Here is a 922746-nt window from a genome sequence, read left to right as displayed (position 1 = left end):
GTGACAGGCGCGGGAGAGTGCACCGGCATGTACGACCACACCAGACGGGCAAGCGAGGGACCCTCTCGCTCGCTCATCCGAATCGTCGCCTGCGCGTTCGTGATGGTCGCGCGGATCTTGAGGCGGTTGCGGATGATGCGCTGGTCGGAGAGGAGGCGAGCCACGTCACTTTCAGTGAAGCGGGCCACCCGTTCAGGGTCAAAACCTGCGAAGGCCTCACGAAACGCCTCGCGTTTACGCAGCACAGTGAGCCAGGACAGCCCCGTTTGAAACGCTTCGAGGGAGAGCCGTTCGTAGACGCCGCGATCATCGGTCACGGGCTCGCCCCACTCCGTGTCGTAGTACTCCAGGAGGAGCGGGTCTTGCGTAGCCCACGACGCTCGCTGCGGCGTTGCAGCATGAACTGACATATACCGGCCTTTCTGCTCGGGCGCTCGTCCCCCAGCGACCGCGTTTCACAGCCCAGCGTAATCAGCTCATACAACCGCTCCGACCCCACAGGCACATCTGTGGATAACTCTGACCGTCGACGCCCCGCCGTGGCTGCGACTCGGGAACGAGGTGCGCTTCACGAGCGGACGGCACGCGCGTTCTACGACTCGAGTCCGAGTGCGTCGGGCCCCTCGCTCACCAGCACCGCAAACTGAGCGGCATCAAGCACCGGAATTCCGAGTTCTTCAGCCTTCGCGAGTTTCGATCCCGCGCCGGGGCCCGCTGCGACAAAGTCTGTTTTCTTCGACACACTCGCCGCGGCCTTGCCCCCAGCCTGAATGATCGCTTCCTTCGCGCCGTCTCGCGTGAAGCCGTCAAGCGCCCCTGTGGCGACGATCGTCAGTCCGGCGAGCACGCCGCCCTCAGCAACTGCGGCGCCCGGGCCGGGGTGGCCCGGCGTCGACCACTGCACCCCAGCAGCAGTCCAGCGCTCAACGATCTCGCGATGCCAATCGACCGCAAACCAATCCGTGAGCGACTCGGCGATCGTGCTTCCCACACCGTCCACCTGGGCGAGCTCGTCTGCGGTCGCGGCCCGGATTGCGTCGAGCGAGCCGAACCAGTCGGCGAGGGCACGTGCCGCCACGGGGCCGACATGGCGGATGTTCAGTGACACCAGCAGACGCCAGAGTGGCTTCGTCTTGGCACGGTCGAGTTCTTGTAAGAAGGTTTCCGCATCTTTCGACGGAGTCACTACTCGATGGTTCTTGGTGAAGCCACGCCGCCGTCGCTCCGCCGCGTCCAATGCAGCAGCCTCGGGCGGGTACTCAATCGTGACCCGCTGGAACGGCGCGCGCCGCACGGGTGCCCCGGTGTCGGGATCGATCTTCTGCGCTCCGGTCTCCGCGTCGCGCACGATGACTTCGATCGGCACGATTTGCTCAAGCGTCAACTCAAACAGTCCGGCCTCGGTTTCCAGCGGCGGCGTCGCTGGCACCTCGGGCTGTGTCAGTGCCGCGGCGGTAATCTCACCGAGCACCTCGACATCGAGGGCACCGCGCGATCCGATGTGTTCCACCCGCCCACGCACCTGTGCTGGGCAGTCCCGAGCGTTCGGGCAGCGCAGGTCGATGTCGCCCTCTTTCATCGCACGCAACGCGGTGCCGCACTCGGGGCACTCGGCTGGCATACGCCATTCGACCTCGGAGCCATCGCGCAACTCGAGCACCGCACCGAGCACCTCTGGAATAACGTCTCCGGCTTTTCGCAGCACGACGGTGTCGCCGATCAGCACGCCCTTCGCTGCAACCACCTGCTGGTTGTGCAGCGTCGCCTGCCGCACGGTCGATCCGGCGACCTTCACCGGCTCCATCACGGCGTACGGCGTTGCCCTGCCGGTTCGGCCCACGCCCACGCGAATATCCAGCAACCGCGTGTGCACTTCCTCAGGCGGATACTTGTACGCGATCGCCCAACGCGGAGCACGGCTCGTCTCGCCCAATTCTGCGTGCAACGCGAGCTCATCCACCTTGACGACAATGCCGTCAATCTCGTGTTCCACGTCGTGCCGGTGTGCACCACGATCTTCGATGAATGCGGTCACCTCGTCGATCGTGTCGAACACGCGCGAGTGCGGTGACACTGGCAGCCCCCAATCGGCCAGGAGACGATACGCATCAGACTGATTCTCGAAGTCGGGATGCGCCCATGCGCCAATCCCGTGCACATACAGCGAAAGCCGGCCGAGCCGCTCGCGCATCAGCTCTCGCTCTGCCGGCGTCTTCTTGTCAGAACGCTGCCTGAGACTTCCGGCCGCTGTGTTGCGGGCATTCGCAAACTCCGGATATCGCACGGGAATCTCGTCTACTGCGCGGCCGCGCGCCCGCTGTTCCGCGACATACTCGGCCTGCAGGGCATGCTGCCGTTCATTCAGCCACTCGAAATCTTCGCCACGCAAAAAGACTTCACCACGCGCCTCGAAAAACTCAGGAATTCCCTCCCCTGAGAGCGTCCGCGGGATCACCGGGATCAGGTCAACGTTCTCTGTGATGTCTTCTCCGACTCGGCCATCGCCACGCGTGGTGGCGGTCTCAAGCACCCCGTTGCGATAGGCGAGGCTAATTGCGAGGCCGTCAATCTTCAGCTCGGAGAGCCAGCGCACCGCACGCCCGGACGCGGCGCGCGTTTTCTCTGCCCACTCACGAAACTCTTCGAGCGAGAACACGTTATCGAGGCTGAGGAGACGCTCTGCGTGCTCATGCTCCGGAAAGCCCGCTGATACAACCGCGGCGCCCACCTCGCGTGTCGGGCTGTCCTGCCCTGCGAGTTCAGGGAACGCACGCTCAAGAGCCTCCAAACGGTGGAACTGCTCATCGTATTCCGCGTCCGAGACCAGGCTCGCGCCTTCGGAATAATACGACAGCCGCAGCCGCTCGATCTCGGAGGTGAGGCGCGCGACTTCTTCACGTGCGGCCTCGAAATCTGTCGGCAGCTCGGCGGGTGACTCAGCGGAAAAGGTGTTCACACGTCAATTCTAGGATCGACCACCGACACTGCGCAGAGGAATCGCGGTGCGCTGGGCGAGACACGACTCGAAGGCGATACTCCTGCGGAGGCCCCCGTGCAGGATTACGGCTGCGATACCTGCGCCTGCGGATCCGCCGAGGCTGTCGACGCTGCCGACCCCGCAGTCGCCGACTCGTCCGGCACCGCGCGGTCGATCGTGAATTGTCCGAGCACACGCGTACCGATGTACAGCACGGCAGTCTGGCCCGGTGCCACACCGAGGAGCGGCTCAGCGAGCTTCAAGTTGATATCGACCACGATCTCGTGCGTTGCATCATCGCGATGCTGCTCGGTACGCTCAGCTTCCAGGATCGGTTCGAGCCGGGCAAACGCCGGCACGGGCTCGGCGTGCGCGCGGATTTGCACTTCGCACGCGAAGCGCTCGCTCGCATCAAATCCAGGCTCACCTGCCCAGCTGAATCGCCCTCCAGCGATTCGCGAAATCGCGAGCCGTTCTTTGGGCCCGACGACCACCTGGTTCGACACCGGGCGAATCGAGAGGACATAACGTGGCTTCCCGTCATCAGCGGGTTTCCCGAGCTGCAAGCCACGGCGCTGCCCAACGGTGTACCCGTGCGCGCCATCGTGGCTGCCGATCACGGCGCCGTCCTCGTCAAGAATCTCGCCGGGGGTGCGCGTCACGTGATCCGAAAGCCAGCCACGTGTATCACCGTCGGGAATGAAGCAAATGTCATGGCTGTCGGGCTTCTGCGCTACTTGCAGCCCCCGCTCGGCGGCTTCAGCACGCACGAGATCCTTCGATGGCGTATCGCCCAACGGGAAATAGCAGTGTGCAAGCTGCCGCTCGGTCAGAACGCCGAGTACATACGACTGATCCTTCGACCACGCACTGGCGCGGTGCAATTGCCGTCCACCAGGCCCATCAGTGAGCGTGGCGTAATGGCCGGTTGCGACCGTATCGAAACCGAGCGCGATCGCCTTGTCGAGGAGCGCGGCAAACTTGATCTTCTCGTTGCATCGCATACACGGGTTCGGCGTGCGCCCCGCGGCGTACTCGGCGATGAAATCATCGACGACATCCTCACGGAATCGTTCACTCAGGTCCCACACGTAAAAAGGGATCCCGAGGAGATTCGCCGCGCGCCGCGCATCCATGGCGTCCTCGATCGTGCAGCAGCCGCGTGCTCCTGTGCGCACCGTTCCCGGCATCCGACTCAGTGCGAGGTGCACGCCAACTACATCATGCCCGGCCTCGACCGCGCGCGCTGCTGCTACCGCGGAGTCGACACCCCCGCTCATTGCCGCCAGAACTTTCACCGGAATAGTCTAGACGAGTCCGGCTGTGCGCGCTCGCGCAAGAGCATTTGGGAGCGCCTCGAGGAGCCGCTCGATTTCGGCGAGCTCCGTGTCCACGCCAAGCGTAAAGCGCAAGGCACCAGCAGCTTCGGCCTCAGGCACGCCCATGGCAAGCAAGACGTGCGAAGTTTCGGCGACGCCGGCCTGGCACGCCGAGCCAACGGAGGCGGACACGCCAGCAGCGTCGAGCAAAAACACCAGCGAATCGCCCTGGCAGCCGGGGAAGGTGAAATGGGCGTTGCCTGGGAGCCGAGCCGGACCGGGCGTGGCACCGCGCAGTATGGCGCTGGGGTCAGCTGCATGGACTCCCGCGATCAGTGCATCGCGCAGCTCGGTGAGGCGGGCGACCGCGCGCGGATCCGGTTCCCCTCCTGGCCCGACGGCACGTCGCAACGCGGCAGCGAAGGCTACAGCGCCAGCAACGTTCTGAGTGCCCGATCGAGATCGTTGCTGCGTCCCGCCGTGGAGCAGCGCATCCGCGGTCGCCCGCCGGCCAAGGACGAGAGCCCCGACGCCGACCGGTCCCCCGATCTTGTGGGCCGACACGCTCACCGCGGCGGCTCCTGAATTGGCGAAATGAATGGGAAGCTGCCCCAGGGCAGAGACCGCATCCACGTGGCTTGGGATGCCAGCCTCCGTGGCAATCTGACAGAGCTCAGTAACGGGCTGCACCGTACCCACCTCGTTGTTCGCCCAGAGAAAAGATACGAGCGCGACGTTGTCAGGGCCTGTCTCGGCGATAACGGCGCTCAACGTCTCCGGTGCGAGCCGCCCATCAGGATCGACGGGCATCCAAATGAGTGAGGCGCCCTGGCTGTCTCGAAGCCACTCCGCCGCCTCGATCGTCGCATGGTGTTCACCCTCAGCAACGAGAATCGTGTTCCCGCTGCCCGCCCGACGTCTGGCCCAGTACAGGCCTTTGAGCGCAAGATTAATTGATTCGGTGCCACCGCTCGTGAAGATCAGCTCGGCATGATCACAGCCCAGGAGTCGGGCGATCTCGTCTCGCGCGTGTTCAAGCGATTCGCTAGCGAGCTGGCCGTGTGCGTGCGTCGAGGCGGGATTGCCCACGAGCCGCAACGCGCGCAGGTACTCCGCTGCGACCTCGTCAGGCATCGGCGAGGTCGCAGCATGGTCCAGATACGCGCGCGTGTCAGACACCTCGAAGCCGCTCAGTAGAGCAGGTTCGCGAGCCGCCCGCGAGCAGCGATCACGCGCGGATCTGCGACACCGACCACTTCAAACAGTTCAAGCAGGCGCTCGCGCACCACAGCGCGCTCATCTTCGCCGCTCACCGCGAAGAGATCGAGCAGACGCAAAAAGGCATCTTCGATGTGTCCACCGGAGAGGTCGAGATCAGCGACGGCGAGCTGCTCGGCTACCCCCTGAGGTGCGGCAGCAGCGGCCGAGCGGATTGCCTCAGCGTTTGCCCCGGAGAGCCGCTGGAGAAGCTTCATCTGCACGAGCGCGGCACGCGCAACCGCGTCAGCAGGCGCTTTCAACAGAACTGCTTCCCACTCGGCGACCGCGGTCTCGAAATCGCCGCGCTCCGCAGCCTCAACTGCCGCGACGTGGGCCGCAGGAATTTCGGGCTCCGCGGGGACCTGAGGCTCGTCCGAGCCGTCACTGTCCGGCGCTGCGACGCGTCCGACCACGCCGTGCTGCTCCGCCAGCTGCATCAATTGCCCGAAGATCTCGCGCACCTGCTCTTCGGGCTGCGCGCCCTGGAACAGTGGCACGGGACGGCCGCCGATGAGGGCAACGACAGTCGGAATCGACTGGGCCTGGAATGCCTGCACCAGGCCAGGATTTGCGTCGGCATTCACCCGCGCGAGCAGAGCACGGCCTGCGAGCTCACGGGTGACTTTCGCGAGCACCGGGCTCAGCGACGTACCCGGCTCGCTCCATTCGGCCCACAGCTCGACGATGACCGGCACCACTGTCGAGAGCTGCGCGGCCTGCTCAAAACTTGCGTCAGTGACATCCATGACCAGCGATGGCACGTCGACCACCTGCGCCCCTGCGGGTGCACCTGCACCCGCAGCCGCTGGGGCTCCGCTCTGCTGGCCACTGGCCTGGCCGCGCGCCGCGAGGTGGCTCAGATCAATTCCGCCACCGGGCAGTCGTTCGGGAATCTGCTGGGTCATTCTTAGTTCCTCACTCCCACCAGCTCGCTCGTAACTCCGAGCAGCTGAATCTTTGCGTCTTCGGCCTTGCTCGGGACGAAGAACAGCATCTGGTGCGCGACTTCCTGCACCAGGCGATCCTGCTCTCCGGTCAGCCCCGAGAGGGCCGTTACTTCGCCCTTGGCCTGGGGCTTGTAGCGTCCACCGTCAGCGTCCACGATCTGTTCCTCGATCACTGTGGTCGCCACGAGCGCCCCGCCCGCTCCGGTGGACAGGGCCACCGGAGTTTCGTCCCCCTGGCGCGCAGCGACAGAGAACTTCATCGTCTGCCCCTTTTCGTCAGACTGAGACTGCGCTTGTTCGGTACGAACCTTGCCGTACGTACTGAGCAGCGTGTCCGTCTCAAGATCGAAGAACTTCGCCTGCTCAGCCTCTGCACCGTTCTGCAAGAGCGCGGCATACGCGGTTCCGACCTCCCCAGGAGGCAGCACGAGCGTTTCGATGTTGTTCGAGAGCACGGCGGTGCCGTCCTCTGCTGGCGCGGCCTGCGGCATCGAGATTCCCCCGCGGAGCGCAATCACGCGTGAGACGTGGTAGTTCTCGTGCGGATTCTGCTGTGACATTACGAGGGCCAGCGAGGGCGACGAGGCTGCCTCCGACGTCGCAGCTTCTTCGCCTTCAGCAGGAGCGGCTTCGCTTCCTGGTGTCGAAGCGACCGTCACAAACAGGGTCCTCGGCCATGTCTCGGTGCTCTGCATGAGCTCGTAGTCGAGTTCCTGATCCGTGATCCGTGGCGGCACCACGGCATAATCTGGCTTCTCCGCACGGATCGTGTAGTTGGCTGTCCGCTGGGCGAGTGCATCGCCCGAGAAGCGCTCGCTCAGCACTGCGGCGTTGAGTGATTCGTCACCCTGCGCGGCGTCATCGGCGATTTGCGTAATGATCCGGTGTAGCTGGCCCTCAGTCACTGGAACAGGAGCCACTGCAGACGGTGATGTCGTGGGGGCCGCTTCTGTGGACGCGGCAGGCTCAAACTGGGGCCAGTAGCTCGCGGAGCATCCGGTCAGGCCAAGCGCGGCGGTGAGACCCAGCGCCGGGAGCAGTCCACGGCGCAGCACACGTCGCTTGCCAGGAGTGACGGCGCGGCGTTCGGATTTGGTCTCCGGCTGTTCCGGCTGTTCCGGCGTCGAGGGCGCGGGTTTCTGGTCCGGAGCCTGCGTGGGCTCCGGTGCAGGATCCACAGCCTGCGTGGCCTCGGGCGTGGGAGCCGCGGCTCGCGTCCCCGCCGCCTGATCCGGATCTGCCACGGGCTGCGCCGGAGCAGTCGGAGCAGGCACCGACTTCACCGAGCGGCGGCGCCCGCCACCGGTCGGACGGTTGCGGAGGCCCTGCAACGGCCCCCTGCGTCCGCGGCGCGGTCCGAGCGCGCGTCGGTTGTGATCCACTGCGAGCAGGTAGAGCAGGCCACCGATAAGCGCGAGCAGTCCTCCACCGACGAGGAACGGACCTGCTAGCGGCGTGCTGCGATCCTGCGCCCACACGAGTGACACATCTTTCGGAACCGGCTGCGTACCGTCGGAGGCGATCAATACCGACTGATCGGCCGTGAGCGATACCGGCACACGCAGCGTCTCCGTCTCGACGCCGCTGCCCGAATCGTCGATCGATCGCTCTTCGAGCCACAGATCACTGCCTCGTGGATCGAGACCCGTCTCAGCGGTCACGTTCTCCGGCGCGGCATCGGGAGCCGGCGCGATCAGCGCGCTCAACAGGCGCTCACCCTGGGTATTCACGGAGAGCTCTGCGTGTGAGAACGGCTCAAGCCACCCGCGCACATCCCGGGTTGCCCCCGTGGCGACGAACGCTTGCTCGCCCTTCACCACGACGTTCGCCTGTCCCGGCATCTTCGAGAACTCGGCGCCGTCAACGACCGCGAAGCCCGTCTCCGACTTGGTATCGACAGGGAAGCTAATCTCGGCTGGTCCGGCAAGAAAGGTTCGCTGGCCGATTCCAAGAATTAGCAGCACGCCGGAAAGCACAAGCGTCGCAATCGCAAGCACGTATCGCACGTGGGCTCCTCACATTGGTTGTCCGTTCCGGTCACCGCAACCCACTCTCGGTGCACGCAATCGGATCCTCAGCGTTCAACGCTACCGGAGCTTTCCGCATAAGACATGCGCAGAAGCTCGGGATTCCCTCTGTCGGCCACGCAAACTCCACACGACGCCAAGGGATGTGAACTATCATGAACCCATACAGGCCCGCGCCGCCACCCCCGGCACGACCGCGGGATCCCTCGTTCCAGATTCCGGAGAGCACGTGTCCGAAGCAGTCCAGCCTTTCACCCCTGCGTTCCGTGGGTACAACCGCGAAGAAGTCGATGAGCGAGTCCAAGCTCTCACCGGCCATATCGGCGCTCTGCAATCGCATATCGATGCGCTGCAAGCAGCGCATCAGCAAGCCACCAGCGTCGGGCAGGAACAACGCCAGCTCATTGCAGAGTTGCAGGAACAGGTCGCCGAGCTCGGCGCCAGCGGCTACTCGGGCCTCGGGCTGCGCGTGGAAAAAAGCCTTCAGGTTGCTGAAGATCATGCACAGCGGCTCATGGCGCAGGCAGATCTTGACGCCGAGAAGCTGCGGCGTTCGACGGAGGAAGAGAGCAACCGAGTACTCAGTGCGGCGCAAGCTCGCGCTGACGAGCTCCTGAACTCCGCTTCTGAACAAGCTGAGGTCCTCATTACCGGCGCACGGACCGATGCGGCCCAGCAGGACGCCGCGGCAAACGCCGAGCGTGAACGCCTCCTCGACGAAGCTCAGCGCACGGCCGAGCTCACGCGAAGCTCTGCCGAGCGTGAAGCGGGCGCTGAGCGCGAGGGTGCGCACCGCGAAGCACAGGCCGCACTCGCGACTGCTCAAGCAGAAGCTGAGCGCGTCACCTCCGAGGCTCGCGCCGCCGCTGAGGAACTCCGCACCCAAACTGAGCAGCACGCTGTCTCGCTTGCACGCCAGCAAGAGGAGAGCGAGCGGGAAGCCGAGCAAGAACGCGCGCGCCTCATCCGCGAGGGCGAACGCGCCCGCGCTGAGTTCGAAGCCAAACGCCAGCGTGAAGAGGCTGAGCTCGAAGAGCGCTTCACGGAGCGCTCCCGAGAACTCGAATCGGGCATGGACGCGCAGCGGCGCGCACTCACCACCGAGATTGAGACGTTGCGCGGCCGCATCGCTCAGGAGCGTCAGGAGCACGACGAGGCACTGCGAGCGGAACGGGAGCAGCACGATCGTCGCATCGCGTTTGAGCAGCAGACGCACCTCGATCGCAGTGCGCAGGAGCGTTCGGAGCACGATGCTGCGATCACTCGCGAGCTTGAAGCGCATCGCGCAGAGCTTGCGACGCTGACCGACCAGACCGCACGCGAGCAGGAGCGGCTCTCCGCGCGGGCGGCTGAGGAGCGCGCGGACGAGCGGGCACGTCACGAAGCGGAACTCGCCGCAGCCGGCGCCCAGCAAGAGGCACAGCTCACCGCTGAGCTGACGGCGCACCGCGATCGGATCACGAACGAGCGCGAGGCACATGAGGCCGAGCTTGCGGAGGAACGCGACGCTCAAGACGACGCGCTCCGCGCCGCAATTGTCGCGCATGAAGCCCGGCTCCGCGATGAGCAGGACGCGCACGAGTCCCGACTCACCGGCGAACTCGACGCTCATGAACTGCGGCTCAGCACAGAACTCGCAGAGCACCAGGAACGAATCGCCTCTGAACTCGCTGCGCACCAGAGCGCGATCTCCGCTGAGCGAGAAGCGCACGAGACCGCCATCGCCGAGGAGCTCGCGCAGCACACAGCCACTATCACGCAGGAACGCGAGGCACACGAGGCCTCGATCGCGCAGGAACGCGACACCCACGAAGCCACCATCGCCAGCGAGCGCGCGAGCCACGAGCACCGCATCGCAAGTGAGCGTTCAGCGCACGACGTGAGCATCGCGAACGAGCGGGCAGCACACGACGCGACTCTCGCAGACGAACTCACGGCCCACTCCGACCGAATCGCGGCTGAACGCAGCGCGCACGAGAGCCGGATTGGCAGCGAACTGGCGAGCCATCAGGATCGACTCATCGCCGAGTGGGACACGCACCGCGCCAAGATCGACGCCGAGCGCGGGGTGCATGAGCAGGAACTCAGCGATGAGCGGGAGCGCGCAGCGGCCGAGCAGGCGCGCGGCTTCGCAGATCACGAGGCCAGGATCGCCGACGCAGCGACGGTGCAGGAGGAACGTCTCGCCGCACAGCTCACAGCGCACCAGCAGCAGATCGCCGACGAGCAAGCCGCGGAAACCGAGCGAATGCGAATCGAGCGCGAAGAGGCCGCTGAGGCGCTTGGACTTGAGCGTGAGGCGCTCGAACTGCAGATCGAGCGCGAGCGCGCGAAGCTCACCGCGGACCTCGCACGGGAGCGGGAGGAACACGATCGCGAGATCGCCGCGGCGCTCGCCCAGCACACCGAGGACCTGCGGACACAGCGCGAAGCACAGGAAGCTGCAATCGCTCGCGAGGTGGAAGCGCTGCGCGCAGCGGTCACCGAGGAGACCGACCTGCTCCGCGCCGACACCGTCGCCGAGCTCGCGGAATACCGTGGCACCGAGGAAGCACAGCTCGCGGCGCTGCGGAGCGCTGCCGAGGATGCGGCACGAGAGCTGACCGAGAAGATCGACTCCGACACCCGCAGCTTCGCGCTTCTCGCCACTGAGCAGCGTGAGACGCTTGAACAGGATCTCGCCGCGAGGCAGCGTGAGGCGGCGGAGGCATCGCAGCGCGAAATCGCGGCGGCCACCGCAGAACTCAGCGAACTGCGGATCCAGCTCGATGCCGCCCGCACCGAGTACGAACAGATCACCCGGGAAGCAGCGCAGGATGCGCGGAATGCGCGGGCGATCGCCGAGCGGCAGGCCGCCGAGATCGTGCTTGAGGCGGAACAGCGTGCGCAGACCACGTTCGCGTCGGCTGAAGACCGCGCGGCGAAGGTGCTTGCGGCGGCCGAGGACCGTATGACTCAGCTGAAGGTCGAGCGAGGAGCCGTTGCGCGCTACTTCGAAAGCCTGGGTGAAGTCATCACGAATGCTCAGAAGATGAGCACGGTCGCCGGGCGACTGGTCGACGCACCGGTCGCTGGTTCGGTCTCTGCCGCGCAGGAAGTTTCGGCGGATTCCGAGCTTCCCGTCGAGCCCGATGCGGCCGCCATGCAGCCCGTTTCTGAATTGGACACGCCCCCAGCGCAGCAGCACAGCTGATCATCCGAGCCGCGCTGCGTTCTGCGGGGCGCTCAGCCGGGCGAGAGACGCGGCCTGGCGGGCGCTGGACCTCCACGGCCGCGCGCTGCCACGCTCGGCCGTCTCGTGGAACGCCAGCGCCGCCCGGCTCTGGCAGGATAGAACTATGACAATCACCGCTGCAGCAGACGGATCAGCACTCGGCAACCCCGGCCCGGCCGGGTGGGCCTGGGTCATTGATGCGCAGCAGTGGCGCGCTGGCGGCTGGCCACGCGCAACAAATAACCAGGGCGAGCTTATGGCTGTGCTCGACCTTCTGCTCGCCACGGCCGATCGACCCACAGAGCCACTCCATATTCTGTGCGATAGCCAGTACGTCATCAATTCCGTGACGCAGTGGATGCCGGGCTGGAAGCGTAAAGGCTGGCGGAAAGCTGACGGCAAACCGGTGCTGAACCGAGAGCTACTCGAACGCATCGATGCAGCTCTGCAGGGGCGCACCGTGAAGTTCGAGTGGGTCAAGGGGCACGCGGGACACCCGCTGAATGAGGCAGCGGACGATCGGGCACGCGCGGCAGCGACCGCGTTCCAGGCAGGACGCGCACCGGACCAGGGGCCGGGCCTCGCAGGCGGTGCTGCGCCGAGCGGTGTCACGGTCAACGTCGATGCGGCAGGGCCGGGGACGCCAACGCTCTTCTAGGCGGCCATCGTCTGGCCTACTAAACAAAGGTGGGCGGACCGGAGGAGATCCTCACGGACTCGCGGAAGCGCGACTCGGCTGACCGCCCCTACGCGAGACGCCAGCAGTGTGCATGATAGTGGCGACGATCCCGCACTGCGGCGTCATCGCCAAACATGTGCTCAGCAGACCAGGCAACGAGATGCGCTTGGCCTGCGGGAATCTCCTGTCCGCAGTCAGGACAGCGATACGCCTTTTCAGCGCGCGAAGCTGAGATCTCGCGCACAAACCACTCTCGGCCTCTGCGGGATTCTCTGCGTGCACCGCCGTTGGCGAGACGGGTGACGTCTGGCAATTCGGACGGGCGAGTGCGGCGGTGTTTCCGGGGCATAGTCTCCCCCGATCACCACCAGTGGTTGGCGGTCCAGAACGCGTATGCGGCAGCCCAGCTTCCGTAGCGATCCGTGGCGTAGCCGGTAGCCCAGCGCAGGTTGTCTACAGGGTCGTAGCCATTCCCCGGTACTTTGCTGCAGGGGTAAGCCTGGATCAGCCCACAGGCCCCGGAGCTCGCGTTCGTGGCGTTCGGGTTCCACGTGCTCTCACGGGAGGCAATGTAGTCAACATAGCCCCAATCAGCTTCCGCGATGCCAGCGGCTGCCATCCACTCGGCGGGCGAGCCGCCACCCGAGTACTTCGGAGGTGCGCCAGCGGCGGCGCTATCGCCGCCCCCGGACTGCGCAGCAGTCTCCGCGGCGGCCTTTGAGGCAGCTTCGGCGGCCTTTGCGGCGGCTTCAGCTTCTTGCTTCTTCCGCACCTCTTCGGGGTCCGGAAGCTGCACCACAGGGATATCAACGTACACGAGATCTGCCGTGTCGGATTCGTTCGGTGTGAACTCCTGGTGGATTCGATCCTGGAAAGCGAGCGCGTCAACGTCCGCTTCTGCACCGGGCAGCGAGAACGGCGCGATAATGGCGGCCCCGAGGAAACCCGCAACGGCAAGCGTTGCGACGGGGGCGCGCAGACGCGACCAGCGGGAGACGGATTTTGCATTCACAGGAGCCACAATGTAACGATCTTATATCAGCAATCGGTTCGAGACAACGGCAGCGCGAAATCTGGCGCGCCGGGACTCACGGAACGCGCCTAGCGCGTGGAGAGGATGAGTTCGACCACGCCATCAAGCAACGCGTCGACTTGATCCTCGTCATAGCCTCGCCATTGCGAGTGGAAGACCACATCGCGCACCTCAGCGGGCTTGAGTCCCAGTTCGCGGCGCTCGAACATCTCAGCAACACGATCCAAGAACGCATCGACCTGGGATCTCCGGTAGCCCGTGGCAAACACGCCACGCCTGCGGAATCGACTGCCACGTGGACGCTGGATCCGACCACGCACGTCAGAGAGCAACGCGCGAGTTTCATCCCACCACGCCTCTTCACCGGCCGCACGAACTTTCGCTCGGCGCTCGCGCTCAAAGAAGACTTCTTCAAGCCGATCCAGCGCGGCATCCACATAGCGCGTGGCGTACCCACCGCGCTTCACAGGAAATGCCGTCTGACGGACTTCCTCTGCGGTCATGCCAGAGCCAGCAGTGTCCGCACCCTCATATGAGGCACGGGCTCGACCAAGAAACTCATCGACCTGCTCGGGCGCATAGCCTGGCTGGGTTCCTGTGGCGAGTGGGAACGAATTGTGCACCGCACCATTCTGCCCGGTGCGACGACGGACTTGCTGAGAGTGTGCGGCCATCACACCACCCCGAGAAATAGGGCGACACCGTACACACCAACCGCCGAGGGAAGCAGAGAATCCAGGCGATCAAGGAATCCACCATGACCGGGGATCCAGCTACTCATATCCTTCACTCCGAGGTTGCGCTTAATCAATGACTCAGTCAGGTCGCCGCCCGTCGCAGTGAACAGCACGACGACTCCAAGGATGATTCCCACCCACCAGGGCTGTTGCAGCGCGAATATCGCGACGAGCACGCCGACGGTCGCGGCGAGCACAGCAGCGCCGAAGAACCCTTCCCAGGTCTTGTTCGGGCTGATCCGCGGAGTCATTTTGTGTTTGCCAAGTGTCACACCAGCCGCATATGCGCCGACATCAACGGACACGACGATCACCACGAGCGAGAACACCCACCATTCACCACGCTCAGCTTCTACCAGCAGCACCGTGAACGATGCGAGGAATGCGACGTAGACCAGCGTGAACAGGCCCGAGAATACGTCTCGCACCAGGGTTCGTGGCGGCGTCTCCCACGCGGGGAACAGCCCTTCGATGAGCCGCCACACGGTCAGCAGCGCCGATCCCGTGAAGAGCCCGAGGAGCATCCCCTCAGCGCCCCAGAAGTAGGCACCACCCACGACGATCAGGCCACCGAGCACGACCCCGGCACGGGGCACTCGCCTCCCAGAGACCCGGAACGCAGACGCCAGCTCTACGAGCGCAACAGCAACGATCACGGCGACGAGCACCACGAATAGTTGCTTCACGAGCAACAGGCTCGCCAGGAACACTCCCCCAAAAACCAATCCCGAAAGGATCGCAAAGAAAAGGTTGCGCCCCGCACGCGCCTCGATTCGAGCGTTCGTCGCCTCAAGCTGGGCGCGCGTCGATTCGAGCGCGTTGCGCAACTCGTCGCGCTTGTCCGAGCCGGGCATGCAGCCTAAACCTCCAGCAGCTCAGCCTCTTTGCGCTTCAGCGCATCATCGATCTGCTCGATGAACTGCTTCGTGACTGCCTCAAGCTCCTTCTCAGCTCGAGCAACATCATCCTCGCCGACCTCGCTCTTGAGCGACTCAAGATCATCCTTGCCCTGGCGGCGAACATTGCGAATCGCAACGCGGGCGTCCTCTGCGCGGCCCTTGACGATCTTCACGAACTCCTTGCGGCGCTCTTCAGTGAGATCGGGGAGGGTGACGCGGATGACGGTGCCATCGTTCGAGGGATTTGCGCCGAGGTTGGGCATATCCCGGATCGCCTGCTCGATGTCCTTCATCGCGCCCTTGTCGTAGGGCGTAATGAGAAGGCTGCGCGCATCCTGATTCTGCACGGATGCGAGCTGCGGGAGCGGCGTTGGGGTGCCGTAGTAGTCGACCTGCAGGTTCTGCAGAAGGGCCGGAGTCGCGCGACCGGTACGGACCGAAGCGAAGCCTTCCTTCGCGGATTCGACCGCGCCGTTCATGCGGTCCTTGATGTCGACGAAGACCTCTTCGATCACGGTGCTCTCCTTATGAGTTGCTGAACTGATTCAAGCTTAGCGGTGTACGAGGGTTCCGAGCTTCTCACCCCGGATCGCCGCGGTGACATTTCCGGCCGGCTCCATGCCAAACACCCGCATCGGCATACCGTTGTCCATGCACAGGCTGAACGCCGTGGAGTCAACGACCTTCAGGCCCTGCACGAGTGCCTCACCATAGCTGATGTCGTGAATCAGCGTGGCGCTCGGATCCTTCGCGGGATCCGCAGTGTAGACACCATCGACGCCGTTCTTCGCGACGAGCACTTCGTCAGCGTGAATCTCGAGGGCGCGCTGCGCGGAGACGGTGTCCGTCGAGAAATAGGGCAAACCAGCGCCAGCACCGAAGATGACGACGCGGCCCTTTTCGAGGTGGCGGATCGCGCGGAGCGGGATGTAGGTTTCTGCAACCTGCGTCATCGTGATCGCGGACTGGACGCGGCTGGAGATGCCAGCCTGTTCCAGGAAATCTTGGAGGGCGAGGGCATTCATCACTGTGCCCAGCATGCCCATATAGTCTGCCCGTGCGCGATCCATACCGCGCTGTGAGAGCTCTGCGCCACGGAAGAAGTTTCCGCCACCAACGACGACGGCGACTTCGGCGTCCTCCATGGCAGCGGCGATCTCGCGCGCAATCTGGCTCACAACATCGGGATTCACGCCGAGGGTGCCCCCGCCAAAGGCCTCTCCGGAGAGCTTCAGCAGAACTCGACGCTTACGATCGGCGGTCTCGGTCATGTTGTTGTTCTCCTTCATGAGGCACGGGTGAGGTACGACGGGGTGTGCCTCAGCTGAGGCAATAGTAGTGCGGACATAGCACGGGACCCGGACCAAATGGCCCGGGTCCCGTAACTATCAGTTAGGCTCCGACCTTGCTGCGAGCGAAGCTGGTGACCGTGATTCCAGCTGCTTCAGCAACCTTCTTCACTTCACGCTTCTCGTCATCCAGCGCGTGGACCTGCTCGCCGAGCACGACCTGCTTGAAGAACGCGTTGAGGCGACCTTCAACGATCTTCGGCAGCGCTGCCTCGGGCTTGCCCTCGTTCTTCGAGATCTCGGTAACGATCTCGCGCTCCTTCTCCACGTCAGCAGCGGGAACTTCTTCACGCGCAACGTAGAGGGGATCAGCGAACGAGATGTGACGCGCGATGCTGAGTGCAGCAGCTGCGTCATCGCCCTCGTAGCCCACAACCACGCCGATCTGCGGCGGCAGATCCTTCGAGGTCTGGTGCAGGTAGACGGAGGTCGCAGGCGCCTCGATGCGGGTCACCTTGCGAAGCACAATGCGCTCGCCGATGATCGCAGACTCGTCAGCGATCACGTCAGCAACGGTCTTGCCGTCAGCGGGAGCCGCGAGGGCCTCCTCGGCGGACTTCGCGTTTGCTGCAACGATTGCGTCAAGAACACGCTCTGCCAGTGCAATGAACTTCTCGTTCTTCGCGACGAAGTCGGTCTCGCAGACGAGCTCGATCATCGTGGCAGCGCCCTCGCTCTGGCGGACCGCGACGAGACCTTCGCTCGCCTCACGGTCGCCACGCTTCGCAACACCCTTCAGGCCCTTGAGACGCAGGATCTCAATCGCCTTCTCGATGTCGCCCTCAGCCTCGACGAGTGCGTTCTTGCTGTCGAGCATGCCGGCGCCAAGACGCTCGCGCAGCTCCTTCACAGCGGCCATGCTTACTGCAGCCATGTGTGACTCCTTATGAGTGGTTCAGTGTCTAACGGGGAACCGAAATTACTCGGCAGCAGGTGCGGCTTCGGCAGCCTCAGCTGCGGGCGCCTCAGCGACCTCAGCTGCGGGGGCCTCAGCGGCCGGAGCCTCAGCGGCGGGCGTCTCAGCGGCCTCAGCTGCGGGCGCGTCTGCGTTGAGCAGTTCAACTTCCCACTCAGCGAGCGGCTCAGCAGCAGCTTCGCCTGCCTCGGGCTTCTGGTGGCGCTCCATGAGGCCCTCAGCCACCGCGTCAGCAATCACGCGGGTGAGCAGTGCCACCGAGCGGATCGCGTCGTCGTTACCCGGGATCGGGTAGGTGACCTCGTCGGGATCGCAGTTCGTGTCGAGGATGGCGATAACGGGGATGCCCAGCTTCTTCGCCTCATCGATCGCGAGGTGCTCCTTCTTGGTGTCAACCACCCAGAGAGCCGAGGGGGTCTTGCCCATGTTGCGGATGCCGCCGAGCGACTTCTGCAGCTTATCGAGCTCGCGCTTCTTGAGCAGAAGCTCCTTCTTGGTGAAGCCACTCGTGGTGCCTTCGAAGTCGAGCTGCTCAAGTTCCTTCATGCGCTCCAGGCGGCCGGTGACCGTCTGGAAGTTGGTGAGCAGGCCACCGAGCCAGCGCTGGTTGACGTAGGGCTGGTTCACGCGGGTCGCCTGCTCGGCGACTGCTTCCTGAGCCTGCTTCTTGGTGCCGACGAACAGCACGTTGCCGCCCCGGGCAACGGTCTGCTTCACGAACTCGTATGCCGAGTCGATGTAGCCGAGCGACTGCTGGAGGTCGATGATGTAGATGCCCGAGCGCTCGGTGAAGATAAAGCGCTTCATCTTCGGGTTCCAGCGACGCGTCTGGTGTCCGAAGTGGACGCCGCTGTCGAGCAGCTGGCGCATGGTTACAACGGCCATTGCCGTCTCCTGTTCTGCGCACCCCAATAGGCGCGCTCTTTCGGTTTCTTCGGTCGCGGTTGCGACCAGATCCTGGTGCCTTCGTGCTCCGCCGCTTCGTTCCGAGGAACTGAAGACCGGTGGCGGCGCTCCGGTGAGTAGGCACGCGAAGTCACCTCTTTCGAGGTGCATCGACAAGTGTAGCATCCGCTTCGGCTCCGTCTACGCATGACACCGGCGCAATGTTGTTCGGATTTCCCTCTTCGCGCACACCCACGTAATTCGGCCCCCTCTCGACCAGTTCTCCACGTTTCCTGGTTCCCTGATGCCCTCCCGCACGACTTCACACAAGCTGGTCACCATGACGCCTCTACTTGGTTCTGCATCTGGAGCGCGCGCTGCTGCTCGCTCAGTTTCGCGAGCAGCAGCGCGCGCGATTACTCGCTCCGGTACCACAGCCGTTCCGGCTACCGCACTGCTCCTCGCAGTCGCTGCCGCAGGCGCCGTGACCGTCACGCTAGGCATCGTGCACGCTGCGGGCCCAGCTGCCGGTGCCGTGGGCCCCGACCGCTGGCTCTCACCGCTGGCTGGGCAGCTCGTAGTCTCCGGCCCGTATCTCGCACCACCAACGCCCTACAGCTCGGGACACCGCGGCATTGATCTTCCGGCTGCGCCTGGGGCTGCGGTGCGCGCGCCAGAGGGCGGCACCGTGTCCTTTGTTGGGAGCGTGGTGGATCGCGACACGATCACCATTCGCGTGAACGCAACAACGGTCTATTCGATCGAGCCACTGACGAGCCCACTGAGCGTGGGATCGACTGTGCCGCGCGGCGGGTCAGTGGGAACAATCGCAAGCGGAGGGCACTGCGAGAGCGAATGCGTGCACCTCGGCGTACGCGTGAACGAGGAGTACGTGTCTCCGCTCCGATTCCTGCTCGGGGCACCGGTCCTGCTGCCCTGGTGAGCGGGCACTCAACGTGCCGACCGAGGCCGGGGCGAGAGCGGCCCTAGGCGCGCGGGTGGGCCTGACGGTAGCGTTCGGCGAGGCGCTCGGTCGACACGTGCGTGTAGACCTGGGTACTCGCGAGACTGGAGTGGCCCAGCATCTCCTGCACCACACGCAGATCTGCGCCACCGTTGAGGAGATGAGTTGCGGCAGTGTGTCTGAGCGTGTGCGGGCCGCTCGGTCCGCTTCCCGGTTCCTGCGCGAGCTCGCGGGACACCAGCCGATAGACCGCGCTCGGCGTTAGCGGCGCGCCCTGGTTCCCCAGGAACAGTGGTGCTGCTGGACCGGAGCTGGTGTGGCGGGCGAGCCTTGGAGCCACCTCGGGCCCCGCTGCAGTGCCACCCCGCGCTCGGGCCGTGTCGGGTGCGTCGTGCGCGTCAGCCGCGTCAGCCGTGTCAGCCACGTCAGCCGCGTCGGCGCGCCCGACGGCCACTTGCACTGCTTCGGCCCGCGCGATGAGCGCAGGGCGGGCTCGCACAAGGTAGCTCTCGAGCGAACGAGCTGCTGGGGCCCCGAACGGGACCACTCGTTCTTTCCCACCCTTTCCGAGCACCCGCACGGTCCGCTCGCGCCGATCCAACCCGCTCGGGCTGAGTCCGCACAGCTCGGAGACACGCAAAGCGGTGGCGTAGAGCAGTTCAAGCACGGCGTGATCACGCAGTGCTTCCGGGTCGCCGCCCGCAGCACGCGTAGCGACTCGGTCAAGGATCCTGCTGATCTGTTCGTCGCCCAGCACCCGCGGAAGCGCACGCGGGGCCTTCGGTGTGCGCAGCCGGGAGGCGGGGTTGCCTGGCACGAGGCGGCTGCGCTCGAGCCAGGTGCCGAATGACTTCAGGGTGGCAACGTTCCGGGCGAGCGTGCTCGCCGCCAGCCCACGCTGCTGTCGGTCCCAGAGCCAAGCCCGCATCAGCTCGAGCTCACAGTCCGCCAGTTGCGTTGCGCCCATCCGGTCCGCGAACTCTGTGAAGTCCTGCAGGTCTCGGCGATAGGCACGCACAGTGTGCTCCGAATAGCCGTACTCCGCACGGACAGCCGCGAGGAACGCCGTGGTCGCCGCTTCGAGGTGCATGTTCTCATTCTCGTCGCTGCAGCCCCCACTCGTCTCCGCCACGGCTCGGCGTTTCGCGACGAGCCACATATCCCAGGAGTTCCAGCTCGGCGAGCACTCCACGAGCTTCGGCTCTGCCGATACCCGCGCGGCGCGCAACGTCCTCCGCGCTCCGACTCCCCCGCAACGGCAACGCATCGATCACCCGCTGCTGCACCGCGGGCTGCCGCACGGCACCCGACTCGGCGCCGCCACTCACCTCGAACTCTGCAGGGGTGCCCCGTACCCCTGCCAGCGAACGGTTCGTGGGTTCTGAGCCGGCCCCCAGCCCGAGCCCCGTTCCTTCTCCAGCCGAAATTCCCGCTGCGGTCTCCGCGCCTGATCCAGCTTCAGTTCCCAATTCGGCTTCTGCTTTTGCTCCGGCCGGTGCGCCCAGGTCTGCGAGCGCGGTCCGTGGCACGTCGAGCAGCTCGCGCAGTTCCTCCTCATTCGATACGAGTTGCGCGCCGTATTCACGAATCAGGCGGTGACAGCCCGCAGATGCGGCACTCGTCACCGGCCCGGGCACTGCACCGAGCGTTCGCCCCAGGCTCGCCGCGTGCCCAGCTGTATTCAGGGAGCCTGATCTCAGGCCCGCCTCGGTGACGAGCGTTGCCCCTGAAAGCGCAGCGATCAATCGGTTGCGTTGCAGAAATCTCCACCGGGTCGGCGCGGCGCCTGGCACCAGTTCTGAACACACGAGGCCGTCAACTCCGATGCGATGAAGCAGCGACCTGTGCGAGCTGGGATAGATCCGGTCCGCACCACCAGCCAACACGGCGATCGTAGGATGCCCTGCGGCGAGCGCCGTGCGATGCGCCACTGCGTCGATGCCGTAGGCAGCTCCGGAGACGATAGTCAGGCCTGCGTCGCCTGCGACGTGTGTGAGTTCCGCGGTGATATTCGCACCATAGCCGGTGCAGGCCCGAGCACCGACGACGGCCAGGCTGGGCGCAGTGAGGTGCGCCGTATTCCCCCGCACCCAGAGCACGAGTGGCGCGTGCGCTCCAAGATCGTCGAGGGGCTCCGGCCATGCGCTGGTCCCCGGAGTCAGCAGCCGCATATCCGCAGCGATTGCTCGGTCAAGGTCTCCGACACACTCTTTCCTGCTGAGACGAGGGAGCCACCGGTGCACTCCGGCGGTGATGGCGCGATCCGATAGCTCGGTAACCCCGGCCTCGCGTGCGCGTGCACTGATCATCCGTGGTGCCCTGCCTGCTGCCAACAGGGCAAGTAGCTCTTCGGCCCCCAGTGCGGCAATGAGTGTGCCGGCGATTGCGTCGCCCGGTTCAACAAGCCTCGACCACACGACTCTTGCGAGCAGCGCGTCCGCACGCTCGGGAGCGAGTTCCGGAGTGTGAGGAGATTCCGTGGTGCGTCCGGCCATTCGCCCGCTCCACTCGCGCGGCATCAGTCGCGCGAGGCGTGCACGGAGCTCGGCATCGGCACCGATGTATGGCGTTGTCCCGGTCACGATTCTGCCCCGTTCCGGAGCAGGAGTGCCTGCGCAATATCGTCGCGCCTGGGCCGCTCATGACCCGCGAGGTCTGCGATGCTCCACGCGACACGCAGGACCCGGTCGTAGCCGCGCAGTGTGAGGCCTCCCGCGCCAGAGCGCGGTCGAGTATCGCCGTGTCGCTACGCGGCAACCGCTGCTCTGAGTTTCGAAGCCAGCGTCCCGGCACCTCCGCGTTGACGCGCCAGGGCGTTCCGCGCAGTCGCTCACCTGCCCGCTCCCGCGCGCACACGACTCGGGCGCGCAGTTCGGCGCTCGTGGGGGCAGCGTGTTCTGGATCTGAGCGCGCCACGCGCGACACTCGGTGCAGTGTGAGGTGCAGGTCGATGCGATCAGCCAGCGGCCCTGAGATACGTTGCTGGTATCTCACGCGCACACTCGGCGGGCAGTGGCACTCCAGCGCGGTGTCGGGTGAGCCGGCGTTCCCGCACGGGCACGGGTTCGCTGCGAGCACGAGTTGCACGCGCGCTGGGAGCGCCGTGCGGAGCTGCGCGCGGTGGATCTCGATTGTGCCGGATTCGAGCGGTTGCCGCAGCGCGTCAAGCACCGCTCGCGGAAACTCTGGCGCCTCGTCCATGAGCAGGACCCCATGATGCGCGCGCGTCACTGCTCCGGGCCGCACGACGTTACCCATTCCTCCGCCGATGATCGCCACAGGCGAGGCAGTGTGGTGTGGGCTCTCAAAAGGCGGCCGCCGCACCAGCTCGGTGAGTGCAGTCCCGCCGAGCGAGGCGATGCTGCTCGCTTCGAGAGCCTCGGAATCGGTGAGCTCTGGGAGCACAGTGGGCAGGCGCATCGCGAGCATGGTCTTGCCCGCCCCGGGCGGCCCGAGGAGCGACAGGTGGTGGCGTCCCGCAGCTGCGATTACGAGTGCCTCAACGGCGTCGGGTTGCCCCACGATCTCGGACACATCATCGGGTTGCTGCTTGGGGGTGCCCTCCACCGCGGCACTGACCGGACGGTTGCTCGTGTGAACAGCCGGCGACGGCGTTCGAGTGACCTGGCAGCCCTGGCGATACCATTCGACCGCCTCGGTGAGTGTGGCGACCGCAACCACCTCGATCCCTGGGACGAGCGCAGCCTCGTCGCCACACTCTGCGGGGACCATGATGCGGCGGAACCCCAGACGACGTGCGGCGACGGTGGCCGAGAGCAGGCCGGCTGGTCGACGAAGCTCCCCGCCAAGACCAAGCTCTCCGAGGTGGACGGTGTCAGCAAGGTGGGCTGCCGGCATGCGCCGCGAAGCTGCAAGGGCCGCAAGCGCGATCGCGAGGTCGAATCCGGCCCCGTGCTTCGGAAGCGCCGCTGGGCTAAGGTTCACCGTCACGAAACGGTTCGAGAGCTGGATCCCCGCCTGTGTTGTTGCGGTGCGCACGCGAAGTTTCGCCTCAGCGAGCGCAGTATCCGGCAGTCCGATAATGGTCATGCCGGGAAGCTGCTGCGACACGGCAGCTTCAACCGTGACCGCCGTGCCGTCGAGCCCGGTGAGCGCAACCGCCGCAGCTCTACAGACGATGTCATCGGTCACGAGATGCCTCGCAGATGATCTACCTGCGGCTGCTGCCCCGGGAGGATCGTAATGCCGATGGCGTCGATCCTGAGTTCTTTGCTTCGCTCCTGGTGTGTTCGCACCCACTCAAAGAGCAGCCGTCTGAGGCGCCCGACTTTGCGCGCAGTGATCGCGGTCAGGGGACCCCCGAATTTCTCGCCGCCCCGGGTTTTGACCTCGACGGCGACCAGCGCATCACCGTCCCGCACCACCAGGTCGAGTTCGCCGTACCGGCTGTGCCAGTTGCGGTCGAGGATGCGATAGCCGAGCGTGGCGAGAAAGTCGGCTGCGACCGCCTCACCGCGAGCGCCGAGTGTGAGCTGTTTTGAGGCCTCAAGCGCAGGAGCAGCGAAGAGCGCTCCCGCGTGGTGAGAGCGTTGGGGGTGTTGGGGGGATGATGCAGGGTTCATTGGGGTGACCTCCTGCCAATATTGTCGGCAGGAACTTCCCCTCACAGAGCCCGGTTGTGGGCGTTGTGGATAGACATGCTCAGTCAGCCCGAATCGGGCTGCTGTGAGCGAAGATCAGGACCCTCCCAGGGCCCCATTCAGCACTTACTCGTCGAGCGCGAGTTCCTGCGGGATCGAGAACTCACGCGTGGAGAGCTCCTCGATATTCACGTCTTTGAACGTGAGCACACGCACCACTTTCACGAAGCGGTCAGCGCGGTACACGTCCCACACCCACACGTCGTTCATCAGCAGTTCGAAGTAAAAGTCGCTGCCGGCATCCTGTCGCTGCAGACTGACGTCATTCGCAAGATAGAAGCGGCGCTCGGTTTCGACGACATAGCGGAACTGGCTTGCGATATCGCGGTACTCGCGAAACAGCGACAGTTCAGCTTCGCGCTCATAATCGTCCAGCTCGTCCTCGTTCATCTCCCCCATCCTACGCCGTCTCACCCCAACACAAATGAGCCATCCGCACGATCCCTTCACGAGACTCCCGCGTGGCCGCGATATGCGTGCATCCGATGACTGGTCCTTCCACCAACACACGGGACACAATCGAGATTGACTTATTCGAACATATGTTCGAATATTGCTGCATGAACGCCTCCGCGACCGTCCGTTCGCTGCAGCAGCGCATCACTCAGATGCAGCCGCTGCGGCTCGACGATCGCGCCCTGCCGACCCCCACAGCGCTCCGCCCGCTCCTCCCGGGCGGCGCACTCCGCAAGGGTTCGAGCTACACGGTGCACGGCTCACAGCAGCTTGCGCTCGCACTCCTGGCAGCGGCATCAGCTGCCGGATCCTGGTGCGGAGTAGTCGGTATACCCACGTTCGGAGCCGAAGCGGCAGCAGAGCTTGGGATAGCACTCGATCGCTGCGTTCTGATCCCAGACCCTGGAACCGATGCGCTCGGCCTCGCTGGCGCGCTGAGCGAGGTCCTCACCGTCGTGCTGCTGCGCACTCCGGCCCAACCGGGGCCAGGCGACGCTGAACGGATTTCCGCACGGCTCCGCGAACACGGTTCCGCTCTCGTTGTCGCGGGCGAGTGGCCACACCCCGAAAGCACCCTCAGCGTCGTGGGGTCGCGATGGTCCGGGCTCGGGCGCGGTGAAGGGGCGCTCATGGACCGCGAGCTCACGGTTGAGTCGCAGGATCGTCGCGGGGTGCACCGGCATCTCGTGCACTTCAGGAACGGGGTCCTCGCCACTCCGGCCGCCCCAGCCCGCACAGCGGAATCCGCCCGGCACGCCTCTCCTCTCACGGCTGTCAGCGCTATCCCGGCAGCTGCTGCAGATTCCACGACGCCTGCAGATTCCATGACGCCTGCAATTTCCACGACGCCTGCAGTTTCCCGCATCGCACGCTCCTCACCCCCTCCAATGGCGCTCGTCACCGAGCTGCACTCCGGGAGCATGGCATGAGCGCGGCAGAACGGGTACTCGTATTCTGGGTTCCAGACTGGCCGATCCACGCATACCTCCGTGACCACGCAGAAGAGGTCGCAGGAGACAGTGCAGCAGACATCGCCGATGAGCTGCCCGCCGCAATCGCTGTCATCGCGAACCGGAGCGTAGTCGCGTGCTCAGCCGCGGCGCGCGAGGAGGGCGTGCGTGTTGGATTACGCGAACGCGAAGCACAGATGCGCTGCCCGGAACTGGCGCTCCGTCCGCATGATCCAGAGGTCGACGAGCGGCGCTTTGCACCCGTCCTCGCCGCTATCGAAGAGATCATCCCCGGCGTTGAACCCCGGCGACCGGGCTTGTGCGCAATGAGAGCGCGCGGCCCCGTTCGGTATTACGGCGGAGAAGAGCCAGCCGCTGCCGCACTACTGCAGCTCGCCGAGACGCTCGAATTGGAGGGCGTACGGATCGGGATTGCCGACGGCCTCTTCACCGCAGAACAGGCTGCACGCGCCGCGACCACCACCCCCGGCATTACTGCGCCGCGCGCTGAGGTGCGTATCGTGGCGCCCGGCGGATCCGCGGCATTTCTCAGCCCGCTCCCGGTCGACCGTGCGGCCCCGGGCGAGTTCGCCGAAGTTCTCACGGGGCTGGGCATCCGCACCCTTGGAGCGTTGGCCGCGCTCCCGGAGGATGCCGTGCGGCAGCGTTTCGGGGCAGCCGGAATCGCTGCGCACCGTCGTGCCACCGCCATCGGCCCCGCCCACGGCGTGGAAGTGCGACCACGCACTCCCGTCAAGGAGTTTGCGGTCGAGCTGAGTTTTGAGCCGCCCGTAGACACCGCAGAGCAGCTCGCGTTTACCTGCGTCACGCTCGCAGAACGATTCATCGCTGGCCTTGCAGAGGAACATCTCGTATGCACGGCGCTACGCGTCGAACTCACCGACGACATTGGGGTGCGCCACGAACGGGAGTGGGCGCATCCACGCCGCTTCACCGCGAGCGACACAGTCGGCCGTCTCCGCTGGCAGGCGGCTTCCTCTCACAGGATTCCGACCGTGGCGGCGCGGGGGTCACACGCGTGCGCATCACGCCCACGCACACCGACCGGGCGGCCGCCCACGAACCTGGCCTCTGGAACACCGAGCCCGATGAGCGCGTGCACCACCATCTCAGCCGCGCACAGAATCGCCTCGGACACGCGGCGGTTGGCACGATGCAGCTGACTGGTGGGCGGCTCCTCGCGAACCGGCAACGGTTGCTTCCGTGGGGCACGACACGCACCCGGCCACGAGATGCGCGCGCGTCGGCCGCCGGTCCGTGGCCGGGCTCACTCACCGGCCCGGTGCCGAGCCGGGTGTTCGCAGAACCGCTCCCAGCAGCGCTCCTTGACACCACAGGCACCGAAGTCGGAATCGATGCCGAGGATCTCCTGACTGCTGCGCCTGCCCGACTGCGCGTGTCCCGCACTGATTTCCCGGATCCGGTCCAGCACTGGTCACACCCCTGGCCGCTGCGAGAGCGCTGGTGGCAGGGTGCGCCGGATCGGGTTCGGCTCCAACTCGAGCTCGCCGACGGCGACGCCTGGCTGCTCTTTTACGAGGAGGGGAAGTGGTTCGCTGAAGGGCGCTACGACTGAACCGCTCCGGCGACGCGGAACCGTGTTGCAGTGCCCTTCGAACTCCCGCGGGACGGCGGTGCAAGTGATCCGTGAATGGCCGGGCACGGAGCGCGCAGATCGGCCACTATCCAATTGACACGCCTGGACCCTCATCACACAGAAAGGAAGGAGTACCCGTGGGCTGGAACAACCCGCCGCTGACGTGGACCGAGTTTGAGCGCAAAATTTCGGGGCGCCCAACGACACCGCGCGTCACGACTTCGGGAGAGCCGCGCCCGCCCGCGATCCTGCCGACGAGCACAGCACCGGGCGCTCCACCGCCGCACGAACCACGTGAGTCCGAGTCGGAGCACGTCCCCTACGCAGAGCTGCACGCCCACTCGCACTTCAGCTTCCTCGACGGCGCAGCCGCGCCTGACGAGCTCATCGCCGAGGCGACGCGTCTCGGGCTCACCGGGCTTGCGATCACCGATCACGACGGCTTCTATGGCGCAGCCGTCTTCGCGGCGGCCGCCGAGTCCGCCGCGCGTAAAGCGGCTTCAGCGCACGCAGCCGCCCAGACCGCAGCCCCAAGCACCTCGCGTCTCCCCCAAACTGAAGCGTCCTCAGTTCCTCCTCCGCTCCTCACCGTGTACGGCTCGGAACTCTCGCTCGGCCTCGACGCCCCACAACTCGGCGCCACCGACCCGATGGGTACACATCTGCTCGTGCTCGCCCGGGGAGCGCAGGGCTACCATCAGCTCGCCTCCGCAATCACCGAGGGACAACTTGCGGGTGGCGAAAAGGGGCGCCCGGTGTACGACCTCGAGCAACTCGCCGCGCTGGGCAGGGACAACTGGGCAATCCTCACTGGCTGTCGCAAAGGCGCGGTGCGGCAAGCGCTCGAATCAGCCAGCACGCGTGGGGCGGGCGAGGAGCAGGCGCGCGCCGAACTCACCCGCCTCACCGACCTCTTCGGACGAGACAACGTCTACGTCGAACTCACGAGCCACGGACATCCCGGCGATGACCACCGCAACGCCCAGCTCGCCGCCCTTGCCGCAGAACAGCACCTGCCGCTCATCGTCACCGGCAACGTGCACTATGCCACTCGCGCACAGGCACCACTCGCCGAGGCGATGTCGGCTGTGCGCGCCCGCCGCAGCCTTGACGAGCTCGACCCACACCTCCCAGCCTCAGGCGCAGCGCGTCTGCGCTCGGGAGCCGCGCAGCTCCGCCGCTTCGCACGCTATTCCGATGCGATCGCCCGCACCGTCCCGCTCGCACGCGAACTCGCGTTCCCACTCCGCTCCGCCAAGCCGCGCCTCCCCCAGCTCCCCGTCCCCGCAGGGCACACCCCGATGTCCTGGCTTCGCCAGCTCGTGTGGGAGGGGGCTGAGCGACGCTATGGCGCACTCACCGACAGCGTGCGTACCCGTCTCACGCGCGAACTGGAGGTGATCGAGGAAAAAGATTTCCCCGGCTATTTCCTCATCGTGCACGATCTCGTGCAGGAAGCTCGCCGCCGCGGAATCCTCTGTCAGGGCCGCGGATCGGCGGCCAACTCCGCAGTCTGCTTCGTGCTCCACATCACCGCGGTCGACTCGATCCGCTACGACCTCCCCTTCGAGCGGTTCCTCTCAAGCATGCGCGACGAGGAGCCCGACATCGATGTCGATTTTGACTCAGAACGCCGCGAAGAGGTCATCCAGTACGTCTACGAAACGTACGGTCGGCGGAACGCCGCACAGGTCGCCAACATCATCAGCTACCGCCCCAAAGCGGCGATTCGCGACGCGGCCAAGGCACTCGGCTACGGCGCCGGACAGCAACGAGCATGGACCAAAGCGATGGAGCGCTGGCGCGCCATCGAGGAAGACCCGGATAGCCCGATCCCGCTCCCTGTCCAACGGCTGGCGCAACAGTTCCTCAAGGCCCCGCGCCATCTCGGCATACACTCGGGCGGAATGGTGCTCACCGAACGCCCTGTCGGCGAAGTCTGCCCCATCGAGCACGCACGCATGGATCGCCGCACCGTGTTGCAGTGGGACAAAGAATCCTGCGAAACAATGGGGCTCGTCAAGTTCGACATGCTCGGCCTCGGCATGCTCAGCGCGCTCCAAAAGACGATGGACATCATTGCGGGCGCGACAGGCGAGCACTGGACCCTCGAAACCGTGCCGAAAGAAGAGCCCGGCGTCTACGACATGCTCTGCCGCGCCGACGCGATCGGTGTGTTCCAGCTCGAGAGCCGCGCGCAACTCAATACGCTCCCGCGACTCCTCCCCCGCAGCTTCTACGATCTCGTCATCGAGATCGCGCTCATCCGGCCTGGCCCGATCCAGGGTGGTGCAGTGCACCCCTATCTCCGGCGCCGCAATGGCACCGAAGACATTACCTATTCACACCCGAAGCTGCAGCCCGTTCTCGAGCGCACGCTCGGAGTGCCGCTGTTCCAAGAGCAGCTCATGCAGATGGCAATGGCGGTGGGTGACTGCACCGCGGAGGATGCCGACCTGCTGCGCCGCGCCATGGGGTCGAAGCGTGGCCAGGAACACATCGATTCGCTGCGTGACACACTCTTTGCCGGGATGGCCCGCAACGGCATCACGGGAGACGCCGCCACCCATCTCTACGAACAAATCGAGGCGTTCGCGAACTTCGGCTTCGCCGAGAGCCACTCCATCAGCTTCGCGCTGCTCGTCTACATAAGCTCCTGGTTCAAGCTGCACTACCCTGGCGCTTTTCTCGCGGGACTACTGCGCTCCCAACCCATGGGCTTCTACGCACCACGCACCCTCGTGGCAGATGCCCGCAGGCACGGCGTCAAGATCCTCCCCGTCGATGTGCAGCGCTCAGGCACGTTTGCAGATCTCGAAGCACTCGACGCCACGGGCCCCAGGAGCACCAGAGGCACGGCCAGCACAGCCGGCGCCCCAGGCACGGCACACGGGGCAGGCAAGGCGGAGGCCGAGGCAGGCACGGCCGGCAAGGCACGCGGGGCAGGCATGGCGGACGAAGCCAACCGGGCAGACACGGCAAGCCAGGCGGTCAGGGGCGGACCCGAGTCAGGACCCGGACCCGGGTATGAGTCCGGACCCGAGGCCGGGGCCGGAACCGAGTCCGGGTCCGAGTCCGAGCCCGGGCCCGAGGCCGGGACCGGGACCGGGTCCGGGTCCGGGTCCAGCTCCACCCCGCACCGACTCACCGCACACGCAGTCAACACCGAATGCACGGCCGATGAGCCGATCCGGGCCATCGCCCCGCACGAGGCCACCGCCCCAGTCCCTCCGTTCGACCGGACCGCGCGCGACACGAGCGGCGCCCATCGCCGCGACGACGCGTTCGCGGTACGGCTCGGACTCTCCGAGATCCGGGGCATCGAAACGTCAACAGCCGAGCGCATTGTCGCAGCACGCGCTGAGGGCGGCCCGTTCCTGGACCTCGCTGACCTCGCGCGCCGCGCCGATCTCGATCGTCCCCGGCTCGAAGCGCTCGCTGCCGCGGGCGCGTGTGACAGCCTCGGCATCGGGCGGCGCGAGGCGCTCTGGTCTGCTGCCCCAGCAGCCGACAACCGAGAACGGTTCCTCCCCGGCATCGCCGTGCACGTACAGCCACCGCTTCTGCCGGTGCTGACCGGCTCCGAGCAGACCGCGCTCGACCTCTGGAGCACCGGCATCGTCACCGGCGAGCACCCACTCGCGCTGCTCCGAGACGCACTCGACGCGCGCCGGGTGGTGCGCTCAGACAGCACCCGAAGCGCAGCACCAGGCAGCACCATTACCGTTGCCGGGCTCGTCACCCACCGGCAGCGCCCCAGCACCGCCGGCGGCATCACGTTCCTCACCCTGGAAGACGAAGCGGGCACAGTGAACATCGTGACGTTTGCACAGGTGTGGCAGCGCAACAGGCTCGTGGCTCGCTCCGCACCGGCGCTGCTCGTCACAGGCGTTCTGGAGCGCTCGCCAGAGGGCGTCGTCAACGTCATCGCGAACAGTTTCGAGCCGCTGGCTGCCCCCGCAGGCATCGGGTCTCGCGATTTCCACTAACCCGGGCACCCTCTGGCGCAGTCGCTGACCCCAGTCGGTTCTCCGAACGCCAACAGCGCGCCGAAACAACGCACGTCGAAACAACGCACGTCGAGACTTCAGTGCCTCCGAAGTCTCGACGTGCCCTATTTCGATCCGCAGCGTCTACGCGTGCCGACGGCGCAGACGAATGTGGCGCTGCTGCATCATGCCCTGCAGCCCCTCAGGGCCGAGCTCGCGCCCAAACCCAGACATCTTCCATCCGCCAAACGGCGCCTGCAACTCAGACACGTCATTGATATTCACCCCGACACCGCCGGCGTGGATCCGCTCAGCGACACCCCACGCGCGATCGAGATCGTTTCCGTAGACGTACGCCGCGAGGCCGTAGTCCCCCCGATTCGCAAGCTCGGCAACATCGGTGCCGGCAGCGAAGCGGTGCACCGCGACAAGCGGACCAAAGGTCTCCTCATGCATCACAAGCGCGTCAGCAGACACCCGATCGAGCACGGTCGGCTCGAAGAACATCGTCGCGTCAAGCCCATCACGCACTTCAGCATTCTTGCCACCGGTGCCGAGCACGGCCCCGCTCGCGAGTGCCTCAGCAATGTGCCTGCGCGATTTCTCGATCACGGCAGCCGTGGTCACCGGCCCCCCGGTGATCCCCGCTTCGACTCCGTGCCCCAGCGTGATGGCGCGCGCCTCAGCGATCACCGCCTCCGCAAACTCATCGGCAATCGACTCAGCGACGAGAATTCGGTTCACCGCGATGCAAATCTGGCCCGCGTTCGAGAACGAACGCCGCGCAGCGGCGGTGGCTGCCTCAGCAATGTCCGCATCGTCGAGCACGATGAACGGCGAGTGGCCGCCCAGCTCAAGCGTCACACGCTTCATCGTGCTCGCCGCTGAACGCATGATCGCTTGCCCAGTCGCCGTCGACGCAGTCGCAGTGATCGCGGCAACGTCAGGATGCTCGGAGAGCCGCGACCCAGCAGCAAACGCACCAGGCAGATCTGAGAGTACGCCCTCTGGAATCCCGGCATCGAGGAAGCACTGCACGAACTCGGCAATCGCGAGCGGCGCCTCGGTGGGCGGCTTCACCACAACTGAGTTGCCAGCGGCAAGTGCCGGCCCGATCTTCCAGGCGTACAGGTCAACCGGGTAGTTCCACGGCACGATCGCGGCGACCACACCGAGCGGCTCCCACGTGACCAGCGAGCGGATATCGGCCCGCGACGTGGGACGCATCGAGCCCCAGACCCGGCGTCCTTGCTCCGCGTAGTACCGAATTACCTGAGCCCCGAAGGCGATTTCCTTCACGCTGTCGGGAATCGGCTTGCCCTGTTCACGCGTCAGCAGTTCCGCCATCGCGGGGGTGCGCTCGTCAATGATCGCCGCAGCGCGAAGCAGAATATCGCAGCGCTCGTCTGCGGTCAGCAGGTTCCAGCGCCGGAACCCTTCCTGTGCTGCGACCACGGCGCGATCGACATCAGCAGCGCCCGCAACGGAACTCGTCCCGATCACCTCGCCAGTGGCGGGATCACGCACTTCGATGGTCTCACCGCTCAGTGCCGGAACCCACTCACCTCCGACACACAGCGTGCGATCATACGACGCCATGGCTATCGCACCTCCGGCGCGGAGAACTCGCGCGAGCGCAGCCGGCGCCACAGTTCCGCGTAGTTGCGGTCGTTCTGCTGGTGCGCGAACTTCGTGCGGTTCGAGTTCGTGTTCACCATGATCATCGGCGTCTCACCGCGTACCACGAGGGCCGCTGAGGTGGAGGCGTTGATAGCGTGGCCGACGGCGACAGCGATCGACGTCGAGGTCGGGCCGACCGGGAACTCTAGGCCATCGATGAACTGGGAGGCATCCTCGAGCGGAATGCCCGTGTCGATCACGACATCAGCGATCTCGTACAGTCGGTGTCCGCTTGAGTGACGGCTCTCGACCTGCGAGGAGTGCGGCACCGAGGTCACCGCAATGACTTTGAGGCCCCGCTCTTTGAATTCAACGGCCATGTCGAGGATCACGGCGTTGATGCCCGAGTGCGAGAACAGGATCAGCGCGTCGCCCTCCTTGATCTGGTGCGAACGCAGGATCGCATTGCCGTACCCCTCGCGGGTGTGCAGAAAGCGGTACTGGGCGGTGCCCTGGTCGCCAAGCACGTGGTGCATCAGCGCGATCGAGCTCTCGACGATGGGGCGGAACCCTGTCACCCCGCCGGTGCGGGGGAACATCTCGAGGGCGGCGAAGCCGCCGTGTCCGGTGCCGAAGGTGAACACCAGGCCGTCATTGGCGATGGTGTCGGCGCAGATCTCCGCGGCCTGTGCGATGGCTTCGTCCTGGGTGTCGCGAACGCGCGCGAGCTTCGCGATGACGTCGTCGAAGTATCCGGTAGCAATGCTCATGGTGTTTCTCCTAGGTAGTTGGTCTGTGTGGTGTGGTGGCGAACTGGCCCAACTGGCCAGCTGCCGAACTGGCGCAGCCGATCACTGTGCCCGAAAGAATCGGGCACTACGCCGCGAGTGCTTCAAGGCCGGCGCGGAGCAGTTGCAGCTCTGCTTCACGCCTCGGCTCAGCGTCGAGCTTCGAGAAGTCGCGTCCGTCGACGCTCGCCAGGCAGAGCGATGCCGCCGCGATGCCGCGCGCGCGGGCCACCACGAACACGGCACTCGTCTCCATATCGGTGCCGACAACGTGCTGTGCAGCGCGCTCGGCGTACAGCTCAGCCTGCCCCGCAGGATCGCCGCGACGCATGAGATCGGTGTAGAACCCGTCCGCGGTCGCGTAGATTCCGGTGCGCACCGGAAGACCGGTGGCGCGGGCAGCAGCCTCGGCATGCGCAGTGAGTTCGAAGTCAGGGACCGCAGGGTATTCGAGCGGCAGGTAGCCGAGCGAGGTCCCCTCCCCCCGGATCGCGCCATGCGCGACCACAAGGTCGCCCAGTTCGCTCACCCCAGCAGTCATGACGGTGCCGAGCCGGAGCACGCGCCGCACGCCGATGGAGGCAAGCTCTTCGACCACGACTGCTGCGATTGGTGCGCCCATGCCGAAGGCGGAGACCGTAATCTTCCGGCCCTTGTACGTTCCCGTTGCAGTGGTGAGTCCGCGGTCCTCGTTGAGCAGCTGTGCGTCATCGAGCAGTTCCGTCGCGAGCAGCACGCGGCCGCGGTCGCCGACGATAATGGCGTCTTCCCCGACCTGCTCGGGAGTGCAGTGCAGGTACCAGGCTTCGTTCGCCGTAATCATTCGTTCCTCTTTCTATTCATCACTTGGTCTGTGTGGCGGCCGGCTATGCGCGGGCCGCGAGCATCTGGGCGGTCGCTGCCGCTGCGTCCCTGATGTGGTCGAGCATGGTCTCGGGACCCGGTGCTGGATCGCGCACGAGCCGCGCAGCGAGCGTCCCGGAGAAGGTGTCGCCAGCCCCTGTCGTGTCGACGCCAACCACCGGGTGAGCTGGAACGCTCCCGCAGGAGACGATCTCGCCTGCTGCGGCAACGCGCAGCAGTTCTGCCCCCGCCGCACCGCGCGTGAGCACGATCAGCGTGCCGGGCTGCGCCAGGCGGGAGATCGTGTCGACGTAGGCGCGCTCACCCTCGCTCAGGGTGACAATCTGTGCCCGGGACGCGAGCGCTTCTGCCAGTGACGGCGGCAGCGACGCAGGGTCCTGCTTCACGATCCAGAACACACCGCACTCGGCGGGTACGAGCTCGAGGAGCTCAGCGGTCGCAGCAGCTGGCCCGATCGTCACCACCGCGAGATCCGCGGTGGTGAGGAGCTCCCGCTGCGCATCGGTGAGCCCGATCTCGTGGCAGTCTCCTGGATCAAACAGGCAGATCGTGCCCTGGCCCTCCGGGTACAGCAGGTGCGACGACGGACTGCGCGTGCCCGCCACGGCAACACCCGCGGTATCCGCTCCGCCCGCGGTGATCGCGTGCAGCCACCCTGTCGCCTCGGTGTCAGTGCCGACCCACGACAGGGCAGAAACACGCACGGAGGGATCAGCGGCAGCAGCAGCGCGAGTGACGTGTGCGACGCCGCCGAAGCGTGGCCATTCTTCCGCACGCGAACGCACGATCGTCGTGGCGTCCAGCCCTTCAAAGGGGGCGAGTTGCAGCGCGTAGTCGATACTCGCGTAGCCACTCACCACGAGCGTGGGAGTCCGGCCCGTCACAGCAGCGCCTCGGCCTCGTGCAGCGTCACGACACTGCCGAAGTAGCGCTCGATATCTTCAAGGCTCGCCTCGGCGAGGTGCGGCCGGTTCGAGTTCGTCGCTTCACGCGGCACGACCACTTCGAAGCCCCCAGCGAAGGCATCCTGCACTGTGGCACGAATACAGACATTCGTCTTCACTCCAGCCACGATCACGCGGGTGATGCCCTGTTCGCGGAGCACGAGGTCCAAGTCCGTCGCGTAGAACGCTGAGTAGCGCCGCTTCGGCACGACGATCTCGCGCACGCGCGCCGCGGGCTCGAAGCCGGGGAAGAAATCCGCATCGTGTGCGCCAGCTTCGTGGTGCCGCGGCAGCTTGTCGAACTCGAAGTCAGCAAGTCCCCGGTAGTGTCGCTCAACCGCGTGCACCACAAGTGCATCACGCGCGCGTGCAGTGTCGCGCAGGGAAGCGAGCGCCGGCAACGTTGCGGCGACCTCAGGGTAATAATTCGGCTGGCCAGGTTCGTAGAACGAGTTGATCACGTCGACGAGCAACAGCGCCGTGGTCGGTGTGGGGGTCATGGTGTCCTTCATGCTGGCTAGGCCGTCATCCGGGTACGGCGGCGCAGGCCGGTATACCCGGCCCAGGCGAGCACCGCAACAACAGCGATGTACGGCAGGGTTTGAATAAGGTCGGAGGGGAAGCCCCCGCTGGTCTGAAGGCGAATCTGCAGTGCGTCAAAGAAAGAGAACAGCAGACAGGCGAGTGCCGTTGGCAGTGGCCGTGAGCGTCCGAAGTAGAACGCTGCAAGCGCGACGAACCCGCGTCCGGCGATCATGTTCTCGTTGAACAGTCCGCTCACTCCGAGCGCGAGAGCCACCCCGCCGAGCCCCGCGAGCATGCCGGCAATCGTGCCAGCGGCGTCTCGAAGGCCGAGCGTGCGAACGCCGAGTGATGCCGTAGCGCTCTCGCTCACTCCGGTTGCGCGCGTCCGGATCCCCCACCGAGTATTCGCAAACGCCCATGCGAGAAACGGCACCAGCAGCACCGCAAACCAGAACAGCACGTCTTTCCCGCTGAAGATGGCACCGAGGATCGGCACCTCGTCCAGACCAGGAATCGTGATCCGCGGGAGCCGCGGCTGATTGGGGAACCGCAGCGTGCCTGAGACGCCGTAGACGGCGCGCAGGGTGAAGCCTACGATTCCGAGGGCCACGATGTTGAATCCGAGACCGACGATGATCTCGTTGGCCGAAAGCCGCGTGATCACGAGGCTCATGACGAGACCGGCGAGGGCACCGCCGACCCCTCCGACAAGGATCCCGACAAGCCAGCTGCCTGTCGCAGTGCTCGCGATGATCCCGGAGAAGGCGCCGACAAGCATCTGCCCTTCGAGGCCGATGTTGACGACTCCGGCGCGGCGGTGGATCGCACCGCCGAGCGCAGCCAGGACCAGCGGGACTGCGAGCAGCAGCGTTGAGTTAATGATGCTGTCGATCACGCGAGATCCCCCGATCCGGCAGCGTCACGCTTTCGCCTCCGCAGGCGCGGGATCGCAAACTGCGCGACGGCGAGCATCATGACGGTGCCCTGCAAAATGTCGATGAGCTGGATCGGGATGTTCACGAACAGCTGCACGGTTGCGCCCGCGGCTGCCAAAGCGCCGAAGGCGACGGCGCCGATCACGATCCCAATCGGATTGAATCGCGCAAGGAGCGCAATCGCGATGCCGGTGAAACCAAAACTCGCCGAGAATCCCACCGAGAATCGGTGCACGACGCCGAGGGCGTGCACGGCACCGCCGAGGCCGCCGATTGCGCCAGATGCCAGCATGGCGGTCATGAGCACCGTGCGCACACGCAGTCCCTGCGCCATTGAGAATCGCGGGGTCTTGCCCACGGCGTCGAACTCGAATCCGAGTCGGCTGCGCCTGGCCCACACCGCGTATCCCAACACGAGCAAAATCGCGATGACAAAGCCGAGGCTGAGTTGTCCGGGAGGTGCGAGCGGGGGGAGTTCTGCGGACGCCGCAACGTATGCCGTCGCGGAGTTTGCCTGTCCCGGAGCGAGAAAGAACGACTGCACGAGCCAGGCGGTCACACCGGTCACGATGAAGTTGAACATCAGCGTCGATACGACCTCATCGACCCCGAGCCACGTGCGCAGCAGGGCAGGAACCAAGGAGACGAGCATGCCGGCAAGCGCGCCTGCAACGAGGCACGCGAGCACGGCAAGCATCGGGGGCAGTCCCCCCACGCTCGCACCCACCACGGCCGCAGCGAGCCCCGCGAAGGCGAAGCTGCCCTCGACGCCAACGTTGAACACGCCAGCTCGGAACGCCACGGCTGCAGCGAGGCCGGTGAATAGGAGCGGCGTCGCCGCAGTAAGCGTTGCGTTGATCCGCGCTCCGTCGCCAAACGCCTCGCGTACGAGCATCCCGTAGATTTCGAGCGGATTCTTGCCGCCGACCAGAAGCGCGAGCGCGCCAACGATGAGCGCAATCACCACTGGCACGGCGATCCGCCAGACTGAGGCTCCGAGGCGCGCCCACGGGATCCCGCGGCGGCGCACCGGCACTGGGACGTACGCGGTGCGGGATCCTGTTTCCGGCACCTGTTGGAAGGTCATCGGACCTCTCCCGTCGATTCGGAGGCCGAAGCCTCAGATGAAGATTGTGGGTGCGCTGCCGCGTCCGCAGTGCCGAGCATGAGCTTGCCGAGGGCGACGCGATCAGCATTGCGACCGAGTTCACCGGCAACTCGGCCCTGGTGCAGCACGAGCACACGGTCGGCGAGGGCTTGGATTTCGTCGAGTTCCTCGCTGAAGAGTACGACCGCGCTCCCAGCGTCACGGGCTGCGCGCAGCTGTTCGTGAATGAAGCCGATGCCGCGAATATCAACTCCGCGGGTGGGCTGGCTGGCAATCAGCACGCTCGGCCGCTCACGCAACTCGCGCGCGATCACGACTCGCTGCTGATTGCCGCCAGAAAGGCTCGCGATCGCATCCTTTTCGGAGCCGTAGCGCACGGCTCCGGCCGTGAGTACATCGGAGACCGCCTGGCGCACCCGAGCGGGGACGAGCCAGCCGAACTTCGCGAGCCGGGAGAGCCCGGGTGTCGCCACGGAGTTCTCGGCAATCGAGAGCTCCAGCGCAAGCCCCTCATGCTTGCGATCCGCGCTGACATAGCCGAAGCCAGCCTCGCGCCTGGCACGCACAGATGGCTTCGTGAGCTCGGTGCCCCGCAGCACGATTGAGCCGTGTTCGATCCGACGCAGTCCGATCAATGCCTCCGCAAGCTCGTCCTGGCCGTTGCCAGACACGGCGGCGATCCCGAGGATCTCACCCGCGCGCACCGTCAGGTCAACGTCTTCGAGGCGCGCGACACCGCGGTCATCACGGGCGGAAAGCCCCCGGCACTCGAGCACTACGTCGCCCGGCACTCCAGCACGAGATTGCTCCTGTGGCAATTGTTCGTCGCCGCCCATGATGAGGCTCGCAAGCAGCTCAACGGACGCGTCCGCGCGCTGGATCGGGGGCTCAGTGACTCCAGATCGCAGCACGGTGATGGCGTCTGCCGCCCGCATCACCTCGCCCAGCTTGTGGCTGATGAAGATCACGGTCTTCCCGTCGTCGGCGAGCCGCCTGAGCAGGTCGAGCAGCTGAATCGCCTGAGCAGGGGCAAGCACGGCGGTCGGCTCGTCAAGAATCAGAAGGTCAGCGCCGCGCCCGATGAGGCGCAGGATTTCAACCTGCTGCTGGATCGCGATTGGCGTGTGCGCCGCGAGCAGATCCCAGTCGATCTCAGCGCCTACCGCGTCCGCAAGCACCGCTGCCTCGCGGCGCGCGGCAGCCCAATCAATGCTGCCCGCGCGCAGCGGCTCGTGCCCGAGCACGAGGTTTTCGAGCAGCGTGAGCTCTGGCACGATGGCCAGTTCCTGTTGCACGAGTCCGATTCCGTGCCTGATTGCGTCACGCGGACTTCCGAAACTCACGGGAACCCCGTCGACAAGGATTTCCCCTGAGTCTGGCCGGTCGAGCCCGCAGAGCATCTTCATCAGCGTGCTCTTCCCGGCACCGTTCTCACCGATGACGGCGAGCACGGTACCGCGGTGTGCCGTGAGCGACACGTCCCGGTTCGCGCGCACCGGCCCAAACGACCTGGCGATCCTGCGCGCCTCGATCCGTGGCGGCGAGGGGAACTCCCCCGCCGCCGCAGCAAGCTGGTTCATCGTGCGGTTCTTCCTGCTCTGCGTATCCGGCTAGTTGCCCTGGTAGAAGTCCGGGTAGCCGTCGGAGACGACGTTCCAGACCTTGATGTCGCCATCGATGATCTGCTGCTTCAGCTGGTCGAGCTTCGTCAGCGTCTCCGGTGCGATCGCGTCCTTCGTGAATTCAAAGTCGGTGAGGCCAACGGCGTCTTCTTTCAGGCCGAAGGTGACGGTCTCGCCACCGGGGAAATTCCCGGCTGCGTAATCGGTGACGACAGACTCCACAGCGAGGTCGGTGCGCTTCAGCACGCTCGTGAGCACGGTTCCCGGGGCGGATCCGTCCTGGTTGTCGTCAACGCCGATCGCGTAGTGGTTCGCCTCTTCAGCGGCCTGGATCACGCCGGCCCCGGTTCCACCGGCGACCGAGTAGACGATATCCGCGCCGCGCTCGAACATCGACTGTGCGAGCTGCTGCCCCTTCGCCGGGTCAGCGAAGTCGTTGGAGTAGGCGGTGAGGACCTCGATGTCGGAATCGATGTCCTGCGCGCCCTGCATGAACCCGACAAGGAACTTATCGATTCCGACTCCTGCGGTGCCACCGATCACGCCGATCACCTTGTCGGCGTTGATCTTCGGGTCAGCAGTGTTCGTGGTCTGCATCGCCGCAAGTGCACCGGCGAGGTATGAGCCTTCCTGCTCCTGGAACAGCACCGAGGCAACGTTGTCCCCCTCCGCCTCGGCGTTGAAGATCACCCAGCTGTTGTCAGGGAAGTCCTGCGCAACTTTGCCGATGATCTCGTTGTGCGAGAACTCGAGGTCAACGATGAGGTTGACGCCCGATTGCCCGGCGCGACGAAGCAGTTGCTCGCCCTGGCCGACGACGTCGTCGGACTCAATCGTGTTGCCCTCCATGCCGGTCTCAGCGAGCGCGGATTCGAAGCCGCGGTTCGCGAGGTCGTTGTAGGACTGATCTCCCAGGCCGCCCTGTGCGATGACGAGCGCTGCACGCTCGCCGGTTCCTGCTCCGTCGCCGGAGCTAGGCGTCGCTGCTGAACACGCCGTGAGCGCGAGGAGTGTAGCCGCCGCCGGAACGATGAGTAGTGCGCGGGTCCGATTCATGTGATCCTCCGTTGGATTGATTGGTGAGCGTTACGCGGTAGAGGTAGTGAGTGCCCAGGTAGCGGGCGCGGACATGCTCGATGAGCTGCCCTGAAGGGTCATGCGAGAGCCGGTCGACCTCGATCAACGCAGCTCCGGGATCCACGCCGAGGTGTTCAGACTCCTCGGGTGTGGCGTTGATCGCGCGCAGTGCTTCTTCGCCCTCGGCAAGGCTGAGCCCGGCGTCTCGGAGGGCACCGTAGAACGAGAACCCGGGCTGTGCTGCCGCGCGCTCGTCGAGGCCGACACGGTGCGCGACGTAGTCGGGAACGATCAGGCGCTGCAGGCCAACCGGCGTGCCTCCGACGCTGCGCAGACGCTCAAGTACCACAATGCCGACATCGTCGGGGAACGGGGACCCTGGCCGCCCAGCAGCGCCAGGCGCGAACTCTGCGTAGTCCAACAGAATGCTGCCGGGCCGAAGGCCAAGACTATCCACGTGCTCGCTGAAGCTCGTGAGCTCGGGCAGCTTACGCTCCATCGGGCGTGAACGGACAAAGGTGCCTTTGCCGCGGCGCCTGGAGATCAGGCCGCGGTCGATCAGCAGCTCGAAGGCTTTGAGAATGGTGGACCGCGAAAGGTTGTTCTCAGCCGCAAGCGTTGGCTCGCTCGGGAGCTGTGTCCCCGGCTCAAGTTGCTCGTCGGTGATGTACGCGTCGAGTGCGTTTGCCAGCTGCATGTACAGCGGTTGCACGCCACGCGAGGTGTCGAGGTCGAATCGCATCTTTGCTCCCGTCCCGAAAGTTATCCGGTTGTCCGGACAAGTATATAACTCCGCGCTCTTCGCGCAAGTCCGCGCTTCGCTCACCGCTCACCTCATGTGGGAGCAGCCATCAGCATGAGGAATGTGGACCGAACGCACAGCCTGATCACGCACTAAGCTGGCGACGTGAACACCTCAACAGCTCTGCTCACCGACCACTACGAACTCACGATGGTGGATGCCGCGCTGCATGCGGGCACCGCACACCGCCAGAGCGTGTTCGAGCTGTTCGCACGCCGGCTCTCCGGCGCACGCCGGTACGGCGTGGTCGCCGGCACCGGCCGCCTCCTCGAAGCAATTGAGCGATTCCGCTTCGAGGACGCCGAGCTCGAATTTCTGCGCGCGAATCGCGTGGTCACCGACACCACGCTCGACTGGCTCGCCAACTACCGCTTCGCCGGGAACATCTGGGGCTACCCCGAGGGCGAAGTCTTCTTTCCCGGGTCACCACTCATCACTGTTGAGGCGACCTTCGCCGAGGGGGTACTCCTTGAGACACTTGCACTCAGCATCCTGAACGCAGATTCCGCCGTCGCCACGGCGGCCTCACGCATGACCCATGCCGCAAACGGCAAGCCGCTCGCGGAGATGGGCTCGCGCCGCACCGGCGAATACAGCGCAGTTGCCGCGGCACGAGCCGCCTACATCGCGGGGTTCAGCGCCACTTCCAACCTTGAGGCTGGCCGCAGCCACGGGATCCCCACCATGGGCACCGCGGCTCACAGCTTCACCCTGCTCCACGACAGCGAGCGTGAGGCGTTCGAGGCTCAGGTCGCCGCCCTCGGCGCCGACACCACGCTCCTTGTCGACACATTCGACATCGAGCAGGGCGTCCGCACCGCCGTAGAGGTCGCGGGCACTGAGCTCGGTGCGGTCCGCATCGACTCCGGTGATCTCCCGGTCGTCGTTGCACGAGTGCGCGAACTGCTCGATGAGCTCGGCGCTACACGCACACGCATTACCGTCACCAATGACCTCGACGAGTACACCGTCGCGGCGCTGGCGTCCTCGCCTGTCGACAGCTTCGGTGTTGGCACGTCTGTCGTCGTTGGATCAGGCACCCCCACCATGGGCATGGTGTACAAGCTCGTCGCGCACGAGGACGACGCGGGCAACTGGGTGGCTGTCGCGAAGAAGTCGGCTGACAAGGCATCTGTAGGTGGCCGCAAGAGCGTGCGCCGCCGCCACAACGCCCGAGGCATCGCCAACGCGGAACTCATTTTCCTCGGCGACGGTCCTGGCGGGACGACCGAGGGGGAAGAAGCCCTGGGCCGCGAAGTGCTGGTGCCACTGATCCTGGATGGCAGTGTGCAGCCTGGCCACACGGGTACGGCAGGGATTGCGGCCGCACGTGAACGCCATCAGCTCCGCGTACGCGAACTCCCGCCCGTGGCGATGAGCCTGACCCGTGGCGACCCGGCGATTCCCACCGAGTACCGTTCCGCGGAGTAACTCCGCACCAACAGTTCAGCCTGGCGGGCAACCGCCAGGCTGAAGTGAGAACAGTGCGTGCTACTTCTTCATGCGCTCGTAGACGCTCTTGCAGTCGGGGCAGACCGGGAACTTCTCCGGGTCACGCGATGGAGTCCACTTCTTGCCGCAGAGCGCACGCACAGGCTTCCCGCTCAGCGCGGACTCCATGATCTTGTCCTTGGGCACATAGTGCGAGAACCGCTCGTGGTCGCCGTCCTCGATCTGCGCGTCCTCAAGCAGCTTCTCAAGCTCGCGGTCCAGCACATCGGTGCCCCCAGCGGGGCTACCCGAACCATCCGAATCACTACGCGTAAAGAATCCCATACCCCGATTCTAAACCCGATCCGGCGATCCGGCCAGACGCACTCTAGTCGTAGACCTGAGTGACACCAATGAGCTCGGGACCCGAGCGGTCGAAGATCCGGCCGCCGATGAGCACGCCGAGCAACAACGCGAGTGCACCGTATCCGAGACCGAACAGCAGCGCCCAGAGGTTTCCGGAGAACTCGACGTCAACGATCGCGGCGATGGAGAACCATACCGGTGGCACTGCGAGCACCAGCGTCGTGATCATCGAAAGGGTCTGCGCGAGGCCAGATCCGGATCCCGACCATTGCGGTTGCACAAACGGGCTATCTCCGGGACGCGTCGCCGGGTACGGCATCAGCACGGAGAACACGCTCGCCACCGCGCTCGCAACGTACAGCACGCCGAGATTCATGCCGATAACGGCGGGCAGGACGCGCCAATCGCCAAACACGGTCACGGTCACGGTCGAGCCGATCAACGCCAGTGGTACGCCAAGAAGCAGAACTGGAGCGAGTCGTCCGGCACGATCAGCCGCGCCGCGAGTTCCGCTCGCAACATGCTCCCAGATCGCGGTGGAGTCCATCGCCACGTCGTTGTGCTGCGACCAACCAAGCAACAGCAGAATGACCGGTAGCGGCACGAGTGCGAGCGGGCCGAGCGGGGCGCCCGCGACCCAGAATGCGATGAGCATCACGATTGGAGCGATCGGAATGGCGAACAGGGCAACCCGGTAGCGCGGATCTCGCGACCAATAGGTCAACAAGCGAGCAGCAATTGCGGGGGCCGGGTGCGCCGGGAAGCGTTCGAACCACCCGAGGCCGCTCCGCGCGACACCTGGATCAGCCGGCCGCTCAACGCGGCGCAGCGAGACACCGACGATCGCGAACCACAGCAGGAGGAGCACAAGAATGCTGCCAGCGAGCACGCCCAAGCGCAGCATTGCAACAGCGGGATCCGAAGCGGTCAGCGCCGCAAACGGAGCCCCAAACGGCGTCCACGAGATCACATCCACGAAGTCCTGCGCCGCGGTCACCCCGCCGCTGCCGGCGATCGCGGAGACCGCGAACACCACGAGCGGCAGGGCCGCCACGAGCAACACCGCACCGATCGTACGCATGAGCCCCTCATATCGCTCCCCCACGAGCACCCGGGACAGCGCAGACGTGACTCGCGCGCTACAGACCGCAAAGACCGCAGTCAGGATCAGCGTGACGGGCATGAGCCAGGAGGGATCTCTCCACTCAGGCCGGAGCACGCCAAGTGCACCGAGCCAAATGAGGAGCAGCAAGAACGGCCAGCTCACGATGGTCGTCACGAGTAACGACACAGCAATTGAGCCGGGCCGGGCCGGGAAGAGTGCAAACTGGCGCGGTTCCAGGTGGCCACGGTTCGCAAACAGCGGCACGAAGAAGACCGCCCCGAGAATGATTGCCCCGAGAATACTGTCGACAATCGCGCGCTCAGCGGGAGCGGTGACGAGCCACGCGGGAAGCGCGGCGGCGAACACTGCGGCGGCGGCGAGCAGGACGAACAGGAGCGCCGTGCGCAGGCCCCTGCCGAACGACCCCCGGAACGCGCCGCCCAGCAGTGCTAGACGGAGTCGGAGGAGCCGTGCAACCATTCCAGGCCCTTCTGTGTGTCGCTCATGCCCGTGAGCTTCGTGAAGCGCTCCTCCAGGCTCAGGCCGTCGCGCACCGCGTCAACGGTGCCCTGGGCGATGACGCTGCCGTCAACGATGATCGAGACGTGGTCGCAGACGCGCTGAATCAGGTCGAGGCTGTGGCTCGACATCACCACACTCCCCCCACCGGAGACATACTTTTCGAGAATCTCAGTCACATTGGACGCCGACACCGGGTCGATGGTCTCAAACGGCTCATCGAGCACCAGCACTTCAGGTGCATGGATCATGGCGCACGCGAGTGCGATCTTCTTTTGCATCCCGGCAGAGTAGTCAGATACGAGGCGCCCGAGGGCCGACTCCAGCCCGAAGGCGACGGCGAGCTCCGAAGAACGCTGGGCCACCGCTGCCTGCTCCACGCCGTGGAGCACACCGGAGTAGTACAGCAGCTGGGCACCGGTGAGCCGATCAAACAATCGCAGCCGGTCTGGCAGAGAGCCGATCAAACGCTTCGCCGCTGGCCCATCCGTCCACACGTCAACACCGCTGACCGTCACTCTGCCGGAGGTGGGGCGCAGGAGACCACTGATCATCGAAAGCGTCGTTGTCTTACCTGCCCCGTTCGGGCCGACAATGCCGGTGAAAGATCCCGCGTGCACGTCGATCGAGACCTCGTTGGCCGCAATCAGCGAGCCGTAGGTCTTCGTGAGCATCTCGGTTCGCAGCACCACAGGGTTCTGCTCCGCAATTCGGCCACGCTCACGAGCACGGACGACCGACGGCACCGGCACCTGAATCCGACCAGTGCGAGGTGCGGACTCCGCTTGACTCGGAGCAGCCGCGGCGGGAGCGGAAGCGGGAACTTCGGCCGGCGCTGGAGCCGCAGCTGGAACAGCAGCCGCAGGCTCCGGCGCAGCAGGCCGGGTCGCCGCAGCCGCAGGCGCAGCGGGCTCCGGAACAGCAGCCGCTGGCTCCGGCGCTGCAGGCACAGCAGCGGGCTGGGCGTCTGCAGGCACGGCGGCGGGAGGCTCGGCCGCTCGCTGCTCTGCAGGGACGGGCTGCGCAGCTGGCGCTGCCTGAGGAACTCGCGGCGGCACTGGAGCACCGGCCGCGCGACTCGGGCGAACGCGGGGGCACCGCCTGGTGCGGCGGGATCCCCCTCGAAAACCGGGACGCTCGACGTCGAGCTCTCTTCTGGCTCGGAAGCGGGCACGGCTGAGGGGGTTACGGACGGCACGTCCACCAATTTATCAAATACTTTGAGCTTGGGCGTGTGCGCGCCGAGAAACCCAGAAACCGGCAGAATAGCTGTGTGACATTTGTTCCCAGATCAACGCGCTCAAACGCATGGTCCTCGCTGTGGCTTCTCACCCGCAGAGACCTGAAGGTGCGGTATTCCACCTCACTGTTGGGCTACCTGTGGTCGATCCTCGATCCACTCCTCATGAGCCTGATTTACTGGTTCATTTTCACGCAGGTGTTCACGCGCTCCGTCGGCGAGTCCCCCTATATTGTCTTCCTGCTGACCGCCTTGCTGCCCTGGGTGTGGTTCAACGGCGCGGTGTCGGACTCTACGCGCGCCTTCCTGCGCGACGTCAAGCTCGTTCGTTCAGTAGCGCTCCCGCACTGGATCTGGGTCGGCCGGATCGTCTTCTCAAAAGGCATTGAATTCGTCCTGAGCCTGCCTGTGCTCGTGCTCTTCGCAATCGCGTCGGGCGCGCGAGTCGGCTGGGAACTCGTCTACTTCCCGCTGGCCGTTGTGCTGCTTGCGGCACTGACCCTGGGAATCGGCCTGATTGTTGCACCGCTCGTCGTGTTCTTCCGCGATCTTGAGCGCGCAGTCAAGTTGATCCTTCGTGTGGCGTTCTACGCATCCCCCATCATTTACGGCGCGGCAGACCTGCCGGCCTTTGCGCAGCCGCTCGCCTGGCTCAACCCGCTCTCGGGGATTTTCGCATTGTTCCGAGCCGGGTTCTTCCCAGATCAGCTCGACTGGATGCTCGTTGGCGCTTCGACAGCGATGACCGTGCTATTCCTCGGTGTGGGCGCGGTCGTATTCCGACGCACCATCGGCGGCGTTCTGAAGGAGTTGTGACGTGACGAATTCACCTGTCAGCAAGTCGGCCCCCGTTTCGCCGCTCATCACCGCGGACGGACTCGGTGTGCGGTTCCGCCGCAACCGCGGCTCGCGCCGCAGTTTCAAGGACCTGTTCGCAGGCAAATCACGCCGGAACCGCCGCGGTGAGTTCTGGGCGCTGCGGGACGTCTCGTTCACAGTGGCTGCGGGCGAGGCGATCGGTGTAGTGGGCCGCAACGGGCAGGGGAAGTCAACACTGCTGAAGCTCGTCGCCCGAGTACTCTTCCCCGATGAGGGCAACGTCACGGTGCACGGCGGTGTCGCCCCGCTGATCGAGATCACCGGGGGCTTCGTGGGCGATCTCACCGTGCGCGACAACGTCCATCTCACCGCCGGCCTCCACGGCCTCAGTAAGCGGGAGATCACAGCGCGCTTCGACTCAATCATCGATTTCGCTGGCGCAGGCGATGTCATCGATACGCCATTCAAACACTTGTCGAGCGGCATGAAGGTGCGCGTCGCCTTCTCCGTGATCTCGCAGCTCGACGAGCCGGTCCTGCTCGTCGACGAGGTGCTGGCAGTTGGTGACAAGTCATTCCGCGCAAAGTGCTACCGCCGGATTGAGGAACTCCTCGCCGAGGGGAAGACGCTGTTCCTGGTGTCACACAACGAGCGCGATCTGCGCCGTTTCTGTACGCGCGGTCTCTACCTCAATGGCGGGCGCCTGGTCCTCGATGGTCCCATCGAAGACGTGGTGGACCGCTATAACGAGGACCACCCCGTCTAAACTGCGGCAGCGGTGACAGCGCCGCCGGCGTCACACACTCGCGTGCTCGGAGATGAACGCTTCGACCTCAGCTCGGCTGGCATACGAGGACTGCGCGCCCACCCGTTGGACGGAGACGGCAGACACGGCTGTGGCGAATCGCACTGCGTCGAGGAGCGAACATCCGCGAGCGAGTTCGGCTGCGGCAGCACCGACAAATGCGTCCCCCGCGCCCGTCGTATCGACCGCTTCAACCCGATATGCGGGAACCCTTACGAGTTCAGGGGCGGCCGCTGGCCCCTCTGCAACAATGGCGCCGTCTGCGCCAAGTGTCACCACGACTGAGCGCGCGCCCGCGAGCAGCAGACGTCTGGCAAGCCGTGCATAGTCGCTCGCATCGGGATCGTTCTCAGCTGCTCCGAGTACTTCACGCGCCTCGTGTTCGTTCACCACGAGAGGATCGCAGCACTGCAGCACTTCGCGCCGGACCGCGATCGCTGGCGCGGCATTGAGCAGTACCCGTGATCCCGAGGCCGCTGCGGAGGCCGCAACGTGAAAGGCAGTCTCGTGCGGAATCTCAAGACTCAGCACCACGACTGCCGCCGAACGCCAGACCGGCGCGAGCCGCTCAGCTGCTGCTCTGTCGAACGCGGAGTTGGCTCCAGGCGAAACCACAATCGAGTTCTCCCCGTCAGGCGTGAGCAGAATGATGGCGGTCCCCGTTGCCGCGTCAACCTCCTCGAGTGAGGTGACGTCCACCCCCGCAGCCAAGAGCTGCCCGCGTAGAAACGCGCCATTGCCATCTTTGCCAACACAGCCAACGAAGGACGTGTCGGCCCCGGCCCGTGCCGCGGCGGCGGCCTGGTTCGCGCCTTTTCCACCGGGCAGAGTCCGCAGCTCGGAGCCGATCAGCGTCTCACCACCACCCGGCCGGCGCGGAACTTCAACCACGAGGTCAGCGTTGGCACTGCCGACCACCACGACGCGTTTCACGATCACCACTACTTCGCCGCTGCGAGCAGGGCAACGACCTCGTCGGCGATCACGTCGTCAACGTCGAGCAACACGGTGCAGTGTGCGCCCTCTTGCGGAGGGTACCCCCGATACATGTCGCGCAGATCGGCGATGGTTTGGCCGTGGCCGGGACCACCGGTCGAGTCCACCTCAACATTCACGACCGGGGCAAGCCGCACGTCGAGCGTCCCGGCAGCAGCCGCCACCGCAATCGTGTCGTGCATCGCGCAACTCCAGGTGCCAAACGCGTTGTCGCGGTAGAACTCGCCGTAGTGCTGCAAGATCCGTGCCATGTACCGACCGGCGTCGCCGCCAGCGGCGAGTTGCTCACGGTGCTCTGGCGTGATCACGATGCGCATCGTCACATCGAGACCGGCCATGATGATCGGCCACGGCGCCCGGAACACCGCGGCAGCCGCCTCGGCATCGTGCCAGATGTTGGCTTCCGCGACGGCGGACACGTTGCCCGGTGCCATCGTTGCGCCACCCATGAGTGACACCCCTGCAACCAGGCTCGGCAGCTCGGGATCGACCGCGAGCGCCGCGGCGATGTTCGTGAGCGGGCCGACCGGCACCAACCAGACCTCGCCGGGGTGGGCGCGCACGGTATCAATGATGTGCTGCACCGCAGTCTTCGACTCGGCAGCGCGCACCAGGACGTCGTCACCGGCATTCCCTTGCCCGTCCCTGCCGTGCACGGCGTAGGCGAAATCCGCGTGTCCGCCAGTCAACGGCCCGGCCGCCCCCTGAGCGACGGGCACATCGTTGCGTCCCACCAGGTCAAGCACTCGCAGCGTGTTTCTGGTCGCGAGCGGCACGTCAACATTGCCCCATACCGTGGTCATGCCGAGGAGGTCGATGTCAGGGTGCAGCGCGGCGTACATGATCGCCATCGTGTCATCGACGCCGGTGTCACAGTCGAGCAGCATCTTTGTGGTCACGAGCGAGCCTCTTTCAGTCGGGAATCGAGCGCGGTAAGACGGGTATTTAGGAGCGCGCGGAAGCGCGGCACGTCGACATCGAAGGCTACGTCGCAGTTTGGCGTGCCCCATCGTCCAAGGTAGTCAACCACGGTCATGCCGGTGGTGAGGCGCCCCGTGTTCTCGACGTCAACGCGGTAGTGCTCGGTGCCGATCACCGCAGGATCCAGCACTGCGGCGAGCGCAAGCGAGTCGTGCTGTGCCATCCCAGTATCCCCTGAGTCAGCGTTCGCGTCGTCACTGTAGCTGCCCAGCAGGTGCGCGACCATCTGCGCGGCGGGGCCACCCGAGGCCATCAGATCGGGCAAGTGCTGGGCTCCGACGAGCGCCTGATGGGTGGCGTTGAGCCCGACCATCGTGATGGGCACCCCGAAGCCGAACACCCGCACCGCGGCCTCAGGGTCGAATGCGATGTTGAACTCCGCCGTCGGCGTCGCGTTCCCGGTGTCGCGCAACGTGCCACCACCCATGATCACGAAGCGCTCGACTTTCTGTGCGGTCTCGGGGTACTCCGCCATGAGCAGGGCAATATTCGTGAGCGGCCCGATTGCCACGACCGTGACCGGATCTGCGCTCGACTCGATCAGGCGCGCCAGGAGCGGCACTCCAGGCTCCAGCGCCCGCTCCGAGGCCGGCAGCGAATAGCCCCCAAAGCCGTTCTCGCCGTGCACCTGTGGCGCATACTCCGGGGTGCGCCACAGCGGGCTGGAGGATCCGCGTCCGACGGGGCAGTCGAGCCCTAACAGATCGGCGAGCGCCGCAGCGTTCGGTGCCGTGTACTCGATCCCGACATTGCCCGCGACGGCGACGATGCCGAGCAGCTCCACTTCGGGGCTTGCCGCAGCGAGCATGATCGCGAGCGCGTCGTCAATGCCCGGGTCGGTGTCGATGATGATGGGGCGTGGCATGGTTCTCTCCTGTTCGTCGTGGGGTGTGCGCGTTGGGCAGCGCTGGCCGCGCTCACTGCATGTCAGTCGTGCTCAGGCGCCGTGCGCGTGGACAGTTGGGCGATGGCATCGACCACGAGGTCGGCGAAACGGGGCCAGTTGAGCTCGGTGGCGACCTGGCCGCGGTGATCCTGCAGTTGCGCCGCGACTCCGGTGGAGTGGTGCATCCCCGCGCGCTCACGGAAGTTCACGACCGTCATACCTTTGGTCCACTGACCGTGAAGTTCCACGGCGATATGCGCGGGTTCTACCCGCATCACCGAGGGGTCAATCAGGTACGCGACACAGCACGCGTCGTGCACGGGAGGTGCAGGGAACTCGAATACGTCTTCGTAGGTTTTGCCGATGAAGCCCCAGATATCGAGTACGAATCGGGCAACGTCACTGTCGAGCAGGCGTACACGATCCTGGAGCTCCTGCGTCGCGAGCGCTTGGTGCGTGAGGTCGAGTCCCACCATGGTGACGGGCCATGCGCCGCGGAACACGGCCTCCGCAGCTTCAGGGTCCACGTAGATGTTGTACTCGGCACTCGGTGTGACGTTTCCACGCGTGTATGAGCCGCCCATCGCCACGACGCGTTTCACTCGTTCAACAATTCGGGGTTCTTTGCGCATCGCAAGCGCAATGTTGGTGAACGGCCCGACAGGCACGATTGTGACCGACTGCGCAGGTTCCGCCATCACGGTATCGATGATGAAATCGACCGCGTGCCGCGGATCAAGCTGGGTGGTGATCTCGGGCAGCACCGGTCCGTCCATCCCAGTGCCGCCATGAATATCGTGTGAGACGATCTGCGGCGTCACGAGCGGTTCGCTCGCACCGCGGGCGATCGGCACTTCGATGCCGGCGACCTGGCACACGGCCTGGGCATTGGTCGTCACGTTGTCAATCGTGTTGTTGCCCGCGACGGTCGTGATCCCAAGCAGTTCGATCGCGTCGCTTCCGGCCGCGAGCAGGATCGCGATCGCGTCGTCGTGCCCCGGGTCGCAATCGAGAATGATGCGTTCCATGGTGTTCCCTCTCCCCTACGCTGCTGCCGGAGTGGCGGGGCCCGCAGTTGCAGCATCGGCGGCCTGCAACGCCTTTTTCGTCCTGGCCTTCAGCGCGGCGCGCACTCGCACCGATGCGAACACGAGGGCCACGATCGTGATGATGTACGGCATCGTGAGCGAGAGCGACGAGTTCACCCCGAGCAGGCCGAGCTGGTCCGCGAGCGCCTCCGCGATGCCGAAGATCAAACATGCGATCATCGTGCGGTACGGTCGCGCGAGACCGAAGGTGAGCGCCGCGACTGCGATGAAGCCACGAGACGCGGTCATCCCCGAGGTGAAGGTGCCGACAGTTGCCATCGCGAGCTGCGCACCGGCGACACCGGCGAACGCCCCGGAGAGCAGGATGGAGATGAACTTCACCCGGAACACGTTGATGCCTGCAGCGAGCGCAGCAGGCTCGTCCTCCCCGACCGCACGCAGGTGCACCCCGTATCTGGTGCGATACAGCACGAACGCGTACGCCGGCACAGCAAGCAGTGCGACCCAGACCAGGATGGTCTGGTTGTTGAGCAGGGTGCCGAGAATCGGAATGTCTCCAATGAAGCCGAGATCGATGCGCGGCAGGTTGGCTTGCACTCCGGGTGGTGTCGCTCCTGCGTTGCCGTAGAGCACCGTGAGCAGCAGCACCGCGAGCCCAGCAGCGAGCAGATTGATACCGATTCCGACCACGATCACGTCAGCTTTGAACGTGAGCGCGGCGACCGCAAAAATCACCGCCATAACCACCCCGGCGATAAGCGCGGCGAAGATGCCGACAAATGCGTTCGTGAGCGCTCCGACTGAGACGGCGGCGAACGCCCCCATGAGCATCATGCCCTCGAGACCAATGTTGAGCACGTTGCCTGTTTGGGTGAACGAGCCGCCGATCGCCGCGAGCAGGATCGGCGTGACTTTGAGGAGGATGACGGCAAGGATTGCCATGCTAAACGCGAATGGATCCATCAGGCTGCGCCCCTTTCAGTCACTACGCTCGCGGGGACGGCGACGCGCTTCTTCTTGCGGTTCCACACGAAGGTGGCGGTGATCGCGATGATGATGATGCCCTGCAGCACATTCACAACGGGGAACGGCACGTCGATCTCCTGGAGCCCGGTGCTCCCGGCCATCATCGTGGCGTAGAACAGCGCCGCGACGAGCGACGCCCACGGGTTCAGCCGGGCCAGCAGTGCGACGGTGATCGCGAGGAAGCCGTAGCCGGGCGAGAACGCCTGAATGAATCGATCACCGTTCGGGCCGAGCACGAGGAGTGCTCCCGTGAACCCTGCCACTGCACCCGAGAGCATCATGACCTGAATCGACATCGCCTTCACCGAGACGCCGGTGTACTGTGCGAAGCGGCTCATCTCTCCGAGCTGCTTCACTTTGAGCCCCCAGCGCGTCCTGCCGAGCAGCAGCGCGATGCCGACAGCTGCCAGCAGCGCGAGGATCAGGTCGGGCCCAATCCCGTACTCGGGACTGAACATGGTGAATTGCACTCCCTCCGGCAGCTTCTCGGAAGCTTCGTAGCCAGCGGTCGGGTCCTTGAACGGCCCCGTCACCAGGTAGCGCGTCACCAGCTTGGCCACCTCGGAGAGCAGCAGAGTTGTGACGATGATGTTGACCCGCCAGTATGCGAATAGCCAGCCTGGCAACAGGCCCCATGCGGCCCCAGCGAGTGACCCCACCACCATGACGATGAGCATCACCGTGAACGGCGGCAGACCGTTACTCGCGACACCGGCAATCGCGCCAAAGAACGCGCCGAAGTACAGTTGGCCCTCCGCACCAATGTTAAAGAAGCCAGCCCGGAACGAGACGATCGTCGCCGCTGAGATTACCGCGAGCGGGATGAATGTGGCGACGATGTTCGAGATTCCAAACGACTCTCGCCAGCCGGACGTAAAGAGGGCGACATACGCCTCGAAGGGATTCTTCCCGATGGCGAGGATCACGAACACGCCGATCACGAGCGCCACAAGCACGGCGATCACCGGCTGTTTTGCGCTTTCGAATGCGCGGCTGGCAAAGCTCGCGAAGAACTGCCCGCGCGGCTCCCTGCTGTCTCGAATCGAGATCGCTGAAGTGTCGAATTCCGGAGCGGCGACACGCACGCTCTCGGTCACCGTCGCACTCTCTGCAGACGCATCCACCAGCGAAACCGCGGAGGTGTCGAGTCCGAGCTCATCGGCGACGCGCGCGTGCTCCGCGACGGCCTCCGCGAGTGCCTCCGGCGTCGGACGAGTGCCGGCCATCGCGAGCCCGACCGCGGTTTCGCTCATGTTGTCCTGCGTGAACTCTGCGATGAATTCGCCGCGGAACATGACGAGCAAGCGATCCGAAAGGCTCATCACCTCGCCGAGGTCGGCTGAAACGAGCAATACTCCAGCGCCACGGTCACGCGCCGCGACGATGGAGTTGTGCACGAACTCCATCGCGCCGACGTCGACCCCTCGCGTCGGCTGTGAGATCACGAGGAGTTCGGGATCTGAGGTGAACTCGCGCGCGATGATCACCTTCTGCATGTTGCCGCCGGAGAGCTCGCCAATCTTCGTCGTCGGAGTCGCACCACGCACGTCAAACATGGCGATGAGTTTCTGGGAGAGCTCCCGCATCTTCGCGAGCGAGAGCCAGCCAAATCGCACCAGCGGGGCACGCAGCTTCGTGGCCGCAATGTTCTCTGCGATGGAGAGGCCGGGGCCTGCGCCCTCTTCGTGCCGATCCTCTGGCACATAGGCGAGGCCAATTTCGCGACGCTTGGCCACAGTTGCGCGAGTCACATCCGTGCCCGAGATCCGGATCGTGCCGCGCGGCACATCGATCATTCCTGCGATGGCTGAGGTGAGTTCAGATTGACCGTTGCCCTCTACTCCGGCGATGCCAACAACTTCGCCTCGCCGAATGCTGAGCGAGACTCCCTTGAGGGCGATGATGCCGCGAGCGTCAACGGCGCTGAGATCCTCGACGCTGAGCACTTCATCGCGCGGATCAGCGGGGGTGTGCTTGATGCGCAGCAGTACGTCACGCCCGACCATCATGGTCGCGATGTCGGTCTGGGTCAGCCCTGCGGCCGGCTGTGTACCGACCACCCGGCCGTCTCGAATCACCGAGATGTCGTCGGCAATCGCAAGCACCTCACCGAGTTTGTGGGAAATGAAGACGATGGCGCAGCCGCGTTCCGCGAGCTGGCGCACCACGATGAAGAGTTCGCCTGCCTCCGCCGGAGTCAGCACAGCGGTCGGCTCGTCGAGGATCAGGAGACGGGTATCGTGGGACAGCGCTTTCAGGATCTCAACGCGCTGTCGCTCCCCGACCGAGAGGTCTTCGACTCTGTCGTCCGGATCGATCGCGAGGCCGAAGCGCTCGGCGAGCTCGCGCACCTTGGACTGCATGCCCTTCTGATCCAAGCGGCCCATGCCCGTCGTGAGCTCTTTGCCCAAGAAGATGTTGGCCGCGACGGTGAGCGATGGAACCAGCTTGAAGTGCTGATGCACCATGCCAATCCCCAGCTCGTCCGCACGGTTCGGATTCTCAACGGTGGCTTCGGCACCTTCGAAGAAGATGGTGCCGAGGTCGGGCTGCAGATTGCCCGAAATCATGTTCACGAGCGTGGTCTTGCCCGCACCGTTCTCGCCAACGATGGCGTGGACGCGACCGGGCAGGAACGAGAGGGAGATGTCCTCATTCGCGACTTTGTCGCCAAAGGTCTTGGTGATTCCGCGCAACTCGAGAATCGGTGTCGGCTCTGACACAGCGGCTTCCTTCCAGTTGAAAGCTCAGGGGTGGGGTGCGACCGGCGAACGGCCGCACCCCACGCACGACGGATTACTCGGTGGGGACCGTGATCTCGCCCGAGATGATCTTCGCCTTGTAGTCCTCAACGGACTTCATGACGTCCTCTGGCACCAGGTCATCATTGTTCTCAAAATCAAGGCCAACGCCATCGTTTTCGAGGTTGTAGGTTGCCGTCTCGCCGTACTTCAGCTCGCCATTCTGGTCGGCGTCGACCGCGGTCACGATCGAGTTGCCGATGAACTTACGCATCGAGGCCAGAATGTGGCCCGGCTGGATCTGGTTCTGGTTGCTATCGACGCCGATCGCGAACTTATTCGACTCCTTCGCTGCCTTCAACGCACCAAGCCCAGCCTGGCCAGCAACGGTGTACACCACGCCAGCGCCCTTCTGGTACATCGCCGTGGCCTGATCGTACGCCTTCGTCGAGTTCACATAATCCCCGACGAACGCCTTCTGGACTTCCATCTCCGGATCAACCGCTTTGACACCAGCCTCGAAGCCAGCGACGAACTCGGTGATCGGTACAGCGTCCTGGCCGCCCACCACACCGACGTTCTTGGCGCCTGCAGCGAGGCCGGTCTGGTTCTTCACCGTGGTAGCAGCGAGCACGCCTGCGAGGAATGACCCCTCGTTCTGTGCGTACAGAATTGACGCAATATTGTCGCCCTCGACCATGGAGTCGTAGATCACATAGTGCTGCTTCGGGTACTTCTTTGCCGCGTCGGCGAGAATATCGTTCATCTGCCAGGTGCCCACGACAACGACGTCGTACTTACCGGTGGAGACGGATTCCACGTTGGCCTTCCACTGCGACTGGTTGTTCGCATCGGCCTGCAGTGTCTTCGTGGTGACGCCCTGCTCCTTCAGAGTGGTCATGCCTGTCTCGGAGTCGTCAAAGAAGCCCTGGTCCCCCAGGTTGCCGTTGACGACGTTGGCGACCGCGTACGATTCCTTGTCACCGCCACCCCCGGCGTCGCTTCCCCCGGACGCGCTGCAGCCGCTCAGCGCGAGCGCTGCGACCGCGGCAAGCGCCACGGCTCCATAGATGTGCTTGTTCATAGAAACTCCTTCGGTTCCATTTCCTTCACTGCGTGTGTGTTTCGGTGATGCGTGAGCGCTACGCAGGCGGCGCGTGCTGCGGCGCGCTGGCCGCTGGGCCGCAGCCGCAGGTATCGCGCGGGATCAGCGTGGTGTGCAGCACACGGTGCAGTGCGCTGCGCTCCTGATGCGGATCCTCGATGAGATTCAGCAACATGCGCACCACTTCGGTGGCGATTTCCGCATACGGCTGCGCCATCGTAGTGAGACGCGGAGTGGTGTAGTCGCTGAGCGGCGTGCCGTCGAAACTCACGATTGCGACGTCTTGGCCAGCACGAAGCCCCAGGTCGGCAAGTGCCCGGAGCACCCCCACTGCCTGCGTATCGGAGCCTGCAAATATCGCGTCGATCTCCGGATCACGCGCTAGCAGCGCGAGCGTGGCCGAGTGCCCGGCTTCAACACTGAAGTCAGCACGCGCGAGCCGATGCTCTGCGGCAGGCAGGCCCGCCGCCACAAGTGTCTCGCGCCAGCCGAGCATACGCTCTTGCGCCGACGACACCTCGGCGATGCCGGTAATACACGCGATGCGTGTGCGTCCGTGGTCGATGAGGTGTGCGGTCGCCGCACTCGCGCCGCCGGTGTTATCGACCACGACTGAGGGGAGGTTGATTCCCTGCTGCAGGCGGTCAAGCGACACCGCGGGGACCCGCGCTGATTCGAGCTCGCGCCACCCTTCCAAAAACTCCCCACCGGGTACCGCGATGATGCCATCAACACGCCGATCGAGGAACGCTCGAATATAGCCCAGTTCGCGGGCTGCGTTGTCGCTCCCGTTGCCGAGCAGCACGGCGAAACCTGCATCAAATGCCGCATCCTCAATCGCGGAGGACAACCTCGCAAAATAGGGGTTCGCCGACTCCGGGAGCAGCAGGCCAAGCGTGTGTGTGCGAGCCGTCGCTAGGCTCCGGGCCAGCGCGTTGGGTCGGTACCCGAGCTCGTCGATCGCCGCAACGACGCGTTCACGGGTTCCGGCTGCCACCGGGTGCGAACCGTTGAGCACATAGGACACCACGGCTGGGCTCACACCGGCGAGGCGAGCGACGTCAACGCGACCAGCCATAGCGCACCCACCTCACCACTTCATCGTGACGCCGAGCGTGTTACCCGGGTTTCGTCGTTGGGGAGAGTGAATACCCATGAGCGCCCCACGTCAATCTCCGTTACCGAACCGAGACATTTATTGCGCGAAAAATCGTGCTTGCTTCCAGACCAGTGCGCTCCCTAGAGTGAGGTCTCTTGAACAACTGCGCGATGGAGGGCAATCAAGATGACACAAGCCGTACAAGTTTCCACTGAGGTCCGCGATGCGGTGCGCGATGGGCGCCCGGTGCTGGCACTCGAGTCCACGATCCTCACACACGGACTCCCTCGACCGGCGAACGAGGAACTCGCGCTGGAGACCGAGGAGCGCGTCCGAGCAGCCGGCGTCATCCCCGCCACAATCGGTCTCGTCGACGGCGTCCCGACCGTCGGGCTCTCGACCGACGAGCTGGTCGCGCTGTCTCGCGACGACCGCGCAGTGAAGGCGAGTCTGCGCGACGTGCCGATCGCAATGGCAAAGGGATTGAGCGCCGGCACCACCGTTGCGGCAACCGCCTATCTCGCGGTGCAGGCCGGAGTGCGCGTGTTCTCCACCGGCGGCCTGGGCGGAGTGCACCGAGGTGCAGCACACACCTTCGACGAGTCGGCTGATCTCGGCGCGCTCGCCGAACTCCCACTCGTCGTCGTGAGTGCCGGCGTGAAATCGATTCTCGACATCGGGCTCACCCTCGAACGGCTGGAGACACTGGGACTTTCGGTGGTCGGGTATGGCACCACCGATTACCCCGGATTCTACGTTGCGGATTCTGGCTTCGACATCGAGTACGCTGTCGGCAGCCCAGACGAGGTGGCACGGATCGCCACCGCCCGCGATGCACTCGGCGTGCGCTCGACGCTACTCGTGGCGAATCCCGTGTCTGCGGAACTGCAGTTGTCGCCTGAGTTGCACGACCGAGTGCTCGCCGAAGCCCTCGCGGCTGCCGACTCGCAGGGTGTGCACGGCCACGATTCAACACCGTTCTTGCTCGACTACTTCACGAAATCGACCGGTGGCGAAAGCATGGCGGCAAACCTCGTCGCGTACCGCGGGAATGTGGATCTCGGAGCCCAAGTGGCGCTCGCACTCCAGGCCCTGAGCGGGCCAAATGCGACAGAAGCTTCAAGCACAGCCGGCGCGTCAGCGCGATGAGCGCCGCGCCGATGATCGCCGTCGCAGGAGATCTCGTCGAGGACATCGTTGTGTGGGCGAATGACGACATCGCTCACGGAACAGACACGCGTTCAAAGATCTTCCGAGTGCGCGGCGGCAGCGCGGCCAATGTCGCGACCGCCATTGCGTCACACGGCGGACAGCCGCGGCTCCTCACCCGCGTCGGCGACGACGGGGTCGGCGAGCGATTGGTCTCGGATCTGGGCCGCGCCGGTGTGGAAACTCTCGCTCAGCGGGGTGGCTCGACCGGCACGATCGTGATCCTGATTGACCGAGAAGGCGAGCGCACGATGCTGCCCGATCGGGCCACAGCGAAGGAGATCGAGCCCTTCGATCCAGCCTGGCTCGATGAGGTCGCCTGGCTCCATCTGCCGCTCTACGGCTTCGAGACCCCCCGAGAAGCCGCCGTATTCCGCGCGCTCTGCGCCGAAGCCGCAGTGCGCGGGGTTCCCGTAAGCGTCGACGTCTCATCTGCCGGGCTCATCACCTGGCTCGGCGCAGATCGAGTGCACACAATCCTCGACGAAATCGGGCCGCAGCTCGTGTTCGCAAATGACGATGAAGCCGCACTGCTTGCGCTCGAGGGGGCGCATCCTCCGCCTGGGCGCACCGTTGTTGTAAAGCACGGCAACGCACCGGTTGTCATCAGCTCAGCGGGTGGTCAGGTCGAAGTGCCGGTGCCCGCTATTTCCGAGGTGACCGACACCACGGGGGCGGGGGATCACTTCGCTGCCGGGTTTCTCGTGGCGTACGTCAGCGGCGCAGCGTTCGAGGCAGCCGCACGTGCTGGTATCGCTGCGGCGTCTGAGGTGCTGCGCCACCCAGGCGCTCATCTCGCAGGGTAGCGCTTCCGGGGTTGACGCTCCCCGGATGGCGCTCCCCGGATGGCGCTCCCGGCGCGGGGTGTCCGAGCCGGGCCGCGAATCTGATCCAGACAGGGTTCCGGATCGGGAGGGGCTTTTGATCCGGAGGGGTTTCTGAACCGGAGGGGTTTGCCGACCCGGAGGGGTCCCCTGAGCTGGGCAGGTTCTTGATCCGGTCTGGTTTCCCGATCCGGTCTGGCCCCTGATCCGGTCTGGTTTCCTCGTCCGGGCAGGGCTCCTGATCCAGAGGGGCTTCTGCCCCGGCAAGGCTCCTGATCCGGAGGGGCTTCCTGATCCGAGCAGAACTCCCGGCTCAGAGAAGTCTCCTGCGCCAGAGGAGTTTCCTGATCCACGCACTGCCCTGACAGCGGCTCCCCTGTGCGGGAGCGACCCGGCTACTGCGCTGCGTCGATCTGGCGCCACGTATCGGCGCGAGCAATCAGTTCGTCGATCGCTTCGTGGAACCTGCGGGTCGGTGCGCCAGGCGAAGTGTCTCCGAAGTATCGACCCGACCAGACGCCGAGCCGCTCTCGCGCGGCCTCGTCTTTGATCACGCGATCGGTGACAGCCACGACATTGCTCAGATCATCGGTCGTGAGCCACTCACACACGCTCAAATATCCGCCCTCGTCAACTGCCGCTTCCGGAGCGACCGGCTGCGTCACTATCAAGGGTTTTCCCGTAGCAAGTCGGTCATACACCATCGCCGAAATATCACAGATGGCGAGGTCGGGCAGGCTCAACTGCCAGCCGAGCACCGGAGATTCATCGTAGACGTGCTGCGCACTCGGATCGGCGCGATTCGCCTCAGCGATAGCCGCAATGATTCGTGCGTTTGCCGCGCCGAACTCGGCGTCCACCACTCCGCTGCGCGGGTGCGGACGGTAGACGACACGGTGCCGCCCCGTGGCAAGCAGCGCCCCGATAAGCCGTTCCCCATGGGAGGCGACGGACCCGTAACTGGCAGCCGGGCGGTCTCCCTCCCAAGTGGGCGCGTAGAACACCACCGTGCGTTCGTCAGGGGAAAACGGAGGCGTTCCGCTCAGATGGTCTGCCTGCGGGCGGCCGATCGCGATCGTGCGTGTATCGACGTCGTAATCCCAGAGGGCAGCCTTCAGCCTCGCCTTCGCCGCATCACCGGCCACCAGCGCGTAGTCATACGCTTTGTGCTGATTGCTGGTCATGTACATCTTGTCGCTCTCACCGTGATTCACGAAGACATGCCAGCGATGGCCATAGCGCATCATCTGGAAATTGCGCGTGTTCTGGTTCACGTAGAGGATGACGTCGAGCTGCTGCTCCTCGATCACTCGCTCCAGGTCGGTGACCTTCGGAACGAAGGCGACGTCGAGGCCACTCTCTCCCATGAGCTGGAGCGCACCCGCGGCATTGCGCGCAAGCACGAGCACGGGACGCGTCTTCGAAAGCTCCTGCAACGGGGCATACCACTGCCGCATCTGATAGATGTTCACGTCACTATCGGCAAAATAGATACCCACTCGATAGTGCTGTTGGGGCAGCGGCCCACGATCCGCAAGCTGCGCCCGCAGCTCGAAGAACGCACGGCGTCCCTTGAGCACGCGTTTCGCCAGGCGCACCGCGCGCTTCGTATCCTTCGCCAGTTGCATCCCCCCAGGATACCGTCGCTCACTCCGGAACTCCCGGTGAGGGTGTGGGAAGATCGGTTCGTGCAGCTCCCCCCTCTCTCCGCACGGCCAGCCGTGAGCTACGTTATGCCTGTCCTCAACGAGGCTGAGTTCCTCGAATCGGCCGTGCACACGATCCTCGCTCAGGAGTACCCTGGCGCAAAGGAGATCATCCTTGCGCTCGCCGAGTCCAGTGACGGCACCACCGAGATCGCTGAGCGACTGGCGGCTACGGACCAACGGGTGCGACTCGTGGACAACCCAGAGCGGGATATCCCGGCTGGCTTGAACCACGCCATCGCGGCGAGCACGCACCCCGTGATCGTCCGCGTCGACGCGCACTCGGAACTGACCCCGGACTACACCACGCTCGCTGTTGCGGCCCTCCAGCGCAGCGACCTACCCGGCATTGCAAACGTTGGCGGGATCATGCGCGCCGCCGGTCGCGGTGACGTGCAACGCGCCATCGCGCGCTCATACAACAGCCCGTTCGGGCTGGGCGGCGGCACCTACCACGGCGATGGCACCCCGGGGCCTGCCGAGTCAGCGTATCTCGGCGTGTTCCGCCGCGAAGCTGTTGCGGCGGTGGGCGGCTACGATCGCGCTATTCTGCGTGGCGAAGACTGGGAACTCAACCTCCGGCTCAGGCGTGCGGGATTCACCGTGTGGTTCGATCCAGCGCTCCAGGTGACGTACTGGCCGCGAGCAAGCTTTGCCGATCTGGCCCGGCAGTTCTTCGCGACCGGCACCTGGCGCGCTGTGCTCGTGCGCAAGTATGGCCGCGCAAACCCCTGGCGATTCTTCGCGCCTGGCGCGCTCGTCTTGGGACTCGCCGTGAGCCTGGCCTCCCTCGTGCTGCTCTGCGCTGGAGTGCTGCCGTGGGCCTCTGCGTGGCCCGTGCTGCTCGTGCCTGCCGCACTCTACGTCGCGGGGATCCTGCTGGCCGTCATTCGAATCCCTGAGCAGCGGGGGCTCCGTGACCGGCTCCTCACCGCGGTGACCCTCGTGACGATGCATCTGAGTTGGGGCACTGGATTCCTGCGCGGGATCGCGTTCGGCGGCGGTCGCGTCGTCGACCGCTCGCGCGTGGAGTAGCCGCCGGCTCTCGCACCGCCGAGCGGGACGGGCACTGCTGGACTTGGCTGGGCGCTGCTGGGCCGGGCTGGGCGCTGCTGGGCCGGGCTGGGCTTGGCCGGGCTTGGCCGGGCTTGGCCGGGCTTGGCTTGGCTAGACCGTGCTTGCGTGGCCAACTGGGTCCAGACTGACTGAGCCGTACTGAGCTGGGCATTGCGAGCCCCCTCAAGGCCCCACCGAGCCGGGCTCAGTTGCGGCACGCTGCCAAGTCGCCGAGCCACCAAGCCCCTGAGCTGCCGAACCTGGTCACACTGATCCTGATCCTGATCCTGATCCTGCTTGCCCACTTCACCTCGTGTGCCGCACCCAGCACTCGAACTCGCGCAGGAGATCCGAGCCCATACAGGATCGTTTCGGCGCTCCGCCCCGTGTGAGCTCGAATCTCCTGCGCGAGCTCGGCAGGCCCCACGAACTACTCTTCGGCGAGCAGTCCGGTGACTCGATACGGAATCACCTCGCGCAGGAACAGGCTCGTTGAGGTGCGATTAATGCCGGGGCAGAGCCGGATCTCCTCGCTGACCCGGTAGAGATCGTCCGGGCTTTGTGCCACCACTCTGAGCAGCAGGTCAGTGCTGCCCGCTGGAGCGAAGCACTCGAGCACCTCCGGGATGTTCGCGAGCGCAGTGATCGCTTCGGCGATCAGGTGCTGATCAAGCTCCACCTGCACGCTGGCACCGACCGGCCTGCCAAGCGCCGCCGGAGACACCCTCGCGCTGTGCAGTCGGAGCGCTCCGGAGGCGGAGAGCTTCTCGAGGCGGGCCTGAACCGTGCCACGGGCAAGCCCGAGCCGGTGCGCGATCATCGCGGTCGGCATCCGGGCGTCCGCGTCAAGTTCACGCAGGATCCGACGATCCGTTGCATCAAGAGCACTCATTTTGCCCGCTTTCTGCTGGTTAGTATCGAGTCAAATTGATCATATTGCACAACTCGGATGAATGCGCTTGCACGATTCGCGCAACCCTCAATACATTGTGATGCAGGACGCGGTCAGTGCGTTTCGTATACTCGTTAGATCACCGCAACCGCCACACCCGGCGAGCGCGGCAGGACACGCCCCACAAGGGCACGCCCATACCAAGGAGAACGCCATGAGCGTCGCTCGTACCCACGCGCGCCCCGTTGTTGCCCCGGTTGACCCCACCCAGGTTCGCCCCCGGATACGCATCGCACTGACCGCCCTGACACTGTTCACTCTGCTCGTCAGCGCGAACCTCGCCACTCCCCTGTTTCCGCTCCTCGAACAGCGGCTCGGGATCACGGCACTCGGCACGACGCTCGCTTTTTCGAGCTATGTACTCAGCCTCATTGTTGGGCTCCTCATCTTCCGGCGCTTCGCCGACACCGTAAATCGCCGCACCGTGCTCGTGACCGCGCTCGCTGTGACCGCGCTCGGCACCGCCGGCCTCGCGTTCGCCCCCGATCTCGGCTGGTTCTGCGTCGCACGTGCCGCCCAGGGCGCTGCCATTGCCTGCGCTACCGGCACCGCGTCCGGCGCATTGCGCGCGCTGCTCCCTGGTCGCCCGGCACTCGTGGGCCGTCTCACTCTCTTGGCCAGTTCGGGCGGGGTTGCTGCGGGACCGGTGATCGGCGGACTACTCTCTCAGGGCAGCGCCCCGCTGGTGACCCCGTTCGTGTCGCTCGCCACCGCCCTGCTCGCCCTGATCCCCGCCATCCTGCTGCTCGCGCCGCACGAACTGTGCCGCCCGGTACGGTTGCCGTCCTCGATCGCGCTCGCTGATGCGCCTCCGCGACTTGACCGTTCGGATCGCCGCAGTGGCCGGCAGTCACCCGCTGCGCTCCGCGCATTCCGGATTGCGGCTGCTACCGGCTTCCTCAGCTTTACGGTGTTTGGCTTCTGCCTCTCGCTCGCGCCCTCGCACTTCGCGAGCATCGTGCACACTGATTCGAGGCCACTGATTGGCCTGCTCGCTGCACTTACGCTGGGCGCCTCTGCGCTCACACAGCTTCTCCCCTCACCGGCGCCTGGCGGCTCCCCGTCGGCCTCGGCACGCTCGCTCTCGCCTTGCTCGGGCTCGCAGCCGCGGGTCCACTCGGCAGCCCCGCGCTCTTGATCGCCGCGAGCCTCCTCGCTGGTATCGGCCAGGGGATCGCGTTCCAGGCGGCGTTCACCGCGGCGACCGCGGCGGTTGATCCGGCACACCACGCCTCAACAGTGAGCGCGATCTACACCGTGACCTATCTCGGCAGCGCCATCCCCGTGCTCACCCTCGGATTCCTCACCGAGCGGATCGGACTCGCGCCAGCCGTGTTCGCGTTTGCACTCGCCGCGGCCGCGGCCTGTGGCGTGCTCGCCGTCGTCGCGGCTCGCCGCCCCCGCGCCGCCTAGCAGACCCCCGCGCGACGAGGGAATGGGGTTGTCACGACGGCATGCCTCAATCACGGGAAGAACCCCGCTCCCTCGTGGGAGCCCCGTTCCCTCGTGGCCGAACACGGCGCGAACATCCCGCGCGCAAGCGGCCGAGCTATGATGAGCAGAAGGATTCGCCAGCAGGGCAGATCACATCAGCAGATCACCGACCGCCCACTTCACCTCATTCACGGGACAAGCTGCGCAGCCGACTCCCGCACCACGCGGGATCTCGCCTTGCCGCGAACCGCCACACGCGCATTCACACGGGCTCTCGGAACAACCCGCAGCACTTTCTCTCTCAGTACGGCGGCCCCGCTGCCAGGATCGGAACGACCACTTGAGCACCACTGCCCCCACACGTCGCAGTTTCACTTCGTACAGCGATATGTTTCGCGAGCGGCGCATTCCGGTCGAGAACCGGGACTTCATCGTTGCTGCACTCGATCAGGTTGAGCGTCTCGACATCACCGAGCTCGTCTCCTACGTGAAGATCACACGCGCAAACAAGCAGCCGGACATTCGCCTGTACCGCGGGTACATCGGCGGCTACACCTCCGAGGCCGAAGCACTCCGCATGACCGACGCCAAGGTGGCGTACGAGAGCGAGACCCGTCCTGGCACCTGGTGGGTGTGGTTGCCTGAACATGGGCAGCCGACACCCGGCAGCGCCGGCACGCCGCGCCGAGCTCGTGGCGGCCGCCTCGCCGAGTCCTCGTGGCTCCGCAAGCCCTGCCCTGTGTGCCGCTACCTCATGAACGAAGCAGGCAAGTGCACCAACTGTCGCTCCTAGCGCCGCAGCCCCGATACTCCCCGCAGGAGCCGAGGATCACCGGAGGAACTGCGGTCACCTCGTAGGAGCCGATGGCTCCCCAAGTGAGCTGCGGCCACCCCGCAGGGGTAGTGCTCACCACACAGAGGCCGGCAGCTACTCCGCGAGCAATTCGAGCGCCGCACGATCCGCGGCTTCGAGCAGAGGGCCAAATCGCTCGGCGACAGCGCCGCGCGCTATTCTTCCCGCGGTCTGCGCATCCCGCGCACTGATCGCGTCAAAGAGCCCCCGGTCGATCTGCGCCGAGGCGAGCTTCACGCGGTTGTCGTGGTGCTCGCCTTCAGCGTCGCGCTGCATCATGCCGCGCAGTACCCCGGAGACGGCCTGCCCGCTCATTTCCAGGATCTGGTTTCCGCTGGCAGCCCACACGGCCTCGTGGAACTCGAGGTCGGCGGACGCGAAGTCAGCGTCGTTCGTCTCGGCTTCCGCCTGCATTCGCTGAACGGCCGCGCGCATACGCTCCAGTTGCGCCGCCGTGTGCCGCTGCGCGGCCAGCTTCGACGCTGAACCTTCAAGGATCACGCGATACTGCACCAGTTCGGCCACACTCAGCGCGTCTGTGCCGATCATGGTGCGGAAGGAACGCCCGAGCGTCTTCGACGACGGTGCGAGCACGAGTGGGCCGCCGCGCGTGCCCGGCTTCGACTCGATGAGCCCCATCGATTGCAGCACCCGGAGCGCTTCTCGCACCGTCGGTCTGCTCACACTGAACTGCACCATGAGGTCGCGCTCACTGGCGAGCTGTGAGCCGATGGGGATGTCTCCTGAGAGGATCGCCTGTTCGATTTGCTCGACGATGCGCTGGTACGTGTGCACAGGCACCGCAGGCGAAAAGCTATGGGTGTTCGTCAACTGAGGGTCTTTCCTACTGTTGGTGGACGCGAGCGCCCCGTCCCATCCCGGGCCGGAATTGACCACAGTCTAGTGCCCCATTAAGTGGCCTTACCATGTATCCTGGTTCGAACCCCGTGATTCGGAACGAAATATCAAGGATGATTACAGGAAGGTGTCACAGCACCCCCCGGTCACGGAGACGAGCACACCCCGCCCGTCCCCACAGAATGAACGAGCCGAGGCACTAGCGCCAACGCCCTACCCCGAACAGGAAGCAACGATGCGACGCAGGAATTCCCTGACCCTCACCGCGGCCCTCATCGCCGCCGGTACCCTCGCCCTTGCGGGCTGCTCCGCGGGCTCCGCCGGCAGCGGCGATGCAGGGTCCGGATCGACGCCGACCACCGCGACGATCGCGCTCACCGGCGCCCCCGTGAACCTCGACTTCACCACGACCGCAGGATCCGCAATCCCGCAGGCCATGATGTCGAACGTCTACGAAGGCCTCGTGCAGCTCGACCAGTCGGGTGAGATCCAGCCACTGCTGGCCAAGAGCTGGAAGGTCAGCGACGATCGCAAGACCTACACCTTCACCCTCGAAGAGGGAGTCACCTTCTCGAACGGCGACGAGTTCACCGCCGACGACGTCAAGTTCAGCTTCGACCGAGTCAAGACCGACTGGGTCTCCAGCCTCAAGTCGAAGATGGACGTCGTCGCGAGCGTCGACGTGATCTCAGACACCGAGGTTGCCGTGACGCTCACGCAGCCGTCGAACGCCTGGCTGTTCAGCCTCGCGACGCCGGTTGGCGCTATCTTCTCCCCCGATGGCATCGCGGACCTCGCGAACGCGCCCGTCGGCACGGGCCCGTATGCCGTCGAGACGTTCACCGCGAACGACAAGATCGTGCTCGATACCCGCGACGACTACTGGGGTGAGGCACCGGGCGTCGAGTCCGTCACGCTGAAGTACTTCGCTGACGCGACCGCGACCACCAACGCGCTGCGAACCGGGGACATCGACGCGATCGTCAACCTGCAGGCGCCTGAGCTGCTCGACACCTTCGAGTCAGACGACAAGTACACCGTCACCACTGGCACCTCCAGCGGCGAAGTGTCTCTCTCGCTCAACAACAAGGCCGCACCGTTTGATGATGTCCGCGTGCGCCAGGCCGTGCTCTACGCGCTCGATAAGCAGGCAATCCTCGACACCGCGTGGAACGGCTACGGTTCACTCGTCGCGACCTACGCAACCCCCACGGATCCGTACTACGAGGATCTCAATGACAAGTACCCGTACGACCCGGAGAAGGCCAAGGAGCTCCTCAAGGAGGCAGGCCAGGAGAACCTGAGCATCGAGTACACCGTACCGACTCGCCCCTACGCACAGGCCGTCTCCGAGATCGTCGTCTCGCAGCTCAAGGACGTCGGGATCACTGCCACGATCAAGAGCTCCGAGTTCCCCGCAGTCTGGCTCGACGAGGTCTTCACCAACCACAACTACCAGATGACCACGGTGCTCGCGACCGAGGCCCGCGACCTGCTCACGGTGTTCAACGACCCGAACTACTACATCGGGTACGACAACACGAAGATCGCACCGATCGCCGCTGAGGCTGACGCCGCTGATGAGGCGGGCTACGTCTCAGGCATGAAGCAGGTTGCCCAGCAGATCGTCGACGACGCCGCCACCGGCGTGCTGTTCCTGTTCCCGAACATCACGGTCTCCAAGGCCGAGCTGCAGGGTCTGCCGGAAAACGCGATCATTGAAGCGCTCAACCTCACCCAGCTGAGCTGGAAGTAACGGGGCCACACCCCTCCTGCATCACGCAGGCGCGGGCCTGACTGGCCCGCGCCCGCACTGCCCGTCTCACACCCCGAGGACCACGCATGGCCATACGGATTTTGATTAACCTCGCCCGCTTCGCGGTGACCTATCTGGTCGCGACCGTCGTCGTGTTCCTCTTTATGCGCCTGATCCCTGGGGATCCGGCGCAGATCGCGCTCGGCGTCAATGCCACTCCTGAGCTGCTTGAGCAGACCCGAAAGGAGTTCGGCACGGATCGCCCGCTGATCGTGCAGTACTTCGACTGGGCAGGCGGCTTGCTGCGCGGTGACTTCGGCGTTTCCTACGTCACACGCACCGACATCAGCCCGCTCGTCGCAGATCGCTTGCAGGTCAGTCTGATCCTCGTGATCGCCGCGATGATCGTCGCTCTCGCGATCGCGATCCCGCTCGGCACCTGGGCCGCGGTAAAACACCGCAATCTGTCCGGTGTACTCATCGGCGCCGGCTCCCAACTTGGCGTCGCGATCCCCGGCTTCCTGGCTGCGATCCTGCTCGTACTGATCTTTGCCGTGGGGCTCGGATGGCTCCCCGCGAGCGGCTGGACACCACCTGGCGAAGACTTCGGTGACTTCCTGCGCCGCCTCATCCTTCCCGTGCTCGCGCTCGCCTCCGTGCAGGGTGCGATCCTCACGCGCTACGTGCGCTCGGCAGTGCTCGAAATCATGAGCGAGGACTACCTCCGCACGGCCCGCGCGAAGGGGCTCAGCAAAATGGGCGCTCTCGTGAAGCACGGCCTCCGCAACGCGGCGATCCCGGTCATCACCGTGACCGGCGTCCAGATTGCTGCCCTGATCATCGGCGCCGTCGTCATCGAGCGCGTGTTCGTGATCCCCGGTCTCGGCTCGATGCTGCTCGACGCAGTCGGCAACCGAGATCTCCTCACCGTCCAGTCCGTCGTGATGGTGCTCGTCGCCATCACCCTGGTCTTGAACCTCGTGGTCGACGTGCTGTACACAATCGTTGACCCCCGGATGCGAAAGAGCGCGTAATCATGACCACGCAGAACGTTCCAACGCCCCCGGTGCAGGCACCGCGCACCACCGCCATCTCCGCCCCGCGCGCTCCGCGCAAGCGGAGCCGGCTCTCTCCGACGCTGATCATCGGCCTCGTGCTGGTTGGTCTCGTCACCGCTGCCGCACTCATCTCGTTCGTGTGGACGCCGTACGATCCTGTGCAGGCGATCGCGGCGGACCGATTGCAGGGCCCGAGCGGCGACCACTGGATGGGCACCGACCGCTACGGACGCGATGTGTTCTCCGCGATGCTGTTCGGCGCGCGGATCACCCTCTTCGTCGGCATCGTCTCCGTTGGCATCGCTATCCTGATCGGCACGCCACTCGGGATCCTCGCCGGGATCCGCGGCGGCTGGATCGAAGAAGTCATCATGCGAACCTCGGATATCGCGCTCGCGTTTCCCGCTCTGCTGCTCGCGATCATGTTCAGCGCGGTGTTTGGTGCGTCGACGCTCACAGCGATGGTCGCGATCGGGATCGCCACGATCCCTGGTTTCGCACGCGTTGCGCGCTCAGGCACGCTGCAGGTCATGAGCACTGAATACGTGCTCGCGGCACGTGCGGCGAGCCAGTCCCGGTTCCGGATCGCTCTCAGGCACGTGTTCCCGAACATTCTGGGCATCGTCGTGGTGCAGTGCTCGGTGTCGTTCGCACTCGCCGTGCTGGCTGAAGCTGGGCTGAGCTTCCTCGGCCTGGGCACGCCGCCACCGACGCCATCGTGGGGCCGCATGCTCCAGGAGTCTCAGCAGTTCCTCGGCACGCACCCGCTGCTCGCCATCTTCCCCGGTCTCGCGATTGCGATCGCCGTGATGGGCTTCAACCTGCTCGGCGATGGCCTCCGTGACCGATTCGACCCGAAGCTGAATGGAAACCGCGGCTGATGACGACCTCACCTCTCACTCCCCAGACCGGCGACCGCCCGCTGCTCGCAGTTGATGGTCTGACGGTGCGCACTCCGCATCGCGCCCTGGTACACAACTTCTCGCTTCACATGGCTCACGGAGAGCGGATCGGCCTGATCGGCGAATCCGGATCCGGCAAGTCCATGACCACCACCGCCCTGCTGGGCCTGCTCCCAGCTGGGGTCTCCGCAACGGGCTCCGTCGAGCTCAACACAGGCCGCCCCGGTGCTCCCACCGGGAACCTGCTGACGGCAGCAGAATCCGATCTGATGCGGATCCGCGGCCGCGACATGGCGATGGTGTTCCAGGAGCCCCTGACCGCGCTCAACCCGCTCATGCGGGTCGGTGCGCAGGTAGCGGAGATCATGTTGCAGCACAAGCTTGCACCGAATCGTGCAGAGGCAAACCGCCGTGCCGTCGAAATGCTCGACGCGGTGCACCTGCCTGATCCGGGTCAGGCCGCGCGAGCCTATCCGCATCAGCTGTCGGGCGGTCAGCGGCAGCGCGTCATGCTCGCGATGGCGCTTGCAAACGACCCCGGCCTGTTGCTGTGCGATGAGCCGACCACTGCGCTCGACGTCACGGTGCAACGCCAGGTGCTCGATCTCATTCTCGAGCTTGTGAAGCAGCGCAACACCGGACTGTTGTTCATCACCCACGATCTCGCGGTGGTGGCGAACATGTGCACGCGCGTTCTCGTCATGAACGACGGCATCGTGGTCGAGGAAGGCACCACTGAGGAGGTGTTCACGCGGCCGCAACACCCGTATACTCGCGGGCTGCTTGCCGCCAGCGATCTCGACGCGACGGATGCCGATGGCCGATTGTTCACCGTGGCCAGCGCCAAGGAGTATGTGCCGCCGACCCGCGAGCAGCTCGCCGCTGAGGCTGCGGCAGCTGAGCGTGCGGCGGCGGAGGCTGCTGCTCAGACAGCCGCTGAGGCGTCGGCTCGGGCAGCTGCTGGAGAGCCGGAGGCGGGCGCGGCGGTGCGCGATGCTGAGCCAAGTGCTGCTGCGGGGTTGCCGAACCCGTCATGCAGGTCACTGACCTGGTGCGCACCTACACCCGCAGCAAGACGAGCCTCTTCAAGCCAGCCCCCGAGGTGTATGCCCTCAGAGGCATCTCTTTCGAGGTGCCACGCGGTGGCAGGCTGGGCGTGGTCGGCGAGTCGGGATCCGGCAAGTCGACCCTCCTACGCATCCTGGCCGGACTCGACCAGCCGACCTCCGGCAGTGCCATCGTCGCGGGCAATGAGGTGGCCGGGGCGAAGGAGAGTCAGTTGCGCCAGCTGCGCCAGCAGCTACAGATCGTGTTCCAGGACCCGATGGGATCGCTCGACCCGCGAATGACGGTGGAACAGATCATCGCAGAGCCGCTGCTCGTACGCGGCAGAAACGAGACCGCAGCGGATCGCTCACGGCTCGTCGCGGAGATGCTTGAGGCGGTCGGGCTTCCGGCCTCGGCCGCAGAGCGCTTCCCGCATCAGTTCTCCGGCGGTCAGCGACAGCGAATCTCGATCGCGCGCGCCCTGATCTGCCGCCCGCAGGTGGTGGTCGCAGACGAGCCGGTCAGCGCGCTCGACGTCTCGGTGCGAGCCCAGGTGCTGAATCTGCTCGCCGATCTTGTTGATGAGTATGGCCTCACACTCGTCTTCGTCTCGCATGATCTCAACGTCGTGCGACACCTGTGTGATTCCGTGATCGTGATGCAATCCGGCGAAATTGTGGAGGCCGGAGACACGGAATCGGTCTATCGCGACCCGCAGCACCCCTACACGCAGCGCCTCATTGCCTCGTCGCTGACGCTGCGCCAGGAGTTGCAGCACGCCTTCTGATCGAGCGCTGCCGCGCGCGGCCTCGCTCACCCGCTCTCCCCTTCACTGTTCGAAAGGATCCCGCCGTGACTGATCACGCCGCCACCCCCACAGCATCCGCGACCGAACCGCGCCTCGCCGATCTCGACGCGGGCGCGCTGGCGGCAGGCTACGCGGCCGGCGCGTTCACGCCCCGCGCCGTGGCTGAGGACGTCATTGCGCGGATCGAGGCACGTGAGCCCGAACTCAACGCACTGTATCTCTTCGATGCGGCGCAGGTGCGCGCGGATGCGGACGCTGCCACGGAGCGCTGGGCGACCGGGAGCGCGCGCGGACCGCTCGACGGTGTTCCGGTCACGGTCAAGGAGAACATTGCTCGCGCAGGCCAGCCCAAGCCCGCGGGCACCGCGATCCCGAACCCGCCAATGGCTGCGCAGAACGCGCCGACCACCGACAGGCTGCTCGAAGCTGGGGCCGTCATCATTGGCTCGACGACGATGCCCGACTGGGGCATGCTCTCCTCGGGAGTTTCCAGCCTCCACGGAATCACCCGCGGCGGGCTCAACCCCGCACACACCTCCGGCGGCTCCAGTGCGGGTGCCGGAGCTGCCGCGGCGGCTGGCTATGGTCCGCTGCACGTCGGCACTGACATCGGCGGCTCGATCCGGCTCCCGGGATCATGGCAGGGACTCACTGCGCTGAAACCGAGCGAGGGACTGATCCCACTCGATGTGCCGTACACAGGTCGCGCCGCAGGCCCGCTCACGCGCACCGCAGCCGACTCCGTGCGACTGATGGCGGTCATCGCGCAACCGGATCCGCGCGACTATCTGACTCGCGCCTATGCCGGCATGGAGTGGTCGACCGAGGCGCTCGCTCCCACAGGGATGCGCGTTGCGCTGCAGCTCGATGCAGGATCCGGCCTCCCCGTTGAGCCTGAGACTCGCGCCGCGATCGAGCACGCTGCCGAGCTGTTCGCAGAGGCGGGAGCCATTGTCGAGCCGCTCGCCCCGTTCATCGGACCGGAGGTGCTGGACGGCATTGTGGGTTTCTGGCGGAGCCGATCCTTCGCCGACTACTCGGCGCTGACCCCGGCTGAACAGGCAGTGGTGCTGCCGTTCATCGTTGAGTGGTGCAGGGCCGGCGCCGACTTCTCGGCGGCAGAGACCGTGCGCAACCGAGGGATGATGGACGAGATGGCCCGCCTGACGCGCGCAGCGACCGCCCCATATGACCTCGTGCTTTCCCCGGTCACGCCGGTTGCAGCGTTCCCGGCAGAGGATCCGATGCCAATCCTGGATCCACTGCAGACCATGGGACACATCTCGTTCACCGCGCCGTACAACATGTCCGGCCAGCCTGCGCTCTCCATTGGCGCCGGAATCCAAGAGGACGGTCGCACGATCGGCCTGCAGGTTGCCGCCCCGATCGGGAGCGATGACCGGTTGCTGCGTATTGCGACGTGGTTTGAGACCGTACGCGGCGCGGAAGCTGCCGTCGATTGGTCCCGGCTGCCGTAGCCATCGCGATCGCCATGGCCTTCGCCTTCGCCTTCTCCGTTTCCGTCTCCGTCGCCGTCGCCGCCTCCGAGGGTGCTGCGGGAGAGACGGGTACCGAGTGGGCTCCGGTGAGCTCCGCGTGAGCTCCGGTGAGCTCCGGTGAGCTCCGGTCAGCTTCTTCCCACCCGGTTTTCCTCGCGGGCCCCGCTGCACGCGGTTAGGCTGATCGCACGCAACCGAGCGATGTAGCGGCGGGATCACCGCTGCGGCGGGGATGGAGACCACCATGGGGCTGTTCGATCGGGACAACAACGTGCGCGGAGGGAGCGGAACTGCCCGTGCGGCGGCCGCTGAGTTCGCCATCCAAGCGCAAGCCGAGCAAGCGCAGAACGACCAGGCGCAGGCCGAGCAAGTTCAGTCCGCACAAGCGCAGGCCGAGCAAGCGCCCGCTGCGCAGCAGCCCACGGGTACTGGGGATCCGGACGGATCCCGGGCGACGATCGCCAACACCGACCAGCTGAGCGAACAGACGCACGCGGACCGCGAACTCTTGGCCGCGTATGGTCAGGAGCTCCGCCGCATCATCGCCGTGGGGCGCCCGGGGACGAGCGTGATCCTTGCCGCAGTGGATACCGGAGAGCAGATCTCGGGGAACCCCTGGTTCCAGCTCGACGTTGAGGTAACGCTCCCGGGGCAGACACCATACCTCGTGAGTAGACACGAGATGGTCGCCGCTCAGGTCCTGGCAAGGTACGCCACCGGAACCACCCATGGGGTGGCGGTCGACCCGGCAGATCCACAGAACATCGCGTTCACCAGCTGAGCCCTACGTGGGACTGTTCCGAGACTTCGCGCTCCTTACCTGCGCTCGAGCAGCACACCCTGCAAAGTCCGGCTACAAGGCCACGTGACGCTGTCAGCGTGTCTGGCGGAGCAGTTGGCCGACGCAGATCCCGCTCGGCCAGTTGGCGCCCCGGGGCGTCTACACCCACCCCATTCGCTCGCATGCTCGCATACACGGCGGTGATTCCGGTTTCCGCACGATCGGGTCGCTCGCGCCGATCGCGCGTGCGATCGCCGGAACCTCCGCGTATGTGGTGCACCTCGACAACGCGATCGACGGGCGGGAATCTTGCCGCGCGAGCTATCAGACGGTGATCGCAGCCGGCGCGATACAAAACTGGCAACCGTGCAGCGTCCTGGCGTTTTGGGATTCGGGATCCGCGATCCGGGATCCGCGATCCGCGATCCGTCGGAGAATCCGCGGTCACTTCTGCTGAGATGAGCCGGCTGCTCGGTCTCCCTGATCAGCTTGGGAGCTTCGCCCCCGGCGCGAGACGCCCTGATCAGGCCTTACCGCACCTATGGTGGGGTTCGCAAGCCCCTCCCGCTGGCTTGGAATCACTACTAGTCTCGGTGTCACGCTGGGCGAGGTTCGCCCGGCCGAAAGGAGCGGGACTCATGAGTTTCATCGCTTTTCTGATACTCGGATTGATCGCTGGTGCGATTGCGAAGGCAATCCTTCCCGGAGAGCACGGTGGTGGCTGGTTTATGACGCTTCTGCTCGGTGTCGTCGGGGCAATGCTCGGCGGCTGGCTCGGCGGCTTGATCTTCGGTGCCGACCTCGGAGCGTTTTGGTCGCTCTCCACCTGGCTGCTCGCAATTGGCGGCTCGATTATCGTGCTGTTGATCTTCGGCCTGCTCACAGGCGGAAAGCGCCGCGCGCAGTAACTTTGCGCGCGTGGTCTGACACGTGTGACGCGCCCGCATTGCCCGGTTCCGGCCGAGCAGTGCGGGCGTTGTCGTGTGCGGGCATCGACGTGTGCGGGCGTCGACGTCGGCTGGCGCAGTCGTCGACGGCGCAGTCAGCGACGGGCTCCGTGGGCTCGCTTCCCGCCCGCGGACCTAGCTAGAGGAGATCCGGGTTGTTCCGCGCGAAGCTCTCGGCTTCGTCCTCTGTGATCACGACGAGGCCGCGGGACGCGTGCGAGCGAGCCGACAGCACTTTGAGCCAGAGCATGTTGATCTCAGGCGGCTTGCTCCCGCCGAACCGGAAGGCGAGGGTCGAAGCAGGCGATAGCCAGAGCGAGATCCGGCCACTGCCCTCGTCCGGGGTCTTCGACCAGCTCAGGAAGAACCCCTCGTGTCGCATGAGTTTCTGTCCGATCACGACCTTGAGGTGCGCGAGCACCCGATCATCAAACTCATACTCGTGTTCGCCGTGCACCAAGAACCCCATGGCTCAGATCATGACACATCCGCGCTCCCGCCGCTCACCTCGGCGCGCCGCTGAGTGGGGGCGTCCAGGCAGGCCACGTGCTGCGCACCCCCTCGCGAATGGGTCACCGTGAGGTCAAAGACCGAATCGCGACATTAAGTAGACGCGTGCTGCGCGCCAGCGCCTGCGTCTGCAGGTCTTGCCGCCTGAGTGCACCTCCGAACCGGCGAATCACGCGTGTGAGGGAAGCAGAGCTACCGGGATCTGTGCCCAGCGCCAGACAATTGCGCATGCGTACATGAGTCCATGAGTCCATGAGTCCATGCCTCGGTGCCTCGGAGATCGGGAGAGATCGCAGCCCATATGCCTGCCGCACCCCTGCAGTCACTCAATCACTTCGGCCCCGCTTTTACCGTGCATCCGAGCGCTCGACACGCGTCACGATCGCGGACTCCCGCGCCATTGTGTGTGCCCCACAGATCGTCTCGGCTTCGGTCCAGCTAGCGCACCCGCACCCCGCCGGCCTGAGTGCTGATCACGATCCGAGAGGTGAGACCGAGGTCGTCGCCATCGACTTCGAACACACGTGGCTCATCAAGCTCGATCGTCAGAGAAGTGATGCGATCGTGACTGGTGCTGCCGCTGCTCTCCGCCGTATCGCTCCGGGTCAGGAAGCGTTTCAGACCGTTGTCCCACACCATGTTCCTCAGGGTGTCAGCCCAGCCGGCAACGCCGTCGGCCCGCAACACGAGGAGATCGAGTTCGCCGTCCGTCGGATCGGCGTCGGGCAGCAGCGTGATCCCACCCTGCAGCATGCCGCAATTGCCGATGATGAGCGTGTGCGCCTGCTCGTGCTCCTGTGTTGGGTCCGTAGCACCAGATCCAGCAGCGGATCCAGCACCAGCGCCCGCAACAGATTCGGCAGCGTCGGGCCCCGGCTCCCGCGTGAGCGTGACCCCAATCACCGCACTCGCGGAGACTGCGCGACCGAGCGACTCAATGTACGCGAGCCAGCCAGCACGATCTTTGAGGTCATCGTTGGTTTCCGTGATCATGTGTGCGTCGATCCCGAAGCCCGCCATGACGGCGAACGCGTACCGTTCGACTCCGGACTCAAGGGTGAGCTCGGCCCAACCGATATCGAGGGGGCTCGCCTCGCCGTCGAGCGCACGTGCAAACGCAGCGGGCAGGTCATTGAGCGGGATGCCCAGGTTGCGGGCCAGGAGGTTGCCGGTTCCGAGCGGAATCACGCCGAGCTCGGCATCTGCTCCGGTGTCGGCGAGGTGCTCGGCTACCGCCCGAACGGTTCCGTCCCCACCGGCTGCCAGCACGACGGTGGCCCCAGCATCGAGCGCCTCCTGTGTCGCCGCGCGTCCCGGATCCTCCACAGATGTTTCATGCCAGGACACCGTCTCGGGTGCCGGGTCCGGGAGTGCAGCCGCAAGCTTCGCGCGTTCTGTCTTTGAGGGGTTCCACACGATCCCCACGTGTACTGCAACCATTCCGGTGGTCCTTCCCGTCCTGCGAAGCCGTCGCGGAGAGTCGTGCTGCGACGGGTGCCCGCACCCTTGCGGCAATCCTATGCGCCGCACCGCAGTCGATTCTGTGATCGAATGTGGGAACTGGAAAATGACGCGGAGTGTGCTGCTCCGCGCCACGCTCTCGACCGCTCACAGAAGGTGCGATACCGCGATCACATACGAGCTCACTCCCCCGGTGCTCGCGTACCAGCGAAGCTGCAGGAAATCTGCGCCTGTACCTGACCGGCCAGCAGTTCGCGCTATCTCTCGTCCCGGGCTACACCGGCGCGTGGTGCTCCACCACGGTCTTCATAACAAGGGTCGAGTTCAGTCGGCGCACACCAGGCAACTGCGAGAGCCGCTCGTCGTACAGTTCCTGGTAGTGCTGTTTCGACCGCGCGGCAACGAAGAGTTGATAGTCCGGCTCCCCGAAGAGGCGATGCGCTTGGACGACATTCGGGATTCGTGCCACCGCTTCTTCGAACGCGGAAACGATCCCCGCATCGCCTGCGCGCATCGTCACGAACACGAGCGCCTCGAATGGGAGCCCCAACAGGTCGAGATCGAGCTCGACACTGAAGCCGCGGATCACGCCGGCCGCCTCAAGATCTCGAAAGCGACGGTGGCACGCAGACAGGCTCAGACCCACCTTCGAGGCCACGTCAGTCATCGTTGCCCGACCATCTTCTTGCAAAGCAGAAAGAATCTCCCGGTCGAGTGCATCCATGGGAAATATTCTCCCCCATAATGCGCACTAGCGCAAACAATGATGCAGCACCTTGCGCTTCTTTTCCCATATTCTCCTTGCAGATCCCGGAATGCAAGATGGAAGCGGCTCATGAACTTTGGATTGACCATCGCCTTTTGGGGCGTCTCGATGGTGTTTGTCATCATTCCCGGCGCCGACTGGGCGTACGCCATCGCCTCTGGACTCACGAGTCGTTCCGGAGTATTCCCCGCGGTCGCTGGCATGCTCGCAGGGCACCTCATCGCCGCCTGCGTCGTCGCGACGGGGCTCGCCGTCACGCTTGCGAGTTCTGAACTCGCGATGACGCTGCTGAGCGCAGCCGGAGGCAGCTATCTCATCTGGCTCGGCATTTCGGCGCTCCGCTCCTCCGCCTCACCAAACACCACGACCCTGAACGCGTCGCGCGTCAGCGCCCCACACGGTGAGGCTCCCGGCGCCAGCTCGCGGCGTTTCACCAAGGGGATCGGGATCAGCCTACTCAACCCTAAGGTGCTGCTCCTGTTCCTCGCTTTGCTCCCCCAGTTCACGAGCACCACCGCTACTTGGCCGGTCGGAGCACAAATGCTCACACTCGGGGCCGTGCACGTCGCGAACTGCGCCGGTGTCTATTTCGCCGTCGCGCACGGTGCAGCCGCGCTGCTCACCGGTCGTCCCCGCGCTGCGCGTGTCGTGAGTATCGTCGGCGGCGTCGTGATGGTGGGCCTCGGGAGTGCAATCGTCGTCGAGCGGGGTATCGCCGCCGTGAGCTAACGATCGCTAACCGCGCCCCACAAACTGATCCATTGAGGAGTACACGCGGAACACCCGCCCGCCTATTGCGTCCCACGCACGCGTCGGCAGCACACCGCGGAAGGCCATCGCGAGCTTCACCGACCACGGCCGCAGCACCATGGGTGTGCCGCGCAGCATCCCTCGCCACGCTGCGCGAACGGCTGTCTGCGGTGTCATGATCGGGGTGAGCAGCGGCCCGCGTGCCCCCGCGAACATTCCAGTCGAAATGTAGCTCGGGCAGAACGTGGTCACGGCGATGTGGCCGTGTCCTTCTCCCCGTAGTTCGAGTCGCAAGGACTCACTCCAGCCGATCATTGCCCACTTTGATGAGGCGTAAACACTCATCCGGGGGTTCGCGAGCGTGCCAGCGGCCGAGGCGATGTTCAGGATCCGCTTGGGCCGCGATCTGTCGGCGATCATCGCGGGCAGCACTTCACGCGCAATCCACATGGGTGCGAGCGCATTGATCCGCATGGTGAGTTCGATATCTGATTCTGGATCGTGCTCCCAGAACAGTGCCCCGCGCACAATTCCAGCGTTGTTGATGAGCACGTCGGGTTCGCCCAGCTCAGCTCTGGTGCGCTGCACCGCCGCACGCACCGCCTCGCGATCCGACACATCCACCACGATCGCCCGCACGTTCGGCGCAGCGCGGCCGCGGACGGCGGCTGGCCCTGATCTGAGTTCTGCGGCGAGCGCCTCAGCGCGCGCCTCGTCGATGTCCCACAGTGCGATCGCGGCGGCCCCTTCTTTGGCGGCCCGCCTGGCATACAGTTCCCCCATGCCGCGTGCGGCACCAGTGATCAGCACGGTGGCGCCGCGCATCACGGGCTGTTCAGTTCGATTCCTTGGCATGCGGGCACACTATCCTTTCGTCGGCGAGCCGGTCAGTTTGCCCGGGTTCATGATCCCGGTCGGGTCGACTTCGGCCCGCATCGCGGTAATCAGGCGCACCCCGAGTGGCCCAACTTCGTCGGGCAGCAGTTCCGCGTGCTCGGTGCCGACGGCGTGGTGGTGCGTAATGGTGGCCCCCTGGGCGAGGATCGCGGCGTTCGCGGCCCGCTTCACCCGCTCGTATTGCGCGATGGGGTCGGCTTCGGCCGCCGCGATGAACGTGAAGTAGAGCGAAGCCCCGTCACGGTACACATGGGATACATGGCCTTGCACCGCACACGGCAGATCCTTCCCGCACGCAAGCGCCTCGCGGATCGCGGTCGCCACTGCCCGGTGGGTGTCGTCAAGCCGGGACCACCTCGCCGCGGTCTCGAGCGTGTCAACACACACGCCAACCGCTAAGAGTTCATCCCGCAACCGTGGAGCGCTGAATCTTCCGGTGTCCCAGGCTGCTGCGGGGATCCCGGTTGTCGGCACACCGCCGTGGCTGCGCAGGATCTTGGCCGCGCGACTGCGACGGCGTCGCACTCGCCCGTCGCTCCCCTCCCACACACCGAGCAGCAGCGCCGGAGCATGGATCCCACGCACCCCAAGCCAGCGCCGGAGCGCGTGTGTGGCGGCGCCGCTCGATTGGGCAAGCGTAAGCTCGGTCTCTTCTTCGTCGCTCAGGCGACAGACTTCGGGGAGATCTCCTCGCTCACCATCTTGGGTGAGGGCTCGCACTGCCTCAGCCCCGGCCGCGAACGACGGGAAGGCCCAGGAACCGTACGCCCGACGGCTGGGACGGGGTCGGATCGCCACGGTCACCTCCGTGATGACTCCGAGTGTGCCCTCACTGCCGATCACGAGCTGGCGCAGATCTGGGCCGGCCGCTGAGGCGGGCCCGCGCCCCCGAGAACAAGCGGTCCACTGGGCGTTTCGATCCGCAGCGCAGTGACCAAATCGGCAATCGCGCCGTATCCCGTTGAGGCTTGCCCAGCAGAGCGGGTGGCCACGTACCCTCCGAGCGTCGCTTGTTGGTGGGACTGCGGCAGGTGCCCGAGCGTGAAACCGCGGGCGGCGAGGGCGCGCTCGAGGGCGGGCCCTCGGATCCCCGCTTCGAACGTCGCCGTGCGGTCGGTCTCGCGCAGCTCGAGGAGGGCGTCGAGCGAGGTCAGGTCGAGCGCGATGACTGCGGCATGTGCACCCCTGAGCGGTGCAACACCGCCGACGACGCTTGTGCCTCCGCCGAACGGCACAACGGCGATGTCATGGGCGACACACGCCGCAAGTATCTGAGGGATCGCGGCCGCGCTTGCCGGGCGCACCACCGCATCTGGCGCCGCGAGTGGCCGGCCCGCGCGTTGCCGGATCAGGTCTGGAGTGTGTTTGCCAGCCGCATGGCGCAGTCGGTCTGTGTGGCGTTGAGACACTGCGTCGTGCCCAGCCGCTCGGGAGAGTGCGTGCAGCGCTGCCTCGCTTAACAGCGGCGTTGGCAGGATCGCCGTTGCCTCGGGCACAGGGAACGACCCGGCGGTAGACGCCGTGGTGGAGTGCGCCGGGCTGGCACTGGCACTGGCATTGGCACTGGCTCCGGCACGGGGAATCGCGTCGGAAAGACGGGGGCTTTCGCAGTGGCAGATCCTGCGTCGGTAGTGTGCTCGGAGCCCGCACCGACGTCGATCCCGAGCCGTTCGTGGAGGACGCGGCGCACGCCTTCAGGCAAGCCGTGTGGGCTCTGCGGCGCCCAGCCCCACCACGGAGACTCGGGCACACTCTCGGTAACGTCGGCGACCATGCGTTACAGTGTGACACATGAGCGCACAACGTAACAGTGTTGCCGTGAGCACCAGCAGCCCCCGTGATGAGGCGATTCTCGCCGCAGTATCGGCAGGCCTGCGCCGCTACGGGCCTCGGAAGCTCACCGCGCAAGACGTCGCAGACCTCGCCGGAGTGTCCCGGATGACGGTGTACCGCGCCATGGGCAGCATGGACAATGCGATCCTGATTGCACTGACCCGAGAGTTCACCGCGGCCGTGGCCACGATCCGCGCGGGGCTGCCTGAGGGAACTGGCGCCGAGCGCCTCGCCGTGTTCCTGGGTGACGGGGCGCGCGCGTTCGTCGCCTCCGAGCTCGTTGCATCCGTACTCGCTCACCAGCCAGAACTGCTTGAGCCATACCTCAGCGGCCGCCTCGGGCGCAGCCAAGAGGTCGTGCTCGCGGCCATCGAAGACCTGCTCGCTGCCGGGCGCTTCGACGGATCTATCACTGATCACGCTCCCAGCGCGCTGACGCTACTCTTGTTGATTCGCGGAGTCGCGCTCGGAGCGCCGCTGTTGCGAGAGAGCGACGACTTCGAGCGTGCGTGCACCGAGCTCAGCGCGCTCGTTGCGGCCTCACTCGGTGTGGGTGCGAACACGGCCGGAGTTGACACCGGAACCGGAACCGGAACGCCATGATTCCCGCGGGCCCTGGTGATCTGAACGCGGCAAGCCGCGCCTCCTCACTTGCCTATCTCGCCGATCACCGCGTTGACGTCCTCGTGATCGGAGGCGGAATCACCGGCACCGGGGTGGCGCTCGACGCGGCAACCCGAGGGCTGAGCGTTGCGCTCTGTGAGGTGGAAGACCTTGCGAGCGGCACGAGCGGCTTCAGTTCCAAACTCGTGCACGGTGGGCTGCGGTACCTGGCCACGGGAGATCTCTCCATGGCTTGGGAATCCGCCGTCGAACGTGCGGCGCTGATGCGCTGGATCGCGCCGCACCTCGTGCGCCCGCGGGCCTTCCTGGTGCCGCGCTTCGCCGCGGCCCCCGGTGACACGGGCCGCGCAGCCGCCTTGAAGTCACGCGCCGAGGGTGCCCTCAGCGAGATGGGGATCCGGATCGCAGATGCACTCCGGGTACTGAGCGGCTTATCGGCCCGCGTGCTCCCCCGACCGCGCAGCGTCGACGCGCACGTCCAGGCTGCTCGCCCCCGCACTCCGCGAGCGTGGCCTCCGCGGCGGCCTCGTCTATTGGGACGGCACCGTGGAAGACGATACTCGGCTTGTGGTCGGACTCGCCCGCACCGCAGCCAGACACGGCGCGCACATTCTGACCGGCTGCCGAGTGCTGCGCGCCACAGCACACGAAGCCATCGTGGATCCGGGCGTGGGAGGTGCGGGAGTCTTCGAGCCCGGGGCCAGCGCCGCCATCGGAGGCAACGTCCAGGACAGATCCAGCGCTGGGCCCGGTTCTGGCACAGAGCTGAGGATCAGAGCGAGCGTCGTCATCAATGCCACAGGCGTGTGGTCAGGCGCATTCGCTCCAGAGCTGCCACTGACTCCGAGCCGCGGCACACACCTCGTGTTCCCTGCCGCGCTCTTCGGGCACCCGCGGGCCGTGCTCACCGCGCCGGTCCCCGGCCATTTCGGACGCTACGTGTTCGTGCTCCCCCAGCCGAACGGGCTCTGCTACCTCGGGCTCACTGATGAGTTAGCCCCCGGCGCTGACGGCTATGGCCCCGAGGTCCCGGAGTCCGACATCGAGTTTCTCCTGAGCACCGCCAACGCTGCGCTCGGCACTCCGCTACGACGCGAAGATGTTCTGAGTGTCTTTGCTGGCCTCCGACCGCTGCTGGGCGCCGGAGCGAACTCGGCTGGCGCCTCCCGCCGACATCTGCTGCAGGATCGGCCAGGCGAACCGATCACGATCACCGGAGGCAAGCTCACGGTCTATCGCCGCATGGCAGAGGACGCCGTTGACGCCGCAGTGCGCCGCCTCGGCGCCGAACCACGGCGAGGGTCGCTGGGCGCGGTGTCCGCGCGCGTCCCGCTCCTTGGAGCGCCTGGCTCAGGCAACTTCGGAACGTTCCAGTGGCCAGAACCCGATCCAGACGGACGCATTGCTGCTCGACTCACCGAGCGCTATGGAACCGAGTGCGCGCGCGTTGGGGCGCTCGCCATGGCAGATCCGGGTCTCGCCGCTGAAATCGTGCCTGGAGCTGGGGTCACCGGTGCTGAAGTGGTCTTCGCGGCACTCGCCGAGGAGCGCGCACCGCGGCTGACGTGCTGGGACGCCGCACGAGGCTGGCGCTCCAGCCCGAGCTCGCAACAGCCGCAGAGCCCATCGTGACATCCCTGCTCGCACGGGCCACCGACCTCTTACAGCACGGCAGCGGCCCAGCGGCGCCTCAGGCTGCGCCCGCAGCCTCCTGTTCACTCCCACCTCATGTCATCCCGGGCGCACCTGAATTCCAGGGAGTGCACCCTCGCCCAGTTCCGCCCTTCAAGAAAGCAACGAAGCTCTCATGACTGACACCCCACAGCCGCACGGCCCCGCGCATGACACTCAGATTTCGGCGCCACAACTGCCGTGGTCTCCGAGTTCGACGATCCGACCGCTGCTCATCGTCAGCCCGGTCTCCGGAGGCGGGCGCGGGCAACGCGCGCTCGCGGGAGTGCGCGCGGCATTCATCAGGAACGGGGTCGAGCCGATCGTGCACCACAGCGCGAGCCTCGCCGACGCAGCCGACCGGGTTCGCCGTGCGGATCGGAGGGCGTTGATCGTCGCGCTCGGCGGCGACGGTCTGCTGGGTGCGGTGGCTGGCGCGGCATCCGAAACTGGTGCGGTACTGTTGCCACTCGCTGGAGGTCGCGGCAATGACACCGTGCGCCGACTTGGTTTAGGGCTCGATCCCGTCGCGACCGTGCAGCATCTCCATGACCTCACCGAGCACCGGATCGACCTGGGCTGGGTCAGGACCCAGGATGACAGTGCCGCGCTCGGGAGGGCTTTCCTCGGCGTGAGCGCAACCGGCTTTGATGGCGTCGCGAACGAACTCGGAAACGGAATCAGGCTCCGGCTGGGGCCGCTGACGTATCTCGCCGGAGGAGCGCTTGCCCTCTTTCGCTTCCACGGCGCGCAGTACACGATCACCGTCGACGGGCGAGTGACGCGCACGCGCGGCTGGTTCGTGACGGTCGCAAATCACGGTCAGTATGGCGGCGGGGTGCAGATCAGCCCGGATTCGCGCGTCACCGACGGAACTCTCGAAGCCGTACAACTCCGCGGTGGCAGTGTAGTGCGCGCCGCACTGGTGCTGCTCGCGGCATATCGCGGGGCGCATCTGGGCATGCGCGGGGTGACTGTGGAAGCCGGTCGGGAGGTCCGGATCGACGCCGATCAGCCGCTGGGCGTCTTCGCCGACGGCGAGCGCGTCGGGAGTGTGCCCGCCACGGTTACGGTGCGACGGGGCGCACTGCGGGTGCTCGCCGGCCCGCGTGCGGCCGCACTGGGGCTCCGATGAACTAAGAAGACTGGCAGCTCCGAGGCTGGTGAAAGGCGTTGAGCTCCCGAGGTATTCCTGTTCTCACGCCCGTGACGGGACAGTGCGTGCGTCCCCCACTAATTGTTGGCGGCTGGAAGATCAGCGAGGAAGGCCTTCGTGGTCGCAACGACCTCGTCACTCTTGGTGTGGTGCAGGTAGTGATCCGCGTCAATTTCGTGCGTCACGGCGAAGTCGACCGAGGCTGCCTGCGCCTCGTGTAGGGCATTCCATGTGGGGAAGTCTGGGTTGGCAGCCTGGTACATGAGCAGCAGCGGCAAATCCTTCGGGAAGGTCGTGCCCTGCGCGGCGGCAAAGTTCTTTCCGAGGTGATTGACTTCGTCAATGTAGGTGGGCGCCATCGTATTGCGCATCGCAAGCACATTCAACCGGTCGATGTCGACCTCGGAGTACGCTGGGTTGCCCTCAAGCGGGTTGCCAGTGAGCCCCGTCACGACGCGCAGAATTCCGAGTCCGCGCAGCGCCGGAGCTGCCTGGATGATCGCCGGGACCTCGTCCATCCCGGGCTGCTCGGGAACGGACGTGTCGATGCCGACGAACGCGGTCACCTCGTCTGGGTAGGTATTCGCGTAGGCGAGACCGTAGATTCCGGTGATTGAGTGACCCATGAGAATGTACTCATCGACGCCGAGGCCTGCGACTGCCTCGTGCACCTCGCTCACGATGTTCTCAGTCGTGCGCGGAGTGTCGGCCTGATCGCTCAGCCCATAGCCGAACGGCTCGACAGCGATCACTCGGTAATCGTCCGCAAGCCCCTCGATCACCGGCGCGAAATCGGCAACGGGTGATGCAGTGCCAGCACCGGGAGTGAGCACGATCGTCTGCGCTCCGTCACCAAACACGGCCACATTCATCTGTTTGCCGTCGACATCCACGAGCTCTCCGTACGGCGTGAGGCCGGCCACCTCCTGGCTCGTCAAGACTGCGTTCGCGATCGAGGTCGTGGCCAGCGTCGCGACGATGAGCGCGGCGACCGTCCCAGCGCTGATAAGCGTGATCTTGAGGGGCTTCTTCACGGTGCGGGGCAACCTATCTGTCGAACGTACACGCCTGATCCTCAATCGTTTCACACGCCCACAATCGCAGCCTGAGAAGGCGTCTGCATGGCCCGCACACAGGCGGCGCCGGGCTGCCGAGTAGCGCTGCGGCGGTGCGGCACCGCAGCGCCGCACCGTGAATCGCTCCCCGCACGGGTCGCGGCTGCGGGTGTGCTGCACACGCGACGCACTGGATCGGCTCGCAACTTCTCAGACCTCGGGCTGATCCAGGAGCGCGCTTCGAAACCTAGACTGGCTCCATGACTTCTCGTCGCCCCAGGTGGCGCTCGCGCGTGTGGCTCATCGCGCTCGCGATCCTCGCCGCAACGTGCCTCGTTCCGCTCACGTTCGGCGTCGAAAGACCGGGCGCGGTGTGGCTGGCGATCTCGCTGTCGCTGTTCTTCGTCGGAGCAGTGATTGCCTGGGCGCTGGTTCAGAGCCGCGCTCAGCGAAGAGTGTTCGAAGACGAGCTCGCTGGCTGGGCCGCTGAACAAGCAACGCAGGCAGAGCGGATCAGAATTGCCCGAGATCTGCACGATCTCGTGTCCCACGGCCTCGGACTCATCACCGTGCGCGCCGCGGTGGCACGCACGATGACCGGACCATCTGGCCCGGCGGAACAGGAAGCCGCTCTCGCTGACATCGAGCACGCAAGCCGCCAGACGACCACGGAGCTTCGACGAATGCTCCACGTGCTGCGCTCGACCGAGGCGGCGCAGTTGCGACCCGCGGATTCGCTTGAAGATCTGCCGGAAATCGTTGCGGCCGCCCAGCGTGCCGGGCTCACCGTTTCCCTCGAGATAGCAGAAATTGGAGAGGTGACCGCGGGTGCCCAGCTCACGGCCTGCGCAGTGATCCGTGAGGCGTTGAACAACACGCTCCGCCACGCCGGTCCGACACGAGCCAGTGTCGAGATTCGCCGCAGCGCTGACATGCTCGTCGTCGCGGTACAGGACCAGGGGCGCGTGCCCGGATGGGAGCCGCAGCCCGGCGCCAGACACGGCCTCGAGGGCGTGCGCGAGCGAGTCGCGGCGCTCGACGGAACAGTGATGAGTGGTGCGACGAGCGAAGGCTGGCTCCTGACCGCCCGAGTTCCGGATCGGATGCCGGCGTGATCGCGAACCACCTCCGACCCGCACGAGCGGAGTCGTCGGCGATCCGTGTCCTGATCGCCGATGACCAACCACTCCTGCGCCACAGTCTCGCACTGCTCGTGCGCGGTGCCACAGATCTCACCGCCGTCGGCGAGGCCGGGAGCGGAAGTGAGGCCATCGCGCTGGCTCGCTCCACGCTGCCAGACGTGATCCTGATGGATATCCGAATGCCCGACGGCGATGGAATCGAGGCCACGGCGGCGATCGCGAGCGAACCAGCGCTTGCCGGCTGCCGGGTGCTCGTGCTGAGCATGTTTGAGCTGGACGAATATGTGTACGGGGCGCTGCGCGCTGGGGCGAGCGGGTTCCTCCTGAAAGACACGCGACCTGAGCAGTTGCTCGACGCGATCCGGCGCACTCACGCAGGAGAATCCATCTTCGCCCCGGCGATCCTGACCCGGCTCGTGGAGCACTACGTGGTGCGGCCCGCCACGACGTCACCTCACGGGCTCGACGTGCTTACAAGTCGCGAGACCGAAGTGCTCACGCTTGTGGCGCGAGGCCTCTCAAATGATGAGATCGCGGCGGCACTCACGATATCCGTCAAGACGGTGAAGACCCACATCGGAAACGTACTCGCCAAGCTGCAGGCCCGAGATCGGGCACAACTCGTGATCGCAGCCTACGAGCAGGGGCTCGTCTCCCCAGCGTAGGTGGGTTCGGAGGTCAGCCCGCGTCATGCCGTCCCACTGCCTCTTGAGGGCCGGAATCGCAGGCGACCGGATTGCTCCTCCTGCCGCGAAGCTGCGTATCCTCGCTGCTCGCGCAACGAGGGGGGGGCTCATCGGCACCTCGCGCAACGAGGGGGCCTCATCGGCTCCTCGCGCTCCCCCACACATGCAAAAACCCCGACCGAAGCCGGGGTTTTCTGTGGCTGGGATACCAGGACTCGAACCTAGAATGACGGTACCAGAAACCGTAGTGTTGCCAATTACACCATATCCCACCGTGTGGATTCGGGCCCTTTCGAGCCCCGCACCAAGAGATTACTTTACCTGTTTGAGTGCCGGAACTCAAAACGGGGTCACAGCGGACGGATCCCGGGCGAGCCGCTCCCCTTAGATGTAGTCGTCCGGGGCGATGAGCCGCAGGCCCGTGTCGTGCAGCACGAACAGTGACCGCACCCGCGGCACTCCAGCGGTTTCTCCGGCGCCGTGCGCGATGCTTCGCGCCCAGCGCAGATCTGTCGCGGTGAAGCGCTCAGGCCCGGGCCGTTCCCACACCCCCACCATGGACGCTGCCTTCGCGACGTCCGAGACCCAGGCGATGCGCTGCAGGAGCACCGCAGCAAACGGCACGCGGCCCATATCGCTCGTCTCGTGGACTTCGTGGGGATTGGCGGGTAGGCCTTCGAATGGGATGATCGGGTCGCGGAGCCGGTGCTCCGCGTCGAACAGGAAGAGCCAGAATTGTTGCCGAACAGCAGGCTGTAAGAGGCCGTTCAGCAGCCATGCCAGTTCCTGGTGGGAGGTGAAGCGCTGCTGTGGGTCATGTGGAGGAAGTGAGTGCGTCATCTCCTCAGACTGACGGCCCCGCGCCCGGAATGGGGCGCGGGGCCGAAGTCTGTGGACAACTGGCGCCTGTGAGCGAAGCGCGACGAGCAACGAGCAACGAGCAACGAGCAACGAGTGAATACCAGAACACCCACCAACGCTCAGCCACCGAACGGGCAGCAGCCCGCGCTGCTAGGTTCCGGAGCGCTGCACCGCCTGCTCTGCGTACTCCTCTGTCGCACGGCGCGGCACCATGACCACCGGCACGGGCGAGTGCCGCAGGATCTTCGCAGCGTGCGAACCCAGCGAAATGCGCGCGAGCGCACCAATGCTGCTGGAACCGACGAGCAGCACGTCAGACTCGCTCCACGGCACCGCACGCAGCGCAGCCGACCAGTCGGCACCTGCACCGAGCGCCACATCGGCAGCGACTGGAGGCGCGGCGAACTGGGAAATCTCGCCGAGGATCGCGTCAGCGCGCGCTCGAATCATCTTCTCCCACGCCGTCACCACCTCCGCCTCAGCGTTGAACCCGATTGCGGCTCCCAGCAGACCGCGCGGCCGCGTGTGGAATGAGGCGATCCGAATCGCAGCGTGGGCCTCAGCCGCAACGGCCGCGGCACCGAGCACGAGCTCAGCCGAGGTCTCGGAGCCGCTGAACGCCGCGGTCACGCGGTCAAGCCGCGCCCCAGGCGCCGCAGTGAAGCCGTGAGGCGCGAGCGCGACAGGAAGCTCGGCACTCTGCAGCAGCCCAACTCCCACGGAGCCGAGGTCGATTCCCTGTTCGCTATGCACGCCGTGCACTGCCGCAGACGGAGCGCTCTCGCTGTCGCCCGCGGACCCGATCACGAGCCGCATGGCGCCCTCTGACTCACAGACCTCGAGCAGCCCGCGGCGGGCACTCGAAGCGGTGCGCACCAGTGTCCGCACGGTGAGGTCAGCCGGCACCACAGCACCCGCCGCCGCAAGTGCGTCCTCGGCACTTGCCGCGAGGAAGCGGCGATACTCACCGTCCACCCCGCCTGGCCCACCTGGCCAGCCGGCCGAGATGACGGCGGCGAGCACAAGGTCCTGCCCGTATGAGCGCGCGAGGAGCGCTCCGAGGTGAACGGCCGCCTCGGAGCAGTGCCCCGGCGCGACGCCGACGACGATACTCATCGGCGCGACTCTTCGTCGGAGATCGCGCCACCGTCAAGTTCGTTCGGGTAGCTGTAGCGGCCCGGGCCCGTGAGCACGATCATGCCGGTATCGATCTGCTTGCCGAGCACTGAGTTCTTGCGTCCGGTGAAGTAGTACCACACCAGCACGAGCGCGGTCCAAATTGCGAACACGATGATCGTGATCGGTCGCAGATCCTTGATGATCCAGAGGCAGCCGATGATTGAGAGGATCGGCACCACCGGGTAGAACGGCACCCGGAACTTCCGCTCCAGATCCGGCTCGCGACGGCGCAGCACCATGACCGCGATCGACACCACGAGGAACGCGGCGAGCGTGCCAATCGAGGTCATCTCGGCGAGGAAGTTGATCGGCAGCACGCCGGCAAGGATCGCAACGATCACCGACACGATGATCGTGTTCGCCACGGGGGTCATGGTGCGCGGGTTGACCTTCTGGAAGATCTTCGGAGCCATGCCATCACGCGACATTGCAAAGAGGATACGGGTCTGACCGTAGAGCACCACGAGGGTGACGCTGAAGATCGAGATCACTGCACCGGCAGCCACGACAGTTCCGGGCCAGGTAGCTCCGACGATGTTTTCGAGGATCGCGGAGAGACCGGCGCTCTGGCCTTCGAACTCGCCGGCTTCCTGTGCGCCGAGCGCGGTGACAGCCACCAGCACGTACACCGCGGTCACAATGATCAGCGCTGAGATAAGCGCAATCGGCAGGTTGCGGCGTGGGTTCTTCGCCTCATCACCCGCGGTTGCGACGGCGTCAAGTCCGACGAAAGAGAAGAAGATAATTCCGGCACCGGTCATGATCCCGGTAAAGCCAAATGGCGCGAAGTTCGCGAAGTGATCCGCATTCCAGCCGGTGATGCCCACTGCGACGAAGAACAGCAGCACAGCGATCTTAATCAGCACCATGATCGTGTTCGCGACAACTGACTCGGAGGTGCCACGGATCAACAGCAGGCAGCAGAGCGCGATCAAGAGCACAGCAGGCAAATTGATGATCCCGCCCTCCTCAGGAGCGTAGAGCAGCGCGTGCGGCAGCTCCCACCCGAAGAGGTTGGTGACAAGCTGGTTCACATACTGGGACCACCCGACCGCCACTGCCGCAGTCGACACCCCGTATTCGAGCAGCAGACAGGCCGCAACTCCCATTGCGGGCAGCTCCCCCAGCGTGCTGTAGGCGTAGGAATAGGAGGATCCGGACACCGGGACGCTGCTCGCGAGCTCGGCATAGCAGAGCACCGAAAGGCCGGCGACGAGGCCGGCGATCACGAAGGACCACAGCACGGCTGGGCCAGCGATCGGCACTGCCTCCGAGAGGATGAAGAAGATACCGGTGCCGATAGTGCCACCGACGCCGATCATCGTCAGCGGGAACAGGCCGATGCTCCGTTTGAGCTGACTTCCCGATTCACCACCGTCTCGCGGAACTGGTTTCACTCGGAAGAGCTGCTGTCGCAGAGAGCTCGTCATGTCAGTCTTTCTCCAGACTTCGTTGTCTCGTGGGCCACACGGCCGCACTCGTCAATCACACCAACCGCGACTCGGTCAGTGGTGATCCGGCAGCTGCCGGATCGTGCGGGATCTAGCATCTCATTGCTTGATCACCGCCGCGCACAGATCCGGAAAATTCCCGTGCCCGCACGCGAAACTCACGTGTCTACGCCTCGGGGCCCTGCGGGTCCCGGATCACCCGGAATTGCGTGACTCCGGCATCAAGCGCCCCGCGGACGTACCCCGTGGGTGATGCTGCAACGGCCTGCAAGAATCCGACTGCCTCGGGCGTAATTTCCTCTCCGGGCATGACGTTCGGGATCCCTGGCGGGTACGCGGCGAGTGTGTCGGCGGAGACTCGTCCGATCGCTGCCTCCGCCGACACCAGCTCAGTGTCGCCGAAGAAGCCATCACGCGGGGTGAGGCGACGCGCACCGGGAACGGGCATCGGAGGAAAAGCCTCGGTCGCAGCGTTCGACGCACGCTCGGCAGCCGCGGCATCCGATTCCACGACAGCATCGAGTGCAGCGTATACCGCGTCAACGTCCGGGGTCTTCCCGGCGCCGATGACGGCAACGAGCGTGGTGGCGGTCGCCATTTCGAAGAACAGCGCGTGATCCTCGATCAGGCGGTTGCGCAGCCAGTGCGCGCTCACTCCCACCGCCGAGACATCGATCGGGACCCGGAGCAGGTCCGTTTCGACGATATCGGGGAAACGATCGAAGTGATCGCTCACCACGTCGAAGCGGGGATCCGCACGCAGGATCTCGCGGAAACGCTGCGCAACTTCAACGGAATGTCCGATCGCTTCCTCGCCTGTCGCGAGAGCCGAACGTGCAATGTCGAGCGAGGCACGCATGATGGAGCTCGTGGACGTTGAGGAGGTCATTGACAGCGCCCGCTCGACGAAGGGTTCGAGCTGTGCGGCGAGTGGCCCGTGGCCCAAGTGCAGCATTGCTGACTGCGTCAATGATCCGGCGAGCTTGTGCGTGCTGGAAATGACGAGATCCGCACCGAGTCGCGCGGGTGACTCGGGCAGTTCCGGGTGGAACCCGAAGTGGGGGCCCCATGCGCCGTCGACGATCAGCGGTGCACCATGCGCGTGGGCGACATCCGCAAGCCCGCGTACGTCTGAGACCGAGCCGAAGTAACTCGGTGAAATAACGTAGACCGCTGCCGCGGCACGTCCCTCGGCTGCCGCGAGCGTGAGCGCCTCATCGAGCGCTGCAGGCGAGACACCGTGTGCCATGCCGTGCGCGGCATCCACCGTCGGAAACACGTAGGAGGGGGTGATCCCCGCGAGCAACACGCCGTCGCTGAAACTCGAGTGCGCACTCCGCTGCGCCAGGAGGTGCTCTCCGAGCCCGCGCGCTGCGAGCGCGGCGGTGCGGTTCGCCTGGGAGGCCCCGTTGGTCAGAAACCACGTGCGTTTTGCGCCCCACGCATCAGCGGCAAGTGCGAGCGCGGCGTCAAGCGGGGATTCGGATTCGAGATCGATCCCTTCGAGCAGCATGGGAACGTCGAGTTGGAGTGTGCGCTCACCGAGGAAGCCTGCAAGCTTCGTGCTCAGTCCGAGGTCGCTCCCCCCGTGGCCCGGCACCATCAGGTGGACGGGATTGCGCTGGATGTAGCGCTCCAGCGCGTCGGCGTACGGCGTCACCTGATGACGACGCAGTCGCTCAGCCCGCGAGGCGGCGGGAACGGTGGCGCCAGCAGCAGGTGCGATGGAATCGGTGGCGGTGTGCGCAACTACAGTGGGCGCGGCATCGGCGTAGAGCATCCCTCCATGCTGCGTGTTCGAGGCGCTGATCAGAATCCCGAACTTCCTCTTGCGTCACATACTATCTATATGACGCCGTCCACTTTGGGCGCTGCTGCCACGATATGGAATAGGTGACTCCGTGATCGATTTGCGCCAACTGCAGGCACTCCGCGCCGTGCACCGGACGGGGTCGGTCACCCAAGCGGCGCGCAGCCTCGGGTGGAGTCAGCCGACCGTCGATTACCACCTCAGAAACCTCGACGCGCTGGTCGGCGGCCCACTGCTCGAGCGCAGCACACGCGGGAGCACACTCACTCCCGTCGGCCACCTCCTGCTCGATCGCGCGCAAGAGATCTTGACCCTCAGTGAACGGGCGCTCCGAGACGCACATGAATTCACCCACATGGGACACGCACGACTGCGCTTCGGCACATTCCCCACCGCGGCAGCCAGGCTCTTGCCCGCGATCGCCGAGCAACTTGCCGATCTGAGCATTGAGCTCGACGCGGTCTTGGAGGAGGTAGCGCCGCTTGTTACCGACGTCAATCGGCGCGAGCTCGACGCGGCGCTTGTGTACACCGTGCCCGGCCGCGAACTCCCCTTCCGGTCAGATGTCATTACCACCGAAGTGCTGCGCGATCCTCTGCTCCTCGCGCTCCCCGAGGGGCACCCGCTCGCGACCCGCGCTTCGATCAGCCTCGATACACTCCTCACGCTGCACTCAGAGCGCTGGTTGCTTGGTGCCACGCAGAACGACCCCATGGACGCCGTGGTGGTCGACGCCTTCGCGGACGCCGGGCACACGCTCGAGGTTGCGATCCGAACCGATGATTTTCAGGTGATGCTCGGCATGATCGCAGCGCGCATGGTCATTGGCCTTGTCGCGAAATTGGCCGCGGGCCCGAGTCATCCCGGTGTCGTACTGCTCCCGATCGAAGATCCTGCGTTCGCCCGTTCGGTGCTTCTCGCCGCCCCTGCGGACGGCGTAAGCGGGCAGCCCTCCACGGCGGTGCGCCAACTCGCGGTCGCGATCCGGCACGCCGTCGCGGGGCTGGACTAGACCAATACGCTGATGCACATCCCCACGCTGCCCCGCCGGCGCTTGATGCGGCACGTCTCCGTGTGTGGTTCGGGGACGAACCACACGAGATCACGCAGTATGGGAGCGCACCGGTTCACGCCGGACCGGCTGGCACCGGATAGCACCGGCTAGCACCGGATGGCACCGGCCTATGCGGTACGCGGGGATCCGAACTCAGCGGGTGCCGGAGCTTCGTTGGGTGCCGGAGCTTCGTTGGGTGCCGGAGCTTCGCTCGGCGCCGCAGCTTCGTCGGCTTCTTCAACGGGCTCAGCCCCGCGCCCGTCAAGCGCATCAATGTAGCGGAGCACGATGCCTTCGCGCAGCGCCCACGGCGAGATCGTGAGAGTCGAAACTTCGAACACTTTCATGGCGGTGCGCAGCACGATCGCACCCGCCATGATCTGATAGCCGCGCTCCGGAGTGATGCCAGGCAAATACTCACGCACGTTCGAGGGCATGTCTCGCAGGGTGGGCTCCCACTCCCGCAGACCCGCGTAGTGGAGCGGAGCGAGATCACCGGTTTCTGGATCCGAGGGGCCCCCGATGAGCCGGGCAAGCGAACGGATCGTCTTCGAGGTACCCACCACACGCTTCGGGCGTGGCCGGTCGAGGAACAGCTCCTCGCGCACCCGGGTGAATTCGTTGCGCGCGTGCATTCGCAGCGCGGAGACGGCCTCCCGCGGCGGCGGATCCTCGGCGAGATAGTTGATCGTGGTGCGCCCTGCCCCGAGCGGGAGCGACACCTGTACGTCCGGATACTCGTCCGCGCCCTGCGCGATTTCGAACGAGCCGCCCCCGATATCGAAGAGGAGGATCTCGCCAGCGGACCAACCGAGCCAGCGACGCACCGCGAGCATCGTGATCCGCGCCTCGTCTTCGCCGGAGAGCACGTGCAGCGAGACACCCGTTTCCTTGGCAATGCGCGCGAGCACGGCTTCACCATTGGCGGCCTCGCGGATGGCACTGGTCGCCGTGCAGATCAGATCATCGACGCCGATCTCGTGGGCGATGCGCACTGACTCAGCGATCGCCGCGACGATCAGGCGCACTCCCTCTTCGACGATGGCACCGTCCGAGTCGAGGTAGCGCATGAGTCTCAGCACTGAGCGCTGCGAGTGGTACGGGTCAGGGCTCGCACCGGGGTGAGCATCAACCACCAGCAGGTGGACGGTGTTGGACCCAACGTCGATTACTCCGAGGCGCATGTGCTCAGTCTAGAGCCGTGGCGGGCGAGAGCTGGCTCCTGGCACAGATTGACACTTTGCACGGTCCGACATCAGTAGCCCGATCCCGATCCCGAGCCCGATCCCGAGCCGGTGTTCGAGGCCGCACGCGCAGTGTCGTCCCACTCCGCGAGGATCGCGGCCGTGCCGGAAACGCCGAACCGCGTGGCGCCGGCAGCCCAGAGTTCTCGGACCGCAGCGGCGGTGCGAATCCCCCGGAGGCTTTAATCCCGAGACGCCCGCCGACGGTATCCGCCATCAGCCGCACGGCGTGCACACTTGCCCCGCCCGCCGGATCGAATCCGGTTGACGTCTTCACGAAGTCGGCGCCAGCCGCTTCGGCTGCACGGCACGCGCCGATGATCTCTGCATCACTCAGCGCAGCAGTTTCAAGGATTACCTTGAGAACGCGGTCCGTCGCTGCCTCCCGGACGGCGCTGATCTCGGCCTCGACGCCCGACCAGTCCCCCGCGCGCACGAGCCCGCGGTTCACGACCATATCGATTTCGGCTGCACCGTCGCTTACGGCCTGCGCCGCCTCGGCAGCTTTCACCTCGGCCGCGTGCACACCGCTCGGGAAGCCAACGACGGTGACGACCTGCACTGGGCTGCTGCGCAGCGGACCAGCAGCTTCCTCGATCAGCGTCGGGCTGATGCAGACTCGGGCAACGCCGAGTTCGCGCGCGGCGAGGAGGAAGGTCTCCAGCTCAGCCGGGGTGGTGCTGGGGGCGAGGAGCGTGTGATCAGCGTTCGCGAGGAACAGTTCGGTGGTCAGCGCAGTGGGGCTCATGTGTTTCTCCATTCAAGCGAACTCGTCAAGTGCGGGGTGGGCAGCGGTCTTACTCGCCCGTCAAGGGTCCTACGCGCTGCACGCGCACCGCGGGTTCGCCCTCGGCCTCCGTGGCCTCCAGGTCAATGACCCCTTCGATTGCCCAGTCGCGGTCGCCCGCAGGGTCGAGCAGCACCTGCCGAAACTTCCACACTCCGGCTGCTTGCGCATCAGCACCGCGGTCGATCTCGAGCAGGGCCGCAGCGCGCGCGTCAGTGTCGGTGCGAATCTCGTCGTACTCCGTGTAATACCCGGCGAGCGCGTCGCGCCAGCGCTGCTCTCCGAACCCGTGCGGACCGTCAAGTTCTGCAAGCTCGGCATAGCGCTCGAATGCCGCCGCCTGCACGCGACGGAACAACGCGTTGCGCAGCATGACCCCGAACGCACGCTCGTTGGTGAGTACGGAGCGGGCTGGCGGCGCGAGATCGATGCCACCAGCAGTCGTGGCGCGGTGCGCCTCGGGATCCGGGTTCGCGAGCTCGTTCCACTCGTCGATCAGGCTGGAATCCACCTGGCGCACCAGCTCGCCGAGCCAATCGATGAGCTCTTCGAGCGCTGGGTTCTTGGCTTGCTCCGGCACTGTCCGCTCGATGGCACGGTACGCGTCGCTCAGGTAGCGCAGCACACCGCCCTCAGCACGCCCGAGCTGATAGAACGACACCAGGTCCCGGAATCCGAAGGCTCGCTCAACCATGTCGCGCACGATCGATTTCGGTCGCAGCTCGTAGTCGCGCGCCCACGGTACCTCTTTCACGTATTCGTGGAAGGCCTCGTCAAGCAGTTCTTTCAGCGGCTGGGGGTAGGTGATCGCTTCGAGCAGCTCCATACGCTCCTCGTATTCGATCCCCTCGGCCTTCATCGCAGCAACGGCCTCGCCTCGGGCGCGATACTCCTGCGCGCGCACGATCGCGCGCGGATTCTCGAGCGTCGCCTCGATGATCGAGATCACGTCGAGCGGATAGGACTCAGACTCGGGATCGAGCAGCTCAATCGCGGCGAGCGCAAACGGTGAGAGCGGCTGGTTCAGTGCGAAGTTCGCCTGCAGTTCCACCGTGAGCCGGAGTAGGCGCTGGCCGCGCTCATCCTCGTGAATTTCAACAATGCCGCCGTTGCGGAGCGTGCGGAAGATCGACAGTGCGGTGCGCGCGTGCGCGAACTGGGCCGCGCGCGGCTCGTGGCTATCGAAGATCAGCATCTGCATCGTGTTGAGGGCCTCGCCCTCCCACTCCTCACCGCGGCCGATCACACCGAGCACCATGGCGTGCGTTACCCGCATACGGCTCACGAGCGGCTCGGGCTCTGAGCTGATGAGCTTTTCGAAGGTCTGCTCGCTCCACGCGACGAAGCCCTGCGGAGCCGATTTCTTCTTGACCGGCTTGGCCTTCTTCCCGCCTGTGCCGGCTGACGCTTTGGCTGCGGCCTTCGCCACGGCTTTCGCATTCTCAATCTCATGTTCGGGCGCGAGAGCGATCACGTCACCCTCAGTGTCGTAGCCCGCTCGCCCAGCGCGGCCCGAGATCTGATGAAACTCGCGCGCGGAGAGTCTGCGCATCTTCTCGCCGTCGAACTTGGTGAGCGCCGTGATCACGACGGTGCGGATCGGCACATTGATGCCGACACCGAGCGTGTCAGTGCCGCAGATGACGCGTAACAGGCCGCGCTGGGCGAGCTGTTCGACGAGGCGGCGATAGCGCGGCAACATCCCTGCGTGGTGCACGCCGATCCCGGAGCGGACGAGCCGAGACAGTGTGTTGCCAAAGCCGGTGGAGAAACGGAACTCGCCAATCGCCGCTGCGATCTCGTCGCGTCCGGCGCGATCGACAATCTTGATCGATGCGAGCGCCTGTGCCTGCTCGACCGCGTGTGACTGGTTGAAGTGCACGAGATACGCCGGAGTCTCACGATCAGCGATGAGCTGCTCGACCACCTCGTGCGCTGGGGCCACTTCGTAGCTGAAGCTGAGGGGCACCGGCCGTTCAACTCCGGTGACAAGCGCAGTGTCGCGCCCCGTTGCGTCGCTGAGATCCGAGGCGAGCTCGGTGACGTCGCCAAGTGTTGCGGACATGAGCAGGAACTGCGCGTCGTGCATCAGCAGCAGCGGGACCTGCCACGCCCAGCCGCGGTCTGGGTCGGCGTAGTAGTGGAACTCGTCCATGATCACCTGAGTGATCCCGCCCGTCTCCGGATTGTCGACGTTCTTGTCTCGAATCGCGAGGTTTGCGAGAATCTCTGCGGTGCAGCACAGGATCGGGGCATCAGAGTTGATCGACGAGTCACCGGTGATCATTCCGACGCGCTCGGCACCGAATACCTCAACAAGGTCGAAGAACTTCTCGCTCACGAGCGCCTTAATCGGCGCGGTGTAGACCGTGCGCCGCCCCTCGACCAGGGCAATAAAGTGCGCACCGATTGCCACGAGCGATTTGCCGGTGCCTGTTGGCGTGGCGAGAATCACATTGCTGCCGAGGGTGATGCCGAGCACAGCTTCCTCCTGCGCTGGGTACAGTTGCAGCCCCCGTTCCTCCAGCGCCCACTCTTCGAACGCAGCGAACGCCTCGTCGGCACCGCCTGTGCCGTTGGCTCGCGCACGCTCGAGCGCCTGTTGCAGGCTCATGTGTCGGGGTTCTCCTTCGTAGGTGCTGCCGTGTTCGTTGGTTCCAGCTCCGCGAATCTCGCCTGCATCGTCGCGTTGCCGCGCGTGAGCTTCTTCACGGTGACCCCCTGCGCTTTGTCGTTGGCGAGCCGCAGGTTGTTCTCTGATTTCAGCAGTTGCTCTCGCACCTTTTCCATCTCACGGATCGAGGTGTCGATGCGTTTGATCGCTTCCTGGAACTGGGCTGAGGCAAGTTCGTAGTTGCGCCCGAACGCGCTCTTGAACGAGTCGAGTTCTTCCTCGAAATTCGTGATGTCGATGTTCTGCGACCGCACGAGTTCGAGCTCCGTCTTGTACTTCAGAGAGTTCAGCGCCGCGTTGCGCAACAGCGTGATCAACGGAATGAAGAACTGGGGGCGCACCACATACATTTTCGGGTAGCGGTGCGACACATCAACAATACCGCCGTTGTAGAGTTCGCTCTCCGGTTCGAGCAGTGAGACGAGCACCGCGTATTCGCAGCCCTTCTCCCTCCGGTCCTTGTCGAGCTCTTTCAGGAAGTCTTCGTTCTTGTGTTTCGTGGCCGTGCCATCGGCCTCGTTCTTCATCTCGAACATGATCGACACGATCTCGACCCCCGCAAGGTCCTCGTCGCGGAAGATGAAGTCGCCCTTGCTGCCGCTGCTCGCGTCATTGTCCTTCTCGAAGTAGGCGTTCGGGAACGCGGTGGCGCGAATTTGATTGAACGTGGTCTCGCAGTGCTGCTCAAGACTCTCGCCAATCATCTTCGTCGACAGCCTGGCCTTCATATCGCGCAATCGCTCGATCGCGTCGTCGCGATCTTTCAGCTGCATTTCGTAGCGCTCTTTGAGTGCCTGCTCAGCGAGCTGCTTCTCCAGTTGCGCGCGATCGAGCCCGTTCTTGAGCTCATCTCGTTCCTTCGCCACGGCACCGACTGCCTCCGTGACCTCGATCTGGCGTTCGAGTTTGTCGGACGCAAGCTGCGCACGGAGATCTCGCACTGCGGTTTCCTGCTCCGCGAGCTGCTTCTGCAGATGCGCGGCGATCTTCGCCTCGGCGAGCTCGACCGCGGCTTCCTGCTCTCGCTGCACCTGCGCCACCTGTGCCGCGAGCGCGTCCCGCTCCTTCTCCACGGTGCTCAGTGCTTCTGCCACCGCGAGCTTCTGCGCGGTTTCTCCTGCATCGAGCCGGGCGACAAGCCGCTGTATCTCCGCGTCCTTGGCCGCGGCAGTTTCCTGCAGCGCGCCAGCCGCTGTCGCCTCGGCGAGTTTGAGGGCGTTCTGTTTTTCTTGCTCTGCGAGCTGCAATCGCTCGTGCAGTTGGGCTTCAAACTCGCTATCGCGCACCTGCTTCAGGATGTCCGCGTACCCGGCTTCATCAACGGTGAATGCTTTGCCGCAGTGTGGACACTGGATCTCGTGCATGGTGGCCTCCTTCACCGGTACGTAGGCTGTGACACTGACTAACCCTGGCACAGGCCCCTGACATTCACAGTTCGGCAGGCCGATCCCGCAGGCCGATCCGGCACCTTGATCCAGCTTCCAGCTCCCGCACACCGACCCCCCGGCAACTCTGCAGGGCCGCGCCAGTACACTTCCGCCATGGCAGATCCGTATCTCTTCCGCCCGTTCACGTTGCGAGGTATGGAGGTGCGCAACCGGCTCTGGGTTGCGCCCATGTGCCAGTACTCGGTGACCGAGCTCGATGGGATTCCGCGCGACTGGCACCTCGTGCACGTTGGAGCGCTCGCCCGCGGAGGCGCTGGCCTGGTAACACTTGAAGCGACCGCGGTCACCGCGGAGGGACGAATCTCCCCGCGTGATTTAGGCCTGTGGTCCGACGAGCACACGCCTGCCTTCGCGCGGCTCGCGGAGATCGCGCACGCACACGGAGCACGGATCAGCGTGCAACTCGCTCACGCAGGCCGCAAGGCAAGCACCTACCCCGCACTTCCCGGCTTCCCCGCTGGCACGCAGCCGTCCTCCGAGGGCGGCTGGGAGACTGTTGCCCCCTCGGCAGTTCCGTTCGGAGATTTCACCACACCGCGCGCACTGGAGGTTCCCGAGCTCCACTCCATCACAGCGGCATTCGTCGCAGCGGCCGGACGCGCGGTCGCAGCGGGCTTCGACGCGATCGAGGTGCACGCTGCCCACGGTTACCTCCTCCACGAGTTCCTCTCCCCCCTCTCGAACCTGAGAGACGACGGCTACGGCGGCGACCTCGCGGGACGCGCCAGGCTGCTGCGCGAGACAGTGCGTGCGATCCGCGGAGCGCACCCTGAGCTTCCCGTTGTCGTGCGGCTCTCAGCCACCGAGTGGGTGGATGGTGGCTTTGACCTAGCCGAAAGCGGTGTCGTGGTGGCCTGGCTCGCCGAGGACGGCGCCGATCTCATCGACGTGTCCTCCGCAGCGAACCTGCCGAGCGCCCCGATCCCCGTCGGCCCCTCCTACCAGGTGCCGCTCGCCGCTTCGCTGCGACAGGGCCCGCTGCCCGTCGGCGCGGTCGGACTCATTACTTCCGCCGAGCAGGCCGAGGCGATCCTGAGCACCGGGCAGGCCGATGTCGTCTACCTGGGCCGGCCCCTGCTCGCGAACCCGCACCTGCCGATCTCCTGGGCCCATGAACTGCGGGCGCCCGTGGCCGCAGAGCTCGTGCCCGCGCCGTACCACCGCGCACGGTTCTGACTGCTCGCGGCCCAGGAACGCTCAGGTTTACACTGAGCGAATGACCTCGATCCTGAGCCCAGACGACCTCCTGCGGCTGCGCGTGCACGCGCTCGGCTTAGGTGTGCAGCCAGGAGCGCAGGCACGTGGAGTGGGCTCCGGAACCGCGGCGGCGCGCACAACTGAATCGGGACCAGCCAGGATCGCCGAGACAGCCCAGCGCATGCTCGCTGTGCAGGGGCAGGACTGGCGATCAGCGCGCTGGGCGCTGGGAGTGCGCACGCCCGGCACCACCGTCGCTGACGTGCACGCGGCGTTCAGCGAGGCCCGAATCGTGCGTTCGTGGCCCATGCGCGGCACGATCCACGTCGTTGCCGCGGAAGACATTGGCTGGATGCAGACGGCGTTGAACCATCGCGTGCTCGCGGGAGCGCCCAAGCGGCGGGAGACGATCGGGCTCGGTGATGCAACGCTCGACAGGATCGTGGACGTGTCGCTCGCGGCGCTGCGCGGTGGCAACGCGCTCGACCGCGACGGCTTGTCTGCCGTGTGGACGGACGCGGGGATCGAGTGGCAGTCAGGGTGGCGGTACCACGTGATCTGGTGGCTGTGTCAGAACGGTCTCACAACGTTTGGCCCCGTGCATGACTCTGGGGAACCATTGCTCGTGCGAGCAGATGAGTGGATCACCGCCCCACGCACACTGACTGGCGATGACGCGCTCGGAGAACTCGCGTGCCGGTACACGGCGGCTCGCGGTCCGGTCACCGAGAAAGATTTCGCGTGGTGGACCGGACTCACGGTACGTGAAGCGCGTCGCGCCCTGGCACTCACGGCAGAGGCTGGTGGCGTCGTACCGGTGCGCCTCAATGACGCGTCAGGCCCACAGTATTGGGTGACACCGGAGACGCTCGGTACGATCCTGCCCGCCAGCAGGCCAACCCCGCAGCTCTCCGAGTGGCTGCTACTCCCCGCCTTCGACGAGCACCTCCTGGGCTACACCGACCGCGCAGCGCAATTGGATCCCGCGCACTTCGACCGGATCGTCCCCGGCCGCAACGGCATGTTCCTCGCGACCGTGGTATCTGATGGACGGGTGCGTGGCACCTGGCGCCGCGGACAGCGTATCGGGAGCGGCATCGAGCTCACCGCACTGCCTGGCGAGCGCGTCGATCCCAGTGCGCTCATGCCAGAGCTCGCACGCTGGTGCGAATTCCACGGGTTCGCGCCGCTCACATTCGATCTCCAGGAGACTCCGAAACCCCAGATAAGTGGCACGTGAGAGGCTAGAAATATGGAAGTCGCCCTGATCGCAGTCATCGCCGTCGTCGTGCTTGTGGGGGCGTCCATCTTGGGGAGCAAGATCGGCGTCGCGGCACCGCTCGTGCTCGTGGTGGTGGGGATCGGGGTGGGGTACCTTCCGTTCGTGCCGCTCGTCGAGATCGACCCGGAAGTCATCTTGCTCGGCGTGCTGCCTCCGTTGCTCTATGCCGCAGCGGTCAACGTGCCGCTGATCGATTTTCGTCGCAATCTCCGCCCAGTCGTGGGCCTCTCGGTGCTACTGGTCATCAGTACTGCGGTCATCATCGGATTCGTGCTGCACCTCGTCGTGCCAGCGATCCCGTTCCCCGTGGCTATCGCTCTCGGTGCCGTGATCAGCCCCACTGACGCGGTCGCCGCGACCTCGATAGGTAAACGGCTCGGGATGCCGGATCGGGTCGTAGCAATTCTCGAGGGTGAGAGCCTGGTGAATGATGCGACCTCGCTCGTGCTTCTCAAGACCGCCATCGCCGCAGTCTCCGGCACCTTTGTGTTTTGGGACGCTGCCGGGTCGTTTGCATTCTCCGTCACTGCGGCGATCATCGTCGGCGGCCTGATCGGCATGGTCACGGTGTGGATGCGTGCGAAGTTGCGCAATCCCGTCTATGACACGATGATTTCGTTTGCGGTTCCCTTCGTTTCCTTCATCCCCGCCGAGGCGATCGGTGCCTCCGGGGTGCTCGCCGTCGTGGTCACAGGCTTGTACACCGGACATCACGCCTCTCGTCGATTCAGCGCGACCGCCCGAATGAACGAGCGTCTGAACTGGCGCACAGTGCAGTTCGCCATGGAAAACGGAGTGTTCCTCGTGATGGGGCTGCAACTCCACGCACTCGGAGAACACGTCGGCGACAGTGCGCTGCGCCTCGAACACGTCGCGCTGATCTCACTCGTGCTGGTGGCTGTGCTCATCGTGTGCCGCGCGGCGTTCATGGTGCCGCTCATTGCCTCAATGCGTGGCTCACTCGACCGTTACACGCAGCGCAGCAACGGACTTTCACGCATGGCTCGCAGCGCGAAAGCGACGAACAATCCCGCGTCGCCGAGAGTGCAGCGCGTCAAGCTCCTGGCCGAACGCACCCGCGCTGATCTCGAGCACGAGCGCCACCAGCGACTCGGGTGGCGTGATGGCGCCGTCCTCTCCTGGAGCGGAATGCGCGGTGTGGTGACGCTCGCCGCAGCGCAGTCGATCCCGGTGGGGATACCCTACCGTCCGCAAATCATCCTTATCGCGTTCGCGGTGGCTGTCATGACGCTCCTCTTGCACGGCCTCACACTGCCGCTCGTCATTCGAAAGCTCTGGCCCAACGGCTCGGGGGCCGGCGCAAGCGCAACTGAGCTTGCAGCACTCAAAAGCGATCTGATCGAGGCCTCAGACGAGGCAATCGATGACGCACTTGCGAGCGCAGACAGCGAACAGCCCGCCCCGTCCGACGAGATCGTTGCGCGCGCACGGGCGAACGCCCGCAACAGTCTCACCCCCATCATGATGAACCTGGCGGCTACCGGATCGCTCACCGTACCGAGCGAAGAGACACCCGGCCAGGCCCTGGTGCGGCTCAGCAGGGTGGCACTCGACGCGCAGCGCACCGCACTGCTCGATGAACGAGCGATCGGTCGCTACAGCTCACAGGCGCTGCGCGCAGCTGAGATTGCGCTTGACGCCCACGAAACGCGTCTCATCCCGCCTGGCGTGCATGGCTAGCTGGGGCGCCGGCTCAGCAGATTTCGACGCCCGCGGTGGCAAGCTCCCGCAGCGCGGCGGCCGAGCTCTCGGGGGCCACTCCAGCAACAAGATCGGAGAGCAGCCTCACGCGGAGGCCAGCCTGCACTGCGTCGAGCGCTGAGGCGCGCACGCAATAGTCTGTGGCGATCCCGACGACGTCAAGAGCCTCGATCCCGCGCTCCGCAAGCACGGCCGCGAGATCGCGACCGTCGTGAGTGCTGCCGTCAAACGCGGAGTACGCCGGCTCGCCGGTCCCCTTGCGCACGTGCACGTCGATCCGGTCAAGCGGGAGCGCTACGTGATACTCGGCTCCCGAGGTGCCCTGGACACAGTGCGCGGGCCATGTCGTGACGAAGTCGGGCGCTGTGCCTGGAGCGGCGAAGTGGCCGCCGTTGTCCGAGTCGCCTTCGTGCCAATCGCGCGAGGCGGCAACGAGCGCGTAGTCGTGGCTTCCAGCGCTCTGCCGGGACCCGCCAGCCTCGCCGCTCAGCAATTCGGCAATACCAGCGGCGACAGCGTTCCCTCCGGCGACGCCGAGCGCACCGCCCTCGGTGAAGTCGTTCTGCACGTCAACGATGAGCAGCGCTCGAGTCATCACATCTCCCGGTCCGAAGGATCACGGACCCGACCGCGGGCCCACGTGTCATCAGCCTACGCCGAGCGCACCGGATTCTGATGGTGACTAAACACGATGCTCGTCCGCGTCGACGAGACTGCGGGGTGCGCTGAAAGATGCTCCATCACGAAGTCGCGGACGTGGTCTGAGTCACGTGCCGCGAGATGGATGATGAAGTCTTCGACCCCGCCAAGGAAGAACAGCTGCATGACTTCAGGCAGCGCGCGGAGTGAATCGCTCATCTCCGAGATCCGCTGTCTCGCGCCCGATCTCACCGTCACGCTGATGAGCACCTGCAGGCCGAGACCCATCGCGCGGGGATCGACGCTGGCGGTGAACCCGGTGATGATCCGTCTCGTCACCAGGCTGCGCACGCGAGCGATGCAGGTCGATGCCGCCACGCCGACACGCTCAGCGAGCTCGGCATTGGTGATTCGGCCGTTCGACTGCAACTCGTCGACGATCTTGCGGTCCACCTCATCAAGATCCATGTCCGGGCGCAGATTCTTCGATCCATCGGGCATTGGCCACCGCTCTCAATCGCAGGATTCCCACTCGAACAACTAATTCCGAAGAGAATTCACCTTTTCACTACTGATTACGAATATACTGCACAATTAGTTGGTTCCGCCGCATCGTACGACGTATGTTCGTCTCGAAGCTGAGGCAACTTTCTTTCCACACACCCTTTCCGTAGATTTCTTTGGAGCATGTCATGCGCGTCGGTATTCCCACCGAGATCAAGAACAACGAGAACCGCGTCGCCATTACCCAGGCTGGCGTCTTCGAGCTGACCCGCCGCGGGCACGAAGTTTTCGTGCAGGCTGGCGCCGGCCTCGGCTCGGCCATCACCGACGCGGAGTACACCGCAGCCGGTGCCAAGATCGTCGAGAGCGCAGACCAGGTCTGGGCTGACTCCGACATGATCCTCAAGGTCAAGGAGCCGATTGCCTCCGAGTACGCCAAGATGCGCAAGGGGCAGGTGCTCTTCACCTACCTGCACCTCGCAGCAGACCGCACGCTCACCGACGCGGTCCTCGCATCGGGCACCACGGCAATTGCCTACGAGACCGTGCAGCTCGCAAACCGTGGCCTGCCGCTGCTCGCCCCGATGTCCGAGGTCGCTGGCCGACTCTCGGTCCAGGTTGGCGCATACTCACTGATGAAGGCCAACGGCGGACGCGGCGTCCTCCTCGGCGGCGTCACCGCGACCCGTCGCGGCAAGGTCGTCGTCATCGGCGGCGGCGCTGCCGGTGAGCAGGCAGCTCGCATCGCCTTCGGTATGGGCGCAGAAGTCACCGTCATCGACATCGCGATCCCCCGCCTCAAGCAGCTTGAGGATGAGTTCGCTGGTCGCATCCAGACCCGCACTTCGAACGCACACAACATCACCGAGGCACTCAAGGATGCCGATCTCGTCATCGGCTCCGTGCTGATCCCCGGCGAGAAGGCACCCAAGCTCGTCACCGACGAGATGGTCGCGCAGATGAAGCCGGGCTCCGTGCTCGTTGACATCGCAATCGACCAGGGCGGCTGCTTCGAGAACTCGCGCCCGACCACACACGACGACCCCACCTTCGCCGTGCACAACTCGATCTACTACTGCGTGGCGAACATGCCCGGCGCGGTCCCGGAGACCTCCACCGCAGCGCTCACCAACGCCACCCTCCCCTACGTCGTCGCACTCGCCGACAAGGGCTGGGTCAAGGCGCTGAACGCTGACGAGGCGCTCGCAAAGGGCCTCAACGCGCACGACGGCGTGGTCACCTTCAAGGGTGTCGCTGACGCCTTCGACGGCCTGCCGTTCTCCACCGTTGAGGACGTGCTCGCAGCGAACGCGTAAGCACAGGGCGTACTCTGGATCCTATGGATCTGAAGTTCACTTTCGGAGGGGCAGCACCGGATCAGCATGATCACGGCGCTGCCCCTTCGGGCATTTCTCTGCCAATTACCGCCAAGCCTGTCTCGCTCGGCCCCGCAAGTAGCGTGCTCGAGATCTCGGTGCGACGCGCCGAGACTGCGCTGATCGCCGAGGCAATCTCCGGCGACGGCGTCACCTACGCCCGCGCTGAAGTTGCGCTCGCGGCTGGCACCGCTCCCTCCGGGGAACCCACACCCGATACCCTCGCGAAAGCCGTACGCTCGGCCGTGTCGCGCGTGGTCGCTGGACTTGATGGCCCACTGGCAGAGAGCGTCACGGGCCTCGTGCTGGATCTCGGTGCTGACGCCGCCGACGTACTTGCGGCGCTCGGCATGGATCCTGCTGCCCCCACCGTCGACGCAGCTCTGCAGCGCCGTGCGGGTATCGCGATGGGCACCCCGGTCCGAATCGGCGGGTAACGTACGCTGGAGCGGTGTCACTCAGCCTCCGCAAGCTCCTCCAGAACCCGTCGCTCCGCCTCCGCCTCGTGGTGGGAGGCGAGGATGCTGCGTCGATTGAGCAGTCCCTCGACCAAGAGTTTGAGTGGCTGCACGCCACAGACATGATCGACCCGACCCCATTTCTCGGTCCAGCAGAAGTCATCCTCACCCTCGGGTGGCAGTTCCCCGTGGTTCGATCTGCTGACCCTTCGGTGCCCGAGGTGCGATTGTCGCAGGAGCGACTCGAGCGAATGTACCTCGACTACGCGGCGTTGATCGCAGCGCACGGCGTCATCGGTGTCGGCTTCGGGAGCGACGTGCTGCACCAGGGGATCCCACCGCAGCTGGCCATGGCGTGTCGGCAGCATGGACTGATTCTGTTCGATGTCCCATACGAGATCTCGTTCATGGATTTGCTACAGGAGGCGGCGCGCGTACTGCAGCGAGACCAGACTGAACGCTATACGCGCTCACTCCGCGCCCAGAAGGCCATTGCCAACGCGGCGACGCGACGTGACGGATTGAGTGCAACACTGCGTGAGACCGCGCGACAGCTCGGCTGTGGTGTGGCGCTCTACGATCCGCTGGGGCGCCCAGTGACCCTCGTCGAGGCGCCGGATGGCCCGCGCGTCACAGCCGCAGAGCTCTCGCCGATTGTGCAGCGTGCACTCGAAAGCGATCAGCGCTTCCTCTCCACACAGGTCACGCCAGAGGTTGAAGCGGTGCTGCAAATGCTGGGCGAACCCGGCGAGCCCAGCGGCATGCTCGTACTCACCCTCAGCCGCGGCTTCGATGACGTCTCACGCAATGTACTGTCGAGCGTGCTCGCCCTCGTGAGTGTCTCGCTCCAGCAGAACCAGGCACTCGGCGCGCTCCACACCACACTCAGAGAGGCACTGCTGCAGCTCGTGTTGTCGGGCAATGTGGCGGTGACCAGGCACCTCGTGGAGAGTGTGTGGGGGCCGCTCCCTACTCCCCCGCTCGTCACACTGGTGGGGATCCCGCAGCACTTCCAGGCAGAACGCCTCATGCCGGCGCTCGAGTCGCTGCAGGCCACCGCAGAGTTCCCGGTGTTCTTCGCGCAGTATCGCGGAGACGCCGCGCTGCTTGTGCGCGAGCCGGACGCGGAGCTGGTGCTCGCGCAACTCGCCCCCTTCGGCCTGGTCATCGGGCGGTCCCGCGCCGATCGGTGGGAGGGGCTGGAGCTTGCGCTCACTGAGGCAAAGAAGGCTGCCGACTTCGGGCTGCGCCGCGGGACCGGTGCGGACGGCTCGGTGACATCATTCACCGAGCTCTGGCGCGAGGGGATTTCCGATCTGATCGACGCCTCCGATGCCGCGCACATTGCGCGCCGCCTCCTCGGCGCCGTCAACGCGTATGACGCGGAGTCTGATGCGGACCTCCTTCGCACGCTCCGCGTTTGGCTTCGGCACCATGGCCGCCCCTTGCCCACCTCCCGTGAGCTCGATGTGCATCGCCACACCCTGGCGCACCGGCTCGCTCAAATCGCCGATCTCACCGGCTCCGACCTTGACGATTTCGAGGTCCGCGCCGAGCTCGCGATCGCACTGCGCTATCTCCAGGAATAGCAAACCGTCGAGTCAGGCGCGAAATGCTGGCCGGTTTGTCACCGTGATCCCGCAGTGATCCGCGACAAAGTGGTGGCCGCAGCGAGCGATGTGAGCTAAACGTCCAATGCGGCTCGCCCGAGCCCAGTGCGAAGCTGAGGAGGTCCACATCCCACTCGCGTGGCGCAAAGGAGCTCCTGCATGACGACCAAACTCAAACGAAGCCTCGGGTTCGGTGCGGCCTATGCCGCATCGACCGGCCTCGTTGTCTCCGGCACCGCGATGGTGTCGCTCGGCAACGGTTTCGGCACAGGTGGCCTCGCCTTCGCAATTCCCGCTTTCATCGGGCTCATCATCATCACCATGGTCGCCATTTCCTACGGCGAACTCGCCTCGATGCTGCCAGGAGGTGGCATGGTGGGCGAGTACACGCTGCCGGCGCTCGGCCGCCTCATGGCGATCATCGCGGTGCTCGGCGGGTACCTCGTGCTCGTCTCCGCAGACGGCGGCACTCAGCTGCTCGTCGCCGGAGAGTCATTTGAGTCGCTCACTGGCTTCCCCGCCGCCGCGTTCTCCTTCTTGCTGCTCGCGATTCTGCTCACGCTCAACATTTCCGGCGTCGACATCTTTGCGCGCGTTCAGATCCCCGTCGTGTTCGGCATGATGGGAATCCTCGCGGTCATGGGAGTCTCGGGTGTACTCGGTTTCACGGCCAGCACACCCGTCAACAACCCCGTATTGAACACGGACTGGAGCACGCTGGCTTCGATGGGTGCCGTGGCAATCTGGCTGTACATCGGCATGGAGTTTGTGGCTCCGCTCGCAGAAGAAGTTAAAAAGCCGTGGAAGACGATTCCCATGGCCATGATCATTGGTGTCTGCACCATCTTCATTGTCGACGTGCTGTTCGGGTGGGGCGCAACGCGCTATGCCGATCTCGCTGAGATGGCAAGCTCCTCAATCCCGCACGTGGTTGGCGCCACCGCAATCTTCGGGGCCGCTGGCGGGCTGATCATGACGATCGTCACGATCCTTGCCTCGTTCTCGACCGGCAATTCGTATCTGGCCGCGATCCCGCGCATGCTGTACGGCCTCGCCAATGAGGGCCTGCTGCCGAAGTGGCTTGCCCAGGTCAGCCGCCGCACGCGTGTGCCGTGGGCTGGCATGCTCGTGACCGCGGGATGCATGGCATCAGTGCTGCTCTACTCGACGTTCGCGGACGGCGGCATCGATCTGATCCTGAACCTCATTAGTATCGCCTGCACCACCTGGCTGTTGAGCTACATCATTGCCCAGATCGATGTGATCGTGCTGCGCCGCCGATACCCCGCAGCTCGCCGCCCGTTCAAGACGCCGTTCTACCCGGTGCCGCAGGTGCTCGGAATCGCCTCGTGTGTCTACCTGATCGCGTTCATCGTGCCGGATATGGAGCAGCGCCTCGTAGTGTGGGGCAGCGCAGCAGTGATCATCGCCGCGATTGCCCTGTTCGCCGTGATCTGGCTGAAGCGCAATCGCCTGCCGCTCTTCACTCCCACCGATCTCGTGCACACGCAGAGCAACATCATCGTGCGCTCGGAAGGCCTCGGGGATGGCTATGAGGAAATCGTTGACGCGCGGGACGCTTCGGCGGCTGCGAACACGGCAACGTCCGCCGATCCGGCCGATGTCGAGGGAACACGATGACCGGCTTCGGTGCCGCCGTAGCCCCCACCGTGAAGCCGCGCACACCGCGCAAGCACCCCCTCGCGGGCAACGGCCCCATCGTGGACCGAGCACGGCAGGCGCTGCGCTTCACCGCGGAGCAGTTCGGGGAGGTGACGGGAGCCGACCAGACGACCGTGTCAGTGCGCACCGCAGACGGACTCGACCTCGCACTCAGCTACGAACCCGGAAACTATGTCTTCTCGAGGGTGTATGCCCTCACCGTGAGCACGCAGCTTCCCGCATCGACAGCGATCCCCCGCGGAGTGAAGCTGGTGCACCGCGGCCCACAGCGCGGCGGCACCTTTGTGGCGGATCGCGGTTCATTGCCAGACTCACGTGCAGTGGCGCGCCTCAACGCGATCACGGCTGAACATCTCGGCACCATCGACATGGTGCGTGCGAGCATCGCACAGACCGGCCAACGCACGCTCACACTCAGCCCGATGGGTGGAGCATACGTCTGGGTCATGATCCCTCCCGTGTTCAAAGCGACAGCATTCCCGCCTGGCGAGCCGGAGCGGATCCTCGCCCTCATTCGCGCGGTGCGCGAGCTTGATCCGGCACCCTCACCCTCCCCCAGCGCCTGAGCTGGAACGAAAGGAACCTCTCATGTCAACGATCCCCGTGAAGGCAGCCGTCTTCGTCGCCCCCAACGCTCCGCTTGAGATTCGCGAATTGCAGATCTCTGATCAGCCTGGCCCCCATGAGGTCCTGGTCAAAATCGCAGCTTCTGGCGTCTGCCACAGCGATCTGCATGCGCTCGACGGTGACTGGGACACGCCCGCCCCGCTCGTGCTCGGCCACGAAGGTGCCGGCGTGGTGCTCGCCGTCGGCTCAGAAGTGACCGAGCTCTCCGTCGACGACCACGTGATCCTGTCGTGGACACCGTCGTGCCAGAAGTGCGAGTTCTGTGTCTCAGGCACTCCTGTGCTGTGCCAGCTCGCGAACGAGACTGCATACCAGCACGTGTTCTTCGACGGCAAGCCACGCCTGAGCGACGGCGCGGAAGCAGTGAAGAGCTTCCTTGCCGTCGGGTCTTTCGGCGAATACGCAATGGTGCCTGCTTCAGCGGCGATCCGCATCCGCAAAGATGCCCCACTGGCCCAAGCCGCGCTCGTCGGCTGCGCGGTGACCACCGGGATCGGCGCAGTGACAAACACCGCCGGGGTCGAGCCCGGCAGCACCGTGCTCGTCGTGGGCTGCGGTGGCGTCGGTCTGAATGTGGTGCAGGGCGCGCGGCTTGCAGGCGCGAAGCAGATCATTGTCGCGGATGTGAGCGACGAGAAACTTGAGCTGGGTCGCACCTTCGGCGCCACGCACGTGATCAACAGCCGGGAAGTGGACCTGCTCGAGACAGTGCGTGAGCTCACCGGCGGCCGCGGAGTGGACTACGCCTTCGAGGCGATCGGCCTGCCGTTCACCATTGAAGCCTGCTACGAGGCCGTCCGCCGCGGCGGCACGGCGGTCGTTGTCGGCCAGGTCGCCGACGGGGTGAAGATCTCAATCGACCCGTTCGTGATGAGCGACCAGGAAAAGAAGCTAATCGGCTCGAACTACGGGTCAAGCAGGCAGTCGATCGACTTTCCGAAAATCATCGACCTGTACATGGAGGGCCTGGTGGACCTCGATTCGATGGTGACCGACCGCATTACGCTCGACGGCGTCAACGATGCCTTCGCCGAAATGCGCAAGGGCCGCGGCATCCGCTCCGTCATCGAATACTGATTGCACGCACCCGACCGTCTTTCGTGAGCGCCATATGGGCTGTGCTCAGGTGCGGCGAGCTTCAGTGAAGTCTCGAGTGCATCTGAGCGCAGTCTGCGACGGCACAGCTCCGTGCGGCCGTCGCCAGAGCTTTGCTCGGAGTTGGGGGCCGTCGTTGGAGCGGGGGCATAGCCGTGGCCAGGGCCAGGGCCAGACAGCTTAGCCGCGTTGGAAGCGGATGATGCGGTCCAGGGCCTCCGCGACGGCCGCCTCGCCAGCGGCGTACGACAGCCGGACGGCGCGGTGGCCAGCGACAGTGTCGAAGTCGGTGCCCGGCACGACGGCAACGTCGGCCCCCTCTAGCAGTGCGCGTGCGTACGCAGACGAGTCCGCGTAGCGCTCCAGCTGCGGCCCGAGCTCCGAATAGTAGTAGAACGCGCCGTCCGACGGCGCAGCGGTGCCCCACCCGAGCTCAGATTCGGCATCGAGGATGAGTGCGCGCGCGCGAGCAAAGCCGCCGACGATTTCGTCGCGCTCCGCATAGTTCTCCTCGGTGAACGCGCGCATCGCAAGTTCCTGCGCCGGTGCGGGAGGCGACAGCGCAAAGTTCGACGCGAGTGCTTCGACCGGCCCAATCAGAGCCGGCGGCAGAATCGCCCACCCCAGCCTCCACCCCGTCATGCCCCAGTACTTCGAGAACGAGTTGATCACCACGGCTTCCGGATCAAGCTCACGCAGCGTCACACCGCGCGGATCCATTGCTCCCGGTTCCGGGAACGTGATGCCGTGGTAGATCTCATCACTGATGATCCGCACCTTGTTCGCCACACACCACGTGACGAGCGCTGAAATCGACGCTCGGTCGAGCATCGTGCCGGTCGGGTTCGCAGGCGACGCCAGGATGAGTCCGGCGAGCGGGCCGTGCTCGGCGACAGCTGCCGAGAGAAGCTCGGGCGTCGGCTGGTAGCGCGTCTCCGGTCCTGTGGGAATCTCGATGACCTGCACGCCGAGCGCGGTGAGGATGTTGCGGTATGCCGGGTACCCGGGGCTCGCGAGTGCCACGCGAGCACCCGGATCAAAGGCAGCGAGGAACACGAGCTGGAAGGCGCCAGATGAACCGGTCGTCACTGCCACGGATCCCGGGTCGAGCTCAACGTTGTACCAGTTGCGGTAGTGCTGGGCGATCGCCTCCCGCAGCGGAGTCGTGCCGAGTGGGCCGGTGTAGCCGGCTGGTGTGAGCGTGCCGGGTGCGGGGCGGGCGCTCGGCTCTCCCGCGCAGAGCGATACGACATCGTGGCCGTCGGCGCGGCGGCGCGCCACCTCGTCGGTGATCTGCATCACCTCAAAGGCAGGGATCCGCGAGCGCAGTGATGCCGCAAGCGGCGCGATGCTGGGCGCCTCCCCGAGTCTGCGGGAGGGCGGAGTCTTGAAGGGGCCGCCGAGTGTGCTCATGCTTCCACGTTAGCGGGCGAGGGCACCGCAGCGTCGAGATGCCGCAGGAAGATGATCAGCCAGGCGAAAATGATACCGGCCGCGACGAGCTCAAACGCCGCCAAGTTGTAGTACTGGACCGGCCAGAACAGGATGGCGGACACGACAATCCCGATCAGGGTGACGTCTGAGAACAGGAGAAATGCGCGCGTAAATCCGTCGAGCAGCCACCGCAGCCCGATCAGAATCCCTCCGAAGATCACGGCCATGCCGGTCGCGAATGTGTTGTGCACAATCAGATCCACGTTGACCGGCACTACCCCAACGCCTGCAAGGCACACACCGATGCCGACGAAGCCCCATTCCACGAGTGTGACGTTGCGGGTGCGGCTGGCGGGTGCGGCGCTGGCCCACGCATCGAGGGCAGGAGCCATCAGCGAGCCCAGCGATGCGAGGAGGAGGCCGCCGACGATCAGCGTTGAGTTGAAGATGATGCCGCTGACCCCGGAGCCAACTCCGAGCTCGCTGAAGTGCAGTTTCCACCACTCGGCATCACTCGTGGTGAGCATTGCGACCACGACGCCACCCGTCATGAATACGGCGAAAAGCGTCGACAGCCGTGACGTCGTGAGATCGCCGCCGGAGAGCGTCGCAGCGTACGCCGCCGCTGCCCCGAGCAGCACGACGATCATCGTGCTCGTAAATACATCGACCCGGAGACCCGCAAAGCCGCGCACCACGATCGAGATTGTGACGCCGACGAACAGCAGTGCAATGCCTCCGTGCACGAGTGCGATTGCGAGGATATTGATGATCCGCTGCGTTCGCACAGCCGCGCGCGGCCAGCCGGGAATTGCCGGCAGCGGAGAACGGACATGCTCGGCGGCCGCCGCAGCGGCAGCTGCGAGCCCGGCGAGCCCGAGGCCAATACTGCCGGGAGAGACCGCGCCCCAGAGCGGAATGGCCCCGTGAAATACAGTGAGCCCAACCACGGCACCCACGAGCGCCACGATCACGGCAGCTGTCAGGGCGCGTACTTCGCGCCGCGCCTCAGGCGAATCGCGCACGCTCTCCTCGCCCGGATACAGCAGCGTGAAGAACGCGTCGATGGCACGGCGCGTGCGCTCGGATACGTGGCTCATGCGCTCAGTGTACGACCAGACACGGCGGTGAACTCAGGACCTGGCTCGGCCGCGCGCTCAATGAGCCTCAGATACCCGGAGAGCGCCGCCAACCCCTCAGCCGAACTCGGGAGCCCGTCCCCCAGTCGATCCGATGACACGAGATGCGCGGCCCACTGTGCGCGGCTGATGCCGACGTTGAGCCGATTGCGCATCAACAGGAACTCAAGGCCGCGTGGCACATCCTCCGGGCTTGACGCGGCGAGCGTCACAATCGCGATCACGGCCTCCAGCCCCTGGAATCGGTCCACGGTGCCCACCCGCACGCCACTGAGCCCTGCAGCGCTGAGCGCCTCGGAGACGCACTCCACTTGCGCGTTGTAGGGGCGACGACGATGATGTCGGCTGGTGTGAGTGGCCTGGTCCGCGTGGCGGTGCCGCTGCCTCTGTCAACGTCGCTGCCGCTCCCACTGCCCGCAGGTGACTCACGCAGTGTTCCGGCCAGAGCCGCCCGCACCACGGAGATCACCGTTCCTGTTTCCTCCGGCGAGTGGTTCGAGTTCCCGTGGTGCGCCACCGGGTGCCACACCAGGCCGGCTGGACCGCAGCCCAGGGCTTCGCGTTCCCCGGCTGAGGCGTGCGCACTCAGCCGCCCATCGTATGACAGTTCGGAAACCACCTCGGTGAGTTCAGGCCGCATGCGCCTCGTTTCGGCGAGGAAGTAGCCCAGACGGGCGGGGAGCGTGTCCTGGTCGCCAAGAATCCAGGCGAGCGCGGAGGTATCGACCGGCTCGGGATGACTGCCCTGCGACACCTGCGGGAGCTGTTGCGGATCGCCCAACAACAACAGCCGATCCGCCGCCACGGAGGCCGCGATCGTTGGAGCGAGCGAGAACTGCCCGGCTTCGTCGATCACGAGGAGATCGAGCCCGCGCCGCGGGAAGCGATCATCGTTGCTGAAGTCCCACGCGGTGCCGCCCACCACACAGCCGCGGCCAGCATCGCGATGCTCCCGCACGAAGCCGAGCTGTCCGCCGGTACCGAGCACCGTGTAACCGGGGTCTGGTGCGTCAGGGGCAAGTCTGCCGCCCTGGGGCGCCTTCCCCACGAGCCGCGGATCGAGCCCGGCTGCAATCACCCCCCGTCGAGCACGTTCTCGACGACGCGGTGCGACTGCGCGACAACGCCGATCCGCCAGCCGTCGTCTTCAACTAGCTTCCGGATCACGCGCGCAGCAAGGTAGGTTTTGCCTGTGCCAGGCGGGCCCTGCACCGCAAGCGCCGAGCGATCGAGTGCGCGCAGACTCGCAACAACCGCACCAATCGTGCGTGCCTCCGCATCGCCACCGGCCGCAGCGAGCGCAGCGCGTGAGGCAGGATCAACGAGGGGCCCTCCGCCGATGAGTCGAGGCGTATCCCGCCGCAGCAGATCAACGACTGGATCGGTGAGGACCGCTCCCGACGCGAGCGCGTCAGCAACCGTCGCACCCCACTCCTCGATAGCTGAGCGTTGCCGCCCCTCAGGCGGAGGCGGGCCGGGCGCGAGGGCCACCGGCACAGTGGAGTAGGGAGTCGCATCACGCGGGAGCAACTCTTCGACTGTCACGCCCGCATCGTCGCGCGCGATCACACGCACTTTGTGCGCGGTGCGCTGGCCGGGAGCCGTGCGCGGCGCCAAGAACGGCGCCGGAGCGTCGTAGAGCACGTATGCGTCGCCTCCAGCTCGGGCAGAACTCCCGGGAGCGAGCTCGCCACTCAGTCTGAGGTGCCGCCGCTCGACGCGCGCCCGTGGCGGCAGATGCCAGTCTTCGAGCACACGGCTGCGCTCAGCATCAACGATCAAGACGTCGCGGGTGTCGGCCCACTCTTCGATGGGATCAGTGAGCCGCGCGTAGTGAGCCCACCAGAACGATTTACGCTCTCGCGCATGGTAGTCGATGGCGCTTCCTGCGAGAGCTGCAGCGGTGCGATCACGCGTGTCAGTCGCGCTCTCGGCGAGCGCCGCAAGCTGTGCCCCGAGCCGGCTCACCTCAAAGACTTGGTCCGTGTCTGGAGTGAACGGCGGCGCGGGAGAGACCCCGTGCTCGGCCGCAATGCCGAGCAACCAATCACGCAACCGTAGTGTCGAGACGCAGTCATAGCGGTTGTAGTCCGCGATCGCATCTAGCCGACGCTGGCCAGCGAGCTGGAGCTCCGCGCTGGGATCTGCCAGCTGCTCGGTCGCGTCTGCGTACTCCGTGACGGATTGAGCCGCGGTTGTGACGCCATCTTCCGCGCGCAACTCACTGCCCATGTACAGCGGCTCAAGCTTCTTAATGGAATACGAGCGCGATCCCACCAGGAGGGCACGCCGCACGATCGGGTACAGGTCGACGAGCACCTGATCGCGGAGAAGCGCATCGACCGCTGCTTCACCCACACCGTGCCGCGCGGCAATGCTGAGCAGATGCGTACGCTCGTACGCGGCATAGTGGTAGATCTTCATCCCCGGAAACTGCTGACGTCGCTCTGCAACAAACGCGAGGAACTTCATGAGGGCGGCTTTTTCTGCGTCCAGATCGTGTGCCCACAGTGCGGTAAAACGTTCCTCGCGATCCACGAAGCCGAACAGGTAGTCGATCCCCCACCGCGCACTCGTGTCGGCACCAGCTTCGCGGTAGAGCGGATCCCCTTCAAAGTCGAAAAAGAGGTCGCCGGGGTTCGGTTTGGGCAGTGACGCCAACGCTGCGGCGTCAACGACACGCACCGGGGGCGGCGAACCGGCAGACGCCCCGAGCTGAGCGGCAGCCTGAGCCGTGATCCGGGTCAGCACCGCGGTAGTGATGCCAGGCACTTCCCGCGTGCCCGCGACGGCCTCCGGCATCACCTGCGCAATCTCGTCAATCGTGGTGAGGCCCGCGGCCAGCAGCGCGTCGCGCTGCGTTCTGCGCAAGCCCGCGATGAGCAGCGGATCCCTCGTGCGCTCAATCTCTGGGGCACACACCTCGCACCAACCGCACGCTGTGATCTCGCCATTGCCCCACGCCACTGGGGCCGCGGTTTCTCGCCTGCCATCGGCTCCGGTCGCCCCAACTCGCGCACGTAGTATCTGGTGCAGCCTGCGGCGACGCGAACGGAACACCGGAGCGATGTCGGCGATCCGGTGTGTGGAGCGCGCGCCGTCCCCCAAGATCAGCGTGGCCGAATCAGCGACGGGGATCCCCACCCGCTCCAGCTGTTCCGTGTAGGCCGCTAGCTGCATCAGGGCGGTGACACGAGCACGTCGGGCAAGCTTGGTGTCCTCGACCTCGTACTCCCCCACGGCATTGAGTCGCAGGAAATCAGCGAAGCCGACGAAGCCGATCTCGGGCTCGGAAGCCGTGGCTGGCCGCTGCGACGGATCGAAAAATGTTGCCTGAAAGACGACGCCTGCCCTGCCGCGCAGCGCTGTGACTGTCTGTGCCGCAACGGCGGCAAGGTCCGCCTCACCCATCGAAGCGGGGCGCGGAATCTCCACCACGCCACCCGGTTCGCCCGCCGTACCGGGGCCGAGCTCGTCGAGATACGTGGCGAGCGTGCGCTCCTCGTGAGCGTCCCCGAGCCGCGCGGCACGGGCGAGCATCGGATCATCATCGAGCGGCACAGCAAGGTCACGGCCCAGTTTCGCGTCAACGCGGCGGAGGAACGCGAACTCGCACGCGCTCGCGGCGGTGAGGTCGCTGGCGCTCGTGACGATCCGCTGTTCACCGCCCGCTCGGGTCTGAATGAACACGTGCGCTCCTCTCCCGCTGCGACCCGATCGCATCGGTTCTGACGCGACTGGGATGTGTTTCGACGTTAGCGTGAGCCGCTGACATTCAGGGCCTCGCCACGGCATACAGCAAGACCTCGGCCGTGAGGCGCTAGAGTGGAGCACACAGGGCGTGATCCATTCCGCCCAGCGTCGCTGACTTTCAGTCGCCAGCCCTCGAAGGCCGGCCACCAGAACTTTCGCGGCGAACGAATGCGCGGTCCCGCGCACTCGCCGAAACCGCAGCTTCGCACTCACTCTGGCCCAATGCGGCCAAATGCGCGCTGCACATATGCAGAAAGGTCCCCGTGACCGAGACCACCCCCACTTTCCTGTCACTCGGCGTCCCGGCGCCGATCGCCGAGGCGCTCGCGCGCAATGGCAAGACAGAGCCCTTCCCGATCCAGCGCGACACCCTCCCCGACACCCTCGCAGGCCGCGATGTGCTCGGCCGCGGTCGCACCGGCTCAGGCAAGACCATCGCGTTCGGCATCCCCCTCGTGGCACGCCTGGCAACCGACGTTGTTGCGAAGCGCCGGCCGAGCCGGCCCCGCGCGATCGTCCTTGCACCGACCCGCGAGCTCGTGACCCAGATCGCCGAAACGATCAAGATGCTTGCCGATCCCGTCGGCGTGAAGGTCACCACGATCTTCGGCGGTATCCCCCAGCGCCGCCAAGAGCTCGCCCTCGAGGGTGGCATCGATGTCGTCGTCGCAGCTCCCGGCCGTCTCGATGACTTGCTCAAGCAGGGCGTCGTCTCCCTCGACGGCGTTGAGGTCACCGTGCTTGACGAGGCTGACCATATGGCTGACATGGGCTTCCTCCCGGTCGTCACGCGGATCCTGAACAAGACCCCGAAGGTCGGCCAGCGGCTGCTGTTCAGCGCGACCCTCGATAACGGCGTCGACAACATCGTGAAGAAGTACCTCCACGATCCGATCCGCCACTCTGTCGATTCCGCAGAGTCGCCCGTTCCGCAGCTCACACACCACGTGTTCGAAGTCGCTGGCAAGGATCAGAAAGACGCACTCATCGAGGCGCTCGCTTCCGGCACTGGTCGCCGCATCTTCTTTACCCGGATGAAGCACCAGGCCAAGCGCCTGGCGAAGCAGCTGTCTGCGAGCGGGATCCCCGCCGTTGAGTTGCAGGGCAATCTGTCGCAGAACGCACGCGATCGCAACCTCGCCGAGTTCGTCAGCGGCGACGCGAAGGTCCTCGTCGCAACGGACGTCGCAGCACGCGGCGTACACGTTGACGGCGTCGAGCTGGTCGTACACATCGACCCGCCAGTCGAGCACAAGGCATACCTGCACCGTTCCGGCCGTACCGCACGTGCTGGGAACGAGGGCGACGTGGTCACGGTCGTGCTCCCCGAGCAGCGCGGCGAAATGCGCCAGATCATGCGCGCGGCGAAGATCAACGTCACGCCGCGTCAGGTCAACCCGAACGCAGCGACCGTTGATCCTGAGGTGCTCAGCCTGATCGGTGAGGTCGCGCCGCGCGTCGATCCTCGTGAGATCGAGCGCCGCCGCGCGGAAGCGCAGAACGCACAGCAGCGTGCGGCAGGGCACTCCCCCGCTGGCCAGGGCAATTCGACCGGTGCCAACGCGAAGCGCAAGCGCTCACGCGGTGGCCAGGGCCGCGGTGGCCAGGGTCAGAGCGGCCAGAACGGTCAGGGTCAGGGCCGCGGTGGCCAGGGCGGCCAGGGCGGCCAGGGCCGTCCCGCACAGGCAGGCGCAGCCGGTGGCGGACGCGGGCGCGGCGGTCAGAGCCAGGGCGGCCAGGGCCAGCCCCGGCAGCGCTCGCAGGGCGGCGAATCAGGCGGCGGCCAGCGTCGTTCGGGGCGTCGCGCGCAGGGCGGCGGCTCGGTGTACTCAACGAGCTCGTCTGGTTCCTAACCCGCGACCGTGATCCGCAGGGGCCCGTGTGGTCGTCAGCCTGGCTGATGACCACACGGGCCCCTGCGGTCGTGGCGGAGTGCACCGGCCACGATTGAACTATCGCGCCAGCACAAGACCGGCAGAGCTCGCTCGTGAGACACAGATCATCATCACGTTTCCGGCTGCTCGCTCCGCCTCGGTCAGGATCGAGTCATGGTGCTCGATCTCGCCCGCGATCACCCGCGTCTCGCACGTGCCACAGATCCCCATCTCGCAGGAAGACGCGACAGCAACTCCCGCGGCACGGATGGCTTCCAGCACGGACGTTCCAGGGGTGACATCCACGGTGAGACCGCTTTCCGAGAGTTCCACACGGAAACTCTCCGTGCCCTCACGGAGCTGCACTGGGTCGGCAGAGAATCGCTCGAGCCGCAGTTCTGTGTGGCGGCCCTGCGCGCGCATTTCTGAGCCGAGCGCGTCCATCAGGGGGCCCGGCCCGCAGCAATAGACACTCTGTCCAGCTGAGTCGCGCACGATCTGCGACAGGTCCATGTGCCCAGCCGTATCCTGCGGCACATACGTGATCATGCCCCAGCTTGTCGCTGCAAGCGAGTCTAGTTCGGCGCGAAAGGCCAGGTGTGCCTCAGAACGTGCCCCATACACCAGCTTCCACGGTCGCCCTGCTGCGGCGACTTCCCGAATCATCGCGAGGATCGGTGTGATCCCAATACCGCCAGCGACGAACACATAGGCCGGAGCGGGCACGACTGGGAAATCGTTCCGGGGGATCCCCAGGCGAAGCTCCCCTCCCGCCGCCACTGCTCGGTGCATTTCGGCCGATCCGCCGCGGCCTTCACACACCTCGAGCACCGCGATTCGATACACCGATCGGTGCTCAGGATCGCCGCACAGGGAGTACTGCCGGATCTTCCCCGATGGCAGATGGACATCGACGTGCGCCCCGGGAGTCCACTCGGGAAGTTCGCTGCCATCGGCGGCACTGAATTCGAACGATCGGATCCCTGGCGCGATCTCCTGCACCGCAGTCACACGCAGCAACTGGGTCGGAACTGTGAGCGTACTACTCAGCAGTGTCGCGGGCACGGAGCGTCTCCTCGGTTCGTCGGGCGAGGTCGAGGAATGCCCGACGATAGTTCAACGTAAACACGTCTGCGGGGGCGGAGAACTCTTCGATCTCAGCGTCCCACGGCACCTCACGAGGGTGAATGTTCTCCACGATCGGAATATCTTCGAGATACACCATCTCCTCAAGGCGAAGGTTCTCCTCAATCGGGGCTCCCGTGAACTCCGTTGCATTCGCGACGCCCCAGAAGATCTTGACGTGTTCGAAAGAAATCGGGCTGGGGAACCCGGCGACCACTCGGCGCCCGAGTTTCGCATAGTCGTAGGTGATCGATGAGAGTCCTGGGGCGACACAGTGGTACTGCATTTCGCAGTCCCCGTCCCCTGCCCACTCGCCAGTTCCAGCATTGAGCGGGCGGAACATCCAGACGTGGCTCCCCTCGCGGCTGACCTGCAACGGTTCGACCACTTCAGGAGTTGGCCCCATCGACACTTGGTGCACGAACGGAAAGTGGGCGACGTCTCGGAAATTCTCAACGGTGACTGCGACACCTACCGGAGAGTCCAACGGGTCTGCCTGCAACCAGGTGAATTCTTCGCGTTCCCACTCTGGCAGCCGGTACAGGGGCTCGATGGGCTCCTCCAGTGCAGTCCAGATCAGACCGTACCGCTCCTCGACGGGAAACACCTGCAGCTTCGCCTTGGGCGGGATCTTCGACTGATCCTCAATCGAGGGGACGCGTACGCACAATCCATCGCCGCTTGCGTACTGCCAGCCGTGGTACGGGCAGCCGATCGATGCGTCGTGGACTTTGCCGAGAGACAAGTCTGCGCCACGGTGCGGGCAGCGCCGAGAGGCCACGGAGGCCCGCCCCTGTCCATCTCGATAGACCACGAGCTGGCTCCCCAAAAGCGTGGCAGGTTGCGGTGTTCCGCCTGGGGTCAGATCCGCGGATCGTGCGACAGGGAACCAGCTGTGACGCATGGCCTGTTCGATCAGTTCACGATTGCTCTTTTGCGTGGCCGAGGTGGCGGCCTCCGTCGTCGGCACCGACGCAGGAATAGTGAGAGACATGAGGGACCTTTCTGTCCAGAATCGATTGAGAATATGGCGAGTTAGATTCCGACGCGCAGGGCGCCGCCGTTCACCGAAAGCGTTTGACCGGTGAGGAACCCCGCGCCGTCCGACGCGAGAAATGCGACAGTCTCAGCGATCTCCTCAGGCCGACCCAAGCGGCCCAGCGGCACCGACGCCACTTCAACGTCGTAGTATTCGTCAGGAATCATGCGGGTGTGGATCGAACCCGGTGCGACCGCGTTCACGAGGATCCCGTCAGGCAGCAACGCCGCGGCGAGTGCTTTCATCAGGCCGAGCTGGGCCGATTTTGACACCATGTAGCCAAACGAGTGCCCGTCAGGTACCTGGCCCCACGTTGACGAGATGATGATCACGCGGCCGTTCCTGCTCGCGCGAAGCGGGTCAAGGAGTCCGCGAGTGATCGCGTACGGAGCCTTCACGTTGACCGCGTAGTACCGATCGAGGGCATCCGGCGGGGTGTCTTCGAGCGTCTGCCAGTCGTGCATAATTCCGGCGTTGTGCACCAGAATGTCGAGCACGGGAGCGCCACGCCTGCTACCACCCAGCGCATCTTTGAGTGCACCGGCGGCGTCCTCAGCCGTCACATCGAGCACGAGGCCTGACACTTCAGCGCCGTCGACGCTGAGCGCCTGCGCAGTAGCGAGAACTTCTTCGTCGCGATCTGCGATGAGCACACGGGCGCCACGGGCGGCGAGTGCGGCGGCGTGCGCAGCTCCCATGCCCCGCGCGCCTCCTGTGACGATCGCGTTGCGTCCGCTGAGGTCGCTCATCGGGTGTCGTCCAGTCATGGTCTCTCCTTCAACTTCGTTGTTCTCAGGCTCCACCTGGAGGCACTGTGCGCCCGCGGCTAGTGGAGTGGCAGATCTCACCGTACATATGCGCAAAGCACAAATCAAGTGGGAAATTAGCTGCGCATTGCGCAGTTTCAATTCGGTAATAGTTCAGTTTTGCGCATTATTTGGGGATTCTCGATGCGCAGAACAGTCTCGCGAATGTAGGGTTATTGGCATGACTCAGCACTCGATTGACGACCTCGACCGCGCAATCATCCGCGAACTCGAGGCAGACGGGCGTCGCGCACTGCGCGAGGTAGCGCGCACCGTCGGCACTTCGGAGGCGACCGTCCGGGCCCGCGTCAAACGTTTGCGCGAACTGAACCTCCTTCGCATCATTGCCTTCGCAGACCCGCGGGAAATTGGAGGCTTAGATCTTGCGCTTGTTGCCATCAAAGTTGAGCCCGCACGACACGCAGACGTGGTGGCTGCACTCGTCGCCATGGAAGACACCAGCTACGTCTCAACACTCCTCGGTGAGACCGACATCTCCTGCGAGATCCAGTCCCGAGACAATCAACACCTCTGGGAAATCTTGCACCAGCAGATCGCGACGATTGCCGGCGTCGTTTCGCTGACGTCACAACCGATCCTTGCCGTGCACAAACTGGGATACCAGCATCCCGTCACGCCCGCGCCGGGCACAGCTGCAGGCACAGACATCTGATTCGAGCACTGTGGGGCCGCGATCATTCACATGATTGCGGCCCCACGACTCTGCTGTGCCCCGCTACTCAGCGCGCGGAGGCGCCGAGGACACTTCCGACGGGAACAGGCTTCCAACGGCCTCCGGGTCTCGTTCGCCGCGGTCTTCCGCGGTCAAGGGCTCTGGATCACGCCACACAAACTTCTTGCGATCCTGCACCACGCGTCTGATGTAAAACAGGACGAGCGAGAGTGCGAGCACAAAGACCGCAATTATGATCTCCCGCGGCCCTCCGTAGCCGGTGATCTCGCCACTCGCGAGACCGATCACGAAGAGCACGACATCGATCCCCAACAAGACCGAGGCGATGACAACCCAGATCCTCGACAGCTTCACTGGCCGATGCCGTTTGGGGCGATCCTTCCGCAGCAGCAGAAACCCGGAGAGAGCGAGGATGTGACACAGGATGTACCCGGTGATTCCTGCAGTGACAATCGCGAGTGCGCCGCAGACAAAAAAGATGAGAAAGATGTTGAAGATGAGGTCGAGCGTCGAGGCACGAGCCGGCATGCCAAACCGGTTGGTGACACCCAGCTGCTTGATCGTCAACCCGCTGCGGGCGCTCCCCTCAAGTACGCGCCCGGTGTCCGCATACGTCATAAGCATCATCAGCAGGAGCCCAGCGATCAGGCACACAGTCACGATGAGGCTGCCCCCTGGCATGAGCTTGTCGAAGAGACCCAGATAGAACGCCACAGGATCCGCAATGACGTCCTCCCGCTTGGCAAGTCCGCCAACTCCAAGTGGCACCAGGATGAACACAAAAAGCACGAAGATACCCGAGACCCGAAGTGCGCGCCGCGTATCGGAGACAGGTTTCTTGTATTCGGGGGTGAAGGAGGACACTGCTTCCACCCCGAACACCGTCCATGCAAGCACGAACGCCCACGCGATGAATGTCTGCCAACCGGGGAATCCGCTGTCGCCGAGCGCCCACTGCAAGTTGTTGATATCCCACTCCCCGCTGAAGAACGGGGCAAGGGCGAATACGAGTACCGGCACCAGGAGAATGGCGCCAGTGACATACATCACCCACATCGCAAGCCGCAGTCCGACCACATTGAGCGCCCAGCCAACGATCATCACGCCCAAGCCCACGATATGCGGGAACCCGACATCGGCGAGCCCCGTTGAGAAGCTCCAGGTTTGGTCCGGGAACCACTGCGCTTGAGCAAGATAGCCGATCTGCAATCCATATACTCCGAGTGAGCTTGACCAGGCGAACCAGTAGCCGAAGGCAGCGAGCGGGCCGACGATCGTGGAACGCCGACGCCACGCTTCATTCGCGTACGCGGCGATGCCACCGACCATGCGCGGGAACATCGTGGCGACTTCCGAGTAAATGAAGTTTTGCAGGCAGGCAATCGTGGCAACTGTGGCGAGGATCACGAGCGCGGTCCATCCACCAATCGCCCCGATTGCAGCGCCCATCCCGATAAACAGCGCGGCCGGGATGGCAAGACTGATGGTGAAGCCGTCCCACCATCGTAGGTTGGGCTCTCGTTCCTCGCCCGCAATGGGAGGCGCGGCCTCCTGTTCAAGATGTTTGGTCACGTCGTCGTCTCCTCGCAGATCTTTCGGGCCCGCGCCATTCGCAAGCCAGCGCCGCAACACCGAAGAACACATCATCGTGTCCTGAAAGATCGACGGTGCAAAACGCGGAGTCATTCGGTGTGGGCGCGTTGATGATCCAAACACGGTTTGAGCTTGATATCGATCCGCAGAATTGCGTATACGCCGAGATGCATTCGGAGCGCTGGAGCCGTGTTGGCGCGGGCCACACCGCAGAATCGTGCCACCCAAGGGAAAGATACGTCAAACGACGCATGCGGCGCACGCTCCGATATCCAGACACTGGTGGAAAGGCGAGAGCGCCCGGTTTCCACCGCAACGAGCAGGAGCACACGATGACCACGTGGCCCGAGGGGCGCCGTCACGCGGCGACTTTCTCTTTCGATTTTGACGCCGAAGAACTTTGGATCGGCGAGAACCCCGCGAATGCACACGCGCCGGGTGTCCTCTCGCAAGCACGATACGGGCCCGAAGTGGGGATTCCCTTGATCCTGCAGTTGCTGCGCAAGCACAGCGTCACCGCCACGTTCTACGTGCCAGGGAAAGATGCCCTGCGGCATCCCAACGCGGTGCGTGCCATCGTTGCAGACGGGCACGAGGTGGCACACCACGGGCACTCACACACGAATCCGACGCAGCTCACTCACGCAGAGGAACGAGCTGAGCTGCTTGCCGGGCTCGACGCGCTGAGGTCTTTCAACATCGAGGTGTCCGGATACCGTTCACCTTCGTGGGAGTTCACACCATACACGCTCGACCTCCTCTCGGAAGCAGGGCTCAGCTACAGTTCAAACCTGCTCGATCACATCCTCCCGTACCAGCATTCGGCTCACGACCTCATCGAGGTTCCTGTGTCCTGGATCCTCGATGATGCACCTCATTTCTGGTTCGCCAACGACACGTGGGAGAAGACCATTCGCTCACCCCGTGAAGTGCTTGACGTGTGGCTTCCTGAGATTGATGGCATCGCTGCTCTCGGCGGACACGCAATGCTCACGTTCCATCCTTTTCTGGTGGGACGACCATCCCGACTCAAGTTCCTCGACACCGTGCTCGCACACGTCGTGCGCTCAGGAGCGTGGATTGCACCGACCAGGGACGTTGCAGCGCATACTCGGGCACACGGACCGTTCGCACTCGTCACCGAGGGATTCCCCCGGTGAGCCCGGTTGCACCCCCGCCTCGCTACCCGAGGTACCGGGTCAGCGGCGACGCCGCCACGCGTTCGCACCAGTACGGAGCACTCGCTCGCACAGAAATCCAACGCACTCGCGCGGGATATGAACGTGCATTTGCTGCGAAGGGAGTGCGGTGGGAAGACGCCGTCGAGTATGCAATGGGTTTTGTACCTGCGATCGAACAGTACTTCCCAGAACTTCTTACCGAGCTCCGTGGGATCGCTGACGGATCAGGGGTCTCGTTCGCTGACGTTGTCACCATGAATTGCCGGACGGAGGTGCTCTGGCGCGCAGGGGTCACGAGGGCCGCGAACGTCGCGGCGGCGGCTGGGGTATCCCTCGGTCTGCGCGGCGAGTGTAGCGGCTTCGCCCTCGAGCCTGATCGGACCGAGATCGGCCGCGTCCTCGTTGGCCAGAACTGGGATTGGTTGGAGACTCTCGCCGACGGCGTGATCGTCCTCGAAGTCGAGCGGCCGGAGGCGCCCAACTTTGTCACGATCGTGGAGGCCGGTCTCCTCGCAAAGATGACGATGAACCAGGCCGGTATGGCCGTTTCCCTAAACACCATGGTGAGCTCGCTCGACGGCGGGGTGCACGGTGTCCCCTTCCACGTGCTCGTGCGCGCTCTCGCCGATGCGGAAACGGTGTCCGACGTCGTGGACATCGTCGCATCAGTTCCGCGTGCCGCCTCAGGCAACTTCATTGTTGGAGGAGAACAGGGCGCGATCCTCACCGTTGAAACCGCTCCTGGCGATACCCGCACGGTGCGCCCCATTTCCGCGACCCGGGGGGTGGCGCTCCACACGAACCATTTCGTGCATCAACCACTCAGCGGATTCGACCTCGCGGTCGCCCACATGTCAGACAGCTTCGTTCGATACGGCAGACTCGAGCGCCGGATCAGTCATGCAGCGGACCCCCTCACCATCTCCGCCCTCCAGTTGGCGCTTGCCGACCACGCTGATGCCCCGAACGCCGTGTGCTGCCACCCAGATCGGCGCGCAGACCCGGCGGCCCGCTGGGCAACTTTGGCTGCCGTGATCATGGATCCAGCAGCCCGCACCCTTCATTTTGCAGAGGGAACGCCCTGCGCTACGGCATGGTCCGAGCACGATTACTCGGAATTGCTCGGGCGCGCAGCGCAGCGGAGATGACGATGACGTCACCCCCGCTGCTGCCGGTTCGGAGTTCCCGCGAAGAATTACAACCCGGCGATCATCGTCCCGCCGTTCGGTGAGATCACCTGTCCGACGATGAACTTCGCGTCGTCACTCGCGAGGAACGCCACCAGCTTGCTGATTTCCTCTGGCGCGGCCATGTACCCGATCGGAATGGGGTACTCCTGCATCTCCCACTCGGGATCCGGAATCATGCGCGTCGCGATCGACCCAGGCGTAATTGCGTTGACCACAATTCCCTGCGGCGCCAGTTCGAGCGCAAGGTTTCGTGCCATCGCCATGTTGGCGGCCTTTGCTGCGACGTAACCGTAGGAGTGTCCGACTGCGAGCTGCGCCCAAAAGGAGGAGATCACAATGATGCGTGCCGCTGGACTCTGCTGCAGCCACGGCAGTGCAGCGCGAGCGGTGTGCAGTAGCCCATAGGCGTTGATCGCGAGCTGACGCTGGAATTCGGCGTCGTCCGTGTCGGCGATCCCCGTGAAGTCATTGACGATGCCCGCATTGCTGACGAGGATATCGAGCCTCCCCCATTCCGCCCCGGTGCGCGCGACTGCGGCCTCCACGGCGGCCCGGTCAGTAACGTCGACGCCGTATGCCGAGGCATGTCCTCCAGCGTTCCGGATCTCGGCCGCAACACTTTCTGCTTCGGCGAGATCAAGATCCAGCACGGCCACCCGTGCTCCGCGCTGCGCAAGTTCGATGGCGTGTGCGCGGCCCATGCCCCGGCCGGCGCCAGTAATGAGAGCGACTCTTCCGTCGAGTCTGCCCCCGGTTGCTGCAGTGTCGTTCATCGTAGCTTCCCTTCGTGTGGCCAAGTTCAGACAGCGTGGTGGGTGCTGGCTGCCGCGAGCGAATTCCATGTGCGGGGAGCGCGGTGAACGCCGACCCAAATATTGACGTTACGGAGCTTCACCGCCTTCGACTATCGGCACTTTGACGTAACTTCCGCGTACCGTCACGGTGCAGCAACTCCCGGCGTGCACCGCAGGCTAAGGTGAGGTACACATATTCTCTTCCGCACTCTTCGGAACGAGTTTGCACGGGTGGATGTTTGAGCGTGAGAGGTCCGCATGGCAGCTGAACCAGCACGCGCATTTCGCGTACTTCTTCCCGCCGATAGCAGCGTGCCGTTTCGGGACCGTGTCGGCCCACTCCTCGCAGAGGCCATCGCGACCACGGACCTCCTGAACTACGCGCGACGACTGTGGCAGACACCGCACAACCGGATTCGTTTCCTCCTGGAGCTTCCACGTTCACGGCGCTGGCTCGAAGTCGCGATTACGGCAGAGTACGCCGCGGGTACACCGGTGACGCTCATCGAAGGAGAAATCGCGGAACTCCCGCATCGCCTCACGACACGCGAGATTGAAGTGCTGACGCTTGTCGCTGCCGGGCACTCGAATCCGGCAATTGCTGATGCGTTATTCACCAGCCCGCGCACCGTCTCTACTCAGGTCGAGACGGTGCGCGGAAAGCTCGGAGCAATCAGCCGGACTGCTGCAGGGGTACTCGCTGTGCAGCAGGGGTGGCTACGCCTCCCCATGCCAGTCTCCTCGAACTCACTTGGCACGCTCGACATCGCCGGCCTCATGCGCGAAGAAGATCCGCACACAGCGACAGGAACCCCGCAGGGGCGGCCCGCAGCGGCGCCCAAGCGCCCGCATGCGATTCGGCTGGGGCTCGTCCATCCGCAGCATGGTCCCGCGCAAGACGACGGGAATCAGTCCCGTCGCGGGGCGCTTCTCGCAATCAGCGAAGTCAATCGAGACGGTGGGATCCGCGGTCGCCCGCTGGAACCCGTCGTCGTCGATGCAGACATCTATTCGACCGCAGGAATCGACGCAACATTTACGGAATTGCGAGCGCGCGAGGTGCACGCTGCGCTCATGAGCTATGTGTTCGACGAGGCGACGGCCTTTCAGAACGCCGCACGACTCGGGGTTCCGGTGCTCCACACCATGACGTCAAGCCGACATCTTCACGCTGTCCGCTCTGACCCTGAACGGTACCGAGCACTGTTCCAGTGTGTTCCTCCGGAGAGCAACTACGGCCCCGGCCTGCTGCGGTTTCTTGGTGAACTGGAACCGCATGTGCTGGACACACGATCAGGTTCACCGAAGTTGTCGATCCGATTTATCGAAACCACCGCGGACAGCGGCCAGATTGCAGACGACAACACGCTTGATCAGTTGCGCAACCGGGAGTGGACGGTGCAGAGCGTGGATTCGCTCCTCCTCGAAGCTGACATCGTGGAAGACCTCGCCGCCGACATTCTCGTGGACCCGCCCACTGTGCTCGTGGTGTCCGAGTTCCTCCCCTCGGTACTCGCGACGCTGCTCCTGAAGTTGCACGAGGCGAAGTGTCCCTCGGTCATCTATACAATCTACGCACCCTCTGTCCCTGAGTTTGTGACGGAAATGGGAGAGGCGGCTGAGGGCGTCGTATGGGCAACCGTGTCGGGGACGTATAGCGATCCGTTCGGTGCCGAGTTTCGTGCGTCATATCTCGAGGCCTATGGAGATGCGCCGGGGCTCTCGCAGGCCGGGCTCGCCTACGACATGGTGCACATCATTGCCGCAGCGTGGCAGCGTTCGACGGATCCCAGCGACATCGCCGGCACCCTTGATGCACTGCGCAGTACTCGATATCGCGGGGTCAACGGAAGCTACAATTTCGCTTCCGGGCTGCAGTCCACTATCGCATACCCCGAAGAGACGAATGACCCCTCGCTCGGCAATGCGCAACTCATTTTTCAGGTGCAGGACGGGGCCCACCGTTGCCTCGGCCCAGATCCCTACACCGAGACGGAATTTCGTTGGCCGGTGCAGATACAGTCCGCCACACACACTGGCGAGGCCGCCCAGTAGTGGTCGGCCCCGCCAGCGGTGCTGCGCGTCCTGTTAGGCGTCGCGTAGCGCCTGCGCAGTGTGCGGTTCAGTGACATAGATCATGTTGCCGTCTGGGTCGTAGAAGGGCCGGTACCGGTACCACACGCCGGAAGGATGGTGCCATGGGGTGACGTCATCGTGCACCCAGTCAACCTTGCCGTCGAGCGCGGCGATCGCCTCATCGAGGTCCGCCACCTCGAATGCGAACGAATCAAGCCCCACCGGATCTTCGAGGTTCACCGACGACCGGCGGAACACTGATCCGGCTGCGGTCGTGTGGAAGATATACAGCACGACATTGCCAAAGTCGATTCCCGCCCACTGCTCTTCAGGCAGGTCCGACGCCTCATAGGGGAGGAAGAACGGCAGTCCGAGTGTGCCGTGGTAGAAGTCAACAAGTCGCGGCACGTCATTCGTGAGAATGTCCATATTGTCCATGCGCTTGAGCTGCAACGCCATTGTGTATTCCTATCTGCTCGTGAGCTACCGACATCCCGGTCTTCCCGGTGATAGCAACGCTAGCGAGCCGGCGCGCAGCCCTGCATCAGTACTTTGACGTAGCAGTACCGTGCTACACCGCCTCGTCAGCCTCTCGCGTATCCGGATCCCCATCGACTTCCTCAGCCGTCTCCGTGCGGCGGGCAGTGTCCGGTGATTCTTCCTGCCACAGCTCTTCGAGGTCAGCCGACAGTTCGGCGTCCTGGTCTGCAACGTCCGCGGCCGTCGGAGTCGCTTCAGGCTCCTCCGCCGCAGAGCCGGGGGTTTCAGAAATTGCTGGGTTCACGACGTCGCTCATGCTCTCACGCTAGCCCCCGAGCAACGACCACTTCAACCGCTCGTGCAACTGCAGATGGCCAGCACCACGAATTCCGCGGCACAGCGCACTTCTGCCCCGCGATTCCGCGGCAGAACGCTCGCGTGCCGAGCGATTTCGGTCATATACTCGTCTGATGGGCATTTATCGGGAGCTGGGGAAAAACCCTGGTGTATTTCGGGTTTTGGTATCGCAGCTCATGGCCCGATTCCCGTTCGGGATGCTCTCGATTATTCTGCTGCTGCATATCCAGCAGGCCTATGGCGACTACACCTCCGCTGGGCTGGTACTCGCTACCCAGAGCGTGGGTCAGGCGGTCTCTGGGCCGATGAGCAGTCGGCTCATGGGCCGACTCGGCATGCGGCCGGTTCTGGCGGTGACCTCGATCGTCTGTGCAGCGCTGCTCGTCACGATCGCCGTCGTGCACCTCCCGCTCTACATTGTTGCCGGCCTCGCCCTCCTGATCGGCCTCACCACTCCTCCAGTCACGCCAGCCGTGCGCACCCTGTACCCGAAGCTCGTTCCGAGCAAGCAGCTCTCAGCGCTGTTCTCACTTGACGCTGCAGCGCAGGAACTGATCTGGGTGCTTGGCCCTGTGGTCGCGGTCTTTGTGACGACACAGTTCGGCACGACCGTTGGCCTCACCGTCGCCGCGGGGTTCATGCTCCTTGGCGGCGCATGGTTCATCCTGAGCCCCGCGGTCGGGCAGGTGAAGCTGCCCCCGTCACGTCGCGGCTTTGGAGCAGTGCTGCGGCATCCCACAGTCGTCATTTCCACGGTCGTCGGCTTCTTCTTTGTGGCTTCGTTCGCGGCGATTGAGGCGGGGATCGTTGCCGCCTTCGCCGGGAATGCCGGGGGCAACGGCCACGGCAGCATGGAATCCGGGATCGTCCTGGCGCTTTTCGCTGGCGGGTCCCTCGTTGGCGGTCTGCTCATCGGCCACCGCGAAATGCGCCCATCATCACTGCTGATTCGAGTGCTTGTGGTGCTCGCCGGCACCGCGGCCTGTCTCGTGAGCCTGAACATCTGGTGGCTGGGTACCGTGCTCTTCCTCGGTGGCCTCGGCACCGCTCCCGCGTTCGCCGCGGTTTCCAGCATTGTCAGCGCGACCGTGAAGTTTTCCGAAACTGCCGAGGCATTTGGCTGGGTGGGCACTGGCCAGCTCGTTGGAGTCGCCACCGGATCAGCCCTTGCCGGCGTGGCAATCGACATCGCTGGCGCCCATGGCGCAATTGTCGTGTCCACGGCGCTGCTGCTGATCTGCGCTGTGGTCGCAGCAGGAACGATTCGCTGGATCCCTGACCTCCGCGGCCGCTCTATTGAGCCACCGCCCGAGACCGGCACCGTCACGATCCCGCTGAACTGAGCGCTCGGCGGACGCCGAACGACGAACGCCGAGGCATGCCACGGTGCGGAGTCGCTCGGTAACAATCCACTCACCCACAGCCAAGGTGGAGGATCTCCTCGGTGATTCTGCCGCCCTCGCACACTATGGTGTGAGCATGAATCGTCGTCGCACACTCGCCCTCGCCGCCACTGGAGTGCTGTTGCTCGCTCCGCTCTCGGCCTGCGCCGCTCAACAGAGCAGTTCCGGGTCGCTGCCGGAAGCCGGCGGCGTGGTATCCGACGTCCCCGGTGTCACTCCCCTCACCGATCAGGCCGTTGACGGCGCCGCAGAGGCACACACTGGAGCGCCCATCGACCGCTCAATCGTGCGCTCTGGCGAACTCTCCGTCACTGTCGATGACATCGCCGCCGCAAGCGATCGCGTGGCCACCATTGCAATTGATCTCAACGGTTCGGTCGAATCGCAGTTCTCCCAGGAAGCATCGTCACAGAGCCCGGCCAACGCATCTCTGACCGTGCGTGTGCCGTCGGATCAGCTCGAGGAGGCATTCACCCGGTTGAGCGAGGTGGGTGACGTCGTATCGCAGAGCCGTTCCGCCGCCGATGTCACAACGGAGCACGTCGACCTCCAAGCGCGCGTCGCCGCGCTGGAGACCTCAATCACACGACTCCAAACACTCATGGAGAGTGCAACCTCGACGAGCGATCTCCTGGAGGCTGAGTCAGCGCTTTCAGCGCGGCAACAGGAGCTCGATGGCCTGCAAGCGCAGCTCACCGCGCTTGAGGGGCAGGTCGACGAGGCGACGATCTGGGTGTCACTCACCACACCGAGCGTGCTGCCCGGCGGTGGGCCGACGTCGTTCTGGGACGGATTGGTCGCCGGTGTCACCTCCATGGGCGTCGCGCTCTCAGGCGGGATTGTGCTGCTCGGCATTCTGCTCCCGTGGCTGGTATTGGGCGCGCTCATTGCCGCTGCAGTGATCTGGATCGTGCGCAGCACGAAGCGGCGGCGGGTGCGGCGCGCAACTGCTGCGGCGACGGCGTCTGCGTCGGCCGCCGTAGCCGAGGTGCACGGCCCGGATCAAGATCCAGCACAGGGTGCCGCCGAACTCCACTCTCCCGGCCAGGCGGGGCAAGATCTCGATCCGCCCGTGCACAGTCCGGGGCAGTCTGAGCACAGTCCGGCGCTGCCCGCAAAGCCGTCAGACCAGTCCGCACAGGTCTCGGATCAGTCCGGACAGCCGTCAGATCAGTCCGCACAGAATCGAACTCAGCCGGGGTGGCCGAGGGACGCGAATCCTCAGTCTTAAGCCGAGGCAGGGAGCGGGTCGCTCAGACTCGCGATCGGCACCGCGTGATTCAGGATCCGTTCGGCCGCACGGTGCCCGGAGCAAAGCGCAGCCGTGATCGTCGCTGGATCATCCTGCCAGGTCGCCTCGCCGGCGAGGTGCAGCACGTCGCCGATCGGAGTCGCGAGCAGTTCATGGTCTGCGGGCACCGATCCAACGGTCATATACGCGTATGATCCGCGGGACCAGGGATCATCTTGCCAGTGCGTAAGATGTGCGGCGATCGGATCGGGAACCGCATCACCGTAGATCTCACGCAGCGCGGTGAGCACCGAGTCCACCACGCGCGCGTCGTCCCACTCGCGGATCTCCCGCGCGCAGGGGCCTGCAGCGAAGGTCAGCAGGGTGGGTTCACCGTGTAGCGCGGTGAGGTCATACCAGGAGTGCCACCAGGCACCAGCATCGCCCTGCCGGCGAACCGCAGAGACAGCGCCTTCCCAGAACCGTGTGGGAAAGCGCAGAAACACTTTCTCAAAGGCGTTCATCTCGAGCCGCTCGAGGGCCCCGGCCACGGGTTCCGGAAGTGGCGGAGTGATGACAAACTCGCTGGATTTCAAGACGCCGACCGGCACGGTAACCACCGCGCGAGCACCCGCGAAGGTGCGCTGCCCCGCGGTCACTGTGGCTCCACCTGAGCCCCATTCCACCCGCGACACCGGAGTGGCGAGCCGGATATCGAGGCCCGCAGCAAGACCGAACGCGAGTCGGTCGTATCCGTCGGGGAAGACGACCTCTTCCCCATCGGTCTCATCGTCGTCAAGTCCGTGCGCATCAAGCTCTGAGATCCACACCCCGTACTGTTCCTCAGTACGGTGCCGCAAATACTCACGTACTCGATCGGCGCGACCCGCAGCCCAGGCCAGCCTGGTCAGCGTCACCTCGACGGCGTCCTCGTAGGAGGAGTTGGGAGCGATCTGCGCGACGGTCTGGGCCAGGTGGGTGTCGAACTCAGCGATGTCGGCGATGAATGCAGCGGCGGCCTCGTCGCTCAGGCGCTGAGCGTCTGGCCCGTAATACGCGACCGGCCGCCCGCCCGCCTGGAAACTTCCCATCGTGAACTCGACGTCGCGCATGCCGAATGCCTGTGTCACCTGGTGCACTGGGCTGTCGGTGATGCCATGGATCCAGGACGCCCCGAGATCAGTGACCCGCCCCTGCTCCCGCTCGCTGTGGAGCCGGCCGCCAATCCGATCCCGCGCTTCCAACACCACAACACGCTGGCCAGCTGCAGTCAGTGCTCTTGCCGCCGCGAGGCCCGAGACCCCCGCCCCCACGACAATCGTGTCGAACCACTCACGGGAGGCGTCTGCGCTACTCATATCTTCAGGATACGCGGCTCGCTGACCCGTCTGCGTCCGCCGCGCCAGTGCGCTGCTGCCCCGCCTGAGGCGGCGCTGCGAGTTGGTCCAACGCTTCGCGCAGACAGCGCTCGTGCTGCACACGGTCGGGGTGCCTCGTCAGCCATGGCCGTAGCAGTCTGGTGACAAGAGGCATCATTACGCAGGTCATGACCGGCGCTATCACGCTCACCAGGATGAGCGATCGCGCAGGCAATGCGACCGCACCCCACCACGGAAGCGCGGCGATTGCCCACGAGACCAGGATGTTGACCGGCAGCATGCCCGCCCACACTGCACACACCTGCTTCCACCGTGGAGTTGCCGTTCCGCTTCGCATGTTCACAGTTCAGCATCCGAGCGTGACGCCTCCATTTCCAGGGCTGACCCCCGCCGTAACGAGCGAATGACAGTTCGGTTTCCTGCATCTCGTGGCGGGATCCGTGCGCGTCGCCTACTCGTCGGGGACGAGCACTTCGGTATCGCGGTTGAGGCTCTCACCGCGGAAGAACGGTCGCGAATTGGGCCGGAGCCACCACAGCCCCATGAACACAAAGCCGATCAGGATTGCGCCAACGCCGATCACGAATGCTCCTCCGATTCCGAGCAGCACTGTTTCGCCGTAGTCGCGCGCCCACATGTCGATTGCAGACTGCACGAACGCGTAACCGAGCATGAGGCCACCGAGGACCGGGAATATGCCGCGGAACCACAGGTTGCGCGCGCTGTCTCGCAACGTGCCACGGAAGTACCACACGCACGCGAACGAGGTGATTGCATAGTACAGCGCGACCGCGAGACCCATTGATGTGAGCGAATCCGCGAGCATATCTTCGGACAAGAGCGACATGCCTACGTAGTAGACGATTGCTGCGATCCCCATTACGGTCGTGGAAAACCAGGGGGTCTTGAACTTGGGGTGCAGCTCAGCGAACTTCGCTGGAAGCGCGCGATACACGGCCATCGACAGTGTTCCGCGCGCGGTGGGCAGGATCGTCGTCTGCGTTGAGGACGCCGCCGAGAGCAGCACGCCGAGGATCAAGAACCACCCCCACGGCCCGAACAGGGCGCCGCCGAGCACGGTGAAGACGTCGTCGAGGTTCTCCGCGTTCGTGAGCCCGAAGCCGGAGTCGCCAAAGCCTGCGAACATCATCACAGCGACGGAGACGCCGACATACAGCACGATGAGGATGACGATGCTGGAGAGCGCGGCCCGGCCAGGAGTCGTGCGAGGGTTCTTCGTTTCTTCGTTCAGGGCAAGACAGGTGTCCCAGCCCCAGTAGATAAACAGCGCGAGCAGCACCGCCTGCATGAATCCGCCCCATGAGGTGAGCTCGGCCGGATTAAACCAGTTCCAGTCAAAGGCAACAGATCCCGCATGTGCAGCACCATCGGCATTCATCAACGCGAGCACCCCGAACAGGACCATCGCCACGATCTGGATCCCCACGAGGACCATTTGCAGCCGCTCTCCAAGCTGCACGCCGATCGTGCTGATGAACGTCATGATCGCCATGAAGATGACCGAGGTCCCGATGACGATCGCGCGGTTGCTCGCAAACTCCTCATTTCCGAGCAATAGCCAGAAGTACTGGCCGGTGATCTCACCGACGTTCGCGAGCACCATGATCGAGGCCACGGCAACGGCCCAGCCGCCGACCCACCCGGTAATGGGCCCGAACGCCTTGGTGCCCCAGACAAACGTCGTGCCGCAGTCGGGAATCTCGCGGTTGAGCTCCTGATACGCAAACGCTGCGAACACCATTGGGATGCAGGCCACGATAAACACGAGCGGCGCTTGCGCACCGACCGCGAGGATCACGTAGCCGAGCGTCGCGGCGAGTGAGTACAGCGGCGCAGTCGAGGCAAGCCCGATCATTGTGGAGCCAACGACGCCGAGGGCGCCCTCGTTCAGTCCTTTGCCAACGTGAATGTGACCGGTCTCGGTCGCGTTCGGCAGCGTGTGCTTCGTCATGTCGGTACTTCTCTCGATTCCGGCGTCTTCGCCGAGCGCATCATTACGTCTTCAATCGCATGGCTCAATGTCATTGTCATGCACGATGACATTCTGCCTCATTTTCCTCGCAACGCACACTCTTCCCGCGGCGCGCACGCCTGGAATAACTTCACAGACACTCAGGAAATACTCTGCTCAATCTGTCGAAATCAAGGAAATCAACTGATTTCGCAACAAAATGCGCCATACAGGGGCGGAATCAGTGGCATAGATGCCCTGGATCCCAACGAATTCGGTGCGCGCCGAGGTAGTGTCCTGAACCGCGGTGTGGGACACTGGGAGACGTCACTATCCCCGACGAAGTCACTAAGGAGTGAGTCATTTATGGGCACGTTTGCCGTAATTAACCCGGCTACGGGCGAGACCGTCGCCGAGTACCCCGATGCGACCACGGAGGAGATCGAGGCCTCACTGGCCGCGGCCCAGCAGGCATACACGGATTGGGCTCGTACGACCACGGTCGCCGAGCGCGCTGCTCTTGCCCAGCGGGCAGCCGAGCTCTTCGAAGAGCGCAAGGACGAACTCGCCGCAATCATTGTGCGCGAGATGGGCAAGCCCCTCGACCAGTCGATCGGCGAGGTCGAATTCTCCGGCGCCATCACGGCCGCCTTCGCCAAGAACGCTGAGAAGTGGCTGGCCGACGAGGAGCTTGAGGTCGAAGACGGCCTGAAGTCGTTCTTCCGCTTCCAGGGCACGGGCGTCATCCTCGGCATCATGCCGTGGAACTTCCCGTACTACCAGGTCGCACGCTTCGCCGTCCCGAACCTGATCCTCGGCAACACCATCGTGCTGAAGCACGCTGCGCAGTGCCCCGAGTCGGCTCTCGCGCTCGAGCAGCTGTTTCTTGATGCAGGCTTCCCCAAGGGCGCCTACGTCAACGTCTTCGCGACGCACGACCAGATCTCGGACATCATCGCCGACGATCGTGTCCAGGGAGTTTCCCTGACGGGCTCAGAGCGCGCAGGCGCCATCGTCGCTGAGCAGGCCGGCCGCGCACTCAAGAAGTGCGTGCTCGAGCTGGGCGGCTCCGACGTATTCCTGGTGCTCGACACGGACGATCTTGATCACGCCGTTGAGCACGCGGTCGCTGGCCGCATGGACAACACCGGTCAGGCCTGCAACGGCTCCAAGCGTATTGTCGTCATGGACAAGTACTTCGACGAGTTCGCTGAGAAGTTCAAGGCAGCCATCGCGGGCCAGTCATACGAGGGTGGGGACTTCGGTCCGCTCTCCTCCGCAGCGGCCACGAAGACACTCACCGCACAGGTGCAGGATGCCATTTCCCAGGGCGCTGAGGTACTCGTTGGCGACAGCACACCGAAGGGCAATGTCTTCACCCCGACGGTGCTGACCAACATCACCCCGGCAATGGATGTGTACAGCCAGGAGCTCTTCGGCCCGGTTGCGCAGCTCTACAAGGTCTCGAGCGACGAAGAGGCGATCTCCCTCGCCAACTCCTCGCCCTACGGCCTCGGCTCCGTCGTGATCTGCGACGATCTGGACCGCGCTGAGCGCGTCGGCAACCAGCTCGACGTCGGCATGGTCTTCATCGGCGGCGCAGGCCTTGAAGGCGCCGACGTGCCCTTCGGTGGCGTCAAGAAGTCGGGCTACGGTCGTGAGCTCGGCAAGGGCGGCATGCTGGAGTTCGCGAACAAGAAGCTGTTCCGTTTCGCAGCGAAGTAAGCTCTCCGCGCGGTAGTCGCCGCGCACGAACAGTTCGGGCCCGGATCCGCTTGGATTCGGGCCCGAGCTGCGTGTTAGCTCTGCTCCCAGCGGGGCATGTCGCCACCCAGCTCGCGGGCGGGGCGGGGCGGGCGCAGCGCCACACCTTCGACCCCAACGGGCGGCAGCAAGCGCCTCGCCGGCCCCCAACTCGTGTGTTCAACAGCTGGCGCAAGATCACCGTCGTCCTCTGGCCGCAACAGCGTCGACGGGAGCGCGGCCCCGCCAGCTGTCAACAGCCGAGCTGTGCGTGCGAGCGAGAGCGCGGCCCGGCTCCCCTGCCGGAGCGCAGCCTCGTTTCGAGCGCGCGGACAGCAGCGTGCGCCATCAGATAGCCCGTGGCATGATCAAGCGCCTGCACCGGAAGCGGAGTGGGCCGCTCCCGGCCGAGCACGCGCATCCCTGCGTCTGCGATACCGGCACTCATCTGCACGATGCTGTCGAACCCTCTGCGGCCGGCAAGCGGCCCAGTCCAGCCGTAGGCGTCGAGGCAGATCTCAATCAGCCCGGGGCGGATCCCCTCACGGGTTGCACGGTCCAGGCCGAGCCCTGCGAGTGCGCCAGGACGGTACCCGTGTACGAGCACGTCTGCCTCGGCGAGTAACGCACGCAGGCGCTCACGATCGCCGATTTCTCGCAGATCAAGCCGCACAGATCGCTTCCCCAGCATCACCTCGGGCACGATGCCAGGCTCGTCCCACCACGGCGGATCGACGCGGAGCACATCAGCGCCGAGACTGGCGAGAAAGCGCGTCGCGATCGGTCCGGCGAGCACACGGGTGAGATCCAGGACCCGGAGCCCGGCAAGCGGCTGCTCCGGGTTGAGCCGCAGCTCCCCTGCCGCGGTGCCACCCGTATCTTCCCACCTGATGAGCTGCTCAGCTGCAACACTGCGCCCCTGCTCGCTCGCCTCCCACTCCGCCAACGATTGCATCGCGGCGGCACAGCCGCCAGCCTGCACGACAGCGGTCTCCAGCTCTGCAGCACTCCAGCCGAGCACCGCAGCGGCAATTTGCTCTCGCTCCGGAGGCGCTCCGAGCACACTGAGCGCGGCAGCCCGATGATCTGGGGCGTTCGTGTGCAACCGGATCCAGCCGTCGGCTGCCTGGTAGTCCCCCGCTACGGCGTCCCACGGAGGCGGCGGCTGCCAGCCATCTGGCCGCAGCGAGCTGCCACACCACATGGAAGCCAGTCGGCGGTCCACTGTCACCGGGCGGAGCTCTGATCCGGCAGTGGCGAGCAGCTCACTCACCGCCACACCAGCGGCAGCCAACACCGCGGTCACGAGCTCCGTCACCGGGAATACTGCGGGCACACTCCCCGATCCAGCAATTCTGACTTCGGGCACCGGCTCGTCCCCGAGAATCTCCGCCAGCATGTGCGCGATCGTCTCAGAGCTTTGATTCACAGCCACCGTCATGGCCCACCGCCTTCACTGTGTCACTCAGCACGTCTGTCGTGGCTCTCGACTCTACGGGCGATGCGCGATCTGCGAAACTGCAATCTCACAGCGCCGCGGGCGGTGCTGGAATTGGATCCAGCACCGCCCGCGGAATCACGCCTGAGCGCGGCCTTGCGCGCTAGCGTGCGAGAAAGATCGGCTCAAAAAAGCTTGCGAGCGCAGCAGGGTCGCTCAGCGGCAGCACGGCTGCGACGTAGTGGTCTGGACGCACCACGACTACTGCGCCGTCGCGGCTGATCCCGCGCTCCTCAAAAATGTCGGTCTCCGGTTTCGCGGCGTAGATCTTTTCGTAGTCGACCAACTGGAACGGCCCGGTCAGCGGGAGGAACAGCTTCGACACATCCATAATGTCGACGGCATGGTGCTCTTGCTGGAACACAGCCTTGACATCAAAGATCGAGTCGAGGTCGCCGCCCAGCGGCGTGAAGCGCTGGAGCGGAGACTCCGTGTTTGCGAGCAACCACTCGGCCCATTCAGCGAGCTGTGTCCCTGCGGCGTCTGCGAAGGCGTAGATCCGGAAGCGGCCGTCGGCGCGGTGGTGATGACCCAGGTGCACATCGACAGCATCCGCCACACGCGTGGTCTCCACTGACTTGAAGCGCTTCCCCAGTGGGAAGCCCGTGGCGAGCTCCTGGTGCGCCGCATTGCCCGTCAGCATCGACTCGGTGTACTCGGTCATGAAGCCGGCTGGGAACTCCGCCGTGCGCACGTAGAAATCCGCGAGCTCGCCCGGAGAGTCAAACTCTTCCGGCTTCTTCGCCATGAGCGTCGACCACTCGCGATCAAAGTCAATCAGGTTCTTCGCGGTGACGCGGCGCTCATCGGAATACGTCTGCAACAGCGATTCCGGGCTGCGCCCCTCGAGCACGTAGCCAAGCTTCCAGCCGAGGTTCCAGCCGTCTTGCATGGAGACGTTCATGCCCTGGCCCGCTTTGGCGCTGTGCGTGTGGCAGGCGTCGCCCATCAAGAACACCCGAGACTTGCCGTCGGGCGACGTCTCGGCGTCGTCGAAGCGATCGGTAAGCCGGTGCGCCACCTCGTAGACGCTGTGCCAGGCGACATTCCGCACATCAAGCGTGTACGGGTGCATAATCGCGTTCGCCTGCGCGATGACATCTTCGAGCGGCGTATTGCGGACTTTGCCGCGGTCATGCTCGTCGGTCTCACCGAGGTCGACATAGATCCGCGCCAGGTGGTTGCCCTCGCGCGGGATATGCAGGATGCTCCCCGCCTCCGAGTGGATGATGCACTTCTTGCGGATATCCGGAAAATCAGTGACCGACAGCACGTCCATGACCCCCCAGGCGTGCATCGACGTGGATCCGGAGAGGGACCCCCCGATCGAGCGGCGCACCCGGGAGCTCGCACCGTCCGCGCCGATCACATACTTCGCGTGCACCACGACGGTGTCACCCGAGATCGCATCGGCGGCGGTGGCGGCGTTGAGACCGGCTCCGGTCTGCCCGGTGACCTTGCGCAGCGTCACCGCGACGGGGTACTCCCCTTCGCCAACGGCGAGGTCGACGAACTCGTAGCCGTAGTCAATATTGCCGCGTGCGGGTGCGCGCCGTGCGTACTCAGCGAAGTAGTCGATCACGCGCGCCTGGTTCACGATCAGGTGCGGAAACTCGCTGATCCCCTGCGGATCATCCGGGGTGACTCCGCTGCGCACGATGTTCTTCGGGTTCGCGGGATCCGGAGACCAGAAGCTCGTCTCCGTGATCTGGTACGCCTCATCAATGATGGATCGTGCGAAGCCAAATGCCTGAAATGTCTCGACACTGCGCGCCTGAATGCCGTCGGCCTGCCCCAGCACGAGCCTCCCGTCGCGGCGCTCGACGACGCGAGTGACGACGTTCGGGAACTGCGCGAGCTGCGCGGCAGCGACGATGCCCGCCGGGCCCGATCCGACAATCAGCACGTCGATTTCGGCGGGAAGCTCTTCGGGTCGATCCAGTCCAACTCCCGCGGCCGGCTGGACGCGTGGATCGGTGGAAACATATCCGTAGTGGTGGAACTGCACTGTTTCTCCTCACTCTGCCGAGCCCTTTTGCTCAGCCGCGTTCACTATATGAACACGAAGTTTGAATATCGCACATTCAGGATAAACCGCGGCGCGCGTTCGCACAACATCTTCTGCCCCCAGCATCCGCCAGAATGGACACCATGACCCCGACTAGAGAGAGCACCGGCCCAACGGCCGGTTCACAGACGCTGTCGCGCGGGCTCCGCGCGCTCGAAATTCTCGCCGAGGCCGAGACACCCATGACCATCACCGAACTCGCGGACGGGCTCGGCGTGCACCGTTCAAATGCATATCGAATCCTGCGCACTCTGGAGCAGCACCGCTTCGTCGCCCGCGATCCAGCCGGCAGGATACGTCTCGGGCCCAAGCTCACCGTGCTCGCGCGCGGCGTCGCGCCGATCCTGCACACCGCAGCCATGCACCCCGTCTCCGAACTCGCTTATGAGCTCGGCATGACCGCGTTCATCACGGTGCTCGACGCCGATGAAGTAGTGACCCTGGTATCCGTTGAACCCTCAAATGTCTCAGCGACGATCGCGCGCAACCCCGGCGTGCGCCATCCCGTGGATCGCGGCGCACCAGGGCACGCAATCGAGTCGTCACTCACTCCGGCCGAACGAATCGCTGCCTTCGGCGAGGCCACACTCAGCGAGGCCGCACGCACAGCGCAGCGCGACGGCTACGCGGTGAGCCGCAACGAAGTCATCGACGGGGTGACCGCGATCGCGGTGCCGCTCCGCCTCGAAGGCGAACCTCCAGCAGCCGTCGCGGTCGTGCATTTCAACCTGCCCGAGTCCATCGATGCAGTGGTCGCCGCGCTCCAGCAGACCGCCGAACGGATCGCGGAAAACTATCGCTGACCCGGTTCGCCTCCAGGGTGTTGAGTTCCACTAAGATAAAACCGTCCAGCCCGGTTGAGACGTACTCCGACCCGGCCGGCTAAGGCGCGCGAAAAAGGGGCGCTGCTGCTGCGGCATAGTTGCCCAGCGAGACATACACGGTTCCAATCCACTCGTTTTTCCAAAGGATCTGTGATGTCAACTCCCGCTACGCTCACGCGTACGCTTGCCGAAGCCCTCGCCCGCCATGCTGAACGCAGCTTTGGTCTGATGGGCAATGGCAACGCTCACCTCATCGATAATCTCTCCCAGGTCGGAGTCACCTACACTGCTGTCCGGCACGAGGCTGCGACAGTTGCGGCGGCTGACGCGTACTCACGTGTGAGCGGCAAACTCGCAATCGCCACCACCACCTATGGGGCCGGCTTTACGAACATGCTGACCGCGCTCGCCGAGGCCGCGCAGGCGCGCACGCCAATGCTCGTGGTCGTCGGCGATGCGCCGAGCGCCGGCCCACGACCGTGGGACGTCGACCAGGAAATGCTCGCAGCCGCGCTCGGAGTGCGCACCCACATGCTGTCGGTGACGAACATCGAGCGCACTGTCGAACGCGCGGTGTCCTACGCTGAGCGATTCCGCCGCCCCGTCGTGCTCGGGATCCCGTACGACCTCGTGTCCGCCCCGTCCGTCGCTCCTGCAGCACCAGCCCAGGCCTCCACCGGTATTGATCTGAATGATCCCGCCGTGCTGGCCGCGCTGAGCGCGTCCGTTGCAAACACCTCGATCCCTGAGCCAGCACGCCCAGAGACCGACTCCATTGCGGGGATCGCAGCGCACCAAGTGCAGGCCGCGGTGCGAGCACTGCTCGAAGCCGAGCGCCCCCACATCATCGCTGGCCGTGGCGCGCACCTCTCCGGGGCCTCACTCGAGCTCGGTCGCGTGGCCGAGGCGCTCGGCGCGCTGACCTCCACGACGGCACTCGGGCGCGGAATCTTCCCCGCCGAACAGTACGACCTGGGCATCACCGGCGGTTTCGGCCAGATTCCCGCTATGGAAACCATCGCGCAGGCAGATGTCGTGCTCGTCGTTGGTGCAGCCCTGAACCAGTTCACCATGCGATTCGGTGATCTGTTCGGCGCTGGGACCACGGTGATCCGGATCGACACCGAGCAAGTCGCGCCACCGAAATCGAATCTGCCCATCACGCACATCCTGCTCCAAGGGGACGCCCGCGCGACACTGACCGCGATGCTGGGTGCACTCGAAACGGCGATCCCGAGCAGCGCCGGCTGGCGCACACAGGTTGCCGGGCTGGAGCCGGGCGGAGCACTCCGAGTGCGCGCGACAGGCCTTGCGGAGCACCCCGACGGCATCTGCGCCGATGGTCGCCTCGATCCGCGCGCCGTTGCCGTGCGCATCGACGAGCAGCTGCCAGCGAATCGGCACGTGACCACGGACGGCGGTCACTTCATTGGCTGGGCGAACATGTACTGGCCGGTCGCATCGCCTGAGCGCATGATCATGGTCGGCACCGCATACCAGACGATCGGCCTGGGCTTCCCGACCGTTGCGGGAGTTGCAGCAGCAGTGCCCGACACCACCATCGTGCTCAGCACAGGCGATGGCGGTGGACTGATGGCACTCGCCGATCTCGAGACAGCGATCCGCACCTCAGCCAGCACCGTCATCGTCGTGTGGAACGACGGTGCGTACGGCGCAGAAGTGCACCTGTACGGCGTCATGGGACTCGACGAGGGCCCCATGCTGATCCCCGACGTCAACTTCGCGGGGCTCGCCACTGCCCTCGGTGCACAGGGAGTGCTCGTCGAGTCCCTCGCCGATCTCGACGCGCTCGGCGAGTGGACCGCAGCGGGTGCCACGGGCACGATCCTGCTCGATTGCCGCGTTTCCCGCAGCGTCGTCGCCGAGTACCAGCGCGAGATTCAGCGCGTGAACGGCCTCGACGTCCCTGAGGAGTAGCGAACGCGCGCTTCGCTGCGCCACGGGCGCTGCCTGTAGCCCTGTCAGCGGTGGCGCGGCGGCAGCAGTGTCAGCGGTGGCAGCAGCAGCCGCGAGTTGAGTCAACTGCACTACTGCAGTCCACGACGGTCGGGGTACACGGCCGTCGTGGCTGCGTCTGTCGGCTCACGTGTTTGGCGACTCCTGGGTGAGTTGAACCAGCTCGTCGACACATGCACCCAACGAGACGCGCTCCAACTGCGGCTCCCGGCCCAGAACCCCTCCCCCTAACCCTTGGGAATCGTCAAAGATCCTGCTGCCGCAGCTCGGGCGCAGGAGTGGCGAAGACGCAGACGCAGACGCAGACGCAGACGCAGACGCAGACGCAGACGCAGTCGCAGTCGCAGTCGCAGTCGCAGTCGCAGTCGCAATACCTTGCCACGGTGGAGAAGCTCTGGTTCGCTGTCCCGCTGCATCCCCGGTCCCGCCCCCGGAGGGTGCTGCGGTCTCAGGGACGACCCCAGCTGCAGTGCTCTAGGCGCGGAATCCTAGGGGCCGAGTTGCCTCAGAAACCGCGCAATGCCCGGCCCAAGCACGAGGCTCGGACGACCTGGCACTCTCACCCGCTGCGCCCGCAGGTGCCGTGCGAATGAGGCAGCTGTCGAGACTTCTGGGGCGCCCCAGCGCACACCGCGCCACCCTTGGCTGCCCTCGATCCAGTCGTGCCGCCGCTTCTCGGAGTACACCACCTCATCCGCGCTTCTCCCGTTCCGGAGAGCTGGGTCCGTGTATTTGGCTTTCCCGTCGCACTCACCGAACACCCCCAGTTCTCGGAACAGCAGGTCAAGATAGTAGCTCCCGCCGCGCTCGTTCGGCACTGCCACCTGCAGTTCTGATGTGAGCCCGAGTTGCAGCGCGCGCAGGCGGCTGACACTCTCAAGCGGAGAGTCGGATCGCGGATCTGCGAGCACGGCAAGCGCGCGCACGGCGGCCATGCCCCGTCCACGCGGCATCGCGTCCGCACGTGACACCAGCTGCTCCAGCCACGCGTTCCAGGAGGCTCGGTCCACCAGCCGACCGACGCGGACAGTGCCGCGCAAATAGGCGTCGGCGCAGGCAAGTGCCACCGGAAATGGCTCACTCCGCGCGAGATCGAACACCGTGCGCTCTCCCGAGGTCAGCCGCAGCCCCGCGATCTGGGTCGTGTCGGCTGAGGGCAGCGCTGCACGATGCCGGGCTGTCGCGGATGAACCTGCGTTGTACTCCGACGGACCCACGGTGAGGTCGACTGATCGTTCGTCTGCCAGGCTCGCGCGCCCCTGCGGGAGAGCAGCCGTTCGGGTCATCCAACGCGACCATACCGGGAGCCCGTGCAGTGTTGCGGCGCTCCGATGCGAAAGGATCGGCCGTCGCAGCGTGCTCTGCTGCGCGGCGAGAATCGCGAGCAGGTGTTTCTGCTCGCTCCGCCCGCTCTGCCACTGACTCGCCTCGACGTACCACCCTGGTCGGACGCGAACCAGACGCGATGCTGACACGGCAGAGTCAATCTCACGCCGCGTGATGCCGCGCTGTGCCAAGCCGTCAACGTGCAGCAGCAGCTGAGTTGCCCGCCGAACCTCCTGGGGTGTATCCATCGACCTATCGTTGCGGAGCCCGGGCGGGGTTGGCCGACCAACGGGAGAGTTCAGCACAACTTCGCTCTGGCCGACCCCGATAGCGAGCTGTGGAGGAACACCCACTCTGCCGGCCCGCTATGCGACGAGGGAAGGGGGATCTCACGAGGGAAGGGGTGTTTCACCGCAATCTACCCATGCCCTCGTGAACACCCCATTCCCTCGTCGATTCGCAGACGGCTGACTCGCGAGCAGACCCCGCCCTAGGCCCACGCGGGGCGGGGCACGGATGCGATCAGCGCTCGTGTGTACTCGTGCTGCGGGTGGCTCAGCAGTGCCTCGGTCGCACCAGACTCCACGATCTCGCCACGACGCATCACGAGCGTCTCGTCGCACACCCGCCGCACGACCCCGAGGTCGTGGCTGATGAACAAGACGGTGAGCCCCTGCTCCTCGCGCACGCGGGCAAGCAAGTCGAGCACCTGCGCCTGCACTGACACGTCGAGCGCGCTCGTTGCCTCGTCCATCACGAGCAAGTCAGGCTCAATCGCGATCGCACGCGCAATCGCCACGCGCTGCCGCTGCCCACCCGAGAGTGTGCGGGGCAGGGCATCGGCATGCTCCCTACTCAGCCCGACATCGTCAAGCAACGCGAGCGCACGCGAGGTCGCGTCGGGGCCGTTCAGCTTCGTGTGCAGGCGCAGTGCGTCTTCGATGGCCTGGCCAACGGCAATACGCGGATCGAGCGACAGGTACGGATCTTGAAACACCATCTGCGCACTTCTGGCACGAGCAAGCCGCGCGGCCCGCCCTTTCGGCACCGCCGTGCGCAGCGCACCCGCGATGGTGAGCGCGCCAGCGTCCGGCTGCTCGAGGCCGATGATCATCCGTGCCAGCGTCGACTTGCCCGAGCCAGACTCCCCCACCACGCCGAGCGCTCCTCCGCGCGGGATCGCCAGGGACGCGTCCTGCACCGCCTGAACCGCCTCTCGGCCACGCGGGTGATAGGTCTTCGAGAGGCCGGTCACGAGTAGCAAGGGCGCAGCAGAGGCCGGAGGCATCACGGATCGCACAGCTCCCGCAGGATCCGCAGCTTCCCCCGAACTTCTAGCCGCCGTTGGAGCCCCCATCGCAGCATCAGCATCAGCATCAGCATCAGGAAAACCCCCAACCCCAGGGTGGGCACCCCCACTCACAGCGCCATTGGCCGCCACATTCGGCGTCGCGGCAATCAGCCGCTGCGTATATGCATCGCTGGGCGCGGTGAAGATCTGGCGCGCCGTGCCCTGCTCCACCACACGGCCGCCGCTCATCACGGAGACGCGATCGCAGATCGAGGCCGCGAGGTTGAGGTCGTGAGTGATGAACAGCATTCCCATCCCGCGCGCGGCTCGCTGTTCCTGGAGCACTTCGATGATCTCGGCCTGCGTTGTGACGTCGAGCGCAGTGGTCGGCTCGTCGCAGATCAGCAGTGCCGGCGAGCTGGTCAGCGCTCCGGCGATCATGACGCGCTGCAGCATTCCGCCAGAGAACTCATGCGGGTATTGGCCGAAGTGGTCCTCTGGCCGGGGCAGTCGCACGGCGGCAAGCAGTTCGATCGCTTGGTCACGCGCTGCTCCGGCAGAAACCCCCTGGCACAGTCGCAGCGACTCGGTCATGTGATCGCCAATGGTGCGCATCGGATTGATCCCTGCGCGCGGGTCCTGGAAGATCATCGCGGCACTGCTTCGACGCACTTCGAGGAGTTCTCGCCGCGAGGCAGCCAGCACTTCGTGCCCGTCGCATGTCACTGAGCCGCCCATCACGGCGCCGCGGGGCAGTAGACCGAGCACTGAGCGGGCGGTGAGTGACTTGCCTGATCCGGATTCACCCACGAGGCCGACAGTTTCGCCTGGTGCGACGTCGATGGTGATCCCATCGAGCAGGCGCTTGCCACTCGGGAGGTCGAGGGTCAGGTTTGAGATGTTGAGTAGTGTCATGCGGACACACCCCCTCCGATTCGTTCCGAGAGTTCCTCGCCAATGAGGTTCACCGCGACAACGACGATGACGACTGCGATCGCGGGGATCACGGCGGGCAGGAAGTGGCCTCCGGCGATACCGGGCTGCGCCTCGTTGATCATGGCGCCCCAGTCGGCAGCCGGCGCTTGCACCCCGAGGCCGAGGAATGACAGCCCGGCGAGTTCGGCGAGTACGTACCCGAAGTTCAGCGTGGATTGTGCACCGACGATTGGGAACACGTTGGGTAGCACTCGACGCAGCGCGATCCAGGCACCCCCGAACCCCTGGACTCGATACGCGGACACGTATGGCCGATTTCGCTCTGCCGCGATCAGCGAGCGGGTAAGGCGAGCGACGTACGGCGCGTAGGCCAGGCTCATCGCAATCACCGGGGCAACAAGCCCCTTGCCAAAGAGGGCGACCGCCATGATGGCGATCAGCAGGGCGGGAAACGCGAACACCACGTCGAACACTCGTCCGAGCACGGCATCGATCCATCCGCCGCGCCACCCGGCCAGGAGCCCGAGGAGGATTCCAACGATCGTCGAGAACACCACGACGAGGAGTGGTCCGAGCAGTGCGGTTCGCGCGCCCCAGATCATGCGGCTCAGGATGTCGCGGCCGAGCCCGTCAGTTCCGAGCCAGTGCGCGGCACTCGGCCCACCGTTGAAGGTGAGGAAGTCAACGGCGTCCGGATCGTAGGGCGCGACAAACGGGGCGAAAGCTGCCGCGAGCGTCACGACGGCCAGCGCTATCGCGCTCACGAGGAACAGCCAGCTCGAGCGGCGAGCACGCGGGGCACGCATGACGCGCACCGCGGTGGTGGGGTTGGGAATAGTCATCGCGCATCAGCTCCTGCGGCGGCACGTGGATCGATCAGGGGTTCAAGCAGGTCAACGATGGCGTTGATCACGACGAACGCGGCGACCACGAACAGCACGATCATTTGCACAACCGGAAAATCGAGGCGGTCGACAGACTGCACGAGCAGCGATCCGAGCCCGGAGATTCCGAACGCGGACTCCACGATCGTGCTGGCCACAAGCAGCCCGGCAACGAGCAGGCCGCTCACGGTGACGATGGGCCCGACTGCGTTCCGGAAGACATGTCGCCGGATCACGGTGCCGCGTGTGAGCCCTCGACTAGTGGCGACCTCAACGTGTTCGCGCCCGATTTGCTCCACCATTGAGGAGCGAGTCACTTTGCCGATGAGCACGACGAATGCGATTGCGAGCGCCAACGCTGGCAGGAACAGGTGATAGATCGTGTCCCAGAAACCGGTTCCGGATCCGAAGGTCGGGAACCACCCGAGTGTGACAGCGAAGACGGCGATCAGCACGATCGAGCCGACGAAGGACGGGATCGCGCCGAGCACCGTGAGGAAAATCAGCATCGCACGATCTGCGAGTTTGCCTCGGTTGAGCGCCGCGATGACGCCGCCCGAGATCCCCACGATGGCGATCATGAGTGCGGCGAGCACCACGAGTCCGAGGGTGACGGGAAGCCGGTCCCCGATCACTGTGGCGACGTCTTGCCGGTATTGCAGCGATCGACCGAAGTCGCCGCGGAAGATCCCGAACACCCAGTTCACGTACTGCTCCCACGCCGGGAGGTCGAGGCCGAATTGCTCGGTCACCGCTGCGACGGCCTCGGGACTGGGCTTGCGTCCGCGCAGCAGGAAGCTCACGGGATCGCCCGGTACGAGAAAGCGTGAGAAGAACACGAGCAGGGAGGCGAGGAACAGCGTGAGGAGAAGTGCGCCCAGTTTGGCAGCGATGCGCCGCGCATAAGTCATCGTCGGGTCTCCAGTCCGTAGCGCCGAGAGGCGGGGTCGCCGCCTCCCGGCAGAGTGAGTAAGTTACCGGGCACCGAGCGTCGCAGCCCAGGGGTAATACAGGTAGCTGATCGAGGGCGAGAGGCCAGTGACCCTGTCGCCCATGAACATCGCCGTGGGCGTCTCGGCGAGCGGAAGCCACGGCAGCTCACGGTTCGTGATCTGCTGCGCTTGTGCGGCGAGCGCGCTGCGCTTGATCGGGTCCATAGTGGAGACGGCCTCTGTGACGAGTGCGTCGTAGTCGGGGTCTGACCAGTTGCCGTAGTTGCTGAATTCATCGGTGCGGAATACGCCGTACATCTCCATGGGATCCGGGCTTGAGAGGTACCAGATCGTGTAGAACAGGTCGACGCCTTCGCGCGCGCTCGGGTCTGAGAACAGCGCAGTGTATGCGGACGGGGTCACCGTATCGATCGTGACATCGAGGCCGATCGATTTCGCGGCGGCAGCAGTTGCTTGTGAGACGATCGCGAAGTCTTGGCTGATTGGCGCCGTAACGAGCTTCAGTTTCGCCCCGGTAGCTCCCGCCTCCTCGACTAGCTTCTGAGCAGCTGCGACGTCGAAGGGGTACGTTTCGATGTCGGTGAAGGCCGCCTCGGTGGCTGCTGGGTCGGCGTCATTCCACACAGAGCGCGTGGAGTGCACGTCGGTCACCTCGCCGACACCGCTGTTCATGGCCTGCAGGATTCCCTCGCGGTCGATCGCCATGAGGAGCGCTTTTCGCACGCGGACATCGCCGAGCGGCCCCGCAAGGTTTGACACCACGAGGTTGGAGACTGCGGTGTTCATTCCGAACAGCACATCACCCGTGCCCGCTTTCTTGATGCTTTGCGCGGCATCCATGGGGAGCAGCCACGTCCCGTCCACTTCGCCAGATTTCAAGGCGTTCGTGCGCGCTGTGGGATCCGCCATGAACACGAAATCAAATTTCTCGGACTGCGCGGCGAGCTCCGGATCCCAGTAATCGGCAAACCGCGAAAGCTCGATCTTCTCGCCAGACTTCCAGGAGTCGAACTGCATCGGGCCAGTGCAGTTCACGCCACCGGTGGAGTTGCCGTAGTCTGCGCCCAACTTCGCCAGCGTTGCGGCCGACTCGATCACGCCTGCCGCACCACCCATGCCGAGATTGAATTGCGAGTCGGGGATCGTGGTGGTCACGGTCACCTCGCGCTCCCCTGTTTGCTCGATGCTCGCAACGTTCTGGTACACGCTGTACCAGGAGGATCCCACTTCCGGGTCGAGGTGGCGCGACATCGAGGCGACGGCGTCGGCTGCGGTGAGCGCCGTGCCGTCGTGGAATTTCACGCCTTCGCGAATCTGGTACACCCACGTGGTGGGCGTTGGGTTCGCGAACGACTCTGCGAGTGACGGCGTGAGCGAGTAGTCAGGGTTGAGCCGCAGGAGCGACTCGCACACATTCGCGAGCACCTGATTGTCTGCGTAGTCGAAGGCGTATGCGTAGTCGAGTGAGTATGGCTCCGAGTAGCTCGCCCAAGTGATCTGGTCGATGTCACCCGAGGGTGCCGCGGTCTGATCCGTGAGCGTCCAGTCCATCGGCGTGCCGGCAGAGTCACTCCCGCCCTGGGCGGAGCAGCCGGTGAGGGCGACGCCCGCGACAGCGAGCCCCGCAACGATGGCGCTGCCGCGGCGGCGCAGTGGTGAGGATGTGAACATCAGTGTTCTCCCTGGGTGGTAACTCGTGGTGTGCGGAGGTGAGTCAACGCGGAATGCGCAGTGACTCGGAGCGGGCGTATGCGCGGGATCCATCGATCCACGTCTCGCGGACGCGGGCCTGGTGCAGATCCTCCGGGGCGAGCTCGAACGGGTTCGGCTCGATCACCACCAGATTGGCGAGGTAGCCCGCTCTGATGAATCCGGTGTCGTGGTCACGGTGATTCACGTATGCCGTGCCGGAGGTGTAGGCGGTGAGCGCCGTGACGAGGTCGAGACGCTGGTGTTCTCCCGCGAGCGGCGGAGTGCCGTTCCCCGGACCGACGCGGGTCACGCCGATGTGGATCGCAGCAAGCGGATCGGCGGTGGATACGGGCCAGTCACTGCCCGCCGCGAGGCGCGCCCCGTCGCGCTGCAGATCCCCGAATGGGTACTGGCGCTGGACAGCACCTTCCTGCAGGAACGGGATCGTGAGCGTGTCGAGTTGCTCCTCGTGCGTGGCCCACAGCATCTGCAGGTTTGCGACGGCGTCCGCCAGTGCGAAGCGTGGGGTATCGGCTTCGGCCACCACTTGGAGGTGAGCGAGGTGGTGTCGACCATCGCTCGGCCCGTTTGTCGCGCGCGCCTCTGTCACGGCGTCGAGCGCGTCGCGCACCGCACGATCCCCGAGGGCATGGAAGTGGACTTGCATGCCTGCCGCGTCGAGTGTGGTGACGGCCTCGCGCAGCACCGCAGGCTCCACGAACGAGATGCCGTGATTACAGGTGTCGTGCCCCTGAGCGTCGCGGTACGGCGCGATCATGGAGGCGGTGTGATTCTCCGCAACTCCGTCGACCATCATCTTGACAGTGCCGAGTTCGAAGCGATCGGCCGTGCCGCTCGCCAGGCGCGCGTCACGGCGGGCAAGCTTCTCTGGGATCTGTTCGACCCCTCGGTCGCGCTCCCACCACTGCGCGCCAACCACGTGCACGAGGAGTTGGCCTTCGGCGATCGCGCGCTCGTAGGCTTCGATCGTGCCGGTCCCCGGCCCGTCGGCGCCGACCCAGGCGTCCTGCCACCCGGTAATCCCTTGGGCGATCAGGTCCTCTTGTGCGCGGAGCAGCCCGCGGTAAATGAGGTCCGCGGAGTTCTGTGGCTTCACGGCGTCGAAGAGATCACCAGCGCCTTCATGGAACGTGCCTGCCGGGAAGCCGTCTGCCTCGCGCTCGATCCGGCCATCGGCGGGATCGACCGTTTCGGCGCTGAGCCCGGCGGCGCGGATCGCGGCGGTGTTCGCCCACGCACTGTGGTGGTCTCGGCTCATCAGCAGCACTGGCCGATCCGGCACCACCGCATCGATGAGTGCACGCGTTGGCGCACCCCCGGCGAAATGATCCATTGACCACCCGGCGCCGAGGATCCATGGCTCGGCGGGCGCGGCTGCAGCGTAGGCGGCGATTCGACGCACTGCGTCCGCCGCATCGGTGGAGGCAGTGAGATCGCACTGCAACGATTCGACGCCGCCGCTGATCGGGTGGATGTGGGCGTCTTGGAACCCGGGCGAGAGTAGCGCACCAGCCAGATCGATCCGTCGGGTACCCGAGCTTGCCAGCGCTTGCGCTTCGGCTTCGGGCATCACGCCGATGATCCGGTTGCCAGTGACGGCGACCGCATAGCCGTGGAGTGGTTCGCCAGCACCGGCGAAGATCGCGCCCCCGGTGAATAGCACGTCAATGTGCATCTTGCTCCTTGTATTCGACAGTGAATCAGCCAATGGTGAATTGGAATGATCAGGAGCGTATTCGAGCCGAACTCATTTGTCAAAGGCTTTGACAATGCTTTTGTCAATGTGGTCAACTGGGGGTCCACGGCGGTCGATCGGGCTTCACATGCCCTACGCTGGACGCTGGGAGGAACAGCATGACGATGTCGACAGCCACAGACACACCTGGGCGCCGTAGTGGCGCCAGGAAAGTCAGGCTGGACACGGAAATGATTCTCGCCGCCGGCCTCGCGGTGGCCTCAGAAACCCGCTCGAATGAGTTTTCGGCGAAGGCACTGGGCATCCGCCTCGGCGTCGATCCATCCGCCATATATCGTCATTTCCGCAGCAAGAGCCACCTCATGGAGGCGCTGCTTGACGAGCTCCAGCAGCGAGCACTCAGCAAGGTCACCGCGGATCCGGCTGACTGGCGCGATCGGATCATGCAGCTCGCCGTCGGCACCCTCACCGCCTACTGTGAGCACCCGTCGATCGCGGCGGAGGCCATGGTGCTCACCACCCACGGACCTGGCGAACTCGGGGCAATCGAGTTGCTGCTGGATGCACTGGACCGAGCTGGACTTCCCGCAGAGGCGGTCGTGCAGCACTACGGCATCCTGTCGTCCTACATGCTCTCAACAGCGTCGGGAATTGCGCGGGCGCGGATCGAGAGCGGCGAGTTGAATCCCGAGAACATCGATTCGCCCTGGTTCGACGGACCGGTGCTCGCAGACCCGCGCACCCACCCACAGATCGCGCGCTTCACAGCCCAAATCTCGGAGCTTCGGGATCGCGAAACCTACCTCCTCGGAGTCAATACCCTGCTCGATGCCGCCGAGCAGGCAGCCGCGCGCGCAACCGAGCAGGCAGCCGCGCGCACTCGCTGACCTGCCGCCCGTGAGCCCGCTTCTCCACCGGACGCCCACACGGAGGCCTCAGTCACTCCGCCGTGTGCACCGGCCTCGCGTGCTCTGGTGGCGTTCCCACCTCAGCGACCGTGTGGCCGCTGCACGGTCGCGTCGTGACACTCGCACGCTCGATGCGCGAGACACGAAACCAGCGCATCGCATCGCGGAGGCGACACCACCCGATGAGGTACCACCGGCCACCCGTGGAAGCGAACAACACTGGCTCGACGTCGCGAGCGGTGGTCTCTCCACCCTCTGCGGTGTAGCGGATCCGCACCACGCGCTGCTCGGCCATCGCCGACTCCAGCGCCGACCGGATCGCGCGCGATGGCGCGGTCGGCGCGTCGACCCACACTCGGCCAGCCAGCTCGGTGGCCCGGGAGCGGGTAGTGGGGTCAAGCACGTCAAAGATCTTTCGCACTCCCGCGGCGGCGAGGTCTGCGTAGGGAGCATCTGACGCCGCCGAGACGGCAGCCATGAGCGCGACGGCCTGCGCAGGCGACAGACTCACCGGCGGAAGGGACACCCCTGCCGCGAGTCCGTAGCCACCTCCCGGCCCCGTCCGAGACCAGACCGGTGCACCGCTCCGGTCCAGTGCGTCGAGATCTCGCTTGATCGTCCGCACCGAAACTTCGAACTCTCGCGCCAGTCGCGCAGCGGAGACGCCGCGCGCACCACTTCTGCGCAGAGTCTCGGAGAGCGCGTGGAGCCGCTCGGCGCGCTTCATAGTCTCGTCCACTCAAAATTCATGACATAAATAGTGACACACAGTTGTCCGCGGGCCCTGGGAGAGTAGAGCCATGACGACCACCACACACACTCCGATCACCTTGCTCATTGCCGGCCATTGGCTGGGTGCGTGGGCGTGGGACGAGGTCCTCGCACAGCTCCCAGCAGAAGGGGTCGAAGCTACCGCCCTCACGCTGCCCGGTCTCGACGCTGCAGACCCGGATCGCACACTGCGCACCCTCGACGATCAGTCCGCTGCGATCGTCGACACGATCATGCTGCACGGCGGCTCCGCAGATCGGCCGGCAACCATTGTCGCCCACAGCGGAGCCAATGCCCCGGTGTGCCTCGTGCTTGATCGACACCCTGAGCTCATCCACCGGGTGGTCTGGGTTGACTCTGGCCCCGTCACCCCCGGCAGCGTATTCGCACCGGATCTCCCAGCTGAACTCACAGAACTGCCGCTCCCTCCCTTCGACGCGCTCGCGGAGCAGGCGAGCCTCGCCGGGCTCACTGAGCTCGCCCTGGATCGCTTCCGCGCACGGTCGGTTCCTGAGCCGGCCCCCGTGCTGCGCCAGCCGGTCGAGCTCGGAAACCCCGCCAGGCACGACGTGCCGACTACGCTCGTGTGCTGTTCGATTCCCAGCGCCCAGCTCCTGGAACTGGCCCGATCCGGCCACCCCATGTTTGGCGAAGTCACACGGCTGACGCAGCTCGACGTGGTTGATCTCCCCACCGGACACTGGCCAATGTGGAGTCGACCCGCCGATCTCGCCCGCATCATTCACCGAGCAACAGCGTAGGTGCGGCACTGCATGACCTGCCCCTGTAGGCACTCAGCGATCTCCCCAGACTCACGCCCGCGCAGCAACCGCGTCACTCCCGCGTGGCTTCTGCACACGCAACGAGACTCGCCCGCACGAAGAGACTCGCCACTGGGCCGCTGTGCTCCCGAATCAGGGACTACCGTGGCTGCTCAGCCGAGGCAGCGAGCCCGGCGGCCAACCGCACGAAGGCAGCGTAGGCTCGCTCCGCGGATTCCGATCCAGCGGCAACTCGGATCGCCGCCTCACGCAGTGCTCCGACAAGCAGGATCGCTGTCACTTCGGCGTCGATATCAGCTGACACCTCTCCGAGGGACTGAGCATGGGCAAGGTTCTCTTGCAGCATCACGGCGCTGGCACCGGATCCAATCCCCCGTGCTTCACCATCGACGATCAGCGTGGGGCCGGACACATTGAAAAAATGCCCGATTCTGGCATCGGCCGCGAGGTCAAACATTTCTCGCGCATGAGCTGCCAGGCGCGCACGCCACCCCTCCGCCGCCGAGACTGCAGCACGGGTGCGCTCGACGAGCTGCACCCCGAGCCGCGCATAGGCGGCACGCAGCAGTTCGTCGCGGCCGCCGGGAAAGTGCGCGTACACCGTGCCCCGCGAGATTCCTGACTGCGCAGAGACCCGGTCGATCGTCGCAGCGTCAACGCCGCCCTCGGCAATGACCACGAGCACGGCGTCGACCAGTTCCTGGCGCGTACGGAACTGTCGCCGCTCACGCAGGCTCGGTGGAGAGGAGGCCGCTTCCGCTGTCATATCTCACATTCTACGCAGCAGGGTGCACACTTGTGAACTCGGAGTACATTTTCTATACTCAGCGTACAGGAAGTGTCACGCGCTCCAATGGTGGACGGCATGGACACATGAAAGGACCACATGAGCACCGATGATCTCGCTGCCGCGATCGAGCTCGCCCGAGAGGCGCTCCCCCAGTACGGCCTCCCGGCCCAGTCAGAACTCACACTGTTGAAACACCGCGAGAACGTCGTGTTTTCGCTCACAGACGCGAACACAGATTACGTGCTGCGCGTTCACCGACGCGGCTACCACAGCGACGCGGAGCTGGCGTGCGAACTCGAGTTCGTGCGGGCACTCCGCGGAGAGGGGGTCGCGGTCCCCCGCTTCATCCCCACACTTGACGGCCGCGGATTCTGCGTGGTCGGAGCTCACCTTCCGGGAGGAGCCCACCAGGTCGATCTCCAGCACAAGCTCGTCAACAGCGGTGATTTTGGCGATGAGCGCACGGCAGTCGCCGGCACCGCCGATCTCCCGTCAGCTGATTTCGCTCAGCTGGGCACGCTTGCTGCCGAAGTGCACACCGCGAGCGAGCGATCCGGGTACGCACTCGCTGTTCCGCGCGATGACTGGGATCTCGACGGGCTCGTCGGCCCCGCACCCGCCTGGGGCGATCCCCTCCGCCTGGCAGAGTTCAGTGATGCCGCGAAAAAAGACGTGACCGCCGCAATCGCCCAGATCCGAGAGACGCTCACAGCGTACGGTACTCCGGCTCATCGCTTCGGTCCGATCCACGCCGATCTCACACCAGAAAATGTGCTCCGCACTCCAGATGGACTCGTGCTCATCGACTTCGACGATTTCGCAACGGGGTGGCATCTGTTCGACCTCGCCACCGCGATCTTCTTCTTCACACCCCACCCTCGAGCGGCAGAGTACCGCGCAGCGCTATTTACCGGGTATGAGGCAGTCCGCCCGCTCGACGCCGCCGATCACGCCGCCTTCCCGGCGATCCTCCTGGCCCGCGGACTGACCTACCTCGGGTGGGCAGCAGATCGCCGGGGCGAGCCCACGGCAGACTGGCTCGCCGCAACCGTGCTCCCGCACGTCGTGCAGATGGCGCGCGAGCTCATCGCCACCTCGTGATCCGATCCCGCCCGCACGGCACTCACCGCACCTCTCAGCCTCAGGAGCTCCGCATGACCTCGAACGCCGCACTGATCGCACGTCGCAACCGCACGATCGGCCCATACTCGCCACTCTTCTACACCGAGCCGCTGCAGTTTGTCTCCGCCTCCGGCGTGTGGCTCACCGAAGCGTCTGGTTTGCGCTATCTCGATGGCTATAACAATGTGCCACACGTGGGCCACACCAACGAGCGGGTCGTGCGCGCGATGCATGAGCAGGCCGCCACGCTCAACATCCACACGCGCTACCTCAATGAGCGCATCGTGGACTACTCGGAGCAACTGCTCGCGACGTTCGCCCCGAAACTCGACCGAGTGCTCTACGGCAACTCCGGCTCAGAGGCCAACGAACTCGCGATCCGGATCGCGCGACAGCTGACCGGCGCCACAGGGATCATCGTGTCTGACTACAGCTACCACGGCACCACCATCACGCTGGCGCAACTCACCACGGGGTTGAAGACCCGCGAGCCGCTCGGGGCGCACGTGCGAACACTCCGAATCCCGGATCTCGACAGCGATCCGCGCCCCGAGTCCGAGGTGCTCGCCGCCACTCTCGCTGAGTTGGACGCCGCCATCGCTTCGCTGCAGGAAGCGGGCTTCGGGCTCTCTGCAAGCCTCTTCGACCCGCTGTTCTCGACGGAGGGCATGCCCCGCATCCCGTCCGGCCTGGTCGCAGGGATCGTGCAGCGCGTGCGGGCGGCGGGCGGTCTCGTGATCGCTGACGAAGTACAGAGCGGATTCGGCCGCACCGGCAGCCACATGTGGGGCCACGCTGCCACTGGGATGGATCCAGATCTGGTCACCCTCGGGAAACCCATGGGCAACGGTCACCCCATGTCCGCAGTGGTGACCAGCGAGGCCGTGCTCGATGAGTTCGGCTCCCACAACGAGTTCTTCAACACGTTTGCAGCCAACCCGGTGTCTGCGGCGGTCGGCGAGGCCGTGCTCCAGGAAATGGCGGCTGAGCAGCTGCAGGCGCGCGCAGCATCTCTCGGCGCTGCGGCACGGACGCGGTTGGAGGCGTGTGCAGCTCGATACGACTTCGTGCGTGCGGCGAAGGGCACGGGCATGTTCCTCGGCCTTGACTTCGCGGTTGACGGGGCGCCAGCTCCCGAGCTTGCCAAACAGGTCGTTGAAGCGATGAAGGCACGGCACGTGTTGATCTCGCGGATCGGGCGCAATGAGAGCGTCCTGAAGGTACGACCGCCGCTCGCCTTCGGCGCGGCCGAGCTCCCCCTGCTGCTCGATGCCCTCGACGACGCACTCTCGGAAATTTAGGGTGTATCCTCTCGGGAAGAGCGGCGCAGGGGCCCCATGTACTGCCAGCCCCGGCCGCAGGACTCAAGCAGTGAGGTGATGAGGCATGCGAATCGCTGAACCACAGCACCCGTCACGCCAGGGCAACCGCCCCGCGCAGGCCGACGGGCTCGCTGAGTTTCGAAGCCTGGTGAGTTCCTCGTTCGTGCCGCTCAAGATCACGACCGAGCGAGACGAACCATTCGTGGGTCGCACCGCCTCAGCGCACGCAGACGACGTCGTATTCACGGAGGTTGCCGCCCGCCCCCACCTCGTTGAGCGAACTCCAGAGAACATTGCGGACGGCGGCAGCGGATACTACAAGGTGAGCCTATTGCTCGCCGGGTCCAGCATCCTGGTGCAAGACGGGCGCGAGCTCGTGATGCGTGCAGGTGATCTCTCGGTGTACGACACGTCGCGCCCGTATTCGCTGCTCTTCGGCGAGGAATTCCGCAACCTCATCATGATGTTCCCAAAGGATCGGATTGATCTGCCAATCCCCTTCACCGAGCAACTCACCGCCGTCTCGCTCGGAAATGAGAACCGCGGCCTCGCACCGGTCGTCTCCGCGTTCCTGTCACAGTTCCCCGCTCAGCTTGCGCCACTCGATTCGCGGGTGCGTGCCAAGCTCGCGCACACGAGCCTCGACCTCATGGGCACGCTGTTCTCCAGCATCCTCGACGCCGATCCCGCGCAGCGCGATCCACACCAGGTGCTGCTGCAAAAGATCACCGCGTACATCGATCTCCATCTCGCCTCGGCGGAACTCTCACCCGGGTCAATCGCTGCGGCCCACTACATCTCAACGCGGCACTTGCACGCACTGTTCCGCCAGGCGGAGACGACGGTGTCGACGTGGATCCGTGAGCGACGCTTGGAGCGCTGCCGCACGGATTTGCTCGATCCCGTCCTCGCGGACCGCACCGTGTCCGCGATCGCGAGCCGATGGGGTTTCCCTGACGCCGCGCACTTTAGCCGGGTCTTCAAAGCGGCGTATGGGGCCTCGCCGAGCGAACTCCGCCTAGGCTAGCTCCGGTCGCTCCTCAGTTGACGTCTGCGTCACGCGCACGCAGAGTGGTTTCCGCTGCACCCGCGGTCTCGCGCGATCACCGGCGCCGTAATCCGCCGTGCCCGCAACCGTTCCGTGACACTCGTTGTCTTGCAGAGCACGGCCGTTGATTCTGGCGGCAAGCCCTGCGAAAACCCGCTGCGCTCAATCTGTACGCTGCGTACAGTTCTGATCAGGACGGGCACTGACGCCCGCAGATCTCTCAGCTGGAGTCACCCGTCCCTGCCATGCAGCGCGACACACAGGAGTGACACCCATGACGATGCCCAGCCCGGACACCACCGCAGCGGACCCAGCGAAGTGGCGCAGCTACGACGAGTTCGCCGCGGGGATCGACACGTTCCGCCTTCCTGATGTTTCGCTGGCTGGCGTGGAGCTCGCCCTGACACTCGACGACGGAACCGTCATCGCGCTGGCGTTCAGCGAGGAAACCGTGCGGTGGAGCGCCACTGCTGCGGCGAGCGCTCTCGGAAATGCCAGTGATGCCGGAAATGCCGGAGATGCCGGAGAAAGCAGCGCCTCTGACGCGATCTCCACTGACGGAGAGCTTGTTGACCCCTACGACGCGGTGCGGGTCCGCGAGGATGTCGTCTTCGTACACCTGCCACTCGAGTCGCGCGAGCGTGAAGCGCTCTCAATCGTTTACTCGGACACCACTCATCGCGCACTCGTCACTCGGTCCCTGATCGGCCCGGAGGGATCGGGTGCGGAGCCCCGCGTCGGCCAGCGGTTCTGGTCAGCCGTGACCGGCGCCGGATCTCCCACTGGCGAGGTTCCAGCTCCGTCACGCGATCTCATTGGCAAGCGCAATCTGTACCGCTACAGCCCGTTCCATCTCTACGAGCACGTCTACATGTCCAGTGAACGGTACGCCTGGCAGTGCGTGCAGGGGGTGCAGCGGGGGCACGGCGACACGGATCTTTCTACGGTCTGGAAGTTCGCTGATGGGCTCTACTTGTTTTGTTTCCGCGAATTCAGGATCGCCGTGGCCAGCGTTTGGCTCCACGATCTCGGCTACCAGCTGCGCACCACGGGCGCGTTCCTCGGGATTGCCGGCGACGGCGCCGCGGAGCACTCGCGTGCTGGCGGACACATCTACCCCATCGGATCCGTCGAGTACCCGGACGTCCAGCCCGTGTAGCCCGGTGCCGTCGGCACGCTCGCGGCGTGCACATTTCGTTTCATCTCATCCTGCTCTATTTCCCTTTCGAGAGGACCCCTCATGAACATTCGCTTTGCAAGCGCCGCGGCGTTGACCGCCGCGGCGGCACTCGTATTGTCCGGCTGCGCAGGCGGCACCGGTGATGGGGGCGAAGGCGCCCCCATCAAGCTCGGTTCGGTCAACACGATCAGTGGTCCAGCCACGTTCCCCGAAGCCTCGGAGGCCGCAGCCGCGGTGTTCGACAAGGTCAACGCTGATGGCGGCATCAACGGTCACAAGATTGAATACAAGGCCATGGATGACAAGGCCGATCCTGCAACCGCGACGGCCTCGGCGCGCGAGCTCATTGGCAGCGACGAGGTGGTCGGCCTCGTCGGAGGAGCCTCGCTCCTCGACTGCGAGATCAACGCGAAGTACTACGAGCAGGAAAACGTGCGCTCGATCCAGGGCATTGGTGTCGATCCGGGCTGTTTCAGCTCACCGAACATTGCACCGGCCAACATCGGCCCGTTCAACGACACCACACTCACGATGCTCTACGGTTCAGAGGAACTCGGACTCGAGAGCCTCTGCGTGTTCACGAGCGTGATCGGATCGACCGGCCCGGCGTACGCCGCTGCCGTAGACCGCTGGAGCGAAATTACCGGGAAGAAGCCGACGCTCATCGACGACACGGTGCCGTACGGCGGGGCGGACTACACGCCGTACATCGTGAAGGCCAAGGAGGCCGGCTGTGACGCAATCGTCAGCAACGCGGTCGAGCCGGATGCGATCGGCCAGATCAAGGCTGCGAATCAGCAGGGCTGGGACGACGTGTCATTCCTGTTCCTGACCTCGGTCTACAGCGAGAGCTTCGCTGCCGCCGTGGAGAACAGTGGTGCAGGCGTGTACGTGCCCGCCGAGTTCTTCCCGTTCACCGAGGATAACGACATCAACGCGGACTGGAAGGCGCTAATGGAGGAGAACGACATCACGCTCACCTCCTTCAGCCAGGGCGGCTACCTCGCAGCGACGTTCATGGTGGAAGCGCTCAAGAGCATTGAAGGTGACATCACTCGCGACAGTGTGAACCAGGCGCTCTCGGACATGAAGCCGATCGACAACGACATGATCGCGTACTCGTACCAGTTCGACAAGATCGCGGCTCAGGAATTCGAGCCGGGCGGTTGGCCCGTCGTGCTGAAATCCGGCACCAAGGCGTGGGAGAAAGCAGCCGACGACTGGCTGACCATCCCAGCGGCGTAAACCACGCGTCGCACCCGCCGCCACCGTGTGTCCCCGGTGGCGGCGGGTGCGACAGTTCCGTCACGTTTGCTTGACCAGAAGGACCCCATGCATACTCAACGCACCTCCCCAGCACACCGGGATACTCACTCGTGAACGGCGGCGCACTCCTGCAGGGCGCGCTCTCCGGACTCGCCGCCGGTGGTGTGTACGCCGTGTTCGCGGTGACCCTCACACTGATGTCGCGGCTTGTACGCGTCGTCAACTTCGCGCAGGCTGCCACCGGCATGTTCGCCGCATTCATCGCTGTCTGGTTTGCGAGCAAGCTCGGCATTCCCGTATGGCTCGCCACGGTCGCCGGTGTGATCGTCGGCGCACTCCTCAGCGCCGTGATCGGCTGGATCGCCGCCACGTGGCTGTCCGAAGCGGATCTATCGAAGCGTTCGGCCATGACCGTCGCCCCGTTCCTGCTCCTCATGTCACTGTCGTACATTCTGTTTGGCAACAAGCCCAAACCGTTCGAACCGATCCTGAACGGACCAGCATTCTCGATCGCCGGCGTCGTGGTGAGTTGGGTGACGGTCGTCACCGTCAGTCTCGCGATCATCGTCGCGGCGGGCGCAGCGCTCCTCCTCCGGAAGACGACCGTCGGCACGAAGCTTCGTGCCCTGTCAGATCGGCCGACGACGGCAGAACTGATCGGAATTGCGTCAAAGCCACTCTCCATCGGCGTGTGGGCGGTGACCGGCGCGATCGGCGCGATCACCGTGCTCATCATCGCGCCGACACAGTCGAATGACGCAGTGAGCCTCTCCATGCTCATCATTCCCGCAGCAGCGGCCGCTCTCCTCGGCGGTTTCAACCGACTCGACCTCGCGGTCGTCGGCGGTCTCCTACTCGGACTCATCAACGGTATCGTCGCGCAGATCAGCGAACTCACGCTGGTGCGCAACTTCATTCCGTTCCTGTTCATCGTTATCCTGCTGCTCTGGTCGCAGCGGAAGGAGGTGTGGGATGCTGCTCGCTAACCGTCGCGTGCGCACACTCGCGCCCATCGCCATCGCCGTGCTCGCCCTCGTACTGGGGTGGGCGCTCAGCGTCGGGCTCTCGGGGTACGTCGTGTACCTCGCCATCAGCATGGTCACTGCCAGTATTGCGGTGCTTGGGCTCGGGGTGGTCACCGGCTCCGCAGGCATCATCGCGCTCTGCCAGCTCACCTTCGGGGCTATCGGCGCGTGGGTCGTCGCCTGGCTCAACGTCCAGGAGGCTCCAGGCGGATTCATCGTGTGGCTGATTGCTGGCGGCCTCGTCGCAGGACTCGCGGGGATTCTGATCGGCTTGCCAGCGCTGCGCTTGCGCGGCGTGAACCTCGCGGTCGTCACCCTCGGCTTTGCTGCGGCATTCGACGTCATGCTTGTGCAGACGCAGTTCCCTGGCCAAACCGACGGCGTCTCAGTGGAGAGGCCGGCGCTCTTCTCAAGCGATCGTGAGTACTTCTTCTTCTGCGCGATCGTGCTCGTCGTCTGCGCGCTTGGGGTATTCCTGCTGCAGCGCAGCCGAATCGGCAGCAGCTGGAAAGCCGTCGCGTTCTCCGAGCGCGGCACGGCGGCTGTGGGCCAGAGCGTCCGCCTCGCGAAGCTCTCCGCATTCGCAGTGAGCGCGGCGCTCGGAGGTGTTTCCGGTGGACTGCTCGCAGGCCAGGTGGGAATCCCCTACGCCTCGAGCTTCACACCGATTCAGTCGCTCGCGCTCTACATCCTCGCGGTGATGAGCGGTGCGTACCTGATCGACATGGCAATCTTCGGCGGCATCCTCTGGGTGCTTGTCCCCGAGCTCCTCAAGCGCTGGGGAGTGCCGCAGGACTGGGGCTTCGTTGTCTTTGGTCTCCTGGGGATCCAGGCGCTCACGAGCGGCTCGAACCTCGGCGAGGCCATACGGGGTGCATTCCGCACCAGAGTGAAGCGACGGCAGGCTGCGATTGTTGCGGCCGCAGCCGCTGCGACCGAGGACGCCACCACGACCGCGCTTGACGCGTTCGCAGTGCCTGAGGCGGCGCTCCCCGTGCCGGCAGATGCTGGACCCGTGCTTGAGGTTCGTGGGCTCGGCGTCGAGTTCGGCGCGCTCAAAGCGCTCAGCGAGGTGTCCCTCGCGGTGCAACCGCGCACGATCATGGGGCTCATCGGCCCGAACGGTGCTGGCAAATCAACGTTTGTCGACGCGGTGAGCGGGTTCCTCCCACAGCACACGGGTACCGTGCTGCTCGACGGCGAGGACATCACCCAGCTGGTCCCCGCCGCACGCGCCAGGCGGGGGCTGCGACGCACGTTCCAGCAGGATCGCGTTCCGCCGCAGCTGACCGTCGAGGCGTATGTGCGCTTCGTTGCGCGGCGCAGGCTCGACCACGATGAGCTCGCGGAGGCGCTCGCGTTCCTCGGCTGCCCCCCTCCGGAGGAACACCTCTCGAACGTAGATGTTGGCACGCGCCGCCTGATTGAAGTGGCTGCTGCCGTGCTCTCAGGACCGAAGGTGCTCATCCTGGATGAGCCCGCGGCCGGGCTCTCACACGAGGAGCACCTGCAGTTCGGGCAGCGCCTCACGCGGATCCCATCGCGCTTCGACACGGCGATCGTGATCATTGAGCACGACCTAGATCTGGTGCGCACCGTGTGCACTGAGATCACCGTGCTCGACTTTGGCCGCGTGCTCGCACAGGGGCAGCAGCGGGAAGTGCTCGAAAACCCCGCCGTCATCGCGGCGTACATGGGAGATGCGGAGTTGGGATCATGAGCGAATTGCAGCTCGCGGGAGTCACCGTCAGTCGCGGCGCTGGGCCGGTCATTTCCGATGTGAGCCTCACCATCCGAGCGGGTCAGATCCTCGCGCTCGTCGGTCCGAACGGGGCAGGCAAGACGAGCCTCCTCGAGTCTGTCTCCGGCGTGATCACGCATTCTGCCGGGGAGATCACCGTCGATACCGAGTCGATCGGCAAGCGCACTCGCGTGCAGCGGTCGCGGCTCGGCATTTCCCACATCGAGCAGGGGCGCGCGATCTTCCCGTCGCTCACTGTGCGAGAGAACATCATGCTGACTGCAAAGTCCGAGGGAACGATGCGTGAAGTCCTTGCGTCATTCCCCGAGCTCGAAAAACGAATCGACGCACAGGCGGTGTTGCTCTCCGGCGGTGAGCAGCAGATGGTGGTACTCGCGCGAGCGTTCGCTTCGAAGCCGCGGTTCCTGCTCATCGATGAGATGTCGCTCGGACTCGCGCCCGTGGTATTCATGCGTCTGTTGCCCATCATCCAGGGCATCGCAGCGTCAGGGGTCGGAGTGCTGCTCGTGGAGCAGTTCACCAACCTCGCGCTCGGTATCGCTGACGAGGCGATGGTGGTCGCGAGCGGCCGCGTCAGCCACAGTCAGGGCCCTGCCGCGGCGCTCGCAGAGGATCCGGAACTGCTGCGCACCGCCTATCTCGGGAGCTAGCCCCGGGAGCAACTCGAGTTCGCGAAGGAAATCCGAGTTCGTGCAGGAAGGAATCCTTGATTTCTTCCTGCACGAACTCGGATTTCCTGTTTGAGCGCGACGGCCCGGCGCGGCGGAGGCACGGCGGAGGCCCCGCGCGGCAGGAGCCCCGACTCAGGGCACCGTCGAGAACTCCATGCGCACTACATGCCTGCGTGCTCGAACGCGAGCGTGGGCAGATCCACAATGTGTGCCCCGCCGTCGGCCACGAGCACGGCGCCCGTCATGTACGACGACTCACTCGATCCGAGGAACCGCACGATCGACGCGATCTCTGACGGCTCGGCAGCCCGACCGAGCGGCACATCACGCGTCACGGCGGCGTAGCCTGCGTCCCGATCCACAATGTGTGGCGCGTGCTCAGCAAACTCGTCCATCTCCTGATCCGCCATCGGGGTGCGCACCCACCCGGGACACACTGCATTCACCCGCACACCACGGCGACTGTAATCGCGCGCGAGGCTGCGAGTCAGCCCGATCAGCGCGTGCTTCCCAACGGTGTAGCCCGCGACCGACGGGCCAGCAAACAGCCCTGCGAGCGAGGACACCACGACGATCTGGCTCCCGCCGTCAGCTGCGGCCCCGGTCAGCAGGGCCGGCAGAGCTTCGCGCGCCAGAACAAAAGCTGTCGAGAGGTTCGCGGTGATCGCCGCGGTCCAGTCAGCATCGCTTGTTTCCCCGACCGCTGCGAAGCCGTGACCGCCGGCGTTGAGCACAAGCACATCGATCCGGCCGAACTTCGCCACGATCTCGGCAACGGCCGCGGCAGCAGATGCACCGTCAGCCGCGTCGGCGACCACAGCGGTGGCACCCGTGCGCGCAGCTACTTCCGCGAGCGGCTCGGCACGTCGCCCCACCACGACCACGGTATTGCCCTCTGCCGCATACCGCTCGGCGATCGCGGCACCGATCCCGGTGCCACCTCCGGTAATGACGACGACTCGCCCCTGAACTGCGCTGTCCTGAGTATTCATGCTGTGGTGTCCCTTCGCAAACAACGAATGCCCGCACGCCATCGCCTCGGGTTCTGGCCCATCTTGCCCGGAAATCTGAGGCGATGAGAGGATCCCTCCCCCACAGTCAATATCGCAGCACGCATGGTCAACGAGCGTCGACACTCGCTTGGGATACTGAGTGTGGCGTGCTCCGGATCAGGATTCCGCGGCACCCCCAATAGTTGAACGGAGTCACCGATGACCCATCCCGCACCCGATCTCATCCTCACTGGCGGCCAGATCTACACCGTCGATCCGGATCAGCCCCACGCTGAGGCATTTGCCGTTGCAGGCGGCCGAATCGTCGCGATCGGCTCGGCAGCAGAGGTTGCCGCACTCGCCTCACCGGCCACGGAGATCCGCGAACTCGACGGCGCATTCGTGATGCCCGGCCTCGTCGACGTACACAACCACCATGCGGTCGCCGGACAAGAGGAACTGTTCGAGCTGCGCGTGCCGCTCGGCGCACACCTCGAGGGCATTGTCTCTGCGGTGCGCGCGCACGCCGCCGCGCTCCCCGACGATGCATGGATCGTTGGCGGACCGTGGGCCAGCGACCGGCTCGGCGAGATCAACACGGCAGCCGCGCTCGCACAGCTTGATGAGGCGGCAGGCGGTCGTCCAGTGATGCTCTCAGATGATTCACACCACAACCGCTGGGTGAACACTCGCGCCATGGAGATCGCGGGGGTGACCCCTGGACAGGATGGAGTGGTGCTCGACGCTGAGGGCCGCGCCACCGGTGTGCTGCTCGAGGCAGCCGGGATCCCCGTGGCGCAGGCGCAGCGCGAAGTTGGTGGCCTCAGCCCGGAACAGGATCGCGCGGCATCGAGGCACGGGGTGTCAATTCTGAGCTCCTTCGGCGTCACCGCGTTCCAGGATGCCGGGGTTTCGACACCGACGCTGGAAGCACTGCGCGCGCTCGACAGCGCTGGCGAACTCGACGCCTGGGTCGTGACATCGATGCTGGTCAACGATGAAATCTTCGGGAACACCGTGATCGGCAACGACCTGGTGTTTGACGGCGAACGCTTCCGCACGGAGCACCACCGTCCCGACTTCGTGAAGATCTTCCTGGACGGGGTGCCGCCGACCCGCACCGGCGCATTCATTGAACCCTACTTGCCCGATGACGTGCACGGCGATCACTTCCACGGCAGCACATTGCTCGATCCGGCTGAGCTCACCGACTGGCTGCGTCGCGTCGCTGACAAGGGGCTCTCGGCCAAGATTCACTGCACCGGTGACGCCTCGGTGCACGCCGTGCTGAACGCCGTGGAGACGATCCGTAGTGAGGGCTATACAGACACTCGGTACCAGGTTGCCCATGGCCAGTTCGTGCACCCCGACGACGTGCCGCGCTTCGGTGCGCTGGGCGTGGCCGCAGACATCTCACCGTTTATCTGGGTGCCAGGCCCGATCGTCGAGGCCATCCGCGAAGTACTTCCGCGCGAGCGAGCCGATCAGATGCAACCCAACCGCTCGCTCCTCGACGCGGGCGCGGTGGTTGCTGGCGGATCCGACTGGCCCGTGTCGCCATCACCGAATGCGTGGGAAGGCATCCACGGGCTCGTCACTCGCGCAGATCCAAGCGGAAGCTACCCGGGAACGCTGTGGCCAGAGCAGGCGATCTCGCTCGCAGAAGCAATCGCGGCGTTCACGATCGGAGGCGCCGAAGCAATGGGACTCGCTGCCGAGACAGGATCGCTCACCGTCGGAAAATCGGCTGACTTTGTGCTTCTCAGCCGGGATCCGTTCGCATATCCGGAGACCGAGCTCGTCGAGACCACCGTCACTGAGACCTGGTTTGCTGGCCGCCGCGTCTATACGGCAGAGACGGAGTAGCCGGCATGCACACTCTTCTGGTCCTGTATCCAGAGCCGACGGACCGTGCAGCATTTGCCGCGTACTACGAACAGACCCACCTGCCCCTGTGCGCGAAGCTGCCGGGTGTGCAGGAGATGAGCTACGCCCTGGGGATCGCAGAGCCAGGCGCAGGCCCCTACTACGGCTGCTTTCGAGCGACGTTCGCAAACGCGGCCGCGCTAGACGCAGCGATGTCGTCACCGGAGGGACGGGCCGTCGAGTCCGATGTTCCGAACTACGCCACCGGCGGAGCCACAGTGCTGAGCTTCCCGACCACCGAGCTATCACTGGGGTAACACGGTCGCGCACCACCTGGATGCTCCGCGCAGCTCAGCGTTCAGCGGCGCATCCGCTTGAGCTCGCCGCGTCCCCGTGGCGCGTGGCCGCAACCACAGCGATCGCTGTCGACTGAGTCGTGGCGCTCGGCTCTCGCTGAGTGAGGATCACCGGGTCGCCAGAGGCTTCCGCTCGAACCGCAGACTCTTCCAGCGGACCGGCACCGCTCAGTCCGCGAGAGCAGCGACCGTCTCCGTGATCTCACGCAGCACGACAGGATCGTGTGGTGATCGCGCTCCGGGCACGTACCGCACTCGCTCAATCGTTCCGCCCGTGAAACGATACGAACGGTGCTGTGCATGGAGGTCCCAGTCCACGGGCCCGCCGTAGTCGTACCCCACACTGATCCCGGTAAAGGGAGCCATTCCCAGGAGCATCGGCACCTCGGGGAGCTCCGCGAGCACGGCGTCTCCCGAGGAGAGCACGACTCGCCACCGCATCCCGTCGATTTCAGTGAAACGCAATTCACACTGATGATGTCCGTGCGTGAGCGCGATGCCGCGTACACGATGCATGTCTCCGTACGCGTTGTAAGAGAGCAGCGGCGCTCCAGCATCAATCGCGAGCAGGTATCCGCCGCCCTGGTCCCCGTGGGCAACAACGACTCCGGCGGTTGTCTGAGTCAGGACCACATCGATCTCGATAGAGAATGAGCGCAATACCGTGAGCTGCGCGGCTCGAAACCGCTCGAGCGGAGGGCGAAATGGTGGCAGTGTCACGGGGGCACCAAGTACCCGCTCGGATTCTGGGCGCGTCTTGTGCAGCGTGCCATCGTCGTCAATCGGGAACACGGTGTTGAGCCAGGCCTCGGCCACCCAGCGTCCAGCGAGTCGGGCCACCAGCTCCGGGTTCGCTGCGGCCAGGTCCTGAGTTTCCGTTGGATCATTGGTGAGGTCGTACAGTTCCCAGTTGCCACCGGCTGCCCCGGTGGCCGGTGTCGGCGGAACTGGCGAGAGCGCCTTCCATCCTCTGTCGAGCATGGATCGCCGACCCATACACTCGAAGTGCTGCGCTGCGCGGCCTGGCGCGTGCCGGTCGCGCAGCAGCGCGCCAACGCTTCGCCCATCCACTTCCTGAGCAGCCCGCCCGGCGCGCTCGGCAAGCGGGCTTACTCCCGCAAGGTCAAGCAGGGTCGGCGCGAGATCGGAGACATACACGAACTGGTCTCGCAGACCCGGCACGCCCCCCGGAGCCGCTGGCCACGACACTATCAAGGGCGCGTGGACTCCACCCTCGTAGGTGGTGGATTTGAAGGAGCGGAACGGAGTATTCGAGACACGTGCCCAGCCCGTCGGGTACTGGCTGAACAACCGCGGGCCCCCTATCTCCGCCGGATCGCGCGGCACGTCGCGCACCCAATCGTCTGGGAGCGCTGCCGAGATGCCGAATTGTGCGAAGTAGCTTCTCGTGCCATTCTGCCCACCCTCAGCTGAGCCACCATTGTCGCTCGCGAGCACGATGATCGTGTTGTCAAGCTCTCCGAGCTGATCGAGCCGCGCCACGAGCCGGCCGACGCTCTCGTCAATTTCAGTAACGGCGGCCGCGTAGACCTCCATGTGGTTGGCGAACAGTGCCCGCTCTGCCGCGCTGAGCGTGTCCCAAGCTGGAATCAGGTTCCCATCAGAGATCGAATCGTCAGGCAATCGAGCATGCTCCGGCACGATGCCCAGTTCGCGCTGCCGAGCGAACCTCGCCTCGCGCAGCGCATTCCACCCGGCCTCGTATCGTCCACGGTGCGTGGCGATATCGGCAGGCTTTGCCTGAATCGGGCCGTGCACAGAAGTGTGGGCGTAGTAGAGAAAGAACGGCGTATCGGTGTCATTTACCCGCAACTCGTCAATCATCATGAGCGCTTCTTCCGTGAGCTCATCAGTCAGAAAGTAGCCGTTTGGAAATTCAGGGATGTGGACCACCGAGTTATCCCGCACCAGCCGGTGCGGGTGGTGCAGCGAGGTGAAGCCATCCATGCTCCCGAAGTAGTGGTCGAAGCCACGCTGGAGCGGCCAGGACGAGCGATCCGCCGCGTCGTGCAGTCGTGATTCGACCGTGAGATGCCACTTCCCCACCATGAACGTGGCATAGCCGCCCGCTCGCAGTGACTCTGCCAGCGTCGGTGCATCCTCAGGGAGTTCACACGCGAACCCCGGGTAGCCAGGGTCAGTGTGCGCCACGAAGCCAAATCCTGCGCGGTGCGGGTTGAGCCCCGTCATGAGTGCGGCGCGCGCGGGCGAGCACATCGGTGCCGTGCGATAGTTCGTGAACACCCAGCCGCCACCTGCAAGGTCGTCGATGTGGGGCGTGGGTATCTCACTCCCAAACGGGCCGAGATCGCTGAATCCCAGGTCGTCAACGAGCATCACAATGACATTCGGGGCGCCCGCACGGGCCCGCGTCTGCGATCGCCACGCTGGCGTCGACGTCGAGGCGAACTCGGTGGGTATCCCGGCGAAGCGTTCATATCCGCGGCGCGGCAGTTCGGCCATGCTAGCCAGCCTTCCGGATCAATTCGAAAATGGTGGTGCGCAGTTCGGCAAACTCTGGTCGCGCCCTCGTCGTGAGTTGGTCGCGGGCGCCGCCAAAATTCACGTCGATGATCTCAGTCACGCGCGCAGGACGCTCCCCCAGCACCACGACTCGATCAGAGAGATACACGGCCTCGTCGATATCGTGTGTGACAATCACGATCGTCATCCCGAACTGCGCGCGCACTCGCAGGCACAGGTCTTCGAGCTCGAATCTGGTCTGCGCATCGACCGAGGCGAACGGCTCATCCATCACGAGCACCTCGGGACGGTAGGCAATCGCGCGCGCGATCGCAACGCGTTGTTGCATGCCGCCGGAGAGCTGCCACGGATATTTCGTCTCTGCCCCGATCAGGCCCACGGCGACGAGCGCGGACGATATGCGCTCTTCCCGTTCTGCGGCAGGGAGATGGAGGTGTTTGAGCGGCAATCGTACGTTTTTTTCGACGGTGAGCCATGGCATCAGGGAGCGCGTGTATTCCTGAAACACGAGTGCCATCTCTTCCGGTGGCCCGTCAATCGCCTTCCCATCGATACTGGCGATTCCGGAGGTCGTGCTTTGTAAACCGGTGAGACATTTCAGCAGTGTCGTCTTGCCTATCCCGGATGGACCAACGATGCAGACAATCTCGCCAGCGGCGACGTCAAAGGTGAGATCAGCGATTACCGGCACAGCGCCACGCTTGGTGTTGTAGGTTTTCGCGAGGCCCGCGACGCGGAGTCGCGGTGCAGTTTCGTGATCAATCATGAGCGTTTCTCCTGTTGTTGTGAAGCGATGTACCAGCGCAGCACCCGGCGCCGGAACAGCACGAACATCGCGGTAGCGGCGTATCCGAGCACCCCGAGGGTCAGGATTCCCGCCCACATATCCGCAATGGCAAAGGACTGCTGCGCCAGCAGTGTTGCCGCGCCGAGGCCCGTCGAGGATCCGAGCATCTCGCTCGCGATCATCACCACGAAAGCGGTCATCAGGCTGACCTGCATGCCTGAAAGGATCCGAGGACTCGCCGCAGGGAGAGTCACCGAGAACAGACGATCGATTGGACCGAATCGGTAGACCCTGCTGACCATTTCGAGCGTCGGTTCCGCCCCTTTGATGCCGTCTATTGTGGATATCAGCACCGGAAACAGCGCAGCGAGTGTGATCGACAGGATTCTTGTCTCGTTTCCGAATCCGATCAGCGACACGAAAATCGGCACGAGTGCAACCGGAGGAATCGCTCGAAAGAAGTGCAGGGTGGGCCCGACGAACCACGCGAGTGGTTGGATCAATCCGAGGGCCGCCCCCAGGAGCACTCCGAGCACGCTCGCCAACGCGAACGACAGCGCGAGATTGCCGAGTGAGGATGTGACGTCAGTCCAGAACGCGGGCACTTGAGCAAGCTCAATCAGCCTGGTGAGGATCGTCTGCAACGGCGGGAAGAAGGTGTTCGTGGAATTCGCAGAGGTGACCCACCACACCACCAGGAGGAGAATCGGCACGAGAACCTCGGCTGCGATCAGGGTCGATCCAGGCACGCCACTGCGTCGCTGCCGTCGAGCGACGGAGGTCCGAGTGGGAATGGTCGAGGTGAGCGTCATTACACTGCCTCCGTACGGTACTGCGGATGCCAGTGCAGGAGGCGGCGCTCGCCCCACTGGCTCACGCCCTGGACTGCGAGTCCCAGGAGGCCGAGAAGCAGGACGTAGGCGAAGAGCTCATTCTGATTGCCCGAAATCTGCGCGAGCAGCAGACTCTGGCCGAGCCCAGGGCCTCCCCCGAGCAGGCCTGCCACAACGGCAACGATGAGCGCGGTGGGAGCGGCGACGCGGATCGCTGTCCCGATGTACGGCAGTGCGCTCGGGAGAACGATTCTGCCGAGGATCTCACAGCGGTTCATGCTGTACGAGCGACCCGTGTCGCGCGTCACCGGATCTGTATCGAACACCCCAGCTGATGTCTGCACCGCGATCGCAACGAAGCAGCCGAAGAAGACGAGGAAGACCCCCATTCCGGCCGTCGGACCGAGGACGAGCGCCACGATCGGGAGGATCACGATGGGCGGGATGGGCTTCAAGAACTCAAGCGGCACCCGAGTCGCGTGCAGCGCGAGCGGCGAGACCCCGATGCCAACACCGAGCAGAATGCCGGCAACGGCGGCGAGGAGGAGTCCGAGGAGCGCCATATAGAGGGTGTCCCCGGTTGCACGCCACATCTCCGGCTCAGAGCCAAGTCTGAACAGGGCACTGATCGACTCGATTGCGGTGGGAAGTGGTGACGCAGTGAGCGGGCCAACGGCAGCCCACTGCCAGAGGCCGAGGGCAGTGACTGCACCCAGCGAGCCGACGCCGATAGGCACAAGTGTGGTCCGAGACATCGGGATTACTCGCCCAAAATTACGCCGTCGAGGTCTACCGGCGTTTTCAGGAAGCCGAGCTCAACCATCTGAGTATTCGGGCGCCCCAGGTCCTCCGGCAGCACCTCTATGGGCCACACCGGGCGCTTCACTTCATCGATGGTGAGAGTCGACTTGGTGTAGTCCAAGCCCGCTTGGATCGCCTCATCCTCGTGCGCAGTCGCGTACTCGTTCGACTTCACGATGGCCCGCTGGAAGCCTGCGATCGCTTCGGGCTTTGCCGTGATCGTGGCCGTCCCTGCAGTCCAGAGCCCAGTCGCCCCGCTCTCGAAGAAGCCGATTGACGGTGCCGACAGCTGGGTAGCACCGATGTCAACCGCTTCCGCAGTAAAGGGACTCACGAGCCCCGCGGCGTCGACGGTGCCGTTCTTCAGCGCTGCAACGGCCGAAGTAAAGTCAAGCACCACCCAGTTCACCCCGGTTGCCGGATCGACTCCGGCTTTCTCGAGCTCACCGGCGATCACGACTTCGAGCTGCGCTTTCCGCGCGGGGATCGCGATGGTCTTTCCTGCGAGGTCGGCGACCTTTGTGACTCCGCTCCCAGCACTCGCAAAGAGACCAGTGTCGTCGAAGCTGGCAGGATCGCTGATTTCGGTCCCCGCGGGTGGGAACCCATCTGCCGCACCGATGACCTGGATCGGGACGCGCTGACTGAGCGCGTTGAGCAGCGGAATACTTGGCGAGTACGCGATGTCAACCTGCCCGCCCTGCACAGCAGCCAAGCCTGCAGGCGGATTCGCAACGATCGATGTGCTGATCTCAAGCCCCTCTTCCTCGAAGAAGCCCTGCTCGATCCCGGTGAGCAAGCTGCCGTCGGAGGTCAGGCCGATGGTGGCGACGTTGAGTGTGGTCAGCTCCCCCGTGGACGAGGGGCCCTGGTCAGGGCTGTCCGCGCTCGGTGCGGCAGAGCAGGCGGAGAGAGCGAGTGCGACCACCGGCATCACGGCCAATACGGCCAGTGTGCGACGGGCTTTCAACATGAACGACTCCTTCGTCGAGAGCGGCCACTATGGCCAGAAAGTAATCTTTAATCGCCGTTTGGTGATTAAAGATTACCTGGAGCGCTTCAGCTTTCGGTAACGGCGAGATAACGATTAATCACCGCTTGGTGACGAATAGAATGAGGTTCGCGACCACAGCCGCTCAGACCCCTAGGATCAAAGCCGTGGAAAGGAATGCAGATGCCTAAGATCGTGGATCACGACGAACGCCGCGCACACATTGTCGAAGCGGTCACCCAGATCATCATCCGCGATGGCTTCGACCGCGTGACGATGCGTGAAATCGCCGCGGAGGCCGGATATGCGCACGGTGCGATTGCACGCTATTTCCCGGACAAACAGGCGCTACTGACCGCAGCATTCCTCCAAGTCTTCAACAGCTCCCACGATCGCACGCTGCAGGAAATCGAAGGAGTGCGCGGCCTCGATGCACTGCGCCGCATGTCTCGCGTACTCCTGCCCTACAGCGATGTGGGCATCAACAAATCGCGCATCGTGCTCTCGTTTTGGGATCGCGCAGCTCAGGATCAGGGCCTCTGGGAAATCCACCACGAGAACATCATGCGTCGCCGGCAGTTCATCCGCCGGTTCCTTACTGAGGCGATGGAAGACGGTGAGCTCGCCGCCCACGTCAACATTGAAGTTGCTGTCGAGGAGGTCTCGGCTCGAAACGCTGGATGGCAAATGCTCGCAGTGCTGGTGCCAGAGGCAGCAACGAACGCAAAGCTCGACGCGAGTCTCGACGCGCTCATCCGGAGCTTTCGAGCCCCGATTCCGGAGTCACTGTGAGTCAGGATCGGCACGCACTCAACGCCGAAACTTCTCCGTGCTGCGCTCCAGCACGCACGGTGGCTCCGGGAGACGCCAACGAACCAACTCGACTCGAGCTGCACCGGGCGGGAACCTCAGCTGTGAGCGGGGCGACTCAGCACGCATTCACGACCACCGCACTCGGTCGCCACACGATGGAACAGTGCGCGATTCCCGCCGGGAGCTTCACGATGGGAGACGCGACGGGCGACGGGCTTGCAGCCGACGGTGAACTGCCAGTACACGAAGTGTCGCTCGACGCCTTCACCATCGACGCGACCCCTGTAACGGTGGCGCAGTTCGAGCGCTTCGTCACGGCAACAGGATTTGTGACCGATGCGGAGCGACTCGGAGTATCCGCAGTTTTCCACTTACTCGTCGACGCACCAACCGCGGACGTCACCGGGCCGATCCAGGGCACGCCATGGTGGATCGGCGTCCGGAGGGCCAGCTGGCGCGCGCCAGGTGGCATGGGACGGGGCACCGCGTCCGCCGGGAACGGCGATCACCCTGTGGTTCATGTCAGCTGGGACGACGCACAGGCCTACTGCGAATGGGCAGGCAGACGGCTGCCCACAGAGGCCGAGTGGGAGCGAGCTTCCCGTGGCGGGATCTCCGAGGCATGCTACCCGTGGGGCAACGAGCCGATCGATGGCAGCGATGGCGTGTGGCGCGCCAACGTGTGGCAAGGCAGCTTTCCAGCTCACAACACCGCGGGCGACGGGTGGCTCGGCACTGCGCCCGTGCGCAGCTACGCGCCAAATGGTTTCGGTCTCTGGCAGACTGTCGGCAACGTCTGGGAATGGTGCGCGGACGGATATGACGCCTGCGCCTACGAACAGCACGCGGCGCACAACCCCCGAGGCCCCGCGCTCACGCACGAGCGGGTACTCCGTGGCGGCAGCTATCTGTGCCATCCGTCGTACTGCAATCGATATCGCAATTCCGCCCGCTCCCGGAATTCCCGTGACTCGACGATGGGCAACGCTGGGTTCCGCACCGTGGCGCAACACGGGGACCAGAGCTTGAGCTCGCCGCACCTCACCGAATAGATTGTTCCCCTGCCGCTACACGCGCGAGCACAAGGGGGAACGACATGGCCGAGCACGACGCACCGTCCGGATGGCACCGATTCTGGAACCGCGGCGGGTGGTGGCGCGCACTCGCGCTCGTGGTGGGCTACTACGTGCTATACCAAGCGGGTGGACTGCTCGTCGGCCCCATCGTGCCAGGGATTACTGACCCGGCACTGAAAGTGCTTGTCGTGACAGGGCTGCCGATCCTGATCGGCTGCGCGCTGCTCATCGCCTTCGCCCTATCACTGGGCTGGTTGCGCGAACTCTTCGCTCGGCAGCCCATTCACGGCTCATGGTGGATGTGGGTCGCCGTCGCCGTGGTCGTCGTATTCAACGTGCTCCGCTTCGCCACCATTGATTACCACACGGCCGGCTCCAGCATGGTCCTCGCTTGGCTCGCGACCGGCCTGCTTATCGGCTTCGCAGAGGAGGTCCTCACGCGCGGCTTCGTTGTGAACCTCATGCGCAGGGCCGGCTACCGCGAGATCTCCGTGGCGCTCGTCTCAGCAGCACTGTTCGCCGTGATGCACGCGGGCAACGTGCTCGACGGGCAGGGCATCAATACCACGCTGTTCCAGGTGGGGTACACCTTCGCCTTCGGGCTCTGCATGTACCTGGCACTCCGCGTAACCGGCAACCTGATCTGGCCGATCCTGCTGCACGCAACCACCGATCCGTCGATCTTCCTGCAGAGCGAGTACCCGGCAGCCGGTTCTCTCTCGGAGATCGCAGCGCTCGGCAACATTGTGGTCATCGCCGCGGGCCTCATCCTGCTGATTTTCATCCGCGGTCGCGTCGACTCGGCCGTTGACTTCACCGGCCGAGTCGACGCGCGAGCTTAGCGCTCCCCCGCAAGCACGAATCGTGCGCCGAGCTCGCCGATGAGCACGGAGGGCGCGTTCGTGTTTCCAGTGGTCACACGCGGCATGATCGAGGCATCGATCACCCGCAAGCCGTCAACGCCGTGAACTGCGAGCCGCGGTGAGACCACCGCGAGCTCATCCACCCCCATCTTGCAGGTACCAACCTGGTGGTGGTAGGTCGCGACCGTGGATCGGACATAGTCGACCGGATCGTCGCCGTCGCCCACTTCTGGGCCGGGGTACACCTCAGTCGCACCCCAGCCGCCGTCAGCCGGGCTCGCAGCGAGCGCGGCCTGCCGCCCAATGCTGCGGCACTGCCGCACCGAAGCCACAAGTGACGCGACATCGTCATCGTGCCCGAGCGCGTCAAGATCGATCTGGATCGGATCGTCGACCCCCGGGCCCGATAGCGTGATCTCGCCGCGCGCCCGTGGCGTTACGAGGCCTGCGAGGAACGAGAAGCCATCGTCGCCGCGCGGCTCAAGCGTGTCCCCATACATCGGCACCGAGAAGTTGATGGGCTGCGTATCCGGGCGGTCCAGCTCAGGGCGACTCTTCCAGAACAGGTGTGTCTGCGTCACCGAAACACCGGACTGTGGCGGACCGACCGGCTTCTCTGTCGCAAAGATCACCGGGGCGAGCAGGTGGTCGTGGAGGTTCTTCCCGACGCCGGGGAGATGAACCCGAGATTCGATCCCCACCGCCCGCAGCTCTTCGGCCGGTCCGATCCCGGAGCGCAGCAGCACCCTCGGTGAGTCGATCGCCCCTGCGGCGAGCACTATCTCGTCGGCGAACAGCTCGCGGGTCGCACCGTCCTGCGTGACTCGCACGCCGATCACGCGGGGCGTGCCAGCTGCGGCACCGGTGTCAGACGCGGCACCATCGGCACCGCCTGCATCAGCGGGATCACCGGCACTGTCTGCATCAGCGAGATCACCGGGATCCGCATTCGCGAAGATCAGCTCCTCCACCCGGCAGCCGGTCTCGACGGTGACCCGATCCCGTACCGGTTTGAGATACGCGCGGTAGGTGCTCAGCCGCTCCCCATCACGCACTGTAATCTGCTGCTGCGAGATCCCGTCGAGCACCTCGCCGTTGTAATCGGCGTTGTGCTCGAGCCCCTCCTGCACGCCGGCGTCAAGAATCGACTGCTGGATCGGCGAAAGCGCATAGTCGTCGCTGACATCGAGCAGTCCGTCGCCGCCGCGCAGCGCAGAAGCGCCTCCGGAGTAGCGCTCCAATTCGCGGTATACGGGGAGCACGTCCTCCCAGGCCCAGCCATCGTTACCCAGGCTGGCCCAATGGTCGAAGTCTTTCGGGGAGCAACGCACCCAGATCATCGCGTTCAGCGCGTGCGATCCGCCGAGCACTTTGCCCCGCGGCAGGTGCAAACGGCGGCCAGCGGCTCCCGGCTGCGGCGTGGTGAAGTAGTCCCAGTCATCTGCGCTGTGCCACAGCTCGCCCATACGGCTGAGGTCATGGATCGCGGGGTTCGTGTCTTCACCACCCGCTTCGAGGATGGTGACCGTCACGCCCGCGTCTGCGAGGCGGCGTGCTACGACTGATCCCGCGGATCCTGCCCCGATCACAATCACGCTCTCGGGTCGCGGCTGAGTGCTCGACTGATCCGACATTGGACTCCTCTCCGACGCGGCGCCGTCGCACGCGTTTCCACTCTGAGGTTGCCATGTCGCCCCGCGCCTGGCCACCGCTCGCAAGAGTTCTGCTCGGAGAGTCAAATGCACTGCGGCGGCGGTCAAGGGCGCGCTTCACACGCACCATTGGACCGGGCCAGAGTTTTTCGTCTACAATGGAGGATAATAGATTTCCGGCCCCAAGGACGTGCGATGCCCAAAGTCATAGATCATGATCAGCGACGCAAAGAAGTCGTCGATGTCACCTGGCAGCTGATCGTTGAGGGAGGCATCGAGGCCGCAACGATGCGCGAAATCGCTGCTCGCGCTGGCTTCGCCAACGGCGCGCTCAAGCACTACTTCTCCGGCAAGGACCAGATCATCAAGGGTGCGTACGAGCGCTCACTCAACAGCCTGGGCGAGCGCCTGGCCAACCACACCGCTGGCAAGCGTGGGATCGAAGCGCTGGAAATGTTCATGCGCTTCACCCTGCCGATCGAGCAGGAAGACGCTACTGCGGCGCGCGTGCTGCTTTCGTTCTGGGAGCGTTGCGCGTTCAGCACAGAGCTCCACGGCGGCTACGACGAGCACCTCGACACTTGGAAGGCCGGCTACCGGCAGTATCTCGCAGAGGGCAGGGCCGACGGCGATATCCTCACGAGTACCCCTGACGACCAGCTCGTCGACGAGATCATCATGCTCAATATCGGCGCAACTGTGGTGCGAGTAGTAAGCCCCGATCACTTGAACGCCGATGTGCTCGATGCGCAGGTCACCGACTTTATCGCCCGACTGCGCAGCGCACACTAACTTCCACTGCCCACACGGCGCCCCACCGCCCACCCAACACACCACTGTCGGATCACACGGATCATCTGGAGTGCTCTGCGCGTTAGCGTCGGCCCGGAGCTCTAAACGCGAGGATCCGCGCCGGGGTGTGGATCATGATCTGATCCAGCTCCGCTGCGCTGACTCCAAACTCAGCGAGCGTCGGCAGGAAGTGATCGACAATATAGCCGTAGCCGTGCCCGCCCCAGCGCCGCAGCTGCACACGCTGGCACACATCTCCCCCGAGGACGAGCTGCTCACCCCAGCCGTCCGCAACCAGCTCAGCGAAACCACGCGCCACCTCGCGGTCGGTGAACGGGAACAGTGTGCCCCACGGGCTTCCGGTTGTGCCTAAGAAATCGGCTTCAACAGAGACCCCGCGCGCCAGCAACCGCCTGGCCAATGACATATCATCCGCGATCGTGCCAGCATGACCGAACACCACACCTGCAGGATCAGCCCCCTCTGCTTCGAGCGCATCGAGCACGCGCAGCTTCTCCTCCCCGAAGCCGCCCATGTGCAGCGTGATCGGAGCTCCGGTGAGCGCCGCAGCACGTCCGGCGGCACGCACACTGCGCATCTCCTCCGGGTGGACCGGATCCCCCTCAGCCCCAACCTCTCCGATAATTCCGGCCCGAATCCCGGTGCCGTCGACCCCCACAACAAGATCGGTGACGATCTGTGCGGTGAGTTCTTCGATCGAGCGCTCAGCGAAACCCAGCGGGTGCAGGTCTTTCTGGTACCACCCACTCCCCATCACGATGCGCAGCCCGGAAGCACGACTGAGTCTCGCGAGCGCGGCGGCGTCGCGCCCCACGCCGCTCGGCGTGACTTCGACGATCGTGCCGCCGCCCTGCCGCACAAAGTCCCCCACCTCGTCCAGCAGCACGGCCTCGTCACCAAGAATGTCGTTCTCCGCGCTGGGCCTCCCCGCCGCACTGCCGCGAGCGTTGTGAGGCTGAGCGGTTCCTGCGCAGGAGGGTCCCACTCGCCCCGGCGCGGGTTCGGTGAGTGGGCCGGCCTGCGAATGTCGAGGAACACGTGCTCGTGCATGAGAGTCGTGCCGAGATCTTCAGGCCGCACCGTGCCACAGACCGTCTGCACGGCGCCGGTGCGATCCGGAATATCGATCTCATCGAGCGGGATCGCCACCGCACGCCCGCCCTGCTCCACACGCTCATCCCGTACCGTCATACTGCCTTCCCTTCACTGCGCTGCAGAAAGCGCAGCGCCGTCTCCCCACCGATTGCGGCGCGCAGCGCGGCGTCGGCGCCGAGCATGCCAAGGTACGGCAGGAACTGCTGAGTGATGAACTCGAGTCCATTACCCCCAAAGGCAGTGAGCTGGTGTTTTGCGCGGATGCCGCAGCTGAGCGTGACATGCTCGCCGAGGCCACGCGCAGCACAGCGGAGGATCGCGACGGCAATATCGTGGTCGGAGACCACCGTGCGCACCGTCGGTATCCGGCCGAGCTCGTCAAAGCAGAGCGTGATCCCCGAGCTCTGTGCCAGGGCGATCAGCCCCTCAAGTCGATCCGGATCCACGCCTGCGCCGTCTCCCGTGCCGAAGCCCGCGTTGGGTGCCCCCTCGCGGCGCCTGCCGATGAGTCGCTGGGCCCCCGTCAGCGTGATGCGTTTTCCGGGAAGGCCCTCGGCCTCCAATCGCGCCACGGCTGCTGCGGCCTCCGCGAGCTCCGCTCCAGGCGAGAGCATGAGGCCCTCGCCTGCGAGTCTTGCCGCCCGGGCTGCGGCCCTGAAGTCGGCTGGGGTGGCACTTACTCGGATCGCAGTCCGGCGCACAATCGCGACGCCGGAGGCAGCGCTCAGGCGCCGCAGTGCTGCAGAGGTGCGAGTGGGATCTTGCGCCTCCACGGTCGCGGCATCGAGCACCACGACCACCGGTTGCGCGCGCTGCGCGGCACTCTCAGCGTGCGGACCAGATTCAGATGACGCGTGCACCGCGGCGGCGTAGACCCCCAAGGCGTGAGCAGCGTCCGCCTCGGCGAGCGTGCGATCATCACGGTTGGGCGCTCCGAGCAGGAGACGGCCCAGGTTGCCAATCGCGACCGGCTCGCGCGCGAACGCGACCTCGCTCGCTGGCCGCCCAGTGTTCCCGGCGAGCGGAGGTGCCGCCTGCAGCAGCACCTCCGCCGCAAGTACCGGCCCCGCCGCGGTGACTGGGAGGGGTCCGGTCACCGTCTCGATCACCGACGCGCGCTCACTCACTCGCTCCACCCCTCCTCGACCGCTCGACTCGCGTGTCGCAGTTACACTGCGGTGGCAACGAGCACACGCGGGCTGCCGGGCAGCTCGACGAGGCGATCAACCGCCCAGCCAGTCTCCGCAAGCCAGCCCTCGACCTCTTCAATCGGGTACACCACAGTGCCGTCGATATTGAAGTATTCACCGGCGTGCAGCGCGTCAATTGCGCGCTGCGTGCCGTCCTGATCGAGGAAGAAATCAAGCAGCATCAGGGTGGCGCCGGGAGCAGCGGCTCCCCGCGAGGCGGAAAGAATGGCGCGATTCTGCTCCGCATCGAAGCGGTGCAGCACGTGAGTCAGCAAGACAAGGTCGTGCTCCCCGCCCGGCGCGGTGGATTCAGTGTCTCCCTCTTCGACGCTCACGCGGTCCGCGAGCCCGGCGGCCGAGGCTGCCTCCGCGATCGAGTCTGCGAAGCCTGGCGCGTAGACGAAGCGCGTGGTGAGCTCGTCATTCTGCTGCATCGCAGCGAGCGAGAAGCCAGCGGCAAGACCCCCGAAATCGAGGGCGTTGCGGAATCCTGAGAAGTCGAATGCGGCCCCGAACTGCTCTGCGTGCAGTGCATTGTAGGTCATGACACCGGCCATGAAATCCGCCCAGCCGGCCTCGTCGAGTTCGAGTGTGCCGGCCGCGTCGGAGTCGACGGTGTGGTCGTAGCCGAGCCACTGGCGGTAGCTAATATCGCCGAGGAAGGAAAGGAACGGGGTCAGGTCGATGTCGCCGGTGCCGGCGAGGTACTTCGCGGAGTCCGCGGCGAGCGAGTAGCGGCCTGCTTCGCGCTCCAGCAAGCCAAGCGCGTTCATTGCGTCGGCAAGGGTGCGCACCTGGCGCTCTGCGTGTGCGGTCTTGGCCGCGAGCTCGGCGGCCGTCTGCGGTCCGCCCGCAAGCGCGGCGAACAGGCCGATCCGGCTTGCTGCTGCGAGCTGCTTGGCCCCCATGAATCCGATAGCGATATCGACGATGCGGTCGGGAGTTGCGGTCATGAACTGATCCTTTGCGTGTGGGCCGTCCGCGAGGCTCGGGACGGCGGTGTCCGGGTGTGGCCTGTCGAAACTCTACAGACGTAGACAAATAATGTCCAGCCGTGCCACGCTTATTTTCTACTAGCATAGAAAATAAATTCGGGATCGATCCAGCCCCGAGAACACACCATTTCACTGCCGAAAGGTCCTCCTCATGCCACTCGCCACACACCACTTCCCCACCGACACGACAGCTCCTCCGGTCATCCTCCTGCACGGCTTCGCCTCCTCCGCGGCGGAAGACTTCATCGCCACCGGCTGGATCGAATCACTGCACCGGGCCGGGCGCGAAGTCATCGCACTCGATCTGCCGGGCCACGGCGAGAGCCCGGCACTCACCAGCGCAGCCGAGGCCACCACGAGCGCGGTGCTCGATGCAATTGCGTCTGCGATTGACACCATCACCCCCGCGGGACCCATCGACGTCGTGGGATACTCGCTCGGCGCCAGACTGGCATGGGACCTCCCGCGGCACAGCGACCGCGTGCATCGACTCGTACTGGGCGGTGCGAGCCCGTTCGAGCCGTTTGCCGCCGTAGATGCCACCGAGCTCGCCGAGGCACTGCGCGGCGGCACCCCCGCACACCCGCTCGCCGGCATGATGGCAGGCATGATCTCCGCACCAGGCAGGGACACCGCGTCGCTCGCGCGACTGATCCCCGGCCTCGCATCCGAGCCGTTTGCGCCAGAGCAACAGGCACCTCGTGTGCCGACACTGCTCGTTGCCGGCAGCTCAGACCCAATGACGCAGGGCATCGAGGCGCTGCTCGCCGCGCTCCCGCACGGCTCACTGACCCACGTGCCAGGAGATCACCGCGGCGCCCTTGACAGCGCCGAATTCCGATCCTGCGCAATCGACTATCTCGCCGCGTAGCGCACAGCCGCCGAGTTCACGCAGGAAATCCGAGCTCGTGCAGGATGGAATCGTGGATTTCATCCTGCACGAGCTCGGATTTCCTGCGTGAGCCCAAGCGCACGCCGGAGCGCGCACCCGAGCGAGCGCCTACTCCGGAGCCCACACTCCGTCGGCCCGCACTTCGCGGTCCAGCCAGAGCCCGGCGGTCGCCGTGCGGATCGCGTCGGCGCCGATTCGCTCCAGGAGTGCAATCGCCCCGAGATTATCTTCGAGTTGAGTGACGCTCGAGGCCCCGAAGAGGACGTTTGCGGTTGCCGGGTGTGCGAGACAGAACGCGATCCCGAGCTGAGCGGGGGTCGCCCCGAATTCCTCGGCAATGCGCAGCACCTCCGGATACGCCGCGACGATCCGCTCGCGAATCCCCCCGACATCCGCGCCGATCTTGCGCTGGGGGGCGAGCTTGCCCACAAGAATCCCGCCCTCGAATGCGTCCGATGCCTGGAGTGCGAGCGTGCCATCGGCGAACCACTTGCCGTAGAACTCCCCCTCGGCCATACTTCGCCGCACGAGGCCGTACTTGAGCTGCGCAAAGCTGGGCGGAGTGAGCCCCTCCTCCGCAGCAGTGTCGAGGGCGAGCCGCAGCGCAGCGGCTGGCCAGTTATTGACCCCCCAGCTTGCGAAACTGCCGCGAGTGATTTCGGCTTGCACATCTCGCACGACCTGCGCGATATCCACTTCTCCCATGAAATCCCCGACCACAACGGTCTCGAAGGACTCTGGACCGCCGCGGCCAGCTCCAATGCGGTCGAGCGAGACGCGCATCTGATCCGCGAAGCCTGTCGCCGGGTACTCCCACAACCAGAGCTTGCCGCAGAGTTGATAGTCGCTGCGCGCAAGCCCCAGCTCTCGGAGCGTCTCCCCGAACAGCAGATCTGTGCGCGAGGCCTCCGCGTGCGGCCCCATGTTGTAGTAGGCCACGTCGAAGAATGCAGATCCAGTCTCGACCGCCCGCTCCATGAGCGCGCGCCGATCGCGCGCCTCCATCCGGTCCCAGATGTTCCAGGACCCGAGCGCGAACACCGGCACTTCGGGACCGCCCGGACCGAGTTGTCGCTGGGGGATGTGGCCGGTGAACGTCATGTCTGCCTCCTTGCAGGCGCCGCACGCATTGCGCCGCGACACACGCGTGCTCGTTTATTTTCTACAATCGTATAATATACGAAGAGTTCACTCCAGTGTCGGCGCCTCGCGTCGACTTCACCCTCGACAAAGGAGTCACCGTGACCACTCCACGCACCGTACTGATCACCGGCGGGGCCGGCGGTATCGGCCAGGGCATCGCCCGCGAATTCATCGCCGCTGGCGAGCACGTTATTCTCGCGGATCGTGACGCAACCGCAGTCAACGCCGCTGCCACCGCCCTCGGCGCAGAGGCACGAGCGCTCGACATCACCGACCCGGCGGCCGTGGCCGCGGCGTTCGACCACTTCTCGGGAGCCGGTGGCGTCGATGTGCTCGTCAACAACGCCGGGATCCTCTCCGTACACGGCGCAGTGACTGAACTCGACCCCGCCGACTACCGGTCAATCCTCGAGGTCAACGTGCTCGGCACCTTCGTGATGATTCAGGCGTTTGCGCGGCACCGAATCGCGGCAGGCGGCGGCGGCGCGATCGTCAATATTTCATCAATCGGGGGGCGCCAGCCGACGCCCGGCATGGGCGCATACGAGTCCAGCAAAGCCGCGGTTGACTCAGTGACCCGCTGGGCAGCGATCGAGCTCGCACCGCACGGAATCCGCGTGAACGCCGTCGCGCCAGGGCCGGTGCTCACCCCAATGCTTGAGCAGGGCATGCCAGAGGGTTCCCCCGCGCGCGCAGCGTGGGCAAGCCGGATCCCACTCGGCAGCCTCGCACGGGTCGATGACATCGCCCCCGCGGTCGCCTATCTCGCGGGTGCGGGAGCCGCACACATCACGGGCGTGAGCCTCCCCGTCGACGGAGGCCAGCTTCTCACGTAGCCCGCCGCCAATCCCCGCAGTGGGCCGGCGCCGCGCGCTGGCCCACTGCACTCACCCTCACGAGCACGTGCTAGCGCTCGAACACCACGTGTCCGTCGAGCACGGTCAGGTCGACAGCAACATCAGGTAGGCCAGCAGCACCGACCTCAAAGGGGTCTCGCGCAAGTACGACGAGATCGGCCACCTTCCCAGCAGTGACGGTCCCCTTCCAGTCGGCCGCCCGATCCTGGGCAGCCGGAAGTGAGGTGTACGCTCGGAGCAACTGCTCGAGCCTGGCGCGCATGTCTTCGGGAGCAACTGAACCACCTGTCGCCACGATTCTCGCCTCAGCAGCTGCGATCCCGCGCCGCCAGTCGAAGTCGAGCACCGGCGCATCCGACGACAGCACGAGCACTCCGGCGGCGAGCGCAGCGCCGAGTGGCCACGCGCTGGTCGCCACCTCCGGCCCGAGCATGCCGGTGAGCCACTCGCCAGCGTACGCCGCAATGCCGGACTGTGTATTCAGCCAGATCCCCATCTCGGCCATGCGCGCTACCTGGGCGGGCGTTGCCAGGTCACCGTGAATAATGACGTGCCCCAGCTCGCGAACGCTGGGGGCGCCAGGCAGTGCAGCGGCGGCGGCAAATGCCTCGAGGGCGAGTTCGACCGTTCGATCTCCGGTCGCGTGAATTCCCACTTGCAGCCCCGCGAGGTGCGCGGCGCGGAGCATCTGTGCGAGGCCCTCGGCTTTCTCCGCAATGGTTGCCCCTTCAACGAGCAGGTCTCCGTGTGTGCCGTCGTCGTAGCTGTGATCGGTCCACGCCTGCCGCGAGAGCGGAATCAGGTCCCCAAATATCTTGACTCCGGGGATCGCGAGCCACGCGGGATCGCTTTCACCGGCGAGAGCGGCATGGTTCTGGATCCCGGCGACCACCGTTGCGACGTCGCTCGGCCCATCGAGGATGCCGTGGAGTGCGAGCACGGTGATCCGCTGCGACAACTCGCCCGCGGCAGCGAGCTCGCGATAGATCTCGATCACTTCGCTGTGGAAACTGCCGGTCTCACCGCTGTCCTCGCCCGGCCCGAGGCCGGGCTCGGTGTAACTTGTGATTCCGAGTTCAGTCAGGAGCTTCCCTGCGCGCTGGATCGCGGCGCGGCGCTCGGCCGTGCTCGACACGAGCGTGCCACTGACTTGTGCGGCAGCCTCGGGATCTGCCGCCCCGAAGAAGGTGTGCGGCCACCGCGCGCCGAGCCAGGACCCGTGCAGATGCGAGTCGTTGATGCCGGGGAGCACTGCTCGCCCCGAAAGCTCGATCACCCGCGTGGTCGGCCCGCACCACAGTTCCAGCTCGGCGCTGTCGCCGACTGCGACAATACGACCGGCGGTGATCGCGACACCCTCGGCCCGACGTGCATCGTCATCCATTGTCAGCACGGTACCTCCGCGCAGGATGAGATCGGCATGGCCGCGCGCCTCGTGCACCTTAGGATCCGTCATCTTCCCCTCCGTTGGGACCTCTGACCGGCGGCTCCCGGACTGGAGCTTCACGCTTATGGTCAACGTATGTAGAATAAAACTACACGATCGGCGCCCCGGGCAACGAGGCCGCGCCGATTCCCCTCGGAACGGAGTACTCAATGACGATTCCCACTTCAACTCTCGCGGCCGTGCTGACCGAACACGGCGCAGCGCTCGAACTTCAAGAACTGCCACTCCCTGAGCAGATTGAGCCGGGTGCCGCGCTCGTACAGATCACGTGCACGACCCTCTGCGGCACCGACATCGAGATCTGGGCGGGCAAAATGACGTTCCCCGGAATGCTCCCCATGGTGCTCGGCCACGAAATGGTCGGTGAAGTCGTCGCCCTGGGCGATGGTGCGGTCGACGCGCTCGGCTCCCCACTCAATATCGGCGACCGGATCGGCTGGTCTGAGTCCGTCTGCGGAAAGTGCTTCGGCTGCACCGTGCTGCGCCAGCCCGTCGCCTGCGCGCAGCGCGGCTACGGCTTCCTGCAGCGCTCCGATGTCGCCCCGTTCGCAACAGCCGGGCTCTCCGAGTACGCCTATGTCACGCCCGGCGCGCAAAAGCTGCGCCTACCGGACGAGGTCACAGACACGTGGGCGTCAGCAGCAGGCTGCGCGGCAAAAACCGTCCTACGCGCATTCGACCGCGCTGGCGGCGTACGGCCTGGATCCCGAGTCGTGATTCAGGGATCGGGCGCGCTGGGGCTCTTTGCTACTGCAGTTGCGAGTATCTCTGGTGCCGGCACTGTCATCACCGCTGGCGCGCCTGCAGTCCGGCTGGATCTCGCGCGGCGCTTCGGCGCGACGCACACCGTCGACATCACCGAAGGATCAGAGGCCACCATCGCCAGCGTTCTGGAACTCACTGACGGCCACGGCGCGGATCTCGTGCTCGACGTCGCTGGCACCCCAAGCATCGGACCCGAGGCAGTCGCGATGGCTGCGCAACGCGGCACAATCGCCATCGTTGGCTCGACCGGACCGGCCGGCGATCCGTTCCCGCTCTCAGCGATCATGGGCAAAGAGCTCACCGTTGTCGGATCACTCAATGGCGATGTCTCCGACTACTACCGCTCCATCGAGTTCTTCCGCACCTTCGCGGAGCGATTCCCGTGGGACGAGTTGTTCTCGGCCCCCTGCGGTCTGGACGACGCCTCGGACCGGATCATGAACATGCACGAGCTCAACGAGGTCAAAGCCGTGATCGATCCGCGCCTCACCCGGCGCTAATCCGGCAGCGGCCGCGCTCGCTCTCACCACCAGTTGTCCCGTGTTACCCCGAAAGGACACCCTATGACGCACCCACCAGTCCCCCGCCGCCGCATCGGCACCAGTGAGTTGGAGACTTCCGTCTTCGCGCTCGGGTCCTGGCACATCTACGACCGCATGCACTTCGAAGACGCCGTGCAGCTCGTGCGCACCGCGATCGATCGCGGCATCACCCTGTTCGACGTTGGCGTCTATGCGATGCCAGGCTCGCCGCCCGCCTTCACTGACGTCCTGTTCTCCGCCATCGTCCGGGCCGCTGGCGTTGCACGCGATGAGTATCTCCTCTCCGAGAAACTCTGGCTCGAGGGCTGGGATGAGCACACCGGGTTCCGCTCCCAGCTCAACGGCGCACTGTTCCGCGTCGGCGCCGAACACGCCGACCTCGTGGTGCTCGGAGACTTGCGCCGCGACGATGTCGCGCTCCGGGACATCGTGCTCAATCTCGCCGAGCTCAGCGCTGACGGCCTGATCCGAGCCTGGGGAGTCAACAACTGGTCGGCGTCGAGCGTGCAGGAGTTGCTCGATATCGCCGCGTCAGAGGGAGTCCCCGGGCCCGAGATCGCACAGCTCAAGTACAGCGTGTCGCGGCGCTCGATCCCCGACGGGCTCCCGTTCGCGAGGCTCTGGGAGCGCGGCATGTCGATGCAGGCTTCTGACGTTATGGAGGGCGGCTATCTCGCCGGAAAGATCTCTACCGAACGCGAAGTCGGACGAGATCCAGGGGGGATCCGCCAACGCATCATCGATGATGTCCCAGGGTTCGTCAGTCTCGCCGAGCAGCTCGGCGGCACACCTGCGCAGCTCGCGATTGCCTTTACGCTCACCCACCCGGCAACCGCCACCACACTGTTTGGCGCGTCGAGTGTGGCGCAGCTGGAGACGAATCTCGGCAGCCTCGAACTCCTCAATCGCGTGGGCGCTGCCGAGATTCGGGCGCGTGTCGAGCCCTTCTGGGCAGACCGTGACGTCGTTGACCCGGAAGGACCCTAACCACAATGCCCACCCAACTCCCTACGCCTCCCGTCGCGCTCGGCAGGCCAGCACTCCCCCCGTCGCCCTTCGACCCTGACGTGGTGCCAGCACTCGAGGCACTGGCCGCAAGTGCGCAGCCTCCGCTCAGCGAGGACACGCTTGCGCTCATGCGGAGCGGCGGGCCGGTCTTCCCTGACTCCGACACGATCGCACGGCAGCACGCACTCACCGCAGAGGAACTGCGCATTCCCGGTCCGGCCGGCGCACCCGAGCTCGAGCTCACCGTCTTCCGGCCCGCGCAATCAAGCCCCGTCGCCCTGCCGATCCTCGTGAACTTCCACGGCGGCGGGATGATCGTCGGCCACCGCAGCTGGGAGCATGACCGCGTTGCAGATCTCGTTGCGCGCCACGGAGTGATCGGCGTCAATGTCGAGTATCGCCTCGCGCCAGAGGATCCATTTCCAGCCGGTGTTGAAGACAACTATGCAGCCACCTGCTGGGTGGCCGAGCACGCTGCCGAAATCGGCGGTGACCCCACACGCCTCGTCGTGATGGGCGGCAGTGCCGGCGGCGGATTTGCTGCCGCAGTGTCCCTCATGGCGCGGGATCGGGGCGGCCCCACGCTCGCTGGTCAACTGCTGCTCTGCCCCATGCTCGACAACACGAATTCGACGGTGTCGAGCCTGCAATACGACGGTATTGGCACCTGGCAGCGTGACGCGAACCTCCTGGCGTGGCGCTGCGTGCTTGGTGCAGATCTTGCGTATTCCGAGCAGGCACCTGAGTACGCCGCACCCAGCAGGGCGAACGACCTCTCGGGACTCCCACCCGCCTTCATCGAGGTGGGGGCCGCCGAAATGTTCCGAGACGAGGACACGGACTACGCGAGCCGCATCTGGGCCGCTGGAGGACAGGCGGAGCTCCACGTTTGGGCTGGCGGGTGCCACGGCTTCGACATGTACGCTCCAACTGCCGAGATCACTACGGCGGCCCTGGCAGCTCGCGATTCCTGGCTGCGCCGGATCATCGGAGGCGGGAGCCATGACTGAGCGTTCGCACGCGCTGCCCTTCCGCGCCGCCGCCCCTGAGCTGCGCCCGGTGCCCGTGCCCTACGACCCTGAGCTGGAGCAGGGGCTCGCACACTTCATGGATCTCGTGGAGTCCATCCCCCTCCGCGCACACACGATCTTGGCAAACCGGGACCACTTCCGCACGGTGATTCCCGCGATGGCGAGCCAGGCAGAGGGCCGAGCCGTCACCTGGGAGGATCGCCTGATCCCCGGCCCGCAGGGCGCACCGGACATCGAGGTGACGATCGTGCGCCCACTGGATCCGGCTCCCACGTGTCCTGGCAGGGAAGGATCCGGGGCCCCAGCCGGGGCTCTCCGCCCCGCCGTGCTTGGAATCCACGGCGGCGGCTATGTCCTCGGAACCCGGTTCTTCGGCACTGGCGAGCTCATTGACCTGGCTGAGACCCACGGCACGATCGGTGTCGCCGTCGAGTACCGGCTCGCCCCAGAGCATCCAGCGCCCGCGGGCGCTGAAGATTGCTATGCGGCGCTCGTGTGGCTCGCGGCGCACGCCGCAGAACTGGGTGCCGATCCGGATCGCATCGTTGTTTCCGGTGCGTCCGCTGGCGGCGGACTCACCGCCGCCATTGCACTCATGGCGCGAGATCGCAGCGGACCGGCACTTGCCGGGCAGCTGGTCAACACGCCCATGATTGACGATCGCAACGACACCGTCTCGTCCTGGCAATATGACGGACTCGGAGCGTGGGATCGCAACAACAACGACACTGGGTGGGACGCAATGCTGGGGGCCGATCGTGGGACCGAGCGGGTACACCCGTATCAGGCACCGGCGCGGGCCGCTGACCTCGCACAGCTTCCCCCGGCGTTCCTCGAAGTCGGATCCGCTGAGATCTTCCGCGACGAAACCATCGCGTACGCGCGCCGGATCTGGGCAGCGGGCGGGGAGGCCGAGCTTCACGTGTGGTCGGGCGCTTACCACGGCTTCAGCGGATTCTCGCCGGACGCGATCGTCTCGCAAGCTGCCAACGCTGCGCGTGACAGCTGGTGGCGCCGGATCCTCAGCCGATGACGGGGACACCTGCTCGCCCCATGGGACTCCTGCGCATCACCCTGGTGCTCGGAGCGTTAGAAGCGTTCGGCCCGCTCTCGATGGATCTGTATCTCCCGCAGCTCCCCCAGCTCGCCCGCACACTCGACACCTCTGACGCACTCGCGCAGGCCACCATGTCCGTGTGCATGATCGGCCTGGGGCTGGGGCAGCTCATTGCAGGTCCCCTCTCGGATCGCTTCGGGCGGAAACGCCCGCTTGTGATCGGGGTAATCCTGTTCGCTCTCCTCTCAGCTGTCTGCGCCGTCTCGCCCACCATCGAAGTGCTGCTCGGTGCGCGATTCCTGCAGGGGCTTGCAGGCTCTGCCGGCGTGGTGATCAGTATGGCGGTCGCGCGCGACCTGTTCTCAGGCATCCAGCTCTCCCGCATGCTCTCGTTGCTCGCACTCGTGACCTCGCTCACGCCGATCATTGCGCCAGTGATCGGCGGTCAGCTCGCGCGCGTGATGGACTGGCGAGGCATCTTCCTCGTGCTCGCGGGAATCGGCACCGTGCTCGTGTTCGTCGCGCAATTCGGGCTGCGCGAAACTCTGACCGATGGCAGACACGCAGGGAGCGTGCTCGGCACCACGGCATCCCACATCAGCGTTATCCTCCGCGATCCGCTGTTTGTCGCGCTCATGATTGCGGCGTGCCTGGGTGGGGCTGCCTTCTTCTCGTACCTGTCAATGTCGAGTTTCGTGTTGCAGGACCAGTTCGGGCTGTCCCCACAATTGTTCAGCGTGGTGTTCGCCACGAATGCACTCGCGCAGCTCGGGGGCGCACAACTGAGCAGGCTGTTTGTCGCTCGCATGGGCACGACACGAATGTACCTGGTCGGGCAGCTCGCCGGAGCAACCGCCGCAGTCGTGCTGCTCGGCGCGACGCTTGCTGGCGCACCGGCCATCGTCGTGATTGTGCTGCTCGCCCTGTTCCTGGGAGCGAACGGGCTCGGCGGCCCGAATGGAACGACGCTGGCGCTCGGCGGACACGGCACGCGTGCCGGGACCGCGTCCGCGCTGCTCGGCATGGCGATGTTCACGGCAGGGGCCGTTGCGGCACCAGTGGTCTCGGCGCTCGCCGGCACCTCTGCAATCACGATGGTGTCGACCATCGCCGTTGGGTCCGGCGCAGCGGCAACGGTCGCAGTTCTCGTGATCCGCCGCCTCGCGCCCCGCAATGATGCTTGAGGCGTCGCATGATCAGGACTTCTGGTCGCGCAAACACAACCGGGCTACCGCAGCAGACAAGCCAAGAGCTGTGGTGACCACTTACGCTGAAACTACTGACCGGACTCGAAGTGGAGGATCCATGGAAACCTACGAAAGCCTGCTTGCGGCGATCACACCGAAGAGTGGCAACACGCAAGACGTGTTCGACCCGGCAACGGGCGAGCTCATCGGCACCGCCCCGGTGCAGGACGTCGCCGCCCTCAACGCGGCGATCGACAAGGCCGCAGCTGCGCAGGTGGCGTGGGCAGCGCTGCCTGATGCCGAGCGGAGCGCATACCTCCACAAGGCGGCCGACGCGATCGAAGCCTCAGCTGAGGCGCTCGCCGAGCTGCTCTCGCGCGAGCAGGGCAAGCCGCTCAACGGGCCGAACGCCCGCTTCGAAGTCGGGGGCTGCGTCGCGTGGACCCGCACCCCAGCCGACACTCCGATGCCGGTCGAAGTGCTCGTGGACGACGACTCGGGCTACGCCGAGATGCACTACCGCCCCATCGGTGTCGTCGGAGCAATCTCGCCGTGGAACTGGCCGATGATGATCTCGATCTGGCAGATCGTTCCTGCCCTGCGCATGGGCAACACAGTCGTCATGAAACCAGCAGAGACCACCACGCTCTCCGTGCTCGCGCTCATCACCGTGATGAACCAGGTGCTCCCGGAGGGCGTGCTCAACATCGTCCCTGGCCCCGGTAGCACCATTGGTGACGCGCTGACGCGCAGCCCGAAGATCGGCAAGATCATGTTCACCGGTTCGACGCCGGTCGGCAAGCGCATCATCGAGGCATCCGCACCCAACATTACGCGGCTCACGCTCGAGCTCGGCGGCAACGACGCCGGGATCGTGCTTCCTGACGCAGATCCGGCAGCGATTGCCGAGGATCTGTTCTGGGGCGCGTTCATCAACACCGGGCAAACCTGCGCCGCGCTCAAGCGGCTCTATGTGCACGATTCGATTTACGACGCGGTCGTGGACGAGCTCGCGAAAGTTGCAGCAGGGGTCCCCATGGGCGTCGGGCTCGACGAGCAGAACGTGCTCGGGCCGCTGCAGAACCGCGCCCAATTCGATGTGGTTGACAAGCTCGTCGAGTCCGCGAAGGCGTCCGGCGCACGCGTCGTGTTCGGCGGCAATCCCGACCGAGAGGCCGTCGGGAATTTCTATCCGACGACGTTGATTGCGGACATCGATCCGCACCAGGAGCTCGTGCTGGAAGAGCAGTTCGGACCAGCGCTGCCGATCATTCGCTACACCGACCTTGACGAGGCCGTGCGCCTCGCGAATGAGCTCGAGGTCGGCCTCGGCTCGTCGGTGTGGTCGAGTGACCGTTCCCAGGCGCTCGCCGTTGCCGCTCGGTTGCAGGCCGGCACCACGTGGATCAACTCGCACGGTGGGCTTCACCCGATGATCCCGTTCGGCGGTGCCAAGCATTCCGGGTACGGGCGTGAATTCGGCGTCGAAGGGCTCAAGGCCGTCGCCGAGCCGCACGTCATCAGCGGCTAGCGCGGGGCGCGTCCAGGCTGCGCGCCAGGCCGCACCCCAGGCCGCGCCAGAACTGACCCTCGAGTGAACAGCTGACCCTCAATATAAGCGAATTCCGCTTCATTCGGGGGTCAGCTGTTCACTCGAGGGTCACTGTTGCGTTCGGGCGCCGCATCCAGCGGATGGCACGCTCGCGAGAGTTATCCCCAGATTCCGCGAAGGCCCCTATTCCAGCAGGATCTGCGTGAATCTGGGATCATGGCCGCGCACGATACCGACGCTCAAGCACGCGCACTCTGTATTCCCACGCGTGAGCTGAGACGCGCAGGGCACACAGCATTCAGCCTCAGGCAACGTGTCGCATCCGGCTCCCTGCTGCGACTGCGCCAGGGCTGGTACATCGATCCGAAGGCGCTGGAACACGCTTCCGACAGCGTCAAACAGCACGCTGTGATGCTGGTCACCCATCAGGACGCGCGCAGGACACCCCTGTTGAGTCACCGATCTGCAGCTACCGTGCATGGCTTCCCCGTGTGGTCGAACTGGCTCCGCACCGTCGGCGGTGCGGCGAGTCAGCGGGTCGACCCGCTCACCACGCACCAGACCGTTCCGCCTGGCCACCGGAGCTCTCGAACCGCAGGCGTGCGCTACGCTCACGGGACGGTCCCGCACGCGGACATCGTGGAGCTCGGTGGGCTCCGCGTCACCTCGGCCGAGCGTACGCTGATCGACCTCGCACGAAGCGAACCGTTTGAGCTCGCCCTCAGCTGCGCGGATCAGTACCTGCACGAAACCGTGCGCGTTGGCACACAGGTGGATTTCGAGAGCTGGAGCGAGTGGCGGGCGCAGATGCTCACGCGAATCACTCCGCTGGCGGGAAGCCGCGGGGTCGGCCGCGCACGGGCGCTCGTGGCACTCGCAGACCCGCGAGCAGACTCCCCGCTCGAAACGGTGAGCAGGCTCCGCTTCCTCCAGAACGGCATCGATGTCGAGCCCCAGCATCCGGTCCGCTCGGAGCGCGGCAGCTCGTACTTCCTTGACTTCTGGTTGCTGAACCAGCCGTTCTTCGGTGAGTGCGACGGCAAAGTCAAGTACACCGACTCCCGGTTGCGCGGTGGCCAGAGCGCGGAGCAGGTGGTGTATCGAGAGAAGCTCCGACAGGACTGGGTCACTGCGACGACTGGGCGACGCGGGGTGCGCTGGGGCGCCGCACATGTTGGCACCGGAGCGCTCTTCGCTCGCAGGCTGCGAGCGTTCGGGGTGAGGATCCCGGCGCAGACGCGGCCGACGCGACGGTTCGGCGCAGACGCTGCGCGCGTGCTTGGCGCGCTCCCCGAGTGACACAAAACTGCACCCTCCGCCCGAGGGCGAAGGGTGCAGTCAGATCATGCGGGCTGTTACCAGCGGGGCTTGCGCTTGCCGTCCGAACGGTTCGGGCCCTCATCACGGCTATTGCCGCCCGAGAATCCGCCACCGTTGCTACGGCCGCCGGAGAACCCTCCGCCATTGCCACGGTCGTTGCCGTAGGAGCTGCCGCCGCGATCGTTGCCGTAGCCGCCACGGCCACCACGATCGCCACCGCGGTCTCCGCCATAGCCACCGCGATCGTTGCCGCCGCGGTCGTTGCTGTAGCCACCACGGCCACCACGATCGCCGCCGCGGTCATAGCCGCCACGGCCACCACGATCGCCACCGCGGTCATAACCGCCACGGCCTCCGCGGTCGCCGCCACGATCGCCGCCGCGGTCATAGCTGGAGCCACCGCGTGAGCCGGAGCCACCACGATCCTCAGTGAGCTCGATCAGCTTGCCGCCGATCCGCGTCTGCGAGAGCTTGTCGAGGGCCCCGCCAGGAAGCTGCGCCGGGAGCTCAACCAGCGAGAAGTCGTCGCGCACCTGGATGCGACCGAAATCGTCGCGAGTCAGCCCACCCTCATTGGCGATGGCGCCAATGATCTGGCCGGGGTTGATCTTCTGGCGGTGGCCAACCTCGATGCGGTACATCTTGAGATCGCTGCGACGCTCGCGCGGTCCGCGATCCTCACGTGCCGGACGATCACGGCCGCCGCGCGGATCCTCTTCGAGGAAGGCACGAGCCTGCTTGCGATCGCGCTCGAACTTGCGGTCGTCGTCTTCGGTGAGCAGCAGTGGGGTGTCCCCCTGCGCGACTACGGCAAGTGCCGCAGCAACGTCCGTCTCGGGCACATCGTGGTTGCGCACGTAGTGAGCAATGATGTCGCGGAAACGATCGACGCGGGCGGTCTCCCCCAGCGCGGTGGTAATCGCATCATCGAAGCGGGACAGACGAGTCGCGTTGACCTCGTCGACCCCGGGAAGCGGCATCTGCGTGAGCGGCTGCTTTGTTGCCTTCTCGATCGCCGTAAGCAGACGACGTTCGCGCGGCGTCACGAAGCTAATCGCGTCGCCCTTACGACCCGCGCGGCCCGTGCGGCCGATGCGGTGCACGTACGACTCGGTGTCGATCGGCAAGTCATAGTTGATGACGTGGCTGATGCGCTCAACATCGAGGCCACGGGCCGCAACGTCAGTGGCGACCAGGATGTCCAGCGTGCCGTCTTTCAATGCCTGAACGGTGCGCTCGCGCATGTTCTGCGCGATGTCGCCGTTAATGGCAGCTGCCGAGTATCCGCGAGCGCGGAGCTTCTCAGCGACCTGCTCGGAATCGCCTCGGGTACGCGTGAAGACGATCAGGCCATCAAACGGCTCGACCTCGAGGATACGGGTGAGCGCATCGAGCTTCTGCGTGTAGGAGACCACGTTGTAACGCTGCGTGATCGTCGAACTCGTCTGCGTCTTGCCAGCAATCTTGATTTCCTGCGGATCGCGCAGGTGCTTCTGCGAGATTCGCCGGATCTGTGCCGGCATCGTTGCGGAAAAGAGGGCGACCTGCTTGTCGGTCGGGGTGTCGGCGAGGATCGTCTCTACGTCCTCGGCGAAGCCCATCTTGAGCATCTCATCAGCTTCATCAAGCACAAGGTACTTGATCTGCGTCAGGTCAAGCGAGCCGCGCTTGAGGTGGTCCATGATGCGGCCTGGGGTGCCCACCACGATGTCAACGCCACGGCGCAGCGCGGAAAGCTGCTGGCCGTAGGCCTGACCACCGTAGATGGGGAGGAGGTGCACTCCGGGGAGGTGCGCTGCGTAGCTCTCGAATGCTTCGCAGACCTGGAGCGCGAGCTCACGAGTCGGTGCGAGCACGAGGGCCTGCGGGACGCCCTTGCCGGGCTCGATACGGGAAAGGATAGGAAGCGCGAAGGCTGCGGTTTTGCCGGTTCCGGTCTGTGCGAGGCCGACGACGTCGCGGCCTTCGAGCAGAACAGGGATCGTCGCGGCCTGAATGGCCGACGGCGTTTCGTAGCCAACTTCGGTCACAGCGCGGAGCACGTCAGGCGCGAGGCCCAGCTCGGCGAAGGTGATGCGCTCGCCCTCGGGTTCTACGGGGGTTGCGTTCTCGCCGGCGTTAGACGCGGCGGTCTCAGAAGAGGTCATCATAGTATTCTACCCCGCCGCAGCGCACATGGTGACCGCAATGTTACCCCGAGTGCTCCTCTCGCAGCGCAAGCCAAGCTTCGCGTCGCCCCGCCTGGAGCGCTGGATCCGCCACAGGAGACGCTGCGAGGAGCCGCTGACTGTAGGGATGCTGGGGGTCTCGGGTCACGCGTTCACCGTCGCCAACCTCGACCAGATTGCCTCGATACAGCACCGCAACACGGTGACAAATGCGCCGCACAACCCCGAGATCATGCGATACGAAGAGGTAGGACACCCCGGTATCGCGCTGCAGGTCGATGAGGAGATCGAGCACCGTGGACTGTGTGGTGAGGTCGAGCGCGCTCACCGGCTCATCACAAATGATGAGCCGTGGCCGCCGCACGAGCGCACGCGCAATCGCAATCCGTTGCCGCTGCCCACCTGAGAATTCACTCGGGAAACGATCGATCACGTTCGCTGGGAGGTTTACTCGTTCCAGCATCTCCGAAACCGTGCGGCGCGCCGCGGCCCGGTCAACACCGGCGGTCGAGAGGGGCTCAGCGAGGATGCCCCCGATCGTGAGCATCGGGTTGAGTGAGCCGTAGGGATCCTGGAACACGACTTGAATATCTGAGGCGAGCGCACGTCGCTCAGTGCGCGACAGGTGCGTAATGTCGCGGCCGTCGAACGTGATGCGGCCAGACGCAACGGGCACAAGGCCGAGGATTGCCTTCCCCAGCGTCGACTTCCCCGATCCGGACTCACCCACCAGGCCGACGCACTCCCCCGCTCCGACGTCGAGCGAGACCTCGTGCAGCACGCGGTTGGGGTGGCGCCTCGTGCCGTAGTCGACGACCACGTTCTCTGCGGTCAGCAACGGCGGGAAACCAGTCATCGGGGTGCCTCCTGGGTGGTCGCGGTGTGGGCGTCGAGTTCCGCGCGACTCGCGGCTCCGTCGAGAGAGGCCGCGATGAGCTGACGCGTGTACGGGTGTTCTGCGTGGGCGAAGATCGGGCCCACATCATCGATTTCGACAATGGAGCCGGACCGCATCACGACGACACGATCACAGATGTCCGCGACGACACCGAAGTTGTGGGTCACGATCACGAGCGCCATCTGGTACTCCTGTTGCAGTTCTCGCAGCAGTTCAAGCACTTCCGCCTGCACCGTAACGTCGAGGGCGGTGGTCGGCTCGTCTGCCACCAGCACGGACGGCTTGCCCGCGATTGCGCCTGCGATGAGCACCCGCTGCGCCATTCCTCCGGAGAGCTCGTGCGGGTAGCTGCGGAGCACTCGCTCAGGATCGACGATACCGACACGGGCAAGCACGGCGAGGGCACGTTCTCGCGCCTCCGGCCGAGTCATGCCGTGTACGGCACGGAGCGGTTCAGTGAGCTGATACCCGATTGTGTAGGACGGATCGAGATTCGTCATCGGCTCTTGCGGAATGTACCCGATCTCGTGTCCGAGCAGTTGCGCCCGGTCACGCTTGGAAAGCATGGTGACGTCTTCGCCACTGATCCAGATCGCGTCGGCAGTGTAGTAGCCCGATTTGGGGAGCAGGTCGAGCACCGAGAAGACGGTCTGCGATTTTCCCGAACCGGATTCACCCACGATGCCGAGCACCTCACCTGGCGCAACGTCGAGTGTGATTCCGTGCACGACTTCTACGGGGCCTTCGGGGGTCTCGTAGTTTACGCGCAGATTCTCGAGCCGGATCGCTGAGTCCACAGCGGCGACGGAAATCGAGCCGGTCGTCGTCGTTGTGGCGCCTGCTGGACGCTTCTCAGCGTTCTGCGCCGCGATTTTCTTTCGTGCGCGAGGCGAGAGCGTCGGAGTCTTCACACTGATGACATCGGCGAGAGTCGAGCCAAGTATCGCGAGCGCAGCGATCGTGATGCCCAGCGCGAGCGACGGCCACAGCAGAAGCATGGGATCGGTGCGCATCACCCGAAAGCCCTCATTCATTGAGGCGCCCCACCCCGGAGTGGTGCCGCCGCCAATGCCGAGGAACTGCAGTCCGGCCTGCATGCCCATTGCCATTCCGGCGGTGAGCGCAGACTGGATCACGATGGGCGCGGTGACCTGCGTAATGATGTGCCGTCCCATGATTCGGACATCAGAGAGGCCTGCGACCCGCGCCGCGTCGACATACGCCTCGCCGCGCACCGACAGCACTGTCGAGCGGGTCAGACGGAAGTAGCCGGGGGCCATAAAGATACCCACGGTCACCATCAGGATGTTGAAGTTGTTGCCCGTGTTTGCACCGACGATCAGCAAAATCACCATGCCGGGAATGGACTGCAGGCCGTCACTGATCCAGGTTGCGATGCGATCGGTGGCGCCGCCATAGTATCCAGCCGCCAGGCCTGCTGGGACGCCGATCACGAGCGCGGTGAGGATCGCGACGAGCGCCCCCCACAGTGTGATCTGAGTGCCCCAGATGAGCCGACTCGCGACGTCGCGGCCGGTGGTGTCTCCCCCGAGCCAGTGCTCGGCGCTCGGGAGCGCGCGCGTGATGGAAAGGTCAACGAGATTCGGATCGTATGGCGAGAGCCACGGAGCGAACACACCGACCAGCACGATGAGGGCGAGCACGCCGAGCGCGATCGCACCTGCTGGTCGGCGCACGAGACGTGCGAGCAGCGATCCGCGTCGGCCCCCGCGAGTGTCAATGGTGTCAGTGAGCGGAGTGGTCATTTCACACGCGCCTTCGGGTTGATCCAGCCGAGCAGAATGTCGAGCAGGAAGTTGACGATAACGACGAACACCACGGTGATGACCGTGATCCCGAGCAGCATCGGGATATCGCCGTTTTGCGAGGAGGACTGTGTCAGCGGGCCGATGCCTGGCAGTGCGAAGATCTGTTCCACGATGATCGCACCGGATAGCAGGCCGACGAACATCAGGGCGAGGATCGTGAGCGAGGCCGGGGCCGCATTGCGCAGCAGGTGCATGACGACGCGACTGGCCGGGAGACCGCGGCTGCGCAGCGTCCGCACGTAGTCCTGGGTGTCCGCCTGAATGATTGCGTTGCGCAGTTGCTCGGCAATCATCACCACGGCCCCCAGCGCAAGCGCGATGGCGGGAAGCGTGATGGACTGGATCCAGCCACCGACGGACTCACCGGGAGCTACGTAGCCGACGGCGGGGAACCATCGCAAATTGACCGCGAACGTCATCACCAGGACGAGGGCGACCCAGAACCCGGGGAGCGCAAACAGGATCACTGACGCTGCCTTCACGACCTTGTCGATCCAGGTGTTGGGGCGCAAGCCGGCCGCGACGCCCAGCAGGGCGCCCAGAATCGCCGAAAGCAGAATCGATACCGTCACCACCGAAAGCGTGACCGGAAGCTTGATCGCGAGCTGCGCGCCAACGGACTGGAAGTTCTTCCAGGAGACACCGAAGTCGCCGCGGAGCAGGCCCCCGATCCACTCACCAAATTGCACAAGGATCGGGCGATCCGTCCCAATTTTCTCCGCGAGCACTGCCTGGGCTTCAGGAGTTGCAGCACTGCCGAGCAGACCGAGAGTGGGATCTGGAATCGCCGCGTGCGCGAGGAAGAACGTACCGGTCGCAACTGCGATCAGCAAGATCACACCAGAAAGCAGGCGCTTAAGCGTGAAGGTGAGCATGGGAGGTCTCCGAATACGGGATCGGGGTGAAACTGAAGGAGGAAGACCTGGGTGGGGTCGCGCTGACGCGATCCCACCCAGGCGCGATTATCCTGTGACCGCGATCTGCCGCAGCGTGGGGAACATCATGCCGGTGACCGGGGTCACCTCGAAGTCCGCAACGGAGATGTAGGTGTTGGTGGACTGGGCCCACACGGAGAAGAATGCGTTCTCGGTGACGAGCGTATTGAGCTTCTCGACCTCCGCGATCTGAGTGTCACCAGGCTCAGCGGTGAACACCTTCTCGACCTGCGCTTTGACCTCGGGGAATGCGTCGAGACCAGGGTTCGGGTTGTACCACTGCGGCTTGGAAATCTGACGCTCGACCGTGGCAATCGGATTCGAGTCCATTGCGATCACGCCAACGAACATCGGGTACTCCGGGGCAACCGACATGTACTGCATGAAGTCGGTCTCCTTCCAGGTCAGCGTGATCCCGAGCTCGGTGAAGGTCTGCTCAACGATCGCCTGGTAGGGCTGGAACGGCGGTGCCATTGGCATGGTGACGTCAAATCCATCGGCATAGCCGGCTTCGGCGAGCAGTTTCTTCGCGGTCTCGATGCTCGGCTTCTCGGTGCCAACCAGCGCAGATACGTAGCCGGGAGTATCCACGGGGAAGACCTGATTCGTTGCTTCACCAACGCCCTGCGCAATCGTCTCAACCATCTCAGGACCGTTAAATGCGACGTTGAGCGCCTCGCGCACCTTGAGGTCTCCGAGCGGCTTCCCCATCTCAGTCTCGCCAGCGCGATCGCTGAACTGCAGGCCCACCCACATTGACAGGCCGGTAGCCACGTTCCAGTTGTTGTCGGCGGCCATATCCATGGCGGTCTTATCGCCGTAGATCAGGTTGAACTGGCCGCTCTCCATTCCGTTGAGCATGGCGGTGGCGTCAGAAAGCGGGCTCACGCTGAGTGGATCGAACGGGAAGTCTGCCGCGGCCCAGTGATCCGCCACCTTCTCGAAGCGGTACTCAGCGCCGGGCACCGAGTCGGCGCCCAGTGTGTAGGGGCCGGATCCGACCGGCGTTTCCGCGAGTGATCCAGCGTCGATCGCGTCGGGCGCCATCATGTAACTCCGGCCGAGGCCCATGAAATACAGGATCGTGTCGTCACGCTGAGTGAGATGGATCGCGATCGTATCCTCGTCAACGGCCTCGAAGCTCTCGACTTTCTGGTACGCCTCCTGCGAGCGTGCACCGGCTTTCAGGTATTCGAGGCTCTTCACTGCGGCGTCAGCATCGAACGCCTCACCATCGGAGAACTTCGCGTCGGTGCGGAGATTCATCGTGATGGTCTTGAAGTCTTCGGACACTTCCCAGTCCGTTGCGAGCGCCGGCTGCGGCTCGCCCGTGCCGTCGATCGCGAGCAGCGGGTCGTACAGTGCGGACAGGTAGGGACCATCGAAGCCAACGTCAGCGAGCGAGGGATCCCATGAGGTGACGTCTAGAAAGTTGCCGATACTGAGCGGCTTCACCGTTGCGCCGGCGCCGTCGCCGTCATCGGTGGCACCGCTGGCGCCAGAGCAGGCGGTCAGGGCGAGCGTCGCTGCCGCGAGGACTGCGACTGCCGTGAGTGATCTCTTCATCATGTCTACTTCTCTCGGTTTTCGGACATGTGTGTAGGGGTGAGGCTCCGTTGCTTTTCCACCGCATGACCGCCTGGAACGAGTGTCCCCCGGGATGTGATGGACGTCACTTCGGTGTGCCGTCGGGTTTTATTCTACGAAGGTTGACTAAAAAAGCAAACTTTCGTCTACGGTCCGAGAATAACGATTCCGACACCCTTCCGGGTGGCACTCGCCCGGCGGGATCGTATACGATCTGAGCACGACCAAAGGAGGCCACGTGCTCGACCAGACACAGATTGATGCCATCGCCGAGGAACTGGTGCAAGCGGACCGCGACCGCACCATTCTGCCGAAGCTCACCAGCCGCTATCCCGACATGGTGATCGAGGATTCGTACGCCATCCAGAAAGTGTGGTCCGACCGCCGCATCGCAGCTGGCGCTCGCCTCGTCGGCCACAAGATTGGGCTCACCTCCAAGGTCATGCAGCTCGCGACCGGGATCTCCGAGCCCGACTATGGAGTGATCCACGACGACATGGTCATTGAATCCGGCTCCGTGCTCGAATTCGACCGATTCTCCAATGTCCGGATCGAGGTTGAACTCGCCTTCGTACTCGACAAGCCGCTCTCCGGGCCCGGCGTCACCATCTTTGACGTACTCGACGCCACCGCCTACGTGGTCCCTGCACTCGAGGTCTTGAACTCCCACCTCGAACTCGAGGGGCGCACCATCGTAGACACGATCAGCGACAACGCTGCGATGGGGGCTATGGTCCTCGGCGGCCGTCCGGTGAAAGTCGACGAGGTAGATCTCAGCTGGGTGCCCGCACTGCTGTACCGCAACGAGACGATCGAAGACTCCGGTGTGGCTGGCGCCGTGCTCGGCCACCCCGCCATGGGCGTCGCCTGGCTCGCGAACAAGCTCGCGCAGCACGGCCAGACGCTCGAAGCCGGCGAGATCATCCTCGCGGGCTCGTTCACGAAGCCCATGTGGGTGGAGCGCGGCGATACGATCCACGCAGATTACAACGAGCTGGGGTCCGTCACGTGCCGATTCGTGTAGATCTCCCCACCACCCTGCGCCATCGCCTAGATACGAGCGAGCGCCCACTCATCGGCCTCTGGGCGTGCGCGGGCAGCCCCATCACGGCCGAGATCGTTGCCGGGAGCGGATGCGACTGGGTGCTCCTCGATGCGGAGCACTCCCCCAATGGTCTCGAGTCAGTGCTCGCCCAGCTGTACGCGATGTCTGCCTACCCGGTCGCACCACTCGTGCGCCCCCCATCTGGCGACACGGTCACGATCAAGCAGTACCTCGATCTTGGCGCGCAGAATCTCCTCATCCCGATGGTGGACTCCGCTGGTCAAGCAGAGCAGATCGTGCGCGCGGTGCGCTACCCGGATGGGACCCCCGGCGGCGGCGTACGAGGCGTGGGCTCCGCGCTCGCGCGCTCGGCGCGCTGGAACCGCGTCGAGGGCTACCTCGGCCGCGCGAACGAGACGATCAGCCTCACCGTGCAGATCGAGTCCGCGGCGGCCGTCTCCGACGTGGAGCACATCGTTGCAGTTGACGGCGTGGACGCTATCTTCATTGGGCCGTCCGATCTTGCGGCGTCGATGGGGCTCCTGGGCAGCAAAGCCACCCGGACGTGGTGGCTGGTGTGCTGCGCGCGATCGCCGCTGGCGTTGCGGCGGGCAAGCCCGTGGGCGTGAACGCCTTCGTTCCCGCTGATGCTGAACGCTATATCGCCGCTGGCGCCTCGTTCGTAGCGGTAGGCGCCGACGTCGCGATCCTCGCCAGGCAGACCGAAGCGCTCGTCGAACGCTTCATCCCACAGGCAGACACCGGCGGTACTGAAATCACCGAAGGCACAACCGCGCCGCGCGCTAGCTACTAGGGCGGGGAGTGCGACGAGAGAATGCGGTGCTCACGAGGGAATGTGGAAATTACCGCGCATCGCCCCTGCTCTCGTGAGGCACCCCTGCTCTCGTGGGAGGCCAGTGCTTTCGGGGGATGCCAGCGCTCTCGCAGGCCACCACTCCCTTGCGGCACGCACGCCTCTCAGGGACGGGCGAGAGGCAGCAGCAAGACCGCACGCCACACCCTGATCCAGGGACCACTTTCCAAATCCACCCAGATCGTATACGATAAGAAATACAAACGAGATGAGCGAGGTCGCCATGACGTACGGAATCGATTCCCCCGGCAAGATCATTGCCGTGCACCTCAACTACCCGTCGAGGATCGCGCAGCGGGGCCGCACCCCCGCGTTCCCGTCCTACTTCTTCAAGCCAGCCTCGTCGCTCGCCGGCACCGGCGGCACTATCGAGCGGCCCGCTGGCACTGAACTGCTTGCCTTCGAGGGCGAGATCGCGCTCGTGATCGGCAAGGAGGCTCGCTGGGTCTCCCCCGAAGACGGCTGGAAGCACGTCGAGGCGGTCACCGCTGCCAACGACTTCGGTCTCTACGACCTCCGCGCGGCAGACAAGGGCTCGAACGTCCGCAACAAGGGCGGCGACGGCTTCACCCCGGTCGGCCCGGCCGCGATCCCCACCGACGGCATCGATCAGGACGCCTGGCGCGTGCGCACCTGGGTCAACGGCGAGCTGGTGCAGGACGACACGAGCGACACCCTCAAGTTCCCGTTCGGCCAGCTCGTCGCAGATCTTTCCCAGCACATGACGCTGGAACCGGGCGACGTGATCCTCACCGGCACGCCAGCTGGCTCATCTGTCGTGCTGCCGGGCGACGTCGTCGAGGTCGAGGTCGACGCTCCGAACGCCCCAGGCGCCCCGAGCACCGGCCGTCTCGTCACCACGGTCACACAGGGCACTCACGAGTTCGGCGCGTTCGGCAACACTCCACAGGCCGATGATCTGCAGCGCGTCGAGGCGTGGGGCAGCGAGGCTGAGCACGCGGCAGCCGTCGCGGCCGGCCGCGCAACGCCACTGGAGGGCGAAGTCACCACAGGCCCGCTCACCGACGAGATCCGCGCACTGCTCGACGGCGTCGCGGTCGCAACCGTCTCCGCCGCATTGCGTAAGCGCGGCTATGTCGACATCTTTATCGACGGTGTGCACCCAAACCACGAGGGCGATCGAATCCTCGGCACCGCGAAGACTCTGCGCTTCATCCCGTTCCGCCCCGATCTCTTCAAGGAGCACGCTGGCGGCTTCAACGCGCAGAAGCGCGCGTTCGACACTGTGAACGCTGGCGAGGTGCTGGTGGTCGATGCTCGCGGGATTCCGTCGACGGGCACCGTTGGTGATGTGCTCGCCCTGCGCGCGCAGGTCCGCGGAGCAGCTGGGATCGTCACCGACGGCGGTGTGCGCGACTTCGCCGCGGTGCAGGAGTTTGACATCCCCGTGTTCTCACAGGGCGCGCACCCGAGCGTGCTCGGCCGACGCCACGTCCCGTGGGAGATCGACGTCACGATTGCCTGCGGCGGCGCCGCAGTGCAGCCGGGCGACATCATCATGGGTGATCGCGACGGTGTGCTCGTGATCCCACCATTCCTGCTCGCAGAGGTCGCAGCTGAGGCCGCGGCGCAGGAGCGGGCTGACGCATGGGTGGCGGATCGCGTGGCCGAGGGCAACGCTGTCGACGGCCTGTTCCCAATGAACGCCGAGTGGCGCGCGAAGTATGACGCGTACCTCGCGGCGGACGACGCGGCAGGAACGCAGGCGTAGTCATGGCGGCAGAGTCCAAGTCTGAGCGAGCGTACCGCCTGATCCGGGAGCGGATCGACAGCGGCCAATACGTGCCGGGATACCGGCTCGTGCTTGCTCCGATCGCGGTGGAGCTCGACATGTCGGTCGTGCCGGTGCGCGAGGCGATCCGTCGCCTCGAGGCCGAGCAGCTTGTCACATTTGAGCGGAACGTCGGTGCGCAGGTCGCCCTCATCAAGGAGACGGAGTATCTGCACACGATGCAGACGCTCGCCCTCGTCGAGGGGTCGGCGACAGGGCTCGCCGCACCGTTCATCACGCCGGATCAGATTGCACGAGCCCGCGCCGTCAACCAGACAATGCGCGAATCGCTCACTGCGTTTGATCCGCAGCGCTTCACCGAACTCAACCTCGAGTTCCACAGCGTGCTGTTCGAGACCTGCCCCAACCCGCACATCCTCGACCTCGTGCACCGGGGCTGGAACCGGATGAAGGTGCTGCGCAACTCGTCGTTCAGTTTCGTCCCCGGACGTGCGAGCGAGTCCGTTGAGGAGCACGAGCGCCTCCTGAAGCTCATCGAGAGCGGCGCATCAGCCCTTGATATCGAACTCGCAGCACGTGCGCACCGCACGGCGACGCTCGACGCGGTGCTCTCGCACACCGGAGAACACCGGCTCCCACCCCCGGCACCCTAGGACGCCGGCCGGCATATCGACCGGCTGCGCCCACGCAAGCTCAACATATTTCACTGACAGATTCACCACACCAACGGAGGCGACAGCATGACTCAGTCCAAGCCCGCAGGGCTCCCAGACAAGATCCGCCACTTCATCGACGGCAAGTTCGTCGATTCGATCGGCGGTGCGGAGTTCGACGTAATCGAGCCCGTATCCAACGAGGTCTACATCACCTCAGCTTCGGCGCAACAGGAAGACGTCGACTTGGCCGTTGCCGCGGCAAAGCGCGCGTTCGATGAGGGCCCCTGGCCGAAGATGCTCCCCCGCGAACGCTCGCGGATCCTGCACAAAGTGGCCGACATCGTTGAGTCACGCGACGAGCAGCTGGCGCTCCTCGAGAGCTGGGACTCCGGTCTCCCGATCACGCAGGCCAAGGGCCAGGCTCGCCGTGCGGCCGAGAACTTCCGGTTCTTCGCCGACCTGATCGTTGCCCAGCACGACAACGTCACCAAGGTGCCCGGGCGCCAGATCAACTACGTGAACCGCAAGCCGATCGGCGTTGCGGGACTCATCACGCCGTGGAACGTGCCCTTCATGCAGGAGTCATGGAAGCTCGCCCCGGCAATCGCGACGGGCAACACGGTCGTGCTCAAGCCCGCCAGCTACACGCCGCTCTCCGCGGCGCTGTGGCCCGAGATCTTCCGCGAGGCAGGCCTGCCTGAGGGCGTCTTCAACCTCATCCTCGGCTCGGGCGGCGTTGCGGGCGACGCGCTGGTCAAGCACGTCGACGTCCCGCTGATCTCCTTCACCGGTGACAGCTCAACCGGCGCCATGATCTCCACGAACGCCGCTCCCCTGCTGAAGAGCCTCTCGCTCGAGCTCGGCGGCAAGAGCCCCTCAGTGGTGTTCGCCGATGCGGATCTCGAAGAAGCGCTTGACGCCACCGTGTTCAGCGTGTTCAGCCTGAACGGTGAGCGCTGCACCGCTGGCAGCCGCGTACTCGTGCAGCGCGATATCTACGACGATTTCGTGGAGCGTTACGCCGAGCGCGCGAAGAACATCATCGTGGGCAACCCCTCGGATCCGGCAACCGAGGTGGGCGCACTCGTGCACCCGAGCCACTTCGAAAAGGTCATGAGCTATGTCGAGATCGGAAAGAGCGAGGGCCGACTGGTTGCAGGCGGTGGCCGCCCAGAGGGCTTCCCCGAGGGCAACTATGTCGCTCCTACGGTGTTCGCCGATGTGAAGCCAGATGCGCGGATCTTCCAGGAGGAGATCTTCGGGCCCGTCGTTGCCATCACCCCGTTCGACACGGACGAGGAGGCGCTCGAACTCGCCAACAACACCAAGTACGGCCTCGCAGCCTACGTCTGGACCTCGAACCTGAAGCGCGCGCACAACTTCGCGAACGGGATCGAGTCGGGAATGGTGTGGCTGAACTCGAACAACGTGCGCGATTTGCGCACCCCCTTCGGCGGCGTCAAGGCTTCCGGCCTCGGCCGCGAGGGCGGCTACCGCTCGGTCGATTTCTACACCACACAGCAGTCGGTGCAGATCACGCTGAACGAAGCGCACTCGCCGCGATTCGGCGCAGGCAAATAATCGAAGCGGGATCCGGGGCCACAGCGCTCCCGGATCCCGCGCTCTGAGCCTGATCCAGCACCGGATGAGGCCGTAGCCCCGAACCACTCGCAGGCCCTTTCACCCCGTGCTCCGTCGCACGGGTCCACCCCAAGATTGATTGTTAGGACTCAGATATGTCTGAACTTGCAGGTCGCCAGAAGACTTCTTCCGGCTTCTACGTCACCAAAGAAGCCCCCATCAATGCCACGAACCCGATCCCGACTCCGTCGGTCGAGGCTCCTGACATCCTGCGCTGCGCGTACATGGAGCTCGTGGTCACCGATCTTGCCGCCTCGCGCGCGTTCTACGTCGATGTGCTCGGACTCACCGTGACAGAAGAAGACGAGAACGCGATCTACCTCCGCTCGCTCGAGGAGTTCATCCACCACAATCTCGTGCTCCGCAAGGGTCCCGTCGCCGCGGTCGCTGTGTTCTCCTACCGTGTGCGCACGCCAGAGGATCTCGACAAGGCCGTCGCCTTCTACACTGAGCTCGGCTGCCGCGTTGAGCGCAAGGTCGACGGCTTCACCAAGGGCATCGGCGACTCGGTGCGCGTGGAGGATCCCCTCGGTTTCCCGTATGAGTTCTTCTACGACGTCGAGCACGTCGAGCGGCTCGCGTGGCGCTACGATCTCTACACTCCCGGCGCGCTGGTGCGTCTCGATCACTTCAACCAGGTCACCCCTGACGTGCCGCGCGCCGTGCGCCACTACCAGGATCTCGGTTTCCGCGTGACGGAGGACATCCAGGACGACGAGGGTACCGTGTACGCGGCCTGGCTCCGCCGCAAGCCGACCGTGCACGACACGGCAGCGACGGGCGGCGATGGCCCGCGCATGCACCACGTCGCGTTCTCCACACACGAGAAGCACAACATCCTCGCGATCTGCGACAAGCTCGGCGCGCTCCGCATGTCGGATCGCATCGAGCGGGGCCCGGGCCGCCACGGCGTCTCGAATGCGTTCTACCTGTACATCCTGGATCCGGACGGCCACCGCGTCGAGATCTACACGCAGGACTACTACACGGGCGACCCTGACAACCCGGTGGTGACGTGGGATGTGCACGACAACCAGCGCCGGGACTGGTGGGGCAACCCCGTCGTCCCGTCCTGGTACACGGAAGCTTCACTCGTGCTCGATCTGGACGGCAACCCCCAGCCGGTGATCGCCCGCACTGACACCTCGGAGATGGCCGTGACCATCGGCGCCGACGGGTTCTCCTACACGCGCGACGCCGATGGCGACAAGGGTTTCAAACTCGGCAACACGCTGTAACTCGCGCACCGCCTTCCGCGCAGGCACTGCCAGCGCGAGCGGTCTCACCAGAACAACGCACATCGGGGTTTCAGGCATACTGAAGCCCCGATGTGTGTTGTTTCGACGCGGGTATCGGGCCTACTCGCCAGGACTGAGGGGCTGCGGAGGCGCAGCGACCGCGGCGAGTGCGCCCGGAGCGAGCCCGAGCGCGAGTTCGGCGTAGCTCCGCACAGCGGCGCGGCATTCCTCTCGCGGGGTACGGTCTCCGATCAGCGGGTATAAATCGTATGCGTCCTCGAGCGCAACCAAGTTGCGCGCAATCATGCCAGGCGGCGAGGCGAGCGCGAACTCCCCCAGGCCTGCCCCAATTTCGATGAGGGCGCGATAAAGCATGATCTGCCGCTCGACGAGTGCGCGGTGTGCTGGCAGATACTCCGGGTGGTCGGCAAGGATCGGAACGCTTTCATAGACGTGCCGCAATTCGTCGCTAATAGTGTCGGGCACGCCGGCCTGGATCATGGCTGCGATCCGCCAGCTTGCGGATTCCTGGGCGTCAAGAATTGCCTGCCTGCGATCGGCGAACTGTTCCATCGCACCGGCCAGTGCGGTCATCTGAAGCTCATTCAGGCTCGAGAAGTAGTGCAGCACGTTGGCCGGGCTCATAGCCGCCTCGGCAGCGACGGCCCGGACGTTCACGCCGCCGCGTGGCCGCGTTCGCGCGACCCGCCAGAACGCCCGGATGATCTCATCCCGGCGTTCCAGGCGGCGCCGCGCGGTCGCATTCATGTGGCCCAGCCTATGGCATTGCGTCTCGTCAGGATCACTCTGCCCGAGAGCCGGACCGAGGTTCGTCCGCCGCCGCCACCTGCTGCACCTGGACCGATTCGGTGAGTCCGGCGTAGTACTCCGGTTTGCGTGACTTGAGGATGAGTCCGACGATGATGCCCCCGAAGAACAAGATCGGAGTTGGCAGGAGTAACACCTGGTTGATGGGACCCTGGAGACCCGTCACGACCTCGAAGTTCGTGACGATCAGCGTGTAGCCGGTGGCCAGGCCAATGGCACCGATAATCGGGGCCACCACCACACGGAAGACGCCGTGCCCGCGCCGATCACGCAGGAAGTACCAGACCACAGCGATGGCGGCGAGTGCTTGTGCGAACACCAGTCCCTGGACCCCCGTCGCGTACGTCCAGAGCGCGAGGCCCAGGAATGGGTCGGCGCCGACGACGATCGCAATCACCACGCCGAGTGCGGAGCACACGGAGAGCGTCAGGCTCGCGACGGCCGGCGACTGCTCCTTCGCCGTTGTACGCCCCAGAACGCGCGGCAGCAGGCCCTCGCGCCCGAGCGCGAACAGGTAGCGAGTGCACGCGTTGTGAAACGACAGGACACACGCGAAAAAGCTCGTCACAATCAGAATCTTCATCACGTACCCAGCCCAATACCCTGCGAGTTGCTCGGTGCCGTCAATAACCATCGTCTCGAACGAGTCGCCCTGCGCAAGTGCAATGACTCCGTCGACACCGAACGCTACGGTAAGGATCCAGAACGAGAACGCATAGAACAGCGCGAGGAAGACGACGGCGATGATGGTGGCCCGCGGAATGGTGCGCTCAGGGCGTTTCGCTTCCTCGGCGTAGATCGCCGTGCTTTCAAAACCAAGGTACGCGCCGAAGCCGACCACGAACAGTGCGCCGGCTGTGGGAGCAAAGAAGACGTTCGCCGGGCTGAACGGCGCCGCGCTCCAGGGCTCGGGACCGCCGTTGATGATCGTGGCGGCGGCGAGCACGAGCAAGATCGCGACTTCGAGCGTCAGGAGCACCGCAAGCACTTTCGCTCCCACGTCGATCTTCCGATACCCCAGGAATGCGACGATCGCGACCGCCAGCAGTGACCACACTCCCCAGGGCAGGTCGATCCCGAGCAGCTCGGCAAACGTGAACTGCGCGAAGAACCCGATGAATCCGTAAAACGAGATCACCAGTGCGATGTAGGCGAACACCGTGACGGAAGAAACGCCCAGGCCGACGGGCTTGCCGAGGCCGCGGGAGACATATGCGTAAAATGCTCCAGCGTTGCGCACGCTCCGCGACATTGCGGTGAAGCCAAGCGCGAAGAAGATGAGCACGACGCCGCTGAACAGGAGCGCGCCGGGAGCACCCAGACCTCCGAGACGGAACGAGGTTGCGGCACCACTGACGACGACAGTGAGTGGCGCCGCTGCCGATACCACGAAGAAGATAATGTCCCAGGTACCGAGACGGCCGGCTGCGAGTTTGGAAGAGTCCGAGCCTCGTGCCGCGGCACTCGTGCTGGGTTGGGCGGACATGGTGACTCCTTTGTCTGGGGAAACAATCCGATAGGATCGTGAACACTAGTCAAACAGCGTTCAATACAGGCTGCGTTTCGTAGTCTAGACATAAGTGATTGGATAGAACAATGTTCAATGTTGAGCAATCAGGCCACGGTCCGCGAGCGCGGGATCTTGGAGTTCCCTTCGATGGGACCCCCGGAGCCTGGAACGCGATCACTGATGTGCCCGGCCTCGAAGTTGGCCTGCTCACACTCGCGAGCGACGCCCCCGTCGTTGCACGCACCGGCGTCACTGCGATTCTGCCGCGAGGCAAAGCAGGCGCAGGGTCGCCATGCGCGGCGGGAATCGCAGTGCTCAACGGAAATGGTGAGCTCACCGGCCGCAGCTGGATTGAGGAGTCCGGGCAGCTGCAGGCCCCGATCGCCATCACGAACTCACACGCTGTGGGTGCCGTACACCGTGGCATCGATGAGTGGATGGCCGCGCACCACGCCGCCACTGCAGCAGCTTGGATGCTCCCGGTTGTTGGCGAAACCTGGGACGGCTATCTCAACTCGATCAACGCAGACATTGTGCAGCCAGAACATGCCGCTCGCGCACTTGACGGCGCGGCAACGGGGCCCGTGCCCGAGGGCAACGTTGGCGGCGGCACCGGCATGAACTGCTACGGCTTCAAGGGCGGAACCGGCACGGCGTCTCGGGTGGTGGGATCCGGCGAGCAGTCGTGGACCGTTGGCGTGCTGCTGCAGGCGAACTTCGGCTCTCGGAATGAGCTTCGGGTCCTCGGCCGTCCACTCGGCCGCGAGTCACAGGCACCGAACACCATGGAAACGGATGACTGGTTCCAGCGGGACCTCGCGGCGGGCGCGGACGGCGGCAGCTCAGGCGGCGGGACGAACACCCTCGCAGAGCCCAGTTCTCACGCCAGGGCTGGATCCACCTCAGGTGCAGGATCCACCTCAGGTGCTGGATCCACCTCAGGTGCAGGATCCCACAGTCGCGCCACCCCCGGCGCAGGAAGTGTGATCGTGATTGTTGCCACTGATGCGCCGCTGCTCCCAGATCAATGCCGCGCGCTCGCTCGTCGCGTTCCACTCGGCCTCGCGCGGACTGGAACGACGGGGAGTCATTTTTCCGGCGACATCTTCCTGGCATTCTCGACCGCCAACAGCGGCGGGATGAGCTCACGAATGGGCGGCGATACGGTCGTCACCGAGAAGCTCGAACACGTTGCGTGGGGCAGCATTGATCCCTTCTTCGCGGCGGTCGTGGAGGCCACCGAGGAAGCCGTGGTCAACGCGCTCGTAGCTGCGCGCGACACCATCGGACGAGATGGCCATGAGAGTTTTGCGCTCCCCCACGAAGAAGTCCGCGCGGCGTTCACCCCCTAGGGCGCTGCACCTCACTGTGACGAATCCCCGCGCAGAGTTATCCATTTGGATAGCCCTGCGCGGGGAGTCATGGCCCGTGCGCGCACGGCACAGCTTCGAGCTTCTCCTCCCTCGCACCCGAACTTAGACTCAACGTCATGTGCCGTCAGCGCCGAAGCTGGCACAGGTCGGCAACGCTGCAAGACCGGGAGGGAAACCACATGACCACCACTTCACAGACGCCACGCGCGTCACAGGATCCGGGCCTCAGTCGCCGCACGCTGGGCGTCCCTGCGATCACCCTGATGATCATCGCCGCCTCCGCGCCGCTGACCGTCGTCGCAGGCGGCGTGACGACGTCGTTTGCGGTCACCGAGTCTCTCGGCGTGCCTCTGGGCTTTCTTCTGATTGCCGTGATCCTCACCGTATTCGCCGTCGGCTTCACGGCGATGGGCCGTCACATTACGAATGCGGGAGCCTTCTACGCGTACATCTCGCAGGGGCTGAGTCGCCCGCTCGGCGTCGGAGCTTCGCTCATCGCACTCGTCTCGTACAACGCCATGCAGATCGGCATTTACGGACTGTTCGGTTTCCAACTGTCCATGTTCCTCGAAGCCAAGCTCGGTATCAGCTCCCCATGGTGGCTCTGGATCCTTCTGTGCATCGTGCTCGTTGGTGTACTCGGAGTCAACCGCGTTGATCTCTCGGCGAAAGTCCTCGGCGCCCTCGTTGGGCTTGAGTTCCTCGTCGTGATCATCTTCGACATTGTCGCGATCGGCGCAGCTCCCGAAGGTGTCTCGACCGCAGCACTCAATCCCACTGCGCTCTTTGGGCCAGCGCTCGGCATCATCCTCGTGTTCGGAGTCGCCGCGTTCATGGGCTTCGAAGGTGCAGCAATCTACGGCGAGGAAGCAAAGGATCCGAAACGAACGGTACCTCGCGCGACCTACGCTGCGGTCGCCATCATCGGCGTGTTCTACGCGTTCAGCGCCTGGGCATTCTCCGTCGGCATCGGGCCGTCCCAGATCGTGGCCGCCTCACAAGAAGCTGGCCCCGACCTGATGTTCGTGTTCATGACCGACCAGGTTGGCGTGCTGTTTGCCGACATCATGACGCTGCTCTTCCTCACGAGCCTGTTCGCCGCACAACAGTCATTTCACAATGCGGTCGCCCGGTACTTCTTCTCGCTCGGCCGCGAGGGAGTGCTGCCCACCTGGTTTTCGCGCACCTCTCGCGCGGGCGCGCCCTGGGCAGGCTCAGTCGCACAGACGATCATCGCGCTTGTCGTGGTGATCGGTTTCGCGCTCGCTGGTGACGCGTTCGGTGGGGCCGCTGCGCTTGGCGATTCGGCGTTCCTCTACCCAGTGCTCACCATGTTCACCTGGCTGACGAACACCGGGGCCATGGGCCTCGTGCTCCTCATGGCCGTGATTGCTGCCGCGGTGATCGGATTCTTCCGCAAGGATCCCCGCGGGGTCAGCGCGTGGACGCGCATGGTGGCCCCCGTGGTCTCCGGAATCGCGTTGCTCTGGGTATTCGTGATGATCCTCATGAACTTCCAGCTCATGCTGGGGCAGACGGAGCCGGATGCATCGACATTCGTGTTGCCTGGCATGATCTTCGCAGCCGGCATCATCGGTATCGTCTGGGCGCTGATCATCAAGGCCAAGCGACCGGAGATCTATCGCCAGATCGGCCACGGAACGGAGCCGGGCGCGTACGGCACGGAGCTCGTCGACGTGGTGGAGGCCGGGCACTAACTGCCACGCTGCCCCTGCCCGACGCCTTGGCCCCCGGCGCGACGTACCCACGTCGCCCGGGGGTCAGCTGTTCCCAGCACCACCAGCACCAGCACCAGCACCGCGAGCACGAGCGCCAGCAGCACCAGCACCGCCAGCACCGCCAGCACCACCACCACCAGCACCATCACCATCACCATCACCAGCACCAGCACCAGCACCACCAGCACCAGCGCCAGCACCGCCAGGGCCACGAGCACCCGTGACGCCGGAACGTATCATTGCCGCCAGGATTTCAGCGGAACGTACCGAGGCTGACATTGCCTCGCTGCGCCGCAGAAGCCGCATCGCTCCCGTAGGCGGTGGCGATCCACAGCGCACATGCAGAACGCCCGCCTCCCTGGGGAGGCGGGCGTTCTGCGGGCGTGCGAGCGGAGCTTAGGCAGCGCCCTCGAACATACTGGTGACGGAACCGTCTTCGAAGACCTCGTGGATCGCCTTGGCGAGCAGCGGGGCAATTGACAGCACGGTCAGCTTGTCAAAGCGCTTCTCCTCTGGCACGGGCAGCGTGTCCGTGACGACGACCTGGTCGATGAAGTCGGCTGACAGGTACTCGACAGCCTTGCCCGAGAAGATCGCGTGCGTCGCCGCAATCGTGACACCACGCGCCCCTGCTTCTTTCAAAGCTTCAGCAGCCTTCGAGATCGTGCCACCCGTGTCGATCATGTCGTCGACCATGAGGCACCAGCGATCCTTCACATCTCCGACGATGCCGTGCACGGACGCCTGGTTTGCGACCGAGGGGTCGCGGCGCTTGTGAATAATCGCAAGCGGAGCCCCGAGGCGATCGCTCCACACATCGGCGACGCGCACGCGGCCCATATCCGGAGATACGACTGTGAGGTCGTCACGGGTGAGATGCTTCTGGAAGTGTGCCAGCAACACCGGCATGGCGAACAGGTGGTCGAGCGGACCATCGAAGAACCCCTGGATCTGCGGGGCGTGCAGATCCACCGACATGATGCGGTCGGCGCCAGCGGTCTTGAACAGGTCAGCCACCAGTCGGGCCGAAATCGGCTCGCGCCCGCGGCCCTTCTTGTCCTGGCGCGAATAGGGGTAGAACGGCGCTACGACGGTTATGCGCTTCGCCGAAGCTCGCTTCAGTGCGTCAACGATAATGAGTTGCTCCATGAGCCACTCATTGATCGGGTTCGTGTGCGACTGGATGACAAACGCGTCGGAGCCGCGGACGCTCTCATCGAAGCGCGCGTACAGCTCACCGTTGGCAAACGTACGTGCGTCAGTTGGGACGAGTTCGGCGCCAAGTTCGGCGGCCACCTGCTCGGCGAGCTCGGGGTATGCCCGGCCCGAAATCAAGACGAGCTTCTTCTGCCCCGCCATCTCGATCGTACTCATCGGTGCTGATACGTCCTCACTTGTTGAATTCCCGCTTGCTCACTGGGCCGAGTCACCCGTGGCGCGCGCTGCCGCTTCCGCGGTGCTCGTACCAGGACGGTTCTCGGCCACCCATCCTTCAATGTTGCGCTGCGGCGCTACGTTCAGCGCCAATGCCCCGGAAGGGACGTTTTTCCGGACGACCGTACCCGCTGCCGTGTACGTTCCATCTTCAATGGTAACCGGCGCGATGAGTACATTCTTTGAACCAACCCGAACGCCGTCTCCGACCGTTGACTGGTGCTTCTGCACCCCGTCATAGTTCGCGAAGATCGTGCCAGCACCGATGTTTGTGCCGGTGCCAATGTGGGCATCGCCCACGTAGCTCAGGTGCGGCACTTTGCTGCCATCGCCGATTTTCGCGTTCTTCGTCTCGACAAAGGCGCCAATCTTGCCGTGCTCCCCGAGTTCGGTGCCGGGGCGGATGAAGGCGAAGGGGCCGACCTCAGCGCCAGCTGCAAAGACCGCAAGGGTTGCTTCGCTGCGCCGGATCCGCACCCCAGCACCCACTTCGCAGTCGACGAGCGTGGTATCAGGGCCAACAACCGCGTCCGCCGCGATCGAGGTCGCCCCGTGCAGGAACGTACCGGGCAGGATCTCTACGTCGGCCTCGATCGACACATCAGCGTCAATCCACGTGGTGGTGGGATCCTGAATCGTGACCCCCGCACGCTGATGCGCCCGCACGATGCGGGAGTTGAGCTCCCGGCCAGCCTCGGCCAGTTGCGCGCGATCGTTGACCCCAGCAATCAGCCACGGGTCGTCGGTAGCAACGGCTTCGACGGCTCCGCCACCGGTCAAAATCCGGGCCGCGGCATCAGTCAGATACTTCTCACCCTGCGCATTGTTCGTGTCAATCTGCGCGAGCGCGTCTTGCACTGCGTGGCGAGCGAAGACATAGATGCCGCCGTTGATCTCGGTGATACGGCGTTGCGCGTCGCTCGCATCTTTCTCCTCGACGATCCCGGTGACGGCGCCGTCAGCTGAGCGCAGGATGCGACCGAGGCCAGTCGGGTTGTCGAAAATGGCCGAGAGCAAGGTCATTGCGCGCCCGCCCTCAAGGTGGCCTCGCACGAGCCGATCGAGCGTGACGGTGTCAACGAGGGGTACGTCTCCGGAGAGCACCACGACGGTGCCGTCAAACTCATCAGGCAACGCCTGCAACGCCTGTTCCACCGCGCGGCCCGTCCCCGGCGTGGCGTCCTGATCCACGATCACGGTCTCGGGCGCGTGCTCAAGCACTGCCGCGGCGACGCGGTCTCGGTCGTGTCGCACCACGGCAATAACTTGCGAAGGCGCGAGCCCAGCAGCCGTGTCGAGCACGTGGGCGATGAGTGAGCGACCACCGATCCGGTGCAGCACCTTGGGGAGCGCGGACTTCATGCGAGTGCCCTGCCCTGCAGCGAGGATCACGACCGCAAGCGAACGTTCTGCCATGTGCTTATCCTTTCTCCGGACGCGAGATGCCCCCATCAGCGCCGCGTGAGAGGCCTCTCCCACACACGCGCGTCGTTCCGCCTCCAGGATTCGAACCTAGACCTAACAGCTCCAAAGGCTGTCGTGCTGCCATTACACCAAGGCGGACCGTGCCGAAACAGCACGGATACAGTCTGCCAGACTCCGGGAGCTCTCGTGTACCCGCGCGGGAGTTCGCTCGATATCGGGGCAGGTTGGATAATAGTGAAATGAAGAACGAGGACGAGGTCGATCGGATCATCGCGGACTGGACCAGCGCGAGGCCCGACCTGGATCTCGCGCCACTCGCGATCTTTTCTCGACTGTGGCGCATCACGAAACACCTGGACCGGGCGCGTTCGCATGCGTTCGACCGTTCGGGTCTTGCTTCGTGGGAATTTGACGTGCTCGCGGTCTTGCGCCGCGGCGGTGAGCCATTTTTGCAGAGCCCCAAGGTGCTCGTGCAACAGACGATGGTCTCCAGTGGAACGATGACGAACCGAATCGACCGGATGGTTGATCGCGGGCTTGTGCGTCGGCTCACCGATCCCAACGATGGGCGTGGCGTGCTCGTGGAGATGACCCCACTGGGTCTCACGCTCGTCGACGCAGCAATGACTCGCCTCAGCGATTCTGAGGAACGTCTCCTGGGAGGGATCCCCCGCTCAGAGCGTGAACGGCTCTCAGTGTTGCTGAGACGCCTGGCACTCAGCGTTGACCGCTTCGAACCGGATCCCCTCCCCCTCGACGGCGAATAGCCGAGGAGTCACGGGGGCGGAGATCCGGTTCCGCGCTACGGCTTCCGCTTCAGGGGTTTCGCGGCCACCTGCTGAGTGGCGCTCGCAGATGTTGCCGTGATGTTCTTGCTGCCTTGAAACTGTGCGGTGACCTTCACGGTTGCTTTCAGTGCTTTCGGAGCCTGCACGCGAATGACGCCCTTGTTCGCGGCAGTGAGCGTCACCGTCTTTTTCGCGGCCCCGAAACTGATAACGACGCGGCCGGTGGGATAGGCCCCGCTGTTGAGCTTGCCGAGGGTGACCGTCACGGTCGGACGGGTGCCGTACTTCGCAGCCTTCGTGGTCACCTTCGCGGAGCGCACTGACGCCTTCGAGATCTGGAGCGTTCCCGTCGAGTACCGCTTCGCAGTGTCAGCGAAGGTGTCATCCCCGATGTACTCTGCGGCGACTCGGTAGCTCCCGACCGGGAGCGTCGGCAGTCGCAGGGTTGCCCGTCCGGCACTGTTCACTGTGGCGGTGCCGAGTTCGCGTGAGCCTGCGGTAAAGAGCACCGTCCCGCTCGCCGCGCCTGACACGCGCACCGCGGCACTCGGGCGCACCCCGTAGACGGCTTTCGTGGCGTCAACGGTCACGGCAGAGAGCGTGACGGGCACGAGCCCGATCGTGATCCGGCGTGGTTTCGACGAGGATTCACCGTAGCGAGCATCACCGGCGTATCGCACGCTGAGCTGGAACGTCGTGGCAACCGGCGAGCTGTACGCGAGAGTCGCGGTGCCGTTCTGGATCGGCGCGGTTCCCAGCGCGGTGGAGCCGGCGGTGAACACGACTTCGCCTGTAGCGTCAGACGGCACCGTCGCGATGAATTCCAGTTCATCCTGTGCGGTCGCGACCGCGTCCCCGCTGAGCACCGTCGACGACACGAGCTTTTCCACGTCACTCGTGAGCTCAGCTGTCGACGCAGAGAACCGCATGCTCGAGTCTTCAAATGCCGCGCTGAACGTCTGCGCTCCTCCGCGAGGGAGGCTCGTCACGTTACAGTGTGCGACCCCCTCGGCGACGGGGATCGCTTCGCACCCTGGCACGAGGACGCCTGCCTGCGCGAACGACACGGTGCCGCTCGGCACCCCCGCCCCCGCTCGAGCTCCAGCGATCCGCGCGGTCAGCGTTCCTCCAGTGGCAACGGTGAGACCCGCCGTTTCAAGCGTGGCCTCAGTAGCGGTGGCACCGAGCAGGTACACCGACGCGTAGTCCGTGCCATTTGCCCCGCCGACGAGATCCGGAACGCCATTCCCGTCAAAGTCACCTATTCCGCCAACTGAGCGGCCCAGCTGCGCGCCCGCAGCTGCCCCGTCGATCCGGAAGCCAGCCGCGGAATCGAGTGCGGCGGTGGCGATGGTGCCGGAGAATCCCGGCGTGCCGTACACGACGTACAGTGCGCCGGCGTTCGTCCCACCGGAGTCCTGCCCCCAGGCACCGAGCACGATCTCGGGAACGCCGTCGCCATTGAGATCTTCGACTCCTGCGGCTGACCAGCCGAACTTGTCGTTGTCGACTGCACCGTCGATCCAGTACCCACGCGGCACGGTTGCCCCAGCGCACGCGCCCGATGCATTCGTGGTCTCCTCTGCGCAGTGGTAGACAGCGTTCTCGGACGCACCGGGCGTGGTGAACACGGTCTGAGTTGATTCGGATCCGAGGACGACGGCTGCGCCGCCTGCGCGCGGCCCGGTCGCTGCGTTGGGCACGCCGTCGCCGCCGACCACGAAGTCAGCTTTTCCGTCCCCGTTGATATCGCCAATCGCAGCAATGGAGGTCCCGATTCGGTCTCGGCCACGCTGTGGACCGTAGACGGCGAAGCCCTGTGTCCCCAGGTGTGCAACGTCGACACTCTGGCGTGTCGTGGCCCCGAACACGGCATATGCGGCACCGGCAACTGGAGCGGACGGGCCCCACGGTGTGGCCCCGTAGCTCCCGAGCACAATATCGGCGAGCCCATCTCCGTTTACGTCTCCTGCGTCCTCCGCCGAGATGATCTGGCCACCGCTGCCGTCGATCGTGAAGAGCACCCGGGAGGCATGTGCATCGGCCGCGACGTCGATCGTGGTCACGTCTCCGGACCCTGCGATGACCCAGACCCGTCCGATGTTCGACGCGGCGGCAGCGCCGGTCTCAGGGTTCGCTGGCCGGTCGTACAGGTTATCGGTGATCGCGAAGTCTGCGAGCCCGTCTCCGTTGACATCGCCCAGCCCACTCACCGCGTACCCGAAGTTTGCACTCCCACCAGGGGCAGCGTTCTCAGCCACTGCAGCAGAATTCGTCACTTCAAACCCGCGCCCACCGATCGTGTCAACGTCGACAGGTTCGAAGTCTTTCGCGCCCAGCACTACCCACGTGCGCTGCGTCCGGTTTGAACCCAGAATCACGTCGTCGAGGCCATCCCCGTTGACATCGCCCAGGCACGACACGCTGAGCCCGGCGAACGCATTCGCGCTGTTCGGGCCGTCGATCCGCACCGCGCCGACCGCGGTGCCGCGCCCGATCGGACCACCGACTGGCTCAGCGCCACCCAGCAACACGTAAGCTGCGCCAGCGTTTGCCGTGTTGCCACGTTTCCACCACCAATCGCCAACGATGGTGTCTAGGAAACCATCGCCGTTCACGTCGCAGGAACTGCGACTGGCCGCAAATCCGAGGTCACCTCCGGCCTCGCCGGTCCAGCGAATCTCAGAGACTGCCGGAGCACCTGAAACGGAGGGCCCAGCTGGGCTCGGCGGGGCCGCGATGGCGAATGCTGGAGTGGCGATAAGCGCGCTCGTCACGAGCGCAGCAGCGGCGACGACGCTCACCGCCGCTCGCGCGGGTCGGAAGGAAAAGTTCACGGTGGTCCTGTTCTCTGAAGGGATGGAAATACTCGGGGATGTCCCCGCTGAGCCGCTGCTGCGCCAAGGTTCGCAGGCCGCTCACTCGGTTCAGTTCGGCGCGTGGACGCCGTTGTTACTGCCGTAGTCCGCTTTCGCATCAAACTTCTGGCGGCTGAGCTGCACGGTGCCGAGCACGCTTCCCGGACGAATGAGCTGTTGAATCGCACCGACCGTACGCTTGGTTTTCGCGGCTCCGCCGTAGGGGTCGCTGTACACAATCCCCGTGGGGTCCGGCGTCGGGGCGAGCTGGAGCTCCCCCAGATAGAAGTCGCGTTGAGCGCCGGTGAACGGCGAGCGTGGGTCGGTGTAGTCGAATCGTTCGACGTGGTTCAGCCCGGCCCAGAGGTAGTCAGCGGCCGGATTCTCTGCGTACCAGGCAAGATCGAGCGGGCGGCTGATCCCATTCGTGGTTGCGGTGCTGGCCGAGGCATCGTACATTCTGCTCGGGTTTCTGATCCCGAACCACGGGTCGAAGGCAGCGAGGACCGTGCCGTCGGGCGCAGTGATTTTGCTGTCGCTCTCCCACAGCTCGTAGAGAGTCCAATCGGTGGGGTTCGCGCGCACGCAGTCGGTGGTTGGGATGATCCTGCGACCGCCATCGCCCGCTGGCAGGACACTGCCAACGGTCGGGATCGCCGTGTCTGGCGCGCAGGTGCCAAACATCTCATTCGCGTTGCCGAAGCGGGTGAGAATTGAGGTGATGATCTCCGTGCCGTCGTTGCAGCGTGCCGCGTAGAGGCTCTCGTGCGCGTTGTTCGACGTGGCGTCGGGCGACCAACTCCCCTGGTGCTGCTTGATCAAAAAACTGCATACCAGTTGGCTTCCGTCGCTGAGGCGGAGCCAACTCCGGTGTGCGTCGAGCATTTTCACGTCGTTGGCGACGAACACTTTGTGACCGCCGTTGTCTTCGTGGCGCATAGCCATGCCGCCGTGCTCGTGCCCGTAGTTTTCGAGTTCCTCGCTGGTGTAGCCGAACGGCAGGCCGACAGGCTCTCCTGCGACGAGATCATCAGGAGCGTAGAACGCGGCGACCCAATCGAAGAGCTGGGAGCTGCGTGGATCGGCTCCGTGTTCGTGACCGAAGGTGCAGAGCTCACCGGTCGCCGGGTTCGTGACCTGTGCAGGGTGCCAGGTGGGGTAGATCTTGCCGTCCGGCCCGATCGTCTGGAAGCTCGCGTGGAGGGCAGCGGGGCAGCTGTCATAGGCGGTCGGCGTCCAATTGCGCTCCGCATAGGCTTTCGAGGCCCCGCGTACGGGTGGCTCGGGTTCGGGATCCGGTTTCGGCGCCGCTTTCTTCAGCTGCAGCGTTGTGGCGTGCTGCACCGCGTCCGGCTTCGTCTCGGTGACGACGGCGGTGTACTTCGTCGCGGTCGTCTTCAGGGCGGCTACCTGTGCGGTGCTGAGCGTGAGCTGCACGGTATGAGTGCCCTTCTTGCCCCGTGCGTTCGCTTGGGTGAGCACCGAGCTGCCGAGTTTCAGCTGAACGGTCCCAGCGCAGCCCGCGGCTGCGGCGCACGTCAGCTGCAACGGGAGGGAGCGATTCGCCTCGATCGTGTAGTTCGTCCGCGCGAGGGCGAACTGCGGCTGAGCCGGCTTCACTGTTGCGCGGTGGGTGAACTTTGCGGTGTTCGGCTTCGTCGCGGTGCCTGCGATCGAAAGGGTGGCCGTGCCCCGTTTCGTGAAGGCGCGATAGTGAGCGGTCGAGATCTTCCAGTTCAGGGTCTGCGACCCCCGTGCTTTTACGGAGTAGGCGAGGGTTGCGGTGCCACCAGTGCTCAACTTCAGCGCGAGTTTCCCGGAGCAGGTCTTCGCCGCCGCACACGCGAGGGTGACAGTCACCTGCCGGTCTGTGCCAACGGTCGCCTCAACGGTCACGCGCTGCTGGGCCGCGGCCATAGCCGGAGCAGGAACCGCAACGATCGCGCCGAGCAGCACGGCGAGCGCGCACCCCAGGGTGATCGCTCGCCGCCGCGCGACCCCGTATTTCGTGCGGGAGGCACCCCAAGTGGTCGGATTCATCTGCGCTCCCGCTCCTCACGTCGCCGCACCCACTGCGGCAAAAACAGTTCATCCTATCTAGCTAAGGGTCACCTAAACAAGATCGGATGTACTGGTGTGTGAGGCAGGGTGTGCACCCCGCGGCGGCGCAGCCGGCTACCCCGCGCAGCCGACTACCCCGCGCAGCCGACTACCCGGCGCAGCCGACTACCCAGCGGGGTGATCCTCCGGCAGCGCGGGCGTGGTCGGAGGCGCCACGCGCAGCGACCCGGCAGCTTCAAATGCCGCGGCGTACCCCAGCAGCTCCGGATCTGAGTACGCGGCTCCCGCAAACGTCAGCCCGATCGGCATGCCGATGTCCGCCATCAGTCCCATCGGAACCGTGACCGTCGGGATCCCCAGGTGGCGGAGCGCGTAGTTCCCATTGGAGAAGAACACCCCGTTCGACCACGCGTGGTCGGCAGCTGCCTGGTCGCGTTCAGCATCCTCGCGCGCCACATCAGCGTTCGCGGGGAATACAACGCCATCGAAGCCTTCCTCACGCAACCACTGCTCGAAAAGATCCTCGCGCAGCCGCACGAGCGCGCGCAATCCGTCAGCGAAGTCAGCGCGCTGGCGCGGATCTGGAACTCCTCCGGGGGTTTGCGCGAGGGCGACTGTTGCACGATAGCGATTCGGGTAGTCCTCAACCTCCTCGTAGCGGTCGGGCAACGTGCCAGGGGGCTGCGGGAAAATCTGATCGGGATCAACTCCGCCGAGATTCGGGATCGCAGGATCCGCGTTGGCTCGCAGGAAGTCATCCCAGCCGAACGCGAGGAAGTCAGTGAATTCAGTGTCCATCCACCCTTCGGGGAGCACGCCAAGTTCGCCAACGTTTTCCTGGCCCGGCCGGTCGCCCTCGTACTGCTCAATGAGCGGGAAACCGGTCACGACAACCTCGGCGCCGAGGGCCTGCAGCCTGGTTCGCGCCTCCGCGAAGCGATCCAAGACCGTCTGCCGCACCTCGATCGGGAAGTTCGGATCCTCTCCGAGATACATCGCGGGAACTGCGAAGCGCTTGCCACGCAGGGCGTCAGCATCCTGCACATCAAGGTAGCTGGCAGGCCGGTGTGCGCTCGGCAAGGGCAGCGTAACTGTGTCTTGGTTGCGCCAGAAATCGCCGCGGGTGTTGGCGTCGTCTTGCACGAGCACGTCGAGCAGGCGGAGCATATCCGGCATGGAGCGGGTGTGGGGCACTACGACGTCTCGGGCAGGGAACAGCGGCCAGTTCCCGCGGATCGAGAGAATACCCCAGCTGGGCGTATAGGCACAGAGCCCGTTGTTCGAGGCGGGGCTCCGGCCAGAAGACACCGTCTCCTCCCCCATGCCGAACACGGCAAAGTTGGCGGCGGTGGAAACGCCGGAGCCGTTCGAGGAGCCTGATGCATACGCGGCGGCGAGGTAGTCACGATTGTACGGACTTTCAGCCCGACCATACACGCCGCGCTGCATGCCCCCATCCGCCATCGGGGGCATATTCGTCTTGCCCACGAGCACCGCACCGGCCTCGAGCAGTTGCTCCACCGAGAACGCATCCCACTGCGCGACGAGAGTCTGGAACGCCGGCGATCCCGATGCAACGGTGAGCCCCTTGACCATGTACGAGTCTTTGACCGTGAACGGCACCCCCTCGAGCGGGCGGGCTTCGCCAGCTGCCCAGCGCCGATCCGACTCGGCTGCTGCGGCGAGCGCGCCGGGGTTCGGCACGATAATCGCGTGGAGCCCGTCGGTGCCCTGGTCGTAGGCTGCGGCGCGAGCGAGGTAGCGCTCGGTGAGCCAGACGCTCGTGATGGCGCCACTGCGGAACGCGTCGAGCACACGCTCGATGCTCGTTTCCATCAGTTCGAACTGTGCGGCGGACTCGCCCATTCGCTTCCTCGTTTCACTCTTGAACCGGTATCCTGAAATCAGTTTCAGTTCTGCGCGCCGCCCTGTCAAGTGCGACGCGCCCCCACACAGAGGGAGCAGCAATGGCCGAGGACACCCGAGAGCGGATCCTGACGTCCTGCGCTGCCGTGATCGCGCGCTCCGGGCTCGCCAAATTCCGCATGATCGACGTTGCACGCGACGCCGAGGTCTCAATCGGACTCCTTGCCTACCACTTCGGCGATCGAGACGGCCTGCTCCAATCCGCGCTCGACGAGGTGACTGCAAGCGCCACACGCCGCGCGGCCAGCGTCCCCGAGGCACACACTCCAGCCGGGCAGCTCGCGGCGCTGCTGTGCTCGGAGTTTGGCGACGAGCCTGGGATCCGCGCGGGGTCAACCGCGTGGAATGAGCTGCGCGCGGCCGCCGTCTTTGACACGGAGCGCGCGGGCGCCGTTGCCCGATCGACCGGCCACTGGCAGCGCCAAGTGGAGACGCTCATCGCAGCAGCGGATCCGGAGCGGGAGGCCGCAGCCGTTGCCGCCGCCGCGCTCGCACTCACCGCTCTCGTCGAGGGCCTGTCGGGTCGCTGGCTCACCGGCCAGGTCACCGCGGCCGAGGCGCAGTCTGCGGTGCGCGGGGCGCTCACCAGCCTCGAGCTCGCTCCGACCACGGCGTAGGCCAGGCCCCAGTCAGCCTGCGACTCCCCCACCCCGTGCTCAACAGGCTCGGCACGGAGGGGGCGCGCTACTTGGCTGCGCGCTCGACCGCGAGTCTGCGCAGGATCTCCTCGAGCCAGCGCACCGCGGGGGGCACCTGCCCGCGCCTCGTCACGAACGAGACTCGGCGCTCTCCGAGATCCTGCACTGCAGGACGCAGCACGACGTCGAAGTCAGCATCGACCGCCGCCGCGGTCGTGAGCGCACACCCCAGCCCTTCGGCAACCAGACCGTGAATCATCGTGAGGTCATCGGTCCGCATCACCTCTCGCACCGGGTACCCCAGCGAATGGCAGACACGGCGCAGCACTCGATCAGACGCCTCATCCGGGTTTCGGCTGCACACCCATGCCACCTCGGCGAGCGCCGCAAAGTCGAGCACTGCAGCCTCAGCGAGCGGTCCACTCTTCGCGACCATCACCCGATACGGTTCAGAGAGCAGCGTGGTCCGCTCGATGCCCGGCGCCGCAAGCGCGAGCTCATCAGACACGTCGTAGACCAGGCCCGCGTGCACCTCACCCGCCTGGAGCTGGCGCATCACCTCGGTCGGCTCAGCCTCAACGACCTCGACGCGCACCGAAGTCCGCTGCTGCAACTGCGCGATCGCCGCGGGAATCAACCGCGAGCCGATCGACGAGAATGTTCCGATTCGGAGCGTCACCACTCCAGCGTCGCGCTGATCCGCGACCGCACGCTCGGCCCGGTCGATGCGCACGAGCACTGGAGCAATGTCTTCGGCGAACGCCGCGCCAAGCGGGGTCAGGTGAGCACCTCGGCGATCGCGATCGACGAGACGCACCCGTAAGTGCGCCTCAAGCGTGCGGAGATGGTGAGTCACGGTCGGCACGCCGTATTGCAGCGCCTCGGCGGCTTGTGTGAGGCTGCCATGCTCACGAATTGCGAGCAGCACGCGGAACTGCTGAAGTGTCATCATGGTATATCCAGTATGTCACCACGCGCGAAAACCTGATATTCCGCATGAGTGCCAAAGTTCCTAGCCTTAAGGCATGCAGACCGCTTCTCCCGTCTCCCCCCTTCCCGCACCAGCGAACGCCGCTCCGGCAGACGCCGCAGCGGTGCAGGCCCGCCCCCGTGCAGGTATTCCGGCACACCAGTTCGAGACTCCGTACTCCGACGCGCTCCGCTCGCTCGCCGGACACGACTGGCAGCGGCTGCACGTTCCCGGCCACCAAGCGGGCCCCACGAACGCTCCCGGGGTTGCGAGCCTCGTGGGAGAGGCCGCCCTCTCCATCGACTTCCCCATGCTGTTCAGCGGTGTCGATCAGGAAACCTGGCGGCTGGTCACCCCCGGGAGGGTCACCCCGCTCATGCGCGCACAAGAGCTCGCAGCCGAAGCGTGGGGTGCGAGCCGCACCTGGTTCATCACGAACGGCGCATCGGGCGGCAACCACATCGCCACCACGGCGGTCCGCGCACTCGGCACTGAACTGGTCGTACAGCGCAGTGTCCACTCGAGCGTCATCGATGGCATCACACACGTGGGGCTCACCCCGCACTTCGTGACCGGCCACGTCGACACCGGCCTGGGTTCGGCCCACGGCGTGACAGCTGAGCAGGTTGAGGCAGTGCTCTCGGAGAACCCGGAGAGCGCCGCCGTCTACATCGTCTCCCCCAGCTATTTCGGCGCCGTCGCCGACATCGCGGCCATCGCGAAGGTCGCACACGATGGCGGTGTGCCGCTCATCGTCGACGAGTCATGGGGCTCCCACTTCGGCCTGCACCCGCAGCTCCCCGTGAATGCTGCACGCTTGGGCGCCGATCTGGTCGTCTCGAGCACCCACAAAGCAGTCGGATCGCTGACGCAGTCCGCCATGATCCAGCTCGGCAACGGACCACACGCGGCAGCGCTCGAGACGCTCGTGGACCGGGTCGTTCGATCCCATCAGTCGACCAGTTGCAGCGCGCTCCTCCTCGCGTCACTCGACGAGGCGCGCATGAATATCGTCACCCGTCCCGAACTCGTAGAGCGTGCGCTCGCCTCTGCACAGGAGATCCGCGCCCGCGTTCGCGCCGACCGTCGCTTCCGCGATGCCACCCCCGACATCCTCGCGAGTCCAGACGCCGTGGCAAACGACCCGTTCAAGATCGCGATCGACACCCGCGGCGCTGGGATCACCGGCACTGACGCGCACTATCAGCTGCTGCGGGATCACCGCGTCTACGCTGAGCTCTCCACGCCGTCCGCACTACTGCTGCTGGTCGGCGCGGTCTCTCCGGTTGACGTCGATCGGTTCTGGAACGCACTCCAGTCGTTGCCGGAGGCCGCGATCGAGCCAGACCGGCCAATTGTTTTGCCTTCCCCGTGCGAGCGGTCGATGGGACTCGCCGAGGCGTTCTACAGTCCCACTGAAATGGTCTCGTGCGTCGAGGCCGTTGGCCGTGTCTCCGCAGACTCCCTTGCCGCATACCCGCCTGGGGTCCCCAACGTGCTCCCTGGCGAGGTCTTGAGTGCCGAGGTCGTCGCGTTCCTCCGCGCCACCGCAGCCGCACCAGCCGGGTACGTGCGCGGAGCAGCAGATCCAGAACTCGCGACGTTCCGGGTCGTCGCGTAGCACGCGCTTCGCTCGCAGTGCCACGCGCACCGCACGCACGGCCACTCACACCGCACAGTTCCTCAGCTCACACTACAATCGCCTGGTCACCCTCAATCCCGCGCCGCACACTGGCGCACCAGTTTCCTCACAAGGGAGTGTCATGTCCACGACAGCCACAGCCTCGCCCACCGGCGAGATGCAGCGCGGTCTGAAAAACCGCCACCTGCAGCTCATTGCGATCGGGGGTGCGATCGGCACGGGGTTGTTCCTCGGATCGGGCAAACTCATCAGCGTTTCCGGGCCCGCCATCATCTTCGTGTACATGGTCATCGGGTTCTTCGTGTTCTTCATCATGCGCGCTCTCGGCGAGTTGCTGCTGTCGAACCTGAATTACCACACCTTCGGAGACATCGCCAAAGACATGCTCGGCCCCTGGGCCGGGTTTTTCGTGTCTTGGAACTACTGGTTCTCCTGGGTGATCGCGTGTGTGGCCGACATCATCGCGATCACCGCGTATGTGCAGTGGTTCAACCCTGAAATCCCCAACTGGCTGCCTGCGCTGATCACCGCAGGCGTGCTGCTCGTGCTGAACTTGCAGCCGGTGAAGTACTTCGGTGAGACCGAGTTCTGGTTTGCAATTCTGAAGATCGTCGCGATCCTCGGGCTCATCGCAGTCGGTGTCATCCTGGTGCTCACCGGCTTCACCAGCCCCGACGGCACGCAGGCTTCGTTCTCGAACCTCTGGGAGCACGGCGGCATGTTCCCCATGGGCGCAAGCGGCTTCGTACTCGGGTTCCAGATGGGTATCTTCTCGTTTATCGGCGTTGAGATGGTCGGCACGGCCGCCGCCGAAACCGAGAACCCGCGGAAGACCCTGCCAAAGGCGATCAACTCAATCGTGCTTCGCATCCTCATTTTCTATGTGGGCGCACTCGCGATCATTATGAGCGTCACTCCGTGGAACATGATCGACGCGGACAAGAGCCCCTTCGTGACGACGCTCGCGCTCGCCGGCTTTGGGCTCGCGGCTGCCGCGATCCAGCTCGTGGTCCTCACCTCCGCTGCATCGAGCGCCAACGGTGGCCTGTATTCGGGCACGCGTATGCTCTTCGGCCTCTCGAAAGACGGGCACGCGCCGAAATCCTTCTCGCTCACGGATTCCCGCGGCGTCCCCAAGCGAGCCGTATTCTTCACCAGTGTCTTCCTCTTCGCCGCGATTCCGCTGCTGTTCGCAGGGGACGGCGTCGTGGCCGCGTTCACCTTCGTCTCATCGATGTGCGCCACGATGATCCTGTTCACCTGGGGCTCGATCGTCGTGAGCTACATCGTCTACTTGAAGCGCTACCCAGAACGGCACGCTGAGTCCAAGTTCAAGCTGCCGCTGGCGCGATTCGCCCCCTGGCTCGTGCTCGCGTTCTTCGTGTTCATCGCAGGCACACTGCTCTACGGTGAAGACACTCGTCCGCCGTTTCTCGCGACGCCGTTCTGGTTCGTCCTGCTTGCCATCCTGTGGCAACTGCGCAAACGGAAACTCCAGCGCGAGGGGCGGCCCCTGACGGCAGCGATCCCCCTCCCGGACACCCAGGACTAAGCACCCTGTCCTCACTGTTGGCCCCGCCGAGTCGGGGCCAACAGTCGTTTTGGGGCCGACGCGCGAGTCGAGCTTCCTTGCGCTGCTCGGACACTCTCGCTCACGATCCCACGCACGCACATGCCCGGCGTCTCGCACCAGCGTGGGGCGGCGGGCACGCGTCTCTTCGCGCGCAGCACGTCTGTGCGCCCTGGCGTGGGTACACTCGGGAATAACTCGTGGGATGGGAATGAACATGACAACGACCGCACCGGGCGCGCACGACGAACTGCAGCGCGGACTCAGCAACCGCCACCTCCAACTCATCGCGATCGGCGGCGCCATCGGCACCGGCCTCTTCCTCGGCTCAGGAAAGGTGATCAGCCTCACCGGCCCCTCAGTGCTGTTCATTTACGCCGTCATTGGCTGCATGATGTTCCTGCTGATGCGGGCGCTTGGTGAACTGCTGCTCTCGAACCTGAACTACAAGACATTCGGCGATATCGCAAAGGACCTCATTGGCCCGTGGGCCGGGTATTTCGTGTCCTGGACATACTGGGTCACCTGGGTGGTGATCTGCGTGGCCGACATCATCGCGATCACCAGCTACGTGTCCTATATCAACGCGTCGATCCCCAACTGGGTGCCCGCCGCGATCACGGTCGCGGTGCTCACGATCCTGAACCTGCAGCCGGTACGGTTCTTTGGCGAGTTCGAGTTCTGGTTCTCACTCATCAAGATCGTGGCGATCCTCGCGTTGATCGCCACCGGCGTCGTGCTGCTCGTCATGGGCTTCGAGAATCCGGACACCGGCACACGCGCCGAGCTCAGCCACCTCTGGGATCACGGTGGCATGTTCCCGTTCGGCGCGAGCGGGTTCCTGCTCGGATTCCAGCTCGGCATCTTCTCGTTCATCGGCGTTGAACTTGTGGGCACCGCGGCAGCTGAGACGAAAGACCCGCACCGCAATCTGCCGCGCGCGATCAACTCAATCGTCGTTCGCGTCCTCATCTTTTACATCGGCGCGCTCACCGTGATCATGGCGATCACCCCCTGGGACAAATTGGATCCAGATCAGAGCCCCTTCGTCACGACCTTCGCCTACGCCGGATTCGGTGCCGCGGCGTTCGCGATCAACATCGTGGTGCTCACCTCAGCGGCTTCAAGTGCGAACTCAGGCTTCTACTCCGGCACCCGCATGATGCACTCGCTCGCGCGAGACGGCCATGCACCGCAGGGTTTCGCGCTCACGGATTCCCGTGGCGTGCCGCGCAAGGCCGTGTTCTTCTCGACCGTGTTCGTGTCGTCTTCCGTGCCGATCCTGCTCCTCGGCGACAGCGTGATCGAAGCATTCACTTTTGTCACCTCAGTAGCCTCGACGTTCATCCTGTTCACCTGGAGCATGATTGCCATCAGCTTCATCCAGTACATGCGCAAGCACCCGGAGCGGCACCGCACGTCAGCGTTCCGCACCCCGTTCGCCCGGATTGTGCCGTGGATCGTCCTCGCATTCTTCGCGTTCATCCTGGTCACACTGTTCCTCGCAGACGACACACGGCTCCCACTGATGTTCACGCCGCTCTGGTTCATCGCGCTCGCCGTGATGTGGCAGGCCACCAAGCGCAAGCTGATCCGTGATGGCCGGCCACTTACTGCCGCGGTCGATCTCCCCGACGTCGGCGCCCACTAGCCACGCTGCTTCGTGAGGCTCAGGAGATCGCACTCGGCCCCACCGTGGAATGGGTGCGGTCACCCGCGCAGGCGGAGCTGTCATGCCGAGCCCGGACCGACGAGGGCCGGGCTCGGCACAAACGGGCTCAGCAGTGACCGGCAGGCCCGGGCCAGACCAGACCAGACCGTGCTGGGCCGAGTGAGGCCGGGTAGGGCCGAATTAGGCTGAGTTAGGCCGAGTTAGGCTGAGACGGTTGCTTGGCGCGCTGTGTGGATCTCATGCGCCTCGCGTTCGGTTTCCACGTTCGGCTCGGACCCTGAGAGCGGCTTCCCCGCAGTTTCCGGGAGGAAGCAGATGGCGATCAGACCGATCACAGACATCCCCATGAGATAGAACGCCGCAGCTGACGGAGTGCCAGTTGCACGCACCAGCGAATCGATCACGAGCGGGGCGGTGCCGCCGAACAGTGCGATCGAGATGTTGTAGGAGACCCCGAGACTCGTGTTACGCGACGCGGTTGGGAACATTGCAGGGTAGGTCGAGGCAAGGGTTCCCATGTACAGCGCGACCGGGATCCCGATCAGCGCGAGTCCGGCGACGATTGCGACGGACGAGTCTGAGCCGATCAACGCGAAGGCTGGGAAGCTCAGCAGAATGATCCAGATCGCCGCAGCCGTGAGTACCGGCTTGCGACCCACCCGATCCGAGAGCAGCCCCACAAACGGCATCAGGCATGCCATCAGCAGCATCAACGGGAGCGAGAACAGGTTGCCTTGGATCGCGTCGTGCTCGAGCACCGTGGAGAGATAGGTCGGCATGTACGAGGTGAACGCGTACCCCGCGGAGTTCGCGGCTGCGACGAGCAGGATCACGAGCAGCATGGGCTTCCAATTCGATGCGAATACCCGCAGCGGGTTCACGCGCAGGCTCGCCCGCCCGCTCTCCTGCTGCTGCGCAACGAGTGCCGCGAAGTGGGGCGTCTCCTCGACGCGCATCCGGAGGTACACCGCGATCAACCCGAGCGGGCCGGCGATCAGGAACGGAATCCGCCACAGCCCGTCCTCCATGGCCTGCTGACCGAACATGATCTGCATGGCCGTGACGATGGCGGCGCCGAGCACGAAGCCGAGGTAGCTGCCTGAATCGAGGAACGCGGCGTAGAAGCCTCGGCGGCGATCCGGAGCAGACTCGCTGATGAAAGTCAGTGCACCAGTGAATTCGCCTCCCGCGGAGAAGCCCTGCAGGATCTTGAGGGCGACGAGCAGCGCGGCGGCCCCGGCACCAAGCGTGGCATGGCCCGGCAGAAGGCCGATGAGGAATGTAGCGACCGCGACGAGTGTGAGCGTCATGAAGAGCACGCGCTTGCGGCCGATCTTGTCGCCGAGCCACCCAAAGAACAATCCACCGAGTGGCCGGAACAGGTACGTGCTCGCGAAGGTGCCGAGCATGAAGATCACCTGCGTTGCTTGATCCGCATCCGGCAGGAATACCGGGCCCAGCGTCACGATGAGGTATCCGAAGACACCGACGTCGTACCACTCCATCACGTTGCCGACGAAGGTACCGCGGACGGCCTTTCGCAGGTCACGTTTGCGAACCACGTTCACAGTTCCCGTGTCGAGCCGCTGGGCGACCCCGGCACCTTGCTCTGTCATCGAATAACTCCTTTGTTGTTGGATCGTAGTGGCCGCCGCTGCTGCGCTGCGACGGCGGCCGGGAAAACTAGCGCGCCGCAGGCTCCTGGCCGAACACCGCGAAGTAGTAGCAGAGGTAGGCCGCGAGTGTCGCGGTCATGTCTTGGTGATCCGTCATCGGGTTCACCTCGGTGACGGCAAACGAGTCACAGTACGGAGCCAGCGCCGAGACCGTTTCGATCGCCTGCCGTGAGGTGATCCCGCCCGGCTCCAGCGCGCCCGCGCCGGGAGCGTGCGCAGGATCAATGGCGTCGATGTCGAAGGAGAGATGCACGTGATCGGCACCGTCGATCCGCTCCAGGATTCGGGCGATCGCCGCCTGCGCGCCGATCTGCTCGAACTCAGCCGCCGTGATGCGCGCGAGGCCAGAGTCTCGCAGGTAGTCGTGTGAGGCGGGGAAGTTGAAGTGGCGAAGGCCGACTTGGATGCTGTGCGCGGTGCTCGCCCGATCGAGCTCCATGGAGCGCCGCATGCCGCTCGACTGGCTGTGCGTGCCCTGTTGCACGTTCACATCCATCACGTCAAGGTGCGCGTCGAAGTGAATCACTGCGACGCTGCCACTCGTTGCGTCGTGCAGGCCCTGCGTGCCTGCGAACAGGAAGCAATCGTCGCCTCCAAGCAGGATCGGGACGTTGCCTTCCCGCACGCTCTGCGCCACTCGGGCGCTCGTGTGGCCGAGTGTCGCGAAGAGATCGTGCCCGACAATTTCGGCGTCTCCCACATCGGTGATCTGCGGGGCGGTGTGCAGCTGGCCGCTCTCGAGAGAGAACACCTGACCGTCTTCCACACGCTGTGTGATCCACCCGAGTGCGTGCCGGATCCGGTCTGGCGCGTAGCGTGAGCCGGGAAAGCCCAGCGTCGAAGCGCCATCGTAAGGCGCGCCAATGATCTCGAAGCGGCGAACGGGTGCTGGCATGTTCTCTCCTCAGTTGGGGTGTCCTGCACCAGCCTGCCGCGCACACGAATGCATCTCAATCACGTTTATGGGGATTTCCATGGCCAATTTCACTAGAATCGTGAAAATGTCCCCCACTCTCGCGGATCTTCTCGCCGATGCAACGCTCAATCTGAGCTGCGCGACCGGCCACGCACTGCTCCACCGACAGGTTGCACGCGTGCACGTGGCCGAGGTCACCGATCCGTCGCCGTGGCTCACGAAAGACGTGCTCCTCCTCACCACCGGCTTGATCGAGCGCTCCCCCGAAGAACTCGACGCGTTCTTCGCGGCCCTCGCCGCGCGCGAGGTCGCGGCGGTGGGATTCGGCGTCGGTCTCATCGTCGAGGACATCCCGGCGGCCTGGATCCGTGCGGCTGATGCGCATCGAATCCCGCTCCTCAGCATCCCGCTCGCCACGCCCTACATCGCCGTGTCAGAGTTCGTATCGCGGCGGCTCGCGGATCGACAGCTCGACCAGGTGCGCCGCATGCTCGACGTCCAGCAGCGGCTTGCTTACTCAGACGCGACTCCTGCCCAGCAGATCGAGGGCCTGGAGCAGCTGGCGCGCGAACTCGACGCAGCGGTGCTGTGGATCGACCCCGCGGGGATCAGGCAAACGAGCACCGGCGGTGGTGCACTCACGTCCGCGGAGCTGCGCTCCCTGCGCGACGAATTCTCCCGCCATATGGCCTCCGGGCGGGCCAGTGGATCGGCGGCGATCGGCGGCCTGTTCCTCCACATCGCCAGCACAGCGGGGTCACCGCTGATTGTCGCGCGCAAACGACGCTACACACCGCTCGAACAAGGCCTGATCGGCTCAATCGCGACGTTCATAGACCTGTCCCGCGACACCTCGGCGCTGCCCGGCCTCGCGGCGTCCCTCCGTGAGCAGCTCATCACCGAGGCCGTCGCCGGGCGCATGACGGCGGATCCGCGACTCTTCGAGACACTGTTCCCCGGCACCGGAACGTGCACCGTTGTCTATTTCGGCCCCGCTCAGCGTTCCGGCACGGCGCCACGACGCGAGCCGGCGGCTGGCCTGCTCCTGAAATCCCACCTCACTGCCGAGCTGGCGTCGGGCACGCATGCGACGACGCCGCTCGTCAGCGCTGTGGACGACGGATTTCTCTTCGTACTCCCCGAAACGCATGCCGCGCACGCGGCCGCGGCAGTTGAGCGATTTCTGCGAGCCGAGACCGGCAGCCTCGGCGCCTGGCGTGCCGGTGTCAGCAGAAGCGCAGCGCCGGGCGAGATCATCGACCTCTGCGCTGAGGCCCGGCGCGCGCACCGCGCCACGGGCGCGCGACCAGACGTGCGGGCGCTGCTGGCAACAGAGCTCGGGCGCGACGACCTCCTGACCGAGTGGTTCCACGGCAGCGGGGAAGCGCCCGTCTTCGCTGCATGGCGTGCGAGACTTGCCGAACTCGATCCAGCCAGCGCGGCGCGAATCCTCGCCGCGGCATACGCATTCTTGCGCGCAAACGGTGCGCTGGAGCGCGCAGCAGAAGCGCTCGGGGTGCACCGACAGACGCTGAATGCACGGCTCAGGGAAGTCGAACGCGAGCTCGAGCTCACCCTTGCTGAGCCCACCGCACGCTCACTGCTGTGGCTGGCGTTCGAGGCGGGCGCCCTGCCCCGCCCAGCGGACTGAGCAGGCAGCGGCGGGGCGCCCCGAACTACGAGAATCAGGCTACGCGAACGCCGAGAAGCCCGTGATATCACGGCCGATGATCAGCGCTTGCACCGTCTCAGTGCCCTCGTAGGTGTGCAGGGCTTCGATATCGGCGAAGTGACGCGCGACTCGATTTTCGAGCAGAATGCCATTGCCGCCGAGCAGGTCACGGGCGTTGCGGGCCATGTCTCGAGCCGTTCGGGTGGCCGTGTACTTGCCGAGCGAGGCGCCGGGGCCGGAGAGTTCGCCACGTTCCTCGGCTCGGGTCAGCTGCATGAGCAACGTCTGCAGCGTGGTGAGCTGACTGAGCATCTCCGCGAGGCGCGCCTGGACGATCTGGGAAGCGGCAATCGGGCGCCCAAACTGCACGCGCTGCTGGGCGTAGTGCACCGCGGTCTCATACACGGCAGTGGCCTGGCCAAGCGCAGCCCACGCCACACCGAGCCGGGTTGCCTGCAACACGCGCGCGGTGTCCTTGAACGAATTTGCGCCCGTCATTTTGGCGCTCTCATCGAGCTCGACACTGTCCAACTCGATATGCGCTTGCCAGATCGCGCGCAGCGAGACTTTTCCCTCGATCGTCGTGGCACGGTAGCCGGGGGCGTCTTGCGGCACGACAAACCCTTGCACTTTGCCGTCGTCACCACGCGCCCACACCACTGCCATGTGCCCGACACTGCCGGAACCAATCCACTTTTTGTGGCCATTCAATACGTAGCCGCCTGGCCGCGATTCAGCTCGGGTTTCCAGGCTCACGGAGTCTGAACCGTGCGTCGGTTCGGTGAGTGCAAACGCGCCGAGTTCTGTGCCGCGGGCGAGCGGCTCAAGCCAGCGCTCCTGCTGTGCTTCAGAGCCGCACCAGGCGACGGAACGCAGCGCGAGACCACCCTGAACACCGACGATTGTCGCGACCGATCCGTCACCGCGTGCCAGCTCCATCGTCGTGAGGCTCGCCGCGAGCAAGCTCTGCGCCGGGAAACCGGGAACGTCGACGCCGTCGCGCAACAGGTCAAGCTCACCCAACCGGGTGGCGAGGTGCAGCGGGTACTCGGCGCGATCCCAGATCCCCGCAATAACGGGCCGGACCTCACTCTGCACAAACTCGCGTGCGCGATCCCGGTAGGCGCGATCCTCTGCCGACACGTCACGGAACACCCCCGCCACATCGGGATCCAGCGGCTCCCAGAGTGCGTACTCGGGTTCTTCAGTGCCCTGCGGGATCGGGCCGGTTCCGGTCTGCGACATGGTGGTGTGTCCTCTCCGCACCGTCTCTGGTGCTGTGTCTCGAGACTGCCTGAGACGGAGTTTCAGGTCAAGCCGGATTCGCGACTCTTGTCGAAACACACAACAGTCAGGAGCAAATGAGTCTCACCTGAAACTGAGTTCCACAATGCCAATTTGTGCTAGCTTCGGCGTATGAGCACGAAGCCGTCCCGCGCAGTCATCGCGCCGCACAGCGCCACCGCCGCGATTCGGCGCCTCGCGGAGCGGGGCTACGAAGCCACCACTGCAGAGGATCTTGCGGATGCCGTGGGCATGAGCCGCAGCACGTTCTTCCGCCGCTTCGGCAGCAAGGACGACGTCGTGTTTGCCGATCACGATCACGCGCTCGCGCAGCTGGAGGCATTTCTCACTTCCACCACGGACACGCCTGGCGAAGCGCTGGTGCAGGGCACCGCCGATGTGCTGCGACACCTCACGCGGGATCCGGAAGCCGCGCGGCTCCGCTTCGAGCTGATGCGGGTGACTCCGGCACTCCGGGACCGGGAGCTTGTGATCACCCACCGCTACGAGCGGGTGTACCGCCGCTTTATTCGTGAGGTTGCGGCCCCAGAGATTCCGCGCTGGGTGGCTCCCGCGCTCGCAGCATCGCTTGTCGCGGTGCACAACGCGACGCTGCGAGACTGGCTGCGCGGCTCGGTGCCGGACGCCCCAGGAGCCGTCACCCGAGATCTGCGCCGGGTGACGGGGCTGTACGCGCCATGGCTCGATCCCGCAGGCGCCAGCTCCCCGCAGCGCGTCGTGGTGGCGGTCTACGACGCCGCGGGCTCCCCCGATGCGATTCTCGACGCCGTAGCCGCCCAGCTCACCCACTCATAACGCGAACTAGTGGCCTCTCGCGATCCAGGCCGCAAGCTCAGGAGCCTCAGCGGCGATAGTGGTGTCGTCGCCGTGCCCGGTGTGCACACGAGTCTCAGCCGGAAGCGTCAGGAGACGATCCCGGATCGAAGCGATGATCGTCGGGAAGTCACTGTACGAGCGGCCGGTCGCGCCCGGCCCGCCCTGGAACAGGGTGTCCCCGGTGAAGACTGCGGCGAGCGCCGGCGATACAAAACTCACGGATCCCGGAGAGTGACCAGGGGTGTGCAGGGCGGTGAGCGTCACGCCCGCCACCTCGAACGAGTCCTCATCAGCAATGTCCGCATCGGGGCCCGCGTCTGAGTACACCGCGTCCCACAGCATTCGATCGGACGGGTGCAGATGGATCGGAGCTCCCAAGAGCGCCGCCGTTTCGCGGGCCGCGCGAATGTGGTCGTCGTGTCCGTGCGTGAGCAGCACAGCAAGCGTGCGCCGATCCCCCACGGCGGCTGTGATAGCCGTGGCATCGTGTGCAGGATCGATCACGATCACTTCTGCGTCGTCCCCGACGATCCACACATTGTTGTCGACATCCCAGGTGCCGCCGTCGAGCGAGAACGTGCCGCTCGTGACGAGACGCTCAATCCGTGCGCCCGCCATCAGAGCACCACGACCGAGCGCAGCACCGTACCGTCGGCCATCTTTGCGAACGCCGCTTCGACGTCCCCGAGTCCGATTCGTTCTGTGACGAAGCCGTCAAGATCGAGCCGTCCAAGCTTGTACTGATCGATCAGCATCGCAAAATCGCGGCTCGGCAGGCAGTCGCCGTACCAGGAGGACTTCAGTGATCCGCCGCGACCAAACACGTCGAGCAGCGGGAGTTCGAGCGTCATCTCAGGTGTCGGCACCCCGACGAGGACCACTCGGCCGGCAAGATCGCGCGCGTAGAAGGCCTGCGTGTAAGTCTCGGGTCGGCCAACCGCGTCAATCACGACATCGGCACCGAAGCCGCCGGTCAGCTCCTGAATCGCCGCAACCGGATCCGTCTCGCGCGAGTTCACCGTGTGTGTTGCACCAAAACGCCGCGCCTGTTCGAGTTTCGCGTCGTCGATATCGACCGCGATGATGGTGGTGGCCCCAGCGAGCTGCGCGCCCGCGATGGCGGCAGTTCCGACTCCACCGCACCCGATCACCGCGACAGATTCGCCGCGCTGGATTTCTCCGGTGTTGATCGCAGCACCGATCCCCGCCATGACGCCACAACCGAGCAGCCCGACGGCCGCAGCGTCCGACTCCTCATCGATTTTCGTGCACTGCCCAGCGGCAACGAGCGTCTTTTCGATGAAGGCGCCGATCCCGAGCGCTGGCGACAGCTCAGTGCCATCCTCAAGTGTCATCTTCTGCGCCGCATTGTGGGTGTTGAAGCAGTACTGAGGCTGCCCCTTCGCGCACGCACGGCACTGTCCGCACACCGCACGCCAGTTCAGAATCACGCGGTCGCCAACAGCAACCTCGGAAACCCCCTCGCCGATTGCGGCGACGCGGCCGGTGGCTTCGTGTCCAAGCAGGAACGGGAACTCATCCGAGATGCCGCCCAGCTGGTAATGAAGATCGGTGTGGCACACCCCGCTCGTCAGAATATCGACCACGGCTTCCCCCGGACCCGGGTCCGGAACAATCACCGTTTCCATCGTGGCGGGAGCGTTCTTCTCCCGGACGACGACGCCCTGCACTCGATAGACCATCAAACTCCCTCTCACGTTCGCGTCACTGCGCACGCACTCGACCGGTTCGGTCTCGTCGTGTTGTCTCAGGCTATCGAGGATCTTCCCATTCGGGCGAGCTGCGCGGTGCCGGGAGCGACTTTGGCGGGGCCGCGGGACCCCACAGCCAAACGCAAACTCGGCATAGACGTATGCTGCGCTGAGGTCTACTGTGCGAAGTATGAGCACCTCCCGAGCGGCGGATACCTCATGACCGCCGCAATTGAAACTGTCGCACTCGAAAAGCACTACGGCAGACACTTCGCGGTGCGCGGGATCGATCTGCGGGTCGAGCAGGGGTCAATCTTCGGGCTGATCGGGCCGAACGGAGCAGGGAAAACGACCGTCTTACGCATGCTGCTCGATATCATCAGGCCGACCGGCGGCGAGCTTCGCGTACTCGGCCGGGCACCGCGCGAGGCTGGGGCAGCTCTGCGGCGAAGAATCGGGTACCTCCCAGGCGAGCTCAAGCTCGACGATCGTGTGAACGGCCGTGCACTCCTGGAGCGTCTCACCGCGCTCAGCGGCCCCGTGGCGCCGGGGAGCATCGACCTTCTCGCTGAGCGGCTCGACATCGATCTCAGTCGTCCGGTCCACACGCTTTCGAAGGGCAACCGACAAAAGCTCGGACTGGTGCAGGCCTTGATGCACCGTCCAGAACTCCTCGTCCTCGACGAGCCGACGAGTGGCCTTGATCCCCTCGTGCAGCGGGAGTTCATCACTCTCGTGCGAGAGGCGCGCAATGCAGGACAGACCGTGCTCTTGAGTTCCCACGTTCTGAGCGAAATCCAGCACACTGCCGACGAGGTGGCGGTGCTTGCCACGGGCACGATCGTGGCACGCGGCGATGTCGCTTCACTGCGGCTCACGAGCGTGTCTCGGGTCAGAGCTGTCCTCTCAGCGGGGAGCGCTGCGGAGGTGCGGATCGCGCTCGGGCGCGTGCCCCGCCTCGATGAGCTCGACGTGTCTGCGGCACCGGGCAATCTCGTCCGTCTCACCTGCACGCTTCGCGGCACGGTTGATCCTCTCGTGCAGGCACTTGCCCGCTTTACGGTGCGCGATCTCACCATTGAGGAGCCGGACCTTGAGGAGTCGGTGCTGGAGCTCTACGGCCGGACGACGGCGTTGACATGAATGCCACGCTTGCGGTGTTTCGAGGGCAGGTGCGGGATGGCTGGCGCGGCTTGTTGGGGTGGTCGCTCGGGATTGCGGCCGTGACGGGCCTCTACCTCCCGCTCTACCCGTCGCTGCAGTCTCCTGCGCTGACACAATTGCTCTCGAGTCTCCCCAAGGAGCTCGTGCGCACCATTGGCTACGACCAGATCGCCTCCGGCTCCGGGTACACGCAGGCGACGTTCTTCGGGCTGATCGGGTATGTGCTTCTGACGATCGCGAGCACGAGCTGGGGCACCGCCGCAATTGCTGGCGCTGAGGAGCACGGCCGGCTTGAACTCACACTTGCGCATGGGATTGGCCGGGTGCACTACACCGTCGCGAGCGCCGCCGCGCTGCTCACGAAACTCCTCCTGCTCGGGTGTGTAGCGTGTGCGCTGATCCTTCTGCTCAATGGGCCTGCAGAGCTTGAGCTGGAACCAGCGCACGTGATTGCTGCGCTTGCTGCATGGATTGGGCTCGGGTTCGTATCGGGCGCCGCGGCGCTCGCGGCCGGTGCGGGTTTCGGCCGACGGATCTGGGCGATTGGCGCCGGCGCCGGGGTCGCAGTGCTCGGTTACGCGCTGAATGCGGTGGGCGAGACGAGCACGAAGACCGAGTGGATGTGGCGATTCTCGCCATATCACTGGGCTTTCGGGGCACAGCCGCTGAGCACCGGAGCTGACTGGGGTGGACTCGGGGCACTCTGGGGGCTCGCGCTCGCGCTCATCTTCGGTGCCGCACTCGCGCTCACGCGCCGAGACCTGCGCGGGTACTAGCGTTCACACGCGCCGCTGCCGCTCGGCGTTGGCGCCGCGGTTTCTCCGCGCCCGGTAGGCAGCAATGTGGGTGCGATTGGCGCAATTTCGAGCATCACAGAACCGCTTTGACTGGTTCCGGGTGAGGTCAGCGAGAGCCGCGGTGCAGTCCTCAGCCGCGCAACTGCGGAGTCTGGGAAGATCGCCGAAGCGGATCAAGTCGGTGAGGGCAAACACGAGGTCAGACGCCATCCGCTCACCCAGTGGCGCCGAGTCAGCAGTCGCGTGCATGTGCCAGCCCCAGTCTCCGTGGCTCGCGAGGCGTGGGAATGCTCGGATCTCACTGAAGGTGAGGTTGATCGCGGCGACGACGGGCTCAACATCGTTCGCAAGTGCGACGGTAAAGCGCTCGCGAAGGCCGGCCGCCACGGCGACATCGTGCGGAGTCGCTCCCAACGGCCCAGTAAATCCGTGCTGGGTCACGAACTCGGTCAACTGCTCCACACTCGCGAGCCCGTCATCCGGCCCCGTCACGTGGGGTGCGGAGTTCAGGAGGTCGACGAGGAGGAGCAGATTGGCACGGACGTCGTACGCGAGACTCATGCCAGAATCTTAGCTTGACATGAGCTAGATTCACATGAATCCTTACAAGTGCGCACGATGCACTCCGCAGACACCGCCAAACGCGGTTTTGGTGCTGGTGCGTGGCACTTGGTGCTCGGTGCTCGGTACTTGGTGCTCGGTACTTGGCACTTGGCACTCGGTACTCGGTACTCGGTACTTGGTACTTGGCGCGCATATCGATCACATAGAGCGAGAGGATTCACTGGTGCAGCGCTCGTCTTTCACTGGCCTCGGCCTCGTCGTACTCTCAGCATTTCTCTTCGCGGTCTCCGGGCCCGTGGCGAAGGCCCTGTACGGGATCGGCTGGACTCCCGGTTCAGTCATCCTGATCCGCCTCGTCGGATCAGCGCTATTGCTTCTCCCGTTCTGCCTCGTCGCGCTGCGCGGACGGTGGGGTGAAGTGCGCAGGCACTGGAGAGTCATCGTGCTCTACGGCGCAATCTCGATGGCGGGCGTGCAGGCTTTCTTTTTTCTCGCGGTCGAACACGTCACCGTCGCCATCGCGATCCTGCTCGAGATGATGGGCGCACCGATCCTGATCGTGCTGTGGCTCTGGGGACGCACCCGTCGCCGCCCACCAGCAATCACCTTCGCGGGCATCGGCGTATCGCTGATCGGCGTCGTCTGCGTCCTTGATTTCCAAGGAGCCACGCTGAGCTGGTTCGGTATTGCGATGGCCTCGGCCGCGGCACTCTGCTTCGCCGGGTACTTTCTCCTCTCCTCAACTGAGTCGATCCCGATCTCACCAATCGCTTTCACCGGTCTCGGCATGGCAGTGGGAGCGATCGCCGCGGTCATTGTCACCAGCGCGCGAATCATGCCTGCGGAGTTCACGTTCTCTGAGCTGCAATTTGCGGGGGCCACTGTGCACTGGTGGGTGCCAGCCGCGCTACTCGTAGTCTTCACCGTGCTCGCCTACGTGTGCGGGATCGTTGGGCTTCGCCATATCGGTCCGACTGTGGGGTCATTCGCGAATCTCACCGAAGTCTTGTTCTCCGCGCTGGCCGCCTGGATCATTCTCGCTGAGGCGCTCTCGCCCCTCCAGTTGGTGGGCGGAGCGGTCATTATTGGGGGAATCGTGCTGGTGAAGTGGGGCGAGTTTCGGGCAGCGCGGATCGCGGCGAGCCGCTCCCCCGAGTTGCAAGTGGTCCACTCTAACTCGATCAAAGTGGATCTTGAGATGAACCAATTATCCGGGCAGGCTAGCGGACATGACGACACTCCCTTCGCTCAGCACACCCCGACCGCACACGACGGAACGCGCACTCCGCTCCCCTGAACCCGCACCACACGTGCGCCGCGGGCTTGCCGACCACCTCACCAACGGCGTCATCATGGACGTGGTGACGGCCGAACAAGCCCGCATCGCTGAAGATTCCGGCGCTGTCGCGGTCATGGCACTCGAGCGGGTTCCCGCCGACATCCGCGCACAGGGCGGAGTAGCGCGTATGAGCGACCCGGATCTCATCTCGGAAATCCAAGCAGCGGTGTCGATTCCCGTCATGGCGAAGGCCCGCATTGGTCATTTCGTCGAAGCACAGATCCTGGAATCGCTTGACATCGACTTCATCGACGAGTCCGAAGTGCTGAGCCCAGCGGATTACGCGCACCATATCGACAAACACGCCTTCACCACTCCATTTGTGTGCGGTGCAACCAATCTCGGCGAAGCGCTCCGGCGGATCGCCGAGGGCGCAGCAATGATTCGATCAAAGGGCGAAGCCGGCACGGGCGATGTCTCAGAGGCGACGCGTCACCTGCGCACAATCCGTGGCGAGATTGCCCGGCTCCGCGGCCTGGACGACACCGAGCTGTATGCCGAAGCGAAAAGCCTCAGCGCACCACTGGATCTCGTGCAGGAAGTTGCGGAGCGCGGTGCGCTTCCGGTCCCGCTGCTGACCGCTGGCGGCGTGGCGACGCCGGCCGACGCAGCAATGATGATGCAGCTCGGCGCGAACGGCGTCTTCGTCGGGTCAGGGATCTTCAAATCAGGGAACCCCGCACGGCGCGCGGCAGCGGTGGTCGCCGCGACGGCTGCGTACACGGATCCCGCCGCGATTGCCGCCGCGTCCCGCGGCCTGGGCGAGGCGATGGTGGGCATCAGTGTGGCCGATCTGCCAGCGCCGCACCGCCTCGCGGAGCGCGGCTGGTAGTCGCCCCCGCCCGCAGAATTCTCGTACCGCACGCGCGGAGGCTCACGGGGTTTCTGCGAGTCACGCAGCTCCGCTGTGGCACTGAGACGCTCAGACGCTCAGACGCTGAACGGACGGGACCGGGCCCCGATCACGGAGCCCGGTCCCGTCAGCGTTCACACGCCAGCGCGCTTCCCTGCCTATCCCAGTTTCTCAGTGAGTTCGAACCAGCGTCCCTCAAGCTCAGCAACCTCGGCCTCGTACGCAGTGATCTTCGTCATCTCGGCGTTCAGCAGCTCGAACTTGTTCTGATCCAGCGTCGCCAATCCGTCCCGGGTCTTCACAATCAGATCCTGGAGTTTCGCCACACGACGGTCCAGCGCAGAGAGTTCTTTCTCCACCGTGCGGCGTTCCGCGCCCGACAGTTTCGGCGTCGCGGAGGTAGCGACGGAGCCTGTGCCGGATCCCGACCCTCCTGCCGCAGCGGCTTCTGCAGCCTGCTCCTCTGCGTGGCGCAGCTGCAGATACTGGTCCACCCCACCGGGGAGGTGCCGCAGCCCGTGGTCCAGAATCGCGTACTGCTGGTCGGTCACACGCTCAAGGAAGTACCGGTCGTGCGAGACCACGATGAGCGTGCCGGGCCACGAGTCAAGGAGATCCTCCATCGCGGCGAGCATGTCCGTGTCGAGGTCGTTCGTCGGCTCATCAAGGATCAGCACGTTCGGCTGGTTGAGCAGAATCAGGAGCAGCTGCAGGCGGCGCTTCTGCCCACCAGACAGATCCTTCACCGGCGTCGAAAGCTGCGCGCTCGTGAAGCCCATCTGCTCCAGCAGCTGACCGGGAGTGAGCTCCTGCGCTTTTGAACCGCTTCCCACAGTGAAGCTGGTACGCAGGCGACTGATCACCGTGCGCACCGGCTCCTTGAGGTGTTCTTCGAGCTCATCGAGTCGCTGCGTCAGCGTTGCAACTTTGACCGTCTTGCCGCGCTTCACGATGCCGCTCGTCGGCTCGAGTGTGCCAGAGATCAGTCCCAGCAGAGTCGACTTGCCAGCGCCGTTCACCCCGAGGATACCCGTCCGCTCACCCGGTGCGAGCCGCCACTCAATGTCCTTGAGGATCACGCGATCGCCGTAGCTGACGCCAGCGTCGAGCAGGTTCACGACCTCCTTGCCGAGCCGGGCAACAGCCATCGACTGCAGCGAGACGCGATCTCGAATCTCAGGCACGTCAGCAATAAGCTCGTTCGCGGCGTCGATCCGGAACTTCGGTTTCGCGGTGCGCGCCGGAGCCCCGCGTCGCAGCCAGGCGAGTTCCTTCTTCGCCAGGTTCTGGCGCTTCTGCTCAATCGTCGCGGCCTGCCGATCACGCTCAACGCGCTGCAGAATATAGGCGGCATAGCCACCTTCAAAAGGCTCGACAATGCGGTCGTGGACTTCCCACGTCGTGGTGCAGACCTCGTCGAGGAACCAGCGGTCGTGTGTCACAACCAGCAGCGCGCCCTGACCGCGCGGCCAGCGTCGCTTCAAATGCTCAGCTAGCCAGGCAATGCCTTCGACATCGAGATGGTTCGTTGGCTCATCCAAAAAGAGCATGTCGTAGTCACCGGAAAGCAACTTCGCGAGCGCCACCCGCCGGCGCTGGCCGCCCGACAGCGAATCGACCGGGGCGTCCCACTCGAGATCAGAGACCAGACCGTCGATCACCTCGCGGATGCGCGGATTCCCCGCCCACTCATACTCAGGACTGTCGCCGACGATTGCGTTACTCACGGTCTCACCGTCATCGAACACGTCGGCTTGATCCAGCACCCCAATAGTGGTGCCCCCACGCATCGTGACCTTGCCGCCGTCCGGAGACCTGCGTCCAGCGAGCATCATCAAGAGGCTCGACTTGCCGTCGCCATTGCGCCCAACGATTCCAATGCGGTCGCCCTCAGCGACCCCGATCGTGACCGAGTCAAACACGGTCTTCGTAGGGACTTCGAGATGTAGGGCCTCGGCCCCCAGAAGATGTGCCATAACCCCCTAAGCGTAGTTCAGTTCGGGTGTGGATCCCCCGCGAGTGTGCCACACCGGTACTCTTGAGTGCGCCCCGCTCCGCGTCGCGCATGCTCGAAGACGAGCCAGGGCCACAGAGAGGAGGCGGCGCGTGTCACTCGGATCACGTGTCAAATCAACGCTGACGACGCTTGCTGCCCCCGTACGGGCGGGGATCGGACTTGCCGCAGTGGGGCTCGGGCTCATGCTGCTGCTCGTTCCGCTGTCCACGCACCGGATCGCCATCGTCACCGGCATCGGTCTTGCACTTGCCGGCGTGGCGGCGCTCCTGCTTCCCGTGCTCGACAGCGTCTCGAAGGTGCCCGCCCGAGTAGTGGGCGTGATGCTCGTGCTGTTCGGAATACTGATCGCAGTGTGGCCAAGCGCTGGCGCGCCGTGGCTCGCATTCCTCGTTGGTGTGGCACTCATCGGCCAAAGCCTGTTCCAACTGCTGCAGTCGATCCGAAACAGCGGGGATCAGCGCGCTCCCCACATCATCGCTGCACTTGCCGGGATCGTCGTCGGACTCGTGACCTTCTCCTGGCCCGTGCTCACGCTCACCTTCTTCCGGCTCGGCGTCGGCGCGTGGTTCGTGTTCTTCGGTCTGCAGCTCATCTTCATCATGCCGTTCCACCGCAGGCCGCGGGCACCCCACCAGACATCCGCATCCAGGCTCCGGCGGTGGTCCCGCACGCTCGGGGCGAGCCTCGCACTCACACTCGCGCTCGCACTCGCTCTCGGCACCGCTTGGGTGCTGGGCGGGGTGCCCCTCCCCGCGCCTGGAACGTTCTACACGGCCCCAGCGGAGATTCCAGACACGCCTGGCACACTCCTCCGCACCCAGCCCCTCACCGAAGGCGTGCCGAGCGGCGCAGAAGCCTGGAAGATCCTGTACACCACCACCCACTCAGACGGCTCTCCGGCGATCTCGAGCGGCACCATCATCGCGCCGAAGACGCGGGGCGGCGATCCCCTCCCGCTCCTCTCTGTGGCACACGGCACCACAGGCGTTGCCGCGAAGTGCGCACCCTCGCTCAGCGCGACACCGTTCTCGGACGGCGCAGGCGCAGCCCTCGAAGAAATGGTCACGAAGCACGGCTGGGCCGCAGTGACGAGCGACTACATTGGGCTCGGCACTTCCGGCACCCACCCGTATCTGATCGGCGATGCCGAGGCCCGCAACGTGCTCGACGCCACCCGCGCGGCGCAGCAGTTCTCCGAGATTTCGACCACAGAACGCACCGTGGTCTGGGGGCACTCGCAGGGCGGACAGGGCTCGCTCTGGACCGGCCAGATCGCCGCTGAATACGCACCGGACATCGATATCGTGGGCGTCGCCGCCTTCGCGCCCGCCGCGGACCTCTACGGCCTCGCGGAGGTCAACAAGAACGATGCTCCAGGCAAGACCGTTTCTGCGTACATCGCGGCGACGTGGGACACGCTCTATCCCGAGCTCGACCTCGCTGCACATCTCACCCCCGGCTCGGCGGCCCCGGTCTCCAAAATCCAGAACCTGTGTTTCAACGGTCAGGACGTGCTCGCGGCGATCCTACGCGGCACGCAGGTACCCAACCAGATCTTCCCTGACAGCCTGCTCGCAGGGAAGTTCGGGCGCCTGCTGAAGGCGCAGACGCCGGTAGGGCCGTTCCCCGCCCCGGTGCTCGTGGCGCAGGGTCTCGCGGATCCGCTCGTGAAGCCTGAGCAGCAGCGCGCCTGGGTGGGTGGCCGGTGCGCCGCTGGCGAGGAGATCGATTACCGCACGTACCCAGGGCTCAATCACCTCACGCTCGTGGCAGCAGACTCCCCGCTCACCCCGCAACTCGTCGCGTGGACGCTCGACCGCTGGGCCGGCAAGCCGGCTGCGGGCAACTGCGACGACTTGCCGAAGTAGGCGCTCACTCGGCCCGTTCATGGGTCGAAATTCGGGGCTTCCTCGCGTTGAAGCCCCGTATTTCGACCCCTGAAACGATTCACGCTTGGGGGTGGGTAGGGGCAGCATTGGCCGGCATGGGCGCGCGGGAGGCGCGGCGCGGGAGACGCGGGCAGCACCGACGACGCGCGGCCGGGGCCGGGCTGGGCGCGCGGGGAGCGCACCCGAACCAGCAACGGACGTCCCTCTCAATATCCTGATCACCCCGGCCAGCCCGACGCCTTCCTCACGCGGGCAGACCATTCATGGGTCGAAATTCGGGGCTTCCTCGCGTTGAAGCCCCACTTTTCGACCCATGAAACGATTCACCCTGAGTGACGGGTGGGCGCAGGCGGCACGGGAAGCTTCGACAGCGGGGACGGCGCGGGCAGCGCGCCCGGTCCCCCATTCGCGCAAGAATGGGGGTGATATCGATGAGGATGGGGACCGCATGAACGCACACGACTCCGGCGCGAACGACGAGGCTGCGCGCGGCCAGGCTCCCACCCCACGCCCCAGCCGTCGCGGCTTCCTGAAATCCGGTGGCCTCATTGCCGCCGGGCTCGCTGTCGGCGGCGGTGCGGGTGCGGCAATCGCCGCTGCGGCCGGCGCCCCGGATCCCGGCGCCCCGTATATCCCCGAGCACTTCTCGCGGCCTCAGCCCCGCAAGGAACCGGGTTTCGATCACCTCGTCGTCGTGATGGGCGAGAATCGATCGTTCGACAACATTCTTGGCAATCTCTACACTCCACAAGATCCACCACCTGGCAAGAAGTTCGCGGGGCTCGCGTTCGGCAGCTATGCGAACCAGGCGTCAGACGGCACCGTCGTGCCCGCGCACGTGTACACGGGCTCGACAGACAAGATCATGGGGAGCCCGGATCCCGATCCGGGTGAGGAGTACCCCCATGTGAATACGCAACTCTTCGGGCGGATCGACGAGCACAATCGCGGCAAGGATCTGAGCCAGCTCACTCCCCCGTATAACGCACCCCCCGCAGGTACCCCGGCCGATATGTCAGGCTTCGTGCTCGACTATGAGGCTGACTACCGGCACCGCACGGGGCATGCTCCCACGCCCGTCGAACGCGACCAGATCATGGGATCGTTTGCGCCAGAGATGCTGCCAGTTCTCTCAACGCTCGCCCGCGAGTTTGGGGTCTACGACCACTGGTACTGCGGAGTGCCGAGCCAGACGTTCTGCAATCGCAGTTTCTTCCACGCCTCCACTTCGCACGGTTTCGTGACAAACATGCAGGGCGGCGGGTACAAGAAGTGGCTCGACGCCGCCCCTACCCCGACCGTGTTCACTCGGCTCGAAGAGGCCGGGCTGAGATGGCGGATCTACTTCGACAAGCTGCAGCTTGTGTCGTTCACCGGAGTGCTCCACACTCCGGTGTTGCGGAAGTACTGGAAGACTGAGCGCTTCGCCACGATGGAGCAGTTCCACGAAGATGTCGCGAACGGCACTCTGCCAGAGTATGCGTTTATTGAGCCGCGCATGATCTTCAACCACAACGATTTCCACCCGCCGGTGGGCAAGCTCCGCGAGAGCGATGTTGGCGATGTCGAGGTCTTCTCCGGCGCACTCTCGGACGCGAGAGCCGGAGACGCGCTGATCCACGAGATCTATTCCGCCATCCGCAATTCCACTTCTGAACAGGGCTCAAACTATCTGAACACCACGCTGCTCATCACCTTCGATGAACACGGCGGCACGTACGACCATGTGCCTCCGCCGGCCGCCACCCCGCCGGACGACTCCGGCCCTGGGGAGATGGGGTTCACCTTTGACCGTCTCGGGTGCCGAGTGCCAGCGATCGTGGTGTCGGCGCATACTGCCCGGGGAAGTGTGTTTTCGCGCGAGATGCATCATGGGGCGCTCGCCGCCACACTCAGTGAGCGTTTCGGGCTGGAATCACTGACCCGGCGTGACCACGGGGCGACCACGCTGCGGCACGCGTTCAACAGGAAGGTGCCGCGGCACACTGCTGATTGGCCGCAGCCGTCACCGGCGTACGTGCCGCCGAACGCAGAGGCGCACCCGGCGGAGGCGGATCCAGATCGCCCGCTCAGCCCACCAGCGAAGGGCTTGATCGGGCTGCTGTTGCACGAGTACGGCACCCCTGCTGAACAGGCACACCCACCAGAGTCATTCGGTGCGGCCTATCAGGTCCTCACGAAATACGGAACGGGCCTGTTCGGAGTCTAGCGTCAGCAGGGCGGATCTCGTCCCACTCAGCCCTCAGGAATTCGAGACACTCATTCGGACGAGTTTCACGCGAGGGTTTGCCTGCAGTATGCCCCCTCGCTTCGTCCCACTGCTCAATTCGTGCGCTCCACCACGCAACTGCCGCACAGTTCGTGATCTCACGATTATGGTTCGAATTGAGCCAGATGAGTGCACAGCCTGCCCTTCGGGAGCAGTCCACCGGTGTGTGCCCTCGGTTCATACTGCTGACTCTCCAAACTCACCCGCGAGCGAAGGATTCCTGATAATGAATGCACTCACCAAACTCGCCGTTGCGCTCCTCTGTGCCGGATTGCTTCTCGGCGGAGCGGCTTCCGCCGCTCAGGCTCATGCAGCTTCTGGCTGGGGCGGGGCACTCGGCGCCTACAACTCTTCACAACACAGGCTTGCCGCACTGGATCTCCAGCCCGATGGGTATGGCGTTCGCGTCTTCTACAAGTTCTCAACGAACGGGCAGGTCTACAACCTCGACAATGACAGAGGCTTCACTCAAGTCACGGCACGAGACCTGGGAAATGTGAGTGGAAACGTCGGCATCTGGGCATGCATCAAGCGGGGCGCGGTCACACGGGAGTGCGACCCAGCCGTGCGTTGGTCCGCCCGTTAGGCCCGTTGCTCCGACACCAACTGTCGCTCTCGGCATGCTTGTGACGCAGCGAGAGCTACCCACTCGAAACAGGGTTCCATGAGGCACCGATCAGTCCTGCTCACCTGTGTCGCCGCGACGATACTCACACTTCTCGGGTGTGCCCCCGCTGCCACCTCACCTGCCGATTCGCAGGGTTGGGTGGTCCCTGAGATCGAGGAGGATGCGCCTCCGATCGACCCGTCATTTGCGCTTCCCGCCGATTCATACCGGCTGAGCGATGAACAGCGTGCGGTCATGGGTGAGGCGCAGGAACGACTATTGGTGGCGTGTGCGGCCGAGTTTGGCGTAGACATGCAGTTCATCGGAGACTACGTCCGCAAACCCGACAACTCTGGCTACTACTGGGGCGGGCTGTACGGCACGATGACCGAAGAACACGCGAATTCACACGGGTACCTTGCAGCTCCAACGGGGCCTTGGAAGACCAGCAGCGGCTTCACACTGTCATCGCCCATAAAGTTTGCCGCGTACACGTCCGACGAGGTCGGCCCTCGCAATCAGCTCCTTCAGGTGGTCGCGCTCGGACCCGAAACGCAAACCACGATACCGACAGCCGATCAGGTGGCAGTGCCCCGTGACGGGAATGGCAGCGAGGTCCCACCCGGTGGCTGTGCTGGGATCGTCGAGCGCCAGATCGGAGTGCCGCTCGACACTTCGCTCGATGATGATCTCTTTCAGCTCATGATGTTGAGCCGTGCCCAGAGCAGAGTGGCCCAGGCGGAGTCTGAGTGGATCAGTTGCATGACACGTGCCACAGGAGAGACGTTTGCCGCGGTCTCCGAAGCCTGGGTCCAAGGCGCGCGGCCAGAAACTGCAGTTGCCGATGTCCAATGCACTCAAGAGAGCCGCTGGCCAGATTTCTTCTATCCGGTCCTCGCGGACTACCAACAACAAATGATCCAGAAAGAGCCTGAACGTTTTGAGGGCGCGCTCGCAACGGAGCAGAAGCGTTTCGAGGCGCTGATGCGTGGGGGTGCACATGGGTAGACTGCGCCGGAAGTTCTCTCCAACAGCCGTGCTTGCCATCTGCATTGGAGGGAGCCTCCTGCTCTCGTTTGGGCTTGGCGTCGCTGCGGCGACGCTCATTCGTTCACCACAACAGCTACTCGCAGAAACAGCTCCCCCTGAAAAAACGCAACTAACGTCTGAGGTGACAGTGGGGTCGATCACCCAATCGGTGCTGTTCCCTGGCACCATCATCACTGGCAATTCCATCGAGGTGACGGGCGATGCCGGCTTCGAGGGCCTCGGGGCAGGGATCATCACCCGTGAACCCATCGCCGTCGGAGCTTCGGTGGGGCCGGGAAGCGTGCTCTTCGAGGACTCAGATCGCCCGGTCATCTTGCTCCCCGGTGAGGTGCCCATGTTTCGAGACCTCACTTCCGGCGACAGCGGAGCAGATGTGGCCCGCCTGCAGACCGCCCTCGAGCAGATGGGTTACTCCATTTTTGACGAGGCTGGAAGCTTCGGGCCGTCCACAGAGCTCGCCATTCAAGAGCTTTACTTGGCTCTGGGGTATGCGGCACCGATGACCACGCTGCCCTCTGCGGAACTCGCTCGCACTCCCGCACCTCCTGTCACACCACAGGCAGCACCGCCGGCCTCACCCACGCCCGAACCGCCCCCGGCCACCGTCGCTGCTCGCGTTTCAGAGCTCGCGTTTGCCCCACACGGCGCAGCGGGGCGAGTGACCTCGGTGAACGCCAATTTGGGGGACGCCGTTTCCGCAGATCCTGTGTTGAGTATCACCACCGCTCCCCCCAGTATTCTGTTGCTCCTCACTCACGCTGAAGCCAGCCTCGTAGACCCTGACAGCCGCATTGAGATCACCGGTGCGGGCATCAGCGGGCGGCTCAACGCGTCTATCGATCGGATCGAGCCCTCCTCAGAAGGAGAGGAGACCGCAGACCCAATGGTCCGAATGGTGCTGGCACCTTCCGAGCCACTTGCTCCGGAGACGGTATCGACGCGGGTCCAGATCATCGTCACGCCCCGAGAGGACACCGGGGCACCAGAGGCCGGGCTCCTCGTACCGCTCTCTGCTGTTCACTCGTCACCGAACGGCGAGTCCGCCGTGACACTGGTTGAAAGCGACCGTACGCGGAGGACTCCCGTGCAGATCGTGGGGAGTGGCGACGGTCTTGTGCAGATCATATCTGAGGACGGTGCCGTCACGGAGGGTGCGCACGTGCTCGTCGGTGTCTCGTGAGCGAGCTCATTCGACTCGAGGGAGTGAGCCGTCGATACGAGGCGGCGGTACCCTTATGGGCGCTGCGGGAGTGCTCGCTCAGCCTCACTGAGGGCGATTTCGCGGTCATCAGTGGGCCCTCCGGCTCGGGGAAATCGACACTGCTCAATCTCCTCGGGTTGATGGACACCCCGACAGCCGGGCGCTACTACTTCCGCGGTGAGGAGGTGTCGGCCCTGTCCGAGCGGCGCCGAGCAGCACTCCGAGGCGCCGAGATCGGATTCGTTTTTCAATCGTTTCAGTTGCTGGAGCAACGCAGCTGTCTCGAGAACGTGATGCTTGCTGATCTCTACACCGGAGCACACTCTGGCCCCTCACGAGCCCGCGCAGAACGGGCGCTCGTTGCGGTGGGGCTCTCAGATCGGGGTGAGAGCATCCCGACTGAACTCTCTGGCGGCCAACGGCAACGCGTCGCGATTGCCCGGGCGCTCAGCGCGACGCCCTCCATTTTGCTCTGCGATGAACCCACTGGCAACCTCGACCGCTCGACGGCGCAATCGGTGTTCGAGTTGTTCGACGAGCTCAATCAGGACGGCGTCACGGTGCTCGTCATCACCCACGATCCCGAGCTACTCCATATGGGCAATCGCAGCTTCACGATCCTCGACGGGACCCTCAGAGAGAATCACCAGTCGTGAGTCGCAACTCGCGAGTCCGTATCTCACGCTTCGTTCATGAGGCGGCATCTGGTGTGCTCCAACCTTCCTCTCGCTCGGTTCTCACCATCATCGGGACCGCTCTAGGAATCGGAGGGTTCGTTGCGATACTCGGAGTGACTGAAACAGCAAACGGGCAGATCACCAAAGCGTTTACTGAACTGAGCTCGACCGTCGTGATCGCCCATGCAACAGAGGAAGCCGTAGCCTCGCCGGATGAGCCGTTCCCGGCAGACGCGCGAACACGGGTGTCTCGCATCTCAGGTGTGACGACTGTTGCCGAGTGGCGCAGAATCCTTCCCCGCACGATCAGCGCGCTCCCTCCGGGTTCACGTGACGCACCAAGCAGTGACTCCTCGATCCTCGCGGTGTCCCCCGAGTACTGGGACTATGTCGGCGGGCAGCTCGGTGAGGGCCGATTCTTCGATGAAGCGCTCTCCGAGTACCCGGTGGCGGTGGTGGGACGCGAACTCGCACGTTCAATGAGCCTCGCCCCGGTCGAGACTTCACCGACGATCTACATCAACCGAGTTCCCGTGACAGTGATCGGCATCGCGGCAGATACTCGTGGAGACAGTGCCCTCCTGTCCTCGATCGCGATCCCGCACGAGTTTGCGATCCAGAGCTTTGCGAGCGACGTGACGGCCGCCGCACTGGGGGTGAATACTCGTGTGGGGGCCAGCACTGTGGTGAGCGAACAGTTGGCGCTTGCCATCAACCCGCAACACCCGGATCGGGTTCGTGTCGTCCCGCCGCCAAAACCTTCACTCGCGCGCAATCAGGTCGCGGTTTCGGTCCAAACACTCTTGTTCTCGCTCGCGTGCATCACACTGCTCGTCGGCGCGGTGGGCATCACCAATTCAGCACTCATCGGGGTGCTCTCACGCGCACCCGAAATTGGGCTGCGTCGCGCGTTGGGTGCGATGCCACGGCACATTGCGCTTCAATTCGTGCTGGAGTCCGCAATCCGAGGGCTCCTCGGTGGGGCAATTGGGACCGCAGTCGGTGTGCTCACTGTCGTCGTGATCGCAGCTATGCAACAGTGGACACCGGTGCTGCACCCCCTGACGCTGGTGCTCGCCCCAATCGCCGGCTTGGGTATCGGCTGTCTTGCGGGTGCTTACCCGGCGTGGAAAGCAGCCCGCCTCGATCCGCTTGCCGCATTTCGCACGCTGTAGATGAACGTGCTCGCTGCGTGCGGGGTGCGTGGCTCCACCGCCCCGAGTCGTCTCTGGCTAGACGAAGCAGCGGTTCGCCCTCCATACAGTGGTTCAGCCTCGCGGGTCTCGCACACGGAACACGCAGACGCCGCAGGGTTCGGGCCTGTTAGGCGCAGCAGGATCCGCCGCAGCAGGTCGCACCAGCCTCGCCGTCACCCAAGAGGTTCAGGATCTCGCGGGTCTCCGCGTCGGCGAAGCCAGCGGCGCTTTCGAAGCCAGCGGCGCTTTCGAAACGTGCTGCCTGCGGCTCTGCTGCGGCAGCAGCCCCGTCGGTGGCTGCTGATACGTCGGCGGTGGTCTTCGTGGTCTCGCTCATGGGGTGCCCTCTCTCGGTGTGATGCTCAGTGGTCGTGCGTGCTGCTCACTACGGAGCAGGCGGTCTACTGCGCAGCGGACTCTGCGACAGCAGGATCGCCAGCAGTATCAGGATCGCCAGCAGCAGCTGCCGCCGCGCGATTCAGCTCAAGCACCTGTTCGAACACGCCAGTGAACGCCTCAGCCGACTGTGCGCCGGAGACGCCGTACTGCTGCTCAAGCAAGAAGAACGGGACGCCGGTGATGCCGAGCATCTGCGCACGTGTGATGTCTCGCTGCACGGCCTCGCCGTAGGCTTCGCTATCGAGGGCGGCACGAACGTCATCGGGCGCAAGCCCGGCTTCTGCGCCGAGGCGAGCGAGCGCTTCGGGATCCGACATTGACTCGCCCTCTGCGAAGTACGCGCGGAACAGGCGCTCCTGAACCGCGGCTTGAACGCCCTGGTCCTTGGCAAGATGCAAGACCCGGTGTGCGCGCTGTGTGTTCGCGTGCTGCACTCGGGTGAAGTCAAAGGTGACACCTTCTGCGGCAGCCATCTCGGTCATCTCTCCGAGCATCTGCTCCACACGTTCGGCGGGCATGCCCTTGTGTTTCACAAGGAAGTCAATCTCGCTCCCCGAGAAGTCGAGCGGGGTGTCGGGTGCGAGCTCGTAGCTGTGGCTTTCCACTTCTACGCGCACGTCAGGGTGTGTTTCGTTGAATGCGGCAACTCCGGCCTCGAAACGGTGCTTGCCGAGGTAGCACCACGGGCAGGCGATATCGGACCAGATGTCTACGCGGATCGTTTCACTCACGCTCGGTGCAACCGCGCTGCAGGCACCGCTATTCCCGAAATCTCAGTGTGCGTCGAGCACACGGGCACCGGGCACGGGCCCAGTCGCAATGAGGGAGCGAATGTCGCGCCGTGACAGCACGCCACGCAGCTCAGCCGCTGCCTGCGCACTATCGACGAGGAACGCGATGGTCGGACCCGATCCGGATACGATTCCGGCGAGTGCGCCGCGGGACTCCCCCAACTCAAGTAGTTCCGTGAGTTCAGGCGCCAGCTTCAGCGCGGCAACTTGCAGATCGTTGTGCATCGCCTCTGCGAGTGAGCCTGCATCTCCGATGCGCACCGCCTGCAACACGGCTGTATCCACTTTCACGAGGTCGGGTTGCGGCCCCAAATCACGTGCGTGCGTATCGCGGTGCTGATCCAGCGTCCCATACACCTGCGGGGTACTGAGCCCAAGATCAGAGAGTGCGAGCACCCAGTGGAATGCACCCTTCGCGAGCGCAGGGCTGAGCTCGTCGCCGCGACCTGTGCCGACTGCGGTGCCTCCTTCGAGCGCGAATGGCACGTCTGCCCCCAGCTCGGCTGCGAGTGGGAGAAGACCAGAGCGGCCAAGACCGGTGCCCCAGAGCTCATCGCAGGCGACGAGCGTGGCGGCAGCGTCGGCGGATCCCCCGCCCATCCCACCGGCGATCGGCACTCGCTTCAGGATCGTGAGTGCGACGCCGCCTGTGTACCCGGTGCGGGTCGCGAGCAGCTTCGCCGCCGCAATGGCCAGGTTCGATGCGTCCGTCGAGAGGCCTGTCGAATCGATCGGCCCCGTAAATCGCACGGAAAACTCATCAGCCGGCGTTGCCGTGACTTCTTCGAACAACGAGACTGCCTGATAGAGCGACGCGACGTCGTGATATCCATCATCCTGCAGTGCACCCACGCGGAAGAACACGTTGATCTTCCCCGGGGCCCGCACAGTCACCGTGCGCTTCGGAATCGGGCTCATGTGTACAAACTATCGCACCTCGCTGCACTGCATTTCACCTGATGTCGTTGAACTCCACGCCGCGCATGTACCAACGCAGCGCTAGCGTGCTCGCGCGATCGCGAGGTAGTCTTCAACGCTCAGCTGTTCAGCACGCAGCGTGGGGTCAATTCCTGCAGATTCCAACACTGCGACCACCTCGTCAAGCGTTCCGAGTACCGGCTGCAACGATTGCCGCAGCATCTTTCGGCGGTGCGCGAACGCGGCGTTGATCAGAGCGAACGTGAGGTCTCGTTCAGCGACGGTGCCGCGGGGATCAGTGAGGCGCTCATACCCGACGAGCACAGAGTCCACCCCGGGCACCGGCCAGAAGATGCGCCGGCTGACGGTGCCCGCGATGCGCCACGGGCCGTACCAGGCCGCTTTCGCGCTCGGAGCACCGTACTCTTTGCTGCCAGGCTTCGCCGCGATCCGGTACCCGACCTCGGCCTGCACCATGACGAGTCCGCCACGAAGCTCAGGAATGAGTTCAAGGAGCTCCATCAGGATCGGAACTGACACGTTGTATGGCAGGTTCGCGACGAGCAACTCCGGCGGCGAGGGAAGCTCAGCGATCATCTCAGCGGTCAGTTCCAGCGCATCACTGCGGATGACCCGGAAGCGCTCAGCAGCGTCCGGCTGCATCGCACGCACCGTCGCGGAGAGCTCTGCGGCAAGCCGGTGATCGATCTCGACCGCTGTGACCTCGGCCCCGGTTTCGGTGATCCCGAGCGTGAGGGATCCCAGACCAGGCCCCACCTCAATCACGTGATCGTCGGAAGTGACGCCCGCGAGCCGCACGATCTTCCGCACGGTGTTCGGATCGATCACAAAGTTCTGTCCGAGCTTTTTCGTCGGAGAGACTCCGAGGCGCTCAGCAAGCTCGCGGACTTCAGCGGGTCCGAGGAGCGTTGGGGCCGATCCGGTTCCGGCCTCGGAGGTGTCAGCTGTCGGCTCGGTGCCAGTTTCTGGATCTGTGCCGTTCTCTGGCTGTGTCACGCAGCTGCCTCCTCTGGGTCCCACGACCCATACACCCGCTCGGTATTTGCCGCGAGCTGCGCGCAGAGATCGGCAAGGGGCAGCTCCAGCGCCTCAGCCATGCGGCGCACCGTGTATGGAAGCATGTACGGCGCGTTGGGCCGGCCGCGGAACGGCTCTGGGGTCAAGAACGGAGCGTCAGTCTCGGCGAGAATGAGCTCCGGCCGTGCGACGGCGAGCGCTTCGCGCAACGCTGGCGCGTTCTTGAAGGTGGTGGGGCCGGCGAACGACATGTACCAGCCGTGCTCGTTGCAGATCCGCGCAAGCTTGGCGTCACCCGAGAAACAGTGGAACACCGTGCGTTCAGGAGCACCAACACGGGTGAGAATCGCGACGACCTCATCGTGGGCATCTCGATCGTGGATCTGCATCGCGATGCTATTGGCCTTCGCGATCTCGATATGCGTCTCGAATGCTTCGATCTGCGCCTCGCGCCCGTCCTCTCCTGTGCGGAAGAAGTCGAGTCCGGTTTCACCGACAGCGCGCACGCGCGGTTCGGCGGCGAGCCGAGATATCTCAGATAGGTGCGCGCTCAGCTGCCCCAGTTCAAACAGCCGTGGGGCTTCGTTGGGGTGCAGGGCGACGGCGGCCAGTACGCGCGGATCGCTTGCGGCGAGCTGCGCACTCCAGCGGCTGGTCTCGAGGTCGGTGCCCACTTGCACGACGCCGCGTACACCGACGACTGCCGCGTGTGCGAGCGAGTCCAGCGGTTCGAGCTGGTCCACACCGTCTTCGAACTCGAGGTGCGTGTGGTTGTCGTAGACCGCAACGGGCAGCGGCTCAGGCGCCGCTGGGCGTGTGAGATCACGCCCAGGAGCCCCGGCACGTTTTCGGAGCCCTGGCGCTGGCGTCTCAACGGTCACTTCGCGGCACCACCAGTGGTCGGAGTGTCGGCCTCGATGCGCGGGAACAACACGGCGAGCGCGTGCTGCGCCGTGCCGCTGGGGAGCTGGCCCCAGGTGCCTGCCTCGCGGATCGGACGTTCGGTGAGCGTCCCGAGCGCTGCTTCGGCGCCGAGAGCAGCCCAGAGCTTGACCGTCGCCTCAGGCAGCACGGGCGCGAGCAGCTCAGCGAGCACACGCAGCCCCTCCGTCGCCGTGTACAAGACGGCGCTCAGCCGCTCCCGATTCGCTGGATCCTTCGCGAGCGCCCAGGGCTCCTGCTCGGTGATGTAGCCGTTCAGCGCGTCAACGAGTTCCCACACCGCGGCGATCGCCTCGTGAATGGCGAACGCCTCGATTTTCGCGTCGGCGCGCTGCGTAACGCTCGCGGCGAGATCGCGGATCACCCCGTCGGCTGGAGCGTCAACACCGGTTCCGGGCACACTGCCCTCGAAGTACTTCGCGTTCATCGCGAGCACGCGGCTCGCGAGGTTACCGAAGCCGTTGGCGAGCTCTGCCTGGTAGCGGGCAGACAGGTCTTCCCAGCTGAAGGAGCCGTCGTGCCCGAAAGACACCGCGCGCATGAAGTAGTAGCGGAACGCGTCTGATCCGAAGGTGTCCGTGATCTCATTCGGGGCGATACCCGTGAGCTTTGACTTCGACATCTTCTCGCCACCAACGAGCAACCAGCCGTGTGCAAAGACGTTCGTCGGAACGTCGAGACCTGCGGCCATCAGCATGGCCGGCCAGATCACTGCGTGGAAGCGGAGAATGTCTTTGCCAACAATCTGGACTGCCGGCCAGTGCGTGAGCTCCGCGGTGGGGTCTGCCGGGTTCGCACCATAGCCGCGCGCCGTAATGTAGTTCAACAGCGCATCGAACCACACGTAGGTGACGTGGGAGGAGTCCCACGGGATCGGAATCCCCCAGTCAAATGAGGTGCGCGAGATCGACAGATCCTCGAGGCCCTGCTGCACAAAGGCGATGACCTCGTTGCGGGCGCTGGCGGGCTGCACGAAATCCGGGCGCTCTTCATAGAGCGCCAGGAGACGATCCTGGAACGCGCTCATCTTGAAGAAGTAGTTCTTCTCCTGCAGCAGTTCAAGTGGCTTGGAGTGGATCGCGCAGACCTTCTCACCCTCGAAGGCGCCCTCACCGTCGACGATCTCGCTCTTCGGCTTGAACTCCTCGCAGCCGACGCAGTACAGCGCCTCAAACTCGCCAGCGTAGACGTGGCCATCGTCATACAGCTTCTGCAAGAACGTGGCGACGCCAGACTCGTGACGGGCATCAGTCGTGCGAATGAAATCGTCGTTTGAGATGTTGATGGTGTCGAGCAACGGCTTCCACGCCGACTCAACCAGGCGGTCAGCCCATTCCTTCGGCGCAACACCATTCGCCGTGGCCGTGCGGAGGATTTTCTGCCCGTGCTCATCGGTTCCCGTCAGGAAATACGTGTCGTCGCCTGCCTGCCGGTGCCAGCGGGCAAGCACGTCAGCAGCCACCTCGGTGTACGCGTGCCCGATGTGCGGGGCATCGTTGACATAGAAAATGGGCGTGGAAAGCGAGAACGACGGGGTCTTGGCCATACCCACCAGTCTATTCCTTCTCGGGCCCCCACAGACCCGTGTTACAGGCCGGGCTGCTCGCCCGGATCCTGGGCCGCGTGGGCCACCAGAATCTCGGGTTCGTGCCGCACCGGGAAGTTCACCGAGTTCGCAATGAAGCACGCCTCTCGCGCAGGCGCGTGTGCTGCCAGGGCAGCCTCGACCATCGCCTCGTCGGCCACGGTGACTCGCGGCCGCAGCACCACTTCGGTGAATGCGCCGCCGACCCCCTCCTGACGCATCGTTCCAACGGCGGCGTCCGTATACGCCGTCACCACCACTCCGGCCCGCACAGCCATGTGCAGGTACGACAGCATGTGACACTGCGCGAGGGCGGAGACGAGCAACTCTTCCGGGTTCCACCGGTCAGCGTCGCCGTGAAACGTGGGATCTGCCGAGCCAGCAAGCGGGGCTTTGTGCGCCGCGTGGATGGTGAGCTCCCGCCCGTACGCACGGTAGCCGCTCGTGCCGGTGCCGCGGTTGCCTGCCCACTCGATGTCGATCCGGTACTCGTGGATGTCCTTCATTCGTCCAGGCTACTGGGCAGCCAAGCCCACCACCAGGCAGGCGGGAGTAGTATCGATCCCATGACCGAAGCGAGCGTGAGCACCATCGAAGCACCCGTCAGCACCGTCGAGGCATCGCAGCAGGAGACCACCGTCCCCCAGCAGCGTCGCGTCGTCACGGCAATCCCTGGCCCGAAGTCCCAGGCGATCCACGCCAGGAGGCAGGCGGTGATCCCGCCGGGCGTGCACAGTGTGCTCCCCGTGTACATCGAGCGCGCACACGACTCGATCATCGTAGACGTCGATGGGAACCACATCATCGACGTGTGCGGCGGGATCGGAGTCACCACGATCGGCCACACCGACGAGGCTGTCGTTGCCGCTGCCACGGCACAGCTGCAGAAGGTCACCCACACGCTGTTCACGATGACCCCGTACGAGCCGTACGTGCAGGTCGCCGAGTATTTGGCGAAGCACGTTCCGGGTTCCACTGCTGCGGCACCGTACAAGACGCTCCTCATGAATTCAGGGGCCGAGGCGGTTGAGAACGGAGTCAAGATCGCCCGCAAGTTCACCGGCCGCCCCGGTGTCGCAGTCTTGGAGCACGCCTACCACGGCCGCACCATGCTGACCTCGACGATGAATCACAAGGCGGCGCCATACGCCCTCGGCTACGGCCCGCGCGCTGGCGACATCTATAAAGCGCCGAACTCGTACCCGCTTCAGGATGGCTTGAGCGGCGCCGACGCTGCCGCGCGCACCATCGCGCACTTGGAGAAGACGGCGGGCGCCGACGATCTCGCCTGCCTCGTCGTCGAGCCGATTCAGGGCGAGGGCGGCTTCATCGTTCCGGCCGATGGCTTCCTCCCTGCGCTCGCTGAGTGGTGCCGCGCGAACGGGATCGTGTTCATCGCGGACGAGGTGCAGGCCGGTATGGGGCGCACGGGCACCGTGTTCTCGATCGAGCAGTTCGGCGTGCAGCCCGACATCGTACTCTCGGCCAAGGGCATTGCGGGCGGTCTGCCGCTCGCTGGGATCACTGGCCGCGCCGAGATCATGGACAAGTCGCAGCCGGGTGGCCTGGGCGGCACGTTCGGCGGGAACCCCGTCTCATGCGCGGCCGCCGTGGCCGTGTTCGAGCAAATCGAGTCGAAGGGTCTGCTCTCCGAGGCGGAGCGCATCGAGCGCGTCTTCGGCGGCGGCCTCGCTCGCCTTGCGGAGAAGTACCCGGCCATCGCAGAGGTGCGCGGCAAGGGTGCGATGCTCGCGATCGAGGTCGTGCACCCTGGCACCTTGACCCCGAACCCCGAGCTCGTCGCCCAGGTGATCGACTTTGCCGCTCAGCATGGCGTGCTCCTGCTGAGCTCAGGTGTGCACAACCAGGCGATTCGTTTCCTGCCATCGCTGAAGATGACTGATGAGCTGCTCGAAGACGTACTCAGCGTGCTCGACGAGGCATTCGCGGCCTAGCCTCACCCTCGCGCTCACACACGAGAGGCTCCGTCGGTTCGTCCGGCGGGGCCTCTCGTGTGTCTGCGCGTCCGTCCCGCTACTGCAGGGAGGACCGTGGTACCTCGACAGGTTCCGTATCGATTTCGGGATCGTCCGGGTCCAGCTCGGAGAGGTCGATTCCCGCGGCCTGCACGCTCCCGGTATCCACCACATCGCCCACGGCGTGAACATCGATCACGATCGCGGTGACGTTGTCGCGGCCAGCGTTCTCGATCGCCTGGCGCACCAACATCGTCGCGGCTTCTTCCGCTGTGGGCTGCGTGGCAAGGAAATGCTGGATCCCAATGTCCGTGAGCTCTTTCGTGAGACCATCTGAGCAGATCAACAAGCGCTGGCCAGGGATCAGCGCAAGCGACGTATATTCAGGGATCGGAGCTTCGTTGAAGCCGACGGCCCGCGTAATCACGTTGGCGTGCGGGTGCGTCTCCGCCTCTTCCTCGGTGATCGCGCCGGTGTCGATCAAGTGTTGCACCACTGAATGATCGACGGTGATCTGGCTCAGTGCGCCCTTGAAGTACTGGTAGACCCGTGAGTCTCCGATGTTGAAGACTTTCCAGGTCGGTTCGGCTTCGGTGCTGAGGCACACGCCCGTTACGGTGGTGCCTGCCCCGAGTTCGGTGTCCCCCGCGTCCAGCTCGATATCGTCAACGGCGTCAGCGAGGACCTCGTCGATATCCTTCTCTGCCACACGCATGCTCCCGCCAAGTTCAGCGAGCCGACGCACGACGGCGGCGGATGCGACTTCTCCGGCGGAGTGCCCTCCCATGCCGTCTGCAACGGCGAAAATCGGGGGCATGGTGACGTAGCTGTCCTGGTTGGTCTCGCGCCTGCGGCCAACATCGGTCAGGGCAAACCACGAAAGCTCGATCTCGAGCTCGCAATCATTGCGATACCTGAGGCGTCGCCGAGACGCGTTTTCCCCGCGCGCGGTCACCGCTTCCACCTCTTGAACACTTGAGTATCCTACCGCGACGAGGCGGGTCCCGTTGAACACGCGCCTCAGTTCTGCTGCGGGGCCCCGAGATTCGTGACCAGCGTCAGCTCGTGTGCGGCGCGATCAACCGATAGTTCAAGCCCGTTCGCTTCGCCCCACCTGACCACATCCTCGGGCGTTTCAAGCCGCCCACGAGACACCCCAGCCCGGGCAGTGACGGGCTCGGCAGATCCGGGAAGCGTGGTGGCCATCCGCCGAACGAGATCTCCCTTTGCCGCCTTATTGAAGTGGTTCAAGGCACGCACGGCCCCATCGGCGCCGCGCTGAGCGACGTTGAGAAACCAGCCTCGCTCGGCTGGAAGCGGGGCCAGTGCCGCATAGTCTTTCGAGCGCAGATCGAGCACCAGGCCCGCGTTGTCCCAGCCAAAGTCTGCGTGGGCGGCATTCCATACGCGTTTCAAGGGCTGCGCAAGTTCAGGAAGCCGGGAACCGGCGGACAGCCGGTATGCGGGGATCTCCTCGCCGGCTCCGATCAGCCCGAACAGCGCAGACTGCACCGCGACATGGCGGTCGAGCCAGGCACGAGCTGCGTTCGGAAGCGATGGGGCGTCGAGCGCGTCGTACAGCACACCGGTATAGCGTTCGATCGCAGGCAAGGCGCCGCTTCCGGTCAAGACGAGATTGTGCACCCGCTCATCGCGGTTCTTCACGCCCAGCTTGAGCGCTTTCGCCGCGGCGACCTCGTCTCGGCTCACGGCCTCCAACGCGCGCTGCACTGCTGCGCGCGCCTCCCCCAGCTCCTCGTGGCGCGAGAGCGTATTCGGGTCGAATGAGCCGGTGCCGCCCACACGTTTCGTTTCAGACGGGGGCAACAGAATCAACATGATGATTCGAGCTTACCGCGAGCGACACTGGCACACCGCGAGGCATCGAGGATGAGATCAACGTGTGCGGGAATCGCAGCGCCTCACGCCGAAATGCCCACGCCGAAATGCCCGCGTCGAGGCGATGCGTCCGCATCGAAGCGATGCCGCCGCGTCGAAACGATCCGTCCGCGTCGAAGCGATGCGTCCGCGCTCCGCCAACGCGACGGTCCCGCACTCGGAGGCTCCGGCAGGACGGCGGTCCCGCACTCGGGGGCTCCGGCAGGGCGGCGCCGGGCCGCGTTCGCGTACCGGCGGCGTCGGGGATGCGCATCATACGGTTCCAGCGATCCTGCAAGGGCTCCGTGTCGGCGCGCAGCGGGGACGCCAGCGGTGAGGGAAGCAGCACACGGCCGATAGCACACACGAGCAGGAGCACAACGACATAGAGCACGAGCGCAGCAACACGGCGGAGCGCGGGCCGGATACCACTGTGTTCTCCCCAGCGAGCGCGGCTCAAGATGACAGGACGTGAAACTGACGGCGCAGAAACGACGAACGGCTCCACCCCACGTGGTGCCGCGGCGGCACGAGTCTCCCCGATACCTCCGGACGCCGTCGTGAAGGCGGAGCCGAACTGTGTTTCGTCCAGAGCTCCGGCTTGGGAGCGCGCACGACAAGGCCGTGAATCGCGCTGCCCAGAGCCGAAACGTGCTCTGACGAGATATGAAGTTGTTGGCTAGACGAGAGTTGCCTTGCCAGCGACGATGGTGATCGTGTCGTGGTCCACCGAGAGGAAGCCCCCCTCAGCGTCAACACGCACTTTCTCCCCGTCGGCGGTGGTGACGCGTACCTCACCCTTGGCCAGCATGGCCAGGAGCGGTTCGTGCCCACCGAGGATGCCGATCTCGCCCTCGACCGTCTTCGCGACGACCTGGGAGGCTACGCCCGTCCAGACCTCGCGGTCGGCCGAGACGACACTCACGTTCAGCGAAGCCATGGACTAGGCCATATCCTTCTGCATCTGTGCCCACTTTTCCTCGACGTCGTTGATTCCACCGACGTTGAAGAATGCCTGCTCGGCCACGTGGTCAAAGTCACCCCGGGCGATCGCATCGAACGACTCGATGGTCTCCTTGAGCGGGACCGTCGAACCCTCGACACCGGTGAACTTCTTCGCCATGTAGGTGTTCTGGGAGAGGAACTGCTGGATGCGGCGTGCGCGTGCCACGGTGATCTTGTCCTCTTCAGAGAGCTCATCAACACCGAGGATCGCGATGATCTCCTGGAGTTCCTTGTTCTTCTGGAGGATCTGCTTCACCGTCGTCGCAACACGGTAGTGATCCGCGCCCAAGTAGCGGGGATCCATGATGCGGCTGGAGGATGACAGCGGGTCGATCGCGGGGTAGAGACCCTTCGATGCAATTTCACGGGAAAGCTCCGTGGTTGCGTCGAGGTGAGCGAAGGTGGTCGCGGGAGCCGGATCGGTGTAGTCGTCAGCAGGGACGTAGATCGCCTGCAGCGAGGTGATCGAGTGCCCACGCGTCGAGGTGATGCGCTCCTGGAGCACACCCATCTCATCGGCGAGGTTCGGCTGGTAGCCCACGGCGGAGGGCATACGGCCGAGCAACGTCGAGACCTCAGAGCCGGCCTGCGTGAAGCGGAAGATGTTGTCGATGAAGAGCAGCACGTCCTGCTTCTGAACATCGCGGAAGTACTCCGCCATGGTCAGGGCCGAAAGTGCGACACGGAGACGGGTCCCCGGCGGCTCATCCATCTGGCCGAACACGAGTGCGGTCTTGTCGAACACGCCCGCTTCGTCCATCTCGTGGATGAGGTCGTTGCCCTCACGGGTACGCTCGCCGACACCGGCGAACACTGACACACCACCGTGGTCCTGCGCAACGCGCTGGATCATCTCCTGGATCAGAACGGTCTTGCCGACACCGGCGCCACCGAACAGACCAATCTTGCCGCCCTGAACGTAGGGGGTCAGAAGGTCGATCGACTTGATGCCGGTTTCGAAGAGCTGAGTCTTGGACTCGAGCTGATCGAAGGGCGGCGGAGTGCGGTGGATGCTCCAACGCTCGGTGACCTCGATGGTCTCGCCCTCGGGGAGGTTGAGCACATCACCGGTGACGTTGAAGACCTTGCCCTTGGTGATGTCGCCGACCGGAACGGTGATCGACTCACCGGAGTCGAAGACCTCCTGGCCGCGGACGAGACCGTCGGTCGGCTTCAGCGCAATAGCGCGGACGAGGTTGTCACCGAGGTGCTGAGCAACCTCGAGGACGAGCTTGAACGACTCTCCGCCATCACCGAAGTCGATGGTGGTGTGGAGCGCGTTGTAGACAGCGGGGATCGCGTCGTGCGGGAACTCGATGTCGACGACGGGGCCGGTCACGCGGGCGATGCGCCCGACAACCTGTGCGGCAGCCTCAGTCGCCACAGCGGCGGATTCGGTCATGATTCTCTCTCTTCGTGCTTCCACTTAGCTTGACAGCGCGTCCGCGCCGCCGACGATCTCGGAAATCTGCTGGGTAATCTCGGCCTGGCGAGCGTTGTTCGCAAGGCGGGTGTAGTCGCGGATCAGCGTGTCAGCGTTGTCGCTTGCCGACTTCATTGCCTTCTGCGTTGCCGCGTGCTTGGCCGCAGCCGATGCGAGCATCGCATTGAAAATGCGCGACTCGATGTAGGCGGGCAGCAGCTGATCCAGGACCGTGTCTGCGTCCGGCTCGAACTCGTACAGTGCGGACGGGCCCTCGTTCGGATCCGCGACGCCCTCGACAACCTGCAGCGGGAGCAGGCGGTGCACCTCGGGAACCTGGCTCACCATGCTGACGAGGCGGTTGTACACGAGGTGAATCTCCTGTGCACCACCCTCTTCAGCGGGGCGAGCGAAGATCTCAAGCACAGCCTCTGCGACCTCTTTGGCCGTCTCGAAGCTCGGGTTCTCGGTGTCACCGAGCCACACACGCTCCGAAGCACGCTGACGGAACGCGAAGTACCCCTGCGCCTTACGGCCAAACAGGTAGTAGACCACGTCCTTGCCCTCGGCACGGAGCAGCTCGCTGAGCTCCTCGGCCTCGCGCAGCACCTGCGAGTTGAACGCGCCAGCAAGGCCGCGATCGGAGGTGAAGATCACAACCGCTGCACGCGAAACCGTATCGGCCTCGGTCAACAACGGGTGATCGGTGTTCGAGTGCGTAGCGACGGCCGAGACCGCACGCGTGATCGCTGTGGCGTAGGGCGTCGAAGCTTCGACGCGTGCCTTCGCCTTCTGAATGCGAGAGGCCGCGATCAGCTCCATCGCACGGGTGATCTTCTTGGTCGTCTGGGCAGAACGAATTTTCTGCCGGTAGACCCGAAGTTGCGCTCCCATGTCTCTCCTGTGTTGGTTGGTGCTGGCTGGTCGTGCGGAACCGGTGGGGGCGTTGACCCCCACCGGGATTCTGCACTACTTCTTTACGACCAGCTGCTCCTGCTTGATCTCGGCCTCGTCGAGCTCCGCGAACTGCTCGTTCAGGCTGTGGCCCGAAGCGGTGCGGAACTCGCTCTTGAACTTCTCGATCTGCGCGGTGATCTCGGCGACGGTGTCGTCGTCGAGTACGTTCGTCGCGCGGAGCGTGTTGAGCGCCTCGGAGTTGCGGCCGAGGTAGTCAAGGAACTCACGCTCGAAGCGGAGGATGTCCTCAACGGGCACGTCATCCAGGTAGCCCTTGGTGCCAGCCCAGATCGACACCGTCTGATCCTCAACCGGGAACGGCGTGTACTGCGGCTGCTTCAGGAGCTCGGTGAGGCGAGCGCCACGAGCGAGCTGCTGACGGCTGGCCGCGTCAAGATCCGAAGCAAACATCGCGAATGCCTCGAGAGCCCGGTACTGCGCGAGCTCAAGCTTGAGCGTGCCCGAGACCTTCTTGATCGACTTCACCTGCGCATCGCCGCCCACGCGGGACACCGAGATGCCCACGTCGACTGCGGGTCGCTGGTTTGCGTTGAAGAGATCCGACTGGAGGAAGATCTGGCCGTCGGTGATCGAGATCACGTTGGTCGGAATGTACGCCGAGACGTCGTTGGCCTTCGTCTCGATGATCGGGAGACCCGTCATCGAACCTGCGCCGAGCTCGTCGGACAGCTTTGCACACCGCTCCAGGAGACGGGAGTGCAAGTAGAAGACGTCGCCCGGGTATGCCTCGCGCCCCGGCGGACGACGCAGGAGGAGGGAGACCGCGCGGTACGCCTCAGCCTGCTTCGAGAGATCATCAAAAATGATGAGGACGTGCTTGCCGTCGTACATCCAGTGCTGGCCGATAGCCGAGCCGGTGTACGGTGCGAGGTACTTGAAGCCTGCGGGATCCGATGCCGGCGACGCCACAATCGTGGTGTACTCCATTGCACCAGCTTCTTCGAGCGCGCCCTTCACCGAAGCGATGGTCGAGCCCTTCTGGCCGATTGCGACATAGATGCAGCGAACCTGCTTCGTGGTGTCGCCCGACTCCCAGTTCGCCTTCTGGTTGATGATCGTGTCGATCGCCAGTGCGGTCTTCCCGGTCTGGCGGTCGCCGATGATGAGCTGACGCTGGCCGCGGCCAACGGGGATCATCGCGTCGATTGCCTTGATACCGGTCTGCAGCGGCTCGTGCACCGACTTACGCTGCATCACGCCGGGAGCCTGCAGCTCCAGCGCGCGGCGACCTTCGACGCCCGTGATCTCACCGAGGCCATCGATCGGGTCACCCAGTGGGTTGACCACGCGGCCGAGGTAGCCCTCGCCCACAGCAACGGAGAGGACCTCACCGGTGCGCGTGACCGGCTGGCCCTCTGCGATCTCGGTGAACTCGCCAAGGACGACCACACCAATCTCGTCCTCTTCAAGGTTCTGGGCGAGTCCCAGGGTGCCGTCCGCGAAGCGGATCAGCTCGTTCGCCATGACGCCGGGGAGACCCTCGACGTGGGCGATGCCGTCAGCAGCGTCAACAACCGAGCCGACCTCGGTCTTACCCGACTGGGCGGGCTCATACGACGCTGCGAAGTCTTTCAGCGCATTCCGGATCTCGTCCGGGCTGATGGAGAGTTCTGCCATTTCGTTTCCTCTGTCTGATCCGGAAGCGCCGCCCCCGGGATGAAAAGTTGTGCCTACGCCGCGAGCTTCAGGCGGAGATCTTCGAGGCGAGCACGAATGCTGCCGTCGATGATGTCGTCTGCGAGCTGGATCCGGATACCACCGACGAGTGCGGGATCGATCACGGTCGTGATCTTGACCGGGCGACCAGCCGACTGCTCAAGCGCACGCGCAAGGCGGGTCTGCTGCTCAGCAGTGATCGGTGCAGCCACGGTCACCGTAGCGAGCTCGTTGCCTCCCTGGTCAGCGACGACACGTGCGGAGTGACGCAGCGCTGAGTCGAGACGGCGACCGCGTGGGGCCGACACCAGGTGACGGACGATGCCGGCAGCGGAGGCCGAGATCTTCCCCTCGAGCAGACGAGTCACGAGTGCGACTTTGCCAGCCGGGTCCGCGAGCTTGCTGCCGAGACTCAGCTGCAGTTCGTGGTTCCGTGCGACGAGGTCAGCAACCGCGAGCAGCTCATCAGAGAGCTCGGGGTTGGCTCCACTCTCAGCGCGGAGAGCGAGTTCTTCGACACCGTCGACGAACTCTGCGACGTTGGACCAGCGTCCGGCCACAGCGGCAGACAGCACTGAGCGCGCGCCAGCGGAGAACCCGCCGAACAACCGCTCGACCACCTGCGACTTCGCCTCGGCCGGAGCCGACGCGTCGCCGAGTGCCGCAGCGAGCGCTGGGCTCTCCGCGATGCGGGCCGCAGCCTGCAGCAGCTCGGCGCCAGCGCTCTGGGCGAGACGCCCGGTGATCGCGGCCCGGGCCTGGGCCAGAGCTTCGCGTGACGCGCTACCCATTACTTGGCCGCCTTCTCGGACGCCTCAAGATCAGCGAGGAAGCGATCCACGAGCGCGGATGCCTTCTGATCGTTCGTGAGGCTCTCGCCAACGACGCTCGAAGCGAGATCGATAGCGAGCGAGCCAACATCCTTGCGCAGCGAAACCGCTGCGCTCTGACGCTCGGCTTCAATCTGCGCCTGCGCTGCGTGCGTGATGCGCGCCTGCTCGGTCACAGCATCATCCTTGGCCTTGGCGATGATCTTGGTGGCGTCGGCACGAGCCGAGTCACGGATCTCGCCAGCCTCCTGGCGGGCGCTGGCCAGCTGTGCAGTGTATTCCTGCAGAGCAGCCTCAGCCTTCGCCTGGGCCTCGTCAGCCTTGGCGATGTTGCCCTCGATTGCCTCACCGCGTGCATCAAGCATCGCCTGGAGCTTCGGGAGGAAGACCTTCCAGAAAGCGATGAGGATAACGATGAATGCGACCGACGACCAGAAAATGTCGTACCACGCCGGAATCAGCGGGTTCTGGACCGCGCCTTCCTCAGCAGCGGCAAAGATTACTGCGTTGAGCATCAGTGCCTCCCTTTCAAGACTTGAGGAAGTGGATTAGTTGGTGAAGATGAAGTACGTCGCGATACCGATGAGCGCGAGCATCTCGGTGAAGGCGATACCGATCCACATCAGGACCTGGAGGCGGCCGGCGAGCTCGGGCTGACGAGCAACGCCCTCGATCGTCTTGCCGACGACGATGCCCACACCGATGGCGGGGCCGATGGCAGCGAGACCGTAACCGACGGTTGCGATGTTGCCCGAGATTTCAGCGAGAACAGACACAGTATGTGTTTCCTTCCGTGTGTGAGTGCGGCGGTCGCCGCACCCGGTGGGGTTTAGTGCTCTTCAGCCAGCGCGAGCTGGATGTAGACAGCGGTGAGAAGTGTGAAGACGTAGGCCTGCAGCACGGCAACGAGGATCTCGAAGAGTGTGAACGCGAAGCCGAACGCGAAGGTACCGATACCGAACAGCTTGAAGATGCCGTCCGAATCAAAGAGGAAGAACTGCGTGGCGGCGAAGAACAGGACGAGCAAGAGGTGCCCGACGAGCATGTTCATCAGCAATCGCAGTGCGAGCGTGACAGGACGCATGATGAAGGTCGAGAAGAACTCGATCGGCGTCACGAGGATGTAGAGCGGCCACGGCACGCCAGCCGGGAAGAGGGAGTTCTTGAAGAACTTCCCCGGGCTCTTCTTGACACCCGCGTAGATGAACATGACGTACGAGACGATCGCGAGCACGATCGGGAAACCGACGACCGACGAGGCGGCAATGTTCATGAACGGGATAATGCCCGTGATGTTGAATGCCAGGATCAAGAAGAACATGGTCATCAGGATCGGCATGAAGCGCTTGGCGTCCTTCTTGCCGAGCAGTTCCTCGCCGATGCTCACCCGGACAAAGTCAAGCGCCATCTCCGTGAGGGACTGCGCTCGGGTGGGGATCACCTTCATTCGGCGCGTGCCAAGCCAGAAGAGGACGAGAAGCACGATCACCATGATGATTCGGATCAACATGATCCGGTTAATCTCAAAGATCGTACCCTCGAAGAAGAGTGCCTCTGGGAAGAACTCGTCAAGCGACGGCGGGTGGAACCCACCCTCCTCGGCGGTAAACAGACTGGGGGTCACGAGTTGCACAGCGTTTGCGAACAGCGCCATTCTCCTGATTCGGGGTGCAGGCATGCTGCACATCGTCGAACGATGGTCGTGCCCCCGGCCCTACGCGCACAAGCAATAGTGCGACCCAGCAGGGAACACAGTAATCCTAGCAATGATTTCACCTGGAGCGAAACTGAAACCACAGTTCGTCGGATGAGTTTCATTCCTCGGGGAAGTTATCCGACGTTCGGCACGATCGGGATGCGGGATTTCGCGACGACAACCACGTCGATCACGATAGAAACAAGGACACCGCTGACAATCCCCAGGAACAGCACCGTGGGGTTGAGCCACGGCTGATCCCGGAGCAGCACCGCGGCGACGATGAAGCCGATGAACTTCACCAGCCAGCTCCCCAGCACGATCACGAAGAACACCACGATGTAGTTCGGGCTGTCGATGAACCGGTTGGCGAATGCGATCGAGCCAACGGTGAGCCCGAGCAGCACGCCCCCAATCGCGGCGCCGAGAATCCCACCGGCGAGCCCGCGTGAGCCGTCTACGAGCCACCCGACTCCGGCGAAAAGAATGATCAGAGCCACCGTCGCAATAATTCCCCAGCGCAGTGCGCGCAGAAGAAGCGGCTGCGAGGCCGGCATCGGCCGAGGGCCCAAGTCATTCGAATCGGGCGTGGCGGGTGCGGTCACTCGGGGGTCCTTTCATCGGCGGCACCCAACTGGGGCCGCCCGGTGGTCTGGGGTGATCGGCGTCGGCAGCTGAGGCGTGCGGGCGCGACGTCAACGGTATCAAGCCGCGCTGCGCGAGCGCTGCGCGCACTCGCTTGGCTGGGAAAAAGAGGATGACTGCACAGGCGAGCAGCCCAACAACGAGGACGACACAGGGAAGCACCAGACTCTGCATCGTGTACGCCAGAAGGAGCGCGCTCGAGAGCACGGCCGTCCCCAGGTAGAAGATCGAGACAGCCTGGAGCGGGGAATGCCCCATATCGAGGAGGCGATGATGCAGGTGCATTCGGTCCGCCTCAAATGGGCTCTTTCCCGCCAACATCCGTCGCACAACGGCGAGCGTGAAGTCGGCGAGCGGCAGCGCGAGCACTGCGATGGGGAGCACGATCGGGATATAGCTGGCGATCACGAGCTTCTGATCGAGCGCTGAAGCAGGCAACTGTCCGGTCACCGAGACCGTGGACGTCGCCATCAACAGGCCGACGAGCAGTGCCCCAGTGTCCCCCATGAACATCTTGGCGCGGTACCAGTTGAAGGGAAGGAATCCGACACAGATACCGACGATCACGGCGGCGATCAAGCTCGCAATCGTCACTGAATCAAAGCGGCCTATCTGATCCTGCAGCATGATCGTGTACACGAAGAACGCGAGACTCGCGATAATCGCCACCCCAGCAACGAGCCCATCGAGACCGTCCACGAAGTTGACAGCGTTCATCACGAGGGTCATCAGGAATACCGTGAGCACGAAATTCACTGCTGGCGAGCCAATGATCTGGGTCTCTCCGACTGGCAGCGATACGATCTGCAGGCCGCTCCACGCGAGGATGCCGGATGCGATGAGCTGCGCTGCGAGTTTGATCATCCAATCGAGATCGAGGAGATCGTCCAAGATCCCCACCGCAGCGATGATCGCGCAGGCACCGACGAGCGCCCACATCTGCGGGGTTTCGGCGTAGAGCTCTGCGAACTCGCGCTGTGTCGCTGCAACGGCAAACGCAGCGAGCACCCCGATGAACATGGCAATGCCACCCAGCCTGGGCGTCGGCGTGCTGTGCACATCCCGCTCGCGCACCTCAGGGGCGAGGCGGTAGCGACGACTCAGCCGCAGCACCGCGTACGACGCGACAGCTGTGACAAGGGCCGCAACCGCGACGACGACGAGGTACGAAAACACGCTAGTCCTCGACGGTGACCTGCGGGAGGAGTGCGACGATGGCTTCCCGGCTCACGCCGCCAGCACGAAGAATCCGGATCGTGCCCCCCTCAGCGGTGAGCTTCGTCGCATCGATGATTGTCGAGGAGACGCCACTGCCATCGGCCTCCCCCGCTTCGAGGTACACGGCAACGCTGTCGCCCAGCATCTCCTGCGCGATAGCGGCGGTGCGAGCAGCCGGTTCACCGGTCTTGTTCGCAGAGGATACGGCGAGCGGGCCAGTCTCCTGCAACAGTTCAAGCGCGAGCGGGTGGTTCGGGATCCGGAGTGCAACCGTGCCGCCGGTATCTCCAAGATCCCAACTCAACGACGGATTTGCCCGAGTGATAATGGTGAGCGCACCTGGCCAGAATTCGGCAGCGAGCGCTTCGAGCGGTTCCGTCACCTCGGCGGCGAGTGCTGCAAGCGTCCCGGTGTTCGGGATCAGCACGGGCGGGGGCGACTGCCTGCCACGGCCCTTCGCATCGAGGAGCCGCTGCACCGCTTCGGGCGAGAACGCGTCGGCGCCGACACCGTACACAGTGTCAGTGGGAAGCACCACAAGCGCCCCCTGCCCAATCGCGCGCCGCGCGGTACGGGTGCCGCTGAGCAGCTGGGAGCTATCGGAACAATCGAAGACCTCGGCCATAGCGATCGATTCTACTCCTGCCACCCTGGGCACATGCGTTGCCGCCGCATGAATGATGCCCGTGATCGCTTAGCGCAGCGCTGTCGTCGCCCGATCCCGCCCCGTCAGGTCGGGGTGTGTGGCTGCAGCGCGCCAACCGTCGGCGGCAAGCAGATTCCGAATGGCATCTCCCTGAAGCTCTGCGTGTTCGAGCACCAGGAGTCCGCCCGGCTTGACGAGATTCCGCGCCTGGCGGCTGATGATCCGCACGACGTCGAGGCCGTCAGCGCCACCGTAGAGCGCAAGCGCGGGGTCATGATCACGGACTTCCGGATCGCGCGGCACCATGTCCGCAGGCACATACGGTGGGTTTGAGATCAGCACGTCGACGTGTCCAGCGACCCCGAGGAACGCCGGAATCGTCGAGAGCTTGGCCACGTCACCGAGAATCAGCTCGACCCGACCATCCCCCCACTCGCGCACGTTGCGCTCAGCCCAGGCATACGCTTCACGGCTCTTCTCGAGCGCCACCACGCGCGCTGTCGGCACCTCGTGCGCCAGGGACAGCGCGATCGCGCCGCTGCCGGTGCATAGATCAACGGCGATCGGCTCGGGGCTCGGGCACTGCTGCAACGCATCGATCGCGAACTGCGCGACGGTCTCGGTCTCCGGCCGTGGCACGAAGACCCCGGGACCCACCGACAGTTCAATCGCCCGGAACGGCGCCCGACCGGTGAGGTGCTGCAGTGGGACGCGCCTAGCGCGCTCCTCTGCGAGTTCAGTTGCCGCTGCGAAGCGATCCGGTGCCACCGACTCGTGCATCACCGCGAGCGCTTGCACGCGTCCACGCGACACCCCCAGCACATGAGCCAGGATCAGCTCGACGTCTACACCTGCCTCCTCGATGCCGCCCGCAGCGAGAATAGCTTCCAACTGCGCGATTGCCGCGCCCATCTCAACGTGTTCTTGCTCCTGCACTCCCCCACTCTCCCACGTTTCTCGCGCGCGACCGCGCGTGGTGGCCGTCACACAGCGCAACAGCTCATAACACACACAAACATCTCCGATAAGGTACAGCTATAGTTTTTGACGGCTGCACCGATACCCAGGAGGATCTACACCCATGGCACGGACCTACGACAACATCACCCAGGCCTTCGGCAACACGCCCCTCGTCCGCCTGAACCGCGTGACCGAGAACGCTGGCGCTGAGGTGCTCGCGAAGCTCGAGTTCTACAACCCCGCCGGTTCCGTCAAGGACCGGATCGGCATCGCGATCATCGACGCGGCTGAGCAGTCAGGCGAACTGCAGCCGGGCGGCACCATTGTTGAGGGCACAAGCGGCAACACTGGCATCGCGCTGGCGTTCGTAGGCGCGGCCCGCGGGTATCGCGTGATTCTGACCATGCCAGAGACCATGAGCGTTGAGCGACGCAAGCTGCTCGCCGCGTACGGTGCGGAGATCGTCCTCACCGAAGGCCCGCTCGGCATGAAGGGTGCCGTCGCCAAGGCTGAGGAGATCGCAGCCAGCACCGAGGGCGCAGTCCTCGCCCAGCAGTTCGCAAACCCCGCGAACCCCGCGATCCACCGTGCCACCACCGGGCCGGAGATCTGGGCAGACACCGATGGCGCAGTCGACATCTTCGTCGCCGGCATCGGCACCGGCGGCACGATCACCGGCGCAGGCGGATACCTCAAAGAGCAGAACCCCGGAGTCAAGGTCATCGCGGTCGAGCCCATCGACTCGCCCCTGCTCACCGAGGGCACCGCAGGCCCGCACAAGATCCAGGGCCTCGGCGCCAACTTCGTGCCCCCGATCCTGAACCGCGAGGTGTACGACGAAGTCATCGACGTTGCACTTGCTGATTCCATCACCACCGCGCGCGCACTCGGAACCGACGAGGGCATCCTCGCAGGCATCTCGGGCGGAGCCGCAGTGTGGGCAGCCACCCAGGTGGCAAAGCGCCCCGAGAACGCGGGAAAGAAGATCGTTGTGATTATCCCCGACTTCGGCGAGCGCTACTTCTCCACGGTGCTTTATGAGGATCTCGCGGTCTAAACGCTCCGCGCGCGAAACACTGCTGACCGCCGGGTCCGGGCATATTTTTGCCCGGCCCGGCGTTGGCGTAAGCACCACCATCACCGAGCGAATGGACCAGGCAGAGTGAGTTTCTTTTCCCGAATGCGGGAGGACGTCGACGCGGCGCGAGCGCACGATCCCGCAGCGCGGGGCCGTGGCGAAGTGTTCTTCATCTACTCGGGGCTCCACGCCGTCTGGTGGCATCGCGTCTCGCACGCGCTGTGGCGGCGCGGCATGCGGTTCCTGCCGCGCGCGATCTCGCAGCTCACCCGCTTTTTCACCGGGATCGAGATCCACCCGGGCGCAACGATCGGTCGCAGGCTGTTCATCGATCACGGTATGGGCGTGGTCATCGGCGAAACCGCCCAGGTCGGCGATGACGTGCTGATCTACCACGGAGTCACTCTGGGTGGCACCGGCCACGGCGCCGGCAAGCGCCACCCCACGCTTGGGGACCGTGTGATCGTTGGAGCTGGAGCAAAACTCCTCGGCAATATTGAGCTGGGCGACGACTCAGCCGTCGGTGCGAACGCCGTCGTCGTGCACTCCGCCCCACCCTGGACCACGCTCACCGGGATCCCGGCTCAGGGCCGCCCGCGCCGCGGTGCACCTGCGGAACAGCCAGACATGGCCGATTTCTACATGATTTAAGGAGCGCTGGAGCTCGCCGATTCGGGCGAATCACACTCAGCGCAGCTTGCGGTCGTTCTCGCGCATCCAACGCCCTGTGCGGCGCTGCTCAATGATGATCATGACAATGCCGAGCACCCAGAATGGGATCTGCACGGCGAAGGCGACGCGGAACGCGCTGAGCGAGTAGTCCTCAGGTGATCCGGCACCCTGCCAATCGAGTACGAGACCGATGAGCAGGATCACGAGCAACGACGCCGTGAAACCGGCGGTGTTGACAAGTCCTGTCGCGAACCCGGTGAAGCTGCGCGGGGTGTGCGAGCGCAGCACCTCGAACGAAATCATCGAGGCAGGCCCGCCCAGCGGCATCACGACGAGCAGCACGATGAGCAGCCACGTGGGCGGCGTTCCAGGCCACACGAGCACCGCAACCCAGGCCGTCACGATCCCGATCACAATCCCGAGGTTGACCCACACGCGACGTTCCAGGAAACGAGAGCTGATCGGCCCGAGCACGAGACCGGCGAACATCGAGGAGATCACGGTGAGGCTCAGCATCCCGCCAGCCGCCGCCGGCGACAGGCCGATGCCACCCACAAGGAACGGTGTGCCCCACAGCAACAGAAAAACATTCGAAGCGAACGGGGACGTAAAGTGCACCCAGTACGCGAGCCGCACCCCGGGGATACGGAGCAACCGCCGCGCCTGATCCCAGAAGCCGAGCCCCCGCACGCGCGTCGGACGCATCACCGGGATCATCTCTGTGCTCGGCGGCGCCATCTCTACGGTGCCGGTGTTGTGGATCCCGCCCAGGCTGCGCGCGTTGCGTGTGATCTTGCCAGTCTTGCCCAGAATTCGTTCGGCAAACGTGCCAACGCCAGGCCGATCTCGGATCACCAGCGCGCCCAGAATCGTGACGAGCAGGCCAACCGCGGCAAGACCGAGGAACCCGCTCGTCCATCCGGCGAGACTCACAAAGAGTGCGAGCGGCGCGACGGACACAAGCTGCCCAGCTTGACCGATGAGCCCGGTGAGCTGACTCACCACGGGAAGTTGTTTGAGTGCGAACCATTCGGGGAGCAATCGCATCACGCTGATGAACGTGCAGGCATCACCTGCTCCGACCAGCACTCGCGCGAGAATTGCCAGCTCCACATTGTGCACCGTCGCCATCACGACTTGCCCGAGCACCATGAGGATCGAGCCGCCCAGCAGCATCGACGTCGCACCGACACGGTCGATCAGCACACCAACCGGGATCTGGAGCGCGGCGTAGACGATCAGCTGGATCATCGGGAACGTCGCGAGTGTGGTCGCATCGATGCCGAAGTGTTCCTGTGCGGCAGGGCCGAGGGCCGATAACGACGACCGGTTGATAATCGCCACCGCGTACAGCGCCGCGGCCGTCCCCCACACGATCCAGGGAAGAAGTGGCCGTGCAGTGCGCATAGGCTCCATGCTACTCCGCCGCCGCGCCCCGGTTCACCGCTCGGGGTGCCGGGGCGCTCGATGGCCCCTGGCCGTTGAGCTCGCGCAGGAGATTCTCGCTCTAACAGCAGGACTCCCCGGAAAGCATCCTGCGCGAACTCAGATTTCCTGCGCGAGTGCGACGAGTGAGCAACTCTGCGCAGGGTGAATACGCGCAACAGTGTGGAGAGGCGGCTCAATAGGGTCCAGCTGCGGTCCGGTGCGGTGCGGCCCGGTGCGGCAGTGCAGCTCAGCACAGCGCAATGGTGCAGCAGAGTGCAGCACAGCAGTGCAGCACAACTCAGCGGCGCAAGAAGGGGCAGCGGCGCAGGGCATGCCGGGGTGCTCGATGGCCCCTGGCCGTTGAGCTCACGCAGGAGATTCTCGCTCCAGCAGCAGGAATCCCGGGGAAACAACCTGCGCGAACTCGAATTTCCTGCGCGAGTGCGACGAGGCGAGCCCCCAGATCAGGGCGCAACAGCGAAACATAGTGCGCTGCTCAATAGTGCTCGGCTCGCCTGCGCCCCAGGATGGAGAGCCTGCATTTAGCTATAAGCGGAGCGCTCGGTGGCCGCTGGCCGTTGCGCTCGCGCAGGAGATTCTCACTCCAGCAGCAGGAATCCCGGGAAAGCACCCTGCGCGAACTCGGATTTCCTGCGCGAGTGCGACGAGGCGAGCCCCCAGAGCAAGGCGAGCCCCCAGCTCAGGGCGCAGCACCAGAGCAGAACCCAGCACCAGAACAGAAGCCAGCACCAGAACAGAACCCAGCACCAGAGCCGGCACCACAGCAGGAATCAGCGCCGGAACCAGGCCCCGCGCGGCCTGCGCCTAGCTGCGTTGCGGCAGCGGCGGCCCATCCGGGAAGTCGCTGCGAGTGAGATCGAGGAACACGGCGTCCTCCAGCTTGCCGCCCGGACGCACCTGGTAGTCACGCAGCACACCAATGCGTTGGAAGCCGAGCCGTTCGTAGCTTCGGATGACCCCCTCGTTGTTGATGTTGGGATCGAGGGTGATGCGGCTGATTCCGTCAGCAAACTCGGCTCGGATAGCAAGCGCGAGCGCTTCTTCGCCGACACGGTTGCCGCGGAATCGAGTTCCGATGAAGATGTGCATGACTGTGGTGGGGTATTCGGGGTCTTCGCCTCGCAGCACATACATTGCGCCGGCGCACTCCCCCGCGACCTCAATGATGCGGACGCTTTCGGGGCTGTCGATGAACTCGGCTTGTACACGCTCGGGGGTGTATCCCACCCACCAGATGGCGACCTCCGGCTCGGAGAGAATCGCGACGAGAGGCGCGTGGTCAGCCTGCTGCGGTGCACGCAGCGTGACAACGGGTCCGACAATGGGCAACACAGTAGCGGTCATGGCATCAGCGTAACGCGCGCGAGTACCCCGCGGGAGACCAATTCGGCCGCCCAGCTGCGGTCCACTTCCAAGGAAGGTGAACGGCTACTGAGCGGCCGGATGTGGCTGCTGGTGTGGCGTGGACTACTGTCCGAGCGCCTCCAAGCGCGATTCCTCGTCCATTCGGATGCAGGACTCAATCACCGGATCGAGCGCCCCGTTCATGACGTGGTCGAGGTTGTAAGCCTTGAAGCCTGTCCGGTGATCCGCAATACGGTTCTCCGGGAAGTTGTAGGTGCGAATCCGCTCAGAGCGATCCATGGTGCGGATCTGACTCGAACGATGCGCACTCGCTTCGGCCGCCTTCTCTTCCTGCTGCCGTGCGAGGATTCGCGCCCGCAGCACGCGCATGCCGGCTTCACGGTTCTGCAGCTGCGACTTTTCGTTCTGCATGGCAACGACGATGCCTGTCGGGAGGTGCGTGATGCGCACGGCGGAGTCTGTCGTGTTGACCGACTGGCCTCCCGGGCCGGAAGAACGATAGACGTCGATCTTGAGGTCGTTCTGGTGGATCTCGACCTCTTCCGGCTCATCAACCTCCGGGTACACGAGTACGCCAGTGGTTGATGTGTGGATGCGGCCCTGCGACTCGGTCACGGGGACACGCTGCACGCGGTGCACGCCGCCCTCGTATTTGAGGTGCGCCCAAGCGCCCTGAGATGGATCGCTCGCGTTTGTCTTGATCGCGACCTGAACGTTTTTGTAGCCGCCGAGGTCGCTCTCATCCTTCTCGAGGATCTCGGTCTTCCACCCCTTCGACTCTGCGTAGTACATGTACATGCGGAGTAGATCGGCGCCGAAGAGCGCGGATTCTGCGCCTCCTTCGCCGCCCTTGATCTCAAGAATCACGTCACGACCGTCGTCGGGATCACGCGGGATCAGGAGTCGGCGCACCTTCTCCTGCGCCTCAGCGAGCGCGGTCTCGAGCTCGGGAATCTCCTCAGCGAAGGCCTCGTCCTCACGCGCGAGTTCGCGCGCGGCTTCGAGGTCGCTCTGCAACTGCTGCCAGTGCTCGTGCGCCACCTTGATCTTGTTGAGCTCGGAGTAACGCCGGTTTACCTTCTTCGCGCGCGCCGGATCGGCGTGGAGCGCCGGATCGGCGAGGTCTTCCTGCAGCTGCGCGTGCTCGGTGAGCAGCCCCGCGACCTGTTCGAACATGTTTCCTCCGGGTGATGTGAGCTCTGCATCCTGCGCTCCGACCGGAAAGCCGGTCGAAGCCGCGGGATCCAGTGTGATGCTGGATCCCGCGGCGTGCTCCGCGCGCGCAGGATGACGGAGAAGCCGTGATCGGTCGCGGAGCGCGAGAACTCGCTAGGCGAGACCGCCGGAGCGCTGGATCTCCGCGAGCAATGCAGCATTCGATGTCGTCGCACGGATCCGCTCGAACACGCGCTTGGGGGCGTCGTCATCGTGCAGTGCGGTGCGGACGAGGTCGAGCACGCTCGACTCCTCAGCGCTGAGCATGGTGCCAGCATTGAGCGTGCGAGACTTCGCCAGGTCCACAACCGGGGCAACACCCGCTCGCGTCTTGGCGATGCGGATCTCGCTGTTGGCAACGCGGCGAGCCTCACGCAGCAGTGTCTTGTCAGCGGCGATGCCCGTGCCGTGGTGCGCCGTGGCGAGGATGGTGAGCGAGCCACCGTTCTCGACCTTGCGCGCGGCCGCGAGGAGCTTCTTGAGCTGTCCGAGTGCGAACTCGTCGATCTCGTCGTGTGCCGGACGCGTCGGAGTGTGCTGCGCCTGCGCGTATGCGCGAGCAAAGCTGTTCAACGAGTCAAGCAGCACGACCACGTCGTGGCCGAGCTCCACCATGCGCTTTGCGCGCTCGATGGCGAGCTCAGCGATCGTGGCCTGATCCTCTGCTGGGCGATCGAACGTTGCCGCTACGACCTCTCCGCGGATGGTGCGTTCGAGGTGTGTGACGTCCTCGGGCTGTGCGTCCGCAAGCACCAACATGAGATGCGCTTCGGGGGCGTTCGCGCGAACTGCCTCGGCAAGCTCGCCGAGCAGCGCGGTGCCTGCCGTGTGGTTCGGGAGCACGATGAGGCCACGCTGGCCGAGGCCAATCGGGGCAACGAGATCGATCGCGCGGCCGAGCTGTGCGTCAGGGGTACCTTCGAGGCGCAGCCGGGTGTCCGGGTAGATCGGGGTGAGGTCTGCGACGTCGGGGCGCTTCTCGTTCTCTTCGAGCGTACGCCCGTTGACTGAGTCGATCTTCACGATGGCGTTGTACTTCTGGCGATTGCCTGCATCGCTCTCACGCGGCTGGCGGATCGCGCCCACCACTGCGTCGCCGCGGCGCAGGCCGTACTTCTTCACCTGTCCGAGTGAGACATACACGTCGCTCGTGCCCGGGAGGTAACCGCTCGTGCGCACGAACGCGTAGTTGTCGAGCACATCGAGAATGCCAGCGATCGGCAGCAAGACGTCGTCCTCGGTGATCTCCGGCTCGAGGTCGTCTCCCGCGCCACGACGCTTGCGGTCGCGCTGACGGGTGCGGCTCGAGCGCGAGGAGTTGTCGGCGCTGTTCTTGTCGGAGCTCGGCCCGTTCTGACCCTGGCCGTTCTCGCGGTTCTGACCGCCGTCACGGCTGTCGCGGTTCTCGCGGTTCTCGCGGTTCTCGCGGTTCTGACCGCCATCGCGGTTCTCGCGGTTCTCGCGGTTGTCACCGTTGCGGCGGTTCTTCTCGCCGTTCTGGTTCTGGCCGCGGCCGCCCTTGTTCGAGTCGTCGCTGTCGCTCGGAGCTTCGGCCGACTCGGACGCCTGTTCGGCGGCGTCGTTCTTCTGGCCCCGGCCCCGGCTGCGACGGTTGCTGCGCGACGACTTCTCGCCCTCACCGTTTTCGCTGGGCTGCGCGGGAGCCGCATCTGCGGCGTCGCCCTCAGCCTGCGCGGGAGCGGTCTCGGCGGCACTCGGGAGCCTGTACCTCTGGCGCGGCCTCTTCCGTCTTTACTCGGCGGCTGCGCGTGCGCTTCGCAGGCTCAGCAGGAGCCTCAGCAGGAACCTCGCTCGCAGCTGCATCGGCAGCCGCAGGGGCCGTCGCGGGCTCGGCATCAGGACCTGGAGCCTCGACGTCGGCCTCAACAGGCTTCTTACGGCTGCGGGTCGCTCGCTTCTTCGGAGCCGGCTCAGCCGCCTCAACGGCGTCGCCCGCGGCAGCTTCTGCGCTCGGGGCCGAGTCTGCAGCAGCAGGTGCCTCGGCAGCTTCGACCTTCTTGCGCGTGCGGGGCGCACGCTTCTTCGGTGCCTCAGCTGCTGGCTCTGCCTGGGCGGCCTCAGCCGGAGCAGCCGCCGGAGCAGCAGCCGGAGCAGCCTCAGCGGCGACCGGCGCGGTGACGGGAGCCTCGGCTGCCGGAGCAGCAGCCGCCGGAGCAGCTGCCGCCGGAGCGACCGCCTCGGTCGTTGCACCCGCTGCCGCGGTGACGCGGCGTGAGGCGCGGCGACGCGGCGGTGCGGTCTCCTCGACTGCTGGGGTGTTCTGGTCTTCTACGTTGGATTCCACGTTCTTCCTTTCGGAACGCCGTCGGAAAAGCGCGCGCATGTGGCTGAGCCTTCCCGCGGTGGTGCACATCAGGTGCGTCGGGATCACCGGACAATCTTGTCTCGGTGAGGAAAACGATCCACACTCCGCGGCCACAGGCAGTTCGACGGGTGCGTGTCACTGAGGACTCGCGCCGAAACCGTCCCGGCCTCGGGTAACCGAACCACTCGATTCGAGGGCGCGGGCTACGCGGGGATCGGCTCCACTGTAGCACCCTTCGTGTCCACGGCAAGGATCAGCACGCGCCAGTCTGGGTGTTCGCTCGCCACAAGATCCGCGGCCGCAAGACGCTCGGCCGGGCCGCTAGACAGCACCAGGATCGAGGGGCCAGCGCCCGACACAACGGCTGGGTGGCCTGCGGCCCGGAGCTCCCGAATGAGATCACGGGTTGCTGGCATTGCGTCGCCGCGGTAATCCTGGTGCAGTCGATCCTCGGTGGCCTGCATGAGCAGCTCAGGGCTCTGCGTGAGCGCCGCGATCAGCAGGGCAGAGCGGGAGACGTTGAACACGGCGTCCTCATGCGGCACCTGCTTCGGCTGCAGGCTACGCGCCAGCTCAGTCGACATGGTGAAACTCGGCACGAGCACCAGCGGCGAGACACCTCGGTGCACCATGAGGCGCTTGAACTGCGGACCCTGCTCAGTGGACCATGCGATCGTCAGCCCTCCGAAGAGCGCGGGTGCCACGTTGTCCGGGTGCCCCTCAAGCTCGGTCGCGAACGCGAGCAGCTCGGTCTCGGTAAGCTCGAGCGGCTGCACCGGATCGCTTTCAAGCAGCCCGGCAGCAATCATCACGCCGGCGACGATGGCGGATCCAGAGGAGCCCATGCCGCGCCCGTGTGGGATTCGGTTCGTTGCCGAAAGATTCAGTCCGGGAAGCGTGCGTCCGAGCCGCTCGTAGACGTGCGCGGCGGAGCGCACGACGAGGTTTGTCTCATCTGTCGGCACCTCGCCCTCGCCGACCCCGGTCACCACCACGGTGGCCCCTGGCTCGGTGCGAGTGACCGCCGTGAGATCATCACCATAGGCGAGCGCAATCCCGAGCGTGTCGAAGCCGGGCCCAAGGTTCGCGCTCGTGGCGGGAACCCTGACGCGGACGGCGCGCGGAGCGGCGGCGCTCATTCGTTGCCCTCGAGCCGCAGCACGCTCGTCACCGCGAATACCATCTCGGAGGCGCGCAGTGCATCAACCATGGCGGCGAGGTCGGCCTCGCGCGCGACGTGAGTTCCGATCACGAGCGTGGCGCGATCAGCTTCGCCCTCGACAATCGCCTGCTCCACGCTGGCGGCCGATACTCCGTGCTCCGCCAGGATGCCAGCGATACCGGCAAGCACTCCAGGCTGATCATGCACATCGAGCATCACTTGGTAGGCCGTGTTGACCTCACCCACTGGCAGGATCGGAAGCTCGGCGTGCAGCGAGCCTGCGATGCCGGGGCCGCCCACAACGTGACGGCGTGCCGCGGAGACGAGATCGCCCAGCACGGCCGACGCCGTTTCAGCGCCGCCTGCGCCAGCGCCATAGAACATCAGCTCGCCCGCTGCCTCAGCTTCCACGAACACGGCGTTCTTCCCACCGTAGACCGCGGCGAGCGGGTGGTCGCGGCGAATCAGTGCCGGATACACGCGCGCCGAAATGCCAGCGACACCGTCGCTCGAGGTGATGCGCTCGGCGATTGCGAGCAGCTTGATGACATATCCGGCGTGTTTCGCTGCCTCGATCTGCGTGAGCGTGATGCCCGAGATTCCCTCGCGGTGCACGGCGTCAACGGGAACTTCGGTGTGGAAGGCGATGCTCGCGAGGATCGTCGCCTTCTGCGCGGCGTCGTACCCCTCGACGTCGAGCGTTGGATCAGCCTCAAGATATCCGAGCTCACTCGCAACCCGCATGGCGTCCTCAGCGCTGTCTCCGAAGCGGTCCATGCGGTCGAGGATGTAGTTGGTTGAACCGTTCACGATGCCAAGCACGCGGGTGATGTGATCGCCAGCGAGGCTCTCGCGGAGTGGGCGCAGGATCGGAATCGCAGCCGCGACGGCTGCTTCATATGAAAGCTGTGCACCGACCTGCTCTGCAGCGTCAGCAAGTTCGCGTCCGTGCGCCGCGATGAGCGCCTTGTTCGCGGTGACCACATCAGCCCCGCCCTGCAACGCCTGCAGGATCAGCGAGCGTGCCGGCTCAATGCCGCCCATGAGCTCGATGACGATGTCGGCGCCCTGCACCAGGCGCTCCGCGTCCGTCGTGAAGAGTTCCTGCGGCAGCTCGACGTCTCGCTGAGCGTGTACGTCGCGGACCGCGATCCCGGCGAGCGTCAGCCGCGCGCCAATGCGGGATGCCAATTCCTCACCGTGCTCTAGGATGAGTCTGGCCGTCTGCGCGCCAACTGAGCCGCAGCCCAGCAGCGCAACGCGCAGATCACGGTATCCGTTCACTTGGTTGCTCCGTTCGTGGTTGGGGTAAAGCGGGGGGCGTCAGAGACGCTTTTCGCAAGGAGTTCGTCTTCGGTCTCACCGCGCACGATGACGCGGGCGGAGCCGTTTGAGAGCGCCACGACCGGAGGCCGCGGTACATAGTTGTAGTTGCTTGAAAGCGACCAGCAGTACGCCCCCGTGGCGGCTACCGCGAGGGTGTCTCCAGGACGCACATCGCCGGGGAGCACGTCTCGCTGCACCACAATGTCACCGGACTCGCAGTGCTTACCGACCACGCGCACGAGCGCGGGCGCTGCGTCGCTGACACGGTTGGCGATCCGCACGTGGTAGTCGGCGCCATAGAGCGCGGGCCGCGCGTTGTCGCTCATGCCGCCGTCAACGCTCACATAGAGCCGTTCAGCAAAGCCGAGATCCACGGGGTCGGCAGCTGTGTCGCTGCCAGCGAGCTGGACCGCCTTCGTGGTGCCAACCGTGTACAGCGTCACACCAGCCTGACCGATGATGCTGCGGCCTGGTTCGAACGCGAGCTTCGGCAGCGGCACTCCGATCTCGGACGCAGTCTCAGCGATGATGGACGCAAGCTCGCGGGCAATATCCGCGATTGCCGGCGCTTCGTCCGCCTCCGCGCTCGTGTACGCGATCCCGAAGCCTCCTCCGAGGTTCAGCTCGGGGATCGGGCGACCCGCGATCTGCGCGAGTTCAGGGTACGCGCTGAGCAGGCGCTTCGCGGATTCGCGGAAACCGTCGGTCGCGAAGATCTGCGATCCAATGTGGCAGTGCAGGCCAACAAACTCAAGGTTGTCATGGCGCAGGATCTCGCGCAGCAGGCGCGGCGCAGCGTCAAGTGGCTGGCCAAACTTCTGATCTTCGTGGGAGGTCGCAAGGAAATCGTGGGTCGATGCATGCACGCCACTGTTGACGCGCAATCGCACTCGCTGGCGAATTCCCGCGCGTGCGGCGGCAACTGCCACCCGCTCGGTCTCGAATTCACTGTCCAGGATGATGGTGCCGACTCCGGCTTCCACTGCCCGCTCGATCTCGCGCTCAGACTTGTTGTTGCCATGAAACCCGATGACTGCGGGATCAACTCCTGCGGCGAGCGCGACGGACAGCTCTCCCCCACTCGCAACGTCGATCGCGAGGCCTTCCTCGGCCATCCAGCGCGCAACCTCCACACAGAGGAACGCTTTGGTGGCGTAGTAGACCGTTGCTGACGTGCCGACTCGTGCTGCCTCACTCTGGAGCGCCGTGCGGATCTCGACAGCGCGCTGGCGCGCGGCGTCTTCGTCGATGACGTAGAGCGGGGATCCGAACTCGGCGGTCAGCGCGGTCGCACGAATCTCGCCGAGCTTCAGCTCGCCACAGCTGCTGCCGCGGCGCGCAGACGGGGGAAAGACACGAGAGTCGATCGCATTGGGCGTTTCCGTGGTGGTCGCCTGGGTCATAGCTGGCTCCTGGTGTGGGGATACGTCGTGGCCGTCAACGCTCGCGGGGGCTACGGCATGCAGCCTGTGGCGAGCGGACCCGGATTGGCCCCTGAAGCCGTGCGAACGGAGCAGAGTGCTCAGAACGAACCCGTTTAGCTTAGCGTGCTGCGCATACCAGCGTGGGAGTGTGACAGCGTGCCGCTGTCTCCCCCATTTCCAATTGAGCGGAGCCGGTTGTTGTGTGCCGTGCGCCGCCTGTGAGGAACGAGGAGGTACACCAGCAATGTTGACCTCGCACGCTCGTTGGGTCGATACGACGGAACGGGGCCTGCCGCGCAGAGCGCGACCGACCCCGTTCCGCTGCAACTCAGCGTCGGCTCGTTAGCCGACTCCCTCCATCATTTCGGTGTGCGTGTTTCCCACGCGCTGGAGCACCTCAGGCCGGTTCGCCTTGAGCCACCAGAAGCGAGAGAACGCAAGGAGCATCGTGGCAACGAACAGGTACGGGATGACGTTGATCGGGAACACTGGCATCGGCCAGACGTTCGCGAAGAACACGTACGCCATGGCGACGACCGCCACTACCGCGCACAGCCACACGAGCCGGTTGGGGATCCCGAGTCGCGCGGTGTACACGACACCGGCAATCGCGACGAGCGCGTACGCCACCATGTAGCCGTAGGTGCCGTAGGTATCCACCCACACCACGATGTCCATCGGGTGCGTCCCCATGAGCAGCAGGATGACGTCGAGCGCGATCGCGGCAGGGCCAGCAATCAGCAGTACGCGGTGCGGCGTGAGGTGCGTCTCGTGTGTGCGGCCGAAGCGCTCAGGCACGACGCCCTCCTTGCCCATCACGTAAATGATGCGGCCCACGACATTCAGCGGAGCGACCACGACGGCGAAGAACGAGGCAGCGACACCGAACACGAGGATGGGAGCAAACCATCCTGGCATCCCGATCCGCTCGTTGATCGCTTGCAGCGGGCTCGCCACCTCGCCCAGGTCATCGCCGAGCACGGCGATCTGCGTGTATGCGGCGAAGACGTAGAGCACGCCGACAACGACGGCGCTCCACATGATTGCACGCGGAATCGCGGTGTGCGGGTTGCGGGCTTCCCGCCCGAGTGCGTCAGCCGAGGAGAAGCCGACGAAGCCGAGGATACCCAGCACCATGCCTGCGGCGACACCCTGGAACGGGACCCCCTCGAACGTGAACTGTGCGGGATCCCATGCGTCCGGCCCGAGCCAGACGAGCGCTGCGATGAGCAGCACGAGGATGATGAACACCGATACGAGTTCGAGCACGAGCGAGATCCGAGCTGAGATCCGGATTCCCCGGATCGTGAAGAAAGTCGCAAGCCCTCCGATGATCACGGCGAGGACGATCAACCAGCCGAGGCTGGAGGCGCTCTCCATGCCGAAAATCTGCAAGAGATCAGAGGCGTAGGCGACGGCGCCGCCGAGTGATCCCGCTGCGATGCCCCAGGATCCGATCAGCAGCGCGACGCCAGCCGCGAATGCACCGGTCGGGCCGAGACCCTTCGCGACGTAGGTGTAGAGCGACCCGGCCGAGGCGTGACGGCGCGCGAACATTGAGACGATGTAGCCGACACAGAGGATCACGATCGTGGCAAGCACGAACGCGAACATTGTGCCGTTGCCTGCCCCGAGGAAGATCGAGGCTGCAGTGAAGGCGATGACGGCGCTCGGTGCGATACTGGCGATCGCCTGGGCCGCAAGTTCTGGCCCAGACATCACCCCCTCGCGCAGGCCCGCGTCGACCTTCCGTTCTGTGGTGTGGGTCATGGTGTGTGTTCTCTCTTCGTTGAGTGGATTACGGGATGAGCAGTGTGCGCAGCACGCCGCCCGCTTCGAGATCGTCGAGGGCCTCTGCTGCCTCATCGAGTGGGCGTCGGCCTGAGATCAGCGGATCAAGCTTCAGCTGGCCGTCCATGTAGCGATCGACCAGCGCGGGGATGTCGATGGAGGGACGAACGGAGCCGTAGTTGGAGCCGAGGATGCGCTGGTCTGCTTCTGCGAGCACGAGCGGCTCGAACGAGGCACGAGCCCCAGTGGGTGGGAGGCCGACGATGACCGCTGCACCGCCGAGACCGAGCATCTGGATTGCCTGTTCCGTTGTCACTGTGCGACCGATGGCATCGAATGCATAGTCGACGCCGTCGGGGATGAGCTCGAACAGCTGCTCGACGGCGTCCCGCTCGGAGGAATCGATCCGGTCCGTCGCCCCAAACTGGAGTGCCATTGCGGTCTTGTCTGCGACGATATCGATCGCAATGATGCGCTCAGCACCGGCGAGCTTGGCGCCCTGGACCACGTTCAGTCCAACGCCGCCGCAACCGATCACGGCCACCGTTGCCCCGGGTTCTACGGCCGCAGTGTTCAACACGGCGCCGACACCGGTGGCAACGGCGCAGCCGACCACGGCGATGACATCGAGTGGTGCGTCATCGCGCACCTTGATCGCACCGGATGCCGGCACAACGACTTCCTCAGCGAACGAAGAGACGCCGAGGTAGTGGTGGATCTGCTCCTCGCCGAGCGACAGGCGTGAGGTGCCGTCGAATAGCACGCCCTGCGGCGCAACGAGGGTGGCAACTTTCTGGCAGCGTGCTTCGTGCCCCTGCAGGCAGTAGCGGCACTCGCCGCACGGCGGCACCCAGCTGAGCACCACATGATCGCCAACGGCGAGGGAGGTGACTCCCTCTCCGAGCTCGAGCACGACGCCCGAGCCTTCGTGGCCCATCACCATGGGAGCCGCGGCATCCCACTCACCGCGCTTCACGTGCAGATCGGAGTGGCAGACCCCTGCGGCGGCGATCTTGACGCGCACCTCTCCCGCCTTGGGTGCGGCGAGATCGACATTGGCAACCTCTACTCGGGTCTCCGGATTGCGGAATACCACAGCCTTCATGAGGAAAACTCCTTCGTTGTTCGAGTCGTTCGGCACGCCGCGCCGTACCCGACTGAACGCGGGAGCGGACGTGACTGTGGAGATGTTACGGAGGATTGGAGCAGCTTGTCACTGCACCAAGTGATGATCCCCACCTTGGCCGACCACCACTTGGTACACTCACGGCATGGCTCTGGACCTTTCTGCTGTGGTGCGGCTCGTCGGCGGCACCTGTGTGCCCCAGCGCATCGACGAGCGCACCCCCATCGACGGAGTCACCCCCGTCGAGGCTTATGTCGTCGTGGGGAACCCCAACTATGCGACGCTCGTCACCGGAGATGAACAGGAACTCCTGCGCCGCCTCACCGAGGGCGGTGCAATTCGAGACGCGCTCACCGGCGCGGTCTTCATCTCACACCGTGACACCCCGGCGCTTCGTGCCAGTCTCGCGACACACGGGATGACCGCGATCCTCGGCACCGACCTTGGCGGAGTCGCCCTGCACGCTACGCTCACCACCATCATCGCTGATGACCGAGCGGCAGCTGACCGGCTCGTGACCGCCGGCATGAACGTGCTCACGCAGGTGGCCCGGCGAGGCGGGGTCACCGCAGTGATCGCCGAACTCGCGCGAAGGATCGACGGCTGGGCAGTTCTCCTCGACTCCCAAGGGCACCTCATCGCCAGCGCGGGCGCCGGGAGACTCCACGTCTCCGACGCCATCGCTATTGCGACCGGGCGCCCTGTGCGGGTGCGCCACGACGGCCTACAATTGCACCCGGTCGGTTCAGATCGAGATCTCGCGGGTCGGCTCGTGATCGCTACCCGATCGAGCCGCACGAGCCACGCGCGAGATCTCGCCTCACTCGCCGCCGCACTCTTCGACCTGGTGCTCCGCACGCACGATCCATCGCTGACTGAGCACCTCGGTCGCCAAGCCCTGCTCGACACACTCAGCGCTGGCGGACCGGCAGCGCCTGCGCTGCTTCACCGCTGGGGCGTGCACGAGTCGACACTCACCGCGTTCGAGCTGGGCGCCAAAACCCGCACCATTGATGCGGAACGGCTCCTCCGCCGATGGTTCGACGAGTTGGGCGCCGAGCATGTGTTCGCGGCGAGCCACGGTCGAGTACGCGGTTTCGTACGCTCCGACGTCGCCACTGAACTGGCTGTGCGAGTACGGGAGTTCACGCCGATCGCCGGCAGCAGGCTGCACCTCGGAATCGGCACCCCCGCACCGACCGACGCACTCGCGCGAAGCGCCGTCCAAGCCAGGCAGGCGCTCGACGCTGCGTTCGAAGACAGTCTCACCGTGGTCGAGTTTGCCGGGCTCTCCACCGTTGAGCTCGTGTTCTCAACGCTCGCGGACCACGGCGGAGGGGAAATCGCAAGCGTGTTGGATCCATTGCGCGACTCCTCTGGTGCACACACGGAGCTCGCGTTGACGCTGCGAGTATTCCTGGCCGAGCACGGGGCGCACCGCAGCAGCGCTGAGCGGCTCGGGATCCATCGCCAAACACTCGTGTCGCGGGTGCGGCGCGTTGAAGAGCTCACGGGACTCTCGATGGATCGCGCAGACGACCGGGCTGCAGCGTGGCTCGCGCTCCGCGCTGCAGGAGTGTGATCCGAACCCCCACAACAGGACCCCCGACAGCCCGACAGCCCGACAGCCCGACAGCCCGACAGCACGGGTATGGTCCGTTGCGCCGCGCAGGGTCGCGCTACTCGCAGCTCCCCTTTGCGCGCTGCTCGGGGTTTGACACCGCATCCGGGGCAAGCGACGCCTCAATCACCGCGGTCCCCGTGCTCGAGAGCTGCACATCGGTGAGTGTCACTCCGGCCGGCAGCTGATCCCGCACGCACACGGGTGCCGGGTGCAACACGGGATCGAGCAGCGCTCCAGTCGCCTGCGAAATCTGCTCAGCGGTCAGATCAAGGCCTGCCGCACTGACCTGCTTCGGCTCGAGCAGCACATCTCCGTTCGCCACACTGATCCCAAGCGCGATCGTGAGTGGGATCTCCTGGCCCAGCAGCGTGACCGAGCGGCCGATCAGAAGATCACCGTCGCGCACCTCGCCTGTCGTGGCGACGCCCTTGGTGAGCAGCTTCACGATCGATCCCAGCTGGTCCTGTGGCACGGTGAGTTCGACGGAGCCGTCCTGGATCTCCCCGTTCAGCGGGTTGAACGGCACGAGGCCGGCACGCACCGTCGCATCTGCAACGATGCCGTCAACGAGCGGAGTGTCCGGCACTTCAACGGTGACGTTTCCCACGCCGCCGCGCAGTGCGTTGAGTACGACGGATCCGCCGAGTTCCACGTCAACCGGATGGTCGCCTGAGAGCTTGAGCTGCGAGCGCACCGCCGTCTCAATGACGCTCGGCACGAACAGCCGGAGGGCCAGCTCAGCACCGCCTCCGAGCACTGCGAGCGCAATAACCACACCCAACAGCTTCTTCCACCAGCTGGATTGCCCCCGTGCCATGCGCGCTCCTTCCGAAGGTACTCGTGGGCCGAGCCTATCGAGAGAAGCGCACGGCGTGGGTTACATTCGGTCTGGCGCGCTGACTCCGAGGAGGTCGAGACCGTTGCGCAGCACCTGGCCGGCAGCGTCGTTCAGCCACAGGCGGGTGCGATGCAGATCCGTCACCGGCTCCTCGCCAAGCGGAATCACCCGGCAGCTGTCGTACCAGCGATTAAACGCAGCAGCGAACTCCTCGAGGAAACGCGCGATGCGATGCGGCTCGCGCAATTCGGCAGCACCCGCCACGATCCCGGGGTACTGCTGCAACTTGCCCAGCAGTTCGGTCTCGGTTTCGTGGGTGAGTAGCTCTGGCGCGAAGGCGCTGCGATCAATACCTGCGACCGCCGCGTTCCGTGCAACTGCGCATGAGCGGGCGTGCGCATACTGCACATAAAACACCGGGTTGTCGTTCGAGCGGCTGCGGAGCTTCTCGCCGTCGAGAGCGAGCGGCGAGTCTGCCGGGTAGCGCGCGAGCCAGTAGCGCAGCGCATCTGTGCCGAGCCACTCCAACAGGTCATCGAGCTCAATAATGTTGCCAGCCCGCTTTGAGAGGCGGGCACCATCGAGGTTGACAAGCTGGCCGATCAGCACGGAAATGCCGGTCTCGACGTCGTCGCCCGCGGCACCCGCGATCGCGGTGAGGCGGCCGATATACCCGTGGTGGTCGGCGCCGAGAAGGTAGATCTTTTCCGTGAAGCCGCGATCCATCTTGTCGAGGTAGTAGGCGGCGTCGGCGGCGAAGTATGTGTAGACACCGTTGCCGCGGGTGAATACGCGATCCTTATCGTCACCGAAGTCGGTGGTGCGAACCCAGATCGCGTCGTCTTCTTCGAATACGTGGCCCTGTTCCCGAAGTCGATCCACTGCCGCTTCGATCGGGCTCGGTGCGCCATCGGGTCCCGGCGTGTGCAGCGTCCGCTCAGAGTAGTACACGTCGAAGTGCACGTTGAAGCGCTCGAGCGAATCTTTGATCTCCGCGAGCTGCAGCTGGTACGCAAGCTCCTGCGCTTGCTCCAGCGCGGCATCACGATCCTGCGCCGCGAGTTCCTGCAAATTCGGGATTTGCTCCCGCACGCGCGCACCCAGGGTCTGGATATACGCACCGGGATAGGCGTCCTCAGGCGCGTCCTCGCCGAGCGCGGCCGCGAGCACGGAGCGGCCGAACTTGTTCATCTGGGCGCCAGCATCGTTGATGTAGTACTCGTTGACGACCTCTGCGCCCGCGGCCCGCAACACGCGGGCGGTCGAATCACCGAGCGCCGCCCAGCGAGTGTGCCCCATGTGCAGTGGGCCAGTGGGGTTCGCTGAAACGAACTCCATGTTGATGCGGTGGCCGGCGAGCACGTCGCTGCGGCCGTACTGCTCACCCAGCTCGACCACACGGCGTGCCGTCTGCCCAGCGCTGGCCGCGTCAAGGGTGATGTTAATGAAGCCGGGGCCAGCAACCTCTGCCTTCGCGACACCGTCGATCGACTCGGCTGCGCTCGCAATGTCCTGCGCCAGCTCACGCGGATTCACGCCGAGCCGCTTCGCAAACTTCATAGCCACGTTTGAGGCCCAATCGCCGTGTTCGCGGTTCTTGGGTCGGTCCACCTGCGTGTCGTTCTCGGTCACAACGAGGTCGAGGCCGCGTGCGGCGACGACGTCGGTAGCGATGCGGGCGATGGCGGAGGCGAGTTCTTGTGGCGTCACAAGGATCCATTCTAGCCGTGGCCGCGGGCGACGGCCGTCCCGGTGCACAAATGGCCCCGCGAAGTGCGCTACGCTGGTCCAGTCGCTATTGCTCGCCTCCGTAGCTCAGGGGATAGAGCGCCGGTTTCCGGTACCGTAGGTCGGGGGTTCGAATCCCTCCGGGGGCACTGCGACACACGTGAAAGGCCCAGAACATCGGCAGGACTACGCCAGTGTTCGGGGCCTTTTGCGATTCCATCCCGAGACCGAGCGCCTCGGAATACTCCAACTGACGCGATTCCGACACGATGGACGTGCAGACTTGGTGCAGCCGTGTGAGGACCGCGCCGCGCCCGCTCTCGAGTGCGATCAGAGGGGCGCCGGGCGGCAAGTGCGCGCGGTAGTGAGATCTCGCGCAACGCTGCCGCACGGCACATGCGTGAAGTCCTGCTTCTGATTCAACCTGAAGCTGTCAGTATTGGCGTCATTCACACACCATATACACGACAGGGCGCAGATCGGTGTAGTCATTGGCGACATCACACCAGCGCACGTCTTTCGAGCTCATCCCAAGGGATTGCGTCCACTCGAACTGGATCTCTCGGCCAGATCCGGGGGGTGATTCAAAGTCGTGCACGATCCTGTCGCTCGCATAGTCAAGGGCCGAGGCGTTCTCATCGTTAAAGATGGATACGAGGTCGGCCCAAGTGTAGATCCGTCCGTACACTCGACTGCTGCCATGCCACCTGTACAGGACAATCGCGGTGTCATGCCCGCTTGTCGCGGCGCACAGAACCGTAAAGGTTCCGTACTCGATCCCTGCTCGGGCTATCTCATCAAGAAACTGGTGGAGCTCTCGACGATGTCCCATAGCGTCAACCTAGCGTGCGGGAGGGACTCGCACCAAAACGCCAACAGTGCTGGTGTACCTGGGTGGGAGCGCACCTGTCCCATGTCGAACGCCCTGCAGTGCTGCTCGTGCAAGCCGGAGATTGCCGCTGAATCCTCGGTGAATCCCCGTCGCACATGCCGCCGCACCCACCCGAGCCCAGAGGGCTGGCTCATGGAGCGCTTGATCTCGAGACGGCGATGCCCCGCGCACCGCCCGGTGTGCGGGGCATCGCCGTTCGCGTAGGCGAGCTTGGCGTCACGACCGGCCGCGTCTGCAGTGAGGCCTTCCGCAGAAACCTCACTGCGTTCAGCGCTGTCAATTTCGTGCGCGGGGTGGTGAGGAGCAGGATCAGCCGCGGCTGTTCCGCGCTACCCACGAGGCTTCGTCCCGGGGACCTGTGGTATAGCGTCCCGGGTCCTTCCTGCAGATCACAGGATCTGTCTCTGAGGGTTTCCCGCCTATTCCTTCGCTCAACTGGGCGGAGCTACTTCACACTGTCGAGCACTCTCAACCGAGCGGAGCTACTCCATGCCGTCGAGCAGTTCGGAGAGCGCGTTCGGCGTCGCACCAGATGCCTCCGCCAACTCGCCGAAGCGAGCGTCGACAGCCGCATTCTTCGCCTCGTCCACGTTCGAGAGGAGCGAGACGTATTCTGCATCGCCTCCTGTCTCTTCCACAGACTGCACACGGATGAGCCAGCAGGTCGCGTCTGGAGTGAACCCTGCATGGACCTCCCACGCAACTGCGAGCGCAGCAATGCACACGTTGTTGGCGTCAAGGAGTTCGTCGGTCGTGGCGTCTTCCTTCACCACAGCCAATTCAAACAAGTCCGCCATCGTGTGCGTGGGTGAGATACTCGCGTCATTTGAGAGGAATTCGTCCGCGACCTCGCGGTGCTCTTCGCACAGGAATCGTGCGGCGAGCCACGTCATCGCTGGGTCCTCGAGATCTGATACTCCGGCCGCGTCATCCGCCCGGGTGCAGGCATCGAGTCCCATCCCCACCACGGTCTCGCGGACTGCGGGGTCTGCGTCCTCCCAGGCCTGCGGCTCGACTGAGGCCCAGGACGATGAGGGGTCAAGGCTTGCGACCACCGGAACGGCGAGAATCACATTGTCAAAGAACTGCTGCTGCGCCGCTGGGTTCCCGCGTTCCTCAGCTGCCTGGGACTTGGCAGGCGAGTTCGCAGCGTTCTCGTCAGCAAGAACATTCGGCACCAGTCCGCAGCCGCTCAACAGCAGGGAACTGGCAATTGCTACGCTGGCGGCCAGCGCCGCTACTGTCCGCCGTGATCGTGATTGCGTCACTGAAACTCTCCCCCGCCCTTCCGCGGGTCTCGGGAGCGAGCGCCGCGGAAATATTTCTCGCCTGTCGCATGCACTCTACCGCGGCCGGGCCTGGAGCCCCTAGGCCACCCCAAACTGAGGTCGTATTGCGAAGCGCGGCCCTCGGGTCTTCGTGCCGTGAGCGCGGCGCACAGGCCAGCGAGAGCGGCGGCGGGTGTCAGCGCGCATGCTGACACGGTGAGTGGTGACTTTTCGCGGGGTGTGTGAACAGCCGCGAACGGCCCGGAACACGGGCACGGGTCCATCAGTGTTCCGGACCGTTCGCCTAACCCGGGTGCGGGAGCTCTCCCTGCTGGTGCGTGTGTTAGCTCAGCATCTCCTTGAGAGTCGAGCGCAGTTCCTTGCTGGTGTGGATCTCCTGATCAATGTTGCCCGTGAGCAGCTTCGCGGCGTCAGCATTCCCCAGCGCCTGGGCCTGGAAAATAAGGGCGGTGTAGGCAGAGATCTCGAAGTGCTCGTTGCCGAGCGCACTGACCAGCGCAATCTGATTGTGGAGTTTCGAGTCTGCCTTTTCCAGTATTCCTGCGGCCTGGTTCTTGATTCCCGTCGTCGCAGGCGAGGGAGCCGTCGTGAGGTCGTATCCCATCAGCGCAAACACCTGCTCCAGGTGGTCGATCTGCTCTCGAGTCTCGTCAGCGTGGTGAGAGAACATCTTCTTCAGCTTCGTGTCGCTGACCGCAGCGTGCAATTCGTCAAGCGACTCCAGCGAGTGCTGCTCCATAGTTCTCGCGGAGCGCAGCTGATAGTGGAAGAGTTCTTCCGGAGTTTCGAGCTTCTGCTGTGCCATGATCTTCACTCCATTCGGCTCGGGTGTGTTTCGGTCGTGCCGATCCTCGCACCCTTTCCGATACCTGGCTAAGGGCTTGATTCTCCCCGAGTGCTGTGCCACGCGCGCGACACCGAGCCAGACTCTCACGAGGCCGCACAGCCCCCGCGAGCGCCCGTTCAACCAGGAGCTACGTCAGCGCTCCCCTGCGCTGGCGTGCATGGGCGACGCGGGCAGCACTCGCTCGTGCGATCCAAGCCAGGCCAGCAGCGATGAGTGCACCGATCGAGTTTGCGAGCCAGTCGCCGGTCGAACAGCTTCGTCCGAGTGTAGGGAGGAGTGCTTGCAGGGCTTCGATCAGCGCCGCACCGACCACACCAAATGCTGCTGCAGTGAGTGGGCGGCGGGTGAGGAGCGCAGCAAGAAACACGGCAGGAACGAAGAGCACGACGTTCGCGAAGGGCTCCACGGCTCCGGGAACCGGCAACACCCATTCGACTTGGCAACTGACCGTCAGCGTGCGCCCGGTGGGGAAGAATACGAACGCGAGCACGGCGACGACCGCGGCGATGAGCAGCGCGCCGGTCACCCGACGCCGGGGAAGGAGCCACCACCCGATGAACGGGCTCACCAGCGCGAAGCCGAGCAGCGCCACCGGCGCGACCCAGGGATACTGAACGAGAAATGTAGCAAGCACTGCTGCGCTTTCGCCGGTCAGGAAATCAGCTGTTCGGTACGTGGTATTGGAGTGGGGTCTTCGGCCCGGTGCCCCGAATCACTCTTCGCGCTCACTTCTTTGCGTGCCTGCGCGGCGAGAAGGACGACCCACGCCAGAGCTGGCCAGATCACGAGTCGCTCGACAATACCGCCGAACCCGTACACGAAGTCAGTGGTGCTAAATATCACACCAAGCGCAAGCGTCACGATCCCCAGGGTGGCACCAATTCGACGGATCTTCCCCTCGAATTGAAATGCGCCGAGCAGGATCGCGAGCGGTCCACCGAAGAAGAGCGGCGTTGAAACCACCTGGTGCAGCACAGGAGACGTGTCAAGCGTCACAAACCCGGTAACAATACTGCCGGCGCCCGCCAGCGCCCAAAGCGCGCCAGGGAGGCCAGAGAATCCGCGTCTCCCCCAGAGGAGAAGAGTGAGCAGTATGAGACACGCCCCAGAAAACATCATCGCGCCGTTCATGACGTCGGCCAGTGGAGAACATGCTTCGACCCCCTTCCGGGGATCGAAATCACTGGTGCAGTGCCCCACGCCGAGCTCACTGATTGTGTTGGTGATCCAGTTGTAGCGGGGCCGAAACGCAAACGAGGCAGTGATCTCCGCTGCGATCGTCGCGAGTTGCAGGATTGCCAGCGGGAGCGCAAGGCTGCGAACGCGCCGGGTGGCGCCAGCCTGCACTGCCTCGTCGCGGTCGAGGGGAGGTGCGGTCTTGTGCAAGTTACTTCCTCGCGGCGAAAGGTGGCGGCCATCCCCCAACGAAGGATTGCCGCACGACGAATACGAGCTCTTACTGTACTGGAGACGGACCTCGCGTACCGTGGCCTACGATGCGCGGGAGTGGCGCGTACCCAGTTTGCGAAACGCAATGATCGCGGTTGCGCATCCTCCGAAAAAGAGGGTGACGGCGACAAGGATGAGCACGAGGTACCTGCGTTCAGTCACCTCCCCCTCATAGGGCAGCGAGTCGGACCATTCCAGAGAGATCCGCACCCACGCGAGTGTCACGAATAGCGTGACGGCGAGGATGAGCGCAGCGATCAGTGTGCGTTTCATCCTGATCCACCTTCCTGTGCCCGCTTCCCGAAGTGGACATGCTACCCCGGGTTTGAGCGGCGCGGGTGCGGCGCGGGTGCGGCGCGGGTGCGGCGCCAGAACACCAAGCTGACCGCACTCTCGGTTTTCGCGTCTAGCGTGGAGGGATCGACCCTGTGATCGGGAGGTCATCATGAACAAGGAAAACGATTCCACGCACGATGAAGACGCAACGGCGAACGAGCCGGTGATGGACGGCGCTGAGGAACACGACGCGGAAGCCATTGACCCACGCAAGGGGATGTCCGATCCGGCCCTGATCCGGCACCCTTCCAAGCACGACAAGAACACGGCTCCCTACAACCTGTAGCTCCGGAGCGACCGGCGCCGATCTACTGGCGCCGGTCGGACCGGATGCCGGGCCGGACGCGCGCTACTCCCCGACGCGCACGAGCATTTTGCCGGTATTGGCGCCTCGCAGCATTTCAAGGAATGCCTCGACGGTGTGTTCGATGCCGTCGACGATCGTCTCATCGAATGTGATCTTCCCAGACCCCATCCACTCGGTCATGAGGCTTTGGAATTCCGGTGCGAGGCCGAGGTAGTTGCCAATCGTGAAGCCTTCAAGCTTCAGCCCGCGCGTCACGATGTTGGAGAGATTTGAGGGTCCCGGCACCGGTTCGGAGGAGTTGTATGTGGAGATCGCTCCGCACAGCGCGGCGCGCCCGCCATCGTTGAATGCGTCGAGGGCTGCACCGAGCTGCTCGCCTCCGACATTGTCGAAGAATACGTCAATGCCGCCCGGAGCTGCAGTGGCGAGCTGTCCGCTCACGTCCCCATCACGGTAGTTGAATGCGGCGTCGAAGCCGTACTTCTCGGTCAGCAGCGCCACCTTCTCGGCGGTCCCAGCAGATCCGACGACGCGACCCGCCCCGAGCAACCGTGCGATCTGCCCCACGGCGGTGCCTACCGCCCCCGCAGCACCAGACACGAACACGGTCTCCCCCGGCTTCAGCCCAGCGATCGCGGTCAATCCAGCGTATGCAGTGAGTCCCGTCATGCCGAGCATGTGGAGCCGGAGCGACAGCGAGACACCGGGGATCTCGGGCACGACGCGGAACGTTGCGGCCTCTGCCTGCACCACATCAGACCAGCCGTGCTGGTGCAGCACCGCTGCGCCCACCGGCACCGATTCGACTGCGGACTCGATGACGCGCCCGACCGCGCCACCCTGAATGGTCTCTCCGAGTACATAGGGTGCGACATAGCTGCGGGCATCGTTCATGCGCCCCCGCATGTACGGGTCCACTGACACGAACTCGTTGCGAACGCGGACCTCTCCGGCCGCGAGTGGCGCGAGTTCGACGGTGACCGTGCGGAAATCGGCGGCAGTCGGCCAGCCGATAGGACGTCGGACGAGCTGGATCTGGGTGCTCATGGCGGTGTGTGACATATCTGAGGCTCCTAGCGAGATGGGATGAAAACGATGGCGAATTGGATCGGCGCCGCGTTACGCAAGCAGACCGATCACGAAGAAGACGAGTCCCAGCAGCGGCAGCGTTCCCTGCTTCACCGCGGCTGCGGCCTGCGCTCGACTCGAGAGCAGGAGCACGAGACTTGCGGCGAGCATCGATCCGGCACCGACGATGATCAGCGTGGCACCGACTGCAGAGTTCCCCGCGGCGAAGAGGACAATGCCAAGCGCACCCGCGATAGCGAGGAACAGGTTGTAGAACCCCTGGTTGAACGCGAGCTGCTTCGTAGCCTCGGCTTCTTCAAGCGTGGTGCCAAACGTAGCCCGAGCTCGGGAGGAGGTCCAGGCGAAGGACTCCAGATAGAAAATGAATACGTGCAGCGCGGCTGCAAGTCCCGTAAGCACGAGGCCGACGATGAGCATGGGTCCCCCTCAGGATACGGATCGCGGTGCGATCCTTTCTGTAACGACTCTTCCAATATATACTGAACTGGTCGTTACCGAAAGTCATCATCACCAGGGGTGATCGAAAGGGGAATCGTGGCACGGACCCTCGCGTTTGATCGCGAAACCGTCGTGCGCGCAGCACTCGAGGTCTTTTGGCGCGCAGGATACGAAAGCGCGTCGATTCCCGAGCTCGAACGCGAAACCGGCCTCAGCCGCTCGAGTATCTACAACAGTTTCGGGTCGAAGCGGGGGCTCTTTGACGCCGCAGTGCAGCTCTATCTGGGCGACATCATTCGTCCGCGGCTCCGCCCACTTCTGGACGCGGATCCTGACCCACAGGCGATCACCGTCTATCTTGAAGGGCTGCGCACAACGCTGCAGCGCTCGGATTCGCTGCCTGCACTCGCTGGTTGCCTGCTGATCAATACAGCGGGATCGCCCATCGCCGATGATCCCGTCGTTGCCGAGACGATCGCTGGCTACCGCGGAGAGCTGCAGTCCGCGTTCCGCCACGGAATCCTCGCCCGAGTGCCCGACCTTACGCCTGCCGCAGCCGAGCGTCTCGCCAGCGCGTGCACCGGGCAGGTCATCGCGGCATTCGCTCTGGTGCGGGTTTCAGCGAGCGAAGCAGCACAGGCCGTCACGACGGCACTGGAACTTATCGCGTCCGCACAGCGCCAGCAAACTCCAGGATGAGCGATGCAACGGGCTCAGCACTCTGAATAATGGCCTCGTGACCACGCCCTGGAATCTCGCGGAGCTCACCGTTGGGGAGGAGGCTCGCGACTTCGCGTCCCCAATCCCGCGGCGCGACGCGATCATCCTCACCCCGGAGCACGAGCGTCGGCACGGGAATGAGCGGGAGTACGAGCTCGATCCGGTGCCGCAGCATTCTGCGCAGACGGCCCACAAACCAGAACGGGCTGGTCTTCAGATACTCATACATCCCCAGCAATAGCACGCGCGCGCCCTCACCCCAGAGATCCTGCACCATGCGCAGCGCCTGCTGGAGTGCGGTCCGCTCGCGACGGTTGATCGTTGGCGCAATCAACACCAGCCCAGACACAAGTTCCGGCCGACGCATCGCGAGTTCGGCAACGATCTGAGTGCCCATGGAGTGACCCACCAGAGTCACAGGCCCAGTCGCTCGGTCCTCAATGAACCGCGCAACGAGCTCCGCATTCTCCACGAGCGAGTCCGCCGAGGCATGCTGTGGCGAATCACCAAAACCTGGCAGATCCAGCGCGAATGAGCGCCCCACACCGGAGAGTGTCTCGGCGACTCCCCCAAACGTAACTCGCCCCATTCCGATGCCATGCACGAGCACAAAGTCACTGCGCCCAGGCCCACCGCTCTCGGTGTACGCCATGTTCACGCCGTCAGGCTCATATCGCAAGTCCCAGCTCTTCACCACACCAGCGTACGTCCTTCTCCTCAGTTCCCAGTCATCACGGACGCTCGGCTACCGCGCGTCTCGCGCCCCAGATCGCGTTGCCCCGATCCCAGCCGCAATCACCAGGGCGATTCCGGCCACCGCGAGCGGCCGTGGCACCTGGCCAAGCAGGAGGAATCCGACCATCAGTGCGATCGCCGGCTCGAGGCTCATGAGTGTGCCAAACGCTGAGGTGCTGAGCCGACGAAGCGCCAGAAATTCAAGCAGGAACGGCACAACGGGCAGCAACAGCGCGAGTCCGAGACCTGCCGCGAGCAGCGGCCAGCTCAGGTGCTGCAGCACTGCTGGCGTGATGGCGAAGCTGGCCACGAGTGCGGCGACCGGGAATGAGACAGCGAGGGCGTGCAGCCCAGTCACGGCGTCCCCTGCGCGCTGTGTCAGCACAATATATCCGGCCCAGCACACCGCCGCACCGAGCGCGAAGCACACGCCGAGGAGATCGACGCCCCCGTGCCACGGCTCGGTGAGCCCGATCACTCCGACCGCGGCCACTAGCGCCCACAGCCGGCTCGTACCGCGTCCGCTGGCCACCGCAACACCCAGCGGGCCGAGGAACTCAAGTGCACTCGCGGTGCCGAGCGGGATTCGTATCACCGCCGCCATGAACATCACCGTCATCCCGGCCGTCGCAACTCCGAGGAGCACGCAGGTGAGCAGCGCCCTGCGCGTGAAGCGCGCCCGCCAGGGGCGGGCGATGAGCACGACGAGCAGCGCTGCGAATACCAGCCGCAGCCAGGCAACGCCCGTGGCGCCCAGCTGGGAGGAAAGGTCGACCGATGCTGCGAGTCCCAACTGCACGCACCCCATCGCTGCGATCGCAAGGAGGGATCCGGTGCCCGGGGTTGAGGGGGATGATGCTGATGCCATAGCTCTGAGTAGAGCAAATTCTTCTGTTCACGTCCACGCGACATTTGCGAACAAAATGTTCGGAATTTCGGGACAATGGTGCGATGGATACCCGCCGCCTTCGCTTCCTCCTCGAACTGTCCCGTCTCGGATCCATGCGCGCGGTCGCCGATGTGCTGCGCACTTCGACATCAACCGTGTCGCAGCAGATCTCCCTGCTGGCGCAAGAACTGGGCACAGATCTCGTCTCCCCAGTGGGGCGCGGAGTCAGGCTCACTCCCGCAGGCACCCGCCTAGCCGAGCATGCCGCCGCTATCCTCGCTGCAGTGCACCGGGCCCAGCTGGACCTCGACCCGACAGCCGCGCCGGCCGGCACCGTACGCGTCGCTGGATTCTCGACCGCGATCCGTCGCGCGGTGTTGCCCGTGGTGCGTGAACTCGCAGAGACCCATCCGCGCGTCAGCCTTGAGATTCACCAGCACGAACCTGCAGAAGCGCTCGCAATGCTCTCGGCCGACCAGGTCGATGTCGCCATCACATACGACTACGATCTCGCCCCGATGCCTCGCCAGCCTGAGTGGGCCACACTGCACTTGTGGTCGACGCCCTGGAGTCTCGGGGTCCCCGAGCACACCCTGGATCCACGTGCGCTGGCCACTGCCGCACCCCTGGCCGCATATCGCGAGAGCGCATGGATCGGGAATTCCCGCAACCGCGCCGACGAGGACGCGCTCCGCATCGTCGCGTCTGTCGCCGGCTTCCCGCTGCAGATCACCCACGCCGCTGACAGTCTCGACCTGGTCGAAGACCTGATTCTCGCTGGCATGGGAGTCGGCCTGCTCCCGAGCGACAGGCCGCACCGCCCGGGTGTCGCACTGCTTCCCCTGCGCGCACCCGGTGTCAACCTCCGGACCTTTTTGCAGCTGCGCGAAGGGCGCGACAGTTGGCCAGCGCTTGCACTGGTACGGGACCGGATCGCGGCTCACGCCGCCACAATCAACAGCGCACAGCAGACGTCCGTGCTCGGCTGAGGGCCGGCAGGCTCACGAAAAGAATGACGGAAACGGTGGCTCATTCGTAGTTCTGCAGAGCAGCACGCGCGAACTGCGCACTTCTCGAAGCACACGGGCCGCGGAGTGCTGCGTCCTCGGTTCGAGCATTTCGCCGCTGCACACGAATTCCGAGCGCTGGACCCCGCACTGTCGCCTCCTCCCAGCGTCCACTGCGCAGCTCAGCCGCGTGAACGTACAGCGCTCCGTCATACGTCCGATCGGTCGGAAGCTCGGGCCGCGCGGTCGGGCGACGGTGCGTTGGGGCTGCGATCCTGAGGAGATGGTCCACACCGCCCCAGTCACCACTGTCTTCGCAGCCGCCCCGTCCACCCCAACCCGGATGCCGTACGGCGCCCTCGTTGCGCTCATGCTCATGAGCTTCTTGCTCGTGACCTCGGAATTCCTCCCCAACGGCGTGCTCACAGAGATGTCGAGTGGCCTTGGCATCACTCCGGGACAGGCAGGGCAAACCGTGAGCATCACGGCGTTTGCCGGGCTGCTCGTCGCACCAACGGTCGGCCTCGTGTTTCCGCGCATGGATCGCAGAGCACTGCTCACGTGGATGGCGCTGCTCGCAGGGGTGTCCAATTTGATCGTGGCGTTCGCCCCCTCGTTCATTCTCATCTTGGCCGCGCGGTTCCTGCTTGGCGCCGCGATCAGCACGTTCTGGACTATGTCGATCAGTGTGGCCTCCCGAATCGCAGGGCCCGCGCGGCTCGGCCGCGCCGTCATGTTCACCTCGGCGGGCATGTCACTTGCGACTGTCGCTGGCGTGCCGCTCGGCGTCATGCTCGCCGAACTGGTCGACTGGCGCCTCGTCTTCGCTCTCGCCGGCTTCGCGATGGCCCTGCTCGCGCTTGCCATTCGCCTCATGCTCCCGACTGTGCCAGCCGCACAAGCGAGCAGCCTCGGCCTCCTCTGGCAGACGCTCAAGCGCCCGGGAATCACACTCGGCCTCACCGGCCACTTACTCGTCGTCGTTGGCCACTTCGTCGCCTACACGTACATCAGGCTCGCCCTCGAGCGGGTGGCTGATGCCCAGGGCAGCCCGATCGATGCAGGAACTGTTGTCGCACTCCTCGCCCTGTTCGGCGCTGGTGGCTTGGTCGGCAACATTGTGATCGGGATGATCATCGACCGCGCGTTCCCGGTCTTCTCCGTGCTTGCGCCGCTTCTGATCGCCGGTGCCGTGCTCACTGTTCTCCTTGCACCGGGAGCGCTGTGGGCCATCGGGGTCGCGGTCACCCTGTGGGGCTTCTGCTTCGCATCCTGGCTGATCGTCGTCAACACGTGGGTGGGTCATCGCCTTCCTGATCGACTCGAGGCTGGCGGAAGTCTCGTAGTCGTGGGGTTCCAGGGCGGGATCGTGCTCGCGGCTGGCGTTGGCGGGCTCCTGATCGACGCGATCGGAGTGAACACGGTCTACGTTGCAGGTGGCACGATTCTGATCGCTGGCGCCATCTTGTTCGGGCTCTCGAATCGGATCAAAGCGTAGCGCTCCGCCTCAGCACCAGCTCGGAGCGAACCCGATCACACTTCGCAGTTGCGTTCCGGTGCGAGCGTCGAGAAACACGGTGGTCGTGTGCGAGAAGCCCTCGCGTACCGCGCGGCCATCGGCGCGCCCCTCGGCGGAGATGACTTCCACCGCAACGGCACGCCCGTTTGGGGACGCGCACACCGCACCGATCCTGCTTCCAGATCCTGCCGGAGTAAAGAAGGGTGCGTCCTGCTCCCCCACTGAGCGGGTGAGCGCCGTTCCTGCTGCGGTTCTCCCAATACGGTCTCCATCTGAGAGGCGCACTCCGCCCTCGGGCAACAGTGCCCCGACCAGCGGGTCCGACTCAGTGATCGGCGTGGCGGCGCCACCAAGAACTGGGTCGGCCTGCCACAGCGCTCCGCCAGTATCGCGCACGATGACGGCTGTGGTGCCGGGGACGAAGCGCCAGTCCGAGACCGAGAGCGGCGCGCCCTCGGGGTCGGTGAGCATCGCCGGCGCCCCCGAGTCAGCGCGCCCATCGAAGAGCAGCAGCTCGCGCACTGTCACCCGATCCCCCACCCGCAGGCCGTCAGTCACGAGCCCGACGTATCCGACCTGCGGTTCGGCCCGCAATTGCGACAGCTGTGCCTCCGTCTCCGCGATCAGCGGGATCTCCCGCTCACTCCCCAGGGAAAATGCTGCGAACACCGCACGTGGAGCATCGGGAGGTCCCGCCGCCGTGATGGCAAATATCCGATCAGGGAACGACGCAAACTCTTGAATCGGTCGGCCGAGCCGTCGCTCGTCCGGGTCCCCGCCACGCACGAGCCAGTCGCTCATGATCCGGTCGCCCCGGTCGTCGCGCACGAGCGTGGCGACCCGGGTATCGGCAGCAGTGACGACGGGCTCTACCACCCCGCGAATTCCTGTTGCTGCGCTCGTCACTGCAATGCGGATCGGGAGCACTGCGCCGTAGTCGAGCGGACCGTGCACGGTGAGCGTGACCGTTGCCCCCTCAGAATCAGCGGTGACCGGAGTTGCGGCCGTCACGTCGACATCCTGCACGTGACGCACAGCTTCGCTCAACGTGAGGGTGATGCGCGCCGAGTCGGACACAGCGAGCGTTTCGGCGCGGAACTCCACAGCGGTGGTTCTGGGAGGCTGCAGCAGGTTTGCCGCGGCGAGGCCGGAAGCGATGAGCCCCACCGTGGCGAAGACCGCGATGGTACGGCGCCGAAACCGGCGGGACAAGACCGTCTGGCTACTCAACGACATACGGCTCCTCCGGCACTTCCACTTTCACGATGCGATCCGGGATGACCACAGCGGCCCAGCGCCCCCCAACATCCGGGTTCGTCGTGAATACCCCGGTGAGCTCCACCCAGTCCCCAGCAGCCACCTGCGCGTGCCATCCGTCCACGTACACCGGCACTCCGACCGGCTGAGCGTCAACCGCGCAGCATGTGATGACGTATCTCGCCACGAGGAACACCTGGTCGGGAGATTCTTCGTCGGCGACCACGAAACCGGTCAGCGTCGCAGTTCGCCCCAGCACCGAGCTCGCTTCCGGCTGGCGTGCGAGCACGGCCCACTCACGCAACGTACGCTCCGCATCAGCGCTCCCCGCGATGCGGGCAGCTTCGCCATCCGCAGCAGCCGACCCAAACCCGGCGCCTTCGCTCGGGGCAAGCACTCGGTCCGCCGCACGCTCGGTGGTGAGCGTTGCTGGCGGGAGGATCAAGAGCGCGGCAACACCGACCGCCGTGAAGCAGGTGGGCGCAAGAGTCTTCCGCACTCGCACGCTCCACCGTGACCGAGCCTGCCGGGCTCGGGAAGGCGACTCCCTGCGGTGTGCCCGCTGTACTCCAACGGCACACACAACACCCAGACACCCGAGAGTGGCCATGATCGTACTGAAGCTGACCGAGCGCGGGTGGATGTACCACCCCAAGCGACCGGTGACGGCGAGACTCAGGATCAGTGCGAGTCCGCAGCCGAAGAGCGTGAGCGCCAAGTGCCGTCCAGCGCCTCGCTCACGCGGCGGCTCATGCGATGGCTCATGCGACGGATCATACGGTGGCTCCTGCGGCGACTGAAGCGTTGCTTTGAGCGGGGGCGCAGCGGGGCGGGCCGGAGAGGGTTCAGGACACAAGATTCATCCCCCACGCGATCGCAGCGGAGCAAGACGCGGCCCCCAGGGCCAAGAGCACAATAGTGCGAACCGTGAACGTGGTGCGCAGCAGCACCATCATCTTCACGTCCATCATGGCTCCGAACAGCAGGAAGGCCACGAGACTGCCTGGCAAGAAGCTCCCGCTGAGCGAGAGCACGAAGAACGCATCCACATTGGAGCAGATAGAAATCACACAGGCAAGCGTGAGCATTGCGAGCACCGACCACAGTGGGTGCGCACCGAGCGCGGTGAGCACCGTTCGCGGCACTCCCACCTGGATCGCGCCAGCGAGTGCCGAGCCAATGGCAAGCGCAGGGACGAGCACTGCGAGCTCTGTGAGAAACGCCTCGGCGCTGCGTTGCACTCGTCCGCCGTGTGCGGCGTGAGCGTGCGTGCATGCCGCCTGGAACCGCTGGGTGAGCAGCACATCGGGCCGCTGGTGCGCGCTGAGCCACCACCCGAGCAGATTGGCAATCGCGAAGCCTCCCAGCACACGCGCGATCAGAATCCCGGAGTCCCAGCCGAACGCGTGATACGTGGTGAGGATGGTCACGGGGTTCAGGATTGGCGCCGCCAGCAAGAAAGTGACCGCCTCGGCCGGTGCGAACCCACGCGCGAGCAACCCCCGTGCTACAGGCACATTCCCGCACTCGCACACCGGAAGCACGACACCGCAGAGCGAAAGCACGATTCGCCGCGGCCAGGGCCGTCGCGGCAGGATGCGATCGATCACCGTGTCAGCCACCCAGACCTGCACCGCGATCGAGAGCAGCGTTCCCAGGATGACGAACGGCAGCGACTCGATGAACACGGCGAGGCTGAGCGTCACGAGGTCTCGTGCAGCGGCTGGCAGCCACGAAGCCTCGGCGGGAGCGGCAAGCCGGATCAGCAGGGCACTCAGGAGGAGCGCTGCGGCGATCCCTGCACCGTGCAGGGCGCGACGCAGGCTGGTGCGCCGAACGTCGAGCAGGCTAGTCATCAACGTCACCTGGACGAGCAGGGATCCTGCCAGATTCAAGCCAGATCACTCGATCGGCCTCCGCAAGATCGGCCTGATCGTGTGTAACGCAGACAATCGCGGTGCCCCGCGCGGCCTCTGCCGCGAGTATGGTGCGCAGCCGACCCCGGCTTCCAGCGTCGAGACCAGCTGCTGGCTCGTCGAGCAGCAGAATCTGCGCACCAGTTGCGAGACCTTGCGCGACGAGCACGCGTTGGCGCTGACCGCCAGAAAGCGCAGCATACGGTCGCATCGCGCACGCGCTGAGTTCCACGGCAGCCAGCGCTTCGATCGTTGCGGCAGCGATATCGCGACGGTTCCGGCGCTGTCGCCCCGGCCAAGAACGTCGCGCTGGCCGGGCAGCACCGATCCGCACCACATCAGCCGCAGTCAACGGCAGTGTGGCTGGCACAGCCGGGCGCTGCACGACAAGCGCAGCGGTGCCGGATTGGGTGAGCACGCCCGATGTCAACTCTCGCACCCCGGCGAGCACTTCGAGGAGCGAGCTCTTCCCCGCACCGTTGGGGCCGGAAATCGCTGCGATCTCACCCCACTTGAGCTGGAGTGTGATGCCGTGCAGCACCTCGGTCGCGCCGTAGGCGGCGTGCAGGTCAGTGGCCTGGATCGCGAACAAATCCTCCATGACACGCCACGCTATCATATTGAGAATGGTTCTCGTTATCTGTATGGTCGAGTCTCATGCACTGGATCATCGATGCGCTCAGCACCGCGTTTTTCACTCGCGCGCTGCTCGGCGGCGCGCTCGCCGCCATCATCTGCGGCGTCGTCGGCACATGGGTAGTGATCCGCGGCATGGCCTTTCTCGGCGAGGCCGTCGGCCACGGCATGCTTTCGGGCGTTGCTCTTGCAACGCTCGCAGGCGCTCCCCCATGCTCGGCGGCGCCACAACCGCGGCGATCATGAGCCTGCTCATCGCCGCCCTCCAGCGGCGCGGCCGTCTCTCGTACGACACCAGCATCGGCCTACTGTTCGTCGCAATGCTGTCTCTCGGTGTCATCATCGTGTCCCATTCAGGCAGCTTCGCAACGGACGCCACAGCGCTCCTCTTTGGTGACGTACTTGCAATCGATCGGGGCACCATCATGGCGCTCTGCAGTGCTGCAGCTCTCACACTCGCGGTCGCCGTGGCCTGCCATCGCGCATTCGTCGCCTGCGCGTTCGACAGCCGCATCGCCCAGACCCTGGGATACCGTCCACGGTGGGCGCACGCCGCACTCACCGGGCTCGTCACCCTCGCCGTCGTCGCCTCAGCACAGGCGATCGGCACGCTCCTCGTGGTCGCACTGTTGCTCGGCCCGGCAGTTGCGGCACAACCGTGGTCTGCACGGATCCCGCACCGGATCGCGCTCGCGTCACTCATCGGCATCGTCGCAGTCGCTGCGGGGCTGTCCATCTCCTGGCTCGCGGCAACAGCGGCTGGGGCCACGATCGCCGCGAGCGCGATCACCTCCGCAGCAGTGTCACACGCGCTCCATTTCGTGACCCACCGCGCCCCGCGCTCCACAGCCGAAGCATCCGCCCGCACCGCACCGGTGTCGTCCACTCACGCTCAAGAAAGCCACGCATGAACTTGCTCCGCCCCCTCGCAGCCAGCTGCGGCCTGATTCTCACGCTCTCGATCGTCGCCTGCACTCCCCCTGGCGCGCAGCCGCCCAACGCGGACGATCTCAACTCTTCTTCAGCAGCCGAGTCCAAACCGGGACACGGCGCGGTTGCTGGCGCATCGGAGGAATCCGAAGCGCAATTGCAGCTCCTCACCGTCGATACGACGGGCCGAGTGGGGCTCCTCGACCTCCTTGACAGTTCCGAGCGCGAAATCGCTCACATCACTGCACCGGCGCACCTCAGCAGTGATGGGCGCTACGGATTCGCAGCGCACGCCGCGGGGGTCGAGATCGTAGATAGCGGCGTGTGGACCTGGGATCACGGCGACCACTCTCACTACTACCGCAGCGAGCCGGAACTCCTCGGCAGCGTGGCTGGCGAGGGGATCGCGACCGTCATCGGGGGCCCGCTCTCAACCGCGGGCGGTACCGGCGTGTTCTTCCCCACGTCCGGTGACGCGGTGTTGCTCGACAACACTGCACTCGCGCACGGCTCCGTTGAGGAACTGTTCCGCGTGCGGGTCTCGCCGCACAGTGGACTCATTGCCCCGTTCGCGGATGGCGCGGTGGTATCGGAGACCGATGCGAATGGGCACCCCAGCACCCTGCGCTACATTTCGGCTGACGGCAGTGCAAGCGATCACACGGCCGCATGTGACCACCCACATTCCGCACTGCACACGCGCGCTGGCCTCGTCGTCATATGCACCGGAGGTGCCGTCGTAGGCACGACCGCGAGCGACGGGACACCCGAGTTCGACTTCGTCGCCTCACCCGTCCAGGGCGCCGTTCTGCCCACGATGTCAGGACGAAAGGGGCGACCAGTGCTCGCCGGGCCCAGCCCGGACACGGGGATCACGCTGTTCGACAGCCGGGCTCGAACGTGGGATTCCATTCAGAGTGAGTTCCGGTTCATTGCTGCGGGAGCCGTCGACGACGCGGAGTCACACGTTGTTGCCGTCGACACCACCGGCCGCGTCCACGTCTTCCGTGACGGCAGAGCAATTGCCGTGACGACACCGCTGCTGACCGCAACCGACCTCACCGCGAGCACGCACCGTGGGGAGTTCGAGGTCGCCTCGATCGCGTTGAGCCTTGATGCGAACCGCGCGTACCTCGCTTCTCCCGAGCGAGCAACGGTCACCGAAATTGATTTCGCGGACAACGCCAGGATCTCGCGCGAGTTCCAGCCCAAAATCGCCCCCGCAGTGTTCGCCGAGACCGGCCGATGAGCACCATCGTTCGCCAGCGCGTGCACTCCGGCCCGCGCGGAATTCGTGGGTTCCTCGCCGCCACCGTCACCGCAACACTCATCGCCACGCTTGCTGGGTGCGCGATTCAGGGTCAACCTGAGTCAGCAGGAGCTGGGCAGGATCTCCCCGAAGTCGTCGTCACGACGAACATCCTCGGCGACGTGGTCTCCCAGGTCCTCGGGGACGCAGCGCACGTTACGACACTGATGCGCCCGAACGCTGACCCCCACTCCTTTGAGATCTCTGCGAGTGAAGCCGCGCTGCTGGACCGCGCAGCACTCGTGGTCTCGAATGGATTCGGCCTCGAGGAGGGCTTGCAGCAGCACCTCGATCGCGTGCGTCAGGCTGGGACACCGATGTTTGTCGCAGGAGACCACATCGAGTCCATCCCCTACACCAGCACCGACAGCGGCGCAGGCGGCACCGACAGCGGCGCAGGCGGCAGCGGCAGCGGCGATCCTGATCCACATTTTTGGACAGATCCCGGGCGCATGGTCGATGTGGTCGAAGCACTCACGACCACACTGACTGACGCCTCCGCGGTTGCGGGGATCAACACGGCGGATCGGACTGCCATCGCAACCCGCGGTGAGGCGTATGCGGGGCAGCTCAGGGAGCTCGACAGCGAGATGGCGGAGCGATTTTCTGCAATTCCGTCTGAGCGGCGCGCACTCATCACGAACCACCACGTCTTCGGATACCTCGCTGATCGCTATGACTTCCGCGTGCTGGGCACGGCAATCCCGGGCGGAACCACGCTCGCGGCACCGAGCGCCGCAGATCTCCGCGAGCTCGTCGACGCGATCACCAGCGCGAATGTGCCCGCGATCTTCGCGGAGTCTTCTGCTCCGGACCGGCTCATGCGGGTACTCGCCGAAGAAGCCGGGATCGATGTGCAGGTCATCGAACTCTTCACGGAGTCGCTCTCCCTTCCTGGCGCAGGCGCCGAAACGTATGTGGAGATGCTCACCACGAACACCGCGCGGATCGCTGACGGGCTGGACCCTGACGCACTGCAACTCCCCACTGATCGCAGTGCTCAGTGAGCAACGCTCCGCGTCCAGCCTCCCGGCCAAAAACTGGCCACCCCATCACCACACGAGAAAGCACACAATGACCCACATTCCACATCCGCGACGGGCTTCGTCGCAGCGCTCCCGACTGATGCTCGCCGTTGCGGCAAGCGCGGGAATTGCGCTCCTCGCTTCGGCGTGCAGTGCCACCGCAGCACCGCCCAACGATGCCGCAGTCGATAGCGCGAGCCCGCAAGCAGCGCAGCGCCTCGCCGTCACCACAGCAGGGGGCATCACAGTGCTCGACGGGAGCGAAGTCCGCAACGGAAAACTCACCGTCGTTGATACGCTCGACACCGAACAGTTCACTCGGCTGAACTCGTTCGGCGACGGACAGCACCTCCTCGTCACCACCTCTCGCGGCTTCGAAGTCCTGGACACAGAAGCGGCCAAACTTACCGGCCTCATCTTCCCAGCTTCCTCCGCTGGCCATGCCGTGCGCCACGACGGCACCACCGTCTTATACGACGATGGGACCGGTCGCACGACGATCCTTGATACTGCGGCGCTCGCAACAGACAACACGACCGTGCCCGCCGCCCAAGAGTACGAGGCGGACTCCCCCCACCACGGGGTATCGATCGCACTGAGCGATGGCACACTCCTCACGACAGTGGGAGATGACACGAGCCGATCAGGTGCTGCAGCGCTCGAACCGCACGACGATCACTGGCACGAGATCACAGCTTCCGACGAGTGCCCCGGAATCCACGGCGAGGGCACCGCTCAGGACGAGGCGGTGGTGTTCGGATGCGAAGACGGCGCGCTGCTCTACAGCGACGGAGCGTTCACGAAGCTGCCTGCGCCCGATGCCTACGGCCGTATGGGAAACGCGTGGGTGTCAGACACCAGCTCGCTCGTCGTGGGCGACTACCAGAGCGACCCGGATGCCGAAGGGTACCTCCTCGACTCCGTCGCCCTCATTGATACCCAGGCCGGCACACTGCGCGTTGCGGAACTGCCAGCGGAGGTACGGTACACCTACCGCGACGTCGTGCGCGGGCCGGAGGACCATGCGTACATTCTCTCTACTGATGGCTCAATCCATGTACTCGACCCGGTCTCGGGCACGATCGTCACCTCGTTCCCCGTGATCGAGCCGTGGGAAGGGCCCGCCGACTGGCAGGACGCGCACCCCACGATCACCTCCGACGGCGACACGGCTTATGTGACCGAGCCGGCAGCGCGCACCGTGCACGCAGTGGATCTGACAACGGGCAACATCCTCGCGAGCACGAAAATCGACGGTGCACCCAACGAAATCGCGATCGCTTCGAGCTAACCGCAGCGCGGCGGAACACCCTGTGTTCCGCCGCGCTGGCTCACCTCTGTCGGGGTGTACCGGTTCGGACCGAGCCGCTCAGGTGGCGACTGGCACCGGACGGGAACTGGACGAGCGCCATCGAGACGGCACCACCCCGGTGTGCCGTCGGAACGCACGGCTAAAGCCCTCGTCGGAACCGTAGCCGAGCTCGCGCGAGATCTGCGTGACGGACGCACCGCTGGCGAGCCGACGCTTGGCATCCTCCATCCGCACCCCGGCAAGATACTGGCCGGGTGAGGAGCCCAGCAGCTCACGGAACCGCTTGGCGAAGGCGGAGCGGGACATAGCGCCGAGGCCGGCGAGCGTGTCGAGCGACCAGTCGCGGCCAGGATCGCGGTGGATCGCGCTGAGGACCCGCTCGAGGTGCGGATCCGTTGCGCGTGCGGCCCAGTCTTGCGGCGCGCAGCCGGCAGTGAACCACGCACGCAAGACGGCGAGCAACACCGTGCGCGCCATGAGCCTGCAGATCAGGGCATCGCCGTTGCGAAGCTCGCAGCCCGTTTCGGCGGCCTCAGGAGTCTCGCCCAGTGACGTTTCCGCAGAGACTCGGTCCGCTTCAGGCGCATTCAGACCCATGCTGCTCGCAAGCGCGGCAACTGGCGGTTCGAGCACGTCAAAATCTGAGATTACCAGTGGATCGGGCAGCAACTGATGGAGCCGGTGCGCGGTCTCGGAGAGTTCGAGCGACACCACGATCAATCGCGCATCACCCGGAGCCTCAAAACTCAGCGCCTCCCTGCCGAGGGTCACGAGCGCTGAGCCGGCTGAGATCCGGTCAAGCGCTGGGCGCGGCGCAAACTGTACCCCCTCAGCGCCCACAGACCCCACCGCACACGAGGCGGCGTGCGCCCCGCGCAACTCGCCGTCGTCAACGTAGATCAGCGTCGTCGCGCCCCGCACTGTCACGAAGCGCTGCCGCCGAAGCAACTGCACACGCCGTGTAGCGTGCACGGTCAAGTCGACACTCTCTAGGAGGCGCTCAAACGGCCCCGCATCGATCTCAGCCATAGTGCGTGCAACACGCGCTCCCCCGCGGCTATTCCGCGACGCGCAGGTCGAGATGATGCACCTCGGAGTTTCAGTGAGACGAAAACCGGAGGTGCGCCGCTTCGGAGGGATACACGCGGGATGTACGTGGGAAGCCTCTGGGATGCACGTTAGCGATCGTCCAGCGACTCCCCGCGACGGTCCACGAGTCCCCAGGTCGCCGCAGCCGCGATCACGAAGAACGCCGCGAACACTGCGAAGGTGAAGGCCGTGCCGACCCCGGCAAGCATCACTGGAACGAGCAGCGGCGCGACGATCGACGCGATCCGGCCGACCCCTGCGGCCCAGCCAGCACCGGTAGCGCGCACCGAAGTCGGGTAGATCTCCGGGGTGACCGCGTAGAGCGCGCCCCACGCACCGAGGTTGAAGAACGACAGCGCCATACCCGCGCCGATGATCGCTGCCTCGGTGTGCACTGTGCCAAACACGACAGCCGAAGCCGCTGACCCCACGAGGAACACCGACAGCGTCGGCCGCCTCCCCCATTTCTCGATCAGCCAGGCGGCAACTGCATAACCCGGCAGCTGCGCGAGCGTGATAATCAGTGTGAACCCGAAGGATCGCACGAGGCTAAACCCAGCGTCAACGAGAATGCTGGGGATCCAGATGAAGGCACCGTAGTAGGCGAAGTTGACACAGAACCACACGACCCAGATCGAGAGCGTTCGTCCGCGGAACTCACGCGACCAGAGTCCCGCAAGTCGGCTCCCCGCAACGACCGCGACGGGCGCGACGGCGGGAGCGCCAGCAGCGGGCGCGGCAGTAACAGCAGGCGCCTCCGCACGTTCCGGATCCGGCACCGTCACACTCCCCGCCGACGCCTCAAAGTCGGCGACGATCCGCTCTGCTTCCCCGGTGCGCCCCCGCCCCGCAAGCCAGCGCGGCGACTCCGGCAGTGCCCAGCGCACGATGAACGCGTAGACCGCGGGGATCGCCCCCAGTGCAAAGGCCCAGCGCCAGCCGTCTTCGGAGGACGGCACCACGAAGTATCCAATGATCGCGGCTGCCGTCCAGCCGACTGCCCAGAACGCCTCGAGGATGACGATGAGCCTGCCGCGGATGCGGGCAGGCGCAAACTCACTGACGTACGTTGATGCGACGGGCAACTCTGCTCCGAGGCCGAGACCCACGAGGAATCGCAGCACGAGGAGCGCCGCGATCCCTCCGACGAGGGCGCTCGCGCCCGTTGCGGCGCCATACACGAGCAGGGTGATCGCGAAGACCTGGCGTCTGCCGAACCGATCCGCGAGCAGGCCGCCGAGGCTCGCACCGATTGCCATGCCAAAGAAGCCGATCGAGGCGATGAGGCCCGCCTCACCTGCAGTGATTCCCCAGTGAGCAGTGAGCGCCGCGATGATGAAGGAGATAAGCCCGACGTCCATGGCGTCGAGCGCCCAGCCGAGCCCGGAACCCGTCAACAGTTTGGCGTGCTTCTTGGTGAAGGGAAGCGCGTCAAGGCGCTGCGACAACGAGCTTTCGGATCCCCCTGGAGTGACACTCATGCGTTCATCGTAGAGGGCGGGACGACCGTTTCAGCACTCGACGACTCCGACGGACACACTCACGGCGAGCCCACCCATCGCGGTCTCTTTGTATTTGGAACTCATGTCACGCCCGGTCTCACGCATTGTCGTGATGACATCATCCAGGCTGACGTGATGGGATCCATCACCCATGAGCGCCATTTTTGCGGCGTTCACGGCCTTCGCAGCCGCAATCGCATTGCGCTCGATGCACGGAATCTGCACGAGGCCGCCAATGGGATCGCACGTCAGGCCGAGGTTGTGCTCCATCGCAATCTCGGCAGCATTCTCCACTTGCTCGGGCGTCCCTCCCAGCACCTGCGCGAGGCCGGCCGCAGCCATCGACGATGCGGATCCGACCTCGCCCTGGCACCCCACTTCCGCCCCCGAGATCGACGCCTGCTCCTTGTAGAGCACGCCGACGGCCCCCGCCGCCAGGAGGAAATCACTGATCGCATTTCGCTTCTCGGCGTCACTCCAGAGTCGAGCACCCGGCACGTAGTGCGTCGCGTAAAACAGCACGGCCGGGATGATGCCCGCCGCACCGTTCGTCGGGGCAGTAACGACTCGGCCCCCCGTAGCGTTCTCTTCGTTCACCGCGAGCGCAACAAGATTGATCCACTCCTGCCAGAATTGCGGGTCACGGTCCGGATCCTGCGCAGAGAGGCGCCGATGCCACTCGGGCGCTCGTCGGCGCACATTCAATCCGCCAGGCAGCACTCCAGTGCGCTCGAGCGCTGAGTTCTTACACTCCTCCATCACGTCCCAGATGTGGCACAGCCCGTCGCGCACCTCATCTTCGGTGCGGAGCGCCGTTTCGTTCTCAAGCATCAGCCGCGCGAACGAGTAGCCGGTCTCTTCCGAGTAGCGCAGCAACTCGGCGGCAGTGGTGAAGGGGAACGGAAGCACGGCGAGCGTCGACTCGAGCCGATCCTGCACCGTCTCCTCCGCACCCTCGCGCACGATGAAGCCGCCGCCGACCGAGAAGTACGTTTCCTCGGCGAGGAGCTGACCATCGGCGTCAACCACGCCAAAGCGCATCCCGTTCGTGTGTGTTGGGAGCACCGTGAGCGGTCGCAGCACAATGTCGGCTTCGCTGAAGTTGACGACGGCCGGGATTGCCAGATCGGCAGCGGCCTGATCCGCGCCAACGGGATCCTGCCCTGTCCCAGCCGAAAGTGCCGACGTAGCGAGCGTCCGTTCACTCAGCCGCACCTGTCCCTCACGATCGATGCGAGCGATAGCGGCGTCCACCTCTGCTGGCAGCACGGTCTCGGGATCGCAGCCCTCCAGCCCGAGCAAAACCGCGGTCAGCGTGCCGTGACCGCGCCCAGTGGCTGCGAGCGACCCGAACAGGTCGACTCGCAGCCCACGAATGCGCGGCAGCACTCCGGAGTTGCGCAGCTGCGCAGCGAAGCGATTCGCGGCACGCATGGGCCCCACGGTGTGGGAGCTGGATGGCCCGATCCCGACCGAGAAGAGGTCAAATACGCTGATAGCCACGATGTGCTCCTGTCTGGCTAGCTCAGTTGCGCCAGGTCTGGGTAGAGCGGATGCTCTGCGGCGAGGACGTCGACTCTGGCCCGCAACGCAGCAAGCTGCTCCGGCCTGGCACCACCGGGCTGTGTACCCGCGATGAGGGTTTCCGCGATGATGTCGGCAACTTCGGCGAACGCCGCGTCACCGAAGCCGCGCGTCGCAAGTGCCGGGGTCCCGATACGCAACCCGCTCGTCACCATCGGCGGGCGCGGATCGAACGGAACGGCGTTGCGATTCACGGTGATCTCGACGGCAGCGAGCAGATCCTCCGCAGCCTGCCCGTCGAGCGGCGAGTCACGGAGGTCGACGAGCACGAGATGCACATCCGTGCCTCCGGTGAGCACGCTCACACCGCACGCGGTGACGTCTTCGCGCACGAGGCGCTCGGCAAGGATCCGTGCGCCCATCACCGTGCGCTGCTGCCGCTCGACGAACTCCGGAGTCGCCGCAATCCCTAACGCGACTGCTTTGCCTGCAATGACGTGCTCGAGCGGCCCGCCCTGCTGCCCCGGGAAGACTGCCGAGTTGATTTTCTTCGCGATGTCAGCGTCATTGCACAGAATGATGCCGCCGCGCGGGCCGGCGAGCGTCTTGTGCGTGGTTGAAGTGGTGACGTGCGCGTGCGGCACCGGATTCGGGTGCAGTCCAGCGGCCACGAGCCCGGCGAAATGGGCCATGTCGACCATGAGATAGGCGCCAACTTCGTCCGCGATCTCCCGGAAACGCTCGAAATCGAGCCGCCGCGAGTAGGCCGACCAGCCGGCCACAATGAGCTTCGGCTGGTGCTCGCGCGCGAGCCTCGCGACCTCGTCCATGTCGACGCGCAGCGTCTCCTCATCGACCCCGTAGGCCGCGACCTCATAGAGCCGGCCGGAGAAATTGATCTTCATCCCGTGGGTGAGGTGCCCGCCGTGGGCAAGATTCAACCCAAGGATCGTGTCTCCCGGCCGGATCAGCGCGTGCATGACCGCAGCGTTCGCCTGCGCACCGGAGTGCGGCTGCACGTTCGCGAACTCGGCTCCGAAGAGGGCCTTCACGCGGTCGATCGCGAGCGTTTCGATGACGTCGACTTCTTCGCACCCGCCGTAGTACCGGCGTCCAGGATACCCCTCAGCGTACTTGTTCGTGAGCACCGAGCCCTGCGCCTGCATCACGGCGACCGCGGTGTGGTTCTCAGACGCGATCATCTCGAGCCCACCACGCTGCCTGGCAAGCTCGGCGTCGATCCGCTCCGCCACCGCAGGATCCAGCTCCGCGATCGAGGCGTTCAGCGACGCAGAGGGGATCGGTGTGAAGCGGGTCACAACTCTGCCCCGTTGTCTGCGGCGTACTGCTCAGCGCTGAGCAGCGGGCCGAACTCGGTGACAGCGACCTTGAACAGCCAGGCGGCACCGTAGGGATCCGAGTTCACGAGGCTGGGATCGTCAATGACGGCCTGGTTGATTTCGACGACCTCGCCCGAGACGGGCGAGTACAGCTCTGAGACTGACTTCGTCGACTCGATTTCGCCGCACTCAGCGCCAGCTGTGAGCGTTGCTCCGACCTTTGGCAGGTCGACGTAGACGACTTCGCCGAGCGCGTCGGCTGCAACCTGGCTGACGCCGACCGTGGCGGGCGACTCGTCCGTGATCCACTCATGCTCGGCGGAGTACTGCAGACCGGTCTGAACCTTGCTCATGATGTGTTCCTTAGTGTGAGGTGAAGCGTGGGTGAGGTGAAGCGTGGGTGAGATGAAGGTGCGAACGCGCGAGTCCCTGCCACGGAGGCTGAGAGTGGGACCCGCTAGTGCTCGCGGCGGTAGAACGGAAGCGCCACGACGGTGAACGGCTCTGGCTTGCCGCGGAGGTCGACGGTGAGCTCAGTGCCGACAGCTGAGTGGGCTGGATCAATCGAGGCGAGCGCGATCGGGTATCCCAGCGTCGGCGAGGGCTGTCCGCTGGTGACCTCGCCGATCTGCAGGCCATTCGCGAGCACTGGGTAGCCTGCGCGGCCGGCACGACGCCCGGCGCCCTGGAGCCCGACGAGTACACGGGTGGGAGTCACTTCGCGGCGCGCTCGAGTGCGTCCCGTCCGATGAAGCGTTCCTCCTTCTTGAAGGAGACCACTGGCCCGAGGCCGGCCTCGAACGGAGTGATGTCGCGCCCAAGCTCGTTCCCGTAGAGCGGCATTCCCGCTTCCAGCCGCAACGAGTCGCGAGCGGCGAGCCCCGCCGGGATCAGGCCGAACGGCTCACCTGCTGCACGCAGCGCGCGCCAGAGCTCGGCGGCCTGCGCGTTCGGCAGATAGAGTTCGAAGCCGTCTTCGCCGGTGTAGCCGGTGCGAGCGAGCAGCACATCGAGACCGGCCACCGTCACGGGCGCAGCCGAGTAGTACTTCATCTCGGTGACGATCGCACGCTGTGCTTCCGGGAGGAGAGCGTGCAGGATCGCGACTGCCGCTGGTCCCTGCACCGCGATCAGACTCGTGTCAGCGGACTCATCCCGCACGGTAACGTCAAAGCCTGCTGCCCGCTCAGCACAGGCCGCGGCCACAGCTGCGGCGTTCCCGGCGTTCGGCACGACCAGGTACTCCTCGTCACCGAGCCGGTAGGTGATCAGATCGTCGATGATCCCACCGTCGGTATCGCAGATGAGCGAGTACTTCGCCCGTCCAATCGCGATCACTGCGAGGTTGCCGACGAGCGCGGTGTTGAGGAATGCTCCGGCGTCTGGGCCGGTGACCCGGATCTCCCCCATGTGCGAGAGGTCAAACAGTCCCGCTGCCTCCCGCACCGCACGGTGCTCGGCGAGCTCAGAGCCGTACTTCAGCGGCATATCCCAGCCGCCGAAGTCGGTGAACGAGGCACCGAGCGCCGCGTGTTCGGGATACAGAGCGGTGTGCGCCGGCGGTGTTGTCGATGTGTCTGATGCAGTACTCATGATGGGTGATCCTCAGTTCTCGAATGCTTCGGGAGCGGGGCAGGAGCACACGAGGTTGCGATCCCCGAAGGCCCCATCGATCCGGCCAACCGGCGGGAAGTACTTGTCTTGGCGCAGCGTGTGCACGGGATATGCGGCTTCTTCGCGGGTGTAGGCACGATCCCAGTCGGTGCTCACCACGGCGCTGGCCGTGTGGGGTGCGTTGCGCAGTGGGGATTCCTCCAGGGCGATCCGCTCAGCGATGATTGCGTCGATCTCACTGCGAATCGTGACCATCGCCGAGATGAAGCGCTCGATCTCGCCCAGGTCTTCCGACTCGGTCGGCTCGACCATCAGCGTGCCCGCGACCGGGAACGCGAGCGTTGGCGCGTGGAAGCCGAAATCGATCAGCCGCTTTGCCACGTCTTCCGCGGTGACACCGGACTGTGCCGTGAGCTCACGCAGGTCAAGGATGCACTCGTGGGCGACGAGACCGGAAGCGCCGGTGAACAGCACCGGGAAGTGCTCCGTGAGCCGCGCGGCGATGTAGTTCGCGCTCAGCAACGCGGTCTTCGTCGCGCGGGTGAGTCCTTCGCCCCCCATCATGGCGATATAGGCATATGAGATCGGGAGCACACCGGCCGAGCCAAACAAGGTGGCGACGACGGGGATTCCCGCGCTCACTGAATATGTGCCGGTCGGGTCGTTCGGCACGTACGGCAGCAGGTGTTCGGCAACGCCGATGGGACCTACGCCGGGGCCACCGCCGCCGTGCGGGATGGCGAAGGTCTTGTGCAGGTTGAGGTGGGACACGTCGCCGCCGAACTGGCCGGGCTGCGCGAGCCCAACAAGCGCGTTCATATTCGCGCCGTCGATGTATACCTGGCCGCCTGCCTCGTGGACGAGATCGCACACCTCGCGTACGTCAGCGTCATAGACCCCGTACGTCGAGGGGTACGTGATCATGATCGCGGCGAGCTCGGCGCGATTCGCGTCAATCTTCGCTCGGAGATCGTCGAGGTCGATCGTGCCAGTAGCCGTGTTCTGCACGACGACGACGCGCATGCCTGCGAGCACGGCCGATGCGGCGTTCGTGCCGTGCGCCGATGCCGGGATGAGGCACACCGTGCGCGACTCGTTCCCGTTTGCCCGGTGGTAGCCGCGGATCGCGAGCAGACCGGCGTACTCGCCCTGCGCCCCGGAGTTGGGCTGCAGCGAGATCCCCGCGTAGCCCGTAATCTCGACGAGCCTGCGCTCAAGGTCGGCGATCAGTTCACGCCAGCCTCGACTCTGATCCTCCGGGACGTAGGGGTGAATCCCTGCAAATTCCGGCCAGGAGATGGACTCCATTTCGGCAGTGGAGTTCAGCTTCATCGTGCATGATCCGAGCGGGATCATGGTGCGGTCAAGGGCAAGATCGCGATCCGCAAGGCGACGGAGGTAGCGCATCATCTGCGTCTCAGAGCGCATCGAATTGAAGATCGGGTGGGACATGAACTCGCTGCTGCGGCGAAGCGCCGCGTCGAAGCCCGGATCCCCCGGAGCCGCCGCAGGTGCCAGCTCTGCACCGAAGGATGCAACCACGGCGGCAACGTGCTCCGCAGTAGTGGTTTCAGAGGTCGAGACACCGACAGTGTCGGCGTCAATCCTGCGCAGGTTGATACCGGCATCGCACGCCGCCGCGATCACTGCGTCGGCACGGCCGGGCACCGTGGCGACAACGGTGTCGAAGAACGATTCGCCTGCGAGTTGAATCCCGGCCGCAGCGAGCGATGCTGCAATGGTGCGGGCGTGCGCGTGCGTGCGCTCAGCGATGGCGGTGAGTCCTGCTGGGCCGTGGTAGACGGCGTACATCGAAGCGGTGATCGCGAGCAGTGCCTGCGCGGTACAGATGTTGCTCGTTGCCTTCTCTCGGCGGATGTGCTGTTCACGGGTCTGCAGGGTGAGGCGGTAGGCGGGATCGCCTGCCGAGTCGCGGGAGACGCCAACGAGCCGGCCAGGCAGCGCTCGCTCCAAGCCGGTGCGGATCGCGAGGTACGCGGCGTGCGGGCCGCCGAAGAACAGCGGGACGCCGAAGCGCTGGGTGTTCCCCACGGCCACATCAGCGCCCTGCTCGCCTGGCGGGGTGATGAGCGTCAGCGAGAGCAGATCGGCGATCACGGTGACCATCGCGCCGCGCTCGTGGGCCGCGGCGATCAGCGCGGACTGCTCGCGGATCGTGCCGTCGTTGCCCGGCTGCTGCAGCACGACGCCAAACAGCTCGCCCTCAGGGAGCCCCTGCGTCAGATCTGCGATCTCCACGTCGAAGTCGAGCGCCTCCGCCCGGCCGCGGATCACCGCGATCGTCTGCGGGAACACATTGGCGTCGACCACGACGCGCGCGGACGCTGGCGCTTTGCCAGCGCGGCGCATCAGCAGCACGGCCTCGGCCGCGGCGGACGATTCGTCGAGCATCGAGGCGTTCGCGATCTGCAGGCCAGTGAGGTCGGCGACCATCGTTTGGAAGTTGAGCAGCGCTTCGAGCCTGCCCTGCGAGATCTCTGGCTGGTAGGGCGTGTACGCCGTGTACCAGGCCGGGCTCTCAAGCACGTTGCGCCGGATCACCGGTGGGGTGTGGGTGTCGGCAAAGCCCTGACCGATCATCTGGGTCTTCACGACGTTCTTGGCAGCGAGCGCGCGGAGGTCTGCGAGGATCTCCTCTTCACTGCGTGCCGCTGGCAGGTCGAGCGGGCCGGCCTTGCGAATCGACGCAGGAACGGCTGTGTCGACCAGGTCGTCAATGGTGTCGTAGCCGAGTTCGTCCAGCATCGTGGCGATGTCGGCTGGGGTGGTCACGCCAATGTGGCGGTCGGCGAATGCGTATGGCTGCAAGCTCAAGAGGATCTCCGTTGGTGAGCGGTCGCCGAAGCGCCCGAAATGGGATCCTCCCCGCTCTGTTACGGAACCTGAGAGATTCAGACGCGCCGAGATGAATCGGGGCGCCCTTGCACCGTCGGTGAGCCGGGTGGACCAGCTGCTTTCCAGAGTTGCCACGCTGCGACGGTACGGGGGCCTGAGAGATTCCCGGGGAGGAATTGCTCCTACGGCGCTGGGACCCCGCACGCGGTTCCCAGACTCTCCCGCCACAACTTAATGGCCGATATTCATGAGTAGTGCCCACCCTAGCACTCTGTGCTCGGGCGATGAAGCTTCTCCCGCACATCTCGGCCTCAGTGGCCGCGCTCGTCCGCGCAGGGCACGATCGGGTCTCTCACCCCGCTCGCGAGGATCGCAGATGGCTGCTTCGGTGCACGCGAAGCAGCCATCTCGGACCCCGGGATCATCCCGAGCCCGTTACTTCGGCTCGGTGTCCTTGCCGTCGAGAGCGAGGAGCTCTTCTTCAACGTCGCCACCGTAGCCTTCGCTCTGCGGGTCTCCGTGCAAACCGCCCGACACCGCGTACTCCTCCTCCGGCGAGAGGACGAGATGGTGGCGCCCGTACAGGCCGAACACGGCTAGCGCGATCACGTAGACCACCACGATCGCGATAATCGCCGGCTGGAACGTCTCGTTCAGCAGGAATCCGACAAAGATCAGCGCCGCGATCACGGCAGCGGACCAGGCACCGAAAACGCCCCACGGGCTCTTGTACGGCCGCTTGGCATTCGGGTACTTTTTGCGCAGGATCAGGAACGACACCATCTGCATGAAGTACGCGAGCACTGCACCCCAGACCGCGATGTTCAGCACGATTGCACCCGCGACACCGTCTGCACCACCGGCGAGGTCAACGATCACGAGCGCGACGAAACCGATGAGTGCACCGGCGAGCAGCGCGACCCACGGCGTTTGCCGCTTGCCAGTGAGCGAGAGGAACTTCGGGTAGTACCCGGCACGCGAGAGCGAATACATGTTCCGCCCGTACGCGAACATGATTCCCTGCAGCGAAGCGAACAGTCCGATGATGGCGAATAGAGCGAGCACGGCGGCCAGCTGGTCACCGACGATGACGCGGAAGCCGTCGAGCAGTGGCTCACCAGCGGTGCCCATTTCTTCAGCCCCCAGCACGCCGGTGTTGAGGAAGAGCACGAGGAGACCGGTGACGATCAGAGTGCCACGGGCCCAGAGGCCAGCGCGCGGGATGTCGCGGACCGGGTTGTGTGATTCTTCGGCCGCGAGCGGGAGTTCTTCGATACCGAGGAAGAACCACATGGCGAACGGCATGGCGAACAGGATGGGCAGCACGCCGTGCGGCAGGAACACGCTCTGCCCGGTGTCGGGCTGAATGTTCCACAGTGCGTCCCAGCTGAAGGCGCCACTGAAGATCGCCATCGCAGAGAACAGCAGGATAATCGCGATCGAGATCACGGAGACGATGATCGCGAACCGGAAGGAGATCGCGGCGCCCGCCGTGTTCAGTGCGATAAACAGGGCGTACAAGATCACCCACCACACCCAGGACGGGAGCGAGAGCCCGAGCAACTCGGTGGTAATGCCGTTGGCGTACGATGCGGCGAAAAAGACGATCACTGCAGTGGTGGCGACGTACTCGACCGTCTCAGCGAGGCCGGTCACGAACCCTCCCCACGGCCCCATGGCTGCGCGACCGAATGAGTACGCACCGCCGGTGTGCGGCATTGCCGCAGCCATTTCGCCAATTGAGAAGATCAGGCCGTAGTACATGACAATGAGCACGGCGAACGCGATGAGCATGCCGCCGAAGCCCGCGGCGTCGATGCCGAAGTTCCAGCCGGAGAAGTCTCCCGAGATGACCGCGCCGACTGCGAGCCCCCACAGCCCCCAGACGCCTGCTGCGCGCTTGAGTTTACGTTTCTCGAAATACCCGGATTCTGCGGTCGTGTATGTCACGCCCGAGACTTTCAGTGTGTCTTTGGCCATCGTGACCCCTTTCACTACGTTGTGAGCGATGCAGACTGCAGCGGTGCAGCCGTCGCGCGATGTTGGGATGACACGCTTGACTATACCCAGCCATTGGTAGTTTTCAACCACCTTTAATAAAAAGATTCCCGACCCACAAGGCACGCGAGCCCGCGCATCAGAGGCGAATGCAGGGGCGAATTTCACGACACGGCTTGCTTTCTCACCCGAACACCATGCTTTAATGGCCTAAGCGCAGACCATTAACTCGTGGTTACCGCAATACTGGATGCCACCAGCCCCAGAACTCAACGATGAGCCGCAAGGAGAACAGATGATTCCCGCGAGTGGAAACCTCACCCCAGCCGAGCTACACGAGGCGGTCGCCTCGCGCGAGATCGACACCGTGATCGTCGCGTTTACCGATATGCAGGGCAGGCTCGTGGGCAAGCGCGTCGCTGCCCGCCTGTTCCTTGAGGACACCATGGACCACGGAGCGGAGTGCTGCAACTATCTCCTCACCGTCGACGTCGACGTCAACACGGTTGATGGGTACGCGCTCACCAGCTGGGAGAGCGGCTACGGCGACATGGCAATGATTCCGGATCTGTCAACGCTGCGCAGGATCCCCTGGCTCCCCGGCACCGCCCTCGTGATCGCAGATCTGACCACCGCGAAAGACCACACCCCGATTTCTGTCTCGCCGCGCGAGATTCTGAAACGCCAGATCGACCGCCTAGCGGAGCGTGGGCTCACCCCGCTCGCCGCCACAGAGCTTGAGTTTCTCGTCTTCGACGACGACTACCGTTCGGCCTGGAAGAACGGCTACCGAGACCTCACCCCCGGCTCCGATTACAACATCGACTACGCGCTCCAGGGGTCAACGCGGCTTGAGCCACTGCTGCGCGACATCCGCAATTCGATGGACGATGCCGGCATGTACTGCGAGGGCGTGAAGGGCGAGTGCAACTTTGGCCAGCAGGAGATCGCGTTCCGCTACGCGCATGCGCTGGCCACCTGCGACAATCACTCGATCTACAAAAGCGGCTCAAAGGAAATCGCAGCGGCCCACGGGAAGAGCATTACCTTCATGGCAAAGTTCAACGAGCGGGAGGGCAACAGCTGCCATGTGCATGCAAGCCTCCGCACCGAGGCAGGCGACCCGGTGTTCGCTGATGCAGATGCCGCCGACGGCATGTCCCCCGTATTCCGCCACTTCATCGCCGGCCAGCTCGCCGCAATGCGGGAGTTCACACTGCTCTACGCCCCCAACATCAATTCGTACAAGCGTTTCGTCGAGGGCAGCTTCGCTCCGACCGCAGTGGCCTGGGGCCACGACAACCGCACCTGCGCCCTGCGCGTCGTCGGCCGAGGGCACGGCATGCGAGTCGAGAATCGCGTCCCAGGAGGAGACGTGAATCAGTACCTCGCGATCGCCGGCATGCTCGCCTCCGGACTCTACGGCATCGAACACGAACTCGAACTCGGTGAACCGCTCTCGGGCAACGCCTACACGAGCGACATCGAGCGTGTGCCAGCAACGTTGCGAGACGCGGCAGACCTGTTCGAGCACTCAGCGCTCGCCCGCGAGGTGTTCGGGGACGACGTCGTAGACCACTACACGCACGCCGCACGAGTAGAGATCGCGGCGTACGATTCCGCCGTCACAGATTGGGAACGGGTCCGTGGCTTTGAGCGCCTCTAAGCACCGCAGCGGGGTGCCCGATCGCGCACCGCTGATCGGCATCACCAGCTACCTCGAACAGGCCCAGACCGGGGTGTGGGACGTGAGAGCGTCGTTCCTGCCACAGGTCTATCTCAACGGTGTCACCGACGCTGGCGGGATCGCCGTTGTGCTCCCACCGCAGCCCGTCGACGCCGAGATCGCGGCAGGGATCGTTGCAGCGCTCGACGGGCTCATCCTCTCCGGCGGTGCCGACATTGACCCGGCGCGCTACGGACAGGAAGCGCATGAACGCACGGCACCTCCACGCGCCGACCGCGACGCATTTGAAAGCGCACTGCTGGAGGCCGCGCTCGCCGCAGAACTCCCCTTCCTGGGCATCTGCCGCGGTGCGCAGCTCCTCAATGTCGAACTCGGCGGCGACCTGATCCAGCACCTCCCTGATGTCGTGGGCGACGACCGCTACCAGCTCGGGGCCGGAGAATTTAACCGGATCGACGTGGAAGTGGATGCAGGCTCACGGATCGCGGACGTGCTCGGAGACGATCGCACCGCGCGCGCCGATCTCTACCACCACCAGGCCATCGGCGCACTCGGGGCGGGGCTCACGGTGACGAGTCGTACCGCAGACGGGATCGCGCAGTCACTCGAGCTCACATCAGTTCCATTCGGGATCGCCGTGCAGTGGCATCCGGAGGAGAACGCGCAGGATCGGCGCCTGTTCGCTGGCCTGGTCGCCGCTGCGCGCGAGTACCGCTCGGCACGGACACTGCACGCCGAGCGCCCCACCGCTTCAGCACCCACCCCTGATTCACCCCATTCCACCCCCAGGGAGCAGCTATGAGCTACACCGTCACGAACCCGGCAACCGGGGAGCGAGTCACCGAGGTCACGCACCTCGATGTGCCCGACACTGACCGCGCGATCGCTGCAGCCGTCGCGGCGCAGCGCGACTGGGCCACGGTAGCGCCGGCGGATCGCGCTCGTGTGCTCCGCCGCTTCGCCGCAGCGGTCGACGCCGACATTGAGCATCTCGCACAGCTCGAAACCACAAACTCGGGCCACCCGATCTCTCAGTCCCGCTGGGAGGCCGGTCACGTGCGCGATGTGCTCGAGTACTATTCAGGTTCCCCTGAGCGCCTGATCGGACAACAGATCCCGGTGGCTGGCGGCATGAATGTCACGTTCCACGAACCACTCGGAGTGGTGGGCGTGATCACGCCATGGAACTTCCCCATGACGATCGCATCGTGGGGATTTGCACCAGCCCTGGCAGCTGGCAACGCCGTCGTCCTCAAACCAGCGGAGTGGACGCCCCTCACGAGCCTGAGGCTCGGAGAGCTCGCGCTGGAATCCGGGCTCCCCGAAGGCCTATTCCAGGTTCTCGCCGGTCGCGGCTCCGTGGTCGGTGAGCGCTTCGTGACGCACCCCGATGTTCGCAAAGTTGTGTTCACCGGCTCCACCGAGGTGGGCAAACGGATCATGGCCGGTGCTGCCGAGCAGGTCAAACGGGTAACGCTTGAGCTCGGGGGCAAAAGCGCGAACATCGTCTTTGCCGACTCAGACCTCGAGAAAGCCGCTGCGACCGCACCCTATTCAGTGTTCGACAATGCTGGCCAGGACTGCTGCGCGCGCAGCCGACTGCTCGTGCAGCGCAGCGTGTATGACGAGTTTATGGAACACTTCGAGCGCGCGGTGCAGAACGTGAAGGTGGGCGATCCCACCGATCCTGCAACCGAAGTGGGCCCGCTCGTCACACTCGCACACCGGGACAGCGTCGCGTCGTTTCTCACCGATGACGTCCCGATTGCGTTCCGCGGTATCGCGCCGGAGGGCCCCGGAGCATGGTTTGCACCGACAGTAGTCACCCCGGAGCGCGGCTCTCGTGTCGCCACCGAAGAGATCTTTGGCCCCGTCGTTGCAGTGCTCCCGTTCGAGGACGAGGCTGACGCAATTGCGCTCGCGAACGACACCGAGTTCGGGCTCAGTGGATCGATCTGGACCCGTGATCTCGGCCGGGGAATCCGCGTCGCGCGCGGAGTCGAAGGAGGCAACCTCTCCGTGAACTCGCACTCCTCCGTGCGCTACACGACGCCCTTCGGTGGGTTCAAACAATCCGGTCTCGGCCGCGAGCTCGGCCCGGACGCGGCCGAGCACTTCACCGAAACCAAAAACGTGTTCTTCGCAAGCGAATAGTCCATCTCCCCACTCCACTTTGTGCCGCGAACAGCGGCGTCTCAGCATCAGAATCGAGCACCCCACTATGAGCGATATCTCCCCCATCGACCTCACCCAGCGCCTCGCAGGCAAAGTTGCCGTCATCACAGGAGGTGGCAGCGGGATCGGCCTCGCCACGGCGAAGCGCATGCGCGCAGAGGGCGCGAAGATCGTGATCGGCGATATGGATCCCGTGAGCGGCGAGGCCGCTGCCGCCGCCGTTGAGGGCATCTTTGTGCAGGTCAACGTGACCGATCAGGAGCAGGTCGACAATCTTTTCGACACTGCCGCCCGAGAGTTCGGCTCCGTCGATATCGCATTCAACAACGCGGGGATTTCCCCTGAGGATGACGACTCGATCGAGACCACGGAGCTGCCAGCCTGGCAGAAAGTGCAGGATGTCAATCTCAAGAGTGTGTATCTCTGCTCGCGCGCTGCGCTGCGCCATATGACTCAGCAGGGAAGCGGATCGATTATCAATACCGCGTCATTTGTCGCCGTCATGGGATCTGCCACCTCCCAGATCTCGTACACCGCGTCGAAGGGTGGCGTGCTCGCCATGAGCCGCGAGCTCGGTGTGCAGTTCGCCCGCCAGGGAATTCGCGTGAATGCGCTCTGCCCGGGCCCGGTCAACACTCCCCTGCTCCAAGAGCTGTTTGCGAGCGATCCCGAGCGCGCAGAACGCCGGCTCGTGCACGTCCCGCTCGGCCGCTTCGCTCGGCCGGAAGAACTCGCCGCCTCGGTTGCGTTCCTCGCGAGCGATGACGCCTCGTTCATCACCGCGTCAACATTCCTTGTCGACGGCGGGATCAGCAGCGCATACACCACGCCGCTGTCCTAGTACGCTCGTCGGGGTCGGCTGGGCGCCGGCCCCGATGCGCGGGCCACTGGGTCTGCCGCGTACACTCGCAAGCAGACCCGGTGCACCAATGCGCAGCACGACACCGCCTCGGAAAGGATCGCTATGACGCTCGCAGCCGACGGTATCGAGCTCCTGATCCGTGCCGTGCGTCCAACGAACGCATATGAGGAGACGATGCAGCGGCTGCTGCAATCCGTGCGCCTCGGGCTGATCCGGCCTGGTGAGCGTCTGCCGGCTGAGCGCGAGCTTGCGGCGATGCTCAAGGTCAGTCGGGACACGGTGCGTGAGGCACTCGCAACGCTTGCCGAATCCGGCTACGTCGTTTCACGGCGCGGCCGCTACGGTGGCACGTTCGTGGTGGAAGACCTCCCACTGGAAACGGACCTGCGCACCGGCGACACCCACATGGGCGAAGCAGAGGTGGAGGATGTCGCCACGCTGCGACGCGTTCTCGAAGTGGGCGCGGCACGGGAGGCCGCCGGGCGGGAACTCAGCGCCGAAGAACGCCAAAGCCTGACTCGCGCGCTTGAGGAGTGCAGCGGTGCTGACGATTCCAGGCACCGCCGTTTCGATTCCAGACTCCACCTCTTGATCGCGGAGCTCTCCGGGTCTGCAAGCCTGGTGCCGCTCGTCGCCAACCTCCGGACGCGCGTGAACGATCTCCTGAACGAGATCCCGATGCTTCGTCCCAACCTCGCGCACTCGAACGCGCAGCACGAGGCCATCGTCGCTGCGATCCTCGCTGGGCGGCCAGACTCGGCAGCAGAGGCCATGCGCGAGCACATTGAGGGCTCGACCGCACTGCTGCGCGGCTTCTTGTCGACGAAGTAGGCCCTGAGCGCTACACCCGCCGGTACGTGAGATCGCGGATTGCGCGGCCCTTCGCGGTGCCCTTGTTCTCAAATGCGGTGAGCACGCGGCCGTCGAAGCGCTCCGCCCATTCACCGGCGAAGTCGCGCGCAAATCCCGGCGCCGCGTCGAGCACTTCGCGCATTTGATCAGCGTAGTTCTGCCAATCCGTGGCGAGCCGCAGCAGGCCTCCCGGCCGAAGCACACGCGCCGCGATGTGCGAGAATTCTTCATCGATCAGGCGGCGCTTGCGATGGCGCACCTTCGCCCACGGATCGGGGAAGAACACCCAGAGTTCGTCAGCAGAGCCCGCGGGCAGATACCGTTCTAGCAGCTCAGGCGCGTTGACCTCTGCAAGGCGAAGGTTCCGCACTCCCTCCTCGTCTGCCGCCGTCATGGTGCGAGCGAGGCCGGCTTGAAACACCTCAACAGCGAGGAAGTTCTTCTCGGGGTGCGACGCGGCCGCATGAATGATCGCGTGGCCCTGACCGGAACCTACCTCGATCACCAGCGGTGCGCTCCGCCCGAACAGCTCTGCCGGATTTCCAGTCGCGCCCTCAGCCACGCTCGTGGCCGCCGGGCCGTGCGGCACATCGATCAGGTAGAAGTCCGAAAGGTCGTCCCACCCACGCTGCTGCCCCGACGTCATCCGGCCGCTGCGGCGCACAAACGACACCGGCTTGTCCCGAAATGTCGTCGGGTCGTAGTTCTTGGGCACGTACGGTTTCTGCTCGCTCACCCCACAACGGTAGTCGGGCACGGCCCGCTGGGCAAAGCCGCGCGGGGTACGATGTCAACACGGCATCGATCAGGAGGAACATCATGACCAGACGCATCTTGCTCGTGAACGGCCCCAACCTGAACCTGCTGGGCACTCGTGAGCCAGAGCTGTACGGCGAAGAGACGCTCGCGGATGTCGAGGCGCTCGCGGCGCGCGTTGCCGCAGACTTCGGGCTTGAGGTCCGTTCGGTGCAGAGCAACCACGAGGGCGTGCTCATCGACGCGATCCACGATGCGCGTGCCGACTGTGCTGGCATCGTCATCAATCCCGGCGCGTTCACGCACACCTCCGTCGCTCTCCGCGACGCGATCAGCGCGGTCGAGCTTCCCACTGCGGAGGTGCACCTCACGAACGTGCACGCTCGTGAGGAGTTCCGTCATCACTCCTATATTTCAGCCGTCGCTGCCTGTGTCATCGTCGGCGCAGGCGTGCAGGGCTACGAATTCGCGGTGCGGCGAATCGCGGCACTCATCGCGCGGTAAGAAACACGTTCACCATGCCCGGGTTGTGCGCAAAGACGAGCACCGCGAAGACCACGGCATCGAAGAGGAGATGCACGGCCACCACGTAGCCGAGCGATCTCGTGCGCAAGAAGATGATGCCCTGCACGAGCGCGAACGGGATGGTGAGGAGTGGCCCCCACGAGCGGTAGCCCAGCTCCCAGAGGAACGAGACGAAGACGATGGCCTGCAGCACGTTTGCGGCCCACACCGGGAAGTGCCGCAGCAACACGGCAAACACCGTGCAGATGAAGAATAGTTCGTCCCAGATTCCTACCGCGCCCACCCCGATGAACAGGCGGGCGATGAGATCGGGGGTGGTCACCTCGGGCCAGTTTTGGTAGACACCTGAACTGATGAAATACCAGGGAAGCAGCACCCAGCCCAGTACGAGCACTGAGGCGAGCCAGCCCCAGTGGAACCAGCCCCACCGGCCGCCGCCCCGCCACGGGAACCCCGTTGCGCGGTCACGATAGACATACCGAGACACCAGGTACGGCACCGCCACCGCCCCACCCAACGCGAGCGTGAAGCGAACCATCGATCCGTTGTCGAGCGCAGCGGCGAGCGAGATTGTGCGCACAATACTGAGCCCGATCACGATCAGGGAGAGGTCGCGCAGGAGAGACGCGGAGCGCGGCGCGCTCAGTCCTGGGGTATGCGGCGATACGGATACGACCCCTGCGTCTGGCCCCGTTGCCGCTGCGGCCTCTGCGGTGGACCCCGCCCCGCTGTGTGTCTCAGCGCCTGCCCGCGCGGCGGCACGATCAGCCACCGCGGCAAGCGTGAGGCCGAGCACTGCGAGCACCGCGCCGGGCCAGAACGCCTCGGCGACGAACCAGACCGGTGCCACGCCGCACACGAGGAGCGCTGCGAGAATCGCCACCGGGTGAGGCAGCGCTCGCGGAGGTCTCAGCGCGTGCAGTGTCATGCGGCGAGCCTATGGCATGCCTCAGACACGACCCGGATTCCCGACGGCCAGTGGCCGCTCGCGCTGTTTTTCCCAGTGAATCTTCACCAGATCAGGAATGAAGAAGCTGCGTGTCTGAGGTGCGCGCTACGCTACCGACATGAGCACCGTCGACTCCGCACCTCACCCCGCCGATTCACACGATCGGATCCGCGTGCAGGGTGCACGCGAGCACAATCTGAAGAATGTCAGCGTTGATCTGCCGAAGCGACGGCTGACTGCGTTCACCGGAGTGTCCGGATCGGGCAAGAGTTCGCTCGTATTCGCAACGATCGCAGCGGAGTCCCAGCGCCTCATCAATGAGACCTACAGCGCATTCCTGCAGGGCTTCATGCCCTCACAGGGCCGTCCGGACGTCGACGTGCTGGAGGGGCTCACCACGGCCATCATCGTCGACCAAGAGCGCATGGGCGCGAACCCACGTTCTACCGTCGGCACGGCCACCGACGTCAACGCGATGCTCAGGATCGTGTACTCGCGGCTGGGGTCGCCGCGGATCGGCTCCCCGAACGCGTTTTCATTCAACGTCGCCTCGGCAAGCGGTGCGGGCGCCATCACCATCGAAAAGGGTGGGAAAGAAGTCAAGGAGCGGCGCTCCTTCGAGGTGCTCGGCGGCATGTGTCCGACGTGTGAGGGCCGCGGCTCTGTCAGCGACTTCGCGCTCGATCAACTCTATGACGCTGAGAAGACGCTGTCGGGCGGCGCGCTCACGATCCCCGGCTACAGCATGGACGGGTGGTACGGCCGCCTGTTCAGCGCGCTGCTTCCCATGGATGTTCCGATCAAAGATTTCACGGCAGCGCAACTCGACGATCTGCTCTACAAAGAACCCACAAAAATCAAAGTCGAGGGCACGAATCTCACCTATGAGGGCCTGATCCCGCGCATCCAGAAGTCCATGCTGTCCAAGGACCGCGAAGCGATGCAACCGCACGTGCGCGCATTCGTGGATCGCGCAATTGTCTTTACCGCGTGCCACGCGTGCGATGGCACCCGGTTGAATGACTCCGCACGCTCCTCGAAGATCGACGGACTGTCGATCGCTGATGTGTGCGCGATGCAGATCAGCGACCTCGCAGAGTGGGTGCGCGGCATCGCCGATCCTGGCCTGGCCCCACTGATCGCGAAGCTCACAGACACTCTTGATTCCTTTGTGAAGATCGGCCTCGGCTATCTCAGCCTTGAACGCCCCACCGGCACACTCTCGGGCGGCGAGTCGCAGCGCACGAAAATGATCCGACACCTCGGATCGCCTATCACTGACGCCACCTACGTCTTCGACGAGCCCTCGATCGGCCTGCATCCGCACGACATCGAGCGGATGAACGAACTCCTGCTCAAGCTGCGCGACAAGGGCAACACCGTGCTCGTGGTTGAGCATAAGCCGGAGATGATCACGATCGCGGATCACGTCGTTGATCTCGGCCCACGTGCGGGCACACTTGGCGGCGAGATCTGCTTCGAGGGCACCGTGGCAGATCTCCGGAAGTCTGACACACTCACCGGGCGGCACTTGGACGACCGCGCCAGGCTGAAAGATGCGGTGCGGCAGGCGTCCGGCGCGATCGAGGTCCGCGGTGCGCAGACTCACAATCTCAAAAATGTGGACGTCGATGTGCCGCTCGGGGTGTTGTGCGCGATCACGGGCGTTGCAGGATCTGGAAAGAGCTCTCTGATCCACGGCTCGGTCTCGAACCGGGAAGGCGTCGTCGCCGTCGATCAGGGCGCGATCAAAGGCTCTCGCCGATCCAACCCCGCGACGTACACCGGACTGCTCGACCCGGTGCGCACGGCGTTCGCAAAAGCCAATGGGGTGAAGCCTGCACTCTTCAGTGCAAACTCAGAGGGCGCGTGCCCAGAGTGCAAGGGCGCCGGCATCATCTTCACCGATCTCGGCATGATGGCCACTATGGAGAGTCCGTGTGAGGTCTGCGAGGGGCGCCGCTTCGCTGCCGAGGTGCTCGAGTACACTCTCGGCGATAAGAACATCGCCGAGGTGCTTGAACTCAGCATGGCTGACGCACGCGAGTTCTTCACGACCGGTCCCGCAAAGCTCCCGAAGGCCGCCAAGATCCTTGATCGTCTCGTCGACGTCGGGCTCGGCTATCTCACACTCGGCCAGCCGCTCTCCACGCTCTCGGGTGGCGAGCGGCAGCGCCTGAAACTCGCTATCCACATGCTGGAGGATGCAGATATCTACGTCCTCGACGAGCCCACCACCGGCCTCCACCTCGCTGATGTCGAGCAATTGCTCGGCCTGCTCGATCGCCTCGTTGACGCGGGGAAGAGCGTGATCGTGATTGAGCACCACCAGGCGGTCATGGCACACGCGGACTGGATCATCGACGTCGGGCCAGGCGCTGGCCAGCAAGGCGGCACGATCGTGTTCGAGGGCAGCCCGCGCGAGCTGGTCACGGCTTCCGAGAAGACGATTACTGGGACACACCTCGCCGCGTATATCGCGGACTAGCGGGAGGCCTGCCACGAAGCAACGGTCGCCCGTGTATTGCTCTGGCTGCGCTCCCAGTGCTCCCCTTCACGGATTCGCTCTCAGCCACTCACTCTCCCGAGTTCGCGCACTGAAAACCCTCGCAGGGCAGTAACGGATCGTGCGGAGTGACCCCAGCGGGGAGCGCGAGCTTCTCAGCCGCATCAGCCCGCGTCATATGCTGCAGCCCCTGTGAGGTCATCACGGTGCGCCAAGAATCGCAGCGCTCGTCATACGGTGGCTGCTCGTAATCAAACGCGCGCAGCGTTTCTGCCGAGAACTCTGCGGCGAGCTCCGCGATCGCAGCCTCCGACTCTGCGCGCTCCGCAGCCCGCGCTGCCTCACCCTCAGGGTCGATCTCCGCGAGGGTGTCGTCGAGCCTGCTCCGCATCGCTTCGAGATCGCTCAAGCGCCCGGTGCCCGAAGACGGTGCGGGCTGCTCGGCCGAAACCTGCGCCGAGACAAGCCACGGCGAGACGAGGAACGGGACCCTCGGGCCTCGGACCACGAGATCGTAGTTCAGCCCGGACGCAAGCTGGATCGTCCGCGCAGGATCACTCGTGCAGGCCGTGTCCTGCGAGATCCGGAATGCCCCGCAGTCCGTGTTGGCGAGCGGCACAGAGTACGCGCGGCGACCGCCGAGGCTCCGAATCTCGGCCGGGTTGCCCGCGGTGCACTCGGCAATCGTCCGCTCAGGGAACACCTGATTGCCCACTGGCGTTGCCAGCAGTCCGAGCAGCGCGATGCTCGCCACGAGCACACCGACACTCCACGCACCGATAACTCGGCGCGTACGATGCTTCGGCTGCTTCGCGTCTTCCGCCACACCACGAGTCTGCCACGTTGCCGCCCGTTCGAAGTGCAGCGCTGCTGCTGACGCTCGGTGGTCAAGTTCAGGTCCGGTGTGAAGCCGGAGCCGGAACCGGAACCGGAACCAGAGCCGAGGCCGAAGCCGCGCTCTCGGCCTGGGTGGCCCGTGTTACCCGATCCGGGTATCCACTGGCGCTGAATCCAGCTCATTCAGGGCCCTGATCAGGCGGTGCAATTCACCGACTGCGCGCCGCCGCGGCGTAAACACCAGCCGTGGGAGCTCGGGAACGTCGCGGTCCGTGAGCTCGTCGGGGAACGGGGTGGTGCGTTGGATCTGGCCGGTCTCTAGGAGCCCGGTGAAGCGCCGATTGAGGTCTGCGAGCTCAGCGTCGGTCGGCTCGGCTTTGATCCGGAGCACGAGCTGAGAATCGAACCAGCGGAGTGAATCGTAGTTGCGCCAGAAGCCGGTCACTTCGGCGACCGCGTCGGCCACGGAGTCGGTCACGAGCACTCGGTCGAGATCGTCCACCGAAACGAGCCCGCTCGCCGCGAGCTGCTCGGTCACGAAGGCAGCGAAGCCGCGCCAGAATGTGCCGCCAGCGCGGTCCAGCAGCACAATCGGAGCCGGATCCATCTTGCCGGTTTGCTGCAGCGTCAGCAGTTCGAACGTCTCGTCCATCGTGCCGAAGCCGCCGGGCAGACAGATAAACCCGCTGGATTCTTTCACCAGCATGAGCTTGCGCGTAAAGAAGTACTTCATCGCGACCTGGCGCCCATCTTCGGCGATGATCGCGTTGGGCGATTCTTCAAACGGCAGTCGGATCGACACCCCAAGCGACTGTTCCGGCCCCGCCCCTGTCGCTGCGGCCTCCATGATCCCGGGGCCCGCCCCGGTCACCACGAACCATCCCTGCGCGGCGAGCGCGCGTGCCGCGGCTTCCGCGCTGACCCAGAGTGGGTCGAGGGACTGCGTACGCGCAGAGCCGAAGATGCTGACCTTGGGCGTATCGGCGTGCGGCGCAAACAATCGGAACGCCGCGCGCATCTCTTCGATGGCCGCCGCCGTGATCTTCAGGTCACGACGGGCGGTGCCGTCTTGTCCGAGGCCGATTCCTGCCTCGAGAATTCGCCGCACGAGGGTGCGTTGCGACGTAATCCCGGTCTCGGCCATCAGTTCACTGAGGCGTTCATTGAGCTCTCGCTCAGCGGCAGTGGAATCGGGGCGAGAAGAGAAGGTCACTTCTCCAGTCTATGGGCCGCGCGTGAGCGGTGGCCGTGCGGGGGCGCACACGGGCGTTCGCCGAGCGGGGCCTGACGGCGAAGAACTGAAGGGCCGAGACGAGGAGGCGCAGCCCCCGAGCTGAACCCGGCGCACCGCCCAGCGCAGCGGCACGGCAACCGCCCTCCAACCAACGCACGTCCGGCGCGGCTCAGCGGCGCGCGCGATAGGCTGAGTCCATGCCTGCACGGCGCGCACATCTCGTACCGCAGAGCACTCATGGAGAGCTCGCGGTGGCCCTCGCTGCGCTCCGCACCGAGTTCGCCGTAGCAGAGTCCTTTCCCGCGGCGGCACTCGCAGAAGCTGCAGCCGCTACCCCGTTGGCACCTGAGTGTGATCTGCGGCACATCCCGTTCGTCACGCTCGATCCGGTTGGGTCCCGCGACCTTGACCAGGCGTTCCACATCGAGCGGGGTCGATCCGGCTGGATCGTGCGATATGCGATTGCCGATGTTCCAGCGTTCGTAGCCCCGGGCGGCGCCCTCGACGCGGCCGCGCGCGATCGTGGGCAGACGCTGTATTTGCCTGACGGCACCGTCCCGCTGCATCCGCGCGTGCTCAGCGAAGGTCACGCATCCCTGCTGCCTGGCGAGGATCGCAGCGCGTACGTGTGGACAGTCGAACTCGATCCGGACGGTGCGGTCACCGCCGCGAACGTCCTGCGTGCCCAGGTCCGATCCCGCGCTCAGCTTGACTACCCCGCAGCACAGCTCGATATCGAGGCCGGCGCGGCTCAGGAACCGCTCTCCCTGCTGCCCGAGATCGGCAGAATCCGGGCCGAGCAGGAACGCCTGCGCGGGGGCGCAAGCCTGAACATGCCTGAAGAACAAATTCGGGAAACAGCTGAGGGCTACCGGATCGAGCGCCGCTTCCCGCTTCCCGTTGAGGAGTGGAACGCACAGTTGTCGCTGCTCGTTGGCATCGTCGCCGGAGAGATGATGCTCGGTGCCGGGATTGGGATCCTGCGTACCATGCCGGCTCCCCCGCCTGAGGCGCTGCGCGAGTTTCGTGATCGCGTCGCAGCTCTGGGTGAACCGTGGGCACCAGAGCTGAGCTACGGCGAGTATCTCCACGCCCTCGAACACGGCGCTGTGCGCACGCCTGCCATCATGCAGGCCGCCGCGTCACTGTTCCGAGGCGCTGATTACGTCGTGTTTAACGGTGCACCTCCTGAAGAGACGGTGCAGGCCGCAATAGCCTCGCCGTACGCCCACGTGACCGCACCGCTGCGGCGCCTCGTCGATCGCTGGGGGCTCGTCGTGTGCGCAGCGCTCAGTGCGGGGCACGCGGTGCCGGGGTGGGCGAGCGAGAGCCTGCCAGCACTCCCCCAGTTGATGCGCGCCTCACAGCAGCGCGCTTCACAGCTCGGGTCGGCCGCACTCGACCGGGTCGAGGCAGCGCTGCTTCGGGATCGGATCGGGGAGCGCTTCGAAGCCGTAGTCATCGAGATACGCGGAGATCGCGCTCGCGTGCAGATCGTCGAACCGCCGGTGACGGCGCAGTGCGAGTCAGCGGGGCTCGTGGCCGGCACACGCGTCCAAGTGCGCGTGGTGAGCGCCGATATCGCTGTTGGAAAGGTCGAGCTCGCGGCCGACTAGGCTCGTCCTCGCATCAATCGAGCGCCCCGGAGACTCCCCCGCACATCGATAGGCCCCGGATGGCTGCCTCGCTGAACGAGAAGAACCAGCTGGGACCCATCGCCTGAGCGGCCCGTTCGTGGACTACGCGGTCACAACCTCGGGAGTGCCTGTGCCCTCTGAAGCGGGCATCTCGGCAGCGAGACGGTTCGCTTCCTGGATCAGGGTGGCGACGATCTCGCTCTCCGGTACGGTCTTGATGACCTCGCCCTTGACGAAGATCTGTCCCTTCCCGTTGCCGGAGGCGACGCCGAGGTCAGCCTCACGTGCTTCGCCTGGCCCGTTCACGACGCAGCCCATGACGGCGACGCGCAGCGGCACGCTCATGCCTTCGAGCCCCTTCGTGACCTGCTCTGCGAGCGTGTAGACGTCGACCTGAGCGCGGCCGCACGACGGGCACGACACGATCTCGAGCTTGCGCTCACGGAGGTTCAGTGACTGCAGGATCTGCAGACCGACCTTCACTTCTTCGACTGGCGGAGCCGAGAGTGAGACGCGGATCGTGTCGCCGATCCCTTCGGAGAGCAGGATACCGAAAGCGGTCGCGCTCTTGATCGTGCCCTGGAACGCGGGCCCGGCCTCCGTCACCCCGAGGTGCAGGGGCCAGTCGCCGCGCTCTGCGAGCTGCCGGTAGGCCTTCACCATGACGATGGGGTCGTTGTGCTTGACAGAGATCTTAAAGTCGTGGAAGTCATGCTCTTCGAACAGCGAGGCCTCCCAGACTGCGCTCTCGACGAGCGCCTCAGGGGTGGCTTTGCCGTACTTCTGAAGCAGGCGGGGATCGAGCGAGCCGGCGTTCACGCCGATGCGCAGCGAGACACCAGCGGCTTTCGCACGCTTGGCGATCTCGCCAACCTGATCATCGAACTTCCTGATGTTGCCCGGGTTCACCCGGACGGCGGCGCACCCAGCGTCGATTGCCGCGTACACGTATGCGGGCTGGAAGTGGATATCCGCGATCACGGGGATCTGGCTCTTCTTCGCGATGATCGGCAATGCTTCCGCATCGTCACGGCTCGGACACGCGACGCGCACGATGTCACACCCTGACGCGGTAAGCTCCGCGATCTGTTGGAGGGTCGCGTTGATATTGGTCGTTGGCGTCGTGGTCATCGACTGCACAGACACCGGCGAGTTCCCGCCGACCGTTACCGAACCGACTTTGATCTCGCGAGTTTTACGACGGGGCGCGAGGATCTCAGGGACCTTCGGCATACCTAAATTGACTGCTGCCACGCATCAGAGTCTACTCGCGCATCCTGCGAGCATGCTCGGTTCGTGCGCCACGGGCGTCGCCCGGGCGCGGCAACCCACGTTGGCAACGCTCGAGAACGCACCTTGCCGGCGTGTGCATCGTCGCTGGGAACGCCTCTAGCCGAAGAACGTGACCGGTTTCACCAGGTCTGCGTAGACGAGCAACACCGTCATCGCCCCGAGCACTACGACTACAGCGAAAGTAATCGGCACCATCTTCGCCGTGTCGATCGGACCGGGATCGGGCTTGCCGCGGAGCTTCGCGATCCCTCGCTTCACCGACTCGTACAGCGCCCCCAGCACGTGACCGCCATCAAGCGGCATCAGCGGGAGCAGGTTAAACACGAACAGGGCAACGTTGAGCGAGCCGAGCAGGCCAATCACGGTCTGCGCCCGCGCGGCGACTGGGGCCTCATCGAGACTCACGATCTCGCCCGCAAGGCGGCCCACACCGACCACGCTCATGGGGCCGTTCGGATCGCGCTCCTCAGCACCGAATGCAGCGTTCCAGGTATCGACCATTCGCTGCGGGAGCCGGATGATGACCCCGGCAACGCGCTCTACGTTTTCGCCGACGTACGCGGGAACGGCGGTGATGGGTTGGGGCACCATCTCCGAGGCGGGGGTCGCTCCGACCATCCCCACTCGTTCTGTCACCGTTCTCCCCGAAGCATCGGTGACCACAGTCCCCTGTGCGTCGACGACAGCCCGCTCGTTCGCGACAGGGGTCAACGAGCGCACCTGCTCGGAGCCGTCCCGAACAATACCCACTTGGAGTGTGGTGCCAGGGCTCGCACTCACCAGCTCCCGGAACTGTTCCCAGTCTGCAATGGGAGTGCTGTTCACCGAGACAACGGTGTCACCCGGCAGCAATCCTGCTGCGGCGGCCGGGGCGGCGGGATCACCCGCCTCACACGTGGTCTTCGTGCTTCCTGCCGGTTGCAAGCACTCACTGACCTGACCCAGTGTGGTGCTCGATTGCGGCATTCCGAACCCGACGAGCACGATCGCGAAGAATACGAATGCCAGCACGAGGTTCATGGCCGGCCCGCCGAGCATGATGATGATGCGTTTCCAGGCTGGCAGGCGGTAGAAGGTGCGGTGCTCTTCGCCTACCGTGATCGTGTCGGCGCTCGCGAGCCTCGCATCGTCAACGAGGCCAGCGATTCCGCGCCGAGGCTCATCTTCGCTGACCGGTGCCTCACTCGCAGGCCCCTCCACGGTGTGCGCGTCGCTCTCGTAGTGCGTCGGCCGCGAGCGCAGCGGCCCCTCTTCGACCGCGGAGTTGAGGAAGCCGGTAGTCGAGGCACGCGGCGCTTCTCCTGGCTTCTGCGGTGGGTACATTCCCGTCATCGCGATATAGCCACCGAGCGGGAGCATCTTGACGCCGTACTCGGTCTCGCCCTTGGTGCGCGACCAAATCGTCTTTCCGAATCCGACCATGTACTGCGTTACTTTGACACCGAACAACTTCGCGGGAATCAAGTGTCCGATTTCGTGCAGGCCAATAGATACGGCGAGCCCAATCACGATGATCAGAATCCCCAGCACGTAGAGCAGTACGTCAATCACGGACTCAGGCTAGTCGGTGGGGCTCGCGCTCCCCTGTGCGCGCGCCGAGGATCGGCCGTGAAGCACCGAGACGCTGCGTCAGCGAACGGGTTACACCCGTTCCCGCCCCGAAATCACTCGCTCGGCATACTCGCGCGCCCAGCGTTCTGCGTCGGCCAGCGCGGGCAGCGTGAGCTGATCCGGCGCAGCGTGCGCTTCGAGTACATCCCGCACCGTGTCGACAATGTCTAAGAAGCCGATCCGTCCAGCGTGAAACGCGGTGACCGCTTCTTCGTTGGCGGCGTTGTACACGGCCGGGTAGGTGAGGCGGGCCCGCCCAACCTCTTTCGCGAGTTCAACAGCGGGGAACGCGTCGTGGTCGAGCGGTTCAAAGTCCCACGTGCTCGCGGTGCGCCAGTCGAGGGGCACTCCGATGTTGGGGAGGCGGTCCGGCCAGGTGAGCCCCAGCGCGATCGGGAGGCGCATGTCCGGCGGCGAGGCCTGAGCAATCGTCGAACCATCGATGAATTCCACCATCGAGTGAACGATGGACTGCGGGTGCACCACGACGTCGATATCGCTGTAGCCCACGCGGAACAACAGGTGTGCCTCAATCACTTCGAGGCCCTTGTTCATGAGGGTCGCCGAGTTCGTCGACACCATAGGACCCATGTTCCAGGTGGGGTGCGCGAGTGCCTCCGCCGGAGTCACGTCGCGCAGCGAGTCTCTGCTGCGCCCACGGAACGGACCTCCCGAGGCCGTCAACACGAGGCGCCGCACCTCCTCAGCCCGACCGGAACGGAGTGCCTGCGCAATCGCGGAGTGCTCGGAGTCGACTGGCACGATCTGGCCGGGAGCGGCGAGGCCAGTCACGAGGTCGCCACCGACGATCAGCGATTCTTTGTTCGCGAGCGCGAGCGTGCGTCCAGCCTCGAGGGCTGCGATCGTCGGCCCGAGTCCGACCGAGCCGGTGATGCCGTTCAGCACGACGTCGGCTGGCACCTCGCGGATCAGCCGCACAGCGTCCTCAGCCCCCAGCGCCGTGTGCTCGACGTTGAACTCCTCAGCCTGCTGCGCCACCTGGGCAGCATTCGATCCAGCGACGAGGCCAACCACTTGAAACTTCGAGGGGTGTTTCCGCACGACATCGAGGGCCTGTTCCCCGATTGAGCCAGTGGATCCGAGAATCACGATGCGCTTCATGGTGACCATTGTGCCGGACAACAGAACGCACCGCCGCCCCGAAGTCGGAGCGGCGGTGCGTTCGCAGCGTGCGCTGAGGTTACTCGGCGTGGACCGTGCCGAGAATGTCGAGCACGAACACCATCACGTCGTCGGGCTCGTGGCCCTGGCCCTTCAGCGTCTCCGCACCGTAGCCGCCATCTTCTGCGGGCACGACCGAGATGATCTGTGAACCGACCTTCTGGCCTTCCAGTGCCTTCTGGAAACCGGGGATGACCTGCGAGGTGACGAAGTTGGCGGGCTCACCACGGCTCCAGCTGGAGTCGAACTCTTCACCCGTACGCCAGATGACGCCGCGGTAGTTGACATAGACGCGGTCGCCCGGCTTGACAGTTTCGCCGTCACCCTCAATCACTGTTGCGATTTCAAGCTTTGACGGAGCTTCGACGCCCTCGGGAATCGTGATCGTCGGTTCGCCGTCCTTGGCGAGTTTGACAGTGGGGAACCCGTCAGGCGCGGCCACTGCTTTGCCCTCGGCCTTCTTCAAAAGCTTGTCCGCTCCGAGTGTTCCTGGCTCGCCCGCTGCACCCTCGTCGGTGGCGCCGTCATCGGCGGAGGCCTCAGTGACTTCACCGAAGGACATCACGATCACGATCGGAGTCTTGGCGGTGAGATCCTCGTACGGCGTTTCCGCGGGATCCGTGTCGCCGAACATGTCGGCGTAGGGGGCCACAAGCGCCACCTGCTCGCCGGGAAGCGCGCAGCGGATGCCCTCATAGGCCCATGGAACGAGCTGATCCTCCGCAAACGGAACAGGGCTCTCGGGGAGCTGATCCATTTCCTTGCCGGTGTCGCCATTGAACGTCGTCATACTGACGGCGATGGTTTCGCCGTCCTTGACCACTTTGCCCTCACCCTCGGTGAGTACCGAGCGCTCGATCGAATCCTTGAGCTTGATCGGAGCCTTCGTCGTGAGCTTCAGATCAGCACCGGTTTCGCCGGACACCTTGATGCTCTTGCTCGCGGAACCCGGTGCGAGACACTCTGCGCCCGCATCGTCCTTGGTCGGTGAGCCACCTGCGGAGCAGCCGGTCAGAATGAGCGCGCCGGCGAGGGCAGCTGGGAGCAGGGCACGGGAGAGTTTCACGAAGTCTGGGTCCTTACACGCGACATGGGGCCGAGCGGCCATTGGATCTCGTCCGAGTATTTCGCATTCCGCTGCCCACTTGCTGGGAGTGACGCGAAATACAAGAAACAGCGGAACCGATTACCGCGGCGCTGCTGGCTCACCCGGCGGTGTCACTTCCCGCTGCGGTTGTGTGGCTCCGAGCAGCGAGCACGGCGGCGTACAACTCGCGAGAGGACAGTCCGGTTGCCTCCGCGACCGCTCGACTCGCGTCTTTCAAACGCTCGCCGGCTGCGACGAGCTGTTGTACTTCGCGCAGTGCGTTCTCGGGCGACACCTCAGTCGCCGGGGCCCCACCGACGACGACGACGATCTCGCCGCGCACGCCCTCCGCCGCCCACTCCGCGAGTTCGGAGAGTGCGCCGCGTCGCACCTCCTCATGCAGTTTGGTGAGCTCGCGGCAGACCGCAGCGCTGCGTTCAGCACCGAACGCGGTCGCGAGATCCGCGAGCGTGGCTGCGAGACGGGTGGGGGCTTCAAAGAACACGAGCGTGCGGCGCTCGGAGGCCAGCGTGCGCAGTGTCTTCAGGCGTTCACCTGATTTGCGCGGCAGGAATCCTTCAAACGCGAAGCGGTCGGTGGGGAGCCCTGCAACTGCGAGCGCGGTGATGACGGCGCTCGGTCCGGGAATCGCGCTCACGAGAACGCCGCGCTCAGCGGCCAATTGCACGACTCGGAAACCGGGGTCGGAGACCGTGGGCATGCCGGCGTCGCTCACAAGCACCACGTCTTCGCTGCTCGCGCGGTCTACAAGCGCAGCAGCGCGATCGTGCTCATTGTGATCGTGCAGCGCGACCAGCTCCGGCCGGTTCTCGATCTCGAGCAGCCGGAGCAGCTGAGCCGTGTGACGGGTGTCCTCGGCGGCAATCACGGTGGCTCGTTCAAATGTTTCGCGGAGCCGCACCGAGACGTCCCCCAGGTTTCCGATGGGCGTTGCTGCGAGGAGGATCATGCCTCAATGCTACGCGTCAGCCAGCGGCTCAGGATCCGGGGCTCACTGCCTGTCAGAATGGAGGGCATGAGCGACACTCAGCTGCCTGCCCCGCCGCCCCATCCATATGCGGCTCCCGCGCGTCGCCCGAGCCGAGCGCTCGCGATCAGTGCAATGGCGCTCGGTCTCGCCGCGCTGCTGACGGTCGCGGTCACTCCGCTGATGTCGGGCAGCTTCGCGGTGCTCGGCTCGGTGATCGGAATCGCCGCCGTTATCTGCGGCGTGATCGCGCTCGTGCTGCGACAGCCCGTGCTGTACTCGGTCGTGGGGCTCGCTGCCGGCGCGCTCGCCATCGTGGTTGCGCTGGTCATTGGCATGCTCAGCATCGGCTCGCTGTTCGCGGACGCCGTGCAGGATGACCGGCGCGCTGAGGGCTCGGTCACAGAGTCTCCCGGCCCGGTGGACCCTGAATCCACGGCCGTGGTCTGGCCGCAGAATATGTCAACGGGCGGCATCGTGTTCTCCGGGAAAGACCAGGACGTTCGCCGCTCAGATGCCCCCGCGGACAACGCAACGCCGGCGCCCCTCACGGCGTCGGACCTTGATTCCCCCGCTCTCATCCGGGTCTATGTGGATTATCGCTGCCCGTATTGCGCAAAGTTCGAGCAGGCGAATGCTGCGACGCTCGACGCGGTGCTGGAACAGGACGCTGCCGCGATTGAGTTGCATCCCCTCACATTCCTCGATCGCGTGTCTGAGGGCAGCTACTACTCCTCACGCGCGGCGGGCACTCTCGCGTGCCTCGCAGAGGCGCAGCCCGAGGTCGCATGGGACGCGAATGCTGCGCTCATGAGCGAAGACGTGCAGCCAGCAGAGGGCGGACCGGGGCTCGACAACGACGCAATCATCTCCGCGATCGAGGACGCGGTCGGGCCGCTGCATGCTGAAGCGCGCACGTGCATCACTGAGGAACGCTTCGTGCCATTCGCACAAGCACTCTCCGAGTGGGTCTTCGCGAACCCGGTACCGGGGGCTGTGGATCCCAGTCTCGGAGTGACGGGCACGCCATTCGTTGTGGTCGACGGTGTGCCCTATCCAGGGGATCCTGCCGATACTGAAGCCTTCGGCGCATTTCTTGTGGAGCAGGGCCTCGCTCTGAAATAGCTCGGGGCGCTGGAACGCCTCCTGGTAGACTCGGTCGGCTATGCAGAATCCAGATCCCGCTCCCGCCGCTCCGACGGTCATTTCTCGCACCGGTACGGCGTATTTCCCGATTGCGCTCGTCTCGCGCTTGCCGTACGCCATGATGGTGATCGGCGTGCTGACGCTTGTCGTCGCGGCGCGCGGCTCCATCGAGCTCGGCGGGCTGAACTCCGCCATGGTGGGGCTCGGGGTGGCGTTCTGCGGCCCGCTCATCGGTGCGGCCGCCGACCGTTTTGGGCAGCGTCCCACTCTGCTCATCACCGGCGCACTCAACAGTGTGGTGCTCGGGGCGCTCGCATGGGTCGCGTTTAGTGATCTGCCCGTCTGGACTGTGTTCCTCGGCTCGTTGCTCGCGGGTGCCACGGCGCCGCAGGTCTCGCCGATGTCGCGCTCGCGCCTCGTCACGATCATCAAGCAGGATCTGCCGGCCCAGAAACGCCCGCGCGCACTGTCCTCCTTCCTCGCATATGAATCGGCTGCTGACGAGGTCATCTTCGTGTTCGGGCCCGTCGCCGTCGGGCTTCTCGCGACGACACTGGGTGCGTGGGCCCCGATGGTGGGTGCCGCGATCCTGACCCTGATCTTTGTGACGGCATTTGCGCTGCACCACACCAGTGCTCCCCCGCAGAGCGCTGCGGAGCGCGCCGCAACGCTGGCCCCGGCGTCTGAACTGTGGCGGCCGACACTGCTCGTTACCGTGCTGGGCATCTTCGCCGTCGGCGCGTTCTTCGGTTCGATGCTCACCTCGTTGACCTCGTTCATGCAAGATCGCGGTGCCGCGGAGCAGGCCGGTCTCTACTACGGAGTGATGGGCGTTGGCTCGGCGATCTTCGCGATCGCGGTCGCGTTCCTCCCCGCACGGTTCACGCTGCGCTACCGCTGGCCACTGTTCGCGATTCTCATCCTCGCCGGCACGGTGCTGCTGCAGACTGCACACGACATCCCCGGCATGCTCCTGAGCCTCGCGGTGATGGGAATCGGCGTTGGGCCTCTGCTCGTAACGCTGTACAGTTTTGGTGCGCATCGCAGCCCCGCTGGGCGCTCCGCGACCGTGATGACGATGCTCGGGTCCGGACTCATGGTGGGTCAGTCAGCCGCTGCGGCGGTCACCGGCATCGTCGCTGATCAGATCGGCACGCAGGAAGCACTGCTCTTCCCGCTCTACTCGGCGCTGATTGCGCTCGCCGCTGGGCTCGTGAACTGGGCGCTCACCGGGAACACCGCGCGGCACACGGCCGCGGCGGAATAGCATCCGCACCCGAGACGTTTCAGCAACCGAAGCCACCGGTTCCAGGATCCGGTGGAAGAATGGAGACCATGTCTGCTCGTGCGTTTACTCCCGCTGAGGTTCTGGGCCTCCGCGCAGAGTTCCCCTACTTCGCCGCTCACGATCTGAGCGAGAGTGCTCCGGCCTATCTTGACGCTGCGGCAACGTCACAGCGTCCAGCCGCGGTGCTCGACGCGGAACGTCACTTTCTGGAGACGTCAAACGCCGCGGTGCACCGAGGCACGAGCGGTGCTGTCGGCGCCGCGACGGAGGCGTTCGAAGGAGCCCGTGCGGCCGTGGCTGCGTTCGTCGGTGCCAGCACTCCTGAGCAAATCGTGTGGGCGGAGAACGCAACCGATGCGCTGAACATCGTCGCGCTGGGGATCGGCGAGGCGAACGCTGGGCTCGGCGGAGCGGGAAGCGAGCGTTTCCTCTTGGAAGCCGGCGATGAGATCCTGGTCACAGAAGCGGAACACCACGCAAACCTGATTCCGTGGCAGCGACTCGCCGCGAAGACCGGCGCGACGTTCCGATTCATCCCGGTTCGGGAGGACGGCACCTGGACGCTCGATGACGCGCGCGCTGCGCTGACACCGCGCACCAAGATCTTCGCGTTCGCGCATGTCTCGAATGTCACTGGCTTCGTTGCGCCCGTTGCAGAGCTCGTTGAGCTCGCCCGCAGCGTCGGTGCGCTCACCGTGCTCGATGCGTGCCAGTCGGTGCCACACATTCCCGTTGACTTCTCGGCGCTCGGCGTCGACTTCGCCGCATTTTCCGGTCACAAGATGCTCGGCCCGAACGGGATCGGCGTGCTGTATGGCCGCCCGGAGGCGCTCGCCGCGCTGCCGCCAGCGCGCACAGGCGGCTCAGCGATCACGCGCGTCACTATGGAGACTGCGGAGTTCATGCCGCCGCCGCTGCGCTTCGAACCTGGCACCCAGCCGGTATCTCAGGTTGTTGGTCTCGGAGCCGCAGTCGCGTTCCTCGAGCAGGCCGACCTTGCGCGCGCCGCAGCGCGCGAGCATGAACTCGTCGAGCGGCTCGTTGCCGGCATCATCGAGACTCCCGGTCTGCGGCTGCTCGGTCCCGCCGACTCGACACAGCGCATTGCGCTGACCGCCGTGTCCGTTGCGGGGGTGCACGCCCACGATGTGGGCCAGTTCCTCGATGAACAGGGAGTCCTCGTGCGCGTAGGCCACCACTGTGCGCAGCCACTGCACCGGGCGCTCGGCATTACGTCCAGCACACGAGCGAGTGTGCACCTGACCACGACTGAAGACGAGGTCGATCGTTTCCTCGACGCGCTCCGCGGCGCACAGCGGTATTTCGGAGCGGAGGTGTCAGCGTGAGTGCGCTTGACGGGCTGTACCAGGAAGTCATTCTCGACCACTCGAAGCGGCCGATCGGCAAGGGCGAACTTGAAGCGGCTGTCGACGCGCTGACCGCATCGCACCACGAGTTCAACCCGAGCTGTGGCGACGAAATCGACCTCTCGATTGCGGTGGATCCCGCCACAGGCAAGATCTCTCAGCTCGCGTGGGAGGGGCAGGGGTGCTCGATCTCCATGGCATCAGCATCGATCCTGTCCCAGCTCGTCCGCGACGATGACCTCACCATCGCCGGCGCGCACGAGCGGATTGCAGCATTCCGCGAAATGATCCAGTCTCGTGGGGCCGAAGAACCCGACGAGGAACTGCTCGGCGATGCGGTTGCGCTCCAGGGCGTCTCCAAGTTCGTGATGCGGGTGAAGTGCGCGATGCTCGGCTGGGTTGCGCTCGAGGCCGATCTGAAGCAGGTCGAAGCGAAGCGGGCGGCGGCCTAACATGGCCACGATCACCATCGACCCGAGCAGCACCGTTGCCGATATCTCGGCGGCGCTGGCGGCACTCGAGGATCCGAAGGCGCGTGCGATCAATGAGCGTCACGGTGACGATCACGGTGTCAACCTCACGAAGCTGCGTGCGATCGCAAAGCAGCTCAAGCGCAATCCGGCGCTCGCGCGCGAGCTCTGGGAAACTGGGGGTTCTCCTGAGCGCCTCGTGGCGTTGCTGATCTCAGGACCGAAGGACTACTCGGCTGCCGAACTCGAGTCGATGCTGCGGGACGCCCGCATCCCCAAAGTGCGCGACTGGCTCGTCAACTACATCGTGAAGAAGAGTCCGCATGCGGAAGAACTCCGTCTGGCGTGGTTCGCAGACCCGGACCCGGAGATTGCTGGATCCGGCTGGGCGCTCACCACAGACTGCGTGAGTAAGCGGCCAGAGGTGCTCGACTTGGTCGGGCTGCTCGACCAGATCGAGGCCGAGATGCCGACGGCACCCGAGGGCCTGCAGTGGGCGATGAACGAGTGTCTCGCGAATATCGGAATCCACCACGCTGAGTTGCGCGCTCGCGCGATCGACATCGGTGAGCGGCTGCAGGTGCTCGCCGACTATCCGACCCCTCCCGGCTGCACGTCGCCGTTCGCGCCGATCTGGATCACTGCGATGGTGGCTCGGCAGAAGTAGCGGTGTGAGCTGCGCTTGGCGATCAGGCGCCGCTGCGGGCTGAGCCCGCGACGGCACCCACGCGGCGCACGAGCGTCGCAGTCGCGCTGTCGGCAGCGCTCAACCGATCGGCGACTTCGCGCGTCATCGCTTGCAACGCCGCACTCGCATGGGTGGGCGCCATATCGGAGCGCCGCGCCAGACTTACCGTCCTGGTGAGCTCCGCCCCGGCCAACGGGGTGGAGCGCAGCTTCGGCCGATCCACTGCGACCATGGCGGGGACAACGGCGACGCCGATCCCCCGCTCGGCGAAACGCAGAGCGGCGTCCATCTCGACTCCCTCAACTGCCACTCGCGGCGTCAAACCGGCTGCCCGATACGCCGTGTCCATCGCGACGCGCAGATCGTAGTTCTCAGGAAACGCGATCTGCGGCACGCGTGCGAGTTCGGCGAGAGTAACCGCTTGCGAGCTGTCGCTCCGGGGAAAAGGATCGAGACGATTGGCGGCAGACACCACCACGAGGCGTTCGCTCAGGATCGGCTCACGATCGAGCACCGCGCGTGCTTCCCCGTGTGCAACGCTCGTGACAATGAGGGCCAGATCAAGCGCGCCCTCCATGAGCGCCGCGATAAGGCTGCGTGAGCCGCGCTCCATCACCTCGATATCGATACCGGGGTGGCGCTCATGAAACTCGGCGAGCACGTCGGCAACGAGGCTGGTGCACAGCGTCGGAGTAGCCCCGAGCCGGATCCGGCCTCGCTGCAGGCCCGCGAGTTCTGCCATCTCGTTGCGCGCGGTCTCAGCGTCAGCGAGCATGCGTCTCGCGAGGGGCAATAGCCGTTCTCCCGCGCTTGTGAGGGCGACATTGCCACGCACGCGATGAAAGAGCTCGACACCGAGATCACGCTCGAGCGTGGCGATCTGACGGCTGAGAGATGGCTGTGCGAGATGCAATTGTTCCGCGGCTCTCGTGAAGTGGCCGGTGAGCGCCACCTCCGCGAACCCGCGCAGTTGTTCAAGATTCACGCTTCATAGCCTATCTGCATCGTCGCGATCCGATCTATTCATTGGAGTAATCATCGGCCGGTCTCTAACGTGGTCCGCATGCACACTGAACCTCTTTCTGAACGCCCCGAACGCCTGCTCGCTACCTCAGTCCTCGTCATCGGCACCGGTGGAGCTGGCCTGCGCGCTTCCATTGAACTTGCAGAGCGTGGCGTGCAGGTGCTCGCCGTCGGCAAGCGCCGCGCGCACGACGCACACACCACACTCGCGGCTGGTGGGATCAACGCTGCGCTCGGCACCATGGACCCCGAAGACAGCTGGGAACAGCACGCCGCCGACACGCTGCGCGAGTCATATTTCCTTGCGGACCCCGCCATCGTTGAGGTGGTAACAAAGGGTGCCGCGGAGGGAATCGCGGACCTGGAGCGGTGGGGCATGCCCTTCGCGCGGGAAGCGGACGGTCGCATCAGCCAGCGCTTCTTTGGCGCACACAAGTATCGCCGCACCGCCTACGCCGGTGACTACACCGGCCTGGAGATCCAGCGCACACTCATGCGGCGCGCTGCGGAGCTGCAGGTGCCCATCGTTGACACGATCTACATCACGCGACTGCTCACCAGCGAGGGGCGTGTATTCGGCGCATACGGTTTCGACATCGTCGACGGTTCCCCTGTGCTCATCCATGCAGACGCTGTGATCCTCGCAGCGGGCGGCCACACGAGGATCTGGCGCAACACGTCCTCCCGGCGCGACGAGAACACGGGCGACTCATTCCGTCTCGCCGCCCTCGCAGGCGGCAAGATCCGCGACGCTGAGCTCGTGCAGTTCCATCCTTCGGGGATCCTCGAGCCTGCCGAAGCCGCCGGGTTGCTCGTCTCCGAAGCCGCACGCGGCGAAGGCGGCATCTTGCGCAACGCCCTCGGCGAGCGGTACATGGAGAAGTACGACCCCGAACGAATGGAGCTCTCCACCCGCGACCGCGTTGCACTCGCCAGCTACACGGAGATCGTCGAGGGCCGCGGCACCACGAACGGGGGCGTGTTCCTCGATGTGTCTCATTTGCCGCGCGAGCAGATCCTCGCGAAGCTCCCCCGCGTGTACCGCAACCTCATCGACTTGCAGATGCTCGACATCACCGAAGAACCGATCGAGATCGCCCCCACTGCGCACTACTCGATGGGCGGCGTGTGGGTGCGGCCAGAGGATCATGGCACGGGAGTCGATGGCCTCTACGCCATCGGCGAGGCATCGAGTGGCCTGCACGGAGCAAACCGGCTGGGCGGCAACTCACTCATCGAGTTGCTTGTGTACGGTCGAATCACCGGCGCGGATGCTGCGGGCTACGTCACCGGTATCACCGAGGTCCGCCGCGATCCTGCAGCGGTCGCGGAGGCCCGCGCCGAGATGACCGGGCTCCTCACCGAGCGTGGGGCGACGAGCGAGAGCCCGCGCCGCTTGCAGCGCGCGCTGCGGGATCTCATGACCGAGCACGCCGGAGTGGTCCGCTCCGAAGCCGGGCTCACCGCAGGCCTCGCGAAACTCGATGCACTCGAAGAGCGCATGCAGAACGTCACGGCACACCCCGATATCGCCGGTTTCGACGATCTGGCGCACGCATTCGATCTCTACGGCTCGATGCTCGCGGCCCGCGCGACGCTCGAGTGCGCGCGTGAGCGGCGTGAGACTCGCGGCTGCCACAACCGCTCAGACTTCCCTGAGCAGAGCGAAGAGCTGCGCGGCAACTTCGTGTGGACCCCAGAGGGTGGAGCGACGTTTGAGCCGCTCTCCGAGGCGCCCGAGTCATTCCGAGCGCTCGCCTACGCTGCCGCTGATGAAACCGTCGTGGGCAAGCTCGTCGAGTAGACCACGCAGTTCCGCATTTCACTCTTCGTCCCCAGGCCGGCTTTTCGGTCTGGGGACGAAGGTGTTCAGCGGGTTCCTGTGGACCCACGATGTCTCACCCGATTCTGAGAACAGAATCGAGTCATGAGTCCTCTCCACGTTGCCCCTGCCGCACTCTCCGCCCCCGTTGTGCAGTGTCGCACGACTGCAGATTTCCTCGCGGCGCTCCCCTTCTTCTTGGGGTTCACGCCCCGCAACAGCCTCGTCGCGGTCATGTTTTCCGGCAGCCGATCCCGCACCGGCCTGCGTTTGGATCTTCCGCGGGACAATTCACGCGAAACCGCTCAGGCAGTATCGAGCACACTACTCACCGCACTGGAGTCGCTGCGCGGTGCGCCGCGACCTGGCATACCGGACACGGGACGGCACGCCGGGATTCGGCCTGCCGAGCGCGAATATCGTCCGGCAGTTGCCCTCGTGCTTGCCACCAACCGCCGCTTCACCGCGACATCGGACGCTCCGTGGCGCACGTTCGCCAGTGGAATCGCGCAGGAGCTGATCCGCTCAGGTTTCGAAGTCCGCGAGCTCAGTTGTCTTGCCGCGAATGGCTGGGTCAACTATCTCGAGCCGGATCCGCCTCCCCTGGGGCATCCACTCGAAGACATTGTGACGAGTCCCGTCTCGCTCTCGGCGAGGTTTCGAAGCGAGCACGTCCCAGACTTCGCAGCGCTCGGGAGGCTTCCGGATCCGGAACCGCAGCGTGCGACGGCAATCGCCGCTGCACTCGCGACAGATTCACGGTGCACGAGCAGTCAGGCGAAGCCGATCTCGATTGAGCGTACTGCGGCCGCAGCACGCCGACTTCGCGCACCAGAGCCGCTCAGCATCGCTGACTCCGTGGATCTCATCCGCACGCTCGCCACGCCCGCCCAGTGGGTGGGCGTCGTGTTCGGCCTCATGATGTCCCCGGAGGCCACCACCCACATGATGAGCGACCCCACGACATCGCAGTTTTTCGCTCAACTTTCCCCGCAGCGCGACGGGGCGGGGAACGCGCACTACCCCGCGGTGCTCGGGATCTTCTCGGGCCTGGGAGCGATGAGTCCCGGCAGGGAAAGGCTCACTGATGTGCGGGATCGGCTCCAGACCGCCACAGCAGAATGCCCAAGCGAACACCGAATCCCGCTCTTGGCACTGTGCGCGCTCGCGTGGTGGCTGAGCGGCCTCCAGAGCGTGGCGCACCGGCACATCGAGGCAGCGCGTGCAATCAACAGTGCACACCCGCTTGTGCTCACCATGCAGTTGCTGATTTCGACCCCCGCCCACCTCACGCCAGGAGCACACCGGTGATGCCCAGGACCGCCTCCGCAGGCGAGAGGGGCGGCCTGCTGATGCTGGGGGCACTGGCGAGGGCGGGTGCCGCCTACACGCTCGTCACTGCAATGCGCTGCCGCTCGGAGCGCAGCACCTCAGAACGCAGCACCTCGACAATACGGTCAATTGACTCGGGTCCAAGCGGCTCAGACAGGGTGAAGCGAAGCGCCGTGTGCGAGAGCTCGGGCGAGATGCCGAGGGCGAGGAGCACAGGCGACGGCTCACTCTTCCCCGCCGCACACGCCGACCCCGAGGAAACCGCGAGACCCGCGGCATCGAGGGCGACGAGCAGCGACTCGCCGCTCACACCGGCAATCGTGAACGATGCGTGTCCCGGCAGACGCTCATCGGGATGCCCGGTCAGCGCGGCGCCAGGCACCTCTGCGCACAGACGCTCGACAAGCTCGTCGCGGCTGCGCATGAGTGCGAGGGCCGCAGTGCCGATGTCGCGGGTCGCCACGGCCACGGCGGCTGCGAAGCCGGCGATCCCTGCCACGTTCTCCGTCCCGGAGCGCGCCCCTCCCTCCTGGCCGCCGCCGTGGAGCACCGGCTCGATCGGCACGCCGCCCCGGAGGAGGAGCGCGCCAGCCCCCTGCGGCCCCCGAACTTGTGAGACGCGACCGTGAGCGCTGCAATGTTCGCGCCCGGCCACGCCGTCACTCCTGCGGTCGCCGCTCCGGCTGCGCGGCTCGACCCGAAGGAGACCGGGAGGCTCGCGGCCGCCTGCACCGCGTCGGTGTGCACCGGGACCCCCAGCGTGTGGGCCAGCTCAGCCAATGCTGGCAGTGCTTGCACGGTGCCCACCTCTCCATTCGCGAGTCCGATTGACAGCAGCGTGGTGTCGGGCCGCAGCGCCTCGGCGACTGCTTCACGCGTGACCAGACCGTAGGAGTCAACCGGCACAACGCTGAGCTCGAATCCAAACACCCGTTCCAAGAAACGGCACGATTCAAGCACCGACGGGTGTTCAATGGCGGTGACAACGAGGTGGCGCCCGCGTGGCCGTGCGAGCGCCAGGCCCACGATCGCGAGGGTGTTGGCTTCAGTCCCACCCGACGTGAAGATAACCTCGCTCGGAAGCGCCCCCAGGGCCGCGGCGATCGTGTGGCGCGCTTCTTCAACGGCACTTCGCGCTCGGAAACCAGCAGCGTGCACACTGGATGCGTTCGCCTGGCCAGCGTCCCACACGGCAAGCATCGCAGCGCGAGCCTCCGGGCGCAGCGGCGCAGTCGCAGCCGCATCGAGAGAGCCGGTGCTCACCCTGCGTCCAAGCCTAGGTCGAGCGCTCGAGCGCCGTGCGTCAGTTGTCCGACCGAGATGACTTCGACACCGGTCTCGGCAATGCCGCCGACGGTATCAAGGGTGACGCCACCGCTGGCTTCAACGATGGCCCGATCCCCAATCAGTGCGACGCCAGCACGCAGGTCCTCACACGAGAAATTGTCGAGGAGGATACCTGTCGGCCGCGCCGCAAGCACCGGTGGGATCTGGTCGAGCCGATCGACCTCCACCACGATCGAGGTCGTGTGACCCGCGCGTTCACGCAGTCCTGACAGCGCGGCAGTCGTCGATTCCGCATCTCTCGCACCGAGCGCCGCGAGATGGTTGTCTTTCACCATAATCGCGTCCGACAGGCTAAAGCGGTGATTCGCTCCGCCCCCGGCTCGCACCGCGTGCTTTTCGAGTGCGCGCAGCCCCGGCGTCGTCTTCCTCGTGTCAGCGATGCGTGCAGGCGTGTGCGCCACCGCTGCAACGAAACGGGCGGTGAGAGTCGCGATGCCGCTCAGCCGCTGGCTGAAGTTGAGCGCGACGCGCTCCCCGTCAGCACTCCGCGAGCCGGACCGGCGATCACCGCGAGCACGTCGCCCGCGAGGAACGCAGCGCCCTCTGGCACGATCTCGGTCACCCGCACGAGCGGATCCACCTGGCGAAATGTCTCGATGATCAGCGGGCCACCGGCGAATACGCCGGGCTCCCGTGCGACCAGGCGCGTGGTCACTGTGGCATCGGCGGGGATCGTGAGCGAGACCGTGAGGTCGCCCCACGGGATATCCTCCGCAAGTGCAGTCCGGACCGCAGTTGACACGAGGTGGGGGGTCAGCACGATGACATGCTCCTTACTGGAATGGTGGCGGATGAGAGTGTTGCTATCGGAGCCAGATTCAGGCGGTGTCCACGTCGCTTTGCCGCGGCAGGGTTCAGCTCCGGAAAATCGGCGCGCAGGTGCGCCCCACGGGACTCCTCACGTGACGCCGCCGCCAGGCATACGAAGCCGGCGAGCGCTGCTGCGTCACTCTGATGGGACGCGAACACGGTCGCCGCCGCGCGCAACCCGTCGGCGTCGCGTTCGATGCCGAGTCCCTCGGCGATAGCCGTGCGCACGGCGGCATCGGCTCCCGCTGCGTCACGCGCATCCCCAGCGCCCCGCTGTTCGGTCTGAGCGCCAAGAGCCCGCCCGCCATGATCCGGAGCAGCCACTATCGTGGCGTCCCGTTCAAGCGCAGCAAATCCGTCCCCCGCGGCAGCCACGATCCGGAATCCGCAGCAAACGAGACAGCAGCGTGCGCCGCGGCTTCACCGAACACCAACCCTTCGAGCAGCGAGTTCGACGCGAGCCGGTTGGCGCCGTGCACCCCGTGGCCGCGACCTCACCCGCGACAAACAGGCCGGGCACACTCGTGCGACCGTCGAGATCGCTCGCCACGCCGCCCATGGTGTAATGCGCGGCCGGGGCTACCGGGATGGGTTCCCGGGACCAGTCCAGGCCGAACCTCGCAACGGTCTCGGAGATCCCCGGGAATTCGCGCGCGAGCGCTCCGCGCCCAGCCTCACATTCGATCCCCGTCGCGTCGAGCCACACGGTGGACTCACCGCGCGCCCGAAGCACTCGGTGAATCTCACGAGACACCACGTCTCGCGGCGCGAGCTCAGCGAGTGGATGCCGCCCCACCATGAACCGCGCACCTGATCCATCCCGCAGCACTGCGCCCGCACCGCGCACGGCTTCGGAGATCAGCATGCCCGTCGCCTGCGCGGCTCCAGACCGGGGACTCGCGTGCAGCACGGTCGGGTGAAACTGAACGAACTCAAGGTCGGCAAGCACCGCTCCGGCGTGCGCGGCAAGCAAGATTCCCGCACCGCGTGCACCCGCGTGGTTCGAGCTGCCGGGGAACAATCCCGCATAGCCGCCAGTTGCGAGCACAGTCGCCGCCGCACGCCGCGTCACCCGCGCGCCATCAGAGCGCCGCAGCACCACGCCGGTGACGGCACCGGCCTCGCGCACAAGCGATTCGGCAAGCGCACCCTCGGTGAGGGCGATGCGGCCAGTCTCGGCCGCCTCAAGCACCCGCTCCAGGAGAAACGTGTGCAGCGCGGCTCCCGTGCGGTCTCCCCTGCGTGCACGATGCGCGCCCGCCCATGCGCGCCCTCGAGTCCAAACGCCGGTGCTCCATCGGCGCCCCGATCGATGGGAAACCCGCTGCGCACGAGCTGACGCACGATGCGCGCTCCCGCGACGGTGAGCCGTTCAGCAGCCTGTGCGTCTCCGAGGCCAGCTCCAGCCGCCATCGTGTCCACCAGGTGGTCCGCGGTGCGGTCCCCGACTCCGATCGCGGCTGCGACGCCGCCCTGGGCGAGCGCGGTGTTGCCGCCGGCGAGCGAATCCGCGGTGGGCCGCAGCGCCCCGGGCGTCACCAGCTCCACTTCCGCGCCGGCAGCTCCCGCCGCAAGCGCACACGACAGCCCGGCCACGCCGGCACCGATGATCAGGATCATGGCCGCGCCGCGAGCATCCGCTCCAGGGCGACACGAGAGTCATCCGCGACCTCCGCCGACACGCTGATCTGGTTCGGAGTTTCACCCGCCAGCAGCGCCTCGAGCGTCCATGCAAGATATGCCGGATGGATGCGGTACATCGTTGAGCACGGGCAGACGACCGAGTCAAGACAGAAGATCGTGAGGTCAGGGCGCTGCTGCTGCAGTCGATTCACCAGATTGATCTCCGTGCCGATCGCGATCACGCTCCCGGGGGCCGCGGCCTCGATTTCCTTGCGAATGTACTCGGTTGACCCGGCGCCGTCGGCGGCGTCGACCACTGCGGCGGGGCACTCGGGGTGGACGATCACCGTGAGGCCGGGGAAATCGGCACGCGCTTGCTCGATCTGCGCGACAGTGAACCGTTTGTGCACCGAGCAGAATCCGTTCCAGAGAATCACCCGTGCAGCTTCCAGTTCTGCGGCCGTATTGCCGCCGAGGGCGAGATGCGGGCGCCACAGCGGCATCTCCTCCTCGGTGATCCCCATGGCCTTCGCTGTGTTGCGTCCCAGATGCTGATCTGGGAAGAACACGACACGCTGCCCGCGCTCGAACGCCCACTCCAGCACCGTACGCGCGTTGGAAGAGGTGCACACGATTCCACCGTTGCGTCCGCAGAACGCCTTGATTGCTGCCGAAGAGTTCATATAGGTCACAGGGATCACCGGCTGCACTGCGCCGGGCGCTCCGGTGCCGAGTGTCGCGGTCAGCTGTTTCCAGCATTCCTCGACCTGGTCGATCGTCGCCATGTCTGCCATCGAACAGCCCGCTGCGAGGTTGGGCAGAATCACGGCCTGATCCGGGCCCGACAAGATATCGGCGGTCTCCGCCATGAAATGGACGCCACAGAAGACGAACGCTTCGGCCTCCGGGTGCTCCTTTGCCGCCTGGGCGAGCATAAATGAATCTCCCACGAAGTCAGCGTGCTGCACGATCTCGTCGCGCTGGTAAAAATGACCGAGGATTTGCACCCGATCCCCCAGCGCGGCCTTCGCTGCCACAATCCGCTCGGTCAGCTCAGCATCGCTTGCGCTCGTGTATTCGGCGGGCAGCGGCCCCTGGCGGGGAGCGAGCGACGGTATCGTGTCGGCGGACGATGCCCCTGGCCCGTACCCGGGATCCCGGTCAATGGCCCACGGATCATCCGCGAGTTCGGTATCACAGCTGGAGACCCCGGTCGCCCGCAACACGATCGGGCGGCGGTGCCCCGCGCTCGCCAGGGGCCGACCGGTGGTGCGTGTGGTTTCGCGGGCAGCGGCCTCGCGCATTGCGGCGCCGCGGATGAGTTCGTGCACACTGCTCATGCTGTGCTCCTCGAGGAGTTCGGTGTGGGGACTGGGTGGGAAAGCTGCGCAGCGGCACTCGCTTCGCTCGCGTCGCCGAAACGATAGAGCCGTGCCGGGCGGTGTCGCGCGCCGGTCTCGACTTCGCCGGTGTCGATGAGCGAGCCCTGCGCGAGGACCTGGCGGCGGAAATTCGCGGGATCAACGGGGTGTCCTCGCACGGCTTCAGTCACCGCACGCAAGCGGCCGAGCGTGAATACCGGCCCGAGAAAGCGATGAGCCACGGCCGTGTACTCGGTTCTCGCTCTCAGCCGGGCCAGCGCGTGGGCCACAATCTCTGCGTGGTCAAATGCGAGCGGTGGAAGTCGGTCCGCTGAGAACCAGGCCACATTGGCGTGTGCTGCGTCGCCCTGCGTTTCGCTGGCAGTCAGGCGCTCTCCCTCACCGTGTGTCTCGGCGCGCGAGTGGATCGCTTCGTCGGGGACGGGGTCGTCCCAGCGCCGCGGTGCCGGAGGTTCAGCTGGCGCCGCGGTCTGAGCTGGCGCGGAGGTCTGAGCTGGCACCGCGGACTGAGCTAGCGCGGAGGTCTGAGCTGGCACCGTCGACTCGGCTGGCGCCGCGGACCGGATGGAACCGGCGTCCGGGTCAGCATCGAGTTCGTGCTCGCCGTACAGCGCCCAATAGGCAATGGTCACCAAGCGTTGCGCCTCAGCGGAGCGCTCGATGCCCCCGAATGAGTAGAGCTGTTCGAGCGTGCCCGGGTCCCTCCCTGCCGCGGCACGCAGGCTTCGCAGCGCGGTGTCACCGAGGGTTTCGTTCCACTCGGTAGGCCCACCTGGCAGCGCCCACTGCCCGAGAAATGGGGCGCGCGTGCGGCGCACGAGCGGCAGCCAGATCGTCGTCTTGTCCGCCTCGGGAAGGGATTCCCCCTGCTCTGCGTCGAGTGGGGGGCGCAGCGCAAACGCGACGACTGAGACGGCGACGGCAGGCGGCAAGTATCGCCGTGCGCTCGCGCTGATCTCCGAGTACTGCATCTTTGTCTCGCCTCAATTCACTTAAAGTCAAAGTGACCATAAGTGAGTCTATGCGCGAATCGGTCCGGGTCAAATCGGGAAACCGCGCTCCCCGGGCCGAGAACGAGGGGTGAGTCGTGAATCGCCACAGATTGCTGACACTTCACAGCGTGCGTCCGAATCTGTGTGGCTCACTCACGAATCCGCACAGTGTTTCCCGGAGATCCCCCTCCCAAAAGACACAAGAATGTCACGATCCTGCAACATGCCCCCAGAGTGGGATAAGCTCAGGCGCAAGACCAGTAATGCCGAACGTTGGGATTCACCAGCAAGTTTTGTCCGTCGCAAACACGCGGCACAGCTACCAGTCTCCACGTCGGCGCCGTCGCCGTGGCACCCCGGCCGTTTTCTAACGGCCAGCAACACAAAGGAAATACAGTATGGCCACCGGCACCGTGAAATGGTTCAACTCCGAAAAGGGCTTCGGCTTCATCACCCCCGACGACGGAGCATCCGACGTCTTCGCGCACTTCAGCGCGATCCAGGGCAACGGCCGTCGCGATCTGTTCGAAGAGCAGCGCGTTGAGTTTGACATCGAGCAGGGCCCCAAGGGCCTGCAGGCGAGCAACATCCGCGCACTCTAAGTAGCAGAGTTGCGCGGTGAGGAATCTCACCGTTCGGGGGAGGTTGGCCGAAAGGCCAACCTCCCCTTCGCTTTCCCCACGCACACTTTTGTAGGCATGCCACAGCGCGTTCGACACCTCCCGCTCCCGGGCATTACATTCGGAGCATCTCGCCCGGCCCCACTCGGTTCCGGGCACACCCGGCTCCCCCACGCCGGGATGCCGCACGCCCACCCCTGAGAGGGACGCATGTCACCGTCGACGTACTCACACCTGCTCGCACCACTTGACCTCGGGTTCACCACCCTCCCGAACCGGGTCATCATGGGATCGATGCATCTCGGCCTCGAAGAGACGCCGGGTGGCTTTGCTCGCCTCGCAGCGTTCTATCGCGAGCGCGCTCGCGGTGGCGCTGCACTCATCGTGACAGGCGGCATCGCCCCCAACCCCGCAGGCAGGCTCACGGCCGGAGCGGCGCTCCTGAACTCCGAGGCTGAGGTTGCGCAGCACCGAATCTTGACCGACGCCGTGCACGCCGAAGCAGGTCGCATCGCACTACAGATCCTGCACGCCGGCCGCTACGCCGCACACGAGGATCTCGTTGCACCGAGCCCGATCCAGGCGCCCATTTCGCCACTGACCCCGCGCGAGCTCACCGACGCCGAAGTTGAGAGCACCATTGACGACTTCGTGCAAACGGCGCGGCTCGCGCAGCAGGCCGGGTACGACGGCGTCGAAATCATGGGCTCCGAGGGCTACCTCATCAACGAGTTCATTGCGCGACACACCAACACACGAGATGACCGCTGGGGCGGAACCTTCGAGAACCGCGCCCGCTTCCCGGTCGAAATCGTACGGCGCGTGCGCGAGGCCGTTGGCCCCGAATTCATCGTCATCTACCGCCTGTCAATGCTCGATCTCGTGCCAAACGGTTCGACTCCGCAGGAGGTCGCGGCGCTCGCTCAGCTCGTCGAGGCCGCCGGTGCCACGATCATCAATACCGGGATCGGCTGGCACGAGGCACGCATCCCCACGATCGCCAGCTCGGTGCCGCGCGGCGCCTTCGCCTGGGTCACGAAGCGCCTCATGGGTGAAGTCTCGATCCCGCTCGTGACCACGAACCGGATCAACACCCCAGACACTGCGGAACACCTGCTCGCCGAAGGCTACGCCGACCTCGTATCGCTCGCCCGCCCGTTCCTTGCTGACCCCGACTTCGTGCGCAAAGCAGCGGCCGGCACCCCTGAGCGCATCAACACATGCATCGGGTGCAACCAGGCATGCCTCGACCACACCTTTTCGGGCAAGCTCGCATCCTGCCTCGTCAACCCGCGCGCTGGGCACGAAACGGACCTCGTGATCACCCCGGCCACCCTCCAGCGCAAGATCGCGGTGATCGGATCCGGACCGGCTGGTCTCGCAGCGGCCACGACCGCTGCGGAGCGCGGGCACACGGTGACGCTGTTCGAGCAGGAGAGCAAGGTCGGCGGGCAACTCAACGTGGCCTTGCAGGTGCCAGGAAAGAGTGAGTTCACCGAGACGCTTCGCTACTTTTCCGGGCGCATCGTTGAAACTGGGGTCGATCTCCGCCTCGGTACCACCGCGACAGCTGCAGAGCTCGCCCACGCAGGCTTCGACGAGATCATTCTTGCGACCGGAGTGCATCCGCGACTGCCCGATTTCCCCGGTCTCGACGATCCCCGGGTGGTCACCTACTTAGACGTGCTGCGCGATCGCGTGCCGGTCGGCGACCGCGTCGCGGTGCTGGGCGCCGGAGGGATCGGCTTTGACGTTGCGGAGTTTCTGACACAGGCCGAGCCGGAAGACCCCGCCGATGTTGCTGCGTTCTTCGCCCACTGGGGAGTTGATCCGGCATCGGTGCAGCCTGGTGGCCTCGACGCTCCAGGCGCAAGGGCATCCGCGGATACTCCGGCGGCAACGTCCACACCCGCATCAGCGCTAACTGCCACACGCGCATCAGCTCCGCCCACACGCGCCGTCGTCATGCTGCAGCGGAAGTCAGGCAAGCTGGGGGCAGGGCTCGGCAAGACCACGGGATGGATTCACCGCACGGAGCTCGCGAAGCGCGGAGTGCAAATGATTCCTGGCGTCGAGTACCGTGGGGTCGATCCAGCCGGACTCCGCGTGCTCATCGACGGCGCGGAGCACACGATCGAGGCCGACACGATTGTCCTGTGCACTGGACAGGATCCAGCCCGCGAGCTCCACACTGAACTCGCGTCACTCGGGGTGACCGCGCACCTGATTGGCGGCGCGGACGTGGCGAGCGAACTCGATGCGAAGCGGGCCATCGACCAGGGCACACGCCTTGCCGCCACGCTCTGAGGGCGCACACCCAGCGGGGGCCCCTCCGGTCATGCCTGCACGCCCACACGCCTACACAGCGGGAATCACCCGGGCCAGCGCGCCCGGCAAGATCCGGCCTGAGACCGCCCCAGGGCACAGCTCTCGAGAGCGGGAGTCACTCCAAGATTGTGCGCGCTGCGGCGAGCGCATCGGCAACGATCTCGTCGAGTCGGTGCCGCCCCGCGCCCAGCTGCGCCCAGTGCCACACCGCGGCGAATAGGGCGGCGGCGTACCCGGCACCCGTGATCTCTGCCCGGAATCCCTTGGCCGGATCGCGCGGCGCTTCGCCCGCAAGCCGTGCAGCGATCGCCGCGGCAAGTCGCAGCTGACGCTCAGCACGCCCAGCAGCAAGCTCTCCTTCCACCCCCATCGTGCGAGCGTCCACGATTGCGAGCGCGAGCGTGTCGGGAGTGGCGCCGTCCGCGAAGAGCGCAAGGCCGTCGCGCACCGCGACCTCGGGACGAGCGAGGGCGGCTAGCACGGCGTCAATCCTTCGATCCAGCACGAACCACAGGATGTCTGATTTCCCAGCGAAGTAGTTGAAGAAGCTTGATCGACTCACGCCGGCACGGCGCGTGATCTCGGTCACCGACGTCGCTTCGTATCCCTGTTCAAGGAAGAGTTCCGTCGCTGCGTCAGCGATCGTCTCGTGCGAGGAAGCGCGGGGCCGTCCGCGCGGTGGGCTAGTCACCGTCCCACTCTATCTCGGGCAGCCCAGGAGCCTCCCTGTCGCACCGCGCACGCTCCACCCCCCCCACTCGCACGCAGGAGGCCCGGAATCCCCCGCTGGTCGCCGGTCTCCTCACCGGCTCCGGCGCACCCCAGACCAGCAGCATTTCGGCCGCGCACACTGCACACCAGGAATAGCGTAGGATCATCTTTGTTGAACTGAATCTATAAACGATTCTGTCGCGGCGCACGCTGCGACCACCCGCCCGAGGATCACCTCCGGGCCCAACCCCACAGGAGTCGCTGCCCCATGCCTCACACCTCCGTTAGCCGCCGCACGCGCGCCCTCGGCCTCGCGGCCATGGCCGGGATCGCTGCACTCACCCTCAGCGCCTGCGCCACCCCCGAGAGTGCAGAGGTCTCCGGCTCCCCGATCACTGGAGGCACCCTCGTCTACGCGACCGGTGACGCCGAGCCAAGCTGCCTTGATCCCCATGTTGGCGGCAACTACCCGCAGGCGCTGATCTCAACGCAGTACCTGGAGCCGCTGGTGGGCCGGGACGCCACCGGAAAGATCACGCCGTGGCTTGCGAGCGAATGGACCACCAGCGACGACGGGCTCATCTGGGACTTCACCCTGCGCGACGGAGTCACGTTCACCGACGGCACCCCGCTCGATGCCGCGGCGGTCAAGGCAAACATTGAGCATCTGCAGGATCCGGAAACCCAGTCCTCCACGGGGTACCTCGCGGTCGCCAAGGTTGCAAGCGTTGAAGCCGTCGATGAGCTCACGGCTCGGTTCACCCTCTCGGCCCCCGATTCTGCGCTCCTCGAATCGCTCAGCCAGCAGTGGACCGCGATCCAGTCCCCCGCCGGTATCGCGCGCGGCATGGAAGAAAACTGCCAGGCCCCCATCGGCACCGGCCCATTCACGATCGAAAAGTGGGCCCCGCAGCAGAGCGTGACGCTCGTCCGCAATGACGACTACCAAACGCCAGGGCCAGAGGCGAAACACGACACTGCCGCCTATCTCGATGGCATTGAGTGGCGCTTCATCCCGGATGCCGCCACCCGCTACGCAGCACTCGCGTCCGGCGAGGTGCAGGTGATCGATAATCCGCTCCCGAGCGACATCACGGCAGCGACGGAGGCAGGCATTGCCCACATCGACGCCCCACGGCCCGGATCGGTCAACCGGATCGAGCTGAACTCTGCGCAGGCCCCGTTCGACGACGTGCGCGTGCGTGAGGCGTTTATTCGGGCAGCCGATCCGAACCCCGGAATCGAAACGCTCTACCGCGGGACCGCAGAGCGTTCCTACTCCCCACTCGCCAGCACGGAGCCGGCTGCCGCGAGCGCCGAGGCGCTGTTTGCAACGGACGCGAACGCAGCAGCACAGCTGCTCGATGCGGCAGGGTGGACCGAAACGAACGACGCAGGTGTCCGGGTGAAAGATGGGAAGCCACTCACGGTCCGGTTCCCCGTCAGCACGAACCAGTCAGTTGCCGCTGAGCAGTCACTATTCGAGCAGATCCAGGCGAACACCGCCGCAGTCGGCTTCGACGTGCAACTCGAACCGGTCGACCTCAGCACCTGGTACGCCGCCCTCGGCGCGAATGAGTATGAGGCCGTGAGCGCGCCGTACACCAAGGTGGGGCCTGATGTCCTGCGGATCCTGTACCACTCCGACGGGATCGTGCCCGCACCGTCAGGCTACTTCGCAAACCACACGCAGCTCTCGGATCCTGCGCTTGACGCGATCCTCGACGAAGCCTCAGATACGCTCGACGAGGCTGCCCGCACGAAGCTCTACGCTGAAGCGCAGCAGCGGATCCTCGAGAGCTTCACCGTGTTGCCGCTCTATGACCAGCAGAACCACTTCCTCACCCGGGGCGTCACCGGGGTGACTACGCTGGGCACGGTGGCCACACCAACGTTCATCAACGCTCAGCTCACCAAATAGCGCAGAGCGCCCGGGCACGCTTCGGGAGCCAGAGGAGACCGAGAGTGAAAGTGCGGATCGTGCGCGCGGTGCTCGGACGACTGGGAGCGGCGCTCCTGGTCGTCTGGGTCACCGCGACGATCGTGTTTGTCGCGCTGCGCGCGACCGGCGACCCGCTTGAGGCGATCCTCGGCGGGCCGGGCTCGCAGGCTGGGCCGGAGGCCGTGGCCCAGGCACGCAGCAGCTACGGGCTCGACCAGCCGATCCTGCTGCAGTACGCAACACAGCTGTGGCGCACTGCGACGCTGCAGTTCGGTGATTCGTACGCGCGTAAACAGCCAGTGGCGGATCTCCTCGCCGCAAACGTTCCGCCCACCGTGCTGCTCGCGTCGCTCGCGCTGCTCCTCGCCTGGGTCCTCGCACTGGCTGGCGCCGTCTTGAGCACCGTGCAGCGGGGCAGAGTGGGCCGCGTCGTGCGCTCGGTCCTGGCTGGGGTCGAAACGATCGTGTCGGTAACTCCGCACTTCTTCCTCGGCGCGGTGCTCATCCTCGTATTTGCGAGTGCGTTGGGATGGTTCCCTGCGACAGGCACCGGAACTTCCCCCGCTGCCCTCGTCCTTCCCGTCGTCACGCTCGCGGTGCCGCTGGCTGGCTACCTCGCTCATGTGATGCGAGGTTCGCTCGACGAGGCCGACGACGCCCCGTTCACCACTACAGCCCGGGCGCGAGGCGGATCTGAACCCCGCGTGCTCCTCACCCACACGCTCCGTCATGCGGCGCTCCCAGCGCTCGCACTCTCCGGCTGGGCATACGGCTCACTGCTCAGCGGCGCGGTCGTGGTCGAGGCGCTGTTTGCCAGGCCGGGTCTGGGCCGCCTGCTGCTCGAGGCGACCCTGGTTCGCGATGTGCCCGTCGTGGTCGGAGCTGTTGCCGTGATCGCGCTGCTCTACGTTGTCGTGATGCTCCTCACCGATCTGCTCGAGGGCATCGTTGATCCGCGTCTCCGGGAGACGCATGCGAAGAGGGCAGCCTCATGATTCGGCGATTCGGTGTCCCCGAGTTCGCGAGCATCGCGGTGCTCCTGCTCGCGATGTTGGCAGTGTGCGCACCGCAGGTGCTCGCACCCGGCGATCCGCTCGCAGTGCACCCGGCCGATGCTTTCCAACCGCCGTCGATCGCCCATCTGCTCGGCACCGACGAGTCAGGTCGCGACATCGCCACACGCGTGGTGCACGGCGCTGCAACCTCGGTCGGCATCGGCCTCGCGGCAACGGGAATCGGGATCGGGATCGGCGCCCTCCTCGGGTTCGCAGCGGGACTCGGCCCTCGCGTCGTCGACTCCGCGCTCGGGAGGCTCTTCGAAGTGCTGTTCGCCCTTCCCACGCTCGTGATGGCGCTCCTGTTTATTGCGGTGCTCGGCAGCGGCCCCACCGCCCGATCCTCGCGATCGGCCTCGCCACGATCCCCGGCTACGCCCGGATGCTCCGCGCACGGGTGCGTGGCGTGGCTCGGAGCGGCTACGTCGAATGGGCACGGCTCGATGACGTCGCTCCGCTGCTCGTGTTCACCCGCCATATCGCCCCGAACGCACTGTGGCCGCTCGTTTCTGCGGCCACACTCGGGGTCGGTCAAGCGATCGTGTGGGTTTCAGCCCTCGGGTTTTTGGGCCTCGGCGCCGAGCCACCGGCGCCCGAGTGGGGCGCCATGCTCAATGCCGGGCGCGTGTATCTCACGACCGCGTGGTGGATGACGGTCGGGCCTGGCCTCGCCATCGTGCTCACCGCGGCGGCCCTCACAGTACTCGGTCGTCGCTGTGCTGGCGGAGAGGATCTCACGTGACACACCCCCTGTCGCACCTGATTCGGGCGCCGGATCCGAGCCCGGAACTGGAACTGGAGCCAGCCCCGCGGCCGGGTCTGGAACTGGAACTGGAACTGGAACTGGATCCAGCCCCGGTTCCGGGCTGAGTGCCAGTGCCGTCTCCGCTCCCGGCAGCACACACGCCGCGCACCCCGCCCTCCTCGTGCGCGGCCTCACGGTCGAGCTCCCCGATGGTACGCCAGTACTCGCGAATCTCGATCTCACCGTCTCCGGAGGCGAGTGCCTCGCCATCGTGGGTGCATCAGGTGCAGGGAAGTCGGTGCTCGCGCGCACGCTGCTCGGCTTGACCCAGGAGCGGCGGCGTTGGAACGTACGATCAGAATCGTTCACGATCGCCGGGCAGGAGTTGCGCCGCGCGAGCCCCAGGCGCTGGCGCACGGTGCGCGGCACGGCGGTCGGCCTCGTACTGCAGGACGCCCTGCAGTCCCTCGATCCGCTCCGGACGATCGCCGCCGAGGTCGGAGAAGCTCTCAGGATCCGCGGAGTGCGGGGGGCCGAGCGACGTGCAGCCGTGATCACTGCACTCGCAGCGGCAGGTCTTCCCGACGGCGAAGCCCGCTTGCGGCAGCGCTCGGGTGAATTGTCCGGCGGCATGCGCCAGCGCGCCCTCATCGCCTCGGCGCTTGCCGCGAACCCGGCCCTGATCGTGGCCGACGAACCGACCACCGCGCTCGACTCCGCCACTGCCGCGCACGTCCTGGCGAGCTTCCGTAGAATCCGGGACCGCGGGACCGCGCTCGTGCTCATCAGTCACGACCTCAGCGCAGTCGCACGGGTCGCGGACCGAATCGCAGTGCTGCACGACGGCCGGATTGTGGAGTCTGGCCAGGCACAGCAGCTTCTCGAGCACCCGCAGCACTCCGCAACGCGCGCCCTCGTCGCTGCGATCCCCCGCGGCCCGAAGCCGACACCCGCGCCCAGCGCTACCCGCGGCGAGGCCGAGCCTGAATTGCTTCGCCTCACCGGGGCAGTGCGCGAGTTCGCTTCGCCGAGCGGCGGCACCGTCGGGCTCCGCGGCGTAGATCTCTCACTGCACCGCGGTGAGGCCGTGGGGGTCGTCGGCGAATCGGGCGCTGGCAAGACCACGCTCGCCCGGATTCTGGCCGGAGCCGAGGCGCTCGATTCCGGAGAGCTGGCTCGTGTGGTGCCGAGTACCCGGGTCCGGCTGATCCCCCAGGATCCCTTCGCCACCTTTGATCCGCGTTGGCGGGTCGACCGGATCCTGCGTGCGTCGCTACGGCCCGGGGCCGATGCGCGTCCCGCGGAGCTCCTGCACCGAGTTGGCCTGGGTCCTGAGTTTCTGACTCGGCGCCCGGCGTCGCTCTCCGGCGGGCAGCGGCAGCGCATCGCGATCGCGCGAGCGCTCGCAGCGCAGCCCGATGTGCTCGTGTGCGACGAGCCGGTCTCCGCCCTCGACATGGCTACGCAGGCCGGCATCCTGGATCTGCTGCGTGATCTACAGGCGAGGGAGGGGGTCGCGCTCGTGTTCGTGTCACACGATCTCGCGGCGGTGCGCACGGTGAGTGACCGCACGCTCATCATGCGCGACGGTCAGGTGGTCGAAGCGGGCCCAACGGAACACGTGTTCAGCGCTCCGCAGCACCCGTTCACGCGCGAGCTCATCGCGGCCGCAGGGCGCTCGGTCTGATCCGGGCTGGTGGCTCCCGCGCCCCCACCTGCTGACATTTGTCTCTGGTGCGCATGAGGGTGCGGGGCTCCCGCCACCCACCCCACACTCATGGGTCGAATTGTGGGGCTTCACCCGCATGAAGCCCCAAAATTCGACCCATGAACGGAATTACCTGGCGGCTGGGGCGTGGAGCTCGCGGTCCAGGGCGGCACCGAGCTCGCGACTGAGCGCGGGCGCGAGCGAGCGGGCGTAACTCGCGGAGACGTGGTCAGTGTCGTAGAACACAGGCAGAGTGCCGATCACGCCGGAACACAGGCCATCGCGGCAGAAACGCTCGCTCAGGTCGACTGAAGTGATCCTCGGATCACCCAGCAGCTCGATTGCGGCGATCTGCGGATCGGGCGGCAGCACCTCAGCCTCTGGCGCGACGCACGCTCCACTGGCCGCCCCGCGTTGCACCCCCTGCTGCGTCCCTCGCTGCGACACGCAGTCCGGTCCGAGCGCCGTGCCAGCCGTCGGCACGTCCCGGATCACCACAACCTGCGCGCCCGCGTCTGCCCAGGCGACGAGCGTCTCCCCCATCGCGGCGGCCAACTGCTCGGGCTGGGTCCGCCCAGAGCCATCATCGATTTCCTCAGCGGAGGCAAAGTTCGAGACGAGCACCAGATCAGGGGCGTCGGCGACGATCCGCTCGGAGACTTCGGTGATCCAGGACGCGCAGGAGTCGCGCTTCGCCTGGTCTGTTTCCCCTCCGAACGCGCGCACGAGCGGAGTCGCAACACTGGGACACCCGCCCTGCATCGTGTACGCCACGCGCCACTCGTTGGCGCGCCCAATCTCGTTCACCGCGGCTTTCCAGTGCTCGGCGTGCGAGTCCCCGACGAGCCACACCCGATACGGGTCACTCGTAGCGGGGACAGACGCATCACCACCAGCCCCGCCAGCTCCAGCGCCAGCGCCAGCGCCAGCGCCGAAGTCGCACTCGACGTACGACGGCTTCCCCTCGGCGAAGATCTGACGCTCGTCCGGCTGCAGTGCGCACTCAGGCGCCACGGCAGACCAGGGAGCCTCGGACTCGCCACCGGCCGGGAACATCGCCGGCCCGAACGGGTCCGCGCAGTCGCGCTCGGGATCGAGTGCCTCCGCGCCGAAGCACCCCGAGCCCTGCGCTGCATCCAGCCGCGCCTGATCACGCGCTTCAGCAGCGCCGGCAGCCCACACGGTGCCGCCCGCCACGAGCCCGACCACCGCCACAGAGGCAAGTGTGGCGAGGAGCGTGCGGCGCGGTCGCGCGCCCGCAAACAGCTTGGTGCGGCCCGGATCCTCGATGAAGCGTTTGGTGAGCGCGGCGAGCAGGATACTGATCGTGAGCAGTGCGACCCGATCCGCGGTGCCGAGATCTCTCGCGAGCACAAACGGCGCGATCACGATCAGCGGCCAGTGCCACAGGTAGAGGGAGTAGGAGATCCCGCCGAGGTACTGCACGGGCAGCCAGGAGCCGAGCCGGGCCGGCGACCACCGCGGCAACTCCGGCCCCGCCACGATCACGAGCGCGGTCCCGAGCGTGGGCAGCAGCGCCCACCACCCGGGGAACGGCGTCGCTTCCGTAAACCACAGGGCAGCGCCGAGGATCGCGCCATAGCCCACAAGCTGCGCGATCCCACGCAGGGCGAGGGCGGGCCGGCGTGCACACCACGCGGCAACGGCGGGCGCGCACACTGCGAGGAGCGCGCCGACCATGAACTCCCATACGCGCCCAAACGTGTTGAAATACGCGGCTGCGGGGTTCGCGCCTGTCTGCCAGATCGAGAACAGCAGGGAAGCCGCTGCGAGCACCGCGATCGATCCGAGCAGCGCTCCGTTCCGGCTCGCGATCCTGCCCGAAACGCCGCGGGCGAGCAGCCAGCCGAGCACGAGCAACGTCAGCGGCCAGAGCAGGTAGAACTGCTCCTCGACGGACAGCGACCAATAGTGCTGCGCTGGAGTGGCTGCCTGCCCTCGGTCAGAGTAGTTCACCGAGGAGGCAGTGAGTATCCAATTCTCAACGTACGCCGCCGAAGCGAAGATCTCGCGCGCGATTCGGGCCCACCGTTCAGCAGGGAGCCAGATCACCGTAGCGGCGAGCGTGACGACGCCGACGAGCAGAGCTGCGGGGAGCAACCGCCTCGCTCGGCGCGCGTAGAACTGCGAGAGCGAAATTCTGTCGCTGCGCCGGATCTCACCCAGCAGGTGGGCCGTGATCAGGAATCCGGAGATCACGAAGAATACGTCGACGCCGACATAGCCGCCGGGGAGCCGCTCCGGCCAGAGGTGATTGATCACCACGAGCAACACCGCGATCGCGCGCAGCGCCTGGATGTCGTGGCGCACCCGAGACCGCTGGCGCGTCACTGGCGGGTCGGGGCTGCTCACCGGTCAACGGTACCAGCGAGCAGCCCACACAGTACCGGCTATGCGTCCTCGCGCAGTGAGAGCTTCGAGCGTTTCGAGGCAGTCGAGCCCGTCGATGCCTTCGCCAGCTTCGACGGCCACCAGATCGCGCGCCCAATGTCGTACGTGAGCGCCGGCACGAGCAGCGAGCGCACGATAAACGTGTCGAGCAGCACACCGAACGCGACGATGAAGGCGATCTGGACGAGGAACAGGATCGGGATCACGGAGAGCGCGGCAAACGTTGCCGCGAGCACCAGCCCGGCTGAGGTGATCACGCCGCCTGTGATCGAGAGCCCGCGCAGGATCCCCTGTCGGGTCCCGTGTTCGAGTGATTCTTCCCGCACGCGCGTCATAAGGAAGATGTTGTAGTCGATTCCGAGCGCCACAAGGAAGACGAAACTGTAGAGCGGCACTGCGGGATCGACCCCTGGGAACTGGAACACGTGGGTGAACATCCAACCGGCAACCCCCAGCGCCGTGCCGAAGGAGAGCACGGTGGTTGCCACCAGCAGCAGCGGTGCGACGACGGATCGCAGCAACAGCATCAGGATCAGGGTGATGACGAGCAGCACGATCGGGATGATGAGTGTGCGGTCATGGATCGACGCGTCATTCGTGTCGATCGCAGTCGCGGTCACACCTCCCACGAGCGCAGCGGGGGCCGCGTCTGCGAGTGCGGCCCGCAGCTCACGCACCGTATCGCCAGCCGCATCGGAGTCGGCCGCCTGCGTAAGCGTGCCCTGCAGCAGCATATCCCCGTTCGACACAGTCGGTTGCGGCGCCACAGTTCCCGGAGCCGCAGGCGGACCGGGCGCCGCGCCTACGCCGTCAGCGGTGACCGGCAGCGTGCCACTCGGAGCATCGCTCGCCGCGACCGTGAGCCCGTCGATCGCCGGAGAAGCCAGCAGCACGTCGGCCGCGGCCTGGAGCGCGTCCTCGGGCACGATCACTGATACCGGACTCCCCGATCCGCCAGGGAAGTGCTCACCGAGGGCCTGCTGCCCATCGCGGGCCTCAGAAGATCCGAGCACGAGGTCGGACTGCGGCACGCCGGTCGCGTCGAGCTGGGTCGCTCCGACCACACCGACGGCGAGCACGAGTGCGGTCACGATCCAGATCGGGCGGTGCTTGCGTTTGATCCAACCGGCCAGCTTCGCCCACACCCCTCGCGGATCGCCGTGCTCAGCGGCAACGACGTCAGGCTCGAACTTGGGACGTCGCGGCCAGAACGCTGCACGACCGAACGCGAACAGGATTGCAGGGAGGAGCGTGAGCGCGGCGAGCATGGCAAAGACGATGCCGATCGCGGCAATCGGCCCGAGCGAACTGTTCGATTTGAGATCTGACAGCAGGAGGCACAGCAGGCCAGCGATCACCGTGCCGCCGGAGGCAAGGATCGGCTCAAGTGAGCCGCGGAGCGCGGCGAAGGTCGCCACAGCGGTGTCCTCCTGCACACGCAGTTGTTCACGGTACCGGGAGACATAGAGCAGCGAGTAGTCAGTCGCGGCGCCAATCACGAGAATAAAGAGAATGCCCTGTGTCTGCCCGGACAGCATCAGGAGGCCCCACTTCGCGAGCCACCAGTTGAGCAGCAGGGCTCCCGTGAGCGCGATCATGCTGGTCGAGAGCACGGCGACTGGCAGCAGCAGTGAGCGGTACACGACGACGAGGATCAGGAACACGGCGAGCAGCGCGACACCGAGCAGGATCCCGTCGATTCCCTTGAAGCCGTTCACGAGGTCCGACGTGAACCCTGCCGGGCCGGTCACGTATACGGAGACGCCCTCGGGAGCGGCCGCGCGCAGCTCGTCCCCGACCGCTTGGACGGTGTCGTTCAGCCCTTCACCGCTGTCCAGCGGCACGAACACCTGCGCGGCTTTGCCGTCTCCAGAGGGGATCACCGGGGAGAGCTCCGCAGACACCCCGGGAACCTGATCGGGCAGAGTTGCGACAGCCTCGGTGAGCGTTTTGAGCTCTCCGTCACTGAGTGGGCTCTCGCTCGTGAGCACCACCACAGCTGGGATGTCGTCAGAGTCACTGAAATCGCCGAGCCGTTGCTGCACCTTTGTGGCATCAGAAGACGTGGGCAGGTAGGTGGTCTGATCGTTGGAGGAGACCTCGCTCACCTTGCCGAAATACGGCCCACCCACACCACTGACCGCGACCCACGCCACGATCAGCACTGCTGGTAGCAGGATTCGTAGCCACCGTCGCCGACGCGGTCCAGCATGATTCGCGGCCATCCGCTCCCCCAATTTCCCTAGCCAAGTTACTTAATACACTTTGGCATACATATCTCTGCGGCTAATATAGCATCATGTCTGCTTCCGTTCCACAGCCGCCGCACGCCACCCCAGCGGTGTATGGCGTCGAGAGCAACGACCCGGACAGCCGGCTGATCGATCGCTCAGCGGTGCCCCCTCAGGACCTCGATGAGATCGGGGCGCTCATGGCCGCGCTGGGCGCGCTTCGAGAGTCGGAGGACAAGCTCTCCGAGGCCTCGCTCGCCTACATGAAGCTCGGTCGCACTGACATGCGTGCACTCCACTTCCTCATCGTCTCTGAGAACCAGGGCACCGTTGCCACGCCTGGAGCAATCGCCGCCCATCTGCGCATCACCACCCCCTCGACCACGAAGCTGCTCGACCGGCTTGAGCGAGGCGGCCACATCACCCGCTCGATCCACCCCTCCGATCGGCGCGCGTTTGCGATCACGATCACGCCGGAGACCCGGGAGGCCGCTTTCCGCACCGTGGGCGCGCAGCAGGCCAAGCGTTTCCACGCCGCTGCACGGCTCACCTCTGACGAGCGCGCCGTGGTCACGCGGTTCTTACACGACATGGCCACAGAGATCGATGTCTCGGGCGAAGAATGGGCACGCGCAGGCCAGTAGGCTGAGCCCATGGCAATTGGCGCGACGATCCACACGTTTGAGATTCAGCTGGCCGACGTGGACCGCGGTGTCTATGAGGAGCTGCAATTGCGGGTTGCGCGGCATCCCTCCGAGACGGACGCGTATATGGCAACGCGTATCCTCGCGTATTGCCTCGAGTACCAAGAGGGAATCGTATTCAGCGCCGGCGTCTCCTCGACTGATGAACCGGCTGTGCTGGTGCGAGATCTCACGGGCCACATCACGGCATGGATCGAGATTGGCGCGCCCGACGCGGCACGATTGCACTTCGGCAGCAAGCTGGCAGATCGCGCGGCGGTCTACACTCACCGCGATCCAGCGAAGCTCCTCACCTCGTGGGAGGGCAAAACGATCCACGAGTCCGCGGACATCGTGGTGCGCTCATTTGATCCCGGCTTCATCGACGCAGCGGTCGCCCCGCTCGCGCGTCGCAACACGATGACTGTCTCCGTCACTGAGGGGCAGCTCTACTTGGAACTCAATGGTGTGACGCTCAGCTCCGAGGTGCATGAGCACCGGATCGGGGAGCGCTGACGCCGCACCCGTGACTTCCACACGGGGGTGGGCTATGGTCAGGCTTGGGTACCCACTTCCAAGTGAAGGGAGAGTGAGATGTCCAGCAAAGATCGCGGTCAGAAGACCACGAAGAAACCCGCCAAGCAGACGCTGAAAGAAAAGCGCGCGGTGAAGCGCGGGAAGAACAGCACAGACAACTCAGTGCTGAACAAGTAGCACTGGCCACGAGAGGGGCGCGGGGGTTTCCCCCCGCGCCCCTCTCGTGTGTGTGCGTGTCGGCATCCGCGCCCTTCTCGAGCCGCGCCCGCATCGCACGCGTGAGAGAGTCCGCTCTGCCACGATCCCGCGGCGGCATCGGACCCCTAGATGATCGGGCGCCCCTCCCGCCGCGCTTCCCGCCAGTCCTTGATGAACGCGCGGATGATCACGGTGAGTGTGCCAGCCACAAGCACCGGCCAGATCAAGACGTAGAGCGTGAGCAGAACTGTGCTCCAGTTCATGAGAAGTTCCTTTCGAGGTCGGGGGTGGGCGCGGCAGCGGATCCGGATCCTGCTGTGGCGGCTCCAGGGCCTGCTGCAGAGCCCGCAACGGGGATGGGATCCGTCTCCGGGTCAAAATCGCCCGTCCGCACTTTGATCAGGTCGAAGTCGAAGGGCTTCTGTTTCGAGGCGAGTGTGAGCGCAACGCACACCACCGTGCTCACCGCGTACGCCACAAGTGATCCGGAGAGCACCGGGTACTGGTGCAGGAAGCCGATAGCGAACGGCGCGGACGCGAGCGTCGAGCCAATACCCACGACGAACGCCACGCGTTTTCCGAAGAAGCCAAACGCCATGAGCCCGAGCACCACACCGATTCCGATCGTGGCGAGCACGTCGCTCACGATCCCGAGGCCACCACTGAGGTCGATCCATGAGAACCGCACCGGCAAGAAGGCCGCGAGAGCCAGCACCACTGCGATGCTGAATGCCGAATTGGTGACTCGGTTCCAGTAGAAGCTCGCAATCACGGGGAACACGAGGGCCCCCCAGAGCGCCCCCACGAACACCAGAAGGTCGAGGATGTTGAGCTGCGAGCCGGCGAAGAACACTCCGGCGGTGATTGCTACCACCATGGTGATTCTGCCGATCAGCACCATCGTGCGTGGGTTGGCACGTCCCTTTCCTGCAATGTTCTGGCCGTAAATGTCGGTCATGACGATCGAGGCGAGCGCGGTGAGATCCGCATCCGCCGTCGAGGACAGCGAACCGATGATCATGATGAAGAACAGTGCGAGCAGAGCTGGCGACAAATACGTCGCCGCCATCTGCGGGATCAGGTTGTTGACGTCGCCACCAACCGGCTCGATTCCCGCGTAGAGCGCGATCACTCCGAGCATGCCAATGCCGATGATGGTGGCACCGTAGCCCACTGTCGCCGTCACGAAGGTCTTCTTGATGAGGTCCTCTCGCACCGCAAAAAGTCGCTGCGCGATCGTCTGGTTGCCGATGGCGTACGCGAGCACCGCAGCAATGTAGGGCGCGCCCTGGTTGAAGAACGCGTCAGAGGAGAAGAAGTCGCCCTGCTGCGGGGTGAGGCGGTGTGCCCCGGTCTCGAACAGGGACGGCCCGCCTGCGGCGAAGAACACGACGGGGATGATGATCACGACGGCGCCAAGCATGAAGATGACCTGCATGAAGTCGGTCAGCACCGACGCGCGGAATCCAGCCCACAGTGTGTAGAGCAGCACACCGGCGCCAATTGCTATCACGCCCTGAGTGAAGGTGAACGGCGAGAGCATGTCGATCAGCGCGCCACCCGCGATCAGGTTCGACGTGAGACTGATGACACTCCCCAGCACGTTTGAGCCGGCGAGCATGAGCTGACTGGAGCGGCCGTGTCTCGCGAACATCACCTCGGCGATTGTGTGCGCGCGGGGTGCGACCTGGCGAATCCTGCGCCCAAACGGGTAGATCAACAGGATCATGAGCGCGCCCCACAGTCCGTAGTGGATCGACCCAGAGAGCCCGTATTGGAATCCGGAGGTGGCGGAGGCGTACATCGAGGCAGCCCAAATCCACGTTGCGGTCATGGAGGCGGCGGAGATCCCGAAGCCGATCCGGCCACCGCCGGTCATGTAGCCGTCAGCGTTTTCACGCTTGCGGCTGATGCGGAGCGAGATGATGAGACTCGCGCCGAAGAAGAGTATGAAGAGACCGAGTACAACGGGGCCTGAAAGCTGTTGCAGGTCGTTCATGGTGATTTCCTTTCAAAGTACGGAGGTCGGCGTCGATGCCGGTGAACCGAAGTGAAAGAAAATCGCTAGGTGGGGAGTGAGCTTCGTGGTACGAGGTGCTTCGTGTGATCGATCAGGCGCCGGGTGCGGCGCGCGGAGACGTTGAGTGATCCGGGTGTGATTGTGGCGTCCTTCCGACAGTGGTGCGGACAAAATTGCCCACCCTATACCTACCCCACTCCCCGAGAAAGAGCCAATTGAGGGTCGCCTGATTACACGACAGAGCTGGGTATCGATGGCAGTTCCGGAGGGCCTCAGGTCAGGGGAGGTTCGTCGATCTGGAGTTCACCCATCTCGCCCCAGGAATCACCTTCGACTTTGCGGGAGACAATCTTGGGGGTGGCCAGCAGTGCGGGACGCATGGATTCCATGCCGGCCGCGAAGTGGTCGCTGTTCACGTGCGCTCCTGCAGCATCGTCATCCGCGAATGCCTCAACGAGCACAAATTCGCTGGGATCCTCCACGCTGCGTGACCACTCGAACCAGAGATTTCCCGGTTCCTGCCGGGTGCTTTGCGTAAACGGCCCCACGAGGTCCATGAACTGCTCGGTGTATTCGGGTTTGGTCTTGAATTTCACCACAATGAAGTACATGGGTTCGATCCTAGCCAGGAGCCAAATCGCACGGCGCACGGCACCCGGGTACTTCAACATTGGCCCGTGGGGCTACTGTGGTGGCACTCTGGACCGATCCCTGAATGGTCGGGAGTTGGCAGAGTCGAATACATGAACAACTCGCACACCACATTGATCCGGTCGTCCTCCGTGCTCGCTGCGGCTCTGCTCGTCGGCGCTTCGCTCACCGGCTGTAGCGCAATCGATGCATTCAAGAACTCTGCTGCGGACGCCTGGCAGGTCACCTATGAAGTCAGTGTCGACAGCTCTGAGCCCACAACGCTGACCGCGGTGTCGTACTTGGACCAAGCGACCCGCGCTGACACGCGTGCGCCTGTCGTCAACGACTCGGTCACCGCGTCCCCCAGGGAGGGCGGAATTGCGACCTGGTCTGTTGAATCGATCGTCATCGTTGGGGACACCACGAGCGTCACCGCCACTCCTGCTGAGGGCTTGACCGCCACCTGCAGAATCTTGCTTGATGGAACACGAGAGATCGCATCTGAAACGAGCGCAGCAGGTGCTCCCGTTCAGTGCGAGGCGGTGGCCCCACCGTTTGATCAGTAGGAGGCGGGCGTAGCGCCTCTGCGCCACGCGCAGGCGCGATCGCACGTGTCAAGGCCGCGGCCACGCTCTCCGGAAGGAGCCTGTGGAGGGGAACTGTGAGCATATGTGCTCTGCTCTCGGGAGTGCGACATGGCCCGAGGGCGACCCGGGCGAGTGAATCGGCCGCGCGCCAGGAGCTCAGTGGCCGATTCACCGTGGCCGTTGTGGAGCACGGCGCATGGTCTGCAATACGGAGTGACCGTCCGCGAGCGGTCTCTCAGCCCGAATGCGTTCGAGCTGAGAGACCCACGCATCTCTACTCTGGGTACCGACGGCCAGCGGCTTTCCGGTCTCGGAGGAAACGCCTCCCGAGGAATGCTCCGCCGCCTCCGAGAAGTGCCGCGCCTGCAGCGGCGAGGAGCCAGGTGCCGTTTCCACCGGTCTGTGCAAGCCTCGGCGAGGTGGCTGTCTGCTGGGTCTGTGACGAGGCCGGCGGGGTGGCCGGGGAGGTCGGGGAGGTCGGGGTCGTGGGCGCAGTCGGAGAAGGCGTCACAGGGTTCGGCTTCTTCAGCGGCGCCGCGGGCAACGATACCGGCTGCGATGCCGACTCCTGATGGTTCACATCTCCGCCGAATTTTGCTGTGATGCTCATATCTTGTGCGGGGGTGGGGAGCTCTCCGGCGTACGCGCCGGCGGGATCAAGCGGGAGCGTCGCGAGCGCCTGTCCTGCGCTGTCGGCGATCACTACATTGCCTGTTGGAATCGTGCCGTTCACTCCAGCAACGCTTCCCTCGACACGAGCTTTGGGTGCGGGTGACCCCTGAGACGAGGTGGTATCCGTTGTGAGCGTCGTGGTGGTTTCCGCCTGCAGGATGGCCAACGTCGCAGTTGCTTCTGCGAGCACTGTGACGCCAGCGTCTTCCGAGTAGCTCGCTGAGAATACGTGGTCGCCTGCGGTGAGGGGTACATCGAGCACGAGTTCAGCTGCGCCGTTGACTACTGGCGCACTCCCCCAGTCCTCGCCACCGCTCGCAAACGAGACGATTCCCTCACTGTTTTGGTCAGTGACGGAGACGGTGAGCGTATGCTGTGCTCCGTAGCTGCTTTCGGCATCAATCGCGGTCACGACCGGGTCGGAGCTTACCGTCATGGGAGGACCAAATACATAGACTGATCCCGCCTTACTGCGGGCAAACGGGGCACCAATTGCAACCGCGTCGGCCGTTGCGCGGATTGCCGAGTCGTAGTGCGTGTAGCCGAACTGATCGCGATCCGTCGCGTCTGACGCCCGGAGTGTCTGCACAGGCTCCGGTGCAATCGTAGCCTCGGTGGTGGCAGTGAATTCGCCGGTCGTGTAGATGTGGACCTCACCCTGGGCGGCAGGCCGCACCTCAGCGTTGGCGAGAATGGTCTCGCCTGAAACAGCGATCGAAGATCCGAAGTTTTCACTGTGCTGCGGAGGCAGCAGCTTGGCCCCCTGCTGGGTGAGCGAGCGATCGAGTTGATACAGCGCCCCCTGCGTTGTGGTGCCTGACTGAATCGAGGAGCGATTGCAACCGTGTTCCGGGTCAGTCTTGGGGCCGGTGAAATTTGCTTCGACCGGGGAGCCAACAAAGAGGGACTCACCCTGGAACGCGAGTGCGAACCCGAACGCGGGGCCGCCCCCGCCGCTTGGCAGGCACACTGTCGCGTCGTCCACGGGCTGCGTGGCGAACCCAGGCTCCGTGCCCACGGGAGCAGAGACATCCCACAGGTACACGCCACCGACGCGCCTCAACATGTCGTCGGTATTTTGCACTGCACTGACCGCGATGTGTTCTCCTGAGATGGCGACCGTCTGACCGGTGATGCTCCCCGGGCGGATTTCCGTGGGGAGGAGCTCCCGCGTGGTGCCGTTGCTGCTGTCGATGACGTACGCGAGACCGGTGTTGGCGTGACCGTCCACTGTGGCGTTTGACGCTCCGACGACAATGAGGTCGCCGCTTGCGGCCAAGGCCTCTCCAAACGACTCCGCAATCCGCGTGACGCGTGACGTATCGGCCGGAGCCGTGTATCGAGAGCTTTCCGTCCAGTCGTTCAGGCTGTTGCGCGTGAACTGCACCACGACACCGGCCCCGGCGACCGAGAGCTTGGTCGCATCCTCGTTGAGCGCCACGCGTTTCCCGAACGCAGCCGGAGGGTTCGCGGCAGTCACCCGGGTGGTCTCCCACTGGGTCAGCGTGTCATCGGTGGCAACGGAGACCGCGACAGAGGCACCCCAGACGTCGGTGTAGGCGATGTACTTTCCACTCATCGCCGTGGAATATCCGGCGCGGGACCCATCGGATGGGTTCAGCTGGTGCAGCTCGGTGAGCTCGGTAGGTGCAGCATGGGCGGCGCCTGCGGCACCAAACACGGCCGCGATCGCAACTGTTCCTGCAATGACTCCCGCTCGAGTTTTGGTCAATAGTTTTCTCATGGCGTGTGCTCTTTTCGGTGTGATGCGTATCTCGCCTGTGCGACGACAGGCCGGCTACAGTCGTTTGATCTTGAGAATTGCACGGACCGGGTACGTGCACGGAGCAATTGGCTTGCCTTCGCAGTAGAGGCCTCCGAGCAGCACGTCTCCTGTGAGTTCGTTCACCTCGATCCCTCCCACGGCCCGCACGTAGTCGCCCAAGGTGTTCGTCTGAATCAAGGTGTTGAGTTCTGCGCTGCCTCGTTCAATGTCGTATGTCACGAGCTCGGTACTGCTGGAGGGCTGCGGGTTGAACGGGTCGGCAGTTTCAACGGTCAAGGTGGAGAGAATGAGCTCACCGTTCGTCTCGTCGAGGATGGAATCGGTGATGGGAAACGCTGGAGGAGGCAGTGCGATTGCTGGGGCGCCCGCCTCAAGGGGAACTTCGAAGACGCGCCCTTCAGCGCGGTACTCGTTGTCTCGAATGACCGTGATATCCCCAGCTACGTACATCGTTCCCTGACGCCGGTCGAGGTGCAGCCGCCAGGTGCGGTCATGGTCAGCTCGTTCGCCAGCCGGAAGTTCGAGCTTCTTCATCCAGAGGCGCTTGGGCAGGTTCCGGAGGCCTTCGCCTACGTTCCACTCCGTCACGTCGTAGGCAGTGACGTACACCTCGTCCCCTGCTCGCGACAGCACGTAGAGGTTGGTCCAATAATTCGGTCCAAAGGCGGAAGCCATGCCGAGGTCAAGTGGTTTGAGGGCGGGGGAACCCATCTTGCCCGACGCGGTGCCGAGCGTCATCCCGCCCCAAGATTGCTTGATCGAATCGCTGGTAAACCACCCGTGCCCGACCGGGGGGCGAACGTTCGCGAACAGGGCTTCCTTATACGGGTTCCCACCCCACCGAACAATCGTGTTGTAGCTCCCACCGGTAGTCCATTGGCCCGACATCCGCGAGCCTAAAATCCACTCACTCTGGCAATTCCCTGTCGGGTCTGGTGACGGGACATACTCGCTCATGTTCGCGACTTTCGCGTCATTGTGGAGCCGCATCCCTTGTTCCTCTTCCCAGGCTGATTTCACTGCTGCTTGCCCGTACATGAGCCACTCAGAGTCACCCGGCACGACCTCCGGGGCTCGATACACGCCGTAGCGGTTCGTCGTGATCGGACCAACGCACCCGAATCCGAGCTCGATCCGTTTCTTCTCCTTGAGAGTGACTGGATCAATTGACACGAGAAATTTTTCGCTCATGCTGACATAGAGGCGCTGCTCTCCGTATGCCATAGCGAATTGCCCGCCGAGGCCCTCTGCTCGTTCGTATTCGACAATCGTGTTGGGAATCTTGACGCCGATCGCGTCGCTGCGCACAAACGCTTGATCTTGAAAGGCGCTCACGGTCGAGGGGACCAGGGCGAGCACGAGGAGTCCTGCGACCCCCGCGAAGCGCCACGAACGTCGTGGCACATGCCGGCGGCGAAAGGAGACGGGGCGCGGCGAACGCTGAGAGATGATCATGATCCTGGTGTCCTGTTATCTGGGTCCGTTGGTTGGCTGGAAATCTTCTGCGGCGGGGCCGCTGGCGCGTGCCCCCGATGGGCCTCGTCGTCCGCTCCGTAGTCGCCCCCGGTCGGAGCTGACTGCTCCGAAGCTCCCCGAGCTCCCGTTGAGCGAGCTCGGGCTTCGGCCGGTAGGAAAAACATGAATGCGAGAAGCGCTGCACACACGAGGAGGATCGAGAGACCAAACGGAGTCTGCAGGAAGAGCGAAACGTTCCCGAGGAACGGGACGTGTAGCAGATATCGGCTCGCTTCTTCAACGACATAGGGGTCGGAGTCAGGCAGGGCGTTTGCGTCACCCTTTAGCACGAGCCAGCGTCCGTTCTCGCCGAGTGTGTCCTGCGGCCTGTTTTCGTCTGCAGCCTCGTCGGATCGCTCCTCGGGGAGAAGCACTTCAACAACTCGGTGAGTCACGAGTCCGTCGATGTCGTTGCCGGAGCTCCGCCGTTCGACGGTCACGACGTCTCCGCGACGAATTTCCGGTGCGGGCACGTTTTTCGCGAACACCATTGAACCCGTTGGAATCCCGGGGGCCATGGAGCCTGAGATGACATTGAGCGCGCTCACCCCGAAGACCAGGCTCGCGGCGACCGCCAGCGCACACACCGCACCGAGGACGGCCCCGGCGGTGAGCAACACTGAACGGAGTGGGCGGATCACCTGTGACACCGCCCTCATCTTGTGCTGCTCGCATCAAGTTGGAGGGCAAGATTCGCCGTTCCACCGTTGAGTGCAGCCGCTGCGGCAGAGTCGGGGAACTCGATCTTGAGGACGATCGTCTGCGCGCTGGTGTCTGGCCCAGGTGTGTAGCCGTCCCCTTCGTTCTGAGGGGTGCTCCCCCGCGGCGCGAGGTTCCCGAGCGTTGCGTGTGCCTCGGCGAGGGGTTTGTCTTCGAAAAGGACCCTCTCCGTGCCGCTCTGCGAAGTGATCGCGGTAAAGCGGAGCTCGGGTACCAGACTGATCGCGCTGCTCTCCGTCGTATCGATGATGCGCAGGGTAGCGGCCGCTGATGTTCGCTCGGAGTTGTTGAACACAATGAGGTCTCCGGTACGCACCTGCCCTCCCGGGACGAGATTGCGGGGATTGTCGATGGGGATGCCGATGCCGGCCGGGGTGTCTGCTTGGCGCACTATTCCGGCGTCCGGAGAGTTGGGGGGCATCACGACCGCAATATCAAACGGCGCGACACTCACCCCGGTGCCGCTACCAGCAAGGTTGATCAGTGCACTGTCGCGGAATGCAGCGCTCGTGAGCAGCGTTGCCACACCGAACACGACGACGGCCGTCACTCCGGCGAGAGCAATCACGAGCGCGGGTTTGCCGGGGCGCTGGGCTTTCCGAGCGAGGCGTGCAAGGCGAGCGAAGGCGCTGGCGCAGAGCTGCGCGGCTCGGGGAAGAAGTATGTGTCTCATCTGCGTGTGCTTTCAGGGGTTCGACGGGTCAACAAGAGGACGCCACCCACGGCAAGGATGAGCGCTGCGACCGCGGCTGCGGCGTCGTGCGACGCGCCAGTTTCTGCCAGTCGTGGCGTCTCCGAGGTGGCCTCGAAACTGATGCGCAGATTTCCGCTGAGGTCCTGGTACTCGTTGCCTGCCGACTGCTCGAGCGTGAGTGCGCCTCGAAGGACGCGGCTTTCGCCGGGGGTGAGAGGCGCGAGTTCCACGGTGGAGCTCGAGACGCCGTTGAGATTTCGCAGCGCAGCACTCAGAACGCGTTCTTTCCCGTCTGACAGCGTGAGCGAGAGGTCTTCACCGGTCGCAACGAGTGCCGATTCATCGCTGGAGATTCGAAATGAGAGCGGCAAGGGAGTATCGGTGCGATTCACCACGGTGAACTCTGCGTGAGTTTCGTGCCCCGGCCCTGGGACGGGCATGGAGCTTGGTCCGGTGACTGAGATGAGCGCAGTCGGTGGCAATTCATCCTGCTGCGGGACAGTGGCGCGGGCGGTGCCCACCGCAGACGCGACAGGCACGTATGGGACCGCCTCAGCGGGTGCCGAAGCGAGAGGGAACGCGACGAAGATCAGGCAGATCAGGGCGGCTAAGCGTGTCATGGTGCACTCGATTCGGCGGTGAACTGAATTGCGACTCCGCTAGTCTCGGCGGCGAAGGAGTCAAGGTCCGGATCGAGCGCGAAAGTGGTATCGAGGAGCGCCTGGACCGTAATGGTGTGTTCAGCCCCTGGAAGAAGTCCTTCAATTCCCCTCGTGTCGAGCGCGTTGAATTCGACTGAGGTGAGGCCGGTCGCGAAGGCTGGTTCACCGTCGTAGGCGACAGTGAACCGCATGTACTCGAACAGGGCGGCGCACTTGGCGTTGCATCCGTTCGGGAGTGGAGCCAGCGTCGGCACTGCCGATCCTGCCGGAGCGTCAGGGGCGATGCGGAAGTTCGTGGTGAATGTAACCGCCTCGCTGGTCCCAATGACCACGGGGGTCTCAGAGCCGGTGAGCGGCAATTCGACTGCAGACTGCTCGTCGCGGGCCTCCTGCCAGTCGCCGCTCGTGTCCTGCACTTGAACGGCGAATGGGGTCGGATTGCCGACACCGTCGGCGCCGCCCAGAGTGAGTGTCGCCCGGTCGGTGAGGGCAGCCGAAGTTGCGCCGATCGCAGCGAGGACGAGCAGTGCAGTGCCCGAGAGCGCTGCTCGTATGCGATACCCGTGAGGGTGCGTGTGACTCATCGATTCTCTCCGGTGAAACTGAAATGGACGGTGACAGGATTCTCCGAGGGAAGCGGTGCAGGGGCCGGACGGAGTTCGATGGTCACGTCAAGCACCTCGTGGCGCCCCGGAGCGAGGTCCGCTGCCCACGGAATTCCGCGGAGCCGGGAGAGGGGCATCTCGCGCACGAGCGTGGCTTGCTGAGAGCGAATGGTGACGTACAGGTGGTCGAGCACCTCGGGAGTCGCGGTGGCGGTCACTGCGAGAGCGACAGTTCCGACAAGCGCCTCGCTCTGGTTCTTCACAGCGACGCGAATCGATTCGGGCTCGTTGACCGCAAACACCATCGGTTCTCCGCCAGTATCGACTGCCGCAGCGGGCGCGGCGGTTGAGCTGTCGGCCCACTCGGCGCCTGTCGGCTGCCAGGAGTCTTGTGTGGAACCGGCCACAGCGAGCGTGAACGTATTGTTGCTGCCATCAATAAACACCTCCGCGGTTCCTCTGCTGGTGAACGCTGCCGCGGAGGCGAGCGCGAGACAGCCGAGGAGCACTCCGGACGCGATAAGCGCTTTCACACGCTCAGATCGTTGCATGGTGAGGATTGTCATGTGCTTCCTAGGTGCAGGACTTCATCGTGGTCGCTGGGCCCGTCCCTGACGGTTCGCGCCCAGCGACCCCTTGCGATGTAAGTCGGTGAGAACTCCCGAATTACTTCGACTGAGCTTCGACGATGAACTTCGGGAAGGCTTCCTGCCCCTGGATATCGTTTCCGGCGGTCGAGACGATGCCAACGGTCACCTTCGCCGTTGCTTCCTCTTCCGTCGCAAGGTCGTTCAGGAAGGTCTGAGCGGCGGCGAGTGAGCTCGGCGTCACCTCGTCGGCGAGCTTGGTCCAGCTGGCCGCGCCATCCTTCTTCACCTCGACGGTGATGCGCAGTGCGTTCCAGAGTTCAGCCTCGTTCGTCTTTCCCGCCACAGTCCCAATCTTGAACTTGAGATCGCCGGCCAGATTGTCGCTGTTGTTGCGCAGCGGAATCTCCACCGTGGTGGACTCGCCCGGAGTCAGAGTGTCACCGTCAGGAAGCACCCAGTCGACCGCCGTGCCGTCAGTGTTGGCCCGTACCCAGGTGCCGTCTGCCACGCCAGACGAATCCTGATTCTGGGTCTCCAGCACGAAGTTGTTGCCCCCGCCGATTCCATCACCATCTGCGGAGCCAAACAGGTTGATGTTCGCTGAATCTGCGAAGAACGCTGCCGTCGACAGTGCTGCAACGGCGAGAAGTGCGCCGCCTGAGATCAGCAGTCGCTTGCGCCCGCTCGTCTGAGTTGAACTGGCCATAGTGATGTCGTTCCTATTCTCTATCGTCTACTTGAATTCACGCGGTTGAGCCGCGCTCACTTCGTAGAGGCGCAGAGCCGGAATGTGTGACAGAGTTTTGGGAAGATTTTCTTCGCCGCTGTTTTGACCGCTCTTGGCACGTGTCAGGTGGCGCAGTGGCCCCGGTGTTCGGTTGTCTCAGGGCGCGTGAGATCCTCGTCCGCTGCGTGGGGACGGCAGAGCTGCTCGTTCTGCCGCTGCCCGCGCGAGCGATTGCGCAGAATACCGCCCGATCCGATCAGCACCAGTGCAGCGGCAAGCACCGCAAGCACGCCTCCGAGCACGCCTCCGGTCAACGCGAGCAGGAATGCGTCAACAGGATGGGGTCCAGTTGCCTGGGTGGGCTGAGCCGCGCGACCCGAGGTCTGCTCTGAGACAGCAGTTGAGGCCGCAAAGTGAAACGAGAGTTCTGCGGCGAGCGCTGGATCCGTGTCGCTACTGTCGCGTGTGAGCGTGGCCCGCAACGACAGCTCTTCTCCCGGCGTGAGGTGACCGAGCGTCTGCCCATCACCCTGGAGGGTGGCAAGTGGCGCGTTGTCGAGAATGGTGCGTGTCGAAGTGGCTACGGTAAGCCGCAGCGCATCGCTGAGATGCTGATTTTTGGTGATGACCTGCAATTGCACCTGCAAGCTGCTCAGGAGCGCATCGTTTCGCGCACCGAGATCCCACTCGACTTCGTGACCGGGCGCAGGCATGCGCAAACGCGTGGTTTCCGGGTACACGGAAAGCCACTGGCGCTCTGGGCCTCCCCGCTCCGGATGCGACCATTCCCTTTCTTGAGCCGGGAGCCCCGTGGAGCCGTCGGTGCTTGGACCAGGTGGGGTGAGGAGCTGCGCGATGCCCAGGAGCAGGACCAGCGCACACCCCAGAGCGACCAGCGCTTGGGAGAGCGCAAGCAGCGGGACCGCGTGAGCACGGTCTTGCTGTCCTGGCGCGCGTTGGAGCAGGGTGGCAAGCCCGATCGGCCCCCAGACAATCGCGCGAGCACGGCGTCCGGTGCCAGCCTCATCGCGGAGCTCGTTCAAGACTCTGCCGCAGGAAGCGCACGTGGCCAGGTGAGCTGCCAGGCGGCGTGGTGGTGCATCTGCACCGTGGGCAACGAACTTTGCGAGAGGACGAATGAACGGCTCACAGCTCGTTCCTGCCGAGGAGTCTGCGTACAGGGCAAGGTATTCAGTACGCAGAGCGCGGCGGGCGCGAGAGAGCCGCGCCCGCGCATTCACCACGGTGATGCCGAGTTCCTCCGCGACGTCTTCGGAAGATCGATCTTCGAGGAGGCGCAAGGCAAGAATACGACGGTCTTCGTCTGACACGCGTTGCAGAGCCCCGCCCAAGAGCGTGTGCTCCAGTTCGATCACGAGCGTGTCATGGAAGGGCCGAGCAGGCACCACGAGATCTTGTTCCACCGAGAAGTGATCTGGAGCAGCGCGTTTCAACCGCGCGAAGGCGTTCCGAGCAATGGTGACCAAATACGCCTCATGGTTCCTCACGCCCTCGGGGTTCCGGGTGAGGAAGTCGAGGTAGGACTCAAAAGTGACGGAGACCACCTCGTCCGCTTCCGCATCTGTGGCGCCCAGGGAAAACGCGTATCGGCGGAGCCGAGGTGACAGCTCCCGGAACAGCTGAGGAAGTGCGGCGAGATGCACCGATTTCGGCGCACTGCTCGGAGGGTGTCCGTGTGACTCAGCGTCTTCGTGATTCACGGAGCGCTCAACTCTCCTGACCAGGCCTGCACTCTCGTGAGGAAGGTGCACCCACTATCCATGCTGCTGCGCGTCGATGGAAATACTGGGAGAGGTCTGAACTCATCACTAGTCCTACTCGGGGTGAGGCTTGAACGGGTGTGCACGGCCCCCTATCCTCCACAGAAAGCCAGGAGAATAGGTAGCTCCCGCATCACATCTGAGTGTGTCGCCCGAGGCGATACCCGGTCTTGGGCCAGAAAGCCACGCGGGGAGCAGGGTTTCGAAGTGACACTGATCTCAGCTTCGGGATCCCACGTTGAGAAAGTCGTGCCTCCGCTCGCGACCTGGTGCGCTGCAGAGAGGAAAGGAACACTGACACGGGCCGCGTGTGCACCAGATCGCACGCGTGCCGCGGGCCGACACCAGACGAGGCATGCTCAGTTTCCGGCGGAGTTCGAGCAGCAAAGTTGAGTGCTCGACCAACGGAATAGGGGGGCGGACATCGCGTTTCCCCCAACCGGTGTGGCCGACAACATTGGTCTCGATCCGGTGCGCGGTCTATTCCTTGCCCACACCCTCAGAAGCGTGCCATCGCGCAGCCGCTCCCGGCGAGATTCTGCTGCTGATACTCCTCAACGCGTCCGCGCACGCCGAGAGACCCCCACTCGCGGCACCGTCCACGGCACACAGCAGACTTTGTCGGATGCAGCACGTACGATATTCGAACACACTTTCGAACGAGGATTCTGATGCTCAACACCGGACTCATCATGTATGACACTGACACGTGGCTCGTGCTGCGAGACAACCCCGCCTCTCCCGCAGCGGTCATCAGCCGCATTACCGACACTGGTGGGGCAGAGCGCTATCTGCTCATCAAATGGGAGCTCGATCCTGCTGCACGCAGAATGGTGGGCATTTACACGTCACTCCGCGAGGCTGGCGACGCGGTTCCCTGGGCCAAACGCCACACACCAGACGGCAACGGGTACCCGCCGGGAAGCAAGCAGCGGCGCGACGCGAGACAACGGTTGGCTGAGCACTCCCCCACGCGCACGAACGACACCCCCTCAGCTCCCCCTGGAGGGCGAACGAGTTGAAGCATGCACCCGGGAGTCGCGGGAGAGCCATACACCTGGGATGAACTGGTTCGTACGGACAACCGCGTTACGCGGCCCAGGCTCCGGATTGCAGGAGTGAACACACTCGACGCCCCTCCCCGAATCCTTCGCGACATCTCGAAACCGCAGCACCGCAGCACCGCAGCATCACGACACCGCAGCACTGCAAGATCGCAAGATCGCAAGATCGCAAGATCGCGACATCGCAGCACCGCGACACCGCAACACCGCAGCACGGCAGCTTCGCGACACCGCAGCTTCGCGACACCGCAGCATCGCGACGCCGCAGCATCGCAGCATCCCGACACCCCGACACCTCAATATCCCGACATCCCGACATCGACGGAGCCAGCACGTCTCCTACTGTGAGCCCATCATCGCCTGCACTGCGCTCCCGCCAGGTTGCAATATCCCCCCTGCGCGCATGCGGGGTGCTCGGTCGTCCGAGTTTCGGGCCCCGCAACTCCGAGGACTTCAGGGTATTTCTGCGGCAGTTTCGGGCTCACCCACGGGATGGCAGGGTGTGAACCGGGGCGCCATCTGCTGTGCGCAATCGCTCCCAGGGATGCAGGGCCACACGCGCGCAACGAACCGCACAAGCAATTGCCCGTTGGCCGTTACTCGTCGCCCGTCGCCCGTCGCCCGTTGGCCGTTGCCCGTCGGCCGTCGGCCGTCGCCCGTCGCCGAAAATACCTGTGGCGCAGCCCGAGCGCTGTCACAGGTCAGTCGGTCTGTGCGATGCCCAGCGCTCGCAGTCGCTGGATGTAACGGAGATCCTCGCTGGCGTGCGCACCATGCGTGTTGGCGATGAGGGTCACGTCTTCCCAATCAGATCGGACGAGTTCATGGAGGGCGACGCCGAGCGACGACCGTCCTGGATCGACTGCGCGCCAGTCGAGCGTCTGGGCGGCCTCAGCGGTCACCACGGCCTGGAGTTCAGGGTTGCGGCGGATGAATCGTGATGGGTACCCCCGGATGGTGAGGTCACCGGTCGCGCCGGTGAGGTCGAGCATCCATTCGGGATCCTGCACGCGTTCGCGATGCCATTGCGCGTACTGGGCGGTCGTATCCGGATCGGGATCGTCGAGGGTCGAGTTGAGGATGAGTCCGCGTATGCGCCCTTTCAGAGTGACGCGGCGGAGCTCGCAGCCAAAGAGGAACCCCGCCTCGTCCGGGCAGCGCAGGCCGTCGACGGTGACGTCTTCGAGCACGGCGCCGCTGAGAGAACTGGACTGCAACTCGAGGTCGGCGACGTGCACGCGGGAGATGCGGGGGCGCTCGTGGCCTTTCTGGGCTCTGGCAGCGACGCAATTCTCGAGAGTGAGGCGACGACCGGTCACATCGGCGAGTTCGTCGCCCGGTTCGAGCCGGTGATCACGGTAGACCGTGCGCGGCGGATTCCGGCGGGCACCCTGCTGAAGTAGAACCGCGGCCGATTCGTTCGCGGCGCGCACCAGTGTGGTGAATGATTGAGACGCTGAACTGTTCACGCGGGGAATCACTCCCCCTAGTGCGGTGAGGCTCCGAGCGCGTCCGATGTCCGGCCCTGCGACGATTACTCCGTCGCCGACCACGTGCGCACTACTCAGGCCGAGCGGAAAGTCCACGGAGGTGATCTCCGAGAGGTCTTCTGCAGAGAGCACCACGAGTCGTTGGGGCGCCGACTCGCGCGCCTGGGTGGCGGCGAGCAGCAGCCCTGATCCGTGCTGCAGGATGCGCGCTGCACCTGCCCGGGCTGCCTCCGCTGGGATCGGATCCTGCAGAAGCGGACTTCGGCGTCTTCGCTTCAGCACGGTCATCGTTGACACCGAGACCAAGGATTCCATCGTCGCAGCGGAGCTCCCCACCGCGATGACATCGTCGTCGTCGCGGCTGAGAGAGGTGCTGTAGGTGCCGATCTTCGCGGTGAGCCTGCGCGTGACTTCCCAGGTCTGCACATCGATCTCGGTCAGAGCGTGGTCGGTCAGTACCAGCCAGTGCTGATCCGACAGGGCGAGCGCGTCGCGCAGCATCCCGCGGAGCCCTGGCAACACACGCCACTGTCCAGTGTGCAGGTCGAGTATGCCGAGTCGATGAGCTGCGCGACCCTCCACCCAGGAGGTGAGCAGAGCGCTTTCGTCGAGGAGCACGGTGGCCGTGGGGAAATGATGCGGTGCATCTTGTGGAACGGGAACGCGAAGCTCATGCACGGCAACAGGCGCAACGAGCGGCTGGAATTCCATGGGTCACAGAGTATCGCAAGCGCGCTCTGGCGGATCTCTCGCGGCCCCTGTGGTGCCTTCGTCAGCGCTCGACCAGGTCGGTCAGCGCTCGACCGGGCTCGACCGGGCTCGTCAGCGCTCGACAGCGAAGCAGGCCATTGGGCCGTTGGTGAGCAGCGGAGCCTCCTTCGACCCAAAACGGGATGCTGCCTCTGGCCACGCGACAAAGTTCCGCTCCGCGCGACGCGCAATGCTCTTTGTCATTGGGTCAACGGCGAATACGCGCGTCCCACCGGTGCGCACCACAGACATCAACTCCCTCACGTACTCGGCGGTGCGGCTGTCGCCCGCTGGCACGGCTGCCCGCATCTCCCCATTCCGCAAGCTGTCGCCCTCGGAACGTGAACGCACGAGGCTCGCGAGGCCGGTCCCCACGATCGCGTACACCCACCCCTGACCGGAGGGGTGGGGCACCACATACTCACGATGAAACACGCGCTCAGACAGGATGCTCGTGTCCACGAGGGTGACGTGAGGGCCCGCGCATTCGCTCAGCGATGAACGAAACGTCGGGGTGCGTGTCTCGGGTTGTTGAGACGCATCAACGAACCTCACCGTGGGAAGAGCGGTTCGCACCGCATCACTCAACTGCGCTTCATCCGCGGGCGTCATGAAGACGCACAGCCGACGGGGCTTCGACGGTGTGCTCATGATGCCAACGGTGACGTGATCTTGGTAGGCCGGTAGGACTGCCCGTCTTTGGTGGCACGCCACCGGCGCCAGTGTTTGCTTGAGAGCCGGAACGGGAGATGCCGTTGCACGTGCGCGGCGGCATCGTGGAGCCGGTCTCCAGCAGGGAACGCGAGCCAGAGTGAAAGCGACGACGCAGTGGTTCCGAATGTGGCGCGCACGCCGGAAGCTCCGAGCAGCCGCCCATAGCCGTCCACGGCGAACCGGCCGAAGGCGTCGGCATCGATCCCCTCACGCGTCGCTCCTGTCGCGGGATCGATCAGTGCAACCGGTGCGTTCCAGACCAGTGCAGCAAGCGGATGCCCGTATCCGGTCACCGCTCCAGAACCGGCACCGCTCAGGGCGTCGAGCGTGGCTTCGACGTGCTCTGGAAGCACTCGCCATTGCGTGTGAGTACGCTGTCGGTGCTGCGGTCCACCCAGTTGTGCCGTCGCGAACGCTTCGAAATACTCGACCGTGTCGGGCGGGCCTCCGGCCCCGAGCTGGAAGGATATCTCCGGTGCACCGACGGTCACCGCGGTGGCGTCGAGGAATGCCTGCACGCTTTCATACGCCTTGCGAGGGTGCCGAGTCCGGAGAGAATGCGCACCGCCTGCCGAAGCCGGCAGCCCATCGTACGTCACGACCTCCTGCTGCACTGTCACTCCTCCATTATCCCGGACACCAGCACCAGGGCGAAGCGTCTGCGTCGACTCGAGCTGGGCGCACGTGGACGGCACGACGACAGCACGCACCGATACTCTGGGTGTCGGTGGAGACACCAGTCGGCACAGTGAGGGGTGAGCGGATGACGGCGTCAACGAATTTGCGGACCATGGTGTTGCACAGTGCGTACACAGACCAGTTCGACGCGTCAGACCGAAATCTCGTGTGTTATGACCAGTCCTACGACACCGAAGAGCTCTCACGCATCACCGATGCGCACCTGTGGTCTCCACGTGAGGGACCCATCGACCGTTTCCCCGAGATCATCACGGCGATGACGGGGCTACGAAAGCTGAGCATCGGGCCGGGGCACGTTCTGCCGACCGTTATCACCCAGTTGCGGCAGGGTGACCTCCCCGAGAGCCTGGAAGAGCTCTCCATACACCTCGGCGAGCGGACCCTGGTGTGGCCGGACGTCGTAGTACCGAACCTAAACACCCTCTACGTCGGCGAACCCTTCCGGTTCAACGCCGAGCACTTCCCCCAGCTCCGGGCACTCTCGATATATCCGCAGAGATCTCTGAACAATGTGCGGCAGGCGCTCGAATTGCCGCTCGAAGAGTTGCACCTATTGAACGTGCCCACGGACGAGGGAATCTTCCGCCTCCTCGAACCGGTCGGGCTTCGTAGTCTCGGACTGATTGGTGGACGCACGCTGACGAGCCTTACCGGGATCAGCGCGCTCCCCCAGCTGGAGTCGCTGCGGCTGAAGAATCTCACCTCGCTCGGTGACATTTCAGAGCTGGCGGCGCTCCAGCAACTCGAAATCGTGAACATCCAGTACTGCAAGAAGATCACCGGCATTGCCGCTATCAACGAGCTCCCCGCCCTCCGCCGGGTCACCCTGGTCGGATGTGGGCACATTGGCCTCGAAACGATCGAGGCAACGTTGTCGACCCTGGAATGGGCCAACACCGGCGCGACCACCTAACCTGCCAATTCCCGAGACTGATCGGTAGCCTTGTGGCTATGATGGAACTCTTCCGAGGTGCCACCGGGTCCTTGCATGCAGCCGGGTGGACGTTCGAGCAGCCGCTGCTCGCGGACGACGAGCTTCCAGCCGCGATGCGGACGGCCTCCGAAACGGTGATCCGCTGGGTGTCCTCGTTCTCGCTACTGTCGAACCCAGACGACACGGTATGGTTCTTGTCCCGGGACGACTACTCCGGCAGAACCAACAGCGCGTTCGCGTGGAACGAATTCGAACAGCTGAGCGCTCAAGCGGCGACGACGGATGCTGAGGCGGCCGCGATCTCTCGGTTTTGGAAGCACCACCTCCCGATCCTGCTGTCCGTTCGTGACGGATACGAGTACCTGGCGGTGCGAGACGACGGCGCAGTTGTTCACGGAACGGAGCCAGAATTTGAAGAGGCCGATGTGGTGTGCTCTCAGTTCGAGGATCTGCTGAGGTACATCGTCACGCGACCCGCGGCACGAAACGACCTCGTCGAGCGACTTCTCTTCGACGCCGCCAGCGCCCCCGACACGACACTCAGCCGTTAGCTCGCGGCCTCTGGATCCAAGGGCAGATCGTCCGCACGCCCTGCAGCCGCGGCACGCGCGTAGCGCTGTGCATACTGTTCACGCGCGGCGTTAGCCTGCTCCTCGCCGCCCCACTGATCCGGCAGCGCCTCGCCGTCACGACGTGAGCCGGTCACACGGGCGAGACCGAACGTGATGGGCGTGTTCACAAACGTGCACCGGGTGAAACTCGTACTCGCGGAGAGCGCGGCATCGACAAACGTGCAGTCCGCAAAGGTGGTGTCCGAAAATTCTGCACCGCTGAGATCGGCGGCGTCGAACTGGCAGCGTTCGAATCGAGTATTCGGCAAGGACGACAATTTGCGCAGATCCGCCCCAGTAAAGTCGCACTCCGTAACCCGGGTGCCAATCGCGAGGCCCTGCATCGATGCTGCACGGAAACTGCATCGCACAAAGCTGCGATCGAATCGGGGCTGCCTGGAAAGTGATACGGAATCGAACAGGCAGTCGGCGAGCTCGGACTCGAAGAACATCAGGCGGCCCCGTGCATGGCGAAAATCGACGCGAGATAGGGTGACGTAGCGGAACTGCATTCCGTCCCGCCCCGCTTTCACCCCTCGCAGGTCCAGTCGGCCCTCGTCCGTCGTCGCCCATTCGGTCTCGAAGCGATGCGGCCCTTTCACGATGCGCGCCTGCTCCAGGATCTGCTCGTGCAGCGCAGCCAGCCGATCAGGGGTCCATCTGCGCGACAGCTCAGCAGCGCCAGGCGCCGTCATCGGCCCATCCGCCCGGTGGTAGGCACCGCGGCATCCGGCGCTGCAGCTGCCCCGGTGGGTACCTCATTCTCGATCAGGAACGCGCTCGTCACTCGCTCGGTGTTCGCTTCGAAGCCGGCATGATCTCGCCTCCGCCCCGTCAGGAGCACGTCGAGATGATCTGAGAACCCCACAGTGCGCACACGCTGCGTGATCCGCCGGATCTCTGTAGCGAAACCCGTAAGCGGCAACGGACTGCCCCACACCGTGCGCAACGTGAGCTGTCCGTTCCGCATGCGGTCGCGTCTCGTGCTAACCGAGGCTCCCTGGCCGTCACTGCCGACAGGATCAGTCATCGTGAGGCCCCACGCGGATCGGGTCTCTGGCGCCGTCTGATGTTCCGACTTCCCAACGCAGATCAGGCGACCCCGGTGGGATGAGCGGGTTGATCCACTCGGCCACGACCTCGACGATGACATCCGCCAAGTGCGCTCGAGACCAATCCGAAGGGCGTGAGGGCACCGCGGGCTCCCAGCCCTCCTCGCCCCAGATCACGGCGAACAGTTCCCGGTCATCCCCGAGTTGCCGGTCGAGGCTGAACGCGTCAGCTCCCTCGAAACGCGCCCACACACCGAACGGCCCTTCGGCGTCCTGATCAACGAACACCTCGATGAGCACTCCGTCTGCGCCGACAGCCGCTGCACTATGGAGCACGGAAAGCCGGGCGGTCAGAGTCTGTGACTCAGCATCGAGCACAGCTTTCAGCGCGTCACGATACTCGATAGATCCCACCGAAATAGTGTATCGACATCGCGTTCGAGAGCACCGGGGCTGTCGAGAGCTCCCGGGCTGCCGAGAGTTACGGGCTTCGAGCTTCGAGCTACGAGCTACGGGCTAGGCGCCCAGTCGTCGCGTTCGGTCAGAAGTCGATGAATCCGGCGACAACGTCGTGCACCGTCCCGTCCACGCCCGGTGTGCCGTAGAAGTACACCGAGCCATACCCCCACAGATATTCCTCAACGATGTCGCCCAGTTCTCCACTTGCAGGCCACCCTTCCTCATCGACCTGGAAGAGGAATCGGTGACCATCAGCGCGCACAGCATCTGAGTACGCGAGTTCCCCTTGGATCAGCACGGGTGCGTCATCGACCCGCACCAGAGGCGGCGTGGACGCGGCAGCTGGTGGTTCGACCAGTGATGTCGCACGCAGCCCCGGCCACCCCAGGTCGTCACGCACGCCGCGCGGCGAGGGGTCGTGAACGATCGCCCGCATCGCCAGTTCCGGGTACACGAGATCCTCGTCTTCAATGCTGAAGCCGGCGCGCAGCACCACCGAGACCTCACGGCCACCCGTCCACGACGCACAACCCGCATCAAGAGTCAGCACATACCGATGCGACTCCAGAAGTGGATGCGTCTCGATCACCGCTGGAGGAGCTCCACCCAAGCGTGCTCCATTTTCGCAATCCGGCAACGCAGGAGACAGGAACACAGGCATGCTCACAGCTTAAAGAGGACCCGATACTTCTCACAGCGGGACGCGCAGCCGCGAACACGGGTCTGATGCACATTTAAGTGACAGATTCGTTAGGCAGCGAGTGCGACCTGCCTGTTCATGATGGTCTCGTATTCGACCGGCGCCAATCGTCCCGACCTGACCTTTCTGCGGCGTCGATGGTAAGTGCGCTCGATCCACGTCACGATCGCTGACCGGAGCTCGTCACGTGTGGCCCAGGTCTTGCGGTTCAGGACGTTCTTCTTGAGCAGACTAAAAAACGACTCCATCGCCGCGTTGTCGCCCGCAGCACCGACGCGACCCTTCGAACCGGCCCTGCCATGACCGGTGAGCGCACGCTGTAGTTTCCGGCTTCGAAACTGCGATCCACGATCCGTGTGCAGCACACACCCACGCACGTCTCCACGGCGAAGCACGGCGTTGTTCAACGCGGTCACCGCAAGCGCGGACGTCATCTGTGAGTCGATGAAGTAGCCCACGATCCGGTTTGACCACACGTCTTTCACCGCACGGAGGTAGAGCTTGCCTTCACTCGTCCAATGCTCGGTGATGTCCGAAAGCCATAACTCGTTCGGCGCAGCTGCCACGAACTCGCGCTGCACCAGGCCCTTATGCACGGGCGGGCCAGGCTTTCTGCCTTTCCCGGCGGCTTTCTTCTTCCCTAACGCTGACCACCATTGCTGATCGCGGCAGAGCCGCCACGCAGTCCGATCACACATCGGTTCGCCGGGGCTCTTCGCTTCGTCGGTGAGGAACCGGTGCCCGAACTCGGGGTCCTCAAGGTGAGCGTCGTGGAGCGCATTCGCGCGATACGCCTGCATAAGTTCTCGCCCGGTGACTGGACTACGCAGCCACCGATAGTAGGGATGTCGTGAAAGCTTCAATACCCGGCACGTCACCACGACGGGGATCCCGTCATTGGTGAGCTCTTTCACGAGCGGGTAGAGCCTTTCCCGGCAGGTGAGCCTGGGAAAGATACGCGGCCGCACGACGAAGCACTTCCACTTCTTGCTCGAGGAGCTTGTTCCGTTTGCGTAGTTCACGCAGCTCAGCATTTTCAGAACGCGTGACACCGGGTTTCTGGCCCTGGTCGACGCGTTCCTCACGGAGCCATTTATCGAGCGTGCCGACGTGGATTCCAAAGTCGTACGCGTTGCGCGAGTGTCACCTCTGGGCCGCGGTCCAACGCGATCTTCACGACGTCGTCACGGAACTCTTTGGGGTAGCGAAGGGGCATAGGCTCATCCTTCCAGGCCAGCAGAAACTAGCCATATCGAATGTCACCTAAACGTGCATAAGACCCGATTGGTATCCAGGGTAAGCATTTGCCACCCCTTTCTAGGACCTCACAAGCAGCCGCTTGCGGGATGCAGCGATCTGCGCATGCGACCTCACCCCCTTCGATAGGACTTGCGACCCAAAATCTCTGTGCCTCCTAAGTAATGCGCGGTGTCCCCAAATTTCCGCCCGCCAACGCAAAGAGGCGCCCCCGCCGAGCCATCATGACCCGGCGGAGCGCCTCAGCTCTCCCGGTACACACTCCCCTGCGCTACCCGGCCCGCGCCGCCACCAGCTTCCCCGCCTGCTCGCGCAGAACCCCGCGCATAACCGCCGTTGCTCCGTCCATAGCCGATACAGGGATACCTAGCGACGCGATGAGCATCGCGTCACAAACCTCGCGGGCCGACTACTCAAGCACGACCTCAACCGGCAGCGCAGTATCGAGCACCGAGGCCAGAGTCTCCACGCGCGCCGCAGTCAACCGGTTCAGCGCTGGCACGCCCGGCGAGACCATCGCCCGCAGCAGCCCACGCTCAGCCGCCTCGACCCGCTCGCCATGCTCCGCCGCAGACCGCGCCCATTCGTTTTCGGACCGATGTCCCACCACCCGACGCGCCTCGACGACCAGCCGGTCGCGCAGAGCGGCCCAGGCCTCGGATAGCGTGACACGGCCGTCGCCGGGGCCTATGGTTGGCGCACGAAAACGTCAGCGTACTGCGCCACAAGCCATTCGGCCATGGCCGGGTGTTCGGCGGGTGGTGCATGCCAGGTGCTGGCGATGCTTGTGGCGGCTTGCTGAATTCGTGCGTTGTAGAGGTCTTCTGCCATGAGGTAAGTAATGCGCGGTGGTGCGATATAGCCTGTGAAGGTGACGAGTGATGCCAATGAATCTGTAGACGTACAAGCTCCCGATGAACCTGAGTCAGATTTATCTGAACCAAATCCTCTCGCCGGGATGCGAATGCGAGACGTTAGGAGAATCCTTGACGACCCCGACGATCCGCGTTTCCCGGCCGCATATGCTTCGGCACAAAAGGCGCTGAAACCTCTTATCGAATCTCAGGACCGCTGGTCGAAGATTATCGCCGCGAACAAAGCTTCTCTTACGAACCTCGCTTCATCGAAAGCGGTCCAGGACATCTTGAAGAGCGCTAGTTCAAGTATTGATATGTCGGCATTCACTGACGTACAGATGGAAGATACGCGGAAGATACGCGAGAGCGTTCGCCCGAGTCTTCAGATCGGTGAGCAGTTTTCGAAGATTGCAGCTGATATCGCTGCACAGTCAGCGTTAGCTCCGACCCTCCCTAATTTGCGATTCGCTGTCACACCTCGGTACATACCTAACCAACTAGCTGCATCTGCAGCGGTTGAGTCACCGGAGGTTGATGACCTAACAATCGAAGAGGTTTCCGAGCAAGCATCCCAGCGCGCCAGCTTCGATGACCGTGTGCACGGCACCTTGCTTTTGATTGCAGATGCCATCACTGCGCAAACTGAGTCCGCGAAACAAGAAGTTTTGCGACAGATCGATGTCGAACGCAATTTGTATGAGGAAGCAAAGCAAGATCGCAACACCGCACGCAACCGCTACGTTGTGGGTACCGTTGTGTTCGGAATCGTGTCCCTACTTGGCGTGTACGCCACGCTTCTGGTCACTCTCCTGAAGCCATGAGCTCTATTCAAGTCCTGAATTATTGAAGACCAACGTGCCTGTTTTGTGCTTCATGATCCGCTGAACCCTCTGCCCATCTGCTGCACAAGACAAAGCATCGCCGTCAACGCCCAAGTGCTGAGCGAAGAGCAAGGTCACAACTACCGCCGTCGCATCTCGAAGCGCTCGAAGCGGCAACCCGGTCGAAAATCTTCGGTGCGGCCCACCTTGCTTGGCGGAGTGAGCAATGAGGTTGCGATGGCTTTTGAGTGACTTCTCCCATGACTCCCTGTCTAGATGAAGCTTCGCCCAGACCTCCTCTGGAAGGAGCTCAACGGCTGCTGCTACGACTGCAGCGAAAGTGCTGTCGTTGTATAGCCTGTAGTCTTCCGGTAGATGGAGCCCGGCGATGACTTCTTGGACTTCGTCAAATTGCTCGGGCGTCAGGATTTTTGGCGCGTCTACCCATTCTTCGCCGAGACGCTCAAGAACCGTCGCCAGGAAGAAGAAATCCGTGTCCACATAACCTGGCTGGTCAATTATGCCTGCGACTGTCTGCGGGAGCGGCCGTAGCTGATCTGTCATCTCCCACCATTTATTGATGGCGTTCTGCGTGTTTTCGTTCCCAAATCAGATTGGAAAACTGCGATAGTCGCCACTACCTGAAGCAACCGGGCGAACGCTTTGTCGCGCAAGTATCCGAACCTCAGCACCATCGCTGCTCCGCGCAACCATCGAGAGCTGAGCTATCGGTCGCTGCACGGCAAATGTCAGCATCCGGCGGAACGCATCAAGGTGGGTCTCAAAATCTTCCAAGTGGGCCGGAAGGGCCGAGTTCAGCTCCACCGCACCCCCGGTGAACACCATTTGCATTTCAGGAGCCCCTTCGAGAGCAGGCAGCGTTGGCGGAGCACCTGGCGAGCGTTGCGCACCGTCCCTGTGGTAGTAGCCACAAGCCACTCCGGCGTGCTGGTAAGCGCACCTCACCGACTGGAACAGCTCTTCCGGTTCCGCAGACCCAACCCTTAGGTCCTCGATATGAATGAGTTGCTGACCATTTTTGTATGCGTCGGACCCTCGAAAGTAGATCGGGACTGAACCCCCACTACCTCGAAAGGTCTTGATTTTGGCCATTCGACTTCCGTTCTGCGTTCCACCAGCCCACGTTGTCTCCGACGAGAACCAAAATCGACCAACCGAGTCCTTGCTAATCTCGCCCGTGAGTGGCTTCTTATCTATTTCGCCACTTACGTTCAAGGGGATATCGGAGGCATTCAATGTCTTGGGCATGAATCAATCGTGCCAACTTCCGAGTATCACGTGCTAGCCCGCACCTCGCCCACCATCCGCCCGCTGCAGAGAGGGCACTCCGCCACCGCCAGTTCCACTCCCTTGGCGTCTCGAATCCGCCGAGGTTGCACCGCATTGAGCGCCGCCCGCATCTATCAGCCGCTCGCGCAGCTCGGCCCACACCGTCGCGAGCGCCACACGACCGTCGTCAGGGTGTAGTGTCTGGCACACTCAGAGTTCTGCGTACTGACCGGCGAGCCACACGGCCACGAGCGGCGGGTCTGTTGAGCGCGCGGGCCACGCGGTGGCGATGGACACTGCGGCGCGATGGATTCTGGGTGCGTGCTGATCTTCCGTCAGGCAGTGGGTAACGCGCGGTGCCGGTGCTTCGGGAAGGCGCTCACCGGCACAGAGATCACAGGTACTGAACTGGCAGCACTTGAACTACCTGTTCGAGACCATCGTTAATAAGAACCTGCACCGCGTCTACTATCCTCAGTTCAGCAGGAAGGATACCTGACAATCGCACAGAATTTGATGACCTCATGTGGCTGAGCAGAGTAACGGCAGTTGAAGAATTCACCGCAACGTGTACAACTCTGATGTCCTGATTGGTTCCACCGATTCTGACCCAAACATTCTCCAATGTGACCTTCTCAGCGGACGGATCCTGCTGCAGAGGAATGACCAGCTTACGGACGAGTTCGCCCAGTTCCGCCTTCGAGGCATTGCTTCGAATGATGCCGATCACCCTCAAAGCCCTTCCTAGGGGCACGCTTGGAGGAAGTTCATCTTCGCTCGGCCTGCGCGGCACGCCAGGTTTTCTGGGTTTGAAGACAGGTACGTTCATGCGAACACCCATGCAAGTGCGCTCCAAAGCACCAATGATAGGAAGCAAAAGAATAAGCAAACCCGGTATCTACTTCGCACCTTTGACAAGCTCGCTTCATTGAGAATAAGCATCTCGTCGATGGCCATGCACAGCGCCAACTTTGCATCTTCAGATGTCAGCGACACGTTCTTGACGTACGGATTCGCCGTCTCCCGGGCATCTTTGTTCATGGGGTTCTTCATGTAGCTGAGTAGGTGGTCGGGATATAGCGCTGGCTTGTAGCTGAGCCCCGGATTGGCGATCAACGTCACGCACGTTGCGCTGACCCCGAAGGATAGGGTGCCAAGAACGCACAGCGTGTAAAACCACCCGTTGCGCGCTAACCCTGAAGAGTCTAGGACGGCCGTCAGTAGGACAGCACATGCAGCAGCGACCAGACCGAGGATCGTGATACTCCGGTTCCGGATCCCATTAAGTTCGTCACGCTGAACAGCGAGGTATTCTCGCCCTGCATCAATTGAAAAGCCATACCAATTTTCACGGTCGCGACTCGACCAGAAATTCAGTATGCCCATGGGCCAAGTCTACATATCAAGCGCACAGCCCCTGTGCCACGGGCGGGGTGCCTCACGAACGATTGGTCGCCCCTCACCGGCGCTCCTTCACCAGTGCCACCAAATCAGGCCACGGATTTAAACTCTCGCACAGCCGATCCCGCACAGCCGGCGCAAGCTTCTCATTCGCAGCCTCCCAAAGAACGCACCGCTGCTCCGCGGTCAGTTCGACGGTCTCGCCGGTCGCATCGTCCGCGCCAATCGCTAGGCCGACACCGAACCGCACTTGCGCGCTGCCGAGGTTGTGCGAGATCACAGTTGGTGTGAGATTCAGCTCGGGCTCACTGACCAACAAGGCCTCATCGTCCACGAACAGGTCTGCGCCATGGCTCAGCGACACCACAGTGAACGCGCGGCACCCACTGATCTACTGGATCCTCGCCATCGAGTTCTCGCAGTCGTAGGTGACAGCGGTGGTCGCGTACGGGCTGGTCCGTAGGCCCTGTACTTGCTCCGGCATGTTGTGGCTCCTCACTGGGGTCGTAGGGACCCCAATAGCACGTATGCGCGGCCTACCCCGCCCGCACCTCACCCACCACCCGCCCGCCCGCCCGCCACAAAGCGGACACGTCGCCACCGTCAACTCCATTCCCATAGCGTCTTTGATCCTCCGCGGCTCCACCATGTTGAACGCTGGCTCCGCACCATCCAATACCCGGTGCTCCTCTAGAAAACCGCAGCCGCCGCAAGACATCGAGTAGATGCGCGCACCGGTCACCGGCGGATCCTTGCCCACGCGTCCTGTGCAAAATCGCCGGTAATTGTATGACTGACCGCGATCAGCAGGTCGCCGTCAAGAATGATCCGATCCGTGTGCTGGTGCTCATACGACTGTCCCTGCGTGAATTGAGCCTCTGCGCCATCCGCCGGCACTTCCTCATAGACCGAGTCGCGCAACGCCGCTACCAATTCGGCCTTCGCCGAATCGTTTATTATTGCCGCACCGAGATAGCTGAGAGCCCCGGTACCAGTAGTCCCCCAGTTGCAGTAAAGCTGCCGCTCACCGGCCTGCAAAGTCCCCATCGTCTTAGGGCCAATCATCCCTGAGAGCTGTGTCTCAGCATCCACTCCCGGGTGCGCTTCGAGTCTTGGATCATAGGTCTGGACGGTCGCGAGCGGCAGGAGCTGCTCACACGTCTCAGGGATCGTCGTGGCCGCGGGCTGCGTGGTTGGCTCCTCCGCAGGCTCTGGGGCCTCAACAGCCTCCGTCGCCTGAGACGGCCGCGGCGCCTCCGTCGGCGCGGGTTCAGCTGCGCATCCGACGACGGTCGCGGCGAGAGCCACGAGGGTGAACGGAGCATATAGAAGGCGGCGGGCGGTCATAGGCCCAGTCTATCTACCGCTCTCAATACGCTTCAGGCAGCACGGCTATCGTCAGCCGTGCTCACAAAGAGTGCAGCCCTGGATCGCCTTCGGGGAAAGGGGCCCAAGGCTGCACGGGGTGCCGCCTCTTGATCGATTGTGTGGGTTGTCATGACCCTAGGGGAATTCGATCAGGCGGCGTTGACACCACACCTGCAACGCGGAGGAAGCTTCGCTCAAAAGGGGAAGTTTGCGAAGTTGCGCCGCAGGGTGTGGTGGGTCTGAGGTGCTCCGTCCCGCAATCATCGTTTGCGATCGCGGTGAGGCCGGCAGCTTCCCCGACTCACAGCTTTCATGCTGAGAGCCGGGGAAGGTACTGAACTGCGGAGGGTTAGTTCATCTGGACCGTAGCCTCATGCGTTCCCGCACGGTGGTTGCGGATTAGGCACAACACTCCGCCGGCAAGGAGCAGGCCAGCCGCGAGGAAGCCCGCGTTGGCGATGCCCTGCCCACCGGTGACCGCGAGGGCTCCGACGGTGATCTTCTCATCGTCATCTGCCTGCACCGGGTCTCCGCTGGGCGGGTTGCCAGTGACGGAGGCGTGGTTGTCCACGTATCTGCGATCACGGTCGGCGCTGTTGAGCCTGTAGCTCGCAGTTGCCATCATCTGCTGGCCCGATTCTAGCACGCCAGCTTCGCCCGGCCAGGAGCCGTAGGTGATCTTCGACAGCCCCTTGAGCTCGTCGGTGATCTCCACCCCGGTGAGGATGACATTGCCGGTGTTGGCGACGGTGAAGGTGTAGGCGATCCGGTCGCTGTTAAGCTTCCCGGTCTTCACGAGGGTAATGGCCGGCGCCTGGGGCAGCGGCGTGTTCTCCTCGTCTGGATCCTCTACGGGGTCGCCCGTGGGAGGCGTGCCGGTGACGAGCGCATCGTTATCGACACTGCCGGCATCCACGTCAGCCTGCGTCAGCGTGTAGCTCGCCGTCGCCGTCACCTGCTCACCGGGCGCGAGGACGCCAGCTTCACCGGGCCAGGTATAGACAATCTCCAACAGGCCTTCCAGCTCATCAGTGATCGACACATCGGTCAACGTAACGTTGCCGGTGTTCGTCGCAGTGAAGGCGCAGTTCACCTGGTCATCCGCGTCGGAGCCCGCGCCCTGGGGAAGGGTACTCGACTTCAGCAGGCCGATTGCGGGGCCCGGGGTCAAAGGTACAGTCACGTCGTCCTCATCCTCCACCGGGTCGCCCGTGGGCGGGTTGCCAGTGGTGGTCGCGATGTCGTCGACGCTACCTGTGTCAACACGTAGCTCGCATTCGCGGTGACCTGCTCACCCTGAGCGAGGACACCAGCAGCACCCGGCCACTCACCGAACACGATGGCCGACAGGCCTGCCAGCTCGTCAGTAATCGTGACGCCGGCCAAGGTAACGTTGCCGGTGTTGGTGACCGTGAACTGGTAATTCACGGTGTCACCAGCTACGCCCGTGCCTGCGAGCGTTCCGGTCTTCACCAGGTCGATGACTGGCAGCTGCGGGAGGGGCACGTCCTCGTCGTCGTCGTCCACCGGGTCGCCCGTGGGCGGGTTGCCAGTGGTGGTCGCCGAGTTGTGCACGTTGCCGGCGTCAATATCTGCCTGCGTCAGAGCGTAGTTCGCGGTCGCGGTGACCTGCTCACCCGGAGCGAGAACACCAGCTTCTCCCGGCCAGGTGTAGAAGATCTCCGACAGACCTTCCAGCTCATCGTCAATCGTGGCGCCCGTGAGGGTGACATTGCCATTGTTCGTAGCAATGAACTCGTACTCGATCAGGTCACCCGGAACAACCGTTGCGCCTTCTTCGAGACCGCCGGTGTTCACCAGCTCGATACCGGGCGCGGGATCCACATGGATGATCTCAATGTCATCGTCCGCCACTAGGTCTCCAGTGGGCGGGTTACCCGTCGTCGTCGCGGTGTTCTCAACCTGGCCTGCGTTCACATCGGCCTGCCTCAGAGCGTAGCTTGCCGTAGCGATAACCTGCTCGCCCGGAGCGAGGACACCGGCTTCGCCCGGCCACACACCGTACGTCACCTCAGACAAGCCTTCCAGTTCGTCAGGGGTCTGATGCGCGTTTAGGTGACATTCAACATGGCTAGTTTCGGCTGGCCTGGAAGGATGAACCTATGCCCCCTCGTTACCCCAGAGAGTTCCGAGACGACGTCATCCGGATCGCGTTAAATCGTGGCCCGGAAGTGACACTCGCGCAGATCGCGAAGGACTTCGGCATCCATGTCGGAACCCTCGATAAATGGCTTCGAGAGGAACGCGTCGAGGCCGGAGAGAAACCTGGCGTGACCCGTTCTGAGAACGCTGAGCTACGTGAGCTTCGTAAACGGAACAAACTCCTCAAACAAGAAGTGCAAGTGCTCCGACGTGCGGCCGCGTATCTCTCGCAGGCGCATTTGCCGGGAAAAGGCTCTACCCGCTCGTGAGAGAGCTCACCAATGACGGGATCCCCGTCCAGGTGTCGTGCCGGGTATTGAAGCTCTCACGCCAGCCTTACTATCGGTGGCTACGTAGTCCAGTCACCGGGCGAGAGCTCATGCAGGCGTATCGTGCGAACGCGCTCTATGACGCCCATATAGAGGATCCGGAGTTTGGATACCGGTTCCTCGCCGACGAAGCGAAGAGCTCCGGGGAACCGATGTGTGACCGGACTGCGTGGCGGCTCTGCCGAGACCAGCAGTGGTGGTCAGCATTCGGGAAGAAGAAAGCCCGCGGGAAAGGGAGGAAGCCTGGCCCACCTGTTCACGACGACCTGGTCCAGCGCGAGTTCGTGGCCGCTACTCCAAACGAGTTATGGCTTTCGGACATCACCGAGCATTGGACTGGTGAAGGCAAGCTCTACCTCTGCGCTGTGAAAGACGTGTGGTCAAACCGGATTGTCGGCTACTCCATCGCATCGCAGATGACATCCGCGCTTGCGGTGACCGCGTTAAACAACGCCGTGCTTCGTCGCGGTGACGTGCGTGGGTGTGTGCTGCACACGGATCGTGGATCTCAGTTCCGAAGCCGGAAACTACAGCGCGCGCTCGCCGCTCATGGCAAGGCCGGCTCGATGGGGCGTGTGGGTGCTGCGGGCGACAACGCGGCGATGGAGTCGTTCTTTAGTCTGCTCCAGAAGAACGTTCTGAGCCGGGGGACCTGGGCGACTCGTGACGAGCTCCGGTCAGCGATCGTGATCTGGATCGAGCGCACTTACCACCGACGTCGCAGACAAGCCCGGTTGGGACGTTTGACGCCGCTCGAATACGAGACCATCATGAACAAACAGGTCGCACTTGCTGCCTGACCAAACTGTCACCTAAACGCGCATCAGACCCACCTCCAAACCTGGATAGAGTGCGGGGATGGAAATAGTATTTGCGTTCGTTTCTTGGCTGGGTTCCCAGGTGAGCTACAAGATCCCGCTCATCGAGATACTCGCGCTCGGGGCAGTAACCTTTTTTACGATAAGGACGAGCACGAAACTCTCTCGCGAAGAAACGGCTAAGTCTTTAGCTCAGGCAAAAGTGGACACTGACAGGTCTATCGCGGCAGCTAGGCAAGACTTCAATAAGGGCTTTGCTGCTGACCGCCAGAGAGAAGCACTTGAAGCAGCTTTAATTCTGGAAAGAGAAGCCAACAAGCTTTTCAACGAAGACCGCAAGCCGCTCTATAGCGTCCCCACTATTGATAGAGCGTTATGGGTCATAACTCAGTCAGGCATACCCCATGCGCAAGAAATGTCAACTTGGGTTAGAGCCTTTATTGATCACTCCTTGATTAGAAAGCACGACCCTGACGCGCAGATTCAATCTGGGATGTTGTGTCTGATCAACCCTCCTGGGCGTCGCATTACATCACAAATCAGTTCATGGATGGCTTTCCCCAACGACGGCATCGATGACCTGTTTCAAGAGACCGAAAGAATGCATGAGACATTCGATGTATGGATGCAGTCTTTGACCGACACAAGCCTAAATAAAGACACCGACTAGGGTCCAGATTCATAGACGCTAACTGCAAGGTTCCAGCACTATGGCCCCTCCCGGGCATCCGAAAGGCCCACTCGTGGCGGGCCTAGGTTGTTGTGCAGGAACCGGGTTTGGGGGCAGTCCTGCACGGTTTGTTGGCTAGAACTGTTGGTTGTCGTAAAAGCCTCCGAACCCCTGCGCGCCCGTTTGTGGTGGTTGTGCCCTTGCCAACTCTGCCCCTGGGGTGAACCCCCGCCTACCCCCCCCCTGGGTGCTCTGGCGTGGCTGCACCCGAACGTTGTTGAAGCGCAGTTCTGACCTGATCGCTTCAACGTCATAGTTCAGGCCCGTCGGCTACTGCCCTTGCTGGTCTGTGAACGTGTGCACGGACAGGCACCCTTCCATCGGCACTCGTGTGCCCTTCTTGCTTGACTGGGCGATGTGGTCCGCGAGTTCGTCGAACGCGCGGCATCCGGGCCTGACTAGTCACCCGACGGCTTGTCCCGCACGCGCGGTGTTGAGGCGACGCGGAACGTCACCCAAAATTTGCCCGTCTGCGAGACGCGCGGCTCTGGGTCCGGGTCCGCGACCAGGTTCCCTACAACAGTGATCAGTGGTTCGCCAGCCATGATTTCAGCCCTTTTTTTCGTAGATTCCTTGTCTCGGTGCTGCACGCACGATCTCATCCGTCGGTGACGGATCCCGGAACGCCGAACCGGGCGCACGGTTCACGCTGATTGTCACGCCCATGTTCGCGATTCTCTTCATCGCAGCGGCGAGGTCATCTTCTGCACGCATTCGTTTTCCTTTTCGTTGTTGAGCTGGTCTGCTATCTCTCGGATACGGTCTGGCCAGAATGGCGACTGTTCGGGTTCTTTCATGCGGCTCACGTTCTCGTGCGGAATCGTTCTGCAGTGGTATCAAGATCTCGCTCGGGTTCTTTCATTCGTTCTTTCGTGGCCCGTAGATTCGTGCACGCAGGCTGCTCAGACGCTTTCGCGCTGGCGGCTTCCCTGAGTGCTTCGTTTCGTGCCGCCGCGAGATCCCCAGTGCATACCGGCGAGGATCACGGCCAGCACGTCCGCACGGCCTTCTTCGAAGCACTCCGCGACACGGGCCGCGTCGCGGCCTCGGACAGCGGTCACGGGCTTTGCAGTTATCGGGAGTAGTTCGAACACTTCCTCGTCGGTCACAGTCGCCACCCAGCATCGAGCCTCAACGGGGACTACAAAGGCCCCGACTCAACAGTTGGAGCCTCCGCATTCACGCCAGCTCGATACTCCGCCAGCCGGCACGCAACATCAGCGGGCAGCGGGTAGTGGGTAGCGGGTCAAGCGCGCGGTGATCCGCAGCCGCCATCCCAAGCCGCTTCGCCACGCGCACGTCCGCTGCGATCTGGGACGGCATCATTGGTTTCTCAGCCCGCCTCAATCAACGCGAAAGGTGTCAGCGACTCCCCCGCGGTCCCGTAATAGCGGATCACGAGCGGCTGCGCTTCATCGAACGTCATAGCTGGCGCTTCCTGCTCGAACACTGCAGTTCAAGCCACCACTTTCCATTTCGTCATCTTGTCCGCGGTCGGGTACCGTTCAAGCTCCACGAACAGGCTGAGCAGGTCAGCAACTTCACCCGGCGTCATGGCCTATCCTTCCTGAACTCGTCAGCGATCGCCCGAGCCCTATCACCAGCAGTCGGCTTCGACCCCGCACCGCGAATAGAGACACCACGTTCACTTTGATTGCGGCGCATCCAGTTGGCCCAATCGGGCTTCACGCTCTTCTGCACTGGCTGAGCGATCCAGTAGTCAACGAACACCTTGTGCTCGGATTCCAGATCAAGGCCAGGACACTCGAACTGCAGCTGCTGGATAGGACCAAAATCGGGCATCCAATAGGATGTGATTCGTGAGCCTTGCGCGTAGAAGTAGCGTTAGCTACTTCCTTTAGTAGGCCGGGTCGGGGTGTCCCGGAACCCTCTTCCGTTTGTGTCCCGTCGGGATTTTGCCCTGTGGTTTCGGCCTTTTTGAATCGATAGGCTTCCTTCCGGCGGCGCCCCTTCTCCCTGTTAGCCATTGCGTCAGCAAGCGACGGTTGGTAGTCGGTCCAGTCGTTGAACGCGATGTCATCGCCTTCGTCCTGCCACAATCCGACCGTCACAAGTCTGTCCTGGTGAGACACATTCGTCCCCAACTCATCGAGCATGTAACCCGGAGTCCGACCAGCCGTGAGAGGCTGCGCTGACCAAACGCCAGCCTGCAGCCACAACCCCAAACAGGCATGCCGCTCTGCCCTCGGAATTTACCTCGAATTCGGGTTCGTACCGAACTGACCATCAACACGAAACCACGCCACCTTGCACCTCCTTTCTCGCTCATACGGGGTCGTGTCGAGTTCGACGCGTCCCCCTTCGTCATCCAGATAGAACAACCGCCCTTCCGGGTAGCGGACAGGTGTTATGAGAGCGCGCTGGGCGGTCTTCGGCGGGGTGGAGTCATCACGCGCCTGAACTCCGCGCGCTTCAAGTTCGGCACGATCAGCACTGGCCTCGTTGAACCCGTTGCAGGGCGAGCACGCGGCAATCAGGTTCGAGGGCTGGTCCAGTACCCCGAACCTTGCTCCGCCATTGCCCCGGTTCCCTCGATGAGCAGCGACCTGCGCTTCACCCAAGCAATGCGCGGAGATCCAAGGAACACAAAGGCCTTGATCCCTCTTCAACACCATGGCCACAGTATTCTTCGGGATGCCTTTACTCACGGACCCCCAATCCGTCACGGATCTCAGGGCGCAGCACTCCGCTACTCCCGCCCAACAGGCCTCGTTCACCGTCCCTGATGCATTCCTCTTTCACGGGCGAGCCATGCCACAGCGCGATCAGGGGGTGAATGCGCTGCTGCTCCACCAGGGCAAGAGTTACGTGCACCTGCGCTTTCATCAGCGCCTCTGCACTCATGTGCGACCTGTCAGCCACCCACGTCACTGCTTCTGCTGCGCGGCCGATACAGTCACTCACCGACATCTCCGTCCACCTCAAGACTTCTGCCTGTCATGTGGTGGGACCGCACAGTGGCGAGATCGCATCCAGGAGGTGGCAGTCCTCATGGAAACTCGGCGCGAGAAAGCGCTTCAAGAGCTAGTCAAGAACAGGCGCGAAGAAGCTTCATCAGAGGCGGCGTAGTTTCCCATGTGCCCTAAATATGCTCTGAGCCTGGGTGGGAACTCTTGGGCAACAAAAAACCCCCGGAACTTCCGCATGTTTCTGCGGTAGTTCCGGGGGTTACTGTCGGGATGACAGGATTTGAACCTGCGACCCCGTCGTCCCGAACGACGTGCGCTACCAAGCTGCGCCACATCCCGATTTGCGTTCTCACGCATGGACTACTGTAGCGGGTCAGTGGCCAAACTTGGAAATCGGGGTGGTCGCTTCCGAGATTCCGGGCGGGTCGAGCCTGGCTGCCGTCCGGGACTTACTCGGGAGCCACTGTTGTGAGCGCCGCGATCGTGACCGGAAGCTCCTGGCCGGCCCAGGTAAGGCGCAGCGCGTACGCTTCCGGCCCTGCGCCGCTCTCGGCCGCTGCGAGCGCCTCAGCGCCGCCTCCGGCGAGCGCTGCGGCATCGAGCACGTGCCGGATCCGGAGCGTGGCGAATCCGGTTTCCGCGATCGTGACGCCACCGAATTCGGACACCGATGCCGCCCACATTTCAGGCACAGCGCTCTCGGGGTCCCCGGAGCCTCTGAGCTGGCTGAGCGGCCGGAGTTGTGAGGTCTCCCCCGCCGCGTTCTCGTAGAACTGCTCGGCTTCGGAACGTCCGTGCGCCATCGCCTCCGCGAGCACGGTGCGCGAGACCGGATCCCCGGCGCCGTCGCTAATCCAGCGTGTGCCGAGCACGCCGTGTTCACTGGTGCCGAGCAGGAACTCTTCACCATCGGCCAGCGGTTCCCCGCGGTAGGTGAGCACGACGTGATAGATCGTGTCATCTCCGGCGGTAACGAGGTGGCCTTCGATCCCCACCTCACCTTCCGGGTCATCGAGCCGGTACGCTGTGACCTTTTCCAGTGCAGACACGTCGCCGCGGAACCATGGCCGCGTGGGGAGCCACGATGCGAGCAGCTCGAACTTTGACGGGGACATCGTCGTTTCATACATGAGTGCCATGCGGCGATCATACGCCTCAACGCAACAGCGCCCCACCCCCGTGAGGGGATGGGGCGCTGTCGCACCTGCGGCGAAGTTGGGTTACTTGCCCTGGTTCTTCACCCGCGACGCGCTGCGTGCACGTGCGTTGGCCTCGAGTACGACCTTGCGGATGCGGACAACCTCGGGGGTGACCTCGACGCACTCGTCCTCGCGGGCAAACTCCAGCGATTCCTCAAGGGAGAGCTGGCGCGGCGGAGTCATCGATTCGAAGGAGTCGGAGCTCGCCGCACGCATGTTGGTGAGCTTCTTTTCCTTGGTGATGTTCACGTCCATGTCCTCGGAACGTGAGTTCTCACCGATGACCATGCCCTCGTAGACCTCCTGCGTGGGCTGGACGAAGAACGTCATCCGCTCCTGCAGGTTGATCATCGAGAACGGGGTCACCACACCGGTGCGGTCAGCAACGATTGACCCGTTGTTGCGGGTGACGATGGGGCCAGCCCACGCGTCGTAGCCGTGGGAGATCGCGTTGGCGATGCCGGTGCCACGAGTCGTGGTCATGAACTCCGAGCGGAAGCCGATCAGGCCACGCGAAGGAACGATGAACTCCATGCGCACCCAGCCGGTGCCGTTGTTCACCATGTTCTCCATGCGGCCCTTGCGGGATGCGAGGAGCTGGGTGATCGCACCGAGGTGCTCCTCCGGCGTATCGATCGTCAGGTGCTCGTAGGGCTCGTGTGTCTTACCGTCGACCTGCTTGGTGACCACCTGGGGCTTACCAACGGTGAGTTCGAAGCCTTCGCGGCGCATGTTCTCGACGAGGATCGACAGTGCGAGCTCGCCTCGGCCCTGCACCTCCCACGCATCGGGACGGCCCACGTCAACAACCTTGAGCGAGACGTTGCCGACCAGCTCGCGATCCAGGCGGTCCTTGATCATGCGCGCGGTGAGCTTGTGGCCCTTGACCTTGCCAACGAGCGGCGACGTGTTCGCACCGATCGTCATCGAGATGGCGGGCTCGTCGATCTCGATCATGGGCAGCGGACGCACGTCCTCTGCGTCAGCGATGGTCTCGCCGATCGTGATCTCTTCGATGCCTGCGATCGCGACGATGTCGCCGGGGCCGGCCTTCTCTGCGTTGTAGCGTGAGAGCGCCTTGGTGAGCATGAGCTCGGTGATGCGAACGTTCTGTACGGTTCCGTCGTGACGGACCCACGCAACGGTCTCGCCCTTGCGGATCTCACCGTGGTGCACGCGCAGCAGCGCGATACGGCCGAGGAACGGCGAGGAGTCAAGGTTCGTGACGTGTGCCTGCAGCGGGTGCTCGTCATCGTAGGTGGGTGCGGGGACGTGCTCGAGGATCGCGCCGAACAGCGCCTCAAGGGTGTCACCATCGGGCAGCGTGCCGTTGGCGGGCTCATTCAGGCTGGACGCACCGGCGCGGCCCGAGAGGTATACGACGGGGACGTTGAGCACCGCGTCGATGTCGAGATCCGGGACGTCGTCCGCAAGATCAGAGGCGAGGCCGAGGAGCAGGTCCTGCGCTTCGCTGACGACCTCGGGGATGCGCGCGTCGGGGCGGTCAGTCTTGTTGACCGCGAGGATGACGGGGTGCTTCGCTTCGAGTGCCTTGCGGAGCACGAAGCGGGTCTGCGGCAGCGGGCCTTCCGAGGCGTCAACGAGCAGCACCACACCGTCAACCATCGACAGTGCGCGCTCGACCTCGCCACCGAAGTCAGCGTGACCCGGGGTGTCGACAACGTTGATGACGATGGGGCCGTTGTGAGCGTGCTCCCCCTCGTATGAGATCGCCGTGTTCTTGGCGAGGATCGTAATGCCTTTTTCGCGCTCGAGATCGTTCGAGTCCATGACCCGGTCGTCGACATCTGCGTGCGCATCGAAGGAGTTGGTCTGACGCAGCATGGCATCGACGAGCGTGGTCTTGCCATGGTCGACGTGCGCGACAATAGCAACGTTGCGGAGGTCTTCGCGAGTAGCGAGAGCCATAGAGGTGGTGTCCTAACGTGACGATCTGATCGTCGACACGGCGGGGTGCCGGGCACCGCGGGACCTTCCCCCGTGGGTGCCGAAGAAGCCGACGCATTATTTTAGCGGATCTTGACGAGATTCGCTCACAGCAATCGTATATGATCGGAAAATGACTGCCCGCCCGAAGCTCACCACGGGCCTCCTGGCGGTGCTTTCGTTCCTCGCAGCCACAGGTCCGTTCGCGACCGACATGTATCTGTCGTCGTTCACTGAGATAGCCGCAGACCTGGGAGCACCGGCATCCTCCGTACAGCTCACGCTCACCGCTTTCCTGCTCGGAATCGGTTCTGGCCAGCTCGTGCTCGGCCCACTCTCAGATCAGTGGGGCCGCAGGCGAGTGTTGCTTGGCGCGCTCGCAGTCTTCGCGGTCGCGAGCATCGCCATGGTGTTTTCCCCGAGCATCGGTGTGTTGATCGGGCTTCGCTTCGTCCAAGGTTTCGCCGGCGCGGCAGGTGTGGTCGTGTCGCGCGCAATTGCGGTCGATCTTACTGAGGGCGCCGCTGCGATCCGCGCCATCAGTCTCATCGCCATGTTTGTTGGCCTCGGCCCGCTCGTCGCGCCTCCGATTGGAGGCGCCATCTCTGCAATCGCCGATTGGCGCGCAGTGCTCGCCACACTGGCGGGAATCGCGGTCGTCATGTTCGCGCTGGCCGCCCTGTTCATCCCGGAGTCCCTCCCCTCCGAACAGCGCAATGCCGCGGGCCTCCGCGCGGCCATCGGCCATTTCAGCAGGCTGCTCCGCGACCGCGCGTTCCTGCTGCTGATGGTCGTGTTTAGTCTGGGGTTTGGGGGCATGATGGCGTATATCTCAGCCTCCCCGTTCGTCGGCCAGACCATCCTCGGCATGCCACCGTTCCTGTACTCGCTCGCGTTCGCTGCCGGCGCGCTCGCCATGATCACCGCGAACTTCATCAACGCGAAGCTCGCTGGCACGGTGCGAGCGACGCGCATGCTGGTGCTTGGCACCGTGTTTGCGGTGCTTGCAGGCGCTGCGTTCACGGTCCTCGCTACGACCAACACGCTGTCCCCTGCCGCGTTTATCGTCTGCGCTTTCACGCTGACGGGTGGCACCGGGCTCATCATGTCGAATGCGAGTGCTCTCGCGCTTGCCCGGGCCCGGGCGGCGAAAGGATCCGGATCCGCCCTCCTCGGCGCAGGTCAATTTGCCGTCGGCGGGCTCGCGTCTCCGCTCGTGGGCGCATGGGGTGAGCACACGGCACTACCGATGGCGCTGTTCGTGCTCACCGTCGCCGTGCTGGCCTGCGTCGGCGCCGTGATCGTGCATCGCACGACGCCGCGCTAGGACCAGCAGGCTACGCCTCCCGCAATTCGCGCGCCAGTTCGCGGCGGACTGCTTGCTCAGCGGGATCAGGCACCGGGAGCGACGCGAGGAGCCGCTGCGTGTAGAGCTCGCGCGGGTGCTGCAGCACCTCGGTTGTCGTGCCGCTCTCGACGAGTTCACCGTGGTACAGCACGCCAACTCGATCGGCGAGGGCATCGACCACCGCAAGATCATGAGTGATGAACAGCGTGGCAAAGCCCAGTTCAGCCTGCAGCTCGGTGAACAGCTCAAGCACTCGGGCCTGCACCGACACATCCAGCGCGGAGGTCGGCTCATCCGCAATCAGCAGTTTCGGATCAAGCGCGAGCCCTCGCGCGAGTGAGGCACGCTGCCGCTGCCCGCCAGATAGCTCGTGCGGATAGCGATCACCGTAGGCACGCGGCAGCTGCACCGCTTCAAGCAGTTCGTTCACCCTCCCGCGGGCCTCTTCAGGTGTGCGCGCAATCTTGTGCACTACGAGCGGCTCCGCGACGTTTTCCGCAATGGTGAGCACCGGGTTGAAGCTTGACGCGGGATCTTGGAACACGAATCCCAGGTCCCGGCGGGCCGCCCGGAACTTGCGTTCTGAGAATCCCACCATCTCGTGCCCCAGCACGCGGAGTGAACCGCCCGTCGCGGGAGTCAGGCCGGCAATCGCGCGCCCGATCGTGGACTTGCCCGATCCGGACTCCCCCACCAGCCCGTACACTTCGCCTGCGGAAATCTCGAAGTCCACTCCGCGCACCGCTTGGAAGCCTGGCTTCCCGAGCCTGCCGGGATACCGAATCTCGAGACCGCGGGCGCTCACGAGCGGAGCAGGACGCGACTGGGGTTCGCCCGTGTCGGCCGTTGCTGACCCGGGCGCTGGCGCCTCGGCGCGATCCGCCACTCGGATCCTGCCGTCGCCGAGCTTCAACACCGCCTGCAGCAACTGCTTCGTATAGTCCTCGCGCGGGTGCGCAAACAGCTCAGCCACCGGCGCACGCTCGATCACCTCACCCTGGTACATCACGGCGACGTCGTCTGCAAGGTCCGCAACGACACCCATGTTGTGCGTGATGAGCAGGATCGCCGTGCCGAGATCAGCCTGCAGTGTGCGCAACAGGTCCAGGATCTCCGCCTGCACCGTGACGTCGAGCGCCGTGGTCGGCTCGTCAGCGACGATGAGTCCCGGCCGCAGCGCGAGCGCCATGGCGATCATCACGCGCTGCTTCTGGCCGCCAGAAAGCTGGTGTGGGTACGAATCAACGCGCTCGCGCGGATCCGGGATCCCCACCCGCTCCAACATCGCAATCGCCTGTTCGCGTGCCTCTCGTTTGGAGAGTTTGGCGTGCGCACGCAGCCCCTCAGCGATCTGCCACCCCACCGTGTAGACGGGGTTGAGCGCGGTGGACGGCTCTTGGAACACCATCGCGACGTCTCTGCCGCGCACACGTCTCAGCTCTTCTCCCGTGAGGTGGAGCACGTCGTTCGTCTCGCTGCCGTCGCGAGACGATAGGATCACCGAACCGGACGCGATTGCGGTCTCAGGCAGCAACCCCAGCACGGTGCGCGCGGAGACCGTCTTGCCGGATCCTGACTCGCCCACCACCGCGAGTACCCGACCGGGCTCCACGGCGAGCGACACTCCGTTCACCGCACGCACAGCGCCCTGATCAGTGGCAAAGGTCACTTCAAGATCGCGGATATCGAGCACACGCTCAGTCCGCATCGGATTCGTCTGCTGACTCATAGCGTCGTTCCTTCCTGGCGCGCAGCGATCGAGGTTTCTTCGACCGTGCCGCTGCCCGCTTTGACGCGTCTGCGACTGCGCAGGCGCGGATCCGCGAGGTCGTTCAGGCTCTCCCCAGTCAGCGTCAGACCAGTGACCACGAGCACGATTGCAAGGCCGGGCCACAGGCTGGTCCACCAAATCCCATTCGTGACATCGGCGATCGCCTTGTTCAGGTCATAGCCCCACTCCGCCGCCGAGTTCGGCTCGATACCAAAGCCGAGAAACCCGAGGCCAGCGAGGGTCAGAATCGCTTCGGAAGCGTTCAAAGTAAAGACGAGCGGCAGCGACCGCGTCGAGTTGCGCAGCACATGCCGGAACATGATCCGGCTCCGGCTCGCGCCGATCACGCGTGCGGACTCGACGAACACCTCGGATTTCACGCGCACCACTTCAGAGCGCACGACCCGGAAATACTGCGGGATGAATACGACCGTGATCGACAGCGCCGCCGACCAGATCCCACCCCAGAGACTCGACTGGCCTCCGGAGATGACAATAGACATCACAATCGCGAGCAGCAGCGAGGGGAACGCGTAGATCGCGTCGGTGAGCATCACGAGTACGCGATCAAGAGCACCGCCAAGATACCCGGAGACGAGTCCGAGCAGCGTGCCAGCGAAGATCGAGGCGAGCACTGCGATCACAATCACGAGCAGCGCGGTACGCGAGCCCCAGATCACTCGCGAGAGCACGTCATATCCTGCGATCGTGGTGCCGAACGGGTGCGCAGCTGATGGGGGCGTGCGAGATCCGAAGTCCCCGTCAGGCCCCGAGAGCGCGTTGAAATCGTAGGGCGCGATCAGCGGAGCGAACGCCGCGAGCACGATGAACACTCCCATGAGCACGAGCCCAGCGACCAGCATGCCACGCTGCAGGCCAACGCTCTGCCGCAGCTGCTTGATCAGCGGCCAGGAGTGCCAGCCGCGCTCAGGACGGTCTGCGGTGAGGATCGCTTCGGTTTCCGTTGGAGCCGACATCTCAGTACCTCACTCTCGGGTCGATCAGCGCGGCCACGACGTCGACCACAAAGTTGCTCAGCGCGACGATCACGGCGAGCAGCGCGACGATCCCCTGCACCGCAACAAAGTCGCGGGCGCTGAGATAGTGAGCGAGCTGGAAGCCCAAGCCCTTCCACTCAAAGGTGGTCTCGGTCAGCACCGCACCGCCGAGCAGCATTGCGATCTGCAGGCCAATCACCGTAATGATGGGGATCAGCGCGGGGCGATACGCGTGCTTGGTGACGAGACGGAATTCCCGCACGCCGCGCGAGCGTGCCGAATCGATGTATTCCCGTCCGAGCGTGCCGATCATATTGGTGCGTACGAGGCGCAAGAAAATGCCAGCGGTCATCATGCCGAGCGTCAACGCTGGGAGCACGGCGTGGGCCAGCACATCTCCCACGTTGGCGAGGTTGCCGGTGCGGATCGCGTCGATCAGATAGAACCCCGATGGCCCGTCGAGCATCTGCAACTGCAGTTCGGTGCCGATCGAAGCGCGCCCTGAGAGGGGGAACCAGCCGAGCCACACTCCGAAAATGAGCTTCATGAGGAGGCCAGAGAAGAATACGGGCGTCGCGTAGGTGAAGATCGCGAAGATGCGCAGCGCAGCATCGGGGCCGCGGTCCCGATAGTAGGCCGCGAGCATGCCGAGCGGAATGCCGACGACGAATGCAACGATCAGCGTGAAGAACGCGAGTTCGAGCGTGGCCGAGCCAAAGGTGACGAGCACCTCGGTGACGGGCCGATTGTCACTGATCGTCGTGCCGAAATTGCCAGTGAACACCTGTCCGAGGTATTCGAAGTACTGGGTGAGGATCGGCCGGTCATAGCCGGCATCGTGGATGCGCCGCGCGAGTTCGTCTGGCGGGAGCTTTCCACCCACGGCGGCAGTGATCGGATCACCAATGCTCCGCATGAGGAGGAACACCATCGTGACCAGGATGAACACGGTGGGGATGATGAGTACCGCGCGCCACAGAATGTAGCGCAGCAGGCCACCGCGGGTGCGGCGAGCGGGCATCTTCGTTGGCGAAGACACAGCCGAGGCGTCAAGAATAGTCATAGCGCGTGTCCCGGAATGGGGTGAGGCTCGATGCCCCACCCCACGCCGAAATCAACCGTTACTGCTTGGTGATCGTTCCGAGGCGGAACTTGAAGGAACCGTCGAGCACAACCCCGTCGATTGCGTCGGTGGTGATCGCAACCTGCGTGCCCTGGAGCAGCGGGATCATCGGCACGTCCTTCGCAACCTCGGCCTGCGCCTCTTCAATGAGAGAAGTCCGCTCCGCCGGATCAACGGCCACGCGTTCCTGCGCAATGAGCTCGTTCGTCTTCGGCGAGGCGTAGTGGTTGTTGAAGAAGCCACCGTCAACGAAGAACGGCGTGAGGAAGTTGTCGGCGTCCGAGAAGTCAGGGAACCATCCCAGCTGGTACATGGGATAGGCGTCGGCCGGGAAGTCCTTTGAGTACTGGCCCCACTCCGTGGACTGCAGATCAACGGTGAACAGGCCATCGGCCTCGAGCTGCTGCTTGATCAGCGCGTACTCCTCAGCGGAGGCATCGCCGTAGTGATCCGGGTTGTACTGCAGCTGCAGCGTCACCGGCGTGGTCACGCCTGCTGCCTCAAGGCGCGCCTTCGCAGCGCCCGCGTCTGCGCCACCCTTCGCGTCACCGTACAGTTCCTTGAACGCGTCCGTCGCGCCGGTAAAGCCCTGCGCCACCGGGCTGAAGAGCGGGGTGAAGGTGTCCTTGTAGACCTGCGTCGCGATCTTCTGTCGATCGATGAGGTCAGCGGCGGCCTGCCGCACGGCGAGAGCCTTTGCAGGATCAGCTTCCGGTGTCTTCGCACCGAAGGGCTGCGTGTCGAAGTTGAATACGATGTAGCGAATAGCACCACCGGGGCCGTCAACGAGCTTCAGCCCATCGGTCTTCCCGAGCTTCTCGGTGTCAGTTGCCGAGAGGCTGCGGAATGCGACATCGATCGCCTTCGTCTCCATTGCCTGGCTGAGGTTCGTCTCGTCAGCGAAGTACTTCACGTTGACGCTGGCGGTCTTCGCCGGCCCCCATAGGCCGTCGTAGCCGTCATACGCCTGGTATGACGCGAGGTCGTTCTTCTTGAAGTTCTCGAGCGTGTACTGGCCGGCGAATGCCTTCCCCTTCACGATCTCGTCGTCAGTTGCGAGCTTGTCAGCCGGGAAGACTTCCTCGTCGACAATCGGCGCCACCGGCGTTGAGAGCACCTGCGGGAAGGTCTGGTCGTTTGCCTCCTTGAGCGTGAACACCACCGTCGTCTCGTCAACGGCCTCGACGCTCTCCAAGTTGCCGAGCAGGCTCGACGGCCCGCTTGGGTCAGCGATGGCGACCTGTCGATCGAAGCTGTGCTTCACATCTGAGCTCGTCAGATCGTGTCCGTTGGCGAACTTCAGTCCGCTCTTGAGTTTGACCGTGTACTCCGTCGGCGCGGTGAACTCCGCTGACTCGGCGATATCTGGCGCAACCTCGCTCGATCCGATCTCATGGTTGAGCAGGAACGGGTACACGTTGGTCATGACGGCGAACGAGCCGTTGTCATACGAACCAGCCGGATCGAGGGCGGTTACGACGTCGGTGGTGCCGACGGTGATCGCTTCGCCGCCTGATCCTCCCGAACCGCCGCTGCCGCCAGAGCCACCGCTCGCGCACGCCGTGAGCAGAACTGCAGTGCCGAGTAGCGCGGCCGCAGACATCATTGTCTTCTTCAAGAGCTTCCTCCAGTGAGCAGGAATACGAGCATCAATGCGCGTATCTATCAACATCCTGAGCCTAGTCACTCTCAGGCCCGCACTGCTTCCTCTGGGACCAATTTGTAACAAGCTGCTCAATCCAGCTCGAAATACTCGCAAAATGACATTCAATGGGCACAACGCAACGGGTATCGCACTCGCGGCGCACGCAGAACCGCGCGCAACGCGTGTCAAGTTTGCGTGTGTGCCCGAGGAACCGCGCTCCCCACCGCAGCCCCCACCCAGCCCCAGCCCCAGCCCCGCCCCAGCCCCCGCCACGCGCCGTGCGGGCCTGTGAATCGATTCATGGGTCCCAATTGGGCGCTTCACGGGTGCTGAAGCCCCCCATTTGGGACCCATCGACGGGCAGAGCCGTATGGAACTCCACCGGCACCTGGCTTCAACGGCTCCACCCACACTTCAGCCCCCGGTCCGAAACGGGCCGAGGGCTGAAGTGCTGATGTGCTGAGGACTCAGATGAAGAGTTAGTTCACCCCAAGCTCAATCCCCGCACCGGGGATCGCAGCGAGCAGGTTCTTCGTGTACTCCTCCTGCGGGTTCTCAAACACCTCGTCAGTGGATGCCTGCTCCACGATCTTGCCCTGCTGCATCACGCAGACGCGGTCAGCGATCAACCGCACGACCGCCAGATCGTGGGTGATGAACAGGTAGGTGAGACCGAGCTCCCGCTGCAGCTCAGCGAGCAGGTCGAGGATCTGCGCCTGCACGAGCACGTCGAGCGCGGAGACGGCCTCGTCGAGCACGAGGATGTCTGGCTTCAGCGCGAGCCCTCGAGCCACAGCCACACGCTGACGCTGGCCACCGGAGAGTTCGTTCGGGTAGCGCGTTGCGAGCTCACGCGGCAGGGCAACCTGATCGAGCAGCTCGAGCACTCGAGCCTTACGGCTTGCTGCATCCCCCACGTTGTGGATCTTCAGCGGCTCCATAATGGTGTTCCCGATGTTGTGCAGCGGGTCGAGCGATCCGTACGGATCCTGGAACACCGGCTGGAGCGTGCGCCTCAGATCGAAGAGCTCCGACCGTTTCATTCCGGCAGTCTCCCTGCCGCCAATGCGGATCGTACCCGAGCTCGACGGCTCGAGTTGGAGCACCATCTTCGCAATCGTGGATTTGCCGGAACCCGACTCGCCCACCAGCGCCATCGTCTCGCCGCGCTTCACGGTGAAGGTGGCACCAGAGACCGCGTGGAAGTCCTCGGTGCCGAAGTTGCCCTTGCGAAGCTTGTAAATCTTCCCGAGGTCATTGACTTCGATCATCGGCTCACCGTGCTTAACCGCACGATTCGAGCTGTCTGCGAGAGCCGCAACGTCGAACGTCTCGGTAGGAGCGGCCGGCAGAGTCGAGTCGGAGCCAATTCGGCGGGAAGCCAGGCTCGGAGCTGCCGAGACGAGACGCTTCGTGTATGGGTGCTGCGGATTCTGCAGGATTTCTCGGCTGGGGCCCGATTCAACAATGTTGCCCTGATACATCACGATGAGCTTCTCCGCGCGCTCAGCTGCGAGACCAAGATCGTGTGTGATGAAGACCACGGCGGTCCCCAGCTCCGACGTGAGCTTCCCCAAATGATCGAGCACGACTCGCTGGACCGTCACATCGAGTGCCGAAGTGGGCTCATCAGCAATCAGGAGTTCAGGTTCAGCCGACAGACCAATCCCGATGAGCGCGCGCTGCTTCATTCCGCCAGAGAACTGGTGAGGGTACTGCTTCATTCGCTGTTCAGCGTTCTGCAGCCCCGCCTGTTCGAGCACCTCAACGGCGCGGGCCTTCACCTCTTTGCGCCCCTGTGCGAGGCCATTGGCCCGGATCGCTTCCTCAACTTGGAAGCCAATCGACCACACCGGGTTGAGGTTCGACATGGGATCCTGAGGCACAAGACCGATCTCGCGCCCTCGGATCGTCTCCATCTCGCGCCGGCCGATACCGACGAGTTCGCGACCACGCCAGTTCACGGAGCCACCAGTGATGGTGCCCGTGCCAGGAAGCAGGTTCATCACAGCGTGCATTGTCGTGGACTTGCCCGATCCGGACTCGCCAACGATCGCGACCGTCTCCCCTGGGTAGACATCAAAACTGATGCCATGCACGACTTCTTTGAGTTGCTTGTCAACTTTGAACGCGACCGCGAGATCGCGCACGCTCAGGACGGGTTCCATCGGCGACGCCGTTTCTTCTAAGTGGGGTGCGTTCATCGCCGTGCCCTCGCCTTCGGATCGAGCGCATCGCGAACGACCTCACCCAGCAGGATGAAGCCGAGCACCGTAACAGTGAGTGCGAGCGAGGGGTAAATAAGCGGCATGGGATCGGTACGGAGAGATAGCTGAGCTGCACTAATGTCGTTGCCCCAGCTAATGAACTCCCCGCTGGGAAGACCGACACCGAGGAACGACAGCACCGACTCTGCAACGATCGCAGAAGAGAGCGAGATCGTTGTGACCACGATCGCTGGCGCAATCGCATTCGGGATCACGTGTTTCAGCATCGTGCCCATGCGCGACAGCCCCAGTGATTCGGCTGCCATGACAAAGTCCGCGTTCTTCACACGGAGAATTTCGCTTCGCACGATTCGCGCGGTAATGGGCCAAGAGAACCCACCAATGGCAAGTGCAATCACGAGTGGATTGCGGTACTGCGACATGACACTCATCACGACGACCGCAGCAAGGATGTACGGAATCGAGAAGAAGATATCGCCAATGCGGGAGAGCACCGCATCAAGTGCTCCGCCAAAGAAGCCGGCGATGGAGCCCATGATCGTGCCCACCACAAATGTGAGCGCGATGACGATGAGTCCAACGGAAACCGAGGTATTCGTGCCGTAGATGATGCGCGAGTAGACATCGCAACCCTGCTTGTTGAATCCAAGCGGGTGTCCGGCGGTGGGCCCACCATTGGAGAACTGCAGCGAGCAGGCACGCGGGTCAGCCTGCGTGAAGATCCATGGGAGGAGCGACACGAGTGCAACAACCAACAAGATCGCTGCCGATATCCAGAACATCGGGCGGCGTCGCATGTCACGCCAGGCATCGCGCCACAGCGAGGACTTCTTTTCGCCGATCCGAACGGCGTCGACTGCCGCGACCGGGGTTTCTGTCACCGGGGCAACGAAGTGCTCGGCGACGGGGCGTACGCCATCGAGGTTGCGGCGTTCAGGCTTCATGGGCTCAGGCATAGCGAATCCTCGGATCGAGAACGGCGTACAGAAGGTCAACGACGAGGTTCACGCCGAGATAGATCAGCACCATGACGGTAACGAACGACACGACGGTCGCATTCTCGCCCTTGAGGATCGCCTTGAATAGGACATTACCGACGCCGGGAACATTAAATATGCCCTCCGTGACCGTGGCCCCGACCATCAAGATGCCGAAGTCTGTCGCCGTATTCGTGATTGTAGGGATCAGCGAGTTGCGGAGTACGTGGACGGGAATGACACGCCCGCGGCTCAAACCTTTCGCATACGCGGTTCGTACGAAGTCCTGGTTCAGCGTGTCGATCACCGAGGACCGTGTGAGGCGCATGCTTGTGGCGTACAGGCTCACACCCAGCACGATTGCCGGAAGGAGAAGGTCTTTCGTCGGAGCCCCCGCGCCGACGGTCGGGCTAAACCACCCGAGTTTGAGTCCAAGTCCGTACTGCGCGATGAATGCAATCACGAAGATCGGGATGCTCATGAATACGAGTCCGACGATCAGGTTGATGTTGTCGAACAGTTTGCCCTTGCGCAGGCCCGAGAAGAGTCCGATGACAATCGCGAGCACGAGGGAAAGTACAATCGCCATCGCCGCCAGCTTGATGGTGACCGGGAACGCCCGAGCGAGAATCTCAGAGACCGGTTCACCCGAGAAGCTCATACCAAAGTCACCGACCAGGATGCCCTTCAGGTACAGCAGATACTGGATAAAGAACGGCTGATCAAGGTTGTACTGCTCTCGAAGACGATCCAAGATCGCTTCACTTGGCACCTTCTCGCCAAACATCGCGGCGACAGGGTCGCCGGGCATGGCAAACACCATGAAGTAGATCAAGAACGTGGTGCCCAGGAGTACTGGAATCACTTGAAGGATTCGAAAGAGGATGTATCTCAGCATTCGCTGCTCCTCTCCCGTCCGATGGAACTATGCATGTCTGTATTCTCTCGCAGTTGTGATGCGTAACAAACCAGCGGACTTCGGTGTCCGTCGATTTGGGAAGCGGTTGCGTGCGCCGCACCTCGGATGGTGGTGCGACACGGCAGCAGGCCCCGGAGGATTCTCCGGGGCCTGCCTCTATGTGTTACTTCTTGGTGATCTCGTTGAAGATGGGAACGGAATTCCACCCGAAAGCGACGTTGTCGACGTTTTCGCCGTGTCCACCGGTGGTCCCCTGGTACCACAGCGGGATCGACGGCATTTCGTCGAGCAGGATCTCCTGTGCTTCCTGCAGCTTCGCAACCGACTTGTCGTGGTCTGCTTCCTGCACAGCCTCGTCAAGCAGCGTGTCAAACTTCTTGTTGCTGTAGAAGCCGTGGTTGGAGCTTGCGCCCGTGTAGTACAGGGGCTGGAGGTAGTTGTAAGCACCCGGGTAGTCAGCCTGCCAGCCGGACCGGAACGGGCCGCCAACGGTGTCCGCTTCGCGATCATCCAGGAAAGCCTGGAAAGTCGGGTACAGCTTCGGAGCAGCCGTCACGCCGAGGTTGTTGGCCCACTGGTTCGCGACTGCCTCAATCCACACCTGGTGCGGTCCGTCGGAGTTCGTCGCTACTTCGAGCGTTCCTTCGTAGGGGCTCATCTTGTCGGCCTCTGCCCACAGTTCCTTGGCCTTTTCCAGGTTAAAGTCGAGGTTCTCGACACCCGTCAGGTCCTCGGTGTAGCCGTCAACAATCGGGGAAGTGAAGTCCTTCGCCGGGATGTTCGTGCCCTCAAAGATCACATCGATGATCTCTTCGCGGTCAACTGCCATTGACAGCGCCTGGCGGCGCAGCTTGCCTTCTTCGCCGGAGAAGTGCTCAAGGTTCTCTGAGATCGTCAGCGTCGTCATCAGAGCGCCGGCCTGGTTGATCGCGCGATCTCCGAGCTCATCCTGGAACACAGCGAACGACGTATCCGGGATCTGATCGAGCACGTCGAGGTTGTTCGCCAGCAGGTCCGTGTATGCGGCGTCGAGGGAAGCGTAGACCTTGAAGTCAATGCCACCGTTGGCAACTTCACGGGGTCCGACATAGGTGTCGTTCTTCACCAGCTTGATCTCGACATCGTGCTTCCAGGCGTCGTCGCTCGCAAACTTGTAGAGGCCGTTGCCGATCGGCGACTGGCCGAAGGCCTCCATGTCTTCGAACGCGACATCAGGGAGCGGGTAGTACGCCGAGTATCCGAGACGGTCCGGGAAATCCGGTGTCGCTTCGATGGTGAAGGTGTGATCGTCGATCACCTTCAGACCGGATAGCTCCTCCACGGGCTCGGTCTCGCTGAAACCAGCGATAGCGCTGAAGAAGTACTGGTTGCCGAGAGCGTTGTCGACGTTTGCTGCGTAGTTCCACGCATCAACGAAGTTCTTCGCGAGCACCGGTGTCCCGTCGGAGAACACCGCGTCGTCGCGGAGCTTCACCGTCCAGGTTGTTCCGTTATCTGATTCGATCGACTCAGCGACACCCATCTGGGTAGCGCCTTCGGCATCGTAGTAGACGAGGCCTTCCCACAGTGCGTCGACGACCTTGCCGCCACCCACTTCAGTCGTATCAGCAGGGATCAGGCCCTTTTGAGGCTCGGTAGCGTTGACAGTGATGATGCCTTCGCCACTTCCGGCTGCATTGCCGGTCGATCCGTCACCCGACGTGCACCCTGAAAGGGCGAACGCGCCGGCGGTGGCCAGAGCAATGAACCCTAAGCCCATCCGTGATCGCTTCACTGGTGTCCTCCTTGAACATGCCCGCGGAGCCGGGCACGTCACAACAAAGTGAAGCCCATCCCCCGCGGGATTGAGATGTGTACTCCACCAGACTATCGACAGATTTCCACCGCATTTTCGAAAACGGTCCACGTAACGACTTCGTGACCCAGTACTGTAGATGTCCGCAAACTCCACGCGGGAGTCGGGGCAGAAGTCTGTACGAACCCACCAGAATCTCCCGGGAACTCTGCACCGCTCCAGCGATAGCCTGAACCCGTGAATGTCTCAGCATCTCGAGCCCGGCTGCGCTGGGAAATTGGCATCGTGCTCGCCCTGTCGTTCGGCGCTTCTGCCGTGTACGCCATCGTCGCCATCACCGAGCGTCTCACACGCGACACCACGCTTGCCGAGCAATCGACAACGATCAATCGCTCGCTCGCTGAACGCCCAGTGTTTGATCTGGTCTATCAGCTCCTCGCGTTCGGCTTCGGGCTCGCACCAACCGCGCTTGTGGTGTTCCTCCTGTGGCGCTCAGCCGCCCCGCGACTCGGCCGGCTCGGCTTCGGTGCCCCGGTCAACGTTTCAACCGGCGCCAGCCGCCGTTGGTGGCTGGGCGAGACCGGCTGGGGTGTCGGGCTCGCAGCGCTGATCGGGATCCCGGGAATCGCCTTCTACCTGGTTTCCAAGGCAATCGGAATCAACCTCACAGTGGTGCCGACCAGCCTCGACGCGTTCTGGTGGACTGTGCCGGTGCTCGTGCTTCAGGCATTGCGCGCGGCGCTGAGCGAAGAGCTCATTGTCGTGGCGTATCTGTTTGACCGGCTGCGGCGACTCGGTCTCGGCACGATCGCGATCATCCTGACGAGCGCGGTGCTGCGTGGCAGCTACCACCTCTACCAGGGGTTCGGCGGCTTTCTCGGCAATGTCGTCATGGGCATCGTGTTCGGTTGGGCGTACCACCGCTTCGGCAGGATCCTGCCCCTGATTGTGGCGCACTGGATCCTCGACATCGTCAGCTTCGCCGGGTATCCGCTCGCGCTCGCCCTCTGGCCCAGCTTGTTCGGTGCTCCTTAGCCGACCTTGATTGTCTTCACCCAGGCGTCGAGCAGCCCCCAGACCTCGTCGTACAGCTCCGGTGCAGCCGCACACTTCGTGGCGGGCTTCGCAACTTCAAAGCTGCCGTCGGCGAGTTTCGTTGCGCCCCATTGCGTGCGCATTGCCTCACACTCCGCGGGGAATGAATTGAACAGTTCGCCGCTGAGACGCAAATCTGTCTGTGTCGGGATCTCGAAGCTCGCGCCGCCGAGCCGCTGTGGCCACTGCGATGTCGCATTCCACGGGCCAATGGGGAACACGATGGTGTCCCCCACCTCAACTGACGGCACCTCGTCGTCCGGTTTTTCCGTCTCCGGCTTCTCAGTCGGCTGTGTGCTCGGCGTTGTGGGAGGTGTCGTCTGCTGTGACGTTGTGGGGGTGGTGGTGGTGCTCGCGGTCGGAGCCGGCGCCTCCTGACCACGGGCCATATTCAGCACCACGATTGCGCCGATGATGGCGAGCACGGCAACGACACCGACGATAATCCATGGCTTCGCTGCCTGCGCGCGCGAGCTGGGTGCCTCGCTCTGGGCACGTCCGACTGCGCCTCGTTCGGCGGGGAACTGTGCAGTGCGCACCCGATCCGCCTGCTCATACGCGAGGCGTTCACGGGCAGGGACAGGCTCGGGCGTCTCATCGGGCGTGCCGAAGAGTTCCTCCAGTGGGTCCTTATTCACACCCCCACCCTAACCATTCGAATCACGTATTCCGTGTCAGTATGCCCAGTAGGCCATACTTTGCACCGCGAATTACACCTCAGCGAGCGCCCTGATATGCGGAACATCGGTGCCGCAGCAGCCGCCGAGTGCCACGGCGTTTGGCGCGAGCGATCGCAGCGCGTGGACGCCGGCAGCAAAGGTGGCCGGCGGATCCCCTGCACCTTCGTCGCCCTGCTCAGCGGCGTTCAGCCGGAAGCCAATGATCCGTTCCAGTTCGGGAGCACTAGCGCTCGCCGAGAGGCCGAGGGTCACCTCGCTCGGGTGCGCACAGTTCACGAGAAACCCAATGGCTGCGGCGTCTGTGGCGGCATCGGCCGCGGCGATCGCCTCGGCAACGGTGCTGCCGTCGCCGAGCAATCCGTCAGCGCCAACGGCAAATGAAACCGCGACGGGAATCCTCGCCGCCTGTGCTGCTCGGATCACGCCGATTCCTTCTGCCGCATCGAGCATCGTGACGGCAGTGACCCGATCGGCCCCCGCTTCTGCGAGTGCTACGACCTGCTGGGAGTGATAGCGTTCAGCTTCCTCGGCTGTCATTCGCTCCGCCGGGACGAACTCGTCAAATCGCGGGCCGACACACCCATTGATGATGACGTCGAGCGGCACTTCATCGCCGCGATCCTCGCTCGCCTCGCGCACGAGCGCGACGGCATCGCCGTTGGCCTGAGCGAGCGCAGCGGTGTCGGCCCCCACCCGGGCACCCCAATCTGGGTTTGCGCGCCACGTCGGGGTGTCGAGCACGAGCGGAAGCCCGCGCTCGGCAGCCAACTCAACGAATGGCCGATAGTATTCGCGGAGCGCGGCGCGCCCGTCAACGCTCTGCAGCAGCACGAATGCGGCGAACTCTGGCAGTTCCTGGCCGAGCCGATCCACGAGGGCAGTTTCGATGCCCCCATCGGTCAGGGTCAACGTGGACGCTCGGTTTGCGGCGGCCCGGTCATCGTGCACAGTCATGTTTCGCTCCCTCAGTGGTTCGCAATCGTGCCCAGTGCGGCCCGGATCAGCTCCCGGCGCGCGTCGAAACCCGCAACGCGGGCAAGATGTCGGTCCATCACTCCGGCGTCGCGCAGAGCGATCGTGCCAGGATCTCCGCGCTCGATCCCTGCGCGCCAGCGAGCAGCGATCAGGCCCATGCGGGCGTCCACCGCGTCGAGGAGTTCACTCGGATCGATGTCACCGTAGGATGCAGCGGCAAGCGCGACACGGCGAGCGGCGTCCGCAACGGGAAGTTCACGCAGCAGCGGCACCCCTGACCAGCACAGGAAGGCGAGATCGTCGATCGGCCGGCCCGGCCCCGCGCGATCCCAGTCGATCATGCCGGCGAATTCACCGTCCACCACGACCCAGTTGTAGAGCCCGGGATCGTTGTGACAGATCACCTCGTCTGAGGCGAGCTCCTGGACGCCTTGGCGCCATTCGAGTGCGCCCGGCCGGAACTCGCGCACTGTATCGTGAAAGCGTCGGAGCCAGGCCGCGGCTGCAGCGAGCGCGGCGTCGTCGACTTCCTCGGTCTCAGGATCAAGTGTCGCTCCCGGGAGGTAGTCGAGCACCTCGCGATGTTCCGCGTCGATCCCATGCACCGCAGGGATCCCGTCGAGTCCACGCTCGTTCAGAAACGCCAGCAGGTGATGCACGGCGGGGGTCCAGGGGCCAGTCGGCCGATGGACGCGCGTCTCACCGTCTGCGCTCCGCATGCGCCAGACGCCGCCCGATCCTCCCGGCAGGTGTTCGCTCTCCACGCTTCGACCGTAGCGCACGGGCGCCGCAGACTACACCGGGCGAACGGTGCGCCGTTGTGGTTCAGGCTCCTGCATACGCGCGATCCGCTGCTGCCTGGTTGCCTCTTGTACCCGCTGCAGGTTAATCGGGCCGGTGTGCGGGGGCGGCGCGCCGTGCAGCTGAGCGTGCAGCCGTTCCATGCGGGTGTCGAGTTCTGCTGCGGTATCGGCGGCGTGCTTGAGCTCGCGCGTGAGAGTGTCCGGCACCTGGCGTGCGTATTTGTAGTAGATCTTGTGTTCGAGGCTGGCCCAGAAGTCCATCGCGATGGTGCGGAACTGGACTTCAACCGGCACGTCGACGCGGCCGGTCGAGAGATAGACGGGGATCGAGAGGATCGTGTGCAGGCTCTGGTAGCCGTTGTCTTTCGGAGTCTCGATATAGTCCTCGACTTCGAGCACCGTGATGTCGTCTTGCTGAGTCAGGAGGTCGAAGAGCCGGTACACATCGTGGATGAAGGCGCAGGTGACACGGACGCCTGCGATGTCTTGAATCTCGGTGCGGATGACCTCAAATTCGCTACTGATCCCCCGCCGCTCCAGCTTTGAGACGAGGCTGTCGACCGATTTCACCCGACTTGAGACATGCTCAATCGGGTTGTACTCGTGCATGTGGAGGAACTCCTCGCGCAGGATGGCAAGTTTCGTTTCAACCTCCTGCATCGCAAAGCGATACTCGAGGAGGAACCGCTGCATCTGATCGCCCAGCGTGCGGAGGGCGCTTGCCGAGATCGTGATCTCGTCGTCAACGTCGACCTCCTCCTGGGTAGCGGCGAACGCGTCCGGTGCAGGAGTGCTCATGTCAGCAGCGTATCGCCGGCGCTTCAGAACGGGCTGTGATTTCGCGGGACGCGAAGCCCGACGCAAAGCCCGACGCAAAGCCGGACGCAAAGCGGGCGAGACGTTACCGCCGTGGCGTGCTGGTGCTGGTGCTGGATCAGCCGAGTCCGGCAATCAGGTTGATGACGACGGCCAGGATCCCGGCCCCGAACAAGTACGCGAGCAGGGTCTGCGCGATGACGATCCTGCGGATCTCCGCCCGTGTCACATCGGTGTCAGCGACCTGGTAGGTCATGCCCAGTCCCACCGAGAAATACGCGAAATCGGTGTAGCACGGGTCGTCGTCCTGATTGAAGTCGATCCCCCTGGCTAGCCCGTCCCGCGTTCCCGGCTCGTAATAGACCCGCGCGTAGTGGAGCAGGTAGTTCGTCTGGATCAATGCCCACGAGGACACCACGCTCAGCACCGCTATGCCGGCGAGGGCCACGGCTTCCCCGTCTGCAGCGCTGCGGGCCTCAACAATGACGACGCCGACCGCGCCAAGACTGATCACGCTGCCGAGGATGGCGACGATCCTGGCGATGCGATGTCCGGGATCCTCAGCCGTGGCGTGTGCGCGCGTAGCCGCCGGGTCCATGGGCCAGATCTGCAGGAGCACCCAAGTGGTGCTGACCAACGCGAGCACGCCCCACCCCACCAGCACACCCGCGGCTGGGCCCAGCGCAGGCGTAGCGAGCACCCCTGCGATGAGTCCGACCGCGAGCGCGACCGCCCAGCGCAGTCGCAATTGCGCACGAACGGAACGTAGCCTCATATGCCGATGGTATGCCTGGAGCCGTGCGCGGCGCATCATTCAGCGGAGCGCGCGGTGTCGGCGCACCGACTACGCGCCGCCGTGTTCGGCGCGGAAGACGTGCACCAGCGCGTTCGCATGCCCGTGGCCCATGCCCTGCTCCTTCAGGAACGCGACCTGGTCCATGTGCTTCTGCCCCGCGAGCGGACGCAGCTCAGCGAACCACTCCTCGACCGTCTTGCCGTACTTCGACTCGATCGACGGGAAGTAGGACTTCGGGCCTTTCACCTGTTCAGACATGCTGCCTCCTGGTGGGAATTGTGGTGTGGCAAGGATTCTATGCCGAGTGCCAGCCAGATCGCCTCAACTGCGGTCGTCGTCGCGGCACACGGTGTCAGGCTTCGGGAGGTCACCGCTGAGCAGGTAGCTCGTGACTGCGGAGTCGATGCACGTAGACCGACCGCTGTAGGAGGCGGCATGCCCTTGGCCATCCAGCGTCAGCAGCGTGGCGTTGCCCAATTCTTCGACGAGCTCTTTCGCATACTGGTAGGGGGTGGCGTGATCTCCGGTGATCCCAATCACGAGAATCGGATCCGCTTCGCTCGCATCAAAGCGCTCTGTGATGTCGAGACCACTCTCGGGCAGTGCGTAGCAGGAGAGATCAACGAACGGCGCGAGGGTGTCGTCGGTGATCTCGGGGCCACCGAGCAGACGGGGCATTCCTGTCTCCCGGATGTGCGCGAGGAGGCCGGGAATATCGGGCTCGATCGGGAAGGAGTGGCAGGTGACGATCTCCATGGCGAGGTCGACGCTCCCCTCGTTGCTCGCGAAGATCGCAGCGACCCCGTCGATCGCGTCCTGGTCCCCCAGCAGGGCGAGTGCAATCTGATCGAGTGCGCGGCCGCGCTCGTAGTGGCTCTGGTACAGCGTCTCAGTGAGATATGCCTGCAGCAGATCACCGCTCAGCTCTGTGCCGTCGCTCGCCACGAGCGGTGTCTCGTTCAGTTCGCTGAGCACACGCAGCAGCGAATCCTCATCGACAAACGGACAGACCTCGACCTCGTCGCGGAACTCCGTGCGACACGACGTGGCGAGTGACACCGTGGCGTTGGCGATCGCCACCGACTGGTCGAAGCGATGGATTGGGCTTGCCCACTGTGCGTTTTCTGCACTGTCAAGCACCATCCGGCCCACGCGGTTGGGGAACAGGGTGGCGTAGCTTGCGCCCAGCATCGTGCCGTAGGAGTATCCGAAGAAATCGAGCTTCTCAGCATCGATGAGTGCACGCAACAGTTCCATGTCGCGCGCGACCTGCGAGGTGCCCATGGTGTGCGCTATCGGGTTCGTTGCGACGCAGGAACCGATCTGGATCGCAAGAATCTCTGATCCGCCCCCGTCACAGTCGAGCGGCGTGCTGTTCCCGATCCCGCGCGGATCGAAGCCGAGGAGATCGTACTGCTCAAGGACCGGCTCAAAGCCGGGCGAGAGCGGCATTCCGAGCATGAAATCGACGCCGGTGGCGCCTGGCCCGCCCGGATTGCCGAGCAGTGTGCCGATCGGTGCGTCACCCGTTGCCGGAATGTGCACGATCGCAAGCGTGATCTGGTCTGTGTCGTCCGGGTCCGTCCAGTCGAATGGTGCGAGCACGGTGCCGCAGCGGATCTCGCTGACGTCCACGTCAGCGTCCTCGAGCGCTTGTGCGAGCACCCGGTCGAGGCCGTCGCTGGCGGAACACGCTCGCCAGCTGATCTGCTGTTCGTACACTTCTGGAAAATCGCTCGCTTGGCGTGCTGCAGCCTCTGACGGGGGCACACTTTCCGAGGCGGTGAGCTCTCCGGAGCGCGCGCTGGAACCGTCGGGAAGCCCAGGGGTGAGATGTGCGCAGCCGGAGAGCGCGAGCGTGAGGGCAAGCACCCCGAGCATCGCTCGCCCCGCACGAGAATTCCGAGTCTTGTTCACCGTCCACATATGCCTCATGCTAGACGGCTCACCGGGCGCGTGGGGCGCGTGGCGTGGCTCCGCGCTAGGAGACTTTCTTCACCACGCTGGATTTGAGCTGCAAACGACCAAAATCCGGGATCCGCGCGTCGATGTCGTGTCCGTTGCCCGTGTCTTCGGTCAGTCGAATTCCGCGCACTTTCGTGCCCACTTTGATCGTGCCACCGCCGCCGCCCGAAATCTTGACGCTTTTGACAAGCGCTACGGTGTCTCCGTCGGCGAGCACGTTGCCGACCGCATCGCGGATGCGGCCGTCGCCCTCGTCACTGGGGTCCTCCGAGTCTTCGCCTGCCCCGGCTGGGGCCCACTCATGTGCGCACATCGGGCAGACGAGCAGCGCTCCCATTTCGTACGCGTACTCGCTCGCGCACTCGGGGCACGGGGGAAGCTGCGTGGTCTCAGGCGTCTCGTCGGTCATGGGGGCCTTTCTCAGATGGGATACTGGCCCTCACCTGCTCGGCAGGGCAGTGGACCAGCTTCAGACCCTACCTCGTTCTGTACCGCGCTTGTAATTCCCAGTGGCTCGCGCCAGCACCTGCTGATCGTGTTCGAGGTCGCGCCCCAGACGCGCACGGGTTCGTTCAGCGCTGCTGCCACGCAGCACCGTCACAGTGCGGCCGCCGCGCAACACGTGGAGCTCCCCGCTCGCGGTGACGCGGAAGCTGAACGGGTCGTTCGCAAGACCCGGCGGCAGCCCCGAGCTATGATTCGGCTGGCGCTTCTGCCTCGTCATCCTCTTCGCTCTCGCTCTCGCTCTCGCCAGGATCGCCGTTGAGTCGCGTTTCGAGCACAGTGAGCTCTGCGCGAACTGCGGCAAGAACCTCGGGATCGTCTTCCCAGAGCTCGCGGAATTCAGAGTCGGGCTCGAGCATCTCGGAGAGCAGCTCGATCCCACGCTTGAACAGCGCGTCGAGTCGCTCAAGATCGCCTGGCCAGATGTAGCCGCGGCCGAGCACAGCGAGGAGGTACCCAGCTGCACGAATGCGGTCGTAGTCGTCGTCCGCCTCGAACGCTTCGGAGATGCGCGCGTCTGCGTCAATCCCCTCGAAGAATTCAGCGAACCAATCCGCAGCACCGTCCGTGTCCCAGGGTGCGCTGCCCCATGCTCCCATGTGCGTCACCTTTCGTGTGTTCGGTATGCCGCAGCCGATCGATCTGGGCAGTGTTTTGAGTGTAGCGACCTGCTCAGTCATTGCCCCCCGGCTCTGCGCTGCGCGCACGTCCCGCTCACTGCCCCTCCGCTGCCTCAGGCATACCATCCTCGCCGAATTTCACGCCCTCTCGTTCGAGTCGCTCGCGTGCCGCATGGTGCACCACCCCGCGACGGGCCGGCGACTCCTCGAGCAGTCCGAGCACGGTTTCCCGGCTCGTGCTCGGATGCTCGGCGACGGCCACGCGCACACTCCAGAAGCGATCCTGCGCGAAGCGCGCAAGCACGGCCGGGCTCGCGTCCGGATTCATCGCGGCGGTATTGCGGATCGCCTGGTGTGAGTCCGTGAAGAATGGTTCGAACTCATCATCTGTGCAGGCGCCCTGCGCGAGGATGTAGCGTGCTTCCTCAGCGGCACGCTCCTCCGGGGTCTTCCGTTTTCCCATGGCGCTCCTCCGTGTGCGTCGTCGGTCGGGGACGCACCGCGGCGTCCCTCCGTTGATGGTATGCCCGACACCGCCGATATCGGCCTCCGCCGTGGTCGTCGCCCACCGGCACTAGCCTGCCGTGCGCTCGTGGATGCGAACCGAGACCTCCACCGTACAATCGTCGGGATCCTGTCCAAGCACGGTCTGCCGCACCTCCATGCGGTTGAGACGCAGCTCGATGCCGCGCTCGTCGAGCGCGTCGAAGAGTGCGATGATCGCGGGATGCGTCGCCCCATCAGGCAGTTCCTCACCGTGCTCCGGCCGCCACTGGGCGACGAGTTCGGTGCGCGCTGGGAGGATGCCAACGTGGTCGCCGGGGTGCGCCCACTCCGAGTCGAGCGGGCCGGGCACCGCCCAGCACCCCACGAGCTCGAGGTCCCCGCGCTCCCCGAGCGCAGCGCAGTCCAGAATTCACCGCTCAGCGGGATCCCCGCGCCCACGAGCTGCCCGTATAGCTCGGCGAATGTGGCGTTCGCGTCGTCATCGGTGAGTGCATCAGGATCCTCGCTGGGCGCGTGCAGCGGGCGGCCAACGAAGTGCTGCTCGGGCGCATGCCGCAGCTCGATACTCACGGGAACACGGAGCGCACGCAGCTCCTGTTCGGCGGCAGCGAAGGCGCGATCCTCGCGCTCGCGCTCCACGAGCACCCGATCCCGGTGGGCTCGCACGGCCGACACCGCCGAGTCCTGTGCCGCCGCCTCTGCGATCTCCGGCAGGGACAACCCCGCGGCCCGGAGCGCCCGCACTGTGGCGCCAGCGCGCACTTGCCCCTCGCCGTAGCGCCGGTATCCCGAGCGCTCATCGACCGAGTCTGGGACGAGCAGCCCTTTTTCGTCGTAGTGGCGGAGCGCCTTCACGCTCAGCCCGGTGATTCCGGCAAAGTCTCCGATGTTCAGCATGATGCAAGCATGGGGTCTCCTCCTACGGGAGGGTCAAGCCGGGCGGCTGGGGAGCGGGTTGGGAGCAAGGTGGCAGCCAACGCACCTGCGCTACTCCACCATGCCGTCGACAATGATGTGCAGATTTGCCGTACGCAGGGTGAGCACGTGCTCGCCTGGCACGAGCGTGTCGAGGCCGGCGAGGAACTCGCGTATCGTGCGGGTATCGTCGGCGTCGGTCACCTCGAGCACAGTCGATCCGGCTTCCGTGTTCACGGGCACGGTGACGTAGGCGTAGCCGTCGTGCTCCTCGATCTGCAGGTTCGTGGAGTACTCCACTCCGAGCACGGTGACGGAGTGCACATCGGATGCGGGCCACAGCGACCAGGCTGCCACGCCGATCGCGAGGGCGGCGACAGCGCCGGCACCCAGCCAGAGCGCCCGACGCCGTGGCTTGCCCCGGCGTGCAGGCTCGGCAGCAGGATCCGCCACCGACCTGGAAACCGGCTCGGCAGCAAGCGGGACAGCTGGGTTGGGCGTAGGCGCCGCCTCAGCCTCAACGGCCAGAGCCTCGGCCGACTCCGCCATTTCTTCCGGCTTGGGTACGCCGTGCTTCGCCACTCGGGCCTCCCCATCGCCATTCCTATCGCTCCTGCTTCGCACGCTGCCGGCGCACGCCGATCAGCACCGCGCCAGCCCCGAGCAACAGCACCGCGACTCCCGCCATGCCGAGGCCAAGGCCGGTGCCGGTGATCGCGAGATCGCCGATCACGGGAAGGCCGGGGATCGGAGTGGCCGGGACAGGCACCCGCGCAAACGGGAAGCCGAGTGAGTGGTCTTCGCGCACACTCGCCAGATCGATCCGGCCGCCTGCGTCGGATGATCCACCCGCGCCAGCCACAGCAACGCCCTCGCCCGCTTCAGAGTCCACGGGCACCTCAGGATCCACAGGAGCTTCAGGCTCCACTGGCGGCTCGGGCGTCACAGGCGTCTCGGGTGCCAGATCCACGATGCGCGCTTGGATCGAGGCAGCCCGCTCCCCCTCGATCGCAGCGGTCAGGCTGCCGGCACTCAGGGCGAAGTCGCGCGGCACCTCAACGGTGGTGCGGTACGCGCGTGGCAAAAGGTAGCCGGTGGCCGCGGCGTCGTACTCCGTGGGGAACACTGCGAAGCCGTAGCGGCCCTCCGCGTCGGTGCGCTGCGTCGAATCACCGTTCGCGTCAGTCGCGATCCGCCACTCGCCGTCAATGCGCTCCCACAGGGTTACTTCGCGATCGGCAAACGGCGCTTCGCCAGGCTGCTGCGTGCCGTCCTCATTGGCGTCGTCCCACACCGTGCCCCCGATCGTGGTGAGGTGCGGGTGTGTCTTCACGCCGATGTCCATCTGTACGTCATCGCGGGCAGAGGCGAGGTCGACCACTCCGTCCGAGTGATCAGCAATGGAGAAGACCGCTGTCGCCCCCGTGTGCGAGACGGGCTGAGGCAACTCCGGGGCCTGAGTCACTTCGTTCAGCGTGCTGATATCGCTGTCGAGCGCGCGGTCGTCACCCACATTGAGCGGCGACCAGAGCTGGTAGCCCGCGCGCTCTGCGGTGACGCGGTATTCCCGCGGCGCGAGGAAGCCGTCCGCTCCCTCCTCGTAGTGCGTGGGCGCGACCTCGAAGCGGTAGCTGCCCAGTGCATCGGTCATCGTCTCGCCCACACCGTCGAGCCCGTCGACGCGTGTCCAGGTGCCGTCGATGCGCTCCCACAGGGCGACCATGCGGCCGGCAATCCCCGCCTCATCGGCGTCCTGGATTCCGTCGTGGTTGGCGTCCTCCCACATCCGCCCGCCGATCGTCACGGCGGTGTCGAACACGGCAAAGCCAGCGTCGGCGGTGAGGACGTCATGGGCAGTTTCGAGATCGAGCACGGGCGCCGCGGAATTCGCAGAGCCTGCGTCCCCCGCCTCGATGAGCGCGATCGGCTCGGTCAGCACGAAGCTATAGGGCTTCGCGATCGGAATCCCGGCAACGTCACCTCCCTGCTGCGGGAAGAACACGTTGTTCTGCTCGACCAGCTTGAGGTTTGCCGGCGCCTTGATGAGCACGCGATACTCCGCAGGGGTGCGGTAGTGCGGCGAGCCCTTGTCGAGATCGGCGACCTCGACCGCGAACGAGTAGTGACCGTCAGCATCGGTCACGGCTGTGCTCTTGCCGTCTCCGTCCGTGTACGGTTCCCAGAGTCCGGTGTCTCGGTTCAGAGCGTAGACGGCCGCCTCAATCCCGGGGATACCCGGCTCCTCGGGATCCTGCACGCCGTCGGCGTTGCGGTCGTGGTAGACCGTGTCGCCGAGGATGCGGATCGAGTCGTGCGTGATCACGCCGCCGTCGATGCGCTCGGTGCCGGTCACCGTCGTGTACTCGGCGAGGCCGTTCCCATCGGCCGAGACGAGCGAAAACTCCTCGGAGATCACCGTGTGCGCAGGATCGGCGATCGCGTGGCCGTAGCGCGCGGCGCCCCCGGCAATCAGCTCAGCGAACTTGGAGTTCTTCGCGTCGTCACTGCCAGTCTTGAACGGGGAGACCGTCTGGCGCGAACTGAGGGCGAATTCCACGACGTAGCGGTGCGGCTGGTCAACGCGCGCGCTCGCGGGATCCTCCTCGGCCACCGCGGCGGTGAACGCGTATGCTCCGTCGCCGTCCGTCTCCGTCTCAGCGACGGGCACGAGTTCGCCGTCGATCACTCGGTTGAGCACCACGCGGATCCCTCCCAGGCCGGGCTCGGCGGCGCCCTGGAGCCCGTCGCGGTCGCGATCGTCCCAAATGAAGTCGCCGATCAGCGCCTCACGCTTGAGCGGCACGAGCCCCAGATCGACGTCCTCCGCAGGGGTCCCCACGCGGGTCTCGATGGGCAGCAGTTCGTTCTGGAGCGCGCCGAGCACTCGGGTCTCAGAGACCGCTGTGAGCGTCGCGCCTCGATCCGCCTGGGTGAAGTCACTGTCAATCGCCGGATCGTCTCCCGCGCCGAGCACCGTGAGGCCCTGCCAGAGTGGCACCTCGGTGATCCGCACGCGGTACTCGTAGGGCACGAGCCGCACGCTGTCGATAATGTGCAGCTCCTCGAAGCGATACGCCGAAACGCCCGCCTGCTGGATCGGCGCGTCACTCTCGCGCGCCGATGCTGGTTCGATCATGCGCCCCGCGCCGTCCTGCCGCGCGGTGATCCACCCGGCGGCCGTGCGCACTTCGAGGGTTGCTGTGTAGCGGTCCTCTGCCGCGGCGACTTCGGCCGCGGTCTTCGTTCCGCTCGCATCGGCGTCGAGGAACACCTCACCCGACAGCACCGAGCGCGCGTGCTCCACGAGCCCGAGGTCGATCGTGTTGTCGGTGATGCCGAACACGACGCCCGTCGCGTCGTCGATCTCCACGACGCTGATCAGGTGCTCGCTGAGGGGAGCGCCCGACTCGTGCATCGTCCCGTTCGGGAAGAAGTCGGAATCCAGCTCTGTCGAGCCTGTCGGCGAGGGGCCACGGGCGTGTGTCGGTGCAAAGGTGTACCCGGTGACGAGGTCATTGACGACGACCTGGTACTTCGTCGGCAGTGCCTCCGCGCCGTCGTAGCGGACGCTCGGCACCTTTGTGAAGTAGTAGAAGCCGTCGTCGTTCGACACTGTGCTTTGGGTGTACTCGGTGCGCGTCCAGGCGCCGTCGATCTCGACGTACTGCTCGAGCTCGAGCTGCTGCCCGGCGATTCCCGGCTCCCCCGCGTCCTGGAGGCCGTTCCGGTTGCGGTCGTCCCACACTCGGTTGCCGATCACGCCGTACGTCGTCTTGTCGTAGAAGCCGATACTCACGCTCTCACGCGGGGCGAAGCCGGAAGTGAAGAGGCCCTCCAGGTCGAAGTTCAGCGGGTTCGTCTTCACGATCCGCGTGCCCTTCTCGTTGAGCCCGTCGTTATCGTTCGCCTCGGCAAACGGGTCGCTGTGGTGCAGGAACGGGGAGACAAGCCGCTCCGAGTTGAACTCGCCGTTCTCGTCGGTAATCTCCAGGTAGTACTGGCGGTCAACTGGGAGCAGGGTGAAGCGGTATGCGCCCTGCGCGTCGGTCACGGCAACCATCGGCTTGCCGTGGGCGTCACGCACGGTCTCGCCACTCATGCGTTTCAGCGTGACATGGTAGCCCGGGATACCCGGCTCGTTCGGTCCCGACTGGTAGCCGTCGAGCGTGTCAATGTCCTCGGCGAACACCGTGCCGCCGAACTCGATCATCTGCGCGACGCCGAGGTCGAAGCTCATGCGCTGCGCGTCGTTCGTGGCTGAGTCGACGGTGGCCGCCTCGGTGATGGCCACGAGCGCGGCGTCGTCCACCTGCGCGGGGATGTCGAGCGCCTCACCCGGCGCGAAGCTCTCGACGCCGGCCCGCTCGAACACGGTGCGTGTGGTGGCCGAGAACGCGTCGTACTCGCGCGGGAACTCGAACAGGACTCGGTAGTCGCCCGGACGGATATTCGAAAAGGTGTAGTACCCCGCGTTGCCCGCGATGTCCGATTCTGTGACGGTCACGAGCGGACCCTCGGAGGGGATGGGGCGCTGGAACACCTCATCGAGCACCGACATTCCGGTGGCTTCGTCGACGACCTCCCACGCACCCGAAACCTCGTGGATCGGGTTGCCGAGCGCGTCAATGTTGTATCCCGCGGGCGTCAGCAGGGTCACGCGCACACCGTTGATGCCGGGGTCGTCGATCTCGCCATCGAAGTCGAGATCGCGCGTCGGCTGCAGATGCGTGCGGCCGTTGCCGTCGCGCACCGCGTCGCCCTCGTCCTGCTCGCCGTTGTAGTTCACGTCGTTCCAGACGTAGTTCCCGAGGTAGACGCCGTCTCGCTTCTCCGTCGCGTAGACGCCGGCGTTGTTTGACTCTTGCGGGATGAAGCGGCTGACCCGCTGCGTCGCCATGAACGAGTTCCACAGTGACGCTTCGGCCTTGCGTTCGGCACCGTCGAATTGCTCCAGATAGACCGGCGCGTTGAGCGGCGACTGCATCGTGTAGCTGAGCTTCAGCTTGTTCTGCCCAGGCAGCTGCTCCGCGGCGTTGTTGAAGAGCACGAGAATCGACTGCGCACGGTGCAGCAGCTCTGGGCGGTCCGCGAGCTCAGCGAGCGGCACGAAGTGCTGGTCGCGCACCGCGGAGGGAGCCCCTGGCAGCCCAAGCGCGTCGTAGAACGACTCGCTCGCCGCCTCGGCGTGGGGCACCATGGTGGTCTCCACGATCTCGCCGGCCTGCTTCGTGAACGGTCCGACGAATACGGTGTATTCGTTCGCCCGGTACGTCTTCTTATCGGCGCCCTCACGCTCCAGCTTCACGCTCTCCGGTCGGAGCCATGCCGAGTATTGCGATCCGCGCGAGATGGTCGGGTTGGTGATCGAGGTGTCGCCCGCCGCGGGCAGCACGTCATACATGATCGGGTACGGGTAGGGCCGGTCTCCAGCTTCCTTCGAGTTGTCAACGGACACCTCAAAGGTGAAGTCGCCGCCCTGACGCACAGGCGTCTGCTCGGGCGCAACGCTGCCCGCCCGGTTGAGATCGGAATACGCGACCTTTCGCTTCCCGAAGTTATCGTAGGTCTCGTACTGGAACAGCGACTTCTCCGAGAAGACCAGGCGGTCGTTCATCAGTTTGTTGTCGTTGAAGTCGTTGCCGTCGGTCGAGTAGCCGAGGCGGTTCGCGGCGTTCTGCTGCGAGTTCAGCGGGTGAAGCAGGCCGGTGTTGTTCGTCACCATGGCACGGGATTTCAGATCCTCCGCGTCGGCACCGGGCGAGTAGGCGTCGACCGCGCCGATGAACTCGACGACGATCTTGTCTCCGGGCATGACGCTGCCCTCGAACCACACCGACACCACGTTCCGGTCGAAGCCGGGCCAGGGGCCAGTCGCGATCCGCGTGTGCTTCAGGTGCGATTCAGGGTCCGCCACAGTGCCGTCGGCGCGGACGAGCTTCCACGTCCACAGGTTCGTATCGTCCGCGGTGAGCGAGTAGCGCGAGCGGTGCGCACTGTCGAGCGGGTGATCAGCGATGATGTCTGCCTGTGGTACGTAGGTGAACGCCCCGCCGGACTCCATCACCGTGGGGAGCTGGAACGTGACGAAGGGGTTCACCAGGGTGTCCTCGGCGTACGTGTTGTCCTCCTCGCGCGACCACATCGAGCGGTCGGCGTTGATGAACTCGCCGCTGAATTTCAGGTGCGGGGACGACTTCGGAGCGATCGCCGTAATGTCGGACCAGCCGAAGCGCTGATCGGCGGGCTTCGTGGAGTCGCTGCGGTAGTAGAGCGAGTCGTACTTCACGTTGACCACGGGGCGCGACGGGGTGAGATAGGAGCGGGTCTCGCTCTGCGCAAGCTTCGACACCCGCGTGGACACGTAATTGCCCCAGAATTGTGCGGTGTCATAAACGAAGAGCGTCGACTTCGCGTTGGACCCAATCCGCACGCCCAGTGAGATCGCGTGGTCTGTGACCGAGGCCGGGTAGGGCTTCGTGCTCTGGTTCGTTGGATCAGTGTCGAGCACCGACTGCGTTCCGGGCGTCTCAGGGTCCGCGTCGATCGCGAGGCGGGTGCCTTGCGGCACCAGGTTCGTCTCGGGGTCAAGAGCGCGCACCACGATCCGGATCTTCTGCAGGCCTGCCTGTGTCGCCGCCGGGATCTCGAACCGCTCGTTGCGCAGGATCGAGGTACCGCCAGGATTCAGCAGCGACCATGTCCCGGCCTCGTAGCCGTCCTCGGCGAGCTCGTCGGAGACGTAGACGAAGGTCTTGAAGGCGTCATCGATCCCGGTGCCCGCGTCGGCGAGCCGGTCCACCGTGCGCTGCGGCAGCTCCCACGTGCCGGAAGTGACGTACCGCGTGTTCGTCGTGATCGGCTGGTTGCTGACCGAGACGGTGCTCTCGTTCGTCGTGTCCGTGGGCAGGATGTTCTCGATCACGAGCTCGGTCAGCCCGGAGCCAGTGTTCTCGGCGTGGGTGATGAGGTACTCGATCGTGTCCGAGGAGTTGAAGTACGTGTCGCCCGAGAGCCCATTCGAGTAGGCGATGCGAGGCCGGGTCGTGTTGACGCGTACCTCGGCGCGCGGCTTCAGGATCTCGATCTCGGCAGCGTCGGCGGCGTAGCGGCCCGCCAAATCTCCATTGCTGTCGATGTCGATCCCGACGCCCCGATCGCTCACGTGCGTGTGATACTTCATCGACGCGAGCGACTGCACGATGAAGTCAGCCGGTCGTTGTGCCCCGGCGACCTCTCGAGGGATCAGCGTTGTGTCATCCGTGATCAGTGAGACGTAGGTATCCATGACGAGCTCGTCGGCCGTCCAGACGATGTCGTCGGAGACGACGTTGTCCTCGTAGCCATCGATGAGCTGCAGTTCGGTGAGCAGTGTGAATCGCTCGCCCGATTTCAGCTCGCCACGCGTGCCGCGCTCCCCCGCGGGCGGCGTGACGACCCACTGGATCCGATTGCGCGTCGCATCAACTGTGGGCTCGGCGGGCGTCATCCGCTCGACCGTGTAGCCGAGCGCCTCGAACGCGGCGCGATCGAGCACCTCGTCGCCAACTGCGATGCGTACCTCGTCCGTCGCCGCGGCGAAGTTGGTGACGAACTGGGTGACGACGAAGCGGGAATTGTGGACGTCGCCCGCGGTCTTCACACGCTCATAGGGATTCGTTTCATCCTCCGGCGCGTTCGACACCTCGGTCGCGAGCCAGTACTTCCCCGCCGCGTCGACCTGGATCAGCTCGGCGAGCGCGCCGTCTGCGAAGGTGGCCGCCTTCGTCGTGTTCGTGATCGACGGCTTCTTCAGGTTCAGATCGCTGCTGCCATATGCGCCAGTCGTGGCGTACGCGGTGGCTCCGCCCGTGGCGCCTGCGCCGCCGGTCGGTCCGGCCTGCGTCAGAGCGCGAGCGCGCTCGATCCAGCCCGTACCCGTGTTGAGGGTGAGCTCGGTGTCTGCACCATAGGGCTCCGTGGCAGCGATGAGGCGTTCGGTGATCTTCAGCGCACCCATGTTGCTGCTCCACGTGCTCGTCGCGTCGCGGCGGATCCGGTCGTTCGCCGTGATGGCGAGGCCGTTCGAGGACTTCACGTTATTGGGAGCGGCCGAGACGCCCTGGTCGCGCGCGGTGAGCGACGGGGGTGCCCCGGTCGTGTAGCGCTCCGAGACGACAGGGGCGAAGACCGGCCGCTGCGTGCCCGCGAGCGCGAGCAGGTGCTGGTAGCGGCTGTCATCGGTATCGGCCCCGTAGAGCGGCGTATCGATCGTGGCCACACGGGGTGTGATCTCGAGCGACTCGCCGGCCGCGATCTCGGTAGATCGGTCGGCGCGGGCCGTGAAGTGCAGCAGGAAGCGTTCGCCGAGCTTGTCTTCGAGCAGCTCAACACTCACGTCGAAGAGCTCGCTCAGATCTCGCGCGGGCACCGAGGTGCCGAGCCCAAGTGTCTGCGCGGAGGCCGAGAACTCGACGCCCTGCTGCTGCGCGATCTCACCGTCGTACCGGGCGAGCGAGCCGTCCTCAAGGACGGGCGCGATGCCGTAGGGCAGCGCGATCGTCACAGTGGGCTCGAACCAGGTGCCGCGTGCGCCGCCGATGGTCTGGGGGGCGTTCTTCCAGATATCGTCGTTGAAGTTCTCCCCCGAGTAGCGGTTGTAGCCGCTGTTCACCCGGTTGTACTCGCCGAGCACCTCGAGCTGCTGGTTCTCGACGGTCGAACGGATCGAGAACTCCTCGTACAGGTCGACGCTGAAGTCCTCGATCGTCGAATCGATCCCGGCGGGATACGTATCCTTGCTCGCGCTGCTCCATACGCGGAGCGTGGGGCGGCGCATGGCGAGCTCGTCCCCCGTGACGATGGCGGGGCGGCCGCTGTCAACGGAGGTCGCGGTGCCCTGCGCGTTCAGGCCGCGCACATACCGGCCCCACGGCTCCACCGCGAAGTACGAGGTGTAGGAACCAAAGTCATAGGCGAGATCGTTGACGTTCAGGCCCTGCGCCATGCCGTCGTTCGGGAAGCGGGCCGTGTTGTACACGCTGAGTGGTCGGCTGAAGCCGCCGTACTCGGCGCCATAGATCTCAAGGTACTCCTCTGGCGCGATCGTGCTGAGTGTGAATTGATCGTGCCAGAGCGAAAGGCCGTTCGCGTTCGCCGGCACCTCGCCCGCGACGCGAACCCGGATCTCGACGCGTTGCGACTGCAAACTCTGCTCGGCGGCAGCTGAGCCGAAGAGCCCGGGCACCTCGCCCGCGACCCGCACCCGGAGCACGTAGGGGATCCCGTCGTCGCGGGTCGTCTCAGCGTAGGTGCCGGCTTCCTGGGACTGGGCGGGAGCCCGGTAGCCCTGGTCGTTGTCTGGGCTTTGGAGGATCTCGACCTCGCTCGCCAACTCGGCATTGCCCCCGCTCAGCGCCGTCACGCCGAGGAGCTGGCCCGATTCGTCGTATGGGCTGATCCCGAGCGGGAGGATCTCCGTGTATTCGAGGCCGCTGCCGATCGCGCGGTCGCCGAGGTTCGCAGCGTGGAGGCGCACGGTGAACTCCTCGTGCAGTTGCACGGCGTAGCTGTAGTCGTCCTCGACGTACGGCGTGTAGCCGAGCCGATGCCGCTCGTATGAGTTGAGTGAACCGTCGTGCTCGACAAAGTTCGCCGCATCGGCGCCCCACGCGGCGCGCTCCACATCGGGCACCATCTCGCTCGCGCCCGACAGCCAGGCGCGGTTCAGTTGCATGCCGTCCTGCGCCCAGAGGATCCGCTCGGGGGTGGTCACCGCACCGTCGGCGACGCGGGCCTTCGTCGCGTAGGCAAAGTTCTCGTCGAGCGCGGTCGACGAAAAGCTCGTGTACAGCTCGCTCGCGGCAGTTTCACGGAGGTGCGCAGTGTGCGACTTCTCGACGTTCGCCGAGGCGTCATAGTAGGTCGCTTGGAGGTACGATCCCGGCGAGTTGCTCGCGTCGCGGCGCCGGTCGGTGGAGCCGGGGAGCCAGGAGTATGAGTTCGACAGGAACTCGGAGGCGGTCATCTCGTGGCCCCGGTCGCCCGTAATTCCGGCATCGTGGAGCAGCGCAGCAAGGTCCATCGAGGTCTGCTTTGCAGAGTTCGCGACTGGCACATTGCTGCCATACCAGCCGAAGAGCGGCGCGAACACCGCCGTGCCGTCGGTGTACTCAGCCCGGGGCAGATCGTGCTCCCGCGCGGTGGCCATGTAGACGATCTCGAGCTGCTCGCCGCGGCCGAGATCCTCGTCCCCGAACGCGTAGCTGAACACGTCGAAGTCAATGGTGTCGGCCGGGTTCAGGGTCGTGTTGACGGGCTCGGCGGAAGAAAGCCTGCCCCAGCCGTCGTTGTGCCGGTCGTTCGCGAAGGTCTGGGCGCCCGCGACGTCGAGCCCGGTCACCGAGCGCACGGTGACCTCGGGCAGTGCGAAGTCGCGCGGAGCGCCCGCGGCGTCGAGCATGCGGATCTCGAGCACGCCCGCGGCGATGGCGCCTGCGACGTCGAGCTCTCCGGCGTGCACAAAGCGGCTCAACTCGGTGCTGAGGTACTCGGGGATCTTGTCGACGATCACGGGGTGGCGCAGCGGAGCCTTGCCGTAGGGCGTGTTCGTGCTCGTGCCCTGATCTGTGCTGTGGTTCTTCGCTGTGAGCCGGTAGTGCACGTCGTCGCCAGCCACGTAGCCGGTCTTCCCCGGCTGCGCGCCGTCATAGCGCGCCGTCGCCTCGGCGTGAGTGTCGAAAGACTGGATGTTGAACTCGACCGTCGGGATGGCCTTGTACACGGTCTGCGAGGCCTCGGTACGGTAGCTGTACTCGGCGATGCCCGCGCCAGTCTCATCCTGGTGGGTGAGGCGCGTCTGCGCCTGCGAGGTGAGACGGTACGATTTCGTGCCCTGGGCGCCCGGCGTACGCCAGTGCCCAATCCCCGAAATCTCGAAGCTCGACGGCCCGGCGCCCGCGTGCACGGTGCCGTAGCGGATCCAGAGTTTTCCGATCTCGCGCATCGCGTGCTGCGACGGGTCAAAGTCGGCCGCGTCGACCCACTTCCCGTCCCCGTCCTGGAAGAGGACCGTCGGCTGCGCGGCGGCGGCCGCTCCTTCGGGCACGTTCAGCGCGGGGACGCTCGGGAACTCGGTCAGCTCGAAGCCGAGCAGGCCACCGGTGTCGAGCGTGACGAAGAGGTCGAGGGCAGTGTTGTCGTGCCGGATCTCGTTCCCGATGTTCTTCACGGTGAGTGTCATGTCCTCGCCGGACACGTTCTCCCGGTCGAAGCGGCTCTCGATGACGAGCTGCTTCGGATCGGCGTAGCGATACGCCGTGTTGCTCAGTCTCCCGAGCTGCTCGGCAAACGCATCGCCGTCGAAGTTTACGGCAGCAGTGGATCCGGTGACCCGGTTCCCATTCGCTCCGTCGCTGTTGTAGCTCATGAAGTGGTGCGTGTAGGCGGGGCGCGCATACACGTTCCACTGCAGGGTCTTGCCCTGGGTGACATTCAGGTTCGCGGACTGATCACTTGTCGCCGTGAACTCTACGACGAAGAACACGGACTCGCCGTCGTTGAGCGTCAGGTCGAATGCAACATCGGAGCGCTTGGCATTGAGGCGTGTGATCTGCACACTCTCTTCTGGCACGGTCACCGCTGTGTTGACGCTTTCCGCGATCAGCCCTGCGCGGTTCTCATCGGCAAGCAAATAGGCAGAGGCCGCCTGGACATCCGACACCTCCAAATACGCGGGCGCCTCAATGTGCGCCACCGGATTGAAGATGGGAAGCGAGCCGGGACCGGCGTCGTCGCTCGCCGTCGTGCCGACGTTCCGCAGTTCGTAGAGCACACGGGTCGTGTCGCCCACCGCGATGTTCGTGTAGTCGATCTGAGTGCCCGTGTCCGCGTCGTAAAACAGGCCCGTCGCGTCGGCCCGCGAAAAGTCCTCTTGCAGGTGAATCGCAAGCGACTGCATCCGCGCCACACGGGTGAAGACCCGCGGCGCGGCATCGCTGTTCGCGGTACTCGCAAGCCGCAACGTCGGTTTCTCACCGGTATTGCCACCCCCAGCAGAAACGAAGATCGGATTGTAGGAGGTCACCACCGCGCTCGCGGAGAAGGCGCTGTGCAGCATGATCTGCTCCGTGCTGCCCTTGCTGCGCTCCGTCACGAACGTCGGCTTCGAGCTCCAGCCAGGCCCGTCCGCGGCCTCGTCGACCCAGACACCTGTGACGAACACATCTCCCCCGTCACGCATCCGGGTAGGGAGCGGCTCGCTCGAGTTGGCGCGAGTGATCGAGCCCCACAGGCCGACCGTGCCGTCACGCGGCGCGAACGCCACGGAAATGCTGTCGATGTGTTCTTTGAGCAGGGTCGCGTGACCACCCAGCGTCACGTCAAACGGCTGCGAGCGCAGCGTGCCGTCCGCGAACAGCGTGCGCAGGTCAAACTCGCGCATGCCCGTCTCCGGGTTCGAGGTGAAGCGATCGCGGGCGATCTCGACCGTGGTGCCGCCCTGCGTTACCGTGACCCGGTCTACCGACCAGTCCCCGTCGAAGATGTCCTCCGGGATCGCCACAAGCTGCGAGCGGTACGCGGCGTCGGGCGTGAAGGTCATCACGGCGTCTTTGATGTCCGCCTCGGAGGAGTTCTCGATCCCCACGGCCACCTGCGTCGTACTCGGAGTGATGCCGTCGGCCTGGTAGTCGTATACCTTGACGCTGTCGAAGCTCATGTCGAGCTTCGCGCCGAGCTTCGGCGTGTAGCCGGTCAGCGTGGCGCTCGACGAGTGCATGAGGGCTTTGATCCCGGTGTCGCTCGGTATGCGGTACAGGTTCGTCGTGCCCTGAAGCGCGCGGTTGCCGTTCACCACGCCACCCACGCGCACGTCCACCTCGGCGAGCGAGGTGCCGAGGGTGTCGGGGGCGACGCCGTCGAGCTCTGCGGTGCGCTCGCCGAAGCCGGCGACCTCTTCAAAGATCGCTTCGAAGCGCTTCGGGTAGGAGCCTTCCTGACCGAACGAGACGGTAAACGTCCCGTCGCCGTCGTCATGGATCCCGCGCTCGCGAGAATTGTCGTAGTCAAAGCGGGGGGCCTGCGTGAGGGGGGCTGCGAAGTCTGCGGAGAGGATGTCGCCGCGCGCACCGGTCACCCGCACCCCGGTGAGGTATGTGAGTGTGCTCGTGTCGGCGATCGTGACATGACTTGCGTCAAGGTTGTAGACGGCATCATCGTGCGGGCTCGCAGGGTACACGAACTCGTACACAAGCTCGTCGTGGAACGACGCCGGATCGTACATTCCGAGCCACTCGTCGTACTCGGTCGCGGCGGGTGAGTACACGTCTGGCCCGTGTCCGGAGTAGTACGACCAGCTCGCGGTGTTCACATTCCAGATGCTCGCGAGGTACTCCCCCGTGCTGCCCATCGGAATCACCTTGTTGGCGAGCGCGGTGCTGTCGTTCGCGCCAGTCTTTGACTGCGCGAACGGGTACGCGACGAGCGAATTGATCGAGGTGCTCGCCGTGCGCGTGAGCTCACGGCCGTGCCCGAACGTGTCGGTCGCGGTCAGCTTCGTCGCCTGCTTGCCCTTCACGGACGACGAGTGGAAGCGGCCCATGTACTCGATCACGTCGTTCTGCGTGCCAGCCATCTGCGGAACAGCGTCGTTGCTCTCGCGCGAGAACTCGAGGTGCACCGAGACACGCGAGATCGGCGACTCGGGCTGCACATCTGCGTCCCAGGCCTCCTTGTAGTACGGGTGCTCACTGACTCCCGCAACAGAGTCGTACGTGGTGAACAGCTCGCTGTCGGGGCTGCCCGGCCGCGCGGTCGCAATGCGCCAGAAACCGGCACCCTCTTGGGAGTTCTCCACCCAGGCGTCGCCGGGTACGGTCTTCCAGAGCACCTCTGTGCCATCGACCATACGGAACAGGTCGACCGACTCGAGGTACGGTCGCATGTCCTCGCGGATTTTCAGGTAGTAGAGGTCGAACTGGGTGTGCGGCAACGCGACATCGACGCTGACGCGCTGGTCGTTGTTCTCGGACGCCGCGGTCGGACGGGTGAGTGTGGTCGTAAACCCGCCGAGCGACTTGTAGCCCTGATCGAGGGTGTAATCCTGCGTGTTGTAGGTGGAGCCCCGGTTCCACCAGCGATAGATATCGACCGAGTATGCGTTCCCTGCGCCGAGTGGCTGCGTCACCTGGTTGACGCCCTCGACTTTCACGTCTGTCTGGGTCTCGCGCACGTCCACCTGGTTCTGCTGGCGCGCGGTCTTCGATTCCTCGTACGGGGCTTCCTGCGTCCCGGTGAAGGTGGCGCGCAGCGTCTGCGATGAGCCGATCTCAATGTTCGCCCGGTACTCAACGAGCGCCACCGCACTGAGCCCCTGGATGCGCAGGTCTTTCCCCGAGATGACAATCTTCGCGATGTCACTGAGTGTCACGTCGGCGGCGGATACTTCCGCGGCAGCACGCTCGGAGACCGTGAACTTCTGTTCTTTTCCTGCGGCGTTCACAAAGGTGATCACGGGATCTGTGATGCCGTCAAGGAACGGTTGCTGCAGTGCGATCTTCGAGAACTCGAGCGCTCCTGACTTCGTAGGCGCCAGCATGTCAATGGTGTAGCTTGACGCGGGCGAGTTCACGCCCTTCGTATCCACCTGGTATTCGGCGGCGAAGGTCGACTCGTAGCCGACGTTCGTGGTCTTCTGCGTGCGCTGCGAGCCGTAAATGCCGACGACGTCAACGGCGGGCGCGAGCTCATTGGGGAGCCGAATGTCAATCGTGCCCATGGCCTCGCGGGTAGCATCCCGGTCATAGGGCTTCGGCTGGTAGGTGCGAATCTTCGCATTGATCACGTGCTGTGTGTCGAGCTTCGCGCCGACCTTCGCCGTGATCGTGGCGAAGTGCACGGCACCATCGGTCGTGAGCGCATCGGTATCGATCACGACCTTCGCCACGTGTTCGGGCAGGGCGAGGACCACGTCGCCGTTCGCCTCGGGGCTCCCGAGATCCAGCTCAGTGACGGTGCCGTCGAGCGTCTCGACGCTCACCCGCACGTGATCCGCCTGTTCGAACAGCGCGGCCCGGAGGGTAAGCTCCGCATCGCGGAGCCGCTCGACTTTCGGATTCACCGCGAGCGTCGTCGTCGAGTTTGCGGCCGCGGTGCCGTTCACGCCGAAGAGGAAGTCGATCGCGGTCCTCGCGCCGTAGTCCACTGTGGCCCGGTCCGCCGTGCCGTCGATGCGCACCGCGATGTTCGGCACGACCTCCTTCGGGTAGATCACGGTGTAGCCCGCGTCAATCGGCGTCTCGTGCGGCACCTCGGTGTAGGTGGTGTTGCCCCCGAAGTCGTCGTTGCTCGCGATTTTCTCGATGAAGACGGCCGTCGCGGTCGCCGTCACGTCGCCGACGCGGAAGGGCGCGCCGAACACCTTGATAGTGACGGGGAGCAATTCGCCGGCCTCCACCCGGTCGACGAGCCCGAAGACGAGCGTCCGGTCCCACGCGAGGTCTTGCAGCTCCGCGAGATCGAAGGTGAGGGTGACGAGTCCCGTCGCGGGATCCGGATCCGAGGCCGTCGGCGTGAGCGACTCGGTGACCGTCTCCCCCGTCTGTTCGTCCTCGAAGCGATAGTTCACCCGCGCGTCCGCAAAGCGCTCGAGCTCGGCCTCGGGGATCTCGTAGCTCACGCGATCGGGCACGACGTCTGGATCGAGCTCGTAGCGGACGGTGGGGTCAAAGGTGGGCGCGTTCGACGCGCTGCGCAGCTCCGCGATCTCCGTGAAGGTCTCGTAACCGTAGACCACCTCGCGCTGCTGAGCGGTGTGCGAGAAGGTGAAGGCGTACTCGGGCACGACGATCTCGCGCTCGGCGATGCGGGTCTTCGACCAGTTCGCCGTCTTTGCGAAGAGGATGTTCGTGATGGCCGTCACCCGGAACGTGGTGGGCGGGTTCGGGAACCCCTGCCGGCTGAGCGGCAGGGAGATGAGGAACTTGCGCTCGGACGCGCCCGCCGCCCCCTCGGGGGTGAGAGCCTGCTTGTTCGCGCCGTGCTCGCGATCAATCGTGAGCATACCCGTTCCGGAATACGTGTACGGGATCTCGTCGGTGAGCTCGCTCGTGCCGTCCCAGTCGGTGACGTCGTAGATGAGCACGCCGCCCTCGCCCGGCACGCCGACGAACTGCCCCGAGGTGTCGTTGCGGTCCTCGTTCGGGGTCGCCGGACCGCCCTCCTCGTACCGCCAGCGGTTGATGTCGAACGGGATGATGCCGTTCACATCGCTGTCGGTCGAATCGATGTCGAAGGTGACCGAGTAACCGTCGATGTTGGCGGCGACGTTGTCCGAGGTGTTCGAGAGGGAGTAGAGGTAGTCGACGTACTGGTAGCGATCCCAGATGGGAACGAGGTCCGGGCCGCCGCCCGGCACATACGACTCGATCTGCGTCTCCCAGCGCAGGTCCGAGGAGATCACAGAAACACGGGACTCGTCGTCCAGCTCGTTCGGGGTGGTCCAGGAGGAGCCCTCGACGCGGTTGAACATCTCATACGAGACGGAGCCGTTGATCTCGAAGCGCGTCCCCTCGGGCACACCGCCGTAGGGACCATCTGTGCCGTCGTTGTACGTCGTGAGGAAGATGTCGAACGCGGGGTTCACGCCCGCCCGCAGGTCGCCGTCGTACTCCATCACGATCGGGCCGCCCTGCACGGTCGTGTCAGAGAGCACGTTCCAGCCGCCGCCCGCGCTCACGCGGCCTTGGACGCCGAGCGGGCTCGGGGCGCGATCCCGCCCAACGACTCGATACCCATCACCCACGTACTCGAGCGAGGGGAGGTACACCGCAACTGTGACCCCGGTCGCGGCGCCCGAAGCGTAGCCGGGGACGAGGCGGTAGTTGATCTTTGTCTCGGAACCCGTCGAGAGCACAATCGACTTCGAGTTGAGGTACCCGGGGTCACCCTCCGTGACGGTGCCGTTCAGCGTGATACTCGGCGTCTCAGCAGCGAGCGCCGCCGGGACCGCACTCATTCCTCCCGCGACATCTGCGAGTGCGAGCATGAGAATGAGGGTCGCCGATGCTACCCCTGAGAAGATCTTCTTCAACGCATAACTCCCGAAGCCACGAAGGCCCCTGTCCCCTTGTGACCTGTGCAGGTCGATGAACGCGCAGCGGAACCAACTGCTGGGGTGCGCGTGCACGCGCCCCGCGACTCCATGCGCACTGATCCTCTCCCCCGAGGACCAGCTTTCCCTTGCTCACCAACACGTGTGCGCGAACGCACGCCGCCCGGTGACCGAGAGAGGTGACGCGGCGATGCGCGGATCAGCCCGTTGTGGCCGTGTTCACGCAGAACTGATCCGACGCATCAGCGTCGCCCGGGACGAGTCCCGGAGGTGTACCTAGACGTTAAAACGCCACTCGCAGACATCGCCGTCCTGCATCACGTATTCCTTGCCCTCCATGCGCGCCTTGCCCTTCGCCCGGGCCTCCGCGACGGATCCGGTCTCGACGAGGTCAGCAAAGGAAATGATCTCGCCCTTGATGAAGCCCTTTTCGAAATCACCGTGGATCACGCCTGCTGCCTGAGGTGCGGTCGCGCCCTTGCGGATTGTCCAGGCGCGAGCTTCTTTCGGCCCAGCCGTGAGATAGGTCTGCAGGCCGAGCGTATCGAAGCCGACGCGGGCGAGCTGATCCAGCCCACTCTCCTCCTGGCCGATCGAGGCAAGCAACTCGGCCGCATCGTCGTCGTCGAGTTCGATGAGCTCGCTCTCAAGTTTGGCGTCGAGGAAGATCGCCTTCGCAGGAGCCACCAGCTCGGCGAGTTCTGCAAGCTTTGCCTGATCCTGCAGCACCCCCTCGTCCACGTTGAACACGTAGAGGAACGGTTTCGCGGTGAGCAGCCCCAGCTCGCGGATCGGCTCGATATCAATGCCGCTCAGGGAGAGGAGTGTGCCGGCGTTCAGCGCCTCGATGGCGGCGTTCGCGGTAGAGACGACTGCCGGGTCAATCTTCTTCGACTTCAACTCTTTTTCGTAGCGCGGCAGTGCCTTTTCGACAGTCTGCAGATCCGCGAGGATCAGCTCGGTGTTGATCGTTTCCATGTCGCTGGCCGGGTTCACCCCACCATCAACGTGAATCACATCGGGATCCGAGAAGCCACGCACCACCTGTGCGATGGCGTCCGCCTCACGAATGTTCGCGAGGAATTGATTGCCCAACCCCTCCCCTTCGCTTGCGCCACGCACAATACCCGCAATGTCAACGAATGACACCGGCGCGGGCAGAATGCGCTCAGAGCCGAAGATCTCGGCGAGTGTATCGAGCCGAGGATCTGGCAGGTTGACAACGCCAACGTTCGGTTCGATCGTTGCGAACGGGTAGTTCGCCGCGAGAGCGTCGTTGTGCGTAAGAGCGTTGAACAGGGTCGACTTGCCGACATTCGGCAGTCCCACGATTCCGATAGTTAGGGCCACAAGGGTTCAGTCTACCGGGCCGGAACTGCCCCGTCCCGCGCTAGCCGATCGCGGGTGGCCAGAGGCCGAGGATCACCGACATGACCAAGACGGTCACGAGCTCATGCACGATGTTCAGGAGGGTCAGTTTCACTGGTCTCCCCTCGAACGCGTCATGCGTGACGAAGCGCGCTGCGGTGAACCCCAGCCAGAGCACGAGACCGGTGACCACGGCCACAGCAAGGAACGATCCACCGGTGAACTCGAAAGCGATCCAAGTGGCGCCCGCAAGCACCCACGCGGTGATGAAACTGACGATCAGCGTGGCAATGATCGGGCCAGCCGCATCTTTCGCGTTGCCGCTCGGCGTGACCTTCGCGAGCTTCATCCAGATCGTTCCGAAAACCTTCGGTGTGTACCAAATTGACCCGACCACCATCGTTGAGATGGTCGCGACGAGCACTGCCCAGTAGTTAATCTCGGGAATCATGGTGGAGCCTCCATGCTCAGTCCGTCGAGCTGATGCCGGCGGTGCCCCTATTCTCCCACCGCGGGGCTTATCTGCCACGTGCCCCTCCCGTTCACCACCGGCGCCACCCACTCACCGCGTGCCCCACCCGCCCACTCACCGCGTGATGTCAGTGGGATATGTCAGGCTAAGAGGGTGTCCGTAGACTTCACCGCGATCGATTTCGAGACCGCGAACAACCATCCTTCTTCGGCGTGCTCCGTTGGCATGGTGCGGATCCGCGATGGCAAAGTCGTAGAACAGGCGTACTGGCTGATCCGACCGCCTGTGGCTCATCCACAGTTCCTGCCGTTCAACATCAAGATTCACGGCATCACTCCGGCGATGGTCGAGACGGCGCGAGACTGGTCCGGGCAGCTCGACGAACTGCGCGAGTTCATCGGGGACGATGTCACGGTCGCGCACAATGCGAGCTTCGATATGGGCGTGATTCGCGCTGCCTGCGCCGAGTCGGTCACGCCGACGCCACGGTTGAAGTACCTGTGCAGCGTGCAGGTCTCGCGGAAGACCTACGAGATCCCGTCGCACCGCCTTCCGCTCGCCGCGGCCGCAGCGGGCTTCGGAGCTTTCGCCCATCATGATGCCCTCGCCGATGCCCAGGCTTGCGCGGCCATCATCACTGACGCCGCGCGACGGCACGAGGCGGGCGATGTGGCACAGCTGGTGCGGGCCACCGGCCTGCGAATCCAGCAGCTGAAGGCGATCCCGCTCAAGCTGTAGCCGGGGCCCAAATTCCCGCGACGAGCACCGCCATCGTGACAGGGCGCGTCGCGGGGACGCGCTCGGCGGCGTCTTTGCCAGCGAAATCACGCGCGCGTCCCGCCAATGTCAGAGGTCACTGACAGTCTGTCTTTATGACCACGATCACTCTCGCGTTGCTGCTCATTCTCGTCGCGGTGCTCGCCGGTGGCGTTGGCGCGACACTCGGTGCGACACTGCGCGGTCGCTCCGCTGCCCGCACACTCGCCGCGACGGCTGAGGAGTACGCTGCGGATCGCGAGCGCGACTTCGCACTCGCCACTCAGCGCGCGAGGCTTGATGCGGAGGCCGGGGCACGGCTGCTGCGCGAAGAGCTCGCCGCTGCTGAGACGCGAGCGATGGGGCTTGAGGAACGGCTCCGCGATGCGCATCTCAACGCGCGCGAACGCTCGGACCTCGACCGAGAAGAACAGCGTGTGTTGCAGCAGCTCGCGCCGCTGCGCGACAGCCTCGGCAAGCTCGAGCAGACCGTGGCGGCATTGGAACAGCAACGCGCCACCCAACATGGCGAGCTCACGCAGCAATTGCGGCAGGCAGCGCTCGCTGAAGACAAACTCCGCGGCACGGCAGAGAGCTTGGCGGCAGCGCTGCGCTCGAACAACACGCGCGGGCTCTGGGGCGAGACACAGCTGCGCCGCATCATCGAGGCGGCCGGGATGATCGAGCACGTCGATTTCGAGGTGCAGCAGCAGCTCACGAGCGATCGCGGCGTGCTGCGCCCGGATGTCGTCATTCACCTCCCCGGCGGCAAGGCCATCGCGATTGATGCGAAGGTGCCGTTTGATGCCTACCTCGAAGCACAGCATCTCGCAGCGGGCCGCGGCTCGGGTGGGGAGGGCGACGCGGCTGACCCCAACTCCGCCGCTGGCGAGGCACGCCGCACGGCGCTCCTCGCCCAGCACTCCCGCGCACTACGGGAGCACATCGTGGCGCTCAGCAAACGCGACTACGCGAGTGCGCTCCCGGACTCCCCCGAGTTCGTGATCGCATTCCTCCCGAGCGAGTCGCTGCTGTCGAGCGCGCTCGACACTGACCCGCTCTTGCTCGAGTACGCATTCGAGCGTCGCGTCGCGCTCGCCTCACCCGTCAGCCTGTGGGCGATCCTGAAGTCCGTGGCACACAGCTGGCGCCAGGATTCGCTCACCGCAGAGGCCCGCACGCTGTTCGACCTCAGCCGTGAGCTGCACAGCCGGATCGGCCGCAGTGCGACGCATCTTGACAAGCTCGGCCGCACACTGTCGCGCGGAGTGCAAGATTACAACGCCTACGTCGGCTCCTTCGAGCGTCACGTGCTGCCCACCGCGCGCAAGATCAGTGCGCTCAACGGCGAGCAGATCGGGCCAGACCCCGTGCAGCTCGACGTCGCGGTGCGCCCGCTCATCGCCCCGGAGCTCCGCCCCGCCAGCGACCAAGACCCGGACGACGCCAAGTAGCGCACCAGGCATCTCGCCACGCACTTCGCGTGGGGTCCTAGGTGGCTCTTTCCGCACTGAAACAGCCGACTGGGGCACCTCGCGCGCCGCTTCTTTGCGCCCGCCCCCAAATCGCCGCAATCCTCGGCGCCCGCGCCCCCACCCAGCCTTAACGTCTGGGACGAGGGCAGCGCGGACGGGCGAGCCTCAGCGCTGAACAACTTGAGGAGGACGGGGAGGTTCATCCCGGGAATCTCTACCCGACATCAAATGCGATACGCCGTGATTCACGGCGCAACACGCTCAGTCATGGTCGATTCTTACACCAGATACGTCCAGCAAGCACCCAGGATCATCCCCGAAGTACTCAGATCTGACATGGGGAATAACTTCTGTGTAACCCTCGTTCTCCAAGCCCCATTGGCGATTCGGGTGCTTCGCTTCGAGGCCAGATCAGGAAAGGCAAGCCATGACGAAAGTACTCTTGAGAAACGGCGCTGTGCTGCGAAAATCTCTTCTCGCGACATTGGCAATCGTCGCTCTCTCTTTTGCTCCTACGACAGCCCACGCCACTGATGGGCTCGCAGAGTCCATCAGTGCTTTGCCGCCCGAAGAAATGAGCACCAGTATTGAGCAAACGATCGACGATCTTCTCGAAGAGCTCAGCGGCACCCAGTCTGACGAAGAAATCGATGCGCTCGTTACAAAGGGCAATACGACAGTGTTGGTTGATAGTGTGACAGGTGAACAGCTCTCAGCCGTACATCATTCAACCAGTGGCTTGAGCCCACGGGCGATCAGCTGGCTTTCTCCCGGATGTGGCACCTCAGGACGCGATGTGAGCGCCTGCATTGTGAGCGGTGGCAAGAATTTTGGGTATGTCGGCACCGGAAAACTCTCAGTGAACCTGAAGAACTCTACGTCGGCGGCTTCGGGGAGTTCCACGACCTCCGTCACCACCGCCACCACAGTTCATGTCATCGCACCGACCGTACGCATTCGGTTCAACTCTCCCGTGACGATCACCTACCTCACTCGGGGATAACGTACCCGGTTAAGTACTTCCCGGTGTTGCCCGGATCCTCTTCGTTGACATCAGCAGAAACACGAAAACCCCCGGGCTGGAAGGCCCGGGGGTTTTCGTGTTCAACGCGCGAAGAGATTAGTCCCAGCGGCTCGGGTCCATGTCGCTAATGATGTGGCGGATCGTGCCGGAGTGCGAGCGCATCACGATGCTCTCAGCGCGCACGAACGGTCCGCGGCGCTGTACGCCGTCGATGAACTCGGCATCGGTGATGCCGGTCGCCACGAAATAGCAGTTGTCGCTCGCAACGAGGTCATTCGCCTCGAGCACGCGATCGAGATCGTGCCCGGCGGCGAGGGCGCGCTCGCGCTCCTCGTCATCCTTCGGCCACAGCTTGCCCTGGATCACACCTCCGAGCGCCTTCACCGCACAGGCGGTGATGATGCCCTCGGGGGTGCCGCCGATGCCGACGCACATGTCGATGCGAGAATCCCAGCGCGCAGCGTTCACGCCACCGGCAACGTCGCCGTCCATCAGGAGTCGGGTGCCTGCACCGGCCTCGCGAATATCGGTGATGAGCTGCTCGTGGCGGGGACGATCCAGCACCGCAACGCGGATGTCAGAAACGTCAACCTTCTTGGCACGGGCCAGCGCGCGGATGTTCTCGCCGATGGGCCGGTTAATGTCGACCACGCCAACACCTTCGGGGCCGCACACGAGCTTGTCCATGTAGAACACCGCGGAGGGGTCATACATGCTGCCGCGATCAGCCACTGCGATCACGGAGAGCGCACCGGGGCGGCCCTCGGCCGTGAGGCGCGTGCCGTCGATCGGGTCAACGGCAACGTCGCACTCAGCGCCCTCGCCATTGCCCACGACCTCACCGTTGTACAGCCACGGAGCGTCATCCTTCTCGCCCTCGCCGATCACGACAGTGCCCGTCATGTTCACCGTGGAGAGGAAGCGACGCATTGCGTCAACTGCCGCGCCGTCAGCGGCGTTCTTGTCGCCACGGCCGATCCATGGCGTCGCGCGCATTGCTGCGGCCTCGGTTGCTCGAACGAGCTCCATCGCGAGGTTACGGTCGGGCTGCCATTCGCCAAGCGATACAGGTTCAGTCATGACGTCCAGCCTACCGCGTTCACCCCCGATACTCGGCCCGAACGCGTAGACTGAGGAAGCGAAGTGGGGGCACGAATGAAGTGTGTGCCCACCACAACGAAACTGCCGGCCAAATTCACCGCTCGAATTCGCCGCTATGAATCTCAGAATCTCACCGCCACGAATCACGAGGAGCACATATGCCCGTCGCTAGCCCGGAACAGTACGCCGCAATGCTCGACGCCGCCAAGTCGGGGGGATTCGCATTCCCAGCCGTCAACGTGTCGAGCTCGCAGACCCTCAACGCAGCCCTGCAGGGCTTCGCCGAGGCAGGCTCCGACGGCATTCTCCAGGTCAGCTTCGGCGGTGCAGATCACTTCGCCGGCCACACCGTGCAGAACCGCGCGGGCGGCGCTATCGCCTTCGCGAAGTTCGCAGAAGAGGTCGCAAAGGCCTACGACATCACCGTCGCGCTCCACACTGACCACTGCCCGAAGCAGCACCTCGAAAACTTCGTGCTACCGCTCGTCGCCGCGAGCGAGGAGCGCGTCAAGCAGGGCGGGCAGCCGTATTTCCAGTCGCATATGTGGGATGGCTCGGCTGTGCCGCTCGCGGAGAACCTCGACATCGCGCGCGAGCTCCTCCCCCGCCTCGCAGCGATCAACGTCATCCTTGAGGTCGAGATCGGCGTCGTTGGCGGCGAAGAGGACGGCATCACACACGAGATCAATGACCAGCTCTACACCACCTTGGACGACGCGGTCGCAACGGTTGAGGCGCTCGGCCTCGGCGAGCAGGGCCGATACCTCACCGCACTCACCTTCGGCAACGTGCACGGCGTGTACAAGCCGGGCGGCGTGAAGCTTCGCCCCGAACTCCTCGCTGAGATCCAGTCCGGGCTGCAGGCAAAGTACGGCACGGCCGCGAAGCCGCTCGACCTCGTGTTCCATGGCGGATCCGGCTCCTCGTCCGAGGAGATCGCCGAGGCGGTGCGCAACGGTGTCATCAAGATGAACATTGATACGGATACGCAGTACGCGTTTACGCGCCCGCTCGCCGACTTCATCCTCACCAACTACGAGGGTGTGCTGAAGATCGACGGCGAAGTCGGCAACAAGAAGATGTACGACCCGCGCGCATACGGCCGGGTCGCAGAGAGCGGCATGGCTTCTCGCATCGCCCTCGCCGCAGAACAGCTCGGCTCAGCCGGCAAGTCAGTGAGTAAGTAATGGCAGAACAGCCGACAGATCCCACGCAGGAGGGTGCAGCACCGTCAGCGCCCTCTGCGCAGTCGAGCTCCCCGGCGCAACCAGCGCCGCGCCCCGCTCAGCCCGCCTACGGTGAGTACGCTCCTGAGGGATGGAGTTGGAAGCCGGAGGGCGCAGCCGACGATCCGGCATCGAACCAGACCACGGGCCAGAGCACGGCCCCCGCAGCACCGCACGCTGCCGCAGCACCGCCGGCTGGCGTGCCGCACAACCTCGGGGCACCGGCTCGACCCGCCGCGGAGCAACAGGCTGCTGGCGCACCGTACCGCGCAGCAGCACCACAGGCACCGGCGCAGCCGCAGACCCCGGCACAGCCGCAGAACCTGGGCTCGCAGGGCTCCGGCCAGCTGCCACCTGCGTACCGCGTTCCCGGCCCCAAGGGCCCGCGCATCGGCGACCGCGTTGTCACGATCCTGCTGCTCGCGCTCGGTGCGTTTGGCGCACTCAATATTGCGTCGTCGTTCTTCAACCTCGAAGCGCAGATCCGCCTCACCGGCACCATGATCGGTGTGGATTCGCCGCAGCTTGCGAGCTGGGTCGGCCCCCTCGGCATCATCAGCGGCCTCGTCGTACTCTTACTGTTCGCTCTCACGCTAATCTTCTCGATTCAGCGGATGCGCGCCAACAAGCTCACGTTCTGGGTGCCTTTGGTCGCCGGCGTCGTCGCGGTCATCATCCTCATGATTGTCCCGATGATCGCCATGAGCGGTGCCCCTGACATCATGCAGCAGCTTGAAAGCGATCCAACCGGATCGCTCGACAAGATGATGGACTACCTCACGCAGCTCCAGCAGCCGTAGTCAGGCCGCACCAACACCGATGGGTCCCGGTTGGTCGCTTCAACACATATGAAGCAACGAACCGGGACCCATCGGTGTGTGACGCGGGTGCGGGCGCGGGCCCGGATCGCTAGCGCACGCGGCCGCCGAGTGCGCGAGCGTCGCGCTTGCCCTCGGCGTCCTGGCGCAGTTCCTTCGGCAGCGAGAACACCAGGTCTTCTTCGGCGGTGACGACGGCGCGCACGTCGCCGTAGCCAGCCTCGCCCAGGTCGTCGAGCAGCTCCTGCACGAGCACCTCAGGCACCGAAGCTCCGCTGGAGATGCCAACAGTGCGCACTCCCTCAAGCCATTCCTGCTTCACCTCTTCGGCAAAGTCCACAAGGTAGGCCGCCTTCGCACCGTACTCGAGCGCCACCTCAACGAGGCGCACCGAGTTCGAGGAGTTTGTTGACCCGACCACGAGCACGAGATCGGCTTCTGGCGCGATCTTCTTAATCGCCACCTGGCGGTTCTGCGTGGCGTAGCAAATATCATCGCTGGGCGGATCCTGCAGCTTCGGGAACCGCTCACGCAGCCGCCGCACCGTCTCCATCGTCTCGTCAACTGAGAGCGTGGTCTGCGACAGCCAGATCAGCTTTTCGGGATCCTTCACTTCAAGCGAGTCGACGTCGTCAGGCGAGTTCACGATCGTGATGTGATCCGGTGCCTCGCCAGCAGTACCCTCGACCTCTTCGTGCCCGGTGTGCCCGATCAGCAGGATTTCCATGTCCTGCTTCGCGAAGCGCACGGCCTCGCGGTGCACTTTGGTCACGAGCGGGCAGGTCGCGTCAATGGCGTGCAGTCCACGATCGTCAGCTGCCTGCACCACCGCGGGAGAGACTCCGTGCGCGGAGAAGACGACGTTCGCGCCCTCCGGCACTTCGTCGACCTCCTCAACAAAAATCGCGCCCATCTTCTCCAGCGTCTTCACGACGTGGACGTTGTGCACGATCTGCTTGCGCACGTAGACCGGAGCACCAAAGCGATCCAGCGCCTTTTCAACCGCCACGACCGCGCGATCCACACCGGCGCAGTACCCGCGCGGGGCAGCGAGCAGCACCTGTTTGGCGCCGTCAACCTGCGTGGCTTTCAGGCGGCCGGCCTGGCGCCGCATGCGGGGCATCGCGAGACTCACGACCGGAGCGCCAATAGTGCGCTGATCAGGCAACGGGGCAGGGGTATTCATAGCACCGATTCTACCTCCCCTTCCCTCAATACTCCCGGGGTACGGCGGGGCGCGCGCGCCGCCGTCCGCCGCCGATGTCAGAGCTCGCCGCTAGGGTGGAGCCATGGCCGAATCAGAATCGGGATCCGCCCCGGGAAGCAGCCCAGCGACACGGGAGTCCCCGTGGCCGGTTGGCCTCATGAGCGAGAAGATCGCGGCGTGGGTGGATCGGCTGGGCCAGGTCTGGGTCGAGGGCGAGGTCACCCAGTGGCAGGTCCGCGGCGGCCACGTCTACGGCAAGCTCAAAGATCTCGGCCAGGACGCCACAGTGAGCTTCACCGTGTGGCGCTCGGTGGCGCAACGCCTGAGCAGCGAGTTCGCGCAGGGCGACCGCGTGATCGCACTCGTCAAGCCCAACTTCTGGGTCAAGGGCGGCTCGCTCACCGTGCAGGTCTTCGATCTCTCCCACGTGGGTCTCGGCGAGCTGTTGGAACGGCTCGAGCGGCTCAGGCGTCAACTCCAGAGCGAGGGGCTGTTCGATCCAGCGCGCAAGCGCACGCTCCCGTTCCTGCCTGGCAAGATCGGCCTCGTGACCGGCCGCGATTCCGACGCTGAAAAAGACGTGGTGCGCAATGCCACACTCCGCTGGCCAGGTGTGCAGTTCAAGATCCACTACGCAGCGGTGCAGGGTGATCGCGCCGCCACTGAAGTTGCGGCCGGGATCGAGGCGCTGGATCAGGATCCGACCGTCGACGTGATCATTGTGGCCCGCGGCGGCGGCGATTTCCAGAATCTGCTCCCGTTCAGTGACGAGCGCGTGGTGCGAGCGGCAGCGGCGGCAACGACACCGGTGGTGAGCGCAATCGGCCACGAGGCCGACCGACCATTGCTCGACGAGGTGGCGGATCTGCGTGCCTCGACCCCCACGGACGCGGCGAAGCGCGTTGTCCCCGATGTTGGCGAGGAACTTGCGGGCATCGATCAGGCTCGCGCACGCATGAGCTCCAGGCTCGGTCAGCTGCTCTCATACGAGACGGATCGCATCTCGCAGCTGCGTGGTCGCCCGGTGCTGCGCACCCCGGAGCGCATCGTGGACGAGCGCGCCGAAGAGCTCGTGCGCTGGATCGCCCGCGGCACTGAGCTGGCTGATCGCGCGATCGTGGATCGCAGCCGCTCGCTGACAGATCTCCGGGCCCGCCTCACTTCCCTGTCACCGCAAGCAACGCTCGAACGCGGCTACGGCATCGTGCAACTCGCTCACGGCGCAGTGTTGCGGGACGCTGGAGACGCACCGGCTGGCACACCGATCAGAATCTCGCTCGCAGCGGGCAAGCTCGCCGCGGTGTCGGAGGGATCAGCGGGCCCGGCGCCGAAGTAGCCCTGCCCCGAACAGGCCCAGCGTCGAACAGGCCCAGCACCGAAGTCACGCTGCTCCAACAGGCCTGGCGCCGAAGTCGCGCAGCGTCGCCGTCGCCCTGAGCCGAAGCAATCGAGCATCGCGGCCCGCCGCCGCGCGCCACCACCGCCGCCGTGCAATACTGCACAGCATGGGAAAGGCGCGAGCGGAGACACCGGAGCCGGGGAGTCTCGTCACTGAAGCAACAGACGAACCGCCGTGGATGCTCGATCAGGTTGACGAGCGGCTGATCGGGCTGCTCGAACGCGATGGACGCATGAGCTACGCCGAACTCGGCACAGAAGTGGGTCTCACCCCAGGCGGAGCCCGTGCACGCGTGAAGCGGCTGCAGGAACGCGGCGTGGTGCGCGTCATCGGTGTCACGAGCCCTCACGCAGTCGGGCTTCGAAGCATTGCGAGCCTGCAGATCGAAGTCGAAGGCGATATCGATCGCGTTGCGGACGAAATCTCGCAGTTTCCCGGCGTGCGCTACCTCGTGCTCGGATCCGGCAATTTCAGCCTGCTCGCTGAGGTCTACGCGCAGTCTTCATCCGAGCTCTTCTCGCTGATCAACCGTCAGATCCGCGAAGTCGCCGGAGTCTCCCGGATCTCGACCTTTTTGTATGAGGCCGTGCACACGCATCGTCCGGTCTTTCCGACGACGAACGGCCGCTAGCCGGGAGCGGGCGGCGGTGCTCTGAATAGCAGCAGCCCCATCGCTCACCCCCGAGCACGGACCTCGGCTCGGCCCCTACGGGCGGCACGCTGACGCTAGCGCTCGCGTGCCGCCCGCGTCACGGCTCACCGACGATGAGGCCGAGCGCCCGAGCAAATTCAGCAGAGCGGTCAATGATGTCGGTTTGCCACTCGGTCAAGGCGCGAGTTGGCGAGCTGCCGATCGAAACGTTAAACGGATCCTCGACTCCTGTCGTGATTCCGCTCAGCACTTCGAGCACCGCGATCCCGCAAAACGGCACGTGCACGGCGGAGTAGCCACCCTCGTGCGAGAAGACGATCTTGCCGTCGCAGGCATCATCCGCGATCGCCAGCAGCCGCTCCGCGATGCCGCGGAACCCATTCGAGGTGACACTCATCCGCCCGAGGGGATCCAGAGCTGACGGGTCGAAGCCGCTCGACACGATGATGAGATCGGGGGCGAACGCCCGGATGGCCGGTCCCGCAACACGATCCACGACCGACCAGTATGCGCCGTCACCTGATCCGGCCGGAAGTGGCACGTTGATATTTGTACCGGCACCTGCGTCGCCTCCGCGTTCCTCGGCCAGGCCGCTGTCGACAGGGAAGAGCCGATCCTGGTGCACCGAAATCGTCAACACATCGGGATCATTCCAGTAGATTTTCTGCGCGCCGTTGCCGTGGTGGACGTCATAGTCGAAGATGGCAACCCGGCGCACTCGCCGCTCCGCACGCAGCGCTTCGATCGCGATCGGGACGTTCGCGAAGAGGCAGTAGCCCCGACCCTGATCGGGCTCCGCGTGGTGTCCAGGCGGGCGCACGAGCGCATAGGCGTTGTCCGCGGTCCCATCGAGCACGGCCCGTGCAGCAGCGAGGGTGCCACCCGCCGCGAGCTTCCCCAGTTCGAAGCCACCGCGGCCGAAGGGCGAGAAGCCATCCCCAGCATCGCCGCCGCCAGCGTCGGACTGACTCCGGATGCGATCGAGGTGCGCCGGAGTGTGCACGCGCAGCAGGTCCTCGTCGGACACTTCCTGCGCACGCACACGGGTGAGCTGGTCGATCAAGCCAGATACCTCAACGAGCCCCGCGAATCGCGCTTTGGAATCCGGGCTCTCAAAGTTGCGATACGGCTGCACATATCCCCCGGCCGGCACCAACCCGGCGTGAGTCCCTGTGTCGTGCCATGCGTATCGCTCGTGCCACACGTATCCGGTCTTGCGCGTCATTGCGGTGTCCTTTCGACTTGCCCATCCGCCCGCTGGCTTCACTGCCCGGGGCCGGCGCGATCCACGATAGGGGCAGAATTCACAAATGACAAACGATTATTAAGTTTGTGTGACTAAACAACAACAGAGTTAAAAATTCATTGACTATTCGCGTAGTCATGTGGTCGTATTGTTCACGCCGCGAGCAACGAATGCCGCGCGGCACCTCCGTGCCCCGCATTCACGCGGAACAGGTACGGACCAACGACAAAGGAGTCACAGACATGAAACGCATGCGTCGCACTCTGGCCGTGGTCGCGCTCACCGCCAGCACCGCACTCGCACTCGCAGGCTGCACCTCGGGCGGCGGCTCTGACGCAGGCTCTGGCGCAGGATCCGGCGGCGCCGACAAGGGCGCTGTCGCAATGAGCTTCGCCGGCCTCGATATCCAGATCTGGAACGACATGCTGCCGTTCATGGAGACCGCTGTCACCGATGCCGGCTACGAGTTCGTCACCGACGACCCGAAGTGGAATGCGCAGACGCAGGTGCAGGATTGGGAATCCTGGATCGTACGCGGCGACATCAAAGCGATCATGGGCTACCCGGTGCAGTCGGACGCCATGGTGGCGGTCACCAGCCAAGCCACCGACGCTGGCATCCCCGTACTGGGCTATGGCAGCACCTGGGAGGGCGTCGCAGGAGCGGTCGTGCTCGATCACGAAGCTGACGGCCGCGAAGCAGGCACCCGTGCGGCAGAGTGGATCAAGGAGAAGTACGGCGACGAGCAGGTCGACGTGGCATTCCTCGGGTGGCCGGACACCGATCTCGGCCGCCTCCGTGGCAAGGGCATGCTCGATGCACTCGACGCTGCGAAGCTCAACCTGAATATCACTGAGCACAAAGTACTCAGCCTCGATGACGGCTACGCCGCAGTACAGAACCAGCTGAACGCAGTGCCAAATACAAAGGTGTGGCTCGCCATCGCAAATGACCCCGCACTCGGGGCGTACCAGGCGCTGACGGATTCCGGCGTCTCTCCCACCGACGAAAGCATGCTGCTCGTCAATCTCGACGCCACGGATGCCGAGCTCGAGATCATCGCGGAGCCACAGTCATTCTGGCGCTACGCATTCATCGCGCCGGCACGTGAACTCGCCGAAGCGAACGCGCAAATGCTCATCGACGCGGCTGAGGGAAAGAGTGTCACCGACGAGACGGTACCGACGGTCGAGGTGACCGCGGACAACGCAGACCAGTACCTGCTCGCCAACCAGTAGCACCCTTGCTGGGGCGCCGACTCCCCGGCGCCCCAGCTTTTCAGGCACACCGGCGCACATACCCGGGGAACCGGTGGAAGGAGAGTCACCATGCCGCGTGACACACAACAGCGCGAGCCACTGCCTGGATCGCAGCTGCCAACACGACTCGCGTATTCGGGGGTGACCGTCGACTTCGGTGCGACGCGCGCGCTCGAAGACGTCAGCTTTGCGGCAGCACCAGGCGAGATCATTGGCCTCCTCGGTCACAACGGCGCAGGCAAAAGCACCCTGTGCAACGTGACGACCGGAGTGATCCAGGCCACAGGAGGCGCATTTACCGTCGACGGCGTGGCGGTCGCGCGCAAGCTCACTCCGCGTGAGGCCGCGCAGCTCGGCATCACGGTGATCCACCAGGAACCCGCCCTCGCGCCAAACATGTCAGTGCTGGAGAATCTCTTCCTCGCCCGACCTGCGCCGCGCATGGCCGAGCGGCGACGGCTCGCGACCGAAGCGCTCGCCACAGTCGGCGCTCAGCTCCCCCTCGACATGCCCGTTGCGGCGCTCGGCCTGGGAGAGCGTCAGCTCGTCGACCTGGCACGCGGGCTGCTCGCAGGTGAGATGAAAGTGCTGCTGCTCGACGAGCCGACAGCTGCACTCGGCAAGGCCGAAACAGAAGCACTGCACGAGTTGATCCGGAGCTTTGCCGCCCAGGGGGTGACCGTGCTCTACGTCTCGCATCGACTTCCCGACATCCTCGAAGTGTGCACCAGAATCGTCGTGCTCCGGGGTGGCCGCCTGGTAGTCGACGGCCCCACCACCGATTTCACCCCGGCGCGTCTCGCCGAGGCCCTCGTACCTGATCTCCGCTCACTGGATTTCACCCACACTGAGCCCGGTCAGGCGGTCGTTGAGCTGCCATCCGATGACCCGCTGCACGAGGATCTCGTGGTTCGCTCCGGCGAAGTGGTTGGTCTCTTCGGCATGGCAGGCGGGCCACAATTCGCGCTCGCCGCCAGTCTCGGCGGGGCAGGAACACCGCGTCAGTTTCAACTCGATGGCGAACCGGTGCGATTCACCTCCCCGGCGCAAGCAATCAAACGCCGCGTGTTCTTCGTACCTCCGGATCGCGATACCGAAGGACTCGTCGGATCTGAAACCGCGATCGACAACGTGATGCTCCCCTGGTTTGGCCAATCCGGGGCGCGCGGCTGGTGGGTCTCCGGCGCCTCGGGTCGCGAGGTGTACACGCACGCACGCACCGCACTCGATATCCGAGGTCCCGGCGCAGACGCTGAAATCTCGCAGTTCTCCGGGGGCAACCGGCAGAAGCACCTCCTCGCCAGGTGGCTCTACCCGGCTCAGCCCCGGCTCCTCGTGCTCGCGCAACCAACGCAAGGCGTCGACGTTGGCGCGAAGCTCGACATCGTCGAGGCGGTACGCGCCGCGGCGGCCGCTGGAGCCGCCGTCGTCGTCGCGTCAAGCGAATCCGACGAAATCGCGAGCATGTGTGATCGCGCTGTCACCGTGAATGGTGCAACCCACCAGGACGTGCCGCGCTCCCCCAAGTTCAACGAAGACCTCCTTGCCTCCCTCCTCACCCGTGTCGCTCCGGCGCGGGCCTGATCGAAAGCCGCCCATGAACTCCGAACGCCTTAAGATTTTTGCCGCGAAAAATGGCATCTTCCTCGCCCTCGTTGTGCTCGTCGCCGTGTTCTCGATCCTGCGCCCGAACTTCTTCTCATTCGCCAACGGTCAGAGCATCCTGTTGCAGGCAGCCGAGCTCGGCCTGATCGCCATTCCGGCTGCATTCCTCATCATGTCGGGAAGCATCGATCTGTCCGTCGGTTCGGTGGCCTCAGCTGCCGCGATCACAGGCGGACTCACCATGAGCAGCACCGGGTCGACGCTGCTCGGTTTCCTCGTTGCGATCATGACCGGAGTCGCTGCCGGCGCACTCAACGGCTTCCTCATCTCGTATCTCGGCCTCAACTCCTTCGTGGTCACGCTGGGTGCGCTCAGCGTCTGGGGTGGGTTCGCTCTCCTCATCTCCGACGGTCGCACGGTCCCGCGTGCCGAGCTCCCCGAAGCATTCCGAGCGATCGGCACGCTGAAGGTCGGGCCTGTGCCAATCCAGATCATCGCGCTCATCTTCGTCATCGCGCTCGGCTGGTACGTGCTCAATCACACGAAGTTCGGCAAAGAAGTGAAGGCCATCGGTGGCAACGAGCGGGCTGCACGACTCATGGGCGTCAATGTGCAGCGTTCTCGGTTTCTCTTGTTCGTAGCCACTGGCGCCTTCGCGGCTCTCGCCGGGCTATTTTTGTCGGCCAAAGTGCAGTCAGCAAACCCGAATATCGGCTCGGGCCTGGAACTCGAAGTGCTCACCGTCGTGTTGCTGGGTGGCGTAGCCTTCGAGGGCGGCGTCGGTCGGATCAGCGGCGTCGTCGCTGGCTTGCTCTTCTTCCGCGTGCTGCGAGCCGGGCTCGTCTTCATGCAGGCGTCGCCATTCCTGCAGACGATTCTGGTCGGTGCAACGCTGATCATTGCCGTTGCGCTGGACACCTCCGTGCAACGGATCATCCGGCGCTCCTGGGCAAAGCTCGGCAAGAAAGCGGTCGATCCGGAATCGGAGTCGGCCCCGCCGCCAACAGCCGCGGCCACGCGGTAGCGACGGGGAACTCAGCGAGCGGGAGTACTGCGGGATCTCTGCGAGCGCGCTGTGCGGCGGGAAGCCACCGCACAGCGCGCTCACTCGTCTGCAGTCCTCGCGAGCACCGCGCGCGCTCCCATCCACGGTGAGTAGACTGGCAGCCATGTCTGCTTCCGAGACCCGGGATCCCGCTGCCCTCAGCTATGAGGAGGCCCGTGACGAGCTTATTCAGGTCGTCTCTCGCCTCGAACAAGGGGGGACGACACTCGAAGAGTCGTTGCAGCTCTGGGAGCGAGGCGAAGTCCTCGCCGCCCGATGTGAAGAGTGGCTGATCGGCGCCCGGCAGCGGCTCGAATCCGCGCGTCAGGGCTCGGGAGCGGTTGACACAACAGCTACAGGCCAGGGGGCAGACGCGTAGTCATGGCGAAGAAGAACAAACCGCCCGTCGTGGTGGCCGAGCTCGGCCGCCCGGAAACGACGGCAGAAACCGCCGCGCGCAAAGCTCGCGATAGCCGGCTCTACCGCCAGCGCAAGACGGTCAACAATCTCGTGTTCTCGCTGCTCGTCACGCTCGGGCTCGTCCTGGTCATGTACCTGCTCGTGCCGCGCGGCACCGATACGTTTGCGGAGCAGTCCGTCAACGTCGCCGAGCTCGCCGTTGAGGCCGCCCCCAGCGCCGGACGCACGCTCGCGGCTCCCGCCGTCGACGATGGGTGGAAGGCGAAACAGGCACAGCTGCGCGGCGGCAGCGGCATTACCTCGTGGCAGCTCAATTACACGACCGCTGACGAGGCCTACGCCGCTGTAACCCAGGCTTTCACCGCTGACGGCGCCCCAGTCAACGACACGTGGATCGCGCAGCAGCTCGAACAGCAAGCCCCCACGGGCACCGAGCAACTGGGTGGTATCGAGTGGATCGTGTATGACCACACCGACCGCAACCCCGGCGAGGCCAACATGCTGTTCGGGATGCAGGGCACCTGGGGCAATGACACGATCCTGGTTTATGGCACCGATACCCCCGCGACCATCCGGGTGCTCGCCTCGCAGGTGGCCGAGTCGCTCGGCGAGCCAGATGCCGTTACTGCGAAGGAGATCGAATGAGCACGACCCCCCGCGTCACCCCCCAGCAAGCTTGGGACGAGTTTGCGGCGGGCAACGAACGGTTTGTCAACGGCGCGTCTGCGCATCCGAACCAGAACGTTGAACGCCGGAGCGAGCTCGTCAACCAGCAGACCCCCGACGTCGCGCTGTTCGGCTGCTCTGATTCCCGACTCGCGGCCGAGATCATCTTCGACTGTGGCCTCGGCGACCTGTTCATCGCGCGCAATATGGGCCACGTCGTTGCGGAGTCGATCACCGCGTCGATGGAGTACGCCGTGACCGAGCTCGGAGCGTCGCTGATCGTCGTGCTCGCCCACGATTCCTGTGGCGCCGTCGCCGCCGCAATCGACCAGTCGAGCCGCACGCCATCGACCACGACCTCGTCGGTGCGCCACACACTCGCTCCGATCCAGCCGGCCGTGCAGCAGCTCTGGCTCCGCAACAACACGGACACCCCGTACGCAGACGCCGCAAAAATCGACGCGAACGCCGTCGGCCGGATCCACCTCGCCGCAACTGTCAACGAACTGCTGCGCACCTCGCGCGCAATCAGTGACGCCGTTGACGCAGGCACGCTCGCCGTGGTCGGCTGCCAGTACCGCCTGACCGAAGGCCGTGCCGTGCCGTATACCGTCGTTGGCCCCGTCGAGGTCGACCTCGCCCCCCTTGACTAATCCCGCATCACCCCGCAATCCCTGAGACAAAGGACAGTTGTGACTGAAGAGATCGAGTACCGCATCGAGCACGACACGATGGGTGAGGTCCGCGTTCCCAAGAACGCGCTCTACGCCGCGCAGACGCAGCGCGCCGTAGAAAACTTCCCCATTTCAGGCTCGGGTCTGGAATCGGCCCAGATTGTGGCCCTCGCCCGCATCAAGCGCGCGGCAGCGCTCGCAAATGCTGAGCTCGGCATTCTTGACGGCAACATCGCCCGCGCAATCGAGGCCGCAGCCGACGAGATCATTGCTGGCGCGCACCACGATCAGTTCCCCGTCGACACCTACCAGACGGGCTCTGGCACGTCGTCGAACATGAACATGAACGAGGTGCTCGCTGCGCTCGCGACAAAGCACCTCGGCGCTCCCGTCCACCCGAACGATCACGTGAATGCGTCGCAGTCCTCAAACGATGTCTTCCCCACGTCCGTGCACGTGGCTGTGACCGGTGCGCTGATCGAACAGCTCAAGCCCGCGCTCGCACACCTTGCAGAGGCGCTCGAGGAGAAGGCTGAGCTGTGGAAGACCGCAGTGAAGTCGGGCCGCACGCACCTTATGGATGCAACCCCGGTCACGCTCGGCCAGGAGTTCGGCGGCTACGCAGCGCAGATCCGCTACGGCATTGAGCGCATCGACGCCGCACTCCCCGCGTCGCCGAGGTGCCCCAGGGTGGCACGGCCGTCGGCACCGGCATCAACACGCCGCTCGGCTTCCCCGAGAAGGTCATCGCCGAGATCGCCGCTTCAAGCGGCCTGCCGATCACCGAGGCGCGTAACCACTTCGAGGCGCAGGCGAACCGCGATGGCCTCGTTGAGGCATCGGGCGCACTCCGCACGATCGCGGTGTCGCTCACGAAGATCGCCGAGGACGTTCGCTGGATGGGATCCGGCCCCAACACCGGTTTCGGTGAGCTGCACATCCCCGATCTGCAGCCCGGCTCCTCGATCATGCCTGGCAAGGTCAACCCCGTAATCCCCGAGGCGACCCTTATGGTCTGCGCACGGGTCATCGGCAACGACGCCACGATCGCCTGGGGCGGAGCGCGTGGCAACTTCGAGCTCAACGTGATGATCCCCGTCATGGGCACCGCGCTGCTCGAGTCGATCCGCCTGCTTTCCAATGTGTCGCGCGTCTTCGCCGATAAGACCGTTGCTGGCCTCGCCGCCAACTTCGAGCGCATGGAAACTCTCGCAGGCATGAGCCCCTCGACCGTGACCCCGCTGAATCGCCTTATCGGCTATGAAGCCGCAGCAAAGATCGCGAAGCACTCCGTTGCCAAGGGCATCACGGTGCGCGAGGCCGTGGTGGATCTCGGCTACGTCGAGCGCGGCGAAGTCACCGAGGCCGACCTCGACAAGGCACTCGATCTGCTCTCGATGACCCACCCGGGCGTCGCGAAGTAGCTCGCAGCACGCACGGCACTGTGCCGCGGGCCGGATCGGTGATCCTGCCCGCGGCACAGTGCATTGAGGGCCGCAGCTGGAGAAGGGATCTGCAATGCCATCAGAAAGCTGGCAGGCACGAGTTGACGCAGTGTGGGCAGACAGCGCCGCAAGCCCTGAGGTCGTACTCGCACGCATCGAGGCGCTCGTCGGAGAGCTCGACGACGCGGATCCGCGTGGTCCCTTCGAACTCGGCGGCGCCCACGATTCCGCGGGCCACGAGGAACTCGCGGTCGCGCACTATGAGCGAGCGATTGAACTGGGGCTGGCCGGTACCGCACGCGCTGAACTCACCGTGCAGCTCGCCTCGACGCTCCGCGTGCTCGGTCGGTACGACGAGGCGATCGCGCTGCTGCGCGCGAGCGACCCGGATCCCGCGCTCGGAGCCGCGCCAGAGGCCTTCCTCGCGCTCGCGCTGCACTCAGCAGGACGGTACGACGAGGCTCTTGCGGTGTCACTCGATGCCCTGATCCCGCAGCTTCCCCGCTACCAACGGTCCCTGCGTGGATACGCTGCAGAACTCAGAGCTGCTGCGGAGAGCGCTCCTCGCGCTGCTCAGCCCGGCGCCGTTTGAGGACCTGAGTCAGCAGCACTCCAATCGTGCCCTGCAGGATCACGGATCCGACGAGCACGGTGAGCACCACGCTCCAGGAATCAGTTGCCTGCCGCAGTGCGCCGGCTCCGAGCGGGCCCAGCGTCGCAATCGAGTATCCGAGCGACTGCACCAGCGTCGACACGCGCGCCGATTCCGCGGCGTTCGCGCCAAAGCCAGCGATCAGCGCAAGCACGAGTGGGAACGCGCACATGCCGATGCCGATCAGGGCGGCCCAGAGTTCCGGCAGCGCGGCGGGAGCCACGAGCAGGCCGGTGAGTCCGGCGACACTTGCCGCGGCAACGAGCGTAAAGCCGATCCGCATCCGGCCAATACCGCGCGCAAGTGGGACGACGAGCACGGTGGCTGGTACGCCGACAGCCATCGTGATGCCAAGCAGCATCCCCGAACGCTCTGGCGGGATCCCGGCGTCGGACGCGATCGTCGGAAGCCACCCCATCGCAACGTAGCTGAGCAGTGCTTGCAGTGCGAAGTAGGCAGCGAGCAGCCCCGTTCCTGCGGGCAGCGGGCGGCGGGTTCCCGGCAGCATCACCGTGCCAGACGCGGTCAACTCCGGTTCACCGGCGCCCGCGCTTGGTCCGCCCTTGGGCATGGCGATCGCCCAGACGACGACGGCGATGAGCGCGGGAATGGCCCAGAGGGCGAGGCCCACAGAGGGTGAGCCCGCCCAGTTCGCGAGCGGCACGGCCACCGCCGCTGCGGTCGCCGCACCGACAGACATCAAGGTCGTATACGCCGTCGTGACCGGTCCGATCCGCTGCCCAAAGTGGGCACGCACGACCGCAGGGAGCAGGATGTTGACCATCGCGAGGCCGCCAGTTGCGACGATGGTGCCAATCACCACGACCCAGGGGTCGGGGATTGCACGAACCGCAAGCCCTCCCGTGAGCGCAATCATGCCGCCGAGCACGACCTTCTCGGCGCCGTAGCGGAGGGCAAGGCGCGCGGTGCTGATCCCGGCAATCGCAAACACCGCGGTCGGGATCGCTGGCACCAGCACCACGGCGAAGGCGGACAGCGCCCCGGTCTCGGTGAGCGCGGTGAGCAAGGCACTCGCGCTCGTGATCCCGAGCCGCAGGTTCAGGGCCACCAGGAGGAGCGCGACCAGGAGCGGCGCGGCGCGTCCCAACGCCGACCGCTCCCGTGCTGCCAGCCCCGACCGATTCCTCGCGTTCACCACTTCACCCCTGTCTTTCCGGCGCGCACGCCACCCCAGTGACGTTACACGTCCAAACATCCAACGTCTACCCATCATGAAGGGACTATCATCGCATACATGACACTCGATCCGGTACAGCAGCGCTCACTGAGCGATCAGGTCGTCGAGCGACTCCGCGCCGAAATCGTGGAGGGCCGGTGGCAGCTCGGCGAACGGATCCCGCCGGAACCGGAGTTGATGGCGGAACTTGAAGTCGCCCGAGGCACGCTCCGCGAGGCGCTGCGCGCACTGCAGTATTCGGGCATGCTCGAGATTCGCAGGGGCGACGGCACCTTCGTGCGCGCGACAAGCGAGGTGCCCGGTGCACTGGCGCGCTCGGGAGGCAGCCTGCTTGATGTCCTGGAGGCGCGGAACACGCTGGAGCCGCAGCTCGCCCGCTTCGCGGCGGAGCGCGCCAATGCGGACGACATTGCGCGGATCACCGCGGCGCTTGCCACTCGCGCTGCTGCGTCAGATGAGGAGTGGGTCGACGCCGATGTCGCGGTGCACGAAGCAGTCGCACGAGCGGCGCACAATCCAATTCTGTTCGAGATCTACACGGCCCTCCTGCCGCTCCTCCATGAATCGATGCGGGCGGCGCAGTCCCAGGAGGGGTTCTGCCGCAACGAACCGCGCGGCCACGACGAGGTCCTTGCGGCGATCACACACCGCGATCCAGAGGCGGCTGCGGCGAGCGCCGCAGCGAATCTCGCGGCAACTGTCGAGTGGCACGAGGCGCTGACGCGCTAGGGCCTCGGTCCCCCGAGGTCGAAACTGATCCGCAGGCCGTTCTGGATGCGCGTGTACCGGAGACGGAGCGGCTCGCCCGGTCGCTGACGGCTACCGGCTTCGCGCGGAGCACGTGCGCCCCTGCCCCCGCCTCGCCCCCGCCTCGGACCCTGCGCTCAGCGTGCTTCGCTCAGCGTGCTGCGAGCAGCGCCTGGAATACGCCATCGGGCGGACGAAGCGGGACCCCGAGCGCATCCGCGATCCTGCCCGCCGTCGCCCGTGGGCGATAGAGCACATCGCGGCGCCGAAACCGCAACACCACAAACCCGGCATCATGCGCAGCAGCAAGTCGCTCGGCATCACGCTCGTACTGCTCATCGTTGGTGCGGTGTTGCTCCCCGTCGTACTCCACGAGAATCTTGCGCTCCAGGTCTCCCATATCGAATCTGCCGATCCAGCGCCCAGATGGGTCGTGTACGTCGATTTGCAACTCGAATACGTCAATCCCGTAGGCAATCAGCACGAGCCTGAGCAGTGTTTCCATTCGTGACTCCGATCCTGACCTCGCGAATTCGAGCGCCGCTCTGGCGCGCAGCACACCGGGCGTTCGTGCGCGCTGGGCCTCCGCTATCAGCTCCTCGTGCGTGGCCAGCGGGCCCGCACGAGCTCGAATGTTTGGACGCAGCAGGTGGTCCGCGGCCACCACGAGCTCGCGAACGCTGAGCAACGCCGCTGCCAGGGTGAAGGCGAGCAGTGGCGGCACTGTGCGGGCGCCTGTGCTCCGATCGATCCAGTGGGTGAATTCGCCGGAGTACGTGTGCCCGATGACACCGCGCACTTTCGATCGGCTGGCCGGACGCGGCACGATCGTGTGGACGTCGGGCGCCGCGCGAATCGGGCACCCCAGCAGGGCAAGCGCGGTGGTGTGGCTGAAGGCCTCACCAGGCCTGAGCCGCGGCACGAACTGCAGCGCGAGTGCTTGTGCGGCGCGCGCGGGGAAGAGGGCGGAGTCGGAGTTCGCATTCGCGCTGGTGCGCACCGTTCGCACGCCGGGAAACGGCGCAGCGAAGCGTGGGTGGCGCAGCGCATCTAGGGTGAGTCCGGCGGCAACGCCTTCGGAAACGTGGAACGCTCTGCCCGCAAGGTCTGCGGGGACTGGGGTGTGAGGCCAAGGCATGAGTCCAGTGTGGGTACTCGCGAACGCCAGAGGGCCGCGCACCTCGAATCTGTGGATAACCCCCAGCTGTGAGCGAAGTTTCGCGCGCGTGGCGTGGCGTCGTGCCCACCTCGCACACCCGTTTCATGGGTCGATTCTCGGGGCTTCAAGCTCCTGAAGGCCCAAAAATCGACCCATGAGCAGGAGGCGTGGCGAAGGAGGGGCAGGGGCAGGGAAAACAGGAGCTGGGAGGCACGAGGCAGGACGGGCACGAAGCACGAGACACGAGACACGAGACTCGAGACACGAGCACGAGCGGGGTTCTGGCAAGAGCGGGGTGGCACAGGGAGGGAGGATCCCTGAGCCCTTCGAAGACCACAAACCTCCCGGACGGCGAGGAGACTCTCTTAAGGCGAGTCGTTGGGCGCGAGGGCGCTGGCTCCCTAGGACCCATGGGTCGATTCTCGGGGCTTCAAGCTCCTGAAGGTCCAAATATCGACCCATGAACACGAGGGATGGCGAAGGAGTGGCAGGGGCACGAGACAGGACGGGCACGAGCGGGGTGGCACAGGCAGGGAGGATCCCTGAGCCCTTCGAGAAGCTCAGCCTCTCGGACAGCGAGGAGACTCCCACAAGGCGAGACGTTGGGCGCGAGAGCAGTGGCCGCTCAGGCTCATGGGTCGATTTTCGGGGCTTCAAGCTTCTGAAGGCCCGAAAATCGACCCATGAACAGGAGGGGCGGCGAAGGAGGGGCACGGCGAGCCAAGGAGGGGTAGCGAAGGAGGGGCAGGGATCACGCAGGATGGGTCCCGCAGTGCAGGAGGGCCGAAGAGCGGGCAGGAGGGCCGAGGAGCGGGAGGGAGGGCTTGCCAAGTAGGCAGCCTCCCAACCCACCAACTCAACCCGCCAAGCAGTCAAGCCAAGAAGCTAGCCCGCCAACCCAACCCGCCAAGCAGTCAAGCCAAGAAGCTAGCCCGCCAACCCAACCCGCCAAGCCAGCCAGCCACCCCAACCCGCTCAACCCACCAACCCGCGCCTAGTCGCCCAGCAGCTCGGTCACGAGAGCGGCGATGTCGCTGCGTTCCGAGCGCGTGAGCGTGACGTGACCGAACAGGGCGTGTCCCTTCAGTTTCTCGATCACCGCTGCGATGCCGTCGTAGCGGCCGACGCGCAAGTTGTCGCGCTGCGCGACATCGTGGGTGAGCACGACGCGCGAGTTCTGCCCGATCCGGCTGAGCATCGTCAGTAGTACACCCCGCTCAAGCGACTGCGCCTCATCCACAATCACGAAGGCGTCGTGCAGCGAACGCCCGCGGATGTGGGTCAGCGGCAGCACTTCCACGAGATCTCGCGCGACGACCTCATCAAGCACGTTCTGCGAGACGATGGAGCCGAGCGTGTCGAACACGGCTTGCGCCCACGGATTCATCTTCTCGGCGTGATCGCCCGGCAGGTACCCGAGGTCTTGCCCTCCCACTGCGTAGAGCGGGCGGAACACCATCACTTTGCGGTGCTGCCTACGTTCCAGCACCGCTTCGAGGCCTGCGGCGAGCGCGAGCGCCGATTTCCCTGTGCCAGCGTTTCCGCCGAGAGACACGATCCCGACGTTCGGGTCGAGCAGGAGGTCAATCGCCAGCCGCTGTTCCGCACTGCGCCCGGAGACTCCGAACACTTCACGGTCGCCGCGTACGAGGTGGAGTCCGCCCGGCCCGTCAACGCGTCCAAGCGCCGAGCCGCGCGGGGAGTGGAGCACCAGACCTGTGCCAAGCGGCAGGCCCTCTGCTGCGGCAACTCCGTCGATGCGCTCGGCTTCCCAGAGCACTCGCATCTCTTCTTCTTCGAGCTGCACCGTGGCCGTGCCGGTGAAGGAGTCATCGCTCGCGAGTTCGGCGCGGTACTCTTCGGAGCCGAGCCCGAGCGCCGCTGCCTTCAGCCGCATCGGCAGGTCCTTCGACACGACCGTGACGTCTACTCCCTCCCCCGCGAGGTTTTGCGCTACCGCGAGGATCCGCGTGTCGTTGTCGCCCAGCCGCATCCCGGAGGGCAGGGTGTCCATACTCGTGTGGTTCAGCTCAACTCTGAGCGTGCCGCCCGCCTCACCGACTGGCACCGGGAAGTCGAGCCGCAGGTGTGTGGCTCGCAGCTCATCGAGGATGCGGAGCGCGCGACGCGCAAAATACCCGAGTTCGGGATCGTGACGCTTCTTTTCCAGCTCGATCACCACGGCAACCGGCAAGACCACCGAGTGCTCGGCGAACCGGAATAGCGCGCCGGGATCGCTCAGCAGGACCGACGTGTCGAGCACGTAGGTCCGCAACCCCTGGTTAATGCCCGTGATCTGCTCGTGGGCGTCGCCGGCGGTGGGTGTGGGAACTGCTGCGAGAGTGTCAACTGCGGGGAGTGCGGGGTGATTCTTCTCGGCCACGATGGCTCCTCTGCCCCGGGGATGAAGCCCGGATCAGCGCGACGACCGTCCACTCCAATCGAGGTGGCTGGCCGCCTCGATCGGGCACCCTGCCCGATGGCACACACGCTACGCCTGGATCATGATGTTCACTGTAGAGACACGCGCAGAGCGGTGGTGAACGTTTTGTGACTGGCGGGTGGCGGGTGGGTTCCGTGCCCACTTCGCGCCGAGCTTGTACGCCGTCTAACGTGGTCTGACAAGATTCAGGTATTCTGATGGACGCGATACCGCATTCGGGGGACGGCTCGCAGCCCTCGGTGAGATTTGAAGGAGCACCGCATGCGCACGATCGACTGGGTTGATGGAGCGATTGAGCTCGTTGACCAAACGCTTCTTCCGCACCGCCTCGAACAGCGCAGGGTGACGGATCTGCCAGACCTCATCTCAGATATCCAGCGTTTAGCCGTGCGCGGAGCCCCCGCGCTCGGCGTGGCTGGTGCTATGGGTGTCGCGCTGATCGCCGCCAACGTTGCTGCTGGTGGAACGTCGGCGGACGGATCTGCTGCTGTCGCACTTGACCGCGACGAAGTTGTCCGACAAGCGCATCTCCTCCGTGAGGCGCGCCCCACGGCCGTCAACCTCTCTTGGGGTGTGGATCGCGCACTCACCCGCCTCGATGAGGGAGCAGCTGCGATCCTCGAAGAGGCGCTTGCGATCCGCGATGAGGACATCGCCGCTTGCATCTCAATGGGTCTGCGGGGAGCGGATCTCACGCGTGAGCTCACCGGCAAGGACCCCGTGCGGGTCATGACGATCTGCAACACGGGTGGTCTCGCCACTGTCGAGCGCGGCACCGCGCTCGGCGTGATCCAGACGCTGCTGGAGCAGGGCTCGCTCGCTGAAGCATTCCCGCTCGAGACTCGCCCGCTCCTGCAGGGAGCCAGGCTCACCGCCTGGGAGCTGCAGCGCATGGGCGCCCCGTTCCGTCTCCTCATCGACTCAGCCGGCCCGTTCCTGCTGTCGCGCGGGATCGCTGATGCCGTGTTCATCGGCGCCGACCGCATTGCGGCCAACGGTGATTCCGCGAACAAGATCGGCTCGTTCTCGCTCGCGCTCGCGGCGCAGCACGCCGGTGTGCCCTTCATCGTGGTGGCCCCGGAATCGACCGTTGATATGAAGACCGCGAGCGGCGCCGACATCGAGATCGAAGATCGCGGTGTCGACGAGGTGGCCGGCTTCGGCGGCACACGCACGGCACCAGAAGGCATCGGTGCAGTCAACCCGGCGTTCGATGTCACCCCCCACGAACTCATCACGGCAATCGTCACTGAGCGGCGCATCATCCGCCCAGGATCAGGCGAGACGCTCGCAACGGTTCCGCTCGAGCCGCTGCGCTCCTAATCTGTAGTTATCTCCCGATTCGCACTCCCGTCATATCCGAAAGGAACTCGAATGTTCTTCACCAAGCGCCGCGCCCGCGCGGCCCTCATTGCGGGCGCAGCTTCAGCTGCTCTGCTCCTCACCTCCTGCGCTGGCGGCAGCGGCGACGCTGCCGACTCCGGCGCTGATGGCCCTTCGTTTATCTACATCACGAGCGATCCGATTGGGCAGAACGAGTTCCTGAAGTCCGGCAAGGTCGGTATCGACGCTGTCGCGAAGACGTTCGAGGGCACTTCGAAGACCTACGAGTCGAAGGACGAGGCGCAGCGTCGCTCGAACCTTGAGGCAGCTATCGCAGTCGCCCCGGAGGTCGTCGTGATGCTCGGGTTCCAGTTCGGCGACGTCGCCAAGGAGCTCGCAGAGCAGAACCCGGGCCAGAAGTTCCTGCTCATCGACACCGCCGTCGAGGGTGCCCCAGAGAACCTCTACCAGGCGACGTTCCGCGAGCAGGAGCCCTCCTACCTCCTCGGCGTCGAGGCAGGACTGCTAACGCAGGCCAACAAGGTCGGCTCGGTCATCTCGGTCGACAACCCGCTCCTCAAGAAGTACTCCGACGGCTTCGCCGAGGGTGCCAAGAGCGTGAACAAGGACGTCGACACCGTGGCCCCGCAGGTCATCGGCGGCGACAACCCGTTCGCTGACACGGCTCGCGCCAAGGAGCAGGCACTCGCGTACGCGGGCACCGGCGTTGACCAGATGTTCGCCGTAGGCGCCGCTGCAAACGGCGGCATCATGGAGGCGGCAGCAGAGAAGGGCTTCTTCGCGTACGGCGTTGACGCCAACCAGTGCCCGATGGCTCCCGGCTCCGTCGTTGACGGCACCGTGAAGTCTGTGAACAAGGTCGTTGAGACTGTTGTTGGCGAGATCATGGACGGCAAGAGCTCGGCTGAGGCCACCACCTCGTTCGGCCTCAAGGAAGAGGGCATGACTCTGGTCAGCCTCACCGAGGGCGCCGCTGACTCACAGTGCACCGTCATGGAGAACGCTGACGTGCTCGGTCAGGTCACGCAGATCCGCGACGACATCGTGAGCGGCAAGATCAAGGTCACCGATCCTCTCGCGTAACCGGTAATGTCGTGGCCGGGAGCCGTCGCAACTGCGCGATGTCTCCCGGCCATGACGTTGACTCCAGCTCTCGCAGTCACCGCCCCAATTACTCCGCCGAACCGAAGGAGGCAGGATGCCCGTCGAGGTCTCCATGCGCGGCATCACCAAGCGCTTCCCAGGCGTGCTCGCCGACGACAACGTCGATTTCACCGTTGCAGCGGGCGAGATCCACGCGCTCATGGGTGAGAACGGCGCGGGCAAGTCAATCCTGATGTCTCAGCTCGCCGGCGTCATGCAACCTGATGAGGGCGAGATCTTCATTCGGGGCGAGCGCGTGAGCTTCGCTTCACCTCTGGATGCCATCGATGCCGGCATTGGCATGGTGTTCCAGTCATTCAAGCTGTTCCCCTCACTGACCATCGCAGAAAACGTGGTGTTCCGCAGCGAGCCGACGAAGCGCGGGCTCATTGATCGCCAGGCAGCCAACCGCAGCGTTGCGGAGATTGCGGATCGCTACGGCCTGCAGATCGACCCGACTGCCCGAGTCGACTCAGTGCCCGTGGGAGTCCTGCAGCGCGTCGAGATCGTCAAGGCGCTCTATCGCGACGCGAAAGTGCTCATCCTCGACGAGCCGACCGCTGTCCTCACTCCTCAGGAAACCGAGCGTCTCTTCGACGTGCTGCGCGCCCTCAAAGCTGACGGCCGCACCATCATCCTGATTACCCACAAACTCAACGAGGTCATGGCCATCTCGGATCGCGTCACCGTGCTCCGCGACGGCCGCAATGTTGCCGAACTGGTCACTGCGGAGAGTTCACCCGCCGAGATCACACGCCACATGACCGGGCGCGACGTCGATCTCTCCACACCCCCTCCAGCGCAGGCACCTGGCGACACCGCGCTTGACGTTCGCTCACTCACAGTTCCCGGATCCGGCGATCGCAATGCCGTCTCAGAGGCGAGCCTCACAGTGCGCGCAGGCGAGGTCGTCGGTATCGCGGGCGTAGCTGGCAACGGCCAGGTCGAACTGGCTGAGGCGATCATCGGAATGCGTCGCGTCTCCGCGGGCGAGGTCCACGTCAGTGGAGCGGATCTCAGCCGCGCATCAATTTCTCAGCGGCGCGACGGCGGGATCGCCTATGTGCCGGAAGATCGTCACGCCGTTGGTTCGGCTGGCGCTGCAAGCGCGATTGATAACCTCGCGCTCGGTCACCATCGAGCTTCTCCCATCTTGAGTCGCGGTCTGCTCTCGCGCGGCGCGATGGTCGAGCACGCGAAACGCCTCATCTCTCGGTTCGGCGTAAAAATCGCTGGCCCCTCCACCCCGGTCGGCACGCTCTCTGGCGGCAATCTGCAGAAGATCGTGGTTGCACGCGAGTTGGACTACCGTTCCCCAGTCCTGATCGCTGAACAGCCCACCCGCGGCGTCGATATCGGCGCGATCGAGTCGATCCACCGCGAATTGTGTGAGTACCGCGATGCCGGAGGGGCACTGCTACTGATCTCCGCAGAGCTCAGCGAGATCATGTCGCTGTCCTCGCGCATCTTCGTCATGTTTGAGGGCAGGCTCGTCGCAGAGCTGCCGCAGGCGGAAGCCACCGAAGCACTGCTCGGGCTCTACATGGCTGGGCACGAACCGGAGGCGCAGCACCGACCAGGAACTGGCACGATTCAGGCCGACTCGCACAAGGAGACCGCACGGTGAAAACTCTGAACAGCGTCGGCCGCTGGCTTGCCAGCCCGGTCCCGATCTCGGTGGTGCTCGCGCTTGTCATCGGCGCGTGCTTCATGCTCATTGCGGGGGTGGATCCGGTCAGCGGGTACGTCGCCATGGTCAATGGCTCCTTCGGAACTGGCGCGGGGATCGCGAGCACTCTGCAGCGTGCCGTACCCATCATCGGGATCGGCATTGCGATCGCCGTCGCATTCCGGGCCGGTGTACTGAACCTCGGCACTGAAGGCCAGGCCGGTCTGGGTGCGCTCGCAGGCGGCATCGTCGCGATCTACGTGCCGGGGCCCGCGGTGCTCATCGTTCCGCTCGCATTCATCGCGGCGATCGCGGTTGGCGCGCTCTGGGGCCTGATTACCGCCGTACTGCAAAACCTGCTGGGCGTCCCGATCCTCCTGTCGACGCTGTTGCTGAACTATCCAGCACGCTATTTCTCCTCATGGCTGATCCGGTACAAGCTCGATGAGCCGACTTCTGATCTCGTCGCGAGCGAGCAGGTGCGCCCCGAGATCCAGCTGTCGATGCTGGTGCCGCGCGACTCCGGCTTTGCTGAAACGCTGCGCAATACGCTGGGCGCGACCAACCCTGTCACGATGGTGCTCACCGGCGTGAACTGGTCGATTGTCGTGCTCATCCTCGTGGTGCTCGGTGCGATCTTTGTGAACCGTCGCACCCGGTACGGCTTCGAGTCTGGTCTGGCTGGGCAGAACGCCGAGTTTGTGCGCTACAGCGGTGTGAAGCCGGGCCCGCTCGTGCTGCGCACGATGGCCATCTCCGGTGGCCTCGCTGGCATGTTCGGCATGATGCTCATCATCGGCGCCCCGAGTACCCGCCTCATCGAGGGATACTTCATCCAGACGAACTTTGCCTGGACTGCCCTGCTCGTGACGCTCCTGGCACTGTACCGACCGGTCGGCATCGTCATCGCAGGCCTCTTCTTTGCCGCGATTATGGTGGGCAGCGACGCGATGGGCCGCGAGCTCGGGCTGTCACCTCAGATCGCCGCGGTGATCCAAGCGCTCGTCATCATTCTGCTGGCGTTCCGGGTGGCACTCCCCCGGTTCGGGAAGCGGAAGGCTGCAGAAATCGGCGGTGATCCCGATCCGGATCCCGGCGAGCACTCCACGCCTGTCCTTGCCCCGGTGAGCCCGGCATCCGCAGTTTCGAAGGGGGACGAGCGATGAACCTCCTCGATCTGTTCAATGAGGACCTCATTTCCTCGGTCCTCCGCTCACTGATCCCGATCCTGCTCGCGGCCCTCGGTGGCATGCTGGCTGAGCGGGTTGGCATCTTCAACATCGGCCTCGAGGGCATGCTCCTCGTCGGTGCCTTCGCCGGCGTCGCAGCGTCGTACTTCACGCACAACTGGGTGGTCGGCGTCATCGTCGCGATGCTCGCAGGCATGCTGTTCTCGCTGATCCTCGGCTACGGGGCGGTGTATCGGAAGGGCGATCCGATCGTGCTCGCGATCGCGATGAACATTCTCGCTGTCGGGATGACGAGCTTCTTGATTGTCGCTGTCTTCGACGTGCAGGGCGTGTTCCAGGATCCCGGCATCGATGGGATCCCGACGTGGCGAATTCCGTTCCTTGCTGACATTCCCTGGATCGGTGCGCTCTTCGCGCTCACTCCGCTCGGCTACCTCGCCTTGCTCCTCGTACCGACGCTCTGGATCGTCCTGTTCCGCACGCCGCTTGGCCTGCGGATGCGCGGTGTTGGCGAGCGTCCGCTCGCGGCCGCAACGATGGGCGTGAACCCGCAGCGATACCAGCTCGGTGCGGTCCTCGCGTCTGGCGCACTCGCCGGCCTCGGTGGCGCACAGCTCGCGCTCGGCAACGTCGTATTGTTCGGTGAAAATATGTCGGCGGGCCGTGGCTGGATCGCCGTGGTCGTCGTTATGCTGGCGCGTGCGCACCCCGTCGGCGTCCTCGGTGCGGCCCTGCTGTTTGGCTTCGCGGACGCCATTGGCTTCCGCCTCCAGTCGTTCGGCCTGCCGCAGCAGCTCACCGACGCGGGCCCGTACGTGCTCACGCTGCTCGTCCTGATCCTGATGAGCGGGCGCTTCCGCAAGACCCGTGAGGCGGCCGTCGCGTGAGCGCGGTGACGAATGAGCTCCGCTCCGGCGCCTGCGCAGCTTCCAGCGGCACTTCCAGCGGTACTTCCAGCGGAGGCACAGCGCTGGGTCGAGCGGCTCGGACTTGAGCCGCTCGAGCACGAGGCGGGCTGTTCCGCCAGATGCACTTGGACGCGCATTCGAGTGCGATCTATTACTTGCTCGCGGATCCAGATTTCTCCGCGCTGCACGCGCTCGGCTCCGTCGGGTCTACCACTGGTACGCTGGCGCGCCCCTGCGGCTGCTGCTCCTGCACCCGGACGGCCGAGCCGAGGGCGGCTGCTGGGGCGGATCCAGACTCGGCAGCGCACCCCGGCCAGCTTCCGCAGCTTGTCGTGCCTGCTGGCGTGATGCAGGGCTCCTCATCGCTCGGCGAGTGGAGCCTCATTGGCCAACGATGTCGCCCCCCTTCGAGTGGGAAGGCTTCGAGCTCGGCGACTGCGCAACGCTGCAGGAGCGCTACCGCCGCCGCCGAGCGCATCGCGGAGCTTACGCGGCCGGAGGGTGCTCCGGGTAGCGGGCGCCTGCGGGTTCTGCTGCGCCGGCGGGTTCTGCTGCGCCAGCGGAGCCTCTTGGATCGCCTGTGCCCCACGCGCCGGTGCGAGTTCTGGCTGCCTGTCCGCCGAGAACTGGCCGGTAAGCACGAGCATCACGATGACGATCGCGACCGCGATCAGCCGGCAACCCCGACGGGGACTACGAGCACGGGGTTCGGCTCGAACCCCGCAGCGATCCCCAGCAGGAAGATGGCTGCTGACGCGTTCAGCGCTCCGTGTGCGATCACCGCGGGCCACACCGACCCGGTGCGCAGCCGAGACCAGCCCAGCAGGATCCCCAGGCCACGCAGCCGATCACCATCAACGCGACACCGCGCCAGTCGGTCAGGCCGAAGTTGTAGCCCAGCAGGATCAGGGGCGCGTGCCACAGGCCCAGATGGCACCGGAGAGAATGAGCGCAGGCCAGGTGCCGAGCGGGCGCAGCGCCGGGAGCAGCCAGCCGCGCCAGCCGATCTCCTCACCAAAGGTGAAGATGCAGTTGAACACCGCGCCGAGGGGAATCGCGAGGAGTTGCAGCGCGACAATGAGGCCTGTTGGGGCAGCATCGCCGCCGCGCTCGCCGGGAGGGACGCTTCAAGCTGCTCGGCAAAGCCAGAGAACCCCACGAGATCCACTTCCAGCCAGCCCAACACCGCCGCAATCGCCACGCTGCCTGCCACGATCACGACCGGCGCGAACACCGCACCGATCATGAACCACACGATCCGCTTCGCGGGACGCAGCGGCCACATGCCGAGAAAGCGGAGCCGCTCGCCCCGTGGCGTCCTCGCAATGAACAGCGCCACGAGCGTTGCGAGCGCCGGTGTGAACATGATCGCCTGTGCGAGCGGGCCAAACAGCGCGGTGAAGGTCGGATCGCTTGGATCGCGCAGCCAGAGCGGCAATGCAATCAGCCACGCGAGCCCGAACGATACTCCAACAAAGAGCGCGACCGCGCCCCACGGCACCCGTGCTGGGACGTCAGGACGTGCTGGGACTTCAGGGCGTGCGCTGGAGGCTCCCGTCTCGTCTTCGGGCCTCGTCGGTGTGCTCGTGGTCATCAGCAGTCCTCTCCACCTGTGTCAGTTCCTTGTATAAGCTGGGCCTCCGCTGCCCGTGATGCGGCCGAGCTCAGCAGTGCGGCTGCCGTTTCAGCATCGTCTACGGTCACCACGAGAGTGCGCCCAGATCGGCGTGTGATGATGAGCGCTTCACCGGTGCGCAACACCAACGCAGTGGTCCCGGGGACGAAGCGCAGCCCCCACCCGCCATACTCCGCGAACGGCTGCACCTGCGTCACCGTGACCGTCGACACATCCGCGGCGGGTACGCGCACCGTGGGCCACCCGCAGAGTGAGCGAGCCACAAGACCGGATCCATCGACGCGGACCCGGAACACCGTCATCGGGAGTGCAACCATGGCAACGAACACCAGGGTGCCAGCCATGATCCACCCACCGACGGGATCCGCGAAAAAGACGAGGACCGTCATCGTGGCAAGCAGCAGGAACGCAGCTCCGACGGTCCACACGAATGAGCGTGCGGCGCGTACGTCGCGCACCCAGACCGCGTGCTCGGTCGACGCGAGCGAGGCGCTTCCGCGCCCCCACCCTGCGCGGCGACGCTCTGCAGCCGCGGTTGCGCGAAGTATGCCAGCACACTGACGGCGACCGCAGCGACGCTTCCTCCCACGAGAACCCCCAGCGTTGAGCCGGTGTCTCGCGCATCGGCGGCATCAAGCTGCACCCAGCTCGTGCCAATCCCGATACTCGCAATGAGTACCACAGAGCCGAGCACCACCGCCGGGATGAGGCGGTAGGAGGAGGCTCGCGAGGGCGCACCGGTGTGCTGTCGGCCGCGGGCAAGCTGTGTTGCCTGGATACAGGAGATTCCAGTCAGCATGAGGCCGATTCCCGGCAGCATGAGCGCGTTGACCCACGGTGAATCGAAGCCGTCTGGTTCCCCGGACAGACCCCAGTGCACAGCAGCCGGATCGGGCATCCGGGGCAGCCAGAGGAGCATGATTCCGGTCATCGCGAGCGTGATGCTCAGTGGCAGATACAGTCCGGTCCACCGCGCTGCGCGGCGAGCACGGTCGAGGGAGGCGCGATCAGCCTCACTGTGATCATGCGCAGCCGGCTCCGAGGAGCGCAGGGGCAGAGCCACCGGCTCTCTCATGCGGCCTCCCTGTGCGACTCGGCAGTGGCTACGCCCCTCCCGAGTGGTGCTGGCGGCACAGGAGCGGGCGTGGTCGTAGCCACGACGGACGCGAGCAGCGCAGGCGAGACGCCCAGTGACGCGGCGTGCGCTACGAGCGCGGCGACTTCACCTCGGAGCTCCGCAACAGCGCCCGCCGCCGCAGTGATCACCGCGCCTCGACGCCGTTTCAGGTCAACGAGCCCCTCATCGCGCAGCAGCTGATACGCACGCAAGACCGTATGCACGTTGATCTCGAGCCCGGTCGCGACCTCGCGTGCTGGCGGCAGCACTTGCCCAGGACCCACTCGCCCACTCGCGATGTCCTCGCGGACAGAATTCGCGATTTGCGTATACAGCGGTAACTCACTTGCTTCGTCGATCCGTACCAGCACAGTACCCTCCCTCGATCGCGGTTAATTCTACTCTAATGCGAACTAATATGCGCAGAGGAGAGAAACGCGGATACGCAGCAGGGGCGCAGGCGAGCGGTCGCGAGACCACACCACCTGCGCCCCTGGCGCCGTCGAGGCTAGAACGCGGCGATACCCGTCAGCGCGCGACCGATGACGAGCTGGTGCACTTCATCAGTGCCTTCATAGGTGCGCACGGACTCAAGGTTCGCCATGTGACGCATCACCGGGAAGTCGCTCGTGATCCCGTCGCCGCCGAGGATCGAGCGGCAGTTACCGGCAATCTTGATGGCTTCCCGGACATTGTTGAGCTTGCCGACTGAGATCTGATCGTAGGACAGCGTGCCAGCATCCTTGAGGCGACCAAGGTGCAGCGCGAGCAGCATGCCCTTCTGGTACTCGAGGAACATATCCGCGAGCTGAGCCTGGATAATCTGCTTGGATCCGATCGGGGAGCCGAAGACTTCCCGTGTCTGCGAGCGCTCAACGGCCACCTCGAGGCAGGAGCGCGCGGCCCCCATGACACCCCAGGCAATGCCGTAGCGTGCCTCGTTCAAGCACTTGAACGGAGCGGAGAGACCCTTCGCGCCCGGCAAGATTGCGTCAGCGGGCAGACGCACATCAGTAAGCTCAATCTCAGTCTGCAGCGAGGCGCGCATTGAGAGCTTGTTCTCGATCGCGGTGGCCTTGAACCCGGGGGTCTCGGTCGGGACAACGAAGCCGCGGACCACGCCTTCTTCGTCCTTCGCCCAAATCACGCCGACCTGCGCGATCGTCGCGAGACCGATCCAACGCTTCTTCCCGTTGAGCACCCACTCGTCGCCGTCGCGACGCGCGTTCGTGAGCATCGTGTTGGGATCGGATCCGCCCTGCGGTTCCGTGAGCCCGAAAAAGCCGACAGCCTCGCCACGCCCCATCGCGGGGAGCCACTCCTGCTTCTGCTCCTCCGAGCCAAACTTGTAGATTGCCCCCATGGCAAGCGAGCCCTGCACGGAGAGCGCGGTGCGGAAGCCGGAGTCGACAGCCTCGAACTCCATCGCGACGAGACCGTAGGCGACTGACGAGGCGCCCTTCAATCCGTAGCCGTTCATGTACATGCCGAAGGCCCCGAACTCCCCCACCTCGGGCAGCAGCTCAACAGGAAGTCGGCGATCCTCGAATGCCTGATCAATAATCGGGGCGATCCGGGTCTGCGCGAATTCGCGGGCTTTCAGCTGCCACTCGCGCTCTTCTTCCGTGACGAAGTCGGCGACATTAAACAGCTGGTCGATCGTGGTGGTCATGATGCTCCTTGTGTGCTGGGGAGGGTGCGCAAACTACGGGATTAGGAAAGCGGGCGCCAGGCGGCATCCTGATGCTCACCGACGCCGGGGGGCGGTGCGCTGTACTGTGCCGGCGTACCAGAAAGGGCGATCGGTAGCGCAACCGAGCGGAGCGTGTGTGCGGTGCCGTCCGGCGCGACCGCAGGGGTCTCTGCGACGGGATCAAGTCCGAGTGCATCAGCGAGCTCGAGCGCCTGCGCAATGGTATTCACACGGCCCGCCGGGATGTTCGCCGCGGTGAACGCTGTGATCCACTCCTCAGCGGTCTTCGTGCGCAGCGGTACTTCGAGCGCCGCGCGGAGCTCGACCCGGTGGGCCACGCGCTGCGGGTTGCTGGTAAACCGATCATCACTCGCGAGCTCCGGGACACCGAGCACTTCGCAGAGCCGCGCGAACTGGCCGTCAGTTCCGACCGCGAGCGCGATGGCCTGGTCCGAGGCGTCAAGCGTCTCGTACGGGGAGATTGAGGGGTGCGCATTGCCCATACGTGTGGGAGAAACGCCGGTCTCGAGCGTCGAAGAGGCCTGGTTCGCGAGCGCGGAAAGCAGCGAGCCGAGCAAGGTCACCTTCACGTGCTGACCCCGGCCCTGCGTGGGCGACTCCACGAGGTCCCTCGCGCGCAGCGCAGCCTGAATGCCGATCACAGAGTTGAGGCCGGTGAGAATATCGACGAGCGCGACGCCGACTTTCGTGGCCTCGCCATCCTGCTGACCCGTGATGCTCATGAGGCCGCCAACAGCCTGCACCAGCAGATCGTAGCCAGGCAGATCACGCCCCTCGGTGTCGCCGAACCCGGAGATCGAGCAGTACACGACGCCGGGGTTATCCGCAGCGACGCGCTCGTAGCCGAGCCCGAATTTCTCCATCGTGCCCGGTTTGAAGTTCTCAATCACGACGTCTGCGGTGGTAGCAAGCTCGCGGGCCCTGGCGATGCCATCGGGATCCCGCAGGTCACACACGACGGAGCGCTTCCCACGATTCACACCGGCGAAGTAGGTGCTCTGCCCAATCGCATTCGTTGGGGGGTTCCACTGTCTGGTGCCGTCACCCTCTGGACTCTCGATCTTGATCACGTCGGCGCCGAGATCCGCCAGAATCATCGTCGCGTGCGGGCCGGCGAGCACCCGAGAGAAATCAGCGACCCGGATCCCGGCGAGTGCGCCAGCCGGTTGTGCCTCCTGAACAGACTCCGTCTGGTGGTTCACGTGCTCCCCGTCCGTTCGTGGCATGAGCCGCCCCAACTGGGCGGTGGCGGTCGGTACTGCACCGCTGATGTGGCCAGTGTACGGGTGTTTCACCGCTACACGAAGCGCCTCATTGCATAGGGAGCACGATCTTACCTGTGCAAGAATTGCGGTATGGCCACGCTCTCCGAATTGCTCGCCCAGCCCGAACTGGGCTTACGCCTCATCCAGGCGGGTGCGGGCGATCCCGAGCTCAGCTGGGTCTCCACGACCGAGCTCATCGACCTCGGTGAATACCTCGAGGGTGGGGAGATCATCCTCACCACCGGTCTCTCACTGTCTGCATCAGATTCTCGCTGGCGGGATTTCGTCGCCAGCCTGAGCCGCGCGCAAGTGGCTGCCATCGGCTTCGGCGTCGGCGTCAATCACGACCACATTCCGCCCGCACTGCTCCACGCGGCGAGCACGTACCGTGTCGCACTATTCGAAGTGCCGCTCCCCCTCCCGTTTATCGCGGTGAGCAAAGCCGTCGCTGCGCTCGTGCGCACCGACGAACTGCGGGCGACTCGGGGCGCGCTCCAGGCGCAGCAGCGGCTGCTCGATGGGGCGCGCGGGGATCAAGACCCCGCAGACGTCCTCGCAAGCGTTGCGCAGGCCACTGGGAAACACCTTGCGCTGCTGGCGTCGGACGGGGCGGTGCTCGCGAGCACCGCCGGTTTCGCGGCGGCAGACGGGCTGGAACGGGAAACGGTCGCGCTCGACAAAGATGGATCTCTGCGACTTGCAGTCGCGGGCGATACCCGCTCACGCCAGAGGGTCGCGCCGTGATCACCGCTGGTTCGATCGTCTTGTGGCTCGGGCTCCGTGGCGCTGGCGCAGAAGAGAACCGCGAACGGGAGCGCTGGGAGCGCTTCACCTGGGCAATCTTGACCGAGGCCACACCACCGTCGACGATCGAGATCCTCTCCACTCGCGTGCGATTCCCAGATCGCGTACGCGCGCTGGCGGTGCAGGGCAGCCCCGAGGACGTGGCTGATTGGCGGCGGCGACCACGTACGGGCCTCGAACGACTAATCACGCCGAGCACCGCCCCAACGAGAGCGCCCGACCTCGCACTCGCGTGGCAGCTGTGCCCCGATTCCGTCGCAGCCACCGAGCGGGCGCTCGAGATTGCCGCGGAGCACGGACTCGACGCGATCGTCGGACGCCCGGCCGCCGTTGCGGACGCTGCGCTCAGCCTGCGCTCGGCGCACGCCAGACTCCGCAGCCTGTCCCCCACGGCGCCGCTCTACGCGGCACCGCGAGTGCCCGATGTGATCTGGGCCGACCGCGACACCCCATTCTTGGAGGCCCTATTCACGCTTGATGAACATGCGAACGAGGGAGTGTCAGATGGTAGCCCGGGTGTGACCGCGCGCGATCCCGGCGGGCTCAGCGCCAGAGTGCTCGGCCCGCTCTCGCAGCGAGATGGAGCCCTCCCAGCGGCGGAGCGTGAACTTCTCCGAGGCACACTCCGCGCGGTCTATGAGGCCGACGGGCAACGCGGGCCCGCAGCAACGGCGCTAGGGATCCATCGCAACACACTGCGCGACCGGATCACGCGGATCGAACGACTGACCTCGCGCACGCTCACCGACGCCGACGATCGCGCAGAGCTCTGGCTTGCGCTGCGCGTCGAAGAGCTCGCTGGCGGGTAGCCCCCCTACCGGTGAAACGTTTCATGGGTCCCCTTTGGGGGCTTCCGGGCTCGTGAAGCCCCCATTTGGGACCCATGGACGCCAAGGGCGAGGCGTGAGGGGCGAGGCGCCAGCCCACGCCCACGCGTGTGCGTGTGCGTGTGCGTGTGCGGCCTGGCGAGACCCCTAGAACAGGAGGAACTGCGCGGTGCCCGTGCCCTGGACGCCTGCGGCCGTCACCCGGAGGTGGTAGGAGGCACCATCTGCGCTCACGGGATCCCGCGTGATGTCGCAGGTCTCCGTGCTGGACCGCGTGCGGTCCCACTGCATTGCCTCAGTTGTCACAGGCTTTCCCGGATCGAGGATCACGGGGAGCGATTCGGGGTTCGTCTGGCAATCCTGCGACCGCCACACTTCGTCGTCACCACTAGAAACTGCGAAGTCCATTCCGGCCGTGCCCAGATCCGCCGAGCACGGGTCGGTCCCGGTGTTCTCAACCGACAGGGCAAGTTGCGGGAGCTCGCCCGCGGCGTAGTCCGTCTTATCGGTGATCGGGGTGACCTTGATCTGGCCCGCAGCGCAGGCCACCGGCTCACCGTCGTCAGCCGGGGCCGTGGTCGTCTCGGATGCCAGGTCCTTCGGCACCTCAACTTCTTGCGCGTCGCGTGGCCCACCGCTGCCCGGCTTCACGATGAGCAGCACGACAAACACAATGATCGCGAGCAACCCGGCAAGCACGAGCAAGCGACGCCGGATGTAGACCTTCCGGTCCTTCGGTCCGACGGGATCTCGCAGGGTCGACATGGCGCCAGCGTAGCCCGAATTTGCTAGGAGAGCTGCTTCACCATCCGCGTGTTGCCGAGGGTGTTCGGCTTCACGCGGGCGAGGTCGAGGAACTCAGCAACGCCCTCATCGTTTGAGCGCAGCAGCTCGGCGTAGACATCGGCGGCCACAAGCTCAGCGTTCTCGCCCACCTCGGCGAATCCGTGCCGCACAAAGAACTCGGTCTCGAATGTGAGGCAGAACAGTTGCGACAGTCCAAGCGCACGCGCGCGGTCCTCCAGCGCGTCGAGCAAGCGATGTCCCACACCCCGTCCGAGCCAGTCCTCGGAGACGCCGAGCGTGCGCACCTCACCGAGCTGCTCCCACATGACGTGCACCGCACCATAGCCGATCACACGCTCCGCGTCATCGACCGCGACGATGAACTCCGGCACCGCTGCGTACAGGTCGACGAGGTCCTTTCCGAGCAAGATTCGTCGCGCAACGAGGGGTTCCATCAGTTCAACCATTCGGAGCACGTCTCCCGTACGCGCATTGCGGATACGGATCTCGGGAGAAGCACTCATGGATCGAGTCTAGTCGCGGGAGGAGGAGCACGCTGCGCCTGACAGCCACGGCTGCGGAGCACGCGCTGGCCGCGAGCCGGGTGATCACTCCCGCGCTGGATCCGATTCAGGTGCCGCACCCCGCACCTCGTCTGGAGCCTGGCTCCGGACCGCTACAGCCAGTCCTTCTTCTTGAACACCGCGTAAAGCACGCCGGCGAAGCCCGCCATCGCGACCAGGGCGAGCGGATACCCGACCGGCCAGGCGAGTTCGGGCATCTGGTGGAAGTTCATCCCGTAGATCCCGCTAATGAGGGTGGGGGCGAAAATGATCGCGGCCCAACTGGAGATCTTCTTCATCTGGTCGCTCTGCCTGATGTTGATTTCTGTCATTTCCGTCATGCGGTCGTTGCGTTCTTGGCTCACGAGCCCCATATGCACGTTCAGGAGATCACGCAGCAACTGCCGGAAACTGTCGACACGCTCTGTGACGAGGATGAGATGGTCGATCACGTCGCGAAGATAGCGCCGCAACTCGGGATCCACGAGGTCGCGCTCCGCAGCTCGATGCCGTGCCTCTGCTGCGACGAGCAGCGGCCGGGTCGCACGTTGAAACTCGATCACTTCACGCGAGAGGAGGTAGATGCGCTTCGCCAGCTCCGGGCTCACCCCTGCCCCGTCAAAGAGCTCGTCTTCAATCTCACCGATATCGTTTTCCAGACCGAGCACCACGGGCTCGTAGTCATCGACAACGCGGTCCAGGATCGCGTAGAGCGCTGCGGCTGGGCCGAGGCGCAGCAGATCCGGCTCCGCCTCCATGCGGGTGCGCACCTCGGCGAGCTCTGGGTTCTCCGCGAGCCGGATCGTGATCACGAAGTTGTCGCCGACGAAGAGGTGGAGCTCCCCGAATTCAACGAGCTCGGGTTCGTCCAGGTATCGCGCGGGCCGCAGCACCATGAACACGCTGTCGTTGTAGTGCTCGAGCTTCGGGCGCTGCTGCCCCTGCAACACATCCTCGACCGCCAGCGGGTGGAGGTCGTAGGTCAGGGCAAGCTCACGTAGCTCGTCCTCGTCAGGGCGGAGCAACCCGATCCAGGCGAACCCGCCAGTCTCGGCGGCGAGGGCGCGTGCCTCGTGCAGGCTCGGACTGCCCGGGAGCCGCGTTCCATCGTGGTACACGGCAACATCAACGATTGGCATGTGCACCCTCCCCCGCGCCACAGCGGCGACGGCCCCAGCGTATCTGACCGGCGCCGCTGCGTGGTGGTCGCCCCTCTGCTGCGCCGAAGCTGCCCGAGGCATCTGGGCCTGCCCGGAGAAGCTGAGCCTGTCCGAGGCATCTGGACCTGCCCGGAAAAGCTGGGCCTACCCGAGGCAACTCGGCCCACCCCTCAGGCCGTCGGCAGACTAGGCGTGACTGGGGAGCAGCTCTTCTTTGCTGCCGCGCACACACACGAACGCGACAATTGCGCCGAGCACGAGCACGATCGCTGCCGTGAAGAACACGGCGCCGTAGCTGGAAGCGAGCACCTCTGCGGGTGACGCCCCTGCCGCCGTCGCCGTCTGCGCGGCACCCGTGGCCGCGAGCGCGAACGCGGAGAGCCCGATCGAGCCGCCGAGCTGCATCGCAGCGTTCACAGTTGCCGAGGCGGCACCAGCGTCAGCGGGTGCGACTCCCACAAGTGCAAGGTTTTGGAGCGGAACGAAGGTGATGCCCACCCCAGCCCCCACGAGGAGTAGCCCGGGCAGCACCTGCACGGCGTAGCTGCCGTCCGCCGTGATGAAGCTGAGCCAGAACATACCGCAGGCGGCGCCGAGCGGACCGGCGACGAGCATCGCACGCGGGCCCCACACGGGAAGGAGCCGCGTGAACAGCGGCACGACCACCAGCGTGGCTGCGGTCATGACCACCGAGGCGAACCCAGCAACGAGCGGCGCGAAGCGCAGCACGAGCTGCAAGTGGAAGGCGAGGTACATTGTGGAGCCGATCAAGAGCGCCCCGAGCGCTGCCTGCACGAGGAATGCTCCCGCGCGCACACGGTTGCGGAGGATTCGCAGGGGCAACAGCGGCTCGGCCACGTGCGACTCGATCCATACGAACGCGCCGAGGAGCGCAACACCCCCGACGAGGCACCCGATCGTATCGACGCGGAGCCAGCCACTTTCTGCAAGCGTGAGGCCGTAGACTACGAAGCCGAAACCGCCGGTCACTGTCACGGCTCCCCAGACGTCGAAGCGAGCTCGGCCTGGGGCGCGACTCTCGCTTAAGACGAACGAGCCAACGAGCACGGCCACCGCAACGAATACGAGGTTCACCAGGAGACACCAGCGCCAGCTGGTGAATTCCGTGAGGAATCCACCCAGCAACAAACCAACGGCGGCACCGGATCCGGCGACCGCGCCGTACACGGCGAACGCAGTATTGCGCTCGCGCCCGCTCGGGAATGTGACGGTGAGCAGGGCGAGCGCTGCGGGGGCGAGCAGCGCTGCGAACAGGCTTTGGAGGCCGCGCGCAATGATCAGGTCGACGGTGTTCTGCGCGAGCCCGCCGTAAAGCGATGCAGCGCCAAAGCCGACCATGCCGAGCATGAACACGCGCTTGCGCCCCCAGAAATCTGCAATGCGCCCGCCGAGCAGCAGGAGCGCACCGAACACGAGCGCGTACGCGGTGACTACCCAGCCGCGCTGGGCGTCGCTCATACCAAGCTCGAGCTGTGCCTGCGGGAGGGCGATGTTCACGATCGTGCCATCGAGCACGACGACGAGCTGCGTGAGGGCGATCACGGCGAGCGCCCACCACCTGCGCGGGTCTGCTCCGCGAGCAGTCACGTGCTCGGGAGCTGCGGCAGAAGCTGCAAGCGTTGCGGGAGAACGCTGCGGCACTGTGGGCACTGATCCAGTGTCGGGCGCGGACAGGGTGGAATGCGTCATGAAACTCTCCAGACGTCAATGGAACTGATGCTGGAGGTTTCAAGCCTCGGACCGATGTATGCACGCGCGCTGCGCCGGCATTCGACCACCCCGCGGAACTGCCGCGGACAGGTCTCCCAGTATACCCGCACAAACACACACGGACCCGCTGCCGAGGCAGCGGGTCCGTGTGTGCGGAAGAGGTTACTCCGTGGTGTTGGGCGTGGCAGCGGTCGAGGCGACCGCGGCAGCGGCGGAAGCCGACGTCTCGCCGTGCGCCTTCTCCGAGCGCGATTCCGTCTCAAAGGTGAACTGGCCGTCGACCAGATCCACTTTCACGAGATCGCCTGCGAGGAGTTCGGCACTCAGGATCTTCTCCGAGAGCCGGTCCTCGATCTCACGCTGCATCGCGCGGCGCAGCGGCCGCGCACCGAGCGTCGGGTCGTACCCGATCTCAGAGAGGCGCTCACGGGCTGGAGCCGAGATCTCGATGTGCATATCGCGGTCGAGCAGTCGATCTTTCAGCTGCTTCACGAACAGGTCGACGATCTGCAGCAGCTCAGGCTTCGTGAGCTGCGGGAACACGATCGTGTCGTCGACACGGTTCAGGAACTCGGGCTTGAAGTGCTTCTTCAGCTCTTCATTCACCTTGCCCTTCATCATGTCGTAGCCGACCGAGGAATCCCCCTCGAGCTGGAAGCCCACCGGGCCACCCGCAATGGCCGACGAACCGAGGTTCGTGGTCATGATGATGACGGTGTTCTTGAAGTCAATCACGCGGCCCTGACCGTCGGTCAAGCGCCCCTCTTCAAGGATCTGCAGCAGCGAGTTGAAGATATCCGGGTGTGCCTTCTCGATCTCGTCGAACAGTACGACGGAGAACGGCTTGCGGCGCACCTTTTCGGTGAGCTGGCCGCCCTCTTCGAAGCCGACGAAGCCGGGAGGCGCGCCGAAGAGGCGCGACACTGTGTGCTTCTCGCCGTACTCAGACATATCGAGGGAGATGAGCGCGTTCTCGTCGTCAAACAGGAACTCGGCGAGCGCCTTGGCGAGCTCCGTCTTGCCGACGCCCGTGGGACCGGCGAAGATGAACGAGCCCGAGGGACGCTTCGGGTCTTTGAGCCCGGCACGCTGGCGTCGGATCGTCTTCGCGAGTGCGGAGATCGCCTCGTTCTGACCGATGACGCGCTGGTGCAGCGCTTCTTCCATGAACCGGAGCCGGCTGGTCTCTTCTTCGGTGAGCTTGAAGACGGGGATGCCGGTCGCCTGAGCAAGCACCTCAGCGATCAGTCCCTCGTCTACTTCAGCCTTCGTCGCAACGTCGCCAGAGCGCCACTGCTTCTCAAGCCGCAGCCGCTCCGCGATGAGCTTCTTCTCTTCATCACGCTTGTTGGCTGCCGCCTCGAAGTCCTGGTTCTCGATCGCCTGCTCTTTGTCAGCACGAACGATCGCGATCTTCTCGTCGAACTCACGCAGCTCAGGCGGGCTCGACAGGATCGAGAGACGCAGACGAGCGCCCGCCTCGTCGATCAGGTCAATCGCCTTGTCGGGAAGGAAACGATCCTGCACGTAACGGTCAGCGAGGTTCACCGCTGCGACGATCGCGCCGTCTGTGATCGATACCTTGTGGTGTGCCTCGTAGCGATCGCGCAGCCCCTTGAGGATGTTGATCGAGTGCGGCAGCGAGGGCTCAGCGACCTGGATCGGCTGGAACCGGCGCTCAAGCGCCGCATCCTTCTCGAAGTGCTTGCGGTACTCATCGAGCGTGGTGGCGCCGATTGTCTGCAGTTCACCGCGAGCGAGCATCGGCTTCAGGATGTTCGCCGCGTCGATCGCGCCCTCAGCAGCACCAGCCCCGACGAGCGTGTGGATCTCGTCGATGAAGATGATGATGTCGCCGCGATTGCGAATCTCTTTCGTGACCTTCTTCAGGCGTTCCTCGAAGTCACCGCGGTAGCGGCTCCCGGCGATCATCGAGCCCAGGTCAAGCACGTAGAGCTGCTTGTCCTTCAGCGTCTCCGGCACTTCGCCCTTGACGATGGCCTGTGCGAGGCCTTCGACGACGGCGGTCTTGCCGACACCGGGCTCGCCGATCAGCACAGGGTTGTTCTTCGAACGGCGCGAGAGGATCTGCATGACCCGCTCGACCTCTTTCTCTCGTCCGATGACGGGATCGAGCTTGCCCTCGCGCGCTGCCTGCGTGAGGTTGCGCCCGAACTGATCCAGCACCTGCGAGCCCTTGGCCTCGCCCCCGGCCTGATCCGGGGCGCCAACGGTCGCATTCTCCTTGCCGGCCTGGTAGCCGGAGAGCAGCTGGATGACCGTCTGGCGCACACGGTTCAGATCAGCGCCGAGCTTGACGAGCACCTGTGCGGCGACGCCTTCACCCTCGCGAATCAGACCCAGCAGGATGTGCTCGGTGCCGATGTAGTTGTGGCCGAGCTGCAGCGCTTCGCGCAGGCTGAGCTCCAGCACCTTCTTCGCACGCGGCGTGAAGGGGATGTGCCCCGCCGGAGGCTGCTGCCCGGTGCCGATAATGTCGGTCACCTGCGCACGCACAGCATCAAGCGAAATCTCGAGCTGCTCAAGCGCCTTTGCAGCGACGCCCTCGCCCTCGTGAATCAGGCCGAGCAAAATGTGCTCAGTCCCAATGTAGTTGTGGTTGAGCATCTTCGCCTCTTCTTGGGCGAGGACAACAACGCGACGAGCGCGGTCGGTGAATCTCTCGAACATCTATAACCTCCCAGGCGGATCCCGGTCCAGATCTGCCGATGCACCCAGATTACGTGCTGATCCCGCGTTCCGGGGGCCTGTTCGCCAGCGGCGTGATGCGGGGGCTAGCGTAGGGGGTATGACTGCTCGCCAGCTCCCACGTGTTCAGCCCGCAGTGATTGCGCTCGTGCGCCACGGCGAGACCGACTGGAATGCGGCGGGGAGGATTCAGGGCCGCACCGAGGTGCCGCTCAATGAAACCGGGCGCGCACAGGCCGCGGCCACCGCGCTCGCCCTCGCAGAGGCCAGCGCCTCATTGGGCGCCTGGACAGGGGTCCGAGCCTCGCCGCTCGGCCGGGCGATCGAGACCGCAGAGATTATCGCCGCCGGGCTATCGCTCGCGCAGCCCCACATCGATGACGCGCTCTGGGAGCGCGACTTTGGTCCCGCAGAGGGTGTGATCGTTGCCGAGGCGCAGCGCATGTGGCCAGGACTCGATGTGCCCGGTGCCGAACCGCTTGATGTGCTCGCCGAGCGCACCGCCGACGCGCTGACCCGCGTGCTCCGCGAGGAGCCAGGATCGATCGTTGTCGCCCATGGCGCGATGCTGCGGACCGGGCTTGGCCACCTCACTGGAGTGTCGATGCCGCGGATCCAGAACGGTGAGGTGTGGCTGTTGCACAGCGCTGGCGCAGAAGTGCGCGTTGAGCGATTGCACGGGGACGTTGCGGAAGTGCCGCGAACACAGGAGCCCGCGTAGCACAGTCCAGCGACTGCCAGAGCTCGCTCCAGCAGGCCGCAGCCCGCTGGCCTGGCCAACAGGCGTCAGCCCGCAGGCCAGGCCAGCAGCCCCAGCCCACAGACCCGGCCAACAGGCGTCAGCCCGCACCGCGGTGTCATGACCGTGGCGACGCCCACCAGTGTCGCTGCGAACACTCCGATCAGGGTCCACACGTGTGGCCCTGTCATCGAGACCAGGCCTCCGATTCTGCGTGAGGAGTCACGATTCTTCCAGAGACGCTCGTCCTCCGCGACGGGAACTAGCAGATTGTGGATACGTCCCGGGGTTCGCGCACCAGGTGGTCCCTCTGAGCGAAGACCGGGCAAGCCCAGCGGGCAGGCTCGCCAGTCGGCAACTACCAGGCGGACGCGACTGCCCGGTGCGCTTCGAACAGTGGAACGGTGACCCCCTCCGGTGCACGTCCGAAGCCGCACTCCGTTGCCACGCCAAAGTCACGGTCGACGTACTCGCGCGCCACCGCGATCCGGCGCTCCGCCCCCGCCGCTCCATCCTCGCGGTGCACGAGTCCGAGGTAGAGCTCGGTGGAATCCGACAGTGCGAGCTGCTCCAACGGCGCATAGTACGCGGCGTCATCACGCTCGATGAGCACCGGCAGGTGCAGCCAGGTGAGGGGTCGCTCTGCAGCAGCGACCACCAGGTTTGAGAACCGCGTGAGGTTGGCTGCGTCACTCGGCTCGGTGAAGTGGTGCTCGGCAACATCGCCGTAGCAGAGGTGCACTCCCACTTCGACGTCGGTGGGCACGCGGTCGATCTGCCGCGCGAGCCGTGCGCTCGTGCCGGCCCACACATCGTCAAACCACTCATAGCGGGTGCCTGCGTAGCTTGTGTGCTCGAGGATCGCGAACTCCAGGGCCGCATCCCACTGGATCGCGAGTTCATCATGCGGGATCGCGGCGAGGATCTCGTCGAGCTCAGCGGCGAGCGCTGCTTCATAAACGGGTTCGAAGGCGGGGCGATCTTCGGCGCGCACGAAGCTGCCGACGACGCCGAGCGGAGTCGGGAGCGACACTTGGAATCGCGTGGTGGCGGGGATGGCGCCCTCGCGCTTGAGCGCCGCGAACGTCTCCCACGACTCGAGGGCTGCTGCAGCGTAGCCGAGAGGCGCGAGCTCGAGCGTGGCCGGATCGACGCCCTCTGCCACGCGCACGGGTCGCAGGTCGAGCATCCGCAGCGGGATTGGGGTGTCTCCGACGGGCTCGATGCCCTCGCTCTGGGACAGGCGACCGGGCTGGAACGCGATCCAGTGGAACCGCTCCCCCACTTCGCCGTCTGGGATCCGCTTGAGGTGCGCGCCGAGCGCGGAGGCGGCGGTGCGCATCGTGGTCTCGGCGTCATCAAAGTTGATGCTACCGACGAGGTGAACTCCCTGTACCTGACTCATATGCTCCAGTATCTCGTAGCCGAGCCCGCATACGCCGCGTATTGCGGTGCGTGACGCGTCTACGCCGGCCGTTGATGACTGATGGCGGCCTCCCCAGAGGGAAACCGCCATCAGTCACACGTGATTCGGAGCGCTATGCTCCTGAGACCCCGCGACGACGGAGCACCAGGGCAGCCCCCAGCAGCAGCGCGCCAGCGGCGAGCGCAGCCGGCAACAGCGGCGATTCTCCGCCCGTCTGCGCGAGCACCTGGACCGCGGGCTTCGCCTGCCCACTCGGCGTCTGGGTACCCGGCGTTTCGGGTCCACCAGTTTCCGGCCCTTCGGCCTCGGGGTTCTCGGTCCCTGGCTCGCCGGTTCCCGGATCGGAATCGTCGCTCACGGACAGCGCTGCCGGTGCCCAGTAGTACGAGTTCGCACCCTGGTAGAGCACTCGATAGGCGCCAGCTGCGAGGTCAGCGGGCAGCGCGGCTTCGGCGGCAACCGCACCCGTCACCGCATCAGCGGTGAACTCACCGAGCGGGATCGGATCACTGGCCGCGCCTGCAGCACCGAGCGCCTGCGCCGCACCAGTGCCCGCGGCATCGGAGGCAGAAACATCTTCAGTGGCGGGAGCCTCGCTCGTGGCTGTCAGCTGCAGCGAGACAGCTACGAGTTCGCCCGGCTCGAAGATCCCAGCGGGAGCCGAAAGCGGAAGCGTGCCGCCCGGGGTGATCTCCTCTGTGGACTCCGGAGCGGGAGGAGGAACGTCGGATCCCTGACCCACGCCTGCGCCAGGCAAGTCAGTTCGTGGAATGAACGGGGTGAAGAGCGTGCGCGTGCCGTTCGCAGTGAAGCTCGCGACCGTCGCCGATTTGCCACTGTCCACGAGGAAGCCGTAGCCGATCACACGGTGCTGTCCGAGGGCGAGCGCGAAGTCGTCGATCTGGGCCTGCGAGCCCGCAGCAAAGCCCGGAACTGCCCGACTCGTGACCCAGGTCCCAGCCGCGGCCATCTCGGGCGTCGCGCGGAGCGTGGTGAACTCAGATGCGGCACCGTAGAAAACGGGCACCTGGAACCACACGTCACCCGTCGCTTCGATCTCCAAGCCCGTGACGAACTGCGCCACCTGCGTGCTGGAATTCTCTTCTCCGTTGAGCACCTGCACCTTGCCGGTGACCGTGAGACCAGCTTCAGTGGTGACATAGCTGCCACCAGCCGCAGCCCCGTCATGCCAGCCGAGGTACTCAGTCTCGTCTGGGCGGATCTGGTCTGCGCCGACCCGCACCGTCGCGGGTGCCGGATCGGCGATAGACGGAAGAGCGAACGACGTCGTGACGCCGTTGACGGAGTAGCTCTGCACGGTGGCGCGCTTGTCCGTGTCTACGTAAAAGCCTCCGGAGAGGTAGCTGAGATCGCCATTCAGCCCGTTCAGCAGCGTCTCAAGCGGAGCAGCGCCGCCCTTGGGTAGCCCGTTGAGGGGCTGGCTCGTGATCCAGTTGCCTGCCTCTTGGCCGCTGAGCGCGCGCAGCGTCGTCCAGGTGCCGTTGCTCAGGCCAAAACCGATCTGATGCCACACCGGATCACCGGTTGAAACAATTGTCGATGACTGGGCGTAGGACAGCACGTCTGCCACCGCTGGCAGCAGCGTCTCCCCCTTGATGATCTGCGACTTTCCGGTCACCAGCAGACCGCTCGTGGTCGACGCGTAGCTCCCAGCCGCGGTCGCGCCCTGGTGCCAGCTCGTGTAGTTCTCCGGGGTCTCCGTCGGCGCGATGTCCGCCGAGGTGACCACGCCAGCCGGTGTCTGAGCTGCGGCGACGCCGCCGAATGCTCCGACCCCCAGTGTGACGAGCGCGAGCGCCGTGACGGCGCTCGTAAGCTGTTTCAACATGCCGAATATCCCCCTTGATTCACCGAAGTGAGCGTCGTGAACGCGCGCGTACGCACGCCGGTGTTTTCCCCACACCCCGACTGGAAAAGGCTATCGGACTCCCAGGAACAGCAAAAGACCCCGCTGACTGATGTCAGCGGGGTCTTGCACGTACACGGAGCGCCTCCAGCGCTGCGAACTGCCCTCGCGATGCGGCGCAGGCTGGAACGCACCAGACCCCGCCGGCGCATGGCCGACGGGGTCTGGTGCTTCGTGCGACGTCGCTTACAGCGCTGCGAAAGCCTGACGCAGCAGCTCGGCGGTCTCGGTCGGCGTCTTGCCCACCTTGACGCCGGCGGCCTCAAGGGCCTCCTTCTTCGCCTGTGCGGTGCCAGCAGAGCCAGACACGATGGCGCCTGCGTGGCCCATCGTCTTGCCCTCGGGCGCCGTGAAGCCAGCAACGTATCCCACGACCGGCTTCGTCACGTTGGCCTTGATGTACTCGGCAGCGCGCTCTTCGGCGTCGCCGCCAATTTCGCCGATCATCACGATCGCCTTCGTCTCCGGATCAGCCTCGAACGCGGCGAGCGCGTCGATGTGCGTGGTGCCGATGACGGGGTCTCCGCCGATCCCGATTGCGGTCGAGAACCCGAGATCGCGCAGCTCGTACATCATCTGGTAAGTGAGCGTGCCCGACTTCGAGACGAGGCCGATCGGCCCCTTGCCCGTAATGGTGGCGGGCGTGATGCCCGCGAGTGCCTCGCCCGGCGTGATGATGCCGGGGCAGTTCGGGCCGATGATGCGGGTGTTGCCACCTGTGGCCTTGGCGTGCGCCCAGAGCTCAGCCGAGTCCTTGACCGGCACGCCCTCCGTGATGATCACGAGCAGGCCGATGCCCGCATCGATCGCCTCGATCGCGGCGTCCTTCGTGAAGGCCGGCGGCACGAACGCCACCGACACATCGGCGCCGGTTGCGGCCATCGCTTCAGCGACCGTCGCGAAGACGGGGAGCTCCACCGTCGCGCCCGAAGCGTCAACGTGCGAGACCGTGGTGCCTGCCTTACGGGCGTTCACGCCGCCAACGATCTGGGTGCCAGCCGCGAGCATGCGCGCGGTGTGCTTCGTGCCCTCGCCGCCGGTGATGCCCTGGACGATGACCTTGGAATCCTTGTTCAGGAAAATCGACATTCTGTTGCTTCTTTCCGTGAGTCTCGTCGGTGGGCTAGCGCGCGTTCGCGAGCTCGGCCGCCTTGTCGGCGCCCTCGTCCATGGTGGCTGCCTGGGTCACGAGCGGGTGCGCTGCCTCGTTCAGGATCCGGCGCCCCTCCTCGACGTTGTTGCCATCGAGGCGCACGACGAGCGGCTTGTTCGCCGCAGCGCCCAGCTTCTCGAGCGCACCGACAATGCCGTTCGCTACTGCATCACACGCGGTGATGCCGCCGAAGACGTTGACGAACACTGACTTGACCTGCGGATCCCCCAGAATGACGTCGAGCCCAGCCGCCATAACCTCGGCAGAGGCGCCGCCTCCGATGTCGAGGAAGTTGGCGGGCTTGACGCCGCCGTGGTTCTCGCCCGCGTAGGCAACGACGTCGAGCGTCGACATCACGAGGCCCGCCCCGTTGCCGATCACACCGACCTCACCATCGAGCTTGACGTAGTTGAGGTCCTGCGCTTTGGCCTTCGCCTCGAGCGGGTCCTCCGCTGCTTTGTCTTCCAGCCCAGCGTGCTTCGGCTGCCGGAAGTCAGCGTTCTCGTCGAGTGAGACCTTGCCATCGAGCGCGATGATGTCGCCTGCGCCGGTGAGCACGAGCGGGTTCACCTCGACGAGCGTTGCGTCTTCGCCGACGTACACCTCGTAGAGCTTCTGGAAGACCGCGGCAACTTTGCCCACCAGTTCCTCGGGGAACTTCGCGGCGCGAGCAATCTCCTCAGCCTTTGCGGCATCGATGCCCTGCAGCGGATCGACTTCGACGCGGGCGAGCGCCTCAGGCTTCTCCACCGCGAGGATCTCGATCTCCATGCCGCCCTCGACGCTGCACAGCGACAGGTAGGAGCGGTTCGCTCGGTCGAGCAGCACGGAGAAGTAGAACTCCTGCGCGATATCAGCGCCGGCGGCGACCATCACGCGCTCAACGACGTGGCCTTTAATATCCAAGCCGAGGATAGCCTCGGCTGCCGCATACGCCTCATCGGCGTTCTTTGCGACTTTGACGCCGCCGGCCTTGCCTCGGCCGCCGGTCTTCACCTGAGCCTTGACGACCACAACGCCGCCAATTTTCTCAGCTGCGGCGCGTGCCTCATCGGGGGTGTCGGCAACGATGCCGGCAAGCACCGGCACTCCGTATTCTTCGAAGAGGTCTCGTGCCTGGTACTCGTACAGATCCACGTACTGTCCTTTGGTTGGGGTCTAGGGACGCGAGGCAGAAAATGTCTCGATGTCGAGATAAGTCGACCACGCCAGAGTCTACCACCGCCCGGACTTCGCATCGGCCCCGAACGACGCAGGCGGTGCTATTCCTTCGCCACGTAGAGCAGCGCATCTGCGCGCTCGATCGCAGATTCCAGTTCCTCAGTCGCCCCGACTGTCACGAGGCCCCAGGACCAGGAATAAGGAGACTCCGCCTGTACCCGCTCCAGCACAGATTGCGCGGCTTCCCACCCCAAGCGGAACACGATGACGAATTCGTCACCCCCCAGACGCGCAACGATCCCGCCGCTGTGCCCTGCGATCCCGCGCATGCCGATCGCTGCGCTCCAGCGCTCGACCGAATCCCGCAGCGCTTCGTCACCGGCCGAGTGCCCGCCGCTGTCGTTGAGCTGTTTGAACGCATCGAAGTCGACCACCGCGACCGAGACCACGTCACCCGCACGCCGTGCGCGCAATCTCAGCTCGGCCCCGGCATCCAACAGCCCCCGCCGGTTCAGTGCGTGAGTCAGCGGGTCGGTGTATGCCTGTGTTTCGCCTTGACGGCGCACAGCGCGCGCGCCCTCAAAACAGAACAGGGCAATCAATACTGCATAGCTCACCATGATCGTCGGTGAGCCGAGCCCGTGCCCGAGCTCCGGGTTCCACAGCAGCGCCGATCCGACGCGGAGAATACTGAGCCCCATAAACACGCGTGCGATCACGCTCGAATAAAACCATCCGACATACAAGGCGATCACGGGCAGCTCAAGCAGTGCGTTGAGCTCGGCGTGCGGGTGTTGCCCGAACAAAAGAAAGAAGGAGGACCACACTTCGACGAGGGCCACCATGCCAATGCCGGCCCACTTGGGATAGTGGTGCCCCAGCACAAACGGAATGATCGCGGCCACGAGGTAGAGGGAGGTCCACACCAGGACCGCATTAACGTGGATCCCGGGGTGCTGAAACACCAGATCCGAGAGGAACACGAGCGCGAGCAGGAGCGGGATCAACGCACTCACGAACGAGAACGGGGTCTGCCAGCGCGCGAAACGCTCCCAGAGCTGCTGCAGCCGCTGCACACAGCCAACGACAGCGTCAGTCACTGTGCGTCCTCACTACTCTGGCGTTCACGACGAGCGCGCTTCCTTGCGTAGAGCGTTGCGTCGGCGCGCGCGAGGAGTTCGGCTGACGTTTCCCCGGGGACCGCCTCGGCGATGCCCCATGACCATGGATGTTCGCGGTTGAGACGCAAGCGGTCAACAATCTCCTGCGCACTCTTCGCTGTGGCTCGCGGCAGCAGAATCACGAACTCGTCACCGCCGAGCCTCGCCACGGCATCGCCCGCACGGATCCCGTGCTGCCATGACTCGACGGTACGGCTGAGCACGAGATCTCCCGCGGCGTGGCCTCGGGTGTCATTCAGTTCTTTGAACCGGTCAAAATCCACGGCTACGATGCTGAGCGGGGTGCGGTACAACGATCGCCTGCTGAGTTGATACTCGAGCCGGTCGAGCAACCCCTGCCTGTTGTACGCCCCGGTGAGCGGATCCACAGAGGCCAGCCGCACCTGCCGCCGCCACAGATACATCCCAGCTGCGAAGCAGAACATCAGGCCGAGCAGGCCGTGCACGGCAACAGGTGTGCCAATCGCACCGGTGGTTGCGAACAGTGGGTTTGATGCCATGACCGCGCTGAACACCACGAGGCAGAGCCCGATGAGTGCGAGAGCGAGCCGGGGCCGAACAAACCATCCCAGGTAGAAAGCAACGACCGGCAGTTGCTGCACCGAGGCGATCACCGAAGCCGGGTCGTCGTCGAGACCCAGGAAGTACGCCTGCGCGATGAGGAACACGACCACACAGGTAGTGCCCACCCAGCGCGGTACACGCCTGCCCAGCACGAAGGTCACCAGCGCACCACTGAGGCAGAAGAAGAGCAGCACCCACACGAACCAGCGGTTGTCCATGCCTTGATGGAAGAGTAGGTCGACCACCAGAGTCATGCTCAGCAGCAACGCCGCAAACACGAGGTAATAGGAATGGGCGTCCTGTGAGACGCGCAGGCGTTGCATCACCCCCGACATCCCCCACCGCCCTTTTCCGCGCAGCAAATGGCGCCGTCCCATACTCCCCACCCGTAGCGTACACACATCGCCCATGGGAAGTCATAGATATTTGCTGAGGAAGCCGCGTTATCGAGTTTCACAGGCTCGGTCGCTAAACTCAGAGCAGCTGAAGCCGTGCTCGTGATTCTGAGCGTTCCCCATCCCGGCTCCGGCTGGAGTTGAACACGAGTGAACGCCCCTGCAGATCCGAAGCCCGAAGGCCTCCGCGCCCGCAAACGCCGCGCCACGGAGAACGCAATCGAAACCTCAGCGGTCTCGCTCGCACTTGAACTCGGCGTTGAGAACGTCACAGTTGAGGCGATCTGCGAGCGTGCAGACATTTCCCGCAGCACGTTCTTCAATTACTTTGCCGCGCGCGACTACGCGATCGTCGGCCGCGCAATCAACCTGCCGGAGGGCACCGAGGCATTTGCCGTGCTCGATAGCAGCCCGGATGATCTCACGCTTGGTGTCTTCCGCCTGCTGTTCGCTGCAATCGGACATAACTACGTCAACTCTGAGGTCGCACGTCTGCGCACGCGACTCATTGCCGAGCAGCCCATTGCCGGTCGCATGACCATGTCGTCGTTGCTGGAGTCCGGTTACTCGCTCACGTCCACGGCAGTAGCCTGGCTGATTGCACACCCCGAACACAGCAAGCTTGACTCACCACTGCGTGAAGCAGCGCTCGCGGTTTCGCTCATGCACGGAGTTGTCACGACCCAGATGTCGGAGTGGATGACGGGCGAGGGCGATGTCACGGCCGACGAGGCAGACTTCCACCGCGCGATCGCGGAGTACCGCACACTCCTCGGGTAGCGCGCCAGACCACGCACGCGCCGCGCCGCGCCGCGCTCGACCTTAGTCGAGCTTCGTGATGGGAGCGAGCTTTACGAGCAGCTTGCGCTCCCCCACGGAGTCAAACACGACGTGTGCGATCCGCTTCGTCCCAGCGCCGGTCACGCTCGTGACTCGGCCTTCCCCATAGTCGTCGTGGCGCAGGCGATCGCCTGCGGTGAGTTCGAGATCACCGTTGTCGCGTGCGCCGGCACCGATCGTATTGGGGAAGCCACCGCCAGCCGCTTGCGCGGCCTTGGCGGCGCGCTTCCGTTCCCGCCACTGGTCGAGCGCGGACTGCATGTTGCCGCTCGCCGGTTCTGACACGGCCGCGGCGCCTGAGCTGTTGGATCCGAAACTGACCGCCGATTCAGTGCTGCGACCGCTACGGCTGGTGTAGCCCCCGCCAGGCCGGGCGGGTGCGTTCAGCGCGCGAGACGCCGTGCCACCGCGGCTCGTGACCTCTCCTGGCGACTGCCTCCAATCAATCAATCCCTCGGGGATCTCCTGCAGGAAACGCGACGGCATCGCCACGGAGATATCGCCAAAAGTAGCGCGGGTCGAAGCGAGTGTGATGTACAGCCGCTCGCGCGCACGGGTAATGCCGACGTACATCAGGCGACGTTCTTCATTCACGCCCCCGACCTCATCGACCGACATTTGGTGCGGGATGAGCCCCTCTTCGACTCCGGTGATGAACACGGCACGGTATTCGAGCCCCTTCGCCGTGTGCATCGTCATGAGCGAGACGGTGCCACTCGAATCGTCCAGGTCGTCAGCTGCAGCGACGAGGCTCACCTCCGTGAGGAATGCGAGTAGGCCTGCACCCGGCTGCTTGACGTCGAACTCCCGCGCCACCGCAATGAGTTCTTCCAAGTTCTCAGCGCGCGCGTCATCCTGCGGATCCCGCTTCGCGCGCAGCTTCTCGATCATCTCGGTCTCGTCGAGGATCAGCTTCAGCAAGTCGCCAACGGGTGCTGGAGTCTTCTCCTCGGCGTCCTCGCCTGGTGCCGCCGTGACGTCGGTCGCCCCGCCTCCGACCGCCATCTTCGAGGCGCGCGTTAACAACTCCGCGAGGCCGAGGATCGAGCCGCGCACCTTGGGCCCGAAGGCCAACTCGTCGCAGCGCAGCATGGCCTCGTGCAGCGATATGCCCTGGGCCTCCTGGAAGTTTGCGAGCTGCGCTTCGGCCATCGGCCCGATACCGCGCTTCGGAGCGCCGAGCAGGCGGGACCACGCGATCGGATCGTAGGGGTTTGCGATACTCGTGAGGTACGCCATCGCGTCTTTGACCTCGGCACGCTCATAGAACTTTGTGCCCCCGAGCACGCGATACGGGATCGCGGCCCGGATCAACAGTTCCTCCAGCGCGCGCGTCTGCGAGTTCGTGCGGTAAAACACGGCGATGTCGTTGTAGTCGAAGCCTTCACGGTGGAGATCTTCGATCTCTTCCGCGACGAAGCGCGCTTCATCGTGCTGCGAGTAGCCGGTGAAGCCGACGATCTTCGCGCCGTCCCCCTCGGAAGTCCACAGGTTCTTTTCCTGGCGATCGAAGTTGTTGCCGATCACGGCGTTCGCTGCGGTGAGGATGTTCTGCGTCGAACGGTAGTTCTGCTCGAGTTTGACGACTTCGGCGCCAATGAAGTCACGCTCGAACTCGACGATGTTACGGATATCCGCACCGCGGAACGCGTAGATCGACTGGTCCGAATCGCCCACCACCGTGAGGCTCGCTCCCGGGATCTGGCCGAGCCCATCAAGCTCGCGCTCCCGCGCTGGGGGCACCAGCCGCTCAACCTCTGCGGTTGCCACCGGCCTCGTGAGCTCCCGGATGAGCGAGTACTGCGCGTGATTTGTATCCTGGTACTCGTCGACCAGAATGTGCCGGAACCGACGTTGATAGACCGCGGCCACGTCCGGGTGGGCGCGGAACAGGTGAACGGTCTGCCCGATCAGATCGTCGAAATCGAAGGCGTTTGCACGTCGCAGTTCCTGCTCATACATCCGGAATATCTCGATGAACAAGCGCTCGCGCGGGTCCCCCACCGCGGCGGTCGCTGCGTACGCGTCCACATCGGTGAGCTCGTTCTTCAACTTCGAAATCTTCGAGCCGCTGTTTGCGGGTGTGAAGCCGTAGGTGTCAGCGTCGAGTTCCTTGATGATCCGCTTCAGCAGCGCGCGTGAGTCTGCGGAGTCATAGATCGTGAACCCTGCAACGTAGCCGAAGCGCTCGGCCTCGCGGCGCAGGATCCGCACACAGGCCGAGTGGAATGTTGAGACCCACATGCCCTCAGACGCGGCACCGAGCAGCCCTGAGATGCGCTCACGCATCTCAGCCGCAGCCTTATTCGTGAAGGTGATCGCGAGGATCTGGCTCGGCCAGGCCTCTTTCTCACGGATCAGGTGCGCGATCCGGTGCGTCAGCACGCGGGTCTTTCCCGAGCCGGCGCCAGCCACGATGAGCAGCGCTGGACCGCGCGCGATGACAGCGCGCTCCTGCGCGGGATTCAGCCCGTCGAGCAACGGGTCGACGCCCGCATCGCCGCTGCCGAAAGCGCCGCCCATTGGGGCACCAGGATCCAGAAGTTCAAACTCGCTCATTGTGTGCTCCAGTCTAGGCGGCACCACTGACTTTCAGATCGACGCCCGCGACTTCCCGCCGCCATGACGCAAACGGGCCACTGATCCCGGCACAATGCCCAAGATCAGTGACCCGTTCCCGCCGCGACGCTACTCGCGCCGGCGCACGCGCCGCCCCAGCAGCGCGGCGGCTCCTGCCGCGAGCACCAACGCAGCTATCCAGCCGAGCGCTGCCCCGGAATCGGCCCCGGTCGCGGCGAGCGCGGGAGCGGAAGCGGGAGCGGGAGCGGAAGCGGGCGGCTTGACGGGCTGCGCAGGATCCACCGGCGTCACCTTCGGCGCGGTCTGGGTCAGCGTGATCTCGCCAAGCACCCCTGCGGTCGGCACCGGGCTCCCGGCTCCGACAGTCGCGCGCGCGATGCCGGGAGCGTTGCGCACAAGCGCTGCAGCGCTCCGCTCCTCAGGTGGAATCACCGGCTGGATCGGCTGCACGGTGGTCCGCACGGTGAGCGTCGACGTCCCTACTCTGGTGGAGGCACGCACCGTCGCAGTGAAGACACCTGGCTCGACCTCCTCGAATGCCCCGAGTCGCTGCCCGGCATCCGTGGAGGAGAGCCCAAGGGCCGTGGCGGGAAGCGGTCGGCCCTGCGCATCACGCGGCCGCACGGTGATCTCAGTCTCCTCTTTCCCGTCCGCCAGGATCGAGCCGGCGGAGAGTGTCAACTCGGAGCGAGCAGGATCCGGGCTCCCCGCCGCCTGTGTGAGTGTCGCCACGCCTGATGCGGATCCTACGTTTGCCGTAATCGTCGCAGCGCCCACCGCTGCGGAGGCCGTGAGCTGGGCCGTGTAGCTGCCGTCACCGTTGTCGGTCACCGCACCAATTCCCTGCTCCGGATCGGAGCTCGTGAGCGTCACGGTCTCACCAGCGAGCGGGCGCCCCTGCGCATCGGCGACACGAACGGTCGCTGCCGTCGTTGCTGCCCCGTCCGCTACGAGCGTTGCCGGATCCAACGCCACGTCGACGGACACCGCCGGCCCGACAGTCTGGGTGAGCGTTGCCGTGCCAGCAGTTGTGCCGACTGCCGCAGTAATCGTCGCGGCCCCCACAGCTTCTGAGGCTGTGAGCTCGACCGTGTAGGTGCCATCGCCGCGATCTGTGACCGCCGCGAGCTGCTGATCCGGATCAGAACTCGTCACCGTCACCGTCTTCCCGGCGAGGCCGCGGTGCTGTGCATCACTCACCCGCACCGTGGCCGTGGTGGTCGCGGCCCCGTCCGCGACAAGCGTTGCCGGATCCAGTGTCACGTCCACCGCGGCAACCGGGCCGACCGTCTGGGTCAGCGTTGCCGTTGCCGCAACCCCTGGCACCGACAGGGCGCCTACCCGAACCTCTGCTGTCCCGACCGTTTCCGAGGCCACCACTGTAAAGGTGTAGCTGCCGTCTCCGTTGTCGAGGATATCTTTGACGAGCTGGCCCGGGTCGCTGGTGCTAATGGACAGCGGCTCACTAGCCAGCGGGTTGCCGCTGGCGTCTCGCAGTTGCACGGTCCCGGTGGTGGTGCTGACTCCGTCTGCCACCATCGAGGCAGGGTCGAGCGAGACGGTGGCCGTCGCCACCGGCCCCACGCGTTGAATGATCTGTGCGCGCGCCAGCAGCACATTCGGCGCCTCACCAACGGTCGCGGTGATCTCAGCTGTTCCCGGTGTCGTGCTTGAAGTGAGCGTCGCGGAGTACTCACCGCTGCCGTTATCGGTGACGGCACTGATCTGGTGCCCAGGATCGCTGCTTCTCAGCGCAACGGACTGTCCGGAGACCGGATGACCGTACGCGTCACTCACCGTCGCGACCAGCGGCACCGTTACGGTTCCATCCCCGATGATCGTGGACGTCAGTGGCTCCAGCACTACCACTGCCGCTGGGCCTGCAATCTGGGTGATCTGGATCCCGAACGTGTAGCTGGGGCCCGCCGAGACGTTGCGCACAGTGAGCTGCGCGACGCCAAGGCGGGTGCTCGCGGTCACCGTCACAGAGTAGTTGCCGTCACGGTGGTTCGTGACGCTGGAGATCTGCTGTCCCGGATCGCTGCTCTCAAACTCAATCGTTTCCTCAGTGATCGGCTGTTTGTTTTCGTCTGTGACCCTCAGGTTGGCCGTCAGTTGCGATTGACCGTCTGCCAGCAATTTGGAGGCAGAAATATTGAGCGTCATCAAGGCGGGCAGCGGCATCTGATAGCTGACCCGCACGAACGGTTCTGCGGCCAGCGGCCCAACTGAGTAGCTTGTCCCCAGCGCCTCGGGTACCACGTAGCTTGATCCGGCGCCGCCGCCGCCGAAGGGGCTCCCGCCGCCACCGCCATACCAGCCACCGCCACCGCCTCCGCCGACGTTGTTCCCGCTCGCCCGATAGCCAGGGGCGCCGCCCGCCCCAAAACTCCCAGCCTGTCCCGCGGTGCCTGTGCAGGATCCGCCAGGGAGGCCGCCGCTGACAGCGGTGCCGCCCCCGGCGTTCGCCTCATCGCAGCCGCCAGCGGTGAGACCGGCACCACCGGTGACGCCCCCAGCAGAACCACCTATCGCGCCGATCTGGCTGGCTGCGCCACCGCCGCCGCCGGCAACGAGCACGCGCGCAGCGAGCGCCATGCTTCCCAGTCGCAGATCAGAGGCACCCCCGCCACCACCGGCGCTGGGCAGGTGCAGCCCCTCGATCGCGGTGCCCGCCGCTCCGCCGCCTGCTCCAGGGGCCTCGCGAACCGCGTTTCCGCCAGCCGTGAGGTAGTACGTCTGGCCCGGGGTCACCGGAATAGTGGACGTGACGTATGCACCACTGCCCGGAGTAGCGTTTGCGTTGCTCGCAACGAGAGATCCTGATCCGCCCTGCGCTTCCACGCTCAGCGAAGTGACCCCTGGTGGCACCACAAATTCGCGGGTGCTGGCAGGGGTGAGCGTGCTGAAGGTGACCGTGCGATAGTTCGCGGCCCTCGCCTGCGCCGACGTGTGACGTTGGACCGTCGTCACAGACTCTTCGCCGTCGGTGTCGGCATCGGCCGCGGCGTCAGACCCGGGCGCGCGCGTTTCTGCGCCCGGTGTGTCCGGCGCCTGACGTGCAACGGCTTGCGCCGCAGCGACAGGCAGCACCGGCGTCATGCCGAGCGTGGCGGCGGCGAGCACCACCCCCAGCAGCATTGTGAACACTCGGTGAGTGTGTTGCGTGCGTCGTGCGCGCGCACCGGACAGCTGAGACTGCGTCATTGGTTTCCCCCGAACCCGAAAGGTGCAACGGCCGACGATCAAGCAGCGCACGGAAAAATCCTAGACGGTTGGCGCGATCGAGACAAGTCATTTTTTGACAGTGTCCACAATTCTTATGTCTTGGCTCAAGGAGCAACTCGCAGCGCACGCCGCGATCCGCCAGAATGGACCCATGTCTACGCCTGCGCCATCCGTACTCGTCTTCGCGACCGGAGGCACGATCGGGATGCGCGAGACAGATCGAGGGCTCGCGCCCGATCCAGATTTCCCGGAGATTCTGGAGCAGCTCGTCGGGGTGATCTGTGCGCCACTCGGCATCCAGGCCCGAATCAACCACCTGCTGCCACCCATCGACAGCGCAAACGCCGACACGGAGACCGCGCCGAAAATCGCGCGCGCGATCCGCGCCCGTGTCCGCACTCACCGGCCCCGCGGCGTCGTAATCACACACGGCACCGACACCCTCGCGTACACCGCGGCCAGGCTCGCCTTCGAGCTCGGCGACCTCGGCGTGCCAGTGGTCATCACTGGAAGCCAGCTGCCGCACGGAGCAGCGGACACGGACGCGCGTGAGAATCTCACGCTCGCTATCCGCGCTTCGGTGCGGGCGGCACCAGGCTCACCTGTCGCGATCGCGTTCGGGGGAAGCTATTGCCCGCTGTCCGCGCCACAAAGCACGACAGCCGCGCCCGCACCGCCTTCCGGGCCGAGTCACCGCTGGCCCCCGCTGCGAGGGGAATCCCGGCCGACCCGGAGCCGGAACTTGCGGCGCCGGCTCGGATCCTCGCCCTGCGCTTCGTGCCGAGTATCACCGCTGATGATGTCCGCTCTGCCGTTGGCGGCCGTCCAGACGGCCTGATCCTGGAGTGCTACGGCAGTGGGAACGGGCCGATGGCGCGCCCCGGAATGGCGAGCGCGCTGCGCGAGCTCAGCGCGGAGTTGCCGGTCGTCGCGATCACGCAGTGCGCTACAGGGGGCGTTGACTTCTCTCGCTACGCCGTTGGTCAGGAACTCGCGGGGGCAGGAATCATCGACGGCTCAGATCTCACGCTTGAGGCGGGGATCGCGAAACTCGGCTTCCTCCTCGATCGCGGGTTCCGCGGAGTCGAGCTGCGTCAGCTCATTGAACGCAACCTCGTGGGCGAGTGCGTTGGGACTGCCGAGTAAGTTCGCGCGCAGAACACTCGCGGCCCCGGCGATCGCGGCTACGTCGCGAATCCTGCCTCGCGGATCGCGACGCCGAGATCCGGGTGATCGACGAATATGCCATCAACACCGGAATCGACAATCAGCCCAAACTCGCTCTGCCAATCTCCCCACTCCGTCCCGCGAAGCGAGGTTTGGAACTTGACGTTCAGGTAGCGATTCTCCGGTCGCAAGGTCCAGGTGTACACGAGTAAGCCCCGGGCGTGTGCGCGAGCGACAAGATCCGTTGGGCCGGTCGCACGCCCCAGCGCGTTCACGCGAATCAGGTTGCCCTTGGCCACGCTGATCCCATCCACCCGCTGCGCAAGAAAGTCGAGCCCTGCATCACTGCGGTACCAGCTGTAGCTGCGTGACGGGCGACCTGGCCGCGGCTCGTCAGGCGGCGTGCCAAACCGCTCGGTGAGATACACCAGAGTCGAGCGCACGCGCGCGCGGCTCAGACTCTCAAGCACCCCGAGTTCGAACGACTCGATGATCAGCTGATCCGGGCGCTCGTTCCATCCGGTCTCTGCCAGCTCTGAGAGCAGCAGCGACCCAATGTCATAGCCAGCTTGCAGCAAGAAATGCGCGTGCTTGATTTCGATGACGACGCGAAACTCCCGGTTCGCGCGCGCCCCCTCCTCTTCGACAATCCTCAGCACGTCTCGCAGTCGGAGAATCGGCTCGGTATCGTTGTAGTCCCGATTGTCTGGGCGCACCTTTGAGAGCCGCTCACGGCAGCGCAGCGTTGCCAGCTCAGCCCAGGTGAAGTCCTCCGCAAACCAACCGGTGTGCTTCGTTCCATCCACCGTCTTCGTCGTGCGGCGCGACGCGAATTCAGGGTGATCTGCGACGTTTGTGGTGCCGGAGATCTCGTTCTCGTGGCGCACCACGAGCACTCCGTCGCTTGACACGACGATGTCAGGCTCCACAGCATCGGCCCCCAATTCAAATGCGAGCCGGTACGCCGCCGCGCTGTGCTCCGGGCGATATCCAGGCGCACCACGGTGCCCGATGATGAGCGGGCCTCGGGCCGCACGCGTTGACATACCTCAAGCGTAGGGCACCGCGGTTGTGCGTGGACTGCCGCAGTTTCTCTGAGGTACGCCCTGCACGAACAGGACTCAAAGTCACAGCCGCTGCGAAGCCGTCGATCGATAGGCTGGACACAATCCATACGCCAGGAAAGGATCCCGACGCATGAGCAACCCGGCTCTCAGCAAGAACCCAGCACTGAACGGCAAGACCCTCAGCGCTGATGAGTTGCGCCGCATTTACGACCAGCCAGCTGCCCAGACGCAGCGACCGGGGATCGACACCCCGGCCTCTGAGGCTGGCTTTGGTGCCGAGCAACCGCCCGTCATCGCCCCCTCGGATAAGCCGATGACCTACGAAAACACGATCTCGAAGACGGTGCTCCTCTTTGTCATCGTGCTCGCGTTTGGTGCAGTGGGCTGGTTCATGCCGGTCCTCGCGCTGCCGGCCGCGATCGTCGGCCTGGTGCTCGGACTCGTGAACTCCTTCAAGAAGGAACCGAGCGTCCCGCTCATCGTGCTCTATGCCGTGTTCCAGGGTGTGTTCCTCGGCGGGATCTCCGGGATTTTTGAGTCACAGTGGTCCGGGATTGTGTCGCAGGCGATCATTGGCACGCTCTCCGTGTTCGGTGTCACGCTGCTGCTGTTCCGCAGCGGCAAGGTGCGCACGAGCCCGCGCATGACCAAGATCTTCCTTGTTGCGATCGTAGGTTACGCCGCGTTCTCGCTCGTAAACTTCGTGCTCGTGATCTTCAACCTCACTGACAGCCCCTGGGGTATGCGTTCGGGTTGGTTGGGCGTCGCCATCGGTGTGCTCGCAGTACTGCTCGCGGCGTACTCACTCGTCATGGACTTCGAGCTGATCCAGAACGGCGTGCGCAACCGCGTGCCGGAGAAGTGGGCATGGTCTGCCGCTTTCGGCCTGATGGTCACGCTGATCTGGCTCTACGTCGAGATTCTGCGCATCCTCGCGATCCTGCGCGGCGACTAACACGCGACTGCGTTTCACACGCAGCACTACAACAGCGGGGGTCAGGCATCTGCCTGGCCTCCGCTGTTGTGTGTACGGAGGCTACCCCAGCTCGCGCGTGACCTCGGCGAAGCCCGTAAGGAACCGCTCCGCGTCCACCGTGTCAAACACCAGTGGCGGCCGGATCTTCAGCACGTTTTCGAGGGTGCCAGAGGCGCTCACCAGGATGCGGCGCTCACGCAGTCCATTGACGACAGCGAGCGCGGCAGCCGGATCTGGCTCCCAGCCCTCGTGTGTGTACTCTACGGCCAGGAACAACCCTGCCCCGCGCACCTCGGCGATACGCTCGGAGCCCGCGGCGATCCCGCGGATTCCTGCCGCGAGCGCATCCCCCACCGCGCCCGCGTGAGTGAGCAATTCGCGCTGCTCGATCTCATCCAGCACCGCGTTCGCCGCGGCGATGCTCACCGGGTTGCCGCCGAACGTATTGAAATAGCGCACCTCCGCGCCGAAGCGGTCGAACAGCTCTGGCGAACCGATCACCGCCGAGATCGGCATACCGTTGCCCATCGGCTTGCCGAGCACCGCGAGATCGGGCACGAGGCCGTGGCGTTCGAAGCCCCACCACGATCCGGTGCGGCCAAATCCCGGCTGCACCTCGTCTGCGATATACAGTCCCCCGGCCGCCCGTACGAGTTCCGCTGCACGCGCGAGAAACCCGAGCGGCGCGAGCCGGAGTCCGTCGCTCGACAGCACCGAGTCGACGATCATGCCTGCGAACGGGATCCCGCGTGCTGCGAAGCCCGCAATTGCCGCGGAGATCTGCGCTGCGAACTCCGTGACGGCCGCTGCCCCGCCCGGTCCGCGTACCGAGTCCGGGGCATCGACGAGCGCGACGGTGTCTGGGATCGGATTGCCTGACCCCAGGCTCGGCGAGATTGCCGCCGCCGCCGTGGTGGTGCCGTGGTAGGCGTTGCGGGTGATGATGATGCCCTCACCACCGGTGACCCTGCGCGCAATGCGCAGCGCGAGATCGACGGCCTCGCTGCCCGTGCACGCGAAGATCGCCTGTGTGAGCGGGGCGGGAAAGAGGTCTGTGAGCCGCTCCGCGTAGTCGACCACGCCATCGGTGAGGTATCTCGTGTGGGTGTTGAGTGTGCCTAGCTGCTCCGACACCGCTGCCTGAACTCGCGAGTTACTGTGCCCGACAGCCGGGACGTTGTTGTAAGCATCGAGGAAGTCTGCGCCACTCGCGTCGAAGAGGTGCGCCCCACTCGCGCGGACCGCGTGCACGGGTTCGCGGTAGAACAGCCGATACGGACGCCCGAGCACGTTCTCTCGTCGGGCGATGAGTTCGCGCTCCGCGGGACTGAGGCCGGGAGCGGCGGATCCGTCGTAGCCGTTGACCATGACGGATCGCTGCCCGGTGGTGCCGGCGGCGCCTGTGTCCCGTGCGTCCTGCGTCATCCGCGATCTCCTCTGCGACGAGTGCCCTATCGTAACTTTGGTCACCAATATAGGATACTTTTAGGGAATTGTCCCGTGATTGGTCACCAATACTGGCGCTAGGCGCCCCACCACAGTCGGAGGCGGCATGCACACTCTCACCCTCACCCCGCGCGAGGCCGCGCGTCTGCTCGCGGAAACTCACGGCCTGAAGGCCTCCGAACCGCTCGTGCCACTCGGCAGTGAACTCGCCAGCACGTTCCACGCCACAATTGGCGCCCGCGAGGTCGCCGTCAAGTTGCAGGCTTCCTCCCCCAAAGAACTTGCCGTGCAACGCTGGCGGGCGGCGGTGGCCTCGCGCCTGAGCGCCCAGGGTCACCCTGTGCCGTCGACTCTGCCAGCACGCGACGGCACCATCGTCGGGACGATCACCCACAACGGTGGCGAGGTGGCCATCACGGTCAGCGAGTGGATCGCAGGGACGCCATACGGTGAGCTCGGTGAACAGCTCGATACTGTCGCGTTCGGTCATGCCCTTGGCTCCGCCGCCGCGCGGCTCCAGGCGACGCTCGTCGGAGCACAGCGCCCGCCGCGCCCGATCCAGCATCCGTGGGCCGCGCACACGACGGCGGAGACGATCACGGCACACCTCCCCGGATCACAGATGCCACAATCGCCGAGATTGCGGCGAGCGCACTCGATCTCCTGGCGCGCGTCGTGACTCCCGTTGCCGCGGAGCTCCCCAACACACTCGTGCACCAGGACCTCCACGATTCGAACGTGCTCGCGGACGCGGACGGCGGGATCGCCGCGTTCATTGACTTCGACGACATGTTGGTGGGGTGGCGCGTGGCCGAGCCCGCAATTGCAGCTGCCTACCTCGCGCGGCACACGGATGATCCGAGGGCCGCAGTCGACGCGGTCGCCGCAGGATGGGAGGCGGCTCTTCCTTTGCAGAGGCAGAGCGCCGCGCGTATCGCGCACTCGTGCTCGCACGGCTGGCGCTGAACGCGGTGATCTGGCACGTGCGCGCCGGCGACGGTGGGACGGGTGACGACCGTGCGGCATATGGCGAACTCCGTTCAGCTGGCACCGAGCACACATTCCACGCACTACTCGCGGACGGGTGGGCCGAGGAGAAGCCCGCATGAGCTCGCCGGAGCTCGTGGCAGAGGCGCTCACAGAGCGGATCCTCTCGCTCGAGCTCACTCCGGGGACCCCATTGCGTGAGATCGCACTGGCGGAAACATACGCGTGCTCGCGCCGCACGGCGCGAGAAGCACTCCTGCAACTCGCGCGCGCCGGGCTTGTGAGCCACGAGCGCAATCGCGGGGCTGTGGTGCGAACGTTCACGCCGGAAGACATCAGCGATCTCTACCGGGTGCGGCGCACACTCGAAGGCCAGGGCGCTGCGTCCTGCATCGCCGCACCCCTTGCGCAGTTGCAGGCTGTGGACCAGGCGTACGAGCGACTCGCTGCGTCTGCACGGTCAGGCCAGGACACGGTCAAGCACGCGCTCATGGACCTGCGGTTTCACGCCGCCGTGATCGCCCTGATCGGGAGCACGCGCATCGACAGCTTCTTCGAGCAGATCGCGGTGGAGATGGCCTATGCGATTCGGCTCATTCAGCACGACGAGGTCGCAGAGCGCGTCTCGGAGGCCGAGGTGTTGCGCGATCACGCGCACATCCGGGACGCCGTGCTGGCGCGCAACCCGCTCGAAGCGCAGCGGGCAGTGCTCGCCCACATCGAGGAGAACGAGCCCCGCCTGCTGCGGGTGATCCGTGCCGGGTAAGCGCGCCGGCCACGGAGAGCGCTTCCACTCGGCGCCGGAGACAAGCTGAGACTGATGGTGTGCCAGAATAGCGACGTGCTTGGCGAACGAATCCGCAATCGGCGGCGAGAAATCGGGATGACTGCGCAGCAGCTTGCCAGAGCGGCCGAGCTCTCGCCAGCCCAAGTGAGCCAGATCGAACGCGGAAACAACGACCCGAGCCTCGAGGCCCTCAGGCGCATTGCCCGCGCACTCAACACACCGCTCTTCGATCTCTTCTCCGACCGCGTCGATCAACCCGTTCGCGTCATCCGGGAGGCCGATCGCATGATCATTCGCTCACCGCACGGTGGACTCTCTTACTCGCGCGTCTCCCCCGGCAGCGGCCAGCTCGAGGTGCTTGCTGGTGAGCTTGAGCCGGGAGCCGCTTCCAGCGACACGCTCTGGTCGCATCCGCCCAGTGAGGAGTGTGTGCTTGTTTCCTCCGGCACGCTCACCCTGGAAGTCGACAGCGACACCATTGAGCTCCAGGCTGGCGACAGCGCCTACTTCGAATCACTTCACCCACATCGTTTCGTCAATAACACCGACGCGATGGTGTCGTTCACCATCTCAGTCACCCCTCCCAGTTTCTGAGCGGAGCGACCCGCGCTGTCGCGCCACACTTCGCAGCACCCCTGACACCTCATTATTTATTTCTATTGAAGTTTTCTTTAGTTTGAGTAAACTCGGACACGCGCCCACAGCCGGGCGTTCCCCGCCGCCAAACGCCGGCGTCCGCCAAACTCAGATCAAAGGTGACCTATGAGCCAGGACCGGGCACACTCGCCCCTCACGTTTCGGATAGGCCTATTTGGAGCGTTCATCGCGCCAATCGTCTTCGTCGTTTCGACAATCCTCTTCTTCGTGGTGTTTCGCGCATTCGACATGAACGCACTCACCACAGCAGCGCTCGTTGGCCTCTTCATCGCAGCGCCTTTCGCCCGCGGCTACGACTCCTTCTGGGCCGCGGCGGTGCGCGGAATCTCCTCGCCCACCTCAATCACGCTGATCCTCCTTCTCTTCTCAATCGGCCTCACCTCGTCGCTCATCAAATCAACGGGCATCTCGCAGGGGTTCATCTGGTTGTCGCTCTCACTCGGTGTGCATGGTGGACTCTTCATCGCAATTACGTTCGCCGCCGTCTGTGCCATCGCAATGGCCACTGCATCATCGCTTGGCACCATGTTCACCGCGTTCCCGATCTTCTACCCGGCCGGATTCGTCCTGGGCGCAGACCCGGTGTTGCTCGCTGGCGCGATCCTCTCCGGAGCACTGTTCGGTGACAACCTCGCTCCGATCTCGGATTCGACCGTGATCTCCTCGACCACGCAGCGCTACCGCACCCGACCGGGCACCGCAGAGGTGCCTGGGGTTGTGGGGAGCCGACTGCGCTACTCACTCACGGCAGCAGCCATCGCATTCTGCCTGTTCCTCGGTATCGGCACGCTGGTGTCACCAGGAAGCAGCGCAATCGCGGCCGTGTCCCCAGACGATTTCTCCGCGCAAGGCCTCTGGATGCTCGTGGCGGTTGTCGCCCTGCTGGCCACGGCGATCGTGACCCGCAATATCTTCAAGGCAGTGACCGTGGGGCTCCTCACGGGCATTGTGGTCGGCCTGCTCAGTGGTGTTCTCACCCCAGCTGGAATCATTGGGGTAGAAGACGAGGCGATCACCGGATTCCTGGTCGGTGGTGTGACCAACATCTTGCCCATTATCGGACTCAACATCGGCATCTTCGCCATGCTGGGCGTGCTCGAAAGCGCTGGCGTACTCGATCGACTGGTGTCCAAAGTCGTCACCAGCGGCTGGGTCACCACACCGCGTCGGGCCGAGGTTGCCATCGGGGCCGGCATCCTTGCCACCACCACGCTCTTTGCCGGAGTCAACGGTCCCTCAATGCTGGTGTTCGGGCCGATTGCCGACCGGATCGGTGCGCAGGTCGGGCTCCACCCGTATCGCCGGGCCAACGTGATGGACTGCTTTGCGCTCGGGCTGGGCAGTGTCGTCCCCGTCGTGAGCTCGTTCCTGTTTATTGCGAGCCTCCTCACCTCGGATCAGGGTGACGCGCCGGCACTCGATCCCATGTCGATCTTTACCGGAGCGTTCTATCCCCTTGTGCTGACCTGCGTGATCGCTTTCGCCGTCATCACCGGGTGGGGACGGCGTTACGAAGGAGCACACGGCTCGCTCGAAAAGGACGCCTCGCGAGCCGTCATCATCTCCGAAGCTGACGCCGAATACGCCGCCGAGGCACAGGCACAGGCACAGGCACAGGCACAGGCACAGGCACAAGCACCGGCCGCTGCCGATGTCACCACTTCGGCCCTGAAATCACCGATCTCACCCTCTTCCGCACCCACTTCCTAGGGAGTTCACTATGAATGCCACTGTTCCACCGCTCACTCCGGCTCAATTCCGCGGGCTCTTCCCCGCGCTCGATCACGCCCCGCACTTCGCTTCGTGCAGTCAGGGCGCCCTCTCCGATCATCTCGCCCACACGATGCAGCGCATGACCGCGAGCCTCATCGAAGCTCAGGCTCCGTGGGGGGCGTGGGTCGGCAAAGTCGAAGAGTACCGCACCCTCTCTGGCCGCATGTTAGACGTGGATAGCGAACACGTCGCCGTCCTCTCGTGCGCCTCTGAAGCCGCATTCCAGGTCGTCTCCTCACTCGATTGGAGCGGCGAGCGCAACCGACTGGTGACGTCGGATCTAGAGTTCCCCTCCGTCGGCAATGTCTGGCGCGCACAACAGGGCGCGATCGACGTCATCAACGTTCCGGGAATCGAAGCCTCGCTCCACGCAGAGAATTGGATCCCGCTGATCGACGAGCGCACGAAGCTCGTTTCGATCCCGCTGGTGAGCTATATCAACGGCACACGACCGGAGATCGAGCAGGTGATCGCACACGCACACTCCGTGGGCGCACTCGTGTTCGTTGACGCCTATCAGGGAGCCGGTGTCCTGCCGTTCTCAGCTGCGAAACTGAACTGCGACTTCCTCGTCACCGGCAATCTGAAGTACCTGCTCGGTCTCCCGGGTATCGCAATGCTCTATGTACGCGACTGTGTGAACGTCGAACGCCCGGCCGGCCTCACCGGCTGGTTCGGACGTGTGAATCCCTTTGCGTTCGATGCCGCTGGCGTCGACTACCCCGAGAACGCGCGCCGGTTCGAAATGGGCACGCACCCGATCCCGTCGGCCTATGCCGGTGTGGCGGGGCTCGAGACGGTCGCCAAAATCGACCTGGCAGAGACGTGGAGTCACATCGAAGGGCTGCGAGATCAGCTGGCTGCCGAGCTGGTGGCCCAGGGTCATACCCTTGATTTCCCGCTCGACTCAGCTCATCGCGGACCAGAAGTAGCCATCGTCATGCAGGACCCTGACGCACTCGCGGGGCGCCTTGCCGAGTATCGCATCGGCACCTCGCCCCGTGGTGAGCGGTTGCGGCTCTCGTTCCACGCGTACTCCAACCAACAGGACGTCGACACGCTGGTGCACGCGCTGGCTGAGCTGAACGTCGCGGTCGCGTAGCCCGGCGCTCCGATCCCACACCGAATAGAGCAGGGCCGGCATGTCATACATGCCGGCCCTGCTCTAGTGGCTTACTCCCACTCGATAGTCCCCGGTGGCTTCGACGTCACGTCGAGTACCACGCGGTTGACCTCGGGCACCTGGTTGGTAATCCGGTTGGAGATGCGCGCGAGCACCTCGTACGGGACGCGGGTCCAGTCGGCCGTCATCGCATCTTCAGAGGACACGGGACGCAGCACGATCGGGTGTCCATAGGTGCGGCCATCGCCCTGCACACCAACGGAGCGGACGTCAGCGAGCAACACCACAGGGCACTGCCAAATCTCCTGGTCCAGTCCCGCAGCGGTCAGCTCAGCGCGAGCGATCGCGTCAGCCTCGCGCAAGACATCGAGCCGCTCGCGTGTGACTTCTCCCACGATGCGGATGCCCAGGCCGGGCCCAGGGAACGGCTGGCGCCCGACGATCTGCTCAGGAATGCCGAGCTCGCGGCCGATCGCGCGCACTTCGTCTTTAAAGAGGGCGCGGAGCGGCTCAATCAGTTCGAAGTCGAGATCATCGGGAAGTCCGCCGACGTTGTGGTGCGACTTGATGTTTGCGGTGCCCGCTCCGCCACCCGACTCAACCACGTCGGGGTAGAGGGTGCCCTGCACGAGAAACTTCACGGACTCGCCCTCAGCCTTGGCCTCGGCGACGAGCTCGCGCTGCACCTTCTCGAACGAGCGAATGAACTCGCGCCCGATGATCTTGCGCTTTTCTTCGGGGTCTGTCACACCTGCGAGGTGACCGAGGAACGTGTCCTCTGCCTCAACGGTGATGAGGTGCACACCGGTCGAGGCGACATAGTCGCGCTCGACCTGCTCGCGCTCCCCCTTGCGCAGCAGACCGTGGTCTACGAACACGGCGGTCAGCTGATCGCCGATCGCCTTGTGTACGAGCGCCGTCGAAACGGCGGAATCGACGCCACCGGACATTGCCGAGATCACACGCGCAGTTCCGACCTGTGCGCGAATGCGCTCGATCTGATCCGCGATCACATTGCCAGCGTTCCAGTCAGATGGGATCTCCGCCACGTGGTGCAGGAAGTTCTCCAGAATCTGCTGGCCGTGGTCAGAGTGCTTCACCTCAGGGTGCCACTGCACGCCATACAGTTTGCGCGCAGGCGAACCGAACGCTGCAACGGGCGTGACGTCGGTACGCGCGAGGACGTCGAACCCCTCAGGTGCGCTCTGCACAGCGTCGCCGTGGCTCATCCACACGTTCTGGGTGGCGGGCTGACCGCCGAGGATCGCCCCGCCATCGCCGACCACGGTCGCCTCAGTGGCGCCGTACTCGCGATCACCGGTGTTGCCGACGGTGCCGCCGAGTGCACGCGCCATCACCTGGAAGCCGTAGCAGATCCCGAGCACGGGGATCCCAAGCTCAAAAATCGCGTCGTCGAACTGGGGAGCACCGACCTCGTAGACCGAGGAGGGGCCGCCGGAAAGCACGATCCCGAGCGGGTTCAGCGCCGTGACCTCGGCCGCTGTGACCGTGTGCGGGACGAGCTCGGAGTAGACCCCGGCCTCGCGTACCCGACGGGCGATCAGCTGCGCGTACTGCGCGCCGAAATCTACCACGAGGACAGGGCGCTGCCCGGTGTCCATTTGTTCTGCCTGTGTCGCCATGTTCGAGTGGTGTGGCCTTTCGGATTCGAGAGGGAGTAGATGACGATTCTACTGCGGGAAATCAGATGCACGCGCCACAGATCGGTGCCCGCGCATCGCTGCAGCTATGCCGAGACTTCGGCTTTCGCCGCGTGTGCATCAAGGTAGCCAGTGACCTGACGCACGATCCGTGCTTCAAGGAAGAACGACATGAACGGAATCACACCGCCCAGTGCGATGAGCAAGAACCGCCCAAAGTGCCACCGCATGGGGCTCCAGAGCATGAAGTCGGAGACGAGGTACACCACATAGAACCAGCCGTGAGCGATCAGGATCGCCTTGAACAGGTCGAAGCCCTGCGGCACAAAATCACTGTCGACCCCCTCCGGGGCGAGCGGCACGAATTCTGCGAAGGCGTTCGGGGTGAACAGGAACAACTGCACGTTGAACGCGTACTTCATGATCATCACTGCGACGAGCAGGAGGAGCATGACACCGGTGATCACCGAGGTGACCTTATAGAAGCTCAGCGCCTTGCGAATGCGTGGGTAATCTGCTGGCTTGGGCTGGAGTTGCATGATGTCCATTCTATTCTGAGCGAGTGCGCGTGCCAGAAGCGTCGGCATCGTCTGCCGCCTCCGTGCCATCACCTGCGCCTGAGGCGGCGGCTTCTGCCTCAAGCTCTTGCAGTTCGTGCTCCTTCTCCCACGCATCACGCGTGAGCCGGAACCAGAAGAACACTGCGAAGCCGGCAAATACGACCCACTCAATCGCGTAGAACACGTTGAGCCAGCTCACCGTCTCTGGCGGCAGCGGCGGAACCGAGTCGATTGGGTCGAGGTCAGCGCTCGCGAGGAGCGCAGGAATGTCGCCGTCGTCGTGCAGCACGAGGTACCCCGAGTAGACGGGAGCATCAACGTCGGCCCACACGTTCGCGAAGTGCGCGGGAATCATCGTGCGCATCATCTGCGGATCGTCGCTCGGACCGGGGACCTGCGGCCCTTCAGGCGGCATATACCGGCCCTGGAGGTCGCGTGGCATCGTGAGCGCCGGATCTGCGTCGAGAGCGACGAGCGCCCGCTCTGCCGCGGCCTCGCTGGGTGCCCACCCAATCGCCACGGCGAGGTGCGCGCGCTCAGGGGGTCCGTGATCAGGTGACCCACCACCCACGCACCCGTTTTCCCGGCGTTGTCGCGCGGGGCGACCACGCGGGTGTCGCCGGGAACGAATTCGCCTGACACGTTCACGACCACCCCAGCAGCGTCCTCGGTCACTCCCTTCGCGAGGTCACTCACCTCGGCAAGCGTCCGCGGAGTCTCGGTGTCAACGGTCACCTGGTCGCCAGAGCGCACAGCGATGCCCATCTGCCACTGGCCGAGCCAGGCGAATGCCCCGGCAACGATGAAGGCGCACAGCAGCGCCAGGATCCAGATCGGTCGGCGCATCACCTGACCGAGGGTCGGCTCCCCCAGGTACTCAGGCTTTGACGGTGTCGGCAACTGGTGCGTTCTCGATTCTCGGCTCGGGTGCGGCGCAGCGGGTGCGACGCCGTCGCGGTCGGTCTAGCGTTCGGCGTAGACGAGGCCGACGCGCTGGAACTCTTTGAGTTCGGAATAGCCCGTTGTCGCCATTGCGCGGCGCAGTGCGCCCACGAGGTTTGCGCTGCCGTCCGCGACATGTGCCGGTCCGTTCAGGATCTCGGTGAGCGGGGCTACCGGAGCGACCGCGGCACGTCGGCCACGCGGCAGGTCTTCGTGGTGCGCTTCCTGCCCCCAGTGCCACCCACGACCGGGCGCGTCAGAGGCTTTTGCGAGCGCGCCGCCGAGCATCACCGCATCGGCGCCACAGGCGACCGCCTTGATCATGTCACCCGAGGTGCCGAGGCCACCGTCGGCAATCACGTGCACATACCGTCCACCCGACTCGTCGAGGTAGTCCGAGCGCGCGCCAGCGACGTCGGCGATTGCGGAGGCCATTGGAGCGCGAATTCCGAGCGTTGCACGGGTCGTTGACGAGGCGCCACCGCCGAAGCCAACGAGCACGCCTGCCGCTCCGGTGCGCATCAGGTGGAGCGCCGACTGGTAGGTCGCCGCGCCGCCCACAATCACGGGCACGTCGAGCTCATAGATGAACTGCTTGAGGTTGAGTGGTTCACGCCCCTCGCGGGCGACGTGCTCAGCCGACACGGTGTTGCCGCGGATCACAAACATATCGACGCCAGCCTTGACCACGGTCTCGGTGAACTCCGCAGTGCGGTGCGGTGAGAGCGCACCCGCGACGGTGACACCCGCATCGCGAATCTGGCCGATTCGATCCCGAATCAGCTCAGGGCGGATCGGCGCGGCATAGAGCTCACGCATCCGCTGCAGCGCTGCAGCCTCGTCAGTGATCTGCGCGAGTTCGGCAAGAAGCGTTTCGGGATCGTCGTGGCGGGTCCACAGCCCCTCGAGGTTCAGGACTCCGAGGCCTCCGAGCTTTCCGAGCGCGATAGCCGAATCCGGTGACATCACCGAGTCCATCGGGGCACCGAGCACCGGGATATCGAAGTGGAAGGCATCAATCGACCAAGACGTCGAGACCAGCTCAGGGTCTCGGGTGCGCCTGGTGGGGACCACTCCGATCTCGTCGAAGGTGTACACACGACGTGCGCGCTTGCCGCGGCCGATCTCGATCTCGTTGCTCACCTCAGTAGTCTATCGGGCGTTCTGCTGGGCGCCTCCCGAGGGGCGCACGGGACGCCGATGGCAGCCCCGGCGTGAACCCCGGAAGCCGCTGCCTGCGGCGTTCAGCTCACATCGCACTGAGCCCCGCCCCGATCTGTGATCGGGGCGGGGCTCAGTCGTGCGTGAACGAGATCTATCGCTTGTAGTTCGGTGCCTCAACCACCATCTGCACATCGTGGGGGTGTGATTCTTTGAGACCCGCCGCGGTGATGCGCACGAAGTTCCCGCGCTCCTTCAGCTCGGGGATCGTGCGTGCGCCGACGTAGAACATCGACTGGCGCAGTCCGCCGATCATCTGGTGTGCGACCGAACCGACCGGTCCACGGTAGGGCACCTGTCCTTCGATGCCCTCGGGGATCAGCTTCTCGTCACTCGGCACGTCGGCCTGGAAGTAGCGATCCTTCGAGTAGGAGGTGCGCTCACCACGCGTCTGAAGCGCACCGAGTGAGCCCATGCCGCGATAGTTCTTGTACTGCTTGCCGCCAACGAAGACGAGATCCCCTGGGCTCTCATCTGTGCCGGCGAGCAGCGAACCCATCATTACGGAGGATGCGCCGGCGACGAGGGCCTTGGCAATGTCGCCGGAGTACTGCAGCCCGCCGTCTGCGATCACGGGAACGCCAGCGGGAGTTGCTGCCTTCGCTGCCTCGTAGACCGCGGTCACCTGCGGCACGCCGACTCCAGCGATAACGCGAGTCGTGCAGATCGACCCGGGGCCGACACCGACCTTGATCGCGTCTGCCCCCGCTTCAACAAGCGCCTGTGCACCGGCATACGTCGCAACGTTGCCGCCGATCACGTCGACACCCGCAAATGCGGGGTCTGCCTTGATCTTCGCAATGATGTCGAGCACACCGCGGCTGTCGCCGTTCGCAGTGTCAACGACGAGGACGTCGACTCCGGCATCGACCAGCTGGCCCGCACGCTTCCATGCATCACCGAAGAACCCGACGGCTGCGCCAACACGCAAACGGCCGGCGTCATCTTTTGTCGAGAAGGGGTACTGCTCTTCTTTGTCGAAATCTTTCACCGTGATCAGACCGGTCAGTCGGCCTTCGCCGTCGACAAGCGGCAGCTTTTCGATCTTGTGCTTGCGGAAAATCGCCGCGGCGTCTTCACGCGAAATCCCGACGGGGCCCGTAATCAGCGGCATCTTCGTCATCGCGTCGGAGACGCGCACGTTTGCGCGATCCTTGATCTCGATGAACCGCATGTCACGGTTCGTGATGATACCGAGGAGCACACCGTTCGGATCGACGACCGGCAGCCCGGATACGCGATATTCGCCGCACAGTGCGTCAACTTCAGCGACTGTGGCATCCAGAGTCGTGGTCACGGGATTCGTGATCATTCCAGCCTCGCTGCGCTTCACCCGATCGACCATTTCGGCCTGATCCTGGATCGACAGGTTGCGATGCAAAATGCCCAGACCACCGTTGCGGGCCATAGCAACTGCCATACGTGTCTCAGTGACCGTGTCCATAGCGGCCGAAACAAGCGGGATCTGCAGTGAGATCCGGCGCGTCAGCAGCGTCGAGGTTTCCGCCTCGCTCGGGATGACGTCAGTGTGCGCGGGCAGCAGCAGCACATCATCGTAGGTCAAGCCGGTGAATGCGAAGGGATCACGCTGTTCCATGGGACCTCATCTGTGTTGTGGTTGGAGACCGGTGGGTACGAAGCGGCCAGGGATACGGCCACCGTATCCTCATCAGTCTAAGGGAATTGGGCCGGTTGCGAGCTGCGCCCCGGGCGAACGGCGCAGCTGCAACACCATGTCGGTGATGAGGATCACCAGTGCAATCCACACCGCGACAAACCCGATCCAGCGCCCCGTCGAAACGTCCTCGTGCATCACGAAGTAGCCGTAGAGGAAACCGAGAATCGGGGTGAGAAATTGTAGGAAGCCGAGGTACGAGAGTGGGAGCCGCCGCGCGGACTCACCGAAGAGGATGAGCGGAATCCCGGTCATGACTCCGCTGAAGAGCACGAGTGCCATAATCCCCGGCCCGTGCGTGAACGCGGTGAGTCCCGCGAAACTCGCAACGAGTGCCATCTGCGCCACCGCGATCGGAGCTGTGGTGAGGGTTTCGATCGTGAGACCGGTGATCCCATCAACTGATTCGCCCGCGTGCTTATGCACGGCACCGTAGAGCCCGAATGTGAAGGCAAGGCCAAGCGCGATCCACGGGAAGGAGCCATAGGCGACCGCGGCGATAACAACGCCGACTGTCGCGATGGCGACCGCGATCCACTGCAGGCGCGTGAGCCGCTCACCACGTACCGCAACCCCGATCAGGATCGTGAAGAGTGGATTGATGAAATAGCCGAGAGATGTCTCGATGACATGTCCGCTCATCACCCCGATCACGAAAATCTGCCAGTTGGCGTAGAGCAGCACCGCGGAGAGCGCGAACCACCCGAGGAGTTTCGGTGTGCGCAGGATCTGAACGACCTGCCCCCAGCGCCGGGTGAGTGTCGCGAGAATGGCGCAGAACACGAGTGTCGCGCCAACTCGCCACGGCACGACTTCGAGCGGGTTCACCATGGCGATCAAGCCGAAATAGAACGGGAATGTGCCCCAGAGCAGGTAAGCGCCGAGTCCGTATCCCAATCCTGCGCGAGTCTGCTTCACCGATTCAGTCTACTCCCGCTCGGGACCTCGCACTGCCCACTCCACAAACGTGAACGGGCTCCCCAGTCCGAAGACTGGGGAGCCCGTTGCACACGTGTGATTAGCGCGTGACGACCGCGAGGATGTCGCGGGCAGAGAGCACGAGGTAATCGTCTCCGCCGACCTTGACCTCGGTGCCGCCGAACTTCGAGTAGATGACGATGTCGCCGACAGCGACATCGAGCGGGATGCGGGTTCCGCTATCGGAAACGCGGCCGGGGCCTACGGCGACGACCTCGCCCTCCTGGGGCTTCTCCTTGGCGCTGTCAGGGATGACAAGACCGGACGCAGTGGTCTGCTCGGCCTCGACCTGCTTGATAACGATGCGATCCTCGAGCGGCTTGATGGCAACCGACACAGTTGACCTCTTTCCAGTGTGCGAACGTTCTCGCGCCCGCCCGATGCGAGCGCGTCTACAGCAGAGTCTAGGACTCTCGTTGGCACTCGTGCAAGGGGAGTGCCAATCGCACCGATCGCTCGAAGCGAACGTGGAGGATTTGAGGGGAGCGTGCAGAATCGATCGATTCACGGCGCGAGTCCATGTGAGTGTCAGGCCGCGACGATAGACTGGCACCACAACACGGCGATGGGACCGCGGGCGGTATCCCACGCTTCGAACGGCCCCAAGGAGATCACATGTCGACGCCACAGCACCCCGAACCCGGCGCGAACGTGCCTCAGCAGCCCGGCTACGTCCCGGCAGGCTCGCCAGCATCGGAAACGGCACAGCCAACAGTCCCGCTGCCCCCGTTCCCGGGTCAGCCTCAGCAAGCCCCTGCGCAGCAGCCGTTCGCACAGCAGGCACCTCAGCAGCAGCGGCAGCCCGCTCCCGCATATGCGCAGCCCGCATACAGCGCGGGCCAGACCGCGGCGTCAGTGCCGCAGGGTACGACGCTTGATAAGACCAACACCTTCGCATTCTTGTCGATCATCCTGGCCTTCATTGCCCCGGTCGCCGGCATCGTTTTCGGTCACATGGGTCTGAGCCAGATCAAGCGCACCGGTGATTCCGGGCGCGGGATCGCGCTCACCGGCCTGATTATCAGCTACGCGTGGTTCGCGTTCATTGCGGTCTTCATGGTGCTCTACGTCGGCTTCATCATGCTGATGATTGGTTCGATTGCGGATTCCGCGTCGAGCTTCGGCTACAACTACTAGAGCCGGGGCAGCCGTGAGCCAGGATCGACCGTACGGGGAGGCTGAATCAGCGCAGCCTCCGCAGTACGCACCGCCCAATGGCGCGTACCAGCAGGGTACGTACCAAAACGGCGCGCCCTACTACGTGCCGTACGCGGTACCCGTGCAGGCGCCGCAAACCAACACGCTTTCGATCCTCGCGTTGATCGCAGCATTCCTCGCGCCATTTGTTGTTCCGGTGGTGCTCGGTCACATCAGTCTGAATCAGATCAGACGCACAGGCGAGGGCGGTCGCGGGCTCGCAATTGCGGCGCTCGTGCTCGGCTATATCCAGATCGCGTTCTGGGTGCTCTTCATCGCGTTCATCATCTGGGTCGGAGTCGTCGCCGCCGCAAGCTCCGCGGTTGCGTAGCTAGTGAACCACCGTACGCACCGAGCGTCTTCCACCGCGCCCACTGCGCGGGGTAGCGCAGCACCCGCTCCGGAGCACACCACTCCCCCCGGGTGGGATTTCCTGTTTGAGACAGCCGGCCTCGACGCGCTCAATCGCACCGCGGGTGAGCTTGCAGGCGGAGCAGATCCGACTCAACTGAACACGCTCCTGCGCCGCACCGGGCTGAGCCCAGAACACACGGCAGCGGTTCTGACACAGGCGATGCTGCGCCTCAAAGCGCGGCCAAAGTTCGGCGACCTCGCGATGTCGCTGCTATTTACCCCTTCCGGGCTTGAGCAAGCAACGCGCGGAATCGTTGCCCTGCGCCATGCCGCGCGCTATCGCGCGGCCGGCTGCACCACGGTCGCGGATCTCGGCTGCGGGATCGGCGCAGAATCGATCGCGCTGCTCGGGTCGGGCATCGCACCGCTCGCGGTCGAGATCGACCCGTTCACCGCGCGCGTCGCAGAGCATAACCTGGGCGTCACCGCCGCACACCACCGTCTCCCGACTCCGTCGGTCCGAGTCGGCGACGCCGAGTATGTGGGTCCCGGCGACGCCGATGGCGTCTTTCTCGACCCCGCTCGGCGCACCGCAGGCCACAGCGACACCCGTCGCATCGCGTCTCCTGACGATTATTCGCCCTCGCTGAGCTACGCATTCGAGCTCGCGAACCAGCTCCCCACGGGGATCAAGCTTGGCCCCGGCCTCGACCGGGAACTCATCCCGGACACCGCCGAGGCCCAGTGGGTCTCGGTCGACGGACACGTGGTGGAAACGGGGCTCTGGTTTGGCGCGCTCGCTCGCCACGGAATCACGCGCTCAGCGCTCGTGATCCGGGGCACGGAGTCCGCAGAGCTGAGTGCAGGCGAGGACAGCGCGGACGCACCGCAGCGAGCGCTCGGAGAGTATCTCTACGAACCTGACGGCGCCGTGATTCGGGCCCGCCTGATCGGCCTCCTCGCGGACCGCCTCAGAGCCGGAATGCTGAGCGATGGTATCGCGTACCTCACGTCGGATCGCTTGCTTCCCACTCCGTTCGCAGCCGCGTTCAGAATCATCGACGAGTTGCCTGTGCGCGAGAAAGATCTGCGGCGCGCACTCGCAGACCGCGGTATTGGCACCCTCGAGATCAAGAAGCGCGGGGCCGATGTGGATCCTGCGGCCCTCCGCACCCGGTTGAAGCTGCGCGGTCCGCACTCAGCCACGCTGGTGCTCACACGCGTGGCAGGAGCTCACGTCGCGCTGCTTGCCGAACGAGCCTAACGGGCGGGGCAGCGCGCCTGCCGCGGCCTCGAGTTCCCGGCGGGAGCCGAGCGAGCCGAACGGGGACCGCGCGAGCAAAGCGCGGCTCAGTGCTTTCGGCACCAACGCAACAGGCGGGCCAGAACGAAAGCTCTGACCCGCCTGTTTCTTTGCACGCACGTCACCGCGCGAGCACTCGCGCACTGCTAGCTGTTGGACTGATCCTGCTCCAGCTGCTCCAGCTGCTGCTCAAGCTGCTGCTGCAGATCCGGGTCGTTCGCGATCTGAGAGGCCGCAACCATGATGCCGATCCAGACGATGACGCCAATGACAATCGCCAGCGCACCGGTGATGAGGCCGGTGATTGCCATGCCCTTCGACTGCTTCTTCACGAGGGCAATGATGCTGAGGATCACACCCACAACGCCGAGCAGTGGGCCAAAGCCGGGCACGAAGAACAGCGCGACCGAAGCGACGAGTCCGACGATGCCGAGGATCATGCCCGAGAGCGCGAGGCCCTTGGGCTGTGCGGCGACCGGAGCGTAGCCGCCCTGCGGGGACTGGCCGTACGCGGCAGGAGCCTGCGGCGCAGCCGGGGCCTGGGGCGGGACAGGGGGCAAATTGGGATCGTTACCGGGCAAATTCTCGGACATGAGTTCCTCTGTTTCGACGGGAGCGACACCGAAACTGCCGCTGATTTCACTCAAGCCTACGGAGGTTCTGACGCGAAACGCGAATAAAACGTCCGCTATTCGAAGAAAAAACGAATTCTGTCCAAGAACTTCAGGTGGATGACGCCCCGGAGAGAGCGATCAAGTGACCTGGATCTGTTGCACGGGGAGCGTTGAATCCGCCCCGAAGTGGAGCGTCGACGGCGCGTGACCCGCGGCCACGAGCTGCGCGCCAAGCGACGCAATCATTGCCCCGTTGTCCGTGCACAGGGCGAGCGGCGGGACACGCAGCGTGACACCCGCAGCCTCCGCACGCTGCGCGGCAAGCTCGCGGATCCGAGCATTCGCAACCACGCCGCCACCGAGCAAGAGCCGCGGCACGCCAAGGTCCTGACACGCGGCGAGCGCTTTGGTGAGCAACACGTCGGCGACCGCTTCGCGGAAACTTGCGGCCACATCGGCAATAGGCAGCGGCTCCCCCGTTGCCTCGTGTTTCTCCACCCAGCGAGCGACTGACGTCTTCAGTCCTGAGAAGGAAAAGTCGTATCGGTGCCGAGCCATGTCCTTTGGCAGCGACAACCCCCGAGGGAACCGAATCGCCGCGGGATCGCCTTCGGCCGCGACCCGGTCGATATGCGGGCCCCCAGGGTATGGCAGGCCCAGTAGCCGTGCGACCTTGTCGAACGCTTCTCCTGCCGCGTCGTCAATTGTCTCGCCGAGCAGCTCAACGTCACTCACCAGGTCTCGCACGAGGAGCAGCGAGGTGTGGCCGCCCGAAACGAGCAGCGCGACAGTTGGCAGCTCAAACTCACCCACGGGGCCGACTGCGGGCCGCAGCCCTTCCCCCTGCAGCAGATCGGCTCCGACGTGCCCGACCAGGTGGTTCACGGCGTACAGCGGCTTGTCCAGAGCAATCGCGAGGGCCTTCGCGGCCGAGACCCCCACCATAAGCGCGCCGGCGAGGCCGGGCCCGCTCGTCACAGCGATGGCGTCCAGCTCTTCCAACCTGACACCGGCTTCTGCAAGCGCGCGCTCAATCGTCGGGGTCATCGCTTCGAGATGCGCTCGCGCCGCCACCTCGGGCACCACTCCACCAAAGCGCGCGTGCTCGTCCATCGACGAAGCTATGGCGTTCGCCAGCAGGGTCCGCCCGCGCACAATTCCGACACCAGTTTCATCACAGCTGGTTTCGATGCCGAGCACGAGCGGCTCTGTGCCGTGTGATCGTCCTGCTGGGGCAATCCCCGTACCGGGCGCGGTGTTACTCATCGAGTTTCCTTGAGGTCGAGCCGCATGACGATCGCATCGACGCCATCTGGCTGGTAATAGCGGGGGCGGATCCCGATCTCCGCAAACCCAAGCGAGGCGTACAGCGCTTGCGGGATCGGGTGATCGGCACGCACTTCGAGAAACATCTCAGTCGCATCGTGCTGCGCGGCCTCCTCAATCAGCGCGAGCATCAGCCGGCGCCCCTGCCCCGTGCCCCGCACCGCTGGCGTCACCGCGATCGTTTGCACATCAGCTTCAGAACCGACGAGAAGCAGGCCGCCATATCCCTCGACGGCCCCCAGAGCAGACTCAAGCACGAGGTAACAGCGGTGATCGGCGATCAGTTCCTCTCGCAGCAGACTTTTGCTCCACGCGTCGGATGCGAAGACTGCAGACTCAATCGCCCAGATCGCATCGAGATCGTCGAGTGTCGCGGGACGCAGTTTGAGCGGGGTCAGGGACTCCTGCTCGCTCATGTGCTGACCCGTTTCGGCGCTGTGGGCTGCGCCACGTCAGGAGCGCGTAGATAGCGTGCACGGTCGTCGGCAAACTCGGTGCCCGAGACGAGCCGGCGGGCTGCGAGACGCACCAGACCAGCGCCAGGGATCCGCTCCGGCCAGAGCTCGTTGTGCACCGGCTCGTACGCCATGCGCGTGACCAGGCCAGGGCCAGCGCTGCGCTGTGGAATGCCTGCCCAGTCGAGCCCCGAGTACTCGGTAACGAACAGCTCACGCCGGCGCGCATCCTGCACCACCCGCACACCAGCCGTTGCACCGGATTCGAGCGCTTCGAGCGCGACTGCCTCATGCCCCTCAAGCGGCAGCAGCGGGACTCCGCGGCCGAGCGCGAAGGCGTGCGCGGCAGCGATGCCCACGCGGAGCCCGGTGAACGGGCCGGGGCCAACCCCGGCAATCACACCCGTGACGCGCGCAGGAGAGACGCCGCTCTCGCTGAACACCGCCGCGAGCAGGCCACCGATGGCCTCGGCGTGCCCGCGGTGGTCATCACTCATGGCGGTGAACACCCTCCCGTCGACGCCGAGCGCCACTGACGTGCCGATCGCGGTATCGATCGCGAGCAGCACGTGAGCCCCGAGCTCGGGGATCTCAGTCGATGTCACAGTGTCTCCTCAGCCCAGCGCGATCCGGTCATCGTGATCGTCACGGTCCGGCTCTCAACCGGCGCTTCTGACCAGTCCGGTTCTGCTGCTTCTTCTGCCTCGTCAGCTCCGCGCCTGCGCTCGATCACAATCTCGATCCAAGCGTCTCTGGTTTCCACGAGACCGGCGCCCCACTCCGCGACAACGACTGCACCATCGAAGTCGAGGTCAAGGTCGTCGAGCTCCGCGGCGTCAGCGAGCCGATATGCGTCAACATGCACGAGTGACGGACCGCTGACGAGCGACGGGTGCGTCCTCGCGAGCACGAACGTTGGGCTCTGCACGGGGCCTCGCACCTGCATTCCCTCGCCAATGCCACGGGTGAGCGTCGTCTTGCCAGCGCCCAGCGGGCCCGTGAGGATCACCAGATCGCCCGCGCGCAGCACGTTCCCCAGCTCAATGCCGAGCTCGTGCATCTCCTCTGGATCCGCGACCTCTCGCACACTCACGCGCTGGTCGCTGGCGCTCACTTGCCGTCCTCGTCAACGGGGACGCGCAGGACGCGCGGCCCAATTCCAACCACGATCTCATAGTTGATCGTACGCATCAGTCCGGCCCAGATTTCGACGGGCGGGTAGCCTCGCTCAGGATCGCCAAAGAGCACGACAGGATCGCCGAGACTCAGACGACCGGCAAGCGGTCCGACATCGACGATGAACTGGTCCATCCCGATCCGGCCCACGATCGGCCTGGGCTCACCGGCGACTGTCACCCAAGCACCTGAACCGTTGAGCGCACGCGGCATACCATCCGCATAGCCCACCGGAACGAGCGCCAATGTGGTGGGGGTTTCACAGACGTGGTTGAAGCCGTACGACACTCCCGTACCCGCAGGCACTCCGCGCAACGCCACAATCTCTGAGCGCAACGTCATCGCGGGTATCAAGCCCAGCTGCGCCGAAGTCTTGTCCGCAAACGGGCTCAGCCCGAATGCCGCAACGCCAACACGTACGGCGTTGTAGTGCAGGTGCGGTGAGGCGAGCGTCGCGGCGCTCGCGGCCAGGTGCTTGAGCTCCGGGTCTACCCCTGCCGCTGCAAGTCGGGCAATCGCATCATCAAAACGAGCGGCCTGCAGCCGATCGTTCTCATCGCCCGCGTTCGCGAGGTGACTAAAGACGCCACGCACCCGCACGGTGCCGGCGGCCTCGAGCTCAGCAGTGCGCGCAAACAGCGCGTCCCAGGCATCGGGCGAGGCGCCGTTTCTGCTGAGCCCCGTGTCGAGCTTGAGGTGCAGCGTGGCGCGCTTTCCCTGGCTCAGCGCCGCGCTCGCGAGTTTCTCCAGCTGTGCGAGGTCACTGATCCCCAGCTCGATATCCGCAGCGACCGCGTCACCGAAGTCCGCGCGCACGCCGTGAAGCCAGCACAAGATCGCCCCCGCGATTCCGGCATCGCGCAGCGCGAGCGCTTCCTCCAGGTCCGCGGTTGCGACGATCTCAGCGCCTGCGTCAAACGCAGCGGCCGCGGCAATCGCCGCACCGTGGCCGTAGCCCCCACCCTTTACGACGACGATGACAGCACCACCGGTGAGCTCTCGAATTCTGGTGACGTTGTGACGAATTGCCGGCACTGAGATCTCGGCTACGCGCATCGAACCTGTTCTCATTTATTGCCCCGTTTCATCGTTGCTCGCTGTCCCTTGAGCGTACTCCGCACCGCTGAGTCGCTCGACAACCACAAACGCTGTCGCGATACCTGCATCGTGCGTCATCGAGAGATGCGCCCGATGTGCACCCCGTGCGCCGAGCGCAGCGGTGAGGCCGACGGTCTCCGCGAATCCAGGGGCGCGATCGGGGCCGCGCAGCACTTCGAGATCCTGCCAGCTCACACCGTCAGATCCGCCGAGCGCCTTAATCAGCGCTTCTTTCGCGGCGAAGCGTGCCGCGAGCGAGGCAGCCGGGAGCTCTCGCTCTGCCGGAGTGAAGAGCCGAGCACGCAGGGCAGGGACCCGTTCGAGCTGCCGCTCAAATCGCGCAATGTCGACCGTGTCGACGCCGATCCCCATGATCATCTCTGCTGCCCTGCCCTGCTGGATAATGCCCAGTCACCAGCGCGGACGAGAGCACTCGCCCGCGACGCTGGCTATTCGACCGTGACCGACTTCGCGAGGTTGCGAGGCTGGTCGACATCGAGTCCCTTGACCGTCGACAACTCAAGCGCGAACCACTGCAAGGGCACTACCTGCAGCAGCGGCTCAAAGAACGAGTCGGCAAGCGGGAGCCGGATCACATCGTCGGCGTAGGGCAGCACCGAGGTGTCCCCCTTCTCGACGACCGCGATCACCCTCGCGCCGCGCGCGCGGATCTCTTGGATATTCGACACGATCTTGGAGTGCATCAGCGGTGAAGTACGCGGACTCGGCACCAGCACAAACACCGGCTGGCCGTGGTCGATCAGCGCGATCGGGCCATGCTTCAGCTCGCCTGCGGCGAAGCCCTCGGCATGAATATAGGCGATCTCCTTGAGCTTGAGCGCACCCTCAAGCGCAATCGGGAAGCCAACGTGACGCCCCAGGAACAACACCGAGCGGGTGTCTGCCATCCAGTGCGCGAGCTGCGCGATCTGCTCGTGCGTGCCGACAGCCTCGCGCACCTTCTCGGGAAGCGCTTCGAACTGCTCAACTGCTGCGGCTGAGTCCGCTTCGGACAGCGTCCCGCGCACTCGACCGAAGTGCAGGCCGATCAGGTACAGCGCCGTGATCTGTGCAATAAAGGCCTTCGTCGACGCGACAGCCACCTCGGGGCCAGCGTGTGTGTAGACCGCGGCGTCAGATTCACGCGGGATCGTTGCGCTCTGTGTATTGCACACCGAAATGGTCTTCACACCACGCTCAATCGCGTACTTCACTGCCATCAGCGTGTCCATCGTCTCGCCCGACTGGCTCACGGAAATCACCATGGTCCGATCCGAGAGCACTGGGTCACGGTAACGGAACTCATGACTGAGCTGCACTTCAACGGGGATCCGTGCCCACTGCTCGATCGCGTAGGCACCAACCTGGCCAGCGTAGGACGCGGTGCCGCACGCAATAATCACGATGCGGTCAATGTTGCGGAGCACGTCGTCGCCCAGCTCAACGAGCTCGGGAATGACCACGTGCGATCCCTCGATGCGGCCACGAGTGGTGTTCGCAACGGCCTCCGGTTGTTCCGTGATCTCCTTGGCCATGAAAGAGGACCAGCCGCCCTTATCGGCAGCCTCGGCGTCCCACTCAACCTCGAACTCGCTGTACTCGACGGGCGTGCCCGCGAAGTCGGTGATGCGCACGTTTTCCGGCGTGATGATCGCGATGTTGTCCTCATTCACCGCGACGGCGCGTCGCGTCGAAGAAACGAACGCTGCCACGTCAGAGCCCAAGAAGTTCTCGCCATCGCCCAAGCCAACGACGAGCGGCGAGTGATGACGTGCGGCCACGATCTTGCCTGGCTCGTCGCGGTGCGTCGCAAGCAGGGTGAACGTTCCGGTGAGTCGAGTCACCACGTTCCGGAAAGCGGTTTCCAGGTCGCCAACTCGAGCGACCTCACGTCCGAGGAGACCGGCCACCACTTCAGTGTCGGTCTCGCTGATGAGCGATATGCCATCAGCCTCGAGCTCGGCACGCAACTCAGCAAAATTCTCGACGATCCCGTTGTGAATCAGCGCGAGTTTGCCGTTATCTCCGAGATGCGGGTGGGCGTTCTCATCGGTCGGCCCACCGTGGGTGGCCCAGCGGGTGTGCCCGATCCCGGTATGCCCCTCTCCGACCGGGCTATCCGCGAGAAGCTCTTCGAGCCGCACCAGCTTCCCCGAGCGCTTGCGCACGGTGAGGTCGCCCGCTTCGTCGAGAACGGCGATGCCGGCCGAGTCGTAGCCACGGTACTCAAGCCGCCGCAGTCCGTTGATAAGCACGTCGACCGTATCATTCGGGCCGACATATCCGACGATTCCACACATGCGCACTAGTTTAGTGGCACCATGGATGCACAATGGCCGAGATCCCTCCCCCCAAAGCTTCCCGTGTCCGCTCAGCCCGCGTCATCGCAGACGTGAGCGGTGGCGCGAGTGAACACCCCGAAGTCAGCACCGATACTCACGCGCTCGTGCGCCCCGAGTTCACCTCACCCTTCATCGAGATAGACCGCGCCGAATGGGCGCGACTCGCCGGAGAGACGCCAATGCCGCTCACCGAAGATGAGGTTGAGGCATTTCGGGGGCTCGGTGAGCCGCTCGACCTCGCCGAAGTCTCCGAGGTCTACCGCCCGCTGAGCCGCCTGATCAACCAATACGCGATTGCCGCGAAGGAAATGCACCAGCGCACCCGCGGCTTCTTGCAGCGCAACGGCGAGCGCCAGAGCCCGTTTGTGATCGGGATTGCCGGGTCTGTCGCCGTGGGCAAGTCGACGGTTGCGCGAATCCTCCGCGATCTCCTCGCGCGCTGGCCGGAAACCCCTCAGGTAGACCTCGTGACGACTGATGGATTTCTGTATCCGAATGCGGAACTGGAGCGGCGCGGAATCGCACACCGTAAGGGGTTCCCTGAATCGTACGACCGCCGTGCGCTGCTGCGTTTCGTCTCACAGGTGAAAGCGGGTGTCGCAGAGGTCTGCGTGCCGCACTACAGCCACCTGCTGTACGACATTGTGCCTGACGAGTACACGCTCGTGCGGCAGCCGGACATCCTCATCGTGGAGGGACTCAACGTGCTCCAGCCCGCGTCGATGCAGCATCCGCTCGCAGTGAGTGATCTCTTCGACTTCTCGGTCTATGTCGACGCTCGCACCTCAGACATTCATCAGTGGTATCGCAATCGATTCCTGCGGCTCCGAGAACACGCATTCGCGGATCCGAACTCGCACTTCCGGCGCTTCGCCGGACTCGATGACGACGTGGCTTCTGCCCTCGCCGACGAATACTGGGTCAATATCAACGAGCCGAACCTCATCGAGAACATTCGACCGACGCGCGCACGCGCCTCCCTCGTGCTGCGCAAAGAGGCGAATCACCGGGTGCAGAAGGTGCTGCTGCGGAAGCTCTAGCTCCGATCAGGGTCGCAAGTCCGAGCAGCGCGCAGAGCGGCCGGTAGAAGCGATTGTCGAGGGAGATGAACCGCGGCTGTCCGTGAGGCCTCCCCAGAGCGGCAAGTGCCACATCTCCGCCGACTGCTGCGCGCGTGAGCAGAGCGACCCCAATCACACGCCGCACGCGCACCATGTTCGGGCTGCTGCCCAAACCTCCGGCTGCGATCACGCCCGCAACGCTAGCCCCCAGAGCCACGGTCGCGGTGGCCGCGCGACTGGGAAATCCCGTGTCGTTGCCGATCACGGCTTCAGCGAGCGTCTTCCGGTCTCGTGCAGGCCAGTGGGAGCCAGCAGCCCACACCGCGTGGAGGGCGCTCACCGCTCCCAGCCCGACTCCGCTGACCATCCTGGCAGTCCTCCGCACGACACGCATGCCCCCACCGTACCCCCGTGCGGGGGCAGTGTGAGGGCATGCACGACTGTGGAGCGCTTAGACGGCCAGTCGCTCCTTGACGATTGCGGCAAGATCATCAGCAAGCTTCTGAGCCTGATCGACGTGCTGTGCCTCGACCATGACCCGCACAACAGGCTCGGTGCCAGAGGGCCGCAAGAGCACGCGTCCTTGACCCCCGAGCGCCACTTCTGCCTGATGCACGGCCTGTTGCAGCACCGCATCGCCAGACACACCCGCGCGATCAACGCCGCGCACGTTCACCAGCACCTGCGGATAAATCGTCATGCAACTCGCAAGCTCGCCGAGCGTCTTCCCAGTGCGCACCATCTCGGCTGCAATATGCAGACCCGTCAGAATGCCATCTCCGGTCGTCGCGTGATCACTCATGATCACATGGCCCGATTGCTCGCCGCCCAGCGAGTAGCCATGCTTGTTGATAGCCTCAAGCACGTAGCGATCACCCACGCCGGTCTCGATCACGTCGATTCCGCTGTCAGCCATGGCGAGCTTCAGGCCGAGGTTCGACATCACCGTCGCGACGAGCGTGTTCTGCTCCAGCTTGCCGCGCGCGGCCATGGAGAGCGCGAGAATCGCCATGATCTGATCGCCGTCAACAACATTGCCCTCAGCATCGACAGCGAGGCAGCGATCCGCGTCGCCGTCGTGGGCAATGCCCAGATCTGCCCCGGTCTCACGCACCTTGGCGATCAGCGGCTCGAGGTGAGTTGATCCCACTCCGTCGTTGATGTTGAAGCCGTCGGGATCATTGCCGATCACCGTGACCTTCGCCCCTGCATCAGTGAATACATCGGGGGAAATACCTGCGGCGGCGCCATGCGCGCAGTCGAGCACCACGTGCACCTTATCGAGGCTGAGCCCCTCAAGGGTGCCAAGGAGGTGCACGAGATAGCGGTCCTCCGCGTCAGCGAAGCGCCGGATCCTGCCGACCTCTCGGCCCGTGACTGCGATTGTCGGGCGTTCAAGAGCCGCCTCGATCTCATCTTCGATATCGTCAGCGAGCTTGCGTCCACCCGACGCAAAGAACTTGATGCCGTTGTCGGCCGCGGGATTGTGCGACGCAGACACCATCACGCCAAAATCGGCTCCGGTGTCTGCGACGAGATACGCCGCTGCGGGGGTCGGGATCACTCCGGCGTCGAGCACATCAACGCCAGCGGAGGCCAGCCCGGCCGCAACTGCGGCCGAGATGAACTCCCCGGAAACCCGAGGATCGCGGGCAATGACCGCGATAGCGCGACGGCTCTCGCTCCGGGCAGAACGCCCAAGAACGAGAGCCGCAGCGTCGGCGAGGTTCAGGGCCAGCTCGGCGGTCACATCGACCCCGGCAAGACCCCGAACCCCATCCGTGCCAAACAGGCGTCCCATAGGGTTGGGATTCCTGCTTAGCGCTTCGAGTACTGAGGCGCCTTGCGGGCCTTCTTAAGACCGGCCTTCTTGCGCTCCTTGATGCGAGCGTCGCGGCTCAGGAAGCCGGCCTTCTTGAGGGTTGCACGGTTGTGCTCTGCGTCGATCTCGTTGAGTGCACGAGCAATGGCAAGACGGAGTGCGCCTGCCTGGCCGGAGGGGCCGCCGCCGCCGATGCGAGCGATCACGTCGTACGAGCCGTTGAGCTCGAGCGCGGTGAACGGATCGGTGATCAGCTGCTGGTGCAGCTTGTTCGGGAAGTACTCAGCCAGCTCACGACCGTTAACGGTCATGGTGCCTGCACCCGGGATGAGACGCACGCGGGCGATGGCCTGCTTGCGACGGCCAACGGCTGCACCGGGAACGGTGAGCGCGGGGCGGGGTGCTGCTGCGGTTGCCTGCGATGCGGGCGTCTCGGTGGTGTAGCTCTCGGTGGCCACGGTCTGCTCTTCAGTCACTGTGAAGTCTCTCTCTTAACGTCTCGTTGGCGCGCGTTACTGCGCGACCTGGCCGAAGGTGTAGGGGGTGGGCTGCTGGGCAGCGTGCGGGTGCGCGGCACCCTTGTAGACCTTCAGCTTGCGGAACAGATCTGCACCGAGGGAGTTCTTCGGCAGCATGCCGCGGATCGCCTTCTCGACAGCGCGCTCAGGGTTCTTCTCAAGCAGCTCGGTGTAGCTCATAGAGCGGAGGCCGCCCGGGTAACCCGAGTGGCGGTACGCCTTCTTGTTCTCAGCCTTGTTGCCCGTGAGGACGACCTTCTCGGCGTTGATGATAATGACGTAGTCGCCCATGTCCATGTGGGGAGCGAAGGTCGTCTTGTGCTTGCCGCGGAGCAGTGCTGCCGCGTGCGAAGCGAGGCGGCCGAGGACCACGTCTTCGGCGTCAATGATGAGCCAGTCGTGCTTCTGCTCGGCTGCCTTCGGTGAATAAGTGCGAGTCACTATCGTGCTGCTTTCTGTCGAATTGGAGGTGTTCGTGGATCCCACTCCGCTGTCCGGTCCCACACGGGGTGCTCAGGCGATGGAGGGCTCAACAAATCGGGTACTTGCGCACCAAGGGTCAAGACTAGCACAGCGGAAGCCGCGGTACTCCCGGGCAGGCGAACCAGGCCGGGTCGGTCACCCTCACTTGGAACTGTCGAGGACCCTGCGAGCCCGTGTCTGCTCAGCCCGGGCGGCAAGATCTTTGTCCTCTGGGTAGGTGATCTCCTCGAGCGAGAGGCCGTGCGCTGGCATGACAGCAAACCGGCTCGTGCGGGTCCGCGCGTCACGCAGCCGAACCAGTTCGTCGATCTCGATCCGCTCGGTGCCCACCGCCACGACGGCGCCGACGATGGCGCGCACCATCGAGTGACAGAATGCGTCCGCTTCAATCCTGGCTGCGAATGCGCCGTCCTCGGTGACCCGCCACTCGAAACACAGCAGGTCTCGCACGGCCGTCGATCCCTCGCGCGCCCTGCAGAAGGTCGTGAAGTCGTTGAGTCCGAGGAGCTCATCTGACGCACGCTGCATCACATCAATATCGAGCCGGTGCGCAACGTCTGCAGTGAATCTCGCGGTGAGCGGATCGCGGCGCGCCCCCGAACTGCGGAGCCGGTATTCGTAGCGTCGGCGCAGCGCAGAAAAGCGCGCGTCGAAAGTTTCAGGCACGATCCTCGCGGAGTGCACCGCGATCCCTCGCGTTGTGCGGTTGAGCACGCCGTTCAGCCTGCGCGCACGAAGACGGGCGGTCTCCGCTTCAGAGAGCTCACCGCTTCGTCCATCCTGCACGCGTCCTGTCCACTTTGCGAGCTGTTCAGCGGTGACATCGAGGTGCGCTACTTGGCCGCGCGCGTGCACGCCCGCGTCGGTACGTCCGCCCACCGTTAGCCGCGGTTCCTGGTCTGCGCGGAGCAGAACACCCAGTGCAGACTCAAGTTCGCCCTGCACCGTGCGCAAGCCTGGCTGGAGCGCCCATCCCGAGTAGTCCGTTCCGTCATACGCAAGATCAAGACGCACACGGGCTGCGGGACTGTTGTTGAGGAAGTTCACTCCTTCATCCTGCCAGTGATATCAGGGCCGGCCATACAAATGCCGCGTACACTGGGGGCCGGACGCGTGTTGCCACCCGCGTCCCGAAAGTTTCTCCATGCCCCCAGTCATCGCATCCGCCTCCGCCTCCGCTCGTCCCGCACGCTTCGGGGGTCTCGATGGACTCCGCGCCATCGCAGTCATGCTGGTCCTCGGGTATCACCTGTTCCCGCGCGCGCTGCCGGGCGGTTTTCTTGGCGTCGATGTGTTCTTCGCGATCAGCGGCTTCCTAATTACCTCACTGCTGCTGCGCGAAGCAGAGCTGCGCGGTGGGATCAAACTCGGTGCATTCTGGCGCAGGCGCGCACGCAGGCTGTTGCCAGCGCTTGCGCTCGTTCTGCTCGTGTGCACAGCCCTCGCGCTTCTCGTTGGCGGCGACCTGCTGGTGGGAATCGGCCAGCAAATCGCCGGTACCGCGTTCTTCGTGAGCAACTGGGTGTTCATCGCACAGGGCGCGGACTATTTTGCCAGGGATACGCCCGAGCTGTTCCGCAACACCTGGTCGCTCTCGATCGAGGAGCAGTTCTATATCCTCCTCCCCCTGCTCGTGCTGGCGCTGCTCAAACTGCGGGGCCAGAGCACGCGTGCGATCCCACTCGTCATTCTTGGAGCGGCTTCGGCCCTGCGCATGGCGGACCTGTCGGTGCAGGGGGTGGATCCGACTCGCGTCTATTTCGGCTCCGATACGCACACATTCGGTCTTCTGCTCGGCGCGGCAATGGCAATGTTGCTGCACTCGCCTCCAGGGCGCGCACTCCCCCAGGCCCCAGCGCACATGCGTCAACTCGGCTATGGGGCACTGACACTCATCGGCTTCGGCATTCTCGGCTGGCTCTCACTCACGCTGGCCGAGGGGAGCCCCGAAAGTTTCCAGGGCGGATTCCAACTCGCGATCTTCGCGGCTTTGCTCCTCGTCGGTACGGTGACACGGCCGGGGGCACTGGTCGGGCGCGCGCTCGACGCACAGCCGCTGCGTTGGATCGGTGAGCGCTCATACGGCATTTACCTGTGGCACTGGCCGCTGCTGCTGATCTTCTCATCGGCGTTGGACGGGATGCCGAACGGCCTCCGTGGCGCAGTCTCTACCGCGGTCGTCAGCCTCCTCACGCTCGTGGCCACCTTCGCCGCAGCTGCGGTGTCTTACCGCTATGTCGAGCAGCCCGTGCGCCGTTTCGGGCTCCGGCGGTCCATCCGGATGCTGTTCCAGCCCACGGGGCACACGTCACGGCAACGCCTGGTGGCTGTAGCGCTTGGCGTTGTGCTCGTCGCCACCGTCCCAGCCGGCGCCATTGCCATCGCCACAGCGCCCGCCCAGAGTTCGGCGGCCCAGGCAATTGCGCGCGGCCAGGCGGCGCTTGAGCAGTCTGCAGGAACACCGACTCCCGGTGCCGGGCAGACACCCGGTGAGCAGAGCACTGGCTCCGAATCAGCACCCGGAGCCACGCCGGGCGAGAAACAGCCAGCCAAAAAGAACGCGCCACCAGCACCTCCGTCCGGCCCTGTGCTGCCTGAGGGGCCTGAGATCAGCGCGGTCGGTGACTCGGTGATGCTTGCAAGCCTCCCCGAGCTCGAAGCAGCGTTCCCAGGAATTGCGGTCGACGCGGCGGTCTCCCGCGGCCTCGGAGTGGGTGTTGAACTCACCACGGAGTGGGCAGCCGATGGGTCACTCCGGACAGTGCTCGTCGTTGGCCTGGGCACGAACGGCCCAATCCAACCGGACGAGCTGCAAGCGCTGCTCGCAACTGCAGGAAATCGCCCGCTCGTGCTCGTCAATGCCCATGCCGATCGCGAGTGGATCGCAGGTGTGAACGAGGAGCTCACCCGCTTCGCCGATGCGCACCGTGGCGTCGTGGTGGCGGACTGGAGCGGGGCCGTCAGCGGCGTCGAGGGCGCACTCGCAGGAGACGATATCCACCCCAATCCGAGCGGTGGGGAGATCTACGCCACGGCAGTGCAGCGCGCGCTCGAAGCGTTGCAGCAGCCCGGTGAAGCGCGTGGCTTCGCTGTGCCGCGGCTGTAATTTTCGCTCGCGCTCGCCGAGCAGTCTCTCGCCGTGCGATCTCCCGGCCTGCAATCTCGTGGCCTGCCTGCTCTTGCCCGACCCGCGAGCTCCTGGCCTGCGAGCTCTCGTGCTTCCTCGCGGCAAGGCCGACGCCACGATCCTGCGCAGAAGAACTGCCCGGACACAGCACTGCGCCCCGCCGATCCAAGGATCGGCGGGGCGCAGTGCTGAAAAGAAGAGCCTTACTCGGCCTTCTCCTCGGCAGCAGCCTCAGCTTCTGCGGGAGCCGCAGCAGCTTCTTCGGTCTCGACGGCCTCCTCAGCGGGGGCCTCCTCAACCTTTTCGGCCTTCTCTGCCTTCGGCTCGGCCGGTGCGGCCTTCACCTTGGGCTGTACAGGGTCAAGCACGAGCTCGATCACTGCGAGGGGTGCGCGGTCGCCCTTGCGGAAACCGGTCTTGACGATGCGCGTGTAGCCACCCTCACGGTTCTCGACGAGGGGTGCGATCTCGGTGAAGAGCTCGTGGATGACCGACTTGTCGGTGATCTGGCGCATGGCGCGGCGACGCGCGGCGAGGTCGCCACGCTTCGCGAACGTCACGAGACGCTCGGCCACGGGCTGCAGGCGCTTTGCCTTGGTCTCCGTGGTCTGGATGCGCTTGTGCTCGAAAAGCTGCGCAGCCATCTGGTTGAGCATCATGCGCTCGTGTGCGGGGCCGCCTCCGAGGCGGGCGCCCTTCGTGGGCTTCGGCATTGTTTACTCCAGTGGATATACGATCAGGCCGGGGTACGACGGATCGTTAGTTGTTGTTGTCGTCTTCGTAGCTGTAGAACTGTGCGCCGTCGAATCCGGGCACGGCATCCTTCAGCGACAGCCCCATCTCGGTGAGCTTGTCGCGCACCTCGAAAACGGACTTCTGACCGAAGTTACGGATGTTCATGAGCTGGGCCTCGGAGAGCGCTACGAGCTCGCTCACCGTGTTGATGCCCTCGCGCTTGAGGCAGTTGTAGCTGCGCACCGAAAGGTCGAGATCCTCGATGGGAATCGAGAGCTCGCCCTCCGTGACGACCTCGACCGGCGCGGGGCCGATCTCGACGCCCTCAGCGGCGGTGTTCAGCTCGCGTGCAAGCCCGAAGAGCTCGACAAGCGTGGAACCAGCCGAAGCGATCGCGTCGCGGGGGCTGATAGCTGGCTTCGACTCGACGTCAACGACGAGGCGATCGAAGTCGGTGCGCTCACCGGCACGCGTGGCTTCCACGCGGTAGGTGACCTTGAGCACGGGCGAGTAGATCGAATCCACGGGGATCCGGCCCACTTCGGCGTCTTCGTTGCGGTTCTGCGCGGCCGAAACGTAGCCGCGGCCACGCTCGATCGTCAGTTCAAGCTCGAACTGAGCTGAATCGCTGAGCGTCGCGATGACGAGCTCAGGATTGTGCACCTCAACACCGGCAGGTGCGGAGATATCAGCAGCAGTAACCTCGCCAGCGCCAGTCTTGCGCAGGTAGGCGGTGATCGGCTCGTCGTGCTCGCTTGAGACGACGAGATCCTTGATGTTGAGAATGATCTCGGTGACGTCCTCGGTCACGCCCGCAATGGTCGTGAACTCGTGAGCGACACCCTCGAAGCGAACGCTGGTAACTGCCGCGCCGGGAATCGACGACAGCAGCGTGCGGCGCAGCGAGTTGCCGAGCGTGTAGCCGAAGCCAGGCTCAAGCGGTTCGATCGCGAAGCGCGAACGGTGCTCGGAGATCGATTCTTCGGTGAGTGTGGGTCGCTGTGCAATGAGCAAGGTGTGTGGTCCTTTCGCTGGAGTCCGCTATATGACTCATGCGGTATCGGGAATGAGGGTGAGTCCTCTGTGCACCCGGGGCTCGAACGAGCCTCGGCGCCTTCCCGGGGTGAACGGCGAACCGCTCACCCCGGGAAGCAGCGAATGCTCCTTAGACGCGACGGCGCTTCGGGGGGCGGCAGCCGTTGTGGGTCTGCGGGGTGACGTCGTTGATCGACCCCACCTCGAGGCCTGCGGCCTGCAGCGAACGGATCGCGGTCTCGCGTCCCGAACCGGGGCCCTTCACGAAGACGTCAACCTTCTTCATGCCGTGCTCCTGCGCCTTGCGAGCAGCCGACTCTGCAGCAAGCTGAGCCGCGAACGGCGTCGACTTACGTGAGCCCTTGAAGCCAACTCCACCGGAGGAAGCCCAGCTGATCACGGCACCGGTGGTGTCAGTGATCGAAACGATCGTGTTGTTGAACGTGGACTTGATGTGGGCCTGGCCCACAACCACGTTCTTCTTGTCCTTGCGACGCGGCTTACGAGCCGCAGTCTTTGGTGCTGCCATTGCGTGTTCTCCTGAAAAGCTCTGTGTGATGGTCGAGTGGACCGGCTACTACTTCTTCTTGCCGGCGACGGTGCGCTTCGGGCCCTTACGGGTACGAGCGTTCGTCTTGGTGCGCTGACCATGCACAGGCAGGCCCTTGCGGTGACGGATGCCCTGGTAGCTGCCGATCTCGACCTTGCGGCGGATGTCAGCGGCCACCTCACGGCGGAGGTCACCCTCAACCTTGAAGTTGCCTTCAATGTAGTCACGAAGGGCAACGAGCTGATCGTCGCTCAGGTCCTTCACGCGGATGTTGCCGTCAATCTCGGTGTCGGCGAGGGCCTTCAGCGCGCTGGTGCGGCCGACCCCGTAGATGTAAGTGAGTGCGATCTCAACGCGCTTGTCGCGTGGGATGTCTACTCCGGCGAGACGTGCCATATTGGCTGCTCCTTGGCTGTAATAGAGGTGTGTTGCGCATCGGGGGTTCGGGCCTCTGTCCCGAGGTGTCCCCCGTGCCGCGTAGGCGGCCGGGTTCTTCGATGCGCTGGATCAGATATTCAGTTATTCGTGCTCTGCGAGACCGCTGAGCGCAGGAACTAGCCCTGGCGCTGCTTGTGACGCGGGTTGCTCTTGCAGATCACCATGACGCGGCCGTGGCGACGGATCACCCTGCAGTGATCGCAGATGGGCTTGACGCTGGGCTTTACCTTCATGATGTTTCCTTATTGGGATTCGCTGTCATCGTGCAACCGGGATGCCGGCTGCCGTTACTTTCCAGCGACCTACTTGTAGCGGTAGACGATGCGGCCACGCGTCAAATCGTAGGGCGTCAGCTCCACGATCACGCGATCCCCTGGGAGAATGCGGATGTAGTGCTGGCGCATCTTTCCCGAGATATGAGCGAGCACCTTGTGTCCATTGGTCAACTCAACGCGGAACATCGCGTTGGGCAGAGCCTCGACAACCTGTCCCTCAATCTCGATGACGCCGTCTTTTTTCGCCATAGCCTCACTATCGCTCGCGTAGGTATCTACTGGTCTTGCGAATGCAAAACGCCCGCTTTCGCGAACGCGAAAACAGGCGCAAAGCACCAAAGATCAAGCGTACTCGTCGATCCCCGGTTTGTAAAGCGGGAGCGCTAAGGAATGGGCACCGGCGTGACTCCGAGCGGCACCAAGCCGCTCGCGCCACCGTCTTCAGCGGTCAACACCCAGATTCCACCGGCGTGGACTGCCACTGAGTGTTCCCACTGGGCGCTCATCGCCCCATCGGCAATCGTTACGGTCCAGTCATCATCCTGAACGACGGTCTCGATCGAGCCGGCCGAAATGATGGGCTCGATGGCCACGACGAGCCCCGGCTTCACTTCAGGCCCACGACCGCGCACGGGAACATTGAACACGGGAGGGTCTTCATGCATACTGCGACCAATACCGTGTCCGATGTAGTCCTCGAGCACGTTGTAGTCGCTCTGAGCTCGCACGTAGGAGGCCACGGCCTCGCCGACTTCGTTGAGGTGCGAAGCCGTCGCTAAGCGGGCAATGCCTCGCCACATCGCCTGCTCAGTGACGTCGCTCAAGTGCTGGTTCGCGGCACTCTCTTCGGGTCGCGCGTGATCCGGCAGCGCCACGGTGAACGCGGTGTCGCTGTGCCAACCTCCGATTACGGCCCCGACGTCGAGCGCCACGATGTCACCAGCAGCGAGCGGGCGGTCCGTGGGGATCGCGTGCACCACGTGTTCGTTGACATTCGCGCAGATCGTGTGCTGGTAGCCGGGCTCCAGCATAAAATTGGGGGCTCCCCCGCGGCTCCGGATCGCCTCTTCGGCAATCGCGTCAAGCTCAAGCGGCGTGATTCCGGGGCGCACCGCCTCGCGCATGGCGGCGATCGCGGCGGCCCCGGCAAGACCAGGCTCGACCATCAATCGCAGCTGCGCTGGCGACTTGTAGATCGAGCGACGGAGCAGTCCCCGGCGAGCCACGGTTTAGCGGCCGGCCTTCGCGGACAGCTGTGCGTCGAGACCGGTTGCGATCCGTGCGGCAACTTCTTCGACCGTGCCGAGGCCATCAACGGTCACCAGGATCCCGCGCTCGGAGAACAGTTTCACGAGCGGTGCGGTCTGCTCCGCGTAGATGTCCTGGCGGTGCCGGATCACCTCTTCGGTGTCGTCTGCTCGGCCCTCAAGCTCGGCACGCTTCAGCAAGCGAGCTACGACCGCGTCAACATCAGCCTCGAGCAGCACGACCGCATCGAGGGACTCTCCGTCCAGCATGCCGTCGAGCGCGTGAACCTGCTCAACGTTGCGCGGGTAGCCATCGAGCAGGAATCCCGCTGCCGCGTCTGCTTGATTCAGACGATCCGCGACAATCTCGTTGGTGAGCGAGTCGGGCACCAGCTCACCGCTTTCGATGATTGCCTGCACCTGCTGACCGAGAGGCGTTCCCCCTTTGATGTTCGCACGGAAGATGTCACCCGTGGAGATCGCGGGAACCCCGAAGCGTTCAGCGATCTGTGCGGCCTGGGTGCCCTTGCCGGCTCCCGGGGGGCCAATGATCAGGAGTCGCGTTGTGGTGTCCGTCACTTGAGGAGCCCTTCGTAGTGGCGCTGCTGCAGCTGTGCGTCGATCTGCTTCACCGTCTCAAGGCCAACGCCGACGATAATCAGGATCGAAGCTCCGCCGAAGGGGAAGTTCGCGTTCGCACCGAAGAACGAAAGTGCAATCAGCGGAATGAGTGCGATGAGACCGAGGTACAGCGAGCCTGCGCTCGTGATGCGCGTCAGCACGTAGTTGAGGTATTCGGCCGTGGGGCGGCCAGCGCGGATCCCTGGAACGAAGCCGCCGTACTGCTTCATGTTGTCGGCGACCTCCTCCGGGTTGAAGGTGATCTGCACGTAGAAGAAGGTGAAGCCGATCGTCAGCAGGAAGAAGACGAGCATGTAGAACGGCTGATCGCCCGTGACCAGGTTGTTCTGCACCCAGACAACCCACCCCTTCGGGTCCTCGCCGATCTGCGGCTGGTTGAACTGCGTGAGCAGCATCGGCAGGTACAAGATGGCAGAGGCAAAGATCACGGGGATCACGCCCGCCATGTTGACCTTGATGGGGATGTATGTGCTCGACCCGCCGTAGGTGCGGCGACCGACGACGCGCTTGGCGTACTGCACCGGAATGCGTCGCTGCGACTGCTCGACGAACACGACCGCGGCGATCACGACCAGCCCGACCCCGAGCACCAGGAAGAAGACCTCCCAGCCGCGCGACTCCTTGATGACCCACATTGCGCCGGGGAACGTCGCGGAGATCGAGGTGAAGATGAGGAGCGACATGCCGTTGCCGACGCCGCGCTCGGTGATGAGCTCACCGAACCACATGATGAGGCCGGTTCCGGCAGTCATCGTGATGATCATGATGAGGATGGCCCACCACTCCTGCGACACGAGGTTCTGGCAGGCCTGGTTGGCGGAGGCACCGAACAGCTGGCCGGATCGTGCCACGGTGATGAGCGTGGTGGACTGCAGCACCGCGAGTGCGATGGTGAGGTACCGCGTGTACTGGGTCAGCTTGGCCTGACCGGCCTGGCCTTCCTTGTGCAGCGCTTCAAAGTGCGGGATGACGACGCGCAGCAGCTGCGTAATGATCGACGCGGTGATGTACGGCATGATGCCGAGCGCGAAGATTGAGAGCTGCAGCAGGGCACCACCGCTGAAGAGGTTAATCATGTCGTACAGACCTGAGGGGCCTGTGGCCTGGTTGGCCACGAGGCAGGCCTGAACATTGTTGAAGTCAACAAATGGTGCAGGGATGAAGGATCCGAGTCGGAACAGCGACACGATCGCGAGAGTGAAGACAATCTTCCGTCTCAGATCGGGAGTTCGAAAGATCCGTCCGATAGCGCTGAACAAAATCTGCCTCCTGAGGGCGTCGTACGGGGCCTTCGCCTGACGACGAGAACCAATTGCACCAGCCTACACGGCGGGTGGGGCTTGACTCCAACCCTCGCGTGATCTGCGAGGCTTGAAAACAAAACGGGGGCGAGTGGGCGCGGCATTGCTGCCGCCCCCACTCGCCCCCGAGACTCGAGACGTGCTCGAGAGAGTAGAGAGCCCGAGGGGCTCCTTACTGAACTGCTCCGCCGGCCGCGACGATCTTCTGCTCAGCCGAGCTCGAGACCTTGTCAACGGATACGGTGAGCTTCACCTGCAGATCGCCGTCGCCCAGCACCTTGACGGGCTGGTTCTTGCGAACGGCACCCTTCAGGACGAGGTCCTCGACGGTCACGTCGCCACCCTTCGGGTACAGCTCTGCGAGCTTGGCAACGTTCACTACCTGGTACTCCGTGCGGAACGGGTTCTTGAACCCGCGCAGCTTCGGGGTGCGCATGTGCAGTGGCATCTGCCCACCCTCAAAGCCAACCCGGACCTGGTAGCGCGCCTTGGTGCCCTTGGTGCCGCGGCCTGCGGTCTTACCCTTGGAACCCTCACCGCGACCCACACGGGTCTTGGTCTTCTTCGAGCCAGCAGCTGGACGCAGGTGATGCGCCTTCAGCACCTGGTCGCGCTCCTCGTTCTTCTCGCTCATGCGTCGATCTCCTCAACCTGTACCAGGTGAGCGACAGCACGCACATAGCCACGGTTGGCCTTGGTGTCCTCGCGAACGACCGACTGGCCGATCTTGCGGAGACCGAGACTGCGCAGCGTATCGCGCTGGTTCTGCTTCTCACTGATAATGGACTTCGTCTGCGTAATCTTCAGGCTCTTAGCCATTACGCACCTGCCTTTGCCTTCGCGGCAGCGTCGGCCGCGGCCTTCGCCTCAGCGCGCACAATGCGAGCCGGAGCGACGCGGTCGAAGTCGAGGCCACGGCGAGCTGCGACGGAGCGGGGCTCCTCGAGCAGCTGCAACGCCTCAACGGTCGCATGCACGATGTTCAGGGTGTTCGACGAACCGAGCGACTTGCTCAGCACGTCGTGGATGCCGGCGCACTCAAGCACGGCGCGAACGGGGCCACCAGCGATAACGCCGGTACCTGCCGCAGCGGGACGCAGCAGGACTACGCCTGCAGCTGCCTCACCCTGCACGGGGTGCGGGATGGTGCTGCCAACGCGGGGGACGCGGAAGAAGTTCTTCTTTGCCTCTTCAACACCCTTCGCAATTGCGAGGGGTACTTCCTTAGCCTTGCCGTAGCCCACACCGACGGTGCCGTTGCCATCGCCCACCACGACGAGCGCGGTGAAGCTGAAGCGACGGCCGCCCTTGACGACCTTCGACACGCGGTTGATGGTCACAACGCGCTCGAGGAACTGGCTCTCGTTGCGGTCGCGGCCGCCACGCTCGTTGCGGGTGCCGCGATCGCGGCTTCCGCGACGCTGCTCGCGCGGCTCGTTGCGGTGGTCCTGAGCCGGAGCCTCGGCCGTAGCCGTTGGCTCAGTGGCCTGGGTCTCTACGGTCACTTCCTGCTCCTTCGTTTCCTTGCTCACAGGGTCAGCCCCCCTTCGCGAGCGCCATCGGCGATCGCTGCGACGCGCCCAGCGTACTTGCTGCCGCCACGGTCGAACACGACCGCCTCGACACCAGCAGCCTTTGCGCGGTCGGCGACGATTTCGCCGACCTTGCGAGCCTTAGCCGTCTTATCGCCCTCGAATGAGCGAAGATCGGCTTCCATGGTCGAAGCCGACGCAAGGGTGATGCCCTTGGAGTCGTCAACAACCTGAACGAATACGTGACGTGCGGAGCGGTTCACGACGAGACGGGGGCGAACCTCCGTGCCAACGATCTTCTTCCGAAGGCGGGTATGGCGGCGAACACGCGCAGCGGTCCGGCCCTTAGCCCGAGATACTGAAGCGGCCATGGGTTACTTACCAGCCTTTCCTGCCTTGCGGCGGACAACCTCGCCCGCGTACCGAATGCCCTTGCCCTTGTAGGGCTCCGGCTTCTTCAGCTTGCGGATATTGGCAGCGGCTTCGCCGACTGCCTGCTTCGAGATACCGCTCACGGTGATCTTGGTGTTGCCCTCAACCGTGAGCGTGATGCCCTCGGGAGCGTCAACGTTTACCGGGTGCGAGAAGCCGAGTGCGAGCTCAAGGCCTGCGCCCTTCTGCTGAACGCGGTATCCGGTACCAACGACCTCGAGCTGCTTTGCGTAGCCCTCGGTCACACCGATGATGTTGTTGTTGATGAGCGTGCGGGTCAGGCCGTGCAGCGCTCGAGACGCGCGCTCATCGTCGGGACGGGTGACGAGCACCTGTCCGTCTTCGAGAGCAACGCGGATGGGCTCTGCAACGACAAGCGAAAGCTCGCCCTTCGAACCCTTGACCGTGACCGTCTGGCCATCGATCTTGACATCTACACCACCGGGAACGGTGATGGGAAGCTTACCAATACGTGACATGACGGCTTACCACACGTAAGCGAGGACTTCCCCGCCGACGCCCTTCTGCTCGGCCTCGCGGTCCGTGAGGAGCCCCGAAGAGGTGGACAGGATCGCAACGCCAAGACCGCCGAGTACGCTCGGAATCTCGGTTGAGCGTGCGTAGACCCGGAGACCGGGCTTCGACACGCGCTTGATGCCCTGAATCGAGCGTTCGCGGTTGGAGCCATACTTCAGGTCCATGGTGATGGTCGTGCCTACGCGTGCGGGCTCGACCTTCCAGTCCTTGATGTAGCCTTCGCGCTTGAGGATCTCAGCGATCCGCTCCTTCAGCTTTGAGCCTGGGAGCGAAACGTCGTCATGATGCGCAGAGTTTGCATTGCGCAGCCGGGTCAGCATATCTGCGACCGGATCAGTCATCGTCATGAGTGACTCTTCTTTCTCGCCTGGTATCACGCACCGTTACACGGAACGCGACCTGGGTGACATGCGGATTGGGTGCCCGGGAAAACCCCGGGCACCCTCGCCGCTTGGACTATTTAGTTGTCAGCCTTGAACGGGAAGCCAATTGCGCGAAGCAGCGCACGGCCCTCGTCGTCAGACTGAGCGGTGGTCACGACAGTGATGTCGAACCCACGCACGCGGTCAATCTTATCCTGATCGATCTCGTGGAACACACTCTGCTCGGTCAGACCGAAGGTGTAGTTTCCGTTTCCGTCGAACTGCTTGGCCGAAAGACCGCGGAAATCGCGGATACGGGGCAGTGCGAGGCTGACGAGACGGTCAAGGAACTCCCAGGCGCGATCACCGCGGAGGGTGACGTGCGCCCCGATGGCCTGACCTTCGCGCAGCTTGAACTGTGCGATGGACTTGCGGGCCTTCGTGACCATGGGCTTCTGACCGGTGATCTTCACGAGGTCGGCAATTGCGCCCTCGATCACCTTGCTGTCGCGAGCTGCCTCACCAACACCAGTGTTCACGACCACCTTGACGATGCCCGGAACCTGCATGATGTTGGAGTAGCTGAACTCCTCGCGCAGCGCCGGAACGATTTCGCTCCGGTACTTCTGCTTCAGACGCGGCTGGGTGTTGCCAGCTGCAACGGCAGTCTCAGACATTAGAGGTCCTTCCCAGACGTCTTCGAGTAGCGGACGCGGACGGTCTTCTTCTTGCCGTCCTTCTCGACTTCCTCAACGCGGAAGCCAACGCGAGTCGGCTTCTTCGTCTCGGGGTCGACAATCGCGACGTTGGAGATGTGGATCGGGGCCTCTACGGTCTCGATGCCACCCTCGCGGGTGCCGCGGTCCGACTGGCCGACGCGGACGTGCTTCTTTACGAAGTTCACGCCCTCGACGATGACGCGGTCAGTCTCGGTGTTGACCTCGATGACCTTGCCCTGCTTGCCCTTGTAGCCGCCGCGCTCCTGCGACGGTCCCGAGATGACCTCTACGAGATCACCCTTCTTGATCTTCATGCCCATAGGACTAGATCACCTCCGGTGCGAGCGAGACGATCTTCATGAACTTCTTATCGCGAAGCTCACGACCAACCGGCCCGAAGATTCGGGTGCCGCGGGGCTCCCCGTCGGCCTTCAGAATAACGGCAGCGTTCTCGTCGAAGCTGATGTACGAGCCATCAGGGCGACGAGTTGACTTGCGCGTGCGAACGATGACGGCCTTGATGACCTCACCCTTCTTCACGTTGCCACCGGGGATCGCGTCCTTGACGGTCGCAACGATCGTGTCGCCGATACCGGCGTAACGACGCTTCGAGCCCCCGAGGACACGGATCGTGAGCAACTCCTTGGCGCCGCTGTTGTCGGCAACCTTGAGTCGGGATTCCTGCTGAATCACTTGTTACTCCTTCTCAGTAAGCCGGAGGGCTTACTTCGCCTTCTCGAGGATCTCGACCAGACGCCAGCGCTTGGAGGCGCTCAGCGGACGGGTCTCGTGGATGAGCACGAGATCGCCGATGCCGGCGGTGTTCTGCTCGTCGTGTGCCTTCACCTTCGAGGAGCGGCGCAGGACCTTGCCGTACAGCGGGTGCTTCACCCGATCCTCGACCTCAACGACGATGGTCTTATCCATCTTGTCGCTGACGACGTAGCCACGGCGAGCCTTACGGTATCCGCGCTGTTCCTTCTCGACCTCAGCCATGCTTAGGCCTCCTTCGTATCAGCGGCGGCGTCCGCCTGCTCGGTCTTCTTAGTGCTCTTCTTCGCCTTGGCGGGAGCCGGGGCGGCAGCCGGGGTCAACCGAATGCCGAGCTCGCGCTCACGCAGCACCGTGTAGATGCGCGCGATATCGCGCTTCACCTGGCGCACGCGACCGTGGCTTTCCAGCTGGCCGGTGGCCGACTGGAAACGCAGGTTGAAGAGCTCAGCCTTCGCCTTCTTGAGCTCCTCGGCCAAACGCTCGTTCTCGAAAGTATCGAGCTCGGTGATGGCCAGTTCTTTGGTACCGATCGCCATTACGCGTCGCCCTCCTCGCGCTTGATAATACGGGCCTTGAGCGGCAGCTTGTGGATAGCGCGGGTCAGCGCCTCACGAGCGAGCTGCTCATCGACGCCGGCGACCTCAAAGAGGACGCGGCCCGGCTTGACGTTGGCCACCCACCACTCGGGCGAACCCTTACCGGAACCCATGCGGGTTTCCGCAGGCTTCTTGGTGAGGGGACGATCGGGGTAGATGTTGATCCACACCTTGCCACCACGCTTGATGTGACGGGTCATCGCGATACGAGCGGACTCGATCTGACGGTTCGTCACATATGCGGGGGTGAGTGCCTGGATGCCGTACTCACCAAAGGCAACCGTGTTGCCGCCCTTGGACTGGCCGCTGCGGCTGGGGTGGTGCTGCTTGCGGTACTTGACTCGACGGGGAATCAGCATGCTTACTTCTCCGCTCCTGCTGCAGCGGGTGCAGCCTCGGCCTGAGCGCCACGGGGCGCACGACGGCGGTCGCCACGGTCGCGAGACGGCTTCTGGGCCGCCTGCTCGCGAGCGAGTTCCTTGTTGGTGAGGTCACCCTTGTAGATCCAGACCTTCACGCCGATACGGCCGAAGGTGGTCTTTGCCTCGTAGAAGCCGTAGTCGATGTTCGCGCGAAGCGTGTGCAGCGGCACACGGCCCTCGCGGTAGAACTCCGAACGGCTCATCTCGGCGCCGCCAAGGCGGCCGGAGACCTGGATCCGGATGCCCTTGGCACCGGCACGCTGAGCGCCCTGCAGGCCCTTGCGCATCGCACGACGGAACGCCACGCGAGCAGCGAGCTGCTCGGCAATGCCCTGTGCGACAAGCTGAGCATCAGCCTCGGGGTTCTTGACCTCGAGAATGTTCAGCTGAATCTGCTTGCCCGTGAGCTTCTCGAGGTCAGCGCGAATGCGCTCAGCCTCGGCGCCACGACGACCGATCACGATACCGGGGCGAGCCGAGTGGATATCCACGCGGACACGGTCACGGGTACGCTCGATCTCCACGCGGGACACACCGGCGCGGTCAAGCTGCTTGGTCAGGTGCTGGCGGATCCGGATGTCCTCGGCCACGTAGTCAGCGTAACGCTGACCCTTCTTGGTCGAGTCCGAGAACCAGCGCGAGACGTGGTCAGTGGTGATCCCGAGGCGGAAGCCGTAGGGATGAATCTTCTGGCCCATTTACTTGGCTCCCTTCTTCGTGACCTGGAGCTCATCGGCCGTCTGCAGAACGACGGTGATGTGGCTGGTCCGCTTGTTGATCCGGAATGCGCGGCCCTGTGCACGGGGGCGGAAACGCTTGAGCGTCGTGCCCTCGTCAACGTAGGCGCGAGCAATGACCAGCTCGTCTTCGTTAAGACGCAGGTTCTCCGCGTCTGCCTTGACCCGAGCGTTTGCGATTGCCGAAGCAACCAGCTTGAACACGGGCTCGGCTGCGGCCTGGGGGGCGAACTTCAGGATGGCAAGCGCCTCCTGAGCATTCTTCCCACGTACCAGGTCAACAACGCGACGGGCCTTCTGGGGGGTGATGCGGATCTGACGCAGGCGTGCGGTCGATTCCACCATTTCTCTCTCCTCCTTCACGTCACCGCTTAGCGGCGACGGCCCTTCTTGTCGTCCTTCACGTGACCGCGGAAGGTACGAGTGGGCGCAAACTCGCCCAGCTTGTGACCGACCATGGTCTCCGTTACGAACACGGGGATGTGCTTCCGACCGTCGTGCACGGCGATGGTGTGTCCCAGCATTGCGGGGATGATCATCGAACGGCGCGACCAGGTCTTGATCACGTTCTTGGTGCCAGCTTCGTTCTGGACAACTACCTTGCTCAGCAGGTGGTTATCTACGAAGGGGCCCTTCTTGAGACTACGAGGCATCTTCTATTCTCCTACCCGCCGACTAACGCTTCTTGCCAACATTGCGGCGACGCACGATGAGCTTGTCGCTGGCCTTGTTCGGACGGCGCGTACGGCCTTCCTTCTGACCCCAAGGGCTGACCGGGTGACGGCCACCCGAGGTGCGGCCTTCGCCACCACCGTGCGGGTGATCTACCGGGTTCATGACGACGCCACGAACGGTCGGGCGAACGCCCTTCCAGCGCATACGGCCGGCCTTGCCCCAGTTGATGTTCGACTGCTCGGCGTTGCCGACCTCGCCGACGGTCGCGCGGCAGCGCGCATCGACGTTGCGGATCTCGCCCGAGGGGAGACGCAGCTGAGCGTAGGGGCCGTCCTTCGCCACGAGGCGAACCGAGGCACCAGCCGAGCGCGCCATCTTGGCACCCCCGCCGGGCTTCAGCTCGATCGCGTGGATCACGGTACCGGTCGGGATGTTACGCAGCGGCAAGTTGTTGCCGGGCTTGATGTCGGCGTCGGGACCCGACTCGACAATGTCGCCCTGCTTCAGCTTGTTCGGAGCGATGATGTAGCGCTTCGTGCCGTCCTCGAAGTGCAGCAGCGCGATGCGTGCCGTACGGTTCGGGTCGTACTCGATGTGCGCAACCTTGGCGTTGACGCCGTCCTTGTCATTGCGACGGAAGTCGATGACGCGGTACTGACGCTTGTGTCCACCACCGATGTGGCGGGTGGTGATCCGGCCCTGGTTGTTGCGGCCGCCCGTCTTGGGGAGCGGGCGAAGCAGCGACTTCTCAGGCGTGGAGCGCGTGATCTCTGCGAAATCAGCAACGCTCGAACCGCGACGACCCGGGGTCGTCGGCTTGTACTTGCGAATAGCCATAATGTTCCTTCTCGCCCCTTCTACAGCGCAGCCGTGAAGATGTCGATGGAGCCGGACTTCAGCGTGACAATGGCACGCTTCGTGTCCTTGCGCTTTCCCGCACCGAACTTGGTGCGGCGGGTCTTGCCCTTGCGGGTCAGCGTGCGGACCTTCTGGACCTTCACGTTGAAGACCTGCTCGATCGCGAGCTTGATCTCGGTCTTGTTCGCCGTCGGAGCAACCTCAAAGGTGTACTGACCGTTGGCGTCGATAAGACCGTAGCTCTTCTCGGAAACGATAGGGCGAACGATGACGTCGTGTGCAGACTTGTTCAGGCTCACTTCGAGTCCTCCTGAGCGGCACGGCTGGCAACGAACTCGTCGAATGCAGCCTTGGTGAAAACGAGATCGTCGCTGACAACCACGTCGTAGGCGTTGAGCTGATCCTGGAACAGCACGTGAACGGCCGGAAGGTTCCGGACGCTGAGCGTGGTGTGCTCGTCGTCGCGGTTCACAACCACGAGAACGCGCTTGCCCGGAGCAACCTGCGCGAGGTACTCGCGCGCGGCCTTCGTGCTGGGCTTGTCACCGATGCCGAAGCCGTCGACAACGTGCACGCGGTTCGCGCGAGCGCGATCCGAGAGCAGGCCGCGAAGAGCTGCTGCGATCATCTTCTTGGGCGTGCGCTGCGAGTAATCGCGGGGCACGGGTCCGTGGACGATGCCGCCGCCGCGGTGCTGAGGCATGCGGACGGAGCCCTGACGAGCGCGGCCGGTGCCCTTCTGCTTGTGCGGCTTCACACCGGAACCGGACACCTCACCACGGGTCTTCACCTTGTGAGTACCCTGGCGCGCAGCTGCGAGCTGTGCGGTGACCACCTGGTGGATCAGCGGGACGTTGGTCTCGACGCCGAAGAGATCCTCGGGCAGGTCAACCGACCCGGCCTTCTTGCCCTTCGCGTCGAGCACCTCGAGCTTGGTAGCGGTAGCCATGAACTACGCCCCCTTCACTGCGTTGCGAACGAATACGAGACGACCGCGCGCGCCGGGAACTGCACCCTTAACCAGGATGAGACCCTTCTCGGCGTCAATCGCCTGCACGATCAGGTTCTGCACGGTAACGCGATCGCCACCCATACGGCCGGCCATCTTGTGACCGCGGAAGACGCGACCGGGGGTCGCTGCGCCGCCGATGGAGCCAGGCTTACGGTGGTTACGGTGCGAGCCGTGCGATGCGGAAACACCCTTGAAGTTGTGACGCTTCATCGTGCCCGCGAAGCCCTTGCCCTTCGAGGTGCCAACGACGTCGATCTTCTGACCGGCTTCGAAGGTGCCATCGACGGTGAGCTCCTGGCCCAGAGCGTACTCAGCTGCATCAGCGGTACGGATCTCGGTCACGTGACGACGCGGCGTAACGCCGGCCTTCTCAAAGTGACCTGCGGCCGGCTTGTTGACCTTGCGCGGATCAATCGCACCCGCGGCGATCTGCACGGCGTTGTAGCCGTCGACCTCGGGGGTACGGATCTGCGTGATGACGTTGGGAGCAACCTCAATCACGGTGACGGGAACGACTTTGCCGTTCTCGTCCCACACCTGCGTCATCCCGAGCTTGGTGCCCAAGAGACCCTTCACATTGCGCTCTACTGCCATGATCCGACCCCCTTAGAGCTTGATCTCGATGTTGACATCGGCCGGGAGATCGAGACGCATCAGCGAATCGACGGCCTTCGGGGTGGGATCGACGATGTCGATCAGACGCTTGTGCGTGCGCTTCTCGAAGTGCTCGCGGCTGTCCTTGTACTTGTGAGGCGAACGGATCACTGCGATCACGTTCTTCTCCGTGGGGAGCGGCACGGGGCCGATCACCGTTGCGCCCGCGCGGGTGACCGTGTCAACGATCTTGCGTGCGGAGCTATCGATGACCTCGTGGTCATACGACTTCAGTCGGATGCGGATCTTCTGTCCCGCCATGACATCTCTACTTTCTACTTGCGTCGTACCGGCTCCCGAAGGAAACTCGGCATTGGACGTCTTACGTACCAGCGCCCTGGCAGCACGCTTCTCGCGAAGCGCTCTGTGCTGGGTCTCTGTTCACCTGTCAAAACCATCCTGAGATGGCCCCGCGCGCACAAAGATGGCCGGACTTTCGTCTGGCCTCCGAATGCTGCGCAGGTTGCGTTCGCTACCCGCGGCCTAACCCCAGCGAACCGGGAGATTATGCACAGCCTGGCAGTGATCCGCACCGAAGCGCGGAGTACTGAACCTGTCTATTCTGACACAGGGATCAGGGTCGTGCAACCCGGGCGTGTCGCGGCTCGCGTTTGGCTCTGACGCGAGGCGGGAACCCCGGCCCGTCGCTCCTTCGTCGCACCGCGCCAACCCCGATGCGCGCCAGCCCCACACACTCCCCACCCGCTCCCCAAGCCCAGCCGGGCGCTCTCGGAACTCGCCCCTTACACGTCGGCGCGGCCGAATCCGCCGAGTTTCTCGACTGCGAAGTCGAGCAGGGCTGAGGCGCGCGCGGTCAGCTCCATGTCCTCTGGCCAGATACCCACGACGTGTGACACGGTCACAGGCGGATCCAGCGGCCGGACGACAAAGGGCCGCCCCTCAATACTCATCGGCAGTGCGTTGGGCCGCGACATCAGTAGTCCGTAGCCAACTCCGCGGCCGACAATTGCCTCAACGAGACTGATCTGTGGCACTCGCGCGACAATCCGTGGCTCGAGTCCGCGCGCGCTGAACGCATCGGCGACGTTGCGAATACCGGGTGTCGCGTCGTACTGAATGTAGGGCAACGGGGCAAGATCCGGGAGATCAATCGTTTCCGCATGGGCGAGGGGATGATCAGGGTGCAGGTGCACTTCAAGCTCAGTGGCATAGATCTTCCGTCGCTGATATCCAACCGGTAGCGACACGTTGTAGATCAGCGCGACATCGAGGTGCCCGGCCTCAATGGCGGAGAGCAGCTCTTCGTTCGTGCCCACCATCACTTCGATGTGCACGCCGGGGTGCCGCTTCGGAAATCCCTCAAGGAGCTCGGGCACCACACTCGTCGCAAAACTGGCGTAGCAGCCCAGTTTCACCGGCCCCCGAAGCTCCTGGCCAGGCCCGACACCCAGCACCAGCTCCTGGGTGTCCGCAACGATCTGGCGTGCCTGCTTTGCAAAGTGCTGGCCGCTCGGCGTCAACGTCAGCCCGCGCGCTTTGCGCCGCACACACAGCTGCTCCCCCACAGCGCTCTCCAGGCTCGTTACGGCCTGCGAGAGCGCCGATTCAGAGATGTGCAGGTGCGCCGCCGCCGCGCTCAGGGTGCTGAAGTTCGGCAGCGCGGCAAACAGCTCAAGCTGTCGCAGACTCACATCCACCATCACGTCCCCCTACCGCACCATCTTCTTTGATCCAATCGAAGTACTTCTTCATTTTACTGTGATTTACACGCAGAGTGCGGCTCCGCAACACTGGACGAGCACCTTCCCGCTCCCCGCATCTTCGCGGGGCAACAATGACGTTAGGGACATCCATGACCTCCGCTGTTGCCACTGGCACACCCACTTCACAACGCCGAATCGCCTTCGCGACGATCATCGGCACCACCATCGAGTGGTATGACTTCTTCATTTACGCCACGAGCGCGGGTCTCGTGTTCGCACAGCTCTTCTTCGAACCCGCAGGCAAAGACATCGCGCTACTACTCTCCCTCGCCACAGTCGGGATCTCGTTCCTCTTCCGCCCCCTCGGCGCGTTCCTCGCTGGGCACTTCGGCGATGTGCTCGGCCGGCGCACGATGCTGGTGATCACGCTCGTCCTCATGGGGGTCGCGACCACGCTCATCGGTGTGCTCCCAACATTCGCTCAGATCGGGATTGCGGCTCCGATCCTGCTTCTCCTCTTGCGCGTGCTGCAAGGGCTGTCCGCCGGCGGCGAGTGGGGCGGCGCCGTCCTCATGGCGGTCGAGCACGCGCCAGCGGACCGGCGCGGTCGTGCGGGTTCCTGGCCGCAACTCGGTGTGCCGCTCGGCTTCCTACTCGCCTCGGGTATGACGGCCCTGATGACCGGCGTCATCTCCCCCGGCGCTGCCTACCTCGAGTGGGGCTGGCGGGTGCCGTTCCTACTCAGCGTTGTGCTGATCTTTGTCGGCTTCGTGATCCGTCGCTCAGTCGAGGAGAGCCCCGTCTTCGCCGAGATCGCCGAGCGCGGCAAGCAGAAGCAGGTCCCCATCATTGCGCTGTTCCGGCGCCACTGGCACCTCGTGATCCTGGCTGCACTCGTCTTTGTTGGGAACGGCACGCTGGGGTATATGACCACTGGTGGCTTCCTCAATAACTATGCAATTGCGGAGCAGGGATTGGATCGCACAGTCGTGCTCGTCGCTGCAGCGTTCGCGGCACTGGTGTGGTTCTGTTCCACGCTCTTCGCCGGATACCTGGCTGATGTGATTGGCAGGCGCAACACCTTCCTGATTGGCTTCGCGCTCCAGGCGCTCGTGGCGTTCCCCATTTTCTGGCTCGTGAACACCGGAGGGTTGCTCGGGCTGTACACGGCGCTCGTACTGATCTCAACGGGCCTCGGCCTTACGTACGGCCCGCTCGCTGCCTGGTACTCAGAGATCTTCCCGGCCTCGATTCGATTCTCAGGTGTCTCAATCACGTACGCAGTCGGTGCAGTGCTCGGCGGAGCATTCGCTCCGATGATCTCCCAGATGCTGCTCGAATCGACCGGCACCACTGCCGCGGTCTCCTGGTACTTGCTCCTCACCACCCTGCTGGGGGCCGCGGCAACGCTGTGCCTGCGGGATCGGAGCGGGATCCCGCTCGGACCGGATCACGAGGCGGAGCAGGCACGGGGCGCCACTATCTTCACGCCGTACGAGTCTGTGCGGGAACCGGTCGCGCAGCACTAGCGCGGGGCAAGCGAAGCACACGAGCCACCTCAGTCAAGGAGAAGCAATGAGTACCAACACCACCAAGATCGCGATCATTGGCGGAGGGATGGGCGGACTCACCGCCGCGATCGCGCTCACCAGGATCGCTGGTGCTGACGTCACCGTATTCGAGCAGGCCAGGAAGCTCGGTGATGTCGGGGCCGGCGTCACCGTGGCGCCGAACGGCCAGCGCGTCCTCGATCGGCTCGGCGTGCTCGAGAAGATCAAGCGCGCCGGCGCAATCCCCGATGGTCACGGTGTGTACCAGGATGCCCTCGGTAACCTGGTCGCCGAGGCCGCGTGGGAGGACTCGGCCAAGCAATACCAAAACGTCGGCATGTACCGCCCCGATCTCGTCAACGCGCTGGCAGGCGAGCTCGCACCGGAAACGATCCGGCTGGGTCACCGGCTGACCGCGCTCCAGCGCACCGACACCGGGGTGCGCGTCGAGTTCGAACACGGCGAGCACGGCGAGTTTGACGCGGTTGTTGGCGCAGACGGGATCCACTCCGTGGTTCGGAGCTCGTTGATGCACCTGCCAACACCCGTCTACTCGGGGTTCATCGCGTACCGCGGCGTTCTCGATGCCAGCCTGCTCCCCGATGACTGGCCCATGATTAGTCAGGTCTGGATGGGCGAGGGCAAGCACTTCATGTGTTACCCGCTCAAGCAGCGCAAGCTGTTTAACTACGTAGGCTTTGTCCCCAGCGATCGGCCGCTGAAAGAGTCGTGGTCGGCACCCGGCGATGTGGCCGAACTCGCCGCCGAGTTTGCCGGCGAGAACTGGGACCCTCGGCTCCGACACTTCATCAGCCTGATCGAGCAGACATTCTGGTGGGGGCTCCACGATCATGAGCCACTCACGAACTGGTCAGAGGGCCGCGTGACCCTGCTGGGCGACTCGGCGCACACGATGCTGCCGCACGCCGGCCAGGGTGTGAACCAGGCGATGGAGGACAGCATCACGCTCGCGTTCTTCCTGCGGGAAGCTTCGGGCCCAGACGGCATCGCGGAGGCGTTCAAGCGCTACACGGCCGTGCGGATGCAGCGCACGGCGATCCTGCAAAATGCCTCACGACGCAGCGGATCCCAGTTCGATGCGCAGAACGAGTTCGAGGACATCGCGAAGCGCGATGCCGATCTCCGGGCAGGGCGCGACTTCCGCCGCAGCGTTGTGTTCGACTTCGACGCAGTAGCCGCAGCCGAAAAGGCACTCACCCGATTCAGGAGGATCTCAGTCGCATGACATCAATCAGCATTATTGGTACCGGAAAGATGGGCTCGGCAATCGCAGAGGTTGCGGCGCGAGCCGGAGCAGATATCCAGATCATTCGGCGCAGGGCGGGCGCCGGCTCCTCCCTCGAGCGCCGCGATGCGGAGTATGGTCTCGTGGGCGATCAGCTCACGGGCGAACTCGTGGTGCTTGCCGTCCCCTACGAGGCGTATCCGAGTGTGCTCGGGCAGTATCGGGATCGGCTCGACGGCAAGATTGTCATTGACATCAGCAATCCCATCGACTTCACCACCTACGATGAGCTGCTCGTCCCAGCGGATTCCTCAACCGCCGTTGAGCTGTCGCAGGCACTCCCCGCCGGGGCGCGCGTGGTGAAGGCGTTCAACGTCAACCTCGGCGACACGTTGAGCACTGGCACAAATGGTACGACGACAACGACGGTGTTGTTCGCGGGCGACGACCCAGCGGCCAAGATCGCCGTCGCGGCCCTCATCGAGGCGGCGGGGCTCCGTGCGGTCGATGCCGGCCCACTCTCCCGCGCGCGCGAGCTCGAGGCGATGGGCTTCCTGCAAATCGTCTTGGCGGCGATCGGTAAGACCCGCTACGAGTCCGGCTTCGCACTCCTCCAGTAGCGCTAGGCAGCGCCGACCTCATCCTTGCTGCATGAGTTCATTTTCGGCGTCGGAGTGTTTCCGAAGATCGCGACGCCGAAGATCGGTCACCGCTTCAAGGATGAGGTCGGGTCACCCGCGCGGGGGAGCAGGCGCGGGAGCGCGAGGTAGAGCACGAGCACCGCGAGGCCGCCGGCGAGCAACGCGAGCGTACCCCAGAGGCCAGTGAACAGCGACGCAAGCCCGAGCAGTGAGGCCGCGAGCGTGCACGCGGCGGTGATCCCCGACGCCTGCACGTGTGTGTAGCCAAGCTGCTGGATCCGCTGGTACGTGTGCTCTTTGTGCGGTTCGTCCCACTTGTGTCCGGCGCGCACGCGCTTCACGAGGGTCACCCCGACGTCGCCGAAGTAGATCACCATCGGTCCAATCGTGGCAAGCAACGGTGCGCCCGCGATCAGGGCCGCGAAGCTCGTAATCGCCGTCGCTCCCCCGAGTAAATAACTGCCAACATCCCCAAGGAAGGCGCCCGGCTTCGACAGGTTCCACGGTAGGAAGCCCAGGAATCCAGCACCGAGCACGAGGCCAGCGGCGAGCAGCCACGGCTGGTTCATCGACGCCCCAACTGCGGCAAAGGTGAACCCGGCGATCGCGCCGTGGAAGCCGCTGATCCCGTTCAGACCATCCATGAAGTTTGCGACGTTGATGTAGCTCGAGATGAACAGCACCGCGTAGATCGCCAGGAGCACGATACCCCACAGCGGGAGCGCAGCTTCGTGCGTCATCTCTACCGGGATCATCGTTCCGTCATTTGCAATACGCATGAGGATCAGCTCGTCACCGAGTAAGCCCGGACCATTCTGCACTTCGCCCGTGACTGCGCCCGACACAACCAACACACCGAGCGCGGATCCGGCAGCGATCAGCAGCAGCGCCGTGCTCCGCAGGCCAACGCTGAGCCCGCGCAGATCCTCGGTGAGGCCGAGCAGCCCAGCGAACAGCGAACCGAGCACGATCACGAGCAGCGCGCTCCAGGACGCACTGCCGCCCCACTCGGGCGCCGCAAACAACAGCACGGCAACGGCGCCGCCGACGAGCATGGCGATCAGCACGGCGAGTCCGAGCCCGCGCAGCACAGGGCGCTCGTGTGAAGAGCGCTCATTGGGAACGTCCATGATCCCGAGCCGCACCAGCAGCGGTTTCACGACTACGGGGAGGACGAGACTGAGTAGCAAGGTTGTGACGCCCGCGCACAGTGCGACAGCAAGCGGGGTCACTGCACGCGCTCCTCAGCCGCCTGAGTGAGATCCATCCGCTCGACCCAGCCCTGATGGTCGAGCACGTCAGGCGAAATAGTATCGACGTGTGCGTGCGAGATCTTCGGGTGGAAAGGACGCTCGTTGCCCTCTCCCTCACCGACGAGCTCCTCGTGGAGCTTCTCGCCGTGCCGCAGCCCGGTGAACACAATGTCGATGTCTTTCCCCGATTGCGCCACCATGCGCTGGGCGACATCGAGGATGCTCACAGGCTCCCCCATATCGAGGATCAGCACCTCGCCAGGTCGCCCGATACCGCCGGCCTGCACCACGAGCTGGCAGGCTTCGGGGATGGTCATGAAGAAGCGGGTGACCTCGGGGTGGGTGACCGTGAGGGGCCCGCCTGCCTCGATCAATGCGCGGAACGTGGGAAGCATGGATCCGCGACTGCCGATCACATTGCCGAAGCGCACGGAGAGGTAGCGCTGCCCGGTCTGCTCTGCCATCCAGGCCGTGAGCTTCTCTGCAACGCGCTTGGAGTGTCCGAGCACACTTGTCGGGTTCGCGGCCTTGTCCGTCGAAATGTTCACGAACGTGCCGACTCCGGCCGCCTGTGCGGCGCGCAGCACGTTCAGTGTCCCGAGCACGTTCGTTTTCCATGCCTCGTCCGGATACTGCTCCAGCATTGGCAGGTGCTTCAGTGCGGCGGCGTGGAACACCACTTCGGGTTTCCGCTCCGCAAAGAGCTGCTCAAGCGTTTCGGCGTCGCGGATATCCGCGAGCACAACGTCGTTCGTGTCCAGCAGGCCGTGGCCACTGATTGAAAGCTGACTCTCTTGGAGAGCGGTCTCGTCACGGTCAAGCATGATGAGCTCGCGCGGCGCGAAGCGAGCGAGCTGGCGGCACAGCTCCGAGCCGATCGATCCACCAGCTCCTGTGACGAGCACGCGTTTGTCTTGAAGATACTCAGCGATCGAGTCGGTCTCGAGCCGCACGGGGTGCCGTCCGATGAGATCCTCGATCGAGAGCGCACGCACATCCTCAATCGCGGATGCATTGCGCAGAATCTGTTCGAGCGGGGGCAGCACCATTGCTGACATGCCGAGCCGATCTGCGGCCTCGTCGACGCGACGCATCAGAGTGGCATCGGCATCACCGATGCAGACAATGAGGCGGGTCGCACGGGTGCGGTTCGCAGCGTCTTCAAGGTCGGCAAGCCCACCGAGCACGCGAACCCCGCGCACCTCCTGGTTGCGCTTGGTCGGGTCATCATCGAGAAACCCCACAGGCAGAGCGAGGCCCGCCGCATCGGTGAGGAGTCGCTTCGCGGTCTGCACCCCCAGGTACCCAGCGCCATACAATAGCGTGCGCTCAGCCTCAGCACCCGGCTTCAGGCTGCGCTCGTTTGAAAGCCGCACGAGATAGCGAGCCACTCCCATCAAGCTGGCCGCGATCGGCGCAGCGATAACCATAGTGCTGCGTGGGATCCCGTTGCCGTATCCGATGAGATAGGCGACCACCCAGGCGCACACCATGACACTGGTGACGGCAAACACGAGTGCGCGCACTTCATCGAAACTGCCCACCTCGTACCGATTTCGGTAGAGCCAGAAGATCCAGCCGCCAACAAGCTGCAACAGGATCGTCGCGCCGATGACAGCGAGGGTCCAGCCCCAGTGAATTCGGCTGAGGTTAAAGTCAAAGCGCAGTGCGAGCGCCGCCATGATGGCAACGGCCCATGCGAGCGCATCGAGCGCGAACAGCAGTCCGTACTGTCGCGCGAAGTGCGCGATGCGCTGGCTGACTGTCTGCGGCACTCGTGCTCCGTTTCGTTCACTTACAGCGGCCCCCTGCGGGAGCCTCTTACGAGGATAGCGGTCCATGGCTCCGAGCCTCCGCACCGCCACCCGCAAAAAGGGAAGAGCCCCCGGAACGAATTCCGGGGGCTCTGCGGCGTAACCGCCTCGCTCAGTCCGAAGACTTAGGCGAGAACCTTCGTCACCGTGCCGGCGCCGACGGTGCGGCCACCCTCACGGATTGCGAAGCCGAGGCCGTCCTCCATAGCGATCGGCTGGATCAGCTCGACCGTCATGTCGGTGGTGTCGCCGGGCATAACCATCGGCTTGTCCTCGGGCAGGGTGATGACACCGGTCACGTCAGTCGTACGGAAGTAGAACTGCGGACGGTAGTTCGTCTCGAACGGGTTGTGACGGCCGCCCTCTTCCTTCTTGAGGATGTAAGCGGTCCCCTCGAAGTTCGTGTGCGGGGTGATCGAGCCGGGAGCTACGACAACCTGGCCACGCTCAACATCTTCGCGCTTGGTGCCACGAAGAAGCAGGCCACAGTTCTCGCCAGCCCATGCCTCGTCGAGCTGCTTGTGGAACATCTCGATGCCGGTGACGGTGGTCTTCTGCGTCGGACGCAGGCCCACAATCTCGACCTCAGAGTTGATCTTCAGCGTGCCACGCTCGGCGCGACCCGTGACAACCGTGCCACGGCCGGTGATCGTGAAGACATCCTCGACGGGCATGAGGAACGGCTTGTCCTTGTCACGCACGGGATCGGGGATGTTGTTGTCGACAGCTTCCATGAGCTCGAGAACGGAGTTAACCCACTTCTCTTCGCCCTGGAGTGCCTGGTAGCCCGAGACGCGGACCACGGGGACGTCGTCTCCCGGGTAGCCCTGCTTGGAGAGCTCCTCGCGGACCTCCATCTCGACGAGCTCGAGGATTTCCTCGTCGTCGACCTGGTCGCACTTGTTGAGTGCAACGAGCAGGTAAGGAACGCCAACCTGCTTTGCAAGCAGGATGTGCTCCTTGGTCTGAGCCATCATGCCGTCAGTCGCCGCAACCACGAGGATCGCGCCGTCCATCTGAGCAGCACCGGTGATCATGTTCTTGATGTAGTCGGCGTGGCCGGGTGCATCAACGTGAGCGTAGTGGCGCTTGTCGGTCTCGTACTCAACGTGCGAGATGTTGATGGTGATACCGCGCTGGCGCTCCTCAGGAGCCGAATCGATCGTGTCGAAGTCGCGCTGGACGTTAACGTCCGACGGGAACTTGTCTGCGAGGGTCTTCGAGATGGCCGCGGTAAGGGTGGTCTTACCGTGGTCAACGTGACCGATCGTTCCGATGTTTACGTGCGGCTTGGTCCGCTCGAACTTGGCCTTCGCCACTATGGTCCTCCTCAGGACTTCGAGTACCGCTTCCCTCCGAAGATTTCGAAAGGCACGAGTACGGGGTGTGTACTTATGTTACAAGCTCTGGACGGTGATCGCGACCTGAGCGTGGTGGTTGGCGGTAGCAATAGGCACTACCGCCAACCTGTGAGCGAAGTTACTCGCCCTTAGCCTTCTGAACGATTTCATCGGCTACTGCCTTCGGCACCTCAGCGTAGGAATCGAAGGTCATCGAGAACACGGCACGACCACTGGTCTTCGACCGCAGGTCGCCGATGTACCCGAACATCTCGGAGAGGGGAACAAGGGCGCGAACGACCTTGACGCCAGAGGCGTCCTCCATCGACTGAATCTGGCCACGACGGGAGTTCAGGTCGCCGATAACGTCGCCCATGTACTCTTCCGGCGTGCGGACCTCGACGGCCATCAGCGGCTCAAGAATCACCGGCTGCGCAAGGCGAGCGGCTTCCTTGAATGCGATGGAGCCGGCGATCTTGAACGCCATTTCCGACGAGTCCACGTCGTGGTACTGGCCGTCCAGCAGCTGCGCGCGAACACCCACAACAGGGAAGCCAGCGAGGATGCCGTACTGCATTGCGTCCTGGATACCAGCGTTCACCGAAGGAATGTACTCGCGCGGCACGCGGCCGCCCGTGACCTTGTCCTGGAACTCGTAGATCTTGTCGCCCTCAACCTCGAGCGGAGCAAGCGAGATCTGCACCTTTGCGAACTGACCGGATCCACCGGTCTGCTTCTTGTGGGTGTAGTCGTACTTGGGCACCTCGCGGCGGATGGTCTCGCGGTACGCGACCTGGGGCTTGCCGACGTTTGCCTCAACGTTGAACTCGCGCTTCATGCGATCGACGAGGATGTCGAGGTGGAGCTCGCCCATGCCGGCGATAACCGTCTGGCCGGTCTCCTCGTTCTGGCTCACGCGGAACGTGGGATCCTCTTCAGCGAGCTTCTGGATGGCGACACCCAGCTTCTCCTGATCGCTCTTGGTCTTCGGCTCAATCGCGACCTCGATGACCGGCTCGGGGAAGGTCATCGACTCAAGCACAACCTGCTTGTCCGGATCGGACAGCGTGTCGCCTGTGGTCGTATCCTTGAGACCGATCACTGCGTAGATGTTGCCAGCGGTGAGCTGGTCAACGGGGATCTCCTTGTTGGCGTGCATCTGGAAGATCTTGCCAACGCGCTCCTTCTTCCCCTTCGTCGTGTTGACGAGCTGGGTGCCCGAGGGTGCGTGACCCGAGTAGACGCGGACGTAGGTGAGACGACCGAAGAACGGGTGCACGGCAATCTTGAATGCGAGTGCCGAGAACGGCTCATCCGCTGCGGGACGACGCTCGATGACGATCGACTCGTCGCGGGGATCGTGTGCCTCGATAGCGCCGACGTCGAGCGGGTTGGGGAGGAAGTCCACAACTGCGTCGAGCATCGGCTGGATGCCACGGTTCTTGAACGCTGAGCCGCAGTACACGGGGTAGATCTCATTGTTCACAACGAGCTTGCGGATGCCAGCCTTGAGCTCCTCGATGGAGAGCTCCTCGCCGCCGAAGAACTTCTCGAGCAGCGCGTCGTCGGTCTCAGCGACCGTCTCGACGAGCTTCGCACGGTACTCCTCAGCCTTGGCCTGGAGGTCCGCGGGGATCTCCTTGGTCTCGTAGGCCGCACCGAGGGTCACGTCACCCTTGGAATCGCCCTCCCAGACGAAAGCCTTCATCGACAGCAGGTCAACAACCCCGACGAAGTCAGACTCAGAGCCAATGGGAAGCTGCATGACGAGCGGCTTCGCGCCCAGACGGTTGACGATCGTATCTACGGTGAAGTAGAAATCTGCGCCCATCTTGTCCATCTTGTTGACGAAGCAGATGCGGGGCACTTCGTACTTGTCAGCCTGACGCCAGACAGTCTCGGACTGGGGCTCAACGCCCTCTTTGCCGTCGAATACTGCGACAGCGCCGTCGAGCACGCGGAGCGAACGCTCCACCTCGACGGTGAAGTCAACGTGACCAGGCGTGTCAATGATGTTGACCTGGTTCTTGTTCCAGAAGCAAGTCACCGCGGCACTGGTGATCGTGATGCCGCGCTCCTTCTCCTGCTCCATCCAGTCAGTGGTCGAGGCACCATCGTGCGTCTCGCCCAGCTTGTGGTTGACACCCGTGTAGAACAGGATGCGCTCGGTCGTGGTGGTCTTGCCGGCATCGATGTGGGCCATGATGCCGATGTTGCGGACCTTGCTCAGGTCGGTGAGCACGTCTTGTGCCACGGGGTCTCCTCCGGGTGGGGGTGAAAGTTCGGATCGCGGGGCGAAGCCCCGCAGAAGGCAGGCAGAGCCGAAAAGACGCCTCTGCCTGCCGACTGGTTACTACCGGCTGGTTACCAGCGGTAGTGAGCGAACGCGCGGTTCGACTCGGCCATCTTGTGCGTATCCTCGCGACGCTTCACAGCGGCACCGAGGCCGTTGGATGCATCGAGAATCTCGTTCGTGAGACGGTCGGTCATCGAGTTTTCGCGACGTGCCTTTGCGTAGCTGGTCAACCAGCGCAGCGCGAGCGTGTTGGCGCGGTGCGGCTTCACTTCGACGGGCACCTGGTAGGTGCTGCCGCCGACGCGACGCGAACGGACCTCAAGCGTGGGGCGCACGTTGTCGAGCGCCTTCTTGAGCACCGTCACAGCGTCCTGACCGGACTTTTCTGCAACAGCTTCGAGAGCACCGTAAACGATGCGCTCAGCGAGACCCTTCTTGCCATCAAGAAGAATCTTGTTGACAAGCTGGCTCACGATGGGAGCGCCGTATACGGGATCGGCAACTACTGGGCGCTTCGGAGCAGGACCTTTACGGGGCATTACTTCACCTTCTTTGCACCGTAGCGGCTGCGAGCCTGCTGACGGTCCTTGACCGCCTGCGTGTCAAGCGCGCCGCGCACGATCTTGTAACGAACACCGGGAAGGTCCTTCACGCGACCGCCGCGCACGAGCACCAGTGAGTGCTCCTGCAGGTTGTGGCCCTCGCCCGGAATGTAGGCGGTGACCTCGGTCCCGTTGCGAAGCTTCACACGTGCGACCTTACGCATCGCCGAGTTCGGCTTCTTGGGGGTGGTGGTGTAGACACGGGTGCAAACCCCTGCCTGCTGCGGGTTCGACTTCAGGGCGGGAGCCTTGGTCTTTGAGACCTTCGGCGTGCGACCCTTGCGAACCAACTGCTGAATAGTTGGCACTGATTCTCCTCGGTACTCCTGCACGGTGACAGGAATGCTTCAAATTGGATTGAGCATGTGCGACTGCTTGCGCAGACGCGGAGCTGCTGGTTTCATTGACGCGAGAACGCGCCCTGTCAACCGGAGTGCAGCTATGCCGTGGGGGTATCGCCCCTGGAGGCGGTGATCCCGCGATGTACTCCCCCGAATTGCGCCGTGCGGGCACGGCTCAACACACTGGAGTACACCAGAGACCAACTTTACGCGCTCCGGGCAAGTCGCGCAAGAAACACCCGGGATCACTCCCCGGTCCGCTCGCCCGAACCAGCGCACAGTGCGCGCTCCACGTCGCCCTCCCGGTACTGATCGCCGCCCGCGCTGTGACTCCATAGTGGGGACTTGCACGCTGCTCTGCCGGGCGAGCACGTGATCTCGCTCGCGTCCGGGCCGCTCACGCCCGGGTCAGCAATCGGCGATGCAGCGGCCGAACTTCCTGAGGCCCGTGACCCCCTTCGGCGTGTCGCCCCGGCCCGCAGCCGCGCAGAACCACCGCGCGGGCAGTCGAGCAAGGTCGCGCCAGACTGAGCGTTCACCGAGAACATCCAAGTGCTGTACGAAACAGCTGCTGCGACGCAGCCCAGCGGAGGCATGTGGCCAGAGCTCGTCACCGTGGCGGCTCAAGCCCCTCACTGAGCTCCGACATGAGCGCCTGAATCTGTGGTTCCACGAAGCGGGAGATCGCTGCGGTAATCCGAGCGCGATGGGACACGAGCGCGAAGCAGACTCCCCTGCCGCACTCATCGGCGTACTCCCCCGCTCGCGCAACATCTTCGCGGAGCTGTTGCTTTTCTGCGGCGCTCAGCGGCGGGCGCGGGAGCGGAGGCGCCGGCTTCGTCTCTTCGGCGAGGCCCGCGAGCGTGAATAGGAATGGTTGTTCGGTGTCGCCTGGCTCTGGATCTGGATCCAGGCCCTCGAATTCCGGCTCAAGATTCGCGCGGGGATCGTACCCGCCCGAACGCCACATTTCGTCGTGCGAGAGTTCTTCGTGCAGGGCCGGCAGCTCTGTCTCCGTGAAGCGGTCGACACTGCGGTCAATGATCCGCTGCATTCGGGAGACGAGTGCGTGCATCACCTGGTGCGGCACATCTCCTGTGAGCCCAGCTGCAGCAAGGATCGGGGACCCCGTGCAGCGCTGGCAGATCTTTGAGCGTCCGCGATGCGTTCCGGGGCTCCAGCTCGGCACCCACCTGAGCCAGGCGTCAACTGCGACGCCCACTCGCTCCTCGATCGCGTCGGACACGCTCACTCCCCCTCTTCCGCGCGCTCCCACGGCCACCGGGGAGGGGGGCGATCGGTGTACACGCGGCGGGCAAGCACGGCCCAGAAGAGCAGCGCGACCACCGCCCAGATCGGGATGAGTGCCGCTGCGAATGGGCTGAGCCAGGTCTCAGCGATCGACATGCCCGCGAGTATCCCAGCGAGGCCCCACACCAGATAGACCCCGACACCAACCGTGATGATCCGCCCCCAGGACGGCGAACGGCGGCCGCGTAACAGCACGAGCGCCTGCAACCACAACGTCCAGGCGAGAATGCCCAGGCAGACCAGCAATACGAGCGGCGCTGCCCAACGCGGCACCGAGGGCGAGGTCACCGGATCCTGCCCCAGCACCAGGGCGAGTCCACCCCACACTGCAACGAGCAGGGCGACCGCAACGATGACCGTTGCCATGATCAGGGCCCCCACGTACCCGCGGGTGACCCCGCGGCGGGGGCCCGAGCTCATGGCTGGGTCGCCTGTGCCTCAGCCAGCGCGGAGTCGTACTCAGCGAGCGCCTCGGCGTTGCGCAATTTCATGCGGCGCCCGCGAGCGCCAATCCATGCACCGAACCAGACAGTGACCTCACGCGCCACTGCTGCTGCTGCGATCGCCGGAACCGTGAGCCCGAAGCGATTGATCAACTCGGGAAGCTGAGCCAATCCGAACGTGAATCCGGGGAGCATCTCCGTCGGGGTCGCGTACGGGGTACCAGCGAGACTGAGCGTCACCGTTGCGGCCACCCACACGAGCGCGGCAACAAGGAACCCTCCCACGGCGTACGCCCACCAGCCCGCTCGTCCCACAATCAGCACGAGCAGCACGAGTGCCACAAAGAACGCGACGCTCGGGACAATAAACAGCCAGGAAGTGAGCCATGGCATCAGGCCGTCAGCGAGGAACTGTGACGGCGGGAACGTCGGGGCAATCCAGAGTGCAATCACGCCAAGGTACAGGGCAGCGAACACGACCGTGCCGAGGAGGGCGATCAGGGTACCTGCACCTCGGTTGCCACGGATATCGGGTGGAAGCGGGGTCTGTGTGTACAGTGCCGCCATCGGGTGATCGGCGCTGATGCGGATCTCACCATCGCGTGCCGGGGACAGCCCCACGGCGGGCGCGGCAGTCGGGAGGTCGTCGTATGTGGGTGCCGCAGTGGTCTCCGTGCCGGGGAGTGCTGCGGTCACCGGGTGCATGTCCAGCTGAGTGTCAACTTCGGAGATCGCCGTGCACCGCGCCTGCTCATCCACATCAATATCGGCCACTGCCCGGTCAATGCCATTCCCTGCTGCCGCACCCTCAGTGGACGTGGACGTGGCCTGCTCTTCTGCGGCAGCGTGACCCGACGCCACGTCACCAGCGTCAGCCGCATCCCGGGAGCGCTCGACGGCACGCAGCACCTCGGTCTCGCTCGCCAGCGTCTCCGCAACGGGGGCGCCAGGGGTCCCGGAAGTCTCCGGCGTTGCCGCCGCCCTCGAAGGGGGTGTCTCGCGGTCTTCGCTCATCGCAGCACCTCTCGTCGGTGTTCGGGCGCTTGGGTCCCCAAACACACTCTCTGTGCTGCCACGGTACAAGGAAGCTACGTTTTTGGCAGCAGCACGCGCCAGTGATCCCTCAAATTCGCCTCGCGTAGAGCTCGCAACGTGGCCCACACACGCAAAACGGGCGCCCGCACCAAAGTGCGAGCGCCCGTTTCAGGCTCCGAGCGGAGCTGAGGACAAGTCCTTAGCTGTAGTTGCCCGGGTTGAACTCGTCAGCCGTGAAGCTGTCGAAGTCAACGAACGAGAGATCGTTCTCGTCGAAGGTGCCCTCGGTGGCGAACAGGCGGTTCGGGTACCGCTCCGCCTTTGCCTCCTCAGTTGCCTCAACGTTGACATCCCGGTAGGTGCTCAGACCGGTACCAGCCGGGATGAGCTTACCGATGATGACGTTCTCCTTGAGACCGATGAGCGGATCGCGTGATCCCTCCATCGCAGCCTGTGTGAGGACGCGGGTGGTCTCCTGGAAGGAGGCTGCCGACAGCCACGACTCAGTCGCGAGCGACGCCTTGGTGATACCCATGACCTCGGGGCGGGCCGTTGCCGCACGCTTGGTCTCGAGGATCGCCTCACGGTTGATCCGCTGGTAGCGGGCCCGGTCGACGAGCTCACCTGGAAGCAGCTCGGTCTCGCCGTGATCGACGACGGTGACCTTCCGCAGCATCTGGCGCACGATGACCTCAATGTGCTTATCGTGGATCGGAACACCCTGTGAACGGTAGACGCCCTGGACGCCCTCAACGAGGTACTTCTGCACCGCGCGCTCGCCCGGAATGTGCTTGCCATTCTCGGTGGAGCCGACCTGGAGGATGTCCTTCGGGTCAAGCGTTCCTGCCAGGAAGGGCTGGCCGAGCTCGACGTGATCGCCATCCTGCACGATCAGCGTTGCACGCTTCAGCACCGGGTACGCCTTCTCCTCGGTGCCGTCGTCCGGCGTGAGGAGGATGCGGCGGCTCTTCTCGGTGTCCTCGATCGTGACGCGGCCTGCGGCCTCGGCGATCGGGGACGCACCCTTGGGGGTACGTGCCTCAAAGAGCTCCTGCACGCGGGGCAGACCCTGCGTGATGTCATCGGCCGAGGCCGAGCCACCGGTGTGGAAGGTACGCATGGTGAGCTGGGTTCCCGGCTCACCAATCGACTGTGCCGCGATGATGCCAACGGCCTCACCGATGTCGACACGCTGGCCCGTTGCGAGCGAGCGGCCATAGCAGGTCGCGCAAACACCAACAGCGGACTCGCAGGTGAGCACGGAGCGCACCTTGATCTCTGTGATGCCAGCGGTGACGAGCTTGTCGATGAGCACGTCGCCCACATCCTCGCCAGCCGTTGCGACGACGGTGCCGTCGGCAGCGACTGCCTCAGAGGAGAGTGTGCGAGCGTAGACCGAGTTCTCAACGTTCTCGTCGCCAACCAGCACGCCATTGGCGTCAGGAGCAGCGATCGGAAGGTCGAGGCCACGTCGCGTGCCACAGTCCTCTTCGCGGATGATGACATCCTGCGAGACGTCCACCAGACGACGGGTCAGGTACCCCGAGTCAGCGGTACGGAGCGCGGTATCAGCAAGACCCTTACGGGCACCGTGAGTCGCGATGAAGTACTCAGCAACTGACAGGCCCTCGCGGTACGAGTTAATGATCGGGCGAGGGATGATCTCACCCTTCGGGTTCGACACCAGGCCACGCATACCCGCAATGTTACGGATCTGCAGCCAGTTACCACGTGCGCCAGACGAGACCATCCGGAAGATGGTGTTGTCTGCCGGGAACGCCTCGCGCATCGCGGCAGCAACCTCATCGGTCGCCTCCGTCCAGATCTCGACGAGTGCCTTGTGACGCTCGCGATCCTGGATCATGCCTCGGTCATAATCACGCTGAACCTTCGCGGCGCGCTTCTCGTGCTCCGCAATGATCTCTGCCTTGTTCGACGGCGTCACGATATCCGAGAGAGCGACGGTCACACCCGAGCGCGACGCCCAGTGGAAGCCGGCGTCCTTGATGCGGTCGAGAGTTGCAGCGACCTCCACCTTCGGGTAGCGCTCCGCGAGATCGTTGACGAGACCGGACAGGCTGGTCTTGTCAGCGACATCTTCGAAGTACACGTAGTCAGCTGGGAGCGCCTCGTTGAAGATCGCGCGTCCGAGAGAGGTCTCGACGAGCACGGGCTTCTCGTAGGTGACGCCCTCGGCATCGGTGTAGCCGATGAGACGGATCTTGATCTTCGCACCGAGATCGAGCGTGCCCTCGTCCATTGCGAGGATTGCCTCGGCAACCGAGCCAAACGCACGGCCGGTGCCGATCGAATCGGGCTTGATCGTGGTGAGGTGGTGCAGGCCGATGATCATATCCTGCGAGGGCAGGGTGACCGGGCGGCCGTCAGACGGCTTCAGGATGTTGTTCGATGCGAGCATCAGCACGCGGGCCTCGGCCTGCGCCTCAACCGACAGCGGCAGGTGCACAGCCATCTGGTCACCGTCGAAGTCAGCGTTAAACGCGGCGCAGACGAGCGGGTGCAGCTGGATCGCCTTGCCCTCAACGAGCTGCGGCTCGAACGCCTGGATGCCGAGACGGTGCAGCGTCGGTGCGCGGTTCAGCAGCACCGGGCGCTCACGGATGATCTCCTCGAGCACGTCCCAGACCTCGGAGCGTGCACGCTCCACCATGCGCTTTGCCGCCTTCACGTTCTGTGCGTGCGACAGATCCATCAGGCGCTTGATGACGAACGGCTTGAACAGCTCGAGCGCCATCTGCTTCGGCAGGCCACACTGGTGCAGCTTGAGCTGCGGGCCGACCACGATGACCGAACGGCCAGAGTAGTCAACGCGCTTACCGAGCAGGTTCTGACGGAACCGGCCCTGCTTGCCCTTGAGCATGTCGCTCAGGGACTTCAGTGCACGGTTGCCGGTGCCCGTGACGGGACGGCCGCGGCGGCCGTTGTCGAACAGTGCGTCGACAGCTTCCTGCAGCATGCGCTTCTCGTTGTTCACAATGATCTCGGGAGCGCCGAGATCCAGCAGACGACGGAGGCGGTTGTTGCGGTTGATCACGCGGCGGTACAGATCGTTGAGATCAGAGGTCGCGAAGCGGCCACCGTCGAGCTGCACCATCGGGCGCAGTTCAGGCGGGATCACCGGAACGACATCCAGGACCATCGCAGCGGGGCTTGCGCCCGTCTGCAGGAAGGAGCTCACCACCTTCAGGCGCTTGATGGCGCGGATCTTCTTCTGACCCTTGCCCTCAGAGATCTGCAGGTGCAGCGTCTCGCTCTCAGCGGCCAGGTCGAATGCCTCAAGCCGCTTCTTGATTGCCTCGGCGCCCATGTAGGCCTCGAAGTAATCGCCGTAGCGGTCCATGAGGTCAGCGAAGACAGCGTCCTCCGGCTTGAGATCGCCAACCTTCAGGTTGCGGAAGTCCTCCCACACGCGCTGCAGACGAGCGATGTCGTCGTCGAAGCCCTTGCGGATCGAGGTCATTTCCTTCTCGGCGGAAGCTTCAGCGCGACGGCGCTGATCCGCCTTCGCCCCTTCAGCTTCAAGCGCCGCGAGATCGGATTCGGCCTGCTGCTGACGCTGCGCGATCGAGATGTCACGCTGGTCCTCGAGTGCCTTCAGCTCGAGCCGAAGCTCAGCCTCCAGCTCACCGAGATCCTCGTGGCGACCCTCTTCATCGATATCGATGATCATGTACGCGGCGAAGTAGATGACCTTTTCGAGGTCCTTCGGCGCCATATCGAGCAGGTAGCCCAGGCGTGACGGGACACCCTTGAAGTACCAGATGTGCGTAACAGGCGCAGCCAGTTCGATGTGGCCCATGCGCTCACGGCGCACCGAGGACTTCGTGACCTCGACACCACACCGCTCACAGACGATGCCCTTGTACCGAACGCGCTTGTACTTGCCGCACGCGCACTCCCAGTCACGGCTCGGTCCGAAGATCTGTTCGCCGAACAGACCGTCCTTCTCCGGCTTCAGCGTGCGGTAGTTAATGGTCTCCGGCTTCTTGACCTCGCCGAATGACCAGCTGCGGATGTCGTCAGCGGTCGCCAGACGGATCTGCAGCTCATTGAAACTCGTACCCTCGAGCAAAATGTTCTCCTTGGTAACTAAACGTCTGGTGCGGCTTAGATCTCGTCGATAGACGAGGTCTCGAAGCGGCTGGAGAGGTTAATACCCAGCTCTTCTGCCGTGCGGTGGGCCTCATCGTCGTTGTCGCGCAGGCTGACGGCCTGGCCATCAGCGTTGAGCACCTCAACGTTCAGGCAGAGCGACTGCATTTCCTTGAGGAGAACGCGGAATGACTCGGGCACGCCCGGCTCCGGAATGTTCTCACCGCGGACAATCGCCTCGTACACCTTGACGCGGCCGAGGATATCGTCGGACTTGACCGTGAGGAGCTCCTGCAGCGCGTATGCGGCGCCGTAGGCTTCGAGCGCCCACACTTCCATCTCACCGAAGCGCTGGCCACCGAACTGAGCCTTACCGCCGAGCGGCTGCTGCGTGATCATCGAGTACGGACCCGTAGAACGCGCGTGGATCTTGTCGTCGACCAGGTGGTGCAGCTTCAGGATGTACATGTATCCCACCGAGACGGGGTACGGGTACGGCTCACCTGAGCGGCCATCGAACAGACGCGTCTTGCCGCTGGATCCGATCAGGCGGTCGCCGTCGCGGGTCTCGAGCGTCGAGTCGAGCAGACCCGCGATCTCGGCCTCGGAAGCGCCGTCGAACACTGGAGTCGCAACCTTCGTGTTCGGAGCGGCTTCGAGCGCCTGCTGCGAGAGCTTGGCAGCCCACTCAGGGGATCCGTCAACCTTCCAGCCCTGCTTCGCGATCCACCCGAGGTGGATCTCAAGCACCTGACCGAAGTTCATTCGGCCCGGGATGCCCAGCGGGTTCAGGATCACGTCGACGGGGGTACCGTCGGCGAGGAACGGCATGTCCTCAACGGGCAGAATCTTCGAGATGACGCCCTTATTGCCGTGACGGCCAGCAAGCTTGTCGCCCTCGGTGATCTTGCGCTTCTGAGCGATGTAGACGACAACGCGCTGGTTGACACCCGAGCCGAGCTCGTCGTCATTGTCGTTCTCCGCGTCGAAGACCTTGACGGACGTGACCGTTCCGGAGACGCCGTGGGGCACCTTCAGCGACGTGTCGCGCACCTCGCGGCTCTTCTCGTTGAAGATCGCGCGGAGCAGACGCTCCTCTGCACTCAGCTCGGTCTCGCCCTTCGGCGTGACTTTGCCGACGAGGATGTCACCGGGGGTGACCTCTGCGCCGATGCGGATAATGCCGCGCTCGTCGAGATCCTTCAGTGCTTCCATGCTCGCGTTGGGGAGATCACGGGTGATCTCTTCCTTGCCGAGCTTGGTGTCACGCGCATCGACGTCGTACTCCTCGATGTGAATCGAGGAGAGCGTGTCGTCCTTCACCAGGTTCTGGCTCAGGATGATCGCGTCCTCGAAGTTGTGACCCTCCCAGGACATGAATGCGACGAGGAGGTTCTTGCCGAGCGCGAGCTCGCCGTTCTCCGTTGCGGGACCGTCAGCGATGACCTCGCCTGCTTCGATCCGCTCGCCCGCCTTCACGATGACGCGGTGGTTGTAGTTCGTGCCCTGGTTGGAGCGGTCGAACTTGCGCATGAAGTAGCTCTTGGTGCCGCCCTCATCCTCCTGGATGGTGACGACGTCTGCCGAGACATCAGCGATCACACCGGACTTCGCAGCGGTGACCACGTCACCGGCGTCGATCGCTGCGTAGCCCTCCATACCGGTGCCGACAACTGGCGACTCGGAACGGACGAGCGGCACGGCCTGACGCTGCATGTTGGCGCCCATGAGCGCGCGGTTCGCATCGTCGTGCTCGAGGAATGGAATGAGCGAGGTCGCGACCGACACCATCTGGCGCGGCGAGACGTCCATGTAGTCAACGCGCCCGGCGTCGACCAGGATCACCTCGGAGCCACGGGGGCGTGCGAGCACCTGCTTCTCCGAGAACTTGCCGTCCTTGGTGAGCGGAGCGCCAGCCTGCGCGATGAGGTACTCGTCCTCTTCGTGCGCGGTGAGGTAATCCACCTGATCGGTGACCTTACCGTCGAGCACTCGGCGGTACGGGGTCTCGATGAAACCGAACGCGTTGATGCGGGCGAACGTCGCGAGTGCGCCGATCAGGCCAATGTTCGGGCCTTCCGGGGTCTCAATCGGGCACATGCGGCCGTAGTGGGACGGGTGCACGTCTCGCACTTCAACGCCTGCGCGGTCACGCGAGAGGCCACCGGGGCCGAGCGCGGAGAGGCGGCGCTTGTTGGTCAGACCCGCGAGCGGGTTGTTCTGATCCATGAACTGCGACAGCTGCGACGTGCCGAAGAACTCCTTGATCGCGGCCAGCACGGGACGCGTGTTGATCAGGGTGTTCGGCGTGATCGCCTCAATGTCCTGCGTGGTCATACGCTCACGCACGACACGCTCCATCCGGCTCAGGCCCGTGCGGACCTGGTTCTGGATGAGCTCGCCAACGGCGCGGATACGACGGTTGCCGAAGTGATCGATGTCGTCGATATCGAGGCGGACGTCGATCGGCTGGCCATCGCGGACACCAGGCATGGTCTCCGTGCCGGCGTGCAGGCCCACGAGGTACTTGATCGTCGAGACAATGTCCTCGAGCGAGAGCACCGAGTCCGTGATCGGAGCGTCGATCCCGAGCTTGCGGTTGATCTTGTAGCGACCCACCTTTGCCAGGTCGTAACGCTTCGCGTTGAAGTAGCTGTTGTCGAGCAGCGCACGCGCTGCCTCAATGGCGACCTGCTCGCCCGGACGCTGCTTGCGGTAGATATCCTTGAGGGCCTCTTCCTGGGTGAGGATGCCGTCCTTCTCCAGGGTGAGTGCAATCGACTCGTAGCCGGCGAACTCCTCGAGGATCTCCTCGCTCGTCATGCCGAGCGCCTTGAGGAAGACCGTGACCGACTGCTTGCGCTTGCGGTCGATGCGAACACCGACCTGATCGCGCTTGTCGACCTCGAACTCGAGCCACGCACCGCGGCTCGGGATCACGCGAGCGGTGAAGACGTCCTTATCGGAGGTCTTCTCCTGTGCGCGATCGAAGTAGACGCCGGGGCTTCGAACCAGCTGCGACACGATGACGCGCTCGGTGCCGTTGATGATGAACGTGCCCTTGTCGGTCATGATGGGGAAATCGCCCATGTAGACCGTCTGGCTCTTCAGCACCTGAGTCTCGGTGTTGTAGAAGGCCGCCTCGACGTACAGCGGAGCTGCGTACGTCTTGCCGCGCTCCTTGCACTCCTCGATGGTGAACTTCTGCTCGTCGAGGATCGGGTTCTCGAACGACAGCTGCATGGTGCCAGCGTTGTCCTCGATCGGGGAGATCTCGTCGAAGATCTCCTCCAGACCACTCTTCAGTGCGATGTCGTCGCGTCCTTGGGCCTGGGCCTCAATGACGCGCTCCTTCCAGACATCGTTGCCGACGAGCCAATCAAAGCTCTCAAGCTGCAGTGCCAGCAGATTCGGCACCGACAGTGTGTCGGAAATCTTGGCGAAGGAAAGTCGCTGATGGTTGCGACCGTTCTTCGGTTGGGTGGATGACGATGCGTTGCGCGCAGCAGCCAAGGAAACTACCTCCGTGGGCCCCGTCGGGCCGGTTGACCTGGTCTTGCGAGAGTTGCGTAGCTACCGAAACACGTGATCGAGGCTCATCTGCGCTTTCGCGCCAGCTCCCGGGGCCCACCGCTATTTGCAGGCGCACAGGTGTCCGTAGTGCAACTATCGAACCTACCAGGCATTCGGGCCGCTGTCTAGCGACGATCCGGACGAATTTCCTCGGAACAACGGTGAGCTGCCGGGCCGGGAGTGCCCAGCCTCCCCGAAGCCGCGCCGGGCGGAGACCCCGCACACGACTTTCTCTGGGAACCGATGCGCGGCGCGACTATCGTAGCGGGATGACTCGATCCCCAGCAGTGTCATCCCGAGCGCGGGTTGCCGCGGGCGTCCGCACTGCGACACCGTGGGCGGTGCTCGGCATTCTGCTCGTCGTCGCGTTCGGACTCACGCTGCGATTTGTCATCGGCGGTACGATCGGGCCGCTCGGCCCCGATGAGTGGTGGCATGGCACCGCCGCGGTGAGCCGCGGCTCCGCCCCGTCCGCGATCGCCATATTCTTCGCAGAGATCGGCGGTGGAGTTGGCGCAGCGGCGTGCGCGGCGATTGCCGCAGCGCTGCTGCTCGCCCTACGCAGGCCGCGCGACGCGGCTGCGGTCGCGACGGCCATGCTTTTCGGGGTCATCGCTTCAGAGACCCTGAAAGCAATCGTGTTGCGCCCCCGCCCATGGGATCAGCTCTATGCCTCGCACGGCAGCTCGTTCCCTTCTGGACACTCACTCGGTGCAGCAGCCCTCGCGATTTCCCTCATTCTCGTGGTTGCGGCGGCGGACGAGGTCCCCCGCGCAGCCGTGCGCTGGGCCTGGGCTGCCGGGATCGGGTGGATCGTGCTGATGATGTGGAGCCGAACCGCGCTGCACGTGCACTGGCTCACCGACACCGTCGCCGGGGCCTTGCTCGGTGCGTGCTTCGCGATTCTGGCACGCCGCTTCTGGTTCCGTCGAGACATCACCGCGCTCCGCTCTCCGGGACCCCGCTGAGTGCCCCTCCAGCGAGTGATCGCCCACCGCGGAATCCAGCAGAATGCGCCACAATCCGGCGTATCATTGCGGGCATGAACGAGCCCGTTGATTCCACCCCCGCAGGAGCGCACAACGCCGACGCAGCGGCCCCGCAGGAAACCGTGATGTTCGGAGCAGACTGGTGCGGCGATTGTCGGCGCGCCAAGATCGTGCTGGATCGCGCTGGCGTGGAGTACCGATACGTCGATCTCGTGCAGGATCCCGCAGCGGCTGACGTCGCCAAGGACATCAGTGGTCGTACAAACATCCCCGTGATCTTGTTCCCCGACCGCAGCCACCAGGTCGAGCCATCGAACGCCGATCTGCAGCGCAAGATCGACGAGCTGGGGCTTGCCCGTGCGTAGTTCGGCCCGCGGTTTCTGGCCTGCGTCATGAACCTGCCTGACCCGATCACCCTCAGCTCCGGTCTCACGGCCGCAATCGAAGCGGACCGCTGGGTGCCGGGCGCGGTACAACTGGTCGTCGACGGGACCCCGCAGTCGCACGTCAATATCCCGGATCCGAGCGAGCTGTTCTTCGAGTACATCCGCCGAATCGGTCACGTCATCGACCTGTTCAAGACGCCTGGCCAGCCGATCTCCGCCCTGCACCTTGGAGGCGGCGCATTCACCCTCCCGCGCTACGTGGAGGCGACCAGACCGGGCAGCAGGCAGCAGGTGATCGAACTCGAGGGCGACCTCGTCGATCTCGTGCGCGCGGCCGCGCCGCTGCCCAAGCGGGCAAGCATTCGGGTGCGTCGCGGCGATGCCCGTGAGGTGCTTGACAGATTGCCCGAGGGCATGCGCGGCGCGATGGACCTCGTCGTCGTCGACATCTTCGCTGGCGCACAAACTCCGGCCCACGTCTCCAGCACCGAGTTTTACGAGCTCATCCGACCGTTGCTCGCCCCCGGCGGGCTCGTGGTCGTGAATGCGGCGGACGGCGCAGGCCTGCCGTTCGTGCGCGGCCAGGCCGCGACGCTTGATCACCTCTTCACCTCGGTCGCCGCAATCGCAGAACCGCAAGTGATCAAAGGACGACGCTTCGGCAACGTGGTGTTTGTCGCCACAGATGACGATCTTGAGACGCTGGACTGGCTCCCACGGCTGCTCGCGGGAGGCCCGCACCCCGCCCGCATGCTCGTCGGCCGCGAGTTCGCCGAGCTGAGCCGCGGTGGCCGCCCAGTCACCGACGCGACAGCAGTGGATTCGCCTGCACCGGCGCGGGAGCTCTTCGAGCGTGGCTGATCTGGCCCGGGTGCGCGTTTGGGCTGACGCGCTCATCCGAATGCATCTGGACCCCGAAGTGTGGAGTTTCGGTTTCGACAACGCGAAGCGGCGCGCCGGGCTCTGCAACTACACCGACCACCGCATCACCGTGTCACGCTACCTCGCAGAGAAATTCGATGATGACGAGGTGCATCAGACCCTGTTGCACGAGGTGGCACACGCGATGGCAGGCCCGAGGGCCGCTCACGGGCCAGCCTGGAAGCGGGTTGCAGCGGAGATCGGCTACGTCGGCGGGCGCACACACGACGGCGAGATCGCCCACGAGCGCGCGCCGTGGGTGGGTGCGTGCCCCGCTGGGCACTCCCACTATCGCTTCCGAGCGCCCACCAGAGTCACGTCATGCGGCGCGTGCGCGCGGGGGTTCTCGCCCCGCCACGTCATTGCATGGGAGCGCAGGAGCTAGCTCATTCGCTCGCGCGTCGGCGCACACCCGCGCGTCGGCGCACACCCACGTATCAGCGCACGAGCCCGCACGCTCCATTGAGTAGTTCCGCAGGCACCGGCTGGCTTCAGCAGGCACCGGCAGGCGTCAGCAGCCGACAGTTGCGAGCGCCTGCCGCAGCAGGCTGCCGCGACCACCACCGAGTTCGGAGAGCGTGTCGGGCGACAGTGCTTCCTCCGGCGACATCCACGTCACCTCGAGAGCATCCTGCCGCGGATTACACGTGCCCGTCACCGGGACAACGTACACAAGCGAGACGGCGTGCTGCCGCTCATCGACAAACGCGGAGATCCCGGGCAGCGGGAAGTACTCTGCCACCTGCGCCGGGAGCAGCGCGGTCGGCATCTGTGGGAACGCCATCGGGCCGAGATCATCTTCGAGGTGCCGAAACAGCGCCTCGCGCAGCGGCTCGCCGAACCGCACGCGACCGGAGACAAACGCGCGTGTCATCACGCCGTCTGGGGTGCTGCGCAGCAGCAGGCCCACCTCGATCACCTTGCCGAGCCCGTCGAGGCGCACTGGCACGGCCTCCACGTACAGGATCGGCATCCGCCCGCGCACGAACTCGAGCTCATCGTCACTCAACCAGCCGGGGTTGCCCGCGGGCGCCGGACGATCCTCAGGGCCCTCGGGATCCGGCAGTTCGGCGGTGTCGATACTCATGGTGCCATTGTGCCGCACGAAGACGTGAATCCGCCTGAGCCGCCCGAGTAGGGTGGGGGCATGTCGCACGCACCAGAGCAGTCAGCCCCCCGCAGCATCGCGCTCGTGCAGCTCGCGAGCCCCGATGAGGAGTCGCAGGGTGCCAGGATCGAGCGCGTCGAGCGCCTGCTGCTCGCTCATCCTGGCGCGGACCTCTACGTCCTGCCTGAGCTCTGGAGCGCAGGCTACTTCGCCTTCGACCGGTACGCGGAACTCTCGGAGACACTCGCCGGCCCGACTGTCACCATGGCACGACGGGTCGCAGTGCAGCTGGGCGCCGCGATCCACCTGGGCAGCATTGTCGAGCGGGATCCGAGCGGCACGCTACACAACACCGCGGTGCTCGTTGACGCTGCCGGGCGGATTGCCCAGATCTACCGCAAGATTCACGTGTTCGGCTATCAGTCGCTCGAGTCGGAGCTGCTCACCCCCGGCGCGACACTCAGCGTGGTGCCGAGCGTGCTCGGACTGACCGCGAGCACGACCTGCTACGATCTCCGCTTCCCCGGCCTCTGGCAGGAGCTCAGCAGCCGCGGCACCGAGGCTGTCATCGTGCCAGCTGCCTGGCCTGCAGCGCGGCGGGAACACTGGCGACTGCTCACCCAGGCGCGCGCGGTCGAGCATCAGGTGTGGGTTGTTGCGGTGAACGCGTGCGGCCAGCAGAGCGAGACGGAACTTGGCGGGTTCAGCCGCATCGTTGATCCCTCGGGAACAATTCTTGCGGAGTGCGGCGACGGTGAAGAAGTGCGGATCGTGGAGCTTGTTCCGAACCGAGTTGCCGAGGTGCGACGAGAGTTCCCAGTCATCGCGGATCGGCTCGGCGCTCAGGCGTACAGCGAGCTCTCATCGGCCTCCGGCGCGGAAACGGAGCCTGGCAGCGCTCTGGCGTAGCCCCGACTCTGTTACTCAGCCACCACGGTCACGTCTGGACCCAGGATCGCGCTCGATGCCGCCAGCTGATCGGCGGCGCTCACGCCGAAGCGGGTGGTCTGCAGGAGCGCGTCCGCCCCGGCGAGCGGTGTGATGGACAAATTCGTGCGTGCGAGCAGATCGTTCGCCGCCTCTTGCTCAGCAGTCCAGTCGTAGTGCATATAGGTCAGCATTGCGGTTGGCTTCGTGACCTGCACTGCCCCAGCATCGTCACGGTCCAAGGTGAACCCGGCGATGACTCCGGTGCGTTGATCGAGCTCTAGCTGCGTGTTCAGCATATTGCCGATTGAGTACCACACGAGCGTGCGACCACCCGAGACACGGTCGAGCCAGGCGACCGGCTGCAGCACGTGCGGCCCGGTGCCCACAACCACGTCTGCACCAAGATCGGCGACCTGCTGAGCGAACGCGCGCTGAGCGTCGTTCACCTCGTGTGAGTCTTCAGTTCCCCAGTGTGCCGAGACGATCACAACGTCGGCCGCCGCACGTGCCTCGGTGAGCAACTCGGTGACAAGTGCAGTGTCACCCATCATGTTGAGCGAGACTCCATCGATGGGGGCATTCGAATACTCGGCGAACGACACCAGCGCGATCTTGACGCCCTGCTCCTCGAACACCGTGACCGCGCGCTGCTCCGCCGCGTCCCGATTTGCCCCGGAGACGATTGCTGGCGTCAGCCCATCCCAGACCCCGCGGGTGGCGGCGATTCCCGCCGTCCCCTTGTCTGCCGTGTGGTTTGTGGCGGTGTTTACGAGATCGCAGCCGGCGCCCTCCCGGAGGTCGCGCGCGAACTCCGCCGGCGCGTTAAAAGTGGGGTATCCGCTGATACCAAACTCAACTCCGGCGCTCGGCACTTCTTGGTTGCAGAACGTCACATCAGCCGCATCGAGCTGACTCTGAATCCCGGAGAAGAACTGCGCGTAGTTGTAGGCCCCGTCCGCGCCAAGCGCGTTCGCGTTCACAGAATCGTGCGGCAGCATATCCCCCATCGCGATCACGCTGATCGCGTCGTCTTCCGACGGCGGAGGCGTTGGCGTCACGGTCGGAGTCGGGGTTGCGGAGGGGCTTGGCGTGGGAGCAGCCTCAGCCGCGGGCTTGGGCTGGGGGGCGAGCCAGAACGCGGCTGCCGCGCCACCGCCGACGAGCACGATAGCCACCACGATGATCGCGATCGTCAGTTTTCTGCGCCGCGATACGCCACCACGTGCCTCGCTACTGTCCGTCATACATTCAGCCTAGCCGGGGCTCCAGTTCCGGTTCTCGCATCTCCTCTAGGCTGAAGGCCATGTTCTCTCGTTCGCACCGCGGATCCACGCTGCTCGCCTGCGGCACCGCCCTCGCGCTCGCAAGCGGCCTCACCGCGTGCGCACCGGAACCGGAGGCACCCCGGCCGAGTGAGACTCCCGCAACGCAACCGTCGACGCCGGCACCGACTGCGACCGCGACTCCCACGCCGCCTGCCTTTGATCGCGCTGCGTACTCGATCGACGATCCGACCTCTCTCTGGGTCGTGAGTAATAAGCTCCGACCGCTCTCCCCCGTCGATTTCGCACCGCAGGATCTCGACATGCCCGTCGGCGTCGAGAACGAGTTTTCCCAACCACTCAGAGAGCCGGCCGCCCGCGCGGCGGAGAGCCTGATCGCTGCGGCAGCCGAGGCGGGACACAGCGTCCGCATCATCAGTGCGTACCGGGACTACGCGACCCAGGTGGGACTCTACTCCGGCTATGTCGCCCGCGACGGCCGGGAGGCCGCAGACACATACTCTGCCCGCCCCGGCCATTCAGAGCATCAAACCGGACTCGTCATCGACCTCGACGATCACGGCGACTGCTACCTGGCGGCATGCTTTGGCGAGACGCCCGCTGGCGCTTGGCTCGCCGAGCACGCCGCGGCGCACGGCTTCATCGTGCGCTACCCGACCGGCAAAGAGTCAGTGACCGGCTTCATGCCGGAGCCGTGGCACTTCCGCTATGTCGGGCCAGAGCTCGCAGCGCAGCTCGCGTTGGAGGGCACCACCACGCTTGAGGAGTTCTTCGAACTGCCGCCAGCCCCGGACTACGCGGAGGAACGATGACCCACACTGATCGCACCATTCGAGTCAGCGCCGTTGTGATGCGCGACGACCACGGCCGCGTCCTGAACGTGCGCAAGCGCGGTACGTCGGCGCTGATGTTGCCCGGGGGCAAACACGAGCCCGGTGAGGATGCGCGGACCACAGCCGTGCGTGAGTTCGCAGAGGAGCTCGGGCTGACACTCGATCCCGCCAGCCTGCGCGAGCTTGGCATCTTCCGCGCAACCGCTGCGAATGAGCCGGGTCACGTGGTGGAGGCCACAGTGTTCGAGCACCCGCTCGTTTCAGGCGCAGCACACGCCCAGCCCCGCGCGGAGATCGAGCACCTGGAGTGGATCGATCCCGCGATAGCGCGGGGGGACATGGCACCGCTCAACACGGACTACGTGTTCCCCGCGCTGCTCGCGGGGAACTGAGTTCAGAACTCGCGCTTCGGCGCGGCTTGTGAAGCAGCTTTCGGCTTTCGCGGCGCCTTGGGTTTCGGAGCTGGCAGCGCTGCGGCGGTGCAGTCGATGAGGCCCGCGAGCCACTCGCGATCTTCCCAGCGGTCACCGTCAATGCGGAAGTACAGTTTCGAGCCTGGATAGGCCGGCGCCTCGTCTGGCGTGCCGAGGTACTCGCGCCCGGCGTCGGTCGGCTTCACGAACAGCGTGTCATCGCAGATGAACGCCACGACTTTCTCATCGCAGTACATGCCGTACTCACCGAACATGCTGCGCGTGCGGATGTTCGGCAGCGCGCTCAGCTGATCGGTGAGAAACTCGATCGTCTCGACTCTGGTGCTCATGACGTCACTGTACGCCCGGTCCGAGGAACCTGCCCCCTGAACACCGCACTACGCCGCCCACTCACAGCGGCGCCGGTTCCCCGTGCGGCACATCGAGACCGAGCAGCGCGTTCTCCACAACCTCCATCAGCGCCGGGTGGATCCAGTATTGTCCTCGCGCGGCCGTGTACGCGTCGATGCCAAAGCTCATCGCCATCACCGCGACCTGGATCAGGTTCGATGCCTGATACCCCACGACGTGCGCGCCGAGGATGCGGCCGTCGCTGCGATCGGCGACAACTTTAACCAGGCCCGTGCGATCCTCCATTGCCCATCCGTAGGCGGTGTCTCCGTAGTCCTGTGTGTACGCGGTAACCCGCTCCGCGCCGAACTGCGCGATGGCTTCCGCTTCGGTCAATCCGACCTCCGCGACCTCGGGGTCACTGAAGATCGCTGCGGGCACCGCATCGCGACTGGCTGCCCGCAGTCCACCGGGGTGCTCCAGGTTGTGCGCCACGACGCGGGCTTCGCGGTTGGCCACGTGTTTGAGCTGCAGCGGAGTGCAGACGTCCCCGAGTGCATAGACTCCCGGCACTGGTGTGCCGCCCGAAAGCACCCGCTGGTACTCATCCACGACGAGCCGGCCGTCTTCGTGGAGATCGAGACCCGCCTCGGCGGCGCCAACCCGATCCGAATTCGGGCGTCGCCCCAGGGCGACGAGTACGAGATCGGCGCTCACCCGTTCATCGGCAGGGCCGCCTCCGCTGAGCTCGGCGATCACGCCACCGGCGGGATCCGGATCCAAGCGCGCGACGGTGCGCTCAAGCCGCAGCTCCCAGTGCCCGCCAGCGACCGCGGTGAAGCGCTCCGAAATCTCCACGTCGGAGTGCGAGAGCAGCCGCGGCCCGCGGTGCACCTGCGTCACCGCGGAACCCAGGCCAGAGAAGACCGCAGCGAACTCACTCGCGATCGCTCCGCCGCCAATCACGAGCACTCGGCCAGGCAACTCGGGGATCCGCATCACGGTGTCGGAGGTGTGCACCTGAGGCAAGTCGATGCCGGGGATGTCGGGGAGGAGTGCCCGCGAGCCTGCGGCGATGACGAGCTGCTCAGCCTCCACGCGGGTGCCGTCGACGGAAACAAACGCGTGTGGCCCATCGAGCCGGACCTCTTGCGAGATGAGCTGCACGTGCTCCTGTTCATCTCTGCGGTAGCGCTCGCCAGCCGCTGATACGGCGTCGATGCGCCCGAACACGCGATCCCGGATCGCCGGCCAATCCGCGCCCTCTGTGTGCATCGTGATGCCGAGCCGCGCGGCCTCCTCTGGAGTGCGCGCGAGCGTCGCCGGCCGCACGAGCATCTTGGTCGGGATGCACCCGACATTGAGGCAGGTACCACCGAACACCCCAGACTCGGCGATCGCCACTCGTTTGTTGTCCCAGTAGGGCGAGATCAGGGTGTTGCCGGATCCAGATCCAATGATCGCGAGGTCGACGCGCGTTTCCACCGTGCTACGCCAGATCCTGCTCTGCAAGCCAATCGCCCGCAATCTGCGCGGCTGGCAGCTCTTCCCCAACGCTGCGTGCGTTGAGCTCAAGCAGATCTGCCGGCGTCATTGCGGCGCTCACGCTGTCGATGATTTTCGCGGCGGCATCATCGACCCGGTCGCTCGCGAGCGGCACGACGTGCGATGCGAGGAAAATCCCCTTCGTGTCGTTCAGCGCCACGAGATCGTTTTCAGCTGCGCTCGGGTCCGCGGTGTAGATGATCGCGAGCTGAATGGAATTGTCCTGCAGCGCTTTCACCGTGAGCGGCCCGCCGCCATCTTCGATCGGGGTGAACCCCACCCCTTCGATCCCGTACGTCTGGGCAAGGCCAGCCGGGCCGTATGGCCGTGTTTCGGCCTCGGAATTGCCGCCGAGAGTGAGCTTCGTGTCGACCTTGGCGAGGTCGTCGATATCCGTGAGTTGCCACTGCTTCGCAAAGTCAGCGGTCACCGTGTACGCGTCCTGATCCGTCGCGGGGGACTGCGCGAGCACGCGGAGCCCGTCAGGTGTCGCAGCGTCGAGAGCCGTGTACACGTCATCGGAGAGCCGTGCCTCGGTGTCTGGCTCCCAGTACTGCAGCAGATTGCCCGTGTACTCCGGGAACAAGTCGATCTTGCCCGCCTCGAGCTCTGGCAAGTAGACCTCGCGCTGGCCAATGCGGAACTCGCGCTCCACTTCGACTCCCTGAGCTTCGAGCGCCTGTGCGTAGATCTCAGCGATGATCTCGTTTGAGTAGTAGTCTTGCGACCCGATGACGAGGGGTTCCCCGCTCGTCGGGGTCTCGCCGCCAGAATCGGCGAGCGGATCGCCGCTCGCGCAACCGGACAGAGCGAGGGCCCCCGCGAGCAGGGCAGTGGATAGAGCGATGGTGCGACGACGCATGATGATGGTGTCCTCTCGGTCGGTCAGGGCGAAGCGGTGTGAGTCAGGGATGGGCGTTCAGCACGGTCAACGCGGTCAGAGCCGTCAGGACCGTCAGGCCGGTCCGCCTCAGCACGGTTACTCCCAGTGGGGCGGGTAAATCTCCGCGTGGCTGCGCGCTGCCACGCGGCCAGCAGGAGTTCGAGCAGCAGAGTGAGGGCGACGACGAGCAGAGCGCCAGCGAGCATCTGCGGATAATCGCGCGCTTTGAGACCGGTGAAGAGATAGCGTCCGAGCCCCAGATCTGCGGTGTACGCCGCGAGCGTGGCGGTGGAGACCACCTGCAACACGGCCGCGCGAATACCTCCGATGAGCACGGGAAGCGCGAGCGGGAGCTCGACGCGGAGGATCACCTGCGCCGGGCTGAAACCCACCGCGCTGGCAGCCTCCGGGATCACTGGGTCGACCGCCTGCACGCCGGCATAAGCGCCAGCGAGCAGTGACGGGATGGCGAGCACGGTGAGTGCGAGGAGCGGCGCGCCGAGACCAATTCCGAGCCAGAGCCCGCACAGCGTCAACAGGCCGAGTGTCGGGAGCGCACGCGCTGCACCGGTGAATCCGCCGATGATCCCGGCTCCGCGCCGAGTGTGCCCGATCAGCACCCCGAGCGGCAGCGCAATCGCGCTGGCGATGACCAGGGCGAGCAGCGTCACTCCGAGATGCTGCAGGGTACGGATCGGGATCCCGCTCGGTCCGGCCCAGTGCTCCGGATCCGCGAGCCACGCACACGCGTCGATGAACAGATTCATGACGAGACCTCCGCGGATGCCGCCTCGGAGGATCCGGTGGGAACTGCGACCTCATGCTGCGCTGACGCCGTCGCCCGTCGCGTCCACGGCGTGAGCGCACGACCGATCCCGAGCACCACTGCGTCAAGCAGCAGCGCGAGCACGACGGTCGCAATGACGCCGCTCCAGATTTCGGCCGCAATTCCACGCTGGAAACCGTCGGTCAGGAGTGTTCCCAGACTCGGTACTCCGATCAGCGCCCCGATCGTCACGAGGCTGATGGTGGACACGGTCACGACCCGGATCCCGGAGATCAGTACGGGGATTGCGAGCGGCAGGTCAACCCGCCAGAACATCGCACGCGGCGAGTACCCCACGGCCACGGCAGCGTCACGCAATTGCGGGTCGATTGCAGCGAAGGCATCACAGGCAGTGCGCACGAGCAGTGCGACGCCGTAGACGGTGAGCGCGATAACCATCGTCTGCCAGGAGCGCAGCGGAGTTCCGAGCAGTGTGGGGATCAGAATGAGAAGCGGCAGCGCTGGGATCGCATAGGCCAGTGCTGCGACGGACAGCAGCGGGCGGCCGAGTCTCGGAGCACGGAATGCAAGGCGCCCGATCGGGATGGCGATCAGCACGCTGAGCACAATTGCGGGCACACTCAGCAGTAAGTGATCCCCGGCTGCTTCAAGGATCACCCGCAGATTGGCGAGCGGCCAATTCACGTGGCCAGCACTCCCACCGGGCGCCCGGTCTCATCGAGCGCGAGGGTGCGGCCCGCAACTTCAGCAACGTGCAGCCGCCGCTCAGCTCGGTCGGCACCCACGAACTCACGCACAAAGTCGTTGGCCGGGTTGCTCAAGATCTCAGCCGGAGTGCCGCGCTGGGCGATGCGCCCGCCTGCGGCAAGCACGATCACCTCGTCGCCGAGCAGGAACGCCTCGTCGATATCGTGTGTCACGAACACGATGGTCTTGCCAAGCTCCGATTGGAGCCGCACGAGCTCGCCCTGCAACTCGCGGCGCACAATCGGATCGACGGCACCAAACGGCTCGTCCATGAGCAGAATATTTGGGTCGGCGGCGAGCGCGCGGGCCACTCCGACGCGCTGCTGCTGTCCGCCGGAAAGCTGGGCTGGGTAGCGCGCGCCGAGCGCGGGGTCGAGCCCGACGCGCTCGAGCAGCGCCCCTGCTTCGGAGCGTGCCGCGCGGCGAGAGAGCCCAGTGAGCACCGGAACGGTGGCCACGTTATCGATCACCGTGCGATGCGGCAGCAGTCCGCCATGCTGCAGCACGTAGCCGATAGAACGGCGCAGCTCTACCGGATTCCGGGAGCGCACGTCCTCGCCATCAATGAGCACGCGGCCCGAAGTGGGCTCCACCATCCGGTTCACCATGCGAAGCAGCGTCGTTTTCCCTGAACCAGAGGATCCGACGAACGCGACGGTGCGATGCGATGGCACGACGCAGGAGAAATCGCTGACGGCCTCAGCGCCACCGGCATAGGTCTTCGTCACGTGTTCAAATTCGATCACGAAGCACCCCCAGAGGTTGGGCGAGTGTCACCCTGATGGAGTACCAACCCTACCGGGGCCATACCGGAGCAGTGCAAGCCCTTGTGCGGCGTTCCCCAGATGCGATAAATGGGCGGCCGCTGCAACGCAGCCGCCCATTTCGTCACAGCACCTTTGAGAGAAAGTCTCGGGTGCGTGCCTCGCGGGGGTGTCCCAGCACCTCGTCCGGAGCTCCCTGCTCGACGACGACGCCCTCGTCCATGAAGGTCACCGTGTCAGCCACTTCTCGCGCGAACCCGATCTCGTGAGTCACCACGATCATGGTCATCCCGCTCGCGGCGAGCTGCTGCATCACTTCGAGCACCTCGCCGACAAGCTCGGGATCAAGCGCGCTCGTTGGCTCGTCGAACAACATGAGTTTCGGCCGCATCGCCAGTGCACGCGCGATTGCGATGCGCTGCTGTTGCCCGCCCGAGAGTTCACTCGGGTAGGCGTGTGCCTTCTCGGAGAGCCCCACCTGGTCAAGCAGCTCGCGTGCGTGCGCCGTGGCCACATCTTTCCGTTCGCCCTTCACCATGACGGGTGAACACACAATGTTCTCAAGGGCTGTGAGATGCGGGAAAAGATTAAAGCGCTGGAACACCATGCCGACGTCGCGTCGCTGCGCGGCGAGTTCGGACGCCGTGAGCTCCTGCAGCTTGCCGTTGCGCTCTCTGAATCCCACCAGTTCACCGTCGACGAGGATCTTGCCCCCCTCAATCGTCTCAAGCCGGTTGATGCATCTCAAGAACGTCGATTTGCCTGAGCCGGAGGGGCCGAGGAGGCAGCTCACTTCGCCTGGCCGCACCTGCATGGAGATCCCACGCAACACGTGGTTTTCCCCGTAGGTCTTGTGCACGTGCTCAGCTTCGACCATAAATTCGTTCACAGCGTCGCCCCCTTCTGGGCTGTGTCGTCTCCGGTGTCCGTCCCGAAGGCGGGCACCACCGAAATCGTCTTCGTCACCCCGTCACTCGAGCCCTCGCCGCGCGCGGAGCGGCTCACTCGGCGGACCTGGCCACGCGAGAAGCGGCGCTCAAGGAAGTACTGCCCCACCATCAGAACCGACGTGATCGTGAGATACCAGACTGAGGCGACCAGGAGCAGCGGAATCGGGTTCAGCGTCTCAGAAGAGATGTCGCGCGACCGGGTGTACAGGTCCAGGCTGAAGGGAACGGCGGTGACGAGTGAGGTGGTCTTCAGCATCGAGATCACCTCGTTGCCGGTCGGCGGGATGATCACGCGCATCGCTTGCGGCAGAATCACCTTGCGCATCATCTGTCCCCAGCTCATACCGAGCGCGGTAGCGGCCTCGTCCTGACCTGGGTCAACAGCGAGGAGACCCGCCCGCACGATCTCGGCCATATACGCGGCCTCGTTCAGGGCGAGGCCGAGCACAGCGATCCAGAACAGCGAGAGCAGATCGCCGGTGCCAACCGAAAACCACGGATCCTGTAGCGGGAGCCCGACGTCGATGGTCTTATAGATTGTGGTGAACAGCCCCCAGAACACGAGCTGGACGTACACCGGGGTGCCGCGAAACACCCAGATGAAGGCCCACGAGATGGCCGCCAGAATCTTGTTCGGGCTTTGCCGCATCACGGCGAGTGCAACGCCGAGCACGATCGCCCCGATCATCGCGTAGACCGTGAGCTGGATGGTGACGCCTGCAGCCTGCACGATGCGCTGATCGAAGATGTAGGTGCGGAACGCCGCCCAGTCGTAAGCCTCGCGCCCTGAGGCATCGAGCACGAACGAGAGCACCGCGAGCAGGAGCACGATGGCGGCAACGGTGCGCCACGGGTGCCTGGCGCGCACGGCGCGGATGCGCAGTTCCGGCGGAATGCCGGGAGCTGGAGCGACTGTGGTCATCTGGGGTGTGCCTTCCTCTGTGTCTCGCGGGCTCACTACTGCTCAGACGCGTTGATAGTGATCTCGTCGATTGCGCCCGCTTCAACGCCCCAGTACTCGAGAATCTCGCTGTAGGTGCCGTCTTCCAGCAGACCTTGGATGGCAGAGCGCATGGCCTCGGCGAACTCGCCGCGATCCTTGTTGACCGGTGCGCCCGAGAGAATCTGATCGAACACTGGGGACGCGACAAACTCGCCCTCGCTCAGCTTCACGGCGTAGCTTGTCACTGGTGAATCGGAGACCATGGCCTCGATGCGACCCAGCTTGAGTGCAGCAGTCTGCTCGTCCTGTGTCTCGTACCCCAGCACCTCAATGGCTCCCTCGCCTGCGTCGGCGCAGCGGTCCTGCAGCGCCGGGAGATACTCAAGTGCGGCGGAGCCGCCGTTCTGGGCCCCGACTTTCAGGCCACACGCGTCAAGTTCGTCGGTGATCGGAGCGTCCGCTGGGGCTGCGAACTGGTTGCCTGCCGCGAAGAAGTCGATCATGTCGAGCGTTTCCTGTCGCTTCTTCGTGTCGTAGTAGCCGCCAAGACCGAGGTCGTATTTCTCGCCGAGGATGCTCGGCACGATGTTGTCGAACTTCGCGACCCGGTAGTCCGTCGTGAGGCCGAGCTTGGCTGCCGCGGCATCGATCAGGTCGATCTCCCAGCCGATGGGGGCGCCGTTCGGATCTTTGAACTCGTTCGGCGCATAGGTGGGGTCGACGCCGACGACGAGGGTGCCCGCCTCGGCCACGTCCTTCGGGAGCAGCGCAGCTGCACTCGTGTCGATGGTGAGCTCCGTGACATCGACGCCGCTCTGGCGATCAGCGGTGGGTTCCACAGCTTGCGGGGCACAAGCTGCGAGTCCGAATACGAGGCCGGCAGCCACGACGACTGCTGCGCTCGCGGTGACGGGACGAGTGCGATGTGAGAACTGGGCGAAACGGGTCATATCGATGCTCCAATGCATGCGGATGGGGGTGGATGTGACGTGAGTATGGAAGTGGTGCGGGGACGAAAGAGGGCGGGAGTGCGAAGCTAGGACGCCTGAGCTGCGCGGTACACCGATCGGCCGCGCGAGAAGGTCTCGACGGTCGTGGTCGCTGCAATCTCCTCGATCGGCCCGAGGAACGGGTTTCGGTCCACGATCACGAGATCGGCGATCGCGCCAGGTACGATCGCCCCTTGCTCGTGATCCCAGCCGTTGATTTCCGCCCCACCGCGTGTATAGGCGCGCAGTGCTTCGCCGAGTTCCAGCCGTTGCTCGGGCACAAATACACGGGCGTTGCGATCCGGGTGTCCGTCCGGGTGCTGCCGGTTCACGGCGACGTGCATCCCGAGCCACGGGTCCGCGGTGGTCACAGGCCAATCAGATCCCGCGACCAGTTGGCCGCCGTGCTCGAGAATGCTCCGGAAGGGATACTGCCACCCGGCTCGTTCAGCGCCGATAAGCGGCACGTTGAGATCCACCATCTGCGGATCGTAGGAGGCCCAGAGCGGTTGCATGTTCGCCGCGACGCGGTGCTCAGCGAATCGGGGCAGATCTGCAGGGCGTACCACCTGGAGGTGGGCGATGTGGTGCGTCGGACCGGTGTCTCCGTTCGCCGCGCGTGCTGCCGCGACGGCATCGAGACACTCGGCCACGCCTCGATCTCCGATCGCATGGAAGTGAAGCTGCACCCCTCGGGCGTCGAACGCGGTGACGATGCGCGCGAGCTCAGCTGGCTCGATGAACGAGATCCCAGTGTCGGAGGCGTCCCCGCATGCACAGCCGGGGGCGAGGTAGGGCGCGCTCACCGCTGCCGTCTTGTTCTCCACCACGCCGTCCTGCATGATCTTGACCGTTGTGAGTCGGAAGTCGTCACCCTGGTGCTCAGCACGAACGGCCTCGAGCTCGGCGATCTGCTCAGCTCCACCCTCGCGGTCCCACCAGAGTGCGCCGTTGACCCGAGCATGGAGCTCGCCCGAGTCAAACGCAGCGCGGTACACGTGCACCTCCTGCGAACTATGGTTGCCGTAGTCACCAATCAGGGCGTCCTGCCAGGCGGTGATTCCGAAGGCGTGCAGGTACTCCTGCGCGGCGAGCAGCGCGGCGCGCATGTCCGTTGCGGTGGGCTCGGGGGCGAGCCGGAGCACGAGCATGCGCGCTCCCTCATGCAGCGTGCCGGTCGGGTGACCATCGCTATCGCGCTCGATCGTCCCGTCGGCTGGATCTGGGGTGTCCCGTGTGATCCCAGCGCGCCGCAGTGCCTCACTGTTGACCCACGTGCTGTGGTGATCCCTGTTCGAAATCGCCATCGGCCGATCGGAGCAGATCGCATCGAGATCGGCCGCCAGCGGGAAGCCACCAGGGAATGCAGCCATCTGCCAGCCGCCACCGAGAATCCACTCTGTATCTGGGTGTGCTGCGACGTAGGCGCTCACGGTTTCCAGGTAGTCCTCGCGGGTCCACCCGCCGGACAGGTCACAGCCAAGTCGCTCGAGCCCGCCCTCGATCGGGTGCACGTGCGAGTCGATAATGCCGGGGAGCAGGAGTTTACCTGTGAGGTCGATCACCCGTGTGTCAGCGCCGGTGCGGGCCGCCACGTCAGCTTCGCCAACTGCGACAATGCGATCGCCCAGCACGCCGACATCGAGGATCACGGGGTCCGCGCCGCTCCCGTCAAAGACGTGCCCGCCAACGAATGCGAGTGCGATCTGCTCCACCTGGTCTCCTGACTCCGTTGTGCTCGAGGACTCCCGAATACGTCACTTAATCGATTTAGCTAAATCGATTAAGTGCACGATAGCATTGAGTCCAGAGAATCGGCAACTCGCGCAGGCCTCACCTGTTCGAGCGCCCCACACCCCACCGGAGCCCCATGTCCCCCACCACACTCGCCGATGTTGCGCGTGACGTAGGGGTGTCGACCGCGGCCGCCTCACTCGCGCTAAATGGCAAACCGGGCGTATCCGAGCGCACGCGCGACCGAGTACTTGAGGCCGCCGCACGTCTCGGCTACCGCCCGAACCCGGTCGGCCGCGCCCTGCGCCAGGCCAAAGTCGGCGCAATTGGGCTCTATCTTCCGAGCACGGCTGTGCACTTCGGCTACTACTCGGAGGTCACCACCGGCATTGCCGAGGCGCTCCACCTCGAAGGCAGCTCGGTGACACTGCTCCCCAACGTCGCGCACGGGCGTCGCGCTGACGCGTTCCCTCGCGTTGACGGCTTCATTCTCATCGAACCGCATAGCGACGACCCGGGCGTCGCGGAGATCCTGTCACAGAATCTCCCCACCGTAACCGGCGACCGCCCACCGCCAGAAGCAGGCTCACCCTGGGGCCTCGTCGAGTCCCCCAACGAGGAGACCGTGCGACTCATCTACGATCGCTTCCTCACCGCTGGCTCTCGGCGCCCCGGGCTACTGCAGATCGAGCGCGTGTCCGAATGGTCAGTGGAGCTCGAGCGCGGGTACCTCGCATGGTGCGCTGAACGCGGCGTCACCCCCCGGATCGCCTCCGTCAGCATCCATGACACGAATGAGGAGCTGGTGCGCGATCTCGCGGATTTCTTCGACGCGAAGTCTGGCTGCGACGCCGTGTTCGCCGCGGGAGACGGGATTGCCATGCGAATCGCCGGCATCCTTCGGAGTCTCGGAAAGTCGCTCGGCACCGACGTGCGCCTCGTGTCGGGCGTCGATAGCCCGATGATGGCATTCCACACGCCCCCCATCACGGCCATCGATCTCCAGCCCCGGCTGTTCGGACGCCGCTGCGCCGAGCTCATGCTCGATCTCCTCGACAGTGAACGCCCGACCTCTCCGGTGCGCTGGACCGTCCCCTCCCCCCTCATCCCGCGCGCGTCAGGCTGAGACAGCGCCCGGGCGCAGTAGGAAGCCCCACCGTCGACGGCGGCTCACCCTTCCTGCAATCGCTCCAGGCGATCAAGACTCCACTCATAGCGCTCAAGCCAGACATACGCGTGCACCCAGGTCTCCACCCGGGACACGCTCGGATGCTCCCTGATCGTGCGCACAATCTCTGTGTAGTCCGCAATCGAGCGGGCAGCAATCGTGGCGATCAGGCCGTAGCGCCCGAGCGTGCGGGCCCCGAACTCAATCGTGGGAATCGTGAGGAGGAGCTCCTCAGCGGAGTCGAGCCCATCGGCATCTCCCGAAAGCATGATTCCCACACCCGCAAGCACCGAGGTGGTCGCGTTGCGCCGGCTGCGGACCGCGCCGATTCGCATCACTCCCGACTCCAGCAATCGCAGCACTCGAGCCCGGCACGCCGAGGCAGAGCGCCCCGTCCGCCGCGCAAGCTCACCGAAGGTCAAGCGACCATCGGTCTGCAGTTCTCCCATCAGCTCAATGTCGAACGAGTCGAATGCGAGCTCCGTGGGATCCGGATCCTCACCGAGCCGCAGTCGGCGCAACACGCGGTCATAGATCGTGAACTGCACTTCCCCCACTCCGGGAATCGCCTGGATCGCTCGCACTGAGCGGCCCATCTCGTCGAGCGATGCCGCCCACACTTCGACAACGCCTTGGGACTGCCCGCTAATCTCGGACAAGAACACGACATTGGTGAATTCGAGCAGCCGCTCAAACACTGGCGAAGTCGGCCCGCTGATTCGAAACTGTAGGTTGACCTGCACTGGAAGCCCCACAGCTCGGGGGTGAACCGCCGCGAGGATGCGGATCTCCTCGGTCGACAGCAGTTCGTGCACACGCTGAGCCACCACGGTGCGGTGCACTCCGAGCTGCGCCGCGAGGGCGGAGAACTGCGCCCGCCCATCGAGTTGCAACGCACGGATGAGGTCTTCGTCGAATTCGTCCACCTGGCCATCATGCCAGAATCGCTTCCTCTAAGTTCGACAAAAACGCGTCTGTACACCCCAATTCCACACGAACTCAGGATTTCTGGCACTTCTGATCGACAAAATAATTGTTCTGAACACAGTAGACCGCTATGTGGTCACACTTCCTCTCGGAACATGCGTACGCTCGTATCGATTCACAACGAAGGAGTTCCCACCGTGCGAAAGCTCGCGTTTACCCAGGCCCCGGCCATTCAGGCGCCGACCATCGTCACCGCTGCCCAGATCCACACCCTCGATGCCGCAGGATCTGCCCCGGAGGCGTTCCTCATCATTGGCGATCGGATCCGCGCAGTCGGGTCCATCGCAGAGTGCCGCGCTGCTGCGGCCGAGGTGTCGGCGATGACCCCCGAACTCGTCGACCTGGGCAACACCACGATTGTTCCCGGCTTCATTGACGCCCACGCACACCCGCTGATGCTCGGGCAGATGATGAGCTGGGTCGACTGCGGCCCGGAGAAGGCCGGGTCGATCCCCGAAATCGTCGCTCTCCTGCAGGAGGCAGCACAGACATTGCCGGCAGGCCGCCCCATCCGCGGCTATGGCTACGAGCAGCGCAATCTCGCTGAGCAGCGCCACCCGCTGCGCCAGGAACTCGATCAGGTCGCAACTGACCGCGAGGTCTACCTCATGAACGCGTCGGGCCACGGCGGCGTGGTGAACTCTTACACGTTCGAACTGCATGGCGTCACCAAGGACACCCCGAACCCCAAGGGTGGCGAGTTCTTCCGCGATGCAGACGGTGAGCTCACCGGCGAACTCTCGGACGCGGCCTGCAACGTCCTGACGGGCCTCGAAGGCGTCAAGATCGGCCACCACGGACCGAACTTCCATCTCGCGGACGAGCCTGCCGAGCACAAACTGCAACTCGCGGCCGCCCAGGAGAACTTCCTCGCGGGCGGGGTCACCACGATTGGCGATGCCCAGGTCAGCCGCCGCGAGTTCGACATGTACCTGCGGCTCGCAGAGTCCGGCGACCTCAAAGTGCGTGTCAGCATGTACCTGCTCTCACATCTCCTCGACGAGGCGATTGAGATGGGCCTGCACGGCCAGTTCGGAAACGAGCACCTGAGCTTCGCCGGGATCAAGTTCTACTCCGACGGCACGCTCGGCGGCTGGACCGCGTACTTCCCCGACGGCTATGTGGGCGATCCCTGCCGCACGGGCCAGCTCTACCACGAGCCTGGCGACTACACGGAGCTGATCAAGAAGGCACACCGTGTTGGCCTGCAGACGGCCACGCATTCCCAGTCGCCGACGGCGCTCGAGATGGTCATCAGCGCAATCGAGGCCGCGCTCGCCGAGCGCCCCGACAGCGATGCGCGGCACCGCATTGAGCACTGTGGGCTGCCAACACTCGAGCAGATTGATCGCATGGCGAAGTCTGGCATCATGCCCGTCAATCAGCCCCAGCACCACTTCAACTGGGGCGAGGGCGTGGAGCAGGCGATCGGCACTCCCGGCGAGCGCTTCAACCCGCTCGGCGATTTCGAGCGCGCTGGCGTGCCGGTGACGATCTCCTCGGACGCCCCCGTGGCAGATCCGCGCCCGATGGAAGCGATCCAGGCTGCGGTGTCACGCATCACTCGCCGCGGAACCCAGCTCGGATCCGACGACCTCGCGGTCTCCCTCGACACCGCACTGCGCGGACACACGATCTCCGCAGCCCGCGCCCTCGGACGCGAGGACGAGCTCGGCAGCCTCGAAGTCGGCAAGCGCGCTGACTTCGCCGTGCTCGATCGCGATCCTTACGCCACCCCAATCCCGGAGCTTGCCGCAGTGGCAGTTGCTTCGACCTGGGTCGGCGGAGAGCGCGTGTACTAAGTTGCATCGGATCGGGGCGGCGCTGCGCCGCCCCGATCCGCCCCCGCTCTGGTGTCCCCCCGCACCACTGCACGCACCACCCCGATCACTTCACCCCCAGCCACACCGGCATCCAGCGAAGGAGCTCACATGTCAACAACTACCTCGGCAGAGCCGAATACTCACCGGAGGGCCCTCAAGGGCGGCATGGCCGCTCTCGTGGGCACCACGATCGAGTGGTACGACTTCTACGTCTACGCCACCGCGGCGGCGATCATCTTCCCGCACGTTTTCTTCCCCGAAGACCTTGATCCTGCGCTCGCTACGCTCGCGTCCTTCGGCACCTACGCCGTCGCCTTCTTCATGCGTCCCCTCGGTGGCATCATCTTCGGCCATATCGGAGACAAACTCGGCCGCAAGCCAGCCCTGACCATCACGCTCGTGCTCATGGGCGTCGCCACGACGCTCGTTGGACTGCTTCCCGGATACGCCCAGATCGGCATCTGGGGCCCGATCCTGCTCATCCTGTTCCGCATGATGCAGGGGCTCGCCGTCGGCGGCGAGTGGGGCGGCGCAAGCCTGATGGCTGTCGAAAGCGCACCCGCTAAGTGGAAGAACTTCTACGGCGGCTTCACGCAGGTCGGCAATCCACTCGGCGCGCTGATGGCAACTGGCGCGTTCTGGGCGCTCTCGGCCCTCGGCGAAGACGCTCTGATGAGCTGGGGCTGGCGTCTGCCGTTCATCTTCAGCATCGTGCTGATCGCTGTGGGCTTCTGGGTGCGCTACCGCGTTGAGGAGACCCCGGTGTTCGCCGCCAAGGTCGAAGGCCAGGAGCAGTCGACTCCGCTGCTGTTCGCACTCAAGAACAACTGGAGCCCCATTCTGCTCGGCTTCCTCATCATCGCGATGTCTTCAGGCGGCTACGTGATCGCCACCACGTTCGTGCAGAACTACGCGGCGACCCCGGAGATCGGCCTGAATGCCTCGGTGATGCTCGGCGCACTCACCATTGCCTCACTGATTGAAGCGCTCGTGACGCTGCCGATTGCTGCCCTCGGTGACAAGATCGGCGCGAAGACCGTCATGTACATCGGTATCATCGGTTCGTTCCTCGTGATCCTGCCGCTCGTGCTCTCGATTCAGTCGAAGAACATTGCGATGATCTGGCTGTTCGTGATCCTGATCCGCGTCACTCTGAGTGGCGCATGGGCGCCGCTGTCAACGCTCATGGCGCAGATGTTCCGTCCGCAGTCGCGCTACACGTCAATGTCGCTTTCGTACGGCATGGGTGCCGCGGTCTGGGGTGGGCTGTCCCCCGCCATTGCCTCGCTCCTGCTCGTATGGACCGGTGGCAACTTCTGGTCTGTCGTCGCGTTCTTCGGTGTGCTGACACTCGCCGCCTGGATCGGCGTTCGGTTCGCACCGCAGCACTCCGACACTGCACCGGTGACCGGCTCGTTCACGGCACGCACTGACACCACCGCCGTCAACATCACCGACTAGTTCCCCTTCACAACCGGCCCCGCCGCACCAAGGTGGGGCCGGTTTTTTCTCGCCCACTTTCATCTGAACCCACTGCTGTTACCGCACAGAACTTGAGGAGCATCATGCAGACCACACCTAAGCGCACGACCGGCTGGGTCGTCATGGAGACTCTCCGTGGCTATGGCATCGACACCGTTTTCGGTATCCCAGGCACGCACAACCTCGAGTTCTACCGCCCGCTCGGCGCGCTCGGGATTCGCCCCGTGACAGCCCGCCACGAGCAGGGTGCTGGCTATGGCTCTGACGGCTGGTCACTCCAGACCGGACTTCCCGGTGTGGTCGTGACCACCAGCGGACCCGGCCTGCTCAACGCACTCTCCGCAGCTGGCACTGCCTACTGCGAGTCGCGGCCCATGATCCTCATCGCCCCAGGCCCGGCCATTGGCGCCGAGTTCGCCGATGTCGGCACACTGCACGAGACGAAAGACCAGCTCAGCGCTGCCTCCGCAATCGTCGAGTGGGGCCGTCGCGTGACCTCGGCTGACGAGGCTGTCACTGCGATCCACGACGCATTCGAGCTCTTCGCCACTACGCGCCCGCGCCCGGTGTACATCGAGGTCCCCCTCGACGTCCTCGAGCAGGAAACCGAACTCGCTGCCGCGGCCACCGCCCCGCGGAGCTTCGCACCTGCGCCCACGGCTGATGCAGCGTTGATTGCACAGGCTGCAACACTCCTGACAGCTGCACAGCGCCCCGCCATTCTCGCCGGCGGCGGATCTCGCCGGGCGTCCGCTGCACTCCGCGCCCTCGCGGAACGGGTCGGCGCCCCAGTGGTTACGACGCTGAACGCGAAAGGGGTGCTCGACGAGCACCATCCACTCTCCGTCGGTTCGGCGCTGCGTCTCGCAGCGGGCCGCAGTGTCGCACAGGACGCAGACGTGCTCCTGATCGTCGGGTCAAAGCTGGGAGAGGCTGAGCTCTGGGTCTCGGAGCTCGCCGCCACTGGAAAAGTGATTCGGATCGACCTCCTCGAATCGCAGATCACGAAGAACCACCGCGCAGACATCGGCCTCGTCGGCGACGCGGCCGCGACGCTCACCGCACTCACCGCCGCGCTCGGCGAGGGCGAGCCGCGCGACCTTGCTGGTGCCGTCGGTGCCGTGAGCCAGGCCCGTGCCGCAGTGCGCGCGGAATCGCTTGAGCTTTCCGAGTCGAACACGAGGCTCGCCGAGGTCATTGCGGCTGCACTGCCCGAGGACGCCATCGTGACGACCGACTCCTCGCAGATCGCTTACTGGGGCCTGCTCAACACGCTGCGGGTCTCCACGCCGAACTCGACACCATACATGGCGACGTACGCGACGCTCGGCTACGGGTTGCCAGCAGCGCTCGGCGCGCGTATCGCCGCTCCCGAACGCCCGGCATTCACCGTGCTGGGCGATGGTGCACTCATGTTCTCCATGAACGAGTTCATCACCGTGGTGGAGCAGCGCGAAGACGTCACAGTCATCGTCGTCGACAACGGTGGGTACGCCGAGATCAAGCAGAACGAGCTGGACGCGGGGATCGCGCCTGTCGGAGTCGACCTCGTGCAGCCCAACTGGTCGGCAGTGGCCGACGCGTTCGGTGGCACGGGGCGCCGCGCGACCACGGCCTCCGAGCTCTCCGATGCCGTGACCGCTGCTGTTGCCGCCGGCGGATTGCAACTCATTCACATCGACCAGGCGGCCTTCGATGTCGCGCAGGGGGAATAACGTATGACCGACCTCACTTCCGATCCTCGCCCCGTCGCCGTCTACACCGACGTCGACGACACCGATCCCGCGATCGGGATCGCGCTTCTCGAAGCTGCTGGCTTCGAGGTGCGTGTGCTCGGCACACGAGATACTGCCGAGATCATCGCAGGTGCGCAGGACGCGTCTGTGCTGCTGCCTGGCTACGCCACTGTCACCCGCGAGATGATCGAGGCGATGCCGCAGCTGCGCATCGTGGCACTGATGTCGATGGGCTTCGACTACGTCGATCTCGAAGCCGCCACCGAACACGGCGTCTGGGTCACGAACGTGCCTGGTGCCGCTACCGAAGAGGTCGCGACCCACGCGCTCACCCTGCTGCTCGCGAGCTGCCGCCAGCTCGCCTTCTATCGGGCTTCAGCGAACCCGGCACACTGGAACGATCGCGCTGCGACCCCGCCGCCGCGAATGAGCGAGACGACGCTCGGGATCATCGGCCTTGGCAAGATCGGCCGCGAACTGATCCGCCTCGCGCGCCCGCTCTTCGGTGACGTGATCGGCTACGACCCGATGCTTCCCGATACGCCAGAGATCCGAGCGGACCTTGACGCGCTCGGGGTGCGCCGCACCTCACTTGAGGAGGTGCGCAGCAGCGCGAATGTGCTGTCGCTCCACCTGCCGCTCACGCCGGAAACCGAGCACATGGTCGACGCAGCGTTCCTCGCTGCGATGCCCGCTGGATCCGTGCTCGTGAACGTGTCCCGAGGTGCGCTCATCGATCACCACGCGCTCGCTGCGGCCCTCGACTCGGGCCAGCTCTCGGGCGCAGCGCTCGACGTGCTCGAGGCCGAGCCGCCTGCTGCCGATCACCCGATGCTCGGCCGCGACGACGTCGTACTGACTCCGCACATCGCATATTTCTCGGCTCGAACCGAGATCGAGTACGTGCGTATCCAGGCTCAGAACGCTGTCACGCTGTTCACATCAGGTGCCCCTGATTCCCCAGTGAACCGCCCGGTCGCGACCGCGTAGTTCCGTTCCCGGCCTCCCCCTGAGCGGGGCTGCTCCGCTCAGGCAGCGCACTGGCTCGCGCCACGTCTCCGTGTCACACTGGAGACGTGGCGCGAGCTGTTTCGTTGCGCGAGGGACGGGGGAGACCGAGCCCGGCGCCAGATTCGGGCAGCGGTTTCAGGCAACGGAATGAGGACGGGACATGACTGATCCGAATCGCACGCTGCAATTGCTCGCTCCGCGTGAAGTGCCGCTCGGCGGCTTGCGCGCGATGACCGTGCGGCGCACTCTTCCCCAGCGGGCCCGGTCCTTCATCGGCGCGTGGTGCTTCCTCGACCACTATGGTCCTGATGACGTCTCTCGCACCGGGGGTATGGACGTGCCTGCCCATCCGCACATCGGGTTGCAGACTGTAAGTTGGCTCTTTGCCGGCGAGATCGAGCACCGCGACAGCGCCGGCTTTCACGCATTCGTGCGTCCGGGAGAGCTGAATCTCATGACGGCTGGCCACGGTATTAGCCACTCTGAGCGATCCACGGACGGCACCACGGTGCTGCACGGTGCGCAGCTCTGGATCGCACTCCCGAAACACGCGGCCAATGTCGCGCCAACGTTTGCTCACTACGAGCCGCCGCTGGCGCATGGGCCCGGTTGGATCGCACAGGTGTTCCTGGGTTCAGTGCTCGGATCGACCTCTCCGATCGTCACCCACTCGCCGCTGCTCGGTGCCGAGCTGCAACTCGTGCCAGGCGCCGTGTTGGAGATCGACGTAGCGCCCGCCTTCGAACACGGGATCCTCGTAGACAGCGGATCCGTGGCGGTCGAACGCGTCGCCGTGGCTGCGGCGACCACGCTGGAACTCGTGCCAGACGCACTCGGCTTCGCAGCAGCCGGAGCCAACCTGCTACGCCTCACGGCGGGTGAGGCCGGTGCGCGACTCCTGCTGATCGGCGGCGAACCGCTGGGTGAGCAGCTGATCATGTGGTGGAATTTCCTCGGCCGCGACCATGAGGAGATTATGCGTGCGCGCGCCGATTGGCAGGCACAGCTCGCTGCCGTTGGCGTGAGTGATCCCTCAGGCGAGGCGAGCGGACGCTCGCAGCCCCTCGCGAGCAACCCAGAGCGCTTCGGTCTCCCCCACCCCGAGCCAGATCCCCCGTTGCCAGCCCCCGCTGCGCCCGTGGCACGACTCATTCCGCGCCAGCAGTAGCCACCGTCCCGCGTGTTCACGTCTCGCTTCCTTCATTCACCAGTTCCTCTCAGGAGAACACATGTCCGAACAGATTCACGTCCAACACGATCCGCAGGGATCGCGCTTCACAATCACCGTTGACGGCACGATTGCAGGGTTTGCGGAGTACCGCACCCGAGCGAAGGGCACCGTCCGCGATTTCATGCACACGGAAGTGGACCCCTCGTTCGGGGGTCGCGGCCTCGGGGGCACGCTCGTCTCCGCTGCGCTAGAGAGCACCCGTGACGCTGGCCTCACCATCATTCCCCGCTGCCCATTCGTTGCAGCGTGGCTGCGCAGGCATCCCGAGTTTGATGGCACCATCGCGTGGCCTGATAGGCCAGCGTCGACGTCGTAAATCCCGCGCCGGCTCGACGAGGCTTAGCCGCGCGGTCCGCCCGCGACATAGAGCACCTGGCCGGAGACAAACCCGCTGTGTGGGCTTGCAAAAAAGGCGACCGCGTGAGCGATGTCCTCCGGAGTGCCCACACGGCGCACTGCAGTGGCCGCGGCCTCGCGTACGACAAGTTCGTCGAATCCTATGCCGAGCCGATCCGCGACGGCGCGGGTCATATCGGTCACGGTGAAGCCCGGCGCTACCGCGTTCGCGGTGACGCCGAAGCGACCGAGCTCGAGCGCAAGGGTCTTGGTGAACCCTTGAATGCCGGCCTTTGCTGCTGCGTAGTTTGCCTGGCCCGCATTCCCGAGCGCTGACGTGCTCGACAGGTTGATGATTCGCCCCCAGCCGTGCTCGACCATGTACCCCTGCGCGGCACGGCTCATGAGAAATGCACCGCGGAGGTGCACGTTCATCACGGTGTCCCAGTTGTCCACTGGCATTTTGAAGAGCAGGTCATCACGCAAGACCCCGGCGTTGTTGACCAGAATCAGTGGTGGCCCGAGGCGCTCAGCCACCGCAGCGACGACAGCCTGCACGCTCGGCTCATCACTCACATCGCACCCGAACACTTCAGCGTGTCCACCTGTCTCGCGGATCAGCTGTTCGGTGTCCGCAGCGCCGTCAATGTCAACGTCGCAGAGCGCGACCCGTTCGCCCCGGCTCGCGAGTTCGCGGGCGATTGCTCGCCCCAGCCCCTTCGCTGCTCCGGTGACGATCGCCGAGCGAGCGTGTGGGCTCCCCGCCTGCGCCGGGGTGGACTGCACTGGGGTCGATTGGCTCACGCAGCCGCTCCGGAGATCGCGTCCGCGATCGGGGTGTCCCCATCAATAAAACGGATGGTGCGGCGCACCGTTGCGGGGTCAGCAAGCGTTTCGGCAATCACTGACGCGACGTTTGCGCGCGATACCGTTGCGGAGGCTCGTGCGGTGGTGTCGATCAGCCCGGTGCCCTCGTCGTGGGTGAGCGTGCCCGGTCCGAGCACCGTCCACTCGAGTTCGGTGCTGCGCAGGTGCTCATCGGCAGCGGCCTTCGCTTGCGCGTAGGCGAAGAATGAGTTGTCCTCTGGGACCCCGTGATCGAGCGAGGCGCCGAAGTACGACACCATGACGAAGCGTGGTACGCCAGCGTAGGCCGCGGCGGTCATCGTGCGGATTGCGGCATCCTGATCAACGGCTCGTGTTCGTGCAGGGTCACCGCCGCCAGCTCCGGCGGACCACACCACTGCGTCGTGGCCGACGATGAGCTCGGCGAGCTGATGCTCATCGAGCTGCTCAATGTCTCCGACGTGCGGTGTGGCACCAGTTGCCGCGACTTCTGCCGCGTGATCAGGATTGCGAATCACCGCTGTGACGTGGTCCCCCCGCTCGACGAGGAGCGGCTCGGTCAGGAGTGCGATGCGGCCGTGGCCGCCAAAGAGAATGATGCGTGCCATGTCTCCACACTAGAACTGATCGCTCGAGAGAGAAAGGGGAGAAGCCTGGCCGTTCACTCAGGATGCCGGCGCAATCGCACACCGGAGTGCGTTGGCATGCGTGCATCTCCCTGCTTCACACATAGTTGCCTGAAGCAACTACTGAGCGTACACTCAAGACATGGATGAGGACCAAGCCAACGCTCCGGACACCGGCGCGATGCTGCTCGCGCTCACGCGCTTCATTTCACACTGGACCTCACTCGAGTTCCAGCGCAGCGTGATGCTCTCAAGATCGGTTCGGCTTGATCCCACCGCCGTTCGTGCGCTCTACATTCTCGGTCGCGAAGGCGGCACGGCCACCCCGAGCGCCATCGCCGAAGCAACACATCTCAGCAGGCCTTCGACTTCAAAGCTGCTCGCGCGCCTCGCCGATTCCGGCCTCCTACTGCGCAGCACTCAGGAGCAAGACCGCCGCTCCGTGACCGTCACCCTCACCGCGCTTGGCCAGTCGACGTTTGACGAGCTGTTTGCCGCGGGGATGGCCATGATCGACGCGGCCACCCGCGATTGGACTCCAGCCGATCGCGGGCACCTTAATCGCTTGCTCCCTCGCTTCATTGCCGACCTCACCCAGACCCCACCCCAGTGAAAGGAATATCCACCATGTCACGCACCTACGTTGTCACCGGCGCAGCATCCGGCATCGGCAAGACCACCACGCAAATCCTCCGCGCTGCCGGCAACACTGTCATCGGAGTGGACCTCGCCGGCGTCGAGGTCTCAGGAGACCTCTCTCACCGCGAGGGACGCCTCACCGCTGCCGCTGAGGCCACACGCCTCGCAAACGGCACCGTGGACGCAGTCATTGCCTGCGCTGGACTGTCGATTCCGAAGCCCGTCACCGCCGCGGTGAATTACTTTGGTATGACGGAGTTTCTCGAGGCCATGCAGCCAGCGCTCACAACGTCCCCGGCGCCTCGCGTGGCGCTCATCTCTTCAATGGCATCGCTCCAGCCCGTTGCACCGCCGCTCGTCGAAGCGCTGTTGCAGGACGACGAACAGGCGGCGCTCGCGATCGCCGAGCAACTCGCGGGCGATCCTCAGACAGGAAACCTCATCTACTCCTCGTCGAAGCAGGCGGTGTCTCGCTGGGTCCGCCGCGAAGCCCCGAAGGCATTGTGGGCAGGGGCGGGAATCCCGCTCAATGCGGTTGGCCCCGGTACCGTGATCACGCCAATGACCCAGGAGCTTCTTGCGAGCGAGGACGGCCGGAAACTGGTCGATTCGGTGGTCCCCATGCCACTGAATTCCCACCAGGCGCCGGAGAGTATCGCGAATCTGCTGATCTGGCTCACGTCTGTCGAGAACACTCACTGCTGCGGGCAGACGATCTACTGCGACGGCGGGGCAGACGTCGTGCTGCGCGGGGACGACATCTGGTCGTGGAACGAGGCGGGGATCCGCGACACCTTCGCCAGAATTCAGGGGGCGCACTAGCGCGCCACGCGTTGCAAGGAATCGGCTCGGGCCTGCAGCATGGGCGAACGCCCGAGCCGCGTCACTTCGGGTGAGCTCAGCGCATACTGAGCCCACCGCGGCGAAGCTGACCTCACTTCGCAGAGGCTGGCAACCCGAATGCGCGGTCGAACACCCAGGTATACACGACTGTGAATACCAAGAAGAACACGAGCAAGCCACCCTCAATCACGAGGGCTTCGAACACCGTGATGCCCAGCATCAGGGCCACGAGCGGAATGGTGAACAGCAGCACACCGCCCTCGTACCCGACCGCGTGGAGCGCGCGCACTCGCACACCGCGCCCGGTAAGTCCGCGGCGACGCTCGAATGCCTCGAACATCGTGTTCCACGCATAGTTCCACACCGTCGCTGTCGTCGATACCAGGATTGCGGTCAGCGTTGATTCACTTCCTCCGTGACCGAGCAGCGCACTGAGCACCACGACCGTACACACGATACTGAGGCCCTCATACCCCGCGACGAAAACGACGCGGCGCAGGATTGGACGCGCTTGGAAGAATCTGAGCTCTTCACGGACGGGAAGAACGGAACGGGTGTGGCCTCGGGCGGTCACGGGTATCACTCCAACTCACCGATGTGCGGAATGCTCAATGTGAGCACTCAAGAAACGCGGTTACGGTGGTGCAAAGATCATATCACAACGAATTTAGTCGCTCAAGCAACGAAAAGGTGCGAAATTCGTTGAAGCTACGAAACCTGAAGCGTGGTCAGACACGTGGGGTCTTCGGCTCCGGTGCGCACGGTCTGGGTGCCCGTGTCCCCAGCCACGGTCACCTCAACAACGAACTCACGATCTCGCGGCAGCCACACGCCCATGAACCCGTTGTCCCCCGTGCGCGCAGCACGGTCAACAACCACGTCGCCTGTCGCCGCATCGGTGACTCGCAGCTGCGCATCGACTCCGCGCAGCTCCCCGAGACAAGACGTCGGCACATGGAACGTGCACGGGTGCGTCTGAGTGCGGTACGGTGCGAGCGATAGATAGAACTGATCGTCAGCGATCGGTACGATGATTTCACCCGGCTGATCTGGCTGGATCCGCACCTCGGTCGGCATAATCGTGGCCATCAGCTCAGCCGGACGATCCGCGACCGCCAGCGCATCCAACCCCTCGGCGAGTGCGGTCGAGTCCTCAGCATTGAGACCGAGGTTCGCGAGCGTGGCCAACGTGCCCGCAACACTCTCTGCGACAGAACCCGGAGCCACTGCGGCGGATCCGGCTCGAGCCCCAGCATCCTCCCCAGTTGGCGCGCATGCTGAGAGCAGCAGCGCCGCACCAAGGACGGACACGGTCACAGCGGAGCGCAGTGGCGTAGCAGCAATACCCATACCCGGTATCGTTCCAGTCCAAGCTGAGGACAAGCTGCGCTCGGGGACGTGCGCAGCGCTACCCGCTGACCACACCGGGGGAAGACTCCGCGATAATCGCCGCTAGCCGCTCCACGCCGTACCGCTCTGGCGCAATCCGCTGCGCCCCGGCGAGTGCTACCCCGAGCAGCACCGCCCGCTCCGCCCCGACCTCAGTCACCTCGGGAGCCGCGTCACACAGCGCGCCCGTGAGCTGCGAGAGCGTTTCGGCGAACACCGCGGCAAACTCCGGACTGCGCAGCGCGTGAGCCCAGGCGTCGGCCCAGATCCAGAGCTCAGCACCCTGACTCTGGTCGAGATGGTTCGCAAAAAACTCGGCGAGCGGATCCACCTCGCGGTGCAGCATCGCACCGGAAAACTCCGCGAGATTCTCGGAGACATACCCCCGCCACGCCGTCGCCACAAGCTCCTGAACGCTCGGGAAGTGCTGATGGATCAGGCCGGGTGATCCCCCCAGCTCCTGCGCCACCGCACGCGCGGACACCGCCCCGAAGCCATCGCGGCGGATCACCCGAAGCGTGGCATCCACGATCGCGACGCGACGCTCGTCGCGGGGCAGATAGGCCATGAATCCTCTTTTCGCAGTGATACATGCAGCCTATCCCACAAATCTGTACACTTGTACAAATTGGAGCGAGTAATCCGCTTTGCGCCTCGCTAGCCGTGACCGCTCCGACCCTCTTCGCCCCAATTCCAGAAAGGAATACTGTGCACGCGCACTCACTGACCACGCTCCGCTCCGCGCTCGGAAATGTCGACGCGGCCACCCGCCGCACTGTTCGAATGCCCCGGCGCCCCCTCCGACCCCCGCTCGGTGAACGTGACTACCTGGGCTGGCGCGATCCGAGCGCCCCACAGCGCGGCTACCTGTTCATCGAGCGGGCAGGTACTCCAACTGGGATCATGCTCACCACGACCCGCACGCGCATGGCCCAGGGGCGAGCGGTGATGTGCGAATTCTGTCGCCTCCCGCGGCGTTTCGAGCAAGTCGCACTGTTCACGGCCCCCACCACCCCGCGCCGCGGCGCACAGTCCACGATCGGCACTTACCTCTGCGTCGACCTCGATTGCAACGCCAGGGTCAACCGGCTCCAACCACTCACGCCGCTCGATCCCCCGGCAGAAGAACTTGTCGCAACGCGCCGTGAGCAACTCGCTGAGCGATCCACCGCCTTCATCACGGAGGTGCTGCGCCAGGCAGCACTCAGCGGCGCGGCCGGGTCGCTGCGATCGCCGTAGCGATGCCGCACACCGTGAGCGCGGCAATGCCCAGGATCAGCCACCGGGCAGACCCGACCGGATCGGCGCCGAGCAGCAGGAGGTTTCCCGCGAGCGCGGAGGTCAGCGTGAACGCGATGAGCTGCGTCGTGCTCACCGCGGCAGCAGCCTTGGCTCCCTCCCGCTCATCCGCAGTGCTCCTCATCGCTGCGACCGAGAGGTGGGGGAAGGCCAGGCCGATTCCACCCCCGGCAATGAAAAGCACACTCGCCCACGCGACAACGACCCACGGGCCAGGATTCACCATCTGCAACAATCCATACGCGGCAAGACCCGCTGTGAGGAGCCACGGCGCGAGCCGCACGAGCCTCCGCGCGGCACTCCCGCTCGCATTCACACTGAACAGCTGGGTGCCGACCCAGCCGAGCGAGAGCGCTGCCCCGATAATCCCCGCAAGCATTGGCGAGACGCCCCCGACCTGCTGCGCAAACAGCGGAATGAAATTCTCGGACATGACCCCCGCGCAGAACACTGCAACAGTCAAGTAGACCCACTTCAACGGGTTTCCCCGCGTGTACGTGAGCCGGGGCAGCACTCCATGGGGGTGCCTGGCGTCACACACCAGGAACAGCGCGAGGAGCAACAGGCCGGACCCGATCGCGATCCACATGAGTACCCCGGCGAGCATCGCACTGACACTGAGTGCGGCGGCGGCTGCGGCGAGCGTCACCATCGGGAGCACAGGAATGGGTGCTGGCTCAGACAGTCGCGCAGGAGCCGATGGCAGCGAGCGCAGGGCCACCAGAATCAGCAGGAGCCCGCACACCGAGAGCACGCCGAAGCCCAAGCGCCACTGCCCCAGCTCGGCAAATCCTCCGCCCAGCACAGGCCCGAGCAGCGCACCCACGCCGAACATGGCGGAGATCACCCCAGTCGCTCTCACCCACAGACGCTCAGGAAGCGTGCTTCGAATCGCGGCGTAGCCGAGCCCGGAAAGCATGCCGGCCCCGAACCCCTGCACCGCGCGCCCGCCGACGAGGTATTCCATAGCTGGGCTGAGGGCGCAGATCGATGTGCCGAGCGCAAAGATGCTGAACGCCAGTGCGTACATCTTGGCCGATCCAGCGAGCGCGAGGAGTCGTCCGACGAGCATCGTCGCAATGACAGCCGTGATCAAATAGGCCGTCGCTGTCCAGGCGTAGTACCGGGCGCCGCCAATATCAGCGACGACCGTTGGCAGGAGTGCTGCGGTGAAATAGAGGTTCATCGCGTAGAGCCCAACACCGCTGGCAAGGACCGTAACGACAGGTGCGTGTGCCGGGCTCAGCAGATCACGCCAGCTGCCCGGCTGAGTCTGCGAAGCGAGAACGGGGGCTGGGGAAGTGTCTGTTGGGTTCACGCCTGCTACCCTAAAACTTCAAGTCAACTTGAAGTCAAGGAGCACGATGGTGGCCACGCCGAAAGATCTCCTCACAGTCGGGGAGGTCGCCCGCCGCTCCGGCATCGCGCCCAGCGCCGTGCGCTATTACGAAGCAGAAGGCCTGATTGCGTCGATCCGCACCGCAGGCAACCAGCGCCGCTACCCACGGTATGTGTTGCGCAGGATCGGAATCATCCTTGCATCGCGCCGCTTTGGTGTCCCACTGAGCGAGGTTGCCACCGTGTTCACGGAGCTCCCACACGACCGCATGCCGGGCAAGAGCGACTGGCGAAAAATCGCGGGATCCTGGCACGAGAAGCTGGAGGCCAGGCGCCGTGAACTGGAGATGCTTGAGGAGGAGCTCACCGGATGTATCGGCTGCGGATGCCTGTCACTCAACACCTGCCGGGCGCTGAATCCGGGCGACCGTCTCGCGGCAGAAGGACCGGGGCCGCGGCGCATCGGCCACGACCCAGATCCCTCCCACTCACGCTAGCGAGAACTCGGCCCTTCACCCAGGATTTCGCGCGTCACAACCTCCGGCCGGAGATCGAGCCGACGTAGCAGCTGCGCATTGAGCGCCACCACGACGGTCGACAGTGACATCAGCACCGCGCCGACCGACATCGGCAGCACGAAGCCAATCGGCGCAAGCACGCCGGCAGCAAGCGGCACTGAGATCAGGTTGTACCCAGCGGCCCACCACAGATTCTGCTGCATCTTGCGGTACGCAGCGCGGGAGAGCTGAATCACGGAGAGCACGGAGCGCGGATCATCGCTCGCGAGGATCACCCCGGCCGAGGCAATCGCCACGTCGGTTCCCGCACCGATCGCGAGCCCGACATCGGCCTGTGCCAGTGCCGGGGCATCGTTCACACCATCACCGACCATCGCGACGCGGCTTCCATCGCGCTGCAGCTCGTGCACCTTCGCAGCTTTGTCTTCTGGCCGAACCCCAGCGAAGACACGATCGATGCCGAGCTCGGCCGCGACCGTGCGCGCCACGGCCTCGGCATCGCCGGTGATCATGACGACAGTGACACCGAGACGGTGCAGCGCAGCGACAGCCTCACGAGACTCCGGTCGGATTTCGTCGCTCAACGAGAGTGCACCAATGACTTCGCCGTCGCGGAGCACATGCAGGATGATCGCGCCCCGTTCCCGCCAGGCAGCCACGGCAGCAAGCTCCGCTGCGCCTTCCTCGGTGAGCAGATGCGGACCACCGACCCGCACGACGGCGCCAGCCACCGTTGCGGTGACGCCGACGGCGGGTGACGATGAGAACCCACTCGCGGACGCGATACGCAACGAGCGCTCCACGGCCGCGCGCACGATCGCTCGTGCAAGCGGGTGTTCGCTGTCGTGCTCCGCAGCTGCGGCAAATGCGAGCACCTCGTCTTCCGTCCACTCCCCCACGGTCACAATCTCCGCCACCGTCGGCTCGCCCCTGGTGAGGGTGCCTGTCTTGTCAAACAGCACGACGTCGACGCCGCGCATGCTCTCAAGCGCCAGTCGGTCTTTCACCAGCACTCCGCCACGAGCGGCACGTTCCGTCGCGATCGAAACGACGAGCGGAATCGCGAGCCCGAGCGCGTGAGGGCAGGCGATCACCAGTACGGTAATCGTGCGCACGACAGCCTCATCGGGCAGACCGAACAGGGTCCAGGCAATCGCGGTAAGCACCGCAGCGCCAAGCGCGAACCAGAACAGCCACCCGGCAGCCGTATCAGCGAGTCGCTGAGCGCGCGAGGACGAGTTCTGCGCTTCGCTCACGAGGCGCTGAATCCCGGCGAGTGCTGTATCTTCGCCCGTCGCAGTGACTTCGACGCGCAGCCCTGAGTCGGTCGCAACCGTGCCCGCGGTCACTCGGTCGCCGACCGTGCGCGTCACCGTGCGAGACTCGCCTGTCACCATGGACTCGTCCATCGCGACGCGTCCATCGACAACTCGGCCGTCAGCTGGGACGCTGCCGCCCGGTCGCACCACAACGATATCTCCGACGCGCAGTTCAGACGGCGAGACCGCGAGGATCTCATCGCCCGTCACTCGCTCAGCCGTGTCGGGTAAGAGCGCCGCGAGCGAATCGAGCGCTGAGGTGGTTTGCGCGAGCGAGCGCATCTCAACCCAGTGTCCGAGCAACATGATCACGATCAGGAGGGCGAGCTCCCACCAGAAATCAAGTTGATGATCGAGGAGCCCGAGTGTTGACCCCCACGAAGCGAGGAACGCCACCGTAATGGCGAGGCCAATGAGCAGCATCATTCCTGGCTTGCGGGCGCGGAGCTCTGCGACCGCTCCAACGAGGAACGGACGTCCACCCCAGACGTACATCACGGTCCCGAGAATCGGAGAGATCCAGGCAAGGCCGGGCACGTCGGGGAGCTGATAGCCGAGGATCATCGCGAACATCCCCGACAGCGCGGAGGTGGGGATCGCGAGCAGGAGCATGATCCAGAACAGGCGCCGGAACTGCGCGACATGGTCGCTGTGTCCGCCGTGACCGCTCATACTGTGGCCGTCATGGCCCCCATCCATGTCATGCCCAGCGTGCGAATTGGCACGCTCATGATCGACATGCTCGGTGGCTGGGCCGTGACCGGCCTGCGCACCGCTCATATCGTGGCCAGTGTGCGTATCGTGCGCCTCTGGATTCGTCATGGTGATCCCCTCTCCGCCCGCTTGGAGCATCGACACCCACAACCGTATACCCTGCGGGGGTATTCCTGATCTCGGGTCTCAATTTCCCCGCGACCGATCACTGCCAGTCTCTCCCGCGCCGTCGCGGGAGTCCAGCGCTCGGCTATGGTGTGAAGCATCACCACGGATCCACAGAGGGAGCACATGACTCGGGAGTCGCCGCTGCAGCGCGCGCTGCACATCGCCGGAATCATTGGCGCAATTGTGCTCATCGTCGTGGTCATCTGGCTCGACATCGCAACTGGGGTGTGGCAAGATCTCGTGATCCTTTCCGGCTTAGCCGCAGGTCTCGTTTCATTTCTCCTGACCGTGCTCGTCATCGATCGCATGGTCGCCCGCTCCAACGCGAGGCGCTGGGCGCCTGTCACTCGGTTGGCGCTGACTGAGATCCTGCACGACGTGGCAGACGATGACGAGAGCGAGATCGCCAAAGGAATCATTGTCGCGCGTACGATCCCGCGCCTTGATTCCACGCTTCCCCAGGAGGCCTGGCCAGCGGAGTTGCATGCACTGCGGGACCTTGTTGTGGCCGAGCGCGCCGCACTGGCTGACGCACTGAGCCGCTGGGTAGAGTTCCTTGCGGCGAGCGCGGATACCACCGACATCCTGCAGCACGTCGCAGGGATTGGTCTGCAACTGGATCGCGTGCGGGATGGTGCACTCGAGGTGGAGGTCACGCCGAGCGCCGCAACCTACGCCGCACTCGACACGGAGATCGCGACGTGTAACCAGCACTTCGCCGATCTCACCGCTGAACTTCAGGAGCGACTGCAGGAGTCAATTCCCGGCAGGAAAGGCCGGGCCCACCGGCGCTAGTCCCGCCCAGATTGCAACGCCCGAGCTTCACCCATGCACACCGTATAGCCTGGGCGCAACCAATGGAGGGAGGTGTGCGCATGGGCACACCCGAAAAGGTTGTCGTGGCTGGGTCATCAGGGTTGATCGGAAGTGCGCTCGGAGCCGCACTCCGAGCAGACGGTCTCAGAGTCACCCGGCTCGTGCGGCGCGCACCACAGGCCGCGGACGAAGTGGAATGGGCGCCAGGTGCTGCACCGTTAGACCCCGGCGTACTCCAAGGCGCGCGGGCTGTCGTGAACCTGGGCGGCGCGAGCATCGGACGGCTTCCGTGGACCCGCACGTACCGTTCCGAACTCGTCGCGTCGCGGATCGCACCGACCCGCACGCTGGCCGACGCGATCCGCGATCTGGGCGCCGATGCCCCGGCATTCCTCTCGGCTTCGGCCGTTGGCTTCTATGGCGACCGGCCTGGTGAACTCCTCACCGAGGCGTCGGCGCCCGGATCGACATTCCTGGCGGAGCTCTGTGCGGAGTGGGAGGGTGCCGCACGGGAGGCGGGACCCGCTGCCCAGGTGACGCTGCTGCGCACCGCGTCGCTCCTGCACCCCGCCGGAGTGTTGAAACCGCTCATCGCTCTCACGAAGCTCGGAGTGAGTGGGCCACTCGGCTCAGGAGACCAGATCTGGCCGTGGATCTCCCTCACGGACGAGGTGCGCGCAATCCATCACCTGATAGACCGTGCGGGCACTGACACAGCCGTGACAGGCCCCGTCAACCTCAGCGGACCGACGCCGGCGAGCGCCCGCACAATTGGACGCGAACTCGCGCAGCGTCTGCACAGACCATATATCGTGCCTGCCCCAGCATGGGCGCTGCGCACTGTGCTGGGCCGCGACGCAGCTGACTCACTCCTCCTCGCAGATGCGTCCGTCGCTCCAGACGTGCTCACCCGGTCAGGGTTCGCGTTCGCGCATCCCACTGCTGAATCAGCGATTGCTGCCGCGCTCACTGCTCCTGGAGCGTAGTCCCATATCAACCCAGGGGTGGTATCTCCGCCTCGTCCGGCACACTAGCGTCAGACTCAGAGGAGCGCAGACGCAGGGACCCCGCTGACGTAGGGCAGCGAGTGCGTCCCTCGCAGCGCACAGCTGCGCAGCACAGAGAGGGACACTGAGTGACCGAGACAGGCGATCTCCGACTCCGAGTCGAGGACCTCCAGGTGCGGCCGCGACGGTTCCGCTCCTGGCTCCGCGCTCACCCGGTGCATGTCGCCGTATGGCCAGCCCTGCTCGCATGCACGCCGCTCGCGCTCACCATGCTCCTGAGCCAAGCAGAACTGAGCTGGTGGGGTGCGCTGAGCCTCCCACTCGTCTGCCTCGCACTGGTGTTCCGCAAGCGAGCGCCCCTGACAGTCCTCCTCGTCGTCGCCACCCTGTGCACCCTGAGCCCGCTCGTGAGTTCCTGGCCACCATCGCCGGTGTTTCCGGTCGCAGCACTCGCGGTGTTCACCCTTGCAGCCGAGCGCGGTCTGGGTTGGGCAGCGTCCGGGTACGTCATGGCGATCATCATCACGGCCGTGGCGACAGTCCCGAACTCGCTCGCCGGCGAGCGCTCGGTGCCGGCATTTGGAATCGATCCGTTCACGATCGGCGCGCTCCTCCTCGGATTCTGGGTGCGGCAGCGCCGTGAGCGCGAGGTCTGGCTTGCAGAAGTCGTGAACGAGCGAATCGAGCGCGCTGCACTCGCCGAACGCACCCGCATCGCGGCCGAGATGCACGATGAAGTGGCGCACTCCCTCACTGTCGTCATTAGCCTGGCCGGTGGTGCCACGGCAGCCTGGGAGACACACCCGGATCGGGCACGCGCGGCGGTTGCGTCGATAGCGCAGGTGGGCAGAGACTCGCTCGAGCGGATGCACGGCGTACTGGGCGTACTCCGCGGCGCAGACCGGAAGCTCGACGATGCGCTGCACACCTCCGGTGCGACGCTCCCGACGCTTCAGGAGCTCGCCGCTCGGTTCCGCTCCGCTGGTCTTCCGGTCGAGTTGTGCGTCATTGGCCCGGATCCCACCCGCCTCGCCACCGCCCACACTCCCGCGGAGGATCCGCGCATGCGCCATGCCGTATCCCGAATCGTGCAGGAGGCACTCACCAACACCCTGCGCCACGCCGCTGACGCGACCGGCGCCACGGTACTCGTGAAGGGCACCAGCGACGACGTGACGCTCATCGTGACTGACAACGGTCGCGGGCTCTCGCCCCGAGCATTCCCTGAGCACCCTCGATATCGGGCCATCTTGATACCCGCCACGGCAGCACCATCCAGCCCACGCGGATATGGCATCACCGGGATTCGCGAACGCGCGGCGGCGCTCGGCGGCACCGCTGAATCAGGCCCTACTGCGAGCGGGTGGCGCACGAGCGCACGCCTCCCCCGGATCCGAGGCGCGGCATGAGCATCAGCGTCCTCCTCGTTGACGACCACGCCCTCATCAGGCAGGGCAATGCCCTGCTCATCGATTCGACCCCCGACCTCACTGTGGCGGGTGAAGCTGCCACCGGAGAAGATGCCGTGCGGCAGGCACGCCGACTCCTCCCAGATGTGGTGCTCATGGACGTTCGAATGCCAGGAATCGGCGGGATCGAGGCGACCAGACAGATCGTCTCGGGAACACCCGACACCCGGGTGCTCGTGTTGACCACGTTTGATCTCGACGCGTACGCCTTCGGGAGCCTGACGGCCGGCGCGAGCGGTTTCCTCACCAAACGTGCGACGCCCGAAGAACTCACCGGGGCGATCCGTCTCGTCGCAGCCGGCGAATCAGTTCTCGCGCCGCGCGCCACCAGACGCCTCATCGAGGCCTTCGCTTCGGCCCCAACACAACGCGGCACGAGCCGCTCGCCCGGGCAGGCCTCCGAGGCTCCGGATCCACTCGCGCTCCTCTCGCCGCGCGAGCTCGACGTGTTCATGGGGATCGCCCGAGGACTCTCCAATGCGGAGCTCAGCGCGGAGTTCACGCTTTCGCTCCCCACGATCAAATCCCACATCAACCACATTCTTGCGAAACTCGGGGCACGCGACCGAGTGCAGCTCGTCATCCTGGCGTACACACGAGGTCTCGCCCGGTAGCCGCGCGGCGCTCGCAGTCTCGGTACCCCATCAGTTCCTCCGTGGGATACTTCGGAGCATGCGAGCACTCATTGTCGGCGCCAGTTCCGGGCTCGGTCGCGCCCTCTTCGACGGCCTTCAGCGTGACGGTCACGAAGTGTTTGGTGTGGCCCGTTCAGTCCCGCACGGCGGCGATCTCACGCACTGGATCGCCGCAGACTTCCGTGACCCGGCACTCGCGGCAGACACCGTATCTGCCGCGGCACCGGCCGAACTCGACGCGGTGATTTACAACCTCGGCGTGTGGGAACCCTCCGCATTCACCCCCGAGTACGAGTTCACCTCGCAGGAGGACACGGTGACCGTCGATCTGATTGCGACGAACGTGACCGGACCGCTTCTGCTATTGCAGCGCCTCATGCCTCGCTTGCTCGCGAGCAAGCGCCCGCGGGTTATTCTCACCGGATCCACTTCTGCGCTGCCAGGCAACGGCCGCCCCGAAGTCGCGTTTGGCGCGTCCAAGACCGCCCTCAATGGCATTGCCGAAGCGCTCCGCGAAGGCTACCGGGCCCAGCAGCTCGCCGTCACCACGCTCCAACTCGGCTCTCTCAACACGGAGGATTCGCTCGACGTCGACCGTGATATCGCGGCAGCACGAGAGGGCGGCTCCCTCATCCCCGTGCATGACGTCGTCGCAGTAGTGCGGACGGTACTCGGGCTCTCGTCCGCGTCGTTTGTCCGCGAGGTGGTGCTCCCCGCGCTCCGAGACGAGCGATTCTGAGCGACTGTTCCCCCGGTGAGCACGGGCGCGTTTGCGCCAGAATGACTCGTCAGATCAGACATCTTCATTAATTAATTAACCTCTTGATAGTATGGTGGTTATGAACTCGCTCTTTGCTACAAAACACGAGCTCCTGCTTGAGCACACGGGCCTCCACACCGAGCACGCGCACCTCGTCATGGCGGTGCTGCGCACCGCCACCATGATCGACCGTGACTGCACTGCTCGGCTCGCAGAATTCGACCTCACAGAGGCCCGCTTCGCGGTACTGCTCGCAGTCTCACAGGGCGCGGAACCGGGCTCCCCTGGCAGCACACCAGCCACGATCGCGGAGCAGCTCGACGTTTCACGCGCTGCCGTGACCGGGCTCATCGACGGACTCGTGCGGCAAGGCTTCGCGGCCCGCAACGCACACGCGAGCGACCGCCGCTCTCTTGCGGTGTCGATCACCGATGCCGGCCGGGCGGCGATCGATGCGCTGCGCCCTGTCTACGGCGAGTGGCTCGGACAACTCACCCGCGGACTCGACGCAACGACGGCGAGCACAGCGCTCACCGCGCTCAGCACCCTGCAGCGCAACCTCACCACGAGCACTGCCAGTGCCAGCGCCAGTGCCTCAGCACACTAAGGGAAGGGGTGCCAGTCGCACCCGCGACATCACCCCGGAGCACCTCGCCGCATTGAACTCCGGAACGGCGCAGGCGCGCACCCTCACTGAGGCGCTTGCGGTCGACCACCGGCGTCTCCTCGCAGCGGTCATCCCAGACGCGAGCCGAGAGCTCACTGCCGCGGTGGACGCCGCACATGAGCTCGGCATCCTCAAGCGTATGACCGCCATCGGGCACGCACTCACCACGTTTCTCGAGCCGGGCCAGCTTGCAACACTGCGCAGCCACCCATCAGACACGGCGCGTGGGTGGGTGTGCTTTGCCATCGGCGCGGCAGACGAGCGGGTGCCAGAGCGCGATGCGGCGCTGGATCTCGACCCCGCAGCCAGAATGGCACGGCTCCTCACACGGATCCGACCGCTCGCGGACGATGCCTGCTTTACCGTGCGCGAGTGGGCGTGGATGGGGATCAGGCCCGCCCTCATCACCCACCTGCACACCGTGATCGGTTGCCTCACACCCTGGACTGCCGAGGCTTCGCCGTACCTGCGACGCTTCGCGAGCGAGGCGCTCCGGCCGCGTGGAGTGTGGGCTGCACACATCGGCGCGCTCAAGTCCGAGCCTGAACTGGGCGAAGCACTCCTCGAACCGCTGCGCAGCGACCCTGAGCGCTACGTCCAGGACTCAGTAGCGAACTGGATCAACGATGCTGCTCGGACACGACCAGACTGGGCGCACGCGCTGGGCAAGCGCTGGCTCGCGGAAAGCCCCTCACCCGAAACAACCCGGATCGTGGCGCGCGGGCTCCGATCACTGAGCTAACCGGGCTCGATGGGCTCGCCCGCGGAGACCCCGGTACCAGGTGTCGATCCGCGCGCAGCATCGTACGCTGCCAGCGCGGCGACCCGGCTCGCCCGCAGATCAACAATCGCAGGGGTGAGCAGACTGTCCGGGGCCCAGTGGTCGGTGTATTCGCCGCCTCGGTCGAACTTCTGCTGCTGCGTGAGCGGGTTGAATATCCTGAAATACGGAGCAGCGTCCGCGCCGCACCCGGCCACCCACTGCCAGTTGAACGGGTTGCTCGCGGCGTCCGCATCGACGAGTGTGTCCCAGAACCATGCCTCACCGACCCGCCAATCGATGAGCAGGTTCTTCGTGAGGAATGAGGCAGTGACCATTCGCACACGATTGTGCATGAATCCGGTTTCCCAGAGCTCGCGCATTCCCGCGTCAACGAGTGGGAAGCCAGTGCGGCCCAGCTGCCAAGCAGTGAGCGCCTCGCCCGGAGAATCTCGCCAGGGGAACGCGTCAAATTGCCGGTTCAAGCCACGCGTGTGCAGATCCGGGGCACGGAAGAGAGTGTGCCACGCGAATTCACGCCACCCCAGCTCGGATAAGAACATCCCAGTGTCGCTCCCCGCCGCGAGCGCGCGGTGCCACACAGTGCGCGGGCTGAGCTCGCCCCAGCGCAGGTACGGCGAAAGCTCCGATCCCGTCTCACTGGCAGGAAAATCGCGCCCCGGTGCGTAGTCGGCTGCGCGCTCTCCAAGGAACCGTTCGAGTTGGGCAATCGCTGCGGCCTCACCCGGTTCCCACCGCTCTGCGAGCCCCGTCGCCCAGTCAGGCGATGCGGGCCGCAGCGCCCAGCTGCTGAGATCGTCGCTCGCCGGTTGGCGCGGGGCAGCGCGCACTGCCTTCGGCGCCTGGAGCGGAGCCTCCGGAGCAGCGGCGTGGAGACAGGCTCTCCAAAACGCCGAGTACACCCGGTACGGCTCAGACTGTCCGTTCAGAATCGTCCCAGGCTCAAACAACACGTTGCCGAGTGCGGAGTGGGCGGCGATCCCGGCCTCGCGGAGTTCAGCTTTTAACGCGGCGTCTGTGGCCCGTTCGGCACTGTAGCGCCGGTTCCACAGCACCCGATTCGCCCCTGACTCTGCAGCCACCTCGCGCACGACGGTGCGCGCCGCGCCCCGGCGCAGAATCAGCGGAACACCACGCTCTGCCAAGGCATCTCCCAGCTTGGCCAACGAGCCGTGCAACCACCATTTGGCGGCTCCCCCAAGCGGCCGCGAACCGGGGGACACTTCATCAAGCACATAGAGCGCAACGATTCCATCGGAATCGGCTGCCCCGGCGGCGAGCGCCGGGTGGTCCTCAAGCCGGAGGTCATCGCGGAACCAGACGAGAGTGGTCATGGTGCTCTAGTGTATGCAGTCGGTTCCGAACTCCTGGTGTGCTCGCTACTGCCGCGCCGCGATTGCCCGGTCGAGTGCATCGGTGATGTCTGACAGCTGTGTGGGATCGAGCGGCTCGCCGTCGACGAAGAAGGTCGGAGTGCCTTGCACTCCGAGGGCCTGTCCGGCGGCGAAGTCGGCCTCGACCCGTTCTTGTGTCGCCGGATCCGCGACCGCAGCATCGAAGCGATCCATGTCGAGCCCGAGTTCTTCAGCGAAGCCACGGAATCGTGGTGCCTCAGACTCCTGCCGCTCTCCCCACTCGGTCTGCGTCGCAAACATCTGGCGGTACATGCCCTCGAACTCGCCCTGCTGTGCCGCGGCCTCGACTGCGATGGCCGCGTTCATAGAGTTGAGGTGCCCCGGGATCGGGAAGTAGCGAACCACAACGTTGACCCGGCCTTGATAGTCGTCCCGAATGCCCTCAACGACCGGATACAGTGCCCCGCAGGCCTCACACTCGAAGTCGAGGAATTCAACCAGCGTCGGAGCATCAGGTCCTGCGTCGTCAAGAACGTGCGAGTCGTCCGTCACCATCGGCACGCGTGCAGCGGGTCCGCCCGCGCCAAGGGCCTTCGGTTCCGAGTTCGACTGGCTGATCACGGCCCCGAGAATCAGCACGAGGAACAGTGCAAGCACAGCCGGGATCGTGATCACGGCTGCCTTCGCCGAAGTACTGAGGCGCTTGCGAGGCTCTGGCGTTGCAGTGGGACGAGTGGCTGGATCATGGGTCATGGCTGGGTCTCCCTGTCGGGGGTGGGCTGGGATTGGAACTGGGGCTGGCCCTCGCGTGCAGCGACGGCAGCAAGGTACGCGTTGTATTCATCGAGGTCAGCGTCTTCTTGAGGCTGTCGATGCCGGGCAGCTCGAAGGTCGCTCGTGCGCCACTTGGATAGGGTGACGATCAGCACGATGAGCAGCGGGAGTTCGCCGTAGGACCACACCAGGCCACCGCCGATGGCCTGGTCGAGTGCGCGAGTGATCCCCCACTCTTCGGGTTCATCTGAGTACCAGCTGAACAACGCGCCTCCGGCTCGCAGCAGAATGAGGCCAAACAGCGCGTGGATCTGGATCTCGATCACCACGTCGATGAGGCGCACAACGTAGGACGGCGTGCGGGGCAATTGATCGAGCGACCACAGCGGTGCAGCCGCGATGACGCCCGACACGAAGAGCAAGGTGAGGAGGATCAGATGCCCGCCAGGCACTGCCAGGATCCAGCTCACCGCGTCAGTGAAGTACAGGGCTGGAAACGCGAGGCCCGCAACGACAATCGCCACCGCCGGGTGGAGCAGCGCGTAACTGATCCGGGATCGCTGGCCAGTGAGAGCCACGCGCAGTACAGGACGGCCGATCCCCTGCCGCGGCGTAGCGCGCAGCAGGAGCCGGCCCGGTGCGCCCATGAGGAGCAGCGGAGGCACGGCGACCATCAGCGTAATGTGCTGGAACAAGAGCACGGAGACAAGTTCGCCAGCGTACGCGTTGAGGCTCAGCCCCGTAGCGGCGAACCAGAGCGTGCAGCCAGCGACGAACGACAGCGTCGATCCGATCCCCCAGCGTTTTCCCTGCACCCAGAGCGTGATCGCACCGATGAGGTACATGACCAGGGTGGCCACAGCGAGCCAGGCGAGCGGGGAGGCACTCAGCGGATCGAACTGGACCAGGTCGCTCAGGTCAGAGCTGTCGGATGCACCGACATTTGCAGGAAGCACGCGAAACACGTCTTTCTCTCGGAAGTGCAGGGGTGTGGAGGAGCTGGGTGCGGGAAAACTCGGGCGTGGTGAGGCTCAGAAGCCCCGCTACTTCGCGTGTGCAGCGAGGAACGGCAACGGATCGATCGGCACGTCGTTCTGCCGCATCGCAAGGTGGAGGTGCGCGCCGAATGACATTCCGGTGTTCCCTACCCGGCCAGCCGTATCACCCTGTTGCACTGCGTCGCCCACTCGCCAGTCGTGGGAGCTGTCCTGCATGTGGCAGTAGCGGCTGGTGACGTTCGTGCCATCGATCCGATGCTGCACTTTCAACGCAAAACCACAGCCGTCAGCGGCAACGCCCGCTTCGGAGATCACACCGTCGGCCACGATGCGGATCTCTGCTCCAGCGCCAGCGTCCATGTCCTGGGCATCGTGGAACCCGGCCACCGGCGCTGCACGGGCACCAAAGGGATCAGTGAGCGGAACTTCGCTGTCGAAGGGGTAGCGAGTGGTCGCATCGGGAAGGCTGCGGAAATCGATTCCCGCGGCGAGCAGTTCCTTCTGGTTCTCCGGAGTCGCCTCAAGCACGGCGTCGATTGGCGCCAATGCGCTCTCTAACGCCGATCCGCCTCCGCTCAGCAAGAGTTCCTGGGGCGCGGCATCCGCAGCGGCCGCGACCGCTGCTTCGCCGGGTCCAGCTGCGGGCAGAAGACCCGCACTGGCGAGCACGCACGCGCAGCCTGCAACCGCAGCGACGGCCAGCGTGCGGTGCACCGCTCGCTGGGATCGCTGCAGCGGGAGGTCGTTGGGCAGGGTCTGGCGCCGTGGAGGCGAATCTTCCAGCATCTCGGTCGGGCGGAAATGTGGCGCCTGGGTCAGCACGAAGCCCGGGGCCGCCTGCACAGAGACATCTGCCGCGCGTACACTTCTGCGACTCGGATACGACCGAGGGTCGGGGTTCCTTGCGGACCCGGCAGTCACCACATCCCTCCGAGCACAAACGGCACGAGGCACGCCGTTCCGATGGCAAGCGCGGCAACGCCGGGGACAAAGTAGAGCGGCTTCTTCAGCGGGTTCTTTTGGTGGCTCACAGTTCAATTCCAATTCAGTCAGATCGCGGGCGCACCAGAGGGCCGGCTCACTCATCGAGCGGGGCCACGGGTACGCCAGATGGACCGCGAAGCGTGGTTCGCGGAGAGCGCGAGCGCGCTCAGGTCCGACTGATGGAGAAGAGGAGGTAGAGCGGGCGGCGGCGAGTGGGGATCGCGCTCACGAATCGCCAGATTTCGGGTTCCTGACGCGCGCGCGGAAGGTTTCGACGCAAGCGGAGCAGGCGCACGGCACACACCAGAGTGATCAGGAGCGCGAGCATGCAGGCGGTGACGAGTTCGAGGCTGATTGATCCCTGGCGAGCGAGGTCGGGGTCAGAGGCCATCGCGTGAGCAGCTGGATCTGCGAGTGCCGGGAGCCCGGCTGCTGGCGCCGCGACGCCGTCGGTGCCAGATGTGCGGGTGCTGCTGGCGTCGGATCCGCTGACGCTGGCGCTGTTCATTGCACCCTGCACGAGATGCGGAGCAGGCGTGTCCGTGTGCAGGTGCATCCCGACGAGTCCGAGGATGAGGAAGGTGACAACTGCACCGAGAGCGAGCAGCGTCTGTCCAGAGCCACGCCAGGTTCCCCAAGCACGTGCTGGCATCGATACATCACCTCCTCGAATTAGGTAACAAAATAGCATCGAAGCGGTAATCTTGCAGCCAGATTTCAGGGCAGTGGGCGGTAGATCAGGGAAATGCCCGGCGGAATGCCGTGTCAGTTCGGCGAGACTGCGAATACGCCGCTAAAGTCTCACTCATGACGTCAGCAAGTTTTCAGCGCCTCCCCATCGAGGTCCAGGACATCGTGACCCTCGGGCTGGAGGACGAGATCCAGACGGCCTTCGAGCTCATCGGAGAGGCAAAGAAGTCAGGATCGCTTTCGGTCGAGGAGATCCGTTTCCTTGAGGGCGACATCCTCCGCGCTTCGGGGCTCCGCGCCCGTCTCACTGGCGAGGAATCCCCGACACTCGCCAACAAGAGCAAGCCGTAAGCCTCAGTTTCGCAGTCCGAGCGTTCCTCGCTCAGCCCAAGATTTCACTTCTCGAACCGTGAGCGGCTCCGTATTTCGGGGACGTTCACTGTGGCGACCCATCGAATTCTCTGAGTTCTGACGTCATCGCCCGTAGCGTGACCTCTGTGGCGTCGGAGTCGTCGACGCTGGTGGGCGGTGCGGTTGCCAGCACTCCGAGCGCCCGAGCGGCGCGCCCACCCCACCCTGCCAGGCACGTTCCCGGGCCTCGCCGCGGTAGACTGAGCACAGCCATCGACCACCTACTCGCCTAGGTGATCTGGTTAGACCTCGGTTGAGTGATACTAGCGCTCAGCCGAGGTTGATTTGTTTCTGCGCCTGAATACCGCCCCGCACAAACATACGGCCACCCGTGCACACCTCGGGACGGCGGAGGCGCAGACGAGTGACCGTATGTGAGCGGTGAGGGGTTACTGCTCGTCAGCCGGGGGCATCAGTACCCCATCAACGAGGTATACGACAGCGTTGGCAGTTTGCACGCCACCACAGATCACATTTGCTCCGTTGACCTTGAGCGAGTCACCCGAACCGGTCACCTCAAGCTCGTCGCCTTCGACGGTTTCGTGTGTGCCAGCGACGTCGCTTGGCTCAATCTGCCCAGCCACCACGTGATAGGTCAGGATTTTAGTCAGCAGGTCCGAGTCGGTCTTCAGCGTGTCAATGGTCGCGGCATCGATCTTGCCAAAGGCATCATCGACCGGAGCAAACACGGTGAATTCGGAGCCGTTGAGGGTGTCCACCAGATTGACGTCCGGGTTCAACTTGCCGCTGACGGCTGCGACGAGTGTGGTGAGCATCGGGTTGTTCGACGCTGCGACCGCGACCGGATCCTGCGACATGCCCTGAATCGAGCCAGCCCCATCCGGTACAGCCTCGGCGTATGCACTGCAGCCTGAGCCCACAAGGTTGGCTGCCGGATCCATCGTGTCCGTCGAGGTGCTCGGCATGCTCTCCTCTTCGCTCGTCTGCGGCGCTGCCTTGCTTTCGCTGCCCTCATCCGTTGCAGCGCCCATTGAACAGCCCGTCAGCGTTGCCGCCCCAATCACAGTCAGAGCAAACGCGGTACCGAGGGTCTTCTTCGTCTTGAACATGGTTCCTCCTCAGAGAATCGATCCGCGGATTCCCGCGGCTTGTGTCGTCTTCGGAGCCGCTCGACTCACGGATGGGAAATCTGGGAAAAAACTTTTCAGGCCCCGGAGCAGGGCGGCTCCCCACGGCATTCCAGCTGCCGTCGTGCCCCGACCCTTCGCCGCTCCAATCCGATCTGCCGCCGGCACCGAACTACTCAGCAACACCACTGGCCCCGGCACACCCGAGGGGTTCAGCACCAGCTCCCAGAGAGGGCTCCTCATGGATATCGTGCTCATCGGTCTGCTCGGCGGACTCATCACCGGCATCTCACCCTGCATTCTGCCTGTACTGCCCGTCATCTTTCTCACCGCCGGAGCGCAACCCACTGCACCTGGCAAAGCGCCCGAGGTCATTCATGCGCGTAGGAGCAGGCCGTATTGGATCATCGCCGGCCTCGTGCTCAGCTTTTCCGTGGTCACGCTGCTCGGCTCCCTGCTGCTCGGTCTGCTCTCAATCCCTCAGAGCACAATCCGTTGGGCAGGCGTGGCCGTGCTCGCGATCATCGGTGTCGGCATGCTGTTCCCCGGGTTCGAGCAGCTCCTCGAGAAGCCCTTCCAGCGTCTTCCTCGGCGCAAGGTCGGTGATGGCGGCAACGGTTTTGGTATGGGTCTCGCTCTCGGCACCGTCTTTGTACCGTGCGCTGGTCCGGTGCTCGCAGCGATCATCGTCGCCGGCGCGACCGGAGCGATCGGTATCGACACGGTACTCCTCACGGTGTCGTTCGCCCTCGGCGTCGCTGTGCCCCTGCTCATCTTCGCGCTCGCCGGGCGCAGCGTCGCCCAGCGCATTCGAGGCTTCCGGAAGCGAGAGCGGACCATCAGGATCGTCGGCGGCATCGCGCTCATCGCGCTCGCCATAGGTCTCGCGTTCAACGTGCCCCAGGCACTCCAGCGTCTCCTCCCGGACTATACCTCCGGCCTCCAGCAGGATCTCGCCGAAAGCGATGCTGGCCGGAGCGCGCTCAGCCTCGGCGGGCTCATCACCGATGAGAACCGTGACCTCGACAAGTGCGCGAATGACGCTCCTGAGCTGAACTCCTGCGGCACTGCTCCCGAACTGAGCGGCATCGAGGCGTGGCTCAACACTCCTGAAAACTCAGCGATCGATCTGCAACAGCTCCGCGGCAAGGTCGTCCTCATTGATTTCTGGGCATACTCATGCATCAACTGCCAACGCTCGATTCCACACGTCGTCGCGTGGGATCAGGCATACCGTGATGCGGGGCTCGCAGTGATTGGTGTTCACTCTCCCGAGTACGCGTTTGAAAAGGAGCGCAGCAACGTGGAATCTGGAATCGCAGATTTTGGGATCGAGTACCCGGTCGCGCTCGACAACGATCTCTCCACGTGGACCAATTACCGCAACCGCTACTGGCCGGCGCACTACCTCATCGACGCGAGCGGAACGGTGCGCCATATTTCCTTTGGTGAGGGCAACTACGACACAACGGAGAAGCTGATCCGAGAGCTCCTTGCAGATGCGCACCCCGGCGTGAAGCTGCCAGCCAAAACCGGCACTACCGATGCGACACCTGAGCTCGGCAGCACAACACCGGAGACGTTCCTTGGCTCGTCAAAGGATCGGAACTTCGCTGGCCCGGGCGACTACCGTGCCGGATCCCGGAAATTCACATTCCCGGAAGACCAGTCGAAAGACACGTTTGCGCTCTCTGGCGCGTGGACGGTCGAGACGCAGTTCGCCACGCCGGGAGACGACGCCCAAGCTGACGCCGCAATCCGGCTCACCTACCGCGGGCAGGAAGTCCGCACAGTCGTTGCCGGGTCCGGCACGATCGAAGTTGCCGTGAGCGGAGGCGGCACACGCACGATTGACGTCGGGGGTACTCCGCGCTCAGTGCGACTCGTGGAGAGCTCAGACCCGGCCGCTGGCACGCTCGACCTCACCGTCACACCCGGGGTCCAGGTCTATTCATTCACATTCGGATGAGACTCGCGCGGGTCATACGAGGGGTGAACGGAGGTGTATGCGTCATGCTGGAGGAGATGGTCATCGATGGGGTCGAAATTCCGGGGGACGGCGGAGGCGCTGATCCGGCCGATGTGGCACTCACGCGCGCAGCGCGCGGCGATCAGCGCGCCTTCGCCCAGCTCTACGATCTGCTCTCCGCTCGGGTCTTCGGGCTGATTCTGCGGGTGCTCATCGATCGAGCCCAGAGCGAGGAAGTGCTGCAGGAGGTGTTCCTCGAAGCCTGGCAAACGGCGAACACCTTCGATGCCGAACGCGGTCGCGCGCGCACCTGGCTCCTCACGATTGCCCATCGGCGGGCAGTAGATCGAGTGCGAGCATCGCAGTCTTCACGCCGCCGCGACCTGGCAGGCGGCGCACGCGATCTCGCGGTCCCCGTGCCAGGTATTGACGAAGAAGTGGCGCTGCGTGTCGACGGCGAGCAGGCGGTGCGTGGTCTCGCCTCACTCCCAGAACCCCAGCGGAAAGCGATCGTGCTCGCCTACTTCGGCGGCTACAGCCACACGGAGATCTCGGTGCTTCTCGGAGCGCCGCTCGGTACCATCAAGACGCGCATTCGGGACGGACTGTCCCGGCTCAGGACAGCATTGGAGGAGACACGATGAACGAGCACGAGTTCCGTGAGCTCTCCGCCCTGCGCGCGGTGCACGCACTGTCGCCAGATGAAGAGCAGGTGTTCTCTGCAACGCTCGCCGCACATCCCGAGTGGCAGTGGATCGTGGAGGAGGACCGCGCCACCGCGGCCGCCCTGGGCGCCTCCGTGCGCGAGGTCGCCCCGCCGGTGACCGCCCGCGCCTCAATCCTGGACGCAATCGCGCTGGCGCCACAGTTTGAGCGGGCAGCACAGGATCCGGATCCGATCCCGCACCCGCACCCGCGTCAAGCAGACCTCACCGAAGTCCCCGAGCTCGCCGAGTACGCTGACGATGACGAATCTGAGCTCTCGGCCAAACCTCGGCGCCGCCTCGGGTGGCTCGTGCTCGCGGCATCCGTGGCCATCTTGCTCGTGTTTTCGTTCTCCTTCCCACTGCGCGGCCTGCTGGCCCCGCCGGATCCGGTCACGGTCGCACTCGAGCAGCTCGCAGCCGCACCGGATGCACAGTACGTTACGGCCCCAATTGCCGGAGCAGGACAAGCCACGCTGCACTGGTCACGCGCCAAAGGGGAAGCCGTGCTCGTGGCGGCGGGCCTTCCCGAGCTCGCGGGATCGCACGATTTCGAGCTCTGGATCGTCCGAGACGGGACACCGAAATCTCTCGGTCTCGTCTCCGTCGATGCCCAGCGGAATGCTGCCGTGCTGGCATCAGATGTCCAGCCGGGCGATGCGCTCGCGGTCACCGTTGAGGACCGTGGCGGATCTGCGACCGGTGCGCCGACAACCGAGCCGATCCTGGTCGTTGCGACTCCCGCTTCGAGCCCCGGAGGCCTCGAAGAGACATAGCGGCCGAGTCGCCTGCAACGAGAACTCGCAGGCCCCGGCGCGCGCGAGCCGCCCCGTCTGCGCAACCGGCGTGTCTGCCGCCGCCGTGAGCCGCACGACGGCAGAGCGTTGTGACTCTGGCGGAGACCCGCGTCCACCCGTTGCGGCTAGTACGCCAGCAGCGTTTCGATCTGGCCTGCCGCGGCCTGCAGTTGCCGCAGCAGCTCCTTCTCGCGCGGGCTGAGCGTGTCCCCGTGGGCTGAGATCCCCATGCGAGACAGCGGCGCGGCAACCGTCAGACTACTGATCACTTCGCCGTTGGGGCGGCGTACGGGCACCGCCAGCGCATACATGTCAGGCTCCGATTCGCCGCGGTTTCTGGCGTAGCCGAGACGCGCGACGCCCGTGAGCTCGGCGCACAGCAGCTCCGGATCCGTCACCGATTCCGGGGTCGCCGCTTCGAGCGGCCGCCGCAGATACAGCTCCGCAAGCCGGTCGGAATCGAGTGCGGCAAGGAGCACTTTGCCACCGGCAGCGGTGTGGGCGAGCGGTCCTTGCCCCACCCGGCTCGTGACCCGGACGGGCTGCTGGGACTCAACCGACGCTGCGAAGAGACAAATCGGTCCGCGCAGCACCGTCAAGTGCACCGTCTCCTGTGAACTCCGCTGCAGTTCGTGCATCACCGGCTCACTCACCGCGACACAGTGCTCCAACGCTGACACCGCTGAGGTGAACAGCATCGCTGATCCGAGCTCATAGCGTTTCCCATGCGCCTCTTGCCGCACGAAACGCTGCTCACGCAGCGTGCTGACAAGACGGTGCGCTGACGATCCACCGACTCCAATCTCGGCCGCGATCTCCGAGAGCTTGAGCGGTCCGCGGGCACGCAAGAGGTGCAGAATGTCGAGCGCCTTCGACACTGAGTTCAACGTTGCGGCCATAGTGTTCGCGAGTCTACTTGCCCGTCCGCTAGCGACGCAGCGTGTCACCCGGTGACTCCGCGAAACGCCTCCGGTACTCGGTCGAGAATCGGCCGAGGTGTGTGAATCCGGCACGCTGCGCGATTCCCGTCACGGTTTCGCGCAGCGGATCCGCCGCCTCCAGGAGCGTATGCGCGTGCCGCAGCTGCGCCTCCCGCAGCAGCGCCGTCGGCGTGGTTCCGCGCACCGCGCGCACGTGCGACTGCAGCGTGCGCAACGGCACTCAAGCTGCGCTGCAATCTCGAGCACACTCGCCCCCTCCGCAGCACCCCCCTCGATGCGATCCTCGAACCGGCGCACCAGCGCGTCCCCGGCGTCACTCGGACGCGTTCCACACTCGCCCAGGTGCCGAGCGAGCGAGTCACCGAGTTGTCCACCGCGCTCAGCAGCCGCGTCAGCAGCAGCTCGGCTGAGAGCCGCCGTGCGTAGGCGCCATCTGCGCTCCCACGCTCGAGCACACTGTGGTGGTCAAGCAATGCCCGCAGGAAGTCGCCGCCCACCACGGTATCCAAGTGCAGATGCAACCCCAGCTGCAGCCGCTCGCCATCGACCCCGTACATCGCTTCTGCAACCGTGCGCAACCGGGACCGTTCGGCGTAGAGGATCAGAGTGGGCACGCCGGTGTCCCAGCGCATCGTAAACTCCCGATCGAGCGGAGGCACTGTCGCGACCCGCGACGACGACTGGACGAGTGCGTTGCCCACCTCCATAGTTGCGCGGCCGCGCAGCGGGATCTGGACGAGGTGGAAATTCTCCAGCCCTCCTCCGACATGGATCCGCACCGCTTCGCCGTAGTCGAGCAACTCAATGCCCACCCCTGCATCACGCACCGAGCGCAGGTTCATGTTCACCTCGCGGCGTTCAAGCGGTGCAAGATGATGGTCGCAAAAGACCGCCGAGATCGTGTCGTGCGCCTCGTCCACGGAGACGGCCGTTGTCGGAGTGCGAGACGCGAGCAGCGCCTCGGCGCGTGGCAGCGCCGCCCATGCTCGGTGCACCATCGTTGACTCCGTCCGCTGCGTTGCTTGACGTTTAACGGATAAGGCTCGCGCGCAGTGGATAGCCCCCGGCCCCGCAACCCCGTTTGATTGAGGGAAAGCATACCCGCCCTGGCCGCGCACCAATAGTGTGCGGCAGTTCAACGAAGAACCTCCGGAGGATCGCAATGCCCACACTCACCGACAAGGTGGCCCTCGTCACCGGAGGCGCCACGAAGATTGGCCGCGGCGTCGTCGAGGTGCTCCACCAGGACGGTGCCGCAGTGATCGTCGCCGACATAGATGCGGCCGGCCTCGCTCAGCTCCCTGAGGAGATCGATGCGCAGCACTGCGACATCTCCGATGACAGGCAGCTTGCGGCGCTCATCTCCGGGATCATCGAGCGCCACGGACGGCTCGATGTGCTTGTCAACCTCGCCGCGAGCTATCTCGACAACGGAGCGGAGACCTCGCGCGACGATTGGCTCACCGGGCTCAACATCAATCTCGTCAGCGGAGCCAGACTGTCGGAGCTCGCCAGACCGCATTTGGCGCAACGTGGCACCGGAGCGATCATCAACTTCTCATCGATTTCCTCCGCTGTCGCGCAAACCGGTCGCTGGGTCTACCCGGTCAGCAAAGCCGCGGTGGTGCACCTCACCAAGCTCCAAGCGCTCGACTACGCTCCCGACGGTATTCGGGTGAACTCGGTCAGCCCCGGCTGGACGTGGTCAAACGTCATTGAAGAGGTGTCCGGAGGCAATCTGGAACACGCGGATCGCGTCGCAGCGCACTTTCACATGCTCGGTCGTCTCGGCCGCCCCGAGGAAATCGGGCGCGTCGTGTCGTTCCTCGCCTCAGACGCCTCGAGCTTCGTCACCGGCGCCGACTATGCCGTTGACGGGGGATATGGGGCGCTGGGGCCTGAGCAGCGCGATCCGGCGATCCCGCTGCTCGCACCGTAGCGCTCTCCAGCGCGCACGCCCCTCCGCAGCGCTTCCACCCGTTCAGCCCCCAATGGATCACCGAAGATCCGCCGCGATTCTCGAAAGGACAGCATGTCTCAGCGTCACATCACCATCGTCGGTGCCGGCCAGTCCGGCATTCAGCTCGGCCTCGGCCTCCTCATGCACGGCTTCCACGTGCGCCTCATCTCCGACCGTACCCCCGAGGAGATCCGGGCTGGTCGCGTCGCTTCAAGCCAGTGCATGTTTTCGAAGGCACTGGAGTATGAGCGCGCCGTCGGCGTCGACCTGTGGCCGGATGCGCCCCCGGTCGAGGGCATCGGCTTCACGGTTCCACACCCAGAGCAGCCGGGCGAGAAGCTTTTCAGCTGGGCGGGGCAGCTCGACTCCCCCGCCTACGCGATCGATCAGCGGATCAAATTCCCCGCGCTCATGGAGCTGTTCACGCAGAACGGCGGGGAGATCGTATACGAGGAGGCCGATATCGCTGCCCTCGAACGCTATGCTCTCGATTCTGAGCTCGTGATCGTCGCTGCGGGGAAGGGCGAGATCGCCCGGGCCTTTGAGCGTGACACGGAGCGCAGCACGTACGCTGAGCCACAGCGTGCGCTCGCCCTCACCTACGTCACGGGCTTTGAGCCCACCCCTGACTTCTCGCGGGTGAGCTTCAATCTCATCCCTGGGGTCGGCGAGTTCTTCGTTTTTCCTGCGGCCACGATCACTGGCGACTGCCATATCTTCGTGTTTGAGGGTGTCCCGGGCGGCCCGCTGGATCGGTGGCAGGGCCTCACTCCCGAGCAGCACCTCGACGCATCAATGGACTTTCTGCGCACATACCTCCCCTGGGAGGCTGAGCGCGCAAGCGATATCGCCCTCACCGATGACCTCGGTGTGCTGCAAGGCCGCTTCGCGCCAACGGTGCGCCACCCGGTCTTACAGCTCCCCTCCGGTCGCACCGTGCTCGGTATGGCGGACGTGGTCGTCTTGAACGATCCCATCACCGGGCAGGGTTCGAACAACGCATCAAAGTGCGCGCAAAGCTATCTCGATGCGATCCTGGATCATGAGAATCTGCCCTACGATCGCGCGTTCCAGCAGAATACTTTTGAGCGGTTCTGGGCGCGGATCAAGCCTGTGGCCGACTGGACGAACGCTCTGCTGAGCCCTCCGCCGCCCCACGTGCTCCAGCTTCTTGCCGCCGGAGCGCAGTACCCAGAGGTCGCGCACCGCTTCGCGAACGGCTTCACCGACCCCGTCGATTTTGGCGATTACTTCCTCACCCCCGAAGGTAGCGAGCGCTACCTCGCCGAAGTGGCCGCGCGAGCGAACGCGTAGCCGGAAAGAACACGGAATTCATCATGCCTATGACTATGAGCACCATGATTGATTCAGACTCATTCGACCCGCGTGATTTGCGGAACGCGTTCAGCCAGTTCGCCACCGGGGTCACCGTGGTGACCACGATTGCGCCAGACGGCGAGCGGATCGGGGTGACCGCAAACTCGTTCACCTCGCTTTCGATGGACCCGCCGCTCGTGCTGTGGTGCCCCGGCCGGCATCTGCGCAGCCTGCCAGCGTTCGAGACCGCAAGCCACTTTGCGATCAATGTGCTTGCGAGTGACCAGCAGCATCTATCGAAGCAGTTTGCGACCGGATCCACCGACAAGTTCGACGGCGTTCCGTTGCGCGAAGGAATCGCGGGAATCCCGGTGCTCGAAGGCACACTCGCGACATTTGAGTGCGAGACAGTGGCGCGACACGAAGCGGGCGACCACGTCATCTACATTGGTCAGATTCAGCGATACGCGCACGCCGCAGCGGATCCGCTGGTGTTCCACGCTGGCAGCTATCATGGCACCACCACGCAACGGAGCACGGAGGGTTCATGACCACAGTCGTCATTGGCAGCGGTATCAACGGGATGGTCGCGGCCGCAGAGCTCGCGCGAGCTGGGGTCCCCACAGTACTTCTGGAACGAGCGGATCGGATCGGTGGTTTCATCGCCGCCGATCCGGAACGCACAGTCCCCGGGTTCTTGCACGACACCTATTCCTCCTGGCACCCCTTGTTCGTGTCGAGCGCAGCCTTCGGCGAGCTGGGCGGGGAACTCGCAGCGCGGGGTCTCGCTTACAGCAACAGCGAAACCGCGGTCACTGCAAGCACCGCGGACGTACAGGGCGAACGCCGCACCTCGATCGCGTACCGGGATCCTGCGCGCACCGCCGAAGGCTTTGCATCAGCGGCTGATCGCGATGCGTATCTGGGCATGCTCGAAGAATTCGGCACGCGCGCACCCACGATTTTCGGGGCGCTCGGCGCCGAGCTCGGCTCCGCCCCGGTGCTGGGCAAGCTCGGGTGGAAAGCCGTGCGCGGGCTGAAAGTTGCGGGCGTTGAGGAGCTGGCTCGCGATGCTCTGACGAGCGCACGGAGCTATCTCCGCCGCAAGTTCACCGGTTGGGAAGTGGACGCGTTGTGGACGCCGTGGGGTCTGCACTCGGGGCTAGGGCCGGATCACGCGACCGGGGGCATGATGATCCCCGTGTTTGCTGCGGCGATGCACCAGTTCGGCCTCCCGATCGTCACGGGAGGTGTCCAGGGATTCCTCACAGCGTTCGAGAGTCTGCTGCGCGATTCCGGGGTCGAGATTCGCACCGGAGTCGAGGCGGAGGAGATCGTGACTGCCGGTGGCAAGGTCACCGGGGTGCAGACCTCGGCAGGGCTTATCACGGCGGACACAGTGCTCGCCAGCGTCTCACCTGGCGCGCTCTATGGGACCCTGCTGGCTCGGGCGCCGGAGGTGGCGACGCAGCGGAAGTCCGCAACAAGCTACCGGCCAGGACGGGCGGCGATGCAACTGCACTTCGCGCTTGACAAGCCGCTGCAGTGGGAAGACGAAGCGCTGCGGGAAGTGCCGCTCGTGCACCTCAGCGATGGCTCTGGCAGCACCGGGATTGCGTGTGCGCAGGCCGAAGCCGGGTTGCTGCCCTCGTCCCCGACCGTCGTGGTCGGACAGCAGAGCGTGGTCGATTCGAGCCGGGCTCCCGAGGGGAAGGCCACACTGTGGTTGCAACTGCAGGAAGTGCCGTTTGCGCCGATCGGGGATGCGCGCGAACAGATCGACACGAGTGGCGGGTGGGACGACGCTGAGCTGCGGCAACGCTACGTTGATCGTGTGCTCGATCGGCTTGAGGAGTTTGCGCCTGGCACGAAGTCGACGATCCTGGGCACCGACGTCATCGCGCCGACCGACTTGCTTGCGGCAAACCCAAACGCGATTGCCGGAGATCCCTACGGTGGGTCGGCGGAATTGGATCAGAACCTGCGCTGGCGGCCCTTCCCCGGTTCGGCCGAGCATCGCACACCCATTGCTGGCGTATGGCATATCGGCGCGGCGACGCACCCCGGCCCCGGCCTTGGCGCTGGATCGGGCCACATTGTCGCTCAGCGCATCATCACGCGTCGCACGCGGTAGAGCGGTCGATCCCAGCACACGCAAACACGTCAGGCCTCGGCTCCGCGGCAGGAGCGAGGCCTGACGTGTGCAACCGCGGAGTCGGAGGGCGTGCCGCTCGCCACAGGTGCGCGTTGCGCTGTCTCCCCGGCCGCAGGTCGCCGCCCCGCACACGGGTGACACCCCAAAAAAACGCACCCGCGGCCGAGGAGAGTTCCACGCCTCTCTCGGCCACGGGTGCGCGCCAATACCGTGCAGGGTGCTTCGAGCACCTGCGCGACGACGCACCGCTATGCGGGGACCACGCCGGTGACTTCGATCTCGATCAGCGCGCCCGCAATGGCGAGGCCCGAGATCCCGACAATCGTCTGCGAGGGGTGTCGATCGCTCCCCTGTACTTCTTCGATCGCGGCGGTGATTACCCCGAACTCCGTCGGCGCGGTCGTGTAGATCGTGCGGCGAACGACGTCGTCCCACGTCAGTCCCGCCGCGTCCATCGCGAGCTTCACGTTGCGCATAGCTGCGGCGGTCTGCTGTCCGAGGTCATCCCCGCCCACCACGCTGAAGTCTGGCGCGATCGCCATCTGTCCAGCGATGTAGACCGTGGTTCCCGGTGGTGCGATCGTGACGTGGCTGAACCCGGGAGCTGGATGGATACCGTCTGGGGTGAGCACTGTGCGTGACATGGTGTGCCCCTATCCGTCGATCAGCGCGAAGACGCGCGACGGGCTTCCGCCTGCTCCGATGATGGGAAGCGGAGCGACGACGATGACCGCGCCGGTCGGGGGCAGCTGCGCCAGATTCTGCAACGAGGTGATCCCGTACTTGTCGTTTCCGAGCAGGTGGTAATGCGCGGGGAACGGAGGATCAAGCTCGGCACCGCGGCCGGCGTCGATGCCCACGGTCTCGACACCGACGCCAGAGATATTGGTCTCCTCAGCGAGCCACTTCGCGGCCTCGGCGGTCATGCCGGGCGTGTGAGAACCAGTGTCATCGGCGTTGAGGAACGCCTCCTGATCGTCTGAGAATCGATCCCACCCCGTGCGGAACAACACCCATGCGTTGTCGGGCAGCACACCGTGCTCCGCCTCCCACGCCTGGATATCTTCAATGGTGACCAGATAATCGGGATTCGCGGCGACCTGCGCCGTGAAGTCGAGCACCACCGCTGGGCCGATCAGTCGTTCCGGCACAATGCTCGCAACGTCGACGCCATCACGACCGCTGATCCAGTGCACTGGGGCGTCGATGTGGGTGCCGATGTGTTCACCGGTGTGGATATTCTGATGCATCCAGAAGGGGCCTGGTTCGTTGTACCGGCTCACTTCTTCCATGCTGAAGTCAATGAGATTCGCGAACGGTGCTGGCAAACGCAGCGTCGGTGTATCCGATGACAGCGTGTTCGTGAGATCCAGAATGCGGAGGCTGCCGCTCGCGAGCGCGGCAGCGATTTCGGTGGTGGTCATGATGCGGTTCTCCTCTTTGAGATGTTCGACCTGGGTCCCGACGGGGGAGTGCGGCGCCGCACTCCCCCGTCGGCCCCGCCAGGTGATCCTAGCGGGATGAGCGTCCTCTGGTGTTACGAGACTGGGATGGTCTGCCCTCCAATCCAGCGGGTGTGCACCCCATCGGCTGGTGTGGCTCCGGTGAGGAGCTCGAGGCGCGGCCGGACCGCGTCCGTTCGTGCGACGGGCGGCTTGCGACGGCCAGCGCGATACGGATCAATCCAGTCGGCGGCCTCGCCGCGATACTCCTGATCAGCCGCGGCGTGCAGGGTCCAGTGGGGATCGTAGAGATGGCTGCGGCCGATCGCGACGAAATCGCAGCGCCCCGCGAGCAGCAGCGAGTTCACGTCGTCATACGAGGAGATCGCGCCGACCGCGATCACAGGAACACCAGCCTTCTCGGCGACACGGTTCCGAATCTTATCCGCGAACGGTGTCTGGTAGCTCCGACCAAACTGCGGCTTCTCGGTTTTGGAGACCTGACCGGAAGACACATCGATTCCGTCTGCGCCGTGTTCGATGAACGCCGCGGCGATCGCCACGGCTTCTTCGTCTGTGTTGCCGCCCGGCACCCAGTCGTGCGCCGAGATACGCACGAGCAACGGCTTCTCCTCCGGCCACACTGCCCGCACCGCGTCAAAGACCTCGAGTGGGTAGCGCAGCCGATTCTCCAGCGAACCGCCGTAGGAGTCCGTGCGCTGGTTCGCAATCGGCGAAAGGAACGAAGAGAGCAGGTAGCCGTGTGCGGCATGGAGCTCGATGAGGTCGAATCCGGCCTCATCCGCGCGTCGTGCGGCCGCCGTGTATTCGCTTCGGACGCGATCCAGATCAGCAGAAGTGGCCTCGCGCGGGACATTGCATCCCGGCCCATAGGGGATTGCGGATGGTGCAATGACTTCCCAGCCACCAGCTTCCACGGGATCGTCAATTCCCTCCCACATCTTCTTCGTTGACCCTTTTCGCCCTGAGTGGCCGATTTGGGCGCCGATCTTCGCGGTGGAGTTGGCGTGGACGTAGTCGACAATGCGCGCCCAAGCATTGCGCTGCTCGTCCGTGTACAGCCCAGGACATCCCGGGGAGATCCGGCCATCGGCGGAGGGCGCGATCATCTCGGACATGATGAGCCCAGCCCCGCCCGTCGCCCGGCTGCCAATGTGCACGAGGTGGAAATCCCCCACCAAGCCGTCCTCGGCCGAGTACTGGTTCATCGCTGAGACAATGATCCGGTTTTTGAGCTCCAGCTTGCCAATCTGTGCAGGCTGGAACATCGCTGGGATATCCGCTCCTGATACCCGCTGTGCAAAGTCGCGCTGCATGATGTCCGCGAACTCCGCATCTCGGAGGCCGAGGTTTTCGAAGGTGATGCGCCGCGAACGGGTGAGTAGGTTGAACGCGAATTGCAGTGGATCCTGATCCGCGTACTGCCCAATATTCTCAAACCACTCAAGCGAGGCCTGCGCTGCCCGCTGCAGGGAGAGCACCACCGGGCGGCGTTCCTCTTCATATGCTTCGAGCGCGGCGGGCAGGTCCTCTGGGAACTCATGCACATTTGCTGCCAGCGCGAGCGCATCCTCCAGCGCCAGCTTGGTCCCGGATCCAATCGAGAAGTGAGCCGTGTGCGCAGCGTCGCCCAGGAGCACGACGTTTTCGTGGCGCCACTGTTCGTTGCGCACGGTATTGAAGGTGATCCACTTCGAATTGTTCGTGAGCAGCGTCGCTCCGTCCAGTTCCTCCGCGAAGATGGCCCCGAGCTTCGCGACCGATTCGTCGTCGCTGACGCCCGGTGGGAAGCTCGTGCTCTCGCTTGCGTCGAACCCGGCGCTGCGCCACACATCTTCGTGCATTTCAACGAGGAATGTGCTCTCGGTAGCTGAGTAGGGGTACGCGTGGACCTGCATGATTCCCCACGGAGTGTGCTTCACATGGAAGGTAAAGGCTTCGATCGCGCGATCGAGTCCGAGCCAGATGAACTTCGATTGGCGCGGATCAAGCGTCGGCTTGAACGAATCGGCATAGTGCGGCCGCACGCGAGAATTGATGCCATCGCACGCGACCACGAGGTCGTAGTCGCGGGAGAGCTCATCGACATCGGGAGCTTCGGTTCGGAAATGAATCGTGACGCCGAGCGCGAGGGCGCGCTCCTGCAGCAGGAGCAAGAGCTCCTTGCGGCTCGTGGCGGCAAAGCCCTGGCCGCCAATCGTGATCCGCTCACCTTTGAAGTGGACGTCGATTTCGTTCCATTGAGCGAAACAGGACTGCATCGCTGCGTACACTTCGGGGTCGGCATTTTCGATGCCGCTGAGCGTCTCGTCGCTAAAGACGACGCCAAAGCCGAACGTGTCGTCACGGGCGTTGCGCTCCCAGATGGTGATGTCGTGGCTCGGATCGAGCTTCTTCGCCAGCACTGCGAAGTACAGCCCCGCTGGGCCTCCTCCGATAATGGCAATTCGTTTGCCCATGTGCGGATCCTTTCTGCGTGTACGGTGTGCTGGGCTCCCACGGCGTGACAGCCAAGTATGGATCGGGGTGGATAGAGGTTTCAGAACGCTCAGGGGTGCTGCGAGCTGCGGGGGAACCGTGCAAGCGAGACCTCGGCTCAGGGGGTGCGGATCATGCCTTCCTGCGCGACCGTCGCGATGAGGGTGCCGTCTCTGCTGAAGAAGCGACCGACGTTCAGGCCACGCCCGCTCTGCACCCCAGCCCGCTCCTGCGCATAGAGCACCCACTCGTCAGCGCGCGCTGGAGCGTGGAACCACATGCTGTGATCGAGGCTCGCGGTCACCAGCCCAGGGGTAGACCAGTGCAAGCCGAGGGCACGCAACGACGGCTCAAGGATCGTGTAGTCACAGACGTACGCAAACGCGAGTTGCTGCGTGCGCGGGTCGTCGGGGAGCGCTTCGAACGCACGGATCCACACTCCTTCGTGCTGTGCAGAGGCGCCGTCCACCTCCAGATAGAGCGGCCCAGGAATGTGTCGCATATCGAAGCTGCGGCCGCTGGACCAGTAGTCACCTGCGGCGCTGTCAGCCCCGCCGCGCCCCGCGAGATAGCTCGCTGCACTCGGCAGTTCTTCTGGCTGCGTCACCGCTGGCATCGTGGGGGCGGATACTGGCCCCACTTCCGGCACCTGAAACGAGGCGGTGGTCAGGAACACAGCTTTGCCCGCCTGATAGCCGCGCACGTGTCGGGTGGAATAGCCGCGACCATCACGCAGGAGTTCCACCTCGTAGCGCACGGGCTCCCCGATCGTGACGGGCCGGAGGAACGAACTGTGCAGCGCGTGGAGCTCGCGATCATTGCCTACTGTCGCAATGGCGGCAGCTGCCGCTTGCGCCACCGCGTCCCCGCCGTACGCTTTAGGCCACGGCACATACTGCGGGATCACTTCGAACGCGCAATCAAAGACTTCCGCTTCGCACTCCGTGAGCTCAATCGCTGCAAGGAAACGCTGTGAGTCTATGTGGTTCGTCGGTGGAGCTGCGGCGGTCATGCTGGACTCCCCTGATCGTCTGGCGCGGTAATCCGCATGGTGTTCTGAAGCGTGCCGATTCCCTCGATCGTGGTCGTGAGCACTTGACCATCGGCGAGCCACCGCGGCGGGTTCGACCCGAGCCCGACGCCACCGGGCGTTCCCGTGAGGATCAGGTCTCCCGGACTCAGTTCCGTGAACTGGGACACATAGGCCGCGAGCGTCGCAGCGTCGAACACGAGTTCGCGAGTCGTGCTGCGCTGCACCACTTCGCCGTCGATCTCGCAGGTGATATCGAGCCCGGTGCTCGGTGAGATCGTGTCTGCAGTGACGACGACCGGGCCGATCGGTGTCGTACCATCCCAAGCCTTGCCCTGGAACCACTGCAGCGTGCGAGCCTGCCAATCACGGCATGAGATGTCGTTCGCAACGGTGTACCCCAGGATGGCGGTTTCGGCTTCTTCACGCGTGCCGCGCCGCAGCGGCGCTCCCATCACCACGACAAGCTCAGCTTCCCAATCGACCTGAGCCGAGCCGTCAATCACGATGTCGGCTGCTGGGTCAGTCAGGGTGTCTGCAAACTTGGCGAAGAGCGTGGGATACTCCGGGATATCCCGCCCCGTCTCCACGATGTGGTCGTGGTAGTTCAGGCCACAGCACACGATTTTTGCGGGGCGCTGGATCGGCGCTGCGAGCACCGCGTCCCGTTCGGGGACTCGCGCCGTAGCTGGATTCGCGAGGGCGGTTTTTGCTCGATCCCGCCACTGCGGATCGGTGATGAGCGCACCGACGTCGGCGGCGTCCAAGAGGATCCAGTCGCTGTCCTCACGCACTGCAGCGCGGGTATCCCCGTCACCTGTGCGGATTGTCCCCAAGTGCATCGTTGCTCCCGTAGGTCGGTTGGGGCGACGTGCCCCAATGGTTCGAAAACTCTTTCGCCGAACGTTCGCCAAGTATGACAGAATATTCACGAACGTCACAAGTGCGAGATGAATATATGATCGCGAAGGCCCCTGCAATGAGCCGCAGGCTCGGAAAGAGACAACGATGTCAGCAGAAATCATCAATCCCCCGCAGCTGTGCAAACCCAAGGGCTTTGCGCACGGCGTCAAGGCGGGCCCATTCGTCTATCTCGGCGGACAGACCGCCCTCAACGCGGACTATCAGATTGTGCCGGGTGGCATCGTGGAGCAGTTCGTCCAGGCGTTCGGCAATGTACTCGCCACCCTTGCGCACGCCGGCGGCAAGCCCACCGACCTCATCGACGTCACGATCTACCTCACCGATGTCGATGACTACCAGCGCAACGGCCGCGAGATCGGCAAGATCTGGCGCGAGATGGCCGGCACCGAGTATCCGGCAATGGCCGGCGTCGGCGTCACCCAGCTGTGGCAGCCGGAAGCGCTGATCGAAATACAGGGCGTCGCCTATATCGGCGACGCGGCCGAGTGAGCGCGAGGAGTGAATCATGAGCCCCAACACCGGTCAAGTACAGACCATCCTCGGCGAGCTTGACGAGCGCCTCGGAATCGAATTCGTGCGCGTGAGCGCCGATCACGCGGTCGCCACAATGCCCGTTGCCGGCAACCGTCAGATCACCGGATCGATGCATGGCGGCGCATACTGCACGCTCGCGGAGACACTCGCATCACTGGCAGCGTGTGAGCACGCCGGAGACGGCCGCACCGCTGTCGGCCTTGACATCAGCGCGACGCACACGGGGCGCACTGCAGCAGGACGCGTCACCGCGACGTGCAGCGCAATCCGACTCGGCAAGACAGTGGCGGTCTACGCCGTCGAGATCGACGATGAGGCCGGACAGCGCGTGTCGACCGCCAGGGTCACCACCATACTGCGGGACGCATAGCCGCCAGGAACCAGCGGGGGCGGGGCCTGGGATACTCCCCAGGCCCCGCCCCCGCTGTTCGGTGATGCACAGGGCGCGTGCGGCGTCAGCTCCACTCCCGAGCCGCAAGCGCTCTTCACGTGAGCCCGACGCGCTCCGCCAGCGTGCTCCCCTCACACGGGTGCGCGTTTACGCACTCCACATATATGTGTACGGGTGCGAGCACGCTTCGAACACATTGCCCCAGGGATCCTCACAGTAGACGATCTCGAACCCTCGATCCGGATCAATCACCACGACGTCAGAGCGCTGGCGTCCACCAGCCGCGACGACCTGTGCGGCGAGCGCGGTCACATCCTTCGCGGTCACCGCGAAGTGATTCACCCCACTACGCCAAAACTCAAAATTGCGCTCCGGGCGCTCATACTCCGGGGCATCAAATTGGAACACCTCGAACCCACTGCCATCCGGGGACGCCATGTGAGCAAACTGGAATCGCGTGAAGCCGACGCCGTAGATGCCGGTTGCGGCACGGCCAAGTGGACTGTCATCTTCGCGGACCTCGAGCGGCCCCGCAAGCAGGTAGTACCCGAACACCTCTCGGTACCAATCGACGGCCTGCGGAAGATTCGGTACCGTAATACCGACGTGGGAGAACGCGGGGCTGATAGTCATGGACTCTCCTTCTTTTGAGCACACTCCGTTGGGCTCCACCCAAAACTGTCACGATTCTGTGATGATCGCAACAGATATGTCAAGAACCACTCACCGGCACTGAGCAGACGGGCACCACACGAATGACACCGAACACTTCCCGCACGCTGCTCGTTACCCTGCTCGGAGCGTTCGCCCGCCGCACCGATGCCTGGATGCCCATCAAGGGCATCGTGACCCTCCTCGAAGAGCTCGGCATCGACGAGTCGAGCACCCGCACTGGCGTTTCCCGCCTCAAGAAGCGCGACTGGCTCACCCCAGAAAAGCGCGACGGTCGCAGCGGCTATCGCCTGACGGACCTCGCCCAGCACACACTTGCCGCGGGCGACGAGTACATCTGGCACTCCCGCCAGCCCGCCAACCTTGCCGACGGCTGGTGCATCGCCACGTTCTCAATCCCCGAGGATCAGCGCGCCAAGCGCCACCTCCTCCGCTCTCGCCTCGCCTCGCTTGGATTCGGCAACGTGGGCCAGGGGGTCTGGATCGCCCCTGCCCGCATGGCCACCGATGCGCTCGCCCTCATTGACCATCTCGAACTCACGGACAACACGAACCTCTTCGTTGGGCGGCACGCCGGCGGCCAGGATCTCTCTGGCATGGCACGCGAGAGCTGGGACCTTGCGGGCATCGACGCCGGCTACCGCGCTTTTATCGCACGGCACCAGGCAGGCTTCACCGCACTCCAACGCATGAGCGATGAAGAGCTCTCCCCACGCGACGGCTTCGTGCACTATCTCCGCGCACTGGACGATTGGCGCATTCTTCCGATGCGGGATCCGGGCCTCCCCCGCGAACTGCTCCGCAGCGATTGGGCAGGGGACCCCGCCACCGCGCTGATCGAAGACATCGTGAAGCGCCTGGATCGCCACGCCTTCGCGTTTGTTGAGGAGACCCTCGGCGCGTAGCCGCCACCTCCACGTTGCAGCACTGCCGATCTCGCGGCAGCATTCCACACCACGACGCGTCTCGCGCGTGTGCATCGCGCCTTCAGATGCGCGGTCGCGCGCGCTCGGGCACCCTCACGCACTTTCAAACATTCTCTTGACGAACGTTACGTTTCTGGGATAGAAATTGTCCTGTCACTGCCGACACCAGACGTATCGAGGCTTTTGGGCTCAGCCCAGCGAGCACGGTAACTCGTCCACCGGTCGACACTGGCATGTCCGACCACACCCAGACGAGGCGCAACTCACAGTCGAGCCGACTCGTCGCCACAGGAAGGCCCGAGACCATGCGGAAGACCGCTCTCATCTCACTTGCGGCAGTCGCCGCAAGCGCACTCGCCCTCAGCGGATGCGTTTCATCCGCCCCAGGGGCAGGCTCCAATTCCGGCTCGAACGAGGCCGGCGGGAGCGACGAGACGATCCTGATCGGTGCGGTCATGGCCGAGACCGGGTTCATGTCCCCCTTTGACATCCCCGCACTCAACCAGATGAAGATCGCGGTGGACGAACTCAATGACGCGGGCGGCATCGACGGCACCCCCGTCGAGCTGTCAGTCATCGATACCGGATCCGACTTCGAGAAGTACGCCCCGGCAGCGCAGAGCCTCATCGATGACGGGGCAAAAGTGCTCATGGTCACCTGCGACTACGACACTGCGGTACCAGCCTCACAGGTAGCCGAAGAGAACAATATCCTCAACATTGCCCCGTGTGTCGGCGACACAATCTACGGGCCGGAGGGCGGGCTCGACATCGGCTTCTCACTCGGCAACGCCGTTCCTGGCGAGGCCAGCGTGATGGCCGAGTTCGCGTACGAACAGGGGTGGAAGAGCGCCGTGTTCGTCAAGGACGACTCCATCAAGTACACGCAGAACCAGTGCGAGACCGCGGCGAAGCGCTTCACAGAGCTCGGGGGCACCGAGATCGCGAGCTACAGCTTCATTCAGGGCGACAGCATCAAGGAGACCGTCTCAAAGATCACGAGCGGTGACGCCCCCGATGTGGTGTTCAACTGCAGCTATGGCGAAGGCGGAGGCAAGGCCGCGAAGGAATTGCGAGATGGCGGCATCGATACCCCGATTGTCTCCGGCTTTGGCATGGACGGCACGTTCTGGCTCGACGCGATCCCTAATCTCGCGGACTACTACATCGTGACCTACCCCTCAGTCTGGGGCGACGACAGTGACGACAAAGTCAACGATGCCTCCGCAAAATACGAGGAGGTGTACGGAGCTCGCCCCGAGAACGGCAGCATGACCACCGGGGACTCCGCCATCGAAGCCGTGACCCTCGCGTTTGATGAGGCCGGCTCGTGGGACGGCGACAAGCTCGCCGAAGCCTTCCTCGGTTTCACTGACGTGCCGCTGCTCGTTGGCCCGACCACCTTCTCTGAGGACCTGCACGTCAACGTTGAGCGTCCGCAGCGCGTGCTGCAGGTGCAAGACGGCAAGCTGGCACATCTCGAAACTCGTGCACCCGAAAAGGTGCTCCGCTAAGCGGATCTGCACCCCATGATGCAGCACTCCGACACTCCCCCTGCAGGCGCTGGCAGCCTGCAGGGGGATTCCCTCTCCCGCGCGTACAGCGGCGTTCAAGCCCTGCAGGATGTCTCAATCGAGATCCCGCGCGGCCGGGTCACCGGTCTCATCGGCGCAAATGGCGCAGGCAAGTCAACGCTCGTGAATATCCTCACCGGCTATGACTCGCCCGACAGCGGTCGTGTGATCGCGGACGACAGTGATCTCACCGGCGTGCGCCCGGAACGACGCGCACGCCGCGGCGTCGCCCGCACCTTCCAGCACGGCCACCTCTTTAGCCGGTGCACAGTGCTCGAAAACGTTGAGGTCACCGCAATCGCCTGCGGTGCAGCCCCCAAGCAGGCCCGAGCCATTGCGCAGGGCCTGATTGAGGAGCTGCAGCTCGGGGATTGGATGCTCCATGACGCCGATCGACTCCCGCACGGGGTCGAGCGCCGTCTCGGCGTCGCCCGTGCGCTCGCCACCCGGCCCAGTTACGTGCTGCTCGATGAGCCGGCGGCGGGTCTCAACGACGGCGAGGCAGCGCAGTTGCGTGAGAGCATGCGCGACGTTGCTGCCCGCAACGTCGGCGTGCTCCTGATCGATCACAACATGCCGCTGATCTTCTCGAGCTGCGACTACATCTACGTACTCGGTGCAGGCAAAAATGTGCTCGACGGGAGCCCGGACCAAGTCCGCCATGACGAGCGTCTGGCGAGTAGCTACCTGGGCAGCGCCGCCCAACAGATCTCGGAAGGACCTCTCGCATGACCGCGCAGGCAGCGTCGGCCCCCTCAACTCCCACGGTCCCGCCGGCACCCTCGGCCCAGCGCCTCCTCACCGTCGAACACCTCGCAGTGTCGTACCGCGGGATCGCTGCGGTGAACGGGATCACCTTCCACGTCGACGCAGGTGAGCTCGTCGGCATCATTGGGCCCAACGGCGCCGGTAAATCATCCACGATGCACGCTCTCGTTGGCGCAGTACGCGCGAGTGCGACCACCCTCGAGTTTGACGGCCAACGTCTCGTCGGGCAGCCGACCGAGCGAATCGCCAGACGGGGCATTGCGCTCGTCCCAGAGGGGCACAACGTCTTTGGACGGCTGACCGTGCGGGAGAATCTGCGCCTCGGCTCGACCGCCCGTCCCAGCTCCACGGGCCTCGCAGATGACCTGAAATGGGTGCTGTCGCTGTTTCCCATCCTGGAAGAGTTTGGCGACCGCCAGGCCGGTCTGCTCTCGGGAGGCCAGCAACAGCAACTCGCGATCGGTCGCGCGCTGCTTGCAGCACCCAAGCTCCTCGCCCTCGACGAACCGTCACTCGGGCTCTCACCCACCGCGGTCGATACCGTGTTCGCCTCGATCGAACGCATTCGCGCGCGTGGCACGGCCGTTCTGCTCGTGGAACAGCGTGCACAGCAGACCGTCGCCGCGGCGGATCGCACGCACGTGCTCAGCGAGGGTCGCATCACGATGACCCTCGGCCCGGACGACGCACAGGACTCCACCCTCCTCATGAAAGCGTATCTCGGCTCGTGAATATCCTTCAGGCACTCATCGACGCGACCTCTACCGGCGCCGTCTACGCCCTCGCTGCGCTCGGCATCGGCCTCGTCTTCGGCGTCATGCGTCTCGCCAACTTCGCAAATGGCGAGCTCATCACGGCCGCGGGCTACGCCCTCATCATCCTCTGGCCGATCTCGTGGCCGCTCGCGATCATCGCGGCGATCGGAGTCGCAGTTGCGCTCGCGCTCTTCATGGACGCGGCGGTGTTCCGCTGGATCCGGTCGCAGCCACCGGCAACGCTGCTCATCGCGAGCTTCGGTGTCAGCATCCTGCTGCAGCGAGTGTACGACGGGATCTTCGGGACCAACGTCCTCTCGGCCGCGGTCGCCCCGGGTCTCACCGCGTCGATCCGGATCGGAGAACTCCGCGTCAACCTGATCTCGGTGGTCTCCATTGCGCTCGGCCTGATCTTGCTCCTCGCGGTGCGACTCTTCCTGACCCGCACCAGCATGGGACTCCAGGTGCAGGCAGCCTCAGAAGACTTCCGGGCCGCGCGCGTGCTCGGCATCCGGGCAGGCAGCGTCATCGCCCTTACCTTCGCGATCAGCGGGGTACTCGCCGCAGCGATCGCGTTCGTACTCACAGCTCAGAGCGGTTCAGTGGGGCCAACGTTTGGCGTGCAGGTCACACTGTTCGCACTGATCGGCTCGACGATCGGCGGCCTCGGCAGGCTCGGCGGCAGCGTTGCCGGCGGCTTCCTCGTGGGGTTCGCACTCTCCTTGTTCACCACGTTCTTGCCCGACTGGATCAACGACTTCCGCATCGCGTTCGTCTACCTCCTTGTCGCGGTCGTCCTCGTAATCGCCCCCAATGGCATCTTCGCCTCACGGCTCTCGAAGGAGCGCACATGACCTCGCCGAACTCCGTGCCACGGCGCTTCCCGGGGATCGCGATCCCGGAACCACTCGCGAAGCTCTGGACTCTCGTGGTACCGCTCGTGGTGGTCTGGCTGTTCTCATTCCTTGCGAGCTCGATCTCGCAAACCGCGGCCATCGACCTCGGGTACGCGCTCGCAAACCTCATCATCGTGGTCGCCATGTGGACCTTCATCGGGAACAGCGGGGTCCTCTCGTTCGGACACATCGCGTTCGTCGCGGTGGGAGCGTGGACGCTGTCGCTCCTCACGATCCCGGCCACCATTAAGAGCTCGATCATGCCCGATCTGTTCCCGTTCCTCAGCGACGCACAGGCGACTCCGCTCGTGGCTCTCGCTATCGCCGCAGTGGCTGGCGGCCTCGTAGCGCTCCTCAGCGGCCTTGCGTTGATGCGGCTGAACGGTTTGGAGGCCGGGATCGCGACGTTCGCCCTCCTGATGCTCGTGGTGCAAATTCTCACGTACTGGAAACAGGTGGGCCCCAAGGCAGGCCAGTCTATGACCGGTCTGCCGCGGAGCTTCGATCTGCAGACCGTGCTCCTCATCGCGCTCCTGGTGATCGCACTCGCCTGGCTCTATGGCCAGAGCCGCAGCGCGCGAATGCTGCGGGCCTCGCGCGACAATATCCAGGCTGCACCGGCCTCAGGTGTCCGCGTCACGCTGCATCGCGTGATCGCGTTCACCGTATCCGGGGCACTCGCAGCGATCGGCGGCGCCGTCTGGGTGCAGCTCAACGGGGTCGCACAGGCATCGCAGTTTTCGCTCGATTTCACCTTCACGACGATCGCAATGCTCGTCGTGGGCGGCATGCGCTCACTGTGGGGTGCCGTGGTGGGCACGCTCGCGATTTCAGCGCTCAGCCACGCACTCAGCCTGCTCGAAAAAGGCGTGCAACTCGGTGACTTCATGATCTCGCTCCCCTCTGGCAGCAGACTCATTACTTTGGGTGCGATCATGGTCATCATCTTGATCTTCCGTCCCGCGGGACTCACGGGGGGACGCGAGGCAATGTGGCCGTTCCGCCCGAAGATCACTCGTCCCGGGGCCCAGGCGGCAGAGTAAGCACTGACCCGGGCACATGAATCGTCCGGAACACGAATATTTCATCGCATTTACGTGACGATCGCATTTTCTTTGATATGTTTAGAGTGCGATCCTCGGGGGAGTCGCGCGTCAATGATGACACGAAAGGGCAGATACCATGGCTGAACGGTCGTTCGTCAACGAGGTCAAACTCCTACGATCTGGAGCAGGAACTCCGCTGCACGTTGAGGGCATCCTCGCAGTCACGAAAGCCCTCCTCGAATCGGGAGTCGCCTACGTTGGCGGCTATCAAGGCGCCCCGATCTCTCACCTGATGGACGTGCTCGGTGACGCGCACGACATCCTGGAAGAGCTCGACGTCTATTTTGAGAACTCCGCATCCGAGGCAACGGCGGCAGCAATGCTCGCCGCCTCAGTGCACTACCCGCTCAGAGGGGCGGTCACCTTCAAATCCACGGTGGGGTTGAACGTCGCGTCTGACGCGCTCGCAAATCTCTCCAGCGGCGGGGTGCAGGGCGGCGCCCTCGTGATTCTCGGCGAAGACTACGGTGAGGGATCCAGCATCATGCAGGAGCGCTCACACGCCTTCGCCATGAAATCGCAAATGTGGTTGCTCGATCCACGCCCCAATATTGCCGCAATTGTGAACACCGTAAAGCACGGATTCGCGCTCTCTGAGGCGAGTAACACTCCGGTGATGCTCGACCTCCGGCTGCGCTCGTGCCATCTCCAAGGCTCCTTCGTCGCGGAGGACAACGTTCGACCACCGATGACAATCACGGACGCGGTCGAAAACCCACAACGGGACCTCAGCCGCATCGTGCTGCCGCCCGCGAGCTTCCTGCACGAGCACGAGAAGATCCATGCGCGCTGGCCGGCGGCCGTCGAATACATCCGGGAGCACAAGCTCAACGAGTTCTTCGAGGGCGACGTCGATGACATCGGCATCATCGTGCAGGGCGGACTCTACAACACCCTCAACCGTGCACTCGAACTGCTGGGTTGCTCCGACGCGTTCGGCAACACTCGTGTGCCGATGTACGTGATGAACGTCACCTACCCCGTCATCGACGAAGAGGTGCTCGAATTCTGCGCAGACAAGAAAGCAGTGTTGCTCCTCGAAGAAGGCCAGCCTGACTACATCGAGCAGAACCTGCACTCAATCCTGCGCAAGGCCGGTGTTCCGACGGCGCTGCATGGGAAGGACCTCTTGCCGATGGGCGGCGAGTACACCACCCAGGTCGTCACAAAAGGCCTCACCGCATTCCTTGAGCAGTACTCCGCGCAGCTCATGGAGACACAGCCCTCGCTCCTACTCCCCGCTGAAAATCCAGCGAGCCCATTCGCGGCCCGTGTCGATGCGCAGCAGGTGCAGGCGCGTCCACCTGGGCTCTGCACCGGGTGTCCGGAGCGCCCCATCTTCTCCGCGATGAAACTCGCAGAGAAAGAGGTGGGACAGGAGCACCACGTCAGCATGGACATCGGCTGCCACCTCTTCGGCATCAATGAACCGTTCAACCTGGGCGGCACCACGATGGGGTATGGACTCGGCTCTGCGGGCGCCGCAGCACTCAACCCAAAGGATGCCGATCGCTCCACCATTGGCGTGATGGGCGACGGCGGCTTCTGGCATAACGGGCTCACCAGCGGGATCGGCAACGCTGTGTTCAACAAGAACGACCAGGTCGTCGTGGTCGTCGACAATTCGTACGCCGCAGCAACGGGCGGGCAGGACGTGCTGTCCTCCTATGGCCAGGCCGAGACGCCGAATCGCCGATCCGGGAACCCGATCGAGCGCGCCGTGCGCGGCATCGGAGTGAAATGGGCCAAAACGATGACCCACACCTATGACGTCGCGAAACTCAAGAAGATCTTCGTTGAAGCGTTCACCACGGAGACCGAAGGTCCGAAGGTGATTGTGGCGCAGAGCGAGTGTCAGCTCAATCTCCAACGCCGCGAGAAGCCGAAACGCGCCAAAGATATTGCGGCGGGAAAACGGGTGGTGCGCCAGCGCTTCGGTGTTGATGCCGACACGTGCACAGGCGATCATGCCTGTATCCGGATCTCGGGCTGTCCGTCGCTCACACTGAAAGAGAATCCAGACCCGATGCGCACCGACCCGGTGGCGACCGTGATCGACAGCTGCGTGGGGTGCGGCGTGTGCGGCGCAAACGCCCACGCGGCATCGCTTTGCCCCTCGTTCTATCGCACCGACGTCGTCATCAACCCGAGCTGGGGCGACCGCACCCTCGGCAAGATCCGATCCGCATGGATCTCCATGCTGTCCTCTCCCGTCGAGCGACGCGCGAGCCAGTACGAGGTGGCTGCATGAGCACCTGGGAAACCGGCCGCCGTCCCATCACCATCGCCGTTCTCGCCATGGGCGGCGAGGGCGGTGGTGTGCTGGCCGACTGGATCGTCTCACTCGGTGAGGACGCCGGGTTCGTGACGCAGAGCACCTCCGTCGCCGGCGTCGCACAGCGCACCGGCGCCACCGTGTACTACGTCGAGCTCTACCCGCGCAGCGACACAGCGAGCCTGGGCAGCGCACGCATGGAGCCGATTCTGAGCTTGTTCCCCACCCCGGGCCAGGTCGACGTCGTAATCGCCTCAGAACTGATGGAGGCGGGACGCGCACTGCAGCGCGGATTCTGCACCCCAGACCGCACCACGCTTATCGCATCAACGAACCGGGTGTACTCGATCGCGGAGAAGATCGCGATGGATGATGGTCGCGTTGACGAGGAGAGCCTGATGCGCTCGGCGCGCGCCGGGTCCAAGCAACTCATCGCGACCGACTTCAATGCGCTCGCAGCGCAGGCGGGGAGTGTGATCTCATCCTCACTGTTTGGGGCGCTCGCCGGGTCCGGTGTGCTGCCGATCCCGCGTGAGGCATTTGAAGCGTCGCTGAGGCGATCGGGGAAAGCCGTAGAACGCTCACTCAAGGCGTTTGGGCTCGGCTACACTGCAGCGCAGGAGGCAGCGGCCGAGGCAGCTGCGCTCGCTGCCGCTCCCCGGCCCCGCCATCTGGCCTCGGCCCCGTGCGCGTCACGATCGGGCGCAGACGCCCCCGCGATCCCGAGGAGGAGGCCGCAGAGGCAGCCGAGAAGCGCCACACGGAGCTCGCGATCTCCGATCCGCGCGCACTCGTGGGGCCCAAGATCGCCGATCGCATGGACCGGGTGCCCGCGTTCGCTGAAACTGCGCGGTCGATGGTGGTACACGGTTGCGTGCGCACCGCGATGTATCAGGGGCCGGCGTACACGGATCTGTTCCTCGACCGGATTTCACGGGTGATTCCGTTCGATACCGGGCGCAGTGGCAGTGCTGAACTCTCGATTGAAGTCGCTCGGCACACGGCGCTCTGGATGTCGTACCAAGACACCATTCACGTGGCACTCCAGAAGTTACGCAAGAGCCGCATCGAAGGCGTGCGCGTTGAGGCAAAAGCGGAGACGGGTCAGCTCACTCAAGTGCGCGAGTTCCTCCACCCGCAGGTCGACGAGATCACTGACACGCTGCCGACCGCGCTGGGCAGAGCGCTGTCTCGCTCACGGGTGTTCGCGAAGGTCGTCGGTGCGATCACCCGAGATGGCATGATCGTGAACACCACCTCAGTATTCGGCTCGAGCATGCTGTGGCTGATGGCATCGATGCGCCCAATACGACCGCGCTCGCTCCGCTATGGGCGAGAGCAGCTCGCGATTGAGGCGTGGCTCGACCTCACTGTCACCGCGGCTGAAGTGGACTACGAACTCGCGTGCGAGGTCGCCAAGTGTGCCCGTGTCCTCAAGGGCTACGGCCAAACACACGCGCACGGTTCGGAGAGCTTCGCAGCGCTCATGGCCACTGTTCCGCAGCTCATCGGGGCGCCGGAGGCCGCGAAGACGCTCGCTCGCTTGAGCAAGGCAGCACTCGCCGATGAAGATGGAACGGCGCTCGCGAAAGCACTCAGCGCACTCCCCGTCTCAGCGTAGCGATCGAGGGCTCGGAAGTAGGCACAGCCGTGCTCGCTTCCGGGTCCTCGGTGACGTCTTCGAGCACAGAGGTCGATCCTGGCCGCGGTCAGCTGTGGTGACCAGAATTCTGCGCGGTGTTGGAACAGGGAGCCGATCCTCCCCGCACCCCTCACCGTTCCCCGCTATTACCCGAGCACGCCCGGCGATTTCCACGCTCCCCGAGCTCGCCCAAGCCTCCGCCACAACCTCCCCCGCAGAGATATCTCGTGCTGGCATGGGCAGAGAATCCGTGGAAGACACTGGCTTCAGGGCCACGCACGCCGCTGATCGCGGCACGTTCCGATCACGCCCCTCGCACAGCGGAAGGCAGCACACCAAAGCGTTCAAAAAAGTACTGTGAAAACCGTCCACTGTGCGGGATCCCCACTTCGGCTGCAACGGCCGCGACGTTTCGCTCACCGCTGGCTCCCGACCCTGGCGCGCGCTCGCGCAGCACACTCCAGGCCTGATCGAGCCGGGCACTGCGCAAATACTCCTGCGCGGTGCACCCGAGGTGGGCCTGGAACGCAAGCTGCAGCTGCCGGCTTCCGATCCCCACGATGGTCCCGAGCTCTGTGAGTGAGATCGGATCAGCGAGGTGACGACGCAGATAGCGCGCGGCGTGTGTGAGATACGGCGGCGGCGAGTTGCGCGACACCAGTGGGTGCGCTGACGCGGCACCGACGCCGACCGGGTCGGGGCGCAGGGCTGAGCCATAGCTCACGTAGGGCGCGAGCCCGATGACAAGACGGTCAAACAACGGAGTCGGATCCAGCGTCGGGCGCCCGGCAAACTCTGACCAGACGCGGTGCAGGGCAGGGGCCGCGTTCAGCGGAATCGGTCGCGGCTGAGCCAGATCCACAGCGAACTCGCGCTCCGCACCGAAACTCTCGCACAACTGCGCGGTCAGCTCAGCAACGGGCACCGCGCCAACAAGCGCGCCCGCGCTCGGGTCGGGGTGCATCGTCGTTTCCATCGAACTCGAGAGCGCAAACGGCGTCGTCAGCTGCGCGCCGTGACCGCCCACCTCCACCCGCATCGGCCCGAGGGGGACAACGAGCACCACCTGTTCTCGCGTCGGAGGCGCCACCACCTGGACGCGCGTCCCGTAGGCGACGAAGACCAGTGAGAGGCTCTCGAACCGGAGTCCGTTGACCCTCCCTGGCTGCAGCTCGCGCAACGGCGCCGCACGCTGCCGCGCCCCACAGTCCGGCGCGGCTGCCCGCCGCTGCGTCATCGCAGGCCCCAGCACCGCGTGGTCATATCCAGTCAGTCCATCCACCGCATCACGAAGTCGCCCGGGGCTCGACGTGCAAGCCACGGGGTAGTCCGTGAGCAGATTCCCAGGCATGCTATTTGCGCGGGAGCCGCACACCCATTCGCTCCAGGATCGGCATCACTTCGCGGCCAAACCGCGCAACTTCGGACGTGTAGTCGACAAACGCGAGGGTCATGCCGTCGAAGCCAGCGTCACTCACCGCACGGATCTGCTCAGCAACGTCTTCAGGTGTTCCCACAATCGGAAGCGAACCGTGTCCTGACGCGAACCGAGAACGCATCGTCTGAAGCATCTCAGGCGTGAACGACTGCGCGTGCAACCCCTGCAGCCCCATCAGATAATCCACCGCGCCCCAATCCGCATTCTCCTCGGCATAGTAGGCAAGATAGTCATCCGCCTCCGATCGGCTTTCCCGACACACCACGTGGCTCAGAGTGAGCACCCCGACCTCGCGCTGGTACGTTGCGCGCGCCTCTTCTTTCATGCGCCGTGCGATGCCCGCGCCCGTCTCAGCATCGGGAATGATCGTAAACGCAAAGTCGGAGAAATGGGCGGCAAAGTCACGCCCCTGTGCTGAAGAACCGGCGTTCAGGATCGGCACTCGACCGCCGTGCGGTTTCGGCTCCGATTCACTGTCTTTCAACTGGTAGAACGTTCCGTCGTACTGAAACTTCCCCTCGGCAGACCACGCACGCTCAATGATGTCGAGCCACTCAGCGGCGAAGCCGTAGCGGTCATCGTGTGCCTCCGGCATGGGGGTGCCGAGAGCCTCATACTCGGGAAGATTCCACCCTGCCACCACATTCAACCCGGCGCGGCCTCCGCCACCGAGTTGGTCAAGTGTCGCCAGCTGCTTCGCCACCACCATCGGGTTGTTGAACGCCGTATGCACGGTGGAAAAAACGTTGATCCGTTTCGTGCTCGCGAGAAGCCCTGCTGCCCATACGATCGGATCCAGCACCGCGCCATGAAAGTTCGTGTCGCCCTGGTACCCAATGAATCGCGCGATGGGCAGGAGGAAGTCGATCCCCGCCGCCTCAGCGGCGTGAGCAAGAGCCAGGTTGTCCTCCCAGCTCGCACTCCATCGCTCCGGGATCTGAGTGACCGCGAGGCCGCCAGAGCAGTTGGGAGAAAAGAGGCCAAGCTTGAAATCTTCGCCGTTGAGAATATCGCGGATCATGATGCTCGATTCTGTGGAGGGTGAGTGATGGCAGTCGGTCGACCAATCATGAGGTCGTGATCCCCAACGGTGATGCGCTCGTGAAGCACGCAGTCAAAGCGCGTGGCGAGGCCGGGGAACACGGGATCACCATGGTGATTGAGCGCAAAGTCCAGACCGCGAAACTTGTCCCCGCCACGCTGCGCGAACGCGGCAACGAGGGGATGGTCAAGCGGGCGCTCACTCGGCGGCAACACGTGCAGTGCGTAGGATCCCGCCGCACGCCACGCATCGATCGACGAGGACGCATGATCAACTGCCCAACTCACCAACACCGGATCGAGTGAGAGCGAGGTGAACGAGGTGCACACGAGCCCGATGGGGCGTTCACCATTGCCGGCGGAGGTCACCAGGCAGATCCCCGTGTGCCACTGGCGCATGGCCGCCTTGAATTGTTCTCGCACGTGATGTCTCCTTCTCGCGACGCTGGTTGAAGGTATGAGACAAGCCTGCCGCGGCTGCGAGCTCAGCGCTATCCACAATGCGAAGTTCTCTGGCGGCCCACTGGCACCCTGCCGCTCACTCCTCCGACCTCAGAGCTCCCCCGGGGACGTCACGTCACGTCACGGCACGTCACGTCACGCCACGCCACGCCACGCCACGCCACGCCACGCCACGGGGAAGATCGCATCGCTCACCGCCCCAGCAGGCGTCAGCGCAGGGACGCGAGAGGCGAGAAGGCCAGAAGCAGGGGCCAGAAGCCTCGCCCGATACCGACCGTGAGCGTTGCGGAAAGCGGCTATGCCCCGGCGAAGAATGCGCCAGTGGCGCGAGCGAGACCGTGAAGATCAGCGACGTGAGCGAGTTCGCGTGCCGAGTGCATCGACAGCAGGGGAACTCCGACATCGACGGTGCGGATTCCCAGACGAGTCGCGGTAATCGGGCCGATCGTTGACCCGCAGGGCACGGTGTTGTTCGACACGAATTCCTGTGTCGGCACCTCTGCCGCAGCGCAGGCCCTCCCCCAGAGTGCTGCGCCGTGGGCATCGCTCGCGTAGCGCTGGTTCGCGTTGATCTTGAGCATTGGCCCGCGGCCTGCCAGCGGGCGCACGTTGGGGTCGTGCTTCTCCGGATAGTTTGGGTGCACTGAGTGCCCGGCATCCGCCGAGATGCACCACGACGCGGCACTGGCCTGTGCCTCTTCATCGCGGGTCGCTCCGAGACTGGCGCGCAGCCGCCCCAGCACGTCGGCCAGGAACGGGCCAGCCGCACCGGATCGGGTCTCCGAACCGAGCTCTTCGTGGTCGAACGCCGCGAGCACGGAGATCGTGCCGGGAGCCGGATCCGTTTCGAGCAGGGCAACCAGCCCCGCATAGGTCGAGCTCAGGTTGTCGAGGCGTGGCGACGCGAAGAACTCGCCGCTCGCCCCAATCCGCTGCGGCGGCTGCGTATCGAACAGCCGCACGTCGGCACCAGCGATTTCGTCCGGTGCGAAGCCGAGGCTGCAGCCGTCTAAGACGGTCTCCGAGGCTCCATCTGCGGTCGCGAAACTCGCCGCACGCGAGGCCTCACTCAGGAGGCCCGCGACAGACACGCCCTCGGCGCTGTCGCCAACAGCGAGGACCGGTTGCACGTGGCGCTGCTTGTTCAGGGCGAGTCCCGTGTTTGCTTCGCGGTCCAGGTGAATGGCGAGCTGCGGGATCCGCGCGACCGCGCCCGTCTGCACGAGGCACTCGATGCCGTTGCGAGTCACGATTCGGCCGGCGATCCCGAGGTCGCGATCCAGCCACGAGTTCAACAGCGGCCCACCGTAGACTTCGACACCGGCCTGCGCCCAGCCATCAGCACGGAAGTCCGGGTGCGGCTTCAACACGAAGCCGGGAGAGTCCGTGTGCACGCCGAGCACGCGCACCGGGCTCGTCGCGGAGAGGCCCGACCCGGCCCGCCACGCAATCACGGCGCCATCGCGCACCACGAAACCACTGCTGCCGGCGCTCAGCGCATCCCAAGCCGCGTCTTCGGCGTGCGGGGTAAATCCGGCCGTAGCGAGCTGAGCCGCGACCGCGTTGGCGGCATGGTACGACGTGGGGCTCGCGGTGACGAAGTCCGCGAAACCGCGGATGTACGCGTCGAGATCGCGCAGCAGAGCGGTCACGATTACTCCCCGGTTGGTGCGACGAAGTCGTCGGCGAACTGTGCAAGCAAGCGTGCTCCAAACCCGGTGGAACCCACCGAGCGCCACAGATCATCGCTTTCTGCCTGCATCGTCCCAGCGATGTCGAGGTGACCCCACGGGGTGCCGTCGACGAACTCGTCCAAGAACAGCGCTGCGAGAATCACCCCGGCGTACTGGCCACCGATGTTTGACAGGTCAGCCACATTCGACTTCAGCTGGTCCCGGTAGCGGCGATCCAGAGGGAAACGCCAAATGTTCTCATCAGTCGCGTCGGCGGCAGCCTGCAACTGGGTAGCGATTCGGTCGTCATTCGCGAGCATGCCGGCGGTGCGCGTACCGAGTGCCCCCATGACAGCGCCGGTGAGCGTCGCGATGTCAACGATCGCGTCCGGTCGGCGCTCATCGACGCTGCGATCCTCAGTGGCGAGCACGAGGCCGTCGGCCATGACCAACCGCCCCTCGGCATCGGTGTTCTTTACCTCGACGGTGGTTCCACCGCGCATCGTGAGCACGTCACCCAGCTTCGTAGCGCTGCCGGAGGGCATATTGTCCGTGCACATGAGCCAGCTCGTCACGGCCGTGGTCACGCCGAGCTCGCGCAGCGCTGTCATCGATGCGAACGCAGACCCGGCGCCCATCATGTCGAACTTCATTGCAGCGTGCATCGCGTTCGACGGCTTCAGGCTGATCCCGCCCGAGTCATACATGATGCCCTTTCCAATGAGGGCCAGGTGGCCATCAGCATCGGCCGGGCGGTAGCTGACCTTGATCATGCGGGGTTCTTCAACGCTTCCGGCATTCACGCCAAGCAGACCACCCGTACCGAGTTCCATGAGGGCGGCACGATCGAAAACCTCAACGGCCAGGCCAAATTCAGGCGCCAAACGCTCGATGACCTCGGCAAACTTCACCGCGCTCAGGTGGCGCGGCGGCGTGTTTGCGAGGTCGCGGGCGAGCGCAGCGGTGCGGGCGAGGACCAGGCCGCGTGCAACGCCGGCCTGGGCAGTCTTGACCTCATCGGTGTCCGCTGCGACACCGAGCACGAGGTCTGTGAGCTCCACCGTCTTCGGGTCGCTCTTCAGCGCGTCGAAGCGGTAGCGCGCAAGAAGGGCACCCTCCGTTGCGGCGAGCGCAGCTTCGTCTGCAGGGATCCCCGCTGCGATCACACCGGTGAGATCAACCGCAAGCGTGGCCGACTCGCGGGCAGCGCGGGTGAATGCGGCAACGGCATCGCGGAGCACGGCGCTCGTCTCGATCCCGGATCCCGTGCCGACCAGCACACACAGCTGCGCGCCAGGGAGCACCAGGGTGTGGTTCTTTGCGCCGGTGAAGCCCGCTGCGGCGAGCGCATCACGCGTCACCCCAGCGAGGCAATCGCACTCGGGAAGGTCGCCCTCTGCCGGCACGAAGCACGCCCGTGCAGGGGCCGCTGCGACCGCTGCCGCATCGGCGACGCGGACGTCGACCGTGCGGGTCAGAGAAGGGACGGGATCGAAACTGGGATCAATCACAACGCTCATGCGTCCAGCCTATCCCTGCACGCTGCCACCCCGCTGGGCTGGGCCCCTGGACAGTGCTGGGGGCCTGTGGCTGGGGTCACGCGAGCTCATGCAGGAAATCCGAGCTCGCACAGGAAGAAATCAGCTGTTTCGTCCTGGCTGGGCTCGGATTTCCTGCATGAGCTCGGATTCCCTCCGCGTGCGCGACCCCGAGGCGGCAGCACTCGCCGGAGACGACACCACTCGCGAGCGGCGCTCCCCTTTTCTAGTCCACCGCGAGCGGCGCTCCCCCTTTCTAATCCACCGCGAGCGCCGCGACCGGGGAGACGCGGATCGCGCGCCGTGCGGGTGCCACCGCAGCACTCACCGCGAGAACGAACCCGAACACGACGATGCCGGACACCACGAGCCACGGGATCGTGGGTGGCGCGAACCCAGCTTGCGATCCGAGCAAAGATTGTGCGGCCACCCAGCCGTAGAACACACCGAGCAGGAGGCCGAAGCCCAGCGCGGCGAGCGTCATCTGACAGCTCTCAGCGATCACCATGCGCCGCACCTGGCCGCCGGTGAACCCGAGCGCACGCAACAGTCCGAGCTCTCGCGTGCGCTGCAGCACGCTGAGCGAGAGCGTGTTCACCATGCCGACGGCTGCGATGATCGCGGAGAACCCCACGAGCCCGGTGAAGACGGCGGTGGTGATCGCGAGCGTCTCAGCGAGTGCGGCAGCGAGGGCGGGGTCGCTCTCAAACGCAATCTGGGTCATACTGCCGTAGGTCTCGAGCGCCACAGCGAACATGGTGACGAGGGTGACGCCGATGACGAGTCCAATTGTGGAGCGTGCGCTGCGCTCGGGGAACCGCACGGCGTTCGCCGCGGCAAGACGCCCCGTTGGCCCTTGCCCCAGCAGTGTTCCGGTGAGCCGCAGGATCGGAGGCATGATGATGTGCGCGCCGAGCGCGATTCCCGTGAATGACAGCAGCCCGCCAAAGAATGCGACGAGCAGCGCCAGCGGAGTGAGCATCCCGAGCAGCAGGCCGAGTGTCAGGAAGACTGCGCCGAGGATGATCAGAATGATCGACCACACGGTGCGAGCCGTGCGTCCGCGTGCGGCGTCGGGCCGGAGCTCCACCGCGGCACCGGTCGCGGCAATCGGCGAGACGGATCCCACACGGCGCGATCCAGCCCACGCCGCAGCCCACGTGGTCAGCGCGACCACTCCAACGGCGCCCACCGTCAGCGGATCAAACCGAGGGTACTCACGTCCGGCGGGAAGCCACCCGAGCCCTGGCCCCCAGCTCACTGCCGCGAGGATCAGCAATTCGGCAAGCACCCACCCAATACCTGCGCCAAGAGCTCCCATCAGGAGCCCCTCTCCTGCGACCCGTGAGCGCACCTTTCGCGAACTCGCGCCAACGAGACGCAGGAGAGCGATCGTACGGGTGCGCCCCGCGATAATCGTCGCGAAGGTGTTCGCGGTGACAATTGCGCCGACGTAGAGTGCGATGACGATGAAGACAGCCGACACCATGAGCAGCACCATGCGGAAGGTGCCGGAGCTTTCAATCAGGTCAGGATCAAGCGCCGCGGTCATGACCCCGGTGCCCAGGATCAGTGTCGATGCGAAAAGCGTGCTGAGCGCGGCGACGATGACAGTAGCCCCGTGCTCACGAATGCCTGCCCCGGTCTTCATGCCGCTACCGATTCGAGGCTGAGCATGGCCGTGGAGATTTGCTCGGGCGTCATTGCGCCTCGGTCAGCGACAATCCGTCCGTCCGCGAGGAAGAGAATCCGGTCGGCGTGGCTCGCAGCGATCGGATCGTGCGTGACCATCGCGATGCTCTGCCCCTGCTGCACGACGGCAGCGCGGAGCAACCCGAGCACCTCGCGCCCCGTACGAGAATCGAGCGCACCGGTGGGTTCGTCGGCGAAGATGACATCGGGCTGCGTCGCAAGCGCGCGAGCGATCGCCACGCGTTGCTGCTGCCCCCAGAGAGTTCGTGCGGGCGATGGCTCGTGCGACCGGTTAGGCCGAGCGCGTTCACCAGCGTGTCGATGCGCTCCCGGTCCGCTGCGGGCACGCCCCGGCCGTCAAGCTCGAACGGGAGCCGGAGGTTCCCCATCACGTCGAGTGTGGGGACGAGGTTGAATGCCTGGAATACGAACCCGATCCTGCGCCGCCGGAGCCGTGTCAGGTCTGCATCGCCGAGGTTCGTGATCTCGTCGTCGCCGAGCCAGACACGGCCCTCCGTGGCGGTGTCAAGACCAGCCATCACGTGCATGAGGGTCGACTTGCCCGATCCGGATGGCCCCATGATGGCGGTGAACTGGCCGCGTCGAATCCCAATGGAGACATCGTTCAAGGCGGTGACGCGGTGGTCTCCACCGCCGTAGTGCTTGCTGAGGTTCGCGACGCGCGCGACCAGACCCATATCGCTCGGTTGAATATCCATACTTCGAAGTTACGAGCGGGCTCACGCGACCGGATCGGCCCTGGGTATGAAGCGCGTCATCCCAGAGTGCCGTCCGCACCGGGTACCGCGGTCTCGCGGTCTCGCGGTCTCGCGGTCTCGCGGTCTCGCGGTCTCGCGGTCTCGCGGTCTCGCGGAGACGCAGCGGAGGATCAAGCGGTGTTTCCGCTCGGGGCCGCGCAAGGAACCGGCGGCAACAAACTACATGCGCGGGAATATAGTTGCGCACACGCTGTTCCACTGAGCATGAGAGCTTTTGGATTCCTGTCTTTCGGCCACTACGGCCCGGTGCCCGGATCGCGGGTGCGCACCGCAGGCGACATGCTGCGCCAGACCATCGAGTTGGCGGAGGGAGCCGACGAAATTGGAGTGAACGGCGCGTACGTGCGTGTACATCACTTTGCGCGTCAGGCGGCCTCGCCGATCCCGCTGCTGACTGCGATGGCCGCGCGCACGAAGCGCATTGAGGTCGGCACCGGAGTCATCGATATGCGCTACGAAAACCCCCTCTACCTCGCAGAGGAAGCGGCGGCGCTGGATCTCATTTCTGACGGGCGACTCGCGCTCGGCGTGAGCCGGGGATCACCCGAAACTGCGCTGCGTGGCTACGAGGCGTTTGGCTACACCGGGTCAGCTGACCCGCGCGGAGCGGATATTGCCCGCGACAAGTTTGAGCTGTTCCTGCAGGCAATTGACGGAGACACACTCGTCGAAAGTGATCCGCAGATGGCCCCGCCAGGTCGCCTCGCAATAGAGCCGCAGTCTCCCACCCTGCGTGATCACGTGTGGTGGGGTGCAGGCTCACGTGACTCCGCAGAGCAGGTGGGGCGGCAGGGCCTCAATCTGATGAGCTCGACGCTATTGACCGAGGCCACCGGCGAGCCGCTCCACGTGCTGCAGAGGGATCAGATTGACCGGTTCAGGGCAGCGTACAAAGCGGCCGGGCACACCGGTGCGCCGCGCGTCTCAGTGAGCCGCAGCGTGTTCCCGATCGTGAGCGAACAGGACGAACTCTACTTTGGGCTGCGCGGCCGCGATGGGCAGGATCAGGTGGGCGTGATCGACGGCATGCGATCGACGTTTGGGAAGACCTACGCGGATACGCCAGACAAGCTCATCGATCAGTTGCTGGCCGATGAGGCCGTCATGGCCGCGGACACACTCATGTTGACGATCCCAAACCAGCTCGGCCCCGAGTACAACCTGCACGTGATGCAGGCGTTTGCGGAGCATGTCGCCCCTGCGCTGGGCTGGAAGCCGAATACCGAAGGCCCGGTTGAGGGATACGCGATCCAGCAATGAGGGTAGGTTCGGACCGTGGACAAAGATGATGAGCCCACGGATGACTCAGACTCCTCGATGTTGCGGCAGGATGATGAGTCTTATACCGAGCTGGGGCGCTTCACCGTGGACGAAGAGACCTTTCTTGTGCGCAGACGCGCCGAGGACGGCTCTCATCACTACGACTGGGTATCGGGACCCAACGACGGCTACGGGTTCAGTGTTTCCGGTGGATCCGAACCAATCAGTCGCGAACAGCACGAGACCACTATCCGTGGCTTTCTCACATCAATCGACCCCACGACGGGCTTTTTGTAGCACGAGGGTGCGTGCGGACTGTCAACGGATTCCGAACCAGCTCGGCCCAGAATACGATCTGCACGTGATGTAGGCGTTCGCGGAGCACGTGGCCCCTGCGCTGGGGTGGAAGGAAGCCGAACTCCGAAGGTCCGGTCGAAGCAGACATCGCAGAGGCGGTGATTCCGAGGGGCGCGGCGAGCATTCGTCGCGCCCCGTTTCGAGTTCAGCTCCGAACTGCGGGCCGGATACGTCGGCCTGTTCAACGCGGCACACCTCCACTGTCACCCCGCGCCTCAGGCGTTCGAGCATAGTTCTCAGCACTACGGCTCGGGATCGGCGTTGCACCCACCGGCATACTGAGCGGGTCCGGCGCTACTTTTCAGCTCCGCCCGGTGCAAGAACGCCGCTATCGCTTCGCAAGTGATCGTGGGTTTGGGATCGAACTTCCGTTTCCCGTTGCCGACCGCGATCAACGTGGTGACCTTCTTTGATCTCGGTGGCATCATCATCGGCGACCGCGTCATGATCGGTCCTGGAGTCACACTGCTGACTCAGGGCATCCGCTCTCTCCCGAAGAGCGCACTGACGGGATCACGGTCGCGCCAATCGTGATCCAGGATGACGTGTGGATCGGCGCGAATGTGACGGTGACGCCGGGCGTGACAATCGGGTGCGGCGCGGTGATCGGTGCTAGCACCGTTGTTGCGAAGGACGTCGTGCCCCGCACGGTCGTTACCGGACCTGGTCAGACGGTACGGCAGACATTTCCGCCACGATAGCCCCACACGGGCGCGCGTCCACCTCGGTGCGCGTCCAAGACTCCCGCACAACGAAGCCGGCGCGTTCGAGGAGCTCAGCCCAGGCGTCGGGTGTCCAGTAGTACGCCGTGGTGATGGCGTGGTCGAAGACGCTGCCTGATGGCCCCGCAAAGAACCCGATCAGCACGGTTCCGCCCGGCTGCAATGCACGGGCGAACTCAGCGACGATGCCCGCAATGTCGTCCGGATCCGTGTGGATCAGCGAGAACCAGGCGAGGATTCCGCCCAGTGCGTTGTCTGGGACTGCAAGGTCTTCTGCGCAACCTTGACGGTAGCGTGCCGCGGGGTAGTCCGCCTCTGCCCGCTCGATAAAAGCGGCGACCGGATCGATTCCTTGCACTTCGGCACCTTGGGCACTGAGATACGCCGTCCACTGACCGGGACCACAGCCCACATCGAGTATCTGGCCCTGGATCTGTCGGGCCCAGGCACGTACAAACTCTCGATCGCGCTCATCGACATGCTCAATCTTGCCGACAGCTGCAACGTAGTGCTGAGCCCGCGCGCTGTACGCAGCGCTGACGTGATCGATCGACATGCAGCGAGCCTAGCTGCTGCCGCTGCTGCCGCTGCCGCTGCTGCCGCTGCTGCCGCCGCTGCTGCTGCCGCTGCTGCTGCCGCCGCCGCTGCTGCTGCTGCTGCTGCTGCAGACACTGCGACTGCGCGCGAACAACTCTCCGCGACGAAGCCACCCGGCAGCGTGACTCGGCGGGCACTGGACTCGAGGCGAACTGGCCTGGGGCCGGAGAACCGCGAGACGCCACGGCCGCACGGCCGCCGCGCAGAAGCTACTGCGGGCGAAGTGCCACGTACGCTTCCCGCATCGACGGGTAGTACTGGTCGAATCCTGGGCGCTCAGTACCTTCGGTGGCTGCGACCAGCAGATCGAGGTAGAACTCCCACCCAGGGCCGATGTCTCCCACTTCGGAGTCAGCATCGAGGTGGTGCACGAAGCGCAGCAGCGTGTCCTCGTCACCGTCCTCCTCGAGGAACAGGTCGAGCTCCCAACTGCCGTACTCGTCCACGGTGTGCAGTGCAAGACGATTCGGGGCTTCGCACGCGAGCACTCGTGCCCGGATCGCGGGCATGCTCTCTTCAAAACGCATCCGGATCCGCACGCTCCCGCCCGCACGACCGTCGCCCTCCCATGGGCCAAACCACTGTTCTGTGAGTTCCGGTGCAGTGAGGAATCCCCATGCTTCAGCGATCGGAAGCGCCAGTGAGCGCGCCAGCACCAGATCAACTCCGCGGTTGGTTTTCACCAGTCGTCCGCTTGCCTCCATAGTCATGGCGGTCCCCCTCTGTCGTCTTCTGTAGCGTACTCCGACCAGCACTCAGGGCCGACGCCGACGCACTCGGGCGGGCACACTCCCAGGGAGCTGAACCCATTTGGGGGTTGCGCGCCCCCGGCCAGGATGGCGTACACTCTTCGACGTGAAGAACTAACGCTGTTGACGTTCCGCGCCAGAGGCGCAGGAGTGCCGCCATCCCGAAGCTGGAGATCACTATCTCCTCCGGTTGAGAATTCGGTCTCCTGACAATGCCCCGCGGAGCCCTACCGTTCGTTCCGAAAGGCGGCCAACATGCCCGCACCATATTCACACCCGACCCCGGCAGTCCCGCAGGCGAGCACCGCCCGGGCTGCAGCTCGCGGCTCCGCTACGTCTGTGGCCCCTGCGCTGAACGGCGCTACTCGCGCCGCGTCACGCGCTGAGTCGGCATCGGGGAGATCACATGCCGACCATCTCGCGGTCTCCGGGATCGCGCTCTCCTACGCGGATCGACGCGTCCTCAACGACATCACCTTCACCGCACGCGCTGGAGACCGTATCGGGTTGATCGGTGAGAACGGCACTGGAAAATCGACGCTACTCGGGGTCATTGCCGGCACGATCGAACCGAGCAGCGGCACGGTGATGCATCCCGGCAGCGTGGGGCTTCTCGCCCAAGAACTGCCCTACCCCGACGGTACGCCGATGTCCGAGGTGCTTGATGACGCGCAGACGGCGGCGCTTCAGACGCTGAGTGCCCTCGAACGCCTCGGGGCCGAATTCGCAGATCGTCCTGATGACCCAAGCGTCGCCGAAGAGTATTCAGCAGCGCTCGAAGAGGCTGAGCGTTCGGGCGCGTGGTCGGCGGAGGCACACCGCGGCGACGTGGTATCTGGGCTCGGCCTGGGTGGCTTCTCTGCAGCGCACCCGATCGGCGAGCTCTCTGGCGGGCAGCGGCTCCGACTCGCCCTCGCCGCAATACTTCTTACCGCACCGCACACGCTGCTCCTCGACGAACCGTCCAACCACCTCGACGACGCGTCTGCGGCATACCTCGAGCGCGTGCTCCGCGACTGGCCCGGCATCGTGATCGTAGCGAGCCACGATCGGGCGCTCCTTGACTCCATCACCACACGAATTCTCGATCTTGATCCGCTCCCGCTTCCAGCCAGAGAACTCGCAGACGCAGCGCCCCCCGCGCCTGCACAGTCGGAAGGAAACGGCGCCGCTGCCGCAGCTCACACCAGTCCAAGCGCGTGGACGGACGCCGACACGAGCACCCGCGCAGCCGCCACTCCCGAAACCGACGATCCGGGCTCGGGCTTCGGGGTACGTCTCTGGGGTGTCGGCTACTCCGCCGCACGCTCGGAACGCCGCGCTGAACTCGCGCGCTGGCGCAGCAGGTACGTGGCAGAGAGTACCGAAGTCGCTGCCCTGGTCCACGAAATCGAAGTCGGGTCCCGCGAGGTCAATAAGAAACACGAGTCGAAATCCGAAAGCCGGATTACCAAAAAGTTCTACGCAGACAAAGACGCTCGAGTGACCTCCCGGCGCGCGCGGAACGCTCGTATGCGCCTCGAAGTGCTTGAGCGGGACCGCGTACGTCGCCCGCCCGAACCGCTTCGGTTTACGGGCTTTGCGTCAGCAGAACTCGATCCGAGCCCCGTCCCCCCGGCCGACGTTCCTCAGCTCAGCGTGGACCGGGTTGCCCAAGCGAACCGTCTGGCGCCGACGTCATTTAAGCTCTATTCCGGTGATCGGCTCCTGCTCGCAGGCCCCAATGGGTCTGGAAAATCCACCCTGCTTGCGATCCTGGCGGGTGAGCTCACACCGGACACCGGTATCGTCTCGCGCATGACACGCGTGGGGTACCTGCCGCAGGAAGTAACCTTCGCCCGGCCGGATCGCAGCGCAGCAGACCACTACCGCGCCACGGTCGGAGCTGAGATCGCCGAGATCGCCCCACTTGCGGCCACTGGACTCCTCGCCACGCGGGATCTCGGTCGCAGAGTCGGCGAACTCAGTGTTGGACAACGCAGGCGGCTCGCCCTGGCCACGCTCGTCGCCGATCCGCCCCCTGTCCTCCTGCTGGATGAGCCGACCAACCATCTCTCACTCACCCTCGTCGAAGAACTCGAAGAGGCGCTACACGACTACCGCGGGGCGCTCATCATTGCCACCCATGACCGTTGGTTCCGGGCCCGCTGGACAGATCCCGTACTCACACTTGGCGGAGGTTCGCACGTCACCCCGCTGAGCAACTGAGCGTAGACAGCTCGGCGGCAAGTCCACTGCTCCGGCGCGCACACGACCAGGCGACACCGTAGTTCTTCTAGAGTTCGACGCAGGGGGCCGAGGGGTTCGTGGTGCCGCCGCAGTATCGAACCAGGTGGCGCGCCGAGTGTGGGGCCGAGGCGGCTGCGATCACTTACCTCGCTTGGCGTGGCATCGGCGCAGGAAGATCACGCCGCCAGCCAACACATAGGTGGATCCGACTGCGATGAGTATCCCAGCACCTACGACCCGGCCGAGGCGTGGGCGCTCAGCCGCAGCGGGTGCCGCGGATGCACGTGATGCACTTGAGGGAGCATTTGCTCCTCCTCGGTGAGTGGCGGCCGGCGTAGCCGCTCCAGATCTGATGGTCGCGATAGGGGCTGGGGCGTTCTCGTTCACGCCGAAAGGTAAGGGAGTGGCCTCCGCCGCATGCGCACCGCCGAGCGTGAGTCCGACCAGCGCAAGTGCCCCGACCGCCCCGCGGAGGAGCGCGTGGACGGCTCCCGGTGAGTGCTGAGACCGGTGCATAGGAGCCCTTCGGATGACTGAGTGGGACGACCAGCGTGCCGTGTGCACGTGGTCTCGCTTCTGTTCTACGCCGATGCCCTTGCCATGTGGGGTACGGCTCGGACTCTTGCGTGGTATCGCCGCTGAATTGCAGTGCTCGGGCAACCACACTCCGTGGAGTGAGAGTTCGCCATAGCGAACTCGTGATCGACAACAATTCGAACCCTCTGACCACGTGTTTTCGAAGCCGAGAGCGAGGTTCTCCCTCTCGTGCAGAGCTTGTTAGGTTTGATGCTTATGCGCGGGAGCGCACGGAAACCGGGGGAAAGCCATGAGCGAGATCAACATCGCGCACCCACATGAATACGATCACAATCACGCGGACATCTCGTCCGGGTGGCTGCGCGCGACCGTCTTTGGTGCGATGGACGGACTCGTCTCAAACATCGGTCTCATCACCGGCATCGCTGCGGCTGGTGCGGCGCCCGGCATTGTCGCGATCACCGGCGTCTCCGGGCTCATCGCCGGCGCGATCTCCATGGCACTCGGTGAGTTCACCTCGGTGCGTACGGCGAACGAGCAACTGGATGCAGAGGTGCTCACCGAGCAGGACGCGCACCGTCGAAATCCCGCGGGAGAAGAAGCAGAATTGGCGCTCATGTTTGAGCGGCTCGGCATGGAGAACGAGGTCGCCCTCACCGCGGCAAGCCAGGTGCACCTCAACGGAGAACACGCTGTGCGGGTGCATCTCTCACACGAACTCGGCATGAGCCCAGAAGACAAACCCTCCCCCTGGGTCGCCGCGATTTCCTCGCTGCTCTCATTTGGAGCTGGAGCGCTGCTCCCGATTCTGCCGTTCCTGTTCGGCTTCGGCACGCTGGGTTGGGGCCTCGCGTTCGGCGGCGTAGGACTCCTCATTGCGGGTGCCCTCGCCGCGCGCACCACGCGGCGCAGCTGGGTGCGCGGCGCGATCCGGCAGCTGATCTTTGGCGGCATAGCCGTCGCCGTCACCTACACGATCGGCACACTTCTCGGGGTGTCCGGGATCTAACGGCGCAGCGCGCTGCACCCCGATCCGAGCGTCGGCCGCAAATCGCAGGCTGCCACGCCGTAGGCTGTTCCCATGCCCAGCCCGGAATTCGTCGATGCAACGCTCGCGATCGTCGCCCGAATTCCTGCCGGACGCGTGATGACCTACGGCGATGTTGCGCTCGCGATCGGCTCCAACGCGCCACGCGCCGTGGGCAGAGTTCTGGCGCTCTACGGCCACGGCACTCACTGGTGGCGCGTTGTCCCGGCGAGCGGACAGCCGCCGCAGGGACACGCTTCGCTCGCGCTCCCCGATACCGCGAGGAGGGCACTCCGCTGCGACACGCGGAGACCGCCGACTATCGGATCGCCCTCTCGGCGGCCCGGCTGCCCTACACGCACGAAATCTACTCGGAGGTAGCGCTATGAGCGACAACCCGACGGCCGCTGTCGATCCCATGGATCCAGTCGACCCTGTGCCTCAGACTGAGCCAACGCGCGCGCCCGCTGCTGCGGTGGGAGCGGCGGGTCCGGCTCCGCTGCGACTGGGGTTCGCGCGCGGGATCGCTCCCAGCACTTGGGCACAGCGCTGGGAAGTCGTCTCTGGCAACGCGCTCGAGCTGGCTCCGGTCAACGTGGCGTACGGACGCTCCGACACGATCGAGTGCGACGTCATGCTCGAGCGCACGCTGCCTGGACTCCGACCAGCCGGATCCGAAACACCCAACCCGACGCGACACGCGCTGCGACTGTACTTGGAATCTGTGACGCTCGTCGTTCCCGCTGAACACGATCTCGCGAAGCTCGACGCGATCGCTCTCACCGAGCTCGACTCGGTGCCGCTCATCGCGCACCCATTCCACCCGGCTGAGTGGCCCGCGCCCGTCCCGTGGAATGATCCGACTTGGACGCCGCAGAGCGTTCCAGCAGCGTTGGAACTCGTGGCGACGGGAGCTGGCGCGATCATGCTGCCGACGTTGCTGGCACGGCACCTCACGGACAAGCGCAAGCACTCGTTGGTGCCCGTCACCGGAGTCGACGATTTACCGCTGACCTCGGTGTGGGCCACCTGGGATATCGATCGGGACGCCGCTGATGTGCAACAGCTCGTGGGAGTGCTCCGCGGGCGCACCGCACGCAGTTCCCGCACTCCCGACGAGGCTGCAGCAGAAGCGGCACGGCGCGCTGCTGAGACGAAGGCGCAACGAGCCGCCCGCAAGAAGGCGGCACAGGCTGCGCAGCAGCCCCAGAGCAAGAAAGCCGGTCCAAAACCTGGATCACGCGGCGCTCAACTCGCTGCGACTCGCAAGAAGCCCCCGCACCGCGGACGACGCTAGCCCTCGCGTGACCTGCTCAGACTGATCGTTCGGGTGAAACACCCCCGAATCAGGGTTCGGCAATGCCGATGTTCCGCTGTGCCTCGTTTCGACGGAAGTCAGTGTGCCCTCGCGCGCGTCTGGGCGAGGAGTAGCATGAGCCCATGCCAACCCCAGAGAGTCTCTTCGCGTTCTCGCTGGCCGCGCTGCTCCTGATCATCGTGCCGGGGCCGAGCGTGCTCTTCGTGATCGGACGATCGCTCTCCTACGGGCGCCGAGGCGGCCTCATGAGTGTGCTCGGCAACAGCTTGGGCGTACTCCCGCTCGTGGCAGCCGTCGCGTTCGGCGTCGGCACAATGGTCGCGCAGTCCATCGTCGTCTTCACCGTGATCAAGTTGCTCGGTGCTGGCTATCTGATCTACCTCGGGGTGCAAGCGATTCGGCACCGCACGTTCACTGAAGCCGAAGTTCAGGATCCCGCAGTGCGCGCCCGCACGCTGAACCCGACAGTGCTGTTGCGGCAGGGTTTCGTCGTCGGAGTGACAAACCCGAAGGCGATCGTCTTCCTCGTCGCTGTGCTCCCACAGTTCGTGGTCGTCTCGAGCGGCTCGGTGCAGCTCCAGATGCTCATACTGGGCGTCATATTTGTGGCTATCGGACTGGCCTCCGACGCAGCTTGGGCTGTGCTCGCTGGATCTGCGCAGCAGTGGTTCGCACGGTCCCCACGCCGACTTTCCGCAGCGCGCGGTGCAGGAGGCGCGCTCATGATCGGCCTCGGCAGCGGACTCGCCCTTACCGGGAACAAAGGGGAGTTCGGCGCTGAGGCTGAACCCGTGACGTTACAGCTGTGACGCGGGAACGTCGAAGGTGCCGCAGGCGGTGGGACCCTGCGTAAACCCAGTCTGGAACCAGCGCTGACGCTGCTCCGAGGTGCCGTGGGTAAACCGTTCAGGATTCACCCCAACACCGGCGGACTCCATGATGTGATCGTCACCGACAGCAGCTGCGGCGCTCATCGCATCGGCGATCTCTTGCTGCGTGACCGGCTTGAGGAACGGCACTCCCTGGTCATCAGTCACCGTCGAGGCACTCTGCACCCACGCGCCTGCAAAGCAATCGGCCTGGAGCTCAAGACGAACGGAACCGGACGCCGGGCCAGACTCGCGTCCGACGCTCTGCAGCGAGCCGATCAAGTTTGAGATGTGGTGACCCCACTCGTGCGCGAGCACGTACATCTGGGAGAGCGAACCGTTCGAGGCGCCGTAGTCCTGAGTGAGCGTGTCGAAGAAGGCGACGTCGATGTAGATCGCTTCATCGGCCGGGCAGTAGAACGGGCCGGTCGCCGCCGAAGCGGCTCCGCACGCGGACTGGGTCTGGCCGCTGAACAAGACGACCGGGGCCGGGGCCCGATAGTTCCCAACCTGAGACTGCCAGTAGCGGTCAAGGGAGTCGCTCGCGGCAGCCATCCGGCATTCAACGTCGGTGTTCGCATCGGCCCCTGAGGCGCAGCCTTCGAGTTCACCGGAGGCTGGCTCAGAGAGTGCGCTGCCCGCGCCGAGGGCCTGATTCACTGCGGGAGCAAAACCATTCAGGTTGACGCCGAGCACCTGGGATCCGATGGCCAGCAGAATGGCGACGATGCCGATCCCCCCGCCGGCAATGATGCCGCCGCGCTTTGCGCCGCCACGCTTCGACACCTTGCTGGTGTCGATGCGCACGTTGTCATTGAAGGTCATGGCGTCTCACTCTCAGTTGCCGTTCGGTGCCGCAGCGACACCGGTGCTGGCGAAACGGTCAGTCGCGCGAATCAGGGCATCGACAATGCCCGGCTCACTCGCAGCATGCCCCGCGTCCTGGACCAACTCGAACTCGGCCTCGGGCCACGCCCGGTGCAGGTCCCAGGCAGTCCTGGCCGGGGTGCACACGTCGTATCGCCCCTGGACGATCGTACCGGGAATCCCCACCAGCGTTGCCGCAGCATCGCGAATGAGCTGCCCCTCTTCCAGCCATCCGGCATGTGAGAAGAAGTGATTCTCGATACGTGCGAACGCAACGGCAGCTGCAGTGTTTTCGCGCGCCGCTTCGATACTCACGGGGTCAGGGATCAGCCGAATCGTCGAGTTTTCCCACACGGTCCAGGCCACCCCTGCCGGGGTGTGCACCGCAGGGTCCGGATCCGTCAGCTTGCGGTGGTAGGCGGCGAGGCAGTCACCCCGCTCATTCTCGGGGATCACCGCGAGGTACTCGTCCCAGGCGTCCGGAAACAGGTGCGAGGCACCGTCTTGATAGAACCAATCGATCTCGCTTCGGCGCAGCGTAAATATTCCGCGCAGCACCAGCTCAGTCACGCGCTCGGCATGAGTCTGCGCGTACGCGAGGGCGAGAGTAGAGCCCCAGGACCCGCCGAACACTTGCCAGCGATCGATGCCAAGGTGCTCGCGGAGCCGCTCGATATCCGCGACCAGGTGCCAGGTGGTGTTCGTGGAGAGATCGGCGTCCGCCTCGCTTGCGTGCGGGGTGCTCCGCCCGCAGCCGCGCTGATCGAAGAGCACGATGCGATAGCGCTCGGGATCGAAGAATCGCCGGTGATCAGGACTGCAGCCGCCGCCAGGCCCGCCATGCAAAAACACGACCGGCTTCCCTTCGGGATTCCCGCAGGTCTCCCAATAGATTTCGTGGCCATCTCCTACGGCGAGCAGACCGTGGGCCAGGGGTGCTATCGGAGGGTACAGCGTGCGCAGTGCCATACCGCTCACTCTAATACCTCGCAGGGCTCTCCGAGGTGCTGGATTGAGCCCGCTCATAGGCGAGTTCGTGGGTCCGAGCGAGGCGGGCTCGTGCGCGCACGCGTTTCCCACGCTGGTGTGAGCGCGAGTGGCTGAATAGACGTGTCATTCCAGCCACGCGCGCTCACACGAGGGGTTCGCGTGCGCGCGTGGCAGCTCCTCGAAGTGCAGGGCGCTGCACACGCGAGGATGCCCTGGTGCAGCGAACAGCCCCGACACACGGGCAGGCCCGGGCCCTGAGACCCGGGCCTGCCCGCGTGCTTCCGCCTGCGCGCAGGTGCAGGCACGAGACACGAGGCACCAGGCACCAGGCACCAGGCACGAGGCACGAGACACGAGGAATCAGGAATCAGGCACGAGGCACGAACCCCACCAGGCGCAAGGCACTACGCCCCCACGAGCTCAACACGCACGCTCCCGGGTCCACCACCGTGCCCCCAGCGACCCTCGCGCTACACCGTAGCGCTGGCGCGCTGACGTGCGCGCTCCTCCTGCTGGGCCCGCTTGCGCAGTTCTTTCTCGTGCACGGGCCAGGTGCCAGCTGCCTGTGCAGCTTCCACATAGGCGTGAGCTTCGTCCTGGCGCTCGGCCTCGATGCCGGTCGCGATCTCGGCGCGGAGCGTTTCGGGCGTCAATCCGAACGCGTCAACGAGGTCGAGCGCGTGGCCTCGGAGGCGGCCGATCAGCCGGTCGATATAGGCCGTAACGGCCTCGGCGCGCTGACCTGAGATCCGGCCCTGCAGGAGGTACCAGGCAGCGTTCCGCTCAATCAAGCCGAGGCCGAACAGGTCTCGCAGCCAAGTCAGCACTTGCTTCGAACCGGGATCCGAAATCTGTGCAATCCCGTCGGTAAAGGCTTCCCACTGCAGCAACTCGGCATGCGCGCGCGCAGCCTCGATCAGCTTGTGCTGTTGGGCGTTAAACGCGTCCTCGTTCGCGGCGGCCCGGCCCCGCGCATCGCTCTTGGGGACGTTCTTCGTCGCGTCACGCAGCGCGACGGCGATCTCCGAGACCATAGTCTCAACGCGGTCCGTGAGGAGCTCACGCTGCGACTCGGGTGACCGCATGCTCTCCACTGAGCGCGACACGCGGCCGAGATCAGCGATGCTCTGTCCGAGCTGGCGCAGCCCAAAGCGGCTCACGCGGTCGCCGAGCTGACTTGCCGCAGCCTTCGCGAGCGCAGCCTTGTCTCCGCCCGCAAACTGCTTCGCGTAATCGGTGAGGAGCCGCTTGCCCACCAGTTGCAAGAGCACATTGTTGTCGCCTTCGAAGGTGACATAGATGTCGAGATCTGCGCGAAGCCCCACGAGTCGATTCTTCGCAATGAATCCAGCCCCGCCACAGGCCTCGCGAGCCTCTTGCAGGGTGTCGAGTGCGGCCCAGGTCGACAGCGGCTTGAATGCCGCGGCGAGCGTTTCCAGGTCTTCGCGGTTCTCATCAGTGTCTCCCACACCGGAGAACACTTCGTCAAAGACGGTGAGCAGTCGCTCATCCGCGAACGCCATCGCATAGGTCTGCGCGAGACGTGGAATGAGACGCCGCTGGTGCTGGCCATAGTCGAGCAGCACGGTCTCGCGGCCGGATGCCCCGGGGAACTGCCGGCGCTCAGAGCCGTACCGGATCGCGATGGCAAGGGCAGCCTGCATCGCGCGCACCGCCGAACCGTCCAGCGAGACGCGCCCCTGCACCAGCGTGCCGATCATCGTGAAGAAGCGGCGGCCCGGGCTCTCGATTGACGAGGAGTACGTGCCATCGGCCGCGACATCGCCGTAGCGGTTCAGGAGATTCGTGCGCGGGATGCGCACGTGCGAAAAGTGCAGCCGGCCGTTATCAATACCGTTCAGCCCGCCCTTGACGCCGTCATCCTCAGCCCCCACTCCTGGCAGCAGGTCTCCCTGCGGAGTGCGGATCGGCACGAAGAAGGCGTGTACGCCATGGTTGACACCGCGTGTGATGAGCTGCGCGAACACCACAGCAGCCTGGCCGTGGAGCGCCGCGTTCCCCAGGAACTCCTTCCACGCCCCAGTAAAGGGGGTGTGAATCTCAAACTCTTCGGTCTCCGGATCGTAGGTGGCCGTGGTGCCGACGGAGGCAACGTCTGAACCGTGCCCGATCTCGGTCATCGCGAACGCGCCCGGCAGTTTCAGGCTCATGACGTCCGGGAGCCATTGCTCATGGTGGGGGCGGGTACCGAGATGCAAGATCGCTGCACCAAACAGCCCCCACTGCACTCCGCTTTTGATCTGCAGTGAAGGATCCGCGAGCACCAGTTCCTGGAACGCAGCGATATTACCACCGTGGTTGTCGCTGCCGCCAAGGTCGCCGGGATACGCGCGCTGAATCGCACCGTGTTCCACGAGAATCCCGAGCTGCTCCATCACGCGGGCCCGATGCTCGTCCATGGATTGGCCGTTGATCGTGTGGAGCCGCGGGTCAGCAGCAAGTGCACGCGATTCGAGCCGTTCCTTCTTCCATTTCCCGAGCAGCGCATCGCTGACGGCATCGACCTTGATACGGGGTTCCGGCTGTGAGGTGGTGTCGCTCATCGAGGCTCCTTCGGCGTGACACGCAGGATCACGACGGCGATCCTGCAAGCGTGATGCCAGATTAGGCCGGACTACTGGCGCTCACAACTGAGCCGATCCCTGTCCACAATGAGGGCCGAGCCCACCCCGAACTCGCTGTAGGAACCCTCTAAGTTTGACCTACATGCACTAGAGGGTTCCGGCACTGACGAGACCGGGTGAGCTACCGTCCGCGCGGCTTCTTGTTCGGGGCAGCACCCTTCGGGATCCACTCAGCAAAGGTCTCGGGTGTCACAGCCGCGTGTTCCAGCATCTCGCGCGTGCGCTCCTGCCGCGCATGCGGAATCACGGTGACGACGAGCCCGTCGCGACCAGCGCGACCGGTGCGCCCCGCGCGGTGCAGGTAGGTTTTGAAGTCGTTCGGTGGATCGGCCTGAAGCACGAGGTCGACATCATCAACGTGGATGCCGCGCGCAGCGACGTCCGTGGCGACCAGCACTGGCTTCTTCCCCGAGGCAAACTGCGCGAGATTGCGCTCGCGGCGCGTCTGGCTGAGATCGCCGTGCAGTGCAGCGACGTTCAGCCCAGCATCTGCCAACATGTCGGCCACCTGCTCGGCATACGCGCGAGTGCGGCAGAAGATCAACACGCGCCCCGGAGTCTTGGCGAGCCGGATCAATGCCTGATCTTTGTGATCGCGCTGCACCACATGGACGCGGTGACGGATCTTTCCGTCAGCCTCAGCCTCGGCCTCGTGCACTGCGGGATCGTTCAGGAACTCACGCACGAGCTCTGAGACACCGCTGTCGAGCGTCGCGGAGAACAACAGCCGCTGCCCACCCCGCTCGGTCTCGCGAAGCACTTGCTGCACGGGTTCCAGGAAGCCGAGATCACACATGTGATCAGCCTCGTCGAGCACGGTGACAAGCACCTCACGGAGATCTAGTTTGCGTCGGTTCACCAGGTCCTGCACGCGGCCGGGGGTCCCAATCACGATGTCAACGCCGCGCTCCAGCGCGTGAATCTGCGGATCGATCGGGATCCCACCCACCATCTGCGCCGTATAGAACCCCACTGAGCGGGCGATCGGCTGGATCGTGCGGTCGATCTGGAGCGCCAGCTCACGAGTGGGGGCGAGGATCAATGCGCGTGGGTTTCGCGTTGGCCGGTGCTGCACGCGGACGCCGCGAGGCGTCTTCGCTGCTTTGCCACCAGGCTTCGCTCCGAACGCACCCTCTGCTTTGAGCTTCAGCATGCGTTCAACGAGCGCCGCACCGAACGCGATCGTCTTCCCCGATCCCGTGCGAGCTCGGCCCAGGATATCGCGGCCGGCGATCGTGTCAGGGATCGTCGCGACCTGAATCGGGAACGGCTGCTCGGCTCCCAGCTCCCCCAGGACACGAACAATGTTGCCGCCAAGACCGAGGTCGCCGAATGTCTTGCCTGCAGCGTCCGCGGCCGTGGTGATGGTGGCTTCGAGCCGGGCGAGCGGGGTGTCGGGGCCCAGCTTCTCGCGGTGCGCAGTCCGTGCGCCGCGAGGCGCATTCGCATCGCGAGTCGAGCCGTCCACCCGGGAGTCGCGGCCTGCCCGATCATGGCGCTCCGGACGCCCCGCTCGCTCGGTGCGCTGATCGCGGCCCTGGCGTTCGCCACGTGTGGACCGTTGTTCGCGGTTCTGGTCGCGCCGATCCCCGGTGCTGACCGCTGGGTCTCTTCCCGGTCACGCTTCGTACCGCCTGCATCAGCCCGACCGCCGCGTCCAGGCTCAGCTGCGCCGGGCCGTGCACCGCCGTGGAACTTCCGCCCGGAGGGCTTCCGCCCCGGTTCGTAGTTCGCCGGTGCCTTGAAGCCCCGCCGTCCTTTCTGCGCCATGATTACCGTTCGTCAGTGTGCGGGTCGACATCGTGCGTGTCGTCCCCCGTGTGGGTGTGGTCCGCGTCGGCCTCGCCTGCCGCGTCCGAGGGGGCGTCCGAGTCTTCCTCGTCGACCTCCTGCGTCGCTTGCCAGAGTAGCTGCTCCCAGTTGAGTTCTCCCGTGATCGGCGGTGCGGGAGCAACGGGCTCTGCGTCAGCGTCCTGCTGGCTGCCAACCGTTGATTCGGTTTCGAGCGCTGCGTCGCGGGATTTCGTTGATTCAGGCTCGAGCGCAGAATCGGGCCCCGTTGCGTGCGCTGCGCCCTGTTCGGCACCGTGCTCGGATCGCAGTGCGGCGTCCTCCGTATGAGGGGGAAGGAATAGCGGGATCGTTGCTGAGGCGGGACCCTGCGCTGCTTCGGGGGCCGACTCTGCGGTGAAGTCAGGAGCTGGCTCTGCGGGTGATTCCGGCGCTGGCTCCAACTCTGAAGCTGGTGCCTGAGACTGCTCCGTGGGAATCGCATCCGCTGCGGGGGCACGTCCGTGGGACGGCGCAGCCCCGAGGGCCGCATCGTCGTCCTGTGCGGAGTCGTCCGCATGAGCCGCGACGTCGACCTCGCTGTGCGGGGTCGCGCTCGGGTCGAGGGGATTATCGTCTCCGGTGAATCCCAGTTCGGAGAGACTGATCGACATCTGCCGAGTGTCCGGACCCATTTCTCGGGTCACGGGCCGCTCAGGCTCCGCCAATTCAGCCGCAGCCGCGCCGGACGTTTCCGGTGCTGCGAGGCCCGCGCGCATGAGCGCTTCACGAATCGACTGGTGCCGGGCGGCCTCGGCTTCCGCCGCAGCCTGCGCCGCAGCCGCATCCGCCGCGACCGCACTGGCCTCGGCTTCCGCCGCAGCCGTATCAGCCGCAGCCGCATCAGCCGCATCAGCCGCAGCCTCAGCAGCCGCGGTCGCAGCGAGAATCTCAGCCTCTGCAGCAGCTGCAGCGCGCGCCACCTCGGCGCGTTCAGCCTCGGCACGTTCACCCTCCGCGGCTTCGCCCTGCGCCGTTGCAGGAACCTCGGGTGCAGCGGCGGCTGGCGGCTCCGGCAATACGAGAGCGGCGGGTTCGGCTGCGCCCTCGGTGCCGTCATCCGGCTCCGACCCGCGCTCGTGCGCGCTCAACGCCTCCGACTCAGACGCGGCGTCCGGCTCACCAAAGAGTTTTGCCGCGAGTTCAGGGGCGAGCACTGGTTCCTGCGCCGTTCCGACGCCGTGCTCTGGGTCGAGGGCGGCACTGATCTCACGATCAAACTCGGAGCTGAATTCCTGACCCGGACCAGGCTCCTGAGCATCGCCTGCATCGCCTGCATCCTGATCCTGATCCTGCCCCGAACTCACCCCGGCGTACGAATCCTGTGCCGCGTACGGATCCTGATCGGCGTACGAAACCTGATCGGCGTAGGGATCCTGATCCGTGTTCGGTGTCTGATCACGGTCGAACTCCCACTCAGGCTCAGCTCCAAGACTGTGATCGAGCGCAGGCTCATGCGCCAAATTCTGGCCGTGCGCAGCGTGCGCCTCAGCACCAGCGGCAGAGACCGGAGTGGGAAGCTCGAATGTGTCACGGGGGTCGGACTGCGCTGGCAGCGCTGGAACAGAAGAGTCGGTGCGCAGCGGGCCACCCGTCTCCCACGGTGCCACCCCCACGGCACCGCCAGCTGTGGCGCCCGCTCCGACGAGACCCGAGCCAGCGAGCACGAGCCCGGCATCGTCGCCGCCGCGCTTCGGCTTGCGTGTCGCACGTCGGTCCGCTCGTCCCTCGCGGCGCCGCTCGACCGCGTAGTACAGCGTCGGCAGCACGACCAGCGTCATGATCGTCGAGGTCAGCAGCCCCCCGATGACGACCACCGCGAGCGGTTGCGAGATGAAGCCGCCCTTCCCGGTGATCCCAAGCGCCATCGGAGTGAGCGCGAGAATCGTTGCGAGTGCGGTCATCACGATCGGCCGCAGTCGCTGAAGCGCGCCGTGGGTCACCGCATGTTTGAGCGACTCCCCCTTCTCACGATATTGATTCACGAGATCGATCAACACGATGGCGTTCGTCACCACGATGCCGATCAGCATGAGCACCCCGATCAAGGAGGCGACACCGAGCGGGATCCCCGTCAGCACCAAGAGCACGATTGCACCGGTTGCTGCGAACGGGACCGAGATCAGCAGCAACAATGGCTGCAGCAGGCTCCGGAACGTCGCCACCATCACCACGTACACGATGAGGATCGCGGCAAGCAGAGCGATCCCGAGCTGCTCGAACGCTTCAGACTGCTGCGTCATCACACCGCCAATGCTGGCGCTTGCGCCAGCCGGCAGCTCGACAGTGTCCAGCGCGGCCGTCACCGCAGCGCTTGCGGCGCTGAGGTCGTCTCCCAGGGATAGCGCGGATACAGTCACCATGCGCGCATTGTCCTGCGTGCGGATCGTCACGGGGCCATCGGCTACCGCGATCGTTGCGAGCGTGTCCAGTGTCTGCGGGCCGACTGCGGTCTGGATCGGAAGCGCGGCAACACTGGCCTGATCCGTCGGCTCCACCCCGTCTGAGAGATACACCGAGGTGGTATCTGCATCGAGCGTGATCTGCCCGATCTCACGCGGCTGCATCTGTTGCGCCACCTGGCCTGCAACACCTGCCTCAGTGAGCCCCGCCGCCGCCGCCGCGGCCCGATCCACGGTAATGCTCAGATACGGACGCGACAGCCCGAGGTCACTCTCGACCTGCTTCAATTCTTTCTGCTCGGAGAGGGCGTCAAGCACCGCGGTGCTCGCCGTCTCGAGGGTCGCCTGATCCGGCGCGGTCACGTTGACCTCAATCGCGCTCGACGTCGTCACGCCCCCGCCCGACTGGCCGAGCGAGAACTCTCCGGCATCTTCCAGTGAGTCGACAGCCGCTCGGATCGCGTCCTGCGCCTGCTCCTGGTTGGCATCAGGGTCGGTGGTGAGCGAGTAGTTCACAGCGCCATCGCCGCCTCCACCGAAGATCGCGGCCATACCGCCGCCTCCGTTGCCGACAGTCACTTGGACAGTCTCGACAGCTGGCACCTCGGCGAGGGCTCCCTCAACCCGCTCGACCTGAGCCAATTGCGCGTCCAGGCTGGTGCCGGGCGCGAGCGTCTGCACGAGTCCAACCGAGTTCTGCTCGTCCGCACCCATGAAGTTGGTCTTCAGCAGCGGGCTCATACCGAGGGCGACCGTTCCTCCGAACACGAGCGCAGAGACAAGCAGCGTGACCGCGGGACGACGCAGCGTCCAATCAATCACCGGACGGTACCAGCGCTGCAGCCTGGTCGGCTGATCCGGCTTCTGGGAAACTGTGGTCGCACGGCGGCCTGAACGCTCCGGCTTCAAGAACCAGTAGGCGAGCACCGGCACGATCGTCAGAGACACGAGCAGCGAGGCTGCAAGCGCGATGGTGACCGTGAACGCGAACGGCCGGAACAGCTCACCGACCATACCCGCAACAAATGCCATGGGGAGGAACACCGCGACCGTCGTGATGGTCGACGCTGTAATGGCACCCGCCACCTCGCGCACCGCCCGAACGATCGTGGCGCTCCGATCCGTGTCGGAGACAAGATGTCGCTTGATGTTCTCGATGACGACGATGGAGTCGTCGACCACGCGCCCGATCGAGATCGTGAGCGCGCCCAGCGTGAGCATGTTCAGGGTGTAGTCGGCGAAATTCAGCCCGATAAACGTGAGCAGCACCGAAGTGGGGATCGAGATCGCGGTCACCAGCGTGGCGCGCACAGACATCAGGAACACGAGGATCACGAGCACCGCGAAGAGGAGACCGAGGAGACCCTCCGTGGTCAGCGTCTCGATGGACTGCTCGACGTAGGGTGCCTGGTCAAAGATGATGCTGAGTTTTGCGCCGGAAAGCTGATCTTGCAGCTTCGTGAGTTTCTCCTGCACCGCGTGCGAGACATCAACGGTGTTCGCTGCCGACATCTTGGTAACGCCGATGGTGAGCGCCGGGGCACCGTCAACGCGGGAGATGCTCTGCACCGGGCCCGGTTCGAGTTGCACCGTTGCAAGCTCACCGATCGTGAGGGGTGTGAGCGCGACTGGCTCCTCGACGTCGGGGGTGACACCGGGGCGGGCTGGAACCTGCTGCTCAGCGGCCGCCTGCTGCTGCGCCGCCAACTGGGCCGCGCTGATTGCGACCGGGAGCGCGGCGATGTCCTCGGCGGAGGTCACGGAGCTTCCCGCCTGCACGGAGAGCGTCTGATCCCCTTCAGTGATGGATCCGGCAGCAACCAGCACGCCGCTCTGCTGCAGCGTATCCGCGATCACCTGTGGGGTCAGACCCTGCGCCGCGAGTGCCTCAGCGTTCGGGACGATCGTGATCCGGTCGGGGCGAGCACCGGACAACTGCGCATCACGCACCCCATCGATGTCCGCGAGTTCTGGGAGTGCGATCCGCTCGACCAGCTTCGCGGTCGCCTCAGGAGTATCTCCCTCAGCTGGAGTGACAGCGATCTGGATCACCGGGAAATCGTCGATGCTGCCCGACATCACTTGTGTGTCCGCAGCCTCTGGGAGCATCTGGTTGATCCGGCTGACCGCGCGCTCCACCTTCTGCTCGGTGGCCGCGATATCGACGCCGTAAGTGAACTGGGCCAGCACCATCGAAGCGCCGGTGCTCGACGTCGCCGTCGAGGATTCCAACTGCGGGACGCCGCGCAGTGCCGTCTCGATCGGCCCGGAGACCTCCTTGTTGACGACCTCTGGCGATGCGCCCGGGTAGGTGGTGACGACCGCGATCGCGGGGAACTGAACCGAGGGCATCAGCTCCTGCTTGAGCGAGCCGACTCCCAACAGCCCGAACACCGCCGCAACAATCGTTACGAGTGCAATCAGGGCACGATTTTTCAGGCTGAGCGCCGTGAGCAGGTGCATGAGCTTGATTATCCCACGCGAAGTCCTGATCAGCGCATTCGAATATGTCGATCTGCACCACACAGCTCGCGCAACCCGCGATAATGGCGTCATGCCGAAGTCTCGAACTCGACGCACACTCGGTGCGGTCTCACCAGCGGATTTCCAGCGCTTGGGTGACCTCAGACGAATGCAGGCCATCGCGGTGGGGCTCCTCATCGGGATGGCCGTCGTGTTCGTGGTGTCGTTCGTGCTGCAGGAGCGCTATCCGTGGCTCGGCTACGTGCGTGCCGCAAGCGAGGGTGGCATGGTGGGTGCGCTCGCCGACTGGTTTGCTGTCACCGCGCTATTTCGTCACCCGCTCGGGATCAAAATCCCACACACAAATCTGATCTCGAACAAGAAAGATGAGATCGGAGAGGGACTCGGCTCGTTCGTCGAGGAGAACTTCCTTGCCGACGAGGTGGTGCACGAGAAGCTGTCACAGGTGAGTGGCGCGCGCATGGCGGGGACCTGGCTCTTGGAACGCCCGAACGCTGAACGCGTGGGGGAAATGATCTCAAGCGCCGGGCTTGGTGCGATCACCGTGCTCGATGACGGCGACGTGCGGGAGCTTATTGAAGTGCTTGTGCGGCGGCACATGATAGAGCCAGAGTGGGGGCCACTGCTCGGCCGGGCAGCGGAGTCGTTCGTTGACGGTGGTCATCACGAGGCCCTGCTCGATATCGCTGCGGGGCGGCTCGAGGAGTGGCTGGTGACACACCCCGAGGCGTTCGACCGCGTGGTCTCCTCACGCCTCCCATCTTGGGTGCCCAGCGTGGTAGATAAGTTTGTCGACACTCGCCTCCATGCTGAGGCGGTGAAGTTCGCGCAAAGCGTTGCTGCGGATCCGGAGCACCCGTTCCGGATCGCCGTCGGTAAGTTCCTCGGAGATCTCGCTCGGGATCTCCAAGAACAAGAGCGGTTGCAAGACCAACTCGAACATTTCAAACACGAGGTCTTCGACAGCCCGCGAATCAGGGCCTTGGCTGCGAGCACCTGGGAAACGGCGCGAGCCGCGCTCGTCGCGATGCTCGAGGATCCCGCGAGCGATCTGCGGGTGCGCCTAGTGAACGCGCTCCAGGATTTCGGGCACAAACTGGTCGATGATTCTACGTTGCAATACAAGATCGACGTGTGGGTGATGGGGGTCGTCGAGCATCTGGTGAGCCGTTACCGACACGATCTCGCCGGAGTTATCTCCGAGACGGTGCAGCGGTGGGACGCACGTGAGGCTGCGGAGAAGATCGAATTGCAAGTCGGCAAAGACCTGCAATTCATCCGCATCAACGGCACCGTGGTTGGCTCGCTCGCCGGACTCACCATCTACACCATCGCGACCCTCGTCATCACACCACTCATCGGGTAGCAGCGTCAGGTTACTCCGCGAATGCGACCGGGAGCAGAATGTCTTGCACGCGGTCGGAGCCCGCGGTGTGGTCGGCCCGGGTCGCAATCGCGCAGCGACTCACACGACAGTCCAAGCCATCGGTCGTGGGTTCTGGCACGGTGAGGGTGGCCGTAAACGACCCTCTCTCGGCGTCGTCGTAGGTCTGAGTCGCGAATGCCCGCCAGGCCCAGTCGTTCGTGATCCAGGCGCTCGCGAGACCGGCCTGGGCTTCCGCGTCTCCGGATTCCGCGCCCTCGGGGATGCCGCCGAGGCAGGGGCCGGGCTTCTCGTCCGCAGAAGCCGGAATCGCGCACACCGCAAGGTATATGCCGATACCGGAATCAAAGCCGGAGCCTGAAATGACGAGCGACTCGCCCGGGACGATCGCGTCGAGCTCAGCCAATTTCCCCGTTGAATCTTCGACACGGAGTTCGCGGGTGCGACCATCCGCACCGGTCGCCCGAGTCTCGGATACGTATTCCGCGGGAATGTCTTGCCCCGATCCCCCAGCGCTCTGGTGGGTCAGGATCGGAATCAGAACCACGAGGACGGCCCCGAGCACCAGCACTGCGACCGCGAGTAGCGAGAAGAGCACGATCCGAAGGGAGCGGGAGCGACGAGGAGTCATATGGACATCGTAACCGTCAGCCGAATCGGCATCCCGGTCATGCTAGAATCTGCTCCATACGTCTATTTGAATTGGTACCTGCCCCGCGGCGTATATTCCGCGAGGCCCGAATGTGTAAGGGGGTCACGCATGGGGCGCGGCCGTCAGAAGGCAAAGCACACCAAGGTCGCCAGGGAGCTGAAGTATTTCAGCCCTGACACGAACTACTCGGCGCTTGAGCGAGAGCTCGCATCAGAATCCGAGAAGCATTCGGGCGAGGAATCCTGGGCGGAGTACGCAGATAAGTACAACACCGAAGACGAGGATGACGACTAGCTCGTTTCCCCGCTGACCGGGTCCGTTCCGCTGCGCGGAACCCCGATCATTCGATCAGCTGAGGCCGATCCTGCGACGTGACGTTCGTCTCGGGATCGGCCTCGACTGTTTCGCACTGCGCTGGCGTAGCCCGCGGGTAGCTGGCGTAGCCCGCGGGTAGCTGGCGTAGCCCGCGCGTACCTCGCGCGCCCGTGGGTAGCTGGCGTAGCTCGCTGTGTAGCTCGCGTGCCCCGCGAGTAGCTGGCGCGCCTTGCACACGCCTCCCGCAGGTGGGCATCTTTGGCGTACTCGCCGCACTCACACTCATGGGTCCCACGTGGGTGCTTCCAGCGCGTGGAAGCACCCACCTGAGACCCATGGTCGTGTTCCCGGTGCAGGCAGAAAGTATTAGTGCTTGCCCTGCGCTGCGACAGCTGCGGCGCCGGCTGCCGCGGCTTCGGGATCGAGGTAGCGCGCGGGACCAGCCGGTGTGCCATCAGCGTTGATCTCGTACACGAGCGGCAGGCCTGTCGGAATGTTCACCCCAGCGATATCCGCATCTGAAATGCCGTCGAGGTGCTTCACGAGCGCACGCAGTGAGTTGCCATGCGCCGTCACCAGCACGGTCTGGCCCGCGTTCAGATCGGTCAGAATCTCTTGCTCCCAGTAGGGAAGCATACGCTCGATGACGTCTTTGAGGCACTCAGTCTGCGGCCGTGTGCCGTCGATCCCTGCGTAGCGGGGATCCCTGGCCTGCGACCACTCACTCGAGTCGTCGAGCACGGGTGGCGGCGTATCAAATGAGCGACGCCACTCCATAAACTGCTCCTCGCCATACTTTGCGAGAGTTTCCGCCTTGTCGAGCCCCTGCAGCGCGCCGTAGTGGCGCTCGTTCAGGCGCCACGAGCGCTTCACCGGGATCCACAGCCGATCCGCTGTGTCGAGTGCGATGTTCGAAGTCTGGATCGCGCGGCTCAGCACCGAGGTGTGGAGCACGTCGGGCAGGAGTCCCGCCGCTGCCAGCTGCTCACCGGCGCGAGCGGCCTCTCCCCGACCCTGCTCAGTGAGCCGCACATCGACCCAGCCGGTGAAGAGGTTCTTCTGGTTCCATTCGCTCTGTCCGTGGCGAAGCAAGATCAGCGTGTTCGTCATGTTCCCAAGCCTATCGCGCCTTGCCTGGCCACCGGGTGGCGTCCGAGCGCACGCTCCCCGCTCCGCGACCGGCTCCGAGCACGCCGCCGGACGCCGACCCCGCTTTGCGCCCTGCCGCCTGCCGCCCGCTGCCTGCTGCCTGCTGCCTGCTGCCTGCCCCAGCAGTGCACACCAAACTCATCGTGAACACCGCCCACCTCGAAGTGGGCAACTCCTTGCTTCGCCGCGGAGAGGCGCAGCGAGGAGCACACGGAACGTGTGGCTGAGATCGCCGGGCACGCCGTGCGTGGCACTGAGTCACTGAGTCACTGAGTCACTGAGTCACTGAGTCACTGAGTCACTGAGTCACTGAGTCACTGAGTCACTGAGTCACTGAGTCATTGAATCACTGAGCCGCTGAGGCTCGAGCCCAACGCAGGCATACAGCCCAGCGCCCAGACGCACTGCGGGCCGCCACGGGCTCCCGCTACAGGCGCTTCAGCCGGGGATCTCGCGCGCTGCGCCGGCGTCAGCCGGCACAATCACCTCTTGGGCCGCCGCAAAAACCTCAGTGACGGGAGCCTGTGGATCGTTGCCAGCCTCGCCGCCGCGCACCTCGAGTGCGGCGTCCTCCGGCACCGAGCGCTTCAGCAGCGCGAGCGCAATGCCGCCCCACTCATGATGCAGGGCTGCACGTGTCACGCGGCCGACCGGACGCGCATCAGCATCGCCCGATTTGCCTGCCAGGTGCACGAGTGCGCCGGGCACCGGCAGGCCACCGCTTGAGCCATCGAGGTGCAACAGCACCATTCGTCGTGGCGGGTGGCCAAGATTGTGGACCTTCGCGATGGTCTCCTGCCCCCGGTAGCATCCCTTGGTCAGGTGCACAGCAGTGCGGAGCCAATCGAACTCGTGCGGGATCGAACGCTCATCAACGTCTGCGTGTTGCGCGGGTCGCCACGCGCGCACCTCAAGCGCGTCAAGTGCGAGCAGCCCCGCGGCGCGCACATCCCCTCCGCGCACACGTGCGGCAATCGCGTCGAGCGCCGAGCGCGGGAAGACGAACTGCTCTGCGGACCATGTGGCTCCGGCGTGCGACTCGCTGCGCGAATACTGCACTCCGCCGGGCAACACACCGGCCCACGGATCCTGCCAGGCCACCGCGGGATCAGACTCACGCAGCAGCTCAGCTGCGGGACCTGCGAAGGCGAGCAGCGCGGCGAACTCGTCAGATGCGTCACGCACCGAGACACGCAGCGCAAAACGCATTCGCGTCAAGAATTCTGCGAGCGGCGCAGCCGATCCTTCATCAACCAGGAGCCACGTGCGCTCGCCATCGTCGACCACACGCATCGCGCGTTCGATCCGCCCGTTCGGATCGAGCAACATGGTCTCAGTGCTCTGGCCCGGTCGCAGGCCGGTCAGCTGCTGGCTCGTCATCGAGTGCAACCAGCTCAGTCGGTCAGGGCCGTCGACGATCACGATTCCGCGATGCGACAGATCAACGATGGCGTCACCTGTATCAAGCGCACGCTGTTCCGAGAGCGGCTCGCCAAAGTGCGACGCAACTCCCAGTTCGGGGTCGACGACAGCCCCTGGCAGGGCACTGAAAGCAGTCACGGGTTCACCGGGTTCCGGAGAACATTGGGCGCGTGATTAGCGCTGCCCCTTGAAGAGCTTGTAAATGACGGTGCCGGAGATCCAGGCGATCGCCAGGGACGCAAGTCCGAGGAGGCCGATGAAGAAGAGTTCCAGAGCAAGCAGCATGCGGCCAGTCTACCCGACTCCCGCGGTGCCGCGCATCGATGACTGCGCACAGCCACAGCCCGCGCGTCGCCGCCCTTAGCCAAAGAGCATGATCGCCACGTCAATGACCGCGATCACGAGCACGGAACCGGCAACGCTGAACGCCACGCGTGTAATAAAGCCGACGCGCTGTGCGGTGCCAAGCTGCAGCCCGAACGTGACGAGAGTGCTCGCGCCGACTGCAAATGCTAGCCAGGCAAAGCGATCCTCGTGCGGCACCAGGATTGAGACCAGCGTGCCAATAATGGCTGCCACTGCCCACGCAATAAGCAGGCGCGGAATGTGCCAGGAGTGCGCGTCTGGCATCTCCGGGGCATCGGCTGGGGTGGGCTCGGTCACGGCCCCATCTTGCCACACTCGTGTTTGGGGGACCGATTCTCACCGCCTCAGCCCCAGTGGGGGTCCGCGGTCAGTCGCCGACGCCCACTGACGGCACTGAACGCCCTCGGGTCTTCGCAGGGTGCACACGTTACGCCCCGTCACAGACCGGAAACGGATGTGAAACAGAAGCCAAAGTACACTGGGACACGGCTCGAGGAACGAGGAAGGGAGCGACGCCCATGCAGCTGCTCTGTCTGACTGATCGCGATCCTGCCGAGTCATTGCCCGGCCTGGACTTGCTCCCACACGATGTGCGCACCTCCCCGCTCTCGCTCCGAGTGCCCGAGACGCTGGCGGCTCGCTACGACGCGTTGCTGATCGATGGCACGCTTGACGCGCGTCGCGCTCGCGCAGCCTGCATGGGGCTTAAAACGGGGATCGACACCCCGCGCATCGTGATCCTGCCCGAAGTGGCGCTGACCGCGCTCACGGTCGAGTGGGGAGTGAGCGAACTCTTGTTGCCCACCGCAAGTCCGGCGGAGATTGAGCTCCGTCTCCGCCTGCTCGAACAGCCAGCTACGCACACCCCTCCGCCCGCGGTCCAGTCCGCGGGCGTTGTCATTGATGAATCGAATTTCACGGCCAGATTGTTCGGTCGCCCACTCGACCTCACGTATAAGGAGTTCGAGCTGTTGCACTTTCTCGCGGCGAACCCCGGCCGTGTATTCACCCGCGATCAACTTCTCAGCGAGGTCTGGGGTACCGATTATTTCGGCGGAACGCGTACGGTGGACGTACACGTGCGTCGACTGCGAGCCAAGCTCGGCGACCACGAGGGGCTCATTAGCACTGTGCGCGGGGTCGGCTACGGCTTCGCGCGAGCTCGCTTGGACGACGATGAGGAGACGTTTACGTGATCGCACTGCACCGGCTCGACGCACCTTCTGAGACCGCGATCGCGGCCGCACGCACCGTCATCACCGAGGCAGAAGTGAACGATGGAACCGCTCCGGTGTCAGATCAGGCGCTGCTCTCCGCCGCTCAGGGCAAACGAGAGCTCGTGCTGTTTGCAGATTCTCCGGTCTCAGAGCGGATCCTCGCGGCCGGCATCGTCGGTGAGGGCGAGCTGGATCTGGTGGTGCGGCCGTCCGAACGCGGCCGCGGAGTCGGCACCGCCGCGCTCACTGCACTGCTGGACGTTGCGGACGCAGCCGCTGGGGAAGGATCAGGCGCCGGATCCGGATCTGACACTGCGACGCTGCTCGCCTGGGCACATGGCGAGAACCCCGCAGCCGAAGCGCTGCTCAGCCGCTCGGGCTTCACACCGGTGCGCTCGCTCTATCGGATGACGCTGGATCCTGGGTTGCTGCCGAGTGACGGGCGCGATCCGCTCGCAATCCCGCACGCACCAGAATTTGCCTTGCACACCTTTGATGCCGAGCGTGACTCGGCAGAGTGGGTACGCGTGAACGCCGCGGCGTTCGCTACGCACCCCGAGCAAGGACGCATTACCCAGGACGACTTCGCACTGATGCGCGCAGCGGACTGGTTCGACCCCGATGACCTCATTCTGCTCACTGGCGCGCGGAACGAGGTCATCGGTTCTACGTGGATCAAAACCGTACGAGACCAGTCTGCCGGCACGGTGGAGACTGAGCTGTATGCCGTCGGCGTGGATCCAGCGCACGCCGGACAGGGCCTCGGAAGGCTCCTGCTCGATGTCACTCTGGCGCGCATGGCACAGCACCAGCCAGAGAGTGTCTCGCTCTATGTTGACGGTGAAAATGAGCGCGCCGTGCGGATGTATGAGGCCGCGGGGTTCACCATTGATTCACGCAGTCGCCAGTGGTCGAGAACTCAGGTGTCTGACGTAGGTGCCAGAATAGGCTCATGAGCGAAGAGACGCCAGTACTCGCAACCGATCTCGCACCACTCCCAGCAGATCGGTACATCGATCGTGAACTGAGCTGGCTTGCGTTCAACCAGCGCGTGCTCGAACTGGCGGAAGACCCCACGATCCCGCTCCTCGAACGCGCCAACTTTCTCGCGATCTTCGCGTCGAATCTCGACGAGTTCTTCATGGTGCGCGTTGCGGGCCTGAAACGTCGTATCGTCACGGGTCTCGCAGTGCCAACGAACGTCGGCCGTGCGCCGACCGACGTGCTTGCGGACATCAATCGCACCGCCTACGAGCTCCAACTGCGACACGCAAACTGCTTCAAGGATCAGATCAAGCCAGCGCTCGCGGAGGCTGGGATCCGGATCGTCGACTGGGAACAGCTGGACACCGCAGATCGCGAAATCCTGACTGAGTACTACGAACAGCGGATCTACCCTGTCCTGATGCCGCTCGCGGTCGATCCTGCCCATCCCTTCCCCTACATCTCCGGGCGTGCACTGAACCTGTCGATTCGGGTGCGCAACCCGCGCACGGACAAGGTCGAATTCGCCCGTCTCAAAGTGCCGCAAATGATCCCACGCTATGTGCGTGTCGACCGCCGCGAGAACGAAGAGGACATCCGCTTCATCCCGCTCGAAGAACTCATTGCAAACCAGCTCGAGGATCTTTTCCCCGGCATGGAAGTGCTCGATCACCACGTGTTCCGCGTCACACGCAACGAGGACATGGAGATCGAAGAGGACGAGACTGAAAACCTGATTCAGGCGCTCGAAAAAGAACTGCTGCGGCGGCGCTTTGGTCCCCCGATCCGGCTCGAGATCTCTGACGATATGGATGCGGCAACACTTGAGCTCCTCGTGCGCGAGTTCGATATCGATGAGGAGCAGGTCTACACCCTGCCAGCTCCGCTCGACTTGAGCGGCCTGTTTGCGTTCTCCCGGCTGCCTCGCCCTGAGCTCAAGTACAAGCCCCATATCCCGGTGACGCACCCCCAGTTCCGCACGAACAGCCCGAGCGACAAGCCCGACACGTTCGCTGCGATCGCCAGGCGCGAAGTGCTGGTGCACCACCCGTACGAGTCCTTCTCCACGAGCGTGCAGGCATTTCTTGAGCAAGCGGCGACAGATCCCGACGTGCTCGCCATTAAGCAGACGCTGTATCGCACCTCGGGCGACAGCCCGATCGTCGCTGCCCTGATCAAGGCAGCGGAGGCTGGCAAGCAGGTACTCGCCCTCGTCGAGGTCAAAGCGCGATTCGATGAGGAAGCCAACATCACGTGGGCACGCAAGCTTGAAAAGGCTGGCGTGCACGTCGTCTACGGCCTCGTCGGGCTGAAGACCCACTGCAAGCTCGTTCAGGTGATCCGTGAAGAGGGCGGCCGGCTCGCCCACTATTGCCATATCGGCACCGGCAATTACAATCCAAAGACGAGCCGCATCTACGAGGACTTCGGCTTGTTCACCTCCTCGCATGAGGTCAGCCGCGACGTCACGAAATTGTTTAACGTGCTCTCGGGCTACGCCATCGAGACTGACTACGATCGGCTCCTGGTGGCCCCGCTCCAGTTGCGCAGCGGGCTGCTCGAGCGCATCGAACGTGAAGCCGAGCACGCCCGGGCGGGTCGCACCAGCGGGATCAAGCTCAAGGCGAATTCAATGGTCGATGAGGTCATCATTGACGCGCTGTACCGTGCGAGTCAGGCCGGCGTGCCCGTCGAGGTGTGGGTGCGCGGCATCTGCGCGATCCGTGCAGGTGTCCCCGGCCTGTCCGAGAATATCCAGGTGCGCTCCGTACTCGGCCGCTACCTCGAGCACTCCCGCATCTACGCGTTCGAAAACGATGGCAACCGGGACGTATTCATCGGCAGCGCCGACCTCATGCACCGCAACCTCGATCGCCGCATCGAGGTGCTCGTCCGCCTCTCGGATCGCGAGCACCTTGCCCGCGTCGATCGCTTCTTCGAATTCGCGTTCAGCGACGATGTCTCCTCCTGGCGGATGCTGCCAGACGGCACGTGGCAGCGACGCGTGATTAGCGAAGAGGGCGAGCTGCTCCCCGATCTGCAGGATCTCGTCATGGTCGACCGCACCGAGGCGAGGGCTCGGAGAGCGCGTTGAGCGAAGATCTCCTCGCCGCTGGCACTGTGTGCTGGCGGCGAGTTCCCACCCCCGCAGGCGAACAGCTGCTGGTGCTCCTGATCCACCGCACAAAGCAGCGGGATGTCTCATTCCCCAAAGGCAAACTCGATCCTGGTGAGAGCATGCCGCAGGCAGCGGTGCGCGAAACTCTCGAGGAAACCGGGCTCCGTGTTTCCCTGGGGGTGATGCTCGGCACGATCCACTATGACCTCAACGGCGGCAGCCGGCGCAAGACGGTGCAGTACTGGGCAGCCGAGGTCACCGGTGCTGCGGCGCTCGCTTCGACGTTCACGCCAAATGGCGAAGTGCAGGCACTTGAGTGGGTGCCAGCCGCTGAGGCACGGGCCCGGTTGAGCTATCGCGCCGACCGAGAGCTCTACGACGTATTTCTCCGTCTCGCAGAGCATGACCTCCTCGATACCTGCACGGTCACACTGCTGCGGCACGCCAAAGCTGAGCCCCGAGGTGCGGATACCCCCGAAGACCATCTGCGGGCGCTCACCGTGGCAGGTCAGCAGCAGGCGCAGATCCTCGTACCGATTCTCGAGGCATTCGGCCCCAAACGGATCCGCTCCTCCACGGCACGCCGCTGCCTGGAGACCGTAGCACCGCTCGCCACGCACCTCGGCTCACGGGTGCGCGCAACGAAGGCCCTGAGCCAGGATTTCTGGGACGCAGGCGATCTTGCAGACACGCGGCGCCTCATGGGCAAGATCGTGAAACAGGGCAAGAACACTGTGATCTGCAGCCACCGCCCGGTCCTGCCCGATCTCGCCCGCGAACTCGTACTCGCCACCGGCAGTGTGCCAGGTGACTATCTGGCGGCAGCTGCCGCGCTTCCGCCAGCCGGGTTCTCCGTGTTCCACATTTCGCGCACGCGCCCCGGGGCCGGAATTCTCGCCGTCGAAACGTATCCGCTCAAACACTGAGGCGAGCATGCAACTCGTGCAGCGGATCGGCCGTCTCCTGAACTCCAGGTAACGATTCGGACACGGCTGGCATGAGGACGCTGCTGAGTCGCTGCCTCTCGTTCACCCGTTGTTCACCCGCTGGCAGACCGCGCTTCACGCAGGCCACCTAGCGTGGGGGATGTGGCCAATTGCGGTCACCATCACATCCGTTCTCAGATTGGATCACCCCCAGTGAAGCTCTCAGCACTGACCAAGGTCGCGGCTATCGGCGGACTCGCCGCACTTACGCTGACCTCCTGCGCCGCAAACGAGTCGGGCACCGGCAACACGGCAGACAGCGGTTCCACCAATTCTTCGCTCTCCGGCGAGCTCGTCGGTGCAGGCGCCTCGTCACAGGGATCGGCTCAGGAAGCATGGGTCGCCGGGTTCCAGACCACCCACGCCGACGTCACGGTGAACTACGACCCGACCGGCTCCGGCGCTGGCCGCGAGACCTTCCAGCAGGGCGCAAGCGCCTTCGCTGGCTCGGACCGCGCGTTCAAGGCCGAAGAGGTCTCAGCCGGCCCGTTCGAAGCGTGCGCCCCAGACACCGGGATCGTTGAATTCCCCGCATACATCTCCCCGATCGCGCTCATCTTCAACGTTGAGGGCGTCGATTCGCTGAAGCTGGACGCACCTGTCGTCGCACAGATCTTCGCCGGCAAGATCACCAAGTGGAACGATCCCGCAATCGCGGCTCAGAACGAGGGGGTCACGCTTCCCGATCTGAACATCACGGCCGTGCACCGCTCCGATGAGTCGGGCACCACGGGCAACTTCACCGACTACCTCTCCGCAGCTGCTCCGAGCGACTGGACCGTCGGCTCGATCGAATCCTGGCCGACTGAATTCGGCGGCGAGGGTGCACAGGGCACCTCCGGCGTCGTTGAGGCAGTGAGCAACGGCGTTGGCACCATCGGCTACGCTGACGCCTCACGCGCGGGCGATCTCGGCACCGTCGAGATCAAGGTCGGCGACGCCTACGTCGCGTACTCCCCCGAGGCTGCAGCAGCCATCGTCGACGAGTCGCCGCTCGAAGAGGGCCGCACAGATCACGATCTCGCGATCAAGCTGGACCGCACCTCCTCAGAGGCGGGTGTCTACCCGATCGTGCTCGTGAGCTACCTCGTGGGCTGCGAGCAGTACGCCGACGCCGCGAACGCTGAGCTCGTCAAGGAGTACTTCAGCTACATCGTGAGCGAAGAAGGCCAGAAGATCGCAGCTGATGCTGCAGGCTCCGCTCCGATCTCCGCCGATCTGCGCGCGAAGATCGAACCGGCAATCGCTGCCATCAGCTAACCCACTGGGTGGGGGCGCGGGACACCGCGCCCCCACCTCGGGTAGCCTCGACACACCCACCCGCAACGATCCAGGAGCCTGAGTGAGCGTCGCCTCCGCCCCATCCAAGCCGGTACTGAGCATCGGCGACCGCGTGTTCTCGCGGTCCGCGCTCTTCGCGGGCAGCATGATCCTCGTCACCCTCGCTGCCGTCGCGGTCTTCCTGATCGCGCGCAGCCTCCCCGCCTTCGTGGCAACTGACGAAAGCGCCTCGCTGCTCAGCAGCAACTTCTGGGCGTATGTCGGCCCGCTGGTCTTCGGCACCGTCTGGGCCGCTGCCCTCGCCCTCGCGATTGCCCTCCCGCTCGCGATCGGTATTGCGTTGTTCATCTCGCACTACGCGCCGCGTCAGCTCGCACAGCTCCTCGGCTACATCGTCGATCTTCTCGCCGCGGTGCCAAGCGTCGTGTTCGGTCTGTGGGGTATCGGCGTCCTCGCACCTGCAGCGCAACCGATCTACGCCTGGCTCAACGACAATCTCGGCTGGATCCCACTGTTCGGCGGCGTCGTCACCGGCACCGGTCGCACCATTCTCACCGCCGCGCTCGTGTTGGCCGTAATGATCCTCCCGATCATGACGGCCATTTGCCGTGAGATCTTTTTGCAGGCCCCCATGCTCCATAAGGAAGCTGCGCTCGCGCTCGGCGCCACCCGCTGGGAAATGATCAAACTCGCGGTGCTGCCATTCGGCCGCCCCGGCATCATCTCCGCGGCGATGCTCGGCCTCGGCCGCGCGCTGGGAGAGACCATGGCCGTCGCTATGGTGCTTTCGGCGACAGGAATTGTGAGTTTCCGTCTCCTCACCTCGGAGAACCCGTCCACGATCGCCGCGAACATTGCGCTCGCCTTCCCCGAAGCCTACGGCGAGAACATCAACGTGCTCATCGCCACAGGCCTGATCCTGTTCGTTGTGACGTTCCTGGTGAACGCACTTGCCCGGTGGATTATTAGCCGCCGCGCCGAGTTCTCGGCCGCGAACTGATGCTGCAGCAGTCAGAACGGAAAGAAAAGATGAGCACACCAGTGGCACTCACCGTCCGTCCCGTCCACGCAGGCTCAGCGCTGGCTGGCAACCGCCTCGCACGGAGCACGCCATGGATCACGCTCGGAGCAAGTCTGGCTGGGGGCCTCGCCCTCTTCGGGCTGCTCGCCGCTGCAACCGGCTCAGACTTCTCGCTCGTCGGTGCAATCCTCGTCGGTGCCCTCGCCTACGTGCTGGTCATCTCATTGCTCTCCGGATTTGTTGAGGGGCGCCGCCAGGCAGTTGATCGCGCGGTCACCGCGTTCGTCACCGGAGCGTTCCTGCTCGCCATGGTCCCGCTGATCTCAGTTGCGATCACCGTCGTCAACAACGGCATGGCGCGCCTCGACTCCGAGTTCTTCAACTCCTCGATGCGCAACGTGACCGGCGAGGGCGGTGGGGCACTGCACGCCATGATCGGCACGCTTCTCATCACCCTCGCGGCAACGATCATCTCGGTGCCGCTCGGGCTGATGACCTCGATCTACCTCGTCGAGTACGGCCGGGGTCGGCTTGCCAAGATCATCACCTTCCTGGTGGACGTCATGACAGGAATCCCCTCCATTGTGGCTGGCCTGTTCGCGTTCGCGCTGTTCGCGGTGTTCCTCGGCCCGGGCGTGCGTATGGGCATCGTCGGCGCCGTCGCGCTGTCAGTGCTGATGATCCCGGTCGTCGTCCGTTCCAGTGAGGAAATGCTGCGCCTCGTGCCGAATGAACTCCGGGAGGCCTCGTATGCGCTCGGTGTTCCGAAGTGGCGCACGATCCTGAAGATCGTGCTCCCCACGTCGATCGCAGGGATCACGACGGGCATCATGCTCTCCATCGCCCGGGTTATCGGAGAGACCGCTCCACTGCTGATCACCGCCGGCTTCACCGCGTCGATGAACTACAACCTGTTCTCCGATCGCATGCAGTCGCTGCCCGTGTACGTGTACACGCAGTTCGCCAACCAGGGCAACCCGGCCTTCGCGTTCCTCGAGCGCGCATGGGCGGCCGCCCTGCTCCTGATCCTCATCGTGATGGCCCTCAACCTCCTCGCGCGACTCATCGCGAAGTGGTTCTCCCCCAAGTTCGGGCGCTAACGCGCACTCACGATCCGCATTTCAAAGGAAAGTACACCGCATGTCGAAGCGCATCGAGGTTTCAGACCTCAACGTCTACTACTCGAAGTTCTTGGCCGTCGAGGGGGTCACGATGAATATCGAGCCCCGCAGCGTCACCGCGTTCATTGGGCCATCCGGTTGCGGCAAGTCAACGTTCCTGCGCACGCTGAACCGGATGCACGAGGCCATCCCCGGCGCACGCGTCGAGGGCGAAGTGCTGCTTGACGGTGAAGATCTCTACGGAGCCGGCGTCGATCCTGTGCTCGTGCGCCGCCAGGTCGGCATGGTGTTCCAGCGCCCCAACCCGTTCCCCACGATGTCGATCCGTGAAAACGTGCTCGCCGGTGTGCGGTTGAACAACCGCAAGATGTCGAAGAGCGATGCCGACGATCTCGTCGAGAAGTCGCTCTCGGGCGCGAACCTCTGGAACGAGGTCAAGGACCGCCTCGACAAGCCGGGATCGGGGCTCTCCGGCGGGCAGCAACAGCGTCTCTGCATTGCTCGCGCAATCGCGGTATCCCCAGAGGTGCTCCTCATGGATGAGCCGTGCTCTGCGCTCGACCCGATCTCGACGCTCGCGATCGAGGATCTCATCGACCAGCTCAAGCGCGAATACACGATCGTCATCGTGACCCACAACATGCAGCAGGCCTCGCGGGTCTCAGATCGCACCGCGTTCTTCAACATCGCGGGCACCGGTAAGCCCGGCAAGCTGATCGAGTACGACGACACGTCGACCATGTTCTCTACGCCGTCGGTGCAGGCAACGGAAGACTACGTCTCGGGCCGCTTCGGGTAGACCCGGCTGAGTTTGGCCCGCGCCGGCCGTCGAGCTCACGCAGGAAATTCTCGCTTGTGCAGGAAGTATTCCCCGGAATCACCCTGCACGACCTCGAATTTCCTGCGTGAGCTCGACTCGTTTCTGCCTCGGCTCGCCGGGTCCCGGCTCGCGATGCTCCTCGTGCGGGAGACGCTGCGTGGGAGACGCTGAGTTGGGCACGGCCCGGTCCGGAGCCGCCCGGTCTGGGCCTGCCTGAACTGGGCCCGCCTGAACTGGGCATGCACGATCCGCCGTCGAGCTCACGCAGGAAATCCTCGCTCAATCGGACCAGAGCCTGGAATCCTTCCTGCATGAGTTCGAATTTGCTGCGTGAAATCGAATGCTCAGGGCTGGGACCCCCTCATCCGGGCTTGCCCTCCCGCTCAGGAGAAGACACCACCGCCAAAGCGCTACACCGGCGTCGACTGAGTTGTACAGCACGCCCCACGAGTGGAGGGAAACCCACGAGCGGAGGGAAACCGACGAGCGGAGGGCTCAATAGCGGGCACGCACCCCCTCCACTCGTCGCGGAGCGCACAGGCGAACGAGCACACGAGCACACGAGCACACGGGTACAGGGCACAGGGCACAGGGCACAGGGCGACACGAGCACGTAGGCACACGAGCGCACAGGCCCACAGGCGAACAGGCACACGAGCGCACCGGCGCCCAGGCGAACAGGCGCACCGGCGCACCGGCGCACTGGCGAGCACCACTCGGACCAGATCCCCGCAATGGTTCAGGCGCGAGCTCGACAGCTGAACCATACATCGGCGTGCGGCTTGATCTGCACCCTGCGCAGGCGTACTGTTACGCCGTGAACAACAGTGCTGGGGCGGCGTCCTCACTCGAAACCGCTCCGGAAGAACCCGAGCAACGCAGCGCGAAGGCCGCGCTCGGCGCCTGGCTCCTCACCGAAACCGCGGAAGCTCCTGGTGAGCACACCGGTCCACACGGCAGGGCCGGCGCGGATCGCCGCACGCACTGGTTCCGTGTCATGTGCCTCACCGGCGTTGATTACTTCTCCACGCTCGGCTACCAGCCGGCAATCGCGGCGCTTGCTGCGGGCGCGGTCGCGCCGATCGCCACCATTGTGCTCGTACTCGTGACGCTCGCTGGCGCCCTTCCCGTGTACCGCCGTGTCGCGCAGGAGAGCCCGAACGGCACCGGCTCGATCGCCATGCTGGCCAAGCTCCTTCCTCGGTGGGGTGGCAAGCTGACCATTCTCGCGCTCCTCGGCTTTGCGGCGACCGACTTCATGATCACGATGACGCTCTCCGCTGCAGACGCGACTGCGCACTTGGTCGAGAACCCGTTCGCCCCTGAGGTGCTGCACGGCCAGGAGGTCGTCATCACCCTCGCACTCCTCGCCGGGCTCGGCGTCGTGTTCCTGCGCGGCTTCCGCGAAGCGATCCGCGTCGCGACCGTGCTGGTCGGCCTCTTCCTGCTCGCCAACCTCGTGGTGATCGCCGTCGCAATCGCGCATCTCATCGGCAATCCGATCGTGCTCGGCGATTGGTGGACCGTGCTCACCACGCAGCACGGTAACCCGCTGTTCGTGATCGCGATCGCCCTCGTGGTGTTTCCCAAGCTGGCGCTGGGGCTCTCGGGCTTCGAGACCGGAGTCGCCGTCATGCCGCAGATCCGTGGCGACGACAGCGACACTGAGGCGAACCCGGCGGGGCGGATCCGGGGCGCGAAGCGTCTCCTCACCACTTCAGCGCTCATCATGAGCGGATTCCTGATCGCTTCGTCGATCACCACGGTCGCGCTCATCCCCGCCGCGGAATTCCAGGAGGGCGGAAAAGCCAATGAGCGCGCCCTCGCCTACCTCGCACACGAGTTCCTCGGGGAGGGCTTCGGCACGGGCTACGACCTGGTCACGATCGCAATCCTGTGGTTTGCCGGCGCCTCCGCGATGGCAGGGCTTCTGAACCTCGTGCCGCGCTATCTCCCCCGCTTCGGAATGGCGCCTGCCTGGGCGCGCGCCACCCGGCCGCTCGTGCTCGTCTTCACAGCAGTTGCGTTCCTGATCACCGTGATCTTCCAAGCAAGCGTCGACGCGCAGGGCGGTGCCTATGCCACAGGGGTGCTCGTGCTCATCACCTCTGCAGCGATCGCTGTCGCACTTTCAGCCCGCGCGCGTGGCGAACGCCGCGCCGCGATCGGTTTCGGGATCGTGAGTGTGGTGTTCGTGTACACGACGATCGCGAACATCATCGAGCGTCCCGACGGCATCAAGATCGCCGCGTGTTTCATCGTGGGCATCCTCGTCGTGAGTTTCGTCTCTCGCGTTTCCCGAGCGACGGAACTGCGCGCTACCTCGGTGCGTCTCGATCCCATCGCTGAGAGCTTCATTCCTGAGGGGCCGACAGCGCTGCAACTTATCGCGCACGAGCCGACGGACCTCAGCCCTGAACGATATCGAGCGAAGCTCGAGCATGCCCGCGCGGCACACCATCTCCCGCCTGGCAAGCCACTGTTCATTGAGGTGACCGTGAAGGATAGCTCCGATTTCGAGGGTGAGCTGCTCGTGCGTGGTGTTGAACGATTCGACGCGCGCATTCTCACCGTCGAAAGCAGTTCGGTGCCCAACGCGATCGCAGCGGTCGCCCTTCACCTGCGCAACGAACTCGGCTGCACACCGCACATTTATTTCCGCTGGACCGAGGGGAATCCGATCACACAATTGCTGCGATTCCTGCTATTCGGAGACGGTGAAATCGCACCAATGACACGTGAGGTCTTGCGCGAGGCTGAACCTGATCCGCGCCGCCGGCCATGGGTGCACGTGGGCTGAGCGCCGAACTCCGCTTCGATTCCCGCGCCAGATCCGAGTCTGCACAGAAAAAATCCCCGGTCAGCCGTGAAACACGACTGACCGGGGAGTGTGCAGTAGGCCCCGCCGGGCTCGAACCGGCGACCCGCGGATTAAAAGTCCGATGCTCTACCAACTGAGCTAGAGGCCCCTACCTGTCTAATCTATCGTGTTTTTCCGGACGCTTGATGCACACGGCCGTGGCGAGCGCGGCGTAGACTCGCGGAGTCCGTCACGGGAGCCGCCACATCACGTGGTGCGCGCCCACACATCCATTGCTTTGAGGAGTCGCGTGACCCGAGAACATCTGCGTCCGGTGCTCCAGCCCAGCTATACCTTCGACTGGATCATCGGCTCAGACGAGGCCGGCGCGGCGCACCGGCTCGCGCAGGAAACGTCGTGGGCGCTGCTTGATCGGGTACGCGGGGGCGCCGATCCTGAGGTCGTCGAGCGTGTCGTTGGTCTCGCGTCCGGCGATGGACTGCATGACATTGCGGAACTGTGGGCCGGCCAGACCGCCCACTCTCTCGCCGGTGTGCTGTGGCGCCTCTACCTGCTTCGGCGTGTCGCCGACGCGGATCCGGATGGTGCCGCAGACCAGTTCCGCCGAGGCGTAAGTGCGGCTGCCACGATCGATCCGGTGGTGGCAGGCGCATCAGAGCCAGTGACGTCGCGCGCGATTATTGAACTCTGCGACACGATCCTGCGCGGGGTCTTCACCGGAGATCTGGGGGCCGCGCTGGAACGCGCAGCAAGCTACTGTCGCGTGATGGCGCTCGGGGCCGCTGATCTCGCGGACAACCGCGACGCACATGATGATGAGCTCGCAGCATCGCTCACCACCCGCGCGCTTCGGTACTCGACGCTCGGGCAGGAGATCCACGCTGGCGCTCGGCGCTGGCGCGACGGCACCCTCGCGTAGGTGGAGCGGCGTGTGAATCGCGCGAGCCACACCGCACTGGTCCCCAAATCAGGGGCTGAGGTACACTAATAACGCCGGGCCGCAGTAACCCCGGGCTCCAATTTTTGCCGCTTCGAGCGGCCTTCCGCCGAGAGGCGTTTCTGCGGCTCGGTACTTCACTTCCCGTGTGGCGCGTGAGCCTTCTGCCCCGGACCAGCCCGCAGTGCCACGCGATCAGCTGTGTCGGAGATCTTGAGCAAGCATCACCAGGATCCCACTCGGCCCGCGAAGATACGTGAGCTTGTACGCGTCTTCGTAGTTTGCCACGCCACGAAGCGGGAAGCGGCCGTGCGTCGCAGCGATCGCGAGCGCTGCATCGATGTCGTCGACGCTGAACGCCACCCGGTGCATCCCAATATCGTTGGGGAGTGTCGGCTCCGTTTCAATCGCGCTCGGGTGAATATATTCGAAGAGTTCAAGCTGCCCCTGGCCGTCTGGCGTCTGCAGCACGGCGATCTTGGCGTGGTTCCCGTCAAGCCCGACTGCGGTGTCTGCCCACTCTCCGCGAATGGTGTCGCGCCCCGCAACCGTCAGTCCAAGATCGGTGAAGAACGCGATCGCTTCCTCGAGATCCCGCACCGCGATACCGACATTCTCCAGTTTGATGCCCATGCGTCACATGCTACGCCTGTGCTGCGGCAGCAGGTGGGGCCTTCTGAGTCGAAGCCGGCTGTGCGGCTTCGCCCGCCGGTGCACCCAGCACTGCAAGGATTTCGGCGATCCCCGCGCGGAGCCTCGTTGCTGGCTCGGCGCCGTACCCGACGATGAGTGCGTCCGGCGGCTCCGAGGCCGAGTCGTCCAGCCGCCCAGATCGGTAGTGCTGCACGCAATCCACGAGCACCCCGCGCCGCTCAAGTTCAGCGACCGCGGCGGTCGCGTCGTGGTCGCCAACGGGGATCACGACGTGGAGCCCTCCGTCTGCACCTTGCACGGGGATACCGGCCTCCGCCAGCTGCTCAAGCAACTGCTCACGGCGGTGACGGTACTCCCGGCGTGTGCGCGCAATCTCCCGCCGAAATCCACCGCTCTCGAGGAACTCTGCAAGCGCAAGCTGCATCACCAGCGGATGGGCCGGCCCGAGGTCCGCTCGGACCGCGTGCAGCGCGGCGCGGAGGTGCGTGTGGAGCTCCGTTGACGCTCGGGGCGCAGCAGGCACCGCAGGCACCGCAGGATCCGGATCCAGATCGGGAGTCAGGACACCCGGGTGTCCATTCTCGTTGCCGTTCCTGCGCTCAGCGCTGTCCCCGTTTCCGAGCACGATCGCGCCGCAGCGAATGGAGGGCGACAGCACCTTGTTCAGCGTCGTGATCGTCGCGACGCCTCGGTCGAGTGACCCCATCGCCGGCAGGAGCGCTCCGGCGTGCCGGAACTCGCTGTCATAGTCGTCTTCGATCACCAGCGCGCCGGTCTCTCGCGCCCAGGCCAGAATTGCCAAGCGCTCTGCGGCAGAGATCCGCCCGCCGAGCGGGAATTGATGGCTGGGCGTGAGCAGCACCGCGTCGAGCGCGCCTTGCGCGCTCAGCATACGCAGTCCCGCTCCGGTTGCCCCGTTGACTCCCACTGCGAGCGGTACGATTTCCGCGCCTACTCGCTCAAACACGCGAATGCCCTCGCGGTATCCAGGATCCTCAACCGCGATCCGTGGTGGACGCCCGTGCACTTCGCACAGTGCGAGTGCCAAGAGCAGGAGCGCCTCGGAAGTGCCCGTCGTGACCACGACGTCGTCGGCCGCGCAGTCGATCCCCCGGGCGCGACGGGCGTGATCTGCGAGGGCCTTGCGGAGACTCACCTCTCCGCTGGAGTCCGAGGCATCCGGCAGCCAGGGGTGCTTCGCTGCCGCCGAGAGTGCACGCGTCCACGAACGGGGCGGTACTGTTGCCGCGTGCGGTCGGCCAGGACGCAAGTCGATCGTGCGGGCGGAACCCACCGGAAGCTCGGTCTCCGCTGCGGCGCGCTCGTCCGCGGCTGCGCCACAGTGCGCACGTGCAGGGTCGTTTGTGCGCCACAGCGGCAGCTCGGGCGTGACCCGCGTGTCAGCGCCCTGACGACTCTCGAGATAGCCCTCTCCGGTCAAGCGCTCATATGCCGCCACCACGACTGAGCGGGAGACCCCGATCGCGGCCGCGAGCCGACGCGTTGGCGGGAGCGCTTCGCCAGGCGCGATCCACCCAGCAAGTACTGCGGAGCGGATCCGCTCGGTGAGCTGGTCGGAGAGCGGCGCCGGAAGTGCACGATTAACACCGAGTTGTGGGAATAGATCCATGCCTTACCTCGGGGAGATTGGTCTCCCCGAATCGGGCAGAACTGGCGAACAGCACGATCCTATCCGAGGGACGACACCTCACCGTTCACGCGCGCAGCGGCACGCGACGCTCCAGCCTCTGCACAGATCCGCAAACGCGCACCGCCCGTTTCAGGAGGCAGAACGCTCGGGCCGTCAGTGTACAAGCAGCAATACCCCTGCCACCACGATGAAGAGCACCCCAAACACGGTGTTGAGGGTGCGCTGGCCGCGAACGGTCCCGGCGAAACGCTGGAACGGCTTCGCCGCGGAGGCAAAGAACCCCCACATCACCACCATGTCGATCCCGACAACAGTGGCTGTCAGCACGAGGTACTGCGGCCAGAGTGGCTGATCCGGGCGGATGAACTGAGGCAGAAATGCCAAGAAGAATACTACGGCCTTGGGGTTCAGCAGATTCACCCAGAACCCGCGCCTGAGCAGTTCCCACGCGCTCGTTCCCGAGGTGTCGGCCATCGCCGCTTCCGGCTCCGGCCGGCTCACGATGAGACGCACGCCGAGATAGACCAGATATGCCGCTCCCAGCCAGCGGATCGCGTTGAAGAGCACAGGAGAATTCGCCACAAGCACGCCGACACCGGCGGCGACGATCAGGATGTGCAGCAGGAGCGCGATTTGTTGGCCGACCACACCCCAGAATGAGCGCCGCCATCCCACGGTGAGCGAGTTTGACATCGTGTTGATCGCGCCGGCCCCCGGGGTCAGACTGATGATCACCGTGGCGGTGAGCAGGGAGAACCAAAGCGCGAGTGTCACCAGCACAGTGTAGTGTGCTCTGCCACCTCGCCTCAGCGGTGAAGGACACGGCCGAACTGCGCAACGGTGTCAGTCTGCGGTCGCGACGACCCCGGTGCCATGCACGGGGCACAGTGTCACAATGTCCCCGGTGAGCGCGAGCAGGCGCTCAGCGGCCGCAAAAAGTTCCAGCAGTTCCTGCGAGTGGCGCAGCGAGTAGACGGAGGCGCGGCCTTCCGGCCGTGATGTCACGAGGCCCGCATCTTTGAGCGAAGCCAAGTGTTTTGAGACGGTGCTCTGGGAGAGTCCCAGGTGCTGGGTCAAGTCGACGACACGGTGCTCACCCAACTGCAAGTGCTGCAGGATCACGAGCCGCGATGGATCGCTGAAGCTCTGGAAGAGATGCGCCGCTGGGGTGAGCGCGACAACCTCGCCCACACGCTCACGGTCCGGCCGCACATCGGCCTCAGAATTCATCGCCATGTCTCGATGATACGCCGGGTCCCTGCTGGTCTCCGATTCTCCAGCTGAGACCAGCAGGGCTGGCCCAGCCGAATCAGTGGCTATGGCCCACCTGCTGACCTCCGCTCACCGCTGGCGTGCTCGTGAGTCCAGCGAGATCGCGGTGCATCGCTCCCTCGTGGAGCAGGTGAGCGGGCTCTTCAAACTGGAACGTGCAGTGTTCAATCCCGAAGTTCTCCCGCATACTCTCCGTGAGCCGGTCAAGCAGGCGCGCACTCCCGCCTTCCGCTACCGCTGCGGGGTCCGGTACGACGTGGGCGGACATCACCGAAACTCCGCTCGTGAGGCCCCAGACATGGAGACTGTGGAGGCCGTGCACTCCGGGAGTCTGCTCGATCTCGGCCCGCACGTCATCGAGATCGATGCCCTTGGGCACGCCCTGCATAATGAGGTTGATCGCCTGCTTGAGCAGCATGAATGCGCGCGGCAAGATGATCACACCGATGGCTGCCGCGGCGATTGCGTCGCCCTGATTCCAGCCGAGCGTGAGGTTCAAAATGCCTGAGATAATGATCGCCGCAGCCCCAATTCCATCGCTCATCACTTCGAGGAATGCGGCCTTGACATTGAGGCTCTCCTTTGCCCCGCGGCTCAGCAGGGTCAGCGAGATTGCTGCGCCGATGAGGCCAATCACTGCAAAGAGGATGACACCGCCCCCTGCGACCTCAGACGGGTTGAACCAGCGCTCGACTGCTTCAAAGAGAATGAAGCCTCCCAATCCGAACAACAGCAGACAGTTGATCAGCACCGCCACAATCTCGGCGCGCATCATTCCGAAGCTCCGCTGTGCATTCGCGGGACGAGTGGCAAAGTAGGTGGCGATGAGTGCGATGAGAATCCCACTGCCATCGACCGCCATATGGAGCGCTTCTGCGAGCAGGGCCAGGCTGTTGGTCAGCCAGGCCCCGATCGCCTCGGCCACGATAATCGCGAGGTAGATCGCGAGTACGATCTTGAGCCGTTTCCGGTGAGCGGTAGCCGCAGTTTGTGTGCTGCCCGGCGCCGCCGCCACGTCGTGGTCGTGTCCCAGTCCCATTCGATTTCCCTTTCACCATGCATCGCCACAGAACGTTAGTATCGCTCATTAGCGATGATAGTCACAGAATGCGCTGAAAGGCAATTGCGTTGCCAACCGTTCGCCTCCTGTCACGATTTCTCCCTGACACGGCGAGTGCTTTTCCGCAGACCACCGGGCCCGGCCCATATTCTTGATGCAGCTGGCACACTGCAAGCGCGCGACATCGCACCACCACGACCCGGGGAGTCCTGATGACGTCACAGAACCAAGCCCACGGCACCCAGCGCTTCGGGCGGCTGATCGAACGAGCGGACGGCAGAGACTTCCCCTACTACAACGACTCACCCGTCCAGGTGGCTGCGTGGAAGTGGGGCCTCATCGTGCTCGCGTGCGCGGCGGGATTCTTCACGCTGATGTTCTACCCCGCCACCAACGACTTTGAGTCACTCGTCCCGCGCATCCTTTTCCCCGCGATTCCGTTGGCGCTGTTCATTCTCTTCACCGGCGAATACTGGAAGTCGCTCTTCCACAAGCTCAGCGGCATGGACTATGTGGACATGGTCTTGTTCTGGTTACTCAACCTCGTGGTGTCACTTGGGATCGGGACGATCGTGGCGGCAACAGCCGGCGCGACCCCGAACGCTGTCGCAGATGGGGTGCTCGACGGCGGGCCAGCCCAGGTCGTCGCCTTCTACGTGGGCACCGGAGTCCAGTTGTTCGGCGAGGAAATCTTCACGATTCTGCCGTTCCTCGCGGTGATGTACCTGTGCCATACCAAGCTGGGGATGTCACGCAATGCGGCTGTCATCGCAGCTTGGCTCATCACCGCAGTATGGTTCGGTGCCGCACACCTGCCGACCTACGACTGGAACGTCTTGCAGGCCATCCTGGTGATTGGCGCAGCACGGCTCGTGCTCACCCTGGCGTACATTCGCACCAAGAACATTCTGGTCTCTACTGGCGCGCACATCCTCAACGACTGGGTGACGTTTACGTTCATGCTGGTCGCCGCCAGCGCCGCCGGGGGCGCAAGCTAACGGCCCCCGCGAGCGCTCAAGGATCCATCGCCAGCTGGCTCGGTTCCGGCGCGCTCGCCGCTCATCCTGCGAGTGATCACCCTCGTGCGACGCGCTGGTGACGCACAGATCTGGCTGCCCCAACTCTGGGAGGAACGGGCACCCGCCGAGATCACTCGAGCCGGTGAATGCACTCGCGGACGTGGTCGTGCTTCGTGGCTCGGGCGGGCACGGATACCCCACGTCCCCCTGCCAGCAGCTGCGCCTCCAGCACGTCTCCACACACCAAAAAAGCCCCGCGGAGCGGGGCTTTTCAGGTGGTGGATCTGAGGGGAATCGAACCCCTGACCTCCTCGATGCGAACGAGGCGCGCTACCAACTGCGCTACAGACCCTTACCGCGAATAATCGTAGCAGCGGGGCAGGGCCTGCGCGAAATCCGCGCTATCCGGCGTTGCGGCGGCGCCGCAACACGGCGTCGAGATCCGGCATGCCCTCACTGGTGTCACCGATCACGCCCATCCCGCGGAGGCGATGCTGCGCTGCGCGCTGCTGCGCTGCTGCGGGTGACATCGGTGCCCTGCGCGGTGCTGCAGTGGGCGCTTCCTGGGCGGCAGAGGCGGCAGAAGCAACAGCATCGGACGCAGGCAGGGCCGCCGAAGCTGTCTCAGCGGCGGGCGCAGCCTGGGCAGGCTGGGCAGCCCCAGCCCGCTCACGCGCGACCTGCGCGCGCACTTCACGCAGCAGGATCGAGTCTGTCTGATTCTCGTGCGAGTTCGGCCGTTCAGCGCGCACGTGCCATGCTGCGAGCGCGAGCGATGCGATCAGCAGCGGCGCGCTGGGCCGCAGCGTGAGCCGCAGCGGCATCTTCCGTCGTGCCGGTCGCGACAGGCTCCGCCTCAGGCAGCGCGATCGGCCTGTCCTCGGCGAGCACCTGCTCAGCGGGAATCGTCGGAACGTGCACGCGACCGGGAGCGAGCAGCACGAGCCCGCCCACCGAGGCGACGGCGAGCAGCGCGGAGCACACCAGTAGCGCAGCCCCGCTCCCCGCAACAGCAAGCCCGATCCCGACGAGCGTTCCCAGCACACCGACCAGCGCGGCCAGCGCCGCAAAGGCCCGGGTGCGGCGCGCAGTCGGACGCCGCAATCGCGCCGAACGCTGAGCCGCGGCCTGGCGTCGCCGCATCTCCTGCGCCCGAATCTCGGCGCGGACGGACGCGGCACGCGCCTCGGCGAGGTCGGCAGCGCGCTCAGCTTCCTGCTGCCGCTGCGCGGTGCGCAGCAGCTTCTCGTGTGCGAGCGCCTCACGTGCCGTCGCTTCGAGACGAACTTCCTGCGGCACCTCAGCAGTCTCGGCGAGGATCCGTAGCGTGCGCTGCAACCGCAGCGCGTTCTTCTCAGCCGCGCGGAATTCGCGCCTGCGTGTCCAGGCCGGCACCAGCACGGCGGCCCAAAGCAGCGCCGCAACCACAAAGATCACACCGCCACCGAGTACACCGCCAGTCATGGCTTTCACTGTACGGTGTTGTCGCGCAGCCGGCCGCCCGGCGCGCCGCTGGCGGGCAGAGCCCGACAGCCACGCTGATGCTGGCGCTCGCTGGCGTCTTAGACGCGACTTCCGCCCCCACGCTCCAGACGCGCGAGCATGGGCCCCTCTTCGCGCAACGCAACGAAGCACTCGTGATCGCGCCAGTCCCCGTCAATGTGGATGTAGGCGTTTCGCCGCCCTTCCGAGCGCATGCCGAGCTTTTCCACCACTCGCAGCGACGCAGTGTTTTCCGGGCGAATACAGATCTCCACCCGGTGGAGGCCAAGTACGGTGAACACGTAGTCCATCGCAAGCGCAACCGCTGTGGGCGCGATCCCCCGCCCGGCCACGTGCTCCGAGATCCAATACCCGATCTGCGACGACTGCAGCGCTCCGCCAGACAGCTCCGAAATACTGAGCTGTCCGACCACCGTATTGTCGAAGAGCACGACGAACGGGACGCCGCTCCCGGCTTTCAGCTGTTTCCGGTAGAGCCGGATCGTGGGCCGCATCGACGTGGATCCGGGCACCACACTCCGCCCAGAGGGGTGCGTCGCTTCCCAGCGTTGCAACCAGCCACGATTGTTCACAAGCAGCTGCCGCAACGGTTCTGCGTCACGCGGTCGCACCACGCGAAGCGAGACCCGTCCCGCGGCGAGCGGGACGGGCTCCTCAATCACGCGGCCGAGAGGCACTGCCTGCTAGCCCTCGCGTCGCGCGCGCAGCTGCTCGGCGAAGTCGATGACCCAATCCGAGATCTCCGCGCCCAGCTCGTCATGGTCGACGCCGAGCAGGACGTTTGCTTTGATCCAGTCCGCACGATCGCCGGTGTCATAACGACGCCCGCGGAAGATCACGCCGTACACGGGAGCCTCACCCTTGCCCTCGGCGAGGTGATGCAACGCATCGGTGAGCTGGATCTCGCCCCCGCGTCCCGGCTGAAGCTCATCGATAATGTCGAAGATTTCAGGGCGGAGCACATAGCGGCCGATCACTGCGAGGTTCGACGGCGCCTCTCCCGCGGCAGGCTTCTCAACAAGACCGGTAATACGCACTACGTCCGGATCGTCGGTGGCTTCGACGGCAGCGCAACCGTAGAGGTGGATCGACTCCTCCGGCACCTCCATGAGGGCGATCACAGTGGCACCGCGCGCATCGTGTTCGGCGATCATGCGATCGAGCAGCGGATCACGAGCGTCGATCAGGTCATCCCCGAGCAGCACGGCGAAAGACTCGTTCCCCACATGGCCGCGTGCGCGACCGACCGCGTGGCCCAGTCCGAGCGGCTGGCCCTGGCGCAAGAAGTACACCTCTGCGAGCTCGCTAGACTCGTGCACCTTGCCGAGTTTGCCCTCATCGCCCTTGCGCTCCAGTGAGTGTTCCAGCTCGGGCACGCTATCGAAGTGGTTGACGAGATTGTCCTTGTTTCGCCCCGTGATGATGAGGACGTCACCCAGACCAGCCGAGGCAGCCTCTTCAACGACGTACTGAATCGCAGGCTTGTCGACGATGGGGAGCATCTCTTTCGGCATTGCCTTCGTCGCCGGGAGGAAGCGAGTGCCGAGGCCTGCCGCTGGGATTACTGCTTTGGTAACGGCCGGCTTCTGGGCGCGCTGAACTTCAGTCATGCACGCCAGCCTAATGTGGGGTGCACCGCGCGCAAAGTTGCACCACCGCATTCAGCACAGCTGGAGCTAGGCTGATGCCATGGTGACGGCGGCCTCGGAGCGCAAACGCAGCGTGCGCAACGCGGTGCGAGAGCGCCGGGCCGCCAGCTCCGCCGCCCAGCGCGCAAGCGACGCAGCAGCGCTCGGAGCACGTCTCATCGAGCTCGTCGAGCGCACCGGCGCCACCCGCGTGAGCTGCTATCTCCCCACCGCGACCGAGCCGGATCCGCGCGCCTTCCTTTCGTGGGCGCTCGCCCACGGCGTCGAGGTACTCCTCCCCGTTTCGCTGCCGGATCAAGCGCTCGCGTGGGCACTGCACAGCGCAGTCCCGCCGATCCCAGGCAGACACGGCATCCTGGAACCAGCTGGCGAGCGCCTGCCGGTCACCGCGGCAAGCACCGCTGATCTGCTCTTGATCCCCGCCTGCGCGGTGGATGAGACGGGCACCAGGCTCGGCTGGGGGCTTGGCTACTTTGATCGCGCGCTCGCGGCGCTTGATCCGCTCCCCCCGGTGTACGCCGTGGTGTTCGAGGCCGACGTCTTCGCAGAGCTCCCCCGCGATCCCCACGACGTTCCCGTCACGGGCACTGTGACTCCTGCGAGCATCAGGCGTTTCTCCGCCTGACCGGCTAAGGTGGGTCATTGTGCCTACCTACGCTTACCGGTGCGCCGATTGCGGCCACGCGTTCGACATCTATCAGTCGTTCTCAGATGACGCGCTGACCGTCTGCCCCGAGTGCGAGGGCAAGCTGCGGAAGGTCTTCGGATCCCTCGGGGTCTCGTTCAACGGGTCGGGCTTCTACAGCACCGATTCGCGCGCCGGCGGATCAGGATCAGGATCAGGATCCAGCTCTTCGAGCTCCTCCAGTTCAGGATCGTCGAGTTCCAGCTCATCGAGTTCCAGCTCATCGAGCTCGGGATCATCCAGCTCGTCCGGATCCTCCAGCAGCTCCTAAGCGTTCCTGCTCGCATCGGGCAGACTCGCACTCGTTCCGACTAGCCCCAGTGCGGCGGTTTGTCGCGGCGCAGCCGCTCCTCGTTCGCGCGCTCCGCCGATCCGGCAGCCGCAGCCCCTTCGCCGCCCCACCCCTCGGTGCGGTCCTCAGCGGCCTGCTCGTCGAGCGGGTGTTCAGAGGGCCGCGGATCAACGCCCGCGGGAGCCGGCCGCTGCGCGCGCCGAGACTGGCGCGGCCGCTTGATGCTAGATCGGTCACGCGCGGCCAGCCGCCGCAGCGTGCTCCTCAGCCTCGTGGCCCAGGATCCGCGCGATGCGACGCGCGGCCTCATCCGGGTCAGCGAAGAGGTCGAAGCTCTGCACGCGGTGGTAGTGCCAGCCGAGCCGGCGCAGCACTGCGGGGCGCAGCCTGAGCGTGTCACGCAGGCTGTCGGATCCATCACCGAGGTCGATGTCGATCGCGATAGCGCGGCCATCAAAGGAAGCCGCGAGCGGGATTGCACCCCGGTAGTCCAGCGCCACGGTGAGCCCGAGTGCTTCGAGGCGGTCTGCGAGTTCACCCACCATCGGGTCGCGCTCAGCGGGCAGCGCCGACGGTTCAGGGGCCGGGTGCTCCAGGGCGAGCAGCTCCGCGAGCTCAACCACGCCGTGCTTGATGCGGGCTGAGTCGAGATCGGCCGGCTTGAAGCAGCTGACGATCGTCATGGCGCGGCGTGCGCGGGTCATCGCGACCGCGAGCAGTCGCTCGCCACCCGGTCGGCCCAGGCCGCCGAAGTTCGAGAGCACGCGACCGTGCGGCGTGCGGCCGTAGCCGATCGAGAAAATCACGCGATCGCGGCTCTGCGCCGTCGCCTGCTCGAGGGTCAGCACGGCGAACGGCTCAGCTCGCTCGCCGAGCAGGAAGTCGCGGTACTGCGGGAACTTCGAGAACGCCTGCAGCACGGCCTGGTAGACACGCACTGCGTGCCGTTCGCTTGCCGTAATCACCATGAGAGATTCGCTTGCGCGCTCGCTCGCGTGCTCCAGGACGAGCTGCACGACACGATCCACTTCAGCATCGGTGCTCTCCACCGCACCGGTCTGCTGATCAGGGAGGCCCTGCCCGCCCGGCACAAACTCATAGGTGAGGCTCGAGTGTCCAAGGAAACTGCCGGCCCACGGCAGCGACTGGATCGCGCCGTCGTAGAACCGCGTGTTGACCAGGTGCGTGAGATCCTCGCCGCCCGCGCGGTAGCTGCGAGTCAGGGTGAGCGTCGGCAGCACTTCGCCGAGCTCGGCGAACGCCGAACGGCGGTGGAGTGCTTCAGCGTCGCTCGCATCGTCAACGGGAGCGCCAACGGAGATCTCGAAGTGCGACGGCGTCTGCGTCATTGTGTCGCCAAACGCGACCACCTGCGTCGCGCGGCGGATCGCGCCGAGGTTCTCGACCAGCGTCGTCGCGCCAGCGTCAACGAGCAGGACAGTGTCGAACCGCATGCTGTCGGGGAGCTGCGCGACCTCGTATGGCGACATGGTCCAGACCGGGGCAAGCACACCGAGCAGGTGCGGGGCACCCTGCGCGAGCGCGGCAACTGAGGCATCGGGTCGGCGCAGCGTCTCGCGCATCGCGAGCGCCTCCTGCTTGTGATCCAGCACCGCGACGCGCCAGGCGTCGGCGAGCGTTGCCGCGAGCAGTGCGCCGTTCGCCCCAGCGTGCGCATCGTCAACGAGTCGGAAGTCAGCCTCAAGGCGCTCCAGCACTCCGGTGTTTGCGCTCAGCAGGGCGGGGTTCGTCTGCAACATGCGCTCGAGCGCCGACTGCCACCAGGCGAGCTCAAGCTCACTCGCAACATCCTCCGCAGGGACATGTCGGGCGGAGAGGTCGTCGAGCAACGGCTCCAGGTGCGCGGCGCGCATCCGCTCCACGATCATCGTGCGCTCCTGGATGTTCTGGAGCACCTCCGATTCGCGGGCCAGATCCGAGATCTGCGTGGCGAGCGCGCCGAGCGAGCGGTTCTTCAGCCGATCCGGGTCAGCGGCGACGCCGAGCACCCGATCCAGCTCGTCAAGATCCTGGTACGCCGACTGGTACGCCACCACAACATCGGCGATCCCGAGCGGCACCTCAGGACGGGCGCCAACGACGGTTGTGTAGCGCTGCCACAGCACGCGCTGCTGTTGGATTTGCACGAGGCGGGAGTACATGTCGGTGATGTGCACTCCCGGGCGCACGTACTCGCGCGCGAGCTTCCGCAGGCGGCGCTTGTTTGCCGCCGACATCTCGTCGCCGCCGCGCGGGGCATGCGCAGCAATGACCTCGGTGAGCGAGCGGTCGTACACGGCCGGGGTGAAGCGATCGAGCGTGTCTCGGATCCCCATCAGCAAGCGGAGGTACACACCGAGCTCTGCGATCGTCTCGTACGGGCGCATCGAGGTCTGGCCGATGACCTCGTTCGCCATGGAAATCAACCGAGGCAACTGCGACTCTGCGAGATCTACGGCGAGGCCGTACGCGGTGCGTGCTTCTTCAGTGGTGCTGAAGTTGACGCCGTACCACGGTGAGTCTTCGGGACCGTACTGGAACTGCCCCAGGCGGGCAACTTCAGTCAGCGCTTCAGCCATCGAGCTACGATCCAGCGTGAGCTGACCCAGCGCCTGGTCGTCGAGACGGACCGTCGTGCTCGGCGGACGCTCGCTCAGCGCGAGCACGGTAAGCCGGCGCAGCGCGTCCAGCGGGGAGACGCCGTACCGCGTGTCAGCGCCCGACAGGGCACCGCGGTAGTCCCGCAGCACGCCGCGCAGACGGGTCAGGGCAGCATCGACCTCGCCGAGCTGCTCAGCGCGTGCGTTCTCATTGCGGCTGATCGACTCGACCAAGTTGCGACGCAGACGGCGCGGGCCGACTGACAGCCCCGCGAGCCCCGCACGAGTGAGGCGGTGCGTGATCCCGTCGAGCGTTGCCCTTCGGGGGGAGACCACGAGGACGCGTTTGCCGTCGCGGGCGAGGCTGCCAATGGCGTTCACCACGGTCTGTGTCCCACCTGTGCCGGGGAGCGTGTGAACAACAATGGAGTGCCCAGCATCGATCTGGGCGAGCACATCGTCCTGCTCGGCATCGGCGTCGTAGAGGTAGCGGTCAACATCAGGTGAGCGTTCGTCTGACGGTGTCGCGCTGACCGGACGGTAACTCGCGGCGAGCCGCTCTCGAGCCGGCTCGCTGCCGCACACCGCCGCGAGGATCGGGGAATCAAGATCTTTCACTGCGCCGGCCATACCCTGCGCCACGCTAAAGAACGACGAGACGACAAGTCGTGGCTGCACGACGAACCCCGAAACGCCGGCCACCATCTGGCGGACGCGGTCGATCACGGGTTGCGGTTTGAATACGCCCTCCGACTGAGAGAGCTCGACGAGGGAGCGCGCGTCGAGGACGATCCCGAACTGCGCGTGGAGGGCACGGATCAACTCAGGGTTGACGACAGGGAACTGCTTCAGCTTGAGCTCAAAGTCTCGCCCGTAGCGGCGAATCGCGAGCGGGCGCAGCAGCACAGGGGCGCAGAACTCTTCACCTTCGAATGTCCACTTCGCGATGCCGACGCCCAGATTCACGGTTTCGATCCCGCGTACCGTGCGCATCTCAATGGCCTTGTCGGTGACGCGGCCAGCGGCTGCGCGCGCGTGGCGCAGTGCCAGATCGTCGCGGATCAGGGCGGACAGCAGGATCTTGTTTCCCGTGATGAACTGTGGAAGTCCGCCGGGGTGAGTGGTCGACAGCTCGATGCGATTCGCCGGGCGGTCGTCGAAGTGAAGCAGAGGGTTGCGTCCACCGATTCCGGCAGCCTCGCGGCGCCAGTCCGCGTGTTCGTCGGCGTATGCGTCGACCAGCGACACCGGGCCGGTGAGCTGTGTGGTCAAGTCAGTCTCCTGTCGCGGGACCGGATCGGGGGATGGCGCGAGGGCACCCTCGTCTCGCGGCAGCACCGCCTCAGCGGTGACGCCCTGCGCCTCATTTTCGTCGCGCACCGTTTCCGGTCGTCGACGCCGATCTACACTCCACACACCGCCACCATACGGCGGAAGGCCGCGAAAACACCGCAACCGCGGCGGAGTTTCGTCCGTCGCGGTTGCGGTATTTCACAGGATTTACGGTGTGCGTTCCGGCTCGACTTCTGCCGCGGGTCCGGTGACGACCGGATCCGCCAGCTGCATCTCGCCACCGCGCGCCTTCGCGAGGATCCGCATGAGGTGGTAGACCCCGATCGCGGCGATGGTGCCGAGAGCGATGCCGTTGAAGACCACGGAACCGAAGTTGATCGTGAAATCGGCGATGCCGACGATCAGGGGAACCGCCGCGGAGAACTGGTTGATCGGCTTCGAGAAGTCGACCTTGTTGTCGATCCAGATCTTCACGCCGATCAGGCCAATGAGTCCGTAGAGCGCGACTGTGACTCCGCCGAGCACCGCCGGCGGAACCGAGAAGATCACGGCGCCAACCTTGGGCGAGAAACTCAGCAGCACAGCGATTCCGCCTGCAACCCAGTATGCCGCCGTTGAATACACGCGGGTCGCAGCCATAACGCCGATGTTTTCGCCATAGGTGGTGGTGCCAGATCCGCCGCCGAAGCCGGCGAGCATCGTCGAGATACCGTCAGCGAGGAGCGCACGGCCCGTCACACCATCGAGGTCGCGGTTCACCATGAGGCCGACGCTCTTCACGTGGCCGACGTTCTCGGCGATGAGCACAAGCACAACAGGCAGGAACGCGGGGAGCAGCCCCCACAGCGACGGATCCGTGAAGGGGTTCCCAACCGCATGGAATGCCGGGAGACCCACCCAGGCCGCATCGTCCACCGCTGAGAAGTCAACGAGGCCGGTCATCATTGCGATGACGTAGCCGACGGCCATGCCGAGCACGATTGAGAGGCGCCCGATGAGGCCTCGGAACAAGACCGTGATCAGCAGGATCGCGAGCAGCGTCGCCAGCGCTACCCAGGAGGAGAGCACCTGGTCCACGTCCGGATTCGCGCCCGGGTTGCCCGTCCAGTTGTTGCGCACGGCGGGTGCCAGGTTGAACCCAATGAGCGCGACGATTCCACCCATCACCACGGGAGGCATGAGCGCGTTGATCCACCCGGTGCCAAAACGGTGCACCACGAGGCCAACGATCGCCATGAGCACGCCGATCGCCAGGATGCCGAACGATGCGCGGCCCAGATCATTGCCGCCAGCCGTCGCCGCGAGGATCGGGGCAATGAATGCGAATGATGACCCCAGGTAACTCGGAAGGCGGTTCCCGGTGAGGACCAAGAAGAGCAGTGTGCCGAGACCGGAGAAGAACAGGGTCGCCGTGGGGCTGAAGCCCGTGATCAGGGGCACCAGGAACGTGGCGCCGAACATCGCGACGACGTGCTGTGCGCCGAAGCCGAACGTGCGACCCCAGCTCAGGCGCTCGTCGGGAAGCACAATCGCGTCGGGAGAAACGGTCTTGCCGTCGCCGTGCAGTTTCCAGGGCAGGGCCATGCTGGCTCCTTCGATGGGGCGGTCGACTCCGAGCGTGCTGCGCGTCCGCCCCGAGGCCGCGCGACCAAGCGTTTATCTTACAGCCAACACTCAGCCGCCCGCGCTCCCAGTTTTGATCTGCATGCACCGGCCCGGCGTGCGGTATCGCGTTCCATTGGTGTGTCCCACCGCCGCACGTGAATGCTCACGCTGCGGGTGGAGCGAAGTGCACCCGGCTGGCGCCGGTCGGGTGGCGCCGGGAGCGGCGTCTACTCCGCTGCGATGTAGATCTTCCGAATGTGGTCTGGAACAGTCCACTTCGTGCGCGTGCCGGCGACGAGGCGCATCACGTCGCCAGGGCCCACCTCGACAGTGCGCGGATCACCCGTGCGGTCGAGCGAGGGTGCCGTGTCTGGCTCGCTCAGCAGCTCGATCGTCGCCCAGCCTGAGAGCACCACGAAGAGTTCGTCGATTTCGGTGTCCGTCACCGTGCCGCCGCGCAGCTCCCAGATTCCGGCGCCAACGCCAGCGATGCTCCCCAGCTCCACGAACCCCTGCTCAGGGGACCCTGCGACCACATCGTCGGTCGCGACGGCGTCGAGCGCAACGGGCACGCTCGCCGCGCGTACCACAGCGTTCAAGCCCTCAGGCAGCTCAGTTTCTGCCGCGCGAGCACTCATGAGTCGAACCCCAGACCGAGCGCGTCGAGTGTTTTCAGGAGCACATTGCGCTTGCCCTCATTGTGGTCGGCCCGGTCGAGCGCCCAGCGCGTCAGGTTGATTCCGATCGATGCGGCTGGCTCTGGCGGGAATGGCAGCGGGACGTCCTGCACCATCTTGAGCTCGGTGCGCTCAGTGACACGACCCTCGAGCCGGTCCACGAGCACATCGGCGGCGAAGTGGGTCGCCCCGACTCCGAGCCCGGTGAAGCCAGCGACGTACTGCACTCGACCGCCGTGCGCCTGTCCGAAGAATGCGCAGAATCGCGTGCTCGTATCAATGACGCCGGCCCAGCGGTGGGTGAAGCGCACACCGGCGAGCTGCGGGAACGTGGTGAAGAAGTGGCTGGCGAGCTTGCGGTGGCTTTCCACCCGATCCTCGTGCTCCGGATTGATTCGACCGCCCGCAAAATACACTGCGTCGTACCCACCCCAGAGGATCCGGTTGTCTTTCGTGAGGCGCGAGTAGTGGAATTGGTTCGCCATATCAGCGAGGCCTTCGCGTCCCGTCCACCCAATCGATTCGAGCTGCTCGTCCGTCAGCGGCTCGGTCATCAACACATAGTCGTATACCGGGACCGTGTGGAAACGGTAGCGCTTGAGCAACGAAGGAAACACATTCGTACAGAGTGCGACGCGCTCAGCGGTGACGGTGCCGCGCTCAGTGGTGAGTTGGATCGGAGTGTCTGATCCACCTTCGAGGCGCTTCACCGGAGTCTGTTCATGGATCTCGACACCGAGGCTGGCCGCGTGGCGAGCCAGCTCTGCGGCAAGTTTGGCCGGGTGAAGGTTTGCGTTTTCGTGGGGCGAGAACTCGCCGCCGAGGAACGTGGGCGAGGCGATCCTCTGCTGCACCTCGGCAGCATCAAGCGTCACGACTGACGGGTCGTCACTCTCACCGAGCCAGTCAACCTGGTGCGGTGCGTTCGCGACGGACAGCTGGCCCGTGCGTTCAAAATCGACGTCGAGCTGATGCTCTGCGATGAACTGCTCGATCGCATCGAGGTTCTCAAAGCCGAGCCGGCGCAGCGTGCCGGTCTCCTCCGGCCAGCGCGCCTCAGCGTTGGGCTCACCGTGGGTGATACTCGCCTCGCAGAAACCGCCGTTGCGACCGGAAGCTGCCCAGCCAATGCGCACAGCTTCGAGCAGGATCACGCGCCGTTCGGGGTGTTCAGTCTTCAGCTTGATGGCGGTCCAGAGCCCGGCGTACCCGCCCCCGACGACGGCGTCGTCGACGCGGGTATCGCCAGGAAGCGCCGGATACTTCGCCGCGTGACCGGCGACATCGTCGGTCCAGAAGCAGCCGAGCTTGGTATCTGCGAGCGCGTCTTCGACGATCTTCGCGGCCGGTCGGTGTGTTTCAAAAATGGTGGAGTGCATGAGGTCCTCGTCTTCGATGTCCGCTTTGATCTTCGCACACCCACTCGAGTTTGTAAATGGCAATGTCAACGCCGTTTACATCGCTGTGAAACCGGTCGGCGCGCTCTCCGCTCTCCGCAGAACGCTACTCAGCTGGCGGCTTCATGATCGCGCCGGTCGCCAACCCGAGAGCGAGCCCCGCAGGAAGCCACAACCAGAACTGCGTAATCGCTCCGATGACGATCCCCATCACGGCGCCCATGATGATTCCGACGATGATCTGCTTGCGTCGTGCCTGCGGCGATGGCTGGGACGCGCCCCGCTCGCGGCTCTTCCGCGACATGCCAGCGCCGCCGGTCTTCCCGGACTGTGATCCCTTGCTCATGACCCCAGCCTACGCGCAGCAGCCTGATCGGCAGCGTCGAGTTCCGTGAGCGCCGCGAGCTGCTCTGGATCCGCGCCACGGGCCTGTGCCAACGCGATGAGCTTGCCCGTCGCTCGCGCGATCTTCGCGGGGCTTGCCGAGGGGTACGCGCCCGCCGCGCGCAAGAGTGGGTCCACCGCATCGAGCACAGTCTCCGCCGCCCCCGGAAGTAGTTCGGCCTCCCACTCACGCCAGGCACGGTGCACGCCGTCGCTGAGATCAGTCGCGTACACGCGATCATCCGCGAGCTCAACCAGACCAGCGCCCGCGGCATCACGTAGCACCACCACAGTGCGCTCAGTTTTCAGTGTTGCACGAGGCGCCACCTGTTCGGCGACCTCCCCGACCCGCGCACGCAGCTCGTCCAGCAGGCCTGCGGGCATCTGGGAGGCAACCGGCCAGTGCAGTTCCCGCACTCCCCTGGCTCGCGTCGCTTCACGTGCCACCCGGCATCAGACCCGCCCGTGCGCACCCGCACGGCAATGCCCGCACGCGCAAGCGCCTCATCTGGCGTATCGAAGTACTGTGCGGCCAGGTGAAAGATCACGGGCTCCGTGGCCGAAAAGCCTGCTCGTGCGAAGCGCTCCGCTGTGGGGAGGTGCGCGTCAACAGCAACCTCGTACTTCCGCTCGATCTCGAGCGCTTCGACCCCTGCTTCTGATGTCACGCGCCCAGTTTACGCCGGGTGCTCCGAATCAGTCAGCGGCGGATCGGCGGCAGGACCGTGTCCACCGGAGAACCATACAATCCCCGCGCCCGCCGCGACAATCAGCACCACACCGGTGAGCGCGAGCGGCGTCAAAAGTTGACCAAGGAAGACTGCACCAAGAATCGTGCCAACGACTGGGTCAAACGCGAAGAAGACGCCGAGCACGCGCGCAGAAGTGAGCCTCCCTGCGATCGTGTCCACGGTAAAAGCGAGCGCGGTGCCGAGGAGCGCAGACGCCACGAGCGGCACCAAGTGTTCAGCTCGGATCAGCGGCAGCGTTGGCACCGAAAACGGCAACGTCAAGACCGCCGCGATCGTCACCGAGAGCGCCACGCTCGGCAGCCCGCCCTCAGACTGCCCGACACTCGCGGCGAGCAGCGTGTACAGCCCGAACGCCGCACCAGCAAGGGCGGCAAACACCAGGCCAAGCGGATCCAGCGCACCCCCGAAGCCCGCGATCAACGCAACTCCCAGCAGCGCAACAAGCGCCAGCGCCCCCTCCCGAGCGCGGCGCGAAGCGAGCAAAGCAACCAGGCATGGGCCGAGGAAGTCGATCGTGGTCGCGACCCCGAGCGGAAGGCGATCAAACGCGAGGTACAGGAACGCATTCATGGCGGCCATCGCGACGCCGTAGAGCACGATCCCCGCCCACTCGCGACGTGAGCGCCCGCGCAGCCGTGGCCGAAAAATGAGGAGGAGGATCACGGCTGCGACCAGCATGCGAACTGAACTCGTGCCGAGCACTCCGAATGCCGGGAAGAGTCCCACGGCGATCACGGCGGAAAACTGCATTCCCAGTGAGCCGATCAGCACCAGCACCATTGCGCGAATCGTTGCGGCGCGGGTGAACCGGCGGGTATTCGACGATGAGCTCATCAGACCAACTCTAGTGCCGGATACACTGTGCTGATGGCCGCGGAACCCCAGCTTGCAGATGCACTCGAGCGCGCGGCCGCTGCGTGCAGAGACGCTGCAGCGACGCTCCAGGCATACGGGGTCGAACCCGAACACCTCGCCGCATTGATCCCCCCGAAACGCGTCCTGCTCTGGACGAGACCGGCTCGGATGGCGAAGCTCGGATCAGTGTGGCGGCTCGGCACACTGCTCCTCGGAACCGACGGGGCCCTCTACGCGGCCGGCCGCGCGACTAGGGCTGCGGAGCGCGGGCGTCCCGGCTATCAGTCCGTCTCGCGGGAGGAGCGCAAGGAAATTGCTGCGGCAGCCCTCCGTGGCGGATACGAACCTGGTTCGGCCGTGAACTTCGATGCGACACCGCTCGTGTTCAACGCCGACGCGCTGGCGGATCCCACGCTCCCCATCGGTATCGCCGACGACGAAGTCCGGGTGCGGTGGCGCGCAGGAGCATCACTCACCGGCGCGGCAACACTCGCCGCGTTCATGAGCGAACGAGCCGAATTGCTGCGCGCCCCAATTCAGGAGTGAGACTCAGAGTCAGCGACTCCAGCACACGAGCGGGAATCGTCACCGCCCAGACGCACCAAAAATGCCGCACCGGCCGCGCGACCCAATAGGGGGGGTGGCCGCGCGGCCGATACAGCGGAGGAGAAGTACTACGCCCTGGGGAGATCGGGGGGACAATCCCAGCAGGTATCTGCAGCAGTACTTCAGTGTTGTGTCTCACAACCCACCGCGGGGGTGGTGATTTCAACACTAGAGGCTGCCCGCTCCCCGCAGCCTCGTTCTGCGCAGGCTGACGTAGCTGCCGTTCCGAGTGCAGTGGTGTGTGTGGTCGCATCAGTAGACAGAACGTGCACATACGTGCCCACTCGGACCGTTCTCCGCCCAGCTACTCCCGTTCGCTGCCCAGCTGCTCCCGTTCTCCGCCCAGCTGCTCCCGTTCCGTGCCCAGCTATTTCCGCCTGTGCCCAGCTACTCCGCGTCAGGACGCTGGAATGCCGTGCGCATGTGGTCGCTCGTGAGGAAGTCAGCAATACCGATCATGACCAGGCTGAAGATGATCTGCTCAGTGATCATCCATGCAGGGTACAGGCCGGGGATTGCAGCCATCACGAGCGTGATGATCGGAAAGATCTGCGCAAACAGCCGCAGCCGCTGATACGCCCACCGCCAGCCCAGCATCGCACGCCAGGCAAAGTACCCGAGCGTCACCGTCATCCCCAGCACCACAATGGTGCGCATCCAGACCATTAACGGTACGGCTCCCCCGGAGCCAGCGATGGCTACGGCGATCACAACCGCGCTGACGCCGAGCAGCACTTCAGCCCCCAGTAGCCACCAGATCCACCTGAACGCCCGTCGCGTCTTCGGGTGAGTCCGCGCGGATTCTGGAATGCGGATCCCGGCCTGCCGTCCCCCTGCGATGCGGTCGATGCGCAGCAGCAGCGATTCCCATGTCATGACGCCAGCGTAGAGCAGCTGGCCGCAACACGGCACCGCCGGATCTGAGATGGCAATCAAGATCATTCGAATGGTGGAGACGGCTCCGCTGCCCGGTCGGATATGGTTGCCCCAGGATCCCCAATTCGGGGTGGAGGAGAGCGCAATGAGTATCGTGAACGCGCCGCTGCCGCACTCAGGCCAGGGCGCCACGAGGCCAGCCGTGCGGGCCATGCAGATCGGCCAGCACGTGATCGCGGCGGCCCTCACCACGATCGGAGTGGTGCGCGCGATCGGTGACGGTGTCGCGTTTCCTGTCGCGCTGATCTGTGGCCTCGCAATTCTGGGCTGGCACACCGCTGGCACGCTGTTGCCCACGCGAGCGCGGTCACACACTGTGACTGTGGCCTGGCTCGTGGGCCTCGCCGTACTGTGGGGCGCGGCCGTTGCGGTCTCAGCTGAGTTTGTGTGGCTCGCGTTCCTGCTCTGGCTCTTGGCCGGGCACCTGCTGCCCGGCTGGTGGGCACTCGTGTTCTCCGCTCTCGTGTTCGGCGTTGTCGCCATCGCGCCGCTGCTGCACGACGGGGTGACGAGCTATGCGAATGTGTTCGGCCCGCTGATCGGTGGGGTCTTCGCGCTCGGGATCTCCCGCGGCTACCTCGAACTACTGCGCGACGCTGACGAGCGCGAGCGGCTCGTGGCGTCGCTGACCCGCGCACAGACTGAGATGTCAGAGCTCCAGGATGAACTCGCCCGCGCGCAACGACACTCGGGCGCGGTTGCGGAGCGCACCCGCATTGCGCGCGACATCCACGACACCGTCGCACAGTCGCTCTCCTCGATCCGGCTCCTCGCACATGCCGAGCGCGAACAGCCGGAACTCAGCGGGGCCGTGCAGGCGCTCGTACAGGTCGAAACTCTCGCCAGTGACAGTCTCACGGATGTTCGCAGGATTATCGCAGCGCTGTCGCCCGCAGAGCTCGACGACGATGCGCTGGGCACCGCGCTCCGGCGCCTCCTTGTGTCATTCGGAGCCGAAACGGGGATACGGGCCGAGATTCATATTGATGAATCGTTGCCGCAGCTTCCCATGGCGGCCGAGGTGGCTCTGCTGCGCACGGCGCAGTCGGCGCTCGCCAACGTGCGGCTGCACTCCGGGGCCCAGCGCGTCGTGCTCAGCCTGATTGATGCTGGCGACGCCGTACGACTCGATCTCATTGATGACGGTCATGGCTTTGATGCTGCCACGTGGGAGCGCACAGATCCGGCCGCCTCCTCCAGCTATGGGCTGCGCTTCATGCGCGAGCGGTTGCGCGAGCTGGGCGGTGGACTCGACGTGGAAAGCACGCCGGGTGATGGCACCGCGCTCTCCGCGCATCTGCCACTGGCCCAGGGTGAAGATGCACCCCCGGCATCGTCTGCCACGCGCCAGTCCTTCGGCTTGGAGACCTCATGAGCGTGACCGTGCTGCTGATCGACGACCACCCCGTCGTGCGCACGGGGTTGCGCGCAGTGCTCGATGCCGACGAGCGCATCAACGTGGTCGGAGAGGCAGCCACAGGCGAAGAGGGCATCACACTCACGGAGCACTTGCGACCCGATGTGGTGCTATGCGACCTCCGGCTGGGCGACGGCATAGATGGGATTCAGGTGACCGCTCTGCTGCGCTCCCTCGATCCAGCACCCGCTGTTCTGATCCTGACCACCTTTGACCGCACCGCAGAGATTCTGGGCGCGATCGAGGCTGGAGCAGCCGGCTATCTCCTCAAAGATATGGCACCGGAGGCCATCATCGACGCCGTGCAGCGCACCGCACGCGGGGAGACTGTGCTCGCACCGGAGCTCGCAACGCGTGTGGTCCAAGGGATGCGAAACCCACTTCCCCGGCTCACCGCGCGTGAGCTTGAAGTGCTCCGGCTCCTCGCAACCGGAGCAACAAACCGTGAGATCTCACGAACCCTGTTCGTCACCGAAGCAACTGTGAAGAGTCACCTCGCGCACATTTTCACCAAGCTCGGCGTTGACACACGCGCCCGCGCGATTCACGTGGCCCAGGAGACCGGGGTGTTGTAGAGAGCTCACCGCATGGAGTTCGTCACTTCCCGCTGCTCCTGCGAGTGTTTACGAAGTGCAGAAAGCACGGCACCCCTGATGATCGCCCACAGAATCCAGAGCGAAATGATCGTTCCCAGCAGCCACACGACAATGTTGAACACAAGAAACAACTGGTCCTGATTCATGAGACTCAGCATAGGGGATCCTCGATTCAGGGCGGGGAAACACTTCACCCTCCGTGCGCCGTCGAACCCGAGCCTGCGCGTCGTCCGAGCAGGGAGGCCGCGCTTGTGCCCTGGAGAGGAATCGAACCTCCTCAGGCTCGCTCGGTGAGCATGGACCGCTGGAATATCGCATAGTCACGCACTACTCGGGTTGTGTGAGACACCAGTGATTCCTGAAACTCGGAAGCGTTGTTGCCGTTCGGTTGCCCCGGCAACACACTCAACGAACGTCTGGGGCGCTGTACCTCACTACACCGTCGATGTGTCGATACCCAATCGGGAAGCTGGTAAAGATCACCCCATTCTCGAAAAGGTGCTGCACCTCGCCCGCGTACGCCTCAGCTTCCGCGCCGGTCGCGAACACGCCAAGCACCGTGTTGTCCGGGCTCTCGTCATGACAAACAATCCACACAACAGCGGTGGCTTCGTGCTGTTTTCCCGTTCCCATAAGCTCAGGCTAGCTCAGGCCAGCTCAGGGCGAATCGGCCTGCACGGCCACAACGGCGGAAGGCTTTTCGCCAACAACGGCGTACAGGTGGGTGCCGAAACGTGGCCCCTGTTGCCATTCCTGTCGCCACGAACGATTCTGACAAAGAATACGGCCGATCCTGCCGCGTCATCATGCGGAAGTATCGACCCAATCGGTTGTGCCCTAGAGAGGAATCGAACCTCCGACACCTTCTTTAGGAGAGAAGTGCTCTATCCACTGAGCTACTAGGGCGGGAGTCGCACTCGCGTGCGACCTCTGGGAGTCTAGCGCACGGCGCGTGCCTCTGAGGCACCGGGCGGCAGAGTGCCGAGAAACACAAAACGGGCGGGGCCGAAGCCCCACCCGTTCTGTTTCACAGCTGTTTAGCCGAGGCGCACCACGTCAGGCGTTCCTGACGGGGACGCGTAGGTGTTGACAACGGTCTGGTTGCCGCCCCACCCACCGTGCACGGCCTGGCCGTTGCCGATGTAGATCGCAGTGTGGGGAGCACCCGGCCAGATGAGAATATCTCCCGGCGCGTAGTTGCCGTCCGTCACCGGGGTGCCGTACTTGTAGAAGTCTGAGACGCCGTGGTCGTAGCCGCCCTGATCCCGACGGGTGGTCAGGCCGATTGCCGCGAGCGAGTTCTGCACGAGGTCGGTGCAGTCCTGCGAAACGCCGACCTGGGCGAGCGCGGCGGCAACGAGGCCCTGTGCACCGACACCGGCGGGCACGTCAGCCCCACCCTTGGGCGCGATTGGCGCGGTGCCAGCAATGCCAGCGGCGGCCTGGAGCTCAGCGGCTTCTTTCGCGGCCTTAGCCGCAGCTGCTTCTTCTTTTTCCTTGCGCTCCGCTTCGAGAACGTCAGCAGCGACGGCCCCGTCAGGCGCGACCAGCGGAAGAACTGAAGCGTCGACCTCGACGGTCTCGAGCTTCTGAGCCGCAGCGATTGCGTCGGGCTCGCCTTCCACCGTGGGGGCCACAGCGTATGCGGGGAGACCAAACGTGCCGACCAGGCCGAGGCTGAGGGCCGCAGCGCCAACCATCTGGCCGATACGCTTCGCCGGCGACTTTCCGGGCTTCGCAGCGTGGTTCGAGACCGCGACCGCCGTACCGGGGTTCTGATTCACGAGAATAATCTGCCTCACCTTGATGGGGATGTACGTCTGGGGCGTCCCATACGGAACGCGACCGTTTAAGGGTAACTGAAGATCACGGGAATGTCACGCTCAGGTCACGAAACCCTCGACCTCCCTTGAAACTTAAGGGAACTCCGGGCACGGGGCTCACGGAAATTCGCTTCATATCGAGCGACTTTCTCCCGGCCACCGTCAGGAACAGACCGCTAGATCACACCCTGTGCGAGCATCGCCTGCGCCACCGTCACAAACGCTGCCGAGTTGGCCCCGAGCACATAGTCTCCTGGCTTGCCGTAGCGCTCGGATGCCGCAAATGTGGTCTCGTGCACATCTCGCATGATGCCGTGCAGCCGCGACTCGCTCTTGTCACGATCCCAGCGGGACCGCGCAGCATTCTGGCTCATCTCCAGCGCTGAGGTAGCCACACCGCCCGCGTTCGCCGCTTTACCCGGAGCAAACAGTACTCCGGCGTCTTGGAACAGCTCGACCGCGTCAGGCATCGTCGGCATATTTGCGCCCTCGGTCACGGCGCGGACACCGTTGGCGATCAGTGTGCGTGCGTTGGCGCCCGAGAGTTCGTTCTGCGTGGCACAGGGAAACGCGAGCTCCGCCGGAACGTCCCATACGGTGCCGTCTGCCACGAAGTGCGATCCGGGGCGGCGCTGTGCGTACTCTGAGATCCTGGCGCGCTCCACATCTTTCACCTGTTTGAGCAGGTCGAGGTCGATTCCAGCCTCGTCAACGATGTACCCGCTGGAGTCAGACGCGGTAATCGCCTTCCCACCGAGTTGCTGCACCTTCTCAATGGCGTAGGTCGCAACGTTGCCGGATCCGGAGACGAGGGCGCGGCGGCCCTCGATCCCCTGACCGGCGCGCGCCAGCATCTCCTCCGCGAAGAACACCGCACCGTAGCCGGTCGCCTCGGTGCGCACTTCTGCACCGCCCCAGCCCACTCCCTTCCCCGTGAGTACGCCGGCCTCGTAGCGCTGCATGATTCGGCGGTACTGTCCGAACAGGTAGCCGATCTCGCGCCCGCCCACTCCGATGTCGCCAGCGGGGATATCCGTGTGCTCACCGATGTGGTGCGCAAGCTCCGTCATGAAGCTCTGGCAGAACCGCATCACCTCGGCATCGCTCTTGCCGTTCGGGTCGAAATCTGCCCCACCCTTTCCGCCGCCGATACGCTGCGAGGTCAATGCATTCTTAAAGATCTGCTCGAAGCCCAAGAATTTGATGACCGAGAGGTTGACCGAGGGGTGGAACCGCAGTCCTCCCTTATAGGGCCCGAGCGCAGAGTTGAACTGGACGCGGATACCGCGGTTGACACGCACCCGGTTCTGATCATCGGTCCAGGGCACCCGGAACACGAACTGCCGTTCTGGCTCGACCAGACGATCCAGGATTCCAGCTTCGATGAACTCAGGGTGCTCGGCGAGCACCGGCTCAAGCGTCTCGAGCACCTCGCGCACGGCCTGCAAAAACTCGGACTCACCGGGGCTCCTGCGTTCCACAATTGCTGAAACGGCGCGCAGATGCGCTTCGGGGGTGGGCAACGTCAACGGATGACTCCTCTGTCTATCAACTCCACTATGGGCAGCCCGGATTCCGGGCCCCTCCTGGTCCAACCGCCCTGCGCGGTGGATGTCTCTACTGCGAGACGAAAATGTGTGCGGCGACCTCGAACGGGAGGTCGATCGCTTCATTCGAACCCTCAACCTCGACATGCACGGTGTGCCCGCGTCGGACGAAGGAGGCGGTATTGCCGGGAACAACACCCGCGGCGGCGAGCTGTTCAAGCAGCTCTGGATCCACTTGGAGCGGCTCTGCAAGACGACGGATCCGGGCCGTGAGCGACAGCTCGAATTCGACAAGCAGCTCACCAAGTCCGGTGACGCCAGTCTGGAAGGAGCCGGCCCGCGTGCTGCCGAGCTCTTCGAGGCCGGGGATCGGGTTGCCGTACGGGGATTCCGTCGGGTTGCCGAGCATCCCCATCAGCTTGCGCTCAACGCGCTCGCTCATCACGTGCTCCCATCGGCACGCTTCCTCGTGGACGTACGCCCATTCCAGGCCGATCACGTCGGCGAGCAACCGCTCTGCGATCCGATGCTTACGCATCACCCGCACCGCTTTCGCACGTCCGTCCTCGGTCAGTTCAAGGCGACGATCGTCCGTCACAACGACGAGGCCATCACGCTCCATGCGGCCGACGGTCTGTGACACGGTCGGTCCGGAGTGCCCCAGGCGCTCGGAAATTCGGGCTCGGAGCGGGACAATGCCCTCTTCTTCGAGCTCCAGAATCGTGCGCAGGTACATCTCCGTCGTGTCGATCAGATCTGCCATCGCCGTCCTCTCTCTAGCCCGTACCCCAGCTTAGGGCATGGACCATCAAGCGCTCTGCCCCCTATTAGAATCGTGCGTATGGCCGACATCTCAATCCCCACGAACCTCTTGCCCGCCGACGGACGCTTTGGGTGCGGCCCGTCGAAGGTGCGCTCCGAGCAGCTCAGCTTCCTCGCATCGCTACAGCCGGGCGTGCTGGGCACCTCGCATCGCCAGGCACCGGTGAAGGATCTCGTCGGGAGCGTTCGCTCCGGTCTCCTGGATCTGTTCCGCGCGCCTGAGGGGTATGAGATCCTGCTCGCAAACGGCGGGGCGACCACGTTCTGGGATTCGGCAGCTCATTCCCTGGTTGAGAAGCGCAGCCAGCACCTCGCTTTTGGCGAGTTCGGTGCGAAATTTGGCAAGGCAACCGGCGCGGCTCCGTTCCTTGAGGAGCCGGATGTGCGTTCAGCAGAGGCTGGCTCGCGCTCGCAGGCTGAGGCCGTGGCAGGCATCGACGTCTATGCGTACCCGCACAACGAAACCTCCACTGGCGTCATGGCCCCGGTCGTCCGCGTCGCGGGCGATGCGGGCGCGCTCACCGTGGTCGATGCGACGAGCGCTGCCGGGGGGATCGACTTCGATGCCTCACAGACCGATGTGTACTACTTCTCCCCCCAGAAGAACTTCGCCTCCGATGGCGGGATCTGGTTTGCGCTCGTCTCGCCGGCCGCAATTGAGCGAATCGAGCGGGTCACAACCTCCGGCCGCTACATTCCTGAGACGCTGAACCTTGCTGGGGCAGTCGAGAACTCCAGGAAGAATCAGACGCTGAACACCCCCGCGCTCGCCACGCTCGCAATGATGGACGAGCAGGTTCGGTGGATCAACGAGCAGGGAGGACTCGCCTGGGCGTCGGCCCGCACCGCGGAGTCTTCTCACGTGCTCTACGACTGGGCCGAGCGCACCGCGGTCGCGACTCCGTTCGTTTCTGATCCCAATCACCGCTCTCAGGTCGTCGTCACGATCGACTTCGACGAGTCGGTCGACGCCGCAGCACTCTCGACCGCGCTGCGTGCGAATGGAATCGTCGACACCGAGCCCTACCGCAAGCTGGGCCGCAACCAGCTGCGCGTCGCCACGTTCACGGCTATCGAGCCCGATGACGTGCGTGCGCTCACCGAGTCGATCGACTACGTGCTCGAGCGCTTGAGCTAGGAGGGCCGCCGCGCCGCAGGCCGCCGCGACACCCAGTCACGAGCGAAACGACCACGTGGTGACACCTCAGAAAGGTGTCGGCACGTGGTCGTTTCGCGTTGTGTGAGCGAGTTTCGGCCCTCGCTGATCAGGGCCCTGTCTGCGCAGTTCGGGCGCATTTCGGGCGCGGGTGCCGGTGCCGGTCCCGGTTCAGGCGTGGCGAGGTCCGGCTGCGGGCGGAACACCACCAGAGACTGTTCCGGCGCCGCTGCGACCACCGCGCACTCGGCAGGAGGCCACCACATAGCCACCGATCACGATGAGCGCAGCAGCGGACCACAGCGTCCACCAGGGGAACCCAGGCACTGTCGGGGCCTGGCCCGCGTTCTCGATGTCTGCAATCGGCGTCGGCGTGATGCGTTCGCCAGTGACCAAGATGCGGTGCGAGTTGATCCCGAGCGGCGTACACGTGACAAGCGTCGCCAGGTCTTTGCCCTGCACGGGATACAGAGACTGCGTCTCGTCCGGCTTCACCACGCGCGTATCGGTGATCCGGTACGTCAGCACCTGACCCCAGGTTTCCAGGGTGAACGTGTCGCCCACCACCAGTCGATCCAGGTTGTTGAACATTTCGGCCTGAGCAAGGCCGCGGTGCCCGGTCAGCACGGTGTGAGTCGTGTCTCCCCCGACGGGGAGCGCGGTTCCCTCCAAGTGGCCGACGCCCTGTTCGAGCACACGATCGCTGGTGCCGTGATAGATCGGAAGATCAACATCAATCTTTGGGATCTTAATGCGGGACATGAGTCCGGTGGAGTCTGTGGCGAGGAGCTGAGCGTACGCGGATCCGGCTCCCGGATCTGCGGCCTGGGGGATCCGCTCTCCCGGAGCCACCACTGCCGCGCCGGTGAGTTGATCGTTGTACGCGTGCGCTGCGGCGAGCTCCGCCTCGCGCTCGCTCACTCCCCCGGCGATCGCTGACTGATTCAGTCCAATGATCTCTTGAGAGTACTGGAGCTGTGAGAACCAGGTCGCGATGCTCGGAAGTTGTAGCAGCCCCACCCCTGCGAGGGCGAGTACCGCGACAAAGAGAACCACCGGGCTCGGTTTCCGCCAACGACGGTCCGAGCCCGGTGGGGCCGGAGGGAGTGCGGCCGCGGAGCTGACCTGGGGCGAGACGACAACGGCTTGCGCCTCGTCCATAGTCTGCTGCGGCACGATGACTTCCTCCTCTTGTTCGGGGCGATGATGGACGGGGAAATCCGCTCACCGCCCCAGCTTTTACTCGACCCGGTGTGCCCGGCGTCGTGCGACGATCAGCGCCGCTCCCGCAGCTGCGATGAGCAGTGCTCCGCCGGCGACCGAGAGGACGAGTGCCCCTGACGAGCCCGTAAGCGGAAGCTCGGGTCCGTTCTGCTGCACGTTCTTCACGGTGACATCAACGGCAGTCGACGCGCCTGTCTGCACGGTGACGGGAGTGAGGGCTGCCGCGCCGGTCGGCGTCACGAATCCAGCGGGTGCCGCGGTCTCCTTGAGTACGTAGCAGCGCTGCGCGGCGTTCACTGGCAGGTTCACGCTGTCGCTCACGAACAGGCCTGCGATAGTCACGCGGCCGTTCGCGCCGGTCGTGAACTCGGTGCCGCCGCTGACGCTGAGCGCTGAGCCGGTGGCGGTGGCGGTTGAGCAGTCGGCTGCATACGGATCAGCTGCTGCGTACACCTCGAACTTTGCACCGGCAAGCGCATCACCCGGGGTCCGGGCGTTCACCTTCGAGATCAGCACGTCGCCCCAGTTGGAGGAAACGGAGTTCGAGGTGATGGCATTGCGGTGCGTTGGATCGTTGATGAAGTCCGAAGCCGTGTTCACGATCGTGCCGTTGCCGAGCGAGGTGACGGTGCCCTGGAAGGTCACGACGATTTCTTTGCCGGCCTGCCCGCTGAGCCACGCATACCCCGGCGCGGGGGTGAACCCGACCTGAACGGCCTGTCCGGTCGCCGTCACTGCAAAGTTTCCGGTGGGAACCGGAACGCCGTCAACGGTGACGCTCTTGACTCCGACGCCGATGCCGGAGGCGGCCGGGGTCGGGGTGAGGCGAGGATCCAGCGTGTCGACGACGTCGAACCCGGTGAAGCTGCGGTTGACCGCGAGTGCGGGGATCGTCACGGTCACCGGGAACTCGATAATGCTGCCGAGCCCGAGTCCGTTCTGCGGGTTGATCGTCTTCCGAACGGTGGTGACGCCGTTCTTGGGGTAGACGTTGACATCGTAGAGCCAGCCGTCCTCGTAGGGGTACGGGATCGTCACGAGGAACGGCGCGGAACGGTCGACGACCGTTGCCGGTGCCGCCGTTTCACACACGACGTAGACGCCAACCGTGGTCGGGATCGTCGCGGTGCCGCTCGCGTCGGTGGTCACTGGCGGAAGCGCGGTCCCCAGTGTGTAGCCGGCCGGCGCGGTGCAGTCAGCACCTGGCTCGACGCCCTGGAGCGCATCCCACGCTGCTGGATCGTTGAGATCCACCGGCTGGCCGCCCTGCAACAGCGGCGACGCGGTGAACTCGACGCCCTGAATGCCCGGCGTTGGGATCGCGGTGCCAGTGCCGTCAGGGTTTTGCTCAACGGGCGTGGTGCCTGTCTGGTGCTGGTGCTTGTGCAGGATGATTGAGCCTGTCGCATCGGGATCGATGCTGCCAAAGCTGGGCGCGGCCTGCGCCGGCGAGCTCACGGCAACAGCGCCGAGCAGTGCGATGGCGGCTGCGGCGAGCGCAGCGACCGCCCGCCTCTGGGTTCCCCCTTGACCGGTGTAACTCATGATGAATGTCCTCTCGTGGTGGTGCGAAGTGGGGAGTCCTGTGGTGCGGGACGTACGGGTGCGCATCCCCAGTGCGCGCTCCCTGGTCTGTGTGATGCGCATTAGGCGCTCGATTCGGTGCGGCGGCGGCGCGTCCAGGTGACGGCGCCGACGAGGAGGGCGAGGCCAGCGATTCCAGCGCCAGCGATTCCGAGCGCGTCCGAGCTCAGGCCGCCAGTGAGCGGCACGTCAAGTGCCTGTGCTGGGGTATTCACGAAGCGGTACACCGCGGTCTGCCCGATCGGTACCGAGACCGGTGCTGTCTCGTCGACATGCACCCAGTCACACCCACCTGCGGCAGCCGGGTTCGGGTCGCAGCGCTCAACGCGGTCAAGCAGATACGCGAGCGGTGCTGCCGGGTCGTGCGGCAGTTCGGAAAGGGTGTAGCTCTGAGCTGAGCTGACGGCGAACGTGTTCGCAGCTGAGCGTGCGTTGGATCCGGACACGGTGTGTGAGAAGACTCCGGATCCGCCCGTGGCATTGAGATCCCAGTTCGCAGGGCTCGCGGTGCCGTCTTCGACGAGCTTCAATAGCGTGAGCTGAGACACACAGGTCACGGTGTTCGTCACCTCGAAGGTGTTGGCTCCCGGCGTCAGCGTGGCCTGCGCAGGCAGGGCGTCAGTGACCGGTGTCGCGCCCCGCTTGGTGAGCTGGTTCGAGGTGAGCGTGCACCCGGGCAGCTGGGCCGGATCAATGGTCACCGCCTCGTTGATCGAGACCCCGCTCGTCGCCGTGTAGTTCGCGCGCACGACGCCCCAGTCCTGGTTTGTCGGCGTCGTGGTTCCCGGCCCGCTCAGGGTGAGTTGCCCGGTGAGCCCGCTCGGCAGTGCACCCTCGTCGCCTGGCACGTGATAGGTGCCGAGCGGTGCGCCCTGCCCGTCGACGATCTTCCAGATCTTGTCGACCTTCACCGTCGCAGAAAGATCCGGTGCTCGGTTGTAGATTGTGCAGTTCACCGTCTGCCCGTTCGGCACGGCTACGCGGACGCCGTTTGTCGGGTTGCCGCTCGGCACGACGGTTGCGCCGGTCACCAAGTTGGTGCAGACCGCGTTCTGGCCGCCAACGGGGACGAGGTTGTAGCCGGCTTGCTGGGTTTCAGTCACCGTCACTGGGGAGCTCGTGGTTCCCCCTGCGAAGGTGAGCGGAAAGGCGACCGTACCGGTTCCGTCGTTTTCTGTGACCCGAGTCGGCGGGGCTGGCAGGGTGATCCCCGGACCCGGATCGGACACGGTGAACTGCCACCCTCCGACGGCCGGCTGCGCGCCAGCGATGGATCCTGCCGGTGCGGTCGTGGGTACGACCATCTTGGTCACCGTGAGCTGGCTTGCGCAGTTGCCGAGTGCAAGGTTGCGCAGGATCCCACCGGTCGTGGCGTAGTTGCTGGTCTGGAAGTAATCCGTGCCGGCAGTGGGGCCGGAGATCGAGCGCAGGTTGAGCGCGTTGTTCGCTCCTGTAGCGCCGGTTCCTACGCCGAATGCGAGGACTCTGGTGCCCGTAGCCTTCAACGCATTCGCAGAGAAGATGCCATTCTCGGTCTCGATGAGCCTGGTCGTGTCGCCCGGCCCGGAGGGTCCCGTGCCGTAGTAGGTGGGCTTGCCGTCCGTGATCACGACGGCGACGTCATAGGGGTTTGTCTGCGCCGCGGAGGCCGTTGCCGCGAGGCCGCGATCCCAGTTCGTCCCACCGGTCGAGGTCCAGGCGGAGTAGCGAGCCTTGAACGCGTCCGCCTGCGCCTGCGTGGACACGGAGGTGAGTGCCGGATAATTCTGGCTTGCTCCGAGCGCGGGTGAGCCGGTCGAGAACGAAAAGAGCGACATCCGCGACTGTGTGCCGACGAGCGCGTCGACGAAGGCGTTGGACGCTGATCGCAGTGCTCCGATAGAGTCGCCGACCGACCCGGAAAGATCGAGCACCAGCGCAACATCGATGCCGCATGATTGCGGAGTCGCGGGGTTGTTGCGGGACTGGGCCCAGATACCGCCCGAGGCGTTCGCGTCAGTTGAGTCCGGGGCGTACATGAAGTTCGCGGTGGAACGGTAGACCGCGCCCGATCGCAGCAGTGTCCCGGTGCGGAAGTTGTAGGCGGTTGCCGTCCCGGCATCACTGCTGCCCGTGCTCAACGACGGGTTCGTGAACCAGCCAGTGGGTGCACCGTCGGTGCGCTGGACCACCCAGAAGCGGGCGTCTCGGTTGGCCCCGCCGGACTGCGTATTGGGCACTTCAAAGGTGCATTCGCCGTTGGCGTCTGACACGCACAGCGCCCAGCCGGCTCCTGCTCCGCTCACACCGTCTGGTCGGACACCGTTCGGCGATCCGCTTCCGCCGTTCAGCAGCAGTGTGACGCCGGCGAGGTTCGTGACGCCACTCGCGCCGGTGCGATCGCCTCCGGTCTTCACAACGATCTTGCCTGGCTCGATCTTGGTGTTGACGTATGCGCCGAAGTCGTAGGTTGTGCCACCCCAGTTGCCGGTGTTGCCGCTGCCAGGGATCGTGTTCGCCGTGGAGTTGAACGTGTACCCGGTAGGCGCTGCAGTCTGCGTCACGCGGTATCGCGAGGAGGTCGTCACGCCATTGGCAGTGGGATTCGTGGCGGGCGTGAGGAATTTGACCTGGAATTCACCCGGATCCGGATCCCGATCAATCCCTGTGCACGGCGCGGACACACAGTCTGTGACCGTAACGGTCCGAGTCCAGCTGATGGCCGACGTTCGCGGCCCTTCGATCGTAAACGTCGCTCCGGGTACCAGCGCACCGTCACCATCGACGGCGGTCCAGTACACATACGGAGCGGTCACTCCGGGGCCGTCAGGGCCAAGCGAGAACGGGGTCACTGCGTCGGAGGTGACTGATGCATCGTCGGTCGCCGCCTTCGGGGTCGCCGAGGGGGCCGGGCGAGGGGCAGGAGTTGTGGTGGGCTCCGTCGCGGGCGGATCATCGATCACCGGCGCCTCGGGTGGTGCCGTCTCAGTCGGTGGCACCTCCGGGGCAGGGTCTACTACCACCGGCACTACGATCTGAGGCACCGCTTCGTCAGTGGAGGCGGGCACCACGACGTCCTGCCACACGCTCTCCGGGTGCTCACCCGCTGCGGTCGCGGTGACCCGGATCCGGAGAGTGTCGCCGGCTGCAAGTTCGTGGGTGAGCGCCGGGAGTGCAGCGTCCACGAGGGTCGCAAGTTCGAAGGCTCCTGGGGTGGGATCGAGGTCTGCGCCGACGTAGTCTGATTGGCCAGCGTTGTCCGCCACTTGCGCGGTGATCGGGGCCTGGCCCGTCGCGGCTGCCGTTGCGTCCCACGGCCCACTCACGGCGAAAGAGGTGCTCGTCTGCAGTGTTCCAGCTTCATCAACAGCGCGCCACCGCACACTCGCTGCGGGCGCAGGAGCGGGGGCCGCAGCGTCTGTGCCCTCGGCTGCGCCGGTCGGCTGTTCCGCCAGTGCCGGAGTGGCACCGAGCAGTGCGATCGCTACCGTCGCGGCTGCGGCGAAGACTGTTCCCCGCCGACGATGTGCACGGCGTCCGCTGCCTTCGCGTGCCTGTGCGCTCAATACACTTGAGTACCCCATTGTTCCCCTGCTCCCCACACGGTTGGCGGGGAACTCAAGGATCAGCACAGACCCTCGAGGACTTTCCCCGTCCTGTCGATCACGCTAAAGAACGTGGGGGTGCCAGAGGATCCGGGAAAACTACGTATCTTTCACGCCGGGGAACACACGAAGAGACACAACAACGCCGCAGCGCCCAAGTTTTCTCCTTGGCCACTGCGGCGTTGTTGTGTGAACCGCTGAGTTACTCTTCTTCGTCGTCGGAGTCGTCGAACAGCTCGGTGTCGTCCGATTCGTCAGTAAGGTCTTCCGCCTCATCATCCTCAGAGTCATCGGACCCATCGGAATCGTCGGCGTCTTCGTCATCTTCGGCGTCGTCCAGATCGTCGACGTCTACGCCGTCGATCTCATCGTCAAAGTCGCTGAAATCGTTGTCCAGCAGATCGTCTTCGGCCGCATCGTCTTCACGCAGCTCGGCGAGTTCCGCGGAATCGTCATCGCTTTCACTCGTGCCCTCTGCCGCCTGTTTGGCCTGCGTCTCGCGGTACTGCGCAAGACGCTCGGACCACGGCACCCACTCGGGCGCGGTGACTGCGTCGGCGCCCGGGAGCAGCTCAACTTCAAGCACTGTGACGGGCGCATCGGCGTCGACGCGCGCGAGTGTTGCGGCCCAGCGCCACCCCGGGTAGCCCGCCATCCGGCAGTCAAAGAAGAGCGTGAGTACGTGCGCGTCGTGCGCCCGAAGCCATCCTCGGCGCCGATCGTGTCGGCCTCGGTGATCTCTTCGAGCGCGGCACGGGCCTGCTCTCGGGCCTGCAGCAGCACTGGATCCGGCGTCACCGGAGTTTCGTCTGCCGCGGGGGCTTCCACGTGAGATGGCTCAGCCGTACGAAGCTCCGCTGGCGGAGCTTCGGCCGCATCGGCCTCCGCAGCGACCGCTTCAGGTCTGGCCTCAGACATCGAAGTCATCCGCAACGGCACGCAGCATGGAGGCCACCTGACGCGACTGCTGCCGCTCAGGGTACTGTCCGTTCTTCAGTCTGCCGCCCAGTCCGTCAAGCAACTTCACGAGATCCTCGATGATGACCGCCATTTCGTCCGCAGATTTGCGGCTTCGTTTTGCCAGCTTTGGGGTGTCAAGGATCCGCACCGACAGCGCCTGCGGCCCGCGTCGCCCATCGGCAACGCTGTACTCCACGCGCGTCCCGGGCTGCACTTCCTCGCCCTGCGGGAGCACTGAGGCGTGCAGGTAGACCTGCTCGCCGTCTTCACCCTGAATAAATCCGAAGCCTTTCGCTTCGTCATAGAACCTGACCTTGCCGTTCGGCATGCCTCGTCCCTTTCCGTCTCGGCGGGGCGCTCATTCCGGCCACGCATGTCGTGGCGAACGGCACGTGTTCCGCATATCCACACAAGTCTACCGTCCGTTCTTCCGCCCACCAGGAGGATCGACCCGGTAAAATGAAGCGGATGTCCACAGAACCCAATTCCCCGTCGCTGATTGAGCGGATCCTGGCGTTTACTTCGCTGACGATCATCGCCGTCGCGCTGCTCTCATTTTTCGTCACGCTGATCGTGGGTATGAACGATCGGCAGGCCATGGCGGAGGGCCTGTGGCCCATCGTCTACGGGATCTCCCTCATCGGCCTCCCCATCGGCTTCGTCTTACTCGTTGCGCTGCTCATCGTGAGCCAAGTCCGTCGCCGCCGCGAATTTCGCCGGAACGCCGAGAGCTAAGCGGCCTCCGCCATGAGTGGCACACTCGCGCTCGCATCCACCATCGCAGAGATGGATCGCGACGCTCTGCGCGCGCTCGTCGCGCGGCGCCGCCTACAGGCGGCTGGCACTATTGCCGATCCGATCGGACTCGCAGCTGAGCTGCTCCGCAGCGATTCGATCACCCGCGCAATTGTCCCGCTGGAGCGGAACCAACTCAGCGCACTGCTGCGATTCGCCGCGGCGCCGCGCTCCTGCGCTCCGGATGAGCTCCAAGCCCTCACGGCGCTCGGGCTCATCGGGCGTGAGTCAGAGCAATTGCTGCCACTTGACGAGGTCACTGAAACCGTGCGTGACGCACTCATTTCAGCCGGTATCGAGCCCGACTCGCTCACAGCGGTCGGAGCGGCTCCGGACGCCGTCACGGCCTCGCACACCTCCGGAGCTACGCCTGCGCCCGAGCCCAGTCCCCGGGCCACAGCAGCCGTACCCCACCAGGCCCCGGACACAAGCACCTGGTACTCTCCAGCGCTGACCGCAGTGGGTCAAGCCGCAGAGAGCCTCCGCGTGCTCACACTGCGCCCGGGCAAGCTCAATCGCAACGGAACTGTCGCCGTCGCGTCACTCAGATCTCTCGCCGAAGCCACGAGCATCGATGTTGACTCGGTTTCTCGGATCGTCACCGCGCTCGGCCACGCTGGCCTCACCACCCCTCGCAGTGATGAGCAGCTTCTGCTGGTCTCCGCCGCGGCGGGAGACTGGCTTGCACAGGACAATCGGGACCGCTGGCTCACGCTGGCGCGGGCCACACTCGCAGCGATCCCGGCACCGTTGAACATCGCGCTCACGGCGGCGGACGGCGACCTGGCCGGTGCCGCCGCGGCGATCCCCCATCGTTTCCCCTTGCTCCCGCCTGCTGAGCTCGCGGCAGCGACCGCGTTCACCGCGGTCGCGGAGCAGCTTGGCCTCACCGTGAGCGGTGTCCTCAGCGCGCCCGCCGATCGGCTCATCGCGGACGATCCTGCTGCCGCTGGAGAGCTCGTGGCGCGAGATACGCCGGGACTGGCGCCAGGCGTCTATGTGCAGCCGGATTTGAGCGTCGTAGTCCCCGGCCCCCTCGCCCCAGCAGACGAGGCAACGCTGAGCGCGATCTCCCGCCCAGAACAGATCGGCGTCGCATCGACCCGCCGGATCTCCGAGGCCAGTCTCGCCGAGGGGCTCGAACAGGGCGTCACGCCCGATGCGGCTCGCGCGCTGTTCGGACGGATCTCGCTGACTGGGATCCCGCAGCCCTTGGAATATCTCCTCGCGTCGCGGGCGGAACGTATCGGTGACCTCGTGGTGGACGAACACGATGGCGATGTCGGCCGCACGCGCATCACCGTCTCACGCTCAGATCTCGCGCAGACGCTGCTCGTCGACCGCGCACTGCAGCACCTGCAGCTGACCAGGCCAGCACCCGCACCGAACGCGCCGGTCGCAATGGGCACGCCCATCCGGCTCTACTCGCGCCTCAGGGCCGATCACGTGGTCTCCGCGCTCACCGACGCGAGGTACCACCCGACCACAAGCGCAGCGCTCAGCGGCGCCGGGCGAGCGCCCGGCACCCGCGGGGCTTCTCCTGCGCACACCCTCGACACAGCCGCAATCCCCATCGTCGATGTGTCAGCTGCGCCGCAAGCGACACAGCTGACTGAGGCGTACTCCACGCTCGTCGAGCGCGTCTATCTCGCCGCACGCGCGGAGCCAGGCACCGGCGAATTCACGCGCAGGCTGGAACTCGCGATGCGCGACCGCAGCCCGGTGTACGTCACCGCCGAGGCCCGAGGCCAGGTGCGCACATTTACCCTGCTTCCGGTCTCTGTGACGAGCGGGCGACTGCGTGCCACAGATCAGGTCGCTGGCGTCGAACGCACGCTTCCCGTGAATATGATCACGGCAGTGGAACCGGTGTAGCCGCGGCGCGCGCAAGATCACACCGAGATCAGACCGGCTCGCACCGACTCACACCGAGCTCCGACTGAGCACGAGTAGAGTTGATCGCTATGACACTCGGCCCACTCATCGTGCAGAGCGACCACACCGTCCTCCTCGAGGTTGCCCACCCCCAAGCGGAGGATGCTCGGCACGAACTCGCGGTGTTTGCGGAGCTCGAACGCGCGCCGGAGCACATCCACACCTATCGCGTGACGCGTCTCGGACTGTGGAATGCGCGGGCCGCGGGGCACACCTCCGAAGAGATCCTCGACACGCTCAATCGCTACGCGAAGTTTCCGGTTCCCTCCGGCGTTGCCAGTGAAATCGAAGACACCATGCGGCGCTACGGGCGTCTCACCATTGAGCGAGACGCTGAGGGTGCGCTCGTGCTCCGTTCAGAAGACGCCGCAGTGCTCCGCGAGGTGACGAGCGCAAAGAAGATTGCGCCGCTGCTCGGCAACAAAACCGACGACCGCACTTACCCTGTTGAGGCGTGGGCGCGCGGCGAGTTGAAACAGCAGTTGGTGGCGCGCGGCTGGCCCGCGGAGGATCTCGCGGGCTACACGCCGGGTGAGCCGTATGACATCGAACTCGAGCTGGACGGCTGGGAGCTGCGCGACTACCAGGCAAAGGCAGTCGAGGCATTCCAGCGTGGCGGATCCGGGGTCGTCGTGCTCCCCTGTGGCGCAGGCAAGACGATTGTTGGCGCTGCCTCCATGGCGGCAGTCGGCGCGAAAACACTCGTGCTCGTGACGAATGCGGTGTCCGCCAGGCAGTGGCGAGACGAGCTCCTTCGTCGCACCACACTCACCGCGGACGATATCGGGGAGTACTCGGGCCAGGTGAAGGAGATCAAACCTGTCACGATCGCGACGTACCAGATCCTGACGAGCCGCAGGAAAGGCGAATACGCGCATCTGTCGCTCCTCGACGCCCAGGACTGGGGGGTCATCGTGTACGACGAGGTGCACCTCTTGCCTGCCCCGGTGTTCAAGCTGACAGCCGATCTGCAGGCACGCCGCCGGCTCGGCCTCACCGCAACGCTTGTGCGTGAGGATGGCCGCGAGGGCGATGTGTTTAGTTTGATCGGTCCGAAACGCTATGACGCCGCGTGGAAAGACATCGAGGCGCAGGGGTTCATCGCGCCAGCCGCATGCTTCGAGGTGCGCGTTGGGCTCAGCGAGTCCGAGCGCATGGACTACGCGGTTGCGGAAGATCAGGATCGCTATCGGATCGCGTCGAGCACGACCGTGAAGGAACAGATCGCCCGCCGAATCATTGCGCGCCATCCTGGTGAGAGCGTGCTCGTGATCGGCCAGTACATCGACCAGCTCGAGTCGATGTCCGAGACGCTCGGCGCTCCGCTGATCACGGGCCAGACGCCCGTCGATGAGCGCGAGCGGCTGTTTCAGGCGTTCCGATCAGGCGAAGAAAAGATCCTCGTCGTTTCGAAGGTCGCAAATTTCTCAGTGGATCTCCCGGATGCGTCGGTCGCCGTGCAGATCTCCGGATCGTTTGGTTCACGGCAAGAAGAGGCCCAGCGTCTCGGCCGGCTACTCCGCCCGAAAGCGAACGGCGCAACGGCATCGTTCTACACCCTCATCACTCGTGACACGGTTGATCAGGACTTTGCGCAAAACCGGCAGCGTTTTCTTGCCGAGCAGGGCTATGCGTACACGATCCTCGACGAGGATCAGATCTAGCGGAGACGCCCGTCGCCGCGCTCAGGGGCCAGGAGTCAGAGGTCACGCCATCCGCTCTCACACATGAGAGGTGAGTGCTCACCTCGCTCACACGTGAGAGGTGAGCACCCACATCACCCTGCTGCGCTCGGTCTCCGAGGGATTGCGCCAGATGTGGGCGTGCCGCGCGGCGAAACTCATCGAGTCCCCCTCCTCGAGCAGAAAAGTCTCGGCTTCGATCCGCAGCTCAAGCTCACCGGCAAGCACGACGACGAACTCACGGTCGACCGGGAGCCGATAGGGCTCGGGCTCGAACCCACCGCCGGGCTCCACCCAGGTCTCGATCACCTGGACGTCGCTCTGGCCCGGCGGTGAAAGGATCGTGTCAGACACGCCCTCCCCCATCAGTGCGGCCGGCGCCCGGTCCGCACGACGATTGACGTAGATCTTCGGCGGGTCGAAGAGGCGCCCCATCGGCATCGTGAGCGCATCGCAGATTGCCGCGAGAGACGTGACCGAAGCCGAGGCGAGGCCGCGTTCGACCTGTGAGATGAACCCTTTCGTGAGGCCTGTGAACTCAGCGACACTGCTGATGGTCATCCCGCGCTCTTCGCGGGCTACGCGGAGTCGGAACCCGATCTGCGCAAGTTGTTGCGACGCAGCTGCGTGCGGCCCCCGTGCGGTGGTACGGCGTTCAGTCAAGGGGTTCCCTCCCAGTGGCGGCATGGGACGCAATCGGTGATCCCCACTGCTCCATCTTGCCCTGCCGCGGTCGTTGACGAAAGCCATGACCTGTGTTTAGTATACCCACACAGAGTATTACCTGAATAAACTACTTGTGGACGACGGCGTCCACAGAGGGGATGCACCCAATGCGGCTCGGCCAGGCCATCAGCGCACTGCTCACCGAATACGGCGTAGAACACATCTTCGGGATTCCCGGAGTCCACACACTCGAGCTGTTCCGCGACATCGACCGAAGCGGACTCAACGTCACGATCCCCCGACACGAACAAGGCGCGGGGTTCATGGCCGACGCCTACACGCGCGTCTCCGGCAAGCCCGGTGTCTGCTATCTCATCACCGGGCCCGGCGTGCTCAACGCGTTGACGCCGATCGCGCAGGCCTGGCACGACTCGACTCCGATGCTCGTGATCGGATCCGCCGTCACACGCGAACAGCTCGGTGCGCACCGCGGCACATTGCATGACACCCCTGACCTCGCAGAGGTGCTGCGGCCGTTCACGCTCTTCAGCGAAACCGTAACGTCAGCCGAGCGTGTTGCCACACTCATCGATGAGGCATTCAGGCGCTGGCAGCACGAGCGGCCACGACCCGTCTACATCGGGATCCCTCGCGATCTGCTTGAAGAAGAAGTCGGCGAGCTGCACCGCCCGGAGACAACACGATCAGAGCCCGCGCCACACGCTGAGGCCACGATCACCGCCGCCCTCACCGCCCTGGCGACGGCCACCCGGCCAGTGATCATCGCTGGCGGCGGCGCACGACACGATGGGGCGGCCGTGCAAGCCCTCGCCGAACGGATCGCGGCACCCGTGATCCTGACCGGAAATGCGAAAGGCCTGCTCCCGGAGGCGCACCCGCTCAATACGGGGATTAGCATGCCGTTCCCGCGCACGCAGGAACTCATCAGCGACGCTGATCTGATCCTCGCGCTCGGAACTGAACTCTCGGACTTCGAGGTCTTGTTCACAGGCTCAGCGGAACCCACGATGGCGAACATTGTGCGCATCGATATCGACCCGAGTGTGACGCACCCCGACCAGACGACTCCAACGTTGCAGCTCCGCGTCGCCGAGTTCGCGGCGGCGGCGCTCGCGACCACGACCGCTGTACCTCGCGATTCCGGCACTGCCCGAGCAGCGATCGCGCGTGAGGGACTCGCCGCAGCTCGCGCGGCGGATCCGCACACTATCTGGATCGACGCGATCAGTGCTGCACTGCCGGAGCACGCGATTCTGACGGCTGATTCTGCGCAAGTGGCCTATCAGTCACATCATTTCCTCCCCCTCGACACACCGGGCAGGTGGCTCGCGCCGTATGGGTACGGCACGCTCGGACCAGCCCTCCCGATGGCGATCGGCGCAGCGATTGCCGCTCCTGGTCAGCCCGTCATTGCGTTGGCTGGCGATGGAAGCGCGCTGTTCACGCTGCCAGAGCTTGCGACTGCCCACGACCTGGGCGCAAATCTGACGTATGTGATCTGGGACAACGGCGGCTATCGGGAAATCGAGGTGTCCTTCGACCGCACCGACATCGCCCCGGCAGGGGTGCGCACCACCGCGCACAACCTCGCCGCAATTGCCGAAGGCTTCGGGGCAGCTGTCGCACGCCCCACCACACCACACGAGCTCACCGCGGCGCTCCAGACCGCGATCGCACATCCCGGACTCTCCGTGCTCGTGGTGGAGGCACCAGCCGACCACCGGGTCGAAGCAGATTCACTGACACAGGAGGCCTCCGCATGAGTCTCGAAATTCCGTACACCACCGGGCTCACGCCCGACGGCAAAGCTGTGACCGGACAGGTCGACTTCTCCCGTGTCCCGCGGTTTGCCGGGCCCGGCACATTCGCCGGCCTTCCGAGCCTGGCCGAGGTCGGCGAGGCTCAGGCTGGCGTGATCGGGATCCCGTTCGATTCAGGGGTGACATTTCGGCCGGGCGCACGGTTCGGCCCCGAGGGCATCCGTGGCGCAAGCCACCTGATCCGGCCATACAACGTCGAACTCGATTCGTTCCCCTTCGCGAAACACCAAGTGGCCGACGTCGGGAACCTGGCCGTGACGCCGTTCGGGGTCGACCGCGCGGTTGAAGCGATGCTGACCGGACTCGCCGCGGCACGTGAGCGTGCGGGCAAACTCGTCATTCTCGGGGGCGACCACACGATCGCATATCCGGCCCTAAAAACGCTCGCACGGCACCACGGCCCAATCTCGGTACTGCACTTCGATGCGCACATCGACACGTTCGGACCCTACTTCGGGGCTGCGATGCACCACGGCACGCCGTTCAGGAGAGCGGCCGAAGAGGGGCTCCTCGACCCAGAAGGCTGCATGCACGTGGGAATTCGCGGCCCACTCTACGGCCCGCACGATCTCTCGGACGATCGAGCCGTCGGCTTCCAAACCGTGCACTCCAGTGAGTTCGCCACCACCGGACTGCCGGGGATTCTCGAGCAGATCCTCACTCGGCTCGGCGATCGCCCCGTCTACGTTTCCGTCGACATTGATGTGCTGGATCCGGCGTTCGCTCCCGGCACTGGCACCCCTGAGCCCGGCGGGCTCGCCAGCCGCGAACTCCTGTACCTGCTGCGCGGACTGGCGCCGCTCAACCTCGTTGGCGCAGACGTCGTCGAAGTTGCGCCTGCCTACGACCACGCGGATGTCACCTCGCTCGCTGCGGCGCACATCGCGTACGAGTTCCTCTCGCTCTGGGGCCGCTAAACCCCGTTCTCTCCCCCTCCTCTCCCCGTTCCTCAATTCCTGCTTGCACTTGTTCTTACTCGCACCCGTGCAGCCCTCTGCCCGTCCAACCGTCCAACCGTCCATCCGCCCCTCCGCCCAACAAGATTCACGGTGTCCGCAACGACGCGGGCCTCGCACCACCCACTGAAAGGTGTACTGATGACACTCTCCCGGACGCTTTCGGCCATCGCCATGACCGGCGCCGCCGCGCTCCTCCTCGCCGCATGTTCCGGGGCGGAAGCGCCACCGCCCGCCGACCGCGACTTCGGCACCCCGAAAGTCGGTGAGGTTGCGCCAGGCGTGCTCGACGGCGTGACGCTCACGTACGCCGGCCCTGGCGGCATTTTCCAAGAGGGGCAGGACGAAGCGATCTGGCAGCCCTTCGCCAAGGAGTCCGGCGCGACGATGCAGATGGACGCATTCGATTCTGGCAAACTCAAAGCGATGGTCGACGGCGGCAACGTGAGTTGGGACCTCGTTGATACCTCTCAAGTCGACAGCGCCCGCGGTTGCGGCACCCTGTACGAGAAGATCGACCGCTCGTTAATCGACACCTCTGAAATCCCGGAGGGCACTATCACCGACGAATGCATGATCCCGAACGTGATGTACGGCTTCGTGATCGCCTACAACACTGAAGCGTTCGGAGACAATCCGCCGAAGAGCGCCGCAGACTTCTTCGACACCGAGAAATTCCCCGGCAAGCGTACGGTACCGCAAACCACCTACGTCGACCCACAGAACCTGGAGTTCCCGCTCCTCGCCGACGGCGTTGATATGGACAACCTCAAGCCTGAGCACATCGATCAAGCCATCGCGAAGTACGACAGCCTGGGCGATGACATGATTGCGTGGTCAACCGGCGCGCAAGCGCAGCAGCAGCTCGAGAGTGGCGAAGCCGTGATGGGCTACGTGTGGTCAGGGCGCGGCTACGGCGCCGCTGAAGCAGGGGCTCCGATCGCTCCAGTATGGGATGAGTGGCTCGTCGCCATCGACTCAACCGCAATCCCGAAGGGGGTGAAAGATCCGGAAGCCTCTCACGCCGCCATCAACTACTTCCTCGGCGCGAAACAGCAAGCCGGCATGACCGAGCTGAACTCAATGTCGCCCGTGAACGTCAACGCTGATCCGCAGGTCGATGACACGCTCGCCGAATGGCTCGCAAGCACCCGCTTCGAAACCGGGCACGTGCCGGACTTCGATTTCTGGGTTGAGAACTACGACGCGATGGCGAAAGCCTGGGCCACCTGGGTCACCGGGGCGTAGTACCGCAGCTCCGACACTCGCGACTGGGCCGGGGCCGTGCAATGCGCTGCCCCGGCCCCATGCGCCAGGTCCCCGGCTGTCGGGTCGGGCCGCCGCCGGTCGGTGGCCGGTCGGCGAACTCGCCGACACACTTTCAGCGACTTCATAGCAAACGGTCAGAGACTGGGTACATGAACACTCAGCCAAAGGGACCCCGGATTCTTATCGTCGACGACGAGCCCAGCATCCGCGAGCTGCTCAGCACGAGCTTGCGGTTCGCAGGCTTCGGTGTGCGCGCGGTAGCCAACGGCGCGCAGACCATCTCCGCAGTGCTTGAGGAGGAGCCCGATCTGATCGTGCTCGACGTCATGCTGCCCGACATGAACGGCTTCAGCGTGACCAAGCGGCTGCGCTCCGCTGGCTACACCGCACCGATCATCTTCCTCACCGCGAAGGATGACACTGAGGACAAGATCGAGGGCCTCACGGTCGGCGGCGACGACTACGTTACCAAGCCGTTCAGCCTCGATGAGATCATCGCCCGCATCAAAGCAGTGCTCCGCCGTACCATCCAGGAAGACGAGGACTCCGTCCTCACTGTCGGCCCAGTGACGATGGATCAGGACACCCACGAAGTCACCGTTGAAGGTGCCTCAGTCGAGCTCTCTCCCACTGAATTTAAGCTGCTGCGCTACCTCATGCAGAACGCGAACCGCGTGCTCTCCAAGGCACAGATCCTCGATCATGTGTGGGAGTACGACTTCAACGGAGACGCCGGCATCGTTGAGTCGTACATCTCATATCTGCGGCGCAAGCTCGATCCGCTGACCGAAGAGTCCCTGATCCAGACCAAGCGCGGATTCGGGTACATGCTCAAGACCGAAACCAAGTAGCGTGTCGCGCCCCGGCTTCGCGGAGCGGTGGGCCGACATCTCACTGCGCGCGAAGATCACCGGCGTCACGGTGTTCATCCTGTTCCTGGGACTCATCGTGGCCGGCGTCGGCACCCTATCGGTACTGCAGCCTATGCTGCTCTCGAACCAGACTTCGACGCTGATGCAGCTGCGGCAAGATCCGACCGCAGCACTCGCGGTTGATGCTGACCGCTCAGATCTGCGCTCGGAGGACATCCGATTCGCGAACCAGCAGTTCTACGTGGCGCTGTTTGATAGTGCCGGTGCGCTGCAGTACGACAACACCCTCGGGCTCCGTCCATCAGGGGTGCCCGAGCTGCGCGAGCCGATGACGCTCGAGTCCGTCACCAAGAATCCCGGACAGATCCTGACGATGACCAGCCCGGATCGTGTCGATTGGCGCGCCGTCACGATCCCCGTGCTCGTGCCTGGCGAACACGGGGCAATCCTCCTGATCGCGTCCTCGACGGCAGGCATCAACCAGATCGTCGCGCAGTACGTGATCATCTTTACCGGGTTCGGGATCGCGGTGATCCTCCTCGGGGCTGCCCTGACACGGCTCCTTGTGACCACGACGTTCCTGCCGCTCGCGGAGGTCGAACAGACCGCGCTCGAGATCGCGCGCGGCGACACGTCAAAGCGCATCATGGTGTCGAGCCCACACACGGAGGTCGGGCACCTCGGCGAATCCCTCAACGTCATGCTCGATCGACTCGACGGCTCACTTGAGGAACAAGCCCACACCATCGAGCGCATGCGGCGCTTCATTGGTGACGCGAGCCACGAGCTGCGCACGCCACTCGTGTCTGTCCGCGGCTATGCGGAGCTGTATCGAATGGGCGCGCTGCAGGAGAGCGAGCAGGTGGGTCAGGCGATGGAACGCATCGAGAAAGAAGCGATCCGCATGACCTCACTCGTCGAAGATCTGTTGGCCCTTGCCCGCCTCGACGAGCGGCGCCCGCTGCAGCTCGCGTCCCTCCCGTTGAACCAGTTTGCGCGGGACGCGGCACTCGATGCCGGCGCACAGGCGCCCGACCGCGAAGTCACGGTCGTCGAAGATCCCAAGGACCCGATCGTGGTCGGCGATGAGCACAAGGTGCGCCAGCTCCTCACCAACCTCATCGGCAACGCCATGCGGCACACCCCCGAGGGCAGTCCCATTGAGATCGTCGTGTCGTCTCCAGAGCCGGCAGAGGGCGAAGCAGAGTTTGGCCGGTTCGAGATCGTCGATCACGGCGAGGGGGTGCCCGAGCAGATCCGAGACAAGATCTTCGGCCGCTTCTGGCGAGCAGACTCGTCGCGCAACCGGGAGACCGGCGGATCGGGACTCGGGCTCGCGATCGTGCAGTCGATCGTGCAGGCGCACCGCGGCACGGTGAGCGTGCATGAGACGCCCGGTGGTGGCGCAACTTTCCGCGTCGACCTCCCAGCGACGCACCCTGCCCCAAGCACGGGCCCGACACCGACCTCGCCGGTCGCCACACAGCCCGCGACAGGGTCAGCCACTCCCAGCTCGGCATCTGCCGGCTCTATCGCAACTGGCTCTAGCGCAACTGGCTCGTCCGGAGCTGGCTCGTCCGGGACAGGCTCTGCCCCGAGCGGGGAGTAGCGGGCTCCGCGCAGCAGGCGCCCATTTCCCCGGCCTCAACTCGATAGGCAGGACCCGGCCCTCCTGCGCGAGCTGGCTCGTCCGGAGCTGGCTCGGCCAGGACAGGCTCTGCCCCGAGCGGGGAGTAGCGGGCTCCGCGCAGCAGGCTCCGAGTAGTGGGCGCCGAGCCGTAGGCGTCGAACTCACGCAGGAAATCCTTACTCGCGCAGGACGGAATCTACCTTTCCAGCCTGCACGAGCTCGAATCTCCTGCGTGAGCTCGACGCGCAGGCGCCCATTTCCCCGGCCTCAACTCGATAGGCAGGACCCAGTTTCTCCTGCTTGAGCCGAACGTGCAGAAGTGCTCGGCGCAAGCTCGGTATCTCCACGCCGCTTCGTGAGCCACTCAGCGCCGTGGGCGGCCTTGCGAGACGGCAGTCATGATGAGCTGCTGCACTCTCGGCCAGTGGTGGTCCACCTGACGCTGGCTCACTCTGATCGTCACGATGCCGTTCAGCAGGAGTTGGGCATCGAGCCAGTTGTCTTCATCACGCTGGCGCCCAACGTGGTGTCCGCCGTCGATCTGGAGCACGAGCCACTCATTGATCAGGAAGTCAACTCGGTGCCCGAGAATCACCGCTTGCGCCACCACCCGCAGACGCAGTGCACGGAGACGACGCGCCACGTAGCTCTCGAGTCCCGAGTCCGAAAACTGCGTGCACTCGTCGAGCAGAGCCCGCTCGCGGTCACGCAGAGGCAGTTCCGCCAGTGTGGCTCGATTCACTGCGCCCTTTCGGAGTGCCGACTCCCATACAGCGTGGGCGCCTTCCGCGCTGAGGCAGTCCACAGCGAATACGAGCGCGTTCTCGATGCGATCCACGAGCGCGTGCGGTTCGCGGCGTACCACTGGAGTGCCCCAGTGGCGGACGTGCCTGCCCTCTGGCATACGAGACTTCTGTGTGCGGGCCGCGATGTGGAGCTGCCGCAGGGGTTCCGGTACCCACAGGCCGTGCCGTGCGACGAGAGACATACAGCTGAGCATGACGCCGTGCCTTGCTGCGAACAGGAGTTCAGGATCCGTCTCAGGAAGGGCGATCCATCCTCGCTGTGGCCGGATCAAGCGACCCGCCAGGCGGTAGCGATCGACGGCGTGACGGCTCCACCCTCGATCGATCACATCGCGCATCCGCATGATCCCGCCGACGGAGTGCAGTGTACTGAAGAGGAGCATGCCTTCACTCTGCATCGTCAGGAAGCTGCCAGGAGCGCAGGGTGTGACAGTGTGGAAAACCTGCGATCGCTTCGCGGTCTTCCTGGTCTGTGGACGAAGACCACTGGCCGCGGGCGAAAGGCACCATGCCGTGGGCCCGGCCGCTTGGGCTGTGGCTGGGTCGCGAGTTGCAGCCACAGGCAACTAGTGCGGATCGCACTCCGGTTGGAGGATCGAGCGCAGCGGAGTTCGCCCAGGAATTCCGAGTTCACGCAGGAAATTCGAGCTCGCGCAGGACGCATCTAGCCTTTTCGCCCTGCACGAGCTGGAATCTCCTGCACGAGCTCGAAGGCCCGGCGCCCAAAGCCCGAGCTACCGGTGCGGGCCGGATCTGCACTGAAACCTCGCGCGCACCCGAGTTCACGCAGGAAATTCGAGCTCGCGCAGGACGCATCTAGCCTTTTCGCCCTGCACGAGCTGGAATCTCCTGCACGAGCTCGAACACGCGGGGTCGCGCGCACAACGGGCAAACACGAAACAGGGGGCCGCGCCCGAAGGCGCGACCCCCTGTCAGGGTGTGTTGGACTTAGAAGTCCATGCCACCGGTCGGGTCGCCGCCCTGCGGGGCGCCAGCCGGCTCCGGCTTGTCAGCAACAACGACCTCGGTGGTGAGGAAGAGACCTGCGATCGACGCAGCGTTCTGCAGCGCTGAGCGCGTGACCTTCGCCGGGTCGAGGATCCCCTGAGCAACCAGGTCGCCGTACTCGCCGGTCGCGGCGTTGAGGCCGTGTCCGATCGGAAGGTTCGCAACGCGATCGACGACAACGCCGGGCTCGAGGCCTGCGTTGAGCGCGATCTGGCGCAGCGGTGCCTCGATCGCAGCCTGCACGATGCGAGCGCCCACGGCCTCGCTGTCGCTGAGCTCAAGCGCCCCGAATACGTCCTTGCCAGCCTGGATCAGGGCAACGCCGCCACCGGGCAGCACGCCCTCCTCGACAGCCGCCTTCGCGTTGCGAACAGCGTCCTCGATGCGGTGCTTGCGCTCCTTCAGCTCGACCTCGGTAGCCGCGCCAGCCTTGATGACTGCAACGCCGCCTGCGAGCTTCGCGAGGCGCTCCTGGAGCTTCTCACGATCGTAATCGCTGTCGGTGCTTTCAATCTCGCGGCGGATCTGAGCCACGCGGCCCTGGATCGCTTCTTCTTCGCCGCCACCCTGGACGATGGTGGTCTCGTCCTTGGTGATGATGACCTTGCGTGCGGTGCCGAGCATGTCGAGGGTGGTGTTCTCGAGCTTGAGCCCGACTTCCTCGGAGATGACCTGGCCGCCGGTCAGGATCGCGATGTCCTGCAGCATGGCCTTGCGACGATCGCCGAAGCCCGGAGCCTTGACGGCTGCCGACTTGAAGATGCCGCGGATCTTGTTGAGCACGAGCGTGGCGAGCGCTTCGCCCTCGACGTCCTCAGCAATGATGAGCAGCTGCTTGCCCGACTGGATGACGGGATCAACGACGGGGAGCAGGTCCTTGATGTTGGAGACCTTGCCATTGACGATGAGGACGTAGGGATCCTCGAAGACAGCTTCCTGGCGATCCGCGTCCGTGACGAAGTATGCGGAGAGGTAACCCTTGTCGAAGCGCATGCCTTCGGTGAGCTCAAGCTCGGTGCCGAAGGTGTTCGACTCCTCGACCGTGACAACGCCTTCCTTGCCGACCTTGTCGATGGCCTCGGCGATCAGCGCACCGATCTGCTCGTCAGCGGCAGAGATGGACGCGGTCGCGGCGATCTCGGCGGTGGTCTCGATCTCCTTGGCGTTCTCGAGAAGCTTCGCGGTCATGGCTGCAACAGCCTTCTCGATGCCCTTCTTGATTGCGATGGGATCGCTGCCGGCAGCAACGTTGCGCAGGCCCTCGCGCACGAGCGCCTGAGCGAGAACGGTAGCGGTCGTGGTGCCGTCACCTGCGACGTCGTCAGTCTTCTTGGCGACCTCCTTGACCAGCTCAGCGCCGATCTTCTCGTACGGGTCGTCGAGCTCGATCTCCTTGGCGATGGAGACGCCGTCGTTCGTGATCGTGGGGGCGCCCCACTTCTTCTCGAGGACGACGTTGCGACCGCGCGGGCCGAGCGTCACCTTCACGGCATCAGCGAGAATGTTCAGGCCTCGCTCAAGCCCACGACGTGCTTCCTCATCAAACGCAATGATCTTTGCCATGTAATTCGCCTCTCCTGGACGTTCTGGTAGTGGTGAGCAGCACACCGACGCCGTGCGTCGATGCGCGAAGCTTTAGCACTCAGCCGATTCGACTGCTAACACCAATCTTGGCACTCACAAGGGGTGAGTGCAAGCGGTAACGCTCGCGCACAGCGAACAGGGAGGGACATCTCAGTCCATGGGGCGAGCTTAGGAAGTGGCAGCGGCCGGATCGGTGGCGAGACCGGTCGCAGGATCGATCGGGAAGCCTGTTGCAGGGTCAATTTCCCAGCCGGTAGCCGGATCGATTTCTGGTGTTCCCTCGGGCACGGTTTCATTGCCCATGCTGATCTCGCCGCCCGGAGTTGCGGCAGCAGTCGCCGTCATCTCCGCAGCCTCTGCGAGGCCGGGGCCCTGATAGTCGGCACCGAGCAGCACCACGAGCTTCGCGTTATACGAGTCGTAGTCGGAGGTCGTGTACGTCGACAACCCCCCGAGTTTCGCGGCAAGGCCCGCAGCGGCGGGAGCATCCGCTGGATCAGAGTAGAACACTGCGGAGATCTCGACGTTGGATTCGGCAGCGCTTCCGGAGAAGAGGATCGAGCCCCACTTTTCGGTGGAGATGATCTGGTCGAGCGCAGCCGCGAGGTTTTCAGTAGTGGTGCCATTCAGGATCGCAACTGTCGCGTCCGGATCCAGCTTCGCCTCGGGTGCGCTCTGCTCAGCGGTTGAGCTGGGCGACGTGCCGGAGATCGGAAGCTTGCCCGAGTCACCGATCGTGTGCACGGTCAACACCCCAAGCGTTGTCAGCACAGCAAAGCCGAGCAGCGCAGCAATAATGTACTGCCACGTGTAGCGGGGCCGAGCGGTGACGCGGTGCGCGCCAACTCGGCCGGTGCGCTCGACCCGGTCGAAGCGATCTTCGGGGTAGTCCTGGCGGGTCCCACGACGCACTCCAGCGTCTTCGGTCCTCTTCGCCACGAATTTCCCCTCGGTTAGGTGCTCATCATCACCGCGGAGATACCGCAGGATCAGCCACTAGAGTACAACGCCGTTCCTGCCAGAAGCGTGGATGTAGCACAGAGCACAGTTTCGAGTGCCGCATCTGGCCCCAAATCGCGCATGGTGACGCGGGTTCATGTGCCTCCCCCGAGGACGCTGCCGCGCGTTCATCGGATACAGGACACACGCGCGTCGAGCGCAAGCTTCTCTGGACTCCACCCGCCGGTGAGACGCATGACGATTTCCGGCACTGAATTTGCGCAACGCTGACGCAGCGCGGCAACGCATCACTCTTCTGGCTCAGTCCCTCGGCCGGACGCGAGGCCGGTCGCGAGGCCGCCTCCAGCGCGGAATCGCAGACTGATTCACTGTCCGCAGCGCCCCGCAGAACGGCGGCAACGCGGGTTCATGCGGGGTGAAACGGCACGTTACTTGAGCGAATCCGGTGCGTAGATCGCTCGGGCAAGACCGTCGATCACGTCCGGGATGCGGGTACCTCCTGCGAACAGGAGCGTGTCATCCACATCAATGATCCTGCGATTCTTGCCCGCCGTGGTGAGCGCGATACTCGGCTGGGCCGCCAGCAATCCATCGACCCCGCCAGCACTCTCGAGCCCCTTGGTCATCACGAGGATCACATCCGGGTCAATCGCGATCAGTGCCTCGTCGGTCATGGGCTTCTCACCCTTCCACCCGATCTCTTCGGCGACGTCGAGCGCACCGATCGATCGAATCAGGCTATCCACCCCGCTGCCTTCACCAAAGAGGTAGTAGATCCCAGCGGTGCCGCGGACGTAGAGGAACGCGACACGCGGCAGCTTCTCAGCGTCTGCCGGCAACAGTTTCGCGACCTCTGCTTCTTTGTCCGCAATCGCTTGTTTCAGGGTCTCGATGAGCGGGGGTGCCGCGGAGCCGACCCCCAGTGCGTCGGCAACCTGCTGCGCAGTCTCGTAGGTTGTTTCAGCATCGACCGATCGTTCAACGGTGATCACCGGGATCCCGGCATCACGCAGTTGCAGCACGACGTCTACTGGGCCGATGCTGCCGTCCGTGAGAATCACCGTTGGGCTCAGTGCGAGCACGCCCTCCGCGTCAATCGAGTGGCCGTCTTTCGTGACGACCGGGAGATCCTCGGCTCCTGGGAAGTTGGTCGAAATGTCGCGCCCGACAAGCTGATCAGACAGTCCGTACGCGTGCACGAGTTCGCCGAGCGATCCACTCAGCGAAAGCGCGAGCACCCGTGAGGTGTCAGTCACTGTGATTTCAGTGTCCCCGGTGCGGTCGTGTGAGGTGACCGTGACCGGCAGCTCGGGTGCGGGCGGGTCGGGAAGTGGGGCGATCGACGGGCCACCGATGCGCGCGGTCGAGGGGCCCTCAACGTTGCTCGGATCCGCCACCGGAGTGATCTCAGACAGCGGGGGAAGCGCGACCGCTTCACTCTCAGTGCCCGAAGTGGAGGACGCGGGGGTCTGACATGCCGCGAGTCCCAGGCTCAGCAGGGCGATCGTGGCTAGGGCGAGTGTGCGTCGCGCACGCATGCCGCGAGTCGAGTGCATGGGGTCCCTTCAAAGTCGCTCGGCGCCGATCGGAAACGTATACCAGGCCACGCGACGACACTGGATATTTCCCGAGCACACCTGAGGTGAGTCTATCCTAGGAAAGGTATGATGAAGGTGAGAGGAAGCCGCGGGGACGTGGCGACCGGAGCGCGTGCGCGCTCGGGCCCCTCCCCCTCGATCCCTCACGAAAGCTGCTCTTCGCGCGCATGACCACCTCCCACAGAACCGCTTCGCGGCACGCCGCAAAGACGACGATCCTGTTCAGCGCCCTCGGCATCGCCCTGATCGCTTCTGTCTTGATCTCGGCGGGAACGGGCCAGCTCGGAATTCCACCGCAGGAGGTCTTAGGATCCCTGCTGCATCGGATCGGGATCGATTGGCTTCCCATGCCGTCGCACCCGGCAGGCGATCAGACCCTGTGGGCGATCCGCTTCCCCCGCGTCGCAATGGCAGCCCTCGTGGGTGCAGGGTTGGCCGTGTCCGGTCTCCTGATGCAGGCAATCTTTGGGAACCCGCTCGCAGAGCCGGGCGTCATTGGCATCTCTTCCGGTGCAGCAGTCGGCGCGGGCCTCGCGATCGTCTTTGGCCTCACCATCTTTGGTGAGTGGACCACCGCGGTGTTCGCGTTTATCTTTGGCCTCGGAGCCACACTTGTGGTCTACGGGATGAGCCGCGCGGAGGGGAAAACTGAGGTGGTCACCCTCGTGCTGACGGGCGTGGCAGTCAATGCGATGGGTGGCGCGGGTATTGCGCTCCTCACGTTTCTCGGAGACACCCAATCACGCGAGCAGATCGTCTTCTGGCAGCTCGGGAGTCTCGCCGGGAGCCGCTGGTCCCAGGTGCTCATCATCGCGCCGATTATCGCGGTGGGCTTGATCGCGGCATACATTGCCGCACGCAAGCTCGATCTGCTCTCCCTGGGTGAGCGGAACGCACGCCACCTCGGCGTAAATGTCGAGCTGCTCCGGATCGTCATGATCTTCGTTGTCGCCCTGCTCGTCGGAGCAGCCGTCGCGTTCGCCGGCATCATCGCGTTTGTCGGGCTCGTGATCCCGCACCTCATGCGCATGCTCCTGGGTCCCGCGCACCTTCCGTTGGTCACCGCGAGCGCACTCGGCGGTGCGCTGCTGCTGACTCTTGCGGATCTCGCAGCGCGCACACTTGTTCCGATGGCAGACATGCCGATCGGTATGCTCACCGCGCTCGTCGGCGGCCCGTTCTTCTTCTGGCTGCTGCGACGAACGCGCAAACGGAGCGGAGGCTGGGGATGAACGCCCGACACATTGCGCTCCCCACGGTCGCCCCGATCGGCGAAGTGGTCTGCGAAGCTGATGCAATCGTGCTCAAGCGTGGCGGACGTGCGCTGCTCGACGGCGTATCGCTCGACGTGCGCGCAGGCGAGGTTCTCGCACTGCTCGGCCCGAACGGTGCCGGGAAGTCTACGCTGCTGAGCGTACTCTCCGGGGACCTGACGCCGGATAGCGGGGAGGCTCGCTTCAGTGGGCGCCCGCTCTCTGAGTGGTCGCTCGGTGACCTCTCGCGGCGACGCAGCGTACTGCTGCAGGACAACCAGCTCTTGTTCCCGTTCACGGTGCACCAGGTTGTTGAGATGGGCCGTGCGCCGTGGCGCCGCACCCCGCGCGAAGACGACGACAATGAGGCGATCGGCGAGGCAATCACGGCCGCAGACATCGGACACCTCGGAAACCGGCGCGTACCGTCACTCTCGGGCGGAGAGCGCGCACGCACCGCGTTCGCGCGCGTGATGGCCGGGCGCACTGGCGTGCTGATGCTTGACGAGCCGACTGCCGCACTCGACCTCGGACACCAGGAAGCGGTGCTGGGGCTCGCGCGCGAGCGAGCGGCCGCCGGGGACGCGGTGCTCGTCGTGCTGCACGATCTGAATCTCGCGGCGGCGTACTCCGATCGCATCGCGCTGCTGCGCGACGGCCGGATTGCCGCGTGCGATGTGCCGGACCGAGTGCTTACTGCAGAAATCGTGAGCGATGTCTACCGCACCCCGGTAGAGGTGATCCCCCACCCCGTAACGGGGCAGGGGATCGTAATGCCGAAGCGCCGCGTGTAGCGCTCGGGCTTATCCCTCCGAAGTGGGATCCTGCGTCGCGGTCGGCTGTGACGCGGCTTGCTCGGAGGCTGTGGCTTGCGGCTTCTTGCGGCCCGCGAGTAGCATGCCTCCGGTGACGCCGATCACGAGCAGGGCGACGCCGCCGATCGCGATCGGGAGCCACGGGATCGCGGGCGCCGCAGTTTCGCCACCGTCGACCGGAGTTACCGGATCGACTGGGTCCGCAGGATCCGTTGGAGCGGTGGGGGCGGGAGTCACGGCAGTCGCTTCACCGAGTGCGCAGCCGGACACCGTGGCGGTGAGGGTGATTGGGTCGAGTTCCTCTCCCGCGACGTAGCTACCGTAGTCGCCGTTGAACGCCGCTGCGCCCTCTGCGGTGAGGCGCGGAACCGCGCTCTGAATGCTGAGTTCGGTGCCGCCGGACGTCACCGCGTCAGCGAGGTCGATCTTCGCAGCGCGTACCGGTGCCGCTGTCGCTTCGCCTCCGGCATCTGCCGAGTCGGTGGCCCCGATGGTGAGGGTCAGGTAGGCGGTGTCGGCGCCGTCGAACTCGAGCACGGGGTCGGCGAGGTCAAGCTTCATTGCGCCATCGTGGCCGGTAAAGTGCACCGCACCCGTGAACCCGATGTTGCCTGATTCCAGATCGCTGGCGAACGCTGCGGTCGCCGTGTCCCAAATAAAGTTCGGAGTTTCGTAGCGCATGTCATCGCTGACGGTCCACTCACCATTCGCGATCGAGCCGCTGATGTACGAACGGAAACTCTCTTTCACGCCCCAGGTCAGTGTGGCTGCGCTCACGCTGCATGCTGCATCGGTGGTCGCGTGGATTGGGGCCGCGGTGGCGGCTGTCGCAGCTGCTGGCACCGCGAGGGATCCGGCTGCGAGCAGACCCGCGCCGAGGATCACTACTGCGCGTCGCGAGACCGCGCTGCCGGGGTGCTGAGTGGTGTGCACGGGTGTTCTCCTTGTGGGGCTGGGGCGCGCCGCGGGCTTCCCGCGAGTGGCACCCATATTACGGGGCGGGGGTGCGTTGCCTGGGCTGAGCTGGGTATCGACGCCCGCGGCTGCGCGCTTTCGCTGCGCAACGACGAGGCCACCCATCGTTCCGGCGATGAGTAGCAGGCCTGCGGACGCTGCCCACCAGACCCACACTGGGCTACTCTCAGTCGGAAGGATCCCAGCAGCTGCCGGTGCTGCCTGTGTCGCCTCGGCCGCAAGTTCCTCGACAGTTTTCTGCTTCGCCGCGGCTTTGGATTTCTTCTCGGGTTCGCGGACCTCAATCACAGCGCCAGCGTCCGTGCTGCCCTGCACAGTGATGACGTACTCCCCCAGCTCGGTGTCCTCGGGAATCGTGCCGAGCCAGCGCAGCGTGCCAGCTGCGTCAGCTCCAGCTGCCTCATCAAGCACGATGGCCCCGGGGTACAGGACCACGAGCGCCTCGCGCTCTTTCGACTCGAAGCCTGCTGCCTCGAACTCAATCTCGCCACCGGGCACAAGCTTCTTGGCATCGGTCAGGATCCGAATCCCCGTCGTCGTCGGCGGCGCTGACGCTGCAGTGCGCTTCAGTGACTCGTTACTCACTGCGGTGCTGCCGTAGCTGACACCGCTGGCCACGCCCACAGTGAAGGTCAAGGGATCTGCAGGCAGCGAGTACTGGTTGCCGCCAGAGGCTCCGCCGGAAAAGCCGCCAGTGACGGGCACTCCGCTCCAGGTGACCTCGCCGTTCGCACCGACGGATTTGGAAGCCGCACCGAGGTTGAGGGTGCCCCATTGCGCACCACCCGAGTAGATGACGGCCGAGTCGGGTCCGGTGACCTGAATCATCGGGTTACTCACGCCCTCCTGCAACAGGCCTTTATGCCCGGTGAAGGAGACGACACCGGAGTACTGCACTGATCCGGTCTGAGTTGCCGTGTCCCAGCTGCCTCCTGCCGCCTGGGGGAAGAGATACGCTCCCCCGGACCCGCCTACACCTGTCGTGGACACCTCACCTTTGGCGATCGGACCAGTGACATATTTCGCGAAGGCGCTGGAGACACCCCAGCTCAGCGACCCAGCTGCCTGGGCGCCACCCTCACTCGCGTTCGGTGCGGGCACGAGCGGTTTCGGGACAGGCTTCGTCGTGATTGGCTTCGGCTTCGGCTTCGTCGCAGGGGGGACAGGCTTCACATCCTTGGACTCTGCCCCCACCGTAAAGGTGATCGGGTCGAGGCGCTGGCCCTCCTTGTAGTAGCCCTCGAGCATCACGTTTCCGATCTTGGTGAGCGTCGCACTGGCGCCTGCCCAGCGGACTGCACCACCCTTACGCTCAGTGCGCGTCGCGGTCGATAGGTCGATAGTTGCGAGCACGGCCGTGCGCTCGACCCACTTCTCCGCTTTGAAATCGTAGGACTCTGAGTACACCGTCAACTCAGCACGATTCGCGCTCTTCACCGTGATGACGGGATTCTCGAAGCTGAGATCCAGCTGACCGTCGTGACCGTAAAATCGCATTCCGCCCGAGTACTGAACACTTCCAGTCTTCGACTGAGCATTCCATTTCCCGCCTGCGATCTGAGGCAGGTTAAATTTTGTCCCGTCATACTTCGCGGCACCAAGGGTCATGATTTCTCCCTTGGCTATGTCACCTTCAATATAGGCGCGGAATCTGTCCAGCACGCCCCATTGGAGACTCCCGACTTCGGCGACGGCGGCCGGCACCGTTCCATAGAGCTCATCCCACTGATCATTCGTCAGCACGACGTCGCCACGAACAAGAATCGAGTCCACCGTCAGTTCGGAAGCAGTGGGCCACAACACCACGGCGTATGCCGTGTCACGAGTCAGTTCGCCGAGCGAAGCCTTGAGCGTCAGGTCAACTGCACCGTTGACGACGGGAGAAGTCACGGTGCCAATAGGGGTGATAGCCGTCCGGTTGCTTTCAATCCGTTCTTCGTCGAGCTGAGAAAGCATGATGGCGGTAACTTCAGTGACGTCACTCGGCATTCCCGTCACGCTAGCTTGAACCGCCAGGCTGTTCTTCGCCGAGATTTTGGGAACGAGTTTCATTGCGGGCTTCGCCGTCTGAGCTACTCGGTCATCCACCGCCCCTGGGACAGAGGCGGCTTCGCCAGTCGGGGCGACTGGACCAGGAACTTCTGCACCGTCTGCGGGCAGCGGTGACGCGGGGTCTTCAGAGCCGTCGCCGATCGCGGTATTCGGATTCGATTCGTCTGAAGACTCCGAGGGCAGTGCTGGAGTCTCAGGGGCTAGCACGTCCCCAGCATGTTGGACAACACCCGTATCGTCTGCAGCCGTGGGTGGATCATCGGTTGGAGTCAGGAGCTCGCTGGCGTCGGAAGCCGCTCCGATCTCGGCCTGAGAGGCTCCCGCAGCCTCGTCTATGGCGATCGCTGGATCCGCAAACACGCCCCCCGAGAAGAGCGCTGCTGCCACAAGTCCCGCGGCAATTCCACGGAAAGCCCTACGTGCGTACATGCGGCATGCGCTCCCTGATTGCGGCGCACACTGTGCGCATTCGATCCCGCAAAATTACCACGGGAATCGTTGGTTCGTTCCGGTCTCCGGCCCGTTTGGGGGCCACCTGGCGTCGCCACCAGGTCTCGGCTGTGGCAGACAGCGTGGGGTGCTGAGCCGAGCGCACGAGACGCTCAGCCCAACACCCCACGGCCACCGGCACAGGTCTACTACTTCGCCATGGCGTCGTGCCGCGCGAGGAAGGCAGCCGTAGCCTCTCGCGAGATTTGCCACTTCGGTTCGTACTTCGCCTTCCCCGTTGTCTGCTTCACACCAGTCGACAGGCCGGTTGAGTGCATCCAGGCGATTTCCTTGTAGAACTTGCTATTCGGAGTCATGTCCGCGAAAGGCGATACCTTTGGCGCCGCAGGCTTCACGCTGTCGTCGACGCGGTACATGAACGCAGCCATCGCTTCACGGGTGATCTTCGCCTTCGGCTGGAAGTTCACTTTTCCGCCCGGCGCGTTCACTCCCGTGGAGATTCCCTCCGCGGCCATCCAGGCAATCTCCTTGTAGAAGGGGTCGCTCTTCTGCACGTCAGCGAACGGGCTCGTAGACGGTGCTTTGAACTTGGGGTCACCATACTGGCGGTACATGAACGCGGCGACAGCTTCGCGGGAGATCTTCCACTTCGGCTCGTACTTCACGGTTCCGTCACTCTGCGCGACGCCCGTCGTGATTCCGTTGTTGAACATCCAGGAGATTTCAGAGTAGAAATCCTGGCCCTTCTTCACGTCGGTAAATGGCGTTTCCTGCATGACTGCGTCCCAGGTTGCAGCCGGGATCGTCAGCTCGGCGATTCCGTAGAGCGACTCGAGCTCGGGATTCGTGTGACCCTTCCAGGAAACGGCCTCGTACTGCTTGGTGCGGTCCAGCGCCTTCTTCGGCACTACAACGTCAACGGTGGCGGATCCATTGTCGAATTGGCCTGGCTGAACCCACACAGCGCCAAGGCCCTGGTTCGTGCGTGACAGCTCGGCCGCCGTTCCGGCTTCAATGATTGACACATAGGCACCCGTAGGCGAATCAATGTTCTTCAACTGGGCCTGCACGACCAGGCTGGAAGCGAGCTTCGCGGTTGCCGTCGCCGTGAGTTCCGGCTTCGGATCAACCACAGTGGGGAACACCGCGTCCCACTGGGCGCCAGAAACGGCCAAAGCTGCGAGCCCCAGCGTGGTCTCAGTGTCGGGCATCGAGTGCCCCTTCCACACGAGCACCTCGTAGCTCTTCGTGCGATCGAGATCAGCTGCGTCGATGGTGATGACGCTTGCCCCAGCACCGTTGGTCAAATCAGTGGGCTTGACCCACTGAAAACCGATACCCATGTGTTCCTGGTCGATCTCGCCTGATGTGCCAGCTTCGATGACGGCAACATAGGCTCCGTTGGTTCCTGTCACACCAGTGAGTTGTGTCGTGACCGTCAGACCAGTGGTCGCAGCTGCGGTCACCGAGGGCGAGACGCCAGACGGTACCACCTCGGGAGCGAAGTTGAGAACCGCTTTCGCGTCCTGGGTACGGTCTGTCATGGCGGTGTGGTTCGCGATCGTAAAGACGGAAGTCACTTCCGCGCCCGCCTTCGGTGAAACAGGGAGCGTGGTGACGAACGAGCCATCGGCTTGGAACGCGTCCGCGCGCGGCGACGGAGTTGCCCCCAGGGCGATCTGCTTCGCGCCAGTGGTGCACCCATTGTTGATGTAGGCAAAGTTCAGATTTTCCAACGCCGTATCCGCACATGTGGTGACGTAGATCGGCTGATTGGGGTTGTAGCCCGTGCCCGTGATCGTGACCGTGGCACCCTCGCGGTTCAGGTCGACGTTCGGTTCCACCGTCAGAGTCGGCGCGATGGGCTCGTCGGCGTTCGCAATTGCGGGTGCCATCAGCGCGCCGCTCACGGCGAGGAGCACCGCTGTGGTGGTTGCCAGCACTGAGGCGGAACGCCTCCGCCAGCTCGTGTAAGCAGTCATGACGATTGCAGTCCTTTTCTCGTCGGGGTGGCCGACTCACGGGCAGTGAAGGCGCTCATCGGATCGAAGTGAGGTGTGCCTAACCTCGGCACCGTCGATAAGTCTGACGAATATCATCGGATGTTGCAAGTCGAACCGCGATTCTCGGTTCCGGTGAGCGGCCTGTGCATACGTCCCATCAGTGTGGAAGCGTCGTAGACTGAAGAGTAAGTAGGCCAGCGGGCCTATAGTACATGCCCGGGGAGGCGCAACAGTGAGTAAGCCCAGCGATTCACCCGAGTACCCAGTTCAGCTCACCGAAAGCGAATGGCGAGAGCGTCTTGGTGCCGAGGAATACGCAATTTTGCGCGAAGCCGCCACCGAGCGCGCGGGCACCGGCGAGCTCCTCAACGAGGAGCGCGACGGCCTCTACCGCTGCCGCGCCTGCGGCAATGAGCTCTTTATCGCCGGCACCAAATTCGATTCCGGCTGCGGCTGGCCCAGCTTCTACGAGAGTGTTCGCCCCGGCGCGGTCGAGCTGATCGAAGACCACAGCCTGGGCATGACGCGCACTGAAGTGCGCTGTGCCGACTGCGGCTCGCATCTCGGGCACGTGTTCCCAGACGGGTTCGGCACTCCGACCGGGGATCGCTACTGCATGAACTCGCTCGCCCTCAGCTTCGAACCGGGCGCGCAGCCCGAGCGGGACGCATGAACGAACACCCAGAGAGGACCGCCCCGGCGCTGGCGGCGCTGCGGGATCGGCGATCACACTCAAAGGTGACTGACGAGGCTCCGAACCACGCCGAGCTCGCGGAACTGCTCAGCGTGATGTCGAGCATCGCCGATCACTCCGGGCTGCGCCCCTGGCGCATCATCGAGCTGCGCGGCGACGCCCGGCTCCGGCTCGGCGAGGGGCTCGCCGCAGCTGCCGGCGAGAAACGTGAGAAGTACCGCTCAAAGGCGACGCGCGCGCCCCTCGTCCTCGCAATCGTCGTGTCGCCTCGACTCAACCACAAGGTGCCCGTATGGGAGCAAGAGGCTGTGGCGAGCGGGGTCGCCCATGCGCTCGGGCTCCTCCTGCACGAGGCCGGCTGGGGTGTGATCTGGCGCACCGGACCACTCACCCGTTCGGAACCCGTGCACGCAGCGCATGAGCTCGGTGCGAACGAGTACCTGCTGGGGTGGCTCTACGTCGGCGGGATTCCGGATCGAGATCGGAAACACAAGCCTCGCTCGCCCCTCGACCCCGCCCGGCACCTCAGCGCCCTGTAGTGCCCCCACTCGCGCGACCCCGCCAGGGAAGCGCAGCGATCGCCACGGCGAGCAGGGCGACCGCCGTACCCGCGATCATGCCCTGGGTGAGGCCACCCGCGAGCGGCACGCCAGCCTCAAACGCCACGGCCGCAATGAGCTGACCGGCGACATTCGACATGCTGAGCAACAGCACGCCGGCCGTGCGCACGAGCATTGCTGCGACCGCGATGAAGATCGTGCCAACGAAGCCGCCAATATAGTAGAACGGCGCCGATGGCCACGTCTGCGGCCAGCCCGAAACCGCCACGGATACGCACGCGATCAGCACCAGAATCGTAGTGCCGACGACGAAGTTGATGAACGTGGAAGTGATCGCGCTGTGCGATGCTGCACGCACGAGGCCGTTCACCATCGACTGTCCAGAAACACAGACGCCAACGAGCACGGGGAACACCACAAGCCACAGCACTTTCGGGTCCCCAGCCCCCATGCCGACTGACAGCGCGACCGCAATGACCGCAAGCGCTGTCCCGACAATTCGCGGGGGCGTTGGATCAATCCGACCGCCTGGCCCGAGCCCGACACGATCCAGCACGAGGCCGCCGAGCACCTGGCCAGCGACAATCCCGACCGTAAAGAGCGCAAGGCCTGTCAGCGGAGCCACCAGTCCCTGACTCAGCACGAAAAACGCACCACCGGCTCCGCCAAATAGAGTCCAGTACGGGAGACGTCCGGCCCGCAGCTCAGTCTTCAACCGGGTGAAGCCCACTCGTCCGGCACGCGAAAGCAGCATGACGAGACTCATGATCACGAGTCCGATGCTGAACGAGACTGCGGCGGTGACGTATCCATTGCCGAGTTCTTGGCTCAGGCCGCCATTGATGCGGGACTGCAGCGCGACCAGGACACCGGCAAGGCCGGAACCGACGAGCGCGGCCCATACGGGGAAAGATCCTGTGCGACTCACCCACTCACCCTACCCGCCCGCGCGAGATGCGCTGGACGCGCGTGTGGTGCTGCAGAGCGAGATCCGGCTGCAGAGCGCCAGGACGGCGCGAAGTCTCCTCAGTACCGCCGCAGCCTGCGCTGAACGGAGCAGGGCCAGAGGAGAAACAGGAAACGCCCCCACCGAAGTGGGGGCGTGTACCTGTGATGTGGAGCCGCCTATCGGACTCGAACCGATCACCTGCGCTTTACAAGGGCGCTGCTCTACCAGATGAGCTAAGGCGGCACAGGGGCGGCCGCGCGGGACCGCCCCCAGTATTCTACTCAGACTTTTCGGCGTCTGCATCCTTGCTTGGCTGTTCGAACTCGCCCTTCACCTTGAGGAGGTACGATTCGAGGTCTCCGTCGCGCGTCTGGTTCCACTGCTGGCCGTTGACGATCACGGTCGGCGTGGAGACGAGACGCTGCGGCTCGCCGGCAGGCTGCGGGGTCGCGCCGTCCGAGCTCAGCAACTGCGCGCCCTTTGCGAGGCCGAGCACGCCGTTCTCACTGGCGGACTTGTAGTTCGAGGAGATGAAGTTGCCAAAGCGCACATCCTTCACGCACTGACGCAGTTCGGTGGTCAACTCAACTCCCACGGCCTTGGCCTGGTCGAGGAGCTGATCATCCGTGAGCCCTGTGGTGCCCTCGGACGGCTGCACCTCGGCGCTCAGCAAGCTGTTGTGAAGCGCAAATGCCTTGTCGGGCTGCTCCTCCACGACGCACGAGAACAGGTTGGCTGCACGGGTGGAGTACTTCGCTCCGAGCGAGGCGCTGTCGAGGAAGTTCAGCGGGTACACCTCGAGTTCAATGTCTCCGGCGCCCACGTAGTTCTCGAGCATCGTGCCGTACTGCTGCTCAAATGCGCCACAGGCGGGGCACATGTAGTCGACGTACACGGTGACGTCGAGCGGCAGTTCTTCGCGGTTGACTTCGCGCGCCTTGCGCTCAGCACCCGACGCGAGGGCCGTGCTCGGAACGACTTTCAAATCCTTCGTGAAGACGACACCACCCGAGGCCATGTTTTCCGGGCCGGGGCCCGCAGGCTTCATGGTCTGCGTCAGCACGAGGGCGACGATCCCGAGGATCGCGAGCACGCCAATGACGATGCCGCCCTGCAGGAACATGCGGTTCCGCTTTTCCCGCTTCTTCTCCTGCTCGCGCGCCTGACGAGCCTGCTCGCGCGCCTGGCTGCGGCGCTCATTCTTCGTCGGGCGGCTGTTGCTCTCGCTTGCCATAGGTCTATCTCCCAGTCGGTCCGCAGTTGCGGATCACGGTTCGGTGTGGGCGGAACGCCCTACTTCTTCTTGTTTGCCCGGCGCTCTGCGCGGTTGTTCGCATCGCCGGCAGGCACCTGCTGGCCAAATGCACCACGCTCGGCCGGCTGAGCTGCAGCCTTCCGTGCGGCAGCCTTGGCTGCTGGATCCGGAGCACCGGATACGGCCGGGGCACCGTCCTCGTCGGGGGCGCTGTAGGAAAGCTTGGTCTGGTCGGGCGACTGCTGCTCATCGAGCCCGCCACCTTCCAGGTGCACGTGGCCCTCGTGTCCCGGCTCCTCACGGACCTTGACTTCGAGGTTGTAGAGCAGCCCCATGGACTCTTCCTTGATCTGCCCCATCATGCCCTCAAACATGGTGTATCCCTCGCGCTGGTACTCAACGAGCGGATCGCGCTGCGCCATCGCGCGCAGGCCGATGCCCTCCTTGAGGTATTCCATCTCGTACAGATGATCGCGCCAGCGTCGGTCGATCGTGGCGAGCACGACGCGGCGCTCAAGCTCGCGCATCGCTTCGCTTCCCAGAGCCTTCTCGCGGTTCTCATACGCCACGACCGCGTCGGAGAGGATCTCGCGGCGGAGGAAGTCCTTGTCGACGCGGCTGCTGCCGGCCTCGGCGAGGAGTTCATCCACGGTGATGCCGACCGGGTAGACCTGGCGAAGATCACTCCAGAGCGCGTCGAAGTCCCACTCGCCATCGCGGCCGTGTGAGTCGAGGATTGCGTCGATCGTCTGCTCGCGGAAGGCCTCAATGCGGGGTTCGATCTCTTCCCCGTCAAGGATCTGCTGGCGGTCGCCGTAGATCGCCTTGCGCTGGCGGTCGAGGACGTCATCGTACTTGAGGACGTTCTTCCGGATCTCAGCGTTGCGCTGCTCAACCTGGCTCTGTGCGCTCTGGATGGCGCGTGAGACCACCTTCGACTCGATCGCAAGATCGTCGGGGAATCCGTCGCGGTTCATGAGCGCTGCTGCAGCGCCCGAGTTGAACAGGCGCATGAGATCATCCGCGAGCGACAGGTAGAACCGGCTCTCGCCTGGATCTCCCTGACGACCGGAACGGCCTCGGAGCTGGTTGTCGATACGGCGCGACTCGTGGCGTTCGGTGCCGAGCACGTAGAGGCCACCGACAGCGATGACCTTGTCTGCCTCGCCAGATACCGTCTCTTTCACGGCGGCGAATACGTCGTCCCAGGCCGCTTCGTAGGCGTCCGGATCTTCATCGGTGGAGAGGCCGCGCGCGGCCATCTCCTGCACCGCGAGGAACTCGGCGTTGCCACCGAGCATGATGTCAGTACCGCGACCGGCCATGTTGGTGGCGACGGTTACGGCGCCCAGCCGACCGGCCTGTGCGATGATTGCCGCCTCGCGCGCGTGGTTCTTCGCGTTCAGCACTTCGTGGCGCACACCAGCTTTGGCGAGCAGACGCGAAAGGTACTCGCTCTTCTCGACGCTGGTGGTACCGACGAGGACGGGCTGGCCCTTCTCGTAGCGCTCAGCGATATCGCTGACCACCTGCGCGAACTTCGCTTCCTCATTTTTGTAGACGAGGTCTGGCTGGTCCTTGCGCTGCATCGATTTGTTCGTCGGGATCGGCACGACTCCGAGCTTGTAGGTCGACATAAACTCGCCGGCCTCGGTCTCAGCCGTACCCGTCATACCGGAGAGCTTCTCGTAGAGACGGAAGTAGTTCTGCAGGGTGACCGTCGCGAGCATCTGGTTCTCGGCTTTGACCTGCACACCTTCCTTCGCCTCAATGGCCTGGTGCATTCCCTCGTTGTAGCGCCGACCGGCGAGGATACGCCCGGTGTGCTCATCGACGATCAGCACCTCGCCGTTGAGCACGACGTAATCCTTGTCGCGCGTGAACAGGGCGTTGGCTTTAATCGAGTTGTTCAGGAACGAAATCAGTGGGGTGTTCACCGACTCGTAGAGGTTCGTGATGCCGAGGTGGTCTTCGACCTTTTCAATACCGGGCTCAAGCACACCAACGGTGCGCTTCTTCTCGTCGACCTCGTAGTCGACCCCCGGCGTGAGCTTGCGGGCGATGCGCGCAAACTCTGAGAACCATCGGTTCGCTTCTCCGGAGGCTGGGCCGGAGATGATCAGTGGCGTACGGGCCTCATCGATCAGGATCGAGTCGACCTCATCGATGACCGCGAAGAAATGCTCGCGCTGCACGCGTTCTTCTGCGCTGGACGCCATGTTGTCGCGCAGGTAGTCGAAGCCGAATTCGTTGTTCGTACCGTATGTGATGTCTGCGTTGTACTGCTCGCGACGCAGGGGCGGATCCTGGCCCGCAACAATGCATCCGGTCGTCATGCCGAGTGCGCGGAACACGCGGCCCATGAGATCCGACTGGTAGCTCGCGAGGTAATCGTTGACCGTGACGATGTGCACGCCCTTGCCCGCGAGCGCGTTGAGGTACGCGGGCATCGTGGCGACGAGGGTCTTGCCCTCGCCAGTCTTCATTTCGGAGATGTTGCCGAGGTGAAGGTTGGCTCCGCCCATGACCTGCACATCGAACGGACGCAGCCCAATGGTGCGCTTCGCTGCCTCGCGCACCGCAGCGAAGGCCTCGGGAAGCAGATCATCAAGGGTCTCGCCCTTGTCCAGGCGACTGCGGAACTCCTCGGTCTCGCCGCGCAGCTCCTCGTCGCTGAGTTCTGCGAAGGAATCTTCGAGGTCGGCGACGAGTTTCGCCTGACGCTCGAGTTTCTTCAGGGTGCGGCCTTCGCCGACGCGAAGGAGCTTTTCGAGAACTGTCGCCACGTTGTCTCTCCAGTAGGTCTACACGGAAGCCCGCCCGCCAGGGCACAACTCCCGCCGTTGCCAAATTGTGACAACGCCTCAGCTTAGCAATGCGCAGAGACGCGCTGCTGAGAATGCCGTTTTTTTGAATTACTCAAAACAACGATACGCTTGAAACGTGACTCCCCGCCAGCCCATCCCCGCAACGACGGCGCGCCTCAGTGCCGCCGGACTGCGCTCGACCGCCACGCGTCGCGCTGCGCTCGACTTGCTCGCTGAGGGTGGGCACCTTGAGGTAAGCGAGGTCTACGAACGCCTCCTGACCGAACTCCCCGGCACCTCTCTCCAAGCGGTGTACGGCGTACTCGGCGCTCTCACCGATGCCGGCTTGGCGCGCAGAATTGCACACGACGGTGGACCCGCCCGATACGAGGCCCGCGTGGGCGATAACCACCACCACCTCGTCTGCCGCGAGTGCGGTCGCATGGAGGACGTTGCGTGCGTCGTTGGCGCGGCTCCCTGCCTGATCCCAGAGAACACCCACGGCTTCACCATTGACGCGGCTGACGTGACGTTTATTGGCCTGTGCCAAGACTGTGCGGAGCACGCCCCGGTGTGATCCGGCCCCAATCTTTCATGTACCCACCCCCGACCCCAGCAGTGAGAGGCATAATGACCGACAAGAAGCCCACAACCACCCAGACCGGCACTCCGGTAGCCAGCGACGAGCACTCGCTCACCGTAGGCGCCGACGGCGTCACCGCGCTGCACGACCGCTACCTGGTTGAGAAACTTGCGTCGTTCAACCGCGAGCGTGTGCCCGAGCGCAACCCGCACGCGAAGGGCGGCGGCGCATTTGGCGAGTTCGTCGTCACCGAGGATGTGTCCCAGTACACCCGCGCTGCCGTGTTCCAGCCGGGCGCGAAGAGTGAGACTCTGATCCGGTTCTCCTCGGTAGCCGGCGAGCAGGGCTCCCCTGACACCTGGCGCGATGTGCGAGGCTTCTCGCTGCGTTTCTACACCTCTGAGGGCAACCTCGACATCGTCGGCAACAACACACCGACGTTCTTTATCCGCGATGGCATCAAGTTCCCCGATTTCATCCACTCGCAGAAGCGACTCGGTGATTCCGGGCTCCGCGATGCGGACATGCAGTGGGATTTCTGGACGCTCTCTCCCGAGTCCGCTCACCAGGTCACCTACCTCATGGGCGACCGCGGACTCTCGAAGAGCTGGCGCCACCTCAACGGCTACGGCTCGCACACCTACCAGTGGATCAACGCTGAAGGCGAGCGCTTCTGGGTGAAGTACCACTTCATCTCCCACCAGGGCGTGGAGCTCCTCGAGGCCGATGAGGCTGAAAAGCTCGCCGGTTCTGACGCCGACTACTACCGTCGGGATCTCTTCAACGCGATCGACACGGGTGACTTCCCGTCCTGGGACGTCTACGTGCAGGTCATGCCGTACGAAGAGGCAAAGACGTACCGTTTCAACCCGTTTGACCTCACGAAGACCTGGGCAAAGGCGGATTACCCCCGCATCAAGGTCGGCACGTTCACGCTGAACCGGAACCCGCAGAACTTCTTCGCTGAGATCGAGCAGGCAGCATTTTCACCCGCGAACCAGGTGCCCGGCACCGGGATCTCGCCGGACAAGATGTTGATGGCTCGGGTATTCTCCTATGCTGACGCGCACCGCTACCGCATTGGCACGAACTTCAACCAGCTCCCCGTGAACCAGCCGCACGCGGCCGAGGTGAACAACTACATGCACGAGGGCAACATGCAGTACCGGTTCAACGGACCGGATCACCGCACGTACACCCCGAACTCATACGGCGCAGCAGGCGGCCCGCAGGCCGACCCGCTGCTCGGGGTCGAGGCAAGCTGGGAGAACGACGGCGAACTCGTGCGCGCTGCGGCTACGCTGCGCTCGGACGATGACGATTTCGGTCAGCCAGGAACGCTGTACCGCGAGGTCTTCTCCGCCGAATCGAAGGAGCGCTTCCATGCGGTCCTCGGGGGCCAGGCGAAGTCGATCACGGTACCCGAGATCCGTGAGCGATTCTTCCAGTACTGGACGAACGTCGACGCGAACCTCGGTCAGATTCTGCGCAACAACTTCGCTGCGTAAGTTCCGCTGAGCACCGGGAGGCCGCCCACTCTGGGCGGCCTCCCGTTCTGCATGATCCGTGCACAGTTTCTGCCAGGATGGGAGCATGGTGCCTCAGGATCACACCCTCGCGCGTAGCGGTCTCCTCGTCCTGCTCCCCACCTACAATGAGCGTTCCACACTGCCAGCCACAGTGTCCGGGATCCTGCACGCTATCCCCACCGCGCACGTGCTCATCATCGATGATGGCAGCCCAGACGGAACCGGTCAGATCGCTGACGAACTCGCGAGCGATGCGCGCGTCGAAGCCCACCACCGCAGTGGGAAACAGGGCCTCGGCACCGCGTATGCGTGGGGCTTTCAGGAGGCCGTGGACCGCGGCTACCGCTTCGCCGTCGCAATGGACTCCGACGGCTCGCACCAGGTGAGCGAGCTCCCGGCACTGATCGCCGCAGCCGAAGCCGGTGCCGGGCTCGTGATTGGAACCCGCTGGATTCCCGGCGGCACGATTGTGAACTGGCCGTGGTATCGGCGCTGGATTTCACGCACCGGAACCGCCGTCGCACGGATCGCGCTGCGCTCACAGCTCAGAGACCTCACGAGCGGTTTTCGGGTGCTCGATACGCGCTGGATCAGCAGGCTCGACCTTGCAGCTCTCGATTCGGAGGGATACGCGTTTCAGGTCGAAACCGCGTGGACGCTTGAACGTCTCGGCTGTCCGATCGCGGAAGTGCCCATTTCGTTCATTGAGCGCGTCGAGGGACGCTCGAAAATGTCCGTTGGCATCGTGTGGGAAGCGCTGTGCGGCGTGCTGCGGTGGGGGTGGCGGTTGCGCTTTTCTGCAGCACCCCTCGCCATCACTGACACACAGCGCGGCGGCGGCGCCTAGAGTTCAGACGCCGCCGCCGCGGTGTGCATGTGCGCTCGGTCAGGTACCGCGACCGATGCCGTGAGCGTTACGCCTCTGCGAGCGTAATCACGCCGTAGTTCCAGCCTTTGCGCCGGTACACGACACTGGGACGACCGGACCCGGTCTCCACGAAGAGGAAGAAATCGTGCCCCACAAGCTCCATCTGGTCGACAGCGTCTTCGACTGACAGCCGCTCAGCTGGGAACTCCTTACTGCGGATCACCACCGGTGTGTACTGCTCCTCGGAATCGCCGCTCGTGACGGGGATGTTTCCGGTAGCAACGGATTCGAGCACCTCAAGCGGCGCAGGGGTCACGTCGATAGTGCCAAAATCGTTCGCCGCGGCATCACCGAGGGACACGCGACCCTTTCCGCGACGGTCGTGCTGCCGATCCTTCATGCGCCTGATGCGCTCCAGGATCCGGCCGTACGCCATATCGAATGCCGTGTATTTGTCGCCACCCGCCGATTCTGCGCGAATCACTGGCCCGGGGCCAATAAGCGTAATCTCCACCTGGTCACCGTTCTGCGGGCTCCGGTCGCTCTGGCGCGACACTCTCACTTCGAACGACTGTGCCCTGGGCAACAACCCTGAAACCTTTTCGGTCTTCGCCTCGACATACTGCTCGAAACGATCGGTAATACCGACATTCTTGCCGCGGATGTTCACGTCCATGGTGACCTCCCAGGGGACTCAGGCGGGTGGACCAGTGCGGCGCACCTATACGCCTTTCTCGAACTCTACTCCACCAGGCGACGCCGTTTCCAGTCCCCCGCTGGGAGCCGTCACAGAGCTGTCGGCTCGGGCGCAACTGCGACGCACAACACCGCGATGGCGACCACTCGTCCACCAGCGCGCTCGATTGCATCTCGTGCAGCGAGGAGCGTAGCGCCCGTAGTGAGCACGTCATCGACGAGCACCACGGTTCTCCCACGCAGTGCGGATCTCGCCCGGGAGCGAACCGCAACCAGCCGCGCATTCCGTGCGCGTTCCCGCGGCCCCAGCCCCACTTGTCCTCGGCGCCCACGCAGCGTGCGAAGCGCCCGAATGAGCGGTAGGCGCACCGCTGGCTCACCCCGCCGCCCGCGGAGCGCGGCGGTCACCAGCAGTTCGACGTGCCGATATCCGCGCTCCCGAGCCTTCGCCGGGCGCGACGGTGCCGGCACGATGAGGGGCCCGGCCCTGGCTGCTCCTGGACCCACGCGCCCGGGTGTCTGAGCGCCCGCACGCGTGTCTCCACTCGCGCCGATAGCGCAGCTCAGGGCGGCAATGAGTGCCGGGCGCAGCTGTCCACCCAGCACACCGCCGAACCGAACCATGCCGCTGTGTTTGAACGCGATCAGGAGCCCACGTGTGGGGCCAGCATAGACTGCCCGCGCGAAGCACGGCAGCCCGAAACTGGGCTGAATGAGCACTGCTGGCGCACTCAGCTCACGCACGCAGCTCGCGCAGCAATCCCGGTCTGGCGCACCGCACCCACTGCAGGAGGTAGGCCACAAGAGTGCAAGCAGATCGAGCCACAGTTCCTGAAGCCCGGTACGAAGTGTCATGCTCCGAGCTTGACTCACGGAGAGCACGGGGATGGCCGCCGTGCGGGCGATGTGCAGAACTTCCACTCGAACCGCGCCTCTTCGACACGGTGAGCGAAGCGCGAAGGTAGCGCCCCGCCCGCACTCGGAGATCACTCGGAGCTCACTCGGAGCGCATACGCACCATCGCCGGCGCGGAATCAGAGCGCGACAAACTGCACACCGCTACCCGCGTTTGCCGAGCAGCTCGATATTTTCAGCGGTGCGCTGCCAGCCCGAATTCTGCGGGGCATACAGATCCCCTTCTGCTCCCAGGACGCGGAGGTAGCTGCGGCCGCCGCCACCGCTGAGCTGGGAACCGCCAGGCACTGAAGCCTGCTCCTCACCAAAGATCCCGATCCCGCCGTTCGTGACCTTGCCCGCGGCGCCAACGCGGGTCAGCGCGGCAAAGCGGAGCTGTCCCATCCAGTCCAGGTCAATCGGCTTCCCGGACGCCCACAGTTTCGCGTCCGCCTCCGATACCGTGCGCGCTGGTACACCTGAGTCTTCTCGGATGACGCCCGAGACCAGCACCTGAGACTCGTCTCCATCTGCGACGAGTGCAGCGACCCTGCTGCCATCGGGTGACAGGCGGAGCGCGGTCAGCTGGCGCCCAGCGAGCCACGGTGCGGCCACCTGGGTCACGCTGCCGTCCTGCGCAAAGGCCAGCAGCACTTCCGGGGCGTTTCGTGACGCCGTCCACACGTACCCGAGCGGGTCGTAGCTCGGAGCAACGAGTCCGGCGCGCGCATCCAGCACGACAGTCCCGTCTGGGGAGACTCGGCTGACTCCGGCTGGGCTCAGCACTGCGGCTGCACTCTCATTGGGGGACAGTGCAATCGCGATGGGGTCGAGCTCGTGAATCGACTCCCCAAAACCGGGCAATTCAGTGAACTCGCCCGCAGCGAGGGTGCCGAACACTGAGTCGATCATGACGGGCGGACTGCTGGGGAGCGCGACGAGGTGCGGTGCGTCCTCGGAGTCCTCTGGGGTTGGGCGCAGCTGAGTTCCCTCAACGTACAGATCAAACCCAGTAACCTCAGTGACGCTCTGCAAACTGTTCTTCAGCTGTTGCCGGATCGCGGCCATGGCCTGCGGCCCAGCCTCTAAGACGTTGCCCGTCAAGTCGATCCGCGCCTTTCCATCGACGATGGGCACGGAGTTGGACACGAGGGCGGTGCCAGTCGGGAATCCGCTGCGCAGCACCTCACGCATGCGCTCCCCCGGCCCCTCAAGCAGGTCGCCGACAATCTCGGTGACGAGCGCAGTACGCGATAGGTACCAGCGCGTCTCGGGCACCAGCACATTGTTGGCGCCCAAGAAGTAGAGCTGGTGCGGCGACCAGATCGTCGAGAACGTATTTGCATCTAGGATGATCCCGCTCGGCGCGGAAGCAATCCGCCATTCCTCGCCGACGCGCTCGAACTCAAAGCGCATGTCAGTACTCGGACCGGGGCCGACCGGCAGCATGTCACCCGTTGCGTCGACCTTCGCGGTGGCAGCAAGCGAGAGCACTCCGGCAGATTCGCCGTCCTCGCGATAGGGTCGACTCCCCTCGTCGATGAGCACACCGTAGTAGGGATCCCACTGGTCTGCGTAGCCCGGGCTCAGGAATTCACGTGCGGTCGCGTAGTCATCCACTGCGGAGGTGGCGGCGATGACAAACCCGCGCACCATTTCTTCTTGGCTCGCGCCGACAATTGGTCCGGGCGGCTTGTACTGGAAGCGCTGCTCGTCCTGCTTCAGGGCTTTGAGCCCGAGTTCGACGGGGCCGGAGCTCGGGATCGCGGTGCACCCGGCAAGCGCCAGCGCTGCTCCGGCGGCGAGCGCGAGTGCGCTCACGAGCCTGCGGCGAATGCGTGTGCGCTTCATCGTCGCTTGTCCTTCCTGATTCGCCTGCCGGGCCTGCGCAGCCACCCGCCGGTCGCCTGCGGATCACCGTCTTCCGTTTCTACACCCTCTGGCACGAGCGGGAGCGGGGAAACGAAGCTGGTGACGTGCTCGCCGCGCGGCAGGGTGAGCCGGAAATTTGAGCCGATACCGGTGCGAGACCAGGCTTCCAGGATACCGCCGTGCACTGCCGCGTCCTCCTGCGCGATGGCGAGGCCCAGGCCGGTCCCCCCGAGCGTCCGCTTCCGCGACGGATCGGCCCGCCAGAAGCGATCGAACACGTGCTCCAAATCCGCTGTGGCCATCCCAACTCCGCTGTCGCGCACTGATATCGCCACAGCGGCAGCATTCGAATCAATCGTGACCTGGATGGGTCCGCCCTCACCGTGCTCGATCGCGTTCCCGACGAGGTTCGAAACGATCCGCCTGATTCTCCGCGGATCCACTTCAATTGGTGCATACCCGCCGAGCGCACGCACCTCAATCTCACTGGGAGAAAGTGGCCGCAGCCCATCGACCACTTCTTCTGCGAGCCCCACCAGGTGCGTCTGCTCGGTCTCGAGGGTGACGCGACCGGCATCGTAGCGAGAGATCTCAAGCAGGTCTCCGAGCAAGAGTTCGAAACGTTCCACCTGCGTGCCGAGCACTTCGACCGCACGCTGCTGGCCCGGAGGAAGACCACCAGCGGTGCCCTGGAGCACTTCACTCGCGAGCCGAATCGTGGTCAACGGAGTACGGAGCTCGTGCGAGACATCAGAGACGAAGCGCTGCTGCATCTCGGAGAGAGTGTCGAGTTCCTGGATCCTGGCCTGCAGAGTATCGGCCATATCGTTGAAACCTTCGGAGAGCACGTCGAAGTGCTCGTCATTCTGCTGCGGCATCCGCGCGTCGCTCTCCCCTGCAGCGAGGCGTCGACTCGCCGCAGCCGCTGCGCGGAGCGGCCGGAACACGATCCGCGACATGATCCAGACCAGGATTCCGATGAACGCCATCATCGCGGCAGCCGTGATCAGCAGCGTGCGTTGCACAAAGCTCAGCGTCGCCTGCGTATCGGCGAGGTTGTAGCCAATGAACAGATCGTAGGTGCCGGCCCCTGCAGGAAACTCAAGTGTCGAAGCGACGAGGATACCGGGTGCGGTGGTGCCGTCGTCCGCAGTAAACCCGACCGCTTGCCAGTGCTGAGGCGCACTCGCAGAGGCCACTGCCTCAGTCAGCTCGGGACTCACCGCGTCGAGCAGCATGTCGGCCGTTGTCGTCGCGGGCGGAGCATCTGCGGCCGGCGCCTGCCCGGGCTCGCGACGCAGGTACACCAGCTGACTTGACGACGTATCCTGCACCGTGCGGCGCACGAGCGGGACGAGGTTCGGTTGCGCACCCTCGTACGCGTCGATCAGGCGCTGTGCGGCGATCGTGGCGCGCGCTGAATCCTGCAGTGCAGCGTCTTTGCGTGAAGTGTAGAGATCGCTCCCAATGCTCGTGAGGATGAACACACCCGCGATGAGCACCATGAAGCCGGTCACGATGCCAGTAATCGTCATCGTGCGCACCATGAGCGATCGGCGCCAGCGCGCACGGAACGGCCCGAGCACCGGTTCAGACCAGCGCGTCCACCGGAGCCGCAATCGACGCAGCGCAATCGCGAAGCGCGAACGGCGTGAGGACATGGGCCCTGCCTATTCGATGGGGGTGCCGGCGCGATACCCCACACCGCGAACGGTCGTCACGATGGTGGGGTGATCCGGATCCTGCTCAATCTTGGCGCGCAGCCGCTGCACGTGCACGTTCACGAGCCGCGTGTCAGCTTTGTACTGGTACCCCCACACCTTCTCCAGAAGGACCTCTCGGGTGAATACCTGCTGCGGCTTGCGCGCGAGGATCACGAGCAGATCGAACTCCAGCGGAGTGAGCGGAATCGCCAGCGTTCCGCGGCGCACCTCGTGTGCGGCGACGTCGATCGCGAGATCCCCGATGCGCAGCGTTTCGGTCGCTTCCTGCTGTGGTTCCCTCAGCCGCGCACGAATACGCGCAATGAGCTCGACGGGGTTGAACGGCTTCACCACGTAGTCGTCGGCGCCTGCTTCGAGCCCGCGCACGACGTCGCGAGTATCCGTCCGCGCCGTCAGCATGATGATCGGCGTCCCTGATTCTGCACGAATCTTCTCCGCGACTTCGATCCCATCGAGACCCGGCAGCATCACGTCGAGGAGCACGAGATCGGGCCGAGTCTCACGGAACTTCTCGACCGCTTCGTTTCCGTCGAACGCAAACTCCGTCTCGAAGTTCTCACCCTGCAGCACCATGCCCAGCATCTCGGCAAGCGCCCTGTCGTCGTCTACTACCAAGATGCGCGCACTCATGGTCCCATTATGACCGGCTCAGCGGAATTATGCGTGAACGGACCAGTCCGCGCGTCTATTTGCAATAATGAGAACCACCTGAGGACAGTCCCGGGTTCCCAAGGAAGTGAGCTGATATGACCGGCACTGCCCGAAACGTTGCGGCTGAAGCACTCGCAACGTTTCTCTTTGTCTTTTCCATCGTCGCCGCAGTCAACAACGCAGGAGATCTCGCGCCGCTCGCGATCGGCTTCATGCTGATGGCGCTCATCTTTGCCACAGGACACATCTCCGGCGGACACCTCAACCCCGCGGTGTCGCTCGCGGCGTTCCTGCGCGGGGTCATCGGTTTCGGTGAGTTCCTGTGCTACGCGATCGGACAAATCATCGGCGGCATCCTCGCCGCGCTGCTCGCGGGCACCATCTGGAGTGCTCCCGAAGGCGGGGCGCTGCAGATCGAAGCTGGGCCGGCGTTCCTCGTCGAAGCACTCGTCACGTTCATTCTCGTGTACGTGATCCTCAACGTGGCCACGTCGCGCGACCACCCGAATAACTCGTTCTACGGCCTCGCGATCGGTAGCACGATTGTGGCGGGCGTTGCTCTTGGCGGCCCCGTCTCGGGCGGCGGATTCAACCCAGCAGTCTCGCTCAGCCTCGCCCTGGGCGGGTACTTCGACTGGTCAAACATGTGGCTGTACGTGCTCGCACCGCTCGTCGGATCAGCGCTCGCAGCGCTCGCATTCCGCTTCTTGAATATTGATGACGTCATCAAGAAAGAGAAGAAGGCGGCAGCTTAGCGGGCTCCGAGTGCGGGCTCCGGGAGTGCTGTCGCCGCTTAGAAATGGTCGAAACGACCCGGCAGCACTTCCCATGGCTCGCGCCCGAGATACTCGCACACCGCGAGGTGCACGCAGTGTTCGACGTAGTAGCGCCGGTGCTCGTCATCCTCAACATGGAGGCCGCGCGCCCGCTGGATCGGCACACGAAACAGCATGATCGTCTTTGCCTCACGATCGATCGAATACAGCAGTGGGTTATTCCCGTCGCCGGTCCCGGTTGGGGCGGTCTGGAACCCGATCTGCACCGACCGGAGTTCCTCAGGGAAATGCGCCTGCAGCAGCTCGACAGCACCCCGGGCAAACGCCTCAAACTTGCGCACTCGGGAATCCGGGTTGGGCAGGCCATGGCCTGTCACGGACGAGCGGTTGGGGCGTCGACCGTGCCTGCGGGCCACCGCGCGGCGGGACTCGTGCTCTCGACCGGACATGCCCCCAGTCTACGCGGGAGCAGCTGTGCGAAACGCACGAGATCAGGGCGTCACCAGGTGATGACCCGGTCGGCGTCGTTTCGCTCAGCTGGCCCGCGGTGCGCGAGAACTATCGGGTGTAGACCGTGAGTTCGCCATCTCGGGGATCCGGCGCGAGCACCGGGTATCCGGCGATATCGCCGCCCTGCACGTAGCGCACTCCGGCGAACAGGGGCTCGGTGCTCGTGATCACGGCATCCGCTGGCGCTTTGACGGTGATCGCAGCACCAGCGGGGACGGTCGCCTTGCTCGGCTTCCCCTTCCCGCTTGCTGCGACAAGCTGCACGTCCGCATCGGTCTCGCCCGAGTTCGCGAGCACGAGTGTCCCACCCGACACCACCGGGGCCGCGACAGGCGTGTCAGCCCCCATCTGGGGCGCTGGTGTAAACCAGTCATAGTCGTGTTCTTTGCCCTCGGTCGCAGAGCCGAGCGCCGCGGCAATGATTGGCGCATCAGACTCGATGACCATCGCGTTCGCGCCAGCCGGCCACACGGGAATCCGCAGCTCGCCAATCGCGTTCGGTTCGAGGGTCAGGGATCCGAGATCCGTGCTGACGCCCTTGCCGTCGATCGCGCGCGCACGGACTTCCGGCGTTTCGCCTCCGGGCGCGAGCACGCGGAGCTGTACGGGGAAGTCATCGCCCTCCCCCACGTCCGACGGGCCGTGCTCATGGTCGCTCACGTTTGCAAGCCCCGGAATCACCAGCTCGGTCTGCGGTGCTGTCTGGCGCGTCACCGAGGAAACTGCGAACGGCGTAATCCCGGTGCTCTGACCAACACCCAGACTCGCCGTTACTGGCGCGCCTGTGCTCACCACGCGCACCGCGAGGCGTTCACGATCGGGAGCGTATCCGTTGAGTGACACGGTTTGCTCCGTGCCGGCGGCAACAAGCACGCCAGCCGTCTGCAGGGCGTCGACCGCGCCGTTCTCATCGAACACGGCGAGCTCTACCGTGGCCGGCACTGCACCAGGGTTGCCGAGGCTCAGCGTCGTCGATATCCCGAGTGAGCTGCCGCCGCCGATGAGCCACTGCTCGTTCAGCGGTTCGGCGCAGGCGCTCGCGGTTACGCCCCGCAGCCCCTCGGCTACCACCGCTTGCACCTGAGCAGCGGCAAGCGGCTCATCGTTGGGTGCCGCGAGCACGGTTGGCAGGCCTTCGCCGCCCTCCGACCGCGTCAAGCTTGTCGTGCCACTCGCGTCGCCCGCGACCGTGACCGCTGGAGCGCCGAGCGGGATCGCGGTGCCCGGGCGAGCGGAGTCAGCTCCGAGCACCCCAAAGGCACCAGCACACACAAGCGTGCGACTCGTGTTCTGTGTTGTGTCGACCACGATCGCTTCGGGCGCACGCGTGACGCTTGGAAGTGTCACGCTGCTGAGGAGCACGACTGCGGTCGCGGAGGCGGCCACGATCAGCAGTCCGGTGACCGCACGCGCGCTGCCGCGCAGGATTCGGGAACGTTCGTTCATCGGGAGACTCCGTCCGTCTGGTCGGATTCCGCTTCGGGGCCCGCAGACTCTGTCGGCTGGGTCGACTGGGTCGGCTCGGTCGGCTGGGCCGGCTCGGCAGCTGGAGTGGGGTCGACCACTGGGTCGGGAGCCGGATCGGGAACGATCACGGGGTCAACACTCGACGCAGCATCTGGGTCGACGACCGGCTCGACGACGGCCTCCGAATCGGGAGCAATCACCGGATCGGCGGTGTTCGCGTCAATGGCTTCGCCCCCGGGGACTGCTCAGCCGCGGGCGCATCGCTTTCGGTCGCGTCAGTGCCTGGCACAGCCACGAGCGGAGCGTCAGGCTCAGCTCCCGCTGCGGCGTCCTCTGAGTCGGTCGCAGGAGTTCCCGGCACTGAGGCCGCGGCTCCCGATGCCGCAGCTCCCGATGCCGCGGCTCCCGATGCCGCAGCCGCAGCCGCAGCACGCTCGGCGGCCTTCGCTGAGGTGCGCCGCTTCCAGCGCGACGGCTTCCGACGGCGCTCCGGTCGGTACGTGACCTCTCCAGTTGGCAGGGCCAGGAGCAGCACGCCCAGCAGCACAACCAGTTGAATCACCCAAATAGTCTGGCCGCTCAGTGACGTGCCACCGACGAGCTCGCTCGCATCGCCAGGAGCATCCGATTCAGCGTCGGGTTCAACCACGCGCCACAGCAACCCCTGCTCGGTCTGGCCTGCGCTCACGAGGGAGTCGTGCTGGTCGAACAGCCGCTGCAGCTCGGCGCGCTCGCTATCGCTGCCTGACTGCGGCAGAAGCACGAAGCCAATCCCAGCCTCACGGAGCTCAGCGCTCAGATCGGGACCGCCAACACTCGCGAGACCGCCGGTAAGCTCTGCGATCGACTCGTCCGCCGAGGTAATCTCGGGCGTGCGATCAGCGCTGCGGATCTGATCGAGTCGCAGTCCGCTTCCAGTCACAATCTGCGCGCGCACGGCGTGCGCAGCCTCAGCCGTCACCACGAGTGTGCGGATTCCTGGCTGAGTCTCGCCAGCGGCCTGAACGAGAGCTGGCATCTGGGTGCTCGCCGGGCCGAAGGGCACGCGGCCGAGGAACAGCTGGGTGCTCACCGGGAGCACCGCAACGATCGCGCCGAGCAGTGCCACCGCGACGATTGGCGTTGCCGCGCGCCGCAGCGTGCCGGCTCCGACGGCCCCGAGGCTGAGCACCGCGAGCCAGTAGACCGCGAGTCCCGATCCCGTCCAGAGGGCGACGCTCTCGTTTCCGACGACGATGAGCTGCAACTGCGCGGCAGCGATCGCCGTGAGCATGCCGAGCCCACCGAGGAGCGAGCTGAGCAGCGTGACCGCGACACGTCCGGTGAAAAGTCCGAGCACTGCCAGCAGGGCGATCGGGAGCATCAGCACACCGATGAGCAGCGTCGTTGGCGGGCCACCGAGTCCGGCCCCCGCAAGAATGTTGCCCCAGCCTTCGAGCCCAAACTCCGGGAAACCGAGGAGCAGGTGCCACGTGGTGCCCGGGGTGAACGTGCTCACCAGGCCGGGATCAAGCAGAATGTCGAGCGGCCGGCCAGCGATCAGGCTCGTCACGATCTTCGGGGCGAACAGCACGAGCGGCACAAGAGCCGTCGTCAACACCCGCGCCGCGCCGCGCAGCGTGGTGAACAAGCCCACAATGAAGATGATGATCGCCGCAGGGAGCAGGATCGGGGCGGCTGCGAGGGCGGCGCCGGCGAGCAATGAGGCCGTTCCGGCCCAGCTCCACGATTCGCGACAGCGCGTCGCTGCGAGCAACAACCAGGGCAGCACAATCGTGAGCACGAGCGTCGGCAGGCGCCCGGCATCGAGTGAGCCAAGCAGCACGGGGCTCAGCGCGAAGCCGAGCGCGGTGAGGGCGCGGCCAGCCTTTGATTCAGTGAGCTGCGCGGCCCAGATCCACGCGCCGAGCGCGGTGAGTGGAATCGCCGCGATGAGCAGCAGCACGATCGCGTGCGATGGGTTCCAGAACGTGACCGAGCCGAGAAGTGCGAGCACCCAGGCAAAGGGATCAGCCGGCACGCCATCGAGTGCGCGGGTGTTCCACCACAGCTGGCCGAGATTGCTGAGCGGAGCGAGTCCGCCTCCGGTGATGTTCGTGCGCGGGAGCGCCCACCAGGTGAGCGCGATCGTCGCAACGATGGCGGCGGCGAGCACCGCGAGGCCTCCGGAAGAGATGAAGTGCAACTCGCGCCGCTGCAATCCGGTCGACGCGAGTATTGCCTCGCGGTCGATCATCCGCGCGGTACGCACACTCTTGGGGTCGATCCTGAGTTGTCGGAGCGCAGACCACCCAGCGGTGTTGTGCGCCCGAATCCGTCGCCGGGACGCGATGATCGCGTGCGGGCGGAAGAAGACACTCATGGCCGAAACGAACTCCCCGACCATGTGGCCGGGCTGCTCTCGGATCAGCGCCCACAGCACCCGGAACAGTGCCAGGAGCGGGAGCCCGAGCCAGGCCAGGAAGGCAAACGGTGCAGGCGCGTATGCCAGCCTGCGGTGCAAGTGGGCCGTGCGTGCCTGTCGGTGCGCAGAACGCAGCACCGAGCGGCGGCGATCAATCTTGGGGCCGGCGACACCGCTCTGGGCGAAGCGAACACGGGACGCTGGGGCCACTTCGACGCGGTGCCCGGAGAGCCGTGCGCGGACGCAGAAGTCCAGACCATCGTCGTAGACGGGGAGTGCGGGGTCGAATCCACCCAGCTCGTCCCAGATATCGCGGCGCACGAGCATGCCAACCGGGCCAACACCCAGGACGTCTTGCATGTGGTCGTACTGCTGTTGGTCTAGCTCCTGGCGTCGCAGCGTCCAGCGCGCTCCGTACCTGGTGAGGCTCTGCCCGAGCTCAATGATGTGTTCCGGACGATCCCAGTCGACGAGTTTCGGGCCGGCAACGACGACGGACGGCGCGCGCTGCACGGCGCTCACGATGTGCTCGAGTGCGGCTGGCTCCGGACATGCGTCCTCACTGAGCAGCCAGATCCAGTCGCTCGTGTCGGGTTCCGCCCCTGGGGTCCCCGCGGCTTGCACTCCCTGCGCCACTGCCTGGCCAAACGGAACACGGGTGCCCAGGCCAATGACCCGCTCCGCACCGCTCGCCATCAGCTGCTCGCTGACCCGCTCAGAACCACCGTTATTCACCGCGATAATGGCCGTGGGCGCGAGGGATTGAGCCGTGATCCCGGCTATGGTCTGGTCGAGCCACTCGCCGCCCTGCTGGGCGACCAAGATGACTGTTACTCTGCTGCGCATATCGGGCTCAGTCTAGGCGTGTCTGGCGCGTGAACCCGGGAACCCGGCCGCGTGGCCTGGCATCCGTGGGCTACATCGCCTCGCGTCGGAGGCGGCGGCGCTCTCGCTCGGAGAGCCCACCCCAGATGCCAAAGCGCTCGTCATTCTCAAGCGCGTAGTCCAGGCACTCGGAGCGGACTTCACAGGTGTCACAGATCCGCTTGGCCTCGCGTGTCGATCCACCCTTTTCAGGGAAGAACGCCTCAGGGTCCGTCTGCGCGCACAGCGCATCCGTTTGCCAGGCAAGTGCCTCGTCGTCCTCACGGATACCGGGAGTGCCCAGGAAGACCGGATCGACGAACCAGTTACCGGGGACCGGAGTGTGCGGCAATTCGCTCAACTGACGCTCCTTTCCTCACATGCTCCGCGTGTCGCACCAGCGGTACGACAACAATGCATTAATTACACCGTTGTGATTCGCTCAAGTCAAGCCAGAAAGTGTAAACCCTCAAGGAGCACTTGAGGTTCGGTGACACGCCTTCGTGTCGCAGATGTGCTCCGAACGTCTCCGCGCGGCGCTCTGCGACCCCTCCACGCGAGGAGGTATGCGACACGTTCGAACGGAGCCCTACCCCCAAATCACGAGCATGCGATAGGTCATGACCGCGACTGACACATGGATCACCGCGAGCACCAGGTTCGCCCACTTCGTGCGGTCGATCAGTGCCCAGAATCCCGCACCGACCGGCAGCGCAAACGCAACGATCAGGTACATCCAGAATTCGAGCGGATCTCCCATTGCTGGGTTTCCGCTGAACGGCGCGGCGATCGAGATGATAATTTGCACGAGCAGCATCAGGGCAATGACGAGCGTGGCACCCATCGTGAAGTCGTTGGGACCGCGCTTACGCAGTGCCTCTCCGAGACACAGCAGTGCACCGATCACTCCGACCACCATCGTCGCGATCCCGTATCCAAGGATCATGCGCCGGCCTCCGCAGACGCTGCAGGGCGTGTCCCTGCACCACCCGGGTCCGGTGTCGGAAAGTTCGTCACGACTCGTGTGCGGCCGCCGGAGACCTCGACAAGGCCGACGAGCGCGCCGTCAGGAGCCGTGGCGGCAACCAGTTTCGTGTTCGGCAGCTCGGGCACTGCCAATCGCTTCCCGTGCCCCAGATCGATGGTCTGCGCATCGGTGAGCCGCAGCTCGGGGAACAGCGCGAGGGCGACGGCGGCCGGTTCCAGCAGTTGCACTCGCTCCCCAGAGAGCAATTGCTCGATCGTGCCGGCGTCCGCAACAGAGAACGGGCCCACCTCAGTGCGCCGGAGCGCAGTGAGATGTCCACCGAGACCGAGTGCAGCTCCCAGATCCCGTGCAAGCGCGCGAATATAGGTGCCGGTCGAGCAACGCACTGTTGCGTCGATGTCAATCACCGGGGCACCGTCTTCAGCCGTCGCGGCACGCGGCGCGCCAATCTCGAAGGCGTGAATCTTCACGGGACGACGCTTCAGCTCGACGGTCTCCCCCGCCCGTACCCGATCATAGGCCCGCTGTCCGTCGACTTTGATGGCGCTCACCGCGCTCGGAGCCTGCTCGATGGCTCCTGTGAGCTCACGCACCGCGGCCGCGATCCGCGCGGTGTCGGCGAGCACGTCCCTGACGTCCGCAGGATCCGCAACTGCGATCCGGTCTCCCTCGCGATCATCAGTGACCGTCGCGATCCCCAACCGGATGGTAGTGAGATACGTCTTGTCGAGGCCCACCAAGTGGGTGAGGAGCCGCGTTGCCGGGCCTGCGCCGAGCACGAGTAAGCCGGTGGCCATGGGGTCAAGGGTGCCAGCGTGGCCCACCTTGCGGGTTCCGAGCGCCCGACGCGACTTCGCGACGGCGTCGTGGCTGGTCCAGCCCTCAGATTTATCGAGCAGCAAGATTCCGCCGTGTGCCGGCAGCGAGACCGTAGAATTCGTCACGCGTCAAGCTTAGGGTGTGCGCCGCAAATCATCATTTCGGGTGATGCCGCGGCTCACGCTCCCCGTGAGGATGGAGGCGTGAAGAAACCACTGAATCATCTCCTCGTTTCCGCGTTCGTCTACGGTGGGCTCGGCGTCCTCTCCGGACTCTTCTACCGGGAGTTCACCAAACTCAACGACTTCCCTGAGGGCGCCTTTACCCAGCTCGGGCTTGCACACACCCATTTGCTCTCCCTCGGGTTCTTCCCATTTCTGATCCTGCTGGGCCTCGAGCGGCTCTTCCGCCTCTCCGAGTCCCAGAAGCGCTGGGGCTGGTTCCTCGGCCTCTACCACGCCGGCGTGATTCTGACCTCGGCGATGCTCATCATCCATGGCAGCATGACGGTGCTCGGAATCGAGTCCTCAGCGATGATCTCGGGCATTGCCGGCCTGGGCCATATCGTTATCACCGCCGCGATCATCGTGCTGTTCTTCGTGCTGCGGAGCGCAGTGCGGCGAGTCGAGCAGCCCGCTGCCGCACCCGGTTCGGTGCCGCACGCGGGGCCTGCGAACACGCAGGGGGCAGCTGCGGCGCTCTAGACTGGAATCGATGGACACCACTGGGATCGCACACGCGCTCATCGACTGGTTTGGCCGCTCGGCACGGAAGCTTCCGTGGCGCGCCCCTGAGACCAGTGCGTGGGCGATCCTAGTCTCCGAATTCATGCTGCAGCAGACGCAGGTGGAGCGGGTACTCCCCCGCTGGACCGCCTGGCTCGAGCGGTGGCCCCAGCCATCCGCACTGGCCGCCGATCCGCCTGGCGAGGCGGTGCGAGCCTGGGATCGCCTGGGGTACCCGCGCCGGGCACTCTGGCTGCACCGTGCGGCAGTAGAGATCGCTGAACAGCACAGTGACCAGGTGCCCTCGGATGTCAACCAACTCCTCGCCCTCACCGGCGTCGGCCCATACACCGCACGCGCTGTGGCAACGTTTGCCTTTGGTGAGCGACATCCGGTGGTCGATACGAACACGCGCAGGGTCATCGCGCGAGTCGTGCACGGCCGCGCAGCGGCGGGGATGCCAGCGGCACGAGACCTTGACGATATGGCACAGCTCCTCCCAGAGGAACCTGCCGCGGCCGCGGTATTCAATGCCGCGGCAATGGAACTCGGCGCCATTGTGTGCACCGCGCGGGCTCCGCGCTGCGACGAGTGCCCGCTCGCTGCGTGGTGTGAATGGCGCGGCACCGGCTACCCCGATAACGCGCCAGAGAAGCGCCCGAAACAGGCGAAATTCGAGGGCAGCGATCGACAAGCGCGCGGGCGCGTCCTGGCGCTGCTGCGGTCAGCACACGGCGCGGTGACGCGCGCGGAGGCGGCCGCGGCTGCGCGCGCTGGGATGAGCCCAGCGGCGCTCGCCGCGAATCCCGGCCAGGCCGAACGCGCGGTCGAGTCGCTGCTGCGGGACACGCTGGTGATCGCAGAGGGCGAGCGCCTGCGGCTGCCGTAGCCGTAGGGGTGGCCGTAGCCGTGCGTGAATCGCCCTGCGCTACGAGCTAGCGCTCGGTCGCGTCGTCACCGTCTTCATCGCGGGGCTTTGTATACGGATCAGCCTCGCCCGCGAACGATGCGTTGGCCGCGAGCGCAGCAGACTCCTCGTCGCGGCGCTTCGCCTCCGCGAGCAACTCGCTCAGGTGCTGGGCGCTCTCGGGCAGCTCATCGTGAATGAACTCCAGCGTCGGGGTGAGCCGTGTGCCCAGCTGCTTGCCCACCTCGGTGCGCAGCATTCCGGTCGCGGCCTTCAGCGCAGCCGCTGTGTCCGTCTGCTCCTGCTCATCACCGAAGACCGTGTAGAACACGCTCGCTTGCTGGAGATCGCCGGTGACGCGCACATCAGTGATCGTCACAAAACCGAGGCGCGGATCCCGCAGCCCCTTTTCCAGGCGCCGCGCGATGATCTGCTGGATCCGCTCGGCTACCTTTCCCGCACGTGGATTACTCATATCTCTAGCCTACCGCCGTGTAGGCGTGGTTCTCCCTGCGCTGCGCTCGTATGATGCTAACTATCCCCTTTCCGCTGTACTGTCTGGAGCCCCAACATGACGCAGCCACCCGCACCTGGCGAGCCCACCCCCGATGGACCGGCACCAGGCGAAGCAACACCAGGAGCATCGACCCCCGGCGATCAGGCACCAGAGTATGCCGCTCCACAGTACGCGCCGCCCGTGTACCCCACGCAGCAGCCTGCACCCCAGTACGCGGCACCTCAGTACGCGGCACCCCAGTACGCGGCGCCGGCGCAGCCGCCCGTCTACGCTGGCACGACCGAGCTGATCCCCGGGCCGGGCGAGCCCTTTGACGGGGCAGCGGATCCGGCCGATTCCGAGCGGCCACTTTATGGCGCCTCATTTGGCCAGGCAATTTCACGATTCTTCCGCGGCTACGCTCGCTTCAGCGGTCGCGCATCCCGCAGTGAGTACTGGTTCTCGATGCTGTTCCTCGCCCTCATCCGGCTCGCGCTGCTCGTCGTCATGGGCATCGGCGCAATCATCGGCGAGAGCTGGGAAAAGCAGCAGGGCTACACCTCTTTCACGGGAAGCGATGGGACCGAGTTCTCCTCCTCCCATCCCTCCGGCATCGTCGAATACGCACCAGCAGCAATCCTGTTTTTCGCGGCCGTGATCCTGTTCGTCCTCACCTCGCTGGCGTTCCTCATCCCTTCGCTCGCGATTGCCTGGCGGCGACTGCATGATGGAAACTTCGCGGGCCCGCTGTGGTTCCTCTCGTTGATCCCGTACGGCGGTATCGCAGTGTTCGTGCTGACGCTGCTCCGCTCGAAGCCTGCGGGCCGCCGCTTCGACCTCCCGCGTTCCTAGCTCTTCGTTCGTATGCCGGCTGCGGGGGATCAGGAAGCGCGTCTGCGCACGCTTCGACTGCTCCGCAGCGTGCGCGACCGGATCGACCGCGAGTACGCAAGTCCCCTCGACGTCGCAGCGCTCGCGAGCGGTGTCGGCTTCTCTGCGGGGCATCTGAGCCGCGAGTTCACGGCGGCGTATGGGGAATCGCCGTACCAGTACCTCATGACTCGCAGGATTGAGCGCGCCATGACACTTCTGCGACGCGGGGATCAGAGTGTGACAGACATCTGTTTCGCAGTCGGCTACGGCTCCCTTGGCACGTTCACGACGCGCTTCACCGAACTTGTCGGGGTGCCGCCCGGGCGCTACCGGAGGGACGGCGGAGGTCCGCTCACCGGGCTCCCGAACATCATTACGCTGCGCGCCACGAAACCGGTCAGGAATCGAGAAGTTCCCGGAACGCCCGCGGAGTAGCGTGACGGGCATGAACATCAACATTCACGTTTCGTTTCTGCCTCACACCGACCCCGAAGCCTCGCTTGCGTTCTACCGCGACGTGCTCGGTTTCGAGCTCCGCAATGACGTTGGCTATGAGAACATGCGCTGGCTCACACTCGGCCCCACGAACCAGCCCGAGACCTCAATCGTGCTCACCCCACCAGCCGTCGATCCCGGCATCACTGACGAAGAGCGCCGCGTCATTCACGAACTCATCGCGAAGGGAGCCTTCGCCTCAATCGTCCTCGCCACTGACGACCTCGACGGCCTGTTCGAGAAGGTCGAAGGGTCCACCGTCGAGGTGCTTCAAGAACCGATGGCGCAGGATTGGGGTACGCGCGACTTCGCGTTCCGCGATCCGGCAGGCAACACCGTCCGCGTACAACAGCTGTAACGATCTACTGCACGAGCATTCCTGGCTCCGACAACGAACGCGGCCGTGCTGGTGAGTACACCAGCACGGCCGCGTTCGTAGGGTCAGACTCGCTTAGTCGCGGGGCTTCTCCACCATCTCTGTCGTCTCGATCTCGTCGCCGATCTGGATGTCGTTGTGCTTCCCAAGCCCGATACCGGCCTCGAAGTCCGTCTTCACCTCAGTGACGTCATCCTTGAAGCGGCGCAGCGACTCAATGGCCAGGCCATCAGCAACCACGACACCCTCGCGGATCACACGAGCCTTCGCGTTACGCGTGATCGTGCCGGAGCGAACGATCACACCCGCGATGTTGCCGAACTTCGACGAGCGGAAGACCTCGCGGACCTCCGCAACGCCGGAGCGCACCTCTTCGTACTCGGGCTTGAGCATGCCCTTGAGCGATGCCTCAATGTCGTCGAGTGCGTTGTAGATGACGTTGTAGAAGCGGATGTCGATTCCCTCGCGCGCTGCGCGCTCGCGAGCCTTGACATCGGGACGCACGTTGAAGCCGATGACGATCGCGTTGTCGATCGTGGCAAGATCCACGTCCGACTCGGTGATCGCACCCACACCGCGGTGCAGGATCCGAAGCTGAACCGAATCGTCCACCTCGATCTTCATGAGCGACTCCTCGAGCGCCTCAACGGCACCCGACACGTCTCCCTTGATGATGAGGTTGAGCGACTCAACCTTGCCATCGGCCAGTGCCTTCGTGAACTCCTCGAGGCTGATGCGCTTGCGGGCCTTCGCCAGCTGCGCGTTACGCTCGGCCGCTTCACGCTTCTCAGCGATCTGGCGGGCCGTGCGGTCCTCGGGCACAACGATGAAGTTATCGCCAGCGCGGGGAACACTCGAGAGTCCCTGCACCTGCACCGGACGCGAGGGCAGTGCCTCGAGGACGGAATCACCGTTCTCATCATGCATCGCGCGGACGCGACCGTACGCGGTACCAGCAACGATCGCGTCGCCGACGCGGAGCGTGCCGGACTGAATGAGCACGGTAGCAACCGAACCGCGGCCCTTATCGAGCTTCGCCTCGATAGCAACGCCGCGAGCATCCTTGTCTGGGTTCGCGCGGAGGTCAAGACCAGCGTCAGCCGTGAGGAGCACTGCTTCAAGCAGCTCGGAGATGCCAACGTTGTTCTTCGCCGACACGTCGACGAACATAACGTCGCCGCCCCACTCTTCGGACACCAGACCGAACTCGGTGAGCTGCTGACGCACCTTCTCCGGGTTCGCGCCCTCTTTATCGATCTTGTTCACCGCGACCACGATCGGCACGTTCGCCGACTGGGCGTGGTTCAGGGCCTCAATCGTCTGCGGCATGATGCCGTCATCCGCCGCAACCACGAGGATCGCGATATCGGTAACCTGCGCACCACGAGCACGCATGGCGGTGAACGCCTCGTGACCCGGGGTATCGATGAAGGTGAGCGCGCGCTCCAGCCCCTCGTGCTCGGTGTGCACCTGGTAGGCACCAATGTGCTGCGTGATGCCGCCAGCCTCGCCGCCGCCGACGTCCGCTTTGCGGATCGCGTCGAGCAGGCGAGTCTTACCGTGATCAACGTGGCCCATGACCGTGACAACCGGCGGGCGAGCCTGGAGGACGTCATCGCCCTCTTCTTCAAGTTCGCTCTCAATGTCGATATCGAAGCCCTCGAGCAGCTCCCGATCCTCGTCCTCAGGAGAGACGACCTGAATGCGGTAGCCCAGCTCCTCACCGAGAATCTGGAACGTTGCTTCGTCGAGAGACTCGGTCGCCGTTGCCATTTCACCGAGGTGGAACAGGACAGTGACGAGGTTCGATGCGCTCGTGTTGATCTTGTCAGCAAAGTCCGAGAGGGATGCGCCGCGGCGCAGCCGGATCGCGGTCGTGCCATCGCCACGAGGTACGCTCACGCCGCCAAGTGACGGTGCCTCACGCATCTCAAATTCAGCGCGTTTTGCCCGCTTCGACTTGCGCGCTTTGCTCTTGGAGCCGCCACGGCCGAACGCGCCAGCGGTACCAGCACCGCGACCACCACGGCCACGGCCGGCAAAGCCGCCGCCCGGGCGGGGACCAGCGAAGCCACCTGCACCGGGAGCACCGGGAGCGCCTCCGCCACCGCCGGGACGCGTGAAGCCAGCGCCACCGCCGGGACGACCGCCACCGGGACGACCGCCGCCACCCGGACGACCTGCGCCGGCACCGGCGGGACCGCCTGCGGGACGCGGAGAGGGCCGGGGAATATTCCCGGGGCTCGGACGACCGGCGCCGCCGGGACGTCCTCCCATGCCCTGGTTTGCAGCGAAGGGGTTATTGCCCGGTCGCGGCGGGCGAGGAATGCCCATGCCCTGGCTCGAAGCAAACGGGTTGTTCCCCGGACGGGGTCCGCCCGGCTTCGCGTCAGTCTTTGCGCCGGGCTTTGCAGCGCCGGCAGGCTTCGGCGCGGCAGGCTTGTCGCCCGATGTGTCCGCCTTGGCCTCAGCTTTGGAATCAGTCTTGGGCGCAGCCTTCGCCGCGGGTGCGGCGGGAGCTGCGGGTGCAGCAGGAGCCGCAGGCGCGGCTGCCTGGGGAGCGGCAGGAGCCGGCTCTTCAGCAGCAGGGGTCGGCGGCTTCGGGCCGGGCCGGGGGCCGGGCTTGAGACCTGCGGGACGCTTGGCGGCCGCGGGTGCGGCTGCAGCGGGGGCATCGCCGGCTGAGCCAGTGACGCCGTCGGCAGCAAGCGCTGCCTTCACTTTGCGCGCAACCGGGGGTGCAACGCTGGACGAGGACGCCTTAACGAACTCGCCCATCTCCTTCAGCTTGGCCAGAACGACCTTGCTATCTACACCGATCTCCGCAGCGATCTCGTGTACGCGTGGGTTAGCCACTTTTCTCCTGTCTGGGTTCACGCCAGACAGGCGAGAACCAAAATTACTGGACGAGTCTCATCGTGAGCCGCTCATTAGTTGTCCATGTGTGTTTTCAGCCTGTTCTCTAAAGGGCGTGTGTCGGGTTGCCCTGACACACGCAGCGCCCGTGGAAAGACTCCTCGGGTCACTGCTCGTTTCAGACACTCGCTCGTGGGGTGTACCCACGCACCTCGCCCCGGAAGCACCGCGCGATCGTCAACACACAGTTGACCATCGCGCACCACTACTCGAAGCAACGTTGTGCGCGAGGCACGCGTGCGACACGCTACACAGGTCCGAACCGCATCCATCCTACCAGCTTCCCACACTTCGCATGAGGCACTGCCCTGGGAACACGCCTGCCTCCCGGGAATCCCCGGGAGGCAGGCGTGTTGGAAGGGCGCGTTCCGTGGTGTGCTGCGCTACGCGCGCTTGGCCTCCACGATCCGAGCCGCGCGGCGCCCGATAAGCGATACGACAATGTTGAGCGCGAGATACACGACCGCGCCAACAAACCAGAAGGTGAATTGATACTGGTTTCCGAAGAAGGTCGACAGGTTCGTCACCGTCCGCAGCAACTCGTAGTAGCCGACAATGTAGCCGAGGGAGGTGTCTTTGAGCAGCACCACCAACTGCGCCATGATGATCGGCAGCATCTGCGTGAACGCCTGCGGCAGCTCGATCAGCAGCCGCGTGCGTGTCGGAGTGAGCCCGATCGAGAGGCCCGCCTCACGCTGTCCCTTTCCGAGCGAGATCATTCCGGCCCGCAGCGCCTCACCCAGGATCGCCCCGTTGTACACCACGAGTGCGATCACCACGGCCCAGAACGCTCCGGTAGAGGCGACCAGCAAAATAAAGAGCATCATCAGCAGCACGGGCATGCCGCGGAAGAACTCCAGCACGATCGCCACGGGGACCCGGATCAGCGGGCTCGTTGCGAGCCTGCCGAATGCAAAGACGACCGCGAGAATGAGTGCACCGACCATCGCGACGGCGGCGGCAGCGAGCGTTGCTCCGACCCCGCGAGCGATCTGTTCCCACACTCGCGCATCAGCGAGCGGCTCCCAGCGCACAGGATCGAGAATCGGGCTCGTCTCGGCACCGTTCGCGGAGACCTGCGGGATCGACAACCGGTAGATCACCCAGGCGATCAGGCCTGCGAGCGCCAAGAGCCCGACGACTGAGATGATCCGTGAGCGGGTCCGCGCCTTCGGCCCCGGCGCATCGTAGAGCACAGTAGCTTGCGCACTCATCGCAGCACCCGCACCTTCTTCTCGATCCGTCCAGCGATGAGGCCGAGCGGAATGGTGATCAGCAGGTAGAAGCACGCGACGCCGACCAAAATCGGAATCACCGCGTTGCCGTGATTGTTCGTCAGAATCCGAGCCGTCCCGAACAGCTCAAGCACGAAGAAGCCGCCCGCAACCGAGGTGTTCTTGGTGAGCGCGATAAAGACGTTAATCAGTGGCGGCACCACCATGCGCAGCGCCTGCGGCAGCACGATCAACGTCAGCGTCTGGCCGAACCCGAGCCCGATCGATCTGGCGGCCTCGGCCTGCCCCACTGGCACGCCGTTAATCCCCGAGCGCAGTGCCTCAGCGATGAACGGTGAGGTGTAGATCGCGAGCGCGAACACGGCGCGCACTTCGTACGGCGGCAAGTTGGTCGCGATGAGCGGCAGCACAAAGGTCATAAAGAAGAACACGAGCGTGAGCGGAATGTTCCGCACCAGTTCGGTGTAGCCAACCGCGAAGCCGCGCAGTGATGCCACTGGCGAGATCCGCATCGTAGCGACGAGGAGGCCAATCGCAGTGGCCCCCAGCCCGCCGAAGACGAGCAGTCGCACGGTCGTGAAAAATCCATTCAGCACACCATCGAAGTTCTCGATCAGTACATTCATGTTTCCCACGCTCCCTTCCCGTCAGATCGCTCTGAGGAGTGTTTCAGGCTGGGGCCACCGATCGAGTCAGCATTGCTGACTCGATCGGTGGCACAGCGGTGCTCAGTAGCGGTCGATAGCCGGGGGCTCGGGGGTCGAAAGGACCTTGCCAGCGGTGCTCTCCCATGCCTGCACCCAGCGTCCATCCGTGAACGAATCCTCGAGCGTATCGTTGATGAACCCGCGGAACTCGTCGTCGTCTTTCGCGAGGCCAACACCGTACGGTTCCTCAGTGAATGGCTTTTCCACGAGCTCGAATTCGCCTGGGTTCTGATCCACCAAGCCCGCAAGAATGACGTTGTCAGTTGACGCCGCAACGACCTCGCCCTGGCGCAGCGGCGAGAGGCAGTTGGAGTAGGTGTCGGTCTCCAGGACCTCGACACCGGCATCCTTCAGGTTCTGTGCAGAGGTCGATCCCGTCACCGAGCAGACCTTCTTGCCCTTCACATCGTCGATGCTCGTGATGCCCTCGGGGTTCCCGTCAAGCACGAGCAGATCCTGGCCCGCGATGTAGTAAGGGCCGCCGAAGGAGACAACTTCCTTGCGTGTGTCATTGATCGTGTACGTCGCTACAACGATGTCGACCTCACCCTTCTCAATGAAGGGCTCACGGTTGGCAGATACCGCCTCAATCCACTCGATGTTGTCTTCTGAGATGCCGAGTTCGCCCGCAATGATCTTCGCAATTTCAACGTCGAAGCCCTCCGGGTCCCCGTCGAGTCCGCGAAGACCGAAGAGCGGCTGGTCGTACTTCGTTCCGACGGTGATCTTGCCAGCCTTGTTCAGCTTCTCCATCGTGCTGCCAGCGGGGAATGACGCGTCCTCCTTGACTGCAGGGGCTTCTCCTGAGCCGCCACCCAGGTCGCCGCCACCGGAGCAGCCGGCCAACACGAGGGCGCCTGCTGCTGCGAGTACTGCTGCATACTTGGTGATTCGCATGATGTCCTATCTTTCAATTCGGCCGACGACACCGTCGGCCAGCGTGGGATGGTGAGTGAGTCAGTGACCGATGATCTTGGACAAGAAGTCCTGTGCGCGCGAGGTCTTCGGATCCGTGAAGAACTGCTCGGGAGTGGCTTCCTCAACGATCTGACCATCGGCCATGAAGAGAATTCGGTCCGCCGCGCGGCGCGCAAATCCCATCTCGTGGGTGACGGCAACCATCGTCATGCCATCGTTCGCGAGGCCGATCATGGTGTCGAGCACCTCATTGATCATCTCCGGATCAAGCGCCGAAGTCGGCTCATCAAGCAAGATCAGCTTGGGCCGCATCGCGAGCGAGCGAGCGATTGCAGCGCGCTGCTGCTGGCCACCCGAAAGCTGCGACGGCAGTTTCTTCGCCTGGTTTGCGATCCCGACCCGCTCGAGCAGGGCCATTGCGTGCTCTTCAGCGTCTTTCTTCGTCATGCCCGACACCTTGATCGGGCCGAGTGTGACGTTCTCGAGGATCGTCTTGTGCGCGAAGAGGTTGAATGACTGAAACACCATGCCGACGTCGGCGCGGAGCCGGGCAAGCTGTTTACCCTCCTCCGGCAGCGGTGTGCCGTCGATCGTGATCGTGCCTGAATCGATCGTCTCGAGACGGTTGATCGCGCGACAGAGCGTTGATTTGCCCGATCCGGACGGGCCAAGGACGACAACCACTTCGCCCCGACCCACCGTCGTGTTGATGTTGTTCAGGACGTGCAGATCGCCGTAGTGCTTGTTCACTTCCGAGATCACGACCAACGGGTCCGTCTCATCGTGCTGCACACGAATAGCGGTGGTGTCACCCGTGGGTGAGGCAGGCGTGCCTAGTGCCGATGCATTCATCTACATTCTCCATTGAATCGGTGGATGCAGCACACGCTATGTCGCGTCAGTGCGCGACTTCACCTCACTTGAGGGTTTCTTGAGGTTTCGCCAAGAGCCAGCAGACGCCGCACTAGCGTTTCGTGTTCCGGTAGTACGCCGCGGCCCCCGGATGCAGCTCAAGCGGAGCCGTGAAGATCGCGAGACGCCGATCGAGCAGGGCAGCCGTTGGCACCGATGCCGCAATCTCAGCCCGCGTGCGAAAGACTGCGGCGAGCGCATCGGCGACCACGTCATCAGGGGCGTCTGCGGACACAATGAGATAGTTCGGCACGGTCATCGTGACGCTCACCTCGTCGCGCCCATACAGCCCGGCCGGAAATTCAGCAACGCGGTAGACCCCACCGTAACGATCGTTCAACTGATCCACGAACTGATGCTCAATTGACACCAGCCGAATCGGCACCTCTTGCGAGAAGGCCTGCAGGCCAGGCGTCGGAAGCCCGCCCACCCAGAAGAACCCCTCGATCGTTCCATCTCGGAGGGCAGCAAGCGAGTCGTCGAGACCGAGTTTGGGATTCGTGATCGTGGCGACATCCACGTCGGCCTCATCCAAGATGCGCGCTGATGCCGCAGCGACGCCCGAGTTCGGAGCACCGAGTGAGATGTTGTGACCCGCTAGATCACCCAGCTCAGCGACATCAGAGTCGGCGCGCACCACCACATGGACGTATTCCTCGTAAAGCCGGGCGGCCGCCACGATGGGGAGCGGCTCGGCGAATGGGCCAGTGCCCGCAACTGCGTCAGCTGCAGTGTCGCTCTGCGCGAATCCGAAGAGCGCCTCCCCCGAGCCGACCAACCGCAGGTTTTCCAAGGACCCCTCGGTGCTCACCGCTTCGATATGTGCGCCCAGCTCACGGCTCAGCACTTTGGCGAGCTCGCTGCCGTACCCGGCGTAAATTCCGCCGGTTACCCCGCTCGCAATGACGTACTGCTGCCGCTGCTGCGCACCGCCTCCCGCCGAGCACGCTGAGAGCGCAACCGCGGCAATGATCCCGAGCACCGCCGTGGCGATCCCGCGTGAAACAATCCGGCTCCGCCTCATAGCTCCGCCTCTCTGTGCACCCGGAGGATCACTCGCAGGCCCCCTCCGCTGGCTTCCTCGATCTCCAGCCCGCCGTCGATCGATGCGAGGAGGTCAGTAGCGATTGCGAGGCCCAGCCCGGACCCCGGCACGTTCTGCGTGCCGGAACTGCGCCAGAACCGATCCGTCATCGATTCCAGCTCGGCCGCTGGCACTCCTGGCCCGTGGTCCCGCACCACGATGCACACGCTCTCATCGGTGTGTTCAGCGGCAAGCTCGACGAGGCCCCCCGTGGGAGAGAACTTGACGGCGTTGTCCAGGATCGCGTCGAGCGCGCTCTCAACGACGAACGCGTCGGTAGCGCACACGATCCCCGATTCACCGTGCACCAGGATCCGCACCCCTGAGCGGGCCGCAACCTCGCGCCAGGCTTCCCCGCGCTTCGCCACCAGTTCGCTCACGTCAACCGCGCGCACCGTGGGATCCCCGTGGCCGGACTTCGAGAGGCTCAGCAGGGTGTCGAGGATACGGACGAGCCGCCGCCCCTCTTCTCGGGTCGCTTCGATGTCCTCGTCCCAAGACTCAGGCAGCCCGGTGGCCAGCATCTCAACTCGCATGAGCAGTGCGTTCAGCGGGTTGCGCAGTTCGTGCGATGCATTGAGCGTGAACTCCTGCTGCCGCGCCAGCACCCGCTCGATCTCGGCGGCCATGTTGTTGAACACCACGATCATCCGTTGCAGTTCGGGCGGACCGGTTGCGTCATCGATCCGGGCGTCCATGTCGCCGTGCTCGATCGCGGCCATCGCCTCATCCACGCGCTGCACGGGACGGAGCACCCACCGCGCAAGCCGCAGCACCACGAGCACGCCAGCGCCGGTGCCCAGAACGGCGATCACCGCGAGCCAGCCCCAGTGCCGCACGATCTCACCGCGAGGCGCCGCCATCGACTGCGTCAACACCACCGCTCCGATCACGTCGCCATCCGTGAAGACGGGCTCGACCAGAGTCATCTCTTCCGCTGACCAGGGCAGCACCGCCTGCGGGGTCTCGCCGCGTCGGCCGGAGAGCGCGAGACTCACCTGCGCGAGCGTTTCTTCATCGAGCCGGCTCTCGCGACCGTTGAGTTCCCAGGGAATCCCGGTGCGGTCCACCACCGTGATCCGCGCGCCATACAGTTCTTCGTAGCGCACGACTTCAGACTCCAGCACGAGGGAATTGCCCGTGCTCAGTGCCTGCCGTGCGCTCGTCACGAAATAGCTGAGATCTCCGGCGTTCTCTGCGAAGAAGGTCTGCTGCACGCTCTGCGCAGAACTCCAGGCATACCCGCCTCCGAGCAGCACCAACACGCCAAGCAGGGGGATCAGGAACACGATGACCAACCGTCTGCGCATGGGCTAGGTCACCGGCAACTTGTACCCGACCCCGCGGATCGTCTCGATCAGTTCGGAGCGGCCAGTTTTCCGCCGGATCGAACCGACATGCACTTCGAGCGAGCGCTGAAACGCATGCCACTCGGTATTCCAAACCTCGAAAATGATGCGGTCTCTCGGGACCACGACTCCGGGGTAACGGGCGAGCACGGCGACAATGTCGAACTCTTTGGGCGTGAGGTCGATAGGGCCAGCTGCTGTCGAGACCTGGCGCGCGACCAGGTCGATGGTGACGCCGCACACCACAATGGGCGCGGCGTGGTCACCCTCCTGCGGCATCGCGCGGACGCGTCGCGTGACCGCTTCAATGCGCGCCACGAGCTCGCGCACGTCGTAGGGTTTCACGAGGAAGTCGTCAGCGCCCGCGCGGAGACCCTGGATACGATCCTGCACATCGGTGCGCGCAGTCGCGATCAGAATTGGCACACCGGTGCGGGCACGGATCCGGCGGCACAGATCGATTCCGTCAACGTCCGGAAGGCCCAGATCGAGCAACACCACGTCGACTTCGGCGTCCAAGCACGCGAGGCCAGCCGCGCCGTCTGCCGCGCGCAGAGTATCAAAGCCGGACTTCCGCAGGAATGCGCACAGGGCAGCAGCGACGCGGTCGTCGTCTTCGATTACCAGTATCTTCACGGTGTGCGGGTCTGTCCTGAGGAAGTGGCGCCGTCAGGAGAGGCGACGGCATTCGCGGGTGCGGGTTCGGTGGGATGTCGGTGGGGTTGCGCCCCACGGTAGCATCACCGCGCAGCGCGGCACTGCGCAACATGGTGCGGTGTGCGCACTTCACCCGTGCCAGGACGCACCCAGGAACTGGAGACAGGAGGCACACGCCTCCCCCGAAAACGCGCTCAGCCTTGCAGCACTGCCGCGGCAGTACTGCAAGGCTGAACGCTGGCCAGACGACCAGCCCGAACATGCGGAGTCCGTCATGATCGATTCCGGCGAGTCACCTGCGCGCACCGGACCACTTCACGTCCGCCGAGATCAAGCGTGCGGAGCCCCACCGGGACCCGGCTTTGAGCACGCCAGAGCGAACATGGATCCGGAAAGGACTAGTCGTTCATGATCGAATCGGGCTGGATATCGATTTTCGCGCCCGTCAGCTTCGCAGCGAGGCGAGCGTTCTGGCCCTCTTTTCCAATCGCGAGCGACAGCTGGAAATCAGGGACCAGAGCACGGACCTGCTTCAGCGACTCGTTCAGCATAAATACATCGGTGACCTTTGCCGGCGACAGCGCGTTCGCAACGAACTTCGGCAGCTCAGGTGAGTAGTCGACGATGTCGATCTTCTCTTCGCCGAGCTCGCCCATTACGGCACGCACGCGGCTGCCCATCTCGCCGATGCACGTGCCCTTGGCATTGATGCCGGCCTGCTTTGCTCGCACGGCAACCTTTGACCGGTGACCCGCTTCACGAGCCAGAGAGACGATCTCGACGAGCCCTTCAGCGAGCTCGGGAACTTCCCGTTCGAACAGCTTGCGCACGAGACCCGGGTGGGTGCGAGACACCACGACCTGCGGGCCCTTCGTTCCCTTTGACACGCTCGTCACGTACACGCGGATTCGCATCCCGTGGGGGTACTTTTCGCCCGGCACCTGCTCCTCAGGAGGCAGGATCGCCTCAAGTTCGCCCAGATCAACATGCACCATGCGCGGGTTTGGCCCCTGCTGCACAACACCGGAGACGACCTGGCCCTCGCGATCCTTGAAGTTGCCCAGCACTGCATCGTCAGTCAGGTCGCGCAAGCGCTGGTTGATGACCTGCTTCGCCGCGCTCGAAGCGACGCGGCCGAATTCATCGGTCGTGATGTATGCCTCACCAATCACCTGACCCTCGTCATCGAGTTCAGGCACGAGCACGGAGATCTCGCCGGACTTGCGATCCAGCGTCACCCGCACCTCAGATTCACGGGGCACCGGGAGCTTGTTGTTTTCCGCGTGACGCAGGTACGCAGACTGGATGGCCTGTTCAATAATCTCAACGAGTTCGTCGAACGGAATTTCCTTCTCGCGTTCGATCTGTCGCAGCGTTACCAGCTCGATTTTCATCGTGCCTCCTTCTATTGAACTGTCTATTTAGATGTCACGCCCGAGGGCGCGGAGAAGTGACCAGCGTACTCCAGCGCCCTGAGGGATGCCATACCCACGCGCCGAACGCGGTCGAGTCGATCCCATGCTCAGCTGTGCAGCGCAACGTGCACAGGTGTCACCCGGCCTCCAGCAACCGCGAAGCCACGTCCTGGCGGGAAATCCGCCCGCTTCACACGGCCGAAGGATTCCCGGAACGGCGACTGGCCTTCTGAGTCGTCCGGCTGCAGCGCCAACCCCCAGGTGGGCTGCTTCAAGGCGGTGAAGAGGTCCCAGATCGCGCTGCCCGTCCCCTGTTCAAACTCGAACAGCACCAGGACCCCGGAGCGACGCGCGGCCTTGGCGAGCGCGATCAGCTCGGGCAGCGCCGCAGTGCCCTCGGCATCGGCCGGGCGCTCGACCACGATCACGCCCCGTCGTCCGGGTGCTGGGAACACCGGCGCGACCTCCGAAGCGGACTCCTGCGCCGCCTGTGCGCCACCGATCGGGCCACCAATCGGGGCGCCGATCATGCCTCCGATTATGCCTCCGCTCACACCGCTGCCAGGCGCAGGCTTCCCACCGAGCGCGAGGACGAGCGCGCGAGCGCGCTCCCGCACTGCTTCTTCCCCCACCGCGATTTCGTCCCACTCACCCGAGTCAGCGAGGCCCTCGGCCGTAAATGTGAGCAGCACACGATCGATGTGCTCGCCCTGCGCGGCTGCCCACCGGGTCAAGCCCTGTACGCAACTCCGTGCAGCGGTCGAGATTCCCGATCCTGGGGGCCCGCGATGACGCCAAGCCCGCGGACGGGAAGCCCCACCGGATCGAAGCTTGCAGTAGCGATGCCGTACACCGGACGCCCACCGACTTCCACGGGCAGCTCCGCGAGCGGAACGGTCTCTGGGGCGTTGCGCACCACGACGGCGGGCTGGACGCCGGAGGCGCGCAGTTCGGCAGCGAGCTCTTCGATGCGTTCGGCCTGCGCAGACAATCCGCTCTCGCCACTGAGTTGAGCGAGCTGGATCTCGGCATCAGCGCCCGCGAGCACTACGCGACCGGGAGGCGCGCTCTCGAGAGTGTCGGAATTCACTCCCAGCTGCCCGTAGTCGTGCGGGCTGGCGAGACGGAACACATACTGCTGCTGCACCGCGGCAGACATGCCAGCGGGGATTGCGCCTGGACGGTCGCTGCTGAGCACCACGTGCACACCAACGGAGCGCCCGGCAGACATGATCTCGCCCAGCATTTGCAACGGTGAGTTGGCTCCGCCGATCGTCTCCGTCGCCTGGCGGAACGCAGCAAATCCGTCGAGCAGGAGCACCACTCTCGGTTCCTGCGCCCCCTCGGAGGTGCGCCGAAACGCGCGCAGCCCCGCAGCACGCGCGGCTGCGAAGCGCACGCCACGCTCAGCGATACACGCCAGCAGATGCCGCAGCACGCGCTCCATAAGCTCGGTGTTCGCCAGCGGCGCGACCGCGCCGACGGTGGGGAGCTCGTCGATCGTGTCGAGCGCCCCGCCTGCCGCATCAATGGCGTAAATGTGCACCGGTGCCGTGCTGGCCTGTGCGCTCAAGGCGGCGGCGAGTGACATCAGAGCGCTCGTCTTGCCCGTACCGCTCGCTCCGATGAACGCCACGTTGCCTGACTCTTCGAGGTCGATGGCTACCGGGCGCTGAGCCTGACTCTCCGGCTCGTCGCGCAGCCCGATCAGCGCGGCATCCCCGCGCTCGGCAGCTGTCCCTGCAGCGCGCGCCGAGAGTGTACCGAAGTCAAGCGAATCAGGAAGTGCATCAAGCCAGGGCCGACGGGGGTCGCAACGCGAGCAGTCCGGGCAGCTTCGACGATGCCGTCGCGGAGCAGCTCAATGTCACGCGGCGGGCGCGCCCGCTGACGCTGAGCCGGGCGGGGCTCAGCGGGGATGTCCCATGCTTCCCCCTCGAGGAACCCAAGCGGTCGCACCTCGATCGGCGTCGCAGCATCAGTGTTCGAGGCCCTGCCGCCGATGTAGCCGGTCTGGAAGTGGCCGATCCGACCGGGTCCAATCTTGAAGGCGCCGCGGCCGGGCGTCTCCGCCGCAAAGAACGCGGCATCCTTCACTCCGAGTACGTCGGAGCTGTCAGATTCGTCTGCCATGCGCAGCGCGACCCGGAGGTTCGTGTTCGCGCGCAGGTTATCGGTGATCACGCCAGCGGGCCGCTGAGTCGCCATCACGAGGTGCAGACCGAGCGAGCGGCCGCGCTGGGCCACGTCGATCACCCCGTCCACAAACTCCGGCACATCACCGGCAAGCGCGGCGAACTCATCGATCACGATGACGAGCACGGGCGGAGCCGCGGCATCCGAGCGGCGCTCCATCGTCATCAAGTCCTTCGCCCCGTGGGCGGCAAGCAGTTCTTCGCGATAGTGCAGCTCGGCGCGCAAGGAGGTGAGTGCTCGACGCACCAAGTGCGGGCTGAGGTCAGTGACGAGGCCGACAGTGTGCGGCAGATCAACACACTCTGCGAAGGCTGCACCGCCCTTGTAGTCCACCAGCAGGAACGTGAGACGATCCGGGCTGGTCTGGGCCGCCATACTCATAATCCAGCTCTGCAAGAACTCCGACTTGCCAGCGCCAGTGGTGCCACCGACAAGCGCGTGCGGGCCGTGGACTCTGAGGTCGATCGACGCGGGGCCATCAGGGCTTTGTCCAACAACAGCTGCGAGTGAAATCGGCTCGCGCTCCGCACCTGCCACCCAGTGCGAGGTCAGGCTGCCGGATTCGATCCAGGTTTGCACGATGGGCTGCGCCCCGCCCAACAGGTCGGTCCCGTGCAGATCACGCAATTGCACGGCCCGAGGCAGGTCGCTCTCGTCAAGCACGCGCGCGCTCGTGTCCTCGACCGGGGAGAGCCGTCTGGCGAGCTCGCGGGCCTGAACGGACGCAACGGGTTCGAGCCGCTGCAGTTGGACTTCACTGCCGGATCGGACAAAGCTCACGCGGCCGGCCGCACTCCCCAGCTCAACGAACGTGCGGCACGCCGCAGGCAGACCGTCGATCTGATCGGAGACCCAGATGAGGTGAATCCCGCAGTCGGGGCCGTCCTCTGCGAGGGAGATCAGGCGCGAGGGATCGACCAAACCGGGATCGAGCACGAGCACAACGACGGCGGGGATCGTCGGCAGATCATCAACGGCAACGCCGTGCGCGTCATCATTTCGGGTATCGGCGTCGAGGTGCGAGCGCACGGTCCGCCGCGCAGCGGCGGCGCGGCGCGTTTCTAGGAGTCCCTCCAGCGCGGTGATGAGCTTGGTGGAGCTCGAGACGTCGTCAGCGAGCTGCCAGGCAGGGACTGGACTCGTCACGGCGTCAACGTGGGGCAGCCATTTCAGCCACTCCCACTCTTCCGCGTGGTCTTCGGAGGCGAAGCAGGCCAGCGCGAGCTCTGACGGGGAATGCAGCCCCACCAGCTGGATCACAAGCGAGCGTGCCATGCTCTCAGCCCACATTCGCTCGCCGACCACGCCGAGGGATCCGCACCGGTCAAAACGCTCAAGAAGCGGCACCGGCGCGACCTCCGCGAACTCTGATCGCACGCGCTGCAGTTCATCCCACTGCTGTCGCTCGGTGTCCCCGCGGGCCGGCAGAGTGATCTCTGTGCGGCTCGGGAGCACACCGTCTCCGAACCGGACCTCAAGGAAAGATCGGTGCTCTGGCCGCCTCGTCCACAACAGACCGCTGCGACGCTGCACAGCATCGGCAATCTCAGCGATCGCGGGGGTCTCCGATGCGCGCACCTCAATTTCTTGTGACCGCAGCTCGCCGAGTTCATCCCGATCAGCGGCGAGCGACTCAACGAATCGAGCGAGATCCCGCTGCTGCTTGCGTTTCCCACCGAGCTTGCCGTCCACCCAGGATCCAATCATCATGAGCGGCGAGAACGCCACCATCATGAGGCTCATCGGTGACTGTGTGATGGCGAACATCACGCCGCCCATCATCATCGGGGCGAGCATCGCAAGCATCGGGATCCGGTTCGGAGTCGCTGGCTGCGGGGGCGCTGGGAGTTCACGCGCTGACGCTGGGAACACGGGAGCGAGGCGCGGTGCCCGCGTGTGCATGACACGATGCGACAGGACCTCAGGCGTCGCCTGCGGCGGGCCAGGAGTAATCCGCAGTGTGACAGTTCCCAGCGTAATCTCGCTGGGCCGATCAATACGCAACTCGGCGAGTGAGGCTCCCGAATTGGAATCTCCCACCACGATCCCGTTTGCGGAACCGAGATCGCGGAGGACGATCCCTGGTTTCCCTGGGGTGATCTCCGCCACCGCATGCCTGCGCGACACACTCGTATCGCTCAGGTGCACTCGGCTGCTCTGCTCACGGCCGATCGTGTTCGTGCCGGCGATCAGGCTGTAGCTGGTGCCCGCATGGATCCCACTCAACACTTCGACGTAGCCGGCGATTTCGATCATCCGGCGCTCGTCGGGGCGATTGCCAAACTCGGGAACTGCCTCGACGATCCACCCCGATTGCAGCCCTGAAGACGCGATCGGGGACTGCGGGTCCAGCAAGGTCATTGCCCCTGAGTCGCCCGCACGGCCGCGCAGCGTCAACGGCAGCAGTCGGGTGCGTGCCGGTGCGACGAGGCGCGGATCGCTGCCTGCCCCCGCGCGAATAAGCGCGCGCGCCGCGTCCCCGACTGTTGCCGTCACATCGCAGGACAGCGTGACGTCCTGGTGTCCGCCTTGCGGGACAACCAGTGTGAGCTTCAGTTTCATACGCGCGGGTCCTCACAGATACGGAGACTTCAGGAAATGTGATCCTGCAGGTTTGGAGTGTAGTCGAGCAGATCGGAGCAGTCAGAGAAGCTGAGGTGCAGGCCAGCAGGAAATGCCATGGTGGTCGCATCCGCCCGGGGACTGCGGGCGAGAGTTTCGTGCGCCCCAATCGGCGCAAAGCGAATCTGGCAGGCGCCGCATCACTCGCCGTGATCCTGGAGGTTTGGGGTGTACACGATCGGATCGGACCAGTCAGGGAACGGTAGATACTCGCCCGGAGCTGACTCTTCCTTGTCGTATTCAGACTCAGGAACCCGACTGGAGATTTCCTTCAGAAGCGTCCGTGAGTCGCCCCAGTAGGACTGGCTCATCACTTCCATGTTGTAAATGCCGTTGGCCTTCACTTTCCAGCTCACGAAGAAGCCTTCGCCGGTATCCGCAACCGCTTCGAAGTTTGGTCCGCTCGATTCGCGCACGGTGGTCTCCCACCCCTGCGCCTTGAAATAGTCAAGCATCGGTTCGAGATCCTGCTTGGCTCCGGTAGCGCCCGCGGGCCGAGTTCCTCTCCACATCTGCAAAAAGTAGCTGTTCTCGAGCTCCATGCCGGGCAGCGCCCAGGCGTTCGGGCCCAGTACCGGGGCCCCGCCCTTCTGCCCCCATATCCACACGCCATCACTGATCACCAGCTGCGCCTCGGTGAGTAGGTCTTGCATCCGGGCGTCCCGCTCCCGCACCAGATCAAACTGCTCCTTAAGCGAGAGCGCGCCTGCTTCGTGCTGAGTTAATCCACCGGCATCAGCGTTCCGAGAAGCTCCGCCGCTTCCGAGTCCGCCTGGGGCGCACGAAACGGCGCCCGTCGCCACCAGTGTGCCCAGCAGCACTGTCGCTACGATCCGAGCGGCCGCCTTGATGCCAAGCACCAGATCAGTGTCCAAGCAGCTGAGTCTCAGCGCGCACGCGCTCGACGCAGCAATCAGTGCAGAACGAATCTGGCAGGCGACGCATCACTCGCCGTGATCCTGCAGGTTCGGGGCATAGTCGACGGGATCAGACCAGTCAGGGAACCTGATATACACCCCCGGAAGAGACTCATTGATGGCCGTTTCCTCGGGCGGAATGCGGTCAACAATTTCGTGCAGCAGCGTCCGTGAATCGCCCCAGTAGGACTGGCTCATTACTTCCATGTTGTACAAGCCGTTGGCCTTTACTTTCCAGCTCACGAGGAAGCCTTCGCCGGTATCCGCAACCGCTTCAAAGTTTGGGCCGCTCGATTCGCGCACGGTGGTCTCCCACCCCTGTTCCTTGAAATAGTCAAGCATCGGGTCGAGATCCTGCTTCGCACCCGTCGCGCCGGCAGGTTGAGTCCCTCTCCACATCTGCAAAAAGTAGCTGTTCTCGAGCTCCATGCCGGGCAGCGCCCAGGCATTCGGGCCAGCAATCGGGCCCGCGCCCTTCTGTCCCCAAATCCACACGCCATCACTGATTACCAGCTGCGCCTCAGTGAGGAGCTCCTGCATCCGGGCGTCGCGCTCTCGCACCAGATCGAACTGCTCCTCAATCGAGAGAGCGCCGGCCTCGTCCTGAGTCAATCCACCAGCGTCAACCGTCCGGGCCATTTGCACGTCTCCTTCTCCACTTCCGGCACAAGCCGTCGCGCCTATTGCTAGCATCACGCCAAGAAACGCGGTCGCCGCAGCTCGGCCGAGGTGATTCCTCTTCAGCACCATCAGAGCCCACCATTCGCCCAAATTTTGCCCATGTCTTCCGCAGATCTCGTACCGGTTGTGAGATACCCGACCTTGCCGCCCCAGTTCAGGCCGCTAGGGGAATCATCTTCCGTGAACATATCGTGTGCGGTGACCCGGGTGTACCCGTCGCCGCCCTCGGCGGAAAAGACTTTGAGTTCCGGGGCACCCTCTGGAGCCAACAGAGAATAGAACGGCTGCTCCGTCGGCACGACCGGATGCGACCAGAGCTGCCCGAAGCCTGCGGTCTGGTCACCGGCGGCATGGGTCGAAAACACCTTGTCAGTTTTGAGCCCGCTGATCGGGGTGTCCGCTGAGAGACCCGCTGAGCCGTAAGTCACAAAAGAGTTGATGGGGTGTTTGACGTCGGTCAGTGCGACGGCGGCAGTGGTCGAGCCATAGGAGTGCGCGAACACGGTGAAGTTGGACACGGGTGTGTGATTGCCCGCCCGACTCTCGTAGATACCGTCAATGAACGCCGCGAGCCTCGGCCCCCCGGCGTCTGCACGGCCCATGAAGTTGACGTTGCCGAAGTCCGGCGACTTGTAGCCAATCCAGGTCACCGCAGCATAGGTTTGGGTCCAGTCCTCTGCGTACGCCTCGTTATAGAGCGAGCGCGCACCCTTGGCGTCATGTCCGATGTCTCCAACGTTTGACAGCATGCCTGACACATTGACGCCGACGTGACTCGCGGTGTCGAGGTCACCGTGAGAGATGGCGGCTGTCATCGCGCCGTCATGACTCCCGAGTGCGAGCAACTGCACTATTGGCTCTCCACCCATCAAGCGCGCGGCAGACTTCGCGTCCTGCCACGCACCATAGAGCTGACCGATCTGCGTCCGAAACTCTTGGACGCTTGGGCCAGAAGTACCGAAACCGAAGAGCGGATACGCCTCGTTTGGAGCGATCAGCGAGTAGTGCAGCAATTCAGTTGAGGCGACATCTTGCGCCCACGCTGGCAACCCGTTGCGGCTTGCGAGCTGCGCGAGCGTGGCAACCGGAAGCGCTGCCACATCACTCTTGCTGAGCCCAAGTGCGTTCCAGGCCTCCGTCAGCTCTTCACCCGAGAGATCAGTTCGCGCGAGCAGGTCTTCTACTGCCGGATTCGCAGTCCCATCGGCGATTCCGCTCTCCCCGCGCAGCTCCCCAGAGAGCCCCATCGTGATCATCTGTTTCGCAGACCACTGGCTGGTCTCGCCTGCCGCGAGCAGGCGCCCCAGATATGTGTCTCCCAGCGCACCGAGCAGCCGCTGCTCCGCGTCGCGGCGTTCGCTCACGAGAGTGCTCCACCGCGTCTTCGCGGTGTCGATGTCGTCGCACGCATTCTTCCAACGCATGGCCGCAGACAACCACTGCATCGAATACTGCGAGGTCAACATCCTGCGACGCAGTTCCTGCTCATCGGAGTCAAGCACCGACGCATTCGAGCCCAGTCGCGGCTCCGGCATTGTTCCCGGAGGCGGTGTGTTCCAGGAGCCCGGCACTCCCGCGCGAATCGTCTGCGCAATTTCCGCGATCGTGCCAGCCTGAGTCCGAATCGTGCTCAAGTCGTCGTCAATATCGGAGATGACTTTGCGGGCGTCCTTGTGGATCCGCTCAACCTCGGAGGCGTAGCTGTCAAAGCCCTTCTTGGCGGCAACGACGCTCTCATCGAGAAGGTTGACTCCCGGGACCAGCGTGTCTGTGAGCTTCCCCTGTAGACGCGTGAGCACGTCACCCTGACCGCTCGCGAGATTCCGCTCTGCGCCCTGGACATACGAGCGATACCCGAACGAATCATCAGCAGCCTTTTGCGCGTAACTGGCGGCTCGATTGATTTCGTCGACGTTCCCCTTGATCGGGGAAGGGGTAGAGAGCACGCCTGCCTCGGCAGCGCTGCTGGGGACCCAGGTCATTTCGTCCCCTTCGACACGGCGTAGCCGGAGTAGACCGTCTGGGCGAGATATGCGTCAAGCTCTGCGCTATCCGACATCAGACCGCTGACCGTGTTCGCGGCGGTCTTCGCAGCGTCGGCGAGTGCGTCGCGAGCGAGCGCGACTCCGCGGAGATACTCATCCACGGCGCCGCCGATCCCGCTGAGGCTATCCCAGCTCCCGGAGGGTCGCCCGCTGCTTCCAGCCGACATCTCTTGCGCGGCCGTGCCTAGCGATGCCCCGGCAGCAGTCAGCTCACTGTCCGGCAGATGCAACCGGTCACCCATGAGGAATTCCTCTCGAGAAGCAATTATTCACAACTGCGCGCGATACCGATGACGGCATCGCGCGCAGCAGAAGACACTGGCCTCAGAGCAGAGCACCAGCGCGAAAACGCTAGTTGATCTTGGCAGCGAGCTGGGAGTCCATGTCGCGCATGGCAGTCGCGGTCTGCGTCAGGAAGCTCTGGATCTCGGTGAGCTTCTGCACCACCGTGTTGGCGCTCACCGTGTAGTCGTTGTACGCGGCATTGAACTTGCCCGACGCCTGGTCCGTCACGAATCCAGAGGCGACGAGGTTGTTGATCTGCGACTGCAGCAAGCGCAGCTTCTCGGTGATCTCGTCGCGCCCGGTGCCAAGCTGCGTCGCTGCCTGCTCGATTTCGGCGTAGGAAACATTAATATTTGCCACGGTCGGCTCCTTCTGGTCTCTGTTGGCCACGCCAGAACCGGCGGCCCTATGAAGCGCATCGATTGATTCGCCCTCGGAAAAAGCGTAACCGAACTTCGGGCCTGGGTGAACCCGATTCCCATTTTGTGTACGAATGCATTTCCGGGACGGATTTCTCAGGCGCCGGGGAGGTAGCTCCGACCCGGATCGGAGTCGGCGACGTTCTCATCGGCGTCCTCCTCGGCCTTGAACATAGCGAGGTCACGCACGTTCTTTTGCACCGCGACGGACGCAAAGAGACTCATCGCAAAACTGATGCCGTAAAAGCCTTTCTCGCTGAGCGTCAGACTGCCGGCATTCCAGAGTCCGATTGCCAGCATCGACAGCGCGATGACAAGTGCGAACCATGCGATGCCGTAGTAGAGGTTGGTGACGGGGAGGCCATCGCCGCGATCCCGAACCGTTTTTTGCAATGACACCGCCGCGAACAGCCCGAACATCAGCAGTGCGAAGTAGTAGCCCTTTTCGTTGAGCTCCATCCCCGCGTTGAAGAGCCCGATCAGGTACGCCGCCATTCCCAGCAGCAGGGCAACCCAGGAGGCCCCAACAAACGCCGGTGTCGGTTTGGCGGTGTTCTCGTGCTTCTCGGTCATGATGACTCCTTCGTCAGTTGCAAGGCTACTGTTCTTGGGTGCGGCAGCTCCTGGACTACGCCGGAAGAAGCTACTGAATGTCACTCTGACAGATTCACATCCTCGAAACTGCATATGCTTAGCCTGGGCTGAATTCGCATACTCACAGCGGCATTTCTCTCGGGCAATTCCCCAGAAGCTTGACCATCGCACCCGCTGCGCACAGCACACGGGGCGGGACAGACGCGTATACCGCGTGCTGATCCCGCCCCGTGTGGCGCGCGAATTCCCTGCTAGCTGCCGAAGAGCGCAGGGATCTCTGCGATCGCGATCCGATCCTTCGTGCCGGCTGCGCGATCCCACACCTCTGCGAATCCCTCAGCGGCGTCGCGACCCACAACCACGATGCGTGGCACGCCCAGCAGCTCGGCATCGCCGAACTTCACACCCGGTGAGACCTTGGGACGATCATCAAAGAGCACGTCAGCCCCCGCCGCCTCAAGCTCGGCTGCGAGTGACTCTGCGACCTCATAGACGGCAGGATCCTTGCCGGTCGCCACCAAATGCGCGTCAAACGGAGCGATGGCAGCTGGCCAAATCAGCCCACGATCGTCGTGATGCAACTCGGCGAGGATCGCCATGATGCGCGTAACACCGATGCCGTAGGAGCCCATCGTGACGGTGACGAGCTTGCCGTTCTCGTCGAGCACTTTGAGGCCCAGCGCCTCGGCGTACTTGCGGCCGAGCTGGAACACGTGGCCGATCTCCATACCGCGCGCGGTCTCGATCGGGCCCGATCCGTCTGGTGCGGGATCTCCGTCGCGCACGGACGCAATATCGGCGACGCCGTCAGCGGAGAAGTCTCGCCCAGCGACGAGGTAGGCGACATGCTTCTCTTCAATGTTCGCCCCGGTGATCCACGAGGTGCCAGACACCACGCGAGGATCCAGCAGGTAGCGCACACCCGTCGTGCCCTCGGAGCCGAGCACGGCCTCGGTTCCGAGCACTGGCCCAATGTACCCGCGCACAAGACCCGGGTGCTTCGCGAAATCGGCAGGAGTCGCCGGTTCGATGTCTGCACCGCCGAAGACCACCTCGGCACGCTTCATATCAGCGTCGCGGTCGCCAGGCATACCGACGACGACGAGCTCACGCTCTCCACCGATCGGCGTCACCGCGAGAACGACATTCTTCAGGGTGTCAGCGGCCTCCCACGCACGTCCGTCAGTGCGGGGCAGCACCGCGTTCGCGTGTGCCACAAGCGTCTCGATCGTCGGGGTGTTCGGCGAGTCAAATACCGCCGCAGCAGGAGCGCCGTCGAAGGGGACCGGATCCGGAACAGGTGTGACATACGCCTCAACGTTGGCGGCGTAGCCTCCCGCGGAACGCACGAAAGTGTCCTCACCAATCGGCGTTGGGAGCAGGAACTCTTCGCTGCGGGATCCCCCCATGGCGCCGGCGTCCGCCGACACAATGACATAGTCGAGCCCGAGGCGCGTGAAGATCCGCTCGTAGGCGTCGCGCTGCTTCTGGTACGCCGCGGCGAGGCCCTCATCGGTGACGTCGAAGGAGTACGCATCCTTCATGGTGAACTCGCGTCCACGGAGCAGACCGGCGCGGGGACGCGCCTCATCGCGGTACTTGTCCTGGATCTGGAACAGCTGCAACGGCAGGTCTTTGTAGGACGTCACAATGTCCTTCACCATCAGGGTAAAGGCTTCCTCGTGCGTCGGCGCGAGCAGGTGATCAGCACCGTGGCGATCCTGCAGCCGGAACATCGTCTCGCCGTACTCGTCCCATCGACCGGTCGCCTCATATGGCTCGCGTGGGAGCAGCGCGGGGAAGTGCACTTCGTGCGCTCCCGCGGTCGCCATCTCCTCGCGGATAATCTCTTCGAGCTTGCCCTTGACGCGCAGGCCGAGCGGCATCCAGCCGAACACGCCCGGCGACTGGCGCCGAATGTAGCCGGCACGCACCAACAGGCGGTGGCTGGCGACCTCGGCGTCCGAGGGATCCTCACGGAGGGTCTTCAGGAAGTAGTTACTGAGCCGTGTCATCACCCCACTATCGTAGCCCTCTCGCTCGCAGTGGAACGCCTAGGCTTGGCACATGCGCACGTGGCTGAGATGGGTGGGACCAATCCTGGTGTTCTGGATCGCCTTCGTGCTGCGATTTTGGGCGCTGGGCCGGCCCGACACGCTGGTGTTTGATGAGCTCTACTACGTGCGCGACGCAATCAGCCAGCTTGCACACGGCTTCCCCACGATTTGGCCGGACACCGATCCGTCGATGGCGGGAGATCGCGCCACGGCGTTCACGGCTGACCCCACGAATGCCGTGCATCCGCCACTTGGCAAGTGGGTGATCGGGCTCGGCATCCTGGTGTTTGGGCCCGAGAGCGGATGGGGTTGGCGCAGTGCCTCAGCCCTCGCCGGCGTTCTCACCGTCGGCATCGTCATGCGTCTCGCTTGGCTGATGTCACGCAGCATGCTCGTGGCATGTGTCGCAGGGTTCGCGCTCGCGATCGACGGGGTGAACGTGGTGCTCAGCCGGGTCGGCCTGCTCGACGGCATCCTGACCATGTGCGTCACACTCGGCGCACTCTTCGTGTGGCAGGATCAACTCGCGGTCGCGCGGCGAATGACCGACGGCCGCGATTCCAACCGTCCCCTTCCCGTCGTGTGGGCCCGCCCCTGGCTCATCGCAGCTGCCGTGGCGTTCGGGGCAGCTACTGCAGTGAAGTGGTCAGGACTGTACCCACTCGCCGCCTTCCTCGTGTTCATCACCATCCGTGATCTCATGACGCGGCTGCGCTCCCGCACGCCACAGCCCGTTATTCGCGCGGTCGGGCAGGCCGGGGTCACCGCATTGCTCACACTGCCCGTCACCTTCGTCGTGTACGTCGCAAGCTGGGCCGGCTGGATCCTGAGCCCCGGTGGCTGGGGCCGCACCCCGGGCGTGGCATGGCCCACAGCGCTCCTGCAGTATCACCGGGACATGCTCGGCTGGCACGGCACGCTGAGCGCACCGCATCCGTACCAGGCCAACCCGCTCACCTGGCCGCTCGCACTTCGCCCGACCGCAATGTACGAGCAGCGTTGGAGCGAAGGGTGCCCCTGGCAGGAGTGTGTGTCAGCCGTCACACCGCTGCCCAATCCGCTCATCACCTGGGGTGGCGTGCTCGCACTGATCGTCCTGGTCTTGTTCGCAGTGCGCGCGGCACGGGTGCGGCACCAGCACAGGATCCTCGCTGCCGCCAAGCACACACAACCGATCCCGGTACGGGTTCCTGCCGCTCTCACCGCTCCCGCCGTTCCCACCGTTCCCGCCGTTCCCGCCTTGCAAATCTCACTCGCGGCCACGAGCACCTTTGTGCTGGTGGGATACCTGTCAGGCTGGCTCCCCTGGGTCGCGACGGTCACGCGACCGGCAGTCTTCCAGTTCTATGCCGTCGTGCTCACACCGTTCTCCGCGCTTGCGCTCGCGCTCGTGGTCGGCGTGATCTGGCGTGCTGGCGGGCTCCGCGAGATCGGTACCGAGCTCGGGCTCCGCTCAGTGACTGCCAGTGAGCTGCGCGGTCCACGCGCGGCGGTCATTCTGTTTCTCGCATTCGCGTTCGCGCTCGCGCTGTTCTTCTTCCCGACCTGGTCCGGAATGCCAGTGGCCGACTGGTTCTGGCAGGCGCACCTCTGGCTTCCCGGCTGGGACTAGTGCTCCGAGCTGCGTTTGGGTTCCCGGGCGTCCTCTGGCGCTGCGTCACGCAGGAGATTCGAGCTCGCGCAGGTCGAAAGCCCGGATCTCTTCCTGCGCGACCTCAGATTTCCTGCGTGAACTCGACTCGCACGAGTCGGAAAGCACTCTGATCGGCGCGGCAGGCGAACGCGATCTAGAGCAGGCGGCGCGACAGCGCCCAGGCGGTGAGCTCGTGACGATTGGAAAGCTGCAGCTTGCGCAGCACCTTTGACACGTGCGTCTCCACAGTCTTCACCGACAGAAACAGCTCAGCCGCGACCTCTTTGTAGGCGTAGCCTCGAGCAATCATCCGCATCACTTCCTGCTCACGAGCCGAAAGCCGATCCAGCTCGTCATCACCGGCCGCCGTCTCGCCACCCCCAGCGCCAAACGCATCGAGCACGAAGCCTGCCAAACGCGGCGAGAACACTGCGTCTCCGCTCTGCACACGAACCACGGCCGCAGTCACCTCCGCTCCCGAAGCCGTCTTCGTGAGATACCCGCGGGCACCCGCTCTGATCACGCTAACGACGTCGTCTGCAGCATCTGACACGCTCAACGCGAGCACGCGTGTCTCCCTGGTCGCGGGCACCGCACTGATCCGCTGCAACACCTCAGCCCCGCCGCCACCAGCGCCGCCAGGCAGATGGACGTCAAGCAGCACCACCTGCGGGACGAGATCACCGATCACCGCGACTGCTTCGTCAACGGTCGCGGCTTCGCCAACAACATCAAGCTCAGGGCCCAATTCCGCCCGGAGTCCGGTGCGGAAAATCTGGTGGTCATCCACGATAACGACGCGGATCGGCGAAGTCGATCCTGCCGTGCCCGGAATTGTCTCAGCCATCGGTCGTCCCCTCACTGGCGGGAACAGACTGCGTTCCCGACTCATCCGTCGTTGATTCACGCGAGATCCCCAACCGGACCGAAGCGCCACCACCCGGGCCCGCAACAATCTTCGCAGTTCCGCCGGCCCGCTCCATCCGACCGAGGATCGATTCTCGCACGCCCATCCGGCCCGGCGGGAGATCCTCGGGGTCCAGCCCAGGACCACGATCCGTGACATCGATTGAGATCCGCTCCCCCGTCGCCTCCACGTACACCGTGACGTCCCCGCCAGCGTGCCGCGCAGCGTTCAGCATCGCCTCGCGCGCCGCAGCAACAATGGCTTCAGGCGCGACACCGCTCGATCCCACTTCAACGACTTCGAAGCGCACCGCGTGATCCGTCTCAAGCGCGGCAGCGTGTGCCCGCAGTTCCTCGCCCGCTGCCTCGCGGTGCGGTGCCGGGGCCCCGTCGGCTGCGCGGAACAGCCAGTCGCGCAGCTCTCGCTCCTGTCCGCGCGCGATCCGCGCCACTTCGCTGCCGGGTTCCGATCGCTGCTGGATCAGGGCGAGTGTCTGCAGCACGGAATCATGGAGGTGCGCCGCGATATCGGAACGCTCTGCCTCACGCGCACGAGCGGCGCGCTCCGCCATCAGTTCCCGGTTCAGCCGCAGTAGCCACGGCGCGATCGCCAGCGCGACCCCGGCGAGCACCGCGCCAGCGGCGGCAACGACGGTCCACGCGTTGGGCTCGCGCGCGGTCACGAAGAACATCAAAACCCCAGCAGCCACGAGTGCGAGCGCGCCCAGCACACGCGGCACCTGATTGCGGTCCGGGCGGTCCCGATCCGCGATCTGCCACCAGGTGAGCCCGACCCCCACGAGCACGGCCATAGCTGGCAAAATCAGTTCCAATTGGATCTGCACGCCCAGGCGCACAAGCACAAAACCCATCCCAGCCACGAGCAGGCACGCACCGAGCAACAACTCTGCGATTGGCCAGCGTGACCGGCGCCGGGGCGCGCTGCCCTGCTCCTGAGCACTGGACTCGGCCCGGCTGGGAGGCTGGGAGGCCTCGTGAAGCCGATCAGGATCCGGCGGTCCCACCCGAACCCGCGCCTGACTATTCGGTCGTGTGAGGGGCGTCTGCGTCGTGCGGGGTGTCTGCGCCGTGCGGGGTGTCTGCGTCGTGCGGGGTGTCTGCGCCGTGCGGGGATCATTGGCCGGAAGCGTGCCGTCTGCCGGCCGTGTCAGCGCCCGGCGCAACGGCACCACGCCCTCCGTCTCGCCCGCACGCGGCACGAGTGCCCAGAGCCAGAGATACAGCAGCGCACCTGCGCCCCCGAGCAGCGTCAGCACCAGCGTCCCGATTCGCACAGCGTTGACCGGGAGCCCCAGGTGCGAGGCAAGTCCAGCGCACACGCCAGCAATCATGCTGTCGTCGCTCGCGCGAACCAGAGGGGGGCGGGTCATGGGTCTATCCAAGCAGTTCGAGGCCGAGATCGGGGTCTCAGCCGGGCAGGATCAGGGTCCGGTCAGGGTGAACCCCGATAGCAGCAACGATTCGACTGGGTCAGAATCGAAGACATGACGAACACATACGACTCTGATCCCCAGAGCACGCCTCCCCCCAGCAACGCGTTCTTCTCGTGGCTGCGCGGCCTCGGCATTGTGCGCGGCGGCGACCGCTGGTTTGCCGGTGTGGCCGGCGGAATCGCGGCGAAGGCGGGGATCGATCCGCTGATTGTGCGCGGCGTATTCGTGGTCCTCGCTCTGCTCGGCGGCCCCGGCATCCTGCTCTATCTGACCGGGTGGCTGCTACTCCCCGATGCCGCAGGCAAGATCCACGGGGAGGAGATCTTCCGGGGGCGAGCACACGCCGGGATCGTGACCGCCGCTGTCATTCTGGTGACACTGGTCGCGATTCCGGCGTTCGTCTCAATCTTCACCGGCGGCGTGGCCGCACCGTTCGCGTTCGCAGGCTGGGGCGCATTCGGAGCGTTCGGAGCTCCGGCCTGGTTGAGCGCCACGATCGCCTGGCTCGTGTGGATCGCGATCCTCGTATTCGGCTTCATCTGGGTGCGCCGAGTTCTGCTGAACCGCGGGCGCGCGCAGAATTCGCCGGCTGACCCCGGAGCTGGTCCCGCACCGCACTCCGGCCCGAGCCAGGGTGCGACCGGGGTGCCCACTGGTGCGCCGAGCGCTGCGGGGGCTGCGAGCAGCGCGGGTGCTGCAAGTAGCGCGGGTGCTGCGGAAGCCGCGAGCAGCGCGGGGGCCGCAGGTGCCGCGAGCGCTGCGAGCGCTACGTCATTTGCGGCACAGTTCACCGCCCCTCATCCAACAGAGCCTTCAGGCGCAACTCCATCCAGCGCAGCGGCCCCCGCGTCCGCCTCCGCATCGGCTTCCGATCGCGGCGAGACGTTCACCCCCCGAGGAGGCTGGCAAACTGACGACTGGAGCCAGAAGACCGACGACTGGAGCCAGAAGGCTAGCGAGTGGAGTCAGCGTGCAGGAGAAAAAGCCACGCAGTGGAGCGCCGACGTTGGAAAACAAGCAGATGAATGGAGCGCTCGCTACGCGCAGCACCATGACGCGACGAAGCTCGGCGCAGGGCAAACGATCCTCACCCTCGCACTCGCGCTGCTCGCTGGCGGCCTCACCGCGCTCTGGACGCTCGATGCGTTCCCCGCGGAACTCATCCAGGGAACAGTACCCGCCGCACTCGTCGCCGGCATCGTCGCGGCGCTCGTGGTGCTCGCGATATCCCTCATCGTCGCCGGGGTGCGTGGGAAAAACACGGGCTGGGTCGGCTTCCTCTCGTTCTGCGGGGTCATTGCGCTCCTCATCACGGTGGTGCTCCCGTGGGGCACGCGCTTCCAGCCATTCGGCACGATGGAAGTGACCGGTGGGTCGGTGCCGGGAGCGGTACTCCTCGCAGGGACCAGCGAACTCGATTTGCGCTCGCTCGATGCGGATCCAGCCGGGAACACCGACCTCGTGTTCTGGCAGATAGGGGGCACTACTGACCTTGTGCTCCCCGAGCACGCGCCCGCGATTGTCGATCTCCGCGTGCTCGCCGGGCAGATCAACGAGAACGGCAATGATGAGCAGCGCTCCGGCGGCCCGTTGCTCGCACGCACCATTGCGGTCAACATGCCCGAGCACGGCGGTACGCGTGCGGAGCGATCGGCTACCCGCGTCACGGTATACCTGGGCGCTGGAGTGGTCGATGTGGCCAGCAGGTCGAGCGAGCGCACCAGCACGACCGACGGTCTACAGCTTTCCAACCGTGACTCCGAACAGAACTCAGCCGAGATCTCCCGAGTCGAAGACGAACTCCGTACGCTGGACTGGAAGCTCGAAGAGCCCGGGCTGAGCCCGCGAGAAACGACGCAGCTCGAACGCGAGCGCGATGCGCTGAATGAGGAACTGCACGAGCTGGAGGACGCACGATGACCACCCACCCCACCACGCCGGAGCCGTCCGACTCTGCCATCAAGCCGAGCGAAACGGCGCCTGCCGCGCAGCCGCCGGCCGAAGCAGCAATCCCCAATGCATCGGGACCGGTGACCAAGGATTCCTTGGACGGAGTTGCCACGGTCCAGGCGCCTTCGGTGCAGGCAACGCCGGTCGAGCAAGCAGCTTCAGCTCTTCAGGCAGCTCCGGCTGTGCAGGCAACGCCGGTGGGACAGGTAGCGCCTGCTGCGCAGGCAGCTCCGGCTGTTCAGGCAGCTCCGGTGGAAACGCCTGCGCGGCCGACGTTTGATCCGCAGGCGACTACTGCTGGGCCGCAAGCGACTGTAGCTGGGCCGCACGCAACTGTAGCCGAGCCGCACGCAACTGCTGCTGGGCCGCACGCGCCCTTGCCGGAGGTGACTGTGCCGGAGGCCGCCTTGCCCGGAGTGTCTGTGCCGCAGGTATCTGCGCCGCAAGCGACTGTGCCGCAGGTATCTGCGCCGCACGCGCCTGCTGGCATCGGCGCGACGGCGACCGGAGCCCAGCCTCACCCGCACGCCGCCGCGCAGCCTGCGTCGCAGCAGAGCGGGCGGCCCCAGAATGGGCAGCGCAGGAAGCCCATCCCGCGCACCGGCCCGATCGTCTGGGGGCGTTGATCCTCGCGTTCTGCGGCTACGTCGCGCAGCGCGCCTTCGGCGGTGGTTCGCTCGACACCGCAGCCTGGATCACAGCGACCATCATCGGTCTCGGCGTCCTGCTGCTTGGAGTCGGCACGGCGGTCCTCATCCGGAACAGCCGCAACTAGCCCGCGCCCGGTCCCCGGCCACCTGCTCCCGGTATCCAGCTCCCCGTTCCCCACCCCGGCCACCTGCTCCCGGTATCCAGCGCCTCGTTCCCCACCCCCGGTCTCCTACTCCCGGTGCCCAGGTCCCCGTTCCCCCGCCCAGCCCCCGATCACCGATTCCCGCCCCACCGCTCTCTACCCGCTGACGCTCGCCCCCGCGATTGCCCCCGTGGCCGGGTCCTCGCCCGCCTCCTCCGCCCTCTAGTGCGCCCTCCCCCGCCGGGTGAAACGATTCATGGGTCGAATTTTGGGACTTCAACAAGCTGAAGGCCCGAATTTCGACCCATGAGTTTTTGGGAAGCGTGGGAATGGGATCGCAGGGCAATACCGGGACTTTCATGCCCGGGTTTTGCATCGCCAGGCAGGGCAAGGCATCGCAGGGCAAGGCAGCGCCGGGCAAAGCGAGGCAGCCGCCCTACCGAACAGGGGAGCGCCGGAGAGCGAACGAAGCGCTGTTGCGCGGCGCGGGATCAATGCCGGATCACACCCACAACCACGCGAGAAGCGCGCCCGCACCACGGCGGGTGGGCGGGCACACCACGCTGGGCGGGCGGGCGCACCACGCTAGATCAGCACCGCGCCACGCTACATCGGCGCGTGCCGCGAACCGCTACCCCCGGATGCGGGGGATCTCACGCGTCTGAGTGGAGATCCAGTGCAGTGGGATCTGAATCGAGACGCGGGTACCGCCTGCGGCATCGGGGGCCCAGACAATGCTGCCCCCGAGCTCCCCCTCAATCAGGGTGCGCACGATCTGAGTGCCGAGGCCGTCTCCGACAGTGCCTCCTGGCAGCCCGGTGCCGGTATCGACGACTTCAACGGTCAGCCGCGTATCGTTGCGATCAGCGCGGATGTAGACATCGCCCTCCTTGCCAGCGAGGCCGTGCTCCACAGCGTTCGTGACAATTTCCGTCAGGGCGAGCGCAAGGGGTGTTGCGTACTCCGACGGCAGCTCTCCGAACGATCCTTCTTTGTGCGGGTGCACGGTCGTACCGTGCAAGCTTGCGACCTCTGCTGCGAGCCCCAACACCCGGTCGAACACCTCGTCAAAGCTCACGATCTGTGACAGTCCGGTCGCGAGGGTGTCGTGCACGACCGCGATCGCGGCGACGCGGCGCATCGCCTGGCCGAGCACCTCTTTCGCTTCTTCGCTGCGCGCTCGCCGCGCCTGCACACGCAGCAGCGAGGCCACGGTCTGCAGATTGTTCTTCACGCGATGGTGAATCTCGCGGATCGTCGCGTCCTTGGTGATGAGTTCTTGCGCCTGTTGCCGCAGTTCCGTCACGTCGCGTGTGAGGACGATTCCGCCGACGCGCACACCGTCACGGATGACGGGGATCGATCGCAGCGTCACGGTGCGGCCTCGCGCATCGATCTCTACCCGCTTCGCGATCTTGCCCTGCGCGATCAGCGGCAACGACTCGTTCGTGTCGAACTGCCCTTTCACGATCTCGGCGATGACCTCGGAGAAGTTCTCACCCTCAATTTCGTCGCGGTATCCCAGGGTGGTGAACGTCGTCTGGGTATTCGGGCTCGCGAAGGTTGCCTCGCCGTCAAGGTTGACGCGCACGAGTCCGTCAGAGGCGCGCGGAGAGCCTTGTTCGCCGCCACGCGCGTTACTCGGGGAGGGGAACAGCCCCGCCTGGATCATCCCGAAGAGATCGCTCGCCACTTCGCGGAACGCAGCTCCGATGCGGGACGCCGGCTGCGTATCGGCCACGCTCGTGTGCACGGTGGCGACGGCGAACGGCCCCTGCTTTGCACCGTGGCTGTCGAGCCGGCTCACCGAGTATGCGGTGAGCCGCATCGGGTTTTCCTCGTACCACGCGGGTGAGGTGGAGGCGACGTGCTGCCCGGTCTCCATGGCCTGGTCCACGAGGCCACGCCAGTCTGAACGCAGGAAGTCACCGATCACATCGCGATAGAAGAGTGTCACGGAGCCCGCGGGCCTGCTGTGCGCGACTGCGAGGTAGTCACCGTCATTGGTCGGCACCCACAGCACGACGTCGCTGAGCGCGAGGTCTGCGAGAAGCTGCCAGTCCAAAGTGAGCAGCTCCAGCCACTCGATCTCCTCTTCGCTGAGGGAGGAGTACTTTGTCGCGAGGTTCCTGAGTGTGGCCACCTGACCAGAGTAGAGCACACACGCGTGGTTCTTGCAGAGCGCACACCGCGGCCAGAATGACCAGGGCGTAATTGCCATTTGACCAGATTCGGCTCGGGTTCCCTATGGTGGGCACCACACACCAGAAATCCGGGATCACGCGGGCAAGGTGGGGGATCACGCAGGGCGTCACATTCGGGATTTACGAGAGGATCCCCGTGAGCCAATCTGCGAGAGCGCCTGCCCCCGACACCGATCACCGCACGAACCACCGCGTTGCGAGCGCTGGCCCGTCCCAGAGCACCCAGCCGCCAGCACCGCTCCGACTCGTTGAGTTCCAGCCGCCGCCCGGCACAAGTGAGAAATCCAACGCCGAAGAGGCACCCAGCACCCGCAAAGCGCCGAGCAGCCGGGAGAAGCCCGGCACCGAGGAACCGCGCAGCACCGAGGAACCGCCCCATACCCAGGAGAAGCCCCGCACCCAGGAGAAGCCCAGCACCAGGGAGAAATCCAGCGCCCAGGAGCTGCCCAGCACCGAGGAGAAATCCAACCCCGAGAACGCGCCGAGCGAACGGGAGACGCACAGCACCGGGGAAGCGCCGAGGGCCCGGGACCCGCAGCAGGCCTCAGCCAGAGACGAAGGGAGGATGCCGGGGGCGCCCAGCACCCTTCGCAGACCGCATGCTTCGGGGGCGCAACGCAGCGCCGCACCTGCAAAGAAGGCAATTCAGGCCCTCGCGCTCTACGCCTTCGAGGTGATCGAGGGCAAGCGCACCATCGCCCAACTCGCAGGCACGATCACACCGGAGGTGAGAATCGAGTTGCAGAAACGGCGTGCCGCACGCACAGAGCGGCGCACGCTCTTCCAGGACCACCGCCTGCTGGTGCCGATACCTGGGCCGGTGCACGTCAGCCGGCCGTGCTCGACAGTGATCGAGGCGGCGGTCGCGCTGCACGCTCCTGAGCGCACGATTGCAGTGGCGCTCAGGCTTGAACTGACGGCAGAACGCTGGCGGGCGACGCATCTCACCGTATTGTGATTTGCGTTGCCCGCCAGCGTTCAGGGGTGCGAACTACTCCGCAGGGGCAGTGCCTGCGGCGCGCAGCCGCGATACTTCGTACAGTGCCACGCTCGCCGCGATCCCGGCGTTCAGTGACTCAGTGACCGCGCTGATCGGGATCGATACAACCGCGTCACACGTCTCCGTCACGAGGCGGGACAGGCCTTTGCCCTCGCTGCCGATTACGATCATCAGCGGGCGGTCTGCGAGTTCCAGGCCGGGCAGCGACACGTCGCCGTCGCCGTCGAGGCCGACGATGAACACACCCTGCTTTTTGTACTCTTTGATCGTCTGCGTCAGGTTTGACGCCATAGCGACCGGGATTCGGGCTGCGGCTCCGGCGGAGGTCTTCCAGGAGGCCGAGTTCAGGCCTGCTGAACGACGCTGCGGGACGACAACACCCTGGCCGCCGAAAGCTCCGACGGAACGAATAATGGCACCGAGGTTGCGAGGATCCGTCACGCCATCGAGCGCCACGATCAACGGGAGTTCATCGCGATCGATGATCTGATCCAGCATCTCCATGGGGTGGGCGTACGCCATCGGCGGCACCTTGAGCACGACGCCCTGGTGCACGGTATCGCGCTCGGTCATGCGGTCCAGCTCTTGGCGCATGACCTCGAGGACCGGCACGTTCCGGTTCGTCGCAAGGCGCAGGATCTCGCGCATGCGGTCATCCATCTCGACGCGTGACGCGATGTACAGCGTCGAGGCCGGGATCTGAGCGCGCAGCGCCTCGACCACGGCGTTGCGGCCGGTCACCAGCTCGGACTCGTCCTTCTTGCGCCCGCCGCCGCTGTTACCACCGCGGCCGCGATCGGGAGTCTGCCCCGTGCGCTCCGCATAGCGCGCTTTCGCAGCGTCGTAGCGCTCACGCGACTTTTTCGCCTTGTACTTGGCGTGGTACTCACGCTCCTCCGCTTTCGGCGTGGGACCGCGACCCTCGAGAGCCTGGCGGCCCTGCCCTCCGGAGCCTACGGCCTTGCCGAGCCCCTTCTTCCGGATCGCGCCAGTGCGGCTCTTCTTATTCGTCATATCAGGCTCCAGCGTGTTCCGGTTGCGGTGTCTTCGAGCGCGATGCCTGCCTGCTGCAGGGCGTCACGGATCTCGTCACTCTTGGCAAAGTCTCGATTCGCACGAGCTTCAGATCGCTGCGCGATGAGATCCGTGACGAGACTGTCGAGCGCGGTGGTGCGCTCGGGGGCGACCCAATGCGCGTCTCGGGGATTGAGACCGAGCGCGTTGAGCATGCCCAGGGCCTGATAAGTATACGTCCGAATCTGATCTGAATCCGCCGCACCCTTCGCGTCGAGCGCAGAATTGCCCGCGCGCACCGTTTGGTGGAGCACGGCGAGGGCTTGCGGCACGGCGAAATCATCAAGCATCGCAGCTACGAAGTCGGCCGGGAGCACTGCGGCGAGCGCGTCTGTCTCCACGGGGAGCGCAAGGTCAACGCCCCAGGCTTCTGCCCGATCCAGGAACCCCTCGATCCGCGAGAATGCGGCCTCAGCCTCAGCGAGCGAACCCTCCGAGTAGTCGAGCACGGAGCGGTAGTGGGCCGCCCCCAGGTAGTAGCGCAGCACAATCGGCCGGGCCTGAGCGAGCAGGTCGGCGGCGAACAGCGAGTTCCCGAGCGACTTCGACATCTTCTGTCCGCCGGTGTTGACCAGGCCGTTGTGCACCCAGTGCTGCGCAAACGCGTGTCCGGCTGCGTGCGACTGCGCGAGTTCGTTCTCGTGGTGCGGGAAGCGCAGATCCAAGCCACCGCCGTGAATGTCGAAAGCTTCGCCGAGGTAGCGCTGCGCCATAGCGGAGCACTCGATGTGCCAGCCGGGACGGCCGCGGCCCCAGGGCGACGGCCACGAGGCAGACTCGGGCTCGGTCTCGCGGTACGCCTTCCAGAGGGCAAAGTCACGCGGATCCCGCTTGCCGACCGGCTCAGAATCAGCGGCGTCTTCCATCTGGTCTCGGCGCTGCCGCGTCAGCGCGCCGTACTCCGGCCAGCTCGCCGTATCGAAGTACACGCTCGCCGATCCGTCGGCGGCGACGTACGCGTGACCGCGCGCAATGAGCAGTTCGATTAGGTCGACCATCTGCGCGACGTTCGCGGTGGCGCGGGGCTCATAGGTGGGGGGCAGTATCCCAAGCGCGTCATATGCCGCGGTGAACTCGCGCTCGACGCGGTAGGCCAGTGCCCACCACTCCTCGCTGCCACCGGCGGCCTGGCCTGCGCGTGCATTGTCGAGGATCTTGTCATCAATGTCAGTGACGTTGCGGATCAGAGTCACGTCGTGACCGGTCGCTTCGAACCAGCGCCGCATCTGGTCGTAGACCAGCCCACTACGCAAGTGGCCGATGTGCGGCGCCGACTGCACCGTCGGACCGCAGACGTACAGGCCGACCCTGCCTGGTTCGCGAGGTTCGAAGTCGACGACCGCTTGTGCGCGGGAGTCGTAGATGCGTTGCTTCACCCCTCAAGCCTAGCGTTCGTGCGTGGCAGCCCTCCAGGAAGGCTGCCACGCACGTATTCGCTTAGTCCAGGTCGACCGTGCCGCTGAGGAAGAACTGCATCTGCTTTGCAACGCTGACCGCGTGATCGCCGAAGCGCTCGTGGTAGCGGCTTGCGAGCGTCGCATCAACGACCCCCGTCGGGTTGTCCGCGAGCTTGTCGCTCAGGACCTTTTCGAACACTTTGGCGTGGAGTTCGTCCAAATCGTCGTCGAGATCTCGGATCTCGGCAATGACGCTGGGCTCCTGGGTGCGCAGCAGCTCGACCAGCTTCGCTGCCATTTCGACATCGAGCGCTGCCATTCGCACGAAGGTCTTCGAGAGTCCCTTCGGGATTGCACTCTCGGGGTACCTGTATCGTGCGAGCTGCGCGATGTGCTGTGCCAGGTCGGCCATGCGCTCGAGCGATGAGCTCATGCGCAGCGCGCCGACTACCAACCGCAGATCCGACGCCACGGGCTGCTGCCGCGCCAGAATGTCGATCGCGTGCTGATCGAGCTCTGCAGCGCGCGTCTCGATCTCCTCGACCCCGTCGATCACCCGCTCGGCGATCGCGACATCTGAGTTCCCAAACGCACTCGTCGCGTTCTCGATCGCTTCTTCAACAAGCTCGGCGATCTTCACCAACCGGTCTTGAACTTCGCGCAGCGACTGCTGAAACACTTCACGCATGCGGTTTCCTCTCTCGTTTCGCGCCACCGGGCACCCTCCCCAGTCTGCGTTGCATCGGTGAACCGAGCCGCACAGGCAGGTGAACAACAGTTGAACTCTGCCTGTTCAGGAAAACCACCCCTCTACGATGAGAGACATGAACCCGGCCTTGCTCGTGCTCGCCTCGATCGCACTCGGCGTGCTGATCGGCGCTGGTACCACGGTAGCAATCGTGGGCGCCCGCAGAGCCGGCGTGCGCCGCGCGGCGGAAATGCGACCCGAACTTCCTGAAGTCGCCACATCGATCCTTGATGAGATCGACACGTTCGCGGTGATCCTCGACTCCTCACTCGCCCCGGTGTATGCGAACCGGACGGCGAGAGAAGAGCGGCACATTGGCGACGCCGAGCTCGCTGATCCTGACTTCCTTGCGCGAGTACGGCAGGTGATGTCAACGGGGATCCCGGACACCCACGAGCCGGATCCCAATCACTCAGCGGACACCGTACGGATTCACATTGTTCGGTTCCAGCGCCGCTTCGTCCTCATCCTCGCCGAGGATCTGGGGGAAGAACAACGCGTGAACGCGATGCGCAGAGACTTCATCGCCAATGTCAGTCATGAGCTCAAGACCCCAATCGCTGCGATCGGCCTGCTCGCCGAGGCTACGCAGCAGGCCGCAGACGAACCCGAGCTAGTTCGTGAGTTCTCCAAGAGCCTGGTGAAGGAGTCTCGCAGACTCGGCGAGCTCTCGCGCGACATCATCCAACTGTCAGAAGCCCAATCCGCGCTGCGTCCGGAGGATCGTGAATCTGTCTCGCTGCGCGATCTGGTGCGCGGTGAGGTCGACTCGCACCGCTCGTTCGCGGGCCAGCACGATGTCGAGCTCGTCATCACCGATGATTCTGTCGCCAGCGAAGACTCCATCATTCTGGGACGCCCCACCTCACTGGCTTCGGCAGTCGCCAACCTCCTGAGCAACGCGATCCGGCATTCTCCGGAAGGTGGCAGAGTCGGCATCGGAATGAGCGCGGAGCGCGGCCGCTTCACGGTGACAGTGACCGACCAGGGTGAGGGGATCGCCCCCGAGCACCTTCCTCGCATCTTCGAGCGCTTCTATCGCGTGGATGGCGCCCGCACGCGCGGCGACGGCGGCACCGGGCTCGGGCTCAGTATCGCCAGGCACACGATGCGCGCGCACGGAGGCGACGTCGACGTGTGGTCGCAGCCAGATGTCGGATCCAGCTTCACCCTGACATTTCCGCTCCACGAAGCCTCGTCGTCGAAGGGTGCGAAGCGCATCAAGAAGGCGAAGCGCGCGGTGCGCACCGCGGCGGAGCGCACCTCCCAGTCTGCTCAGACGCCTGCTGCGCAGGCAGCCAAGCCCCCGAAGGGAACCCCGTAGTGGCTCAGCACATTCTGCTCGTTGAGGACGAGGAATCAATCTCTCGCCCGCTCGCCTTCCTGCTCGAACGCGAGGGATATCGGATTACGGTCGTCGATGATGGCGCCGAGGCGCTCACCAGCTTCGCCACCGTGCAGCCGGATCTGATCCTGCTCGACCTGATGCTCCCGAGCTTGCCAGGCACGGAGGTGTGCCGAGCGATTCGGCTCACCTCGCAGGTCCCGATCATCATGCTCACCGCAAAGGACAGCGAAATCGACATCGTCGTTGGCCTTGAGCTCGGCGCGGACGACTACATTACGAAGCCCTACTCCACACGCGAGTTGCTTGCGCGCGTGCGCGCGGCCCTCCGGCGATCCGGGTCCGTAGAGGAAGAGCGCGAGAATCTCGATGCTTTCGTGCTCGACGAGTTGGGGATCCGGCTCGATTCCGAGCGCCACTCCGTCACCGTGCGCGGTGAAGAGATCGCGATGCCCCTGCGTGAGTTTGAACTGTTGGAGATGCTGATGCGGCACTCTGGTCGAGTGCTCACCCGTGGCCAGCTCATCGACCGCGTGTGGGGCAGCAACTACTACGGCGATACGAAGACGCTCGACGTGCACGTGAAGCGGATTCGAGCACGCATCGAGGAGGAGGCCTCGCAACCGAAGCTGATCTCCACGGTGCGCGGCGTCGGGTATCGCTTCGGGTAGCAACACCTCGCGCTCGCGCACTTCCTATCCCGGGGGTGACTTCAGCGATGTCAGAGGGTGCGAGTAGCCTGAGCCAGTGCCCGATCTCGCTGCCATGAACGCTTCCCCCACGTGGTGGGTGCTGGGCGAATCAGCTGCGGGAGAGTTAAGCGCGGTTCCTCTGACACGCAGCGGAGAAACCGGGCCAGTCGTCCCGCTCTCCCCTGCTGCGCTCGCGGAGTTCGTTGCCGAGCGGGAAGCCGCTGAGTCGCCTCGCTGGGTGTGGAGCGATACACCGCACTGGTACCCCCGGCTGCTCGAAGCCGGAGTACGGATCGCGCGGTGCCACGACCTCAGACTGTGCCACGCAGTTCTGGCGCTGTCAGAGCGCGTGGCAGATCCGGTGCCGCTGCGCACGGCTCTGGAGTGGGATGCAGGCCCAACGATCCCCGTCGCAGCAGCACGCCCCGAGGCCACCCTGTTTGATTTTGGGGTGCCCGCAGCCGGCCCTGACAGCGTTCCGCATTCGCTGACCGCCGCGCTCGCCGAATTCGCACGACAGCGGGCAGCTGAGGCAACCCGTCGTGATCTGGGTCTGCTCCTCGCCGCAGAATCTGCTGGTGCACTCATCGCGATCGAAATGGCGACGGCTGGAGTGCCGTGGGATGTGGCGGAGCATGACCGGTTGCTGGCCGCGGAGCTCGGTCCGCGGCCTGCGCCTGGAGTGAAGCCGCAGGCGATGCTCACCGTTGGCGAGGAGGTGCGCGCGGCACTCGGCGACGCCACCGCGAACCTCGATTCGCCACCCAAGCTCATCCGCGCGTTGCGCACAGCCGGCGTCGATGTCGCGTCAACGTCGCAGTGGGAACTCATGGAACATGAGCACCCCGTGATCGCCCCGCTCCTGCGATACAAAAAACTCGCTCGGCTGTTGACCGCCAACGGGTGGGCCTGGCTCGATGAATGGGTCCATGAGGGGCGCTACCGCCCCGTCTACGTACCTGGGGGCGTGGTGACCGGGCGCTGGGCATCAAGCGGCGGCGGGGCGCTGCAACTGCCCAGGCAGCTCCGTCCAGCCGTGCGCGCGGATCCCGGGTGGCGGCTCGTCAGTGCTGATGTCGCGCAGCTCGAGCCGCGTGTCCTCGCAGCCTATGCTGGCGATCGCGCGCTTGCGGCGGCGGCACGCGGCGCCGATCTCTACACCGGGATCGTGGAAACCGGGGCCGTCGCTACCCGGGAGGAGGCAAAGTTCGCGATGCTCGGTGCGATGTACGGCGCCACCACCGGGGAGGCCGGGCGGCTCGCGCCACGACTGCGCCGGGCCTACCCAGCGGCAATGGGGATGCTGGATCGGGCGGCAAGCACCGGAGAGCAGGGCGGCAAAGTCGCGACCAAGCTGGGACGCACCTCCCCTCCGCCCTCTCCGGAATGGGCAGCGGAGCAATCGAAGGCGAGCATGCCGGGTGCGACCCCAGCTGATGAGGCGCGGGCGCGGCGCACAGCGCGCGATCTGGGCCGGTTCACCCGCAACTTTATCGTGCAGGGCACCGCCGCAGAGTGGGCGCTCGCCTGGCTCGCTGGCCTCCGAAGCCGGCTCTGGGAGCTGCCGCTCGTCACCGACGGGTCGCACGCGGCGGCCTCCGGACGAGTGTTCTCGCGCCGCGCCCACCTGGTGTTCTTTCTCCACGACGAAGTGATCGTGCACGCACCCGCTGAGCAGGCTGAAGCGGTCGCCACGGCGATTCGTGCCGCAGCCGACGATGCCGGACAGCTGCTGTTTCCAGGAGCGCCGGTCGATTTTCCCCTTGACCTGCGAATCACGGAGCGGTCCGACGCGAAGTAGCGCTCCATGCAACGCAGCACGCCCCGGGTCTGAGACCCGGGGCGTGCTGCGTTCGCTCGACCGCGAGAGCGGCCAAGACGGATTAGTTGATTTCTTCGACAGCCTCGCGGTCGTCGTTGATCTTGGTGTCAGCGGCAGCCTCATCGGCTGCTTCCAGATCTTTCTCGGACTTCGTCACATCAGCCGTCTGCGAGAAATCTGCGGGCAGCACGTAGTCGCGGTACTCGGCGAGCGTGCCGTCCAGCACGGGCACCTCGTACTTGACTTCTTCAGCACCGGCCTTCTGGAAGTACGCGTCGACCGTCGCACCGGGAACGGCGCCCGGGATCGTCACGAGCACGGGAGTCTCCTCGCCTGCCGGGTTCCCGAACAGCGTGTTGCCAGTCGGAATCGTGAACTCAGCGCGTGCCTTCTGGCTCCCCTCGCTGGTGAAGCTAATCGCGAGCTCCTGCTCCGCTTCGGTGAGATTCACCGAGCCGAAGACGACGTTGAAGTTCTCGCCACTCTCGTCGGCAATCAGCATGATGTTTCGCACATCAATACCGGAAACGTTGACGTCAACGCCATCGCTCGGGGCGTAGGGCTTAAGCGTGCCCTGCGGAGCGATCAGGCTGCACCCGGTGGCGCCGAGTGCGAGGGCCGCCGCGATCGCAATAGACGAGGCAATCCGAATCTTCAAGGTGGTCCTCCGAGCCGTGGTTCTGTCGTGTGTACCGCGGCAGAGTCTGACGCGCACAGTCAATCTCAATCATACTCACCCCCGCACAGCGGATGCAGCTTAGGTAAGCCTAACCCTGGGGCCCAGGGGTGTGGTATTCTAATGGTTGGACTGTAAAGGAGCCACTCGATGCAATTTGAGGTCGGAGAGACCGTTGTCTACCCCCACCATGGCGCCGCCAAGATCATCGAGGTGAAGAAGCGCAAGCTGGGTGGCGAAGAGAAACTTTTTCTGAAGCTGCAGGTGAACCAGGGAGATCTCACCATCGAGGTCCCCGCTGAGAACTGCGATCTCGTCGGTGTACGCGACGTGATCGACCAGGAGGGCCTCGAGCAAGTGTTCGAAGTGCTCCGCGCCCCCTTCACCGAAGAACCGACGAACTGGTCACGCCGCTACAAGGCGAACCTTGAGAAGCTCGCCTCCGGCGATGTCATCAAGGTTTCCGAAGTGGTGCGCGATCTGTGGCGTCGTGATCAGGAAGTACGATCACTGTCCGCCGGAGAGAAGCGCATGCTCGCGAAGGCGCGGCAGATCCTCGTCTCCGAGCTGGCGCTCGCCGAGAAGACCGACGAAGAAAAGGCCGGAGCAGTGCTCGACGAGGTTCTCGCCTCCTAGTGCTCGCACCCCCGGTTTCACGAAACGCCCCGCACCCTGTGCAGGGCGTTTCGTGTTTTCTGAAGGCCACCGAGGTCGCTGCAGCACGGAGTACCCTGGGCGTATGACCGTGATCCAGAATGATCCAGCCGCTCACTCGATTGCCACGCTCGGTGTGGTGCTCGTAGGTGCGGGATCCGGCCAGCGCCTCGGTGCCGCGGTGCCGAAAGCGTTCGTTGAGCTCCACGGCCGCACCTTGATCGAGTTCGGGATCAGTGTCGTGACGTCGCTGCCCCACACCGGCCATCTCACGATCGTCATCCCCGAAGCCCATGCGGCCCAGACACTCACGATGGTCGACGCAATCCTGCCGCGGGACTCGAGCTGGACTGTATCAGTGGTGAACGGCGGCCGAGAACGACACGAATCGGTCCGGTTCGGTCTCGCTGCGTTGCCAGAATCTATCGACACTGTGCTCGTGCACGACGCGGCGCGGCCGTTCGCCAGCGCTGACCTCTTCGAGCGCGTCGCAGCCGAAGTGCGTAGAACCGGCGACGCCGTGATCCCCGCCCTGCCCGTCTCAGACACGCTCAAGCGGGTCGATGCGGAGGGGATCGTGCACGAGACCGTGGATCGCGCCCCGCTCGTTGCCGTCCAAACGCCGCAGGGTTTCACGCGCGAGCTTCTCGCGTCCGCCCACAGTGCGCGATCGGAGGACGGCGCACCGTCACTCCCCACCGATGACGCTGAAGTCGTGCAGCGAGCCGGCGGCCGGGTCCGCACCGTGCCGGGCGAACTGCGCGCGCACAAACTCACCACGCAGGAGGACCTGCCAATCCTTGAGCACTTCTTGAACGCGAACGCGATCGGGCTCGAGGTCGAGGCATGATCCGCGTCGGCTCGGGTTTCGATGTTCACGCGTACGACGCCGCAGCGCCGCTTCGCCTTGCTGGCCTCGACTGGCCAGGAGAGCCAGGACTCTCGGGGCACAGCGACGGAGACGCGGTCTGCCATGCAGTCGTGGATGCGCTGCTGTCAGCAGCCGGGCTCGGGGACATCGGTGAACTTGTGGGCGTCGATGAGCCGGACACTGAGGGGGCAGCGAGCACCGCTTTCGTGCGCTTGGCGCGCGAGCGACTGACGGCAGCCGGTTGGGAGCCGGTGAACGTATCCGTGCAGATCGTGGGCAATCGTCCCCGGTTCTCGGCACGCCGCGCGGAGGCGCAGTTAGCGATGAGTGAACTCGTCGGCGCTCCGGTGTCCCTCGCCGCCACCACCACCGACCATCTCGGCTTCACCGGGCGCGGAGAAGGTCTCGCGGTGATTGCCACGGCGCTGATCCAGCAGGCGTGACTGAACCGGACTCATCCCGCACAGTTGACCCCGCAGCACTGATCCAACCCGACTGATCATGCCGGACTGATCTCGCTGCACTGATCCAACTGAGTTCTCCTGCGCTGTGAGTCCCGCAGCCGTGACCTCAGAGCCGTGACCCGCCGTTGTGATCCAGTCCACCCGCTGCTGTTGAGATGATCCTGCGCACCACGGTGCGGCGGGCACTCACACGATGTCAGGTTGGAACGTGATTCTCTCGCAGAGGGCCCCTCGTGCACGCTCTCGGCACCCCAGCGCAGGCTCTGCGGAATTGGGCGATGCGTGCGGGTCCCGTGAGTCGTCCCGTCGCAGTCCTGGCCCCTCCCGATCGCGGCCGGGGCACAGTGAGGACTACGCGGCGTAGGTGCCGGTGAGGCGCACGGCCCCGCCGTCGACACCCTTGGCACCCTGTTCGAAGCCGGTGAGGTCGCGTGTGCTCAGTGAGACGGCACCGGCGACCCACGTCTGCAGACCCTCAGCGGTCAGTGCGGCAGCGACCTGCGGTGCCTGGGCAGCGGAAACCACGGCAAACATGCCGACCCCGAGGTTCCATGCCCCCTCAAGCGACTCAAGCGAGTGACCGCCGAGATCTGCGAGGTGACGGAACACGGGCAGCGGCGACCAGCTCGCGCGATCAACCTCGACCCAGGATCCCTGCGGCAGGACGCGGGCGAGATTCGCAGCGATGCCGCCGCCAGTGACGTGGCTGAGAACGTGGATCGCGCCGTCGAGAGTCGAATCTTCCAGGACCCGCAAGAGCGGCGCTGTGTACAGCGCCGTCGGCGTCAGCAGTGCCTCGCCATAGCTGGTGCCCAGCTCTGCGCTGTGCTCAGAATAGCCAATGCCTTTCTCGGCAAGAATATGACGCACAAGCGAGAAGCCGTTGGAGTGCAAGCCGGAGGCCGCCATCGCGAGCACCACATCGCCGTCCTGGACGCGCGCAGGCTGCAACATCTTGTCGGCCTCAACCACACCGGTGGCGGCTCCTGCCACGTCGTAGTCATCAACGCCGAGGAGGCCGGGGTGCTCCGCCGTCTCGCCGCCCACGAGGGCAGTGCCCGTAGCCTCACAAGCTTCGGCAATACCACGCACGATATCCGCGATCCGCTGTGGAACAATCTTGCCGCACGCGATGTAGTCCGTCATGAAGAGCGGCTTAGCGCCCACCACCACGATGTCGTCAACGACCATCGCAACGAGGTCTTGACCGATCGTGTCGTGCTTGTCGATGGCCTGCGCAATTGCGACCTTCGTGCCGACGCCGTCAGTCGAGCTCGCGAGCAGCGGCTTGCGATATCCAAGCAGCGCAGAGGCATCGAACATTCCGGCAAAGCCGCCGACACCTCCGAGCACCTCTGGGCCGTGGGTGCGTGACACCGCCGACTTCATCAGCTCGACGGCGAGGTCACCCGCCGCGGTATCCACTCCGGACTGGGCATAGATCGACGCGTTTTCGCTCACGCCACCAGCCTACATTGCCGCGAGTGTCACCCTGCCCGTTCTGAGTGCACTGGCTGCGCCCGGGTGTGGGAGACTACTCAGTGCGTCTGTCTGGCGCACCACCCACCCCCAGGGAGCAACACAACAGCATGTGCGGCATCGTCGGTATCGTCTCATCTGAACCCGTCAACCAGCAGATTTACGACAGCTTGCTGCTGCTGCAGCACCGAGGTCAGGACTCAACTGGAATCGCCACGCTTGAGGGCGATTTCTTCCACATGGTAAAAGCTCGCGGGCAGGTGCGCGAGGCGTACCGCACCCGCGATATGCGTCAGCTCGCCGGCACCGTCGGCCTGGGCCATGTCCGCTACGCCACCCGGGGCAACGCCGCCCGCGAAGAAGAGGCACAGCCGTTCTACGTCGGCGCCCCCTACGGCATCATCCTCGTGCACAATGGCAATCTCACGAATACGCGTGAACTTACAGCTGAGCTGTACAACGTAGATCGCCGCCACCTCAACACGCACTCGGACACCGAGCTCCTCCTCAATGTCCTTGCGAACGAGCTCCAGGCAGGGATCGCGGGTCTGTCGCTCGACGAGGATCAGATTTTCGATGCGGTCACCCGCGTGTACGAACGGGTCGAGGGCTCCTACGCCTCGATCGCCCTCATCGCTGGCTACGGCCTGCTCGCCTTCCGCGATCCATTTGGCATCCGCCCGCTTGTGCTCGGGAAGCGCAGCGGGGCGAACGGGCAAGACGAGTGGATCGTCGCGTCTGAATCGCTCGTGCTCGAATCAGGTGGCTACGAGATCGTGCGCGATGTGCGCCCGGGCGAAGCGATTCTGATAACCCCGGACGGGGCGATGACCTCCCGTCAGTGCTCGACGACGTCCGAGCTGGTGCCGTGCGCATTCGAGTACATTTACCTCGCGCGCCCCGACTCCGTGCTGAGCGGCATTTCGGTCTACGACGCGCGTCTCCGCCTGGGTGAATCACTCGCCGAGACCGTTGCGCAGGAGATCCCGACCGGGGATATCGATGTCGTCATGCCGATTCCGGATTCAGGTCGCCCCAGTGCGATGCAGATGGCGCAGAAACTCGGGATTCCGTACCGCGAGGGCTTCTTCAAGAACCACTACGTCGGCCGCACCTTCATCATGCCCGGACAGGCTGTTCGCAAGCGCAGCGTGCGGCAGAAGCTGAACGCGATGAGCACCGAATTCGCGGGCAAGAATGTACTGCTCGTTGACGATTCGATCGTGCGTGGCACCACCTCGAAGGAGATCATCGAGATGGCCCGCGCCGCGGGAGCCGCTAGCGTCACCTTCGCCTCAGCGGCTCCCCCGGTGCTGTTCCCACACGTTTACGGCATCAACATGCCCACCCGCTCTGAGCTCATCGCGCACGACCGCACGAATTCAGAAATCAATGCGGCGATGGGCAGCGACCGGCTCGTGTACCAGACGGTCGACGGCATGAACCGGGCAATCCTCGGCGGCCAGTCCGCTGTGACCCGCCTTGAGCAGAGCTGCTTCACCGGCGAGTACATCGCCGGCAACGTCGACGCAGAGTACCTCGCCTGGGTCGAGGCCACGCAGGAGAGCTAGGGCGTTTCAGACACGAAAAAGCCGGGGTGCAGTTCGCACCCCGGCTTTTTGATGTGCTACACCGGATCAGAGCCGTCCGACGGCCGCTTCGGAGCAGGGGCATCCGGCGCGGCCTCCGCGCTCTCCGGCTTCGCCTCAGTCGCTGCTGTGCCTGCCTCGTCGCTCTTCGCGTCGTCGCTGCGCACTTCCTTCTTCAAGATGCGCATCGACTGGCCGAGGCTCTTCGCGAGACCGGGCAGCTTCGGTGCACCAAACAACAACAGCACGATGAAGAGGATGACGAGCAGCGTAGGGCCGCCCATGTTGCCGATCATTCTGTTCCTACTCCGTTCGCGATGGCGCGTCTAGGACGCGTCGGTGTTGCGCGGTGTTGCGGCCTTGTCAGCCGGGGTCTCTGGTGCGTCGTCCGCGTCGCTGCGCACTTCCTTCTTCAGAATACGCATCGACTGGCCGAGGCTCTTCGCGAGACCGGGCAGCTTCGGTGCACCAAACAACAGCAGGATGACGAAAAGGATGACCAGCAGGTGCCAGCCACTGAGGTTACCAAGCATGAGAGATGCTCCGATCGATCGTGGTGACGTGATTATCGCACGTCGGACTGAATTGCGACCCCGCGACCTCGGGTACGCCTGGCGATAACTCCCAGGATCAGCGCGAGCACGCCACCCAGGAAGAGCCCGATCGCGCCGCCGATGAGGGCCATGAAGCCGGCGATCTGACCGAGTGTGTAGTTGGCATCATCGAGGATCGGGAAGAATGCTGAAGCGATCATCCCCACCACGGCGCCGAGCAGCGCGAGTCCGACGATCACGCGACCATAGCGAACGGAGCGCTGGAGCGTGACCTCGCGCTCAGCAACTACCACGACCGGCTCAGGTTCCTCAGACTCGTGCTCCGGCGCTGCCGTGACGGGCTCCGCAGGAACACGTGCAGCAGCGGGCGCTGAAGCCGCAACAGGGGTTTCAGCCTGCGGGGCGGGATCCTGGCGGGTCTGCGGATCCGAGGCGTCGGGAGTACTCATGCCTCTATTGTCTCAGGCTCGGGCTGTGGATCGTGTCACCGGGCGGAGCGCATGAGCGGGAGGAGCCCATCAAGCGTGGCGCGCGATCCGGACGCGTTGATTCGTGCCGCAGCGACGGCTTCGTCCCAGGAGAGGCTCCCGGTCGCCAGAGCGAGCCAGGTATCGGGATCCGTCTCGATCACGTTGGCCGGAGTACCACGGGTGTGCCGCGGGCCAGGCACGCACTGCACGGCACCGAACGGGGGGACACGCACCTCGACGGAGTTGCCTGGCGCTCGCTCAGCGAGTTCTTCGAGCAAGAAACGCACGGCCATCGCGCGCACCGTTCGAGGGGCATCCGTGCCTGCCGGACCGGTGGCCTCCGCGAGCGCCGCGCGGCCCTCAGCATCCGAGATTCTGCGCTTCGCCATGCCTCAAGCCTAGCGCCGCACCCCTCCGGCGAGGGTGATGAGGCACCCCGCATACTCTAGGCTGGGGCGCGTGAAGATCCTTGTTTTGGGGCCGGGCGCCCGCGAACACGCCATCGTTCTTGCGCTGCTGAGCGAGGACGCCGACCACGAAATCGTCTGCGCGCCTGGCAACGCCGGCGTTGCAGCGAGCGGCATCGAAACGCCGGATCTGGCATACACGGACCCAGCCGCTGTTGCCAGCTTTGTGCGCGAGCGCGGTTTTGATCTCGTCGTGATTGGGCCGGAAGCACCGCTCGTTGCCGGGGTCGCTGATCCGCTGCGCGCCGCAGGGGTTCCCGTATTCGGTCCCAACCAAGATGCCGCCGCGCTCGAGGGTTCAAAGGCCTTTGCGAAGCGGATCATGGACGCGGCGGGAGTACCGACCGGTCGCGCGGCACGCGTGACCGCTGTTGCCGAGGCTGGCGCTGTGCTCGATGAGTTTGGCGCACCCTATGTCGTGAAGGCTGACGGACTCGCTGCAGGCAAGGGCGTGCTGGTGACGCATGATCGCGACGCCGCGATCGAGCACGTGGCCACGTGGGCCCCGCACGGCGACGTGCTCGTCGAAGAGTTTCTCGACGGCCAGGAGGTATCGCTGTTCTTCTTCGCTGACGGCCACGATGTCCTGCCACTGAGCCCAGCACAGGACTACAAACGCATCTTCGATGGCGACGAAGGCCCCAATACGGGTGGCATGGGCGCTTATTCGCCGCTGCCCTGGGTCGCCCAGGATTTCGTCGCGGAGATCACACGCACGGTCGCGCTGCCGACGGTGCGCCAGCTTGAGGCAGAGGGCACCCCCTTCATCGGGTTGCTGTACTGCGGCCTCATCGTGACTTCGAAGGGCGTGCGCGTCATCGAGTTCAACGCCCGCTTCGGCGATCCAGAGACGCAGGTCGTGCTCGCGCGGCTCGAGTCACCGCTGAGCCAATACCTGCTCGCCGCTGCGACGGTACGCTTGCCGCGCAGCCGGAGCCCCAGTTCTCCGAGGATCCCGCGGTGATTGTGGTGGTGGCGAGCGAGGGCTACCCAGGCGAAGTTTCGACTGGCCGCACGATCACCGGTCTCGATGCAGCAGCGGAGGTTCCCGGGGTGCACGTGGTGCACGCCGCGACCGCTCGCGATGCAGCTGACGGCTGGGTTGCGACCGGTGGACGCGTGCTCGGTGTCGTGGCGCGGGGCACGAGTTTCGGCGAAGCACGAGAGCGGGCCTATCGGGCCGTCTCAGCCATTGAGCTCGAGGGATCGCAGCACCGCAGCGATATTGCCGCGCGCGTCGCGTAGCGGCCAGCACACGCGTCGGATGGCGAAACGCAGTGAGGCTCCCCACCGTGGTGGGGAGCCTCACTGCGTTTCGGGGCGAACGGTCTACTTCCGATGATCCGGATCAGACCCGTCGCCGCGGATCAACGCATCGAAGTCGAGCTCTGCAAAGTCCTCAGTGTCATCCACTGTTGATTCTGTGCTCGCGACGGGCTGGACGTCGGACTCTTCCGTGCCCGCGGCGTCCGCCTCCACCGGCTCCGCGGCGTCTTCGACGGTGGAGACTTCGGCCGTGGCCAAATCCTCAGTTGCTGCCCGCTCCGCGTCAGCCTCGTCGTCGTTCCCTTCCGAAGTGTCACCTGGAGTGACCTCGGCGGTATCTGCTGCGCCGGCGTCAACAGCGCCGGCGTCAGCCGCGCCGGCGTCAGCCGCGCCGGCGTCTGCAGCGCCGGCGTCGGCGTCGGCGTCAGCAGCGGCACCGTCGACCTCTCCCTCGGCCTCAGCGTCGGCGTCGGCGTCGGCGTCGGCCTCGGCCTCGGCCTCGGTGTCAATCTCGCCAGGAGTCGATTCCGTCGAGACATGAGCTTCATCGGCGTCAGCCGCGCCAGGTTCATCAGTGCCAGCCGCGCCAGCGGTGCCAGCCGTTGCAGCTTCGTCAATGTCAGCGGCATCAGCTGCGTCAGCGGTCGCAACCGAGCGCTCCCCTCGTCCGCCTCGCCCGCAGGCGCGACTGCCGCGCCACCGTGGAGCACGTCCGCTCCAGCAACCTGGGCGGCTACAGCGTCTTCCGTGCCGGGGCCAGCACTGAGCAGCCCAGCTGCCACGGCATGTTCGATCGCCGTAGTGAGATCCCGCAGCAGCACCTGCCAGCCGTCCTGTGACGCGGCCGCACGATCCGCGGAATCAGGAAGCGCATCAAACCCGGTCTCGGTAATCGTGATCCCGGTGTCCTGTCCTTGCGAGCGCAACGTCAGCAGGACCGCGGTGTCTCGGAAGTCACCGGCCTCGCGCCACGTAAAGCCAATGGCGTGACCGTCAACCCACACATCCACCGTGCCGCTCGCGTCGCGACTGACGAGTTCGCCCTCGATCTCTTCTGACCAGCGTTCCGTGATGTCACCGCCGACACGCGGATCAAGCCGTAGCTCGGGCCACCACTCCGCGCGGCGATCCGCGTCGGCTAGATACGTCCATGCGGCGGTCCGTGCCGCCCGCAACCGGCTTCGCGCCACAACCGGCCCCAGTGGGATCATGGTTTTCCTCCGCGTTTGTCGGCTTCATATTTCCGGGCCGCGCACGTTGTCCCAGGCCGCGAGACCACGGCCTCGATTCCCGGGCCAGAACAACGCACTACCCGCCTACCCATGACCTTAACTGCACCCCCTGACATCCTGATCCGATTCGCTCGAATGTCGCGGATCTGTCACCGCCTCACCCTCGGCGCGCGAGTGATGAAAGAATGGGCGGGTGACGGATCTCACCTCTCCCCTGCACCTGCCCGGCTGGGCTCACACCTATTCCGGAAAGGTGCGCGACCTGTACGTACCCGCTGACGGGCTCGACAGCGTGCTACTCGTCGTGGCGAGCAACCGGGTGAGCGCGTTCGATCACGTGCTTGAGCCGCCAATTCCCGGCAAAGGAGCGCTGCTCACTGCGCTTTCGAACTGGTGGTTCGCGCAACTCGATCGCCCAAATCATCTGATCCTCCCTGCAGACGGCATCCCCGTCGTGCCGGAGTCCGTCGCCGACCGCGCGATGCTGACGCGGCGTCTGGAGATGTACCCCATCGAGTGTGTCGTGCGCGGTGCGCTGACGGGCTCGGGCTACGCGGAGTATGCGAGCACGGGAGCGGTGTGCGGGATCGAACTGCCAGCTGGTCTGTCAGACGGCGACCTCCTCGACACCCCGATCTACACGCCTGCCTACAAGGCACCTTTGGGCGAGCACGATGAGAACATCACCTTTGAGCGCAGCGTCGAACTCGTCGGGGCCGACGTCGCTGCCGCCCTGCGCGATGCCTCACTCGACATCTTCACACGCGCGCGCGATCTCGCGGCCGCCCGTGGCGTGGTGCTCGCCGATACGAAGTTCGAATTTGGGCTGGATCCTCGCAGCGGCGAGCTCGTACTCGCGGACGAAGTGCTCACAAGCGATTCCTCGCGATACTGGGACGCGGCAGCCTACGAGGACGAGTCGTTGCCGCGCGCCGAGCGGCTCGCCTCCTTCGATAAGCAGATCGTGCGCAACTGGCTCGCCGCGAACTGGGACCGCACCGGCGAGCCCCCGGTGTTGCCCGAGGAAGTCGTCGCCCAGACGCTCGCGCGCTACCAGGAGCTGTTCGACCGGCTCACCGGCACAGGAGCGTAGTAGACACGGAATAGGCCCGCTAGCGCGAGCGTTGACTCACATATGCAGACAACGCTCGACCTCCTCCCCGACGCAACCGAAATGGGCCCCGTCACCCTCGCGGTGGCCGATCTCGACCGCATGCTCGGGTTTTATCACGGAGCACTCGGCCTCACGGTGCTCGCACAGGAGCGTGGCACCGCGGTGCTCGGCCGCAACGACGTGGCGGTCTTGATCCTGGATCAAGACGGATCACTCGCCCATGCGCCCGCGACGGCTGCCGGGCTGTACCACACAGCGTTTCTGTTCGAGACAGCAGCCGAGCTTGCCTCGGCGGTCAACTCCGTCGCTCGCCGTGGCACAGCCCAATACCAGGGCGCGAGCGATCACCTCGTCTCGGAGGCCTTCTACTTCGCTGATCCTGAGCACAACGGGGTCGAACTGTATGTCGATCGCCCGCGGGCAAGCTGGAGCACCACGCTTGGCGGGGAGATCGAGATGGGCACCCTCGCACTGGATCCCAATCGGTTCCTGCAGGATCACCTCACGGAGTCTGGCGCGCGTGCTGTGGCAGATACCCCGGCCCGCGTCGGACACGTGCACCTCAAAGTGGGGAGCGTGGCGACCGCGCGCGAGTTCTACGTCGACACGCTCGGATTCGCCGTGACCGCGAGCTACGGCAGCCAGGCACTGTTCGTCGCTGCGGGCGGGTATCACCATCACGTCGGCATGAACACCTGGGAGTCCCAGGGCGCGGGCGAGCGCTCGCCCGCGCTTGGGCTGGGCGAAGTGACGATCGAGCTGCCCGATGTCGACGCGCTCGGTGCACTCGACGAGCGGTTGGCGCACCGCAGCGTGGCACGCGAGTTCGATGGGCAGGAGCTCACCGTGTTCGACCCATGGCGCAACCGGATCCGGATCAGAACCGCCCCGATCGCCGGGTAGACTGACACGTGGGTGCGGCGCGCTGGAGCGCGCCTCGCAATGCCCACTGACCGTCGAATCGCGAAACCGGAGTGCCAGTGCCCACGATTGTTGTTGATGTCATGCCCAAGGCCGAGCTGCTCGATCCGCAGGGCAAGGCCACGACCGGCGCGCTGAACCGCCTCGGTCACACCAAGTTTGAGAACGTCCGCATCGGCAAGCGCTTCGAGCTCACTGTCGACGGCGAAGTCACCGCAGAGGTGCTCGCCGAGGTGCGCAAGGTTGCAGATGAGATCCTCTCGAACTCCGTCATCGAGGACGTCGTCTCGATCACCGTCGACGGCGTGCCGGCGGGCGAGGCCCAGTAATGGCACCCCGTATTGGCGTTGTCACATTCCCCGGTTCGCTCGACGACCGCGACGCGCAGCGCGCAATCGGAATCGCCGGGGCCGAGCCCGTCGCGCTATGGCACGCGGATCACGATCTGCAGAGCGTTGACGCCATCGTGCTGCCCGGCGGCTTCAGCTACGGCGATTACTTGCGCCCCGGCGCGATTGCCGCGGTCTCGCCGATCATGACTGAGGTCATTGCTGCGGCACACCGCGGCATGCCCGTGCTCGGGATTTGCAATGGCTTCCAGGTACTCGTCGAGGCACACCTGCTGCCAGGCGGCCTGATCCGCAACGCGCACCAGCAGTTCATCCGGCGCGACCAGCGTCTCGTTGTCGAAAACGTCGATACGGCGTGGACGCACCTCTACTCCCCGGGAGAAGAGATCGTGATCCCGCTCAAGAACGGTGACGGCGGCTACGTCGCGAACGACGAGACCCTGAAACGACTCGAGGGCGAAGGCCTGATCGCGTTCCGTTACGCGGAGGTCAACCCGAATGGCTCGCTGAATGACATCGCCGGTTTGAGCAATGAGCGCGGCAATGTGGTCGGCCTCATGCCGCACCCCGAGCACGCGGTGGAGGCCGGATTCGGTCCGGACACCCCCGAAGCAATGAGCTCGGGCACCGATGGGCTGCGCTTCTTCCAGAGCGCGATCGAGGCCCTCACGGCCCGCGTCTCCTAGGCACTGTTTCTCGCGAGCCGCCGCCCCCCTAGGGTCGGCGGCTCGCAGTGTTTCTGGGCACTCCGCGGGCGCTCTCCTCGTTTCACGCGTCCGTACGCCCGTGCGCGCCTGCGCGCCAGCACGCCAGCGCTCCCAATCCCCCGTGCGTACAGCGCACCCCTGCACGCCAGCACGCCAGCACGCCAGCACGCCAGCACGCCTATGCTCCCGCGCGCGCCCACACTCCCACCTCCCCGTGCGTCCGCGCGCCCTTTCGTCCGCGGCCCGTGCCTCCACGCGTCCAGCGCACCCCCGCGCGCTTGCACGCCCAGCACCCCTGCGCCTGCACAACCCTCGCGCCCACGCACCACACCTCCTGCACTCGCGCACCCTCTTACCCGCACACCGCACACCGCGCACCCGCACGTCTTACGCTGCCCCGCGCGTCGCCCCCTCTCATGGGTCGATTTTTGGGCCTTCAGGTGCGCGAAGTCCCAAAAATGGACCCATCAAATGGGTGGGCTCAGCCCGCCGCCCGGGTTCACGCAGGAAGTTCAAGCCCACCCAGGAAGCTTGAGCTCACGCAGGAAGTTCACACTCACCCAGAAAGCTCAAGCTCACCCAAAAGCTCAAGCTCACCCAAGAAACCAAGCTCACCCAGGTAGCTTGAGCTCACGCAGGAAGTTCGAGCTCACACAGGACAGACTTGGCGCTTCCGTGCCGAATCACCTCGAATGTCCTGCGCGAGCGCGAGCGGTCTTCACCGGAACAGTGGCAACTACGCCGCGACGTCGATCCCGTACGCAAGCAGAGTGAATCCGGTGCCGTCCGGCCGGGTGATCTCAAACTCCCGCTCGGGGAGCCGCGCAAAGCCCATCCGGTCGTACATTTCGTAGGCGGCAACCATCTCAGTGCTGGTGTTCAGGACCACGCGTCCGATGCCACGAATTCGGGCGAGCCGGAGGCCGTGCCGCATGATGAGCGAGCCGATCCCCCGCCCACGCGCCGCGTGCGAGACGCCGAGCAACCGCAAATCCATCTCACCCTCGCGGGCCACGTCGCTGAGCACGGCCCCCGGCCGGGGCGTAGTGATCGTGCCGAGCAGGGCACCACTCTCCGTGTCCTCGGCCACCCACACCTGGTGCTGCGCCGCGCGCTCGGCGACGTTCGCGATCTCGGAGAGGTAGTCGCCCGGCAGCCCCTCATAGTCCTCGCGGTACGCAGCCAGCACGAGATCGCTGACCTCGGGGATCTCCGCCGCTCGAATCTCCCTGAGCCGCAAGTCAGTGCGCTCTTGCAGCGGATAGACATAGCTCACGGAAGCCCCGTAGCTCATGCCATCGAGCTGCGCATCGCGCTCGGGGGTGCGTTCGAAGCCGATCCGCTCGTAGAGCGCAGCCGCTGGGTTCTTGACGCCGGTGTCGAGCCGAACGGCTGCGGCGCCCCACCGCAACGCAAGCTCGACGCCAGCGCGAATCAGCGCACCGCCGAGCCCCGACCCTTGACTCGCCGGCGCAACGGCAAGCAAGCGCAACTCCACTTCGCCGGTAGTGGCGAGCTTCGCGTAGCTCGATTCGCCACGCAGCACCGTCACTGCGCCGATAAGCGTGTCACCCTCCACCGCGACAAGGATCTGGCCAGCTGCAGCTCTCCCTGCACTGTCACGCTCGGTAGCGGCCCACACGCTATCGTGCGCAAGCTCTTCCCGGTATGGCCCCGCGGCGTAGGCGGCATGGACCAGCTCGGCCTCTCGCGCGTACTCGGTCGGGACGATAGGACGGATCTGAAAGGCGGGCGCGGGAGTGTCGTTCACCCCAGCATGTTACTCCGAAGGCGAGTGTTGCAGCGTGCATGCCAGAACCGCTCGCGGTGCCAACGCCGGGCAGAACGCGAAAGCCCGTGAGCACACTACGCGCTCACGGGCTTTCGCCGATTCACTCAGCGGGATGCAGTCGCAACAGGGTCGCTGCCACATCTCTCGGAGGTATTACTGCGGTGGCAGCGGTGCTCCCGGAACCGAGAAATCCGGTTGGCCATCGGGCCGTGCGGGGATCGGCCGCCCATCGATGAACGTCGGCCAGGGCAGAAGCGGCCCCTGCTTCGTCTGCGGCGCAGGAGCCGGTGCGGAAGCCGACGCAGGTGCCGGTGCCGGTGCCGGAGCCGGAGCCTGCGCCTGCGCCTGCGGGTTCTGAACAAACGGCGGCTGCGGCGTTGCCGGCTGACCGATCGGGGCCTGTCCCCTGTACGGTGCGGGCATCATGGCCCTGCGTGCGTCAGCTGCGGCACGAGCGCTCTCACGATCCGGTGCACCGTAGAACCACCGCAGCAGCAGAGTAATGGCGAGACCGAGTGCCGTGAGGATCAGCGTTGCAACCGCGATCTTCCAGTACAGCTCGGGGATCGTGATGTTGAACGTTTCGATCGCGATCGGCGCCGTGAAGAGGATGCCGGAGAGCACCGCGAGCATGCTCGTCACAAAGGAGAAGCGGCCGATCGACTCAGCTTTGCCCTCACTCATGCTCAGCAATCCCTGGCAGCACAACAGCACGAGCCTCGTTACACCGACGACTACGATGCCCTTCCAGAGGAGCGCCCACCCGAGCCCGAACGGGTCGTATGGGGTCATCCAGGTGACGATCAGGAGCAGCGCCAGAATGTACGAGTTCGCGATGAGGGCGACCGGCGCGTACCACTCCGATTTCAGTTCCCGTCGCGTGTCGAGCGCAGTCAGCCCGACAAACACCGCGAACACAAAGAACGTCGCGAAGACGCGCTCGAACTTGCCCTGGAAATCACCGATGAACAGCAGAGAGATCGAGGCAACCGTGAGGGCTGCCAGCAAGATGATGCTGATCTTCAGGAACGTGGAGAGCTTGCGCGTGCTTCCGCTCCCCGTCGACGCCGCAGCGTTTGCGTGCGACGCGGTATCAACGGGTTGATCGGGTCCAGCAGTGGGGGTACTCATGTCTCTAGTTTCGCGGGTTCCCCTGACAAATGCCACATATACAGACGAAATACGTGCGAGCACGAGCCTTTTCCAAGGAATCTGTGGCGGGCTTCGTGCGACTCAGAACACCGTAGACTAGCGGGGTGAGCGCCCAGCCGCTTGCGATCGTTGCCGCACAGCCCCCGAGCCCACGGAGCCCACCAGCGTGAGTGAAACCACTGCCCCGATCCATGTCCCGGATACCGTCTCTGACGCGATCGCGACGCCCGATAAAGCGCAGCCCTACGAGGCCCTCGGCCTGAAGGCCGACGAGTACGCGCAGATCCGCGAGATCCTTGGCCGCCGCCCAACCTCGGGTGAGCTTGCCATGTACTCGGTCATGTGGTCCGAGCACTGCTCCTACAAGTCTTCGAAGATCTACCTGCGCCAGTTCGGCCAGAAGGTCAACGACAAGATGAAAGAACGCCTCCTCGTCGGCATGGGCGAGAACGCAGGCGTGATCGACATCGGTGAGGGCTGGGCCGTGACCTTCAAGGTCGAAAGCCACAACCACCCCTCCTACATTGAGCCCTTCCAGGGTGCCGCAACTGGCGTTGGCGGCATTATCCGCGACATCATCTCGATGGGGGCACGCCCTGTCGCCGTCATGGACCAGCTCCGATTCGGCGCTATCGACGATCCCGATACGCCCCGCGTAGTCCACGGCGTCGTCTCCGGCATCAGCTCCTACGCGAACTGCCTCGGGCTGCCCAACCTGGGCGGCGAAACCGTGTTCGACGCGGTGTACCAGCAGAACCCGCTCGTCAATGCGCTCGGTGTCGGCGTGCTGCGGCACGAGGACCTCCACCTCGCCAATGCCTCAGGCGCAGGCAACAAGGTCGTACTTTTCGGAGCCCGCACCGGCGGCGACGGCATCGGCGGCGCCTCGATCCTTGCCTCCGACAGCTTCAGCGAGGGTGGCCCAACGAAGCGCCCCGCAGTGCAGGTCGGCGATCCATTCGCAGAGAAGGTGCTCATCGAGTGCTGCCTCGAGCTGTTCCGCGGCGATCTCGTAGAAGGCATCCAAGATCTCGGCGCCGCTGGTATCTCTTGTGCCACCTCGGAGCTTGCGGCAAACGGTGACGGCGGCATGTTTATCGAGCTCGACAGCGTGCTGTTGCGCGATCCCTCACTCACGGCTGAAGAGATCCTCATGTCCGAGAGCCAGGAGCGCATGATGGCGGTGGTGCACCCGGACAAGCTCGAAGCTTTCCTCGCAGTCACCGCGAAGTGGGATGTTGAGACGAGCGTGCTCGGTGAAGTCACCGATACGGGACGCCTGATCATCAACTGGCAGGGTGAGGAGATCGTGAACGTCGATCCCTCGACCGTCGCTGTAGATGGCCCCGTATACGAGCGCCCGGTGGCGTACCCTGCGTGGATCGATGCGTTGCAGGCCGACTCGGTCAACGCCGCCGGTCTCGAGCGCGACGGCTCGGGTGACGCGCTCCGCGCCCAGATGATCGCGGTCGCGGCTTCTCCCAACCAGGCAGACGTGTCCTGGGTCACGAACCAGTACGACACCTACGTGCTCGGCAACACGGCACTCTCGTTCCCCGACGGTGCCGGCATGATCCGCGTGGACGAGGAGAGCGGGCTGGGCATCGCACTCGCGACAGACGCAAACGGTCGCTACTGCCAGCTCGACCCGTTCGTCGGCTCGCAGCTCGCGCTCGCCGAGGCCTACCGCAACGTGGCCACCTCAGGCGCCGTTCCGACGGCTGTCACTGACTGCCTGAACTTCGGCAGCCCAGAGAACCCCGAGGTCATGTGGCAGTTCTCGCAGGCTGTCGCTGGCTTGTCCGACGCCTGCCTTGAGCTCGAGGTGCCCGTCACCGGCGGCAACGTCTCGCTCTACAACCAAACAGGTGAGACCCCGATCCACCCCACCCCCGTGGTGGGCGTGCTCGGGATCATCGACGACGTTGCCCGACGCGTGCCGAGCGGCTGGCAGGATCAGGGCGAGCACCTCTACCTGCTGGGCGTCACCCGCGACGAGCTCGACGGCTCCGCATGGGCAGGCACCGTGCACGATCACCTCGGCGGGCGCCCGCCGGTGGCCGATCTTGATGCTGAGCGCCGCCTCGCTGGACTGCTGCACGCAGCAGCTCAGGGCGGGCTGCTCTCCGGCGCGGTCGATCTCTCCGAGGGTGGGCTTGCGCAGGCACTCACGGACGGCGCTCTTCGCTTCGGCGTCGGCGCTCGGATCTGGATCGACGAGATCATTTCCCGGGACGGCGTAGACGCGACGGCCGCGATGTTCTCCGAGTCGCAGGCACGTGTACTCGTTGCCGTCCCGCACGAGGAAGAAGTGAAGTTCCGCGGCCTCTGTTCCGGACGGGACTACCCGGTGCTGCGCATCGGAGTGACGGATGGCGCGGGTGAGGACGCCTCGATCGAGGTGCAGGATCGCTTCATGCTGCCGCTCGCTGAGCTCGGTGCGGCTTCGCGCGCGACGCTGCCTGAGCGCTTCGGCGCAGTGATCGGCTAGTCCTCGATTCACAGCCTGCGGCCCGCGGCGAGCACATGCTCGCTGCGGGCCGCAGCTGTATCTGTGTCCTCCTGGGGCGGCTCGCCCGCAACCTATCGACGCGCACTCCCGCGCCCCTGTAGCCGCGCCTCACGCCCTTGGGCCCGCGGGGCCTGCGGACGCGCCCGCGCGGGAGCCGGCGTTCAAGCTTCATGGGTCCATTTTTGGGCCTTCACCTCGGCGAAGCCCCATATTTCGACCCATGAACACGTTCACACGGCATGCAGGACGCGCACGGTGCACACGGTTTGCAGGACGGGCGCCTTGCACGGCGGCCTCGTCACACGCCACACGACTCCGGAACTAGGCTGGAGGGCCACACTCACACGGAGGTCACATGTTGCGCGTACTCGTCCCCTGCCGCTTCACTCGCGAGAACCGGGAGGCAGCGCTCACGGTGTATCGCGCACTCATTGCAGAAACGCGGACCGAACCGGGCTGTGTGAGCTACGAACTCCTCGCCGACGTCGAAGACGACACCGCGTTCGTGCTCGCGGAAAGCTGGCGGTCGCAGGAGGACCTCGACGCGCACACGCGCACGCCACACTTCCGCAGGGCGATGATCGCCCTAGAAACTCTCGAGACAGCAGAAAACGCACGCCGCTTCCACGTCGTGGAAACGGCGTAAATTCGGCACAGATACAGCGCAGGAGCGACGCAACAGCAGCGCAGAAGCGATGCAGATGCGGCTTGGAGGCCGCGCAACAGGTGGCAGAGTAGCGACGAAACAGTTGCGTGGCTACGGAATCGCTGCGCAGTCACTTCGGCCGAGCCGCCCGCTGGCGCCACACGTGCCCGCTGCGGACAGCGCGCCCGCACTCAAAGCGCCAGCGGGCAAAGCGCCAGCGCTCAGCGGGCCGGCAGGCAAAGCGCTATCGCTCACGCGCCAGCAGGCAGAGTGCCAGCGCTCGGCGCGATAACGGGCAAAGCGCCAGCAGAGCGCTCAGAGTCCGACTAGCGCGGGCAGGTGCAGCGATCTGCTGCAGCAACGCCGGCGAGAGCTTCCTCAATGTGCTCGCCGCAGCCAGCCCAGGTTGTCTTGCTGCAGGTATCGCAGCGCACGGAAGCGCACATGCTTCGTCCTCTCTCGAAGTTCGCGGGCGTCACACCGACACCCCACACCAGCCTACCCAGGCTCCCGGCGCGTCGCTCTCAGGAGTGGTAGCTTGAATTTGCTTCGGCGTATGCCGTGGAAGGAGAACACGCGATGGGACATCTCGCGGGGGACGCGTCTGCGCTCAACCCAGAACATCTGATCACTGCTGCGACGGCCTGGGCCGAGCAGGACATCGATCCAGCAACGCAGCGTGAGACCACACACCTCGTCGCGCTGGCGCGTGCCGGAGATGCGGCCGCGATTGCGTCGCTCCACGCGGCGTTCTCAGGTCGCCTCGCGTTCGGCACCGCGGGTCTGCGGGGTCCGCTCGGAGCTGGCCCGCTGCGCATGAACCGCGTCGTCGTCGCGCAAACGAGCGCGGGCTTCGCAGCGTACCTGTGGGAGCGCGCACAGAGCGGGGAGGCGGAGTCGCCACCCTCGATCGTCATTGGTTTCGATGGCCGCGTGAATTCGGACGTTTTTGCTCGCGACACCGCGGAGATCATGGCGGGGGCGGGGATTCGGGTGTTTCTCCTGCCGGAGCCGGGCCCCACGCCTCTCACCGCGTTTGCAGTGCGACATCTCCGGGTCTCGGCCGGGGTGATGATCACGGCGAGCCACAATCCGCCGCGAGATAACGGATACAAGGTCTACCTTGGCGATCAGGATGCCGGATCACAGATCGTGCCGCCGGTCGACGGAATCATTGCGGATCGGATCGCGCGCGCGGCGAGCCGCCCGCTCTCCGAACTGCCGCGCAAGACGGACTACACCGTTCTAGGATCCGGTGTCGCCGATGCCTACGTCTCAGAAACTGCCGCTGCCCTTCTCGCAGGGTTCCCGGAGGCCCCAGAGACTCCCGGCCTGCCGCGGGCCGCGTCGCAGAACCTCAGCATCACCTACACCGCGATGCACGGTGTCGGGTCGGATATCGCGCGTCGGGTCTTCACCTCAGCCGGGCTGCCAGCAGTGACCGTGGTGCCCGAGCAGGATCGTCCGGACGGTGCGTTCCCGACCGTGGACTTCCCCAACCCGGAGGAGCCTGGCGCACTCGACCTCGCGTTCCGAGTCGCGCGAGGGGTTCAGCCGATCTGGTTGTGGCGCACGATCCCGACGCAGACCGTCTCGCGATTGCAGTTCCTGATAGCGCTGATCCCAACGGCTACCGCCGTTTGACGGGGAACCAGCTGGGGCTTCTGCTGGGGTGGCGGGCCGCTGAACGTGCGTGGGCGCGGGCCGAGCACACAGGCTCTGAGCCGGCCGGCGCGCTGGCCTGCACGATCGTTTCATCTCCCGCGCTGCGGGCTGTCGCGAAGGAGTACGGGCTTGATTACGCCGAGACGCTCTCCGGATTCAAGTGGGTGTCCCGGGTACCCGGCCTCATCTTCGGGTTTGAAGAAGCGCTCGGATACCTGACGCACCCGGACACGGTGCGCGACAAGGATGGAATTTCGGCGAGCGCCGATGCGATCGCCCTGGTGCGCGAACTTGCTGCTGAGGGTCGCACGGTCTGGGACCTTCTGGACGAGGCAAGCGAGCGCTTCGGGCACTTCGCGAGCTCCCAGATCACGCTTCGGCTCGAGTCAATGGCAGCCGCGACGGCCCTCGCTGCTCGGATTCGCCAGGAGCCACCGCAGTTCTTTGGTGACGTTGCAGTCGACCAGGTGCAAGACTTGCTCGTTCCCGGCCTCGCCGAGGTGCCAGCCGACGTGCTGCGCTTCGACCTGTCCGATGGGGCTCGGGTGATGATTCGGCCGAGCGGCACCGAACCGAAGCTCAAGGTGTACCTTGATACGTTCAGTGACGCTGGATCGGCCGCCGAGCGCCGCGACGCCGCTGAGGCCGCACTCGCGCGGCTGGACGCCGCCGTCCGCAAGACGCTTGCCGCGCTGCTGGCAGAACCGACGAGCGCATGAGCACGCGCTGGACCGAGCTCGAGGCTGCGCAGTGGCTCCGTCAGCCCGGGCCAGCGGACAACAAGTACGGTCTCGGTACTCGGCGTGCGCACAGGCTCAGCGCAGTACCCCGGCGCAGCGGTGCTCACCGTGTCTGCGGCCTGGCGCACCGGCGTCGGCCTGCTGCGGTACGTGCCTCCAGCTGACGACGCTGAGCCGCCCTTCGGGCTCCCGTCTCCTGCGTCTGCAGTGCTCGCGGCCAGGCCGGAAACAGTCTTCGGAACAGCTGACTCTCGTGCATGCGATGCGTGGTTGATCGGCTCCGGACTGACCCTGCGGCGCGTTCGGCGGCCGAAACTGCGATCTTGAGCGAGTTGCTCAGCGGTCCGCAGCCCGTCGTCGTTGATGCTGGCGCCCTCGGTGGTCGCAGATCGTGCCCTGTCTGCTCCGAGCGCTGCGGCGCCACGCACCCCCACCATCCTGACTCCGCATGCTGGCGAGTTCGCGCGCCTGTGGCAGCAGCTCGGCATGGGCACCCTCCCACAGCGCTCAAGGAGCCGTTTGATACCGTGCAGCGAAGCGCCGCCGCCGCGGGCTTGCCACCGCGCTCGGTGCAACGGTGCTGCTCAAGGGCACCGTATCGATTTGTGCGACGCCCGGCGGGATCGCGTTGCACACTGGCCCCGCGACGCCGCGGCTGGCGACGGCGGGGTCCGGCGATGTGCTCGCAGGGATCCTTGGGGCACTGGTCACGCTGAACGCGGAGCGCGTTCAGGCCCAGCCCGAGTTGCTCGGTGCGCTGGGATCGACTGCCGCTCTCCTGCACGATTTGGCAGCGCACCACGCAGCCGGCTCTGCCCCGGTGGCACGCGAGGCACGTGCTCGCGCCGCGGTCACACGCCGGCTGGGTGCTCCGATTCTCGCGCTCGATATCGCCGCCGCGCTCCCTACGGCAATCGCCGATCTCCTCACCCGCGCCACGGCATAGCGGGTGGCGCCCGCGCGCTTCCGTGATTCTCGGCAGGCGCACTCTCCGGTGCGTGGCAGAATCGGCTCATGGAGATCGTCCTCAAGCGGGCCTATGAGCCCGCGGACCCGTCAGACGGCATCCGGGTGCTCGTGGACGGGCTCTGGCCGCGCGGAATCAGCAAACTCGCCCTCCAACTCGACGGCTGGGCCAGGATGCGGCCCCGAGCCCTGAGCTCCGCCGCGAATGGCACACTGACCCGCGCACGATCCCGCGGTCTTTGCGGCGTTCAGTGCCCGCTACCGGGCGGAACTCGACCGGGAGCCAGCGCTCGCTGCTGCCCGGGACCTCCTGGCACAGGCGCGAGCGGTGCCGCGACTCACGCTGGTGTACGGCGCGAAGGACACCGCGCAGAATCACGCGGTCGTGCTCCGTGACGCGCTTCTCGCGCTGGACGCCGCAGAACTCGCGTCTGCGGACGCGATCCGCCCGGCGATGAGTGGCCGCTCGACCGGGGCTGCCGCACCCAATTCCACCGCGGTGGCGAGTGATTCCAGCCCGCGGGCAAGCCGCCCAGGATCATCGCAGCTAACCTCGAACAACGGGTCACCTGCGCGCACGGTATCGCCTTGCCGCACGAGCACTTCGACGCCTGCGGCGTGATCCACGGGATCCCTGGACGCGCGACCGGCCCCGAGGCGCCAGGCCCCCACGCCAACCGCGCGAGCGTCGACCCGCTGCACGATCCCAGTGGCACCGGCACGCACGATTTCCGTTTCACGTGCAACGGGAGTGCTGCTTCAGGATCTCCGCCCTGCGCCACGATGATCCGCCGCCACGCTTCCAGTGCGCGGCCATCAGCGAGCGCTGGGCCCGGGTCGAGATCGGGCATTCCTGCGAGTGCGAGCATTTCCCGCGCCAAGCTGAGCGTGAGCTCAACAACGTCTGCTGGACCGCCTCCGTGCAGCACTTCGACGGCCTCCCGCACCTCGTTTGCGTTCCCCACCGCGCGGCCCAGCGGCGCGTCCATGTCGGTCAGCAGCGCAACCGTGCGCAGCCCAGAGTCGTCCCCCAGCTGCACCATCGTGCTGGCGAGCTCACGGGCCTCAGTGAGTGAGGGCACGAATGCGCCGGACCCGAACTTGACGTCGAGCACGAGACCATCCGCTCCCTCGGCGATCTTCTTACTCATGATTGAGGACGCGATCAGCGGGAGCGACGCCACCGTGCCAGTGACGTCACGGAGTGCGTACATCGCGCGGTCTGCCGGGGCCAGACCAGGTCCGGCCGCGCAGATCACTCCCCCGGTATCTCGGAGGGCTCGATACATCTCCTCGTTCGATAGATCGGCGCGCCAGCCGGGGATCGATTCGAGCTTGTCGAGCGTCCCCCCGGTGTGCCCGAGACCACGGCCCGACAGTTGTGGCACCGCAACACCGAGCGCGGCGAGCAGCGGCACAAGTGGCAGCGTGATCTTGTCGCCGACGCCGCCCGTGGAGTGCTTGTCAATTGCGGGCCGTCCGAGCCCCACGAAGCTGAGCCGCTCCCCACTCGCGATCATCGCAGCGGTAAGGTCCCGGATCTCGCGCCGGCCCATCCCCTGAATGACAATCGCCATCAGCAGCGCGCTCATCTGCTCGGGGGCGACGACGCCGCGTGTGAACGCGTCGACGACCCAGGCGATTTCGTCTGGTGCGAGCTCGCGAGCGTGCCGCTTCGTGGCGATCAGGTCAACGACGTCGTATGCCTCAAGAGGTGTGCGATCCTGCATGCACTCAACCCTACGGCTCACCCACGATTTGCCCGTGCTCGTGCCCGAACACTGCGCTCACTCCGAGGACGGCGCGTCACCCTAGTTCAGCAGCGATGCAGGTGCGGTCTCTGGCAGACCGAGCGTACGATCCTGTCCGGTCGCGATCCACGTGGCCGTGAGCAGCAGCGTGCGGCAGATGAAATTGAACCAGAGCAGCAGGCCAATAAATACCGCAAAGGTGGCAAGCAGGGGATTACTCGATGCCCCGCCCAGCAGCGCGCTCCCCAGGATCTTCAGACCCAGCAGCGCGAGTCCCCCGAGTGCGCAGCCGGAGATCAGCGACCATCGCGGCACGGTAACTTCGGCGAGGAAACGATGCATCGCGATCAACACGAGCACGTCGAACACGAACATTGCCGCGTAGCGCACGATCGCGCCGAGCCAGCCGAAGAACCAGCCATCAGGGTTGATTCCGATGAGCGAGAAGAACCAGTCAGAGAGCCCTGAGCTGAAAACTGTGAGCGCCGCAGAAACGAGAATTGCGGCGAAGAAGGCAACGGCGAGGACCAGGTCCCGCAGCTTCAACAGCAGTGCATTGCGATACTGCTTGACCTCGAGGCCGAAGATGATCCGGATTGACCGCCGCGTGCCCGTAAACCAGTTCAGTGCGACCCAGACGAGCGCGCCACCCGCAATGAGACTCGTCCAGTCGAGTCCGCGGGTTTCCAGAAGCGAGTTGATCTGCACTGCGCTGTCATCACCATTGCCCAGCAGCCCAGGCACCAACATGTTGAGCTGGGTAATCAGCGTTTCCAGGAGTTCGGGCCGGCTCCGCAGGAAAATCCCGAATGTCCCGAACCCAACATAGAGCCCCGCGAACACCGCGAAGAGTGCTTGGTAGCTCATTCCTCCGGAGAGCACGCTACCGCCCACATTCGTAAAGTGGGAGAACGTGCGCATCGGCCGGGTGCGCTGGGCCCACTGCCAGAGGGCGCTGCCCTGTTTCACGGCCACGGCAACGCGAGACGCCCCGGACTCCTCGTCGGCTGTGGCCTGGGAAGAATCGCGGGGCGTCGTCATGCGTCAATGCTAGCGGGCTGCAAGGCTGCAAGGCTGCAGGCCGCTCGCAGCTCGGTTAGGAGGTCTTTCCGGTGCGGATCGCCGCCTTGACCTCGGCGATTGCCTTGGTCACCTGAATGCCGCGGGGGCACGCATCCGTGCAGTTGAAGGTCGTGCGGCAGCGCCAGACGCCTTCGGTGTCGTTGAGGATATCGAGGCGCACCTCGGCGTTGTCGTCGCGCGAATCGAAGATGAAGCGGTGTGCGTTGACGATCGCGGCCGGGCCGAAGTACTGGCCGTCAGTCCAGAACACGGGGCACGAAGTGGTGCACGCAGCGCACAGGATGCACTTGGTCGTGTCATCGAAACGCTCCCGATCCGCGATGGACTGGATGCGCTCCTTGCCGCTCTCGGGCTTGCTTCCTGCAACGAGGAACGGCTGCACCTCACGGAATGACGCGAAGAACGGCTCCATGTCGACGATGAGGTCTTTCTCGAGGGGCAGGCCCTTGATTGCCTCGACGTAGATCGGCTTCGAAATATCGAGGTCCTTGATCAGCGTCTTGCAGGCGAGACGGTTGCGGCCGTTGATGCGCATGGCATCCGAGCCGCAGATGCCGTGAGCGCAGGAGCGACGGAACGACAATGAGCCGTCCTGATCCCATTTGATGCGGTGCAGCGCATCAAGAATGCGGTCCGTCGGATACATCTCGACGTCAAAGTCTTCCCAGTACGCCTCGCGACCCGATTCCGGGTTGAAGCGGCGCACCAGCAGCGTGACCGTAAACGGCTTGGGGGCGTCTTCGGTCGGCGCGGGTGCCTCAGCGGTGGCGGTGCTCATGACCTAGTACTTCCTCTCCATGGGCTGGTAGTTCGTGACGACGACCGGCTTCCAGTCGAGCCGGATGTGATCCTCAGGGTCGGCCGAGTGCGGGTCGCCGGTGAGGTAGGCCATCGTGTGCTTCATGTAGTTCTCATCGTCGCGCTTCGGGTAGTCGTCGCGCATGTGACCGCCACGGCTTTCCTTGCGGTTTCGGGCCGCGAAGACGAGCACCTCTGCGAGGTCGAGGAGGAAGCCCAACTCGATAGCTTCGAGCAGGTCGGTGTTGTACCGCATGCCGCGATCCTGCACGCCAACGTTCTTGTAGCGCTCACGCAGCCCATGGATCACCCCGAGCACCTCGGTGAGGGAATCCTCCGTGCGGAACACCTGTGCGCCACGGTCCATGGACTCCTGGAGCTCTTTGCGAATGTCGGCGACGCGCTCGGTGCCGGATCCGTTGCGGAACCCCTCGACGAGTTCGCGGACGAACTTCGCGGGATCCTCGGGGAGCGCCACGAACTCGGCCGAGTTCGCGTAGTCAGCCGCGTGGTTGCCGCTGCGCTTCCCGAACACGTTGATATCGAGCAGCGAGTTCGTGCCCAGACGGTTTGACCCGTGGACCGAAACGCACGCGCACTCGCCAGCTGCGTAGAGGCCGGGGACCACGGTGGTGTTGTCCGAGAGCACCTGCGCATCGTTGTTCGTGGGGATGCCGCCCATCGCGTAGTGCGCGGTGGGGAATACGGGGACCGGCTCAGTGACGGGGTCTACGCCGAGGTATGTGCGCGCGAACTCGGTGATGTCGGGGAGCTTGGTCTCGAGCACCTCGGCGCCCAGGTGGGTGCAGTCGAGGTACACGTAGTCCTTGTGGGGGCCAGCGCCGCGGCCGTCCAGCACTTCCTGCACCATCGAGCGGGCCACAATATCGCGGGGCGCGAGGTCTTTAATCGTCGGCGCATAGCGTTCCATGAAACGCTCGCCTGAGGCGTTGCGCAGGATCGCGCCCTCCCCGCGTGCGCCTTCGGTGAGGAGGATGCCGAGACCGGCGAGGCCGGTCGGATGGAACTGGTAGAACTCGATGTCTTCGAGCGGCAGGCCCTTGCGCCAGACAATGCCGACGCCATCGCCGGTGAGCGTGTGAGCGTTCGAGGTGGTCTTGAAGATCTTGCCAAAGCCGCCCGTTGCGAAGATGATCGACTTCGCCTGGAACACGTGCAATGCGCCCGTGGACAGCTCGTACGCTACGACACCGGAGGGCTTCTTCACGCCATCGACCTCTGTCATGACGAGATCAAGCACGTAGTACTCGTTGAAGAAGTTGACGCCAAGCTTGACGCAGTTCTGGAACAGGGTCTGCAGGATCATGTGGCCCGTGCGGTCAGCGGCGTAGCAGGCGCGGCGAACCGCGGCCTTGCCGTGGTCACGGGTGTGCCCACCGAAGCGGCGCTGATCGATCTTGCCCTCTGGCGTGCGGTTGAACGGCAGTCCCATGTTCTCGAGGTCGATGACCGCGTCGATGGCTTCCTTGGCAAGGATCTCGGCCGCGTCCTGGTCGACCAGATAGTCGCCGCCCTTGACCGTGTCAAAGGTGTGCCACTCCCAGTTGTCGTCCTCAACGTTGGCAAGCGCAGCGGCCATACCACCCTGTGCAGCTCCCGTGTGTGAGCGGGTGGGATAGAGCTTCGTGATGACCGCGGTCTTCGCCTTCGGCCCCGCCTCAATCGCTGCACGCATGCCGGCGCCGCCGGCACCCACGATGACAACGTCGAACTGGTGGTAAGTAACGCCGTCCTTGACGGTAACTTCTTCGCCCTGGTGGGTATCTGTAGTCACGTGAGTCCTATTCTCGTTTCAGAATGCCTGTGCCGGAAACCGGTGCTATGCCTTGCAGAATGACGCGACGAGCGCCGGGTCTGCACCAGCCGGGCAGGGGTCAAGCGTGTAAATCACGAAGGTGCCGAGCAGGATCAGCAGTGCGGCGGACAGGAAGAGCGCGACCTTGAACGCCTTCGCGAGAGCCGGGCGTGACACATAGTCGTTCACGATCGTGCGCATGCCGTTGGCGCCGTGAATCAGCGCAAGCCAGAGCAGCAGGGTGTCCCAGATCTGCCAGAACGGGCTCGCGAGCTTGCCAGCAACGAAACCAAAGTTGATCGCGTGCACACCACCCTCGGTCAGCAGCAGGTTGGATGCGAGGTGGCCAAATACGAGCACCACGAGCAGCACGCCTGAGACGCGCATGTAGATCCAGCCCCACTTTTCCCAGTTGGTGCGCTTCTTCGCGGGGGCCTGTGAGCGCGGAGCATCAATCGTCATCGTCATGTTTCTCTCCTCGCCTACGCGCCGAACACGTTCATCAGGTGGCGCGGCAGGAAGCCGGCCATCGTGACGACCCACAGGCCCATCACGATCCAGAACATCGCGCGCTGGTACTGGGCGCCCTTGCGCCAGTAGTCGACGAGGATGATTCGAATGCCGTTGTACGCGTGGAACACGATCGCTGCAACGAGAGCTGCTTCGCCGAGGCCCATGATGGGGGTCTTATAGGTGCTCATGACGGCGTTGTACGCCTCCGGGCTGACGCGGATCAGTGCGGTATCGAGCACGTGCACCAGAAGGAAGAAGAAGATCGCGACACCGGTAATCCGGTGCAGCACCCACGACCACATTCCCTCGTTGCCGCGGTAAAGCGTGCCGCCCGGGCGGCTCTTCTGCTTTGCCGCGGGCGCGGCCTCTGCCGTTTGGGCTGACACGGGCTTCCTCCTTGGTCCTGCTTTGCCGGGCGATACCCGACAGCTGACATCGTGATCTCAGATTCGCACATAGCGTGTTCCAAGCGCGCTCGGAACAGTGCAATGCTGAGAATCCACTGCGCCATCCATTATGGCACCATTCCGAAGCGCCGCCCGCACCTGGACACACACCGGTCACTCTCGGTGCCGCCCAGCTAGTCTGGAAGGCATGACCGACGCCTCCGAGCTCCCCTCCGCAATCGACCGGCTCACCTGCGTGATCCCCGCTGGCGGCGTAGGATCACGCCTGTGGCCGCTGTCTCGTGCAAACGCCCCAAAGTTCCTGCTGGATCTCACCGGCTCCGGTGATTCTCTGCTGCGCGCGACCTGGGATCGGCTCGCCCCGATTGCCCCGCCCGAGCGTGTGATGGTCGTCACCGGCACGTCGCACCGCGATTCAGTTGCCGAGCAGCTGCCTGAGCTGCTGCGCGACAACCTGATTACGGAGAGTGAGCCAAAGGATTCGTCTGCGGCGATCGGCCTGGCTGCGGCACTCTTGGAGCTCCGAGATCCCGACGCAATTCTCGGCTCGTTTGCCGCTGATCACGTGATCCGGGGCGATGTGCTGTTCCAGCGTGCGGTCACGACGGCAGTGCAGGCGGCGGATCAGGGCTACATCGCCACCATCGGAATCCACCCCTCACACCCGGCGACCGGTTTTGGGTACATCTCGTGCGGGACCGCACGCGGGGATCTCGCCCCGTTTGACGTGTATGAGGTCACGGAGTTCGTGGAGAAGCCAGATGCCGCGCAGGCTGAGGCGTATCTCGCAGACGGTGGGTACCTCTGGAACGCTGGCATGTTCATCGCTCGCGCAACGGTGTTGCTGGATCAAATGGCCCATGCGGAACCGGAACTCGTGCGCGCGTTGCGAGAGATTGCTGCGGCCTGGGGCACCGAGCAGGGTGCTGCGGTGCGCGAGCGACTCTGGTCGTCACTTCCCAAGATCGCGATTGACTACACGGTTGCCGAGCCCGCCGCGGCTGCGGGAAAGATGGTGTGCGTCGCTGCCCACTTTGATTGGGATGATGTCGGAGACTTCGCTTCGGTCGCAAACCTCCTCACCCGAGGAAGAGGCAGCGATCTTGCGGTCCTCGGTGACGGCGCGCAGGTCCTTTCAGACGCATCGAGCGGGATCGTGGTCTCTGAGACCAACAGGCTCGTCGCACTGGTCGGTGTGGACGATGTCGTCGTGGTCGACACGGCCGATGTGCTGCTCGTGACGTCGAAGCGGCGGGCACAGGATGTGAAGAATCTCGTCAACCGGATGAAGGTGACCGGCGGCGGGCACCTGCTCTAGCCGCACCTACCCGAATGTGGCCGCAAGCGGGTATCTGGCCGAGCGCACGAGTCGGGCTTCTACCCCTGGGGACGCACTCCCGGGCGTGGCAGAGCCTTCGTCCGCTGCGAGCGTGGCCGTGCTGGGGTCCGTGCCAAGCGCCTCGGCTCCGGGATGGCGATCGCCCGTCTCCCACCCAGGGTGGCTCGAGACAATCACGCGACCGTTCGCGTTGAGCAGTGTCACCCCGCCCGCCAGATTCGGCAGGAGCGCGCGTTCAAGCGAGGAGACCAGCACATCTGCGCAGATCACCCCGACGAACTCGGTTCCGAGCACAACGGGGAGCGCAGAAGTAATGGTGATCTCGTTGGAGCACAGGTAGTCAACGAACGGGCCTGCGACGTGACGCTCGCCGGTGGCCTCGGGCACCCGATACCATTCCAGGCGCACGAGATCGATCGCGGCCTGTCCTGGACCGAACGCTGAGGACGCGAGCAGGCTGCGCTCGGGTCCCTGCCACCACGCGAGCGGGTTCCCCTCAGAAACTAAACTCTCGCTGGCGCAGAATCCTGCACCGTAGAGTGGGCGGTCGCTGGAGTCCAGCACCGCGTGTGCATCGTGCTCAACGAGAGCCGCAAGCTGCGCGCCTGTCAGGAGCCCGTCTTCGAGTGCGCCCGTCAGCCGCTGGCGCAAGCGTGGCAACCACGCCTCGAGTGGGGCAAACACTCCGTCGAAGAAGGTCTCGGCGCTCGCGAGCGCATGGTCGAGACCCAGATCTACCTGTTGTGACACGGTTCATCCCCTCTCCAGTGAGGTCCCCGCCGAAGTCACCTGCTTCGGTTGCGAGCCTCCAGTGTGGCATGAACGGCCTCACTCTGGGGAGCCGCGAGCAGCTCCGCCCGGAAAGCTACGAGCCAGCGGACCGAGGTGCGCACTCCGTCACGCACAGCTGAGCGGGCGCGTTCGATGTCGCGAGCGCGAGTTGCAGTGATCTGCGTGGCAAGCGCGTCGTGTGTCGCGAGACGCGCCGCGCGGTCAAGGTCTTGGAGGGCAAGCAGCGGGGTGAATTCGGTCTGCACACGCACATGCTCGTTGGTGAGTCGCACTGACTGGCTGAGTGCGGCGAGTTCGAGCTGCACCTCAGTGATGCGGCGTCGCCACGGGGCGCGTTCGAGGTCACGGGCGTCATCGAGGATCTCCGCCACGACTTCGAGCTCCTCCGGCGTGGCGCGCTGACAGGCGAACTCGGCGCAGGCCGCCGCGATCGCTTCATAGTGCACACCGAGATCAGCGAGGGCCACGCGCGGCATCTCCATGAGGGCCCGCGCGTTGACCGCTTCGACAGAACCGTGACTCGGCCGCACGAAGCTGCCGCCGTTGCGCCCTCGCCGCGTCTCGATGAGCCCCCGATGCCGGAGACCGCCGAGGGCTTCTCGCACGGTGACCACGGCCACACCGAGCAGCGCCGAAAGCTCGGTCTCGCTCGGGAGTCGCTCCCCTTCGGTGAACGCCCCGACGGAGATTGCTTGCACGATCCGGGACTCAACGAGCTCGGTGCGCCCTTCTTCACCAATCGGCGCGAAGGCGGCGATACGGAGTCGACTGGGCGGCGAGTACACCGGCGTACCGCTCATCTACCCCTCCGTTCGACGACAAATCTGGGTCTCGATCTGGGTCGAGTCTGCCATGTGGTGAGTGAGGAACCCCTGAGCCGCACCGTCATCAAATCGTGATCTGTGGAATCTCCGCGTCTCTAAAACCTATTAACTCATATGTTATGGTTTCTGACATTGGTTCGACAACGACGTTGAGGAGCAGCGCACCATGCCCCACCCCACCCCACATTCCACTGACGCAGACATCGCGGTGTCCGTCCAGGGCGTGCGCAAGCAGTTCGGCGATCTGGTCGCGGTCAATGATCTTGATATCGACATCCGCGCTGGTGAGTTTTTCTCGATGCTCGGCCCGTCCGGCTCAGGCAAAACCACGGTGCTCCGCATGATCGCCGGGTTCGAAGAGCCCACTGCCGGCCGAATTCTGTTGCACGGCGCTGATGTCACCTCGTCCGCACCGTTCGATCGCGAGGTCAACACGGTCTTCCAGGACTACGCGCTCTTCCCGCACCTCACAATCGCTGAGAATGTGGCCTACGGACTCAAGGTGCGCGGGGTCGGCAAAGCGGATCGCGCCGCACGTGTGGCCGCCGCGCTCGAACAGGTCCAACTCGCGCACCTCGGCACCCGTCGTCCGTCACAACTCTCGGGTGGGCAACGGCAGCGGATCGCGCTCGCGCGCGCGCTGATCCTGCGGCCACAGGTGCTGCTCCTCGACGAGCCCCTCGGCGCACTGGACAAGCAGCTCCGCGAGCAGATGCAGTTCGAGCTCAAGCAGATTCAGCGCGAGGTCGGAATCACCTTCGTATTCGTGACGCACGACCAGGAGGAAGCGCTCACGCTCTCCGACCGTGTCGCGGTGTTCAACGGCGGCAAGATTGAACAGGTCGGCAGCCCACGTGAGGTGTACGAGTTCCCGCAAACCGAATTCGTCGCGCGCTTCCTGGGCGTCACCAATTTTCTGAGCGGCGCCAACGCGCAGCGCATTCTCGGCGATTCGGGGCCCCACAGCGTGCGCCCGGAGCGGGTCGAGCTCGTTGACCCTACAGCACCACTGAGCACCGACGCGATTGCCGTCCCGGGCACGATCGTCGAGGCCGTGTACGCGGGCGCTCACACCCGCTATCTCGTCGAAACCGAGGGCGGCCTGCGCTTCATCTCGGAGCGCCAGAACACCGAGCTGCCCAGCGCCTCCCCCACCGCCCGTCGCGGCGACGCTGTGAGCCTGCGCTTCGCCCGCGCCCATGCCGTCGCCGTCCCGAGCGCACCCGCGGCTGTCTAGACCCGGCGGGACCGGCCCGCCACGCACGACCCCACCATCGCTCAACAAAGGAGTTCCGATGCACAAGAAACTGCTCGTACCCGCCGCCCTCGTCGCAGCGGTCGGCCTCGCCCTCTCGGGCTGCGCCTCCACCACCGGCGGCGAAGCCGCACCCGGCGAGCTCAAGATCGACGTCCCCGACGTTCCCATGATGGAACAGCTCGGAGACACCGAAGACGAAGTCAACATCGTCGCGTGGTCCGGCTTCGTCGAAGACGCCTGGGCACAACCTTTCGAAGAGGCCACCGGTTGCACGGTCAACCGCAAGGTCGCGGCCACAAGCGATGAAATGGTCCAGCTCATGCGCACCGGCGAATACGACCTCGTCTCCGCCTCAGGTGACGCGAGCCTTCGCCTCATCGTCGACGGCGGCGTGCAGCCGCTGAACACCGAACTGATTCCGAACTTCGGCGACGACATCGTCGAAGGCATGAAGGGCCAGCTGTACGACACCCTCAATGGCAATGTGTACGGCATCCCGATTGGCCGCGGCGCGAACATTCTGCAGTACGACTCCTCAGTGGTCACCGAAGAGCCGAGCAGCTGGGACGTCGTGTGGGAGAAGGACAGCCCCTACGCCGGGAAGATTGCCGCCTACGACAGCCCCATTTACATTGCGGATGCCGCGATCTATCTGATGGAGCACGAGCCGGATCTGGGAATCACCAACCCGTATGCGCTCGACGAGTCGCAGTTGCAGGCCGCAACTGACCTCCTCAAGCAGCAGAATGCGATGGTGTCCGAGTACTGGTCGCCCGCGACGAACGTCACCTCGTTCACCGGCGGCAATTCGGTCGTGGGCACCTCGTGGGAGGTGCTGCGCAAGGCAACGCAGGACGAGAAGTTCAAGAGCGTGCTGCCCGAGGAGGGCTCCACTGGCTGGTCCGACGCGTGGATGCTCGCAGCTGATTCGAAGAACCCCAACTGCGCCTATGCGTGGATGGACTACACCAGCGCGCCCGACGTCAATGGGCAGATCGCGATGAACTTCGGAATGGCACCCGCGAACGCCGCGTTCTGCGATACAAGCGACGAGGCGAAGGCGCACTGTGACTACTTCAATGCGACCGATGAGGAGTACTTCAAGCAGGTGTGGTTCTGGACGACCCCCATCGATCAGTGCCTCGACGGCCGCAGCGACGTGCAGTGCACGAACTACCAGGACTGGACAAACGCCTGGGCCACGGTGAAGGGATAACCACCCGCATCGGAGGGGTACCCGCAGCAACGCGAGTACCCCTCCGGTCTCCCGGACCGCACTCACGCGGCCTTGACCGCCACTCTCGGGCGCTCGCCGCGCCCCGATCAATCCGACTTCACAGCAGCGAGGAAGCACCGTGAACCAGCAGCCCGTTCTCGAACGCCGCCCGAAACCCATTTCCACCGCATTGGCCAGGCACCCGCGAGCCCGCCTTGCAGCTCTGCTCGCGCTGCCGATGACGTGGCTCGTCGGGGTCTACATTCTGTCGCTCGCGCTGCTGCTCATCACGGCATTCTGGACCACCGACCCGTTCACTTCTCGCGTGAAGCCCGGCTTCACGCTTGAGAACTTCCAGCAGCTCGTCACGGTACCCGCGTACCTCGCGACTGCGGCGCGCACCCTCGGAATTGCGCTCGCCGTGACGCTCATCTGCGCGCTCGTCGCGGTCCCGCTCGCGGTGTTCATGGCGAAGGTCGCCGGCCCGAGGCTGCGCGCCACTCTCGCAATCCTCGTCACGCTTCCGCTGTGGGCTGGCTACCTCGTCAAGATCATTGCCATGCGCCTCGTGTGGACGGATACCGGTTTCTTCAACTGGGCGCTCTCGCCGCTCGGCATCGAGGGGCCGGGCTTCGGGGTGCTCACCGTGATTCTCACGCTCGTGTACCTGTGGTTCCCGTACATGGCAATCCCCGTGTACGCCGCGGTGTCTCAGATCCCCGCAAACCTCTTCGACGCCTCCTCCGACCTCGGAGCGAGCGGTGCCCGCACAATCCGATCGATCGTCGCCCCGCTGCTCTTGCCGTCGCTCATCGCAGGCTCGATCTTCACGTTCTCCCTCAGTCTCGGTGACTACATTGCCGCAATGTACGTCGGCGGATCCACACAGATGATCGGCAGCATCATTGCGCAGAACATCAACCTCAACCCGCCGCTCGCCGCAGCCTTCTCGATCGTGCCGATCGTGCTCGTCATCCTCTACCTCACCGCGGTGCGACGCACTGGCGCGCTCAACAACCTCTAGCCCGATCCGGCTTCCGAAGGAGACCTCATGCTTCGCCTGAATCGCGGCACCAAGATCGCGCTCGCACTCGTCACGCTCATTGCGCTCGGGTTCATGTACATCCCGCTCCTCGTCATCATCCTGAACTCGTTCAACGCGGGTCGGGTGGCCGGATGGCCGATTCCGGGATTCTCACTCGAGTGGTGGGGCAAAGCACTCGCGAACCCAGCTGTCCACGCTGCGCTACTCAATTCGGTTGTCGTCGCACTCATCGCGACAGCCTTCGCACTCGTGCTGGGCACGCTCGCGGCGTTCGCGCTGCAGCGATTCTCGTTCTTCGGGCAGCACACAGTAAACCTCCTGATTGTGCTCCCCATCACGCTGCCGGGCATTGTCACCGGTGTCGCTCTCTCGAACACCTTTCACCAGGTGCTCAAACCCATGGGGATCAACGTTGGCTACTGGGGAATGATCATCGCGCACGCCACATTCTGCGTGGTGATGGTGTTCAACAACGTCATTGCTCGACTCCGTCGTATGAACCCAAATCTCGAAGAAGCATCGATGGACCTCGGGGCCGGGATCGCACAGACGTTCCGACTCGTCACGTTTCCCCAGTTTCGCAGCGCTTTCATTGCGGGCGGCCTCCTCGCCTTCGCGCTCTCGTTTGACGAGATCGTGGTGACGATTTTCACAGCACCGCCCGGGGTGGAAACACTGCCCCTGTGGATCATGAACCAGATGGCTCGTCCCAACGAAGTCAATCAGGTCAACGTCATCGCGACAGTCATGATTTTGCTCTCGCTGATCCCGGTGTACTTCTCCCAGAAAGCCTCAGCGGCCGGTGACGCCAAATAGGGAAGCGCACCGCCCGGTGAGCAGAAACTCTGGCTGCGTCATCGGTGTGCGGGTGGGGCCTCGTGTGCGCCGGCCGAGGTGGGCGCTAGGCCGAGTGCGGCGTACTCCGCACGGAACCCGGTGAAGAGCGCTCGCAGCCCGAGCTGGAACGACGCCTCTGCAGGTCCTTCTCCTCGCGCGGCGAGGTGCTCCGCACGGCTGCGGTACGCCTCAGAGAACGCCGGTACGTCGCGGCGCGGACCGGGATCCATCATGTCGTCGACCGCCGCGAGGTCGAGCGCGGAGCCCAGTATGAAGGACTCGAGCGCGACCATGAGGGTGAGCGCTCGATCAGCGGGCCACCCGCCCCGCATCAACGCGGATATCACCGTGTCGTACATCTGTGACGTCACCGAGTCTTCAGAGAGCGGCAGCACGGCGAGCAACGCGATCGTTGGGGGATGCGCGGCGAACGTGCGCCGATAGCCCACCGCCCACTCAGCGAGCGCAACATCCCAGGGCTCTCGCACGAACATGTCGACGGGGATCCGGTCGCTGATGAGTTCCCGCACTCCGGCGACCAGCTCATCCTGCCCTGCGACGTGGTTGTAGAGCGCAGAAGGCCGCACTCCGAGCTCTTTCGCGATCGCGCGCATGCCAACACCATGCGCGCCGACTTCGTCGATGAGCCGCAAGCCCGTCTCGAGAATGAGTCGGCGTGAAAGCACACTCGTGCGCGGTCTGCCCGCGCGGCGCTTGGGTGCGGGGTCTTCGGATTCGGAGCGAGGCACCGACCGCGATTGCCCGTGTGCACCCGCGCGTGCGAAATCACTGTTGCCCGAATCCCCTGTTCCGGGTGTCTTCGCCGTTGTCGACATTTTTCTTTCCTCCGAGGCCCAGCTTGCCATGATTTCTGCGGTGCATTTTCCACGGAGTCGCGTCGGGGGCGATTTCGTACTATTCTCAACCCGATCGTAAACGAACCCCGTTCATTTACGCAGCAGTCGCATTTCGTCGAAGGAGATTCATTGAGCGAGCGAGCCGAGCGCAGCGGCCTCAAACGAGAACTAGGCCTCGGAGGACTCGTCCTCTTCGGCTTGGCCTACATGGCGATTGCGACGGTGTTCACCACCTACGGCATCGTGAATCAGATCACCGAGGGCCACCTGCCCCTCGCGTATGTGGTCGCACTGCTCACCATGCTGTTCACCGCGAACAGCTATGCGGCCATGGTGCGCCGCTATCCAGTCGCCGGATCCGCCTACACCTACACACAGCAGGCCTTCGGTGGCGGCGCCGGCTTCCTCACAGGCTGGGTGCTGCTCCTCGATTACCTCTTCATCCCGATGATCAACTTCATGATCCTCGGCCTCTACGTCAGCACGCAGTTTCCGAGCATTCCGGCGCAGCTCGTCTCGTTCATCACCCTCATCGCAGTCTTCGCGTTCAACGTGCTCGGCATCACTCTCGTCAACAAGCTGAACATCATCATCGTCAGCATCTCGGGCGCGGCAGTCATCCTCTTCGCGGTGTTCGCGATCAAGACGGCGATCGCGGATCCGAACGCACCCGGCATCCTCGATCCCTTCATCCCGGGAGCAGAGGGCTTCAGCCCGATCTTCGCAGGCGCTGGGGTACTCGCGCTCTCCTTCCTGGGCTTTGATGCGGTCTCGACGCTGTCCGAAGAGGCGAAGCATCCGCGCCGCGACATTCCGCGCGCCATCTTGCTCACCGCCCTCATCGGCGGAGCGCTCTTCATCTTTGTATCCTGGGTCGGCGCCCGCGCATACCACCTCGATGACTGGTCACAGGCACCGCGCGAACTGCTCGATGCGGCCGGCATCGTGCTCACGCACCACGTCGCTGGCGAGTGGCTCGGCCTCCTCTTCGTCGTGTTCACAGTGGCGGGTTGTTTCGGATCCGGGCTTGCGGGCCAGGTCTCTGTCGCCCGCATCCTGTACTCAATGGGGCGCGATGGCACACTTCCCAAACCGCTCGGCAAGCTCTGGTCTCGCTTCGGCACCCCGGTCGTCGCAGCCGCAACCGTGTCCGTGTTCGCACTCGCAAGCCTCTTCCTCACGCTTGAGCAAGCGGCATTCATGATCAGCTTTGGCGCACTCGCAGCGTTCGCGATGGTCAACCTGTCCGTGATTCGCGTCTCGTTCTTCCCGAAAAACGGAGAGCGCCCAGACCGCTCAGCGAAGAACATCATTCTGCACGCCGTGTTCCCCGTGATCGGCTTCGCACTCACCATCTGGCTGTGGACCTCACTGCAGCCCACCACTTGGATCGTTGGCGGGATCTGGTTCGCGATCGGGCTCGCGATCTTGCTCGGCAAGACACGGTTCTTCAGCCGCCCGGTCCCTCGCATGGACTTTTCCGAAGGGCCCGCCACCGAGGTCGTCGATGCGATGGGCGAGGCGGCGCCTTTCAAGTAGACCGAGCCGGGCCTGGTGCCCGAAGCACTCACCAGGCCCGCACCCCACCCCTCCACTCACGAGCAGCAAGGACGCAGTCACATGAGCATCACCGTTTTCACCGGAGGCACCGTTCTCGTCGATCCGACGCACGAAGATGGTCCACTCACAAGCAGCGCGATTGCGTTCTCGTCTGGCACCGTGGTGGCCCTCGGAGCCGAAGCCGCGGCGCTCGCAGACGCTGAAGACGCCCAGCTGATTGATCTCGCGGGAGGAACCCTCGCCCCAGCGCCAGGCGACGGGCACGCACACCCCATGCTCGGTGGAGTAGAGGCACTCGGACCAGCAATCCGTGCCGCAGCTGACCGCCAGGGCATTCTCGACGCAGTTGCCGCCTGGAAGGCTGAACATCCTGACGCGGAGTGGATCGTAGGCGGCAGCTATGACGCCACGTTCTCCGAGGGGGGACTGTTCGATGCCACGTGGCTCGACGAGGTCACCGGAGATACCCCGACGATCCTGCGTGCGTGGGACTACCACACTGCGTGGGTGAATTCGGCCGCACTCGCGGCTGGTGGAATCACATCCGAGACCCCGGATCCAGCACTCGGGCGAATCGTGCGTCGTGCAGATGGGTCACCGCTCGGCACACTGCAAGAGGCTGCGGCCAACAATTTCCTGGCCGACGTGGTGCCAGCGTTCACGCTGGAACAGCGCCTCGACTCAATTGAACGCGCGACTCGGGAATACGCCACACTCGGGATGACCTGGGTGCAGGACGCCTGGGTCGAGCCCGGCGACATCGAGGTCTACCTCGCGGCCGCAACGCAGGAGCGCCTGCACACCCGCGTGAACCTTGCGTTCCGCGCCGATCCTGCGCGCTGGCGGGATCAGCTCGCCGAATTTGTCGCGGCCAGGGCCTCGGTGCGGGAGCTCGACGCAGAACGGCTCTCGGGTGAGACCGTGAAGTTCTTCCTCGACGGCGTGATCGAAAGCCACACCGCCGCACTCCTTGCACCCTACGCGGATCAGCCAGACGACACCGGGCTGCCGAACTGGGACGTCTCCGAGCTCACCGCCGCAACGACGGCCTTCGACGCACTCGGGTTCCAGCTGCACCTGCACGCGATCGGCGATGCCGCCAACCGGTATGCTCTCGATGCGCTGGAGGCCGCAACTGCGGCCAACGAGCCCCGCGTGCGCGATCACGTCATTGCGCACGTTGCGCTGCTCGATCCCGCGGATGTTGAGCGATTCGCCGCGCTAGACGTCATTGCGAACTTCGAGCCGTACTGGGCGCAGTGCGACGCTGTGATGCGTGATCTCACGATCCCGCACCTGGGACAGCCGCGCGACGAGTGGCAGTACCTTATCGGGTCGGTGCACCGAAGCGGAGCGACCATCTCGTTTGGCAGCGACTGGCCCGTCACGACCATCGACTGGCGGCCAGCGGTGTCGACGGCGATCACCCGGCACAGTCACGCAGAGCCAGAGGCAGAGGCGTGGCTTCCCAATGAGCGTGTCGACGCTGCCACCGCATATGGTGCGTATACCGCGGGCATCGCTCGGCAGGCGCTCGCGAGCAATACCCGCGGCACGCTCGCCGTAGGCCGGGTTGCCGACGCAGTCTGGCTCGCAGATAATCCACTCGCCATCGCCCCGGAACTGATCGCTGATCTCGCGGTTCTCGGCACGTGGCTCGCTGGAACTCGGACCTTCACCCCATAATTCACCGTAAGACCGCTGCATTCGATTCAAAGGAGACGTCGTGAGCACATCAACCCAACCAGAACCACGTTTGAAACGGTCCCTCGGCCTCGTGGGCCTCACCCTCTTCGGGGTGACCTACATGACCGTCATTACGGTATTTACCACGTACGGCATCGTCAACCAGACAACGGACGGCCACCTGCCGGCCGCGTACGTCGTCGCAGTGGTCACGATGCTGTTCACTGCGGCGAGCTATGGGGCGATGGTGCGCCGCTACCCCGTCGCCGGATCCGCCTACACGTACACACAACAATCGTTTGGTGGCGCGGCAGGGTTCCTTACCGGCTGGGTGATGCTCCTCGACTACCTCTTTATTCCGATGATCAACTTCATGCTGATCGGGATCTACCTGAACACTCAGTTCCCCGCGATTCCGGTGTGGGCGTTCACCCTCGCAGCGCTGCTGCTCGTGCTCCTGTTCAACATCCTTGGGATCAACCTCGTCAACAAGGTCAATTTCGCGATTATTGCGCTGTCGGTCCTGCTCGTCGTGATCTTCATGGTGCTCGCGTTCAAACATGCCCTCGGCGGCAATGCCGATGTGAGCCTCATTGAGCCGTTCACCTTCGGTGAGGGCGGAATCGGTGCCGTCGCCTCAGGCGCCGCGATCCTCGCACTCTCGTTCCTGGGTTTTGATGCTGTGTCGACACTCTCCGAGGAAGCCAAGCGCCCCCGCAAGGACATCCCCCGCGCGATCGTGCTCTCGACTCTCGTCGGCGGCCTGTTCTTCATCCTCGTCTCCTGGGCCGGTGCGGTCGCGTACCAGCCAGACTGGGCGGCGCTCACCGATCCCGAGATCGAGGCAGCCGGCGTGACCGTGATGAACAACATCGGCGGCGAGGCGTTCACCGCATTCTTCGTGGCTGTGTACGTCGTCGGAGCGTTCGGCTCCGGGATGACCGGGCAGGTGTCGGTCTCGCGCATTCTGTACGCAATGGGTCGTGACGGGATGCTCCCCAAACCGCTCTCCCGCCTGCATCGACGCTTCGGCACGCCGATCATTGCGGCAATCGTGGTCTCGGTGTTCGCACTCTCAAGCCTGTTCCTCTCTCTCGAGACCGTCGCATTCATGATCAGCTTTGGCGCCCTCGCGGCGTTTGCGATGGTGAACCTCTCGGTGATCCGCACCTACTTGTTCCCCAAGGGCGGACGGCGTGAGCCGCTCAGCGCGCGCACTGTTCTCGCGCACGGTGTCGCTCCGCTCATCGGTTTCGGCCTGACAATCTGGCTGTGGACGTCATTGCAGCCGGCCACCTGGCTCGTTGGCGGCATCTGGCTGCTCGTCGGCGTCGCGATCATCGCGCTCGTGACCGGTGGGTTCAAACGCCCTGTGCCGATGATGGATTTCTCCGAAGGAGACCCGACGACCGAGCAGATCGATGCGCTCGGCGAGGAGTACCCACTCGAGGGCACGCGCTAACCGTCGCGCTCCGCGCTGATCGGGGGTGAAGGATGAGATCCTTCACCCCCGATCGTGCGTTTCAGCCGTTGGGCACCACGGGAGCCCGGACTCCCGCACCGGCGGCAAGCGCCGAACGCTCAGCGGAGGTGTTCGACGTCTCCGGCTGACACCGTGAGCACGCCGCCTGTGGGGCGTTCGACCACCAGAGCGCCGTCATCCGCAAGCGCGCTCGCCCGCCCATCGACGGTCTCGTCTCCGGCAAGATGCACGCGCACCTCTGTGCCGAGTGTCAGCGAATGTCGGGCCACCCGGGCGCGTGCGGCTCCGGGCCGGGTGGCGGCGAGTTCGAGCAGTTCCCGCAGCTCGGTGACGTAGTCCCAGAGGATCGCGTCAACAAGTTCTGAACCAGCGGGCCCAAACAGATTCGTCGCGCCGTTCACATCAGCGCCCGCAGCGAGCAGTGAGGTTGCACGGCCGGTCGGGAGTTCCTCCTCCGGGATCAAGAAGTTGATTCCGGTTCCAGCAATCACGGCTCCATCAGGGAGCAGCTCGCACAGGATTCCGCACAGTTTCAGTCCGGGACGACCGGCGATCGCATCGGCTTCGTCCCGCACATGCACGTCATTGGGCCACTTCACTCCGACCCGCAGGCCAGCACCGAAGCGCCGTTGTAGCGCTGCGCTCATGGCAGATCCGACGAGCAGCGGCATCCAGCTCACCCCGAGTTCCCCAGCATCGTGGCGGAGGAGCACTGAGACCGCCAGGGACTGGCCGGGGATCGTCACCCAGCCACGGTCGAGCCGACCTCGACCGGCGGTCTGATCTGAGGTCACCAGCATCGTGCCGTCCGGCAGCGGCACGGCAGCAGCTCTGGCGAGTTCGCGCAGCTCGGCGTTCGTCGACGACGAACTCTCCCGCCAGATCACTCGGGGCAGCAGCTCAGAGATGCGCGTCAGTTCCATGCCAACCACGCTATACCCGCGAGGCACGCGGCGCCTCCGAACCTCAGCTCCGCTGATGCCCAGCCACACACGATCCTCAGCACGACCACGGAGTGATCCTGCTCACCACGACGACACAATCCTGAGCAGGACCACCGCGCAGTCGGGTGACACGCCCGGGAGACGGAGCGGATCCTCCGCACCGCTGCACCGTGCGGCCAACTCGGACCACACTTCGAGCTCGGCCTCCGTCGTTCCGCTCGCCAGTGGACGTGTGTGGTTCACCGTGGACGCCAGCCGGGTACCGCAGGAGCGCCCTGACACTCCGCACACGCGACTGGTTTCGTAGACAACCCACCAAGGATCCTCGATTCCGTTGGAGAGGTTCGGAGGCTCGACGCATGGGAGCCGCGCTAGGCTGGCATGCGTGACTGCAGAGAATGCCGCTTCAGCGACCCCAACGCCCGCTACCACCGCGGGTCGCATCGCCGACCACCGCCGCAAGTACCAGGAAGCCGTGGGGGATCGCGACGCCGCTGCCGCGGCCAAGCAGCACCCGCGGGGCAAGATGACCGCTCGTGAGCGCATTACCGCGCTCCTCGATCCCGGCTCCTTTGTCGAGTTCGACAAGTATGTGAAGCACCGCAGCGTCGGCTTCGGCATGGAGAAGAGCCACCCCTTCGGCGATTCAGTGGTGACCGGCGCCGGCACGATCCATGGCCGTCAGGTTGTCGTCTATTCGCAGGACTTCACGACCTTCGGAGGCTCACTCGGCGAGGTCGCCGGCGAGAAGATCGTGAAGGCCATGGAGTTCGCTCTGAAGACCGGGGCACCCATTCTTGGCATCCTCGATTCCGGCGGCGCACGCATCCAAGAGGGCGTCGTCGCTCTCTCCAAGTACGCGAGCATCTTCCGCCTGAACACGATGTGCTCGGGAGTGATCCCACAGATTTCCATCGTGATGGGTCCGTCCGCGGGCGGCGCGGTCTACTCACCCGCGCTCACCGACTTCGTCATCATGGTCGACAAGACGAGCCACATGTTTGTGACCGGCCCCGATGTCATCAAGACGGTCACGGGTGAGGAAGTGGGCTTCGAGGAGCTCGGCGGCGCGCTCACGCACAACAAGACCAGCGGTGTCTCTCACTATCTTGCGAGCGATGAACACGACGCGCTCGACTACGCGCGGGCGCTCATCAGCTACCTGCCGGACAATAACCTCGCAGAGGCCCCGGTCTACGACAGCGACACGGCGCTCGAGATCACGGACGCTGATCGCCGCCTGAACTCGCTGATCCCGGACAGCCCGAACCAGCCCTACGACATGAAAGCCGTCATCGAAGCGATCCTCGATTCAGGGGATTTCCTTGAGGTGCAGCCACTGTTCGCTCCGAACATGCTTATCGGCTTCGGCCGCGTCGAGGGCCGCACCGTTGGCATCGTCGCAAACCAGCCGAATCAGATGGCGGGCACCCTGAACATCGACGCGAGCGAGAAGGCTGCGCGCTTTGTGCGGTTCTGCGACGCGTTCTCGATTCCGATCTTGACTCTCGTCGACGTCCCCGGATACCTGCCCGGCACCGACCAGGAGCTGCAGGGCGTGATCCGCCGCGGCGCGAAGCTGCTCTACGCCTACGCTGAAGCTACTGTTCCGCTGGTCACGATCATCACCCGTAAGGCCTACGGCGGGGCATACATCGTCATGGGTTCGAAGCAGATGGGCGCCGACTTCAATATCGCGTGGCCCACCGCCGAGATCGCAGTCATGGGCGGATCCGGCGCGGTCAACATCCTGTACCGCAAGGAGCTCGCGGCCGCCGCCGAGCGCGGCGAGGACGTCGAAGCACTGCGCGCCGAACTGACGGCGAAGTACACGGCTGATGTCACGAGCCCGTTCCTCGCCGCCGAGCGTGGTGAACTCGACAACGTGCTCGAACCAGCCGGCACCCGCCTGGCGGTTATCAAGTCCCTGCGCGGCCTTCGCGGCAAGCGCACTGAACAGCCTGCTAAAAAGCACGGCAACATCCCGCTGTGAGCATCGTGGAGACGAGCAACACTGCTGAAGCGCAGCTCCCACCCGATGCTTCGGCGCGCGATGCAGCGAAGCGAGAAGAGCTCGGCCCACTCGACGATGCGATCCATGGTGAGGATATTCACTTCGTGACGCGTCAGGTGAGCGACACTGAGCGGGCCGCCGTCATCGCGGTGCTCACGCAGGTGCGGGCGGAGGAATCTCAGCAAATGAAGCGAGTCGCCCGGCGCGACCGAGAGCCGTGGGCCCGCTCGCAGCGCGTGCCTGAGGGCATTTCAGACCTTCTCCTCGAGGGGTAACGCAGAGGAGCCACGCACAGTGGCAGTGGGACCGACGCCCCACAATCAGAGCATGAATTCACTCGAACCGTACCACTGATATCAAATAGGGCTTGCGGCGATACGGCACGCGCCGTACCATTGATACGTGGATATCAGATCAGTGATAATTGAGCGTGCCTCAGAGCAGCTCGCGCGCGACGGCGAGATCTCGACGCGCGCAGTGTGCGAGGCAGCCGGAGTGACCCAGCCCGTGCTGTACCGGTTGTTCGGCGATAAGGCCGGCCTCCTCGCTGCCGTCGTCGACGCAGTCTGGGACGGCTACCTCTCCGCCAAGCGCGCAGCGGCGGACTCGGACGATCCCCTGACAGATCTCACCGCGGGATGGCACAGTCACGTGGCCTTTGCGCTCGAGCATCCGCACGCCTACCAACTCCTATTTGGCACCTCACTCACCACCCGCCCCGAAGCGAGCACCGAAGCGATGCGCCTGCTCCAGCACAAACTGGAGCGTCTCGCGGAGCAGGGCAGACTGAGCATTGCGCCGGTTGACGCGGCTCGCATCGTGATGGCCGCCAACACCGGCCTCAGTCTCGCGCTCCTACTCCGGCCGGAGGCATACCCGGATCCTGCGGTCTCTGAGGCGACCCGATCCGCGGTGTATGCATCGCTACTCGTCTCAGAGCACCCAGATCCCGCACCAGCCTCCGCCCAGGCAATCGCCGCCACCACCCTGCGCGCCGCGATCGCTGCGTCTGATCGACCTGCCGCGTTTAGCGCGGCGGAACTCCTCCTCCTCGACGAGTGGCTCGCTCGATTCCAGACCCCACCCACCTCAGACACACACTCACACGACACTCACTTGAAGGACGCCTGATGACCAGCACTCCCAGCTCAGCCTCCCCGCATTCCCAGCGCGTCGCGCTCGTCACCGGCGGAAGCGGCGGGATCGGCAAAGCCGTCGTGCAGCGCCTCGCAGCTGATGGCTATGCCCTCGGCATTCACTTCGCCAGCAATCGAAGCGCAGCCGATGCCCTCGTGCGCGAGGTCACAGATGCTGGAGGCCAGGCCATCGCAGTCAGTGGCGACGTCGGAGACGAAGCCGACATGATCCGCGCGTTCGACGCTGTCACACACAGCTTGGGTGGGATCGACGTGGTGGTGAACACCGCTGGCATCATGCTCTTGTCCCCCATCGCGACACTCGATCTCGCAGACCTTGACCGGATGCACCACACCAACATTCGCGGCACGTTCGTCGTCAACCAGCTGGCCGCGAACCGGGTGCGCCGGGGAGGGGCGATCATCAATTTCTCGACCAGCGTCACACGAACGCAGTTCCCCGCCTACGGCGCGTACGTGGCAAGTAAGGCCGCGGTCGAGTCGCTCACCCTCGTCCTCGCACGCGAGTTGCAGGGCGCAGACATCACCGTCAACGCAGTGGCCCCTGGCCCCACCGCGACACCGCTGTTCCTGGACGGCAAGGATGAAGCCACAGTCGCGAAACTCGCGAGCGCGGTGCCATTGGGCCGCCTCGGGGAGCCCGAGGATATCGCCGAGACGGTCGCGTTCCTCGCTGGCCCTGGCCGCTGGGTGAACGGCCAGGTCATCTTCGCGAACGGCGGCCTCGCCTAGCCTCGGGGGCCCGGAGCGCTCCCTGAAATCGGCATGCACAGATCGCGGTGCTGGCGCCCGCGCCTGCCATGATGCTGGTCCTCACGATCGCGCCAGCCCTGGCGCCTCCCCGGTAGGCTGACCTCTATGGATCGGTCTGTAGCGGAGGCACAGCGCGAACTGCGCGAACTCATGCAGCGCGATTTTCCACTCCCGTTCCAGCCGCAGGGCGCGCTCGCGAGCACTCCGCTCCGACACTCCGCCGTCCTCATCCTGTTCGGCGCGCTCGACCGGAAGCCTGCGGTCGACGGCGCGACGACCGTGCCCCCTGAACTCGATGTGCTCCTCACCCGCCGCGCCGACGGGATGCGACATCACGCTGGGCAGATCGCGTTCCCCGGCGGCGGCGTGGAGGCCATCGATCTCGATATCGTCGGGACCGCGCTGCGGGAGGCCCACGAAGAAACCGGACTGGATCCCGCAGGAGTCGAGGTGCTGGGCGCCCTCCCCGCCATACACATCCCAGTGAGCAACAATCTGGTCACCCCGGTGGTGGGCTGGTGGCGTCTCCCCAGCGAAGTCGCCGCGGACCACTCCGAATCAGTCGAGGTATTCCGCACCCCGGTCGCAGAACTCCTGAGCCCGGCCGCGCGCGGGACGTCAGTGCTGGATCGAGACGGGTTCAGGCATCGCGGTGCAGCGTTCAAACTGGGTCCCCGGTTCGGCGAGCACACGGTGTGGGGATTCACCGGGATCCTGCTGGCCACGCTCTTTGACGAGCTCGGCTGGGCAGAGCCGTGGGATCCCCAGCGGGAGCTCCCAGTGCAGCCGTAATTGCCCCGGCGTCCGCGGCGGGCCGCAGCACATAGCCAGAAGAGGGCTACCGCCCGGTGAGCGCCCGGTGCGTCTGAATCGCCTGCTGATCGCTCAGCGCCGCGACATAGTCAAGGATCGCGCGTGCGCGCCCCTGCCGCCTGAGCCCGGCATCGCTCGTGTCTCCAATCAACAGCTCCGGTCGGTCCCGGCGAAGCACAAAGCTCGCAGCAGTCGCTTCGTCGACCCACTCAAGGAGACGCCGAGGCGCCCGCCCAGCGTCAACTCCGTCCGTGAGCCAGGCTTCGAACCCCAACGCCAGCTCGGTGACGATTCTGGCCTGGCCGCGCTGAGTTTGGCCAAGCTCGGGGCGTTCCAGCACGAAGTGCGCGTGCACGAACTTTAGTACCATCACCTCGTGCCAGGCGCGCTGGTCAAGCCGCACGTGACCGCTGCGCACGTGCGGACGCTCTTCAACGACGATGGAGGTCCGCAGATGCTCGATCCAGCGCCGCGTGAAGCCCGAGACCGCGCGCTCGCTGTCGATTCCGCCGTCGTAGGGGGCCGCGAGCAGAGATTCGGCCACCTCCTCGCTGACACGCGCCACGGCGGCAGTAAATGCCTCACGGTCAGCGATCCACCCGTCTTTCAGTTGCGTCCTGCGCCACAGCAGCTCGAGCGAGTGCCCTGGCGCTCGCCAGCTCGCTTGGAGCACTGACAGCTCGATGGCGGCGAGCGCATCCGTACAGGTCAGCCAGGCGCGCAGCTCCCCGGAGACCGCGGATTGTTGGAGCACTCCGGCTCGGGCGAAGTCGTCAAGATCATGCACCGCGTAGGCGATGTCGTCAGCAAGATCCATCACGGCACACTCAACGGTCTGCACGCCGGGAGCGATGCGGGGAAAAGCGGCGAGCGCCGCTTCCATTTCGCCGGCTTCAAGCGCATACGCCGAGAATTTCTCAGCGCCCTCGTCTGCATCGGCGCCCACGCCACGTGGCCGCTCAGTGACCGGGCGCTCATCTGTGGACAGTCCGATCCAGGCAACGCGGGTCCACGGGTACTTCAGCGTGGCGGCACGAGTTGCCGCGGTGAGGTTGAGGCCGGGGAAATCGCGTCCGAGCGTATCCAGCTGGGTCAGGATTCGGAAGCTTTGCGCGTTCCCTTCAAACCCCTCGGCGAGCCCGAGGTGATCCCGCGCCACACGGTCAAGCACACGCTCTCCAAGGTGCCCGAACGGCGGGTGCCCGAGATCGTGCGCGTGCGCCGCTGACTGTGCCACGACAGTGTCGCAGCCACCGAGCCTGGTCACGATAGCACCGACCGGATCGTCGACCGGCGCCTCGCCGCGCACAAACGCCGTGTGCGTCGCCTGCTGTCCGGCAAGCTGCGCGGCGATGACGCGCGCCACTGCGCTCACCTTCAGAGAGTGGGTGAGCCGGTTGTGCATCACCGGGCCGACGCCAGACTGCGGCACGACCTGGGTGACGTCAGAGAGCCGGGCGAAGTAAGACGAGAATCGGATCCGTTCCAGGTCGATCCGGAACTCCTGCGCCGCAGGTGCCTCCTCGACCGGGCCATCGGCATCATGAATCCCAGCCGATCGGTGCTGTGATGTCTCGTGCTCGACATAACGCCGTGCGACGCGGGACGCGCCCGCCGCTCCGTGGCCGGTTTCGCTCATACCCCTATTCAAGCAGTTCTCGGCTCCTCGGGTTCTGCCGCGCACGTGTCACTGGTGCTGAGTACACTGGGCGCAATCAAGGAAAGGGGCGCTCCCATGGCCGAACCAGCACCATCAGGCAACCTCACCCGTGGCGAGCGTATCCCCGCCATCGAACGCGCGACTGGTCGCTCCTGGGCAGACTGGCTGCACATCTTCGAGGCCGCTGACGCCAGCAGAATCGGTCACTCTGAAATCGCACGGGTGGCCAGGGCAGCTGTCCCCGATGATCTGCAGAGTCCCGATTGGTGGGCGCAGGGGATCGCGATCGCGTACGAACAGCATGTGGGCATCCGGGTTCCCGGTCAGTCGACCTCCGGCACCTTCCGCGTGAGCGCAAGCCGCACCCTCCCGATGGATCGCGACGAGGCAATCGACGCCTGGGTCGCGGCGCACGGGTCCGTCCTCGAGCATCTTGGCCACGCGGCGAGCGCACCTCGCCCCTCCCGCACCGACAAACGCAGCTTTTGGCGCTTCAATCTCGAGGGCGCAGGCAAAGTCGAGGTATCTGCGACGCCGAAAGGTGAGGACCGCGTGATTCTCGGCGTGAGCCAGGACGGGCTCGCAGACGGGGATCGCATCGAGGAGTGGCGAGCACACTGGAAAGCGCTGCTCGCTGCGCTGTAGGCCCGCTCATGCCTGCGTAGGCCTGCTCTGGCCTGCTCTGGCCAGAGTGTCTCCACGGACCGGGGCTACGGGCCGAAAGCACGGACCGGGGCACAGGCCGGGCTACGGGCCGTGGACACCGTGCGTTGTGGCGTTCACCTCATTTCACGATACTCAGCTGTTTCACGACCAGCTCCGAGGGGCTTCATTGTGGCGGCTGCGAAGGTAGAGACCTCACCGCCACCCCTGAGGAGCCCCTCGTGAAAAAGTCCCAGAAGATCTTGATCGGCGCAGGAGCGAGCGTGCTCGCGCTTGCCGCCGTCGCCGCGATCGCTGGACCACTCGTGTACCGCGAGTTCTTCGTCCCCCCAGCCGCGGATGCACCGTCGCTCAGCGGCAGTGAGCAAATCATGGGTGAGCCCAGCAGCGGCCCACTGGATCCCGCAACGCTCGCCGGCGAGTGGCAGGTTGGCGCAGACTCAGAGGCGGGGTACCGCGTCAACGAGGTGCTGAACGGCACCGACGTTACCGTGACAGGCCGCACCCCGGAGGTCACCGGGACCTTCCACATCGGCGCTGACGGCCTGACGCTTGAGGAGGCGACGCTCTCAGTCGACGTGGCCTCGATCAGCACCGACAGCGCACAGCGCGATTCCTATTTCCGCGATCAGGCGCTGCGGGCTAGCGAGTTCCCCGACGCAACATTCGTTCTCACCGAGCCGGTCACGCTGAAGAGCGCTCCCGGATCCGGCGAGACCGTGCGTGCGACCGCCACCGGCGATCTGACGATTGCGGGGGAGACGCGGTCGACCACTGCAGATGTGGAAGTACGCAGTGACGGAACCACCGCCGAGATCGCGGGGTCCATCCCGATCACCTTCGCTGATTTCGGGGTCACCGCCCCCAACCTCGGATTCGTGTCAGTTGAGCCAGACGGCTTTGTCGAATTCCAGCTCACGGCGAGCCCTGGCACGTAGCGCCCACTGCGGAACAGGCGTTAGCCCTCCGCGAGGTCCATCGCCTCCTGGGGCAGTTTGCGCACGCGCGCCCTGCGGCGCGGCTTCTCCGGGATCATCGACCGCATCTCCTCGAGCTTGCCAAAGCACAGCAGCCGATCTTCTGGCTCCAGCACCACATGCTTGCGCGGGTTCGGAATCACCTCGACACCGCGGTGCAGCGTGAGCACGGTGATATCGCGATCCCACAGGCCGAGATCACCGAGTGCTTTCCCGACGTGCTCGGAACCCGCGTGCATCGCGATCTCTGCGACGCCGTACCCGGTCGAGACGCTCAGTCGCTGTCGCACGTCGATCTCGGGGAAGTTCACTTGGTGTGCGATGTAGTCGATGATCGCGCCGGCCACGTCCAGCCCGGTCGCGGTCTCAATCCCCTGCAGGCCGGGTGACGAGTTCACTTCCATCACGAGAGGACCGTCCTCACCCTCGAGCATGTCCACCCCTGCAACGCGCAACCCCATGATCTGAGCGGCGCGCACCGCAGTCTGCTCATACGCTGCGTCCAGCTGCACAGCCTCAACGGTGCCACCACGGTGCACATTGGAGCGGAACTCATCGCCGCTCGCAATCCGACGCATCGCAGCGACCACGCGGTCGCCCACCACGAGGGCGCGCACATCACGTCCACGGCTTTCGGAGACGAAGCGCTGAATCAGGACGTTCTGCCGCGTCGAGTGCAGTGTCTCGATGATGGCCTCAGCGACTTTCACCTGCGGCGCGAGGATCACACCGATCCCCTGCGTGCCCTCAAGCAGCTTGATCACGACAGGCGCCCCGCCGACGCTCTCGATCGCTGCCCGCACGTCAGCACGGTTGCGCACAAATGCGGTTGCAGGCATATCGATGCTGTGGCGCGACAGGATCTGGATCGCACGCAGCTTGTCCCGCGCGTTCGAGATCCCGTTTGCAGTGTTGGGAGTATAGACATCCATCTGCTCGAACTGACGCACCACGGCGGTGCCGAAGTACGTGATTGAGTTGCCGATCCTTGGCAGCACCGCGTCGTAGTCGCTGAGCTGTTTCCCGCGGTACAGGAGGTCTGGTTCACCCCCGGCAAGATCGATGCCGAATCGCAGCGTGTTGAGCACACGCGCCCTGTGCCCGCGCTGCTCGCTCGCCGCCATGAGGCGCTGCGTCGAGTACGCCTGGGGGGCGCGCGAGAGAATCGCGAGTTTCACGGTTTTTCCTGCCAAGATAGATGCGTGATCGGACACCACCATTCAAGCACTCTCACCGGGTGGCGTGAGTGGGTTTCTCTCAGCGATATCGGTGTGCCGTGGGTGAAAGCCAAGATCGATACCGGCGCACAGACCTCGGCGCTGCACGCGACGGAGATTTCGGAGTTCGAGCGTGACGGCGCGCCGTGGGTGCGCTTTGTCGCGCACCCCTGGCAGCTCAGCGATGAGGATCCGGTTGCGGTGGAGCTCCCGGTGCACGATCGCCGCATCGTGCGCAGCTCTTCGGGACACGCGCAAGAACGACCGGTCGTGCTCGTTGCCGTCGATTTTGTGGGGCGTCGAATCTCAGCCGAGTTCACCCTCACCGATCGCGACGGCATGCAGTTTCGGATGCTGATTGGCCGTGAAGCACTGCGGCAAGGCTACGTCGTCGACTCTGCCGCGTCGTTCCTCGGAGGAAAACCACCGAAGCACGTGCGTCGCCGCAATCGCGCCCGCGGAGTCGAGACGCCGAACTGAGTTCAGGAAACCCCTGTTCAGACACAGTCACCCTGGCTAGTCTGATCTCATGAACGCCAGCAGACTTGATCTCATCCCCCGCGGAACCGTGTTCACGCCCGAACAGATCACGCACTACGCAGATCCCGATACTCGCACGCTTGAGCAGGCGATCTCCGACGCCGATCTCCTCGTCGCGACGCCCCACTCCGGAGCCGCGATCCCCGAGGAGCTCTTCGAATTCCTCTCCCCCGCGCTCACGCGCCGGCTGCAATACGACTTCAGCGACGTGGCAACGGCTTCGATCGTGCGGCGCTGGGCCGAAATCGATCCACGCATCGTCGCAGTGATCAATCCACATCCCCGTCTCATTCGCGATCCGAATCGACGCAAACCTGATGACGTGCGCGCGGATCTCGCGGCCGCCATCTCGCGGGTTCGCGAGGCGGGCCAGTGGCAGAAGGTAGATCTGACCGGGGTCGACGCGATCCGGCCCGTGACGTTCTCGTTCTTCCCCATCCTCGAAATCCCCGAGACTGAAGATGGGCTCCAGCGCCTCGTCGATGCCTTCGCCGAGACCGCCGAACAAGGACTCGGCGTCTATGAGGCCACGCGCGAGGCACTCACCGAGATGTTCCTCGAGCAGGGGCTGGAGCACGGCGGATCGTTTACGCGGCTCTCGTTCCACGACACGATGAACACGACGACCACGCGCGACGGTGCCGTCAACGTGGCCCGGGCTGCGTCCGATCGTCTGCCCGATGTCGTCGCGCTCTCCAATCGCGGCGATCACGACGGCGAGGAGCGGGATCCTGAGGACCGCCCGACGATGGATCCTGCTGCGCTGCGCACGCTCGCCGCTGCCCATCGTGAGGGGTTTGAGGTCGCTCACCCCGAGGCGGTGCTGCTCAATCAGCCCTATCTGGGAAGCGAAGAGATCCGGGCTGCCGGCGCGCGCTTTGGCGCGATGCGTGCAGAGGCAGACGCTGCCGGGCTGCGACTGGGCGCCGTTCAGGCCGAGTTTCTGCGTGAGTACCTGCTCGGGCCCGCGGCAGTGGCCGAGCTCCACGAGCCGGGAAAGGACTGGATTACCGAAGACCCCGAGCACATCGATGCGATCGCGTACGCCTGCAAGCGTGCGTGGGACGCATTCCGCGCAGCGGAGTAGGCGCGCGCACTCGCACTCAACACGGAAATCCGAGTTCACGCAGGAAACATTCGGCGAATGTTTCCTGCGTGAACTCGGATTTCCTGTGTGAACTCGATTGGCGCACCGCCTCAGTTTCCTGCCTGCGCCCCAGCGGCTAGCCGCCCCAGAGCGCCCCGAACAGTGCACCCGCCGCGATCGTCGTGACCGCAAGGATCAGCGTCGGGAGGAAGAACGAGTGATCGACGAGCTTGGTGCCGAGCTTAGTTGAACCGGAATGGTCGAAGTTCGCCGCGGCGATCTGCGAGCCGTTAGTGGGAAGCAAATAGATTCCTGCAAATGCACCGGCCCACATACCGGAGAGGAGCCCCAGCGGGATCCCGGCTGCGAGGCCGATCGGCACGATCGTTCGGGTCGCCGTCGACTGGCTCGTGGTGAGCACGCAGACGAGGAAGATCCCGAGCGCGAAGATCCACGGAGCCGCTGTCACGAGGCCGCCAACGCCCTCTGCGATGAGCTTCGTGTGCTCGCCGAGGAACGTGTCGGTCAGCCAGGCCAAGCCAAACAGCGCGATCGCCGAAACCATACCTGCTTTGAACACCGACATGGTGGGGATCTCGGCAACTTTCGGACGGGAGATCAGCATGATCAGCGTGCCGACAACGAACATCACGATCTCAATGATCGGGGTCATGGCCACCGGATCGCCAGCTGCGTCGAGCGGTCGAATCCCCTTGAACAGGCCGAAAACCACGATCGCGGCAACACCCAGGAGGAATACGATTCCAGCGTTGCGGCCAGCCGCGGTGACCGTGACTTCAGCACGCACCTCAGCGGCATTCGCCGATGGTGCAGCGATCTTGCCCTCGGCGATCCGGGCCTGAATCTCTGGATCATCGGCGATGTCTTTCCCGAGCCGGTTCACGACGATGCCGGAGAGGATGATGCCGACGATTGCCGCAGGGATCGTGACCTTCAAAATGTCGATGAGCTCGAAGTCCCACGGCGCAGTGTCCGTGAGCGTCACCATCGCGGCCATTGCGGCGGAGACGGGGCTACAGGCCAGCGCAACACCAGTGGCCACCACCGACAGCGAGAGTGGGCGGGAGGGCCGCACACCGTTGCGGTAGGAGAGATCTTGGATCACTGGCAGGAGCGGATACAGGATGTTCGAGGTGCCGGCGCCCGCCGCGAAGAGGAAAGAGACGAGCGGCGCGATAATCGTGATCTGCTTGGGACTGCGTGCGATCAGCTTCGCGGCGATCGACACCATCCAGTCGATCCCGCCTGCCGCCTGCATCATCGATGACGCAAGTACGACGGAGAGCACGATCAGCAGCGCGTCGACCGGGGGTGAGCCAGGGGAGATCCCAAACACGAACACGAGGATCGCGACACCTGCACCACCCCAGAGTCCCAGGCCGACCCCGCTGGAGCGCGTGCCCATGACGATACAGCCGAGTACTACCAACAGCTGTGTGATGAACAGGAAAATGTCCATAGGGTCCCCCTTGGTTCTACTGAGCATCAGAGTATCGCTGCGCAGGGTTTCCGCACAGCACTATTTTTCGCGTGCCTCACGAAGACGCTCTGCTCCAGGGTCCTTGCCCCCCAGTGAGGCAAGATGGGGGTGGGGAGTGAGCGGAAGGCGAACCATGTCATCGATCGTGTCGGGGCTGCGCGCCCTGCTGCCCACTCGCGCGGACTATCGCGGAGTGCGCACGAGCTGGCGCGCTGATCTGCTCGCTGGCCTCACGGTTGGCATCGTCGCGTTGCCACTCGCCCTCGCATTCGGTGTGAGCTCGGGGGTCGGCGCGGAGGCCGGGCTCGTCACGGCAATCGTCGCGGGGCTCGTGGCTGCGGTGTTCGGCGGCTCGAACGTCCAGGTCTCTGGACCGACCGGCGCGATGGTCGTCGTGCTCGCCCCGATCGTGATGCTGCACGGCGTCGGTGCGGTCGCTGTGGTGAGCCTCATGGCCGGCGTGCTCGTGCTCGCGGCGGGGGTGCTCCGCCTCGGGAGGGCAGTCAGCTACATCCCCTGGCCCGTGATCGAGGGCTTCACCGCCGGGATCGGGATCATCATCTTCCTCCAGCAGGTGCCCGCCGCACTCGGCGTGCAGGCATCCGGTCACTCCTCAAACGCGGTAGTCGCCACGTGGCAAGTCATCACCGAGGCGAGCTGGCCTGCTGCGTTCCTGCCGCTTGCGGCCGTTATCGGCATCGCGCTCATCATGGTGCTGCTCGGCCGGATCACGCCGTCGGTTCCTGCATCGTTCGTCGCGATCCTCGTCGTCTCAGTGATCGCGGTGCTGGCCGGGTCCCCGCTCGCGACGATCGGGACGCTGCCCAACTCTCTCCCGGCTCCGTCCTTGCCCGCGCTCGACCCGGGCATGCTCGTGTCACTCGCGGGCCCTGCGTTCGCCGTCGCGGCGCTCGCAGCGATCGAGTCGCTGCTCTCGGCCCGCGTTGCCGCAACACTCGCAGATACCGGGCAGGTGAACGCCGATCGGGAGCTCTTCGGCCAGGGCCTGGCGTCGATTGCCTCTGGAATCTTCGGCGGGATGCCGGCTACGGGAGCCATCGCTCGCACCGCCGTCAACGTGCGCAGTGGAGCGCGCACCAGGCTCGCCGCGGTGATTCACGCGCTCGCGCTGCTGCTCGTGGTGCTCGTGGCGGCGCCCGTCGTGGGCGCGATCCCGCTCGCTGCGCTCTCCGGTGTCCTGATGATGACGGCCGCACGCATGGTGTCCCCCAGCACCATCGGCAGGGTCCTACGATCAAGTCGTTCGAGCGTCGCGGTCTTCTCGATCACCCTGTTCGTCACGGTCGCTTTCGACCTCGTCATCGCCGTCGGCATTGGGCTCGCCGTCGCCGCATTCTTCGCGCTGCGGACCCTCAGCAGAATGAGCGACGCGACGCGAAAGGAGCTTCCTGGAGTGGCCGAGCCTGGCGATGAGCGGATCGCGTTGTTCACCGTACACGGATCGTTGTTCTTCGGGGCCGCCGATCGGCTCGTTGAACAGATCGCGGACGAACCCGACGTCTCAGTCGTTGTTCTGCGCCTCGCAGACGTGCAAATCATCGACGCGACAGGGGCGCACGCGCTGGCCGAACTAGTGGGGGCGCTCGAACGCCGGGGCATCACCGTGCTCATCAAGGGGGTACGCCCGGAGCATCAAGCGTTGCTTGAACAGCTCGGGGTGATCAGCGCGCTGCGGCACCCGAACCACCTCTTCAGTGAGCTCCCACCGGCGATCAGTCACGCCCGTGACCACGCGCGCAGAGCGGCGGCAGCATCGTGAGCGCCGCGTCTGCCTACTCCCCCGCGTCTCTGACAGTGGCGCGAGCACGAGCGCGCTATATCGGCGTCGACATCGCCAGATTCTTGGCGATCGCCGGGATGATGGCGGCCCACCTCATCACGATCGCCGCGTATGTTGCCGAGCCTGGCTCGTTCGACGAGGCGGCCGGCGCCGTCGCTGACACGCTCACCGAGGGGATCGCCGCGCCGCTGTTCGCGGTGCTCGGCGGGGTCAGCGTGGTGTTCGCGACCCGCAGGACCCTGCGCGAGGGACGAACGGGCGCCGCGATCGGGGCAACGGTACTCCGAGGCGCGTTGCTCATCTTGATCGGGCTGCTCTTGGGCCTCATCGAGACCCCCGTCGCGATCGTGCTCGCCTACTACGGCGTCGCAATGATCCTCATCGCCCCACTGGTGGCCGTGCGCAGCTGGGTGCTCGGCACGATCGCGGGTGCCCTCGGGGTGTTCGGTGGCCCGCTCAACGCGCTCGCTCGAGCGGGGCTCGAGGGAACGGATCCCAGCGGGTCACTCACCTTCGAGGACTTCGGAATCGACTGGTTCGCGTCGCTGCGTGCGCTGCTTCTCACAGGCGAGTATCCCGCGCTCACCTGGTGTGTGTACCTCCTCTTCGGGGTGCTCATCGGCCGCGCACTCGTCGCAGCCACCGCGCGCGCCGCACTCGGGCGCACAGCAGCGGTGCTAGCCGCACTCGGGGCGGCCGTTGCCGTGGCAGCGCAGTTCGTCTCCACCGCGGTCATCGCGAATGTCTCGGCGTTCGGCGGCCCGTGGCCGTCAGGAACTGATCCGGCAGAGGTGGCTGAGATCGTCGCGCACTCCTCCGATGGTGCGCCGCTCGCACCGGAACTCTGGGCACAGCTGATTGCGACACCGCACTCCGGATCCCCGCTCGACATTCTCCGTACGGCCGGGATCGCGCTCGCCGTGATCGGGCTGCTCGTGCTGCTGTGCGATGTCAGTCGCGCAGCAGCAGGGCGACCGCTAGGCCCCGTGCTGGGAACGGTCCGAGCTGCTGGTGCGGCACCGCTGACCATTTACTCGCTGCACATCGTGGCGACGGGAGTGCTGCTTGAACCAGCGTTCCAAGATCCGAGCATCTGGGAGTCCGGGTTCCCGTGGTGGGCAGCAGGGATCAGCGCCTACGCGCTGCAGCTGGGCGGCGCACTTCTGATCGGAGCGCTCCTCGCCAGGCTCGGCACGCGTGGCCCGCTCGAAGCCGCGGTCTCCTGGATCGTGCGACTGGTGGTGCGCGGCTAGCCACGTACTGAGCTCGCACCCGGCCAGGATCCCCCGCCCGAACGCGAGCCGCGCTGCGGCAGTGTGACGTTGCTTTACTCTCAGGGTCGCGCCAGTTGGCGGCCCGCGAGACGATGGGGATATGACCGAGCCAGACTGTCGCCGCTCCACGGACACTGATCCCGCTGGCGTCCCCTTCGCCGACTTGGACCCTACGCTCCTGCGAGCTCAGCGCACCAGCCTGAAGTGGACGCGGTTCCCCGCGGATGTCCTCCCGCTGTTCGTCGCCGAGATGGACTTCGCCGTTGCACCGGTCATCCGTGACGCCATCATCGCCCGTGTCGAGGCCTCGGACACCGGATACCTCGACGGACCTGGCCCCCTGGCCCCAGCCTTCGCTGACTACGCTGCCAGTGCCTGGAACTGGAACGTTCCCCTCGATCATGTCTATCTGGCCACTGATGTTGCCACCGGCGTCGTCGAGTCGCTCAGGATCGGGTGGGAATTGAGCCGTCGCAAGGCGGCAGCAGGCGATACCCCCGCCTCCGGCAGGATCGTGGTCCCCACTCCTGTGTACCCTGGGTTTTTCGAGATGCTGCAGGAGGTGCCGTACGAGATCGTCGAGGTGCCGCTGGCGCCGGTGGCGAGCGCCGCTCCTGCTGCCGCTGCGGGTGCGAGTGCGGGTGCGGCCGACGACGGTTCCGGATCCGGCACACCCGATCCGGCGCCGCATGACAGCCCGGAGCTACGGCTCAACCTGCCAGCAATCGCCCGCGCCTTCGAAGCCGGTGCAGACGCGTTCCTGCTCTGCAATCCGCACAATCCGCACGGCACGGTGCACACGGAGGCGGAGCTCGCCGAGCTCGCGCGCCTCGCAGCCGCGCACGATGTCTTCGTGGTGTCAGACGAAATCCACGCGCCGCTCACACACGCGGGAGAGCGATTTGTGCCATTTGCGCCGCTCGCCGCCGCTGCGGGCGCACTCGCCGTCGTTGCGACCTCTGCAAGCAAGGGCTGGAACTTGGCCGGGGCCAAGTGTTCGGTTATCGTCGCCGCCGATGAGCGGGCGAACATCGCGCTCCAAGAGCTGCCGCCCGAGACGGTGACCCGGGCAAGCATTCTCGGGCTGCACGCCAGCATCGCCGCGTTCAGCGAGGCCCGCGACTGGCTCGACCGCGCGATCGCGCAGATCGAAGCGAACGCCACGCTGCTCGCTGAGCTCGTTGCCGCACAACTTCCCGGTGTCCGTCTCGCTCGCCCGCGCGCGGGCTACCTCGCCTGGTTGGACTTCCGCGAGGCGGGGCTCGGTTCCGATCCCCACGCCAAGATCCTCACCGAGGCGCGTGTGGCGCTGAACAACGGTGCCGACTTTGGGCTCGGTGGTGCCGGACACGTCCGGCTCAACCTGGCGTGCGCGCCAGACACAATCCGGGCGGCCGTCGCTCGCATCGCCGCAATTCTGCCAGCAGGGAAGGTGTCAGCATGACCACTCACGAATCCAGCTCAGCGGCTGCCGCAGCGACGCCTGTGGTTGTGCCAGCCGCACCCGTCACGGACTGGGCCGATTTCAGCTTCGAGACCCGGCAGGTGCACGCCGGTGAGTACCCGGATCGCAACTCTGGGCTCCGGGTGCCCCCGATCGCCCTATCCGCCGGTTACGTCTTCGACAGCTTCGACGACCAGATTAATCGCTTTGCCGGGCGCGCGCTGTGGCACGGCGGTGGGCTTACCCGCGGCGACGGAGCTGAGCCAGAGGTCGTGAATGAGCTGCTGCCAGGCGAACCTGCTCCGATCTACTCCCGGCAGGGAAACCCGACGAACGCGGTGGCCGAGGAGCGGCTTGCATCGCTCGAGGGCGGTACAGCGGCCGTCGCCGTGTCGAGCGGCCAGGCTGCGATCTCCTCCGCGCTGTTCGCGATCGCGCAGCACGGCGACCACATCGTTTCGACGGCCTCAATCTACGGCGGCACACGGATCCTCTTCGGGCGCAGCTTCAAGCGATTTGGCATCGAAGTCGACTATGTCTGGGACGCGGACGACGATGCCGAGTGGGATCGCGCGATTCGCCCCAACACCAAGGCGATCTACACCGAGACGATCCCGAACCCGCGCAACGACGTCACTGACCTGCGCAGGATCGCGGCCGTGGCTGCGCGCCACCATCTCCCGCTCATCGTCGACAACACCGTCGGCACCCCGGCACTCATTCGGCCGATTGAGCACGGTGCGAACATCGTGGTGCACTCGACCACGAAATTCCTGACCGGACATGGCGCGGCGGTCGGCGGGGCTATCGTCGACGGCGGCACCTTTGACTGGGATGCCGCTGAGCGCGCCGGCCGACCCTTCCCGCTCGTGACCGCCGCGCCCCGCCCCGGTCTCACGTCACTGCTCGACCGTTTCGGACCTGTCGCGTACGCACGGGCGGTGCGCGAGGCCGTTGTCAACGACATCGGGCCGTCACTGTCTCCGTTCAACGGCTTCCTGTTGCACCAGGGTATGGAGACGCTGTCGCTGCGGATGGAGCGCCACGTTGCATCATCGCTGCAGATCGCAGCATGGCTCGAGGATCAGCCAGAGGTGGACACTGTCGACTACGCCGGGCTGCCCTCACACCCGCTCTTCGATATCGCGAAGCGCGACTACGCTGGCCGCACCGGCTCCGTGTTCGGGGTCACCGTGCGCGGCGGCATCGACGGGGCGCGCGCCTTCGTGAACGGACTCCGCGTGTTCTCGCGGATGACCGGAATCGGCGACACGCGATCCATGGTGATCCACCCGCTGAGCTCAACGCACGCGTCGTTCACCCCCGAGGTATCCGAGCGACTCGGGATCACGCCTGGTCTCTTGCGGCTCTCCGTCGGCCTCGAATCCGCAGACGATCTGATCCGCGACCTGCGCTCCGCCCTCGACCGGGTGTAGCGCAGGGGCAGAGGCCCTGGGCTGACTAGTCCAGGGCGGCCCTGGCGGCGGCCACGGCCTCCGGCGTCGCCGCATAGCCGTGCTCTGGGCCGGGGAAGGCTGCCGAGCGCACCTCAGCGGCATACGCCGCGATCGCTTCGGTCGTGTCTGCCCCGACCGTGCCGTACGACTTCACGAACTTCGCGGTGCGTCCCTCCGTCACACCAAGCAGATCGTGCAGCACGAGTACCTGCCCCTCTGCTGGCCCGGCCCCGATCCCGATGATCGGGATATCGAGCGCCTCGCGCAGCACCGCGGTGATCTCTGAGGGCACCGCTTCAACAACCATGCAAAACGCGCCGGCTTCCTGCACGCCAAGCGCCTCAACAACCAGGCGTGCGGCGCTCGCCTCCGTACGCCCCTGCGCCCGCAAACCCCCCAGGGCAGTCGCGGTCTGCGGTGTCAGGCCAATGTGCCCAACGACCGGGATGCCCGCGTCAACAATTGCCCGAATCCGACTCAGGCGCGCGGCGTTCCCGCCCTCCAGCTTCACCGCATCGGCACCGGCCTCTTTCACGAAGCGCACCGCCGTCTCGATGGCCTGTGCGTCGGAGGATTCCGTCGTACCAAACGCCACGTCGCTCACCATGAACGCGGTCTGGGTGCCGCGCCGCACGGCCTGTGACAGCACGAGCAGCTCATCTGTCGTAATCGCCACAGTCGAGTCGTGCCCGAGCACGACCTGCGCTCCAGAATCGCCCACGAGCACCATGTCGACTCCAGCGCGCTCGGCCGCACGCGCCCCGGGGTAGTCATACGCAGTCACCATGACGATCGGTTCGCCAGCGGCCTGCATCTCACGCAGCCGCGGGATCGTGATTCGTGTCATCGGGTTACTCCTTCTCGCCGGCCGGGGCCGGGTTCAGCACCGCATTGTCGATCAGCCGCACCTCACCAAAGCGCGCCGCGACTGCGCACAATACGGCATCGGTCACGACGGTAACGGGGGTCAAGTCCGTCGGGCTCACAAAGGCAAGATACTCCGGTTCGATCCCCGCCGCAGCAAGCACGTCCACGGCCGTGTTCCGCAGTTCCGACACCCCGTGCTCGCCGGCTGCAAGCTGCGCCGCAACGCGCTCAAGTGCGCGGGGGATCCCGAGCGCCCGCTCCCGCTCGGCAGCACTCAGGCGTACGTTGCGACTTGACAGGGCGAGGCCATCGAAGTCTCGTGCCGTAGGACACGCCACGATCCGCGCCGGAATTCCCAGATCAGCAACCATCCGCTGCACCACGAGCAACTGCTGGGCGTCCTTCTGCCCGAAGTAGGCTGCGTCAGGCTGGACGGCAAGCAGCAGCTTTGACACGACGGTCGCCATCCCGTCAAAGTGCGCGTCGCCGCGGCCCGCGCCTTCTAACGTCTCCGTCAGCGGTCCCGTCACGCGCACGGTCGTAGCGAACCCCGCTGGATACATCTCAGCGGCGGAGGGCGCAAAAATCAGATCGACCCCGGCCTCCTCAGCAAGCGCGGCATCGGCTGCCTCCTGCCGCGGATACGCCGCAAGATCGCTCGCCTCGGTGAATTGGGTCGGGTTCACGAAAATCGAGAGTACGACGACGTCGTTCTCCGCATGAGACGCATCCACCAGCGACAGGTGTCCGCGGTGGAGTGCCCCCATCGTCGGCACAAAGCCGACCGACCTCGCACCTGCTGCGCGCGCATTCCCCAATTCCGCCCGCAACTCGGCGATCGTGCGTACGGTCTTCATTGCCCATCCTCGGGAGTCGATGTGTCCAGGGAGTCCGGCTCGCGGCTGCCAGCTGGGTCAGGTGCCACTTCGGAGCCGAGCTCCACGCCGAGAGCAGAATCTGCCAGCGCTCGTGTCGTAGTGGTGAGCGCATCAAACAGCGCGAGCTCCTGGGGTAACCGGGCGGCCACGGCGTCGCGCTGGCGAGCAACGGTCTCCTCGTCACCGCGTGCGATCGGGCCGGTAAGTGCGGCGGCTGCGCCGCGCGCTGCCCAGTTCTCAACGGCTGCACGTGCAAGGGGGATGAGCGCCTCCCGCGGCACGCCGGCCGTCACTGCAAGGCGCTCAGAGACCCACTCGAGTGCGACGAGCGAATTTGCGGCCAGGCTGGCTGCCGCATGATAGGCGGCTCGATCCTCATCTGCGACCGTAAAGATGGTGAGCCCAAGAACCTCTGCAAGCTCTGCTGCGACGTTCCGCGCACGCTCCGACGACCAGGCGACCGCGGCGTGGGCGCCTGCGAAGTCCGTCGCTTTCCCGGTCACACTCAGCAGCGGGTGCAGACTGAACGCCTCGTGCGGAGCCAGAGCGGAGAGGCCCGTCATGCCCGACAGATGGCCGACGAGCGGTCCAGGGATAATCTGTGCCGCGGCCTCCGGAATCGCGGCGTCCGGCACCGCCAGCAGCACGACATCCGCGCCGGCTCCCGTCGCGCCTCGCCCCACGAGGGGAAGCACCTCGGCAGCCCGGCCGGCCGCGCGCAACCCCGCATGGAGCGCAGTCCCCATGCGACCGGCGCCAACGATCTGGATCCGCATCGCGACCGCTACAGTTCGAGCCCGTACAGATTGGGCTCAGGCGCGAGAATCACACCGAACTCCTGCTGCACGCGCTGCACGATGAAGCGAGCGAGCTCGGCGACCTGGGTTGCCGTTGCTCCCCCACGGTTTGTGATCGCGAGCGTGTGCTTCGAAGACACCGCAGCCCCGGATCCCGGCAACCGGAACCCTTTCGCGACTCCGGCGTGCTCAATCAACCACGCAGCGGAGAGCTTCACCATGCGCTCGGGCACGGGGCCTGAACTGTGCGGCTGCTTCCCTGCAGCGAGTTCCTCAAACGAGATCACCGTGTCGCTCGCCTCAACCGCAGCCATCGGGAACCTCGGCGCCCCCTCAGGCAACGTACGCGCAAACCGCTCCGTCACAATCGGGTTCGTAAAGAACGACCCGGAACTCCACGAGTCATGGTCCGCGGCGTCGAGCACCATCCCCTTGGCCGCGCGCAACCGCAGTACAGAATCGCGCAGCACTCGAATCGGGACTTCCGTGCCCACCTCGACGCCGAGCGCAGTGGCAAGCTGGGCGTAGCGCACCGGCGCCATCGGAGTAGGCGGACTCGGTGCGATCGCCTCCGAACCCTCTGCCACCGCCGGATCAGCGCTCGGAGCAGGATCTGCGCCGTGTCTGCCGCGCCGAGGGGCTGACACCGCAGCGGAGGCTGATGCGCTCGCTCCGGCCGATGAGGCCGAGAGAATGAGGTCAAGAGAAAGCACCACGCCTTCGAGGCCCTGCTTGATCACTGAGTCACGGTACCCGAGCTCAAGCTCGTCCGCGGTCATTCGGCGCGGGGCAGAGCTCAGCGCATCGAGAAACTCGATCGAGTGCAGCACGTCTGAGAGTTCCTGACCGTAGGCCCCGATGTTCTGCACCGGGGCGGCACCCGCGAGACCGGGGATCCCAGACAATCCCTCAATGCCGGCCCAGCCGCGCTCAACCGCGGTCGCGACCAGCGTGTCCCAGTTTTCGCCAGCGGCAACGCGCACACGCACGCTTCCAGCGGGCAGTTCCGGATCCGCGATCTCCTCGATCCCGGAGGTTCGCACGAGGAGCGCGGTGCCCGGGAAGCCGTCATCGTGCACCACGGTGTTTGAGCCACCGCCGAGCAGCAGCCAGTCCTCGCCAGAACTCCACAGCTCGGAAGCGAGCTGGGTCAACTCGTCGCGTGTGTGCGCCACGAGGATTCGCTCGGCCGGACCACCGACCCGCATCGTGGTCAGCTCAGCAAGCGGTGTGGTGTCCGCGACCACTGCAGGCGAGTCGCGGTCAGGCGAGGTCACGCGAATGCCGCCACAAGCTGGGCTTTGCCCAGTACAGTTGCACCCTCGAAGACCACTTTGAGATCGATCCGAGCCGTGCGCGCAGCAGTGTCGAGTGCACCGACCACCGCCGTGACGCTCACCGCGGCCCCCGCCACAGCGTCCACCGGGACGGGGCGCGTGAAGCGTGACTGGAAATCCTGCACCCAGCCGCTCTCGCCGAGCCAATCCGCAGCGACCGCTCCAGCGGCACCCATGGTGAGCATTCCGTGCGCAAGCACGCCGGGCAGGCCGACCGCTTCCGCGACGTCATCGCGGTAGTGAATCGGATTGAAATCACCCGAGGCACCGGCATAGCGCACGAGGCGATCGCGGGTCAGGGTGAGCTCGCGCTCCGCGACGGTGTCGCCGACGCTCAGCTGGTCGAATACGGGTGCGGTGCTCATGCGGCACTCCCCTCTGCTGCGGTGTCGTCCGGCTCGGGCGCGCGCACCACGAGCGTTGAAATCGCGGTGACCACATGCTCGCCAGCGGCGTCCGAGATGCTGCTCGAAGCGGTCACCATAGAGTGACCGCCGAGCTGTTTCACGGCGGCGATCGTGAGTGTCGCCGTGAGTTCGTCTCCAGCGACGATCGGGCGGGTGTAACTGAAGCGCTGGTCTCCGTGCACCACACGGGTGAAATCGACGCCCGCTTCGGGATCTGCGAGCAGCTGCGCGAGAGTCGCTTCCTGCACCACGACCGCGAAGGTCGGGGGAGCTATCACATCTGAGTATCCGGCCTGGCGCGCGGCCTCCGAGTCGAGATGAAGCGGAGACTCGCTCAGCACAGCGCGAGCGAACTCGCGGATCTTCTCACGGCCGACGAGATAGGGCTGGGTCGGCGGGTAGACCCGCCCTTGAATTTCAGGATTCACCACCCCGCCAGTGTACAGAATCGCTCCTGGCGTTGGCGGGGTGGTGCTCCGAGACCAGTGCCTACTTCTTGCCGCCGAACAGGCCGCCAAGCAGATCGCCCAAGCCGCCGCCTGCGGACTGCTGCTGCCCGCCACCGCCGAGCAGGCCGCCGAGCAGATCCCCGAGGCCACCCCCTGAAGACGCCTGCGCGTTCTGCTGGCCGCCACCGACGAGGCCGCCAAGCAGGTTGCCGAGCACGCCGCCGAGGCCTCCTGATCGTTCGATGCCGACGCCACAGTGCCCTGGTTGCCTCCGCTCATCTTGCCCGCAAGGAACTGCATCACGAGCGGAGCGAGCAGCGGGAGCAGCTGCGGCACCAGGCCAGCAATCGCGTTGTTGTCGGCTTGCTGGCCCAGGGCTTGAGCCACCTCGTCCTTCTTGTCACCGAGCACGTGCTTCACGATCTTCTCGCCGTCGTCAGTGTCAATCGCGTCGAGGCCGATCTTGCCCTCAGCCGGCTGGTGCTTCTGAACTGCGCTTTCGAGCTTCGCGGCGCCGTCTGCGTCGCTCGCGTTCACGGCCATGCCGCCGATCAGACCGGGAAGTGCTTGCTGCACAGCTGCGCCAATGGTGTCTTCATCAACACCGAACTTCGCAGCGAGCTCACCCACCGGGATGTTCTTGAGCAGGGAATCGAGATCGTTGTTCTGTGCCATGGTGTGCTCCATTTGTTCTGCGGGAGGGGTGACGGCGGCGCAGCCACGGTGCCGCACAGTCACAGCGTAGTGCGTGCGTCCTTCCCGGGGAATACCTTGCATTCACACCGCCTACGCCGCATGACACGCCAGCACGTGGCGCACTGCTCCACACCGGCGCTGTCCACTTCCGCAACGGATCATCGAAAGGTTTGTGCCATATATCCAAGGGCGAGGGCCACCCCTCCAATAGGCTGGAGCCTATGTCGCGCATTCGTAAAGTCCTCATCGCCAACCGCGGTGAGATCGCCGTCCGCATCATCCGAGCCGCCGCTGACAGCGGCATCGCATCCGTCGCCGTATTCGCCGACCAGGATCGCGACGCCCTGCACGCCCAGCTCGCCGACGAAGCGTACGCGCTGAACGGCACCACCAGCGCAGATACCTACCTCATGATCGACAAGCTGCTCGCTGTCGCGCGTCGCTCAGGTGCCGACGCTGTGCACCCCGGGTACGGCTTCCTCGCCGAGAACGCCGACTTCGCGCGCGCCGTGATCGGGGCCGGACTGATCTGGATCGGGCCGAGCCCCGACTCGATCGAGCGGCTCGGCGACAAGGTGTCCGCCCGGCACGTTGCCGAGAAAGTCGGTGCACCGCTCGCTGCCGGCACGAGCGACCCGGTACAGGACGCATCCGAGGTGGTGGCGTTCGCTGATGAGGTCGGCCTGCCGATCGCGATCAAGGCGGCCTTCGGAGGCGGTGGCCGCGGTTTGAAGGTGGCCTACACCCGCGAGGAAATCCCCGAGTTGTTCGATTCGGCGACTCGCGAGGCCGTCGCTGCGTTCGGTCGCGGCGAGTGCTTCGTCGAGAAGTACCTCGAGAAGCCCCGTCACGTGGAGACCCAGTGCCTGGCGGATCAACACGGCAACGTGGTGGTTGTTTCAACTCGCGACTGCTCGCTGCAGCGTCGTCACCAGAAGCTCGTCGAGGAGGCGCCAGCACCGTTCCTCACGGACGATCAGAACGCCAAGCTCTATGCTGCATCAAAGGCGATCCTCACTGAGGTCGGCTACGTTGGCGCCGGCACCTGTGAGTTCCTCGTTGCAAAGGATGGCACTGTCTCCTTCCTCGAGGTCAACACGCGCCTCCAGGTCGAACACCCCGTCTCCGAAGAGGTCACGGGGCTCGATCTCGTCCGAGAGCAGTTCCGGATCGCAGAGGGCGGCACGATCGACTACGCCGATCCGATCCCGCACGGCCACTCATTTGAGTTCCGCCTGAATGGTGAGGATCCCGGGAACGGCTTCCTTCCCGCGCCGGGCCCCGTCACGCTGTTCAAACCAGCCTCCGGTCCCGGTGTTCGCGTTGATACTGGAGTCAGCTCAGGCGACGTGGTCTCCGGCGCATTCGATTCGATGCTCGGCAAACTCATTGTCACCGGCGCGACTCGCGAAGAGGCGCTGCAGCGCGCCCGCCGCGCGCTCGACGAGTTCGAGGTGCAGGGGCTCCCCACGGTGCTGCCGTTCCATCGCAAGATCGTGCGCGACCCCGCGTTCACAGCCCCCGACGGCGTCTTTGGCGTGTACACGCTGTGGATCGAGAGTGAGTTCACGAACGACATCGAGCCCTGGGAAGGCGAAGTTCCGCCGATCTCGCAGGATCCAAAACGCCGCTCCGTTGTCGTTGAGGTCGAGGGCCGCCGCGTTGAAGTGTCGATGCCAGCCACGCTGCTCCCCCTCGTTGATCAGGACGTGACGCGCGGGCCAGCGCCGCGCCGCGCAAAGGGCGCAGGCGTTGCGACGGCGGCGGGGAACGCGATCACCGCCCCGATGCAGGCAACGGTCGTCAAGGTCGCCGCCGAGGAAGGTCAGGAGGTCGCCGAGGGCGACCTCGTCGTGGTCCTCGAGGCGATGAAGATGGAGCAGTCGATCTACGCGCACCGCTCAGGTGTGATCGCCGGCGTCGATTCGCCGCTGGGCCAGACCGTGCCGAGCGGGCACGTGCTACTCACGATCGTCGACGCCGAATAATCCACACGCGCTCGTCGCACACAGCCGTTCCGCCGCCCCACCGGGCGACGGAACGGCTGTGTGCGATCCAGCCCTAAAACACCCAGCTGGCGCCAGCTGCGATCGGCCACGACCACGCGGTCGCGGCACGAGCGATCGCCTGTGTGTCTCCGCGCACGAGGCCGGCCTGTGCGAGAGCCGCCAAAGAAGTAGCCCCGAGGTGAGCCGCACCCAGCTCCCGAATATCGAGCCACAAGTCCGGCTCTTCAGCCGTCTGCGTCACCTCAGCATGGCCGTATGCTTCGGCAGCCACTCGCCATCTGCCAGCGTTTGCCGGCACGAGCGCGTCGGTCACCTCGAGCACGACATCAATGGGAGCAGCGTAGCGCCGCTCAGCGAGGGCGCGCGGCAGATCCAGGATCCGCACCCATTCCAAGTCATTCGTCACGGGCATGGCTGAGCGCGCGTCGACGAGCAGAGTCAGGATCGGATCATCGGTCGTGAGTGGCCCCGTCTCAACGCGCGCCATGAGATCGAGGTCGAGCAGCACGCTCCAGATCCGATGCGCGGCAGCCGCGTCGAGCGCAACGACATCACGCAGCTCCACTGTGCCGTCAGGGACGTTGCGCTTCCAGCCCGGCTTCCGGCGAAACCGCGCGTAGCCACGCGGTGCTCCCGCCGTGTCGCGCACAACGAGCAGTCGCTCCACTTCGAGCCCCTCGCGCAGAGCAGGGGCGTCCTGATCCGCACTTGCACGCAGTCCCGCAGTCTCCCAAGTCACCCAGCCGGGACGCCCCAGCCCTTCTGGCACCGCCGCGTAGCCCGCGTGCAGCGCCGCAATCTCGGCCCCGTCTCGCTCAGCATCCCACTCACGCAGTTCGACCAGGAGTTCGGCGCTGCCCGCCACGTCACGGAGCGATGCGCCGCGGGGAATCGTCAGCGACACTTGTGTCGCCGCCATGCCGTACCCAAAGCGGCCGTAGATACCGGCTTCTGCAGCGTTGAGCCCCGAGATCGCTTCACCGCGCGACAGGCAGTCTGCAAAGTGGTGTGCGATCAGCTCACGCAAAATGCCGCGCCGTCGATACCCGGGATGCACGCCAACCCAGGTGAGCCAGGCACCGGGAACGACTGCTCCAGGTACGGGAAAACTCGCGAGAGTGTAGGCGGCGTACATCGCGGCGAGCTCGCCGGCCTCATTTTCGACGCCCCACGCACGGCCCCACGGGAGTGGAATGGCCAGCTCGAGCAGGTCTGAGATGGCGACACCGGTGGGGTACGCCCAGGCGTCAAACCGGAGCACCTCCTCGAGCCGATCTCCAGAGTCGAGCGGGACAAGCTGAGTGCCGGCGGGGAGCTGCATGTCACCACCGTATCTCCATTTGAGGCGAACTTCACGGCCGGATTCGGCACGCAGTCACTCGCCAGGACCCCCTGGACTGCCGAACGTCTCGATTCGGTATCCACCTGGATAGTGCCGTAGCATTGAGGCGAACCACAGTAGTTTCTATAGTTGGACAAGGGCGTCAAATAATGACTCAATCCGCAGTAGCTCCCACGAGCACCCCCAAAGAGCGGCGTAAAGTTGTTGCCGCCTCGATTATCGGCACGACAATCGAGTGGTACGACTTCTTCATCTACGCGTTCGCCGCGAACCTGATCCTGGCCAAGCTCTTCTTTGAGCCCGCGGGGCCAGGCATGATGCAGATCCTCTCGCTCGTGACAATCGGCCTGTCCTTCCTGTTCCGCCCACTGGGAGCGTTCCTCGCCGGCCACTTCGGCGACAAGCTCGGCCGCCAGCCAATGCTCGTCATCACGCTGCTCCTCATGGGAATCGCCACAGTCGGTATCGGTCTGCTTCCGACGTACCAGTCGATCGGCATCGCTGCCCCGATCCTGCTCGTGCTGCTGCGCATCCTCCAGGGCCTCTCAGCGGGCGGCGAATGGGGCGGCGCCGTACTGATGTCGGTGGAACACGCGCCCAAGGGCAAGCGCGGCCTCTTCGGAATCTTCCCCCAGCTCGGTGTGCCGTTTGGCATGCTGCTCGCGTCGGCGATGCTCGCGCTGATGCGTGTCATCGCGCCCGGCGATGCGTTCGAAGAGTGGGGGTGGCGCGTGCCGTTCCTCTTCTCGGTCGTGCTGATCATTGTGGGCTTCATCATCCGCCGCACCGTCGATGAGTCTCCAGTGTTCAGCGAGATCGCCGAGGCCAAGCAGCAAGAATCTGCGCCCATCGTGCAGATCTTCAAACGGCACCTCCCCCTCGTGATCCTCAGCGCACTGCTCTTCGCAGGGAACAACGCAGTCGGTTACATGCTCACCGGCGGCTACGTGCAGGGCCTGGCCTCACGCCCTGAAGTTGATGGCGGCCTGGGTTACGACCCGGTCCAGGTGCAACTCGCGGTGCTCACCGCCGCGATCGTGTGGGCCATCTTCACCTACCTCTCCGGCCCTCTCTCCGACCGCTACGGCCGCAAGCCCATCATGGCGATCGGCTGGATCGTGCAGGCAATTGGCGTGATCCCGCTTTTCCAGTTCGTCTTTAACGGTGGCGTAGTAGGCGTGCTGCTGGGAACCTGTCTGCTCGCGGTCGGGCTCGGCCTGACCTATGGACCCGCGGCTGTCTGGTTCGCAGAGAGCTTCCCTGCCTCGGTGCGGTACTCCGGGATCTCGATCAGCTACGCGCTCGGCGGCGTCATCGGCGGCGCATTCGCCCCCACGATCGCGCAGATCCTGTTGCAGACCTTTGGAAGCACCTGGGCCATTGTGGTGTACCTGCTCATCATGACCAGCCTCGGTATGCTCGCAACGATTCTGCTGCGAGACCGCAGCAATATCCCGCTCGACCTCGAGTTCGAACGCAGTGGCCAGTGGAAGTCGTGGACGCCACAGGGCAAGTAGCGCTCGGTTTCGCGTGACCGCAGCGGCCGATCCCGGGTTCGGGATCGGCCGCTGTGGTCTGCGGCGCCGTGGCCTGCGGAGCTGTGGCCTGCGGCCGCTGTGGCCTGCGGCCGCCCCGCTCTCCCAGCGCCGCGCAATGCCACGGCTCTGGCCCCGAGCTGCCACCGCGGTGGCACCGTGCTGTTCCGGCGCTGCCCCGGTGCTGCCCCGGCGGTGCCGCCGCGGTGGCACCGCCGGAATAGCGTGCCCCCGCCGGGTGTTGCACCGGGTATGACAACGCTGCCCCCACTCTCAATCCTTGATCTCGCAACTGTGGAAGCCGACGGCAGCATCGCCGATGCCCTCGCGCACTCGGTCGCACTGGCGCAGCTCGCGGAGCAACAGGGCTATACGCGCATCTGGTACGCGGAGCACCACAACATGTCCTCGATCGCGTCGAGCGCAACTGCGGTACTGATCGCCCACGTCGCCGCGCACACGCGAGCCATCGGGCTGGGTTCTGGCGGAGTCATGCTCCCGAATCACTCCCCGCTCGTTATCGCGGAGCAGTTTGGCATGCTCGCAGAGCTGCACCCCGGCAGGATTCACCTCGGGCTGGGCCGCGCGCCGGGCACCGACGGCGCGACGTTCCGGGCGCTGCGCCGCACCCACGAGGCTGCGGAGCGTTTTCCCTCCGACGTGCTCGAACTCCAGCAGTACCTCTCAGACGAACTGCCGCGCACCGCCGTCAACGCGTATCCCGGCCGCGGTACGAAGGTGCCGCTCACAATCCTCGGGTCGTCCCTCTTCGGCGCACAACTCGCTGCGCAGCTCGGGCTCCCCTACTCGTTCGCGTCTCACTTCGCACCGCAATTGCTCACCACGGCGGTGCAGCACTACCGCGCAAACTACACGCCGAGCGCCGCGCACCCGGCTCCCTATGTCAGTGCCGGCGTGAACGTCGTTGCGGCGGCCACCGACGAGGAAGCCGAGCGGCTCTTCGCGCGTACCGAGCTCGACCGGGTACGCCGCTTTCTCTCCCGCGGGCGAGCGCAGGATCTCACCGCGGACGAGGCCGCATCGCTCATGGACACCCCGGCCGGCCTTGAGATTCGAGGCATGCTCACGCACACGGCAATCGGTGGGCCCGAGCGCGTGCGTGAGGAGCTGGCGGCGTTCGCGCAGCATGCAGATGTTGACGAACTCGTGACCGTACACGCCGCCCCCACGCGGGCGGAGCAGCTCGAGTCAGTGCGACTCACCACGACCGTGGTCTAGCCCTGTGCCAGGATCAGGCGGCTTCTCCGCCAGATCTGGTGTGCGCCTCCGCCGGATCCGGCGCCGGGCCTGACAACTTTGGTGGCGTACTCCGGTCGCGTACTCCACCAGCGGTATGCACTCCGGCCGCGTAGCCCGTCAGCGGCACGACGCCACGCAACAGGCCCGAGCTCACGCAGGAGATTCGAGCTCGTGCAGGAGACTTTTGGTCCTGGACTCCTGCGTGAACTCGAATCTCCTGCGTGGGCTCAAATCCGGTCGCCCACGTCCCCGACAACTGCGAGTGGCCATCTCGCTCCGAGCCCCGTGTTGGCGAGCCCGCCACTCGGTGGGAGTGTCCCAGCACCCGGCGGATGCACCACGGGCGGTTGGGGCGTCACCCCCCCCTGGTCCTGCGCCTCGTAAACATAGGTGACTGTCGCCGCGGCACTCTCGTATACGCCGCTCGCGTTGCCCTCGACTCGGAGGCCCTCAACCGTCACCGAGCCATCTTCCACGTGCAGAGTGTCATCCGTCCATTGCGCATACAGTCTGAGGTTGCCTGCCGGGAAGGTAGTCGCACCGGCAGGGTAGACGCCGTTCCCAACTTCAGACGTGTTCCAGCCGGCAAAAATCTTGCCATGGGGTGCAGTCGTCGGTTCAGGCTGGGTCGCCCGGCTCAAGCCGACAGCACCAACGGCCCAGACCAACGTGGCATCCGGGCGCTGCACGATGCGCTCTCCATCAGGTTTCGTCAAGCATGAGTGGCACTTTCATCTTGACATGAGTAGCCCAGGGGTCTTGAATGTGTGGAAATCAACATTGGCTGTTGACCTCAGTGGGGAGGGGACGTGAGCGAAGCGGGTTTCGTGGGGGACTCACGCGCGCGCCTGCACGGCGTCGCCGAGGCACTCGTTCGCGCGTACCGCACGCTCTGCGCCCACCCCGGAAGCACTTCCCCCCAGACCTGCGCGAGCTGTGAGCAGATCGAGGAGGTGCGCGACATGATCCGCTGCACAGATGATTCGCCGTTTGAAGCATCTGCACTCTGCGCACACTTCCAGCAAGAGTTGCGCGCGCTACGGGGCCCTGAGCGTGTGGCATTGGACCAGCGACTCGGCGCGTAGCTGCACCAAAACAGTCATCTGAATCAGGCTACGCAGCCCTCGGGCTCGCGCACCGATGAGTGGCCGTTGAGGGAGTGCTGGGTCCCCCGGCTTCGCGACGGATTCCGTGGAGACCCGGTCTGACACCTACTGGATCGTTTATCGCGCCGGGGACTGATTGGGGATCACGGCGCGGCTTCAGTGTCAGGCCTTGCGTGAGAAAAATACTTCTCCAGCGCGCTTCCTGTCAAGTGTTTTCAGGCGATTGGGGCTCAAGCGGTGAGTCGAGGTTGCGTGGCGATTGCGGGACCGAGGCCCGTTCCTCGCCTGCGAGCGCGGCACCCCGCTCGCCACCGGCACGAATGACGCTGTGGCCGACCGAGGGGATGGGGGATGGGGGTATCGGTCGACCACAGCGAAGTGCTAGCTTCATCAACTCCGTCGTTGCGAAGAATCCACCAGCTGTGAGAAGCACACAGAGACATGACCGGAGCCTTGCCCCTCCCTTTCCGCTCCGAGCCCGGAAACCCGGGACTGCTGGCGCGTTGTCTACCTCTCATGAAACACACTAGGCAGTAGAAACGAGTTTTGGTCAGTACTGAGTACAGGTGCTGGGTAGTAGAGTGATGTCCCGCGAGTCCTGAGTATCTGCCTACCCTCGCATGCTCCTGCGTTAGGTAAGCTCGCGGGAATCGTGGCCCAGCCAGCTGTTCACTGAGTCGGCAACTTCCTGTCTCGTCGACACCCGGAGTTTTCGCATGAGCCGGTGCACGTGATTCTCGACTGTGCGGATACTGAGTACCAGCGCCTCTTGGATTTGCCGGTTCGTGAGCCCCGCGGCGATGAGCCGAGCGACCTCTTCTTCTCGACGCGTGAGTTTGGCCTCAGAAGCGACCACTTGGAGGAGGTCGAGGCCACTGTTTTCCAGCGTCGCACTGAATTTCTCCCAATCAGCGGCGATCTGGTCTGCGAGCTCCCGATTCCCGCGCACACTGGGCAGCAGGCGGAGATCGCGGTAGGCCTGCATCGCGTGCCCCACCTGTCCCGTCGATGCCAGGCGCGGGATCACTTCCTGGAGCTCAGTGGCGTTTCCGTGCGCTCGGGCTCGCAGAAACGCGAGGGTGGCTGAGAGCTGCTCACTCTCGAGCTCTGAGAGCCATTCAGTGACGAGGTGCGCCCGTACTTCGTCGAAGCGATACTGAAGCGAGTGCACCGCAGCCTGCGCTGCGGCAAGGTACCCGCCGCGTCTGCGCAGGTCCAGCGCATCGTCCCAGCACCGCTGGGCAGCAGATCCCGGTTCGCCGTCGGCTGCCGCCAGCTTCGCCTCGGCCCACTCTCGGGAGGTACCGGGAAGCGTCGAGCTGGGCAGATCCACGCGGTCGAGTGCGCGCACCAGCCCGCGCAGTTCATCAGCTGAGGCGGTGACGCTCAGTATCCCGCAGACCCGGATCCCGAGATAGGCTCCCTGCGGGAAAACAGGGACGTCTCCCAGCGCGGCAACAAGCTCGGTGTATTTTGCAATACTCACGCCTTGACCGCGTACCACGATGAGCAGACTCAGTACGTAGACGAACGAGCGCATCATCATTCCGTCGAGTTCATCTTTCGCGCGCTCGAAACCCAGCGTGGCGAGCCGCATGGCCCGCTCGTATCGACCTTGCTCGAGAGCAATGAGGGCTTCATACACGCGCAGCCGATCCTGCGGCCCTGCGCTGCCCTCTCCCAGCGCCTCCGTGAGAGTTGCCTCAGCGAGGGAGAGGTGGCCACGTACGTAGTGCACGCCCACGAGCACTCGGCGCATTTCCGCCTGCACGGAGAGCGGGAGTCCGTTGAGATCCGCGAGTTGCTTCTCAGCGTCCAGAGGGATGACGTCGAGGTCGCTGCAGAGCCGGATCCGCGCCGCAACGATGAGACCCTGGTACTGCGCCAGTTCGGTCTCCCCGTCGAGGATCGCGAGCGCGCGCTGCAGATCCCCCAGCTGATGCGCGTGCACCCGTGCTTGCCAGATGCGCAGCCAGGCGCGGTCTTCCCGTGCGGGCTCGGTATCAAGAGCTGCTGAGATCACCCGTAGCGTCTCCTGCGCTGGCGCATACTGGTCGATCATCGTCTGCACATACCGCACCCCCGTGCTACCAGAGGGCTGTTCTCCCCACCCGCTCTTGGCCTCGTGCATAGTTGCTGCCCGCTGCGCAGCAACCCGCCGCAACAGGAGCGGGTTCACGGGCGAGACACGTATCTGCCGCTGCGGCGGATCCTGCGCCTCCAGCCTGCGTGACGTCACCTCTTCAATTCGTCCGGCTACGCGCGCAAGACGCATCGGCGACCGGCTATGCCGGTACATCTCGCCAAGGATCGGCGGCGTCACCGTGACCCAGTGGCGTGTCCCGGACGGTTCAATAGACACCACCCGGGAGCGCTCCAGGCGCTCGAGTTGCGCCTCACCCACAAGCGTCAGAGCTTCGGTCGCTGAGACCAACCCCGCCACGCTCAGTAGTTCGAGCGCATCGACGTCTGCCGGCTCCTCCAGTTGTGCATAACTACGCACTATGGGAAGGAGTCGATTACTCCAGAGATCTTGCACCGCGACCCAGTTGCCGTCAATCATCTTCAGCTGGCCCTCAATGATCCCGACTTCGCTGATGGCCAGTGCGAGCTTCACCAGCCCAGCAGACTTCGCGTAGACGCGACTCACCGATTGAGCGTCCAGCGGAGCGCCACACGCACCATTGAGCACCGCACCCAGTTCCTCCAGCGTGAGCATCGGCAGATGAACAGACACCGCCTGCGGTGCGCGCACAGCGGCAGGGGTTTCCCGATCCGTGAGGAGCGCGATCTGCACGGGAGCGACGAGACGATAGTGCGCTACCGCCGCCCGCAGCATCGGTGGCAGGGCCTGTGGCCCATCGACCAGGAGCGTGAGCGGACGCCCGCCGTATGCCCGCTCCATGTGCGAGGCGAGTTCCGCTGGCGAGCTCATCGCGGAGGTGGGCACCGCGCGACCGTGTTCCGAGAGCGCGGCTAACAGAGCGCTCGGCAGCGGCCGTTCTTCGCCAACCTCAGGCAACAACAGCACTGCATGCCCGTGCTCTCGAATCTCAGTCAGGAACTCTCGAAGAAAGCTCGTCCCCCCGTTTCCACGCGGAGATAGGAGCTCCACGTCGTAGCCAGCGAGCAGATAGCGGCGCAGCACTTGCACCGTGTGTGGGCGTGGCTGATAGAGCACCTTACGCAACACGACCTCCAGGTCCGGTCCCCCCGAGCCCCGTGGTATCAGCGCAGGGCGACGCCCTCACTGTTGTACCCAGTCTAATAGCGTTGGAGGACTTTCGTGTGCGCGGCAGCCAGCGCCGTGTCGCTCCGTCTCTTCGGACGTACGCCGGGCCTGCAGCATCGGCCCGCTCGCGGTGCCACTACCAGCTGCCGCGCGCTGGCTCGTGGAATGTGCATGACTCCTGCGCCCCAAGCGCGAGGTGTTCACGACTGCGTGCCGCAACGGCGTGCCGATATGGCACGGGCGTCCACCTATCGCCGCGAATCTGTGTCAGCGCTCGAGCATTCTTGGGTTCACGCCGTGGTGCGATGGGACCCGCTGCTTATGTCTCCGGGTGAGTGCTTGAGGAGAGCTGCCCTGGAATCTCTGGACGAGCTGTGCGCTGAAGTGACCGAGCACTCACCGTCCAGTCGCACAACACCCAAGCGCTCAGGGCGGCCCGTACGAAACGGACCGCCCTGAGCGCTTGGGTGTGGTGCACGTTTAGGTGACATTCTGACCTGACCTACAGTTTGGTTTCCACTCTGACCTGGCCTACAGTTTGGTTTCCACTCGGGGTAGCTAGTCGATGGCCTTCAGGAAGGCTCACCAACAGGCCACGCCCCTACCCACCAGAATTCCGTGCACGTGCGGTCGCGTTCCTCCGCTGTTGATCGTTCAAGCGTCCCAGGTTGGCAGATCAGCTTTTAGTCACCGAACTGCACTTCCAACCCCATCCCAGTGAGGAGCGTCAGCACGTCGATTGCATCTGCAAGGGTGGCGCAGAGACGGTCGATAGTAGCGACCCTGATTACGTTACCCCGCCTCGCCGCAGTCAGCATCGCTAAGCTACGGCTGACAGCCGTTCACCCCAGAAGTGGCGTCAATAAACAGGGCCTCGACAGTTCCCCGGAGGGCTTCCTGCGCTTCTGGTTCGGTGTCGGTGTCGTGGATACGGAGGTATTCGATCACGCGGGGTGCGCATTCCGGTGCATAGGTGTGGGTCGTGAGTTTTGAAGCTTTGTATGCCATTCTCGTGGTTCCTGAATCGTCTGCCCTTGGCGGCCATGGGCTGGCCACTTTCCAAGGGGTCTCGATCATGCCCGCACAGATAAGCGCTCGCGACTGCTCAACTGAGCCACTTTCATCCCCCTGAAATCGCATCAGTTTCATTGCCTGTGAACTTTGCTCACTCCTGGCCGTTCGGCTGCTAGTTCTGCAATTTCTGCTTGGTCTGTTCGGCGCTTGTTGGGGGT

Annotated in this window: 816 protein-coding genes, 8 tRNA genes, 21 pseudogenes and 2 riboswitches (1 of these 847 cut by a window edge); of the genes and pseudogenes, 331 read left to right on the top strand and 514 right to left on the bottom strand. The window is 64.9% G+C overall.

Features of this window, described 5'->3' with window-relative positions; genetic code table 11:
• The 6 genes from K1X41_RS15200 to K1X41_RS15175 all read right to left on the bottom strand — a co-directional run.
• Positions 1 to 410 carry the 5' portion of a DNA-3-methyladenine glycosylase I gene (locus K1X41_RS15200; RefSeq protein WP_133617520.1) on the bottom strand. The gene continues 232 nt to the left of window position 1, outside the view, so only the first 410 of its 642 coding nucleotides appear in the window; its start codon is at positions 408 to 410; its stop codon lies off the left edge, out of view.
• A 182-nt stretch (positions 411 to 592) separates the two neighbouring features.
• Positions 593 to 2956 carry an NAD-dependent DNA ligase LigA gene (gene ligA / locus K1X41_RS15195; RefSeq protein WP_133617521.1) on the bottom strand — a complete coding sequence of 788 codons (2364 nt, stop codon included), beginning with the start codon at positions 2954 to 2956 and terminating at the stop codon, positions 593 to 595.
• Between the two features lie 104 nt (positions 2957 to 3060).
• Positions 3061 to 4257, bottom strand: coding sequence for a tRNA 2-thiouridine(34) synthase MnmA (gene mnmA / locus K1X41_RS15190; protein WP_133617561.1), 1197 nt, complete (start codon positions 4255 to 4257; stop codon positions 3061 to 3063).
• A gap of 27 nt (positions 4258 to 4284) precedes the next feature.
• Positions 4285 to 5430 carry a cysteine desulfurase family protein gene (locus K1X41_RS15185; RefSeq protein WP_258566745.1) on the bottom strand — a complete coding sequence of 382 codons (1146 nt, stop codon included), beginning with the start codon at positions 5428 to 5430 and terminating at the stop codon, positions 4285 to 4287.
• Positions 5431 to 5486: 56 nt separating this feature from the next.
• Positions 5487 to 6461, bottom strand: coding sequence for a tetratricopeptide repeat protein (locus K1X41_RS15180; RefSeq protein WP_220175007.1), 975 nt, complete (start codon positions 6459 to 6461; stop codon positions 5487 to 5489).
• A gap of 2 nt (positions 6462 to 6463) precedes the next feature.
• Positions 6464 to 8509, bottom strand: a complete 2046-nt coding sequence (locus tag K1X41_RS15175; protein WP_220175006.1) for a glycosyltransferase — start codon at positions 8507 to 8509, stop codon at positions 6464 to 6466.
• A gap of 250 nt (positions 8510 to 8759) precedes the next feature.
• Between K1X41_RS15175 and K1X41_RS15170 the strand changes: the two genes are divergently transcribed.
• Entirely contained in the window at positions 8760 to 11723 is a 2964-nt protein-coding gene (locus K1X41_RS15170) for a hypothetical protein (RefSeq protein WP_220175005.1), read from the top strand.
• A 145-nt stretch (positions 11724 to 11868) separates the two neighbouring features.
• The gene (locus tag K1X41_RS15165; protein ID WP_133617525.1) at positions 11869 to 12402 is read left to right on the top strand and encodes a ribonuclease H family protein; all 534 of its coding nucleotides are present in this window, start codon (positions 11869 to 11871) and stop codon (positions 12400 to 12402) included.
• 88 nt (positions 12403 to 12490) lie between these two features.
• Here K1X41_RS15165 and K1X41_RS15160 read toward each other — a convergent pair whose 3' ends face one another.
• The 8 genes from K1X41_RS15160 to rpsB all read right to left on the bottom strand — a co-directional run bounded on the left by K1X41_RS15160 (position 12491) and on the right by rpsB (position 18242).
• Positions 12491 to 12772, bottom strand: a complete 282-nt coding sequence (locus K1X41_RS15160) for an ATP/GTP-binding protein (protein WP_133617526.1) — start codon at positions 12770 to 12772, stop codon at positions 12491 to 12493.
• A 12-nt stretch (positions 12773 to 12784) separates the two neighbouring features.
• Positions 12785 to 13435 (bottom strand): aggregation-promoting factor C-terminal-like domain-containing protein, encoded by a 651-nt coding sequence (locus K1X41_RS15155; protein WP_133617527.1) that lies wholly within the window; start codon positions 13433 to 13435, stop codon positions 12785 to 12787.
• Between the two features lie 89 nt (positions 13436 to 13524).
• Positions 13525 to 14079: a DivIVA domain-containing protein gene (locus K1X41_RS15150; RefSeq protein WP_243736123.1), complete on the bottom strand. Its 555-nt coding sequence runs from the start codon at positions 14077 to 14079 to the stop codon at positions 13525 to 13527.
• A gap of 50 nt (positions 14080 to 14129) precedes the next feature.
• Positions 14130 to 15047: a phosphatidate cytidylyltransferase gene (locus K1X41_RS15145; protein WP_132202790.1), complete on the bottom strand. Its 918-nt coding sequence runs from the start codon at positions 15045 to 15047 to the stop codon at positions 14130 to 14132.
• Between the two features lie 5 nt (positions 15048 to 15052).
• Complete coding sequence (gene frr, locus K1X41_RS15140) at positions 15053 to 15607, bottom strand: ribosome recycling factor (protein ID WP_132202788.1); 555 nt, start codon at positions 15605 to 15607, stop codon at positions 15053 to 15055.
• A gap of 36 nt (positions 15608 to 15643) precedes the next feature.
• Positions 15644 to 16363, bottom strand: a complete 720-nt coding sequence (pyrH, locus tag K1X41_RS15135; protein ID WP_132202786.1) for a UMP kinase — start codon at positions 16361 to 16363, stop codon at positions 15644 to 15646.
• Between the two features lie 121 nt (positions 16364 to 16484).
• Positions 16485 to 17315 carry a translation elongation factor Ts gene (gene tsf / locus K1X41_RS15130; protein WP_132202784.1) on the bottom strand — a complete coding sequence of 277 codons (831 nt, stop codon included), beginning with the start codon at positions 17313 to 17315 and terminating at the stop codon, positions 16485 to 16487.
• 45 nt (positions 17316 to 17360) lie between these two features.
• A complete protein-coding gene (gene rpsB / locus K1X41_RS15125) occupies positions 17361 to 18242 on the bottom strand; it encodes a 30S ribosomal protein S2 (RefSeq protein ID WP_132202782.1) in 882 nt (293 codons plus the stop codon).
• A gap of 340 nt (positions 18243 to 18582) precedes the next feature.
• Here rpsB and K1X41_RS15120 point away from each other — a divergent pair, with 340 nt between their 5' ends.
• Positions 18583 to 19185, top strand: a complete 603-nt coding sequence (locus K1X41_RS15120; RefSeq protein ID WP_220175004.1) for a M23 family metallopeptidase — start codon at positions 18583 to 18585, stop codon at positions 19183 to 19185.
• A 43-nt stretch (positions 19186 to 19228) separates the two neighbouring features.
• Here K1X41_RS15120 and K1X41_RS15115 read toward each other — a convergent pair whose 3' ends face one another.
• The 5 genes and pseudogenes from K1X41_RS15115 to K1X41_RS15095 all read right to left on the bottom strand — a co-directional run bounded on the left by K1X41_RS15115 (position 19229) and on the right by K1X41_RS15095 (position 24257).
• Complete coding sequence (locus K1X41_RS15115) at positions 19229 to 20296, bottom strand: tyrosine recombinase XerC (protein ID WP_220175003.1); 1068 nt, start codon at positions 20294 to 20296, stop codon at positions 19229 to 19231.
• A gap of 4 nt (positions 20297 to 20300) precedes the next feature.
• Positions 20301 to 21701: a DNA-processing protein DprA gene (dprA, locus tag K1X41_RS15110; protein ID WP_258566744.1), complete on the bottom strand. Its 1401-nt coding sequence runs from the start codon at positions 21699 to 21701 to the stop codon at positions 20301 to 20303.
• An 83-nt stretch (positions 21702 to 21784) separates the two neighbouring features.
• Positions 21785 to 23358: pseudogene (locus tag K1X41_RS15105) on the bottom strand (YifB family Mg chelatase-like AAA ATPase).
• A complete protein-coding gene (locus K1X41_RS15100; RefSeq protein WP_220175002.1) occupies positions 23355 to 23789 on the bottom strand; it encodes a YraN family protein in 435 nt (144 codons plus the stop codon). The pseudogene K1X41_RS15105 and the gene K1X41_RS15100 overlap by 4 nt, the downstream one beginning before the upstream one ends.
• A 144-nt stretch (positions 23790 to 23933) precedes the next feature.
• Positions 23934 to 24257 (bottom strand): DUF2469 domain-containing protein, encoded by a 324-nt coding sequence (locus K1X41_RS15095; RefSeq protein WP_132202774.1) that lies wholly within the window; start codon positions 24255 to 24257, stop codon positions 23934 to 23936.
• 170 nt (positions 24258 to 24427) lie between these two features.
• Here K1X41_RS15095 and K1X41_RS15090 point away from each other — a divergent pair, with 170 nt between their 5' ends.
• From K1X41_RS15090 to K1X41_RS15080, 4 genes are all read left to right on the top strand, one after another.
• Complete coding sequence (locus K1X41_RS15090; protein ID WP_220175001.1) at positions 24428 to 25252, top strand: hypothetical protein; 825 nt, start codon at positions 24428 to 24430, stop codon at positions 25250 to 25252.
• Positions 25249 to 26457 (top strand): DNA polymerase Y family protein, encoded by a 1209-nt coding sequence (locus K1X41_RS15085; protein ID WP_258566582.1) that lies wholly within the window; start codon positions 25249 to 25251, stop codon positions 26455 to 26457. The genes K1X41_RS15090 and K1X41_RS15085 overlap by 4 nt, the downstream gene beginning before the upstream one ends.
• On the top strand, positions 26448 to 26870 hold the full coding sequence (locus tag K1X41_RS15895; RefSeq protein ID WP_258566581.1) for a hypothetical protein: 423 nt from the start codon (positions 26448 to 26450) through the stop codon (positions 26868 to 26870). The genes K1X41_RS15085 and K1X41_RS15895 overlap by 10 nt, the downstream gene beginning before the upstream one ends.
• A gap of 158 nt (positions 26871 to 27028) precedes the next feature.
• Positions 27029 to 30880 (top strand): error-prone DNA polymerase, encoded by a 3852-nt coding sequence (locus K1X41_RS15080; RefSeq protein WP_220175000.1) that lies wholly within the window; start codon positions 27029 to 27031, stop codon positions 30878 to 30880.
• Positions 30881 to 31024: 144 nt separating this feature from the next.
• On the opposite strand, the gene K1X41_RS15075 is transcribed toward K1X41_RS15080, so the two are convergent.
• From K1X41_RS15075 to K1X41_RS15030, 10 genes are all read right to left on the bottom strand, one after another.
• On the bottom strand, positions 31025 to 32479 hold the full coding sequence (locus K1X41_RS15075; RefSeq protein ID WP_220174999.1) for an aldehyde dehydrogenase family protein: 1455 nt from the start codon (positions 32477 to 32479) through the stop codon (positions 31025 to 31027).
• Positions 32480 to 32481: 2 nt separating this feature from the next.
• Positions 32482 to 33270, bottom strand: coding sequence for a sugar isomerase domain-containing protein (locus K1X41_RS15070; RefSeq protein WP_220174998.1), 789 nt, complete (start codon positions 33268 to 33270; stop codon positions 32482 to 32484).
• 106 nt (positions 33271 to 33376) lie between these two features.
• Positions 33377 to 34111: a nucleoside phosphorylase gene (locus K1X41_RS15065; protein ID WP_132202764.1), complete on the bottom strand. Its 735-nt coding sequence runs from the start codon at positions 34109 to 34111 to the stop codon at positions 33377 to 33379.
• 43 nt (positions 34112 to 34154) lie between these two features.
• Positions 34155 to 35036, bottom strand: a complete 882-nt coding sequence (locus tag K1X41_RS15060; protein ID WP_220174997.1) for a carbohydrate kinase family protein — start codon at positions 35034 to 35036, stop codon at positions 34155 to 34157.
• Entirely contained in the window at positions 35033 to 35596 is a 564-nt protein-coding gene (locus tag K1X41_RS15055) for a cysteine hydrolase family protein (RefSeq protein ID WP_220174996.1), read from the bottom strand. The genes K1X41_RS15060 and K1X41_RS15055 overlap by 4 nt, the downstream gene beginning before the upstream one ends.
• A 17-nt stretch (positions 35597 to 35613) precedes the next feature.
• Positions 35614 to 36516, bottom strand: a complete 903-nt coding sequence (locus K1X41_RS15050; protein WP_220174995.1) for an ABC transporter permease — start codon at positions 36514 to 36516, stop codon at positions 35614 to 35616.
• Positions 36513 to 37643, bottom strand: coding sequence for an ABC transporter permease (locus K1X41_RS15045; protein WP_132202756.1), 1131 nt, complete (start codon positions 37641 to 37643; stop codon positions 36513 to 36515). Before K1X41_RS15045 ends, K1X41_RS15050 begins: the two co-directional genes overlap by 4 nt.
• Entirely contained in the window at positions 37640 to 39244 is a 1605-nt protein-coding gene (locus K1X41_RS15040; RefSeq protein WP_220174994.1) for an ABC transporter ATP-binding protein, read from the bottom strand. The genes K1X41_RS15045 and K1X41_RS15040 overlap by 4 nt, the downstream gene beginning before the upstream one ends.
• Positions 39245 to 39274: 30 nt before the next feature.
• Positions 39275 to 40342, bottom strand: coding sequence for a BMP family lipoprotein (locus K1X41_RS15035; protein ID WP_220174993.1), 1068 nt, complete (start codon positions 40340 to 40342; stop codon positions 39275 to 39277).
• Positions 40260 to 41105, bottom strand: a complete 846-nt coding sequence (locus K1X41_RS15030) for a GntR family transcriptional regulator (protein ID WP_243642801.1) — start codon at positions 41103 to 41105, stop codon at positions 40260 to 40262. The genes K1X41_RS15035 and K1X41_RS15030 overlap by 83 nt, the downstream gene beginning before the upstream one ends.
• Before the next feature lie 165 nt (positions 41106 to 41270).
• Between K1X41_RS15030 and K1X41_RS15025 the strand changes: the two genes are divergently transcribed.
• A complete protein-coding gene (locus tag K1X41_RS15025) occupies positions 41271 to 42596 on the top strand; it encodes a nicotinate phosphoribosyltransferase (RefSeq protein ID WP_132202750.1) in 1326 nt (441 codons plus the stop codon).
• A gap of 60 nt (positions 42597 to 42656) precedes the next feature.
• Here K1X41_RS15025 and K1X41_RS15020 read toward each other — a convergent pair whose 3' ends face one another.
• From K1X41_RS15020 to K1X41_RS15010, 3 genes are read right to left on the bottom strand one after another with little or no spacing between them, the layout of a single operon-like run.
• On the bottom strand, positions 42657 to 42941 hold the full coding sequence (locus K1X41_RS15020) for a DUF3039 domain-containing protein (protein WP_132202748.1): 285 nt from the start codon (positions 42939 to 42941) through the stop codon (positions 42657 to 42659).
• Positions 42942 to 42984: 43 nt separating this feature from the next.
• Entirely contained in the window at positions 42985 to 44547 is a 1563-nt protein-coding gene (locus K1X41_RS15015; protein ID WP_220174992.1) for a hypothetical protein, read from the bottom strand.
• A complete protein-coding gene (locus K1X41_RS15010) occupies positions 44517 to 45563 on the bottom strand; it encodes an ABC transporter ATP-binding protein (protein WP_258566580.1) in 1047 nt (348 codons plus the stop codon). The genes K1X41_RS15015 and K1X41_RS15010 overlap by 31 nt, the downstream gene beginning before the upstream one ends.
• Positions 45564 to 45859: 296 nt before the next feature.
• Here K1X41_RS15010 and K1X41_RS15005 point away from each other — a divergent pair, with 296 nt between their 5' ends.
• Positions 45860 to 46642, top strand: coding sequence for an ABC transporter permease (locus K1X41_RS15005; RefSeq protein WP_132202744.1), 783 nt, complete (start codon positions 45860 to 45862; stop codon positions 46640 to 46642).
• Position 46643: 1 nt separating this feature from the next.
• The gene (locus tag K1X41_RS15000) at positions 46644 to 47411 is read left to right on the top strand and encodes an ABC transporter ATP-binding protein (protein ID WP_132202742.1); all 768 of its coding nucleotides are present in this window, start codon (positions 46644 to 46646) and stop codon (positions 47409 to 47411) included.
• Between the two features lie 30 nt (positions 47412 to 47441).
• On the opposite strand, the gene K1X41_RS14995 is transcribed toward K1X41_RS15000, so the two are convergent.
• The 8 genes from K1X41_RS14995 to K1X41_RS14960 form a co-directional block, all read right to left on the bottom strand.
• Positions 47442 to 48383 (bottom strand): ribokinase, encoded by a 942-nt coding sequence (locus K1X41_RS14995; protein WP_220174991.1) that lies wholly within the window; start codon positions 48381 to 48383, stop codon positions 47442 to 47444.
• Between the two features lie 8 nt (positions 48384 to 48391).
• A complete protein-coding gene (locus tag K1X41_RS14990) occupies positions 48392 to 49345 on the bottom strand; it encodes a nucleoside hydrolase (RefSeq protein WP_220174990.1) in 954 nt (317 codons plus the stop codon).
• Positions 49342 to 50292 (bottom strand): nucleoside hydrolase, encoded by a 951-nt coding sequence (locus tag K1X41_RS14985; protein ID WP_220174989.1) that lies wholly within the window; start codon positions 50290 to 50292, stop codon positions 49342 to 49344. Before K1X41_RS14985 ends, K1X41_RS14990 begins: the two co-directional genes overlap by 4 nt.
• Before the next feature lie 62 nt (positions 50293 to 50354).
• Positions 50355 to 51341 (bottom strand): nucleoside hydrolase, encoded by a 987-nt coding sequence (locus K1X41_RS14980; protein WP_220174988.1) that lies wholly within the window; start codon positions 51339 to 51341, stop codon positions 50355 to 50357.
• A 15-nt stretch (positions 51342 to 51356) separates the two neighbouring features.
• A complete protein-coding gene (locus K1X41_RS14975; RefSeq protein ID WP_133616907.1) occupies positions 51357 to 52325 on the bottom strand; it encodes an ABC transporter permease in 969 nt (322 codons plus the stop codon).
• A complete protein-coding gene (locus K1X41_RS14970) occupies positions 52325 to 55111 on the bottom strand; it encodes an ATP-binding cassette domain-containing protein (RefSeq protein ID WP_220174987.1) in 2787 nt (928 codons plus the stop codon). Before K1X41_RS14970 ends, K1X41_RS14975 begins: the two co-directional genes overlap by 1 nt.
• Before the next feature lie 73 nt (positions 55112 to 55184).
• The gene (locus K1X41_RS14965; RefSeq protein WP_132202730.1) at positions 55185 to 56213 is read right to left on the bottom strand and encodes a BMP family lipoprotein; all 1029 of its coding nucleotides are present in this window, start codon (positions 56211 to 56213) and stop codon (positions 55185 to 55187) included.
• Positions 56214 to 56271: 58 nt separating this feature from the next.
• On the bottom strand, positions 56272 to 57312 hold the full coding sequence (locus K1X41_RS14960; protein WP_220174986.1) for a LacI family DNA-binding transcriptional regulator: 1041 nt from the start codon (positions 57310 to 57312) through the stop codon (positions 56272 to 56274).
• 207 nt (positions 57313 to 57519) lie between these two features.
• Here K1X41_RS14960 and K1X41_RS14955 point away from each other — a divergent pair, with 207 nt between their 5' ends.
• Both K1X41_RS14955 and K1X41_RS14950 read left to right on the top strand, forming a co-directional pair.
• Positions 57520 to 58482 (top strand): pseudouridine-5'-phosphate glycosidase, encoded by a 963-nt coding sequence (locus K1X41_RS14955; protein ID WP_220174985.1) that lies wholly within the window; start codon positions 57520 to 57522, stop codon positions 58480 to 58482.
• Between the two features lie 11 nt (positions 58483 to 58493).
• On the top strand, positions 58494 to 59348 hold the full coding sequence (locus K1X41_RS14950; protein WP_220174984.1) for a carbohydrate kinase family protein: 855 nt from the start codon (positions 58494 to 58496) through the stop codon (positions 59346 to 59348).
• 413 nt (positions 59349 to 59761) lie between these two features.
• Here the strand turns inward: K1X41_RS14950 and K1X41_RS14945 are convergent, their stop codons facing one another.
• On the bottom strand, positions 59762 to 60994 hold the full coding sequence (locus K1X41_RS14945) for a CDP-glycerol glycerophosphotransferase family protein (RefSeq protein WP_220174983.1): 1233 nt from the start codon (positions 60992 to 60994) through the stop codon (positions 59762 to 59764).
• 60 nt (positions 60995 to 61054) lie between these two features.
• On the opposite strand from K1X41_RS14945, the gene K1X41_RS14940 reads away from it, so the two are divergent.
• On the top strand, positions 61055 to 62107 hold the full coding sequence (locus K1X41_RS14940) for a glycosyltransferase family 2 protein (RefSeq protein WP_258566579.1): 1053 nt from the start codon (positions 61055 to 61057) through the stop codon (positions 62105 to 62107).
• A gap of 451 nt (positions 62108 to 62558) precedes the next feature.
• Here the strand turns inward: K1X41_RS14940 and K1X41_RS14935 are convergent, their stop codons facing one another.
• Positions 62559 to 63020 (bottom strand): Lrp/AsnC family transcriptional regulator, encoded by a 462-nt coding sequence (locus K1X41_RS14935; protein WP_133616914.1) that lies wholly within the window; start codon positions 63018 to 63020, stop codon positions 62559 to 62561.
• Between the two features lie 214 nt (positions 63021 to 63234).
• Between K1X41_RS14935 and K1X41_RS14930 the strand changes: the two genes are divergently transcribed.
• The 3 genes from K1X41_RS14930 to K1X41_RS14920 all read left to right on the top strand — a co-directional run bounded on the left by K1X41_RS14930 (position 63235) and on the right by K1X41_RS14920 (position 65307).
• A complete protein-coding gene (locus K1X41_RS14930; protein ID WP_220174982.1) occupies positions 63235 to 64218 on the top strand; it encodes an MFS transporter in 984 nt (327 codons plus the stop codon).
• Positions 64215 to 64493 (top strand): hypothetical protein, encoded by a 279-nt coding sequence (locus tag K1X41_RS14925; RefSeq protein ID WP_220174981.1) that lies wholly within the window; start codon positions 64215 to 64217, stop codon positions 64491 to 64493. Before K1X41_RS14930 ends, K1X41_RS14925 begins: the two co-directional genes overlap by 4 nt.
• 361 nt (positions 64494 to 64854) lie before the next feature.
• The gene (locus tag K1X41_RS14920) at positions 64855 to 65307 is read left to right on the top strand and encodes a hypothetical protein (RefSeq protein WP_133616916.1); all 453 of its coding nucleotides are present in this window, start codon (positions 64855 to 64857) and stop codon (positions 65305 to 65307) included.
• A 135-nt stretch (positions 65308 to 65442) separates the two neighbouring features.
• Here K1X41_RS14920 and K1X41_RS14915 read toward each other — a convergent pair whose 3' ends face one another.
• Positions 65443 to 66198 carry a FadR/GntR family transcriptional regulator gene (locus tag K1X41_RS14915; protein WP_220174980.1) on the bottom strand — a complete coding sequence of 252 codons (756 nt, stop codon included), beginning with the start codon at positions 66196 to 66198 and terminating at the stop codon, positions 65443 to 65445.
• Positions 66199 to 66460: 262 nt separating this feature from the next.
• Between K1X41_RS14915 and K1X41_RS14910 the strand changes: the two genes are divergently transcribed.
• The 7 genes and pseudogenes from K1X41_RS14910 (at position 66461) to K1X41_RS14880 (ending at position 74984) form a co-directional block, all read left to right on the top strand.
• On the top strand, positions 66461 to 67981 hold the full coding sequence (locus K1X41_RS14910) for an ABC transporter substrate-binding protein (protein WP_220174979.1): 1521 nt from the start codon (positions 66461 to 66463) through the stop codon (positions 67979 to 67981).
• 86 nt (positions 67982 to 68067) lie between these two features.
• The gene (locus K1X41_RS14905; RefSeq protein WP_132202708.1) at positions 68068 to 69015 is read left to right on the top strand and encodes an ABC transporter permease; all 948 of its coding nucleotides are present in this window, start codon (positions 68068 to 68070) and stop codon (positions 69013 to 69015) included.
• Positions 69016 to 69017: 2 nt separating this feature from the next.
• A complete protein-coding gene (locus tag K1X41_RS14900; protein ID WP_132202706.1) occupies positions 69018 to 69920 on the top strand; it encodes an ABC transporter permease in 903 nt (300 codons plus the stop codon).
• A pseudogene (locus K1X41_RS16245) lies at positions 69920 to 71775 on the top strand (dipeptide ABC transporter ATP-binding protein). The gene K1X41_RS14900 and the pseudogene K1X41_RS16245 overlap by 1 nt, the downstream one beginning before the upstream one ends.
• Positions 71776 to 71840: 65 nt before the next feature.
• Complete coding sequence (locus K1X41_RS14890; RefSeq protein ID WP_220174978.1) at positions 71841 to 73274, top strand: amidase; 1434 nt, start codon at positions 71841 to 71843, stop codon at positions 73272 to 73274.
• A 265-nt stretch (positions 73275 to 73539) separates the two neighbouring features.
• The gene (locus K1X41_RS14885; protein WP_220174977.1) at positions 73540 to 74076 is read left to right on the top strand and encodes a hypothetical protein; all 537 of its coding nucleotides are present in this window, start codon (positions 73540 to 73542) and stop codon (positions 74074 to 74076) included.
• A 638-nt stretch (positions 74077 to 74714) separates the two neighbouring features.
• Positions 74715 to 74984, top strand: a complete 270-nt coding sequence (locus K1X41_RS14880; RefSeq protein ID WP_132202698.1) for a GlsB/YeaQ/YmgE family stress response membrane protein — start codon at positions 74715 to 74717, stop codon at positions 74982 to 74984.
• Positions 74985 to 75162: 178 nt separating this feature from the next.
• On the opposite strand, the gene K1X41_RS14875 is transcribed toward K1X41_RS14880, so the two are convergent.
• The 3 genes from K1X41_RS14875 to K1X41_RS14865 form a co-directional block, all read right to left on the bottom strand.
• Positions 75163 to 75492: a DUF7882 family protein gene (locus K1X41_RS14875; RefSeq protein WP_132202696.1), complete on the bottom strand. Its 330-nt coding sequence runs from the start codon at positions 75490 to 75492 to the stop codon at positions 75163 to 75165.
• A gap of 479 nt (positions 75493 to 75971) precedes the next feature.
• Positions 75972 to 76973 (bottom strand): diacylglycerol/lipid kinase family protein, encoded by a 1002-nt coding sequence (locus K1X41_RS14870; RefSeq protein ID WP_133616921.1) that lies wholly within the window; start codon positions 76971 to 76973, stop codon positions 75972 to 75974.
• Positions 76974 to 77268: 295 nt separating this feature from the next.
• Positions 77269 to 77718: an Lrp/AsnC family transcriptional regulator gene (locus K1X41_RS14865; protein WP_133616922.1), complete on the bottom strand. Its 450-nt coding sequence runs from the start codon at positions 77716 to 77718 to the stop codon at positions 77269 to 77271.
• A 111-nt stretch (positions 77719 to 77829) separates the two neighbouring features.
• On the opposite strand from K1X41_RS14865, the gene K1X41_RS14860 reads away from it, so the two are divergent.
• Positions 77830 to 78489 carry a LysE family translocator gene (locus K1X41_RS14860; RefSeq protein WP_220174976.1) on the top strand — a complete coding sequence of 220 codons (660 nt, stop codon included), beginning with the start codon at positions 77830 to 77832 and terminating at the stop codon, positions 78487 to 78489.
• Positions 78490 to 78495: 6 nt separating this feature from the next.
• Here K1X41_RS14860 and K1X41_RS14855 read toward each other — a convergent pair whose 3' ends face one another.
• Genes K1X41_RS14855 through K1X41_RS14845 form a run of 3 tightly spaced genes read right to left on the bottom strand, consistent with a single transcriptional unit; the run spans position 78496 to position 80903 of the window.
• Positions 78496 to 79365 (bottom strand): SDR family NAD(P)-dependent oxidoreductase, encoded by an 870-nt coding sequence (locus tag K1X41_RS14855; protein ID WP_208107901.1) that lies wholly within the window; start codon positions 79363 to 79365, stop codon positions 78496 to 78498.
• A 9-nt stretch (positions 79366 to 79374) separates the two neighbouring features.
• The gene (locus K1X41_RS14850) at positions 79375 to 80250 is read right to left on the bottom strand and encodes an FAD-binding oxidoreductase (RefSeq protein WP_220174975.1); all 876 of its coding nucleotides are present in this window, start codon (positions 80248 to 80250) and stop codon (positions 79375 to 79377) included.
• Complete coding sequence (locus tag K1X41_RS14845) at positions 80247 to 80903, bottom strand: FAD-binding oxidoreductase (protein WP_220174974.1); 657 nt, start codon at positions 80901 to 80903, stop codon at positions 80247 to 80249. The genes K1X41_RS14850 and K1X41_RS14845 overlap by 4 nt, the downstream gene beginning before the upstream one ends.
• A gap of 295 nt (positions 80904 to 81198) precedes the next feature.
• Here K1X41_RS14845 and K1X41_RS14840 point away from each other — a divergent pair, with 295 nt between their 5' ends.
• The 4 genes and pseudogenes from K1X41_RS14840 to K1X41_RS14825 all read left to right on the top strand — a co-directional run bounded on the left by K1X41_RS14840 (position 81199) and on the right by K1X41_RS14825 (position 84670).
• Positions 81199 to 81843 (top strand): TetR/AcrR family transcriptional regulator, encoded by a 645-nt coding sequence (locus K1X41_RS14840; RefSeq protein WP_220174973.1) that lies wholly within the window; start codon positions 81199 to 81201, stop codon positions 81841 to 81843.
• Positions 81840 to 82178: pseudogene (locus K1X41_RS14835) on the top strand (FAD-dependent oxidoreductase); the annotation flags it as partial. The gene K1X41_RS14840 and the pseudogene K1X41_RS14835, both read left to right, overlap by 4 nt.
• 232 nt (positions 82179 to 82410) lie before the next feature.
• Positions 82411 to 83496, top strand: coding sequence for an FAD-dependent oxidoreductase (locus K1X41_RS14830; protein WP_396426485.1), 1086 nt, complete (start codon positions 82411 to 82413; stop codon positions 83494 to 83496).
• Between the two features lie 175 nt (positions 83497 to 83671).
• Positions 83672 to 84670: a diacylglycerol/lipid kinase family protein gene (locus K1X41_RS14825; protein WP_220174972.1), complete on the top strand. Its 999-nt coding sequence runs from the start codon at positions 83672 to 83674 to the stop codon at positions 84668 to 84670.
• 98 nt (positions 84671 to 84768) lie between these two features.
• On the opposite strand, the gene K1X41_RS14820 is transcribed toward K1X41_RS14825, so the two are convergent.
• Positions 84769 to 85725, bottom strand: a complete 957-nt coding sequence (locus K1X41_RS14820) for an alpha/beta hydrolase (protein ID WP_133616928.1) — start codon at positions 85723 to 85725, stop codon at positions 84769 to 84771.
• A gap of 281 nt (positions 85726 to 86006) precedes the next feature.
• Here K1X41_RS14820 and K1X41_RS15890 point away from each other — a divergent pair, with 281 nt between their 5' ends.
• Together K1X41_RS15890 and K1X41_RS14815 are read left to right on the top strand one after the other, a co-directional pair.
• A complete protein-coding gene (locus K1X41_RS15890; protein WP_258566578.1) occupies positions 86007 to 86861 on the top strand; it encodes a sensor histidine kinase in 855 nt (284 codons plus the stop codon).
• Positions 86858 to 87553 (top strand): response regulator, encoded by a 696-nt coding sequence (locus K1X41_RS14815; protein ID WP_258566577.1) that lies wholly within the window; start codon positions 86858 to 86860, stop codon positions 87551 to 87553. Before K1X41_RS15890 ends, K1X41_RS14815 begins: the two co-directional genes overlap by 4 nt.
• Before the next feature lie 218 nt (positions 87554 to 87771).
• On the opposite strand, the gene K1X41_RS14810 is transcribed toward K1X41_RS14815, so the two are convergent.
• The 5 genes from K1X41_RS14810 to K1X41_RS14790 all read right to left on the bottom strand — a co-directional run bounded on the left by K1X41_RS14810 (position 87772) and on the right by K1X41_RS14790 (position 92845).
• Positions 87772 to 87846 (bottom strand) — tRNA-Gln (locus K1X41_RS14810).
• A gap of 112 nt (positions 87847 to 87958) precedes the next feature.
• Positions 87959 to 88414, bottom strand: coding sequence for a hypothetical protein (locus K1X41_RS14805; protein WP_220174970.1), 456 nt, complete (start codon positions 88412 to 88414; stop codon positions 87959 to 87961).
• Between the two features lie 171 nt (positions 88415 to 88585).
• A complete protein-coding gene (locus K1X41_RS14800) occupies positions 88586 to 89551 on the bottom strand; it encodes a universal stress protein (protein ID WP_220174969.1) in 966 nt (321 codons plus the stop codon).
• Positions 89548 to 91044, bottom strand: a complete 1497-nt coding sequence (locus K1X41_RS14795) for an amino acid permease (protein ID WP_132202654.1) — start codon at positions 91042 to 91044, stop codon at positions 89548 to 89550. Before K1X41_RS14795 ends, K1X41_RS14800 begins: the two co-directional genes overlap by 4 nt.
• A 187-nt stretch (positions 91045 to 91231) precedes the next feature.
• Entirely contained in the window at positions 91232 to 92845 is a 1614-nt protein-coding gene (locus K1X41_RS14790; protein WP_220174968.1) for an aminotransferase class I/II-fold pyridoxal phosphate-dependent enzyme, read from the bottom strand.
• 121 nt (positions 92846 to 92966) lie between these two features.
• Between K1X41_RS14790 and K1X41_RS14785 the strand changes: the two genes are divergently transcribed.
• Entirely contained in the window at positions 92967 to 93887 is a 921-nt protein-coding gene (locus tag K1X41_RS14785; RefSeq protein ID WP_133616933.1) for a LysR family transcriptional regulator, read from the top strand.
• Positions 93888 to 94057: 170 nt separating this feature from the next.
• Here K1X41_RS14785 and K1X41_RS14780 read toward each other — a convergent pair whose 3' ends face one another.
• The 4 genes and pseudogenes from K1X41_RS14780 to K1X41_RS14765 all read right to left on the bottom strand — a co-directional run bounded on the left by K1X41_RS14780 (position 94058) and on the right by K1X41_RS14765 (position 99998).
• Complete coding sequence (locus K1X41_RS14780) at positions 94058 to 95113, bottom strand: Ppx/GppA phosphatase family protein (RefSeq protein WP_133616934.1); 1056 nt, start codon at positions 95111 to 95113, stop codon at positions 94058 to 94060.
• Between the two features lie 71 nt (positions 95114 to 95184).
• Positions 95185 to 95921 (bottom strand): annotated as a pseudogene (gene deoC, locus K1X41_RS14775) (deoxyribose-phosphate aldolase).
• A 49-nt stretch (positions 95922 to 95970) separates the two neighbouring features.
• On the bottom strand, positions 95971 to 98574 hold the full coding sequence (locus tag K1X41_RS14770) for a DEAD/DEAH box helicase (RefSeq protein ID WP_220174967.1): 2604 nt from the start codon (positions 98572 to 98574) through the stop codon (positions 95971 to 95973).
• Positions 98571 to 99998 carry a DUF2130 domain-containing protein gene (locus tag K1X41_RS14765; RefSeq protein WP_220174966.1) on the bottom strand — a complete coding sequence of 476 codons (1428 nt, stop codon included), beginning with the start codon at positions 99996 to 99998 and terminating at the stop codon, positions 98571 to 98573. The genes K1X41_RS14770 and K1X41_RS14765 overlap by 4 nt, the downstream gene beginning before the upstream one ends.
• 177 nt (positions 99999 to 100175) lie before the next feature.
• On the opposite strand from K1X41_RS14765, the gene K1X41_RS14760 reads away from it, so the two are divergent.
• The 3 genes from K1X41_RS14760 to K1X41_RS14750 are packed head-to-tail and all read left to right on the top strand — an operon-like array spanning position 100176 to position 104262.
• Positions 100176 to 101258 (top strand): NADH:flavin oxidoreductase/NADH oxidase, encoded by a 1083-nt coding sequence (locus tag K1X41_RS14760; protein WP_132202640.1) that lies wholly within the window; start codon positions 100176 to 100178, stop codon positions 101256 to 101258.
• A gap of 40 nt (positions 101259 to 101298) precedes the next feature.
• Entirely contained in the window at positions 101299 to 102519 is a 1221-nt protein-coding gene (locus K1X41_RS14755; protein ID WP_220174965.1) for a winged helix DNA-binding domain-containing protein, read from the top strand.
• A gap of 12 nt (positions 102520 to 102531) precedes the next feature.
• The gene (locus tag K1X41_RS14750; protein ID WP_133616940.1) at positions 102532 to 104262 is read left to right on the top strand and encodes a cation:proton antiporter; all 1731 of its coding nucleotides are present in this window, start codon (positions 102532 to 102534) and stop codon (positions 104260 to 104262) included.
• A 13-nt stretch (positions 104263 to 104275) separates the two neighbouring features.
• On the opposite strand, the gene K1X41_RS14745 is transcribed toward K1X41_RS14750, so the two are convergent.
• Both K1X41_RS14745 and K1X41_RS14740 read right to left on the bottom strand, forming a co-directional pair.
• Positions 104276 to 104878, bottom strand: a complete 603-nt coding sequence (locus K1X41_RS14745; RefSeq protein ID WP_133616941.1) for a nicotinamidase — start codon at positions 104876 to 104878, stop codon at positions 104276 to 104278.
• Positions 104879 to 104934: 56 nt separating this feature from the next.
• Positions 104935 to 105423 carry an Lrp/AsnC family transcriptional regulator gene (locus K1X41_RS14740; protein ID WP_132202632.1) on the bottom strand — a complete coding sequence of 163 codons (489 nt, stop codon included), beginning with the start codon at positions 105421 to 105423 and terminating at the stop codon, positions 104935 to 104937.
• A 191-nt stretch (positions 105424 to 105614) separates the two neighbouring features.
• Here K1X41_RS14740 and ald point away from each other — a divergent pair, with 191 nt between their 5' ends.
• From ald to K1X41_RS14710, 6 genes are all read left to right on the top strand, one after another.
• On the top strand, positions 105615 to 106742 hold the full coding sequence (ald, locus tag K1X41_RS14735; RefSeq protein ID WP_132202630.1) for an alanine dehydrogenase: 1128 nt from the start codon (positions 105615 to 105617) through the stop codon (positions 106740 to 106742).
• A 23-nt stretch (positions 106743 to 106765) separates the two neighbouring features.
• The gene (locus tag K1X41_RS14730; RefSeq protein ID WP_133616943.1) at positions 106766 to 107239 is read left to right on the top strand and encodes a hypothetical protein; all 474 of its coding nucleotides are present in this window, start codon (positions 106766 to 106768) and stop codon (positions 107237 to 107239) included.
• A gap of 14 nt (positions 107240 to 107253) precedes the next feature.
• Positions 107254 to 108849: a helix-turn-helix domain-containing protein gene (locus K1X41_RS14725; RefSeq protein WP_133616944.1), complete on the top strand. Its 1596-nt coding sequence runs from the start codon at positions 107254 to 107256 to the stop codon at positions 108847 to 108849.
• Positions 108850 to 109029: 180 nt separating this feature from the next.
• Positions 109030 to 110511, top strand: coding sequence for an APC family permease (locus K1X41_RS14720; RefSeq protein WP_133616945.1), 1482 nt, complete (start codon positions 109030 to 109032; stop codon positions 110509 to 110511).
• On the top strand, positions 110508 to 111119 hold the full coding sequence (locus K1X41_RS14715; RefSeq protein ID WP_133616946.1) for a hypothetical protein: 612 nt from the start codon (positions 110508 to 110510) through the stop codon (positions 111117 to 111119). Before K1X41_RS14720 ends, K1X41_RS14715 begins: the two co-directional genes overlap by 4 nt.
• A gap of 22 nt (positions 111120 to 111141) precedes the next feature.
• Positions 111142 to 112257 carry a Zn-dependent alcohol dehydrogenase gene (locus K1X41_RS14710; protein WP_133616947.1) on the top strand — a complete coding sequence of 372 codons (1116 nt, stop codon included), beginning with the start codon at positions 111142 to 111144 and terminating at the stop codon, positions 112255 to 112257.
• 198 nt (positions 112258 to 112455) lie between these two features.
• Here the strand turns inward: K1X41_RS14710 and K1X41_RS14705 are convergent, their stop codons facing one another.
• Genes K1X41_RS14705 through K1X41_RS14695 form a run of 5 tightly spaced genes read right to left on the bottom strand, consistent with a single transcriptional unit; the run spans position 112456 to position 118538 of the window.
• Positions 112456 to 113688 carry a pyridoxal phosphate-dependent aminotransferase gene (locus K1X41_RS14705; RefSeq protein WP_220174964.1) on the bottom strand — a complete coding sequence of 411 codons (1233 nt, stop codon included), beginning with the start codon at positions 113686 to 113688 and terminating at the stop codon, positions 112456 to 112458.
• Positions 113685 to 114809 carry a hypothetical protein gene (locus tag K1X41_RS14700; protein ID WP_220174963.1) on the bottom strand — a complete coding sequence of 375 codons (1125 nt, stop codon included), beginning with the start codon at positions 114807 to 114809 and terminating at the stop codon, positions 113685 to 113687. The genes K1X41_RS14705 and K1X41_RS14700 overlap by 4 nt, the downstream gene beginning before the upstream one ends.
• Positions 114806 to 115114, bottom strand: coding sequence for an AAA domain-containing protein (locus K1X41_RS16045; protein WP_309478058.1), 309 nt, complete (start codon positions 115112 to 115114; stop codon positions 114806 to 114808). Before K1X41_RS16045 ends, K1X41_RS14700 begins: the two co-directional genes overlap by 4 nt.
• Positions 115069 to 115926 carry a DEAD/DEAH box helicase gene (locus K1X41_RS16040; RefSeq protein ID WP_309478057.1) on the bottom strand — a complete coding sequence of 286 codons (858 nt, stop codon included), beginning with the start codon at positions 115924 to 115926 and terminating at the stop codon, positions 115069 to 115071. Before K1X41_RS16040 ends, K1X41_RS16045 begins: the two co-directional genes overlap by 46 nt.
• Positions 115923 to 118538 (bottom strand): TM0106 family RecB-like putative nuclease, encoded by a 2616-nt coding sequence (locus K1X41_RS14695; protein WP_309478056.1) that lies wholly within the window; start codon positions 118536 to 118538, stop codon positions 115923 to 115925. The genes K1X41_RS16040 and K1X41_RS14695 overlap by 4 nt, the downstream gene beginning before the upstream one ends.
• Before the next feature lie 326 nt (positions 118539 to 118864).
• Between K1X41_RS14695 and K1X41_RS14690 the strand changes: the two genes are divergently transcribed.
• The gene (locus tag K1X41_RS14690) at positions 118865 to 120454 is read left to right on the top strand and encodes a DEAD/DEAH box helicase (RefSeq protein ID WP_133616951.1); all 1590 of its coding nucleotides are present in this window, start codon (positions 118865 to 118867) and stop codon (positions 120452 to 120454) included.
• A gap of 99 nt (positions 120455 to 120553) precedes the next feature.
• Here K1X41_RS14690 and K1X41_RS14685 read toward each other — a convergent pair whose 3' ends face one another.
• From K1X41_RS14685 to K1X41_RS14675, 3 genes are read right to left on the bottom strand one after another with little or no spacing between them, the layout of a single operon-like run.
• Positions 120554 to 121540, bottom strand: a complete 987-nt coding sequence (locus K1X41_RS14685; RefSeq protein WP_220174962.1) for a PDR/VanB family oxidoreductase — start codon at positions 121538 to 121540, stop codon at positions 120554 to 120556.
• Entirely contained in the window at positions 121518 to 122594 is a 1077-nt protein-coding gene (locus K1X41_RS14680) for a Rieske 2Fe-2S domain-containing protein (RefSeq protein WP_132202617.1), read from the bottom strand. Before K1X41_RS14680 ends, K1X41_RS14685 begins: the two co-directional genes overlap by 23 nt.
• A 41-nt stretch (positions 122595 to 122635) precedes the next feature.
• Positions 122636 to 123406 (bottom strand): SDR family NAD(P)-dependent oxidoreductase, encoded by a 771-nt coding sequence (locus K1X41_RS14675; protein ID WP_220174961.1) that lies wholly within the window; start codon positions 123404 to 123406, stop codon positions 122636 to 122638.
• A 220-nt stretch (positions 123407 to 123626) separates the two neighbouring features.
• On the opposite strand from K1X41_RS14675, the gene K1X41_RS14670 reads away from it, so the two are divergent.
• On the top strand, positions 123627 to 124118 hold the full coding sequence (locus tag K1X41_RS14670; RefSeq protein WP_132202613.1) for an Lrp/AsnC family transcriptional regulator: 492 nt from the start codon (positions 123627 to 123629) through the stop codon (positions 124116 to 124118).
• 63 nt (positions 124119 to 124181) lie between these two features.
• On the opposite strand, the gene K1X41_RS14665 is transcribed toward K1X41_RS14670, so the two are convergent.
• A complete protein-coding gene (locus tag K1X41_RS14665; RefSeq protein WP_220174960.1) occupies positions 124182 to 125711 on the bottom strand; it encodes an APC family permease in 1530 nt (509 codons plus the stop codon).
• Positions 125712 to 126064: 353 nt separating this feature from the next.
• On the opposite strand from K1X41_RS14665, the gene K1X41_RS14660 reads away from it, so the two are divergent.
• Together K1X41_RS14660 and K1X41_RS14655 are read left to right on the top strand one after the other, a co-directional pair.
• Entirely contained in the window at positions 126065 to 126892 is an 828-nt protein-coding gene (locus K1X41_RS14660; protein WP_165875573.1) for a polysaccharide deacetylase family protein, read from the top strand.
• Complete coding sequence (locus K1X41_RS14655) at positions 126889 to 128061, top strand: C45 family autoproteolytic acyltransferase/hydolase (RefSeq protein ID WP_220174959.1); 1173 nt, start codon at positions 126889 to 126891, stop codon at positions 128059 to 128061. The genes K1X41_RS14660 and K1X41_RS14655 overlap by 4 nt, the downstream gene beginning before the upstream one ends.
• A 47-nt stretch (positions 128062 to 128108) precedes the next feature.
• On the opposite strand, the gene K1X41_RS14650 is transcribed toward K1X41_RS14655, so the two are convergent.
• Positions 128109 to 128876, bottom strand: a complete 768-nt coding sequence (locus K1X41_RS14650) for an SDR family NAD(P)-dependent oxidoreductase (protein ID WP_166644314.1) — start codon at positions 128874 to 128876, stop codon at positions 128109 to 128111.
• Positions 128877 to 129155: 279 nt separating this feature from the next.
• Between K1X41_RS14650 and K1X41_RS14645 the strand changes: the two genes are divergently transcribed.
• Positions 129156 to 130952, top strand: coding sequence for an ABC transporter substrate-binding protein (locus K1X41_RS14645; protein ID WP_220174958.1), 1797 nt, complete (start codon positions 129156 to 129158; stop codon positions 130950 to 130952).
• Positions 130953 to 130985: 33 nt separating this feature from the next.
• Here the strand turns inward: K1X41_RS14645 and K1X41_RS14640 are convergent, their stop codons facing one another.
• Together K1X41_RS14640 and K1X41_RS14635 are read right to left on the bottom strand one after the other, a co-directional pair.
• Positions 130986 to 131432 (bottom strand): VOC family protein, encoded by a 447-nt coding sequence (locus K1X41_RS14640; protein WP_133616960.1) that lies wholly within the window; start codon positions 131430 to 131432, stop codon positions 130986 to 130988.
• A gap of 112 nt (positions 131433 to 131544) precedes the next feature.
• Complete coding sequence (locus K1X41_RS14635; RefSeq protein WP_133616961.1) at positions 131545 to 131769, bottom strand: hypothetical protein; 225 nt, start codon at positions 131767 to 131769, stop codon at positions 131545 to 131547.
• A gap of 154 nt (positions 131770 to 131923) precedes the next feature.
• Here K1X41_RS14635 and K1X41_RS14630 point away from each other — a divergent pair, with 154 nt between their 5' ends.
• Together K1X41_RS14630 and K1X41_RS14625 are read left to right on the top strand one after the other, a co-directional pair.
• Positions 131924 to 133153 carry an MFS transporter gene (locus K1X41_RS14630; RefSeq protein WP_132202599.1) on the top strand — a complete coding sequence of 410 codons (1230 nt, stop codon included), beginning with the start codon at positions 131924 to 131926 and terminating at the stop codon, positions 133151 to 133153.
• Positions 133154 to 133289: 136 nt separating this feature from the next.
• Positions 133290 to 134444, top strand: a complete 1155-nt coding sequence (locus K1X41_RS14625; RefSeq protein ID WP_220174957.1) for a DUF4349 domain-containing protein — start codon at positions 133290 to 133292, stop codon at positions 134442 to 134444.
• Here K1X41_RS14625 and K1X41_RS14620 read toward each other — a convergent pair.
• From K1X41_RS14620 to K1X41_RS14610, 3 genes are all read right to left on the bottom strand, one after another.
• Positions 134441 to 135802: a flavin monoamine oxidase family protein gene (locus K1X41_RS14620; protein WP_220174956.1), complete on the bottom strand. Its 1362-nt coding sequence runs from the start codon at positions 135800 to 135802 to the stop codon at positions 134441 to 134443. The two genes, K1X41_RS14625 and K1X41_RS14620, sit on opposite strands and share 4 nt — an antisense overlap.
• 4 nt (positions 135803 to 135806) lie before the next feature.
• A complete protein-coding gene (locus K1X41_RS14615; protein ID WP_220174955.1) occupies positions 135807 to 136160 on the bottom strand; it encodes a putative antibiotic biosynthesis monooxygenase in 354 nt (117 codons plus the stop codon).
• A gap of 114 nt (positions 136161 to 136274) precedes the next feature.
• Positions 136275 to 137795: an APC family permease gene (locus K1X41_RS14610; protein ID WP_220174954.1), complete on the bottom strand. Its 1521-nt coding sequence runs from the start codon at positions 137793 to 137795 to the stop codon at positions 136275 to 136277.
• A 366-nt stretch (positions 137796 to 138161) separates the two neighbouring features.
• Here K1X41_RS14610 and K1X41_RS14605 point away from each other — a divergent pair, with 366 nt between their 5' ends.
• On the top strand, positions 138162 to 139520 hold the full coding sequence (locus K1X41_RS14605; protein ID WP_132202589.1) for an NAD-dependent succinate-semialdehyde dehydrogenase: 1359 nt from the start codon (positions 138162 to 138164) through the stop codon (positions 139518 to 139520).
• Positions 139521 to 139791: 271 nt separating this feature from the next.
• Here K1X41_RS14605 and K1X41_RS14600 read toward each other — a convergent pair whose 3' ends face one another.
• On the bottom strand, positions 139792 to 140979 hold the full coding sequence (locus tag K1X41_RS14600) for a CoA transferase (protein ID WP_220174953.1): 1188 nt from the start codon (positions 140977 to 140979) through the stop codon (positions 139792 to 139794).
• A gap of 160 nt (positions 140980 to 141139) precedes the next feature.
• Positions 141140 to 143044 carry an FAD-dependent monooxygenase gene (locus K1X41_RS14595; RefSeq protein ID WP_132202587.1) on the bottom strand — a complete coding sequence of 635 codons (1905 nt, stop codon included), beginning with the start codon at positions 143042 to 143044 and terminating at the stop codon, positions 141140 to 141142.
• A 143-nt stretch (positions 143045 to 143187) separates the two neighbouring features.
• Here K1X41_RS14595 and K1X41_RS14590 point away from each other — a divergent pair, with 143 nt between their 5' ends.
• A complete protein-coding gene (locus K1X41_RS14590; protein ID WP_132202585.1) occupies positions 143188 to 143907 on the top strand; it encodes an IclR family transcriptional regulator in 720 nt (239 codons plus the stop codon).
• Between the two features lie 174 nt (positions 143908 to 144081).
• Positions 144082 to 145866, top strand: a complete 1785-nt coding sequence (locus K1X41_RS14585) for a thiamine pyrophosphate-binding protein (RefSeq protein WP_220174952.1) — start codon at positions 144082 to 144084, stop codon at positions 145864 to 145866.
• Positions 145867 to 146393: 527 nt separating this feature from the next.
• On the opposite strand, the gene K1X41_RS14580 is transcribed toward K1X41_RS14585, so the two are convergent.
• The 6 genes from K1X41_RS14580 to K1X41_RS14555 form a co-directional block, all read right to left on the bottom strand.
• Positions 146394 to 147479, bottom strand: a complete 1086-nt coding sequence (locus K1X41_RS14580; RefSeq protein WP_220174951.1) for a hypothetical protein — start codon at positions 147477 to 147479, stop codon at positions 146394 to 146396.
• Between the two features lie 242 nt (positions 147480 to 147721).
• Positions 147722 to 149437 (bottom strand): dipeptide ABC transporter ATP-binding protein, encoded by a 1716-nt coding sequence (locus K1X41_RS14575; protein ID WP_220174950.1) that lies wholly within the window; start codon positions 149435 to 149437, stop codon positions 147722 to 147724.
• Positions 149434 to 150300, bottom strand: coding sequence for an ABC transporter permease (locus K1X41_RS14570; protein ID WP_220174949.1), 867 nt, complete (start codon positions 150298 to 150300; stop codon positions 149434 to 149436). Before K1X41_RS14570 ends, K1X41_RS14575 begins: the two co-directional genes overlap by 4 nt.
• Positions 150297 to 151253, bottom strand: a complete 957-nt coding sequence (locus K1X41_RS14565) for an ABC transporter permease (protein ID WP_132202575.1) — start codon at positions 151251 to 151253, stop codon at positions 150297 to 150299. The genes K1X41_RS14570 and K1X41_RS14565 overlap by 4 nt, the downstream gene beginning before the upstream one ends.
• 63 nt (positions 151254 to 151316) lie before the next feature.
• Positions 151317 to 152966, bottom strand: a complete 1650-nt coding sequence (locus tag K1X41_RS14560; protein ID WP_133616970.1) for an ABC transporter substrate-binding protein — start codon at positions 152964 to 152966, stop codon at positions 151317 to 151319.
• A gap of 43 nt (positions 152967 to 153009) precedes the next feature.
• Positions 153010 to 154683 carry an amidohydrolase gene (locus tag K1X41_RS14555; protein ID WP_220174948.1) on the bottom strand — a complete coding sequence of 558 codons (1674 nt, stop codon included), beginning with the start codon at positions 154681 to 154683 and terminating at the stop codon, positions 153010 to 153012.
• A 179-nt stretch (positions 154684 to 154862) separates the two neighbouring features.
• Here K1X41_RS14555 and K1X41_RS14550 point away from each other — a divergent pair, with 179 nt between their 5' ends.
• Positions 154863 to 155591 (top strand): TetR/AcrR family transcriptional regulator, encoded by a 729-nt coding sequence (locus tag K1X41_RS14550; RefSeq protein WP_258566576.1) that lies wholly within the window; start codon positions 154863 to 154865, stop codon positions 155589 to 155591.
• Between the two features lie 52 nt (positions 155592 to 155643).
• Here the strand turns inward: K1X41_RS14550 and K1X41_RS14545 are convergent, their stop codons facing one another.
• Positions 155644 to 156339 carry a helix-turn-helix transcriptional regulator gene (locus K1X41_RS14545; RefSeq protein WP_133617127.1) on the bottom strand — a complete coding sequence of 232 codons (696 nt, stop codon included), beginning with the start codon at positions 156337 to 156339 and terminating at the stop codon, positions 155644 to 155646.
• A gap of 73 nt (positions 156340 to 156412) precedes the next feature.
• On the opposite strand from K1X41_RS14545, the gene K1X41_RS14540 reads away from it, so the two are divergent.
• Positions 156413 to 157144: an alpha/beta fold hydrolase gene (locus tag K1X41_RS14540; protein ID WP_220174947.1), complete on the top strand. Its 732-nt coding sequence runs from the start codon at positions 156413 to 156415 to the stop codon at positions 157142 to 157144.
• Positions 157145 to 157304: 160 nt separating this feature from the next.
• Here the strand turns inward: K1X41_RS14540 and K1X41_RS14535 are convergent, their stop codons facing one another.
• Positions 157305 to 157931, bottom strand: a complete 627-nt coding sequence (locus K1X41_RS14535; RefSeq protein ID WP_132202565.1) for a TetR/AcrR family transcriptional regulator — start codon at positions 157929 to 157931, stop codon at positions 157305 to 157307.
• Positions 157932 to 158051: 120 nt separating this feature from the next.
• Between K1X41_RS14535 and K1X41_RS14530 the strand changes: the two genes are divergently transcribed.
• From K1X41_RS14530 to K1X41_RS14495, 8 genes are all read left to right on the top strand, one after another.
• A complete protein-coding gene (locus K1X41_RS14530; RefSeq protein WP_220174946.1) occupies positions 158052 to 159056 on the top strand; it encodes a phosphotransferase enzyme family protein in 1005 nt (334 codons plus the stop codon).
• A gap of 53 nt (positions 159057 to 159109) precedes the next feature.
• Positions 159110 to 160378: an aspartate aminotransferase family protein gene (locus K1X41_RS14525; protein WP_220174945.1), complete on the top strand. Its 1269-nt coding sequence runs from the start codon at positions 159110 to 159112 to the stop codon at positions 160376 to 160378.
• 85 nt (positions 160379 to 160463) lie between these two features.
• A complete protein-coding gene (locus tag K1X41_RS14520) occupies positions 160464 to 161426 on the top strand; it encodes an AraC-like ligand-binding domain-containing protein (protein ID WP_220174944.1) in 963 nt (320 codons plus the stop codon).
• Between the two features lie 295 nt (positions 161427 to 161721).
• Positions 161722 to 162606: a molybdenum cofactor biosynthesis F family protein gene (locus K1X41_RS14515; RefSeq protein ID WP_258566575.1), complete on the top strand. Its 885-nt coding sequence runs from the start codon at positions 161722 to 161724 to the stop codon at positions 162604 to 162606.
• Between the two features lie 81 nt (positions 162607 to 162687).
• Positions 162688 to 163872, top strand: coding sequence for an ABC transporter substrate-binding protein (locus K1X41_RS14510; protein ID WP_132202557.1), 1185 nt, complete (start codon positions 162688 to 162690; stop codon positions 163870 to 163872).
• Positions 163873 to 164003: 131 nt separating this feature from the next.
• Positions 164004 to 164879: a branched-chain amino acid ABC transporter permease gene (locus tag K1X41_RS14505; protein ID WP_132202555.1), complete on the top strand. Its 876-nt coding sequence runs from the start codon at positions 164004 to 164006 to the stop codon at positions 164877 to 164879.
• Positions 164866 to 166638 (top strand): branched-chain amino acid ABC transporter ATP-binding protein/permease, encoded by a 1773-nt coding sequence (locus tag K1X41_RS14500; RefSeq protein WP_132202553.1) that lies wholly within the window; start codon positions 164866 to 164868, stop codon positions 166636 to 166638. Before K1X41_RS14505 ends, K1X41_RS14500 begins: the two co-directional genes overlap by 14 nt.
• A complete protein-coding gene (locus K1X41_RS14495) occupies positions 166635 to 167330 on the top strand; it encodes an ABC transporter ATP-binding protein (RefSeq protein ID WP_220174943.1) in 696 nt (231 codons plus the stop codon). The genes K1X41_RS14500 and K1X41_RS14495 overlap by 4 nt, the downstream gene beginning before the upstream one ends.
• A 182-nt stretch (positions 167331 to 167512) precedes the next feature.
• Here K1X41_RS14495 and K1X41_RS14490 read toward each other — a convergent pair whose 3' ends face one another.
• Positions 167513 to 168343: an SDR family NAD(P)-dependent oxidoreductase gene (locus tag K1X41_RS14490; protein ID WP_220174942.1), complete on the bottom strand. Its 831-nt coding sequence runs from the start codon at positions 168341 to 168343 to the stop codon at positions 167513 to 167515.
• 219 nt (positions 168344 to 168562) lie between these two features.
• On the opposite strand from K1X41_RS14490, the gene K1X41_RS14485 reads away from it, so the two are divergent.
• Together K1X41_RS14485 and K1X41_RS14480 are read left to right on the top strand one after the other, a co-directional pair.
• Positions 168563 to 170209: an amidohydrolase gene (locus tag K1X41_RS14485; RefSeq protein ID WP_220174941.1), complete on the top strand. Its 1647-nt coding sequence runs from the start codon at positions 168563 to 168565 to the stop codon at positions 170207 to 170209.
• A gap of 5 nt (positions 170210 to 170214) precedes the next feature.
• Positions 170215 to 170526 (top strand): EthD family reductase, encoded by a 312-nt coding sequence (locus tag K1X41_RS14480; protein WP_220174940.1) that lies wholly within the window; start codon positions 170215 to 170217, stop codon positions 170524 to 170526.
• Positions 170527 to 170733: 207 nt separating this feature from the next.
• On the opposite strand, the gene K1X41_RS14475 is transcribed toward K1X41_RS14480, so the two are convergent.
• The 5 genes from K1X41_RS14475 to K1X41_RS14455 are packed head-to-tail and all read right to left on the bottom strand — an operon-like array spanning position 170734 to position 176464.
• On the bottom strand, positions 170734 to 173049 hold the full coding sequence (locus tag K1X41_RS14475) for an arylsulfatase (RefSeq protein ID WP_220174939.1): 2316 nt from the start codon (positions 173047 to 173049) through the stop codon (positions 170734 to 170736).
• Between the two features lies 1 nt (position 173050).
• On the bottom strand, positions 173051 to 173836 hold the full coding sequence (locus K1X41_RS14470; RefSeq protein WP_132202541.1) for an ABC transporter ATP-binding protein: 786 nt from the start codon (positions 173834 to 173836) through the stop codon (positions 173051 to 173053).
• Positions 173833 to 174669: an ABC transporter permease gene (locus K1X41_RS14465; RefSeq protein WP_220174938.1), complete on the bottom strand. Its 837-nt coding sequence runs from the start codon at positions 174667 to 174669 to the stop codon at positions 173833 to 173835. Before K1X41_RS14465 ends, K1X41_RS14470 begins: the two co-directional genes overlap by 4 nt.
• Positions 174669 to 175445, bottom strand: a complete 777-nt coding sequence (locus K1X41_RS14460) for an ABC transporter permease (RefSeq protein ID WP_220174937.1) — start codon at positions 175443 to 175445, stop codon at positions 174669 to 174671. Before K1X41_RS14460 ends, K1X41_RS14465 begins: the two co-directional genes overlap by 1 nt.
• A gap of 5 nt (positions 175446 to 175450) precedes the next feature.
• Entirely contained in the window at positions 175451 to 176464 is a 1014-nt protein-coding gene (locus tag K1X41_RS14455) for an ABC transporter substrate-binding protein (RefSeq protein ID WP_133616985.1), read from the bottom strand.
• A gap of 201 nt (positions 176465 to 176665) precedes the next feature.
• Between K1X41_RS14455 and K1X41_RS14450 the strand changes: the two genes are divergently transcribed.
• The 3 genes from K1X41_RS14450 (at position 176666) to K1X41_RS14440 (ending at position 179213) form a co-directional block, all read left to right on the top strand.
• Positions 176666 to 177274: a TetR/AcrR family transcriptional regulator gene (locus tag K1X41_RS14450; RefSeq protein WP_132202533.1), complete on the top strand. Its 609-nt coding sequence runs from the start codon at positions 176666 to 176668 to the stop codon at positions 177272 to 177274.
• Between the two features lie 98 nt (positions 177275 to 177372).
• Entirely contained in the window at positions 177373 to 178347 is a 975-nt protein-coding gene (locus K1X41_RS14445; protein WP_463674518.1) for a formylglycine-generating enzyme family protein, read from the top strand.
• Positions 178348 to 178391: 44 nt separating this feature from the next.
• The gene (locus tag K1X41_RS14440; RefSeq protein ID WP_220174936.1) at positions 178392 to 179213 is read left to right on the top strand and encodes a CPBP family intramembrane glutamic endopeptidase; all 822 of its coding nucleotides are present in this window, start codon (positions 178392 to 178394) and stop codon (positions 179211 to 179213) included.
• Here the strand turns inward: K1X41_RS14440 and K1X41_RS14435 are convergent.
• Positions 179210 to 180868, bottom strand: coding sequence for a GMC family oxidoreductase (locus tag K1X41_RS14435; RefSeq protein WP_220174935.1), 1659 nt, complete (start codon positions 180866 to 180868; stop codon positions 179210 to 179212). The two genes, K1X41_RS14440 and K1X41_RS14435, sit on opposite strands and share 4 nt — an antisense overlap.
• Positions 180869 to 181081: 213 nt before the next feature.
• On the opposite strand from K1X41_RS14435, the gene K1X41_RS14430 reads away from it, so the two are divergent.
• Positions 181082 to 181678, top strand: a complete 597-nt coding sequence (locus tag K1X41_RS14430; RefSeq protein WP_132202527.1) for a TetR/AcrR family transcriptional regulator — start codon at positions 181082 to 181084, stop codon at positions 181676 to 181678.
• An 82-nt stretch (positions 181679 to 181760) separates the two neighbouring features.
• On the opposite strand, the gene K1X41_RS14425 is transcribed toward K1X41_RS14430, so the two are convergent.
• The 3 genes from K1X41_RS14425 to K1X41_RS14415 form a co-directional block, all read right to left on the bottom strand.
• Positions 181761 to 182585, bottom strand: a complete 825-nt coding sequence (locus tag K1X41_RS14425; RefSeq protein ID WP_258566573.1) for a phosphotriesterase family protein — start codon at positions 182583 to 182585, stop codon at positions 181761 to 181763.
• A 301-nt stretch (positions 182586 to 182886) separates the two neighbouring features.
• A complete protein-coding gene (locus K1X41_RS14420; protein ID WP_220174934.1) occupies positions 182887 to 183921 on the bottom strand; it encodes an amidohydrolase family protein in 1035 nt (344 codons plus the stop codon).
• Positions 183922 to 183962: 41 nt separating this feature from the next.
• Entirely contained in the window at positions 183963 to 184937 is a 975-nt protein-coding gene (locus K1X41_RS14415) for a methyltransferase family protein (protein ID WP_220174933.1), read from the bottom strand.
• Positions 184938 to 185130: 193 nt separating this feature from the next.
• Between K1X41_RS14415 and K1X41_RS14410 the strand changes: the two genes are divergently transcribed.
• The gene (locus K1X41_RS14410) at positions 185131 to 185850 is read left to right on the top strand and encodes an alpha/beta fold hydrolase (protein ID WP_220174932.1); all 720 of its coding nucleotides are present in this window, start codon (positions 185131 to 185133) and stop codon (positions 185848 to 185850) included.
• 129 nt (positions 185851 to 185979) lie between these two features.
• Here the strand turns inward: K1X41_RS14410 and K1X41_RS14405 are convergent, their stop codons facing one another.
• Positions 185980 to 186972: an aldo/keto reductase gene (locus K1X41_RS14405; protein WP_220174931.1), complete on the bottom strand. Its 993-nt coding sequence runs from the start codon at positions 186970 to 186972 to the stop codon at positions 185980 to 185982.
• Positions 186973 to 187112: 140 nt separating this feature from the next.
• Here K1X41_RS14405 and K1X41_RS14400 point away from each other — a divergent pair, with 140 nt between their 5' ends.
• A complete protein-coding gene (locus tag K1X41_RS14400; RefSeq protein ID WP_208107905.1) occupies positions 187113 to 187850 on the top strand; it encodes an SDR family NAD(P)-dependent oxidoreductase in 738 nt (245 codons plus the stop codon).
• Positions 187851 to 187920: 70 nt separating this feature from the next.
• Here K1X41_RS14400 and K1X41_RS14395 read toward each other — a convergent pair whose 3' ends face one another.
• Positions 187921 to 189327 (bottom strand): amidohydrolase, encoded by a 1407-nt coding sequence (locus tag K1X41_RS14395; protein WP_220174930.1) that lies wholly within the window; start codon positions 189325 to 189327, stop codon positions 187921 to 187923.
• A 140-nt stretch (positions 189328 to 189467) separates the two neighbouring features.
• Between K1X41_RS14395 and K1X41_RS14390 the strand changes: the two genes are divergently transcribed.
• The 7 genes from K1X41_RS14390 to K1X41_RS14360 all read left to right on the top strand — a co-directional run bounded on the left by K1X41_RS14390 (position 189468) and on the right by K1X41_RS14360 (position 197759).
• A complete protein-coding gene (locus K1X41_RS14390) occupies positions 189468 to 190583 on the top strand; it encodes a zinc-binding dehydrogenase (RefSeq protein ID WP_220174929.1) in 1116 nt (371 codons plus the stop codon).
• Between the two features lie 63 nt (positions 190584 to 190646).
• On the top strand, positions 190647 to 191612 hold the full coding sequence (locus K1X41_RS14385) for an aldo/keto reductase (RefSeq protein WP_133616994.1): 966 nt from the start codon (positions 190647 to 190649) through the stop codon (positions 191610 to 191612).
• 5 nt (positions 191613 to 191617) lie between these two features.
• On the top strand, positions 191618 to 192643 hold the full coding sequence (locus K1X41_RS14380) for an alpha/beta hydrolase (protein WP_133616995.1): 1026 nt from the start codon (positions 191618 to 191620) through the stop codon (positions 192641 to 192643).
• Positions 192636 to 193697: an alpha/beta hydrolase gene (locus K1X41_RS14375; protein WP_220174928.1), complete on the top strand. Its 1062-nt coding sequence runs from the start codon at positions 192636 to 192638 to the stop codon at positions 193695 to 193697. The genes K1X41_RS14380 and K1X41_RS14375 overlap by 8 nt, the downstream gene beginning before the upstream one ends.
• Positions 193694 to 194905 carry a multidrug effflux MFS transporter gene (locus K1X41_RS14370; RefSeq protein ID WP_258566572.1) on the top strand — a complete coding sequence of 404 codons (1212 nt, stop codon included), beginning with the start codon at positions 193694 to 193696 and terminating at the stop codon, positions 194903 to 194905. Before K1X41_RS14375 ends, K1X41_RS14370 begins: the two co-directional genes overlap by 4 nt.
• A 121-nt stretch (positions 194906 to 195026) precedes the next feature.
• Positions 195027 to 196439: an aldehyde dehydrogenase family protein gene (locus K1X41_RS14365; protein WP_220174927.1), complete on the top strand. Its 1413-nt coding sequence runs from the start codon at positions 195027 to 195029 to the stop codon at positions 196437 to 196439.
• Positions 196440 to 196910: 471 nt separating this feature from the next.
• Positions 196911 to 197759 (top strand): hypothetical protein, encoded by an 849-nt coding sequence (locus tag K1X41_RS14360; RefSeq protein WP_220174926.1) that lies wholly within the window; start codon positions 196911 to 196913, stop codon positions 197757 to 197759.
• 56 nt (positions 197760 to 197815) lie between these two features.
• Here the strand turns inward: K1X41_RS14360 and K1X41_RS14355 are convergent, their stop codons facing one another.
• The 5 genes from K1X41_RS14355 to K1X41_RS14335 form a co-directional block, all read right to left on the bottom strand.
• Complete coding sequence (locus K1X41_RS14355; RefSeq protein ID WP_132202503.1) at positions 197816 to 199930, bottom strand: DEAD/DEAH box helicase; 2115 nt, start codon at positions 199928 to 199930, stop codon at positions 197816 to 197818.
• A 40-nt stretch (positions 199931 to 199970) separates the two neighbouring features.
• A complete protein-coding gene (locus tag K1X41_RS14350; protein ID WP_220174925.1) occupies positions 199971 to 200804 on the bottom strand; it encodes an ABC transporter ATP-binding protein in 834 nt (277 codons plus the stop codon).
• The gene (locus tag K1X41_RS14345; RefSeq protein ID WP_220174924.1) at positions 200801 to 202612 is read right to left on the bottom strand and encodes a dipeptide/oligopeptide/nickel ABC transporter permease/ATP-binding protein; all 1812 of its coding nucleotides are present in this window, start codon (positions 202610 to 202612) and stop codon (positions 200801 to 200803) included. Before K1X41_RS14345 ends, K1X41_RS14350 begins: the two co-directional genes overlap by 4 nt.
• Positions 202609 to 203550, bottom strand: coding sequence for an ABC transporter permease (locus tag K1X41_RS14340; protein WP_133617000.1), 942 nt, complete (start codon positions 203548 to 203550; stop codon positions 202609 to 202611). Before K1X41_RS14340 ends, K1X41_RS14345 begins: the two co-directional genes overlap by 4 nt.
• 87 nt (positions 203551 to 203637) lie before the next feature.
• Positions 203638 to 205179 (bottom strand): ABC transporter substrate-binding protein, encoded by a 1542-nt coding sequence (locus tag K1X41_RS14335; RefSeq protein WP_243642792.1) that lies wholly within the window; start codon positions 205177 to 205179, stop codon positions 203638 to 203640.
• A gap of 256 nt (positions 205180 to 205435) precedes the next feature.
• Here K1X41_RS14335 and hpaH point away from each other — a divergent pair, with 256 nt between their 5' ends.
• The 6 genes and pseudogenes from hpaH (at position 205436) to hpaD (ending at position 212404) form a co-directional block, all read left to right on the top strand.
• Positions 205436 to 206221, top strand: a complete 786-nt coding sequence (gene hpaH, locus K1X41_RS14330; RefSeq protein ID WP_132202495.1) for a 2-oxo-hept-4-ene-1,7-dioate hydratase — start codon at positions 205436 to 205438, stop codon at positions 206219 to 206221.
• Positions 206206 to 207056, top strand: a pseudogene (locus K1X41_RS14325) (HpcH/HpaI aldolase family protein). The gene hpaH and the pseudogene K1X41_RS14325 overlap by 16 nt, the downstream one beginning before the upstream one ends.
• A 283-nt stretch (positions 207057 to 207339) precedes the next feature.
• A complete protein-coding gene (locus K1X41_RS14320) occupies positions 207340 to 208848 on the top strand; it encodes a fumarylacetoacetate hydrolase family protein (RefSeq protein ID WP_132203957.1) in 1509 nt (502 codons plus the stop codon).
• Between the two features lie 2 nt (positions 208849 to 208850).
• Positions 208851 to 209522 (top strand): GntR family transcriptional regulator, encoded by a 672-nt coding sequence (locus K1X41_RS14315; RefSeq protein WP_133617002.1) that lies wholly within the window; start codon positions 208851 to 208853, stop codon positions 209520 to 209522.
• 87 nt (positions 209523 to 209609) lie between these two features.
• Positions 209610 to 211106, top strand: coding sequence for a 5-carboxymethyl-2-hydroxymuconate semialdehyde dehydrogenase (gene hpaE, locus K1X41_RS14310; protein ID WP_132202489.1), 1497 nt, complete (start codon positions 209610 to 209612; stop codon positions 211104 to 211106).
• Between the two features lie 155 nt (positions 211107 to 211261).
• Complete coding sequence (hpaD, locus tag K1X41_RS14305; protein ID WP_132202487.1) at positions 211262 to 212404, top strand: 3,4-dihydroxyphenylacetate 2,3-dioxygenase; 1143 nt, start codon at positions 211262 to 211264, stop codon at positions 212402 to 212404.
• A gap of 120 nt (positions 212405 to 212524) precedes the next feature.
• Here the strand turns inward: hpaD and K1X41_RS14300 are convergent, their stop codons facing one another.
• Entirely contained in the window at positions 212525 to 213172 is a 648-nt protein-coding gene (locus tag K1X41_RS14300; RefSeq protein WP_220174923.1) for a hypothetical protein, read from the bottom strand.
• Between the two features lie 34 nt (positions 213173 to 213206).
• Positions 213207 to 214718, bottom strand: a complete 1512-nt coding sequence (locus K1X41_RS14295; RefSeq protein WP_133617004.1) for an APC family permease — start codon at positions 214716 to 214718, stop codon at positions 213207 to 213209.
• A gap of 110 nt (positions 214719 to 214828) precedes the next feature.
• Between K1X41_RS14295 and K1X41_RS14290 the strand changes: the two genes are divergently transcribed.
• Together K1X41_RS14290 and K1X41_RS14285 are read left to right on the top strand one after the other, a co-directional pair.
• On the top strand, positions 214829 to 216094 hold the full coding sequence (locus K1X41_RS14290; protein ID WP_220174922.1) for a DmpA family aminopeptidase: 1266 nt from the start codon (positions 214829 to 214831) through the stop codon (positions 216092 to 216094).
• Between the two features lie 200 nt (positions 216095 to 216294).
• Positions 216295 to 217833 (top strand): APC family permease, encoded by a 1539-nt coding sequence (locus K1X41_RS14285; protein ID WP_258566571.1) that lies wholly within the window; start codon positions 216295 to 216297, stop codon positions 217831 to 217833.
• On the opposite strand, the gene K1X41_RS14280 is transcribed toward K1X41_RS14285, so the two are convergent.
• The 4 genes from K1X41_RS14280 to K1X41_RS14265 form a co-directional block, all read right to left on the bottom strand.
• Positions 217830 to 218066, bottom strand: a complete 237-nt coding sequence (locus K1X41_RS14280) for a hypothetical protein (protein WP_220174921.1) — start codon at positions 218064 to 218066, stop codon at positions 217830 to 217832. The genes K1X41_RS14285 and K1X41_RS14280 overlap by 4 nt on opposite strands.
• A gap of 184 nt (positions 218067 to 218250) precedes the next feature.
• Positions 218251 to 219228 (bottom strand): ribose-phosphate diphosphokinase, encoded by a 978-nt coding sequence (locus tag K1X41_RS14275; protein ID WP_132202481.1) that lies wholly within the window; start codon positions 219226 to 219228, stop codon positions 218251 to 218253.
• Positions 219229 to 219267: 39 nt separating this feature from the next.
• On the bottom strand, positions 219268 to 220704 hold the full coding sequence (gene glmU / locus K1X41_RS14270) for a bifunctional UDP-N-acetylglucosamine diphosphorylase/glucosamine-1-phosphate N-acetyltransferase GlmU (RefSeq protein WP_220174920.1): 1437 nt from the start codon (positions 220702 to 220704) through the stop codon (positions 219268 to 219270).
• Positions 220705 to 220779: 75 nt separating this feature from the next.
• Positions 220780 to 220851 (bottom strand) — tRNA-Gln (locus tag K1X41_RS14265).
• A gap of 101 nt (positions 220852 to 220952) precedes the next feature.
• Between K1X41_RS14265 and K1X41_RS14260 the strand changes: the two genes are divergently transcribed.
• Entirely contained in the window at positions 220953 to 221480 is a 528-nt protein-coding gene (locus K1X41_RS14260) for a MarR family winged helix-turn-helix transcriptional regulator (protein ID WP_132202477.1), read from the top strand.
• A 35-nt stretch (positions 221481 to 221515) separates the two neighbouring features.
• Here K1X41_RS14260 and K1X41_RS14255 read toward each other — a convergent pair whose 3' ends face one another.
• The 3 genes from K1X41_RS14255 to K1X41_RS14245 form a co-directional block, all read right to left on the bottom strand.
• Entirely contained in the window at positions 221516 to 224338 is a 2823-nt protein-coding gene (locus K1X41_RS14255; RefSeq protein WP_220174919.1) for an Ig-like domain repeat protein, read from the bottom strand.
• Between the two features lie 90 nt (positions 224339 to 224428).
• The gene (locus tag K1X41_RS14250) at positions 224429 to 226399 is read right to left on the bottom strand and encodes a hypothetical protein (RefSeq protein ID WP_220174918.1); all 1971 of its coding nucleotides are present in this window, start codon (positions 226397 to 226399) and stop codon (positions 224429 to 224431) included.
• Positions 226400 to 226585: 186 nt separating this feature from the next.
• A complete protein-coding gene (locus K1X41_RS14245; RefSeq protein ID WP_133617008.1) occupies positions 226586 to 228286 on the bottom strand; it encodes an amidase in 1701 nt (566 codons plus the stop codon).
• A 101-nt stretch (positions 228287 to 228387) separates the two neighbouring features.
• Here K1X41_RS14245 and K1X41_RS14240 point away from each other — a divergent pair, with 101 nt between their 5' ends.
• Entirely contained in the window at positions 228388 to 228963 is a 576-nt protein-coding gene (locus tag K1X41_RS14240; RefSeq protein ID WP_220174917.1) for a TetR/AcrR family transcriptional regulator, read from the top strand.
• Positions 228964 to 229030: 67 nt separating this feature from the next.
• Here the strand turns inward: K1X41_RS14240 and K1X41_RS14235 are convergent, their stop codons facing one another.
• Positions 229031 to 229936, bottom strand: coding sequence for a LysR family transcriptional regulator (locus tag K1X41_RS14235; RefSeq protein ID WP_165875571.1), 906 nt, complete (start codon positions 229934 to 229936; stop codon positions 229031 to 229033).
• Positions 229937 to 230009: 73 nt separating this feature from the next.
• Between K1X41_RS14235 and K1X41_RS14230 the strand changes: the two genes are divergently transcribed.
• The 3 genes from K1X41_RS14230 (at position 230010) to K1X41_RS14220 (ending at position 234817) form a co-directional block, all read left to right on the top strand.
• Positions 230010 to 231575: an aminotransferase class I/II-fold pyridoxal phosphate-dependent enzyme gene (locus K1X41_RS14230; RefSeq protein WP_220174916.1), complete on the top strand. Its 1566-nt coding sequence runs from the start codon at positions 230010 to 230012 to the stop codon at positions 231573 to 231575.
• Positions 231576 to 231717: 142 nt separating this feature from the next.
• Positions 231718 to 233148, top strand: a complete 1431-nt coding sequence (locus K1X41_RS14225) for an amino acid permease (protein ID WP_220174915.1) — start codon at positions 231718 to 231720, stop codon at positions 233146 to 233148.
• A 235-nt stretch (positions 233149 to 233383) separates the two neighbouring features.
• The gene (locus K1X41_RS14220; protein ID WP_132202463.1) at positions 233384 to 234817 is read left to right on the top strand and encodes an amino acid permease; all 1434 of its coding nucleotides are present in this window, start codon (positions 233384 to 233386) and stop codon (positions 234815 to 234817) included.
• A 221-nt stretch (positions 234818 to 235038) separates the two neighbouring features.
• Here the strand turns inward: K1X41_RS14220 and K1X41_RS14215 are convergent, their stop codons facing one another.
• Both K1X41_RS14215 and K1X41_RS14210 read right to left on the bottom strand, forming a co-directional pair.
• Positions 235039 to 236454, bottom strand: coding sequence for an MFS transporter (locus tag K1X41_RS14215; protein ID WP_133617011.1), 1416 nt, complete (start codon positions 236452 to 236454; stop codon positions 235039 to 235041).
• Between the two features lie 67 nt (positions 236455 to 236521).
• The gene (locus K1X41_RS14210) at positions 236522 to 237409 is read right to left on the bottom strand and encodes an arginase family protein (RefSeq protein ID WP_220174914.1); all 888 of its coding nucleotides are present in this window, start codon (positions 237407 to 237409) and stop codon (positions 236522 to 236524) included.
• 106 nt (positions 237410 to 237515) lie between these two features.
• On the opposite strand from K1X41_RS14210, the gene K1X41_RS14205 reads away from it, so the two are divergent.
• The gene (locus K1X41_RS14205) at positions 237516 to 239081 is read left to right on the top strand and encodes a PucR family transcriptional regulator (protein WP_220174913.1); all 1566 of its coding nucleotides are present in this window, start codon (positions 237516 to 237518) and stop codon (positions 239079 to 239081) included.
• 39 nt (positions 239082 to 239120) lie between these two features.
• Here K1X41_RS14205 and K1X41_RS14200 read toward each other — a convergent pair whose 3' ends face one another.
• Entirely contained in the window at positions 239121 to 240347 is a 1227-nt protein-coding gene (locus K1X41_RS14200) for an acyl-CoA dehydrogenase family protein (protein ID WP_220174912.1), read from the bottom strand.
• Positions 240348 to 240518: 171 nt separating this feature from the next.
• Here K1X41_RS14200 and K1X41_RS14195 point away from each other — a divergent pair, with 171 nt between their 5' ends.
• Positions 240519 to 241202 (top strand): TetR/AcrR family transcriptional regulator, encoded by a 684-nt coding sequence (locus K1X41_RS14195; RefSeq protein WP_132202453.1) that lies wholly within the window; start codon positions 240519 to 240521, stop codon positions 241200 to 241202.
• A 6-nt stretch (positions 241203 to 241208) separates the two neighbouring features.
• On the opposite strand, the gene K1X41_RS14190 is transcribed toward K1X41_RS14195, so the two are convergent.
• A complete protein-coding gene (locus K1X41_RS14190) occupies positions 241209 to 241841 on the bottom strand; it encodes an MBL fold metallo-hydrolase (protein WP_220174911.1) in 633 nt (210 codons plus the stop codon).
• Entirely contained in the window at positions 241841 to 242926 is a 1086-nt protein-coding gene (locus tag K1X41_RS14185; RefSeq protein ID WP_132202449.1) for an S-(hydroxymethyl)mycothiol dehydrogenase, read from the bottom strand. Before K1X41_RS14185 ends, K1X41_RS14190 begins: the two co-directional genes overlap by 1 nt.
• Positions 242927 to 243154: 228 nt before the next feature.
• Here K1X41_RS14185 and K1X41_RS14180 point away from each other — a divergent pair, with 228 nt between their 5' ends.
• Together K1X41_RS14180 and K1X41_RS14175 are read left to right on the top strand one after the other, a co-directional pair.
• Positions 243155 to 244078 carry an ABC transporter ATP-binding protein gene (locus tag K1X41_RS14180; protein WP_132202447.1) on the top strand — a complete coding sequence of 308 codons (924 nt, stop codon included), beginning with the start codon at positions 243155 to 243157 and terminating at the stop codon, positions 244076 to 244078.
• Positions 244075 to 244875 (top strand): ABC transporter permease, encoded by an 801-nt coding sequence (locus K1X41_RS14175; RefSeq protein WP_220174910.1) that lies wholly within the window; start codon positions 244075 to 244077, stop codon positions 244873 to 244875. Before K1X41_RS14180 ends, K1X41_RS14175 begins: the two co-directional genes overlap by 4 nt.
• A 3-nt stretch (positions 244876 to 244878) precedes the next feature.
• Here the strand turns inward: K1X41_RS14175 and K1X41_RS14170 are convergent, their stop codons facing one another.
• Positions 244879 to 245457 (bottom strand): CGNR zinc finger domain-containing protein, encoded by a 579-nt coding sequence (locus K1X41_RS14170; protein ID WP_132202443.1) that lies wholly within the window; start codon positions 245455 to 245457, stop codon positions 244879 to 244881.
• Between the two features lie 226 nt (positions 245458 to 245683).
• On the opposite strand from K1X41_RS14170, the gene K1X41_RS14165 reads away from it, so the two are divergent.
• Positions 245684 to 246757, top strand: a complete 1074-nt coding sequence (locus K1X41_RS14165; protein ID WP_258566570.1) for an EamA family transporter — start codon at positions 245684 to 245686, stop codon at positions 246755 to 246757.
• Positions 246690 to 247631 (top strand): pyridoxal 5'-phosphate synthase lyase subunit PdxS, encoded by a 942-nt coding sequence (gene pdxS / locus K1X41_RS14160; protein ID WP_220174908.1) that lies wholly within the window; start codon positions 246690 to 246692, stop codon positions 247629 to 247631. The genes K1X41_RS14165 and pdxS overlap by 68 nt, the downstream gene beginning before the upstream one ends.
• Before the next feature lie 179 nt (positions 247632 to 247810).
• Here the strand turns inward: pdxS and K1X41_RS14155 are convergent, their stop codons facing one another.
• The gene (locus tag K1X41_RS14155; protein ID WP_133617020.1) at positions 247811 to 249628 is read right to left on the bottom strand and encodes an ABC-F family ATP-binding cassette domain-containing protein; all 1818 of its coding nucleotides are present in this window, start codon (positions 249626 to 249628) and stop codon (positions 247811 to 247813) included.
• Between the two features lie 130 nt (positions 249629 to 249758).
• Here K1X41_RS14155 and K1X41_RS14150 point away from each other — a divergent pair, with 130 nt between their 5' ends.
• The 7 genes from K1X41_RS14150 to K1X41_RS14120 all read left to right on the top strand — a co-directional run bounded on the left by K1X41_RS14150 (position 249759) and on the right by K1X41_RS14120 (position 258537).
• Positions 249759 to 251537 carry a lipase family protein gene (locus K1X41_RS14150; protein ID WP_258566569.1) on the top strand — a complete coding sequence of 593 codons (1779 nt, stop codon included), beginning with the start codon at positions 249759 to 249761 and terminating at the stop codon, positions 251535 to 251537.
• A 469-nt stretch (positions 251538 to 252006) separates the two neighbouring features.
• A complete protein-coding gene (locus tag K1X41_RS14145) occupies positions 252007 to 253767 on the top strand; it encodes an alkaline phosphatase family protein (protein ID WP_220174907.1) in 1761 nt (586 codons plus the stop codon).
• A gap of 286 nt (positions 253768 to 254053) precedes the next feature.
• The gene (locus tag K1X41_RS14140; protein ID WP_220174906.1) at positions 254054 to 254413 is read left to right on the top strand and encodes a hypothetical protein; all 360 of its coding nucleotides are present in this window, start codon (positions 254054 to 254056) and stop codon (positions 254411 to 254413) included.
• Positions 254414 to 254491: 78 nt separating this feature from the next.
• Positions 254492 to 255442, top strand: a complete 951-nt coding sequence (locus tag K1X41_RS14135) for a hypothetical protein (RefSeq protein ID WP_133617024.1) — start codon at positions 254492 to 254494, stop codon at positions 255440 to 255442.
• On the top strand, positions 255435 to 256664 hold the full coding sequence (locus K1X41_RS14130) for a peptidoglycan-binding protein (RefSeq protein ID WP_220174905.1): 1230 nt from the start codon (positions 255435 to 255437) through the stop codon (positions 256662 to 256664). The genes K1X41_RS14135 and K1X41_RS14130 overlap by 8 nt, the downstream gene beginning before the upstream one ends.
• Positions 256661 to 257341 carry an ABC transporter ATP-binding protein gene (locus K1X41_RS14125; RefSeq protein ID WP_132202425.1) on the top strand — a complete coding sequence of 227 codons (681 nt, stop codon included), beginning with the start codon at positions 256661 to 256663 and terminating at the stop codon, positions 257339 to 257341. The genes K1X41_RS14130 and K1X41_RS14125 overlap by 4 nt, the downstream gene beginning before the upstream one ends.
• A 134-nt stretch (positions 257342 to 257475) precedes the next feature.
• Entirely contained in the window at positions 257476 to 258537 is a 1062-nt protein-coding gene (locus K1X41_RS14120) for an ABC transporter permease (RefSeq protein ID WP_258566568.1), read from the top strand.
• 148 nt (positions 258538 to 258685) lie between these two features.
• On the opposite strand, the gene K1X41_RS14115 is transcribed toward K1X41_RS14120, so the two are convergent.
• The 7 genes from K1X41_RS14115 to K1X41_RS14085 form a co-directional block, all read right to left on the bottom strand.
• Positions 258686 to 258895: a hypothetical protein gene (locus tag K1X41_RS14115; RefSeq protein ID WP_220174903.1), complete on the bottom strand. Its 210-nt coding sequence runs from the start codon at positions 258893 to 258895 to the stop codon at positions 258686 to 258688.
• Positions 258896 to 258959: 64 nt separating this feature from the next.
• A complete protein-coding gene (locus K1X41_RS14110) occupies positions 258960 to 259688 on the bottom strand; it encodes a DsbA family oxidoreductase (RefSeq protein WP_132202419.1) in 729 nt (242 codons plus the stop codon).
• A 42-nt stretch (positions 259689 to 259730) separates the two neighbouring features.
• Positions 259731 to 260666 carry a 4-(cytidine 5'-diphospho)-2-C-methyl-D-erythritol kinase gene (locus K1X41_RS14105; protein WP_133617029.1) on the bottom strand — a complete coding sequence of 312 codons (936 nt, stop codon included), beginning with the start codon at positions 260664 to 260666 and terminating at the stop codon, positions 259731 to 259733.
• A gap of 81 nt (positions 260667 to 260747) precedes the next feature.
• Complete coding sequence (rsmA, locus tag K1X41_RS14100) at positions 260748 to 261683, bottom strand: 16S rRNA (adenine(1518)-N(6)/adenine(1519)-N(6))-dimethyltransferase RsmA (RefSeq protein WP_220174902.1); 936 nt, start codon at positions 261681 to 261683, stop codon at positions 260748 to 260750.
• Entirely contained in the window at positions 261680 to 262585 is a 906-nt protein-coding gene (locus K1X41_RS14095; RefSeq protein WP_220174901.1) for a TatD family hydrolase, read from the bottom strand. Before K1X41_RS14095 ends, rsmA begins: the two co-directional genes overlap by 4 nt.
• Complete coding sequence (gene metG / locus K1X41_RS14090; RefSeq protein WP_220174900.1) at positions 262582 to 264192, bottom strand: methionine--tRNA ligase; 1611 nt, start codon at positions 264190 to 264192, stop codon at positions 262582 to 262584. Before metG ends, K1X41_RS14095 begins: the two co-directional genes overlap by 4 nt.
• Positions 264193 to 264233: 41 nt before the next feature.
• Positions 264234 to 264737: an OsmC family protein gene (locus K1X41_RS14085; RefSeq protein ID WP_220174899.1), complete on the bottom strand. Its 504-nt coding sequence runs from the start codon at positions 264735 to 264737 to the stop codon at positions 264234 to 264236.
• Between the two features lie 60 nt (positions 264738 to 264797).
• On the opposite strand from K1X41_RS14085, the gene K1X41_RS14080 reads away from it, so the two are divergent.
• Positions 264798 to 266186: an aminotransferase class III-fold pyridoxal phosphate-dependent enzyme gene (locus tag K1X41_RS14080; RefSeq protein ID WP_220174898.1), complete on the top strand. Its 1389-nt coding sequence runs from the start codon at positions 264798 to 264800 to the stop codon at positions 266184 to 266186.
• Positions 266187 to 266265: 79 nt separating this feature from the next.
• Here the strand turns inward: K1X41_RS14080 and K1X41_RS14075 are convergent, their stop codons facing one another.
• From K1X41_RS14075 to prmC, 14 genes are all read right to left on the bottom strand, one after another.
• Positions 266266 to 267162, bottom strand: coding sequence for a PP2C family protein-serine/threonine phosphatase (locus K1X41_RS14075; RefSeq protein WP_132202405.1), 897 nt, complete (start codon positions 267160 to 267162; stop codon positions 266266 to 266268).
• Between the two features lie 65 nt (positions 267163 to 267227).
• Positions 267228 to 268046, bottom strand: a complete 819-nt coding sequence (locus K1X41_RS14070; RefSeq protein ID WP_220174897.1) for a YaaA family protein — start codon at positions 268044 to 268046, stop codon at positions 267228 to 267230.
• A 718-nt stretch (positions 268047 to 268764) separates the two neighbouring features.
• Complete coding sequence (locus K1X41_RS14065) at positions 268765 to 269025, bottom strand: F0F1 ATP synthase subunit epsilon (RefSeq protein WP_132202401.1); 261 nt, start codon at positions 269023 to 269025, stop codon at positions 268765 to 268767.
• 3 nt (positions 269026 to 269028) lie between these two features.
• Complete coding sequence (gene atpD / locus K1X41_RS14060; RefSeq protein ID WP_132202399.1) at positions 269029 to 270492, bottom strand: F0F1 ATP synthase subunit beta; 1464 nt, start codon at positions 270490 to 270492, stop codon at positions 269029 to 269031.
• 24 nt (positions 270493 to 270516) lie between these two features.
• Positions 270517 to 271407, bottom strand: a complete 891-nt coding sequence (locus K1X41_RS14055) for a F0F1 ATP synthase subunit gamma (protein WP_132202397.1) — start codon at positions 271405 to 271407, stop codon at positions 270517 to 270519.
• Positions 271408 to 271482: 75 nt separating this feature from the next.
• The gene (gene atpA, locus K1X41_RS14050) at positions 271483 to 273108 is read right to left on the bottom strand and encodes a F0F1 ATP synthase subunit alpha (protein WP_132202395.1); all 1626 of its coding nucleotides are present in this window, start codon (positions 273106 to 273108) and stop codon (positions 271483 to 271485) included.
• A gap of 53 nt (positions 273109 to 273161) precedes the next feature.
• Complete coding sequence (locus K1X41_RS14045; protein ID WP_132202393.1) at positions 273162 to 273938, bottom strand: F0F1 ATP synthase subunit delta; 777 nt, start codon at positions 273936 to 273938, stop codon at positions 273162 to 273164.
• Positions 273938 to 274492, bottom strand: a complete 555-nt coding sequence (locus tag K1X41_RS14040; protein ID WP_132202391.1) for a F0F1 ATP synthase subunit B — start codon at positions 274490 to 274492, stop codon at positions 273938 to 273940. The genes K1X41_RS14045 and K1X41_RS14040 overlap by 1 nt, the downstream gene beginning before the upstream one ends.
• A 33-nt stretch (positions 274493 to 274525) precedes the next feature.
• Complete coding sequence (gene atpE, locus K1X41_RS14035; RefSeq protein WP_132202389.1) at positions 274526 to 274753, bottom strand: ATP synthase F0 subunit C; 228 nt, start codon at positions 274751 to 274753, stop codon at positions 274526 to 274528.
• Between the two features lie 53 nt (positions 274754 to 274806).
• The gene (gene atpB, locus K1X41_RS14030) at positions 274807 to 275655 is read right to left on the bottom strand and encodes a F0F1 ATP synthase subunit A (RefSeq protein WP_396426484.1); all 849 of its coding nucleotides are present in this window, start codon (positions 275653 to 275655) and stop codon (positions 274807 to 274809) included.
• A 152-nt stretch (positions 275656 to 275807) separates the two neighbouring features.
• Positions 275808 to 276278: a 3-oxoacyl-ACP reductase gene (locus K1X41_RS14025; RefSeq protein ID WP_258566567.1), complete on the bottom strand. Its 471-nt coding sequence runs from the start codon at positions 276276 to 276278 to the stop codon at positions 275808 to 275810.
• Positions 276247 to 277494, bottom strand: a complete 1248-nt coding sequence (locus K1X41_RS14020; protein WP_220174896.1) for an MraY family glycosyltransferase — start codon at positions 277492 to 277494, stop codon at positions 276247 to 276249. The genes K1X41_RS14025 and K1X41_RS14020 overlap by 32 nt, the downstream gene beginning before the upstream one ends.
• A 1-nt stretch (position 277495) precedes the next feature.
• Positions 277496 to 278161, bottom strand: a complete 666-nt coding sequence (locus tag K1X41_RS14015; RefSeq protein WP_133617036.1) for an L-threonylcarbamoyladenylate synthase — start codon at positions 278159 to 278161, stop codon at positions 277496 to 277498.
• A gap of 69 nt (positions 278162 to 278230) precedes the next feature.
• Complete coding sequence (gene prmC / locus K1X41_RS14010) at positions 278231 to 279094, bottom strand: peptide chain release factor N(5)-glutamine methyltransferase (protein WP_220175865.1); 864 nt, start codon at positions 279092 to 279094, stop codon at positions 278231 to 278233.
• Positions 279095 to 279263: 169 nt separating this feature from the next.
• Here prmC and cysK point away from each other — a divergent pair, with 169 nt between their 5' ends.
• Together cysK and cysE are read left to right on the top strand one after the other, a co-directional pair.
• Complete coding sequence (gene cysK / locus K1X41_RS14005; RefSeq protein ID WP_132202383.1) at positions 279264 to 280199, top strand: cysteine synthase A; 936 nt, start codon at positions 279264 to 279266, stop codon at positions 280197 to 280199.
• Positions 280200 to 280304: 105 nt separating this feature from the next.
• Positions 280305 to 280871: a serine O-acetyltransferase gene (gene cysE / locus K1X41_RS14000; RefSeq protein WP_132202381.1), complete on the top strand. Its 567-nt coding sequence runs from the start codon at positions 280305 to 280307 to the stop codon at positions 280869 to 280871.
• Positions 280872 to 280907: 36 nt separating this feature from the next.
• On the opposite strand, the gene K1X41_RS13995 is transcribed toward cysE, so the two are convergent.
• The 10 genes from K1X41_RS13995 to K1X41_RS13950 all read right to left on the bottom strand — a co-directional run bounded on the left by K1X41_RS13995 (position 280908) and on the right by K1X41_RS13950 (position 294055).
• Positions 280908 to 282299, bottom strand: a complete 1392-nt coding sequence (locus K1X41_RS13995) for an MFS transporter (RefSeq protein ID WP_133617037.1) — start codon at positions 282297 to 282299, stop codon at positions 280908 to 280910.
• Between the two features lie 846 nt (positions 282300 to 283145).
• A complete protein-coding gene (locus K1X41_RS13990) occupies positions 283146 to 283685 on the bottom strand; it encodes a GNAT family N-acetyltransferase (protein WP_132202377.1) in 540 nt (179 codons plus the stop codon).
• Between the two features lie 123 nt (positions 283686 to 283808).
• A complete protein-coding gene (gene prfA / locus K1X41_RS13985; RefSeq protein WP_132202375.1) occupies positions 283809 to 284882 on the bottom strand; it encodes a peptide chain release factor 1 in 1074 nt (357 codons plus the stop codon).
• A 153-nt stretch (positions 284883 to 285035) separates the two neighbouring features.
• Positions 285036 to 286148, bottom strand: a complete 1113-nt coding sequence (locus K1X41_RS13980) for a hypothetical protein (protein WP_220174895.1) — start codon at positions 286146 to 286148, stop codon at positions 285036 to 285038.
• 457 nt (positions 286149 to 286605) lie between these two features.
• On the bottom strand, positions 286606 to 287226 hold the full coding sequence (locus K1X41_RS13975) for a hypothetical protein (protein WP_220174894.1): 621 nt from the start codon (positions 287224 to 287226) through the stop codon (positions 286606 to 286608).
• Between the two features lie 224 nt (positions 287227 to 287450).
• On the bottom strand, positions 287451 to 288386 hold the full coding sequence (gene thrB, locus K1X41_RS13970; RefSeq protein ID WP_220174893.1) for a homoserine kinase: 936 nt from the start codon (positions 288384 to 288386) through the stop codon (positions 287451 to 287453).
• Positions 288383 to 289693, bottom strand: a complete 1311-nt coding sequence (locus K1X41_RS13965) for a homoserine dehydrogenase (protein WP_132202371.1) — start codon at positions 289691 to 289693, stop codon at positions 288383 to 288385. The genes thrB and K1X41_RS13965 overlap by 4 nt, the downstream gene beginning before the upstream one ends.
• A complete protein-coding gene (lysA, locus tag K1X41_RS13960) occupies positions 289690 to 291138 on the bottom strand; it encodes a diaminopimelate decarboxylase (protein ID WP_220174892.1) in 1449 nt (482 codons plus the stop codon). The genes K1X41_RS13965 and lysA overlap by 4 nt, the downstream gene beginning before the upstream one ends.
• Before the next feature lie 363 nt (positions 291139 to 291501).
• Positions 291502 to 292929 carry an APC family permease gene (locus K1X41_RS13955; protein ID WP_220174891.1) on the bottom strand — a complete coding sequence of 476 codons (1428 nt, stop codon included), beginning with the start codon at positions 292927 to 292929 and terminating at the stop codon, positions 291502 to 291504.
• 28 nt (positions 292930 to 292957) lie between these two features.
• Positions 292958 to 294055: an alcohol dehydrogenase catalytic domain-containing protein gene (locus K1X41_RS13950; RefSeq protein WP_132202368.1), complete on the bottom strand. Its 1098-nt coding sequence runs from the start codon at positions 294053 to 294055 to the stop codon at positions 292958 to 292960.
• 166 nt (positions 294056 to 294221) lie between these two features.
• Here K1X41_RS13950 and K1X41_RS13945 point away from each other — a divergent pair, with 166 nt between their 5' ends.
• Complete coding sequence (locus K1X41_RS13945) at positions 294222 to 295658, top strand: PucR family transcriptional regulator (protein ID WP_220174890.1); 1437 nt, start codon at positions 294222 to 294224, stop codon at positions 295656 to 295658.
• 97 nt (positions 295659 to 295755) lie between these two features.
• Here K1X41_RS13945 and K1X41_RS13940 read toward each other — a convergent pair whose 3' ends face one another.
• Together K1X41_RS13940 and argS are read right to left on the bottom strand one after the other, a co-directional pair.
• Positions 295756 to 296517: a DUF2993 domain-containing protein gene (locus K1X41_RS13940; protein ID WP_220174889.1), complete on the bottom strand. Its 762-nt coding sequence runs from the start codon at positions 296515 to 296517 to the stop codon at positions 295756 to 295758.
• Between the two features lie 60 nt (positions 296518 to 296577).
• Positions 296578 to 298248, bottom strand: a complete 1671-nt coding sequence (gene argS / locus K1X41_RS13935; protein ID WP_220174888.1) for an arginine--tRNA ligase — start codon at positions 298246 to 298248, stop codon at positions 296578 to 296580.
• A gap of 94 nt (positions 298249 to 298342) precedes the next feature.
• On the opposite strand from argS, the gene K1X41_RS13930 reads away from it, so the two are divergent.
• Positions 298343 to 298415, top strand: a tRNA-Arg gene (locus tag K1X41_RS13930).
• Positions 298416 to 298711: 296 nt separating this feature from the next.
• Here the strand turns inward: K1X41_RS13930 and K1X41_RS13925 are convergent.
• From K1X41_RS13925 to K1X41_RS13900, 6 genes are all read right to left on the bottom strand, one after another.
• On the bottom strand, positions 298712 to 299098 hold the full coding sequence (locus K1X41_RS13925) for a hypothetical protein (RefSeq protein WP_220174887.1): 387 nt from the start codon (positions 299096 to 299098) through the stop codon (positions 298712 to 298714).
• Positions 299099 to 299640: 542 nt separating this feature from the next.
• Complete coding sequence (locus K1X41_RS13920) at positions 299641 to 300426, bottom strand: hypothetical protein (RefSeq protein ID WP_258566566.1); 786 nt, start codon at positions 300424 to 300426, stop codon at positions 299641 to 299643.
• Between the two features lie 343 nt (positions 300427 to 300769).
• Positions 300770 to 301252: a YciE/YciF ferroxidase family protein gene (locus tag K1X41_RS13915; protein ID WP_220174886.1), complete on the bottom strand. Its 483-nt coding sequence runs from the start codon at positions 301250 to 301252 to the stop codon at positions 300770 to 300772.
• A gap of 169 nt (positions 301253 to 301421) precedes the next feature.
• A complete protein-coding gene (locus K1X41_RS13910; protein WP_220174885.1) occupies positions 301422 to 301928 on the bottom strand; it encodes a VanZ family protein in 507 nt (168 codons plus the stop codon).
• Between the two features lie 17 nt (positions 301929 to 301945).
• Positions 301946 to 302680 carry a DUF998 domain-containing protein gene (locus K1X41_RS13905; RefSeq protein ID WP_220174884.1) on the bottom strand — a complete coding sequence of 245 codons (735 nt, stop codon included), beginning with the start codon at positions 302678 to 302680 and terminating at the stop codon, positions 301946 to 301948.
• A gap of 105 nt (positions 302681 to 302785) precedes the next feature.
• Positions 302786 to 303016: a hypothetical protein gene (locus K1X41_RS13900; RefSeq protein WP_132202358.1), complete on the bottom strand. Its 231-nt coding sequence runs from the start codon at positions 303014 to 303016 to the stop codon at positions 302786 to 302788.
• 172 nt (positions 303017 to 303188) lie between these two features.
• Between K1X41_RS13900 and K1X41_RS13895 the strand changes: the two genes are divergently transcribed.
• Positions 303189 to 303365, top strand: coding sequence for a hypothetical protein (locus tag K1X41_RS13895; RefSeq protein WP_165875566.1), 177 nt, complete (start codon positions 303189 to 303191; stop codon positions 303363 to 303365).
• A 63-nt stretch (positions 303366 to 303428) separates the two neighbouring features.
• Here the strand turns inward: K1X41_RS13895 and K1X41_RS13890 are convergent, their stop codons facing one another.
• Positions 303429 to 304448 (bottom strand): NADP-dependent oxidoreductase, encoded by a 1020-nt coding sequence (locus tag K1X41_RS13890; RefSeq protein ID WP_133617048.1) that lies wholly within the window; start codon positions 304446 to 304448, stop codon positions 303429 to 303431.
• A gap of 57 nt (positions 304449 to 304505) precedes the next feature.
• Positions 304506 to 304892, bottom strand: a complete 387-nt coding sequence (locus tag K1X41_RS13885) for a DUF1304 domain-containing protein (protein WP_220174883.1) — start codon at positions 304890 to 304892, stop codon at positions 304506 to 304508.
• A 117-nt stretch (positions 304893 to 305009) separates the two neighbouring features.
• Between K1X41_RS13885 and K1X41_RS13880 the strand changes: the two genes are divergently transcribed.
• Positions 305010 to 305612 carry a TetR/AcrR family transcriptional regulator gene (locus tag K1X41_RS13880; protein ID WP_133617050.1) on the top strand — a complete coding sequence of 201 codons (603 nt, stop codon included), beginning with the start codon at positions 305010 to 305012 and terminating at the stop codon, positions 305610 to 305612.
• Here K1X41_RS13880 and K1X41_RS13875 read toward each other — a convergent pair.
• A complete protein-coding gene (locus tag K1X41_RS13875) occupies positions 305575 to 306327 on the bottom strand; it encodes an alpha/beta fold hydrolase (RefSeq protein ID WP_132202350.1) in 753 nt (250 codons plus the stop codon). The genes K1X41_RS13880 and K1X41_RS13875 overlap by 38 nt on opposite strands.
• A 51-nt stretch (positions 306328 to 306378) precedes the next feature.
• A complete protein-coding gene (locus K1X41_RS13870) occupies positions 306379 to 307236 on the bottom strand; it encodes an EamA family transporter (protein WP_207907371.1) in 858 nt (285 codons plus the stop codon).
• An 83-nt stretch (positions 307237 to 307319) separates the two neighbouring features.
• On the opposite strand from K1X41_RS13870, the gene K1X41_RS13865 reads away from it, so the two are divergent.
• Both K1X41_RS13865 and K1X41_RS13860 read left to right on the top strand, forming a co-directional pair.
• Entirely contained in the window at positions 307320 to 308246 is a 927-nt protein-coding gene (locus K1X41_RS13865) for a LysR family transcriptional regulator (RefSeq protein WP_220174882.1), read from the top strand.
• 301 nt (positions 308247 to 308547) lie between these two features.
• Positions 308548 to 309762 carry an MFS transporter gene (locus K1X41_RS13860; protein ID WP_220174881.1) on the top strand — a complete coding sequence of 405 codons (1215 nt, stop codon included), beginning with the start codon at positions 308548 to 308550 and terminating at the stop codon, positions 309760 to 309762.
• A 9-nt stretch (positions 309763 to 309771) separates the two neighbouring features.
• Here the strand turns inward: K1X41_RS13860 and K1X41_RS13855 are convergent, their stop codons facing one another.
• The 4 genes from K1X41_RS13855 to K1X41_RS13840 all read right to left on the bottom strand — a co-directional run bounded on the left by K1X41_RS13855 (position 309772) and on the right by K1X41_RS13840 (position 313557).
• Positions 309772 to 311019, bottom strand: a complete 1248-nt coding sequence (locus K1X41_RS13855; RefSeq protein ID WP_220174880.1) for a hypothetical protein — start codon at positions 311017 to 311019, stop codon at positions 309772 to 309774.
• A complete protein-coding gene (locus K1X41_RS13850) occupies positions 311006 to 311650 on the bottom strand; it encodes a TIGR03943 family putative permease subunit (protein ID WP_258566743.1) in 645 nt (214 codons plus the stop codon). The genes K1X41_RS13855 and K1X41_RS13850 overlap by 14 nt, the downstream gene beginning before the upstream one ends.
• 235 nt (positions 311651 to 311885) lie before the next feature.
• A complete protein-coding gene (locus K1X41_RS13845) occupies positions 311886 to 312896 on the bottom strand; it encodes a permease (protein ID WP_132202340.1) in 1011 nt (336 codons plus the stop codon).
• Complete coding sequence (locus K1X41_RS13840) at positions 312889 to 313557, bottom strand: metal ABC transporter ATP-binding protein (protein ID WP_220174878.1); 669 nt, start codon at positions 313555 to 313557, stop codon at positions 312889 to 312891. Before K1X41_RS13840 ends, K1X41_RS13845 begins: the two co-directional genes overlap by 8 nt.
• Positions 313558 to 313613: 56 nt before the next feature.
• Between K1X41_RS13840 and aztB the strand changes: the two are divergent.
• From aztB to aztD, 4 genes and pseudogenes are all read left to right on the top strand, one after another.
• Positions 313614 to 314503 (top strand): annotated as a pseudogene (aztB, locus tag K1X41_RS13835) (zinc ABC transporter permease AztB).
• Entirely contained in the window at positions 314500 to 315771 is a 1272-nt protein-coding gene (locus tag K1X41_RS13830; protein ID WP_220174877.1) for an ABC transporter, read from the top strand. Before aztB ends, K1X41_RS13830 begins: the two are co-directional and overlap by 4 nt.
• Entirely contained in the window at positions 315768 to 316838 is a 1071-nt protein-coding gene (locus tag K1X41_RS13825) for a metal ABC transporter substrate-binding protein (protein WP_220174876.1), read from the top strand. Before K1X41_RS13830 ends, K1X41_RS13825 begins: the two co-directional genes overlap by 4 nt.
• Before the next feature lie 67 nt (positions 316839 to 316905).
• On the top strand, positions 316906 to 318147 hold the full coding sequence (gene aztD, locus K1X41_RS13820; protein WP_133617061.1) for a zinc metallochaperone AztD: 1242 nt from the start codon (positions 316906 to 316908) through the stop codon (positions 318145 to 318147).
• A gap of 78 nt (positions 318148 to 318225) precedes the next feature.
• Here aztD and K1X41_RS13815 read toward each other — a convergent pair whose 3' ends face one another.
• The 8 genes and pseudogenes from K1X41_RS13815 to K1X41_RS13780 all read right to left on the bottom strand — a co-directional run bounded on the left by K1X41_RS13815 (position 318226) and on the right by K1X41_RS13780 (position 330073).
• On the bottom strand, positions 318226 to 319197 hold the full coding sequence (locus K1X41_RS13815) for a helix-turn-helix transcriptional regulator (RefSeq protein ID WP_133617062.1): 972 nt from the start codon (positions 319195 to 319197) through the stop codon (positions 318226 to 318228).
• Positions 319198 to 319346: 149 nt separating this feature from the next.
• A complete protein-coding gene (locus tag K1X41_RS13810; protein ID WP_220174875.1) occupies positions 319347 to 320738 on the bottom strand; it encodes an MFS transporter in 1392 nt (463 codons plus the stop codon).
• Positions 320739 to 320768: 30 nt separating this feature from the next.
• On the bottom strand, positions 320769 to 322262 hold the full coding sequence (locus tag K1X41_RS13805) for an L-serine ammonia-lyase (RefSeq protein ID WP_220174874.1): 1494 nt from the start codon (positions 322260 to 322262) through the stop codon (positions 320769 to 320771).
• Between the two features lie 17 nt (positions 322263 to 322279).
• Positions 322280 to 323602, bottom strand: coding sequence for a serine hydroxymethyltransferase (gene glyA, locus K1X41_RS13800; protein ID WP_309478054.1), 1323 nt, complete (start codon positions 323600 to 323602; stop codon positions 322280 to 322282).
• A complete protein-coding gene (gene gcvH / locus K1X41_RS13795; protein ID WP_133617066.1) occupies positions 323599 to 323976 on the bottom strand; it encodes a glycine cleavage system protein GcvH in 378 nt (125 codons plus the stop codon). Before gcvH ends, glyA begins: the two co-directional genes overlap by 4 nt.
• 104 nt (positions 323977 to 324080) lie before the next feature.
• Positions 324081 to 325216 (bottom strand): annotated as a pseudogene (gene gcvT, locus K1X41_RS13790) (glycine cleavage system aminomethyltransferase GcvT).
• A gap of 12 nt (positions 325217 to 325228) precedes the next feature.
• Positions 325229 to 328072, bottom strand: coding sequence for an aminomethyl-transferring glycine dehydrogenase (gene gcvP, locus K1X41_RS13785; RefSeq protein WP_220174873.1), 2844 nt, complete (start codon positions 328070 to 328072; stop codon positions 325229 to 325231).
• Between the two features lie 46 nt (positions 328073 to 328118).
• A riboswitch (glycine riboswitch) is annotated at positions 328119 to 328225 on the bottom strand.
• Positions 328226 to 328327, bottom strand: a riboswitch (glycine riboswitch). It lies immediately after the preceding riboswitch.
• A 201-nt stretch (positions 328328 to 328528) separates the two neighbouring features.
• A complete protein-coding gene (locus tag K1X41_RS13780; protein ID WP_132202314.1) occupies positions 328529 to 330073 on the bottom strand; it encodes an amino acid permease in 1545 nt (514 codons plus the stop codon).
• A 313-nt stretch (positions 330074 to 330386) separates the two neighbouring features.
• Between K1X41_RS13780 and K1X41_RS13775 the strand changes: the two genes are divergently transcribed.
• The 5 genes from K1X41_RS13775 to K1X41_RS13755 all read left to right on the top strand — a co-directional run bounded on the left by K1X41_RS13775 (position 330387) and on the right by K1X41_RS13755 (position 335646).
• Positions 330387 to 331757, top strand: a complete 1371-nt coding sequence (locus K1X41_RS13775) for a glutamine synthetase family protein (protein ID WP_220174872.1) — start codon at positions 330387 to 330389, stop codon at positions 331755 to 331757.
• Positions 331738 to 332580 (top strand): gamma-glutamyl-gamma-aminobutyrate hydrolase family protein, encoded by an 843-nt coding sequence (locus K1X41_RS13770; RefSeq protein WP_220174871.1) that lies wholly within the window; start codon positions 331738 to 331740, stop codon positions 332578 to 332580. The genes K1X41_RS13775 and K1X41_RS13770 overlap by 20 nt, the downstream gene beginning before the upstream one ends.
• Positions 332577 to 333932 carry an aldehyde dehydrogenase family protein gene (locus K1X41_RS13765; RefSeq protein ID WP_220174870.1) on the top strand — a complete coding sequence of 452 codons (1356 nt, stop codon included), beginning with the start codon at positions 332577 to 332579 and terminating at the stop codon, positions 333930 to 333932. The genes K1X41_RS13770 and K1X41_RS13765 overlap by 4 nt, the downstream gene beginning before the upstream one ends.
• A gap of 67 nt (positions 333933 to 333999) precedes the next feature.
• Positions 334000 to 334794, top strand: coding sequence for a 3-oxoacyl-ACP reductase (locus K1X41_RS13760; RefSeq protein WP_165875564.1), 795 nt, complete (start codon positions 334000 to 334002; stop codon positions 334792 to 334794).
• Positions 334795 to 334917: 123 nt separating this feature from the next.
• On the top strand, positions 334918 to 335646 hold the full coding sequence (locus tag K1X41_RS13755; protein WP_132202306.1) for a FadR/GntR family transcriptional regulator: 729 nt from the start codon (positions 334918 to 334920) through the stop codon (positions 335644 to 335646).
• Between the two features lie 10 nt (positions 335647 to 335656).
• Here K1X41_RS13755 and trmB read toward each other — a convergent pair whose 3' ends face one another.
• Positions 335657 to 336403, bottom strand: coding sequence for a tRNA (guanosine(46)-N7)-methyltransferase TrmB (trmB, locus tag K1X41_RS13750; RefSeq protein ID WP_258566563.1), 747 nt, complete (start codon positions 336401 to 336403; stop codon positions 335657 to 335659).
• Positions 336404 to 336486: 83 nt separating this feature from the next.
• Here trmB and aroQ point away from each other — a divergent pair, with 83 nt between their 5' ends.
• Positions 336487 to 336927 carry a type II 3-dehydroquinate dehydratase gene (aroQ, locus tag K1X41_RS13745; protein WP_132202302.1) on the top strand — a complete coding sequence of 147 codons (441 nt, stop codon included), beginning with the start codon at positions 336487 to 336489 and terminating at the stop codon, positions 336925 to 336927.
• Here the strand turns inward: aroQ and K1X41_RS13740 are convergent.
• Positions 336914 to 337876 carry a CPBP family intramembrane glutamic endopeptidase gene (locus tag K1X41_RS13740; protein ID WP_133617074.1) on the bottom strand — a complete coding sequence of 321 codons (963 nt, stop codon included), beginning with the start codon at positions 337874 to 337876 and terminating at the stop codon, positions 336914 to 336916. The genes aroQ and K1X41_RS13740 overlap by 14 nt on opposite strands.
• A gap of 139 nt (positions 337877 to 338015) precedes the next feature.
• Between K1X41_RS13740 and K1X41_RS13735 the strand changes: the two genes are divergently transcribed.
• Entirely contained in the window at positions 338016 to 340385 is a 2370-nt protein-coding gene (locus tag K1X41_RS13735; protein WP_220174869.1) for an ATP-binding cassette domain-containing protein, read from the top strand.
• An 88-nt stretch (positions 340386 to 340473) separates the two neighbouring features.
• Here the strand turns inward: K1X41_RS13735 and K1X41_RS13730 are convergent, their stop codons facing one another.
• Both K1X41_RS13730 and K1X41_RS13725 read right to left on the bottom strand, forming a co-directional pair.
• On the bottom strand, positions 340474 to 341229 hold the full coding sequence (locus tag K1X41_RS13730) for a hypothetical protein (RefSeq protein ID WP_220174868.1): 756 nt from the start codon (positions 341227 to 341229) through the stop codon (positions 340474 to 340476).
• 153 nt (positions 341230 to 341382) lie between these two features.
• Positions 341383 to 342384, bottom strand: a complete 1002-nt coding sequence (locus tag K1X41_RS13725) for an LOG family protein (protein WP_132203937.1) — start codon at positions 342382 to 342384, stop codon at positions 341383 to 341385.
• Between the two features lie 287 nt (positions 342385 to 342671).
• On the opposite strand from K1X41_RS13725, the gene K1X41_RS13720 reads away from it, so the two are divergent.
• Positions 342672 to 344090, top strand: coding sequence for an RNB domain-containing ribonuclease (locus tag K1X41_RS13720; RefSeq protein WP_220174867.1), 1419 nt, complete (start codon positions 342672 to 342674; stop codon positions 344088 to 344090).
• A gap of 123 nt (positions 344091 to 344213) precedes the next feature.
• Here K1X41_RS13720 and ispG read toward each other — a convergent pair whose 3' ends face one another.
• The 5 genes from ispG to rsmI all read right to left on the bottom strand — a co-directional run bounded on the left by ispG (position 344214) and on the right by rsmI (position 350254).
• The gene (ispG, locus tag K1X41_RS13715; RefSeq protein WP_207907370.1) at positions 344214 to 345365 is read right to left on the bottom strand and encodes a flavodoxin-dependent (E)-4-hydroxy-3-methylbut-2-enyl-diphosphate synthase; all 1152 of its coding nucleotides are present in this window, start codon (positions 345363 to 345365) and stop codon (positions 344214 to 344216) included.
• 135 nt (positions 345366 to 345500) lie between these two features.
• The gene (locus tag K1X41_RS13710) at positions 345501 to 346955 is read right to left on the bottom strand and encodes a M50 family metallopeptidase (RefSeq protein ID WP_220174866.1); all 1455 of its coding nucleotides are present in this window, start codon (positions 346953 to 346955) and stop codon (positions 345501 to 345503) included.
• 90 nt (positions 346956 to 347045) lie between these two features.
• Positions 347046 to 348137 (bottom strand): 1-deoxy-D-xylulose-5-phosphate reductoisomerase, encoded by a 1092-nt coding sequence (gene dxr / locus K1X41_RS13705; RefSeq protein ID WP_132202290.1) that lies wholly within the window; start codon positions 348135 to 348137, stop codon positions 347046 to 347048.
• Positions 348138 to 348216: 79 nt separating this feature from the next.
• Positions 348217 to 349263: an FKBP-type peptidyl-prolyl cis-trans isomerase gene (locus K1X41_RS13700; RefSeq protein WP_220174865.1), complete on the bottom strand. Its 1047-nt coding sequence runs from the start codon at positions 349261 to 349263 to the stop codon at positions 348217 to 348219.
• Between the two features lie 139 nt (positions 349264 to 349402).
• Positions 349403 to 350254 (bottom strand): 16S rRNA (cytidine(1402)-2'-O)-methyltransferase, encoded by an 852-nt coding sequence (rsmI, locus tag K1X41_RS13695; RefSeq protein ID WP_220174864.1) that lies wholly within the window; start codon positions 350252 to 350254, stop codon positions 349403 to 349405.
• Positions 350255 to 350320: 66 nt separating this feature from the next.
• Between rsmI and K1X41_RS13690 the strand changes: the two genes are divergently transcribed.
• Genes K1X41_RS13690 through K1X41_RS13670 form a run of 5 tightly spaced genes read left to right on the top strand, consistent with a single transcriptional unit; the run spans position 350321 to position 355210 of the window.
• On the top strand, positions 350321 to 351397 hold the full coding sequence (locus K1X41_RS13690; protein WP_220174863.1) for a DsbA family protein: 1077 nt from the start codon (positions 350321 to 350323) through the stop codon (positions 351395 to 351397).
• A gap of 40 nt (positions 351398 to 351437) precedes the next feature.
• Positions 351438 to 352685, top strand: coding sequence for an MFS transporter (locus K1X41_RS13685; RefSeq protein WP_220174862.1), 1248 nt, complete (start codon positions 351438 to 351440; stop codon positions 352683 to 352685).
• 59 nt (positions 352686 to 352744) lie between these two features.
• Positions 352745 to 354052 carry an aminotransferase class V-fold PLP-dependent enzyme gene (locus tag K1X41_RS13680; RefSeq protein WP_133617082.1) on the top strand — a complete coding sequence of 436 codons (1308 nt, stop codon included), beginning with the start codon at positions 352745 to 352747 and terminating at the stop codon, positions 354050 to 354052.
• Positions 354049 to 354525 carry a Fe-S cluster assembly sulfur transfer protein SufU gene (sufU, locus tag K1X41_RS13675; protein WP_132202278.1) on the top strand — a complete coding sequence of 159 codons (477 nt, stop codon included), beginning with the start codon at positions 354049 to 354051 and terminating at the stop codon, positions 354523 to 354525. Before K1X41_RS13680 ends, sufU begins: the two co-directional genes overlap by 4 nt.
• A 1-nt stretch (position 354526) precedes the next feature.
• Positions 354527 to 355210, top strand: a complete 684-nt coding sequence (locus K1X41_RS13670; protein WP_220174861.1) for a DNA alkylation repair protein — start codon at positions 354527 to 354529, stop codon at positions 355208 to 355210.
• Between the two features lie 22 nt (positions 355211 to 355232).
• Here K1X41_RS13670 and K1X41_RS13665 read toward each other — a convergent pair whose 3' ends face one another.
• Positions 355233 to 356216 (bottom strand): LysR family transcriptional regulator, encoded by a 984-nt coding sequence (locus K1X41_RS13665; protein WP_132202274.1) that lies wholly within the window; start codon positions 356214 to 356216, stop codon positions 355233 to 355235.
• A 78-nt stretch (positions 356217 to 356294) separates the two neighbouring features.
• On the opposite strand from K1X41_RS13665, the gene K1X41_RS13660 reads away from it, so the two are divergent.
• Positions 356295 to 358058: an FAD-binding protein gene (locus K1X41_RS13660; protein WP_220174860.1), complete on the top strand. Its 1764-nt coding sequence runs from the start codon at positions 356295 to 356297 to the stop codon at positions 358056 to 358058.
• A gap of 123 nt (positions 358059 to 358181) precedes the next feature.
• The gene (locus K1X41_RS13655; RefSeq protein ID WP_220174859.1) at positions 358182 to 359387 is read left to right on the top strand and encodes a DUF4192 family protein; all 1206 of its coding nucleotides are present in this window, start codon (positions 358182 to 358184) and stop codon (positions 359385 to 359387) included.
• A 73-nt stretch (positions 359388 to 359460) separates the two neighbouring features.
• Here the strand turns inward: K1X41_RS13655 and K1X41_RS15880 are convergent, their stop codons facing one another.
• The 8 genes and pseudogenes from K1X41_RS15880 to K1X41_RS13625 all read right to left on the bottom strand — a co-directional run bounded on the left by K1X41_RS15880 (position 359461) and on the right by K1X41_RS13625 (position 365541).
• Entirely contained in the window at positions 359461 to 359958 is a 498-nt protein-coding gene (locus K1X41_RS15880) for an aminotransferase class V-fold PLP-dependent enzyme (RefSeq protein ID WP_258566562.1), read from the bottom strand.
• A gap of 212 nt (positions 359959 to 360170) precedes the next feature.
• Positions 360171 to 360608 (bottom strand): annotated as a pseudogene (locus K1X41_RS15875) (aminotransferase class V-fold PLP-dependent enzyme); the annotation flags it as partial.
• 59 nt (positions 360609 to 360667) lie between these two features.
• Positions 360668 to 361515, bottom strand: a pseudogene (nadC, locus tag K1X41_RS13645) (carboxylating nicotinate-nucleotide diphosphorylase).
• On the bottom strand, positions 361509 to 361724 hold the full coding sequence (locus K1X41_RS15870) for a hypothetical protein (protein WP_258566742.1): 216 nt from the start codon (positions 361722 to 361724) through the stop codon (positions 361509 to 361511). Before K1X41_RS15870 ends, nadC begins: the two are co-directional and overlap by 7 nt.
• 181 nt (positions 361725 to 361905) lie before the next feature.
• Positions 361906 to 362766 carry an FAD-binding protein gene (locus K1X41_RS13635; RefSeq protein ID WP_258566741.1) on the bottom strand — a complete coding sequence of 287 codons (861 nt, stop codon included), beginning with the start codon at positions 362764 to 362766 and terminating at the stop codon, positions 361906 to 361908.
• Positions 362767 to 362903: 137 nt separating this feature from the next.
• A pseudogene (locus K1X41_RS15865) lies at positions 362904 to 363185 on the bottom strand (FAD-binding protein); the annotation flags it as partial.
• On the bottom strand, positions 363182 to 364528 hold the full coding sequence (nadA, locus tag K1X41_RS13630) for a quinolinate synthase NadA (RefSeq protein WP_220174857.1): 1347 nt from the start codon (positions 364526 to 364528) through the stop codon (positions 363182 to 363184). The gene nadA and the pseudogene K1X41_RS15865, both read right to left, overlap by 4 nt.
• Complete coding sequence (locus tag K1X41_RS13625) at positions 364525 to 365541, bottom strand: NUDIX hydrolase (RefSeq protein WP_208107907.1); 1017 nt, start codon at positions 365539 to 365541, stop codon at positions 364525 to 364527. Before K1X41_RS13625 ends, nadA begins: the two co-directional genes overlap by 4 nt.
• A gap of 419 nt (positions 365542 to 365960) precedes the next feature.
• Here K1X41_RS13625 and K1X41_RS13620 point away from each other — a divergent pair, with 419 nt between their 5' ends.
• Together K1X41_RS13620 and K1X41_RS13615 are read left to right on the top strand one after the other, a co-directional pair.
• Complete coding sequence (locus K1X41_RS13620) at positions 365961 to 366164, top strand: cold-shock protein (protein ID WP_130452563.1); 204 nt, start codon at positions 365961 to 365963, stop codon at positions 366162 to 366164.
• 228 nt (positions 366165 to 366392) lie between these two features.
• A complete protein-coding gene (locus K1X41_RS13615) occupies positions 366393 to 368489 on the top strand; it encodes an NADPH-dependent 2,4-dienoyl-CoA reductase (RefSeq protein WP_220174856.1) in 2097 nt (698 codons plus the stop codon).
• Between the two features lie 136 nt (positions 368490 to 368625).
• Here the strand turns inward: K1X41_RS13615 and K1X41_RS13610 are convergent, their stop codons facing one another.
• Complete coding sequence (locus tag K1X41_RS13610; protein WP_220174855.1) at positions 368626 to 369201, bottom strand: TetR/AcrR family transcriptional regulator; 576 nt, start codon at positions 369199 to 369201, stop codon at positions 368626 to 368628.
• 288 nt (positions 369202 to 369489) lie between these two features.
• On the opposite strand from K1X41_RS13610, the gene K1X41_RS13605 reads away from it, so the two are divergent.
• Genes K1X41_RS13605 through K1X41_RS13590 form a run of 5 tightly spaced genes read left to right on the top strand, consistent with a single transcriptional unit; the run spans position 369490 to position 374650 of the window.
• Positions 369490 to 371142, top strand: a complete 1653-nt coding sequence (locus tag K1X41_RS13605; protein ID WP_220174854.1) for an ABC transporter substrate-binding protein — start codon at positions 369490 to 369492, stop codon at positions 371140 to 371142.
• A gap of 44 nt (positions 371143 to 371186) precedes the next feature.
• A complete protein-coding gene (locus K1X41_RS13600; RefSeq protein WP_132202254.1) occupies positions 371187 to 372158 on the top strand; it encodes an ABC transporter permease in 972 nt (323 codons plus the stop codon).
• Complete coding sequence (locus K1X41_RS16035; RefSeq protein WP_309478053.1) at positions 372136 to 372960, top strand: ABC transporter permease; 825 nt, start codon at positions 372136 to 372138, stop codon at positions 372958 to 372960. Before K1X41_RS13600 ends, K1X41_RS16035 begins: the two co-directional genes overlap by 23 nt.
• A complete protein-coding gene (locus tag K1X41_RS15855) occupies positions 372957 to 373088 on the top strand; it encodes a hypothetical protein (protein ID WP_258566560.1) in 132 nt (43 codons plus the stop codon). The genes K1X41_RS16035 and K1X41_RS15855 overlap by 4 nt, the downstream gene beginning before the upstream one ends.
• Before the next feature lie 56 nt (positions 373089 to 373144).
• Positions 373145 to 374650: an ATP-binding cassette domain-containing protein gene (locus K1X41_RS13590; RefSeq protein WP_258566559.1), complete on the top strand. Its 1506-nt coding sequence runs from the start codon at positions 373145 to 373147 to the stop codon at positions 374648 to 374650.
• A gap of 150 nt (positions 374651 to 374800) precedes the next feature.
• Here the strand turns inward: K1X41_RS13590 and K1X41_RS13585 are convergent, their stop codons facing one another.
• Positions 374801 to 377044 (bottom strand): acyltransferase family protein, encoded by a 2244-nt coding sequence (locus K1X41_RS13585; RefSeq protein WP_220174853.1) that lies wholly within the window; start codon positions 377042 to 377044, stop codon positions 374801 to 374803.
• Between the two features lie 38 nt (positions 377045 to 377082).
• Complete coding sequence (locus K1X41_RS13580; protein ID WP_220174852.1) at positions 377083 to 379308, bottom strand: MMPL family transporter; 2226 nt, start codon at positions 379306 to 379308, stop codon at positions 377083 to 377085.
• 74 nt (positions 379309 to 379382) lie between these two features.
• Here K1X41_RS13580 and K1X41_RS13575 point away from each other — a divergent pair, with 74 nt between their 5' ends.
• Together K1X41_RS13575 and K1X41_RS13570 are read left to right on the top strand one after the other, a co-directional pair.
• Complete coding sequence (locus K1X41_RS13575) at positions 379383 to 379958, top strand: MarR family winged helix-turn-helix transcriptional regulator (protein WP_132202246.1); 576 nt, start codon at positions 379383 to 379385, stop codon at positions 379956 to 379958.
• A gap of 9 nt (positions 379959 to 379967) precedes the next feature.
• Complete coding sequence (locus K1X41_RS13570; RefSeq protein WP_132202244.1) at positions 379968 to 380513, top strand: YaeQ family protein; 546 nt, start codon at positions 379968 to 379970, stop codon at positions 380511 to 380513.
• A 344-nt stretch (positions 380514 to 380857) separates the two neighbouring features.
• On the opposite strand, the gene K1X41_RS13565 is transcribed toward K1X41_RS13570, so the two are convergent.
• From K1X41_RS13565 to K1X41_RS13555, 3 genes are all read right to left on the bottom strand, one after another.
• Positions 380858 to 380995 (bottom strand): putative transporter small subunit, encoded by a 138-nt coding sequence (locus tag K1X41_RS13565; RefSeq protein ID WP_165875562.1) that lies wholly within the window; start codon positions 380993 to 380995, stop codon positions 380858 to 380860.
• Positions 380992 to 382731 carry a sodium:solute symporter family protein gene (locus K1X41_RS13560; RefSeq protein WP_220174851.1) on the bottom strand — a complete coding sequence of 580 codons (1740 nt, stop codon included), beginning with the start codon at positions 382729 to 382731 and terminating at the stop codon, positions 380992 to 380994. Before K1X41_RS13560 ends, K1X41_RS13565 begins: the two co-directional genes overlap by 4 nt.
• A 293-nt stretch (positions 382732 to 383024) precedes the next feature.
• Positions 383025 to 383363: a putative quinol monooxygenase gene (locus K1X41_RS13555; RefSeq protein WP_132202240.1), complete on the bottom strand. Its 339-nt coding sequence runs from the start codon at positions 383361 to 383363 to the stop codon at positions 383025 to 383027.
• A 132-nt stretch (positions 383364 to 383495) separates the two neighbouring features.
• Between K1X41_RS13555 and K1X41_RS13550 the strand changes: the two genes are divergently transcribed.
• On the top strand, positions 383496 to 383951 hold the full coding sequence (locus K1X41_RS13550) for a hypothetical protein (protein WP_220174850.1): 456 nt from the start codon (positions 383496 to 383498) through the stop codon (positions 383949 to 383951).
• Between the two features lie 295 nt (positions 383952 to 384246).
• Here K1X41_RS13550 and K1X41_RS13545 read toward each other — a convergent pair whose 3' ends face one another.
• The 9 genes from K1X41_RS13545 to K1X41_RS13505 form a co-directional block, all read right to left on the bottom strand.
• Positions 384247 to 386376 carry an Ig-like domain repeat protein gene (locus K1X41_RS13545; protein ID WP_220174849.1) on the bottom strand — a complete coding sequence of 710 codons (2130 nt, stop codon included), beginning with the start codon at positions 386374 to 386376 and terminating at the stop codon, positions 384247 to 384249.
• Between the two features lie 66 nt (positions 386377 to 386442).
• Positions 386443 to 387885, bottom strand: coding sequence for a hypothetical protein (locus tag K1X41_RS13540; RefSeq protein WP_220174848.1), 1443 nt, complete (start codon positions 387883 to 387885; stop codon positions 386443 to 386445).
• Positions 387882 to 388595: a signal peptidase I gene (locus K1X41_RS13535; RefSeq protein ID WP_220174847.1), complete on the bottom strand. Its 714-nt coding sequence runs from the start codon at positions 388593 to 388595 to the stop codon at positions 387882 to 387884. Before K1X41_RS13535 ends, K1X41_RS13540 begins: the two co-directional genes overlap by 4 nt.
• 5 nt (positions 388596 to 388600) lie before the next feature.
• On the bottom strand, positions 388601 to 389338 hold the full coding sequence (locus tag K1X41_RS13530) for a hypothetical protein (RefSeq protein ID WP_133617100.1): 738 nt from the start codon (positions 389336 to 389338) through the stop codon (positions 388601 to 388603).
• Positions 389335 to 389979: a hypothetical protein gene (locus tag K1X41_RS13525; protein ID WP_220174846.1), complete on the bottom strand. Its 645-nt coding sequence runs from the start codon at positions 389977 to 389979 to the stop codon at positions 389335 to 389337. Before K1X41_RS13525 ends, K1X41_RS13530 begins: the two co-directional genes overlap by 4 nt.
• Positions 389976 to 390605, bottom strand: coding sequence for a hypothetical protein (locus K1X41_RS13520; RefSeq protein ID WP_220174845.1), 630 nt, complete (start codon positions 390603 to 390605; stop codon positions 389976 to 389978). The genes K1X41_RS13525 and K1X41_RS13520 overlap by 4 nt, the downstream gene beginning before the upstream one ends.
• Positions 390602 to 391192 carry a hypothetical protein gene (locus K1X41_RS13515; RefSeq protein ID WP_133617103.1) on the bottom strand — a complete coding sequence of 197 codons (591 nt, stop codon included), beginning with the start codon at positions 391190 to 391192 and terminating at the stop codon, positions 390602 to 390604. The genes K1X41_RS13520 and K1X41_RS13515 overlap by 4 nt, the downstream gene beginning before the upstream one ends.
• Before the next feature lie 100 nt (positions 391193 to 391292).
• Positions 391293 to 391922 carry a hypothetical protein gene (locus K1X41_RS13510; protein ID WP_220174844.1) on the bottom strand — a complete coding sequence of 210 codons (630 nt, stop codon included), beginning with the start codon at positions 391920 to 391922 and terminating at the stop codon, positions 391293 to 391295.
• Between the two features lie 143 nt (positions 391923 to 392065).
• Positions 392066 to 393664 (bottom strand): sigma-70 family RNA polymerase sigma factor, encoded by a 1599-nt coding sequence (locus tag K1X41_RS13505; protein WP_220174843.1) that lies wholly within the window; start codon positions 393662 to 393664, stop codon positions 392066 to 392068.
• 731 nt (positions 393665 to 394395) lie between these two features.
• On the opposite strand from K1X41_RS13505, the gene K1X41_RS13500 reads away from it, so the two are divergent.
• Positions 394396 to 394746: a hypothetical protein gene (locus K1X41_RS13500; protein ID WP_220174842.1), complete on the top strand. Its 351-nt coding sequence runs from the start codon at positions 394396 to 394398 to the stop codon at positions 394744 to 394746.
• A gap of 743 nt (positions 394747 to 395489) precedes the next feature.
• Here the strand turns inward: K1X41_RS13500 and K1X41_RS13495 are convergent.
• From K1X41_RS13495 to K1X41_RS13485, 3 genes are all read right to left on the bottom strand, one after another.
• Entirely contained in the window at positions 395490 to 396989 is a 1500-nt protein-coding gene (locus K1X41_RS13495; RefSeq protein ID WP_220174841.1) for a YncE family protein, read from the bottom strand.
• 111 nt (positions 396990 to 397100) lie between these two features.
• Complete coding sequence (locus K1X41_RS13490) at positions 397101 to 397490, bottom strand: hypothetical protein (RefSeq protein ID WP_220174840.1); 390 nt, start codon at positions 397488 to 397490, stop codon at positions 397101 to 397103.
• Between the two features lie 185 nt (positions 397491 to 397675).
• A complete protein-coding gene (locus K1X41_RS13485; protein WP_220174839.1) occupies positions 397676 to 398362 on the bottom strand; it encodes a hypothetical protein in 687 nt (228 codons plus the stop codon).
• A 143-nt stretch (positions 398363 to 398505) separates the two neighbouring features.
• On the opposite strand from K1X41_RS13485, the gene K1X41_RS13480 reads away from it, so the two are divergent.
• Positions 398506 to 399354, top strand: a complete 849-nt coding sequence (locus tag K1X41_RS13480; protein ID WP_220174838.1) for a hypothetical protein — start codon at positions 398506 to 398508, stop codon at positions 399352 to 399354.
• Between the two features lie 38 nt (positions 399355 to 399392).
• Entirely contained in the window at positions 399393 to 399926 is a 534-nt protein-coding gene (locus tag K1X41_RS13475) for a hypothetical protein (protein ID WP_220174837.1), read from the top strand.
• Here K1X41_RS13475 and K1X41_RS13470 read toward each other — a convergent pair.
• From K1X41_RS13470 to K1X41_RS13440, 7 genes and pseudogenes are all read right to left on the bottom strand, one after another.
• Complete coding sequence (locus K1X41_RS13470; protein ID WP_220174836.1) at positions 399923 to 400681, bottom strand: pentapeptide repeat-containing protein; 759 nt, start codon at positions 400679 to 400681, stop codon at positions 399923 to 399925. The genes K1X41_RS13475 and K1X41_RS13470 overlap by 4 nt on opposite strands.
• Positions 400678 to 400956, bottom strand: coding sequence for a hypothetical protein (locus tag K1X41_RS13465; RefSeq protein ID WP_220174835.1), 279 nt, complete (start codon positions 400954 to 400956; stop codon positions 400678 to 400680). The genes K1X41_RS13470 and K1X41_RS13465 overlap by 4 nt, the downstream gene beginning before the upstream one ends.
• A gap of 52 nt (positions 400957 to 401008) precedes the next feature.
• Positions 401009 to 401452 (bottom strand): DUF6389 family protein, encoded by a 444-nt coding sequence (locus K1X41_RS13460; RefSeq protein WP_132202202.1) that lies wholly within the window; start codon positions 401450 to 401452, stop codon positions 401009 to 401011.
• A 127-nt stretch (positions 401453 to 401579) separates the two neighbouring features.
• On the bottom strand, positions 401580 to 402047 hold the full coding sequence (locus K1X41_RS13455) for a hypothetical protein (protein WP_220174834.1): 468 nt from the start codon (positions 402045 to 402047) through the stop codon (positions 401580 to 401582).
• Positions 402048 to 402247: 200 nt separating this feature from the next.
• Positions 402248 to 403413, bottom strand: a pseudogene (locus K1X41_RS13450) (IS3 family transposase).
• A 450-nt stretch (positions 403414 to 403863) separates the two neighbouring features.
• The gene (locus K1X41_RS13445) at positions 403864 to 404061 is read right to left on the bottom strand and encodes a hypothetical protein (protein ID WP_220174833.1); all 198 of its coding nucleotides are present in this window, start codon (positions 404059 to 404061) and stop codon (positions 403864 to 403866) included.
• 80 nt (positions 404062 to 404141) lie between these two features.
• Positions 404142 to 404285 carry a hypothetical protein gene (locus K1X41_RS13440; protein WP_220174832.1) on the bottom strand — a complete coding sequence of 48 codons (144 nt, stop codon included), beginning with the start codon at positions 404283 to 404285 and terminating at the stop codon, positions 404142 to 404144.
• Between the two features lie 40 nt (positions 404286 to 404325).
• On the opposite strand from K1X41_RS13440, the gene K1X41_RS13435 reads away from it, so the two are divergent.
• A complete protein-coding gene (locus K1X41_RS13435; RefSeq protein ID WP_220174831.1) occupies positions 404326 to 405132 on the top strand; it encodes a hypothetical protein in 807 nt (268 codons plus the stop codon).
• 3 nt (positions 405133 to 405135) lie between these two features.
• Here the strand turns inward: K1X41_RS13435 and K1X41_RS13430 are convergent, their stop codons facing one another.
• From K1X41_RS13430 to K1X41_RS13395, 8 genes are all read right to left on the bottom strand, one after another.
• The gene (locus tag K1X41_RS13430) at positions 405136 to 405696 is read right to left on the bottom strand and encodes a hypothetical protein (protein WP_220174830.1); all 561 of its coding nucleotides are present in this window, start codon (positions 405694 to 405696) and stop codon (positions 405136 to 405138) included.
• A gap of 45 nt (positions 405697 to 405741) precedes the next feature.
• Positions 405742 to 406401 carry a hypothetical protein gene (locus tag K1X41_RS13425; RefSeq protein ID WP_220174829.1) on the bottom strand — a complete coding sequence of 220 codons (660 nt, stop codon included), beginning with the start codon at positions 406399 to 406401 and terminating at the stop codon, positions 405742 to 405744.
• Between the two features lie 415 nt (positions 406402 to 406816).
• Positions 406817 to 407251, bottom strand: a complete 435-nt coding sequence (locus tag K1X41_RS13420) for a hypothetical protein (protein WP_220174828.1) — start codon at positions 407249 to 407251, stop codon at positions 406817 to 406819.
• A complete protein-coding gene (locus K1X41_RS13415; protein ID WP_220174827.1) occupies positions 407248 to 407808 on the bottom strand; it encodes a hypothetical protein in 561 nt (186 codons plus the stop codon). Before K1X41_RS13415 ends, K1X41_RS13420 begins: the two co-directional genes overlap by 4 nt.
• A 73-nt stretch (positions 407809 to 407881) precedes the next feature.
• Positions 407882 to 408187, bottom strand: coding sequence for a hypothetical protein (locus K1X41_RS13410; RefSeq protein WP_220174826.1), 306 nt, complete (start codon positions 408185 to 408187; stop codon positions 407882 to 407884).
• Positions 408188 to 408561: 374 nt separating this feature from the next.
• On the bottom strand, positions 408562 to 409170 hold the full coding sequence (locus K1X41_RS13405) for a hypothetical protein (RefSeq protein WP_220174825.1): 609 nt from the start codon (positions 409168 to 409170) through the stop codon (positions 408562 to 408564).
• 370 nt (positions 409171 to 409540) lie between these two features.
• Positions 409541 to 410374, bottom strand: coding sequence for a DUF7507 domain-containing protein (locus K1X41_RS13400; protein WP_220174824.1), 834 nt, complete (start codon positions 410372 to 410374; stop codon positions 409541 to 409543).
• Complete coding sequence (locus K1X41_RS13395) at positions 410371 to 411222, bottom strand: DUF7507 domain-containing protein (protein ID WP_258566740.1); 852 nt, start codon at positions 411220 to 411222, stop codon at positions 410371 to 410373. The genes K1X41_RS13400 and K1X41_RS13395 overlap by 4 nt, the downstream gene beginning before the upstream one ends.
• A 92-nt stretch (positions 411223 to 411314) precedes the next feature.
• Here K1X41_RS13395 and K1X41_RS13390 point away from each other — a divergent pair.
• A protein-coding gene (locus tag K1X41_RS13390; protein WP_220174822.1) for an IS3 family transposase occupies positions 411315 to 412483 on the top strand; the annotation gives its coding sequence in 2 pieces (ribosomal slippage) (positions 411315 to 411599 and positions 411602 to 412483; 1167 coding nt in all).
• 58 nt (positions 412484 to 412541) lie between these two features.
• Positions 412542 to 413171, top strand: coding sequence for a hypothetical protein (locus tag K1X41_RS13385; protein ID WP_220174821.1), 630 nt, complete (start codon positions 412542 to 412544; stop codon positions 413169 to 413171).
• A 330-nt stretch (positions 413172 to 413501) separates the two neighbouring features.
• Here K1X41_RS13385 and K1X41_RS15850 read toward each other — a convergent pair whose 3' ends face one another.
• From K1X41_RS15850 to typA, 7 genes are all read right to left on the bottom strand, one after another.
• Entirely contained in the window at positions 413502 to 413588 is an 87-nt protein-coding gene (locus tag K1X41_RS15850) for a single-stranded DNA-binding protein (protein WP_258566739.1), read from the bottom strand.
• Between the two features lie 41 nt (positions 413589 to 413629).
• Positions 413630 to 413776: a single stranded DNA-binding domain-containing protein gene (locus tag K1X41_RS15845; RefSeq protein WP_258566558.1), complete on the bottom strand. Its 147-nt coding sequence runs from the start codon at positions 413774 to 413776 to the stop codon at positions 413630 to 413632.
• A gap of 4 nt (positions 413777 to 413780) precedes the next feature.
• Positions 413781 to 413945 (bottom strand): hypothetical protein, encoded by a 165-nt coding sequence (locus K1X41_RS13375; RefSeq protein WP_220174820.1) that lies wholly within the window; start codon positions 413943 to 413945, stop codon positions 413781 to 413783.
• Positions 413946 to 414133: 188 nt separating this feature from the next.
• On the bottom strand, positions 414134 to 414340 hold the full coding sequence (locus K1X41_RS13370) for a hypothetical protein (protein WP_220174819.1): 207 nt from the start codon (positions 414338 to 414340) through the stop codon (positions 414134 to 414136).
• A 2086-nt stretch (positions 414341 to 416426) separates the two neighbouring features.
• A tRNA-Pro gene (locus tag K1X41_RS13365) sits at positions 416427 to 416500 on the bottom strand.
• A 110-nt stretch (positions 416501 to 416610) separates the two neighbouring features.
• Positions 416611 to 417300, bottom strand: coding sequence for a maltokinase N-terminal cap-like domain-containing protein (locus K1X41_RS13360; RefSeq protein ID WP_133615684.1), 690 nt, complete (start codon positions 417298 to 417300; stop codon positions 416611 to 416613).
• An 81-nt stretch (positions 417301 to 417381) separates the two neighbouring features.
• Positions 417382 to 419289: a translational GTPase TypA gene (typA, locus tag K1X41_RS13355; RefSeq protein ID WP_132202196.1), complete on the bottom strand. Its 1908-nt coding sequence runs from the start codon at positions 419287 to 419289 to the stop codon at positions 417382 to 417384.
• 151 nt (positions 419290 to 419440) lie between these two features.
• On the opposite strand from typA, the gene K1X41_RS13350 reads away from it, so the two are divergent.
• Entirely contained in the window at positions 419441 to 420634 is a 1194-nt protein-coding gene (locus K1X41_RS13350) for a multidrug effflux MFS transporter (protein WP_220174818.1), read from the top strand.
• A gap of 10 nt (positions 420635 to 420644) precedes the next feature.
• Here the strand turns inward: K1X41_RS13350 and K1X41_RS13345 are convergent, their stop codons facing one another.
• From K1X41_RS13345 to K1X41_RS13310, 8 genes are all read right to left on the bottom strand, one after another.
• Positions 420645 to 422384, bottom strand: a complete 1740-nt coding sequence (locus K1X41_RS13345) for an ABC transporter ATP-binding protein (RefSeq protein ID WP_243735981.1) — start codon at positions 422382 to 422384, stop codon at positions 420645 to 420647.
• A complete protein-coding gene (locus K1X41_RS13340) occupies positions 422381 to 423403 on the bottom strand; it encodes an ABC transporter permease (RefSeq protein WP_132202192.1) in 1023 nt (340 codons plus the stop codon). The genes K1X41_RS13345 and K1X41_RS13340 overlap by 4 nt, the downstream gene beginning before the upstream one ends.
• Before the next feature lies 1 nt (position 423404).
• Complete coding sequence (locus K1X41_RS13335; RefSeq protein ID WP_132202190.1) at positions 423405 to 424487, bottom strand: ABC transporter permease; 1083 nt, start codon at positions 424485 to 424487, stop codon at positions 423405 to 423407.
• Between the two features lie 58 nt (positions 424488 to 424545).
• Positions 424546 to 426150: an ABC transporter substrate-binding protein gene (locus K1X41_RS13330; protein ID WP_132203929.1), complete on the bottom strand. Its 1605-nt coding sequence runs from the start codon at positions 426148 to 426150 to the stop codon at positions 424546 to 424548.
• Between the two features lie 521 nt (positions 426151 to 426671).
• Entirely contained in the window at positions 426672 to 428396 is a 1725-nt protein-coding gene (locus K1X41_RS13325) for a dipeptide ABC transporter ATP-binding protein (protein WP_220174817.1), read from the bottom strand.
• Positions 428393 to 429376, bottom strand: a complete 984-nt coding sequence (locus K1X41_RS13320) for an ABC transporter permease (RefSeq protein ID WP_258566557.1) — start codon at positions 429374 to 429376, stop codon at positions 428393 to 428395. Before K1X41_RS13320 ends, K1X41_RS13325 begins: the two co-directional genes overlap by 4 nt.
• A complete protein-coding gene (locus K1X41_RS13315; protein ID WP_220174816.1) occupies positions 429369 to 430295 on the bottom strand; it encodes an ABC transporter permease in 927 nt (308 codons plus the stop codon). Before K1X41_RS13315 ends, K1X41_RS13320 begins: the two co-directional genes overlap by 8 nt.
• A 184-nt stretch (positions 430296 to 430479) precedes the next feature.
• On the bottom strand, positions 430480 to 432090 hold the full coding sequence (locus K1X41_RS13310) for a peptide ABC transporter substrate-binding protein (protein ID WP_220174815.1): 1611 nt from the start codon (positions 432088 to 432090) through the stop codon (positions 430480 to 430482).
• A gap of 258 nt (positions 432091 to 432348) precedes the next feature.
• Here K1X41_RS13310 and K1X41_RS13305 point away from each other — a divergent pair, with 258 nt between their 5' ends.
• The gene (locus K1X41_RS13305; RefSeq protein ID WP_220174814.1) at positions 432349 to 433146 is read left to right on the top strand and encodes a CPBP family intramembrane glutamic endopeptidase; all 798 of its coding nucleotides are present in this window, start codon (positions 432349 to 432351) and stop codon (positions 433144 to 433146) included.
• Here K1X41_RS13305 and K1X41_RS13300 read toward each other — a convergent pair.
• The 16 genes and pseudogenes from K1X41_RS13300 to K1X41_RS13230 form a co-directional block, all read right to left on the bottom strand.
• Entirely contained in the window at positions 433143 to 433844 is a 702-nt protein-coding gene (locus tag K1X41_RS13300) for a hypothetical protein (protein WP_258566556.1), read from the bottom strand. The two genes, K1X41_RS13305 and K1X41_RS13300, sit on opposite strands and share 4 nt — an antisense overlap.
• 72 nt (positions 433845 to 433916) lie before the next feature.
• On the bottom strand, positions 433917 to 434840 hold the full coding sequence (locus K1X41_RS13295) for a homocysteine S-methyltransferase family protein (protein ID WP_220174813.1): 924 nt from the start codon (positions 434838 to 434840) through the stop codon (positions 433917 to 433919).
• Between the two features lie 11 nt (positions 434841 to 434851).
• Positions 434852 to 435625, bottom strand: coding sequence for a phosphotransferase (locus K1X41_RS13290; RefSeq protein ID WP_132202176.1), 774 nt, complete (start codon positions 435623 to 435625; stop codon positions 434852 to 434854).
• Positions 435626 to 435655: 30 nt separating this feature from the next.
• Positions 435656 to 436462 carry a GTP pyrophosphokinase gene (locus K1X41_RS13285; protein ID WP_133615678.1) on the bottom strand — a complete coding sequence of 269 codons (807 nt, stop codon included), beginning with the start codon at positions 436460 to 436462 and terminating at the stop codon, positions 435656 to 435658.
• Positions 436463 to 436598: 136 nt separating this feature from the next.
• Positions 436599 to 437255, bottom strand: a complete 657-nt coding sequence (locus K1X41_RS13280; RefSeq protein WP_220174812.1) for a DUF1345 domain-containing protein — start codon at positions 437253 to 437255, stop codon at positions 436599 to 436601.
• 69 nt (positions 437256 to 437324) lie between these two features.
• Positions 437325 to 437534, bottom strand: a complete 210-nt coding sequence (locus K1X41_RS13275; protein WP_132202170.1) for a DUF4287 domain-containing protein — start codon at positions 437532 to 437534, stop codon at positions 437325 to 437327.
• A gap of 63 nt (positions 437535 to 437597) precedes the next feature.
• Positions 437598 to 439202, bottom strand: coding sequence for an alpha/beta hydrolase (locus tag K1X41_RS13270; RefSeq protein WP_220174811.1), 1605 nt, complete (start codon positions 439200 to 439202; stop codon positions 437598 to 437600).
• A gap of 55 nt (positions 439203 to 439257) precedes the next feature.
• Positions 439258 to 439650, bottom strand: a complete 393-nt coding sequence (locus K1X41_RS13265; RefSeq protein ID WP_220174810.1) for a zinc ribbon domain-containing protein YjdM — start codon at positions 439648 to 439650, stop codon at positions 439258 to 439260.
• A 283-nt stretch (positions 439651 to 439933) separates the two neighbouring features.
• Entirely contained in the window at positions 439934 to 440344 is a 411-nt protein-coding gene (locus K1X41_RS13260) for a DUF4259 domain-containing protein (protein WP_220174809.1), read from the bottom strand.
• Positions 440345 to 440459: 115 nt separating this feature from the next.
• On the bottom strand, positions 440460 to 440828 hold the full coding sequence (locus tag K1X41_RS15840; RefSeq protein ID WP_258566753.1) for a hypothetical protein: 369 nt from the start codon (positions 440826 to 440828) through the stop codon (positions 440460 to 440462).
• A 111-nt stretch (positions 440829 to 440939) separates the two neighbouring features.
• Positions 440940 to 441221, bottom strand: a complete 282-nt coding sequence (locus K1X41_RS15835) for a hypothetical protein (protein ID WP_258566752.1) — start codon at positions 441219 to 441221, stop codon at positions 440940 to 440942.
• A 398-nt stretch (positions 441222 to 441619) separates the two neighbouring features.
• Positions 441620 to 441769, bottom strand: a pseudogene (locus tag K1X41_RS15830) (MerR family DNA-binding transcriptional regulator); the annotation flags it as partial.
• A 90-nt stretch (positions 441770 to 441859) separates the two neighbouring features.
• On the bottom strand, positions 441860 to 442369 hold the full coding sequence (locus K1X41_RS13245) for a hypothetical protein (RefSeq protein ID WP_220174806.1): 510 nt from the start codon (positions 442367 to 442369) through the stop codon (positions 441860 to 441862).
• A 22-nt stretch (positions 442370 to 442391) separates the two neighbouring features.
• Positions 442392 to 458852, bottom strand: a complete 16461-nt coding sequence (locus K1X41_RS13240) for an SdrD B-like domain-containing protein (protein WP_258566555.1) — start codon at positions 458850 to 458852, stop codon at positions 442392 to 442394.
• Between the two features lie 297 nt (positions 458853 to 459149).
• On the bottom strand, positions 459150 to 460223 hold the full coding sequence (ychF, locus tag K1X41_RS13235; RefSeq protein WP_132202154.1) for a redox-regulated ATPase YchF: 1074 nt from the start codon (positions 460221 to 460223) through the stop codon (positions 459150 to 459152).
• A 40-nt stretch (positions 460224 to 460263) separates the two neighbouring features.
• Positions 460264 to 460692, bottom strand: a complete 429-nt coding sequence (locus K1X41_RS13230; RefSeq protein ID WP_133615669.1) for a DUF1761 domain-containing protein — start codon at positions 460690 to 460692, stop codon at positions 460264 to 460266.
• 174 nt (positions 460693 to 460866) lie between these two features.
• Between K1X41_RS13230 and K1X41_RS13225 the strand changes: the two genes are divergently transcribed.
• The 3 genes from K1X41_RS13225 to K1X41_RS13215 all read left to right on the top strand — a co-directional run bounded on the left by K1X41_RS13225 (position 460867) and on the right by K1X41_RS13215 (position 463947).
• A complete protein-coding gene (locus tag K1X41_RS13225; protein WP_220174805.1) occupies positions 460867 to 461451 on the top strand; it encodes an exonuclease domain-containing protein in 585 nt (194 codons plus the stop codon).
• A gap of 134 nt (positions 461452 to 461585) precedes the next feature.
• Positions 461586 to 462923, top strand: coding sequence for a DNA recombination protein RmuC (locus K1X41_RS13220; protein WP_133615667.1), 1338 nt, complete (start codon positions 461586 to 461588; stop codon positions 462921 to 462923).
• A gap of 448 nt (positions 462924 to 463371) precedes the next feature.
• Entirely contained in the window at positions 463372 to 463947 is a 576-nt protein-coding gene (locus K1X41_RS13215; protein WP_220174804.1) for a hypothetical protein, read from the top strand.
• A 117-nt stretch (positions 463948 to 464064) separates the two neighbouring features.
• Here the strand turns inward: K1X41_RS13215 and glpX are convergent, their stop codons facing one another.
• Positions 464065 to 465048 carry a class II fructose-bisphosphatase gene (gene glpX, locus K1X41_RS13210; protein WP_132202144.1) on the bottom strand — a complete coding sequence of 328 codons (984 nt, stop codon included), beginning with the start codon at positions 465046 to 465048 and terminating at the stop codon, positions 464065 to 464067.
• A gap of 179 nt (positions 465049 to 465227) precedes the next feature.
• Here glpX and fbaA point away from each other — a divergent pair, with 179 nt between their 5' ends.
• Positions 465228 to 466256, top strand: coding sequence for a class II fructose-bisphosphate aldolase (gene fbaA, locus K1X41_RS13205; protein ID WP_132202142.1), 1029 nt, complete (start codon positions 465228 to 465230; stop codon positions 466254 to 466256).
• Positions 466256 to 467095: a DUF6264 family protein gene (locus K1X41_RS13200; protein ID WP_220174803.1), complete on the top strand. Its 840-nt coding sequence runs from the start codon at positions 466256 to 466258 to the stop codon at positions 467093 to 467095. Before fbaA ends, K1X41_RS13200 begins: the two co-directional genes overlap by 1 nt.
• A 109-nt stretch (positions 467096 to 467204) precedes the next feature.
• Here K1X41_RS13200 and K1X41_RS13195 read toward each other — a convergent pair whose 3' ends face one another.
• On the bottom strand, positions 467205 to 468236 hold the full coding sequence (locus K1X41_RS13195; RefSeq protein WP_132203923.1) for a 4-hydroxy-3-methylbut-2-enyl diphosphate reductase: 1032 nt from the start codon (positions 468234 to 468236) through the stop codon (positions 467205 to 467207).
• Positions 468237 to 468402: 166 nt separating this feature from the next.
• On the opposite strand from K1X41_RS13195, the gene xseA reads away from it, so the two are divergent.
• Entirely contained in the window at positions 468403 to 469656 is a 1254-nt protein-coding gene (gene xseA, locus K1X41_RS13190) for an exodeoxyribonuclease VII large subunit (protein ID WP_220174802.1), read from the top strand.
• 169 nt (positions 469657 to 469825) lie between these two features.
• Positions 469826 to 470350 (top strand): Lrp/AsnC family transcriptional regulator, encoded by a 525-nt coding sequence (locus K1X41_RS13185; RefSeq protein ID WP_133615663.1) that lies wholly within the window; start codon positions 469826 to 469828, stop codon positions 470348 to 470350.
• 118 nt (positions 470351 to 470468) lie between these two features.
• Here K1X41_RS13185 and K1X41_RS13180 read toward each other — a convergent pair whose 3' ends face one another.
• Complete coding sequence (locus K1X41_RS13180) at positions 470469 to 471596, bottom strand: class II histone deacetylase (protein ID WP_220174801.1); 1128 nt, start codon at positions 471594 to 471596, stop codon at positions 470469 to 470471.
• A 263-nt stretch (positions 471597 to 471859) separates the two neighbouring features.
• Between K1X41_RS13180 and K1X41_RS13175 the strand changes: the two genes are divergently transcribed.
• From K1X41_RS13175 to K1X41_RS13140, 8 genes and pseudogenes are all read left to right on the top strand, one after another.
• Entirely contained in the window at positions 471860 to 472855 is a 996-nt protein-coding gene (locus K1X41_RS13175; protein ID WP_132202132.1) for a sugar ABC transporter substrate-binding protein, read from the top strand.
• Positions 472856 to 472945: 90 nt separating this feature from the next.
• Positions 472946 to 474460 carry an ATP-binding cassette domain-containing protein gene (locus tag K1X41_RS13170; RefSeq protein WP_220174800.1) on the top strand — a complete coding sequence of 505 codons (1515 nt, stop codon included), beginning with the start codon at positions 472946 to 472948 and terminating at the stop codon, positions 474458 to 474460.
• Between the two features lie 13 nt (positions 474461 to 474473).
• Complete coding sequence (locus K1X41_RS13165; RefSeq protein WP_133615660.1) at positions 474474 to 475505, top strand: ABC transporter permease; 1032 nt, start codon at positions 474474 to 474476, stop codon at positions 475503 to 475505.
• Positions 475506 to 475650: 145 nt separating this feature from the next.
• Positions 475651 to 475905 carry an exodeoxyribonuclease VII small subunit gene (locus K1X41_RS13160; RefSeq protein ID WP_132202126.1) on the top strand — a complete coding sequence of 85 codons (255 nt, stop codon included), beginning with the start codon at positions 475651 to 475653 and terminating at the stop codon, positions 475903 to 475905.
• Positions 475906 to 475907: 2 nt separating this feature from the next.
• Entirely contained in the window at positions 475908 to 476591 is a 684-nt protein-coding gene (locus K1X41_RS13155) for a DUF4245 family protein (RefSeq protein WP_133615659.1), read from the top strand.
• Positions 476588 to 477265, top strand: a complete 678-nt coding sequence (locus tag K1X41_RS13150) for a carbonic anhydrase (protein ID WP_132202122.1) — start codon at positions 476588 to 476590, stop codon at positions 477263 to 477265. Before K1X41_RS13155 ends, K1X41_RS13150 begins: the two co-directional genes overlap by 4 nt.
• A gap of 78 nt (positions 477266 to 477343) precedes the next feature.
• Positions 477344 to 478710, top strand: a pseudogene (locus tag K1X41_RS13145) (class II fumarate hydratase).
• 94 nt (positions 478711 to 478804) lie between these two features.
• On the top strand, positions 478805 to 479323 hold the full coding sequence (locus K1X41_RS13140) for a tetratricopeptide repeat protein (protein WP_132202118.1): 519 nt from the start codon (positions 478805 to 478807) through the stop codon (positions 479321 to 479323).
• Here the strand turns inward: K1X41_RS13140 and K1X41_RS13135 are convergent.
• A complete protein-coding gene (locus tag K1X41_RS13135) occupies positions 479271 to 480491 on the bottom strand; it encodes an MFS transporter (protein ID WP_165875556.1) in 1221 nt (406 codons plus the stop codon). The two genes, K1X41_RS13140 and K1X41_RS13135, sit on opposite strands and share 53 nt — an antisense overlap.
• Positions 480492 to 480638: 147 nt before the next feature.
• On the opposite strand from K1X41_RS13135, the gene K1X41_RS13130 reads away from it, so the two are divergent.
• Positions 480639 to 481310, top strand: a complete 672-nt coding sequence (locus K1X41_RS13130) for a FadR/GntR family transcriptional regulator (RefSeq protein ID WP_220174799.1) — start codon at positions 480639 to 480641, stop codon at positions 481308 to 481310.
• A 169-nt stretch (positions 481311 to 481479) separates the two neighbouring features.
• Here the strand turns inward: K1X41_RS13130 and K1X41_RS13125 are convergent, their stop codons facing one another.
• Entirely contained in the window at positions 481480 to 482466 is a 987-nt protein-coding gene (locus tag K1X41_RS13125) for an endonuclease domain-containing protein (RefSeq protein ID WP_220174798.1), read from the bottom strand.
• Between the two features lie 1015 nt (positions 482467 to 483481).
• A complete protein-coding gene (locus K1X41_RS13120; RefSeq protein WP_133615753.1) occupies positions 483482 to 484783 on the bottom strand; it encodes a PhoH family protein in 1302 nt (433 codons plus the stop codon).
• A 408-nt stretch (positions 484784 to 485191) separates the two neighbouring features.
• Here K1X41_RS13120 and mtnA point away from each other — a divergent pair, with 408 nt between their 5' ends.
• From mtnA to K1X41_RS13095, 5 genes are all read left to right on the top strand, one after another.
• The gene (gene mtnA / locus K1X41_RS13115; RefSeq protein ID WP_132202108.1) at positions 485192 to 486253 is read left to right on the top strand and encodes an S-methyl-5-thioribose-1-phosphate isomerase; all 1062 of its coding nucleotides are present in this window, start codon (positions 485192 to 485194) and stop codon (positions 486251 to 486253) included.
• A gap of 51 nt (positions 486254 to 486304) precedes the next feature.
• Complete coding sequence (locus K1X41_RS13110; protein WP_132202106.1) at positions 486305 to 487357, top strand: BMP family ABC transporter substrate-binding protein; 1053 nt, start codon at positions 486305 to 486307, stop codon at positions 487355 to 487357.
• A 115-nt stretch (positions 487358 to 487472) separates the two neighbouring features.
• Positions 487473 to 489044, top strand: coding sequence for an ABC transporter ATP-binding protein (locus K1X41_RS13105; RefSeq protein ID WP_220174797.1), 1572 nt, complete (start codon positions 487473 to 487475; stop codon positions 489042 to 489044).
• Positions 489041 to 490252, top strand: a complete 1212-nt coding sequence (locus K1X41_RS13100; RefSeq protein ID WP_132202102.1) for an ABC transporter permease — start codon at positions 489041 to 489043, stop codon at positions 490250 to 490252. The genes K1X41_RS13105 and K1X41_RS13100 overlap by 4 nt, the downstream gene beginning before the upstream one ends.
• Positions 490249 to 491163: an ABC transporter permease gene (locus K1X41_RS13095; RefSeq protein ID WP_132202100.1), complete on the top strand. Its 915-nt coding sequence runs from the start codon at positions 490249 to 490251 to the stop codon at positions 491161 to 491163. Before K1X41_RS13100 ends, K1X41_RS13095 begins: the two co-directional genes overlap by 4 nt.
• Before the next feature lie 691 nt (positions 491164 to 491854).
• Here the strand turns inward: K1X41_RS13095 and K1X41_RS16240 are convergent.
• The 6 genes from K1X41_RS16240 to K1X41_RS13065 form a co-directional block, all read right to left on the bottom strand.
• Positions 491855 to 492778 carry a lysostaphin resistance A-like protein gene (locus K1X41_RS16240; RefSeq protein WP_463674515.1) on the bottom strand — a complete coding sequence of 308 codons (924 nt, stop codon included), beginning with the start codon at positions 492776 to 492778 and terminating at the stop codon, positions 491855 to 491857.
• Positions 492778 to 493248, bottom strand: a complete 471-nt coding sequence (locus K1X41_RS13085) for a hypothetical protein (protein WP_220174796.1) — start codon at positions 493246 to 493248, stop codon at positions 492778 to 492780. The genes K1X41_RS16240 and K1X41_RS13085 overlap by 1 nt, the downstream gene beginning before the upstream one ends.
• A complete protein-coding gene (locus K1X41_RS13080; RefSeq protein WP_220174795.1) occupies positions 493206 to 493895 on the bottom strand; it encodes a DUF1648 domain-containing protein in 690 nt (229 codons plus the stop codon). The genes K1X41_RS13085 and K1X41_RS13080 overlap by 43 nt, the downstream gene beginning before the upstream one ends.
• On the bottom strand, positions 493892 to 494308 hold the full coding sequence (locus K1X41_RS13075) for a GntR family transcriptional regulator (protein WP_133615649.1): 417 nt from the start codon (positions 494306 to 494308) through the stop codon (positions 493892 to 493894). Before K1X41_RS13075 ends, K1X41_RS13080 begins: the two co-directional genes overlap by 4 nt.
• Before the next feature lie 137 nt (positions 494309 to 494445).
• The gene (locus K1X41_RS13070; RefSeq protein WP_133615648.1) at positions 494446 to 495609 is read right to left on the bottom strand and encodes an acyl-CoA dehydrogenase family protein; all 1164 of its coding nucleotides are present in this window, start codon (positions 495607 to 495609) and stop codon (positions 494446 to 494448) included.
• A gap of 41 nt (positions 495610 to 495650) precedes the next feature.
• Positions 495651 to 496853: a CaiB/BaiF CoA transferase family protein gene (locus K1X41_RS13065; protein WP_258566552.1), complete on the bottom strand. Its 1203-nt coding sequence runs from the start codon at positions 496851 to 496853 to the stop codon at positions 495651 to 495653.
• Between the two features lie 153 nt (positions 496854 to 497006).
• Here K1X41_RS13065 and K1X41_RS15815 point away from each other — a divergent pair, with 153 nt between their 5' ends.
• Together K1X41_RS15815 and K1X41_RS15810 are read left to right on the top strand one after the other, a co-directional pair.
• Complete coding sequence (locus K1X41_RS15815; protein ID WP_258566551.1) at positions 497007 to 497660, top strand: PucR family transcriptional regulator ligand-binding domain-containing protein; 654 nt, start codon at positions 497007 to 497009, stop codon at positions 497658 to 497660.
• Positions 497657 to 498529 (top strand): PucR family transcriptional regulator, encoded by an 873-nt coding sequence (locus K1X41_RS15810; protein ID WP_258566550.1) that lies wholly within the window; start codon positions 497657 to 497659, stop codon positions 498527 to 498529. Before K1X41_RS15815 ends, K1X41_RS15810 begins: the two co-directional genes overlap by 4 nt.
• A gap of 165 nt (positions 498530 to 498694) precedes the next feature.
• Here the strand turns inward: K1X41_RS15810 and K1X41_RS13055 are convergent, their stop codons facing one another.
• The 5 genes from K1X41_RS13055 to K1X41_RS13035 all read right to left on the bottom strand — a co-directional run bounded on the left by K1X41_RS13055 (position 498695) and on the right by K1X41_RS13035 (position 505478).
• Positions 498695 to 499312, bottom strand: a complete 618-nt coding sequence (locus tag K1X41_RS13055) for a hypothetical protein (RefSeq protein ID WP_133615645.1) — start codon at positions 499310 to 499312, stop codon at positions 498695 to 498697.
• 23 nt (positions 499313 to 499335) lie between these two features.
• Positions 499336 to 499857: an amino-acid N-acetyltransferase gene (locus tag K1X41_RS13050; RefSeq protein ID WP_133615644.1), complete on the bottom strand. Its 522-nt coding sequence runs from the start codon at positions 499855 to 499857 to the stop codon at positions 499336 to 499338.
• 152 nt (positions 499858 to 500009) lie between these two features.
• Entirely contained in the window at positions 500010 to 501035 is a 1026-nt protein-coding gene (locus K1X41_RS13045) for a magnesium and cobalt transport protein CorA (RefSeq protein WP_220174793.1), read from the bottom strand.
• 207 nt (positions 501036 to 501242) lie between these two features.
• On the bottom strand, positions 501243 to 502766 hold the full coding sequence (locus K1X41_RS13040) for an MFS transporter (RefSeq protein ID WP_220174792.1): 1524 nt from the start codon (positions 502764 to 502766) through the stop codon (positions 501243 to 501245).
• A gap of 183 nt (positions 502767 to 502949) precedes the next feature.
• Positions 502950 to 505478 (bottom strand): ATP-dependent Clp protease ATP-binding subunit, encoded by a 2529-nt coding sequence (locus K1X41_RS13035; protein ID WP_132202078.1) that lies wholly within the window; start codon positions 505476 to 505478, stop codon positions 502950 to 502952.
• Positions 505479 to 505596: 118 nt separating this feature from the next.
• Here K1X41_RS13035 and K1X41_RS13030 point away from each other — a divergent pair, with 118 nt between their 5' ends.
• Positions 505597 to 506217, top strand: a complete 621-nt coding sequence (locus tag K1X41_RS13030) for a histidine phosphatase family protein (protein ID WP_220174791.1) — start codon at positions 505597 to 505599, stop codon at positions 506215 to 506217.
• A 376-nt stretch (positions 506218 to 506593) separates the two neighbouring features.
• Here K1X41_RS13030 and K1X41_RS13025 read toward each other — a convergent pair whose 3' ends face one another.
• The 6 genes from K1X41_RS13025 to K1X41_RS13000 form a co-directional block, all read right to left on the bottom strand.
• A complete protein-coding gene (locus K1X41_RS13025; protein WP_220174790.1) occupies positions 506594 to 507640 on the bottom strand; it encodes a hypothetical protein in 1047 nt (348 codons plus the stop codon).
• A 133-nt stretch (positions 507641 to 507773) separates the two neighbouring features.
• A complete protein-coding gene (locus tag K1X41_RS13020; protein WP_220174789.1) occupies positions 507774 to 509510 on the bottom strand; it encodes an LPXTG cell wall anchor domain-containing protein in 1737 nt (578 codons plus the stop codon).
• Between the two features lie 264 nt (positions 509511 to 509774).
• Positions 509775 to 510677, bottom strand: coding sequence for a succinate--CoA ligase subunit alpha (sucD, locus tag K1X41_RS13015; RefSeq protein WP_133615638.1), 903 nt, complete (start codon positions 510675 to 510677; stop codon positions 509775 to 509777).
• A gap of 34 nt (positions 510678 to 510711) precedes the next feature.
• Positions 510712 to 511878 (bottom strand): ADP-forming succinate--CoA ligase subunit beta, encoded by a 1167-nt coding sequence (gene sucC, locus K1X41_RS13010; protein ID WP_132202067.1) that lies wholly within the window; start codon positions 511876 to 511878, stop codon positions 510712 to 510714.
• 125 nt (positions 511879 to 512003) lie between these two features.
• Positions 512004 to 513002 (bottom strand): GGDEF domain-containing protein, encoded by a 999-nt coding sequence (locus K1X41_RS13005; RefSeq protein ID WP_220174788.1) that lies wholly within the window; start codon positions 513000 to 513002, stop codon positions 512004 to 512006.
• Complete coding sequence (locus K1X41_RS13000; RefSeq protein ID WP_133615749.1) at positions 512999 to 513970, bottom strand: GGDEF domain-containing protein; 972 nt, start codon at positions 513968 to 513970, stop codon at positions 512999 to 513001. The genes K1X41_RS13005 and K1X41_RS13000 overlap by 4 nt, the downstream gene beginning before the upstream one ends.
• A 222-nt stretch (positions 513971 to 514192) precedes the next feature.
• Between K1X41_RS13000 and K1X41_RS12995 the strand changes: the two genes are divergently transcribed.
• Positions 514193 to 514822 (top strand): TetR/AcrR family transcriptional regulator, encoded by a 630-nt coding sequence (locus tag K1X41_RS12995; protein ID WP_133615636.1) that lies wholly within the window; start codon positions 514193 to 514195, stop codon positions 514820 to 514822.
• Between the two features lie 42 nt (positions 514823 to 514864).
• Here K1X41_RS12995 and K1X41_RS12990 read toward each other — a convergent pair whose 3' ends face one another.
• On the bottom strand, positions 514865 to 517441 hold the full coding sequence (locus tag K1X41_RS12990; RefSeq protein ID WP_220174787.1) for an ATP-dependent helicase: 2577 nt from the start codon (positions 517439 to 517441) through the stop codon (positions 514865 to 514867).
• A gap of 129 nt (positions 517442 to 517570) precedes the next feature.
• The gene (locus K1X41_RS12985; RefSeq protein ID WP_258566738.1) at positions 517571 to 520603 is read right to left on the bottom strand and encodes an Ig-like domain-containing protein; all 3033 of its coding nucleotides are present in this window, start codon (positions 520601 to 520603) and stop codon (positions 517571 to 517573) included.
• Between the two features lie 238 nt (positions 520604 to 520841).
• On the opposite strand from K1X41_RS12985, the gene K1X41_RS12980 reads away from it, so the two are divergent.
• Together K1X41_RS12980 and K1X41_RS15805 are read left to right on the top strand one after the other, a co-directional pair.
• Positions 520842 to 521528 (top strand): asparaginase domain-containing protein, encoded by a 687-nt coding sequence (locus tag K1X41_RS12980; RefSeq protein WP_258566549.1) that lies wholly within the window; start codon positions 520842 to 520844, stop codon positions 521526 to 521528.
• Positions 521468 to 521836 (top strand): L-asparaginase family protein, encoded by a 369-nt coding sequence (locus K1X41_RS15805; protein ID WP_258566548.1) that lies wholly within the window; start codon positions 521468 to 521470, stop codon positions 521834 to 521836. Before K1X41_RS12980 ends, K1X41_RS15805 begins: the two co-directional genes overlap by 61 nt.
• Before the next feature lie 38 nt (positions 521837 to 521874).
• Here K1X41_RS15805 and K1X41_RS12975 read toward each other — a convergent pair whose 3' ends face one another.
• Entirely contained in the window at positions 521875 to 522903 is a 1029-nt protein-coding gene (locus K1X41_RS12975) for a glycerophosphodiester phosphodiesterase family protein (RefSeq protein WP_132202055.1), read from the bottom strand.
• Positions 522904 to 523054: 151 nt separating this feature from the next.
• On the opposite strand from K1X41_RS12975, the gene K1X41_RS12970 reads away from it, so the two are divergent.
• Positions 523055 to 523879, top strand: a complete 825-nt coding sequence (locus tag K1X41_RS12970; RefSeq protein ID WP_132202053.1) for a Bax inhibitor-1/YccA family protein — start codon at positions 523055 to 523057, stop codon at positions 523877 to 523879.
• Positions 523880 to 523960: 81 nt separating this feature from the next.
• Here the strand turns inward: K1X41_RS12970 and K1X41_RS12965 are convergent, their stop codons facing one another.
• Positions 523961 to 525325, bottom strand: a complete 1365-nt coding sequence (locus K1X41_RS12965) for an aspartate aminotransferase family protein (protein ID WP_258566547.1) — start codon at positions 525323 to 525325, stop codon at positions 523961 to 523963.
• Between the two features lie 127 nt (positions 525326 to 525452).
• On the opposite strand from K1X41_RS12965, the gene K1X41_RS12960 reads away from it, so the two are divergent.
• The 7 genes from K1X41_RS12960 (at position 525453) to K1X41_RS12930 (ending at position 530652) form a co-directional block, all read left to right on the top strand.
• Positions 525453 to 526025: a hypothetical protein gene (locus K1X41_RS12960; protein WP_220174785.1), complete on the top strand. Its 573-nt coding sequence runs from the start codon at positions 525453 to 525455 to the stop codon at positions 526023 to 526025.
• Entirely contained in the window at positions 525914 to 526312 is a 399-nt protein-coding gene (locus K1X41_RS12955) for a phosphotransferase (RefSeq protein ID WP_220174784.1), read from the top strand. Before K1X41_RS12960 ends, K1X41_RS12955 begins: the two co-directional genes overlap by 112 nt.
• A complete protein-coding gene (locus tag K1X41_RS12950; protein WP_220174783.1) occupies positions 526291 to 526455 on the top strand; it encodes a hypothetical protein in 165 nt (54 codons plus the stop codon). Before K1X41_RS12955 ends, K1X41_RS12950 begins: the two co-directional genes overlap by 22 nt.
• On the top strand, positions 526452 to 527099 hold the full coding sequence (locus K1X41_RS12945) for a GntR family transcriptional regulator (protein WP_220174782.1): 648 nt from the start codon (positions 526452 to 526454) through the stop codon (positions 527097 to 527099). The genes K1X41_RS12950 and K1X41_RS12945 overlap by 4 nt, the downstream gene beginning before the upstream one ends.
• Before the next feature lie 117 nt (positions 527100 to 527216).
• Positions 527217 to 527714, top strand: a complete 498-nt coding sequence (locus tag K1X41_RS12940) for a helix-turn-helix domain-containing protein (protein ID WP_220174781.1) — start codon at positions 527217 to 527219, stop codon at positions 527712 to 527714.
• A gap of 168 nt (positions 527715 to 527882) precedes the next feature.
• Positions 527883 to 529487 (top strand): Na+/H+ antiporter NhaC family protein, encoded by a 1605-nt coding sequence (locus K1X41_RS12935; protein ID WP_220174780.1) that lies wholly within the window; start codon positions 527883 to 527885, stop codon positions 529485 to 529487.
• 10 nt (positions 529488 to 529497) lie between these two features.
• Positions 529498 to 530652 (top strand): aminotransferase class V-fold PLP-dependent enzyme, encoded by a 1155-nt coding sequence (locus K1X41_RS12930; protein ID WP_133615628.1) that lies wholly within the window; start codon positions 529498 to 529500, stop codon positions 530650 to 530652.
• Between the two features lie 71 nt (positions 530653 to 530723).
• On the opposite strand, the gene guaA is transcribed toward K1X41_RS12930, so the two are convergent.
• The 8 genes from guaA to groES all read right to left on the bottom strand — a co-directional run bounded on the left by guaA (position 530724) and on the right by groES (position 538047).
• Positions 530724 to 532316: a glutamine-hydrolyzing GMP synthase gene (guaA, locus tag K1X41_RS12925; RefSeq protein ID WP_132202041.1), complete on the bottom strand. Its 1593-nt coding sequence runs from the start codon at positions 532314 to 532316 to the stop codon at positions 530724 to 530726.
• Between the two features lie 104 nt (positions 532317 to 532420).
• Positions 532421 to 532873: a DUF3817 domain-containing protein gene (locus tag K1X41_RS12920; protein ID WP_133615627.1), complete on the bottom strand. Its 453-nt coding sequence runs from the start codon at positions 532871 to 532873 to the stop codon at positions 532421 to 532423.
• 10 nt (positions 532874 to 532883) lie between these two features.
• Positions 532884 to 533261, bottom strand: coding sequence for a hypothetical protein (locus K1X41_RS12915; protein WP_220174779.1), 378 nt, complete (start codon positions 533259 to 533261; stop codon positions 532884 to 532886).
• On the bottom strand, positions 533258 to 533794 hold the full coding sequence (locus K1X41_RS12910; protein WP_220174778.1) for an SURF1 family protein: 537 nt from the start codon (positions 533792 to 533794) through the stop codon (positions 533258 to 533260). The genes K1X41_RS12915 and K1X41_RS12910 overlap by 4 nt, the downstream gene beginning before the upstream one ends.
• 63 nt (positions 533795 to 533857) lie before the next feature.
• Positions 533858 to 534979, bottom strand: a complete 1122-nt coding sequence (locus tag K1X41_RS12905) for a GuaB3 family IMP dehydrogenase-related protein (protein ID WP_132202037.1) — start codon at positions 534977 to 534979, stop codon at positions 533858 to 533860.
• Between the two features lie 172 nt (positions 534980 to 535151).
• Entirely contained in the window at positions 535152 to 536654 is a 1503-nt protein-coding gene (guaB, locus tag K1X41_RS12900; protein ID WP_132202035.1) for an IMP dehydrogenase, read from the bottom strand.
• Positions 536655 to 536726: 72 nt separating this feature from the next.
• Positions 536727 to 537650 carry an EamA family transporter RarD gene (rarD, locus tag K1X41_RS12895; protein ID WP_132202033.1) on the bottom strand — a complete coding sequence of 308 codons (924 nt, stop codon included), beginning with the start codon at positions 537648 to 537650 and terminating at the stop codon, positions 536727 to 536729.
• A 100-nt stretch (positions 537651 to 537750) separates the two neighbouring features.
• Positions 537751 to 538047, bottom strand: coding sequence for a co-chaperone GroES (groES, locus tag K1X41_RS12890; RefSeq protein ID WP_132202031.1), 297 nt, complete (start codon positions 538045 to 538047; stop codon positions 537751 to 537753).
• A gap of 278 nt (positions 538048 to 538325) precedes the next feature.
• On the opposite strand from groES, the gene K1X41_RS12885 reads away from it, so the two are divergent.
• Genes K1X41_RS12885 through K1X41_RS12875 form a run of 3 tightly spaced genes read left to right on the top strand, consistent with a single transcriptional unit; the run spans position 538326 to position 540525 of the window.
• Positions 538326 to 538847, top strand: coding sequence for a DUF4190 domain-containing protein (locus K1X41_RS12885; RefSeq protein ID WP_220174777.1), 522 nt, complete (start codon positions 538326 to 538328; stop codon positions 538845 to 538847).
• Between the two features lie 13 nt (positions 538848 to 538860).
• Complete coding sequence (locus tag K1X41_RS12880; RefSeq protein WP_243735973.1) at positions 538861 to 539238, top strand: DUF4190 domain-containing protein; 378 nt, start codon at positions 538861 to 538863, stop codon at positions 539236 to 539238.
• A gap of 3 nt (positions 539239 to 539241) precedes the next feature.
• Positions 539242 to 540525, top strand: a complete 1284-nt coding sequence (locus K1X41_RS12875; RefSeq protein ID WP_309478052.1) for a class I SAM-dependent methyltransferase — start codon at positions 539242 to 539244, stop codon at positions 540523 to 540525.
• 185 nt (positions 540526 to 540710) lie between these two features.
• On the opposite strand, the gene K1X41_RS12870 is transcribed toward K1X41_RS12875, so the two are convergent.
• The 8 genes from K1X41_RS12870 to glmS all read right to left on the bottom strand — a co-directional run bounded on the left by K1X41_RS12870 (position 540711) and on the right by glmS (position 547533).
• A complete protein-coding gene (locus K1X41_RS12870) occupies positions 540711 to 541211 on the bottom strand; it encodes a hypothetical protein (protein ID WP_220174776.1) in 501 nt (166 codons plus the stop codon).
• A gap of 105 nt (positions 541212 to 541316) precedes the next feature.
• Positions 541317 to 542444, bottom strand: a complete 1128-nt coding sequence (tsaD, locus tag K1X41_RS12865) for a tRNA (adenosine(37)-N6)-threonylcarbamoyltransferase complex transferase subunit TsaD (protein ID WP_220174775.1) — start codon at positions 542442 to 542444, stop codon at positions 541317 to 541319.
• Positions 542441 to 542920 (bottom strand): ribosomal protein S18-alanine N-acetyltransferase, encoded by a 480-nt coding sequence (gene rimI, locus K1X41_RS12860; protein ID WP_220174774.1) that lies wholly within the window; start codon positions 542918 to 542920, stop codon positions 542441 to 542443. Before rimI ends, tsaD begins: the two co-directional genes overlap by 4 nt.
• The gene (tsaB, locus tag K1X41_RS12855) at positions 542917 to 543564 is read right to left on the bottom strand and encodes a tRNA (adenosine(37)-N6)-threonylcarbamoyltransferase complex dimerization subunit type 1 TsaB (protein WP_258566546.1); all 648 of its coding nucleotides are present in this window, start codon (positions 543562 to 543564) and stop codon (positions 542917 to 542919) included. The genes rimI and tsaB overlap by 4 nt, the downstream gene beginning before the upstream one ends.
• Positions 543561 to 544073, bottom strand: a complete 513-nt coding sequence (gene tsaE, locus K1X41_RS12850) for a tRNA (adenosine(37)-N6)-threonylcarbamoyltransferase complex ATPase subunit type 1 TsaE (RefSeq protein ID WP_396426483.1) — start codon at positions 544071 to 544073, stop codon at positions 543561 to 543563. The genes tsaB and tsaE overlap by 4 nt, the downstream gene beginning before the upstream one ends.
• Positions 544070 to 545206: an alanine racemase gene (gene alr, locus K1X41_RS12845; protein ID WP_243735971.1), complete on the bottom strand. Its 1137-nt coding sequence runs from the start codon at positions 545204 to 545206 to the stop codon at positions 544070 to 544072. Before alr ends, tsaE begins: the two co-directional genes overlap by 4 nt.
• A complete protein-coding gene (locus tag K1X41_RS12840) occupies positions 545207 to 545611 on the bottom strand; it encodes a holo-ACP synthase (RefSeq protein WP_220174773.1) in 405 nt (134 codons plus the stop codon).
• A gap of 71 nt (positions 545612 to 545682) precedes the next feature.
• Positions 545683 to 547533 (bottom strand): glutamine--fructose-6-phosphate transaminase (isomerizing), encoded by a 1851-nt coding sequence (glmS, locus tag K1X41_RS12835; protein ID WP_132202015.1) that lies wholly within the window; start codon positions 547531 to 547533, stop codon positions 545683 to 545685.
• Between the two features lie 32 nt (positions 547534 to 547565).
• Here glmS and coaA point away from each other — a divergent pair, with 32 nt between their 5' ends.
• Positions 547566 to 548615 carry a type I pantothenate kinase gene (coaA, locus tag K1X41_RS12830; protein WP_132202013.1) on the top strand — a complete coding sequence of 350 codons (1050 nt, stop codon included), beginning with the start codon at positions 547566 to 547568 and terminating at the stop codon, positions 548613 to 548615.
• Here coaA and K1X41_RS16195 read toward each other — a convergent pair.
• From K1X41_RS16195 to truA, 5 genes are all read right to left on the bottom strand, one after another.
• Entirely contained in the window at positions 548518 to 549003 is a 486-nt protein-coding gene (locus K1X41_RS16195; protein ID WP_220174772.1) for a DUF3995 domain-containing protein, read from the bottom strand. The two genes, coaA and K1X41_RS16195, sit on opposite strands and share 98 nt — an antisense overlap.
• 84 nt (positions 549004 to 549087) lie before the next feature.
• A complete protein-coding gene (glmM, locus tag K1X41_RS12820) occupies positions 549088 to 550437 on the bottom strand; it encodes a phosphoglucosamine mutase (protein WP_132202009.1) in 1350 nt (449 codons plus the stop codon).
• A gap of 17 nt (positions 550438 to 550454) precedes the next feature.
• Positions 550455 to 550934, bottom strand: a complete 480-nt coding sequence (gene rpsI / locus K1X41_RS12815; protein WP_132202007.1) for a 30S ribosomal protein S9 — start codon at positions 550932 to 550934, stop codon at positions 550455 to 550457.
• A 36-nt stretch (positions 550935 to 550970) separates the two neighbouring features.
• Positions 550971 to 551417 (bottom strand): 50S ribosomal protein L13, encoded by a 447-nt coding sequence (rplM, locus tag K1X41_RS12810; RefSeq protein WP_132202005.1) that lies wholly within the window; start codon positions 551415 to 551417, stop codon positions 550971 to 550973.
• Between the two features lie 183 nt (positions 551418 to 551600).
• Entirely contained in the window at positions 551601 to 552506 is a 906-nt protein-coding gene (truA, locus tag K1X41_RS12805; protein ID WP_132202003.1) for a tRNA pseudouridine(38-40) synthase TruA, read from the bottom strand.
• A 97-nt stretch (positions 552507 to 552603) separates the two neighbouring features.
• Here truA and K1X41_RS12800 point away from each other — a divergent pair, with 97 nt between their 5' ends.
• Positions 552604 to 554565 carry an acyltransferase family protein gene (locus K1X41_RS12800; protein ID WP_220174771.1) on the top strand — a complete coding sequence of 654 codons (1962 nt, stop codon included), beginning with the start codon at positions 552604 to 552606 and terminating at the stop codon, positions 554563 to 554565.
• Positions 554566 to 554789: 224 nt separating this feature from the next.
• Here the strand turns inward: K1X41_RS12800 and rplQ are convergent, their stop codons facing one another.
• The 30 genes from rplQ to K1X41_RS12650 all read right to left on the bottom strand — a co-directional run bounded on the left by rplQ (position 554790) and on the right by K1X41_RS12650 (position 571780).
• Positions 554790 to 555299, bottom strand: a complete 510-nt coding sequence (gene rplQ / locus K1X41_RS12795) for a 50S ribosomal protein L17 (protein ID WP_132201999.1) — start codon at positions 555297 to 555299, stop codon at positions 554790 to 554792.
• 46 nt (positions 555300 to 555345) lie between these two features.
• Positions 555346 to 556335 carry a DNA-directed RNA polymerase subunit alpha gene (locus K1X41_RS12790; protein WP_087011709.1) on the bottom strand — a complete coding sequence of 330 codons (990 nt, stop codon included), beginning with the start codon at positions 556333 to 556335 and terminating at the stop codon, positions 555346 to 555348.
• A gap of 151 nt (positions 556336 to 556486) precedes the next feature.
• Complete coding sequence (gene rpsK / locus K1X41_RS12785) at positions 556487 to 556885, bottom strand: 30S ribosomal protein S11 (RefSeq protein ID WP_025133724.1); 399 nt, start codon at positions 556883 to 556885, stop codon at positions 556487 to 556489.
• A gap of 48 nt (positions 556886 to 556933) precedes the next feature.
• On the bottom strand, positions 556934 to 557302 hold the full coding sequence (gene rpsM / locus K1X41_RS12780; protein WP_130453676.1) for a 30S ribosomal protein S13: 369 nt from the start codon (positions 557300 to 557302) through the stop codon (positions 556934 to 556936).
• Between the two features lie 158 nt (positions 557303 to 557460).
• Positions 557461 to 557577: a 50S ribosomal protein L36 gene (gene rpmJ / locus K1X41_RS12775; protein WP_132201997.1), complete on the bottom strand. Its 117-nt coding sequence runs from the start codon at positions 557575 to 557577 to the stop codon at positions 557461 to 557463.
• 69 nt (positions 557578 to 557646) lie between these two features.
• On the bottom strand, positions 557647 to 557868 hold the full coding sequence (gene infA, locus K1X41_RS12770) for a translation initiation factor IF-1 (protein ID WP_025133723.1): 222 nt from the start codon (positions 557866 to 557868) through the stop codon (positions 557647 to 557649).
• A 134-nt stretch (positions 557869 to 558002) separates the two neighbouring features.
• On the bottom strand, positions 558003 to 558845 hold the full coding sequence (map, locus tag K1X41_RS12765) for a type I methionyl aminopeptidase (protein WP_132201995.1): 843 nt from the start codon (positions 558843 to 558845) through the stop codon (positions 558003 to 558005).
• Positions 558846 to 558848: 3 nt separating this feature from the next.
• Entirely contained in the window at positions 558849 to 559445 is a 597-nt protein-coding gene (locus K1X41_RS12760) for an adenylate kinase (protein WP_132201993.1), read from the bottom strand.
• Positions 559442 to 560767, bottom strand: a complete 1326-nt coding sequence (secY, locus tag K1X41_RS12755; protein ID WP_132201991.1) for a preprotein translocase subunit SecY — start codon at positions 560765 to 560767, stop codon at positions 559442 to 559444. Before secY ends, K1X41_RS12760 begins: the two co-directional genes overlap by 4 nt.
• 214 nt (positions 560768 to 560981) lie before the next feature.
• A complete protein-coding gene (rplO, locus tag K1X41_RS12750; RefSeq protein ID WP_132201989.1) occupies positions 560982 to 561443 on the bottom strand; it encodes a 50S ribosomal protein L15 in 462 nt (153 codons plus the stop codon).
• Positions 561440 to 561628 (bottom strand): 50S ribosomal protein L30, encoded by a 189-nt coding sequence (rpmD, locus tag K1X41_RS12745; RefSeq protein WP_132201987.1) that lies wholly within the window; start codon positions 561626 to 561628, stop codon positions 561440 to 561442. Before rpmD ends, rplO begins: the two co-directional genes overlap by 4 nt.
• Positions 561628 to 562341: a 30S ribosomal protein S5 gene (rpsE, locus tag K1X41_RS12740; protein WP_130453681.1), complete on the bottom strand. Its 714-nt coding sequence runs from the start codon at positions 562339 to 562341 to the stop codon at positions 561628 to 561630. The genes rpmD and rpsE overlap by 1 nt, the downstream gene beginning before the upstream one ends.
• Positions 562338 to 562712 (bottom strand): 50S ribosomal protein L18, encoded by a 375-nt coding sequence (gene rplR / locus K1X41_RS12735; RefSeq protein WP_132201985.1) that lies wholly within the window; start codon positions 562710 to 562712, stop codon positions 562338 to 562340. Before rplR ends, rpsE begins: the two co-directional genes overlap by 4 nt.
• 3 nt (positions 562713 to 562715) lie before the next feature.
• Entirely contained in the window at positions 562716 to 563252 is a 537-nt protein-coding gene (gene rplF / locus K1X41_RS12730) for a 50S ribosomal protein L6 (protein WP_132201983.1), read from the bottom strand.
• 6 nt (positions 563253 to 563258) lie between these two features.
• Entirely contained in the window at positions 563259 to 563657 is a 399-nt protein-coding gene (rpsH, locus tag K1X41_RS12725) for a 30S ribosomal protein S8 (RefSeq protein WP_132201981.1), read from the bottom strand.
• A gap of 113 nt (positions 563658 to 563770) precedes the next feature.
• Positions 563771 to 564349: a 50S ribosomal protein L5 gene (gene rplE, locus K1X41_RS12720; protein WP_132201979.1), complete on the bottom strand. Its 579-nt coding sequence runs from the start codon at positions 564347 to 564349 to the stop codon at positions 563771 to 563773.
• Positions 564349 to 564711 (bottom strand): 50S ribosomal protein L24, encoded by a 363-nt coding sequence (gene rplX, locus K1X41_RS12715; protein ID WP_132201977.1) that lies wholly within the window; start codon positions 564709 to 564711, stop codon positions 564349 to 564351. Before rplX ends, rplE begins: the two co-directional genes overlap by 1 nt.
• A 4-nt stretch (positions 564712 to 564715) precedes the next feature.
• Complete coding sequence (gene rplN, locus K1X41_RS12710; RefSeq protein ID WP_087011681.1) at positions 564716 to 565084, bottom strand: 50S ribosomal protein L14; 369 nt, start codon at positions 565082 to 565084, stop codon at positions 564716 to 564718.
• 30 nt (positions 565085 to 565114) lie between these two features.
• The gene (gene rpsQ, locus K1X41_RS12705) at positions 565115 to 565387 is read right to left on the bottom strand and encodes a 30S ribosomal protein S17 (RefSeq protein ID WP_046456195.1); all 273 of its coding nucleotides are present in this window, start codon (positions 565385 to 565387) and stop codon (positions 565115 to 565117) included.
• Between the two features lie 2 nt (positions 565388 to 565389).
• Complete coding sequence (gene rpmC, locus K1X41_RS12700; RefSeq protein WP_132201975.1) at positions 565390 to 565701, bottom strand: 50S ribosomal protein L29; 312 nt, start codon at positions 565699 to 565701, stop codon at positions 565390 to 565392.
• Positions 565701 to 566120 (bottom strand): 50S ribosomal protein L16, encoded by a 420-nt coding sequence (gene rplP, locus K1X41_RS12695; protein WP_132201973.1) that lies wholly within the window; start codon positions 566118 to 566120, stop codon positions 565701 to 565703. The genes rpmC and rplP overlap by 1 nt, the downstream gene beginning before the upstream one ends.
• 2 nt (positions 566121 to 566122) lie before the next feature.
• Positions 566123 to 566881, bottom strand: a complete 759-nt coding sequence (gene rpsC / locus K1X41_RS12690; protein ID WP_132201971.1) for a 30S ribosomal protein S3 — start codon at positions 566879 to 566881, stop codon at positions 566123 to 566125.
• Positions 566882 to 567265, bottom strand: a complete 384-nt coding sequence (gene rplV / locus K1X41_RS12685; RefSeq protein WP_132201969.1) for a 50S ribosomal protein L22 — start codon at positions 567263 to 567265, stop codon at positions 566882 to 566884.
• A 26-nt stretch (positions 567266 to 567291) separates the two neighbouring features.
• Entirely contained in the window at positions 567292 to 567573 is a 282-nt protein-coding gene (gene rpsS, locus K1X41_RS12680; protein ID WP_017793370.1) for a 30S ribosomal protein S19, read from the bottom strand.
• Between the two features lie 22 nt (positions 567574 to 567595).
• Positions 567596 to 568432, bottom strand: coding sequence for a 50S ribosomal protein L2 (gene rplB / locus K1X41_RS12675; protein WP_132201967.1), 837 nt, complete (start codon positions 568430 to 568432; stop codon positions 567596 to 567598).
• A gap of 20 nt (positions 568433 to 568452) precedes the next feature.
• Positions 568453 to 568752 (bottom strand): 50S ribosomal protein L23, encoded by a 300-nt coding sequence (gene rplW / locus K1X41_RS12670; protein WP_132201965.1) that lies wholly within the window; start codon positions 568750 to 568752, stop codon positions 568453 to 568455.
• Complete coding sequence (gene rplD, locus K1X41_RS12665; protein ID WP_132201963.1) at positions 568749 to 569402, bottom strand: 50S ribosomal protein L4; 654 nt, start codon at positions 569400 to 569402, stop codon at positions 568749 to 568751. The genes rplW and rplD overlap by 4 nt, the downstream gene beginning before the upstream one ends.
• 3 nt (positions 569403 to 569405) lie before the next feature.
• Complete coding sequence (rplC, locus tag K1X41_RS12660) at positions 569406 to 570059, bottom strand: 50S ribosomal protein L3 (RefSeq protein WP_130453695.1); 654 nt, start codon at positions 570057 to 570059, stop codon at positions 569406 to 569408.
• Between the two features lie 12 nt (positions 570060 to 570071).
• Positions 570072 to 570380: a 30S ribosomal protein S10 gene (gene rpsJ, locus K1X41_RS12655; RefSeq protein ID WP_010156393.1), complete on the bottom strand. Its 309-nt coding sequence runs from the start codon at positions 570378 to 570380 to the stop codon at positions 570072 to 570074.
• Positions 570381 to 570862: 482 nt separating this feature from the next.
• A complete protein-coding gene (locus tag K1X41_RS12650; protein WP_132201961.1) occupies positions 570863 to 571780 on the bottom strand; it encodes a LysR family transcriptional regulator in 918 nt (305 codons plus the stop codon).
• A 152-nt stretch (positions 571781 to 571932) separates the two neighbouring features.
• On the opposite strand from K1X41_RS12650, the gene K1X41_RS12645 reads away from it, so the two are divergent.
• Genes K1X41_RS12645 through K1X41_RS12635 form a run of 3 tightly spaced genes read left to right on the top strand, consistent with a single transcriptional unit; the run spans position 571933 to position 575199 of the window.
• Positions 571933 to 573312 carry an MFS transporter gene (locus tag K1X41_RS12645; protein WP_132201959.1) on the top strand — a complete coding sequence of 460 codons (1380 nt, stop codon included), beginning with the start codon at positions 571933 to 571935 and terminating at the stop codon, positions 573310 to 573312.
• Between the two features lie 46 nt (positions 573313 to 573358).
• Positions 573359 to 574579: an FAD-dependent monooxygenase gene (locus tag K1X41_RS12640; RefSeq protein ID WP_220174770.1), complete on the top strand. Its 1221-nt coding sequence runs from the start codon at positions 573359 to 573361 to the stop codon at positions 574577 to 574579.
• Positions 574576 to 575199 carry an NADPH-dependent F420 reductase gene (locus K1X41_RS12635; RefSeq protein ID WP_220174769.1) on the top strand — a complete coding sequence of 208 codons (624 nt, stop codon included), beginning with the start codon at positions 574576 to 574578 and terminating at the stop codon, positions 575197 to 575199. The genes K1X41_RS12640 and K1X41_RS12635 overlap by 4 nt, the downstream gene beginning before the upstream one ends.
• 86 nt (positions 575200 to 575285) lie before the next feature.
• Here the strand turns inward: K1X41_RS12635 and K1X41_RS12630 are convergent, their stop codons facing one another.
• The 11 genes from K1X41_RS12630 to rpoB form a co-directional block, all read right to left on the bottom strand.
• On the bottom strand, positions 575286 to 576452 hold the full coding sequence (locus K1X41_RS12630; protein ID WP_258566545.1) for an MraY family glycosyltransferase: 1167 nt from the start codon (positions 576450 to 576452) through the stop codon (positions 575286 to 575288).
• Positions 576449 to 578248, bottom strand: a complete 1800-nt coding sequence (locus tag K1X41_RS12625) for a polysaccharide biosynthesis protein (protein ID WP_132201953.1) — start codon at positions 578246 to 578248, stop codon at positions 576449 to 576451. The genes K1X41_RS12630 and K1X41_RS12625 overlap by 4 nt, the downstream gene beginning before the upstream one ends.
• Positions 578249 to 578412: 164 nt before the next feature.
• Positions 578413 to 579606, bottom strand: a complete 1194-nt coding sequence (gene tuf / locus K1X41_RS12620) for an elongation factor Tu (protein WP_132201951.1) — start codon at positions 579604 to 579606, stop codon at positions 578413 to 578415.
• A 160-nt stretch (positions 579607 to 579766) separates the two neighbouring features.
• The gene (fusA, locus tag K1X41_RS12615; protein WP_132201949.1) at positions 579767 to 581881 is read right to left on the bottom strand and encodes an elongation factor G; all 2115 of its coding nucleotides are present in this window, start codon (positions 581879 to 581881) and stop codon (positions 579767 to 579769) included.
• Between the two features lie 110 nt (positions 581882 to 581991).
• Positions 581992 to 582462, bottom strand: a complete 471-nt coding sequence (gene rpsG, locus K1X41_RS12610) for a 30S ribosomal protein S7 (RefSeq protein ID WP_130453700.1) — start codon at positions 582460 to 582462, stop codon at positions 581992 to 581994.
• Positions 582462 to 582833, bottom strand: coding sequence for a 30S ribosomal protein S12 (gene rpsL, locus K1X41_RS12605; protein ID WP_119073187.1), 372 nt, complete (start codon positions 582831 to 582833; stop codon positions 582462 to 582464). Before rpsL ends, rpsG begins: the two co-directional genes overlap by 1 nt.
• A gap of 643 nt (positions 582834 to 583476) precedes the next feature.
• Positions 583477 to 584112: a spermidine/putrescine ABC transporter substrate-binding protein gene (locus K1X41_RS12600; RefSeq protein WP_132201947.1), complete on the bottom strand. Its 636-nt coding sequence runs from the start codon at positions 584110 to 584112 to the stop codon at positions 583477 to 583479.
• Between the two features lie 2 nt (positions 584113 to 584114).
• Positions 584115 to 584597, bottom strand: a complete 483-nt coding sequence (locus tag K1X41_RS12595; RefSeq protein WP_220174768.1) for a hypothetical protein — start codon at positions 584595 to 584597, stop codon at positions 584115 to 584117.
• Complete coding sequence (locus K1X41_RS12590; RefSeq protein WP_220174767.1) at positions 584594 to 585634, bottom strand: hypothetical protein; 1041 nt, start codon at positions 585632 to 585634, stop codon at positions 584594 to 584596. Before K1X41_RS12590 ends, K1X41_RS12595 begins: the two co-directional genes overlap by 4 nt.
• Before the next feature lie 220 nt (positions 585635 to 585854).
• Positions 585855 to 589748 carry a DNA-directed RNA polymerase subunit beta' gene (locus tag K1X41_RS12585; RefSeq protein WP_132201941.1) on the bottom strand — a complete coding sequence of 1298 codons (3894 nt, stop codon included), beginning with the start codon at positions 589746 to 589748 and terminating at the stop codon, positions 585855 to 585857.
• A gap of 35 nt (positions 589749 to 589783) precedes the next feature.
• Positions 589784 to 593281, bottom strand: a complete 3498-nt coding sequence (rpoB, locus tag K1X41_RS12580; RefSeq protein ID WP_132201939.1) for a DNA-directed RNA polymerase subunit beta — start codon at positions 593279 to 593281, stop codon at positions 589784 to 589786.
• Between the two features lie 329 nt (positions 593282 to 593610).
• Here rpoB and K1X41_RS12575 point away from each other — a divergent pair, with 329 nt between their 5' ends.
• From K1X41_RS12575 to K1X41_RS12560, 4 genes are all read left to right on the top strand, one after another.
• On the top strand, positions 593611 to 594309 hold the full coding sequence (locus tag K1X41_RS12575) for a phosphatase PAP2 family protein (protein WP_220174766.1): 699 nt from the start codon (positions 593611 to 593613) through the stop codon (positions 594307 to 594309).
• Between the two features lie 146 nt (positions 594310 to 594455).
• Positions 594456 to 594695: a glutaredoxin domain-containing protein gene (locus tag K1X41_RS12570; RefSeq protein ID WP_132203903.1), complete on the top strand. Its 240-nt coding sequence runs from the start codon at positions 594456 to 594458 to the stop codon at positions 594693 to 594695.
• A 27-nt stretch (positions 594696 to 594722) separates the two neighbouring features.
• Positions 594723 to 595577: a spermidine synthase gene (locus K1X41_RS12565; RefSeq protein WP_133615613.1), complete on the top strand. Its 855-nt coding sequence runs from the start codon at positions 594723 to 594725 to the stop codon at positions 595575 to 595577.
• Entirely contained in the window at positions 595570 to 596022 is a 453-nt protein-coding gene (locus K1X41_RS12560; RefSeq protein WP_132201933.1) for a SprT-like domain-containing protein, read from the top strand. Before K1X41_RS12565 ends, K1X41_RS12560 begins: the two co-directional genes overlap by 8 nt.
• 126 nt (positions 596023 to 596148) lie before the next feature.
• On the opposite strand, the gene K1X41_RS12555 is transcribed toward K1X41_RS12560, so the two are convergent.
• Positions 596149 to 596724 carry an NUDIX hydrolase family protein gene (locus K1X41_RS12555; RefSeq protein WP_132201931.1) on the bottom strand — a complete coding sequence of 192 codons (576 nt, stop codon included), beginning with the start codon at positions 596722 to 596724 and terminating at the stop codon, positions 596149 to 596151.
• 60 nt (positions 596725 to 596784) lie between these two features.
• Between K1X41_RS12555 and K1X41_RS12550 the strand changes: the two genes are divergently transcribed.
• The gene (locus tag K1X41_RS12550; RefSeq protein ID WP_220174765.1) at positions 596785 to 597654 is read left to right on the top strand and encodes a nitrilase-related carbon-nitrogen hydrolase; all 870 of its coding nucleotides are present in this window, start codon (positions 596785 to 596787) and stop codon (positions 597652 to 597654) included.
• A gap of 11 nt (positions 597655 to 597665) precedes the next feature.
• On the opposite strand, the gene K1X41_RS12545 is transcribed toward K1X41_RS12550, so the two are convergent.
• The gene (locus K1X41_RS12545; RefSeq protein ID WP_220174764.1) at positions 597666 to 598919 is read right to left on the bottom strand and encodes a CapA family protein; all 1254 of its coding nucleotides are present in this window, start codon (positions 598917 to 598919) and stop codon (positions 597666 to 597668) included.
• Positions 598920 to 598978: 59 nt separating this feature from the next.
• Between K1X41_RS12545 and K1X41_RS12540 the strand changes: the two genes are divergently transcribed.
• Both K1X41_RS12540 and K1X41_RS12535 read left to right on the top strand, forming a co-directional pair.
• Positions 598979 to 599770, top strand: coding sequence for a M15 family metallopeptidase (locus K1X41_RS12540; RefSeq protein WP_220174763.1), 792 nt, complete (start codon positions 598979 to 598981; stop codon positions 599768 to 599770).
• Entirely contained in the window at positions 599767 to 600183 is a 417-nt protein-coding gene (locus K1X41_RS12535; protein WP_132201923.1) for an NUDIX hydrolase, read from the top strand. Before K1X41_RS12540 ends, K1X41_RS12535 begins: the two co-directional genes overlap by 4 nt.
• A 2-nt stretch (positions 600184 to 600185) precedes the next feature.
• Here the strand turns inward: K1X41_RS12535 and K1X41_RS12530 are convergent, their stop codons facing one another.
• The 10 genes from K1X41_RS12530 to K1X41_RS12485 all read right to left on the bottom strand — a co-directional run bounded on the left by K1X41_RS12530 (position 600186) and on the right by K1X41_RS12485 (position 609878).
• Complete coding sequence (locus K1X41_RS12530; protein ID WP_132201921.1) at positions 600186 to 600554, bottom strand: TfoX/Sxy family protein; 369 nt, start codon at positions 600552 to 600554, stop codon at positions 600186 to 600188.
• A gap of 61 nt (positions 600555 to 600615) precedes the next feature.
• A complete protein-coding gene (locus K1X41_RS12525; RefSeq protein ID WP_133615608.1) occupies positions 600616 to 602040 on the bottom strand; it encodes a mycothione reductase in 1425 nt (474 codons plus the stop codon).
• 4 nt (positions 602041 to 602044) lie between these two features.
• Positions 602045 to 602962, bottom strand: a complete 918-nt coding sequence (locus K1X41_RS12520; protein WP_132201917.1) for an ABC transporter substrate-binding protein — start codon at positions 602960 to 602962, stop codon at positions 602045 to 602047.
• Positions 602963 to 602985: 23 nt separating this feature from the next.
• Positions 602986 to 603750, bottom strand: coding sequence for an ABC transporter permease (locus tag K1X41_RS12515; protein ID WP_132201915.1), 765 nt, complete (start codon positions 603748 to 603750; stop codon positions 602986 to 602988).
• Complete coding sequence (locus K1X41_RS12510; RefSeq protein ID WP_132201913.1) at positions 603747 to 604454, bottom strand: ABC transporter permease; 708 nt, start codon at positions 604452 to 604454, stop codon at positions 603747 to 603749. Before K1X41_RS12510 ends, K1X41_RS12515 begins: the two co-directional genes overlap by 4 nt.
• Positions 604451 to 605263 (bottom strand): ABC transporter ATP-binding protein, encoded by an 813-nt coding sequence (locus K1X41_RS12505; RefSeq protein WP_133615607.1) that lies wholly within the window; start codon positions 605261 to 605263, stop codon positions 604451 to 604453. The genes K1X41_RS12510 and K1X41_RS12505 overlap by 4 nt, the downstream gene beginning before the upstream one ends.
• Positions 605264 to 605405: 142 nt before the next feature.
• Positions 605406 to 606158 (bottom strand): amino acid ABC transporter ATP-binding protein, encoded by a 753-nt coding sequence (locus K1X41_RS12500; RefSeq protein WP_220175853.1) that lies wholly within the window; start codon positions 606156 to 606158, stop codon positions 605406 to 605408.
• 8 nt (positions 606159 to 606166) lie between these two features.
• Positions 606167 to 607153, bottom strand: a complete 987-nt coding sequence (locus K1X41_RS12495; protein WP_220174762.1) for an amino acid ABC transporter permease — start codon at positions 607151 to 607153, stop codon at positions 606167 to 606169.
• A gap of 35 nt (positions 607154 to 607188) precedes the next feature.
• Positions 607189 to 608124, bottom strand: coding sequence for an ABC transporter substrate-binding protein (locus tag K1X41_RS12490; protein ID WP_220174761.1), 936 nt, complete (start codon positions 608122 to 608124; stop codon positions 607189 to 607191).
• Between the two features lie 86 nt (positions 608125 to 608210).
• Positions 608211 to 609878 carry an amidohydrolase gene (locus K1X41_RS12485; protein ID WP_133615604.1) on the bottom strand — a complete coding sequence of 556 codons (1668 nt, stop codon included), beginning with the start codon at positions 609876 to 609878 and terminating at the stop codon, positions 608211 to 608213.
• A 155-nt stretch (positions 609879 to 610033) separates the two neighbouring features.
• On the opposite strand from K1X41_RS12485, the gene K1X41_RS12480 reads away from it, so the two are divergent.
• Positions 610034 to 611023 (top strand): LacI family DNA-binding transcriptional regulator, encoded by a 990-nt coding sequence (locus tag K1X41_RS12480; RefSeq protein WP_220174760.1) that lies wholly within the window; start codon positions 610034 to 610036, stop codon positions 611021 to 611023.
• 44 nt (positions 611024 to 611067) lie between these two features.
• On the opposite strand, the gene K1X41_RS12475 is transcribed toward K1X41_RS12480, so the two are convergent.
• On the bottom strand, positions 611068 to 611991 hold the full coding sequence (locus tag K1X41_RS12475; protein ID WP_132201909.1) for an Lrp/AsnC family transcriptional regulator: 924 nt from the start codon (positions 611989 to 611991) through the stop codon (positions 611068 to 611070).
• Positions 611992 to 612189: 198 nt separating this feature from the next.
• On the opposite strand from K1X41_RS12475, the gene K1X41_RS12470 reads away from it, so the two are divergent.
• The 6 genes from K1X41_RS12470 to K1X41_RS12445 all read left to right on the top strand — a co-directional run bounded on the left by K1X41_RS12470 (position 612190) and on the right by K1X41_RS12445 (position 619651).
• Positions 612190 to 613854 carry an amidohydrolase gene (locus K1X41_RS12470; RefSeq protein WP_132201907.1) on the top strand — a complete coding sequence of 555 codons (1665 nt, stop codon included), beginning with the start codon at positions 612190 to 612192 and terminating at the stop codon, positions 613852 to 613854.
• Positions 613855 to 613983: 129 nt separating this feature from the next.
• Positions 613984 to 615336, top strand: a complete 1353-nt coding sequence (locus tag K1X41_RS12465) for an MFS transporter (protein WP_132201905.1) — start codon at positions 613984 to 613986, stop codon at positions 615334 to 615336.
• A 104-nt stretch (positions 615337 to 615440) separates the two neighbouring features.
• The gene (locus tag K1X41_RS12460; protein ID WP_220174759.1) at positions 615441 to 617072 is read left to right on the top strand and encodes a thiamine pyrophosphate-binding protein; all 1632 of its coding nucleotides are present in this window, start codon (positions 615441 to 615443) and stop codon (positions 617070 to 617072) included.
• A 3-nt stretch (positions 617073 to 617075) separates the two neighbouring features.
• Positions 617076 to 618083: a C-terminal binding protein gene (locus K1X41_RS12455; RefSeq protein WP_220174758.1), complete on the top strand. Its 1008-nt coding sequence runs from the start codon at positions 617076 to 617078 to the stop codon at positions 618081 to 618083.
• A gap of 181 nt (positions 618084 to 618264) precedes the next feature.
• The gene (locus K1X41_RS12450; protein WP_220174757.1) at positions 618265 to 619272 is read left to right on the top strand and encodes a pirin family protein; all 1008 of its coding nucleotides are present in this window, start codon (positions 618265 to 618267) and stop codon (positions 619270 to 619272) included.
• 61 nt (positions 619273 to 619333) lie between these two features.
• On the top strand, positions 619334 to 619651 hold the full coding sequence (locus K1X41_RS12445) for a GNAT family N-acetyltransferase (protein WP_132201897.1): 318 nt from the start codon (positions 619334 to 619336) through the stop codon (positions 619649 to 619651).
• 23 nt (positions 619652 to 619674) lie between these two features.
• Here the strand turns inward: K1X41_RS12445 and K1X41_RS12440 are convergent, their stop codons facing one another.
• Both K1X41_RS12440 and K1X41_RS12435 read right to left on the bottom strand, forming a co-directional pair.
• The gene (locus K1X41_RS12440; protein WP_258566544.1) at positions 619675 to 620475 is read right to left on the bottom strand and encodes an SDR family oxidoreductase; all 801 of its coding nucleotides are present in this window, start codon (positions 620473 to 620475) and stop codon (positions 619675 to 619677) included.
• Positions 620472 to 621125 carry an SDR family oxidoreductase gene (locus tag K1X41_RS12435; RefSeq protein ID WP_220174756.1) on the bottom strand — a complete coding sequence of 218 codons (654 nt, stop codon included), beginning with the start codon at positions 621123 to 621125 and terminating at the stop codon, positions 620472 to 620474. The genes K1X41_RS12440 and K1X41_RS12435 overlap by 4 nt, the downstream gene beginning before the upstream one ends.
• 160 nt (positions 621126 to 621285) lie before the next feature.
• Here K1X41_RS12435 and K1X41_RS12430 point away from each other — a divergent pair, with 160 nt between their 5' ends.
• Together K1X41_RS12430 and K1X41_RS12425 are read left to right on the top strand one after the other, a co-directional pair.
• Complete coding sequence (locus K1X41_RS12430; RefSeq protein WP_220174755.1) at positions 621286 to 621756, top strand: MarR family winged helix-turn-helix transcriptional regulator; 471 nt, start codon at positions 621286 to 621288, stop codon at positions 621754 to 621756.
• Between the two features lie 14 nt (positions 621757 to 621770).
• Positions 621771 to 622604: an SDR family oxidoreductase gene (locus tag K1X41_RS12425; protein WP_132201891.1), complete on the top strand. Its 834-nt coding sequence runs from the start codon at positions 621771 to 621773 to the stop codon at positions 622602 to 622604.
• A gap of 112 nt (positions 622605 to 622716) precedes the next feature.
• Here the strand turns inward: K1X41_RS12425 and K1X41_RS12420 are convergent, their stop codons facing one another.
• From K1X41_RS12420 to K1X41_RS12410, 3 genes are all read right to left on the bottom strand, one after another.
• On the bottom strand, positions 622717 to 623199 hold the full coding sequence (locus K1X41_RS12420; protein WP_165875552.1) for a PACE efflux transporter: 483 nt from the start codon (positions 623197 to 623199) through the stop codon (positions 622717 to 622719).
• A gap of 134 nt (positions 623200 to 623333) precedes the next feature.
• Positions 623334 to 623975 carry a CueP family metal-binding protein gene (locus tag K1X41_RS12415; protein ID WP_220174754.1) on the bottom strand — a complete coding sequence of 214 codons (642 nt, stop codon included), beginning with the start codon at positions 623973 to 623975 and terminating at the stop codon, positions 623334 to 623336.
• A 58-nt stretch (positions 623976 to 624033) separates the two neighbouring features.
• Entirely contained in the window at positions 624034 to 624582 is a 549-nt protein-coding gene (locus tag K1X41_RS12410) for a TetR/AcrR family transcriptional regulator (protein ID WP_220174753.1), read from the bottom strand.
• A gap of 140 nt (positions 624583 to 624722) precedes the next feature.
• Here K1X41_RS12410 and K1X41_RS12405 point away from each other — a divergent pair, with 140 nt between their 5' ends.
• A complete protein-coding gene (locus K1X41_RS12405) occupies positions 624723 to 625253 on the top strand; it encodes an FBP domain-containing protein (protein ID WP_166644226.1) in 531 nt (176 codons plus the stop codon).
• On the opposite strand, the gene K1X41_RS12400 is transcribed toward K1X41_RS12405, so the two are convergent.
• A complete protein-coding gene (locus tag K1X41_RS12400) occupies positions 625219 to 626631 on the bottom strand; it encodes an MFS transporter (RefSeq protein ID WP_208107840.1) in 1413 nt (470 codons plus the stop codon). The genes K1X41_RS12405 and K1X41_RS12400 overlap by 35 nt on opposite strands.
• Before the next feature lie 46 nt (positions 626632 to 626677).
• On the opposite strand from K1X41_RS12400, the gene soxR reads away from it, so the two are divergent.
• The gene (soxR, locus tag K1X41_RS12395; RefSeq protein WP_132201881.1) at positions 626678 to 627148 is read left to right on the top strand and encodes a redox-sensitive transcriptional activator SoxR; all 471 of its coding nucleotides are present in this window, start codon (positions 626678 to 626680) and stop codon (positions 627146 to 627148) included.
• Here soxR and K1X41_RS12390 read toward each other — a convergent pair.
• Complete coding sequence (locus K1X41_RS12390; protein WP_396426481.1) at positions 627145 to 629310, bottom strand: heavy metal translocating P-type ATPase; 2166 nt, start codon at positions 629308 to 629310, stop codon at positions 627145 to 627147. The two genes, soxR and K1X41_RS12390, sit on opposite strands and share 4 nt — an antisense overlap.
• Before the next feature lie 183 nt (positions 629311 to 629493).
• Here K1X41_RS12390 and K1X41_RS12385 point away from each other — a divergent pair, with 183 nt between their 5' ends.
• From K1X41_RS12385 to K1X41_RS12355, 7 genes are all read left to right on the top strand, one after another.
• On the top strand, positions 629494 to 630165 hold the full coding sequence (locus K1X41_RS12385) for a hypothetical protein (RefSeq protein ID WP_220174752.1): 672 nt from the start codon (positions 629494 to 629496) through the stop codon (positions 630163 to 630165).
• An 80-nt stretch (positions 630166 to 630245) separates the two neighbouring features.
• On the top strand, positions 630246 to 631172 hold the full coding sequence (locus K1X41_RS12380; protein WP_132201877.1) for a TIGR01777 family oxidoreductase: 927 nt from the start codon (positions 630246 to 630248) through the stop codon (positions 631170 to 631172).
• Between the two features lie 149 nt (positions 631173 to 631321).
• A complete protein-coding gene (locus K1X41_RS12375; protein WP_220174751.1) occupies positions 631322 to 632602 on the top strand; it encodes a sensor histidine kinase in 1281 nt (426 codons plus the stop codon).
• Positions 632599 to 633276: a response regulator gene (locus K1X41_RS12370; RefSeq protein ID WP_220174750.1), complete on the top strand. Its 678-nt coding sequence runs from the start codon at positions 632599 to 632601 to the stop codon at positions 633274 to 633276. Before K1X41_RS12375 ends, K1X41_RS12370 begins: the two co-directional genes overlap by 4 nt.
• A 58-nt stretch (positions 633277 to 633334) precedes the next feature.
• Positions 633335 to 634036, top strand: a complete 702-nt coding sequence (locus tag K1X41_RS12365) for an SDR family oxidoreductase (protein ID WP_220174749.1) — start codon at positions 633335 to 633337, stop codon at positions 634034 to 634036.
• Positions 634037 to 634136: 100 nt separating this feature from the next.
• Entirely contained in the window at positions 634137 to 634664 is a 528-nt protein-coding gene (locus K1X41_RS12360; protein WP_220174748.1) for a MarR family winged helix-turn-helix transcriptional regulator, read from the top strand.
• Complete coding sequence (locus K1X41_RS12355; RefSeq protein ID WP_220174747.1) at positions 634648 to 635466, top strand: DNA alkylation repair protein; 819 nt, start codon at positions 634648 to 634650, stop codon at positions 635464 to 635466. The genes K1X41_RS12360 and K1X41_RS12355 overlap by 17 nt, the downstream gene beginning before the upstream one ends.
• On the opposite strand, the gene K1X41_RS12350 is transcribed toward K1X41_RS12355, so the two are convergent.
• The 5 genes from K1X41_RS12350 to K1X41_RS12330 form a co-directional block, all read right to left on the bottom strand.
• Complete coding sequence (locus K1X41_RS12350) at positions 635463 to 636839, bottom strand: cryptochrome/photolyase family protein (RefSeq protein ID WP_220174746.1); 1377 nt, start codon at positions 636837 to 636839, stop codon at positions 635463 to 635465. The two genes, K1X41_RS12355 and K1X41_RS12350, sit on opposite strands and share 4 nt — an antisense overlap.
• A 45-nt stretch (positions 636840 to 636884) precedes the next feature.
• A complete protein-coding gene (locus tag K1X41_RS12345) occupies positions 636885 to 637613 on the bottom strand; it encodes a DsbA family protein (protein WP_132201863.1) in 729 nt (242 codons plus the stop codon).
• Positions 637610 to 638590, bottom strand: coding sequence for a cytochrome c oxidase assembly protein (locus tag K1X41_RS12340; protein ID WP_258566543.1), 981 nt, complete (start codon positions 638588 to 638590; stop codon positions 637610 to 637612). The genes K1X41_RS12345 and K1X41_RS12340 overlap by 4 nt, the downstream gene beginning before the upstream one ends.
• A gap of 87 nt (positions 638591 to 638677) precedes the next feature.
• A complete protein-coding gene (locus K1X41_RS12335; protein WP_243735968.1) occupies positions 638678 to 639475 on the bottom strand; it encodes a M23 family metallopeptidase in 798 nt (265 codons plus the stop codon).
• A 307-nt stretch (positions 639476 to 639782) separates the two neighbouring features.
• Positions 639783 to 640268 carry a hypothetical protein gene (locus K1X41_RS12330; RefSeq protein ID WP_132201861.1) on the bottom strand — a complete coding sequence of 162 codons (486 nt, stop codon included), beginning with the start codon at positions 640266 to 640268 and terminating at the stop codon, positions 639783 to 639785.
• A 155-nt stretch (positions 640269 to 640423) separates the two neighbouring features.
• Here K1X41_RS12330 and K1X41_RS12325 point away from each other — a divergent pair, with 155 nt between their 5' ends.
• Entirely contained in the window at positions 640424 to 640657 is a 234-nt protein-coding gene (locus K1X41_RS12325; RefSeq protein WP_132201859.1) for a hypothetical protein, read from the top strand.
• A 449-nt stretch (positions 640658 to 641106) separates the two neighbouring features.
• On the opposite strand, the gene K1X41_RS12320 is transcribed toward K1X41_RS12325, so the two are convergent.
• The gene (locus tag K1X41_RS12320; RefSeq protein ID WP_220174745.1) at positions 641107 to 641787 is read right to left on the bottom strand and encodes a fasciclin domain-containing protein; all 681 of its coding nucleotides are present in this window, start codon (positions 641785 to 641787) and stop codon (positions 641107 to 641109) included.
• 259 nt (positions 641788 to 642046) lie between these two features.
• Here K1X41_RS12320 and K1X41_RS12315 point away from each other — a divergent pair, with 259 nt between their 5' ends.
• The 3 genes from K1X41_RS12315 to K1X41_RS12305 are packed head-to-tail and all read left to right on the top strand — an operon-like array spanning position 642047 to position 645254.
• Positions 642047 to 643774: a cytochrome c biogenesis protein DipZ gene (locus tag K1X41_RS12315; protein ID WP_132201855.1), complete on the top strand. Its 1728-nt coding sequence runs from the start codon at positions 642047 to 642049 to the stop codon at positions 643772 to 643774.
• Positions 643775 to 643818: 44 nt separating this feature from the next.
• Entirely contained in the window at positions 643819 to 644418 is a 600-nt protein-coding gene (locus tag K1X41_RS12310; RefSeq protein WP_243642773.1) for a sigma-70 family RNA polymerase sigma factor, read from the top strand.
• Entirely contained in the window at positions 644415 to 645254 is an 840-nt protein-coding gene (locus K1X41_RS12305) for an anti-sigma factor (protein ID WP_220174744.1), read from the top strand. The genes K1X41_RS12310 and K1X41_RS12305 overlap by 4 nt, the downstream gene beginning before the upstream one ends.
• A 146-nt stretch (positions 645255 to 645400) precedes the next feature.
• On the opposite strand, the gene K1X41_RS12300 is transcribed toward K1X41_RS12305, so the two are convergent.
• From K1X41_RS12300 to K1X41_RS16185, 3 genes and pseudogenes are all read right to left on the bottom strand, one after another.
• Positions 645401 to 646174, bottom strand: a complete 774-nt coding sequence (locus K1X41_RS12300) for an IclR family transcriptional regulator (protein ID WP_132201851.1) — start codon at positions 646172 to 646174, stop codon at positions 645401 to 645403.
• 28 nt (positions 646175 to 646202) lie between these two features.
• Positions 646203 to 646400, bottom strand: a complete 198-nt coding sequence (locus K1X41_RS16190) for a helix-turn-helix domain-containing protein (RefSeq protein ID WP_396426479.1) — start codon at positions 646398 to 646400, stop codon at positions 646203 to 646205.
• A gap of 268 nt (positions 646401 to 646668) precedes the next feature.
• A pseudogene (locus K1X41_RS16185) lies at positions 646669 to 647214 on the bottom strand (cupin domain-containing protein); the annotation flags it as partial.
• Positions 647215 to 647378: 164 nt separating this feature from the next.
• On the opposite strand from K1X41_RS16185, the gene K1X41_RS12290 reads away from it, so the two are divergent.
• The 4 genes from K1X41_RS12290 (at position 647379) to K1X41_RS12275 (ending at position 651627) form a co-directional block, all read left to right on the top strand.
• Positions 647379 to 648155: an SDR family oxidoreductase gene (locus K1X41_RS12290; RefSeq protein ID WP_220174742.1), complete on the top strand. Its 777-nt coding sequence runs from the start codon at positions 647379 to 647381 to the stop codon at positions 648153 to 648155.
• 93 nt (positions 648156 to 648248) lie between these two features.
• Complete coding sequence (locus K1X41_RS12285; RefSeq protein WP_165875549.1) at positions 648249 to 649490, top strand: styrene monooxygenase/indole monooxygenase family protein; 1242 nt, start codon at positions 648249 to 648251, stop codon at positions 649488 to 649490.
• Between the two features lie 44 nt (positions 649491 to 649534).
• A complete protein-coding gene (locus K1X41_RS12280; RefSeq protein WP_207907362.1) occupies positions 649535 to 650044 on the top strand; it encodes a flavin reductase family protein in 510 nt (169 codons plus the stop codon).
• Entirely contained in the window at positions 650041 to 651627 is a 1587-nt protein-coding gene (locus tag K1X41_RS12275) for a phytoene desaturase family protein (protein ID WP_220174741.1), read from the top strand. Before K1X41_RS12280 ends, K1X41_RS12275 begins: the two co-directional genes overlap by 4 nt.
• Positions 651628 to 651896: 269 nt before the next feature.
• Here K1X41_RS12275 and K1X41_RS12270 read toward each other — a convergent pair whose 3' ends face one another.
• The 5 genes from K1X41_RS12270 to K1X41_RS12250 form a co-directional block, all read right to left on the bottom strand.
• A complete protein-coding gene (locus K1X41_RS12270) occupies positions 651897 to 652292 on the bottom strand; it encodes a RidA family protein (RefSeq protein ID WP_132201843.1) in 396 nt (131 codons plus the stop codon).
• A gap of 9 nt (positions 652293 to 652301) precedes the next feature.
• Positions 652302 to 653072, bottom strand: coding sequence for a cyclase family protein (locus K1X41_RS12265; protein ID WP_132201841.1), 771 nt, complete (start codon positions 653070 to 653072; stop codon positions 652302 to 652304).
• Between the two features lie 113 nt (positions 653073 to 653185).
• Positions 653186 to 655570: a bifunctional salicylyl-CoA 5-hydroxylase/oxidoreductase gene (locus tag K1X41_RS12260; RefSeq protein WP_132201839.1), complete on the bottom strand. Its 2385-nt coding sequence runs from the start codon at positions 655568 to 655570 to the stop codon at positions 653186 to 653188.
• Between the two features lie 137 nt (positions 655571 to 655707).
• On the bottom strand, positions 655708 to 656601 hold the full coding sequence (locus tag K1X41_RS12255) for an acyl-CoA thioesterase (protein ID WP_220174740.1): 894 nt from the start codon (positions 656599 to 656601) through the stop codon (positions 655708 to 655710).
• Positions 656598 to 657461, bottom strand: coding sequence for a fumarylacetoacetate hydrolase family protein (locus tag K1X41_RS12250; protein WP_220174739.1), 864 nt, complete (start codon positions 657459 to 657461; stop codon positions 656598 to 656600). The genes K1X41_RS12255 and K1X41_RS12250 overlap by 4 nt, the downstream gene beginning before the upstream one ends.
• Before the next feature lie 166 nt (positions 657462 to 657627).
• On the opposite strand from K1X41_RS12250, the gene K1X41_RS12245 reads away from it, so the two are divergent.
• Both K1X41_RS12245 and K1X41_RS12240 read left to right on the top strand, forming a co-directional pair.
• Positions 657628 to 658032 (top strand): RidA family protein, encoded by a 405-nt coding sequence (locus K1X41_RS12245; protein ID WP_133615576.1) that lies wholly within the window; start codon positions 657628 to 657630, stop codon positions 658030 to 658032.
• A 16-nt stretch (positions 658033 to 658048) separates the two neighbouring features.
• Positions 658049 to 658447: a PaaI family thioesterase gene (locus tag K1X41_RS12240; protein WP_133615575.1), complete on the top strand. Its 399-nt coding sequence runs from the start codon at positions 658049 to 658051 to the stop codon at positions 658445 to 658447.
• Positions 658448 to 658615: 168 nt separating this feature from the next.
• Here K1X41_RS12240 and K1X41_RS12235 read toward each other — a convergent pair whose 3' ends face one another.
• Entirely contained in the window at positions 658616 to 659101 is a 486-nt protein-coding gene (locus K1X41_RS12235) for a VOC family protein (RefSeq protein WP_133615574.1), read from the bottom strand.
• A gap of 122 nt (positions 659102 to 659223) precedes the next feature.
• Between K1X41_RS12235 and K1X41_RS12230 the strand changes: the two genes are divergently transcribed.
• From K1X41_RS12230 to K1X41_RS12190, 9 genes are all read left to right on the top strand, one after another.
• The gene (locus K1X41_RS12230; protein ID WP_132201827.1) at positions 659224 to 660045 is read left to right on the top strand and encodes a PaaX family transcriptional regulator; all 822 of its coding nucleotides are present in this window, start codon (positions 659224 to 659226) and stop codon (positions 660043 to 660045) included.
• A 326-nt stretch (positions 660046 to 660371) separates the two neighbouring features.
• A complete protein-coding gene (locus K1X41_RS12225) occupies positions 660372 to 661580 on the top strand; it encodes an ABC transporter substrate-binding protein (protein ID WP_220174738.1) in 1209 nt (402 codons plus the stop codon).
• Between the two features lie 15 nt (positions 661581 to 661595).
• Positions 661596 to 662372, top strand: coding sequence for an ABC transporter ATP-binding protein (locus K1X41_RS12220; RefSeq protein WP_132201824.1), 777 nt, complete (start codon positions 661596 to 661598; stop codon positions 662370 to 662372).
• Positions 662369 to 663139: an ABC transporter ATP-binding protein gene (locus tag K1X41_RS12215; protein WP_220174737.1), complete on the top strand. Its 771-nt coding sequence runs from the start codon at positions 662369 to 662371 to the stop codon at positions 663137 to 663139. Before K1X41_RS12220 ends, K1X41_RS12215 begins: the two co-directional genes overlap by 4 nt.
• Positions 663136 to 664017 carry a branched-chain amino acid ABC transporter permease gene (locus K1X41_RS12210; RefSeq protein ID WP_132201820.1) on the top strand — a complete coding sequence of 294 codons (882 nt, stop codon included), beginning with the start codon at positions 663136 to 663138 and terminating at the stop codon, positions 664015 to 664017. Before K1X41_RS12215 ends, K1X41_RS12210 begins: the two co-directional genes overlap by 4 nt.
• Complete coding sequence (locus K1X41_RS12205) at positions 664014 to 665102, top strand: branched-chain amino acid ABC transporter permease (protein WP_133615571.1); 1089 nt, start codon at positions 664014 to 664016, stop codon at positions 665100 to 665102. Before K1X41_RS12210 ends, K1X41_RS12205 begins: the two co-directional genes overlap by 4 nt.
• A gap of 139 nt (positions 665103 to 665241) precedes the next feature.
• On the top strand, positions 665242 to 667416 hold the full coding sequence (locus tag K1X41_RS12200; protein WP_132201816.1) for a thiamine pyrophosphate-dependent enzyme: 2175 nt from the start codon (positions 665242 to 665244) through the stop codon (positions 667414 to 667416).
• Positions 667413 to 668381 (top strand): 2-oxoacid:acceptor oxidoreductase family protein, encoded by a 969-nt coding sequence (locus K1X41_RS12195; protein ID WP_220174736.1) that lies wholly within the window; start codon positions 667413 to 667415, stop codon positions 668379 to 668381. Before K1X41_RS12200 ends, K1X41_RS12195 begins: the two co-directional genes overlap by 4 nt.
• A complete protein-coding gene (locus K1X41_RS12190; protein WP_220174735.1) occupies positions 668315 to 669061 on the top strand; it encodes a DUF6537 domain-containing protein in 747 nt (248 codons plus the stop codon). The genes K1X41_RS12195 and K1X41_RS12190 overlap by 67 nt, the downstream gene beginning before the upstream one ends.
• A 325-nt stretch (positions 669062 to 669386) precedes the next feature.
• Here K1X41_RS12190 and K1X41_RS12185 read toward each other — a convergent pair whose 3' ends face one another.
• The 7 genes and pseudogenes from K1X41_RS12185 to K1X41_RS12155 form a co-directional block, all read right to left on the bottom strand.
• Positions 669387 to 670364 carry an AraC family transcriptional regulator gene (locus tag K1X41_RS12185; RefSeq protein WP_220174734.1) on the bottom strand — a complete coding sequence of 326 codons (978 nt, stop codon included), beginning with the start codon at positions 670362 to 670364 and terminating at the stop codon, positions 669387 to 669389.
• Between the two features lie 70 nt (positions 670365 to 670434).
• Complete coding sequence (locus K1X41_RS12180) at positions 670435 to 671541, bottom strand: LLM class flavin-dependent oxidoreductase (protein ID WP_133615568.1); 1107 nt, start codon at positions 671539 to 671541, stop codon at positions 670435 to 670437.
• The gene (locus tag K1X41_RS12175) at positions 671538 to 671984 is read right to left on the bottom strand and encodes a flavin reductase family protein (RefSeq protein WP_220174733.1); all 447 of its coding nucleotides are present in this window, start codon (positions 671982 to 671984) and stop codon (positions 671538 to 671540) included. Before K1X41_RS12175 ends, K1X41_RS12180 begins: the two co-directional genes overlap by 4 nt.
• A gap of 335 nt (positions 671985 to 672319) precedes the next feature.
• Positions 672320 to 673666 carry a M18 family aminopeptidase gene (locus tag K1X41_RS12170; RefSeq protein WP_132203889.1) on the bottom strand — a complete coding sequence of 449 codons (1347 nt, stop codon included), beginning with the start codon at positions 673664 to 673666 and terminating at the stop codon, positions 672320 to 672322.
• Between the two features lie 11 nt (positions 673667 to 673677).
• Complete coding sequence (locus K1X41_RS12165; RefSeq protein WP_220174732.1) at positions 673678 to 675216, bottom strand: leucyl aminopeptidase family protein; 1539 nt, start codon at positions 675214 to 675216, stop codon at positions 673678 to 673680.
• Positions 675217 to 675490: 274 nt separating this feature from the next.
• The gene (locus tag K1X41_RS12160; RefSeq protein WP_220174731.1) at positions 675491 to 676885 is read right to left on the bottom strand and encodes an ABC transporter permease; all 1395 of its coding nucleotides are present in this window, start codon (positions 676883 to 676885) and stop codon (positions 675491 to 675493) included.
• Positions 676882 to 677645: pseudogene (locus K1X41_RS12155) on the bottom strand (ABC transporter ATP-binding protein). Before K1X41_RS12155 ends, K1X41_RS12160 begins: the two are co-directional and overlap by 4 nt.
• Before the next feature lie 264 nt (positions 677646 to 677909).
• Here K1X41_RS12155 and K1X41_RS12150 point away from each other — a divergent pair.
• The 4 genes from K1X41_RS12150 (at position 677910) to K1X41_RS16180 (ending at position 680023) form a co-directional block, all read left to right on the top strand.
• Entirely contained in the window at positions 677910 to 678965 is a 1056-nt protein-coding gene (locus K1X41_RS12150) for an LLM class flavin-dependent oxidoreductase (protein WP_220174730.1), read from the top strand.
• Between the two features lie 15 nt (positions 678966 to 678980).
• Entirely contained in the window at positions 678981 to 679262 is a 282-nt protein-coding gene (locus K1X41_RS12145; protein ID WP_133615563.1) for a hypothetical protein, read from the top strand.
• Positions 679263 to 679664: 402 nt separating this feature from the next.
• A complete protein-coding gene (locus K1X41_RS12140; protein ID WP_220174729.1) occupies positions 679665 to 679856 on the top strand; it encodes a hypothetical protein in 192 nt (63 codons plus the stop codon).
• Entirely contained in the window at positions 679853 to 680023 is a 171-nt protein-coding gene (locus K1X41_RS16180) for an LbetaH domain-containing protein (protein WP_220174728.1), read from the top strand. Before K1X41_RS12140 ends, K1X41_RS16180 begins: the two co-directional genes overlap by 4 nt.
• Here the strand turns inward: K1X41_RS16180 and K1X41_RS12130 are convergent.
• Positions 679977 to 680600 carry a class I SAM-dependent methyltransferase gene (locus K1X41_RS12130; RefSeq protein WP_220174727.1) on the bottom strand — a complete coding sequence of 208 codons (624 nt, stop codon included), beginning with the start codon at positions 680598 to 680600 and terminating at the stop codon, positions 679977 to 679979. The two genes, K1X41_RS16180 and K1X41_RS12130, sit on opposite strands and share 47 nt — an antisense overlap.
• A 250-nt stretch (positions 680601 to 680850) precedes the next feature.
• The gene (locus K1X41_RS12125; RefSeq protein WP_132201790.1) at positions 680851 to 681351 is read right to left on the bottom strand and encodes an SRPBCC family protein; all 501 of its coding nucleotides are present in this window, start codon (positions 681349 to 681351) and stop codon (positions 680851 to 680853) included.
• Positions 681352 to 681645: 294 nt separating this feature from the next.
• On the opposite strand from K1X41_RS12125, the gene K1X41_RS12120 reads away from it, so the two are divergent.
• The 5 genes from K1X41_RS12120 to K1X41_RS12100 all read left to right on the top strand — a co-directional run bounded on the left by K1X41_RS12120 (position 681646) and on the right by K1X41_RS12100 (position 687310).
• Positions 681646 to 683598, top strand: coding sequence for an ABC-F family ATP-binding cassette domain-containing protein (locus tag K1X41_RS12120; protein ID WP_220174726.1), 1953 nt, complete (start codon positions 681646 to 681648; stop codon positions 683596 to 683598).
• Positions 683599 to 684445: 847 nt separating this feature from the next.
• Complete coding sequence (locus tag K1X41_RS12115; protein ID WP_132201786.1) at positions 684446 to 685165, top strand: VIT1/CCC1 transporter family protein; 720 nt, start codon at positions 684446 to 684448, stop codon at positions 685163 to 685165.
• 72 nt (positions 685166 to 685237) lie between these two features.
• Positions 685238 to 685564, top strand: coding sequence for an MGMT family protein (locus tag K1X41_RS12110; protein WP_220174725.1), 327 nt, complete (start codon positions 685238 to 685240; stop codon positions 685562 to 685564).
• A gap of 4 nt (positions 685565 to 685568) precedes the next feature.
• On the top strand, positions 685569 to 686480 hold the full coding sequence (locus tag K1X41_RS12105) for a LysR substrate-binding domain-containing protein (RefSeq protein ID WP_220174724.1): 912 nt from the start codon (positions 685569 to 685571) through the stop codon (positions 686478 to 686480).
• A 143-nt stretch (positions 686481 to 686623) separates the two neighbouring features.
• The gene (locus K1X41_RS12100; RefSeq protein ID WP_220174723.1) at positions 686624 to 687310 is read left to right on the top strand and encodes a LysE family translocator; all 687 of its coding nucleotides are present in this window, start codon (positions 686624 to 686626) and stop codon (positions 687308 to 687310) included.
• On the opposite strand, the gene ypfJ is transcribed toward K1X41_RS12100, so the two are convergent.
• The 5 genes from ypfJ to K1X41_RS12075 all read right to left on the bottom strand — a co-directional run bounded on the left by ypfJ (position 687299) and on the right by K1X41_RS12075 (position 698567).
• Positions 687299 to 688195 carry a KPN_02809 family neutral zinc metallopeptidase gene (ypfJ, locus tag K1X41_RS12095; protein WP_220174722.1) on the bottom strand — a complete coding sequence of 299 codons (897 nt, stop codon included), beginning with the start codon at positions 688193 to 688195 and terminating at the stop codon, positions 687299 to 687301. The genes K1X41_RS12100 and ypfJ overlap by 12 nt on opposite strands.
• Before the next feature lie 12 nt (positions 688196 to 688207).
• Positions 688208 to 689200: a prolyl aminopeptidase gene (gene pip, locus K1X41_RS12090; RefSeq protein WP_220175849.1), complete on the bottom strand. Its 993-nt coding sequence runs from the start codon at positions 689198 to 689200 to the stop codon at positions 688208 to 688210.
• Between the two features lie 497 nt (positions 689201 to 689697).
• Positions 689698 to 691791: an acyl-CoA dehydrogenase family protein gene (locus K1X41_RS12085; protein WP_220174721.1), complete on the bottom strand. Its 2094-nt coding sequence runs from the start codon at positions 691789 to 691791 to the stop codon at positions 689698 to 689700.
• Between the two features lie 202 nt (positions 691792 to 691993).
• The gene (locus K1X41_RS12080; RefSeq protein ID WP_220174720.1) at positions 691994 to 693340 is read right to left on the bottom strand and encodes a DEAD/DEAH box helicase; all 1347 of its coding nucleotides are present in this window, start codon (positions 693338 to 693340) and stop codon (positions 691994 to 691996) included.
• Between the two features lie 304 nt (positions 693341 to 693644).
• The gene (locus K1X41_RS12075) at positions 693645 to 698567 is read right to left on the bottom strand and encodes an efflux RND transporter permease subunit (RefSeq protein ID WP_220174719.1); all 4923 of its coding nucleotides are present in this window, start codon (positions 698565 to 698567) and stop codon (positions 693645 to 693647) included.
• Positions 698568 to 698658: 91 nt separating this feature from the next.
• Between K1X41_RS12075 and K1X41_RS12070 the strand changes: the two genes are divergently transcribed.
• Positions 698659 to 699954, top strand: a complete 1296-nt coding sequence (locus tag K1X41_RS12070) for a DUF445 domain-containing protein (RefSeq protein WP_220174718.1) — start codon at positions 698659 to 698661, stop codon at positions 699952 to 699954.
• Between the two features lie 10 nt (positions 699955 to 699964).
• Here the strand turns inward: K1X41_RS12070 and K1X41_RS12065 are convergent, their stop codons facing one another.
• Positions 699965 to 700603 carry a hypothetical protein gene (locus K1X41_RS12065; protein WP_220174717.1) on the bottom strand — a complete coding sequence of 213 codons (639 nt, stop codon included), beginning with the start codon at positions 700601 to 700603 and terminating at the stop codon, positions 699965 to 699967.
• A 129-nt stretch (positions 700604 to 700732) separates the two neighbouring features.
• Between K1X41_RS12065 and K1X41_RS12060 the strand changes: the two genes are divergently transcribed.
• Complete coding sequence (locus tag K1X41_RS12060; RefSeq protein ID WP_132201770.1) at positions 700733 to 700918, top strand: DUF3073 domain-containing protein; 186 nt, start codon at positions 700733 to 700735, stop codon at positions 700916 to 700918.
• Positions 700919 to 701305: 387 nt separating this feature from the next.
• On the opposite strand, the gene K1X41_RS12055 is transcribed toward K1X41_RS12060, so the two are convergent.
• The 3 genes from K1X41_RS12055 to K1X41_RS12045 form a co-directional block, all read right to left on the bottom strand.
• Positions 701306 to 702049: a phosphoglyceromutase gene (locus tag K1X41_RS12055; RefSeq protein WP_132201768.1), complete on the bottom strand. Its 744-nt coding sequence runs from the start codon at positions 702047 to 702049 to the stop codon at positions 701306 to 701308.
• A gap of 477 nt (positions 702050 to 702526) precedes the next feature.
• Entirely contained in the window at positions 702527 to 703648 is a 1122-nt protein-coding gene (gene ygfZ, locus K1X41_RS12050) for a CAF17-like 4Fe-4S cluster assembly/insertion protein YgfZ (RefSeq protein ID WP_220174716.1), read from the bottom strand.
• 222 nt (positions 703649 to 703870) lie between these two features.
• A complete protein-coding gene (locus K1X41_RS12045; RefSeq protein WP_243642770.1) occupies positions 703871 to 704173 on the bottom strand; it encodes a hypothetical protein in 303 nt (100 codons plus the stop codon).
• A gap of 221 nt (positions 704174 to 704394) precedes the next feature.
• On the opposite strand from K1X41_RS12045, the gene K1X41_RS12040 reads away from it, so the two are divergent.
• The 9 genes from K1X41_RS12040 to K1X41_RS12000 all read left to right on the top strand — a co-directional run bounded on the left by K1X41_RS12040 (position 704395) and on the right by K1X41_RS12000 (position 716225).
• Positions 704395 to 705072: a winged helix-turn-helix transcriptional regulator gene (locus tag K1X41_RS12040; RefSeq protein WP_220174715.1), complete on the top strand. Its 678-nt coding sequence runs from the start codon at positions 704395 to 704397 to the stop codon at positions 705070 to 705072.
• Positions 705069 to 706049: a mycothiol synthase gene (gene mshD, locus K1X41_RS12035; protein WP_220174714.1), complete on the top strand. Its 981-nt coding sequence runs from the start codon at positions 705069 to 705071 to the stop codon at positions 706047 to 706049. The genes K1X41_RS12040 and mshD overlap by 4 nt, the downstream gene beginning before the upstream one ends.
• Positions 706046 to 708172, top strand: a complete 2127-nt coding sequence (locus K1X41_RS12030; RefSeq protein WP_132201760.1) for an RNA degradosome polyphosphate kinase — start codon at positions 706046 to 706048, stop codon at positions 708170 to 708172. The genes mshD and K1X41_RS12030 overlap by 4 nt, the downstream gene beginning before the upstream one ends.
• A complete protein-coding gene (locus K1X41_RS12025) occupies positions 708169 to 709122 on the top strand; it encodes an NUDIX hydrolase (RefSeq protein ID WP_132201758.1) in 954 nt (317 codons plus the stop codon). The genes K1X41_RS12030 and K1X41_RS12025 overlap by 4 nt, the downstream gene beginning before the upstream one ends.
• Before the next feature lie 213 nt (positions 709123 to 709335).
• On the top strand, positions 709336 to 710442 hold the full coding sequence (pstS, locus tag K1X41_RS12020) for a phosphate ABC transporter substrate-binding protein PstS (RefSeq protein WP_133615548.1): 1107 nt from the start codon (positions 709336 to 709338) through the stop codon (positions 710440 to 710442).
• An 82-nt stretch (positions 710443 to 710524) separates the two neighbouring features.
• A complete protein-coding gene (gene pstC, locus K1X41_RS12015) occupies positions 710525 to 711463 on the top strand; it encodes a phosphate ABC transporter permease subunit PstC (protein WP_132201753.1) in 939 nt (312 codons plus the stop codon).
• 29 nt (positions 711464 to 711492) lie between these two features.
• The gene (gene pstA / locus K1X41_RS12010; RefSeq protein ID WP_132201751.1) at positions 711493 to 712584 is read left to right on the top strand and encodes a phosphate ABC transporter permease PstA; all 1092 of its coding nucleotides are present in this window, start codon (positions 711493 to 711495) and stop codon (positions 712582 to 712584) included.
• 40 nt (positions 712585 to 712624) lie between these two features.
• Positions 712625 to 713404, top strand: a complete 780-nt coding sequence (pstB, locus tag K1X41_RS12005) for a phosphate ABC transporter ATP-binding protein PstB (RefSeq protein ID WP_133615547.1) — start codon at positions 712625 to 712627, stop codon at positions 713402 to 713404.
• 1018 nt (positions 713405 to 714422) lie between these two features.
• Positions 714423 to 716225, top strand: coding sequence for an APC family permease (locus K1X41_RS12000; protein WP_220175848.1), 1803 nt, complete (start codon positions 714423 to 714425; stop codon positions 716223 to 716225).
• Positions 716226 to 716321: 96 nt separating this feature from the next.
• Here the strand turns inward: K1X41_RS12000 and K1X41_RS11995 are convergent.
• Positions 716322 to 716394, bottom strand: a tRNA-Lys gene (locus K1X41_RS11995).
• Positions 716395 to 716535: 141 nt separating this feature from the next.
• On the opposite strand from K1X41_RS11995, the gene K1X41_RS11990 reads away from it, so the two are divergent.
• Positions 716536 to 717165, top strand: coding sequence for a hypothetical protein (locus K1X41_RS11990; RefSeq protein WP_133615545.1), 630 nt, complete (start codon positions 716536 to 716538; stop codon positions 717163 to 717165).
• A 213-nt stretch (positions 717166 to 717378) separates the two neighbouring features.
• Here K1X41_RS11990 and K1X41_RS11985 read toward each other — a convergent pair whose 3' ends face one another.
• The 5 genes from K1X41_RS11985 to K1X41_RS11965 all read right to left on the bottom strand — a co-directional run bounded on the left by K1X41_RS11985 (position 717379) and on the right by K1X41_RS11965 (position 721799).
• A complete protein-coding gene (locus K1X41_RS11985) occupies positions 717379 to 717816 on the bottom strand; it encodes a VOC family protein (protein WP_220174713.1) in 438 nt (145 codons plus the stop codon).
• A gap of 10 nt (positions 717817 to 717826) precedes the next feature.
• Positions 717827 to 719467, bottom strand: a complete 1641-nt coding sequence (locus K1X41_RS11980) for an aminotransferase-like domain-containing protein (protein WP_220174712.1) — start codon at positions 719465 to 719467, stop codon at positions 717827 to 717829.
• A 174-nt stretch (positions 719468 to 719641) separates the two neighbouring features.
• Positions 719642 to 720262, bottom strand: a complete 621-nt coding sequence (locus tag K1X41_RS11975) for a LysE family transporter (RefSeq protein ID WP_132201741.1) — start codon at positions 720260 to 720262, stop codon at positions 719642 to 719644.
• Positions 720263 to 720331: 69 nt separating this feature from the next.
• Positions 720332 to 720718: an ArsR/SmtB family transcription factor gene (locus K1X41_RS11970; protein WP_133615720.1), complete on the bottom strand. Its 387-nt coding sequence runs from the start codon at positions 720716 to 720718 to the stop codon at positions 720332 to 720334.
• Positions 720719 to 720797: 79 nt separating this feature from the next.
• Complete coding sequence (locus K1X41_RS11965; RefSeq protein ID WP_220174711.1) at positions 720798 to 721799, bottom strand: cation diffusion facilitator family transporter; 1002 nt, start codon at positions 721797 to 721799, stop codon at positions 720798 to 720800.
• A 233-nt stretch (positions 721800 to 722032) separates the two neighbouring features.
• Here K1X41_RS11965 and K1X41_RS11960 point away from each other — a divergent pair, with 233 nt between their 5' ends.
• Positions 722033 to 722818, top strand: a complete 786-nt coding sequence (locus K1X41_RS11960; RefSeq protein WP_220174710.1) for a CPBP family intramembrane glutamic endopeptidase — start codon at positions 722033 to 722035, stop codon at positions 722816 to 722818.
• Between the two features lie 297 nt (positions 722819 to 723115).
• Here K1X41_RS11960 and K1X41_RS11955 read toward each other — a convergent pair.
• The 5 genes from K1X41_RS11955 to K1X41_RS11935 all read right to left on the bottom strand — a co-directional run bounded on the left by K1X41_RS11955 (position 723116) and on the right by K1X41_RS11935 (position 725952).
• Positions 723116 to 723191, bottom strand: a tRNA-Ala gene (locus K1X41_RS11955).
• A 49-nt stretch (positions 723192 to 723240) separates the two neighbouring features.
• Positions 723241 to 723591, bottom strand: a complete 351-nt coding sequence (locus K1X41_RS11950) for a hypothetical protein (RefSeq protein WP_220174709.1) — start codon at positions 723589 to 723591, stop codon at positions 723241 to 723243.
• Positions 723581 to 724303 carry a hypothetical protein gene (locus tag K1X41_RS11945; protein WP_220174708.1) on the bottom strand — a complete coding sequence of 241 codons (723 nt, stop codon included), beginning with the start codon at positions 724301 to 724303 and terminating at the stop codon, positions 723581 to 723583. Before K1X41_RS11945 ends, K1X41_RS11950 begins: the two co-directional genes overlap by 11 nt.
• A 98-nt stretch (positions 724304 to 724401) precedes the next feature.
• Complete coding sequence (locus tag K1X41_RS11940) at positions 724402 to 725019, bottom strand: GNAT family N-acetyltransferase (RefSeq protein WP_220174707.1); 618 nt, start codon at positions 725017 to 725019, stop codon at positions 724402 to 724404.
• Positions 725020 to 725025: 6 nt separating this feature from the next.
• Positions 725026 to 725952: a UTP--glucose-1-phosphate uridylyltransferase gene (locus tag K1X41_RS11935; protein WP_133615538.1), complete on the bottom strand. Its 927-nt coding sequence runs from the start codon at positions 725950 to 725952 to the stop codon at positions 725026 to 725028.
• A 79-nt stretch (positions 725953 to 726031) separates the two neighbouring features.
• Between K1X41_RS11935 and K1X41_RS11930 the strand changes: the two genes are divergently transcribed.
• On the top strand, positions 726032 to 726616 hold the full coding sequence (locus K1X41_RS11930; protein ID WP_220174706.1) for a 5-formyltetrahydrofolate cyclo-ligase: 585 nt from the start codon (positions 726032 to 726034) through the stop codon (positions 726614 to 726616).
• Between the two features lie 19 nt (positions 726617 to 726635).
• The gene (locus K1X41_RS11925; protein WP_220174705.1) at positions 726636 to 726947 is read left to right on the top strand and encodes an FmdB family zinc ribbon protein; all 312 of its coding nucleotides are present in this window, start codon (positions 726636 to 726638) and stop codon (positions 726945 to 726947) included.
• A gap of 254 nt (positions 726948 to 727201) precedes the next feature.
• Here K1X41_RS11925 and K1X41_RS11920 read toward each other — a convergent pair whose 3' ends face one another.
• From K1X41_RS11920 to K1X41_RS11885, 8 genes are all read right to left on the bottom strand, one after another.
• Positions 727202 to 730984, bottom strand: coding sequence for an AAA family ATPase (locus K1X41_RS11920; RefSeq protein ID WP_258566538.1), 3783 nt, complete (start codon positions 730982 to 730984; stop codon positions 727202 to 727204).
• 84 nt (positions 730985 to 731068) lie between these two features.
• The gene (locus K1X41_RS11915; RefSeq protein WP_133615534.1) at positions 731069 to 732445 is read right to left on the bottom strand and encodes a uracil-xanthine permease family protein; all 1377 of its coding nucleotides are present in this window, start codon (positions 732443 to 732445) and stop codon (positions 731069 to 731071) included.
• A 248-nt stretch (positions 732446 to 732693) separates the two neighbouring features.
• Positions 732694 to 733104, bottom strand: coding sequence for a cupin domain-containing protein (locus tag K1X41_RS11910; RefSeq protein ID WP_133615533.1), 411 nt, complete (start codon positions 733102 to 733104; stop codon positions 732694 to 732696).
• Positions 733101 to 734522: an NAD(P)/FAD-dependent oxidoreductase gene (locus tag K1X41_RS11905; protein ID WP_220174704.1), complete on the bottom strand. Its 1422-nt coding sequence runs from the start codon at positions 734520 to 734522 to the stop codon at positions 733101 to 733103. Before K1X41_RS11905 ends, K1X41_RS11910 begins: the two co-directional genes overlap by 4 nt.
• 124 nt (positions 734523 to 734646) lie before the next feature.
• Complete coding sequence (locus K1X41_RS11900) at positions 734647 to 734886, bottom strand: HPP family protein (protein ID WP_165875523.1); 240 nt, start codon at positions 734884 to 734886, stop codon at positions 734647 to 734649.
• Positions 734883 to 735308 (bottom strand): CYTH domain-containing protein, encoded by a 426-nt coding sequence (locus tag K1X41_RS11895; RefSeq protein WP_220175879.1) that lies wholly within the window; start codon positions 735306 to 735308, stop codon positions 734883 to 734885. The genes K1X41_RS11900 and K1X41_RS11895 overlap by 4 nt, the downstream gene beginning before the upstream one ends.
• Positions 735230 to 735592 (bottom strand): CYTH domain-containing protein, encoded by a 363-nt coding sequence (locus tag K1X41_RS16175; protein WP_220174703.1) that lies wholly within the window; start codon positions 735590 to 735592, stop codon positions 735230 to 735232. Before K1X41_RS16175 ends, K1X41_RS11895 begins: the two co-directional genes overlap by 79 nt.
• 9 nt (positions 735593 to 735601) lie before the next feature.
• Entirely contained in the window at positions 735602 to 736510 is a 909-nt protein-coding gene (locus K1X41_RS11885; protein WP_258566536.1) for an EamA family transporter, read from the bottom strand.
• Positions 736511 to 736543: 33 nt separating this feature from the next.
• Between K1X41_RS11885 and K1X41_RS11880 the strand changes: the two genes are divergently transcribed.
• Positions 736544 to 737077: a hypothetical protein gene (locus K1X41_RS11880; protein ID WP_220174702.1), complete on the top strand. Its 534-nt coding sequence runs from the start codon at positions 736544 to 736546 to the stop codon at positions 737075 to 737077.
• A gap of 447 nt (positions 737078 to 737524) precedes the next feature.
• Here K1X41_RS11880 and K1X41_RS11875 read toward each other — a convergent pair whose 3' ends face one another.
• Entirely contained in the window at positions 737525 to 738013 is a 489-nt protein-coding gene (locus K1X41_RS11875; protein WP_220174701.1) for a hypothetical protein, read from the bottom strand.
• Between the two features lie 145 nt (positions 738014 to 738158).
• Here K1X41_RS11875 and K1X41_RS11870 point away from each other — a divergent pair, with 145 nt between their 5' ends.
• Both K1X41_RS11870 and K1X41_RS11865 read left to right on the top strand, forming a co-directional pair.
• The gene (locus K1X41_RS11870) at positions 738159 to 739448 is read left to right on the top strand and encodes a sensor histidine kinase (RefSeq protein ID WP_220174700.1); all 1290 of its coding nucleotides are present in this window, start codon (positions 738159 to 738161) and stop codon (positions 739446 to 739448) included.
• Complete coding sequence (locus K1X41_RS11865) at positions 739445 to 740065, top strand: response regulator (protein ID WP_133615528.1); 621 nt, start codon at positions 739445 to 739447, stop codon at positions 740063 to 740065. The genes K1X41_RS11870 and K1X41_RS11865 overlap by 4 nt, the downstream gene beginning before the upstream one ends.
• 5 nt (positions 740066 to 740070) lie before the next feature.
• On the opposite strand, the gene K1X41_RS11860 is transcribed toward K1X41_RS11865, so the two are convergent.
• The 6 genes from K1X41_RS11860 to K1X41_RS11835 all read right to left on the bottom strand — a co-directional run bounded on the left by K1X41_RS11860 (position 740071) and on the right by K1X41_RS11835 (position 744219).
• On the bottom strand, positions 740071 to 740232 hold the full coding sequence (locus K1X41_RS11860) for a hypothetical protein (RefSeq protein WP_165875544.1): 162 nt from the start codon (positions 740230 to 740232) through the stop codon (positions 740071 to 740073).
• 259 nt (positions 740233 to 740491) lie between these two features.
• A complete protein-coding gene (locus K1X41_RS11855) occupies positions 740492 to 740719 on the bottom strand; it encodes a hypothetical protein (protein WP_220174699.1) in 228 nt (75 codons plus the stop codon).
• Positions 740720 to 740919: 200 nt separating this feature from the next.
• Positions 740920 to 740992 (bottom strand) — tRNA-Arg (locus tag K1X41_RS11850).
• A gap of 131 nt (positions 740993 to 741123) precedes the next feature.
• Positions 741124 to 741870 (bottom strand): NlpC/P60 family protein, encoded by a 747-nt coding sequence (locus K1X41_RS11845; RefSeq protein WP_132201705.1) that lies wholly within the window; start codon positions 741868 to 741870, stop codon positions 741124 to 741126.
• Between the two features lie 215 nt (positions 741871 to 742085).
• The gene (gene gdhA / locus K1X41_RS11840) at positions 742086 to 743438 is read right to left on the bottom strand and encodes an NADP-specific glutamate dehydrogenase (RefSeq protein WP_220174698.1); all 1353 of its coding nucleotides are present in this window, start codon (positions 743436 to 743438) and stop codon (positions 742086 to 742088) included.
• Positions 743439 to 743526: 88 nt separating this feature from the next.
• On the bottom strand, positions 743527 to 744219 hold the full coding sequence (locus K1X41_RS11835; RefSeq protein WP_132201701.1) for a metal-dependent transcriptional regulator: 693 nt from the start codon (positions 744217 to 744219) through the stop codon (positions 743527 to 743529).
• 78 nt (positions 744220 to 744297) lie between these two features.
• Between K1X41_RS11835 and serC the strand changes: the two genes are divergently transcribed.
• Positions 744298 to 745416: a phosphoserine transaminase gene (serC, locus tag K1X41_RS11830; protein WP_220174697.1), complete on the top strand. Its 1119-nt coding sequence runs from the start codon at positions 744298 to 744300 to the stop codon at positions 745414 to 745416.
• Positions 745417 to 745605: 189 nt separating this feature from the next.
• Here serC and K1X41_RS11825 read toward each other — a convergent pair whose 3' ends face one another.
• The 5 genes from K1X41_RS11825 to K1X41_RS11805 all read right to left on the bottom strand — a co-directional run bounded on the left by K1X41_RS11825 (position 745606) and on the right by K1X41_RS11805 (position 753114).
• Entirely contained in the window at positions 745606 to 746610 is a 1005-nt protein-coding gene (locus tag K1X41_RS11825; protein ID WP_258566535.1) for a class C sortase, read from the bottom strand.
• A gap of 63 nt (positions 746611 to 746673) precedes the next feature.
• On the bottom strand, positions 746674 to 748203 hold the full coding sequence (locus K1X41_RS11820; protein WP_133615523.1) for a SpaH/EbpB family LPXTG-anchored major pilin: 1530 nt from the start codon (positions 748201 to 748203) through the stop codon (positions 746674 to 746676).
• A gap of 101 nt (positions 748204 to 748304) precedes the next feature.
• Positions 748305 to 751787, bottom strand: coding sequence for a vWA domain-containing protein (locus K1X41_RS11815; protein WP_220174696.1), 3483 nt, complete (start codon positions 751785 to 751787; stop codon positions 748305 to 748307).
• Positions 751788 to 752028: 241 nt separating this feature from the next.
• Complete coding sequence (locus tag K1X41_RS15800) at positions 752029 to 752481, bottom strand: DUF3027 domain-containing protein (protein WP_258566534.1); 453 nt, start codon at positions 752479 to 752481, stop codon at positions 752029 to 752031.
• 255 nt (positions 752482 to 752736) lie between these two features.
• A complete protein-coding gene (locus K1X41_RS11805) occupies positions 752737 to 753114 on the bottom strand; it encodes a cold-shock protein (protein WP_132201689.1) in 378 nt (125 codons plus the stop codon).
• Positions 753115 to 753254: 140 nt separating this feature from the next.
• Here K1X41_RS11805 and K1X41_RS11800 point away from each other — a divergent pair, with 140 nt between their 5' ends.
• The 3 genes from K1X41_RS11800 to K1X41_RS11790 all read left to right on the top strand — a co-directional run bounded on the left by K1X41_RS11800 (position 753255) and on the right by K1X41_RS11790 (position 757180).
• Entirely contained in the window at positions 753255 to 753521 is a 267-nt protein-coding gene (locus K1X41_RS11800; protein WP_243642766.1) for a hypothetical protein, read from the top strand.
• A gap of 12 nt (positions 753522 to 753533) precedes the next feature.
• Complete coding sequence (locus tag K1X41_RS11795) at positions 753534 to 755456, top strand: helicase-associated domain-containing protein (RefSeq protein ID WP_220174695.1); 1923 nt, start codon at positions 753534 to 753536, stop codon at positions 755454 to 755456.
• Between the two features lie 89 nt (positions 755457 to 755545).
• Positions 755546 to 757180 (top strand): DNA repair helicase XPB, encoded by a 1635-nt coding sequence (locus K1X41_RS11790; RefSeq protein WP_132201684.1) that lies wholly within the window; start codon positions 755546 to 755548, stop codon positions 757178 to 757180.
• A gap of 87 nt (positions 757181 to 757267) precedes the next feature.
• Here the strand turns inward: K1X41_RS11790 and K1X41_RS11785 are convergent, their stop codons facing one another.
• Entirely contained in the window at positions 757268 to 757759 is a 492-nt protein-coding gene (locus tag K1X41_RS11785) for a helix-turn-helix domain-containing protein (RefSeq protein ID WP_258566533.1), read from the bottom strand.
• Positions 757760 to 758031: 272 nt separating this feature from the next.
• Between K1X41_RS11785 and K1X41_RS11780 the strand changes: the two genes are divergently transcribed.
• The 5 genes from K1X41_RS11780 to K1X41_RS11760 all read left to right on the top strand — a co-directional run bounded on the left by K1X41_RS11780 (position 758032) and on the right by K1X41_RS11760 (position 764411).
• Positions 758032 to 759648, top strand: a complete 1617-nt coding sequence (locus tag K1X41_RS11780) for a 5-guanidino-2-oxopentanoate decarboxylase (RefSeq protein WP_220174693.1) — start codon at positions 758032 to 758034, stop codon at positions 759646 to 759648.
• Entirely contained in the window at positions 759645 to 760622 is a 978-nt protein-coding gene (gene speB / locus K1X41_RS11775; protein WP_132201680.1) for an agmatinase, read from the top strand. Before K1X41_RS11780 ends, speB begins: the two co-directional genes overlap by 4 nt.
• Before the next feature lie 180 nt (positions 760623 to 760802).
• Entirely contained in the window at positions 760803 to 761909 is a 1107-nt protein-coding gene (locus K1X41_RS11770) for an ABC transporter substrate-binding protein (RefSeq protein ID WP_258566532.1), read from the top strand.
• A 170-nt stretch (positions 761910 to 762079) separates the two neighbouring features.
• Positions 762080 to 762781, top strand: coding sequence for a response regulator transcription factor (locus K1X41_RS11765; protein WP_132203869.1), 702 nt, complete (start codon positions 762080 to 762082; stop codon positions 762779 to 762781).
• A 1-nt stretch (position 762782) separates the two neighbouring features.
• Positions 762783 to 764411 carry a sensor histidine kinase gene (locus K1X41_RS11760; RefSeq protein WP_220174692.1) on the top strand — a complete coding sequence of 543 codons (1629 nt, stop codon included), beginning with the start codon at positions 762783 to 762785 and terminating at the stop codon, positions 764409 to 764411.
• A 385-nt stretch (positions 764412 to 764796) separates the two neighbouring features.
• Here the strand turns inward: K1X41_RS11760 and K1X41_RS11755 are convergent, their stop codons facing one another.
• The 4 genes from K1X41_RS11755 to K1X41_RS11740 all read right to left on the bottom strand — a co-directional run bounded on the left by K1X41_RS11755 (position 764797) and on the right by K1X41_RS11740 (position 770346).
• Positions 764797 to 765621, bottom strand: coding sequence for a type IV toxin-antitoxin system AbiEi family antitoxin domain-containing protein (locus tag K1X41_RS11755; RefSeq protein WP_220174691.1), 825 nt, complete (start codon positions 765619 to 765621; stop codon positions 764797 to 764799).
• A 565-nt stretch (positions 765622 to 766186) separates the two neighbouring features.
• Positions 766187 to 767809, bottom strand: coding sequence for a chaperonin GroEL (groL, locus tag K1X41_RS11750; RefSeq protein WP_132201674.1), 1623 nt, complete (start codon positions 767807 to 767809; stop codon positions 766187 to 766189).
• A gap of 189 nt (positions 767810 to 767998) precedes the next feature.
• Entirely contained in the window at positions 767999 to 768769 is a 771-nt protein-coding gene (locus K1X41_RS11745) for a LytR C-terminal domain-containing protein (RefSeq protein ID WP_166644221.1), read from the bottom strand.
• A gap of 449 nt (positions 768770 to 769218) precedes the next feature.
• Positions 769219 to 770346 (bottom strand): heme/hemin ABC transporter substrate-binding protein, encoded by a 1128-nt coding sequence (locus tag K1X41_RS11740; RefSeq protein WP_243735962.1) that lies wholly within the window; start codon positions 770344 to 770346, stop codon positions 769219 to 769221.
• 209 nt (positions 770347 to 770555) lie between these two features.
• On the opposite strand from K1X41_RS11740, the gene K1X41_RS11735 reads away from it, so the two are divergent.
• Positions 770556 to 771620, top strand: coding sequence for a FecCD family ABC transporter permease (locus tag K1X41_RS11735; RefSeq protein ID WP_132201672.1), 1065 nt, complete (start codon positions 770556 to 770558; stop codon positions 771618 to 771620).
• Positions 771617 to 772435 carry a heme ABC transporter ATP-binding protein gene (locus K1X41_RS11730; protein WP_220174690.1) on the top strand — a complete coding sequence of 273 codons (819 nt, stop codon included), beginning with the start codon at positions 771617 to 771619 and terminating at the stop codon, positions 772433 to 772435. The genes K1X41_RS11735 and K1X41_RS11730 overlap by 4 nt, the downstream gene beginning before the upstream one ends.
• Positions 772436 to 772444: 9 nt before the next feature.
• Here K1X41_RS11730 and K1X41_RS11725 read toward each other — a convergent pair whose 3' ends face one another.
• Complete coding sequence (locus tag K1X41_RS11725) at positions 772445 to 775912, bottom strand: HtaA domain-containing protein (protein WP_220174689.1); 3468 nt, start codon at positions 775910 to 775912, stop codon at positions 772445 to 772447.
• Between the two features lie 209 nt (positions 775913 to 776121).
• Complete coding sequence (locus tag K1X41_RS11720) at positions 776122 to 777915, bottom strand: S-layer homology domain-containing protein (RefSeq protein WP_220174688.1); 1794 nt, start codon at positions 777913 to 777915, stop codon at positions 776122 to 776124.
• 253 nt (positions 777916 to 778168) lie between these two features.
• Here K1X41_RS11720 and msrB point away from each other — a divergent pair, with 253 nt between their 5' ends.
• Complete coding sequence (msrB, locus tag K1X41_RS11715; protein ID WP_133615509.1) at positions 778169 to 778609, top strand: peptide-methionine (R)-S-oxide reductase MsrB; 441 nt, start codon at positions 778169 to 778171, stop codon at positions 778607 to 778609.
• Complete coding sequence (locus tag K1X41_RS11710; protein WP_220174687.1) at positions 778606 to 779169, top strand: nitroreductase family protein; 564 nt, start codon at positions 778606 to 778608, stop codon at positions 779167 to 779169. Before msrB ends, K1X41_RS11710 begins: the two co-directional genes overlap by 4 nt.
• Here the strand turns inward: K1X41_RS11710 and K1X41_RS11705 are convergent.
• From K1X41_RS11705 to secA, 4 genes are all read right to left on the bottom strand, one after another.
• Positions 779156 to 780118 carry a DMT family transporter gene (locus K1X41_RS11705; RefSeq protein WP_133615507.1) on the bottom strand — a complete coding sequence of 321 codons (963 nt, stop codon included), beginning with the start codon at positions 780116 to 780118 and terminating at the stop codon, positions 779156 to 779158. The genes K1X41_RS11710 and K1X41_RS11705 overlap by 14 nt on opposite strands.
• Before the next feature lie 188 nt (positions 780119 to 780306).
• Positions 780307 to 780382 (bottom strand) — tRNA-Thr (locus K1X41_RS11700).
• A 34-nt stretch (positions 780383 to 780416) separates the two neighbouring features.
• Positions 780417 to 781373 carry a DsbA family protein gene (locus tag K1X41_RS11695; RefSeq protein WP_132201654.1) on the bottom strand — a complete coding sequence of 319 codons (957 nt, stop codon included), beginning with the start codon at positions 781371 to 781373 and terminating at the stop codon, positions 780417 to 780419.
• Between the two features lie 59 nt (positions 781374 to 781432).
• On the bottom strand, positions 781433 to 784180 hold the full coding sequence (gene secA, locus K1X41_RS11690) for a preprotein translocase subunit SecA (protein ID WP_132201652.1): 2748 nt from the start codon (positions 784178 to 784180) through the stop codon (positions 781433 to 781435).
• A 157-nt stretch (positions 784181 to 784337) separates the two neighbouring features.
• On the opposite strand from secA, the gene K1X41_RS11685 reads away from it, so the two are divergent.
• The 3 genes from K1X41_RS11685 (at position 784338) to K1X41_RS11675 (ending at position 787160) form a co-directional block, all read left to right on the top strand.
• Entirely contained in the window at positions 784338 to 784778 is a 441-nt protein-coding gene (locus K1X41_RS11685; RefSeq protein ID WP_243735959.1) for a Fur family transcriptional regulator, read from the top strand.
• Between the two features lie 53 nt (positions 784779 to 784831).
• Positions 784832 to 786292 carry a catalase gene (locus tag K1X41_RS11680; protein WP_132201650.1) on the top strand — a complete coding sequence of 487 codons (1461 nt, stop codon included), beginning with the start codon at positions 784832 to 784834 and terminating at the stop codon, positions 786290 to 786292.
• 85 nt (positions 786293 to 786377) lie between these two features.
• The gene (locus K1X41_RS11675) at positions 786378 to 787160 is read left to right on the top strand and encodes a polyprenol monophosphomannose synthase (protein WP_220174686.1); all 783 of its coding nucleotides are present in this window, start codon (positions 786378 to 786380) and stop codon (positions 787158 to 787160) included.
• Positions 787161 to 787227: 67 nt separating this feature from the next.
• Here K1X41_RS11675 and hpf read toward each other — a convergent pair whose 3' ends face one another.
• The 5 genes from hpf to mtrA form a co-directional block, all read right to left on the bottom strand.
• Entirely contained in the window at positions 787228 to 787857 is a 630-nt protein-coding gene (gene hpf, locus K1X41_RS11670) for a ribosome hibernation-promoting factor, HPF/YfiA family (RefSeq protein ID WP_220174685.1), read from the bottom strand.
• Between the two features lie 110 nt (positions 787858 to 787967).
• Complete coding sequence (locus K1X41_RS15795; RefSeq protein ID WP_258566529.1) at positions 787968 to 788105, bottom strand: phosphoribosyltransferase family protein; 138 nt, start codon at positions 788103 to 788105, stop codon at positions 787968 to 787970.
• Positions 788106 to 788936: 831 nt separating this feature from the next.
• Positions 788937 to 790622 carry an LpqB family beta-propeller domain-containing protein gene (locus tag K1X41_RS11660; protein ID WP_132201642.1) on the bottom strand — a complete coding sequence of 562 codons (1686 nt, stop codon included), beginning with the start codon at positions 790620 to 790622 and terminating at the stop codon, positions 788937 to 788939.
• Positions 790619 to 792304 (bottom strand): MtrAB system histidine kinase MtrB, encoded by a 1686-nt coding sequence (gene mtrB, locus K1X41_RS11655; protein ID WP_220174683.1) that lies wholly within the window; start codon positions 792302 to 792304, stop codon positions 790619 to 790621. Before mtrB ends, K1X41_RS11660 begins: the two co-directional genes overlap by 4 nt.
• A 9-nt stretch (positions 792305 to 792313) precedes the next feature.
• Complete coding sequence (mtrA, locus tag K1X41_RS11650) at positions 792314 to 792997, bottom strand: MtrAB system response regulator MtrA (RefSeq protein ID WP_132201638.1); 684 nt, start codon at positions 792995 to 792997, stop codon at positions 792314 to 792316.
• Positions 792998 to 793113: 116 nt separating this feature from the next.
• Between mtrA and K1X41_RS11645 the strand changes: the two genes are divergently transcribed.
• Entirely contained in the window at positions 793114 to 793773 is a 660-nt protein-coding gene (locus tag K1X41_RS11645) for an MIP/aquaporin family protein (RefSeq protein ID WP_220174682.1), read from the top strand.
• Between the two features lie 38 nt (positions 793774 to 793811).
• Here the strand turns inward: K1X41_RS11645 and K1X41_RS11640 are convergent, their stop codons facing one another.
• The 7 genes from K1X41_RS11640 to truB form a co-directional block, all read right to left on the bottom strand.
• Positions 793812 to 794243, bottom strand: a complete 432-nt coding sequence (locus K1X41_RS11640; RefSeq protein WP_165875539.1) for a hypothetical protein — start codon at positions 794241 to 794243, stop codon at positions 793812 to 793814.
• A gap of 109 nt (positions 794244 to 794352) precedes the next feature.
• Positions 794353 to 795750 (bottom strand): DUF5719 family protein, encoded by a 1398-nt coding sequence (locus tag K1X41_RS11635; RefSeq protein WP_133615502.1) that lies wholly within the window; start codon positions 795748 to 795750, stop codon positions 794353 to 794355.
• Positions 795747 to 795971 carry a hypothetical protein gene (locus K1X41_RS11630; protein WP_220174681.1) on the bottom strand — a complete coding sequence of 75 codons (225 nt, stop codon included), beginning with the start codon at positions 795969 to 795971 and terminating at the stop codon, positions 795747 to 795749. The genes K1X41_RS11635 and K1X41_RS11630 overlap by 4 nt, the downstream gene beginning before the upstream one ends.
• On the bottom strand, positions 795968 to 799021 hold the full coding sequence (locus K1X41_RS11625; protein WP_220174680.1) for a glycosyltransferase family 2 protein: 3054 nt from the start codon (positions 799019 to 799021) through the stop codon (positions 795968 to 795970). Before K1X41_RS11625 ends, K1X41_RS11630 begins: the two co-directional genes overlap by 4 nt.
• A gap of 70 nt (positions 799022 to 799091) precedes the next feature.
• Positions 799092 to 799343, bottom strand: coding sequence for a WhiB family transcriptional regulator (locus K1X41_RS11620; protein WP_165875599.1), 252 nt, complete (start codon positions 799341 to 799343; stop codon positions 799092 to 799094).
• Positions 799344 to 799628: 285 nt separating this feature from the next.
• The gene (locus K1X41_RS11615) at positions 799629 to 799985 is read right to left on the bottom strand and encodes a hypothetical protein (RefSeq protein ID WP_132201630.1); all 357 of its coding nucleotides are present in this window, start codon (positions 799983 to 799985) and stop codon (positions 799629 to 799631) included.
• Entirely contained in the window at positions 799982 to 800971 is a 990-nt protein-coding gene (gene truB, locus K1X41_RS11610) for a tRNA pseudouridine(55) synthase TruB (protein WP_220174679.1), read from the bottom strand. Before truB ends, K1X41_RS11615 begins: the two co-directional genes overlap by 4 nt.
• A gap of 78 nt (positions 800972 to 801049) precedes the next feature.
• On the opposite strand from truB, the gene K1X41_RS11605 reads away from it, so the two are divergent.
• Both K1X41_RS11605 and K1X41_RS11600 read left to right on the top strand, forming a co-directional pair.
• Complete coding sequence (locus tag K1X41_RS11605) at positions 801050 to 801550, top strand: DUF2871 domain-containing protein (protein WP_258566527.1); 501 nt, start codon at positions 801050 to 801052, stop codon at positions 801548 to 801550.
• Between the two features lie 10 nt (positions 801551 to 801560).
• Positions 801561 to 802460 carry an HhH-GPD family protein gene (locus K1X41_RS11600; RefSeq protein WP_133615499.1) on the top strand — a complete coding sequence of 300 codons (900 nt, stop codon included), beginning with the start codon at positions 801561 to 801563 and terminating at the stop codon, positions 802458 to 802460.
• Positions 802461 to 802506: 46 nt separating this feature from the next.
• Here the strand turns inward: K1X41_RS11600 and rbfA are convergent, their stop codons facing one another.
• Positions 802507 to 802953: a 30S ribosome-binding factor RbfA gene (gene rbfA, locus K1X41_RS11595; RefSeq protein ID WP_132201626.1), complete on the bottom strand. Its 447-nt coding sequence runs from the start codon at positions 802951 to 802953 to the stop codon at positions 802507 to 802509.
• A gap of 96 nt (positions 802954 to 803049) precedes the next feature.
• Between rbfA and K1X41_RS11590 the strand changes: the two genes are divergently transcribed.
• Genes K1X41_RS11590 through K1X41_RS11580 form a run of 3 tightly spaced genes read left to right on the top strand, consistent with a single transcriptional unit; the run spans position 803050 to position 804700 of the window.
• Positions 803050 to 803826 (top strand): DUF805 domain-containing protein, encoded by a 777-nt coding sequence (locus K1X41_RS11590; protein ID WP_220174678.1) that lies wholly within the window; start codon positions 803050 to 803052, stop codon positions 803824 to 803826.
• A gap of 12 nt (positions 803827 to 803838) precedes the next feature.
• Entirely contained in the window at positions 803839 to 804282 is a 444-nt protein-coding gene (locus tag K1X41_RS11585) for a helix-turn-helix transcriptional regulator (protein ID WP_133615497.1), read from the top strand.
• 10 nt (positions 804283 to 804292) lie between these two features.
• On the top strand, positions 804293 to 804700 hold the full coding sequence (locus tag K1X41_RS11580; RefSeq protein ID WP_133615496.1) for a VOC family protein: 408 nt from the start codon (positions 804293 to 804295) through the stop codon (positions 804698 to 804700).
• 93 nt (positions 804701 to 804793) lie between these two features.
• Here K1X41_RS11580 and infB read toward each other — a convergent pair whose 3' ends face one another.
• The 20 genes from infB to K1X41_RS11490 all read right to left on the bottom strand — a co-directional run bounded on the left by infB (position 804794) and on the right by K1X41_RS11490 (position 827688).
• Positions 804794 to 807574: a translation initiation factor IF-2 gene (infB, locus tag K1X41_RS11575; protein ID WP_220174677.1), complete on the bottom strand. Its 2781-nt coding sequence runs from the start codon at positions 807572 to 807574 to the stop codon at positions 804794 to 804796.
• A gap of 74 nt (positions 807575 to 807648) precedes the next feature.
• A complete protein-coding gene (locus tag K1X41_RS11570; protein WP_132201616.1) occupies positions 807649 to 807906 on the bottom strand; it encodes a YlxR family protein in 258 nt (85 codons plus the stop codon).
• Between the two features lie 111 nt (positions 807907 to 808017).
• Positions 808018 to 808848, bottom strand: coding sequence for an amino acid ABC transporter permease (locus K1X41_RS11565; protein ID WP_132201614.1), 831 nt, complete (start codon positions 808846 to 808848; stop codon positions 808018 to 808020).
• Entirely contained in the window at positions 808845 to 809495 is a 651-nt protein-coding gene (locus K1X41_RS11560; RefSeq protein WP_132201612.1) for an amino acid ABC transporter permease, read from the bottom strand. The genes K1X41_RS11565 and K1X41_RS11560 overlap by 4 nt, the downstream gene beginning before the upstream one ends.
• A gap of 102 nt (positions 809496 to 809597) precedes the next feature.
• The gene (locus tag K1X41_RS11555) at positions 809598 to 810473 is read right to left on the bottom strand and encodes a glutamate ABC transporter substrate-binding protein (protein ID WP_132201610.1); all 876 of its coding nucleotides are present in this window, start codon (positions 810471 to 810473) and stop codon (positions 809598 to 809600) included.
• A 60-nt stretch (positions 810474 to 810533) separates the two neighbouring features.
• Positions 810534 to 811346, bottom strand: coding sequence for an amino acid ABC transporter ATP-binding protein (locus K1X41_RS11550; RefSeq protein WP_132201608.1), 813 nt, complete (start codon positions 811344 to 811346; stop codon positions 810534 to 810536).
• A gap of 112 nt (positions 811347 to 811458) precedes the next feature.
• On the bottom strand, positions 811459 to 812430 hold the full coding sequence (locus K1X41_RS11545) for a TAXI family TRAP transporter solute-binding subunit (RefSeq protein ID WP_220174676.1): 972 nt from the start codon (positions 812428 to 812430) through the stop codon (positions 811459 to 811461).
• A complete protein-coding gene (locus K1X41_RS11540; protein ID WP_220174675.1) occupies positions 812427 to 813800 on the bottom strand; it encodes a sensor histidine kinase in 1374 nt (457 codons plus the stop codon). The genes K1X41_RS11545 and K1X41_RS11540 overlap by 4 nt, the downstream gene beginning before the upstream one ends.
• Positions 813801 to 813803: 3 nt before the next feature.
• A complete protein-coding gene (locus tag K1X41_RS11535) occupies positions 813804 to 814475 on the bottom strand; it encodes a response regulator transcription factor (RefSeq protein ID WP_132201602.1) in 672 nt (223 codons plus the stop codon).
• Between the two features lie 419 nt (positions 814476 to 814894).
• Positions 814895 to 815890, bottom strand: a complete 996-nt coding sequence (gene nusA, locus K1X41_RS11530) for a transcription termination factor NusA (protein ID WP_132201600.1) — start codon at positions 815888 to 815890, stop codon at positions 814895 to 814897.
• A gap of 128 nt (positions 815891 to 816018) precedes the next feature.
• Positions 816019 to 816645 (bottom strand): hypothetical protein, encoded by a 627-nt coding sequence (locus K1X41_RS15790; protein WP_258566526.1) that lies wholly within the window; start codon positions 816643 to 816645, stop codon positions 816019 to 816021.
• Positions 816642 to 817547, bottom strand: coding sequence for an FtsK/SpoIIIE domain-containing protein (locus K1X41_RS15785; RefSeq protein ID WP_258566525.1), 906 nt, complete (start codon positions 817545 to 817547; stop codon positions 816642 to 816644). The genes K1X41_RS15790 and K1X41_RS15785 overlap by 4 nt, the downstream gene beginning before the upstream one ends.
• Positions 817548 to 817618: 71 nt before the next feature.
• Positions 817619 to 820669 carry an FtsK/SpoIIIE domain-containing protein gene (locus K1X41_RS11525; RefSeq protein ID WP_258566524.1) on the bottom strand — a complete coding sequence of 1017 codons (3051 nt, stop codon included), beginning with the start codon at positions 820667 to 820669 and terminating at the stop codon, positions 817619 to 817621.
• 200 nt (positions 820670 to 820869) lie between these two features.
• Positions 820870 to 821604 carry a hypothetical protein gene (locus K1X41_RS11520; RefSeq protein ID WP_220174674.1) on the bottom strand — a complete coding sequence of 245 codons (735 nt, stop codon included), beginning with the start codon at positions 821602 to 821604 and terminating at the stop codon, positions 820870 to 820872.
• 69 nt (positions 821605 to 821673) lie between these two features.
• The gene (locus K1X41_RS11515; protein WP_220174673.1) at positions 821674 to 822285 is read right to left on the bottom strand and encodes a hypothetical protein; all 612 of its coding nucleotides are present in this window, start codon (positions 822283 to 822285) and stop codon (positions 821674 to 821676) included.
• A 110-nt stretch (positions 822286 to 822395) separates the two neighbouring features.
• Positions 822396 to 824309, bottom strand: coding sequence for an alpha/beta hydrolase (locus K1X41_RS11510; protein ID WP_133615487.1), 1914 nt, complete (start codon positions 824307 to 824309; stop codon positions 822396 to 822398).
• Positions 824306 to 824614: a hypothetical protein gene (locus K1X41_RS11505; protein ID WP_132201590.1), complete on the bottom strand. Its 309-nt coding sequence runs from the start codon at positions 824612 to 824614 to the stop codon at positions 824306 to 824308. Before K1X41_RS11505 ends, K1X41_RS11510 begins: the two co-directional genes overlap by 4 nt.
• Before the next feature lie 109 nt (positions 824615 to 824723).
• Positions 824724 to 825017: a WXG100 family type VII secretion target gene (locus K1X41_RS11500; RefSeq protein ID WP_132201588.1), complete on the bottom strand. Its 294-nt coding sequence runs from the start codon at positions 825015 to 825017 to the stop codon at positions 824724 to 824726.
• Positions 825018 to 825172: 155 nt separating this feature from the next.
• A complete protein-coding gene (yiaA, locus tag K1X41_RS11495) occupies positions 825173 to 825649 on the bottom strand; it encodes an inner membrane protein YiaA (protein ID WP_133615486.1) in 477 nt (158 codons plus the stop codon).
• A gap of 272 nt (positions 825650 to 825921) precedes the next feature.
• Positions 825922 to 827688 carry a proline--tRNA ligase gene (locus tag K1X41_RS11490; protein WP_220174672.1) on the bottom strand — a complete coding sequence of 589 codons (1767 nt, stop codon included), beginning with the start codon at positions 827686 to 827688 and terminating at the stop codon, positions 825922 to 825924.
• 49 nt (positions 827689 to 827737) lie between these two features.
• On the opposite strand from K1X41_RS11490, the gene K1X41_RS11485 reads away from it, so the two are divergent.
• Complete coding sequence (locus K1X41_RS11485; protein WP_258566523.1) at positions 827738 to 829339, top strand: dolichyl-phosphate-mannose--protein mannosyltransferase; 1602 nt, start codon at positions 827738 to 827740, stop codon at positions 829337 to 829339.
• 175 nt (positions 829340 to 829514) lie between these two features.
• On the opposite strand, the gene K1X41_RS11480 is transcribed toward K1X41_RS11485, so the two are convergent.
• Both K1X41_RS11480 and K1X41_RS11475 read right to left on the bottom strand, forming a co-directional pair.
• Positions 829515 to 830207, bottom strand: a complete 693-nt coding sequence (locus K1X41_RS11480) for a LuxR C-terminal-related transcriptional regulator (RefSeq protein ID WP_220174671.1) — start codon at positions 830205 to 830207, stop codon at positions 829515 to 829517.
• Positions 830200 to 831657 carry an ATP-binding protein gene (locus tag K1X41_RS11475; protein ID WP_220174670.1) on the bottom strand — a complete coding sequence of 486 codons (1458 nt, stop codon included), beginning with the start codon at positions 831655 to 831657 and terminating at the stop codon, positions 830200 to 830202. The genes K1X41_RS11480 and K1X41_RS11475 overlap by 8 nt, the downstream gene beginning before the upstream one ends.
• 114 nt (positions 831658 to 831771) lie before the next feature.
• On the opposite strand from K1X41_RS11475, the gene K1X41_RS11470 reads away from it, so the two are divergent.
• From K1X41_RS11470 to K1X41_RS11460, 3 genes are read left to right on the top strand one after another with little or no spacing between them, the layout of a single operon-like run.
• Positions 831772 to 833640, top strand: coding sequence for a PspC domain-containing protein (locus K1X41_RS11470; RefSeq protein WP_220174669.1), 1869 nt, complete (start codon positions 831772 to 831774; stop codon positions 833638 to 833640).
• Positions 833637 to 834296 carry a hypothetical protein gene (locus tag K1X41_RS11465; RefSeq protein ID WP_220174668.1) on the top strand — a complete coding sequence of 220 codons (660 nt, stop codon included), beginning with the start codon at positions 833637 to 833639 and terminating at the stop codon, positions 834294 to 834296. Before K1X41_RS11470 ends, K1X41_RS11465 begins: the two co-directional genes overlap by 4 nt.
• Positions 834293 to 834445, top strand: coding sequence for a hypothetical protein (locus tag K1X41_RS11460; protein WP_220174667.1), 153 nt, complete (start codon positions 834293 to 834295; stop codon positions 834443 to 834445). Before K1X41_RS11465 ends, K1X41_RS11460 begins: the two co-directional genes overlap by 4 nt.
• A gap of 649 nt (positions 834446 to 835094) precedes the next feature.
• Here K1X41_RS11460 and K1X41_RS11455 read toward each other — a convergent pair.
• Both K1X41_RS11455 and K1X41_RS15780 read right to left on the bottom strand, forming a co-directional pair.
• Entirely contained in the window at positions 835095 to 836606 is a 1512-nt protein-coding gene (locus K1X41_RS11455) for a sensor histidine kinase (protein ID WP_133615480.1), read from the bottom strand.
• A 235-nt stretch (positions 836607 to 836841) separates the two neighbouring features.
• The gene (locus K1X41_RS15780) at positions 836842 to 837120 is read right to left on the bottom strand and encodes a hypothetical protein (protein ID WP_258566522.1); all 279 of its coding nucleotides are present in this window, start codon (positions 837118 to 837120) and stop codon (positions 836842 to 836844) included.
• A gap of 112 nt (positions 837121 to 837232) precedes the next feature.
• Between K1X41_RS15780 and K1X41_RS15775 the strand changes: the two genes are divergently transcribed.
• On the top strand, positions 837233 to 837625 hold the full coding sequence (locus K1X41_RS15775) for an Rv3235 family protein (RefSeq protein ID WP_258566521.1): 393 nt from the start codon (positions 837233 to 837235) through the stop codon (positions 837623 to 837625).
• A gap of 33 nt (positions 837626 to 837658) precedes the next feature.
• Here the strand turns inward: K1X41_RS15775 and rlmB are convergent, their stop codons facing one another.
• The 3 genes from rlmB to phoU all read right to left on the bottom strand — a co-directional run bounded on the left by rlmB (position 837659) and on the right by phoU (position 840826).
• A complete protein-coding gene (rlmB, locus tag K1X41_RS11445; protein WP_132201570.1) occupies positions 837659 to 838681 on the bottom strand; it encodes a 23S rRNA (guanosine(2251)-2'-O)-methyltransferase RlmB in 1023 nt (340 codons plus the stop codon).
• Positions 838678 to 840117, bottom strand: a complete 1440-nt coding sequence (cysS, locus tag K1X41_RS11440; RefSeq protein ID WP_220174666.1) for a cysteine--tRNA ligase — start codon at positions 840115 to 840117, stop codon at positions 838678 to 838680. Before cysS ends, rlmB begins: the two co-directional genes overlap by 4 nt.
• 61 nt (positions 840118 to 840178) lie before the next feature.
• A complete protein-coding gene (gene phoU / locus K1X41_RS11435) occupies positions 840179 to 840826 on the bottom strand; it encodes a phosphate signaling complex protein PhoU (RefSeq protein WP_132201566.1) in 648 nt (215 codons plus the stop codon).
• A gap of 136 nt (positions 840827 to 840962) precedes the next feature.
• Here phoU and K1X41_RS11430 point away from each other — a divergent pair, with 136 nt between their 5' ends.
• From K1X41_RS11430 to K1X41_RS11420, 3 genes are all read left to right on the top strand, one after another.
• Positions 840963 to 842210: a sensor histidine kinase gene (locus tag K1X41_RS11430; RefSeq protein ID WP_133615477.1), complete on the top strand. Its 1248-nt coding sequence runs from the start codon at positions 840963 to 840965 to the stop codon at positions 842208 to 842210.
• On the top strand, positions 842210 to 842902 hold the full coding sequence (locus K1X41_RS11425; protein WP_132201562.1) for a response regulator transcription factor: 693 nt from the start codon (positions 842210 to 842212) through the stop codon (positions 842900 to 842902). The genes K1X41_RS11430 and K1X41_RS11425 overlap by 1 nt, the downstream gene beginning before the upstream one ends.
• 94 nt (positions 842903 to 842996) lie before the next feature.
• Positions 842997 to 844724 (top strand): bifunctional 3'-5' exonuclease/DNA polymerase, encoded by a 1728-nt coding sequence (locus tag K1X41_RS11420; protein WP_220175840.1) that lies wholly within the window; start codon positions 842997 to 842999, stop codon positions 844722 to 844724.
• An 82-nt stretch (positions 844725 to 844806) separates the two neighbouring features.
• Here the strand turns inward: K1X41_RS11420 and K1X41_RS11415 are convergent, their stop codons facing one another.
• Positions 844807 to 845403, bottom strand: coding sequence for a DNA modification methylase (locus K1X41_RS11415; protein ID WP_132201560.1), 597 nt, complete (start codon positions 845401 to 845403; stop codon positions 844807 to 844809).
• 168 nt (positions 845404 to 845571) lie between these two features.
• Here K1X41_RS11415 and K1X41_RS11410 point away from each other — a divergent pair, with 168 nt between their 5' ends.
• The 3 genes from K1X41_RS11410 to ispF all read left to right on the top strand — a co-directional run bounded on the left by K1X41_RS11410 (position 845572) and on the right by ispF (position 847389).
• Positions 845572 to 846057 carry a CarD family transcriptional regulator gene (locus tag K1X41_RS11410; protein WP_132201558.1) on the top strand — a complete coding sequence of 162 codons (486 nt, stop codon included), beginning with the start codon at positions 845572 to 845574 and terminating at the stop codon, positions 846055 to 846057.
• A 103-nt stretch (positions 846058 to 846160) separates the two neighbouring features.
• On the top strand, positions 846161 to 846925 hold the full coding sequence (gene ispD, locus K1X41_RS11405; RefSeq protein ID WP_220174665.1) for a 2-C-methyl-D-erythritol 4-phosphate cytidylyltransferase: 765 nt from the start codon (positions 846161 to 846163) through the stop codon (positions 846923 to 846925).
• Positions 846922 to 847389, top strand: coding sequence for a 2-C-methyl-D-erythritol 2,4-cyclodiphosphate synthase (ispF, locus tag K1X41_RS11400; protein WP_220174664.1), 468 nt, complete (start codon positions 846922 to 846924; stop codon positions 847387 to 847389). Before ispD ends, ispF begins: the two co-directional genes overlap by 4 nt.
• Before the next feature lie 372 nt (positions 847390 to 847761).
• On the opposite strand, the gene purM is transcribed toward ispF, so the two are convergent.
• Positions 847762 to 848871: a phosphoribosylformylglycinamidine cyclo-ligase gene (gene purM / locus K1X41_RS11395; RefSeq protein WP_133615475.1), complete on the bottom strand. Its 1110-nt coding sequence runs from the start codon at positions 848869 to 848871 to the stop codon at positions 847762 to 847764.
• Between the two features lie 128 nt (positions 848872 to 848999).
• Between purM and purF the strand changes: the two genes are divergently transcribed.
• Entirely contained in the window at positions 849000 to 850460 is a 1461-nt protein-coding gene (gene purF / locus K1X41_RS11390; protein WP_132201550.1) for an amidophosphoribosyltransferase, read from the top strand.
• Between the two features lie 56 nt (positions 850461 to 850516).
• Here the strand turns inward: purF and K1X41_RS11385 are convergent, their stop codons facing one another.
• From K1X41_RS11385 to K1X41_RS11370, 4 genes are read right to left on the bottom strand one after another with little or no spacing between them, the layout of a single operon-like run.
• Positions 850517 to 850774 (bottom strand): twin-arginine translocase TatA/TatE family subunit, encoded by a 258-nt coding sequence (locus K1X41_RS11385; protein ID WP_132201548.1) that lies wholly within the window; start codon positions 850772 to 850774, stop codon positions 850517 to 850519.
• A 30-nt stretch (positions 850775 to 850804) separates the two neighbouring features.
• Positions 850805 to 851011, bottom strand: coding sequence for a twin-arginine translocase TatA/TatE family subunit (gene tatA, locus K1X41_RS11380; RefSeq protein ID WP_132201546.1), 207 nt, complete (start codon positions 851009 to 851011; stop codon positions 850805 to 850807).
• A 32-nt stretch (positions 851012 to 851043) separates the two neighbouring features.
• Positions 851044 to 851481 carry an Asp23/Gls24 family envelope stress response protein gene (locus K1X41_RS11375; protein ID WP_132201544.1) on the bottom strand — a complete coding sequence of 146 codons (438 nt, stop codon included), beginning with the start codon at positions 851479 to 851481 and terminating at the stop codon, positions 851044 to 851046.
• A gap of 35 nt (positions 851482 to 851516) precedes the next feature.
• On the bottom strand, positions 851517 to 851891 hold the full coding sequence (locus tag K1X41_RS11370) for a sterol carrier family protein (RefSeq protein ID WP_133615473.1): 375 nt from the start codon (positions 851889 to 851891) through the stop codon (positions 851517 to 851519).
• 70 nt (positions 851892 to 851961) lie between these two features.
• On the opposite strand from K1X41_RS11370, the pseudogene purD reads away from it, so the two are divergent.
• Positions 851962 to 853214 (top strand): annotated as a pseudogene (purD, locus tag K1X41_RS11365) (phosphoribosylamine--glycine ligase).
• Between the two features lie 122 nt (positions 853215 to 853336).
• On the opposite strand, the gene K1X41_RS11360 reads toward purD, so the two are convergent.
• Complete coding sequence (locus tag K1X41_RS11360; RefSeq protein ID WP_220174663.1) at positions 853337 to 854446, bottom strand: SRPBCC family protein; 1110 nt, start codon at positions 854444 to 854446, stop codon at positions 853337 to 853339.
• Between the two features lie 214 nt (positions 854447 to 854660).
• On the opposite strand from K1X41_RS11360, the gene K1X41_RS11355 reads away from it, so the two are divergent.
• The 4 genes from K1X41_RS11355 (at position 854661) to purQ (ending at position 857538) form a co-directional block, all read left to right on the top strand.
• Complete coding sequence (locus K1X41_RS11355) at positions 854661 to 855560, top strand: phosphoribosylaminoimidazolesuccinocarboxamide synthase (protein ID WP_220174662.1); 900 nt, start codon at positions 854661 to 854663, stop codon at positions 855558 to 855560.
• A 42-nt stretch (positions 855561 to 855602) separates the two neighbouring features.
• Entirely contained in the window at positions 855603 to 856484 is an 882-nt protein-coding gene (locus tag K1X41_RS11350) for a VOC family protein (RefSeq protein WP_220174661.1), read from the top strand.
• Between the two features lie 77 nt (positions 856485 to 856561).
• A complete protein-coding gene (gene purS, locus K1X41_RS11345) occupies positions 856562 to 856831 on the top strand; it encodes a phosphoribosylformylglycinamidine synthase subunit PurS (protein ID WP_132201534.1) in 270 nt (89 codons plus the stop codon).
• Entirely contained in the window at positions 856831 to 857538 is a 708-nt protein-coding gene (purQ, locus tag K1X41_RS11340; protein ID WP_220174660.1) for a phosphoribosylformylglycinamidine synthase subunit PurQ, read from the top strand. Before purS ends, purQ begins: the two co-directional genes overlap by 1 nt.
• Positions 857539 to 858295: 757 nt before the next feature.
• On the opposite strand, the gene K1X41_RS11335 is transcribed toward purQ, so the two are convergent.
• Together K1X41_RS11335 and K1X41_RS11330 are read right to left on the bottom strand one after the other, a co-directional pair.
• Positions 858296 to 859330, bottom strand: a complete 1035-nt coding sequence (locus K1X41_RS11335) for a GNAT family N-acetyltransferase (RefSeq protein ID WP_220174659.1) — start codon at positions 859328 to 859330, stop codon at positions 858296 to 858298.
• Between the two features lie 174 nt (positions 859331 to 859504).
• Complete coding sequence (locus tag K1X41_RS11330) at positions 859505 to 860482, bottom strand: hypothetical protein (RefSeq protein WP_220174658.1); 978 nt, start codon at positions 860480 to 860482, stop codon at positions 859505 to 859507.
• A 187-nt stretch (positions 860483 to 860669) separates the two neighbouring features.
• Between K1X41_RS11330 and purL the strand changes: the two genes are divergently transcribed.
• The 7 genes and pseudogenes from purL to K1X41_RS16015 all read left to right on the top strand — a co-directional run.
• Positions 860670 to 862994: a phosphoribosylformylglycinamidine synthase subunit PurL gene (purL, locus tag K1X41_RS11325; RefSeq protein WP_220174657.1), complete on the top strand. Its 2325-nt coding sequence runs from the start codon at positions 860670 to 860672 to the stop codon at positions 862992 to 862994.
• A 376-nt stretch (positions 862995 to 863370) separates the two neighbouring features.
• Positions 863371 to 863661: a putative quinol monooxygenase gene (locus tag K1X41_RS11320; RefSeq protein ID WP_220174656.1), complete on the top strand. Its 291-nt coding sequence runs from the start codon at positions 863371 to 863373 to the stop codon at positions 863659 to 863661.
• Between the two features lie 579 nt (positions 863662 to 864240).
• Positions 864241 to 866045 (top strand): annotated as a pseudogene (locus K1X41_RS16170) (phospho-sugar mutase).
• A gap of 84 nt (positions 866046 to 866129) precedes the next feature.
• A complete protein-coding gene (locus K1X41_RS15770; protein WP_258566520.1) occupies positions 866130 to 866393 on the top strand; it encodes an NAD(P)H-hydrate dehydratase in 264 nt (87 codons plus the stop codon).
• Between the two features lie 250 nt (positions 866394 to 866643).
• The gene (locus tag K1X41_RS15765) at positions 866644 to 867012 is read left to right on the top strand and encodes an NAD(P)H-hydrate dehydratase (RefSeq protein ID WP_258566519.1); all 369 of its coding nucleotides are present in this window, start codon (positions 866644 to 866646) and stop codon (positions 867010 to 867012) included.
• A gap of 68 nt (positions 867013 to 867080) precedes the next feature.
• Positions 867081 to 867149: pseudogene (locus K1X41_RS16020) on the top strand (DUF488 domain-containing protein); the annotation flags it as partial.
• Positions 867150 to 867315: 166 nt separating this feature from the next.
• Positions 867316 to 867390, top strand: a pseudogene (locus K1X41_RS16015) (hypothetical protein); the annotation flags it as partial.
• Between the two features lie 17 nt (positions 867391 to 867407).
• Here the strand turns inward: K1X41_RS16015 and K1X41_RS11300 are convergent.
• The 6 genes and pseudogenes from K1X41_RS11300 to sdhC all read right to left on the bottom strand — a co-directional run bounded on the left by K1X41_RS11300 (position 867408) and on the right by sdhC (position 873295).
• A pseudogene (locus tag K1X41_RS11300) lies at positions 867408 to 868762 on the bottom strand (thymidine phosphorylase).
• An 81-nt stretch (positions 868763 to 868843) separates the two neighbouring features.
• Complete coding sequence (locus K1X41_RS11295; protein ID WP_132201516.1) at positions 868844 to 869824, bottom strand: YihY/virulence factor BrkB family protein; 981 nt, start codon at positions 869822 to 869824, stop codon at positions 868844 to 868846.
• Positions 869825 to 869879: 55 nt separating this feature from the next.
• Complete coding sequence (locus K1X41_RS11290; RefSeq protein ID WP_132201514.1) at positions 869880 to 870644, bottom strand: succinate dehydrogenase iron-sulfur subunit; 765 nt, start codon at positions 870642 to 870644, stop codon at positions 869880 to 869882.
• A 3-nt stretch (positions 870645 to 870647) separates the two neighbouring features.
• A complete protein-coding gene (gene sdhA, locus K1X41_RS11285; protein WP_132201512.1) occupies positions 870648 to 872459 on the bottom strand; it encodes a succinate dehydrogenase flavoprotein subunit in 1812 nt (603 codons plus the stop codon).
• A 45-nt stretch (positions 872460 to 872504) separates the two neighbouring features.
• Entirely contained in the window at positions 872505 to 872948 is a 444-nt protein-coding gene (locus tag K1X41_RS11280; protein ID WP_132201510.1) for a succinate dehydrogenase hydrophobic membrane anchor subunit, read from the bottom strand.
• A gap of 14 nt (positions 872949 to 872962) precedes the next feature.
• Entirely contained in the window at positions 872963 to 873295 is a 333-nt protein-coding gene (gene sdhC, locus K1X41_RS11275; RefSeq protein WP_243642849.1) for a succinate dehydrogenase, cytochrome b556 subunit, read from the bottom strand.
• 292 nt (positions 873296 to 873587) lie between these two features.
• On the opposite strand from sdhC, the gene K1X41_RS11270 reads away from it, so the two are divergent.
• Positions 873588 to 874718 (top strand): mannose-1-phosphate guanylyltransferase, encoded by a 1131-nt coding sequence (locus K1X41_RS11270; RefSeq protein WP_132201506.1) that lies wholly within the window; start codon positions 873588 to 873590, stop codon positions 874716 to 874718.
• Between the two features lie 6 nt (positions 874719 to 874724).
• Here the strand turns inward: K1X41_RS11270 and K1X41_RS11265 are convergent, their stop codons facing one another.
• Together K1X41_RS11265 and K1X41_RS11260 are read right to left on the bottom strand one after the other, a co-directional pair.
• Positions 874725 to 875489 carry a PDC sensor domain-containing protein gene (locus K1X41_RS11265; RefSeq protein ID WP_243735956.1) on the bottom strand — a complete coding sequence of 255 codons (765 nt, stop codon included), beginning with the start codon at positions 875487 to 875489 and terminating at the stop codon, positions 874725 to 874727.
• Between the two features lie 35 nt (positions 875490 to 875524).
• Complete coding sequence (locus K1X41_RS11260) at positions 875525 to 876331, bottom strand: FadR/GntR family transcriptional regulator (protein ID WP_132201502.1); 807 nt, start codon at positions 876329 to 876331, stop codon at positions 875525 to 875527.
• A 190-nt stretch (positions 876332 to 876521) separates the two neighbouring features.
• Between K1X41_RS11260 and K1X41_RS11255 the strand changes: the two genes are divergently transcribed.
• From K1X41_RS11255 to K1X41_RS11240, 4 genes are all read left to right on the top strand, one after another.
• Positions 876522 to 877592, top strand: a complete 1071-nt coding sequence (locus K1X41_RS11255) for an ABC transporter ATP-binding protein (RefSeq protein WP_220174655.1) — start codon at positions 876522 to 876524, stop codon at positions 877590 to 877592.
• Between the two features lie 58 nt (positions 877593 to 877650).
• A complete protein-coding gene (locus K1X41_RS11250) occupies positions 877651 to 878829 on the top strand; it encodes an extracellular solute-binding protein (RefSeq protein WP_132201498.1) in 1179 nt (392 codons plus the stop codon).
• A gap of 139 nt (positions 878830 to 878968) precedes the next feature.
• On the top strand, positions 878969 to 879853 hold the full coding sequence (locus tag K1X41_RS11245) for an ABC transporter permease (RefSeq protein ID WP_132201496.1): 885 nt from the start codon (positions 878969 to 878971) through the stop codon (positions 879851 to 879853).
• A 27-nt stretch (positions 879854 to 879880) separates the two neighbouring features.
• Positions 879881 to 880690, top strand: coding sequence for an ABC transporter permease (locus K1X41_RS11240; RefSeq protein ID WP_132201494.1), 810 nt, complete (start codon positions 879881 to 879883; stop codon positions 880688 to 880690).
• 38 nt (positions 880691 to 880728) lie between these two features.
• On the opposite strand, the gene K1X41_RS11235 is transcribed toward K1X41_RS11240, so the two are convergent.
• On the bottom strand, positions 880729 to 881397 hold the full coding sequence (locus K1X41_RS11235) for a TetR/AcrR family transcriptional regulator (protein ID WP_258566518.1): 669 nt from the start codon (positions 881395 to 881397) through the stop codon (positions 880729 to 880731).
• A gap of 300 nt (positions 881398 to 881697) precedes the next feature.
• Between K1X41_RS11235 and K1X41_RS11230 the strand changes: the two genes are divergently transcribed.
• The 3 genes from K1X41_RS11230 (at position 881698) to K1X41_RS11220 (ending at position 886276) form a co-directional block, all read left to right on the top strand.
• The gene (locus K1X41_RS11230; RefSeq protein ID WP_132201490.1) at positions 881698 to 883107 is read left to right on the top strand and encodes an APC family permease; all 1410 of its coding nucleotides are present in this window, start codon (positions 881698 to 881700) and stop codon (positions 883105 to 883107) included.
• An 81-nt stretch (positions 883108 to 883188) separates the two neighbouring features.
• The gene (locus K1X41_RS11225) at positions 883189 to 884814 is read left to right on the top strand and encodes an amidohydrolase (protein ID WP_220174654.1); all 1626 of its coding nucleotides are present in this window, start codon (positions 883189 to 883191) and stop codon (positions 884812 to 884814) included.
• Positions 884815 to 884854: 40 nt separating this feature from the next.
• Complete coding sequence (locus K1X41_RS11220) at positions 884855 to 886276, top strand: APC family permease (RefSeq protein ID WP_220174653.1); 1422 nt, start codon at positions 884855 to 884857, stop codon at positions 886274 to 886276.
• Positions 886277 to 886395: 119 nt separating this feature from the next.
• On the opposite strand, the gene K1X41_RS11215 is transcribed toward K1X41_RS11220, so the two are convergent.
• Positions 886396 to 887220, bottom strand: a complete 825-nt coding sequence (locus K1X41_RS11215) for a biotin--[acetyl-CoA-carboxylase] ligase (protein ID WP_220174652.1) — start codon at positions 887218 to 887220, stop codon at positions 886396 to 886398.
• Between the two features lie 406 nt (positions 887221 to 887626).
• On the opposite strand from K1X41_RS11215, the gene K1X41_RS11210 reads away from it, so the two are divergent.
• The 5 genes from K1X41_RS11210 (at position 887627) to K1X41_RS11190 (ending at position 891957) form a co-directional block, all read left to right on the top strand.
• Positions 887627 to 889234, top strand: a complete 1608-nt coding sequence (locus K1X41_RS11210) for an acyl-CoA carboxylase subunit beta (protein WP_132201482.1) — start codon at positions 887627 to 887629, stop codon at positions 889232 to 889234.
• Entirely contained in the window at positions 889231 to 889530 is a 300-nt protein-coding gene (locus K1X41_RS11205; protein ID WP_243642756.1) for a hypothetical protein, read from the top strand. Before K1X41_RS11210 ends, K1X41_RS11205 begins: the two co-directional genes overlap by 4 nt.
• A 127-nt stretch (positions 889531 to 889657) precedes the next feature.
• On the top strand, positions 889658 to 890386 hold the full coding sequence (locus K1X41_RS11200) for a TetR/AcrR family transcriptional regulator (protein ID WP_220174651.1): 729 nt from the start codon (positions 889658 to 889660) through the stop codon (positions 890384 to 890386).
• Positions 890386 to 891144 (top strand): SDR family oxidoreductase, encoded by a 759-nt coding sequence (locus K1X41_RS11195; RefSeq protein ID WP_133615456.1) that lies wholly within the window; start codon positions 890386 to 890388, stop codon positions 891142 to 891144. Before K1X41_RS11200 ends, K1X41_RS11195 begins: the two co-directional genes overlap by 1 nt.
• Positions 891145 to 891270: 126 nt before the next feature.
• Entirely contained in the window at positions 891271 to 891957 is a 687-nt protein-coding gene (locus K1X41_RS11190) for an NUDIX hydrolase (RefSeq protein ID WP_133615455.1), read from the top strand.
• Positions 891958 to 892003: 46 nt separating this feature from the next.
• Here K1X41_RS11190 and K1X41_RS11185 read toward each other — a convergent pair whose 3' ends face one another.
• Positions 892004 to 893617 carry a deoxyguanosinetriphosphate triphosphohydrolase family protein gene (locus tag K1X41_RS11185; protein ID WP_220174650.1) on the bottom strand — a complete coding sequence of 538 codons (1614 nt, stop codon included), beginning with the start codon at positions 893615 to 893617 and terminating at the stop codon, positions 892004 to 892006.
• A gap of 96 nt (positions 893618 to 893713) precedes the next feature.
• Between K1X41_RS11185 and K1X41_RS11180 the strand changes: the two genes are divergently transcribed.
• Positions 893714 to 894283: a hypothetical protein gene (locus K1X41_RS11180; protein WP_220174649.1), complete on the top strand. Its 570-nt coding sequence runs from the start codon at positions 893714 to 893716 to the stop codon at positions 894281 to 894283.
• 239 nt (positions 894284 to 894522) lie between these two features.
• Positions 894523 to 895239, top strand: coding sequence for a YceI family protein (locus K1X41_RS11175; protein ID WP_133615452.1), 717 nt, complete (start codon positions 894523 to 894525; stop codon positions 895237 to 895239).
• 20 nt (positions 895240 to 895259) lie between these two features.
• Here the strand turns inward: K1X41_RS11175 and K1X41_RS11170 are convergent, their stop codons facing one another.
• On the bottom strand, positions 895260 to 896456 hold the full coding sequence (locus K1X41_RS11170; RefSeq protein WP_132201470.1) for a RimK family alpha-L-glutamate ligase: 1197 nt from the start codon (positions 896454 to 896456) through the stop codon (positions 895260 to 895262).
• A 24-nt stretch (positions 896457 to 896480) separates the two neighbouring features.
• Here K1X41_RS11170 and K1X41_RS11165 point away from each other — a divergent pair, with 24 nt between their 5' ends.
• Together K1X41_RS11165 and K1X41_RS11160 are read left to right on the top strand one after the other, a co-directional pair.
• Positions 896481 to 896975, top strand: coding sequence for an ATP-dependent zinc protease family protein (locus K1X41_RS11165; protein ID WP_258566517.1), 495 nt, complete (start codon positions 896481 to 896483; stop codon positions 896973 to 896975).
• Positions 896976 to 897024: 49 nt separating this feature from the next.
• Positions 897025 to 898122 (top strand): N-formylglutamate amidohydrolase, encoded by a 1098-nt coding sequence (locus K1X41_RS11160; RefSeq protein ID WP_220174648.1) that lies wholly within the window; start codon positions 897025 to 897027, stop codon positions 898120 to 898122.
• Between the two features lie 136 nt (positions 898123 to 898258).
• Here the strand turns inward: K1X41_RS11160 and K1X41_RS11155 are convergent, their stop codons facing one another.
• Positions 898259 to 899602, bottom strand: coding sequence for an anaerobic C4-dicarboxylate transporter (locus tag K1X41_RS11155; protein WP_132201466.1), 1344 nt, complete (start codon positions 899600 to 899602; stop codon positions 898259 to 898261).
• A 154-nt stretch (positions 899603 to 899756) separates the two neighbouring features.
• Here K1X41_RS11155 and K1X41_RS11150 point away from each other — a divergent pair, with 154 nt between their 5' ends.
• The 4 genes from K1X41_RS11150 (at position 899757) to K1X41_RS11135 (ending at position 905578) form a co-directional block, all read left to right on the top strand.
• Complete coding sequence (locus tag K1X41_RS11150) at positions 899757 to 901403, top strand: SulP family inorganic anion transporter (protein ID WP_220174647.1); 1647 nt, start codon at positions 899757 to 899759, stop codon at positions 901401 to 901403.
• Positions 901400 to 902677, top strand: coding sequence for a heparan-alpha-glucosaminide N-acetyltransferase domain-containing protein (locus tag K1X41_RS11145; protein ID WP_220174646.1), 1278 nt, complete (start codon positions 901400 to 901402; stop codon positions 902675 to 902677). The genes K1X41_RS11150 and K1X41_RS11145 overlap by 4 nt, the downstream gene beginning before the upstream one ends.
• Before the next feature lie 121 nt (positions 902678 to 902798).
• Positions 902799 to 904142 (top strand): MalY/PatB family protein, encoded by a 1344-nt coding sequence (locus K1X41_RS11140; RefSeq protein ID WP_220174645.1) that lies wholly within the window; start codon positions 902799 to 902801, stop codon positions 904140 to 904142.
• Positions 904139 to 905578, top strand: coding sequence for an O-acetylhomoserine aminocarboxypropyltransferase/cysteine synthase family protein (locus K1X41_RS11135; protein ID WP_220174644.1), 1440 nt, complete (start codon positions 904139 to 904141; stop codon positions 905576 to 905578). Before K1X41_RS11140 ends, K1X41_RS11135 begins: the two co-directional genes overlap by 4 nt.
• 25 nt (positions 905579 to 905603) lie before the next feature.
• Here K1X41_RS11135 and panB read toward each other — a convergent pair whose 3' ends face one another.
• From panB to K1X41_RS15755, 7 genes and pseudogenes are all read right to left on the bottom strand, one after another.
• A complete protein-coding gene (panB, locus tag K1X41_RS11130; RefSeq protein WP_132201456.1) occupies positions 905604 to 906446 on the bottom strand; it encodes a 3-methyl-2-oxobutanoate hydroxymethyltransferase in 843 nt (280 codons plus the stop codon).
• Between the two features lie 4 nt (positions 906447 to 906450).
• Complete coding sequence (gene panC / locus K1X41_RS11125) at positions 906451 to 907323, bottom strand: pantoate--beta-alanine ligase (RefSeq protein ID WP_220174643.1); 873 nt, start codon at positions 907321 to 907323, stop codon at positions 906451 to 906453.
• Positions 907320 to 908120 (bottom strand): DUF2520 domain-containing protein, encoded by an 801-nt coding sequence (locus K1X41_RS11120; protein ID WP_220174642.1) that lies wholly within the window; start codon positions 908118 to 908120, stop codon positions 907320 to 907322. Before K1X41_RS11120 ends, panC begins: the two co-directional genes overlap by 4 nt.
• A gap of 8 nt (positions 908121 to 908128) precedes the next feature.
• Positions 908129 to 909418, bottom strand: coding sequence for an FAD-binding protein (locus K1X41_RS11115; protein ID WP_258566516.1), 1290 nt, complete (start codon positions 909416 to 909418; stop codon positions 908129 to 908131).
• A complete protein-coding gene (locus tag K1X41_RS11110) occupies positions 909415 to 909843 on the bottom strand; it encodes a MaoC/PaaZ C-terminal domain-containing protein (RefSeq protein WP_220174641.1) in 429 nt (142 codons plus the stop codon). The genes K1X41_RS11115 and K1X41_RS11110 overlap by 4 nt, the downstream gene beginning before the upstream one ends.
• On the bottom strand, positions 909840 to 910316 hold the full coding sequence (locus K1X41_RS15760; protein WP_132201448.1) for an FAS1-like dehydratase domain-containing protein: 477 nt from the start codon (positions 910314 to 910316) through the stop codon (positions 909840 to 909842). The genes K1X41_RS11110 and K1X41_RS15760 overlap by 4 nt, the downstream gene beginning before the upstream one ends.
• A 363-nt stretch (positions 910317 to 910679) precedes the next feature.
• Positions 910680 to 911009 (bottom strand): annotated as a pseudogene (locus tag K1X41_RS15755) (DUF937 domain-containing protein); the annotation flags it as partial.
• A gap of 242 nt (positions 911010 to 911251) precedes the next feature.
• On the opposite strand from K1X41_RS15755, the gene K1X41_RS11100 reads away from it, so the two are divergent.
• Complete coding sequence (locus K1X41_RS11100) at positions 911252 to 913018, top strand: acetyl/propionyl/methylcrotonyl-CoA carboxylase subunit alpha (protein WP_220174639.1); 1767 nt, start codon at positions 911252 to 911254, stop codon at positions 913016 to 913018.
• Between the two features lie 73 nt (positions 913019 to 913091).
• Here the strand turns inward: K1X41_RS11100 and K1X41_RS11095 are convergent, their stop codons facing one another.
• On the bottom strand, positions 913092 to 914360 hold the full coding sequence (locus K1X41_RS11095) for a GNAT family N-acetyltransferase (RefSeq protein ID WP_220174638.1): 1269 nt from the start codon (positions 914358 to 914360) through the stop codon (positions 913092 to 913094).
• A 170-nt stretch (positions 914361 to 914530) separates the two neighbouring features.
• On the opposite strand from K1X41_RS11095, the gene K1X41_RS11090 reads away from it, so the two are divergent.
• Both K1X41_RS11090 and K1X41_RS11085 read left to right on the top strand, forming a co-directional pair.
• Positions 914531 to 915898: an MFS transporter gene (locus tag K1X41_RS11090; RefSeq protein WP_132201440.1), complete on the top strand. Its 1368-nt coding sequence runs from the start codon at positions 914531 to 914533 to the stop codon at positions 915896 to 915898.
• A 270-nt stretch (positions 915899 to 916168) separates the two neighbouring features.
• Entirely contained in the window at positions 916169 to 917155 is a 987-nt protein-coding gene (locus K1X41_RS11085; RefSeq protein ID WP_133615441.1) for an LLM class flavin-dependent oxidoreductase, read from the top strand.
• 248 nt (positions 917156 to 917403) lie between these two features.
• On the opposite strand, the gene K1X41_RS11080 is transcribed toward K1X41_RS11085, so the two are convergent.
• The 3 genes from K1X41_RS11080 to K1X41_RS11070 form a co-directional block, all read right to left on the bottom strand.
• Entirely contained in the window at positions 917404 to 917892 is a 489-nt protein-coding gene (locus K1X41_RS11080; RefSeq protein WP_220174637.1) for an InlB B-repeat-containing protein, read from the bottom strand.
• Positions 917893 to 918913: 1021 nt separating this feature from the next.
• Positions 918914 to 921475 carry a helix-turn-helix transcriptional regulator gene (locus tag K1X41_RS11075; protein ID WP_220174636.1) on the bottom strand — a complete coding sequence of 854 codons (2562 nt, stop codon included), beginning with the start codon at positions 921473 to 921475 and terminating at the stop codon, positions 918914 to 918916.
• A gap of 864 nt (positions 921476 to 922339) precedes the next feature.
• Positions 922340 to 922522, bottom strand: coding sequence for a hypothetical protein (locus K1X41_RS11070; RefSeq protein WP_220174635.1), 183 nt, complete (start codon positions 922520 to 922522; stop codon positions 922340 to 922342).
• Positions 922523 to 922746: the final 224 nt, after the last annotated feature.

The sequence above is a fragment of the Leucobacter luti genome (genome assembly GCF_019464495.1).
Taxonomy (GTDB): Bacteria; Actinomycetota; Actinomycetes; order Actinomycetales; family Microbacteriaceae; genus Leucobacter; species Leucobacter luti_A.
The sequence above is the reverse complement of the archived record's forward strand: the minus strand, read 5'-3'. Positions and strand labels throughout refer to the sequence as shown.

Excerpts from the sequence above, each read along its gene's own strand:
- K1X41_RS14720 (WP_133616945.1), top strand. The coding sequence starts at position 109,030 with ATGACGACCAAACTCAAACGAAGCCTCGGGTTCGGTGCGGCCTATGCC.
- K1X41_RS11160 (WP_220174648.1), top strand. The coding sequence starts at position 897,025 with ATGAACGCCAGCAGACTTGATCTCATCCCCCGCGGAACCGTGTTCACG.
- K1X41_RS13315 (WP_220174816.1), bottom strand. The coding sequence starts at position 430,295 with ATGCTGAGATACATCCTCTTTCGAATCCTTCAAGTGATTCCAGTACTC.
- K1X41_RS13420 (WP_220174828.1), bottom strand. The coding sequence starts at position 407,251 with ATGAACGTACCTGTCTTCAAACCCAGAAAACCTGGCGTGCCGCGCAGG.
- K1X41_RS11350 (WP_220174661.1), top strand. The coding sequence starts at position 855,603 with ATGCAGACAACGCTCGACCTCCTCCCCGACGCAACCGAAATGGGCCCC.
- K1X41_RS13560 (WP_220174851.1), bottom strand. The coding sequence starts at position 382,731 with ATGAACGACCTGCAACAGCTTTCAGGCCCCGTTGTACTCGGTCTCTTC.
- K1X41_RS11820 (WP_133615523.1), bottom strand. The coding sequence starts at position 748,203 with ATGAGTTACACCGGTCAAGGGGGAACCCAGAGGCGGGCGGTCGCTGCG.
- K1X41_RS15095 (WP_132202774.1), bottom strand. The coding sequence starts at position 24,257 with ATGAACGAGGACGAGCTGGACGATTATGAGCGCGAAGCTGAACTGTCG.
- K1X41_RS12275 (WP_220174741.1), top strand. The coding sequence starts at position 650,041 with ATGACCACAGTCGTCATTGGCAGCGGTATCAACGGGATGGTCGCGGCC.
- mnmA (WP_133617561.1), bottom strand. The coding sequence starts at position 4,257 with ATGAGCGGGGGTGTCGACTCCGCGGTAGCAGCAGCGCGCGCGGTCGAG.
- groL (WP_132201674.1), bottom strand. The coding sequence starts at position 767,809 with ATGGCAAAGATCATTGCGTTTGATGAGGAAGCACGTCGTGGGCTTGAG.
- K1X41_RS14250 (WP_220174918.1), bottom strand. The coding sequence starts at position 226,399 with ATGAATCCGACCACTTGGGGTGCCTCCCGCACGAAATACGGGGTCGCG.
- K1X41_RS14470 (WP_132202541.1), bottom strand. The coding sequence starts at position 173,836 with ATGATTGATCACGAAACTGCACCGCGACTCCGCGTCGCGGGCCTCGCG.
- K1X41_RS13525 (WP_220174846.1), bottom strand. The coding sequence starts at position 389,979 with ATGACACGCTTAGCCGCCCTGATCTGCCTGATCTTCGTCGCGTTCCCT.
- K1X41_RS13780 (WP_132202314.1), bottom strand. The coding sequence starts at position 330,073 with ATGGCCAAAGACACACTGAAAGTCTCGGGCGTGACATACACGACCGCA.
- K1X41_RS15040 (WP_220174994.1), bottom strand. The coding sequence starts at position 39,244 with ATGAACCAGCTTGCTGCGGCGGCGGGGGAGTTCCCCTCGCCGCCACGG.
- K1X41_RS11895 (WP_220175879.1), bottom strand. The coding sequence starts at position 735,308 with ATGCCCGCAGGCCTGCTGGACGAGCTGCGTGCGCGGGTCGGGGAGGTC.
- K1X41_RS12885 (WP_220174777.1), top strand. The coding sequence starts at position 538,326 with ATGTCGACGCCACAGCACCCCGAACCCGGCGCGAACGTGCCTCAGCAG.
- K1X41_RS13655 (WP_220174859.1), top strand. The coding sequence starts at position 358,182 with ATGAGTCCTCTCCACGTTGCCCCTGCCGCACTCTCCGCCCCCGTTGTG.
- K1X41_RS14350 (WP_220174925.1), bottom strand. The coding sequence starts at position 200,804 with ATGACTGGTTTCCCGCCGTTGCTGACCGCAGAGAACGTGGTCGTCGAC.
- K1X41_RS12930 (WP_133615628.1), top strand. The coding sequence starts at position 529,498 with ATGAATGCCACTGTTCCACCGCTCACTCCGGCTCAATTCCGCGGGCTC.
- K1X41_RS11910 (WP_133615533.1), bottom strand. The coding sequence starts at position 733,104 with ATGAGTGCTCGCGCGGCAGAAACTGAGCTGCCTGAGGGCTTGAACGCT.
- K1X41_RS14700 (WP_220174963.1), bottom strand. The coding sequence starts at position 114,809 with ATGAGCCACGTATCCGAGCGCACGCGCCGTGCCATCGACGCGTTCTTC.
- K1X41_RS13885 (WP_220174883.1), bottom strand. The coding sequence starts at position 304,892 with ATGCTCATCGTCGGCCTCGTGCTTACGGGACTTGCAGCCGCGCTGCAC.
- K1X41_RS14215 (WP_133617011.1), bottom strand. The coding sequence starts at position 236,454 with ATGACAGAGCAAGGTGCCGGGGTCGCCCAGCGGCTCGACACGGGAACT.
- K1X41_RS14210 (WP_220174914.1), bottom strand. The coding sequence starts at position 237,409 with ATGCCAGCACCCGTTCGCCGCTTCGAGATCATTGGCGCGCCTTACGAT.
- K1X41_RS11330 (WP_220174658.1), bottom strand. The coding sequence starts at position 860,482 with ATGAGTACCCCCACTGCTGGACCCGATCAACCCGTTGATACCGCGTCG.
- K1X41_RS11370 (WP_133615473.1), bottom strand. The coding sequence starts at position 851,891 with ATGGCGAAGCGCAGAATCTCGGATGCTGAGGGCCGCGCGGCGCTCGCG.
- K1X41_RS11320 (WP_220174656.1), top strand. The coding sequence starts at position 863,371 with ATGTTGCGCGTACTCGTCCCCTGCCGCTTCACTCGCGAGAACCGGGAG.
- K1X41_RS11410 (WP_132201558.1), top strand. The coding sequence starts at position 845,572 with ATGCAATTTGAGGTCGGAGAGACCGTTGTCTACCCCCACCATGGCGCC.
- K1X41_RS13530 (WP_133617100.1), bottom strand. The coding sequence starts at position 389,338 with ATGAGACACATACTTCTTCCCCGAGCCGCGCAGCTCTGCGCCAGCGCC.
- rplX (WP_132201977.1), bottom strand. The coding sequence starts at position 564,711 with ATGGGCATGAAGATCAAGAAGGGTGATCTCGTAGAGGTCATCTCGGGA.
- K1X41_RS13160 (WP_132202126.1), top strand. The coding sequence starts at position 475,651 with ATGTCTGCTTCCGAGACCCGGGATCCCGCTGCCCTCAGCTATGAGGAG.
- K1X41_RS13950 (WP_132202368.1), bottom strand. The coding sequence starts at position 294,055 with ATGAAGGCTGTGGTATTCCGCAATCCGGAGACCCGAGTAGAGGTTGCC.
- K1X41_RS14240 (WP_220174917.1), top strand. The coding sequence starts at position 228,388 with ATGGCCGAGGACACCCGAGAGCGGATCCTGACGTCCTGCGCTGCCGTG.
- K1X41_RS15845 (WP_258566558.1), bottom strand. The coding sequence starts at position 413,776 with ATGGCTGGCGAACCACTGATCACTGTTGTAGGGAACCTGGTCGCGGAC.
- K1X41_RS14715 (WP_133616946.1), top strand. The coding sequence starts at position 110,508 with ATGACCGGCTTCGGTGCCGCCGTAGCCCCCACCGTGAAGCCGCGCACA.
- K1X41_RS11875 (WP_220174701.1), bottom strand. The coding sequence starts at position 738,013 with ATGACATGGGAATCGCTGCTGCTGCGCATCGACCGCATCGCAGGGGGA.
- K1X41_RS15815 (WP_258566551.1), top strand. The coding sequence starts at position 497,007 with ATGGCCACGCTCTCCGAATTGCTCGCCCAGCCCGAACTGGGCTTACGC.
- K1X41_RS12040 (WP_220174715.1), top strand. The coding sequence starts at position 704,395 with ATGCAGCTGCTCTGTCTGACTGATCGCGATCCTGCCGAGTCATTGCCC.
- yiaA (WP_133615486.1), bottom strand. The coding sequence starts at position 825,649 with ATGACCGAGAAGCACGAGAACACCGCCAAACCGACACCGGCGTTTGTT.
- K1X41_RS12520 (WP_132201917.1), bottom strand. The coding sequence starts at position 602,962 with ATGCGTCGTCGCACCATCGCTCTATCCACTGCCCTGCTCGCGGGGGCC.
- K1X41_RS14290 (WP_220174922.1), top strand. The coding sequence starts at position 214,829 with ATGTTCAATGTTGAGCAATCAGGCCACGGTCCGCGAGCGCGGGATCTT.
- guaB (WP_132202035.1), bottom strand. The coding sequence starts at position 536,654 with ATGGAACAGCGTGATCCCTTCGCATTCACCGGCTTGACCTACGATGAT.
- K1X41_RS11565 (WP_132201614.1), bottom strand. The coding sequence starts at position 808,848 with ATGAGTGCGCAAGCTACTGTGCTCTACGATGCGCCGGGGCCGAAGGCG.
- K1X41_RS13170 (WP_220174800.1), top strand. The coding sequence starts at position 472,946 with ATGCCGCGTGACACACAACAGCGCGAGCCACTGCCTGGATCGCAGCTG.
- K1X41_RS13185 (WP_133615663.1), top strand. The coding sequence starts at position 469,826 with ATGGGAAAGGCGCGAGCGGAGACACCGGAGCCGGGGAGTCTCGTCACT.
- K1X41_RS14375 (WP_220174928.1), top strand. The coding sequence starts at position 192,636 with ATGACTGAGCGTTCGCACGCGCTGCCCTTCCGCGCCGCCGCCCCTGAG.
- K1X41_RS14930 (WP_220174982.1), top strand. The coding sequence starts at position 63,235 with ATGAGCGTCGCTCGTACCCACGCGCGCCCCGTTGTTGCCCCGGTTGAC.
- K1X41_RS13325 (WP_220174817.1), bottom strand. The coding sequence starts at position 428,396 with ATGAACGCACCCCACTTAGAAGAAACGGCGTCGCCGATGGAACCCGTC.
- K1X41_RS14230 (WP_220174916.1), top strand. The coding sequence starts at position 230,010 with ATGCAGACCGCTTCTCCCGTCTCCCCCCTTCCCGCACCAGCGAACGCC.
- K1X41_RS14570 (WP_220174949.1), bottom strand. The coding sequence starts at position 150,300 with ATGACTATTCCCAACCCCACCACCGCGGTGCGCGTCATGCGTGCCCCG.
- K1X41_RS12570 (WP_132203903.1), top strand. The coding sequence starts at position 594,456 with ATGTTCGGAGCAGACTGGTGCGGCGATTGTCGGCGCGCCAAGATCGTG.
- K1X41_RS11585 (WP_133615497.1), top strand. The coding sequence starts at position 803,839 with ATGCCGGCTGCGGGGGATCAGGAAGCGCGTCTGCGCACGCTTCGACTG.
- K1X41_RS13000 (WP_133615749.1), bottom strand. The coding sequence starts at position 513,970 with ATGCAACGCCTGCGCGTCTCACAGGACGCCCATTCCTATTACCTCGTG.
- K1X41_RS13680 (WP_133617082.1), top strand. The coding sequence starts at position 352,745 with ATGGAGACCATGTCTGCTCGTGCGTTTACTCCCGCTGAGGTTCTGGGC.
- K1X41_RS11695 (WP_132201654.1), bottom strand. The coding sequence starts at position 781,373 with ATGGCAAGCGAGAGCAACAGCCGCCCGACGAAGAATGAGCGCCGCAGC.
- K1X41_RS15115 (WP_220175003.1), bottom strand. The coding sequence starts at position 20,296 with ATGCACCTCGAAGCGGCGACCACGGCGTTCCTCGCGGCTGTCCGTGCG.
- K1X41_RS14525 (WP_220174945.1), top strand. The coding sequence starts at position 159,110 with ATGACCTCGAACGCCGCACTGATCGCACGTCGCAACCGCACGATCGGC.
- K1X41_RS14560 (WP_133616970.1), bottom strand. The coding sequence starts at position 152,966 with ATGTTCACATCCTCACCACTGCGCCGCCGCGGCAGCGCCATCGTTGCG.
- K1X41_RS14610 (WP_220174954.1), bottom strand. The coding sequence starts at position 137,795 with ATGACGAAGCACACGCTGCCGAACGCGACCGAGACCGGTCACATTCAC.
- K1X41_RS13350 (WP_220174818.1), top strand. The coding sequence starts at position 419,441 with ATGACTGCCCGCCCGAAGCTCACCACGGGCCTCCTGGCGGTGCTTTCG.
- K1X41_RS14565 (WP_132202575.1), bottom strand. The coding sequence starts at position 151,253 with ATGACTTATGCGCGGCGCATCGCTGCCAAACTGGGCGCACTTCTCCTC.
- K1X41_RS12330 (WP_132201861.1), bottom strand. The coding sequence starts at position 640,268 with ATGCCAGCACGTGCTTGGGGAACCTGGCGTGGCTCTGGACAGACGCTG.
- rpsK (WP_025133724.1), bottom strand. The coding sequence starts at position 556,885 with ATGGCAGCACCAAAGACTGCGGCTCGTAAGCCGCGTCGCAAGGACAAG.
- tsf (WP_132202784.1), bottom strand. The coding sequence starts at position 17,315 with ATGGCTGCAGTAAGCATGGCCGCTGTGAAGGAGCTGCGCGAGCGTCTT.
- K1X41_RS11480 (WP_220174671.1), bottom strand. The coding sequence starts at position 830,207 with ATGGCTGAGACAATTCCGGGCACGGCAGGATCGACTTCGCCGATCCGC.
- K1X41_RS12945 (WP_220174782.1), top strand. The coding sequence starts at position 526,452 with ATGAGCTCGCCGGAGCTCGTGGCAGAGGCGCTCACAGAGCGGATCCTC.
- K1X41_RS11805 (WP_132201689.1), bottom strand. The coding sequence starts at position 753,114 with ATGCCGAACGGCAAGGTCAGGTTCTATGACGAAGCGAAAGGCTTCGGA.
- K1X41_RS13565 (WP_165875562.1), bottom strand. The coding sequence starts at position 380,995 with ATGAACTGGAGCACAGTTCTGCTCACGCTCTACGTCTTGATCTGGCCG.
- K1X41_RS12390 (WP_396426481.1), bottom strand. The coding sequence starts at position 629,310 with ATGACGAATCCAGAGGCGCACGATACGCACACTGGCCACGATATGAGC.
- K1X41_RS15100 (WP_220175002.1), bottom strand. The coding sequence starts at position 23,789 with ATGAACCCTGCATCATCCCCCCAACACCCCCAACGCTCTCACCACGCG.
- K1X41_RS11970 (WP_133615720.1), bottom strand. The coding sequence starts at position 720,718 with ATGAATTCTGAGGCCGATGTGCGGCCGGACCGTGAGCGTGTGGGCGAG.
- typA (WP_132202196.1), bottom strand. The coding sequence starts at position 419,289 with ATGGCTCTCGCTACTCGCGAAGACCTCCGCAACGTTGCTATTGTCGCG.
- K1X41_RS11915 (WP_133615534.1), bottom strand. The coding sequence starts at position 732,445 with ATGGCCCTGCCCTGGAAACTGCACGGCGACGGCAAGACCGTTTCTCCC.
- K1X41_RS14045 (WP_132202393.1), bottom strand. The coding sequence starts at position 273,938 with ATGGGTAGCGCGTCACGCGAAGCTCTGGCCCAGGCCCGGGCCGCGATC.
- K1X41_RS11555 (WP_132201610.1), bottom strand. The coding sequence starts at position 810,473 with ATGCGAATCACCAAGTATGCAGCAGTACTCGCAGCAGCAGGCGCCCTC.
- soxR (WP_132201881.1), top strand. The coding sequence starts at position 626,678 with ATGGTGGCCACGCCGAAAGATCTCCTCACAGTCGGGGAGGTCGCCCGC.
- K1X41_RS14795 (WP_132202654.1), bottom strand. The coding sequence starts at position 91,044 with ATGACGAGCTCTCTGCGACAGCAGCTCTTCCGAGTGAAACCAGTTCCG.
- K1X41_RS14355 (WP_132202503.1), bottom strand. The coding sequence starts at position 199,930 with ATGATGACCTCTTCTGAGACCGCCGCGTCTAACGCCGGCGAGAACGCA.
- gcvH (WP_133617066.1), bottom strand. The coding sequence starts at position 323,976 with ATGAGCAAGGTTCAGACCGGTCTGCAGTACTCCGCCGAGCATGAGTGG.
- K1X41_RS12460 (WP_220174759.1), top strand. The coding sequence starts at position 615,441 with ATGCAGACCACACCTAAGCGCACGACCGGCTGGGTCGTCATGGAGACT.
- K1X41_RS11785 (WP_258566533.1), bottom strand. The coding sequence starts at position 757,759 with ATGACCATCAGCAGTGTCGCTGAGTTCACAGGCCTCACGAAAGGGTTC.
- K1X41_RS12235 (WP_133615574.1), bottom strand. The coding sequence starts at position 659,101 with ATGACTATCAGCCCCGCGTTCTCCCACGTCGGTATTACGGTACCGAAT.
- K1X41_RS12535 (WP_132201923.1), top strand. The coding sequence starts at position 599,767 with ATGACCCACACTGATCGCACCATTCGAGTCAGCGCCGTTGTGATGCGC.
- K1X41_RS14195 (WP_132202453.1), top strand. The coding sequence starts at position 240,519 with ATGAGCACGAAGCCGTCCCGCGCAGTCATCGCGCCGCACAGCGCCACC.
- K1X41_RS14480 (WP_220174940.1), top strand. The coding sequence starts at position 170,215 with ATGCACACTCTTCTGGTCCTGTATCCAGAGCCGACGGACCGTGCAGCA.
- K1X41_RS14825 (WP_220174972.1), top strand. The coding sequence starts at position 83,672 with ATGACTGACACCCCACAGCCGCACGGCCCCGCGCATGACACTCAGATT.
- K1X41_RS13220 (WP_133615667.1), top strand. The coding sequence starts at position 461,586 with ATGACCACGATCACTCTCGCGTTGCTGCTCATTCTCGTCGCGGTGCTC.
- K1X41_RS14460 (WP_220174937.1), bottom strand. The coding sequence starts at position 175,445 with ATGTCTCGGACCACACTTGTGCCTATCGGCGTCGGCTCGCTGGGTGCA.
- K1X41_RS14285 (WP_258566571.1), top strand. The coding sequence starts at position 216,295 with ATGACCACCACTTCACAGACGCCACGCGCGTCACAGGATCCGGGCCTC.
- K1X41_RS15020 (WP_132202748.1), bottom strand. The coding sequence starts at position 42,941 with ATGGGATTCTTTACGCGTAGTGATTCGGATGGTTCGGGTAGCCCCGCT.
- K1X41_RS12280 (WP_207907362.1), top strand. The coding sequence starts at position 649,535 with ATGATTGATTCAGACTCATTCGACCCGCGTGATTTGCGGAACGCGTTC.
- K1X41_RS12595 (WP_220174768.1), bottom strand. The coding sequence starts at position 584,597 with ATGAGCTCGGGCCCCCGCCGCGGGGTCACCCGCGGGTACGTGGGGGCC.
- rplP (WP_132201973.1), bottom strand. The coding sequence starts at position 566,120 with ATGCTGATTCCCCGTCGAGTCAAGTACCGCAAGCAGCACCACCCCAGC.
- K1X41_RS14980 (WP_220174988.1), bottom strand. The coding sequence starts at position 51,341 with ATGGAACGCATCATTCTCGATTGCGACCCGGGGCACGACGACGCGATC.
- K1X41_RS11545 (WP_220174676.1), bottom strand. The coding sequence starts at position 812,430 with ATGAGGCGGAGCCGGATTGTTTCACGCGGGATCGCCACGGCGGTGCTC.
- K1X41_RS13035 (WP_132202078.1), bottom strand. The coding sequence starts at position 505,478 with ATGTTCGAGAGATTCACCGACCGCGCTCGTCGCGTTGTTGTCCTCGCC.
- K1X41_RS12640 (WP_220174770.1), top strand. The coding sequence starts at position 573,359 with ATGAGTACCAACACCACCAAGATCGCGATCATTGGCGGAGGGATGGGC.
- K1X41_RS13165 (WP_133615660.1), top strand. The coding sequence starts at position 474,474 with ATGAACTCCGAACGCCTTAAGATTTTTGCCGCGAAAAATGGCATCTTC.
- K1X41_RS11935 (WP_133615538.1), bottom strand. The coding sequence starts at position 725,952 with ATGACTGAAGTTCAGCGCGCCCAGAAGCCGGCCGTTACCAAAGCAGTA.
- cysK (WP_132202383.1), top strand. The coding sequence starts at position 279,264 with ATGGCACGGACCTACGACAACATCACCCAGGCCTTCGGCAACACGCCC.
- K1X41_RS12075 (WP_220174719.1), bottom strand. The coding sequence starts at position 698,567 with ATGCACCTGCTCACGGCGCTCAGCCTGAAAAATCGTGCCCTGATTGCA.
- K1X41_RS13265 (WP_220174810.1), bottom strand. The coding sequence starts at position 439,650 with ATGACCGACGAGACGCCTGAGACCACGCAGCTTCCCCCGTGCCCCGAG.
- K1X41_RS11505 (WP_132201590.1), bottom strand. The coding sequence starts at position 824,614 with ATGGGTGACCGGTTGCATCTGCCGGACAGTGAGCTGACTGCTGCCGGG.
- K1X41_RS13280 (WP_220174812.1), bottom strand. The coding sequence starts at position 437,255 with ATGAGGCTACGTTCCGTTCGTGCGCAATTGCGACTGCGCTGGGCGGTC.
- K1X41_RS15185 (WP_258566745.1), bottom strand. The coding sequence starts at position 5,430 with ATGCCTGACGAGGTCGCAGCGGAGTACCTGCGCGCGTTGCGGCTCGTG.
- K1X41_RS14985 (WP_220174989.1), bottom strand. The coding sequence starts at position 50,292 with ATGCCACGCCCCATCATCATCGACACCGACCCGGGCATTGACGACGCG.
- K1X41_RS12540 (WP_220174763.1), top strand. The coding sequence starts at position 598,979 with ATGTTCTCTCGTTCGCACCGCGGATCCACGCTGCTCGCCTGCGGCACC.
- K1X41_RS11280 (WP_132201510.1), bottom strand. The coding sequence starts at position 872,948 with ATGACGATGACGATTGATGCTCCGCGCTCACAGGCCCCCGCGAAGAAG.
- K1X41_RS14515 (WP_258566575.1), top strand. The coding sequence starts at position 161,722 with ATGACGATGCCCAGCCCGGACACCACCGCAGCGGACCCAGCGAAGTGG.
- K1X41_RS13580 (WP_220174852.1), bottom strand. The coding sequence starts at position 379,308 with ATGGCCGCGAATCATGCTGGACCGCGTCGGCGACGGTGGCTACGAATC.
- K1X41_RS12260 (WP_132201839.1), bottom strand. The coding sequence starts at position 655,570 with ATGGGCAAACGAATTGCCATTATCGGAGGAGGCCCAGCGGGGCTGTAC.
- K1X41_RS14545 (WP_133617127.1), bottom strand. The coding sequence starts at position 156,339 with ATGAAGCGCGCCGAGCGGCTCCACGCGCTCTCCGAGACTCTGCGCAGA.
- aztD (WP_133617061.1), top strand. The coding sequence starts at position 316,906 with ATGACCCACATTCCACATCCGCGACGGGCTTCGTCGCAGCGCTCCCGA.
- K1X41_RS14205 (WP_220174913.1), top strand. The coding sequence starts at position 237,516 with ATGTCCCCCACTCTCGCGGATCTTCTCGCCGATGCAACGCTCAATCTG.
- K1X41_RS11150 (WP_220174647.1), top strand. The coding sequence starts at position 899,757 with ATGTCATCGATCGTGTCGGGGCTGCGCGCCCTGCTGCCCACTCGCGCG.
- K1X41_RS12315 (WP_132201855.1), top strand. The coding sequence starts at position 642,047 with ATGGATATCGTGCTCATCGGTCTGCTCGGCGGACTCATCACCGGCATC.
- glpX (WP_132202144.1), bottom strand. The coding sequence starts at position 465,048 with ATGACTGAACCTGTATCGCTTGGCGAATGGCAGCCCGACCGTAACCTC.
- glmM (WP_132202009.1), bottom strand. The coding sequence starts at position 550,437 with ATGGGACGCCTGTTTGGCACGGATGGGGTTCGGGGTCTTGCCGGGGTC.
- K1X41_RS14575 (WP_220174950.1), bottom strand. The coding sequence starts at position 149,437 with ATGACACTACTCAACATCTCAAACCTGACCCTCGACCTCCCGAGTGGC.
- K1X41_RS15895 (WP_258566581.1), top strand. The coding sequence starts at position 26,448 with ATGCAGCTGACTGGTGGGCGGCTCCTCGCGAACCGGCAACGGTTGCTT.
- K1X41_RS14495 (WP_220174943.1), top strand. The coding sequence starts at position 166,635 with ATGAGCGAATTGCAGCTCGCGGGAGTCACCGTCAGTCGCGGCGCTGGG.
- K1X41_RS13415 (WP_220174827.1), bottom strand. The coding sequence starts at position 407,808 with ATGGGCATACTGAATTTCTGGTCGAGTCGCGACCGTGAAAATTGGTAT.
- K1X41_RS15065 (WP_132202764.1), bottom strand. The coding sequence starts at position 34,111 with ATGATTACGGCGAACGAAGCCTGGTACCTGCACTGCACTCCCGAGCAG.
- phoU (WP_132201566.1), bottom strand. The coding sequence starts at position 840,826 with ATGCGTGAAGTGTTTCAGCAGTCGCTGCGCGAAGTTCAAGACCGGTTG.
- K1X41_RS11740 (WP_243735962.1), bottom strand. The coding sequence starts at position 770,346 with ATGCACTCGACTCGCGGCATGCGTGCGCGACGCACACTCGCCCTAGCC.
- K1X41_RS12980 (WP_258566549.1), top strand. The coding sequence starts at position 520,842 with ATGTCTACGCCTGCGCCATCCGTACTCGTCTTCGCGACCGGAGGCACG.
- K1X41_RS14365 (WP_220174927.1), top strand. The coding sequence starts at position 195,027 with ATGGAAACCTACGAAAGCCTGCTTGCGGCGATCACACCGAAGAGTGGC.
- K1X41_RS13295 (WP_220174813.1), bottom strand. The coding sequence starts at position 434,840 with ATGACTGTGCACGATGACCGGGCCGCCGCAAACCGAGCGTCCACGTTG.
- K1X41_RS13345 (WP_243735981.1), bottom strand. The coding sequence starts at position 422,384 with ATGAGTCAGCAGACGAATCCGATGCGGACTGAGCGTGTGCTCGATATC.
- K1X41_RS11725 (WP_220174689.1), bottom strand. The coding sequence starts at position 775,912 with ATGTACGCACGTAGGGCTTTCCGTGGAATTGCCGCGGGACTTGTGGCA.
- K1X41_RS12230 (WP_132201827.1), top strand. The coding sequence starts at position 659,224 with ATGACACCGAACACTTCCCGCACGCTGCTCGTTACCCTGCTCGGAGCG.
- K1X41_RS13725 (WP_132203937.1), bottom strand. The coding sequence starts at position 342,384 with ATGGCCGAGACCGGGATTACGTCGCAACGCACCCTCGTGCGGCGAATT.
- K1X41_RS14760 (WP_132202640.1), top strand. The coding sequence starts at position 100,176 with ATGGCAGATCCGTATCTCTTCCGCCCGTTCACGTTGCGAGGTATGGAG.
- xseA (WP_220174802.1), top strand. The coding sequence starts at position 468,403 with ATGGCCGAATCAGAATCGGGATCCGCCCCGGGAAGCAGCCCAGCGACA.
- K1X41_RS13570 (WP_132202244.1), top strand. The coding sequence starts at position 379,968 with ATGGCAATTGGCGCGACGATCCACACGTTTGAGATTCAGCTGGCCGAC.
- K1X41_RS15030 (WP_243642801.1), bottom strand. The coding sequence starts at position 41,105 with ATGCGATTCGACCTCGACACCTCGCGTGGCGTGCAACCGCTGTACATG.
- serC (WP_220174697.1), top strand. The coding sequence starts at position 744,298 with ATGGCCGACATCTCAATCCCCACGAACCTCTTGCCCGCCGACGGACGC.
- K1X41_RS12250 (WP_220174739.1), bottom strand. The coding sequence starts at position 657,461 with ATGCACTTGGGGACAATCCGCACAGGTGACGGGGATACCCGCGCTGCA.
- K1X41_RS12085 (WP_220174721.1), bottom strand. The coding sequence starts at position 691,791 with ATGAGCGACACCACCTCACAGCCGGAACCCCGTATCAAGGTCGATGCC.
- K1X41_RS13555 (WP_132202240.1), bottom strand. The coding sequence starts at position 383,363 with ATGTACTTCATTGTGGTGAAATTCAAGACCAAACCCGAATACACCGAG.
- K1X41_RS11865 (WP_133615528.1), top strand. The coding sequence starts at position 739,445 with ATGAGCGTGACCGTGCTGCTGATCGACGACCACCCCGTCGTGCGCACG.
- K1X41_RS13900 (WP_132202358.1), bottom strand. The coding sequence starts at position 303,016 with ATGAAACGCACACTGATCGCTGCGCTCATCCTCGCCGTCACGCTATTC.
- K1X41_RS12110 (WP_220174725.1), top strand. The coding sequence starts at position 685,238 with ATGCCCAGCCCGGAATTCGTCGATGCAACGCTCGCGATCGTCGCCCGA.
- K1X41_RS12435 (WP_220174756.1), bottom strand. The coding sequence starts at position 621,125 with ATGGCACGCATCATTCTCTTTGGCGGCCACGGCCGCATCGCACTCCTG.
- rpsB (WP_132202782.1), bottom strand. The coding sequence starts at position 18,242 with ATGGCCGTTGTAACCATGCGCCAGCTGCTCGACAGCGGCGTCCACTTC.
- K1X41_RS14870 (WP_133616921.1), bottom strand. The coding sequence starts at position 76,973 with ATGGTTGCAGTACACGTGGGGATCGTGTGGAACCCCTCAAAGACAGAA.
- K1X41_RS11645 (WP_220174682.1), top strand. The coding sequence starts at position 793,114 with ATGACCGGCACTGCCCGAAACGTTGCGGCTGAAGCACTCGCAACGTTT.
- rplO (WP_132201989.1), bottom strand. The coding sequence starts at position 561,443 with ATGAGCGAGAAGAACGAGGAGCGCGACCAGGTGCTGAAGGCGCATCAC.
- K1X41_RS11660 (WP_132201642.1), bottom strand. The coding sequence starts at position 790,622 with ATGAAGCGCACACGCATTCGCCGCAGGCTCGTGAGCGCACTCGCGCTC.
- K1X41_RS13275 (WP_132202170.1), bottom strand. The coding sequence starts at position 437,534 with ATGTCTGAACAGGTGAAAGGCCCGAAGTCCTACTTCCCGTCGATCGAG.
- thrB (WP_220174893.1), bottom strand. The coding sequence starts at position 288,386 with ATGAGCGCCGCCGCTCCGCGCGCCGTCCGCGTCAGGGTTCCCGCCACG.
- K1X41_RS13175 (WP_132202132.1), top strand. The coding sequence starts at position 471,860 with ATGAAACGCATGCGTCGCACTCTGGCCGTGGTCGCGCTCACCGCCAGC.
- K1X41_RS11135 (WP_220174644.1), top strand. The coding sequence starts at position 904,139 with ATGACCACTCACGAATCCAGCTCAGCGGCTGCCGCAGCGACGCCTGTG.
- K1X41_RS12195 (WP_220174736.1), top strand. The coding sequence starts at position 667,413 with ATGAGCACCTGGGAAACCGGCCGCCGTCCCATCACCATCGCCGTTCTC.
- rplB (WP_132201967.1), bottom strand. The coding sequence starts at position 568,432 with ATGGCTATTCGCAAGTACAAGCCGACGACCCCGGGTCGTCGCGGTTCG.
- K1X41_RS14730 (WP_133616943.1), top strand. The coding sequence starts at position 106,766 with ATGGATCTGAAGTTCACTTTCGGAGGGGCAGCACCGGATCAGCATGAT.
- rlmB (WP_132201570.1), bottom strand. The coding sequence starts at position 838,681 with ATGACGAATAAGAAGAGCCGCACTGGCGCGATCCGGAAGAAGGGGCTC.
- K1X41_RS12130 (WP_220174727.1), bottom strand. The coding sequence starts at position 680,600 with ATGTCGATCGATCACGTCAGCGCTGCGTACAGCGCGCGGGCTCAGCAC.
- metG (WP_220174900.1), bottom strand. The coding sequence starts at position 264,192 with ATGGCCAAGACCCCGTCGTTCTCGCTTTCCACGCCCATTTTCTATGTC.
- K1X41_RS12290 (WP_220174742.1), top strand. The coding sequence starts at position 647,379 with ATGCCCACACTCACCGACAAGGTGGCCCTCGTCACCGGAGGCGCCACG.
- rpsS (WP_017793370.1), bottom strand. The coding sequence starts at position 567,573 with ATGCCTCGTAGTCTCAAGAAGGGCCCCTTCGTAGATAACCACCTGCTG.
- K1X41_RS12205 (WP_133615571.1), top strand. The coding sequence starts at position 664,014 with ATGACCTCGCCGAACTCCGTGCCACGGCGCTTCCCGGGGATCGCGATC.
- K1X41_RS15070 (WP_220174998.1), bottom strand. The coding sequence starts at position 33,270 with ATGAGCATTGCTACCGGATACTTCGACGACGTCATCGCGAAGCTCGCG.
- K1X41_RS12990 (WP_220174787.1), bottom strand. The coding sequence starts at position 517,441 with ATGAGCGAGTTTGAACTTCTGGATCCTGGTGCCCCAATGGGCGGCGCT.
- K1X41_RS12240 (WP_133615575.1), top strand. The coding sequence starts at position 658,049 with ATGAGCCCCAACACCGGTCAAGTACAGACCATCCTCGGCGAGCTTGAC.
- K1X41_RS12550 (WP_220174765.1), top strand. The coding sequence starts at position 596,785 with ATGTCGCACGCACCAGAGCAGTCAGCCCCCCGCAGCATCGCGCTCGTG.
- K1X41_RS13720 (WP_220174867.1), top strand. The coding sequence starts at position 342,672 with ATGCCTGCACGGCGCGCACATCTCGTACCGCAGAGCACTCATGGAGAG.
- rpsQ (WP_046456195.1), bottom strand. The coding sequence starts at position 565,387 with ATGGCTGAGGTCGAGAAGGAACAGCGCGGATACCGTAAGGCTCGCCGT.
- K1X41_RS14260 (WP_132202477.1), top strand. The coding sequence starts at position 220,953 with ATGAAGAACGAGGACGAGGTCGATCGGATCATCGCGGACTGGACCAGC.
- atpD (WP_132202399.1), bottom strand. The coding sequence starts at position 270,492 with ATGACCGAATCCGCCGCTGTGGCGACTGAGGCTGCCGCACAGGTTGTC.
- K1X41_RS14200 (WP_220174912.1), bottom strand. The coding sequence starts at position 240,347 with ATGTCGCAGACCGGAACCGGCCCGATCCCGCAGGGCACTGAAGAACCC.
- K1X41_RS14780 (WP_133616934.1), bottom strand. The coding sequence starts at position 95,113 with ATGCGCCTCGGAGTAATCGACGTTGGGTCCAACACCGTCCACCTGCTG.
- K1X41_RS14600 (WP_220174953.1), bottom strand. The coding sequence starts at position 140,979 with ATGACGGTGGCTGTGAATCAAAGCTCTGAGACGATCGCGCACATGCTG.
- K1X41_RS13995 (WP_133617037.1), bottom strand. The coding sequence starts at position 282,299 with ATGCGCACTGCACGGCCACTTCTTCCCTGGATCGTGTGGGGGACGGCC.
- K1X41_RS14585 (WP_220174952.1), top strand. The coding sequence starts at position 144,082 with ATGTCAACTCCCGCTACGCTCACGCGTACGCTTGCCGAAGCCCTCGCC.
- tsaD (WP_220174775.1), bottom strand. The coding sequence starts at position 542,444 with ATGAGTAACACCGCGCCCGGTACGGGGATTGCCCCAGCAGGACGATCA.
- K1X41_RS12220 (WP_132201824.1), top strand. The coding sequence starts at position 661,596 with ATGATGCAGCACTCCGACACTCCCCCTGCAGGCGCTGGCAGCCTGCAG.
- mtnA (WP_132202108.1), top strand. The coding sequence starts at position 485,192 with ATGCGCACGATCGACTGGGTTGATGGAGCGATTGAGCTCGTTGACCAA.
- sdhC (WP_243642849.1), bottom strand. The coding sequence starts at position 873,295 with ATGTGGTCGTGGGTGCTGCACCGGATTACCGGTGTCGCGATCTTCTTC.
- K1X41_RS14245 (WP_133617008.1), bottom strand. The coding sequence starts at position 228,286 with ATGGGCGAGTCCGCCGCACAGTTCGAACTGATGGAAACGAGCATCGAG.
- panB (WP_132201456.1), bottom strand. The coding sequence starts at position 906,446 with ATGACACGAATCACGATCCCGCGGCTGCGTGAGATGCAGGCCGCTGGC.
- K1X41_RS14395 (WP_220174930.1), bottom strand. The coding sequence starts at position 189,327 with ATGACGGATCCTAAGGTGCACGAGGCGCGCGGCCATGCCGATCTCATC.
- K1X41_RS11735 (WP_132201672.1), top strand. The coding sequence starts at position 770,556 with ATGACCACCTCCCACAGAACCGCTTCGCGGCACGCCGCAAAGACGACG.
- ispD (WP_220174665.1), top strand. The coding sequence starts at position 846,161 with ATGACCGTGATCCAGAATGATCCAGCCGCTCACTCGATTGCCACGCTC.
- K1X41_RS14410 (WP_220174932.1), top strand. The coding sequence starts at position 185,131 with ATGCCACTCGCCACACACCACTTCCCCACCGACACGACAGCTCCTCCG.
- K1X41_RS14345 (WP_220174924.1), bottom strand. The coding sequence starts at position 202,612 with ATGACCACTCCGCTCACTGACACCATTGACACTCGCGGGGGCCGACGC.
- glmU (WP_220174920.1), bottom strand. The coding sequence starts at position 220,704 with ATGGCAGAACGTTCGCTTGCGGTCGTGATCCTCGCTGCAGGGCAGGGC.
- K1X41_RS12935 (WP_220174780.1), top strand. The coding sequence starts at position 527,883 with ATGAGCCAGGACCGGGCACACTCGCCCCTCACGTTTCGGATAGGCCTA.
- K1X41_RS12920 (WP_133615627.1), bottom strand. The coding sequence starts at position 532,873 with ATGCAACTCCAGCCCAAGCCAGCAGATTACCCACGCATTCGCAAGGCG.
- K1X41_RS15045 (WP_132202756.1), bottom strand. The coding sequence starts at position 37,643 with ATGACCTTCCAACAGGTGCCGGAAACAGGATCCCGCACCGCGTACGTC.
- K1X41_RS13660 (WP_220174860.1), top strand. The coding sequence starts at position 356,295 with ATGCACACTGAACCTCTTTCTGAACGCCCCGAACGCCTGCTCGCTACC.
- K1X41_RS13895 (WP_165875566.1), top strand. The coding sequence starts at position 303,189 with ATGAACAAGGAAAACGATTCCACGCACGATGAAGACGCAACGGCGAAC.
- K1X41_RS11465 (WP_220174668.1), top strand. The coding sequence starts at position 833,637 with ATGACCACCCACCCCACCACGCCGGAGCCGTCCGACTCTGCCATCAAG.
- K1X41_RS11780 (WP_220174693.1), top strand. The coding sequence starts at position 758,032 with ATGCGGCTCGGCCAGGCCATCAGCGCACTGCTCACCGAATACGGCGTA.
- K1X41_RS13840 (WP_220174878.1), bottom strand. The coding sequence starts at position 313,557 with ATGGAGGATTTGTTCGCGATCCAGGCCACTGACCTGCACGCCGCCTAC.
- K1X41_RS12030 (WP_132201760.1), top strand. The coding sequence starts at position 706,046 with ATGAGCGAAGAGACGCCAGTACTCGCAACCGATCTCGCACCACTCCCA.
- K1X41_RS11905 (WP_220174704.1), bottom strand. The coding sequence starts at position 734,522 with ATGCACTCCACCATTTTTGAAACACACCGACCGGCCGCGAAGATCGTC.
- K1X41_RS11185 (WP_220174650.1), bottom strand. The coding sequence starts at position 893,617 with ATGAGCGAAACCGGCCACGGAGCGGCGGGCGCGTCCCGCGTCGCACGG.
- K1X41_RS15775 (WP_258566521.1), top strand. The coding sequence starts at position 837,233 with ATGCCGGGGGCGCCCAGCACCCTTCGCAGACCGCATGCTTCGGGGGCG.
- K1X41_RS13495 (WP_220174841.1), bottom strand. The coding sequence starts at position 396,989 with ATGGAATTCCAGCCGCTCGTTGCGCCTGTTGCCGTGCATGAGCTTCGC.
- rplV (WP_132201969.1), bottom strand. The coding sequence starts at position 567,265 with ATGGTGGAATCGACCGCACGCCTGCGTCAGATCCGCATCACCCCCCAG.
- fbaA (WP_132202142.1), top strand. The coding sequence starts at position 465,228 with ATGCCCGTCGCTAGCCCGGAACAGTACGCCGCAATGCTCGACGCCGCC.
- K1X41_RS13465 (WP_220174835.1), bottom strand. The coding sequence starts at position 400,956 with ATGCGGAACGGACAGCTCACGTTGCGCACGGTGTGGGGCAGTCCGTTG.
- K1X41_RS12300 (WP_132201851.1), bottom strand. The coding sequence starts at position 646,174 with ATGGCCGCAACGTTGAACTCAGTGTCGAAGGCGCTCGACATTCTGCAC.
- K1X41_RS14175 (WP_220174910.1), top strand. The coding sequence starts at position 244,075 with ATGAATGCCACGCTTGCGGTGTTTCGAGGGCAGGTGCGGGATGGCTGG.
- K1X41_RS16195 (WP_220174772.1), bottom strand. The coding sequence starts at position 549,003 with ATGGTCAGCGGAGTCGGGCTGGGAGCGGTGAGCGCCCTCCACGCGGTG.
- alr (WP_243735971.1), bottom strand. The coding sequence starts at position 545,206 with ATGAGAACAGGTTCGATGCGCGTAGCCGAGATCTCAGTGCCGGCAATT.
- K1X41_RS13540 (WP_220174848.1), bottom strand. The coding sequence starts at position 387,885 with ATGATCATCTCTCAGCGTTCGCCGCGCCCCGTCTCCTTTCGCCGCCGG.
- purQ (WP_220174660.1), top strand. The coding sequence starts at position 856,831 with ATGGCACCCCGTATTGGCGTTGTCACATTCCCCGGTTCGCTCGACGAC.
- K1X41_RS11250 (WP_132201498.1), top strand. The coding sequence starts at position 877,651 with ATGCACAAGAAACTGCTCGTACCCGCCGCCCTCGTCGCAGCGGTCGGC.
- K1X41_RS11190 (WP_133615455.1), top strand. The coding sequence starts at position 891,271 with ATGGATCGGTCTGTAGCGGAGGCACAGCGCGAACTGCGCGAACTCATG.
- ypfJ (WP_220174722.1), bottom strand. The coding sequence starts at position 688,195 with ATGACCTTCAATGACAACGTGCGCATCGACACCAGCAAGGTGTCGAAG.
- K1X41_RS11755 (WP_220174691.1), bottom strand. The coding sequence starts at position 765,621 with ATGCTCCTCTTCAGTACACTGCACTCCGTCGGCGGGATCATGCGGATG.
- K1X41_RS13740 (WP_133617074.1), bottom strand. The coding sequence starts at position 337,876 with ATGACACTGCACGCGCTGAGACCTCCGCGAGCGCTGCCTCACCCGGTG.
- K1X41_RS14435 (WP_220174935.1), bottom strand. The coding sequence starts at position 180,868 with ATGTCGGATCAGTCGAGCACTCAGCCGCGACCCGAGAGCGTGATTGTG.
- K1X41_RS11295 (WP_132201516.1), bottom strand. The coding sequence starts at position 869,824 with ATGACGACGCCCCGCGATTCTTCCCAGGCCACAGCCGACGAGGAGTCC.
- K1X41_RS13890 (WP_133617048.1), bottom strand. The coding sequence starts at position 304,448 with ATGTCACACACCGCCATGAGCACCCAGATCCAGCTCGTCCGACGTCCT.
- K1X41_RS14860 (WP_220174976.1), top strand. The coding sequence starts at position 77,830 with ATGAACTTTGGATTGACCATCGCCTTTTGGGGCGTCTCGATGGTGTTT.
- K1X41_RS14640 (WP_133616960.1), bottom strand. The coding sequence starts at position 131,432 with ATGGCGTTGCAGCTCAAGCGCATGGACAATATGGACATTCTCACGAAT.
- K1X41_RS11600 (WP_133615499.1), top strand. The coding sequence starts at position 801,561 with ATGGACACCACTGGGATCGCACACGCGCTCATCGACTGGTTTGGCCGC.
- K1X41_RS12490 (WP_220174761.1), bottom strand. The coding sequence starts at position 608,124 with ATGACCCGTTTCGCCCAGTTCTCACATCGCACTCGTCCCGTCACCGCG.
- K1X41_RS12360 (WP_220174748.1), top strand. The coding sequence starts at position 634,137 with ATGAACTCGCTCTTTGCTACAAAACACGAGCTCCTGCTTGAGCACACG.
- K1X41_RS12455 (WP_220174758.1), top strand. The coding sequence starts at position 617,076 with ATGACCGACCTCACTTCCGATCCTCGCCCCGTCGCCGTCTACACCGAC.
- K1X41_RS14945 (WP_220174983.1), bottom strand. The coding sequence starts at position 60,994 with ATGCAACTGGCGAAGGATACGAAGCGCGCGGTGCGCCTGGCGAAACGC.
- rpsG (WP_130453700.1), bottom strand. The coding sequence starts at position 582,462 with ATGCCCCGTAAAGGTCCTGCTCCGAAGCGCCCAGTAGTTGCCGATCCC.
- K1X41_RS15055 (WP_220174996.1), bottom strand. The coding sequence starts at position 35,596 with ATGACCCCCACACCGACCACGGCGCTGTTGCTCGTCGACGTGATCAAC.
- K1X41_RS13335 (WP_132202190.1), bottom strand. The coding sequence starts at position 424,487 with ATGACTATTCTTGACGCCTCGGCTGTGTCTTCGCCAACGAAGATGCCC.
- K1X41_RS12635 (WP_220174769.1), top strand. The coding sequence starts at position 574,576 with ATGACATCAATCAGCATTATTGGTACCGGAAAGATGGGCTCGGCAATC.
- K1X41_RS14625 (WP_220174957.1), top strand. The coding sequence starts at position 133,290 with ATGAATCGTCGTCGCACACTCGCCCTCGCCGCCACTGGAGTGCTGTTG.
- K1X41_RS13855 (WP_220174880.1), bottom strand. The coding sequence starts at position 311,019 with ATGTCGTTGAGTAGCCAGACGGTCTTGTCCCGCCGGTTTCGGCGCCGT.
- K1X41_RS11255 (WP_220174655.1), top strand. The coding sequence starts at position 876,522 with ATGCCCCACCCCACCCCACATTCCACTGACGCAGACATCGCGGTGTCC.
- K1X41_RS14865 (WP_133616922.1), bottom strand. The coding sequence starts at position 77,718 with ATGGATGCACTCGACCGGGAGATTCTTTCTGCTTTGCAAGAAGATGGT.
- K1X41_RS13865 (WP_220174882.1), top strand. The coding sequence starts at position 307,320 with ATGGATACCCGCCGCCTTCGCTTCCTCCTCGAACTGTCCCGTCTCGGA.
- K1X41_RS12590 (WP_220174767.1), bottom strand. The coding sequence starts at position 585,634 with ATGAGCGAAGACCGCGAGACACCCCCTTCGAGGGCGGCGGCAACGCCG.
- K1X41_RS11100 (WP_220174639.1), top strand. The coding sequence starts at position 911,252 with ATGTCGCGCATTCGTAAAGTCCTCATCGCCAACCGCGGTGAGATCGCC.
- K1X41_RS14580 (WP_220174951.1), bottom strand. The coding sequence starts at position 147,479 with ATGGATACACCCCAGGAGGTTCGGCGGGCAACTCAGCTGCTGCTGCAC.
- mtrB (WP_220174683.1), bottom strand. The coding sequence starts at position 792,304 with ATGTCCTCACGCCGTTCGCGCTTCGCGATTGCGCTGCGTCGATTGCGG.
- K1X41_RS13620 (WP_130452563.1), top strand. The coding sequence starts at position 365,961 with ATGGCCACCGGCACCGTGAAATGGTTCAACTCCGAAAAGGGCTTCGGC.
- K1X41_RS11485 (WP_258566523.1), top strand. The coding sequence starts at position 827,738 with ATGCGCACGTGGCTGAGATGGGTGGGACCAATCCTGGTGTTCTGGATC.
- K1X41_RS12115 (WP_132201786.1), top strand. The coding sequence starts at position 684,446 with ATGAGCGAGATCAACATCGCGCACCCACATGAATACGATCACAATCAC.
- K1X41_RS13430 (WP_220174830.1), bottom strand. The coding sequence starts at position 405,696 with ATGACAGATCAGCTACGGCCGCTCCCGCAGACAGTCGCAGGCATAATT.
- rpmJ (WP_132201997.1), bottom strand. The coding sequence starts at position 557,577 with ATGAAGGTAAAGCCCAGCGTCAAGCCCATCTGCGATCACTGCAGGGTG.
- K1X41_RS12940 (WP_220174781.1), top strand. The coding sequence starts at position 527,217 with ATGACTGCGCAGCAGCTTGCCAGAGCGGCCGAGCTCTCGCCAGCCCAA.
- K1X41_RS14155 (WP_133617020.1), bottom strand. The coding sequence starts at position 249,628 with ATGGCACATCTTCTGGGGGCCGAGGCCCTACATCTCGAAGTCCCTACG.
- nusA (WP_132201600.1), bottom strand. The coding sequence starts at position 815,890 with ATGAAAATCGAGCTGGTAACGCTGCGACAGATCGAACGCGAGAAGGAA.
- K1X41_RS12245 (WP_133615576.1), top strand. The coding sequence starts at position 657,628 with ATGTCAGCAGAAATCATCAATCCCCCGCAGCTGTGCAAACCCAAGGGC.
- K1X41_RS13575 (WP_132202246.1), top strand. The coding sequence starts at position 379,383 with ATGTCTGCTTCCGTTCCACAGCCGCCGCACGCCACCCCAGCGGTGTAT.
- K1X41_RS13670 (WP_220174861.1), top strand. The coding sequence starts at position 354,527 with ATGGCCACGATCACCATCGACCCGAGCAGCACCGTTGCCGATATCTCG.
- dprA (WP_258566744.1), bottom strand. The coding sequence starts at position 21,701 with ATGGCCGGACGCACCACGGAATCTCCTCACACTCCGGAACTCGCTCCC.
- K1X41_RS12125 (WP_132201790.1), bottom strand. The coding sequence starts at position 681,351 with ATGACTATGGAGGCAAGCGGACGACTGGTGAAAACCAACCGCGGAGTT.
- K1X41_RS14405 (WP_220174931.1), bottom strand. The coding sequence starts at position 186,972 with ATGACGTTCACCGGCCACATCCCCCAGCGACAACTCGGTCCGGGCGGT.
- K1X41_RS14855 (WP_208107901.1), bottom strand. The coding sequence starts at position 79,365 with ATGCCAAGGAATCGAACTGAACAGCCCGTGATGCGCGGCGCCACCGTG.
- K1X41_RS16240 (WP_463674515.1), bottom strand. The coding sequence starts at position 492,778 with ATGACCACGAGCACACCGACGAGGCCCGAAGACGAGACGGGAGCCTCC.
- K1X41_RS11680 (WP_132201650.1), top strand. The coding sequence starts at position 784,832 with ATGACCGACAAGAAGCCCACAACCACCCAGACCGGCACTCCGGTAGCC.
- rpmC (WP_132201975.1), bottom strand. The coding sequence starts at position 565,701 with ATGGCGATCGGTACCAAAGAACTGGCCATCACCGAGCTCGATACTTTC.
- K1X41_RS14900 (WP_132202706.1), top strand. The coding sequence starts at position 69,018 with ATGACCACGCAGAACGTTCCAACGCCCCCGGTGCAGGCACCGCGCACC.
- K1X41_RS13615 (WP_220174856.1), top strand. The coding sequence starts at position 366,393 with ATGTCACCGTCGACGTACTCACACCTGCTCGCACCACTTGACCTCGGG.
- pyrH (WP_132202786.1), bottom strand. The coding sequence starts at position 16,363 with ATGACCGAGACCGCCGATCGTAAGCGTCGAGTTCTGCTGAAGCTCTCC.
- K1X41_RS13215 (WP_220174804.1), top strand. The coding sequence starts at position 463,372 with ATGACGAAAGTACTCTTGAGAAACGGCGCTGTGCTGCGAAAATCTCTT.
- sucD (WP_133615638.1), bottom strand. The coding sequence starts at position 510,677 with ATGTCGATTTTCCTGAACAAGGATTCCAAGGTCATCGTCCAGGGCATC.
- K1X41_RS13285 (WP_133615678.1), bottom strand. The coding sequence starts at position 436,462 with ATGAGCACTCCTGCACCGGACGCGTTCGCCGCTACCCAGGAGGAGGTC.
- K1X41_RS14935 (WP_133616914.1), bottom strand. The coding sequence starts at position 63,020 with ATGAGTGCTCTTGATGCAACGGATCGTCGGATCCTGCGTGAACTTGAC.
- K1X41_RS12310 (WP_243642773.1), top strand. The coding sequence starts at position 643,819 with ATGCTGGAGGAGATGGTCATCGATGGGGTCGAAATTCCGGGGGACGGC.
- K1X41_RS13755 (WP_132202306.1), top strand. The coding sequence starts at position 334,918 with ATGACGCTCGCAGCCGACGGTATCGAGCTCCTGATCCGTGCCGTGCGT.
- rplR (WP_132201985.1), bottom strand. The coding sequence starts at position 562,712 with ATGGCCGCTTCAGTATCTCGGGCTAAGGGCCGGACCGCTGCGCGTGTT.
- K1X41_RS14500 (WP_132202553.1), top strand. The coding sequence starts at position 164,866 with ATGCTGCTCGCTAACCGTCGCGTGCGCACACTCGCGCCCATCGCCATC.
- K1X41_RS11070 (WP_220174635.1), bottom strand. The coding sequence starts at position 922,522 with ATGGCATACAAAGCTTCAAAACTCACGACCCACACCTATGCACCGGAA.
- K1X41_RS13270 (WP_220174811.1), bottom strand. The coding sequence starts at position 439,202 with ATGTGGACGGTGAACAAGACTCGGAATTCTCGTGCGGGGCGAGCGATG.
- K1X41_RS11270 (WP_132201506.1), top strand. The coding sequence starts at position 873,588 with ATGACCGACGCCTCCGAGCTCCCCTCCGCAATCGACCGGCTCACCTGC.
- K1X41_RS11085 (WP_133615441.1), top strand. The coding sequence starts at position 916,169 with ATGACAACGCTGCCCCCACTCTCAATCCTTGATCTCGCAACTGTGGAA.
- K1X41_RS12215 (WP_220174737.1), top strand. The coding sequence starts at position 662,369 with ATGACCGCGCAGGCAGCGTCGGCCCCCTCAACTCCCACGGTCCCGCCG.
- K1X41_RS15890 (WP_258566578.1), top strand. The coding sequence starts at position 86,007 with ATGACTTCTCGTCGCCCCAGGTGGCGCTCGCGCGTGTGGCTCATCGCG.
- K1X41_RS14070 (WP_220174897.1), bottom strand. The coding sequence starts at position 268,046 with ATGTTGATTCTGTTGCCCCCGTCTGAAACGAAACGTGTGGGCGGCACC.
- rplE (WP_132201979.1), bottom strand. The coding sequence starts at position 564,349 with ATGTCTGAGACTGCCGTTGCAGCTGGCAACACCCAGCCGCGTCTGAAG.
- K1X41_RS14340 (WP_133617000.1), bottom strand. The coding sequence starts at position 203,550 with ATGCTCACCTTCACGCTTAAGCGCCTGCTTTCTGGTGTGATCTTGCTG.
- K1X41_RS13550 (WP_220174850.1), top strand. The coding sequence starts at position 383,496 with ATGAACAACTCGCACACCACATTGATCCGGTCGTCCTCCGTGCTCGCT.
- K1X41_RS14955 (WP_220174985.1), top strand. The coding sequence starts at position 57,520 with ATGACACAAGCCGTACAAGTTTCCACTGAGGTCCGCGATGCGGTGCGC.
- mtrA (WP_132201638.1), bottom strand. The coding sequence starts at position 792,997 with ATGAGTGCGCGCATCTTGGTAGTAGACGACGACAGGGCGCTTGCCGAG.
- K1X41_RS11860 (WP_165875544.1), bottom strand. The coding sequence starts at position 740,232 with ATGAATCAGGACCAGTTGTTTCTTGTGTTCAACATTGTCGTGTGGCTG.
- K1X41_RS12100 (WP_220174723.1), top strand. The coding sequence starts at position 686,624 with ATGCCAACCCCAGAGAGTCTCTTCGCGTTCTCGCTGGCCGCGCTGCTC.
- K1X41_RS15180 (WP_220175007.1), bottom strand. The coding sequence starts at position 6,461 with ATGACCCAGCAGATTCCCGAACGACTGCCCGGTGGCGGAATTGATCTG.
- K1X41_RS14065 (WP_132202401.1), bottom strand. The coding sequence starts at position 269,025 with ATGGCTTCGCTGAACGTGAGTGTCGTCTCGGCCGACCGCGAGGTCTGG.
- K1X41_RS13030 (WP_220174791.1), top strand. The coding sequence starts at position 505,597 with ATGACTGCTCGCCAGCTCCCACGTGTTCAGCCCGCAGTGATTGCGCTC.
- K1X41_RS14620 (WP_220174956.1), bottom strand. The coding sequence starts at position 135,802 with ATGAGTAGCGCAGACGCCTCCCGTGAGTGGTTCGACACGATTGTCGTG.
- K1X41_RS12060 (WP_132201770.1), top strand. The coding sequence starts at position 700,733 with ATGGGGCGCGGCCGTCAGAAGGCAAAGCACACCAAGGTCGCCAGGGAG.
- K1X41_RS14645 (WP_220174958.1), top strand. The coding sequence starts at position 129,156 with ATGGCAGCTGAACCAGCACGCGCATTTCGCGTACTTCTTCCCGCCGAT.
- rpsM (WP_130453676.1), bottom strand. The coding sequence starts at position 557,302 with ATGGCACGTCTCGCCGGAGTAGACATCCCACGCGACAAGCGCGTTGAG.
- K1X41_RS12225 (WP_220174738.1), top strand. The coding sequence starts at position 660,372 with ATGCGGAAGACCGCTCTCATCTCACTTGCGGCAGTCGCCGCAAGCGCA.
- K1X41_RS12500 (WP_220175853.1), bottom strand. The coding sequence starts at position 606,158 with ATGGTCGAAGCTGAGCACGTGCACAAGACCTACGGGGAAAACCACGTG.
- K1X41_RS12365 (WP_220174749.1), top strand. The coding sequence starts at position 633,335 with ATGCGAGCACTCATTGTCGGCGCCAGTTCCGGGCTCGGTCGCGCCCTC.
- K1X41_RS11260 (WP_132201502.1), bottom strand. The coding sequence starts at position 876,331 with ATGAGCGGTACGCCGGTGTACTCGCCGCCCAGTCGACTCCGTATCGCC.
- K1X41_RS13360 (WP_133615684.1), bottom strand. The coding sequence starts at position 417,300 with ATGGCACTCATGTATGAAACGACGATGTCCCCGTCAAAGTTCGAGCTG.
- K1X41_RS14670 (WP_132202613.1), top strand. The coding sequence starts at position 123,627 with ATGACTCAGCACTCGATTGACGACCTCGACCGCGCAATCATCCGCGAA.
- purF (WP_132201550.1), top strand. The coding sequence starts at position 849,000 with ATGTGCGGCATCGTCGGTATCGTCTCATCTGAACCCGTCAACCAGCAG.
- K1X41_RS11155 (WP_132201466.1), bottom strand. The coding sequence starts at position 899,602 with ATGGACATTTTCCTGTTCATCACACAGCTGTTGGTAGTACTCGGCTGT.
- K1X41_RS12345 (WP_132201863.1), bottom strand. The coding sequence starts at position 637,613 with ATGACCCATGATCCAGCCACTCGTCCCACTGCAACGCCAGAGCCTCGC.
- K1X41_RS14745 (WP_133616941.1), bottom strand. The coding sequence starts at position 104,878 with ATGACTCGAGCGCTGCTCATCGTTGACGTGCAGAACGACTTCACCGAG.
- K1X41_RS11770 (WP_258566532.1), top strand. The coding sequence starts at position 760,803 with ATGACACTCTCCCGGACGCTTTCGGCCATCGCCATGACCGGCGCCGCC.
- K1X41_RS14790 (WP_220174968.1), bottom strand. The coding sequence starts at position 92,845 with ATGCTCTACGCCGATGCCGCGCCCACTGTAGTTGCGCACACCGCCACC.
- K1X41_RS11225 (WP_220174654.1), top strand. The coding sequence starts at position 883,189 with ATGAGCATCACCGTTTTCACCGGAGGCACCGTTCTCGTCGATCCGACG.
- K1X41_RS11790 (WP_132201684.1), top strand. The coding sequence starts at position 755,546 with ATGACACTCGGCCCACTCATCGTGCAGAGCGACCACACCGTCCTCCTC.
- K1X41_RS14705 (WP_220174964.1), bottom strand. The coding sequence starts at position 113,688 with ATGAGCACACTCGGCGGCCCCTTCAAGACTCCGCCCTCCCGCAGACTC.
- K1X41_RS14965 (WP_132202730.1), bottom strand. The coding sequence starts at position 56,213 with ATGAACAAGCACATCTATGGAGCCGTGGCGCTTGCCGCGGTCGCAGCG.
- K1X41_RS13130 (WP_220174799.1), top strand. The coding sequence starts at position 480,639 with ATGACACTCGATCCGGTACAGCAGCGCTCACTGAGCGATCAGGTCGTC.
- K1X41_RS15015 (WP_220174992.1), bottom strand. The coding sequence starts at position 44,547 with ATGGTTGCACGGCTCCTCCGACTCCGTCTAGCACTGCTGGGCGGCGCG.
- K1X41_RS11525 (WP_258566524.1), bottom strand. The coding sequence starts at position 820,669 with ATGAAACTGAAGCTCACACTGGTTGTCCCGCAAGGCGGACACCAGGAC.
- guaA (WP_132202041.1), bottom strand. The coding sequence starts at position 532,316 with ATGGCGACACAGGCAGAACAAATGGACACCGGGCAGCGCCCTGTCCTC.
- K1X41_RS14555 (WP_220174948.1), bottom strand. The coding sequence starts at position 154,683 with ATGCACATTGACGTGCTATTCACCGGGGGCGCGATCTTCGCCGGTGCT.
- K1X41_RS13810 (WP_220174875.1), bottom strand. The coding sequence starts at position 320,738 with ATGAGTGTCACTCCAGGGGGATCCGAAAGCTCGTTGTCGCAGCGCCTT.
- K1X41_RS14975 (WP_133616907.1), bottom strand. The coding sequence starts at position 52,325 with ATGGATCCATTCGCGTTTAGCATGGCAATCCTTGCCGTCATCCTCCTC.
- K1X41_RS14635 (WP_133616961.1), bottom strand. The coding sequence starts at position 131,769 with ATGAGCGACGTCGTGAACCCAGCAATTTCTGAAACCCCCGGCTCTGCG.
- K1X41_RS13925 (WP_220174887.1), bottom strand. The coding sequence starts at position 299,098 with ATGGGACATCGTCGAGAGCTCCACCAGTTTCTTGATGAGATAGCCCGA.
- K1X41_RS12150 (WP_220174730.1), top strand. The coding sequence starts at position 677,910 with ATGAGAGCTTTTGGATTCCTGTCTTTCGGCCACTACGGCCCGGTGCCC.
- tatA (WP_132201546.1), bottom strand. The coding sequence starts at position 851,011 with ATGCTTGGTAACCTCAGTGGCTGGCACCTGCTGGTCATCCTTTTCGTC.
- K1X41_RS13055 (WP_133615645.1), bottom strand. The coding sequence starts at position 499,312 with ATGTCGACCCTGCGAGATCCCGTCGGACCGAAGGACCGGAAGGTCTAC.
- K1X41_RS12985 (WP_258566738.1), bottom strand. The coding sequence starts at position 520,603 with ATGCTGCTGGGGGTGGTGCTCGCCGCCGCCACGCTCGGCATGACGCCG.
- K1X41_RS12450 (WP_220174757.1), top strand. The coding sequence starts at position 618,265 with ATGACTGATCCGAATCGCACGCTGCAATTGCTCGCTCCGCGTGAAGTG.
- K1X41_RS13125 (WP_220174798.1), bottom strand. The coding sequence starts at position 482,466 with ATGCCTTGGCCTCACACCCCAGTCCCCGCAGACCTTGCGGGCAGAGCG.
- rpsC (WP_132201971.1), bottom strand. The coding sequence starts at position 566,881 with ATGGGCCAGAAGATTCATCCCTACGGCTTCCGCCTCGGGATCACCACT.
- prfA (WP_132202375.1), bottom strand. The coding sequence starts at position 284,882 with ATGTTCGAACAGGTCGCGGGGCTGCTCACCGAGCACGCGCAGCTGCAG.
- rplF (WP_132201983.1), bottom strand. The coding sequence starts at position 563,252 with ATGTCACGTATTGGTAAGCTTCCCATCACCGTTCCCGGTGGTGTAGAT.
- K1X41_RS11580 (WP_133615496.1), top strand. The coding sequence starts at position 804,293 with ATGAACATCAACATTCACGTTTCGTTTCTGCCTCACACCGACCCCGAA.
- K1X41_RS13940 (WP_220174889.1), bottom strand. The coding sequence starts at position 296,517 with ATGGCACGGGGGCAATCCAGCTGGTGGAAGAAGCTGTTGGGTGTGGTT.
- K1X41_RS11215 (WP_220174652.1), bottom strand. The coding sequence starts at position 887,220 with ATGGAACTGACGCGCATCTCTGAGCTGCTGCCCCGAGTGATCTGGCGG.
- K1X41_RS14960 (WP_220174986.1), bottom strand. The coding sequence starts at position 57,312 with ATGGCTGGTCGCGTTGACGTCGCTCGCCTCGCCGGTGTGAGCCCAGCC.
- K1X41_RS14510 (WP_132202557.1), top strand. The coding sequence starts at position 162,688 with ATGAACATTCGCTTTGCAAGCGCCGCGGCGTTGACCGCCGCGGCGGCA.
- K1X41_RS14170 (WP_132202443.1), bottom strand. The coding sequence starts at position 245,457 with ATGAGTCTCGCGTACGACGTCCGTGCCAATCTGCTCCTCCTCGTCGAC.
- K1X41_RS13045 (WP_220174793.1), bottom strand. The coding sequence starts at position 501,035 with ATGCCAATCGTTGATGTTGCCGTGTACCACGATGGAACGCGGCTCCCG.
- K1X41_RS14315 (WP_133617002.1), top strand. The coding sequence starts at position 208,851 with ATGGCGGCAGAGTCCAAGTCTGAGCGAGCGTACCGCCTGATCCGGGAG.
- K1X41_RS13340 (WP_132202192.1), bottom strand. The coding sequence starts at position 423,403 with ATGTCGGCTCCAACGGAAACCGAAGCGATCCTCACCGCAGACCGTCCT.
- rbfA (WP_132201626.1), bottom strand. The coding sequence starts at position 802,953 with ATGAGTAATCCACGTGCGGGAAAGGTAGCCGAGCGGATCCAGCAGATC.
- K1X41_RS13150 (WP_132202122.1), top strand. The coding sequence starts at position 476,588 with ATGAGCACGACCCCCCGCGTCACCCCCCAGCAAGCTTGGGACGAGTTT.
- K1X41_RS13105 (WP_220174797.1), top strand. The coding sequence starts at position 487,473 with ATGCCCGTCGAGGTCTCCATGCGCGGCATCACCAAGCGCTTCCCAGGC.
- K1X41_RS12840 (WP_220174773.1), bottom strand. The coding sequence starts at position 545,611 with ATGATCATGGGGATCGGCGTCGACACGGTCGACATTGCGCGATTTGAG.
- nadA (WP_220174857.1), bottom strand. The coding sequence starts at position 364,528 with ATGAGCAGTGTGCACGAACTCATCCGCGGCGCCGCAATGCGCGAGGCC.
- K1X41_RS14465 (WP_220174938.1), bottom strand. The coding sequence starts at position 174,669 with ATGACGCTCACCTCGACCATTCCCACTCGGACCTCCGTCGCTCGACGG.
- K1X41_RS13860 (WP_220174881.1), top strand. The coding sequence starts at position 308,548 with ATGGTCCACACCGCCCCAGTCACCACTGTCTTCGCAGCCGCCCCGTCC.
- K1X41_RS14675 (WP_220174961.1), bottom strand. The coding sequence starts at position 123,406 with ATGACTGGACGACACCCGATGAGCGACCTCAGCGGACGCAACGCGATC.
- K1X41_RS12965 (WP_258566547.1), bottom strand. The coding sequence starts at position 525,325 with ATGACGCAGGACGCACGGGACACAGGCGCCGCCGGCACCACCGGGCAG.
- K1X41_RS14910 (WP_220174979.1), top strand. The coding sequence starts at position 66,461 with ATGCGACGCAGGAATTCCCTGACCCTCACCGCGGCCCTCATCGCCGCC.
- K1X41_RS13605 (WP_220174854.1), top strand. The coding sequence starts at position 369,490 with ATGCCTCACACCTCCGTTAGCCGCCGCACGCGCGCCCTCGGCCTCGCG.
- K1X41_RS13110 (WP_132202106.1), top strand. The coding sequence starts at position 486,305 with ATGTTCTTCACCAAGCGCCGCGCCCGCGCGGCCCTCATTGCGGGCGCA.
- rpsH (WP_132201981.1), bottom strand. The coding sequence starts at position 563,657 with ATGACGATGACTGATCCGGTCGCAGATATGCTGACCCGGCTGCGCAAT.
- pstB (WP_133615547.1), top strand. The coding sequence starts at position 712,625 with ATGTCGAAGCGCATCGAGGTTTCAGACCTCAACGTCTACTACTCGAAG.
- K1X41_RS13515 (WP_133617103.1), bottom strand. The coding sequence starts at position 391,192 with ATGACAATCCTCACCATGCAACGATCTGAGCGTGTGAAAGCGCTTATC.
- atpB (WP_396426484.1), bottom strand. The coding sequence starts at position 275,655 with ATGCCTGCACCCCGAATCAGGAGAATGGCGCTGTTCGCAAACGCTGTG.
- K1X41_RS11930 (WP_220174706.1), top strand. The coding sequence starts at position 726,032 with ATGGTGACGGCGGCCTCGGAGCGCAAACGCAGCGTGCGCAACGCGGTG.
- K1X41_RS13440 (WP_220174832.1), bottom strand. The coding sequence starts at position 404,285 with ATGGCAGAAGACCTCTACAACGCACGAATTCAGCAAGCCGCCACAAGC.
- K1X41_RS14615 (WP_220174955.1), bottom strand. The coding sequence starts at position 136,160 with ATGCGAAGCGGAACGGCAACTCCACGGTGGAAGCAGGTGTGTGCAGTG.
- K1X41_RS12430 (WP_220174755.1), top strand. The coding sequence starts at position 621,286 with ATGGATGAGGACCAAGCCAACGCTCCGGACACCGGCGCGATGCTGCTC.
- K1X41_RS12070 (WP_220174718.1), top strand. The coding sequence starts at position 698,659 with ATGCCGAAGTCTCGAACTCGACGCACACTCGGTGCGGTCTCACCAGCG.
- K1X41_RS11795 (WP_220174695.1), top strand. The coding sequence starts at position 753,534 with ATGAGTGGCACACTCGCGCTCGCATCCACCATCGCAGAGATGGATCGC.
- K1X41_RS14540 (WP_220174947.1), top strand. The coding sequence starts at position 156,413 with ATGACGACCACCACACACACTCCGATCACCTTGCTCATTGCCGGCCAT.
- K1X41_RS13625 (WP_208107907.1), bottom strand. The coding sequence starts at position 365,541 with ATGCAGTACTCGGAGATCAGCGCGAGCGCACGGCGATACTTGCCGCCT.
- K1X41_RS13095 (WP_132202100.1), top strand. The coding sequence starts at position 490,249 with ATGAACCTCCTCGATCTGTTCAATGAGGACCTCATTTCCTCGGTCCTC.
- K1X41_RS14840 (WP_220174973.1), top strand. The coding sequence starts at position 81,199 with ATGAGCGCACAACGTAACAGTGTTGCCGTGAGCACCAGCAGCCCCCGT.
- K1X41_RS12255 (WP_220174740.1), bottom strand. The coding sequence starts at position 656,601 with ATGACCGCCGCAGCTCCACCGACGAACCACATAGACTCACAGCGTTTC.
- glmS (WP_132202015.1), bottom strand. The coding sequence starts at position 547,533 with ATGTGTGGAATCGTCGGATATGTCGGCCCGAATGATACGGTCGACGTG.
- aroQ (WP_132202302.1), top strand. The coding sequence starts at position 336,487 with ATGACCAGACGCATCTTGCTCGTGAACGGCCCCAACCTGAACCTGCTG.
- K1X41_RS14765 (WP_220174966.1), bottom strand. The coding sequence starts at position 99,998 with ATGCACGAGATCCAGTGTCCACACTGCGGCAAAGCATTCACCGTTGAT.
- K1X41_RS14535 (WP_132202565.1), bottom strand. The coding sequence starts at position 157,931 with ATGACAGCGGAAGCGGCCTCCTCTCCACCGAGCCTGCGTGAGCGGCGA.
- K1X41_RS12445 (WP_132201897.1), top strand. The coding sequence starts at position 619,334 with ATGTCCGAACAGATTCACGTCCAACACGATCCGCAGGGATCGCGCTTC.
- lysA (WP_220174892.1), bottom strand. The coding sequence starts at position 291,138 with ATGACCCAGGCGACCACCACGGAAACGCCCAATGCGATCGACTCTCGT.
- K1X41_RS12265 (WP_132201841.1), bottom strand. The coding sequence starts at position 653,072 with ATGACCACCACCGAAATCGCTGCCGCGCTCGCGAGCGGCAGCCTCCGC.
- ispF (WP_220174664.1), top strand. The coding sequence starts at position 846,922 with ATGATCCGCGTCGGCTCGGGTTTCGATGTTCACGCGTACGACGCCGCA.
- K1X41_RS16035 (WP_309478053.1), top strand. The coding sequence starts at position 372,136 with ATGCGAAGAGGGCAGCCTCATGATTCGGCGATTCGGTGTCCCCGAGTT.
- K1X41_RS11730 (WP_220174690.1), top strand. The coding sequence starts at position 771,617 with ATGAACGCCCGACACATTGCGCTCCCCACGGTCGCCCCGATCGGCGAA.
- K1X41_RS12515 (WP_132201915.1), bottom strand. The coding sequence starts at position 603,750 with ATGAATCTGTTCATCGACGCGTGTGCGTGGCTCGCGGATCCGGAGCAC.
- K1X41_RS15840 (WP_258566753.1), bottom strand. The coding sequence starts at position 440,828 with ATGGGAAAACGGAAGACCCCGGAGGAGCGTGCCGCTGAGGAAGCACGC.
- K1X41_RS11720 (WP_220174688.1), bottom strand. The coding sequence starts at position 777,915 with ATGACTGCTTACACGAGCTGGCGGAGGCGTTCCGCCTCAGTGCTGGCA.
- K1X41_RS12530 (WP_132201921.1), bottom strand. The coding sequence starts at position 600,554 with ATGAGCACCAGAGTCGAGACGATCGAGTTTCTCACCGATCAGCTGAGC.
- K1X41_RS12495 (WP_220174762.1), bottom strand. The coding sequence starts at position 607,153 with ATGACCACAGTCGCTCCAGCTCCCGGCATTCCGCCGGAACTGCGCATC.
- K1X41_RS14590 (WP_132202585.1), top strand. The coding sequence starts at position 143,188 with ATGACCCCGACTAGAGAGAGCACCGGCCCAACGGCCGGTTCACAGACG.
- K1X41_RS11710 (WP_220174687.1), top strand. The coding sequence starts at position 778,606 with ATGAACGAACACCCAGAGAGGACCGCCCCGGCGCTGGCGGCGCTGCGG.
- K1X41_RS15160 (WP_133617526.1), bottom strand. The coding sequence starts at position 12,772 with ATGCCCCGGAAACACCGCCGCACTCGCCCGTCCGAATTGCCAGACGTC.
- K1X41_RS15035 (WP_220174993.1), bottom strand. The coding sequence starts at position 40,342 with ATGAATCGGACCCGCGCACTACTCATCGTTCCGGCGGCGGCTACACTC.
- K1X41_RS11945 (WP_220174708.1), bottom strand. The coding sequence starts at position 724,303 with ATGACTGGCGGTGTACTCGGTGGCGGTGTGATCTTTGTGGTTGCGGCG.
- K1X41_RS14085 (WP_220174899.1), bottom strand. The coding sequence starts at position 264,737 with ATGAAGGACATCCACGAGTACCGGATCGACATCGAGTGGGCAGGCAAC.
- K1X41_RS11120 (WP_220174642.1), bottom strand. The coding sequence starts at position 908,120 with ATGCGGATCCAGATCGTTGGCGCCGGTCGCATGGGGACTGCGCTCCAT.
- rplC (WP_130453695.1), bottom strand. The coding sequence starts at position 570,059 with ATGGCAGTAGAGCGCAATGTGAAGGGTCTCTTGGGCACCAAGCTCGGG.
- K1X41_RS14080 (WP_220174898.1), top strand. The coding sequence starts at position 264,798 with ATGACCGAAGCGAGCGTGAGCACCATCGAAGCACCCGTCAGCACCGTC.
- K1X41_RS12000 (WP_220175848.1), top strand. The coding sequence starts at position 714,423 with ATGTGCCTCACCGGCGTTGATTACTTCTCCACGCTCGGCTACCAGCCG.
- K1X41_RS12800 (WP_220174771.1), top strand. The coding sequence starts at position 552,604 with ATGCCCCCAGTCATCGCATCCGCCTCCGCCTCCGCTCGTCCCGCACGC.
- K1X41_RS12065 (WP_220174717.1), bottom strand. The coding sequence starts at position 700,603 with ATGACTCCTCGTCGCTCCCGCTCCCTTCGGATCGTGCTCTTCTCGCTA.
- rimI (WP_220174774.1), bottom strand. The coding sequence starts at position 542,920 with ATGAGCGAGCAGGAGTCCCTGACCCCGCTCAAACTGCGTCCCGCGACA.
- K1X41_RS12915 (WP_220174779.1), bottom strand. The coding sequence starts at position 533,261 with ATGATGCGCACGATGATTCCCGCGCACTTCGCGAACGTGTGGGCCGAC.
- K1X41_RS14885 (WP_220174977.1), top strand. The coding sequence starts at position 73,540 with ATGGGGCTGTTCGATCGGGACAACAACGTGCGCGGAGGGAGCGGAACT.
- K1X41_RS13915 (WP_220174886.1), bottom strand. The coding sequence starts at position 301,252 with ATGGCACAGCAGAAGCTCGAAACTCCGGAAGAACTCTTCCACTATCAG.
- K1X41_RS12180 (WP_133615568.1), bottom strand. The coding sequence starts at position 671,541 with ATGATCCGCGATATTCTCAACGGCGAAGATTTCAAGCTTGGCCTCTTT.
- K1X41_RS12960 (WP_220174785.1), top strand. The coding sequence starts at position 525,453 with ATGCACACTCTCACCCTCACCCCGCGCGAGGCCGCGCGTCTGCTCGCG.
- K1X41_RS14475 (WP_220174939.1), bottom strand. The coding sequence starts at position 173,049 with ATGGCCGAACTGCCGCGCCGCGGATATGAACGCTTCGCCGGGATACCC.
- K1X41_RS13405 (WP_220174825.1), bottom strand. The coding sequence starts at position 409,170 with ATGACCGCCCGCCGCCTTCTATATGCTCCGTTCACCCTCGTGGCTCTC.
- K1X41_RS12165 (WP_220174732.1), bottom strand. The coding sequence starts at position 675,216 with ATGAGCGTTGTGATTGATCCCAGTTTCGATCCCGTCCCTTCTCTGACC.
- K1X41_RS12480 (WP_220174760.1), top strand. The coding sequence starts at position 610,034 with ATGTCCCCCACCACACTCGCCGATGTTGCGCGTGACGTAGGGGTGTCG.
- K1X41_RS14485 (WP_220174941.1), top strand. The coding sequence starts at position 168,563 with ATGACCCATCCCGCACCCGATCTCATCCTCACTGGCGGCCAGATCTAC.
- K1X41_RS13690 (WP_220174863.1), top strand. The coding sequence starts at position 350,321 with ATGAGCGACACTCAGCTGCCTGCCCCGCCGCCCCATCCATATGCGGCT.
- K1X41_RS13500 (WP_220174842.1), top strand. The coding sequence starts at position 394,396 with ATGCTCAACACCGGACTCATCATGTATGACACTGACACGTGGCTCGTG.
- dxr (WP_132202290.1), bottom strand. The coding sequence starts at position 348,137 with ATGAAGCGCATCGTGATTCTCGGATCCACTGGCTCAATCGGGGAACAG.
- K1X41_RS13520 (WP_220174845.1), bottom strand. The coding sequence starts at position 390,605 with ATGAGTCACACGCACCCTCACGGGTATCGCATACGAGCAGCGCTCTCG.
- K1X41_RS12380 (WP_132201877.1), top strand. The coding sequence starts at position 630,246 with ATGGGCACACCCGAAAAGGTTGTCGTGGCTGGGTCATCAGGGTTGATC.
- K1X41_RS12575 (WP_220174766.1), top strand. The coding sequence starts at position 593,611 with ATGACTCGATCCCCAGCAGTGTCATCCCGAGCGCGGGTTGCCGCGGGC.
- K1X41_RS11420 (WP_220175840.1), top strand. The coding sequence starts at position 842,997 with ATGAACGCTTCCCCCACGTGGTGGGTGCTGGGCGAATCAGCTGCGGGA.
- K1X41_RS14135 (WP_133617024.1), top strand. The coding sequence starts at position 254,492 with ATGAGGCACCGATCAGTCCTGCTCACCTGTGTCGCCGCGACGATACTC.
- K1X41_RS13195 (WP_132203923.1), bottom strand. The coding sequence starts at position 468,236 with ATGCCCCGCATGCGGCGCCAGGCCGGCCGCCTGAAAGCCACGCAGGTT.
- K1X41_RS11615 (WP_132201630.1), bottom strand. The coding sequence starts at position 799,985 with ATGATCCTTGGATACGGGATCGCGACGATGGTGGTCGGAGTGATCGGT.
- K1X41_RS12325 (WP_132201859.1), top strand. The coding sequence starts at position 640,424 with ATGACGTCAGCAAGTTTTCAGCGCCTCCCCATCGAGGTCCAGGACATC.
- K1X41_RS14105 (WP_133617029.1), bottom strand. The coding sequence starts at position 260,666 with ATGAGCCCGATTCCGAAGCGCACGGTGACTGTGCGGGCCCCGGGGAAG.
- K1X41_RS14015 (WP_133617036.1), bottom strand. The coding sequence starts at position 278,161 with ATGGCCGAGGTCTTCGATTGTTCCGATAGCTCCCAGCTGCTCAGCGGC.
- K1X41_RS13070 (WP_133615648.1), bottom strand. The coding sequence starts at position 495,609 with ATGACCACCACGATCGACCAGCTGTTTAATGTCGCCGACTTCGTCACG.
- K1X41_RS13510 (WP_220174844.1), bottom strand. The coding sequence starts at position 391,922 with ATGGCCAGTTCAACTCAGACGAGCGGGCGCAAGCGACTGCTGATCTCA.
- K1X41_RS13425 (WP_220174829.1), bottom strand. The coding sequence starts at position 406,401 with ATGCCCAAGACATTGAATGCCTCCGATATCCCCTTGAACGTAAGTGGC.
- K1X41_RS12645 (WP_132201959.1), top strand. The coding sequence starts at position 571,933 with ATGACCTCCGCTGTTGCCACTGGCACACCCACTTCACAACGCCGAATC.
- K1X41_RS15120 (WP_220175004.1), top strand. The coding sequence starts at position 18,583 with ATGACGCCTCTACTTGGTTCTGCATCTGGAGCGCGCGCTGCTGCTCGC.
- K1X41_RS13200 (WP_220174803.1), top strand. The coding sequence starts at position 466,256 with ATGGCAGAACAGCCGACAGATCCCACGCAGGAGGGTGCAGCACCGTCA.
- K1X41_RS11900 (WP_165875523.1), bottom strand. The coding sequence starts at position 734,886 with ATGAGCAAGGGATCACAGTCCGGGAAGACCGGCGGCGCTGGCATGTCG.
- K1X41_RS14710 (WP_133616947.1), top strand. The coding sequence starts at position 111,142 with ATGTCAACGATCCCCGTGAAGGCAGCCGTCTTCGTCGCCCCCAACGCT.
- K1X41_RS14805 (WP_220174970.1), bottom strand. The coding sequence starts at position 88,414 with ATGACGCACTCACTTCCTCCACATGACCCACAGCAGCGCTTCACCTCC.
- K1X41_RS14750 (WP_133616940.1), top strand. The coding sequence starts at position 102,532 with ATGGAAGTCGCCCTGATCGCAGTCATCGCCGTCGTCGTGCTTGTGGGG.
- K1X41_RS11470 (WP_220174669.1), top strand. The coding sequence starts at position 831,772 with ATGACGAACACATACGACTCTGATCCCCAGAGCACGCCTCCCCCCAGC.
- K1X41_RS11675 (WP_220174686.1), top strand. The coding sequence starts at position 786,378 with ATGGTGCCTCAGGATCACACCCTCGCGCGTAGCGGTCTCCTCGTCCTG.
- K1X41_RS14390 (WP_220174929.1), top strand. The coding sequence starts at position 189,468 with ATGACGATTCCCACTTCAACTCTCGCGGCCGTGCTGACCGAACACGGC.
- K1X41_RS13760 (WP_165875564.1), top strand. The coding sequence starts at position 334,000 with ATGAGCGATATCTCCCCCATCGACCTCACCCAGCGCCTCGCAGGCAAA.
- K1X41_RS13230 (WP_133615669.1), bottom strand. The coding sequence starts at position 460,692 with ATGATTCCCGAGATTAACTACTGGGCAGTGCTCGTCGCGACCATCTCA.
- K1X41_RS12425 (WP_132201891.1), top strand. The coding sequence starts at position 621,771 with ATGTCACGCACCTACGTTGTCACCGGCGCAGCATCCGGCATCGGCAAG.
- K1X41_RS14415 (WP_220174933.1), bottom strand. The coding sequence starts at position 184,937 with ATGACCGCAACTCCCGACCGCATCGTCGATATCGCTATCGGATTCATG.
- K1X41_RS12465 (WP_132201905.1), top strand. The coding sequence starts at position 613,984 with ATGTCAACAACTACCTCGGCAGAGCCGAATACTCACCGGAGGGCCCTC.
- K1X41_RS11195 (WP_133615456.1), top strand. The coding sequence starts at position 890,386 with ATGACCAGCACTCCCAGCTCAGCCTCCCCGCATTCCCAGCGCGTCGCG.
- K1X41_RS15085 (WP_258566582.1), top strand. The coding sequence starts at position 25,249 with ATGAGCGCGGCAGAACGGGTACTCGTATTCTGGGTTCCAGACTGGCCG.
- K1X41_RS11590 (WP_220174678.1), top strand. The coding sequence starts at position 803,050 with ATGACGCAGCCACCCGCACCTGGCGAGCCCACCCCCGATGGACCGGCA.
- K1X41_RS11540 (WP_220174675.1), bottom strand. The coding sequence starts at position 813,800 with ATGCGCAGACGGTTGGTCATCGTGTTCCTGATCCCCCTGCTTGGCGTG.
- K1X41_RS12350 (WP_220174746.1), bottom strand. The coding sequence starts at position 636,839 with ATGACCACTCTCGTCTGGTTCCGCGATGACCTCCGGCTTGAGGACCAC.
- K1X41_RS14660 (WP_165875573.1), top strand. The coding sequence starts at position 126,065 with ATGACCACGTGGCCCGAGGGGCGCCGTCACGCGGCGACTTTCTCTTTC.
- K1X41_RS11640 (WP_165875539.1), bottom strand. The coding sequence starts at position 794,243 with ATGTCCGGTCGAGAGCACGAGTCCCGCCGCGCGGTGGCCCGCAGGCAC.
- K1X41_RS14235 (WP_165875571.1), bottom strand. The coding sequence starts at position 229,936 with ATGATGACACTTCAGCAGTTCCGCGTGCTGCTCGCAATTCGTGAGCAT.
- hpaD (WP_132202487.1), top strand. The coding sequence starts at position 211,262 with ATGTCTGAACTTGCAGGTCGCCAGAAGACTTCTTCCGGCTTCTACGTC.
- K1X41_RS11985 (WP_220174713.1), bottom strand. The coding sequence starts at position 717,816 with ATGGGCATCAAACTGGAGAATGTCGGTATCGCGGTGCGGGATCTCGAG.
- K1X41_RS13735 (WP_220174869.1), top strand. The coding sequence starts at position 338,016 with ATGAGCACCGTCGACTCCGCACCTCACCCCGCCGATTCACACGATCGG.
- K1X41_RS13845 (WP_132202340.1), bottom strand. The coding sequence starts at position 312,896 with ATGACTAGCCTGCTCGACGTTCGGCGCACCAGCCTGCGTCGCGCCCTG.
- K1X41_RS12650 (WP_132201961.1), bottom strand. The coding sequence starts at position 571,780 with ATGGTGGATGTGAGTCTGCGACAGCTTGAGCTGTTTGCCGCGCTGCCG.
- K1X41_RS14335 (WP_243642792.1), bottom strand. The coding sequence starts at position 205,179 with ATGATGAAGAGATCACTCACGGCAGTCGCAGTCCTCGCGGCAGCGACG.
- K1X41_RS13180 (WP_220174801.1), bottom strand. The coding sequence starts at position 471,596 with ATGACGCGCAAGACCGGATACGTGTGGCACGAGCGATACGCATGGCAC.
- K1X41_RS15145 (WP_132202790.1), bottom strand. The coding sequence starts at position 15,047 with ATGCCCGGCTCGGACAAGCGCGACGAGTTGCGCAACGCGCTCGAATCG.
- pdxS (WP_220174908.1), top strand. The coding sequence starts at position 246,690 with ATGACGACACTCCCTTCGCTCAGCACACCCCGACCGCACACGACGGAA.
- K1X41_RS14800 (WP_220174969.1), bottom strand. The coding sequence starts at position 89,551 with ATGAGTATCGTCGTCGGCGTCGCGCCGGGGCACTGCTCCGAGGCGGCC.
- K1X41_RS11800 (WP_243642766.1), top strand. The coding sequence starts at position 753,255 with ATGTCCACAGAACCCAATTCCCCGTCGCTGATTGAGCGGATCCTGGCG.
- K1X41_RS13080 (WP_220174795.1), bottom strand. The coding sequence starts at position 493,895 with ATGAGAGAGCCGGTGGCTCTGCCCCTGCGCTCCTCGGAGCCGGCTGCG.
- K1X41_RS13850 (WP_258566743.1), bottom strand. The coding sequence starts at position 311,650 with ATGGCCACTCTCGGGTGTCTGGGTGTTGTGTGTGCCGTTGGAGTACAG.
- K1X41_RS14180 (WP_132202447.1), top strand. The coding sequence starts at position 243,155 with ATGACCGCCGCAATTGAAACTGTCGCACTCGAAAAGCACTACGGCAGA.
- pstA (WP_132201751.1), top strand. The coding sequence starts at position 711,493 with ATGAGCACACCAGTGGCACTCACCGTCCGTCCCGTCCACGCAGGCTCA.
- K1X41_RS11870 (WP_220174700.1), top strand. The coding sequence starts at position 738,159 with ATGAGTATCGTGAACGCGCCGCTGCCGCACTCAGGCCAGGGCGCCACG.
- K1X41_RS11515 (WP_220174673.1), bottom strand. The coding sequence starts at position 822,285 with ATGGCCCGGACGGTTGACGCTGGTGGATTGACTCAGGACGAGGCCGGC.
- K1X41_RS13020 (WP_220174789.1), bottom strand. The coding sequence starts at position 509,510 with ATGTTGAAACAGCTTACGAGCGCCGTCACGGCGCTCGCGCTCGTCACA.
- panC (WP_220174643.1), bottom strand. The coding sequence starts at position 907,323 with ATGAAGACCGTACGCACGATCGCCGAGTTGCGGGCGGAATTGGGGAAT.
- K1X41_RS12370 (WP_220174750.1), top strand. The coding sequence starts at position 632,599 with ATGAGCATCAGCGTCCTCCTCGTTGACGACCACGCCCTCATCAGGCAG.
- K1X41_RS14225 (WP_220174915.1), top strand. The coding sequence starts at position 231,718 with ATGTCCACGACAGCCACAGCCTCGCCCACCGGCGAGATGCAGCGCGGT.
- K1X41_RS11475 (WP_220174670.1), bottom strand. The coding sequence starts at position 831,657 with ATGACCCGCCCCCCTCTGGTTCGCGCGAGCGACGACAGCATGATTGCT.
- rpmD (WP_132201987.1), bottom strand. The coding sequence starts at position 561,628 with ATGGCTAAGAGCCTGAAGATTACGCAGACGAAGTCCATTATCAGTGAG.
- K1X41_RS12970 (WP_132202053.1), top strand. The coding sequence starts at position 523,055 with ATGAGCAACCCGGCTCTCAGCAAGAACCCAGCACTGAACGGCAAGACC.
- K1X41_RS12565 (WP_133615613.1), top strand. The coding sequence starts at position 594,723 with ATGAACCTGCCTGACCCGATCACCCTCAGCTCCGGTCTCACGGCCGCA.
- K1X41_RS12160 (WP_220174731.1), bottom strand. The coding sequence starts at position 676,885 with ATGAAGACCGGGGCAGGCATTCGTGAGCACGGGGCTACTGTCATCGTC.
- K1X41_RS14185 (WP_132202449.1), bottom strand. The coding sequence starts at position 242,926 with ATGGTCTATCGAGTGCAGGGCGTCGTCGTCCGGGAGAAGAACGCTCCC.
- K1X41_RS11385 (WP_132201548.1), bottom strand. The coding sequence starts at position 850,774 with ATGATCGGCAACATGGGCGGCCCTACGCTGCTCGTCATCCTCTTCATC.
- rplQ (WP_132201999.1), bottom strand. The coding sequence starts at position 555,299 with ATGCCGAAGCCCACGAAGGGCGCCCGCCTCGGAGGCGGCCCCGCACAC.
- K1X41_RS14320 (WP_132203957.1), top strand. The coding sequence starts at position 207,340 with ATGACGTACGGAATCGATTCCCCCGGCAAGATCATTGCCGTGCACCTC.
- K1X41_RS13685 (WP_220174862.1), top strand. The coding sequence starts at position 351,438 with ATGCAGAATCCAGATCCCGCTCCCGCCGCTCCGACGGTCATTTCTCGC.
- K1X41_RS15800 (WP_258566534.1), bottom strand. The coding sequence starts at position 752,481 with ATGGCGGGCTACCCGGGGTGGCGCTGGGCCGCAACACTCGCGCGCGTC.
- K1X41_RS12105 (WP_220174724.1), top strand. The coding sequence starts at position 685,569 with ATGAGCGACAACCCGACGGCCGCTGTCGATCCCATGGATCCAGTCGAC.
- hpf (WP_220174685.1), bottom strand. The coding sequence starts at position 787,857 with ATGGACGTGAACATCCGCGGCAAGAATGTCGGTATTACCGATCGTTTC.
- K1X41_RS14530 (WP_220174946.1), top strand. The coding sequence starts at position 158,052 with ATGAGCACCGATGATCTCGCTGCCGCGATCGAGCTCGCCCGAGAGGCG.
- K1X41_RS11635 (WP_133615502.1), bottom strand. The coding sequence starts at position 795,750 with ATGAACGAACGTTCCCGAATCCTGCGCGGCAGCGCGCGTGCGGTCACC.
- K1X41_RS13470 (WP_220174836.1), bottom strand. The coding sequence starts at position 400,681 with ATGACGGCGCCTGGCGCTGCTGAGCTGTCGCGCAGATGGACCCCTGAT.
- ald (WP_132202630.1), top strand. The coding sequence starts at position 105,615 with ATGCGCGTCGGTATTCCCACCGAGATCAAGAACAACGAGAACCGCGTC.
- K1X41_RS12270 (WP_132201843.1), bottom strand. The coding sequence starts at position 652,292 with ATGTCACGCACAGTGCTCACCCCAGACGGTATCCATCCAGCTCCCGGG.
- K1X41_RS12055 (WP_132201768.1), bottom strand. The coding sequence starts at position 702,049 with ATGACGAACACGCTGATCTTGCTTCGCCACGGACAGAGCGAATGGAAC.
- rpsJ (WP_010156393.1), bottom strand. The coding sequence starts at position 570,380 with ATGGCGGGACAGAAGATCCGCATCCGACTGAAGTCGTATGACCACGAG.
- K1X41_RS14520 (WP_220174944.1), top strand. The coding sequence starts at position 160,464 with ATGCGAATCGCTGAACCACAGCACCCGTCACGCCAGGGCAACCGCCCC.
- K1X41_RS13825 (WP_220174876.1), top strand. The coding sequence starts at position 315,768 with ATGAGCACCATCGTTCGCCAGCGCGTGCACTCCGGCCCGCGCGGAATT.
- K1X41_RS14905 (WP_132202708.1), top strand. The coding sequence starts at position 68,068 with ATGGCCATACGGATTTTGATTAACCTCGCCCGCTTCGCGGTGACCTAT.
- K1X41_RS14190 (WP_220174911.1), bottom strand. The coding sequence starts at position 241,841 with ATGGCGGGCGCACGGATTGAGCGTCTCGTCACGAGCGGCACGTTCTCG.
- K1X41_RS12200 (WP_132201816.1), top strand. The coding sequence starts at position 665,242 with ATGGCTGAACGGTCGTTCGTCAACGAGGTCAAACTCCTACGATCTGGA.
- K1X41_RS14295 (WP_133617004.1), bottom strand. The coding sequence starts at position 214,718 with ATGTCCGCCCAACCCAGCACGAGTGCCGCGGCACGAGGCTCGGACTCT.
- K1X41_RS11180 (WP_220174649.1), top strand. The coding sequence starts at position 893,714 with ATGGCCGAACCAGCACCATCAGGCAACCTCACCCGTGGCGAGCGTATC.
- K1X41_RS14770 (WP_220174967.1), bottom strand. The coding sequence starts at position 98,574 with ATGAGCCTGCAACAGGCGCTCGAGCGTGCGCGAGCCAACGGCACAGGC.
- K1X41_RS14300 (WP_220174923.1), bottom strand. The coding sequence starts at position 213,172 with ATGAATGCGACCGCGCGGCGCCGCCTGGAACGCCGGGATGAGATCATC.
- K1X41_RS12120 (WP_220174726.1), top strand. The coding sequence starts at position 681,646 with ATGCCCGCACCATATTCACACCCGACCCCGGCAGTCCCGCAGGCGAGC.
- K1X41_RS13475 (WP_220174837.1), top strand. The coding sequence starts at position 399,393 with ATGATGGAACTCTTCCGAGGTGCCACCGGGTCCTTGCATGCAGCCGGG.
- K1X41_RS14605 (WP_132202589.1), top strand. The coding sequence starts at position 138,162 with ATGGGCACGTTTGCCGTAATTAACCCGGCTACGGGCGAGACCGTCGCC.
- K1X41_RS11980 (WP_220174712.1), bottom strand. The coding sequence starts at position 719,467 with ATGGATCTATTCCCACAACTCGGTGTTAATCGTGCACTTCCGGCGCCG.
- K1X41_RS13050 (WP_133615644.1), bottom strand. The coding sequence starts at position 499,857 with ATGAGTGCTTCTCCCGAGATCCGTATCCGCAATGCGCGTACGGGAGAC.
- K1X41_RS13955 (WP_220174891.1), bottom strand. The coding sequence starts at position 292,929 with ATGACCCACACCACAGAACGGAAGGTCGACGCGGGCCTGCGCGAGGGG.
- K1X41_RS11110 (WP_220174641.1), bottom strand. The coding sequence starts at position 909,843 with ATGAGCACCGCACCCGTATTCGACCAGCTGAGCGTCGGCGACACCGTC.
- K1X41_RS14145 (WP_220174907.1), top strand. The coding sequence starts at position 252,007 with ATGAACGCACACGACTCCGGCGCGAACGACGAGGCTGCGCGCGGCCAG.
- K1X41_RS11430 (WP_133615477.1), top strand. The coding sequence starts at position 840,963 with ATGAACCCGGCCTTGCTCGTGCTCGCCTCGATCGCACTCGGCGTGCTG.
- K1X41_RS13330 (WP_132203929.1), bottom strand. The coding sequence starts at position 426,150 with ATGTCTGCGGCCGCGCTACTCGGCACTGCAGTTCTGCTCACGGCGTGC.
- K1X41_RS13025 (WP_220174790.1), bottom strand. The coding sequence starts at position 507,640 with ATGAGTCAGGTACAGGGAGTTCACCTCGTCGGTAGCATCAACTTTGAT.
- K1X41_RS14380 (WP_133616995.1), top strand. The coding sequence starts at position 191,618 with ATGCCCACCCAACTCCCTACGCCTCCCGTCGCGCTCGGCAGGCCAGCA.
- K1X41_RS11570 (WP_132201616.1), bottom strand. The coding sequence starts at position 807,906 with ATGGATGCGGTTCGGACCTGTGTAGCGTGTCGCACGCGTGCCTCGCGC.
- rsmI (WP_220174864.1), bottom strand. The coding sequence starts at position 350,254 with ATGATCCTCCTCGCAGCAACGCCCATCGGAAACCTGGGGGACGTCTCG.
- K1X41_RS11885 (WP_258566536.1), bottom strand. The coding sequence starts at position 736,510 with ATGAGCTCATCGTCGAATACCCGCCGGTTCACCCGCGCCGCAACGATT.
- K1X41_RS14440 (WP_220174936.1), top strand. The coding sequence starts at position 178,392 with ATGGCCGAGCACGACGCACCGTCCGGATGGCACCGATTCTGGAACCGC.
- K1X41_RS14550 (WP_258566576.1), top strand. The coding sequence starts at position 154,863 with ATGACGATGTCGACAGCCACAGACACACCTGGGCGCCGTAGTGGCGCC.
- prmC (WP_220175865.1), bottom strand. The coding sequence starts at position 279,094 with ATGGGCGCGGCAATCGCGCAGTTGGAAGCTATTCTCGCTGCGGGCGGC.
- K1X41_RS13260 (WP_220174809.1), bottom strand. The coding sequence starts at position 440,344 with ATGGGAGCATGGGGCAGCGCACCCTGGGACACGGACGGTGCTGCGGAT.
- K1X41_RS11240 (WP_132201494.1), top strand. The coding sequence starts at position 879,881 with ATGCTTCGCCTGAATCGCGGCACCAAGATCGCGCTCGCACTCGTCACG.
- K1X41_RS13385 (WP_220174821.1), top strand. The coding sequence starts at position 412,542 with ATGGAAATAGTATTTGCGTTCGTTTCTTGGCTGGGTTCCCAGGTGAGC.
- K1X41_RS12545 (WP_220174764.1), bottom strand. The coding sequence starts at position 598,919 with ATGACGGACAGTAGCGAGGCACGTGGTGGCGTATCGCGGCGCAGAAAA.
- K1X41_RS11835 (WP_132201701.1), bottom strand. The coding sequence starts at position 744,219 with ATGGCAGATCTGATCGACACGACGGAGATGTACCTGCGCACGATTCTG.
- K1X41_RS14950 (WP_220174984.1), top strand. The coding sequence starts at position 58,494 with ATGATCGCCGTCGCAGGAGATCTCGTCGAGGACATCGTTGTGTGGGCG.
- K1X41_RS14055 (WP_132202397.1), bottom strand. The coding sequence starts at position 271,407 with ATGGGAGCGCAACTTCGGGTCTACCGGCAGAAAATTCGTTCTGCCCAG.
- K1X41_RS11765 (WP_132203869.1), top strand. The coding sequence starts at position 762,080 with ATGAACACTCAGCCAAAGGGACCCCGGATTCTTATCGTCGACGACGAG.
- K1X41_RS14115 (WP_220174903.1), bottom strand. The coding sequence starts at position 258,895 with ATGAGCGAGACCACGAAGACCACCGCCGACGTATCAGCAGCCACCGAC.
- coaA (WP_132202013.1), top strand. The coding sequence starts at position 547,566 with ATGGCCGAGATCCCTCCCCCCAAAGCTTCCCGTGTCCGCTCAGCCCGC.
- infA (WP_025133723.1), bottom strand. The coding sequence starts at position 557,868 with ATGGCGAAAAAAGACGGCGTCATCGAGATTGAGGGACAGGTTGTCGAG.
- K1X41_RS15165 (WP_133617525.1), top strand. The coding sequence starts at position 11,869 with ATGACAATCACCGCTGCAGCAGACGGATCAGCACTCGGCAACCCCGGC.
- K1X41_RS13765 (WP_220174870.1), top strand. The coding sequence starts at position 332,577 with ATGAGCTACACCGTCACGAACCCGGCAACCGGGGAGCGAGTCACCGAG.
- K1X41_RS15075 (WP_220174999.1), bottom strand. The coding sequence starts at position 32,479 with ATGGCGTCGTATGATCGCACGCTGTGTGTCGGAGGTGAGTGGGTTCCG.
- K1X41_RS12975 (WP_132202055.1), bottom strand. The coding sequence starts at position 522,903 with ATGTCAACGCGTGCGGCCCGAGGCCCGCTCATCATCGGGCACCGTGGT.
- K1X41_RS14630 (WP_132202599.1), top strand. The coding sequence starts at position 131,924 with ATGGGCATTTATCGGGAGCTGGGGAAAAACCCTGGTGTATTTCGGGTT.
- K1X41_RS11095 (WP_220174638.1), bottom strand. The coding sequence starts at position 914,360 with ATGCAGCTCCCCGCCGGCACTCAGCTTGTCCCGCTCGACTCTGGAGAT.
- K1X41_RS11360 (WP_220174663.1), bottom strand. The coding sequence starts at position 854,446 with ATGATCCCACTGGGGCCGGTTGTGGCGCGAAGCCGGTTGCGGGCGGCA.
- atpA (WP_132202395.1), bottom strand. The coding sequence starts at position 273,108 with ATGGCAGAACTCTCCATCAGCCCGGACGAGATCCGGAATGCGCTGAAA.
- K1X41_RS14275 (WP_132202481.1), bottom strand. The coding sequence starts at position 219,228 with ATGAGTACGATCGAGATGGCGGGGCAGAAGAAGCTCGTCTTGATTTCG.
- K1X41_RS11510 (WP_133615487.1), bottom strand. The coding sequence starts at position 824,309 with ATGACCTGGGTCCCCAGCAGCGCTGCCGAGGCAGGCGTGCTCTCTACC.
- K1X41_RS11880 (WP_220174702.1), top strand. The coding sequence starts at position 736,544 with ATGGCCGCGGAACCCCAGCTTGCAGATGCACTCGAGCGCGCGGCCGCT.
- K1X41_RS11855 (WP_220174699.1), bottom strand. The coding sequence starts at position 740,719 with ATGGGAACGGGAAAACAGCACGAAGCCACCGCTGTTGTGTGGATTGTT.
- K1X41_RS11375 (WP_132201544.1), bottom strand. The coding sequence starts at position 851,481 with ATGAGTACTCCCGACGCCTCGGATCCGCAGACCCGCCAGGATCCCGCC.
- K1X41_RS13040 (WP_220174792.1), bottom strand. The coding sequence starts at position 502,766 with ATGACGCATTCCACCCTGTCCGCGCCCGACACTGGATCAGTGCCCACA.
- K1X41_RS11560 (WP_132201612.1), bottom strand. The coding sequence starts at position 809,495 with ATGAATGTACTGATCGAGAACTTCGATGGTGTGCTGAATGGATTTTTC.
- K1X41_RS12305 (WP_220174744.1), top strand. The coding sequence starts at position 644,415 with ATGAACGAGCACGAGTTCCGTGAGCTCTCCGCCCTGCGCGCGGTGCAC.
- K1X41_RS13830 (WP_220174877.1), top strand. The coding sequence starts at position 314,500 with ATGAACTTGCTCCGCCCCCTCGCAGCCAGCTGCGGCCTGATTCTCACG.
- hpaE (WP_132202489.1), top strand. The coding sequence starts at position 209,610 with ATGACTCAGTCCAAGCCCGCAGGGCTCCCAGACAAGATCCGCCACTTC.
- K1X41_RS14490 (WP_220174942.1), bottom strand. The coding sequence starts at position 168,343 with ATGAATACTCAGGACAGCGCAGTTCAGGGGCGAGTCGTCGTCATTACC.
- K1X41_RS11625 (WP_220174680.1), bottom strand. The coding sequence starts at position 799,021 with ATGCGCAGCAGAGTAACAGTCATCTTGGTCGCCCAGCAGGGCGGCGAG.
- K1X41_RS14880 (WP_132202698.1), top strand. The coding sequence starts at position 74,715 with ATGAGTTTCATCGCTTTTCTGATACTCGGATTGATCGCTGGTGCGATT.
- K1X41_RS14130 (WP_220174905.1), top strand. The coding sequence starts at position 255,435 with ATGGGTAGACTGCGCCGGAAGTTCTCTCCAACAGCCGTGCTTGCCATC.
- K1X41_RS13775 (WP_220174872.1), top strand. The coding sequence starts at position 330,387 with ATGATTCCCGCGAGTGGAAACCTCACCCCAGCCGAGCTACACGAGGCG.
- K1X41_RS11965 (WP_220174711.1), bottom strand. The coding sequence starts at position 721,799 with ATGGGACTGGGACACGACCACGACGTGGCGGCGGCGCCGGGCAGCACA.
- K1X41_RS13990 (WP_132202377.1), bottom strand. The coding sequence starts at position 283,685 with ATGACCGCTACTGTGTTGCCCATTGTCGGACCCGTTGTCACGCTGCGT.
- K1X41_RS11550 (WP_132201608.1), bottom strand. The coding sequence starts at position 811,346 with ATGAATGCATCGGCACTAGGCACGCCTGCCTCACCCACGGGTGACACC.
- K1X41_RS11140 (WP_220174645.1), top strand. The coding sequence starts at position 902,799 with ATGACCGAGCCAGACTGTCGCCGCTCCACGGACACTGATCCCGCTGGC.
- K1X41_RS13375 (WP_220174820.1), bottom strand. The coding sequence starts at position 413,945 with ATGCGTGCAGAAGATGACCTCGCCGCTGCGATGAAGAGAATCGCGAAC.
- K1X41_RS14455 (WP_133616985.1), bottom strand. The coding sequence starts at position 176,464 with ATGTTGAAAGCCCGTCGCACACTGGCCGTATTGGCCGTGATGCCGGTG.
- K1X41_RS13870 (WP_207907371.1), bottom strand. The coding sequence starts at position 307,236 with ATGGCATCAGCATCATCCCCCTCAACCCCGGGCACCGGATCCCTCCTT.
- K1X41_RS13140 (WP_132202118.1), top strand. The coding sequence starts at position 478,805 with ATGCCATCAGAAAGCTGGCAGGCACGAGTTGACGCAGTGTGGGCAGAC.
- speB (WP_132201680.1), top strand. The coding sequence starts at position 759,645 with ATGAGTCTCGAAATTCCGTACACCACCGGGCTCACGCCCGACGGCAAA.
- K1X41_RS14875 (WP_132202696.1), bottom strand. The coding sequence starts at position 75,492 with ATGGGGTTCTTGGTGCACGGCGAACACGAGTATGAGTTTGATGATCGG.
- K1X41_RS11090 (WP_132201440.1), top strand. The coding sequence starts at position 914,531 with ATGACTCAATCCGCAGTAGCTCCCACGAGCACCCCCAAAGAGCGGCGT.
- K1X41_RS12320 (WP_220174745.1), bottom strand. The coding sequence starts at position 641,787 with ATGTTCAAGACGAAGAAGACCCTCGGTACCGCGTTTGCTCTGACTGTG.
- rplD (WP_132201963.1), bottom strand. The coding sequence starts at position 569,402 with ATGGCTACCGCTACCAAGCTCGAGGTGCTCGACGCGAAGGGCAAGAAG.
- K1X41_RS14220 (WP_132202463.1), top strand. The coding sequence starts at position 233,384 with ATGACAACGACCGCACCGGGCGCGCACGACGAACTGCAGCGCGGACTC.
- K1X41_RS11960 (WP_220174710.1), top strand. The coding sequence starts at position 722,033 with ATGACGTCACAGAACCAAGCCCACGGCACCCAGCGCTTCGGGCGGCTG.
- K1X41_RS13480 (WP_220174838.1), top strand. The coding sequence starts at position 398,506 with ATGACGGCGTCAACGAATTTGCGGACCATGGTGTTGCACAGTGCGTAC.
- K1X41_RS13945 (WP_220174890.1), top strand. The coding sequence starts at position 294,222 with ATGGCTCTGGACCTTTCTGCTGTGGTGCGGCTCGTCGGCGGCACCTGT.
- K1X41_RS15090 (WP_220175001.1), top strand. The coding sequence starts at position 24,428 with ATGAACGCCTCCGCGACCGTCCGTTCGCTGCAGCAGCGCATCACTCAG.
- K1X41_RS12415 (WP_220174754.1), bottom strand. The coding sequence starts at position 623,975 with ATGGGTATTGCTGCTACGCCACTGCGCTCCGCTGTGACCGTGTCCGTC.
- K1X41_RS14040 (WP_132202391.1), bottom strand. The coding sequence starts at position 274,492 with ATGCTCAACGCAGTAATCTTTGCCGCTGCTGAGGAAGGCGCGGTCCAG.
- K1X41_RS14650 (WP_166644314.1), bottom strand. The coding sequence starts at position 128,876 with ATGAACGACACTGCAGCAACCGGGGGCAGACTCGACGGAAGAGTCGCT.
- K1X41_RS12285 (WP_165875549.1), top strand. The coding sequence starts at position 648,249 with ATGTCTCAGCGTCACATCACCATCGTCGGTGCCGGCCAGTCCGGCATT.
- K1X41_RS13155 (WP_133615659.1), top strand. The coding sequence starts at position 475,908 with ATGGCGAAGAAGAACAAACCGCCCGTCGTGGTGGCCGAGCTCGGCCGC.
- K1X41_RS14740 (WP_132202632.1), bottom strand. The coding sequence starts at position 105,423 with ATGCCCGATGGATCGAAGAATCTGCGCCCGGACATGGATCTTGATGAG.
- K1X41_RS14450 (WP_132202533.1), top strand. The coding sequence starts at position 176,666 with ATGCCTAAGATCGTGGATCACGACGAACGCCGCGCACACATTGTCGAA.
- K1X41_RS12410 (WP_220174753.1), bottom strand. The coding sequence starts at position 624,582 with ATGGCCTATCTGCCCCGCGACGAGCGTCGCGTCGCGATCGTGGATGCC.
- K1X41_RS11290 (WP_132201514.1), bottom strand. The coding sequence starts at position 870,644 with ATGAGCACCGCCACCGCTGAGGCACCCGCGCCGACCGAAGACGCCCCC.
- K1X41_RS14680 (WP_132202617.1), bottom strand. The coding sequence starts at position 122,594 with ATGTCTCTCACTATTCCTGCGTCGGTGCCGACGACGGAGGCCGCCACC.
- K1X41_RS12555 (WP_132201931.1), bottom strand. The coding sequence starts at position 596,724 with ATGAGTATCGACACCGCCGAACTGCCGGATCCCGAGGGCCCTGAGGAT.
- K1X41_RS13320 (WP_258566557.1), bottom strand. The coding sequence starts at position 429,376 with ATGCCTGAGCCCATGAAGCCTGAACGCCGCAACCTCGATGGCGTACGC.
- K1X41_RS14755 (WP_220174965.1), top strand. The coding sequence starts at position 101,299 with ATGACCTCGATCCTGAGCCCAGACGACCTCCTGCGGCTGCGCGTGCAC.
- K1X41_RS12385 (WP_220174752.1), top strand. The coding sequence starts at position 629,494 with ATGACTCGGGAGTCGCCGCTGCAGCGCGCGCTGCACATCGCCGGAATC.
- K1X41_RS14370 (WP_258566572.1), top strand. The coding sequence starts at position 193,694 with ATGACGGGGACACCTGCTCGCCCCATGGGACTCCTGCGCATCACCCTG.
- K1X41_RS14140 (WP_220174906.1), top strand. The coding sequence starts at position 254,054 with ATGAATGCACTCACCAAACTCGCCGTTGCGCTCCTCTGTGCCGGATTG.
- K1X41_RS14430 (WP_132202527.1), top strand. The coding sequence starts at position 181,082 with ATGCCCAAAGTCATAGATCATGATCAGCGACGCAAAGAAGTCGTCGAT.
- K1X41_RS14385 (WP_133616994.1), top strand. The coding sequence starts at position 190,647 with ATGACGCACCCACCAGTCCCCCGCCGCCGCATCGGCACCAGTGAGTTG.
- K1X41_RS13815 (WP_133617062.1), bottom strand. The coding sequence starts at position 319,197 with ATGGCTGAGATCGATGCGGGGCCGTTTGAGCGCCTCCTAGAGAGTGTC.